General features: G+C 60.3%; 621 protein-coding genes, 9 tRNA genes, 3 rRNA genes, 1 other RNA gene, 167 pseudogenes and 1 riboswitch (2 of these 802 cut by a window edge). Of the genes and pseudogenes, 433 read left to right on the top strand and 368 right to left on the bottom strand.

Annotated elements, in window-relative coordinates; all coding sequences use genetic code 11:
- The 3 genes from LJU32_05930 to LJU32_05940 form a co-directional block, all read left to right on the top strand.
- Window positions 1–1069: the 3' portion of a RecQ family ATP-dependent DNA helicase gene (locus LJU32_05930; GenBank protein WKV89857.1), read on the top strand. It extends 866 nt beyond the left edge of the window; the window shows 1069 of its 1935 coding nt (coding positions 867–1935); the start codon falls outside the window, past its left edge; the stop codon is at window positions 1067–1069.
- A gap of 123 nt (window positions 1070–1192) precedes the next feature.
- Window positions 1193–2419 carry a 3-hydroxyacyl-CoA dehydrogenase family protein gene (locus LJU32_05935; protein ID WKV89858.1) on the top strand — a complete coding sequence of 409 codons (1227 nt, stop codon included), beginning with the start codon at window positions 1193–1195 and terminating at the stop codon, window positions 2417–2419.
- A 140-nt stretch (window positions 2420–2559) separates the two neighbouring features.
- Complete coding sequence (locus tag LJU32_05940) at window positions 2560–2991, top strand: acyl-CoA thioesterase (GenBank protein WKV89859.1); 432 nt, start codon at window positions 2560–2562, stop codon at window positions 2989–2991.
- A gap of 54 nt (window positions 2992–3045) precedes the next feature.
- Here LJU32_05940 and LJU32_05945 read toward each other — a convergent pair whose 3' ends face one another.
- From LJU32_05945 to LJU32_05960, 4 genes and pseudogenes are all read right to left on the bottom strand, one after another.
- Entirely contained in the window at window positions 3046–3531 is a 486-nt protein-coding gene (locus LJU32_05945; GenBank protein ID WKV89860.1) for a hypothetical protein, read from the bottom strand.
- 330 nt (window positions 3532–3861) lie between these two features.
- Window positions 3862–6209: pseudogene (locus tag LJU32_05950) on the bottom strand (FdhF/YdeP family oxidoreductase).
- On the bottom strand, window positions 6206–7045 hold the full coding sequence (gene fdhD / locus LJU32_05955; GenBank protein WKV89861.1) for a formate dehydrogenase accessory sulfurtransferase FdhD: 840 nt from the start codon (window positions 7043–7045) through the stop codon (window positions 6206–6208). The pseudogene LJU32_05950 and the gene fdhD overlap by 4 nt, the downstream one beginning before the upstream one ends.
- A 92-nt stretch (window positions 7046–7137) precedes the next feature.
- A pseudogene (locus LJU32_05960) lies at window positions 7138–8023 on the bottom strand (LysR family transcriptional regulator).
- A gap of 138 nt (window positions 8024–8161) precedes the next feature.
- Here LJU32_05960 and lysM point away from each other — a divergent pair.
- Complete coding sequence (gene lysM, locus LJU32_05965) at window positions 8162–8602, top strand: peptidoglycan-binding protein LysM (GenBank protein ID WKV89862.1); 441 nt, start codon at window positions 8162–8164, stop codon at window positions 8600–8602.
- Window positions 8603–8718: 116 nt separating this feature from the next.
- On the opposite strand, the gene yrfG is transcribed toward lysM, so the two are convergent.
- Entirely contained in the window at window positions 8719–9381 is a 663-nt protein-coding gene (gene yrfG / locus LJU32_05970) for a GMP/IMP nucleotidase (protein WKV89863.1), read from the bottom strand.
- An 88-nt stretch (window positions 9382–9469) separates the two neighbouring features.
- Here yrfG and nudE point away from each other — a divergent pair, with 88 nt between their 5' ends.
- Window positions 9470–10039, top strand: a complete 570-nt coding sequence (gene nudE, locus LJU32_05975; GenBank protein ID WKV89864.1) for an ADP compounds hydrolase NudE — start codon at window positions 9470–9472, stop codon at window positions 10037–10039.
- Window positions 10040–10046: 7 nt separating this feature from the next.
- Entirely contained in the window at window positions 10047–10874 is an 828-nt protein-coding gene (gene cysQ / locus LJU32_05980) for a 3'(2'),5'-bisphosphate nucleotidase CysQ (GenBank protein ID WKV91047.1), read from the top strand.
- Between the two features lie 201 nt (window positions 10875–11075).
- Here cysQ and LJU32_05985 read toward each other — a convergent pair whose 3' ends face one another.
- From LJU32_05985 to rfbC, 4 genes are read right to left on the bottom strand one after another with little or no spacing between them, the layout of a single operon-like run.
- Window positions 11076–11531 carry a thioesterase domain-containing protein gene (locus LJU32_05985; protein ID WKV89865.1) on the bottom strand — a complete coding sequence of 152 codons (456 nt, stop codon included), beginning with the start codon at window positions 11529–11531 and terminating at the stop codon, window positions 11076–11078.
- Complete coding sequence (locus LJU32_05990) at window positions 11528–12910, bottom strand: sigma-54 dependent transcriptional regulator (GenBank protein WKV89866.1); 1383 nt, start codon at window positions 12908–12910, stop codon at window positions 11528–11530. The genes LJU32_05985 and LJU32_05990 overlap by 4 nt, the downstream gene beginning before the upstream one ends.
- Window positions 12907–14715: a sensor histidine kinase gene (locus LJU32_05995; GenBank protein ID WKV89867.1), complete on the bottom strand. Its 1809-nt coding sequence runs from the start codon at window positions 14713–14715 to the stop codon at window positions 12907–12909. Before LJU32_05995 ends, LJU32_05990 begins: the two co-directional genes overlap by 4 nt.
- Before the next feature lie 42 nt (window positions 14716–14757).
- A complete protein-coding gene (gene rfbC / locus LJU32_06000; protein ID WKV89868.1) occupies window positions 14758–15303 on the bottom strand; it encodes a dTDP-4-dehydrorhamnose 3,5-epimerase in 546 nt (181 codons plus the stop codon).
- Window positions 15304–15464: 161 nt separating this feature from the next.
- On the opposite strand from rfbC, the pseudogene LJU32_06005 reads away from it, so the two are divergent.
- The 10 genes and pseudogenes from LJU32_06005 (at window position 15465) to LJU32_06050 (ending at window position 26593) form a co-directional block, all read left to right on the top strand.
- Window positions 15465–18376: pseudogene (locus LJU32_06005) on the top strand (aminotransferase).
- Between the two features lie 305 nt (window positions 18377–18681).
- A pseudogene (gene aguB, locus LJU32_06010) lies at window positions 18682–19559 on the top strand (N-carbamoylputrescine amidase).
- The gene (gene aguA, locus LJU32_06015) at window positions 19559–20665 is read left to right on the top strand and encodes an agmatine deiminase (GenBank protein ID WKV89869.1); all 1107 of its coding nucleotides are present in this window, start codon (window positions 19559–19561) and stop codon (window positions 20663–20665) included. The pseudogene aguB and the gene aguA overlap by 1 nt, the downstream one beginning before the upstream one ends.
- A 244-nt stretch (window positions 20666–20909) precedes the next feature.
- A complete protein-coding gene (locus LJU32_06020) occupies window positions 20910–21122 on the top strand; it encodes a hypothetical protein (protein ID WKV89870.1) in 213 nt (70 codons plus the stop codon).
- 431 nt (window positions 21123–21553) lie between these two features.
- On the top strand, window positions 21554–22549 hold the full coding sequence (locus LJU32_06025; protein ID WKV89871.1) for an IS110 family transposase: 996 nt from the start codon (window positions 21554–21556) through the stop codon (window positions 22547–22549).
- Window positions 22550–22863: 314 nt separating this feature from the next.
- On the top strand, window positions 22864–24150 hold the full coding sequence (locus LJU32_06030; GenBank protein ID WKV89872.1) for an OprD family porin: 1287 nt from the start codon (window positions 22864–22866) through the stop codon (window positions 24148–24150).
- Window positions 24151–24380: 230 nt separating this feature from the next.
- Window positions 24381–25127 (top strand): 2OG-Fe dioxygenase family protein, encoded by a 747-nt coding sequence (locus tag LJU32_06035; GenBank protein ID WKV89873.1) that lies wholly within the window; start codon window positions 24381–24383, stop codon window positions 25125–25127.
- A 79-nt stretch (window positions 25128–25206) separates the two neighbouring features.
- Entirely contained in the window at window positions 25207–25584 is a 378-nt protein-coding gene (locus tag LJU32_06040) for a GNAT family N-acetyltransferase (protein WKV91048.1), read from the top strand.
- Entirely contained in the window at window positions 25581–26297 is a 717-nt protein-coding gene (locus LJU32_06045) for an AzlC family ABC transporter permease (protein ID WKV89874.1), read from the top strand. The genes LJU32_06040 and LJU32_06045 overlap by 4 nt, the downstream gene beginning before the upstream one ends.
- Window positions 26276–26593 carry an AzlD domain-containing protein gene (locus LJU32_06050; protein WKV89875.1) on the top strand — a complete coding sequence of 106 codons (318 nt, stop codon included), beginning with the start codon at window positions 26276–26278 and terminating at the stop codon, window positions 26591–26593. Before LJU32_06045 ends, LJU32_06050 begins: the two co-directional genes overlap by 22 nt.
- Here the strand turns inward: LJU32_06050 and LJU32_06055 are convergent.
- A complete protein-coding gene (locus tag LJU32_06055; GenBank protein WKV89876.1) occupies window positions 26510–27436 on the bottom strand; it encodes a LysR family transcriptional regulator in 927 nt (308 codons plus the stop codon). The genes LJU32_06050 and LJU32_06055 overlap by 84 nt on opposite strands.
- A 311-nt stretch (window positions 27437–27747) precedes the next feature.
- Here LJU32_06055 and LJU32_06060 point away from each other — a divergent pair, with 311 nt between their 5' ends.
- Together LJU32_06060 and LJU32_06065 are read left to right on the top strand one after the other, a co-directional pair.
- Window positions 27748–28158 carry an MbcA/ParS/Xre antitoxin family protein gene (locus LJU32_06060; GenBank protein WKV89877.1) on the top strand — a complete coding sequence of 137 codons (411 nt, stop codon included), beginning with the start codon at window positions 27748–27750 and terminating at the stop codon, window positions 28156–28158.
- On the top strand, window positions 28155–28835 hold the full coding sequence (locus tag LJU32_06065; GenBank protein WKV89878.1) for an RES family NAD+ phosphorylase: 681 nt from the start codon (window positions 28155–28157) through the stop codon (window positions 28833–28835). Before LJU32_06060 ends, LJU32_06065 begins: the two co-directional genes overlap by 4 nt.
- Before the next feature lie 48 nt (window positions 28836–28883).
- Here LJU32_06065 and LJU32_06070 read toward each other — a convergent pair whose 3' ends face one another.
- A complete protein-coding gene (locus LJU32_06070) occupies window positions 28884–29159 on the bottom strand; it encodes a DUF3077 domain-containing protein (protein ID WKV89879.1) in 276 nt (91 codons plus the stop codon).
- A gap of 468 nt (window positions 29160–29627) precedes the next feature.
- Between LJU32_06070 and LJU32_06075 the strand changes: the two genes are divergently transcribed.
- From LJU32_06075 to LJU32_06090, 4 genes and pseudogenes are all read left to right on the top strand, one after another.
- Complete coding sequence (locus LJU32_06075) at window positions 29628–29810, top strand: type II toxin-antitoxin system HicA family toxin (GenBank protein ID WKV89880.1); 183 nt, start codon at window positions 29628–29630, stop codon at window positions 29808–29810.
- A 30-nt stretch (window positions 29811–29840) separates the two neighbouring features.
- Window positions 29841–30265: pseudogene (locus LJU32_06080) on the top strand (type II toxin-antitoxin system HicB family antitoxin).
- 165 nt (window positions 30266–30430) lie between these two features.
- A pseudogene (locus LJU32_06085) lies at window positions 30431–30529 on the top strand (transcriptional regulator).
- Between the two features lie 234 nt (window positions 30530–30763).
- Window positions 30764–31405: a BRCT domain-containing protein gene (locus LJU32_06090; protein WKV89881.1), complete on the top strand. Its 642-nt coding sequence runs from the start codon at window positions 30764–30766 to the stop codon at window positions 31403–31405.
- Window positions 31406–31578: 173 nt separating this feature from the next.
- Here LJU32_06090 and LJU32_06095 read toward each other — a convergent pair.
- From LJU32_06095 to LJU32_06125, 7 genes and pseudogenes are all read right to left on the bottom strand, one after another.
- Window positions 31579–31654 (bottom strand) — tRNA-Thr (locus tag LJU32_06095).
- 75 nt (window positions 31655–31729) lie between these two features.
- Window positions 31730–32575, bottom strand: coding sequence for an FkbM family methyltransferase (locus LJU32_06100; protein ID WKV89882.1), 846 nt, complete (start codon window positions 32573–32575; stop codon window positions 31730–31732).
- 345 nt (window positions 32576–32920) lie between these two features.
- Window positions 32921–34155: pseudogene (locus tag LJU32_06105) on the bottom strand (SAM-dependent methyltransferase).
- Complete coding sequence (locus LJU32_06110; GenBank protein ID WKV89883.1) at window positions 34136–34825, bottom strand: ABC transporter permease; 690 nt, start codon at window positions 34823–34825, stop codon at window positions 34136–34138. Before LJU32_06110 ends, LJU32_06105 begins: the two are co-directional and overlap by 20 nt.
- A complete protein-coding gene (locus tag LJU32_06115) occupies window positions 34822–35517 on the bottom strand; it encodes an ABC transporter permease (GenBank protein WKV89884.1) in 696 nt (231 codons plus the stop codon). The genes LJU32_06110 and LJU32_06115 overlap by 4 nt, the downstream gene beginning before the upstream one ends.
- Before the next feature lie 76 nt (window positions 35518–35593).
- Window positions 35594–36346, bottom strand: coding sequence for an ABC transporter substrate-binding protein (locus LJU32_06120; protein ID WKV89885.1), 753 nt, complete (start codon window positions 36344–36346; stop codon window positions 35594–35596).
- Between the two features lie 13 nt (window positions 36347–36359).
- Entirely contained in the window at window positions 36360–37133 is a 774-nt protein-coding gene (locus tag LJU32_06125; protein ID WKV89886.1) for an ABC transporter ATP-binding protein, read from the bottom strand.
- A 542-nt stretch (window positions 37134–37675) separates the two neighbouring features.
- Here LJU32_06125 and gabP point away from each other — a divergent pair.
- Complete coding sequence (gabP, locus tag LJU32_06130; protein WKV89887.1) at window positions 37676–39067, top strand: GABA permease; 1392 nt, start codon at window positions 37676–37678, stop codon at window positions 39065–39067.
- Between the two features lie 71 nt (window positions 39068–39138).
- Here the strand turns inward: gabP and LJU32_06135 are convergent, their stop codons facing one another.
- The 10 genes and pseudogenes from LJU32_06135 to LJU32_06180 all read right to left on the bottom strand — a co-directional run bounded on the left by LJU32_06135 (window position 39139) and on the right by LJU32_06180 (window position 46773).
- Window positions 39139–39591, bottom strand: a complete 453-nt coding sequence (locus LJU32_06135) for a hypothetical protein (protein WKV89888.1) — start codon at window positions 39589–39591, stop codon at window positions 39139–39141.
- A 6-nt stretch (window positions 39592–39597) separates the two neighbouring features.
- On the bottom strand, window positions 39598–40011 hold the full coding sequence (locus LJU32_06140) for a hypothetical protein (protein WKV89889.1): 414 nt from the start codon (window positions 40009–40011) through the stop codon (window positions 39598–39600).
- Window positions 40012–40040: 29 nt separating this feature from the next.
- A pseudogene (locus LJU32_06145) lies at window positions 40041–40989 on the bottom strand (alpha/beta fold hydrolase).
- Window positions 40990–41080: 91 nt separating this feature from the next.
- Entirely contained in the window at window positions 41081–42139 is a 1059-nt protein-coding gene (locus LJU32_06150) for a PDDEXK nuclease domain-containing protein (GenBank protein ID WKV91049.1), read from the bottom strand.
- Window positions 42140–42322: 183 nt separating this feature from the next.
- Entirely contained in the window at window positions 42323–42607 is a 285-nt protein-coding gene (locus LJU32_06155) for a hypothetical protein (protein ID WKV89890.1), read from the bottom strand.
- A gap of 155 nt (window positions 42608–42762) precedes the next feature.
- Window positions 42763–42838 (bottom strand) — tRNA-Phe (locus LJU32_06160).
- 91 nt (window positions 42839–42929) lie between these two features.
- Window positions 42930–43202 (bottom strand): oxidative damage protection protein, encoded by a 273-nt coding sequence (locus LJU32_06165; protein WKV89891.1) that lies wholly within the window; start codon window positions 43200–43202, stop codon window positions 42930–42932.
- A complete protein-coding gene (mutY, locus tag LJU32_06170; protein ID WKV89892.1) occupies window positions 43199–44266 on the bottom strand; it encodes an A/G-specific adenine glycosylase in 1068 nt (355 codons plus the stop codon). The genes LJU32_06165 and mutY overlap by 4 nt, the downstream gene beginning before the upstream one ends.
- Complete coding sequence (locus tag LJU32_06175; GenBank protein ID WKV89893.1) at window positions 44263–46479, bottom strand: AsmA family protein; 2217 nt, start codon at window positions 46477–46479, stop codon at window positions 44263–44265. Before LJU32_06175 ends, mutY begins: the two co-directional genes overlap by 4 nt.
- Window positions 46480–46557: 78 nt before the next feature.
- Window positions 46558–46773: pseudogene (locus LJU32_06180) on the bottom strand (PanM family protein).
- A gap of 231 nt (window positions 46774–47004) precedes the next feature.
- Between LJU32_06180 and LJU32_06185 the strand changes: the two are divergent.
- The 7 genes from LJU32_06185 to LJU32_06215 all read left to right on the top strand — a co-directional run bounded on the left by LJU32_06185 (window position 47005) and on the right by LJU32_06215 (window position 52902).
- Window positions 47005–48669, top strand: a complete 1665-nt coding sequence (locus tag LJU32_06185; GenBank protein WKV89894.1) for an OFA family MFS transporter — start codon at window positions 47005–47007, stop codon at window positions 48667–48669.
- A gap of 191 nt (window positions 48670–48860) precedes the next feature.
- Window positions 48861–49454: an imidazoleglycerol-phosphate dehydratase HisB gene (hisB, locus tag LJU32_06190; GenBank protein WKV89895.1), complete on the top strand. Its 594-nt coding sequence runs from the start codon at window positions 48861–48863 to the stop codon at window positions 49452–49454.
- Window positions 49454–50092 carry an imidazole glycerol phosphate synthase subunit HisH gene (gene hisH, locus LJU32_06195; protein ID WKV89896.1) on the top strand — a complete coding sequence of 213 codons (639 nt, stop codon included), beginning with the start codon at window positions 49454–49456 and terminating at the stop codon, window positions 50090–50092. The genes hisB and hisH overlap by 1 nt, the downstream gene beginning before the upstream one ends.
- Entirely contained in the window at window positions 50093–50392 is a 300-nt protein-coding gene (locus LJU32_06200) for a DUF2164 domain-containing protein (GenBank protein WKV89897.1), read from the top strand. It abuts the gene before it with no gap.
- Window positions 50393–50454: 62 nt separating this feature from the next.
- Window positions 50455–51195, top strand: coding sequence for a 1-(5-phosphoribosyl)-5-[(5-phosphoribosylamino)methylideneamino]imidazole-4-carboxamide isomerase (gene hisA, locus LJU32_06205; GenBank protein WKV89898.1), 741 nt, complete (start codon window positions 50455–50457; stop codon window positions 51193–51195).
- 107 nt (window positions 51196–51302) lie between these two features.
- Window positions 51303–52073 (top strand): imidazole glycerol phosphate synthase subunit HisF, encoded by a 771-nt coding sequence (hisF, locus tag LJU32_06210; protein ID WKV89899.1) that lies wholly within the window; start codon window positions 51303–51305, stop codon window positions 52071–52073.
- A 73-nt stretch (window positions 52074–52146) separates the two neighbouring features.
- Window positions 52147–52902: an ABC transporter substrate-binding protein gene (locus LJU32_06215; protein ID WKV89900.1), complete on the top strand. Its 756-nt coding sequence runs from the start codon at window positions 52147–52149 to the stop codon at window positions 52900–52902.
- Here the strand turns inward: LJU32_06215 and LJU32_06220 are convergent.
- The 5 genes and pseudogenes from LJU32_06220 to gpmI all read right to left on the bottom strand — a co-directional run bounded on the left by LJU32_06220 (window position 52883) and on the right by gpmI (window position 59534).
- Window positions 52883–54259 carry a Vps62-related protein gene (locus LJU32_06220; protein ID WKV89901.1) on the bottom strand — a complete coding sequence of 459 codons (1377 nt, stop codon included), beginning with the start codon at window positions 54257–54259 and terminating at the stop codon, window positions 52883–52885. The two genes, LJU32_06215 and LJU32_06220, sit on opposite strands and share 20 nt — an antisense overlap.
- Window positions 54260–54379: 120 nt before the next feature.
- Window positions 54380–55155: pseudogene (locus LJU32_06225) on the bottom strand (divergent polysaccharide deacetylase family protein).
- Window positions 55156–55157: 2 nt separating this feature from the next.
- A complete protein-coding gene (locus LJU32_06230) occupies window positions 55158–56477 on the bottom strand; it encodes a S41 family peptidase (GenBank protein WKV89902.1) in 1320 nt (439 codons plus the stop codon).
- Between the two features lie 31 nt (window positions 56478–56508).
- Window positions 56509–57790: pseudogene (locus LJU32_06235) on the bottom strand (murein hydrolase activator EnvC).
- A 216-nt stretch (window positions 57791–58006) separates the two neighbouring features.
- Window positions 58007–59534, bottom strand: a pseudogene (gene gpmI, locus LJU32_06240) (2,3-bisphosphoglycerate-independent phosphoglycerate mutase).
- A 153-nt stretch (window positions 59535–59687) separates the two neighbouring features.
- Here gpmI and LJU32_06245 point away from each other — a divergent pair.
- Genes LJU32_06245 through secB form a run of 3 tightly spaced genes read left to right on the top strand, consistent with a single transcriptional unit; the run spans window position 59688 to window position 60900 of the window.
- Complete coding sequence (locus LJU32_06245) at window positions 59688–60101, top strand: rhodanese-like domain-containing protein (protein WKV89903.1); 414 nt, start codon at window positions 59688–59690, stop codon at window positions 60099–60101.
- A 1-nt stretch (window position 60102) separates the two neighbouring features.
- A complete protein-coding gene (grxC, locus tag LJU32_06250; protein WKV89904.1) occupies window positions 60103–60357 on the top strand; it encodes a glutaredoxin 3 in 255 nt (84 codons plus the stop codon).
- Between the two features lie 57 nt (window positions 60358–60414).
- Window positions 60415–60900, top strand: a complete 486-nt coding sequence (gene secB, locus LJU32_06255) for a protein-export chaperone SecB (protein WKV89905.1) — start codon at window positions 60415–60417, stop codon at window positions 60898–60900.
- Window positions 60901–60996: 96 nt separating this feature from the next.
- Here the strand turns inward: secB and LJU32_06260 are convergent, their stop codons facing one another.
- Window positions 60997–61452, bottom strand: a complete 456-nt coding sequence (locus LJU32_06260; protein WKV89906.1) for a tRNA (cytidine(34)-2'-O)-methyltransferase — start codon at window positions 61450–61452, stop codon at window positions 60997–60999.
- On the opposite strand from LJU32_06260, the gene LJU32_06265 reads away from it, so the two are divergent.
- From LJU32_06265 to LJU32_06280, 4 genes are all read left to right on the top strand, one after another.
- Window positions 61451–61891: a hypothetical protein gene (locus LJU32_06265; GenBank protein ID WKV89907.1), complete on the top strand. Its 441-nt coding sequence runs from the start codon at window positions 61451–61453 to the stop codon at window positions 61889–61891. The genes LJU32_06260 and LJU32_06265 overlap by 2 nt on opposite strands.
- A gap of 181 nt (window positions 61892–62072) precedes the next feature.
- A complete protein-coding gene (locus LJU32_06270) occupies window positions 62073–62852 on the top strand; it encodes a hypothetical protein (protein ID WKV89908.1) in 780 nt (259 codons plus the stop codon).
- Window positions 62807–63418, top strand: a complete 612-nt coding sequence (locus LJU32_06275) for a hypothetical protein (GenBank protein ID WKV89909.1) — start codon at window positions 62807–62809, stop codon at window positions 63416–63418. Before LJU32_06270 ends, LJU32_06275 begins: the two co-directional genes overlap by 46 nt.
- Window positions 63415–64554 (top strand): hypothetical protein, encoded by a 1140-nt coding sequence (locus LJU32_06280; GenBank protein WKV89910.1) that lies wholly within the window; start codon window positions 63415–63417, stop codon window positions 64552–64554. The genes LJU32_06275 and LJU32_06280 overlap by 4 nt, the downstream gene beginning before the upstream one ends.
- Window positions 64555–64644: 90 nt before the next feature.
- On the opposite strand, the gene ntrC is transcribed toward LJU32_06280, so the two are convergent.
- From ntrC to glnA, 5 genes and pseudogenes are all read right to left on the bottom strand, one after another.
- Window positions 64645–66081 (bottom strand): nitrogen regulation protein NR(I), encoded by a 1437-nt coding sequence (gene ntrC / locus LJU32_06285; GenBank protein WKV89911.1) that lies wholly within the window; start codon window positions 66079–66081, stop codon window positions 64645–64647.
- The gene (glnL, locus tag LJU32_06290) at window positions 66078–67163 is read right to left on the bottom strand and encodes a nitrogen regulation protein NR(II) (GenBank protein ID WKV89912.1); all 1086 of its coding nucleotides are present in this window, start codon (window positions 67161–67163) and stop codon (window positions 66078–66080) included. The genes ntrC and glnL overlap by 4 nt, the downstream gene beginning before the upstream one ends.
- Before the next feature lie 230 nt (window positions 67164–67393).
- Window positions 67394–68015, bottom strand: a pseudogene (locus LJU32_06295) (DUF4124 domain-containing protein).
- Entirely contained in the window at window positions 68012–68524 is a 513-nt protein-coding gene (locus LJU32_06300; GenBank protein WKV89913.1) for a DUF4124 domain-containing protein, read from the bottom strand. Before LJU32_06300 ends, LJU32_06295 begins: the two are co-directional and overlap by 4 nt.
- A gap of 283 nt (window positions 68525–68807) precedes the next feature.
- Entirely contained in the window at window positions 68808–70214 is a 1407-nt protein-coding gene (gene glnA / locus LJU32_06305; protein ID WKV89914.1) for a type I glutamate--ammonia ligase, read from the bottom strand.
- Window positions 70215–70540: 326 nt separating this feature from the next.
- Here glnA and thiI point away from each other — a divergent pair, with 326 nt between their 5' ends.
- Both thiI and typA read left to right on the top strand, forming a co-directional pair.
- On the top strand, window positions 70541–71995 hold the full coding sequence (thiI, locus tag LJU32_06310; GenBank protein ID WKV89915.1) for a tRNA 4-thiouridine(8) synthase ThiI: 1455 nt from the start codon (window positions 70541–70543) through the stop codon (window positions 71993–71995).
- A gap of 138 nt (window positions 71996–72133) precedes the next feature.
- Window positions 72134–73954 carry a translational GTPase TypA gene (gene typA, locus LJU32_06315; protein WKV89916.1) on the top strand — a complete coding sequence of 607 codons (1821 nt, stop codon included), beginning with the start codon at window positions 72134–72136 and terminating at the stop codon, window positions 73952–73954.
- Between the two features lie 214 nt (window positions 73955–74168).
- Here typA and LJU32_06320 read toward each other — a convergent pair whose 3' ends face one another.
- Window positions 74169–74606: a YkgJ family cysteine cluster protein gene (locus tag LJU32_06320; protein WKV89917.1), complete on the bottom strand. Its 438-nt coding sequence runs from the start codon at window positions 74604–74606 to the stop codon at window positions 74169–74171.
- Between the two features lie 259 nt (window positions 74607–74865).
- On the opposite strand from LJU32_06320, the gene LJU32_06325 reads away from it, so the two are divergent.
- The 5 genes from LJU32_06325 (at window position 74866) to LJU32_06345 (ending at window position 84463) form a co-directional block, all read left to right on the top strand.
- Complete coding sequence (locus tag LJU32_06325) at window positions 74866–77316, top strand: glycogen/starch/alpha-glucan phosphorylase (protein ID WKV89918.1); 2451 nt, start codon at window positions 74866–74868, stop codon at window positions 77314–77316.
- 252 nt (window positions 77317–77568) lie between these two features.
- Window positions 77569–81150 carry a DUF2339 domain-containing protein gene (locus LJU32_06330; protein ID WKV89919.1) on the top strand — a complete coding sequence of 1194 codons (3582 nt, stop codon included), beginning with the start codon at window positions 77569–77571 and terminating at the stop codon, window positions 81148–81150.
- Window positions 81147–82511 (top strand): DUF3999 domain-containing protein, encoded by a 1365-nt coding sequence (locus tag LJU32_06335; GenBank protein ID WKV89920.1) that lies wholly within the window; start codon window positions 81147–81149, stop codon window positions 82509–82511. Before LJU32_06330 ends, LJU32_06335 begins: the two co-directional genes overlap by 4 nt.
- A gap of 336 nt (window positions 82512–82847) precedes the next feature.
- Complete coding sequence (locus LJU32_06340) at window positions 82848–83858, top strand: class 1 fructose-bisphosphatase (GenBank protein ID WKV89921.1); 1011 nt, start codon at window positions 82848–82850, stop codon at window positions 83856–83858.
- 2 nt (window positions 83859–83860) lie between these two features.
- On the top strand, window positions 83861–84463 hold the full coding sequence (locus LJU32_06345; protein ID WKV89922.1) for a DUF924 domain-containing protein: 603 nt from the start codon (window positions 83861–83863) through the stop codon (window positions 84461–84463).
- Between the two features lie 107 nt (window positions 84464–84570).
- On the opposite strand, the gene LJU32_06350 is transcribed toward LJU32_06345, so the two are convergent.
- Window positions 84571–86463: a methyl-accepting chemotaxis protein gene (locus LJU32_06350; GenBank protein WKV89923.1), complete on the bottom strand. Its 1893-nt coding sequence runs from the start codon at window positions 86461–86463 to the stop codon at window positions 84571–84573.
- A 280-nt stretch (window positions 86464–86743) separates the two neighbouring features.
- Between LJU32_06350 and LJU32_06355 the strand changes: the two genes are divergently transcribed.
- Both LJU32_06355 and LJU32_06360 read left to right on the top strand, forming a co-directional pair.
- Window positions 86744–86998: an outer membrane protein assembly factor BamE gene (locus LJU32_06355; protein ID WKV89924.1), complete on the top strand. Its 255-nt coding sequence runs from the start codon at window positions 86744–86746 to the stop codon at window positions 86996–86998.
- 27 nt (window positions 86999–87025) lie between these two features.
- Entirely contained in the window at window positions 87026–87595 is a 570-nt protein-coding gene (locus LJU32_06360) for a lipocalin family protein (protein WKV89925.1), read from the top strand.
- 121 nt (window positions 87596–87716) lie between these two features.
- Here the strand turns inward: LJU32_06360 and LJU32_06365 are convergent, their stop codons facing one another.
- Window positions 87717–89081: a formimidoylglutamate deiminase gene (locus LJU32_06365; GenBank protein ID WKV89926.1), complete on the bottom strand. Its 1365-nt coding sequence runs from the start codon at window positions 89079–89081 to the stop codon at window positions 87717–87719.
- 146 nt (window positions 89082–89227) lie between these two features.
- Here LJU32_06365 and hutC point away from each other — a divergent pair, with 146 nt between their 5' ends.
- The 18 genes and pseudogenes from hutC to LJU32_06455 all read left to right on the top strand — a co-directional run bounded on the left by hutC (window position 89228) and on the right by LJU32_06455 (window position 111700).
- The gene (hutC, locus tag LJU32_06370; GenBank protein ID WKV91050.1) at window positions 89228–89938 is read left to right on the top strand and encodes a histidine utilization repressor; all 711 of its coding nucleotides are present in this window, start codon (window positions 89228–89230) and stop codon (window positions 89936–89938) included.
- On the top strand, window positions 89935–90507 hold the full coding sequence (locus LJU32_06375; GenBank protein ID WKV89927.1) for a HutD family protein: 573 nt from the start codon (window positions 89935–89937) through the stop codon (window positions 90505–90507). Before hutC ends, LJU32_06375 begins: the two co-directional genes overlap by 4 nt.
- A gap of 467 nt (window positions 90508–90974) precedes the next feature.
- On the top strand, window positions 90975–92666 hold the full coding sequence (gene hutU / locus LJU32_06380; protein ID WKV89928.1) for a urocanate hydratase: 1692 nt from the start codon (window positions 90975–90977) through the stop codon (window positions 92664–92666).
- 163 nt (window positions 92667–92829) lie between these two features.
- A complete protein-coding gene (locus tag LJU32_06385; GenBank protein WKV89929.1) occupies window positions 92830–94302 on the top strand; it encodes a cytosine permease in 1473 nt (490 codons plus the stop codon).
- Window positions 94303–94373: 71 nt separating this feature from the next.
- Window positions 94374–95342 carry an ABC transporter substrate-binding protein gene (locus LJU32_06390; protein ID WKV89930.1) on the top strand — a complete coding sequence of 323 codons (969 nt, stop codon included), beginning with the start codon at window positions 94374–94376 and terminating at the stop codon, window positions 95340–95342.
- Between the two features lie 69 nt (window positions 95343–95411).
- A complete protein-coding gene (locus tag LJU32_06395; protein WKV89931.1) occupies window positions 95412–96263 on the top strand; it encodes a proline/glycine betaine ABC transporter permease in 852 nt (283 codons plus the stop codon).
- Window positions 96260–97089: pseudogene (locus LJU32_06400) on the top strand (glycine betaine/L-proline ABC transporter ATP-binding protein). Before LJU32_06395 ends, LJU32_06400 begins: the two are co-directional and overlap by 4 nt.
- Window positions 97090–97272: 183 nt before the next feature.
- A complete protein-coding gene (gene hutH, locus LJU32_06405) occupies window positions 97273–98796 on the top strand; it encodes a histidine ammonia-lyase (GenBank protein WKV89932.1) in 1524 nt (507 codons plus the stop codon).
- A 116-nt stretch (window positions 98797–98912) separates the two neighbouring features.
- Window positions 98913–100444, top strand: a pseudogene (gene hutH / locus LJU32_06410) (histidine ammonia-lyase).
- Between the two features lie 130 nt (window positions 100445–100574).
- Window positions 100575–101780 (top strand): imidazolonepropionase, encoded by a 1206-nt coding sequence (hutI, locus tag LJU32_06415; GenBank protein WKV89933.1) that lies wholly within the window; start codon window positions 100575–100577, stop codon window positions 101778–101780.
- Window positions 101781–101790: 10 nt separating this feature from the next.
- Window positions 101791–102593: pseudogene (hutG, locus tag LJU32_06420) on the top strand (N-formylglutamate deformylase).
- Window positions 102594–102760: 167 nt separating this feature from the next.
- Window positions 102761–103732: a prolyl aminopeptidase gene (gene pip, locus LJU32_06425; protein WKV89934.1), complete on the top strand. Its 972-nt coding sequence runs from the start codon at window positions 102761–102763 to the stop codon at window positions 103730–103732.
- Window positions 103729–104166 (top strand): D-tyrosyl-tRNA(Tyr) deacylase, encoded by a 438-nt coding sequence (dtd, locus tag LJU32_06430; protein ID WKV89935.1) that lies wholly within the window; start codon window positions 103729–103731, stop codon window positions 104164–104166. The genes pip and dtd overlap by 4 nt, the downstream gene beginning before the upstream one ends.
- Window positions 104167–104471: 305 nt before the next feature.
- Window positions 104472–106252, top strand: a pseudogene (locus tag LJU32_06435) (glucan biosynthesis protein G).
- Complete coding sequence (mdoH, locus tag LJU32_06440; GenBank protein ID WKV89936.1) at window positions 106245–108815, top strand: glucans biosynthesis glucosyltransferase MdoH; 2571 nt, start codon at window positions 106245–106247, stop codon at window positions 108813–108815. The pseudogene LJU32_06435 and the gene mdoH overlap by 8 nt, the downstream one beginning before the upstream one ends.
- Window positions 108816–109077: 262 nt before the next feature.
- Window positions 109078–109875 (top strand): transporter substrate-binding domain-containing protein, encoded by a 798-nt coding sequence (locus LJU32_06445; GenBank protein ID WKV89937.1) that lies wholly within the window; start codon window positions 109078–109080, stop codon window positions 109873–109875.
- A gap of 138 nt (window positions 109876–110013) precedes the next feature.
- On the top strand, window positions 110014–110973 hold the full coding sequence (locus LJU32_06450) for an amino acid ABC transporter permease (GenBank protein WKV89938.1): 960 nt from the start codon (window positions 110014–110016) through the stop codon (window positions 110971–110973).
- A complete protein-coding gene (locus tag LJU32_06455; protein WKV89939.1) occupies window positions 110966–111700 on the top strand; it encodes an amino acid ABC transporter ATP-binding protein in 735 nt (244 codons plus the stop codon). Before LJU32_06450 ends, LJU32_06455 begins: the two co-directional genes overlap by 8 nt.
- Before the next feature lie 93 nt (window positions 111701–111793).
- Here LJU32_06455 and LJU32_06460 read toward each other — a convergent pair whose 3' ends face one another.
- From LJU32_06460 to ubiE, 10 genes and pseudogenes are all read right to left on the bottom strand, one after another.
- Window positions 111794–113710 (bottom strand): methyl-accepting chemotaxis protein, encoded by a 1917-nt coding sequence (locus LJU32_06460; GenBank protein ID WKV89940.1) that lies wholly within the window; start codon window positions 113708–113710, stop codon window positions 111794–111796.
- A 95-nt stretch (window positions 113711–113805) separates the two neighbouring features.
- Window positions 113806–114512: pseudogene (locus LJU32_06465) on the bottom strand (16S rRNA (uracil(1498)-N(3))-methyltransferase).
- A complete protein-coding gene (tatC, locus tag LJU32_06470) occupies window positions 114509–115318 on the bottom strand; it encodes a twin-arginine translocase subunit TatC (GenBank protein ID WKV91051.1) in 810 nt (269 codons plus the stop codon). Before tatC ends, LJU32_06465 begins: the two are co-directional and overlap by 4 nt.
- Window positions 115297–115740, bottom strand: a complete 444-nt coding sequence (tatB, locus tag LJU32_06475) for a Sec-independent protein translocase protein TatB (protein WKV89941.1) — start codon at window positions 115738–115740, stop codon at window positions 115297–115299. The genes tatC and tatB overlap by 22 nt, the downstream gene beginning before the upstream one ends.
- 10 nt (window positions 115741–115750) lie before the next feature.
- Complete coding sequence (locus tag LJU32_06480) at window positions 115751–116032, bottom strand: twin-arginine translocase TatA/TatE family subunit (protein ID WKV89942.1); 282 nt, start codon at window positions 116030–116032, stop codon at window positions 115751–115753.
- Window positions 116033–116057: 25 nt separating this feature from the next.
- Complete coding sequence (locus tag LJU32_06485) at window positions 116058–116390, bottom strand: phosphoribosyl-ATP diphosphatase (GenBank protein WKV89943.1); 333 nt, start codon at window positions 116388–116390, stop codon at window positions 116058–116060.
- Window positions 116383–116784, bottom strand: a complete 402-nt coding sequence (gene hisI / locus LJU32_06490) for a phosphoribosyl-AMP cyclohydrolase (GenBank protein ID WKV89944.1) — start codon at window positions 116782–116784, stop codon at window positions 116383–116385. Before hisI ends, LJU32_06485 begins: the two co-directional genes overlap by 8 nt.
- Window positions 116785–116906: 122 nt before the next feature.
- Window positions 116907–118511: a ubiquinone biosynthesis regulatory protein kinase UbiB gene (ubiB, locus tag LJU32_06495; GenBank protein WKV89945.1), complete on the bottom strand. Its 1605-nt coding sequence runs from the start codon at window positions 118509–118511 to the stop codon at window positions 116907–116909.
- Window positions 118508–119131 carry an SCP2 domain-containing protein gene (locus LJU32_06500; protein ID WKV89946.1) on the bottom strand — a complete coding sequence of 208 codons (624 nt, stop codon included), beginning with the start codon at window positions 119129–119131 and terminating at the stop codon, window positions 118508–118510. Before LJU32_06500 ends, ubiB begins: the two co-directional genes overlap by 4 nt.
- On the bottom strand, window positions 119131–119901 hold the full coding sequence (ubiE, locus tag LJU32_06505; GenBank protein ID WKV89947.1) for a bifunctional demethylmenaquinone methyltransferase/2-methoxy-6-polyprenyl-1,4-benzoquinol methylase UbiE: 771 nt from the start codon (window positions 119899–119901) through the stop codon (window positions 119131–119133). Before ubiE ends, LJU32_06500 begins: the two co-directional genes overlap by 1 nt.
- Before the next feature lie 154 nt (window positions 119902–120055).
- Here ubiE and LJU32_06510 point away from each other — a divergent pair, with 154 nt between their 5' ends.
- The 3 genes and pseudogenes from LJU32_06510 to LJU32_06520 all read left to right on the top strand — a co-directional run bounded on the left by LJU32_06510 (window position 120056) and on the right by LJU32_06520 (window position 121886).
- Entirely contained in the window at window positions 120056–120331 is a 276-nt protein-coding gene (locus LJU32_06510) for a polyhydroxyalkanoic acid system family protein (protein WKV89948.1), read from the top strand.
- A 229-nt stretch (window positions 120332–120560) separates the two neighbouring features.
- Window positions 120561–120982, top strand: a pseudogene (locus LJU32_06515) (phasin family protein).
- Window positions 120983–120992: 10 nt separating this feature from the next.
- The gene (locus tag LJU32_06520; protein WKV89949.1) at window positions 120993–121886 is read left to right on the top strand and encodes a phasin family protein; all 894 of its coding nucleotides are present in this window, start codon (window positions 120993–120995) and stop codon (window positions 121884–121886) included.
- A 194-nt stretch (window positions 121887–122080) separates the two neighbouring features.
- Here the strand turns inward: LJU32_06520 and LJU32_06525 are convergent.
- The 10 genes and pseudogenes from LJU32_06525 to LJU32_06570 all read right to left on the bottom strand — a co-directional run bounded on the left by LJU32_06525 (window position 122081) and on the right by LJU32_06570 (window position 135086).
- Window positions 122081–122699, bottom strand: a pseudogene (locus LJU32_06525) (TetR/AcrR family transcriptional regulator).
- A gap of 30 nt (window positions 122700–122729) precedes the next feature.
- A complete protein-coding gene (gene phaC, locus LJU32_06530; GenBank protein ID WKV89950.1) occupies window positions 122730–124412 on the bottom strand; it encodes a class II poly(R)-hydroxyalkanoic acid synthase in 1683 nt (560 codons plus the stop codon).
- A 140-nt stretch (window positions 124413–124552) separates the two neighbouring features.
- Window positions 124553–125407: a poly(3-hydroxyalkanoate) depolymerase gene (gene phaZ, locus LJU32_06535; protein ID WKV89951.1), complete on the bottom strand. Its 855-nt coding sequence runs from the start codon at window positions 125405–125407 to the stop codon at window positions 124553–124555.
- Between the two features lie 94 nt (window positions 125408–125501).
- The gene (gene phaC, locus LJU32_06540) at window positions 125502–127181 is read right to left on the bottom strand and encodes a class II poly(R)-hydroxyalkanoic acid synthase (protein WKV89952.1); all 1680 of its coding nucleotides are present in this window, start codon (window positions 127179–127181) and stop codon (window positions 125502–125504) included.
- A 256-nt stretch (window positions 127182–127437) separates the two neighbouring features.
- Window positions 127438–127815, bottom strand: a complete 378-nt coding sequence (locus LJU32_06545; protein ID WKV89953.1) for a DUF971 domain-containing protein — start codon at window positions 127813–127815, stop codon at window positions 127438–127440.
- Between the two features lie 153 nt (window positions 127816–127968).
- A complete protein-coding gene (gene hslU / locus LJU32_06550; protein ID WKV89954.1) occupies window positions 127969–129306 on the bottom strand; it encodes an ATP-dependent protease ATPase subunit HslU in 1338 nt (445 codons plus the stop codon).
- Between the two features lie 55 nt (window positions 129307–129361).
- Window positions 129362–129891 (bottom strand): annotated as a pseudogene (gene hslV / locus LJU32_06555) (ATP-dependent protease subunit HslV).
- Window positions 129892–130180: 289 nt separating this feature from the next.
- Entirely contained in the window at window positions 130181–130891 is a 711-nt protein-coding gene (locus LJU32_06560) for an SPOR domain-containing protein (GenBank protein ID WKV89955.1), read from the bottom strand.
- A gap of 1 nt (window position 130892) precedes the next feature.
- Window positions 130893–132628, bottom strand: a pseudogene (argS, locus tag LJU32_06565) (arginine--tRNA ligase).
- 238 nt (window positions 132629–132866) lie between these two features.
- Window positions 132867–135086, bottom strand: a complete 2220-nt coding sequence (locus tag LJU32_06570; GenBank protein WKV89956.1) for a primosomal protein N' — start codon at window positions 135084–135086, stop codon at window positions 132867–132869.
- 287 nt (window positions 135087–135373) lie between these two features.
- On the opposite strand from LJU32_06570, the pseudogene rpmE reads away from it, so the two are divergent.
- The 3 genes and pseudogenes from rpmE (at window position 135374) to LJU32_06585 (ending at window position 137869) form a co-directional block, all read left to right on the top strand.
- Window positions 135374–135574: pseudogene (rpmE, locus tag LJU32_06575) on the top strand (50S ribosomal protein L31).
- Between the two features lie 61 nt (window positions 135575–135635).
- Window positions 135636–136416: pseudogene (locus LJU32_06580) on the top strand (thermonuclease family protein).
- A gap of 184 nt (window positions 136417–136600) precedes the next feature.
- Window positions 136601–137869, top strand: coding sequence for a malate dehydrogenase (locus tag LJU32_06585; protein WKV89957.1), 1269 nt, complete (start codon window positions 136601–136603; stop codon window positions 137867–137869).
- Between the two features lie 118 nt (window positions 137870–137987).
- Here the strand turns inward: LJU32_06585 and LJU32_06590 are convergent, their stop codons facing one another.
- Window positions 137988–140435 (bottom strand): penicillin-binding protein 1A, encoded by a 2448-nt coding sequence (locus LJU32_06590; GenBank protein ID WKV89958.1) that lies wholly within the window; start codon window positions 140433–140435, stop codon window positions 137988–137990.
- A gap of 216 nt (window positions 140436–140651) precedes the next feature.
- Between LJU32_06590 and LJU32_06595 the strand changes: the two genes are divergently transcribed.
- The 11 genes and pseudogenes from LJU32_06595 (at window position 140652) to hemE (ending at window position 156540) form a co-directional block, all read left to right on the top strand.
- Window positions 140652–141716: a pilus assembly protein PilM gene (locus tag LJU32_06595; GenBank protein ID WKV89959.1), complete on the top strand. Its 1065-nt coding sequence runs from the start codon at window positions 140652–140654 to the stop codon at window positions 141714–141716.
- Window positions 141716–142282, top strand: a complete 567-nt coding sequence (locus LJU32_06600) for a PilN domain-containing protein (GenBank protein ID WKV89960.1) — start codon at window positions 141716–141718, stop codon at window positions 142280–142282. The genes LJU32_06595 and LJU32_06600 overlap by 1 nt, the downstream gene beginning before the upstream one ends.
- A complete protein-coding gene (pilO, locus tag LJU32_06605; protein WKV89961.1) occupies window positions 142279–142902 on the top strand; it encodes a type 4a pilus biogenesis protein PilO in 624 nt (207 codons plus the stop codon). Before LJU32_06600 ends, pilO begins: the two co-directional genes overlap by 4 nt.
- Window positions 142899–143423 carry a pilus assembly protein PilP gene (locus tag LJU32_06610; protein ID WKV89962.1) on the top strand — a complete coding sequence of 175 codons (525 nt, stop codon included), beginning with the start codon at window positions 142899–142901 and terminating at the stop codon, window positions 143421–143423. Before pilO ends, LJU32_06610 begins: the two co-directional genes overlap by 4 nt.
- Before the next feature lie 13 nt (window positions 143424–143436).
- Window positions 143437–145515 (top strand): type IV pilus secretin PilQ, encoded by a 2079-nt coding sequence (locus LJU32_06615; GenBank protein WKV89963.1) that lies wholly within the window; start codon window positions 143437–143439, stop codon window positions 145513–145515.
- Window positions 145516–145519: 4 nt separating this feature from the next.
- Window positions 145520–146038 (top strand): shikimate kinase AroK, encoded by a 519-nt coding sequence (gene aroK / locus LJU32_06620; GenBank protein WKV89964.1) that lies wholly within the window; start codon window positions 145520–145522, stop codon window positions 146036–146038.
- A 152-nt stretch (window positions 146039–146190) separates the two neighbouring features.
- A complete protein-coding gene (aroB, locus tag LJU32_06625; GenBank protein WKV89965.1) occupies window positions 146191–147291 on the top strand; it encodes a 3-dehydroquinate synthase in 1101 nt (366 codons plus the stop codon).
- Between the two features lie 10 nt (window positions 147292–147301).
- Complete coding sequence (locus LJU32_06630) at window positions 147302–148888, top strand: AAA family ATPase (GenBank protein WKV89966.1); 1587 nt, start codon at window positions 147302–147304, stop codon at window positions 148886–148888.
- 351 nt (window positions 148889–149239) lie between these two features.
- A pseudogene (gltB, locus tag LJU32_06635) lies at window positions 149240–153684 on the top strand (glutamate synthase large subunit).
- 126 nt (window positions 153685–153810) lie between these two features.
- Window positions 153811–155228 (top strand): annotated as a pseudogene (locus tag LJU32_06640) (FAD-dependent oxidoreductase).
- Window positions 155229–155473: 245 nt separating this feature from the next.
- A pseudogene (gene hemE, locus LJU32_06645) lies at window positions 155474–156540 on the top strand (uroporphyrinogen decarboxylase).
- 80 nt (window positions 156541–156620) lie between these two features.
- Here hemE and LJU32_06650 read toward each other — a convergent pair.
- The gene (locus LJU32_06650) at window positions 156621–157838 is read right to left on the bottom strand and encodes an MFS transporter (protein WKV89967.1); all 1218 of its coding nucleotides are present in this window, start codon (window positions 157836–157838) and stop codon (window positions 156621–156623) included.
- Between the two features lie 174 nt (window positions 157839–158012).
- Here LJU32_06650 and LJU32_06655 point away from each other — a divergent pair.
- Window positions 158013–158913 (top strand): annotated as a pseudogene (locus LJU32_06655) (LysR family transcriptional regulator).
- A 340-nt stretch (window positions 158914–159253) separates the two neighbouring features.
- Here the strand turns inward: LJU32_06655 and LJU32_06660 are convergent.
- From LJU32_06660 to LJU32_06760, 21 genes and pseudogenes are all read right to left on the bottom strand, one after another.
- Window positions 159254–159697, bottom strand: coding sequence for an excinuclease (locus tag LJU32_06660; GenBank protein ID WKV89968.1), 444 nt, complete (start codon window positions 159695–159697; stop codon window positions 159254–159256).
- Window positions 159698–159726: 29 nt separating this feature from the next.
- Window positions 159727–160953 carry a beta-ketoacyl-ACP synthase gene (locus tag LJU32_06665; protein WKV89969.1) on the bottom strand — a complete coding sequence of 409 codons (1227 nt, stop codon included), beginning with the start codon at window positions 160951–160953 and terminating at the stop codon, window positions 159727–159729.
- Window positions 160953–161681, bottom strand: coding sequence for a 3-oxoacyl-ACP reductase FabG (fabG, locus tag LJU32_06670; protein WKV89970.1), 729 nt, complete (start codon window positions 161679–161681; stop codon window positions 160953–160955). Before fabG ends, LJU32_06665 begins: the two co-directional genes overlap by 1 nt.
- Window positions 161674–162138 (bottom strand): hotdog family protein, encoded by a 465-nt coding sequence (locus LJU32_06675; GenBank protein WKV89971.1) that lies wholly within the window; start codon window positions 162136–162138, stop codon window positions 161674–161676. The genes fabG and LJU32_06675 overlap by 8 nt, the downstream gene beginning before the upstream one ends.
- Window positions 162135–163331: a beta-ketoacyl-[acyl-carrier-protein] synthase family protein gene (locus LJU32_06680; GenBank protein ID WKV89972.1), complete on the bottom strand. Its 1197-nt coding sequence runs from the start codon at window positions 163329–163331 to the stop codon at window positions 162135–162137. The genes LJU32_06675 and LJU32_06680 overlap by 4 nt, the downstream gene beginning before the upstream one ends.
- Window positions 163328–163935, bottom strand: a pseudogene (locus LJU32_06685) (hypothetical protein). Before LJU32_06685 ends, LJU32_06680 begins: the two are co-directional and overlap by 4 nt.
- Window positions 163935–164660, bottom strand: a complete 726-nt coding sequence (locus tag LJU32_06690) for a class I SAM-dependent methyltransferase (GenBank protein ID WKV89973.1) — start codon at window positions 164658–164660, stop codon at window positions 163935–163937. Before LJU32_06690 ends, LJU32_06685 begins: the two are co-directional and overlap by 1 nt.
- Window positions 164657–165904: a tryptophan 7-halogenase gene (locus LJU32_06695; GenBank protein ID WKV89974.1), complete on the bottom strand. Its 1248-nt coding sequence runs from the start codon at window positions 165902–165904 to the stop codon at window positions 164657–164659. The genes LJU32_06690 and LJU32_06695 overlap by 4 nt, the downstream gene beginning before the upstream one ends.
- Entirely contained in the window at window positions 165891–167054 is a 1164-nt protein-coding gene (locus tag LJU32_06700; protein WKV89975.1) for a sodium:proton antiporter, read from the bottom strand. Before LJU32_06700 ends, LJU32_06695 begins: the two co-directional genes overlap by 14 nt.
- Entirely contained in the window at window positions 167051–169381 is a 2331-nt protein-coding gene (locus tag LJU32_06705) for a hypothetical protein (GenBank protein ID WKV89976.1), read from the bottom strand. Before LJU32_06705 ends, LJU32_06700 begins: the two co-directional genes overlap by 4 nt.
- Entirely contained in the window at window positions 169365–169967 is a 603-nt protein-coding gene (locus LJU32_06710; GenBank protein ID WKV89977.1) for an outer membrane lipoprotein carrier protein LolA, read from the bottom strand. Before LJU32_06710 ends, LJU32_06705 begins: the two co-directional genes overlap by 17 nt.
- Complete coding sequence (locus LJU32_06715) at window positions 169964–170389, bottom strand: acyl-CoA thioesterase (GenBank protein WKV89978.1); 426 nt, start codon at window positions 170387–170389, stop codon at window positions 169964–169966. Before LJU32_06715 ends, LJU32_06710 begins: the two co-directional genes overlap by 4 nt.
- Window positions 170382–171926, bottom strand: coding sequence for an aromatic amino acid ammonia-lyase (locus LJU32_06720; GenBank protein ID WKV89979.1), 1545 nt, complete (start codon window positions 171924–171926; stop codon window positions 170382–170384). Before LJU32_06720 ends, LJU32_06715 begins: the two co-directional genes overlap by 8 nt.
- Window positions 171907–172853, bottom strand: a pseudogene (locus tag LJU32_06725) (glycosyl transferase). Before LJU32_06725 ends, LJU32_06720 begins: the two are co-directional and overlap by 20 nt.
- Window positions 172850–173583 (bottom strand): annotated as a pseudogene (locus tag LJU32_06730) (glycosyltransferase family 2 protein). Before LJU32_06730 ends, LJU32_06725 begins: the two co-directional pseudogenes overlap by 4 nt.
- A pseudogene (locus LJU32_06735) lies at window positions 173576–175253 on the bottom strand (acyl-CoA synthetase family protein). Before LJU32_06735 ends, LJU32_06730 begins: the two co-directional pseudogenes overlap by 8 nt.
- A complete protein-coding gene (locus LJU32_06740) occupies window positions 175250–175795 on the bottom strand; it encodes a hypothetical protein (GenBank protein ID WKV89980.1) in 546 nt (181 codons plus the stop codon). The pseudogene LJU32_06735 and the gene LJU32_06740 overlap by 4 nt, the downstream one beginning before the upstream one ends.
- Window positions 175792–176046: an acyl carrier protein gene (locus LJU32_06745; GenBank protein WKV89981.1), complete on the bottom strand. Its 255-nt coding sequence runs from the start codon at window positions 176044–176046 to the stop codon at window positions 175792–175794. The genes LJU32_06740 and LJU32_06745 overlap by 4 nt, the downstream gene beginning before the upstream one ends.
- 9 nt (window positions 176047–176055) lie before the next feature.
- A pseudogene (locus LJU32_06750) lies at window positions 176056–176330 on the bottom strand (phosphopantetheine-binding protein).
- A pseudogene (locus LJU32_06755) lies at window positions 176308–177119 on the bottom strand (1-acyl-sn-glycerol-3-phosphate acyltransferase). The pseudogenes LJU32_06750 and LJU32_06755 overlap by 23 nt, the downstream one beginning before the upstream one ends.
- Window positions 177095–177818 (bottom strand): annotated as a pseudogene (locus LJU32_06760) (beta-ketoacyl synthase chain length factor). Before LJU32_06760 ends, LJU32_06755 begins: the two co-directional pseudogenes overlap by 25 nt.
- Before the next feature lie 357 nt (window positions 177819–178175).
- Here LJU32_06760 and LJU32_06765 point away from each other — a divergent pair.
- Complete coding sequence (locus LJU32_06765; GenBank protein ID WKV89982.1) at window positions 178176–178946, top strand: ParA family protein; 771 nt, start codon at window positions 178176–178178, stop codon at window positions 178944–178946.
- 128 nt (window positions 178947–179074) lie between these two features.
- On the opposite strand, the gene trxC is transcribed toward LJU32_06765, so the two are convergent.
- Window positions 179075–179509 (bottom strand): thioredoxin TrxC, encoded by a 435-nt coding sequence (gene trxC, locus LJU32_06770; GenBank protein ID WKV89983.1) that lies wholly within the window; start codon window positions 179507–179509, stop codon window positions 179075–179077.
- Between trxC and LJU32_06775 the strand changes: the two genes are divergently transcribed.
- Together LJU32_06775 and LJU32_06780 are read left to right on the top strand one after the other, a co-directional pair.
- On the top strand, window positions 179508–180014 hold the full coding sequence (locus tag LJU32_06775) for a hypothetical protein (protein WKV89984.1): 507 nt from the start codon (window positions 179508–179510) through the stop codon (window positions 180012–180014). The genes trxC and LJU32_06775 overlap by 2 nt on opposite strands.
- Window positions 179986–180375 (top strand): type II toxin-antitoxin system PemK/MazF family toxin, encoded by a 390-nt coding sequence (locus LJU32_06780; GenBank protein WKV91052.1) that lies wholly within the window; start codon window positions 179986–179988, stop codon window positions 180373–180375. Before LJU32_06775 ends, LJU32_06780 begins: the two co-directional genes overlap by 29 nt.
- A 5-nt stretch (window positions 180376–180380) precedes the next feature.
- Here the strand turns inward: LJU32_06780 and LJU32_06785 are convergent, their stop codons facing one another.
- The 4 genes and pseudogenes from LJU32_06785 to LJU32_06800 all read right to left on the bottom strand — a co-directional run bounded on the left by LJU32_06785 (window position 180381) and on the right by LJU32_06800 (window position 188939).
- Complete coding sequence (locus LJU32_06785) at window positions 180381–181844, bottom strand: YdiU family protein (GenBank protein ID WKV89985.1); 1464 nt, start codon at window positions 181842–181844, stop codon at window positions 180381–180383.
- Between the two features lie 48 nt (window positions 181845–181892).
- Window positions 181893–185246 carry a mechanosensitive channel MscK gene (gene mscK, locus LJU32_06790; GenBank protein WKV89986.1) on the bottom strand — a complete coding sequence of 1118 codons (3354 nt, stop codon included), beginning with the start codon at window positions 185244–185246 and terminating at the stop codon, window positions 181893–181895.
- Window positions 185247–185280: 34 nt separating this feature from the next.
- The gene (locus LJU32_06795) at window positions 185281–187023 is read right to left on the bottom strand and encodes a potassium/proton antiporter (GenBank protein WKV89987.1); all 1743 of its coding nucleotides are present in this window, start codon (window positions 187021–187023) and stop codon (window positions 185281–185283) included.
- A gap of 291 nt (window positions 187024–187314) precedes the next feature.
- Window positions 187315–188939 (bottom strand): annotated as a pseudogene (locus LJU32_06800) (methyl-accepting chemotaxis protein).
- A 277-nt stretch (window positions 188940–189216) separates the two neighbouring features.
- On the opposite strand from LJU32_06800, the gene LJU32_06805 reads away from it, so the two are divergent.
- From LJU32_06805 to LJU32_06815, 3 genes and pseudogenes are all read left to right on the top strand, one after another.
- Window positions 189217–189447 carry a hypothetical protein gene (locus LJU32_06805; protein ID WKV89988.1) on the top strand — a complete coding sequence of 77 codons (231 nt, stop codon included), beginning with the start codon at window positions 189217–189219 and terminating at the stop codon, window positions 189445–189447.
- Window positions 189444–189746 (top strand): cell division protein ZapA, encoded by a 303-nt coding sequence (locus tag LJU32_06810; GenBank protein ID WKV89989.1) that lies wholly within the window; start codon window positions 189444–189446, stop codon window positions 189744–189746. Before LJU32_06805 ends, LJU32_06810 begins: the two co-directional genes overlap by 4 nt.
- Window positions 189747–189844: 98 nt before the next feature.
- A pseudogene (locus LJU32_06815) lies at window positions 189845–191780 on the top strand (methyl-accepting chemotaxis protein).
- 141 nt (window positions 191781–191921) lie between these two features.
- Here the strand turns inward: LJU32_06815 and LJU32_06820 are convergent.
- Both LJU32_06820 and putA read right to left on the bottom strand, forming a co-directional pair.
- A complete protein-coding gene (locus tag LJU32_06820; GenBank protein WKV89990.1) occupies window positions 191922–193724 on the bottom strand; it encodes an acyl-CoA dehydrogenase in 1803 nt (600 codons plus the stop codon).
- 165 nt (window positions 193725–193889) lie between these two features.
- Window positions 193890–197842: pseudogene (gene putA, locus LJU32_06825) on the bottom strand (trifunctional transcriptional regulator/proline dehydrogenase/L-glutamate gamma-semialdehyde dehydrogenase).
- A 457-nt stretch (window positions 197843–198299) separates the two neighbouring features.
- On the opposite strand from putA, the gene putP reads away from it, so the two are divergent.
- The 4 genes and pseudogenes from putP to LJU32_06845 all read left to right on the top strand — a co-directional run bounded on the left by putP (window position 198300) and on the right by LJU32_06845 (window position 203500).
- The gene (gene putP / locus LJU32_06830; protein WKV89991.1) at window positions 198300–199784 is read left to right on the top strand and encodes a sodium/proline symporter PutP; all 1485 of its coding nucleotides are present in this window, start codon (window positions 198300–198302) and stop codon (window positions 199782–199784) included.
- 347 nt (window positions 199785–200131) lie between these two features.
- Window positions 200132–202146: pseudogene (vgrG, locus tag LJU32_06835) on the top strand (type VI secretion system tip protein VgrG).
- Window positions 202136–202848, top strand: a pseudogene (locus LJU32_06840) (DUF4123 domain-containing protein). Before vgrG ends, LJU32_06840 begins: the two co-directional pseudogenes overlap by 11 nt.
- Before the next feature lie 331 nt (window positions 202849–203179).
- Complete coding sequence (locus tag LJU32_06845; protein ID WKV89992.1) at window positions 203180–203500, top strand: hypothetical protein; 321 nt, start codon at window positions 203180–203182, stop codon at window positions 203498–203500.
- 96 nt (window positions 203501–203596) lie between these two features.
- On the opposite strand, the gene LJU32_06850 is transcribed toward LJU32_06845, so the two are convergent.
- Window positions 203597–204010 (bottom strand): hypothetical protein, encoded by a 414-nt coding sequence (locus tag LJU32_06850; GenBank protein ID WKV89993.1) that lies wholly within the window; start codon window positions 204008–204010, stop codon window positions 203597–203599.
- Window positions 204011–204340: 330 nt separating this feature from the next.
- On the opposite strand from LJU32_06850, the gene rlmJ reads away from it, so the two are divergent.
- Window positions 204341–205177 (top strand): 23S rRNA (adenine(2030)-N(6))-methyltransferase RlmJ, encoded by an 837-nt coding sequence (rlmJ, locus tag LJU32_06855; protein ID WKV89994.1) that lies wholly within the window; start codon window positions 204341–204343, stop codon window positions 205175–205177.
- A 71-nt stretch (window positions 205178–205248) separates the two neighbouring features.
- Here rlmJ and msrA read toward each other — a convergent pair whose 3' ends face one another.
- The 5 genes and pseudogenes from msrA to aceE all read right to left on the bottom strand — a co-directional run bounded on the left by msrA (window position 205249) and on the right by aceE (window position 215326).
- Entirely contained in the window at window positions 205249–205899 is a 651-nt protein-coding gene (gene msrA, locus LJU32_06860) for a peptide-methionine (S)-S-oxide reductase MsrA (GenBank protein ID WKV89995.1), read from the bottom strand.
- 195 nt (window positions 205900–206094) lie between these two features.
- A pseudogene (locus LJU32_06865) lies at window positions 206095–208790 on the bottom strand (EAL domain-containing protein).
- A 254-nt stretch (window positions 208791–209044) separates the two neighbouring features.
- Window positions 209045–210441: pseudogene (locus LJU32_06870) on the bottom strand (alkaline phosphatase family protein).
- Between the two features lie 275 nt (window positions 210442–210716).
- A complete protein-coding gene (gene aceF / locus LJU32_06875; protein WKV89996.1) occupies window positions 210717–212669 on the bottom strand; it encodes a dihydrolipoyllysine-residue acetyltransferase in 1953 nt (650 codons plus the stop codon).
- Between the two features lie 11 nt (window positions 212670–212680).
- Window positions 212681–215326: a pyruvate dehydrogenase (acetyl-transferring), homodimeric type gene (gene aceE, locus LJU32_06880; protein ID WKV89997.1), complete on the bottom strand. Its 2646-nt coding sequence runs from the start codon at window positions 215324–215326 to the stop codon at window positions 212681–212683.
- 384 nt (window positions 215327–215710) lie between these two features.
- On the opposite strand from aceE, the gene glnE reads away from it, so the two are divergent.
- The 12 genes and pseudogenes from glnE (at window position 215711) to LJU32_06940 (ending at window position 230625) form a co-directional block, all read left to right on the top strand.
- Entirely contained in the window at window positions 215711–218650 is a 2940-nt protein-coding gene (gene glnE, locus LJU32_06885; protein WKV89998.1) for a bifunctional [glutamate--ammonia ligase]-adenylyl-L-tyrosine phosphorylase/[glutamate--ammonia-ligase] adenylyltransferase, read from the top strand.
- 175 nt (window positions 218651–218825) lie between these two features.
- Window positions 218826–219860 carry a lipopolysaccharide heptosyltransferase II gene (gene waaF / locus LJU32_06890; GenBank protein ID WKV89999.1) on the top strand — a complete coding sequence of 345 codons (1035 nt, stop codon included), beginning with the start codon at window positions 218826–218828 and terminating at the stop codon, window positions 219858–219860.
- A 1-nt stretch (window position 219861) separates the two neighbouring features.
- Window positions 219862–220922: pseudogene (gene rfaC / locus LJU32_06895) on the top strand (lipopolysaccharide heptosyltransferase RfaC).
- The gene (locus LJU32_06900) at window positions 220922–222043 is read left to right on the top strand and encodes a glycosyltransferase family 4 protein (GenBank protein ID WKV90000.1); all 1122 of its coding nucleotides are present in this window, start codon (window positions 220922–220924) and stop codon (window positions 222041–222043) included. The pseudogene rfaC and the gene LJU32_06900 overlap by 1 nt, the downstream one beginning before the upstream one ends.
- A pseudogene (gene rfaP / locus LJU32_06905) lies at window positions 222043–222847 on the top strand (lipopolysaccharide core heptose(I) kinase RfaP). The gene LJU32_06900 and the pseudogene rfaP overlap by 1 nt, the downstream one beginning before the upstream one ends.
- A complete protein-coding gene (locus tag LJU32_06910; protein WKV90001.1) occupies window positions 222847–223584 on the top strand; it encodes a heptose kinase in 738 nt (245 codons plus the stop codon). The pseudogene rfaP and the gene LJU32_06910 overlap by 1 nt, the downstream one beginning before the upstream one ends.
- Window positions 223577–224329, top strand: coding sequence for a lipopolysaccharide kinase InaA family protein (locus LJU32_06915; GenBank protein WKV90002.1), 753 nt, complete (start codon window positions 223577–223579; stop codon window positions 224327–224329). Before LJU32_06910 ends, LJU32_06915 begins: the two co-directional genes overlap by 8 nt.
- Window positions 224329–225778: pseudogene (locus LJU32_06920) on the top strand (serine/threonine protein kinase). Before LJU32_06915 ends, LJU32_06920 begins: the two are co-directional and overlap by 1 nt.
- Window positions 225779–225952: 174 nt before the next feature.
- Window positions 225953–226288, top strand: coding sequence for a YceK/YidQ family lipoprotein (locus tag LJU32_06925; GenBank protein ID WKV90003.1), 336 nt, complete (start codon window positions 225953–225955; stop codon window positions 226286–226288).
- 172 nt (window positions 226289–226460) lie between these two features.
- Window positions 226461–228215, top strand: a complete 1755-nt coding sequence (locus LJU32_06930) for a carbamoyltransferase (protein WKV90004.1) — start codon at window positions 226461–226463, stop codon at window positions 228213–228215.
- Window positions 228208–229116 (top strand): glycosyltransferase family 2 protein, encoded by a 909-nt coding sequence (locus LJU32_06935; protein ID WKV90005.1) that lies wholly within the window; start codon window positions 228208–228210, stop codon window positions 229114–229116. The genes LJU32_06930 and LJU32_06935 overlap by 8 nt, the downstream gene beginning before the upstream one ends.
- A gap of 48 nt (window positions 229117–229164) precedes the next feature.
- Entirely contained in the window at window positions 229165–230625 is a 1461-nt protein-coding gene (locus LJU32_06940; protein WKV90006.1) for a hypothetical protein, read from the top strand.
- Window positions 230626–230628: 3 nt separating this feature from the next.
- Here LJU32_06940 and LJU32_06945 read toward each other — a convergent pair whose 3' ends face one another.
- Window positions 230629–231282, bottom strand: a complete 654-nt coding sequence (locus tag LJU32_06945) for a lipopolysaccharide kinase InaA family protein (protein WKV90007.1) — start codon at window positions 231280–231282, stop codon at window positions 230629–230631.
- 125 nt (window positions 231283–231407) lie between these two features.
- Here LJU32_06945 and msbA point away from each other — a divergent pair, with 125 nt between their 5' ends.
- The 7 genes and pseudogenes from msbA to LJU32_06980 all read left to right on the top strand — a co-directional run bounded on the left by msbA (window position 231408) and on the right by LJU32_06980 (window position 239663).
- Window positions 231408–233234, top strand: coding sequence for a lipid A export permease/ATP-binding protein MsbA (msbA, locus tag LJU32_06950; GenBank protein WKV90008.1), 1827 nt, complete (start codon window positions 231408–231410; stop codon window positions 233232–233234).
- Window positions 233228–234123: pseudogene (locus tag LJU32_06955) on the top strand (antimicrobial resistance protein Mig-14). The gene msbA and the pseudogene LJU32_06955 overlap by 7 nt, the downstream one beginning before the upstream one ends.
- A gap of 4 nt (window positions 234124–234127) precedes the next feature.
- Window positions 234128–235521, top strand: a pseudogene (locus LJU32_06960) (PIG-L family deacetylase).
- Window positions 235522–235591: 70 nt separating this feature from the next.
- Window positions 235592–237013, top strand: a complete 1422-nt coding sequence (gene hldE, locus LJU32_06965; GenBank protein WKV90009.1) for a bifunctional D-glycero-beta-D-manno-heptose-7-phosphate kinase/D-glycero-beta-D-manno-heptose 1-phosphate adenylyltransferase HldE — start codon at window positions 235592–235594, stop codon at window positions 237011–237013.
- Between the two features lie 130 nt (window positions 237014–237143).
- Window positions 237144–238118: a glycosyltransferase gene (locus LJU32_06970; protein WKV90010.1), complete on the top strand. Its 975-nt coding sequence runs from the start codon at window positions 237144–237146 to the stop codon at window positions 238116–238118.
- On the top strand, window positions 238119–238805 hold the full coding sequence (locus LJU32_06975; protein WKV90011.1) for a hypothetical protein: 687 nt from the start codon (window positions 238119–238121) through the stop codon (window positions 238803–238805). It begins immediately after the preceding gene.
- 57 nt (window positions 238806–238862) lie between these two features.
- A complete protein-coding gene (locus LJU32_06980) occupies window positions 238863–239663 on the top strand; it encodes a hypothetical protein (protein ID WKV90012.1) in 801 nt (266 codons plus the stop codon).
- 3 nt (window positions 239664–239666) lie between these two features.
- Here LJU32_06980 and LJU32_06985 read toward each other — a convergent pair whose 3' ends face one another.
- The 4 genes and pseudogenes from LJU32_06985 to LJU32_07000 form a co-directional block, all read right to left on the bottom strand.
- Window positions 239667–240632, bottom strand: a complete 966-nt coding sequence (locus LJU32_06985) for a metal ABC transporter ATPase (GenBank protein ID WKV90013.1) — start codon at window positions 240630–240632, stop codon at window positions 239667–239669.
- A 31-nt stretch (window positions 240633–240663) separates the two neighbouring features.
- A pseudogene (locus tag LJU32_06990) lies at window positions 240664–241475 on the bottom strand (aldo/keto reductase).
- A complete protein-coding gene (locus LJU32_06995; protein WKV90014.1) occupies window positions 241472–242647 on the bottom strand; it encodes an FAD-dependent oxidoreductase in 1176 nt (391 codons plus the stop codon). Before LJU32_06995 ends, LJU32_06990 begins: the two are co-directional and overlap by 4 nt.
- 117 nt (window positions 242648–242764) lie before the next feature.
- Entirely contained in the window at window positions 242765–243097 is a 333-nt protein-coding gene (locus tag LJU32_07000) for a multidrug efflux SMR transporter (protein WKV90015.1), read from the bottom strand.
- Between the two features lie 108 nt (window positions 243098–243205).
- Here LJU32_07000 and LJU32_07005 point away from each other — a divergent pair, with 108 nt between their 5' ends.
- Window positions 243206–244102 carry a LysR family transcriptional regulator gene (locus LJU32_07005; protein ID WKV90016.1) on the top strand — a complete coding sequence of 299 codons (897 nt, stop codon included), beginning with the start codon at window positions 243206–243208 and terminating at the stop codon, window positions 244100–244102.
- Between the two features lie 11 nt (window positions 244103–244113).
- Window positions 244114–245388 (top strand): lipid IV(A) 3-deoxy-D-manno-octulosonic acid transferase, encoded by a 1275-nt coding sequence (gene waaA, locus LJU32_07010; GenBank protein WKV90017.1) that lies wholly within the window; start codon window positions 244114–244116, stop codon window positions 245386–245388.
- A gap of 538 nt (window positions 245389–245926) precedes the next feature.
- Here waaA and LJU32_07015 read toward each other — a convergent pair.
- A complete protein-coding gene (locus LJU32_07015; GenBank protein ID WKV90018.1) occupies window positions 245927–247360 on the bottom strand; it encodes a TolC family outer membrane protein in 1434 nt (477 codons plus the stop codon).
- 204 nt (window positions 247361–247564) lie between these two features.
- Window positions 247565–247670, top strand: a riboswitch (TPP riboswitch).
- 145 nt (window positions 247671–247815) lie between these two features.
- Here LJU32_07015 and thiC point away from each other — a divergent pair.
- Window positions 247816–249705, top strand: coding sequence for a phosphomethylpyrimidine synthase ThiC (gene thiC / locus LJU32_07020; GenBank protein WKV90019.1), 1890 nt, complete (start codon window positions 247816–247818; stop codon window positions 249703–249705).
- A 140-nt stretch (window positions 249706–249845) separates the two neighbouring features.
- Window positions 249846–251137 (top strand): annotated as a pseudogene (cytX, locus tag LJU32_07025) (putative hydroxymethylpyrimidine transporter CytX).
- Here cytX and LJU32_07030 read toward each other — a convergent pair.
- Window positions 251106–251852, bottom strand: a complete 747-nt coding sequence (locus tag LJU32_07030) for an RsiV family protein (GenBank protein ID WKV90020.1) — start codon at window positions 251850–251852, stop codon at window positions 251106–251108. The pseudogene cytX and the gene LJU32_07030 overlap by 32 nt on opposite strands.
- A gap of 227 nt (window positions 251853–252079) precedes the next feature.
- Here LJU32_07030 and LJU32_07035 point away from each other — a divergent pair, with 227 nt between their 5' ends.
- From LJU32_07035 to LJU32_07075, 9 genes and pseudogenes are all read left to right on the top strand, one after another.
- The gene (locus LJU32_07035) at window positions 252080–252724 is read left to right on the top strand and encodes an NUDIX domain-containing protein (protein WKV90021.1); all 645 of its coding nucleotides are present in this window, start codon (window positions 252080–252082) and stop codon (window positions 252722–252724) included.
- On the top strand, window positions 252687–253139 hold the full coding sequence (locus tag LJU32_07040; protein ID WKV90022.1) for a DUF1249 domain-containing protein: 453 nt from the start codon (window positions 252687–252689) through the stop codon (window positions 253137–253139). The genes LJU32_07035 and LJU32_07040 overlap by 38 nt, the downstream gene beginning before the upstream one ends.
- Before the next feature lie 97 nt (window positions 253140–253236).
- On the top strand, window positions 253237–254052 hold the full coding sequence (cpdA, locus tag LJU32_07045; GenBank protein WKV90023.1) for a 3',5'-cyclic-AMP phosphodiesterase: 816 nt from the start codon (window positions 253237–253239) through the stop codon (window positions 254050–254052).
- Window positions 254053–254224: 172 nt separating this feature from the next.
- Window positions 254225–254832, top strand: a pseudogene (locus LJU32_07050) (esterase).
- Window positions 254833–254873: 41 nt separating this feature from the next.
- Window positions 254874–256781, top strand: coding sequence for a DNA topoisomerase IV subunit B (gene parE, locus LJU32_07055; protein WKV90024.1), 1908 nt, complete (start codon window positions 254874–254876; stop codon window positions 256779–256781).
- Window positions 256781–257770 carry an esterase-like activity of phytase family protein gene (locus LJU32_07060; protein ID WKV90025.1) on the top strand — a complete coding sequence of 330 codons (990 nt, stop codon included), beginning with the start codon at window positions 256781–256783 and terminating at the stop codon, window positions 257768–257770. The genes parE and LJU32_07060 overlap by 1 nt, the downstream gene beginning before the upstream one ends.
- Complete coding sequence (locus LJU32_07065) at window positions 257767–258291, top strand: TIGR02281 family clan AA aspartic protease (GenBank protein ID WKV90026.1); 525 nt, start codon at window positions 257767–257769, stop codon at window positions 258289–258291. The genes LJU32_07060 and LJU32_07065 overlap by 4 nt, the downstream gene beginning before the upstream one ends.
- Window positions 258292–258298: 7 nt before the next feature.
- Window positions 258299–260562 (top strand): annotated as a pseudogene (gene parC, locus LJU32_07070) (DNA topoisomerase IV subunit A).
- 185 nt (window positions 260563–260747) lie between these two features.
- Window positions 260748–261458 carry an ABC-type transport auxiliary lipoprotein family protein gene (locus LJU32_07075; protein WKV90027.1) on the top strand — a complete coding sequence of 237 codons (711 nt, stop codon included), beginning with the start codon at window positions 260748–260750 and terminating at the stop codon, window positions 261456–261458.
- Between the two features lie 230 nt (window positions 261459–261688).
- On the opposite strand, the gene LJU32_07080 is transcribed toward LJU32_07075, so the two are convergent.
- Window positions 261689–263200, bottom strand: coding sequence for a HAMP domain-containing protein (locus tag LJU32_07080; protein ID WKV90028.1), 1512 nt, complete (start codon window positions 263198–263200; stop codon window positions 261689–261691).
- Window positions 263201–263332: 132 nt separating this feature from the next.
- Here LJU32_07080 and serB point away from each other — a divergent pair, with 132 nt between their 5' ends.
- Window positions 263333–264547, top strand: a complete 1215-nt coding sequence (gene serB / locus LJU32_07085) for a phosphoserine phosphatase SerB (protein ID WKV91053.1) — start codon at window positions 263333–263335, stop codon at window positions 264545–264547.
- 104 nt (window positions 264548–264651) lie between these two features.
- Here serB and LJU32_07090 read toward each other — a convergent pair whose 3' ends face one another.
- The 4 genes and pseudogenes from LJU32_07090 to LJU32_07105 form a co-directional block, all read right to left on the bottom strand.
- Window positions 264652–266400, bottom strand: a complete 1749-nt coding sequence (locus LJU32_07090) for a molecular chaperone (protein WKV90029.1) — start codon at window positions 266398–266400, stop codon at window positions 264652–264654.
- 66 nt (window positions 266401–266466) lie between these two features.
- Complete coding sequence (gene asd, locus LJU32_07095) at window positions 266467–267327, bottom strand: archaetidylserine decarboxylase (protein WKV90030.1); 861 nt, start codon at window positions 267325–267327, stop codon at window positions 266467–266469.
- Window positions 267327–268160, bottom strand: a complete 834-nt coding sequence (gene rhdA / locus LJU32_07100; GenBank protein ID WKV90031.1) for a thiosulfate sulfurtransferase — start codon at window positions 268158–268160, stop codon at window positions 267327–267329. Before rhdA ends, asd begins: the two co-directional genes overlap by 1 nt.
- A 42-nt stretch (window positions 268161–268202) precedes the next feature.
- A pseudogene (locus LJU32_07105) lies at window positions 268203–269739 on the bottom strand (HDOD domain-containing protein).
- Window positions 269740–269905: 166 nt separating this feature from the next.
- On the opposite strand from LJU32_07105, the gene motA reads away from it, so the two are divergent.
- Both motA and motB read left to right on the top strand, forming a co-directional pair.
- Window positions 269906–270757 (top strand): flagellar motor stator protein MotA, encoded by an 852-nt coding sequence (motA, locus tag LJU32_07110; protein ID WKV90032.1) that lies wholly within the window; start codon window positions 269906–269908, stop codon window positions 270755–270757.
- Window positions 270758–270760: 3 nt separating this feature from the next.
- Window positions 270761–271807: a flagellar motor protein MotB gene (gene motB, locus LJU32_07115; protein ID WKV90033.1), complete on the top strand. Its 1047-nt coding sequence runs from the start codon at window positions 270761–270763 to the stop codon at window positions 271805–271807.
- A gap of 105 nt (window positions 271808–271912) precedes the next feature.
- Here motB and LJU32_07120 read toward each other — a convergent pair whose 3' ends face one another.
- From LJU32_07120 to rsgA, 3 genes are all read right to left on the bottom strand, one after another.
- Window positions 271913–272398 carry a toll/interleukin-1 receptor domain-containing protein gene (locus LJU32_07120; GenBank protein WKV90034.1) on the bottom strand — a complete coding sequence of 162 codons (486 nt, stop codon included), beginning with the start codon at window positions 272396–272398 and terminating at the stop codon, window positions 271913–271915.
- Window positions 272398–273357, bottom strand: a complete 960-nt coding sequence (locus tag LJU32_07125) for a caspase family protein (protein WKV90035.1) — start codon at window positions 273355–273357, stop codon at window positions 272398–272400. Before LJU32_07125 ends, LJU32_07120 begins: the two co-directional genes overlap by 1 nt.
- A gap of 291 nt (window positions 273358–273648) precedes the next feature.
- Window positions 273649–274680 carry a small ribosomal subunit biogenesis GTPase RsgA gene (gene rsgA / locus LJU32_07130; protein WKV90036.1) on the bottom strand — a complete coding sequence of 344 codons (1032 nt, stop codon included), beginning with the start codon at window positions 274678–274680 and terminating at the stop codon, window positions 273649–273651.
- Window positions 274681–274787: 107 nt separating this feature from the next.
- On the opposite strand from rsgA, the gene orn reads away from it, so the two are divergent.
- From orn to LJU32_07185, 11 genes are all read left to right on the top strand, one after another.
- Window positions 274788–275330, top strand: coding sequence for an oligoribonuclease (orn, locus tag LJU32_07135; GenBank protein WKV90037.1), 543 nt, complete (start codon window positions 274788–274790; stop codon window positions 275328–275330).
- 152 nt (window positions 275331–275482) lie between these two features.
- On the top strand, window positions 275483–276097 hold the full coding sequence (locus tag LJU32_07140; GenBank protein WKV91054.1) for a trimeric intracellular cation channel family protein: 615 nt from the start codon (window positions 275483–275485) through the stop codon (window positions 276095–276097).
- A 163-nt stretch (window positions 276098–276260) separates the two neighbouring features.
- The gene (locus LJU32_07145) at window positions 276261–277298 is read left to right on the top strand and encodes a hypothetical protein (protein WKV90038.1); all 1038 of its coding nucleotides are present in this window, start codon (window positions 276261–276263) and stop codon (window positions 277296–277298) included.
- A 185-nt stretch (window positions 277299–277483) separates the two neighbouring features.
- Window positions 277484–277924 (top strand): hypothetical protein, encoded by a 441-nt coding sequence (locus tag LJU32_07150; protein ID WKV90039.1) that lies wholly within the window; start codon window positions 277484–277486, stop codon window positions 277922–277924.
- A 143-nt stretch (window positions 277925–278067) separates the two neighbouring features.
- The gene (locus LJU32_07155; protein WKV90040.1) at window positions 278068–279300 is read left to right on the top strand and encodes a hypothetical protein; all 1233 of its coding nucleotides are present in this window, start codon (window positions 278068–278070) and stop codon (window positions 279298–279300) included.
- A 5-nt stretch (window positions 279301–279305) separates the two neighbouring features.
- Window positions 279306–279911 (top strand): hypothetical protein, encoded by a 606-nt coding sequence (locus LJU32_07160; GenBank protein ID WKV90041.1) that lies wholly within the window; start codon window positions 279306–279308, stop codon window positions 279909–279911.
- A 337-nt stretch (window positions 279912–280248) separates the two neighbouring features.
- The gene (locus LJU32_07165) at window positions 280249–280515 is read left to right on the top strand and encodes a hypothetical protein (protein WKV90042.1); all 267 of its coding nucleotides are present in this window, start codon (window positions 280249–280251) and stop codon (window positions 280513–280515) included.
- A gap of 334 nt (window positions 280516–280849) precedes the next feature.
- Window positions 280850–281233 (top strand): hypothetical protein, encoded by a 384-nt coding sequence (locus LJU32_07170; GenBank protein ID WKV90043.1) that lies wholly within the window; start codon window positions 280850–280852, stop codon window positions 281231–281233.
- A gap of 79 nt (window positions 281234–281312) precedes the next feature.
- Entirely contained in the window at window positions 281313–283010 is a 1698-nt protein-coding gene (locus LJU32_07175) for a hypothetical protein (GenBank protein WKV90044.1), read from the top strand.
- Entirely contained in the window at window positions 282995–284827 is a 1833-nt protein-coding gene (locus LJU32_07180; protein ID WKV90045.1) for a hypothetical protein, read from the top strand. The genes LJU32_07175 and LJU32_07180 overlap by 16 nt, the downstream gene beginning before the upstream one ends.
- 65 nt (window positions 284828–284892) lie before the next feature.
- The gene (locus tag LJU32_07185; protein WKV90046.1) at window positions 284893–285759 is read left to right on the top strand and encodes an RHS repeat-associated core domain-containing protein; all 867 of its coding nucleotides are present in this window, start codon (window positions 284893–284895) and stop codon (window positions 285757–285759) included.
- Between the two features lie 349 nt (window positions 285760–286108).
- Here the strand turns inward: LJU32_07185 and queG are convergent.
- Window positions 286109–287180, bottom strand: a pseudogene (gene queG / locus LJU32_07190) (tRNA epoxyqueuosine(34) reductase QueG).
- A 63-nt stretch (window positions 287181–287243) separates the two neighbouring features.
- On the opposite strand from queG, the gene LJU32_07195 reads away from it, so the two are divergent.
- From LJU32_07195 to LJU32_07250, 12 genes and pseudogenes are all read left to right on the top strand, one after another.
- Window positions 287244–288743: an NAD(P)H-hydrate dehydratase gene (locus tag LJU32_07195; GenBank protein WKV90047.1), complete on the top strand. Its 1500-nt coding sequence runs from the start codon at window positions 287244–287246 to the stop codon at window positions 288741–288743.
- Window positions 288731–289201: a tRNA (adenosine(37)-N6)-threonylcarbamoyltransferase complex ATPase subunit type 1 TsaE gene (gene tsaE, locus LJU32_07200; protein WKV90048.1), complete on the top strand. Its 471-nt coding sequence runs from the start codon at window positions 288731–288733 to the stop codon at window positions 289199–289201. The genes LJU32_07195 and tsaE overlap by 13 nt, the downstream gene beginning before the upstream one ends.
- A 3-nt stretch (window positions 289202–289204) precedes the next feature.
- Window positions 289205–290631 (top strand): annotated as a pseudogene (locus tag LJU32_07205) (N-acetylmuramoyl-L-alanine amidase).
- Window positions 290628–292535, top strand: coding sequence for a DNA mismatch repair endonuclease MutL (mutL, locus tag LJU32_07210; protein WKV90049.1), 1908 nt, complete (start codon window positions 290628–290630; stop codon window positions 292533–292535). Before LJU32_07205 ends, mutL begins: the two are co-directional and overlap by 4 nt.
- Window positions 292535–293506 carry a tRNA (adenosine(37)-N6)-dimethylallyltransferase MiaA gene (gene miaA / locus LJU32_07215; GenBank protein WKV90050.1) on the top strand — a complete coding sequence of 324 codons (972 nt, stop codon included), beginning with the start codon at window positions 292535–292537 and terminating at the stop codon, window positions 293504–293506. Before mutL ends, miaA begins: the two co-directional genes overlap by 1 nt.
- A gap of 95 nt (window positions 293507–293601) precedes the next feature.
- Window positions 293602–293868 carry an RNA chaperone Hfq gene (gene hfq, locus LJU32_07220; protein ID WKV90051.1) on the top strand — a complete coding sequence of 89 codons (267 nt, stop codon included), beginning with the start codon at window positions 293602–293604 and terminating at the stop codon, window positions 293866–293868.
- Window positions 293869–293880: 12 nt separating this feature from the next.
- Window positions 293881–295181 (top strand): annotated as a pseudogene (hflX, locus tag LJU32_07225) (GTPase HflX).
- 96 nt (window positions 295182–295277) lie between these two features.
- Entirely contained in the window at window positions 295278–296444 is a 1167-nt protein-coding gene (gene hflK / locus LJU32_07230; protein WKV90052.1) for an FtsH protease activity modulator HflK, read from the top strand.
- Window positions 296444–297313 (top strand): protease modulator HflC, encoded by an 870-nt coding sequence (hflC, locus tag LJU32_07235; GenBank protein WKV90053.1) that lies wholly within the window; start codon window positions 296444–296446, stop codon window positions 297311–297313. The genes hflK and hflC overlap by 1 nt, the downstream gene beginning before the upstream one ends.
- 313 nt (window positions 297314–297626) lie before the next feature.
- Window positions 297627–298814, top strand: a complete 1188-nt coding sequence (locus LJU32_07240) for an ATP phosphoribosyltransferase regulatory subunit (protein ID WKV90054.1) — start codon at window positions 297627–297629, stop codon at window positions 298812–298814.
- Window positions 298815–298868: 54 nt separating this feature from the next.
- A pseudogene (locus LJU32_07245) lies at window positions 298869–300157 on the top strand (adenylosuccinate synthase).
- 139 nt (window positions 300158–300296) lie between these two features.
- Window positions 300297–302231: a methyl-accepting chemotaxis protein gene (locus tag LJU32_07250; protein WKV90055.1), complete on the top strand. Its 1935-nt coding sequence runs from the start codon at window positions 300297–300299 to the stop codon at window positions 302229–302231.
- 79 nt (window positions 302232–302310) lie between these two features.
- Here the strand turns inward: LJU32_07250 and LJU32_07255 are convergent.
- The 4 genes and pseudogenes from LJU32_07255 to LJU32_07270 all read right to left on the bottom strand — a co-directional run bounded on the left by LJU32_07255 (window position 302311) and on the right by LJU32_07270 (window position 305561).
- Window positions 302311–303875 (bottom strand): annotated as a pseudogene (locus LJU32_07255) (iron ABC transporter permease).
- Window positions 303875–304886 (bottom strand): annotated as a pseudogene (locus tag LJU32_07260) (extracellular solute-binding protein). The pseudogenes LJU32_07255 and LJU32_07260 overlap by 1 nt, the downstream one beginning before the upstream one ends.
- A 321-nt stretch (window positions 304887–305207) precedes the next feature.
- Window positions 305208–305294 (bottom strand) — tRNA-Leu (locus LJU32_07265).
- Window positions 305295–305474: 180 nt separating this feature from the next.
- Window positions 305475–305561, bottom strand: a tRNA-Leu gene (locus LJU32_07270).
- 224 nt (window positions 305562–305785) lie between these two features.
- Here LJU32_07270 and rnr point away from each other — a divergent pair.
- From rnr to dnaB, 7 genes and pseudogenes are all read left to right on the top strand, one after another.
- Window positions 305786–308415 (top strand): annotated as a pseudogene (gene rnr / locus LJU32_07275) (ribonuclease R).
- A complete protein-coding gene (gene rlmB, locus LJU32_07280; protein WKV90056.1) occupies window positions 308412–309182 on the top strand; it encodes a 23S rRNA (guanosine(2251)-2'-O)-methyltransferase RlmB in 771 nt (256 codons plus the stop codon). The pseudogene rnr and the gene rlmB overlap by 4 nt, the downstream one beginning before the upstream one ends.
- Window positions 309183–309427: 245 nt before the next feature.
- Entirely contained in the window at window positions 309428–309850 is a 423-nt protein-coding gene (rpsF, locus tag LJU32_07285) for a 30S ribosomal protein S6 (GenBank protein WKV90057.1), read from the top strand.
- Window positions 309851–309879: 29 nt separating this feature from the next.
- Window positions 309880–310110, top strand: coding sequence for a 30S ribosomal protein S18 (gene rpsR / locus LJU32_07290; protein ID WKV90058.1), 231 nt, complete (start codon window positions 309880–309882; stop codon window positions 310108–310110).
- Window positions 310111–310146: 36 nt separating this feature from the next.
- A complete protein-coding gene (locus LJU32_07295) occupies window positions 310147–311040 on the top strand; it encodes a hypothetical protein (protein WKV90059.1) in 894 nt (297 codons plus the stop codon).
- A gap of 18 nt (window positions 311041–311058) precedes the next feature.
- On the top strand, window positions 311059–311505 hold the full coding sequence (gene rplI, locus LJU32_07300; protein WKV90060.1) for a 50S ribosomal protein L9: 447 nt from the start codon (window positions 311059–311061) through the stop codon (window positions 311503–311505).
- A 119-nt stretch (window positions 311506–311624) separates the two neighbouring features.
- Window positions 311625–313022, top strand: a complete 1398-nt coding sequence (dnaB, locus tag LJU32_07305) for a replicative DNA helicase (GenBank protein ID WKV90061.1) — start codon at window positions 311625–311627, stop codon at window positions 313020–313022.
- Window positions 313023–313061: 39 nt separating this feature from the next.
- Here the strand turns inward: dnaB and LJU32_07310 are convergent, their stop codons facing one another.
- The 4 genes from LJU32_07310 to LJU32_07325 are packed head-to-tail and all read right to left on the bottom strand — an operon-like array spanning window position 313062 to window position 320223.
- Window positions 313062–317702: a hypothetical protein gene (locus LJU32_07310; GenBank protein WKV90062.1), complete on the bottom strand. Its 4641-nt coding sequence runs from the start codon at window positions 317700–317702 to the stop codon at window positions 313062–313064.
- A 3-nt stretch (window positions 317703–317705) separates the two neighbouring features.
- Window positions 317706–317966 (bottom strand): hypothetical protein, encoded by a 261-nt coding sequence (locus LJU32_07315; protein WKV90063.1) that lies wholly within the window; start codon window positions 317964–317966, stop codon window positions 317706–317708.
- Window positions 317963–319258, bottom strand: a complete 1296-nt coding sequence (locus tag LJU32_07320; protein WKV90064.1) for a hypothetical protein — start codon at window positions 319256–319258, stop codon at window positions 317963–317965. The genes LJU32_07315 and LJU32_07320 overlap by 4 nt, the downstream gene beginning before the upstream one ends.
- Complete coding sequence (locus LJU32_07325) at window positions 319237–320223, bottom strand: hypothetical protein (GenBank protein ID WKV90065.1); 987 nt, start codon at window positions 320221–320223, stop codon at window positions 319237–319239. Before LJU32_07325 ends, LJU32_07320 begins: the two co-directional genes overlap by 22 nt.
- Before the next feature lie 414 nt (window positions 320224–320637).
- On the opposite strand from LJU32_07325, the gene LJU32_07330 reads away from it, so the two are divergent.
- The 4 genes and pseudogenes from LJU32_07330 (at window position 320638) to LJU32_07345 (ending at window position 330018) form a co-directional block, all read left to right on the top strand.
- Window positions 320638–322941: a YgiQ family radical SAM protein gene (locus LJU32_07330; GenBank protein ID WKV90066.1), complete on the top strand. Its 2304-nt coding sequence runs from the start codon at window positions 320638–320640 to the stop codon at window positions 322939–322941.
- Between the two features lie 339 nt (window positions 322942–323280).
- Window positions 323281–326556 (top strand): transglutaminase family protein, encoded by a 3276-nt coding sequence (locus LJU32_07335; protein ID WKV90067.1) that lies wholly within the window; start codon window positions 323281–323283, stop codon window positions 326554–326556.
- 88 nt (window positions 326557–326644) lie between these two features.
- Window positions 326645–329129 (top strand): annotated as a pseudogene (locus LJU32_07340) (circularly permuted type 2 ATP-grasp protein).
- Window positions 329129–330018 (top strand): annotated as a pseudogene (locus tag LJU32_07345) (transglutaminase family protein). The pseudogenes LJU32_07340 and LJU32_07345 overlap by 1 nt, the downstream one beginning before the upstream one ends.
- Window positions 330019–330226: 208 nt before the next feature.
- On the opposite strand, the gene LJU32_07350 reads toward LJU32_07345, so the two are convergent.
- A complete protein-coding gene (locus LJU32_07350) occupies window positions 330227–330415 on the bottom strand; it encodes a hypothetical protein (GenBank protein WKV90068.1) in 189 nt (62 codons plus the stop codon).
- Between the two features lie 67 nt (window positions 330416–330482).
- Complete coding sequence (locus LJU32_07355) at window positions 330483–331070, bottom strand: TIGR00730 family Rossman fold protein (GenBank protein ID WKV90069.1); 588 nt, start codon at window positions 331068–331070, stop codon at window positions 330483–330485.
- Window positions 331071–331412: 342 nt separating this feature from the next.
- Between LJU32_07355 and azu the strand changes: the two genes are divergently transcribed.
- Window positions 331413–331856, top strand: a complete 444-nt coding sequence (gene azu, locus LJU32_07360) for an azurin (protein ID WKV90070.1) — start codon at window positions 331413–331415, stop codon at window positions 331854–331856.
- A 116-nt stretch (window positions 331857–331972) separates the two neighbouring features.
- Here the strand turns inward: azu and nadE are convergent.
- The 3 genes and pseudogenes from nadE to LJU32_07375 all read right to left on the bottom strand — a co-directional run bounded on the left by nadE (window position 331973) and on the right by LJU32_07375 (window position 335140).
- A pseudogene (nadE, locus tag LJU32_07365) lies at window positions 331973–332799 on the bottom strand (ammonia-dependent NAD(+) synthetase).
- 4 nt (window positions 332800–332803) lie between these two features.
- Window positions 332804–334026: pseudogene (gene pncB / locus LJU32_07370) on the bottom strand (nicotinate phosphoribosyltransferase).
- A 214-nt stretch (window positions 334027–334240) separates the two neighbouring features.
- Window positions 334241–335140 (bottom strand): LysR family transcriptional regulator, encoded by a 900-nt coding sequence (locus LJU32_07375; protein WKV90071.1) that lies wholly within the window; start codon window positions 335138–335140, stop codon window positions 334241–334243.
- A 164-nt stretch (window positions 335141–335304) separates the two neighbouring features.
- On the opposite strand from LJU32_07375, the gene LJU32_07380 reads away from it, so the two are divergent.
- From LJU32_07380 to LJU32_07420, 9 genes and pseudogenes are all read left to right on the top strand, one after another.
- A complete protein-coding gene (locus LJU32_07380) occupies window positions 335305–336795 on the top strand; it encodes an aldehyde dehydrogenase family protein (protein ID WKV90072.1) in 1491 nt (496 codons plus the stop codon).
- Window positions 336796–336992: 197 nt separating this feature from the next.
- A complete protein-coding gene (locus LJU32_07385) occupies window positions 336993–338276 on the top strand; it encodes an FAD-binding oxidoreductase (GenBank protein ID WKV90073.1) in 1284 nt (427 codons plus the stop codon).
- Between the two features lie 366 nt (window positions 338277–338642).
- Window positions 338643–339776, top strand: a complete 1134-nt coding sequence (locus LJU32_07390; GenBank protein WKV90074.1) for an ABC transporter substrate-binding protein — start codon at window positions 338643–338645, stop codon at window positions 339774–339776.
- A 244-nt stretch (window positions 339777–340020) separates the two neighbouring features.
- Window positions 340021–340935 carry a branched-chain amino acid ABC transporter permease gene (locus LJU32_07395; GenBank protein ID WKV90075.1) on the top strand — a complete coding sequence of 305 codons (915 nt, stop codon included), beginning with the start codon at window positions 340021–340023 and terminating at the stop codon, window positions 340933–340935.
- Between the two features lie 3 nt (window positions 340936–340938).
- Window positions 340939–342239, top strand: a pseudogene (gene livM, locus LJU32_07400) (high-affinity branched-chain amino acid ABC transporter permease LivM).
- On the top strand, window positions 342236–343108 hold the full coding sequence (locus LJU32_07405) for an ATP-binding cassette domain-containing protein (protein WKV90076.1): 873 nt from the start codon (window positions 342236–342238) through the stop codon (window positions 343106–343108). Before livM ends, LJU32_07405 begins: the two are co-directional and overlap by 4 nt.
- Complete coding sequence (locus LJU32_07410) at window positions 343105–343821, top strand: ABC transporter ATP-binding protein (protein WKV90077.1); 717 nt, start codon at window positions 343105–343107, stop codon at window positions 343819–343821. The genes LJU32_07405 and LJU32_07410 overlap by 4 nt, the downstream gene beginning before the upstream one ends.
- A gap of 837 nt (window positions 343822–344658) precedes the next feature.
- Window positions 344659–345423 (top strand): SDR family oxidoreductase, encoded by a 765-nt coding sequence (locus LJU32_07415; protein ID WKV90078.1) that lies wholly within the window; start codon window positions 344659–344661, stop codon window positions 345421–345423.
- 199 nt (window positions 345424–345622) lie between these two features.
- A pseudogene (locus LJU32_07420) lies at window positions 345623–346527 on the top strand (cation diffusion facilitator family transporter).
- A 179-nt stretch (window positions 346528–346706) separates the two neighbouring features.
- Here LJU32_07420 and LJU32_07425 read toward each other — a convergent pair.
- The 7 genes and pseudogenes from LJU32_07425 to LJU32_07455 all read right to left on the bottom strand — a co-directional run bounded on the left by LJU32_07425 (window position 346707) and on the right by LJU32_07455 (window position 352040).
- Window positions 346707–347840, bottom strand: coding sequence for an AGE family epimerase/isomerase (locus tag LJU32_07425; GenBank protein ID WKV90079.1), 1134 nt, complete (start codon window positions 347838–347840; stop codon window positions 346707–346709).
- Between the two features lie 197 nt (window positions 347841–348037).
- Window positions 348038–348610, bottom strand: a complete 573-nt coding sequence (locus LJU32_07430; protein ID WKV90080.1) for a HupE/UreJ family protein — start codon at window positions 348608–348610, stop codon at window positions 348038–348040.
- A 27-nt stretch (window positions 348611–348637) separates the two neighbouring features.
- Window positions 348638–349252 (bottom strand): urease accessory protein UreG, encoded by a 615-nt coding sequence (gene ureG / locus LJU32_07435; GenBank protein WKV90081.1) that lies wholly within the window; start codon window positions 349250–349252, stop codon window positions 348638–348640.
- A gap of 24 nt (window positions 349253–349276) precedes the next feature.
- Window positions 349277–349950 (bottom strand): annotated as a pseudogene (locus tag LJU32_07440) (urease accessory protein UreF).
- Complete coding sequence (gene ureE, locus LJU32_07445) at window positions 349947–350447, bottom strand: urease accessory protein UreE (GenBank protein ID WKV90082.1); 501 nt, start codon at window positions 350445–350447, stop codon at window positions 349947–349949. Before ureE ends, LJU32_07440 begins: the two are co-directional and overlap by 4 nt.
- Window positions 350448–350747: 300 nt before the next feature.
- Complete coding sequence (locus LJU32_07450; protein ID WKV90083.1) at window positions 350748–351380, bottom strand: TetR family transcriptional regulator; 633 nt, start codon at window positions 351378–351380, stop codon at window positions 350748–350750.
- A 153-nt stretch (window positions 351381–351533) separates the two neighbouring features.
- A complete protein-coding gene (locus LJU32_07455; GenBank protein ID WKV90084.1) occupies window positions 351534–352040 on the bottom strand; it encodes a hypothetical protein in 507 nt (168 codons plus the stop codon).
- A gap of 382 nt (window positions 352041–352422) precedes the next feature.
- Here LJU32_07455 and LJU32_07460 point away from each other — a divergent pair, with 382 nt between their 5' ends.
- Window positions 352423–354498, top strand: a complete 2076-nt coding sequence (locus LJU32_07460) for an AsmA family protein (protein ID WKV90085.1) — start codon at window positions 352423–352425, stop codon at window positions 354496–354498.
- Window positions 354499–354734: 236 nt separating this feature from the next.
- Here the strand turns inward: LJU32_07460 and LJU32_07465 are convergent, their stop codons facing one another.
- Window positions 354735–355265: a bacterioferritin gene (locus LJU32_07465; protein ID WKV90086.1), complete on the bottom strand. Its 531-nt coding sequence runs from the start codon at window positions 355263–355265 to the stop codon at window positions 354735–354737.
- Window positions 355266–355519: 254 nt separating this feature from the next.
- On the opposite strand from LJU32_07465, the gene LJU32_07470 reads away from it, so the two are divergent.
- Window positions 355520–356398, top strand: a complete 879-nt coding sequence (locus tag LJU32_07470; protein ID WKV90087.1) for a triacylglycerol lipase — start codon at window positions 355520–355522, stop codon at window positions 356396–356398.
- Between the two features lie 95 nt (window positions 356399–356493).
- Here LJU32_07470 and LJU32_07475 read toward each other — a convergent pair whose 3' ends face one another.
- Window positions 356494–357381 (bottom strand): DMT family transporter, encoded by an 888-nt coding sequence (locus tag LJU32_07475; GenBank protein WKV90088.1) that lies wholly within the window; start codon window positions 357379–357381, stop codon window positions 356494–356496.
- Between the two features lie 96 nt (window positions 357382–357477).
- Here LJU32_07475 and LJU32_07480 point away from each other — a divergent pair, with 96 nt between their 5' ends.
- From LJU32_07480 to LJU32_07490, 3 genes are all read left to right on the top strand, one after another.
- Complete coding sequence (locus tag LJU32_07480; GenBank protein ID WKV90089.1) at window positions 357478–358272, top strand: helix-turn-helix transcriptional regulator; 795 nt, start codon at window positions 357478–357480, stop codon at window positions 358270–358272.
- Window positions 358273–358335: 63 nt separating this feature from the next.
- Window positions 358336–358641 carry a PsiF family protein gene (locus LJU32_07485; protein ID WKV90090.1) on the top strand — a complete coding sequence of 102 codons (306 nt, stop codon included), beginning with the start codon at window positions 358336–358338 and terminating at the stop codon, window positions 358639–358641.
- A gap of 204 nt (window positions 358642–358845) precedes the next feature.
- The gene (locus LJU32_07490; GenBank protein WKV90091.1) at window positions 358846–359859 is read left to right on the top strand and encodes a hypothetical protein; all 1014 of its coding nucleotides are present in this window, start codon (window positions 358846–358848) and stop codon (window positions 359857–359859) included.
- 176 nt (window positions 359860–360035) lie between these two features.
- Here the strand turns inward: LJU32_07490 and LJU32_07495 are convergent, their stop codons facing one another.
- Window positions 360036–361310 (bottom strand): Hsp70 family protein, encoded by a 1275-nt coding sequence (locus tag LJU32_07495; GenBank protein ID WKV90092.1) that lies wholly within the window; start codon window positions 361308–361310, stop codon window positions 360036–360038.
- Window positions 361311–361602: 292 nt separating this feature from the next.
- Between LJU32_07495 and LJU32_07500 the strand changes: the two are divergent.
- Window positions 361603–362546 (top strand): annotated as a pseudogene (locus LJU32_07500) (DnaJ domain-containing protein).
- A 34-nt stretch (window positions 362547–362580) separates the two neighbouring features.
- Window positions 362581–362873: pseudogene (locus LJU32_07505) on the top strand (chaperone modulatory protein CbpM).
- Window positions 362874–363061: 188 nt separating this feature from the next.
- Here LJU32_07505 and ureC read toward each other — a convergent pair.
- The 11 genes and pseudogenes from ureC to urtA all read right to left on the bottom strand — a co-directional run bounded on the left by ureC (window position 363062) and on the right by urtA (window position 373253).
- On the bottom strand, window positions 363062–364762 hold the full coding sequence (gene ureC, locus LJU32_07510) for an urease subunit alpha (protein ID WKV90093.1): 1701 nt from the start codon (window positions 364760–364762) through the stop codon (window positions 363062–363064).
- A 131-nt stretch (window positions 364763–364893) separates the two neighbouring features.
- The gene (locus tag LJU32_07515; protein ID WKV90094.1) at window positions 364894–365202 is read right to left on the bottom strand and encodes an urease subunit beta; all 309 of its coding nucleotides are present in this window, start codon (window positions 365200–365202) and stop codon (window positions 364894–364896) included.
- Window positions 365199–365735, bottom strand: coding sequence for a GNAT family N-acetyltransferase (locus tag LJU32_07520; GenBank protein WKV90095.1), 537 nt, complete (start codon window positions 365733–365735; stop codon window positions 365199–365201). Before LJU32_07520 ends, LJU32_07515 begins: the two co-directional genes overlap by 4 nt.
- 5 nt (window positions 365736–365740) lie before the next feature.
- Window positions 365741–366274: an N-acetyltransferase family protein gene (locus tag LJU32_07525; protein WKV90096.1), complete on the bottom strand. Its 534-nt coding sequence runs from the start codon at window positions 366272–366274 to the stop codon at window positions 365741–365743.
- Window positions 366275–366283: 9 nt separating this feature from the next.
- Complete coding sequence (gene ureA, locus LJU32_07530) at window positions 366284–366586, bottom strand: urease subunit gamma (protein WKV90097.1); 303 nt, start codon at window positions 366584–366586, stop codon at window positions 366284–366286.
- 156 nt (window positions 366587–366742) lie between these two features.
- Window positions 366743–367582, bottom strand: coding sequence for an urease accessory protein UreD (locus tag LJU32_07535; GenBank protein ID WKV90098.1), 840 nt, complete (start codon window positions 367580–367582; stop codon window positions 366743–366745).
- A 44-nt stretch (window positions 367583–367626) separates the two neighbouring features.
- Window positions 367627–368325 carry an urea ABC transporter ATP-binding subunit UrtE gene (urtE, locus tag LJU32_07540; GenBank protein WKV90099.1) on the bottom strand — a complete coding sequence of 233 codons (699 nt, stop codon included), beginning with the start codon at window positions 368323–368325 and terminating at the stop codon, window positions 367627–367629.
- A 134-nt stretch (window positions 368326–368459) separates the two neighbouring features.
- Window positions 368460–369302, bottom strand: coding sequence for an urea ABC transporter ATP-binding protein UrtD (gene urtD / locus LJU32_07545; protein WKV91055.1), 843 nt, complete (start codon window positions 369300–369302; stop codon window positions 368460–368462).
- Between the two features lie 23 nt (window positions 369303–369325).
- Window positions 369326–370405: pseudogene (urtC, locus tag LJU32_07550) on the bottom strand (urea ABC transporter permease subunit UrtC).
- Entirely contained in the window at window positions 370405–371907 is a 1503-nt protein-coding gene (urtB, locus tag LJU32_07555) for an urea ABC transporter permease subunit UrtB (protein ID WKV90100.1), read from the bottom strand. The pseudogene urtC and the gene urtB overlap by 1 nt, the downstream one beginning before the upstream one ends.
- 141 nt (window positions 371908–372048) lie before the next feature.
- Window positions 372049–373253, bottom strand: a pseudogene (gene urtA / locus LJU32_07560) (urea ABC transporter substrate-binding protein).
- A gap of 361 nt (window positions 373254–373614) precedes the next feature.
- On the opposite strand from urtA, the gene LJU32_07565 reads away from it, so the two are divergent.
- Genes LJU32_07565 through LJU32_07575 form a run of 3 tightly spaced genes read left to right on the top strand, consistent with a single transcriptional unit; the run spans window position 373615 to window position 378421 of the window.
- Entirely contained in the window at window positions 373615–376080 is a 2466-nt protein-coding gene (locus LJU32_07565; protein WKV90101.1) for a DUF4329 domain-containing protein, read from the top strand.
- The gene (locus tag LJU32_07570) at window positions 376026–376664 is read left to right on the top strand and encodes a hypothetical protein (GenBank protein WKV90102.1); all 639 of its coding nucleotides are present in this window, start codon (window positions 376026–376028) and stop codon (window positions 376662–376664) included. The genes LJU32_07565 and LJU32_07570 overlap by 55 nt, the downstream gene beginning before the upstream one ends.
- Window positions 376665–376693: 29 nt before the next feature.
- Window positions 376694–378421, top strand: a complete 1728-nt coding sequence (locus tag LJU32_07575; GenBank protein WKV90103.1) for a hypothetical protein — start codon at window positions 376694–376696, stop codon at window positions 378419–378421.
- A 46-nt stretch (window positions 378422–378467) separates the two neighbouring features.
- Here the strand turns inward: LJU32_07575 and LJU32_07580 are convergent, their stop codons facing one another.
- The 8 genes from LJU32_07580 to cbiE form a co-directional block, all read right to left on the bottom strand.
- Window positions 378468–379841 (bottom strand): PepSY domain-containing protein, encoded by a 1374-nt coding sequence (locus tag LJU32_07580; protein ID WKV90104.1) that lies wholly within the window; start codon window positions 379839–379841, stop codon window positions 378468–378470.
- Between the two features lie 146 nt (window positions 379842–379987).
- A complete protein-coding gene (locus LJU32_07585; protein ID WKV90105.1) occupies window positions 379988–382108 on the bottom strand; it encodes a TonB-dependent copper receptor in 2121 nt (706 codons plus the stop codon).
- 84 nt (window positions 382109–382192) lie between these two features.
- A complete protein-coding gene (locus tag LJU32_07590; protein WKV90106.1) occupies window positions 382193–382639 on the bottom strand; it encodes a DUF2946 domain-containing protein in 447 nt (148 codons plus the stop codon).
- A 21-nt stretch (window positions 382640–382660) separates the two neighbouring features.
- Window positions 382661–383140 (bottom strand): copper chaperone PCu(A)C, encoded by a 480-nt coding sequence (locus LJU32_07595; protein ID WKV90107.1) that lies wholly within the window; start codon window positions 383138–383140, stop codon window positions 382661–382663.
- A 48-nt stretch (window positions 383141–383188) separates the two neighbouring features.
- A complete protein-coding gene (locus tag LJU32_07600; GenBank protein WKV90108.1) occupies window positions 383189–383587 on the bottom strand; it encodes a DUF2946 domain-containing protein in 399 nt (132 codons plus the stop codon).
- A 511-nt stretch (window positions 383588–384098) separates the two neighbouring features.
- Window positions 384099–384827 (bottom strand): cobalt-precorrin-6A reductase, encoded by a 729-nt coding sequence (locus tag LJU32_07605; GenBank protein WKV90109.1) that lies wholly within the window; start codon window positions 384825–384827, stop codon window positions 384099–384101.
- The gene (locus tag LJU32_07610) at window positions 384824–385921 is read right to left on the bottom strand and encodes a cobalt-precorrin-5B (C(1))-methyltransferase (GenBank protein WKV90110.1); all 1098 of its coding nucleotides are present in this window, start codon (window positions 385919–385921) and stop codon (window positions 384824–384826) included. The genes LJU32_07605 and LJU32_07610 overlap by 4 nt, the downstream gene beginning before the upstream one ends.
- On the bottom strand, window positions 385914–387125 hold the full coding sequence (gene cbiE, locus LJU32_07615) for a precorrin-6y C5,15-methyltransferase (decarboxylating) subunit CbiE (protein WKV90111.1): 1212 nt from the start codon (window positions 387123–387125) through the stop codon (window positions 385914–385916). The genes LJU32_07610 and cbiE overlap by 8 nt, the downstream gene beginning before the upstream one ends.
- Before the next feature lie 42 nt (window positions 387126–387167).
- Here cbiE and cobG point away from each other — a divergent pair.
- The 7 genes and pseudogenes from cobG (at window position 387168) to LJU32_07650 (ending at window position 397740) form a co-directional block, all read left to right on the top strand.
- Window positions 387168–388547, top strand: a pseudogene (cobG, locus tag LJU32_07620) (precorrin-3B synthase).
- Window positions 388548–389174 carry a precorrin-8X methylmutase gene (locus LJU32_07625; protein ID WKV91056.1) on the top strand — a complete coding sequence of 209 codons (627 nt, stop codon included), beginning with the start codon at window positions 388548–388550 and terminating at the stop codon, window positions 389172–389174.
- Complete coding sequence (locus LJU32_07630) at window positions 389174–389905, top strand: precorrin-2 C(20)-methyltransferase (protein WKV91057.1); 732 nt, start codon at window positions 389174–389176, stop codon at window positions 389903–389905. Before LJU32_07625 ends, LJU32_07630 begins: the two co-directional genes overlap by 1 nt.
- A complete protein-coding gene (gene cobJ / locus LJU32_07635; GenBank protein ID WKV90112.1) occupies window positions 389905–391602 on the top strand; it encodes a precorrin-3B C(17)-methyltransferase in 1698 nt (565 codons plus the stop codon). Before LJU32_07630 ends, cobJ begins: the two co-directional genes overlap by 1 nt.
- 296 nt (window positions 391603–391898) lie before the next feature.
- Complete coding sequence (locus LJU32_07640) at window positions 391899–393104, top strand: hypothetical protein (GenBank protein ID WKV90113.1); 1206 nt, start codon at window positions 391899–391901, stop codon at window positions 393102–393104.
- The gene (locus LJU32_07645; protein WKV90114.1) at window positions 393101–393427 is read left to right on the top strand and encodes a hypothetical protein; all 327 of its coding nucleotides are present in this window, start codon (window positions 393101–393103) and stop codon (window positions 393425–393427) included. The genes LJU32_07640 and LJU32_07645 overlap by 4 nt, the downstream gene beginning before the upstream one ends.
- Window positions 393428–393447: 20 nt before the next feature.
- The gene (locus LJU32_07650) at window positions 393448–397740 is read left to right on the top strand and encodes a hypothetical protein (protein WKV90115.1); all 4293 of its coding nucleotides are present in this window, start codon (window positions 393448–393450) and stop codon (window positions 397738–397740) included.
- 1405 nt (window positions 397741–399145) lie between these two features.
- Here LJU32_07650 and LJU32_07655 read toward each other — a convergent pair.
- From LJU32_07655 to prmA, 8 genes and pseudogenes are all read right to left on the bottom strand, one after another.
- A complete protein-coding gene (locus LJU32_07655) occupies window positions 399146–399742 on the bottom strand; it encodes a MarC family protein (protein ID WKV90116.1) in 597 nt (198 codons plus the stop codon).
- Between the two features lie 61 nt (window positions 399743–399803).
- Window positions 399804–402581, bottom strand: a complete 2778-nt coding sequence (locus tag LJU32_07660) for a response regulator (GenBank protein ID WKV90117.1) — start codon at window positions 402579–402581, stop codon at window positions 399804–399806.
- A gap of 98 nt (window positions 402582–402679) precedes the next feature.
- Window positions 402680–403974, bottom strand: a pseudogene (purD, locus tag LJU32_07665) (phosphoribosylamine--glycine ligase).
- A 168-nt stretch (window positions 403975–404142) separates the two neighbouring features.
- A pseudogene (gene purH / locus LJU32_07670) lies at window positions 404143–405749 on the bottom strand (bifunctional phosphoribosylaminoimidazolecarboxamide formyltransferase/IMP cyclohydrolase).
- 83 nt (window positions 405750–405832) lie between these two features.
- The gene (fis, locus tag LJU32_07675) at window positions 405833–406153 is read right to left on the bottom strand and encodes a DNA-binding transcriptional regulator Fis (GenBank protein ID WKV90118.1); all 321 of its coding nucleotides are present in this window, start codon (window positions 406151–406153) and stop codon (window positions 405833–405835) included.
- 37 nt (window positions 406154–406190) lie between these two features.
- Window positions 406191–407159 (bottom strand): annotated as a pseudogene (gene dusB / locus LJU32_07680) (tRNA dihydrouridine synthase DusB).
- Between the two features lie 185 nt (window positions 407160–407344).
- A pseudogene (locus tag LJU32_07685) lies at window positions 407345–408602 on the bottom strand (DUF3426 domain-containing protein).
- A 30-nt stretch (window positions 408603–408632) separates the two neighbouring features.
- Window positions 408633–409510 (bottom strand): annotated as a pseudogene (gene prmA / locus LJU32_07690) (50S ribosomal protein L11 methyltransferase).
- Between the two features lie 194 nt (window positions 409511–409704).
- On the opposite strand from prmA, the gene LJU32_07695 reads away from it, so the two are divergent.
- On the top strand, window positions 409705–413412 hold the full coding sequence (locus LJU32_07695; GenBank protein ID WKV90119.1) for a type III effector 1: 3708 nt from the start codon (window positions 409705–409707) through the stop codon (window positions 413410–413412).
- A gap of 23 nt (window positions 413413–413435) precedes the next feature.
- Window positions 413436–413663, top strand: coding sequence for a hypothetical protein (locus LJU32_07700; protein ID WKV90120.1), 228 nt, complete (start codon window positions 413436–413438; stop codon window positions 413661–413663).
- 64 nt (window positions 413664–413727) lie between these two features.
- On the opposite strand, the gene accC is transcribed toward LJU32_07700, so the two are convergent.
- The 5 genes and pseudogenes from accC to gcbA form a co-directional block, all read right to left on the bottom strand.
- Window positions 413728–415083 (bottom strand): acetyl-CoA carboxylase biotin carboxylase subunit, encoded by a 1356-nt coding sequence (accC, locus tag LJU32_07705; GenBank protein ID WKV90121.1) that lies wholly within the window; start codon window positions 415081–415083, stop codon window positions 413728–413730.
- A gap of 17 nt (window positions 415084–415100) precedes the next feature.
- The gene (accB, locus tag LJU32_07710) at window positions 415101–415559 is read right to left on the bottom strand and encodes an acetyl-CoA carboxylase biotin carboxyl carrier protein (protein ID WKV90122.1); all 459 of its coding nucleotides are present in this window, start codon (window positions 415557–415559) and stop codon (window positions 415101–415103) included.
- A gap of 24 nt (window positions 415560–415583) precedes the next feature.
- Entirely contained in the window at window positions 415584–416039 is a 456-nt protein-coding gene (gene aroQ / locus LJU32_07715; GenBank protein WKV90123.1) for a type II 3-dehydroquinate dehydratase, read from the bottom strand.
- A 241-nt stretch (window positions 416040–416280) separates the two neighbouring features.
- Window positions 416281–418226 (bottom strand): annotated as a pseudogene (locus LJU32_07720) (methyl-accepting chemotaxis protein).
- Between the two features lie 51 nt (window positions 418227–418277).
- A complete protein-coding gene (gene gcbA / locus LJU32_07725) occupies window positions 418278–419948 on the bottom strand; it encodes a diguanylate cyclase GcbA (GenBank protein ID WKV90124.1) in 1671 nt (556 codons plus the stop codon).
- 414 nt (window positions 419949–420362) lie between these two features.
- Here gcbA and LJU32_07730 point away from each other — a divergent pair, with 414 nt between their 5' ends.
- From LJU32_07730 to LJU32_07755, 6 genes are all read left to right on the top strand, one after another.
- Window positions 420363–421430, top strand: coding sequence for a DUF2333 family protein (locus LJU32_07730; protein WKV90125.1), 1068 nt, complete (start codon window positions 420363–420365; stop codon window positions 421428–421430).
- A 3-nt stretch (window positions 421431–421433) separates the two neighbouring features.
- On the top strand, window positions 421434–421991 hold the full coding sequence (locus tag LJU32_07735) for an NUDIX hydrolase (protein WKV90126.1): 558 nt from the start codon (window positions 421434–421436) through the stop codon (window positions 421989–421991).
- A gap of 185 nt (window positions 421992–422176) precedes the next feature.
- A complete protein-coding gene (locus LJU32_07740) occupies window positions 422177–422548 on the top strand; it encodes a translation initiation factor Sui1 (protein ID WKV90127.1) in 372 nt (123 codons plus the stop codon).
- A 220-nt stretch (window positions 422549–422768) separates the two neighbouring features.
- A complete protein-coding gene (speA, locus tag LJU32_07745; GenBank protein WKV90128.1) occupies window positions 422769–424682 on the top strand; it encodes an arginine decarboxylase in 1914 nt (637 codons plus the stop codon).
- A gap of 232 nt (window positions 424683–424914) precedes the next feature.
- The gene (locus LJU32_07750) at window positions 424915–426255 is read left to right on the top strand and encodes a type VI secretion protein (protein ID WKV90129.1); all 1341 of its coding nucleotides are present in this window, start codon (window positions 424915–424917) and stop codon (window positions 426253–426255) included.
- A complete protein-coding gene (locus LJU32_07755; protein WKV90130.1) occupies window positions 426252–427043 on the top strand; it encodes a DUF4123 domain-containing protein in 792 nt (263 codons plus the stop codon). The genes LJU32_07750 and LJU32_07755 overlap by 4 nt, the downstream gene beginning before the upstream one ends.
- Window positions 427044–427052: 9 nt before the next feature.
- On the opposite strand, the gene LJU32_07760 is transcribed toward LJU32_07755, so the two are convergent.
- Together LJU32_07760 and LJU32_07765 are read right to left on the bottom strand one after the other, a co-directional pair.
- Window positions 427053–428402: an MATE family efflux transporter gene (locus LJU32_07760; protein WKV90131.1), complete on the bottom strand. Its 1350-nt coding sequence runs from the start codon at window positions 428400–428402 to the stop codon at window positions 427053–427055.
- Between the two features lie 148 nt (window positions 428403–428550).
- On the bottom strand, window positions 428551–428844 hold the full coding sequence (locus LJU32_07765; GenBank protein WKV90132.1) for a hypothetical protein: 294 nt from the start codon (window positions 428842–428844) through the stop codon (window positions 428551–428553).
- 243 nt (window positions 428845–429087) lie between these two features.
- Here LJU32_07765 and LJU32_07770 point away from each other — a divergent pair, with 243 nt between their 5' ends.
- From LJU32_07770 to LJU32_07790, 5 genes and pseudogenes are all read left to right on the top strand, one after another.
- A complete protein-coding gene (locus LJU32_07770; GenBank protein WKV90133.1) occupies window positions 429088–429390 on the top strand; it encodes a nucleotide pyrophosphohydrolase in 303 nt (100 codons plus the stop codon).
- Window positions 429390–430139, top strand: coding sequence for a methyltransferase domain-containing protein (locus tag LJU32_07775; protein ID WKV90134.1), 750 nt, complete (start codon window positions 429390–429392; stop codon window positions 430137–430139). Before LJU32_07770 ends, LJU32_07775 begins: the two co-directional genes overlap by 1 nt.
- 12 nt (window positions 430140–430151) lie before the next feature.
- Window positions 430152–430763 (top strand): DUF4136 domain-containing protein, encoded by a 612-nt coding sequence (locus tag LJU32_07780; GenBank protein WKV90135.1) that lies wholly within the window; start codon window positions 430152–430154, stop codon window positions 430761–430763.
- 41 nt (window positions 430764–430804) lie between these two features.
- Window positions 430805–431362, top strand: coding sequence for a DUF4136 domain-containing protein (locus LJU32_07785; GenBank protein ID WKV90136.1), 558 nt, complete (start codon window positions 430805–430807; stop codon window positions 431360–431362).
- Window positions 431363–432786: 1424 nt separating this feature from the next.
- Window positions 432787–434783: pseudogene (locus tag LJU32_07790) on the top strand (pilus assembly protein TadG-related protein).
- On the opposite strand, the pseudogene LJU32_07795 reads toward LJU32_07790, so the two are convergent.
- A pseudogene (locus LJU32_07795) lies at window positions 434768–437529 on the bottom strand (PAS domain-containing protein). The pseudogenes LJU32_07790 and LJU32_07795 sit on opposite strands and share 16 nt — an antisense overlap.
- Window positions 437526–438005 carry a pilus assembly protein gene (locus LJU32_07800; protein WKV91058.1) on the bottom strand — a complete coding sequence of 160 codons (480 nt, stop codon included), beginning with the start codon at window positions 438003–438005 and terminating at the stop codon, window positions 437526–437528. Before LJU32_07800 ends, LJU32_07795 begins: the two are co-directional and overlap by 4 nt.
- 41 nt (window positions 438006–438046) lie before the next feature.
- Between LJU32_07800 and LJU32_07805 the strand changes: the two genes are divergently transcribed.
- From LJU32_07805 to LJU32_07815, 3 genes are all read left to right on the top strand, one after another.
- Window positions 438047–438517, top strand: a complete 471-nt coding sequence (locus tag LJU32_07805) for a prepilin peptidase (GenBank protein WKV90137.1) — start codon at window positions 438047–438049, stop codon at window positions 438515–438517.
- Window positions 438518–438636: 119 nt separating this feature from the next.
- Complete coding sequence (locus LJU32_07810) at window positions 438637–439404, top strand: response regulator transcription factor (protein ID WKV90138.1); 768 nt, start codon at window positions 438637–438639, stop codon at window positions 439402–439404.
- Window positions 439405–440191: 787 nt separating this feature from the next.
- Window positions 440192–440554, top strand: coding sequence for a DUF6124 family protein (locus tag LJU32_07815; protein WKV90139.1), 363 nt, complete (start codon window positions 440192–440194; stop codon window positions 440552–440554).
- Window positions 440555–440660: 106 nt separating this feature from the next.
- Here the strand turns inward: LJU32_07815 and LJU32_07820 are convergent, their stop codons facing one another.
- The 8 genes and pseudogenes from LJU32_07820 to cpaB form a co-directional block, all read right to left on the bottom strand.
- Complete coding sequence (locus tag LJU32_07820; protein WKV90140.1) at window positions 440661–440933, bottom strand: DUF3613 domain-containing protein; 273 nt, start codon at window positions 440931–440933, stop codon at window positions 440661–440663.
- Entirely contained in the window at window positions 440930–441664 is a 735-nt protein-coding gene (locus LJU32_07825; protein ID WKV90141.1) for a tetratricopeptide repeat protein, read from the bottom strand. Before LJU32_07825 ends, LJU32_07820 begins: the two co-directional genes overlap by 4 nt.
- Before the next feature lie 23 nt (window positions 441665–441687).
- On the bottom strand, window positions 441688–442572 hold the full coding sequence (locus LJU32_07830; GenBank protein WKV90142.1) for a type II secretion system F family protein: 885 nt from the start codon (window positions 442570–442572) through the stop codon (window positions 441688–441690).
- Window position 442573: 1 nt separating this feature from the next.
- Window positions 442574–443457 (bottom strand): annotated as a pseudogene (locus LJU32_07835) (type II secretion system F family protein).
- Window positions 443458–443474: 17 nt separating this feature from the next.
- Window positions 443475–444743: a CpaF family protein gene (locus LJU32_07840; protein WKV90143.1), complete on the bottom strand. Its 1269-nt coding sequence runs from the start codon at window positions 444741–444743 to the stop codon at window positions 443475–443477.
- Window positions 444740–445930: a pilus assembly protein gene (locus LJU32_07845; GenBank protein ID WKV90144.1), complete on the bottom strand. Its 1191-nt coding sequence runs from the start codon at window positions 445928–445930 to the stop codon at window positions 444740–444742. The genes LJU32_07840 and LJU32_07845 overlap by 4 nt, the downstream gene beginning before the upstream one ends.
- A pseudogene (locus LJU32_07850) lies at window positions 445927–447143 on the bottom strand (type II and III secretion system protein family protein). The gene LJU32_07845 and the pseudogene LJU32_07850 overlap by 4 nt, the downstream one beginning before the upstream one ends.
- A gap of 20 nt (window positions 447144–447163) precedes the next feature.
- A pseudogene (cpaB, locus tag LJU32_07855) lies at window positions 447164–448104 on the bottom strand (Flp pilus assembly protein CpaB).
- Window positions 448105–448440: 336 nt separating this feature from the next.
- Here cpaB and LJU32_07860 point away from each other — a divergent pair.
- Together LJU32_07860 and LJU32_07865 are read left to right on the top strand one after the other, a co-directional pair.
- Entirely contained in the window at window positions 448441–448647 is a 207-nt protein-coding gene (locus LJU32_07860; protein WKV91059.1) for a Flp family type IVb pilin, read from the top strand.
- A 71-nt stretch (window positions 448648–448718) separates the two neighbouring features.
- Window positions 448719–449126 (top strand): response regulator, encoded by a 408-nt coding sequence (locus LJU32_07865; protein WKV90145.1) that lies wholly within the window; start codon window positions 448719–448721, stop codon window positions 449124–449126.
- Between the two features lie 1129 nt (window positions 449127–450255).
- Here the strand turns inward: LJU32_07865 and LJU32_07870 are convergent.
- The 5 genes and pseudogenes from LJU32_07870 to LJU32_07890 form a co-directional block, all read right to left on the bottom strand.
- Window positions 450256–450618 carry a DUF6124 family protein gene (locus LJU32_07870; protein WKV90146.1) on the bottom strand — a complete coding sequence of 121 codons (363 nt, stop codon included), beginning with the start codon at window positions 450616–450618 and terminating at the stop codon, window positions 450256–450258.
- A gap of 518 nt (window positions 450619–451136) precedes the next feature.
- On the bottom strand, window positions 451137–452807 hold the full coding sequence (locus LJU32_07875) for a ShlB/FhaC/HecB family hemolysin secretion/activation protein (GenBank protein ID WKV90147.1): 1671 nt from the start codon (window positions 452805–452807) through the stop codon (window positions 451137–451139).
- Between the two features lie 133 nt (window positions 452808–452940).
- A complete protein-coding gene (locus tag LJU32_07880; GenBank protein WKV90148.1) occupies window positions 452941–454497 on the bottom strand; it encodes a collagen-like triple helix repeat-containing protein in 1557 nt (518 codons plus the stop codon).
- 301 nt (window positions 454498–454798) lie between these two features.
- Window positions 454799–455653, bottom strand: coding sequence for an acyl dehydratase (locus tag LJU32_07885; GenBank protein WKV90149.1), 855 nt, complete (start codon window positions 455651–455653; stop codon window positions 454799–454801).
- Between the two features lie 2 nt (window positions 455654–455655).
- A pseudogene (locus LJU32_07890) lies at window positions 455656–457007 on the bottom strand (3-oxoacyl-ACP reductase).
- A gap of 237 nt (window positions 457008–457244) precedes the next feature.
- On the opposite strand from LJU32_07890, the pseudogene LJU32_07895 reads away from it, so the two are divergent.
- The 3 genes and pseudogenes from LJU32_07895 to LJU32_07905 all read left to right on the top strand — a co-directional run bounded on the left by LJU32_07895 (window position 457245) and on the right by LJU32_07905 (window position 461176).
- Window positions 457245–458521, top strand: a pseudogene (locus LJU32_07895) (acetyl-CoA C-acetyltransferase).
- 328 nt (window positions 458522–458849) lie between these two features.
- Complete coding sequence (locus LJU32_07900; GenBank protein WKV90150.1) at window positions 458850–459746, top strand: serine protein kinase RIO; 897 nt, start codon at window positions 458850–458852, stop codon at window positions 459744–459746.
- 223 nt (window positions 459747–459969) lie between these two features.
- Window positions 459970–461176 (top strand): annotated as a pseudogene (locus tag LJU32_07905) (MFS transporter).
- Here the strand turns inward: LJU32_07905 and cueR are convergent.
- The 3 genes and pseudogenes from cueR to LJU32_07920 form a co-directional block, all read right to left on the bottom strand.
- Window positions 461130–461543, bottom strand: coding sequence for a Cu(I)-responsive transcriptional regulator (cueR, locus tag LJU32_07910; protein WKV90151.1), 414 nt, complete (start codon window positions 461541–461543; stop codon window positions 461130–461132). The pseudogene LJU32_07905 and the gene cueR sit on opposite strands and share 47 nt — an antisense overlap.
- Window positions 461540–463932, bottom strand: a pseudogene (cueA, locus tag LJU32_07915) (copper resistance metal-translocating P1-type ATPase CueA). Before cueA ends, cueR begins: the two are co-directional and overlap by 4 nt.
- 208 nt (window positions 463933–464140) lie before the next feature.
- On the bottom strand, window positions 464141–464524 hold the full coding sequence (locus LJU32_07920; protein ID WKV90152.1) for a hypothetical protein: 384 nt from the start codon (window positions 464522–464524) through the stop codon (window positions 464141–464143).
- 148 nt (window positions 464525–464672) lie between these two features.
- Here LJU32_07920 and LJU32_07925 point away from each other — a divergent pair, with 148 nt between their 5' ends.
- Both LJU32_07925 and LJU32_07930 read left to right on the top strand, forming a co-directional pair.
- A complete protein-coding gene (locus LJU32_07925) occupies window positions 464673–464870 on the top strand; it encodes a cation transporter (GenBank protein WKV90153.1) in 198 nt (65 codons plus the stop codon).
- An 87-nt stretch (window positions 464871–464957) separates the two neighbouring features.
- Entirely contained in the window at window positions 464958–466154 is a 1197-nt protein-coding gene (locus tag LJU32_07930; protein ID WKV90154.1) for a multidrug effflux MFS transporter, read from the top strand.
- Window positions 466155–466171: 17 nt separating this feature from the next.
- Here LJU32_07930 and LJU32_07935 read toward each other — a convergent pair whose 3' ends face one another.
- Together LJU32_07935 and LJU32_07940 are read right to left on the bottom strand one after the other, a co-directional pair.
- On the bottom strand, window positions 466172–466345 hold the full coding sequence (locus LJU32_07935; GenBank protein ID WKV90155.1) for a hypothetical protein: 174 nt from the start codon (window positions 466343–466345) through the stop codon (window positions 466172–466174).
- Between the two features lie 150 nt (window positions 466346–466495).
- Window positions 466496–467509, bottom strand: a complete 1014-nt coding sequence (locus LJU32_07940) for a zinc-binding alcohol dehydrogenase family protein (protein WKV90156.1) — start codon at window positions 467507–467509, stop codon at window positions 466496–466498.
- A gap of 136 nt (window positions 467510–467645) precedes the next feature.
- Here LJU32_07940 and LJU32_07945 point away from each other — a divergent pair, with 136 nt between their 5' ends.
- The 3 genes from LJU32_07945 (at window position 467646) to LJU32_07955 (ending at window position 471136) form a co-directional block, all read left to right on the top strand.
- Window positions 467646–468575 (top strand): LysR family transcriptional regulator, encoded by a 930-nt coding sequence (locus LJU32_07945; protein ID WKV90157.1) that lies wholly within the window; start codon window positions 467646–467648, stop codon window positions 468573–468575.
- A gap of 316 nt (window positions 468576–468891) precedes the next feature.
- Window positions 468892–469626: an ArsR family transcriptional regulator gene (locus LJU32_07950; GenBank protein ID WKV90158.1), complete on the top strand. Its 735-nt coding sequence runs from the start codon at window positions 468892–468894 to the stop codon at window positions 469624–469626.
- 127 nt (window positions 469627–469753) lie between these two features.
- Window positions 469754–471136, top strand: a complete 1383-nt coding sequence (locus LJU32_07955) for an MFS transporter (GenBank protein ID WKV90159.1) — start codon at window positions 469754–469756, stop codon at window positions 471134–471136.
- Window positions 471137–471262: 126 nt separating this feature from the next.
- On the opposite strand, the gene LJU32_07960 is transcribed toward LJU32_07955, so the two are convergent.
- From LJU32_07960 to LJU32_07970, 3 genes and pseudogenes are all read right to left on the bottom strand, one after another.
- Complete coding sequence (locus LJU32_07960) at window positions 471263–472216, bottom strand: adenosine deaminase (GenBank protein ID WKV90160.1); 954 nt, start codon at window positions 472214–472216, stop codon at window positions 471263–471265.
- Window positions 472217–472296: 80 nt separating this feature from the next.
- Window positions 472297–473262: a 2OG-Fe(II) oxygenase gene (locus LJU32_07965; protein ID WKV90161.1), complete on the bottom strand. Its 966-nt coding sequence runs from the start codon at window positions 473260–473262 to the stop codon at window positions 472297–472299.
- Between the two features lie 157 nt (window positions 473263–473419).
- Window positions 473420–474492, bottom strand: a pseudogene (locus tag LJU32_07970) (BMP family ABC transporter substrate-binding protein).
- Window positions 474493–474765: 273 nt separating this feature from the next.
- Between LJU32_07970 and LJU32_07975 the strand changes: the two are divergent.
- Window positions 474766–475857, top strand: coding sequence for a calcium:proton antiporter (locus LJU32_07975; GenBank protein WKV90162.1), 1092 nt, complete (start codon window positions 474766–474768; stop codon window positions 475855–475857).
- A 107-nt stretch (window positions 475858–475964) separates the two neighbouring features.
- On the opposite strand, the pseudogene LJU32_07980 reads toward LJU32_07975, so the two are convergent.
- The 9 genes and pseudogenes from LJU32_07980 to LJU32_08020 form a co-directional block, all read right to left on the bottom strand.
- Window positions 475965–477333: pseudogene (locus LJU32_07980) on the bottom strand (8-oxoguanine deaminase).
- 256 nt (window positions 477334–477589) lie between these two features.
- Entirely contained in the window at window positions 477590–478276 is a 687-nt protein-coding gene (locus tag LJU32_07985; GenBank protein WKV90163.1) for an SDR family oxidoreductase, read from the bottom strand.
- Window positions 478277–478551: 275 nt separating this feature from the next.
- Entirely contained in the window at window positions 478552–479478 is a 927-nt protein-coding gene (locus LJU32_07990) for an ABC transporter permease (protein WKV90164.1), read from the bottom strand.
- Window positions 479478–480584: an ABC transporter permease gene (locus LJU32_07995; protein ID WKV90165.1), complete on the bottom strand. Its 1107-nt coding sequence runs from the start codon at window positions 480582–480584 to the stop codon at window positions 479478–479480. The genes LJU32_07990 and LJU32_07995 overlap by 1 nt, the downstream gene beginning before the upstream one ends.
- Before the next feature lie 13 nt (window positions 480585–480597).
- Window positions 480598–482145 (bottom strand): ABC transporter ATP-binding protein, encoded by a 1548-nt coding sequence (locus tag LJU32_08000; protein WKV90166.1) that lies wholly within the window; start codon window positions 482143–482145, stop codon window positions 480598–480600.
- Between the two features lie 598 nt (window positions 482146–482743).
- Window positions 482744–483325 carry an IMPACT family protein gene (locus LJU32_08005; protein ID WKV90167.1) on the bottom strand — a complete coding sequence of 194 codons (582 nt, stop codon included), beginning with the start codon at window positions 483323–483325 and terminating at the stop codon, window positions 482744–482746.
- A gap of 7 nt (window positions 483326–483332) precedes the next feature.
- Window positions 483333–483983: a TetR/AcrR family transcriptional regulator gene (locus tag LJU32_08010; GenBank protein WKV90168.1), complete on the bottom strand. Its 651-nt coding sequence runs from the start codon at window positions 483981–483983 to the stop codon at window positions 483333–483335.
- 88 nt (window positions 483984–484071) lie between these two features.
- Window positions 484072–485460 (bottom strand): purine permease, encoded by a 1389-nt coding sequence (locus LJU32_08015; protein ID WKV90169.1) that lies wholly within the window; start codon window positions 485458–485460, stop codon window positions 484072–484074.
- A gap of 115 nt (window positions 485461–485575) precedes the next feature.
- Window positions 485576–486496, bottom strand: a complete 921-nt coding sequence (locus LJU32_08020; protein ID WKV90170.1) for a LysR family transcriptional regulator — start codon at window positions 486494–486496, stop codon at window positions 485576–485578.
- A gap of 137 nt (window positions 486497–486633) precedes the next feature.
- Here LJU32_08020 and LJU32_08025 point away from each other — a divergent pair, with 137 nt between their 5' ends.
- From LJU32_08025 to LJU32_08085, 13 genes and pseudogenes are all read left to right on the top strand, one after another.
- Window positions 486634–487983, top strand: coding sequence for an aspartate aminotransferase family protein (locus tag LJU32_08025; GenBank protein ID WKV90171.1), 1350 nt, complete (start codon window positions 486634–486636; stop codon window positions 487981–487983).
- A gap of 74 nt (window positions 487984–488057) precedes the next feature.
- Window positions 488058–489551 (top strand): CoA-acylating methylmalonate-semialdehyde dehydrogenase, encoded by a 1494-nt coding sequence (locus tag LJU32_08030; GenBank protein WKV90172.1) that lies wholly within the window; start codon window positions 488058–488060, stop codon window positions 489549–489551.
- A 629-nt stretch (window positions 489552–490180) separates the two neighbouring features.
- Window positions 490181–491717 (top strand): 16S ribosomal RNA (locus LJU32_08035).
- 81 nt (window positions 491718–491798) lie between these two features.
- A tRNA-Ile gene (locus LJU32_08040) sits at window positions 491799–491875 on the top strand.
- A 30-nt stretch (window positions 491876–491905) separates the two neighbouring features.
- Window positions 491906–491981, top strand: a tRNA-Ala gene (locus LJU32_08045).
- A 247-nt stretch (window positions 491982–492228) separates the two neighbouring features.
- Window positions 492229–495121: ribosomal RNA gene (locus LJU32_08050) — 23S ribosomal RNA — on the top strand.
- 154 nt (window positions 495122–495275) lie between these two features.
- Window positions 495276–495391, top strand: a 5S ribosomal RNA gene (gene rrf / locus LJU32_08055).
- The 16S, 23S and 5S rRNA genes sit together here with 2 tRNA genes alongside, the layout of an rRNA operon.
- A 153-nt stretch (window positions 495392–495544) precedes the next feature.
- Window positions 495545–498996 (top strand): annotated as a pseudogene (recC, locus tag LJU32_08060) (exodeoxyribonuclease V subunit gamma).
- On the top strand, window positions 498993–502679 hold the full coding sequence (gene recB / locus LJU32_08065) for an exodeoxyribonuclease V subunit beta (protein ID WKV90173.1): 3687 nt from the start codon (window positions 498993–498995) through the stop codon (window positions 502677–502679). The pseudogene recC and the gene recB overlap by 4 nt, the downstream one beginning before the upstream one ends.
- Window positions 502676–504784, top strand: coding sequence for an exodeoxyribonuclease V subunit alpha (recD, locus tag LJU32_08070; GenBank protein WKV90174.1), 2109 nt, complete (start codon window positions 502676–502678; stop codon window positions 504782–504784). Before recB ends, recD begins: the two co-directional genes overlap by 4 nt.
- Before the next feature lie 119 nt (window positions 504785–504903).
- Window positions 504904–505473: a YfiR family protein gene (locus LJU32_08075; GenBank protein ID WKV90175.1), complete on the top strand. Its 570-nt coding sequence runs from the start codon at window positions 504904–504906 to the stop codon at window positions 505471–505473.
- Window positions 505470–506737, top strand: a pseudogene (locus LJU32_08080) (diguanylate cyclase). The gene LJU32_08075 and the pseudogene LJU32_08080 overlap by 4 nt, the downstream one beginning before the upstream one ends.
- Window positions 506737–507237 carry an OmpA family protein gene (locus LJU32_08085; protein WKV90176.1) on the top strand — a complete coding sequence of 167 codons (501 nt, stop codon included), beginning with the start codon at window positions 506737–506739 and terminating at the stop codon, window positions 507235–507237. Before LJU32_08080 ends, LJU32_08085 begins: the two are co-directional and overlap by 1 nt.
- Here the strand turns inward: LJU32_08085 and LJU32_08090 are convergent.
- Entirely contained in the window at window positions 507234–508169 is a 936-nt protein-coding gene (locus LJU32_08090) for a LysR family transcriptional regulator (protein WKV91060.1), read from the bottom strand. The genes LJU32_08085 and LJU32_08090 overlap by 4 nt on opposite strands.
- 160 nt (window positions 508170–508329) lie before the next feature.
- Between LJU32_08090 and LJU32_08095 the strand changes: the two are divergent.
- Both LJU32_08095 and mmsB read left to right on the top strand, forming a co-directional pair.
- A pseudogene (locus tag LJU32_08095) lies at window positions 508330–509855 on the top strand (CoA-acylating methylmalonate-semialdehyde dehydrogenase).
- Window positions 509856–509865: 10 nt separating this feature from the next.
- Window positions 509866–510753: a 3-hydroxyisobutyrate dehydrogenase gene (gene mmsB / locus LJU32_08100; GenBank protein ID WKV90177.1), complete on the top strand. Its 888-nt coding sequence runs from the start codon at window positions 509866–509868 to the stop codon at window positions 510751–510753.
- A 200-nt stretch (window positions 510754–510953) separates the two neighbouring features.
- Here mmsB and LJU32_08105 read toward each other — a convergent pair whose 3' ends face one another.
- On the bottom strand, window positions 510954–511304 hold the full coding sequence (locus LJU32_08105; GenBank protein ID WKV90178.1) for a cupin domain-containing protein: 351 nt from the start codon (window positions 511302–511304) through the stop codon (window positions 510954–510956).
- A 90-nt stretch (window positions 511305–511394) separates the two neighbouring features.
- The gene (locus LJU32_08110) at window positions 511395–512282 is read right to left on the bottom strand and encodes a LysR family transcriptional regulator (GenBank protein WKV90179.1); all 888 of its coding nucleotides are present in this window, start codon (window positions 512280–512282) and stop codon (window positions 511395–511397) included.
- Window positions 512283–512514: 232 nt separating this feature from the next.
- Here LJU32_08110 and LJU32_08115 point away from each other — a divergent pair, with 232 nt between their 5' ends.
- Entirely contained in the window at window positions 512515–513279 is a 765-nt protein-coding gene (locus LJU32_08115) for a sulfite exporter TauE/SafE family protein (GenBank protein ID WKV90180.1), read from the top strand.
- On the opposite strand, the gene LJU32_08120 is transcribed toward LJU32_08115, so the two are convergent.
- Window positions 513269–513583, bottom strand: a complete 315-nt coding sequence (locus tag LJU32_08120; GenBank protein WKV90181.1) for an antibiotic biosynthesis monooxygenase — start codon at window positions 513581–513583, stop codon at window positions 513269–513271. The two genes, LJU32_08115 and LJU32_08120, sit on opposite strands and share 11 nt — an antisense overlap.
- 182 nt (window positions 513584–513765) lie before the next feature.
- Here LJU32_08120 and LJU32_08125 point away from each other — a divergent pair, with 182 nt between their 5' ends.
- From LJU32_08125 to LJU32_08160, 8 genes and pseudogenes are all read left to right on the top strand, one after another.
- Window positions 513766–514356, top strand: a complete 591-nt coding sequence (locus tag LJU32_08125) for an NAD(P)H-dependent oxidoreductase (GenBank protein ID WKV90182.1) — start codon at window positions 513766–513768, stop codon at window positions 514354–514356.
- A 107-nt stretch (window positions 514357–514463) separates the two neighbouring features.
- Window positions 514464–515374: pseudogene (locus LJU32_08130) on the top strand (LysR family transcriptional regulator).
- A gap of 103 nt (window positions 515375–515477) precedes the next feature.
- Window positions 515478–516371, top strand: a complete 894-nt coding sequence (locus LJU32_08135) for an NAD-dependent epimerase/dehydratase family protein (protein WKV90183.1) — start codon at window positions 515478–515480, stop codon at window positions 516369–516371.
- Between the two features lie 733 nt (window positions 516372–517104).
- Window positions 517105–517809, top strand: coding sequence for a hypothetical protein (locus tag LJU32_08140; GenBank protein ID WKV90184.1), 705 nt, complete (start codon window positions 517105–517107; stop codon window positions 517807–517809).
- A 69-nt stretch (window positions 517810–517878) separates the two neighbouring features.
- Complete coding sequence (locus LJU32_08145) at window positions 517879–519228, top strand: GntP family permease (GenBank protein ID WKV90185.1); 1350 nt, start codon at window positions 517879–517881, stop codon at window positions 519226–519228.
- 16 nt (window positions 519229–519244) lie between these two features.
- Window positions 519245–520104 (top strand): annotated as a pseudogene (locus LJU32_08150) (MurR/RpiR family transcriptional regulator).
- A 1-nt stretch (window position 520105) separates the two neighbouring features.
- A complete protein-coding gene (locus LJU32_08155; GenBank protein WKV90186.1) occupies window positions 520106–521563 on the top strand; it encodes a D-aminoacylase in 1458 nt (485 codons plus the stop codon).
- A 118-nt stretch (window positions 521564–521681) separates the two neighbouring features.
- Window positions 521682–522050 (top strand): VOC family protein, encoded by a 369-nt coding sequence (locus LJU32_08160; protein WKV90187.1) that lies wholly within the window; start codon window positions 521682–521684, stop codon window positions 522048–522050.
- 71 nt (window positions 522051–522121) lie between these two features.
- Here the strand turns inward: LJU32_08160 and LJU32_08165 are convergent.
- Window positions 522122–522486: pseudogene (locus LJU32_08165) on the bottom strand (DUF6124 family protein).
- A gap of 527 nt (window positions 522487–523013) precedes the next feature.
- Window positions 523014–524002, bottom strand: a pseudogene (locus LJU32_08170) (AraC family transcriptional regulator).
- Window positions 524003–524190: 188 nt separating this feature from the next.
- Between LJU32_08170 and LJU32_08175 the strand changes: the two are divergent.
- From LJU32_08175 to LJU32_08185, 3 genes and pseudogenes are all read left to right on the top strand, one after another.
- Complete coding sequence (locus tag LJU32_08175; GenBank protein ID WKV90188.1) at window positions 524191–525795, top strand: FAD-binding oxidoreductase; 1605 nt, start codon at window positions 524191–524193, stop codon at window positions 525793–525795.
- Window positions 525792–527386 (top strand): annotated as a pseudogene (locus LJU32_08180) (glycerol-3-phosphate dehydrogenase/oxidase). The gene LJU32_08175 and the pseudogene LJU32_08180 overlap by 4 nt, the downstream one beginning before the upstream one ends.
- Window positions 527383–528933 (top strand): FGGY-family carbohydrate kinase, encoded by a 1551-nt coding sequence (locus LJU32_08185; GenBank protein WKV90189.1) that lies wholly within the window; start codon window positions 527383–527385, stop codon window positions 528931–528933. Before LJU32_08180 ends, LJU32_08185 begins: the two are co-directional and overlap by 4 nt.
- 646 nt (window positions 528934–529579) lie before the next feature.
- On the opposite strand, the gene LJU32_08190 is transcribed toward LJU32_08185, so the two are convergent.
- Window positions 529580–531499 (bottom strand): methyl-accepting chemotaxis protein, encoded by a 1920-nt coding sequence (locus tag LJU32_08190; protein WKV90190.1) that lies wholly within the window; start codon window positions 531497–531499, stop codon window positions 529580–529582.
- A 252-nt stretch (window positions 531500–531751) separates the two neighbouring features.
- Between LJU32_08190 and LJU32_08195 the strand changes: the two genes are divergently transcribed.
- Window positions 531752–532423, top strand: coding sequence for a histidine phosphatase family protein (locus LJU32_08195; protein ID WKV90191.1), 672 nt, complete (start codon window positions 531752–531754; stop codon window positions 532421–532423).
- Window positions 532420–533240 (top strand): annotated as a pseudogene (locus LJU32_08200) (phosphatase PAP2 family protein). Before LJU32_08195 ends, LJU32_08200 begins: the two are co-directional and overlap by 4 nt.
- Window positions 533241–533268: 28 nt before the next feature.
- Here LJU32_08200 and LJU32_08205 read toward each other — a convergent pair.
- From LJU32_08205 to LJU32_08255, 11 genes and pseudogenes are all read right to left on the bottom strand, one after another.
- Window positions 533269–533855 (bottom strand): annotated as a pseudogene (locus LJU32_08205) (GNAT family N-acetyltransferase).
- Window positions 533856–534077: 222 nt separating this feature from the next.
- Window positions 534078–535013 carry a restriction endonuclease gene (locus LJU32_08210; GenBank protein ID WKV91061.1) on the bottom strand — a complete coding sequence of 312 codons (936 nt, stop codon included), beginning with the start codon at window positions 535011–535013 and terminating at the stop codon, window positions 534078–534080.
- Between the two features lie 119 nt (window positions 535014–535132).
- Window positions 535133–535318, bottom strand: coding sequence for a transcriptional regulator (locus LJU32_08215; GenBank protein ID WKV90192.1), 186 nt, complete (start codon window positions 535316–535318; stop codon window positions 535133–535135).
- Between the two features lie 91 nt (window positions 535319–535409).
- Window positions 535410–535724 carry a hypothetical protein gene (locus LJU32_08220; protein ID WKV90193.1) on the bottom strand — a complete coding sequence of 105 codons (315 nt, stop codon included), beginning with the start codon at window positions 535722–535724 and terminating at the stop codon, window positions 535410–535412.
- 690 nt (window positions 535725–536414) lie between these two features.
- Window positions 536415–537044: a hypothetical protein gene (locus LJU32_08225; GenBank protein ID WKV90194.1), complete on the bottom strand. Its 630-nt coding sequence runs from the start codon at window positions 537042–537044 to the stop codon at window positions 536415–536417.
- Between the two features lie 587 nt (window positions 537045–537631).
- On the bottom strand, window positions 537632–538387 hold the full coding sequence (locus LJU32_08230; protein WKV90195.1) for an AAA family ATPase: 756 nt from the start codon (window positions 538385–538387) through the stop codon (window positions 537632–537634).
- Window positions 538388–538506: 119 nt separating this feature from the next.
- Window positions 538507–539187 (bottom strand): hypothetical protein, encoded by a 681-nt coding sequence (locus LJU32_08235; protein WKV90196.1) that lies wholly within the window; start codon window positions 539185–539187, stop codon window positions 538507–538509.
- A gap of 103 nt (window positions 539188–539290) precedes the next feature.
- On the bottom strand, window positions 539291–540649 hold the full coding sequence (locus LJU32_08240; GenBank protein WKV90197.1) for a restriction endonuclease subunit S: 1359 nt from the start codon (window positions 540647–540649) through the stop codon (window positions 539291–539293).
- The gene (locus LJU32_08245) at window positions 540646–542184 is read right to left on the bottom strand and encodes a type I restriction-modification system subunit M (protein WKV91062.1); all 1539 of its coding nucleotides are present in this window, start codon (window positions 542182–542184) and stop codon (window positions 540646–540648) included. Before LJU32_08245 ends, LJU32_08240 begins: the two co-directional genes overlap by 4 nt.
- 287 nt (window positions 542185–542471) lie before the next feature.
- Window positions 542472–545945, bottom strand: a complete 3474-nt coding sequence (gene hsdR, locus LJU32_08250) for a type I restriction-modification system endonuclease (protein WKV90198.1) — start codon at window positions 545943–545945, stop codon at window positions 542472–542474.
- Window positions 545946–546351: 406 nt separating this feature from the next.
- A pseudogene (locus LJU32_08255) lies at window positions 546352–547223 on the bottom strand (WYL domain-containing protein).
- A 119-nt stretch (window positions 547224–547342) separates the two neighbouring features.
- Here LJU32_08255 and LJU32_08260 point away from each other — a divergent pair.
- The 9 genes and pseudogenes from LJU32_08260 to LJU32_08300 all read left to right on the top strand — a co-directional run bounded on the left by LJU32_08260 (window position 547343) and on the right by LJU32_08300 (window position 556096).
- On the top strand, window positions 547343–547597 hold the full coding sequence (locus tag LJU32_08260) for a hypothetical protein (GenBank protein WKV90199.1): 255 nt from the start codon (window positions 547343–547345) through the stop codon (window positions 547595–547597).
- A 10-nt stretch (window positions 547598–547607) separates the two neighbouring features.
- Window positions 547608–548660: an ADP-ribosylglycohydrolase family protein gene (locus tag LJU32_08265; GenBank protein ID WKV90200.1), complete on the top strand. Its 1053-nt coding sequence runs from the start codon at window positions 547608–547610 to the stop codon at window positions 548658–548660.
- 475 nt (window positions 548661–549135) lie between these two features.
- Window positions 549136–549423 (top strand): hypothetical protein, encoded by a 288-nt coding sequence (locus LJU32_08270; protein WKV90201.1) that lies wholly within the window; start codon window positions 549136–549138, stop codon window positions 549421–549423.
- 233 nt (window positions 549424–549656) lie between these two features.
- A complete protein-coding gene (locus LJU32_08275; protein WKV90202.1) occupies window positions 549657–550433 on the top strand; it encodes a hypothetical protein in 777 nt (258 codons plus the stop codon).
- A gap of 10 nt (window positions 550434–550443) precedes the next feature.
- Window positions 550444–550971, top strand: coding sequence for a hypothetical protein (locus tag LJU32_08280; protein ID WKV90203.1), 528 nt, complete (start codon window positions 550444–550446; stop codon window positions 550969–550971).
- A gap of 39 nt (window positions 550972–551010) precedes the next feature.
- Window positions 551011–553524, top strand: a complete 2514-nt coding sequence (locus LJU32_08285) for a dynamin family protein (GenBank protein ID WKV90204.1) — start codon at window positions 551011–551013, stop codon at window positions 553522–553524.
- Window positions 553521–554437 (top strand): annotated as a pseudogene (locus LJU32_08290) (YjcZ-like family protein). The gene LJU32_08285 and the pseudogene LJU32_08290 overlap by 4 nt, the downstream one beginning before the upstream one ends.
- Window positions 554438–554448: 11 nt before the next feature.
- On the top strand, window positions 554449–555522 hold the full coding sequence (locus LJU32_08295; GenBank protein WKV90205.1) for a patatin-like phospholipase family protein: 1074 nt from the start codon (window positions 554449–554451) through the stop codon (window positions 555520–555522).
- 133 nt (window positions 555523–555655) lie between these two features.
- Window positions 555656–556096 carry a hypothetical protein gene (locus tag LJU32_08300; GenBank protein ID WKV90206.1) on the top strand — a complete coding sequence of 147 codons (441 nt, stop codon included), beginning with the start codon at window positions 555656–555658 and terminating at the stop codon, window positions 556094–556096.
- A gap of 327 nt (window positions 556097–556423) precedes the next feature.
- Here LJU32_08300 and LJU32_08305 read toward each other — a convergent pair whose 3' ends face one another.
- The 10 genes and pseudogenes from LJU32_08305 to LJU32_08350 all read right to left on the bottom strand — a co-directional run bounded on the left by LJU32_08305 (window position 556424) and on the right by LJU32_08350 (window position 568556).
- Complete coding sequence (locus LJU32_08305; GenBank protein WKV90207.1) at window positions 556424–556699, bottom strand: hypothetical protein; 276 nt, start codon at window positions 556697–556699, stop codon at window positions 556424–556426.
- On the bottom strand, window positions 556696–557676 hold the full coding sequence (locus LJU32_08310) for an integrase domain-containing protein (GenBank protein WKV90208.1): 981 nt from the start codon (window positions 557674–557676) through the stop codon (window positions 556696–556698). Before LJU32_08310 ends, LJU32_08305 begins: the two co-directional genes overlap by 4 nt.
- Before the next feature lie 950 nt (window positions 557677–558626).
- Window positions 558627–559882, bottom strand: a pseudogene (locus tag LJU32_08315) (tyrosine-type recombinase/integrase).
- A gap of 186 nt (window positions 559883–560068) precedes the next feature.
- Window positions 560069–560455, bottom strand: a transfer-messenger RNA (tmRNA) gene (ssrA, locus tag LJU32_08320).
- 98 nt (window positions 560456–560553) lie between these two features.
- Window positions 560554–560832: a hypothetical protein gene (locus tag LJU32_08325; GenBank protein ID WKV91063.1), complete on the bottom strand. Its 279-nt coding sequence runs from the start codon at window positions 560830–560832 to the stop codon at window positions 560554–560556.
- A 129-nt stretch (window positions 560833–560961) separates the two neighbouring features.
- The gene (locus LJU32_08330) at window positions 560962–563772 is read right to left on the bottom strand and encodes an FAD-binding oxidoreductase (protein WKV90209.1); all 2811 of its coding nucleotides are present in this window, start codon (window positions 563770–563772) and stop codon (window positions 560962–560964) included.
- The gene (locus LJU32_08335) at window positions 563769–564440 is read right to left on the bottom strand and encodes a lactate utilization protein (protein ID WKV90210.1); all 672 of its coding nucleotides are present in this window, start codon (window positions 564438–564440) and stop codon (window positions 563769–563771) included. The genes LJU32_08330 and LJU32_08335 overlap by 4 nt, the downstream gene beginning before the upstream one ends.
- A pseudogene (locus LJU32_08340) lies at window positions 564437–565892 on the bottom strand (LutB/LldF family L-lactate oxidation iron-sulfur protein). Before LJU32_08340 ends, LJU32_08335 begins: the two are co-directional and overlap by 4 nt.
- The gene (locus LJU32_08345) at window positions 565889–566689 is read right to left on the bottom strand and encodes a (Fe-S)-binding protein (protein ID WKV90211.1); all 801 of its coding nucleotides are present in this window, start codon (window positions 566687–566689) and stop codon (window positions 565889–565891) included. Before LJU32_08345 ends, LJU32_08340 begins: the two are co-directional and overlap by 4 nt.
- Before the next feature lie 172 nt (window positions 566690–566861).
- Complete coding sequence (locus LJU32_08350; GenBank protein ID WKV90212.1) at window positions 566862–568556, bottom strand: lactate permease LctP family transporter; 1695 nt, start codon at window positions 568554–568556, stop codon at window positions 566862–566864.
- Between the two features lie 263 nt (window positions 568557–568819).
- Between LJU32_08350 and LJU32_08355 the strand changes: the two genes are divergently transcribed.
- Entirely contained in the window at window positions 568820–569587 is a 768-nt protein-coding gene (locus LJU32_08355; protein ID WKV90213.1) for an FCD domain-containing protein, read from the top strand.
- A gap of 135 nt (window positions 569588–569722) precedes the next feature.
- Here LJU32_08355 and smpB read toward each other — a convergent pair whose 3' ends face one another.
- Window positions 569723–570205, bottom strand: a complete 483-nt coding sequence (gene smpB, locus LJU32_08360; protein WKV90214.1) for an SsrA-binding protein SmpB — start codon at window positions 570203–570205, stop codon at window positions 569723–569725.
- A gap of 119 nt (window positions 570206–570324) precedes the next feature.
- On the opposite strand from smpB, the gene LJU32_08365 reads away from it, so the two are divergent.
- The 3 genes and pseudogenes from LJU32_08365 (at window position 570325) to LJU32_08375 (ending at window position 572476) form a co-directional block, all read left to right on the top strand.
- Window positions 570325–571728 (top strand): sodium-dependent transporter, encoded by a 1404-nt coding sequence (locus LJU32_08365; GenBank protein WKV90215.1) that lies wholly within the window; start codon window positions 570325–570327, stop codon window positions 571726–571728.
- 7 nt (window positions 571729–571735) lie between these two features.
- The gene (locus LJU32_08370; GenBank protein ID WKV90216.1) at window positions 571736–572170 is read left to right on the top strand and encodes a type II toxin-antitoxin system RatA family toxin; all 435 of its coding nucleotides are present in this window, start codon (window positions 571736–571738) and stop codon (window positions 572168–572170) included.
- A pseudogene (locus tag LJU32_08375) lies at window positions 572163–572476 on the top strand (RnfH family protein). Before LJU32_08370 ends, LJU32_08375 begins: the two are co-directional and overlap by 8 nt.
- 60 nt (window positions 572477–572536) lie before the next feature.
- Here LJU32_08375 and LJU32_08380 read toward each other — a convergent pair.
- Window positions 572537–573064 (bottom strand): outer membrane protein assembly factor BamE, encoded by a 528-nt coding sequence (locus LJU32_08380; protein WKV90217.1) that lies wholly within the window; start codon window positions 573062–573064, stop codon window positions 572537–572539.
- Between the two features lie 97 nt (window positions 573065–573161).
- Here LJU32_08380 and fur point away from each other — a divergent pair, with 97 nt between their 5' ends.
- Entirely contained in the window at window positions 573162–573566 is a 405-nt protein-coding gene (gene fur / locus LJU32_08385; protein WKV90218.1) for a ferric iron uptake transcriptional regulator, read from the top strand.
- 90 nt (window positions 573567–573656) lie between these two features.
- On the opposite strand, the pseudogene recN reads toward fur, so the two are convergent.
- A pseudogene (recN, locus tag LJU32_08390) lies at window positions 573657–575314 on the bottom strand (DNA repair protein RecN).
- Between the two features lie 240 nt (window positions 575315–575554).
- On the opposite strand from recN, the gene grpE reads away from it, so the two are divergent.
- The 8 genes from grpE (at window position 575555) to LJU32_08430 (ending at window position 586028) form a co-directional block, all read left to right on the top strand.
- Entirely contained in the window at window positions 575555–576121 is a 567-nt protein-coding gene (gene grpE, locus LJU32_08395; GenBank protein WKV90219.1) for a nucleotide exchange factor GrpE, read from the top strand.
- A gap of 102 nt (window positions 576122–576223) precedes the next feature.
- The gene (gene dnaK, locus LJU32_08400; GenBank protein WKV90220.1) at window positions 576224–578140 is read left to right on the top strand and encodes a molecular chaperone DnaK; all 1917 of its coding nucleotides are present in this window, start codon (window positions 576224–576226) and stop codon (window positions 578138–578140) included.
- Between the two features lie 297 nt (window positions 578141–578437).
- Complete coding sequence (gene dnaJ, locus LJU32_08405) at window positions 578438–579562, top strand: molecular chaperone DnaJ (protein ID WKV90221.1); 1125 nt, start codon at window positions 578438–578440, stop codon at window positions 579560–579562.
- Between the two features lie 9 nt (window positions 579563–579571).
- Entirely contained in the window at window positions 579572–580375 is an 804-nt protein-coding gene (gene dapB, locus LJU32_08410) for a 4-hydroxy-tetrahydrodipicolinate reductase (GenBank protein WKV90222.1), read from the top strand.
- A gap of 258 nt (window positions 580376–580633) precedes the next feature.
- Window positions 580634–581770, top strand: a complete 1137-nt coding sequence (gene carA / locus LJU32_08415; GenBank protein ID WKV90223.1) for a glutamine-hydrolyzing carbamoyl-phosphate synthase small subunit — start codon at window positions 580634–580636, stop codon at window positions 581768–581770.
- A gap of 124 nt (window positions 581771–581894) precedes the next feature.
- Window positions 581895–585116, top strand: a complete 3222-nt coding sequence (gene carB, locus LJU32_08420; protein WKV90224.1) for a carbamoyl-phosphate synthase large subunit — start codon at window positions 581895–581897, stop codon at window positions 585114–585116.
- 2 nt (window positions 585117–585118) lie between these two features.
- Window positions 585119–585595, top strand: a complete 477-nt coding sequence (greA, locus tag LJU32_08425; protein ID WKV91064.1) for a transcription elongation factor GreA — start codon at window positions 585119–585121, stop codon at window positions 585593–585595.
- A 28-nt stretch (window positions 585596–585623) separates the two neighbouring features.
- Window positions 585624–586028 (top strand): MFS transporter, encoded by a 405-nt coding sequence (locus tag LJU32_08430; protein ID WKV90225.1) that lies wholly within the window; start codon window positions 585624–585626, stop codon window positions 586026–586028.
- Window positions 586029–586037: 9 nt separating this feature from the next.
- Here the strand turns inward: LJU32_08430 and LJU32_08435 are convergent, their stop codons facing one another.
- On the bottom strand, window positions 586038–586346 hold the full coding sequence (locus tag LJU32_08435) for a YhbY family RNA-binding protein (protein ID WKV90226.1): 309 nt from the start codon (window positions 586344–586346) through the stop codon (window positions 586038–586040).
- A 101-nt stretch (window positions 586347–586447) separates the two neighbouring features.
- Between LJU32_08435 and rlmE the strand changes: the two genes are divergently transcribed.
- The 17 genes and pseudogenes from rlmE (at window position 586448) to LJU32_08520 (ending at window position 602533) form a co-directional block, all read left to right on the top strand.
- Entirely contained in the window at window positions 586448–587077 is a 630-nt protein-coding gene (gene rlmE / locus LJU32_08440) for a 23S rRNA (uridine(2552)-2'-O)-methyltransferase RlmE (protein WKV90227.1), read from the top strand.
- 202 nt (window positions 587078–587279) lie between these two features.
- A complete protein-coding gene (ftsH, locus tag LJU32_08445) occupies window positions 587280–589187 on the top strand; it encodes an ATP-dependent zinc metalloprotease FtsH (GenBank protein ID WKV91065.1) in 1908 nt (635 codons plus the stop codon).
- 25 nt (window positions 589188–589212) lie between these two features.
- Window positions 589213–590046 (top strand): dihydropteroate synthase, encoded by an 834-nt coding sequence (gene folP, locus LJU32_08450; GenBank protein ID WKV91066.1) that lies wholly within the window; start codon window positions 589213–589215, stop codon window positions 590044–590046.
- 16 nt (window positions 590047–590062) lie between these two features.
- Window positions 590063–591399, top strand: a pseudogene (glmM, locus tag LJU32_08455) (phosphoglucosamine mutase).
- 65 nt (window positions 591400–591464) lie between these two features.
- Window positions 591465–592240 (top strand): annotated as a pseudogene (tpiA, locus tag LJU32_08460) (triose-phosphate isomerase).
- Window positions 592222–592605: a preprotein translocase subunit SecG gene (gene secG / locus LJU32_08465; protein WKV90228.1), complete on the top strand. Its 384-nt coding sequence runs from the start codon at window positions 592222–592224 to the stop codon at window positions 592603–592605. The pseudogene tpiA and the gene secG overlap by 19 nt, the downstream one beginning before the upstream one ends.
- A 22-nt stretch (window positions 592606–592627) precedes the next feature.
- A tRNA-Leu gene (locus tag LJU32_08470) sits at window positions 592628–592713 on the top strand.
- A gap of 97 nt (window positions 592714–592810) precedes the next feature.
- Window positions 592811–592887 (top strand) — tRNA-Met (locus LJU32_08475).
- Between the two features lie 139 nt (window positions 592888–593026).
- A complete protein-coding gene (gene rimP, locus LJU32_08480) occupies window positions 593027–593485 on the top strand; it encodes a ribosome maturation factor RimP (GenBank protein WKV90229.1) in 459 nt (152 codons plus the stop codon).
- A 47-nt stretch (window positions 593486–593532) separates the two neighbouring features.
- Window positions 593533–595013, top strand: a pseudogene (gene nusA / locus LJU32_08485) (transcription termination factor NusA).
- A gap of 27 nt (window positions 595014–595040) precedes the next feature.
- Window positions 595041–597569 carry a translation initiation factor IF-2 gene (infB, locus tag LJU32_08490; protein ID WKV90230.1) on the top strand — a complete coding sequence of 843 codons (2529 nt, stop codon included), beginning with the start codon at window positions 595041–595043 and terminating at the stop codon, window positions 597567–597569.
- Window positions 597570–597728: 159 nt separating this feature from the next.
- Window positions 597729–598130, top strand: coding sequence for a 30S ribosome-binding factor RbfA (gene rbfA / locus LJU32_08495; GenBank protein ID WKV90231.1), 402 nt, complete (start codon window positions 597729–597731; stop codon window positions 598128–598130).
- 4 nt (window positions 598131–598134) lie between these two features.
- Entirely contained in the window at window positions 598135–599052 is a 918-nt protein-coding gene (gene truB / locus LJU32_08500) for a tRNA pseudouridine(55) synthase TruB (GenBank protein ID WKV90232.1), read from the top strand.
- Between the two features lie 142 nt (window positions 599053–599194).
- A complete protein-coding gene (gene rpsO, locus LJU32_08505) occupies window positions 599195–599464 on the top strand; it encodes a 30S ribosomal protein S15 (protein ID WKV90233.1) in 270 nt (89 codons plus the stop codon).
- 218 nt (window positions 599465–599682) lie between these two features.
- Window positions 599683–601772: pseudogene (gene pnp, locus LJU32_08510) on the top strand (polyribonucleotide nucleotidyltransferase).
- A gap of 156 nt (window positions 601773–601928) precedes the next feature.
- Window positions 601929–602004: transfer RNA gene (locus LJU32_08515), tRNA-Thr, on the top strand.
- A gap of 229 nt (window positions 602005–602233) precedes the next feature.
- Entirely contained in the window at window positions 602234–602533 is a 300-nt protein-coding gene (locus LJU32_08520; protein WKV90234.1) for a DUF6388 family protein, read from the top strand.
- Window positions 602534–602622: 89 nt separating this feature from the next.
- Here the strand turns inward: LJU32_08520 and nadC are convergent, their stop codons facing one another.
- Window positions 602623–603471, bottom strand: a complete 849-nt coding sequence (gene nadC, locus LJU32_08525) for a carboxylating nicotinate-nucleotide diphosphorylase (protein WKV90235.1) — start codon at window positions 603469–603471, stop codon at window positions 602623–602625.
- Window positions 603472–603737: 266 nt separating this feature from the next.
- On the opposite strand from nadC, the pseudogene LJU32_08530 reads away from it, so the two are divergent.
- The 4 genes and pseudogenes from LJU32_08530 to LJU32_08545 all read left to right on the top strand — a co-directional run bounded on the left by LJU32_08530 (window position 603738) and on the right by LJU32_08545 (window position 609660).
- Window positions 603738–605914 (top strand): annotated as a pseudogene (locus tag LJU32_08530) (DUF1631 domain-containing protein).
- Window positions 605915–605978: 64 nt separating this feature from the next.
- Window positions 605979–606539, top strand: a complete 561-nt coding sequence (gene ampD / locus LJU32_08535; protein WKV90236.1) for a 1,6-anhydro-N-acetylmuramyl-L-alanine amidase AmpD — start codon at window positions 605979–605981, stop codon at window positions 606537–606539.
- Window positions 606536–607375: a regulatory signaling modulator protein AmpE gene (ampE, locus tag LJU32_08540; GenBank protein WKV90237.1), complete on the top strand. Its 840-nt coding sequence runs from the start codon at window positions 606536–606538 to the stop codon at window positions 607373–607375. The genes ampD and ampE overlap by 4 nt, the downstream gene beginning before the upstream one ends.
- Before the next feature lie 255 nt (window positions 607376–607630).
- Window positions 607631–609660, top strand: a pseudogene (locus LJU32_08545) (methyl-accepting chemotaxis protein).
- A gap of 123 nt (window positions 609661–609783) precedes the next feature.
- Here LJU32_08545 and LJU32_08550 read toward each other — a convergent pair.
- Together LJU32_08550 and cra are read right to left on the bottom strand one after the other, a co-directional pair.
- The gene (locus tag LJU32_08550; GenBank protein WKV90238.1) at window positions 609784–610560 is read right to left on the bottom strand and encodes a TatD family hydrolase; all 777 of its coding nucleotides are present in this window, start codon (window positions 610558–610560) and stop codon (window positions 609784–609786) included.
- Between the two features lie 3 nt (window positions 610561–610563).
- The gene (cra, locus tag LJU32_08555) at window positions 610564–611559 is read right to left on the bottom strand and encodes a catabolite repressor/activator (protein WKV90239.1); all 996 of its coding nucleotides are present in this window, start codon (window positions 611557–611559) and stop codon (window positions 610564–610566) included.
- 304 nt (window positions 611560–611863) lie between these two features.
- Between cra and ptsP (LJU32_08560) the strand changes: the two genes are divergently transcribed.
- The 4 genes and pseudogenes from ptsP (LJU32_08560) (at window position 611864) to LJU32_08575 (ending at window position 619197) form a co-directional block, all read left to right on the top strand.
- Window positions 611864–614725 (top strand): phosphoenolpyruvate--protein phosphotransferase, encoded by a 2862-nt coding sequence (gene ptsP, locus LJU32_08560; GenBank protein ID WKV90240.1) that lies wholly within the window; start codon window positions 611864–611866, stop codon window positions 614723–614725.
- Window positions 614725–615653: pseudogene (gene pfkB, locus LJU32_08565) on the top strand (1-phosphofructokinase). Before ptsP (LJU32_08560) ends, pfkB begins: the two are co-directional and overlap by 1 nt.
- A gap of 22 nt (window positions 615654–615675) precedes the next feature.
- Entirely contained in the window at window positions 615676–617409 is a 1734-nt protein-coding gene (locus LJU32_08570) for a PTS fructose-like transporter subunit IIB (protein ID WKV90241.1), read from the top strand.
- A 246-nt stretch (window positions 617410–617655) separates the two neighbouring features.
- Window positions 617656–619197: an alkaline phosphatase D family protein gene (locus LJU32_08575; protein ID WKV90242.1), complete on the top strand. Its 1542-nt coding sequence runs from the start codon at window positions 617656–617658 to the stop codon at window positions 619195–619197.
- 119 nt (window positions 619198–619316) lie between these two features.
- Here the strand turns inward: LJU32_08575 and LJU32_08580 are convergent.
- Both LJU32_08580 and LJU32_08585 read right to left on the bottom strand, forming a co-directional pair.
- Window positions 619317–621844 (bottom strand): annotated as a pseudogene (locus tag LJU32_08580) (sulfite reductase flavoprotein subunit alpha).
- Window positions 621845–622080: 236 nt separating this feature from the next.
- Window positions 622081–624395, bottom strand: a pseudogene (locus tag LJU32_08585) (TonB-dependent siderophore receptor).
- Between the two features lie 206 nt (window positions 624396–624601).
- Here LJU32_08585 and LJU32_08590 point away from each other — a divergent pair.
- Together LJU32_08590 and LJU32_08595 are read left to right on the top strand one after the other, a co-directional pair.
- A complete protein-coding gene (locus tag LJU32_08590; protein ID WKV90243.1) occupies window positions 624602–625282 on the top strand; it encodes a Fe2+-dependent dioxygenase in 681 nt (226 codons plus the stop codon).
- Complete coding sequence (locus LJU32_08595; GenBank protein WKV90244.1) at window positions 625279–626037, top strand: sel1 repeat family protein; 759 nt, start codon at window positions 625279–625281, stop codon at window positions 626035–626037. Before LJU32_08590 ends, LJU32_08595 begins: the two co-directional genes overlap by 4 nt.
- 186 nt (window positions 626038–626223) lie before the next feature.
- On the opposite strand, the gene LJU32_08600 is transcribed toward LJU32_08595, so the two are convergent.
- The 5 genes and pseudogenes from LJU32_08600 to LJU32_08620 all read right to left on the bottom strand — a co-directional run bounded on the left by LJU32_08600 (window position 626224) and on the right by LJU32_08620 (window position 631448).
- Window positions 626224–627387: a type III PLP-dependent enzyme gene (locus LJU32_08600; protein ID WKV90245.1), complete on the bottom strand. Its 1164-nt coding sequence runs from the start codon at window positions 627385–627387 to the stop codon at window positions 626224–626226.
- 637 nt (window positions 627388–628024) lie between these two features.
- Window positions 628025–629182 (bottom strand): ABC transporter ATP-binding protein, encoded by a 1158-nt coding sequence (locus LJU32_08605; protein ID WKV90246.1) that lies wholly within the window; start codon window positions 629180–629182, stop codon window positions 628025–628027.
- The gene (locus LJU32_08610; GenBank protein WKV90247.1) at window positions 629179–629832 is read right to left on the bottom strand and encodes an ABC transporter permease; all 654 of its coding nucleotides are present in this window, start codon (window positions 629830–629832) and stop codon (window positions 629179–629181) included. Before LJU32_08610 ends, LJU32_08605 begins: the two co-directional genes overlap by 4 nt.
- Window positions 629833–629845: 13 nt before the next feature.
- Window positions 629846–630738, bottom strand: a pseudogene (locus tag LJU32_08615) (glycine betaine ABC transporter substrate-binding protein).
- Window positions 630739–630758: 20 nt separating this feature from the next.
- Window positions 630759–631448, bottom strand: a complete 690-nt coding sequence (locus tag LJU32_08620; protein WKV91067.1) for an ABC transporter permease — start codon at window positions 631446–631448, stop codon at window positions 630759–630761.
- 354 nt (window positions 631449–631802) lie between these two features.
- Here LJU32_08620 and LJU32_08625 point away from each other — a divergent pair, with 354 nt between their 5' ends.
- Both LJU32_08625 and LJU32_08630 read left to right on the top strand, forming a co-directional pair.
- Entirely contained in the window at window positions 631803–633386 is a 1584-nt protein-coding gene (locus tag LJU32_08625; GenBank protein ID WKV90248.1) for a peptide chain release factor 3, read from the top strand.
- A gap of 761 nt (window positions 633387–634147) precedes the next feature.
- The gene (locus LJU32_08630) at window positions 634148–634411 is read left to right on the top strand and encodes a hypothetical protein (GenBank protein WKV90249.1); all 264 of its coding nucleotides are present in this window, start codon (window positions 634148–634150) and stop codon (window positions 634409–634411) included.
- A gap of 129 nt (window positions 634412–634540) precedes the next feature.
- Here the strand turns inward: LJU32_08630 and LJU32_08635 are convergent, their stop codons facing one another.
- The 9 genes and pseudogenes from LJU32_08635 to LJU32_08675 all read right to left on the bottom strand — a co-directional run bounded on the left by LJU32_08635 (window position 634541) and on the right by LJU32_08675 (window position 647168).
- Complete coding sequence (locus LJU32_08635) at window positions 634541–635521, bottom strand: ABC transporter ATP-binding protein (protein WKV90250.1); 981 nt, start codon at window positions 635519–635521, stop codon at window positions 634541–634543.
- Window positions 635521–636489, bottom strand: coding sequence for an ABC transporter ATP-binding protein (locus LJU32_08640; GenBank protein WKV90251.1), 969 nt, complete (start codon window positions 636487–636489; stop codon window positions 635521–635523). The genes LJU32_08635 and LJU32_08640 overlap by 1 nt, the downstream gene beginning before the upstream one ends.
- Before the next feature lie 10 nt (window positions 636490–636499).
- Window positions 636500–637426 carry an ABC transporter permease subunit gene (locus LJU32_08645; protein WKV90252.1) on the bottom strand — a complete coding sequence of 309 codons (927 nt, stop codon included), beginning with the start codon at window positions 637424–637426 and terminating at the stop codon, window positions 636500–636502.
- Between the two features lie 11 nt (window positions 637427–637437).
- Complete coding sequence (locus LJU32_08650) at window positions 637438–638448, bottom strand: ABC transporter permease subunit (protein WKV90253.1); 1011 nt, start codon at window positions 638446–638448, stop codon at window positions 637438–637440.
- Window positions 638449–638521: 73 nt separating this feature from the next.
- Window positions 638522–640117 carry an ABC transporter substrate-binding protein gene (locus LJU32_08655; GenBank protein WKV90254.1) on the bottom strand — a complete coding sequence of 532 codons (1596 nt, stop codon included), beginning with the start codon at window positions 640115–640117 and terminating at the stop codon, window positions 638522–638524.
- Window positions 640118–640194: 77 nt separating this feature from the next.
- Window positions 640195–641609: pseudogene (locus tag LJU32_08660) on the bottom strand (OprD family porin).
- A 174-nt stretch (window positions 641610–641783) separates the two neighbouring features.
- Window positions 641784–643382, bottom strand: a complete 1599-nt coding sequence (locus tag LJU32_08665; GenBank protein ID WKV90255.1) for an ABC transporter substrate-binding protein — start codon at window positions 643380–643382, stop codon at window positions 641784–641786.
- A gap of 299 nt (window positions 643383–643681) precedes the next feature.
- Entirely contained in the window at window positions 643682–645307 is a 1626-nt protein-coding gene (locus LJU32_08670) for an ABC transporter substrate-binding protein (GenBank protein WKV90256.1), read from the bottom strand.
- Between the two features lie 268 nt (window positions 645308–645575).
- On the bottom strand, window positions 645576–647168 hold the full coding sequence (locus LJU32_08675) for an ABC transporter substrate-binding protein (protein WKV90257.1): 1593 nt from the start codon (window positions 647166–647168) through the stop codon (window positions 645576–645578).
- Between the two features lie 853 nt (window positions 647169–648021).
- Here LJU32_08675 and LJU32_08680 point away from each other — a divergent pair.
- Window positions 648022–648383: pseudogene (locus LJU32_08680) on the top strand (DUF6124 family protein).
- 171 nt (window positions 648384–648554) lie between these two features.
- Here LJU32_08680 and LJU32_08685 read toward each other — a convergent pair.
- On the bottom strand, window positions 648555–649271 hold the full coding sequence (locus tag LJU32_08685) for an SIMPL domain-containing protein (GenBank protein ID WKV90258.1): 717 nt from the start codon (window positions 649269–649271) through the stop codon (window positions 648555–648557).
- Between the two features lie 410 nt (window positions 649272–649681).
- On the opposite strand from LJU32_08685, the gene LJU32_08690 reads away from it, so the two are divergent.
- The 4 genes from LJU32_08690 (at window position 649682) to LJU32_08705 (ending at window position 654254) form a co-directional block, all read left to right on the top strand.
- On the top strand, window positions 649682–650941 hold the full coding sequence (locus tag LJU32_08690; GenBank protein WKV90259.1) for a HAMP domain-containing histidine kinase: 1260 nt from the start codon (window positions 649682–649684) through the stop codon (window positions 650939–650941).
- Window positions 650938–651498, top strand: a complete 561-nt coding sequence (locus LJU32_08695) for a response regulator transcription factor (protein ID WKV90260.1) — start codon at window positions 650938–650940, stop codon at window positions 651496–651498. The genes LJU32_08690 and LJU32_08695 overlap by 4 nt, the downstream gene beginning before the upstream one ends.
- 96 nt (window positions 651499–651594) lie before the next feature.
- A complete protein-coding gene (locus LJU32_08700; protein WKV90261.1) occupies window positions 651595–653322 on the top strand; it encodes an ABC transporter ATP-binding protein/permease in 1728 nt (575 codons plus the stop codon).
- 245 nt (window positions 653323–653567) lie between these two features.
- Window positions 653568–654254 carry a FadR family transcriptional regulator gene (locus tag LJU32_08705; protein WKV90262.1) on the top strand — a complete coding sequence of 229 codons (687 nt, stop codon included), beginning with the start codon at window positions 653568–653570 and terminating at the stop codon, window positions 654252–654254.
- A gap of 3 nt (window positions 654255–654257) precedes the next feature.
- Here LJU32_08705 and LJU32_08710 read toward each other — a convergent pair whose 3' ends face one another.
- Complete coding sequence (locus tag LJU32_08710; protein WKV90263.1) at window positions 654258–654542, bottom strand: hypothetical protein; 285 nt, start codon at window positions 654540–654542, stop codon at window positions 654258–654260.
- A 210-nt stretch (window positions 654543–654752) separates the two neighbouring features.
- A complete protein-coding gene (locus LJU32_08715; GenBank protein ID WKV90264.1) occupies window positions 654753–655133 on the bottom strand; it encodes a hypothetical protein in 381 nt (126 codons plus the stop codon).
- A gap of 298 nt (window positions 655134–655431) precedes the next feature.
- Here LJU32_08715 and kdgD point away from each other — a divergent pair, with 298 nt between their 5' ends.
- From kdgD to LJU32_08740, 5 genes and pseudogenes are all read left to right on the top strand, one after another.
- Entirely contained in the window at window positions 655432–656343 is a 912-nt protein-coding gene (kdgD, locus tag LJU32_08720; protein WKV90265.1) for a 5-dehydro-4-deoxyglucarate dehydratase, read from the top strand.
- A gap of 71 nt (window positions 656344–656414) precedes the next feature.
- The gene (locus LJU32_08725; GenBank protein ID WKV90266.1) at window positions 656415–657860 is read left to right on the top strand and encodes an aldehyde dehydrogenase family protein; all 1446 of its coding nucleotides are present in this window, start codon (window positions 656415–656417) and stop codon (window positions 657858–657860) included.
- A gap of 153 nt (window positions 657861–658013) precedes the next feature.
- On the top strand, window positions 658014–659378 hold the full coding sequence (locus tag LJU32_08730; GenBank protein ID WKV90267.1) for an MFS transporter: 1365 nt from the start codon (window positions 658014–658016) through the stop codon (window positions 659376–659378).
- Window positions 659379–659389: 11 nt separating this feature from the next.
- Window positions 659390–660942, top strand: a pseudogene (gene garD, locus LJU32_08735) (galactarate dehydratase).
- Between the two features lie 207 nt (window positions 660943–661149).
- Window positions 661150–662091, top strand: a complete 942-nt coding sequence (locus LJU32_08740; GenBank protein ID WKV90268.1) for an AEC family transporter — start codon at window positions 661150–661152, stop codon at window positions 662089–662091.
- 99 nt (window positions 662092–662190) lie between these two features.
- Here LJU32_08740 and LJU32_08745 read toward each other — a convergent pair.
- The 6 genes and pseudogenes from LJU32_08745 to gatC form a co-directional block, all read right to left on the bottom strand.
- Window positions 662191–662570, bottom strand: a pseudogene (locus LJU32_08745) (carboxymuconolactone decarboxylase family protein).
- Window positions 662567–663643: a calcium/sodium antiporter gene (locus LJU32_08750; protein ID WKV91068.1), complete on the bottom strand. Its 1077-nt coding sequence runs from the start codon at window positions 663641–663643 to the stop codon at window positions 662567–662569. Before LJU32_08750 ends, LJU32_08745 begins: the two are co-directional and overlap by 4 nt.
- Window positions 663644–663674: 31 nt before the next feature.
- The gene (locus LJU32_08755) at window positions 663675–664046 is read right to left on the bottom strand and encodes a septal ring lytic transglycosylase RlpA family protein (GenBank protein WKV90269.1); all 372 of its coding nucleotides are present in this window, start codon (window positions 664044–664046) and stop codon (window positions 663675–663677) included.
- 215 nt (window positions 664047–664261) lie between these two features.
- Complete coding sequence (gene gatB / locus LJU32_08760; protein WKV90270.1) at window positions 664262–665707, bottom strand: Asp-tRNA(Asn)/Glu-tRNA(Gln) amidotransferase subunit GatB; 1446 nt, start codon at window positions 665705–665707, stop codon at window positions 664262–664264.
- Between the two features lie 10 nt (window positions 665708–665717).
- Window positions 665718–667168 (bottom strand): annotated as a pseudogene (gene gatA, locus LJU32_08765) (Asp-tRNA(Asn)/Glu-tRNA(Gln) amidotransferase subunit GatA).
- A gap of 16 nt (window positions 667169–667184) precedes the next feature.
- Window positions 667185–667472, bottom strand: a complete 288-nt coding sequence (gene gatC, locus LJU32_08770; GenBank protein WKV90271.1) for an Asp-tRNA(Asn)/Glu-tRNA(Gln) amidotransferase subunit GatC — start codon at window positions 667470–667472, stop codon at window positions 667185–667187.
- 210 nt (window positions 667473–667682) lie between these two features.
- On the opposite strand from gatC, the pseudogene mreB reads away from it, so the two are divergent.
- The 8 genes and pseudogenes from mreB (at window position 667683) to tldD (ending at window position 678849) form a co-directional block, all read left to right on the top strand.
- Window positions 667683–668719 (top strand): annotated as a pseudogene (mreB, locus tag LJU32_08775) (rod shape-determining protein MreB).
- A gap of 140 nt (window positions 668720–668859) precedes the next feature.
- Complete coding sequence (gene mreC / locus LJU32_08780) at window positions 668860–669963, top strand: rod shape-determining protein MreC (protein ID WKV91069.1); 1104 nt, start codon at window positions 668860–668862, stop codon at window positions 669961–669963.
- A complete protein-coding gene (mreD, locus tag LJU32_08785) occupies window positions 669963–670454 on the top strand; it encodes a rod shape-determining protein MreD (GenBank protein ID WKV90272.1) in 492 nt (163 codons plus the stop codon). Before mreC ends, mreD begins: the two co-directional genes overlap by 1 nt.
- Window positions 670455–670491: 37 nt before the next feature.
- Window positions 670492–671088 carry a Maf-like protein gene (locus tag LJU32_08790; GenBank protein WKV90273.1) on the top strand — a complete coding sequence of 199 codons (597 nt, stop codon included), beginning with the start codon at window positions 670492–670494 and terminating at the stop codon, window positions 671086–671088.
- Window positions 671089–671146: 58 nt separating this feature from the next.
- Window positions 671147–672604 carry a ribonuclease G gene (gene rng, locus LJU32_08795; protein WKV90274.1) on the top strand — a complete coding sequence of 486 codons (1458 nt, stop codon included), beginning with the start codon at window positions 671147–671149 and terminating at the stop codon, window positions 672602–672604.
- Window positions 672605–672679: 75 nt separating this feature from the next.
- Window positions 672680–676482, top strand: a pseudogene (locus LJU32_08800) (TIGR02099 family protein).
- Between the two features lie 58 nt (window positions 676483–676540).
- Window positions 676541–677395 carry a carbon-nitrogen hydrolase family protein gene (locus tag LJU32_08805; GenBank protein WKV90275.1) on the top strand — a complete coding sequence of 285 codons (855 nt, stop codon included), beginning with the start codon at window positions 676541–676543 and terminating at the stop codon, window positions 677393–677395.
- 11 nt (window positions 677396–677406) lie between these two features.
- Window positions 677407–678849, top strand: coding sequence for a metalloprotease TldD (tldD, locus tag LJU32_08810; protein ID WKV90276.1), 1443 nt, complete (start codon window positions 677407–677409; stop codon window positions 678847–678849).
- Window positions 678850–678900: 51 nt separating this feature from the next.
- Here tldD and LJU32_08815 read toward each other — a convergent pair.
- A pseudogene (locus LJU32_08815) lies at window positions 678901–679424 on the bottom strand (ribosome-associated protein).
- A 102-nt stretch (window positions 679425–679526) separates the two neighbouring features.
- Here LJU32_08815 and pmbA point away from each other — a divergent pair.
- The 6 genes and pseudogenes from pmbA to LJU32_08845 all read left to right on the top strand — a co-directional run bounded on the left by pmbA (window position 679527) and on the right by LJU32_08845 (window position 684887).
- Window positions 679527–680879: a metalloprotease PmbA gene (gene pmbA, locus LJU32_08820; GenBank protein WKV90277.1), complete on the top strand. Its 1353-nt coding sequence runs from the start codon at window positions 679527–679529 to the stop codon at window positions 680877–680879.
- A gap of 240 nt (window positions 680880–681119) precedes the next feature.
- The gene (locus LJU32_08825; protein WKV90278.1) at window positions 681120–681527 is read left to right on the top strand and encodes a FagA protein; all 408 of its coding nucleotides are present in this window, start codon (window positions 681120–681122) and stop codon (window positions 681525–681527) included.
- The gene (locus LJU32_08830; GenBank protein ID WKV90279.1) at window positions 681508–682884 is read left to right on the top strand and encodes a class II fumarate hydratase; all 1377 of its coding nucleotides are present in this window, start codon (window positions 681508–681510) and stop codon (window positions 682882–682884) included. The genes LJU32_08825 and LJU32_08830 overlap by 20 nt, the downstream gene beginning before the upstream one ends.
- Window positions 682885–682911: 27 nt before the next feature.
- Window positions 682912–683352 carry a hypothetical protein gene (locus LJU32_08835; protein WKV90280.1) on the top strand — a complete coding sequence of 147 codons (441 nt, stop codon included), beginning with the start codon at window positions 682912–682914 and terminating at the stop codon, window positions 683350–683352.
- A 1-nt stretch (window position 683353) separates the two neighbouring features.
- Window positions 683354–683964 (top strand): annotated as a pseudogene (locus LJU32_08840) (superoxide dismutase).
- Window positions 683965–683993: 29 nt separating this feature from the next.
- Entirely contained in the window at window positions 683994–684887 is an 894-nt protein-coding gene (locus LJU32_08845) for a ZIP family metal transporter (protein WKV90281.1), read from the top strand.
- 94 nt (window positions 684888–684981) lie between these two features.
- Here the strand turns inward: LJU32_08845 and LJU32_08850 are convergent, their stop codons facing one another.
- The 10 genes and pseudogenes from LJU32_08850 to LJU32_08895 form a co-directional block, all read right to left on the bottom strand.
- Entirely contained in the window at window positions 684982–685257 is a 276-nt protein-coding gene (locus LJU32_08850) for an HPr family phosphocarrier protein (GenBank protein ID WKV90282.1), read from the bottom strand.
- Window positions 685258–685272: 15 nt separating this feature from the next.
- Complete coding sequence (rapZ, locus tag LJU32_08855; GenBank protein WKV90283.1) at window positions 685273–686130, bottom strand: RNase adapter RapZ; 858 nt, start codon at window positions 686128–686130, stop codon at window positions 685273–685275.
- A 2-nt stretch (window positions 686131–686132) separates the two neighbouring features.
- Window positions 686133–686596: pseudogene (gene ptsN / locus LJU32_08860) on the bottom strand (PTS IIA-like nitrogen regulatory protein PtsN).
- A 12-nt stretch (window positions 686597–686608) separates the two neighbouring features.
- Complete coding sequence (raiA, locus tag LJU32_08865; protein ID WKV90284.1) at window positions 686609–686917, bottom strand: ribosome-associated translation inhibitor RaiA; 309 nt, start codon at window positions 686915–686917, stop codon at window positions 686609–686611.
- A 73-nt stretch (window positions 686918–686990) separates the two neighbouring features.
- Window positions 686991–688481, bottom strand: a complete 1491-nt coding sequence (locus tag LJU32_08870; protein WKV90285.1) for an RNA polymerase factor sigma-54 — start codon at window positions 688479–688481, stop codon at window positions 686991–686993.
- Between the two features lie 166 nt (window positions 688482–688647).
- The gene (gene lptB / locus LJU32_08875) at window positions 688648–689373 is read right to left on the bottom strand and encodes an LPS export ABC transporter ATP-binding protein (protein WKV90286.1); all 726 of its coding nucleotides are present in this window, start codon (window positions 689371–689373) and stop codon (window positions 688648–688650) included.
- Complete coding sequence (lptA, locus tag LJU32_08880) at window positions 689373–689918, bottom strand: lipopolysaccharide transport periplasmic protein LptA (protein WKV90287.1); 546 nt, start codon at window positions 689916–689918, stop codon at window positions 689373–689375. The genes lptB and lptA overlap by 1 nt, the downstream gene beginning before the upstream one ends.
- Window positions 689905–690476 (bottom strand): annotated as a pseudogene (lptC, locus tag LJU32_08885) (LPS export ABC transporter periplasmic protein LptC). Before lptC ends, lptA begins: the two are co-directional and overlap by 14 nt.
- An 8-nt stretch (window positions 690477–690484) precedes the next feature.
- A complete protein-coding gene (locus tag LJU32_08890) occupies window positions 690485–691009 on the bottom strand; it encodes an HAD family hydrolase (protein WKV90288.1) in 525 nt (174 codons plus the stop codon).
- Window positions 691009–691983 carry a KpsF/GutQ family sugar-phosphate isomerase gene (locus LJU32_08895; protein WKV90289.1) on the bottom strand — a complete coding sequence of 325 codons (975 nt, stop codon included), beginning with the start codon at window positions 691981–691983 and terminating at the stop codon, window positions 691009–691011. The genes LJU32_08890 and LJU32_08895 overlap by 1 nt, the downstream gene beginning before the upstream one ends.
- 272 nt (window positions 691984–692255) lie before the next feature.
- Here LJU32_08895 and LJU32_08900 point away from each other — a divergent pair.
- The 10 genes and pseudogenes from LJU32_08900 (at window position 692256) to hisC (ending at window position 700217) form a co-directional block, all read left to right on the top strand.
- Window positions 692256–693055 (top strand): annotated as a pseudogene (locus LJU32_08900) (ATP-binding cassette domain-containing protein).
- 7 nt (window positions 693056–693062) lie between these two features.
- Window positions 693063–693859, top strand: a pseudogene (mlaE, locus tag LJU32_08905) (lipid asymmetry maintenance ABC transporter permease subunit MlaE).
- On the top strand, window positions 693859–694326 hold the full coding sequence (mlaD, locus tag LJU32_08910; protein WKV90290.1) for an outer membrane lipid asymmetry maintenance protein MlaD: 468 nt from the start codon (window positions 693859–693861) through the stop codon (window positions 694324–694326). Before mlaE ends, mlaD begins: the two are co-directional and overlap by 1 nt.
- A gap of 11 nt (window positions 694327–694337) precedes the next feature.
- Window positions 694338–694991 (top strand): ABC transporter substrate-binding protein, encoded by a 654-nt coding sequence (locus LJU32_08915; protein ID WKV90291.1) that lies wholly within the window; start codon window positions 694338–694340, stop codon window positions 694989–694991.
- Window positions 694988–695293, top strand: coding sequence for an STAS domain-containing protein (locus LJU32_08920; GenBank protein ID WKV90292.1), 306 nt, complete (start codon window positions 694988–694990; stop codon window positions 695291–695293). The genes LJU32_08915 and LJU32_08920 overlap by 4 nt, the downstream gene beginning before the upstream one ends.
- A gap of 113 nt (window positions 695294–695406) precedes the next feature.
- Window positions 695407–695646 (top strand): BolA family transcriptional regulator, encoded by a 240-nt coding sequence (locus tag LJU32_08925; protein WKV90293.1) that lies wholly within the window; start codon window positions 695407–695409, stop codon window positions 695644–695646.
- 22 nt (window positions 695647–695668) lie between these two features.
- A complete protein-coding gene (murA, locus tag LJU32_08930; GenBank protein WKV90294.1) occupies window positions 695669–696934 on the top strand; it encodes a UDP-N-acetylglucosamine 1-carboxyvinyltransferase in 1266 nt (421 codons plus the stop codon).
- A gap of 128 nt (window positions 696935–697062) precedes the next feature.
- Window positions 697063–697698: an ATP phosphoribosyltransferase gene (gene hisG, locus LJU32_08935; protein WKV90295.1), complete on the top strand. Its 636-nt coding sequence runs from the start codon at window positions 697063–697065 to the stop codon at window positions 697696–697698.
- Window positions 697699–697823: 125 nt separating this feature from the next.
- On the top strand, window positions 697824–699161 hold the full coding sequence (gene hisD / locus LJU32_08940; protein ID WKV90296.1) for a histidinol dehydrogenase: 1338 nt from the start codon (window positions 697824–697826) through the stop codon (window positions 699159–699161).
- Between the two features lie 3 nt (window positions 699162–699164).
- Window positions 699165–700217 carry a histidinol-phosphate transaminase gene (gene hisC / locus LJU32_08945; protein ID WKV90297.1) on the top strand — a complete coding sequence of 351 codons (1053 nt, stop codon included), beginning with the start codon at window positions 699165–699167 and terminating at the stop codon, window positions 700215–700217.
- Window positions 700218–700283: 66 nt separating this feature from the next.
- Here the strand turns inward: hisC and LJU32_08950 are convergent, their stop codons facing one another.
- The 4 genes and pseudogenes from LJU32_08950 to LJU32_08965 all read right to left on the bottom strand — a co-directional run bounded on the left by LJU32_08950 (window position 700284) and on the right by LJU32_08965 (window position 704945).
- Window positions 700284–700736, bottom strand: coding sequence for a hypothetical protein (locus tag LJU32_08950; protein WKV90298.1), 453 nt, complete (start codon window positions 700734–700736; stop codon window positions 700284–700286).
- 130 nt (window positions 700737–700866) lie between these two features.
- Window positions 700867–701581: pseudogene (locus LJU32_08955) on the bottom strand (DUF4198 domain-containing protein).
- Between the two features lie 12 nt (window positions 701582–701593).
- Complete coding sequence (locus LJU32_08960; protein WKV90299.1) at window positions 701594–703699, bottom strand: TonB-dependent siderophore receptor; 2106 nt, start codon at window positions 703697–703699, stop codon at window positions 701594–701596.
- 88 nt (window positions 703700–703787) lie between these two features.
- Window positions 703788–704945, bottom strand: a complete 1158-nt coding sequence (locus LJU32_08965; protein WKV90300.1) for a Do family serine endopeptidase — start codon at window positions 704943–704945, stop codon at window positions 703788–703790.
- Between the two features lie 104 nt (window positions 704946–705049).
- Between LJU32_08965 and LJU32_08970 the strand changes: the two genes are divergently transcribed.
- The 3 genes from LJU32_08970 (at window position 705050) to cysN (ending at window position 708888) form a co-directional block, all read left to right on the top strand.
- Entirely contained in the window at window positions 705050–705808 is a 759-nt protein-coding gene (locus tag LJU32_08970) for a Nif3-like dinuclear metal center hexameric protein (protein ID WKV90301.1), read from the top strand.
- 254 nt (window positions 705809–706062) lie between these two features.
- A complete protein-coding gene (gene cysD, locus LJU32_08975) occupies window positions 706063–706980 on the top strand; it encodes a sulfate adenylyltransferase subunit CysD (protein WKV90302.1) in 918 nt (305 codons plus the stop codon).
- 9 nt (window positions 706981–706989) lie between these two features.
- Entirely contained in the window at window positions 706990–708888 is a 1899-nt protein-coding gene (gene cysN / locus LJU32_08980; protein ID WKV90303.1) for a sulfate adenylyltransferase subunit CysN, read from the top strand.
- Window positions 708889–709081: 193 nt separating this feature from the next.
- Here cysN and LJU32_08985 read toward each other — a convergent pair whose 3' ends face one another.
- The 3 genes from LJU32_08985 to LJU32_08995 are packed head-to-tail and all read right to left on the bottom strand — an operon-like array spanning window position 709082 to window position 712500.
- Entirely contained in the window at window positions 709082–710023 is a 942-nt protein-coding gene (locus tag LJU32_08985) for an acyltransferase (protein WKV90304.1), read from the bottom strand.
- Window positions 710024–712135 (bottom strand): phosphate acetyltransferase, encoded by a 2112-nt coding sequence (pta, locus tag LJU32_08990; protein WKV91070.1) that lies wholly within the window; start codon window positions 712133–712135, stop codon window positions 710024–710026. It lies immediately after the preceding gene.
- A 38-nt stretch (window positions 712136–712173) separates the two neighbouring features.
- Complete coding sequence (locus LJU32_08995) at window positions 712174–712500, bottom strand: DUF3565 domain-containing protein (protein ID WKV90305.1); 327 nt, start codon at window positions 712498–712500, stop codon at window positions 712174–712176.
- Between LJU32_08995 and LJU32_09000 the strand changes: the two genes are divergently transcribed.
- The 3 genes and pseudogenes from LJU32_09000 to LJU32_09010 all read left to right on the top strand — a co-directional run bounded on the left by LJU32_09000 (window position 712469) and on the right by LJU32_09010 (window position 714815).
- On the top strand, window positions 712469–712954 hold the full coding sequence (locus LJU32_09000; protein WKV90306.1) for a peptidylprolyl isomerase: 486 nt from the start codon (window positions 712469–712471) through the stop codon (window positions 712952–712954). The two genes, LJU32_08995 and LJU32_09000, sit on opposite strands and share 32 nt — an antisense overlap.
- 123 nt (window positions 712955–713077) lie before the next feature.
- A pseudogene (locus LJU32_09005) lies at window positions 713078–713559 on the top strand (glutathione peroxidase).
- 154 nt (window positions 713560–713713) lie between these two features.
- Window positions 713714–714815: pseudogene (locus LJU32_09010) on the top strand (NADH:flavin oxidoreductase).
- 127 nt (window positions 714816–714942) lie between these two features.
- On the opposite strand, the pseudogene LJU32_09015 reads toward LJU32_09010, so the two are convergent.
- Together LJU32_09015 and cysZ are read right to left on the bottom strand one after the other, a co-directional pair.
- A pseudogene (locus tag LJU32_09015) lies at window positions 714943–716140 on the bottom strand (glycosyltransferase family 1 protein).
- A gap of 40 nt (window positions 716141–716180) precedes the next feature.
- Window positions 716181–716933 (bottom strand): sulfate transporter CysZ, encoded by a 753-nt coding sequence (gene cysZ / locus LJU32_09020; protein WKV90307.1) that lies wholly within the window; start codon window positions 716931–716933, stop codon window positions 716181–716183.
- A 312-nt stretch (window positions 716934–717245) separates the two neighbouring features.
- Here cysZ and trxB point away from each other — a divergent pair, with 312 nt between their 5' ends.
- A complete protein-coding gene (gene trxB / locus LJU32_09025) occupies window positions 717246–718208 on the top strand; it encodes a thioredoxin-disulfide reductase (protein WKV90308.1) in 963 nt (320 codons plus the stop codon).
- Window positions 718209–718397: 189 nt separating this feature from the next.
- Here trxB and LJU32_09030 read toward each other — a convergent pair whose 3' ends face one another.
- From LJU32_09030 to LJU32_09050, 5 genes are all read right to left on the bottom strand, one after another.
- Window positions 718398–718736, bottom strand: coding sequence for a HopJ type III effector protein (locus LJU32_09030; GenBank protein ID WKV90309.1), 339 nt, complete (start codon window positions 718734–718736; stop codon window positions 718398–718400).
- A complete protein-coding gene (locus LJU32_09035; GenBank protein ID WKV90310.1) occupies window positions 718729–719025 on the bottom strand; it encodes a DUF1244 domain-containing protein in 297 nt (98 codons plus the stop codon). Before LJU32_09035 ends, LJU32_09030 begins: the two co-directional genes overlap by 8 nt.
- A 159-nt stretch (window positions 719026–719184) precedes the next feature.
- Complete coding sequence (gene folX / locus LJU32_09040; protein WKV90311.1) at window positions 719185–719556, bottom strand: dihydroneopterin triphosphate 2'-epimerase; 372 nt, start codon at window positions 719554–719556, stop codon at window positions 719185–719187.
- 72 nt (window positions 719557–719628) lie between these two features.
- Complete coding sequence (gene folM, locus LJU32_09045; GenBank protein WKV90312.1) at window positions 719629–720339, bottom strand: dihydromonapterin reductase; 711 nt, start codon at window positions 720337–720339, stop codon at window positions 719629–719631.
- Window positions 720340–720397: 58 nt separating this feature from the next.
- Window positions 720398–720967 (bottom strand): antibiotic biosynthesis monooxygenase, encoded by a 570-nt coding sequence (locus tag LJU32_09050; GenBank protein WKV90313.1) that lies wholly within the window; start codon window positions 720965–720967, stop codon window positions 720398–720400.
- Window positions 720968–721177: 210 nt separating this feature from the next.
- Here LJU32_09050 and LJU32_09055 point away from each other — a divergent pair.
- A pseudogene (locus LJU32_09055) lies at window positions 721178–722136 on the top strand (MerR family transcriptional regulator).
- 3 nt (window positions 722137–722139) lie between these two features.
- Here the strand turns inward: LJU32_09055 and LJU32_09060 are convergent.
- Both LJU32_09060 and LJU32_09065 read right to left on the bottom strand, forming a co-directional pair.
- Window positions 722140–722745 carry a hypothetical protein gene (locus tag LJU32_09060; GenBank protein WKV90314.1) on the bottom strand — a complete coding sequence of 202 codons (606 nt, stop codon included), beginning with the start codon at window positions 722743–722745 and terminating at the stop codon, window positions 722140–722142.
- Between the two features lie 54 nt (window positions 722746–722799).
- Entirely contained in the window at window positions 722800–723276 is a 477-nt protein-coding gene (locus tag LJU32_09065) for a PAS domain-containing protein (GenBank protein WKV90315.1), read from the bottom strand.
- 152 nt (window positions 723277–723428) lie between these two features.
- Between LJU32_09065 and LJU32_09070 the strand changes: the two genes are divergently transcribed.
- The 9 genes and pseudogenes from LJU32_09070 to LJU32_09110 all read left to right on the top strand — a co-directional run bounded on the left by LJU32_09070 (window position 723429) and on the right by LJU32_09110 (window position 736809).
- The gene (locus LJU32_09070) at window positions 723429–723884 is read left to right on the top strand and encodes a flavodoxin (GenBank protein WKV90316.1); all 456 of its coding nucleotides are present in this window, start codon (window positions 723429–723431) and stop codon (window positions 723882–723884) included.
- Between the two features lie 176 nt (window positions 723885–724060).
- Window positions 724061–724842: pseudogene (locus tag LJU32_09075) on the top strand (class II aldolase/adducin family protein).
- Window positions 724842–725744 carry an alpha/beta hydrolase gene (locus tag LJU32_09080; protein WKV90317.1) on the top strand — a complete coding sequence of 301 codons (903 nt, stop codon included), beginning with the start codon at window positions 724842–724844 and terminating at the stop codon, window positions 725742–725744. The pseudogene LJU32_09075 and the gene LJU32_09080 overlap by 1 nt, the downstream one beginning before the upstream one ends.
- A 153-nt stretch (window positions 725745–725897) precedes the next feature.
- The gene (locus tag LJU32_09085; protein ID WKV90318.1) at window positions 725898–726809 is read left to right on the top strand and encodes an SDR family oxidoreductase; all 912 of its coding nucleotides are present in this window, start codon (window positions 725898–725900) and stop codon (window positions 726807–726809) included.
- Window positions 726810–726855: 46 nt separating this feature from the next.
- Window positions 726856–727023, top strand: coding sequence for a hypothetical protein (locus LJU32_09090; protein WKV90319.1), 168 nt, complete (start codon window positions 726856–726858; stop codon window positions 727021–727023).
- 291 nt (window positions 727024–727314) lie between these two features.
- Window positions 727315–729107, top strand: a pseudogene (locus tag LJU32_09095) (DUF1302 domain-containing protein).
- 23 nt (window positions 729108–729130) lie between these two features.
- The gene (locus LJU32_09100) at window positions 729131–730498 is read left to right on the top strand and encodes a DUF1329 domain-containing protein (protein ID WKV90320.1); all 1368 of its coding nucleotides are present in this window, start codon (window positions 729131–729133) and stop codon (window positions 730496–730498) included.
- Window positions 730499–730636: 138 nt separating this feature from the next.
- A pseudogene (locus LJU32_09105) lies at window positions 730637–733189 on the top strand (LuxR C-terminal-related transcriptional regulator).
- 59 nt (window positions 733190–733248) lie between these two features.
- Window positions 733249–736809 carry a hypothetical protein gene (locus LJU32_09110; protein WKV90321.1) on the top strand — a complete coding sequence of 1187 codons (3561 nt, stop codon included), beginning with the start codon at window positions 733249–733251 and terminating at the stop codon, window positions 736807–736809.
- A gap of 27 nt (window positions 736810–736836) precedes the next feature.
- Here LJU32_09110 and LJU32_09115 read toward each other — a convergent pair whose 3' ends face one another.
- The gene (locus tag LJU32_09115; protein WKV90322.1) at window positions 736837–737616 is read right to left on the bottom strand and encodes an IclR family transcriptional regulator; all 780 of its coding nucleotides are present in this window, start codon (window positions 737614–737616) and stop codon (window positions 736837–736839) included.
- Window positions 737617–737778: 162 nt separating this feature from the next.
- On the opposite strand from LJU32_09115, the pseudogene hmgA reads away from it, so the two are divergent.
- From hmgA to LJU32_09135, 4 genes and pseudogenes are all read left to right on the top strand, one after another.
- Window positions 737779–739082: pseudogene (gene hmgA / locus LJU32_09120) on the top strand (homogentisate 1,2-dioxygenase).
- Window positions 739083–739085: 3 nt separating this feature from the next.
- Window positions 739086–740383, top strand: a pseudogene (gene fahA / locus LJU32_09125) (fumarylacetoacetase).
- A gap of 12 nt (window positions 740384–740395) precedes the next feature.
- Complete coding sequence (gene maiA / locus LJU32_09130) at window positions 740396–741034, top strand: maleylacetoacetate isomerase (protein ID WKV90323.1); 639 nt, start codon at window positions 740396–740398, stop codon at window positions 741032–741034.
- Between the two features lie 123 nt (window positions 741035–741157).
- Entirely contained in the window at window positions 741158–742528 is a 1371-nt protein-coding gene (locus LJU32_09135; protein WKV90324.1) for an aromatic acid/H+ symport family MFS transporter, read from the top strand.
- Between the two features lie 90 nt (window positions 742529–742618).
- On the opposite strand, the gene LJU32_09140 is transcribed toward LJU32_09135, so the two are convergent.
- Window positions 742619–743422: a tetratricopeptide repeat protein gene (locus tag LJU32_09140; protein ID WKV90325.1), complete on the bottom strand. Its 804-nt coding sequence runs from the start codon at window positions 743420–743422 to the stop codon at window positions 742619–742621.
- Window positions 743423–743606: 184 nt separating this feature from the next.
- On the opposite strand from LJU32_09140, the gene LJU32_09145 reads away from it, so the two are divergent.
- Window positions 743607–744626: a Glu/Leu/Phe/Val dehydrogenase gene (locus tag LJU32_09145; GenBank protein ID WKV90326.1), complete on the top strand. Its 1020-nt coding sequence runs from the start codon at window positions 743607–743609 to the stop codon at window positions 744624–744626.
- Window positions 744627–744796: 170 nt separating this feature from the next.
- Here LJU32_09145 and LJU32_09150 read toward each other — a convergent pair.
- Window positions 744797–745036 (bottom strand): annotated as a pseudogene (locus tag LJU32_09150) (YebG family protein).
- Between the two features lie 335 nt (window positions 745037–745371).
- On the opposite strand from LJU32_09150, the gene LJU32_09155 reads away from it, so the two are divergent.
- Complete coding sequence (locus LJU32_09155; protein ID WKV90327.1) at window positions 745372–745872, top strand: phosphate-starvation-inducible PsiE family protein; 501 nt, start codon at window positions 745372–745374, stop codon at window positions 745870–745872.
- Here LJU32_09155 and LJU32_09160 read toward each other — a convergent pair.
- Both LJU32_09160 and LJU32_09165 read right to left on the bottom strand, forming a co-directional pair.
- Window positions 745869–746186: a DUF3509 domain-containing protein gene (locus tag LJU32_09160; protein WKV90328.1), complete on the bottom strand. Its 318-nt coding sequence runs from the start codon at window positions 746184–746186 to the stop codon at window positions 745869–745871. The two genes, LJU32_09155 and LJU32_09160, sit on opposite strands and share 4 nt — an antisense overlap.
- A gap of 263 nt (window positions 746187–746449) precedes the next feature.
- Window positions 746450–747825 (bottom strand): annotated as a pseudogene (locus LJU32_09165) (L-serine ammonia-lyase).
- Window positions 747826–747960: 135 nt separating this feature from the next.
- Between LJU32_09165 and LJU32_09170 the strand changes: the two are divergent.
- Entirely contained in the window at window positions 747961–748908 is a 948-nt protein-coding gene (locus tag LJU32_09170; GenBank protein WKV90329.1) for a LysR family transcriptional regulator, read from the top strand.
- Between the two features lie 199 nt (window positions 748909–749107).
- On the top strand, window positions 749108–749515 hold the full coding sequence (locus LJU32_09175) for an HPF/RaiA family ribosome-associated protein (GenBank protein WKV90330.1): 408 nt from the start codon (window positions 749108–749110) through the stop codon (window positions 749513–749515).
- 86 nt (window positions 749516–749601) lie between these two features.
- Here the strand turns inward: LJU32_09175 and LJU32_09180 are convergent, their stop codons facing one another.
- The 3 genes from LJU32_09180 to LJU32_09190 form a co-directional block, all read right to left on the bottom strand.
- Entirely contained in the window at window positions 749602–751935 is a 2334-nt protein-coding gene (locus LJU32_09180) for a TonB-dependent receptor family protein (protein WKV90331.1), read from the bottom strand.
- Window positions 751936–752021: 86 nt separating this feature from the next.
- Window positions 752022–752954: a DUF4880 domain-containing protein gene (locus LJU32_09185; GenBank protein WKV90332.1), complete on the bottom strand. Its 933-nt coding sequence runs from the start codon at window positions 752952–752954 to the stop codon at window positions 752022–752024.
- Window positions 752951–753439, bottom strand: coding sequence for a sigma-70 family RNA polymerase sigma factor (locus tag LJU32_09190; protein ID WKV90333.1), 489 nt, complete (start codon window positions 753437–753439; stop codon window positions 752951–752953). The genes LJU32_09185 and LJU32_09190 overlap by 4 nt, the downstream gene beginning before the upstream one ends.
- Before the next feature lie 188 nt (window positions 753440–753627).
- Between LJU32_09190 and LJU32_09195 the strand changes: the two genes are divergently transcribed.
- The 6 genes and pseudogenes from LJU32_09195 to LJU32_09220 all read left to right on the top strand — a co-directional run bounded on the left by LJU32_09195 (window position 753628) and on the right by LJU32_09220 (window position 760033).
- Window positions 753628–753933 (top strand): DUF3649 domain-containing protein, encoded by a 306-nt coding sequence (locus tag LJU32_09195; protein ID WKV90334.1) that lies wholly within the window; start codon window positions 753628–753630, stop codon window positions 753931–753933.
- Window positions 753930–755512: pseudogene (locus LJU32_09200) on the top strand (PepSY domain-containing protein). The gene LJU32_09195 and the pseudogene LJU32_09200 overlap by 4 nt, the downstream one beginning before the upstream one ends.
- Entirely contained in the window at window positions 755512–755838 is a 327-nt protein-coding gene (locus tag LJU32_09205) for a DUF3325 domain-containing protein (GenBank protein ID WKV90335.1), read from the top strand. The pseudogene LJU32_09200 and the gene LJU32_09205 overlap by 1 nt, the downstream one beginning before the upstream one ends.
- Before the next feature lie 4 nt (window positions 755839–755842).
- Window positions 755843–756406: an RNA polymerase sigma factor gene (locus LJU32_09210; protein WKV91071.1), complete on the top strand. Its 564-nt coding sequence runs from the start codon at window positions 755843–755845 to the stop codon at window positions 756404–756406.
- Window positions 756403–757392: a FecR family protein gene (locus LJU32_09215; GenBank protein ID WKV90336.1), complete on the top strand. Its 990-nt coding sequence runs from the start codon at window positions 756403–756405 to the stop codon at window positions 757390–757392. The genes LJU32_09210 and LJU32_09215 overlap by 4 nt, the downstream gene beginning before the upstream one ends.
- 211 nt (window positions 757393–757603) lie before the next feature.
- Complete coding sequence (locus LJU32_09220) at window positions 757604–760033, top strand: TonB-dependent receptor (GenBank protein ID WKV90337.1); 2430 nt, start codon at window positions 757604–757606, stop codon at window positions 760031–760033.
- A gap of 116 nt (window positions 760034–760149) precedes the next feature.
- On the opposite strand, the pseudogene LJU32_09225 reads toward LJU32_09220, so the two are convergent.
- Window positions 760150–761024: pseudogene (locus LJU32_09225) on the bottom strand (AraC family transcriptional regulator).
- A gap of 141 nt (window positions 761025–761165) precedes the next feature.
- On the opposite strand from LJU32_09225, the gene LJU32_09230 reads away from it, so the two are divergent.
- Entirely contained in the window at window positions 761166–762068 is a 903-nt protein-coding gene (locus tag LJU32_09230; protein ID WKV90338.1) for a DMT family transporter, read from the top strand.
- An 18-nt stretch (window positions 762069–762086) separates the two neighbouring features.
- Here LJU32_09230 and LJU32_09235 read toward each other — a convergent pair whose 3' ends face one another.
- From LJU32_09235 to LJU32_09255, 5 genes and pseudogenes are all read right to left on the bottom strand, one after another.
- Window positions 762087–762596 (bottom strand): DUF2165 domain-containing protein, encoded by a 510-nt coding sequence (locus tag LJU32_09235; GenBank protein WKV90339.1) that lies wholly within the window; start codon window positions 762594–762596, stop codon window positions 762087–762089.
- Window positions 762597–762735: 139 nt separating this feature from the next.
- Complete coding sequence (locus LJU32_09240) at window positions 762736–763710, bottom strand: D-glycerate dehydrogenase (protein WKV90340.1); 975 nt, start codon at window positions 763708–763710, stop codon at window positions 762736–762738.
- Window positions 763711–764687: 977 nt separating this feature from the next.
- Window positions 764688–765061: pseudogene (locus LJU32_09245) on the bottom strand (DUF6124 family protein).
- Window positions 765062–765257: 196 nt separating this feature from the next.
- Window positions 765258–765413 (bottom strand): hypothetical protein, encoded by a 156-nt coding sequence (locus LJU32_09250; protein WKV90341.1) that lies wholly within the window; start codon window positions 765411–765413, stop codon window positions 765258–765260.
- Window positions 765414–765451: 38 nt separating this feature from the next.
- On the bottom strand, window positions 765452–766420 hold the full coding sequence (locus LJU32_09255; protein WKV90342.1) for a LysR family transcriptional regulator: 969 nt from the start codon (window positions 766418–766420) through the stop codon (window positions 765452–765454).
- A 277-nt stretch (window positions 766421–766697) separates the two neighbouring features.
- Between LJU32_09255 and LJU32_09260 the strand changes: the two are divergent.
- From LJU32_09260 to LJU32_09275, 4 genes and pseudogenes are all read left to right on the top strand, one after another.
- Window positions 766698–768195 (top strand): annotated as a pseudogene (locus tag LJU32_09260) (efflux transporter outer membrane subunit).
- Window positions 768196–768431: 236 nt separating this feature from the next.
- On the top strand, window positions 768432–770624 hold the full coding sequence (locus LJU32_09265; GenBank protein WKV90343.1) for an FUSC family protein: 2193 nt from the start codon (window positions 768432–768434) through the stop codon (window positions 770622–770624).
- Complete coding sequence (locus LJU32_09270) at window positions 770614–770814, top strand: DUF1656 domain-containing protein (protein ID WKV90344.1); 201 nt, start codon at window positions 770614–770616, stop codon at window positions 770812–770814. The genes LJU32_09265 and LJU32_09270 overlap by 11 nt, the downstream gene beginning before the upstream one ends.
- A gap of 10 nt (window positions 770815–770824) precedes the next feature.
- Window positions 770825–771691, top strand: coding sequence for an HlyD family secretion protein (locus tag LJU32_09275; GenBank protein WKV90345.1), 867 nt, complete (start codon window positions 770825–770827; stop codon window positions 771689–771691).
- Between the two features lie 47 nt (window positions 771692–771738).
- On the opposite strand, the gene LJU32_09280 is transcribed toward LJU32_09275, so the two are convergent.
- From LJU32_09280 to LJU32_09290, 3 genes are all read right to left on the bottom strand, one after another.
- Window positions 771739–772824, bottom strand: coding sequence for a hypothetical protein (locus LJU32_09280; protein ID WKV90346.1), 1086 nt, complete (start codon window positions 772822–772824; stop codon window positions 771739–771741).
- Window positions 772825–773262: 438 nt separating this feature from the next.
- The gene (locus LJU32_09285; GenBank protein WKV90347.1) at window positions 773263–774087 is read right to left on the bottom strand and encodes an SDR family oxidoreductase; all 825 of its coding nucleotides are present in this window, start codon (window positions 774085–774087) and stop codon (window positions 773263–773265) included.
- A gap of 35 nt (window positions 774088–774122) precedes the next feature.
- Window positions 774123–774587: a multidrug transporter gene (locus LJU32_09290; protein ID WKV90348.1), complete on the bottom strand. Its 465-nt coding sequence runs from the start codon at window positions 774585–774587 to the stop codon at window positions 774123–774125.
- A gap of 169 nt (window positions 774588–774756) precedes the next feature.
- On the opposite strand from LJU32_09290, the gene LJU32_09295 reads away from it, so the two are divergent.
- Window positions 774757–776994, top strand: a complete 2238-nt coding sequence (locus LJU32_09295; GenBank protein WKV90349.1) for an RHS repeat protein — start codon at window positions 774757–774759, stop codon at window positions 776992–776994.
- A gap of 44 nt (window positions 776995–777038) precedes the next feature.
- Window positions 777039–777494 carry a hypothetical protein gene (locus LJU32_09300; protein WKV90350.1) on the top strand — a complete coding sequence of 152 codons (456 nt, stop codon included), beginning with the start codon at window positions 777039–777041 and terminating at the stop codon, window positions 777492–777494.
- Between the two features lie 77 nt (window positions 777495–777571).
- On the opposite strand, the pseudogene LJU32_09305 reads toward LJU32_09300, so the two are convergent.
- The 13 genes and pseudogenes from LJU32_09305 to yaaA all read right to left on the bottom strand — a co-directional run bounded on the left by LJU32_09305 (window position 777572) and on the right by yaaA (window position 795642).
- Window positions 777572–779021 (bottom strand): annotated as a pseudogene (locus LJU32_09305) (mannose-1-phosphate guanylyltransferase/mannose-6-phosphate isomerase).
- A 102-nt stretch (window positions 779022–779123) separates the two neighbouring features.
- Window positions 779124–779780, bottom strand: coding sequence for an alginate O-acetyltransferase AlgF (locus tag LJU32_09310; GenBank protein ID WKV90351.1), 657 nt, complete (start codon window positions 779778–779780; stop codon window positions 779124–779126).
- Between the two features lie 14 nt (window positions 779781–779794).
- Window positions 779795–780967 carry an alginate O-acetyltransferase gene (locus LJU32_09315; GenBank protein ID WKV90352.1) on the bottom strand — a complete coding sequence of 391 codons (1173 nt, stop codon included), beginning with the start codon at window positions 780965–780967 and terminating at the stop codon, window positions 779795–779797.
- 10 nt (window positions 780968–780977) lie between these two features.
- A pseudogene (locus LJU32_09320) lies at window positions 780978–782542 on the bottom strand (MBOAT family protein).
- A 206-nt stretch (window positions 782543–782748) separates the two neighbouring features.
- On the bottom strand, window positions 782749–783873 hold the full coding sequence (locus LJU32_09325; protein ID WKV90353.1) for a mannuronate-specific alginate lyase: 1125 nt from the start codon (window positions 783871–783873) through the stop codon (window positions 782749–782751).
- An 8-nt stretch (window positions 783874–783881) separates the two neighbouring features.
- Complete coding sequence (locus LJU32_09330) at window positions 783882–785348, bottom strand: alginate O-acetyltransferase (GenBank protein ID WKV90354.1); 1467 nt, start codon at window positions 785346–785348, stop codon at window positions 783882–783884.
- An 11-nt stretch (window positions 785349–785359) separates the two neighbouring features.
- A complete protein-coding gene (algG, locus tag LJU32_09335) occupies window positions 785360–786931 on the bottom strand; it encodes a mannuronan 5-epimerase AlgG (GenBank protein ID WKV90355.1) in 1572 nt (523 codons plus the stop codon).
- A 26-nt stretch (window positions 786932–786957) separates the two neighbouring features.
- A complete protein-coding gene (locus tag LJU32_09340; protein WKV90356.1) occupies window positions 786958–788439 on the bottom strand; it encodes an alginate export family protein in 1482 nt (493 codons plus the stop codon).
- Window positions 788436–789814: pseudogene (algK, locus tag LJU32_09345) on the bottom strand (alginate biosynthesis TPR repeat lipoprotein AlgK). The gene LJU32_09340 and the pseudogene algK overlap by 4 nt, the downstream one beginning before the upstream one ends.
- Window positions 789815–789955: 141 nt before the next feature.
- Window positions 789956–791125: an alginate biosynthesis protein Alg44 gene (locus tag LJU32_09350; protein ID WKV90357.1), complete on the bottom strand. Its 1170-nt coding sequence runs from the start codon at window positions 791123–791125 to the stop codon at window positions 789956–789958.
- Between the two features lie 35 nt (window positions 791126–791160).
- Window positions 791161–792618 (bottom strand): mannuronan synthase, encoded by a 1458-nt coding sequence (gene alg8, locus LJU32_09355; GenBank protein WKV91072.1) that lies wholly within the window; start codon window positions 792616–792618, stop codon window positions 791161–791163.
- A 121-nt stretch (window positions 792619–792739) separates the two neighbouring features.
- A complete protein-coding gene (locus tag LJU32_09360) occupies window positions 792740–794056 on the bottom strand; it encodes a UDP-glucose/GDP-mannose dehydrogenase family protein (GenBank protein WKV90358.1) in 1317 nt (438 codons plus the stop codon).
- Between the two features lie 807 nt (window positions 794057–794863).
- Window positions 794864–795642 (bottom strand): annotated as a pseudogene (gene yaaA / locus LJU32_09365) (peroxide stress protein YaaA).
- A gap of 247 nt (window positions 795643–795889) precedes the next feature.
- On the opposite strand from yaaA, the gene LJU32_09370 reads away from it, so the two are divergent.
- From LJU32_09370 to LJU32_09395, 6 genes are all read left to right on the top strand, one after another.
- Window positions 795890–797014, top strand: coding sequence for a polysaccharide deacetylase family protein (locus tag LJU32_09370; protein WKV90359.1), 1125 nt, complete (start codon window positions 795890–795892; stop codon window positions 797012–797014).
- Window positions 797015–797352: 338 nt separating this feature from the next.
- Window positions 797353–798747, top strand: coding sequence for a PhoH family protein (locus LJU32_09375; GenBank protein WKV90360.1), 1395 nt, complete (start codon window positions 797353–797355; stop codon window positions 798745–798747).
- 176 nt (window positions 798748–798923) lie between these two features.
- The gene (gene moaC, locus LJU32_09380) at window positions 798924–799397 is read left to right on the top strand and encodes a cyclic pyranopterin monophosphate synthase MoaC (protein WKV90361.1); all 474 of its coding nucleotides are present in this window, start codon (window positions 798924–798926) and stop codon (window positions 799395–799397) included.
- A gap of 37 nt (window positions 799398–799434) precedes the next feature.
- Window positions 799435–799635 carry a MoaD/ThiS family protein gene (locus tag LJU32_09385; GenBank protein WKV91073.1) on the top strand — a complete coding sequence of 67 codons (201 nt, stop codon included), beginning with the start codon at window positions 799435–799437 and terminating at the stop codon, window positions 799633–799635.
- Between the two features lie 2 nt (window positions 799636–799637).
- The gene (gene moaE, locus LJU32_09390) at window positions 799638–800090 is read left to right on the top strand and encodes a molybdopterin synthase catalytic subunit MoaE (protein WKV90362.1); all 453 of its coding nucleotides are present in this window, start codon (window positions 799638–799640) and stop codon (window positions 800088–800090) included.
- 261 nt (window positions 800091–800351) lie between these two features.
- Window positions 800352–801128, top strand: coding sequence for an ABC transporter substrate-binding protein (locus LJU32_09395; GenBank protein ID WKV90363.1), 777 nt, complete (start codon window positions 800352–800354; stop codon window positions 801126–801128).
- Between the two features lie 123 nt (window positions 801129–801251).
- Here LJU32_09395 and LJU32_09400 read toward each other — a convergent pair whose 3' ends face one another.
- The 5 genes from LJU32_09400 to LJU32_09420 all read right to left on the bottom strand — a co-directional run bounded on the left by LJU32_09400 (window position 801252) and on the right by LJU32_09420 (window position 806529).
- The gene (locus LJU32_09400; GenBank protein ID WKV90364.1) at window positions 801252–801878 is read right to left on the bottom strand and encodes a transcriptional regulator; all 627 of its coding nucleotides are present in this window, start codon (window positions 801876–801878) and stop codon (window positions 801252–801254) included.
- A gap of 84 nt (window positions 801879–801962) precedes the next feature.
- On the bottom strand, window positions 801963–803090 hold the full coding sequence (locus tag LJU32_09405; protein WKV90365.1) for an FAD-binding oxidoreductase: 1128 nt from the start codon (window positions 803088–803090) through the stop codon (window positions 801963–801965).
- Window positions 803091–803234: 144 nt separating this feature from the next.
- Window positions 803235–804179, bottom strand: a complete 945-nt coding sequence (locus LJU32_09410; GenBank protein WKV90366.1) for an ornithine cyclodeaminase family protein — start codon at window positions 804177–804179, stop codon at window positions 803235–803237.
- A 118-nt stretch (window positions 804180–804297) separates the two neighbouring features.
- Window positions 804298–805776 (bottom strand): ATP-dependent RNA helicase RhlB, encoded by a 1479-nt coding sequence (gene rhlB / locus LJU32_09415; protein WKV90367.1) that lies wholly within the window; start codon window positions 805774–805776, stop codon window positions 804298–804300.
- A gap of 96 nt (window positions 805777–805872) precedes the next feature.
- Window positions 805873–806529, bottom strand: coding sequence for an alpha/beta fold hydrolase (locus LJU32_09420; protein ID WKV90368.1), 657 nt, complete (start codon window positions 806527–806529; stop codon window positions 805873–805875).
- A gap of 466 nt (window positions 806530–806995) precedes the next feature.
- Between LJU32_09420 and LJU32_09425 the strand changes: the two are divergent.
- From LJU32_09425 to LJU32_09440, 4 genes and pseudogenes are all read left to right on the top strand, one after another.
- Window positions 806996–808026, top strand: a pseudogene (locus LJU32_09425) (amino acid ABC transporter substrate-binding protein).
- Window positions 808027–808092: 66 nt separating this feature from the next.
- Window positions 808093–809274 (top strand): amino acid ABC transporter permease, encoded by a 1182-nt coding sequence (locus LJU32_09430; GenBank protein ID WKV90369.1) that lies wholly within the window; start codon window positions 808093–808095, stop codon window positions 809272–809274.
- Between the two features lie 10 nt (window positions 809275–809284).
- Complete coding sequence (locus LJU32_09435) at window positions 809285–810379, top strand: amino acid ABC transporter permease (protein ID WKV90370.1); 1095 nt, start codon at window positions 809285–809287, stop codon at window positions 810377–810379.
- Between the two features lie 13 nt (window positions 810380–810392).
- Window positions 810393–811157 carry an amino acid ABC transporter ATP-binding protein gene (locus LJU32_09440; protein WKV90371.1) on the top strand — a complete coding sequence of 255 codons (765 nt, stop codon included), beginning with the start codon at window positions 810393–810395 and terminating at the stop codon, window positions 811155–811157.
- A gap of 61 nt (window positions 811158–811218) precedes the next feature.
- Here the strand turns inward: LJU32_09440 and LJU32_09445 are convergent, their stop codons facing one another.
- Window positions 811219–811707 carry a type II toxin-antitoxin system MqsA family antitoxin gene (locus LJU32_09445; protein ID WKV90372.1) on the bottom strand — a complete coding sequence of 163 codons (489 nt, stop codon included), beginning with the start codon at window positions 811705–811707 and terminating at the stop codon, window positions 811219–811221.
- Window positions 811704–812015 (bottom strand): type II toxin-antitoxin system MqsR family toxin, encoded by a 312-nt coding sequence (locus LJU32_09450; GenBank protein ID WKV90373.1) that lies wholly within the window; start codon window positions 812013–812015, stop codon window positions 811704–811706. Before LJU32_09450 ends, LJU32_09445 begins: the two co-directional genes overlap by 4 nt.
- Before the next feature lie 186 nt (window positions 812016–812201).
- On the opposite strand from LJU32_09450, the gene LJU32_09455 reads away from it, so the two are divergent.
- From LJU32_09455 to LJU32_09475, 5 genes are all read left to right on the top strand, one after another.
- Window positions 812202–812840 (top strand): FadR family transcriptional regulator, encoded by a 639-nt coding sequence (locus LJU32_09455; GenBank protein WKV91074.1) that lies wholly within the window; start codon window positions 812202–812204, stop codon window positions 812838–812840.
- On the top strand, window positions 812830–814134 hold the full coding sequence (locus tag LJU32_09460; GenBank protein WKV90374.1) for a CynX/NimT family MFS transporter: 1305 nt from the start codon (window positions 812830–812832) through the stop codon (window positions 814132–814134). The genes LJU32_09455 and LJU32_09460 overlap by 11 nt, the downstream gene beginning before the upstream one ends.
- A 189-nt stretch (window positions 814135–814323) precedes the next feature.
- Window positions 814324–814794 carry a nuclear transport factor 2 family protein gene (locus LJU32_09465; GenBank protein WKV90375.1) on the top strand — a complete coding sequence of 157 codons (471 nt, stop codon included), beginning with the start codon at window positions 814324–814326 and terminating at the stop codon, window positions 814792–814794.
- A gap of 40 nt (window positions 814795–814834) precedes the next feature.
- Window positions 814835–815137 carry a GIY-YIG nuclease family protein gene (locus LJU32_09470; GenBank protein WKV90376.1) on the top strand — a complete coding sequence of 101 codons (303 nt, stop codon included), beginning with the start codon at window positions 814835–814837 and terminating at the stop codon, window positions 815135–815137.
- A gap of 84 nt (window positions 815138–815221) precedes the next feature.
- Window positions 815222–816157: a glutathione S-transferase family protein gene (locus LJU32_09475; GenBank protein WKV90377.1), complete on the top strand. Its 936-nt coding sequence runs from the start codon at window positions 815222–815224 to the stop codon at window positions 816155–816157.
- A 118-nt stretch (window positions 816158–816275) separates the two neighbouring features.
- Here the strand turns inward: LJU32_09475 and LJU32_09480 are convergent.
- Together LJU32_09480 and yejK are read right to left on the bottom strand one after the other, a co-directional pair.
- Window positions 816276–816624, bottom strand: a pseudogene (locus LJU32_09480) (glutaredoxin family protein).
- Window positions 816624–817627 (bottom strand): annotated as a pseudogene (gene yejK, locus LJU32_09485) (nucleoid-associated protein YejK). Before yejK ends, LJU32_09480 begins: the two co-directional pseudogenes overlap by 1 nt.
- 393 nt (window positions 817628–818020) lie before the next feature.
- Between yejK and LJU32_09490 the strand changes: the two are divergent.
- Window positions 818021–818302, top strand: coding sequence for an HU family DNA-binding protein (locus LJU32_09490; protein WKV90378.1), 282 nt, complete (start codon window positions 818021–818023; stop codon window positions 818300–818302).
- A 190-nt stretch (window positions 818303–818492) separates the two neighbouring features.
- Here LJU32_09490 and rlmF read toward each other — a convergent pair whose 3' ends face one another.
- The gene (gene rlmF / locus LJU32_09495; protein WKV91075.1) at window positions 818493–819524 is read right to left on the bottom strand and encodes a 23S rRNA (adenine(1618)-N(6))-methyltransferase RlmF; all 1032 of its coding nucleotides are present in this window, start codon (window positions 819522–819524) and stop codon (window positions 818493–818495) included.
- Between the two features lie 190 nt (window positions 819525–819714).
- Between rlmF and LJU32_09500 the strand changes: the two genes are divergently transcribed.
- A complete protein-coding gene (locus LJU32_09500) occupies window positions 819715–820107 on the top strand; it encodes a hypothetical protein (GenBank protein ID WKV90379.1) in 393 nt (130 codons plus the stop codon).
- Window positions 820108–820173: 66 nt separating this feature from the next.
- On the opposite strand, the gene LJU32_09505 is transcribed toward LJU32_09500, so the two are convergent.
- The 4 genes from LJU32_09505 to LJU32_09520 form a co-directional block, all read right to left on the bottom strand.
- Window positions 820174–823020: a valine--tRNA ligase gene (locus LJU32_09505; GenBank protein ID WKV90380.1), complete on the bottom strand. Its 2847-nt coding sequence runs from the start codon at window positions 823018–823020 to the stop codon at window positions 820174–820176.
- A gap of 128 nt (window positions 823021–823148) precedes the next feature.
- Window positions 823149–823550 (bottom strand): DNA polymerase III subunit chi, encoded by a 402-nt coding sequence (locus LJU32_09510; GenBank protein ID WKV90381.1) that lies wholly within the window; start codon window positions 823548–823550, stop codon window positions 823149–823151.
- Between the two features lie 8 nt (window positions 823551–823558).
- Entirely contained in the window at window positions 823559–823987 is a 429-nt protein-coding gene (locus LJU32_09515; GenBank protein ID WKV90382.1) for a DNA polymerase III subunit chi, read from the bottom strand.
- Between the two features lie 57 nt (window positions 823988–824044).
- Window positions 824045–825535, bottom strand: coding sequence for a leucyl aminopeptidase (locus LJU32_09520; GenBank protein ID WKV90383.1), 1491 nt, complete (start codon window positions 825533–825535; stop codon window positions 824045–824047).
- Between the two features lie 296 nt (window positions 825536–825831).
- On the opposite strand from LJU32_09520, the gene lptF reads away from it, so the two are divergent.
- From lptF to pdxJ, 8 genes are all read left to right on the top strand, one after another.
- Window positions 825832–826953 carry an LPS export ABC transporter permease LptF gene (lptF, locus tag LJU32_09525; GenBank protein WKV90384.1) on the top strand — a complete coding sequence of 374 codons (1122 nt, stop codon included), beginning with the start codon at window positions 825832–825834 and terminating at the stop codon, window positions 826951–826953.
- Window positions 826946–828007 carry an LPS export ABC transporter permease LptG gene (gene lptG / locus LJU32_09530; GenBank protein WKV90385.1) on the top strand — a complete coding sequence of 354 codons (1062 nt, stop codon included), beginning with the start codon at window positions 826946–826948 and terminating at the stop codon, window positions 828005–828007. The genes lptF and lptG overlap by 8 nt, the downstream gene beginning before the upstream one ends.
- A gap of 173 nt (window positions 828008–828180) precedes the next feature.
- Entirely contained in the window at window positions 828181–829977 is a 1797-nt protein-coding gene (lepA, locus tag LJU32_09535) for a translation elongation factor 4 (protein ID WKV90386.1), read from the top strand.
- Window positions 829978–829986: 9 nt separating this feature from the next.
- Entirely contained in the window at window positions 829987–830841 is an 855-nt protein-coding gene (lepB, locus tag LJU32_09540) for a signal peptidase I (protein ID WKV90387.1), read from the top strand.
- A gap of 169 nt (window positions 830842–831010) precedes the next feature.
- The gene (gene rnc / locus LJU32_09545) at window positions 831011–831700 is read left to right on the top strand and encodes a ribonuclease III (GenBank protein WKV90388.1); all 690 of its coding nucleotides are present in this window, start codon (window positions 831011–831013) and stop codon (window positions 831698–831700) included.
- Entirely contained in the window at window positions 831693–832595 is a 903-nt protein-coding gene (era, locus tag LJU32_09550; GenBank protein ID WKV90389.1) for a GTPase Era, read from the top strand. Before rnc ends, era begins: the two co-directional genes overlap by 8 nt.
- A 168-nt stretch (window positions 832596–832763) precedes the next feature.
- The gene (recO, locus tag LJU32_09555) at window positions 832764–833453 is read left to right on the top strand and encodes a DNA repair protein RecO (GenBank protein ID WKV90390.1); all 690 of its coding nucleotides are present in this window, start codon (window positions 832764–832766) and stop codon (window positions 833451–833453) included.
- A gap of 39 nt (window positions 833454–833492) precedes the next feature.
- Complete coding sequence (gene pdxJ, locus LJU32_09560) at window positions 833493–834236, top strand: pyridoxine 5'-phosphate synthase (protein ID WKV90391.1); 744 nt, start codon at window positions 833493–833495, stop codon at window positions 834234–834236.
- A gap of 126 nt (window positions 834237–834362) precedes the next feature.
- On the opposite strand, the pseudogene mltF reads toward pdxJ, so the two are convergent.
- Window positions 834363–835822 (bottom strand): annotated as a pseudogene (gene mltF, locus LJU32_09565) (membrane-bound lytic murein transglycosylase MltF).
- A 285-nt stretch (window positions 835823–836107) separates the two neighbouring features.
- Between mltF and purL the strand changes: the two are divergent.
- From purL to LJU32_09580, 3 genes and pseudogenes are all read left to right on the top strand, one after another.
- Window positions 836108–840003 (top strand): annotated as a pseudogene (gene purL / locus LJU32_09570) (phosphoribosylformylglycinamidine synthase).
- Window positions 839981–840319, top strand: coding sequence for a YqfO family protein (locus LJU32_09575; protein WKV90392.1), 339 nt, complete (start codon window positions 839981–839983; stop codon window positions 840317–840319). The pseudogene purL and the gene LJU32_09575 overlap by 23 nt, the downstream one beginning before the upstream one ends.
- A gap of 1315 nt (window positions 840320–841634) precedes the next feature.
- A pseudogene (locus LJU32_09580) lies at window positions 841635–841996 on the top strand (DUF6124 family protein).
- A gap of 173 nt (window positions 841997–842169) precedes the next feature.
- Here the strand turns inward: LJU32_09580 and LJU32_09585 are convergent.
- From LJU32_09585 to LJU32_09595, 3 genes are read right to left on the bottom strand one after another with little or no spacing between them, the layout of a single operon-like run.
- Window positions 842170–843042: a membrane-targeted effector domain-containing toxin gene (locus LJU32_09585; protein ID WKV90393.1), complete on the bottom strand. Its 873-nt coding sequence runs from the start codon at window positions 843040–843042 to the stop codon at window positions 842170–842172.
- Complete coding sequence (locus LJU32_09590; protein WKV90394.1) at window positions 843015–843977, bottom strand: membrane-targeted effector domain-containing toxin; 963 nt, start codon at window positions 843975–843977, stop codon at window positions 843015–843017. The genes LJU32_09585 and LJU32_09590 overlap by 28 nt, the downstream gene beginning before the upstream one ends.
- Window positions 843914–845260, bottom strand: a complete 1347-nt coding sequence (locus tag LJU32_09595) for a hypothetical protein (protein ID WKV90395.1) — start codon at window positions 845258–845260, stop codon at window positions 843914–843916. Before LJU32_09595 ends, LJU32_09590 begins: the two co-directional genes overlap by 64 nt.
- A gap of 45 nt (window positions 845261–845305) precedes the next feature.
- Here LJU32_09595 and LJU32_09600 point away from each other — a divergent pair, with 45 nt between their 5' ends.
- Window positions 845306–845647, top strand: coding sequence for a hypothetical protein (locus LJU32_09600; protein ID WKV90396.1), 342 nt, complete (start codon window positions 845306–845308; stop codon window positions 845645–845647).
- Here the strand turns inward: LJU32_09600 and LJU32_09605 are convergent.
- The 9 genes and pseudogenes from LJU32_09605 to LJU32_09645 all read right to left on the bottom strand — a co-directional run bounded on the left by LJU32_09605 (window position 845602) and on the right by LJU32_09645 (window position 856615).
- The gene (locus LJU32_09605; protein WKV90397.1) at window positions 845602–847557 is read right to left on the bottom strand and encodes a hypothetical protein; all 1956 of its coding nucleotides are present in this window, start codon (window positions 847555–847557) and stop codon (window positions 845602–845604) included. The genes LJU32_09600 and LJU32_09605 overlap by 46 nt on opposite strands.
- Complete coding sequence (locus LJU32_09610; protein ID WKV90398.1) at window positions 847509–847841, bottom strand: hypothetical protein; 333 nt, start codon at window positions 847839–847841, stop codon at window positions 847509–847511. Before LJU32_09610 ends, LJU32_09605 begins: the two co-directional genes overlap by 49 nt.
- A gap of 201 nt (window positions 847842–848042) precedes the next feature.
- Complete coding sequence (gene nagE / locus LJU32_09615; protein ID WKV90399.1) at window positions 848043–849758, bottom strand: N-acetylglucosamine-specific PTS transporter subunit IIBC; 1716 nt, start codon at window positions 849756–849758, stop codon at window positions 848043–848045.
- 23 nt (window positions 849759–849781) lie between these two features.
- Window positions 849782–852294, bottom strand: a pseudogene (ptsP, locus tag LJU32_09620) (phosphoenolpyruvate--protein phosphotransferase).
- 34 nt (window positions 852295–852328) lie between these two features.
- Window positions 852329–853351: an SIS domain-containing protein gene (locus LJU32_09625; GenBank protein WKV90400.1), complete on the bottom strand. Its 1023-nt coding sequence runs from the start codon at window positions 853349–853351 to the stop codon at window positions 852329–852331.
- Window positions 853332–854437, bottom strand: a pseudogene (nagA, locus tag LJU32_09630) (N-acetylglucosamine-6-phosphate deacetylase). The gene LJU32_09625 and the pseudogene nagA overlap by 20 nt, the downstream one beginning before the upstream one ends.
- A 24-nt stretch (window positions 854438–854461) precedes the next feature.
- Window positions 854462–855192, bottom strand: a pseudogene (locus LJU32_09635) (GntR family transcriptional regulator).
- A 279-nt stretch (window positions 855193–855471) separates the two neighbouring features.
- A complete protein-coding gene (locus LJU32_09640) occupies window positions 855472–855987 on the bottom strand; it encodes a L,D-transpeptidase family protein (protein ID WKV90401.1) in 516 nt (171 codons plus the stop codon).
- Window positions 855988–856063: 76 nt separating this feature from the next.
- The gene (locus tag LJU32_09645) at window positions 856064–856615 is read right to left on the bottom strand and encodes an NUDIX hydrolase (protein ID WKV90402.1); all 552 of its coding nucleotides are present in this window, start codon (window positions 856613–856615) and stop codon (window positions 856064–856066) included.
- A 147-nt stretch (window positions 856616–856762) separates the two neighbouring features.
- On the opposite strand from LJU32_09645, the pseudogene LJU32_09650 reads away from it, so the two are divergent.
- The 5 genes and pseudogenes from LJU32_09650 (at window position 856763) to purT (ending at window position 860041) form a co-directional block, all read left to right on the top strand.
- A pseudogene (locus LJU32_09650) lies at window positions 856763–857361 on the top strand (CoA pyrophosphatase).
- A 39-nt stretch (window positions 857362–857400) separates the two neighbouring features.
- The gene (locus LJU32_09655) at window positions 857401–857925 is read left to right on the top strand and encodes a gamma carbonic anhydrase family protein (GenBank protein ID WKV90403.1); all 525 of its coding nucleotides are present in this window, start codon (window positions 857401–857403) and stop codon (window positions 857923–857925) included.
- A complete protein-coding gene (locus tag LJU32_09660; GenBank protein ID WKV90404.1) occupies window positions 857922–858137 on the top strand; it encodes a DUF1289 domain-containing protein in 216 nt (71 codons plus the stop codon). The genes LJU32_09655 and LJU32_09660 overlap by 4 nt, the downstream gene beginning before the upstream one ends.
- A 154-nt stretch (window positions 858138–858291) precedes the next feature.
- Window positions 858292–858759, top strand: a complete 468-nt coding sequence (locus LJU32_09665; protein WKV90405.1) for a VUT family protein — start codon at window positions 858292–858294, stop codon at window positions 858757–858759.
- Between the two features lie 100 nt (window positions 858760–858859).
- Complete coding sequence (gene purT, locus LJU32_09670) at window positions 858860–860041, top strand: formate-dependent phosphoribosylglycinamide formyltransferase (GenBank protein WKV90406.1); 1182 nt, start codon at window positions 858860–858862, stop codon at window positions 860039–860041.
- Window positions 860042–860139: 98 nt separating this feature from the next.
- On the opposite strand, the gene LJU32_09675 is transcribed toward purT, so the two are convergent.
- From LJU32_09675 to ccsA, 3 genes are all read right to left on the bottom strand, one after another.
- Window positions 860140–861456 (bottom strand): MHS family MFS transporter, encoded by a 1317-nt coding sequence (locus tag LJU32_09675; GenBank protein ID WKV90407.1) that lies wholly within the window; start codon window positions 861454–861456, stop codon window positions 860140–860142.
- 280 nt (window positions 861457–861736) lie between these two features.
- Window positions 861737–862978, bottom strand: a complete 1242-nt coding sequence (locus LJU32_09680) for a CNNM domain-containing protein (GenBank protein ID WKV90408.1) — start codon at window positions 862976–862978, stop codon at window positions 861737–861739.
- Window positions 862979–862990: 12 nt separating this feature from the next.
- Complete coding sequence (ccsA, locus tag LJU32_09685; GenBank protein ID WKV90409.1) at window positions 862991–863803, bottom strand: cytochrome c biogenesis protein CcsA; 813 nt, start codon at window positions 863801–863803, stop codon at window positions 862991–862993.
- 210 nt (window positions 863804–864013) lie between these two features.
- Between ccsA and ffh the strand changes: the two genes are divergently transcribed.
- The 5 genes and pseudogenes from ffh to rplS all read left to right on the top strand — a co-directional run bounded on the left by ffh (window position 864014) and on the right by rplS (window position 867595).
- Window positions 864014–865390, top strand: a complete 1377-nt coding sequence (ffh, locus tag LJU32_09690; protein ID WKV90410.1) for a signal recognition particle protein — start codon at window positions 864014–864016, stop codon at window positions 865388–865390.
- Window positions 865391–865651: 261 nt separating this feature from the next.
- Window positions 865652–865903 carry a 30S ribosomal protein S16 gene (gene rpsP / locus LJU32_09695; GenBank protein WKV90411.1) on the top strand — a complete coding sequence of 84 codons (252 nt, stop codon included), beginning with the start codon at window positions 865652–865654 and terminating at the stop codon, window positions 865901–865903.
- Between the two features lie 5 nt (window positions 865904–865908).
- Complete coding sequence (gene rimM, locus LJU32_09700) at window positions 865909–866445, top strand: ribosome maturation factor RimM (protein ID WKV90412.1); 537 nt, start codon at window positions 865909–865911, stop codon at window positions 866443–866445.
- 44 nt (window positions 866446–866489) lie between these two features.
- Window positions 866490–867199 (top strand): annotated as a pseudogene (gene trmD / locus LJU32_09705) (tRNA (guanosine(37)-N1)-methyltransferase TrmD).
- Window positions 867200–867244: 45 nt separating this feature from the next.
- Window positions 867245–867595 carry a 50S ribosomal protein L19 gene (gene rplS, locus LJU32_09710; protein WKV90413.1) on the top strand — a complete coding sequence of 117 codons (351 nt, stop codon included), beginning with the start codon at window positions 867245–867247 and terminating at the stop codon, window positions 867593–867595.
- A gap of 168 nt (window positions 867596–867763) precedes the next feature.
- On the opposite strand, the pseudogene LJU32_09715 reads toward rplS, so the two are convergent.
- Window positions 867764–869571 (bottom strand): annotated as a pseudogene (locus LJU32_09715) (sodium:proton antiporter).
- Between the two features lie 108 nt (window positions 869572–869679).
- Between LJU32_09715 and xerD the strand changes: the two are divergent.
- The 7 genes from xerD to LJU32_09750 all read left to right on the top strand — a co-directional run bounded on the left by xerD (window position 869680) and on the right by LJU32_09750 (window position 877085).
- The gene (xerD, locus tag LJU32_09720; protein ID WKV90414.1) at window positions 869680–870576 is read left to right on the top strand and encodes a site-specific tyrosine recombinase XerD; all 897 of its coding nucleotides are present in this window, start codon (window positions 869680–869682) and stop codon (window positions 870574–870576) included.
- Between the two features lie 364 nt (window positions 870577–870940).
- Window positions 870941–871672, top strand: a complete 732-nt coding sequence (gene dsbC, locus LJU32_09725) for a bifunctional protein-disulfide isomerase/oxidoreductase DsbC (protein WKV90415.1) — start codon at window positions 870941–870943, stop codon at window positions 871670–871672.
- Window positions 871673–871803: 131 nt separating this feature from the next.
- A complete protein-coding gene (locus LJU32_09730; GenBank protein WKV90416.1) occupies window positions 871804–873108 on the top strand; it encodes a homoserine dehydrogenase in 1305 nt (434 codons plus the stop codon).
- Between the two features lie 105 nt (window positions 873109–873213).
- The gene (thrC, locus tag LJU32_09735) at window positions 873214–874623 is read left to right on the top strand and encodes a threonine synthase (protein ID WKV90417.1); all 1410 of its coding nucleotides are present in this window, start codon (window positions 873214–873216) and stop codon (window positions 874621–874623) included.
- Between the two features lie 120 nt (window positions 874624–874743).
- Complete coding sequence (locus LJU32_09740; GenBank protein ID WKV90418.1) at window positions 874744–876117, top strand: transporter substrate-binding domain-containing protein; 1374 nt, start codon at window positions 874744–874746, stop codon at window positions 876115–876117.
- A 117-nt stretch (window positions 876118–876234) separates the two neighbouring features.
- Entirely contained in the window at window positions 876235–876612 is a 378-nt protein-coding gene (locus LJU32_09745) for a response regulator (GenBank protein ID WKV90419.1), read from the top strand.
- A gap of 191 nt (window positions 876613–876803) precedes the next feature.
- Complete coding sequence (locus LJU32_09750; GenBank protein WKV90420.1) at window positions 876804–877085, top strand: DUF3509 domain-containing protein; 282 nt, start codon at window positions 876804–876806, stop codon at window positions 877083–877085.
- A gap of 222 nt (window positions 877086–877307) precedes the next feature.
- Here the strand turns inward: LJU32_09750 and LJU32_09755 are convergent, their stop codons facing one another.
- Window positions 877308–878507, bottom strand: a complete 1200-nt coding sequence (locus LJU32_09755) for a CoA transferase (GenBank protein WKV90421.1) — start codon at window positions 878505–878507, stop codon at window positions 877308–877310.
- A 146-nt stretch (window positions 878508–878653) separates the two neighbouring features.
- On the opposite strand from LJU32_09755, the gene LJU32_09760 reads away from it, so the two are divergent.
- The 3 genes from LJU32_09760 to LJU32_09770 all read left to right on the top strand — a co-directional run bounded on the left by LJU32_09760 (window position 878654) and on the right by LJU32_09770 (window position 882334).
- On the top strand, window positions 878654–879196 hold the full coding sequence (locus tag LJU32_09760; GenBank protein WKV90422.1) for a YaeQ family protein: 543 nt from the start codon (window positions 878654–878656) through the stop codon (window positions 879194–879196).
- A gap of 55 nt (window positions 879197–879251) precedes the next feature.
- Window positions 879252–880961: a single-stranded-DNA-specific exonuclease RecJ gene (recJ, locus tag LJU32_09765; GenBank protein WKV90423.1), complete on the top strand. Its 1710-nt coding sequence runs from the start codon at window positions 879252–879254 to the stop codon at window positions 880959–880961.
- A gap of 266 nt (window positions 880962–881227) precedes the next feature.
- On the top strand, window positions 881228–882334 hold the full coding sequence (locus tag LJU32_09770) for an NADH:flavin oxidoreductase/NADH oxidase (protein ID WKV90424.1): 1107 nt from the start codon (window positions 881228–881230) through the stop codon (window positions 882332–882334).
- 200 nt (window positions 882335–882534) lie between these two features.
- Here the strand turns inward: LJU32_09770 and LJU32_09775 are convergent.
- Window positions 882535–884162, bottom strand: a pseudogene (locus tag LJU32_09775) (glucan biosynthesis protein D).
- A 403-nt stretch (window positions 884163–884565) separates the two neighbouring features.
- Here LJU32_09775 and LJU32_09780 point away from each other — a divergent pair.
- Window positions 884566–884751 carry a hypothetical protein gene (locus LJU32_09780; GenBank protein WKV90425.1) on the top strand — a complete coding sequence of 62 codons (186 nt, stop codon included), beginning with the start codon at window positions 884566–884568 and terminating at the stop codon, window positions 884749–884751.
- Window positions 884752–885000: 249 nt separating this feature from the next.
- Here LJU32_09780 and LJU32_09785 read toward each other — a convergent pair whose 3' ends face one another.
- The 5 genes from LJU32_09785 to LJU32_09805 form a co-directional block, all read right to left on the bottom strand.
- Window positions 885001–886425 carry a gamma-aminobutyraldehyde dehydrogenase gene (locus LJU32_09785; GenBank protein WKV90426.1) on the bottom strand — a complete coding sequence of 475 codons (1425 nt, stop codon included), beginning with the start codon at window positions 886423–886425 and terminating at the stop codon, window positions 885001–885003.
- A 165-nt stretch (window positions 886426–886590) separates the two neighbouring features.
- Window positions 886591–887415 carry an ABC transporter permease gene (locus tag LJU32_09790; protein WKV90427.1) on the bottom strand — a complete coding sequence of 275 codons (825 nt, stop codon included), beginning with the start codon at window positions 887413–887415 and terminating at the stop codon, window positions 886591–886593.
- Entirely contained in the window at window positions 887405–888340 is a 936-nt protein-coding gene (locus tag LJU32_09795) for an ABC transporter permease (GenBank protein WKV90428.1), read from the bottom strand. Before LJU32_09795 ends, LJU32_09790 begins: the two co-directional genes overlap by 11 nt.
- 1 nt (window position 888341) lies before the next feature.
- Entirely contained in the window at window positions 888342–889379 is a 1038-nt protein-coding gene (locus LJU32_09800) for an ABC transporter ATP-binding protein (protein WKV90429.1), read from the bottom strand.
- A 147-nt stretch (window positions 889380–889526) separates the two neighbouring features.
- Window positions 889527–890678, bottom strand: a complete 1152-nt coding sequence (locus tag LJU32_09805) for an ABC transporter substrate-binding protein (GenBank protein WKV90430.1) — start codon at window positions 890676–890678, stop codon at window positions 889527–889529.
- A 298-nt stretch (window positions 890679–890976) separates the two neighbouring features.
- Here LJU32_09805 and LJU32_09810 point away from each other — a divergent pair.
- Window positions 890977–891694, top strand: a pseudogene (locus LJU32_09810) (tellurite resistance TerB family protein).
- Window positions 891695–892420: 726 nt separating this feature from the next.
- Here LJU32_09810 and LJU32_09815 read toward each other — a convergent pair.
- The 5 genes and pseudogenes from LJU32_09815 to LJU32_09835 form a co-directional block, all read right to left on the bottom strand.
- Window positions 892421–892708, bottom strand: a complete 288-nt coding sequence (locus tag LJU32_09815; protein WKV90431.1) for a barstar family protein — start codon at window positions 892706–892708, stop codon at window positions 892421–892423.
- 137 nt (window positions 892709–892845) lie between these two features.
- Entirely contained in the window at window positions 892846–893241 is a 396-nt protein-coding gene (locus tag LJU32_09820) for a hypothetical protein (protein WKV90432.1), read from the bottom strand.
- A gap of 455 nt (window positions 893242–893696) precedes the next feature.
- Window positions 893697–894913, bottom strand: a pseudogene (locus LJU32_09825) (RHS domain-containing protein).
- Window positions 894914–894929: 16 nt separating this feature from the next.
- Window positions 894930–895232 carry a hypothetical protein gene (locus tag LJU32_09830; protein ID WKV90433.1) on the bottom strand — a complete coding sequence of 101 codons (303 nt, stop codon included), beginning with the start codon at window positions 895230–895232 and terminating at the stop codon, window positions 894930–894932.
- Between the two features lie 416 nt (window positions 895233–895648).
- Window positions 895649–897469: pseudogene (locus LJU32_09835) on the bottom strand (RHS domain-containing protein).
- 218 nt (window positions 897470–897687) lie between these two features.
- On the opposite strand from LJU32_09835, the gene LJU32_09840 reads away from it, so the two are divergent.
- The gene (locus tag LJU32_09840; protein WKV90434.1) at window positions 897688–898242 is read left to right on the top strand and encodes an RNA 2'-phosphotransferase; all 555 of its coding nucleotides are present in this window, start codon (window positions 897688–897690) and stop codon (window positions 898240–898242) included.
- Window positions 898243–898699: 457 nt separating this feature from the next.
- Here LJU32_09840 and LJU32_09845 read toward each other — a convergent pair whose 3' ends face one another.
- The 5 genes and pseudogenes from LJU32_09845 to LJU32_09865 form a co-directional block, all read right to left on the bottom strand.
- Entirely contained in the window at window positions 898700–903295 is a 4596-nt protein-coding gene (locus tag LJU32_09845; GenBank protein WKV90435.1) for a DUF6531 domain-containing protein, read from the bottom strand.
- Window positions 903295–904032: a DUF4123 domain-containing protein gene (locus LJU32_09850; GenBank protein ID WKV90436.1), complete on the bottom strand. Its 738-nt coding sequence runs from the start codon at window positions 904030–904032 to the stop codon at window positions 903295–903297. The genes LJU32_09845 and LJU32_09850 overlap by 1 nt, the downstream gene beginning before the upstream one ends.
- Window positions 904022–904312, bottom strand: a complete 291-nt coding sequence (locus LJU32_09855; GenBank protein ID WKV91229.1) for a DUF2345 domain-containing protein — start codon at window positions 904310–904312, stop codon at window positions 904022–904024. The genes LJU32_09850 and LJU32_09855 overlap by 11 nt, the downstream gene beginning before the upstream one ends.
- A gap of 159 nt (window positions 904313–904471) precedes the next feature.
- Window positions 904472–906062 (bottom strand): annotated as a pseudogene (locus LJU32_09860) (type VI secretion system tip protein VgrG).
- Window positions 906063–906196: 134 nt separating this feature from the next.
- Entirely contained in the window at window positions 906197–906712 is a 516-nt protein-coding gene (locus LJU32_09865; GenBank protein ID WKV90437.1) for an Hcp family type VI secretion system effector, read from the bottom strand.
- Between the two features lie 548 nt (window positions 906713–907260).
- Here LJU32_09865 and LJU32_09870 point away from each other — a divergent pair.
- The 13 genes and pseudogenes from LJU32_09870 to LJU32_09930 all read left to right on the top strand — a co-directional run.
- Window positions 907261–908347, top strand: a pseudogene (locus tag LJU32_09870) (acyltransferase).
- 5 nt (window positions 908348–908352) lie between these two features.
- Window positions 908353–909441, top strand: a complete 1089-nt coding sequence (locus LJU32_09875; protein WKV90438.1) for an acyltransferase — start codon at window positions 908353–908355, stop codon at window positions 909439–909441.
- A 77-nt stretch (window positions 909442–909518) separates the two neighbouring features.
- Window positions 909519–911141, top strand: coding sequence for a methyl-accepting chemotaxis protein (locus LJU32_09880; protein WKV90439.1), 1623 nt, complete (start codon window positions 909519–909521; stop codon window positions 911139–911141).
- Window positions 911141–911677, top strand: a complete 537-nt coding sequence (locus tag LJU32_09885; GenBank protein WKV90440.1) for a chemotaxis protein CheW — start codon at window positions 911141–911143, stop codon at window positions 911675–911677. The genes LJU32_09880 and LJU32_09885 overlap by 1 nt, the downstream gene beginning before the upstream one ends.
- Window positions 911674–912946 (top strand): annotated as a pseudogene (locus LJU32_09890) (chemotaxis protein CheR). The gene LJU32_09885 and the pseudogene LJU32_09890 overlap by 4 nt, the downstream one beginning before the upstream one ends.
- Window positions 912943–913626, top strand: coding sequence for a chemotaxis protein CheW (locus tag LJU32_09895; GenBank protein ID WKV90441.1), 684 nt, complete (start codon window positions 912943–912945; stop codon window positions 913624–913626). The pseudogene LJU32_09890 and the gene LJU32_09895 overlap by 4 nt, the downstream one beginning before the upstream one ends.
- Window positions 913623–915886: pseudogene (locus LJU32_09900) on the top strand (hybrid sensor histidine kinase/response regulator). The gene LJU32_09895 and the pseudogene LJU32_09900 overlap by 4 nt, the downstream one beginning before the upstream one ends.
- Window position 915887: 1 nt before the next feature.
- Window positions 915888–916898 carry a chemotaxis response regulator protein-glutamate methylesterase gene (locus tag LJU32_09905; GenBank protein WKV90442.1) on the top strand — a complete coding sequence of 337 codons (1011 nt, stop codon included), beginning with the start codon at window positions 915888–915890 and terminating at the stop codon, window positions 916896–916898.
- 48 nt (window positions 916899–916946) lie between these two features.
- Window positions 916947–917948 carry a PleD family two-component system response regulator gene (locus LJU32_09910; GenBank protein ID WKV90443.1) on the top strand — a complete coding sequence of 334 codons (1002 nt, stop codon included), beginning with the start codon at window positions 916947–916949 and terminating at the stop codon, window positions 917946–917948.
- Between the two features lie 235 nt (window positions 917949–918183).
- Window positions 918184–919279, top strand: a protein-coding gene (gene prfB, locus LJU32_09915; GenBank protein ID WKV90444.1) for a peptide chain release factor 2 whose coding sequence is annotated in 2 segments (ribosomal slippage) — window positions 918184–918255 and window positions 918257–919279 — 1095 coding nt in all. Because the reading frame shifts where the segments join, the coding sequence is not laid out codon by codon here.
- 79 nt (window positions 919280–919358) lie between these two features.
- Window positions 919359–920861: a lysine--tRNA ligase gene (gene lysS, locus LJU32_09920; protein ID WKV90445.1), complete on the top strand. Its 1503-nt coding sequence runs from the start codon at window positions 919359–919361 to the stop codon at window positions 920859–920861.
- 105 nt (window positions 920862–920966) lie between these two features.
- Window positions 920967–921680 (top strand): TetR family transcriptional regulator, encoded by a 714-nt coding sequence (locus tag LJU32_09925; GenBank protein ID WKV90446.1) that lies wholly within the window; start codon window positions 920967–920969, stop codon window positions 921678–921680.
- 219 nt (window positions 921681–921899) lie between these two features.
- Window positions 921900–922746: the 5' portion of a flavohemoglobin expression-modulating QEGLA motif protein gene (locus LJU32_09930; GenBank protein WKV91076.1), read on the top strand. It continues 404 nt past the right edge of the window; only the first 847 of its 1251 coding nucleotides appear in the window; its start codon is at window positions 921900–921902; its stop codon lies off the right edge, out of view.

The raw sequence follows: 922746 nt of genomic DNA on the forward strand, positions 1-922746 counted from the left end.
CATCGACAAGAGCGACATCCGCAACGTGGTGCATTTCGATCTGCCCAAATCCATCGAAAACTATAGTCAGGAGATCGGCCGCGCCGGGCGTGACGGGCAGCCTTCGGATTGCCTGGTACTGGCCAATCGCGACAGCCTCAACGTGCTGGAAAATTTTGTTTATGGCGACACGCCCGAACGCGACGGGATTCGTTATGTACTCGACGAGCTCAAAGCCTCGGTACCGGAAGGACAGTGGGAGTTTCTGCTTGGGCCACTGGCCGATCAGAGCAATATTCGTTCGTTGCCGTTGAAGACGTTGCTGGTGCAGCTGGAACTGCGAGGTCTGATCGCGCCGCGTTACGCCTATTACGCCGAGTACCGCTTCAAATACCTGCTTGAGCCTGAAGCACTGTTCCAGCGCTTCGAAGGCGAGCGCAGGGATTTCGTTGCGGCGATCATCCAGACGTCAACTCGCGCACGCACTTGGGCCACGGTGAATTTCGAGGCGATGTACTCGCAGTATTCGGCCGAGCGCAATCGGGTGGTGACGGCGCTGGATTATTTCCAGGAAAAGGGCTGGGTCGAGCTTGAAAGCAAGCAGATGACCGAGGTTTACAGCCTGCTGCACAGCGATTTTCACAGCGATGCCCTGAGCGCTGAGCTGCACGAATACTTCACTCGCCACGAGCAGACCGAAGTGGCGCGGATTCACGCCATGCTTGACCTGTTCGCCACCGAACGCTGCCTGGGTTATCGCTTGGCCGAGTATTTCGGTGATCACAATGCCCCTGAGCATTGCGGCCATTGTTCGGTATGTTACGGCCAGATCGCGCGGTTGCCCGAGCCGCCGCCATTGCCGCCGCTTGTGGATAAAAACTTCGCAGAACTGTGTGGTGAATTTATCCACAGGCATGAGCAGCAAACAGGCGGTGTTCCCTCGGCCGAACGCTTGACGCGATTCCTGTGCGGAATCAGCGTGCCGTTGTTCACCAAACTCAAGGCGCGGGCGATACCGGGTTTTGCTACGTTGGAAGAGTATCCCTACGCAGAGGTCCGCGATTGGGCGGACAGTCACTTGCTCAATTAGCAGAGAGTCTGTGGGCGCTGCATCCATCCGCTGAATGTCGATCATCACGCTAATAAACTTCAAAAAGCGCCGTTGCCTGACTAAGGTTGGAATCTGTCTTCGGATCGCCAACAAGAGAACAACATGAGCCAGACACTCTTCGATATTCAGCAGGCTGCCGTGATCGGCGCGGGCACCATGGGCCGTGGCATTGTCATGTGCCTGGCCAATGCTGGCGTGAGCGTGCAGTGGGTAGATAACAGTCCACAGATGCTCGAGCAAGCGCTGACAGCGGTCGCCGAAACCTATGCACACAACGTGCGTCAGGGCCGCATCGATCAGGGCGAGGCGGACGCGCGCATTGTTCGCGTCTCTGCGGCGGCGGATTACGCGGCGATTCGCAATGTCGACCTGGTGATCGAAGCGGTGTACGAAAACCTCGAGCTGAAACAGAAGATCTTTCGCGAACTCGACGGACTGCTCAAGCCCGAGGCTCTGCTGGCGAGCAACACCTCGGCGCTGGATATCGACGCGATTGCCGCCGCAACCCGGCGCCCGGAACAGGTGCTGGGTCTGCACTTCTTCAGCCCGGCCCATATCATGAAACTGCTGGAAATCGTGCGCGGTGCGCAAACATCGCCGGCGGCGCTGGAGGCAGCGCTGGCGCTCGGCAAGCGCATGGGCAAGGTCAGCGTGGTGTCGGGCAACTGTCACGGTTTTATCGGCAACCGCATGCTGCATCCGTATGTACTGGAAGCGCGCAAAATGCTCCTCGAAGGCGCGTATCCACAGCAGGTGGATGCCGCGCTACAGGGCTTCGGTTTCGCCATGGGACCGTTTCGCATGTACGACGTGGTTGGCATTGATCTGGAGTGGCGTGCCCGCGAACTGGCTGGCAAAGGGCAGGATGCGCCGGAAGTTCAGGTGGATAACGGCTTGTGCGAACTGGGCCGGTTCGGGCAGAAGTCCGGTAACGGTTACTACCACTATGAGCCGGGCAGCCGCCAGGCCGAGCATGATCCTGAAGTGGATGCGCTGGTGCTGCGGGTCAGCGAGGAGCTGGGTTTCCAGCGTCGCGACATCGGCCCTGAAGAAATCCTTGAGCGCTGTGTGCTGGCGCTGGTTAACGAAGGCGCGAAGATCCTGCAGGAAGGCATAGCCGGCTCAGCCCATGACATCGACCTGGTGTACTTGAATGGCTATGGCTTTCCAGCGGAGAAGGGCGGGCCGATGGCCTGGGCGGATCAGCAAGGGCTGGCGGACATTCATCAGCGCTTGCTGGCGCTGGAGACGCGACAGGGCGATCAGTGGAAGCCGGCGCGCTTGATTGGCGAACTGGCGGCGCAGGGGAAGGGGTTTACTGAGCGTTGACACCGGTCGGCTGTGCTGACTTTCGCGAGCAGGCTCGCTCCCACAGAAGAGCGCGATCCAATGTGGGAGCGAGCCTGCTCGCGAAGGGCCTGCCACGGTTTGAATTAGACTCGCCGAAAATCCGAAGGAATCCCTGATCAATGCCCAACCCGACACCGCAACGCTGCGACTACCCCCACTTCCAGCCCATCACCACACGCTGGCACGACAACGACGCCTACGGTCACGTCAACAACGTCACCTACTACAGCTTCTTCGACACGGCGGTGAACACTTATCTGATCCAGGTCGGTGGCCTGGATATCCATGACGGCGAAGTGGTGGGATTCGTGGTCAGTTCGGCCTGCGATTATTTTGCCTCGATCGCTTTCCCCGATCTGATCGAGATCGGGCTGCGGGTCGGCAAGCTGGGCAACAGTTCAGTGCAATACGAACTGGCTGTGTTCAAGGTCGGCGAAAGCGAGGCGTGTGCGGCGGGGCGATTCGTGCATGTGTTTGTCGATCGGGCGAGCAATCAGCCAGTGCCGATTCCTGCCGGTTTGCGCGGAGCTCTGCAGCGGTTGGTCATCTAAAGGCGCAAAAAAATCGCAGCCACAAGGGCTGCGATTTTCGTTCAAGCCTTCGCCTTAGTGGTGGCGATAGTACTTGTGATGCTTGCGGTGGCCGTAGGCATGGCCGCGACCTGGATGACCACGGTCGCGGTAATAGCGACGGTCATCATGGCGACGGTCGTAACGACGATCATCGTCGTCGCTCTTGTTGCCCATGTAGTTACCCAGCGCGCCGCCCGCGCCGCCACCTGCGGCGGAGCCAATCAGGCTGCCGGTGGTGCCGCCGAGGCTGCGACCAACCACGTTACCGCCGGCTGCACCCAGTGCACCACCGATGGCCGCTTCGCCGCGGCTGCGTTTGTCTGCGCCGACTGCGCTACCACCCGCGCCGCCCAGGGCTGCGCCGATGGTGGAACCTGTATTGCCGCCTAGCGATTGACCGACGACCGAGCCAAGAACCCCGCCCAATGCGCCGCCCACACCTGCTTCGGTGGTGCCTCCGGCAGAAGCGAAGCCACTGACCAGGCCAAGGGACAACAAGAGAATCGAGGAGAACTTCATAGAGGATGAGCCTCAAAGGGATGACGGCGCCGATCCTGAGGCTCTGCAATGGGCGTGACAATCGAAATCCGACGAATAACACGACTTGTATACAAGATTGCAAGTTACTGTTTTTTCACCGGAACTTAACCGATTTTCGCCGGTCTTTAGCTACTTCGGACAGGCCGTTTTTATGCAAAAACGGCCTTTTTTGTGGGCGTTCAAAACTTGCAGGCAGGAAGAAATGTATTGAATGTCCCAGCGCCTCGCGAGCAAGCTCGCTCCCACATTTGAAACGCATTCCAATGTGGGAGCGAGCTTGCTCGCGAATAGGCCGGTACTGACACCCCTTCAGGCCGATTTAGCCATGATCAACCCCGTCTCACTCGCCGCCTCCAGCCGGATCGCAATGAACTTCGACGTCGGCGTGTGGCTGCCATCGCCCGTACTTTCCAGCGGCACCAGCGGATTGACCTCCGGATAGTATGCCGCCGCCTGCCCCGCAGGAATATCGAACGCCAACAATGTAAAACCTTTCACGCGGCGCTCACGACCATCGTCCCAGATCGACACGATGTCGGCCTTCTGTCCCGGACGGAAGCCCAGACGAATGATGTCGGCCTCGTTGGCGAACAGCACGTCACGCTGGCCCTTCACGCCGCGATAACGGTCGTCGAGACCATAGATCGTCGTGTTGTACTGATCGTGGGAACGCATCGATTGCAGGATCAGATCCGGCACTTGCCCAGTGGCACGGGTGCGCTCGTGGACCAGATCCTTCGGCAACTGGTTCGCGCGGAAATTGGCACGGCCCGACGGCGTGTTCCACTTGCGAGCGCCAGCGGAGTTGCCCAGATAGAAACCGCCCGGGTTCTTGATCTTGTCGTTGAAGTCCTTGAAGTTCGGGATGGTATCGGCGATCAGTTCGCGAATGCGCCCGTAATCGGCCACCAGCCAGTTCCAGTCCACCGGTTGGCTGCCCAGTGTCGCGGCAGCGATGCCGGCGATGATCGACGGCTCCGAGCGCATCTGGTTCGACAGCGGCTGCAGTTGCCCGTTGGAGGCGTGGACCATGCTGAACGAGTCTTCCACGGTGACCGCTTGCGGCCCTTCGGTCTGGATGTCGATGTCGGTACGGCCCAGGCACGGCAGGATCAGCGCGTCTTTACCGTGAGCGAGGTGGCTGCGGTTGAGTTTGGTGCTGATCTGCACGGTCAGGTCACAGTTGCGCAGCGCTTCGAAGGTGCGCGAGCTGTCCGGCGTGGCCTGGGCAAAGTTGCCGCCCAAGCCGATGAACACCTTGGCGCGACCTTCGGCCATCGCATGGATTGCCTCGACCACGTTGTGACCGTTATGACGCGGCACCTTAAACTGGAAGCGACGCTCCAGCGAATCGAGGAACGCCACCGGCGGACGCTCGTTGATGCCCATGGTGCGGTCGCCCTGCACATTGCTGTGGCCGCGCACCGGGCACAGACCGGCGCCCGGTTTGCCGATGTTGCCGCGCAGCAGCATCAGGTTGGCGATTTCCTGGATGGTCGGCACCGAATGACGGTGCTGGGTGATGCCCATGGCCCAGCACATGATCACGTTCTTGCCTTTGGCGTACATGCGCGCGGCTTGCTCGATCTCGACCAGCGTCAGGCCGGACTGCTCGACGATCTGCTCCCACGAGGTGTCGTCGACGATGGCGAGGTACTCCAGCACGTTGGCGCTGTGGGCATTGAGAAAATCATGGTCGAACACCGCCGGCTCGCCAGCCTTCTGTGCATCGCGTTCCCATTGCAGGAGGAACTTGGCCATGCCGCGCAGCACCGCCATGTCGCCGCCGAGTGCCGGGCGGAAGTACGCGGTGTTGGTCGGCTTGTCGCCATTGGTGAGCATTTCGATCGGGTGCTGGGGATGCTGGAAACGCTCCAGACCGCGTTCTTTCAGCGGGTTGATGCATACCACTTGGGCGCCGCGTTTCACTGCTTCACGCAATGGTTCGAGCATGCGCGGATGGTTGGTGCCGGGGTTCTGGCCCCAGACGAAAATCGCGTCGGCGTGCTCGAAGTCGTCGAAAGTCACGGTGCCTTTGCCGACCCCGACACTCTGCGCCAACGCCACGCCGCTGGCCTCGTGGCACATGTTCGAGCAGTCAGGGAAATTGTTGGTGCCGTAAGCCCGCACGAACAGCTGATACAGATACGCCGCTTCATTGCTGGCGCGGCCCGAGGTGTAGAACTCGGCCTGATCCGGGCTTGGCAGATTGCGCAGGTGCTTGCCGATCAGGGCAAAGGCATCTTCCCAACTGATCGGCTTGTAGCGATCGGACTCGGCGTCGTAGACCATCGGCTCGGTCAGGCGACCCTGATATTCCAGCCAGTAATCGCTCTGCTCCAGCAGGAAGTGACGCTGTGCTTGGCGAAGAATTTCGCATCGACGCGACGCTTGGTCGCTTCCCAGTTCACCGCTTTGGCGCCGTTCTCACAGAACTTGACCATGCCGCTTTCCGGCGAATCACCCCAGGCGCAACCCGGGCAGTCGAAACCGCCGTTCTGGTTGGTCTTGAGCATCATGCGCAGGTTTTTCAGGGCGTTGTCGCTGGTCAGCCACGCCTGGGCCACACTGATCAGGGCGCCCCAGCCGCCGGCGGCACCTTTGTAAGGCTTGTAACGCGGGACAGGTTTCTGGTCGGCTTGATGATGTTGGCTCACGCTTGATTCTCCATCGCGGGGCTGTACACCCGCGGCGCACTTTTCTGCGGCAGGTGGATGAGATTGAGGTTGTGGCGCCGGGCCCATTGCACGGCCAGGCCGGTGGGTGCCGACAGGCTGACCAGGGTCTGGATGCCGGCACGCAAGACTTTCTGGATCAATTCGAGGCTGCAACGGCTGGTGACGATCGCCAGCCCGCCCTCTGTGGATATCTTCTGGCGGATCAGTCCGCCGATCAGCTTGTCCAGCGCGTTATGGCGGCCGATGTCTTCGCGGCCGAGCAGCAAGTCACCGCTGGCATTCATGAACACCGCCGCATGCACCGCGCCGCAGTGTTGGCCGAGCGGCTGGAACGCGCCGATGCGCTGGCGCAAGCCGTCGAGCCATTCGATCGGTGGCAAGGCTGCGCCAGGCAATACCTTGAGATCAGGCAACGCCTGTTCAACCGCTTCGACGCCGCACAATCCGCAACCGCTGGTGCCGGCCAACTGCCGACGCTGTTGCTTGAGGTTCCAGAATGCGCGATTGGCGATGGTCACCTGCGCGTATTGCGCCGAGCCTGCACCCGTCAGTTGCAGATCGTAGATATCGCTGGCGTCTTCGATGATGCCGCTGCCGAGGCTGAAACCGACGATGAAATCTTCGAGGTCGGTCGGGGTGACCAGCATCACTGCCTGGCTGATGCCGTTGTAGGCGATCGCCAACGCGACTTCCTCGGCCAGCGCGGTGCTGGCCGATGCCTCAAGGGGTAGATCGCTGTAGCTGTAGGTCTGGCTGGCGGCAGGCGCGGGCGTTTCGATTGCTGGCGCCGCGCAGGCTGGGCGCTTGGCGTTCATGGCATCACCGACGGTTTGATCTAGGTCAAGACTAGGCGCGGCAAGTTGTCGCGTCTAATCGCTATTACCGATCTACCGATAGATGCCGTCGATCAAGCGTCGTTTGGTGATTTTTGATAGAGCGCGAAACAGGCTTCCGCCAGCGCTGAGCGGGGTGCCCTCGTCGCATGATCAGCCCCAGCGGCGCGAGGGTGTGGGCATTTTCGATCGGTTGCAGACGCAGATGATCGGCGAGGGTTTCCGCGCCGCCGTCGAGGGGCATGATCGCGCAGCAAAACCGCCGTGGACCGCTTGCAGCAATTGATGCACGGCATCGGTTTGCAGCAGCGGTTGCGGCGTCAGGCCACGGCTGTGGAAGTTGTGGTCGATGGACTGGCGAAAATGCATGCCGCTGGTGAGCATGCACAGCGGCAGTTCGATCAGCGATTCCCAGCTCAGCGGTGCTTCGCCGAAGCTGAACGAGCGCTCGTCGTAGAGCAGGCCCATGCGCGTTTCGTTGAAGGCCAGCGAATCGAAGCGCTCGCTGTCCAGACGTTCCAGATACGACACGCCGATGTCGATGCGGTTGTTCGCCAGGTGTTCGAGCACCTGCTCCGAGCTCAGCGACGACAGCTCGAAGCGCAGTTCCGGATGCGCCGCGTGCAGACGTTGCATCAGCGGCAACGGATCGAAACTCGACAGCGGCACCACACCCAGGCGCAGCGTACCGATCAGGTTGCCGCGACAGGCCGCCGCTTCCGCCTGCAGGCCATCGTAAGCCGCCAGCACCGTACGCGCCCACGCCAGCACGCGTTCGCCCGGTGCGGTGAAGCCTTCGAAGCGCTGGCCACGGTTGACCAATGGCAGATCAAGTTCTTCTTCGAGGCTGCGCAAACGCATCGACAGGGTCGGCTGGGTAATGTGGCAGCGCGCGGCGGCCTGGCCGAAATGGCGGGTTTCGTCGAGGGCGATGAGGAATTTCAGCTGCTTGATGTCCATCTTCGCTCCGGGCGGTTGGCGGGGTGTGGCGATTCTACCGCCTGCGGCGCGGCAGCGTCATTGGTCGGACTGGAACCGGGTTCGGCTGGGGTGGTCTAGGCTTGGACGACTGACCCTTTATTCCATGGAGTGAATGCAATGAGCCTTTTGAGTTTTGTCAAAGAAGCCGGTGAGAAACTGCTTGATCTGTTGACTCCCGGAAACGCCAATGCCAGCGAGCAGTTGAAGGAACATATCAGCAAGGTCGGGCTGGGCAATCCCAACGTGCAGGCGACCGTGGATGGCGACAAGGTGACAATCACCGGTGAGGTGGCAAGCCAGGAAGAGAAGGAAAAGATTCTGCTCGCGGTGGGCAACATTGCGGGCGTAGGCAGTGTCGATGATCAGATCACGGTGACCGGACCGGTCGTCGTGGCTGCCGAGTTTGTCGAGGTCAAGGCAGGTGACACGCTCAGTGCGATTTCCCTGCGCGTCTATGGCAATGCCAACCAGTACGAGAAGATTTTCGAAGCCAACAAACCGATGCTCAAGGATGTGAACAAGATTTATCCGGGGCAAAAGCTGCGCATTCCAAAATAACGCGCTGTCCATGTAGGCGCTGCCGAAGGCTCGGGCCGCGATCGGACGATCTTTTGAGCTTGTTTCAATCAAGGGCAAGATCAAAAGATCGCTGCCTTGGGCAGCTCCTACAAGGATCAGAGTCCGGTGATGAGATCGCGGTAGTCCTCGACTGCGGCAAACTCGGCCGTGTCCTTGGGCCCTTTGCGGCTGTCCGGTTCTTTCACCGCGAGCAGATGCGCTACGCCAAAATCCCGCGCACTGCGCAGGATCGGCAAGGTGTCGTCGATAAACAGGCTGCGCGCCGGATCAAACCCGATGTCCGCCTGCAAGGCATCCCAGAACTGCGGGTTCTCCTTGGGATAACCATAGTCGTGCGAGCTGATCAGCCGTTCGAAGTACGGTGCCAGTTCAATCCGTTCCAGTTTCAACGACAACGAATCGCGGTGCGCGTTGGTGATCATGATCACCCGTTTGCCGGCGCGTTTGATCGCGTCGAGAAAGGTGTCGGCATCCGCGCGCAGGGCGATCAAGTGGGCGGTTTCCTGTTTCAGTTCGCGCACCGATAATTTCAGTTCCGCGCTCCAGAAATCCAGGCAGTACCACTGCAACTGGCCGGCGTGGCGTTCGAACAGCGGCTGCAATTCCAGCTCGGCCATGGCCCGGCTGATGCCGTGCAGTTCGGCGTAGCGCTGGGGCAGGTGCTCGAGCCAGAAGTGGTTGTCGAAGTGCAGATCCAGCAGCGTACCGTCCATGTCGAGCAGAACGGTATCGATGTCGGACCACGGTAAAGAAGGCATGGCAACGTCTCGAACGGTGAAAGGATATCCGACGCAAACAATCGGGAAAGCCGCGTTATAGTAGCGCGTTCACGCCAAGGAGCTTTGCATGCGCCAGAAACCCACCGTACTCGCCCGCGAGATCGTCGCCACCAGTCGCCTGTTTCGCGTCGAAGAACTCAAGCTGCGATTTTCCAATGGCGTGGAGCGCACCTATGAGCGTCTGGTCGGCAAGGGTGCGGGCTACGGCGCGGTGATGATCGTCGCGATGCTTGATGCCGAACACGCGGTGTTGATCGAGGAATATTGCGGCGGCACCGACGAGTACGAATTGTCTCTGCCCAAAGGCTTGATTGAGCCGGGCGAAGACGTGCTGGCGGCGGCCGAGCGGGAGCTCAAGGAAGAAGCCGGTTATGGCGCGCGCCAACTTGAACATTTGACCGAACTGTCGCTGTCACCCGGTTACATGAGCCAGAAGATCCAAGTGGTGCTGGCCACCGATCTCTACGAAGAACGGCTGGAAGGCGATGAGCCGGAGCCGATGCGGGTCGACAGGGTCAACCTGCGCGAACTGTCGGCGCTGGCGCTGAATCCGCAATTTACCGAAGGCCGCGCATTGGCGGCGCTGTATTTGACCCGTGATCTGCTGCGCCAGCGCGGGATGTTCAGCTATGAGTGAGACCTCGATGAATTTTCCCCATCCGCTGATGGCACCGGTAATTGAGTTGGCTTTACAGGCTGGCGAGGCAATTCTGCCGTTCTGGCGTGCCGGCGTTGAAGTCACCGCCAAGTCCGATGATTCGCCGGTGACGGCCGCCGATCTGGCTGCGCATCATCTTATCGTCGCCGGGCTGACGGCGCTGGATCCGAGCATTCCGGTGCTCTCGGAAGAGGACGCCGATATCCCGCAGAGCGTGCGCGCCAGTTGGCAGCGCTGGTGGCTGGTGGATCCGCTGGACGGTACCAAGGAATTCATCAGTGGCAGTGAGGAATTCACCGTGAACATCGCGCTGATTGAAAATGGCCGGGTGGTGTTTGGCGTGGTGACGATGCCGACCAACGGTCGCTTTTACGTCGGCGGTGCCGGACTCGGTGCCTGGCGTGGCGACAAGAGTGGTACGCCGACGGCGATTCAGGTGCGCGATGTGCCTGCACCGGGGGAGGCGTTTACCGTGGTGGCCAGCCGTCGACATTCTAGTCCGGAGCAAGAGCGTTTGCTGGCCGGGTTGAGCGCCAGTCTCGGTGAGCTGCAACTGGCCAATATCGGCAGTTCCTTGAAGTTCTGCCTGTTGGCCGAAGGTGCTGCCGATTGCTATCCACGCCTGGCGCCGACTTCGCAGTGGGACACGGCGGCAGCGCAGGGCGTGCTGGAAGGGGCTGGTGGCGAAGTGCTCGATCTGCGCGGTGAAGCGTTTTGTTATCCGGCGCGGGAATCGCTGTTGAACGAGTTCTTTCTGGCGCTGCCGGCGAAGGCTGCGTGGCGAGCTCGGTTGTTGGAGTTGGCCCGAGGTTAATGTTCTGATCCGGAATCCCCTCACCCCAGCCCTCTCCCCAGGAGAGGGAGCCGACCGAGTTGTCTGGCGCTATGCTCGGACCTGGAGAATCGAGTCGATTGTGGATTCGGCGAAGCAGTTTCAGGTCGACGTAAATCTGCAGCACCTCCGTATCGGTTCCCTCTCCCTCGGGAGAGGGCTAGGGTGAGGGGGCTTTGATCTTCAACGGTGCAAAACGTACTGGCCGGTAAATCTCACCGCAACGTCCTCACTTCCCGCATTCAGGATCCGCGTATCCAGCGTCAACCGAGCTCGCCCATAACGCCGATACATCGCCACAAAGCGTTTCCAAATCGCCGCATCCGGCGCCGGGCAAATAGCCACGGCGTCCCCGGTTACCGGCAGCGGATAACTGATCTGCCCTTCCTGAATGACGATGTGTCCGTCGGTAATCCCTTCTTCCTTCAACCGCAGATGCAACCAGCCCCAACCGGCCAGCACCGCGCCACAGTACAGGCTGCCGCCAAACATGGTGCTCTTGTGATTGACGTTGGGCGCGAGCGGCAGGTGCAGGCGCAGTTGCTGATCCCGCCATTCGAGAACTTCAAGTCCCATCTCGGCAGTCAGCGGAATGTCGTGATGCAGCACCGTTTGCAGGTATGCGCTTACGCTGCTCATTCGTTGTCTTCCCCGTGGCTGCTGTCGCCGAAATTCAGACCGTGTTTGCGCAGTTTGTCATGCAGGGTCTTGCGCGGAATGCCCAAGGCTTCGGCAAGGCTGCGCACCGAGCTGTGCGAGCGCGCCAATTCGGCGGCGATCAGCGATTTCTCGAAGTTTTCCACTTGCTCGCTGAGGCCGCCACTGACCACTTCGACAGGCGTGCCGCCGCTGCCATCAGCGCTGTTGTCCAGTGCCAGCTCAAGCCCAAGGGCGAAGCGTTCGGCAGCATTTTGCAGTTCGCGCACGTTGCCCGGCCAGGTGTGGCGCAGCAGCAAGGCGCGGTGTGCCGGTTGCAGTTCGTGGGGCGGCAAGCCGTGGCGGGCGCTGGCTTCATCGGCGTAGTGCTGGAACAGCACCAGTGCGTCTTCGCCCCTTTCGCGCAGCGGCGGGATGCGCAGCGGCGCGACGTTGAGGCGGTAATACAAGTCGGCGCGGAAGCGTCCCTGATCCGCCGCCTGACGCAGGTCTTCCTTGGTCGCGGCGATGACGCGGATGTCCAGTGGGATCAACTGATTGCCGCCCAGACGTTCGACGACCCGCTCCTGCAGCATGCGCAGCAGTTTCACTTGCACGTCCATGCTCATGCTTTCGATTTCGTCGAGAAACAGCGTGCCGCCGTTGGCGAATTCGAATTTGCCGATGCGGCGTTTCTGCGCGCCGGTGAAGGCGCCGGGTTCGTGACCGAACAGCTCGCTTTCCACCACCGACTCCGCCAGGGCGCCGGCGTTGATCGCCACGAACGGACCGTTGCGGCGGCTCGACAAGTCGTGCAGCGCGCGGGCCACGACTTCTTTGCCGGCACCGGTTTCGCCGAGGATCAGCACATCGGCCTTGGTCGCCGCCAGCGCACCGATCTGCTCACGCAGGCGCAGCATTGGCGTCGAATGGCCGACCAGTCGCGCGCTCAGTTCGTTGCGGTCGCTCAACGCCAGACGCAGGCTGCGGTTGTCCAGCACCAGACGCCGTAGCGAGAGGGCGCGACGGACGCTGTCGAGCAGCGCATCGCTGGCAAAGGGTTTTTCCAGAAAATCGTAAGCACCGGCGCGCATCGCCTGCACCGCCAGCGGTACGTCGCCATGGCCGGTGATCAGCAGCACCGGCAGCTCCGGATCCTGTGCATGCAACTCGCTCAACAGTTCGAGGCCGTCCATGCCGGGCATGCGGATGTCGCTGACCACCACGCCGGGCCAGTCACGCTCAAGTTGCGCGGCCAGGCCCTTGGCTTCGGACAGCGGCAGGATTTTCAGGCCGGCCAGATCCAGCGTTTGGCCGAGGGCTTGGCGCAGGTGCGGATCGTCGTCGATCAACACTACCTGGATGCGATTGTCGATGGTCATGCACTTCGATCCTCTGACGGTTGCAGGCTGACTCCGGGCGCGCCGGCGCGCAGGCGCAGGGTGATCAGGGCGCCGCCTTGCTTGTGGTTGGCGAACGACAGCTCGCCACCAAAGGCGCGCATCAGCGTTTCACAAATGGCCAGTCCCAGACCCAGACCCTGGGTGCGGGTCTTGGTGGTGTAAAAGGGCTCGCTGGCGCGGCCAAGAGCTTCCATGCAGAACCCGGGGCCGTTGTCGCGAATGTACAGATTGACGCCGTCGGCGGTGGCTTCGGCACTCAGCCACAATTTGCGCGGCGGGCCTTTTTCGGTGAGCGCATCGAGGGCGTTGGCCAGCAGATTGCCCAGCACCTGACGCAAGCGGGTTTCGCCGGCCTCGACCCACAGCGTGGCTGCGGGCAAGTCGCGGATCAATTCGACTTCCATGCTGCGCCGACGTTTGGCCAGCAATGCCAGCGCATCGTCCAGCGCCGGTTGCAGGGCAACGCTTTCCGGTGCGTGGCGATCGCGGCGGGCGAAGGCGCGCAGGTGGGCGATGATCGAGGCCATGCGCCCGGTCAGTTCGCTGATGAGCTTGAGGTTGCCCCGGGCGTCCTCGGTGCGCTGATGATCGAGCAGCACTTCGGCGTTCTCCGCATAACTGCGAATCGCCGCCAGCGGTTGATTGAGTTCGTGACTGATGCTCGCCGACATGGTCCCCAGCGCCGACAATTTGCCCGCCTGGACCAAGTCGTCCTGAGCGCGCACCAGCTCCTGCTGGGCGTGCTCACGCTCAAGCACTTCCTGTTTCAAACGGCGGTTGAGGCCTTCCAGGTCGCTGGTACGTTCGGCGACGCGGCCCTCCAACTCGCGGCGTGCCTTGGCCTCGAAGGCGATGCGCTCTAGATAATGGCGGCGGCGCTGCATCATCAAACCCACCAGCAACATGACCACCAACAGTGTGGCACCGCCGATCGCGACCACCGTGCGCACCGGGCGATCGATCAGTGTACGCGGGGCGAGGATGCTGACGCTCCAGCCGGTTTCGGCGATGTCGTGGGTCTGCGTCAGCCAAGCGTCGGAACTGAGGTTCAGTGGCCGGGGTTCGCGGGTCGGGTAGGGCTGGATCGCGGTGATTGCAGCGCGCTCGGTTTCACTCAGCTCACGAGTGGCGCGGAAACGCCATTCCGGGCGCGACGTCAGGATGACCACGCCGTTATGGTCGGTCACCAGCAGTTGTTCCGGCGTCTTGCCCCACAGGCTTTCGGTGTGGTCGAGGTCGACCTTGATCACCAGCACACCGATGATTTTCTCGCCGTTGCGCACAGCGGCGGCGAAGAAGTATCCGCGTTTGGCCGACGTGGTGCCGAGGCCGAAGAAGCGTCCGAGGCGCCCGGCCATGGCTTCACTGAAATACGGGCGGAAGGCGAAATTGCGGCCGACGAAGCTGTCGCGTTTGTCCCAGTTCGACGCCGCCAGCGTCTGACCGGACGTGTCCATCAGGTACATGACTTCAGCGCCGGTCTGCGCGGCGATGTTGTTCAGCAGGCGATTGGCATTGCCTTGGGTGACGCCGTCGTCTGGCGCACCGAGCACCGCGCGCAGGGCCGGCAGATCGCCGAGAATCTGCGGCAACACTTCATAGCGATGCAGGGTGCCGAGCAGGTTGGCGACGTAGAGATCGAGGGTCTGGCGGTTCTGCCCGGCGAGTTCGCTGCGGTAATAGCGTTCGGCAAGATGTTCCAACGGCCACAGCAGTGGCGCCAGGCACAGGGCCAACAGCGCGAGGCTGCGCCAGCGGGGTCTGCGGGGAAGCGATGGTTTCATGAGCCGGATGCGCCTGAGGTAACTGGCGCATTATGCCCGGCCTCAGGCGAAGACGTCAGCGTCCTTGAGCAGCGCGGCCGCCTGATCCTTTGCCGATAGCGTCGGTGCTTCGTCCAGTTGCCAGTCGATGCCAATTGCCGGGTCATCCCAGCGAATGGCGCGTTCGTCTGACGGGGAGTAGTAATCGGTGGTCTTGTAGAGAAAATCGGCGTAATCGCTCAGCACCACAAAGCCATGGGCAAAACCCTCGGGTACCCACATCTGCCGATGGTTCTCGTCGGACAGCCGCACGGCCACCCATTTACCAAAGTTCGCCGAGCTGCGGCGGATGTCCACAGCAACATCGAGCACCTCACCGGCGGTCACGCGCACCAGTTTTCCCTGGGTTTGCTGCAACTGGTAATGCAAGCCACGCAATACGCCTCTTTGTGAGCGCGAATGGTTGTCCTGCACAAATTGCACATCCAGGCTGGTTGCTTCCAGAAACGCCTTGGCATTGAAACTCTCGTAGAAAAAACCGCGCTCGTCACCAAACACCTTCGGTTCGATGATCAGAACACCGGGTAGGTCGGTGGTGATTACATTCATGAGTATTTCCATAGATTCGAGGCGAACGGCCGGTATTCTTGCGCAAAGTGCTACCGGGTGCGAGTACCGATGCAAATACCGTAGTCAATGTCGGACGGGGGTTGCGTATCGAGCAACGCAATGGCGATATAAGCGCCTAATAATACTTCAGGGGTCGTCTCATGCCGCTCGCCACGTTGATTCATCGCGCCAGTTTGCCCGCTCCGCAGGTTTCAGAGGCGCAGGCGCTGCAATGGCTGGCCGAGCATTACGGGCTCAGCGGCACGTTGCAGGCGCTGGGCAGCCAGCAGGATCTGAATTATCGCGTTGACAGTGCGCGTGGGCGCTTCGTATTGAAAATCTGTCGTGGCGATTACGCGCTGGTGGAGCTGCAAGCCCAGCACGCAGGTCTCAAATACCTGGCCGAGCACTCGGCGATCAAGGTGCCGCAGGTGATCGCCGCCAATAATGGTGAAGACCTGTTGTCGCTGCAAGCCAATGGCGAAGCGGTTCATGTGCGATTGCTGGAATACATCGACGGGCAGCCGTTGACCGATTTCGATCATCTTGGTCAGGACGTGATCGCCGGGTTTGGCCGGCTCTGTGGCGAGATGGATCTGGCCCTGGAAGGTTTCGATCATCCGGGCCTTGAGCGCACATTGCAGTGGGACGCGCGTCACGCCAGCGCGTTGATCAGTCATCTGTTGCCAGTGATCAAGGATGAGCAGCAGCGTACGGTGATTAGCACAGCTGCCGATCAGGCCGAGCGCCGTTTGCAGCCGTTGCTGGACAAACTGCCGGTGCAGGCGATTCACATGGATATCACCGATGACAACGTCGTCTGGGCGCGGGATGCCCAGCGGCATTGGCAGTTGCAGGGCGTGATCGATTTCGGTGATCTGGTGCGCACCTGGCGTATCACCGATCTGTCGGTGACCTGCGCGGCATTGCTGCATCACGCCGATGGCGATCCGTTTGTCATCCTGCCGGCGATCAAGGCTTATCACGCGGTCAATCCGTTGCACTATGCAGAACTGCAAGCGCTCTGGCCGTTGATCGTCGCGCGAGCGGCGGTGCTGGTGCTCAGTGGCGAGCAGCAGGTCAGCATCGATCCGGGCAACACCTACAGCCGCGACAATCTCAATCATGAGTGGGAGATCTTCCGCGTCGCGACTTCGGTGCCATTGGCGCTGATGGAGGCGGCGATTCTCACTGCCGTGGGCCAGACCTTACCGAGGAACGAACACGCAGAATTTGCGCCGCTGTTGCCCGGACTGGTCGGGCGCGAATTTGCGCTGATCGATCTGGGCGTGTTGAGTCCGCACTTCGAGGCGGGCAATTGGGAGCAGCCGGGCATCGATCAGCGCTTGCTGACCGAAGCCGCAGCGGTGCATGGGCTGGCGGCGACGCGTTATGGTCAGTACCGCTTGTCACGTACTCGGCCGGACAGCGCGACTGAGCCGGATACGTTCGCGTTGCATGTCGAATTACGTGCGCCGTCTGGAAGCGAAGTGCAAACGCCGTTCGCCGGCGTTCTGAATCAAGCGGCAAACGGTGCGCTGCAACTCGATGGCCCACAGTTCAGCCTTCGCCTGTGGGGCGTGACGCCTGTTCTTGAGCATGGGGTGGCAGTGGATCGAGGCCAGAAACTCGGTGCGGTCACGGGGCCGCTGCTGGTGCAGTTGTGCCGAGAAGCAGAACTCGACGCGCCGCTGTTTTGCACGCCGTCCCGTGCGCCGGCCTGGCAGGCGTTGTGTCCGTCACCGGCGACCTTGCTCGGGTTGGCCTGCGACGCCGAGCCGGAGCTGGACGCGAAAACGCTGCTCGAGCGCCGCGACGCCAGTTTTGCCCGCACGCAAAAACACTATTACCTCGACCCGCCGCGCATTGAACGCGGCTGGCGCAACCACCTGGTCGACATGCACGGCCGTTCGTATCTGGACATGCTCAACAACGTCGCCGTGCTCGGTCATGGTCACCCTCGGATGGCGGCGGTCGCAGCACGGCAGTGGTCGTTGCTCAATACCAATTCGCGCTTCAACTATGCGGCAGTCGCCGAGTTTTCCGAACGCTTGCTGAAACTGGCGCCAAAGGGCATGGATCGGGTGTTTCTGGTCAACAGCGGCAGCGAGGCCAATGACCTGGCGATTCGTCTGGCCTGGGCCTTCAGCGGCGGGCGCGACATGATCAGCGTGCTCGAGGCGTATCACGGCTGGACGGTCGGTGCCGATGCGGTATCGACGTCAATTGCCGACAACCCGAAGGCGCTGGAAAGTCGCCCGGACTGGGTGCACCCAGTGCCGGCGCCGAACACTTATCGCGGCGAATTCCGTGGCGTCGATTCAGCGCCGGATTACGTGCGCAGCGTCGAACATCATCTGCAGAAACTCGCCGAGCAGAAGCGCCAACTGGCGGGTTTCATCTGCGAGCCGGTCTACGGCAATGCCGGGGGATTGCTTTACCGCCGGGCTATTTGCCGCAGGTGTATCAAAAGGTCCGCGCGCAGGGCGGGGTGTGCATCGCTGACGAAGTGCAGGTCGGTTACGGGCGCATGGGCCATTTTTTCTGGGGCTTCGAAGAGCAGGGCGTGGTGCCGGACATCATCACCATGGCCAAAGGCATGGGTAACGGCCAGCCACTGGGCGCGGTGATCACTCGCCGGGAAATCGCCGAGGCGCTGGAGGCCGAAGGTTATTTCTTCTCGTCGGCGGGCGGCAGTCCGGTCAGTTGTCAGATCGGCATGGCGGTGCTCGATGTGATGGAGGAAGAAAAGCTCTGGGAAAACGCCCAGGTCGTCGGCGCCCACTTCAAGGCGCGCCTGCAAGCGTTGATCGATAAACATCCGCTGGTCGGCGCGGTGCACGGCTCCGGGTTTTATCTCGGGCTGGAGCTGATCCGCGATCGGCAGACGCTAGAACCGGCAACTGCCGAGACTGCATTGCTGTGTGATCGCCTGCGCGAGTTGGGGATCTTCATGCAGCCGACGGGCGATGACTTGAACATCCTCAAAATCAAGCCACCGATGGTGACGTCGCGCCAGAGCGTGGATTTCTTCGTCGAAATGCTGGATCGGGTGTTGAGCGAAGGACTGTAAGCGAGGCACATTCCCTGTGGGAGCGAGCCTGCTCGCGAAAGCTGTGTATCAGTCGCCACACGCGGTGACTGACACAGCGCATTCGCGAGCAGGCTCGCTCCCACATCTGTTTTCAGTCTTAAGTCCGATTTGTATCGATTTAATTGGCGTTAAAACAGAAAGATTCCTTATTTACAGCTTCTAAAGCCGATATTTATCGGTTATAAAGTCGCCATTGCTCCGGCATGGTGATCTCTTGTCCGGTGCGCGCGTTTTCTTTTCGGTCGAACTCTTCGACCGTCAAAGCACTAGCCCGGAGATGATTCATGAGCCGTATCGTTACCGTCGCCGCCACGCAGATGGCCTGTTCGTGGGACCTGGAAGCCAACCTCGAAACCGCTGAAAGACTGGTCCGCGAAGCCGCCGGCAAAGGCGCGCAGATCATCCTGATTCAGGAACTGTTTGAGGCACCGTACTTTTGCCAGAAGCCGAATCCGGATTACCTGCAACTGGCAACGACGGTGGAAGACAACGTCGCCATCAAGCATTTCCAGAAAATCGCCAAGGAGCTGCAGGTGGTGCTGCCGATCAGCTTCTACGAACTGGCGGGGCGTGCGCGCTTCAACAGCATCGCGATTATCGACGCCGATGGCAGCAACCTCGGGATTTATCGTAAGAGCCACATCCCCGACGGCCCGGGCTATCACGAGAAGTATTACTTCAATCCGGGCGACACCGGCTTCAAGGTATGGAACACCCGTTACGCGAAAATCGGCGTCGGCATCTGCTGGGACCAGTGGTTTCCGGAAGCGGCGCGCAGCATGGCCCTGCAAGGCGCGGAAATTCTCTTTATCCAACCGCGATCGGCAGCGAGCCGCATGACAAGACCATCTCGTCGCGCGATCACTGGCAGCGGGTGCAGCAGGGCCATGCCGGCGCCAATCTGATGCCGCTGATCGCCAGCAACCGCATCGGCAATGAAGAGCAGGACGGCTACGACATCACCTTCTACGGCTCGTCGTTCATCGCCAACCAGTTCGGCGAAAAAGTGCGGGAGCTGAATAAAACCGAAGAAGGTATTCTTGTGCACACGTTCAACCTCGACGAGCTGGAACATATTCGCAGCGCGTGGGGTTCATTTCGCGACCGCCGGCCGAATCTGTACGGCGCGTTGAAAACCCTCGACGGTTCCCTGGAGTCCTGATGACCACATTGAAAAGTACCCCGCGCGCCGACGGCTTCTACATGCCGGCCGAGTGGGCGCCACAAACCCAGACCTGGATGATCTGGCCCGAGCGCCCGGACAACTGGCGTCTGGGCGGCAAACCGGCGCAGGCCGCGCACGCCGCAGTGGCCAAAGCCATCGCCCGCTTCGAGCCGGTGACCGTTGCCGTCTCCGCCGGCCAATACGAAAACGCCCGCGCGCGCCTCGACGTGCCGAATATCCGCGTGGTGGAAATGTCCAGCGACGACGCCTGGGTTCGCGACAGCGGCCCGACCTTCGTCATCAACAACCATGGCGAAGTGCGCGGTGTGAACTGGGATTTCAATGCCTGGGGCGGTTTCGATGGCGGCCTGTATGCGCCGTGGAACCGTGATTCGCAGGTCGGTGGCAAGATTCTCGAACTCGAACGCAGCCCGCGCTACCGCACCGAAGGTTTCGTGCTTGAAGGCGGTTCGATACACGTCGACGGCGAAGGCACGCTGATTACCACCGAAGAGTGCCTGCTCAACCGCAATCGCAATCCGCACCTGAGCCGCGAAGAAATCGAAGCGGTGCTCCGTGACAACCTGTCGGTGGACAAGATCATCTGGTTGCCAGATGGCTTGTCCAACGATGAAACCGACGGCCATGTGGATAACTTCTGCTGCTATGTGCGTCCGGGCGAAGTGCTGCTGGCATGGACCGATGATCCGCAGGATCCGAACTACCCGCGCTGCCAGGCCGCAATGCAAGTGCTGCAAAACAGCACCGACGCCAAGGGCCGCCCGTTCACGGTGCACAAAATGCCGATTCCGGGGCCGCTGTATGCGACCGAAGAAGAATGCTCCGGAGTCGATGCGGTGGACGGTTCGCAGGAGCGCAATCCATCCGTGCGCCTGGCCGGTTCCTACGTGAACTTCCTGATCGTCAACGGCGGAATCATCGCGCCGAGCTTCGACGACCCGATGGACGCGCCGGCCAGGGAAATCCTGCAGAAGCTGTTCCCGCAGCATGAAGTGGTGATGGTGCCGGGCCGCGAATTGTTACTGGGCGGCGGCAATATTCACTGCCTTACCCAACAGCAGCCAGCGCCGCACAAAGATTGAGTTGAGTCGTAACAGCTTGAGTCGGTTAGCAAAACAGCGACACAACGGTTAGCTCGCCAGGCATGAAAGCAAGCCCGCGGCCCATCAGGACCGCGGGCTTTTTCATGCGCGCTGGTCGGGAATCTGCGCGCCTTGGCATACCTCTTGTATTGCTTCTGGTGCACCAGGGAGGGAGGGAACTTCAACAGTTCTGTCACAAACCTTGGATAACGTAGCCGCTCATGAACGGGGAGAGAGCGCTGAGATGAACGCCGAAGTGAACGTAGTCAGCGAGCGGACTGTGCATCCCATGGCCGTTAACGGCGAATCGCTCCAGCTGGTCGCGCACTGGTTGAAGTCCAATGGAACGCGTCAGATCAGACAACCTGATCCGCGCCGGATGATGATCGAGCGCTACCCTGCTGGCCTGTTCAGCGAGGCTGAACTGGAAGCGTTATGGGATGTGATGGAAGGATAGATTCAGCATGGATTGATCAAAAAGCGCTGCCGGGATGGCGGCGCTTTTTTTGCACTGACATTAGTGCACTTCGGTTCAATGTGGGAGCGAGCCCGCTCGCGAAGGCATCAGCACGGTCACTGCCTTGTTGACTGGCCGCCGCTTTCGCGAGCAGGCTCGCTCCTTGTATGTTCCCCAGACACCAGCATGAATGAGATCTAAGCTCGCTGGTGCGACATACGAAGATGTGTTTCTGGGGAGACCGATCGCTCCTTAAGGCAGGACTTGCTCCTGACCTTGTCTGTAGAGAGGTCCCCCGCCTCATTGCCCACCACGAAGAGTATCGAGAAGCCGACGAGTCGGACTTCGCATTACAAGGTTGCAGTGGCATGAAGTTCGAGGTCAGGGGAACCAGGAAGCATTTTTAACTCAGTTCTCTTGGAGTTGAAAGCATGAACATGCACGTCGGTTTGGATGTGGGATCTCGCACTACAGCGATGGGCTGGCGCAATGGCGGCCGCTTTGCAGGTCAGTGCAATATCGACCAGACGCCGGCGGGGCGCAAGGCTGCTGTCGGCAAATTGCTTGAGCTCAAGCCGATATCTGTGGTGATGGAAGCCACCGGTATCTACTACCTGGACTTGGCCATGGAGCTCGCTGCGGCGGGTTTGCCAGTCTCGGTTATCAATCCGAAGAGTTTTCACAACTTTGCAAAGCTGATGCTGAAAAACAGCAAAACGGACGCAATCGATGCCCAATTATTAGCTGAATACGGCGAACGGATGAGCCCAAGGTTGTGGACGCCGCCCACTTCAATACAGCTTGAGCTGCGTGCTATCGGCCGCCACATCAATCGTTTGACAGGTCACCGCACCCGCGCCAAAAACGAGCTGCATGCGCTAAAAGCTACTCAAACAACACTCCCGATGCTGATTGAGGATGAAGAAGAGGCCATCAACGCCTTTGACAAACGAATCGAGCGTTTCCGTGTCGCTGGTCGGGCATTGATCGACAACTGCCCAATGTTGAGCGCCCAGTTTGGACACATGATTGCCGCTCCAGGCATGGGTGAGATCTCAGTATTTGCAGCGCTGGCTGAACTGACGACCTTACCGGTGACGCTTAAATCCGCGCAGGTTAGCCGCCATGCCGGACTCGATGTCCGACTCACGCAATCAGGAAGCAGCATTGATAAACCCGGCCGGATAAGTAAGGGCGGCAATGCCTATTTGCGCTCAGCGATGTACATGCCTGCGCTGACCGCCATACGTTGCGACCCGAACGTGAAAGCGTTTTACGAAGCGTTGGTGGCCCGAGGAAAGAGGAAGATGCAAGCTATCGTCGCAGTCATGCGCAAATACCTGACCGGACTATGGGCCTGCATGCAGGCCGGAGAAGACTTCGACACGGCCAAGCTTTTTAGCGGTAAACACGTCCAAAAAGCTTGACCGTGAACAGAGTATCTACAGACCAAAACTCCCTGCTTAATTTCATTTTTTTGCAATCGCCCAGCTAAGAATTTACGTTTCTTAGACGTTTTTCGCCTATTTAAAGACGATTCTTGAAATTGACACACTGTTCAGGGCGCGGCTACGATTCGGCCCAACGCCTGTGGCTAACCGCCATGACTCAAAACAAGGAGCAGGCCCGCCATGACGTTTGCGTTGGCGGGTCTTTTTGTTTCGGGGTGAATACAAGAGTGCAAAAGCGCCGTTTCAGCCGTTCGACACAGCGCGTTTCAACCCGTAATAAGGAAAACAAAATGTTGAACAAGCGAATCAGCCTGATCGCACTGGGGATGTTGAGTGCTACACAGGCCATGGCTAACGACCAGGCCGAATCCAAGGGTTTCGTTGAAGACAGCAGCCTCAAAGTGCTGTTGCGCAACGCCTATATCAATCGTGATTACAAAGACGGTCGCCCGGACAAAGCCGAATGGGGCCAGGCGGCAATCGGAACGTTCTCTTCCGGTTTCACCCAAGGCACCGTAGGTGTCGGGGTTGACGCCTTTGGTCTGTACGCGCTGCGTCTGGACGGCGGCAAAGGCCGCACCGGCGCGCAAGGCATCGACTTCTTCAGACAGGAAAACGACGGTCGCGCGAACCACGACATCGCCAAGGGCGGCGCAGCGGTCAAATTCCGTGTTTCCAACACCGTGTTGACCTACGGCGACCAGATGCCGGCCCTGCCGGTGCTGAGTTACGACAACGTGCGTCTGCTGCCGGAAAGCTACACCGGGACTTTGATCACTTCCCGTGAGATCAAAGGCCTGGAACTGAACGCCGGTCGTTTCACCGCCGAGTCGCGCAAGAGCGATGAAGGCCGTGACAGCGGCGGTCTGAAGGCGATCAACGTATTGGGCGGTAGCTATCAGTTCACCGAACACTTCAAAGGCGCGCTGTACGCGTCCGACGTTGAAGACGTCTTGAAGAAACAGTACGTGAACGCCAACTACGTGATCCTGTTCAACAAGGATCAGTCCCTCACCCTGGACTTCAACGGCTACCGCACCAAGCTGGACAATTCCTATGTCCGCGAAAACGGTGTAACCGGTGACGACAACAAGATCTGGAGCCTGGCAGCCACTTTCGCCACCGGCCCGCACTCGTTCACCGTGGCGCATCAGCGTTCCACCGGTGACAGCAACCTGGGTTATGCCTACGGCGGTTATCAGAAAGATCAGGGTCGTGTCGGTGACGGTGGTAACACCATCTACCTGGCCAACTCCTACTGGTCGGATTTTAACGCCGAAGACGAACGCAGCTGGCAACTGGGCTACGGCCTGGACTTCGGCGCATTCGGCGTTCCGGGTCTGAGCTACAACTTCGCTTACGTGCGTGGCGACAACATCACCACCTCCACCAGCGAAGGCGGTACCGAGCGCGAGATCTTCAACCAGTTCAAGTACGTCGTGCAAAGTGGCCCGGCCAAAGACCTGAGCGTGAAGTTGCGCAGCTCGATCCTGCGCGTATCGCAGAAATCCAGCGAATACAACGTCAGCGGTAACGAGCTGCGGGTATTCGTGGACTATCCGATCAACATCTTCTGATGATCTATACGTTGTAAGGAAAATGAGAAAACCCCGATTCGTTCGGGGTTTTTTTCGACGGTTTTTCAGCGGAAACCGGAAATAACCGATGTTTTTGTCATGTAAAAATTGTTTTTCAAGCGCTGCAGATTTCGTTTCAAGCAGTGCTTCAAATGCCTGAAATTCTTTCTCATGGACGCAAATTCTCCACCTAATAGATTAGGGCGTTCAACGCAGCGGAGAATTGGGTAATGATCGTTTTGAACAGAGAAGTGGGCGAATCGCTACGGCGCGACAAGTTTGTCAACGTCCAGGGTGGTGACTTCAATCTCTACGGTCATTTTGCCGACTTCGTCAGACTGACCAAAAGTTGGGAAAACATGGAGCCTGACAGCTACTACGGTCAGGCCGAGGCCGGCATGCGTTACCGTCGTTACAGCGACTTTGAATACAACCCGAAAACCCGTGAGCTCAAGCAACTTGAGCATCGCGCTTATGTGCAATCGAAAGAGAACAACGCTTACGTCGGTGGCGTGGTACGGCACTTTCAGGATTTTTCCGAAGAAGTGATCTCTTCCCCGGTGATGCGCAGCCTGATCGACACTGATTTCGAAGTGTACAAAAGTGTATTGCCGGAAGAGTTGCACGATGAGATCTGGCAGTGCCAGATCCATCAGATCCGCATCGAAATCAAACCCGGTAAACAGTTGGAAATCACGCCTGAAGGCATTCACTGCGACGGCTATCCGTTCAGCGGCGTGCACTTCTGGGGGCGTAATAACGTCGATGGCGCGGAGAGCCGTTTGTACGACATCCACGAGCATCAATTGGCGGCGACCACCTACGAGGAAATTCTCGACACCACCTACTTCCTCGATCGCGACATGCGCCATTACGTGACCCCGGCGCGCAACACCCACACCCATGCCATGGCGTACCGTCAGATTCTGGCGATTTCCTTCTCGCGGCCCGGGACCGCTTTCGACATTGTTCGCTAATCAGATCACCCCAATCGACGGCGTCGAGTGCTCGACGCCAGTGGTCCTGCGCCGTGCCACCGCCAAGGATGCGCAACGCATGGAGCGTTTCTTCCGCCAGTTCGACGAAGTGTCGTTCTGCGAATGGCAGGACGCCAAATGCCTGCGTGGCGTGTTGATCCAGAAAACCACCACGGCGTATCTGGCGTTCGATGTGGAGGGTGAAATCGTCGGCGCGGTGCTTGGTGGCATGCTCGGCAGTCGTGGCACGATCAACCATCTGGCGGTCAGCCCGCGCTACCGCAGCCAAGGCGTGGGACAGCGCCTTGTCGAAGCTGCATCGTCCGACATGAAGCGGGTCGGGGTGCTGCGGATGTTTCTGTTCGTCGACGATGCTAACCTCGCGGGCAAGCGATTCTGGACTGCCCAGGGTTTTTGCGAGCCTCACGGCGAACGGACATTTGAGAGGGATCTATGAATGAAAGGTCCGGCAGCGCACCGCTGATGGCGACTCATCAGCCGTCGCGCACGTTTGCCGAAGCCAGCCCGGTGGTCGCCGGGTATTTCACCGTGTCGTTTGTCTTCGGGTTGATGGCGGTCAACGCCGGCCTGCCGATGTGGCTGCCGGTGGCGATGTGCTTGTTTGTCTATGCCGGCGCTTCGCAATTCGCCGCGCTGGCGCTGATCTCCAGCGGCGCATCACTGACCACCATTGTGCTGACCACTTTCCTGATCAATGCGCGGCACATGCTGATGTCGGTGTACATGGCCAAGGCCCTGCGCGCGCTGGGTTTGAGCCGCATGGAGCGTTGGGCTTACGCCGGTGGCCTGACCGATGAGTCCTTCGCTTTCCACAGCGTCAAGCTCGGTACCGGCGCACCGGTCAACGTGCGTTATCTGATCGGTTTCAACCTGTTCTGCCACACCTCGTGGGTGCTCGGAGGTTTGCTCGGCGCGGTCTGCGCGCAGTACGCGGCGCACTTGATCAAGTATCAGCTCGACTACGCGCTGACGGCGATGATGCTCTACGTGCTGGTGTCGCTGTGCAACACGCGCAACAAACTGATCGCCGCTGCTGCCGCCGTGATCTGCATGGGCGCGCTGAGCCTGATCGGCAGTTCGCCCTTCAACGTATTTATCGCCACGTTTGTGGGCTGCGGAGTGGGTGTATGCCTGACCAAACGTTCCTGATTCTGGTGGTGGTGCTGATGATGGCCGTGACGTTCCTGCCACGGGCACTGCCGCTGCAAATCAACACCGAACATTGGCCGCCATTTATCGCGCGGGCACTGGAATACTTACCGGTGGCGATCGTCGCCGCGATCAGCCTGACCCCCTTGTTGATCAAGGACCGGCAGATACAGCTCGATCGCCCGGAATTCTATGCCGCGATTCCGACGTTGCTATGTGCGTATTTCAGCAAAAACCTCTTTCTCAGTGTGGCGGTGGGGACGGCTGCGTACATTGCGCTCGGCTCGTTCATGTAGGGGCAGATCAACGACGTCGTTCAGCGCCTGGTGCGACAGCTCCGGATTGTTTACCGCCAGGCGCACTTCGAGGAAATCCTCGAAACCGGGAAAAATCGTCAGTCCGTTCTTCTGCGCCGCTTCACGCGAGACCATGCCGACCGCATCCATCTGCGTGATCAACGACAGCGTCAGGGTTTCGCTGCAGGAATAGACCATGCGCTGGCCGTTCTCGTGGTTGCCAAGCCCGGCGTCGAGAAAACGCAAAAAGCTGTGGGAATACGGACAATCTTCCGCAGGACGCACCTGAAACTTGTTGCCCAGCAACGTCAGCGGATCGTTTTCTTGACCGCAATGCGCACCAACCACCTGCACCTGCACATCCGGCAGGACGATGCTCGGCAAGCCCGGGCGCTGCGGACCGATCAGCACGGCGAGGTCGAAATCTTCGTTCTTCAGTTTACTCAGATTCTCCATCGACTCGGCGTAGCTGAACTCCATCTGATAATCCGGAAACACCTCGATCAGACGCCCGATCATGCGCCGGTTGAAGTCGGGTGCCAGGGTATTGTTCAACGCCACCTTCAACGTGCGCTGCCCCGGCACTTTCAACGCCGCGACTTTTTCTTCCATCTGTCGCGTCGCGATCAACACCTTGTCGATGTAAGGCGTGAGCTCCGTGCCTTGCGGCGTCAGCGTCAGGCCCTTGTTGGAACGGCGAAACAAGCGGAAACCGAACTGCTCTTCGACCTTGTTCAACTGTGCGGCCAATGCCTGCACGGTCAGGCACGAATGCTCGGCTGCAGCCGACAGCGAGCCAGTCTGCACGATGCGCATCAGGTTGCGTAAGGTTCTGCTATCCATGGGTAATGCCCTCTGAAGTGGGCTGGTATTGTTGTTTACGAGACGACTGAACCGGCGCCATATGCTGGCTATATTCCCGTACCTGAGCATAGTTGTCGCGGACTTGGTAGCGAATTGATTTCCCCGCCGATGGCTGGAGGCTGACAGAGGATCGGGGTTTTTGCTGGGATGGGGGTGATGGAGATCAAAAAATGTGTGCAAGCAGTATGGATTTTTCACTCTGCACGGTTGTTCCTAAGTGTATTAATTTTGAGTAAATGTACAGATATGTACTAACCTCAAGGCATGATGATTTCTCTGGGGGCGGCCAAATGCCAACTTCATCTACTGCGTTAAACCCACGCGAACAACTCGACGCCCCCGAAGCCGGCCGCGTTGCGCTGAAGTTCTTCTTCAACCTCATGGAGCACTGGGGCTGCAGCGCCGAGCAGCAACGCACCTTACTTGGCGGCGTCGGCAATACGACGTTCTACAAATACAAACACCTGCCGCCTAACATCCGTTTGCCTCACGATACCCTTGAGCGCATTTCGTACCTGATGGGCATTCACAAGGCGTTGAGCATCATCTTCAGCAACAGCCGCGAACGTGCCTACACCTGGGTCAGCAGCCCGAACACGGCAGCACCGTTCAATGGCAAAACGGCGCTCGATTACATGCTGGCGGGGAGGGTGATCGACATCGCCGATGTGCGCCGCTACCTCGACGGAGTGCGCGGTTGAAGACCCCGGCGCTGGTCGATGTGCCATGGCCGGGGGCGTATCGCATCGTCAACAGCAGCTTCCCGCCGATTGCTCTCTTCGAAGACGTGCTCGACCCCGAAGACCTCGAAATCGCCTACGCCATCGAAGCGCTGACCAACGATCGCCTGATCGAACAGGCCGGCGTACTCGCCCGCGTACGTCTCGAAGATCGCCTGTCCGGCCCCGGCTCCAGCCCGGTAATGGCCGCCTTCACCCACGTCGGCAAACGCAGCCGTTTCAGCGACGGCACCTTCGGCGTCTACTACGCCGCGAGCAGCCAGGCAGCGGCGATTGCCGAGACCTGTTTTCATCAGGAGCGTTTCCTTGCTGCGACTCAGGAAGCCGATCTTGAGTTGACCATGCGCACCTACGTCAATCGAGTGGTTAAGCCGCTACATGATGTTCGCCATGGCTTTGAAAGCCTGCATCAGCCTGACCCGGAAGCTTATGGCCCTTCGCAGGCATTCGCGCGGCAACTGCGCGACGCTGAATCGTGGGGCTTGCTCTATAACAGCGTGCGATTGGCTGGGCATGAGTGTGTTGCAGCGCTTCGGCCGCCGGCGGTTTCGATTCCGAAGCAGGGGAAGCATTTGCGGTATGTGTGGAGTGCGAGCGAGCGCAAGATTTCGATTGTGTTTGAGATTAATCGGGTTTGAGCCCAAAAGCCCTCGCATTGACGAGAGGGCTTAGTGGGACGATTTACGTCAATGGCTGACTGGCGGCGCATCCAGCACCTTCACAACATCATTGATCAGCGCCTTGCTCAACTCCTGCAAATACTGCGAGGCGTAGGCGTGGAGATCAGGATCTCGAGAAATCGTGGAGTCCGCAGTGAGAAGCTTTGAAATGTGGAGCAGGTGCGAGGCATGTGACAGAGCGGCAACCACCGGCACGCCTCGGTTGGTGCGGAACATCGCCTGGTTGGACTGAAAGGAAAAATGCGTGAGGCCGGGTAATTTCAGATCGAGGAGATTGGTCATTTCGCTTCACCGTTCGATTGAAAGTGAGGCGCGGTGAGCGGTTTAGCGAGGCGGCGGATTGCGGATGGATTTATGTCATTCATCTGGGAACTCCCTGTATCAAATGAAAGAGCTGCCTTTTCGTTCTCAGGCGAAAGGGTGGCAGCTATGCGCAGGCTGAGAAACCGGAGATACAGGAACCCGGCAGACCCGAAGGTCTCCCACGCACAGCCGCCATTGCACGTTAAGACGGACACAAAAAAGCGCCGGCAATCGTGGGTTGGGGCGCTGGTGCGCCTGCATCTTACGCGGGTTCTCAGGCCCGGTCGCTGAATGGGCAGCGACGGGATTGACGGTAGCTCGACACGAGCAAGTGCGCAATCATGGCCGAGTGCTGGCCTTGAGCGGTTATTTACACGTGCAACAATTTTGTTGCGCATGCATCAGATATGTTGCACATTCGCTCTACCGAAACAGCGAGTGATGCACATGAAGTACAGCGAGTTTCGGCGATGGTTGAAAGCCCATGGCGTTGAGTTCCAAGCCGGCAAGGGCAGCCATTTCAAGGTTTCCTTGAATGGCAAATCAACTGTGTTTCCCGATCACGGAGCCAAGGAAATGGGCGAAGGGTTGAGAAAAACGATAATAAAACAGCTGGGCCTAAAGGATTGAGGCCCAGCTGTACCCATGAGAGGAAGCGTGATGTTCGAATACGCCTTGGATGTTCACGAAGAGCCGGGCAGCGTCTGGCTGACTTGTGCTGCTATTCCAGAGATGCACGCTGTCGGCGACACTCTGGGGAGGCATTGGCTACCGCCATCGATGCGATTGAGACGGCATTTTCCATCTATGTGGATGATCGCCGGTTGATCCCAACTGCTCACACAGGAGAGCCGGAAAACGATGTTGTGTTGCGCCTCCCTGCACTGACTGCCGCTAAAGTTGCGCTTTGGAATACGCTATTGGAGTCAGGTGTCAGCAAAGCCGAACTGGCGCGTCGTCTCGGCGTGCAACGGCCCCAGGTCGATCGACTAGTTGATTTCCTGCACCACTCCAAAATCGAGAATGTCGAGCGCGCATTGCAGCAGTTAGGGCGGCGGATTTCTTTATCGGTGGAGGCGGCGTAGTTCAGCATTGAACGTTAGAAAGATCACCCTATGAGGCGGTTCAGCGCGCAGCGTCTAAATATGACGCGGTATCTGCGTCGTTTTCGAGCCTTCGCTACTGATAAACAGGCAGAGTTCAGCGGCTCGGCGGCAACCTTCCAAAGCGACTTGTAAGAGGGATAAACGATGGATCGTGAGAAGGAACAATTTCAGCAGGATTTGCTGGACTCTGTACGGCAAATGAATGCTGGAAAAGCTGCACGCGTCACCGAAGGGACCCTTTCACCACCAGTCGGCACGCCAGATAAGATGGGTGAAGTATCCGCACCCGAGAATTAACAAAGCCTCTGCATTTCCTTAGGAGCTTCGCTTTGTAGGGCAAGCAGGAGCGGGGCAGACCTATCTTTTCTTGTTTCGAAAGCGGTATCTGCGCCCAGTGATGCTAGCTTTGAATACCACATCAACTTGCTTGCATATGCTTCGGTATCGAGCCAGTGCACTATTCAAGGAAAGCGCGTAATGGATCTACACCATGAGTTCGAGGACAGCCAATTTTTCCACCGATCCCGTATCGATCGTCGCGCCGCCGATGCTTTGGTCGGGTTGGCCGCTGGGATTACAGCCGACGGTATCGTGAACATTACTGAGGCGGTTTTTCTAAAGCAGTGGTTGGAGGACAATCTCGCGCATTTGAACGATCCGGTGATCAACCTGCTGTATTCGCGTTTAGCGTGCATGCTTCAGGACAATGCTCTAGACATGGATGAGTCGCAAGAGCTGCTGAACATTCTGCGTAGTTTCTCTGGCGTGGGCATTGAGAGACCGAAGGATGGCGGTACTGCTGCCGTTACTCCTACGGATCTTCCTTTCAATTCACCAGTCCCCGATCTGATTTGGGACGGCCGAATGTTCGTCTTTACCGGCGTCATGGCCTTTGGGCCGCGTAAGGATTGCCAGGCGCTGGTCGAAGAGCGCGGCGGCCTGATTGGGGGCAGCATAAGTAAAAAGGTGCATTACCTGGTGGTTGGTAGCGTGGGTAACGAGCAGTGGCGCCATAGCACTTATGGAACGAAGATCATGAAGGCCGTCGAGCTGCGTGAGGCGGGAGCGTCGATTGCCATTGTGGGTGAGGGCCATTGGCAGAAGATGCTATTTGGCTGATTTGTATCGTTATTAGTGCTTCAGGAGGCCCAGCGTTTTTTGATCCGCCGATCTTCGGTGGCTCTGGCGGCCTCATCGCGAGCAGGCTCGCTTCAGACTCCAGCACGTGGACAAAAAGTGGACGCCTCAGAAACAACGAAGCCCCTGCATTTCTGCAGGGGCTTTGTTTTGTATGGTGCCGGCACCAGGAGTCGAACCCGGGACCTACTGATTACAAGTCAGTTGCTCTACCAACTGAGCTATACCGGCGTGTGGGCGACGATTATAGCGATTGGGAAGATCCTGTAAACCCCTGAATTCAGACTATTTTTGCGTTGCCGCAAATCACGCTCTGCGCAGTACGTTTCGCAGCTTCTGCACTGCGCGAACGGTGCGGCTGTTTTGCAGGGCATGCAACTGCGTTTCGGCCTGTTCGGCGCGGTGCAGGGCTTCGGCGAGCTGTTTGGCGGTGTCGGATTCGTCGGGGCTGGGCGTGGTGAGCGGGTGGGCGAGGGCGTGGCCGCGGCAGAGCTGGAAGTTGTCGAGGTTGCAGGGCGGGATGTCGAACGCGGGTTTGAGGTTGAGTTGTTCGTTGGCGAGGAACCAGGTGTTGAGGCCATCGAACAGGATTGATTGGTAGCCGGCATCGGTGACCAGGTGTTCCCAGGTGTGATCGCGCAGCCATGGGGTTTCGATGAGGATGATCCAGGGGCGGAAGCGGTTGAAGTCCATGCCGCGCAGGACGGTTTCTTCGTGGCCTTCGACGTCGATCTTGAGGAAGTGGATTGGGCGGTCGGGGGCGTGTTGTTCGCAGAGCGAGGTGAGTGTGCGGGCCTCGACCGTAAAGCTCTGCACGGTCATGCCGAGGTCTTTGCGTTGTTGGGCAACGACGGGGTCGGCGGTGGACAGGCCGGTGTCCGGGATGCCGTAGAAGGTTACGGCGCCGGGCTGGTCGCTGGCGATGCATTGCACGGTGGTGTCGCGCGGGCGTTGCTGGCAGAGCGCGTCGTAATAATCCTGCATCGGTTCGACGTTGATTCCGTGCCACCCATGATCGTAGAACGCTTTGGTGACCGAGTCGTGGTTCGGGTCGTTGGCGCCGACGTCGATGTAGAATCCGTGTTCGAACTGCTTGAGCGCGCGCCACAGGCGGACGTCTTCGAAGTTCTGTGCATAGGAGATGAACGTCACGGTCGCTTCCTGTCGGTCGATTTTTTATTGTTCAGGCATGTGCCGGCGAGGCGGTGAGGCTTTGTATAGCAAGGCTGGCGGATGCTCGCAATTATTCACTTTGGATGCCCGGTATTCGGCGGTTATGCCGTTTGATTGGCGGCTTATGCACAACGGGAAGCCTTGGTCACCGACTTAGTCCGGTTTTTTAGCAGGCATTCTCCATTTTGTATGCAAATCGCTGTTTTGCCGGTTTTTTATCTATGTGAACAAAAAATGACCAGAGCAGCACAAGGGCCGAAACAGGCGGTGATATTGGATCCGCGTAAATTTCATCAACAGAGTTATCCACAGGTTGGCAGGCTGTTATCCGCGCTCGGCCAAGAGCAGCAGATTACGCGGCGTCAGCGCCGTTTCGCAGAATGTGCCCAGACGCACGGCATAGCCTTGCTCGACCAGAAAAAGCGCGCGATCCAGATTCAGCCAAAGCTCCAGTGGCCGGCGGAATAGCCCGCGCAGCAATTCCAGGTTGCGAGCTTCGGCCAGACGTTGCCAACCGGCGGTTTCCAAATGCTCCCAATTCGTCGAGCCGGTTGTGGATAAGTCTTTGAGAGCGGCGAGATCGCGGCAGTAGTCAGCGAACGGTTTATCCAGCCAGGCGCTCGGCAATGACGGGGTGGGCAAGTATTCGTCAACGCCACGCAACTGCCGTTGCAGCAAGTCGAAGGCCAGTCGTCGCGCCATGGACGTGTCGCGCTGGCGTCGGACTCGTGCACCGGCGGTGACGGTTTCGCTCATCGGCAGTGCCAGATCTTCCCGCGATACCCGTAGGCAAGATCGCAGGCCGTTGGAGGACAGTGCCTGATTTTCGCTGTGGACGGTGCGGTTGTAGCAACACGGCGCAATCGCCATCTGCTGGCACCCGGTCGCGCTGGCCAGTTGCATCAAGCGGACATGCAGATCGCCGCAAGCGTGGAGCGCGACGGGGGTGTGCGCAGCGTTCAACACGGCGGATGCGTCGGCCGCCAGCGCGTCCTGTTCGATGTGCAGAGCATGCAAATGGTGGCGCCGACTCAGTGCCTGACCGCTGGCAACCAACGCAGGATCGTACTCGACACACGTCAGTTGCTGTCCTGCGTTGAGCAACCGCCGGCCCAGATGACCTTTGCCCGAACACCAGTCCAGCCAATGCGTCGGCTGCGATGAAAAAGCCAAACGGCTGGCAAACGCCTCGATCTGTTGCCATTTGCGCCCCGGCACATCGACATTCAAGCGGTGGCCGGCGGTTTCAAGCGCATGCCCCGGCAGCGAACCGACCGCACTCAATTTTGCCGATAACTTTGCCAATGACGCGAACGGCTCAGGCGCATCGGCAAGATCAGCAGGCTGGTTATGAGCGTTCTCTGCGTCGCCCAGTGACCGCCCGCGTAGCCACGAAGACAACTCGGGGTAGGACGTTTCCCAAGGAAGCGAAAGATGCGTAAACGGACGAGGTTTCCAAAGCGCCTGATGCTTGATCAAAAAGCATCCAGCGCGCGGAAGCGGGCGAGTAGGGCCTCGCCCGTCAGCACGTGGGAAGTATCAGCGGCCTTGGCAGGCATCGACGCGCAGCCAGCGCTCCAGCAGCTTGAAGCCGCGAACCAGCACGTAAGCCATGACCAGATAGAACACACCCGCGGCGAAGAAGATCTCAACCGGCAGATAAGTGCGGGCGATGATCGTGCGCGCCATGCCGGTCAGTTCCAGCAGGGTCACCGTGCTGGCCAGGGCACTGGCCTTGAGCATCAGGATCACTTCGTTGCTGTAGGCCGGCAGGCCGATCCGTGCTGCACGAGGCAGGATGATGTAGAACATCGCTTTGGGCCGGGACATGCCCAAGGCACGGGCGGCTTCGATTTCACCGGGTGGAATTGCCTGAATCGCGCCGCGCAGGATTTCAGCGATGTACGCCGCCGTATGCAGCGTCATGGTCACGGTTGCACACCAGAACGGATCGCGCAGGTACGGCCACAATGCGCTTTCACGCACCGCGTCGAACTGCGCCAGGCCGTAATAGACCAGAAACAGCTGCACCAGTAACGGTGTACCGCGGAAAAAGAAGATGTAGGCGTAAGGCAGCGAGCGCACGTACCAGCGCTTCGAAGAACGGGCGATGCCCAGCGGAATGGCGAGCAGCAGGCCGGCGATGACCGCAATGGCGACCAGTTCCAGCGTCAGGGTCGCGCCCTGCGCCAGTTTCGGCAGCCACTTGATAATGACTTCCCAGTTCATTGCGCGCTCCTCGCAAAGCCGCGAGCGGCGCGTTTTTCCAGAAAGTGCATGCCGGTCATCGCCAGTACCGTCAGGCCCAGATACATGACGGCCGCGACCATATAGAAGGTGAACGGCTGTTTCGACACGGTCACGCCGATTTGCGCGTGACGCATGATTTCTTCCAGGCCGATCACGGAAACAAGCGCGGTATCTTTCATCAAAATCATGAACAGATTGCCCAGCCCGGGCAGGGCGATGCGCCACATCTGCGGCATGATCAGGCGGGTGAAGATCCGCCATTTCGACAGGCCCAGGGCCTGGCCGGCCTCACGATGACCTTTGGGAATGGCCAGCAGGGCGCCACGAAACACTTCCGTGGCGTAGGCGCCGAAGCACAGGCCCAGTGCGATCACACCGGCGGCAAAGGCGTTGAGTTGCAGGTCGGGGTTGCCGAAGTACTCACCGAGGGTGCGCATCAGGTTGACCGTACCGAAGTAGATCAACAGCACCCAGAGCAATTCGGGGACGCCGCGTACCAGCGTCGAATAAGTGCCGCCAAGCCATTGCAGCGGCTTGTACGGGGAAGTCTTGGCCAAGGCGCCGAGCAGGCCGAGCACCAGGCCCAGGCACAGGGCGGTGAGGGCCAGTTGGACGGTCATCAGCGCACCGGCAGCAAGCGCCGGGCCGAATCCGTAGAGGTCGATAATCATGGATTTCTGTTCAAATCGCGGCAGGCAAGGTCGGAAGCCGGCGCCGCTGTAGCACGGCGCCGGTCCGTAGATCAGATCAATAGATGCTGAACGGGAAGTACTTGTCGTTGATTTTCTTGTAGGTACCGTCAGCGACGATTTCCTTCAGCGCGGCGTTCAGCTTGTTGCGCAGTTCGTTGTCACCCTTGCGCACTGCGATGCCGATCTTGTCGCTTTCCACCACCGGGTCGCCCTTGAACTCGTAGTTCTTGCCAGCGTCGGTTTTCAGCCAGTCGTAGTTGGCGTACTTGTCGGCGAGGATCGCGTCGACACGACCGGAGGTCAGGTCGAGGTAGGCGTTTTCCTGGGTGTCGTAGAGGCTGACCTTGATGTCGTCACCGTAGGTGTCTTCCAGCCAGGTCCCGGCCAGCGTTGCGCGCTGGGTGCCGATGGTCTTGCCCTTGAGCGAGTCCTTGTCGGTCTTGAAGTCGACGTTCTTCGGCGCGATGAACTGCAGCTTGTTCGAGTAGTACGGGTCGGTGAAGTCCACCGCGCCCTTGCGCTCGTCGGTGATCGACAGCGAGGAGATCAGGAAGTCGAACTTCTTCGCATTCAGGGCCGGGATGATGCCGTCCCAGTCGGACGTCACGACGGTGCACTCGACTTTCATCTTCGCGCACAGGGCGTCGCCGATTTCCTTGTCGAAGCCGACTACCTGGCCGCTGGCGTCTTTGTTGTTGAACGGCGGATAGGCCGCTTCGATGCCCATTTTCAGGGTCTCAGCCATGGCACCGGCGCTGAACGCCAAGGTGACGGCGGCAGCCAGGAAGACCTTTTTGAAATTCTGCATGCATGTTGCTCCGTTAGCGGTTGCTGGACATGAATTGTTTGCAGCGCGCCGAAAGCGGGTTATCAAACACCTGCTGTGGCGATCCTTGCTCTTCTATAAGGCCCTGATGAAGGAACACCACTTCGCTGGAGACCTGGCGGGCGAAGCCCATTTCGTGGGTCACGAGCAGCATGGTGCGGCCTTCTTCGGCCAATGCGCGGATGACACTAAGTACTTCCTGAACCATTTCCGGGTCAAGGGCGGAGGTGGGTTCGTCGAACAGGATCACCTTCGGCTGCATCGCCAATGTGCGGGCGATGGCCGCGCGTTGTTGCTGACCGCCGGACAATTGCGCCGGATAGGCGTGGCGCTTGTCGGCGATGCCGACCTTGGCCAGCAGCGCTTCGGCGACTTCGATGGCCTCGGCCTTGCTCTGGCCGAGCACGCGGCGCGGGGCCTCGATGACGTTGTCGAGCACGCTCATGTGCGGCCACAGATTAAAGTTTTGAAATACAAAACCAATCTCCGAGCGCAGGCGATTGATCTGTTTGCCGTCGGCGGCGACCAGTTCGCCGTTCTTCGCGGCCTTGAGCTTGAGTTCTTCACCGGCCACCAGGATCTGGCCCTGATGCGGGTTTTCCAACAGGTTGATGCAACGCAGGAACGTGGACTTGCCGGAACCGGAAGAGCCGAGGATCGAGATCACGTCGCCGTCGCGGGCGGTCAGCGAGATGCCTTTGAGCACCTCCAGCTGTCCGTAGCGTTTGTGCAAGTTGCGGATTTCAAGCGCGGGCGTGGCCTCAGCCATGTGCGTTCCTCATATATGTTGCGCTCCTGCTGTTGGCGGACCTTCCTGGCGAGGCGGCCAAGCTAGCATAGCGTTTCAATGGCAGCCAACAGCGCTACGAGCGGTAAACGGGTGGCATGTGGCGGGTTGTCGCATCGGCGCAGCAGACTGTCGCCCCATCAACAACCGAACGGGTGTTTGATCGTGCAAACCCGTGGGTGCCGCGTAAAAAAGGCGCGATGTTGCCAGCTTTGACGGGGTGTTGGAAGCGCTATCCGGCCGAACGTTCCTTATTCGCCCTTTTTCTGTGCGTCGCACACTTTTTCTGTGTGTTTCTGGTGCGCGGATTCGTCTTGAAAGTGAGTCGCTGGGTAACGTTCTGGCGAATAGCCATTAAACTCAAGGACTTGCATCGGATGCCGAAGACCCCGGGCCTCAAGGACCTGAAACATTTTGGCGCAAATATTGCGTGCAGAATAAGGAACAGGCCGTTGGATTCTTTTTACGAGAAAGAATTTTCAGACGCGCCGGATGCACTCGCTTTCCTTGCAAAGGTAGTCTCTATGAGCAGTACCCCAAGCTCCACAGGCCTCGAACAGGGGCTCAAACCGCGTCATGTGACCATGTTGTCGATCGCCGGTGTGATCGGCGCCGGTCTGTTCGTCGGCTCCGGCCACGCCATTGCTGCCGCCGGCCCGGCCGTGCTGCTGGCTTACGCCGCCGCCGGTACTCTGGTTGTGTTGGTGATGCGCATGCTCGGCGAAATGGCCGTGGCTTCGCCGGACACCGGTTCGTTTTCGACTTACGCTGACCGCGCGATCGGTCACTGGGCCGGTTTCACCATCGGCTGGTTGTACTGGTGGTTCTGGGTACTGGTGATTCCACTGGAAGCCAACGCCGCTGCGACCATCCTGCACGCGTGGTTCCCGGGCGTGGATATTTGGGCATTCGCGCTGGTCATCACCCTGCTGCTGACCGTGACCAACCTGTTCAGCGTGAAGAACTACGGCGAGTTCGAGTTCTGGTTCGCCCTGATCAAGGTGCTGGCGATCATCGGCTTCATCGGCCTCGGCCTTGCGGCGATTTTTGGCTTCCTGCCGACCAGTCAGGTCAGCGGTGTGTCGCATCTGTTCGACAGTGGCGGTTTCTTGCCCAATGGCATGGGCGCTGTGCTGGGGGCGATCCTGACCACCATGTTCTCGTTCATGGGCACCGAGATCGTCACCATCGCGGCGGCGGAATCGAAGGACCCAGGCAAGCAGATCTCCAAGGCGACCAACTCGGTGATCTGGCGGATCGGTCTGTTCTATCTGGTTTCGATTTTCATCGTGGTGGCGCTGGTGCCGTGGAACGATCCTACGCTGGCCAACCTCGGCTCCTACCAGACTGTGCTTGAGCGCATGGGCATCCCGAACGCCAAGATGATTGTCGATATCGTCGTGTTGGTGGCGGTAACCAGCTGCCTGAACTCGGCGCTGTACACGTCTTCGCGCATGCTGTTCTCGCTCGGTAAGCGCGGCGATGCTCCGGCCATGTCGACCCGCACCAACAAGAGCGGCACGCCTTACTGGGCGGTGATGTTGTCGACCGGCGCAGCATTCCTCTGCACCTTCGCCAACTATGTGGCTCCGGCCGCAGTGTTCGAGTTCCTGCTGGCCAGCTCCGGCGCCATCGCCCTGCTGGTGTACCTGGTGATCGCCTTCTCGCAACTGCGCATGCGTAAACAGCGCATGGCCCGCGGCGAAAAGATTGTCTTCAGCATGTGGCTGTTCCCGGGGCTGACCTGGGCGGTGATCATCTTCATCGTCGCCGCGCTGACCATCATGCTGTTCCAGGAAGCCCACCGCGTGGAAATCCTCGCCACCGGTCTGCTGAGCCTGATGGTGGTGGCTGCCGGTCTGCTGGTGTCGCGTCGTCGCAAGATGGAAAAGCGTGGTGCGGTGGTGTTGAACTGAGTCGCAACGCGTGATGTGAAAACGGCCGCTGTCAGGGATGACTAGCGGCCGTTTTGGTTTCTGAGAAGGGCTTATTCGCTCTTGTCTTCCTGGGTGTCTACCGACTTCCCATAAGCATCCAGCGCCACCCCGAAATCCGTAATGAACTGCGGCTCGCTCAGCCAGGCCTGGGCTTGTTCGATGGTCATGCCGTCGGCCCACATGCGGTAGTCGATGAGCATATCGGCAGCCAGGTGGGTGGCGGCCATGCCTTCGTTGTCGGCGTTTTCCATGTCGAGCAGTTCAGGATGGTCGACGATGATGAAGGCCAGTTCGCGCAGCAGGGTCAGCAGCATTTCGTCGCGGCTGACGGCTTCGGCGTCGCGCATTTTGCGGAACATCGCCAGGGTGTATTCCGGAATCGGCTCGGCGAGGTGGCCGAGGTCTTCGTCCTGATCCAGCGGTTTGCGCCCGACCATGCGGATCTGCTTGGCTTTGGCCTTGGCGCGTTTGGCGCGTTTCTGTTGCTTGTTCAGGGATGCCATGGGAGCTCAGTTCTTCTCTTGGGTTTGTGCCGCGATCGCGTCGGATGCCGCTACATAGTCAGCTTGGAATGCCGGGGATTCGATCCACGCCAGTGCGCCAGCCTCGTCGGTTTCCTGCGACCACTGGCGATACTCGATCAGCGCGGCGAGGATGAAATCCATCGCGCCTTCTTCGCCTTCCTGCTCGTACACCAGTTCCAGCAGCGGGTCTTCGAGGAACGCGCTGCACATGGCTTGCTGGCTTATCTTCTCGGCGTCGATCATTTTCTTGAACAGTTCGGTCAGGTCCACCGATTCGAAATCGATGCGGTCATCGTTCGGGTCCAGCTCGACCGGCGCTTCGGCGCGTTTGGTGCGGTTCTGCTTGGCCTTGGCTTTGGCTCGGGTGGCGCGTTTTTGCTGCTTGTTGGCGGAGGCCATGGAGTGTTCCGTCGTGCGTGGAGAAGGGCTCAACTGCGCGGGACTTGCCGGCCGGGTGTGTCGGGGGCCAGCGCGCCGTTCTGCAGCCAGGTCAGAGCGATGGGCCATAGTGTGGCTTGGTATGCGCTGCGAAAAAGCCGAAATGTCCGACTTGTTGTTCGCCGATGTCCTGCGGCGCGATGCGCAGGTGAGTTTTTGTCGCGTTGCTGAAGTAGCCGAGCAGGCGTTCGATCGCAGGGATTGTGCCGTAAGGATCATCGGCGAGGCTGATTGCGAGGGTCTGCGCGCGGACGTCGGCGAAGGGCAGGGCGCCTGTTTTTTCATCAGCGCGCGACCGCTTGGGCGTTGCTCGTAACGTGCGGTGGGCATGCTCCAGTCGCGGACCACGCCGGTTGGCGTGTCCTCCAGCCAACCTAGCCGTTTGCCTGGAAAATAGCCGCAGAGCAGCGCCATCAAAGGCATGACCACATGCCACTTGCCGAACATCCGCCAGCGCTGCTCGGGGGCGTAATCGCGCCAGTAAGCGAACTGCGCACCGACGGTAACCAGCCGTCGTATGACCGTGCCCGACGCTGCCAGGCCTGCCGCGCAGCCGCCGAAACTATGGGCGACTACATCGATTGGCTGACCGGGAAACTCCCGCTGCGCCCGTTTGAGCATCGCTTCGAAATCCAGCGCGCCCCAGTCGGTCCACGAGGCACGTAGCCCTTTGATCGATTCGCGGCGTGATTCGCCAATGCCCCGGTAGTCGTAGGTCATCACGTCGAAGCCGTGACTGAACAGATAGGCTGCGAACCTTGAGTAATGGCGACAGCGCACGGAGGTGGCGGCGTTGATGATGACCACCGAGCGCTGTGGATCGTGCGAACTATGGCGCCAGGTGAAGCCGCCGAGTGCGTAGCCGTCGTCGGCAGTTTCCTTGAAGGACGTGTCTTCAGCTGCAGTCGAAACTGGTTGGCTCAACTCTGCGTCTTCCAACTCAAATGGGGGCTGACTGCCCATGGCGCTTGACCTCGGTGGTTAGTTGCCAACGATAGTCTCAGCGTGGTTCGAGAACAATCCAGCCGGTTTATTCAGGGGATTGGGTGAGCAGGCGTTCTTCAATCAGCGCCTGTTCGCGGTTCAGTTCGGCGCGTAACTCTTCTTCGCTCGGCAATATCGTTTTGTAACTGCTGGCGAACAGTTGCTCATTGCCCTTGAGCATCGAATAACGCGCAACCGAGTCGTTGCTCTCGGCGCTCAGAATGATGCCGACAGTCGGCTTGTCGCCCTCGCTGCGCTTGAGCTCGTCGTACATGCGCACGTACATGTCCATCTGCCCGACATCGCGGGCGCTGAGTTTGCCGCGTTTGAGGTCGATGATCACGAAGCACTTGAGCAAATAGTTGTAGAACACCAGATCGATGTAGAGATCAACGCCGTCAGTGCTGATGCGTTGTTGCCGAGCGACAAAGGAGAAGCCTTTGCCCAGTTCAAGCAGAAAGCTTTGCAAGTGGTCGATCAGGGCTTGTTCGAGGCCGCTTTCCCTGACTTTGCCCGCCGAGGGCAGGCCGAGGAATTCGAGCATGACCGGATCGCGAATGAATTCCCGTGGATTGCATTTCATCGCATTGATGTTGGTGGTCGCTTCCTCGACCACCTCGGTTTTGTCCTGGCTCATGAGCGGGCGCTCGTAGTAGAGCGTCAGGATCTGACGATCAAGGGCACGGCTTGACCAGTTGAGGTCGGCGCATTCGTTCATGTACCACAGGCGCGCTTTCTCGCTTTCGACGCGTAGCAGGCGGCGGTAGTGGGTCCAGCTCAATTCGGGACGCAGTGCGTCTCGAATTGAAAATTTTTGATAAAACAGGCGCATCTTCCACAAGTTGGTTTCGTCGAACCCTTTCCCGAACTGCCCGGTCAGATCCTTTGCCAACAGGGCAATCAGTTGTTTTCCGTAACCCGCACGCTGAGCGCCTTTTTGTTCGAATTCGACGATATGCCGGCCGATTTGCCAACAGGTCTGCACTTGGATCGTGTCGACCGCGCGTAGCACTTTTTGCCGCGCCTGGCGAATCAGGTCGCCCAGTTCGCCCAGCAGTGAATCGATTTTCGGGTCTTGGGTTTCAGCAGGTTTTAGCTGGCTCAGCGGGTCTTCCGCATTCTGGAAACAGAGGCGCAAGCATGCCGGGAATGGCGACGCAGGTATGTCGGGCGAACCTGCGAGTTCGGAAGGAAAGGCGGGATTGGCGTTGCAGGACACTGCCGCCGGAAGGCGCGTAACGGGGTAAATGTCCGTAGTCTATGTCGTACTTTTGCCCAGTCAATCGCATCATCGCGAGCGCTTGCCCTTCGGCCTCTGCTCACGACCTCGCCCTTTGCGATAAACCCACAGCCCAAACACACCGATGGCCAACATGAACGAGGTCCAGAAGCTCTGCCAAACGAACTCGAACCAGTATCGCCGAGGTTGCAGTGCCAAGGTGTAGGTGCTGCGCGGCCCACGATTGTTGGTGGTAATGGAGCCGCTGATCCAGCTTTCGATCAGCATGTAGATTGAAAGGCAGACGGCAATGGCAGTCAGCACGCCGGCGAGCACGGTCAGCCAATAACTCAAGCGGCTTTGCCGATACGGCGGGGGATGGGGCAGGGGGACGCGGGTTCGTTTCTGATTCATCGAGTGATGGCCCTTTTCCGTAAGGGGTAAGCAGTGTTCATCAAATCCCGGACATAAAAAAACCCTGAATCTTGCGATTCAGGGTTTTCGGTATTTGGTGCCCAGAGACGGAATCGAACCGCCGACACGGGGATTTTCAATCCCCTGCTCTACCGACTGAGCTATCTGGGCAACGGGGCGCATTAAAAGGGTTTTTCGGATTTACGTCAACGACTTTTTGAAAATTTCTTAAATTAATTCCGTCGCTTACGAAATATACGGGTTATTCGGCTGGCGGCACGTAGCCTTCGGCCTTGGCGTATTCCTCGCCGGAGAAGTACTTGTCCATTTCGCCCTGCAGATATTTGCGATCTTCGGCGTTCATCATGTTCAGGCGCTTTTCGTTGATCAGCAGGGTCTGGTGTTTCTGCCAGTCGGCCCAGGCCTTCGCCGAGACGTGATCGAAAATATCCTGGCCCTTGGCACCCGGGAACGGGGCGCGTTCCAGCGCGGGCAGTTCTTCTTTGTACTTGCGGCACATTACGGTGCGGGTCATGGCGATTCTCCTGCATTCAAGACGGCGGCCGCGCGTTCGAGCAAGGTCTTGACCGGGGCAGCAAGGCCCAGGCGCGGCGGGGTGGCGAGGTTATACCAGAGCCAGTCGGCCTCGGCCACGTGATGGCTGGCTTCTTGCACCTGAACCAGCCACGGTTCGATGGACAACTGGAAATGGCTGAACGTATGGACGAGGCTCGGCAGCGCCTGCTGCTGGCCCATGGTCAGCGAGTGCTGATCGGCCAGATGCTGCAGGTCTTCCAGATCATCCAGTTCCGGCAGGCTCCACAAACCGCCCCACAGTCCCGTCGACGGGCGGCGGTAAAGCAGAATCGCACCTTCGCCGTTGGCGAGCATTGGCATCAGCGTGCGTTTCTGCGGGATGGCTTTGCGTGGCTTGGGAATCGGGTAGCGGGTTTCCAGGCCAAGCATGTGCGCTTCACAGCCACGCTTGAGCGGACACAGCAGGCAGCTCGGCTTGCTGCGCGTGCAGAGTGTGGCGCCGAGATCCATCATCGCCTGGGTGTAGGCGTTGACCCGATCGTGCGGGGTGAAGCGCTCGGCGTTGGCCCATAGCTGCTTGGCGACCTTCGGTTCGCCGGGATAGCCCTCTTGCGCGGTGAAGCGCGCGAGCACGCGTTTGACGTTGCCGTCGAGGATCGGCGCGCGCAGGCCCATGCTGATGCTGGCAATCGCGCCGGCGGTGGACAGGCCGATGCCTGGCAGCTCGGTGAGTTTTTCCACGTCACGCGGGAATTCGCCAGCGTACTGGCTGACGACGATCTTCGCGGTCTTCTGCAGATTGCGAGCGCGAGTGTAATAACCCAGCCCGGTCCACAGGTGCAGCACCTCGTCTTCCGGCGCTGCGGCCAGCGCTTCGACCGTCGGCAGGGCTGCCATGAAGCGCTCGAAGTAATTGAGCACGGTGCTGACCTGAGTCTGCTGCAACATGATCTCGGATACCCAGACCCGGTACGGATTGATGTCCTGCTGCCACGGCAAATCGTGGCGGCCATGTCGGTCGAACCACTCCAGCACCGCCGTGGAAAACTGCTCCGCTGTCATCGCTTGAACAGCCCCTTCAATGCGTTTTTCAGTTCCGGGCTGACTTTGTCGCCCAGTTTTTCGTCGATTTTCTCGCTGAGCTTGTTGCCGGCCATCTTGCTGGCGACCTGACCGAGACGGTCATTGTCGATGCGGCAGGCCTTGGCGCCCAGTTCCAGCGGGCCACGGCAGCGCAGCGGCCACTCGATGCCGACGAACTTCTCGCCGACCTGACAGGCCGGGTCGGGCATGGCGCTGGTGTCGCCCTCGACGATGATGCCGACGCGGTAATCCATACCCAAAACGCGCAGGTCGATGTCGCCGTCACCGTTGACGGTCATGCCGGGAATGCGCACTTTCAGGTCCGGGTTGCTGGCGACGCCGTTGTGTACGGTCAGGTTGCCCTTGAGCTCCTCGAACGGCGTGTCCTTGCCCCGTGGCTCGCCGCTCAGGGACTTGCGATTGAGGGTGGCGATGCCTTTGCACAATTGCTGTTCAAGGTTGGCGTTGAGCAGCACGCCATTGTTGATGACGAAACTGGCGTTGCCGTTCAGCGTATCGATCAGCGCCTGCTGGCTGTTGCCGCTACCGGTGAGGCTGCTGGTCAGCGTGACCAGACCTTTGACCGGCGGATTCTTGCCTTGGCTTTCGATGATTTTTTCCGCCGGGACGCGATTGAGCCGGGTCTGCAGGTTCAACACCGGCGCGCTCGGGCGCACGTCGAGAGTGCCGTTGGCGACGAAGCCGCCGTTGTACAGATCGCCGCTCAGGTTAGTCAGCGTCAGCAGGCCACCCTGGCCGGTGGCTTTGAGCGCGGCGTTCTGGATCGGCAGTCTGTCGAGGGTCAGTTGGCCAAAGGTCAGGTCGGCGTCCACGTCGAGTTTGGCCAGGCGTTCGACCGGCAGCAGACGCTCGGTGCTCCAGGCGGTCTTGCTCGGTTTGTCCGGCAGCGGCGTGGTGCCTGCGACGGCACCGGCCTCAGTGCTGGCGACTTCGGCCTGACGCGTCTGCGTCGCGCTATTGGCCTGAGCCGATTTCGGTGGCAGGTAGCGGTCGACGTTGAACGTGTCGGCCTTGAGAATCGCGCGCAGCGACTGTTTGGCGAAGTCCTCGACGGCGATGCGGCCGCTGAAGCTGCTGTCATCGAGTTTCAGGTTGATGTTGTCGAACGACAGGCTGGTTGGGGTGGCCGCAACGCGGCTGACCAGTTCGACCTTGCTCAGGCTGCCTTCGCCCATCGCCGGCAGTGTCTGACCGATGCTGTCGACGAATTTCGCCAGATCGAACTGGGCAATGGAAATGCCGCCGCTGATCTGTGGCGTCTTGTCGAGGTCGTTGGCTTTCAGCTCGCCCAGGGCGCGCAACTGGTTGGCGGAAATCTTGATGCCGGTCCATTCGGCGACGTTCGCTGCCTTGTCCAGCAATAACTGGCCCTGAGCGGAGAAGGTCATGGTCTTGCCTTGCAGCGGATCACCAGCGAGTTCACCGGTCAGCTTCAGATCCTCGAACTTGTAGCGTTGCAGGGCGCGCTCGAAGCGCAGCTCGCCGTTGAGCTCGGTGCGCACGCGCAGCACCGGTTGATTGGTGCCGAGGAACGCGGTGGCTTTCACCGGGATATTGGTCGAATCGTGTACCGGGCCGGTGCTCAGTTGAATGCTTTCGGCGCTGAACTGCTTGCCGGTCAGCTCATCGGTGTATTCAACGCGGGCGTTGTTGACGGTCAGGCTGTCGATGTCGAGGCGGATCGGCTGTGCCGGTTTTTCCACGGCGACGGTCGGCTCGCTGGCGGTCGCGCCCGCTGTGGCCGGTGGAGTCGAGCCCGGCGCCACAGGCACCTTGCCGATGTCTTCCCAGTTGCCGTGGCCGTTCTTGTCACGGTTCAGGCGCAGGTTGAGGCCTTCGACGCGCACGTCGCTCATCTGCACTTCGCGGCGCAACAACGGCAGCACGCGCACGGACAGGCCGAGCATCTGCAAGTCGGCAAACGGTTCGGCAGGTTTGGCCAGGGTGGCGACGCTGGCTTCGTGCAATTCCAGGCCGAGCCACGGGAACAGGCTCCAGCCGATATCGCCATTGAGCGTCAGCTCGATGTGGGCCTTGTCGCGGGCTATCTGGCGGATCTCGTCTTTGTAGTCGTTGGGATCGAAGAGGTGCGTCAGGGCAAAGCCTGCCGCCACAATGATCAGCAACAGCCCGAGAAGTACCAGACCCAGGATTTTGCCGAACGCTTTCATGGGCGAGTCCTTGTAGTTAGTCGAATTGGTCATATGGCCGGGGAGTATAGCGCTGCGAGCACCCGGTTCGGTGTGGCGTCATCCGCCGAGGGTCGGTAACGGTACCTGCAACTTTGCTATTGGTCCCTGCGCTTGAGGATGCCCGGCGGGCACCAGAAAGCGCAATTCGGCCCCCGTTTGCGATGCCATTTTCTGCGCTTGGTTCACCGGCGGTTCAGCCATTCCAACGCGACAGGTAATTTTTCGCACGCACAAATGGGACAAGTAGCAAACGTCGTGGTGCCTTTGCAGACGCGGGGTTCGCGGCTTCCCGAGTCGTACGAGAACAGATGACTTGAAAAAAGGTGATATCAGTTTGGTTTTTCTGTCACCTGAGAATGGTAACCTTCGCCAGTTCGTCCGCCCGTCTGCGACTTAACGTCGCGCCTTCAAGGAGCTTCACCTGAAAAAACGGTCATGCCTGCGTGCATAAGGCCGAGGGTGAGCAGTGGCTGGCGAACCATACTAACAATTGGGGGATACACAATGAGCACGAGCATCACGGCGGACGGCCTCAAAGCCGACCAGCCTGCGTTCCTGTCCAAGGAACGCATCATCGCCAAGCCCGGTTTCAACCGCTGGCTGGTTCCACCGGCCGCTTTGGCCATTCACCTGTGCATCGGCATGGCCTACGGCTTCTCGGTGTTCTGGTTGCCGCTGTCCAAGGCACTCGGCGTTACCGCGCCGGTGGCTTGCGCGCCGGACATGAGCTTCATCGCACAGGTATTTTCGTCGAACTGCGACTGGCCGATCTCCATGCTCGGCTGGATCTACACGCTGTTCTTCATCTTCCTCGGCTGCTCGGCAGCGATCTGGGGCGGCTGGCTGGAACACGCCGGTCCACGCAAGGCTGGCGTTGTATCGGCCTTGTGCTGGTGTGGCGGTCTGCTGATTTCCGCGCTGGGTATCTATACCCACCAGATCTGGCTGATGTGGATCGGCTCCGGCGTGATCGGCGGTATCGGTCTGGGCCTGGGCTATATCTCGCCGGTGTCGACCCTGATCAAGTGGTTCCCGGACAAGCGCGGTATGGCGACCGGCATGGCGATCATGGGCTTCGGTGGCGGCGCGATGGTCGGCGCACCATTGGCGACGGCACTGATGAGCCACTTCGCTTCGCCAGAAGGCGTGGGCGTATGGCAGAGCTTCGTGGCCATGGCAGCCATCTACTTCGTGTTCATGATCGGTGGCGCACTGTCCTACCGCGTGCCGCCAACCGGCTGGAAACCTGAAGGCTGGACCGCTCCGGCGAAGAAAGCTTCCAACGCGATGATCACTAACCGTCACGTTCACGTGAATGTAGCGTGGAAAACTCCGCAATTCCGTCTGGTATGGCTGGTGCTGTGCCTGAACGTGTCGGCGGGTATCGGTATCCTCGGCATGGCTTCGCCACTGTTGCAGGAAGTGTTCGGCGGCAAACTGCTGGGCGTCGATGTGCCGTTCGGTCAACTCGACGCTGGCCAACTGGCCTCGATCGCGGCGATCGCAGCTGGCTTCACTGGTCTGCTGAGCCTGTTCAACATCGGTGGCCGCTTCTTCTGGGCCTCGTTCTCGGACTATCTGGGCCGCAAGAACACCTACTTCGTGTTCTTCGCGCTGGGTTTTGCCCTGTACGCGCTGATTCCGAACATGGGCCATCTGGGCAACGTTGCGCTGTTCGTGGCGGCGTTCTGCATCATCCTGTCGATGTACGGCGGTGGTTTCGCCACCGTTCCGGCGTATCTGGCCGACCTGTTCGGTACGCAGATGGTTGGCGCGATCCACGGTCGTCTGCTGACTGCCTGGGCTGCTGCCGGCGTGCTCGGTCCGGTGCTGGTCAACTACCTGCGTGAATATCAGTTGAGCATCGGCGTTGAACGCGCTGCTGCTTACGACATCACTCTGTACATCCTCGCCGGCCTGCTGGTGCTGGGCTTCCTGTGCAACCTGATGGTGCGCCCGGTGGCCGACAAGTACTTCATGACCGACGCCGAACTGGCTGCCGAACAGGCGCTGGGCCACGACAAGGGTGCCGATGCCAGCACCGTTCTGGAGTGGAAAGCGGCGCCGGGCACCAAGCCTCTGGCGATCGCTGCCTGGCTGGTGGTGGGTATTCCGTTGGCGTGGGGTGTGTGGGTGACCCTGCAGAAGACGGCGGTACTGTTTCACTAAGGTCATTTACATTTGATCGTTCCCACGCTCTGCGTGGGAGCGATCATCATCCCTTCTCGCTTGTATGGACATGTCTACCCGCGACAGCCGGGCGTTCTATCCGTCAGGCATCTCACCTCTCGTGTTTCTGTTTGCCTCCTGCGTGCCTATAATGGCTGCCTTTTTCGCCCAATGATTTTGCGGAGCTGGTGATGGCCGAACGTAAGGCGTCTGTCGAGCGCGACACTCTGGAAACCCAGATCAAAGCCTCGATCAACCTTGATGGCACCGGAAAGGCCCGATTCGATATCGGTGTACCTTTTCTTGAGCACATGCTGGATCAGATCGCCCGTCACGGGTTGATCGATCTGGATATCGAATGCAAGGGCGATCTGCATATCGACGACCACCATACGGTGGAAGACGTCGGTATCACCCTCGGCCAGGCCTTTGCCAAAGCCATCGGCGACAAGAAAGGCATCCGTCGCTACGGCCATGCCTACGTGCCGCTCGATGAAGCACTGTCGCGTGTGGTCATCGATTTCTCCGGTCGCCCGGGCCTGCAGATGCACGTGCCGTACACCCGTGCCACCGTCGGCGGTTTCGACGTTGACCTGTTCCAGGAGTTTTTCCAGGGCTTCGTCAACCACGCGCTGGTCAGCGTGCACATCGACAACCTGCGCGGCACCAACACTCACCACCAGATCGAAACCGTGTTCAAGGCTTTCGGCCGCGCGCTGCGCATGGCCGTCGAGCTGGACGAACGCATGGCCGGGCAAATGCCGTCGACCAAAGGCGTTCTGTAATGCAGACGGTTGCAGTTATCGACTACGGCATGGGCAACCTGCACTCGGTGGCCAAAGCGCTTGAGCACGTCGGCGCCGGCAAGGTGCTGATTACCAGCGACGCGAACGTGATTCGCGAAGCCGACCGCGTGGTCTTCCCGGGCGTTGGCGCAATTCGCGATTGCATGGCGGAGATCCGTCGCCTCGGCTTCGATTCGCTGGTCCGTGAGGTCAGCCAGGATCGGCCGTTCCTCGGCATCTGCGTCGGTATGCAAGCCTTGCTCGACAGCAGCGAAGAGAACGAAGGCGTTGACTGCATCGGCCTGTTTCCGGGCGCGGTGAAGTTCTTCGGCAAGGATCTGCACGAAGACGGCGAGCACCTGAAAGTCCCGCACATGGGCTGGAACGAGGTGAAGCAGACCATCAGTCACCCGCTGTGGCATGACATCCCGGATCTGGCGCGTTTCTACTTCGTGCACAGCTACTACATCGCCGCCGCCAATGCGCGGCAGGTGGTGGGCAGCGGTCATTACGGTGTCGACTTCGCCGCAGCGCTGGCCGATGGCTCGCGTTTCGCCGTGCAGTTCCACCCGGAGAAAAGCCATACCCACGGCCTGCAATTGCTGCAGAACTTCGCTGCGTGGGACGGTCGCTGGTAAATGGCCGTCAAGAAGTCCAAACCGCCGATTCTGACCCTCACTCCCGAGCAGGAGAGCGAGGCCAATCGCAAGATTCAGCGGTTCATGGAAGACCGTTTCGAACTGGATCTGGGTTCGTTCGAGGCGGCGGAAATTCTTGAGCTGTTTACCCGTGAGATTGCTCCGCACTATTACAACAGGGCGATTTTCGATGTGCAGACCCACCTCAAGGAACGGTTTGAAAGCATCGAAAGCGACCTGTGGGCGCTCGAAAAAATTAAGAGCAGCGGCAAGCGTCAAGCTGCAAGCTGCAAGAGATAGACGCGCGTGCGCGCTTGCAGCTATGGCTTGCAGCTTGCCGCTCTTTTGACGAAGGAAAAAGCATGCTGATTATCCCCGCTATCGATCTCAAGGACGGTGCCTGCGTACGTCTGCGCCAGGGCCGCATGGAAGATTCCACGGTGTTCTCCGATGACCCGGTGAGCATGGCTGCCAAGTGGGTGGAGGGCGGTTGCCGTCGTCTGCATCTGGTCGACCTGAACGGCGCTTTCGAAGGCCAGCCGGTCAACGGCGAAGTGGTCACCGCGATCGCCAAGCGCTACCCGACCCTGCCGATCCAGATCGGTGGCGGCATCCGTTCGCTGGAAACCATCGAGCATTACGTCAAAGCCGGCGTGAGCTACGTGATCATCGGCACCAAAGCCGTAAAAGATCCGGCGTTCGTTGCTGAAGCCTGCCGTGCGTTTCCGGGCAAGATCATTGTCGGTCTGGATGCGAAAGACGGTTTCGTCGCCACCGACGGCTGGGCTGAGATCAGCACCGTGCAGGTCATTGACTTGGCCAAGCAGTTCGAAGCCGACGGCGTGTCCTCGATCGTTTATACCGACATCGCCAAAGACGGCATGATGCAGGGCTGCAACGTACCGTTCACCGCTGCGCTGGCCGCTGCCACCAGGATTCCGGTGATCGCTTCCGGCGGCATCCATAACCTGGGTGACATCAAGTCGCTGCTCGACGCCAAGGCACCGGGCATCATCGGCGCGATCACGGGCCGCGCGATCTATGAGGGCACTTTGGATGTTGCAGAGGCTCAAGCTTTATGTGATGGCTACGCGGCCAGATAAAAGCAGCTTCAAGTTGCAAGCTGCGAGCTGCAAGTTAGAAGCGCGACCGCAATCCGCCCTTTCTTGCAGCTTGAAGCTTGAAGCTTCTTAATCGGAGATTAAGTCTTATGGCGTTAGCCAAGCGCATCATCCCTTGCCTGGACGTGGACAACGGCCGGGTCGTCAAAGGTGTGAAGTTCGAGAACATCCGCGACGCCGGTGACCCGGTGGAAATCGCCCGTCGCTACGACGAGCAGGGCGCCGACGAGATTACCTTTCTCGACATCACCGCCAGCGTCGATGGCCGTGACACCACGCTGCATACCGTCGAGCGCATGGCCAGTCAGGTGTTCATCCCGCTGACCGTCGGCGGTGGCGTGCGTACCGTGCAGGACATCCGCAACCTGCTCAATGCCGGCGCGGACAAGGTGTCGATCAACACTGCTGCCGTGTTCAACCCGGAATTCGTGGGCGAAGCCGCGCAGCATTTCGGCTCGCAGTGCATCGTCGTCGCCATCGACGCCAAGAAAGTCTCCGGCCCCGGCGAAACCCCGCGCTGGGAAATCTTCACCCACGGCGGGCGCAAGCCAACCGGCCTCGACGCGGTCGAGTGGGCGAAGAAAATGGAAGGCCTCGGTGCCGGCGAGATCCTGCTGACCAGCATGGATCAGGACGGCATGAAAAACGGCTTTGACCTCGGCGTGACCCGCGCCATCAGCGACGCGCTGGGCATTCCGGTGATCGCTTCCGGTGGCGTCGGCAACCTGCAGCATCTGGCTGACGGCATTCTCGAAGGCCATGCCAGTGCGGTGCTGGCGGCAAGTATTTTCCACTTCGGCGAATACACCGTGCAGGAAGCCAAGGCCTACATGTCGCATCGCGGCATCGTCATGCGCTAAAGCGTACAGGCCAGTGGACAGCATGGCGCGCCCAAGGCACTCTTGGGCACGCCATGGATTCCGGTAGCCCGACATGATCAAACGCCTGCTTGTTGTTCTCGCCAGCGCCTCATTGTTGTTGATCAGCAATGCTCGCGCCGAAAACGGTCCCGACACCGACCTGGTGCTGCTTACCGAAAACTTCCCGCCGTACAACATGGCGAAGAACGGCAAGAATTTCGCCCAGGGCGACAACATCAACGGCATTGCCACTGACATCGTTCGCGAGATGTTCCAGCGCGCCGGCCTCACTTACAGCCTGACCCTGCGTTTCCCCTGGGAGCGTGTCTACAAACTCGCCTTGGAAAATCCCGGTTACGGCGCCTTCGTCATGGCGCGCCTGCCCGATCGCGAAAGACTGTTCAAATGGGTCGGCCCGATCGGCCCGGATGACTGGATCCTGCTGGCCAAGGCTGACAGCAAGATCACACTTGACACCCTCAACGACGCGCGCAAATACAAGATCGGCGCCTACAAAGGGGATGCGATTGCCGAGACACTCACCAAGCAAGGCCTCAAACCGGTAGTAGTGCTGCGCGATCAGGACAACGCTAAAAAGCTGCTCAATGGCCAGATCGATCTGTGGGCCACGGGTGATCCTGCCGGCCGTTATCTGGCGCGGCAGGATGGCGTGACCGGCCTGAAGACCGTGCTGCGCTTCAACAGCGCCGAGTTGTACCTGGCGCTGAACAAGGATGTTTCCGATGACGTCGTCGCCAGGCTGCAGACCGCGCTGGATCAGATGCGCAAGGAAGGCGTGGTCGATGAAATCATGGCGAGCTATCTGTAACCACATCCAGACCAGGCGCTTGCAGCGCTTCTACGCTGGTGCTGTCGATGCCTGGCTCAGCGGGGATGGCCGTCTTCAGCGATGGACACGAGTCGACTGACTCGATGGTATGTGGCGGGTATTGCGTCAGCAGAACGCTGGAGTCGTCGGTATAGCCGAAATCGACCGCCACTTGAGTACCGTCTTCCCTCACCAGTTCGTAATGGCTTTGCATCTGATAGACCGCTACGGCTGATTGCTTTGGCACCATGGCAATCACGACCTGCGGTCGCAGCTCGTGCCAGCCGTTGGAAGACGCTTCAGTGTGGGTCAGGGCCTTCGGCAGGCAAGCCGAGAATCTGGTCATGCGGATGTCGCTCAGAGGCGCGGATGGCCAGGCTTTTACAATTTCCATCGCGGTGAAGCTATGGAACATCCGCATCGTCACGGCGCTCTGCGCGCGCGGCGCAGTCCATTTTGTCGCGCGGTATGCGTCCGACTCATTGCGCTCATAACCGATGAGCACGTATTCGTCGGTCCTTTTGAGTGCGTAGTAAGGTGAGTTGCGAAACTGTTCACCGGGATGCGCATGATCTCTCACCGCGAACCAGGGCAGGCGGGCAACATGTGTGACCGTGGCGGGTTCGCTTTCGGCTGGCTTGGCATAGCCACCGAGAACCGGAGCCTGCGGTGGTTCGCTCAGTTGCACAGGGATCTGCATGCGCAACGCGTACGCCGATGAAGGTGCCGCAGGCTTGCTGTAGCCCTGAATGCCGGCGAATGTGCCCGCTGCAAACAGGATATCGCCTGCTGCCGCAGTCGGCGGTTCGATGGCGTAGGCACTGAAACTCATTTTGGCGCCGCTACCTTTGTCATTCCAGATCAACTCGCCGAGGTTCGCCGCAACGACGAGGTCGACCCTGACGCAACGCACTGAGTTGAGCGAAGGTTTGCAATGATCGGTGGTGCAGACTTGCCCCAAGGCGACGTAACCGACAGGTGCCAAAGGGCGCCAGATCGACAGGCGCGCAACATTGGGCGCCCCGGTTTCTTTCCAGACCAGTTCAAAATCGACAGGGCGGGCCAGTGCCTTGCCTCTGGCGTTTTCGACTCCTTTCAAATCCCTCTCGCAGACCACGGCCGCGACTACTTCGCCGTTGATATTGGCATCGCCGGGGATCAGCACATCGCCCAGCGAGAAATAGCCCGGCAGTGCATCCGGAGCGGGGGCAGGGCGCCAGAAGGTGGCGGGTTTCGCTTTCGAGCCGTTGCTGCTCCAGACCCGATTGAACTCCGTGGTGAAGTTGATCAGCAGGTTGTCCTGGATGATCGGTTCCATTTGCCGTGGCAGCGCTGCGATATTGTCTTCGATAGTCATGATGATTCCTGATAGTTGAAAGGCGACGCGCGAGGGCGTCGCGACCTGTTGCAGGTCGCACTATCGGAAACGGGGACGGTTATCGGGTGGTAACTATGTATGTGCCAGCGTCACAGGGTTTTACCGGTAAACGCCGTCCTTGCCATGCCCGGCCATGGCGCGATTGCTGCGCACGCTGATCATCTGCCGGATATCGATCCAGTCGATGCCCTGCGCTTTGAGCTTGGGTAATTCGCGCTCCAGCACCGCGAGGGTCTGCGGGTACGGATGGCCGATCATCACCGCTGAACCCTGTTTGTGCGCCAGGGCGATCGCGGTCTGCAACTGAGTGGCAATGGCCGCTTCGGTGCGCTCATCATCAAGAAACACGTCCCGGGAAACGCTGGCCAGGTCGATTTTCTGCGCCTGCTGCGCTGCGACGGTCTGCGCGCTGGTGCGGCTGTCGACAAAGAACTTGTGCCGACGCTGCAATTCGCCCATCAACCACGCCATCGCCGCCGGCTGGGCGGTCATGCGGCTGCCCATGTGATTGTTGATACCGGCAGTGAACGGTACTTTTTCGAACGCGGCATTCAGGCGTTTCTGCAGCTCTTCGATGGGCAGCTCGGGGTGCCAGGCGTAAGGCCCGGTGGCCGGGTCCATGGGCATGTGCAGGATGACGATCTTGCCGGCGCGATGGGCTTCGCGGGCAAACTCGGTGGCGTGGGGGTATCAGGCATGATCGCTGCCGTGACCGGGCCGGGCAGGGCGAGCACGCGACGATCCCGGGGCAGGTTCTGCCCCAGGTCATCGATGATCAATGTCAGGTAGGCCTTGTGCGGCGTGGAGCTGGCGGGCTCTGCTTGGGCAAAACCCGCCAGACAGCACAACAGAACGCAGAGGGAACGCAGCAACATCCTCAGCGGCCGGAAGTGATGCTCAGGCCTTTGAGCAGGCTCAGGGCCTGGGCCAACTGGTAATCATCATCCTGCGGCATCGCTTTGGCCTTGCCGCCGGAACCGCTCGGTTTGTCGGCGCCGCCGTTGCCGTTGCCCAAGTGGCCTTGCAGATCGGCTTCCTTGAAGTATTCGCTGTCGGCTTCGTTGGTGATCTTCGCGCGGCGCACTTCGATGTCCGGCACGATGCCCTGGGCCTGGATCGAGCGGCCGTTCGGCGTGAAATACAGCGCGGTGGTGATCTTCAGCGCGCGGTCGTTGTTCAGCGGCAGCACGGTCTGCACCGAGCCCTTGCCGAAACTGGTGGTGCCCATGACCACGGCGCGTTTCTGGTCCTGCAGGGCGCCGGCGACGATTTCCGAAGCCGAGGCACTGCCGCCGTTGATCAGCACGACCATCGGCACCGCTTCGCTCTCGTCCTTGCCGGTGGCGGAGAAGCGCAATTCGGAGTTGGCAATGCGGCCCTTGGTGTAAACGATCAGACCTTTGGTGATGAAATGGTCGACCACTTCCACCGCCGATTGCAGCACGCCACCCGGGTTGTTGCGCAGGTCGAGAATGATGCCGTTGAGCTTCTTGCCGTTGTCCTTGCGCAGCTTGGCCAGCGCCTTGGAGACTTCTTCGCCGGTCTTGACCTGGAACTGGGTGATACGGATATAGCCGTAGCCCGATTCGAGCAGCTGCGCTTTGACGCTCTTGACCTGAATCACTGCACGGGCCAGGGTCACGTCGAATGGCGTGCCACCATCGCGAACCAGGGTCAGGGTGATTTTCTGGCCGATCTTGCCGCGCATCTTGTCGACGGCTTCGGTCATGGTCTGGCCGCGGGTTGGCTGGCCGTTGATCTTGACGATGAAGTCGCCGGCCTGGATGCCAGCCTTCGAGGCCGGGGTGTCGTCGATCGGTGAGACAACCTTGATGAAGCCGTCTTCGGCGCCGACTTCGATGCCCAGGCCGCCGAACTCACCGCTGGTGCTTTCCTGCAGTTCGGTAAAGTCTTCCGGGCCGAGGTAGGCCGAATGCGGATCGAGGTTGCTGAGCATGCCCTTGATCGCGTTTTCCAGCAGGGTCTTATCGTCCACAGGCTCGACGTACGCGGCTTTGATCCGGTCCATGACCTCGGCGAAGGTGCGCAGCTCTTCCAGCGGCAGCGGCGCCTTGGCGGTCGCGGCAGTGCCTGCCGGAGCGACAGTCGGGGCCGGTTGCGCGGCGAACGCCAGAGGCGCGCCGATCACCAGAGCGATCGTCAGGGCCAGCGAGGTAAGGCGGGACAAATGCAGCATGTCGAACGAACTCCTGAATTAGATGGTGCGCTTATCCTTGCGCACGACACCATTGCGCCGGATCACTCGGGTGACCCTGCTGACGAATTGCGAAATACAGCGCTGGCGTGTCCTGACCGCCACTGTTACCTACAGTGGAAATCGACTCGCCAGCCTTGACCACATCACCCGCCGACTTGAGCAGCGTCTGGTTGTGACCGTAAAGACTCAGAAAACCGTTGCCGTGATCGAGGATCACCAGCAGCCCGGCACCGCGCAGCCAATCGGCAAATACCACGCGCCCACCGTGTACGGCGTGCACCTGGCTGCCGGCGGAGGCGCTGATCATCACACCATCCCACTTGGTGCGGGCGTCGTCGCCACGGCTTTCACCGAAGCGTGCGAGTAATCGACCATCAACCGGCCACGGAAGTTTTCCCCGGGTTGCAGCAAAAGGCCCGCCAAAGGTTTCGCCGCTGCTCGATACCAGCGCGCCGGGGCTTGATCTGGCGGGTTTTCGTGGGGCGTCGCTGTTGTCAGCCTGCGCCTCACGCAAACGCTTTTTCCGCTTCCTGCTGGGCGATCAGCGCTTTCTGCCGCGCTTCTTCTGCCTCACGAGCCTGGCGCGCCAGGGTTTCTTCGATGGTTTTAAGGACTTTAGACAGGTCTGCCTGATCCTGCTCGCGGGCGGCCAGCTTTTGATCGCGGGCTTTCACGTCGTCATTTAGCTTGGCGAGAACCTGCTGGCGTTCTTTGCGGACCTTCTCGAGTGCTTCGCGCTGAGTGTCGAGGTCGCTTTTCTGCACCAGCAACTGCGCCTGCTGCAGGCCAATGTCTTTTTCGACATTGGCCAGTTGGCGCAGGGTTTCGTTGAAGTTCTTCAACTGCTCCAGGCGGGCCTGGCTCAGGTAGTCGTAATAGGTGAGAGTGCGGGCAAATTTCTCGGGGTTCTGTTGATTGAGCAGCAGCTTGAGGTATTCCTGGCGACCGTTCTGGTAAGCCGCACGGGCCTGAATGGCGATCAGTCGCTGCTGTTCAGTGCGCGCGCTCTGGAGTTTTTTCTCTGCATCGAGCCGCTGCAGCTCGGATTCGCTTTTCTGCAATTCTTTCTGCAGCGCGTCGACCTGCTTCTGCAGCTTGCCCATCTCGGTTTCGGTGCCCTTGAGCTCTTTCTGCACGCCGGACTTTTCTTCCTGCAGCTTGCCCAAGAGTTTTTTCAGCTCGGCGATATCCTGGCGCGTGGCCTCCAACTGCTGTTGGGTTTGCGCGCGCTCGTCGGCGAAGGCCGGCTGGAGCAGACAGGTCAGAGCAAGGGCAATCAGGACGCGAAGCATAGGGGCGGGCGGCACCAGGGTAAGGGACGGCCTAGTATGCCCGCCCGAGGCTGCAAAAAAACGCCCAATTGGGGCTGTGTGATAACTGGACAGAAAAACACCGCAAAACCAATGTGGGAGCGGGCTTGCTCGCGAAAGCGGTGTGTCAGGCGACATCGCTGTCGACTGATCCACCGTATTCGCGAGCAGGCTCGCTCCCACAGGGATTATCAGTGTTTATACGAGGATCGAAGTGCCAGTCATCTCCGCCGGTTTTTCCAGGCCCAGCAGCATCAGCATGGTCGGTGCCACGTCCGCCAGCACGCCGCCTTCGCGCACTTTCAGGTCGCGTTTGCCGACGTAGATGAACGGCACCGGCTCGGTGGTGTGCGCGGTATGCGCCTGACCGGTGGATTCGTCGGCCATTTGCTCGACGTTGCCGTGGTCGGCCGTTATCAGCGCTTCGCCACCGACCTTGTCCAGCGCCTCGACGATGCGACCGACGCAGGTGTCCAGGCACTCGACCGCCTTCACCGCCGCGTCGAATACGCCGCTATGGCCGACCATGTCGCCGTTGGCGTAGTTGACCACGATCACGTCGTAGCGCTGGTTTTCGATGGCGTCGACGATGCGGTCAGTGACTTCCGGGGCGCTCATTTCCGGCTGCAAGTCATAGGTAGCGACTTTCGGCGACGGGATGAGGATGCGCTCTTCGCCCGGGAACGGTTCTTCGCGACCGCCGGAGAAGAAGAAGGTCACGTGGGCATATTTCTCGGTTTCAGCGATGCGCAGCTGGGTCTTGCCGTTTTTCGCCAGGTAATCACCGAGGACGTTTTCCAGGCTGCCGGCGGCGAGGCCGACGGTGCCGGAATGCTTGCGGCGTACTGGGTCAGCATGACGAAACCGGCCAGTTTTGGCTGGCGGGCGCGCGCGAATTCCTTGAAATCGTCTTCGACGAACACCCGGGTCAGCTCGCGAGCGCGGTCGGCACGGAAGTTCATGAACACCACAGCATCGCCGTCCTCGACTTTCACCGGCTCGCCGATAGAAGTGGCTTTGACGAATTCGTCGCTTTCGCCCCGGGCGTAGGCAGCTTCAAGACCTTCCTGAGCGGTGGCGGCGTTGAATTCGCCATTGCCGTCGACGATCAGGTTGTAGGCCTGGGCGACGCGATCCCAGCGGTTGTCACGGTCCATGGCGAAGTAGCGGCCGATGATGCTGGCGATGCGGCCCTTGCCGAGTGCCTGGAAAGTCGCGTCGAGCAGTTCGATCGACGAAGCAGCGCTTTTCGGCGGCGTGTCGCGGCCATCGAGGAAGGCGTGCAGGTAGATTTTTCGGCGCCGCGCTTGAAGGCCAGTTCGGCCATGGCGATCAGGTGATCCTGGTGGCTGTGCACGCCGCCATCGGACAGCAGCCCCATAAAGTGCACGGCTTTGCCGGCGGCCACGGCTTTATCGACAGCGGCGCAGATGGTCGGGTTTTCGAAAAACTCGCCGTCGCGGATCGCTTTGGTCACGCGGGTGAAGTCCTGATACACCACGCGCCCGGCGCCAAGGTTCATATGGCCGACTTCGGAGTTGCCCATCTGCCCGTCCGGCAGGCCGACGTCCATGCCGCTGCCCGAAATCAAGCCGTTCGGCACCGTGGCCCACAGACGATCCAGCACAGGTTTCTTCGCCGCGAACACGGCATTGGATTCGGGGCTGTCGCTGTGACCGAAGCCGTCGAGAATCATCAGGACCAAAGGTTTGGGCGTAGTCGTCATGGAATCCACTCGTGGCTGATAAAGAAGAGGGCGATGGAAAACGGAGTTGGAGTTTAAAGCGAAGTTCCGACCGCGTCACCGCCGGACGGGGTTTGGCCGACCATAGTGGCTGTGTATACTGGCCGACATTTTAACGCCCTGGAACCTCCTTCGATGGTTGCTCATCTGATTGAATTTGCCACTAACCACTACATTCTTGTCGGTATCTTCGTCGTACTTCTGGCTCTGTTGCTGGCGCACACGATGCAGGGCGGCGGTAAAAGCCTGAGCACCGGCGAGCTGACCGCACTGGTCAATAAAGACGCAGGCGTGGTGGTGGACATCCGTCCGGCCAAGGATTATGCCGCTGGCCACATCGTTGGCGCGGTGAACATCCCGCAGGACAAACTGGCTGCCCGCGTCGGCGAGCTGGAAAAGCACAAGGCCAAAACCATCATTCTGGTCGATGCGCTCGGCCAGACCGCCGGCACCCACGCCCGCGAGCTGATGAAATCCGGCTTCACCGCGGCCAAGCTGTCCGGCGGGATTTCCAGCTGGAAAGGCGACAACCTGCCGTTGGTGAAGTGATATGAGCGACGTCATCGTCTATTCCAGCGATTACTGCCCTTACTGCTCGCGCGCCAAGCATCTGCTCGCCAGCAAAGGCGTGGCCTTCGAAGAGATCAAGGTCGATGGCAAGCCGCAGCTGCGTGCCGAAATGACCAAAAAGGCCGGACGCACCTCCGTGCCGCAGATCTGGATCGGCGCAAAGCACATCGGCGGTTGTGATGATTTATACGCTCTGGAGCGCGCCGGCAAACTCGACGCGCTGCTCAAGGGCTGAACGGCTGCACCCACGTACAGCACTCCCTAAAAGACCCAAGATCGATAAGGATCTGAGATGACTGACCAACAGAACACTGCAGCCAGCGAAGAAGAAACCGCACCGCAATTCTCCTTGCAGCGCATCTACGTACGCGACCTGTCCTTCGAAGCCCCGAAAAGCCCGGCGATCTTCCGCCAGCAGTGGGATCCGGCGGTCGGTCTGGATCTGAATACTCGCCAGAAAGCGCTGGAAGGCGATTTCTACGAAGTGGTGCTGACCCTTTCCGTTACCGTGAAAAACGGTGAAGAAGTGGCCTTCATCGCTGAAGTGCAACAGGCCGGTATCTTCCTGATCAAGAACCTGGACGCGGCTTCGATGAGCCACACCCTGGGTGCGTTCTGCCCGAACATCCTGTTCCCGTATGCCCGTGAAACCCTGGACAGCCTGGTCACCCGTGGCTCGTTCCCGGCGCTGATGCTGGCCCCGGTGAACTTCGACGCCCTGTACGCGCAAGAGCTGCAGCGCATGCAGGAAAGCGGCGAGACCCCGACCGTTCAATAAAGGCTCGGATACGCATCGCGGGCAAGCCCGCTCCCACAGGTTTTGCACATTCCTGTGGGAGCGGGCTTGCCCGCGATTGTTTTGGTCAGGCGAAAACTATTTGAAGTCGTTCTGCCGCCACGCTTCGTACACGGCGACCGCCACGGTGTTGGACAGATTCAGGCTGCGGCAGCCTTCGCGCATCGGCAGGCGCAGGCGCTGTTCGGCGGGCAGGGCGTCGAGCACGTCCGCTGGCAGGCCACGGCTTTCCGGGCCGAACAGAAACGCATCGCCGGGCACGAATGCGGCATCATGAAACGGCCGTGAACCTTTGGTAGTGAAGGCGAATACCCGCGGGTTGCCCAGACTCTCAAGACAACTGGCCAGATCAGCGTGACGCTGCAGCGTGGCATATTCGTGGTAGTCGAGACCGGCGCGACGCAAGCGCTTGTCGTCCATCTCGAAACCCAGCGGCTCGATCAAATGCAGGTGGCAGCCACTATTGGCGCACAGCCTGATAACGTTGCCGGTGTTCGGCGGAATTTCTGGTTGAAAAAGGATGACGTGAAACATGCACGGCTCCGAAGGTAAAGACGAGCGGCATTCTACGCCGCCTGTGGACAACCGTTCGAAACTATTCCCGCGAGTGATCGGTTCGCTGGCCATCGTCGGAATGATGATCGGCCTGATGATCGGTCGACTGACCACGCCGGATCCGAGCGTGCTGGAGCGCGTCGAGGTCACCGACGGCGGTTTGGTGGTGTGGTTCAACAACGAGCCGAAGCTGCATGGCGAGATTATCGACGGCACCATCGCATTGCTGTTTCAGGCGCAAGGTCGGCCGCAAAAGGGCCAGCTCAAGCTCGACGGCAGGGATGTGAACTGGCGCACGCGCAAGAGTGACGGCGGGTTGTTGCTGACGGTGCTGGCGGCGCGGCCGTTGCAGGGTGACTGGATCGGCAGCGAGGTCGATGACCGCTGGCGGCTGGAAGTTCGATTGCGAGAGCAATGATCTGAACTTCATCGTTACCTCCGACGTTTTTTAACGGCATTTCCCACCGCTGCCGTTGACCTTTCCCACCCCCAGCCACCGCGAGCGCGCGCTATCGTCCGCTCTCACGCTCAAACGGCAGGATGCCGACCACAAGCTGCCCTTGCGCACCTGCAGGGGAAGCTCTTCAAGGATGAAAAACATGCCGGTCAAACCACCCCGCGGCGGCAGTAGCCGCGTTGATATCGATACACCAGCCAGCCCTGCTCGACCGACGGACCTGGACACCGCATTGGTGGATTTACCAGGCCGTCGTGGCTTCGAGACGGGCGCTTCGCTCGATCCTTTGCTGCGCCCAGCTCCGTCATCCATTGGTGCCGATATCGAAGCCGTCTCGCCGTCGCATACCGTAGTGGTTCACGCTGCTCCCCTTGATGCACGGCCGATTGCTCCGGACGTGTCGCTTGCTGCCTATGTCACTGACGGTCGCGCAATACGTGCGCCAGTCAACAATGAAGGTCTTCGGGTTATTAACAAACGCACTTACGCTGACCTGCAAATCGGCGGCATGGCTATGGTTGCTGCTGATCCGCATACCGGACTGTACCGGGCCCGTCGACCAAGCGAGTTGCTGCCTTCAGGTCCGGTGCTGCTGCGCGACGCCGCGAGCGGTCTCTGGCACCCTCGCCTGGTTGTTGAACAGGCGACCCGAGCTCAGGTGAAAAAATATCTGCCGGAAGCGACCGATCAGCAGGCTGACGACTTCATTGCTCTGATCGGCGACAAAGATATTGCAGACGTGGAGCTCAGGCGCGTTCAGATCGGGTTTTCCGAGTTGGACAGCAAGATCAGGCTTCGGGAGCTTTCGGTCAATCAGTATTCTGACTCCTACACAGCAGTTAGTGCCGTGGGAGCCAAGCTGCGGCGACTGTACAAGTGGTTGGGGAGCCTGACGAACGGGTCTACAAAAATGAGCGGCTGACGGGTTTCAAACTGGAACTCGATCTCGATTCGTGGCCTGTTCGAGACCTTCCATCACGTCAGTTCAGGTCCATTTCCGACCTCACGCTACGAGCGGGATGGGAGCCGGATGTACACATATTTCTGGCTCAATTTCCCAATGTTGAATCGCTGAAGATCGCGGCGCCACTCGGACCGCCTTCAATAAACCGGCCGTCGGGGCAGATTTATTTCCACGCGCGTGTTAACCCGCCTCTGGTTGCACAATTCAAAAAGCTTGCCGGGTTGCGAGAGCTCAATTTGGAAGAATGTGCGCTGAGGCCGGATTTTTCTGTGGCAGGGATGAACGAATTGCGTGTACTAAAGCTCGGCAGCTCATATGCAGGTCGAGATCTTTCGGCGTTGGTCGGTCAGCTGTCCGACTTGCGACGCTTACAGGTGCTTGAGTTGCAGCGCAATGTATTGAGAGCCGCCCCCGATGTTTCCGACATGGCCGAGCTGCGATATCTCGATCTGACAGATACCGGCATATTCAAGCCGCCAGCCGGGCTTGATTCCGAGAGAGGCCGAAGCATCTGGAAGTATTGAAGCTGGCTGACAACCCTCTGCACTTTGCGCCGTCAGTCAAGACACTGACCGCGTTGCGAGAACTGGATCTGTCCAATACCGGCCTGGAAAAATTCCCGGAAGGCATTACCCCGCAACTTCCAACGACAGTATTGGATCTTTCAAACAATCGGATCAAATCGATTCCCGAGTCCGTTGAGCTCAGAGCGGGATTTAATCTCAACGGCAACCCGATAAACGATCCGTCTTCTCTTCGACGTCTGATCCATGCCCGTATCAAGACTGGCAGCGATATTTGGCTCGCAGAGCAACATACTGATCGGTCGGCAGCGCTCTGGTTGCGAAATGTTCCGCAAGCGCAGGCGGCTGAAAAGGCCAGACTCTGGGATAGTTTCGAAGGTCCTTGGAGTACGCTGCTGAACGGTATACGCACGCTGAGTCGCACGCCCGAATTTCATGTTGAGCGCCCGCTTTTACAGCGTCGAGTCTGGCGGGTTCTGGAAAATTTCAGTCAGGCGGATGCGGTGGAGCGAGCGTGGCTGAGCACAATCGTCGAATTTGAATCAAGTCCTGGGAAAATGCTCGATTGGCTGGAAGCGGAAATACGAAAATATGACGGGGGCGGCAGAACCCGCCGTTACATCACCGGCCCAAGCGCCCACGGCTTGAATAATTCGTTGGGGCGCAGTGGCGGTGTAAAAGCGGGAATCCCTGACCTGCCTGTATCAGGGTTCCCAAAAGTGTGGGCTTCGCGTATCGCGTCGGCCCGGTATAAAGAGGGAACCCCGGCCTGCCTGTACCAAGGATCCCAAAAGGTTGGGCTCGCCGCGTTGCGCTGTGAGCCCGATGTAAAGAGGGGAATCCCCGGCCTGCCTGTACCAAGGTCCCCGAAACGGGTGGTGAAACGAATCACCTGTAGAAGGTATTGCAGGCGCCGTGCCAGATTTTCATCTGTTGAAACAAAAAAGCGCCTGAGAGACGCGAAAGCCCCCGAATTCGGGGCTTTCAGTTATTCAAAGATCGGACTTCCAACGCTTTCAGCTGTGGCGGCGACGATGCCGCTATGCGCGATCACAGGTCATCGTGCATTGATGCGGTGCACTGAGAAGCCAATGTGGGAGCGAGCTTGCTCGCGATGGCGTCGTTTCAGTCACTGATCCGCTCAATGACCTGACGCTTTCGCGAGCAAGCTCGCTCCCACACTGGATTACCTATGACCACAAATAAACTGTTCTACCGAAGGCCGATTACCCTTCCTCGCCCTCATCATCATCCCCACCATCGACCTTCATTCCCAATTCCTTGATCTTGCGCGTCAGGGTGTTCCGCCCCCAACCCAACAGAACGGCAGCATCTCGACGGCGCCCGGCGGTGTGCTTCAACGCCGTCTCGATCATGATCCGCTCGAACGCCGGCACCGCGCTGTCGAGCAGGCTCGACTGGCCGCGGGCCAGAGCCTGATCGGCCCATTGGCGCAGGGCCTGTTCCCAGTTGGTCACGGGCGCCGAATCCTGCGGCAGGTTGAGCAGCTCCGGCGGCAGGTCACTGATGTGCACTTCACGGCCGGAGGCCATCACGGTGATCCAGCGGCAGGTGTTTTCCAGCTGGCGCACGTTGCCCGGCCACGGCAGGTTTTTCAGGTATTCCTCGGTCTCGCTTTTCAGCAGCTTCGGCTCCACCGCCAGTTCCTGCGCGGCGCGGCTGAGGAAATGCCGGGCCAGAGTCGGGATGTCTTCGCGACGATCCGACAGGCGTGGAATGTGGATGCGAATCACGTTGAGACGGTGGAACAAGTCCTCGCGGAATTTACCGGCGTGGACGAGTGTTTCGAGATTCTGGTGGGTCGCGGCGATGATGCGCACGTCCACTTTGACCGGCACATGGCCGCCGACGCGGTAGAACTCACCGTCAGCCAGCACGCGCAACAGGCGGGTCTGGGTGTCCGCCGGCATGTCGCCGATTTCATCGAGGAACAGCGTGCCGCCGTCGGCCTGTTCGAAGCGCCCGCGGCGCAGGTTTGCTGCACCGGTGAACGCGCCTTTCTCGTGGCCGAACAGTTCCGATTCCATCAGATCCTTGGGAATCGCCGCCATGTTCAACGCAATGAACGGCGAAGCCGCGCGTGGGCTATGGCGGTGCAGGGCGTGGGCCACCAGCTCTTTACCGGTACCGGATTCGCCATTGATCAGCACGGTGATGTTGGAGTGGCTCAGGCGCCCGATGGCGCGAAACACTTCCTGCATCGCCGGCGCTTCGCCGATGATTTCCGGCGTGCGGGTCAGGGCTGGCACAACTTCCAGGCCTTGCTGTTCCTGAGCGTGCTGATTGGCACGCTTGACCAGCGAAACGGCCTCGTCGACGTCGAAAGGTTTGGGCAGGTACTCGAAAGCACCGCCCTGATAGGAGGCGACAGCGCTGTCCAGATCGGAGTGAGCGGTCATGATGATGACCGGCAGCCGTGGGTGCTGTTCGCGAATCCGCGCCAGCAGATCCAGACCACTGGCACCGGGCATGCGGATATCGGAAATGATCACGTCCGGCTGCTGCCGGGCCAGACGACTCATCACGCCGTCGGCGCTGTCGAAGCTCTGGGTGGTCATGCCTTCCTGTTGCAAGGCCTTTTCCAGGACCCAACGGATAGAACGGTCGTCATCGACGATCCACACGGTTTCACTACGGCTCATGTCGATGTGGCTCCTTGTTCCAGTGGCAGGAAGATCGAGAAGGTGGTGTGGCCTGGATGGCTCTCACACTCGATCAGGCCCTGGTGCTGACTGATGATGTTCTGGGTAATGGCCAGGCCCAGCCCGGTACCGTCCGGGCGACCGCTGACCATCGGAAAGAAAATGGTTTCCTGCAGTTCCGCCGGGATGCCCGGGCCGTTGTCGATGATCTCGATCTTGGTCACCAGACGATGGCGGATGTGGCCGATGGTGAACTGGCGCATCGCGCGGGTGCGCAGGCTGATGCGGCCCAGACGCAGCTCGTTCTGGCTGCTGATCGCCTGCATCGCGTTACGCACGATGTTCAGCACCGCCTGAATCATTTGTTCGCGGTCGATCAATACGTCGGGAATGCTCGGATCGTAATCGCGCACCAGAGTGATGCAGCCCTGGCTTTCGGCTTCCACCAGTTGGCAGACGCGTTCGAGGACTTCGTGAACGTTGCACATGGCCAGCGAGGGCAATTTATTCGAGCCGAGCATGCGATCGACCAGATTGCGCAGGCGATCGGCCTCTTCAATGATCACATTGGTGTAATCGCGCAAGCTTTCCTCCGGCAGCTCGCGCGCCAGCAGCTGCGCAGCACCACGGATGCCGCCGAGAGGATTCTTGATTTCGTGGGCGAGGCCGCGCACCAGCATTTTGCTGGTTTCCTGCTTGGACAGCTGCGCCTCTTCCTTGGTGATCCGCAGCAGGCGGTCACGCGGGTGCACTTCGAGCAAGAGCAAGGTCGCGCCGTTGCTCAGGATCGGCGTGACCGCGTAATCCACAGTCAGGGTCTGGCCGGTGAGGGCGGTGAGCATTGCTTCGCGCTTGGTGAACGGGTGCGCCTGCTCAACCGCCTGGCGCAGGGAATTGAGCGCCTCGGGAGACTCGGTGAACAGCTCACTGATGAACTGGCCATGGCTGCGCTGACCGCTGACGGCCAGCAACATTTCCGCCGCCGGGTTCATGTACTCCAGACGCAGTTCGGCGTCGAGCAGGATGGTCGCCGTGGTCAGGTTGTCGAGCAGCAAACGGTGAATAGCGTCGCTTATGGTCATCTGGACCCCTTTTGGAGCAAGGCGTGCGCGAGAACAAAGCGCTGATGTCGGGAAAATGCAAAAACCAAACCAAGGCTCCGAAAAGAAGCGCTTGAGCCCTGAAACAGGCGTTTGACGCGCGTTTGTATGGCACGAAGCCAGCTCAAACGGGAAATTTCGAACCAAAATGGGTTGGGTTGTGGGCGTGATGCAGTTTAGTGCACCAATAGAGTGCGAATGCCTGGAAGACGTTAAAAGAAGCGCAGAAATGGATTTTTCGGTTCTTCAGGTTTGTCCTTGAGCGGGCATTCCGGGCGTACGCCGTAGTCGTCGGCGACACAGGGTTTGACCTGGCGTTTCTGCGCCAGGAAATGCGTAGCATGTGGAACGGCTGGTTGGCGGTGCGTTCCACGGTGCGCCCGGCGGCATCGAGGATTTCGATCGAAAGGCTGTGGCTGCCGCGATCAATGTTGCTCAGTGCAAATACCGGGCTGACGCCGGGCTCGCCCGTGGCCTTGCCATCCAGCAACAGGCGATAACGATGGCCGCTTTGCAGGCCGGGTTCGCTGGTGACACTGACGATCAGCTCGCCGGCGCTGCTGCGCAAAGTAGCATCGGGCTCCGGGATCAGAATGCGCAGCATGTCGTAATGAAAGGGCGCTGGTTCAGCGGATTTTTCGCCGTAGTGATCGGCGCTGCGGTGTTGGCAGGGACCGCCATGCGATTGCTCGTCGCGATCGGCACTCGCTTGGCGTTGGCGCGTGGCTGGTCGGTATAGACGCGGTTGCCCTGTGCGTCGATGTAGGTAAAGACCTCCGCCGAGGCGGACGTCGACATCAACACCAGGATGAGTATCAGTCCGGCACGGATCATGGCGTGTGCACGCGCTGCACGGTGAAAACCGCAGGCTGGCTCTGCTGGATGACGGTCTGGCCGTCGATCACTTGCACGGCCAGGCGATGCTCACCGCGATCAACGTTGATCAATTGCAGAACCGGCACGTTGCTCGGCTGGCCGTAGGGCTCATCGTCCAGTACCAGTCTCAGTTGATGCGGCGGTTGCAGACGAGGCTTGATCAGAACATTGACCGTGAAGGTGCCGTTATTGGCGCGCAGCGCCTCGTCAGTGGGCAGACCGGCGAGCTCGAGAATTTCATAGGCGTTGCGCGCTGGTTGCGGTGCTTCGGGGCTGGGTGATTGCGGCGCGCTCGGCGCTTGTGGCTCGACCCGATTGAGCGGTGGCAACTCGACCGGTTGCGCCTGCACGCCGTCCGGCGGCTGATTGCTGTACGCCGTGTTGCCGTTGGCGTCGGTGTACTTGTAGATCTGCGCGGCGGCGGGCAGGGCGATCAGCAGCAGGATGTAGAGAAGCGTGCGACCCATGAAATCGACCGGGGTTGGAAACGATGGGTAGCAGCATAGGACAGGTGGGGCGGTTGGCCCAGCTCGCGACATATCCAGAGTTCATTCAAACACCACAAACCCCCTGTAGGAGTTAGCCTGCTCGGATGGCGTCGTGTCAGTCGCCAATTTTTAAATGACCCACCGCGATCGCGAGCAGGCTCACTCCTACAGGGTTCATCGTCGGGCTAAAAAATCCAGGCAATAAAAAAGGCCTCTCAAAGGAGGCCTCTTTTGTCACGCCACTTTACGCAGCGCTACCGGATCAGCAGCTGTAGTACAGCTCATATTCCAGTGGGTGTACGAAGGTGCGAACCTTGATTTCTTCTTCCGATTTCAGCGCGATGTAAGCGTCGATGAAGTCGTCGGAGAACACGCCGCCCTTGGTCAGGAACGCGCGACCCTTGTCCAGCTCTTCCAGGGCTTCTTTCAGGCTGCCGCAAACCTGTGGAATCTCTTTCGCCTCTTCAGGCGGCAGGTCGTACAGGTTCTTGTCGGCGGCGTCGCCTGGGTGGATCTTGTTCTGGATACCGTCCAGACCAGCCATCAGCAGAGCTGCGAAAGCCAGGTACGGGTTGGCAGCCGGATCCGGGAAGCGCGCTTCGATACGGCGTGCTTTCGGGCTCGACACGTAAGGAATGCGGATCGAAGCGGAACGGTTGCGCGCCGAGTAGGCCAGCATTACCGGCGCTTCGAAGCCTGGCACCAGACGCTTGTAGGAGTTGGTCGCCGGGTTGGTGAAGCCGTTCAGGGCCTTACCGTGTTTGATGATGCCGCCGATGAAATACAGAGCGGTATCGGACAGGCCGGCATAGCCTTCACCAGCGAAAGTGTTCTTGCCGTCTTTCCAGATCGACATGTGTACGTGCATGCCCGAACCGTTGTCGCCGTACAGTGGCTTCGGCATGAAGGTCGCGGTGCGGCCGTAAGCGTCGGCAACGTTGTGCACAACGTATTTCAGGGTCTGAACTTCGTCGGCCTTCTTCACCAGGGTGTTGAACTTGACGCCGATTTCGTTCTGGCCGGCAGTTGCCACTTCGTGGTGGTGAACTTCAACCGACTGACCCATTTCTTCCAGTGCGTTGCACATGGCGGTACGGATTTCGTGGTCGTGGTCGAACGGTGGAACCGGGAAGTAGCCGCCTTTCACGCCTGGACGGTGCCCCTTGTTGCCGCCTTCGATGTCCTGGTCGGACATCCACGAGCCTTGCTCGGAGTAGATCTTGAACATCGAGCCGGAGATGTCCGACTTGAATTTCACCGAGTCAAAGATGAAGAACTCAGGCTCTGGACCGGCGAATACGGTGTCACCGATACCGGTGGCTTTCAGGTGCTCTTCGGCGCGCTTGGCGATCGCACGTGGGTCGCGATCGTAGCCCTGCATGCTCGAAGGTTCGATGATGTCGCAGACCAGAATCAGAGTTGGGTCTTCGGTGAACGGATCGAGTACGGCCGTTTCGTCGACCGGCATCAGGATCATGTCGGAGGCTTCGATGCCTTTCCAGCCGGAGATGGAGGAACCGTCGAACATCTTGCCGACTTCGAAGAAGTCGTCATCCAGCGCATCGCGAGCCGGCATGGTCACGTGGTGCTGAGTGCCTTTGGTGTCCGTGAAGCGCAGATCAATCCACTTGACGTCATGATCTTTGATGAGTTGAACCGACTTCGACATAGTGTCCTCCGGGTGAATTAGGGCGGGTAGTGGATGCCCTTAATAATGGTGATGCCGGCGCGAATACTCTGCCAAGGCAACCTGCCTCACAAGGGAGCAAATTGCATGCCAGTGCCCCAGCATGGGTTTTTTGCCCCAAATTCACGCTTATTAAGGCGTGCGAGGTTCTGAATCGACAAATCCCGCCCCGTAATGTTGCGTTTAATTCCATAAATGACCTGTTTTGGTGCGCGCAAAACCTTCTGCACATTAACTGGTTAAACCTTGAGCAATTTCCGCTATAATCCGCGCCCCCTTTTTCGGCTGGCCGTTCGCGCGCTGTTTTCATGAAACTTATCGTAAAAGTCTTCCCCGAGATCACCATCAAAAGCCGACCTGTCCGGACGAAATTCATCCGCCAGTTGGCCAAGAACATCCGCACCGTGCTCCGTGACCTGGACCCGGCCGTGGTGGTGAACGGCGTGTGGGACAATCTCGAGCTGGAAACCCGCGTTACCGACCCCAAAGCCTTGAAAGAGATGGGCGAGCGCCTGACCTGCATGCCGGGTATCGCGCACTTTCTGCAGATCGACGAGTACCCGCTGGGCGACTTCGACGACATCACCGAGAAGTGCAAACAGCACTACGGCGATGCGCTGGCCGGGAAGATTTTCTCGGTACGCTGCAAGCGCGCAGGCAAGCATGCCTTCAGCTCGATGGACGTCGAAAAATACGTCGGCAGCAAGCTGCGTCGCGAGTGCGGTGCGGCCGGAATCGACCTTAAAGCGCCGCAAATCGAAGTCCGTATCGAAGTTCGCGACAAACGGTTGTTCGTGATTCACAGCCAGCACAACGGCATCGGCGGCTACCCGCTGGGTGCGCTGGAGCAGACGCTGGTATTGATGTCCGGCGGCTTCGATTCAACCGTGGCGGCTTACCAGATCATGCGTCGCGGCCTGATGGCGCACTTCTGCTTCTTCAATCTCGGCGGGCGTGCCCACGAATTGGGCGTGATGGAAGTCGCGCACTTCATCTGGAAGAAGTACGGCAGCTCGCAACGCGTGCTATTTGTCAGTGTGCCGTTCGAGGAAGTGCTGGGCGAAATTCTCGGCAAAGTCGATAACAGTCATATGGGCGTGGTTTTGAAGCGTATGATGTTGCGCGCCTCGTCCGAGATCGCCGAACGCCTGCACATCGATGCACTGGTGACCGGTGAAGCGATCTCCCAGGTGTCGAGCCAGACGCTGCCGAACCTGTCGGTGATCGACTGCGTGACCGATAAACTGGTGCTGCGGCCGCTGGTCGTCGCGCACAAGCAGGACATCATCGACACCGCCAACGAGATCGGCACCGCCGATTTCGCCCGGCACATGCCGGAATATTGCGGCGTGATTTCGGTCAACCCCAAGACTGCCGCCAAGCGTGGCCGGGTTGAGCACGAAGAGAAAGAATTCGACATGGCGGTACTCGAGCGTGCGCTCGCCAACGCCAAACTGGTGCCGATCGATCGGGTAATCGACGAATTGGGCCAGGATTTGCAGATTGAAGAAGTCAGCGAAGCGCTGGCCGGTCAGATCGTGATCGACATCCGCCACCCGGATGCCGCCGAGGATGACCCGCTGGAGCTCGCCGGCATAGAGGTACAGACGATGCCGTTCTATGCAGTGAACGCACGTTTCAAGGAACTGGACCCTACTCGCCAGTACCTGCTGTATTGCGACAAAGGCGTGATGAGTCGCCTGCATGCCCACCATTTGCTCAGTGAGGGGCATGCCAATGTGCGCGTTTATCGACCGAGCTAAGTGCCCGGGGCTGTTTGCCTGTGGCCTGCGTCACCGGCCCCCGACACCGCCGTCAAGCTGTAACGGCCATGCCGGACACTACTGCTAATCGCTGCCAAGACTTGTCAGCAAACCGAATCCTCTGATCGAGATACACAAGTGATCGAAAATCTACGCAACATCGCCATCATTGCTCACGTTGACCACGGTAAAACCACCTTGGTAGACAAACTCCTGCGTCAATCCGGCACTCTGGAGCGCAACGAGCTCAACGACGAGCGCGTGATGGACTCCAACGACCAGGAAAAAGAGCGCGGTATTACCATTCTGGCGAAGAACACCGCCATCAATTGGAACGGCTACCACATCAACATCGTGGACACCCCGGGCCACGCCGACTTCGGCGGCGAAGTTGAACGCGTGATGTCGATGGTTGACTCCGTTCTGCTGCTGGTTGACGCTCAAGACGGCCCTATGCCGCAAACCCGCTTCGTGACCAAGAAGGCTTTCGAAGCCGGCCTGCGTCCAATCGTGGTGATCAACAAGGTTGACCGTCCAGGCGCGCGTCCGGACTGGGTTCTGGACCAGATCTTCGACCTGTTCGACAACCTCGGTGCGACCGAAGAACAACTGGACTTCCAGGTTGTTTACGCTTCGGCCCTGAACGGCATTGCCGGTCTGGACCACACCGCCATGGCGGAAGACATGACTCCGCTGTACCAGGCGGTAGTCGACCACGTTCCGCCTCCGGCCGTTGACCGTGACGGTCCGTTCCAGATGCAGATCTCCGCTCTGGACTACAACAGCTTCCTGGGTGTTATCGGTGTTGGCCGTATCGCTCGCGGTCGCGTCAAGCCGAACACCCCGGTTGTCGCTATCAGCGCCGACGGCAAGCGTCGCAACGGTCGTATCCTGAAGCTGATGGGTCACCACGGTCTGCACCGCATCGACGTTGACGAAGCAGCAGCCGGCGACATCGTCTGCATCAGCGGCTTCGACGAGCTGTTCATCTCCGACACTCTGTGCGACATCAACACCGTCGAGGCGATGAAGCCGCTGACCGTTGACGAGCCAACCGTTTCCATGACCTTCCAGGTAAACGACTCGCCATTCTGCGGTAAAGAAGGCAAGTTTGTGACCTCCCGTAACATCAAGGATCGTCTGGACAAAGAGCTGCTGTACAACGTTGCACTGCGCGTTGAAGAAGGCGACTCGGCTGACAAGTTCAAGGTTTCCGGCCGTGGTGAGCTGCACCTCTCGGTACTGATCGAAACCATGCGTCGCGAAGGCTTCGAGCTGGCCCTGGGCCGTCCTGAAGTGATCATCCGTGAAGTTGACGGCGTGAAGCAGGAACCGTTCGAAAACGTCACCATCGACATCCCTGAAGAATCGCAGGGCAAGGTCATGGAAGAGATGGGTCTGCGTAAGGGCGACCTGAGCAACATGGTGCCGGATGGCAAGGGCCGTGTTCGTCTGGAATACAACATCCCTGCTCGCGGTCTGATCGGTTTCCGTAACCAGTTCCTGACCCTGACCAACGGTGCTGGCATCCTGACCTCCATCTTCGACCGTTACGCTCCAGTGAAGTCGGGCCACATGTCCGGCCGTCAGAACGGCGTTCTGGTTTCGGTTGAAACCGGCAAGGCACTGACCTACTCGCTGGAAACCCTGCAGGCTCGTGGCAAGCTGTTCGTAGAACACGGCCAGGAGATCTACAACGGTCAGATCGTTGGTCAGAACAGCCGCGACAACGACCTGGGTGTAAACCCAACCAAAGGCAAGAAGCTCGACAACATGCGTGCTTCGGGTAAAGACGAGACCATCGCTCTGGTCCCACCTGTTCGCTTCACTCTGGAACAGGCTCTGGAATACATCCAGGAAGACGAGCTGTGCGAAGTCACGCCTAAGTCGATCCGTCTTCGCAAGAAGATCCTCGACGAAAGCGAGCGTACCCGCGCTGCCAAGAAAGCCAAGGCGTAATCTAGCCCTGGAATGAAAAACGCCCCCGGTCGCGAGACCGGGGGCGTTTTTGTTTGTCTGGGGTTTAAACGATATTTTTGCTGGCCCCATCGCTGGCAAGCCAGCTCCCACGGGGTTTTGGGTCGTATATAAAATATGTGTTCGACCACAATCATTGTGGGAGCTGGCTTGCCAGCGATGGCGGCCGGTCAGCCGCTGAAAATCTCAAGACCGATCAGAACTTCTCGATCGCGCGGAAATTCTGCACGCGCTCGACTTCCTTTGGCTTGTATGCGCAATACCCAGGCCGCGGGCCGATTTTCGGGTGGTTGCGGCAGGTGTCCGGGCGCTTGTCATAAATGGTGCACAGGCGGCTCTTACGATCCAGGTAATAGCAGTCGTTGTTGCTCATGCGCTGCAGGGTGAAGATCCCCGACTTCTGATTGAAACGCTCGACCAGACCTTCCTTCTGCAGACGCTTGGCGATGTTCTTCGGCGGATCGCCCAGTTCGAACTCGTCGACCACACCGATGCGCACCAGGTCCTTGATCTTCACTTCGACCGGCAGCGTGCAACAACTGGACATGCACGAGCCGCACATCGGTGCCGAGTATTTCGCCCACGTATCGAGACGATCAATCTCGGCGGCGGCGATCAGGTTGGGCTTCATCATTGGGAGTTACCAGGCGTGTATGCATCAGGGCGCGCGATCATACCGGGAGCGGTGGAATTTTGAACAACCTTTCGCCGGATTTTTTCGCAGCCGCCGCATTTTGCCCGACAGGACGGCACGGCCCCTGCATTCATTGGCTCATCCGCCAAGGTTATGTCGCACTGGCGCACAGTCCGCGCAAATACTGCCGAACCAGAGCCGTTACCGCCGGTCAGACCGTCTAGGCTCAGAAAATTCCCGCTCGCTCGAGGTCCTGTTGATGACTCAAGAACCACTAGTTCGCGAAGCAGAGGTGGCCGCATTCCGCGACGCCGTCCTGACCAAACTCACCTACGCCGTGGGCAAAGACCCCGATCACGCCTTCGACCATGACTGGTTCGAAGCCATCGCCCTGGCTGCGCGTGATCACATGGTCGAGCACTGGATGGACCACACCCGGCAGATCTATCGCAAAGGCCAGAAGCGGGTGTATTACCTCTCGCTGGAGTTTCTCATCGGCCGTTTGCTCTATGACAGCCTGAGCAACCTCGGTCTGCTCGACGTGGCCCGTGAAGCGTTGACCGAACTGGGCGTGGATCTTGAGCGCATCCGCCTGCTGGAGCCCGACGCGGCGCTCGGCAACGGCGGCCTCGGACGTCTCGCGGCGTGCTTCATGGAAAGCATGTCGACCCTCGGCATCGCCGGCCATGGCTACGGCATTCGTTATGAGCACGGCTTGTTCCGTCAGGCGATTGTCGATGGCTGGCAGCAGGAGCAAACCGAGCACTGGCTGGATTTCGGCAACCCGTGGGAATTCGAGCGGCCGGAAGTGGTGTACCCGATCGGCTTCGGCGGCAGCGTCGAAACCGTCACCGATGCCTCGGGCAAGACTCGTCAGGTCTGGTCGCCGGCGGAAACCGTGCGGGCGATTGCCTACGACACGCCGGTGGTCGGCTGGCGCGGGGCGAGCGTCAATACTTTGCGCCTGTGGCGTGCCCGCGCCATGGAAGACCTGCACCTGGAGCGCTTCAACGCCGGTGACCACCTGGGCGCCGTGGCGGAAGTGGCCCGCGCCGAAAGTATCTCCCGCGTCCTCTACCCGGCAGACAGTACCGAAGCCGGGCAAGAGCTGCGCTTGCGGCAGGAATACTTCTTCGTCGCCGCCTCGCTGCAGGATCTGCTGCGCCGTCATCGCAACATGCACACCTCGGTGCTGACCCTCGGTGATCACGCGGCGATCCAGCTCAACGACACTCACCCGTCAATCGCCGTGGCCGAACTGATGCGCCAACTCGTCGACGTCTACGACGTCGCATGGGACGCGGCATGGCAAGTCACCGTCGATACGTTGTCGTACACCAACCACACGCTGCTGCCGGAAGCGCTGGAAACCTGGCCGGTCGGGCTGATGGAACGCATGCTGCCCCGGCACATGCAGATCATTTACCTGATCAACGCGCAGCACATCGATTCGTTGCGGGCCAAGGGCATCCACGACTTCGACGTGCTACGTGCGGTGTCGCTGATCGAAGAAGACAACGGCCGCCGGGTGCGTATGGGCAACCTCGCGTTCCTCGGTTCGCACAGCGTCAACGGCGTGTCCGGTCTGCATACGCAACTGATGCGCAAAACCGTATTCGCCGAACTGCACAAGCTCTACCCGGAACGAATCAACAACAAAACCAACGGCATCACCTTCCGCCGGTGGTTATATCAGGCCAACCCGGAACTGACCTCAATGCTGGTCGATGCCCTTGGCCCGGACGTGCTCGACCATCCCGAAGAACGCCTGCTCGAGCTCGAGCCGTTCGCTGAGAAAACTGCGTTCCGCAAAGCCTTCGCCGAGCAGCGTTTGCACAGCAAGAAGGCGCTGGCCTATCTGATTCACGAGCGCCTGGGGATTGCGGTCAACCCGGCGGCGATGTTCGACGTGCAGGTCAAGCGCATCCACGAATACAAACGCCAGTTGCTCAACCTGCTGCACACCGTGGCGTTGTACCAAGCGATTCGTGCCGAGCCGGAAGTCGATTGGGTGCCACGGGTGAAGATCTTCGCCGGTAAAGCGGCGGCGAGTTATCACCAGGCCAAGCTGATCATCAAGCTGACCAACGACATCGCTCGGGTGGTGAACAACGACCCGACCGTGCGTGGCCTGCTGAAAGTGGTGTTTCTGCCCAACTACAACGTCAGCCTGGCCGAGAGCATCATCCCGGCGGCGGACCTGTCCGAGCAGATTTCCACCGCCGGTTTCGAGGCGTCGGGCACCAGTAACATGAAGTTCGGCCTCAACGGCGCGCTGACCATCGGTACCCTCGACGGTGCCAACGTGGAAATGTGCGAGCGCATCGGTGCCGAGCACATGTTCATCTTCGGTCTCAGTGCGCAACAGGTTGAAGCGCGCAAGCAGAACCACGAGTTCAGCGCCGTGCCCGACATCGCCGCCTCCCATCGTTTGAACGATGTGCTGCAAGCGATTCGCAGCGGTGTGTTCTCGCCGGACGATACCTCGCGTTACACCGGGTTGATCGACTCGCTGATCGACTATGACCGCTTCCTGGTCTGCGCCGACTTCGACTCCTACTGGGAAGCGCAGAAGCGTGTTGATGCGCACTGGCATGATTCGCAGAACTGGTGGCGTTCGGCGGTGCTCAACACCTCGCGGATGGGCTGGTTCTCTTCCGACCGGACGATTCGCGAGTACGCCACGGATATCTGGAAAGCACTGGAGTAACTTTCCGCGACAAATCTGCGCAAGGCCCAACGTTTGTTGGGCCGGATCGATATACTGAGCGCCGGTTAAAAGGCATCAGTCACCGCGGTACCCTGTGGGAGCGAGCCTGCTCGCGAAGCGATCGTCGACTTAAACAGAAATGTTGGCTGACAATCCGCCTTCGCGAGCAGGCTCGCTCCCACACGGTTTGTGCCTGAGACTGAAGCCATCGCCGGACTCGCCCCGCCCCGGGGCTGCTTAGGGATATCGACCATGCAATGGATGTTCATGTTGATCGGGCTGATGCTCGGTGGACTGCTCGACGAGTCGTTCAGTGGTGCGCTGTTGGGTGCGCTGCTGGGGCTGGTCATCGGCCAGATGCTGCGCATCGCGCGTCTGGGCGCGCAGGCGGCGGAGCAACAGCGTCAACTCGAGCAAGTGCGCGAAGCCTTGCAAGGCGTGGCTCAGCGGCTGTTTGTGCTGGAGGGTTCGCCCTCGCATGCGCCCGCGCCGCCACCTGAAGCCGAGCCAGTCGCCGCACCCGTCGACGTGGCTGAGCAGGCTGCCCCGAGCCCTGAGCTGATCTGGGAACTGCCGCCCGAACTGGAACCCATCTCCGCCGTCGCCCGCGAAACCAGCCAGCCGCTGCCCGCCGATGCCTGGCGCGCCGAACCGGCTCCCGTTGCCCCAACACAAAAACCTGCCGAACCGCGTGGCCCGAACCTGATCGAACGCGGCATCAGCGCTGCGCGCAATTGGCTGTTTGGCGGCAACACTGTTCTGCGCGTCGGTGTAGTGCTGTTGTTTTTCGGCCTGGCGTTTTTGCTGCGTTACGCCACCGAAGGCATGGTGGTGCCGATCGAGTTGCGTTACGCCGGGGTTGCGGCAGCGGCGTTGGCCCTGCTGGCGCTGGGCTGGTGGCTGCGCCGACGCAACAGCAACTATGCATTGATGCTGCAAGGCACCGGCATCGCGGTGTTGTACCTGACGGTGTTTGCGGCGATGCGTCTGCATCCGTTGCTTGATCCGTCCGCTGCACTCGGTTTGCTGGTCGCGGTGACGGTGTTCTCGGCCATTTTGGCGATTACTCAGGACGCGCTGGGATTGGCCGCAGCGGCAGCGTTGGGCGGTTTCGCCGCGCCGATTCTCACTTCTACCGGCGAAGGCAATCACGTCGCACTGTTCAGCTATTTCGCTCTGCTCAACGCCGGCATTCTTGCTATCGCCTGGTTCAAGGCCTGGCGCCTGCTCAACCTGATCGGCTTCGTCGGCACCTTCGGTATCGGGTTCGCCTGGGGTCTGCGTTCGTATACGCCGGAACTGCTGTGGAGTACCGAGCCGTTCCTGATTGTGTTTTTCCTCATGTACCTCGGCATTGGCCTGCTGTTCGCCCGGCGCAAATTGCGCGACCTGCCCGATGCCCCGGCTGAGGCTGATCGCGAGGCGCTGCTGCAATGGTCGGCCCGCAAGGGCGATTACGTCGACGGCAGCATGTTGTTCGGCCCGCCGATCATTGGCTTCGGTTTGCAGTTCGCCTTGGTTCAGCATCTGGAATTTGCGGCGGCCTTCAGCGCGCTGGCGCTGGGCATGATCTACATGACGCTGGCCAAAGCGCTGATGGGTGGACGCGCGATGTTGCTGGGCGAAACCTGCCTGGCGCTAGGGGTGATTTTTGCCAGCCTGGCGATTCCGCTGGGCCTCGATGCGCGCTGGACTTCTGCAGCGTGGGCGGTGGAAGGCGCGGGGATTTTCTGGCTTGGTTTACGTCAGCATCGGCCGTTCGCCCGCGCTTTTGCCTTGTTGTTGCAACTGGGTTCGGCGCTGGCGTTTCTCAGCCAGGTGCAGCTCGGCGAGAGCAGCCTGCTCGACGGCGCACCGCTGGGCGCGCTGATGCTCGGCGCCGCGCTGCTGTTCAGTTTCCTTCAACTGCGCAAGGCTACGCCTGAGCAGACATCGCCGTGGGAACGCCAAGGTCTGCCAGTGCTGGCATGTCTTGGCCTGACGTTCCTGTATCTGCTGGCACCGTTGTTCCTGTTCATCCAGGGCACGGCGATCAGTTGGGCGTTGGCCGGGTTGGCGACATTGTTTGTTGGCTTGCGAATTCAATCGCGCACATTCCTGTTTACCGCGTTCGCCGTGCAGTTGCTGGGCGGCGCGTTGTTCCTGCTGCGCCTGCAAAGTGCCGGCGAAGAATCGGCGGCGGTGTTCAGCGCCGGTTGGAGCGGTTTGCTCAGTGCGTCGCTGATCGGGCTGGCCTTGATCGGCGGCATGCTGCTCGCGGCTCGCGATGAGATGGTGCGCGCTGATGTGCGCTTGCTTCGCGGCTTATCGGTGATCTTGCTGGCCGGGCTGGTGCTGATCAATCTGGCGGTGCTGTTCGTGCTGCCGTGGCAAACCGCGAGTGCGGTCTGGGCGGCCAGCGGCTTGCTGATCATCTGGCTGAGCCTGTACCTGCAACAGCGTCTGAGTTTCGTTTTCGGCCTGCTGTTGCAGGTGATCGGCGGCGCAGCGTTTGTGCTCGCCGGCCCCGAATGGCTCGGGCCGCTATCCAGCGAAGGGCTGAAACCGTTTGCCCACGGTGGTTTCTGGACGCCGCTGGTGCTGGGGCTGGCCGCGCTGATCGGTGCGTGGCGCTTGCAATTGGGCAACCATGCCACTGCTTTTGATGCCTGGAGTTTGCAGCGCTTATCGCAGGTGCTGCTGGTCTGGGGTGCTGCCTGGTGGATGCTGGCGTGGGTCAGCGAAGTGCTGCGGTTTGCTCCGCCGGATCTGCAGGGCGCGTTGTTGCTGTTCGTCGCTGCAATCAGTATGGCGCTGTGGACGATTTTGTCGCTGCGTCTGAAGTGGCCGGCGCTGGGGTTGCTCTGCACCTTGCTGATTCCGGCGGCGGCGCTGGTTTTGCTCGGCGCTTGGCATTCGCGCTACCACCCGGCCGCCGACTTCGGCTGGCTGGCGTGGCCGGCGCTGTTCGCGGTGCATTTCTTCAGCTTGCGCCGCTTGGCGTCGATGTTGCCGGCGCGCGCGTTGAGCGCCGCCCATGTGCTCGGTTGCTGGCTGCTGATTGGCGTGCTGGCGCTGGAGTTGCGTTACGGCCTGCTGTTGTTGTCCGAGCAATACAACGCCTGGCGCTGGCTGGGCTGGGCGATTCTGCCGAGCCTGTATCTGCTGCTGATGGCGGCACCTCGCAACTGGCCGTGGCCGGTCGCCGCTTTTGCTCGCGAGTACCGCTTGTACGCAGCGGCACCGCTGGCGGTGCTGATGCTGGCGTGGTTCTGGCTGGCCAATGGCGTCAGCAATGGCAATGCCGAACCCTTGCCTTACGTGCCGCTGCTTAATCCGCTGGAGTTGGGTCTGCTGTTTGCGCTGTTCGGCGTTTACATCTGGTCGCGCAGCGCCGTTGCGCAGTTGTCGATCCGCCAGGACTACGCCGACCACGCCACGCAACTGATCGCCGGGGTTTCACTGTTCGCGTTCTGCACCGCGCTGGTCACCCGCGCTGCGCATCACTGGGCCGGCATCCCGTTCGAGCTCGATCAACTGCTCGCGTCGATGCTGGTGCAGGCCGGCCTGTCGATCGTCTGGACGTTGATGGCGCTGGGACTGATGATCGGCGGTCATCTGCGCCACCGCCGCGAAGTGTGGCTGATCGGCGCGGCGCTGATTGCGCTGGTGGTGGCCAAACTGATTTTTGTCGAACTGAGCAACCGTGGCGGCCTCGCCCGGATCGTCTCGTTTATCGGCGTTGGCGTGTTGCTGCTGGTGGTCGGCTACTTCGCGCCGCTGCCACCCAAACGCGTCGAGGCTGAACCGGCGGCGGACAAACCCGCGCCGGAAACCGAAGGAGTTGCATCTTGAGTCGCATGCTGAATCTGGGGTGGTTGGCGCTGGGCGTGGTGATGGTGGCCGGTGCTCAGGAAAAACCGGCGGACTTCGCCACGCAGGTGCCGTTGTCGGTGAGTGGCAATGGCCCGTGGTATCGCCTCGACCTGCCGCTGAGCGCGCAATTGCAGGCGCGCCAGACCGATCTCAGCGATCTGCGTGTGTTCAACGCCGCCGGCGAAGCGCAGGCCTACGCCTTGGCTCGCGAATCGGCGCAGACCCGTGACGACGGCAAGCTGCACGAGGTCAAGTGGTTCCCGCTGTACAACGCCGCTGACGCCAGCGAACGTGCGCCGAACGTGCGCGTGCAGTCGACCATCAACGGCACGCTGGTCGAAGTGCAACCGTCCTCGCAACTGGAGGCGGGCGAAGAAGTGCTGCGCGGCTGGCTGCTGGATGCCAGTGCAATCAAGGCACCGTTGCAGCAGTTGATCCTCGACTGGACCAGCGAGCGCGACGGTTTCCAGCGTTTCAGCATCGAGGCCAGCGACGATCTGCAGCACTGGCAGTCATGGGGCGAGGGCCAAGTGGCACGGCTGACCTTTTCCGATGAGCGCATCGAACAGCACCAAGTGAGCCTGCCGGGGCAGACCGCGCGTTACGTGCGCCTGCTGTGGGAGTCGCCGGGTTCGGCGCCGATCCTGACCTCGGCGCAACTGAAAAGCAGCGACCCGCGCAACCTGCCGCTGCCTTTGGTCTGGTCGTCAAGCGTAGCCGGCAGCAGCACCAAGTCCGGGGAGTACACCTGGCAATTGCCGATGGGGCTGAATGTCGAGCGGGTGCAGGTTGAGCTGAAACAGCCGAACAGTCTGGCGCCGGTGACGTTGGCCGGTCGGCGTGAGAGCAACTTGCCGTGGCAGACACTGAGCAGCGGTTTGCTCTATCGCCTGAGCCAGAGCAATCAGGACGTGGTGCAGAACGAAATCCCGCTGTCCGGGCAGACCGTGCAGCAACTCAAGCTGACCGTGGATGAGCGCGGCGGCGGGTTGGGTGAGCAGGCGCCGGACCTGAAATACGCGGTGCGCGCCACGCAGGTGATTTTCCTCGCCCGGGGCGAAGGGCCTTACAGCCTGGCCTTGGGCAATGCCACGGTGAAAACCGCGAACCTGCCGCTGGCAACGTTGATTCCGGATTTCAAGCCAGAGAAGCTGGCGAGCCTGGGCAAGGCGACGGTGCAGGACGAAGCAGTGGCCACGCAAACCTCAACGGCGACGACGGCTGCGGTGGCCGGAACCAATTGGAAGAAGTTCGGGCTGTGGGCGGTGTTGCTGCTCAGTGTGGTGTTTCTCGGGGCGATGGCGTTCAGCCTGTTGCGCAAGCCGCCAGCCAATACCTGAGCATGGCCGGCGCTGCGCGCCAATCGCTGGCAAGCCAGCTCCCACAGTGACTCGGTCGTTCACATATTTTGTGTACACCACACATCCTGTGGGAGCTGGCTTGCCAGCGATGGCGGCCGGTCAAACAACAAAATCATCAAACTGCCGCTATCACTCAATCACCACCCGCCCCATTTCCAACTACGCTCAAGCCGACACCTGAACTCTCCACCGACAATCACGTCTCATACAGGCAAATACACCCAGGCGCACGTTAGCCGGCGTCTTCGCTCGCTAGGTTTTCAGACTCCCTGTAAACTGCGCGGGTTTTCCGCCCCCATTCCACCGGAGCCGTCCATGTCCCGCGTTACCTTGAGTCGCTATTTGATTGAGCAGACCCGCAGCAACAACACTCCTGCCGATCTGCGCTTTTTGATCGAAGTGGTGGCGCGTGCCTGCAAGGAGATCAGCCACGCCGTATCCAAAGGCGCCCTGGGTGGTGTTCTGGGCAGCATGGGCACCGAGAACGTGCAAGGCGAAGTGCAGAAGAAGCTCGACGTACTGTCGAACGAAATCCTCCTCGAAGCCAACGAATGGGGCGGTCACCTGGCCGGCATGGCGTCCGAAGAAATGGACAATGCCTACCAGATCCCCGGTAAATACCCGAAAGGCGCGTACCTGCTGGTCTTCGACCCACTGGACGGCTCGTCGAACATCGACATCAACGCCCCGGTCGGCACGATCTTCTCGGTACTGCGTTGCCCGAACGAATACCTGAGCCAGAACGAGCCGCTGAACGAAAAAGCCTTCCTGCAGCCAGGCACCCAACAGGTTGCCGCCGGTTACGCGATTTACGGCCCGCAAACCATGCTGGTGCTGACCCTGGGCGACGGCGTCAAAGGCTTCACCCTCGACCGTGAAATGGGCAGCTTCGTCCTGACCCACGAAGACATCACCATTCCTGAAACCACTCAGGAATTCGCCATCAACATGTCCAACCAGCGTCACTGGGAAGCCCCGGTGCAGCGCTATGTCGGCGAGCTGCTGGCCGGTGAAGAAGGTCCACTGAAAAAGAACTACAACATGCGTTGGGTCGCGGCGATGGTTGCCGACGTACACCGCATCCTGACCCGTGGCGGTCTGTTCATGTACCCGCGCGACAGCCGTGAGCCGTCGAAACCGGGCAAGCTGCGCCTGATGTATGAAGCCAACCCGATGTCATTCCTCGTCGAACAGGCCGGCGGCGCGTCCACCGATGGTCACCAGCGCATTCTCGACATTCAGCCGGAAGGCCTGCACCAGCGCGTTGCAGTGTTCCTCGGCTCGAAAGAAGAAGTCGCACGCGCCACGGCTTACCACAAGGAATAAACATGACTGCACCCTGGCAGCCGTTGCTTGACTGGTGGTTCGGACACGCTGAATCACCGAATGCAGTAGCGGCTGAAAAGGGCAAGTTGTGGTTCGGCAAGCGAGACAGCCAAGACCTCGAAGCGCAGACGCGTTTCGGGGTCTTTGTCGATCAGGCCCTGGCTGGCGAATTGACCGAGTGGACGCAATGTCCCGAAGGTTGGCTGGCGGTGGTGCTGTTGCTTGATCAACTGCCACGCATGATCTATCGCAATACCCCCAAAGCGTTTTCCGGTGATCTGCGCGCGCAGAAACTCGTCGCGCAAGGCGTTGCGGCGGATTTTGATCGGCAATTGAAGCCGATTCAGCGCGTATTCATTTACCTGGTGTTCGAACACTGCGAAAACCTCGCGGTGCAGAACGAGGCGGTTTCCAGATTTATCGAATTGGTGTCTGAACAGCCGGAATCGGAGCGGGCGGTGTTTGCCGATAACCTGGACTATGCCGAGCGGCATCGGAAGGTGATTGCCCGGTTTGGAAGATTTCCGCACCGCAATTCGGTGTTGGGGCGGGAGTCTACGGCTGAGGAATTGGAGTTTCTGTCCAGGCCCGGTTCAAGATTCTGAATCTTCAGTGCGGCTTATGCCGCTTTCGCGAGCAGGCTCGCTCCCACAATTGAAATGCATTCCACTGTGGGAGCGAGCCTGCTCGCGAAGAGGCCTGAGGCCGCAGCTTAAATCCTGAAGCTGCCGACCAGATGCTTCAACCGCGCCGCCTGCTGCTCAAGATCCGAACACGCGCGCAACGTCGCCTGCAAGTTCTCCACCCCTTCCTGATTAAGGGTGTTGATCTCGTTGATATCAACGTTGATCGACTCGACCACGGCGGTCTGTTCTTCGGTCGCGGTGGCTACCGACTGGTTCATGCCGTCGATTTCGCCGATGCGCTGGGTCACGCTGCCCAGACGCTCGCCGGCTTGGTTGGCGATGCCGACGCTGCTTTCGCTCTCGCGCTGGCTCTCGGTCATGATGGTCACCGCCTGGCGCGCGCCGACCTGCAACTCTTCGATCATCTTCTGCACTTGCTGCGCCGAATCCTGGGTGCGGTGCGCGAGGTTGCGTACCTCGTCGGCGACCACGGCGAAGCCACGACCGGCCTCACCGGCGCGCGCAGCTTCGATAGCCGCGTTGAGTGCGAGCAGGTTGGTCTGCTGCGAGATGCTGGTGATCACCTCTAGAATCTGGCCGATGTTCACCGTGTTGCTGTTCAGGGTTTCGATGTTGCCGCAGGAGTCGCTGATCTTTGCCGACAGTTGCTGCATGGCCTGAATGGTTTTATCCACCACCTGCTGGCCATCGACCGCGAGGCTGCGCGCATCGCTGGAGTGTTGCGAGGCGAGGGCGGCGTTTTGTGCGATTTCCTGGGCGGCGGCGCCGAGCTGATTGATCGCGGCGGCGACGCTGTTGGTGCGGCTGGCCTGTTGGTCGGAGTTGTACATCGACGAGTTCGATGCCGCGACCACGCGCAAAGCGACTTCGTTGACCTGGCCGGTGGCCGAGGACACTTCGCGGATCGACGTATGAATGCGTTCGACGAAGCGGTTGAACGAAGTGCCCAGCGCGCCGAATTCATCGTTGCCGTGAATCACCAGACGCTTGGTCAGGTCGCCTTCGCCTTCAGCGATGTCATGCATCGCACGGCCCATGGTCAGCAGTGGCTGCATCAGCACGCGAATCAGCATGCCAAGCATACCGATGATGATCAGCACGGCGATGACCATGGCGATCAGTGCCGAGGTGCGGAATTCGCTGAGCATCGAGAACGCGGTGTCTTTGTCGAGCACCAGCGCCACGTACCAGTCAGCCGACGGCACGCCGTTGACGCGCGTGAAGGAAATCAGCTGGGTCTTGCCGTCGAACTCGACTTCTTTCAGGCCCGGACTGACTTGAGGCGCGCCGTTCGGATAGGCCTCGGCGAGGGACTTGAGCACCAGTTTGCTGTCCGGGTGGATCAGGATCTTGCCTTCGGCGCTGACGATGAATGCATGACCGTGGCCGCCAAAGTTCAGCGAGTTGATGATCGCGCTGACACTGGTCAGATCAATGTCGGCACCAGCGACGCCGAGCATCTGGCCCTGACGCTGCACCGGGGTGGCGACGGTGATCACCAGTTTGCCCGACGAAGCGGCGATGTACGGTTCGGTGACGATGGTCTGCTGTGCGCTATTGGCGGCTTTGTACCAGCCGCGCGCCCGTGGATCGTAGTCCGGCGCACGGTTGCCGGCCGGCACCGAGAACATCACACCGTCAGCGCCACCGAAATAGCTGAGCTGGAAATTGCCGGTGTAGGCGGGCAGGTCAATGATGCGCTTGAGGCTGGCGGGCGCATTGCCATCGACGGCGACTTGCTGCGACAGCGATTGCAGCAATTGAATGCGGCTTTCCAGCCAGGTCTGGATGTTGCTGGTGGTCAGGCTGCCCAGCTCCTGCATGGTCGCTTCGGTGCTGCTGCTCAAGGCCTGACGCTGGCGATAGTCGTTGAAGAAGATGAAACAGGCGAACGCAACGGCCACCACAAGGGCAGCAGCCAGCAGAATCTTGTGGCTGAATTTCATGTTTCTGGTCATCGAATGAACTACCGCGAAGGGGCTGGTCAGGAAAGGGCGGCAATTTGCCATATTCGGCAGCGTTGCGCTGCTCTTATTTCGACCGCGCCGCGCCAAAGATTAGGCGCTTGCGGGGAAAGTCGACGAAATGCTCGACAGCTTCACAAAGTTTTTGATTTATCGGCAAAAGCCAGACGGGCGGGCTGATAAATAGGCGTTCGGGCACGGAACCAGATGACACTTTTCTCTTCTAAGCTTCTGGTTGGCACCATGCCATCCCCCTCGTTCCAGGAGTTTCACCATGTCGCTGCGATCTATCGCCCTGCTGTCGTTTTGCGTGCTGTTGGCCGCATGCAGCAAGGTCAATCAGGAAAACTACTCCAAGCTCTCGGCCGGCATGGCCAAGTCCGAAGTGGAAACCCTCCTCGGCAAGCCCACCGATTGCTCGGGCGCGCTCGGTATGTCCAGCTGCACCTGGGGCGACAAGAACAGCTTTATCAGCGTGCAGTACGCCGGTGACAAAGTGCTGATGTTTTCCGGCCAAGGCCTGAAGTAAACCGGGCTTCGCGCCCACGGAGAAAAAATGAAGCGGTTATTGCTGATCCTTTTCGCTGGCCTGGTACTGGCTGGCTGCGCCACTTCCGGCGTCGACCCGTTGGCGCCCAAGACCGTCGACAGTGTCAATCTCAAGCGTTATCAGGGCACCTGGTATGAATTGGCACGCTTGCCGATGTTCTTTCAGCGCCACTGCGCGCAATCCGAAGCCCACTACACCCTCAAGCCTGACGGTAACGTCGGCGTGCTCAACCGTTGCCTGACCCCGGAGTGGCAGTGGGAAGAGGCCAAAGGCACGGCTTATCCACAGGTGCCGGGCAAGACCGACAAGCTCTGGGTCGAATTCGATAACTGGTTCTCGCGCCTGGTGCCGGGCGTGGCGAAGGGCGAGTACTGGGTGCTGTACGTCAGCGACGATTACAAGACCGCCATCGTCGGCGACCCGAGTCGCAAGTACATGTGGCTGTTGTCACGCACGCCAACCGTTAACGGTGTGGTACGCGAAGAATTGCTGAGCAAGGCGCGTCAGCAGGGTTACGACACCACACGCCTGATCTGGCGCGCGTCGGACCGGCAGATGGCCAAGACGTCCAATTAAGCCTCGTTACAAATCAAATGTGGGAGCGAGCCTGCTCGCGAACGCGGTGTATCAGTCGACATGAATATTGACTGATACACCGCGTTCGCGAGCAGGCTCGCTCCCACAGTTTGGTTTTGGGTCAGCCCAAGAGATCGCGCAGGACCTGGGTGAATGCGCGAGCGCTGTCCTCTTCGCCAGCATGCCGGCCATCGCGCACCACCCACTGACCATTGACCAGCACATCGCGCACTTGGCGATCGCCGCCAGCAAACAACCAGCGATTGAGAATCCCGTCCCCCGAAGCCGTCGCCAGATACGGATCGCTGCCATCCAGCACAATCCAGTCCGCGCGCTTGCCCACTTCCAGCGCACCAATCGGCTGCCCCAGCGCCTGTGCGCCGCCGTCCAGCGCCGCGTCATACAGCGTGCGCCCGACCATCGGCTGGTCCGCGCCATACAAGCGATTGCGCCGCTGATCGCGCAGGCGCTGGCCATATTCCAGCCAGCGCAACTCTTCCACCACGCTCAGCGAGACATGGCTGTCGGAGCCAATGCCCATGCGCCCGCCCTGGGCGAGAAAGTCTACTGCCGGGAAAATCCCGTCGCCCAGATTTGCTTCAGTGGTCAGGCACAGCCCGGCGATCGCGCGACTGTTGGCCATCAGCGTGACTTCTTGCGGGTTGGCGTGGGTGGCGTGGACCAGACACCAGCGCTGATCGACTTCAGCGTTCTCGTAGAGCCATTGCAACGGACGGCGACCGCTCCAGCTCAGGCAATCGTCGACTTCTTTCTGCTGCTCGGCGATGTGGATGTGCACAGGGATCTGCTTGTCACTGGCGGCGAGCACTTCGCTGATCTGCTGCGGCGTCACTGCGCGCAACGAGTGGAAACACAGGCCCAACGATTGCGCTTTCTGCTGCGCCAGTAATGGCTGCAAACGCGCTTGCAGATTCAAATAGTTTTCAGTGCTGTTGATAAAACGACGCTGGCCGTCATTGGGTGTTTGCCCGCCGAAACCGGAATGGCTGTAGAGCACCGGCAGCAGGGTCAACCCGATACCGCTTTCACTCGCGGCCTGGCTGATTCGTAGCGCCAGTTCGGCCGGATCGGCGTACGGCTGGCCGTTGTTGTCGTGGTGCACGTAGTGAAATTCGGCGACCGAGGTGTAACCGGCCTTGAGCATTTCGATGTACAGCTGGCGAGCGATGATGCCGAGCTGATCGGGGCTGATTTTTCCGACGAGGCGATACATCAGATCGCGCCAGGTCCAGAAACTGTCGTTGGGGTTGCCGGCCACTTCGGCCAGTCCAGCCATGGCGCGCTGGAAGGCGTGAGAGTGCAGATTGGGCATTCCCGGCAGCAACGGCCCGCGCAGCCGCTCGGCGCCGTCTGCGCTGGAATCGGCCTGGATTCGGGTCAACAGCCCATTGGCGCTGACCTCGAGACGTACATTGTTGGCCCATCCGTTAGGCAGCAGTGCGCGTTCGGCAAAGAAGGCGGACATCGTTCGGCACCCCATCGTGTGTTATTTGTATATACATATACAGACGTTTGCCTGCCCGGTAAACTCCGGCAAGCTAGTCACTTTCATCCAATCAACAGGGATCAACCGTGCCGACTCCGCCTCCAGTTTCTCCGTTGGCCGCGAACATGGGCGACAGTCCGGCGCCTTTGTACGCCCGCGTCAAACAGATGATCACCCAGCAGATCGACAGCGGTAACTGGCCGCCGCACTACCGCGTGCCCTCCGAAAGCGAACTGGTCAGCCAGCTCGGCTTCAGCCGCATGACCATCAACCGCGCCCTGCGCGAGATGACCGCCGACGGCCTGTTGGTGCGCATGCAAGGCGTGGGCACGTTTGTCGCCGAACCGAAGAGCCAGTCTGCGCTGTTCGAAGTGCACAACATCGCCGATGAAATCGCCTCGCGCGGCCATCGCCACACCTGCCAGGTCATCACCCTCGAAGAAGAGGCCGCCGGTTCCGAACGCGCGCTGGCGCTGGACATGCGCGAAGGCCAGAAGGTCTTCCACTCGCTGATCGTGCATTACGAAAACGACATTCCAGTGCAAATCGAAGACCGTTTCGTCAACGCCCTGGTCGCGCCGGAATACCTCAAGCAGGATTTCACCCTGCAAACACCCTATGCCTATCTCAACCAGGTCGCGCCGCTGACCGAGGGCGAGCACGTGGTCGAAGCGATTCTTGCCGAGCCGTCGGAGTGCAAGCTGCTGCAGATCGAAAAGGGCGAGCCGTGCCTGCTGATTCGCCGGCGAACCTGGTCGGGGCGTCAACCGGTGACGGCGGCGCGTTTGATCCACCCCGGTTCCCGCCATCGTCTGGAAGGGCGCTTTCATAAATGAATCATCAAGTGAAGGTTTTACGCGCTGAAGGTTACCCGCGCATGCCGTGGAAAAACGGCGGCGGCAGCACCGAGGAAATCACTCGTGATGCCGGCACTGGCCTGGACGGTTTCGGCTGGCGCCTGTCGATTGCCGACATCGCTGAATCGGGCGGTTTCTCGACATTCGCCGGTTACCAGCGAGTCATCACCGTGTTGCAGGGCGACGGCATGACTCTGTGTGTCGACGGTGACGATACCCGGCCACTGTTACCGCTCGACCCGTTTGCCTTCAGCGGCGAAAGTCAGGTGTCCTGCACGTTGCTCGGCGGTGCGATTCGCGATTTCAATCTGATCTATGCGCCGCAACGTTACAGCGCGCGGTTGCAATGGCTGGAGGGTGAGCAGCGGTTTTTCAGCTCGGCATCGACGGTGCTGGTGTTCAGTGTCAGTGAGCGGATGGACGTGCGTGTTGGCGACGGCGTTTCGCAGCTCGGTCGGCATGATTGTCTGCAACTGGACGGTAACAGTGGGCTGGTCGAAGTCTCCACCCATGGCGCTTGCTGCATAGTCGAACTTCTCCAAAGCTGACCCCTGTGGCGAGGGGATTTATCCCCGCTGGGTCGCGAAGCGGCCCCATTCCTGGTTAAAAAGCGGTCTGCTGCGCAGCCCATCGGGGATAAATCCCCTCGCCACAAGCCATCCCCACTCTTGTTTCCCTCCACGCACCAACTTGTTACCGAACGCCCCAGCGTGGCGCAAAACCACGCTCACTTGGCCCAGCCGCATCTCCTCAGAATCTCCTCCCGGAAAATTTCATCCACGCCAGAACCCTCGATTCAGGCGCTCTCCAGCCATGCCCGTGATTTTTCCTGAACGCTCCTCCCATAAGTTGGCCGCTTGATTGCATATGCTTGTATGTACAAGTAAAGACGTATGCGTATGAGTCGTCCGAGACTCTCCGCAGCGTCCACTGATTCGCTTGTCGCGCAGCACAGCGCGCAGGCTGCTGCCCACTGCCAGGATTGGTTTGAATTGATCGCTGAGGAGTCTTTTTCGTGACTGACAATACCCAGAACAGCAACAAGTTTCGTGACGTGCAGATTCGCGCCGCCCGCGGTAACACGCTGACCGCCAAGAGCTGGCTGACCGAAGCACCGCTGCGCATGTTGATGAACAACCTCGACCCGGAAGTCGCCGAGAACCCGAAAGAGCTGGTGGTCTACGGTGGCATCGGTCGCGCCGCGCGCAACTGGGAATGCTACGACAAGATTGTCGAGAGCCTGACCAACCTGAACGACGACGAAACCCTGCTGGTGCAATCGGGTAAACCGGTCGGCGTGTTCAAGACCCACGCCAACGCACCGCGCGTTCTGATCGCCAATTCCAACCTGGTGCCGCACTGGGCGAGCTGGGAACACTTCAACGAACTCGACGCCAAAGGCCTGGCCATGTACGGCCAGATGACCGCTGGCAGCTGGATCTACATTGGCAGCCAGGGCATCGTTCAGGGCACCTACGAAACCTTCGTTGAAGCCGGGCGCCAGCATTACAACGCTGACCTCAAGGGCCGCTGGGTGCTCACCGCAGGCCTCGGTGGCATGGGCGGCGCGCAACCGCTGGCCGCCACTCTGGCCGGCGCCTGCTCGCTGAACATCGAGTGCCAACAGGTCAGCATCGATTTCCGCCTGAAAAGCCGTTACGTCGATGAGCAAGCCAAAGACCTCGACGACGCTCTGGCGCGCATCGACAAATACACCAAAGAAGGCAAGGCAATCTCCATCGCGCTGCTCGGCAACGCGGCAGAAATTCTCCCGGAGCTGGTCAAACGCGGCGTGCGTCCGGACATGGTCACCGATCAGACCAGCGCCCACGACCCGCTCAACGGTTACCTGCCGGCCGGCTGGAGCTGGGACGAATACCGCGCCCGCGCCAAGACCGAACCGGCCGCTGTGATCAAAGCCGCCAAGCAGTCGATGGCGGTGCACGTCAAAGCCATGCTGGAATTCCAGAAACAAGGCATTCCGACCTTCGACTACGGCAACAACATCCGTCAGATGGCCCAGGAAGAAGGTGTCGAGAACGCCTTTGATTTCCCAGGCTTCGTACCGGCCTACATCCGTCCGCTGTTCTGTCGTGGCATCGGCCCCTTCCGTTGGGCGGCGCTGTCGGGTGATCCGCAGGACATCTACAAAACCGACGCCAAGGTCAAAGAGCTGATCCCCGACGACGCGCACCTGCACAACTGGCTGGACATGGCCCGCGAGCGCATCAGCTTCCAGGGCCTGCCGGCGCGAATCTGCTGGGTCGGTCTGGGCCAGCGCGCCAAGCTCGGTCTGGCCTTCAACGAAATGGTCCGTAGCGGTGAGTTGTCGGCCCCGGTAGTAATCGGTCGCGACCACCTCGACTCCGGCTCGGTTGCCAGTCCCAACCGCGAAACCGAGTCCATGCAGGACGGTTCCGACGCCGTCTCCGACTGGCCATTGCTCAATGCTTTGCTGAATACCGCGAGCGGCGCGACCTGGGTGTCCTTGCACCACGGCGGCGGCGTCGGCATGGGCTTCTCGCAGCATTCGGGGATGGTGATCGTCTGCGATGGTACCGATGAGGCCGCCGAGCGCATTGCTCGTGTGCTGCACAACGACCCGGCCACCGGCGTCATGCGCCATGCCGATGCCGGTTACCCGATCGCCATCGACTGCGCGAAAGAGCAAGGGCTGAACCTGCCGATGATCACCGGCGGCAAGTAATACGCTTTTGCTTCATGTGGGAGCGAGCTTGCTCGCGAAGAGGCCGGCACAGTCAACATTCGTGTCGGCAGACAGATTGCTTTCGCGAGCAAGCTCGCTCCCACAGAAAAGCAGCTCCACCGATGCTCAGTGAACCCGAATAACAATCCACAGAGGTTGAATCATGGCGGTTAACAACGAACGTGCAGGCACTAACCCGTTGATCGAAAGGCGTTCGATCGACTACATCCCGGAAGCGGAAAGACACGGTCGTCTGTTCAGCCAGTTCACCCTGTGGATGGGCGCCAACCTGCAGATCACTGCGATCGTCACCGGGGCCCTGGCCGTGGTGCTTGGCGGTGATGTGTTCTGGTCGTTGATCGGTCTGCTGATCGGCCAACTGCTCGGCGGTGGCGTGATGGCGCTGCATGCCGCGCAAGGGCCGAAACTGGGCTTGCCGCAGATGATCTCCAGCCGTGTGCAATTCGGCGTTTATGGCGCGGCGATTCCGATCGTGCTGGTGTGCCTGATGTACCTGGGTTTCACTGCCACCGGGACGGTGCTGTCCGGGCAGGCGCTGGGTCAGTTGTTCGGTGTCAGCGACAGTGTTGGCATCCTGATTTTCGCCAGTGTCATCGTGCTGGTCACAGTGCTCGGCTATCGGGTGATCCACTGGATCGGCCGCGTCGCCAGCGTGATTGGCGTGATCGCTTTCGTGTTCCTGTTCTGGCGGCTGATGAGCCAGACCGACGTTGGTGCACTTCTGCAGATTCGTCATTTCAGCTGGAGCAGCTTTCTGCTGGCGGTGTCGTTGGCGGCGTCGTGGCAGATCGCTTTCGGCCCGTATGTGGCGGACTATTCACGCTACCTGCCGAGCGCCACTTCGTCGGTGAAAACCTTCTTCGCCGCTGGTGCAGGTTCGGTGATTGGCGCGCAGGTGGCGATGATCCTCGGCGTGTTTGCCGCCGCTTCGGCCAACGGTCAATTTGCCGGTCATGAAGTCGCCTACATCGTCGGCCTCGGCGGTACCGGCGCCACCGCCGCGCTGCTGTATTTCAGCATCGCGTTCGGCAAAGTGACCATTTCGACGCTGAACTCCTACGGCAGCTTCATGTGCATCGCCACCATCATCAGTGGCTTCAAAGGGCACCTGACGGTTTCCCGTATGCAGCGGCTGGTGTTCGTGCTGTTCATCGTCGGCGCGGCAACCTTGATCGCCTTGCTCGGGCAGCACTCGTTCCTCGGTGCGTTCAAGTCGTTCATCCTGTTTCTGCTCGCCTTCTTCACACCGTGGAGCGCGATCAATCTGGTCGACTACTACTGCATCACCCGCGAGCGCTACGACGTGCCGGCGCTGGCTGATCCGAACGGCCGCTACGGCCGGTGGAACCTGCTCGGTATCAGCGTCTACGTGTTCGGCGTGCTGGTGCAGTTGCCGTTCATCTCGACCAAGTTCTATACCGGCCCGCTGGTGGCGGCCCTCGGTGATGTGGATATTTCCTGGATCATCGGCCTGGTGCTGCCGGCCGCCGTCTATTACTTCTGCGCAAAGAAATGGCACAGCGCAGTGCCCGATCGCCTGATTCTGCCGGTCGAGCAGAACAGCACCCCACAAGCAAAAAACAGCGGGACCGGTCGCGCTGCGGCGCAGGCCTGATCTGGACGTGGACCAGGCTGGATGCCTCTTGAACTGCCGTAAGCCCATTCATGATTAGGAGCGTCACGACAATGAAATCGAGCAAGACCCTGCTGACCACATTGCTGTCCATGGGCCTGTTGGCCAGTGCCGGTGCGACCCAAGCCGCCGGCTGGTGCGAATCGGGCAAACCAGTGAAATTCGCCGGCCTGAACTGGGAAAGCGGCATGCTCCTGACCGACGTGCTGCAAGTGGTGCTGGAGAAAGGTTACGGCTGCAAGACCGACAGCCTGCCGGGCAATTCCATCACCATGGAAAACGCCCTGAGCAGCAACGATATTCAAGTGTTCGCCGAAGAGTGGGTCGGCCGCAGCGAGGTCTGGAACAAGGCCGAGAAGGCCGGCAAGGTCGTCGGTGTCGGCGCGCCGGTGGTGGGCGCGGTCGAAGGCTGGTACGTGCCGCGTTACGTGATCGAAGGCGACGCCAAGCGCAAGCTTGAGGCGAAAGCACCGGACCTGAAGAACATCGCTGACCTGGGCAAATACTCCGCTGTGTTCAAGGACGCCGAAGAGCCGTCCAAGGGCCGCTTCTACAACTGCCCGGCCGGCTGGACCTGCGAGCTCGACAACAGCGAAATGCTCAAGCGCTACGGCCTCGAAAACAGCTACACCAACTTCCGCCCGGGCACCGGCCCTGCGCTGGATGCGGCGGTGTTGTCGAGTTACAAGCGTGGCGAACCGATCCTCTTCTACTACTGGTCGCCGACCCCGCTGATGGGGCAGATCGATGCGGTCAGGCTTGAAGACCAGGCGCAGAGCAACAAGACCATCAGCATCAAGGTCGGCCTGTCAAAAACCTTCCACGACGAAGCCCCGGAACTGGTCGCCGTGCTGGAAAAGGTCAACCTGCCGATCGACCTGCTCAATCAGAACCTCGGGCGCATGGCCAAGGAGCGGATCGAGTCGGCAAAACTGGCGAAAATCTTCCTCAAGGAACATCCTGAAGTCTGGCACGCATGGGTGAGCGACGACGCAGCCAAGAAAATCGACGCGGCCTTGTAGGTCAGGTTTGCCCGGCTGCCAGCACGGCAGCCGGACGCTTGATCGCAACCCCTTGATTGAGAGTCCCTTATGTTTCCCGAAAGCTTTACCTTTTCCATCGCCGACTGGGTCAACGGTTGGGTCGATTCGCTGGTGACCAACTACGGCGACGTGTTCCGGCATATCTCCGACACGCTGCTGTGGGCCATCGTCAGTCTCGAAGGTTTGCTGCGTGCGGCGCCGTGGTGGTTGATGCTGGCAATCGTCGGTGTCATCGCCTGGCACGCCACGCGCAAAGTCGTCACCACCGCCGTGATTGTCGGCTTGCTGTTTCTGGTGGGTGCGGTTGGCCTCTGGGACAAGCTCATGCAGACCCTGGCGCTGATGATGGTCGCGACGATCATTTCGGTGCTGATCGGCATCCCGCTGGGGATCCTCTCGGCGCGCAGCAACCGCCTGCGTTCGGTGCTGATGCCGCTGCTCGATATCATGCAGACGATGCCGAGTTTCGTTTATCTGATTCCGGTGCTGATGCTCTTTGGCCTGGGCAAGGTGCCGGCGATTTTCGCCACGGTGATCTACGCCGCGCCGCCGCTGATTCGCCTGACCGACCTCGGTATTCGTCAGGTTGACGGCGAAGTGATGGAGGCGATCAACGCCTTCGGCGCCAACCGCTGGCAGCAACTGTTCGGCGTGCAACTGCCGCTGGCGCTGCCGAGCATCATGGCCGGGATCAACCAGACCACGATGATGGCCCTTTCGATGGTGGTGATCGCTTCGATGATCGGCGCCCGTGGCCTCGGTGAAGACGTGCTGGTGGGCATTCAGACCCTCAACGTCGGCCGTGGTCTCGAAGCCGGGCTGGCGATCGTGATTCTCGCGGTGGTCATCGACCGCATCACTCAAGCGTACGGCCGGCCACGTCACGAGGTGAGCAAATGAGCAACGCAAGCGTGAGCAAGATCGAAGTGCGCAACGTCTTCAAGATTTTCGGCAACCGCGCCAAGGATGCGCTGGCCATGGTCGGCCAGGGCAAGAGCAAGGATCAAGTGCTCAACGAAACCGGTTGCGTGGTCGGCGTGAATGACTTGTCGCTGAGCATCGGCACTGGCGAAATCTTCGTGATCATGGGCCTGTCCGGTTCCGGCAAATCCACCCTGGTGCGCCACTTCAATCGCCTGATCGACCCCACCAGCGGGGCGATTCTGGTCGATGGCGAGGACATCCTGCAGTACGACATGGACGCCCTGCGCGAATTTCGCCGGCACAAGATCAGCATGGTGTTCCAGAGCTTCGGCCTGCTGCCGCACAAGAGCGTGCTCGATAACGTCGCCTACGGTCTGAAAGTGCGCGGCGAGAGCAAGCAGATCTGCGCCGAACGCGCGCTGCACTGGATCAACACCGTCGGTCTCAAAGGCTATGAAAACAAATACCCGCACCAGCTCTCCGGCGGCATGCGTCAGCGCGTCGGCCTCGCCCGCGCCTTGGCGGCGGACACCGACATCATTCTGATGGACGAAGCGTTCAGTGCGCTGGACCCGCTGATCCGCGCCGAGATGCAGGACCAGTTGCTCGAACTGCAGAAGACCCTGCACAAGACCATCGTCTTCATCACCCACGACCTCGACGAAGCCGTGCGCATCGGCAATCGCATCGCGATTCTCAAGGATGGCCGGTTGATCCAGGTGGGCACGCCAGAGAGATCCTGCATTCACCGGCCGATGAGTATGTCGACCGGTTCGTGCAGCGGCGGGCGGCGGTGGTCTGACACTGAGTGGCCGTTGTGGTGAGGGATTTATCCCCGTTCGGCTGCGAAGCAGTCGTAAAACCGGCCACTGCGGTCTGTCTGACGGATTTGCGGGCATGGTTTGGGGCGGCTTCGCCACCCAACGGGGATAAATCCCCTCACCACAGGGTTACCGGCATCAACAGAATTGGTATGAGGTTAGAGATGTCCCAGGCTGAAAAAATCATCATCACCGGCGCGCCTCTGCGTTGGCAGGACGTGGTTGCTGTTGCCCGTCACCGTGCGCCGCTGGAACTGTCCAGCGAGACCTGGGCGCGCATCGACAACGCGCAGGCCATCGTTCAGCGCATTGTCGCCAGCGGCGAGCGCGCCTATGGCGTCAACACCGGTCTGGGCGGTCTGTCGAACGTTTCGCTGCAGGACGAACAGCTCAGCCAACTCTCGCGCAACACCTTGCTCAGCCATGCCTGCGGTGTCGGCCCGGTGCTCAGCGATGAGCAGACCCGCGCCATCATCTGCGCCGCGATCCACAACTACAGCCACGGCAAATCCGGGCTGCATCGGCGCGTGGTCGAAGGGCTGCTGGCGCTGCTCAATCGCGGCATTACCCCGCAGGTGCCGTCGCAAGGTTCGGTGGGTTACCTGACGCACATGGCGCACGTCGGCATCGCGCTGCTCGGCGTTGGCAATGTCAGCTATCGCGGGCGGATCATTCCGGCGCAACAGGCGCTGGCCGAGGAGGGCCTGCAACCTGTGCAGCTCGGCGCGAAGGATGGCTTGTGTCTGGTCAACGGCACGCCGTGCATGACCGGCCTCAGTTGCCTGGCGATTGCCGATGCGACGCGGCTGCTGCAATGGGCCGATGTCATTGGTGCGATGAGTTTCGAAGCCCAGCGCGGCCAGATCGATGCGTTCGATGCAGAGATCATTGCGCTCAAGCCGCATCCGGGCATGCAGCAGGTCGGCAACAACCTGCGCGCCTTGCTCGATGGCAGCGAAGTGATCGCTGCGAGCAAAGGCATTCGCACTCAGGATGCGCTGAGCATTCGTTCGATCCCGCAGGTCCACGGCGCCGCCCGTGATCAACTGGAGCATGCGATCAAACAGGTGGAAGCCGAACTCAACGGCTGCACCGACAACCCGTTACTGCTGGGCACTCCGGACAATTTCCGGGTGATGTCGCAGGCCAACCCGCACGGTCAATCCGTGGCGATGGCGGCCGATCTGCTGGCGATTGCCATGGCCGAAATCGGCTCGATCGCCGAGCGCCGTCTCGATCGTCTGGTGAATCCGCACGTCAGCGGCTTGCCGGCGTTTCTGGTGGCCAATCCCGGGGTCAACTCGGGGATGATGATCGTGCAATACGTCGCCGCCTCGCTGTGTGCGGAAAACCGCCAATTGGCGCAACCGGCGGTGCTCGATAACTACATCACCTCGGGCCTGCAGGAAGACCACCTGAGCATGGGCACCAACGCCGCGCTGAAGCTGCACCGCGCGCTGGAAAACTGCACGCAGATTCTCGCGATTGAATATCTGCTGGCGGCGCAGGCGTTTGAGTTCCTCAAGGAACAGCGCTTTGGCGTGGGCACTGACCGCGCGTGGAAACTGCTGCGCGAAACGGTCCCCGCCTACGACCAGGATCGCTGGCTGGCGCCGGATATCGCTGCCGCTGCGACCGTATTGAAACACCCGAATCTGCCGCACAACGTCCTACCGGACTTGCACTGACAACTACCCATACCAGCGTGCCAAGGCGTGGATCGTTCACAAGACGTGAAGCGACGGATAACGGAATGCTCCGGAGCGACTGGTAGTTAATAACAATGCCTAACAGGAGCATTTTAATGACTGCGCTGAACCTGATCCCCGGCCAACTGAGCCTGGCCCAACTGCGTGACGTCTACCAGAACCCGGTCACACTGACCCTCGACAACAGCGCCAGCGCGCAGATCGAGGCCAGCGTCGCCTGCGTCGAGCAGATCCTCGCCGAGAACCGCACCGCCTACGGCATCAACACCGGTTTCGGCCTGCTCGCCTCGACGCGCATCGCCAGTGAAGACCTGGAAAACCTGCAGCGTTCGCTGGTGCTCTCGCACGCTGCCGGCGTTGGCCAGCCGATCAGCGATGACCTTGTGCGATTGATCATGGTGCTCAAGGTCAATAGCCTCAGCCGGGGTTTTTCCGGGATTCGTCGGCAGGTGATCGATGCGCTGATCGCGCTGATCAATGCCGAGGTCTATCCGCACATTCCGCTGAAAGGTTCGGTCGGCGCATCCGGCGATCTGGCGCCGTTGGCGCACATGTCGCTGGTGCTGCTCGGCGAGGGCAAGGCGCGTTACAAGGGTGAATGGCTTGAAGCCACCGAAGCACTGAAAGTCGCCGGCCTGACGCCGCTGACTTTAGCGGCCAAAGAAGGTCTGGCGCTGCTCAACGGTACCCAGGTTTCCACAGCGTTTGCGCTGCGCGGTTTGTTCGAAGGCGAGGATCTGTTTGCCGGTGCACTGGCGCTGGGCAGTCTTACTGTTGAAGCCGTGCTCGGTTCGCGCTCGCCGTTCGACGCGCGCATTCACGCCGCACGTGGGCAGAAAGGGCAGATCGATGCCGCTGCGGCTTATCGCGATCTGCTCGGTGAGCGCAGCGAAGTCTCCGCCTCGCACGAGAATTGCGACAAGGTCCAGGACCCGTACTCGCTGCGTTGCCAGCCGCAAGTCATGGGCGCTTGCCTGACCCAGTTCCGCCAGGCCGCTGAAGTGCTGGCGGTGGAAGCCAACGCGGTTTCCGACAACCCCTGGTCTTCGCCGCTGAAGGCGACGTGATTTCCGGCGGCAACTTCCACGCCGAACCGGTGGCCATGGCCGCTGACAACATGGCGCTGGCCATCGCCGAAATCGGCTCGCTGAGCGAGCGGCGCATCTCGCTGATGATGGACAAGCACATGTCGCAACTGCCGCCGTTCCTGGTGGCCAATGGCGGGGTGAACTCCGGTTTCATGATCGCTCAGGTCACCGCTGCGGCGTTGGCCAGTGAAAACAAGGCGTTGTCCCATCCACATTCGGTGGACAGCCTGCCGACCTCGGCCAACCAGGAAGATCACGTATCGATGGCCCCGGCCGCCGGCAAGCGTCTGTGGGAAATGGCCGAGAACACTCGCGGCATTCTCGCCGTGGAATGGCTGGCGGCGGTGCAGGGCCTGGATCTGCGCAACGGTCTGAAGACCTCGCCGAAGCTCGAACAGGCGCGGGCGATTTTGCGCAGGGAAGTGCCGTTTTATGAGAAGGATCGGTTCTTTGCCCCGGACATCAATGCGGCGACTGAATTGCTGGCGTCGCGGTGTTTGACCGAGCTGGTTTCGGCGAAGCTTTTGCCGAGCCTCTAATCCACCCACTGATCGTTCCCACGCTCTGCGTGGGAATGCCTCAAGGGACGCTCCGCGTCCAGTGACGCGGAGCGTCACGGGCTGCATTCCCACGCAGAGCGTGGGAACGATCACTATAAGAGGAACCGGGATGAAAACCCTCTGGCAACACTGCCACGTCGCAACCATGGCCAACGGCGCCTATTCGATCATCGAGGATGCCGCGATCGTGACATCCGGCACGCTGATCGAGTGGATCGGCCCGCGCACTCAATTGCCGTCCGGCGAATACCCCGCGGTCAATGACCTGCAGGGCGCGTGGGTCACTCCCGGCCTGATCGACTGCCACACCCACACCGTGTTCGGCGGCAACCGCAGCGGTGAGTTCGAAAAACGTCTGCAAGGCGTCAGCTATGCCGAGATCGCCGCGCAGGGCGGCGGCATCGCCAGCACCGTGCGCGCCACCCGTGAAGCCACGGAGGACGAGTTGTTCGCCAGCGCCGCCAAACGTCTGAAAAGCCTGATGCGCGACGGCGTGACCACGGTGGAAATGAAGTCCGGCTACGGTCTCGATCTGGCCAACGAGCGCAAGCTGCTGCGGGTCATCCGGCGTCTGGCCGAAGAGCTGCCGATCAGCGTTCGCAGCACTTGCCTGGCGGCGCACGCCTTGCCGCCGGAGTACAAGGATCGCGCCGACGATTACATCGATCTGATCTGCGAGCAGATGCTCCCGGCCCTTGCCGCTGAAGGTCTGGTCGATGCCGTGGACGCGTTCTGCGAATACCTGGCGTTCTCGCCGGAGCAGGTCGAGCGAGTCTTCGTCGCCGCGCAACAACTCGGACTGCCGGTAAAGCTGCATGCCGAGCAATTGTCCTCGCTGCACGGCTCCAGCCTCGCCGCACGTTACAAAGCCTTGTCCGCCGATCACCTGGAATTCATGGACGAGGCCGACGCGATCGCCATGGCCGCCGCCGACACCGTCGCCGTGCTGCTGCCCGGCGCGTTCTACTTTCTGCGCGAAACCCAGCTGCCGCCGATGGACGCGCTGCGCAGGCACAAGGTGAAGATCGCCATCGCCAGCGACCTCAACCCCGGCACCTCGCCAGCGCTGTCGTTGCGTCTGATGCTGAACATGGCTTGCACCTGTTTCCGCATGACCCCGGAAGAAGCCTTGGCCGGAGCGACCATCCATGCCGCGCAGGCGTTGGGCATGGCGCAGACCCATGGCTCGCTGGAGGTTGGCAAGGTCGCCGATTTCGTGGCGTGGGACATCGAGCGTCCGGCGGATCTGGCCTATTGGCTCGGTGGCGATCTGCACAAGCGCGTCGTGCGTCACGGCGTTGAATCGAATCTGTAGGAGAGCTGTTGTGGACAAGGTTCTGAATTTCAAACAAGGCCGCGTGCCGCTGCTGATCAGCATGCCCCACGCCGGTGTGCGTCTGACCCCGGCGGTCGAAGCCGGGTTGATCCCCGCGGCGAAGAGTTTGCCGGACACCGACTGGCATATCCCGCAACTCTACGATTTCGCCGAGGAGCTGGGCGCTAGCACCTTGGCCGCTGAGTATTCGCGTTTCGTCATCGACCTCAACCGGCCGTCCGACGACAAGCCGTTGTACGCCGGGGCGACCACGGGGTTGTATCCGGCGACCCTTTTCGACGGCATTCCGTTATTTCAGGCAGGTCTGGAGCCGTCGCAAGAGGAGCGCGCGACTTACCTTGAGCAGATCTGGACGCCTTACCATCGCACCTTGCAGCAAGAGCTGGCGCGATTGAAAGCCGAATTCGGTTACGCGCTGTTGTTCGATGCGCACTCGATCCGCTCGATCATCCCGCACCTGTTCGACGGCAAGTTGCCGGACTTCAACCTCGGCACCTTCAATGGCGCCAGTTGTGATCCGCAACTGGCGAGTCAACTGGAAGCGATCTGCGCGCGGCACGAGCAGTTCACCCATGTGCTTAACGGTCGCTTTAAGGGCGGACACATCACCCGCCAGTACGGCGACCCGGCGCACAACATCCACGCCGTGCAGCTGGAACTGTGCCAGTCCACCTACATGGAAGAGTTCGAACCGTTCCGCTACCGCGCCGACCTGGCCGAGCCAACGCGGGGGTGCTCAGGGAATTGCTGCAGGGACTGCTCGCTTGGGGTGAAAAACACCACAACGCCTGATGCACCCCTGAGCTGCCGAAGGCTGCGATCTTTGATCGTTCCCACGCAGAGCGTGGGAACGATCAGGCCCCGGAGCATGCTCATTGACGCAAATCGGGTTTATGATGCCCAACGGCAGAATAATACGAGTCCCCCAGGGATGACCTCGACCCCTTACGGAGCGCGCAATGCAGACTTTGTTTCCGCAGATCAAACCCCACGCCCGGCACGATCTGGCTGTCGATGACACCCATACGCTGTACGTCGATGAGAGCGGCTCGCCGGAGGGATTGCCGGTGGTATTCATCCACGGTGGCCCCGGCGCCGGTTGCGATGCGCAGAGCCGGCGCTATTTCGATCCGAATCTGTATCGCATTGTCACCTTCGACCAGCGCGGCTGCGGTCGTTCCACCCCGCATGCGAGCCTGGAAAACAACACCACCTGGGATCTGGTCGAGGATCTCGAGCGCATCCGCAAGCATCTGGGCATTGAAAAATGGGTGCTGTTCGGCGGCTCATGGGGTTCGACCCTGGCGCTGGCCTACGCGCAAACCCACCCGGAGCGGGTGCACGGTCTGATTCTGCGCGGGATCTTTCTCTGCCGTCCGCAGGAAATCGAATGGTTCTATCAGGCCGGCGCCAGCCGTCTGTTCCCCGATTACTGGCAGGACTACATCGCGCCGATCCCGCTGGACGAGCGCGACGACCTGCTCAACGCTTTCCACAAACGCCTGATTGGCAACGATCAGATCGCCCAGATGCATGCGGCGAAGGCGTGGTCGACCTGGGAAGGGCGCACCGCGACCCTGCGCCCGAATCCGCTGGTGGTCGATCGTTTCTCCGAGCCGCAGCGCGCGCTGTCGATCGCGCGGATCGAATGCCACTACTTCACCAACAACGCCTTCCTTGAGCCCAACCAGTTGATCCGCGACATGGGCAAGATCGCCCACCTGCCCGGTGTGATCATTCATGGTCGCTACGATGTGATCTGCCCGCTCGACAATGCCTGGGAGTTGCATCAGGCCTGGCCGAACAGCGAATTACAGGTGATCCGCGACGCCGGCCACGCTGCGTCCGAGCCGGGTATCACCGATGCGCTGGTGCGCGCCGCGAGCAAAATGGCCCAGCGCCTGCTCGACCTGCCGCTCGAAGAAGCATGAAGGCGCTGTTACAGCGCGTACGTGGTGCGCGTGTTGAGGTCGCCGGCGAGACAGTCGGCGCGATCGATCAGGGTTTGCTGGTGCTGGTGGCGGTAGAACCCGACGACACGCGTACCAGCGCCGACAAACTTCTGCATAAGCTGCTTAACTATCGGGTATTCAGTGACGCCGAGGGCAAGATGAATCTGTCCCTGGCGGATGTGGGTGGCGGGTTGCTGCTGGTCTCTCAGTTCACACTCGCCGCCGACACCAGAAGCGGCCTGCGTCCGAGCTTTTCCACGGCTGCACCGCCGGCGCTGGGTGCTGAGTTGTTCGACTATTTATTGAGCCAGGCGAAACAGGTGCATGGCACTGTGGCATCAGGTAGATTCGGCGCCGATATGCAGGTGCACTTGGTCAACGATGGCCCGGTGACCTTTTTGTTACAGACCTGACAGTGCCTGAAACACCTTTTTCGGAAATTTCGACTGTTTTTAGGCTGTTTTCGCGATAAATACTTTGTTACCCCTGATGCGTTGTCATCCGGGCTACTAGATAATCGCGCGCTGCGGGGATCGACATTCGTTGATCCGTTTTGACTTAGGTAGAGACTTGTCTGGATCCGATTGGGGAATCATTTTGCCCCGGCGGAGTCGGAACATTGCTCGCCAACCTGGCATAAAGATAGCTGGCCGTTGGTTTATTGATCTGTTTTCGGCGAGGGTTGCTCGTGATTGTTAGTCCCTGTAATGCAGCAAAAATGTCTGCCAAACGCATGCGAAGTGCTCTGGTAGCGGGTTCGGCGCTCCTGTGCCTGCTCAGCGCCGGTCAGCTTTGGGCGTTCAATCTTGACGACGTATCGGCCAAGGCCAAAGAGCTGGCCGGGCAGAAGTTCGAAGCCCCGCGCAGCAACCTGCCGAACGAATTCCGTGAAATGAAGTTCGCGGACTACCAGAAGATCCGCTTCCTCACCGAAAAGGCTGAGTGGGCCGATCAGAAGACGCCGTTCAAGCTCTCCTTCTATCACCAGGGTATGCACTTCGATACGCCGGTGAAAATCAACGAAATCACCGCGAACACCGTCTCGGAGATCAAATACGATCCGAGCCGCTTCGATTTCGGCGATCTGAAATTCGATCCGAAAGCCACCGAGCAACTGGGTTATGCCGGTTTCCGTGTGCTGTATCCGATCAACAAGGCCGACAAGCAGGACGAGATCATGACCATGCTCGGCGCGAGCTACTTCCGCGTCGTCGGCAAGGGCCACACCTATGGTCTGTCGGCCCGTGGTCTGGCGATCGACACCGCGCTGCCGTCGGGCGAAGAATTCCCGCGTTTCCGCGAGTTCTGGATTCAGCAGCCCAAGCCCGGTGACAAGCACCTGGTGATCTTCGCTCTGCTCGATTCGCCGCGTGCCACCGGTGCCTACCGTTTGATCCTGCGTCCGGGCAGCGACACCATCGTCGACGTCAAGGCGCAGATGTTCCTGCGTGACAAAGTCGGCAAACTGGGCATCGCGCCGCTGACCAGCATGTTCCTGTTCGGCGCCAACCAGCCGTCGAAAGTGCTCAACTACCGTCGTGAACTGCACGACTCCAGCGGTCTGTCGATCCATGCCGGCAACGGCGAGTGGATCTGGCGCCCACTGAACAACCCGAAACATCTGGCCGTAAGCAACTTCAGCGTCGAGAACCCGCGTGGTTTCGGTCTGCTGCAGCGTGGCCGTGACTTCAGCCACTACGAAGACCTCGACGACCGCTACGACAAGCGCCCAAGCGCCTGGATCGAGCCGAAGGGCGAGTGGGGCAAGGGCACTGTCGATCTGGTAGAGATTCCGACCGCTGACGAAACCAACGACAACATCGTTGCGTTCTGGAGCCCGGAAAAATGCCGGAGCCAGGCCAGCCGCTGGACTTCGCCTACCGTATGCACTGGACCATGGACGAAGCAGCAATTCACGCGCCGGACAGCGCCTGGGTGGCGCAGACCCTGCGTTCGACCGGTGACGTCAAGCAATCCAACCTGATCCGTCAGCCGGATGGCAGCGTTGCCTATCTGGTCGACTTCGAAGGCCCGTCGCTGGCGGCCCTGACGCCGGATGCCGACGTGCGCAGTCAGGTCAGCGTCGGCGACAACGCCGAACTGGTCGAGAACAGCGTGCGCTACAACCCGGAAACCAAGGGCTGGCGCTTGACCCTTCGAATGAAGATCAAGGATCCGAGCAAGGCAACCGAAATGCGCGCCGCCCTGGTTCAGCCAGTGGTTACCGCAGATCTGGCCAAATCGGTGCCAGCCTCCAACTCGTCGGTCGCCAAGGCTGACAAGGTTGCCGCCAAGCAACAGGAAAAACTCGACAAGGAAGCCAAGGCCGCCGAAGCCAAACAGGCTGAAGCCAAGCCTGCAGCCGACGCCAAGGACAAGGCCAATAAAGACGCCAAGCAGCCAGTCGCTGCCGACGCGGCCCCAGCCACACCGGAATCGGCGCCGACTGAAGAAGTCCTGACCGAGACCTGGAGCTATCAGTTGCCTGCCGATGAGTAATTCACCAGTACAGCCAGAGACTCTGTCCGAGTATCTGGCGCATCTGCCGATGACCGACGAGCAACGCGCGGAACTCGCGGGTTGCCAGTCGTTCAGCGAGCTGCATGAACGCCTGTCATCCTCGACATTCGACGCCCCTGCCGAAGCCGCCCAGGCTTCGGTGGGCAAGCGTCTGACCCTGAGCACTGCCGAAGAACTGGCTGAAGCGGAAATGCTGGTGCTCGACGCCAGTGGTCGGGTCAGCCTCAAGGCGACGCCGCCGATCCGCCGTACCAAGGTGGTGCCGGAGCCGTGGCGCACCAATATCCTGGTGCGTGGCTGGCGCCGTCTGACCGGGCGCACCAACCCGCCGCAGCCGCCGAAGGACGCCAATGTCCTGCCGGCCGCGCGCTGGCGCACCGTCGGTTCGATCCGCCGCTATATCCTGTTGTTGCTGATGCTTGGCCAGACCATCGTTGCCGGCTGGTACATGAAAGGCATCATGCCGTATCAGGGCTGGTCGTTCGTCGATCTGGATGAAGTCCTGCATCAGCCGCTGCTGCAAACCGCCACGCAAGTGCTGCCGTACGCGCTGCAAACCAGCATTCTGATTCTGTTCGGGATTCTGTTCTGCTGGGTGTCGGCCGGTTTCTGGACCGCGCTGATGGGCTTCCTCGAGTTGCTCACCGGCCACGATAAATACCGTATCTCCGGGAAAAGCGCCGGTAACGAGCCGATTCCAAAAGATGCGCGTACTGCGCTGGTAATGCCGATCTGCAACGAAGACGTGCCGCGTGTATTCGCCGGCCTGCGTGCCACGTTCGAATCGGTAGCCGCTACCGGTGATCTGGATCGCTTCGACTTCTTCGTCCTCAGCGACAGTAACGACACCGATATCTGCGTCGCCGAGCAACAGGCCTGGCTGGATGTCTGCCGCGAGGCCAAGGGCTTCGGCAAGATCTTCTATCGCCGTCGTCGCCGTCGTGTGAAACGCAAGAGCGGCAACCTCGACGACTTCTGCCGTCGTTGGGGTGGTGACTACAAGTACATGGTCGTGCTCGACGCCGACTCGGTGATGAGTGGCGAGTGCCTGACCAGTCTGGTGCGCCTGATGGAAGCCACGCCGGACGCCGGGATCATCCAGACCGCGCCGCGTGCGTCGGGCATGGACACCCTGTATGCGCGCATGCAGCAGTTCGCCACCCGCGTGTACGGCCCGCTGTTTACCGCCGGTCTGCACTTCTGGCAGTTGGGTGAATCCCACTACTGGGGGCACAACGCGATCATCCGCATGAAGCCGTTCATCGACCACTGCGCCCTGGCGCCGTTGCCGGGCAAGGGCGCGTTCTCCGGTGCGATCCTGTCCCACGACTTCGTCGAAGCTGCACTGATGCGCCGTGCCGGTTGGGGCGTATGGATTGCCTACGACTTGCCGGGCAGTTACGAAGAGTTGCCGCCGAACCTGCTCGACGAGCTCAAGCGTGACCGTCGCTGGTGCCACGGCAACCTGATGAACTTCCGCCTGTTCCTGGTCAAGGGCATGCACCCAGTGCACCGCGCGGTGTTCCTCACCGGCGTGATGTCGTACCTGTCGGCGCCGTTATGGTTCTTCTTCCTCGTTTTGTCGACGGCGCTGCTGGCGGTGAACACGCTGATGGAGCCGCAGTACTTCCTCGAACCGCGTCAGCTCTATCCGCTGTGGCCGCAATGGCACCCGGACAAGGCCATCGCGCTGTTCTCGACGACCATCGTGCTGCTGTTCCTGCCGAAGCTGTTGAGCATCATCCTGATCTGGGCCAAGGGCGCGAAAGAGTTCGGCGGCAAGTTCAAGGTGACCCTGTCGATGCTCTTGGAGATGCTGTTCTCCATGCTGCTGGCGCCGGTGCGGATGATTTTCCACACACGCTTCGTCCTTGCCGCGTTCCTCGGCTGGGCCGCGACCTGGAATTCGCCGCAACGTGACGACGACTCGACGCCGTGGAGCGAAGCGGTCAAGCGCCACGGTCCGCAGACGTTGCTGGGCTTTCTCTGGGCATTGTTGGTGATCTGGCTGAACCCGAGCTTCCTCTGGTGGCTGGTGCCGATCGTCGGTTCGCTGATGCTGTCGATCCCGGTGTCGGTGATCTCCAGCCGTGTGGGTCTGGGCCTGAAATCCCGCGACGAGAGCCTGTTCCTCATCCCCGAGGAATACAATCCGCCGCAGGCGTTGCTGGCAACCGACCAGTACACCCACGAAAACCGTTATCACGCCCTCAACGACGGCTTCGTCCGCGCCGTGGTCGATCCACAGCAGAACGCCCTGGCGTGCTCGCTGGCGACCTCGCGTCACGGCCAGGCCGAACCGATCGAGTGGCTGCGTCAGGAGCGGGTGCGTCACGCGATCAAGGTCGGCCCGGCCGGGCTGAACAACCATGATCGCTTGCAACTGCTCAGTGACCCTGTCGCACTGGCGCGTCTGCATGAGCAGGTCTGGGCCGAAGGTCACGCCGAGTGGCTGGACGCCTGGCGATCGTCGGTGAAAGCCGATCCGCATGCGCCGTTGCTGCCGCTGCGACCGGTGAGTTTGCAGGCTCAGCCGGCCTGATGAAATTGCCCCGCGAATGCGGGCTTTTTAAAGATCGCAGCCTTCGGCAGCTCCTGCAGGGTGTACATCGATCCTGTGTAGGAGCTGCCGAAGTCTGCGATTTTTTGCTTGTACGGCCTGACCCGTCACAATAATTGCCGGCAAAAAGCCTTGTGCTAATGGACGAGTGCGTTAGCATCCGTCCCCGAATTGGCGCGCCCGGGCTTTTTGCCCGTCTCTGTCGTTTTCGCGCCGCACACGCAATGGTTTTGGGGACTTGAAGATGAAGAAGTATCTGTCGATGCTGCTGGTCGGCGTCACGGCACTGGTTGCAGTCAATGCGGCGCAGGCCGGCGCTATCGATGACGCGGTCAAGCGCGGCTCGCTGAAAGTCGGCATGGACCCGACCTACATGCCGTTTGAGATGACCAACAAACGCGGCGAAATCATCGGTTTCGAAGTCGATATCCTCAAAGCCATGACCAAGGCCATGGGCGTCAAGCTCGAGCTGGTCTCGACCGGTTACGACGGCATCATTCCAGCGCTGATGACCGACAAGTTCGACATGATCGGCAGCGGCATGACCCTGACCCAGGAGCGCAATCTGCGCCTGAACTTCAGCGATCCGTTCATCGTCGTCGGCCAGACCCTGCTGATCCGCAAGGAGCTGGAAGGCACGATCAAGTCCTACAAAGACCTGAACACGGCTGACTACCGCATCACCTCCAAGCTCGGCACCACCGGCGAAATGGTCGCCAGGAAGCTGATCTCCAAAGCCAAGTACCACGGCTACGACAACGAACAGGAAGCTGTGCTCGACGTGGTCAATGGCAAGGCTGACGCCTTTATCTACGACGCGCCGTACAACGTTGTCGCCCTGAACAAAGTCGGCGCCGGCAAACTGGTGTTCCTCGACAAGCCGTTCACCTACGAGCCACTGGCCTTCGGTCTGAAGAAGGGCGATTTCGACAGCCTCAACTTCATCAACAACTTCCTGCACCAGATCCACGAAGACGGCACCTACGATCGCATCCATGACAAGTGGTTCAAGAGCACCGAGTGGCTCAAGGACATGGAATAACGCGCATCCGCTGATCGTTCCCACGCTCTGCGTGGGAACGCATCCTGTGGCGCTCCGCGTCACGAACAGGCAGGGACGCAGAGCGTCCCGAGCGGCATTCCCACGCAGAGCGTGGGAACGATCATCCGAGAACCTGCAATGAAACAGAAAAAAGCCCAATGGCCCTGGCACGTCCTCACCGTGCTGGTGCTGGTCGGCCTGGCCGGCGCGTTGTATTACGCGACGTCGCTGATGTCCTACGAGTGGCGCTGGAACCGCGTGCCGCAGTACTTCGCCTATCAGGCCGAAGAGGCCCAGCGCGCCGCGGACATTTCCACGGTCACCGAGCTGGTGCGCAAGGGCGGCAGTGCCCAGGTCACGCTGCGTAACGATGCCGGTGACGAACAGCACCTGACGGTCGACGAAAACAGCCTGCAATTCGCTCAGGGTGACGATGTCGCTGAAGGCGACGTCGTGGGCGTGACCCGGCATTGGGCGGCAGGACCGCTGTTGTGGGGGTTGTGGACCACGCTTTGGCTGTCGCTCGTGTCCGGTGTTCTCGGTTTGCTGATCGGTCTGGTCACGGGCCTCTGCCGCCTGTCGAACAACCCGACCCTGCGCGACCTCTCGACGATCTACGTCGAACTGGTACGCGGCACGCCGCTGCTGGTGCAGATTTTCATTTTCTATTTCTTCATCGGCACGGTGATGAACCTGTCCCGCGAGTTCGCCGGGATCGCCGCGCTGTCGCTGTTCACTGGCGCCTACGTGGCCGAAATCATCCGTTCCGGCGTGCAATCGATTGCCCGTGGCCAGAACGAAGCTGCGCGCTCGCTGGGCCTGAGTGCCGGCCAGTCGATGCGCCATGTGGTCTTGCCACAGGCATTCAAACGCGTGCTGCCGCCGCTGGCCGGGCAATTCATCAGTCTGGTCAAGGACACTTCGCTGGTGTCGGTGATCGCCATCACCGAGCTGCTGAAAAGCGGCCGGGAAGTTATCACCACCTCGTTTTCGCCGTTCGAAATCCTGTTCTGCGTCGCCGGTCTGTACCTGTTGATCAACCTGCCGCTGTCGAAAATCGCCAGCCGGCTTGAGCGGAGGCTCGCGCAAAGTGATTGAAGTCCGCGATCTGGTAAAAGTCTTCGACACCCGTGGCCAGGTTGTGCGCGCTGTGGATAACGTCAGCACCCACGTCGCCAAGGGCGAAGTGCTGGTGGTAATCGGCCCGTCCGGTTCCGGCAAGTCGACTTTCTTGCGTTGCCTCAACGGTCTGGAAGAATTCGACTCCGGCTCGGTGAGCATCGACGGCCTGCAACTGGCTGACGCCAAAACCGACGTCAACGCTTATCGCCGCGAAGTCGGCATGGTCTTCCAGCATTTCAACCTGTTCCCGCACATGACCGTGCTGGAGAACCTCTGTCTGGCGCAGAAAGTCGTGCGCAAGCGCGGCAAGAAAGAGCGCGAGGCCAAGGCCATGGCGTTGCTGGAGAAGGTCGGCATTGCGCAGAAGGCCAACGAGTTTCCGTCACGCCTGTCCGGCGGTCAGCAACAGCGCGTGGCGATTGCCCGGGCGCTGGCGATGGAGCCGAAAGTCATGCTGTTCGATGAACCGACCTCGGCCCTCGACCCGGAAATGGTCGGTGAAGTGCTCGACGTGATGAAAAATCTGGCCGTGGAAGGCATGACCATGGTTTGCGTCACGCACGAGATGGGCTTCGCCCGGGAAGTGGCGGATCGGGTGTTGTTCTTCGATCACGGCAAATTGCTCGAAGATGCCGCGCCGGCGGCATTCTTCGATGCGCCAAAGGATCCGCGCGCTCAGGCCTTCTTGCGCCAGGTTCTTTAACCGCTAAAAAGATCGCAGCGTGCCGCAGCTCTACAGGGATATGTGTACACCTGTGGGAGCTGCCGAAGGCTGCGATCTTTTGTTTTTGGGCTGTTAAACCTTGAAGCGGCCCACCAGCATCTGCAAATGCGTTCCCAACCGCGCCAGCTCAACACTGGACGCTGCGGTCTCTTCACTCGCCGCCGAGGTCTGATCCGACACATCGCGCACGTTGAGCACGCTGCGGTTGATCTCTTCGGCCACGGCGCTCTGCTGCTCGGCAGCAGCGGCAATCTGCTGGTTCATCGCCTGGATCGCCGAGACGGTGCGGGTAATGCTCTCCAGTGAGCCGCCGGCGCGCCGGGTCAGTTCGACGCTGCTGTCGGTGAGGCTACGGCTGTTGTCCATTATCGTCGCCACTTGCTGGGTGCCGTTTTGCAGGCCGAGGATCAACTCTTCGATTTCTTCCGTGGACTTCTGCGTGCGCTGGGCGAGGCTGCGCACTTCGTCGGCAACCACGGCGAACCCACGTCCGGCTTCACCGGCACGGGCCGCTTCGATGGCGGCGTTGAGAGCCAGCAGGTTGGTTTGCTGGGCGACCGACTTGATCACGTCGAGGACGCTGCCGATCTTGTCGCTTTCACGCTTGAGCTCGCCCATGGCTTCGGTGGAATGCCCCACCTCGAGCGCCAGACGTTCGATCTGGGCGATGGCTTCGCCGACAACCTTGTCGCCTTCGCGGGCCTGTTGGTCAGCGGCGACGGCGGCCTCGGAAGCCTCTTCAGCGTTGCGCGCGACTTCCTGAACGGTAGCGGCCATTTCGTTCATGGCGGTGGCGACCTGATCGGTCTCGACCTTCTGATTGTTGACCCCGGCGCTGGTCTGCTCGGTCACCGCCGAGAGTTCTTCGGCGGCGCTGGCGATCTGCGTGACGCCGTCGCTGATGCCGCCGATCAATTCGCGCAGGCCTTGGGTCATGCTTTGCATCGAGCGCTGCAACTGGCCAAGCTCATCGCGACGCAGGGACACCAGGTTGTGGGTCAGGTCGCCGGCGGCCACGCGTTCGGCGACTTTCAGGGTCTGGGTCAGCGGAATGATGATTTGTCGAGTGATCGCCCAGGCAGCAATCAGACCGAAGGCCAATGCCAGCGCAGTGGCGATCAGCAGCATGTTCTTGGCATGGGCGGCATCGGTGTCGCGCACCACGGTTTGCGATTCGGTGAGTTTTTTGCTGACCGACATCAGGATCTCGCCCTGAGCCGACATGTTAGCCAGGGCGGCGGTGTTCTTGACCTGCGAATCACGGAACTGGGCAACAGCAGCGCGGTAGGCCTTGAGCGAGTCGGTGGCTTGCTGCAGGTTGGCGATGTGCTGCTCCGGCACGCGGGTCGGCAGGCTCTCGAGATTTTTCAGCGCATTGTCGATGGCGGTCAGCGCCGGTTGCTCGGCATCGGCCTTGCCGCTGTAGGTGTAACCGCGCACCTGATAGCGCGCCTGCTGCAACAGTTTGCTCAGCTCGATCACCGCGTTGTATTGGGCGACGCTGTCGCCTTGCAGCAGCGCGCTTTCGACTTCGCTGACCTTGGCCACGGCATTATCAGCGTTAGCGCCCAGCTTGCTGCGCGCATCTTCACGCTGCACGGTGGCCTGGGTCATTTCGCCGAAGGCGCGTTTGTATTCGGCAACCGCAGCCAATTGCTGATCGACCATCGCCACGTCGGACGGCTGCTCGATCATGCCGCGTGCCGATTGCAGACCGCTTTCGAGTTGGTTGAGGTATCCGTTGACCGCGCCCGGACCCTGTTCGCCACGGCGCATGTCGTAGTCCATGCGTGCCAGGCGCAGGTCCTTGGTCAGCTCGTTGAGGCTGGAAATGAAGCCGAGCTTGTCGCCACGGCTGATAATCCCACTCATGCCGGTCCAGCCGGTGAAAGTGATCAACAGCGTCAGCAACAGCACCAGGCCGAAACCGATGCCCAGCTTGCGTTTGACGCTGACGTTTCCAAGACTCTCGGCTAACCAACGGTACATGCGACCACTCCCTTCGGACCACTCAATTGGACTTATAGGGGCTGTATCGGCTGGGTGATGGCAATCTGTAACGCCTTTTGTCCGACGCGGTTGCGTCAGAACAGGCGTGCAAGCAGGGCGGTAACGGCGGTTTCGACGCGCAGGATGCGCTCGCCCAGTTGCACCGGTTGCAGGCCGGATTTGGCCAGCAGATCGATTTCGTAGGGAATCCAGCCACCCTCGGGGCCGATGGCCAGGGTCACCGGTTCGCTCAGGGCGCGCGGGCAGGGTGGGAAGTTGCCGGGGTGGCCGACCAGGCCTAGGGTGCCCTCGGCGATCGCCGGCAAGCGATCTTCAACAAAAGGCTTGAAGCGCTTTTCGATGACGATCTCTGGCAGCACCGTATCGCGAGCCTGTTCGAGCCCGAGGATCAACTGCTCACGAATCGCTTCCGGCTCCAGAAATGGCGTCTGCCAGAAGCTTTTTCGACGCGATAGCTATTGACCAGAATCACCTTGGCCACACCCATGGTCGCAACGGTCTGGAACACGCGGCGGAGCATTTTCGGCCGGGGCAGGGCCAGCACCAGCGTCAGCGGCAACTTGACCGGCGGTGGCTGGTCGAGGCTGACACGCAGTTCCGCTTCGCCTGCTTCCAGACGCAACAACTCGGCCGAACCCATCAACCCGTTGATGCGCCCGACGCGCAGGCTGTCGCCCACTTCCGAGCGATGCACTTCCTGCATGTGGGTCAGGCGGCGATCACCCAGGATTACGCGGTCCGCCGCAATGAAATCGGCCTCTTCGAGCAGCAGCAGGTTCATGCCTGGGTCGCTGGCGGCTGGTCGTTGTGGTCGTCGGCCGGGGTTTCGTCCGGGCGTTCGCGCTTGCTGACCAGCGCGCCGAAGAGAATGCCGATCTCGAACAGCATCCACATCGGTACAGCCAGCAGCGTCTGCGAGAAGATGTCCGGCGGGGTCAGGATCATGCCGACCACGAAGCAGCCGATGATCACGTACGGGCGGATTTTCTTCAGGTATTTGACGTCGACCACGCCGATCCAAACCAGCAGTACCACGGCCACCGGGATTTCGAACGCGACGCCAAAAGCGAAGAACAGCGTCATGACGAAATCGAGGTAGCTGGCAATGTCGGTCATCATCTCCACGCCGGCCGGTGTAGCGGCGGCGAAGAACTTGAAGATCAGCGGAAAGACGAAGTAATAGGCGAACGCCATGCCGATGTAAAACAGCAGGATGCTGGAGATCAGCAGCGGCACCGCGACGCGTTTTTCATGCTTGTACAGGCCTGGCGCGATAAAGCCCCAGATCTGATGCAGGATCACTGGAATCGCAAGGAACAGCGAAACCATCATCGTCAGTTTCAGCGGCGTCAGGAACGGCGACGACACGTCGGTGGCGATCATCGTCGCGCCGACCGGCAGGTACTGGCGCAGCGGCGTCGAGACGAAGGTGTAGATCTGCTGGGTAAACGCGAACAGCCCGGCAAAGATAATGAAGATCGCCGCCACGCAACGCAGCAGGCGGGTGCGCAACTCGGTGAGGTGCGAAACCAGCGGCATGTGCTGGTCGTTTTCGGGGAGATCGCTCATGGGGCTCGCGGCGGCAATGTTGGGTCGTGAGGCGCTGGTGCAGTCGGCGCGGCGGAGGGCGCTACGTGTTCGACCGATGTGTCTGTGGTAATCGGTGCGGGTCCTGGCGGTGTTACAACAGGTGCAGGAGTCGGAGCGGCAGCGCTGTGAATCGTCTGCTCGCCCACGTGCTCAGGCGGCGTCGGCTCCTGCTGGTTCGGATTGAAGATCTTCCGCGCCTCTTGCTCCAGCGACAGAATATGCTCGTTGTGCAGTTGCCGACGGATCTCGTCGGCACCGATTTCACGTTCAACTTCCTGTTTGATCGCGTTGAAGCTGCGCTTCAGACGGCCGACCCACAGACCGGCGGTGCGCGCAGCGCCCGGCAGACGCTCGGGGCCGAGCACCAGCAGGGCAACGAGGCCGACGAGCAGCAATTCAGAGAAGCTGATACCAAACATTAGTCAGTGCTCACACGTCTTTGCGGATCGGCTCTTCGACTTTCTGCGCCTGCACGTCGATGGTGTGCGGCGGGTTGGCCTGGGCGGTGGTTTGCGGCTGCACCGGTGGCACTGGCTGCGCCGGCGGGGTCACGTTCGGCTCGGTCGGTTTTTCATCGTCGTTCATGGCTTTGCGAAAGCCCTTGATCGATTCGCCAACGTCGGTGCCAAGGTTTTTCAGTTTCTTGGTACCGAACACCAGCACCACGACAATCAGAATGACGACCCAGTGTTTCCAGTCAAAAATGCCCATGTGGCGATTCCTCTCTAAAAGTTGTTCAGGCGGACGGACGCGAGGCTTTCTCGACGTGTCCGGACAGGCCGAAGCGACGGTCCAGTTCATCCAGCACGGCCTGCGGATGCTGCCCCAGTTGGGCGAGCATGACCATGCTGTGGAACCACAGGTCGGCGGTCTCGTAGATCACATCACTGCAATCGCCGCTGATGGCGGCATCCTTGGCGGCAATAATGGTTTCGACCGACTCTTCGCCGACTTTCTCCAGAATCTTGTTCAGCCCCTTGTGATACAGGCTGGCGACATACGAGCTGTCGGCTGCTGCGCCTTTGCGCTCTTCAAGTACCTGAGCGAGGCGGGTCAGGGTGTCACTCATGTGTGTGTCCTGCGGAATAGATAGCGTGCGGGTCTTTCAGAACCGGGTCGACCGTTTTCCAGTCGCCGTTTTCGAAGACCCGGTAAAAGCAGCTTTGACGGCCGGTGTGGCAAGCGATGTCGCCGATCTGTTCAACCATGAGGATGATCACGTCGGCGTCACAGTCCAGACGCATTTCATGCAGGGTCTGCACATGGCCGGACTCTTCGCCCTTGCGCCACAGCTTGCCACGGGAACGTGACCAGTAGATTGCACGATTCTCCGCTGCGGTCAGTTCCAGCGCTTCGCGGTTCATCCAGGCCATCATCAATACGCGCCCGGTCTTGTGATCCTGAGCGATCGCCGGCACCAGGCCGTCAGCGTCCCACTTGATCTCGTCCAGCCAGTTTTTCATCTTCAAATCTCGAAAAGCAGCAGCAAGCCATGAGCTTCAAGTTGCAAGTAAAAGCAGGTTGCGCGGTGTACCTGTGTCGTCAAGCTTGAGGCTTGCAGCTTATAACTTGCAGCTCAAACCTGCTATCGGCGAACGACCAGATACAAACCGACCGCGATCATGATTCCGGCGGGCCAGTGCGACCACTCGGTCAACGGGCCGCCCGCAGCGAGGATCGCGCCGCCGGCCAGATGCGCGCAGCCGAGCAGGCGCAGGAACCAGTCGTCCTTGCGTTTGCGCCACGGCGGCGGTGGGTCTTTGGCGTGAGGTTGCGACATGCGTTCGAGCAGGTCGCGGGCCATGTTCGACAGGTGCGGAATTTGCTCCAGCTGGCTCTGCACGTTGCCCAGCAAGGCTTTCGGGCTGACGCGTTCGCGCATCCAGCGCTCGAGAAACGGCTGCGCGGTGTTCCACAGATCCAGATCCGGATACAGCTGGCGACCGAGGCCTTCGATGTTCAGCAAGGTCTTCTGCAACAGCACCAGTTGCGGCTGCACTTCCATGTTGAAACGGCGTGCGGTCTGGAACAGGCGCATCAGCACCTGGCCAAATGAAATATCTTTTAACGGTTTTTCGAAGATCGGTTCGCACACCGTACGGATCGCCGCTTCGAATTCGTTGAGTTTGGTTTCCGCCGGCACCCAGCCCGAATCGATGTGCAACTGCGCCACACGGCGGTAGTCACGCTTGAAGAAAGCGAACAGGTTGCGCGCCAGATAATCCTGGTCTTCCGGGGTCAGGCTGCCGACGATGCCGCAGTCGATCGCGATGTACTGCGGGCTCCACGGGTTCACCGTGCTGACGAAGATGTTGCCCGGGTGCATGTCGGCGTGGAAGAAGCTGTCGCGGAACACCTGAGTGAAGAAAATCTCCACACCACGCTCGGCGAGCATTTTCATGTCGGTGCGCTGGTCGGCAAGGGTCGCCAGATCGGTGACCTGAATGCCGTAGATGCGCTCCATCACCAGCACTTTCGGCCGGCACCAATCCCAATAGACTTGCGGTACATAAAGCAGCTGCGAGCCTTCGAAGTTGCGGCGTAACTGGCTGGCGTTGGCCGCCTCGCGCAACAGATCGAGTTCGTCGTAAATGGTCTTTTCGTAATCCTGTACCACGTCGACCGGGTGCAACAGGCGCGCGTCAGCGGAGAATTTCTCGGCGGCGCGGGCAAGAATGAACAGCCACGCCAGATCCTGCGCGATCACCGGTTTCAGGCCCGGGCGAATGACCTTCACCACGACTTCTTCGCCGCTTTTCAGCTGCGCCGCGTGCACCTGCGCCACCGAAGCCGAGGCCAGAGGGGCAACGTCGAAACGGCTGAACACTTCGCTGATTTTCTTGCCCAGCTGTTCTTCGATCAGCTTGATCGACACTTGCGAATCGAACGGCGGCACGCGGTCCTGCAGCAGCATCAGCTCATCGGCGATGTCTTCCGGCAACAGGTCGCGGCGGGTCGAAAGAATCTGCCCGAACTTGATGAAGATCGGCCCCAGATCCTGCAATGCCAGGCGCAAGCGCGCGCCACGATTGAGCTCCAGCGGCTTGCGCGGCAGCCAGCGCCACGGCAGCAAAAAGCGCACGGCCAGAAGAAACCAGGGCAGTGGCAGATCGAACAGCAGGTCATCGAGGCGGTAGCGGATCACGACGCGCTGGATGCGCAACAGACGGCGGACGGCAAGCAGCTTCATGCGTTATCGCTTGGGTCGAGGGATCGGGAAAGGCGCTCGAAACGCGCCTCGAGTCGTTCCAGATCAAGTTTGATCCGGTCCAGTTCGCTGAATCGCGCCTCGGCTTCGCGTTGCCCGACGAGGGTGCGCGATTCTTCGGCGAGGTATTCGGCAAGATTCTGGTTGAGGCTGGCAAATCCTTGTTGATACCAGCGCGCGCGGCTGCGCAGATGGCCACCGAGCAGTTGCGTGGCGACCGGGCCGAGCCAGCGCGAGAGTTCGTACTCCCAGTCCAGCTCGAGGTCTTGCAGTACGCCGGCCAGTTCCAGCAACACGCCGCTGTTGCCATCGAGCTCGACTTCCGGTGCGTGCAGCACGGCGGTCTTGTCTTTGCTCAGGGCCAGTTTCACCAGGCTTGAGGCCGGTGCACGCAACGTGCAATCGACATCCGCTGCCCACTGCGAAGCCAGCATCAGGCCCTCATCGCTGGGCAGAATGAACAATTGCAGCGCCGGGCTGCGGCAGTCGACGGCAATCACCTTGCCGGTCAGATGCGCCAGGCGCGGCAGCGCCGTGCTGTCGAGACGCAGCACCCGGTTGAGGCCGAGTTCGACGCTGGCGAGCAGCCCGGTAAGCAACATCAGGGCTTGATGCCGCGGTGCAGGGCGACGATGCCTGCGGTCATGTTGTGATAGGTCACGCGGTCGAAACCGGCCTCGACCATCATCGACTTCAGGGTTTCCTGATTCGGGTGCATGCGGATCGATTCGGCCAGGTAGCGATAGCTTTCCGAATCGTTGGTGATCAGCTTGCCCATCAGCGGCATGAAGGCGAACGAGTAGGCGTCGTAGGCTTTGGACATAAGTGCGTTGGTCGGCTTGGAGAATTCCAGCACCAGCAGGCGCCCGCCGGGCTTGAGCACGCGCAGCATCGAACGCAGCGCGTCTTCTTTGTGCGTGACGTTGCGCAGGCCGAAGGCGATGGTCACGCAGTCGAAATGGTTGTCCGGGAACGGCAGTTTTTCCGCGTCGGCCTGGACGAATTCGACGTTGCCGGCAACGCCGAGATCGAGCAGGCGATCACGGCCGACCTTGAGCATCGATTCGTTGATGTCGGCCAGCACGACCTGGCCGGTCGGGCCGACGAGGTTCGAGAACTTGCGGGTCAGGTCGCCGGTGCCACCGGCGATGTCGAGCACGCGGTTGCCGCTGCGCACGCCGGAAAGCTCGATCGCGAACCGCTTCCACAGACGGTGCATGCCGCCCGACAGAAGGTCGTTCATCAGGTCGTATTTCGCGGCTACGGAATGGAAAACCTCAGCGACTTTTTCCGCTTTCTGGCTTTCCGGAACGTTTTTGAAGCCGAAGTGAGTGGTGGGTTCGGCATCGCTGCCTTTGCGCTGATCAGTCATATCGCTGTCACCAAAAGAGAATGCGCGACATTCTAATCCCCACGCCATGCTTTGTCTTGGAATGGCTAAAGGTAAGATGGGCAACCTTCGGGACGATTTGCCGCAGATGCGGTCAAGATTCAACGATAGCCATTCAATCATCAGGAGTCATTCCATGGCCAAAATCAGTGTTGAGCGCGCCCACACCCTGGGCAAGGAAGCCGCCCGCGAGAAGGCCGACAAATTGGCCAAAAAGCTAAATGAACAATACGGCCTGGAGCCGCAGTGGTCGGGCGATACCTTGAACCTCAAGCGCTCGGGCGTAAAAGGCGAAGTGCATGTGGCGGACGATTCGATCCGGGTCGACGTCGAACTGGGCCTGATGATGTCGGCCATGAGCGGCATGATCAAAGCCGAGATCGAGAAAGCCCTCGACAAAGCCCTCGCCTGATTCAGGTTGAAATCCAGTCCCCCTGTGGGAGCGAGCCTGCTCGCGAAAGCGGTCTTTCAGTCAAATTATCCGTGACTGACAAACCGCTTTCGCGAGCAGGCTCGCTCCCACATTTGTTTAATGATGCTCCCGCTGGTTAGGGTGCCCTTTCTAATTTTTCTGCCTACTTTGTGCCTGAGCCCGACACTCGTCCGGCAGTTCCTCAAACCTTCTGCGCGTGAGGTGCACCATGGCCAAAGTCATTTTGAAGAAAAAATCGACGCTCCGACTTCCACTCTGAGCGACGTCAAATCCTATGCCCGCAAGATCTGGCTGGCAGGCCTGGGCGCCTATACCAAGGTCGGGCAGGAGGGCAGCGAGTACTTTCAAGAGCTCGTCGCCGCCGGTCAAACTGTTGAAAAGAAAGGCAAAAAAGCCGTCACCGAAAAACTCCTCGCAGCCAACGCCGAGATCGATGACGCGGCCACTCAGGTCAGCTCGTTCAAGGGCCGCGTTGAAGTTCAGCTCGACAAGGTCGAGAAGGCCTTCGACAACCGTGTGGCCAGCGCCTTGAATCGGATCGGCATTCCGTCTAAACATGACGTTGAGGCACTCTCTGCTAAGCTCGATGAGCTGACGGCATTGCTCGAACGCGTCGCGCGAAAATCTTAAGGAGAACGGGATGGCTGGCAAAAAGAACACCGATAAAGAAAGCAGCTCGTGGGTCGGGAAGGTCGAGTCCTACTCCCGCAAAATCTGGCTGGCTGGTTTAGGCGTGTACTCGAAGATCGACACTGACGGCAGCAAACTCTTCGATGCATTGGTCAAAGACGGCGAGAAAGCCGAGAAGCTCACCAAGACTGCTGTCGGCAAGAAAGTCGAGGACTCGACCTCCTCGGCCAAGTCGCGCATCAGCGGCGTGAAGGACCGCGCCATGGGCAAGTGGGACGAGCTGGAAGGCGCATTCGACAAGCGTCTGAACAGCGCGATTTCGCGCCTGGGTGTACCGAGCCGCAATGAGGTCAAGGCACTCAACGCCAAGGTCGATACGCTGACCAAACAGATCGAGAAACTCACCGGTCTGAAAGCTCAGCCTGTGGCGGCGAAAACCGCTGCGGCGAAACCTGCCAGTAAAACTGCAGCGGCCAAACCTGCGGCGAAAACCGCAGCCAAGCCACTGGCCAAAGCGGCAGCAAAACCTGCTGCGAAAGCTGCGACCAAAACTGCGGCCGCCAAGCCTGCGACCAAAGCTGCCGCCAAACCGGTTGCCGCCAAAGCCGCTGCGAAACCGGCAGCCAAAGCAGCAGCAAAACCTGCGGCTAAAACTGCAGCGAAACCAGCAGCGAAGACCGCTGCCGCCAAACCTGCTGCGAAGCCTGCGGCCAAACCGGCTGCGGCGAAAAAGCCTGCTGTGAAAAAACCGGCCGCGCCGAAAGCCGCTGCGCCAAAACCGGCCGCTACGCCATCGACTGCTCCAACAGCCCCGGCCAGCGCGGCAAACTCCGCTGCGGCACCTACGGCAGCAGCTACACCGACTGCAGCATCGACACCGTCGACGCCATCCAGTCAGTCCTGATTGCAGGGCAAATCAAAAACGCCCGGCCTGTGAAGGTCGGGCGTTTTTGTTTCTCAAGAATGCCGTGAATCCCTTGTGGGAGCGGGCTTGCTCGCGAAGGGGCGTGTCAGTCAACTCAAATGTCGACTGACAAGACGCCTTCGCGAGCAAGCCCGCTCCCACAGATGGAATTTGCATTCACAGGAATATTTCGTTCAGTCGTGATTCTCAAGGTATTGCAGCGCCATCCGCTCTGTCGCGACCTTCACTGGCGGCAGCAAATGCGGCGCCACCAGCATCATGATCTGATAAACCACCAGTCTCACTTCCCTCCCGATCAAGAATCCGCTGGTAATCCAGCGAGAACAACAACGTCATGGTCACCTGCTCGACAAGTTGACCCAACGCCTGGGTATCGCTGACCAGTTGCCCTGAAGCCTTCAAGCGCGCCAACAACGACGCCAGCGTGCGCTTCAGCGCGTTGAGCAGATTGCGAATCCCCTTGGCCAGTTTCGGCAGGCGCCCGGCGAGGTTCGACAGGTCCTGGAACAGGAACCGGTATTGCGCCAGCCGCTCGACGATCAAATGCAAGAACAACCAGTAATCCTCCGGCGCCAGCTCCACGTCCGGCGGCGGGTCGAGCAGGGGCGCGAGTTCATGCTGGAAGCGTTCGAACAAACCGAGAATCAGCGGTTCCTTACCGTGGAAGTGGTAGTAGAGATTGCCCGGGCTGATCCCCATTTCGTTGGCCACCTCCATGGTGGACACGTTCGGCTCGCCCTTTTCGTTGAACAGTTGCAGCGCACATTCGAGAATCCGGTCGCGGGTTTTCATCCAGTCTTCTTAGAAAAATTCGGTTGAGCGTCAGCGCACATGCACATAGGTGCCGGGTGCCGCTTCCATCGGTGGATAGTTCGGATTGCCGAGGGTGGTGCGAGTCTCATTCAGGGCGCCCGAGCGCTGCGCGACCCATTCCAGCCACTGCGGCCACCAGCTGCCGTCGACGTGTTTGGCATCGTAGTACCAGGCACGCGGGTCGCTGCTCAGCTTGGCGTTCTCGACGTAGGCAGCTTTCGAGTTGCTCGGCGGGTTGAGGATGCTCTGCACGTGGCCGCTGTTGGACAGCACGAAGCGTCGCTCGCCACCGAGCAGCAGGGTCGAGCGATACACCGCGTCCCATGGCGTGATGTGGTCGTTCATGCCGGCGACGCTGAAGCTGTCGACGTTGACCTTCTGCAGGTCGATCGGCGTGCCGCACACCTCGAGGCCGCCCGCGTGGATCAGCGGGTTGTGCTTGAAGAAGTCCAGCAGATCGCCGTGCAGCGCCGCCGGCAGGCGTGTGTTGTCGTTGTTCCAGTAGAGGATGTCGAAAGCTGGCGGCTCCTTGCCCAGCAGGTAGTTGTTGACGAAATAGCTCCAGATCAAATCGTTGGGGCGCATCCAGGCGAAGACCTTGGCCATGTCGCGACCGTCGAGCACGCCTCGCTGGTACGAGCGTCGCTTGGCCGCTTCCAGTGTTTGTTCATCGGCGAACAGCGTGGCCGGGGTCTCGATCTGGCTGTCGAGCAGGCTGACCAGGTACGTCGCGCTGGCGACCCGGCGCAGTTGCCGTTTGGCCTGCAGATGGCCTTGCAGGGCGGCGATGGTCAGGCCGCCGGCGCAGGCGCCCATCAGGTTGACTTCCCGCGCACCGGTAATCGCCCGGCACATGTTCATCGCTTCTTCGACCGCTTCGACGTAACTCGACAGGCCCCACTCGCGATGGCGCACATCAGGATTGCGCCAACTGATCATGAACGTCTGCAGGCTGTTTTTCAGGGCGTACTGGACGAAGCTGTTCTGCGGGCTCAGATCGAAGATGTAGTACTTGTTGATTTGCGGCGGCACCACCAGCAGCGGCTTGGCGTACTGCTTTTCGCTCATCGACTTGTACTGGATCAGCTCGAACATTTCATTGCGAAACACCACCGATCCGCTGGTGGTCGCCACGGTTTTGCCAACCTCGAATGCTTGTTTGGTCACTTGCCGTGGCAGGCCGTCGTTGTGCAAAAGATCATCGAAAAGATGGCTCAGGCCACGCACCAGGCTCTGCCCGCCGGAATTGAACAGCTCCTTGACCGCCAGCGGATTGAGCAGGGTATTGGATGGCGCTACGGCGTCATTGAGCAGGGTGAAAGCGAAGTGCGCACGGGCGCGATCTTCAGGGCTCATGTCGCCCTCATCGATCCAGCTCTTGACCTGTTTCTGCCAGGCCAGATACGCCTGCAGACTGCGCCGGTAAAACGGGTTGAGGCTCCACGCCGGATCGGCGAAGCGGCTGTCTTGCGGATTGGTCGGGTGCAGGGTTTCGCCGAGCAGTACGCGGCCCAACTGCCCGCCAAGCTTCAGCGCGTGCCTGGCGCTGTGCAAAGGATTGCGCAAGCCGTGGGCGGCGACGCTGCGCAGTGTCGACAGCAGGTCCCTGCCACGCAGACCGGCGATCGCACTCTGGGCGTTGATAAACACGGCGGGGCTGGGCACCACGCCCGTCGCTGGTTTTTCGCGCATGACTCAACACTCCTTCGTCTTCAGGGCAAAAACACACTCACCGAACCAGAACACCATAGACGCTGTTACCGGTTGCTGCCTGCGCGGCGTCCTGCCGCGCGCTTGATTTGAAAAGTGCTGCATAAAGCAGGCCGCCGCGATCAGCCGCCCAGCGGCGTCGGATGCGGATGCATGACTGCGCGCAGACGCTCCTCTTCGAGAAACTTCATGATGATCGGCGCCACCGCTTCGGCGCGGGTAATCAGGAACAGATGGCCGTCATCGATGATGTGCAGCTGCGCGTTGGGAATGCGCCAGGCGAGCATGCGCATGTTGATCAGCGGAATCAGCGGATCGTCATCGCCGGCCAGCACCAGCGTCGGCTGATGAATCTTGTGCAGCCAGTGGATGCTGGTCCAGCCGAGGCCGGCGAACAGCTGCCAGTAGTAACCGAGCTTGCCCGCCGAGCGCACTTTCGCCGCATGGCTGGCCGCCAGCGTCGGGTCGCGGCGGAACGAGCCGCCGTAGATCATCGGCGCGATGCGAATAACATGGGATGGCTGAATGTAGCGGCGCGGGCTGGCCATCATCCACAGCACTTTCGGCTTGCCCGGGACCATCACCGCACCGGCCGCGGTCGCCGCCAGTACCAGCTTCTTGCAGCGCTCGGGGTAGTCATAGGCAAACTGCTGCGCCAGGGCGCCGCCCCACGACACGCCAATCACATTGACCTGACCGTAGTCGAGATAGTCGAGCATCCGCGCCGTCAGTTTGGCCAGGCCGGGGAAGCGATACGGCCGGTTCGGCGTCGACGAGCCGCCGACCCCGGGCACGTCGAAGGCGATCACTTCCAGATCCGGGTCGAGCGCCGCGACAAACGGAAACACCAGTTCCAGGTTGGCGCCGATGCCGTTGAAGATCAGCAGAGGCGTCAAATGAGGCTTGCCGGGGCGTACCGCCGTGCGGAGGGTCTGACCATCCAGATCAACGGTGCGGAATATGAACGGTTGCGGCATGGGTCAAACCCTTCGGGTCAGTTGGGAGCAGCTGCAAGCCGCAAGCTTCAAGCAGAACCCGCTCAGCTTGTCGCTCGCAGCTTGAAACTTGCCGCTATCTCTCATGTACGTAAGTGCCCGGCGAAGCCTCGCCCGCCGGGTACGCTTTGTTGCCCAGTTTCGTCGGGGCTTTTTTCAGGTTGCCCGAGCGCTCGGCCAGCCATGCCTGCCAGTACAGCCACCAGGAATCGGTGTGCTTGGTCGAATTTTCCTGCCAGTCATCGGCGGTCGGCGCCATCTCTTCGCCGGTCATGTAGCGCGACTTCGGATTGCCCGGCGGGTTGAGGATGCTCTGGATATGGCCGCTGCTCGACAGCACGAATTCGACTTTGCCGCCGAACAGCTGCGCCGACTTGTAGCAGGACTTCCATGGCGTGATGTGGTCGTTGGTGCCGGCCAGCGAGAAGATGTCGGCGGTGACCTGCTTGAGGTCGATCGGCGTGCCGCACACTTCCAGTGCATTGGGACGGATCAGTGGATTGTTTTTGAACATCTCGATCAGGTCACCGTGGAACGCAGCGGGCAGGCGGGTGGTGTCGTTGTTCCAGAACAGGATGTCGAACACCGGTGGCTCGTTGCCGAGCAGGTAGTTGTTGACCCAGTAATTCCAGATCAGATCGTTGGGGCGCATCCAGGCGAAGACCTTGGCCATGTCTTTGCCTTCCAGCACTCCGGCCTGATAGGAGTGGCGCTTGGCGGTCTCGAGGGTCTGCTCATCGACGAACAGGGCGACGTCGCTGTCCAGGGTGGTGTCGAGCACGCTGACCAGCAGGGTGAGGGCATTGACCTTGTTCTCGCCGAGCGCGGCGTAGTGGCCGAGCAGGGCGGTGCAGGTGATGCCACCGGAGCAGGCGCCGAGCATGTTCACATCTTTGCTGCCGGTGATCGCGGTGACCACGTCGACCGCTTCCTTCAGCGCTTCGATGTAGGTCGACAGACCCCACTCGCGCTGGGCCTTGGTCGGGTTGCGCCAACTGATGATGAAGGTCGGCACGTTGTTGCGCAGGCAGAAGCGCGCCAGGCTTTTGTCCGGGCTCAAGTCGAAAACGTAGAACTTGTTGATCTGCGGCGGCACCACCAGCAGCGGGCGTTCGTGGACTTGCTCGGTGATAGGCCGGTACTGGATCAGCTCCAGTACGTCGTTGCGGAACACCACCGCGCCCTCGGTGACGCCGAGGCTTTTGCCGACTTCAAACGCACCCATGTTGACCTGGCTCGGCATGCCGCCGTTGTGCACAAGATCCTTGGCCAGATGCGAGAGGCCATCGAGCAGGCTTTTGCCGCCGGTTTCGAAGAAGCGTTTGACCGCCGCCGGATTGGCCGCCGTATTGGTCGGCGCCATGGCTTCGGTCATCAGGTTGATGACGAAATGGCCGCGAGCGATGTCTTTGGGGGACAGGCTGCTGTCGTCGATCCAGGCATGCAGTTCCTTGCGCCAGGCCAGGTAGGTTTGCAGATAACGTTTGTACAGCGGGTTCTGGCTCCACGCCGGATCGGCAAAACGGCGGTCATCACCGGCCGGTTGCAGCGCGGATTTGCCCAGCAGCACGTTCTTCAGCTCGAGGCCGAAATGGGTCACGTGCCTGACGCTGTGAATCGGTTGTCTGATGGCCTGTTTCAGCACCATTCGAGCAGAGGCCAGCAGATCCTTTCCGCGCAGCCCGACGACGGGGTTAAGCCCCAGAGTGTTTTCCGAGGCTTGGTACTTCAGGTCATCGTTATTCTTGTCACTCATCTACGACGCTCCATTGTCCTGAGACGAGTACCCGGTTTCACGCTGTCGCTTCCACAGCCAATGCCGGGTACTACTGCTCGGGTGACCGTTGATTCTGCATAGCTGCTTTACAGTCGCAGAGCACTGCAGGGAACTTGCCAGCTCCATTGGTTACCCGAGTTTAATTTTTTCGCAAGCGGCCGATCCCGGGCCGTATGCGCGGAGCATTCAAACAGATGAAGTTAGAAAATGCCCTCTAAAGAGCAAGAGCCACGGCCTAGAGCATCAGCTTGACGAACGACTCGTTAGGATCGCGGGATTTTCCGGCAGCGCGCAGCTCGGCAAGATAATCGTCCCAGAGTTCGTTCTGGCGCTTGCCGAGTTCGTAGAGGTATTCCCAGGTGAACAGGCCGCTGTCATGGCCGTCATCGAAGGTCAGTTTCAGTGCATAGTTGCCAGCCGGTTCCAGCTTGCTCAGACCCACGTTGAGCTTGCCGAATTGCAGAATCGGTTTGCCGTGGCCCTGGACCTCGGCGGAGGGAGAGTGCACGCGCAGAAACTCGGCGGGCAGAGTGTATTCCTCGCCGGACGCGTAGGTGAGCGTCAGGGTTTTCGAGGCTTTGTGCAGTTTGATGTCGGTGGGAATCGAGGTCATGGCCTGGCGTCCGTTGTGTGGGTGACCCTGTTTCAAATGTGGGAGCGGGCTTGCTCGCGAAAGCGGTGTGTCAGACAACAATGATGTCGACTGACACGGCCTCTTCGCGAGCAAGCCCGCTCCCACAGGGTCCGCTATCGCTGTAAGTATGGCTTACAGGATATAACGGGACAGATCTTCGTTCTGCGCCAATTCGCCAAGGTGGCTGTTGACGTAGTCGGCGTCGATCAGAATCGCCTTGTCATCGTGGGCGCTGGCCAGGTCGCCGGCGCTGAACGACACCTCTTCGAGCAGACGCTCAAGCAGGGTGTGCAGGCGACGGGCACCGATGTTCTCGGTCTTCTCGTTGACCTGCCAGGCGATCTCCGCCAGACGCTTGATGCCCTCGGGCTGGAACTGGATGTTCAGGCCTTCGGTTTTCAGCAGCGCGCAGTATTGCTCGGTGAGCGAGGCGTGCGGTTCGCTGAGGATGCGTTCGAAGTCTTCCGGGCTCAGCGCCTTGAGCTCGACGCGGATCGGCAGACGGCCTTGCAGTTCCGGCACCAGATCGCTCGGCTTGCTCAGGTGAAACGCACCGGAAGCGATGAACAGGATGTGGTCGGTCTTGACCATGCCCAGCTTGGTGTTGACGGTGCAGCCCTCGATCAGCGGCAGCAGGTCGCGCTGTACGCCTTCGCGGGAGACATCGGCGCCGCCGACATTGCCGCGCTTGGCGACCTTGTCGATCTCGTCGATGAAAACGATGCCGTGCTGCTCGACCGCTTCCAGCGCCTTGGCCTTCAGCTCTTCCTCGTTGACCAGACGCCCGGCTTCTTCATCGCGCACCAGTTTCAGTGCTTCCTTGACCTTGAGCTTGCGCGACTTCTTCTTGCCCTTGCCCATGTTGGCAAACAGCGATTGCAGCTGGTTGGTCATCTCTTCCATGCCCGGCGGCGTGGCGATTTCGATGCCGGAAACTTCGGCGACTTCGATCTCGATTTCCTTGTCGTCCAGCTGACCTTCGCGCAGGCGCTTGCGGAACAGCTGGCGGGTATTGGAATCGGAGCTCGGCGCTTCTTCGTTGCTGAAGCCCATGCGGGCCGGCGGCAGCAACGCGTCGAGGATGCGGTCCTCGGCGGCGTCTTCGGCGCGGTGGCGTACGCGGGTCATTTCCTGCTCGCGGAGCATCTTGATCGCAGCATCGGCCAGATCACGGATGATCGACTCGACGTCACGACCGACATAACCGACTTCGGTGAATTTGGTCGCTTCGACCTTGATGAACGGCGCATTGGCCAGTTTCGCCAGGCGACGGGCGATCTCGGTTTTACCGACACCGGTCGGGCCGATCATCAGGATGTTCTTCGGGGTCACCTCAACGCGCAGCTCTTCAGGCAGCTGCATGCGGCGCCAGCGGTTGCGCAGGGCAATCGCGACGGCGCGCTTGGCATCGTCCTGGCCGATGATATGGCGGTTGAGTTCGTGGACAATTTCGCGGGGAGTCATGGACATAATAATTGACGGTCCTCAAGCAGAAACAAGCCGTGGCACACGGGCCGAAACAGGCTTATTCAGCGAGATCCTGCTCCTCAATGGTCTGGGTGTGGTTGGTGAATACGCAGATGTCGCCGGCGATGCCGAGGGCGGTTTCGACGATCTCGCGCGCCGACAGGTCAGTCTTTTTCAGCAGGGCGCTGGCGGCGGCTTGCGCGTAGGCGCCTCCGGAACCCATGGCAATCAGGCCATCTTCGGGTTCAACCACGTCACCGTTGCCGGTGATGATCAGCGAGGCATCCTTGTTGGCAACCGCGAGCATCGCTTCGAGACGGCTCAGGGAGCGGTCGGTGCGCCATTCTTTGGCGAGTTCGACGGCGGCGCGGATCAGGTGACCCTGATGTTTTTCGAGCTGGCCTTCGAAACGTTCGAACAGGGTAAAGGCGTCGGCGGTGGCACCGGCAAAACCGGCGATGACCTGGCCGTGGTACAGGCGACGAACCTTTTGGCGTTGCCTTTCATCACGGTGTTGCCGAGAGAAACCTGGCCGTCGCCGCCCATGACGACTTTGCCGTGGCGGCGGACTGAAACGATGGTGGTCAAGGGAAGAGTCTCCACGCAGCGGGGCGAAAATGCCTTATGCCCATTCATATGGGGGTGCTGGAGGGGATTTCAACCGGCAGGGACGATGGGAGACGAATGGTGTGTGTGATGACTGTGGCGAGGGGATTTATCCCCGTTCGGCTGCGAAGCAGTCGCGAAACCATCATTTGCGGTATGCCTGCTGCACCGCAATGGCTGGTTTCAGGGCTGCTCCGCAGCCAAACGGGGATAAATCCCTCGCCACAAAGTTTGAAGCTCACCTGCAAGTTGCAGCTGACCTCTGAGAGCCTTAGCGGCTCTGGCGTTGTTGTAACAACAGGTTGCTGAAGCCGGCGCCGGCCAGTTGTTTCTGCGCCGTGGTCAGTTGTTCACGGTTGCTGAACGGGCCAACCAGAACGCGGTACCAGGTTTCATCCTTGACCGTACCGGACTCCACCGCGACGGCTTGGCCGAGCAGAATGATCTGCGCACGCACCTTGTCAGCATCGGTTTCCTTGCGGAACGAACCGGCCTGGAGGAAGAACTTGGTCACTGGCGCGGCCTTGCTCACTGGCGGCGCTGGCGGCGGCGTAATCCCGGCCAGGGCTGCCTGCGCACGTGCGGTGTCGATCTTCGCCGCTTCGGCCGGGGTCACCGGCGTGGTCGGGATGGCCGGCACTTGCGGCGTCGGCAGGGTCTTCTCAGGTACTGCGTCCGGCGGCACGATCACTTCCGATTCCGGCAGCAAAGTGTAGAAATCGTACTTCGGCTTCACCGGTTGCGTCGGGCTCGGCGGGGTCTTGTTGGCCTCGGCGATCTTCGACGCTTTCTGCTGCTGTTCGACTTTCTCGCGCTTGACCGTGTCGCTGCCCTTGCCCGGTTCCAGTTTCATCAGAAACACGATGAACGCGCCGACGGTCAGGCCGATGGCCATCCACAGCCAGCCCGGAATCGGTTGTTTCGCTGGGGCCTGATAGCGACTGGCGCCGCGTTTGGGTGCAGGTTTTTTCTTGGCAGCCAACTTACATACGCTCCAGAGTTTCCAGACCCAACAGCTCCAGGCCTTGCTTGAGGGTGCGACCGGTCAGCGCGGCCAGACGCAGACGACTCTGCATCTGCGCCGGGGTTTCGGCGGCAAGGATCGGGCAGTTCTCGTAGAAGCTGGAGAACAGGCCGGCGACGTCGTACAGGTAGGTGCAGAGAATGTGCGGGGTGCCTTTTTCAGCGACGTTGTTCAACACTTCGCCGAACTGCGCCAGCTTCGCCGCCAGCTCTTGCTCGTGCGCCGCTTCGAGGACGATCTGGCCGTCGACTTCGCTGAAATCCTTGCCCAGTTTGCGGAACACACCAGCCACGCGGGTGTAGGCGTACAGCAGGTATGGCGCGGTGTTGCCTTCGAAGTTGAGCATCAGGTCGAAGTTGAAGCTGTAGTCGCTGGTGCGATGCTTGGACAGGTCGGCGTATTTCACTGCGCCGATGCCGACGACCTTGGCGATGTTGCGCAACTCGTCTTCGGCCAGGGTCGGGTTCTTCTCTTTCACCAGGTTGTAGGCGCGTTCCTGGGCTTCGGTGAGCAGATCGATCAGCTTCACGGTGCCGCCGTCACGGGTCTTGAACGGACGGCCATCGGCGCCGTTCATGGTGCCGAAACCCATGTGCTCCATTTCCATCGGATGGGTGACGAAACCGGCCTTGCGCGCCACGGCGAAGACTTGCTGGAAGTGCAGGGCCTGACGCTGATCGACGAAGTACAGCGCGCGATCAGCCTTGAGCTTGCCGCTGCGGTAGCGCACGGCGGCGAGGTCAGTGGTGGCGTACAGGTAACCGCCGTCGGCCTTGACGATGATCACCGGCAGCGGGTCGCCATCGGCGTTCTTGAACTCGTCGAGGAACACACACTGGGCGCCGTTGCTCTCGACCAGCATGCCGGCAGCCTTGAGATCGTTGACCACGTTGATCAGGTCGTCGTTGTAGGCGCTTTCGCCCATCACGTCGGCCATGGTCAGTTTGACGTTGAGCAGTTCGTAGATCTTCTGGCAGTGCGACAGCGAGATGTCCTTGAACCGGGTCCACAGCGCCAGGCATTCGGCATCGCCGGCCTGCAGCTTGACCACCAGGCCACGGGCGCGGTCGGCGAATTCTTCGGATTCGTCGAAACGCTGCTTGGCCGCGCGGTAGAAGTTTTCCAGATCGGACAGCTCGTCGCTGGTGATCGGGTTTTCCTGCAAATAAGCCATCAGCATGCCGAACTGAGTGCCCCAGTCGCCGACGTGGTTCTGGCGGATCACTTCGTCACCGAGGAACTCGAGTACGCGAGCCACACCGTCACCGATGATGGTCGAGCGCAAGTGGCCGACGTGCATCTCTTTGGCCAGGTTCGGTGCCGACAGGTCGACCACGGTGCGCTGCGCCGGGCCGGCCTTGCGCACGCCGACATGGGCGTCGACCAGTGCGGCGTCGAGACGCGCGGCCAGGGCCTGGGTGTTCTGGAAAAATTGATGAAGCCCGGGCCGGCGATTTCGGCCTTGGTGACGTTCTCGTCGGCGGGCAGTGCGGCGATGATTTTCTCCGCCAGGTCGCGCGGCTTCATGCCGGCTGGCTTGGCCAGCATCATGGCGATGTTGCTGGCGAAGTCGCCGTGGGTCTTGTCGCGGGCGTTCTCCACCTGGATCGCCGGCGTCAGGCCTTCAGGCAACACACCTTCGTTGACGAGTTGGGTGAGGGCTTGCTGGATCAGCTGGCGAATGGTGTCTTTCATGGTCTTCTCTTTCGACCGCAAGCGCGGCGGGCGCATCGATGCGCGGGTGGAAAAACTGGGCATTATCCGTTGCGAAGACGGGCTTGCCAACCTTAGCAGGCAGGATGTGGATATGTGGTGACAAAAGTCCGCTTTCGCGAGCAGGCTCGCTCCCACAAGGTTTTGCGCAGGACACACAAGGTATGTACGGCGCTGATCCACTGTGGGAGCGAGCCTGCTCGCGAAAGCGATCTTCAGCTCAATACAGATCCACCGGATCAACATCCAGCGACCAGCGCACCGCCCGCCCGCTCGGCATCTGCTCCAGCACCAGCATCCAGCTGGCCAGCAAGCGATGCAACGGTGCCCGCGCGGTCGCCTGCAACAACAGCTGCGCGCGATAACGTCCGGCGCGGCGCTCCATCGGTGCCGGCACCGGCCCGAGCAGCTCGATGCCACTCAGATTCAACTCGGCCAGCAGGCGTTCGGCCGCGCTGCACGCTTCATCGAGAAAACCTTCCGCCTGCCCCGGCTTGTGCGCTTCGGCGCGCAGCAGCGCCAGATGGGCAAACGGCGGCAACCCGGCCGCGCGGCGTTCGCTCAGGGCTTGTTCGGCGAAGGCGAAATAACCTTGCTCGGTCAGTTGCACCAACAAAGGATGGTCGGCGAGGTGCGTCTGGATGATCACCCTGCCCGGTTCCTCAGCCCGGCCGGCGCGCCCGGCGACCTGGACAATCAACTGCGCCATGCGCTCGCTGGCGCGGAAGTCGCCGGAGAACAGGCCGCCGTCGGCATCCAGGATCGACACCAGCGTCACCCGTGGGAAATGGTGCCCCTTGGCCAACATCTGCGTGCCGACCAGAATGCACGGCTGGCCTTTCTGGATCGTCGCGAACAGCTGATTCATCGCGTCCTTGCGCGAGGTGCTGTCGCGATCGACGCGCAGCACCGGGTAATCCGGAAACAGAATCGCCAAGCGTTCTTCGGCGCGTTCAGTACCGGCACCGACCGGGCGCAGATCGACCTTGCTGCACTTCGGACACTGGCGCGGCGTGCGCTCGACGTTGCCGCAATGGTGGCAGCGCAATTCACCGTAGCGCTGGTGCACGGTCATGCGCGCATCGCAGCGCGAGCACTCGGACATCCAGCCGCAATCGTGGCAAAGCAGGGTCGGGGCAAAGCCGCGCCGGTTGAGGAACACCAGCACCTGCTGGCCGTTGGCGAGGGTCTGGCCGATGGCTTGCTGCATCGGCCCGGAAATACCGCTGTCGAGCGGGCGGCTTTTCACGTCCAGACGCAGAAAGCGCGGTTGCTTGGCGCCGCCGGCGCGCTCGTTCAGGCGCAGCAGGCCGTAGCGACCGGTGTAAGCGTTGTGCAGACTTTCCAGCGACGGCGTGGCGGAGCCGAGCACGATCGGAATGTTTTCCTGCCTCGCACGCACCAGCGCCAGATCGCGGGCGTGGTAGCGCAAGCCTTCCTTCTGTTTATAGGAGCCGTCGTGTTCTTCGTCGATGATGATCAGCCCGGGATTTTTCATCGGCGTGAACAGCGCCGAACGGGTGCCGATAATGATGTCAGCCTCGCCATCACGCGCGGCGAGCCAGGCCTCGAGACGTTCGCGATCATTGACCGCCGAGTGCAGCAGGGCGATGCGCGCGTTGAAACGCTGTTCGAAGCGCGCCAGGGTTTGCGGGCCGAGGTTGATCTCCGGGATCAGCACCAAGGCCTGCTTGCCGGCTTCGAGGGTCTCGCGGATCAGTTGCAGATAGACTTCGGTCTTGCCGCTGCCGGTGACGCCGGCCAACAGGAAGGCGTGATAACTGTCGAAGCCGGCGCGAATCGCTTCATACGCGGCGCGCTGTTCACTGTTGAGCGGCAGCTCCGGTTGCGCCAGCCAGTGTTCATGGCGAACGCCGGGGGCGTGGCGACGGATTTCGACCTGCACCAGCCCCTTGGCCAGCAGCAGATCGAGGCTGTCCTTGCTCAGCATCAGTTTGCTCAGCAACTGATGCGCCACGCCGTGGGGATGCTGGGCCAGCGTGGTCAGCGCCTCGCGCTGGCGCGGCGCACGGGCGACCCGAGGGTCGTCAACGCTGGCGCCGGGGGCAATTGACCAGAAGCGTTCCTGCCGTGCCTCGGCCAGCTCGCCCTGACGCAGCAGCACCGGCAAGGCCCAGTTCAAGGTGTCGCCAAGGCTGTGCTGGTAATACTGCGCGGTCCACAGACACAGCTTGAACAGCGCTGGCGGCAGTGGCGAAGTCGTATCGAGCAGAGCCAGTGCCGGTTTGAGTTTTTCTGCCGGCACTTCGCTGGCATCGGTGACCTCGACCAGAATCCCGATCATCTCGCGCCGCCCGAACGGCACCCGCAGGCGCATGCCCGGCTGCAATTGCTCGCGCCGCACCCCGGCCGGCGCCCGGTAATCGAACAGGCGGCGCAAAGGCGAAGGCAGGGCAAGGCGCAGAATGGCGTCGGGCACGCGGGGGATCTCTATAAACGCAAAAGAAGGGTTGAACGCAGATCAATTGTGGGAGCGAGCTTGCTCGCGAAGGCGGTGTATCAGGCGCTTGAACATTGACTGACACGACGCATTCGCGAGCAAGCTCGCTCCCACAGGGTAATGCGTTCAAGGCCGGGAGCCTAGCAGACGGTCGGTCTCGGTGACAGCTTGCGCGATTGAAAAGGTCTGGTAGAATCCGCGGCCTAATTACGTGCGGTATTCAACAATAGTGTTGGGTGGCGGCACGCTAGCCTGAGGAAGACACCATGAAAGCCGAAATCCATCCGAACTACCCGGAAATCGCTGTTACCTGCAGCTGCGGTAACAAGTTCGAAACTCGTTCGACCTACGGCAAAGCCCTGGCGATCGACGTTTGCAACGAATGCCACCCGTTCTACACCGGTAAGCAGAAGACTCTGGACACCGGCGGCCGTGTGCAGAAGTTCGCAGACCGTTTCGCTACTTTCGGCGTCGGCAAAAAGCCTGAGGCTGATCATTTTGGAAGGTCGCTTCGACTTCTCCAGACTGATGAAAAAGGCGTCCCTTGCGGGCGCCTTTTTGTGTCTGCGATTTGGCTGTCCGCCGCCCAGGCCTTTTGTCCGGCACCCGCAGGGCTGACCAGCGTTTCCGTGCAGCGGGTGGTCGATGGCGACACCCTGCGCCTGAGTGATGGTCGCAGCGTGCGCATGATCGGCCTCAATACGCCAGAGCTGGGCAAGCAGGGCCGCAGCGACGAACCGTTCGCCGTGGCGGCGCGCAAACACCTGCAGGCGCTGGTCGATGACAGTGGCGGCCGCGTCGGTCTGCGGCCTGGCAAGCAGGCGAAAGACCATTACGGCCGTACGCTCGCGCATGTTTATAGCGTCAGCGGTGCCAATCTCGAAGCGCAGATGCTTGCCGCTGGCCTGGGTTTTCAGGTTGCCGTGGCGCCGAACGTCGATCTGGTCGTCTGCCAGCAGGCCGCCGAACGCCGCGCGCGACAGGCCGGACTTGGTCTCTGGCGGCAATCCCCGGTAATCAAGGCTCAGCAGATTCAGCGTTCGGGTTTCGCCGTGGTCAGCGGTCGGGTGAGCAAGGTGCAGCGCAATCGCGGCGGAATCTGGATCGAGTTGCAGGACACGCTTGTATTGCGGGTTGCACCCAATCTGCTCGGACAATTTGACAGTGCTGGTTTGCAAGCATTGAAAGGCAGGCAGATCGAGGCGCGTGGCTGGGTGGTTGACCGATCCCGGCGCGGTGGTCTGCAAAAGGTCAGGCGCGCTGGTTGCTGCCGTTGACCGATCCTTCGATGCTGCAAGTATCGCGCTGAAGAAAAATTGTAGACATTTTTCTGCTTGATTGTGAACAGTCCAGCCCTTGTGCGCCGTGGCTCTTGGCCCAAAGTCGTAGGGCAGGGCGCTTGACAGCGGTGACTGCCCAGTCTTGTGGGGACTTTGCGAGGCGCGTATCCTCGCTGACCAGTCTGTCCAACAGTAAAAAAGCGGAATGCCAAAATGTCTGATCTGAAAACTGCCGCTCTCGAATACCACGCCAATCCTCGTCCGGGGAAGCTGAGTGTCGAGCTCACCAAGGCCACTGCTACCGCCCGCGACCTGTCGCTGGCCTACAGCCCCGGCGTAGCTGAACCAGTGCGCGAGATCGCTCGCGATCCTGAACTGGCCTACAAATACACCGGCAAGGGCAACCTGGTGGCAGTCATTTCCGATGGCACCGCTATTCTGGGCCTGGGCAACCTCGGCCCACTGGCTTCCAAGCCTGTAATGGAAGGCAAAGGCGTGCTGTTCAAGCGCTTCGCCGGCATCGACGTATTCGACATCGAAGTCGATTCGGAAAGCCCGCAAGCCTTCATCGACACCGTCAAGCGCATCTCCATCACCTTCGGTGGCATCAACCTGGAAGACATCAAAGCGCCAGAGTGCTTTGAGATCGAACGCGCTCTGATCGAGCAGTGCGATATTCCAGTGTTCCACGATGACCAGCACGGCACCGCGATCGTGACCGCTGCGGGCATGATCAACGCCCTGGAAATCGCTGGTAAAACCCTGCCGGAAGCGAAGATTGTCTGCCTCGGCGCCGGTGCTGCCGCCATCTCCTGCATGAAACTGCTGGTGAGCATGGGCGCTCGCATCGAAAACATCTTCATGGTTGACCGTACCGGCGTGATTCACTCCGGCCGTGACGACCTGAACCAGTACAAAGCCGTATTCGCCCACGCTACCGACAAGCGCACCCTGGCTGACGCATTGGCAGGTGCTGACGTATTCGTCGGTCTGTCCGGTCCGAACCTGCTGAGCGCCGAAGGCCTGCTGTCGATGGCGGCCAATCCGATCGTGTTCGCCTGCTCGAACCCGGATCCGGAAATCTCCCCGGAACTGGCGCACGCCACCCGTAGCGACGTGATCATGGCCACCGGCCGTTCGGACTACCCGAACCAGGTCAACAACGTGCTGGGCTTCCCGTTCATCTTCCGTGGTGCCCTGGACGTTCGCGCCAAGCGCATCAACGAAGAAATGAAAGTCGCCGCCGCCAACGCCCTGCGCGAACTGGCCAAACTGCCTGTTCCACAGGACGTGTGCGATGCCTACGGCGGTGCTCCGCTGGAATTCGGCCGTGAGTACATCATTCCGAAGCCAATGGACAAGCGCCTGATCACCCTGATCTCCGACGCTGTGGCCAAGGCCGCGATCGAGACTGGCGTGGCTACCCTGCCGTATCCGAAGAACTACCCGCTGAAAAGCGTGGATGACGTGTTCAACGGTTAAAAGCAGCCGCCCATAAAAAACCCAGCCTGGTGCTGGGTTTTTTATGGGCTACAAGCTGCAAGCGTGCATCGTTCGCGCTTTTGCTTACCGCTTGTAGCTTGGCGCTTGCAGCTGCTCCCTAGAACAGATCGATCGGCGCCTGCTCATCCGCCGGCAGCGGGCTGCCTGGCACGGTGCCGTTGCCCAGCTCGTTCACCGATGGCGGTGTGTCTTCAGTCTTGAACAGTTCGAAGTAGGCCCCCGGCGTGCTCGGCGTCGCGGCGCGGCCACTGACCGGATCCACCCGCAGGCTGAGCAAGCCTTCCGGCTCAGGCTGCACATGTGGCGGCTTGTCTTTCAGCGCGGCGGACATGTAATTCATCCAGATCGGCAGCGCCACGGTGCCGCCGAACTCACGGCGTCCGAGGCTTTCCGGTTGGTCGAAACCGGTCCACACCGTGGTCACGTAATCGGCGTTGTAGCCGGAGAACCACGCATCTTTCGATTCGTTGGTGGTACCGGTCTTGCCAGCGATGTCGCTGCGGCCCATGGCCAGTGCGCGACGGCCGGTACCGAGCTTGATCACGTCCTGCAGCATGCTGTTGAGGATGTAGGTGGTACGTCCATCGACAATCCGCTCGGCCACGGCCGGCGCTTGCGGCACTGCCGGGTTGCCCGGCGCTTCACCGGCAACCGGGGCGGCATTGACCGTGAACGACTCGGTGGCTGGCGCAGCGATACCGTCGGTCGCCGCACCACCCTGTGGCACGGTCGGCGGGTTGGCGACAAACAGCGTGTCGCCGTTACGGCTCTCGATCTTGTCGATGATGTACGGAGTGATCTTGTAGCCGCCGTTGGCAAAGGTGCTCCAGCCGGTGGCGATTTCCATCGGCGTCAGCGTCGCGGTACCGAGTGCCAGCGACAGGTTCGGCGGCAGGTCCTGCTTGTTGAAACCGAAGCGGGTGATGTAGTCGATGGTCTTGCCCACGCCCATGGCTTGCAGCAAGCGGATCGACACCAGGTTGCGCGACTTGTACAGCGCTTCACGCAGGCGGATCGGGCCGAGGAAGGTATTGGTGTCGTTTTTCGGTCGCCAGACCTTGTCCAGGTATTCGTCGACGAACACGATCGGCGCATCGTTGACCAGGGTGGCGGCGGTGTAACCGTTATCCAGCGCGGCGCTGTAAACGAACGGTTTGAAGCTCGACCCCGGCTGACGCTTGGCCTGCAGAGCGCGGTTATAGTTGCTCTGCTCGAAGGCAAAACCGCCGACCAGCGAACGGATCGCGCCGTTCTGCGGATCCAGGGACACCAGCGCGCCCTGCGCCTGCGGTATCTGGCTGAATTTCAGCGAATTGTCTTTTTGGCGCTGCACGCGAATCAGATCACCGACCTGCGCGACATCCGACGGCTGACGCGGGTTGGCGCCCATGCTGTTGGTATTGAGGAACGGCCGCGCCCATTTCATCGTGTCCCAGGCAACGTGCTCTTCACCGGTGCGGGTCAACACTTGCAGGCCGGTTTTATCGACTTGGGTGACGATCGCAGGTTCCAGGCTGCTGATGGTGCGCTGCTTGGTCAGCTCGCTGGCCCAGGCTTCGCGAGTCTTGCCCGGCAGGCGCGACTCGGGGCCGCGGTAGCCGTGGCGCTGGTCGTAGGTCATCAAACCTTCGTGCAGCGCGGTGTTGGCCATTTCCTGCAGATTGCTCGGCACTGTGGTGGTGACGCGGAAACCTTCGGTGTAGGCGTCGCTGCCATAACGACCAACCATTTCGGCGCGGGCCATTTCGGCGATGTACGGTGCGTTCACTTCCGGCGTCGGCACGTGGTAGCTGGCGTTCAGCGGCTCGTTGATCGCCGCGGTGTAGTCGGCCTCGCTGATCTTGCCCAGCTTGTACATGCGCCCGAGGATCCAGTCGCGGCGTTCTTTACTGCGCGCCGGGTTGGCCAACGGGTTGAAACGCGACGGTGCTTTCGGCAGGCCGGCGATCATCGCCATCTGCGCCAGGCTGACGTCACGGATCGATTTGCCGTAATACACCTGCGCCGCCGCCTCGATGCCGTAGGCGCGGTTGCCCAGATAGATCTTGTTGACGTACAGCTCAAGGATCTCGTCCTTGGTCAGCTGCCGCTCGATCTGCAGGGCCAGGAGAATTTCAGTGGTTTTACGCGAGAAGCTGCGCTCGCTGGTGAGGAAGAAGTTCTTCGCCACCTGCATGGTGATGGTGCTGCCGCCGGACTGAATGTGTCCGCTTTTGACCAGTTGGGTCGCCGCGCGCATCAGGCTGCTCGGGTCGACGCCATAGTGATTGGCAAAATTGTCGTCTTCAGCACTTAGTAACGCATTAATGAAATTGGGCGGAATGTCGGCGAAACGGATCGGTGTACGGCGCATTTCGCCAAATTCTGCGATCAACTTGTTGTCGCTGCTGTAGACGCGCAGAGGAATCTGCAACTGAATGCTTCTCAGCGCCTCCACAGACGGCAAACCCGGACTAAGGTAAAGAAAGGCGCCGCTGAGACCTAAGAGCAGTCCGCAGAAAACGGCGACGATGGACCAACCGAAAAATTTCAGCAGACGAATCAAGGCTTTTGGACATCCAGGGCAAAGAATGAATTTGGCACGGGGCTGCGGTTACACACAGAGCCATCCGCGCGGGCAGTAAAAAGCGGAAAAAATCGCTGGGCATTATAAGCACTTTTCCGTCGGGGGCGTCATTGGCGCTTCTGTCAAGACGGGGGTCAAGGAACGCAATGCGTATTACAGAGTCCGTAACTCACGGAAAGTCATAGGGAATTGGTAGTGCTGGGACTCTTCAATAAAAAGACCAATGCGTTACTGGGGATCGACATCAGCTCCACCTCGGTAAAGCTGCTGGAACTGAGCCGTCAGGGCGAGCGCTACCGGGTCGAGGCCTACGCGGTGGAGCCGTTGCCGGCGAACGCCGTGGTCGAAAAGAACATCGCCGAACTCGAGGGCGTCGGCCAGGCGCTGAGCCGGGTACTGGTCAAGGCGCGCACCGGGGTCAAGAGCGTGGCAGTAGCGGTGGCCGGTTCGGCGGTGATCACCAAGGTCATCGAGATGGACGCCGGGCTGTCCGACGACGAGCTGGAAAACCAGCTCAAGATCGAAGCCGACCAATACATTCCCTATCCGCTGGACGAAGTCGCCATCGACTTTGAAGTCCAGGGCGTGTCGCCGCGCAATCCGGAACGGGTCAACGTGCTGCTTGCCGCCTGTCGCAAGGAAAACGTCGAGGTTCGTGAAGCAGCGCTGGCGCTCGCCGGTCTGACTGCACGGGTGGTCGATGTCGAGGCCTACGCACTCGAGCGCTCGTTCGGCCTGCTGGCGACGCATCTGGCGGCCTCCCAGGAGCGCCTGACCGTGGCGGTGGTCGACATCGGCGCGACCATGACCACCCTCAGCGTCCTGCACAACGGCAAGATCATCTACACCCGCGAGCAACTGTTTGGCGGACGCCAGCTCACCGAAGAGATCCAGCGCCGCTATGGCCTCACGGTCGAGCAGGCGGGCCTGGCGAAAAAGCAGGGCGGCCTGCCGGATGATTACGTGAGTGAAGTCTTGCAGCCATTTCGTGAAGCGCTGGTGCAGCAGGTTTCGCGTTCGCTGCAATTCTTCTTCGCCTCCGGCCAATACAACGCGGTCGACCATATCCTGCTCGCCGGCGGCACGGCTTCGGTGCCCGGGCTCGATCGTCTGATCGAACAGCGTCTGAACACCCCGACCCAAGTGGCCAACCCGTTTGCCGACATGGCTTTGGGCAGCAAGGTCAACGCCGGCGCGCTGGCCAGTGACGCGCCAGCATTGATGATCGCCTGCGGGCTCGCGCTCAGGAGTTTCGACTGATGGCGCGGATCAACCTTCTACCCTGGCGCGAGGAGCGCCGCGAAGAGCGGCGCAAACGCTTCCTGCTGATCCTGATCGGCGTGCTCGCCGGCTCGATCGGCGCAGTGCTGATTGCCGATCAGATCATCAGCGCAGCGATCGAGCGGCAGATGGCGCGCAACGATTACATCGGCAAACAGATCGCCGTGGTCGACGAACGCATCAAGCAGATCAGTGAGCTCAAGGCGCGCCGCCAGCAACTGGTCGAGCGCATGCGCATCATTCAGGACCTGCAGGGCAACCGGCAGATCAGCGGGCGGATCTTCGATCAACTGGCGCGTACGTTGCCGGACGGTGTGTATTTCACCGATGTGAAAATGGCCGGCAAGACCCTGTCCATCAGTGGTGCGGCCGAGTCGAACAATCGGGTTTCCGAGCTGATGCGCAACCTTGATGCGTCCGACTGGTTCGACGCGCCGAGCCTGAATGAGGTCAAGACGACCAGCGCCGATCAGGTCGAACAGGCCAATGTCTTTCAGTTGACCGTTCGTCAGACCCAGCCCAAGGTGCCGGAGGACGAGCAATGAAAGCCTCCGAGTGGCTGCTAAGCCTGCGCAATATCGATTTCAACGACCTCGACACCAGCAATATCGGCTCCTGGCCGCCAGCGGTGAAAACCCTGTGCGGTGCGCTGGTGATGGTGTTGATCCTCGCGCTTGGCTATTACTTCTTCATCAGTGATATGGAAAATCAGCTCGAGCTCAAGCGCGAAGAGGAAACCACCCTCAAGGAGCAGTTCGCCAGCAAGGCGCGGTTGTCGGCAAACCTTGAGCTGTACACCCAGCAGATGAAAGAAATGGAAAACACCTTCGGCGTGTTGCTGCGGCAATTGCCCAGCGACACCGAAGTCCCGGGCCTGCTTGAAGACATCACCCGAACCGGTCTGGGCAGCGGCCTGGAGTTCGAAGAGATCAAGCTGCTGCCGGAAGTGACCCAACCGTTCTATATTGAACTGCCGATCCAGATCACCGTGACTGGCGCCTATCATGACCTTGCGACCTTCGTCAGCGGCGTCGCCGGCCTTCCGCGCATCGTCACCCTGCACGATTTCGAACTGGCGCCGGCCAACCCCGAAGGCGGGCCGAAGCTGCGCATGAGTATTCTTGCCAAGACGTACCGCTATAACGACAAGGGGCTGGAAAAATGACCCCGATTCGTTATCTCGTCCTGCCCATGATGCTGGCGTTAAGCGGCTGCGGTGGCGGCGATGACTTCAGCGACCTCGACGCGTACCTCAACGAAGTGCGCCTGCGTCCGGCGGGCAGGATTGAACCAACGCCGACATTCCGGTCTTACCCCACATTCACTTACAGCGCCGCCAACCTGCGCAGTCCGTTTTCGCGGCAGGCGCGGGTCGATCTTGCCGGGCAGAAGCACGGCTCGCGCAACGTCAAACCCGACCCCAGCCGGGTCAAGCAATACCTTGAAGGGTTCAATATCGAGCAGTTCGAAATGGTCGGCACGATTGCCAATGCCTCGGGCTCGTTTGCGCTGCTGCGCGGCGCGGGCGGAGTGCATCGCCTCAAGGTCGGCGACTACCTGGGCCGCAACGACGGCCGGATCGTCGCCATCAGCGCCACCCAGGTCGATGTCGTCGAGATCGTGCCCGACGGCGCCGGCGCCTGGCTGGAGCGGCCGCGCACCATTCCTTTGAAAGAGCACTCATAGTGGAAGTCGAACAATGAACAGGATTTTCTCCACCCTCGGTTTTTCGCTATGGATAGCGCTGGTGTCACCGATGGTAATGGCGGCCAGTCTGAAAGCGCTGGATGTCGCCGCGCTGCCGGGTGACCGCGTCGAACTGAAGCTGTCGTTCGACGGCCCGCCACCACAGCCCAAGGGCTACACAACCGAGTCACCGGCACGCATTGCACTGGATCTGCCGGGCGTGACCAGCCAGTTGGCCAACAGGAATCTTGATCTGGGCAGCGGCAACGCGCGCACGGCCACGGTAGCCGAAGCCAAGGATCGCACGCGGCTGATTGTCAGCCTGACGCAATTGGCGCCGTACAGCACGCGGGTCGAAGGCAATAATCTGTTCGTCGTGGTCGGCCAGGGCGCCTCGACGACTGCGCCGCGCCCGGCCGCCGTTGCACCGCGTGCCGCCACGGCCAGTGCGGCACCCACCAGATCTTCGCTGCCGCGCAGCCGGGCGATTCGCGGCGTCGATTTCCAGCGCGGCACCGAAGGCGAGGGCAACGTGGTCATCGACCTCTCTGATCCGACCATTGCCCCGGATATCCAGGAGCACGACGGCAAGATCATCCTCAGCTTCGCTCGAACGCAATTGCCGGAAAAACTCCGCGTGCGCCTCGACGTCAAGGACTTCGCGACCCCGGTGCAGTTCGTCAACGCAGCAGTTACCGGCGATCGCACGGTGATCAGCGTCGAGCCCAGCGGCACCTTCGACTATTCCACGTTCCAGACCGACAACAAGCTCACCGTGAGCGTTCGGCCGATGAGCGTCGACGACCTGCAAAAGCGCAACGCCGACCGTCAGGCCTATGTCGGCGACAAGCTCTCGCTGAATTTTCAGGACATCGACGTGCGCTCGGTGCTGCAACTGATCGCTGACTTCACCAATCTCAACCTCGTGGCAAGCGACACGGTGCAGGGCGGCATCACGTTGCGCCTGCAGAACGTGCCGTGGGACCAGGCACTGGATCTGGTGCTGAAAACCAAGGGCCTGGATAAACGCAAGATCGGTAACGTGCTGCTCGTCGCGCCGGCCGATGAAATCGCCGCCCGTGAGCGTCAGGAGCTGGAGTCGCAGAAGCAGATCGCCGAGCTGGCGCCATTGCGTCGCGAGTTGCTGCAGGTCAATTACGCCAAGGCGGCGGACATTGCCAAGCTGTTCCAGTCGGTGACCAGTGCCGAAGCCAAGGTCGACGAGCGCGGTTCGATTACCGTTGATGAGCGGACCAACAACATCATTGCCTACCAGACCCAGGATCGCCTCGACGAATTGCGGCGGATCGTCGCGCAACTGGATATTCCGGTGCGCCAGGTGATGATCGAGGCGCGCATCGTTGAGGCCAACGTCGATTATGACAAGAGCCTGGGCGTGCGCTGGGGCGGTTCGGTGCAGAACAAGGGCAACTGGAACGCCTCCGGGGTCAACGGTTCGTCGAGCACGATCGGCACGCCGGGCAGCACCGGCACCAACTCGCCGTTCGTCGACATGGGCACGGTCAACAACACTTCGGGGATCGGTATCGCTTTCATCACCGACAACGTGTTGCTGGATCTGGAACTGACGGCGATGGAAAAGACCGGCAACGGCGAAATCGTCTCGCAGCCGAAGGTGGTCACTTCGGACAAGGAAACCGCGAAGATCCTCAAAGGCACCGAGATTCCCTATCAGGAGGCCAGCTCCAGCGGCGCCACGTCGGTGTCGTTCAAGGAGGCCTCGCTGTCACTGGAAGTCACCCCGCAGATCACGCCCGACAACCGCATCATCATGGAGGTCAAGGTCACCAAGGATGAGCCCGACTACCTGAACAAAGTGCAGGATGTGCCGCCGATCAAGAAAAACGAGGTCAACGCCAAAGTGCTGGTGAATGACGGCGAGACCATCGTAATCGGCGGTGTTTTTTCAAATACTCAAAGCAAGGTCGTAGATAAGGTGCCATTTCTTGGCGATGTGCCGTATCTTGGCCGCCTTTTCCGGCGTGATGTGGTTTCGGAGAAAAAATCCGAGCTGCTGGTATTTCTCACTCCGCGTATCATGAATAACCAGGCGATTGCTGTGAGTCGTTGATTCTGTGCGAAATTTGATACTTGTAGGACCGATGGGTGCTGGCAAAAGCACCATCGGCCGATTGCTGGCCAAAGAGCTGCGCCTGCCGTTCAAGGATTCCGACAAGGAAATTGAGCTGCGCACGGGTGCCAATATCCCATGGATCTTCGACAAGGAAGGCGAGCCCGGCTTTCGTGACCGCGAGCAGGCGATGATCGCCGAGCTGTGCGCGTTCGATGGCGTGGTGCTGGCGACCGGCGGCGGCGCAGTGATGCGTGATGCCAATCGCAAGGCCCTGCATGAGGGCGGGCGCGTGGTGTATCTGCACGCCTCCGTCGAGCAGCAGGTCGGCCGCACTTCCCGCGATCGCAATCGGCCGCTGCTGCGCACCGCCGATCCGGCGAAAACTTTGCGTGACCTGCTCGAAATCCGTGATCCGCTTTATCGGGAAATCGCCGATCTGGTGGTGGAAACCGACGAGCGGCCGCCACGCATGGTGGTGCTCGACATTCTCGACCGCCTCGCGCAGTTGCCACCCCGTTAAAGCATCGGCGGAAATGCGCTATTCTCGGCGTCCTGTCAGCGTCCGCCGAGGGTGTGGCGGATGCCGGGCGAGCGGCGTCATACCGCTACAGGCCGCAGAACACCAATAATTTCAGGGCAGGATGCCTGCTTCCATCTTCACTGTGGGGACACATGCAGACACTCAAGGTCGATCTAGGCGAGCGCAGCTACCCGATTCATATTGGCGAAGGTCTGTTGGATCAGCCGGAACTGCTGGCGCCGCATATCCACGGGCGGCAGGTGGCAATCATCTCCAACGAAACCGTCGCGCCGCTCTATCTCGAACGTCTGACCCGCAGCCTGGCGCAGTTCTCGGTGATCTCGGTGGTGTTGCCTGATGGCGAAGCCTTCAAGAACTGGGAAACCCTGCAACTGGTTTTCGATGGTTTGCTGACCGCCCGTCATGACCGCCGCACCACCGTGATCGCCTTGGGCGGCGGGGTGATCGGCGACATGGCCGGTTTCGCGGCCGCCTGTTATCAGCGCGGTGTCGATTTCATCCAGATTCCTACCACGCTGTTGTCGCAGGTCGATTCGTCGGTCGGCGGCAAGACCGGCATCAACCATCCGCTGGGCAAGAACATGGTCGGCGCGTTCTATCAGCCGAACGTAGTGCTGATCGATACCGCATCGTTGAAAACCCTGCCGCAGCGCGAGTTGTCGGCGGGTCTGGCGGAGGTCATCAAGTACGGCTTGATCTGCGACGAGCCGTTCCTGACCTGGCTCGAGGAAAACGTCGACGCCCTGCGCGCGCTGGATCAGGCCGCGCTGACCTATGCGATCGAGCGTTCCTGCGCGGCCAAGGCTGCGGTGGTCGGCGCCGATGAAAAGGAAACCGGCGTGCGCGCCACGCTCAATCTCGGCCATACCTTCGGCCACGCCATCGAAACCCACATGGGCTATGGTGTCTGGCTGCATGGCGAGGCGGTGGCGGCTGGTACCGTGATGGCGCTTGAAATGTCCGCGCGCCTGGGCTGGATCAGCGAGCAGGAGCGTGATCGCGGCATTCGTCTGTTCCAGCGGGCCGGTCTGCCGGTCATTCCGCCTGAAGAGATGAGCGAAGCCGATTTTCTCCAACACATGGCAATTGATAAAAAAGTGATCGACGGTCGTCTGCGCCTGGTGCTGCTGCGCCGGATGGGCGAAGCGGTAGTGACCGACGATTATCCGAAAGAGGTTCTACAGGCCACGCTGGGAGCGGATTACCGCGCCCTGGCTCAGCTTAAAGGTTAAAACGATTCCGATGACTAGTTTGCATGCCGACGAGGCGTTTCTCGGCCATTTCCAGTTAAGTCACGACCCGTTCGCGCCACGGGTGCCGGGCTTCAAATTCTTCCCGGCCCAGCGCAAGCCGGTGCTGGGTCAACTGCATCATCTGGCGCGTTACAGCCAGTTGCTGCTGGTTGTCACCGGTCCGCAGGGCAGCGGCAAGACCCTGCTGCGCCAGGCGCTGGTGGCCAGCACCAATAAACAATCGGTGCAGAGCGTGGTGGTTTCTGCCCGTGGCGCCGGGGATGCGGCCGGCGTGCTGCGCCAGGTGGCGCAAGCGCTGGATGTCGCGCAGGCCGAAGTCGGCGCGATTCTCGAGCAGGTGGTGCAACTCGGTCTGACCGGGCAGGAAGTCTATCTGCTGGTGGACGATGCCGAGCAGCTCGACGAGTCGGCGCTGGAAGCGTTGATGGCGCTGGGCGCCGGCACGCCGGAAGGTCGTCCGCATGTGTTCCTGTTCGGCGAGTCGTCGCTGATCGCTCAGCTCGAGGCGTTGCAGCTCGAAGAGGAGCGTTTCCACGTCATCGAATTGCAGCCGTACACCGAAGAAGAGACCCGCGAATATCTCGACCAGCGGCTGGAAGGCGCGGGCCGGGGTGTCGAACTTTTCACCGCAGATCAGATCTCTGATATTCACGAAAGCTCCGAGGGCTGGCCGGGCAACATCAACCAGGTCGCTCGCGATGCTCTGATCGAAGTCATGATTGCCAGCCGCTCCGCGGTCAAGCGTCCAAGTATGGGGTTCAACATGCCGAAGAAACACGTATTGGCGATTTCCGCCGTCGTTGTGGTCGCGGTTGCCGCCGCCTGGCTGATGCCGGGTCGCAGCAAGGCGCCGACCACCGGTGCTCCGGCCAATGAACAGGCGCAACTGCCATTGGGTCAGGGCGCCGCGAACGGCGCCAATCCATCCGTCGAGTTCGCTGGCAACACCCAGCCGATGCCGCTGCCTTTGGTCGGCAACTCGCAGCCGGTCATGCGTGGCCCGCTGGCCGAAGCCGCCGGTGGTATCACCGAAGGCGACGACGGCGTGCCGCTGGAAGGCTCCAGCGATACTCCGCCAACCGTAACCACCTCCGCGCCGCCTGCGGGCGTTCCGGCCGGTCCTGCGCCGACACCGGTTCCGACCCCTGCGGCCAAGCCGGCACCAACCCCGGCTCCGACGCAGATCGCCACGGCCAAGCCTGCTCCGGCCACGCCAGCGCCAGCTGCGAAACCGGCTCCTGCTCCGGCCAAGCCTGCCGACAAGCCCGTTACCGTGGCCAAGGCTGCCGGTGGCAGCTGGTACGCCGGTCAGCCGACCAGCAACTATGTCGTGCAGATCCTCGGCACCAGCTCGGAGACCGCCGCGCAGAACTTCGTCAAGGAGCAGGGCGGCGAGTACCGTTATTTCAAGAAAGTCCTCAACGGCAAGCCGCTTTACGTGATCACCTACGGCAACTTTGCCAATCGTGATGCGGCCGTTTCTGCCATCAAGGCCTTGCCAGCGAAGGTTCAGGCTGGTAAACCTTGGCCTCGCACTGTCGCCAGCGTCCAACAGGAACTGGCAACAACTCGCTGAAGATTCGGCGGCCTTACCCAGGCCGCCTCTCCCGGCACCTCAAAATCTCCACGAGTGCGCGCTTTCTGAAAAGATCGCGTGCCTTGTGGTGTCTGCGTCACAGTAGTTTTTGAGTCGTTGCGGTCAGAATTTAAAAAAGTTTTGACTAGCACAGCAGATCGCTTTAAACCTTTCACAAATGCGACATGAATTTGCGACAGTTCGTCGTCAAATTTGTGAGCCTCTGTGTCGCTGTGTACAATGACCACCCTTTTGCCCCCGCTAAGCCGGCGTACGTTCGGCGCGGAACGCAAGTGGTTGAATTGAAAAGAAATTTGCCTCGAATAGAGGCAGCCTGGTGAGAAAGTGTCTATGAAAGCAGGTCTGTACCAACCAGATGAATTCAAGGATAACTGCGGTTTCGGCCTGATTGCTCATATGCAGGGCGAGCCCAGTCATACCCTTTTGCAAACGGCCATCGAGGCCCTGACCTGCATGACCCACCGCGGTGGGATTAATGCCGACGGCAAGACCGGTGACGGTTGCGGTCTGCTGATTCAAAAACCCGACGCCTTCCTGCGAGCCATTGCCCAGGAAAGCTTCGGCGTCGAAATGCCCAAGCAATATGCCGTGGGCATGGTGTTCTTCAATCAGGATCCGGCCAAGGCCGAAGCCGCTCGCGAGAACATGAACCGCGAGATCCTTGCCGAAGGCCTGCAACTGATCGGCTGGCGCAAAGTGCCGATCGACACCAGCGTCCTCGGCCGTCTCGCCCTTGAGCGCCTGCCGCAGATCGAGCAGGTCTACATCGGCGGCGAAGGCCTGAGCGATCAGGACATGGCCGTGAAGCTGTTCAGCGCCCGTCGCCGTTCGTCGGTGGCCAACGCCGCTGACACCGACCACTACATCTGCAGCTTTTCGCACAAGACCATCATCTATAAAGGCCTGATGATGCCGGCCGACCTGGCCGCGTTTTATCCAGACCTGAGTGACGAGCGCCTGCAAACCGCGATCTGCGTGTTCCACCAGCGTTTCTCCACCAACACCCTGCCGAAATGGCCGCTGGCGCAGCCGTTCCGCTTCCTCGCCCACAACGGCGAAATCAACACCATCACCGGTAACCGCAACTGGGCACAGGCCCGTCGGACCAAGTTCACCAATGATCTGATGGATCTGGAAGAGCTCGGTCCGCTGGTCAACCGTGTCGGTTCCGACTCATCGAGCATGGACAACATGCTCGAACTGATGGTCACCGGTGGTATCGACCTGTTCCGTGGCGTGCGGATGATCATTCCGCCTGCGTGGCAGAACGTCGAAACCATGGACCCGGATCTGCGTGCGTTCTACGAGTACAACTCGATGCACATGGAGCCGTGGGACGGCCCGGCCGGCGTAGTAATGACCGACGGTCGTTACGCGGTGTGCCTGCTCGACCGTAATGGTCTGCGTCCGGCGCGCTGGGTGACCACCAAGAACGGTTTCATCACCCTCGCCTCGGAAATCGGCGTGTGGAACTACCAGCCCGAAGACGTGCTCGCCAAGGGCCGTGTCGGCCCGGGGCAGATCTTCGCCGTGGACACCGAAACCGGGCAGATCCTCGACACCGATGCGATCGACAACCGTTTGAAGTCCCGTCATCCGTACAAGCAATGGCTGCGCAAGAATGCCCTGCGCATTCAGGCGACCATGGAAGACAACGACCACGGTTCGGCTTTCTACGACGTCGATCAGCTCAAGCAATACATGAAGATGTATCAGGTCACGTTCGAAGAGCGTGATCAGGTGCTGCGTCCGCTCGGCGAGCAAGGCTACGAAGCCGTGGGCTCGATGGGCGACGACACGCCGATGGCCGTGCTGTCCCAGCGTGTACGCACGCCGTACGACTATTTCCGCCAGCAGTTCGCGCAGGTGACCAACCCGCCGATCGACCCGCTGCGTGAAGCGATCGTGATGTCGCTGGAAATCTGCCTCGGTGCCGAGCGCAACATTTTCCAGGAGTCGCCGGAACACGCCTCGCGCGTGATCCTCAGCTCGCCAGTGATCTCGCCGGCCAAATGGCGCTCGCTGATGAACCTCGACCGTCCGGGTTTCGAACGGGCGATCATCGACCTCAACTACGACGAAAGCCTCGGCCTCGAAGCGGCGATCCGCAATGTTGCCGATCAGGCTGAAGAAGCTGTGCGCGCCGGGCGTACCCAGATCGTCCTGAGCGACCGTCATATCGCTCCGGGCAAGCTGCCGATCCACGCTTCGCTGGCGACCGGTGCAGTGCACCACCGCCTGACCGAAAAAGGTTTGCGTTGCGACTCCAACATCCTCGTTGAAACCGCGACCGCCCGTGACCCGCACCACTTCGCGGTGCTGATCGGTTTCGGCGCCTCGGCGGTGTATCCGTTCCTGGCCTACGAAGTATTGGGCGACCTGATCCGTACCGGTGAAGTGTTGGGCGACCTCTATGAGGTGTTCAAGAACTACCGCAAAGGCATCACCAAAGGCCTGCTGAAGATCCTGTCGAAGATGGGTATTTCGACCATCGCTTCGTACCGTGGTGCGCAGCTGTTCGAGGCCATCGGCCTGTCCGAAGAAGTCTGCGAGCTGAGCTTCCGTGGTGTGCCGAGCCGGATCAAGGGCGCGCGTTTCGTCGACATCGAAGCCGAGCAGAAAGCCCTCGCCGTCGAAGCCTGGAGTCCGCGCAAGCCGATCCAGCAGGGCGGTCTGCTGAAGTTCGTCCACGGTGGCGAATATCACGCGTACAACCCGGACGTGGTCAACACTCTGCAAGCCGCTGTGCAGCAGGGCGACTACGCCAAGTTCAAGGAATACACGTCGCTGGTGGACAACCGTCCGGTGTCGATGATTCGCGACCTGTTCAAGGTCAAGACCCTCGACACGCCGCTGGACATCAGTGAAGTCGAGCCGCTGGAGTCGGTGCTCAAGCGCTTCGACTCCGCCGGTATCTCGCTGGGCGCGCTGTCACCGGAAGCTCACGAAGCCCTGGCCGAAGCCATGAACCGTCTCGGTGCGCGTTCCAACTCCGGCGAAGGTGGTGAAGATCCGGCACGTTACGGCACCATCAAGAGTTCGAAAATCAAGCAGGTTGCCACCGGCCGTTTCGGTGTGACTCCGGAATACCTGGTCAACGCCGAAGTGCTGCAGATCAAGGTCGCCCAGGGCGCCAAGCCGGGCGAGGGCGGGCAACTGCCGGGCGGCAAGGTCAACGGGCTGATCGCCAAGCTGCGTTACGCAGTGCCGGGCGTGACCCTGATTTCGCCACCGCCGCACCACGACATCTATTCAATCGAAGATTTGTCGCAGTTGATCTTTGACTTGAAGCAAGTCAACCCGCAGGCTCTCGTTTCGGTGAAGCTGGTAGCAGAAGCGGGAGTCGGCACCATCGCCGCCGGTGTGGCCAAGGCCTATGCGGACTTGATCACCATTTCCGGCTATGACGGTGGCACCGGTGCTTCGCCGCTGACCTCGATCAAATACGCTGGCGCGCCGTGGGAACTCGGCCTGGCTGAAACCCACCAGACCCTGCGCGGCAACGACCTGCGCGGCAAAGTCCGGGTCCAGACCGACGGCGGCCTGAAAACCGGCCTCGACGTGATTAAAGCGGCGATCCTCGGCGCCGAAAGCTTCGGCTTCGGTACCGCGCCAATGATCGCACTGGGCTGCAAATACCTGCGCATCTGCCATCTGAACAACTGCGCCACTGGTGTCGCGACGCAGAACGAGAAGCTGCGCAAGGATCACTACATCGGCACCGTCGACATGGTGGTGAATTTCTTCACCTACGTCGCCGAAGAAACCCGTGAGTGGTTGGCCAAGCTTGGCGTGCGCTCCTCGAAGAGCTGATCGGTCGCACCGATCTGCTGGAAATCCTCGAAGGCCAGACCGCCAAACAACATCACCTGGACCTGACGCCGCTATTGGGCAGCGATCACATCCCGGCGGACAAACCGCAGTTCTGTGGCGTTGAGCGCAACCCGCCGTTCGACCAAGGTCTGCTCGCGGAGAAGATGGTTGAGCTGGCCTCATCGGCAATCAACGACCTCAGCGGCGCCGAGTTCGATCTGGACATCTGCAACTGCGACCGTTCGATCGGCGCGCGGATTTCCGGCGAAATCGCGCGCAAGCACGGCAACCAAGGCATGGCCAAAGCGCCGATCACCTTCCGTTTCAAAGGCACGGCGGGGCAGAGCTTCGGTGTGTGGAACGCCGGCGGTCTGAACATGTACCTGGAAGGCGACGCCAACGACTATGTCGGCAAAGGCATGACCGGTGGCAAGCTGACCATCGTGCCGCCGAAGGGCAGCGTTTATAAGACTCAGGAAAGTGCCATCATCGGCAACACCTGCCTGTACGGTGCCACTGGCGGCAAGCTGTTCGCCGCCGGCACCGCAGGCGAGCGTTTCGCCGTGCGTAACTCCGGTGCCCACACGGTTGTGGAAGGCACTGGCGATCACTGCTGCGAGTACATGACCGGTGGTTTCGTCTGCGTGCTGGGCAAGACCGGTTACAACTTCGGTTCTGGCATGACCGGTGGTTTCGCCTACGTGCTCGATCAGGACAACACCTTCGTTGACCGGGTCAACCACGAACTGGTGGAGATCCAGCGGATCAGCGGCGAGGCGATGGAAGCCTATCGCAGCCATCTGCAGAACGTGCTGAACGAGTACGTCGCCGAAACCGACAGCGAGTGGGGTCGTGAACTCGCCGAGAACCTCGACGATTACGTGCGTCGTTTCTGGCTGGTCAAACCGAAGGCAGCGAGTCTGAAATCTCTGCTCTCCAGTACTCGTGCGAGTCCGCAGTAACGACGCAGCTGCAAGCCACTAGCTTCAAGCGACAAGCTGAAGCTAGTACGCGTTGTACCGGACTAATGTGATTTTCTTGCAGCTTGAAGCTTGTAGCTTGGAGCTGTTGTGTAAGAGGTTTTAGTAATGGCTGAACGTCTGAATAACGACTTCCAGTTCATCGATGTCGGGCGCAAGGATCCGAAGAAGAAACTGTTGCGTCAACGCAAGAAAGAGTTCGTCGAAATCTACGAACCGTTCAAACCCCAGCAGTCGGCCGATCAGGCCCACCGCTGCCTGGGTTGCGGCAACCCGTATTGCGAATGGAAGTGCCCGGTGCACAACTTCATTCCCAACTGGCTCAAATTGGTCGCCGAGGGCAACATCCTTCAGGCCGCCGAGCTGTCGCACCAGACCAACACCCTGCCGGAAGTCTGCGGCCGGGTGTGCCCGCAGGATCGTCTGTGCGAGGGTGCCTGCACCCTCAACGACGGCTTCGGCGCGGTGACCATCGGTTCGGTCGAGAAGTACATCACCGACACCGCGTTCGCCATGGGCTGGCGCCCGGACATGTCCAAGGTCAAACCGACCGGCAAACGCGTGGCGATCATCGGCGCAGGCCCGGCGGGTCTGGGTTGTGCCGACGTGCTGGTGCGTGGCGGCGTAACCCCGGTGGTGTTCGACAAGAACCGGAAATCGGCGGCTTGCTGACCTTCGGCATCCCCGAGTTCAAGCTGGAAAAGACCGTGCTGAGCAATCGTCGCGAAGTCTTCACCGGCATGGGCATCGAGTTCCGTCTCAACACCGAAGTCGGCAAAGACGTGACCATGGAACAACTGCTCGCCGAGTACGATGCGGTGTTCATGGGCATGGGGACCTACACCTACATGAAGGGCGGCTTTGCCGGTGAGGACCTGCCAGGCGTTTATGACGCGCTGGACTTCCTCATCGCCAACGTCAATCGCAACCTGGGCTTTGAAAAGTCGCCGGAAGATTTCGTCGACATGAAAGGCAAGAAGGTTGTGGTCCTGGGCGGCGGCGACACGGCGATGGACTGCAACCGCACGTCGATCCGTCAGGGCGCCAAATCGGTGACCTGTGCCTATCGTCGTGACGAAGCGAACATGCCCGGCTCGCGCAAAGAGGTGAAGAACGCCAAGGAAGAAGGCGTGAAATTCCTCTACAACCGCCAGCCGATCGCCATCGTCGGTGAAGACAAGGTCGAAGGCGTGAAAGTGGTCGAGACCCGTCTCGGCGAACCTGATGCCCGTGGCCGTCGTAGCCCCGAGCCGATCCCGGGTTCCGAAGAGATCATCCCGGCCGACGCCGTGGTCATCGCCTTCGGCTTCCGTCCGAGCCCGGCACCGTGGTTCGAACAGTTCGAGATCCAGACCGACAGCCAGGGCCGCGTTGTTGCGCCCGAGCAAGGTCAGTACAAGCACCAGACCAGCAATCCGAAAATCTTCGCCGGTGGCGACATGGTGCGCGGTTCCGACCTGGTGGTGACGGCGATCTTTGAAGGGCGCAATGCGGCTGAAGGGATCCTCGATTACCTGGGTGTGTAAACGCCGCTCGAAACTGCAATGCGATACCTGTGGGAGCTGGCTTGCCAGCGATAGCATCTCCTTGGTTTACCTGCCAAACCGAGTTGTCTGCATCGCTGGCAAGCCAGCTCCCACAGTGTTTTGTGGTGTTGCAAAGTCAGCATTCCAGCGCGACAAATTGACCCGATAGACAAAAGGCTGACCCACATCCGTGCCTTTTGCCTCGCGCTCTGAGAAAATGCCCGCACTTTTTTCCGGATGCCGACATGACTGCCCTGAAGAACGACCGCTTCCTCCGTGCCCTGCTCAAGCAACCCGTTGACGTCACCCCTGTGTGGATGATGCGCCAGGCCGGTCGCTACCTGCCGGAGTACCGCGCCAGCCGCGCCCACGCCGGCGACTTCATGAGCCTGTGCATGAACCCGGAATTCGCCTGCGAAGTCACCCTGCAACCGCTCGACCGCTACCCGCAACTGGACGCGGCGATCCTGTTTTCCGACATCCTCACCATTCCCGATGCCATGGGCCAGGGCCTGTACTTCGAGACCGGTGAAGGTCCGCGCTTCAAGAAAGTCGTCAGCACCCTCGCCGACATCGAAGCCCTGCCGATCCCTGACCCGCACAAAGACCTCGGCTATGTCATGGATGCGGTCAGCACCATCCGCCGTGAACTCAACGGTCGCGTACCGCTGATCGGCTTCTCCGGCAGCCCATGGACGCTCGCGACTTACATGGTCGAAGGCGGCTCGTCGAAAGACTTCCGCAAGACCAAGGCGATGCTCTACGACAATCCGCAAGCCATGCACCTGCTGCTCGACAAGCTGGCGCAGTCGGTGACCTCGTACCTCAACGGCCAGATCATGGCCGGTGCGCAAGCGGTGCAGATCTTCGACACCTGGGGCGGCAACCTGTCGGCGGCGGCGTATCAGGAATTCTCCCTGGCCTACATGAAAAAATCGTCAGCGGCCTGATCCGCGAGAACGATGGACGCAAAGTGCCAGTGATTCTCTTCACCAAGAACGGCGGCCTGTGGCTGGAAAGCATCGCCGAAGCCGGCGCCGACGCCCTCGGCCTGGACTGGACCTGCGACATCGGCAACGCCCGTGCCCGTGTCGGCGACAAGGTCGCGCTGCAAGGCAACATGGACCCGACCGTGCTCTACGCCAAACCGGAAGCGATCCGCACTGAAGTCGGGCGCATTCTGGCCAGCTACGGCAAGGGCAGCGGCCACGTGTTCAATCTTGGCCACGGCATTACGCCCGAGGTGGATCCGGAACATGCTGGCGCGTTCCTGCGTGCGGTGCATGAGCTGTCGGCTCAGTATCACGAGTGATCAGCGCCCAATAAAAAACGCCCGGCCAAATGCCGGGCGTTTTTGTTTGCACGATCCAATGTCGGACACAGGGTTTTATGTCAGGCTTTGACGCCCTGCAACGGCGGCAACTTCGCCAGCTTCAACGCCACCAGCAGGGCAATCAGCAACAATGCACCAATAAACAACCCGATCCCGTTCCACCCGCCCAAATGCCAGAACACCCCGCCCGCTGTGCCGGCAATGCTCGATCCGGCGTAATAACTGAACAGATACAGCGACGACGCCTGACCCTTGGCCGTCAACGCGCGCCGACCGATCCAGCTGCTCGCCACCGAGTGCGCGGCAAAGAAGCCGAAGGTGAACACCAGCATGCCGACGATCACCAGCAACAACGAGGTAAACATGGTCAGTGCCAGTCCGGCGAACATCAGCGCAATCGTCGCCCAGAGCACTTTGCGTCGCCCCAGCTTGTCTGCCAAAGAACCGATTTTCGCCGAGCTGTAGATCCCCGACAGGTAGACCACCGAGAGCAATCCGACATACACCTGATCCAGGTTGTAAGGCGCTGCCAGCAAGCGATAGCCAATGTAGTTGAACAGCGTGACAAACGCGCCCATCAGCACAAACGCTTCAAGAAACAGCAGCGGCAGGCCGGCGTCGCGAAAGTGCATGGTGAAGCCGTCGAGCAGGCTGCGCGGGTGCAGCGAGCGAGCGCGGAAGTTGCGCGATTCCGGGAGTATCTTCCAGAACACCGCCGCTGCGACCAGCGCCAGACCGCCGATCACCAGCATCGCCGTGTGCCAGCTGACGAAGTCGATCAGCACGCCGGTGATCAAGCGTCCGCTCATGCCGCCGATCGCGTTGCCGCCAATGTACAAACCCATCGCCAGACCGATGTGTTGTGGATGGATTTCTTCGCTCAGATAGGTCATCGCCACCGCTGCGAGCCCGCTCAACGACAGGCCGATCAGCGCGCGCATGATCAATACGCCGTGCCAGCTCGGCATCATCGAACTGGCGATGGTGCACAACGCGGCAGCGAACAATGCGGCGACCATCACCGGCTTACGTCCGATGCGGTCGGAAATCGGCCCGGTGATCAGCAGACCGAAGGCCAACATGCCGGTCGCCACCGAGAGGATGAGACTGCTCTGCGCCGCGTTGATCCCGTATTCGTGGGACAGCAGCGGCATCATCGGTTGCACGCAATAGAGCAGCGCGAACGTCGCAAAGCCGCCACAGAATAGCGCCAGCACCGTGCGCATGAACGCCGGCGTGCCTTTTTCGATGTAGATCTCCTGCAGCTCGGCGCGCACATCGTCGTCGGCAGCGGGCGGGATTTCGTGGGCAAGGGCGCGACAGCAGTTTTCACTTCAGACCTCGGAGAGCGCAGCCGGGCAGGCAATGAAAAAATCATATAGCTGGCTAATGTTTCTATCCAATATATTGTTCGACCTGTTTGATAGCTTCAGCGACCTAATGGAAATCCTATGGAATTGCGTCATCTGCGTTACTTCATTGCCGTCGCCGAAGAACTGCATTTTGGCCGGGCCGCACAGGTGCTGGGCATCTCGCAGCCACCCCTGAGCCAGCAGATTCAAGCGCTGGAGCAGCAGCTCGGCGCACGCCTGTTCGAGCGCACCAATCGTCGGGTCGAGTTGAGCGAGGCGGGCAGGTTGTTTCTGCAGGAGGCGCGGCTGGTGCTGGCGCAGGTCGACAAGGCAGCGGATGTGGCCCGGCGCGCGCAGCTTGGTGAGCTTGGCGAACTGAAGATTGGCTTCACCTCGTCGGCACCGTTCAACTCGACCATTCCGCAGGCGATTTTTCCTTTCGTCAGCGCTTTCCGGCGGTGCATCTGAACCTGCGCGAAATGAGCAGCACCATGGTCGCCGACGCCTTGGTGGACGAGTCGATCGAAGTCGGCATCATGCGCCCGCTCGGATTGCCAGATTCACTGAGTGTTGTGGAGTTGATGCGCGAGCCATTGGTGGCGGTGCTCAGTTCCAAGCATCCGTTGGCCCAAGGCAGCGACGAAGGCCTGTTTCTCTCGGCGCTGGCGCTGGAGCCGTTCGTGTTTTTCCGCGCAGCTATGGCAGCGGGCTCTACGCACAACTGCTCAGTCTGGCCCGTGACGCCGGCTTCAGCCCGCACTTTGCCCAAGAGGCTGGCGAGGCGATGACCATTATTGGTCTGGTGGCGGCGGGATTGGGTGTGTCAGTGCTGCCGGCGTCTTACCAACGCATGCGCATCGATGGTGTGGTCTACCGTTCGCTGCTAGATCCGGAAGCAATCTCGGCGGTGTGGCTGGTGCAGCGCAAAGATCAGAAATCACCGATGGCCAAGGCGTTTGTCGAACTGCTGACGCGCAAGGTCGAGCCGCTGACGGTGTGAAGGCGGCCGGCGCTTTCGCGAGCAGGCTCGCTCCCACAGTTGAGCTGGGTCTCCACCGAAATTGTGTATGTCTCCTAGCTCCTGTGGGAGCGAGCCTGCTCGCGAAGAAGCCGGAAGCAGCACACATGCTGGTCCCGGTAGCAGCACACTTTGTGGTCAGGGATCATTTCTGAATAGAGCGAGCGCGTCTTGAAATTATGAGTAACTATCCCGAAAGGGGCTTGTGAGACTTTGAGGATCCTGGGCAACCGGCCATCGCAGAGCCAAGCAGGTAATCGGCGATGACATGCCAACCTGTCTGTGAAAGGGCGCCGAATGGCGCCCTTGTCATTTCTGGCCTTTACTGAACCTTCGCCAGATCGCCCTTCAATGCAACGCCCGCCATGATCGCGCCGGCATGGCATTCGTAGGTTTGCGTGTCCTTGCGCTCGTTGCTCTTGTAGAAGCTGACGATGTTGGTCACGGCATTGGCGCCGGCGTTTTTCGCGGCCTGGTGCAGGCTGATGATTGCCGACTGGGCGACCCACTCGCAGGCAACTTCGTCAGATTTATTGAAAGCGTTGGTTTTCTTGTTGGTCACGGCGCCGGGGCTGACCACGGTGACTTTACCGGCCGGGGTGTTGCCGGCCAGATAGAATTTCACGCTGCCATCAATCTTGCCCGAGCGGGTGGCTTCGGCGACGGCTTTGTCGAATGGCAGGTAGACCGCCGTGTCGCGGGCCTGGCTGACCGCTGGCAAAGCGCAGAGCAGCAGGGTGACGGCGGCAAATTTCTTGAAGTGCATGAAGGTCTCCTTGACCTGGATTGATTCGGTTATGCCCAGCGGCGGAATATCAACGAAGTGTTGACGCCGCCGAAAGCGAAATTGTTGTTCATCACGTAGTCGTGATGCATCTGACGAAACTCGCCGCGCAGGTAATCGAGCTTGCCGCAGTGCGGGTCGACCTCGTCGAGGTTGAAGGTGTGCACGTAACGGTCGCTGTTGAGCATCTCGATGCTGAACCATGACTCCAGCGCACCGCAGGCACCGAGGGTGTGGCCGAGAAAACTCTTCTGCGAGCTGATCGGCATGTGCTCACCGAACAGGCTGCTGGTGGCCAGGGTTTCGGCGATGTCGCCCTGTTCAGTCGCGGTGCCGTGGCCGTTCACATAGCCGATGGCGTCCGGGGTGAGGCCGGCATCTTCCAGGGCCAGCTCCATGGCGCGGCGCATCGTGAGCTGTTCCGGGCGGGTGGTGTGCTGGCCGTCGGCGTTGCTGCCGAAACCGACGATTTCCGCGTGAATGTGCGCGCCACGAGCGAGGGCGTGTTCCAGCTCCTCAAGCACGAGCATGCCGCCACCTTCACCAATCACCAGACCGTCGCGGCCCTTGTCGTACGGGCGTGGGCTGGTCTGTGGTGCATCATTTTTCAGGCTGGTGGCGTAGAGCGCGTCGAACACCATGGCTTCGGTCGGACACAGTTCTTCGGCACCGCCGGCGAGCATCAACGGCAGGCGGCCGAACTTGATTGCCTCATAGGCGTAGCCGATGCCCTGGCTGCCGCTGGTGCAGGCGCTGGACGTCGGAATCAGGCGGCCGGTGAGGCCGAAGAAAATGCTGATATTGGCGGCGGTGGTGTGCGGCATCATCCGCACATAGGAGTTGGCGTTCAGCCCCTCGGCCACCGAGTTGAGCAGCATGTTGCCGAACGCTTTGATTTCGTCAGTGCTGCCGGTAGACGAACCACAAGCGACGCCCATGCGCCCGTCCTTGATCGATTCGTCACCGAGCAGGCCAGCATCGGCCAGAGCCTTTTCTGCTGCGCCGACCGCCAGTCGCGAAACCCGGCCCATGCTGCGCAGTTGCTTGCGGGTCCAGTGCGACGGCACGAGAAAATCATCGATGGGCCCGGCCAGACGCGTATTGAGCTCAGTGAAGCGATCCCACTCGTCCATGCGGCGAATGCCGCTGCGATTGGCTGCGAAATTGCCGGCAATGGTCGGCCAATCGCTGCCCAGCGAGGTGATGCCGGCCATGCCGGTGACGACGACGCGCTTCATCAGCACAGGCCTCCGTTGACCGCCAGCACCTGGCGGGTGATGTACGAGGCTTCCGCCGACATCAGGAAATTCACCGCAGCGGCCACTTCTTCCGGGGTGCCCATGCGCTGCGCGGGGATCATTTTCATCAGTTCCTCCACCGGCACGTTTTCGTCGAGCATGGCCGTGTCGATCAGGCCAGGGGCGACGCAGTTAACGGTGATTTTGCGCTTGCCCAACTCGATCGCCAACGCCTTTGCCGCACCGATCACGCCGGCCTTCGAGGCGCTGTAATTGACTTGCCCACGGTTGCCGATCAGGCTCGACACCGAGGTGATGCAGACGATGCGTCCGGCGGCGCGACGACGGATCATCGGCATCATCACCGGGTGCAGAACGTTGTAGAAACCGTCGAGATTGGTGCGCAGGACCACGTCCCAATCGTCATCGCTCAGCGCTGGAAACGCGCCGTCGCGGGTCAGCCCGGCGTTGAGCACTACGCCGTAATAGGCGCCGTGGTTTTCGACGTCGCCCTCGAGAATGCTTCTGCAGGCTTCGCGGTCGGCGACGTCGAATTGCAGGATGCGCGCACGGCGACCCAGTGCTTCGATTTCGGCCTGCACCGCTTGGGCTTCGGTCATGCCGCTGCGGCAATGCAGGACGATGTCATGCCCCGCCTGCGCCAGACGCAAGGCAATGGCGCGGCCGATGCCACGGCTGGAGCCGGTGACCAGTACGGATTCAGTCATCGTGCGACTCCTTTGTCTGTTGCAGATATTGGTTGGCTTCGGGTGGACGGAAAACGTTGAGCCGAGCGCTGGCATGTATGCCGTCGCCGTGGATATGGCATTCGAACACGCCCATGCCGTTGTCGTCTTCCAGTGAGCGCAGGCCATGGATGCTCAGCTCGCTGCCGGCCGCAAAGGCTTCGACGTTGCACTCGAATTTACGCGTGCCGAGGAGAAAGCCCAGCTCCACCGGATTGCCTTTTTGCCGGGCGTGGCAACCCGCGAAAGCGGCGACGCTCTGCGCCATCAGCTCGACGCCGACCCACGCCGGCAGGCTGCCGTCGGGCAGGTTGAACAGGCCGTCGGGCTTGACCGTGAGGCGGGTGAAAATCTGCTCGTCATCGAAGCGCTCGATGGCGTCAATCAGGATCATGTCGCCGGCATGCGGCAGCAGTTCGGCGAGCGGCCAGTGGCTCATGGGGCGTCTCCGATAATCAGGCTGACGTTGTTGCCGCCGAAGGCAAACGAGTTGCTCATCAGGTAGCGCGGTGCAATGGACGTCAGGCGTTCGCTCGCGGTCACCCACTTGAGTGGCGGCAGCGCGGGATCGGCCTGGCCATCCCAGATGTGCGGCGGCAACGCCTGTTCAGGGTTTTCGGCACTCAGGCTCAGCCAGCAGAACGCCGCTTCCAGCGCGCCGGCGGCGCCGAGGGTGTGACCGGTCAGCGGTTTGGTTGACGAGCAGGCGACGCCTTCGGGAAACAGCGCCGCGACCGCCAGGCTTTCCATCGCGTCGTTGTGCGCAGTGGCGGTGCCGTGCAGGTTCAGGTAGTTGATTTGCCCGGCTTGCACATTGGCGCGGCCAAGGGCTTTTTGCATCGCTTGCAGGGCGCCGCGACCGCTTGGCTCCGGCGCGGAAATATGGTGCGCATCCGAGCTGGCGCCCGCACCCAACAGGGCGATGCCCGGGCCTTCGCCGCGCTGTTTGCTCATCACGAACAGCACCGCTGCTTCGCCAATATTGATGCCGTTGCGGTTGGCGGAAAACGGATTGCAGCGTTCATCTGAAACGGCTTCCAGCGAAGAAAAACCGTTCAACGTGAGCTTGCACAAACTGTCGACGCCGCCGCACAGCACCGCATCGCACAGGCCCAGATCGAGCAGGCGCTGGGCGCTCATCAGCGCGCGGGCACTGGAGGTGCAGGCAGTGGAAATCACGTAGGCCGGGCCGCTCAGTTGAAGCCATTCGGCAAGGAAATTCGCCGGGGCACCGAGTTCCTGCTGGCGATAGTCGTATTCGCGGGGAAACTGCTGCTCGCGGATGTAGTGGGCCAGACCACTACTGGCCTCGTCGATGCCCGAGGTGCTGGTGCCGAGCACCACGCCGATGCGCTCACGGCCATAGGTCTGGATCGCGCGATCGATGTCAGCGCGGACTTGCAGCGCGGCTTCCAGCAGCAGCTGATTGTTGCGACTGCTGTGTTCGAGCAGTTCGGCGGGGATCGGCGCCAATTCACCGTGCACGCCCGCGACAGGCAGCTCACGTTCAGCGACCCAGCCGGTCTCGCGGCGCATCCCCGAGCAGTCGCCGGCAAACAGATTGCGCGCGACTTCAGACTTGTCGCGGCCCAAAGCGCAGATTACGCCGAGGGCATTCAGATAAGCGGTCATGGCGTCGATTTACCTAACTGGGAAACGCGATAGTGCGGGCCTTGAGGCAGGTTCAATTCGAAACTCAATGGTTGTGAATAGCGGATGTCCCAGCGCGCCGGCAGTGAACGCTGATCGGCCTGTTGGCGGGCGTCGGGATAGTTGCGCAGCAGCTCGGCGGACGGCGTCAGGGCGAAAAGCAATGCGGCGAACAATTCCCGCGCTTCCGGGTTCGGCGGCAGCAGACCGTCGGCCTGCCAATGCCCGTCGATCAGCTGCTGGCGGGCCTGGGGAATGCCCAGCGGATCCATCATTGACCAGCGCGTGCCGGCGCCTTCGTGCTGGATCACCAGCAGCCAGTCCTGCCGCTGTCCGGCTTGCTCGCGTTCGATGTGCAGTTGCAGCGGCAGGGGCAAAGTCGGGTTGGCTGCGGGTAGTGGCGGCTGGCTGGCGCAGGCGCTGAGCAAGGCAAATAGCACCAATACTAGCCACACCACAAACCTTGTGGGAGCTGGCTTGCCAGCGATGGCGTCCGCACATCCAGCATTTTTTTGACAGACACACCGCCATCGCTGGCAAGCCAGCTCCCACAGGGACCAATGTATTCAGGTCGAAAGTGGTGCATCAGATCTCACCTTGCAATGGCTTGCGCGCAACAACATTCACCAGCGTCTCTTCACGCTCACCGAATGGCTTGGGTTTGCTCAAACGCAACCGCTCCAGCAAACCAAAATCCTTCGACCGGCTCCACCACAGATACGGGTAGGACACATTGCGCTCGGCAAACTCGAAACCCTGCTCGCGGATCATCTGCAGATAGCCGGCGGCGCTCTTCTGCACATGCATCGGATGGCGGAACAGCCAGCGAATTACCCAGGTATCAATGTAAGCCTCGGTGGACTCGGCGAACAGCAGATAGCCGCCCGGTTTCAGTACGCGATAGAACTCCGCCAGGGCCTTTTCCTGCTCGACCAAGTGATGAAAGGTCTGGTGACAGAACAGCAGATCGACACTGTCATCGGCGACTTGAAGCGTGGCGCAATCGCTGCCGATCAACTCGACCGGCATGCCCAGGCGCGCGGCCTCTTCGGCGCTGAGTTGCAGGCTGTGCGGGTCGGCGTCGACGCCGATCAGGCGCTGCGGGGCGAAGGTCTGGCGCAGGTGGCCGAACGACTTGCCCTGCCCGCAACCGGCGTCCAGCAGCACCGGGTGTTCCGGCAGCGCTTCACTGAACAAGCCACGCAAGTCGTTGATCGCCACGCGCAGCACATGGTGCTGCCAGGTGTGGCTGCGCAGGAACCAGAGACCGAAGCGGGTTTCCTCGACGTAGCTGTCGCTCAGGTAATTCATGGGGTGTCCTGCGCGCAGAGTTGGGAAATCATCTTCAGCCGGCGCCGCGCTTCGCTGACGAACGGGTTGCGCTCGTCCCAGGCGTAACCTGCGAGGATCGAGCAGATCATCCGGCGAATCTCGGCCTGGCTGTCCTCGTAGAAAATCACGTCCTGGAAGGTGCCGGCGTACCAGCCTTCGACGTAGCAGCGGAACGTGTCGACGCCGCGTTTCAACGGCTCGGCAAATTCACGTTGCCAGTCCACCGTTTCACCCTGCAACTGACGATGCAGCACGCCGGCAGCCATGCTCGCCGAACGCATGGCAATGGTCACGCCGGAGGAGAACACCGGGTCGAGAAATTCTGCGGCGTTGCCCAGCAGCGCGAAGCCCGGGCCGTGCAGGGTTTTCACGTTGGCCGCGTAGCCGCCGAGGGTGCGCGCCGGGGTGTCCCAGACCGCGTTGTTCAGAACCCCGGCGAGGCTTGGCGTCTCGGCGATAAAACTGCGCAGGCAGGCATCGAGATCGGCATCGCGACCGGCGAAGTGCTCGGCGGCAGCCACCACGCCCACCGAGCAGCGGCCATTGCTGAACGGTATGGTCCAGAACCACACATCGCGATGCTCGGGATGGGTGGTGACAAGGATCTTTTCGCGGTCGAACGCCGGATTGTCGATGTGATCTTCAACGTGGGTGAACACGGCCTGACGCACCGGGAAATTCGACGGTGCTTCCAGATCCAGCAGGCGCGACAACACGCGGCCGTAGCCGCTGGCATCGAGCACGAAATCGGCTTCGACGCGGTACTCGCTGCCGTCTTCGCGACGCACATCAAGGAATGGTTTCGCCTGATCGAAATCGACGCTGACGATCGCATCGCCATAGCGGATTTCTGCGCCTTGCAGTGCCGCTTGATCGGCCAGCAACTTGTCGAAATCGGCGCGCTGCACCTGGAACGTGGTCGGCTTGCCGGCGGTGAAAGTGTCGCCAAAATCGAAAGCGCTGTAGCGCTCGCCCCAGGCAAACGCCGCGCCGGTCTTGCGCTGGAAACCGGCGGCGTTGACGGCGTCGAGCATGCCGGCTTCTTCGACGAAATCCAGGCAATGGCTGAGCAGGCTTTCGCCTATGGAGAAGCGCGGGAAGTGCTGGCGCTCGAGCACCAGCACATCGTGGCCCTTGCGTTTGAGCAGGGCGGCGGCGATAGCGCCGGACGGGCCGGCACCGATGATCACGACCTGACGGGATTCCATTTCAACGATTGGCACGTGAGCTCCGGGGCAAGGGACTGTTCAGATTCAGGGGCGCGCGATGCAGGCCGATCAGGGCCGGCAGCAGCGTCGCGATCAGGCCCATCAGCATCAGCGCGAAATACAGCGCCGGGGTGATGAGCTGTTGTTGCAACAACAGGTTGAGAAAGACGATTTCGCTGAGGCCGCGAATGTTCAGCAGCACGCTTTCGCGCCAGCGGCTGGCGCCAGCGAACGAGGCGCCCGCCCAACCGAGGCCGAGCCAGTTGCCGAGCAGTTTACTGGCAATCGGCAACAGCAGTAGCGCCGCCCACTGCCCGGCGCCTAGGCTGGCGAGGGCGCTGTGCACGTCGATCTGGACGATGCCGAACGTGAGGATCAGCGGGATCGCGATCCACGTCTGCAAGCGGCTCATCCAGCGCGTCGGCAGCGGCAGCACCAACGGCACTTTCAGCAGCGCCATGCACAGCAGATAGCCGATGCCGAAAATCAGCGCGTTGAGTTTGTAATGCTCCGCCATCACCAGCAACGCGAAGAAGCCGAGGCTGTAAGTCAGCGGGCGACGCACGCGCAGCAGGTGCAAAAGCAGCGGCACGCCGGCCATGGCCACAGGCAGCAACAGGCTGCTCAAGTGCAGACTGCCCTGGGCGAGGCCGAACAGCGTCCAGCAGGTCAGGTCGATAAGGATCGCGGTCTGCACCAGACGCCGGGTGGCAGCGGGCGGGTAATCGATGTGACGCAAATACAGGTACAACACCGGGATCGCCGTAATCGCGAAGACCAGGCCGATGGCCAGTGCGTTGAGCCACGGCTGCGACGGCAGCAACCAATACGCGACCGCCAGCCCGCAAGCGAACGGCACAGCGAAACTCGGCACGGCGATTTTTACGCTCTGGCGATCCAGACGCAGGTCGATGACGTCGCTGAGGATATGCCCGAGCAGCAAGGCGAAGCTCAGGCTGTAGAGGTTTCTCAACCAGTCCGGTGCGATCAGCTGTGCGCCGCTGAGCTGCCAGCCCGGCTCGATCCAGAAATACATCAGCAACGGCAAACCGAAGCTCGCCAGCAGCAATTGACTGACGATCGGTATCAGGCCGACATGGCGGCCGACCCGGGTCGCCAGGGCAAACAGCGCCAAGGCCAGCAACCAGAAGCCGAAGACCATCATGCGTTTGTCTCTGCGATCGGTTCGTGGCGCCCGGCCCATGGCGCGAGCATGAAGCTGAACGCCAGACCGAGACTGACCGACAGGCCGAAATTGCTCACCGCTGGCGTGCTGGACACTGCCAGCAGGCCGAACGACAGCCACGTTGTCAGCGCAGCGAGCAAGGTGCCGAGCAGGCTCACCGCTGCACCGCCGACCTGCTCGCGCATGAGGATCGCGTAATCGACGCTGATCGCCGTCACCAGCAACAGGCCGAACAGGCTGAACAGGGTTAGCGGCTGACCGAGCCAGCCGAGGCTGGCCAGACTGCACAGCGCCGCCAGCAGCGGCAGGGCAACGATACGCAGCGCGCCGGTCAGGCCGAACGGCAGCATCAGCACCAGAACGATCAACACGCAGGAGGCGAGTTTCAGTTCAGCGGCGCTGATCTGTGTGGCGGCAAAGACCTTGTTCAGGTCACCGAGACGATCAACCAGCACCACTCCCGGCAGATCGAGCACCTGCACACGCAACAACGACGGATTGTTCAAGCCCTGCAGGCTGGTCATTGCCGCAACGCCGTCTTCCGTCGGGCCAAGCCACAGTGTGCGATACGGCTCGCCGAGCGGGCCGGCCAGCGCGGCGTCGATGTCTTCAGTGGGCAGCGTCTGTAACTGCTGCAGTTCGTTTTGCAAAGCCGCTGCTGGCACGCCGAGATCGAGCAGCGGTTGCCAGAGCGACGGCAGCTTGTTCAGTGATTCGCGCACCTGCTGTTGCTGACTCGGCGCGCTGACCAGTTGATCGAGGGCCAGAAAGCCTTGCAGCTTGTCGAGATTGACCAGTTGCTGCAGCCGCTCGCTCAGCGCCGCCTGGCGCTCGAGCAACTGCTCCTGATTGGCCGCGCGGATCAGGAAGAACTGGCTGGTCGGTTGATACCCGGTGATGCGCGCGATGGTCTGCGCTTCGTCGGTCAGATGCTGCGGCGCACCGACCCATTGGCGGATGTCGTTTTCGCTCTGCAACTGCATCAGGCCGCCGACGCAGAAGGCGATCAGCAGCGCCAGCAACACGGGCGTGCGGATGCAAGCGAGCAGTGCCTCGCGCAGCTGAATCAGGCGTTCGGCCAGACGCAGCGGCCATTGCGCCGGGCGCAGTTGGACATTCCTCAGCAGCGCTGGTAGCAGGCAGATCGCCGACAGATAGGCACCGAGCAAGCCGGCAGCGGAGAACACCGCGATCTGCGTCAATGCCGGAAACGGTGTCCACGCCAGCGCCAGATAGCCGATGACGCTGGTGATCAGGCTCAGGGTCAACCCCGGCAAGGTCAGGCGCAGGGCCGGCCAGCTGCGCCAAGGCTTGAGGCTCCAGCTCTTGGACAGATAGTGCAGCGGGTAATCGACGGCAACGCCGATCAGACTCGAGCCGAGCACCAGCGTCATCACATGCATGTGACCGAACACCGCCACGCAAGCCACCGCGCCGAACAGCATGCCGACCAGCACCGGCACAAACGCCAGCAGCACGCCCCAGCGACGAAACGCCAACAGCAGCAACAGCAGAATGCCGACCGTCGCACCACCGCCGACCCAGGTCATTTCGCGGGTGGCTTGTTGCTGGCCGTTGGCGGCGTAGAGCAGGCCACTGGCGGCAAGCAACTGCACGTCGCTTTGCGCCGCCTGTTCACGGCTGTGCTGGAGCAGTTCTGCCACTTGCAGCGGCAGGTTCATGTCGAAGGCGTTGCCGGTGGTACGCGCCCGCAGCATCACCCAGCTCTTGCCGCCAGCATCGGCGACCAATGCGCCGCTGCCGATGTCCAGTTGCACCGCGCCATGCTTTGGCTGGCTGTTCTGGATGCGTCCGGTCAGGCCCAGCCAATCGTCCTGGCTCGGCACCAGGGTAAAGCCGTTGAACGGGTCGAACAGCGCCTGCACCCGCTGCTGAATGAACACCTCGGGATGCTCGCTGAGCAGTTGCCGGTCATCCGTCGAGAGCATCGCCAAACGCCCTTGCAGCAATTGCTTGCGCAGCGCCGGTAAGTCGGCTTGCAGGTTCCATTGCACGGTTTCGAACAGACCGCTGGCCTGCCATTGTTCGCCCAGTTGCTGAGCCATGGTCAGCGCTTGCTGGCGATCGGCGTGGCCGACCAGCACCAGCATTTCGCGGTTGAGCGGCTCTTGCATGCGCTGCTCGGCGCGCAATTCCAGCGCGTCTGGATTGGTGCCAGGCACCAGCTCCATGAGATTGGCCGACAGCGGCGCGCCGTCGCGCCACTGCCAGGCAGCCAGCGCGACGACGGCCAGCAGCAGGCTCAGAAACAGCCAGGGCAGCCTGCGTTCACTCGGCAAAGTCATGTTGCTCCGCTTCGCTCAGGGGTTGCCCGGCCGTGCTGTCCTGCATGCGCAGCAGTGTGCTGTCGCCCTGGGTTTCCAGCAGTTCGATGCTTTGCACCAGAGCACCGCCGTCAATATTGATTTGCTTGAACACTTGCTTGAGCAGCACCGAACGCGGCGTCAGGGTCAGTTGCCACTGCTGCGCCGTGCCGCTCAGGGCCAGTTCGAAATCCCGTTGCAGACCGCTGCTGTCACCTTGCAGCACGGCGAGAAACAGCCGGTTCTGCTCGGCACCGGCGCTCTTGTTCGGCAGCAGTTGCCAGCCGCTGGCGTCACGGCGGGCAATGCCATTGGCGGTGATGCGGTAATCCTGTTGCAACGGGGTTTTCAACAGCCACAGCAGGCCATGATTTTTGGCGAGGACGAAGCTGCCCTTGCTGACCAGCGGCTGCGGCAGGGCGCGCAGGTGTTTTTCCTGAATGAACTGGCCGTGGATCACGTCCGGTTTCGCCAGTTGTTCACTGAGTTGTTGCAGGTCGAAGGCATTGGCCCATGACGACACGGCCAGCAGCGCCAGCGCGCCGAGGCTTCTGAAAAACACATTCATCGCAGCATCCTTTCCACGGCATCGGTGAAGACTTTTGGTGAAGCCAGTTGCATCTCGCGGCTGCTGACTTCAACAGCGACCTGCACTGAGCTGGCGCGAGTCAGGCGTTCGCCGGTCTGCAGATCGGTGATCAGATAATTGATCTTCAGACGGTTTTCCCACTCGACCAGACTGGCTCGCACGTTCAGCCGCTGGCCGAACACCGCGCCGCGCACGTAGCGCAATTGCAGGTCGATGATCGGCCAGGCGTAACCCGACTCGACCATGTGCGTGTAGTTGTGGCCGATCTTGTCCAGCAGCGCACAGCGCGCCACTTCGAGGTATTTGACGTAATGGCCGTGCCAGACCACGTGCATGGTGTCGACGTCGAAAAACGGCACGAGAATCTCGGTATCGGCGTGAAGCACTCCGGCACTACGCATGCAGCCTCCAGTGTTGCGCGGCGATGCGTTGCAGACACAGGCGCAGTTCGCCTTCCAGGGCGCGGTCTTCGATGACCGGCGGGAAGTCCTTGCCGAGTTCTTCGTGCATCGCCGCCAGCGCCGGTGGCAACGGACGCGCATCGAAGGCTTGAGCGCGCAGCCACACGCCTTGGTTGGCGGCAAGCAGGGTGGCGGCGGCGACCTGTTCGGTCAGCTCCAGCACGCGAATCGCATCACGGGCGGCGATGGTGCCCATGCTCACCTTGTCCTGGTTATGGCATTCGGTGGAGCGCGAGAACACGCTGGCCGGCATGGTGTTTTTCAGCGCTTCGGCGGTCCAGGCGCTGGTGCCGATCTGCACCGCTTTGAAGCCATGGTTGATCATCGCCCGATCGGCTGGCGCGCCGGAGAGGTTGCTCGGCAAGCCGTGGTTGTAGCGTTCGTCGACCAGCAGCGCCAGTTGCCGATCGAGGAGATCGGCGACGTTGGCCACAAGGTTTTTCAGGCTGTCCATGGCGAACGCGATGTGCCCGCCGTAGAAGTGCCCGCCATGCAGAACACGCTCGGCTTCGGCATCGATGATCGGGTTGTCGTTGGCGCTGTTCAGCTCGGTTTCGATGAAGCCGCGCAGCCAGTTCAGACTGTCGGCCAACACGCCGAGCACATGCGGCGCGCAACGCAGCGAGTAGCGATCCTGCAGACGATGCAGCGGTGCAGTCGGCGCGTCGATTGCCAGATCCTTGCGCAGCCACGCGGCGACCTGCATCTGTCCCGGGTGCGGTTTGGCGGCGAACAGACGTTCGTCGAAGTGCTCCGGGTTGCCTTGCAGCGCGACGACGTTGAGCGCGGTGATGCGCGTGGCCAGTTGCAGCAGGTAATCGGCGCGAGCGAAGGCGAGGCAGGCGAGGCCGGTCATCACCGCTGTGCCGTTCATCAGTGCCAGCGCTTCTTTCGGGCGCAGCACCAGCGGCGTCCAGCCGAGTTCGCGATGCACGTCGGCAGCCTGACGACGTTCGCCACGAAACATCACCTCGCGCTCGCCGGACAGGGTTGCGGCGACATAGGACAGCGGCGTCAGATCGCCGCTGGCACCCACCGAACCCTCTTCGGGAATCAACGGCAGGATGTCGTATTCGAGAAACGCGTGCAGACGCTCGAGCAGTTCGACGCGCACCCCGGAAACGCCGTGACACAGCGACTGCAAACGCGCCGCCAGCACCGCACGGGTCGCCTGCGCGTCGAGCAGTTTGCCCAGGCCGCAACCATGAAAGGTGTAGAGATGACGCGGCAGCGCCTCGACGTGATGCAGCGGCACCGCGACCACGCAGGAATCGCCGTAACCGGTGGTGACGCCGTAGATCACGCCTTCCTTGTCCAGCAGCGAATCGAGAAACCGCGCGCCCTTGGCGATGCGCTCGCGATAGTCGGCGTCAGCCTGCAACTGCACGGGCGCCTGACGGTTGGCCAGGGCCAGCACGTCTTCGATGCGCAAAGGGCGTTCGCCGAAGGTTACCGGCTCATGGGTTGGCGTCGTCATCGGTCTTCCAGAAAGGGTAAAAGTTAAACCATTGCTGCGGGGCTTCGAGGCAATAGTGACTCAGGCGCTGCGCGTAGCGCGTGGCCCACTGATGAATGACCTGCTCGCGCTCGCGGCGTGTCCACACCACCGCGTCGGCGAACGGTTCGAGGGTCAGGCGATAGTGGCCGTCGAGTTGCTTGAGGCACATCAGCAGGTTGACCGGACACTTGAGCAGGCCGGCCAGCAACCACGGGCCTTGCGGAAATGGCGCCGGATGGCCGAGAAAATCCACCGTCACGCTGCGCCCGCCATGCAGTGGCACGCGGTCGCCGGCAATCGCCAGCCACTCGCCGCGTTCCAGTCGTTCGTGCAGTTGCAGCATGATCACCGGGTCGAGTTCGCTGACCTGAATCAGGCGCAGATTGGTCGCCCCGGCCTCGCCGAGCAGGCGATTGAATTGCTCGGCGTGCTTGGTGTGCACCAGCACGTTCATGGTGACCTTTTCGCCGATCTCCGCCAGCGCGCGGCAGACTTCGAGATTGCCCAGATGCGCGCCGACCAGCAGTTGCCCGCGACTGCCGCGCAACTGCTTGCGCAGCAGGGCCGGGTCGATGATTTCGATCTGCTCGATGCTCAGCTTGCCGTTCCACACGTCGAGCTTGTCGAGCAGCGAATCGGCAAAGGTCATGAACTGGCCAAACACCCGCCAGTGGCTCGGGCGCAAGTCGTCGCGCCGGCTCCACGCGGCCAGCCGCTGCTGGTACTGCCAGGCACTGCGCCGGGCGACGCGGCCGAAGAGGAAAAATACAGGACGATGCCATAAAGCAACGGACTGAGCAGGCGGCGGCCGAGGACTTTGGCGGCGAACGCGGTGAATTTCATCAGCAGGAAACTGCCGCGCTCTTCGCGGTCGGCCCAGTGCTTCTTGTCGACTTCTTCGTTCATGGTTTCCACCGCCGCCAGAGAATCAGCGGCCAACGCAGCAACATGCCGAAGAACAGCCGCGTGTGCATGCTGGAAATCAGCGCGTTGTCGTGGAACAGGCGAAAGTGCGATACACCGTCCAGCGGGTAATGCACGCTGGTCTGCAGCCAGCGCATCGGCTGATTGCGCCAGGCCAGACGCACGAGAATGTCCGAGTCGAAATCCATGCGCTTGCCGACCTTGGCCGAATCGATCACCGCCAGAGTCGGCGCCAGCGGATAAACACGGAAGCCGCACATCGAATCGCGAATCTGCAACGACAGGCTGTTGATCCACACCATCACGTGGGTCAGGTAGCGCGCGTACAGTCGGCCTTTCGGCACGCTCTCGTCGTACAGCGGATAACCGCAGATCATCGCCTCGGGATGGGCGCAGGACTCGCCGACGAAGCGCGCGACGTCGTGCAAATCGTGCTGGCCGTCGGCATCGACCTGCAAGGCATGGCTGTAACCCAGACGCGAGGCTTCACGCAGACCGGTCATCACCGCGCCGCCCTTGCCCTGATTGGCCGTCAGGCGCACCAGAAAACCCTGTCGCGCTCGGCCAGTGCGTCGAGCACCCGTGCGCAGGACGGCTCGCTGGCATCGTCCACCAGAATGCACGGCAGACCTTGTGCGAGCAGGGCATCGACCACGGTGGTGATCGCGGTTTCGTGGTTGTACACCGGGATTACGGCGCAGGGGTTATGCATGGGCAGGCCCCAGGAGAATGCGTCCGCTGGAACACGTCGCCGTGTCGTTGCGATAAGCGAAATACAACTTGCCGCGCTCGGCATCGAAACGCAGATGCAGCTGGATTGCATCCCCGGGCGCACCAGTTGCTGGAATTTCAGCACTTCCATTCCGGCAAACGCGCCGTCCAGATTCAACAACTGCCGACCCAGATTCAGCGCCCATTCCACCTGCACCACACCGGGCAACACCGGTGCCTTGGGAAAGTGTCCGCTGAAGTAGGCCAGATCCGGCGGCACGCTGAGTTGCAGGCTCCACTCGCCGTCGCTTGCACTTTGCTCCAGCACTTCGGGGCTTTCGGCCGTGCGGCCAGCAGCAGCGCTTCGACGTCGGCTTGCGCCAGTTTGCCCTGGCTGTTCAACGGCATTTGCCGCAGCAGGCGCCAGCGTCGGGGCAGGGCGAGGGCTTCGCAATATTGGCTCAGATGTTTGCGCAGGGTCTCGGTCAGGCCACGGCGGCCATGCTCGCGCAGGGCGAACAGGCCTGATTCTCTGAGCACCAGCAGCGCACCGAGCGAGGCGCGGTTTTCCTGCACGACACCGAGGCGCGCCTCGGCGACCCAGTCATGGGCTGCCAAGGCCTGCTCGAGCATCGGCAGCGAGATGCGTTTTTCTTCCAGTTTGACGATGCGGTCCAGTCGCCCCAGCAGCTCGAAGCGACCATCGGCGGCAATGCGCGCGGCATCGGCGCTGTGTTCGACATGGCCGGCAGGCAGGTAAGGCGAGGCGATCAGCAGGGCGCCGTCGCTGTCCTGGCTCAGTTCGACGCCAGCAAACGGTTGCCACAACGACTCGCCCTGACGCCAGGCGATGCCGCCGGTTTCCGAGCTGCCGAGGATTTCCGTCGGCCATTGCTGCAAGCGCTGTTGCAGGCTTTGCGCAGCCTCCAGTGGCAACGCGCCCCCGGAGGAAAACACCCGGCGCACCGCGCTCAGGGCCGGCCAGTCGAGGTTGTCGCCCATGCGCTTGAGCAGCGCCGGGCTGGCGACCCAGGCAAAGGCCGGATGCTCGCGGCTGGCGCGCTGCAGGTCTTCGGAAAAGGCCAGTTGCCGGCGCACAAACGGGCGCCCGGCGCACAGTGGCCACAACACGCGGAACAGCAGGCCATAGATGTGTTGGGTGGCGACGCTGCCGATGATGCAGGCTTGACCGAGGTCAGCGCCCCACAACTGCTCCAGCGCTTCGACCTCGTTGGCCAACTGGCGCAGGGTCTTGTCGATGCGCTTGGGTTCGCCGCTGGAGCCGGAGGTGCACAGGCTCAGCCGACACTGATCCAGATCCAGTGCGGCGCCAGGCAGTCCGGGTTGGGTGAAGTCGTTCACCTGTGCGTCGCCCGATTGATCGGTCAGCCATAGATCGACTTCCTGCGACCAGCGCTGACGTGTCTGCGCTTGCAGATCCGCCGGCAGCAACACGCTGACGCCGGCACGCCATGCACCGAGCAGGGCGATGGCGAGGTCGGCAGCATCTTCCAGATGCACAGCCAGACGTTTCACGCCTCGGCTTTGCAGACCAGCGGCGACGCTCAAGGCCTGTGCTCGCAGTTGCGTGTGATCGAGTGCCGGCGCCTGGCAGATCGCCCGTGCTGGCAGTGCCTTGAGCAACAGCTGCTCAAGTTTTATCCAATTCATGTACGGCCTCTTACCCGTTGTCGTATCAGCCATTCAATGGCAAACAGCAGGCCGATCAATCCATAGGAGATCAGGCCGGTGTACAACATCCACCAATCCAGCGGCGCCCACAGAGTGAGGAGGGCGGCGCACAAACCGTTGCAAAAGAAAAACACGCTCCAGGCCAGCGTCACCTTGCGCGTATAGCGAATGGCAACCTCAGGCAGTTCCGGCTCGCGCAACCGCGCCAGGCGCTCGACCATCGGCGGGCCGTATTTCAGGCTCACGCCGAACAGCACCAGCATGAACGCGCTGATCAGCACCGGGTACCAGCGCAACAGCTGCGGACTGTCGAATACCGCCAACAACAGGCAGAACCCGATCGCTGTGCAGGCCATCCACAGGCTGCCGGGCTTGCGTTCGCCGGTCAGGGCGCGCGCCAGCCACAGGCTGCCCAGCAGCAGCGCAAATTGCCACGGGGCGAAATGCTCCATGCCGAAATACACCGCAAAGGGGTACAGCAGACCGGCCAGCAGCAGGCCCAGGCCGATCAGTCGGCTCATGCGGCCGGTTGAACCAGACGGAACACCGCCTCGACCACGTCACCGACAGTGCGCACCGACTTGAATTCTTCGGCGGCGATTTTCTTCCCGGTCTGGCGTTTGATGTGATCGATCAGGTCGACGGCGTCGATGCTGTCGATTTCCAGGTCCTGATACAGGTTGGCGTCCATGCTTACACGGGCCGGATCCAGTTCGAACAGCTCGACCAGGGCATCGCGCAGGGTGTTGAAAATATCGTCACGAGTTTGCATGGTCCGGTCTCAAGCTGCCTGTTTTGCCGTGACGAACGCCGCAAGGCTGGCCACGTTGGTGAAATGGTTACGAGTGTCTTTGGCATCGGCGTCGATCTTGATGCCGTATTTTTCTGGATCGCCAGGCCCAGTTCCAGCGCGTCCACGGAATCCAGGCCGAGGCCTTCGCCGAAGAGTGTCTGCTCATCGCCGATGTCTTCGGGGCTGATGTCTTCCAGGCCCAAGGCGTCGATGATCAGCAGTTTGATGTCACGCACCAGGCTAGCGGTGTTCAGTTCGCTCATCTGCGGCGAGCTCCTTAATGAAATAGTCATGCAAATAATCGTTGAGCTTGCGCGAGGCCTGCGGTGCGGGGCCTTGCGCGGCGAAGGTCTGTGGGTCTATATCGGCCCCCACGCGAAAACTGAAGTGCACGCGGCGATGGGGGATGCGATACCACGGCTCGGCTTTGGTCAGGGTGGTCGGGCTGACCTTGATGATCACCGGGGTAACGATTTTCGCACCGCGCAGGGCAATCGCCGCCGCCCCCGATGAAAGGCCGGCGCCTGCCCCGGCTGGGTGCGCGTGCCTTCGGGGAAAATGATCAAGGTCTGGCCGTCCTGCAACGACTGTGCGGCGGCGTCGAGCATGTTCATGCTGCCGTCGTTGCTGATGTACTCGGTGCGGCGCAGCGGGCCACGGGTGAATGGGTTTTCCCAAAGGGTTTTCTTCACCACGCAGTTGGCGTGGCGCACCAGACCGATGAGGAAAACCACGTCGATCAGCGACGGGTGGTTGGCGATGATCATCTGTCCCGGCCGGCCAAGGCGTTCGGCGCCCTCGATGTCGTAGGTGAGCACGCCAGTGCGGGCCATGAACCGCACGAAAAACCAGAACAATCGGCTGACCGTGCGCCGCGCGCGCAGGCGATGTTCAAGTGCATCACCGGGCAGGCAACCGAGCACCGGAAATACCAGCACGCGCAGACACAGCCCGCCGAGCCCGAACAAAGCGAAGCTCGCAGCAGTGGCCAGCAGGCGCCAGTAGTAGGCGTCGCGGTATTTGGCGGTCACGGGTTGCGATGCCAGGTCCATACACGATTCTTCCACGCATGTTGGCAGTCAGGTTGCTGGCCGAGCAGGGTTCGCAGCAGGTTCAGCGCGTGGGGCCAGTGCACTTTGGACTCGGGTTTTGGGCTGCTGCTCAGGGTCAGCCGCCAGTCGGTACCGGGCGTGAGCAATAAACCCAGCGCGTAAGGGAATGGCACGTCATCGACCCACTGCGAATACGCCTCGGGCGGTTGTTCTTCGGTGATCACCAGCAGCACCGCCGGGGCACCTTCTTCGAGCAGTGCGGCAGCTTCAAGCATGCCGTGCTCCAGACCGTCGCCAGCGGCGGCGAGGGCGGTCATTTCGCTGGTTTCACCGCGCATGATCGACCACAAACCGATGATCGCGTTATGCACCGAAAGGCTGAATTGGGTCGGCGACAAGGGCTGTTCGGTGGCCAGGTCGCGGAGAATTTCAAACGTGCGGGGGTTTCGCCGTGCCGGGAAACGAACACCAGCGGCAGATGGTCCCGTCCGTCGGCCAGCGGCCAGCCAACACTGAACGCCATCCGCGCCAGGCGGCTGAGGCGACGGCGTTGCATGGCCGGCAGAAACGACACATCGGGCGCGGCATCACTGCTCTGCAGCACGACCGGTTGTCGGCTCCAGGCCTGCCAGGCGTCCACGCTGTCGAGCCCGGGGCCCACGCGCGCCATTGGGCGATGTTGAAGTTGATCACGGACATTCATCCCGCCCCTGCGGGCTTTCGTTGACGCGTTGAGTCGCCAGCGCCGCAGCAGGCTTGGCTTGGCGCAGGGCGCCGGGTGGCGCGCATTATCCCGGTGCGACGGGTGTGTAGCAAATGTTGGTTACATTTTGCTCAACAAAATGTACCGAGCGGTTCGCTGGAGTGGCTATCACTTGGCCATTATCCATATTCCCCGGGGTCAGTCTGTCAGGTGTCTCTGTGACGGCTGGCGGTTTTTTCCATGCGTGGGCGCCGATATTTACACCTGGCGGCGTAGTCCATGTCGGTGAAGGTAGCGAAGCGCGGCCACCGCCAACTACACTCGGTCATTCTTTGATACACGGAGGTTTGGTCATGCGGCGCGTGGTGTTCAATCAGAAAGGTGGCGTGGGCAAATCGAGCATTGCCTGCAATCTGGCGGCGGTCAGCGCCAGCGAGGGTTATCGCACGTTGTTGGTCGACCTCGATGCTCAGGCCAATTCCACTCAGTATCTGACCGGGCTCACCGGCGATGACATTCCGATGGGCATCGCCGATTTCTTCAAACAGACACTGTCGTCCGGGCCGTTCTCGAAAAAGAATCAGGCGGACATCTACGAAACTCCGTTCGACAACCTGCACATCATTACCGCCACCGCCGAGCTGGCCGACCTACAGCCCAAGCTAGAGGCGAAACACAAGATCAACAAGCTGCGTAAGTTGCTCGATGAGCTATCGGAAGACTACGACCGGATCTATCTCGATACCCCGCCAGCACTGAATTTTTACGCGGTATCGGCGCTGATTGCCGCGGATCGCGTGCTGATTCCCTTCGACTGCGACAGCTTTTCCCGTCAGGCCCTGTACGGACTGATCGCCGAGATCGAAGAGTTGAAGGATGACCACAACGAAGGCCTGGAGGTAGAAGGCATTGTGGTCAATCAGTTTCAGGCGCGGGCCAGCCTGCCACAGCAGATGCTCGATGAGTTGATTGCCGAAGGCTTGCCGGTATTGCCGGTGTACCTGAGCAGTTCGGTGCGCATGCGCGAGTCGCACCAGGCCAGCATGCCGCTGATTCACCTCGATCCACGGCACAAGCTGACGCAGCAGTTTGTGGAACTGCACAATCTGCTGGAAGACCACTGATCCCTCGAAGAATTCTTAATCCCTGTGGGAGCTGGCTTGCCAGCGATGAGGGCGGCAGACTCTGCATCTTTCGTGACTGATCGATCGCAATCGCTGGCAAGCCAGCTCCCACAGGTTTCTGTGTTGGGTCAGATCCCTTGGCTACGCAGCCACGCCATCAACTGCGGCAATGGCAACGCACCGCTCTGCCGCGCCACTTCCCTGCCGTTTCTAAACAGAATCAGACTTGGAATCGAGCGAATCCCCAACTGCGCCGACAACTGCTGGTTCGCCTCGCTGTCGAGCTTGGCCAGCCGACACTTGCCCGCCAACTGCGCCGCAGCCTGTTCGAACACCGGCGCGAACGACTTGCACGGCCCGCACCAGTCCGCCCAGACATCCACCAGTAACGGCAGATCGCCCTTGATCTGACTGGCGTAATCGCCTTGCTTGAGCTCGAACGGTTTGCTCAACAGCACCGCAGACTTGCAGCGCCCGCATTTGGGCTGGTCAGCCAGGCGCTCGGCGGGGATGCGGTTGAGGCCGTTGCAGGTGGGGCAGGGGATGAGGAGTGGGGTGGTCATGATTGGTTCTCTGATAGGAGTCTATAGAACTGATTTGAAGTCGATCTGCCAACTTATCAATGTCGCAACTGCTCACATTTTTCTCAAAACAGTTCCGGGATCGATGGCTAGTCTGAAGACCAATTCGGCGTTTTACGCTTGTCGTGAGGAGATCGCTTTGTCTTTATCTGCGTGCTACTTTTGTTGCACTAATCCAGGAATCGATGATTCCTATGCATCAAATCGGAGGGACATAATGTCCGTAACTTCCAAGATACGCCGCCAAGGCGGCGCTGCCGTCATTACGATTCCGCCCACGCTTTTAAAGTTGTTGCATCTGGAGGTTGGCGCACAGCTAGAGCTGAATGTGGTCGATGGCGAACTGATTGCTCGTCCAGCCGTAGCCGCTACGCGTAAGCGTTATAGTTTGTCAGAGCTACTCGAAGGCGCAGAAGAATTGCAGAAACTTAACGACCAGACTAGCGAGACCCTTGAAGGTGATTCTGTCGGCCGGGAGCTGGGTTGATGGTGCGCCGACAGCCCCTCAGCGGGGTGACGTTTACTGGATTGATCCAAACCCAGTGGCGGGGCGGGAGATGATGAATAGACATCGCTTTGTGGTGATCACGCCCAGAGAGATCAACGCATTGGGCGTGAGCATGACGGTGCCTGTTACTAGCGGTGGGAATTTCAGCCGGAATATGGGTTTGGCGGTCGCCATTACTGGCCACGAAACCAATGGTGTAGCGGTGTGTAATCAGGTTCGCAGTTTTGACATAGAACAACGGGTACGAGACGGCACGGCCAAATTCATCGAGCGACTGGATGACGTGACAATGTCTGACATCGTCGACCGTGTAATCAGTGCAATCGACCCGCTAAGCTGAAGCGCCTACGAAGAACAACTGATCTCCAAATGCTTGCCCCACTCCGGTGGCCGCTCGGCATAACTTTCCATCCCTGGCTGTTCCTCAAACGGCTTGCTCAACACCGCATGCAGCCGGCGCACCTCGGAATAATCGCCTTGCTCGGCGGCGTCGATGGCTTTTTGCGCAAGGTAATTGCGCAGGATGTACAGCGGATTGACCGCATGCATCCGCGCGCGGCGTTGTGCCTGATCGGCATTGCCGTCGCGAGTCACCCGGGCGACGTAGCGTTCGCCCCAGGCATCGAAACCTTTGATATCGACAAAATCGTCGCGCAGGCGGGCGATGGCCTGTTCGGCTGACTCTTCACCGAGGCGGCGGAAGAACAGCGTATAGTCGACGCCGCTGTTCTGCATCAGTTGCAGCAGGTTTTCCAGCAGTTGCTGATCGTCGTCCTCGGCGGTGGTGAAGCCGAAGCGGCGGCGCATCAGGTCGAGGTAATGCGCCTGGAACAGCGGCAGGTACAAGCCGAGGGTTTCCCGCAGCGCTTCGACGCTGATGAACGGCGTCAGTGCCTGTGCGAGAGCGCTGAGGTTCCACTGGCCGACCGGCACCTGATTGCTGAACGAGTAGCGGCCCTGATCATCGGAGTGATTGCAGATGAAATGCGCGTCGAAGTCATCAAGGAAGGCAAACGGGCCGAAGTCGAAGGTAATGCCGAGGATCGACATGTTGTCGGTGTTCATCACGCCGTGGCAGAAGCCATAGGCTTGCCACTTGGCGATCAGCTCGGCGTTGCGCTCGACGATCTCGCGAAACATCGCCAGATACGGTTCCGGTTGTTCGAGGCATTCGGGGAAGTGCATCGCCAGCACATGCTCACCGAGCTGTTTCTGCTGCTCGGGGCGCTTGGTGTAGTAGAAATATTCGAAGTGGCCGAAGCGGATATGGCTCGGCGCCAGACGCAGCACCATCGCCGCGCGTTCCTGCTTTTCCCGCCAGACCGGCGTGTCGGAGCTGATGACGCAGGCGGCCCGCGAAGACGGAATGTTCAGCGCGTACAGCGCTTCAGAGGCGAGGAACTCACGGATCGATGAGCGCAGCACGGCGCGGCCATCGCCCATGCGCGAAAACGGCGTCTGCCCGGCGCCTTTGAGGTGCAAATCCCAATGCTCGCCGGCGTTGTTGTAGACCTCGCCCAGCAGCAGGCCGCGACCGTCACCCAACTGCGGGGTATAACCGCCAAACTGATGACCTGAGTAAACCATCGCCCGTGGTTCGGCGTCGGCCCACAGTTTGTGGCCGCCGAACAGTTGCGCGAATTCTTCGGTGTCGGCGCTGGCCGCATCGAGATCGAGCAAGGCCAGAGCGGCCGGGCTGGCGACCACCAGGCGCGGATTGTCGATCGGCTCGGGCAGCACGTGCGCGGAGAACGCGTCGCCCAGACGGGCAAAGCGGTTGTCGAAAGTCAGTTCGTCGAGGGCTTTCACGGGCCGGCTCCAGCAGAATGTCCGAGCATTCTGCTGGGACCATGTCGGTTAGTCGAGTTTGCTCGGTGGCGGTTCCGGCAACGGTTTCTGCCCGTCGACGACCGGCACGATGGTTTTGTTCTCCGGCTCCACAGGCACCATCTTGTATTCCTGACCGTGCAGGTTCTTCAGATAAACCTCCATCTGCCGGAACGAGATGTTGATGTGCTGCTTCTTGAACTCTCGGTTGATGAAGCGGTTGACCTCATCCAGCACCGGGTTGCGGTCACCGAGATCGCGCACATGCATGCGCAGTTCGTGATCGAGGGTGCTTTCGCCGAAGTTGAGGAAGTACACGTGCGGCTCTGGTTCTTTGAGCACACGCGGGTTCTCCCGAGCTGCTTTGAGCAGCAGTTCCTTGACCAGGTCCAGATCCGAGCCGTAATCGACGCCGAGTTTCAACGTGACGCGGGTGATGGTGTCGGTCAGCGACCAGTTGATCAGTTGCCCGGTGATGAACGTCTTGTTCGGGACAATGATGTCCTTGCGGTCAAAATCGGTGATGGTCGTGGCGCGGATGCGGATCTTGCTTACCGTGCCCGACAGGTTGCCGATGGTGATGGTGTCGCCGATCCGCACCGGGCGTTCGAAGAGAATCATGATGCCGGAGATGAAGTTGGCGAAGATCTCCTGCATACCGAAACCGAGGCCCACCGACAGCGCCGCCACCAGCCACTGCAACTTGTCCCAACTCACGCCGAGGGTCGACAGGGTGGTGACGAAACCGACGCCGGCAATCACGTAGGACAGCAGCGTGGTTGTCGCATAAGCACTGCCCTGCGCCAGGTTGAGCTTGGACAGCACGAACACTTCGAGCAGGCCGGGCAAGTTGCGCGCCAGAGCGAAAGTGATGCCGATGATGATCAGCGCGCCGAGCATGTCGCCGATGCTGATCGGCACCATGCTCATGTTGGCGCCGGTGCCGCTGGTGTATTCGTAGAGGGTGATGTTGTCCAGATACGAGAACACCGAAATCAGGTCCGACCAGACCCAGTACAGCGCCGCGATGAAGCCGCCGAGCAGGGCCAGGCGGATCAGGCGCAGGGACTGTTCGTTGACCTTTTCGATATCCAGCGTCGGCTCTTCGATCACCGCTTCGCCGTCGCCGGCCTCTTTCGCCGCCTGCCGTTTCGCCAGCGCGCGCTGGTAAGCCAGGCGCCGCGCGGCAACGCTCAGGCCCCGGACGAAAGTGGCCTCGATCACCAGCCAGAACATCAGCAGGTACAGGGTGTTGATCAAGCGGTCGCTGAGTTTCAGCGCGGTGTAGTAGTAGCCGAAGCACACCGCGACAAACAGGGCGATCGGCAGCAGAGTGAACATCACCCCGACGGCTTTGCGGAACAGCGAAGCGTTCTGGTGCGTCGGGCTGCTGATCAGCAGGCGACTGAGCAGCCAGGCCATCAAGGCGTAACAGGTCAGCACCACCGGCATGCCGAGCACGTCATCGGCCAGCGCCGCCGGTTGCAACTCGGCGACGGCCACCACGGCCACCAGCGCCATTACTACCAGGCCGAGTCGACGCACCCAGCCCTGAAGGAACTCGACCTGTGGCTTTTCCCAGCGGAAGTGCAATTCCGCCACGCCACCGGGCGCGAGAATCCGGTACGCGGTGTAGAACACCAGCCAGGCCTGCCCCATCTGCAGCAGCGCCGCGCCCATATTGGCGTTCTGCCCGCGCGCGTCGATCTGCAAGGCCAGACCGCACAGCGCCAGACCCAGCGCCACCGGCATCGCCAACAGAATATTGATCAGAATCGCCTGCGGCGTGTGCCACTGGCTGTCGCGCTTGAAATGGCCGATGTCCTGGTGAACCTTGTTGAGTCGTCCGTACAGGGCCTTGCGTCGCCACAACAGGGCGCCGATCAGCAGCGCCAATGGCAGGAACAACAATGGCCGCTGGGTCAGGCCGTCAGTCAGCTCGCTCAGGCTCGACGCCCACGGCAAGGTGTTGACCTGCCGCTCAAGGCGCTCGGGCACGCCGCGCATCCATTCCACGTCCAGCGGCTTGTTGCTGGGGATCCAGAACATCTGTTCGTCGAGCGTCGCGCGCAGGCTTTGCGCGGTGCTCAGCAATTGCTTCTGGTTGAGCTGCAGGGTGATCGATTCGTTGAGCATCGCGCTCAACTCGCGGTTCAGCCGCTCGAGCAGATCAGCGCGGGTGTTGGCCAGATCAAGCAGGCTTTTGCGCAATTGCGGCGTGACCTGCTCCGGCGGCTGCGTGGCCAGCAGATTGTCGACGTAGGTGGCCGGACTGCTCAGCAGCTCGCGTTGCTGGCTGACATCGAACTGATACAGGCGAATATCGGCAATCTGGTCGGCGAGGTCGCGGTCGACCTTCAAGTGCGGCAGTGCCTGCTTCTGTTTATAGAGAATTTTCGATAGTAGCAGGCTGCCCTTGAGCACACTGATCTGCTCATCCAGTGCCGAATCGCTCTGGGTCAGGGTATCGAGTTGCTGTTTGGTCTGCAGGTTCTGCTGCGTGACTTCGTTGAGACGGTCGGTGCTCTTGAGCAAGTAATCGGAAAGCTTGAGGTTGGTCGCGCTCTCACTCGCCAGCAGGCTGCTGCCGCCGGCCTTCTGCGCTTCGATCGATTGCTGGGTGACGGTTTCCTGCGACTGCGCCAGACGCTTCTGATTGATCAGGGTTTGCAATTCCTGGATCTCGCGGTCGAGCCGATCGGATTTCTCCGAAAGCAAGTCGTGCTGAGCGTTGCCCAGATCCTGCAACTGGGTGTTGCCGGCCAGTTCCTGGCGGCGCAGCGGAATCAGTGCATTGAGTGCGGCGAGTTCGGCGTTCAACTGGTCGCGCTGTTCGGCGGTGACCGTTTTGCCCGTGTCCTTGCCGGATTTGAGGATAGTGTTGATCTGCTGGATGCGCGTCTGGCTGGCGGAAATCTCCGCCTGAGCGCGCTCGGGGCGAGTCTGCGCGGTGATGATCAGGCTGTTGGCTTCGGCCAGGGCTTTCTGCAGATCGCTTTGCTGGGTCGAGCGATCGGTGAGGATCTGCTCCAGTTGCTGGATCGACTCTTTCGGAAAACGCTGCGCGACCGGCACTGGTGCGGTGGCCTTGAGGCGGCTGAGTTCGCGGGTGTTCTCGATCGTCTGCTTCGGCGCGTTGGCCAGCTGACGCTTGAGATCGATCAGCTTCTGCTCGTAATCACGCTGGTTGTTCAGCTGATTCAGGGTGTTCTGCAGGACGGTCTGCAGGGTCTTCTTGTCGGCGTCCGGCAGTTTGCTGTCGGCCAGCTTGTCGAGGCTGGCCTGCACGGCATCGCTGGACGGTGGTTCGGCAGCATGCAGCGGGCCGACGACAAGACTGAGGCCCAGCAGGGCCGCGGCGAAAAAGGAGCGCAGGGTAGGCATAGAGACCGGTCAAGCAAGTGAGAGTGGAGGCAGTTTAGAGGAAGAGTCCGGGGCCCGGGCGACTTCCTTCGGGGAATCTGACGCCCACTTTGCCGATCTTGTTCCCGTCCATGACCGCCACCGTCCAGTGGGTGTTGTTCCATTCCACCTGGTCACCGACGATGGGGGCACCCCCGACTTTTTGCGCAATGAACGCGCCCAAAGTCATGTCCGGATCGATGCCTTCGGCCGGTAAGCCATACAACGCTGCAACCGCTTTAAGCTGGGCGTCTCCTTCAAGCACGAAGTCGCCGAAGAAACGCAGATCGAGGCCACGTTGCGGCGCCTGGCTGAACAGTTTGCCGAGGGCCGGCAGGTTGTGTTCATGGCCAATAACACACAGTAAATCATCGACTTCCAGCACCGTACTACCCGACGGATGGAGCAGTTGCTGGCCACGAAACAGGGCGGCGATGCGTGTGCCTTCGGGCATTTTCAGCTCACGCAGGGGCGAACCGATGCACCATTTCTCCGCGCCGAGCTTGTAAACGAACAGCTCCCACTCGCTGGTCACATGCACTTCCAGTGCCGCCCGGGATATCGGCGCGGGTTCTGGCGGAACGGTCACCTTGAGCAATTTGGCCACCCACGGCAGGCTCGTACCCTGCACCAGCAGCGACACCAGCACGATGAAGAACGCCAGATTGAAATACAGCTGCGCTTGCGGCAGGCCGGCCATCAGCGGGAACACCGCGAGAATGATCGGCACCGCGCCGCGCAGGCCGACCCAGGAAATAAAGGCCTTTTCACGACCGTGGAAGGCTTTGAACGGCAGCAAGCCGACCATCACTGACAGCGGCCGCGCGAACAGGATCATCCACAGCGCCAGACCGAGGGCGGGCAGGGCGATCGGCAGTAGATCGTGGGGCGTGACCAGCAGGCCCAGCACCAGGAACATGCCGATCTGCGCCAGCCACGCCATGCCGTCGAGCATGTGCAGAATGCCGTGGCGGCTGCGCACCGGGCGGTTGCCGATGACCAGACCGCACAGGTACACGGCAAGGAAGCCACTGCCGTGCAAGGCGTTGGTCAGCGCAAACACCACCAGCCCGCCAGCGATGATCAGGATCGGATACAGCCCGGCGGCAAGATTGATGCGGTTGACCAATTGCAGCATCACCCAACCGCCGCCCAGACCGATCACGCCACCGATGCCGAATTCGCGGATCAAGTGGGTCAGCAGACTCCAGTGCAGGCCGGTCTCGCCGCTGGCGAGCATGTCGATCAGGGTGACGGTGAGGAACACCGCCATGGGGTCGTTGCTGCCGGATTCGATTTCCAGACTGGCGCTGACCCGTTCGTTCAGGCCTTTACCGCCGAGCAGCGAGAACACCGCGGCGGCGTCGGTTGAACCGACAATGGCACCGATCAGCAGGCCCTGAATCAGATTGAGGTCGAACAGCCACGCAGCGGCCATGCCGGTCAGCCCGGTGGTGATCAACACCCCGACCGTGGCCAGCGACAGCGCCGGCCACAAGGCCACGCGGAAACTCGACACCCGCGTGCGCAAACCGCCGTCGAGCAGGATCACCGCCAGGGCGAGGTTGCCGACCAGATAGGCCGTCGGGTAGTTGTCGAAAATGATCCCGCCACCATCGACCCCCGCCGCCATGCCGACCGCGAGAATGATGACCAGAATCGGAATGCCGAGACGTGAAGAAAGCGAGCTGACCAGAATGCTTGCGCCTACCAGCAACGCGCCGATCAAGAACAGGCTGTTGATGGTCGTCGCATTCAAAGGCAGTACTCCAGAAGCGTAAAGACGAGGCACAAACTGACCATGCAGTCTGCGTGCCAGCGATTCTAACCTGTTGAAATGTGATGCTGTCAAAAAGCTTTTTGCAGAGTCACCCTGAAAATGCGGCGAGTGATGACTGTGGCGAGGGATTCATCCCCGTTCGGCGGCGCAGCCGTCGTAAAACCGTTGTACGCGGGTCCTCAGGTGGAACCGCATACGCTGTTTTTGGGGCGGCTTCGCCACCCAACGGGGATAAATCCCTCACCACAGGGGAAGTTCCAGCGAGGTGTGTTACAGGCTGAACCGCCCAACCATGTTGTTCAGATCCAGCGCCAGGCGCGACAGCTCATTGCTCGCCGCGCTGGTCTGATTCGCCCCGGTCGCCGATTGCACCGACAGATCACGGATGTTGACCAGGTTGCGATCGACTTCACGCGCTACCTGCGCCTGCTCTTCGGCGGCGCTGGCGATGACCAGGTTGCGCTCGTTGATCTCAACGATGGCGCTGTTGATCGTGTCCAGCGACATCCCGCGCCACGGGCGATGTTCAGCGTCGATTCGGCGCGTTCGGTGCTGTTGCGCATTGAATCCACGGCGTGTTCGGTGCCGCTCTGGATGCTGCCGATCATGCGTTCGATTTCGCTGGTCGACTGTTGGGTGCGATGGGCCAGTGCGCGCACTTCGTCCGCCACCACGGCAAAACCACGACCGGCCTCACCGGCACGGGCCGCTTCGATCGCTGCGTTCAAGGCCAGCAGGTTGGTCTGGTCAGCCAGACCACGAATCACGTCGAGCACCTTGCCGATGTCGCGGGATTCATTGGCCAGGTCGCCGATCAAGGACGCGGTGCTCTGCACATCGGCGCTCATGCGTTCGATGGCGCTGACGGTTTCCTGCACCAGATCACGACCGTCGCCCGCCGAAGTGGTGGCGTTTTTCGAGGCTTCCGAAGTGCTGACCGCGTTGCGCGCGACTTCCTCGACGGCGCTGGTCATCTCATTGACCGCAGTGGCCGCCTGCTCGATTTCATTGTTCTGCTGGGTCAGGCCGCGAGCACTCTCGTCGGTGACGCTGTTCAGCTCTTCCGCAGCAGACGCAAGCTGCGTGGCCGAACCGGAGATGCGCTGCAGGGTGTCGCGCAGCTTCGATTGCATCTTCGCCATGGCCGTGAGCAGGCGCCCGGCTTCATCTTCGCCATCGACATGGATCGGCTGGGTCAGGTTGCCTTCGGCGATGGTTTCCGCCGCTTCGAGTGCCTTGGAAATCGGCTTGGTGATGCTAGTGGTCAATAACCAGGCGAATACCAACGTCAGGCCGCTGGCAATCACCAACAGGGTGACGACCAGGTTGAACGACATTGAATACTGGTCACTGGCACCTTGATTGGTCTCTGCGATCTGCTGGGTGTTGATCTCCAGCAAGCGCGCCAGCGCGGTATTCACCGCTTCCGAATTGCTCAGCAAATCGCTGTTGAGCATCTGCCGCAACTCGTCGACCTGATTGTTGCGCGACAGGGTTTTCATGCGCTCTTCAAGCTGACGGTACTGCGCCAGCAATTGCACGTACTGATCGTACGCCGCACGTTCCTGCGGGCCTTCGATCAGTGGCTCATAGGCGCGTTGCGCATCGGCGATCTGGCGGTTGCGCAGGTCGAACAGCTCGATGGTTTTCTGCTGCACGTCGGGTTCGCGGTTGATCAGCAGGCGGTAAGAAAGCACGCGCAGGCGCAGGGTCAGTTGAGTGAATTCATCGAGGGCCTTGATCGATGGCACGCTGGCGGTGGCGATGTCTTCGCCGGCCGCGCGGATCTTGCTCATCTGGTTCAGCGCAAACACGCCGAGGATCAACATCAGGCCGCCGATCAGGGCGAAGCCGGTGAACGCCCGTGGGGCGATATTCATATTGCGAAGGGACATGGGCGGATACCGAAAAGGGCCGCATCCATGCGGGCTGAGACTGCTGTATGGGTGACTTATCGGTCATACGACTAAAGTCTTGAGGTGGTGTGCGTATTTGTCGCAGACGGCGCTGTGCGACGAAGTGCAGGAACCAGATCGACCATTCACAGTCTTTTAAACTCGCGAGAAGCTTCGCCACCCAGGAAAATCAAGGCCTTGCGCCGGTTTAACCCTGGCATCCGTGGTGACTTTTCTTTATCTTACGCGCCCTTTGAAAAACGCTTGGAAGATCAAAATGTTGGAAGCATCCCTCAGCCAATTGGAACAGCTCGTCAGCGACCTGGTGCAACAGAACCAGACCCTGCTGCAGACCAACCAGACCCTGTCCACGGAACTGGCCCAGGCCAAGGATGAAAACGAAAACCTGCAACTGAACCTGATGGAGCAGGAAGAAAAACACGGCGCCACCGCCGCGCGCATCCAGGCGCTGGTTGATCGCGTCAATGCCGGTCCTGTCAGCGCATGAACCACGGCACAGCAGGGGTAAAAGTCATCTCCATTCTCGGCGAGGACTATTCGATCAAGGCACCGGCCGGGGAAGAACAGACCCTGCTGGACGCGGCGATGATGCTCAAGGCAGCGCTGGAAGACACCAAGCGCAAATACCCGACGCTGATCGGTGACCGTTTGCTGGTGCTGGCAGCGATGAATCTGTGCTCGCAGCAGATCGAAATGAAGAAGCAGCACAAAGAAGAACTCGAGCGTTATCAAGAGCAAGTCAGCGCCACGGTCGAGACGATTGCCAAGACCATCAGTCAGGGCTGATGAGGTTGCGCACAACCAGGGAATAGATTGTCGGTTGGGATGTATACAATCGGCACGGCTGTTGCAGTGTTTCGGCCACTTATTCCTTGGGGTGCTCCATGCAGTGGTGGCGACGCAGTATTCAGTGGCAGTTGATTATTGGCATGGGCGCGGCCCTGCTGATCAGCATCGTGATTGTGGTTGGCATTTATACCCTGGTGGTCAACCGCCTCGCCCAGAGCTATCTGGTCGAACAAGCGCTGCCGTCGAGCATCGAAGCGACGCGCAACGACATCGAACGGATCCTCGTACAACCGCTCACCGCCGCCAAAGACATCGCCAGCAACAGCATGGTGCGTGACTGGCTGGCATCCGGCGAAGACAGCAGCAAAACCGCGCTCTTCGCAGAGTATCTGGAAGGCATCCGCGCTGAACACAAAGCGTTTACCGCGCTGATCATCGGCACTGAATCCAACCACTACATCACCGAAAAAGGCTTGGATCGCACCCTCAGTCGCGCCAAACCGGCCGACGCCTGGTTCTATTCCTTTCTCGACAGCAATCAGCCGCGCACCCTCAATATCGACAACGACGGCGCCACTGGCGAGCTGGCCCTGTTCATCGATTTGAAGGTCGAGCAGGCCGGTAAAGTGGTTGGTGTCGCCGGACTCGGGCTGAGCATGAAAGAGCTGTCGGAGCTGATTCACAACTTCAGCTTCGGCGAGCGCGGCAAGGTCTATCTCGTGCGTTCCGACGGTCTGATTCAGGTCCATCCTGAAGCGCAGTTCAGCGGCAAACGCACCTTGACCGAGCAGATCGGTGCCAACGCGGCGCAAGCGCTGATGGGCCACAAAGAGGCGGTCAACAGCAGCTTCCAGCGCGAGGGTGAAGACTTCCTCGCCTTCAGCCTGCCGCTGCGCGATCTCGGCTGGACGCTGGTGGCCGAAGTGCCGCAGTCGCAGATCTACGCCGAAGCACGGAAAGCGATGTGGATGAGTGGCGGCATCGGTCTGGTGGTGGCGTTGGTCTGCCTGGCGCTGGTGGTGTGGCTGGCGCAGGGCTGGTGCGACCGATTCGACAAGTAACACGGGCGCTGGTGGCCATCGGTAGCGGTGGTGGAGATTTGACTCACCGGTTAGATTCCAGTCGTGCCGATGAGCTCGGCGACCTGGCTCGCGGCTTCAACCGTTTCCTCGACAGCCAGCGCGCGATGATCGGCGAAGTGCTGACCACCAGCGAGCGCTTGCGCACGGCCGTGGGCCAAGTGGCGAAGGTGGTGGACAACACCGCCGAGCGATCCGGCCGCCAACAGGAAATGACCGACATGGTCGCCACGGCCGTTCACGAAATGGGCCTGACCGTGCAGGAAATCGCGCAGAACGCCGGCAATGCCGCGCTCGCCTCGCAAACAGCCCGTGATGAAGCGTTGCAGGCGCGGGAGGTGGTCGGCGGCTCGATCCGTCATATCGAAAGCATGTCCGATGACATCGGCGTGGCGGCGGGGGCGGTGGCTGAGCTGGCGCAGCAAGTGGCGTCGATCGATTCGGTGCTGGCGGTGATTCGTGGCGTTTCCGAACAGACCAATCTGCTGGCACTCAACGCCGCCATCGAAGCTGCCCGCGCTGGCGATATGGGCCGCGGCTTCGCAGTGGTCGCTGATGAAGTGCGCACCTTGGCACGCAGGACTCAGGCCTCGACCGACGAAATCCAACTGATGATCGGCAGCCTCAAGCAAGGTGCGGAGAACGCCGTGTCTTCGATGCGCACCGGCCAGGCCGCAACCGGCACCGGGGTTGAATCAAGCCAGCGGACCGGCGCGTCGCTGACGGCGATCACCGGCCAGGTCGAGCGCATCAGCGATATGAACCATCAGGTGGCGACAGCGACCGAAGAGCAGTCGGCGGTGACTGAAGAGATCAACCGCAATGTGCAGGGGATTTCCGATCTGGCACGGGCTACGGCGGGGAGGTTCGTGCGTGTCGCGAGGACTGCCAGATGTTGCAGAAACTGGCGGATGACCTGGCGCGGCAGATGGGTGGGTTCAAGTTGAGTTGATGCTCCGTCAGCTCGTGCCTCTTCGCGGGCAAGCCCGCTCCCACAGGGTTCTGGGGTGTTCACGCAACATGAACACGCCACAATACCTGTGGGAGCGGGCTCGCCCGCGAAGACGGCATCAGCCACTACGCATAATCCGGATCAGAACCACTCCTCGCGCATCCCCAGACACGTATCATCCCGCGCCTCCAGCAAGTCCAGCTCATGCTGGCATCCCGGCACTTCCCATGTCAGGAAATACCGCGCCGCCTGCAACTTGCCCTGATAGAAGTCGACATCCGCCGAATTGCCTTTGGCCAGGCCTTCCTCGGCGCGGATCGCCTGCTCCAGCCAGCGCCAGCCGATCACTGCGTGGCCGAACACTTTCAGGTACAGCGCCGAGTTCGCCAGGCTGCTGTTGACCTTGCCTTGGGCTAGGTCGGTGAGCAGGCCGATGGTCACGGTTTGCAGGCGGGCCACGAGTTTTTCCAGCGGTTCGCGCAGCGCAGTCAGCGAGTCGTACTCAGTGGCGCGTTCGCCAGTGTTGGCGATCAATCTGATCAATTGCTTCAGACCGGCGCCGCCGTTTTGTGACAGTTTGCGCCCGAGCAAATCCAGCGACTGAATGCCGTGGGTGCCTTCGTGGATTGGATTCAGGCGGTTGTCGCGGTAGTACTGCTCTACCGGGTATTCGCGAGTGTAGCCGTGGCCGCCAAGAATCTGGATCGCCAGTTCATTGGCCTTCAGGCAGAACTCCGAAGGCCAGGATTTGACGATCGGCGTCAGCAGGTCCAGCAGCTCATGTGCCTGTTTACGCTCGGCTTCGGTTTCCAGCGTGGTGGTGTCATCGAACAGCCGCGCGGCATACAGGCCGAGGTCAAATGCGCCTTCGACGTAGGATTTCTGCGTCAGCAGCATGCGTCTGACGTCCGCGTGCTGAATGATCGCCACCGGCGCCGTGCTCGGATCCTTGCTGTCGGGCACCCGACCCTGCGGCCGTTCGCGAGCATATTCCAGTGAGTACAAGTAGCCCGCATAACCGAGCATGACTGCGCCCATGCCGACGCCAATCCGGGCTTCGTTCATCATCTGGAACATATAGCTCAAGCCGTGGTGCGGCTTGCCCACCAGATAGCCGACACACTCGCCGTTATCGCCGAAGTTCAGCGCCGTCGATGTGGTGCCGCGCCAGCCCATCTTGTGGAACAACCCGGCGAGCAGCACGTCGTTGCGCTGGCCGAGGCTGCCGTCGTCGTTGACCAGAAACTTTGGCACGATGAACAGCGAAATACCTTTCACCCCCGGCGGTGCATCCGGCAGTTTGGCCAGAACCATGTGCACGATGTTTTCCGAGAGCGGGTGATCACCGCCGGAGATGAAAATCTTGTTGCCCTTCAGGCGATAGGTGCCGTCGGCTGCCGGCTCGGCGCGGGTGCGGATATCCGACAGTGATGAACCGGCGTGGGGCTCGGTCAGGGCCATGGTGCCGAAGAAGCGTCCGTCGATCATGGGTTGCAGGAAGCGCTGTTTCTGCTCTGCGCTGCCGAAGCTCTCGATCAGGTTGGCCGCGCCCATGGTCAGGAACGGGTACGAGGTCGACGCGGCGTTGGCGGACTGGAAGTGCGCGAAGCAGGCTTGCGACAGCAGGGTCGGCAATTGCATGCCGCCGGCCTCGAAACTGCGCGCGGCGTTGAGGAATCCCGCCTCGAGAAAGGCATCCACCGCCGGTTTCACTTCGGGAATCAGAATGGCCTGGCCATTTTCATAGCGCGGCTCGTTTTCATCGCCTCTGCGGTTGTGCGGGGCGAAATACTTTTCGGCGATGTTGCGCGCGGTGCCGATGGCGGCGTCAAAGGTCTCGCGATTGTGCTCGGCAAAGCGCTCGCGCCGGGTCAGGCCCTCGGCATCGAGGACTTCGTACAGCTCGAAAGCCAGATTGCGGGAACTGAGCAGCGTCTCGGACATGGCGGCCTACCTTAAAGAAAGTATGCCGCAGTCTAGGTAGGCCCATAAAAATGGGGAAGGAAGATAGATAAGGGTGATGGGGCGGCACAAGCCACAAGCTTCAAGCTGCAAGTAAGAGCAGTTTGCTTTTACTTGCAGCTTGTCGCTCGAAGCTTGTAGCTGCTTTTATCCGATCGTCATCAGGCTGGCATTACCCCCGCCGCAGCGGTGTTGACGCTCAATGCCCGTTCGATCACCAGACGCTCCAGGGCAATGTTGGTCTCGCCCTGGGACAGGCCCTGCACGCCAACGATCGCGCCGCCACGCTGGGCGATCTGCTGGCAGACGCCGCGCAACTGGTCGGAGTGGCCGTGATGCAGCACGGCATCGAACACCACTTCGTCTTTGTTCCAGTCGGCAACGCGCTTGATTCGCGCCTGGACTTCCTTCGGCAGACGGGCGAACAACGCCTTGGTCAGCTCGGATCCCGGCCACACCGCCGAACCGCCCACCGCCAGCACCGCCGCAAGTTGCGTCAGCAGATCACCTTCAACTTCCGCCAGGCACAGCACGTGTTCGCGCGGCAGGATCGCGTAGCTGTTTTTCTCGCCGGTCGGGCCAGCCAGCACGCGGGTGATGCCGCTCTGCGATTGCGCCGCGTATTGCACGCACAGAGTGCTCAGGTCGGCAAACTGGTTGTTGTCGGCCCAGGCTTTCAGGGCGTTCAACGATTGGCTCAAGGCATCGCGCAAACGCACGTCCGGAGCGACGATGGCGTCACCGCGAGCGAAGGATTGTTCGATGGCGTCGGTCGGACGCGTCGACAGCAGGCGATACAGATACAGCGGGCCACCGGCTTTCGGGCCAGTACCCGACAGGCCTTCGCCGCCGAACGGCTGCACGCCGACCACGGCACCAACGATGTTGCGGTTGACGTAGACGTTACCGGCGTTGACGTTGTCGATCACCTTGGCGATGGTCTCGTCGATGCGCGTGTGCACGCCCAGCGTCAGGCCGTAACCGGAGGCGTTGATCTGGCCGATCAGGTTATCCAGCTCTTTGCGCTTGTAGCGCACCACGTGCAGTACCGGGCCGAAGATTTCGCGTTGCAGTTCGTCGAAGCTTTCCAGCTCGATCAGGGTCGGCATGACGAAGGTGCCGCGCTTGATCTCTTCGCTGTCGGCAATCGCCACTTGGTAAACATTGCGACCTTTATCGCGCATGCCCTGGATGTGCTTGTCGATGCCGGCCTTGGCTTCGGCGTCGATCACCGGGCCGATGTCCACGGACAGACGCTCGGGGTTGCCGAGACGGCTTTCGGCCATCGCACCCTTGAGCATTTCGATGACGCGATCGGCGGAATCTTCCTGCAGGCACAGCACGCGCAGTGCCGAGCAACGCTGACCGGCGCTGTCGAAGGCCGACGACACTACGTCGATCACCACTTGTTCAGTCAGTGCCGAGGAGTCGACGATCATCGCGTTCTGGCCACCGGTTTCGGCGATCAGCGGAATCGGACGGCCCTGGCTGTCGAGACGGCCAGCGATGTTGCGTTGCAGCAAGCGCGCGACTTCGGTAGAGCCGGTGAACATCACGCCTTTGACGCGTTCGTCACCGACCAGACCGGCGCCGACGGTTTCACCGCGACCCGGCAGCAGTTGCAGCACGCCCTCCGGGATGCCGGCTTCGAGCATCAGACGCACGGCCTGCGCGGCAACCAGTGGCGTCTGCTCGGCCGGTTTGGCCAGTACCGGGTTACCGGCGGCCAATGCCGCAGCCACCTGACCGCTGAAGATCGCCAGCGGGAAGTTCCACGGACTGATGCAAACCACCGGACCGAGTGGGCGGTGGGCGTCATTGCTGAAATCGTTGCGCGCCTGCACTGCGTAGTACCGTAGGAAGTCGACCGCTTCGCGGACTTCGGCGATGGCGTTGGCGTAGGTCTTGCCGGCTTCACGAGCCAACAGGCCCATCAGCGGCTGGATCTCGCCTTCCATCAAGTCAGCGGCACGTTCCAGAATCGCCGCGCGCTCGGCCGGCGGCGTGGCCTGCCAGATCGGCGCGGCGTTCAGCGCGCATTGAATGGCGTTGTCGACGTCTTCGACGGTAGCTTCTTGAACGTGACCGACCACATCGCGGTGATCGGACGGGTTCAGCACGGCCGCCGGCGTTTCGTTGCTGGAAGCGCAACCAAGCATCGGCGCGGCTTTCCAGTCGTTGTGTGCAGTGGCGAGCAAAGCGCAGGACAGCGAGGCCAGACGATGTTCGTTGGCCATGTCGATGCCGCTGGAGTTGGCGCGCTCGGCACCGTACAGATCACGCGGCAGTGGAATGCGCGGGTGCGGCAGGCCGAAACCGCCTTCCACGGTGGCCATCTGCTCGATCTGCGCAACCGGATCGGCCACCAGTTCCTGAATCGAAATCGACTGGTCGGCGATACGGTTGACGAACGAGGTGTTGGCACCGTTTTCCAGCAGGCGACGCACGAGGTACGCCAGCAGGGTTTCGTGAGTGCCGACCGGGGCGTAAACGCGGCACGGACGGTTCAGCTTGCCCTCGGAAACCTTGCCGACAACCTGCTCGTAGAGCGGTTCGCCCATGCCGTGCAGGCACTGGAATTCGTACTGGCCCGGGTAATAGTTCTGACCGGCAATGTGGTAAATCGCCGACAGGGTGTGGGCGTTGTGCGTAGCGAACTGGGGGTAGATGACTTCCGGCACCGACAGCAGTTTGCGTGCGCAAGCAATGTAGGAAACGTCGGTGTACACCTTGCGGGTGTAGACCGGATAGCCTTCCAGACCCTCGACCTGGGCGCGTTTGATTTCGCTGTCCCAGTACGCGCCTTTCACCAGGCGGATCATCAGGCGATGGCGGCTGCGGCGGGCCAGATCGATCACGTAGTCGATCACGTACGGGCAACGCTTCTGGTAAGCCTGGATGACGAAACCGATGCCGTTCCAGCCAGTCAGCTGCGGCTCGAAGCACAGACGCTCGAGCAGATCCAGCGACAGCTCAAGGCGGTCGGCTTCTTCGGCGTCGATGTTCAGACCGATGTCGTATTGCTTGGCCAGCAGGGTCAGCGACAGCAGGCGCGGGTACAGCTCGTCCATCACCCGCTCGTACTGCGCGCGGCTGTAACGCGGGTGCAGGGCCGAGAGCTTGATGGAAATGCCCGGGCCTTCATAAATCCCACGGCCGTGGGAGGCTTTGCCGATCGAGTGGATCGCTTGTTCGTACGAGGCCAGGTATTTCTGCGCGTCAACTTCGGTGAGTGCCGCTTCACCGAGCATGTCGTAGGAATAACGGAAGCCCTTGGCTTCGAACTTGCTCGCATTGGCCAGCGCTTCGGCGATGGTTTCGCCGGTCACGAACTGTTCGCCCATCAGGCGCATGGCCATGTCGACGCCCTTGCGGATCATCGGCTCGCCGCTCTTGCCGATGATGCGGCTCAGCGACGAGGTCAGGCCGGCTTCGTTGTGGGTGGAGACCAGTTTGCCAGTCAGCAGCAGGCCCCAGGTCGCAGCGTTGACGAACAGCGACGGGCTGTTGCCCAAGTGCGGATGCCAGTTGCCGGTGCTGATCTTGTCGCGGATCAGCGCGTCGCGGGTGCCTTTGTCCGGAATGCGCAACAGCGCTTCGGCCAGGCACATCAGCGCCACGCCTTCCTGGGACGACAGGGAGAATTCCTGCAGCAGGCCCTGAACAATACCGGCACGACCGCCGGCACTTTTCTGGTTGCGCAGTTTTTCGGCGATGGTCGCCGCGAGCTTGTTGGTGGCTTCGGCCATCGGGGCCGGCAGGCGCGCCTGCTCGATCAGCATCGGCACCACTTCCGGCTCAGGGCGGCGGTAGGCGGCGGTGATCGAAGCGCGCAGAACCGATTGCGGCAGGATGCTTTCAGCGAATTCGAGGAAGCATTGGTGAGCGTGATCGGTCTGCACTTCGCCTGCGTCATCGGCGTCTTTGGCGGTCAAACCGTTCAACTCGGTCAGGGTTGCACCACCCTCTAGTTTTTCCAGGTAATTGAAAATTGCCTGCTTGATCAGCCAGTGCGGCGTGCGATCAATCGAGGTTGCGGCAGCCTTCAGGCGCTCGCGGGTCGGGTCATCGAGTTTGACCCCAAGGGTGGTGGTAGCCATATTTTTATCCTCATGGTTGCCACAGTTGCGTGGCATCAGCTGGCCGCAAGATTAGCCGTGCGCTGAATGAGGTGCAACCGGGTGCAACCCTTTTTTGCCGGAATAATACGCAGCTCGTCAGGAAATAATTTCTGGTACGAATGCGCTGCTCCTGCTTGGTGCTTTTGCTTCTAGCAAAGAGCCATGACTGCGACAAAAGGGAGCAAAAACGGTGTGATCGTCGATTAATCCGACTGGGTGCAACTAATTCTCGCGAAACTGGTTGCACCTTATTTGCTTTGTTGCATAGCATTCGCCGCCAAGGTGCAACCGGGAATAACCCGGTGTACCGGCTGATGGCTTTCCTGGGGAAACATCAGTCTTAAATGCGCGGGATCCCGGATCGTCTGCCAAACGTCGTCGTTTGCGAGCGGTTCACCACCGCCGCTACATAAAAACAAAGCCAGGGCGTAACTCAATGAGCGTAAGCAATCCAACCCTGATCACGTTCGTGATCTACATCGCAGCAATGGTGCTGATCGGCTTGATGGCCTATCGCTCCACCAACAACCTTTCCGACTATATTCTCGGCGGTCGCAGCCTCGGCAGCGTTGTCACCGCGCTGTCTGCCGGTGCCTCCGACATGAGCGGCTGGTTGCTGATGGGCCTACCGGGCGCCATCTACATGTCCGGCCTGTCCGAAAGCTGGATCGCCATCGGCCTGATCGTCGGTGCCTACCTGAACTGGCTGTTTGTCGCCGGCCGTCTGCGTGTGCAGACCGAGCACAACGGCGATGCCCTGACTCTGCCGGATTATTTTTCCAGCCGTTTCGAAGATAAAAGCGGCTTGCTGCGGATTATCTCGGCAATCGTGATTCTGGTGTTCTTTACCATCTACTGCGCTTCCGGCATCGTCGCCGGTGCCCGCCTGTTCGAAAGCACCTTCGGCATGACCTACGAAACGGCGCTGTGGGCCGGTGCGGCGGCAACGATTGCCTACACCTTCATCGGCGGTTTCCTCGCGGTGAGCTGGACCGACACCGTGCAAGCGACCCTGATGATCTTCGCGCTGATTCTCACGCCGATCATCGTCCTGCTGGCAACCGGCGGCGTCGACACCACGTTCCTCGCTATCGAAGCGCAAGATCCGAGCAACTTCGACATGCTCAAAGGCACCACCTTCATCGGCATCATCTCGCTGATGGGTTGGGGTCTGGGCTACTTCGGTCAGCCGCACATCCTCGCGCGTTTCATGGCGGCGGATTCGGTGAAGTCGATTGCCAAGGCGCGTCGCATTTCCATGACCTGGATGATCCTGTGCCTGGGCGGCACCGTGGCGGTGGGCTTCTTTGGTATCGCTTACTTCTCGGCGCACCCGGAAGTGGCCGGTCCTGTGACCGAGAACCCGGAGCGCGTGTTCATCGAACTGGCGAAAATTCTCTTCAACCCATGGGTTGCCGGTGTGTTGCTGTCGGCCATTCTGGCTGCGGTAATGAGCACCCTGAGCTGCCAGTTGCTGGTGTGCTCGAGCGCCCTGACCGAAGACTTCTATAAAGCTTTCCTGCGCAAGTCCGCTTCGCAACTGGAGCTGGTCTGGGTCGGTCGTGCCATGGTGCTGCTGGTAGCCCTGATCGCTATCGCGCTGGCTGCCAACCCGGAAAACCGCGTACTGGGCCTGGTGTCCTACGCCTGGGCCGGTTTCGGTGCTGCGTTCGGTCCGGTGGTGCTGATCTCGGTAGTCTGGAAAGACATGACCCGCAACGGCGCACTGGCCGGTATTCTGGTCGGCGCGATCACCGTGGTGGTCTGGAAGCATTTCGAACTGCTGGGTCTGTACGAAATCATTCCGGGCTTCATCTTCGCCAGCCTTGCCATCTACTTCGTCAGCAAGGCGGGTGAGCCGACTCGCGGCATGGTTGAGCGTTTCGAGGCAGCGGAAAAAGACTTCCATCTGAACAAGTGATGGACTGAGCTTCGGCTCACCTGAAAACGGCCCGCTTCCTAGAGGAAGCGGGCCGTTTTTTGTTGCCTGTGGTTCTTCAAGAACACTGAAGAACCCTGTGGGAGCTGGCTTGCCAGCGATGACGGTGTGTCAGTCAGCGATAAGTTGAATGTGCCGACCTCATCGCTGGCAAGCCAGCTCCCACAGGGACACTGACCGGCTTGAAGAAATGTCTGTAGTCAAAGTGCTAATTTCTAAAGGTCCTTTCAGCAAACCACGTAGGGCAAATCTGAATTTCCCGTCACCTGCTCAGCACCCCTTGCCCCTCATGCAGAATCGCCCGCCCTCACACTGCAGAGAGACATCGGATGTTCGCGCCTGCCAATCAACCGCGTTTCACGTTGACCCTCGAAGGCGCCCAGCATGACCTCAAAGTTCTTGAGTTCACGGGCAGGGAAGCCATCAGCCAGCCATTTCGCTTCGAACTGGAACTGGTCAGCGAGCGGCCGGACCTGGATCTGGAAAGCCTGCTGCATGGTCAGGCGTTTCTGAGTTTCGAGGCTCAGGGTTGCGGTATTCATGGTCAGATTTATCAGGTCGGACAGGGAGACTCCGGGAAACGCCTGACACGCTATCACCTCAGCCTCGTCCCGCGTCTGACATATCTCGGGCATCGCATCAACCAGCGGATTTTCCAGCATCAGAGCGTGCCGCAAATCGTCACGCAGGTCCTCAAGGATCACTCGATCCTGCGCGATGCGTTTGAGTTTCGCCTGGGCAGCGAATACCCGCAGCGCGAGTACTGTGTGCAATACGCCGAAAGCGATCTGGCCTTTATCCAGCGTCTGTGTGCCGAAGTCGGCATTCATTACCACTTTCAACACAGCCCCGAAGGCCATCTGCTGGTGTTCGGCGACGACCAGACCGTGTTCCCCAGGCTGCCCGAGCCGACGCTTTATCTGCCGGGCAGCGGCATGTCCGCTGGCGCGCCGGCGATCCAACGTTTCAATGTGCGCGTGGAAACCCGCACCAGCGTCGTCACCCGGCGCGACTACAACTTCGAAAAACCACGCCTGTCTCTGGAAAGTCGCAGTGACGGCGAGCAGCGTCCGGTGCTGGAGGACTATCACTTCCCGGCCAATTCAGTGATCGCGAAACCGGCAAACAGCTGACTCGGCGAGCGCTGGAACGGCACGTTGCCGATTACCGTCAGGCCGAGGGCAGCAGCGACGAGTCTTCACTGGTCTGCGGGCATTTCCTGCAACTCACCGAGCATCCACGCAGCGACTGGAATGATCTGTGGTTGCTCACCACCGTCGAACATCGCGGGCGCCAGCCGCAAGTGCTGGAAGAGTCGGTGACCAGCGATGGCGAATCCTTCCAGGGCTACCGCAATACTTTCGTCGCCACGCCGTGGGACGTGATCTTCCGTCCGGCGCTGGCGCCGGAAAAGCCGCGCATGTCCGGTTACCAGCCCGCCGTGGTCACCGGACCGAAAGACCTGGAGATCCATTGCGATGAATTTGGCCGGGTCAAAGTGCAACTGGCCTGGGACCGCGATGGCGAATTGAACGAGCACTCCAGTTGCTGGCTGCGCGTCGCGACCGGTTGGGCTCACGATCACTACGGCAGCGTATTGATTCCGCGAGTCGGCATGGAAGTGCTGGTCGGCTTCATTGATGGCGATGCCGACAAGCCGCTGGTCATGGGATGCCTGCCAAATGCGGCGACTCCGGTGCCGCTGGACCTGCCGGCGGACAAGACCCGCAGCATCTTCCGCAGCCAGAGCAGCCCTGGCGGTGGCGGTTATAACGAACTGCGCATCGAGGATAAAAAGGGTGCGGAGGAAATCTACCTGCGTGCCCAGCGCAACTGGACCCAGCATGTGCTCAACGACCAGCAGTTGCAGGTCGACAACCAGCGCAGTGTGGTGGTCACCGGCACCGCCCGCCATGAACTGAAGGCCGACGAACAGCGCATCACCCACGGCCAGCGTCAGACAGAAGTGAGGCAGGATGATCATTTGTCCGTGCTCGGCGATCGACAGGTTCGGGTGAACAGTCAAGCCACCAGCGCCTCGGCGCAGATCCATATCAGCGCAGGCCAGCAAGTGGTCATCGATGGCGGCGCGAGCGCGACGATTCAGGCCGGCGGACAGTGGATCAACATCGGCCCCGGCGGAATTTTCAGCAGCGTGCCGATTGTTGTTGGCGGCGCGCCGATGGCGGCGATGAGCGCGGCGCCGGTGGTGCCGGGTTTGGCGGAGAAACTGACCGCTGCGCCGGCGGCGATTCTCACGGCCGCACAGATCATGAGTTTCAAAGGTGATGCGCCGTTCTGCGAAGAGTGCGAGCGTTGTAAGGATGGTGTTTGTGCAGCCTGAAGAGTTAACCCCAGAAGATTGGCTGGCGCGTCAGCCGCTGCTGGCGTCAGAACAACTGTTTTCAGTTTTCAGCCGCGCCAGCGACGCCGATGCGTTCAAAGCCTGGCAGGGCACAGCGAGTCCAGTGTGGGCCGAGACCATTTATGCCGAGTGGGATGCTGTGATGCCCTATGTGGGAATTGTCGCTGCGGACAGTGAGTTTTTACGTTGGGTGGCGGAAACAGAATCTCGGGATTGGGGATGGTTGGCGGTGTCTTCGGCAGATCTGGAAGTGCTGGTCGAACATTTCCGTAGCCTGACTCAAGTGCTGATGCCGGACGGTAAAGCGGTGTTTTTCCGCTTCTGGGACGGTCGTTTTCTGCTGCCTCTTTTGCAGTCTGGCGAGGTCAATCCCGCGCAATTGCTGCCGGTCGTTTCGCGAGCCTTGATCAATGGGCAAGCCATTGACGTCGGGGGCGTGCGCTGGTTTCGGGGCGAGTCTTCCCGTGGTGGAGCGTGCCGCAATCGCTGTTGGCGCAGACTGATGCAAGCGTACGCATCGCCAATGTCCTGCAGTGGCTGAGCGAGGAGCAGCCGGCCGTGTTCGAGGCGTTTCCCGAGACGGTCCTGCGCTGCAAGGTCGGGCAGTTTTTCAAATTATCGATGTCGGAAGATTCGTCACGATCGGCGCTTCTGGAGTTTTTACTGGCAGAGGCAGAATGAAATTTCGGGGCAAACGCTTCGGACGTTTCCTTCGAATTGCGGCGGTTTTCATGAACTGGTGCGTGGTGGGTTGCAGGGATAGTCTTTTCGTTGTCACTGCGAGAGCGGTGGCAGGGTGAAGGATCCCCGCATTCATGACGTTACAGTTCGTTGGCTTTTTGCGGCACTTGGTTCAAGTCCGTAAGATCGTTCGCGGCGGCTGTGCGTGGGGCACGCTTCGGCGTGGCCGAGGTCCATGATTGCTCGGTTCCTACTCCTGCGCACAGCTGCCACCCTAACCCGTAGGAAGGTGTGATGGCGGCTCACGTTTATCAATCATGGGACCCGGAAAATGACCAATATGCATACTGATCCACCCTACGAAAAAATCACGCCTCACCCCGACAACCGCTTCATGGCCCTCACCGGCAATTGCAGCGACATGCCCAGCCTGTTCATCGACACCCACGTGCCCCTCGACATCCTCATGGACGCCGCCAACCATCGCATCCGCGCCGTGGTCCAGGTTCTGGAAAACATGTGCATGCGCGGCTCGATCGAATGCGACTCTGTGATCCTCAGCGACTTCGCCCTGCTGTGCGCCATCCCATTGCGTGACGGCTGTGACGTGCTCGATGTCATCGGCAAGCGCCTGCGCAGCTTGCCCGCCTGAAGATCAGAAGATCGCAGCCTTCGGCAGAGTGAGCGCCCATCCCGTGTAGGAGCCGCCGAAGGCTGCGATCTTTTGATGTTGATTGAAATCAGGGGGTCAGTCAGAGATGTAGGCATCTTGAGTTTTGATAAAGCGGTTGAACGCTTCGGAGTTGTAGATCTTCAGGCACGCAAGGAACACCACTTTTTCATTTGAGTGTTTGCTGCGTGAAGGTGTCTGCTGGTAAGCCGCCGATATGTAGCTCAGTGTTTCTTTATAGGGATCGTGCAGCACTTGCAGCGTGTCTTCATTTTGCAGGATGGAATGTAGGCCGTTGCCCATGAATGAATAGGCATGGGCGGACAGCGCAATGTCTTTTTCCAGCGCTGAGCGTTCGTTGAATGGCTTCAGAATGCAGTGGCTCAGCCCGTAGTTCTTTAGTGTCTGGCGTGCCTGTTCAATGTGAGTTTCGTCGGCAAGGGCGAGGTATGGACTTAGAAGGCTGAGTGAACAGATGATGAGATATCGCATGAGTTTTTGACTTCCTGTCGTTCATGGTCAGCCAGTTTAACGGCATAAAAGCAAAGCCCCTCACCCTAGCCCTCTCCCAGAGGGAGAGGGGACTGACCGAGTTGTCTGGGTGATGTACGCCGACCTGCGACTTCAGTGGTGAACTTCGCTTGGCCAAGCCTGAGATCACGTCGATCATTCAGGTCGATGTAACTCGCAAGATCGCCACCGTAAGTCCCTCTCCCTCCGGGAGAGGGTTAGGGTGAGGGAAAGGCTTTTGTCCACTCGGCTGCGAACCCCTGACTTGCCGTCCGGTAAAAGGTAAACTTTGCGGCCCTCGCAGGAGCAGCCATGAATTATCGTCACGCCTTCCATGCCGGCAATCACGCCGATGTGTTCAAACACCTGACCTTGACCCGCCTCATCGCTCTGATGTCGCGCAAGGAGCAGCCGTTTGCCTATCTCGACAGCCACGCGGGCATTGGTCTGTATGACTTGCAGGGTGATCAGGCCAATCGCACCGGCGAGTATCTGGAAGGCATTGCGCGGTTGTGGGATCAGCCGGACCTGCCGGCGCTGACTGCCGACTATATGAAGGTGCTACACGAGATGAACCCGGATGGCCAGTTGCGCTATTACCCGGGTTCGCCGGAGCTGGCGCGGCGCCTGACGCGGCCGCAGGATCGGGTGATGCTCAACGAGAAGCACCCCGAAGATGGCGTGTTGCTCAAGGACAACATGGCCGGCGACCGTCGGGTAAAAGTGCATCTGGGCGAGGGCTGGCACGTGGCGCGGGCGATGTTGCCGGTGCAGGAAAAGCGCGCGGTGATGCTGATCGATCCGCCGTTCGAGCAACTCGACGAGATGCAGCGTTGCGCGGCGTCGATGAAAGAAGCCATCGGCCGCATGCGCCAGACCGTGGCTGCGATCTGGTATCCGGTGAAGGATCAGCGTGCACTGCGGCGTTTCTATCAGGACCTGGCAGGCACGGGTGCACCGAAGTTGTTGCGTGTGGAGCTGCTGGTGCATCCGCTGGACACGCCGAACAGCCTGAACGGTTCCGGGCTGGCGATCGCCAATCCGCCGTGGGGGCTGGAAGAAGAATTGCGTGAGTTGCTGCCGTGGTTGTCGAAGAAGCTGGGGCAGACTCAGGGTGGCTGGCAGATGGATTGGTTAATAGCGGAATGAAGCTACAAGCTACAAGCTACAGGCTGAAGCGAAAACAGCGCTTGCAGCTTGAAGCTTGCCGCTAGCAGCTTTTAGCTCGGCATGCACACGCCGGTGCCGCCAATCCCGCAGTAACCTTCAGGGTTCTTCGCCAGATACTGCTGGTGATAAGCCTCGGCAAAGTACACGGTCGGCGCCTGGTCGATCTCGGTGCTGATTTCACCCAGACCGGCCTTGGCCAGTTCCGCCTGATACACGTCTTTGCTTTTCAGTGCTGCATCCAGTTGCTCCGGGGTGGTCGCGTAGATCACCGAGCGGTACTGAGTGCCGATGTCGTTGCCCTGACGCATGCCCTGAGTCGGGTTGTGCAGTTCCCAGAACATCGCCAGCAGTTCTTCGTAACTCACTTGAGCCTTGTCATACACCACCAATACCACTTCGGCGTGGCCGGTCAGGCTCGAGCAGACTTCTTCGTACGTCGGGTTCGGCGTGAAGCCGCCGGCGTAACCTACCACGGTGCTGACTACGCCTTCGCGCTGCCAGAAGCGTCGTTCCGCGCCCCAAAAGCAACCCAGACCGAAGATTGCAAAGTCGACGTCCTGAAAGAATGGACCGAGCAGCGGGGTGTCTTCGAAGACGAAGTGTTTTTCCGGCAGGGTCATCGGGGTTTCGCGGCCGGGCAGGGCTTGTTCTTTGGTTGGAAGCACGTTTTTGTTCACCAGAATTTCCGAGCGCAGAACCATGATCGTTCCTCTCAGTCAGGTTGGAGGTAAAAAGTCAGACCGCCAGTGTGCCGAATGATGCCGGAATTCGCACTATCAAAACTGTGGGAGCGAGCCTGCTCGCGAAAGCGGGGTGTCAGGCGACGAAGATGTCGATGGTTTTATCGCCTTCGCGAGCAGGCTCGCTCCCACAAGGGATCTTCATAGAGGCAGGCTTTAGAGGCACAGCGGCCCACGCGGGTAGCGCTTGAGGGCTTTGATCAACTCGTCACCGGGAATCGGTCGGTCGAACAGATAACCCTGGCCGACGTCGCAACGATGCCGGCGCAGGAACGCCAGTTGCTCGGCGGTTTCGATGCCTTCGGCGACGACCTTGAGTTTCAGGTTGTGGGCCATGGCGATCACGGCGGAGGTGATTTCCATGTCGTCCTGGTTGTCCGGAATTTCATGGATGAAGCTGCGATCGATCTTGATGATGTCGATCGGGAATTTCTTCAGATAGCTCAGCGACGAGTATCCGGTGCCGAAGTCATCCATGGCTAGGGTCAGGCCCAGGCGCTTGAGCTGGTCGAGCTGCAAGTGGGTGTCTTCGGTGGCTTCCAGCAGCAGGCCTTCGGTCAGCTCCAGCTCGAGCAGACTCGCCGGCAGCGCTTCTTCCCTGAGGATGTTGGCGATCGAGGCGACCAGATCCGGATCGGAGAACTGTTTCGGCGACAGATTGATCGCCACTTGCAGATTGCCCAGGCCGGCGGCGGTCAAGGATTTGCTCATGCGGCAGGCCTGACGGGCGATCCATTTGCCGATCGGAATGATCAGGCCGGTTTCCTCGGCGACGCTGATGAACTGGTCCGGGCGGATCATGCCGCGTTCCGGATGGTTCCAGCGCAACAGCGCTTCCATACCCAGCAGGCGCCCACTGCGTAGGCACAGTTTCGGCTGGTAGAACACGTCCAGCTCGTTCTGGGTCAGGGCGCGGCGCAGGTTGTTCTCGACGAACAGTTTGTAGCTGGCTTCGGCGTTCAGCGCTTCAGTGAACACCTGCAACTGATGTTTACCGTTGGCCTTGGCCTTGTGCAGCGCCAGACCGGCGTTGCGCATCAGTGTCTGCGGATCGCGCCCGTGCAGCGGCGCGCAGGCGAGGCCGACGGAGCCGGTGACGCTGATCAGCTGATTGTCGACGAACATCGGCTTGTCGAGGGTCATGAGCAACTGACTGGCGATCTGCTGCCCGGCTTCAAGATCGGTGTCGTCGAGCAATACGGCAAATTCGTTACTGGCAAAACGCGCCAGGCTCCCACTCGGGCTGAGGCTGTTGCGCAGGCGCCGGGCGAGGCTGATCAACAGTTTGTCGCCGGTCTGGTGACCGAGGCTGTCGTTGATCCGCTTGAAGTTGTCGATATCGACCAGCAACAGGCTGATCGGCGCATCGCTGTCGCGGGCAAAACGCTCATCGAGATTGCGGATGAATGCCGGACGATTGCCGAGGTTGGTCAGGTTGTCGGTATAGGCCAGGCGCTCGATACGCTGCTGCGCGAGTTTGGTCTGGGTGATGTCTTCGTAGATGCCGATGTAATGCGTCAGCTCACGGTTGTCGCCATAGACCTTGGAAATCGACAACTGCCCCCAGTAGGGTTCGAGGTTTTTCCGGCGGCTCTTGAATTCACCCTGCCAGCTGTTGCTCTGGGCCAGCGCCGAGGGCGCGTCGAACAGCAGTTCGCTGAGGTTTTCCAGCGCCGGCAACTCCGACAGGCGCTGACCGTGGACTTCCTCGGTGGTGTACTGGGTGATCGCGGTGAAGCTCGGGTTGACGTACTCGACAACGCCGTCGCAGTTGACCAGCAAAAAGGCGTTGGCGCTTTGCTCGACCGCGCGCTGAAACAGGTGCAGGGCGCTGGTGGCAGTGCGGCGGTTGTGGTTGTTGATCACTTGCGCGAACTGGTCGGCCAGCTCGCCGGCAAAGGCAATTTCGTCGGACTGCCAGGCGCGGGTCGCGCCGGTCTGTTCCAGACACAACACGCCGACCACTTGCCCGTCGACGCGAATGCTGGCGTCGAGCATGGCGTTAACGTCACGCGGACGCATCGCCTCGGCCATCTCGCGGGTGCGCGGGTCGTGCATGGCGTTGTGGGCATCGATGGCGCGGCTGCTGTGCAGCGCCTCCATGTAATCGGGAAGCCGCTGATATCGATCGGCTCCGGCAGCAGGTATTCCTGGGTCGCACGATGGTAGGCGGAGATCGGCAGCAAGCGCTGGCCTTCGAGGTTCCACAGGCTGGCGCAGTCGATCTCGTAAATGTCGCAGGCGCAGCGGGTGATCAGCTCGGCGGCTTCCTGCAGCGAGTTGTGCGTGCTGTAGCGCTGGCGTGCGAGCAGCAGAATCAGATCCTGCTGGGCGCGTACGCGTTCCAGATGCTGCAGTTGTTCCTGCTGGGCACGCTGGTTCAGCTCAAGGGCGATTTGCAGGCGCGAGTTCTGGGTTTCCAGGTCGACCGAAGGCAGCGCCTGGGTTTCGTCGAACACCTCGTCGACGGCCAGCAGGTAGCCGCGCAGCAAATGCCGGTTGTGCTGTTTGTAGGCTTCACCCAGCTCGAGGATGTTCAACGCGCCGGCGGCGGTGTGCAGGGTGTAGCGCACCACGTAATGCGCGCTTTTGCTCAACTGCTGCTGGATCGCGTCATGCAGTTGGTAGCGCGCTTCGGGCTCCATCAGGCTGGCGTAGGGCGAGCCGACCAGGGCGCAGAGCTCGACGGCCGGCTGGCCGAACTGGCGTTCGCAGTTGGGATCGAGGAACAGCATCGCCCAACTGGCTTCATTCAAGCGCTCGAAACGCAGCATGCCGAGCCGCGAGGGCACAGGCAACTGCGTCACTACCTCGGCCGCCATACGGCTGGCGGCATCGGGTTGGCTCTTCATGAAGGGAACTCGCTTGGAAATATGCTGAATGCGCCGGGCTCTCGCCCTCTTGTCTGTTGGCTGCGGCAAGGTTGCATCATTGCGGCACCGACTGACAAGAGAGATGAAGGCCAAGTGCTATAAGAATATGTCGGCTGCAGTGAACATTTCTCCAGTGCATGACTGAAATGAACAAAAGATCACAGCTTCACGCCGCCCCAACAGGGTAATGCGCCTGGTGTAGGAGCTGCCGAAGGCTGCGATCTTTTACTGTTTCAACGCAATTTCATACTGATCGACTGCAGCTTCTTGCCATCGCGGTCATGGTAATTGACCCATATCTGATCAGCCTCAACGACGACATGCGCAAAATTGTCCTGACTCACCACGGCACTGGTCAACTCGTGCCGATAATCCCGCCTGCCGTGCGCACCAGCGGTTGATCGAGGATAAACGTCGAGGCTTTGGCATACGGCAACAGTTTGCTGTTGTGCAGCGGTGACGACACGAGGGTGTGCACTTCGAAATCGGTGTCTTCGCTGTGAGTCAAGCGACTGGTCAGCGAGCCATGGACATCGCCTGAGACGAACACCACGTTTTTGATCCGATGGGTACGAATGGTTTCCAGCAGGCGCAGACGCTGTTCGGGAAAAGCTTTCCAGGCATCGTCACCGTGAAGCTTGCGGTCGGGATAAAACATCACGCTGGTCACCACGAATTTCACCCGTGCCGGAGTGTGAATCAGCCATTCAAGCAGCGCTTGTTCCTGTTCGACGTCGAGAATGCGCCGATCGTCTTTCGACAGGTTGCGCTGGGTGCGACTGTCGGTAACGAACCAAGCGATATCGCTGTCGCCGAACTGATACCAGTAATGCTTCAAGCTGTCCCGGTCTATCTGGCCCTTGCCGTTACATGCATAAACCGGGCTGTGGCTGGCTTGATAAAGTTCATAAGCGGCCATGGCATTGCGATACAAGTCCTTGTCCGCATCTTTGGCATTGGCGGGCCAGTTATCTTCGATTTCATGATCGTCAAGCATCATGTAAGTCGATGTATTGGACATCAGTCGTTGAATATTCGGTTGCGAAAATGCCGTTCGATATTTCTTCAGAATGTCTTTGGCTTCGCGATCCGGTGCAATGATATTCAAGTCATCTACATAAACCTGGTCGCCGGTCATGATTACCGCACTGACCGGTAGATGACTGTTTTCGATCAGTTGATTGATCGAGCCAAAGATGCGGTCGCCCAGTTGCGGCAGGGAAGCGATGCCTGCGGTGATCCGCAGATAACGGCACGAACCGACGATAAAGCTGCGGGGCTGGTTGCCCTGCGCAGTTCGGGTGCGAAAGCGGTAGAGCTGACGCGGCCATTGCAATGGAAACTCGACCACCGTGTCGATGGTATGCACCGGGTTCATCGGACTTAGGCAACCGGCTTGATATTCGTATTCACAATCGGCATCGAGATCGTGCAATACCAGCACACCCGACATGTCATTAGCCGGATTCAAAAGTGCAAATACGCTGTTGGACCATTTTTCCGCACCGGCCTTGCGAGCGCGGACTCCGGCAAACACTCTTTTTCTGTCCTGCTGTTCGCCGCGAATGAAAATGCGTACTTCGTTAGTTGTGGTGTGGCCCACAATAGGGCCGATAGTCGGTTTGAACATGATCGATTCCGTTCGAGATTTTAATAAGATGAATTAAATAAGCGGAGCGCATTGAAGCAACTTTCCTGAGCAGAGGTTAGTTGGCCGGCGGCGGAAAATATTGGCGTTAAGTGGACCAGGCCTGTGGCCGATGTCAGCGCAGGTTGTAGGAAAGAGGCGCGATCCGGTTTATTTCAGGCAAAAAAAGCCCCGTCAATTGACGGGGTTGAGGTACGAGCGTGTGGCGCTCGAAAGGGTGCAGCAAACAGCCCTCCGTTGCCGGAGGGCCGTTTGGGTTACAGCAGGATGGTGCGGATGTCGCCCAACAGGCTGCCCAGACGCTGGGTGAAGCGTGCAGCTGCAGCGCCGTTGATCACACGGTGATCGTAGGACAGCGACAGTGGAAGCATCAGCTTCGGCTGGAAGGCTTTGCCGTCCCAGACTGGCTGGATGGTTGCCTTGGAAACACCGAGGATCGCCACTTCCGGCGCGTTGACGATTGGCGTGAAGCCGGTGCCGCCAATATGACCGAGGCTGGAAATGGTGAAGCAGGCGCCTTGCATCTCGTCCGAGGACAGCTTCTTGGTGCGGGCCTTTTCAGCCAGCGAAGCCGCTTCGGCCGCCAGTTGCAGCAGGCTCTTCTGGTCGACGTTCTTGATCACCGGCACCAGCAGGCCATCCGGAGTGTCGACGGCGAAGCCGATGTTCACGTATTTCTTGCGGATGATCGCCTTGCCGCTTGGCGCCAGCGAACTGTTGAAGTCCGGCAGCTCCTTGAGCAGGTGCGCGCAGGTCTTGAGCAGCAGCGGCAGGATGGTCAGCTTGACGCCAGCCTTCTCGGCCACGGCTTTTTGCGCTACACGGAAGGCTTCCAGCTCGGTGATGTCCGCCGAGTCGAATTGCGTCACGTGTGGCACGTTCAGCCAGCTGCGGTGCAGGTTGGCCGCGCCGACTTGCATCAGGCGGGTCATCGGCACTTCTTCGATTTCGCCGAAACGGCTGAAATCGACCACCGGGATCGGCGGGATGCCCGCGCCACCGGTAGCGCCGCCAGCAGCGGCCGGTGCTTCCTTGGCCTTCTGCATCATCGCCTTGACGTAAACCTGCACGTCCTCCTTGAGGATGCGACCATGCGGACCGCTGGCGCCAACGGCGCTCAGCTCGACGCCGAACTCACGAGCCAGTTGACGCACGGCAGGGCCGGCGTGAACCTTCGCGCCCGGCTTGGCCGGTGCGGCGGCTGGAGCGGCGGCAGGTGTAGCGGCAGCGGCAGCCGGAGCAGCAGCGGCAGGTGCCGGCGCGCTGGGTGCAGCCGGGGCAGCAGCAGGTGCCGCGCCTTTGACTTTGAGCTTGAGAATCAGGTCGCCAGTGCCGACTTCGTCATCCAGCTTGATCGAAACGCTTTCGACCACGCCAGCGGCAGGCGATGGAATTTCCATGCTGGCCTTGTCGGATTCCAGGGTGATCAGCGACTGGTCGGCTTCGACGGTGTCGCCGGCCTTGACCAGCACTTCGATGATCTTCGCCTTGCCGGCCGAACCGATGTCCGGCACGTGGATGTCCTGAACGCTGTCAGCGGCCGGTGCGGCCGGAGCAGCAGCCGGGGCTGGCGCAGCGGCAGCAGCAGGCGCAGCAGCCTGAGCCGGAGCGGCCGCAGCAGGGGCCGCAGCACCCGCCACTTCCAGATCCAGAATGAGATCGCCAGTGCCGACTTCGTCGTTGAGCTTGACGCTGATGGCCTTGACCACGCCAGCGGCAGGCGACGGGATTTCCATGCTCGCCTTGTCGGATTCCAGGGTGATCAGCGATTGATCAGCTTCGACGCTGTCGCCGACCTTGACCTGAATCTCGATGATCTGTGCCTTGCCCGACGAACCGATGTCCGGCACGTGCACTTGCTGTACCGAAGCGGCAGCAGGAGCAGCGGCAGGCGCGGCAGCAGCAGGGGCGGCAGCCGGTTTCTCTTCGGCTTTCGCAGCAGGTGCGGCGGCCGGCGCAGGGGCCGCTTCAGCAGCGCCCTCGACTTCCAGTTCGAGCAGTTCGTCGCCTTCTTTCAGACGGTCGCCCAGCTTCACTTTCAGGCTCTTGATGACGCCGGCTTTCGGGGCCGGCACTTCCATGCTGGCCTTGTCCGATTCCAGAGTCAGGATGCTCTGGTCGGCTTCGATGCGGTCGCCGACCTTCACAAACAGTTCAATTACTTCACCTTCACCGCTGCCGATGTCAGGTACGCGAATGAGTTCGCTCACAAAATGTCTCCTCAGCAGTCCAGTGGGTTGCGTTTTTCCGGGTCGATGCCGAACTTGACGATGGCCTCAGCCACGACTTTAGGTTCGATATCACCACGGTCAGCCAGTGCTTCCAGGGCTGCCAACACCACGAAATGACGGTCGACTTCGAAGAAATGACGCAGTTTCTTGCGGCTGTCGCTGCGGCCGAAACCGTCGGTGCCCAGGACTTTGAATTCCTTGGACGGTACCCACTGACGGATCTGCTCGGCGAACAGCTTCATGTAGTCGGTAGAGGCAATGACCGGACCTTTACGGCCGTTCAGGCACTCTTCGACGTAGCTCAGCTGAGGCTTCTGGCCAGGCTTGAGACGGTTGCTGCGTTCTACGGCCAGGCCGTCGCGACGCAGTTCGTTGAAGCTGGTAACGCTCCACACGTCAGCGCCGATGTTGAACTCTTCACGCAGGATCTTCGCCGCTTCACGCACTTCGCGCAGGATGGTACCGGAGCCCATCAGCTGAACGTGGTGCGCCGCATCGCGAGTGTCTTCCTCGAGCAGGTACATGCCTTTCTTGATGCCTTCTTCGGCACCGGCCGGCATGGCTGGCTGCTGGTACGACTCGTTCATCACGGTGATGTAGTAGAAGATGTCCTGTTGCTCTTCGGTCATCTTCTTCATGCCGTCCTGAATGATCACCGCCAGCTCGTAGCCGTAGGTCGGATCGTAGGTGCGGCAGTTCGGGATGGTCGCGGCCAGCAGGTGGCTGTGACCGTCTTCGTGCTGCAGACCTTCACCGTTCAGGGTGGTACGGCCGGCGGTGCCGCCGATCAGGAAGCCACGGGTACGGCTGTCGCCAGCGGCCCAGGCCAGGTCGCCGATACGCTGGAAGCCGAACATCGAGTAGAAGATGTAGAACGGCAGCATCGGCTGGTTGTGGCTGGAGTACGAAGTACCGGCAGCGATGAACGAGCTCATGGCGCCTGCTTCGTTGATGCCTTCTTCAAGGATCTGACCTTTCTGGTCTTCCTTGTAGAACATCACCTGGTCTTTATCGACTGGCTCGTAGAGCTGGCCGACGGAGGAGTAGATACCCAGCTGACGGAACATGCCTTCCATACCGAAGGTACGGGCTTCGTCCGGGATGATCGGGACGATGCGCGGACCGATTTCCTTGTCCTTGACCAGTTGCGCGAGGATCCGCACGAAGGCCATGGTGGTGGAAATTTCACGGTCGCCCGAGCCGTCGAGGATGGCTTTGAGGGTGTCCAGATCCGGAGTCGGTACGCTGAAGCTCTGCGCACGGCGTTGTGGCACGAAGCCGCCCAATGCAGCGCGACGCTCGGCCAGGTAGCGGCCTTCGGCACTGTTCGGCTCTGGCTTGAAGAACGGCAGGTTCTCCAGCTCTTCGTCCTTGACCGGGATATCGAAGCGATCGCGGAACAGCTTCAGGCTCTCGACGTCGACCTTCTTGGTGTTGTGCGCGGTGTTCTTCGCTTCGCCGGCACCGGTGCCATAACCCTTGATGGTCTTGGCGAGGATGACGGTCGGTTGTTCCTTGTGGTTGACCGCTTCGTGGTACGCCGCGTAGACCTTGTACGGGTCGTGGCCGCCACGGTTGAGTTTCCAGATCTCGTCGTCGGACAGATCGGCAACCATTGCCTTGAGTTCAGGCGTGTTGAAGAAGTGCTCGCGAACGAACGCGCCGTCTTTGGCTTTGTAGTTCTGGTATTCGCCGTCGATGACTTCGTCCATGCGACGCTGCAGGATGCCGTCGACGTCCTTGGCCAGCAATGGGTCCCAGAAACGGCCCCAGATGACTTTGGTTACGTTCCATTGTGCACCGCGGAACACGCCTTCGAGTTCCTGAATGATCTTGCCGTTGCCGCGAACCGGGCCGTCGAGGCGCTGCAGGTTGCAGTTGATGACGAAGATCAGGTTGTCCAGCTTCTCGCGGCCGGCCAGGGAGATCGCGCCCAGGGATTCCGGCTCGTCGCACTCGCCGTCGCCCAGGAAGCACCAGACCTTCTGTTTGCCCGGCTGGATGAAACCACGGTGCTCCAGGTACTTCATGAAGCGCGCCTGGTAGATCGCCTGGATCGGACCCAGACCCATCGATACGGTCGGGAACTGCCAGAAGTCAGGCATCAGCCAAGGGTGCGGATAGGACGACAGGCCTTGACCATCGACTTCCTGACGGAAGTTGTTCATCTGGTCTTCGGTGATGCGGCCTTCCATGAATGCGCGGGCGTAAACGCCTGGCGAGGTGTGGCCCTGGAAGTAGATCAGGTCGCCGCCGTGTTCGTCGGTCGGGGCCTGGAAGAAATAGTTGAAGCCGATGTCATACAGGGTCGCACTGGAAGCGAAGCTGGAGATGTGACCACCCAGGTCCGAATCTCGCAGGTTCGTGCGCATTACCATGGCCATCGCGTTCCAGCGTACCAGCGAGCGAATGCGGCGTTCCATGAACAGGTCGCCAGGCATGCGTGCTTCGTGGGTAACGGGGATCGTGTTGCGGTAAGGCGTGGTGATCGCGTAAGGGAGCTGCGAGCCGCTGCGGGTCGCGAGTTCGCCCATACGGGTCATCAGATAGTGAGCACGGTCTTCGCCTTCTTTGTCGAGAACCGATTCCAGGGCGTCCAGCCATTCCTGGGTTTCGACGGGATCGAGGTCTTGCATGGCTTGCTCCAGGGCGGAAAGGCTTCCAGAATCGGTTGCCTGAGTTTGCGACTGGCCTTGTGGGCAGACGATTTAAAATTCTTGGATTGCCGACAGGTTGTTCCGGCGGCGTGTAGTTTTACTACAAATCTTCCGGCATTTCAGCCTTTCGAATGTATAGACGAGTAGTAAAACTACAGATGAAAGGCTTGTGGCCTCCGACTGCGTTGTGAGAATAATCGTTAAGGCGGGTCGATTTCCATCCGAATAAGGTGAAAGTTTGATGCTGGATGCCAAAGAAGAACAAATTTCAGCTATTTCTAACTTTTGTTCGACAGTCCTTCACGTAGCGGGTTTTCATCATTCACTACAAGCGGCCCTTTATACGCCGATCAAGGATAGACCATGACCCTGCCCGTGCTTGCCGAACTGCCCGCCATTCTCCTGCCGTTGGTCAGCCGATCCGAGCAGTCGTTCCGTACGTCCGTCGCCGCCCTTGAAGACGATCACGGCCTGTCGAGCTGGACGCCGGAGCGCTGGGCGCAATTCGCCCGCGTCAGCGCTGCCAGCGAATTTGTCATTGAACAGAGCATTCGTGACCCTTTGATGTTGCTGGCGCTGGTGGCGTCCGGCGAACTCGATCGGCCCTTTGCGCCCGGCGAGTTGCGCGCACAGATCGCCGCCGCCGTGAACACCGCGCAGAGCGAAGACGAACTCGGCCGCGCCTTGCGTCGCCAACGCGCACGCCATCAGGTGCGGATCATCTGGCGCGACCTGACCCGCCAGGCCGATCTGGTGCAGACCTGCCGCGACCTCTCGGACATGGCCGACGCCACCATCGATCAGGCTTATCAATGGCTTTACAGCCGTCATTGCGAGCAATTCGGCACGCCGACCGGTCGGCGCAGTGGTGAGCCGCAGCAGATGGTCATCCTCGGCATGGGCAAGCTCGGCGCGGTCGAGCTGAATCTGTCTTCCGACATCGACCTGATCTTCGCCTACCCCGAAGGCGGCGAAACCGTCGGCGTGAAACGCTCGCTGGATAATCAGGAATTCTTCATCCGCCTCGGCCAGCGTCTGATCAAGGCACTCGACCCGATGACGGTCGACGGCTTTGTTTTCCGTGTCGACATGCGCCTGCGCCCATACGGATCGTCCGGTGCGCTGGTGCTCAGCTTCAACGCGCTGGAGCAGTATTACCAGGATCAGGGCCGCGACTGGGAACGCTACGCGATGATCAAGGCGCGGGTGGTGGCTGGCGATCAGGTGGCCGGCGCGCAGTTGCTCGATATGCTCCGGCCGTTCGTTTATAGGCGCTATCTGGACTTCTCGGCGATCGAAGCGCTGCGCACCATGAAGCAGTTGATCCAGCAGGAAGTGCGGCGCAAGGGCATGGCCGACAACATCAAGCTCGGTTCCGGCGGCATTCGTGAGGTCGAGTTCATCGCTCAGGCCTTTCAACTGATCCATGGTGGCCGCGACCTGAGCCTGCAACAGCGTCCTCTATTAAAGGTGCTGAGCACGCTGGAAGGGCAAGGCTATCTGCCGCCGGCGGTGGTCAGCGAATTGCGCGAGGGTTACGAGTTTCTGCGTTACACCGAACATGCCATTCAAGCGATTGCCGACCGCCAGACGCAGATGCTGCCGGACAGCGCTCAGGATCAGGCGCGGATAGCCTTCATGCTGGGCTTCGCCGATTGGTCGGCGTTCCATGAACAACTGATGTACTGGCGCGGGCGCGTGGCCTGGCATTTCGCCCAGGTGATCGCCGATCCCGATGAGGAAGAGGGCAGCGAAAGCGAAGTGGTGGTCGGTGGTGAGTGGCTGCCGCTGTGGGAGGAAGAACAGGACGAAGAGGCCGCGTGCCGGCAGTTGCAGGAAGGCGGTTTCGTCGATGCCGGCAAAGCCCTGAAAGCGCTGGCCGGTTTGCGCGGCAGTCCGCAACTGCGCGCGATGCAGCGGCTGGGACGCGAACGTCTGGATGCGTTCATTCCGCGACTGCTTGCGCAAGCAGTGGAGCATGACAATCCCGATCTGGTACTCGAGCGCGTGCTGCCGCTGGTGGAAGCGGTGGCGCGGCGCTCGGCGTATCTGGTGTTGCTCACGGAAAACCCCGGTGCGCTGCGCCGCCTGCTGACCCTGTGTGCGGCGAGCCCGTGGATTGCCGAGCAGATCACGCGCTTCCCGCTGCTGCTCGACGAATTGCTCAACGAAGGTCGGCTGTTCAAGCCGCCGCTGGCGCCGGAACTGGCGGCCGAGTTGCGCGAACGCCTGACGCGAATTCCCGAAGACGACCTCGAGCAGCAAATGGAAGCCCTGCGCCACTTCAAACTGGCGCACCGCTTGCGCGTCGCCGCCTCGGAAATTGCAGGCAGCCTGCCGCTGATGAAAGTCAGCGATTACCTGACCTGGCTGGCCGAAGCGATTCTCGAACAGGTGCTCGCCCTGGCCTGGCGGCAGACCGTGGCCAAGTACGGCACGCCGCTGCGCACCGACGGCACGCTGTGCGATCCCGGCTTCATCATTGTCGGTTATGGCAAAGTCGGCGGTATCGAACTGGGGCATGGTTCCGATCTGGATCTGGTGTTCATCCATGACGGCGATCCGCAGGCGGAAACCGATGGGCCGAAATCCATCGACGGCGCGCAGTTCTTCACGCGTCTGGGGCAGCGGATCATTCACCTGCTCACGGCGCAGACCAACTCCGGCCAGCTCTATGAAGTGGATATGCGCCTGCGTCCGTCCGGCGCTTCCGGGCTGCTGGTGAGTTCTCTCGGCGCGTTCGCTCGCTATCAGGAAAATGAAGCCTGGACGTGGGAGCATCAGGCTTTGGTGCGCGCGCGGGTGCTGGTGGGCAGCCAGGATGTTGGCCAGGCCTTCGAGAAAGTCCGCGCGCAGGTGCTGGGCAAGCCTCGGGATTTGGCCAAACTGCAGCAGGAAGTCAGCGAGATGCGTGCCAAGATGCGCGACAACCTCGGCACCCGCAGCACCGCGGCCGGCACGGCGGCGAATGCGTTCGACGCGGGCGTGCCGTTCGATCTCAAGCAGGACGCCGGAGGTATCGTCGATATTGAATTTATGGTGCAATACGCGGCCCTGGCGTGGTCACACAGCCATCCGCCACTGCTGCGCTGGACCGATAACATCCGCATTCTGGAAGAGCTGGAGCACGAAGGGCTGATGCCCGCCGAAGATGCCAGTCTGTTGCGCGAGGCCTACAAGGCCTACCGCTCCGCCGCCCACCGGCAGGCCTTGCAGAAGGACGCCGGGGTGATAGCCGGGGATCAGTTTGTCGAAGAGCGGCAACAGGTGTTGCGGATCTGGAAAGAGTTGGGGCTAAGCTGAACCACAGATGTATGGCCGGATGCAAAACCCTGTAGGAGTGAGCCTGCGCGCGATAGCGGAGTGACAGTCGACAGTCATGTTGAAGGAAATGACCCATCGCCAGCAGCGCCGCTTCCACAATGATTATCGAGGCGGGGAGGCGTAAATGCCTCCCCGGTTCGTTTTTGGAAACCACATGAATATTCTGATCGTTGGGCCCAGTTGGGTCGGTGACATGGTGATGGCGCAGACACTGTTTCAGTGTCTCAAACAGCGCCACCCGCAATGCGCAATCGACGTGCTGGCGCCCGAATGGAGCCGGCCGATCCTCGAACGCATGCCCGAAGTGCGCAAGGCCTTGAGCTTCCCGCTCGGCCACGGCGCGCTGGAACTGGCGACGCGTCGGCGCATCGGCAAATCCCTGCGCGGCCAGTACGATCAGGCGATCCTGCTGCCCAATTCGCTGAAATCGGCACTGGTGCCATTTTTTGCCGGCATCCCGAAACGTACCGGTTGGCGCGGCGAATTCCGCTATGGCCTGCTCAACGACGTGCGTACCCTCGACAAACAACGCTATCCGCTGATGATCGAGCGCTTCATGGCCTTGGCCTATGAAGCGAACGCTGAGTTGCCGAAGCCGTATCCGCGCCCGAGCCTGCAAATTGACCCGGTCACCCGCGAAGCCGCTTTGGCCAAATTCGGCCTGAGCCTCGATCGCCCGGTCCTGGCCCTGTGCCCTGGCGCCGAGTTCGGCGAATCCAAGCGCTGGCCGTCCGAGCACTACGCCAAGGTCGCCGAAGCGCGCATTCGCGAGGGCTGGCAGGTGTGGCTGTTCGGCTCGAAAAACGATCACGCGGTCGGCGAGGACATTCGTGCCCGGCTGATCCCGGGCCTGCGCGAAGAATCGGTCAACCTCAGCGGCGGCACTTCTTTGGCCGAGGCCATCGACCTGCTGTCCTGTGCTGATTCGGTTGTCTCTAACGATTCCGGCCTGATGCACGTCGCTGCGGCATTGAATCGCCCGCTGGTCGCGGTCTATGGCTCGACCTCGCCGGGCTTCACCCCGCCGCTGGCCGAGCAGGTCGAGATCGTGCGCCTGGGCATCGAATGCAGCCCTTGCTTCGATCGCACCTGCCGTTTTGGCCATTACAACTGCCTGCGTCAGCTGATGCCGGACGCGGTCAACGATGCCTTGCAGAAGTTGCAGGGCTCCGTGATCGAGGTTCATTAACTTGCGGGTATTGCTGATCAAGACTTCATCGCTGGGCGACGTGATTCACGCGTTGCCAGCGCTGACCGACGCCGCCCGCGCGATCCCGGGCATCAAGTTCGACTGGGTGGTGGAAGAAGGCTTCGCCGAGATTCCGAGCTGGCACCCGGCGGTCGATAAGGTAATTCCGGTGGCCATCCGCCGCTGGCGCAAGAATCTGTGGAACACCATCACCAGCGGCGAGTGGAAACGCTTCAAGCAAAGCGTGCGCGCGAATAAATACGACCTGGTGATCGACGCTCAAGGCTTGCTGAAAAGCGCCTGGCTGACCCGCTACGTCAAAGCCCCGGTGGCCGGCCTCGATAAAACCTCCGCTCGCGAGCCGATGGCTGCGCGCTTCTACAATCGCAAACTCGCTGTCGCCCGTGGCCAACATGCCGTCGAGCGCGTGCGCCAGTTGTTCGCCATCGCGCTGGGTTACGACTTGCCCAAAGGCCTCGGTGATTACGGCCTCAACGTCGAGCGGCTGGTCGAGTTGCCGCGCAAGAATGCCTACGTGGTGTTCCTCCACGGCACCACTTGGGACACCAAGCACTGGCCGGAAATCTACTGGCGCGAGCTGACCGAGCGGGTCGGCTACCTCGGCGTTGGCGTGAAGTTGCCGTGGGGCAACCCACAGGAAAAAGCCCGCGCCGAGCGCATCGCTGCCGGCTTCAAACATGCCGAAGTGCTGCCGAAGCTCAATCTGGCCGGCGTCGGCAAAGTTCTCGCCGGCGCGCAGGCTTGTGTGGCGGTGGACACCGGTCTCGGCCACTTGGCCGCTGCGCTGGACGTGCCGACCATTTCGCTGTTCGGCCCGACCAACCCGGGCCTGACTGGCGCCTACGGCAAGCTGCAGATTCATCTGGCCAGCGACTTCCCGTGCGCGCCCTGCATGCAGAAAAATGCACCTACCAACCGACCGAGCAGGATGCCCGTCAGTTTGACCTGAAACGCGAGCAGCCTTTGTGCTTCACGCGTGTAAATCCCGAGCGTGTCGCCAGCCGACTGAGCACGTTGTTGATGGCTGAGGAGCTGCGCTGATGCAATTGGCATTCGTCCTGTACAAATATTTCCCGTTCGGTGGCTTGCAGCGCGACTTCATGCGCATCGCCCTCGAATGCCAGAAGCGTGGCCATCAGATTCGCGTCTACACGCTGATCTGGGAAGGCGACGTACCGCCGGGTTTTGAAGTGCTGGTGGCGCCGGTCAAGGCGTTCTTCAATCACCGTCGCAACGAGAAACTCAGCGCGTGGATGGCAGCGGATCTGGCCAAACGTCCGGTCGATCGCCTGATCGGCTTCAACAAGATGCCGGGCCTGGACGTGTACTACGCGGCTGATGGCTGCTTCGAAGACAAGGCGCAGAACCTGCGCAACTCGCTGTATCGCCGCTGGGGCCGCTATCGCCACTTCGCCGAATACGAGCGCGCGGTGTTCGCCAAAGACGCGAAGACCGAAGTGCTGATGATTTCCGAAGTGCAGCAACCACTGTTCATCAAGCACTACGACACGCCGCTTGAGCGCTTCCATCTGCTGCCGCCGGGCATCGCCCAGGATCGTCGACGTCCGGCGAATGCTGATGAAATTCGCGCCGGTTTCCGCGCTGAATTCAATCTCAAGGACGACGAGCTGCTGCTGGTGCAGATCGGCTCCGGCTTCAAGACCAAGGGTGTCGATCGCAGCCTCAAAGCGCTGGCCGCACTGCCCGCCGAATTGCGCAAACGCACCCGGCTGTTTGTAATCGGCCAGGATGACCCCAAATTGTTCCAGATGCAGAGTGCGACGCTGGGCCTGGGTGACAACGTGACCTTTCTCAAAGGGCGCAGCGATATCCCGCGTTTTCTGCTCGGCGCCGACCTGTTGATTCACCCGGCCTACAACGAAAACACCGGTACCGTGCTGCTTGAAGCGTTGGTGGCCGGTTTGCCGGTGCTGGTCAGCGCGGTCTGCGGATACGCCCATTACATTGCCGAGGCCGACGCCGGGCGAGTGCTGGACGAGCCGTTCGAGCAGGCGCAGCTGACGCAATACCTTACCGAGATGTTGAGCAATGACGCTGCACGTGCGGCCTGGAGCCGCAACGGTCTGGCCTTCGCCGAGACGGCCGACCTCTACAGCATGCCGCAGCATGCGGCGGATGTGATTCTGGCGGAGCACGCTTAATGAAGTTGATGCTGGCTGAACCGTTCAAAAGCCTTTGGGCCGGACGCGACCCGTTCGCCGCAGTCGAAGGCTTGCAGGGCGAGGTATACCGCGAGCTGGAAGCACGCCGGACATTGCGCACGGAAGTCGACGGCCATGGCTTTTTCGTCAAGATCCACCGTGGCATCGGCTGGGGCGAAATCCTCAAGAACCTGCTGACCGCCAAGCTGCCGGTGCTCGGCGCCGGGCAAGAGTGGAAAGCCATTCAGCGCCTGCAGGAAGTCGGCGTGCCGACCATGACCGCCGTCGCCTACGGCGAGAAGGGCAGCAACCCGGCGGATCAGCATTCGTTCATCGTCACCGAAGAACTGGCGCCGACCATCAGCCTGGAAGACTTCAGCATCGACTGGGTCAAGCACCCCCGAGCCAACACTCAAGCGCGCATTGATTGCCGAAGTGGCGCGGATGACCGGCATGATGCACCGCGCCGGGGTCAACCACCGCGACTGCTACATCTGCCACTTCCTGCTGCACACCGACAAACCGGTGACGCCGCAGGATTTCAAACTCTCGGTGATCGATCTGCACCGTGCCCAGACCCGCGCGAAAATCACTCAGCGCTGGCGCAACAAGGATCTGGCGGCGCTGTATTTCTCCGCGCTGGACATCGGCCTGACTCGCCGCGACAAGCTGCGTTTCCTCAAGGGTTATTTCCAGCAACCGCTGCGGCAGATTCTGGCAGAAGAGGCGCCGCTGCTGAACTGGCTGCAAGGCAAGGCCGACAAGCTCTACGAACGCAAGCAGCGTTACGGGGATGCGCTCTGATGGCGGGCTGGACGCTTGAGCCGCAGTACAGCGAACTCGCCGAAGAGTTTGGCAGCCTCGACGCCGTATTTGCGTTGCAGGGTGAACGCCTGACTCGCGACCCGCTCTCGGAGGTCATTCGCGTGCAGCGCGCCGGCGTCAACTATTACGTCAAGCGCTACGTCGGCGCCGGTAAGGGCCTGCGTCGCTACCTCGGCAAGCCGCGGGTGAAGATGGAGTGGCAGAACCTCAAGCGCTTCGCCAAGTGGGGCATCCCTACCGCCGAAGTGGTCGCCTGGGGGCTGGAACGACGTGGTGCGGCTTATGATCGTGGCGCCATGATCACTCGCGAATTGCCCAACACTGAAGACCTCTCCGCGCTGGCCGAGCGCAAGGATCCCAAACTCAAGGATCGCGCCTGGGTCGACGGTGTCAGCCGGCAACTGGCCGGTTATACCCGGACCATGCATGATCACCGCTTTACCCATAACGACCTGAAATGGCGCAACCTGTTGATCGACGATCAGGCGCGTATCTTTCTCATCGACTGCCCCAACGGTGAGTTCTGGCGCGGCTTCTGGCTCAAGTACCGGATCACCAAGGACCTGGCCTGTCTCGACAAGCTGGCCAAATATCACCTGTCCAATACCCAACGCCTGCGTTTCTATAAGCAGTACCGCCAGTGCGATCGGCTCGATGGCGCCGACAAGAAACGGATTCGGCACGTGGTGAGATTTTTGAGGGACGTGAATGACTGATTTTATTGCCGAGCAGGACCGTGCGCTGCTGGAGCGCCACGGTCTCGGCACTTTCGACGCGCTGTGGGCCAAACAGCTGGAAGCGGTGGATGAGCCCAACACTTCTGGCGGCGGCTGGAGCAGCGTGTTCCGCCTGAACCTGGAAGGCCAGGGTTATTACCTCAAGCGCCAGAGCAACTATCTGACCCGCACCTTGCATGCACCGCTTGGCGAGCCGAGCTTTGCCCGCGAGTTCCGCAATATCAGCCGCTATCGCAAGCTTGGCATCCCGGCATTGCAGGCCGCGTTTTTCGGTGAGCGCAAGGTTGATGGGGAAGTGCGCGCCATTTTGCTGACCCGCGCACTGGACGGCTGGAGCGATCTGGATTCGTTGCTTGAACGCTGGGCTCAACTCAGTGCCGCGCAACATTCGGCGATTCTCAAGGCCTGCGGATTGCTGGCGCGGCGTCTGCACGGCATGCGTCAGGTGCATGGCTGTTTTTATCCCAAGCATATTTTTCTGCGCGCCACTGGCGACGGTTTCGAGGCGCAACTGATTGATCTGGAAAAGACCCGGCCGCTGCTGTTCGGCGCGCGTGATCGGGTCAGGGATCTGGAGCCGTTGCAGCGCCGTTCGCCGCAGTGGAGCGAGGCGGACTTGCGCCAGTTGCTCGCGGCCTATCTTGATCAGCCGACTGACAGTTCGCTGCTCGACCGCTGGCTCGATCGGCTGACGGCACGGCGCAGTCACAAGGAGACCCGCTGATGCGCTTGTCCGAACTGGCCCGATCCGGGCGCTCACCCTCGTTGCCGCTGACTGTGACTCTGGCGGATGCAGCCGGGGCTGCGGATTTGCAGTTGCTGAGCCTTTTGCGGGTGCTGCCCGGGCAGCGCTACGTCGGTGCCGGGGTATGGCGCGGTCGGCCGGTACTGGCCAAGTTGTTGGTCGGCAGCAAGGCTGCCCGGCATTTTCAGCGTGAGCTGGATGGCGTGCGGCTACTCGCTGCGCAGGGCCTGACCACGCCGCTGCTGTTGGCCGATGGGCTGGAAGACGGCGAGGGCGGCTGGCTGCTGTTTGAATTTCTCGAAGACGCCGAAAGCCTCGGTGATGCCTGGGCGAAGGTCGAGTCGCTGCCTGTGTTGGCCGATGAGCAAACCGCCGTGCTGGCTGAAGCGCTCGATGCCATCGGCAGGCTGCACCAGAGGGGCTCTGGCAGGAAGACTTGCACCTGGACAATCTGCTGCGTCACGGTGGCCAGCTGTATCTGATCGATGGTGCCGGAGTGCGTGCGGAAACGGCGGGGCAGCCATTGTCCCGGCAGAAAGTGCTGGAAAACCTCGGGGTGTTTTTCGCCCAGTTGCCCAAGTCACTGGAGCCGTTCACCGAAGAGTTGCTGGTCTATTACCTGTTGAGCAACAGCGAGCATGCGTTGCCGCTGGAGGCATTGCAAAAGCAGATCGACAAGGTCCGTAGCTGGCGCCTCAGAGATTATCTGATCAAGGTCGGCCGCGACTGCACCTTGTTCGCGGTTCACCGCGGCGCATTCGCCTTGCGCGCCATTCGCCGCGAAGAAGAAACCGCCATGCTGCCGGTGCTCGAACAGGCCGACGCCTTGCTTGATCGGGGGCATCTGTACAAGACCGGCGGCGCGGCCAGCGTCGGCCGAGTCGAGACAGGCGGCCGCACGCTGGTGATCAAGCGCTACAACATCAAGGGCTTTGCCCACTGGCTCAAGCGCTTCTGGCGCCCGAGTCGGGCCTGGCATTCGTGGCGCGAAGGCAATCGCCTGGCCTTCCTTGGTATCGCCACGCCGAAACCGCTGGCGGTACTGGAAAAGCGGTTTTGTGGCTGCGCCGCAGTGCCTATCTGGTCACGGAATTCCTGCCGGGGCCAGACATAATCGAGCGCTTCACGCCTTACGTGGAGAATGGCGAGGCACCAGAAGCCGAGTTGCAGGCACTGGATCAGCTGTTTGCCCGGTTGATTGCCGAGCGCATCAGTCATGGCGATTTCAAGGGCCACAACCTGTTCTGGCAGGCGGATCGCTGGGCTTTGATCGACCTCGACTCGATGTGCCAGCACGGCTCTGTCAGCAGCTTTGCCCCGGCCTACGCCCGGGATCGCGCGCGTTTCATGCGCAACTGGCCGCCAGGCAGTGCGTTGTACCGCGTCATTGATCAGCGCCTGCCGAAAGATGTCTCGAGCGCGGGGTGACTCCATTTCGTGAGCAGGCCGCTTCCGGCGAGGGACTCGGTCCCCTGCGGATCCGAGTCTGCGGGCAGTAACGGACAAAACACAGCGACTTGTCCTACAGCTTCTCCAGAAGCCATGAACTGTGCCCTGCTCGGCCTCGATGCTAATTTGCCTGTCGATTCTGGAGGGCGAATCTTGAGCATGAAAAAACTGGTGACGCTGGGCGTTCTTTCCTGGGTTCTCTCAGGCTGTGGCAGTGTCTCGACCGTATTGCAGGACGACGCCGATGCTGCCCGTGACTTGCGCAAGAAGAAGACCTACTGCCAATCGATTCCGCGCGTATACAGTGGCCTGGCCTTCGATTTTTGCACGTTGAATGCGCCGCCCGATCCGACGGGCATGCTGGCGCCCTTTGTGTTGCTTGATCTTCCGCTGTCCGCCGTGTTCGATACGCTGTCGCTGCCCTATACGATTTATCGCCAGGTCGCCGACTCAAACCTGAGTATTTACTGGCGCAGAGACGGCTATTGAGTCGTTCGGTCCGTTGAATCGGCCCATTCGCGCAGGTGACAATTCGCACAAGGTAATTCCCGTCATGTTTACGCTATAATCCCGCCCTTTAGCTGCCACTCGCCCTGTGCGAAGGCACATCAATACTCAAGGCGCATCGCGCCTGCATGCAGACTAAAGAGGCTAGACCCCTGTGGCATTGACGATTCTTGGCCTGTCCGGCGCCCTTAGCCATGATCCTTCCGCAGCCTTGTACATCGACGGCAAGCTGGTCGCGGCGGCTGAAGAGGAGCGCTTCGTACGCGATAAACATGCAAAGAACCGCATGCCCTACGAATCGGCGAAATTCTGCCTCGAGCAAGCTGGCATCAAGCCATCCGACGTTGACGTGGTGGCAATTCCATTCGCCCCGATCAGCCTGTTTGGCAAGGCCCGCTGGCACTACGCCAAGCGCTATTGGTACGCCCCGGATCGCGCTCTCGATGCAATCCTGATGGGCAACCGTCGCTACAAGCGCTATCGCAACAAGATCGTCTGGTGCCTCGAGCAACTGGGCTTCGATCCGAAGAAAATCAAGATCGAGCCGGTCGAGCACCACCTGGCACACGCTTCCAGCGCCTATCACTGCTCGGGTTTCAAAGAGAAAACCGCGATTCTCGGCATCGATGGCAAGGGCGAATACGCCACGACTTTCTTCGGCTATGGCGAAAACGGCAAGATTCACAAGATCAAGGAATTCTTCGACCCGGATTCCCTCGGCGGCCTGTACGGTGCGATCACCGAGTTCCTCGGTTTCGAGATGCTCGACGGTGAGTTCAAGGTCATGGGCATGGCGCCGTACGGCGATGCCAGCAAATATGATTTCTCGCGTCTGGCCTCGTTCGAAAATGGCGAGCTGGTGATCAACACCGACTACGCCAACGTGATCGGCCTGCGTCGTTATAAAGAAAAGGGCAAAGGCTTCTACTTCTCGCCGAAGCTGATCGAGTGGCTGGGTCCGAAGCGCGAAGGCGACATCGCCGACGAGCCGTACATCCACTACGCCGCGAGCATGCAAGCGCTGTTCGAGAAGCTCGCGCTGCAGATGATCGACTACTACCTGGGCGACGTACTCAAGGAAACCGGCAAACTGGCTTTCGCCGGTGGCTGTGCGTTGAACGTCAAGCTGAACCAGAAAATCATCGCCCGCGACGACATCAAGGAGTTGTTCGTGCAGCCTGCGTCCGGCGATGCCGGCACTGCGGTCGGCGCTGCCGCTTACGTGTCGCACGCCCGTGGCGTACCGGTCGAGAAGATGGAACACGTCTACCTCGGCCCGTCCTACAGCAACGAAGATGTGATCGCTGCGTGCGCCCGTCATGAGAACAAGCCGACCTGGCGCAAGCTCGACAACATGCCGCAAGAGATTGCCAGAATCATGGTTGAAGGCAATCCGGTGGCCTGGTTCCAGGGCCGGATGGAATTCGGTCCGCGTGCACTTGGCGGCCGTTCGATCATCGGTTGCCCGAGCATTCCCGGTGTGGCTGATCGAATCAACCACCAGATCAAGTTCCGCGAGCGCTGGAGGCCTTTCTGCCCGTCGATGCTCGACACCGTCGCGCCGCATATGATCAAGATCGATCACCCGGCGCCGTTCATGACTTTCACCTTCGAAGTCGCCGAAGAATGGAAAGCCCGCGTGCCGGAAGTTGTCCATGAAGACGGCACCTCCCGCGCCCAGGTGCTCAAGCGTGAATACAATCCGCGCTACTACGACATGATGAAGGCGCTGGAAGACCTGACCGGCAACGGCGTATCGCTGAACACTTCGCTCAACCGTCGAGGCGAACCGATGATCTGCTCGCCGACCGATGCGCTGAATATGTTTTTTGGTTCTGACCTGCAATATCTGATCATGGAAGATATTCTTGTCGTCAAAGACGGCGTGCAAGGAAACGGTCTTGACTGAAACACTGATCAGCGTCGTGATCCCCGCGTACAACTACGCCAGTTCGCTGCCTCGGGCTGTGGAGTCGGTGCTGGCGCAGTTGCATGAAGCGACGGCGGATCTGCTGGTTATCGATGACGGTTCCACTGACGCGACGCCTGAGGTTGTACAAGCGTTGCTGGCAGAGCACCCCGGGCGTTTTCGTGCCATACGCCAAAGCAATGGCGGACTGTCTTCAGTGCGCAATCGCGGGATCGAGGAAACCGTCGGGCAATTTCTGGTTTTTCTCGACGCAGATGACGAGATGGCTTCCGGGGCACTGGCGGCGTTATCGCAACACATCGCCAGTTACCCTGAAACGCGGATGATCATCGGCGCTCATTGGTCAATCTTCTCCGGTGGCAAGCGCAGCCTGCAGGCTGTCAAACCACTGCCGGCAACGTTGCGCCAGCGGGTCAGAGGCTATTTGCTGGACAAGACGGTGTCGATCTCCAACGGGGCTTGCGCAATGCATCGTGATGTATTCGCGCCGGGCAACTATCCCGAGCATCTGCGCAACGTTGAGGATTTACCGGTATTTGCGCAAGTGCTGGCGCGCTTTCCCTGCACGGTGATCGAACAGCCACTGGCACTCATTTACAAGCACGCCGACAGCATGCGCCATGATTTGCGCCAGAGCCTGGCAGCTGGTACCGAGCAGGTGGTTGCTGAAGTTTTTTCCAGTCAGCGGATGCCGCGAGAATTTCACGATTTGCGTCAGGCATATCTCGCTCAACGATGCCTGTCATTGTTTCGAGATTGCTATTCGCATGGCGAATACGCATTGGCGAAAGCATTCTACATGCAGGCGCTACGCGCCGATTGGCGCATTCTCGGGCGTTGGTCTTACATGCGCAAAGCCTTGCGCCTGCTGTTCCGATAAATCTGTTGTTTTTTGGCGTACCTGTGGCGCGTGATGTTGAGGGGCTGGGTGAAAGGTACGGATAACAAGTGGGTGATCAAGGCAGCTCGGGTAATCAATGAGCGACCGGTCAGTGTCGCGTTCTGGGCAAGCATTCTCCTTTCACTGATCGCCGTGTGGGGTACCGCAACGGTCGGTCGCGATGCCGCGCTGTACATCGATATCGCCCATGAGGTTGTCTTGCACGGGGCCGACGTGGCCTGGGTGCATTTCGACTGGCCGTGGTTCTCTATTCTTCTGGCCCTGACCCATCGCTTTCTGTGGTTGCCGTTGGAGTTGAGCGCCTATCTCTGGTGCGGTCTGTTTTTCGCCGGCACCAGTGCCCTGATGGTCGATTGTATTCGCCGACGTTCGCCACAACTTGCCGGGTGGGCATGCCTGGTTGTGCTGGCAATGCCCGCGGTCAATTCCTTTCGAAATGACATCATCCGTGAATGCGGTTTCTGGTTTTTCTGCACGCTGGCGTTATGGCAGGCGCTGCGTTGGCAAGCCTTGGGCGGCTGGCTCAGAGCCGGCCTGATTCACTTGGCTATCGTGGCCGCAGCGCTGTTCCGGCTGGAGGCATTGCTTTTATTGCCAGCGCTGGGGCTGTGGCAGTTGCCGGGGCTGTGGCGCTCCGGTCAGCGCGCGCGTTTGCTGCAGTTTGCTCTGTTGCCGGTGGTGGGGCTGCTGGTTGCATCGGCCTTCGGATTTTTCATGTCGGCACGCTTCCTCCTGTATCTGGACATGATTGCACCGCAGGGCGTCTACAAGTCGTTTCAGATGCTGTCTGAACAGTTTGGCAACTCGCTGATCAACAAGTACTCCCAGGATGAAGCCGGGCGCATCGTGTTCTTCGGGCTGCTGGCGACGATGATGATCACCTTCGTCAAGCTGATGGGGCCGTTCGCTGCGCCATTTGTCCTGCGTCGCAACTGGGGAGTCTTGGGTGTTTACTGGCGTGACTATCGTCCGTTCGCCTGGGCAGCACTGCTGTATCTCGTCGTGCTGATGCTGTTTTTCATCAAGCAGCAGTTCATGAACGCCCGGTATCTGAGTTTCCTGAATTTGCTGTTCGTACCGGTACTGGCGATGGGGCTGGCGGCATTTGCCCGGCAGTTTCCGCGCTGGACCAAAGTGCTGGTCGTGGCAGCGTTGCTGGTGATGCTGTCGAATGTGATTTCGACTGGCGCTGGCAAGACCCATTACGTGGCCGCCGGGCGCTGGATGTCCGCGCACGTTGAGCCTGAGGCCAGCGCCTGGTTCGAAGACGGTCGCATCAGCTATTACGCGGGGCGGGGTTATGTCCTGCCGACGCTCACGCGTGAACAGGCGATGTCGCCGGAGCACGCCGATGACTATCGCTATTTCCTGATCGAAGGCAAAGGCGATGAGCCGTGGCTGGGCGAGTGGCTGGTGGCGCACAAGATGCGCATCATTGAGCGCTTCGCCAATCGCAAGGGTGCGACGATTCTGGTGATCGGCAAGTAAGGCTCAATCGAGCAGCAGGCGCAGGCGTTCGATCAGCGCAGCCTGCCGCTTGCTCGGCAACGCCTGGCGATAACCTTCCAGGAAGGTGTGCCCGGCGTCGTCGCCGAGCAGCCATTGCCGGTCTTGTTTGTAGCGCAGCAAATGGGCGAAGTTGCGCAGTCGCTTGCTGTCGCTCAGAGCGCGCCTCTGGCAGCGCAGGTCGGCGATGTCGATCAACCCGAGCTGATTCTGCGGCGTCTGCACGACATTACCGAAGTGCAGGGACCGGAAATACACGCCTTTTTCGTGCAGTTGCGCAATGAACGCGCCCAACTGAGCGCGCAACGTCTCGGTTTCTTCGGGCGTGCCCTGCAATTGCCGTACGGTCTCGCCCGCCAGTGGTGCGTAATACACGCCATCGCGCTGAATGCTTGGAATACGATAAACCGCGATCACATCGGGGCAGAGAATGCCGCGCTGCTGCAACGCCTTGGTGTTGTTGGCGAAGCGCTGGGCGTAGGGAAAGAACAGCGCTGAACTCAACAAGCGCTTGCGGCGGAATAGCTTGAGCATGCGACCGTCGGCCAACCTGAGCACCTTGTCGCCGGAACCGTCGGCTTCGAGTACCTGAGCGCCCTTGCGCAGTGCCTCGTAAGTGCTGTGATCAATCGATTGCATGCCTGACTCCCCATCGTGAGCCGGCTATCTTAACCGACTTGGCCAAAGGCTGGCGTCCGGCGATGTTTATCGGCGCAAAAGGGCCTGTGATATCATCGCCGCCTCACTGATTTACGCGGATTCCCATGAGCAGTCCTGAACCGAAAGCCCAGTCAACGCTGGCGATCTATTTCCGCCTCTTGGCTTACGTGCGTCCCTACGCCGGCTTGTTCATCCTGAGTATCGTCGGCTTCCTGATCTTCGCATCGACCCAACCGATGCTCGCCTACATCCTCAAATATTTCGTCGACGGTCTGGCCAATCCCGAGGCCAGTCTGTTCCCCGGCAATCCTTACCTTGGCAAGTTGCAATTGCTCGAGAGTGTGCCGTTGTTGATCGTGCTGATTGCCGTGTGGCAAGGCGTCGGCTCGTATCTGGGCAACTACTTTCTGGCGCGGGTTTCGCTGGGGCTGGTGCATGACCTGCGTGTGGTCCTGTTCAACAAGCTGCTCGATCTGCCCAACAGCTATTTCGACAAGAACAACTCTGGTCACCTGATTTCCCGTATCACCTTCAACGTGACGATGGTCACCGGCGCCGCCACCGACGCGATCAAAGTGGTGATCCGCGAAGGCATGACCGTGATTTTCCTGTTCTGCACCCTGTTGTGGATGAACTGGAAGTTGACCCTGGTGATGGTCGCCATCCTGCCGGTGATCGGTCTGATGGTGAACAGCACCAGCAAGAAATTCCGCAAGCAGAGCAAAAAGATTCAGGTGTCGATGGGCAACGTCACGCATGTGGCGTCCGAGACGATTCATGGTTACCGCGTGGTGCGCAGCTTTGGTGGCGAAACCTACGAAAAGGTTCGCTTTCACGACGCCAGCCAAAGCAACACCGACAAGCAACTGACCATGACCAAGACCGGCGCGGTGTATACACCGATGCTGCAATTGGTGACCTATAGCGCCATGGCGGTGGTGATGTTTCTGGTCCTGTACCTTCGCGGTGATGCATCGCCTGGTGATCTGGTGGCCTACATCACCATGGCCGGCCTGCTGCCAAAACCGATTCGTCAGCTCTCGGAAGTCAGCTCGACGATCCAGAAGGGCGTGGCCGGTGCCGAGAGCATTTTCGAGCAGCTGGACGAGCCGGCGGAAGTCGATCACGGCACGGTCGAGCGCGACCGTCTGCAAGGTCGCCTCGAAGTGCGCAACCTCAGCTTCAGTTATCCCGACAGTGAGAAGAAAGTCCTTGATGACATCAGTTTCGTCGTCGAACCAGGACAAATGGTCGCGCTGGTCGGTCGTTCCGGCAGTGGCAAGTCGACCTTGGCCGGTCTGATTCCGCGTTTCTACCAGCACGAGCAGGAACATGGGCAGATTCTGCTCGATGATGTGCAGGTGCAGGACCTGACCCTTCGCAGCCTCCGTCGGCAGATAGCCCTCGTGACCCAACAGGTCACGCTGTTCAACGACACGGTGACCAACAACATCGCTTACGGCGACCTGGCGGGGGCGCCGTTCGATGAGGTCAAACGCGCGGCCACCGAAGCCTACGCCGATGAGTTCATCGTCAAGATGCCGCAGGGCTATGAAACCCTGGTCGGCGAAAATGGTGTGTTGCTGTCCGGTGGACAGCGTCAGCGCATCGCCATCGCACGTGCATTGCTCAAGGACGCGCCGCTGTTGATTCTCGATGAGGCCACCTCGGCCCTCGATACCGAGTCGGAACGGCATATCCAGGCGGCTCTCGATCATGTGGTGCAGAACCGCACGACGCTGGTCATCGCTCACCGTTTGAGCACGATCGAAAAGGCTGATCTGATTCTGGTCATGGATGACGGCAAGATTGTCGAACGCGGCACTCATGCCCAGCTTCTCGCGCAAAATGGCTATTACGCACGCTTGCATGCGAAGGAATTCGAAGAAGGCGACGAGCCGCAGCCGACCCATGTGACCGACCTATGCTGACGGCGTTTCGCGCTTGGCGGGAGCGCGGCTGGAGCCAGATCGATCAGGCGGCCTACGCACAGGCTTGGCAGCGCTTCGGTGGCAGTTTTGCCACGCATCCCGATGTGGTGGAGCGGCTGTCGGCATTTGTCGGCATCCAGCTGCATTATTTGGGCTGGATCGTTGACGGCGAAGTCGTCGCGGCTGTTGCTTGCTGGGGAAAACATGCCGCGCTGTCCAAGGAAGTGCTCAAGCGCGAGGGCAAGCGCGGGCTGCTGGACATGGGCAACGCCGAAGTGATTCTGCCGATTGCTGCGGATGCCGTGGTTCCGGTTCGCCAGCGCATGGCTTACGTGTCGCAACTCAACGCCGAGCAGATCAGCACCCTGCGCGCCCAGCCCGAAGGCCTGGCACTGGCGCGGCTGCCCGAGGATTACTCGAAGAAGTTTCGCTACAACCAGCGTCGCGAACAGCGCCTGCTGGAAGAGGCGGGTGGTGCGCTGATTCCGATGGCCGACTTGACGCCACAGGAGCAGGCCGCCGCTTACGGTGATCTGTTCCAGCGTCGCTGGGGTTCGAGGTGCCCGGCAAGGCCGGGTTGGTCGAGGTCTTCACGCTCTTGCGCGAGTTCATGACCGGTTCAGTGGTCATGCTTGAGTCGGCGCCAGTGGCAATTCAGATCCTCTACCGTGTCGAAGCGCCGCAATGGGTATCGCTGGAATACGTCAACGGCGGCGTCGATCCGCAAAGCCGTGAGTTCAGCCCCGGCAGCGTGCTGAGCTTCGTCAACACCCAGCAGGCCTGGGCGGATGCTCAGGCACTGGGCAAGACGCTGCGCTATTCGTTCGGCCGTGCCGACCGTGAATACAAGGATCGCTGGTGCCACACGGTGCCCGTCTACAAGGTCTGAAGCCATGACTGCTCGCAAGCAACAGCTCCTCAAGGCGCATCGGCGCAGCAAGCGCTTGTTCCTCATCGCGTTCCTGATCGTCCTGGTGGCGGCCGGTTTCGGGCTGGGCTGGTGGCTGGTGCCGGTGCTACTGGTGTTGGCGTGGGGGCGCACGAAGCGTGGTTTGCCGACCACCTCTTCTATCGCGCAAGCGACGACTATCAGTACCAGTTTCCCGGCGATACAGCGCGGCAAAGCGTGAAGCTGGATGGCGGAGTCGTACATCTGAGCGAGCCGCTGGCGCCGGGTGAAACGCTGCTGCTGGAACTTCAGATCAAAGCGACGTGGCTGGGCCGCTGGCGCGATCCCTATGTCGAGTTGGGTAATGATCGCCAGGATTTCGAGCGTGGCGTCGGTGGGCGGCGCTTTCTCAATCTCTCCGGGCAAGCCGCAGCGCTTGGCGAAAGCGCACTGACAGTGCGTGGTCGGCATTGCACGCTGAGTTCCAGCGGCACGTTGTGGGTCATGAGCAATCCCGATTACGCGCAGCAACGGGTCATGGTCATCGCGCCCCACGCCGATGATGCCGAGCTTGCAGCGTTCGGGCTCTACAGTCGCGGCGAAGAAGCAAGCATCGTCACCCTGACCCAGGGCGAAATCGAAGCCGAAGATTTTCAGCGACTGGGTCTGGACAAGGCTCAGGCGGCTCGTTTGAAAGGTCGCCTGCGCAGTTGGGACAGCCTGAGTATTCCGTTGTGGGGCGGGGTGCCGGCCAGTCGTTGTGTACAGCTGGGCTATTACTGCCTGCAATTGCCAGCGATGGCCGAAGAGCCGAACACCTCATTCGGCTCGCGCGAATCCGGCGAAAATGATGTGCGCACTGTCCGTCAGCACAATCCGTTCGACCTGCCGGGCGATGTCGATGGCGCGCCGACCTGGATCAATCTGGTCGGCGATTTACGGCAATTGCTCGAGCACTTTCGCCCCGAAGTCGTCGTCACTCCGCATCCCGAACTGGACCCGCACAGCGATCACGTCGCTTCCACCCGTGCCCTGCTGGAAGCCATCGCCGCCAGTACGTGGCAGCCGTCGACCTTGCTGATGTACGCCAACCATCTGCATGACAATGATCGTTGGCCAATGGGCCCGGCCGGTGGCGGTATTGCACTGCCGCCGGCGATCGAACCGTTGCCGACCGACCGTTTGTGGAGTCCGCTGCTGTCAGCGGACGTGCAGCTGGACAAGGCCATGGCGCTGGCCATGGAGCATGACCTGCAGGGCCCGCTCGGATTCAAGCGGCAGTTGCGTCGCGTCATTCAACAGGTGCTTGCTGGACGTCGCTGGCCTGTCACAGGCAGTAACGAGTTTTTCCGCAAGGCTGTTCGCCGCCACGAACTGTTCTGGGTCCGCGACCTTTGAGATTGAGGCGGACGGCGCTTTACCCTGTGTTAATATCGCGCCCCTGTTCATTTTGTATGTGGGTTGCTCCATGAAGTTGTCCATGCCGCGTTTCGATCAAGCCCCTGTCTTGGTGGTCGGCGATGTCATGCTCGACCGTTACTGGCATGGCGGAACCTCACGGATTTCCCCTGAGGCGCCAGTGCCGGTGGTCAAGGTCGAGCAGATCGAAGACCGCCCGGGCGGTGCCGCGAACGTTGCCTTGAACATTGCCGCGCTGGGTGCGCCGGCATCGCTGGTCGGCGTGACCGGCGATGACGAAGCCGCCGACAGCCTGAGCAACAGTCTCAAGGGGGCCGGCGTACGCGCATTGTTCCAGCGCATCGCGCACCAGCCCACCATCGTCAAGCTGCGGGTCATGAGTCGGCACCAGCAATTGCTGCGTATCGACTTCGAAGAACCCTTTGCCACCGACGCGTTGGCACTTGGCTCGCAGGTCGACGACCTGCTTGAGGGCATCAAGGTGCTGGTCCTTTCCGATTACGGCAAAGGCGCGCTGAAAAATCATCAGGCGCTGATTCAGGCGGCACGGGCGAAAAACATTCCGGTACTGGCCGATCCGAAGGGCAAGGATTTTTCCATCTATCGTGGCGCCAGCCTGATCACGCCGAACCTGAGCGAATTCGAAGCCATCGTCGGCGGTTGCGTTGACGAACACGAACTCGTCAGCAAGGGCGCAGCGCTGATGCATGATCTCGATCTCGGGGCGCTGCTGGTCACCCGTGGCGAACACGGCATGACGCTGTTACGGCCCGATCATCCAGCACTGCATTTGCCTGCCCGTGCCCGGGAAGTCTTCGATGTGACCGGTGCAGGCGATACGGTGATTTCCACGTTGGCAGCGGCCATAGCGGCTGGCGAAGAACTGCCGCACGCGGTGGCGCTGGCCAATCTGGCGGCGGGCATTGTCGTCGGCAAGCTGGGTACCGCAGCGATCAGCGCCCCGGAGCTGCGTCGCGCCATTCAGCGCGAGGAAGGCTCCGAGCGTGGTGTGCTGGGTCTTGAGCAATTGGTGCTGGCCGTTGCCGACGCCCGTGCGCATAACGAACGAATTGTCTTCACCAACGGCTGCTTCGACATCCTGCACGCCGGCCATGTGACTTATCTTGAGCAGGCACGAGCGCAAGGCGATCGACTGATTGTCGCGGTCAACGACGATGCCTCGGTCAGTCGCCTGAAAGGCCCTGGTCGCCCGATCAACAGTGTCGACCGGCGCATGGCTGTTCTGGCGGGCCTCGGTGCGGTGGATTGGGTCATCAGTTTCCCGGAAGGTACGCCTGAGAACCTGCTGCGCGAGGTCAAGCCTGATGTGCTGGTCAAGGGCGGCGATTACGGCATCGATCAGGTTGTCGGTGCTGATATCGTCACCGCTTATGGCGGTACCGTGAAAGTGTTGGGGCTGGTGGAAAACAGCTCGACGACCGCGATTGTCGAAAAAATACGCAGTCGCTGATCAGATGAGTTTTTGCCGTTGTGTACCGCGTGTGAACGGATTTTGCCTTGGGGATTTCACCGTTTCCGTTGATGTAGGCAGGTTTGAATCCGCTGCGCTTGCCCGCCTATGTTACGTGGTCGACTAATCTATGAAAGTCATGCTTCTGGTGATGGACGAGCAACGGGTCATACTTGACCGGCTCTACGACATCGTTCAGCAGAACTGCGATGAGTGTTTCATCTATCGTCTGAGCAAACAGCAGCAGATGAACCTCGGCGTTTTTCTGGCTTCGGTCGATTACCAGACCTTTGACCGCGTGGTGATTTTCTCCCGGGTCAAGCGTCTGGCCCCGCAACTGCGGGTGCTCAAGTGCATTCCCGGGCTGGTCTTTCTCGAGCACGATGCCTACCAGAACTACATGCCCGCCAGTAAATACCGCGGCGTGTATTCGCGCCTGTATAGCCGTTTGCCGAGCTGCCGGGCCTTGGTGTCCGGCGCTGTTGTCGCGCGCAAGATGCTGGCGGAAGGCATCGATACGGTGTTCGTCTCCAAAGGCTACGACGAGCAGATGCTGCACAACACCGGCGTCGAGCGCGACATCCCGATCGGCTTCCTCGGCAGCCTGAAAAGCACTGAGTACGCCGAGCGCAAGGCCATGCTCGAATCCCTTTCGCAGCGTACCGGCATGCTCGTGACTCGCACCAAATCGGGTGTGGAATACCTCGAAACGCTCAATCGCATCAAAATCTTCGTCAGCGCCGATATCGGCATGAACGAGTTCATGATCAAGAACTTCGAAGCTATGGCGTGCGGCTGTGTGCTGCTGGCCTGGAGCCAGGGCGAGGAAGACCGCTTGCTTGGTTTCGAAGACATGCACAACACCGTGTTCTATCGCAGCGCAGACGAGGCGGTGGCGAAAATCAAGATGCTGCAGGACGACCCCGAGCTGGCGCAACGCATCGCCAGCAACGGCCAGGCGTTTGCCGAGAGTCGCTATTCGTTTGCGCGGGTCGGTCAGGCACTCGCCGAGGCCATCCAGCGCGAGATGCGTCCATGGCAGCCACCGTCGGCTTTCACTCGGTTCTGGGTCAAGCTGCGTTACGGCATGAAGGTGCCGGCCTGAATGACGGACGAATACATGGCGCTGGATGCGCTGCCCGGTGGTGACCAGTCGGTTTTGCAGGCTTTGCCCGAAGCCCTGCGCGAATGCCTCAGCCGTGCGGCGCGGGTGGTATTGATCGCTAATAATCCCGCGATTACCGCAGCAGATTTCGCAGCGCTGAATATCGGCGCTGATGACGTCGTCGTCAGTTTCAATCACTGCATCAAGGCGTCGCTGCTCAACGAGCAAAGCGTCAATCTCTTCGTGCACGGCTACAACGCGCCCGACGCCTATTTCTTCGGGCTGCCCGGCAACCAGGACGTACAGCGACTGTTCGACCGCGCGGGCGAGCGCTGCTTCACCATGCTCGTGGGTTGCGCAGCGCCGATGTGCCCGATGCCGCGCGTGGCGATGTACTGGGATCGCATACCGTTGCCGCCGCTGTGGAACTACCCGGTCGACCGCCCGGGCGGCAAGCGCTACGTCGGCCCCTCCACTGGCTTCAACACGCTGGTGCTGCTCGACTGGCTGCGCGGGCATCTCGGTTATACCTATCAGCTGATGACCCTGGGTTTCTCCAACGAAGCGGGGAAACTGTGGGGTGGCCATGCCTGGGATTACGAGCGGGACTGGTTGCAAAAGTCCAATGTCATTGTCGTGCCGCTGAAACCCCGACGCTGGTGGCAGAAACTGTTCAAACGCAAATAAACCACGCCGCAGTCAGGTGCCTGCCGGGCCGAATCATTTCTTCATAGGTGCAATCGAGTGGTGAAAATTGCCGTGGCGTTTTTCGGAATTCCGAGAAATTCGCCGATCTGCTTCCCTTCAATCGAACAGAACGTACTCGCGCAGTTGCCTGCGGGCAGCGAGGTCGAGTGCTTTTATCATCTGTATAAAGTCGATGAAGTGCAGAATTCGCGCTCCGGCGAGAAAGGCGAGCTGGCGGCTGACAACTACCAGCCCTTCGAATCGATGACCGGCGCGCTCACCTCGACTGAAGGTGTGCTGGAGCGCTGGGATTTCGAGCAGGTCAAGGCGCAGGGTGATACCTGGGCCGACGACTATGCGTCGCTGCGCAACCTGATTTATCAGCTCAACTCATTGCACACCGTTACCACCGAGATCGAATCCTTCAATCCGGATTTCGTTGTGTTCGTGCGGCCGGACAATTTCTTCCACACGCCGCTGCCGGGCTACCTGTTCAACCACGCCGAAGCGCGACGGCACAACGTCTATATCCCGGACTGGCAGTGGTGGGGTGGTCTGAATGATCGGTTCGCCGTATGCGGGCGCGATACGTATATCGCCTATGGCAAACGCATCGAGCGCATCTTCGATTTCTGCAAGGCGACCGGCCGCAAGCTGCATTCCGAGCGCTTGCTCAAATACGCCCTGCTCGAGGCAGGCGCCAAGGTCTGCACGTTGCCGATCCAGGCGTCGCGCGTTCGAATCACTGGCGCATTTGCCGAAGAGTCGTTCTCACCCAAGCGTGGCATGGGCAAGCGCGAAAACCGTTACTTCCATTTCTTCGCGAAGTTGCGCACTTGGTGGGATCGTCGCCGCTAGGGGTTATCGGCTCGCGCGCTTCCTGCCCAGCCCGACCAGGCGCAGTGCCTTGATGCTCAATTGTTTGAGACCCGTGCGCGGTGCCTTGGCCGGTTGCAGGCCTTGTTGCACCAGCCAGTCCTTCCAGCGAATGCGTTCGTCATGCACGACCCAGCCTTGCTGCGTAGCGAAGCTTTCAGCCAGGTGAATGCCGCGGGTGCTCGCCGGTATCAGCTTGTCGCGTTTGAGGGTGAACAGCTCCGCGGTTGGCGCGCCGTCCTTGAGTGGCATCAGATACAGATCCGGACGCTTGCGGTCCAGCCGCGCCACCAGTTGATCGCCCTCCAGGCGTTCATCGACATGGAACAGGCTCAGGGATTTGGCTTCCTTGGGCACTTCCAGGCGCAAGTCGTAGATCAATTGCAGTGACGCGGTCGGCAAATGCACGTAGGCCCGTGGCCGTTCCAGCAGTTGCAGGTTGGCGCAGCGTACCGGACGCGCCGAGCCGGACAGCGGCGACAGGCGAAACGGCAGCGCCTCGCGATAATGCAGGGCCGCGGAGTAGGGCGCTGGCAGCCAGGTGTCGTTGAAGCGCCCGCCGAGCCAGCCTTCCGGGGTTTCCAGCAGGCACTCTTCAGCAATTTCCTGAATCGCCGTGTGCAGCGGGATATTCAATTCATGGGCCGGCACGTAGCCGGAAATCAGCTTCAGCACGACATCGCCGCGATCCTGCCGACGCTGGCGCACCAGCACCCAATAATCGCGGTTCTGCCAATGCAGGGTCAGGCGCACGGATACGCCGAGATTGGCTAATTCGACGGCAAAGCGCTCGCTGTCGGCGACGCTGACCGGTTTGCGTCGTTGCAGAGTCTGGGCGAAATTCAGCGGCATGCCGACGCTCTGGTAGCTCAGGCCTTCGGGCGTGGCTTCGACGAACAGCGGCAGCGTCTTGAAGTTGCTCGGGTTCTTGCGGATGAGCGTGCGCGGCATATCGGCTCCTGCTTAAGGCCGCGGGGCGGCGTCAGTGACCACGCAGGACCTGGGCAACGGTCGCTACGTTATGGGCGAGGTGCAGCGGATTGATCGTGCCGACAATAGCACTGGCGACGCCGGGCTGAGTGAACAGCAACTCGAAGCTGGCGCGCACCGGATCGACTCCCGGACTCAGACAGACATGACCACTGGCCAAGGCTTTTTCACCAGAATGGCTTTGCCGTGGGCAGCAGCATAGTCAATGACCGCTTTTTCGTTTCGTTCGTTCAGATTGTAGGTGACCATCGCGCAGTCGCCTTGCTCCAACGCTTTTAAGCCGCCTTCGACGGTTTTGCCGGAAAAACCGAAGCCGCGGATTTTGCCCTCGGCCTTCAACGCCGCGAGGGTGGCGTAGACCTCTTCCTGCTCAAGAATGACCTTGTCATTGCCGTCCGAGTGCACGAGGACCAGATCGATAAAATCCGTTTCCAGACGTTGCAGGCTGCGCTCGACCGACATCCGCGTGTGCGCGGCGCTGAAGTCGTGACGCGATACGCCGTCGGCAAACTCTTCGCCGACCTTGCTGACGATCACCCAATCCTGTCGCTGACCGCGCAGTAGCGGGCCGAGGCGTTCTTCGCTGCGACCATAGGCCGGTGCCGTGTCGATCAGGTTGATGCCCAAGTCGCGCGCCTGGCGCAGCAGCATGCGCGCCTCGTCGTCGCCGGGAATCTGAAAGCCGTTGGGGTATTTCACCCCCTGGTCACGGCCGAGTTTGACCGTGCCCAGGCCCAGCGGGGAAACCGTCAGGCCGGTGCTGCCCAACGGGCGATGCAGATCGTGCAGAGTGGCGATGGTCATGGCAGCAGTTGCTCCCACGCGGGTACGCCGAGCGGCGGTTTCGGTAGCGGCGGCAACGGCTCAGTCGCTTGCGGCTGAATGCCGTCGTGTTGCAGCGAAGCGATGACGCGGTCGGCGAAGTCCGGCGCCAGTGCCAGTTTGGTCGGCCAGCCGACGAGCAAGCGGCCTTCCTCGGCGAGGAACGCGTTGTCCGGGCGGGTCAGGCCAGTCTGCAGCGGCTCGGCGCGGTCGACGCGCAGGGTGGCCCATTGCGTGGTGCTGAGGTCGATCCACGGCAGCAGCTGGGCGATTTCCTTTTGCGCCGTGGCAATCTGTTCTGCCGGCTCGCGAGCCACGCCTTCGCTTTCGGCGATGTCGCCGCCCATGTACCAGACCCACTGGCCGTCAGCCGCCGGATGCGTGGTCACGGTGATGCGCGGCTTGGTGCCGCCGCCCAGGCAGTGCGCGTACAGCGGTTTCAGGCCGGGGCCTTTGGCGAGGATCATGTGCAGCGGCCGGCGTTGCATGGCCGGCCGGCTCAGGCCCAAGGCTTCGAGCAATTCGGCGGTACCAGCGCCGGCGCTGAGAACGATGCGCTGGGCGCGGATTTCGCGACCATCGACTTTCAGCCCGACCAGCACACCGGCTTCCAGCAGCGGCTCGATCACCTTACCGGCGAGCAAACCGTCACCGGCCAGCTCGGCCAGACGCTGGATCAGGCTCGGGACATCCACCACCAATTCGGCGAGGCGATAGACCTTGCCCTTGAAGCGCTTGTCTTGCAGGGCCGGCGGCAGTTCGTCGCCCTTGACCTGATCGACCCGGCCACGCACGGCTTTGCTGGCGAAGAAACTGGTGAGGTTGCCGGCCAAAGTGCCTGGCGACCAGAGGTAATGGGCTTCAGACAGCAGGCGCACGCCGGACAAGTCCAGCTCGCCATTGCCGGCCAGCGCCTCGCGCCAGCGGCGCGGCATGTCGGCGATGGCTTCGGAGGCACCGGTCAGCGCGCCATGCAGCGCGTACTTGGCGCCGCCGTGGATGATGCCCTGGGACTTCACGCTCTGCCCGCCACCGAGGCTGGCGCTTTCCACCAGCACGGTCGAGAAACCCTGACCGCGCAGGCGCGCATTCAGCCAGAGGCCGGCGACACCAGCGCCGACAATCAGAACGTCGGTGGAAATAACGGATGGCATGCAGCGACCTCGGAGCTTGAAGAAGCCGCAAGTTTCAAGCTTCAAGCTGCAAGCTGCAACCCGGACCAGCAAATCAGCAATGCTTGCGGCTTGCCGCTTGAAGCTTGCTGCTGCTTTTTAATGCCCGGCAGTTTTCGAAAACAGCTGGATCACAACGACACCCAGCACAATCAACGCCATCCCGAGCATGGCCGGTACATCGAGCTTCTGCCCGTAAATAAACAGAGCCGCGACGCTGACCATGACAATGCCCATCCCGGCCCAGACCGCGTAGGCAACGCCCACCGGTACGGTGCGCACCACCAGCGTCAGCATCCAGAATGCGATCCCGTAGCCGACGATGATCAACATCAATGGCAGAGGTGTGCTGAAGCCTTTGACCGCTTTCATCGAAACGGTGGCGATCACTTCGGCGCAGATGGCGATGGCCAGATAGACGTAGGCGTTCATGATTTCGATCCTCAAATAAATCGTCGCTTGCTGAGGTGACATTTTAGGGATTGCTGAGATGGGGTAAAGTCATTACCTATCTGTTTTGAAGATGGGCTGGAAACAAGCATGCAATGGAATCTCGAGCATTTGCGGGTATTTGTCGATGTCGCTGAACAGCGCTCGTTCTCCGCCGTGGCGCGTCGGCAACGCAAGGCGCAATCGGCGATCAGCAATGCCGTTGCGATGCTCGAAGAGGATCTGGGCGTGAGCCTGTTCGAGCGCAGCAGCGGTCGTCAGCCGAGTCTCACCGAGGCGGGCGAGGCGTTGCTGGAAGAGGCCCGCGAGGTGTTGCGCCAGTGCGAGCGCCTCAACGGCCGGGCCATGGCCATGCTGCGCGGCCAGGAGGCGCAGTTGCGGGTGGCCCAGGACGAGGCGATGCCGTATCAGGCGCTGGTAGAAAGTTTCGGCGAACTGGCCGAGCAGTTTCCCAGCCTGGAAGTGCAACTGACCAGCGCCGCCCAAGGCGAGGTCGCGCGCAAACTGGTCGAGCGCCGCGCCGATCTCGGCCTGCTGTTCTATCACGATGAAATTCCCGAGGCCCTCGAGCGCCGCGTACTCGGCCGTGTCGAGATGGTCACGGTGTGCGGCGTCAATCATCCACTGGCGCAGCAGGCTTACGTGACCTGCCAGCAACTGGCGCAGCACCGGCAACTGTTGATGTCGACGCAGACCAGCGTCTATCCCGGCAACGAGCCGGCCAGCCCGCAGGTATGGCGTGCCGACAGCTTCTACGTGATGTCTGAATGGCTGGTGCGCGACCTTGGCTGGGCCTGGCTGCCGCGTCACGTTGTGCAGTACTCGGCGTATCAGGGCCAGATGATTGAACTCGACAGTGAGTGGACGCCGCCAGCGCTGGTGGTGGAGCTGGTCTGGCGCCGCGACGAACCGCTCGGTCCGGCCGCACGCTGGCTGGCGGAACGTTTTGCCGTGCACTTGCGGGCGATCGGTGACAAAAGCCGATAAACTCCGCCGCCATGAATAGAACTCTCTACACCGTGCTGTTTTACCTGGGGCTGCCATTGGTGGCGATTCGGTTGTGGCTGCGCGCGCGCAAGGCGCCGGCGTATGCCAAACGCATTGGCGAGCGCTTCACGCTTGGCATGCCGACCCTGCAGCCCGGTGGCATCTGGGTGCACGCGGTGTCGGTGGGCGAAAGCATTGCCGCCGCGCCGATGATCCGCGCCTTGCTCGAGCGCTACCCGGCCATGCCAATCACCGTGACCTGCATGACCCCGACCGGTTCAGAGCGGATTCAGGCACTGTTCGCCAATGAGCCGCGCATCCAGCACTGCTATCTGCCGTACGACTTGCCGTGCGCCGCTGCACGCTTTCTCGATCGCGTACAGCCCAGGCTTGCGGTGATCATGGAAACCGAGCTGTGGCCCAACCATATTCATCAATGTGCCAAGCGCGGGATTCCGGTGGCGCTGGCCAATGGGCGATTGTCGCAGCGTTCCGCCAAAGGCTATGGCCGCTTCAGCAAACTCACCGCGCCGATGCTCGCCGAGATGAGCCTGTTGGCCGTGCAGACCGAAGCCGAAGCCCAGCGCTTCCGTGATCTCGGCGCACGCCCGGAGACGGTTGAAGTCACCGGTTCGATCAAGTTCGACCTGACCATCGACCCGCAACTGCTGCAGCGTGCAGCCGAACTGCGCAGCCAGTGGCAGGCGCAGGATCGCCCGGTATGGATCGCCGCAAGCACTCACGAAGGCGAAGACGAAGTGGTGCTCGACGCCCATCGTCGTCTGTTGGCCAATCATCCGGATGCGTTACTGATTCTGGTACCGCGTCATCCCGAGCGTTTCAATTCGGTGTTCGACCTGTGCCAGCGCGAAGGTTTTGCCACAGTACGCCGCTCGACCGGGGCTAATGTCGATGCGCAGACGAGCGTGCTGCTCGGCGACACCATGGGTGAGTTGCTGTTTCTCTATGCCTTGGCCGACAGCGCTTTTGTCGGCGGCAGTCTGGTGCCGAATGGTGGGCACAACCTGCTCGAACCCGCCGCCCTGGCGAAACCGGTACTCAGCGGCCCGCACCTGTTCAACTTCCTCGACATCGCTGCGCAATTGCGTGAAGGCGGTGCGCTGGTGGAAGTCGATGATGCCGAAGGCCTCGCAGTCGAGCTGCGCCGCTTGTTCGAACTGCCCTGTGATGCGCAGCGCATGGCCGAGGCCGGGCTGGCGGTGATGCGGCGCAATCAGGGCGCATTGCAGCGGCTGCTGGATGGCTTGGCGCGGCTGATCCAATAGTCGCCTGGAATATTACTGTGGTGAGGGATTTATCCCCGCTGGGTTGCGGAGCAGCCCCAAAACCATTCAGCGCGGTGATTCAGTTAGATCTGGCAAGTCGGATTTACGACTGCTGCGCAGCCGAACGGGGATAAATCCCTCGCCACAGGGATTCATCCCCGTTGGGTTGCGAAGCAGCCCCAAAACCATTCAGCGCGGTGATTCAGTTAGATCTGGCAAGTCGGATTTACGACTGCTGCGCAGCCGAACGGGGATAAATCCCCTCGCCACAGGGATTCATCCCCGCTGGGTTGCGAAGCAGTCCCAAAACCATTCGACGCGGTGATTCAGTCAGATCTGGCAAGCATGATTTGCGACTGCTGCGCAGCCGGACGGGGATAAATCCCCTCACCACAGGGATTCATCCCCGCTGGGTTGCGAAGCAGCCCCAAAACCATTCGACGCGGTGATTCAGTCAGATCTGGCAAGCATGATTTACGACTGCTGCGCAGCCGATCGGGGATAAATCCCCTCACCATAGGGGATTCATCCAGATTGTTTAAGGCCGGGCCTTGAGTTGCGCCTCGGCCGCCGACGCCAGATCCGGCGGCAGGAAATCCTTGTCCGGGTTGTAATCGGCTTTCAGATAGCGCCGCAGATCTTCCAGATCACCCGGGTTCAGCGTCCCTGCCGCTTGCTTCAGGCGCAGGTTGTCGAGGATGTAGTCGTAGCGGGTGTTGTTGTAGTTGCGCACCGAGGTGTACAGCTGGCGCTGCGCGTCGAGCACGTCGACGATGTTGCGTGTGCCGACCTGATAACCGATTTCCGTGGCTTCCACGGCGCTCTGGTTGGAGATGATCGACTGGCGGCGCGCCTGCACCTGCTCGACGTCGGTGTTTACCGCGCGGTGCAGATTGCGGGTGTTTTCCACCACCTGCCGGCGCAGCGATTCGCGCTGCTGTTCGCTCTGATCCAGTTGCGCATAGGACTGGCGCACTTGCGAACTGGTCAGGCCGCCGCTGTAGATCGGGATGTTCAGTTGCAGGCCCAGGGTGCTCTGCTCGACGTTGCCGCCGTAGGGCGCGCCGAACGAGTTGGGGTTGGCGAAGCCGAGGGCGTCGTTGTCGCCTTTCTCGTATTTCGCCACCGCGTCGAGGGTCGGCAAGTGGCCGGCCTTGCGCTGCTTGAGTGTCTGCTCGGCGGAGCTGACCGCGTAGTTGCTGGCGAGCAGGTTGAGGTTCTGCCGCGCTGCCGTGTCGACCCAGGATTTCGCATCGTTGGGCGCTGGCGGCAGGATCGGCAGCGTATGGACGATGCCCTGAATCGAGTTGTACTGACGGTTGGTCAGGGTGATCAACGCCTGGAACGCATCATCGACCTGACGCTGGGCGACGATGCGGTTGGCTCGTGCGGTGTCGTAACTGGCTTGCGATTGCAGGACGTCGGTCTTGTCAGAGAGGCCGACATCGAAACGCTCGTTGGACTGGTCGAGCTGACGCTTGAACGCCGCTTCTTCAGCCTTGGTCGAGGCGAGATTGTCCTGGCTGCGCAGCACGTTGAAGTAGCTTTCAGCCGATTGCAAGATCAGGTTCTGCTCGGTGGCCGAGAGCTGCAGCGCGGCCTGTTCGTTGACGTCCTTCGCCGCTTGATACTGGAACCAGCGATCGGCGCGGAACAGCGGCTGTGCGAGTGTCGCCTGATAGGAATGCGCGCTGCGGTTGGCGATGGCCGAGGGTTGGTCGATCGAGGTGCGCACGTCGGCGACTTCGGCGCCACCGGACAGGTTCGGCAGCAGACCGGCGCGGGCCTGGGGTACGACTTCTTTCTGCGCGCCATACTGGGCGCGGGCCGCCGCGAGGTCGGCGTTATTGTCGACCGCCTCTTGATAGACGCTGACCAGATCGGTCTTGGTCGACAAGGGTGCTTCCGCTGCCCAGGCCATTGTGTTGGACGCACAGGACACGGCAACAGCCAATGAAAGTTTGCGCAGCATGAGGCGATCCCTAGCATGAATATTATGGAAGTAATCCGGGCGCCAAAGGTAAGGCGCAGCCCGCACAGCGTCAAGGCTGAGCAGGCCCAGCGAGTGTAGTTGCGCATTGCTCCGGCAACAATCGGCCAGCCTGTGTATTTACGCCATTCATCATGGCGTTCGCTGCGGTGTTGGCGTTCCTCGGTGGTTGTGTCTAGACTGGCCGGGTTCTTGTCGGGGTGCCTTGCTATGAGGCTGAGATCGAATAATTTCGGATCCCGTTGAACCTGATCAGGTTAGCGCCTGCGTAGGGAACAAGATTTCTCGTCACCCGGCGAGTCCTCTTGTGCTTCGTCCGGGATATTGTTCGACAATCGAACGCTCATGACGAATGCACAGCACCGGTCCTGGTGCGTCCGTGCCTTTCAGGTTCTGCTCCGACAATCCACTGCTGGATGCTGTCTGGAGAGCCCGTGATGACAACAAAAGAAAAAAACGCGATCAACCTGAGTGACTCGGCCAAGGTCGACGAGCAATCGGTCAAGCCGTTCACCCGTTCGCAAAAAGTCTACGTTCAGGGCTCGCGCCCGGACATTCGCGTACCAATGCGCGAAATCAGCCTCGATGTAACCCCGACCGATTTCGGCGGCGAGATCAACGCGCCGGTTACCGTCTACGACACCTCCGGCCCGTACACCGATCCAAACGTGGTCATCGATGTGCGCAAAGGCCTCGGCGATGTGCGTTCGGCGTGGATCGATGACCGTGGCGACACCGAGCGCCTGCCGGGCCTGAGTTCGAACTTCGGCCAGCAGCGTCTGGCCGATGCCGAGCTGACCAAACTGCGTTTTGCCCACGTCAACAACCCGCGCCGGGCCAAGGCCGGGGCCAACGTCAGCCAGATGCACTACGCGCGCAAAGGCATCATCACCGCCGAGATGGAGTACGTCGCCATCCGCGAAAACATGAAACTGCAAGAGGCCCGCGCGGCCGGCCTGCTCAAGCAGCAACACGCCGGCCACAGCTTCGGCGCAAGCATTCCGAAAGAGATCACCCCGGAGTTCGTCCGCGAGGAAATCGCCCGTGGCCGCGCGATCATTCCCGCCAACATCAACCACGTCGAACTGGAACCGATGATCATCGGCCGTAACTTTCTCGTGAAGATCAACGGCAACATCGGCAACAGCGCGCTGGGCTCTTCGATCGAAGAAGAAGTGGCGAAACTGACCTGGGGCATTCGCTGGGGCTCGGACACGGTGATGGACCTGTCCACCGGCAAACACATTCACGAAACCCGCGAGTGGATCATCCGCAACTCGCCGGTGCCGATCGGTACCGTGCCGATCTATCAGGCGCTGGAGAAGGTTAACGGCGTCGCCGAAGACCTGACCTGGGAGCTGTTCCGCGACACCCTGATCGAGCAAGCCGAGCAGGGCGTCGACTACTTCACCATCCACGCCGGCGTGCTCCTGCGCTACGTGCCGCTGACCGCCAAACGCGTCACCGGCATCGTCTCCCGTGGTGGTTCGATCATGGCCAAGTGGTGCCTGGCGCACCACAAAGAGAACTTCCTCTACACCCACTTCGACGAAATCTGCGAAATCATGAAGGCCTACGACGTCAGCTTCTCGCTGGGTGATGGCCTGCGTCCGGGCTCGATTGCCGACGCCAATGACGAAGCGCAATTCGGCGAACTGGAAACCCTCGGCGAGCTGACCAAGATTGCCTGGAAGCACGACGTGCAATGCATGATCGAAGGCCCGGGCCACGTGCCGATGCAGTTGATCAAAGAGAACATGGACAAGCAGCTCGAATGCTGCGACGAGGCGCCGTTCTACACCCTCGGCCCGCTGACTACCGACATTGCGCCGGGCTATGACCACATCACTTCCGGTATCGGCGCGGCGATGATCGGCTGGTTCGGTTGCGCGATGCTCTGCTACGTGACGCCGAAGGAGCACTTGGGCCTGCCGAACAAGGATGACGTGAAAACCGGGATCATCACTTACAAGATCGCCGCGCACGCGGCGGACCTGGCCAAGGGACACCCGGGCGCGCAGATTCGTGATAACGCACTGAGCAAGGCGCGCTTCGAATTCCGCTGGGAAGACCAGTTCAACCTCGGCCTGGACCCGGACACCGCGCGCTCCTATCACGACGAAACCCTGCCGAAGGACTCGGCCAAGGTCGCGCATTTCTGCTCGATGTGCGGGCCGAAATTCTGCTCGATGAAGATCACCCAGGAAGTCCGCGAATATGCGGCCAACCAGCGCATCGACGCGGTCGACGTGGACGTCGCCAAAGGTCTGGCGGAACAGGCCGAGCGGTTCAGGCAGGAAGGCAGTCAGCTGTACAAGAAAGTCTGACCCCGTACTGATCGTTCCCACGCTCCGCGTGGGAATGCAGCCCGTGACGCTCCGCGTCACTGGACGCGGAGCGTCCCGAGAGGCATTCCCACGCAGAGCGTGGGAACGATCACAACAAATGTCCCTTTGAGATAACACCCTTGAGCATTCAACCCGGCACTTATTCTCCCGACCTCGCCGTCCCCGCTGAAAAGCGTGTGTTCGGCGGTCGCGATCTGTTTTCCCTGTGGTTCTCCCTCGGTATCGGCCTGATGGTTCTGCAGACCGGCGCATTGCTCGCGCCGGGCCTGGGTCTGTCCGGTTCTTTGCTGGCGATCTTCCTCGGCACGCTGGTGGGCGTGCTGTTGCTGGCCGCCGTCGGCGTGATCGGCAGCGACACCGGCCTGTCGTCGATGGCGGCGCTGAAGCTCAGTCTCGGCAGCAAAGGCGCGAGCCTGCCGGCGCTGCTCAATCTGCTGCAACTGATCGGCTGGGGCTCGTTCGAAATCATCGTCATGCGCGACGCCGCCAGCCTGCTCGGCACCCGCGCCTTCAGCGGAGGTTCGCTGTGGGCCAATCCGATGCTGTGGACGCTGTTTTTCGGCGCGCTGGCGACCTTGCTCGCGGTGAGCGGGCCGTTGACGTTCGTGCGGCAGATTCTGCGCAAGTGGGGCATCTGGCTGTTGCTCGCCGCGTGCCTGTGGCTGACCTGGAACCTGTTCGCCAAAGCCGACCTTGCTGCGCTGTGGGCGCGCGCCGGTGACGGTTCGATGCCATTCGCGGTGGGCTTCGACATTGCCATCGCCATGCCGCTATCGTGGCTGCCGCTGATTGCCGACTACTCGCGTTTCGGCAAGCGCGCAAAGAATGTCTTCGGTGGCACGGCGGTGGGGTTTTTCATCGGTAATTTCTGGCTGATGAGCCTTGGCGTGGCCTACACCCTGGCGTTCGCGCCGAGCGGCGAAGTCAATGCGCTGCTGCTGGCTCTGGCCGGTGCCGGTCTGGGCATTCCGCTGTTGCTGATTCTGCTCGACGAGTCGGAAAACGCCTTCGCCGATATTCATTCGGCGGCGGTCTCGAGCGGGATTCTGTTGCGCCTGAAAGTCGAGCATCTGGCTTTGGCCATCGGCGTGATCTGTACGCTGATCGCACTGCTGGCGCCATTGGCGCAGTACCAGAATTTCCTGTTGCTGATCGGCTCGGTGTTTGCGCCGCTGTTCGGCGTGGTGCTGGTGGATCACTTCATCCTGCGCAAGCGCAGTGCCCAGGTCACGTCAGCCGCGTTGCGCTGGCCGGCGTTGCTGGCGTGGCTGGGGGAGTCAGCACCTATCACTTGCTGGCGAATCTGTATCCGGATGTCGGCGCAACCCTGCCGGCGCTGGTGCTGGCAGGATTGCTGCAGCTGGTGCTGGGCCGGGCCTTCAGTTACGGCCGGGAAACAGCTCAGGCTTGAGAATGCCGTTCAGGCGCGGGTAAGGAATCTTCAGTTCGACGTGGCCCAGCGCATAGGGCGCGATGGTGGTCACGTCGTACTTGAGGATCACGCCACCGTAGGTCAGCGCCACGTGCGGGGTTTTCACGAACGGCCAGTTCGCGACGAATTCCGCCTCCTGATCAAGCTTGGTGCTGATCAGCCAACTGTTGTGCGCCACTTGCGCGGCTTTCCAGAACGCCTCTTCCTGACCCGGCAGCAACATGTCTGACAGGTTCAGCACCTTGTGTTGCTGGCGCGAATAGTTGATGAAGCCGCGACCCGGAGTGCCGTGGGCGCCGCCAGTGTCGAGGTAGCTCGACAGCTCGATGATCACCAGTCCGTCATGCTGCTCACGTACTTTCGCTTGCAGATAGCTGCTGTTGCGCGGGCCGGCGCTGGCGAGGAACTGCTCGCGGTAGGCGGCCAGAGTTGGCGCGACCGGTGCGTTCTTCTCGGTGCGGGTCATTTGCAGCAGACGTTTTTCGATGATGCCGTCCAGTGCCGGCTCATCCGGGAAGCGCAGGGTGTCGATGTTCACCAGCGGGCAATCGGGGTTGGAGCAGCCGGGTTTCAGTTGCTCCGAAGCATCGCGGGTGGTTTCCAGCGGCGTGCGATAGTTGGGCTGGAACAGGCTGGCACAGGCGCCCAGAGTCAGGGCAATAGCGGCCACAGAGGCAATTTTGACAAGCGACATGGGCGTCCTTTCGAAAGCAGGGGAAGGCGAAAAGTTACCGCTTCGACTCTCAACGGAGCAGTCAGTTCGCCACTAAGCTAATTAGAGTGGGTTTCACCGTCACCGTCCATCCCGCTGACGGTAAAGGGGCTGCATCAAACGGTGCGGGCGCGTTAGGATGGCGCGAAGTCGAGGTTGCCAGTTACACACAGCAAGCTCGTAATGGATGTGCAGTAAAGAGGATGCCTATGACTGACTTTGCCAACGCCATTCCGACCGCCGTCGATATCGTGCGGCGCGAAAAATGCTACGAGGGCTTCTACAAGCTCGACCGTGTGCACTTGCGCCATGAGCTGTTCGCCGGTGGCATGAGCCGCGAGATCAACCGGGAAATCTTCGTGCGCCACGATGCCGTGTGCGTCCTGCCTTACGATCCGCAGCGCGATGAAGTGGTGCTGATCGAGCAGTTTCGCGTCGGCGCCATGGGCAAGGCCGACAACCCGTGGCTGGTCGAACTGGTCGCCGGTCTGATCGACAAGGATGAGCAACCGGAAGAAGTTGCTCACCGCGAGGCGCAGGAGGAAGCTGGACTGGACATCAAGGCGCTGTGGCCGATGACCAAGTATTTCCCGTCGCCCGGTGGCAGCAACGAATTCGTGCATTTGTATCTGGGGCGTTGCAGCACCGACGGTGTCGGTGGGCTGCACGGGCTGGAAGAAGAGGCCGAAGACATTCGCGTGACGGTCTGGGCATTTGAAGATGCCTTGCAGGCCGTGCGTGACGGACGTATTGCCAACGCGGCGAGCATCATCGCCTTGCAGTGGCTGGCGCTGAACCGCGCCGAAGTGAGGGGCTATGGTCGTAAACAAGCTGCGCGATCGTTATCGGGTTGACCTCGTGGGGCTGCAAGCCGCCTGTGAGGCCAACTACGCGCGCCTGATGCGACTGCTGCCGGACATGCGCAACGAACCCGAGGCGCGGCGTATCGCCGTGACCCAGGGCGAGCAGATGCTCGGCGTGCTCGCCCTCGAAGTGCTGCAGACCTGCCCGTACACCACGACCTTGCAGGTGCGCCAGGAACACAGCCTGCCTTGGCTACCGGTGCCGCAACTGGAAGTGCAGGTCTATCACGACGCGCGCATGGCCGAAGTGATCAGCGCCGAACATGCACGACGCTTTCGCGGCATCTATCCTTATCCGAACGCTGCCATGCACCAGCCTGACGAAAAGGCCCAGCTCAATGTCTTTCTGGGCGAATGGCTGAGCCATTGCCTGGCGCTGGGGCACGAGTACGAAGTCGTTCGCTAGTTGTGAACTGCGTCCGCTTCGACGGTTTCCCCTTTGTGTCATCCCCCAGCATAATTGCCGCATCCACCCATTGCGTGTCTAGCCCCGGGAGAGCGCCTTGCCCAGCGTATCGACATTGACCAGCGCCGACCCGGCGCTGCTGGTGCAGTTGTCCGACAGCCACCTGTTCGCCGCAGCGGACGGCAAGCTGCTGGGCATGAAGACCCGCGCGAGCCTGCAACAGGTCATCGACCTGGTGTTGGCGCAACAGGCGCAGATCGATCTGCTGCTGGCCACCGGCGATATTTCCCAGGACGGCACGCTGGAGTCGTACCAGGCCTTCCGCCAGATGAGCGCGCAGATCAATGCCCCGGCGCGCTGGATTCCCGGTAATCACGACGAGCCGATGGTCATGGCCGAGGCGGCGGTGCAGAGCAGCTTGCTCGAATCGGTAGTCGATATCGGCAATTGGCGGGTGACGATGCTGGATTCGGCGGTGCCGGGTTCGGTGCCGGGCTATCTGCAGGATGATCAATTGCAACTGCTCGCCCGCGCGCTGAGCGAAGCGCCGGAACGTCATCATCTGGTGTGCCTGCATCATCATCCGGTGTCGATCGGCTGCGCATGGATGGAGCCGATCGGCCTGCGCAACCCGGAAGCGTTCTTTGAAGTGCTGGACCGCTTTCCGCAGGTTCGCGCGGTGTTATGGGGGCATGTGCATCAGCAAATCGATCGCGAGCGCAATGGCGTGCGCTTGATGGCCTCGCCTTCGACGTGCATCCAGTTCGAGCCCGGGAGTGCGGATTTCAAAGTGGGCGAGCAGGCGCCGGGGTATCGCTGGCTGCGGTTGTTGCCGGATGGGCGTTTGGAAACCGGGGTTGAGCGCGTGACTGGATTCGACTTTCAGGTTGATTACGGTTCCAACGGTTACTGAGACCATACGGGCCTCTTCGCGAGCCGGCTCGCTCCCACATTGAAACGCGATTCCCTGTGGGAGCGCCGGTGCGACGCTTCGACCTGCTCGCGAAGGCGGCCGCACAAACACCCACGATTGCTCTGACTCCCTGTAAACTCCGCTATCTTTCGCCGACAGCCAGGGAGCTCAAATGTCCGGTTCGATCCTCTATATCCACGGTTTCAACAGCGCGCCGGCCTCGAAGAAGGCCTGTCAGCTGGTCGCGGTCATGGAGCGGCTGGGGTTGAGCGAGCAATTGCGCGTGCCGGCGCTGCATCACCATCCGCGCGAAGCCATCGGTCAGCTCGAGCAGGCAATCGCCGAGCTGGGCCGGCCGTTGCTGGTGGGAAGTTCGCTCGGCGGCTACTATGCGACTCACCTGGCCGAGCGCCATGGCCTGAAAGCCCTGCTGGTCAACCCGGCGGTCAGCCCGCACCGGATGTTCGATGGTTATCTGGGCACGCAGAAGAACCTCTACACCGATGAAACCTGGGAACTGACCCACGGCCACGTCACGGCGCTGGCCGAACTGGAAGTGCCACCACCGCAGGATCCGCAGCGTTATCAGGTCTGGTTGCAAACCGGCGACGAAACGCTGGATTATCGCCTCGCCCAACAGTATTACCGCGCCTGTGCCCTGCGCATTCAGGCTGGCGGCGACCACAGTTTCAGGGCTTTGCCGGGCAATTGCCGGCGTTGCTGAGTTTTGCCGGCATGGCTGCCGATATGTATCAGGCAATCGATTTCACCACGCTGTGAAGTCTTGCCCCTCTTTCATGAATGACTGACGACGAGACCTTATGGCCACTCCCAGCGCTAGTTCTTATAACGCCGACGCCATCGAAGTCCTCTCGGGCCTCGACCCGGTGCGCAAACGCCCCGGCATGTACACCGACACCAGTCGGCCGAACCACCTCGCCCAGGAAGTCATCGACAACAGCGTCGACGAAGCCCTGGCCGGCCACGCCAAATCGGTGCAGGTCATCCTGCACGCCGACCATTCGCTGGAAGTCAGCGACGACGGCCGAGGCATGCCGGTCGACATTCACCCGGAAGAAGGTGTGTCCGGTGTTGAACTGATCCTTACCAAGCTGCACGCGGGCGGCAAGTTTTCCAACAAGAACTACCAGTTCTCCGGCGGTCTGCACGGCGTGGGTATTTCCGTGGTCAACGCGCTGTCGACCGAAGTGCGTGTACGGGTCAAACGTGACGGCAACGAATACCAGATGACCTTCAAGGACGGCTTCAAGGCCTCCGAGCTGGAAATCGTCGGCACCGTCGGCAAGCGCAACACCGGCACCAGCGTGTACTTCGCGCCGGACCCGAAATACTTCGACTCACCGAAATTCTCCATCAGCCGCCTCAAGCACGTGCTCAAGGCCAAGGCTGTGTTGTGCCCGGGGCTGCTGGTCAGCTTCGAAGACAAAGGCACCGGCGAGAAAGTCGAGTGGCATTACGAAGACGGCCTGCGCTCTTATCTGGTCGATGCGGTCAGCGAATTCGAGCGGTTGCCGGACGAGCCGTTCTGCGGCGCCTTTGCGGGTAACAAGGAAGCGGTCGACTGGGCGCTGCTGTGGCTGCCGGAAGGTGGCGACGCGGTGCAGGAAAGCTACGTCAACCTGATCCCGACCGCGCAGGGCGGCACGCACGTCAACGGTCTGCGTCAGGGCCTGCTCGACGCGATGCGCGAATTCTGCGAATTCCGCAGCCTGCTGCCGCGCGGCGTGAAGCTGGCGCCGGAAGACGTCTGGGAGCGCATCGCGTTCGTCCTGTCGATGAAGATGCAGGAACCGCAATTCTCCGGCCAGACCAAAGAGCGTCTGTCTTCCCGTGAAGCGGCGGCGTTCGTCTCCGGTGTGGTGAAAGACGCTTTCAGCCTGTGGCTCAATGCCAACCCGGAGACTGGTCTGGCCCTGGCCGAACTGGCGATCAACAACGCCGGCCGCCGTCTCAAGGCGAGCAAGAAAGTCGAGCGCAAACGCGTCACCCAAGGCCCGGCGTTGCCGGGCAAACTGGCGGACTGTGCGGGGCAGGACCCGATGCGTTCCGAGCTGTTCCTGGTCGAGGGTGACTCCGCCGGCGGTTCGGCCAAACAGGCGCGGGACAAGGAATTCCAGGCGATCCTGCCGTTGCGCGGCAAGATCCTCAACACCTGGGAAGTCGACGGCAGCGAAGTGCTCGCCAGCCAGGAAGTGCACAACATCGCCGTGGCCATTGGCGTCGATCCGGGCGCGGCGGACATGAGCCAGCTGCGCTACGGCAAGATCTGCATCCTCGCCGACGCCGACTCCGACGGTCTGCACATTGCGACCTTGCTGTGCGCGCTGTTCGTCCAGCACTTCCGCCCGCTGGTGGATGCCGGTCACGTCTACGTGGCGATGCCGCCGCTGTACCGCATCGATCTCGGCAAAGAGATCTACTACGCCCTCGACGAAGCCGAGCGCGACGGCATTCTCGATCGCCTGGTCGCCGAGAAGAAGCGCGGCAAGCCGCAGGTCACCCGATTCAAGGGTCTGGGCGAAATGAACCCGCCGCAACTGCGTGAAACCACCATGGACCCGAACACCCGGCGTCTGGTGCAGTTGACGCTGGGCGAAGACTTCGCCGAAACCTCGGAAATGATGGACATGCTGCTGGCGAAGAAACGCGCCGGCGACCGCAAATCCTGGCTGGAATCCAAAGGCAACCTCGCCGAGGTGCTGGCCTGATGCAGTTTGGCTGGGCCTTGGCGGGTGCGTTGCTGCTGAGTGCGCTGAGCGTATCGGCCGAGCCGCTGCAAGAACTGCGGCTGCTCTCCGAACACCCGGTCGAGGGCATGCGCGGCGGCAACCTGTCGGGTCTGGCCATGTGCGGCAATGAGCTGTGGACGGTTTCCGATCGCGATGACGAGCAGATCTATCGGCTCGATACCCGCGATCCGGTCTGGCAGGCGCAAACCGTGCACATCGACGTGCCGCCCGTGCCGGAGAGCGGCTTGCCGTGGGGCTTGAGTTCGCGCACCTGGGCGGCGTCGTTCATTCGCGGCGGCGATCTGGATTTCGAAGGCATCAGTTGCGACAGTGCCGGTAATCGCTACATCGTCAGTGAAGCCCATGCGGCGGTGCTGCAGGTGCCGGTCAGCGGTCCGGCGAACTGGCTGAAGATCTCGCCGCTGCTGGTTCGCGAGGCGCGGGCGAGTGGCATGCTGCTCAAGTTCAATGCGATCTTCGAGGGCCTGGCGATCAACCCGGCGGGCGACCGGATGTGGCTGGCCGCCGAACGACAGAACCGCGGCCTGCTGCTGATCAAGCGTCAGCAAACGGTCTGGGATTGCGACGGTGGCTGCGTGCTGCTCAGTGAGGGCGGCAAGGAAATGCAGCCGGCGCAGTTCCCGAAAGCGAAAGCGGTCGACCGCGACTTTTCCGACATTTCGTTGTTCAACGGCAAGCTGTTTACCCTCGAGCGCAACGCGTTCGAGATTTGTCGTCGCGATGCGCAGACGGCCAAGGTCGAGCAGTGCTGGTCGTATGCAGGTGAACTGTTGCAGGAAAATCGCCGCTACTCGCAGAACTACGGACTGGAGGAAGCGCTGATCATTGATGCTGAAGGCGCGTGGATCGGCGTCGACAACAATTTTGGCCCACGTGCTGACGGCGAAGTCCGCCCGGTGGTCTGGCGCTTCGCCGCGCCGGACGGTGGCTGGAGTGCCAGGCCATGAGCCAGCAACCGCCGGGCAAGCGCGCCGGTCGGGTGTTGATGATCCTCGCCTGGTGCGCGGCGTTGTTTCTTGCGACGAAGTTTTTCGGGCAGTGGGAGCAGCGCCAGCAGAATCCGAACATCGTGGTCACGTCGGAGCAGGGCGAAGGTTTTATCGAAGTGAAACTGGCGAGCAATGCCCAAGGGCATTTTGTCGCCAGCGGCCAGATCAACGGCGAGCCGGTGGAGTTCATGCTCGACACCGGCGCGACCGATGTGGCGATCCCGGCGGATCTGGCCAAGCGTTTGAAGCTGCAAGAAGGTTTTGGCGTGACCCTGAGCACGGCCAATGGCCTGAGCCAGGGTTACCGAACGAAGATTGCTCGCCTGCAATTGGGCGACATCGTCCTGCGGGATGTCCGCGCACTGGTGGCGCCGGGTCTGCATGGCAATCAGGTGCTGCTCGGCATGAGCGCCCTGAACAAACTTGAATTTACCCAGCGCGGTGGCACCATGCTGCTGCGCCAGACAACGAACCGATGAGGCCCGCATGAGCGACTCCCTTGATCTCAGCCTGGACGGTGTAGAACGCCGCTCGCTGGCTGACTTCACCGAAAATGCCTACCTCAACTACTCCATGTACGTGATCATGGACCGCGCCTTGCCGCATATCGGCGACGGCCTGAAACCGGTACAGCGGCGTATCGTCTACGCCATGAGCGAGCTGGGGCTGGACGCTGATTCCAAACACAAGAAATCGGCGCGTACCGTCGGTGACGTGCTCGGTAAATTCCACCCCACGGCGACTCGGCGTGCTACGAAGCGATGGTGCTGATGGCGCAGCCGTTCAGCTATCGCTACACGCTGGTTGACGGCCAAGGCAACTGGGGTGCGCCGGACGATCCGAAGTCCTTCGCCGCCATGCGTTACACCGAAGCGCGGCTGTCGCGCTATTCCGAAGTGCTGCTCAGCGAACTGGGCCAGGGCACCGCCGACTGGGGGCCAAACTTCGACGGCACGCTGCAGGAACCGCTGGTGTTGCCGGCGCGCCTGCCGAACATTCTGCTCAACGGCACCACCGGTATCGCCGTGGGCATGGCCACCGACGTGCCGCCGCACAACCTGCGTGAAGTCGCCACTGCCTGCGTGCGTCTGCTCGATGAGCCGAAAGCCACGGTCGAGCAGCTTTGTGAGCACATTCAGGGCCCGGACTATCCGACCGAAGCGGAAATCATCACGCCGCGCGCCGACCTGCTGAAGATGTACGAAACCGGCAAGGGCTCGGTGCGTATGCGCGCCGTGTACCACGTCGAGGACGGCGACATCATCGTCACCGCGCTGCCGCATCAGGTCTCCGGGGCCAAAGTGCTGGAGCAGATCGCCGCGCTGATGCAGGCCAAGCCATCGAAAGCGCCGCAGATCGCCGATCTACGCGACGAATCCGACCACGAAAACCCGTGCCGCATCGTGATCATCCCGGTCAACAGCCGCGTCGATCACGAAGCGCTGATGCAGCACCTGTTCGCCAGCACCGAGCTGGAGTCGACCTACCGGGTCAACGTCAACATCATCGGTCTGGACGGCAAGCCGCAACTGAAAAACCTGCGTGCGCTGCTGGTCGAATGGCTGGAGTTCCGCGTACTGACCGTGCGTCGCCGTCTGCAATTCCGCCTCGACAAGGTCGAACGTCGTCTGCACCTGTTGGACGGTTTGCTGATTGCCTACCTCAACCTGGATGAAGTAATTCACATCATCCGTACCGAGGAGCATCCGAAAGCCAAGCTGATCGAGCGTTTCGCCCTCAGCGAAATTCAGGCCGACTACATCCTCGACACCCGCTTGCGTCAGTTGGCGCGACTGGAAGAGATGAAGCTGCGCGACGAGCAGGATGAACTGCTCAAGGAGCAGGCCAAGCTGCAAGCGCTGCTGGGCAGCGAAGCGAAGCTGAAGAAACTGGTGCGCACCGAGTTGCTCAAAGACGCCGAAACCTACGGCGACGACCGCCGTTCGCCAATCGTCGAGCGCGCCGAAGCCAAGGCGCTGAGCGAACACGATCTGCTGCCGAACGAGAAAGTCACTGTCGTGCTGTCGGAAAAAGGCTGGGTGCGTTCGGCCAAGGGCCATGACATCGACGCCACCGGCCTGTCGTACAAGGCCGGCGATGGCTTCAAGACCTCGGCGGCGGGGCGCTCCAACCAGTTTGCCGTGTTCATCGACTCCACCGGCCGCAGCTATTCGGTTGCTGCGCATACCTTGCCGTCGGCCCGTGGCCAGGGCGAACCATTGACCGGCCGTCTGACGCCGCCACCGGGCGCTTCATTCGAATGCGTGCTGATGCCCGAAGACGATGCGCTGTACGTGATTGCGTCCGATGCCGGTTACGGCTTCGTGGTCAAAGGCGAAGATCTGCAAGCGAAGAACAAGGCCGGCAAAGCGCTGTTGAGCTTGCCGAACAACGCCAAGGTCATTGCGCCGCGCCCTGTGGCTGATCGTGAGCAGAACTGGCTGGCCTCGGTCACGACCGAAGGTCGCCTGCTGATCTTCAAAATCAGCGATCTGCCACAATTAGGTAAGGGCAAAGGCAACAAGATCATCGGCATTTCCGGTGAGCGCGTGGCCAGCCGCGAAGAATATGTCACGGACATCGCCGTCCTGCCGGAAGGCGCCACCCTGGTGTTGCAGGCTGGCAAACGGACCCTGTCGCTGAAAGCCGACGACCTCGAGCACTACAAAGGTGAGCGTGGACGGCGCGGAAACAAACTTCCGCGGGGCTTCCAGCGGGTCGATGCGCTGCTCGTCGAAAACCTCAATTAGGCGAGAACGCCATCCTAGAGCGTTCGATCTGCGATTAAACGCGTAGATCGACGCTTTGGCGCTGGAGTCGGAACGCATATTCACGGATGATATGGCCTTTCAAGCGCCGGCGTGGCCGAGCGTTCTTCATATTTATTGAGTATTTTCACTGTGGTCAGCCTTGTGGCGGCCACCTGGACGGGATGATGACTGCGCTACGCCCCCTTATTTTGTTGCTCGCCGGCGTTCTTGGCCTGGCGGGTTGCAGCGTTCACCAGCCGGTGTCGCTGTATCAACTGGACAGTGGAAGTCCGGTTCAGCCTGCGCAAAGCGCGGGCATGGCGGTTTTGCTGGGGCCAGTGGTAGTGGCCGATTACCTGCAACGCGAAACCCTGTTGCAACGTCAACCCGACGGCAGCCTGCAAGCGGCGACCGACGGTCGTTGGGCTGGCAGCCTTTCGTCGGATATCGATCAGTTGCTGATGCGTCAGGTGGCTGGTCATCTGGACAGCCAGCGTGTAGTGCTGGCGCCTGCTACTGCCGGGTTTACCCCGGATGTGCAAGTGCTGCTGACCATCACTCGTCTGGATTCCGGGGCGAAACAACCGGCTATTCTCGATGCGCAATGGCGTTTGATCGATCGTCGAGGCAAGGTGCGCGATAACCGCATCATTCATCTGCAGGAGCTGCACGCCGGCAGCACCGCTTCGCAGGTGCAGGCACAAGGCATCCTGTTGCAGCGTCTGGCCGAGCAATTGTCGGTGGCGCTCAAGCCTCTGGCCAACCAGCCGCCCGTGGCCGAGGCACCGCGCAAAGCCGCGCCGAAGCCCGCAGCGCCGGCGGCGGATGCCGAGAAGCAACCGAAGATTCCAATGGCCTCGCCGATCCGTACCGATATGGAAGTGTTTCGCTTCTGAGGGCGGAACGAGTCAGAACAGAGCCCGCCTTGTGCGGGCTTTGTTGTGTCTGGGGGCAGAGATTATTCGTCTTCAGCGCTGGCCCCTTCGCGAGCAGGCTCGCTCCCACATTTGATCGGCGACGTGCAGGCCCTGTGGGAGCGAGCCTGCTCGCGAAGGGGCCAGTACAGGCAACAAAAAGCCCGCAGACAATCACTCGTCTGCGGGCTTTTGCGTATCGGGCCTAAGCCTTACGCCCGGCGCTCATGCATCCGCGCCAGTTGCCGCTCCAGCATCGATGGATAAGGCTCCATCAACCGCTCCACACAGCAAGCGCCCTCGGGGCTGGCGATCGGCCGGATCCGCGCGCGCTGCCGGATCAGCGCGTCATCGCTGATCTTGCGCTCGACCAGCAAGAGATTGCGGCTGTGCTGCGACAAGGCCAGTGCATCCTGGGCCGAATCGGTCAGCAGCAGATCAATCTGGCTCAGGCCAAACAGCTCATCGCCCAAGGTCAGGCCCAGCTGCAATTGCAGGGTGATGCCGCTGTCCGCGACCTCGATCTGCAACTGGTGACCGAGTGCGCGCAGCAACTCGCCGCAGCAGATGGCATTGGTCAGGTAGTCGTCGCCGCAATCTTCGGTGTGGAACAGCAGCAACGTACTGCCGTCGTTGAGGGTTTCGATTTCGCCCTGATACAGCGAAGCGGCCTGCTCGAGGCAGTCGCGATAGCGTGCCTGCAATTCTTCCAGACGTGCGCGAGGCAAGCGGCGTAATTGTTCCTGCGAGCCCAGTTGCACGGCCAGTACGGCGGTGTGCTGTGGCACGTCAGGCGTCGGTTTGCGCGTGAGCGGTTGTGCGGCGCTGGTGAGCGACTCGTCGCGCAGGTCGGCGAAGGCGTCATCATCGTCATCGTCTTCGACGGTGCTGACCAAGTGACGCGGGGCCGGTTTCTTCGCGGCCAGCGGGCGGCTTTCGTCGAAGCTTGGATCGCGCAGATTACGCACCTCGAATTCCGGCTCGTCTTCTTCCTCGGCGAATTCCGGCTCGGGTTCGGGCTCAGGCTCCGGTTCCGGGGCGTAGCTGGCGTGCAGCTGGCGCGCCAGATCACCGATTTCATCCTGACGATCGATGCCCGGTGTATGCGCGTCGATGCGGCGCAGCCACACACGCAATTGCAGCAGTGGCGTCGACAGATAACGGCCCATGCGCAGGCTCAGAGCCAGCGACAGTGCCAGCAGAATCGCGCTCAGAATGCCCATGCTTTGCAGGCTGATCGTCATCGGCTGCTGGAACTGATCCATGTCCAGGCTGATGCGCAGTTGCCCGGCGGTCACGTCCTGGAAAGTGATCTTGCTCTCGTACATGCCCTCGGCTTCGCCCAGCAGGCTGTGCTTGGGACGCTGACCGGACTCGGCGAGGATGCGGTTGTCCACGCTGTAGATCGCCGCGTGGGCGACCAGTTTGTTCTTGGTCAGGTTGTTGAGCAGCACGTTGAGGCTGAGGATGTCGTTGGACACCAGCAGCTCGGTGGCGGAGGTGGCGGTCTGCGTGGTCAGGCTTTCGCCCAGCGCATCGGCCTGCTCGTGCATGGCCTGCTTGAATTGCAGCCCCATCACCCCGGCATAGATCACCAGGGCCAGAGCGACCAGGATCACGTTGTGGCTGGCAATGCGCAATGCAATCGGTACACGGCGGTGGCGCAGTGCACGGAAGATCAGCAGGAAGAAGTTATCGGTTTTGACTGGCGTGGGCCGGTTCACTTGAGCTCGGCTCTTTGTCCGTGAAGTTGACGCGCAGTATAGCGACAGGCCCCAGACCGGCAAAGCGCTCGCGGTGCCCGATGGTCACTGAAAGTGGGTAGAATGCGGTTTTTTCCAGTTGCGGGGTGCGCGTTGCGCGAAATCGTCCTGATTAACATCACGGGAGTCGACCGTCCGGGTCTGACGGCGGCCATCACCGGTGTTCTGGCACAAGGTGGTGTGAACATTCTCGACATCGGTCAGGCGGTGATCCACGACACCCTGTCGTTTGGCATCCTGGTTGAAATTCCCGATTCCGAGCAGGGCAAATCGGTGCTCAAGGACATCTTGTTCAAGGGCTACGAACTGGATCAGCAAGTGCGCTTCACCCCGGTGTCCGAAGAGGATTACCAGCAGTGGGTGGGCAATCAGGGCAAGAAACGCCATATCGTCACCCTGCTGACGCGCAAGGTCACTGCCGGCCAATTGCAGGCCGTCAGCGCGATCACCGCCAAATATGGCCTGAACATTGACCATATCGACCGTCTGTCGGGGCGCATGCCGCTGGACACGCCGGCCGACAAGGGCAAGGGTTGCATCGAGTTTTCCGTGCGCGGCGAAGCTGCCGATCCGCAGGCCCTGCGCGCCGAATTCCTCAGCGTTGCCCAGGAATTGAACGTCGATATCGCCTTTCAGGAAGATTCGCTGTTCCGTCGCAACCGACGTCTGGCCGTGTTCGACATGGACTCGACGCTGATCGAAGCGGAAGTCATCGATGAGCTGGCCAAGGCGGCCGGCGTGGGTGATCGGGTTTCGGAAATCACCGAGCGCGCGATGGCCGGCGAACTGGATTTCCGCGCCAGCTTCAAGGAGCGTCTGGCGCTGCTCAAGGGCCTCGACGTCAGCGTGCTCGACTCGATCGGCGCCTCGCTGCGCCTGACCGAAGGCGCAGAAACCCTGTTCGCCGAACTCAAACGGCTCGGCTACAAAACCGCCATCCTGTCCGGCGGCTTCACTTATTTCGCCAAGCAACTGCAGGCCAGGCTTGGCATCGACTACGTGTTCGCCAACGAGCTGGAAGTGGTCGACGGCAAGTGCACCGGTGTGGCGGTCGAGCCGATTGTCGATGCGCAGCGCAAGGCTGACTTGCTCAAGGAATTGGCGCACAAGGAAGGTCTGCGTCTGGAGCAGACCATTGCCGTCGGCGACGGCGCCAACGACTTGCCGATGCTGGCGATTGCCGGGCTGGGCGTAGCGTTCCGCGCCAAACCTCTGGTCAAGCAGTCGGCGAAGCAGGCGATTTCAACGCTGGGGCTGGATGGCGTGTTGTATCTGCTGGGTTTCCGGGATCGTGACGGGCAGCTCTGAGATCTCAGATAAGCTGATCTGGCCTCTTCGCGAGCAGGCTCGCTCCCACGGGAAACCTCATTCCTGTGTGGGAGCGAGCCTGCTCGCGAAGGCCGCGCCTCGATCTAGAGCGAATTCCACAACGAATCAAAATCCTCCTCGCCCCCGCCATTGTGCGCAGGATCCAGCGAGCGATAGGCGAACTGGTTGAAACTGTGCGTACTCGCCACCCGCCGATCCAGCCCGGCGCGGTGTTCCTCGCCCTGAGTGTTGATCAACACCTTGTTGCCTTCCTGAAACGGCAGACGCGGCGCGAGTAAGGTGGCCGGCACATCGATCGCACTGATTTCCGGCAGCAGCAAGCCGCGCAAATAATGGCTGTGATCGTCTTTCGTTCGCACGAGTTGCAGACCGCACGGCTGTGCGTGTGGCGCGACCAGTTCAATGCCCATCTGCGTGCCGCGGCCCCGCACCTGGCGGATCCAGCGAATCACCGCAATGCTCCAGCCTTTGCTCTCGCTGTCCTGAATGCCGAGCATTTCCCCGGCCTGCAATTCGGCCGGCACCTCGCTCGGCCAGGCCAGGCAATAGCCGCCGGGGCTGTGGTTGATCACCGGCAAGGCGTAAGTCGGATAGTTCGGTGCGTTGCCGGGGCCATCGTCCTCGCTCAACTGGTCGTACTGGATTTCCTCGTACGGCAACAGCTCATCGTTGCCTTGCGGCGCAGCGTCGAACGCTTGACTCCAGCTGTCTTTTTCACCTTGAGCGACCACGCTGCTGAAATTCGCCGCGCGGGCACCGGGATGTTTGAGCAACTCGCTGAAGGTGCGCTCGCCGCCGAGGTAGAAGTGCAGGGCGCTCATGCCGACACACACAGTCAATGAGCCTTGGCCGGCGATACGCTGAAAGCTGCGTTCCGCAGCCTGGCCCCAAGTGGCGTGGAGATGTTGCAGGGTATCGAGGCTGAGACCGGCGGAGACAGGCAAAGGTGTCGAGGTCGGCTGGTGCTGCAAGTGCGTTTCGAGCTGTCTGACCAGTGGCTGCGGATCGAAGCCCAGCAGCCCGCTCTGTTGTTCGCTGCGAAACATCTTGCGGTAGCGCGGGCCGACATCGAGTTCCGGACTGACCGCAAACAAGCCGTCGTCGGTGCTGCCGGGATGCAGCTTGAGCAGAGCGCTCCACGGCTCGATCACCTCCGCTAGCCGGGCGATCTGGCTCTGGCGCAATTGATTGCAACGGGCGCTGCCCAATAGCAGAGCGGCGATGTAGGTTTGCTCGACGCTCAGTTGGCTGGTCAGGTAAGCCAGATCATCGCGCAGCCGCCGTTGCTGCAGCTGTAGTTCAGAAGCGCTGCGATACAGTTGATGCAGTTCGAACCACACATGCTCGGGTGGAGAACTGTACAACTGCGTCGCACGCACCAGTTGCGCCTTCAGCGCGTGCGCGGCACGTTGCAAAGCGGTGCTGACCAATGTCGCCCGATCCTTGCTGTATTTGGGCAGGATACGCAGGGCGATCTGTTTATAGCCGATGGCCAACTGGCCTTGCAGGGCCTGACACAGGTTGCTGACTTTGCGCGAACGCTCGTCGAGCATGATCGCCTGATGCAGAAAGTGCCGTTCCAGATGCTGGCAGACGAAATACACCTCGGGCCGCAGCAGTTCCAAGAGTTGCAGGCGATTGTCGCTAGGAGTGAGCAACAGGTTCAGTTCGCCGAGGCCTTGATAGAGCAGGCGGGCGGTTTCGCCGATGTTGGCCTTGGGCAGGCCGGCGATCCAGCGCTTGAGGTCGCGCGGGCTGGCGTCGCAGAACGACAGGCGCGTTTGCGTGGGAGTCGGAGCGCGCAGCTTGGGAGAAAAGTTGGTCTGGCTCATGAGCAAAACCATAGCAGCAAATGCCGCGGTTTGCGGAAGCAGCCTTGGCTGCTTCCGCGAACAGGGTCACGCTTTTGGCAGTGCCAGACCCTGGCCCATCTGCACTGGCGAACCGGCCACCAGCTCTTCGGCCCACTTCACCTGATCCGGGCCAAACAGCACGATCGCCGTTGAACCGAGCTTGAAGCGCCCCAGTTCCGCGCCTTTTTCCAGATGAATCGGTGCGCGTGCGGCTTCGTCGTAGCGGAAGGTTTTCAGCTCGCGCTTTGGTGGTGTGACCAGACCGGCCCACACGGTTTCGATCGACGCGACAATCATCGCGCCAACCAGCACCACGGCCATCGGCCCGCGTTCTGTATCGAAGATGCACGCCACACGCTCGTTGCGGGCGAACAGCTCGGGAACGTTTTCGGCGGTGGTCTGGTTCACCGAGAAAATCCGCCCCGGGATGTAGACCATTTCGCGCAGGGTGCCGGCCAGCGGCATGTGCACGCGGTGGTAGTCCTTCGGCGACAGATAAATGGTGGCGAAGTCGCCGCCCATGAACGGCGCCGCGTTGGCCGCATCACCGCCGAGCAATTCGAGCACGCTGAAGCTGTGGCCCTTGGCCTGGAACACGCGACCGTGCTCGATCGGGCCGAGCTGGCTGACCGCACCGTCGGCCGGGCTGAGGATCGCGCCCGGGGTTTCGTCCAGTGGGCGTGCGCCATCTTTCAGGGCGCGCGTGAAGAACGCGTTGAAGTGCTCGTAAGCGGTGAGGTCTTCGACCAGCGCTTGCGACATGTCCACTTGATAACGCTTGGCAAACCATTGGGTGAAGGCATTCTTGAACCAGCGCACGCGGCATTCGGCGATGCAGCCGGCCAGGCGCGACAGCAGGTGATGCGGCAGCAGGTACTGACTGAGGATAAACAGACGCTCTTTCATTAGTTGTCCTTAAAACCTTGAATCTCGACAGGCGTGTCAGGGTGGTTGCCCCATTCGCCCCATGAACCGGCGTAGCCCTTGACCCGCGGATAACCGAGGGCTTTGGCCACCAGATAAGTGAAGCCCGACCGGTGATGGGTCTGGCAGTGGGTAATGATTTCCTTGTCCTTGGTGATCCCAAGGTTTTCGAGGATCTGCGGCATGTCGCTGCGGATGCGCAACTGACGCGCCGGGTCCATGCCCGCGGTCCATTCGAAATTGACCGCGCCGGGGATGTGTCCGCCCTTGGCTGCGAGGACTTTCTCGCCGGAATATTCCAGCGGCCCACGCGCGTCCCAGATCGCCAGATCGGCCGCGCCGAGACGGCTTTGCAGGTATTCGCGGGTGGCGGTCGGTTCGTCGTGCAGGGTCAGCGAGACCGGGCCGCCGACTACGGGTGGTACCTGGATCGACATCGGCATTCCGTCTGCCAGCCAGGCCGGCAGGCCACCATCTATATAGTGGTACTTGTCATGGCCGATGACATCGAGCAGCCAGATGAAGCGTCCGGCCCAGCCGCCGCCCTCATCGTCATACACGACGTAGACCGCGTCTTTGCGATGGCCGAGCTCGCCGAACAGCGCTTGCAGATCGGCTTTCGCCGGCATCAAACCCGGCGCCGGTGGCTGGCCGAGCTGGGTGCGTTTCGGGTCGACAAAACGTGCGCCGGGCAAGTGACCTTCGGCATACCGGGCAGGGCTGGTCAGGTCCACCAGGATCAGTTCCGGGGACTCCAGACGCGGCAGCAGGTCGCTCGGCTCGATGACCAGCGGCAAGCCAGAGAAGTCAGACATGTGAGGTCTCCAGAGCACAAAGGGGAGGATTGTAGCGCAGGCTCATTGGCCACGGCTGCTAAAGCTGTGCAGGGCTTTTTCGATGCACTGCGCGGTTTTGCCGAAGGCTTGTACGGTGATGTCGGCGAACGGCCCGCCGCCCTGATCGGCAACGACGATCATGATCACCCGGCCGTTATTCACCAGTGAGCGTAGGAATAAGTGCTCCCCGCGAAACAGCGTGCGCAGGCTCGCCGGTAACAAGGCCGAGAATTGCGCGTTGTTCTCCGGCGAGATCCGCACCTGCGCCTGCTGAGCGAGCAGGCGTTGCAGGACTTTGCTCTGGCTGACGGCAAAACTCAGCGCCGCCGCATCCTTCGGCAAACCGGCGGTCTGGTGCACGCGCAGGGTCGTGTGTGTGCGGTCGGCCATCAAAATCATCACCCGGCGCATGCCGCTGGCCACCAGTGCCTCGCGGGCGGCGACGGTCAGGCTCATGGCATTGGTGAAGCGGCTGGGCTCGGCGAGCAGTTCGGCGCATTGCCGACGCCACTGGCTCAGATCATCCGCATTCGGCGCTGCGGCCGGGAGCATGCCGGCCGGCAAGCGACGAGTGCCCCACGGCCAAATCAGTGAAACCGCCGGGTGCCACAGATCGGGCATTGCATGCTGACGCGCGCTGTTCGCCGCTTGCTGGTGCAACTGTTGCTGCACTTCGTCCATGGAAATCTGCAGATACAGGCTGGTCAGGTACTGCCAGCGCTTGCTGTGCAGACTGTCCCAGGCCTGTTGCGCCGACAGCGCCAGGCCGTTGGCGAGCAGCACGGTATTCGCCGGCTGGTTGAGCCAGCGGCGTAGCGTCGGGTCGTCGTCGAGACGATTCTGCTGGCGCAGCGGGTGTTCGCTGTCGCGGGCGATGCGCAGCACTTTGACCAGTTCGCGTTGTTCACTGAGCAGCAATTTGTAGCCTTGCTCGACCCAGATCGGCAGATGCCAGGCCTGGACCAGTGCCTCGGAAATCTTCAACAGGCGCACGCCGAACAATTGCTTTTCGACCACACGCGCCGACTCGCCCTTGTGGATCACCCGCAGTTCCCACTCTTCGAGCAACTGCGGATAGGTCAGTGCCAACGGCCACAGCGGCGACAAAACAGCAAGCTGCCCCAGTGGATGTCCTGCCACAGCCGCGCCAGGCGACTGGCGAAAAACCGTTGGCCTGTTGTGTCGCGTGTTGGCTGATCAGCTGCAATTGGCGCAAGGCCTTGGGAATCTGCCGGTGCGGTTCGGCGGGCAGGCGCGCGAGCAATTCTTCGGTGCGCGCCAGGCCCAGGCGATTGATTGCCACCTCGAGATTTTCCGCTGGCGCGGCCATGGTGCCGTGAGTGTGACGATTCGCCTCGCGGATGATGCTCAAGGCCAGCGCCGGGCTGTCCTGCATCAGATCGGCGATGTCGCGCAGCGAGCTGCGGTTGTCGCGGATCGCTCGGCAGACTTTGTCGTGAGCCTCTTGTGGTACGGGCAGGAGGACGCTGTCGAGCAGCTTGACCCAGCCGTCGAGGGTGGTCGGTTTTGCGTGTGGGACGTTCGTTTCATTAGCCATGTCTGGACGAGATCTTCACTGACTGTAGACGCGCCCGGCATGGGCTAAATTGGCTTTTCGCCTGAACTGGCTATAGTCTGGCGCAGTTTTGCCGATAAGTAGAAGAAGAGATTTTTTAACTTCCGAATATGACCTTGAACCCGACTTAAACAAGTACCTTCTACCTATGGCTAAAATTATCGGCATCATCGTCGTATTCGCGAGCGTGCTCGGCGGATACGTGCTCTCCCACGGCAAGATTGCCGCCCTGATCCAGCCTTTCGAGGTGATGATCATCGGCGGTGCGGCCCTCGGCGCCTTCCTCCAGGCCAACCCCGGTTACATGACGATGCACGTGCTCAAGAAATCCCTGAGCATGTTCGGTTCGCGCTTCACCCATACCTTCTACCTGGAGGTGCTCGGGCTGATCTACGAGATCCTCAACAAGAGCCGCCGCGAAGGCATGATGGCGATCGAAGGCGACATCGAAGATGCCGCCGCGAGCCCGATCTTCGCCAAGTACCCGGCCGTGCTCAAGGATGAACGCATGACCGCGTTCGTCTGTGATTACTTGCGCATCATGTCTTCCGGCAACATGGCTCCGCACGAACTCGAAGGCCTGTTCGACATGGAGCTGTACAGCCTCAAGGAAGACCTCGAGCACCCATCGCACGCCGTCAACGGCATCGCCGACGGCATGCCCGGTTTCGGTATCGTCGCGGCGGTACTCGGGATCGTGGTGACCATGGCCTCGCTGGGCGAGGGTGACCAGGCGTCGATCGGTCTGCACGTGGGTGCGGCACTGGTCGGTACCTTCTTCGGTATTCTCGCAGCGTACGGTTTCTTCGGTCCGCTGGCGCATTCCCTGGCCCACGATGCCAAGGAAGAGCTCAACGTCTACGAAGCCATCAAGGCCTCGCTGGTGGCTTCGGCGTCCGGCATGCCGCCGTCGCTGGCGGTCGAGTTCGGGCGCAAGGTTCTATATCCGGCGCACCGTCCAAGCTTCGCCGAGCTGGAACAAGCGGTTCGCGGTCGCTAAGTCATGGAAAATAATCAGCCGATCATCGTCAAGCGCGTCAAGCGCATTGCCGCCGGGCACCACGGCGGGGCGTGGAAAATCGCCTTCGCCGACTTTGCCACGGCGATGATGGCGTTCTTCCTGGTGCTGTGGCTGCTGTCCACCGCCACGCCGGAACAGAAGATCGCCATCGCCGGTTATTTCAAGGACCCGGTCGGCTTCTCCGAAAGCGGCACGCCGTACATCATCGATCTGGGTGGTACACCGACCCTGGCGCCGGAAAACACTCTCAACCCTGAAGTGAAGTCGCAGCCGCAACCGGACAAGGTCACGGTCGACACCGAACAGGTTGAAGGCATGGCCGAGCAGGTCGAGAAGGAGCGTCTCGAACTGCTGCTGCAAGAACTGCAGAACAAGGTCGACGAAAATCCGCAACTGCAGAAATTCAAGGATCAGATCCTTTTCGAAATTACCCCGAACGGCCTGCGCATCCAGATCATGGATGCCGAGAACCGGCCGATGTTCGACTCCGGTTCCGCACGCCTGAAACCGTACTTCGAAGACATCCTGCTGGCCATGGCCGACACCATCAAAGCGGTGCCGAACAAGATCAGCATCAGCGGTCACACCGACGCCAAGCCGTACATCGGCACTGGCGATTACGGCAACTGGGAGCTGTCGGCCAACCGTGCCAACGCGGCTCGCCGTGCTCTGGTCGCGGGCAGCTATCCGGATGCGCAGGTCGCGCGGGTGGTCGGTTATGCCTCGTCGGCGTTGTTCGATCGGGAAAACCCGTTCAACCCGGTTAACCGCCGGATCGACATTGTCGTGCTGACCAAGAAAGCCCAGGCTGCCATAGAAGGTGCGCAGGGTCCTGAGGCGGCGAAACCGGCAGATCAGGGTCAGAACGGTGCTGCTCCGGCAGCCCCGGTTGATCCGAATGCGTTGCCGGCGGACAAACAGCCGGTGCCAGCGCATGAGTTGCGCGAGCGCTTGAATCTGTTTGACGATGCGGCGCCGAAACCGGCTGAGCCGGGGAGTGCAGCACCAGCGCCTGCGCCGAAGCAGTAAGTGAAAAAAGCCGACAGTGATGTCGGCTTTTTTGTGGCTATCGGTTCATGCCCCTGACCATTTTCTTAGCGTTGCTAAAATAATCGGGGACAGGCCGGCACAGTCTCAGAATCCCCGACGAATCCGGTTCTTCAACTGTTCATGAAACATCTCCGCATCGCGCTTGTAAGCCCCTTTCACCGAGTCGCTGAACGAGTCCAGCGTGATCGAGCGCTGGTTCGACACCTCATCCCGATAGGCATCGATGAAGAAATCCAGGTCGCTGGCCGTGCTCAGCTTCGGCCACTTGTCCAGATAGATCGGCAATTGCGCCGGCCCGGTCTTGAAGGTGCAGATCCGCCGATTGCTGATCGTCGCCTCGCCAATTTCGAACGGCACCCACCACGACAGTGCAGTCTTCTCCGATACCACCGCCAGCAGATGCGTGCATTCGGTGATGTTGCGAGTGATGACCCCGGTGATGTCGTCGGTGGTCTGTGATTCCGGATCCAGCACGTCGAGATAGGTCCTGATCTTCGCTTGGCTCAGGCGGGTGTTGATGGCGATCGCATGGGCGCGATCCATGTGGCGGTAGCTGATAAAGACTGGCATCAGAAATGTCCTTTGAGGGCGAGTTCGCGGTAATAGGCGCCGAGTGCCGTGAGGCGGCAGCCGGTGGAGTTGAGGGCGGCGTAGTACATGTGCTCGGCGTCGACCGGCTCGATCAGGCTGTGACGATTGCACTTCTGCAACTGGGCGAAGATCTCGCCGTGCTTGGGTGCGAATGCCTTCTCGGTGGGTTCGTAGCTGGGGTCGAGCGGGAAGACCGATTCGGCTTCGGCAAACCAGTCCGGCAATTTGCGCAGGATTTCCTTGGGGATCAGCGGCGAGACTTCGCGCAGGGAAATGAACTGCGACACATTGGTCTTGAACACCGGGCGCTGTTCCCACGGGCCGAGGGCGTTGTCGACGAAGGAGTACAGGCTGCCGGGGGTGATTTTGCCGAGGATATTCGCCGCGCCGCCATGCAGCGCTTGCAGGAGCAGGCCGGTGAACACGCCATGCTGCGCGACCTCCAGCGCCGGCTCGGCTTTTTTACACGCCGTGAGAATGGTCATGCCTTCGCCGACCATGCTGCTCTCGCTGCGCAAGGCGCGCACCTCGCCGGCCGAGCCGCTCTGGCAGCAGTCGAGGATGATCACTTTGTTTTTGATCCGCGTGGCTTTGTCCGCCCAATTGAGTATGTCGCTGATGCGGATGCCGTCCTTGGCGTTGCGGTAATCCTGTGGGATCAGCATGCCTTCGTCGGTGTCGGCATCGAATTCACCATGGCCGGCGAAATACAGCAGAGCCACGTTGCAGTCGCCGGAAAACAATTCGCGGATCTGGTCTTCGAGCTTTTCTCGGCTCAGGTAATCCTCGGCAGAGGTGAGCAGGACATTTTTGAAGTTGGGGTCGCCATTGGCGTGGGTCTTGAGCACCGAGGCCATGGCCATGGCGTCGTTGCAGCAGCCGTTCAGCCCGGAAATATGGGCGTAGTCGTTGATGCCGATAAACAGTGCCTTGCGCATGGTTACACCGCCGTGGGCAGGCGGATCGTGCCGAAGTCGGTGCAGCAAGACGAATGGATGAAGAACAAAACGCAGGTTTGCATGGCTTTCCTCGAGGATCGCTGTGAGCGAAGGAGGAAACGAATGTAGGCAGCTGGCGCGGGCCTACAAGGTCTGCGCGGCAAAACAGAAATGCCCTGCAAGCAGGCGCGCAAAAGCCTACAGACGAGGCTGATGTTTAAGGGGGAGGGCGTGAGTCAGATGCAGTCCGACAATCGGCAGCCCATCGTGCAGGGCTGCCGGCGTGGCTGTTTAATAGCCGTTTTCAGGCAGGCTGGCGATGATCGAGCGATAGCTGTTCATGCGTTGCTGCTGGATGCGCCCGTCTTCCAGCGCCTTGAGCAGGGCGCAACCCGGTTCGCGGTCGTGCTTGCAGTCGCGGAAACGGCAAGTGCCGAGCAGGTCGTCGAACTCGATGAAACCGGCTTCGACGTCGGCGCGGCTGACGTGGCCCAGACCGAATTCGCGGATGCCCGGGGAATCGATCAGTTCACCGCCTCCGGGGAAATGGAACAGCCGCGCAGTGGTGGTGGTGTGCGTGCCCTGACCGGACAGCTCGGACAACGGCCCGACACGGGTTTCGACTTCCGGCAACAAGCTGTTGACCAGCGACGACTTGCCAACGCCGGACTGGCCGACGAATACGCTGATGCGCCCGTCGAGCTGCTTTTGCAACTGCTCCATGCCGTCGCCGTGGTGCGCCGAGACTTCCAGCACCGGATAACCCAGCGTGCGGTACACCGCCAGCAACGCGTTCAGTGCCGGGGCGTTCTGCTCATCGATCAGGTCGAATTTGTTCAGCAGCAGCAGAGGGCGGATGCCAGCGTGTTCAGCGGCGACCAGATAGCGGTCGATCAGGTTGGCGTGCGGCTCGGGCAGCGGCGCGAAGACGATGACGATCATGTCGACGTTGGCGGCAACCGGCTTGAGCTGGCCACGGCTGTCGGGACGGCACAGTTCGGTGCTGCGCGGCAGTTGCGCGACGATTACGCCAATGCCTTGGTTGCCGGCGCGCCAGACCACTTTGTCGCCGGTGACCAGCGCCGGCAGGTTGGCGCGCAAGTGGCAGCGGAACACTTGACCGGCGAGTTCGCCGTCAACAGCTTCGACTTCTACCTGCACACCGAAGTGGGCGATCACCAGGCCGTGCTGCTCAGGGCCGAGGTCGCCGCCCTCGAGGGCTTCGACCGCCGAGGACTCGCGTTTGGCGGCGCGTGCGGCGCGCTCGCCCTGAATCTTTTCGATGCGCCAGTTTTGACGACGATTGAGTTGGCGTTTGGCCATGGGTGTTCCGTCTGAAGAATGCAGCGATTAGGTAAAACGGCCGCGAGTTTAGCACGCCCGGCTACCGGCCTAGGCTAAACTGCGCAGCATTGCCTAGGAGCCCGAATATGCAAAACCCGCAGAACCTGATCTGGATCGACCTGGAAATGACCGGTCTGGACCCGGACAACGACGTCATCATCGAAATGGCCACCATCGTCACTGACAGTGAGCTGAATACATTGGCCGAGGGCCCGGTGATCGCCATCCATCAAAGCGACGAAGTACTCGCGCGCATGGACGAGTGGAATACCCGCACCCACGGCAATTCCGGCCTGACCCAGCGTGTTCGTGACAGCCGCATCAGCATGGCCGAAGCCGAGGGGCAAACCATCGCCTTCCTCGAGAAGTGGGTGCCGAAGGGCAAATCGCCGATCTGCGGCAACAGCATCTGCCAGGACCGTCGCTTCCTTTATACCCACATGAAGGCACTGGAAAGCTACTTCCACTATCGCAACCTCGACGTCTCCACGCTCAAAGAGCTGGCCGCGCGCTGGGCGCCGGATGTGCGTGACAGCTTCAAGAAGGGCAGCACCCACCTGGCGCTGGATGACATCCGCGAATCGATTGCCGAGCTGCAGCACTACCGCAAGCACTTCATCAAGTTCTGAGGCTGCGGCATCCGGCCTCGACGCCTTCGCGAGCAGGCTCGCTCCCACATTGGAGTGCAATCTATGTGGGAGCGAGCCTGCTCGCGAAGGCCACGCCCTCTTTGGTGCTGCACCGAAGTGGCTAGACTGCGCGCCTTCCTGCCTGGACTGCCATCATGTTGCTGATGCTCTATCTGATCGCCATCACCGCCGAAGCCATGACTGGCGCGCTGTCCGCAGGACGACGCGGCATGGATTGGTTTGGCGTGGTGCTGATCGCCTGCATCACCGCGCTCGGTGGCGGTTCAGTGCGCGACGTGCTGCTCGGGCACTACCCGCTGACCTGGGTCAAACACCCGGAGTATCTGGTGCTGACGTCGGTGGCGGCGATGTTCACCGTGTTCACCGCACGCTGGATGCGCCACTTGCGCTCGCTGTTTCTGGTACTCGACGCGGTGGGGCTGGTGGCATTCACCTTGATTGGCTGCATGACTGCGCTGGAAATGGGTCACGGCATGCTGGTGGCGTCGGTCAGCGGTGTGATCACTGGCGTCTTCGGTGGCATCTTGCGTGATATCTTCTGCAATGACATTCCGCTGATCTTCCGGCGCGAACTCTACGCCAGCGTCTCGTTTGCCGCAGCGTGGTGTTACATGCTATGCCTGTATCTGAACGTGCCGGGTGAGCAAGCGATTCTGATTACTCTGTTTGGCGGATTTCTGTTACGTCTTTTGGCCATTCGCTTTCATTGGGAAATGCCGAAGTTTATTTATAACGACGAGCACTGATTCCACTGGATGTCAGCAAGTTTTTGGCTTTAAGCAATGTGCACGTAAATGTATGTTTCTTACATTTTTGCTTTTTGCTTCCTTGGGTTTGCATGTTATTCATTCAGCGACATCAGCTCTGATGTCAATTTCTGAAGTTACATGAAGACAAAAGGATTGCACCATGGATGAAATCACGGAAGAAACACAGGTTCAGCTAACTACCGTCGGGGCTTTTGAAAGCCTTACATTGCTGAAAGTTAAATTTGATGCTATTGAAAGTACGCGCAGCAAAGAACTGTTCGGCAATGGCCGTATGCAGGTAAAAGTGCAAGTGCTTGTGGCGGGTGCCGATGCCGATGGTAATGCGGTTGCTGTGCCGGCCGAGGTAATGGACAGCATTAAACTTATTCATTACAGCAACGGCCAGGCGTTGGGCAATGGCTGGGATGCCAGTACCGAGCAAGGCCAATTCACCCTGCAGTCGCACCACACCGCCAGTACCGCACTCGCCACCGATGACGACGACTCCGTACATCCGCAGGTAAGAACCTTCTGGGTATCTTCGGCCGGTGCTGGAGAAACCCAGGTTGCCGCGCGTGTGACGGTGAATCAGCAAGTCATTCGCAGTAACGGCACGACGCTTTCCAGTGTCCACGACAGCAGCGTGACCCTGATTGCGAAGGAACCTGTTGCCTATTCCATCGACAGTTTCCGCTGGTACTCGGTCAGGCGCGGGAACGAAGAGCCGGGCAACCGCATCTGGAATTATTATCTGGGGCTTTATCCGCAAGGTGGACAGCAAGTCAAACTGGTGGACTGGATTTCGGAAGGCGGCCGGAGCAGCCGCTTGTTTGCCAACGGTAACAAGCTGCGCGAGCCCTCAACCAATCATCTTCAAGGTATCTTCGTCCTTCCCGAACAGAAGACGCAGGAAGTGTGGTTGCCATACGACGGCTACCCGCTCTCCGATGTACTCAGTTTCGGCGCGCAAGGCTGGTTATTTTTATCAACCAAGAAGAAACGCTATTCGGTCAAGGTCAGTGACAGAGATGGGGAGTTGACCATAGTCCAGGCGATCTCCGGGTATTCCACTATTGAGCCAGCCAGCAGGGACGCTGAAGTATTTCACTTTCAGGCCATCGATCAATATGGCACTGAGCATAAACTTGCCATTCGTACGGATTTTGCAGAGCGCCATTTTTATTTGGAGCGTGGATAACCTCAGTGCGACAAACTTGAGCTGTTACAAGCGGTAGATATATATGCCGCTGCAGGAGGTGCAAGTCTGTAAGCTGTAACTTCGGCAATCTCTTGATTGATTGCAGTTTCGTACTTTACAGACAAGCGTTTGTTGGCTCCGCGGTGCTGCGGAGTCAACACACCACCACTCAAGGATGAGCATTAATGGTTGGCAAACCACCCCGCAAACCTGCAACCGGTCTTTCGAAAAAACCGGATCTCGACGCTGACGGCTTGCGACGGCCGCTGGACAGCGAAACAAGCCTGTCACCCCTGCCGCACCTTACCGAGCCACGACTTGCGGCGATGAGGCCGGAACCTGCGATTGTTGAATCGGTTAATCCCGAACAGGTGATCAGTGTCAGTCTGATGAATTCCGTCGCGGATGAAGTGATTCATGCCGCAGCAGGGCAGGCGCTATCGGGTTTCCGGGTACTGGCAACGACAAGTTTGATGAAGAGCGGCTCTCGGGGCGTCTGGATATTCAAGGGGCGCGAATATGTCGCTATTGCCGAAGGCCAGTTTGTCCAGGTCGTCACCGATCCGGGCAGCGGCCTGTTCAGGGCAACAAACCTCGCGAACGCGAGCCCTCCGGTCCATGGCTGATACCGGGCGACGAAGGTCAGTTCTGGCGCCCGCTCAATAGCGAGAGCGTAATTTTTGCTGATCCGGTCTCAGAGCAGACTGCGCAGCTTTTTCGCCGGACGGGCCGTTCCGTAGCGCAGTTTTCCGACACGACGATCGGGCGCATGTTAACCGTGAGCGGGGCCAATGAATCTTTGTTGCGCGATGTGCTCGTTGGTGATCGACCTGCGCCTTTTCTGCTGGAGGACACCATCAGGCGATTCGAATCCGATTACCTGATTCAGGGCGAGGGATACCTTATAGCTGCTGAGCGGTTTACGCGGTTCAAAGAACTGGAAGATATGTTCGAAGCCGATTGTGATGAAAACACTGTACGCATGCGTCGGGTATTCCCGGACCTGCCGAAAACCGCCGCGCAAGCGATATGGCGCACCACCAGCGCCAGCGAGCGTTTGCATATGCACAATCAACCGGGCATGCCACAGCGAGTTGCGCAAGAGATACTGGTGGCCCTGCGGGAAATTCGTCTGGCCCGGGCTGGGGAAGGTCTCTATTTAGAGGCAGTATCGAACCCGGACAGTGATCGATTAATGCTGCATATGCTCGGCAATCTGGCCAATTGGCCGGAGCAAATGCGCATCGAGATTCGCCGAGGGCCGATGGACTCAGAGATTCTGGGCGCTATAGGCGATGCCCGTTCGCCGTTTCGTCACGTACTGGTTCGCCAGAATGACGGCTATGCGATCCACAGTGGCGAGGGCTCTCCACCTCAGGGATCGAAAGATCTGTGTTCGGCAGTCTACTTCCTGTTGCTGCCCGAACATCGTCAACTGCTCGGTGTGACAAAGGGCGGAGGTGCGGCGCTGCGACAATTGATCCGTGCCCAGCCGCTGCCGACGCGCCAGGCCGTGGGCAAATTGCTCGGGCTCGCCCCGCTTTCCGTTAACGTCGACCCTGCCACTCTGCAATACAGGCAAGCGGGACAATTGCGAGGTGGTGGCGACAGCCAGCCGGCATCGACAAAGTCCGTCGTCGACCGAGTACATGATCTTTATCCGCAGCTTTCGGATGAAGAGGCGACGAAGTTCATCAACGAACGTTTGAAACATGATTCGGCTGGTGTATTGACTCGTCTGGAACACGAGTTTGCGACATTGTGCGATGAACTGGCGATATGGAATGCCGATGGGCTGTCACCACATGCCCAGGTATCGGAGCCAGAGGGCGCTCCCACGCAGGCCGCGCGACGCCAGGCTCGCGAGCAATTCAGCGCAAAGCTGCGAGATATCTGGCAGCGCAAGTCGGTGTCGAAATGGGGGAGGGAGACTATCATTTTTCTTACTATGTCGATTTTTCTGGTGAGCTACCAAGGTTGTCCACCAGATTTGAGTATGTAACGGAGTTGATCCTGACCGTAGAAAAACCGGGCGCACGGATGGGGGCGTTTCTTGACAGCTTTCCCAATGTTCAATCATTAGGGATCTTTGGCATTGAAATCGAGGAATTTCCTTCAGGAATATTTCAAATGCGCCAGTTAAGCGAACTTACGCTGGACGGGTGCTCGCTAACACTATCGGAGGCCACCGTTGAGGGGTTGTCCAGAATCGAAACGCTTACCCGGTTGAATCTGGCAAACAACCCTCTGACAGTTGCTCCACATGTTGGCCACATGGCAGGTTTAACCGGATTGATGCTGAGCAACGCAAATCTTTCCAGCGTTCCCTCAGGCATAGATGCGCTCCGAAAACTGGGCGTCGTGGCATTGCATGATAATCATATCTCTGACGTGGGGTATGAGTTGTTCGAGATTCCGGATACACAGAATCTGTTTGTTGGTTTGCTGAATAATCCGCTGAGCGACATATCGAAGCAACGAATCAATCAGTTTCTTGAAGACTCCAGTATGGACCGCAAGATGGAAATCCAGTCGGAGGAGTTAGTTCCTGAGTTTGGCTCCGAAAGTGAGTCCTCGGAGAGCGGGTTCTCGACAGGGTCAGACAGTGACTGAATGTTGGTGGAAGTAACGGATCCTTGGTTTTTATAACATATACAGACAAGAGTAAGCGCTCATGACGTCCCCTTCTGATTCTATGGATTCGAGATCAGGAGGAGAAAATTTCTGGAGCGCTGGAATCAAAGCGGCAGAAACGATGTTGTGTTTATCTCTTATCGTGGCGCTGGGTTTTTTCCAGTTGTGAACATTTGTGTGAGTGGATGACAGAGATGTTGAATTATTACCTCCTCACAATTTGTCGAAGGTTTCGACTGTTTTAATTCAAGTTGAGCCTCAATACTTTGCTGAGTTCTTAAAGGACGAAGTCTATTAATCAGCAAGGTATTTAAAGATGTTTGATGAGCAAGTGGGTGTATCCCGTATCGAAGTAAAACTCGACGCCACAAATTATGGCCAGCACAAAGTACTTTATGCCAACGGTCGTATGCAGGTGCGGGTGTTGGTACTTCTGCACGGGATCGATAACAATGGCGACGGCGCATCATTGCATGGGCATCCTGCGTTGCAGTCACTGCGACTTATCGCCTATAACGGCGCTCGGCCCTTGGAGGAGACTGGAATGTCTCTATTCAGGAAAATCGATATGCTCACGAAATGACGGGTGGTGCGCCGCGGGTTACCGAAGTTCCACGTGCCACGCACAACCGGATAAGTGCCGACTCTGATCCGGTGCAGATTTTTCAATTCTGGGTTTCGGCTTCCCGACCTGGAATCATGGAAGTAACCGCCGAAATTCTCATGGACGGTGTGGTAATGCGAAGTAACGGAATTGGCTTTGACAGCAGTGTTACGCTGGAAGCAGTTCCGCCGAAAAAATACAACCAGAACAGCTTTTCTCTCTATAAGTACGGTGCGTTCAGGAGCTGGTATACGAGGAGCGGATTCAAACTTTCCATATCGGGCTCCAGGCTGACGGTCGGCAGGTAAACTTGTTGGACTGGTACAGCAATGATGTAGCGCTTAATCCATATGACGCTGATGATGCGGTAATGGTGTATTCGTCAGGAACAATTAACCACTACAGTGGCGGCGGCAGGAGCTTTTACGGTTATCTGGCGCCGATCTATGGACAAACTGCTTCGATCCATACTCCTCACGGTTATGTTAATTTCCGGATCAACGATGTTCCCGGCGTGTTGACTCTCGTGCAACGCACTACTCTACAGACAGAAGAAAAACCGGAGAACGAAGGCGCGTTCGAACTCGCAGTTATTGATGAGTTCGGTACGGAGCACTGGCTTGGTATTGAGGGTGACAAAGTGCAGCGCACTTTCATTCTGGGTGAATCGAAACGGTCAACGAAGCAATTTTCCTGATTTGATTTTTGAGGCCAGCGGCGCTTCGCTGGCCGACTTGACCGTTTTAATATCTATCTGGAAAAAGGAGCTTTTTTCTATGGAAAGTAATTCATCCTCCGCTGTCCATTCAAACGCTTTCAACTTCGGTGAGTTTGTTTCCGGAGGCGTTGATCCCCGCACGGGTATGTACACCTGCGCCCTTTCGTTGGGAAAGCTGCGCTCGGCGGATCTCAATGGTCCTGAACTTGCGTTTTCAGTGGCTTTCAATCCGCTCAACCAGACAGATGTCGGCTTCGGCATTGGCTGGTCGTTGACCCTTACAAATTACGACTTGCATAGTAAAGTCATGACTTTGTCCAACGGTGAACGCTACAAGGCTGTCGAGACGTCTACCGGTTTGAAGTTCAAGGAAATGAAACTGCAGACGGCGAAGGTGTTGGTGACCGGGGCGGGGCGCTATGAAGTTCGTTACAAGGATGGTCGGCGTGAGTTGCTGAAAGTCCTGGCTGGCAGTCATTTCGCCGTAGCAGAAAAAATAATTGCGGCGAACGGTGTCAGCGTTGCGCTGAAGCATGAGTTGTTCAATGGGTTTCCCAGGTTGGCTGAAATCAACGATACCAAGCGCTGCCTGTTGAGGGTCACACGCAAGGCAGGCCAAGTGGTATTGACGCGGCATCCCGACACTGCTTCCAGTTCCGACTACAAAATGGTGTTGAAAAACGCTCGGGTCACGGCGATCGAGCTACCGGTCGGTAGAGGTTGGGATCTGGAATATGAAGTCATAGATGGGGCCAGCTATTTACACCGCGTCGTCAATCCATTGCGCGGCGTAGAAATCATTCGCTACAAGCGCCATGGTCACCGTTTCGTAAGTGGCATTGATCGAACACTGCCGTTTGTCATCGCTCACGATATTTACCCAGGAAGGGGCCAACCCAAGCTCTGCAAGGCGTACAAGTACTCCGACCATAACTTTCTTGGCCAGGGGCTGTCGCCGGCCAAAGCCAGCGACGGTGATCCTCTCTATCAGGCGCCCGGCTATTACGTATACACCTCGGATGAGAAGTGGGTGGTAAAGGGCAAGGTCCACACGCGCATCAAGCGCACCTACAACAAGTTTCATCTTCTGGTCGCAGAGACGACCACCTGTGGCGACGCGCAGATCGAAGCCATCACCGAGTATCACTGCTCCGTCACCAAGCCATTCAATGACCAAGTGGCTCAGTTCCGCATGCCGAAGGTGCATTCGGTGACGTACCTTGATCGGCGCACCCAGCAAAAACGGCTGGAAACTACGGTCACCGAGTTCGATAACGAAGGCAACCTGGTCAAGCAGGTCGAGCCAAACGGGATCACGACTTCGACCGAATTCTATCCGGCAAGTGGTGGGGATAATTGTCCGGAGGATCCGCTGGGTTTCTCCAGGTTCCCGAGAAAGAGGACGGTCACGGCTGCCGGGGCGGATGGTGCTTCGACTGTCACGTACTATGACTATGCACTGCATACTGCATTGGAAGGTGCGCAGCTGGCATCCGTGTTACCGGTCGAGGAGCGTCTCTTCGAAGTTGTGGACGGCGTTGAGCAACTGCGTTCGAAAACCGCACGCAGTTATCTGGACTCGCCCAAGGATCCCCTCAAACACGGCGCCACTAAAGAGCAAATCTTCACCCTGAATGAGAAAAAACCACAACAGAATTCTCCTATGAACTCGAGGGTGACAGGCTGCGGGTCAAGTCCAGCACACGCGGATTTGACGGAGCGTTGCAGAGCAGTGAGACAGTGCTTTCGACGCTAACCGGCCTGTTGATGGCGCAAACAGGTGTCGATGGCGAGCACATCGAACATCAATATGACGCCATCGGCCGGGCAGTGCGCAAAACGGTCGCTTCCGGCACCGCTTATGCCGCCGCTACCCAGTGGGCGTATCTGGCCGCCAGCAAACAGCAGCCGGCGACGGTGGTGACCACGGATCCCGCCGGCGGCGAGCAGAGAGTGGCCTACGATGGCCTGGAACGGATCATCACCGTTCAGGAAAAGGACTGCGACCATCCCGACAAGGACGGTCTCATCCAGGCTCGCACACTTTATTCTGCCCTGTATGATTCGGTCGGTCACAAGGTGAACGTGACGCTGACCGATTGGCGCGATAACAAGCCTTATCCGGTCAGCACCCGCTACGAGTTCGATTCCTGGGGTCAGGTCAGCAAGACGCTGCATGCCGATGGGCGTATTGAACATAGTGAGGCGAATCCGGTCCTTCGCCAGCACAGCCATTGGCTTCAGGGCATGGGCAAGACACTCACCCTGATCAATGACTTCGACAAGCCGTTGAGTGTCGAGAGCTTCAATCTGAAGAACAAGAGTCTCGGCAAAACCGTTTACACCTATGACGGTTACGGACGCACGACCAGCCAGACAGATCCTGTCGGCAATACCAGGAAATATGAGTACGACGTTTTCGACCGGATGATCCGCAGTGTTATGCCCGACGGCAGTAAGGTCGTAACCGACTACGCGGAGCATAGTGATGAAGGGCTTGCGATCGACATCAAAGTCGGTGACAAAGTGTTGGGCCAGCAGACTTATGATGGTTTGGGTCGTTTGATCCAAAGTACCGTGGGCGGACGAAAGTCTGAGGCTGGTTATGAAGCGGGCTTCACTCAGCCACAGTGGCACAAGAGTGCTGATGGCAAAAAAACCGAGTTCACTTATTTGCGCGATCTGGGCGGTTTACTGACTGAGCGCAAGGCGGGAGAAGAGGTCACGACACTGACTTACGACCCCGTCAGTGGCAATCCCTTGACCTGTACCGAAAGCGGCAGGACACGCAGCTTTGCCTATCACCCTTCCGGGCGCCTGAAATCTGAAACGACGACCTTCGGCGCTGTCACGAAAGCAACATCCAGTACCTGGTCCCTGCAGGGGCGACCGATCACCCACGTTGATGTGCTCGGTACCGACAACAGATCTGAATACGATGAGTTCGGCCGCCTTCTATCCGCCTCGCAAGGGTCGCTGAAAACCGAGTTCCACTACGACGCCCAGACGGGAATGCTGGAGTGGACGAAAACCGAAGACACGTCGATCAAGCGTCATATGATCACCCGGTTCGTCTATGACGATATCGGTCGTGAAACCCGGCGTACATTCGAGATTCAGGGCCAGCCTGACCAGACGCTGCAATCGACTTACACGCTTGCCGGCAAACTGGCGCAGAAAGTCTCCAGGCGCGGCACGCAGATTTTGCGTGATGAGCAATTCACCTACGATGTGCGCGGGCGTCTGATCCAGTACGACTGTGCCGGCACTCAAAAGCCCCGCGATCCGTATGGCAAGGAAATCGTCCAGCAGACCTTCACCTTCGATGCGCTGGACAACATTCTTACGGTGCAGACGAAGTTCCCGCTGGGCGTGAATCTCACCACGTTCAGTTATGACAATCCCGATCCTGTACAGCTCAGCGCAGTCAAACATTCCCATGTCGACTATCCACCGGCAGTGACACTGGAATACGACGCCAACGGCAGGATGATCAAGGACGACCAGGCGCGAACGCTGGCCTATGACGCGTTCGGACGTCTTGAGCAATTGTCCGACGCAGGGGATCAGTAATCCGTGGCTACCATTACGACGGTCTCGACGATCTGGTTGAACTGTCGCAACCCGAAAAGGCGACTGTGCAGCGTTATTACCACGCAGGCCGGGTCGCCAATGAGGTGAGTGGTGAAAATTCATCCAGTGTCGTGCGTCACGGTGGCGCGCTTGTGGGACAGCGGCAACTCGGTTTGAACGCCAGCGCACAGCTGTTTGGCACCGACCAACAGCAAAGCGTGCTGGCAACACTGGGTAAGGAGGAGCACCTCACCGATTGCGCCTACAGTCCTTATGGGCACCGTCCTGCCGAAGGCGGATTGTTCAGCCTGGCGGGGTTCAACGGCGAACAGCTGGATCCGGTTACCGGGCTGTATCTGCTGGGCAACGGTTACCGGGCCTATAGCCCGACACTGATGCGTTTTCTTTCCCCCGATAGCATGAGTCCGTTCGGTGCGGGCGGATTGAATGCCTACAGTTATTGTCTGGGCGACCCTGTCAATCGGGTTGACCCTACCGGGCATGTCTCCTGGCAATCGATCCTCGGCATCGGCCTCAGTATTCTCGGGATTGTTGCCAGCGTGGTGACGATGGGCGCGGCAACGCCATGGGCAGTGGCGGCATTGGGGCTGGCGGTTACTTCAGGCCTGGCGGGTATTGCCAGCGAGGTGGTCAATGAGCTGGCACCGGGTTCTCAGGCGGGCGAGATATTGGGCTGGATCAGTTTTGGTCTCGGGCTGGCTTCGCTCGGTGCAGGTTTGGCGGCGGGTGCAAAAGCTGCTGTGAATGCGGGCAGGAAGATGGCTTCAGCTTTTAGTAAAGGCCTCAGTCCCGGTGCCAAGGACGCAGCCAAAGCGGCACGACATATTAAAAAGGGTGGAAAAGGCGCAAGGGCTGCGGCCAAAAAGCCCAGGCGCCCGTGGAGGAAGTCACGGAGAGACCTTGGCAATTAATCCGGCCGGATACAGAAGAGTACGTCTATGCCACTCATAAGACGATGGCCGACCAATTCTTCGGGTACGTGGAAAGCGATATGTCCCCCTCCAGGCAGCCAGGAAATCCAGGATGTTTTACGAGGAATTCGGCGCAGCCGGGGATGGAAGAAAAGTAACGCATGTTTTTTCGCAGCCTCGAAAGGACGTGGGGAGCGTATTTATCTTCTAGAGGACAGTAAACAGAGAGTTTGCAAAGTCCTGCAGGCGGGTGGCCATTGGTCCGACGGGGAGACCAACGCAATAATGAGATCGGCGAAAAATATGGTTACAACGCGCACATGAGCACTGTGAATACTTCGCCTGCCCGTTATGGGTGTGAAGGTCTGGAGTGCTGTTCAAGCGCCCACTCCACGTGTTCTTTAACCAACTCTGACGGATAGTCCCGTCGCGCCTTCAACGCTTCCAGCACCGGAATCGTTGAAGGCGCATTCTAACCCCACCGCGAGATTGCGCAACCAGCGCTCATACCCGGCACGCCGCAACGGCGAGCCTTCAGTGCTGCTCAAGAACTTCTCTTCATCCCACAAAAACAGCTCAGCCAACTCGGCATTGTCGAGGTTGTGTCGTGGCTTGAAATCGCTTTCCCCGGAAGGTTTGGCGAAGCGGTTCCACGGGCAGACGATCTGGCAGTCATCGCAGCCGAACACCCGATTGCCGATCAGCGGCCGCAACTCTTCGGGGATGGCGGTCTTCAGCTCAATGGTCAGATAGGAAATGCAACGCCGGGCGTCCAGCACATAGGGGCCGACGAACGCATTGGTCGGGCAGATATCCAGACACGCCGTGCAGCGCCCGCAATGTTCGCTGCTGTGCGGTTCGTCCACCGGCAACGGCAGATCGACGAACAGCTCACTGAGGAAGAAATAACTGCCGGCCTTGCGGTTGAGCACCAGAGTGTTTTTGCCGATCCAGCCTAGCCCGGCCTGTTCGGCGATGGCTTTTTCCAGCACCGGTGCGCTGTCGACGAAGGCACGGAAACCGAACGGGCCGATCTGCGCCTGAATCCTGTCGGCCAATTGTTGAACACGTTTACGGATCAATTTGTGGTAATCGCGGCCCAAGGCATAACGCGATACGTAAGCCTTTTCCGGTTCAGCCAGGCGTTTGGCCATTTCGGTATCGCCCGGCAGGTAGTCCATGCGCAGCGAGACCACGCGCAACGTACCCGGCACCAACTCTTCGGGATGCGAGCGTTTGCTGCCATGGGCGCCCATGTAGTCCATGTCGCCGTGGTAGCCGGCCTCGAGCCAGCGCTGTAGATGCTGCTCGTGCTCGGCCAGATCCAGACCGCTGATGCCGACTTGCTGAAAGCCCAGGTCGCGGCCCCAATCCTTGATCGATTGGGCGAGGGCGGGCAGGTCTGTGGTGATGGCGGACATGAGGCGAGAGAAACCGGAGCTGAGGTGCGTATAATTCTGCCAGACATCGGAGCCCGAAGACGCATGCCGCAGACGAAAGATGAATTACCCGACGCGCTGTACCGCGCCGCGCAGGTGCGCGAACTCGACGCGCGGCTGATCGCCGCCGGTACGCCGGGCTTCGAATTGATGCAACGCGCCGCCCGCGCGACGTGGCGCGCACTGGTGCGCAAGTGGCCGGCAGCGAACGAGCTGACCGTGCTCGCCGGGCACGGCAACAACGCTGGCGACGGTTATCTGGTGGCCGGGCTGGCGCTGCGGGCCGGTTGGACGGTGCGCGTTCTCGCCGTCGGCGATCCGCAACGTTTGCAGGGCGATGCCGCACTGGCCCATGCCGAATCCGTAGCTGCTGGTGTTGTGGTGCAAGGCTGGCAGGGGCAAAGCGAGCTGCGCGGTGTCGTCCTCGATGCCTTGCTCGGCACTGGCCTGAGCGGCGAAGTGCGTGAGCCGTATGCATCGGTGATCAAGGCGATCAACGCCTGCGGTTTGCCGGTGGTGGCGGTCGATATTCCGTCAGGGCTATGTGCCGATACCGGGCGTGAACTGGGCGTCGCGGTCCGCGCCGATCTAACGGTGACATTCATTGCTATGAAGATCGGGCTGTTGACCGGCGACGCGGCGGATCATATTGGCGAACTGGTCTTCAACGACTTGCAAGCCACCGACGAAATTTTCAGTGACATTCCCGTCTGCGCTCAACGCCTGAGCGCCGCTAATCTTCCAGCACTTGCGCCGCGCGCGCCGACCTCGCACAAGGGCCGCTTTGGCCATGTGCTGTTGATCGGCGGCGATCATGGTTTCGGCGGGGCGATCCTGCTCAGCACGGAAACGGCCTTGCGCAGCGGCGCGGGCATGGTCTCGCTGGCGACTCGGCCAGAGCATGTGCCAGCGGCGCTGACCCGCGTGCCAGAGGCGATGGCGCTCGGCACCTCGTCAGCCAATCAACTGATGGGTCTGCTGGAAAAGGCTTCGGTGCTGGTGGTCGGGCCGGGGCTCGGTCAAGCCAGTTGGGGGCGCGCCTTGTTGTCGGCCGCCGCCAACGCACCGTTGCCACAGGTGTGGGACGCCGACGCGTTGAACCTGCTGGCCAGCGCTTTTGTCCAGTTGCCCGAGGGTTGCGTGATTACCCCGCATCCGGGCGAGGCGGCGCGCTTGCTTGGCGTCAGCACCACCGAGGTGCAGGCCGATCGCCCGGCCGCTGCTATGGCGTTGAGCAAAAAGTATTCAGCGGTAGTGGTTCTGAAAGGTGCCGGCAGTCTGATCGCCCATCCAGACGGGCGTCTGGCCCTGTGTCACCAAGGTCATCCGGCGATGGCGACGGGCGGGTTGGGTGATGTGCTGGCCGGTCTCACCGGCGCATTGCTGGCCCAAGGCATGGGCGCGTTCGATGCGGCATGCCTGGCCGTCTGGCTGCACGCCAACGCGGGTATGCAACAAGGCAAATTCGGCCGTGGGCTGGCGGCCAGTGATCTGATTCCAGCCATTCGTCAGTTGTTGGAGGAGCAAGCACCGTGTCTGAAGTAACCCTGTACCTGGCTGATGAACAGGCGATGAGCGACTTTGGCGCACGGATCGCCCGCGTCACCCAGGGCCATGGCCTGATTTTTCTTGAAGGCAACCTGGGCATGGGCAAAACCACGCTCTCGCGTGGCATCATTCGCGGGCTGGGGCATGTTGGCGCGGTAAAAAGTCCGACCTTCACCTTGGTTGAGCCCTACGAGATCGGTGACGTTCGTGCCTTCCACTTCGACCTGTATCGACTGGTCGATCCGGAAGAGCTGGAGTTTCTCGGTATCCGTGACTACTTCGAAGACGATGCCCTGTGCCTGATCGAATGGCCCGATAAAGGTGCAGGCTTTTTGCCAAAGCCTGACCTGACCATTACCATTGGCCCGCAAGACAGCGGGCGTTCGCTGAAAATTTTAGCCCAGGGCTCGCGTGGCGAGGCCTGGTGTGCCGCTTTGGCATTGGAATCCAATTAAATGATGGGGTTTGGTATGCGCTTTCGCGCGTTGGTGGCTGCCGCTGGACTGATGTTGATGGCAGTAACCGTCAACGCTGTGGCCGATTCAAAGGTCAACAGCGTGCGCCTGTGGCGGGCGCCGGACAATACGCGACTGGTTTTCGACCTCAGCGGCCCGGTGCAGCACAGTGTCTTCACCCTGACTGCCCCGGATCGGTTGGTGATCGACATCAACGGCGCCACCCTCGGCGCGCCGTTGAATGTGCAGACCGCGAACACGCCGATCACCGCGATGCGCTCAGCCCAGCGCACGCCGACCGACTTGCGGGTGGTCATCGACCTGAAAAAGCCGTCACCCCGAAAAGTTTCTCGCTGGCGCCGAACGCGCAGTACGGCAACCGTCTGGTGGTCGATCTGTTCGACAACCCGGCCGATGCCGCGCCGCCGCCGGCCCCGACACCTTCGGTGGCGACCGTGCCGGCAGTGCCGGTGACCCCGACCGAGCCGGCGATCAAGCTGCCTCCAGCTCCTGCCGGCAAGCGTGACATTATCGTTGTGATCGACGCCGGCCACGGTGGCGAAGACCCGGGCGCGTCTGGCTCGCGCGGCCAGCGTGAAAAAGACGTGGTGCTGCAGATCGCCCGCGAGTTGCAGCGTCAGGTCAACGGTATGAAAGGTTTCCGCGCCGAACTGACCCGTACCGGCGACTACTTCATTCCATTGCGCGGGCGGACCGAAATCGCGCGCAAGAAGGGCGCCGACCTGTTCGTCTCGATTCACGCCGACGCAGCGCCGTCCGCAGCCGCGTTCGGTGCGTCGGTGTTCGCTCTGTCCGATCGTGGCGCTACGTCCGAGACCGCCCGTTGGCTGGCCGACAGTGAAAACCGTTCCGACCTGATCGGCGGTGCCGGCAACGTCAGCCTCGACGACAAGGACCGCATGCTCGCTGGCGTGTTGCTCGATCTGTCGATGACTGCGTCGCTGACTTCCAGCCTCAACGTCGGGCAAAAGGTGCTGACCAACATCGGTCGCGTCACGCCGCTGCACAAACAGCGCGTGGAACAAGCCGGATTCATGGTGCTGAAGTCGCCGGACATTCCATCGATCCTGGTCGAAACCGGCTTCATCTCCAACGCCAACGAAGCGAACAAACTGTCCGCGTCGAGCCATCAGCAAGCTCTGGCCCGTTCGATCAGCAGCGGCGTGCGCCAGTTCTTCCAGCAGAATCCGCCGCCCGGCACTTACATCGCCTGGCTGCGTGATTCCGGCAAGATTGCCCAAGGCCCGCGCGACCACCGCGTCGGCCCGGGCGAAACGCTAGCGATGATCGGCGTGCGCTATCAGGTTTCGCCGGCCACGTTGCGTGCTGCCAACAACCTGAAAAGCGATGAGCTGAAAGTCGGTCAGCACCTGACCATTCCCGGCACCGAACTGGCGTCCAAAGAATGAACCAGGTATTGAACACGGCGCGCATCGAGCTGCTCAGCCCACGACTGGCGAACCAGATCGCCGCCGGTGAAGTGGTTGAGCGCCCGGCTTCGGTGATCAAGGAGTTGCTGGAAAACAGCCTCGATTCTGGCGCCAAGCGTATCGACGTCGACGTCGAGCAGGGCGGCGTCAAGTTGCTGCGCGTGCGTGATGACGGCAGTGGAATTTCGGCCGATGACCTGCCGCTGGCCCTGGCCCGTCACGCCACCAGCAAGATTCGCAACCTCGAAGATCTGGAACAGGTGATGAGCCTGGGTTTCCGTGGCGAGGCGCTGGCGTCGATCAGCTCGGTGGCGCGTTTGACCCTGACCTCGCGCACCCGCGATGCCGACCAGGCCTGGCAGGTAGAAACCGAAGGCCGGGACATGGCGCCGCGCGTGCAGCCGGCTGCGCACCCGGTTGGCACCTCGGTGGAAGTCCGTGACCTGTTCTTCAACACCCCGGCCCGGCGCAAATTTCTCAAGACCGAAAAAACCGAATTCGATCACCTGCAGGAAGTGATCAAGCGTCTGGCGCTGGCGCGTTTCGACGTGGCTTTTCATCTGCGCCACAACGGCAAGACCATCCTCAGCCTGCACGAGGCCCACGATGATGCGGCCCGCGCACGGCGTGTGGCGGCGATCTGCGGTTCGGGGTTTCTCGAGCAAGCTTTGCCGATCGAGATCGAACGTAATGGCCTGCACCTGTGGGGCTGGGTCGGTTTGCCGACCTTCAACCGCAGTCAGGCGGACTTGCAGTATTTCTTCGTAAACGGCCGAGCAGTGCGCGACAAACTGGTGGCCCACGCCGTGCGTCAGGCTTATCGCGACGTGCTGTTCAACGGTCGGCACCCGACCTTTGCGCTGTTTTTCGAGGTCGATCCGGCGGCGGTCGACGTCAACGTCCACCCGACCAAGCACGAAGTGCGTTTCCGCGACGGGCGCATGGTTCATGACTTCCTGTATGGCACGCTGCACCGTGCGCTGGGCGACGTGCGTCCGGAAGATCAATTGGCCGGCTCGGTCACCACGGCGATCGTTCGACCTAGTGGCATCGAGGCGGGCGAATTCGGTCCGCAGGGCGAGATGCGTCTGGCCGCCAATGCGCTGCTGGAGCAGCCGCAGGCGCAGCCGGTGTTCAATACTTCGTCCGGCGCCAGCGCTGGCGGCGCTTATCAATATCAATACACGCCGCGTCCGCAATCGACGTTGCCCGCTGCCGAAGCTCAAGCTGCTTACAAGGAGTTTTTCGCGCCGCTGCCTGAAGCCAATGCCAGCGCACTGCCGACCGGTCAGGAAGATATCCCGCCGCTCGGCTATGCACTGGCGCAGCTCAAGGGCATCTATATTCTGTCCGAGAACGCCCATGGCCTGGTGCTGGTGGACATGCATGCCGCCCACGAGCGGATCATGTACGAGCGCCTGAAAATCGCCATGGCCAGCGAAGGCCTCAGTGGTCAGCCGTTGCTGGTGCCGGAGTCACTGGCGGTCAGTCAGCGCGAGGCCGACTGCGCTGAAGAACACGCCGCGTGGTTTCAGCGTCTTGGTTTTGAATTGCAGCGGCTGGGGCCGGAAACCCTGGCGATCCGGCAGATTCCCGCATTGCTCAAGCAGGCCGAAGCCAATCGACTGGTCGGCGACGTGCTTTCGGATTTGATGGAGTACGGCACCAGCGACCGTATCCAGGCGCACCTCAACGAACTGCTCGGCACCATGGCCTGCCACGGCGCGATCCGCGCCAACCGGCGTCTGGCCCTGCCGGAAATGAACGGCCTGCTGCGTGATATGGAAAACACCGAACGCAGCGGTCAATGCAACCATGGCCGACCGACCTGGACCCAATTGGGTCTGGACGATCTGGACAAACTGTTCCTGCGCGGTCGTTGATGAGCCAGCTTCCTCCAGCGATTTTCCTGATGGGCCCGACCGCTGCGGGCAAGACCGATCTGGCCATCGAGCTGAACAAAGTGCTGCCGTGCGAATTGATCAGTGTCGATTCGGCGCTGGTCTACCGCGGCATGGACATCGGCACGGCCAAGCCTTCGAAAGAGTTGCTGGCGCAATACCCGCACCGGCTGATCGACATCCTCGACCCCGCTGAAGCGTATTCAGCCGCCGATTTCCGCCGCGACGCGTTGCAGGCCATGGCCGAAATCACTGGACGAGGAAAGATCCCGCTGCTGGTCGGCGGCACCATGCTCTATTACAAGGCTTTGGTTGAAGGTCTGGCGGACATGCCGGCGGCCGATCCCGAGGTCCGTGCGCAGATCGAGGAAGAAGCTGCGCGCCTCGGCTGGCAAGCCCTGCACGATCAACTGGCGCAAATCGATCCGGTGTCGGCGGCGCGCATTCATCCCAATGATCCGCAGCGCTTGAGTCGGGCACTTGAAGTGTATCGAGTCAGCGGGCAGAGCATGACCGCCCTGCGCGAGCAACAATCTGCGCAAAGTACTGAAGCAGCCGCTTCGGGACGCCAACAATTGCCCTATACTGTCGCGAACCTGGCCATTGCTCCGGCGAATCGTCAGGTTTTGCACCAGCGAATTGAACAAAGATTCACAAATATGTTGGAACAGGGATTCATCGACGAGGTCGTAGCCCTGCGTAAAAGAAGTGACCTGCATTCGGGGTTGCCGTCTATACGTGCGGTAGGCTACCGCCAAGTCTGGGATTACCTGGACGGCAAGCTGACATTGGCCCAGATGCAGGAGCGGGGCATCATCGCCACGCGCCAATTGGCCAAACGCCAGTTTACCTGGCTGCGCAGCTGGGACGATTTGCACTGGCTGGACAGTCTTGATTGCGACAATCTGCCACGCGCCTTGAAATACCTCGGGACCATCTCCATATTGAGCTGAGTCCTTGCAATTGCCGTCTATCCTTGGGGGTGTGACGGCCGAAGCCATCTGAATTTACCTGTTTTTATTATTGAATCCTTAAAGGAGTGCGGCACATGTCAAAAGGGCATTCGCTACAAGACCCTTACCTGAACACTTTACGTAAAGAGAAAGTCGGGGTTTCCATCTACCTGGTCAACGGTATCAAGCTGCAAGGGACGATCGAGTCGTTCGACCAGTTCGTGATCCTGCTGAAAAATACCGTAAGCCAGATGGTCTACAAACACGCTATCTCGACCGTCGTGCCGGTTCGTCCAATTCGTCTGCCTAGCGCAACCGAAAACGAACAGGGCGATGCCGATGCAGCGCCGGGTAACGCCTGATAGGAGTCTCCTTTGTTCTTTGAGCGCCACGGTGGTGGTGAACGAGTCATCCTCGTTCACTTGGATGGACAGGACCCTGAGGCGCGCGAAGATCCGCAGGAGTTTCAGGAGTTGGCAAATTCGGCTGGCGCCGAGACCGTCGCGTTTTTAACGTGCCGCGTCATCGGCCAACCGCCAAATATCTGATCGGCAGCGGCAAGGTCGAGGAACTGCGCGACCTGGTCAAGGCTGAAGAAGCCGATCTGGTGATTTTCAATCACATCCTCACGCCCAGTCAGGAACGCAACCTCGAACGTGTCTTCGAGTGTCGCGTAATCGACCGCACAGGGCTGATTCTCGATATCTTCGCTCAACGCGCACGTACCCATGAGGGCAAGCTGCAGGTCGAACTGGCCCAGCTTGACCACATGAGCACGCGGCTGGTTCGCGGCTGGACTCACCTTGAGCGTCAGGGTGGCGGTATCGGTATGCGCGGCCCGGGTGAAACCCAGCTGGAAACCGACCGCCGCCTGCTGCGGGTTCGCCTGCGCCAGATCAAGGGGCGGCTGGAGAAGGTACGCAGTCAGCGTGAGCAGTCGCGCCGTGGCCGATCCCGTGCGGACATTCCTACCGTTTCGCTGGTGGGTTACACCAACGCCGGCAAATCGACACTCTTCAACAACGTGACGAAATCCGACGTGTATGCGGCCGACCAACTGTTCGCCACACTCGACCCGACCCTGCGCCGCCTGGAGCTTGACGACCTCGGTCCGATTGTCCTGGCCGACACCGTGGGCTTCATTCGTCACCTGCCGCACAAGCTGGTCGAGGCATTTCGGTCTACGCTCGAAGAGTCGAGCAATTCCGACCTGCTGTTGCACGTGATCGATGCAGCCGAACCTGATCGCATGTTGCAGATCGAGCAGGTGATGGTGGTGCTGGGCGAGATTGGTGCCCAGGACTTGCCGATCCTCGAGGTCTATAACAAACTCGATTTGCTCGAAGGTGTCGAGCCGCAGATCCAGCGCGATGCCGATGGCAAGCCGCAACGGGTCTGGCTCTCGGCGCGTGATGGCAGCGGTCTGGAACTGCTTGAGCAGGCCATCGCCGAGTTGCTCGGCAGCGATCTGTTCGTCGGCACCTTGCGCTTGCCGCAACGATTCGCTCGACTGCGTGCGCAGTTCTTCGAACTCGGGGCGGTACAGAAAGAAGAATACGATGAAGAAGGTGTCAGCCTGCTGACCGTTCGTTTGCCCCGGATCGAGCTGAATCGATTGGTAAGCCGCGAAGGATTGCAGCCGATGGAATTCATCGAGCAACACACTTTGCAATAAAAGCCTGAAAAAGCGGTTGTGCCGCAACGGCAGGCATTCTGTAGCATTGGTCGGCGCGCCGTGGGTGCGTCTTTGCTTTATCAGATGGAGAGCGCTATGGCTTGGAATGAGCCGGGTGGCAACTCGAACAATCAGGATCCCTGGGGTGGCAAGCGCCGCAATAACGGCGACCGCAAGGGACCACCGGATCTCGACGAGGCCTTCCGAAAGCTGCAGGAAAGCCTGAACGGGTTGTTCGGTGGTGGTAAGAAACGCGGTGATGACGGCGGCGGGTCGGGGCGCAGCAGTGGCGGCTTCGGCGGTCTGCTCGGCATCGGCCTGGTGGTGCTGGCGGCTGTCTGGCTGTACAGCGCGGTCTATGTGGTGGACGAGCAGGAGCAAGCCGTGGTGCTGCGCTTCGGCAAGTACTACGAGACTGTCGGCCCGGGCCTGAACATCTACTTCCCGCCGATCGACAAGAAGTACATGGAGAACGTGACGCGTGAGCGTGCGTACACCAAGCAGGGCCAGATGCTGACTGAAGACGAGAACATCGTCGAAGTGCCGCTGACCGTGCAGTACAAGATCAGCAACCTGCAGGACTTCGTGCTGAACGTCGATCAGCCGGAAATCAGTCTGCAGCACGCGACCGAAAGTGCGCTGCGTCACGTGGTCGGTTCCACCGCCATGGACCAGGTGCTGACCGAAGGTCGTGAATTGATGGCCAGCGAAATCAAGGAGCGTCTGCAACGTTTCCTCGATACCTATCGCACCGGTATCACCGTCACCCAGGTCAACGTACAGAGCGCAGCGGCACCGCGTGAAGTACAGGAAGCCTTCGATGACGTGATCCGCGCCCGTGAAGACGAGCAGCGTTCGCGCAACCAGGCCGAGACCTATGCCAACGGCGTGGTGCCGGAAGCCCGTGGTCAGGCCCAGCGCATCATCGAAGATGCCAATGGTTACCGCGACGAGACCATCTCGCGCGCCAAGGGTGAGGCCGATCGCTTCACCAAGCTGGTCGCCGAGTATCGCAAGGCACCTGAAGTCACCCGCGAGCGTCTGTACCTGGACACCATGCAGGAAGTCTTCAGCAATACCAGCAAGGTACTCGTGACCGGCAACAAGAACGGCCAGAGCAATCTGCTCTACCTGCCGTTGGACAAAATGATCCAGAACAGTTCGGGTAATGCACCGGTGACCGGTTCGGCCGCCAGCAACAACACGGACGTCACGCCGCATGTCACCGACGTGCCGCAGACGCGTACAAGGGAGACCCGCTGATGAGCAATAAATCGCTGATCGCCCTGATCGTTGGCGTCGTCGTGGTACTGGTGGGCTGGAATTGCTTCTACATCGTCGCTCAGACCGAGCGCGCGGTGCTGCTGCAATTCGGTCGTGTGGTTCAGGCCGATGTCCAGCCGGGCCTGCATGTGAAAGTGCCGTACGTCAACCAGGTGCGCAAATTCGACGCGCGTCTGTTGACGCTGGATGCACCGACGCAGCGCTTCCTGACCCTGGAAAAGAAAGCCGTGATGGTCGATGCCTACGCCAAGTGGCGGGTGAAAGATGCCGAGCGCTTCTACACCGCGACTTCGGGTCTGAAGCAGATCGCTGATGAACGTCTGTCCCGTCGTCTGGAATCCGGTCTGCGTGACCAGTTCGGCAAGCGCACCCTGCACGAAGTGGTGTCGGGTGAGCGTGATGCGTTGATGGCTGACATCACTGCATCGCTGAACAAGATGGCGGAAAAAGAGCTGGGTATCGAAGTGGTCGATGTCCGGGTCAAGGCAATCGATCTGCCGAAAGAAGTGAACCGCAGTGTGTTCGAGCGTATGAGCACCGAACGTGAGCGTGAAGCTCGCGAGCACCGCGCCAAGGGTAACGAGTTGGCCGAAGGCATCCGTGCCGACGCCGATCGTCAACGCCGCGTGTTGCTGGCTGAAGCCTATCGTGAATCCGAAGAGGTTCGCGGTGACGGTGACGCCCAGGCTGCTGCGATCTACTCCAAGGCCTACGGTCAGGATCAGGAGTTCTACGGTTTCTACCGTAGCCTGCGTGCCTACCGCGAAAGCTTCGCGAACAAGTCCGACGTCATGGTCCTCGACCCAAGCAGCGACTTCTTCCGCTATCTGGAAAAAGCCAAGCCTTGATACGGCGTTGACCTGAATCATTCCGCCCGGCGGCTAAAACCTCGGGCGGGGTGATCCTTTCGGAAAACGTGTGTATGATGCGGCAGCCGGGAAATTCCCGGCTTTTTTGCGTCTGCACGTTTGATTGCTGTTTTAGTTGCAGGCATCGGGTTTGAACAGCCCGAGCGTTTTTCGAGGAAAGTGATGGGCGAAGCCGGTAACAGGCCTTTCGCTGCGTCGTTCATGCGCGTGCGTTTTGAACGCCCCGGTCATTTTCTGCTTCACTCAAGGCTCGCCCTCGTGCTGGCCGCCCGGATCAAAGGGGAATGGCGTAATGGCAACGGTAGACCGCTGGCTGCTGCCAGATGGCATCGAAGAAGTACTGCCACCGGAGGCGGCGCGCATTGAAGTCGCGCGTCGTCAGGTGTTGGATCTGTTCCAGAGCTGGGGTTACGAGTTTGTCGTGACTCCCCATATCGAGTACCTGGAATCCCTGCTGACCGGCGCGGGCCAGGACCTGGATCTGCGTACCTTCAAGGTCATCGACCCGCAATCGGGCCGGCAGATGGGTTTCCGTGCCGACATCACGCCGCAGGTCGCGCGAATCGATGCGCACACCCTGCGTCGCGAAGGTCCGAGCCGTCTGTGCTATGCCGGCAGCGTCCTGCACGCCCAACCGCGTGCATTGTCATCTTCGCGCAGCCCGATCCAGCTTGGCGCCGAACTGTACGGCGACGCCAGCCCGAGCAGCGACGTCGAAGTCATCAGCCTGATGCTGGCCATGCTGGAACTGGCCGATGTGCCGGACGTGCACATGGACCTCGGCCATGTCGGCATCTACCGTGGTCTGGCGCGCGCCGCCGGTCTGTCTGGTGAAGTTGAACAGCAGTTGTTCGATGCCCTGCAGCGCAAGGCCATCGATGAAGTGATTACCCTGACCGAAGGCCTGCCGGCCGATCTGTCGGGCATGCTCCGCGCACTGGTTGATCTGTGCGGCGGCCGTGAAGTGTTGAGCGCTGCCCGCGAGCGTCTGGCCAATGCGCCGGCGCCGGTGCTGGCGGCGCTGGAAGATCTGCTGGCGATTGCCGAGCGTCTTTCCGTGCGCTTCCCGCAGCTGCCGCTGTATTTCGACCTCGGCGAGTTGCGCGGCTACCACTACCACACCGGTGTGGTGTTCGCGGTGTTCGTACCCGGCGTTGGCCAGTCCATCGCTCAGGGCGGTCGTTACGATGACATCGGCGCCGACTTCGGTCGCGCCCGTCCGGCGACTGGTTTCTCTACCGATTTGAAAACCCTGGTGACCCTGGGGCGTGCTGAAATCGAGCTACCGTCTGGCGGTATCTGGATGCCTGACAGTACGGATGCGGCACTCTGGCAGCAGGTTTGCCAGTTGCGCAGTGAGGGTCAGCGTGTCGTTCAGGCCTTGCCTGGACAACCTTTGGCCGCCGCCCGTGATGCGGACTGCGACCGGCAATTGATTCAGCAGAACGGGCTTTGGCAAGTATCGCCACTGGCTTCTTGAGTTTTCCTGCCGGCCTTCGCCGGCACCAAGTTTGCGCGAATGAGGACAAGTGTTATGGGTAAGAATGTCGTAGTCCTGGGCACCCAGTGGGGTGATGAGGGCAAAGGCAAGATCGTTGATCTGCTGACCGAACATGCTGCCGCCGTAGTGCGCTACCAGGGTGGCCACAACGCGGGTCACACGCTGGTGATCGACGGTGAAAAACCGTCTTGCACCTGATTCCGTCGGGCGTGCTGCGCGAAGGCGTACAGTGCCTGATCGGCAACGGCGTGGTGGTTGCACCTGACGCTCTGCTGCGCGAGATCACCAAGCTGGAAGAAAAAGGCGTACCGGTGCGCGAGCGCCTGCGTATCAGCCCGTCCTGCCCGCTGATCCTGTCCTTCCACGTTGCGCTGGACCAGGCCCGTGAAAAGGCCCGTGGCGAGCTGAAGATCGGTACCACCGGTCGCGGCATCGGCCCGGCTTACGAAGACAAGGTTGCCCGTCGTGGCCTGCGTGTCGGCGACCTGCTGAACATGCCGCGCTTCGAGGACAAACTGCGTGAACTGGTGGATTACCACAACTTCATGCTGGTCGGTTACTACAAAGAGCCAGCCATCGAATTCGAAAAGACCCTGGCCGAGTGCAAGGAATACGCTGAGCTGCTCAAGCCGCTGATGCTCGACGTGACCGCCGAACTGCACGACCTGCGTCGTGCCGGCAAGGACATCATGTTCGAAGGCGCGCAAGGTTCGTTGCTCGACATCGACCACGGCACCTACCCGTACGTGACCAGCTCCAACACCACCGCAGGTGGCGTGGCGACCGGTTCGGGCGTTGGCCCGATGTTCCTCGACTACATCCTGGGCATCACCAAGGCCTACACCACCCGCGTTGGTTCCGGCCCGTTCCCGACCGAGCTGTTTGATGACGTCGGTGCTCACCTGGCCAAGCAGGGTCACGAGTTCGGCGCTACCACTGGCCGCGCCCGTCGTTGCGGCTGGTTCGATGCCGTCATCCTGCGTCGCGCTATCGACGTGAACAGCATCTCGGGCATCTGCCTGACCAAGCTGGACGTACTCGATGGTCTGGAAACCATCAACATCTGCGTCGGCTACAAGGACGCGCAGGGCAATGCCGTTGCGCCGACTGATGCTGATAGCTACGTCGGTCTGCAGCCGGTGTACGAAGAAGTTCCGGGCTGGAGCGAATCGACCGTGGGTGCCAAGACCCTGGAAGAGCTGCCGGCCAATGCTCGCGCCTACATCAAACGCGTTGAAGAGTTGATCGGCGCGCCGATCGACATTATTTCGACGGGCCCGGATCGCAACGAAACCATCGTTCTGCGTCATCCGTTCGCTTGATAAGTCGTTGATGTAAAAAACAAAGGCCCCTTAATCGGGGCCTTTGTCGTTTATGCCTGTTGGACGGCATGACCTTTGCTGTGAATCTGTCTACAAGAGTGCCATCAAATTAATGGCGTCAGAAGTAGAGGGATTTAAAGTGTCAGCCGTTCTCTCACTGTTACAAAGCCGTCTGTTGCGGCCGGTGTTCGTTACCCTTGGTATCGCCCTTTTGGTGCAGGTGTTGGTGGCGGTTGCCCTGACGCGGAGCACGGTAACCGCGCTGGAAGCCGATCTGGCCGTGCGCCTGGGTGCCGACAGCCAGAAGCTATCCGGTGAGCTGGAGCAGGCCGGGCGTGAAGTCACTTCGAGTCTTGATGCGTTGTCAGCCAGTACTCGTCAGCGCCTCACGGCTGGCTTGTCCGCACGCCTCAAAGAAGAGCAGGCGCAACTGCGCGCAACGCTGGAAAAGGATCTCAAGGATTCGGCCAACGACATGGCCCAGTTGCTCGCCTCGGTAGCGCCGCGTGCCATGTGGGACAGCGACGTGCCGACGCTCTCGGAGTTCGCTCGTCGCGCCCAGCGCAACCCCAATGTGCTGTTCGTGGTGTATGACGACGCCACCGGCCAGCATCTGACCCGTTATCTCAACCGTGAAAACCCGATCAACAAGGCCTTGCTGGAAAAAGGTCAGGGCGAGCGTGCGCTGGATAAAGTACTGGATGCGGCAAAGAACGATCCTTCGGTCTACTACCTCGAAGCCTCGATCAATCCCAACGGCGTGGAAATCGGCAAAGTGCTGATGGGCGTTTCCACGGCCTCGGTGGAAACCGATCTGGCCGAGCTCGACAAGCGCTTCCTCGCGCTGATTGCCAGCAGCGATCAATTGGTCGGCGACAGCCTCAAAGGCGCAGCGGCGGACAGCGCCAAGGCAATGCAGGCGCGCCTGCAATCGGCGCAGGGCACCGCTGGCGAAATGAAAGCCAACACCGCACAAACCGTTCAAGACGCTGCCGCGACACTGCGCTGGCGTATCGGCCTCGGCCTGGCACTGGTCGGTTGCGGCGTGCTGCTGTTGCTGGCCGTGGTGCTTGGTCATCGGGTGGTCAATCGCCTGAAAATGCTCAACGCGGCAATGGATGATCTGGCGGCAGGCGAGGGCGATTTGACCAAGCGTGTGCAGATCAACAGCAAGGATGAGATCGGCGATATGGCCTCAGCGGTCAATCGCTTCGTCGACAAGTTGCAGCCGATCGTACGCGAGGCGGGCGATGTCGCTCAGCGCACTGGCGTGGAAATTGGCGCGATGACTTTGCGCAATGCCGGCGCCGATGCGGCCGCCGGGATGCAGCGTGATGAGGTCGCAGAAAGCCTGCGTGCGCTCTCGCAGATGGCTGACGAAGCGCAATCGGAAAGTCATGCCATGCAAGCGGCACTCAAACAAGTCGTGGAAATCCGCCAGGCCACCGATGAAAACACCCGAACCTCGGCGAAGGTCGGCGGCCTGATCGAAGCGCTGGCGGGGCAAGTCGATACCGGGGCGAAAGTCATCGAGCGCCTGGCGCAGCAGAGCGAACAGATTGAGGTGGTGCTGACGGTGATTCACGGTATCGCCGAGCAGACCAATCTGCTGGCGTTGAACGCAGCGATCGAGGCGGCGCGCGCTGGTGAGACCGGTCGGGGATTCGCCGTGGTCGCGGACGAAGTGCGTGCGCTGGCGAGCAAGACGCAAAGCTCCACCGGTGATATTCAGGCGCACATTGTTGCGCTGCAGCAGGGCGCGCGTGAGGCGGTCGAGGCGATCGGCCAGGCCGGACGGCAGGCCAGCGAAGGTTTGCTGGTGTTGCGCGACAGCGCGCGGTTGCAACAGTCGGTGCAGGCTTCGGTTGAGCAGGTGCATGCGGCGATCGGTCTGGCGACGCAAGCAGCAGCGCATCAGGCGCAGGGCGCACAGGCAGTGCGTGGGCGCGTCGAGACGATTCATGCACAGGCCGAGAAAGCGGCGCAGGCAGTGGTGGAGACCACGGCCAGTGGCAAGGTGCTGGATGGTCTGGCGGCGCAATTGAAGGCTAGCCTGGGACAATTCCGCGCTTAAGATCAAATGATCGCAGCCTGCGGCAGCGCCTACAGGGAAACGCAAATTCCGATGTGGGAGCTGCCGAAGGCTGCGCTCTTTAGCGGCTCAGATACATCCGCGTCGTCAGCAGATAAACCGGCAACCCGGAGACCACAATCAACAACGCCGCATAAGGCGCCGCTGCGGCAAACTCGACATTCGCCGTGTGCGCCCAGACCTCGGTCGCCAGCGTGTTCAGTCCGGTTGGGCTGAGCAGCAACGTCGCCGTCAATTCCTTCATCGCATCAAGAAACACCAGCGCAAAAGCCGCGCCCAATGCCGGGAAAATGATCGGCAAGGTCACCCGGCAAAACGCCGTGAACGACGATGCGCCCAAGGTCCGCGCCGCTTCTTCCAGCTGCGGCGCAGCCTTGTTCAGCGCGGTACGGATCGGCGCTTGCGCCAGTGGCAGAAACAGCAGCGCATAAGCGATCAGCAGCAAGCCCGACGTCTGATACAGCACCGGCACGTAGTGCAGGGCGAAATACACCAGCGTCAGCGCAATCACCAGCCCCGGCAGTGCGTGCAGCAGATAAGGCAAGCGTTCGGCCCAGATTGCCAACTGGCCCTTATAGCGCACCACCAGTAGCCCGACCGGCACTGCCAAAACCAGACACAACGCCGCGCCGCCCAACGACAATGCCAGCGATGACAGCAGTGCCTCGCTGATTGCCGCTACCGGGAACGCCGCCGATGAGCCGACCGCCAGCCAGTAGGCCAACATCCCCAACGGAATGCCGCTGCCGATAATCGCCAGCAACAGGCAATACAACTGACCTGCCGCCGCCCATGGCCCAAGCTGCACTTGTTCAGCTTGCCGCGCCGCGCCCTGGCCGGTGCGCACATGCCGGCCCTTGCCACGCACGCGCAGCTCCAGCCACAACAGCAGCAGACACAGCGCCAGCAACACCGCCGAAAGCATCGCGGCGTTGGCATTGCTGAATTCCAGTTCGAATTGCTGGTAGATCGCCGTGGTGAAGGTCTGCAGGCCAATGATCGACAGCGCGCCGAATTCCACCAGCATGTGCAGGGCAATCAGCAGCGAACTGGCCAGCAGCGATGGCCACAGCAGCGGCAGGGTGACGCGGAAAAACACGCCCCAGCGATTCTGTCCCAACGTGCGGGCGGATTCTTCGAGGGAGGGATCGAGATTGCGCAGGGTGGCGGCAACCGGCAGAAAGATCAGCGGATATTTCGACAGGCTCATCACCAGAATCGCCCCGCCGAGTCCTTCGAATTGCGCGCTGAGCGAGACCCAGGTGAAGCTGCTGACAAACGCCGGCACCGCAAACGGCAGGCACAGGATCACGCCCCACAGGCGCCGCCCCGGCAGATTGCTGCGTTCCAGCAACCACGCCAGTGACAGGCCGATCACGCCACAGGTGACCGTCACGCCGACCATCAGTGCCAAAGTGTTGCGCAACAGGCCAAACACATACGGGCGCCACAACAGGTGCAGCGCCTCGGCCCAGCCGGCCTGCCAGGCTTTCGCCCCGACGTAGGCCAGTGGCAACAGGCTGAGTACCACCAGTAGCAATACCGGCAGCACCAGCCAGATCGACGGGCGTCTGCGTCTTGGTACGTAACCCCGCGCGCGGCGGGGGCCGATAACGATGCTGTCATCAGTTCAGGCCAACTTCGCGTTCCAGCTCCAGCGCTTCTTCAGCATTGCCCAGATCCGCCGGAGTGACATTCGGCGCTTCCAGTTCGCTGAACGGCTTGAGGCCGCGATCCGATTCCATGCCTTTGTGCAGCGGGTACTCGGCGGTGGTCTGGGTGATCACGCGCTGACCTTCTTCGCTGGCCATGAAGGCGAGGAATTGCTGGGCTTCTTTTGGATGTTTGCTGGATTTCAGCACGGCAGCGCTAGACACGGTGATCAGGCCGCCAGCGTCGCCCCCGGTGAAATAATGCAGCTTGGAGTCGAGCTTGCCTTTTTCGCGTTGCAGGGCGAACCAGTAGTAATTGTTCACCAGCACGGTAGCGACTTCGCCGTTCTTCCACGGCTTTGAGCGCGACCATGTTGTTGCTGTAGGTTTTGCCGAACGCGCGCAAACCGGTCAGCCACTCTTCGGCAGCGTCACGACCGTGCAGTTTGATGATCGCTACGGCCTGTTCCTGGAAGGCGCCACTGGTCGGCACGAAACCGACCTTGCCTTGCCATTGCGGCTCGGAGAATTCCATCACCGATTTCGGCAGGTCTTTTTCGTCGATCAGTTTCGGGTTGAACGCGACCACGCGTACGCGGGCGGTAACGCCGATCCAAGTGCCGTTGGCGGCGACATACTTTTCTGGCAGAACCGCCAGTGTCGCGTCATCGGCCTTGGCCAGCAGCCCCTGTTCGCCGAGGTTGTTCAGCGGCGGCGACTCTTCGGTGTAGATCACATCGGCGGGGGAGCGATCGCCTTCTTCGATAATCTGGCTGGCGAGCTGGTTGCTGCTGCCTTTGCGCACGTTGACGTGGATGCCGGTCTTGGCTTCAAAAGCCTTGGCAATCGCGTCGCCGACTTCCTTGTGCTGGCCGTTGTAGAGAGTCAGGGAAACCGCATCGGCAGCCTGGGTGAGGGGAGTGGCGAGCGCCAGGCCGAGGAGGGTGAAGGTCAGGCCTCGGCGCAGGGTATTTCGAAACGTCATTCGCAGGGTTCCTCACTGTCGCATTGCAAAAACTTGCAACAATGATAAACGATATTGTTTCTCAAGTGCGCCTTGTGGGGCGACTGGCGATTGTGTTGGAGCTACCGAAGGCTCGGGCCGCGTTCGGACGATCTTTTGATCTTGCGTTTAGTCGAGAAGGGCAAAAGCAAGATCAAGAGATCGCAGCCTCGTTGCACTCGTCAGCTCCTGCGAGCTCCTGCAAGCTCCTGCAAGACCTGCGGGAATTCAGGAAGCCAGAAACGCAAAAACCCGCTTTCGCGGGTTTTTGTGAAATCCAAGGCCTGAACCTTGAATTTGAATTGGTGCCCAGAAGAAGACTCGAACTTCCACGACCGTAAGGTCACCAGCACCTGAAGCTGGCGTGTCTACCAATTTCACCATCTGGGCAATCATCGCAAGCGTTGCCGCTGTTGATGTGGCGCACTATACGGAGGCCTTTTTGATCTGTAAACCCCTGATTTGGTTTTAATAAATCAGTGCGAACAAAAGCTTTCCCGCAAATGCAAAAAACCCGCTTTCGCGGGTTTTGTGTGAGTCTTGAAACTGATCTAGTCTCAAACTCGAAATTGGTGCCCAGGAGAAGACTCGAACTTCCACGACCGTAAGGTCACCAGCACCTGAAGCTGGCGTGTCTACCAATTTCACCACCTGGGCATCATCGAAAGCGCTTGTGCGTCGTCGATGGCGCGCACTATACGGAGCGCTTTTTTAACTGTAAACCCCTGCTGTAGAAAAAACTGAATTTTTTACCAGCGGCGTTCAAAACGGTATCGGAGCGTCGATACAGGGCCTTGCAAAGCCTTATAGAAGCGGAAATTTCCCGTTTCCCGGCGCCTATGCCAAACTAACCCGCATATAGACAAGGTGAAAACTCTCTAATGGCCGATTGGCAATCCCTCGATCCCGAGGCCGCTCGTGAAGCGGAAAAATACGAAAACCCTATTCCCAGCCGCGAACTGATCCTGGCGCACCTCGCCGATCGGGGTTCGCCTGCTGCCCGCGAGCAACTGGTCGAAGAGTTTGGTCTGACCACAGAAGACCAGATCGAGGCCCTGCGCCGCCGCTTGCGCGCCATGGAGCGCGACGCTCAATTGATCTATACCCGCCGTGGTACTTACGCGCCGGTAGACAAGCTCGACCTGATCCTCGGCCGCATCAGCGGTCACCGCGACGGCTTCGGCTTCCTGGTGCCGGACGACGGCAGCGACGACCTGTTCATGAGCCCGGCGCAAATGCGTCTGGTGTTCGATGGTGACCGTGCGCTGGCCCGGGTTTCCGGTCTCGACCGTCGTGGTCGCCGTGAAGGCGTGATCGTCGAAGTGGTGTCCCGCGCTCACGAAACCATCGTCGGCCGCTACTTCGAAGAAGGCGGCATCGGTTTCGTCGTTGCCGACAATCCGAAGATCCAGCAGGAAGTGCTGGTCACTCCGGGCCGTAACGCCAATGCGCAGATCGGTCAGTTCGTCGAGGTGAAAATCACTCACTGGCCAACGCCGCGCTTCCAGCCGCAAGGCGATGTGGTCGAAGTGGTCGGCAACTACATGGCGCCGGGCATGGAAATCGATGTTGCCCTGCGCACTTACGACATTCCGCACGTCTGGCCTGAAGCGGTTGTGAAAGAAGCCGCCAAGCTCAAGCCGGAAGTTGAAGAAAAAGACAAAGAGAAGCGCATCGACTTGCGCCATCTGCCGTTCGTCACCATCGACGGCGAAGATGCTCGCGACTTCGACGATGCTGTTTATTGCGAAGCCAAACCGGGCAAGTTGCGTCTGTTCTCCGGTGGCTGGAAGTTGTACGTGGCGATTGCCGACGTTTCCAGTTACGTGAAGATCGGCTCGGCGCTGGATAACGAAGCTCAGGTTCGCGGCAACTCGGTGTACTTCCCCGAGCGCGTGATTCCGATGCTGCCAGAGCAACTGTCCAACGGTCTGTGCTCGCTGAACCCGCAAGTCGACCGTCTGGCCATGGTTTGCGAGATGACCATCTCCAAGTCCGGCGAAATGACCGACTACTGCTTCTATGAGGCGGTGATCCATTCCCACGCTCGTCTGACCTATAACAAGGTCAGCGCGATGCTGGAAACGCCGAAGGCTACCGAAGCACGCAAACTGCGCGGTGAGTACACCGACGTCGTGCCGCACCTCAAACAGCTCTACGCGTTGTACAAGGTGTTGCTGGCCGCCCGTCACGTACGTGGCGCGATCGATTTTGAAACCCAGGAAACCCGGATCATCTTCGGCTCCGAGCGCAAGATTGCCGAAATCCGTCCGACCGTGCGCAACGATGCGCACAAGCTGATCGAGGAGTGCATGCTGGCCGCCAACGTGGCCACTGCCGAATTCCTCAAGAAGCACGAAATTCCTGCGCTGTATCGCGTTCACGCCGGTCCGCCGCCGGAGCGTCTGGAAAAACTGCGCGCGTTCCTCGGTGAGCTCGGCCTGTCCCTGCACAAAGGCAAGGACGGTCCGTCGCCGAAGGATTATCAGGCTTTGCTCGCGAGCATCAAGGATCGTCCGGATTTCCACCTGATCCAGACTGTGATGCTGCGTTCGTTGAGCCAAGCGGTGTACAGCGCTGAAAACGATGGCCACTTCGGCCTGAATTACGAAGCCTACACCCACTTCACTTCGCCGATCCGTCGTTATCCGGACCTGCTAACGCACCGCGCGATCCGCAGCGTGATCCATTCGAAACAGGACACCCCGCACGTTCGTCGTGCCGGGGCGATGACCATTCCGAAAGCGCGTATCTATCCGTACGACGAAGCGGCGCTGGAGCAGCTTGGCGAGCAGTGCTCGATGAGCGAGCGCCGTGCCGACGAGGCGACCCGCGACGTGGTGAACTGGCTCAAGTGCGAGTTCATGAAGGATCGCGTTGGCGAGTCGTTCCCGGGCGTGATCACCGCAGTGACCGGTTTTGGTCTGTTCATCGAGCTGACCGATATCTACGTCGAAGGCCTGGTGCACGTCACCGCATTGCCGGGCGATTACTACCACTTCGATCCTGTGCATCACCGCTTGGCGGGCGAGCGCACCGGTCGCAGTTTCCGTCTTGGCGACACCGTTGAAGTGCGGGTCATGCGCGTCGACCTCGATGAGCGCAAGATCGACTTCGAGATGGCTGAGAAAACCATCAGCGCGCCGATTGGTCGCAAGAAACGTGGCACCGAAACCGCTGCGCCTGCTGCCAAGGCTGCGCAAGAAAAGGCTCCAGCGAAAACCGCCAGCCGTCGTCCGGCCAAGGAAAAGGTCGCCGAAGCCTATCGCCCGAGCGACGCCGTGGCGAAAAACGCCGAGCTGCGCAAAAGCCGTGAATTGAAGAAGGCCCTGCTGGCCGATGCGAAAAACGGTGGTAAAGCGGCGTCCGGGGAAAGACCGGACGGTCGGCGCCTGACAGGGCGACCGACGGCAAGCCAGCCAAGCCGAGCAAACACCGTAAGGGCTCGCCAAAAGCGGGTTCCGCTCCAGCCAAAAGTGGTGGGGCGCGTAAACCGAAGGCGAAGTCATGAGTCAGTTGGAAAAAATCTACGGCGTTCACGCGGTAGAAGCGTTGCTGCGTCACCACCCCAAGCGCGTCAAGCAGATCTGGCTGGCGGAAAGCCGCAACGATCCGCGCGTGCAGACGCTGGTCGAGCTGGCCAATGAAAACCGTGTTCAGGTCGGCCAGGCCGAGCGACGCGAAATGGACGCCTGGGTTGAAGGCGTGCACCAGGGCGTGGTCGCGGAAGTCAGCCCGAGTCAGGTCTGGGGCGAGGCCATGCTCGACGAGTTGCTTGATCGCACCGAAGGCGCGCCGCTGTTGCTGGTGCTCGACGGTGTGACCGATCCGCACAACCTCGGCGCCTGCCTGCGCTCGGCCGATGCGGCCGGTGCGCTGGCGGTGATCGTGCCGAAGGACAAGTCGGCCACGCTGACTCCGGTGGTGCGTAAAGTCGCCTGCGGCGCCGCGGAAGTGATTCCGCTGGTGGCCGTGACCAACCTGGCGCGCACGTTGGAAAAACTCCAGCAACGCGGTTTGTGGGTAGTCGGCACCGCAGGTGAAGCCGAGGTCAGCATTTATGACCAGGACCTCACCGGCCCGACCATCCTGATCATGGGCGCCGAAGGCAAAGGCATGCGCCGCCTGACCCGCGAGCATTGCGACTATCTGGTGAATCTGCCGATGGCCGGCAGCGTCAGTAGCCTCAACGTGTCGGTCGCCACTGGCGTGTGCCTGTTCGAAGCCCAGCGCCAGCGCGGTGCGAAGGCCAAGGCCAGCGCTTCGCGCAAGCTATAAGCTGCAAGCTGCAAGCTGCAAGCCTCAAGTCAAAAGCGGTCCGCTTGCAGCTTGAGGCTTGTAGCTCATAGCTGCTGTTCAAATAATCACCAATTGCCTTGCGCCCCCGCAGTCCCTTCTCTACAATTGCGCCCCTTGCTGTGACGGCAGGCACGCATGTGCCCCGCGCCAGCAAGTCCATAAGTGTCATTCACTCCTTGTCTGACCGTTTTTGAGCGGCAGGCTACAACCCGTAAGGAGCATTCATGCGTCATTACGAAATCATCTTTCTGGTCCACCCGGATCAGAGCGAGCAAGTCGGCGGCATGGTTGAGCGTTACACCAAGCTGATCGAAGAAGACGGCGGCAAAATCCACCGTCTGGAAGACTGGGGCCGTCGTCAACTGGCCTACGCAATCAACAATGTTCACAAGGCTCACTACGTGATGCTGAACGTTGAATGCACTGGCAAGGCCCTGGCCGAGCTGGAAGACAACTTCCGCTACAACGATGCAGTGATCCGTAACCTGGTCATCCGTCGCGACGAAGCCGTTACCGGCCAGTCCGAGATGCTCAAGGCTGAAGAAAACCGCAGTGAGCGCCGTGAGCGTCGCGACCGTCCTGAGCACGAAGGCGCCGAAGGCACCGACAGTGATGACAGCGACAACAGCGATAACGCTGACGAGTAATCCACGGACCTTATTAAGGAGCCTATCAAATGGCACGTTTCTTCCGTCGTCGTAAATTCTGCCGCTTCACCGCTGAAGACGTGAAAGAGATCGATTACAAAGATCTCAACACTCTGAAAGCCTACGTATCCGAGACCGGCAAAATCGTTCCAAGCCGCATCACCGGTACCAAAGCTCGTTATCAGCGTCAGCTGGCCACCGCTATCAAGCGCGCCCGCTTCCTGGCCCTGCTGGCCTACACCGACAGCCACGGCCGCTGAGACCGGGCAGTCGACAAGTAGCAAAGGATTGAATGCATGCGCGCCTTAGCTGAGTTCATCATGCGAGGCCGAATGCAGGCCACTCTCGTGGTGGCCGGATGTGCAACATTGCCGTTGTTGTATTGGTTGGGTGCTGCCGCCGGGAGCCTTGTGCTGCTGCGGCGCGGATTGACGGACGCCCTCGGCGTTCTGTCACTGGGACTGCTGCCGGCATTGATCTGGTGGCTGTATGCCGACGACCCACGGGCACTTCTGGTGCTGCTGGGCTCTGCGGTGCTTGCGTTGGTTTTGCGCGCAAGCGAATCCTGGGTCCGCACGCTGCTGGTCAGCGTAGTGATCGGAGTGGTGTTTTCAGTGGTGCTCGGGGTCGCGTTTGCGGCCCAGATCGAGATGCTCGCGCAGGCCCTCATAAAGGTCATGCCGGCGCTTCTTGGTGAGACCTACAAGCAATTGTCGGTTGATGAGCAAGCGCGTTTCGCGTCCCTGATTGCACCGGTCCTGACCGGACTGATTGCGGCCTTGTTGCAGATCGTCAGCGTGCTGAGCCTGATTGTCGGGCGGCATTGGCAGGCGTTGTTGTACAACCCGGGTGGTTTCGGTCGCGAGTTTCGCGCCATCCGCATCCCGCTGGGGCCGGCGATGTTACTGCTGGCGTTGATGCTTCTGGGCCCGAATCTCGGTGCACAGATGGCCATGTTGACGCCGTTGTGCAGTGTACCGCTGGTGTTCGCCGGGCTGGCCCTGATTCACGGGCTGGTCGGGCAGAAGCGACTGGCCGGTTTCTGGCTGGTGGGGTTGTACGTCACGCTGCTGTTGTTCATGCAGCTGATCTATCCGTTGCTCGTGGTTCTGGCCATTGTCGACAGCCTGATTGATTTTCGCGGTCGTCACGTGTCGAAAGACACCGACAGCGCGAACGGTGAAGGTTAAAAGTTAGAGGATTTTCACATGCAACTGATCCTTCTGGAAAAAATCGCCAACCTGGGCAACCTGGGCGACAAAGTAAACGTTAAGGCCGGTTACGGCCGTAACTACCTGCTGCCTTTCGGCAAGGCTACCGCTGCGACCGCTGCCAACCTGGCTGCGTTCGAAGAGCGTCGCGCCGAGCTGGAAAAAGCCGCCGCAGACCGTAAGGCATCGGCTGAAAGCCGTGCTGCCCAACTGGCCGAGCTGGAAGTGACCATCACTGCCACCGCTGGCGACGAAGGCAAGCTGTTCGGTTCGATCGGTACTCACGACATCGCTGACGCACTGACCGCCTCCGGCGTTGAAGTGCAGAAGAGCGAAGTTCGTCTGCCGAACGGCACCATCCGCAACGTGGGTGAATTCGACGTGGCCGTGCACCTGCACGCCGAAGTTGAAGCCACCGTACGCGTTGTCGTGGTAGCAGCTTAAGCAACACGGATCGGCTGGCGGCTTGTCCGTCAGGCGGTTAACATCGGGCACGATCCTGTTTACAGGTCGTGCCCTTTGTCTTTCTGAATTCCCTGCTTTTCACTAATACTCAAGTGGCCATGAACGATATCTCCGCTCCCGAGCAATACGATCTGCAAACCGCTGCCCTGAAGGTGCCGCCGCATTCCATCGAGGCTGAACAGGCTGTACTCGGTGGTCTGATGCTGGACAACAACGCCTGGGAACGCGTGCTCGATCAAGTCTCCGATGGCGATTTCTATCGACATGACCACCGTCTGATCTTCCGTGCGATCGCCAAACTGGCCGATCAGAACTCGCCGATCGACGTCGTTACCCTTGCCGAGCAATTGGACAAGGAAGGCCAGACGTCGCAAGTCGGCGGCCTCGGCTATCTTGGCGAACTGGCGAAAAACACGCCTTCCGTCGCCAACATCAAGGCCTATGCGCAGATCGTCCGCCAGCGTGCGACGTTGCGCCAATTGATCGGCATCAGCACCGAGATTGCCGACAGCGCCTTCAACCCCGAAGGCCGTACCGCTGAAGAAATCCTCGACGAAGCCGAACGGCAGATCTTCCAGATCGCCGAAGCGCGGCCCAAGACCGGCGGCCCGGTCGGTGTCAATGAGCTGCTGACCAAGGCCATCGACCGCATCGACACGTTGTTCAACACCGCCGACGCGATCACCGGCCTTTCTACGGGTTACACCGACCTCGATGAGAAGACCAGCGGCTTGCAGCCGTCCGACCTGATTATCGTCGCCGGCCGTCCGTCGATGGGTAAAACCACCTTCGCGATGAACCTGGTGGAAAACGCCGTGCTGCGTAGCGAGAAGGCTGTTCTGGTTTACTCGCTCGAGATGCCAGGCGAATCGCTGATCATGCGTATGCTGTCTTCGCTCGGCCGGATCGATCAGACCAAAGTGCGTTCCGGCCAACTCGAAGACGACGACTGGCCGCGCCTGACATCGGCGGTCAACCTGCTCAATGATCGCAAACTGTTCATCGATGACACCGCCGGTATCAGCCCTTCGGAGATGCGCGCGCGCACCCGGCGTCTGGTGCGTGAGCACGGCGATGTCGGCCTGATCATGATCGACTACCTGCAACTGATGCAGATTCCCGGATCCAGCGGTGACAACCGTACCAACGAGATTTCCGAGATCTCGCGATCCCTGAAAGCCCTGGCCAAGGAATTCAACTGCCCAGTAGTCGCCTTGTCGCAGCTCAACCGTTCCCTCGAACAGCGCCCGAACAAACGCCCGGTGAACTCCGACTTGCGTGAATCCGGAGCGATCGAGCAGGACGCCGACGTGATCATGTTCGTTTACCGCGACGAGGTGTATCACCCGGAAACCGAGCACAAGGGCATCGCCGAAATCATCATCGGCAAGCAGCGTAACGGCCCGATCGGTTTTATTCGGCTGGCGTTCATCGGCAAGTACACGCGCTTCGAAAACCTCGCGCCGGGCAGTTACAACTTCGACGACGACGAGTAACAGCAGACCGGATCATCCGGCCTGCTGTCGTGGCCTGCTTCAATCGGTCAAAACTGCCGTCTCGCTGCTGGCGTGCTTTTCGACCGCATCGCCGCGGCGAACTTCCTCACGGGTCAATGCCTGGATCAGCGTCGCTTCGCTGATGGCCAGCTGCGCAGTGACGTCATTGGTTTGCGCCTCATATTCGATTTGCGTCAGTACCTTTGTCGCGAACTGTGCGTCAAGTGCGGCCTGTTTCTGTTGGTACGGCTGACGTGCGGCGTCGAATCGGGACGAGTACTTGTGCGTGATGAAGTCCTGCCAGAAATCCATCGATACCAGAGCCTGAAACTCTTCAGGGGAGTCGTTGAAGGCGATGACCTTTCGGTAGGCCACATCCAGCATGGGCGATGTGACGCCGGCCATGCCGATAAAGGACAGTGTCTGCGGCTGAAACGGTAACTGCAGCCGATCCTTGAGCCCAAAGCGGTAGGCCATCGTCATCTCATGCGGGTCGCGCAAGCGCAGGTGATGGATATTGCGCTTGCTCGCTGAAGTTTGCGGACCGTCGACCATTGCCCTGCTGGCAGCGATCTCGGCTGCGGCCAGGTCATCGACCTGTCGGAGCCTGAAGAGGCTTCTGGACAGTTCCGCCAATCGAGTGCCATCGCCGTCTTGCCTCGCCTGCATTCGCGCCTTGTGCGTCATGGTCAGTATTTGCATGTCTGTAAACGTGGCGGCGGCAAGGTCAGTGCAGCCAGCCTCGCAGGCGCGATCAAAAACGTCTCTGCGCAGAGCGCGTGTATGCACGCTGTCCTCGCTGATCGCATCAACCACGTCCCAGACCTGTCGGCGGAAATCGGCATGGTGGGCGAGCGTGGAAATGATGTTGAAAAAGCCATCTGAGCCCTCCTGTGCTTTAAGCCTGTTCAACTGCTCGGTGCGAATCATCACCTCGTTTGCCGGCATGCCGACGGTCAACTGCGGATAGACCGGATCAGCTCTCATTACTATCGGTTGCGGGCGGGCTGCCGGAACTGAAGTCGTCAGCAGGTTCAATGGATTGTAGAGCGATACGAAGGAGCGGTTCAGCCATTCACCGTAGCCGGCCAGGCGTTCTCGTGTGTATGCGCTGAGGGGATTACCGCTTATCTGAGTGCCGCTGTTGACCTGAATCGAATGCGTCAGGCGATCCGCCGACGGTGCGACGACAAAGTCGGGCAGGCTCGTGATCCGGTTGTTGTTCAGATGGATCTTGCCCAGCAGGGGCTGATCGTACAGTCCGGTTGGCCAGCTTTCGATGCCCGTGTTTGACATGTCGACCTCGCGCATATCGGTGATCGCGCTGAAGTCCGGGCTCACGCTCAAGTGCGGATTGTCGTGAATCCACAAGGCCCTCAGCGTGGTTCTCCCGGCCAGTATCTGCGCGGTCTCGGCGGTGAGTTCCAGTTGATTACCCTGCAGGAACAATCGCGTCATGCCGTGCATTTCGCCGATCGCCGGGGGCAGATCCCTGAGTCGATTGTTCGCCATGTTCAGCCAGCGCAAATGCCGGAAGCGGGTCAGGAAACCTTCCGGGGATTCGGTGAGATTCATGTTGTTGAGTCTGAGTGAGCCGACATGGCTGAAGTCGCTGCTCAGATCCGGCAGGGTTGGCAGCGTCAGACCACTCAAGTCCAGTTCAAGACCTATCGGCGTGCCGTCGAAGGCGTGTTGCTCCGGCGTTTCACGTCGCCAGCAACTGATGATCCGGTCCCGTGCCTCGATGCGCTCGTTGCGGGTTTGAGTGTTGGTCTGCAACTGATTGACGCGGATATAGCGCAGGCGATTGCTGCCTCCGGAAAATACCCAGTCATCCAATTGGTTTTTCAGCACGGCGAAATCCTGTTCGAGCGCCAATAGCCTGGGCGCGACAGTGCCCTTGTCATGGCTCCAGATAAAATCCCGGCAGGCCTTGATGCTTTTGCCCGGAAACAGTCTTCTGTAGCGTTGTGCTCGCGAGTTGTCACTATCGAATACGGCGGGGTGGGCTGGGGACATCAACTCGGGATGCAGTTCATTGAGTCTTCGCCAGTAGCCATCGAACTTTCTCCAGTAAGGCGAAGGAAAACTGTTGCCCTCAATCAGCGTGCGGTTGTTGATCCGCGCGACCACGGCCAATTGATCGGCAGGCGGGTTGATATGCGCGTCGGGGACGTTGCGCAGTTTATTGTTGCTGAGGTCGACGCCGGTCAAGGTGGTCTTGTCAGCCAGCCCGAGGGGCCACTGGCTGATTCCGGTGTTCCTCAGCTCCAGTGTCTGCAGCCCGGACATCGCGCTGAAATCGGGCGGTATCTGCAGTGGGTTGTCAGACAGCTTGACGGTAACCAGCTGATGCAATGCACTCAATGCACCAGCGCTGTGCTCATCGAGTTTTATCTGGTTTGAAGTCAGATTGAGGTGGGCGAGCCGGCTCATTCCGCTGATGGCTGCGGGCAATTTTTTCAGGCCGGAGTGGGTGATCGTCAGGATGTCCAGATCAGGCAAGCCCGACAGGAACGTGTCGGCAGTGTCGGACCAGACGACGTTATTGAGGGTGAGCATTTTCAGCCGACTGAAGTCGGCAGTCAGTGGCGGGAGTGGTCCGTTCACTGCTGGCAGTATGAGAGACGTCGATTCCTGGAGCCAGCAGTCCTTGATAGTCCGGGCAATGTGTTCTGCCCGATTTCTTTCCGGGCCGGCGGCGCTGGATGCTGCCAACGTGCTGTCGGCAACGTATGCCTGCAGCTGTGCGTCGAGCACCTTGAACTCCTCGAAACGCCGGCTGATCGTGGCTTCTGCACCATCCCCCAGGCCGATCAGGTATTCCCGGGCAGTTTGCGGGGTTTTCTCTGGATACATCTGCAGCAGCATGGCGACTTCTGGAATGTCGCCATCAATCCGGAATGCATCCGTGCGTGCGCTGGTGTTCAGGGCCGGGTATTCGGCCGTAACCCGCTGCCAATAGACTTCCAGTCGCCGCCAATAACCGCTGGCGAAGGGATTGCCTTCGATCAGGGTGACGCGGTTGATGTTGGCGATGGCGAGCAACTGATCACTCACCGGGTTGATGATTGCCTGCGGAATTTCGCGCAATCGGTTGTTGCGCAGATCGATTGACTCTATCGCTAGCTGATCTCGCAGTCCGGTTGGCCATTCATCCAGCCGGGTGTTGCGCAGACTCACGGTCTTGAGCTGGAGCATGCCGCTGAAGTCCGGGGTCTTGCCCAGCGGGTTGTCCGACAGATCAAGGTTTTCCAGTTGGCTGAGCGAAGCCAGCTCGGCGGCGGTTTGCTCGCTCAGTTCAATGCGGTTCGCTCGCAGGTCCAGCTCCTTGAGGCCGGGCATCTGCGTGAGGTTCGCCGGCGGTGTATCGAGCGCCGAAGCGTTGATTTTCAAGCGTTCAAGGGCTGTGAACCCCTTGAGAAAAGTTTCGCACCCCGCCGACCATGCCACCGCCTGCAAGTGCAGCGCGCGTACATGGCTGAAATCTGCCGAGAGCGCAGCGATGCCAGCGCCGCCAAGATCCAGCTGCAGAGTTGCTCCCGTCTGCTGTTTCCAGCAGCGCTTGATCTGTTGCGCGGCGCGCTCCACCGAGGGATGGGCCGCCCCACCGGCCAGCGCACTGGTTTTCAGCCAGGCCGCGAGCTCCAGCTTCAAGGTCTTGTATTCAGTCTCAAGGCGCGTCAAAAAGCTTTGTACATCGTCACCCTGGGTGCGCAACAGCGTGCGGATTTGCTCGCTGTCCAGAGATGGGTACAGTTTTCGCAATCGCGACTGGGGCGTGCGCAGTCGGTTGACCGCGGCATTGAGCCGCTCGCGCAGCCCCGGTGAAGCCGGTTGGTCGGCACTGCCGCGCTGCATCCCGCCGGCCCCGCCGACCACGATGCCCTGCCAGCCCTGATCGGCATCGAACACCACAGGCTCTGATCTGCCCGGGCGCGTAGCGCTGTAGATGTTGTCGATGTCGGCGGCGACAGGATCTTGCGGGCGGACGATGCGCATCACTTCGGCCACAGGCGTCGATGCATCGGGATCGTGCAAGACCTGATAGCCGTGATTATCGATCACTGCATAGAGCTTGCCGTCATGGCGGTGCAGCCCGTCGCTGTCGGGTGAGCTGGTGCTGAAGTCGAGCGGCGTGCGAAACGCCTGCAGACGCGCCCCCGATAAAGCGAAGGTGCTTGGTTGCGAGAACTCCAGCGCATGCCATCGGCCACTCTCGGAGTCGTGCAGCATCAGCGGTCCGGAGGGGATCGATTCACTCGCCAGCCTGGCGCGCCATAGGCCGCTCTGCGAATCCTTGCCCACCTGCACGAAGCCACCATCGGCCATTTCCACGTAATGGCGACCCTTGAACGTTATCAGGCCTTCAGCGTCGGCATCGGGCAAGCCGATCGTTGCACTGAGCCGGTAATGCTCTGGCGGGTGGCCCACATGAGCGAGGGCGTCGGGCATTGAAGCAATCGCCTGCACCGTGACGTTGGGAGCAGGAGCGATTGCATCAGGATCGATACCGTCTGTGGGCCTGTTCGCGCGGATTGACGGGCCGCTCAACGTGGTCGGATCCAGGCCGGGGCGCGGCGTCAGGTTGAGGCGTGGCGGGGGCGTATCTACAGATGTTTCCGGTCGAATATGTGATTGAACGGGAAGCGTAACTTTCGACGGCGGTTTGCTTGGCATGTCTTACATTCCTTGTAGTCGTTGCACGGCAGCTTCTTCAGCGGAAGCTGCCGGCCTGTTCGGCGTCATTGCCTGAGGCTGTGTCTTCGGGTGAGCAGAGGCGGCGGCCAGGTCGAAGATTTTCTGCGCTGTGCGTCCATCGAGATATTCGCGCCAGACAGGTTGATGCGGCCGCTGCGCCAGTTCTTCCCTGCGCTGCGATTGAATACCCCTGCTGCTTTGTTCAAGGGTTTTCAGATGCGCGCCGCGCACGTTGAAATTCAAGTCCGGGAATCCTGCCTCGCATAATGAAAATGTGCGTGCCAGAGGGGATCGTGGCTATGGGCATCGGTGACTAGATAGATGTCGAGGTATTGCCGATCCGAACCTTTGCCACGTTTCAATCGGCTCTCGATTTTCCGGGCGTTCACGTGACCCTTGTCGATCAGGTACAGCAGTCGGTCGACGTTCAGAACATGCGTGTCCTTATAGATGCGCAGGCGGATATTTTCGCCCTCATTGCGCAGGCGTTCACTGGCGTCCTGCAGGCGCCGAATCAGCGCGGCCGTCTCATCATGGGCCAGCTCCGCTCGCTGCAACTGCAATACGGTGTCATCCATTGCTCCGGCGCTGCTTTCGAGCATCTCGACAATGTTGTCCGGATGGTTTTTTTGCCGTTCTTCGTGCAGGGCAGCGCGTACATGCGCGTCGACATGGTCAAGCTGCCGAGCGGCTTCGGCAACCAATGAGGGCAAGCTCCTGTGCAACGTTGTCCGCGGCGAACGCCATTCACCGCGTCCTGGGTCATAGGTCTGTGACGGCTGCCTGGGATTGTGGAGGTTGCGGACCTCAATGACCTCTTCGTTTTGCGCAGTGCGTCGAGACTCGCCGACATTGAGTTTGTAGACGCCGTTTTTCTTTGCCCGAAAGATGAGCTTGGGCGGTGGTTGGTGACCGCTTCTGTCCTGGGCCGGAATGAATTCGAAATCAATGTTCTGCTGGTCGAACGTCAGCACCGGACGTTCAGCCTGATGGAGAAGCTGGTTCAAGCGGCCTACCAGCGTCTGCTCGAATATTTCGATTTCCGCAGTGATCTCCCTGCGTGAAATGGCGTGCTGCTCCGCCGGTGCCAGATCAAGACGTTCGAACCAGTGGCGGATGGCTGTGCATTCCTGGAACAGGTTATTCAATACGGCAGGGCGGGAAGCCTCGGGGACTGCGCCAAGCGCTCCGTAAACAAAGGTTGCCTGACCAAAGCGGGTTGCCAGTTCTGATGCCAGAGGGGCGCTGCTGGCCGATTGTGGGTTATCCAGCATCAGACTTTTGGTCAGGACCCAAGAGGCAACAACGTTATGGGTGTCCATTGGTGAAAGAACATCGGCGCTGAAATCCTCTGCCGAGACACGCCACTTTTCCACCAGGTTGTCGGCGATTTGCTGGCGCTTTTTCAGATGACTCAGCATCCTGCCCAGAACGTTGGCTGTTCGCGGAAGCCGCTCCGGGTCGAGGTCGATCATCGGACCCTCCAGGGCGTGGCGCGTCAAGCCGCATTCGATCAGTTGCTGATAGGCGAGCATCTGTTTTTTTGCAGCCTGATTATGTTTTCTGTGTAAGCGTCCTGCTTCATGAAGCGCTTGATCGAGGATTTTTGCTCCTCGTAGTATTTCAGCGCCTTTCCAAGGTGTTTCAGTTCTTTGTGGCAGTGAATCTCGCGATCTAGCAGCGCAATTGTTTCGCGTCGAACGGTTTGCGCATGCTCTCCCTGCGCGTTACTCGCCTCCAGCCAGGCGTTTATCAGCTGTTCACGTTTATCCTGATCCTGCCTGATACGCTTGTTGATACCCTCGAGTGCGACTGCCACCTCCAGGTGCTGCCATAAGTCTGAGGGGCGCGCTGCTGCGCCTCTCGGCATTCCGGCTACACCTGTCAAGGAGGTCCCGCGCCAGCCGGATTGAGCATTGAAAGTAATCGCTTCCGACCTGCCGGAACGTGATGCGACGTAAACGTTTGTCGCATCGGCGGCGATCGGATCTTCAGGGCGAACGATGCGCATCACCGCTCTGTGCGGTGTCGAGGCGTCGAGATCATGCAGAACCTGATAGGCGCAGCTTTCGATCTGCACATAGAGTTTGCCGTTGAAGCGCAACAGGCCATCGCCGTCCGGCTCGACCGTGCTGAAATCCAGATCGGTTCGAAATGCCTCCAGCCGGGTCGTGGACAAGGGATAGGTGGAGGGCGCCGAGGTGTCGATGGGCTGCCAGAGACGGCTGTCGGCGTCCAGCTGCAACAGCGGTCCCGACGCATGCAATTCGCCGGGCAATTTTGCCCGGTAGAAACCGCTGGCCGAGTCCAGATTCACCTGCACGGTGCCACCCTCCGGTACATGGACATACTGGCGTCCGTTGAGCGTCGAAATGCCCTCGGCATCGGCCACCGGCAGCACGACCGGCGATGTGATCCAGTAGTCCTTCAAAGGGCGGTCGTGCACAAAGGCAATAAATTCCGCAACCGCCGCCGTGCTGACCGCAGGCCGCGCAGGCATGGAGATAATGTGGTTGAGCCCGTGATCGATCGCTGTTGCGATCGTTGTCGTCAGGCGCGTGGGAATCCTGAGCCCCGACGCGCCATCGAAGGACAGGGGAAACCAGGCCGGGTTAGCGAATAATCGGGTCGCGGATTATGGATCGAGACGGTAGTGATGCCTCTGATTGGCGGTTTGGGTGACATTGCCTGTCTTCCTTTACGTTGAATGCCCCGCTACTCCCGAGGGAGTGCTGCGGGCGGGCGGCTTCCTTGCCGTTTTGGTGCGTCGTACGCTCAGCGAAAACGCGTGATGCGTCGCGGGCTGGCTGCGCGAGACCAGCTCGCAGAGAAACCGACCACCGTCGTCGGAATTGGTCAAAATTTGTGCTATATTCCGCGCCCGCGATTTTTCACTTCAACACCGGTCGTCGACATGCAAGCAGCCAAGCCGTTATTTGACTATCCAAAATATTGGGCCGAATGTTTCGGGCCAGCGCCATTCCTGCCGATGAGCAGGGAGGAGATGGATCAGCTCGGCTGGGATTCGTGCGACATCATCATTGTTACCGGTGATGCCTACGTCGATCATCCGTCGTTCGGCATGGCGATCATCGGCCGGCTGCTGGAGTCGCAAGGCTTCCGCGTCGGGATCATCGCGCAGCCGAACTGGCAGTCCAAAGACGACTTCATGAAGCTCGGCGAGCCGAACCTGTTCTTCGGCGTCGCGGCGGGCAACATGGACTCGATGATCAACCGCTACACCGCGGACAAGAAAATCCGTTCCGATGACGCCTACACCCCCGGCGGCATGGCCGGCAAGCGTCCGGATCGCGCCAGCCTGGTCTACAGCCAGCGCTGCAAGGAAGCCTACAAGCACGTGCCGATCGTGCTCGGCGGCATCGAAGCTTCGCTGCGCCGCATCGCCCACTACGACTATTGGCAGGATCGCGTGCGCAACTCGATCCTGATCGACGCCAGCGCCGACATTCTGCTGTACGGCAACGCCGAGCGCGCAATTGTCGAAGTCGCCCAGCGCCTGTCGTGGGGCCACAAGATCGAAGACATCACCGATGTGCGCGGCACCGCGTTCATCCGTCGCGACACGCCGCAGGGCTGGTACGAAGTCGACTCCACGCGCATCGACCGTCCGGGCAAGGTCGACAAGATCATCAACCCGTACGTGAATACCCAGGACACCCAGGCCTGCGCCATCGAGCAGGAAAAAGGCCCGGTCGAAGATCCGCAGGAAGCCAAGGTCGTGCAGATTCTGGCCAGCCCGCGCATGACCCGCGACAAGACCGTGATCCGCCTGCCGTCGATGGAGAAGGTGCGTAACGACCCGGTTTTGTACGCCCACGCCAACCGCGTGTTGCACCTGGAAACCAACCCGGGCAACGCCCGTGCGCTGGTGCAGAAGCATGGCGAGCTCGATGTCTGGTTCAACCCGCCGCCGATTCCGATGACCACTGAAGAAATGGACTACGTGTTCGGCATGCCTTACGCTCGTGTGCCGCACCCGGCGTACGGCAAGGAGAAGATCCCGGCGTACGACATGATCCGTTTCTCGGTGAACATCATGCGTGGCTGCTTTGGTGGCTGCACCTTCTGCTCGATCACCGAGCACGAAGGGCGGATCATCCAGAACCGTTCCGAAGAGTCGATCATTCGCGAAATCGAAGAGATCCGCGACAAGGTGCCGGGTTTCACCGGCGTCATTTCCGACCTCGGCGGCCCGACTGCGAACATGTACCGCATCGCCTGCAAGAGCCCGGAAATCGAATCCGCCTGCCGCAAGCCGTCGTGCGTGTTCCCCGGTATCTGCCCGAACCTGAACACCGACCACTCGTCGCTGATTCAGCTGTATCGCAGCGCCCGTGCCCTGCCGGGTGTGAAGAAGATTCTGATCGCTTCCGGCCTGCGCTACGACCTCGCCGTCGAGTCGCCGGAGTACGTCAAGGAGCTGGTGACCCACCACGTCGGCGGTTACCTGAAGATCGCCCCGGAGCACACCGAGGAAGGTCCGCTCAACCAGATGATGAAACCGGGCATCGGCAGCTATGACAAGTTCAAGCGCATGTTCGAGAAGTACACCAAGGAAGCGGGCAAGGAGCAGTACCTGATTCCGTACTTCATCGCCGCCCACCCGGGCACCACCGACGAAGACATGATGAACCTCGCTCTGTGGCTCAAGGGCAATGGCTTCCGCGCCGACCAGGTGCAGGCGTTCTACCCGTCGCCGATGGCCACCGCTACGGCGATGTACCACTCGGGCAAGAACCCGCTGCGCAAGGTCACCTACAAGAGCGACGGCGTGACCATCGTCAAGAGCGAAGATCAGCGTCGTCTGCACAAGGCGTTCTTGCGTTATCACGACCCGAAAGGCTGGCCGATGCTGCGTGAAGCGCTGATCCGCATGGGCCGCGCCGATCTGATCGGCCCGGGCAAGGATCAACTGATTCCGGCGCATCAGCCGGCCACCGACAGCTACCAGAGCGCCCGTCGCAAGAACTCGACGCCGGCCGGCAGCCACAAGGTCGCCAAAGAGAAGACCACCAAGATCCTCACCCAGCACACCGGTCTGCCGCCGCGTGCCAGTGATGGCGGTAATCCGTGGGACAAGCGTGAACAGGCCAAGGCTGCGGCGTTCGCCCGCAACCAGCAGGCGGCCAAGGAACGCAAGGATGCGGCCAAAGGCAAAGGGCCGAAGCCGACACGCAAGCCGGTCGTGCCGCGCTAGATACTGCTTGAGCTGAACAGAACGCCAACCTTCGGGTTGGCGTTTTGCATTTCAGGCCTCGGGAAATGAGTTGTTGCCGCTGGCCTCTCGCGAGCAGGCTCGCTCCCACAGGGGAACGCATTGCACATGTGGGAGCGAGCCTGCTCGCGGAAGCGTCCGATCAAACACCGCAAGAATCAGCGTTCGCAACATTTGCGTGCAACTGAGTCCAAGCATTTCCTCGCATCGCCCGGTTTTGGTGCTGTACTGCCTTGAGCATTTCGCGAAAGCGCGCAAGCCTGTGCATGGCATAAGTCTTGCGCGCTTTCCCATACGCCCAAGGCTCGCAGGAGGCACGCCGTGTCGATTCATGTCGCATTGCATCACGTCACGCATTATCGCTACGACCGCGCTGTCGAACTCGGCCCGCAGATCGTCCGCCTGCGCCCGGCGCCCCACAGCCGCACGCGAATTCTTTCCTATGCGCTGAAAGTCTCGCCCGAGCAGCATTTCATCAACTGGCAGCAAGACCCCCAGGGCAATTACCTGGCACGTCTGGTGTTCCCGGAAAAAACCGCAGAGCTGCGCATCGAAGTCGATCTGGTCGCGGAAATGGCGGTGTTCAATCCGTTTGATTTCTTTCTCGAACCGTACGCCGAGCGAATCCCGTTCAGCTACGCCGCCGATGAGCGCAAGGAGCTGGCGCCATACCTCGAAACCCTGCCGCTGACGCCAACGTTCAAGGCTTACCTGGACAGCATCGACCGCACGCCGCTGCCGGCGGTGGATTTTCTGGTGGCGCTCAATCAGCGCCTCAGTGAAGACATCGGCTACCTGATCCGCATGGAGCCCGGCGTGCAGACTCCGGAGCACACACTGCAACACGCCTCCGGTTCCTGCCGTGATTCGGCATGGTTGCTGGTGCAGCTGTTGCGTAATCTCGGTCTGGCGGCGCGGTTTGTTTCCGGCTACCTGATTCAACTGACCGCCGACGTGAAAAGCCTCGACGGCCCGTCGGGCACCGAAGTCGACTTCACCGACCTGCACGCCTGGTGCGAGGTGTATTTGCCGGGTGCCGGCTGGATTGGCCTTGATGCGACGTCCGGGTTGTTCGCCGGGGAAGGGCATATTCCGTTGGCGTGCAGTCCCGATCCGTCCTCGGCGGCACCGATCAGTGGTCTGGTCGAACCTTGCGAGACACAGTTCAGCCACGAAATGTCGGTCGAGCGAATCTGGGAAGCGCCACGAGTCACCAAGCCCTACACCGATGAACAGTGGCGGGCGATCCAGGCACTGGGGCGGCAGATCGATGCCGACCTGCTTGAAGGCGATGTGCGCCTGACCATGGGCGGCGAACCGACCTTCGTCTCCATTGACGACCCGGACGGCGCCGAATGGAACACTGCCGCGCTGGGGCCGGACAAGCGTCGGCTGTCCGCCGAACTGTTCCAACGCATGCGCAAGCAATACGCGCCGCAGGGGCTGGTGCATTTCGGTCAGGGCAAGTGGTATCCCGGCGAGCAGTTGCCGCGCTGGTCGCTCAATTGTTACTGGCGCCGCGACGGTCAGCCGATCTGGCACAACGACGCGTTGATCGCCGACGAGCAGCAGGACTATGGCGCCGCCGGCGAACTGGCCGGACGCTTTCTCGCCAGCGTCGCCGAGCGCCTGAAGTTGCCGGCACGCTTCGTCTTCCCGGCTTACGAGGATCATCTCTATTACCTCTGGCGCGAGGGCGCGTTGCCCGGCAACGTCTGCGCCGAAGATTCGCGTCTGGAGGAGCCATTGGAGCGCGCGCGATTGCGCAAGGTCTTCAGTCAGGGCCTGAACAAGGTGATCGGCCAGGTGCTGCCGCTGGCGCGCACGGCCAAGGGCGATCAATGGCAGAGCGGGCGTTGGTATCTGCGCGATGAGCACTGTCGCTTGGTGCCCGGGGATTCGCCGCTGGGTTATCGCTTGCCGCTGGCGTCGCAGCCGTGGGTGAAAGCGGCGGAATATCCGTTCATCCATCCCAACGATCCGAATCAGGACTTCGCTGAACTGCCGGATGCCGCGCAGCTCGGTGTGCACGGCGAACCGGCTGCGCTGGATGAGCGGGTGCCGAAAATCGATGAGTCCGCTGACTGGCTGACCCGCACAGCATTCTGCGCCGAGGCCCGCGAAGGGCGGCTGTATCTGTTCATGCCGCCGCTGGAGCGGGTCGAGGATTATCTGGAACTGGTCTCGGCCATTGAGGCCACCGCCGAAGAACTGCATTGCCCGATACTGCTGGAAGGCTATGAACCGCCGAGTGATCCGCGCCTGAGCAATTTCCGTGTCACTCCGGACCCGGGCGTGATCGAGGTCAACGTGCAGCCATCGGCGACCTGGGACGAGTTGGTCGAGCGCACCGAGTTTCTCTACGAGCAGGCGCGGCAAACCCGCCTGACCACCGAGAAGTTCATGATCGACGGGCGCCACACCGGCACCGGCGGCGGCAACCATTTCGTCCTTGGCGGCGCGACACCGGCGGACTCACCGTTTCTGCGGCGGCCGGATCTGCTGCGCAGTCTGATCAGCTACTGGCATAACCATCCTTCGCTGTCGTACCTGTTTTCCGGGCTGTTCATTGGCCCGACGTCCCAGGCGCCACGGGTCGACGAGGCGCGTAACGATGCCTTGTATGAACTGGAAATCGCTTTCGCGCAGATGCCGGAACCGGGCGAGGAATGTGCACCGTGGCTGGTCGATCGCCTGCTGCGCAATTTGCTGATCGATGTCACCGGCAATACCCATCGCGCCGAATTCTGCATCGACAAACTGTATTCACCGGACGGCGCCACCGGGCGTCTCGGCTTGCTGGAACTGCGCGCGTTCGAGATGCCGCCGCATGCGCGCATGAGTCTGGCTCAGCAGTTGTTGCTGCGGGCGCTGGTCGCGCGCTTTTGGCGCGAGCCTTATGCGCCCGCGAAACTGGCACGCTGGGGCACCGAGCTGCACGATCGCTTTTTGCTGCCGCACTTTATCGAAGAGGATTTCGCCGACGTCATCGTCGAACTCAACAACGCCGGCTATCCGTTGCGTGCGGAGTGGTTCGCGGCGCATCTGGAGTTTCGTTTTCCCAAGGTCGGCGACTACGCCGTCAATGGCATCGAGCTGGAGCTGCGTCAGGCGCTCGAACCCTGGCACGTGCTGGGCGAGGAGGGCTCGGCGGGCGGCACGGTGCGCTACGTCGATTCATCGCTGGAGCGCTTGCAGGTCAAGCTCAACGGCTTGCCGCCACAGCGCTATCTGCTGACTTGCAATGGCGTCGCGGTGCCGTTGCACCCGACCGGGCGCGTGGGCGAGTTTGTCGCCGGCGTGCGCTTTCGGGCCTGGCAACCAGCCAACTGCTTGCATCCGACCATACCGGTGCACGCGCCGTTGGTGTTCGACCTGCTCGATACCTGGATGGGGCGTTCGCTGGGTGGTTGCCAGTACCACGTCGCCCATCCCGGTGGGCGCAATTACGAGACCTTGCCGGTCAATGCCAACGAAGCGGAAAGTCGGCGGATGGCGCGGTTTTTCCGCCTCGGACACACGCCGGGGAAACTTCCCGTACCCAAAGTAGAAATCAATGACGAGCTACCGATGACCATCGACCTGCGCCGTTACTAGAGCCTACGCAACACGCGGATTTTTCGTATATCCGCGTGTCATGTGCCTGCGTTAGTCTGACCGTTCCCTGCTGTCTGCCGAGCTTTCCATGCCTGACCTGTTAGACCGCTACCCGCTGACTGCGGGCACCTATCACGAACTGCTCGACGGCAGCGGCGCGGTGCGCTCGCATTGGCAGCGCCTGTTCGATCAGTTGCAGCGCAGCAGCCCGGCGCAACTGGTGCAGCGTCAGGCCTTGCTGGCGCGGCAGATTCAGGAAAACGGCGTCACGTACAACGTCTATGCCGATCCCAAGGGCGCTGATCGGCCTTGGGAACTGGATCTGCTACCCCATGTGATCGCGGCTGACGAATGGCAGCAATTGTCCGCCGGCATCGCTCAGCGTGCGCGCTTGCTCAATGCAGTGCTGGCGGATCTGTACGGTCCGCAGCGGTTGATCAGCGAAGGCCTGCTGCCCGCCGAGCTGGTATTCGGGCACAACAATTTTCTCTGGCCCTGTCAGGGCATTGCCCCGCCCGAGTCAGCTTTTTGCACTTGTATGCCGTGGATCTGGCGCGCACGCCGGATGGTCGCTGGTGGGTCACTGCCGATCGCACCCAGGCGCCGTCCGGGGCCGGCTATGCGCTGGAAAACCGCACCATCGTCTCCCGCGCCTTTCCCGACTTGTACCGCGATCTGAAGGTTCAGCATCTGGCCGGTTTCTTCCGCACCTTGCAGGAAACTTTGGCCCGTCAGGCACCGCAGGGCGATGACGCACCGCTGGTGGTGCTGCTGACGCCAGGGCGGTTCAATGAAAGTTATTTCGAGCACCTGTATCTGGCGCGCCAGCTCGGTTATCCGCTGGTCGAGGGCGGCGATCTGACTGTGCGCAATGCCACGGTGTACCTGAAAACCCTCAGCGGTCTGCGCCGGGTGCACGCGATCATGCGCCGCCTCGACGATGATTTCTGCGACCCGCTGGAACTGCGGACCGACTCGGCGCTTGGCGTCCCCGGTCTGCTGGAGGCGGTGCGTCAGGGGCGGGTACTGGTCGCCAATGCGCTCGGCAGCGGCGTGCTGGAATCGCCGGGGCTGCTGGGGTTTCTGCCGAAGATCAATCAATTCCTGTTCGGCGAAGAACTGATCCTGCCGTCGATCGCCACCTGGTGGTGCGGTGAAGCGCCGGTGCTGGCACAAGCGCTGGAAAAACTCCCGGAGCTGTTGATCAAACCGGCGTTCCCGTCGCAGAGTTTCGCGCCTGTTTTCGGCCGTGATTTGAGTGAAAGCCAGCGCCTGGAACTGGCGCAACGCATGCAGGCGCGGCCTTATGCCTACGTCGCGCAAGAACTCGCGCAACTGTCGCAGGCGCCGGTGTGGCAAGCCGAAGACGGTCATCTGCAACCCCGCGCGATCGGCATGCGCATGTATGCGGTAGCCAGCCACGACGGCTACCGCGTGTTGCCGGGTGGTCTGACCCGAGTGGCGGCCGACGCCGATGCCGAGGTGGTGTCGATGCAGCGCGGCGGGGCGAGCAAGGACACCTGGGTGCTCAGCGACCGTGCGCCGAGTGGCGAGCAGTGGAAGGCGCAGCGCAATGTCGGCGTGCACGATCTGGTGCGGCGCGATCCATATCTGCCGTCGCGGGTGGTGGAAAATCTGTTCTGGTTCGGCCGCTACTGCGAGCGCTGTGACGACAGCGCGCGGCTGCTGCGCATCATGCTCACGCGTTACGTCGATGGCGATGATCCGCAGGCGCTGCAAGCAGCGGTCGATCTTGGCGAGCGGCTGGCGCTGTTGCCGGATGAGGGCGAACTGCCGGAGCGCCTGCTCGCTGCGCTGCTGGGCGAGGACTGGTCGTTCAGCCTGCGTTCCAACTTGCAGCGCTTGCAGTGGGCTGCGTCGCAAGTGCGCGGCAAGCTGTCCCGGGAAAACTGGCAGGCGCTGGTCGAATTGCAGCGCGAGGCGCTGGAGCTGGAAGTCGATGAACCGGACTTCGGCGAACTGCTGGATTTCCTCAACCGTCTGGTGATGTCGCTGGCAGCGCTGTCGGGGTTTGCGCTGGATGACATGACCCGTGACGAAGGCTGGCGCTTTCTGATGATCGGCCGGCGCATCGAACGCCTGCAATTTCTCAGCAGCAGTCTGGCGGCGTTTCTGCGCGGCGCGGGTGCGTTCGATCAGGCGGGGCTTGAGTGGTTGCTGGAGTTGGGTAACAGCAGCATCACCTATCGCTCGCGCTATCTGGCGGTGGCGCAATTGATTCCGGTGCTGGATTTGCTGCTGCTGGATGAGCAGAACCCCCACGCGGTGTTATTTCAGCTGAAACTGGTCACCCGCACGCTGAAACGCCTGAACGACGATTTCGCCGCGCCTCGGAAACCGCGCTGCCGCAACTGGTCGAACGCCTGTCGCGGTTTGATCTCGGTTGTCTGGAAAATCCTTTGTTCGGCAAATCCAGCGTACGTGCCGCGCTGGATGGTCTGGCCGATCTGTTGCAGGACATCGCCGAGGCCAGCGGCCAGGTATCGGATCGTCTGGCCCTGCGCCATTTCGCCCATGTCGATGATGTTAGTCAGCGTACGGTGTCCGTGTGATGAGCGCTCAATATCAGATCTTTCACGACACCTGTTATCACTACGACAGCCCGGTCTCCCTCGCGCAGCAACTGGCGCACCTGTGGCCGCGCGAATGCAGCTGGCAGCGCTGCACCGAGCAGCAGTTGCTGATCAGCCCCGAGCCGACCATGCGCCGTGATGAACTGGACGTATTCGGCAACCCGTTGACGCGTCTGGCATTTGAACGGCCCCATGACCAATTGCAGGTCAACGCCCGGCTGACGGTCGAGGTGCTGGCGCGGCTGGCGCTGGATTTCAATCAGTCGCCCGCGTGGGAGCAGACCCGCGATGCGCTGACTTACAGCAGTCAGCCGCTGTCCGCCGACTTGCTCGAAGCCTGTCGTTACCGGTTCCAGTCACCCTATGTGCATTTGAAGCGCAGCTTCGTCGAGTTCTCGCAAAGCTGTTTTCCGCCAGGGCGACCGTTGTTGCTCGGGGTGCAGGCGCTGATGCAGAAGATCTTCAGCGAATTCACCTTCGATGCCGAAGCCACCCAGGTGGCGACGCCGCTGGTGGAAGTGCTGGAGCGTCGGCGCGGCGTGTGTCAGGACTTCGCTCATCTGATGCTGGCCTGTGTACGCTCGCGCGGTCTGGCGGCGCGTTATGTCAGCGGCTACCTGCTCACTCAGCCGCCGCCGGGGCAGCCACGCCTGATCGGCGCCGACGCCTCGCATGCGTGGGTATCGGTATTCTGTCCGGTATCGGGCTGGGTGGATTTCGATCCAACCAACAATGTGCAGCCGGCGCTGGAACACATCACGCTGGCGTGGGGACGGGATTTTTCCGATGTGTCGCCGCTGCGGGGGTGATTCTCGGTGGCGGTAATCACGACCCGGAAGTGCGGGTTACGGTGATGCCGCAGAATTGATGAGTTTTCAAATGTGGGAGCGAGCCTGCTCGCGAAAGCGTCAGGTCAGCCAATAGATTTGTAACAGATACACCGCTTTCGCGAGCAGGCTCGCTCCCACAGGGATTTTGGTGTGTCAGGGAACGCAGGGCTGTGAGGGCCGGCAGCAAAACTGCCAGCCCCGTCACAAATCCGCAGGGTCTGATTCGATCATCAAACCCGGTGGGGCTCAGGCGTCGGGCGCCTGATCTTTCGGTGCATCGGATGCATCAACATCATCATCGGTCGCCACTTCACCGTCAGGGTTCAGTGCCGCTTCTTCAGCGGTTTGCTTCTTGCGCTGAAGCTTTTCCTCTTTCTTCTGTTCCTTTGCCAGGTCTCGTTGACGTTTGGCGAAGGAGTAATTGGGTTTGGCCATGGGCGATCCTCTGGGGTCGAAGGTGAGGTTGAGCGGCGCGTATTCTGCCCTGTATCGGTGTCCGGGGTTAACCGGGTTTTTGGTCGACCCACTTGGGCGTGACGGTCGGCTGCCACTGATCGAGGGCGTCGAGCAGGGAATCTGGCGATTCGCTCACTTGCAGCATGTCACGGTGTGGCGCGCGAACGAAGCCTTCGCCGACGATATGATCGAGAAAAGCCGTGAGTTTGCTGTAGAAACCATTCACTTCCAGCAGCCCCAACGGCTTGCCGTGGTAACCGAGCTGGCCCCAGGTCCAGACTTCGAACAGCTCTTCCAGCGTGCCGAGGCCGCCGGGCAGGGCGATGAAAGCATCGCTGAGTTCGGCCATCCGCGCCTTGCGCGCATGCATGCCGTCGACCACTTCCAGGCGCGTGAGGCTTTTGTGGCCGATCTCCTTGTCCATCAGGCTTTGCGGGATGATGCCGATCACTTCGCCGCCAGCGGCCAGCGCGGCATCAGCAACAATGCCCATCAAGCCGACGGCGCCACCGCCGTAGACCAGCGTCAGATTACGCTCGGCCAGTGCCCGGCCAAGGGCGACGGCGGCTTCGGTATAGGCCGGTACGGTACCGGCGTTGGCACCGCAAAACACACAAACGGATTTCAGCGACATGCGTTACTCCTGGGTCGATCAGGCGCACAGGGTAACGGCTGGCGCGCCGTGCTCCAAGGACTAGACTTCGCGTTCGGGTGATTCAAAAGTACCGCTGGCGCCACAGGCGTAGGCGGCGAGCAAGCTGCACAACAAGCCGTTGAAGAACATGACAGGCACTCCGTTTCAGTAGGTGGGCCGATCATAGGGCTGGCCGAATGAAATGGCCGTTAGATTGTGTCGATGAGTGTCATAGCCTGAAAGTTGTATACAATTTTTGACACAAGTCATAGGAACTTGCGAAGATTTCAGGCAGTCTTTCCACCACTAGTGTTTTTGTTAACCCTGCCTTGGAGATTCACCATGTTTTCCAAAGTTGTTGCGGTATCCCTGCTGGCGCTGGCCAGCAGCCAATTGATGGCTGCCGAGTGCAAAACCACCGTTGATTCCACCGATCAGATGTCCTTCAACACCAAGGAAATCGTGATCGACAAGAGCTGCAAGACCTTCACCGTCGAACTGACCCACTCCGGCAGCCTGCCGAAGACCGTCATGGGCCATAACCTGGTGATCAGCAAAGAAGCTGACATGCAGCCAATCGCTACCGACGGCCTGGCGGCCGGTATCGACAAGAACTACCTGAAGGACGGCGACGCCCGCATCATCGCCCACACCAAGATCATCGGCGCCAAGGAAACCGACTCGGTGACCTTCGATGTGGCCAAGGTAGCTGACGGTGGCTACGGCTTCTTCTGCTCGTTCCCTGGCCACATCTCGATGATGAAAGGCACCATCGTCGTCAAGTAATCAGGGCCAATGTGGGAGCGAGCCTGCTCGCGAAGAGGCCATCCGCTTCACTGATGGCCAAAGAAAAAGCCCGCTGAGGATCACTCCTCCGCGGGCTTTTTCATGCCTTTGAAAAATCAAGGCGCAAACGGCATGACCCGCTTGTGATGAGTCTTGTTGTACGTATCGACAATGATCTTCGCCGCCTCGTCACGCACCGTTTCCCCGTGCAGAAACGCATCGATCTCGGCATAGGTCACGCCATGCGCTGCTTCGTCCGGTTTGCCCGGTGACAGGTCTTCGAGGTCAGCCGTCGGCACTTTTTCGACCAGCGACTCCGGCGCGCCGAAGCTGCGGGCAATGGCGCGCACTTGGTTTTTCACCAGACCGCTGAGCGGGCGAGGTCGCAGGCGCCATCGCCAAATTTGGTGAAGAAACCCATCACCGCTTCCGCCGCGTGGTCAGTGCCAATCACCAGACCGCCCGCCACCCCGGCAATCGTGTACTGCGCCACCATGCGCATACGCGCCTTGGTATTGCCCAGCACGAAGTCCACCGACGCCGCCGGTTTGCCTTCGAACGCCGACACCTGAGCTGCCAGCGCCTTGACCGCCGGGCCGATGTTCACGGTGTGGATTTCGTCAGGGGCGATGCAGTCGAGCGAGGCCTTGGCGTCGTGCTCGTCGAACTGGGTTTCGTAGGGCAGGCGCACGGCGATGAATTTGTAGCGGTCGTCGCCGGTTTTTTCGCGCAGTTCACGTACCGCGCGCTGGGCCAGGAGGCCGGCGGTCAGTGAATCGACGCCGCCGCTGATGCCCAGCACCAGGGTCTTGAGCCCGGAATTGACCAGACAATCCTGAATGAACGTCAGGCGCCGGGCGACTTCGGCCTGCAGGGCCTGGTCGTCGGCGAACGGTGGTTGCACCTTGAGCTGCTCAGCAATCTCACGCTGTACGGCTTGCATGAATTCACTCCTTGCTAGATAGACTGGATTCGGCAGGAACCTGAAACACATGTCGCAAATAGGCGACGAAATTCGGATCTTTGCAGTGGGTCTTGCCAGGCTCGTCGGAGATCTTCGCCACCGGCTGGCCGTTGCAGGCGGTCATTTTAAGCACGATGCTCATCGGTTCGACACCCGGGATATCGCAGGTGAGGTTGGTACCGATGCCGAAGCTCACATTGATGCGACCGTGCAGCGCGCGGAAAATCTCCAACGATTTCGGCAGGGTCAGACTGTCGGAGAACACCAGGGTCTTGCTCATCGGGTCGATGCCAAGCTCGTGGTAGTGCGCGATGCACTTTTCCCCCACGCCACCGGATCCCCGGAGTCATGGCGCAGACCGTCGAAGAGCTTGGCGAAGAACAGATCGAAATCGCCAAGAAACGCATCGGTGGTGATGCAATCGGTGAGGGCAATGCCGAGCAGGCCACGGTACTCGCGAACCCAGCAATCGAGCGCGGCGATCTGGCTGTCGATCAGGCGCGGGCCGAGTTGCTGATGGGCCATGATCCACTCGTGGGCCATGGTGCCAAGCGGTTTCATGTCCAGCTCGCGGGACAGATGTACGTTGCTGGTACCGACGAAACGCCCGGGGAAGTCATGCTTGAGCACGTTGACCACTTCGGCCTGGACGCCAAAGGAAAAGCGCCGGCGCGTGCCGAAATCGGCGACCTGCAGTTGCGACAGCTCATCGGCCGAGGCATTGGCGGTCAGCCAGTCGAACTTGCGATACAGCTGTTCGCGTGCCTGCTCCAGCGAAGTCTCCCGGTAGCGATAGCGATTGCGCACTTCGCTGACGATCGCCAGCAGCGGCACTTCGTAGAGGATCACGTGCAGCCATGGCCCGCGCAGGCGGATGAACAGTTCTCCGTTCTCGATGCCGGTGTGCAGGTAGCGCAGGTTGAAGCGGAACAGGCCGAGGAAGCGCAGAAAATCCGGTTTCAGAAAGCTGATACGCTCGAGAAAACTCAACTGATCGGCACTCAGGCTCAGCTCGGCCAGACGCTCGATCTGATGACGAATCTCGGCCAGATACGGACGCAGATCCTCGGCGTTGCGGCAACGGAACTCCCATTCGACTTCGACGTTGGGGTAGTTGTGCAGCACCGCCTGCATCATCGTCAGCTTGTAGAAGTCGGTGTCGAGCAGGTTCTGCACGATGCGATCGGCAAACACACTCTCGCTCATAAACGGGTCTCCAGTTGCGCCGCGCCTGGCGCGGTCTATATCGATGGCGCTAGTGGCGCATATCGGCGGTGGGGATTGCCAGCATTTTTTCAGAGCGCCGCAGATCCACTGTGGGAGCGAGCCTGCTCGCGAATGCGGTGTGTCAGTTAAAGATGATGTGGCTGACCCGACGCTTTCGCGAGCAGGCTCGCTCCCACAGGGATCCCGGTCGACCTCACACCGGGCTATCGATTTGTTCAAGCATCCATTTCACAAAATCCCGCACCTTCGGCACTTCTGCCGCGTGTTCGGGGTAGGCCAGGTAATAGGCGTCGCTGCTGGGCATCGCATGTTGCCAGGGTATGACCAGTTTGCCCTCGGCCAATTCCTCTTCCACCAGAAACCGTGGCAGCAGCGCTACGCCGCAGCCGACCTGGGCGGCGCGGATGCACATATAAAAGGTTTCGAAACGCGGCCCGTGGTAGCTGTGCTCGGTGTGGTAGCCCTGGCTGTCGAACCAGTCGTGCCAGGCCTGCGGTCGCGAGGCATTTTGTAGCAGCACCAGATCAGTGAGTTGCGTCGGGTCAGTGAATGGCGCGTCCGGCAGGCTGCCCGGGGCGCAGACCGGTACCAGTTGTTCGCCGAACAATTTCAGGCATTCGGTGCCCGGTCGCGATGCCTGGCCGAAATAGAAAGCCAGATCGCTGCGTCCCTGCAACAGGTCATCGGCTTCCTGCTCGTTGCACAGGTCCAGATGGATCGACGGATGACGCAGGCGCCAGCCTTTCAGGCGCGGCACCAGCCAACGCGCGCCGAAGGTCGACGGGGTGGAGACGCGCAGGACTTCGGTCTCGCCGCCGTAGGAGCGCAGGTAATGCGTCGACATCTCCACTTGGCTGAGGATTTTTCTGACCTCGACCAGATACAAATCTCCGGCCGGCGTCATTTGCAAACGCCGACGCACGCGGCGGAACAGCAAATGCTGCAACAATTCTTCAAGCTGTGCGACCTGTTTGCTCACCGCACTCTGGGTCAGGTTCAGCTCTTCAGCGGCGCGGGTAAAACTCAGGTGCCGGGTCACGGCCTCGAAGCATTGCAACGCGGTGATCGAGGGCAAGTGGCGTTTGTTCAGCATGGCCAGTCCTTTTTCTTGTCTTTCTATACGCAGCATGAATAAACGGAATGATATCTGGCGTAAAGGTCGTTTGTTGCATCGCCTTGGTGAGGCTACAACTAAAGGCCTGCCCGGCCATGCGAAGGATGGCCGCACACATTCTGTTTTTGCTTGAGGAGAGACCGATGGTTGCCGCATTGCTTGATCGTCTGGGAGTCAACCCGGCCCTGTACCAGAACGGCAAAGTGCCGGTGCACTCGCCCATCGATGGCAGTCAGATTGCTTCGGTGAACTGGGAAGGCGCTGCCGAAGTCGAGCAGCACATCAGTCGTGCAGATCATGCATTCGAGCACTGGCGCAAGGTGCCGGCGCCGCGTCGCGGTGAGCTGGTGCGCCAGTTCGGCGAAGTGTTGCGTGAGTACAAGGCCGACCTCGGCGAGTTGGTGTCGTGGGAGGCTGGCAAGATCACTCAGGAAGGTTTGGGTGAAGTGCAGGAGATGATCGACATCTGCGATTTCGCCGTCGGCCTGTCGCGCCAGTTGTACGGTCTGACCATCGCCTCCGAGCGCCCGGGTCACCACATGCGTGAAACCTGGCATCCGCTTGGCGTGGTCGGCGTCATCAGCGCGTTCAACTTCCCGGTCGCGGTGTGGGCGTGGAACACTACCCTGGCGCTGGTCTGCGGCAACCCGGTGGTGTGGAAACCTTCGGAGAAAACCCCGCTGACTGCGCTGGCCTGTCAGGCGCTGTTTGATCGCGTGGTGAAGAACTTCAGTGATGCCCCCGCGAGCCTGTGCCAGGTTGTGATCGGCGGTCGTGATGCCGGCGAAGCGCTGGTCGATGATCCGCGTGTTGCGCTGATCAGCGCCACCGGCAGCACGCGCATGGGCCGCGAAGTGGCGCCGAAAGTCGCCGCACGTTTCGCTCGCAGCATTCTTGAACTGGGTGGCAACAACGCGATGATCCTCGGCCCGAGCGCCGATCTGGACATGGCGGTGCGCGCGATTCTGTTCAGCGCCGTCGGCACCGCCGGGCAACGCTGCACGACCTTGCGCCGTCTGATCGCCCATGAATCGGTCAAGGAAGAAATCGTCACCCGCCTCAAGGCTGCCTATTCGAAAGTACGCATCGGCCATCCGCTGGAAGGCAATCTGGTCGGCCCGCTGATCGACAGGCACAGCTTCGAAAACATGCAGGATGCGCTGGAACAGGCACTGAGCGAAGGCGGCCGGGTGTTCGGCGGCAAGCGCCAATTGGAAGAGCAATTCCCCAACGCCTACTACGTATCACCGGCCATCGTGGAAATGCCCGAGCAGAGCGATGTGGTCTGCAGCGAAACCTTTGCGCCGATTCTCTATGTGGTTGGCTACAGCGATTTCGAGGAAGCGCTGCGCCTGAACAACGCCGTGCCGCAAGGCCTGTCGTCGTGCATCTTCACCACCGACGTGCGCGAGGCCGAGCGGTTCATGTCGGCAGTCGGCAGCGACTGCGGCATCGCCAACGTCAACATCGGCCCGAGCGGCGCGGAAATCGGCGGCGCCTTTGGTGGTGAGAAAGAGACCGGCGGCGGCCGTGAGTCCGGCTCCGATGCCTGGCGCGCGTACATGCGCCGGCAGACCAACACCGTCAACTACTCGCTGGAATTGCCTTTGGCGCAGGGCATTACATTCGACTGAAAGGTGGAGATCGTCTGTAGGAGTGAGCACTGTGGCGAGGGGATTTATCCCCGTTCGGCTGCGAAGCAGTCGTCGCTTTTGAAATTTCGGGGCCGCTCCGCGACCCAGCGGGGCGGTGCGACGTTTCGCTAAATCCCCTCGCCACAGGGGGCTCACTCAGGTTTGTGTGTTTGTTGGGTTTCTGTTGGAGTCTGGCAATGCCGTTACGCGAAGAATGTCTGTGGGAAACGCTCACGCCACAACGGCCGGATAACACCGCGCTCAAGGGCGAGGTCAAGGTCGATGTCTGCGTGATCGGCGCCGGGTTCACCGGGTTGTCGGCGGCGCTGCATCTGTTGGAAAAAGGCAAAAGCGTTTGCGTGCTGGAAGCGAATCGCGCAGGGCACGGTGGTTCCGGGCGCAACGTCGGGCTGGTCAACGCCGGCCTGTGGATTCCTCCGGACGAGATCGAGGCCGGTTTCGGCGAGGCGGTCGGCAGTCAGCTCAACCGCATGCTCGGTGCGGCGCCGGCGCTGGTGTTCAACCTTGTGGATAAGTACAACATCGATTGCCAGTTGCGCCGCGAAGGCACTTTGCACATGGCTCACAACGCCAAGGGCGAGGCGGATCTGCGCAGTCGCGAGCAGCAGTGGAAGCGCCGTGGCGCGCCGGTCGAATTGCTGACCGGCAAAGCCTGCGAGCAAGCCACCGGTACGCAGAAAATCGCCGCCGCGTTGCTTGATCGCCGTGCCGGCACGCTCAATCCGATGGCCTATGTCACCGGGCTGGCGAATGCCGTGCGCGGGCTCGGCGGGCAGATGTTCGATCATTCGCCGGTGACTCGCCTCGAGCGCGTTGGGCAGAAGTGGTCGGTACAGACCGCCCAGGGTTCGGTGCTCGCCGAGCAAGTGGTCATCGCCTCCAACGCCTACACCGAAGGCGACTGGACCGAACTCAAGCGCAATTTCTTTCCCGGTTATTACTATCAGGTCGCCTCGGTGCCCCTCAGCGAAGACGCCGCTCAAGAAATTCTTCCCGGCGGGCAGGGCTCGTGGGATACCCGTCAGGTATTGAGCAGCATCCGTCGCGACAAGGACGGGCGCCTGTTGCTCGGCAGCCTCGGCAATGGCAATCAGAAACCGACCTGGTTTCTCAAGGCCTGGGCTGATCGGGTGCAGCAGCATTACTTCCCCAATCTGAAGCCGGTCGAGTGGGAATGCACCTGGACCGGGCGCATTGCGTTTACCCCTGATCACCTGATGCGCCTGTTCGAACCGGCGCCGGGCCTGGTGGCCGTCACCGGTTATAACGGTCGCGGCGTCACCACCGGCACGGTGGTCGGCAAAGCTTTCGCCGATTACCTGTGCAACGGCAATCCGCAGGCACTGCCGATTCCCTTCGCACCGATGCAGCCCCTGGCTGGTGTGGGTTTGCGCAGTTGCCTGTACGAGGCCGGATTTTCCCTGTATCACGCGGGCCAGTGCCTGCGCATCGTCATTTGAGTGTTGAAATTTGTTGCCGCAAGCGGCGCTTTTGCATCCAGCGACTAGCCTGTAATGGTGCGGGTTGTAGCAGTCCCGCACCAGCAGTGTGCAGTTCGGTGACGCGGGCTGTTACAGGCTGGTTGCACGTCGTTTGCCGCTGCGGTTGCAATGATGGCGCGCGAGGGTTGCGCCTGTAAAAACAAATGGTTTCACCTTCCGCGGTTTAGACGGTTGCACGCCCAATGAAAATGGGACCGAAACAGTCGAAATAACAACAACGCAGCGACTTTTTGAAGAATAAAAAACCGATGGCACGGGCCTTGCTCTGAGCTTTGAGTGAAGTGAAGTCGCAGTGCCAACTAAAAAACCTTGGAGCACCACCTCATGTCCCAGACGTTTTACAAGAAAGGCTTTCTGGCCCTCGCAGTCGCTACTGCGCTGGGTGTTTCTGCGTTTGCTCAAGCCGATATCAAGATCGGTGTAGCGGGTCCGATGACCGGTGCCAACGCGGCATTCGGCGAGCAGTACATGAAGGGTGCACAGGCAGCGGCCGATGCGGTCAACGCGGCGGGCGGCGTCAATGGGGAAAAAATCGTCCTGGTCAAAGGCGATGACGCCTGTGAACCGAAGCAGGCAGTGACGGTCGCCAAGGACCTCACCAACCAGAAAGTCGCCGGCGTGGTCGGGCACTTCTGCTCCTCGTCGACCATTCCAGCATCGGAAATCTACGACGAAGCCGGGATCATCGCGATCACCCCGGGCTCGACCAACCCGCAAGTTACCGAACGCGGTCTCAGCGCCATGTTCCGTATGTGCGGACGTGACGACCAGCAAGGCATCGTTGCCGGCGATTACATCGTCGACATGCTCAAAGGCAAAAAGGTTGTCGTGCTGCACGACAAGGACACCTACGGCCAAGGTCTGGCGGACGCTACCAAGGCTCAGTTGGAAAAGCGCGGCGTCAAGCCTGTGCTGTACGAAGGCCTGACCCGTGGCGAGAAAGACTTCAGCACCATCGTCACCAAGATCCGTGGCGCCGGCGCCGATGTCGTCTACTTCGGCGGCCTGCATCCGGAAGCCGGTCCACTGGTTCGCCAGCTGCGTGAGCAAGGCCTGAAAGACGTCAAGTTCATGTCTGACGACGGCATCGTGACCGACGAACTGGTGACCACTGCTGGCGGCCCGCAATTCACCGATGGCGTGCTGATGACCTTCGGCGCCGACCCGCGTCTGCTGCCAGAGAGCAAGACCGTAGTGGACGCGTTCCGCAAGGCCGGCACCGAGCCTGAGGGCTACACCCTGTACGCCTATGCTTCGGTTCAGACCCTGGCGGCGGCGTTCAACGGCGCGAAGAAAAACGACGGCGAAGCCGCTGCCAAGTGGCTGAAGGCCAACCCGGTGAAAACCGTGATGGGCGAGAAGACCTGGGATGCCAAAGGCGACCTGAAAGTCTCCGACTACGTGGTTTACCAGTGGGACAAGGACGGCAAATACCACCAGCTGGAAAAGCAGAAGTAAGGGCTGAAGCGATCAGCTGATCACTACCGATGCCCTGTGGGAGCGAGCCTGCTCGCGAAGACGCACTGACAAACAACCTCTGCGTTGAATGTTCAACCGCTTTCGCGAGCAGGCTCGCTCCCACAGAGGGATCAGTGGTGATCGGGCTGATCACGCTCCGACATTGCTCCGACGTACATCTGTATTTTTCCTAGAAGAACCGCGCGCCATGGGCGCGCAGGTTCTCACTGCGTGAGATTGCGTTATGGATGGTATTTTCCTGCAGCAACTGGTCAATGGCCTGACCCTCGGGTCGGTCTATGGCCTGATCGCCATCGGCTACACAATGGTCTACGGCATCATCGGCATGATCAACTTCGCCCACGGCGAGGTTTACATGATTTCCGCTTACCTGGCGGCAATCAGTCTGGCTCTGCTGGCTTACTTCGGTATCGAATCCTTCCCGCTGCTGATGCTCGGCACGCTGATCTTCACCATCGTCGTCACGGCGGTGTATGGCTGGGTCATCGAGCGTGTTGCCTACAAACCCCTGCGTAACTCGACCCGCCTGGCGCCGCTGATCAGCGCCATCGGTATCTCGCTGATTCTGCAGAACTACGCACAGATCGCTCAGGGCGCCAAACAACAGGGTGTGCCTACGCTGCTGACCGGTGCCTGGCGTGTTGAAGTCGGCAGCGGCTTCGTGCAACTGACCTACACCAAAGTCTTCATCCTGATCGCCGCGTTTGTCGGGATGGGGCTGCTGACGTATGTCATTAAATACACCAAGCTCGGCCGCATGTGCCGTGCAACCCAGCAAGACCGCAAGATGGCCTCGATTTTGGGGATCAACACCGATCGGGTGATTTCCTACGTGTTCATCATCGGTGCAGCCATGGCGGCACTGGCCGGTGTGCTGATCACCATGAACTACGGCACGTTCGACTTCTATGCCGGCTTCATCATCGGCATCAAGGCGTTCACCGCAGCGGTGCTGGGCGGCATCGGTTCACTGCCCGGCGCGATGCTCGGCGGGATCATTCTCGGCATCTCCGAGTCGCTGTTCTCCGGTCTGGTCAACTCCGACTACAAAGACGTGTTCAGTTTCTCGCTGCTCGTCCTCGTACTGGTCTTCCGGCCGCAGGGCCTGTTGGGCCGTCCTCTTGTGTCGAAGGTGTAAGCGATGTCTGCAACCACTGAAAAGTCCATCGATATCAAAAAAGTCTGGTCGAGGCGATTCTTGCCGGCCTGATTGCGCTGATCGTGTTCGGCCCGATTGTCGGGGTGGTCCTCGACGGCTACAGCTTCAACCTCGAAGCGACACGCGTGGCGTGGATCATAGCCATCGTCATGGCCGGTCGCTTTGCGCTCAGCCTGTTCCTGCAAACACCCAAGGGCCTGAAGATCCTCGACGGTTTCGAGAGCACCGGTTCCGGTGTGCACGTGCTGCCGGCGGACTACAAATCGCGGCTGCGCTGGATCATCCCGCTGATTATCGTGCTGGCGATCATCGTGCCGTTCGTATCCAACTCCTACCTGCTCGGCGTGGTCATCCTCGGCTTGATCTACGTGCTGCTGGGGCTGGGGCTGAACATTGTGGTCGGTCTGGCCGGGCTGCTCGATCTGGGTTACGTGGCGTTCTACGCCATAGGCGCCTACGGTCTGGCATTGGGTTATCAATATCTGGGTCTGGGTTTCTGGACCGTGCTGCCGCTGGCGGCGATCACCGCAGGTCTGGCTGGCTGCATTCTCGGTTTTCCTGTGTTGCGTCTGCACGGTGACTACCTGGCGATCGTGACCCTGGGTTTTGGTGAAATCATTCGTCTGGTGCTGAACAACTGGCTGTCGCTGACTGGCGGGCCGAACGGCATGCCGGCGCCACTGCCGACGTTCTTCGGCCTGGAGTTCGGCAAGCGGGCGAAGGATGGTGGAGTACCGTTCCATGAGTTCTTCGGTCTTACCTACAACCCGGACGTGAAGTATTACTTCATTTACGCGGTGCTGTTCCTGGTGGTGCTGGCGGTGCTGTACGTCAAGCATCGGCTGGTGAAAATGCCGGTGGGTCGCGCCTGGGAAGCCCTGCGTGAAGATGAAATCGCCTGCCGCTCGATGGGCCTCAACCATGTGCTGGTCAAGCTCTCGGCGTTCACCATCGGTGCGTCGACGGCGGGTCTGGCCGGGGTGTTCTTTGCCACCTATCAAGGCTTCGTCAACCCGACTTCGTTCACCTTCTTCGAATCGGCGCTGATCCTCGCCATCGTCGTGCTCGGCGGCATGGGTTCGACCATTGGCGTGGTCATCGCCGCGTTTGTGCTCACCGTCGCTCCGGAACTGCTGCGCGGCTTCGCTGAATACCGCGTGCTGCTGTTCGGCATCCTCATGGTGTTGATGATGATCTGGCGACCACGCGGGCTGATCCGTATCAGCCGCACCGGGGTCAAACCACGCAAAGGTGCCATTCACTACGAGAGGACTGCGCCATGAGTGAAGTCGTACTCTCTGTTGAAAAACTGATGATGCATTTCGGCGGCATCAAGGCCTTGAGCGATGTCAGCCTGAAGGTCAAACGCAATTCGATTTTCGCCCTGATCGGTCCCAATGGCGCCGGCAAGACCACGGTGTTCAACTGCCTGACCGGGTTCTACAAGGCCACGGGCGGCAAGATCGAACTCAATGTGCGCGGCCAGCAGACCAACGTCATCCAGTTGCTGGGCGAGTCGTTCAAACCGACCGATTTCGTTTCGCCGAAATCCTTCCTCAGCCGCCTGTACTACAAGATGTTCGGCGGTACTCATCTGGTGAACCGTGCCGGTCTCGCCCGTACGTTCCAGAACATTCGCCTGTTCAAGGAAATGTCGGTGCTGGAAAACCTGCTGGTGGCGCAGCACATGTGGGTCAACCGCAACATGCTCGCCGGTATTCTCAACACCAAGGGCTATCGCAAGGCCGAGAGCGATGCGCTGGATGTCGCGTTCTACTGGCTGGAAGTGGTCGATCTGGTCGACTGCGCCAACCGTCTCGCCGGTGAACTCTCGTACGGCCAACAACGCCGTCTGGAGATCGCTCGGGCCATGTGCACGCGGCCGCAGATCATCTGCCTCGACGAACCGGCCGCCGGCCTCAATCCTCAGGAAACCGAAGCGCTCAGCGCGATGATCCGGCTGCTGCGCGACGAGCACGATCTGACCGTGGTGCTGATCGAACACGACATGGGCATGGTCATGAGCATTTCCGATCACATCGTGGTTCTCGACCACGGCATCGTCATCGCCGAAGGCGGGCCGGAAGCGATCCGCAACGATCCGAAAGTGATCGCGGCCTATCTGGGCGCCGACGAAGAGGAGCTGGTATGAGTCAACCGATCCTCGAACTGCGTAATCTGGACGTGTTCTACGGCCCGATCCAGGCGCTCAAAGGCGTTTCACTGCAGATCAACGAAGGCGAGACCGTCAGCCTGATCGGCTCCAACGGTGCCGGCAAGTCGACCTTGCTGATGTCGATCTTCGGCCAGCCACGAGCGGCGGGCGGGCAGATTCTCTATCAGGGCGTCGACATCACACAGAAGTCTTCGCACTACATCGCCTCCAACGGCATTGCGCAGTCGCCGGAAGGGCGGCGGGTGTTCCCCGACATGACCGTTGAGGAAAACCTGCTGATGGGCACTATCCCGATTGGCGACAAGTACGCCAAAGAGGACATGCAGCGCATGTTCGAGCTGTTTCCACGGCTCGAAGAACGGCGCAATCAGCGGGCGATGACCATGTCTGGCGGTGAACAGCAGATGCTCGCCATCGCCCGTGCGCTGATGAGCCGGCCGAAGCTGTTGCTGCTCGATGAACCGAGCCTGGGTCTGGCACCGATCGTGGTGAAGCAGATTTTCGCCACTCTGCGCGAGCTGGCGAAAACCGGGATGACGATTTTCCTCGTCGAGCAGAACGCCAACCATGCTTTGAAGCTGTCGGACCGGGCTTATGTGATGGTCAACGGCGAGATTCGCCTGACCGGCACCGGTAAAGAACTGTTGGTGAATGAGGAGGTGCGTAACGCCTATCTGGGCGGGCACTGATTCTTCTCGCGGTTGTACACAGCCCCGGCGACGAGAGTCCCGGGGTTTTTTTATCCTGTGGAATTCATCATCGTCCCCCTGTGGGAGCGAGCCTGCTCGCGAATGCGGTGTATCAGTCAACGTATTCTCTGGATGTGCCATTCAGGAGCAGGCTCGCTCCCACCGATAAATTGTGTAATTCGCCGGATTGTGGAAAACAAATTCCCCAAGCTGCCAAAGCGCGACATATAGACGCTGCAAATGGCTGTTTTTCCACAGTTTTGACTTGTCCCCGGTTACTGTGGAACTGGCTGTGAATAACGTGGGTGTATATGGTTGCAGGCCTTATTATCCGTGGTCTCCAGGCTTGTGGTTGTTTTTTAATCAGTCAGTTTCAAGCAGGCGTGAGGCGTCATTGTCAACCTTTTTATAGCGCATCCAGGTCGGGTACTTTCGTGTGTGAAAGTCTGTGGATAAGTCTGTGACTAAACTCTGGAAAGACCTCGCGGAGCGCCGTAATTGCTGGCCTCGCGCAATCACCCGGTTGCACCGTCCGTCGTGCAAAATGCCCTGTCCCGCACATCCCCCGCCTCACGGTCAAGCAAAAAACTTTCCATTTCGCCCGCAAAGCCTTGTGTGGCGCGGCTTTGCGCGTTTGCACTTGCCCCCGGAAACTGTGGAGCAGACTGTGGATAACATGCGTGCACATGGCTACAGGCCACGCTGGCTATGGCCTTGGCAGGTCTGGTTGATTTTTGTACAACTGGCAAGTGTTGCCCGTATCCGCGAGGGCGGGCATGCTGCCTGCTGATTTTCTATTCCAAGGGCTGCCGTGGCGGCCGAAGCAAGGAGAACACGATGTCCGACACCCTGTTTATCACCGGCGCGACGTCCGGTTTTGGTGAAGCCTGTGCCCGTCGTTTTGCCGAGGCTGGCTGGAAGCTGGTCCTGACCGGCCGTCGTGATGTACGCCTCAATGCCCTGTGCGCCGAACTGTCGAAGCAGACCGAAGTGCACGGTCTGGTCCTCGATGTCCGCGATCGCAAGGCGATGGAAGAGGCGATCGCCAACCTGCCGCCGTCGTTCGCCAGACTCCGGGGCCTGATTAACAACGCCGGCCTGGCGCTGGGTGTCGACCCAGCGCCGAAATGCGATCTGGATGACTGGGACACCATGGTCGACACCAACGTCAAAGGCCTGATGTACGCCACCCGCCTGCTATTGCCACGGCTGATCGCCTACGGCCGCGGCGCCGGTATCGTCAACCTCGGCTCCATCGCCGGTAATTACCCGTACCCGGGCAGCCACGTGTACGGCGCGACCAAAGCCTTCGTCAAACAGTTCTCGCTGAACCTGCGTTGCGATTTGCAGGGCACTGGTGTGCGGGTCAGCAACATCGAACCCGGCCTGTGCGAAAGCGAGTTCTCGCTGGTGCGTTTTGCTGGTGATCAGGAACGCTACAACGCCACTTACGCCGGCGCCGAGCCGATCCAGCCGCAGGACATCGCCGAGACGATTTTCTGGGTGATGAACACCCCGGCGCACATCAACATCAACAGCCTGGAGCTGATGCCGGTGAGCCAGACCTGGGCCGGGTTTGCCATCGAGCGTAACAAGGCTTGATACCGCGCTGAGGCCATTCGCGAGCAGGCTCGCTCCCACAGGATCCCCGGTGAACACAAATCTTGTGAGTTACTAGGTTTCTGTGGGAGCTGGCTTGCCAGCGATGAGGCCGGCACAGGCAAAACAAGTCGATAAGCTAAACTCCTCACTCAACCATCAGGCCGCACCCCGCGGCGCTCAAGGTTAATGAGGCGTTCAAGTGAGTAACCGAGGTGAGCAGGCACTGCTCAAACAATCGACGCTGCTGATGCTGGCGGTGTCGATTGCCGGAATCGTCACCGGTTTTGTTTCAGGTTCGCAATCCATCCTGTTCGATGGTTTTTCTCGCTGATCGCGACATTTATCAAAATCCTGATGCTGATCACCGCCCGGTTGATCGCCAAGCAAAGCAATCAGCGTTTCCAGTTCGGCTTCTGGCATCTGGAGCCGATGGTGCTGCTGATCGAAGGCAGCTTCCTGCTGTTGATCGCCATCTACGCCTTTCTCAACGGCGTGTTTGGCCTCATCAATGGTGGCCGTGATATCGAGTTGGGTCTGGTGATCGTCTATGCGGCGGTGTTTACCGTCGTCGAGTTTGCCTACTTCTTCTACGTGCGCCGGCGTAATCGCAAGCTTAAATCCAGCCTGATCCAGTTCGACAACATCAGTTGGCTGGTCGACGCGATGCTCTCAGTGGGCCTGCTGATCAGTTTCCTTGCCGCGCTGCTGCTCAAGTCCCAGGGCTATGGCGAGTGGGCGGTGTATGTCGACCCACTGATCCTCATCGTGCTGGCCCTGACCATGCTGCCCCCGGCATTGAAGATCCTCGGCCCGGCCTTGCATGATGTGCTGGGTATTGCCCCGGACACGCTGGATGAGCAGGTACGGCAGGTGATGGAGCTGGCAAAGGTCGAGCATGGTTTCGACGATTACGTGTCCTACGTGCAAAAGCACGGTCGGGCGCGGTTCATCGAAATTCATGTGGTGTTGCCGGCGGATTATCCGCTGCGCGATGTCGCGCAGCTGGACGCGCTACGTGAGCAGATATCGGCGCAGTTGGGCGAGCCGGATGCGGCGCGCTGGTTGACGATCAGCTTCACCGGGGACAAGAAGTGGATTGCTTGATCTGATCCGGATATCTGCTGAGAACACAGTTGTGGCGAGGGGATTTATTGTGGCGAGGGGATTTATCCCCGTTGGGGCACGCAGCGGCCCCGCTCTTTTCAGGGCCGCTATGCGCCCCAACGGGGATAAATCCCCTCGCCACAGTAATCCTCTAGCCCCAAAATCCTGCTTTGCACAGGTCAGCGAAGATATTCAGCCAAACCGTGGTAGCAGGTCGCCAAATGATAAGGCGTGGTCGATGGCATGTCCTTGCGGCTGACTTCACCATTTTCATCCCGGCACTCATGCCAGCCGCCGGCATGCAGAAACCGCTGCTGCAGCGCCTGCAACTGGCGCAGCACCACCGCTTCGCTATCGGCGCGCAAGGTCAGCGCACGCAGGTATTCGGCCTGAGCCCAGATGCGCTGGGTCGAATCCCTTGGACGGCCATTGCTTTCCAGATCAAGCATCGCCCGCACCGCGCCGCAGGACACCAATACGCCGTACTGCTCGGTAAAGGCAAATGCCCGATCCAGCGCCCGATGCAGTTTCGAACCGCGTAACAGCGGCGACGATTCGAGCAGGAAATACCATTCGAACTGATGCCCTGGCTCGTACCAGTTATCCACAGCACCCAGCGGCTTCTCCATCAACACGCCGTATTGCAAATCGACGAATTGCTTGTGCATGGCTGTGCATAACTCAAGCAGGGCTTTGTGCGTCTGCGGGTCTTCGCGCACCGCAAGGGTCGCCAGAAAGGCTTCGGCCAGATGCATCAGCGGGTTCTGCAGCGGGCCGGTTTGCAGGGTGAGCCAGTCACGCTCCAGGCAGGCTTCGTACAAACCGTCGCCGGTGGCAAAACGGCGGCCGATGATTTCCAGCGCGGCGTTGAGTGTCGATTCGGCCAGCGAATCCCGGGACTTGCCCCAGTAATGCGCGCAGGCAAACAGAATGAAGGCGTGAGTGTAGAGATCCTTGCGCTGATCCAGCGGCTTGCCCTGTGCGTCGATGCTGTAGAACCAGCCGCCGTGTTCGGCATCATGGAAATGCCGTTGCAGGGAACGGAACAGCGCGGCGGCGCGGACTTCGGCGTTATCCACAACCCCGATCAGGCTGGAGAACAGATACAGCTGCCGTGCGCAGGCCATCGCCCGATAGCGCTGCACTGGCAACGGCTGGTGTGTAGCGTCCAGCGCCTCATAGGGCAACGCCATGTCGGCATTCCAGCCCGGGCCTTGCCACAGCGGCACGATCACGTCGAGGAAGTGCTGCTGCACTTGGCCAAACAGGGCGGTCAATTCGGGCAGGGCGGTGGAGCGGGAAGCGTGGGGCATGGGCGGGCGTCACGGGCTGGGGCGATTGCGCGACATGGTAGCAGAGAGGCAGCCTTTAAAGGTTTGGTGTCTGATCGGCCGTCATCGCTGGCAAGCCAGCTCCCACATGGAAATTGGGTGTCCACACAATTGTGGACTTATCCAATAACCTGTGGGAGCTGGCTTGCCAGCGATGAGGCCGACTCAGGCGATAGAGATTAGCCTGCCAGCAACCACACCCCAGTCGCCGCCGAAGCCGCACCCGCCAACCGCACCAGCGGCGCCGCTGCCTGCGGAAGAACTCGCACCACGCCATAACCGAGCGCATGCAAAACCGCTGTCGCCGCGACGAACCCGGCCGCATACGCCCATGGGCTGCTCATTTCCGGCAACTCCAGCCCATGCGCCACGCCATGGAACAGCGCAAACAGCGCCGTTGCTGCCACCGCCATCATCAGCGGCGGACGCACCGCCAGTGCCACGGCCAGGCCCAGCGCCAATACCGATGCAGCAATCCCGCTTTCCAGCGCTGGCAACTCCAGCCCTTCAAAACCGAGCAGACCGCCCAGCAGCATGGTGCCGACGAATGTGCACGGCAGCGCCCAGCGCGCCGCGCCTTGTTGCTGCGCCGCCCACAAACCGACGGCGAGCATTGCCAGCAAATGGTCGAGCCCACCGATCGGATGGCTGATGCCGGCGACCAGACCGCTGTCGCCATGCCCTGGGTGAGCGATGGCCAGCGCCGGTGTCAGCAGCAGCGCCACGGCGCCAAGAATGCGTTTGAGTGTCATGGATAAGCTTCCTTGTTGATAAGTGGATCAGGCAGCGGTCAGCAGGCCCTGACGTTCGATGAAGGCGATGATTTCCTCGAGGCCCTGACCGGTTTTCTGGTTGCTGAACACGAACGGCTTGCCGTTGCGCATGCGTTTGGTGTCGCTGTCCATCATTTCCAGCGAAGCGCCCACCAGTGGCGCCAGGTCGATCTTGTTGATCACCAGCAGGTCGGACTTGCAGATCCCCGGGCCGCCCTTGCGTGGCAGCTTGTCGCCGGCGGAAACGTCGATCACGTAGATGGTCAGGTCGGAAAGCTCGGGGCTGAAAGTTGCCGAAAGGTTGTCGCCGCCGGACTCGACCAGAATCAGATCCAGCCCGGGAAAACGCCGGTTCAGTTGATCGACCGCTTCGAGGTTGATCGAGGCGTCTTCGCGGATCGCCGTGTGCGGGCAGCCGCCGGTTTCCACGCCGATGATCCGCTCCGGCGCGAGGGCTTCGTTGCGCACCAGGAAATCGGCGTCTTCGCGGGTGTAGATGTCGTTGGTGACCACGGCGAGGTTGTAGCGCTCGCGCAGGGCCAGGCACAGGGCCAGGGTCAACGCGGTCTTGCCGGAACCGACCGGGCCGCCGATGCCGACGCGCAGAGGTTGTGTGTTCATGTGATTCTCCAAAGTGGACGGGCCCTAGGAACGGAACAGACGGCTGTACTGGCGCTCATGGGCCATGCACGCCAGGGACAGGCCGAAGCGGCGCTGCCGATGTGTTCGGGATTGATGCGGGTCGCTTCGTGCTGCGCCTGTTGCAGCAGCGGCAGCAGTTCGCTGGTCAGGCGCTGGGCGGCTTGCTGGCCCAGCGGCAGGGTTTTCATCAACACGGCGAGCTGGTTTTCCAGCCAGCTCCACAGCCACGCAGCAAGAGCATCCTGCGGGCTGATGCCCCAGGCCCGTGCTGCCAGTGCCCAGCACAAGGCCAGATGCGGTTCGCTGATCTGTCCGAGAAAGTCGCGAGCGGGCGCATCGAGTTCTGGCAAACCGTTGAGCAGTTGCTGCAACGAGTAGCCCATCTGCCGGCTTTCCAGATGCAGCTCCCGGGTCTCGCGACTGGCACGATGACTGTCGCAAAGTTGCTGCAGTTCGGCCCAGTTTTCGTCCGCCGCCGCCTGACAGTGCGCCAGCAGCAGCGGCGCTTCGAAGCGCGCCAGATTCAGCAGCAGTTGATCGCTGATCCACCGGCGGGCGCTGTCCGGATTGTTTACCCGGCCGTTATCCACCGCCATTTCCAGGCCTTGGGAATAGCTGTAGCCGCCAATCGGCAGTTGCGGACTGGCCAGACGCAGCAGCGCCCAGGCCGGATTCACAGGCGCACGCCGAACTGGTGGAGTTTCGGTGCGTAGTTGAAGTCTTCGTCACCGTGGCGGGAATGATGATGGCCGCCGCCATAAGCGCCGTGTTCCGGCTGGAACGGCGCTTCGATGGCTTCGACTTGTGCGCCGAGCTGCTCGAGCATGGCCTTGAGCACGTAATCGTCGAGCAGGCGCAACCAGCCATCGCCGACTTGCAGGGCGACATGGCGGTTGCCGAGGTGGTAGGCCGCGCGGGTCAGTTCGAACGCATTGGCGCACGTGACATGGAGCAGTTGTTCGGGACGGGCGCAGACGCGCACCACACGGCCGTCTTCGGCCTGCAGGCATTCGCCGTCATACAGCGGTTGCTGGCCGCGCTCCAAAAACAACCCGACGTCCTCGCCCTCGGCACTGAAACAGCGCAAACGGCTTTTGCTGCGCGCTTCGAAGGTCAGGTGCAACTCAGCGGCCCAGACGGGTTGAGGGTCGATTCTGCGATGAATCACCAGCATCGGAAAGCTTCCAGCAATGAACGTTGATTGGGCTAGAGCAAGCGCCGCGCCAATCGGGCGATGTGTAGGAAATAGCTGTCGGCGCGTGCCTGATCTTTCAACAGGCGCGGTGATTCTGGAAGGTTTTGGTGCATGAAGGATTTGTCATGCACCAAATCGATGCCGTGACGGATGTTCAATGTGGGAGCGAGCCTGCTCGCGAATGCGCAGTGTCAGCGAAGATGTACGCAGCTGACCCAGCGCTTTCGCGAGCAGGCTCACTCCCAGAGGGGCTTTGCGCTGTGCCAGATAAAGAAGGGGTTACTCGGTACTGCCCAGCCCTTGCCAGTGCTTGAGGCCGATGAAGATAAAGCGCAGTTGCTGGGTGATCTTCGCCTGCGGGGTCAGATGCTCGGGCAAGGCTTCGGCGGGCGGGTCGATAATGTCGGGGAGGGTGGCGAACACCGATTTGACGATCAGGTCGGCCATCACGCTGAGCCCGGCGATGTCCAGATGTTGCAGCTTGGGCATCAGCGCCAGGTCCGCCGCCAGGTCGGCGCTGATGTTCTCGCGCAATCGGCCAATCGCCTGGCGCACCGGCAGCGAGCCGCCGTATTGTTCGCGGGCAAGAAACAGGAATTGCGAGCGATTGGCGTTGACCACATCGAGGAAGATGCGCACCGAGGCATCGATGATGCCGCCCATGACGAACTCGTTGTGGCGCACCAGGCGGATGGTCTCGCGGAAGGTCTGGCCGACTTCACTGACCAGCACCAGCCCTAACTCGTCCATATCGGCAAAATGACGGTAGAAACCGGTGGGCACGATGCCGGCGGTCTTGCTCACTTCGCGCAGGCTCAGGCTGCCGAATCCTCGGCCGCTTTCCATCAGGTGGCGGGCAGCGTCCATCAAGGCGTTGCGGGTCTGTTGTTTCTGTTCGGCGCGGGGCAGCATCGCAGGGTGTGTTCTTCGGCAGGACAAGCGCCGCACTCTAGCAAATCGGCTTTGTCGGCGTCGAACGGGGAGTCGTGCAGCGAGGGTTTTACAGAAGCTGAAAAGTCAAAAGCCCAATCCGCTGATTGGGCTTTTTGCCGGGCCGTCATGGGCTCAGCTCAATTTGCTGTTGCGTTCGATCACACGGTCACCACCACCTTCAGCGAGGGCTTGACCCAGTGGGGTTTTATCGAAGCCGTCATCAGCCAGGGTCTGGCCCTGTGGAGTGCGCTCGGTACCGTCGGATGCGAGAGTCTGGCCTTGTGGGGTGCGCTCGGTACCGTCGGAGGCGAGGGTCTGACCTTGTGGTGTGCGATCCGAACCGTCCTGAACCAGGCCTTTCTCTTCGAGGCGATTGCGACCGTTTTCAGCCAGGGCCTGGCCTTGTGGGGTGCGATCCGAGCCGTCTTGAACCAGACCTTTTTCTTCGAGGCGGTTGCGGCCGTTTTCAGCCAGGGTCTGACCTTGTGGAGTGCGCTCGGAACCGTCAGAAGCTACGGTCTGACTGAACACCGAGTGGCTCGATTTGATTTGCGGAGTAGCCTGATCGGCAGCGGGCAGGGCGAAAGCAGTGCTGGCTAGCATCGACAGGGTAAGGCTGAGCAGTAATTGGCGTTTCATGATAGTGGCTCCTGGGGAGGGCGATAAAGTGGGTACGAGGGCAATGCTACTCTCGATAAGTCGATATAAAAGTTCATAAACGCAATGGTAATAATCAACAGAATTGATTGTTCGACCCGAAGGCTCTAGACCGGGCGTTTGCGGGCGACGGTTTTGCACCGTCGTGGGTATTTTCGACTCACTCGCGCCTCGCAAGAGTGCGGGTCGCGGTAACACTGCTCGACCGATCGGTCAGTTTTGCCGGGCCTTTATGGCTTAAACTGCCTTTCAATTAAACCTGCGAGCCTTTCGCCAGTCACAGACTGCATAGGGGCCGCTTCGGTCTGCCGTTTCAGCTGTGCGTCGGGTAGCCGGCGTGCGGTCGTGATCAGGAGCTTTGTGCATGACGCGCACTGGAAAAATCTTCAGCTGGACCTTCGCCATCCTCGCGCTGCTGCTGGCAGCCTTGATTCTGATCATCGTGTTTTTCGACTGGAACCGGATCAAACCCACCATCAACGCCAAAGTCTCGGAAGAACTGCATCGGGCGTTTGCCATCAATGGCGACCTCGCGGTGATCTGGCAGCGCGAGCCGGAAGAAGGCGGCTGGCGCGCCTGGGTGCCGTGGCCACATGTGGTCGCCGAGGACTTGAGCCTGGGCAACCCGGACTGGTCGAAGCAGCCACAGATGGTCACGCTCAAACGCGTCGAGCTGCGCATTTCGCCGCTGGCCCTGCTGGCGCAGCGCGTGGTGATTCCGCGCATCGACTTGACCGAGCCGAATGCCGAGCTGCAACGGCTGGCCGATGGCCGCGCCAACTGGACGTTCAAATTCGACCCCAAGGACCCGAATGCCGAGCCATCCAACTGGGTGGTCGACATCGGTGCCATCGGCTTCGACAAGGGCCACGTGACCTTCGACGACCAGACCCTGAAAACCAACCTCGATGTGCTGATCGACCCGCTCGGCAAGCCGATTCCATTCAACGAGATTGTCGGCGACAAAGCGGCGAAAACTGCTCAGGACAAGGGCGGTGCACCGCAGGACTATGCCTTTGCACTCAAGGTCAAAGGCCAGTATCACGGGCAGAACCTCACTGGGCAGGGCAAGATTGGTGGCTTGTTGGCGTTGCAGGACGCGAGTAAACCGTTTCCGTTGCAGGCCCAGGCGAAAATCGGCGACACCCGTATCGAACTGGCCGGCACCCTGACTGACCCGCTGAATCTCGGCGCCCTCGACCTGCGCCTGAAGCTGGCGGGCGACAGCCTCGGCAATCTTTACCCGCTGACCGGCGTGACCCTGCCGGATACGCCACCGTATTCCACCGACGGCCACCTGATCGCCAAGCTGCATGACGAAGCCGGGGCAAAGTTCACTTATGAGAAATTCAACGGCAAGATCGGCGACAGCGACATCCACGGCGACCTGACCTACGTGGCCAGCCAGCCACGGCCGAAACTCACGGGTGCGTTGCTCTCCAATCAACTGCTGTTCGCTGACCTTGCGCCGCTGATCGGCGCCGATTCCAACACCGAGCAAAAGGCCCGTGGCGGCGCGAGCAAGCAGCCAGCAGACAAAGTCCTGCCGGTGGAAGAATTCAAGACCGACCGCTGGCGCGCCATGGATGCCGATGTCGAGTTCACCGGCAAACGTATCGTCCACAGCGAGAAGCTGCCGTTCAAGGATCTGTATACCCATCTGAAACTCAACGACGGCGAGCTCAGCCTGGAGCCGCTGCGCTTTGGCGTTGCCGGCGGCACGCTGGATGCGCAGATTCGTCTCAATGGCCGCACCGAGCCGCTGGAAGGCCGGGCGCGGTTGACCGCACGCAAATTCAAGCTCAAGGAACTGTTCCCGACCTTCGAGCCGATGAAAACCAGTTTCGGTGAGCTCAATGGCGACGCCGACATCAGTGGCCGTGGCAACTCGGTGGCGAAGCTGCTCGGCGGCGCCAATGGCAATCTGAAGATGTTGATCAACGACGGTGCGATCAGTCGCGAGCTGATGGAACTGGCCGGGCTCAACGTCGGCAACTACGTGGTCGGCAAGATCTTTGGCGACAAGGAAGTGAAGATCAACTGCGCGGCGGCGGACTTCGATATCAAGACCGGCCTGGCGACCACGCGGCTGTTTGTCTTCGATACCGAGAACGCGATCATCTACATCGATGGCACAGCGAATATGGCCACCGAACAACTCGATCTGACCGTCACCCCGGAATCCAAAGGCTGGCGTCTGATCTCCCTGCGCTCGCCGCTGTATGTGCGAGGCAAGTTCATCAAACCGGATGCCGGCGTCAAAGCCGTACCGTTGATGCTGCGCGGGGCGGGGATGGTTGCGCTGGGCGTGATAGCCGCACCGGCGGCGGGATTGCTGGCGCTGGTGGCGCCGAGCGGTGGCGAGCCGAATCAGTGCGCGCCGTTGCTTGAGCAGATGAAGCAGGGCAAGGCACCGGTGACCGTCAAACCGACCAAGTAGTCCCTTTATCTGATCGTTCCCACGCTCTGCGTGGGAATGCCTCAACGGACGCTCTGCGTCCGCTCTTGGGACGCGGAGCGTCCCTGGCTGCATTCCACGCAGAGCGTGGGAACGATCAAACCAACAAAATAATCTCCAGCGTCTACAAAGATGCCATCGCGAACAGGCTCACTCCTACAGGGGGAACGCGTTCCAATTGTAGGAGTGAGCCTGCTCGCGATAGCGATTTGAAAGGATTACAGATCGTTAAGGATGTCCGCCATGTCGTCGGCGTGTTCTTCTTCCTGGGCAAGGATGTCTTCGAAGATGCGGCGGGTGGTCGGGTCCTTGTCGCCGATGTACTGAATGATCTCGCGGTAGCTGTCGATGGCGATGCGCTCGGCCACCAGATCTTCGTAAACCATTTCCTTGAGCGAGTTGCCCGCCACGTATTGCGCGTGGGACAGCTTGCTCAGCAGGTCGGGGTTGAACTCCGGCTCACCGCCCAGTTGCACGATGCGTTCGGCGAGGCGATCGGCGTGCTCGGCTTCCTGGTTGGCGTGCTCGAGAAATTCGTCAGCGGCGACGTTGGCTTTCAGGCCGTTGGCCATGAAGTAGTGGCGCTTGTAGCGCAAGGTGCACACCAGTTCGGTGGCCAGCGACTCGTTGAGCAAACGCAGTATTTCTTCACGGTTCGCGTTGTAACCCTCGGTGACCGCGCCGTTTTCCACGTGTTGCCGCGCGCGCTCGCGCAGGGTTTGAACATCAGACAAATGCAGGTCACTCATTTCATTCTCCTGGAGGCTAATCCGATAGGCGCCACGTTCTGAAGACGCGGTCGCTACTCAGGGTGTGAGTCTTGAGCGAAGCGAAAAGTTTTATACGATTTGCGCTGGGCTCGGCGCAGGAACTGCTGAAGACTGCGATGTCGGGAGGGTCAGAGCTGGAATAGGGTTATCGTTGAGTTGTCATCGTCGAGGTGGATGCTTGGCGAGCGTCTTGCACGTCTGGCCTCCACCCACCGCGCACAAGGATGTACCCCATGTCGACACGTTATCCACTGGTGCTGGTGCCGGGCATGCTCGGCTTTGTCCGGCTGGTGCTTTATCCGTATTGGTTCGGCATCATCAAGGCCTTGCGCCGTGGTGGTGCGACGGTGGTTGCTGTGCAGGTTTCGCCACTCAATTCCACGGAAGTGCGCGGCGAGCAATTGTTGATGCGGATCGAGGAGATCCTCCGCGAGACAGGGGCGCCGAAGGTCAACCTGTTCGGTCACAGCCAAGGTGCGTTGACCGCGCGGTATGCGGCGGCGAAGCGCCCGGATCTGGTCGCCTCGGTAACATCGGTGGCCGGGCCTAATCACGGCTCCGAACTGGCGGATTATCTGGAAAAGCACTATCCCGCCAACAGCGCCAAGGGGCGCTTGCTCGAAGCGTTGCTGCGCCTGATCGGCTGGGTCATGGCATTGCTCGACACGGGTTACCACGGGCCGAAACTGCCGGTGGATATCCACGCTTCTCACCAATCGCTGACGACGGCGGGCGTTGCATTATTCAATCAGCGTTATCCACAGGGGCTGCCGGAAACGTGGGGCGGGCCGGGGCCGGAAGAGGCCAATGGTGTGCGCTATTACTCCTGGTCAGGGACGCTGCAACCGGGCAAGACCGATCGTGGCGGCAATCTTTTTGACGGCACCAACCGCAGTTGTCGCTTGTTCGCCAGGACCTTCGTTCGCGAGCCGGGGCAGTGCGACGGCATGGTCGGCCGTTACAGCTCGCATCTGGGCACGGTGATCGGTGATGACTATCCGCTGGATCATTTCGACATCGTCAATCAGTCGCTGGGCCTGGTGGGCAAGGGCGCAGATCCGGTAAGGCTGTTTGTCGAGCATGCGGCGCGGCTGGAGGCTGCAGGGTTATAGCCAAACAGACCGCGTCATCGTTCTTCGCGAGCAGGCTCGCTCCCACAGGTGTCTGCATTTCAACGTGGGAGCGAGCCTGCTCGCGAAGGGCCTTATCAGGCAACGCCGACCCGCCGGCCCAGCACCGTGGTCCAGCGCTCCGACAAAACCACGCCACCCAGGGTCAGCAATCCACCCACCAGGTGATACATCGCCAATTGTTCCTTCAACACCACTGCTGCAATCAGCGCGGTAATCAGCGGCAGCAGATTGAAGAACAACGTCGTCCGGCTCGGCCCCAGTCGCTGCACCGCCTGCATCCACGCCAGCGGCGCGACCATCGAAGCCAGCAGACACGCATACAGCACCAGCGGCACGTTCTGCAGATTGAGCCCGGTCTTCGGCGATATCGCGAACAGCGGAAACAGCACCATTATCGCCACCAGCACCTGCAAATACAGCAACACCAGCGGCGGCAGGCGCAGCTGCCATTTTTTCAACAGCGTGCTGTAAACCGCGTAGGCCAGCGTGGCGATCAGCATCATTGCGTCACCCATGTTGACCCCGTGTTGCAGCAGCGCACCGAGGCTGCCGGACGACACCACCACCAGCACGCCAGCAAACGACAGCACTGCACCTACCAGGGCGCCAGCGGTCAGGCGCTGGCCGAGGCTGATGATCGCCATGGCCAGCGACATCAATGGCATCAACGACAGGATGATGCCCATGTTGGTTGCGGTGGTCAGTGTTGCGGCGAAATAGGCAAGGCTCTGATACACCGCCATGCCGAGCACGCCGAGGACGAAAATCCGTCCGAGATTTGGCCGAATCTGCGGCCAGTGGGCAATGACTTTTCTCAGCATGAACGGCGTGAACAGCAAGCCGGCGAGCAGCCAGCGATAAAAACCGATTTCGGCCGGGAAAATCGCACCGACCGCCAGTTTGTTGATCACGGTGTTGCCGGCCCAGATGAAAATCGCCAGCAGGGGAAACGCGTATTGCATGGGACAAAACCAGAACGTTGATGAAGCGCGATTATCGCCTGTCTGGATGCAGGCCTATACTGCGCACCGGACAACCTGCCTCTGCATCCGGACAGCATGAACAGCAAACACATCGATCTGCTCGATTTCAGCGAATTGCCGTCGGCGGTGTACTTCCGCTACGCCGATTTCAATGCCCACGAATATGCCGCGCCGCACCGGCACCCATGGGGCACGCTGGAGTACGCAGCCCATGGCGTGCTGCACATGGATGTCGACGGCAGCCGCTTCATGTCGCCGCCGCAGTACGCGGTGTGGGTGCCGCCCGAGGTCGAGCACAGTTTCTACAGCCATCAACCGGTCAACTACCGCGCGGTGTGCCTTGATCGCGAGGTCTGCGCGCGATTGCCGGGGCGCGCCTGCACACTGGCGATCAGCGACATTCTCAAAGCGATTCTCAAGGACTTCGCCGCCCGCGATGTGAAGATCCCCGAGCAGGAGGCCGATCGGCGTCTGGCCCAGGTGCTGGTCGATCAATTGCAACAGGCGCCAGTGCAGGAATGTTACCTGCCGTATGCGAGCAGTCCCGGCTTGCTGGCGATGCTCGAAGCCTTGCAGGCCGAGCCGGGCAACAACCAACCGTTGGCGCATTGGGCCGCGCAAGTGCATGTCAGCGAGCGCACGCTGGCGCGGCAGTTCGTTCGTGAACTGGGCATGAGTTTTGGCGAGTGGCGCCAGCGCTTGCGCTATCTGGCGGCGATCGAGGCGCTGGAAACCTCGCGCTCGGTGCAGGAAATCGCTTTCGACCTCGGCTACAGCAGCGGCTCGGCCTTCATCGCCATGTTCGCCCGCCAGGCCGGTTGCACGCCGGAGCAGTATCGGCGCAGCCACCTCGAGGGCAGGAAGGTGTAACAAGCTTTGACTACACTGCGACAGAGGCCGCATCCATCGGTGCGGCAACAAGGAGAAAACTCCATGAAGATGTTGCGTGTGCCGTTGTTGATGATCGGTCTGCTCCTGTGTTCCCAGGGTTTCGCCGCCACGGCGCAACAGAACAAGATGACCACTTGCAATGCCGATGCGACCGCCAAGAGCCTCAAGGGCGACGAGCGCAAGGCATTCATGAGCACCTGCCTGAAAGCGGCGCCTGCGGCCAACGATGGCAAGGTGCTGACGCCGCAACAGCACAAGATGACTACCTGCAATGCCGATGCGAAAACCAAGGCGCTGACCGGCGATGCGCGCAAGGCGTTCATGAGTGAGTGTCTGAAGAAAAAGTGAAACGGTAAATAATGTGGTGAGCGTGCCGGCCTCTTCGCGAGCAGGCTCGCTCCCACATTTGAAACACGCACGCCTGTGGGAGCGAGCCTGCTCGCGAAAGCGTCGGTGAATGCACCGCCATTCCCACGCCCCGCATATCCCTAGTGCTAACCCCGGATCGCTGGCAGACTGCCCATCCTTTCACGCCGTTCGTTTTGAGGCTGTATGCCAACGTTTTCTCAGCGTCATGTTGTGTTCTGGGTCAGTTGCATCATCATTTTTGGCGGACTGTTGCTGGTGCTGCCGCTGCGCCTGTTGCCGAGCTTGCTGGCCGGGTTGCTGGTGTTCGAGCTGGTCAACATGCTCACCCCGCAATTGCAACGGCTGATCGAAGGGCGGCGTGCGCGCTGGTTGGCGGTGGCGCTGCTCGGCACGCTGGTGGTGAGTGTGCTGGCGCTGATCTTCGCCGGCGCCATCAGTTTCCTCCTGCATGAAGCGGAAAACCCCGGCGCCTCGCTCGACAAGTTCATGGGCGTGGTCGATCGCGCGCGCGGGCAATTGCCGCCGTTCATCGACGCCTATCTGCCGGCCAGCGCGGCGGAATTTCGCGTGGCGATCGGCGAGTGGGCGAGCAAGCATCTGGCCGACCTGCAACTGGTCGGCAAGGACGCTGCGCACATGTTCGTCACCCTGCTGATCGGCATGGTCCTCGGCGCGATCATCGCCCTGCAGCGCATCCCCGACGTGACCAAGCGCAAGCCGTTGGCCGCCGCTTTGTTCGACCGTTTGCATCTGCTGGTGCAGGCGTTTCGCAATATCGTCTTCGCGCAGATCAAGATTTCCCTGCTCAACACCGTATTCACCGGGATCTTCCTCGCGGTGATCCTGCCGATGTTCGGCATCAAGCTGCCGCTGACCAAAACCCTGATCGTGCTGACCTTCCTGCTCGGCCTGTTGCCGGTGATCGGCAACCTGATGTCGAACACGCTGATCACCATCGTCGGCCTGTCGCTGTCGATCTGGGTAGCGCTCGCCGCGCTGGGTTACCTGATCGTTATCCACAAGCTCGAATACTTCCTCAACGCGCGCATCGTCGGCGGGCAGATCAGTGCCAAGTCGTGGGAATTGCTGCTGGCAATGCTAGTGTTCGAAGCCGCGTTCGGTTTGCCGGGGGTGGTGGCAGGGCCGATTTATTACGCGTACCTGAAGAGCGAATTGAAGCTGGGCGGGATGGTCTAAGGCCAGGCAACTGAATTGAATGCATCTGTGGCGAGGGATTTATCCCGTTGGCCTGCGCAGCAGGCCCCTGCTTTCAAGCTCAGGAGCGGGGCCGCTTCGCGGCCCAACGGGGATAAATCCCCTCGCCACAGGATAAATCCCCTCGCCACAAAGGCTCTTCGCCACAGAGATTGTGATCAGGCCATCGAACCGTAGCGCTTCATCGCTTCAATCGCCAAACCGCTACCAATGCTGCCAAAGATGTTGCCTTCGACATGCCGCGCGTTCGGCAGCATTGCCGAGACGCTGTTGCGCAGGGCCGGGATGCCGCTGGAACCGCCGGTGAAGAACACCGTGTCGACTTGATCGACTGCTACGCCAGCGTCATTCAACAGCTGCGTAACGCTGCCGCGCACGCGCTCCAGCAAGGCTTCGATTGCCGATTCGAACAACGCGCGGCTCAGCTCGACGCTCAGCCCGGCTTCGATGCGGTCCAGCGGCACGTGGCGGCTGTCGGCGTGGGTCAGCTGGATCTTGGTTTCTTCGACTTCCATCGCCAGCCAGTGCCCGGCGCGCTGTTCGATCAGCTTGAACAGGCGATCGATGCCGCCGGTGTCTTCGATGTCGTAGCGCATGCTGCCCAGCGCCAGCGTGGACTTCTGCGAGTACACCGAGTTGATCGTGTGCCAGGTCGCCAGGTTCATGTGGTGGCTGGTCGGCATGTATGCGCCGCTTTTCATGCGGCTGCCGTAGCCGAACAGCGGCATCAGGCCTTGCAGGCTCAGTTGCTTGTCGAAGTCGGTGCCGCCGATGTGCACACCGCCAGTGGCGAGGATGTCGTCGTGACGGTTATCGACACCGCGGCGCTCGGGCGACAGGCGCACCAGCGAGAAGTCGGAGGTACCACCGCCGATGTCGACGATCAGCACCAGCTCTTCTTTTTCGATGGTCGACTCGTAGTCGAACGCTGCCGCGATCGGCTCGTACTGGAACGACACGTCCTTGAAACCGATTTTGCGCGCCACTTCGACCAGCGTGTCTTCGGCCTCCTGGTCGGCCAGTGGATCGTCATCGACGAAAAACACCGGACGGCCCAGCACCACTTGCTCGAATTCCCGACCGGCGGCGGCTTCGGCGCGGCTCTTGAGCTGGCCGATGAACAGCCCGAGCAGATCCTTGAACGGCATCGCCGTGCCGAGGACGCTGGTGTCGTGCTTGATCAGCTTGGAACCGAGCAGGCTTTTCAGCGAGCGCATCAGCCGGCCTTCGTAGCCTTCCAGATACTCGTGCAGGGCCAGGCGTCCGTAAACCGGGCGACGCTCCTCGATGTTGAAGAAGACCACCGACGGCAGGGTGATCTTGTCGTCTTCCAGCGCAATCATGGTGTCCATGCCGGGGCGCAGCCAGCCGACGGTGGAGTTGGACGTGCCGAAGTCGATGCCGCAGGCACGGGCTGGAGAGGCGTCTTTCATGTCTTTCGGATTCCGGTCAAAAAAACGGCCGCGCAGTGTATGTCAGTGCGCGGCAGATTCGAAGGCCGGTCATCCGCTATTTCGCCACAACACAGGTTGAAAAGCGTCGCTTTGCCCCAAACTTGCTGGCATGGGCCGGCAGACACACCGGCGGTCGCAAGAACCGTCGTCCACTGCCGATAAACTTCTGCGGCGCCACCCGGTCACAACCTTGAGATCGGTCAACCCGGCACGCGCCAATCGGGCGCACGCTGGTCTCGGCGCGAAATCGATAACGGATGGTGATCCTTCAATGGACTTCAAAGACTATTACAAGATACTCGGCGTGGAGCCGACAGCCGACGACAAGGCCATCAAGGCGGCCTATCGCAAGCTGGCGCGCAAATACCACCCCGATGTCAGCAAGGAAAAAGACGCCGAGGCCAAGTTCAAGGACGCCTCGGAAGCCTATGAAGCGCTGAAAAGTGCCGACAAGCGCGCCGAATACGACGAACTGCGCCGTTATGGCCAGCACGGTCAGCCATTCCAGGGGCCACCGGGCTGGCAGAGCCGTGGCGGTTTCGGTGGCGGCGGTGCCGACACCGGCGACTTCTCGGACTTCTTCAGTTCGATCTTCGGTAATCGCGGCCCCGGTTTCGGTGGCGCCGAGAGCCGCCAATCACGCGGACGCCGAGGGCAAGACGTGGAAATGGAATTGCCGGTGTTCCTCGAAGAAACCCTGTCGAACGAATCGAAGAAAGTCACCTTCCAGGTGCCGCAATACAACGCGCACGGCCAGCACGTCAGCAACACCAGCAAGAGCCTGAACGTGAAGATTCCGGCCGGCGTCACCGACGGCGAGCGGATCCGCCTGAAAGGTCAGGGCGCACCGGGCATCGGTGGCGGGGCAAATGGCGACCTGTACCTGACCATCCGGTTTGCGCCGCATCCGAAATTCGATGTTGAAGGCGAAAACCTGATCATCACTTTGCCCTGGCTCCTTGGGAATTGGCATTGGGCACTGAAGTGGCCGTGCCGACCCTGACCGGCAAGATCAACCTCAAGGTGCCGGCCGGCAGCCAGAACGGCCAGCGCATGCGCGCCAAGGGCCATGGCCTGCTGAACAAGGCCGGCGAACGCGGGTATCTGTTCGTGCAGCTCAAGGCCGTGATGCCGAAAGCCTCCGACGACGAGGTCAAGGCGCTGTGGCAGGAGCTGGCGAAGAAAGCCGCATTCAACCCGCGAGAGAACTTCTGAACCCGACGACGGAGTAGCCCATCATGAGCAGCCCCTGATCGTTCAACTGGACCTGGCAGAATTCTGTGAGGCGGCCGATTTGTCGGACGTCTACGTGATCGAAATCGTCGAGCACGGCATCCTCGAACCTCAGGGCGCGCAGCCCGGGAATGGCGTTTCACCGATTACGAATTGGCCTTGGCCAAGCGTGCGGCGAAGCTGCGCCGGGATCTGGAGCTGGAGTGGGAAGGCGTCGCCCTGGCGCTGGATCTGCTGGATGAGGTGCGCGAGTTGCGTGCTGAAAACCGCATGTTGCGCCAGCGGTTGGGGCGGTTGGTGGTTGAGTAGCTCAGGCTGATGTTTTCCGCTTGGCTGATCTGGCCTCATCGCTGGCAAGCCAGCTCCCACAGGTTTTTGAGTTGGAACTTGGATGTCAGTTCTACGCAGAAACTGTGGGAGCTGGCTTGCCAGCGATGAACGATGACGCGGAGTTTCTGACTCATTATTGAAAAGGCCCTGAAGGGCCTTTTTTGTGATCAGAACAGAAAGTACCGCTGCGCCATCGGCAAGGTTTCCGCAGGCTCGCACCACAACAACACGCCGTCAGCCTTGACCTGATAGGTCTGCGGATCGACATCGATGTCCGGCAGATAGTCGTTGTGGATCAGGTCGGTTTTCTGCACCTCTCGACATCCCTTCACCACGCCGATTTTCTTCTTCAACCCCAACGCTTGCGGCAATCCCGCTTCGTGCGCCGCCTGGCTGATAAAGGTCAGGCTGGTGGCGTGCAGCGAGCCACCGTAGCTGGCGAACATCGGGCGGTAATGTACCGGTTGCGGCGTGGGAATCGAGGCGTTGGCATCGCCCATCAGGCTGGCGGCAATCGCACCGCCCTTGAGGATCAGCGTCGGTTTCACGCCGAAAAACGCCGGGCGCCACAGCACCAGATCGGCCCACTTGCCGACTTCGATCGAGCCGACTTCATGGCTGATGCCATGGGTAATCGCCGGGTTGATGGTGTACTTGGCGATGTAACGCTTGGCGCGGAAGTTGTCGTTGCCCTCGCCGTCCTGCGGCAGTGGGCCGCGTTGTTTTTTCATCTTGTCGGCGGTCTGCCAGGTGCGCGTGATGACTTCGCCGACGCGGCCCATGGCCTGACTGTCGGAGCTGATCATCGAGAACGCGCCGAGGTCGTGGAGGATGTCTTCGGCGGCGATCGTTTCGCGGCGGATACGGCTTTCGGCGAAGGCGACGTCTTCGGCAATGCTCGGGTCGAGGTGGTGGCAGACCATCAGCATGTCGAGGTGTTCGTCGATGGTGTTACGAGTGAACGGCCGCGTCGGGTTGGTCGAACTCGGCAGCACGTTGGGGAAGCCGCAGGCCTTGATGATGTCCGGCGCGTGGCCGCCACCGGCACCTTCGGTGTGATAAGTGTGGATGGTGCGCCCCTTGAATGCGCCGAGGGTGGTTTCGACGAAACCGGATTCGTTGAGGGTGTCGGTGTGGATCGCCACCTGCACGTCGTACTGGTCGGCGACGTTGAGGCAGTTGTCGATGCTCGCCGGGGTGGTGCCCCAGTCCTCGTGCAGTTTGAGGCCGATGGCGCCGGCCTTGACCTGTTCGATCAACGGTTCCGGCAGGCTGGCATTGCCTTTGCCGGTGAGGCCGATGTTCATCGGGAAGGCATCGGCGGCCTGGAGCATGCGCGCCAGATGCCACGGGCCGGAGGTGCAGGTGGTGGCGTTGGTGCCGGTAGCGGGACCGGTGCCGCCGCCGATCATGGTGGTGACGCCGCTCATCAACGCTTCTTCGATCTGCTGCGGGCAGATGAAGTGGATATGCGTGTCGATGCCGCCAGCGGTGAGGATCATGCCTTCACCGGCAATCACTTCGGTGCCGGCGCCGATGGCGATGGTCACGTTGGGCTGCACGTCAGGGTTGCCGGCCTTGCCGATCGCGGCGATGCGCCCGTCCTTGAGGCCGACGTCGGCCTTGACGATGCCCCAGTGGTCGATGATCAGCGCGTTGGTGATCAGCGTGTCGACCACTTCGGCGGCGAGCAACTGACTCTGGCCCTGGCCGTCGCGGATGACTTTGCCGCCACCGAACTTCACTTCCTCGCCGTAGGTGGTGAAGTCCTTTTCGACTTCGATCCACAGCTCGGTATCGGCCAGGCGCACCTTGTCGCCGACGGTGGGGCCGAACATGTCGGCGTAGGCGCTTCTAGAAATCTTCATGTGCTTGCCTTGGGATTCAATGATCGTTCCCACGCTCTGCGTGAGAACGCCGCCATGGACGCTCTGCGTCCGCCTTTTGTGACGCGGAGCGTCACGGGATGCATTCCCACGCGGAGCGTAGGAACGATCCGTCAGTCGAGGTCACCCATGATGCGTCCGGCAAAGCCGAACACCCGGCGATGCCCGGCGTAATCCACCAGCTCGACTTCACGGCTCTGGCCAGGCTCGAAGCGCACGGCGGTGCCGGCGGGGATGTTCAGGCGCATGCCGCGACTGGCGGCACGGTCGAAGGTCAGCGCGTCGTTGGTTTCGAAAAAGTGAAAGTGCGAACCGACCTGGATCGGCCGGTCGCCGCTGTTGGCGACTTTCAGGCTCACGGTGCGGCGGCCGACATTGAGTTCGATGTCGCCGGGCTGAATCTGGTATTGGCCAGGAATCATCGCTGGGCTCCTTGCAGGACTTTGTAATAGAGAGCGGTCGGGCGATAGGTGCCGTTGGGATCGCAGGCGTAATCAGGGATTTCGCCGGCGCGGACGTAGCCCAGCGCCCGGTAGAAATTTTCTGCCGGCGAGCCGGCCTCGGTGTCGAGATAGAGCATGCCGCGCTTGTGTTTCGGCGCCTCCAGTTCCAGCGCCTGCATCAGTTGCTGACCGAGGCCACGGCGCCGCGCGTGTTCGCGCACCAGCAGTTTCTGCACTTCGGCGCGGTTCAGACCATTGGCTTTCTGGCACAGGCCCAATTGCACGCTGGCCAGCACCTGCTCGTCCTTGACCACCACCCACAGCAGCGTGTTGCCCTTGTTGACGTCGTCCTGCACCTCATCGAAATAGGCGCGCGCCTGGGCGGCATCGAGGTCGGCCATGAAACCGACGCTGGCGCCGTAACCGACGGCGTCGAGCAGCAGATCGATCAGCCCCTGGCGGTAGTGGGCAAAGCTCTCAGCATTGACGCGGCGCAACTGGGCAGCGTTCATCGACATCACACCTTGTGGGCATCCGGCGGCGAAGCGCCGGGGTTGAGGGTCAGCTGCATGAAGGTCAGATCGAGCCAGCGGCCGAACTTGGTGCCGACCTGCGGCATCTGCCCGGTGATGCGGAAACCGGCGCGTTCGTGCAGGCGGATCGAGGCGGCATTGCCGCTTTCGATGGCGGCGACCATGACGTGTTTGCCGCAGGCTCTGGCGCGTTCGATCAGCACGGTCATCAGTTGCGGGCCGAGGCCGTTGCCGCGTTGATCGCTGCGCACGTACACCGAGTGCTCGACGGTGTGGCGGAAACCGTCGAACGGCCGCCAGTCGCCGAACGAGGCGTAACCCAGCACTGCGTTTTCGCGGTCGACGATCACCAGAATCGGGTACGCCTGCAACTGACGCGCGTCGAACCATGCCTGGCGATTGCCGAGGTCGACGGCTTGTTCGTTCCAGATCGCCGTGGTGTGGAGCACGGCGTCGTTGTAGATGTCGCGGATCGCCGGCAGGTCGGCCTGGCTCGCATCGCGAATGCTGTAAGTCATGGCGCGGCCTCAGGCGATCGGCTGGTGAACGGTGACCAGTTTGGTGCCGTCGGGGAACGTCGCCTCGACCTGGATCTCCGGGATCATTTCCGGGATGCCTTCCATCACTTGCTCGCGGCTGAGCAGGGTGGTGCCGTAGTGCATCAGCTCGGCGACGGTCTGGCCGTCACGCGCACCTTCGAGCAGCGCGGCAGAGATGTAGGCCATGGCTTCCGGGTAATTGAGTTTCACGCCACGGGCCAATCGCCGCTCGGCAACGAGGCCGGCGGTGAAGATCAGCAGCTTGTCTTTTTCGCGTGGGGTCAGGTCCATGGTTCGGGTTCCATCAGGGCAGATTGAAAAATTGTCTGATTGCGCACATCCCCTGTGGGAGCGAGCCTGCTCGCGAATACGGTTTCATATTCAGCGTATGGGGTGGCTGACATGACGCTTTCGCGAGCAGGCTCGCTCCCACAGTTGGATTGCATTTCAGGTGTTCCAGATTCGCGGTGGCTGGGCTTCGCGGCCCAGCAGCACAGGTCTTAGCAGTCGCCATAACTCAATCAGCCACGCACGCGCGAGCAACGCTTCACCGGCCAGACACCGCGCCACCAGCAAACCCGGCAACTGGGTCAAATCACCACGCACTTCGTGCCCCAGCGAGCGGCAACGCTCCAGCAACCCGGCCTCAATCTCACCGGTCACCAGCAGCGTCGCAAACACCGGATTGCCATCCAGGCCGATTGGCGAGTCGAGCAACCCGTCGTTGCCGACAATGCGCTGCCGTTCGTGCCAGAGCAACCGACCATCGCGGCGGATGTCCAGGTGCGCCTGAAAATGCCCGAGGTCGAAACGCTCGCCGCTGGCCGGACGACCGAGCGCGACCACGTCCCAATAAAACAGCCGTGCGTCACCTTCAAGGTCGATGGTCGTGGTCAACTCAGCCTGCGCGGCGCTGTAGACGATGGTTTCCTGCGGCAGCCATTCCAGTGTCGCGCCGGCGGCCACGCGCAGATCGAGTTGTTGATAAGCCGGCCCACCGGCGCGATACCACTTCGCCGCGCCAGGGCTGGTGATTTGCGCCCAGGCGTTGGTTTCGACGCGAGCGCTGATATCCAGACGATCACCACCGGCAATTCCGCCCGGTGGATGGACGATGATGTGCTGGCAGACCTCGGGGCCTTCGGCGTACAGATGCTTTTGCACGCGCAGCGGGCCGAGGTGGCGGCGCATGACCGGGCGCGTGCAATCGCCGAAACGCGCGTAGGCCAGTTCCAGCTTGGCGTGCCAGCTCGGGGTAAACAGGGCAGGTGCAACAATCGAATTCATGGTTTTGTGATTATCGTTAGGAAGCTACAGATTAGACCGCCGCGTTAGATCGTGACCAGCCCGCGTACACCTTCGGCCTCCATATGTTCACCGCGACCCTGCTGGACGATCTCGCCCCGCGACATCACCAGGTATTGATCGGCCAGTTCGGCGGCAAAGTCGTAGAACTGCTCGACCAGCAGAATCGCCATGTCACCGCGCGCCGCGAGCTGCTTGATCACCGCGCCGATTTCCTTGATCACCGAGGGTTGAATGCCTTCGGTCGGCTCATCGAGAATCAGCAGGCGTGGTCGGCTGGCCAATGCACGACCGATCGCCAACTGCTGTTGCTGACCGCCGGACAGATCGCCGCCACGGCGCTGCTTCATTTGTAGCAGCACCGGGAACAGTTCGTAGATGAAACCTGGAACTTCCTTGGCTTCTGAGCCTGGAAACCGCGACAGGCCCATCAGCAGATTTTCTTCTACCGTCAGGCGCCCGAAGATCTCACGACCCTGCGGCACGTAGGCGATACCGGCCTGCACACGCTGATGCGGTTTGAACGTGGTGATCGGTTTGCCTTCCCAGTTCACCGCGCCTTCCTTGGCCGGCAGCAGGCCCATCAGGCATTTGAGCAGGGTGGTCTTGCCCACGCCGTTACGGCCGAGCAGGCAGGTCACTTCGCCGACCTTCACGTCAAAGCTCAGGCCACGCAGGATGTGGCTACCGCCGTAGTACTGATGCAGCTTGTCGACTTGCAGCATGTCCAAATTCTCCCCGGTGATCGTTCCCACGCTCTGCGTGGGAACGCATCCCGTGACGCTCCGCGTCACATAACGGCGGACGCAGAGCGTCCATGGCGGCATTCCCACGCAGAGCGTGGGAACGATCTAGGTCTTCAGCGGCCCAGGTAGACCTCGATCACTCGCTCGTTTTCCTGCACCTGCTCCAGCGAGCCCTCGGCCAGCACGCTGCCCTGATGCAGCACCGTGACGTGGTCGGCAATCGAGCCGACAAAACCCATGTCGTGCTCGACCACCATCAGCGAATGCTTGCCGGCCAGCGACTTGAACAGCTCGGCGGTGAACTCGGTTTCGGCGTCGGTCATGCCCGCCACCGGTTCGTCGAGCAGGAGCAATTGCGGGTCCTGCATCAGCAGCATGCCAATCTCGAGGAACTGCTTCTGGCCGTGGGACAACAGCCCGGCCTGGCGATTGACCGAAGTGGTCAGGCGAATCGTCTCGAGCACTTCGCTGATGCGATCCTTCTGCTCGCCACTCAGGCGCGCACGTAAACTGGCCCACACCGACTTGTCGGTCTTCTGCGCCAGCTCCAGGTTTTCGAACACGCTCAAGGCTTCGAATACCGTCGGTTTCTGAAACTTGCGGCCGATGCCGGACTGGGCAATCTGCACTTCGCTCATCTGCGTCAGGTCCAGGGTTTCGCCGAACCAGGCCTTGCCGTGGCTGGGCCGGGTCTTGCCGGTGATCACGTCCATCAGCGTGGTCTTGCCGGCGCCGTTGGGGCCGATGATGCAGCGCAGTTCGCCGACGCCGATGTACAGGTTGAGATTGTTCAGCGCACGGAAGCCGTCGAAGCTGACGCTGATGTCTTCCAGGGTCAGGATCGTGCCGTGGCGCGTATCGAGGCCGGGGCCGACGCGCTGGCCGAGGCCGATCGAGTCGCGACTGGTGCCTTCGTCCTTGTTCGGTTCCACAGGGAAAAACGCCGGTTCGAGCATGAATTCCGCACTCGCTGTGACTCTCATTGTTCACCTCGTTTCTTCAGCAGGCCGATCACGCCCTTGGGCAAGTACAACGTCACGACGATGAACAGCGCGCCGAGGAAGAACAGCCAGTATTCCGGGAAGGCCACGGTGAACCAGCTCTTCATGCCGTTGACCACGCCGGCGCCGAGCAACGGCCCGATCAGCGTGCCGCGCCCGCCGAGGGCGACCCACACCGCCGCTTCGATCGAGTTGGTCGGCGACATTTCGCTGGGGTTGATGATGCCGACCTGCGGCACGTACAACGCGCCGGCCAGTCCACACAACACCGCACTCAGCACCCAGACGAACAGCTTGAAACCACGCGGGTCGTAGCCGCAGAACATCAAACGGTTTTCCGCATCGCGCAACGCCGTCAGCACCCGGCCGAACTTGCTCTGCGCCAGGCGCCAGCCGATGAACAGGCTCGCCACCAGCAACAACACCGTGGCCAGAAACAGCACCGCGCGGGTGCCCGGTTCGGTGATGCCGAAACCGAGAATCGTGCGGAAATTGGTGAAACCGTTGTTGCCGCCAAACCCGGTCTCGTTGCGGAAAAACAGGAGCATGCCGGCGAAGGTCAGGGCCTGGGTCATGATCGAGAAATACACGCCCTTGATCCGCGAACGGAAGGCGAAAAAGCCGAACACCAGCGCCAGCAGAACCCGGCGCCAGCACCACCAGACACATGGCCCAGAGGAAGCTGCTGGTGCCGCTCCAGTACCACGGCAATTCGCTCCACGACAGGAAGGTCATGAACGCCGGCAGACCATCGCCGGCTGCCTGACGCATCAGGTACATGCCCATCGCATAACCGCCGAGGGCGAAGAACAGACCGTGGCCCAGCGACAGCAGGCCGGCGTAACCCCAGACTAGATCCAGCGCCAGGGCGACGATGGCGTAGCAGAGGATTTTGCCGACCAGGGTCAGCGTGTAGGCCGAGACGTGCAGGGCATTGTCTGGCGACAACAACGAGAGCAGCGGCAGAACGATCAGCAGCGCGAGGATCACCCCGCCGACCGCGAGCGTGGCTTTCGGCCCGGCCTTTGTGTGGCCGTGACTAATAGAGGCTGGTTCATCAGTCGATCACCCGTCCTTTCAGTGCGAAGAGGCCTTGCGGACGTTTCTGAATGAACAGAATGATCAGCGCGAGGATGAGGATCTTGCCGAGCACCGCACCGATCTGCGGTTCGAGAATCTTGTTGGCGATGCCCAGGCCGAACGCGGCTAGCACGCTACCGGCCAGTTGGCCGACGCCGCCGAGCACCACCACCAGGAACGAGTCGATGATGTAGCTCTGGCCAAGGTCGGGGCCGACGTTGCCGATCTGGCTCAGCGCCACGCCGCCCAAGCCGGCGATGCCCGAGCCGAGGCCGAAGGCGAGCATGTCGACGCGCCCGTTGGGCACGCCGCAGCAGGCGGCCATGTTGCGGTTCTGGGTGACGGCGCGCACGTTGAGACCGAGGCGGGTCTTGTTCAGCAGCAGCCAGGTCAGCACCACCACGAACAATGCGAAAGCGATGATGACGATGCGGTTGTACGGCAGCACCAGATTGGGCAGCACTTGGATGCCGCCGGACAGCCACGCCGGGTTGGCGACTTCAACGTTCTGGGCGCCGAACACCAGCCGCACCAGTTGAATCAGCATCAGGCTGATGCCCCAGGTCGCGAGCAGGGTTTCCAGCGGCCGGCCATAGAGATGGCGGATGACCGTGCGCTCCAGCGCCATGCCGATGGCGGCCGTGACGAAAAACGCCACCGGCAGCGCGATCAGCGGATAGAACTCGATGGCCTGCGGCGCGTAGCGCTGGAACATCAGCTGCACCACGTAGGTCGAGTAGGCGCCGAGCATCAGCATCTCGCCGTGGGCCATGTTGATCACCCCGAGCAGGCCGAAGGTGATCGCCAGACCGAGGGCGGCGAGCAGCAGAATCGAGCCCAGCGACATGCCGCTGAAGGCCTGGCCGAGCACTTCGCCGATCAGCAATTTGCGCTTGACCTGCGCGAGGCTGGTTTCAGCGGCGGTGCGCACGCCGGCATCGCTTTCCACGCCCGGTTCGAGCAGACCTTCAAGGCGCGTGCGTGCCAGCGGGTCGCCGGTTTCACCGAGCAACCGCACCGCTGCAAGGCGCACCGCCGGGTCGCTGTCGACCAGTTGCAGATTGGCCAGCGCCAGGCTCAGGGCGGCATGCACGCTTTCATCTTTTTCCCCAGCGAGTTGCCGGTCGAGGAATTTCAGCTGCGCGGGTTTCGCGCTTTTCTGCAATTGCTGCGCGGCGCTCAGGCGGATTTTCGCGTCGGCGGCGAGCAATTGATGGCTGGCCATCGCGGTGTCGATCAGACCCCGCAGGCGATTGTTCAGGCGCAGGGTTTTCGCTTGGCCGTCGATCGTCAGCTCGCCTTGTTGCAGGGCGTTGAGCAATTCGATACGCGCCGGATCGGGCTGCGCGGCCCAGGTTTCCAGGAGTTTGGCCTGTTGCATGGGATTGGCCGCGACGAAGTCTTCGGCATCGCCGGCGTGGGCGAGCATCGGCAGCAACAGTGCGATGGCACAGATAAAGCGGTAGAGAGCAGTGGGCATAGGTTTTGCCTTGCGTATTGATCGTTCCCACGCTCCGCGTGGGGATGCAGCCAGGACGCTCCGCGTCCCTGAAGTGGACGCGGAGCGTCCGTTGGGGCATTCCCACGCAGAGCGTGGGAACGATCAGGTTGAGCGGAGGACTCAGTTGCTCTTCACCGCATAATCCGGCTTCTTGTCGTTGCCCTGAATGAACGGGCTCCACGGTTGCGCACGGATCGGGCCTTCGGTCTGCCATACGACGTTGAACTGACCGTCGCTCTGGATTTCGCCGATCATCACGGGCTTGTGCAGGTGGTGATTGGTCTTGTCCATGGTCAACGTGTAACCGGACGGCGCAGCGAAGGTCTGCCCGGCCAGTGCTTCACGAACTTTGTCGACGTCAGTGGATTTGGCTTTCTCGACCGCCTGCGCCCACATGTGGATGCCGACGTAGGTGGCTTCCATCGGGTCGTTGGTCACGGCTTTATCGGCGCCCGGCAGATTGTGTTTCTTCGCGTAGGCTTTCCAGTCCGCGACGAATTTCTTGTTCGCAGGATTCTCCACCGACTCGAAGTAGTTCCACGCCGCGAGGTTGCCCACCAGCGGTTTGGTGTCGATGCCGCGCAGTTCTTCTTCGCCGACCGAGAACGCCACCACCGGTACGTCGGTAGCCTTCAGGCCCTGGTTGGCCAGCTCTTTGTAGAACGGCACGTTGGAGTCGCCGTTGACGGTGGAAATGACGGCAGTCTTGCCGCCGGCGGAGAATTTTTGATGTTGGCAACGATGGTCTGGTAATCGCTGTGACCGAACGGCGTGTAGACCTCTTCGATGTCCTTGTCGGCCACGCCTTTGGAATGCAGGAACGCGCGCAGGATCTTGTTGGTGGTGCGCGGGTAGACGTAGTCGGTGCCGAGCAGGAAGTAGCGCTTGGCGCTGCCGCCTTCTTCGCTCATCAGGTATTCAACGGCGGGGATCGCTTGCTGGTTCGGCGCGGCGCCGGTGTAGAAGACGTTCGGCGACATCTCTTCGCCTTCGTACTGCACCGGGTAGAACAGCAGACCGTTGAGCTCTTCGAACACCGGCAATACCGATTTACGCGAAACCGAGGTCCAGCAGCCGAACACCACCGCGACCTTGTCCTGGGTCAGCAGCTGTCGGCCCTTTTCGGCGAACAGCGGCCAGTTGGAAGCGGGATCGACCACCACCGGCTCGAGCATCTTGCCGTTGACGCCGCCCTTGGCGTTGATCTCGTCGATGGTCATCAGCGCCATGTCCTTGAGCGACGTTTCGGAGATCGCCATGGTCCCGGACAACGAATGCAGAATCCCGACCTTGATGGTCTCGGCGGCCTGGACAGTCCAGGTCATGCCCATCGCGGCAATGGATGCCGTGAGTGTGAAAGCCTTGATCAAACTGCGACGCTTCATTGTGCGATCTCCATGAACATTCGATTTTTTCTGGTTGGCAGATGCGAACGACTGAAAGTGTGTTTTGCAAAGGCTGTGCCCGGTCGCGTTCAGGCAAGAAAATGTCGTGCCAGAGCGCTTGCGCGCTGAGGGCGTGCACCAGGAGGGGACGGTAGTCGGGCGGTGGTGCGTCCAGTTGCGCCAGATTGGGGCGCGAACTGTCGCGCAGATGCGGATACAGAAACGATAAACATGTACCACAGCAGGTGAAAACCGACGGCCCACACTCACGCGCTCATCCCGATTCTCAGCGCAGGTTTTTATGAGTCATGTCTCAGGCCGATCCGGTCGTACCGCAAGTTCTTCAGCAACGTTCAAGCTGCCGCCACTGAGCCCGGCCTTTCTGACTGAAGAGGACGCCGCCTATTGGGTGCACACGCGGATTCCACTGAACCCGGACAAAGAGTACGGCAGCGTGATCCTGCTGCGTCCGGACGGGAAATTGCTCGCCACTTCACCCATCGCCGGGCAAGCCACGGGTTTTGACTTCGGCACAATTGTGCAGACCGATGTCCTTGGCGGCATGCTTCATCCGCTGGGCTACCGGTGCGTCGCCAGCGTTCACAGCCATCCGCCGATCCATGCCGAGTTCCGCAATGGCAATCGGCGTCAGGATGAAACGCTGCTCCGGCTGTTCATGAGTTTCTATTCAGGCGGCGATTTCATTGGCGATGTGTCGGCGCGGGATTTTTTCCGCAGCGCTTACCTTTCAGGCCCGGATGGCAGCTTGCTCAAATACGTCTCGAGCGGCTCGCCCGAGGAGCGCGACTACTTTCTCTGGCAGCAGTCCGGCGGGCCGTCGGGCCATCCGGCGGGGGCCTATGACGTGATGGCGGTGATCAACAAGCTGGCGACCGTGGGTGAACTCAAAGTCATTGTTTCGAATGCCGACTGGGGCTACTCGGTGGGGCGCGTACCTGCGGACTGGAAGGCCGGCGCGTCGTTTTCAAAGGGTGCAGTCACCGAACTGCCGCTGATGACCCGTGTCTGCGTCAATGCCGAACGCGCCGTGCTGGCCGCGTTGAAATCCAGAGGCGCGCAGACGACGGGCCTGATATTGAAAAAATTGGTTGGCGAGGAGTATGTCGCCACCCATGCGCGCCCAGCCGGACTCGCTGCATGGGATCCTGAGCGAATATTTCCGGTTGATGCCCAAGGGCAATTGCAGCTGCCCAAGGGGTATTTGCTGGAGGGCTTTTACTTCGCCTCGCGACCCGACCCGGCACAGTTTCCACCTGGCCAGCCGTGGCTCTACGAGAACTTCTTCACGCCCCGGGAGATCGCCTGGGCTATCGAAGCGAATGCCCGCAGCCAACATCTGGCGCAAGCAGGGCGTGCGTTGTCGCTGTACATGCGGGCGCAGGATCATGCGATGTTGAAGTACCGCTTCAGCGGCGATTCGATCGAAGCGGCACTGAGCGTTACGCAGTCGGACGGCACGGTCAGTGACAATGGTGTGCAGGCAAGGCTGTTGGCCGGCACACTGGATACCCGCGCATTTGTTTCGATGCTGGTACTGGCCGGGACCCTGGAGGTCGTGCGCGGCAGTGCGTTGTGGGCGCATCTGGGTCCGGTGGATCTGCAATGGCAGCCCTTCGCCAACTTTCCCTGGCCGCGATTGAGCCGGGCTTTTCTGGCGGCCGATGATGCGGTTCGCCATGCCCATGAGCTCGTGGGCATTCGCCGTGATCAGCAGCACGCGGGGTATGTTTTTCAGCGTAGCGACGAGCGTTTCGTGGTGACCGAACCCTTGCCCGGGGATATCGATACGCTCAGCCAGGGGCGGCTTTATCCTCTGGACAATCACGGTCGGCCGGTGTTTCCAGACGACCACACCATGCATGCGTGTTATGTCGCTCACGTTGCGCTTTCGCAACTTGACCCGGTGCATATCCGGTATCTGCGCTGGACCCGTGCCGAGGCTCTGCTGGATGTGCAGATGCTCAACGTTGACGAGCTGCGGCAGACCCTGCTCGACGGGATCGCTCTGTATTGCTCTGGTGCCGGTGACAGCCTGATCAGGTTCCAGCCCTACACCACCATCGTCGCCAGAGAGCTGGCCAGACGCCTCGGCACTGGCAAGCACCCGGGCGAGCTTGCCAGTGCGCTGCGCAACGGCACTGAACGGCCACAGGCCTTTGTGCGTGAACAGGCGCAGGCCGGCGTCTTGTTCAACCTGATCGATCACGCACTGTGGGGCTATCGCGGGCAAATCGGCGCTGACTGGAGCCTGCCAATAGCGTCAGTGGCTGAACCAGGCGAGTCTGAGCCGCCGCTGCCGACGTTACCGAAACCGTCATTGCCAGATCTTTCTTTGCAACCATATCCGCCAACGCAAGTGCCTGCGCCTGGCGCTACAACAATGCCGTGGAAGCGTCCTGCGAGGATTTTCTTTGGTGCGGTGTTTTCCTCGGCGGACGAGGCAGCACTGAGTCAATCCAGTACTGACGTGCATTTGCACGACGAGAAGAAAACCTGGTTCGGCTTCATTCTCAAGCACGTGGGGCGGGAGGAATACATCGCCAGCGAGCTGATACCCGTCAGCGATAGCGGCACTAATCTGTTTCGTCAGGAGTCGGTGTTCAGTTCCAGCAGGACAGCTCCCTGGTATCAGTACCCGGATGGCTTCGACCTGCATGCCGTGTATTACATGCACCAGCGAATCGGGAAACCTTGCGCCATCCCCAGGACTGGCTCGCGCATTACTTCGTCACGCCAGAGACGCTGACAGTTGCCATGTATCTCTCCGAGCGGCGCCCGGTCGTCGCCACTGGCCGGCACAGAACTTTGTATATCGCCACTGGTGATGGTGCTCTGCTCAGGTATGTGTTCAACAGCTCCAGCAAGTTGTTCTACGACGACAGCTCGCAGACGACGCTGCAAACGCTCAAGGACGATCTCGCTGCGCAAAGGCTGTTGCCATCCGACTTCGTGCACACCGTGGTCGACAGTGGTCAACTTGACGTGCTGCGTACGAGTCTGTGCTGGGACCGGCCGGGTTTGGTCAAGAAAACCTGGCAGCCTTACGCAAATCTGCAGCGACGCGCCCTGGGGCCGGTTTTTCACAGTGCCGACGATGCGGCGGTGCATGCCCGATCGCTGTTGCCGCAGAGCACCGACAAGCTCTATGGCGGTGTCATTCTGAAACGCTCCGACGGCCTCTACGTCGCTACCTTACCGATTGAAGTGACACGCGAAAATTTCGACAGTAGCGAGATCATCGCCGACGAGACTCGCGCTGCCGGACTGTTTCCAGAAAATTGCCGGATCGTTGCGCGTTACCGCTCCAGAGTCCCGAGGAGCTGTCGGTAGCGTTTTCGGCCATCGACAAACAGATCTACTTGAACATGCTGTCGGTCGATACCTTGTACTCGGCATTCACGCGCAAGCCTGTGGTCTGGGATGAATACCTGTTTGCGCCGGACGGTGCGACGATTCGCTATCAGCCTGGGTTGTGGGAGCGTCTGCGCGCCGATCTGTCGATTGCCCTGACGGCAAGCAATAGCCTGCCCGCATCACTGGATGGCGAGACCATCAAGCAGCGCCTTTACAGCGGTGAATTGAAACCGATCGACTGGATCGACTCGCTCGCCAGAACCGGTTATTTGCAGGTCGTCACCGGCAGTGACCTGTGGGGCCTGCCCCGGCAAGTATCGCGCTGGGTGCCGTTCTCCGCCGATCTGCAGATCGTGACGGATTACAGCAAAGCCGCTACTGCGGCGGTGTGCAGCCCGTTATTTCTTCAGGCAGATGCGGCCGCTCGATATGTCCATGAGCTGGCGGTGAGCCGCGATATGCAGACTTTCGGTGTCATCCTGCGCTCGGCCGGCGGTGTGGTTCTTGCCAGTCTGCCGCTGACTGCACAACGGTCTGCGCTGGCGCTGGACCGGATTTTCGAGCACGGGCGACTGCCATCAGGCTTTCTGCTGGATTCGATTTATCTGCGCGCCGTCCTGCCGCCGCTTGGCGCACGATCCACGGATATCCGGCATGTGCTGATCATGCCCAGCGAAGTCCAGCAGGCGTGTCGACGGGCCAGTACGCCACAGGGTTACAAGCCGATCTACTTCTCCTGCGCCGACGGAGCGCTGCTGAGACTGCAACTGCACGCGTTCGAGCCCGGCACATTCTTCGACCGGTTCGGGCAAGTGGAATTGCGCCCCAACGCTTTTGTGTCAATGGAGCAGGCGGCGATTGATGAACGCAACAACAGCAAGGGCACTTTCAGCCTTGTCGAATACGTAAATCGGATGGCGCGAGCCGGTGACCTGCATGTCATTGAAACCAGCGCCTGCTGGTCTCGCCGTGGTCAGGTCGGGGAGGGCTGGCAACCGGGTCTGGCCGAGATATCTCGTGAGCGCCATTGGCAAAATCATCCGGTTCCGGCGCTGGGACCGATCTTCCAGCATCCCGACGATGCTGCCCGCTATGCCCAGCAACGGACCGACAGTGAAATACTCGGTCGGACCGGCTATGAGGGCGCGGTTCTCGGGGAAGACTCCGGCCAGCGCTTTGTCCCGCTGGAGCCTGTTGCGTGGTTCGCCAACGAGGAGAATCTTCGTCTGCGTCTTTTCCGTACTGCCGAGGACCCTGCGACCGACTGGCGCCGACCGGTACCGCGCTTCCCTGACGGTTATGCCGTCGTGGCCAGTCATCAATTCAGCCTGTCGGGCAATACCTTGCTGGTCGCTGACAACGAACAGATCCGCAGTAATTTCGCTGAACCCGCGCTTGTCTATGCACACACCCATGAATTGAAAACCAAAGGTTTCGACATCCGCGCGTATTACTACTCGACGCCCAGTCATGAGTTGCTCAAATACACGCCTGTTTACTCTGACGCCGAACGCAATCTCATGCTGACCCGAGCGGTTGTTTATGAAAACGGGCAATGGGTCAGCCGCCTCACGCCAGGACAATTTGTCTCCCGACTCCTGCAATTGGGCGAATTTCAGGTGTTGGTGGCAGGCCCGTATTGGCGCCATACCGGGCAACTGGGCAGTGGCTGGCGAACCCGTCGCCAACAGCCGTCGGCCCAAGGCGCAGTACGGGTCAGAGATGAGTTGTAATTCGAATGCCGTGTCGGGCGCGGGCCACTGAGCCCGCGCCACAACATCAGCGCGGCAGATCGACGGTGCGCCGTACGACTCGTGGCAGCACAAACCGGTCTAGCAACCACACCACCAGCAGCGAAGCCCCCACCAGCGGAAACACCACCGCCAGCACCAGCATGATCGCCACGCCGGTTTTCCATGTCGGCAAATCATGACGCAGCGGCGGCACGCCGAACTTGCCTTCTGGACGCCGTTTCCACCAGATCACCACGCCGCTGACGGCGCTGAGCAGGATCATCAGGCAGATCAGCAGCACGACGATCTGGTTGAAGGTGCCGAACATCTTGCCTTCATGCAGCATCACGCCGATTTCCGTGGCGCGCGCGACGGTACCGTAGTGCTCGAAACGCACATCGGCGAGGACATTGCCGGTGTACTGGTCGACGTGCAGGGTGGCATCGTTGCGCGGGTCGTCGGCGAATACGGCAATGGTGAACACGCCGGTGGCGGTAGTCGGCAGGGTAATGCTGTAGCCGGGTTCAACCTTGCGTTCGCTGGCGATGTTCTGCACATCCTGCAGGCTGACTTCAGGTGCAGCGGGGCCGGCGTGGGCGGTGCCGTGATTCATGTGTTCGGCGTGGTCGCCGGACATCGGCATCGGTGTGTTTTCCATCGCCCATGGCACGGTCTGGCGGGTCGCGCTGTTGAGGCTGCGTGCCTCGATGTCGGAGGTCGGCACGTTGTTCCACATCGCGGCCGGGAACACGTTCCATACCGCCGCATATTGTTTGCCCCAGAAACCGGTCCAGGTCATGCCGCTGAGCAGCATCACCAGCAGCAATGTAGCGCCCCAGAACCCGGTGACAGCGTGCAGATCACGCCACAGCACGCGCCCACGCGCGTTCAGCCGCGGCCACAAAATGCCCACCGCCTGACCGCGCGGCCACCACAGAAACAGCCCCGAGACCACCAGCACCACGCCCCAGCCAGCGGCCATTTCGATCAGCCGATCGCCGACTGTGCCAATCATCAACTCACCGTGGATCGCACGGGCGATGGCTTGCAGATTCTGCTTGGCATCCTGCTCGCCGAGGATGTCACCGTGATACGGATCGATGAATACATTGAGTTCGTGACCAGCGTTTTTCACTACGAATTGCGCGCTGCGCTGGGCATTGACCGGCGGCATGTACTGCGTGACCTGGCCCTGCGGATAGGCAGCTTTCACCCGTTGCAGCAAGTCATCGGCCGGCACCGTGTGGTGCCCGGCCGGTACGTCAAGGAGGCTGCTGTACATCAGCGAATCGAGTTGCGGTTTGAACAGATAAATGATCCCGGTCAGGGCCAGCATCACCATGAACGGCGCGACGAACAGTCCGGCATAGAAATGCCAGCGCCAGGCCAGGTTGTAGAAATTGGGTTGAGGCTTTTGCATCACGTGTGCTCCGCTGGGCTTGGTTCTTTTTCGTTGTTTGTTTACCTGTGGGAGCGAGCCTGCTCGCGAAGGCGTCATGCCAGACGACATCAGTATTGAATGCGTCGGCCTCTTCGCGAGCAGGCTCGCTCCCACATGGGTAGGTGTCAGAAACTCATATCCACTTTGGTCCAGAGCGTGCGCCCCGGTTCATTGATCGCTTGCGGGTCGTTGGCTGGATAGCCGAACCCGGCATTGCCGGCCAGATTCAGGTGTTCGGCGTAGGCTTTGCCGAACAGGTTGTCGACACCGCTGCTGACCTTCCAGTGCTGGTTGATGCGGTACGCGCCGTTGAGCGAGAACACGCCGAAGCCCGAGCTCTGGGCGTAATCCTTGCCGACCACGTTGCCCTTGTTCGCGTCGATGCGGTGCTGCGCGGCGACCACTCGCCACAATGCGCCGGCGCTCCAGTTGTCTTGGCTGTATGTCAGGCCGAAACGCGCATCCAGCGGCGGCATCTGCGGTAATGCCGAGCCGTCACTGCTGTTCTTGCCCCAGGCGTAGGCCAGGGTCGCATCGGCTTTCCAGTTGTCGGTGAGGTTGTAGGCAGCACCGAGTTCGCCACCCATGATCCGCGCGTCGATGTTTTCGGCACGCGAGGTGCTCATGCCCATCATTCCCGGCGTGTAGTCGAACAGGATGTAATCGCGTACCACACCGATGTAACCCGAGGCCCAGGCTTCGAGGTCGGCGCTCCTGTAGTTCACGCCAAAGTCGAACTGCGTGGTCTTTTCCGGTTTGATCGAGTCGAACGCATTGACCGATCCTGCCGGGCCGGACTTGGGTGAAAACAACTCCCAGTAATCCGGGAAGCGTTGCGCGTGGCCGAGGCCTGCATAGAGCGTGGTCGGGCTGTCGGCGAGGTCATGCTCGTAACGGATGAAGCCGCTGGGCAGGGTGTCGGCGCGGGTGTCGTCGGCGGTCGGGTTGGGGCGGGACATCATCCCCGACCCGGTGGTCTGCCGGTAATCCTTGGCCGAGGCGCGATCCACCCGTGCGCCAGTGATCAAGCGATCACGCTCGGCGGCGTACCAGGTCATTTCGCTGAACACGCCGTAGTTGTGGAAATCGGCGTCCTTGCTGTACGGCAGCTGCTTGTAGGTATCGACGCCCATTGCACTGCGCTGGCGGTGCTCGTTGGTCTGTGCGTCGAGGCCGGTGATCAGCTGAACATCAGCCCAGCGCCAGGTTGCTTTGATCCGTGCACCGAGGGTCCGACGGTCGACGTTTGACGCCATGGGTCCCGCCATCATGCCGGTGCCGGAGGGCGTGCGCAGGGTGTAGTTGTCCATCACATGGTCGGCGTAGTTGTAGTAGACCTGCGCTTCGAGCTTCTCCAGCACGTCAGTGATGTTGGATTTTTCGAAACGCAAACCGAGGCTTTCACGCAGGAACTGCGAACCGTCCATGCCGCGCCCGGCATACCGCGCCTCGCCATCACCCTTGCCGGCGGTGAGCTCGATCAGGGTGTCGGCATTCGGCGTCCAACCCAGTGCGACATCGCCGTTCCACTTGTCGTAGCGCGAGGCGACGATGTCGTTGTTGCCATCGCGGTAATCATCCGAATGCGCGGTGTTGCCGATGACTCGCACGTAGCCCAGAGGGCCGCCGGCAGCGGCGTCGACAACCTTGTCGAAACGCCCATGCGAGCCGGCCAGGATGCTGGCGTTGACGCGCGTGCCGAGTTCGCCGAAGTTCTCCGGCTCACGGTCGAACAGCACCGTACCGGCCGATGCGCCCGGCCCCCACAGGACGGTTTGCGGGCCTTTGATCACCGTGAGCTTGTCGTAGGTTTCCGGCGAAATATACGAAGCCGGCGCATCCATCCGGCCAGGACAGGCGCCGAGCATCATGCTGCCGTTGGTGAGGATGTTCAGCCGCGAACCGAACATCCCGCGCAGCACCGGGTCGCCGTTGGTGCCGCCATTGCGCACCAACGCGAAGCCGGGAATGGTCTTCAGGTAATCGCCGCCGTCACTGGCCGGCACCGGTTGGCGCGGATCCTTGGGGTTGGTGACGATCGTCAGTGGTGAGCTTGGGGCGATGGCAGTGATCACCGTTGGGCTCAGTTCTTCCTGATGGGCGGCGTGATCATCGGCCAACACCAATGGTGCAAGCATTACGCCGCAAAGTACGGCAATAGCGTGCCTGCAACGAATCCGCAATTCATTCAGGGCAAAGTGCGCGCGGGCAGATTCCGCGCAGGGAACAGCAGTAAACCTGGACATGACAATTTCCATCGAACAGTCGTAAACACCACGGCCGGCAGCCTGAAGCTGTCTTCTCAACCGTGTGCAATCAGAGGTGCGTGTTTACGTGGCGATGGGCGGGGCGCGGGTGCGGGCGCCCGGGAAGAAGGTTTGGCGGGCGTGGCCCAAGCGTGGGAAGGGTGGGGTGTAGGTGTTCAGCGGGGGGATGTTGAAGGCGACAAAATCGACACCGCCGGTCAGCGCCGGGCAATTGAACAGCAGGCTGCAATAGCCGCATTTTTCCCACAGCACATGATGCGAGGATTGCGGCGGGCAGTGCTCGGCGGATGGCTTGGCGTCATGGCCGCCGTGATCCATGCCGGGCATGTCCATCGACATGTCCATGCTCATTGGCATCGACGTCGAGGCGTGTTGATCCATCGGCATCGACTGAGAAATCAGTGGACCGATGAAAATCATCAGCATGGCGAACAGGGCGATCCAGCTGCCACGCGTCAGCGCTTGAGTCTGACGGTGATGCGGGACGGGCCTGGCGCGCGACGGACGCATGGGCGAAGTCAGCCGAAACGGTTACTGAGCGTGCACGTGGCCCTGAGCGGATTCCGGCGGTTTCTTCTGCACGGCAACTTCAACGCTGACGTCACCGGCCTTTTCGAAATGCAGGGTCATCGGGAAACGCTTGCCGTCGCTGAGCAGGCTGCGATCGCTCGGGTTGAGCAGCATCACGTGGTAAGCCATCGGCGCGAAGGTCACGGTGCCGCCGGCGGGGATTTCCACGCTCGGTACTTGCTGCATCTTCATCAGATCGCCCAGCATCACGTGCTCGTGCAACTGCGCTTGTGCAGCGATGGGCGAGTCGACGCTGAGCAGGCGATCGGCGCTTTTGCCGGTGTTGTGAATGATGAAGTAGGCGGCGACGGTCGGCGCATTCGGCGGCAGTTCCTGCGACCACGGATGGGCGATTTCCAGCGCACCCGCCTTGTATTCATGGGCATGGGCGAAGCACGCCGGCAACAACAGCGCAGCGAGGACGAAGAGTTTCTTCAACATGGCAGTTCTCCAGAACGATTTGAAACGCGGATTTGTGGCGCGAACAAATCAGACCAGAGGGGAAGCACGGGGATTGAGACTCGGCCATTGCTGGCGCAGCGTCGGGGCTTGCAGGGAGGCGGGCGCAACGCTGCGGTTGCTTTCAAATTGCGCGAAATACAGCTGCGGCGAATGCCCCGGCAGCGCCAGCAATGGCGCCCCACCTGAGCAACACCAGCAGTGCTGCATGTTCGAATGGTTGTCGTTTTGCGGGGCCTTCTGATCCGTGGCACCGATGTCGATCGCCACCATCTTCATGCCGCTGCCGGTGCAGAAACTGCTCCACAGTATCTGTTCGACCGGTGCACCGGCCGCCTGCGCCATCGCCCCGCTCAGCGGCATGGCGAGCATGTTGAACAGCACTGCAAAGCAGGCGATCCAGGCAAATGCTAACCGGCGTCGGTTCATGGGACAGGTCCGTTGGGTGGGCGATCAGGCGCGGCCCATTTAGCCTGATCAGGGCCGATAAGTAAAAAAGCGTCGTGCGGTTTGGTGTCGCAGTGCTTGCTGCAAAAGTTGTAACAGCCTGCGCCCCGTTTCGATTTCACCGTTGTGAATGAGTGTAGCGGCTTCGATTCGCAATGCCTGGGCGAAATCCGCATCGGTCTCTATTCGTGCTCGTATGGTCTGCATAACGTCTCGACCCGCTGCTCGGTTAAGTTGCCCATCGCCCGAATCTTCCAGTGCACATCCTTCGATGTACTGGCCAAGATCGGCACTGAAAGTCGGTGTTGTTTTGAATTTATGTGGGTGGTGTCTGGCCGGGTTGTAGGAATCGAGTCATATGCAAGCGGACCTGACGCCTTCGCGGGCAAGCCCGCTCCCACAGGTTTTGTGGCTTTTGCACAGATATTAGCTACACCGACAATCCCTGTGGGAGCGGGCTTGCCCGCGAAGGCGTCCTTGAAGTTTTCTGATTTCAGAGTGGGCCGAGGTTGGTGATCGCCGTGAGAACTTCTGCTATCGAGCCAAACTCCCGATCAACCCCCGGCAACCCCGGTCGCTTCAACACCAGCACCGGCACGCCACGCTCACGCGCCACCTCCAGCTTCGGCTCGGTGGCGCTGCTGCCGCTGTTCTTGCTGATCAATACATCGATCTGCCGGCGCTCGAACAGCGCTTGCTCGTCTTCCAGCAAAAACGGGCCGCGTGCGCCGATCACTTCGCAGCGCGGGTTGCCGGGATAGACGTCGAGGGCGCGCAGGGTCCAGAACTGGTGGGCGGGGATTTCCTCGAGGTGTTGCAGCGGCTCGCGGCCGAGGGTGAACAGCGGGCGGTGGAACGGTTGCAGCGCTGTGATCAGTTCGGCCCAGTCACTGACCTCGCGCCAGTCATCGCCTGCTTGCGGCTGCCAGGCGGGGCGGCGCAAGGCCCAGCAGGGAATGCCGGCAAGCTGTGCCGCGCGGGCGGCGTTGGCGCTGATTTGTGCGGCGTACGGGTGTGTACCGTCGAGCAGCAGATCGATGCCTTCATCGGCGATGAACTGCGCCAGACCCTCGGCGCCGCCATAGCCGCCGACCCGAACCTGGCAGCGCAAATCGCTCGGCACCCGGCCAACGCCGGCGAGGCTGTAGATATGTTGCGGGCCGAGCGTGCGGGCAATCGCCAGCGCTTCAGTGACGCCGCCGAGCAACAGGATCCGTTTCATGCAAAACCTCCGGCGTGCCCGACAATCCCGCCCTGACGATCAATGGCAAACACCTCGACCTGGACCTGCGCCGGCACTACGCTGCGAGCGAAATTCAGCGCATGGCGACAAACCTCATCTCCCAAAGCAATGCCCGCCGCGCTGGCCATGGTCAAGGCTTGTTGGCTGGTATTGGCTTCGCGAATGCCTTGCTGCAACGCCGAATCCGCGCCAATTGCCGCCGCCCACTCGGCCAGCTGCGGCAAATCGATGCTCGAATGCCGCGAATGCAAATCCATATGCCCGGCGGCGAGTTTGCTGATCTTGCCGAAGCCGCCGCACAGGCTGAGTTTATCCACAGGCACTTTGCGCAGATGCTTGAGCACCGCACCGACAAAGTCACCCATCTCGATCAGGGCGATTTCCGGCAGGTTGTAGACCCGGCGCATGGTGTCTTCGCTGGCGTTGCCGGTGCAGGCAGCGATGTGCAGATAGCCGTTGGTTTTCGCCACGTCGATGCCCTGATGGATCGAGGCGATGTAGGCGGCGCAGGAAAACGGTCGGACGATGCCGCTGGTACCGAGGATCGACAGGCCGCCAAGAATGCCCAGCCGTGGATTCATGGTTTTCAGCGCCAGTTCTGCGCCGCCCTCGACATTGACTGTAACCTCGAAGCCGCCGCCGTAGCCGGTTTCGGCGGCGAGCAAGGCCAGGTGATCGCTGATCATCTTGCGCGGCACCGGATTGATCGCCGGCTCGCCGACGGCCAATACCAGGCCGGGTCGGGTCACCGTGCCGACGCCGACACCGGCGTTGAAGCGAATTCCTGGTTCGGCGCACAGTCGCACCTGTGAATAGAGCAGGGCACCGTGGGTGACGTCAGGGTCATCGCCGGCATCCTTGATCGTCCCGGCCTCGGCGCCGCCCTCGCTCAGGCGACAGAACTCCAGGCGCATCTGCACCTGTTTGCCCTTGGGCAGCGTGATCTGCACCGCGTCGGCAGCGATGCCAGCGAGCAACAGGCGCGCGGCGGCGAGGCTGGTGGCGGTGGCGCAACTGCCGGTGGTGAGGCCGCTGCGCAGGGGCGCGGGTTGTTCGGCGGTTTCGTCACGCATCGAGGGCTTTGACCAGTTCCAGCAGGGTGATCGGCAATGCCTGACGCCAGGTATCGAACTCGCCGAGCGGTTGCGCCTGGGCGACATGGATGCGCGTCAGCTCACCGCCGTATTGTTCGCGCCAGTGCATCAGGGTGACTTCGCTTTGCAGGGTCACGGCGTTGGCCACCAATCGGCCGCCGGGCTTGAGCCGGTCCCAGCAGGTTTCGAAAACACCCTCGCGGGTGACGCCGCCGCCGATGAAAATCGCTTCCGGACGTTCAAGGCCATTGAGCGCTTGCGGCGCCTTGCCACGAATCAGTTGCAGGCCGGGTACGCCCAGCGCATCGCGGTTGTGTTCGATCAATTGCTGACGGCCCTCGTCGGCCTCGACCGCCATGGCACGACAGCTCGGGTGCGCACGCATCCACTCGATGCCGATCGAGCCGCTGCCGGCGCCGACATCCCAGAGCAGTTCGCCGGGTTTCGGCGCCAGGCGGGCGAGGGTGATGGCGCGCACGTCGCGCTTGGTCAACTGGCCGTCGTGACGGAACGCCGAATCGGGTAAGCCGGCGAGGCGCGACAGGCCGGCAACACCGGGGTCGGCCAGGCACTCGACAGCGACGACATTGAGGTCGGCGACCGCCGCATCGCCCCATTCGCTGGCGCTGCGTTCGATACGTCGTTCGGCGTCGCCGCCCAGATGTTCCAGAACAGTCATGCGACTTGCGCCGAAACCACGTTCGCACAGCAATTGCGCAACGGCGGCCGGGCTGCTGCCGTCATTGCTCAGCAGCAACAGACGCACGCCGCTGAACAGATGCGCATTGAGCGCCGCCAGCGGACGCGCCACCAGCGACACAACCGTCACCTCCTGCAACGGCCAGCCCAGGCGCGCTGCGGCCAGTGCGCAGGACGAAGGCGCGGGAATGATCGACATTTCGGCGCTCGGCACCTGACGTGCCAGACTGGCACCGACGCCGTAGAACATTGGATCGCCGCTGGCCAGCACGCAGACCGGCGCGCCACGCGACTCGAGCACCGGCGCGAGGGAAAACGGACTCGGCCACAATTGCCGCTCGCCGCCAATGCACGGCGGCAGCAGGTCCAGCTGACGCTGGCCGCCGACGATCCGCGAAGCGCCCAGCAGAGCACGCCGGGCGTTTTTGCCCAGGCCCTTGAAGCCGTCTTCACCGATTCCCACGATCGTCAGCCAGGGTGACATCTATATTCCTCAAAACGTGCCGTTCCGACGGGCAGACTTTTCATGCCACCGGACAAAGCAGGCATAATACCGCGCCTTCGCCCGCGAAGCGCTCCTGCCACACAACCGGTCAGCCCCTTGAACGAACGCCCGATGTCCACCGCCTTACGCCCCTCGGCCTGCCCGGGGTTGCTGCGTATCGTCCAGGCACTGGACGGCGGTATCTGTCGGATCAAGCTCGATGGCGGTTCGATCAGTGCCGATCAGGCCGATGCGGTGGCCGCTGCCGTCGGAGCGTTTGCGAGCGGTGCGATCGAAGCGACCAATCGCGGCAACCTGCAGATTCGCGGCATCGGTGCGCAAGCGGCGGCGCTGATCGAGCGCTTGCTGGCCGCTGGCCTTGGGCCGAAGAACGCCGCCGGGGACGATGTGCGCAATCTGATGCTCAGCCCGACCGCCGGCATCGATCGGCAGATGCTGATCGACACGCGCCTGCTCGCAGGGCAAATCCTCGACACCTTGCAAAGCCATCCGCGCTTCCATGAGTTGAGCGCCAAGTTCGCCGTGCAGCTCGATGGCGGCGAAGCGCTGGCAATGCTCGAGCATCCCCATGATCTGTGGTTGTCGGCGTTCGAGCGTGACGGCGAAACCCTCTGGGCATTCGGTCTGGCCGGTTGCCCGACCGATCGCCCTCTCGGCGCTGTGACTCAGGACAACGCTCACGCGCTGGTGGTCGCCGCGCTGGAACTGTTCCTCGACCTGGCCCGGCCAGAGCAAACACGGATGCGCCATCTGCTCGATGAGTTGCCCAGGCTCGCGTTTCTGGAATCGTTGCGCGAGCGCGTATCGCTCAAGGCAATCAGCAATTGGCAGCGCCCGCCGTCGGCAGACGCGCTGCACATCGGCGCTCACCAGCAGAACACGCAGGGTCTCTGCTACGTCGGCGCGGTGCCGCCACTGGGCCGACTTGATCCGGCGATGCTGCGTGGCGCGGCGCAACTGGCCCGACAGTTTGGCGATGGCAGTCTGCGCTTCACGCCGTGGCAGAGCCTGCTGCTGCCGAACGTGAACGCCACTGCTACCGACAACGTGCTTGAGCAGTTGCGGGCGTTGGGCCTGTTGTCGAGCGACGCCGAACCACTGGCGCGCCTGATCGCCTGCACCGGCGCCGATGGCTGCGGCAAAGGCCTTGCCGACACCAAGCAGGACGCCCGGCAACTGGCACCTTTGCTGCCCGCAGGGCTCAGCGTGCACCTGTCGGGCTGCTCGCGCTCCTGCGCCGCCGCTCACTGCGCGCCCGCCACACTGCTGGCCGTTAGCCCCGGCCATTACGACCTTTATTTTCGCGATGCAGCACAACCCGGTTTCGGCTCGCTGCACGCCTGCAACCTTACTATTGAAGCGGCCGCGACTTTGCTCGACGCCCGCTCCCGGAGCCCCTTGATGCTTGATTACATCCGCGACGGTCAGGAGATCTACCGCAACTCCTTCGCGATCATTCGCCGCGAGGCCAATCTGGCGCGCATTCCCGCCGATCTGGAAAAACTCGCAGTGCGGGTGATCCACGCCTGCGGCATGGTCGAGGCCGTCGACGGTCTGCAATTTTCCGACGGCGCGGGCAAGGCCGGGCGCAATGCACTGGCGGCCGGTGCGCCGATTCTCTGCGACGCGCGGATGGTCTCCGAAGGCGTGACCCGCGCGCGCCTGCCGGCCAACAATCAAGTGATCTGCACCTTGCGCGACGACAGCGTGCCGGAGCTGGCTCGCGAGTTGGGTAACACCCGCTCGGCCGCCGCGCTGGAACTGTGGCGCCCGCACCTTGAAGGCAGCGTGGTGGTGATCGGCAACGCGCCGACCGCACTGTTCTACTTGCTGGAAATGCTCGACGCCGGCGCGCCAAAACCGGCACTGATCCTCGGCTTCCCGGTGGGTTTTGTCGGCGCTGCCGAATCGAAAGCGGCGCTGGCTGCCGACAGTCGCGGCGTGCCGTTCGTGATCATGCAGGGTCGCCTGGGCGGCAGCGCCATGGCCGCCGCCGCCGTCAATGCCCTCGCCACGGAGATCGAATGATGCAGGCCAAAGGACGTCTGATCGGCCTCGGTGTCGGCCCCGGTGATCCGGAGCTGATCACTGTCAAAGCCTTGCGCCTGCTGCGCGAATCGCCGGTGGTCGCGTATTTTGTGGCCAAGGGCAAGAAGGGCAATGCGTTCGGGATCATCGAGGCGCATCTGGTCGAGGCGCAGAATCTGCTGCCGCTGGTCTACCCGGTGACCACCGAGGCGTTGCCGGCGCCGCTGTCGTATGAGCAGGTCATCAGCGATTTCTACGACGAAGCTGCTGTAGCGGTCGCCGAGCATCTGGATGCCGGTCGCGATGTGGCGGTGATTTGCGAAGGTGACCCGTTCTTCTACGGCTCCTACATGTATTTGCATGATCGTCTCGCCAGCCGTTACGAGGCCGAAGTCGTGCCGGGCGTGTGCTCGATGCTTGGCGGCGCTTCGGTGCTCGGCGCGCCGCTGGTGTATCGCAATCAGAGCCTGTCGGTGCTTTCCGGCGTGCTGCCCCATGAAGAATTGAAGCGGCGTCTGGCCGATGCCGATGCGGCGGTGATCATGAAACTGGGGCGCAACTTTCCCAAGGTGCGTCAGGTGCTGGAAGAACTCGGTCTCGCCGAGCGCGCTCTGTATGTCGAGCGCGCGACCATGGCCAATCAGAAGATCGTGCCGATGGATCAGGTCGAGCCAATGTCTTCGCCGTACTTCTCGCTGATCATCGTCCCGGGCGAACGGTGGCAAGGTTGATGAGCCAAGCGACTCCCGCCATCGTCATTCTCGGCCAGGGCAGCCTCGCCACGGCGCGGCGCATTCAACAGGTCTATCCGGCGGCGCAGGTCCATGGCCTTGCCGGACGGGTTGAAGGCGCCGACAGCCGCTATGAGGAATTCGGCGCGACCCTACGCGCGTTGTATCAGCAGGACACGCCGATCATTGCCCTGTGCGCGGCGGGGATTGTCATTCGCACCTTGGCGCCGCTGTTGCTGGAAAAAGGCGCCGAACCCGCCGTGCTGGCGGTGGCCGAAGACGGCAGCGCGGTGGTGCCGTTGCTCGGAGGCCTCGGCGGCGTCAACGTCATGGCCCGGGAGATCGCGGCGGCGCTGCAAGTGGCACCGGCAATCACTACCAGCGGCGAGTTGCGCTTTGGCACCTGCCTGCTCAACCCGCCGAGCGGCTACGCACTGTCGGATCTGGAATCGGGCAAACGCTTCGTCTCCGATCTGCTTGCCGGGCACAGCGTGCGCATCGAAGGTGCGGCGCCGTGGCTGGATCAGGCGCAGTTGCCGCAGGATCCGCAGGCGCAGCGGTCGATTCATGTGAGCAGTGCGCAGCGGGTGGCCAGCGCCGATGAATTGCTGATTTACCCGCGCAGTGTGGCAGTGGCGGTGAGTGCTGAACTGACGGACCTGCCAAACGTCGTTCGCGCTGCGTTGCAACAGGCCAGTGTCGCCGTGCCGGCACTGGCCTGCCTCGTGGCAGCAGACGCTGAAATGGCCGCATCGGATTTGCGTGAGGCAGCGCTCGAGTTGGGCGTGCCGCTGCGCTTTGTGGCGGCGCAAAGCGATCTTCAGACCTTGGCCCGCGTTGCGGTGCCCGCGGCGAACGTGATCAGCGCAGAACATCTGGCGATCGCGATTGCCGAGCAACCGCTGGACGTCGCGCAGATCGGCCGCCCGCGCGGTCGTCTTGCGGTCATCGGCCTCGGCCCCGGCGCCGCCGAACTGATGGTGCCAGCGGTGAAAGCCGAACTGGCCCGCGCGACCGATGTGCTTGGTTACGAAACCTACGTACGCATGGCCGGCCCCTTCCGCGACGATCAGGTGCAGCACTGCACCGACAATCGCGAAGAAATGCAGCGTGCCCGCCACGCCTTCCGGCTTGCCGCCGAAGGACGCTCGGTGATCGTGGTGTCTTCTGGCGATCCGGGCGTGTTCGCCATGGCCGCTGCGGTGCTCGAAGCCCTGCACGAATCGGACGATCCGGCGTGGCACAGCGTCGATCTGGAAATCCTCCCGGGCGTTTCCGCCTCGCTGGCCACTGCGGCTCAGGCCGGTGCGCCGCTGGGCCACGACTTCTGCGTGATGTCGCTGTCGGACAACCTCAAACCGTGGGCGATCATCGAGAAACGTCTGGATCTGGCCGCCGAAGCGGATCTGGCCCTGGCGTTCTACAACCCGATTTCCCGAGCTCGCCCATGGCAGTTGGGCCGGGCGCTGGAAATCGTCGCGCAACATCGCGCGTCTGAAACACCGGTGGTGCTGGGGCGCGATATTGGCCGTCCGGGACAGACGCTGCGTACCACGACACTGGGCGCGTTGACGCCGGAACAGGTCGATATGCGCACAATGGTGCTGATCGGTTCTTCAACCACTTGCACCTTTGCCCGTGCCGGTGGTGGTGATTGGGTTTATACGCCGCGTTGGTACGGCGAGAAGCCGCTTTAATGATGTGCATGCCGAGGCAAGTTGTAAGTAACTTGTCTCGGCGTGACATTCGGTCAAAGTTCCTGTCTGAATCTTTCCCTTTTGAAACCGGACGATGATTGCGTCAAGAACGCCGCTTTGGCTGTCTGGCCAGTAACTGGCGGCCAACTTATCTGTTGCCGGATGGTGCGCGTGAGTAACGTCACTGTTATTTGATATTTCCCCGGTAATCATTTGAGTTTTGTGTTTTTTGAAGTCAATGCATCGGCAGCATAACTTCGTCCAGGTTTACTTTAATGAATCAGGGATGAAGGCTTATGAGTGTCATGGAACAGTATGTCGGCGAAGCGGATCTTATTTCTGCCAACGATTATTCAGCGCTGCAACGCGCCTTGAAGGAGTTTTCCGCTACTGAAGAATATGCCCAGTTGACAGCGCTTTACGAGAGCGCAGGCAGGGCCTCGGATTTCACTGAAAAACTGCAAGTCGTAACGCTTTTCCTCGACAACTTCGAGCGCCTGGCCAAGCGCAAGAAGGCGCCCATGCCGGTGGCCATTGATCGAATCGAAAACGGTCTGCGCGACTACGCGACGCGCCTGGCGGCAACCGTGAGCATGTTCAGTGACATACCCGCGCCAGTGCCAAAAACAATGCACTTTGTCTGGGTCGGCGGCAGCCAGGTCGGCGCTATCCAGCGTGATTACATGAATGTCTGGCGTAAGGTTCTGGCCACAGAGGGCTACCAGTTCAATCTCTGGTATGACAGCGATGCCTTGCTTGCTTTCGAAATGAATCGGGTCATTTCCGACAGCGCGCGAGTGGATGCGATGGAGTCGGGTGGTGACACCGTGAGCAAGCCCGGCGAATTGGCGAAGATGATCGAAGACCGGGCGCGAGTCTTGAAACACGAGATGTTCGATTTTCTGCAACAACCGCAATGGCAAGGCAAAGCCGATCATGCCCGTATTGAATTGATGGTGCGCGCCTACGGTAAAGACCGGGCAACACTGGAGAGCTTTCGGCAGCAATGTTTGCAGACTCATGAACAATTGGCCGGTAGCGATTTGCAGTTGCGCGATGTTCGCCAAGAGTTTCACGGGCATTTTATGGCCGATGTCTATCAACGTGAAGTGGCGATGCGCGGCAACTTCGCAGCGGCCAGTGATGTTGTGCGCTTGCAGGCTGAGTATCTGGAGGGTGGTCGTTACACTGACATGGATTACTTACCACCGTTGGCCGAAAAATTGGGTGGCGTGGATATCAGCGGTTACAGCGAAGAGCAACGTATTGGCGTATTACAAGTGTTGCTCAATAACGATGAAACCTTGATGCCGGGTCGCGACCGGCATCGCTATCTCGACAGAGTAGAGACTATTGCTGCTGCAGATCGGGAGGCGTTACAGACGTTTGCTCGCAACAAGCCTCCTCTAGCGGAGATCTTTGTCGCCCCGCAGCAGCATTCGGTACCACGGGATGCGATGCGTCTGGGAACGGCTCATGGGGTATCCGTTGCGGGGAAATGAACGCGCATATCCTCGCCCACGCCGGCAGTGGCATGACCATGGCCTACATGCAGATGATCCGTCTGAATTATGACTGCCTGCTGCAAGTGGAGCGTCGTGCGATCGCCGCCGGTATCGATATGAACGACGCGGGGCGTCTGGTCGCGGTTATTCAGAACGTCGTGAATGAAGTGCTCGTGCAAAAGAAATTCCCGGCTTCAACGATCCATTTCGCCGCGGGCAGGCTCATCGAAGCCATCCATTCCTATTATCAGGACGGCATTCGGGTCGGTGCTCGAAGCACGATTACCCTTACCGGACCGGGGCAGCGGCCGCCGGGCTGACCAAATACATCGAAGAACATTTGCTGCCTGACCAGATCGACCGCATCCGCAATCATCTGAAACTGGTCGAGGGCTATAACGTTTTTACCGAGGAGGAAATGATCTCCGGCTGGACCGTCAATGACGATGAGGCGCAGTGGCTGGCCAAAGAGCAGGAAAAATGGCGCAGCGGCAAACTCAAGTCGCGTTATACCGGCCAACTGGCGGATCTGCTCAAACCGCAACAGACGCTGACGTTCAAGCAGGGCTGGCCGGTGGTGGGCGGTAAACCGGTATTGTTGACGTCGGTCCTGCAGCAATGGATGGATGACCTGGGCGAGCCCTTTGTCCGGGCTATGCGCGAAAAACTCAGCGGTGAGATCACCTTCACCGATGCTTTTGCCTTCGGCTTCGACACGCGGCAGTTGATTGCTGCGCAACCGCAGGGCGAGCTGCCGGTTTCCCATGGCGCCGAAACGTCCAGCAATCTCAACGAACTGTTCAGTCGCGTTGCCCATGACGCGCTGCCGCTGCAACAACTCAGTCCGTTGGTGCGGGTCATGCTCGGCGGGATTTTCGGCGCAGACAGTCTGGATGATGCGGGCTTTGCGAGCGTCTGGAAAACCGTGCGTGAGCTTGCCGTGGCAACCGATGGAGACGGCACTTTCGCGCGTTTTGACGCCATCGAAAAAGCCATTCATCAGCGCCCGGAATTCGAGACGGCGCTGACGCGGGGTGAGGCGCATGAAGTGCTGACGGCGCGTGAACTCAAGGTCCAGGCACTCTTCGAAGCGCTGACGGTGCGACAATGGCGCGAGCGTATCGGGCAGATCAAGCGCACCGCGCAGCGTGAATACCGCACCCGGATCGTTCAGCGCAGTGCGCAGGTTCGGGAAATGTTCATCAGTGCCGGCGCGACCTCGGCCCGGCAACTGTCGCAGGATTTGCTAATGCACACGCCCAGCGACCCAGGGCGACGGTGTTATCCGCTGGCGCTGTTGATGGGCGCAGCGGTGGTCGCCGGCGAGTCGGCCGAGCGCACGCTGGTCGGGCATGTCGCTACGGCCAACATCGATCCTGAACACACCAGTTCACGGGCGTTGCTCAGTGCGCTGAACGAATTGCGGACTGTCCCCACCAACACCATTGGCAAGCCTCTTGGCCTGCAGAATCTGGACTCGCTGATGCAGCAGCTGGAGGCGAAAACGGCTTCTACCGTCCTGTTGCTCGACACCGGCGATCACGCGTTGTTGATGGCCAAGGTGCAAGTAGACGGCCGGTTCGTCTATCGCTTCTACGACCCGAACTTTGCCATCTACGCGTTCGCCACAGGTGCCCAGGCCAGGCTTGGCGTGGAGCGTTATCTGAGTGCAGGCGATAGCGCACTGGCCAGGCTTTACGGGCTGGGCGACATGGCGGCTGCGCGCTTCAACGTCATCGAGCTGAACACTGAGGTGATTGCCGCGCGCAAGCTGTCGGCGGGGTTGCGCGTGGACAGTTTCTTACACTCGCCATCGAGCGATTCGCGCCGTGCCTCGGTCTGGGCCAGACAAGCGCTGGCGCGCCAGCGCTCGCTCAGCGAAAACGCGCGCATGGGCACAAGCCTGGCACAAGTGGATGCACGATACTGGGCGCAGGCATTCGGCGAGGCCACGCAGCAATTGCGCAGTGAACACTCGCTCGGGCGCGAATATCTGCCGTTGCTCGACACCCTCAAGCCGCAGGCGGACGGCGCTTTTTCGCTGACTCTGGTCGATGCGCAAAACCCGCGTCAGGCGCGAACGGTCAGTACCATCGACCCGCGATTCAACACGCTCAAAGAGCATCTGCAGCGGTTGGTCAAAGCGGCCAAACCCGCGGCCCCGGGTGAGTCTGATGGCGGCAGTCGCTTGAGCTTTGCCTTTGCGATCCAGACCCTGATCACCGAAATGCGCCAGCGCGATTACCAGGCTGGCGATCAGTTGCCAGCCCTGTCGATTGCCCTGCAAGTGCAGGTCTATGTCAGTTATGCCCAATTGGGTTTCGGCGTGGTCAGCGATACCGCTCAGGTGATCAACCTGGTGCGGCAGGTCGCCGCCAGTGAGCAGGCGCTGCTGTTGCGTCAGTCGTCGCTGGCCGGCCGTGTGCTCGGGCCGGCAGCCACTGGTGTCGGCTTTGCGTTCTCGCTGGTCAACATCGGCTTCGACATCTACAACCTTTCGCTGGCGCAGAACCACGAGCAGCGCTCACGTTTTTCCACGTCGCTGGCGTTCAATGTGGCGGCATTGGGGCTGGACATTGCCGCGCTGGCAGTCGGTGGAACGGTCGGCGCGGCGGCAGCCATTCTGTCGGTGCCGTTGCTTGGTATCGGCATCGGTGCCACCGCGATTGCCAGTAATCTGGGGCAAATCGCCGACAAGGCTACGGCGGTCGGCAATCATTTGCGTGCCGTCCACAACGCTTACCAGCCAGGCGCTTTTACTTTTGCCGACGGGACGCTGCAGTTCCCGCCCGAAGCCGTCATTACCCAGCTTGATCTGCAAGACCGGCAGGTTCGTTTCGACAGCCAGCGGTTTTATCCGTGGGGCGGCGGCCCGCTGGAGCTGCCGCAGTACAACGATGATCCGAAGCAGATCCACCGATCGCTGAACATTCGCCAGGCCTTCGGTCTGCGCGAGAGCGCAGCGCTGGCTATCCGCGACGATGCTGCGCTGCATACCGTGGTGCTGCCCTGCACGCCGCTTTGCTATTACGGTTACGAATATCAACTGGGGGGCGCCGGCTATGTTTACGAGGCCTTGCCGGGAGAGCAGGTTGAACCGCGTAGCGCCAGTGAACATCCCGACCCGAACTGGTTGTCGTATTTCAATCCGGTCATAGCAGTGGGCGATACTCTGAGAATACAGCTCGATGAGCGCATCCACACCCGCTACCCGCAATTGCGCAACAGTGTGGCGGACAAGCTCGAATACGATGAGCGAGGCAACCGGCGTTTTTATCTGCACAGCACGCCGTCGCTCAAACACATTCTCTACAAGCTGCATCCGGTTTATAAACCGACCACGATTCGCGTGCAGCTCAACGAGCATGTTCGTCAGTTGGCGGTGCCGACGTTGCCGGTGGAATGGCTGCACAAAATTTCCTATGAAATCACCTCCATGCCCGGTCATTGTCAGTTGCGCCTGACTCGCGGTTTGAGCGAGGTGAAATTTAACGGCGTTGGCAAATGGCTGGTGCATGCGCCCTGGGTCAATCTCGAGCAGGTCCGCTTTGCTGATGCAGTGATCGCGGATGACGACGGCCCACGGTCATATCTGGCGGGGCGTCAATTGACGATTGACGGCATCGTGCTTTCGGCTTTCGAGGGGCTGATCGAACTGGCCGGAGGTGAACTGTACGAGCTGGACTGGCAGCACAATGCATTGCGCCTGGTGTCCGTTACCCTTGGCGATACCCACCATTCCCGCAATGTCCTTGCGCGACTGAGCAAACTCGGTGACGAGGATCGTCTGGCCGCCGGCTATCTGAGGCTTGAGCGATTCAACGTGCCGTTCACCCCGGCCAGCCAGCCGCTGAGGACCACGGCTTTTTACGATGGCCCGCGCAGACGCCTGTTATACGCGCGCAACCTGCCTGGTGCGGTCAACGATGGCTTGCTGCTGGGCGCCGCCACGGCAGATGAAGCGTGGTTTTATCATCCCGATCACGCCACCGTCTGGCGCGTCAATGTGCTCAGCGGGCTGGTCGTGCAGCGCTATCGTTTGCTGAGTCTTGAAACCGGCACGAAAATCAGCGCTTTCGCGCAACTCGCAGACGGCACTCTGCGCGTCTCGCAGCAGTTGGTTGAGCGCAAAAACCTCAACATGCGAACCACGCTGGAATTTCACCTGGCTGACAAGGACGTGACGCTGACCGATATCACGCTAAGGTCGCGCGGGTTGGAAAATTCCCCCTCAAACCTGAAGAAGGCAGCCGGATCGTGTTTTTCCGTCATCGCCAGAAACAGCCTCGCCCCTATGCCGACGAAACCCCCGGCATGGCTCCGGCCATCAGCACATGGCGCTACGCACCATATATTCATGCGCAGGCTTATTCCTTCGATCAACTGCTCGAGCGAGCCTGGATCGGCGCGGAAAATGGCCGCTACTTCCGCGCGGACCCGTACAGTGACGCGGACAGGGTGTTGCTCATGCCGCGATCCGCTGATCCGGCCACGGCACGGCTGTTCTACAGCAAGCAGAGCCAGATGCTCAGCCATGGCATCGAACTGCGTGACAATGTTTTCATGCAGCAAGCGCTGGCGCGGGATGTGGTTGACATCAGACGTGTCGGTGACAGCTATCTCGCCACGTTGAGCGATGGTCGACTGTTCGAGATCGACCTCGGTGCCCGTGAGGATAACTGGTTGTCCGAGATAGACAGGGATGTGCTGCAGTTCGTCGGCCTCAGCCAGCGCTGGCTGCAACAACATCCCGACTGGCTGGCCGCACTGCCGGCGCTGGCCAGGCAATACAACAGCGCAGCATTTGCGATCATCGGCTTGCGCGCCCAGGCAGGCCAGCCCTTTCTGGCCGCATGGTGCGTAGACGAAAAGCTGGTACTGGCGCAAACGCCTGGCAACCGTGAGCTGACGTTACTGGGCCTGACGCCGGACCGGCAAGCCGTCTGGCTGCTGGATTCCGATGCCGGAGCAATCTGGCGGCAAACGCTAGTGTCATTCGAGGAAGCTCGCGCGGCGTTCGGCAACAGCAGCGTCGTGCAGCATCGCCAGGCCTTGCCACAGGCCGAACCGGTCTGGTCATCGTGGACATTCGGCGAAGTCCTGCCGCAGGGCGATGGCCTGCTCGGGCGCACCCGCGAAGGCGTGACGCTGCAACTGCAGGATCAACAACCGGCACGAATTATCGGCACGGAAAATCGCTGGTCCTATCGCCTCGGCGAAACGCCCGCACAATTGTGCGAGCGTTTGAAGCAACTGCTGGACGGACAATCTCATGCCGCCTTCCTGCCCGTCGAAAATACCGGCAATCGTTACCAGTATTACGTGCCGACGCTGAATCGGCTGTTTGATGTGACTGCCCGGGAGGATGGCCAGTGGGCGACGTTCCTCGGTACGCGCGATACTGATAATCCGCTATTGCTCGACTCGATCGACGAGCTGGTTTTCAGTGCCGGAACGACCGACAGCGTCTGGTTGCCGGGCAGCCATGCCCGCCGTGATGCTCAGGTCATGACGCTGCAAGTGAGCGATGACCTCACCGAAGTCCTGCCGCTGCTGGTTGACGGCGTGGACACATTGATCCTGAGCTTTGGTTCGCACACGGAGGGCTATCGGATTTCGGCCGATAGCTGGCCGCGTCTTGATTGTGTTGTTGTCGATGTGCGGCGTCCGTCCGCCAGCGAAGCGTCGGAGCCAGGCTTGCTCGCGCTCGACGTGGGGGACTGTGGGCATTGGTTGATGTCGCGGGTTGCTGACGAGCTGTTGCTTGCCGATCCGGACAATGGTCGCAGTCTGATCGTGCGCAACGCCCAAGCGCAGAGCGCATGCGAGTTGGCGCTCCGCGTGTCGGGTCGCCTGTATCTGTTCGCGCTGGAGCAATGGTTGCTGGCGTTTGAGGCTGCGCAGGACAGCGACGCCACCGCTACGCTGGCGGCCGTGACTGAACAGTTGCCTTGACGGGTTGAGCCTGCACGATAAAACGCCGCGAACGTTGCCGTTCGCGGCGTTTTACCGTGTCCTGTGCGTAAAACTGCGGGCGCTCAAGGCACCAGATAACCTTTGACGCCGGTAAAGATGATCTGCGCCGCCAGCGCGCAAACAAACAATCCCATCAAGCGGCTGACAATCTGCAAACCCTGATCGCCGAGAATCCGCTCGATGCGATTCGACAGGTACAGCACCACACCGACAGTGAAACTGGCCAGCGCGATACTCATGATCGCGGTGAGCTTGTCGTCCCAGTGCGGCTGGCTGACGCCCATCACCAGCAATGCACCGATGGTGCCCGGGCCGACCGTCAGCGGAATGGTCAGCGGCACGATGGTCACGTCCTGCTGCACATTGTCGGCCTGCACCGCCGGTTTGCCCTGCGCCATGCCCAGTGCAGAAATGAACAGCACGCTGCCGGCGCCAATGCGGAAAGCATCCACGGTGATGCCGAAGACATCGAAAATCACTCGCCCGAACAAATACAGCAGAACGCTGGAAATCAGCGTCGCAAGCGCCACCTTCCAGGCCAGGCGCCGCTGCTCCTTGCGCGAATAGCCGCGGGTCAGGCTGATAAAACAGGACAACACGAAGAACGGGCTGTAGAGCACCAGCATCTTCAGATAAACGCTGAACAACACATGGAGCATGATGCAAGCTCACTGGCGATGGAGTCGGGGGAGTCTATCAGGCACCGGACAATCTGTCGGTTTACGACGGCTGGGTCGTGGCCCGGTTCTGCTGATCGCGCTGGGCGACCCAGTGTTCGATCAACTCGCGCAACTGCGACAGCTCGACCGGTTTGGACATGTGCCCGTCCATCCCCGCCTGACGCGCGCGCTCTTTGTGTTCAGCGAGAATATGCGCGGTCAACGCCACGACCGGCGTGCGGATGCGTTGGTTGCTGACTTCCCACGCGCGTAGTTGCTGCGTCGCGGAGAAGCCATCAAGGACCGGCATCTCACAGTCCATCAGCACCAGATCGTAACGCTGGGCCTTCATCGCTTGCAGCGCTTCTTCGCCATTGCTCGCGGTGTCCGGCTGCAGGTTGAGCTTGCCGAGCATGCCGCGAATCACTTTGGTCGAGATGGTGTTGTCTTCGGCGACGAGGATGCGGAAGTCGCTCGGCACTTTGGCTGCCGTAGCCGCCGTGAGCACTTGCGGCTGGTACACCACCTGGCCCTTGTTGCGCTGATTGAGCTCGTCGGCGAGGGTGGTCTTGAGCGTATAGCCGGCCACCGGTTTGGCCAGAATCCGTTTGATCCCCGAATTGCGCGCAATGATCTTGCTCGGCGCGTTGCTGATGCCGGTGAGCATGATCAGCAGGATGTCGTGGTTCAGGCTCGGGTCTTCCTTGATCTTCGCTGCCAGTTGCATGCCGGTCATGCCGGGCATGTTCTGGTCGAGCAGGACCACGTCGAAATAATCGCGCAGGTGCGCCTTGGTGCGCAGCAGTGCCAACGCTTCCTTGCCCGACGGCACGGCGCTGACATTCAGGCCCCAGGCGCTGCACTGCTGCACCAGCACTTTGCGGCAGGTGTCGTTATCGTCGACCACCAGCACCCGTGCACCTTGCAGCGGGCTGTCCAGATCGGACGTCGGATGCTCGAGGCGATCCGGGTCCAGCGGCAAAGTCAGCCACAGCGTGCTGCCCTGAGTGGCGCCGCTCTTGATGCCGAACTCGCCTTGCATCAGACGAATCAGTTGTCGCGCAATCACCAGGCCGAGATTGCCGCCGAGGCGATTGGCCGAAAGGAAATGTTTGCTGTGCAGTTCAGCGTGCAGCAATGCTTCACGCTCTTCCTGCTCCATCGGCGCGCCGCTGTCCTGCACGGCGATACGCAGGCGCGGTTTGCTGCTGCGCTCATCGAGGGCAACGACGATCAACACTTCGCCTTCCTCGGTTTTCTTCAGGGCGTTTTCCAACAGGCTCAGCAAGGTCTGGCGCAGGCGTGTCGGATCGCCGCTGATCACCCGCGGCACTTGCGGCTGGATGAAACTGATCAGCTCGACGTTCTGTTGCTCGGCCTTGGCCCGGTAGATGCTCAGGCAGTCGTCGATCAGCGCATTGAGGTCAAACTGCACGTCATCGAGTTCGATCTGCCCGGATTCGAGCTTGGAGATGTCGAGGATTTCGTTGATCAGTGTCAGCAGTTCGTTGCCGGCGCTGTGGATGGTCTGCACGTAATCGCGCTGCTTGACCGACAGCGGCGTGCCCAGCAGCAGCTCGGTCATGCCCAGCACACCGTTCATCGGCGTGCGGATTTCGTGGCTGATCTTGGCGAGGAATTCGGCTTTGGCGTTGATTTCGGCGTTGCTGGCCGCCAGGTCGCGGCTGATGCTGAAGCGGCTTTCGGTGATGCTGCGCTGTCGCTCACCCAAGGCAATGCTCATCAACAGGCCGCTGATACAGATGAACACCATCAGCGTCATGATCAGGCCTTGCGGCGTGACCAGTGTCAGCCCCAGCAGCGCCGGGAGGATGACCAGCGTGCCGATGTTGAACACGACCATGGCGGCGACGAACAGACGCGCCGGGCGATAGCCCTTCTGCCAGTGATAGAAGCCCACCAGCAACATGCTCAGGCCGGCCAGTGCCACCAGTGCGTAGGTGATGATGTTCAGCGGCAACGTGTTGACGAACAGCAGCAACAGGCTGCACGTGACAATCAACAGAATGTCGCCCCACAGCAGTTTGTTCAGCGGGTGCTGGCCCAGAGGCGCGAAGAAGCGCAGGGCATACATCAACCCGGCGGGAGCCGTCAGCAACAGGGCCAGATAAGCCCCTGGCGTCTGGAACGCATGCCAGTTCGGCAGCCACGGACCGGCAAGGTTGAGCAACAGGAACAGACTCAGCCCGAGCAGGCCTTCACAGATCGCCAGCCACAGACTGCTGCGCGAGCGCGAGTAGGCGTAGCGCACCAGATTGTGCAGCAGGAGCATGGCGAGACAGCCGAACAGCAGGCCGAAAATCAGCGTCTGCTTCTGATCGGCCGCGCCTTCGACCGCCGCCTGCAGGGTGATGTGCGGGCGCAGTTGGTGGTCGGAGACCATGCGGACGTAGACGTCCAGCGGCTTGTCGACCTGGGGCAGCGGCAGCATGAAATCGCTGCTCGGCAACGGTCGCTCGGCCTGGGGCCGCTCGTTGCCGGTATTGCGTTGCTCGATCAGCCGGTCGCCGTCGAGCACGTAGAGATTGAGCTGTGACAAGTCAGGGGCAAAGATGCGCAGCACTTGCTCGTGCTTGCCCGGCGCCAGTTTGGAGCGCAGCCACAGGGCGCCCTCGGGTCCGGCCGCAGTCAGACGGTCAAGCTCGGTGGGGCTGAATTGATTGGTGTAGCGAGCGGAGCGGATGTCGCTCAGTTGCAGGATGCCCTGATCGTCAAGCAATACCGACCAGCCACTGCCTTGCGCGGCCTGGGCCGGGAGCATGCAGAGCAAGGTCATCAGCGTGACGGTGAAGCTTATGGCAATCCTGAGCCAGCGCACGGCGAAATCCCTTCGTAGGTTGATGCCAGAATATAACGATGCGCGACGACCGAACAGCCCGGCGAGGAATGGCATCCCGCGCCGGGCCTGATGATCGCTTACTCCTGGGTTTCGCCGCGTTCACGGGCAATGGCGCGGTAGCCAATGTCCTTGCGGTAGAAGCAGCCTTCCCAATCGATGGCAGCGGCCAGTTTGTAGGCTTGCTGCTGCGCTTCACCGACGGTGGCGCCCATGGCCGTGGCACAGAGTACGCGGCCGCCCGCAGTAACGACCTGACCGTCCTTCAATGCGGTACCGGCGTGGAAGACTTTGCCTTCCAGACCCGCCGCTGCATCGAGACCATTGATCGCCGCGCCTTTAGCGTAGTCGCCCGGGTAGCCGCCAGCGGCCAGCACAATGCCGACGCTCGGACGCGGATCCCACTGCGCTTCAATCTTGTCCAGCGCTTGCGCCAATGCGGCTTCAACCAGCAGCACCAGGCTCGATTGCAGACGCAGCATCACCGGTTGGGTTTCCGGATCGCCGAAGCGGCAGTTGAACTCGATGACTTTCGGGTTGCCGGCCTTGTCGATCATCAGACCGGCATAAAGGAAACCAGTGTAGACGTTGCCTTCCTCGGCCATGCCGCGCACGGTCGGCCAGATCACCTGGTCCATCACGCGCTGATGCACGTCGGCGGTGACTACCGGGGCAGGGAGTAGGCACCCATACCGCCGGTGTTCGGGCCGCTGTCGCCGTCACCGACGCGTTTGTGATCCTGGCTGGTGGCCATCGGCAACACGTTCTTGCCGTCGACCATGACGATGAACGAGGCTTCTTCGCCGTCGAGGAACTCCTCGATTACCACGCGCGAACCGGCGTCGCCAAACGAGTTGCCGGCGAGCATGTCGCGCACGGCGTCTTCGGCTTCGGTCAGGGTCATGGCGACGATCACGCCTTTGCCGGCAGCGAGGCCATCGGCCTTGATCACAATCGGCGCGCCTTTTTCACGCAGATAAGCCAGGGCCGGCTCGATCTCGGTGAAGTTCTGGTAATCGGCGGTCGGAATCTTGTGACGGGCGAGGAAGTCCTTGGTGAAAGCCTTCGAACCTTCCAATTGTGCAGCACCGGCAGTCGGACCGAAGCAGTCCAGACCACGAGAGCGGAACAGATCAACGACGCCAGCCACCAGCGGCACTTCCGGTCCGACGATGGTCAGAGACACGTTCTTTTCAGCGAAATCGGCCAGTTGCTCCAGCGCCAACACATCGATGGCGACGTTTTCGCACTTGGCTTCAATGGCGGTGCCAGCGTTGCCCGGTGCAACGAAAACCTTCTGCACACGCGGATCCTGAGCCACTTTCCAGGCCAGAGCGTGTTCACGGCCACCGCTGCCAATGATCAAAACATTCAAAGAAAGACTCCTTCGGAGAAGTTACAAGCTACAAGCTGCAAGTAAAGGCGGGTATGCATCGCGCCTGATCGCAGCATGTGGCTCTGAATTAGTGAGGCTGCAACTGCAAGAAAAGGCGACTCAGATCAGCTTTTTCTTGCAGCTCACAACTTGAAGCTTGCGGCTGCTTCAATGGCGGAAGTGGCGCATGCCGGTAAAGACCATCGCGATGCCCGCTTCATCAGCAGCAGCAATCACTTCGTTGTCACGCATCGAACCGCCTGGCTGGATCACCGCAGTGATGCCGACCTTGGCCGCATTGTCCAGACCGTCGCGGAACGGGAAAAAGGCATCGGAAGCCATGACCGAACCGGCCACCTGCAAACCGGCGTGCTCAGCCTTGATCGCGGCGATTCGTGCCGAGTTGACGCGGCTCATCTGGCCGGCGCCGACACCGATGGTCTGGCGATTCTTGGCGTAAACGATGGCGTTGGATTTGACGTACTTGGCGACTTTCCAGGCGAAGATCAGGTCGTGGATTTCCTGTTCGGTCGGTGCGCGTTTGGTCACCACTTTCAGGTCGTCGGCGCTGATCATGCCGATATCGCGGCTCTGCACCAGCAGGCCACCGTTGACGCGTTTGTAGTCCCAGGCAGCGGCGCGGTCAGCCGACCACTCGCCGCAGGCCAGCAGGCGTACGTTGGCTTTCGCGGCAACGATGGCGCGGGCTTCTTCGCTGACCGATGGGGCGATGATCACTTCAACGAACTGGCGCTCGACGATCGCTTTGGCGGTCTCGGCATCCAGTTCACGGTTGAAGGCGATGATGCCGCCGAACGCCGACTCGGTGTCGGTGGCGTAGGCCAGTTCGTAAGCCTGACGGATGCCGCCTTCGGCGTCCGGGCTGACCGCCACGCCGCACGGGTTGGCGTGCTTGACGATCACGCAGGCTGGCTTGACGAAACTCTTCACGCATTCCAGCGCAGCGTCGGTGTCGGCGACGTTGTTGTACGACAGTTCTTTGCCTTGCAGCTGGGTCGCAGTGGCGATGCCGACTTCGGCAGGCTTGGCTTCCACGTAGAACGCCGCGCTCTGGTGCGGGTTCTCGCCGTAGCGCATTTCCTGAGCCTTGATGAACTGGCTGTTGAAGGTGCGCGGGAATTCGCTGCGACCTTCAGTGCTCAAGGTTTCAGCGGCCTGGTTCACGGTGCCCATGTAGTTGGCGATCATGCCGTCGTAGGCGGCGGTGTGTTCGAAGGCCTTGAGCATCAGGTCGAAACGCTGAGCGTAGGTCAGGCCGCCGGCCTTGAGATTTTCCAGAACGCTGGCGTAATCGCTGGCATTCACCACGATGGCCACGTCTTTGTGGTTTTTCGCTGCCGAACGGACCATGGTCGGCCCCCGATATCGATGTTCTCGATGGCGGTCGGCAGGTCGCAGCCTGGCTTGTTGATGGTCGCTTCGAACGGGTACAGATTGACCGCTACCAGATCGATCGGCTTGATGCCGTGCTCGTTCATGATCGCATCGTCAGTACCGCGACGACCGAGGATACCGCCGTGGATTTTCGGGTGCAGGGTTTTCACCCGACCGTCCATCATTTCGGCGAAACCGGTGTAATCCGCGACTTCCACTGCGGCAACGCCGTTGTCACGCAGCAGCTTGAACGTTCCGCCGGTGGAGAGGATCTCGACGCCCAGAGCTTCGAGCTCCTTGGCGAATTCGAGGATCCCGGTCTTGTCGGAAACGCTGATCAAGGCGCGGCGGATCGGCAGGCGGGTAGTCTGGTCGGTCATCTCAATTTCCATCAAAAGCAAAGGAAGTCAGCAAAAAAGGCGACCGTTTTTTACGCGGGCGCCTTTCTGGTTTGATTGAATGCTTACAGCAGATCGTACTGCTTGAGTTTCTTGCGCAGCGTGCCGCGGTTCAGTCCGAGCAGCTCACTGGCCTTGGTCTGGTTGCCCTTGACGTAGTTCATCACGCTTTCGAGCAGGGGCGCCTCGACTTCGGACAGCACCAGGTTGTACACATCCGTGACGGACGCGCCCTCAAGGTGGGCGAAATAATTGTGCAGCGCCTTCTCGACACTCCCGCGAAGGGTCTGGCCTTCTTCGCTCGGCGTGTTGAGGTGCTGTTTCAAATTCACGTTGTCGCTCACGGGTGTTGTTCCACTCACTAAAGTCTCGGTCATCATCGTCATGCGGCCACCCTTCTTCGTCCCCTGTCAGGCTCTTGTAACGCTCGGCGAAGAACTCCCGAACGTCGGCGCATTGTGTTTCCGTACCATCCAAACGATTGAAACGGGCGCGAAACTCCCTGGCGCCCGGCAAGGTTGCGAGATACCAGCCCACATGCTTGCGGGCAATGCGCACGCCCATCACGTCGCCATAGAAGGCGTGAAGGGCAGCCAGATGCTCCAGCAGGATGCGTTCCACTTCGCTCAGTTCCGGCGCGGGCAATTTCTCGCCGGTGCGCAGGAAGTGATCGATCTCGCGAAAAATCCATGGCCGCCCTTGAGCGGCACGGCCTATCAGCAGGCCATCGGCACCGGTCGCATCAAGCACGTATCGGGCCTTTTCCGGCGAATCGATATCGCCATTGGCAAACACCGGGATCGACACCGCCTGCTTGATCGCGGCAATCGTGTCGTACTCGGCTTCCCCTGTGTACAGATCGGCGCGCGTACGGCCATGTACGGCCAGCGCTGTGATCCCGGCCTGTTCGGCGATCTTCGCCACGTTCAGACCGTTCTTGTTTTCGCGATCCCAGCCGGTGCGGATCTTCAGGGTGACCGGCACATCAACCGCGGCCACTACGGCCTGCAGGATCTCGGTCACCAGTGCTTCGTCTTTCAGCAACGCGGAGCCGGCGGCCTTGTTGCAGACCTTCTTGGCCGGACAGCCCATGTTGATGTCGATAATCTGCGCGCCCAGTTCGACGTTGGCCCGTGCCGCATCGGCCAGCATCTGCGCATCGCCACCGGCAATCTGCACCGAGCGGGGCTCGGGATCGCCTTCGTGGATCATGCGCATGCGCGACTTGCGGGTATTCCACAGGCTCATGTCGCTGGTAACCATTTCCGAGACTACAAGCCCTGCGCCCAGACGCTTGCACAGCTGACGAAAGGGCTGGTCGGTGACGCCCGCCATCGGGGCGAGAATCAAACCGTTCTGCAATGTATATGGGCCGATGCGTACCGCCGACATAGGACTTCCCTGAAGTGGGGCCGGATCATGAGAGTTCGAAAAAGGGTGGGCATGATACCCGCTCTCGATGACTGGTTAAAGGCTGAATTGAACAAAATCTGAACAGTTATTCTGTTATCGCCAACGGTTTGGTTGGCTCCGATCCAGTCAGAAAAATGCCGTCAATCGGGAAACGCTGAAGCGGTTCATTCCGGCGAATGGAAGTTCAGGCTGTAGTTCACCGCTTTCGGCCCCGGATCGAGAATATCCAGGGCGATGTGGATCGGCGTCTGCGGCGGCATTTCCGCGAGGCCTTCGAGATCGCCGCTCAGGTACTCGCCGGGTTTGAAGCGACGACTGGCGATCAGATGACCATTGAGGTCGGCAAAACGCAGTTCGAGCAAGGGGAACGGCTGGGAAAACGTCGCTCGGTTGTAAATGATCGCATCGACCACCAGCGCCCCGCTGAACTCGGGATGGCTGCGCACCACCAGGTTGCTGCTCTTGATTTTGCCGATATCGACTTTCGACGGCACGGTGCAGCCGATCTGCGGGCAGATCTGCTGGAACCACGGTCGGTATTGATCCTGCCGCGCCAGTTCCTCGAAGTGATAGGCAACGTACTGAGCGGCAAGACCGCCGGCGGCCAGCAGCACCAGCACCAGCCAGAGCAGGCGCCGGCCCCAGGGCGAACGACGTTGCTGCCAGTCCAGTTGCAGCGGGTCGTCGGTCAGATCCTGCAGGACCTCGGCGCGCACGCCGGGCTCGGCCCGTTCGCGTTTTTGCGCGGCGAAGTGATCAATGGCAGATCGTCGTCATCGCTGTCGTCGCTGGCCGAGAAGCGTTCGCGGCGGGCGGCCGGGTCAATCGGATCGTGCAGGCGCAGTTGCGGGATCGGCGGCTCGTCGTCCAGATCCACCGGCTCCAGCGACAGCGAAGGTTCGGTGCGCTCGGGTTCGAGGGTTTCGATGCCGTCGATATCCGGCTCGACATCCGGCGCTGCGCTGCGCTCATCGGCAGGTTCGCTGAACAGGCTGTCGGGCCATGTGCCTTCGTCCGGTTCCGGGCTGTCGCGCCGGGCGCTCAAGGATTCTTCGCGGGTACGGCCGAATTCGGCGGCTGGTTGGATTTCACGCTGTTCGAGGCGGGCGAGTTCTTCGTCCAGATCGAGGCTGTCCAGATCCAGTTCCGACGCGCTCCATTGCTTCTGGCTGATGGCGCGCGGTGCGGGATCTGTTCGACGACCGCAGAATCGCTGACAGGCGCGGGCGTTTCAGGCAGCGCTGGTGCGAGCGGCGTCACCGTGTCCTTGCCAGAATGTTGCTCGAGCAGCTGCTTGGCGGCATTGAACACTTGCAGGCAGGAGCCGCAACGAACCACGCCGCGCGCCACGCTCAACTGAGCATGGTTGACGCGGAAACTGGTCTGGCAATGCGGGCATTGGGTGACGAAACTGTCGGTCATGCGGCGATCCGGTTCAGGCAAGCGGTCATTTTAGCGCCGACGCCCGGTGATGCGCACCCAGCCGTCGCGATTGGCGATCGGGTCGAGCTCGAAGTCCTGCGCATAAGCTGCCGCTACTTCTTCGCCCTGCTCGGCGAGGATGCCCGACAGCGCCAGGCGCCCACCGCTCTTGACCAGGCTGGACAGTTGCGGTGCCAGCGACACCAGCGGGCCGGCGAGAATATTGGCCACCAGTACGTCGGCCGGAACCTGCGGCAGATCCTCGGGCAGGTACAGCGGGAACAGATCATCGGCAATGTTGTTGCGCCCGGCGTTGTCGCGCGAGGCTTCCAGTGCCTGTACGTCGATGTCGGTGCCCACAGCTTGTTTGGCGCCGAGCAGCAGGGCGGCAATCGCCAGAATCCCGAGCCACAGCCGAAGTCGAGCACGTGGCAGTCTTTCAGATCCTGGCCGTCGAGCCATTCCAGGCACAGTGCGGTGGTCGGGTGGGTGCCGGTGCCGAACGCCAGGCCCGGGTCCAGCAGCAGATTGACCGCGTCAGGCTCGGGAGCAGCGTGCCAGCTCGGCACGATCCACAGGCGCTGGCCGAAACGCATCGGCTCGAAGCCGTCCATCCAGCTGCGTTCCCAGTCCTGGTCCTCGATGACTTCGCTGTGGTGCTCGGGCAGCGGGCCGCCGGTCAGCAGTTCCAGATGGGCCAGGACCGGCTCCGGTTCAGTGCCGCCTTCGAACAGGGCCAGCAAGTGGGTGTGCGACCACAGTGGCGTGGTGTTGAGTTCTGGCTCGAAGATCGGCTGGTCTTCAGCGTCCATGAAAGTCACCGACACGGCACCGACTTCGAGGAATGCGTCCTCGTAGGTTTCGGCTTGTTCCGGGGTGATGGCGAGACGGACTTGCAGCCAAGGCATGGCGGGCACCTTTGAAAATCTGTGGGGCAGCCCGAAGCTGCAAAAGCGCGCAGTTTACGCCAGGTCGCCGGCAAAGTGGACACGCCGCTTTGCTGTTACACAATCACCGGGGCGATATACATATGTATTGCCTGAGTGCGGTTGCCGGCAAATAGAGTGAAAGCTCATTTATACGCAATAACGGGCTGGACGACATGGCGGGTGAACAAGGGATTGTAGAAGAAAAACGAGCGCAAGCCGCCGCGTCCACAGGAACGGCCCAGGAGATTCTGCTGCGGATCACGCGTTGGCAGGTGCTGATCGACAAGCGTCTGAGCAGCCAGATGACCTTACTGGCGGCCATGGAAAACTTTGCGTTGACCGAGCTGCGCGATCACTACCCGCACGGCAATATCGATCCGGGGTTCGTGCTGGCTTTGCTTGATGCGATCCTGCAGAAAATCATCGACGGCAAATCGCTGATGTACCTGGCGATCCGTAACGCTCCGTACCGCTGGCCGGGCGCTGCTGATCGGGCTTTGCCGGCCGGCCGCCGTCAAGCGGTCATCCAGGCCGTAGATAGCGTTTCGGAACATTTCCTTGATCATTACAAAAATTATCTGCGAACACACTGGCAAACCAAGGGACAGGAGACTGCGTTCGATCAGTTGGTCTTGCGCAAGTTGCGGCGCTACATCAACGACATCGACGCGCTGTTCCACCCAGACCGTCTCGCGGGGCTGACGCCGGATCGATTACGCAGGCAGATCGAAAAGGTTCAGGAACGAGGCGCTCGCCGCTATCGGTTGACCGCGCTGGCAACGGGCGCGGAAAAGAAAAGGCTGGAAGCGCAGTCATACGCGCAATTGCCACATTGGTTGCGGGTGCTGAATGAACCCGGGTTAGCCAGGTTGCGCAGTTATCAAGAGCAGACGTCGCAGGCCCAGGCAGCGCTCGATGATCTGCTGGAAGGCTACGGCTCGTTGCGCGCCTATGCCCGGCAACAGGCGATTGACTACATCCGGCTCAAGCTCGACATGGAGGTCGAACCGGACCGGATCGACGTTCGCCTGAAATGGCGTTCAGCGGTTGGCGAGTCGACGCAGAACCGCAGTCTGAGCGAATTGCTCGCGGCGGGACCGATCGGCGCGGATTTCGCCGTCGTGCTGGAAGTGACCGGCGGCCCTTCGCGACGCAATCAGCCGCTGGAGCCGGCATTCATCGCCGACATGCTGGCCGGCCAGGATTACCCGGTCGGATACCTCAGAGCCCTCGCCGGGCAATATGCGCGCGAAGAAGTGCAAAAAGCCTCGATCGACTGGTTCATCGCACGGCTCAAGCAAAGCGCGTTCATTGCGCGTTGTGCGGGGCATATGGCAGTGGACGAGCATGACCGTCTCGAACCGATGTGGGCGGGGAAGGCAATGGACGCGTCCTTGCGCGTCGCCGCGCTGGCGCTACCCAACGGCATGCAGTGTGCCGACTTTCTGGTGTTTTATCGGGAAGACACTCCAGCAACGGTGAGCCACCTGCTGCTGTACGCACCAAACAAGCCGGACGGTCAAGAGTGGATCCGCCTGCCTTCGCTGGCGGCACTGACTGGAGAGGTCTGGGGCTGGACGCAGAGCGAGTCCGGTCGCGAATACCTTGTGCAGCAGCTTTCCCCGACTGCCCATCGTCAAGCCCGTGAGTATCTTGTTGCCGTGGCGGCCGATCCTGGCCTTTGGGGAATGAAAAGTGATATCCGGCGTGCGTCCATGCCGTTCGCCGAATGCGTCGAAGCGGCGGTGCAGATGGGTCTGGCGAAAAATTTGCAACAGGTCGAAGAGGACAACTCACTGCGCTGGTACTCAACGCTGCCCCTGGATGCGCGCCGACGTCTCAGCAGCCTGAATCAGGAGCTGGTTGTCCATCAGCAGGTCTTCAACGAGTGGCTCGGCGGTTTCGAAGTCTTTATCGACTTCGCCAGACGCACGGTTGCCGCCGAGATCGCGCCTTATATGCGCAGCAAACAGGTACTGGAACCGGTCGACCCGGCCACCGTATTGATCGATTACAACGCCGGCCTCGCTGATCGCAGGCAGCAGTCGGTGGCCAGCCTGCTCGATCTGGCGATCTACGGCTATGACGACAACGCCGGCATCGATCATCCGAAAAAAGGTGTGCGCTCCTCCGTTGGCCAGGATTTGAGCCGGGTGCGCAGCGCCGATCTGGCCTTGTATCTGCGCCGGGCCTGGTTGGGTGAAAAGTACGCCAGCGAGATCCGCAGCAAATATCTCGACGCCCGCGATGACGCTTACGAGCCGCGTCGGTTCGCCTGGCGCAACGTGCTGCTGTCGAAGATGGATCGTGATTTGCGCGTCGCCAGAAGTCAGGCGCGGTTAAGCGACGCGGTCTATTTTGCGCTGGTCCGTCAGGTCTCGTTGTTGAGTCAGCCGCCAGCGCCGGGTACGCATTTGCCGGGCGCCAGCGTGGTCAGCAGTGACGGTGTTTTCAGCTTTACCGTACGCAGCCACGTGGTGCTCGGGGTTTACGTTTTCACCTGTTTCTATCCCGAACCGTCCTGGTGGCTGTACACCCCAGATGCTCCCGATGATCTTGTGTTGCGTGCGTATCAGTCACTGTATGGCGACATTGCCGGATCGTTGCATGACTATTTGCTGGCACGCACGCCGGTTGCTGCGCGCGCCACGGTGTCGCGTTCGCTGTATGCGATAGCGGCAAAAAAACAACGCGTCGATACGCTGTTCGAAGCGCAACGAGTGAGCGATGCCCGCAGCGAATTCAATGCTTATATCGAGCGCACCGTCACCGATGTGGAAGACATCACCACCAGTCGCGCAGAAATGATCGAGCGACAAGTGGTCAAAGGCCTGATGTTCGGTGCCGCGCCGTTCTGCATGGTGTTTCCGCCCTTCGCCTTGCTGCTGGACGTCGTGTTCGTTGCCGTCAGTGCCGGTCAAGCCGTCGCGGCGCATCTGGAAGGCGATGTCGAGGGCGCGCTCGGGCATTGGCTTGAGGCGTCGTGGGGCGCGCTGTTTGCCTCGGTTGGCGCTGGCAGTACGGTCAAATTGCTTGGGCGTACGGTCAGAAACCTGAAGTACACGACACGGCCGGCCTCATTGCTCAGCGAGCGCTTGAACACCGTGGCTCCGCTTCGCAAGGAAGCGTTGCCGGCGGTTCGCGAGGTGCGTTTTCATGCCAGGCAGGCCGTCAGCAACAAGCCGGGTAATTTGCAGCGGGTCACTGAAGAAGGTGTTTTTTATGGCACATGGCGCAGTCCGCCGAGTGCTGTCCAGCCGCAGCCGAGCTATTACATTCGCCACAGAGGCAGGTACTTCCAGGTCAGGGAAAACCCGCATTTCGGTGGCCTGAGCCTGGTCGATGCCCGGCGTCCCGCCACCATTTATCAGCGCCCCATACGCCTGGCTGCGAGCGGCAAATGGACCCATGATCGAGTCGGGCTGCGCGGCGGCCATGATCAGGTGCGCAACCTTGGTCATGTAAGCAATCTGCGCGATGCATTTCCCGGTCGCGTCGAGCCAGCGCTGAGCCGTGGGGCGTTGCAGGGCGAAGCCGTGGTAGCGAAGTTCGTCGCCGGGTCTGTGGACAATTATCTGTTTTCGCTGAACGCGCAAACCTGCGTGATTGCCTCGATGTACAACCCGGCGACCAAGGTCGGCGCGGTCATCCATTTCGATCACAATATTCACTCTCTTATTGAGCGAACCGTCCAGGACGTAGTGGCGCGCCTGGGAGGCTCGGCCAAGGATATTCGTGCCACCCTGGTGGGCGGTGACTGGCTGACGGGGGCGGATATCGGCGGGGCGGTCAGAAGTGTATTGCGCCAGCAGGGCTGCGGCCAAGCTGGGATTACTGGTCCTACTCTTCATGTCTGGGTAATAACTATGCGGTTTCGCTGAATCTGAACAGCGGTGTTTCGACAGTGTTCAAGACGTCCTCCAATCAGGTTGAGCGCCTGTATACGCCGGTTTTGCAGCGAGCGGGATATGCCACCGATCCGGTAGCGAAACGCGCGAAGCTGTTCATGCAGCGGTTTCGTCAAAAGCCGTTGCAACAAGATGCCTCTGGCGCTGTGGTCGATCAGGGCGGGCGCCTGGCCACTGCTGAATTGATTCAAGGGCAGGCTTTTTCGTTGGTGTCGCTGAGCTGATGGCGTTGTTCCAGGCATAAAAAAACCCGATCCGCAGGGATCGGGTTTTTACACCGCTTCAGCCTTACGACTGTTTGGCCAGCTTGTGCTCGAGGTAGTGAATGTTCACACCGCCCTTGCAGAAGCCTTCGTCACGAACCAGGTCACGGTGCAGCGGGATGTTGGTTTTGATCCCGTCGACCACGATTTCGTCCAGGGCATTGCGCATGCGGGCCATGGCTTCGTCGCGGGTTGCGCCGTAAGTGATCAGCTTGCCGATCAGCGAGTCGTAGTTCGGTGGCACGGCATAACCGCTGTACAGGTGCGAATCGACGCGAACGCCGTTGCCGCCTGGAGCATGGAAATGCTTGACCGTGCCCGGGCTCGGCATGAAGGTCTTCGGATCTTCAGCGTTGATCCGGCACTCCAGCGAGTGACCGCGAATGACCACGTCATCCTGAGTGAACGACAGCTTGTTGCCAGCGGCGATGCTGAGCATCTCCTTGACGATGTCGATACCGGTGACCATCTCCGAAACCGGGTGCTCCACCTGAACACGGGTGTTCATTTCGATGAAGTAGAAACGACCGTTCTCGTAGAGAAACTCGAAAGTACCGGCGCCACGGTAGCCGATGTCGATGCACGCCTTGACGCAGCGAGCCAATACTTCCTGGCGCGCTTTCTCGTCGATGCCCGGAGCCGGCGCTTCTTCGAGAACCTTCTGGTGACGACGCTGCAGCGAGCAGTCGCGGTCGCCCAGGTGGATGGCGTGGCCCTGGCCGTCGGACAGTACCTGCACTTCGACGTGGCGCGGGTTGGTGAGGAATTTTTCCAGATAGACCATCGGGTTGCCGAACGCCGCGCCTGCTTCGGAGCGGGTCAGTTTCGCCGAGGCGATCAGGTCTTCTTCCTTGTGCACCACACGCATGCCGCGACCACCACCACCACCGGCGGCCTTGATGATCACCGGGTAGCCGACTTCACGACCGATGCGCAGCGCCGTTTCTTCGTCTTCCGGCAGCGGGCCGTCGGAACCTGGAACGGTCGGTACGCCTGCTTCGATCATCGCGTGCTTGGCCGATACCTTGTCGCCCATCAGGCGGATGGTGTCGGCTTTCGGGCCGATGAAGGCGAAGCCGGAGTTCTCGACCTGCTCGGCAAAATCGGCGTTTTCCGCGAGGAAACCGTAGCCTGGGTGAATGGCGGTAGCGCCGGTCACTTCAGCGGCAGCGATGATGGCCGGGATGTGCAGGTAAGACTGAGCGGCGGACGCCGGGCCGATGCAGACGGATTCGTCTGCCAGACCCAGGTGCATCAGCTCTTTGTCGGCCTTGGAGTAAACGGCGACGGTCTTGATGCCCATCTCTTTGCAGGCACGCAGAATCCGCAGGGCGATCTCACCGCGGTTAGCGATCAGAACTTTTTCCAACTTCGCAGTCATCAAAGGCTCTCCGCGGTTCAAACGATGGTGAACAGCGGTTGGTCGTACTCAACCGGCTGGCCGTCTTCGACGAGGATGGATTCGATCACACCGCTGGTTTCAGCTTCGATGTGGTTCATCATCTTCATGGCTTCGACGATGCACAGGGTGTCGCCTTTCTTCACGGTCTGGCCGACTTCAACGAAGGCTGGCGAGGTTGGCGAAGACTTACGGTAGAAGGTGCCGACCATCGGCGAACGGGCCACAGTGCCGTTCAGCGCGGGTGCAGCAGCGGCAGCCGGAGCAGCGGCAGCGACTGGCGCGGCAGCAGGGGCAGCGGCCGGAGCCTGCATCGGGGCTGGCGCGTAGTACTGCTGCGCCGGGGTCTTGCTGTGGCGGCTGATGCGTACGGACTCTTCGCCTTCCTTGATCTCGAGCTCGTCGATGCCGGACTCTTCCAGCAATTCGATCAGTTTCTTAACTTTACGGATATCCATGAATCATCAACTCCCAAGGGTCGGTCAGGGGCGTATAGCTTGGTGTTCAAGCTGCTCTAGTGCGGCCTCCAGGGCCAGTCGGTAACCGCTGGCGCCAAGGCCGCAGATCACTCCTACCGCTACATCGGAGAAGTAGGAGTGATGGCGGAAAGGTTCGCGCTTGTGCACGTTGGACAAATGCACTTCGATGAATGGGATGCTCACTCCCAGCAGCGCGTCACGTAATGCGACACTTGTGTGCGTAAAAGCCGCCGGATTGATCAGAATGAAATCCACCCCTTCACCGCGCGCAGCGTGAATGCGATCGATCAATTCGTACTCGGCGTTGCTTTGCAGATGAAGCAGATGATGGCCGGCTTCGCGGGCGCGCCGCTCCAGATCCTGATTGATCTGCGCCAGGGTCGTCGACCCGTAGGTCCCCGGTTCCCGGGTGCCGAGCAGGTTCAGGTTGGGGCCGTGCAGCACCAGTAGCGTTGCCATCTGCGTTGTCCTTGTTATCAATGAGCAGTCGTCAGAACCCGGCGACTATGCCGCAAAGCCTTTGTGACTGTCCAGTTCCATGCAATAGGCGGCACGATGGGCGATGTTTGCGCGAAATTTGTGACCGAGTGAGCTGATCCGGTCATTAGTGGTGGTGGCGTGGGCCTCTTCGCGAGCAGGCCCGCTCCCACAGGGAGATGCATTGCAAAGTAGGAGCGAGCCTGCTCGCGATAGCAGTTTGTCAGACGCGGAAGGCTTGTACGGCCGTGTGCAGTCGGCCGCCTAGAACCAACAGATTCTCGCCCTGTTCACGCCCCTGTCCGATGCGCAGCAGGTTATCCCCACCCAGTTGATGGATGCGTTCGCTGTGGTCGCGGATCTCGCTGACTGCGCCACTTTGCTGCGCGGTGACATCGGCGATGCGCACGGCGGTATCGGCGATGGTCTGGATCGCGCCGACGATTTTGTCCAATGCGCCGTCGGCCGCCTGCGCCTGATTGGCCGTGGCTTCGGCGTGTTCGACCTGCGCGCGCATGCCTTCGACCGATTGCCGGGCGGCGGTCTGCAGGCCGGCGATCAGCGTCTGGATTTCTGCCGTGGCCCCGGCGGTGCGTTGTGCCAGCGAGCGCACTTCTTCCGCGACCACGGCAAAACCACGGCCCATCTCCCCGGCGCGGGCCGCTTCGATTGCGGCGTTCAGGGCGAGCAGATTGGTCTGGTCAGCAATCGAACGAATCACCGTCAGCACGCCGCCGATGGTTGCTGATTCTTCTGCCAGATGTTCGATCATTTGCGCATTGCCCTGAACTTCACCCACCAGCGCATGCAGCCCGGTCAGGCTCTGGCCGATCACCGTCTGGCCATGCTCGACGGCCAGACCGGCATGACGGCTGGCGTCCGCAGCCTGCCGGGCATCGCCGGCCACTTGCTGAATGGTCGCCTCGAGTTCACCCAGCGAGTCGCGAATCAGCGCAGTGTCACCTGCCTGATGCTCGGCGCCGCTGTGCAAGTCATTGCTCAGTTCGGCGAGGTGCGGCTGCTGCCTGCGACTTGCTCGGCGTTGCCGCGAATGGTGCCGACCAGATCCACCAGATAGGCGCGCAAGCGGTTGAGCGACGCTTCGATGTCGTGCAATTCGCGATTGGTCTTGCCCAGTTGGATGTCGCGACTGAAATCGCCCTCGGCCCAGGTCGACAGCGCCGGGGCGAGGTTGGTCAGGGTGCGGGCGAGGCGCCGCTGCAAGGTATCGATGAGCAGGGCGATCAGCAGAATCAGGCCGATCATCACACCTTGCATCATCCGCACTTCGCCCTGGATCTGCCCATGTTGCGCGCGTACCACCGGTTCGAGACCGGCGATGGCGTGCTGCACGCTGGCGATTTTGTCGTGGGTGGCGGCGCTGAGGTCGGCGCGTTTCTGGATCTGCTCGCGGGTGCGCGCCAGTTCCGCCGGATAGCGGCCAAGCAAGCTGTTCAGTTCGCGTTTGAGGGCGACACCGGCATCTTCGGCGGCGGCTTTATCAGTGTTCTCGATGCCCATCAGCGCGGCGAAATCGTCACTGCTCGATTCGTTGCTGGCGACCACACCAAGCAAGGGCAGGGCATCGATGGCCTGGGCCTGGGCGCGCATGTTGCTCACTTCACGCTCGACATCGGCAGCCAGTTCACTGCGCCCGCTGCTGACCAGTTTGTCCCGCGCCAGCGACAGTTTGCCCAGATGCTGCGATGCGGCGAGCAGTGGTGCGAGATAAGTCGCGTTGCCATTGGCGTAGGTGTTTAGCTGGTCGAGGCTGGCGCTGAGTTCGCGTTCGGCCTGCAACAGCAGCGCCTGCGGATCGCCGGCCAGTTTGCCGGCGGCGAGCAGGTCGGTTTTGCTGAATTCATCAAGGCTCGACAGGCTTGGCTGCACGCTGTCGGCCAGCGCCGGGGGCAGCTCACCCAGTTGCTTGTGCACGCTGTCGATGGCCTGGGCGGCGCTGCTCAGGCGCAGCGCGTCACCGCTGGCGAGGTAATCCTCGATGTTGCGCGCCACTTCATTCTGAAATTGTTGCGACAGCCCCAAGTAACGCTCCATCAAAAGATAAGGTCGTTCGAGGGCTTTTTGCGACCACCACAGCGTGGCGCCAAGGGCCACGCAGACGGCGACCAGCAGCAAAGTGTTGAGATTGGTGAGCAACTTCAGGCGCATGACGGCTACCAACGGCAGGAATGGTAAGCGCCTGAATTTATTGCGGTTCTATTACAAGGTTATGACCGAATCAGTGGATTCCGATGAAAAAGTGGCACTTTGCTTTGACTGCCGCGCGGTCTGCACCCGATTGCGTCCGGCACCTTTGGCGCGGTACAGCGCCTCGTCGGCCTGGCTGGCCATCATCAGGCTGTCGGAGTCATCGCACATTTCCACCACGCCGGCGCTGAAGGTGCACCACAGATCCTGCGGCTGCGCCGGGTAATGAATCTCGGCGAAGCGCTGACGAATCTCGTCGAGGACTTTATGCGCCGCGTCGATATCCGTGTCGGGCATGACGATGGCGAACTCTTCGCCGCCGTAACGGCCGATGAAGTCGGTCTTGCGCAAACGCTGCTTGAGAAACAGCGCCAGGCTCTTGATCACACGGTCGCCCATCGGGTGGCCGTGGCTGTCGTTGACCCGTTTGAAGTGATCGATATCGAGCATGGCAAAGCTCAGCGGCTTGTTCTCGCGGCGCGCACGGAACGAGCAGTCTTCGAGCAATTGCAGAATATGCGTGTGGTTGTACAGACCGGTGAGGCTGTCGCGGACCATCCGTGCTTTGAGGTTGCGCGCGCGGGCGGCGCGGTTGCGCACGGTGGTGATCAGGTGGCGTGGCTTGATCGGTTTGGTCAGGAAGTCATCGCCGCCCTCGCTCATGGCGTCGAGCTGCTTGTCCAGATCGTCCTCGGCCGACAGGTAAATGATCGGCACGCTGACGTAGCGGTCGTTGTGACGGATGACCTTGGCCAGCTCGGTGCCGGTGCAGGCCGGCATGTACATGTCGAGGATGATCAGGTCCGGCTGGAAATCCGCCAGTTCGGCCATTGCCTGAATCGGTTCGATCAGGGTGCGGGTGACAATCCCGGCGCTGTTGAGCAGGCGCTCGGTGTGCAGGGCCTGGGCGCGCGAGTCGTCGATGATCAGCACTTTATAGGGCTCGTACTGGGCGACGCAGGTCAGCACTTCGATTTTTTCCAGCAGGCTCGAGGCTTCAAGGGTGCCGGTGAGGAATTCCTGGCCACCGGCGCGCACGGCGGCGAGGCGGGTCGGCGTGTCGGTTTCGTGCAGGCTGAAGAACAGCAGCGGCAGCGGTTCTTCGAGGCCGACCTGAGCTTCGGCGGCGAGTTTCAGGCCGATGCCGGGGCCACTGAAATCCACGTCCATGACAATCGCCGCGGGCAAGCGCTCGACCATCGACGAGCGAAACGCGGCGACACTGTCCAGCGCCTGTGCGCTCAGGCCAAAGAATTCGAGCTGCTTGGCCAGGCGTTCGGCGCGGTCGTGATCCTGCAACATCACGTAGATCGGCTTGCGCAGCGGCGGCAGGAACGTCTGGTCGAGCTGATCACCATGGCGCAGGCCAGTGCGCGACAGGCGCTGCATCAACCGATTCAGATCAGTGATCAGGCCGCTGCTGAGGCGCCCACGGTTGGCATCCACCGCTTGCAGCGACTGGCTGATGTGGTGCGCCAACTGACTGTGTTCCGGCTGTTCAAAGCGCTCGGCAAAACGCAGCAGACGCAGATTCGCCTCGCTCAGTTCGGCGAGATCGACGGTGGACCACTCACTGCGTTGCAGGCGCTGCCATATCTCAAGAATCTGACGTGCCTGATGAATTACCCGCTGGGCAAAGTGGTGCTTGAGACGCTCACGGCTGGGGTCTTCTGGCTCGGTCATATCCTGACTACTAGTTAGGGTGCATGCTGAGATCGACTGGTGGCTCTATGCTAGCATCTCTTTTCCCTTAGACGAGTGTCGTACGTCAATAATCTGCTGGACGACACGATTCAGTTTCTGACCGGGTGGTTTTCTCATGCACTTGCAGGTCAGTTCGATGCCCGAAATCCGGGCGCCCGACTTGAAGGTGGGGGCAGAGGCGTCGGGAATTCTCCATCGCTGCTCGGGCCGAATCCAGATCAGAGTGCACTGCGTTGCTGGCGTTGCCGTATCAGGGAATCCCTTAGTGTGTGGCGAAGCGTCATCCGGCCGCACCATTTGCGGCTTATCGTTAGCGACGGGTGCCCGGCCTTGGCACGTTGTTGTATGGTTGTGGTCGAACCGTTGAACCCAAGTGATTGAAAGGATATCGCCATGCTGGACTGGAAAAACCGCGCGGGCAGCGCGCCTGAACGAGCCGCCGAGCCCAAGTCGGCCACCCGCAGCTATGTCGGCGGGCTGCTGTTCAGCCGGGCGCTGGCCACAGTGATCGGTCTGTACTTGCTGGTCACCATCGCGCTGGGCTGGTACTGGAGCCAGGAACCGGAGCTGTTCCCGGTGGCGCAGAACGCCCAGGTCGCTGCCGAGAAGGAAGGCAAGCAAATGGTGGTCGGCTACACCACGGTCGAAACCCTGAAGACTGTTGCCGGCACCTTGCTCAACAAGCCGGGCGGTTACATTTCCAACGATCGTTTCCCGCCGGGCCTGTGGATGGACAACACGCCGAGCTGGGAATATGGCGTGCTGGTGCAGGTGCGTGACCTGACCCGCGCCCTGCGCAAGGATTTTGCCCGTTCGCAATCACAGTCCGCCGAAGACGCCGATCTGGCCAAGGCCGAACCGCGTTTCAACTTCGACAACAAAAGCTGGGTGCTGCCGTCCAGCGAGTCGGAATACCAGGAAGGCATCAACTCCCTGAGCCGTTATCAGTCGCGCTTGTCGGATCCGAATCAGAAAAACGCGCTGTTCTACGCCCGCGCCGACAACCTCAACAACTGGCTGGGCGATGTCGGCACCCGTCTCGGTTCGTTGTCGCAACGCCTGTCGGCCAGTGTCGGTCGGGTCAAGCTCAATACCGCGCTGAAGACCGAAGTTCCGGCAGTTGGCGAAGTGCCGCAGGTTGACGAAGAAGTCGTGGAAACCCCGTGGATGCAAATCGACAACGTGTTCTACGAAGCACGCGGTCAGGCCTGGGCGCTGTCGCATCTGCTGCGCGCCATCGAAGTCGATTTCGCCGATGTGCTGGCGAAGAAGAACGCCACCGTCAGCGTGCGCCAGATCATTCGTGAACTGGAGGCTTCGCAAGAGCCGGTGTGGAGCCCGATGATCCTCAATGGCAGCGGTTTTGGCGTCTTGGCCAACCACTCGCTGGTCATGGCCAATTACATTTCCCGGGCCAACGCGGCGGTGATCGATTTGCGTCAACTGCTCAATCAGGGCTGATTCGTGAGTCAAACAACCAGAGAGGCGGCCCATCGCGCCGCCTCGGACGCCGAACAGATCGCTTGGGTCGACGAGCATGACAACCTGCTCGGCGCGCTGGTGCGCTCCGATTTGCGCGAGCGCGGTCTGATTGGCCGGGGCACCTACATCATGCTGTTCAATTCCGCCGGTGAGCTGTGCGTGCACCGGCGCACGTTGAGCAAGGCGATTTACCCCGGGTACTGGGATGTTGCCGCAGGCGGCATGGTCCAGGCTGACGAAAGCTACGCCGAGTCGGCGGCGCGCGAGCTGGAGGAAGAGCTGGGCGTCAGCGGCGTCGAACTCACCGCTCACGATCACTTCTACTTCGAAGACACTGGCAACCGTCTATGGTGTTCGGCGTTTTCCGCCGTGTGGGACGGGCCGCTGAAACTGCAGCCGGAAGAGGTCCTTGAAGCGCGCTTCATTCCCGTCGAGCAGGTCATGCGCGAAATCAGCGAAAAGCCGTATTGCCCGGACTCTCTGGCCGCGCTGAAGCGCTATCTCAAGGCGCAGCAAAGCAACGTCGCAAAGAACACATGAATTGGCGCCGATTGGCACTTAGCAATCGCGATTTTTGCCGTTACACTGCGCGACCTTTTCAAACTGCACCGAACGCTTCCCATAAGCGCCGATGCAGTAGCGCTGCCCCTGCCTGAGTGGGGCTTCGCGGTCGCTGACCTTGCCCAAGGTTGCGATCAGTCTTTGTCCTCCCGAGAGGATTGCCGGTGGCCAAGAAAGCCGCATCCTTCGCCGCCCTGGGCGGCCTGGTATTTTCCACCGACGCAGGTCGTCATTGCCCGGAATGCAGCAAACCGGTGGACGCCTGTATCTGCAAACAAACCGTGATCCCGGCCGGTGACGGCATTGCCCGCGTGCGTCGCGAAAGCAAAGGGCGTGGCGGCAAGACGGTGACCACCATCACCGGCGTGCCCCTGGCCGAAGACGCGCTCAAGGAGCTGGCGACGACGTTGAAAAAACGTTGTGGCACTGGCGGGGCGCTGAAGGACGGCATCATCGAAATCCAGGGCGATCACGTCGAGCTACTCCTGGCAGAGCTGATCAAGCACGGTTTCAAAGCGAAGAAGTCCGGCGGCTAGCAGCCTCTGTGAAACCCTCCGGCGGCTTGATCCGGCTTCGAGTGTTCTCGGATCCGGCGTCGTTGCCATGGTTTTCACAGAGCCTGTTCATGACCGGTTTCTAAACTCCACGCAGTCAGTGCGGTCTACCGCCGCACTGACGAACCGTCATTTTCATTCTTTAGACTGCGCCGGCCTGCACTTCAGGCGACGCACTCTGACTTCTTTATAGGGGACTTCGATGTCCGTACGACGCACACGTAAAGACGATGGCAGCCAATGGACAGTTGCGGACAGCCGCAGCGTTTACGGGATTCGCCATTGGGGGGCCGGGTATTTCGCGATCAATGAAGCCGGTCGCGTCGAAGTACGTCCGAACGGCCCGAGCAGCTCGCCCATCGACCTGTTCGAGCAAGTCGACCAATTGCGCAAGAGCGGTTTGTCCTTGCCGTTGCTGGTGCGTTTCCCTGACATCCTGCAAGACCGTGTCCGTCAGTTGACCGGCGCTTTCGATTCCAACATCGAGCGCCTGGAATACCAGAGCAAATACACCGCGCTGTACCCGATCAAGGTCAACCAGCAGGAAGCGGTGATCGAGAACATCATCGCCACCCAAAACGTCTCCATCGGTCTGGAAGCCGGCTCCAAGCCTGAGCTGCTGGCGGTGCTGGCGCTGGCGCCGAAGGGCGGCACCATCGTCTGCAACGGTTACAAGGACCGCGAGTTCATCCGCCTCGCGCTGATGGGCCAGAAGCTCGGCCACAACGTGTTCATCGTCATCGAGAAAGAATCCGAAGTCGGCCTGGTGATCGAAGAAGCCGCCTCGCTGAAGGTCAAGCCGCAGGTGGGTCTGCGCGTGCGGCTGTCGTCGCTGGCCTCCTCGAAGTGGGCGGACACCGGTGGTGAGAAATCCAAATTCGGTCTGTCGGCGGCGCAACTGCTGTCGGTGGTCGAGCGCTTCCGTGGCGCCGGCCTCGATCAAGGCATCCGCCTGCTGCACTTCCACATGGGTTCGCAGATCGCCAACCTCGCTGACTACCAGCACGGCTTCAAGGAAGCGATCCGTTACTACGGCGAATTGCGCAACCTCGGTCTGCCGGTCGATCACATCGACGTTGGCGGTGGCCTCGGTGTCGACTACGACGGCACCCACTCGCGCAACGCCAGTTCGATCAACTACGACATGGACGATTACGCCGGTGTTGTGGTCGGCATGCTCAAGGAATTCTGCGACGCGCAGAGCCTGCCGCATCCGCACATCTTCTCGGAAAGCGGCCGTTCGCTGACTGCGCACCACGCCATGCTGGTGGTGCAGGTCACCGACGTCGAGAAACACAACGACGAGATCCCGCTGATCGAGAACAAGGAAAGCCTGCCGGAAACCGTGCAATGGCTGGTCGATCTGCTTGGCCCGACCGACATCGAAATGGTCACCGAAACCTACTGGCGCGCCACGCACTACATGAGCGACGTCGCCGCGCAGTACGCCGATGGCAAGCTGACCCTGGCGGAAAAAGCCCTGGCCGAGCAGTGCTACTTCGCCGTGTGCCGTCGCCTGCACAACTCGCTGAAGGCGCGTCAGCGTTCGCACCGCCAGGTGCTCGACGAACTCAACGACAAGCTGGCCGACAAGTACATCTGCAACTTCTCGGTGTTCCAGAGCCTGCCGGACACCTGGGCGATCGATCAGGTGTTGCCGATCATCCCGCTGCACCGTCTCGATGAAGAGCCTCTGCGCCGTGCGGTGCTGCAGGATCTGACCTGCGACTCCGACGGCAAGATCAACCAGTACGTCGACGAGCAGAGCATCGAAACCAGCCTGCCGGTGCACGCGTTGAATGAAGGCGAAGATTACCTGCTGGGCGTATTCCTGGTCGGCGCCTATCAGGAAATCCTCGGCGACATGCACAACCTGTTCGGCGACACCGACTCGGTGAACATCTACCAGAACGCCGATGGCAGCGTGTACCACGCCGGTATCGAAACCCACGACACCATCGAAGACATGCTGCGTTACGTGCACTTGTCGCCGGAAGAACTGATGACCCACTACCGCGACAAGTGCGCCAGTGCCCGGATCAGTGCCAGCGAGCGCACGCAGTTCCTCGATGCCTTGCGTCTGGGCCTGACCCGCTCCTCCTATCTGTCTTCCTGAGACCCGATAGCGTTCCGCCCGGGTTGTCCGATTTTTTCCGCAAGCTGTGGAAAATTCGGACAACCCGGTGGGACATCTCCTGATTTTTTCACGAAAACCTGTGCGATCACGGTCAGCAAACTCATCTGGTCTGCTTTTCGCGTAGGTCATTTCCTAAGTTGTACTTCGCCTCTCTACTCGGCCATGCCTCTCGGCGAGAATCCCCGGCCGCCCCTCCTCTAGAGATCCGCCCATGTTCGATCCAGTCAACGAGTCGTCGTTTCGTCTCGATGTAGCGGGCCTGTCCGACCCCTTCGAAGTTCTCGCCTTTACCGGAAGGGAAGCGCTCAGCGAACCCTTTGTCTTCGAGATCGATGTGGTGATCGACGATCCGCATCTGGATCTTGCCGGCCTGCTGCATCGTTCTGCGTTCCTGTGCTTCGGCCCGCCCGGCCAGGGTGTGCACGGGCAACTGCACAGCCTTGTCCAGCATGAGCACAGCCATGGCCTGCGCTTGAGTCGCGTGCGTCTGGGGCCCAGGCTCGACTGCCTTGACCTGCGTTTGAGCCAGCGCATATTCAGCGGCCGCTCCGTGCCGCAGATCATCGACCAGGTCCTGCGTGAGCACGGCATCGTCGGGCTGCAACGACGTTTCGACCTGCACAGCGACTACCCGGCCCGCACCTTCTGCACGCAATACCGGGAATCCGATCTGCAACTGCTCCAGCGCCTGTGCGCAGAGGCGCGTATTCACTATTACTTCGAGCATCACCGCGACAGGCATTGTCTGGTATTGGGCGATGATCCGACGCGGATGCCGCAGGCAGACGTCGCGCGCTATCAGGGCGAGCATGAGCACCTTTGCGTCACTCCAGCCGTACGCCAGTGGCAACTGCAAGAAGATTCACAGGCCGGCCAGCGCGGACCGAATGCCGAAGGCCACAGCGATTTGTCCGCCCTGCGCAGCGGTCAGTGGTTGCCGTTGGACGGCCATCCCTTCATCGAATGCAACCGCCCATGGTTGCTGACCCGCATCGAGCACCGTGCCGATCAGTCTCTCGAACCGCCCTACGGTAATCGCCTGTTCGCGGCCGCGCGGGTGCCCGTCTTTGCGCCCGCCGCGACGCCAGCCAAGCAACGCATGCACAGCCTGCAGCGTGCCTGGGTGGTTTCGGTCGATGAAGCGCAACCCGATCGCTCGCGGCCGGTCGCGGTGCAATTTGACTGGCTGTATCAGGGCGAAGGCGCAGCGCCGAGCCATTGCTGGCTACCGCTCGCACCAACCCTGAGCGAGTTGCCATCAGCGGCGCTGGCCGATGGCGTGGAGGTCGTGGTGAGTTTCCTCGAAGGCGACCCCGATCAGCCGATGGTCAGCGGCGTTCTCCAGCCTCCGGCGCTGGTGGAGGATACGGTTGAGGACGATGTCCCGTTGCCGGAGTTGCTGGTGAGCGATGGGTTGCAGCAGCTGTTGCAGTCCGGCGAGCCGTTGCTGCTGCTGTGCCTGATGCCGGGAGGTGGGAGCTTCAACCACTGTGCCGAGTCCGTGTGCAGTTGCCGGCTGTTGACCGCGCTTGATCAGAGCAGCGCAAGATGAGCGGCGCGGCGCTTGAGCCTATGGCGCAATGGCTGTTACTCGATACCCCTGACGCGTCACGCGCACTGCTGACGTTGCGGCAGGGCTTTGCCGATGTGCAGCGGCACCGGTTGTTCGACGGTACCGAATTTCAACCGGTCAGCGAGCACGGCCCGGTTCTTGTCGACTTGCGTGAGAATCCGGCATTGACCGCCTTGTGCCTGCGCGATCCGGACACTTGGCGCGGGCTGCTGCTGAGCTGCGAAATACCGGCGCAGCAGCTGATCAGCCACTTGCAACGCATGCTCACCGTCTCATTCGGCTTGAATCACCGGGCCTTGCTCAGCTATTACAACCGGCAGACCGCCAGCTATTTCTTCGATGCCTGCGATGCCGCGCAACTGAGTCGCTGGCTCGGGCCAATCCGCCAGTTGCGCTGGTTTGGGGGTACCTGGGCTGACCGCGCCATCGGCAGTCAGGGCTGGCAACAGCTGCGCAATCCCGGCCTGCTCGTCGAACCGCTGGGCATCGAAGAAAGCCTGACCCGGCGCCAGCGTGAGCGCCTGCAAACCTGTCTGCTGGAACAACACATCTGGCGCTGGTGCCAATCCCTGTGCGCCGATTACCAGACGATCGCTGTGCATGTGCAACAGGGTCTGGCGCTGGGTTTCAGTGATCGCGCGGTGCTCGACGGCTGGCTGTGGCTGCGCCTGCTGCATCCGCGCGCGGTGCTGGTTGCTCCACCGGCGGGTCTGACCCAGCAGGAGCGCCTCGATCATCTGCGTCGGCAGTGGGGTGCGGCGGACTGACTGATGCCGTCAGTGAGCCTTGCCGCTGAACCAGCCATCGCTGCGTTTCAGCCACAGGGCTTGCGCGCCGAGGGTCACGCTGCGCAAGACCATGAACAGCAGGAAAGATATCCACAGGCCGTGATTGCCCAGTGCTTGCAAGAACCAGGCGAACGGCAGGAGCAACAACACCGTCAGCAGCATGCCATTGCGCATTTCCCGCGCGCGGGTGGCGCCGATGAACAGGCCGTCGAGCAGGTAACTCCACACCGCAATCAGCGGCAGCACGGCGAGGTAGGGCAGGTAGACGAACGCCGTGTCGCGCACGCTCTGGATGTCGGTCTGCATCTCGATGAACAGGTGCCCGGCCAGCAGAAAAAGCACGGCGAATCCGAGGCTGGCAATCAACGACCAGCCGCCGGCCACCACCAGCGATCGACGCAAGGCCAGGCGATCCCGGGCGCCGATGGCATGCCCGCACAAGGCTTCAACGGCGTGCGCCAGTCCGTCGAGTGCGTGGGCCGTCAGCAGCAGGCCGTTGAGCAGCAGCGCGTTGGCCGCTACGGTCGCATCGCCGAGCCGCGCGCCTTGCACGGTGATCAGGAAAAACACCGATTGCAGGGCGAGGCTGCGGATGAAAATGTCCCGGTTGACCGCCAGCAGCGGGCGCCAGCTCTGCCAGACTCTCAGTGCCGACCAGATGATCTGCCCCGGATAGGCGCGCAACGCCGTGCGCGTCAGCCACAGGCCGAGCAGGGCGCCGCTCCATTCGGCGATCACCGAAGCGCGCGCCGAGCCGACCACGCCCCAGTCCAGGCCGATGACGAACCATAGATTGAGCACAATGTTGATCAGGTTGGTGCTCAGCAGAATCGCCAGCGGCGCCCGCGCGTTCTGCGTGCCGAGGAACCAGCCGACCAGTGCATAGGTCGCCAGCGCGGCGGGCAGGCCGAACAGGCGCGTGTGGAAAAACGCCCGGGTCAGCTGATCCAGTTCAGCCGACGGTTGCATGAAGTGCAGGGCAACGCCACTGAGCGGCACGCCGAGGCCGCCGAGCACGACGGCCAAGCCCAGTGCCAGCAACAGGCCCTGCAAGAGAATCTGCCGCAACGCCGCACCATCGCTGCGCCCGGCAGCCTGCGCGGCAAAACCGGTGGTGCCCATGCGCAGAAAACCCATCGCCCAGGCGAGAAACGTGTACAGACTGGCGCCGACTGCCACCGCGCCGAGTTGATGGGCATGCGGCAGGTGGCCGATGACAGTGCTGTCGACCAGCGCCACCAGCGGCACGGAGATATTGGAAAGAATCATCGGCGCGGCGAGCGCCCAGACCTTGCGGTGAGTCGGGCGGTCGCGCCAGTCGGTAATCAGAGAGGACATGCAGGCTCCTTGGGGGAGCGGGGATTGTAGCGATTAACGCAATTCACTGTAGGAGTGAGCCTGCTCGCGATAGCGCCCGTTCAGTCACACAAGCTTCGAATGACATACCGCGATCGCGAGCAGGCGAGGGCCTACAGGGGGCGGTGGGTTAATGGATGATCCAGCTCAGCAACCACAACCCCAGCAGCAACCAGATGATCCCGGCAATGATCGACGCGTTCATGAACGCCCGGATCGCCGACCAGAGGAGCATCAAACCGACAATCAGCGCGATGATGCTGATGATCGAGGTGTCCATCCCCAGCGTCTGCGCGAGGCCGTCGACAAAGTTGCTGCCGGCATTGCTGAGCATATTGAACAGGCCACTGAGGCCGTCGACGATAAAGCGGATGATCGAACCGAGTGCCTGGCCGAGCCATTCGAAAAAGCTTTCTACGCGCATGTGTGCATCCCGATGAAAGAGCTGAGCCTTGGGCCACACCGAGGGCGGCCGAGTTCCCTGCATGATAGAAGGTTTGCCCGGATCATGTGTGGGAGCGAGCCAGTTCGCGAAGGCGGCGTGTCAGGCAAATCCGGTCTGGATGATCCACCGCCTTCGCGAGCAGGCTCGCTCCCACAATAGATCATCTGCGCTGCTTGCCTTCAGCCCGCATCCCCCGAAGCTATGCGTCTTCAGGAGAGCCCGATGAACCTTGTTGAACTGACCGAACGCCTGCACGCCATTCGTGACCGCAATGACTGGCGGCAATTTCACAGCCCGAAAAACCTCGCCATGGCCGCCAGCGTGGAAATGGCCGAGCTGGTGGAAATCTTCCAGTGGCTGACAGAAGACCAGTCGCGCCAGTTGCCGGCGGAAAAACTCGCGCATGCCGGGCAGGAAGTCGGCGATATCGTCCTGTATCTGTTGCTGCTGTGCAGCGAGCTGGGTCTGGACATGAATGAAGTGGTGCGGGCCAAGCTCGCCGACAGCGAACGGCGGTTCAGCTGATGAGCGACCGTCATTTCGATCAGTTGGCCACGCGCTTCGCCGAAAAAATCTACGGCGGCGCCAAAGGCGCGATTCGCCTCGCCGTGTTGCAGGCCGATCTGACCGAGGCCTTGCCGGATCGGCCGCTGCGCGTGCTGGATATCGGCGGTGGCCTTGGGCACATGTCGCTGTGGCTGGCCGAGCGCGGCCATGACGTCACCTTTACCGAACCGGCCGAACCGATGCTGGAAGGCGCACGCCAGCGTTTTGCCGAAGCCGGGCAAACCGCGACATTCATTCAGGCGCCGTGGCAGGAACTGCCCGGTCAGCTCACCGAGCCCTACGATCTGGTGATCTGCCACGCCGTGCTGGAATGGCTCGCCGAGCCCCACGCGATCCTGCCGGTGCTGCACCAGTTGACCAAGCCCGGCGGCTGGCTGTCGCTGGCCTTCTACAACCGTGACGCGCTGATTTATCGCAATCTGCTCAAGGGCCACTTCAAGAAAATGCGCAAGAACGTCATGGCCGGCGAGAAACAGAGCCTGACCCCGCAGCAGCCTCTCGACCCACGGGAATTGGCAACGCAACTCGCCGGTATGTGGCAGGTCGAAAGTCAGAGCGGCGTACGGGTATTTCACGATTACATGCCGGTGGAATTCCAGGCCCGCGCCGAACTGGCGGACTTGCTGGAAATGGAACTCGCGCACCGTCGTCACCCAGGCTTCGCCGGGCTTGGGCGTTACTTGCACTGGATCTGCCGGCCGATCTGAGCGGAGCGCGACATGAAAGCTCAATGCGGGTTATTGCTGATGAGTCTGGGGTTGGCCGCCTGCCAAGGCAGCAACCCCTACGTGGCCCAGTCACGGCCGTTGCCGCCGGCACCGCCGCAGGCCGCCACCACCTTCGACCGCAGCGCCTACCCGGCGCCGCCGCGTGATTACGGGCGCTACCGCAATTGGGCCTGGCGCGACGGGCAGTTACCACCGGGCACGGCGTGGGCCGACTCGGCGCAGGTGGCCGAGGCGGTCAGCAACGCTCTCGACCAGCGCGGCTTGCGGCCGATGCGCGACAACCGCCCGACCGACCTGCTGGTCAGCGCCGACCTGCGTCTGGAAACCCGATTGCGTCAGGTTCGCGACGACTACGGCTACTACGGTGGCTACGGCGGCTATGATCGTTATGGTCGCGGTTACGGGATGTACAACAGCGTGCCGGTCATGCGCACCTATCAAGAGCAGGTCGTGGTGGTGCGGGTCGATCTGTTCGATGCCGGCAATGGTCAGCCAGTGTGGAGCGCCAGCGCCGAGACCGGCACCCAGGGCAATCAGATCGAACGCGCCGATGCGATCCGCGAGGCTGTGGAAAAAGCCATGGCGGCGTATCCTCCCAGCTGACGTCGTGTCAGCAGGTTCATGTCTTCACCCGGAGAAAAATCATGTTCCGCCGTCTCGCTCTACTCGCTGTTGTCGCGCTGCTCAGTGCCTGCGCCGCCAATCAGGTCAATCACGATTTCGACGCCAGCCGCGACTTTGCCGCTTATCGCAGCTGGAGCTGGAAAGACCCGGCCCTGCAATATCGCCCCGATGATCCGCGCATCAAGAGTGACCTGACCGAACAGCGCATTCGCCAGGCGGTGTCCGATCAACTCGATCAGCGCGGTTTGCGCCCGGCTGCTGGTGGCGGCAAGGGAGATCTGAGCGTGCAGACCTACCTGATCGTCGAGGACCGGCAGCAACAGGTGACGACCAATTACGGCGGCGGTTGGGGCGGCCCGTGGAACGGCTACTGGGGCGCGCCGATGTACAACGAGACGCGCAACATCACCTACAAGGTCGCGACCATTCAGATCGACCTGCTCGACGGCAAGGACGGCAAACTGGTGTGGCGTGGCAGCGATGAACAAATGCTCAGCAGCCGCCCGAATCCGGCCGATCGCAGCAATGCCATTCGCGAGACCGTGGCACGGATCCTGGCCAACTATCCACCGCGTTGAACCGCTCTGAACCGTCCCTGTGTGAGCGAGCCTGCTCGCGAAGGCGTCGGTACATTCAGCATCGTGATTGCCTGATCTGGCGCTTTCGCGAGCAAGCTCGCTCCCACAGGTTTCGGTGTTGAACGAATGATCTTCAACCCGGCATAAATCCCTGTGGGAGTGGGCTTGCCCACGAAGGCGGCGGTGCATTCAACATCTTGATTGCCTGAGCTGACGCTTTCGCGAGCAAGCTCGCTCCCACAGGTTTCGGTGTTGAACGAATGATCTTCAACCCGGCATAAATCACTGTGGGAGTGGGCTTGCCCGCGAAGGCGGCGGTACATTCAGCATCGTGATTGCCTGATCTGGCGCTTTCGCGAGCAAACTCGCTCCCACAGTGTTCGGTGTTGAACCGACGGTCTCGGCCCAGCGCAGATTCCTGTGGGAGTGGGCTTGCCCACGAAGGCGGCGGTGCATTCAACATTTTGATTGCCTGATCTGGCGCTTTCGCGAGCAAGCTCGCTCCCACAGGTTTCGGTGTTGAACGAATGATCTTCAACCCGGCATAAATCCCTGTGGGAGTGGGCTTGCCCACGAAGGCGGCGGTACATTCAACATTTCGATTGCCTGATCTGGCGTTTTCGCGAGCAGGCTCGCTCCCACAGGTTTCGGTGTTGAACGAATGATCTTCAACCCGGCATAAATCCCTGTGGGAGTGGGCTTGCCCACGAAGGCGTCGGTACATTCAGCATCGTGATTGCCTGATCTGGCGCTTTCGCGAGCAGGCTCGCTCCCACAGGTTTCGGTGTTGAACGAATGATCTTCAACCCGGCATAAATCCCTGTGGGAGTGGGCTTGCCCGCGAAGGCGGCGGTACATTCAGCATCGTGATTGCCTGATCTGGCGCTTTCGCGAGCAGGCTCGCTCCCACAGGTTTCGGTGTTGAACGAATGATCTTGAACCCTGCACAAATCCCTGTGGGAGTGGGCTTGCCCACGAAGGCGGCGGTACATTCAGCATCGTGATTGCCTGATCTGGCGCTTTCGCGAGCAGGCTCGCTCCCACAGGTTTCGGTGTTGAACGAATGATCTTCAACCAGGCATAAATCCCTGTGGGAGTGGGCTTGCCCACGAAGGCGTCGGTACATTCAGCATCGTGATTGCCTGATCTGACGCTTTCGCGAGCAAGCTCGCTCCCACAGGTTTCGGTGTTGAACGAATGATCTTGAACCCTGCACAAATCCCTGTGGGAGTGGGCTTGCCCACGAAGGCGGCGGTACATTCAACATTTTGATTGCCTGATCTGGCGCTTTCGCGAGCAGGCTCGCTCCCACAGTGGGCGGTAGCCCTCTAAATGACGCGGCGCCAGCGCGCTTGCTCCACCGTGTCTACACTCCTTTTTACCAACGCAGGTAGCTCGGCACTGCGCCGGCAAAGGAGTGCGCCATGTCGCCAGGATCGCAAGGCAACGGCCCGGCCCGGCAACGCGGGGCGATCGGCTTGATGGCGGCTGCCACTCTGAGTCTGGCGCTGGTGATGATGTTGCTGGTGGTCGACAGCGGTCGCCTGTACATGGAACAGCGCAAATTGCAGCGGGTGGTGGATACCGCCGCCCTCGAAGCGGTCAGTCGCGGCGGCAATTGCATGCCCGGGCTGACCGCCGCCAGTTATGCCGGGCAGAGTGCACTGCGCAACGGTTACGTGGTGGACGCCGCCAATACACTCGCCACCACCTGCGGCACACTGGCCACCGCTGCCAGCGGTATGCGCAGTTTCACTGTCGATGCCACGCAATCAAGCGCAGTCAAAGTCGCCGCCAGTCGTACGGTCACCAGCAGTTTTGCTGGTGGTGTGCGGGCGTTGTTCAGCGCTACACCGGTCAGCCTCAACACCACACTCAATGCTTCGGCAGTTGCCGCGAAACCGCAGCCGACCGTCGCCCAACTGAATATTCGCAGCACCCTCGCCAGCATCGATACGGCGCAGTCGAACATCCTCAATCCGCTGTTTTCCGGGCTACTCGGCGGCAACGTCAACCTCACGGCGGTGGGCTGGGACGGCTTGCTGCACACCGATATCAACCTGCTCAAATACCTCGATCAACTGGCAATCAACCTCAACGTCGGCGCCGGCAATTACACGCAGTTGCTCGATACCCAAGCGACCGTGACGCAGCTGATCCAGGCCGCCGCGACGGTGGTGCAGCTCAACGGTGCGACCGCGCAAGTGGTCACCGCGCTGGGTCAGTTGCAGGCCGCCGCCATCAATGCAGCACCGGTCAGACTCGGCGAGATCCTGCAACTGCAAACCGGCACTACGGCGGCGGGGCTGGATGCCAATGTGCAATTGCTGCAACTGGTGCAGGGCATGGTGCAACTGGCCAACAGCAAGAGCGCGGTGGCGGCGACCTTGCCGGTCAACGTGCTGGGGCTGGCCGGTGTCACGGTGCGGGTGAAGGTGATCGAGCCGCCGCAATTCTCGGCGATTGGCGACCCGGCGCGGGCCAAGGCCGATCCGTTGGGACCGGACCGGATTTATGTGCGCACCGCGCAGGTGCGCACGCTGCTGTCGGTGAATTTGCCGGTGCTGTCAGGAGTCACGGGGCTGACGAATGCGGTACTGGGCCTGGTCGGTACGCTGACGCCGACGCTCAATGCACTGTTGAGCCTGAATCTGGTGGACACCCTCAATTCCGTGTTCTGCCTGTTGGGCGCCGGTTGCCAACAGCTCGATCCGAAGCTGCTGCCCTCACCGCGGATCGATATCGCGCTGGATGCCGGCGGGGCGAAAAGCTATGTCACCGATTACCGCTGCCCGACCGGCGACAGCGGCAGCAAAAGCCTGACTGCCGCCACCACGACTTCTCTGGCTGATCTTAAACTCGGCAAGATCGATCCCATCGCAGCGTTCTCTTCAGCTGCTGAACCAACGGTGGCGCCGCTGCCGCTGGTCGATCTCGGCATCATCACCTGCCACAAGATTCTCGGCATCGGCAGTTGCGATGCCGCCTCCACGTCCAGTACGGCGCCGGCGGCATCGCCCTGAAACTCGACACCAGCGTCGCGCAGACCACGCAAAATCTGCTGTTCTCCAGCACCACACCCTTCGCCACCCCGGCCAATCTGAACCGGCCGCCGAGCCTGCTGTCCGCCGCGCCGACCAGCAACATCGTCGGCAGCCTGGCGAACACCCTGTCGGGCATCAACCTGATCGTCTACAAACCTGTGGGCAGCAATCCGCTGGGCGCCATCGTCACCGGTGTGGCCTCGTTGATCAGCGACGTCAGCAACCGCTTGTTGCCGGTGGTCACCGGTTTGATCAGCCCATTGCTCGATCCACTGTTGAACAATCTGCTCAAAGGCCTGGGCATCAATCTGATGAACACCGAGGTGGGCGCCAACATGACCTGCGGGCAGACCGGCAAGGCTTATCTGGTGATCTGATCATCCGTGGCAATCGGCAATTTGATGCAGAACCGTGCGCCCTCCGTGGAGTTGCGCACGCTCAATTGCCCGCCCATGTTGGCGATGATGCCGTAGCTCACCGACAGGCCCAGACCGGTGCCGACGCCAATCGGCTTGGTGGTGAAGAACGGCTCGAAGATCCGCTCCAGTAAACGCGGATCGATACCGCCGCCATTGTCCTCGACCCACAGCCGCACACTTTCTTCGTCACGCTCGGCGTAGATCGAAATCCATGGCTTGAACGCTGAGTCGCTGTCGCGTTTGCCGAGCAGGGCGTCGCGGGCGTTGACCATCAGATTGATCAGCACCTGCTCCAACTGATCGATGTGGCCGCGCACCTGCGCTTCGAAACCGGTCTCGCTGATGCGCAGGTCGACACCTTTACCGCGCATGCCCTCGGCCAGCAGCGACAGGGTGCCTTCGATGGCCTGGGCCGTGTTGAACAACTGTTGTTCGATTTCCGAGCGCCGACCGAATACGCGCATGTGGTCGACGACTTTCGCCGCGCGTTGCACCTGAGCGTCGATGCGGTTGAGTTTTTCGGTCAGGTAATCGACCTGCACATCACCGTTGCCGAGGCGCTTGAGCACGTTGACGATGGCCATGCGCATGACGTTCAGCGGTTGATTGATCTCGTGGGCGAGGCCGGTGGCCATTTCGCCGAGGGTGGCCATTTTCGCGCTTTGCGTGAGTTGCTGTTGCGAGCGGCGCACCTCGGTGTTGTCGCGGCCCACCGCCTGCACTTCGATCAACTGTCCCTGCTCATCGAACACGCCGCGATCCGACCAGACCCACCAGGCGTGTTCGCGTCCGGGCAATTGCAGGCTGATTTCCGCTGTACTCACTGGCTGTTCCGGCGTCAGTTGGCTCAGGCGCTGCACAAAAGCGCCGCGCTGTTCTTCGGACATCCAGCCACCCAGATCAACCCCGGGCAGTTGTTCCGGGGTGCATTCCAGATAAGTCGCCAACGGTCGGTTGCCAAAGATCAGCGTCAGGTCCGGGCGATAACGGCAGATCATCGCCGGCGAGTCCTCGACCAGAATCCGGTAACGCTCCTCGCTCTGCCGCACCTGCTCGGCGGCAAGCGTTGCGTCGGTGACGTCCAGCCACAAGCCCACCGCCTCGACCGGCAGGCCGAGATCGTTGCGCAGCAGTTTTGCCTCATCGAGCAGCCAGTGATAGTCGCCACGGCTGTCGCGCAGGCGATAACGCGCACGCACCGAACCTTCGCGCAGCAACTGGCGGTTGCGCTGGAAATACAGTTCACGGTCGTCGGGATGCACGCGCTCGACTAGTGTTGCTGCATCGCAATCTTCCAGCGTCCAGCCCAGCAAGGGTTGCAGGCTGGCGCTAAAAACGCCGGGATCAGCGCGCCTTCTGCATAGCGCTGCACGTAGATCACCGCCGGTGAACTGGCAATCAGATTATCCAGCCGCGCATGGGCGGCGGCGGCGCGCTGTTGTTGGTTCTGGATGTCGCTGATGTCGAGCATGAACCCGACCAGACGCCGATGCTCACCGGTGCCGCTGACCTGGCCCTGAATCCGATACCACGTCGCCGCTGCGCCCACCTCCGCGCGATGCAGACGCACGCTCAGGGTCAGCGCTTCTCCTTGCAGTTGCAGGGCGCGCAAACGGCTGCGCAACTCGTCGCGGTCGGCGGGATGAAACAGCGACAGCCAGTCTCTTACCGGCAGCAGGCGATCGCTGAGATTCAGTGCCGAAGCCAGCGACGGCGCCAGTGCAATCTGCTCTTCGGCACTGATTTCCCACCAGCCGGTGCCGAGCAGGTTTTGCAGGGAATCCAGGCGCTCCATAGATTGCACATGGCGCTGCTCGCGCAAGCGGCTGAGCAACGGCCCGGCCAGTGCGCCGGCGAGGGTCAGCCAGTCGCGATCGCTCAGCCACGGCGCCACAGTGTCGACCGTGTAAAACCCGCAAAGCAGCCACGCGACCACGCCTTGATCATTGCTGTAGGGCACGGCGAAACCATTGGCATTGCCGAACGTGGCCTGCAATCGCGAATGTTCATAGCGACCCTGCGGGCCGGCAAGGCGTTGCGGCGCGCTGCCGTTGAGGCTGTCCAGCGGCGTGCCCAACGGCTGACCGTCCTCCCACAATTGTGGAGCATCATGGCCACGAAACTGTTGATGAATCTGCCAGCCCTGAGCCTGTTCATCGAGCAAGGCCACGGCCAGGCAGGGGATGTGCCAGCGCTGGGCGATCGCCTGCAATTGTTCGCCGAGCACCGTCGGCAGGCGCGTCAGGCTGCACGTGCGCAGATGATCACTGACCTGCGCGGCGAGAGTCTGGCAGGCCTCGCGGTCGTGCGATTGCTGACGTTCGAGCAACAGGTCAGCGATGTCGAGCAGTTGCAGCGCCCAGCCATCACCCAGCGGCTGCACCCAACCACGCAGGTGCAGCGGCTGATCATTCACGCCGGGGAAGTCGAGATCGAGCAATTGCCCGTGCCAGTCTCGCGGCTGACCTTCAATGGTCAACAGGCTTTGTGGCAGCAGATAGGCGCTGAGTGGCAGCGGTTGTCCGTGAGGTTTGGGCTGGGCAAGCAAATGCCGCAGCGGGCCGGCGATCTGCAACACCTCGCCGTCGCCATTCAGATACAGATGCAGGCCGGTGGGCGGCGCGCCGAGTCGGTCCGGCAGCTCAAGAACAGCGCTGGGGGCACGCTTGAGCAAACGGCCGAAGAGCTTAGCGCCGGCGGTCAAAATTGCAGGCTCGAGCGGGCGGTGAGGTGCGTGGGCAGATTGGGCACCGTGCCGATCCCGGGCAGCACCAGAAACGGCATGATCTGATTGAGCTTGCTCACCGGGTAATTGACGCTGACGGTCAGGGTGCCAGTCCCCGCGTCGTACGCCGCACTGGTGTCGGTGCCGACCACCAGATTCAAGGCCGAGGGCAGCCATTGCAGTTGCTGGGTCAGCGCGGCATTGGCGGTGTTGACCACCGCCGTCGAATAGTTCGGCGTGGCCGGGTCCACCGCAACGCTGCGGCGCACCGCCTCAGCGGTGGCCTGGTTGAACGATTGCATCATCACGAAGGGCAGGCCGTAGCTGACCAGCCCGTAAAACACTGCGAAAAAGATGATGAACACCAAGGCGAATTCGATCGCCACCGCACCTTTTGCGACCTGCGAAAGCCGTTTTTCATGCGTGCGTCTACCCTGACAGTCACTGCGTAGTATCAGCATAGAATCAATCAGGCAAAACGGACGGCTTTCAGCGGATGCAGATTTCCCTTGTTCTGATCTGGCTGGCGATCTGCGCCGCGCAAGATGCCCGGCAGCGGCGCATTTCCAACGCATTGACGTTAGGCGTCGGCGCGCTGGCGTTGGTCTGGTTGTTGGCGACTGGCACTACTTGGCTGGGGGCCGACGCGGGGCAGGGCGGCTGGGCCTGCCTGATCGCTCTGCTGCTGACGCTGCCGGGTTATTTCTTGGGCCGCATGGGCGCCGGCGATGTGAAATTAATGACAGCCCTGGCTCTTGCGACGAACGGCATATTCGTTCTTGGCGCGTTTATCGGTGCTGGAGTAGCCAGCGTGATTTGGCTGCTGCTTGCGCCAAAAGTCTGGCCCCATATCGGTCAAGGGCTTAGAGAGCACGTACGCCATCTCGCTCCGGACAAGTCAAAAAAGCTGCCATTTGCGCCGTTCGTGTGGGTAGGTGTAGTGCTCTCGCTGTACTGGATCACCTGATCGCGGGGTGCCACTAGTCCTATGTACATAGTAGGAAAGTGGGTCTACTTTCAATTCAGGCGAATACGCCACCAAAGTGCAGGAATCGTCAGCGTTGGCCCGAGCAAATGGAGTGGTTCGTGAACAAGCCTAGTGCGGTAAAAATCCTCGTGGTCGACGATCAGCCGCTGATCGTCGAAGAACTCTGTGAGTTTCTTGAGAGCAGTGGCTACCGTTGCGTGCCGTGCGACTCAAGTCTTGAAGCCATCGAGCTGTTCAGGGCGGACCCGGACATCGGTCTGGTGCTGAGTGATTTGCACATGCCGGACATGGACGGCATCGAGTTGATCCAGGCGTTGCAGCGGCTGGCCGGCAAACAGCGGGTGTTCGAGGCGATCATGCTCACCGGGCGCGCGGACAAGCAGGATGTCATCAAGGCGTTGCGTGCGGGGATCGCCGATTACTATCAGAAGCCGATTGAGCTGGCAGAGTTGCTCGAGGGTGTGCAGCGCCAGGAGTTGGCTTTACAGGAACGACAGAAGAATCTGCATCTGGGGCATTTGAATCAGAAGTTGCAGTTTTTGTCCGAGTCGATTGATGACCTTTATCAGGATCTGGACAAGGTGCGGCGCTCGCCTGCGCCAGTGGTGAGTGAGGGCGAGTCTGAGTCTGGCGAGATGCCGGCGGTGTTCAGTCAGTTGTCGCCCCGACAATTGGATGTGGCGCGGTTGGTGGGCAAGGGGCAGACCAATTATCAGATTGCCTGTGAGTTGGGGATTACCGAGAACACGGTGAAGCTGTATGTGTCGCAGGTGTTGCGGTTGACGCATATGCATAATCGGACGCAGTTGGCTTTGGCGCTTTCTCCTGGTAGTTCGGCGGGGCGGCAGCGGGTTACGGCGCATTGACTTGGCGGCCTTTGGGCCGACCATGCTTTGGGTGGTTGGGGTGAATATCCGTTTTTTTGGTGTCGCTGATTACGGTTCCGCCCTTACGGCGGGTCACTTTTGGCAAACGCCGGAATGCCGGCCCAGCCCAAAGTAACCAAAAGGTCTTCGCCCTGACGTTCGGCCCGCTCGCTGGGGCTCGGGGTTCCTTCGCTCCGGGATCGATCCTGGCGCAGCGGCTCCGGTTTGCTTCGCTGCACCTCCTTCCGCTGTGTCTGGCTGCGCCAGACGGTCGCTGCGCTCCCACGCCCGGATCAATCCCTCCACTCAGCCTGCCGACGGGCTCCAAGATCAAAATCTACTCGAGCTTGCGCTCATTGTTGAGTGGTGCGGCTTCGCCGCGGGCAGCTGCGCTGCTTTTGCTTTCTGTGGGAGCGAGCCTGCTCGCGATGAGGCCAGTCGGTCCGACGATAACTCGAAGTCGTTTAAATCTGTTTCAAAATAACCAGAACCTTCCCACAAGGTTTTCAGGTTGTCCGTCGGACGTCGGGTCACTAGTCTCTGGCTGTCGTCGAACCTTCGGCGATCGGGCGTGAGAACCCTGCTACTTATGGTCATCCAGTATCTGTGCACGCATAATCGCCGCCAGCTTGTCCGCTGTCTGCAATGTGTCATGGCGGCTGTGTGCGGGCAGACTTCGGTCTGGCCGGGTGTCCATAACCGGTATTCTCACCCCGCATACAGTTGCCACCTTTTGCCCCGTGAGAATGGCCTTGGGTAGCACCGCAGATTTTGGAGAGCCGTTTCAATGGACAAACTGATCCCAGACCCACCCCCATCCCCCGCCACCCCGCTCGAAGACGCCATGCGCGCCGACGATCTTGTGAAAAACCGCGAAGCGATAAAACGCGCGCTCGATTTCTATCTCTGCCCCGAACCTGCAAAACCGCATCCGCCCAGCACGCTGTTCATGGTGGTGCCCAATGTCGATACCGAAAGCCTGTTGGCGCATGCCTGTGAGTCGCTGGCGTCAGCGAGTGCGATGGCGAGTAATTTCGCTGGTGAGTTGAGCGGGTTTCAGCGCAGCACGGCGTTGGCGATTCAGCAGATTGTCATGCTGGCCGAGCTGGCCGTGAATAGGGCGCTGGATCGGGTTGATCCGCAGACCTGAAACCGCGTTATCGTTCTTCGCGAGCAGGCTCGCTCCCACAGGGAAATGCATTGCAAACTGTGGGAGCGAGCCTGCTCGCGAAGGGGCCTTCAAGGGCACCACCAAACTAATTCTTGCTCTCGATCTTCCCGCCCGCATCCGGATCATAAAAATCCGGGATCTCGTACTGGTATTTCTTCAGCCAGCGCTGCATCGCCAGTTCGCGTTCAGTGGCGGTGGCGCTTTGGGGTTTGGGTGAGGCGGCTTTGTTGCGGCTTTGCAGGACCAGCCAGCCTTCGGTTTCCTGCTGCTGCGCTGAAGCCGGGCCGGTGTCGATGGCGTGGGCGCCGAGGGGTAGGGTGAGCAGGGTCAGGTAGCACAGGCCTTTGCGGATGGTCATGGCTGTCTCCTATTCGAGCGTCGGCGGTAGGGGGCGATGAAGGCGGCGACGCGGTCGCCGGGTGTGGCTTTGGCGTGGGTCGGGGCTTTGAGTTTTTCCGCGCGTTGCTGCGCTTCGGTGAATTGTTCCGGGGTCAGTTTCGAGCGGCTGACGACCTCTGCGGCTTGGGGCCAGTCGTTCTGGTAGAGCAGCAGGGTGACCATGTTCAGCGTCGCCAGTTGATTGTTCTGGCTCAGCTCGATGGCGGTGAGGAATTCGAATTTCGCTTCGTTGAGGCGCAGTTGGTTGAGGTAGACCACGCCGAGGTCGTTGCGGATTTTTTCGTCGGTCGGCGCCAGGCGCGCGGCGCGTTGCAGGTGGGCCTGGGCCTGGCCGTTGTCGCCACGGGCGGCGTAGACCTGCCCCAGGCCATGTTCGGCCTGGGCGGTGAGGCAGCCGCCGAGCAGGCTGCGGTAGAGCGGCTCGGCTTCGCTGCGACCAAGCAGGCGATAGACCTTGGCTTTGCGCAGGCGCACTTCGCTGAGGTTGTCCGGCAGGCTTTGCAGATTGGCGAGGCTGGCGTGGAGCTTGCCGTCGCTGGCCAGATCATCGGCGAGGTTCAGCGACAGTTCCTGCTCCGACGTGAGTTTGCTGCAGCTGGACGGCGACAGCAGCGAGGTCCACGGCGCCTGGCCGTCCGTAGCGCAGCCGCTGAGCAGCAACAGACTTGCCATGACTATCAGTACTTTCATCTAGCGCTCTCCATGAGCCAAGGTCAGTTTGCGAAGGCGCGGGCGATGGCGGTGAAGCCCGGGCCGGCCAGTACGATCAGCAGGGCGGGAAACAGAAACAGCATCATCACCACCGACATCTTCGCCGACATTTTCGAGATGTATTCCTGCAGCCGGGTCAGGCGTCGGTCATCCAGTAATTGCTTGAGCGCCAGCAGTGATTTCATCGCACCGCCGCCCTGGTGGATCAGTTGCTGGAGGATCACGCAGGTGTCGGTGAATTCGTCCACCGCGAGCATCACCGCGGTCTTGTTCAGCTCCTGACCCAGCTCCAGACCCGAGTCGACGCGGCTGAGGATCAGGCGCAGTTCGCTGGTCAGCTCCGGCAGCAGTTTTTGCGCTTCGACGCTGAGCACGCGCAGCGCTTGTTCCACGGCCATGCCGGATTCAAAGAGGATGCGCAGCAGCGGAATGAACGTGGAAATTTCCACGGCGATGGTTTTCTGTCGGCGGGCGGCGGCGTAGGCGAGCAGGCGTTTGGGCAGTAGATAGCCGCCGCCTGCGGCGAACATCGGCGCCATCCAGCGGTGGCTGGTCTGCGGGAAAAACACTTCCTGCAAGAAGATCGCCAGCCCCACAGCGAGCAGCGGCGTGCCGATCTGGCAGGCGGCGAAGAGCGCGCGCTCGTTGGCGCGGCGCCAGCCGAGGCGGCCGAGCAGGGTCTGGGTTTCGCTGTCGATGCTCACCGAGCCCCGGCCGAAACGGCTGTTGCCCAGCGCGCGCAGCCAATGGCCGAAACGGTTTTCCCGGACCAATTGGCCATGCAAGCGCTGATGCACCTGACGCACGCGGCGGCGCTCGGTGAGCAGGTGATTGCCCAGCAATAACAGCGAACCAAGGAGCAACAACAACGCCGCGAGCCAGACCATCTCAAACGCTCCGCAACATGCGCCACAGCGCCAGACTGCCCAGCACCTGCAACGCGGCGGCGCTGAGCAGCATGGTCTGGCCGCTTTCGTCGTGCCACATGCCGAGCATGTAGCCGGGGTTGGTCAGCATGAAGTAGCTCACCAGAATCAGCGGCAGCAAACCCAAAACCCAAGCGGTCATGCGCGTTTCCCCGTCAACGCGCGCAACTGCCGCGCGCCCTGGTCGCGCTCGCGGATCAGTTTGATCAGGTTCTCCAACAGCTCACTGGCATTGCCGCCGTAGCGGTGATTGACCTTCAGGCCGAGGGCGAACATGCGCAATTCGTCCTGCTCGTAGAGCTCGGCAAAATCGCTGACCGCATCGGGCAGGTTCACCCCCAGTTGCACGTTGCGCTGCACCCGGCCCATGGCCGCTTTCAAGGGATCTTCACTGGCCTCGATGCCGCCCAGCACCGCATCGCTCAGCGTGCGCCCGGACTTTAGGCTGCGCACGGTATGGTCGAGCAGTTGCGGCAGTTGTTCGATCATGCGGCGGATCCGCCGTCGGTAGCGAATGGCGATGTACAGCCGCAACGCCACGGGCGGGACGATCATCATGATCAGCAGACCAACCCAGCTCCCGAGCAGAAATCCCAGGCCCATGGCCGCCGCCCACAGGCTCAGCCACAGGCCGAAGCGCTCGCTCGGCTGACCGAGGCCGGCACGCAAAAACATGCGCTCCAATCCCACCCATTTCGTCTGTTCCACGGCCAATTGCGGTTGCCCCGCAGCGAGTCGATTGAGGACTTTTTCCGTCGCGGTCTTGCGCAGGCCTTGCAGGAACAGATAGATCGACAGCCCGAGCAGCATCAGGCAAATGGCGATAAGAATGATCGGTCCCAGCATCTGCGTGCTCCTCGCCGTCAGCCCAGGTGAGCGTCTTGGCGCAGCTTGTCGCCGGCCGGGTTGACCGCTTCGCGCACAAAGCCGAACCCCGTGCGGCGGTCGAGGCGGAACAGGGTGTTGGTGACGTAGACGTCCTCGCGGATGCCGACCACTTCCACCACTTCGCTGACGCAGCGCCGGCCATCGGGCATGCGCGTCAGTTGAATGATCACGTCGAGGGCGGCGCAGATCATCTGGCGCAAGGTGCGTTCGGCGATCGAGCGCCCGGTCAGGCCGACCAGCGTCTCCAGGCGCAGCAACGCGTCCTGGGCATTGTTGGCATGCACGGTGCTCATCGAACCGTCGTGGCCGGTGTTCATCGCGGTGAGCACGTCGACCACTTCGACGCCTCGGATCTCGCCAAGAATGATCCGGTCGGGACGCATGCGCAGGGCGTTGCGAATCAGGTCGCTGGCCTTGACCTCGCCATGCCCCTCGGCATTCGGCGGACGGGTTTCCAGACGCACCACATGCGGATGGCCGAGCTGCAGTTCGGCGACGTCTTCGATGGTCACCAGCCGTTCGTGCGGGTTGATCAACTGGCTGAGGATGTTCAACAGCGTGGTCTTGCCGGTGCCGGTGCCGCCACTGATCAGGATGTTGCAGCGCCTGCCCACGGCGTTCTGCAGGAACTCGAAAATCGCCAGATCGATGGTTTGCATCGCCATCAGGTCGGTGCTCTTGAGCATGTCCTTGCGAAACTTGCGGATCGACAGGCACGGGCCGTCGAGGGCGATCGGCGGGATGATCGCGTTGACCCGGCTGCCATCGGGCAGGCGCGCATCGACCATCGGCGAGGACTCATCGAGGCGTCGCCCGAGCGGTGCAAGAATGCGTTGCATGACGCGCTCGACGTGATGCGCATCGATAAACCGCAGATCGCTCTGATGCAGTACGCCGTCGCGCTCGATGAACACCCGGTGCGGACCGTTGACCAGAATTTCCGTCACCGACGGGTCGCGCAGCAGAACTTCCAGTGGGCCGAATCCGGTGAGTTCGTCGACGATTTCTTCGCCGAGGCGCTCCATCTCGTAGCGCGAGATCGCCAGGTGCAAACGCGCGATGTATTCGGCAACCTTGTCGGTGACGAACTGCGCCAGTTGCTGGCGTGAACCTTCCAGCAGGTTTTTCCCTGACTCCTCGATGGCGTCGATGATGTAGCGGTGCAGGACCAGTTTCAGGCCTTCGTGATCGCTGTTACCGATCGCTCCGCGTGGCGTCGCGCCAAAGAGTTTTTCTGCGCTCATGAGTGACCTCGCAGACGATCAAACCAGGTGACTTTTGGTTTGCTCAAGCCTTCGGAACGCTTGGCCAAACGTTCGCCGAGGGCGCGCAGGCTCTGGGTGAGTTTCTCTCGCGGCGCCAGTTCGAACAGACTCACGCCTTGGTTTTTCGCGTTCAGGCGCACATCGGGACTGAACGCCAGCACGGCGATGACTTCCAGATTGAAGGTCTTGCCCAGGGTATCGGCATCCGGCGCAACGTTGCTCAGGTAGCGATCGATCAGCAAGCGCCCGTGCTCGAGTTTCATGCCTTTCTCGCGCCACTGGTTGAGCACGGCGAGGTTGCGTCGGCAGTTGAGTACGTTCTGGTCGGTGTACCACAGCAGTTTGTCGCAATGGCTGACGAAGGTGCGCAACGCTTCACTGTCGGCCTGCCCGGTGAGGTTCACGACAATGTGCTGGAAGTGCTGGCGCAGGGCGCTGAGGAGCATGTACAGCTCGGCGGCACTGGTGGATTCCAGCGGCTCGTCGCTGTTGGCGTAAGCAAGAATTCGCAGGCCGTGCTCGGCGCTGGTGAAAGCGCTGTCGATCAGCGTGGCGTCGAGGCGGCGCAAATGACGCAGGGCATCGCCGAAGTGAAACGAACTCTCCAGACCCAACAGCGCGAGGCTGTCGCCACGGGGCAGGCCAAGGTCGAGCAGCAAGGTTTGCTGGCCGCTCTTCTGCACCACCATGGCCATGTGATTGGCGAGCAAGGCACCGTCGGAACTGCTCTGCACGCCGTACATCACGGTAAGCCCGCCGAGCTGGGTATTGGGCGCAACTGCCGGCAAGCGCTTACTCAGGCGCCGCACCAGCCCGGCCACTTCGCTGGAACGCGAGCCATAGGCGACAAAATCCCGCGCACCGGCGCGCATCGCATTGAGCACCAGCTGATTGTCCATGCCGTCGCCGAGAGCAACGATCGCCAGCATCGGCTTGGCTTCCAGCGCACCTTCGATCAGCGCACTCTGCGCGACGACGTGCTCGCGGTCGAGACCGACGAAGACCAGATTGGCGAACGTTACATCGACCAGCGCGAGCAGTTCGTCGAGGCTGCCGGCACCGGCGCTGATGACCTGGCCGAGTGGCGCGAGGGCGCTTTGCAGCCATTCCAGATCGGTGCTGTTGCGGGTGATGGCGAGGAAGGTTTGACTGAGATTCTGGTTCATTGCGACAACCCGCTGCGCTTGTCGAAGTTACCGTTCTCGAGGAAGAACATGCGATAGAAATTCGGGTCGTAATTGCGCAGTTTCTCCCCGGCAACGACGGCAGTCGCGCGTCCGCCGCCAATGGCTGGACCAGATGCGGGGTGACGATCATCAGCAGTTCGCGCTCTTCGCGTTTGATCTGCGAACCCTTGAAGAACGCCCCGAGGATGGGAATGTCGCCCAGGCCGGGAAACTTGTTCACTTGCGAACTGTTGGTGGTGCTGATCAAACCGCTGATGACGAAACTCTCGCCATCACCCAGCGACACGCTGGTGTCGGTGCGGCGGATGGTCAGCGCCGGAACGGTGGTGCCGGCGATGTTCACCGCGTTGGCAAAATCCAGTTCGCTGACCTCCGGGGCGACCTTCAGCGCGATGCGGTCGCGGCCGATGATGGTTGGCGTCAGGGTCAGGCGGATGCCGAATTCCTTGTATTCGATCGACACGCTGTCGCTGCCGGAACTGGGCACCGGAATCGGGATTTCCCCGCCGGCCAGGAAGCTCGCACTCTGCCCGTTCAACGCCACCAGACTCGGCCGCGCCAAGGTGTAGGCGAAGCCGCTGGTTTCCAGGGCGTTGATGATCGCCATGGTCTTGCCGCCGACCCAGGAGAAATTGAACAGTGAGTTATCCACCGGCAGGCGCGGCTGCGGCGCGCCGTCGATCGGTGGCAGCGTGCCGGGCGAACCGAACAGGAAATTGCCGCGCGTGCCGATCAGCGACGCCGTGGCTTCCTTGAGTTTGGTGCGGCTGACTTCGACGAAGCGGATGTCGGTCTGCACTTGCGACGGCAGCGTCGGATCGTCCGACGGCACGCTGCTGGTCAGCGCCGTGGTCGCCGCGCCCTGGACGAAGACCATGGCTTGCTGCGGCTGCGCCGAGCAGGCGGTCCAGACCATCAGGCTGGTCGCGCCGGGGCCGACGCCCGTGAGCAAGAAGGACGAGCCGCCATTGGCATGCACGTCGGCAATTTTCGGGTCGCCGACCGCCAGCCGAGTGATTGCCACCGGTGACTGCATGTCCTGCTGGAAGCCTTCACCGATCTCGATCACCGAGGGCAGGCGCGGCAGTGCCGAGCAATTACCCACCGCCGCGAAGGCGCTGTCCATCGTCAATCCCAACAACAGCAAGGCCCGGAGCGCCGGTTTCAATGTCGGTCTGAGTCGACTCTGCATGCACGTGAATCCTTGCGCAGTCATGGGGTTTGTTGGCTGATCTGGTTGCCGCGAATGATTTCCACCGCACGCCTGGACACCGCGCCGGCACTGGCGCTGGCAGGTGCTTTTGCGCGCTGCCCAGGGCGAGTTGAGTGAACTGGAAGAGCTGGCTGTTGGCGCGATCCAGGTGCGCGGGCGATTGCGCTTCGCCGGCCCAGTATTTGGCCAGCCGTTGTTCTTCGCTGCTGCGCACCGCGAGACGCAAGGTGCCGACTTGAGTGGCGAGCATCAGGCGGCTAAGCAGTTGTTCCGGCACCGCCAGCACCACGGTGCGGGCGGCGATGCGGCGCTGGTCCTGTTTAAGTTTTTCTTCGGCGCTGAGGTTGGGGGATGCCGGTTGGCCGTCGTTGGTCAGGCCGTACTGATCACCGATGCCGAGCACGCGCAAAGCCGGAACGGCGATCTGCGCCGACTGCTGCAGATTGCTCGCGTCCTCGCGCAGATACAGCAGCACATCAACGTAATCGCCCGGCAGCAATTGCCCGGCGCCGCCGATCACTTCATCGACGGCCACGGTCAGTGCGCGCTCGTCGCGGCGAATCATCCGTGCCAGCGCACCGCCGGCCTGGAAGCTTTCGTCATTGAGCCAGGTGCCAGCGCTGAGGTGGCGCCAAGGTGTGCGGCCGACTGCCTGTTCGATGCTGGTCAGGCTGCCGGCCGGTGCGCTGCGCAGTTTTTCCACGGTTACATCGGTGGCGGTCAACGGCGTGAACGGCGGTACATCGTGGAGCAGCACCACCACCGGTTGGCGGGTCTGGTCTTCGGCAATCGCGACAGTCTGTTCAATGCTGACCGCTGGGGTGACGGGCGCCTCAGCGACCGGGGCCGGCTGACGACTGAGCACCAGCCCCCAGTAACCGACAACAACCGCGCCGAGCAACAGCAACGCGGCGAGGCCCATGGTGACGCGACTGTTCATGACGGCTCTCCCTTTCCTGCTGCACAACCGATTGCATTTGCTTGCGAAAGGCGGACTGCTTCGGCAGCTATGAACATGCAACTATTTCGCTATTTCCAAGCTAGCTGATCCAAGCAAAAGCGCCATTAATGACAGGCAAATAACCCACCAAAGTGTGAGTCCCGGCCAATTAACAGCAGGAAATGGCCGGGACACATTGGGATTAATGCTTTGTGATTAATGCGTTCTTACAGTTGTTGGGAGGGGTTTGTTGACAATGCTCAGGTGGCACGGTGGAACCATGCCGCGGTGGTGATGTCGGCGCCAGAGGCGCGAAGGAGTGGACCTATGTTTCGTATGACTTTTGATTATGTGATCGCCAAGGCTCGCGCGTTTGCCCGCAGTGAAGAGGGTGCTTCGGCGATCGAGTATGCGATTGTGGTGGCGATGGTGGCGGTGGTGGTTGTGGCATTCGTTAGCCCGCTTGGCGACAGGGTGTTGGCGATTTTCAACAATGTTCTGACGTCGCTCGATGGTACGGCTGTTACTCGGCCAACACCCTGAGGCTTGTGAACACTGCACCTGACTGATATCGCACTACACTGGATTTATCTTTCAGTATTCAGGTATTGCCTATGAACGCGCCTTCGTCGTCCCGCCAACAACTGCTTCTGGTTGATGATGAAGAAGACGCGTTGCTGGAGTTGGCGGAGTTGCTGGAAGGGGAGGGGTTTGTCTGTCATACCGCGACGTCGGTGAAGCTGGCGTTGCATCTGTTGACCCGGCATCCGGATATTGCTTTGGTGATTACTGATTTGCGCATGCCCGAGGAGTCGGGCATGTCGTTGATCAGGCGGCTGCGTGAGCATACGTCGCGCGAGCATTTGCCGGTGATTGTGATGTCGGGGCATGCGGATATGGAGGATGTCAGCGATATGTTGCGGTTGCAGGTGCTGGATCTGTTTCGCAAGCCGATTTATCACGTGAGGTTGTTGGAGACTCTCGATAATTTGTTTCCCAAGCCTCGGGTTGAGGCTGGGTGAACTCGGCGGCCTTTGGGCCGACCGTGTTGGTGGGGGTTTGGTGAATATCCGTTGCTGCGGGGGTTGCTGATTACGGTTCCGCCCTTACGGCGGGTCACCTTTTTCAAACGCCAAAAAGGTAACCCAAAGGCTTGCTCCTACGTTCGGCCCTCGCAGGCTCGGGTTCCTTCGCTCCGGGACTGATCCGGGCGCAGCGGCTCCGGTTTGCTTCGCTGCACCTCCTTCCGCTGTGTCTGGCTGCGCCAGACGGTCGCTGCGCTCCCACGCCCGGATCAATCCCTCCGCTCAGCCTTCCGACGTCGCCGGTGGATCAAGATCAAGAGCACGCGAGCTTGCGCTCATTGTTGAGTGGGGCGGCTTCGCCGCGGGCAGCTGCTTTGCTTTTACTTTTGCTTTTGTGGGAGCGGGCCTGCTCGCGAAGGCGGCCTGCCAGCCGACCAATTTCTTCCTGATGTACATCAATCCTGTGGGAGCTGGCTTGCCAGCGAAGGCGGCATGCCAGCCGACCTGTTTCTCGCTGATGTACTCGATTCAAACTGTGGGAGCGAGCCTGCTCGCGAAGGCGGCCTAACAGCCGACCTGTTTCTCACTGAACGCATCCGATCAAACTGTGGGAGCTGGCTTGCCAGCGAAGGCGGCCTGCCAGCCGACCTGTTTCTCGCTGATGTACTCGATTCAAACTGTGGGAGCGAGCCTGCTCGCGAAGGGGCCTGACAGCCGACCTGTTTCTCACTGAACGCACCCGATCAAACTGTGGGAGCTGGCTTGCCAGCGAAGGCGGCCTGACAGCCGACCTGTTTCTCACTGAACGCACCCGATCAAACTGTGGGAGCTGGCTTGCCAGCGAAGGCGGCCTGCCAGCCGACCTGTTTCTCACTGAACGCACCCGATCAAACTGTGGGAGCTGGCTTGCCAGCGAAGGCGGCCTGGCAGCCGACCTGTTTCTCACTGAACGCACCCGATCAAACTGTGGGAGCTGGCTTGCCAGCGAAGGCGGCCTGCCAGCCGACCTGTTTCTCACTGAACGCACCCGATCAAACTGTGGGAGCTGGCTTGCCAGCGAAGGCGGCCAGTCAGTCAACAACGCTCTGCCTGACTCACCACCTGCGCAACCAACCTCTTGCTCTTGTCACTCTGGCACAAGCCTGTCCAGTACGCGGTTGACCGCCAGTTCGCCGAGCATGATCACTTGCTGTATTCCCAACAGGGAGCTGCGCTGCGGTCCATCGATAAAGCCGGCCAGGTCGCTGGCCATGATGCTCGCCGAGGCCAGTGATTCGCAGGCATGGACCAGCAGGGTTTCGTTGTCCGCAGCCGGGTCGACGAGGAACAGGGTGCTGGGTTTGCGCGGTGCGGCGGGGTCTTTGATGAGGCGGGGGTTGAGGTAGTAATCGATGGCGCGGTCGGCGGCTTCCTTGAGCTTTTGTGCTTCGACGAGCGGGTCGGCGAAGGTTGGGTCGGCAAGGGGTGGATCGGGCGTTATCTTTTTCACGGGCTCAGTCTCCTGATGGAGTAGGGCCGCAACCGGTTCGCGACTAAACGAAAGGGAGGCAGCTGCACGCAGGTTAGTCGACCGATGAGCCACGAAATCGGCGCGCCCGAAGGCGCCCTGCGCACAGCCACCATCAAGTGCAGGTATGCAATACCTGGCTGACAGGAACCTGTGCGTCGTGGACAAGCGGGCGACTAAACCCGACCACTGATGAGCAGTGGCAGGCAAACGATAGAACCCGCGCCCCAGGCGCACAAGCCGGCGGATTCTGGCGTAGCTGTAGGCAATGGCGCAAGGATTTGTGGGCTGTTGCGAGGTAACGGGGCGTGTGTTTAAACGGCTGGTTTAAGCGCTGCAATAGACCGGTTGAATAGCCGAACGCTTTCGCGAGCAGGCTCGCTCACACAGCGACGGCGGTTGTACTCAGGAACCGTGAACGCCGCCGAATCTGTGGGAGCGAGCCTGCTCGCGAAGGCGGTGCGTCAGTCAAAAATCCTGACTGACACACCGCTCGACCATCACAACTGATAACTGAAACTGATGCTGTACCGAGGCTTGCGGTTCAACGTGTCCAGCGCTTCATCGGACATGGCCTTCGCCACTTCCAGGGCGACGTTGTAGTACTTGGCATCGCCGAACCTCAGTCCGAGCGCGGTAGATGACAGGTTGTTGGCCTGCACCGGCAGTTGGTTGAACCAGCTGCGCGAGCGGTCGATTACTACGTAGGGTTGCAGGATGCGCACCCAGTTGCCGTCGCGGTTGAAGCTGTAGTTGACCTCGTAGGCCACGCCCCAACCCTTGTCGCCCGAGGCCTGGTCGTCGGGGTAGCCACGGCCGAAGTTCTGCCCGCCGAATACGGCGCGTTCGCTGTCGGGCAGGGTGTCGTCGCTCCAGTAAAGCGCCGCCGAGAGCACGCCTTGCCAGTTGTCGAGGAACTTGTCGCTCTGCACGCCGGACAGTCTGACGCGGAAGAAATCCAGGTCGATGTCGTCGTAGTTGGTGTGCGCGCCGAGGCTGTCGAAGCCCTGGTAGACGCCGGCACTGAGGATGCGCAGTTGGCGGGCGTCGGCCTTGCGCCAGTCGCCTTCGAAAGCCAGGGCGCGGACGTCGGTGCGCAGTTCGGTGCTGAAGGGAAAGTTGATGCCGTCATAGCGCGTCTTGTCGTCGACCGCATACAGGCGCGAGCCGGCGGTAAGCAGTTCGTTGGCGGAGGCGATCAGGGGCGTGCTGAAGCCGATCGAGTAGCGATCGTTCTCGCGGTGGGTACTCAGGCGTCCGCCACCGCCCACCAGCACTTCGGTGTCCGGGTCGGCGCGGTAACGCGAGGCCGAGACGTTGAGTTGGGTGCCCTCGGTATCGAGGAACTGGCTGTAGTCGAGACGGTAGTAATGCTCTTTGTCGTCGCCTGGTGGGAACAGGCCGCTGAGGCTCAACTGTTCGCCCATCGACGTCTGCGAATTGCTGCTGACACCGAGCAATGCCTGTGGGCCGTTGCGGTTGTCTTCGGTGGTGCTCAGGGTGCTGGTGAACGGTTTGCGACTGGCCTGGGCAACCAGGGTGGTCGCGCCATCGGTGGTGCCCGGCGGTGGCACTTGCGCTTGGATGGTCACCCCGGGAATGCGGCTCATCAGCGTGGTGTAGCGCTCGAAGGTCTTGCGCGTCAGCGGGCGTTCGGCCTGGATCTTGGCGGCGAGTTTGTCGAGCAGGCCTTTGACCCGGCCGATGTCGCCCTGCATCTGGATATCGCGCACGTAGCCCTCGACCAGCACCACCCGCGCCACGCCGTCATCGAAGTTCTGTTGCGGCAGGAACGCGTAGGACAACAGGTAGCCGTCCTGCTGATAGCGACGGGTGATGTTGCGCGTGGCTTCGATCAGTTCGGCCAGGCTGGCCTGGCGGCCGATCAGGGGCTTGTAGATTTCCGCGAGTTCGTTGAGCGGGTAGATCGTGCCGCCTTCGATCTGCACGGTCTTCAGGTTGACCTTGGTTTCCATCAGCAGTGGCTGCGCGGCGGTCGCACCCGGGTCGGGCACTTGCAGTGGCGCCGCGCTCGGGCGATAGGCGTCGGCGGGCAGGTTGGGTACGGGCAGGTTGCGGATGGTTTCGTTGCTGTTGAGAAAACTGGGCAAGGTGTCGGCGAGGGCAGCGGAACTGAGGCTCAGGCACAGCAGGGATGCCAGTACGCGCATAGGACACTCCATGGTCAGAACACAGCACAGGGCAGGTTTTTCCTTAGAAAAAGGCGGAAGACTCGTGGGAATCTTCCGCCCTCAACCAAGCGTAGGCGCTGTAGGTAAGGCCGTCGAATCGGCCAGGTGCAATTCAGCGTTTGTTGCCGCCCAGCGCGCCGGTCAGGCCGCCGAGTACCCCGCCCAGACCGCCAGTTGTGCCGCCAGTGGCAGTGCCGCTGTTGACCAGACCACCGACCGCTGCCACGGTGCCGCCAACGTTGGTGACCAGACCGCCGACGGCAGTGGTGACCGGATTGTTGGTGGCGGCAATCGCCCCGCCGAGGTTGCCGACTGCGGCGCCCACCTGACTTGTGATACCTGCGACCGGCGTGCCGAGACCGGTAGCGGCGCCGACCTGTTGAGTCACAGTGGTGACGGCGCTGGTGACCGGATTGAGACCCGCACCGACGGCGGCGCCGACGCTGGCCAGCGGCGAGGTGGTTGCAGTGATCGGAGTGCCCGAGCCACCGAGTACGGTGTTGATCGACGCAATCGTGTTGCCCAGCCCGCCAGCAGTGACGCCGCCGGCACTGACTACACCGCTGGTGCTGCCGGCATTCAGGCCGCTGCCAACGTTGACCACCGCACCCCCGACGGTTTGCAGCAGGCCGGTACCGCCGAGGCCACCACCGATGCCGCCGATGCCGCCAGTACCCGAGCCAGTACCATTGGATACCAGACCGCCCGCTTTGCCGGCTGCCGTGCCGGTATTGCTCAGGGCGCCGCCGAGGGTGTTGGTCAGGGCATTGCCGCTGCCTGCGTCGGTAACTTTGCCGCCGAGGCTGTTTACCGTTGCGCCGACTTTCGCAATCGTCCCTTTGAGCGGATCACCCAGGCCGGTGGCATCACCGAGTTTGTCGGTGGTGCTTTCGACCATGGCGATCACCGGCACCAGACCGCTGCCGAGCTTGTTGGTCAACTGGCTGGTCGGGCCGCTGGTCAGTGAGGTGTTGAGGGTGTCGCCAAGCATGGTGACTTTTTCACCGATGCCATCGACCAGCGGCACTACTTTGGTCACGACGCCACCAACCACGGGAACGCTACGGGTCGCAGTGTTCAGTTTGACGCTGAGGTCCGACACGCCGTCGCCGACATCGGAAACCACACCGCCAACCGAGGCCACGGTGGTGGTCAGGCCATTGGGGTCAGTGGCCAGTTTGCCGATGCCATTGCTGACACCATCGCCCAAGGTACTGACGACGTTGCCGGTGGTGTTGGCAAGGCTTTGCACGATACCGCCAGCGACTGGAACCGTGCTCAGCGAATCACCGATCTGGCCGACGCCATCACCGACACCGCTGACGGTTTTGCCGACGTCCTGCACCAGCGTTGTGGTCACCAGCGATGGTGTGGTCGGGTTGGTCGGGGTGGTGGGATCGGTCGGATCCGTAGGGTTGGTCGGATCGTTGCCGCCGCCGGTGCCGCCAGTGCCACCGGTTCCGCCGCCGGTGCCACCAGTGCCGGCAGTATCGCCGCCGGTTCCGCCGCCCGCGCCACCGCTGCCATCGGTGCCTGCCGTGCCGTCCGCCGTCGAGCTGCCCGAACTGCTGCGATGACCGCCACCGCCGCTGCTGCAGCCGACGAGGCCGACCGAAAGAATCAGTGCCAGCGCGATTGCCGATTTGGACCACATCACTTGAGTTTTCATGATTGAGATTCCTGCACCTGTCACAACGTTACGTTGCCTTCGATGGCTCGCCGATCTGTCGTCGGCGATGCCTCGTCCGTGGCTGTAATCTCAGTCGACGGCAGGTTTTTCACCATTCTCAAGTTGGTATTAACCCCTTTATATAGAGGGCTCGGCGCTATGCCGAAGGACTAATACCCCGGTAATAAACGGGCAAAAAAAGCCTTGAAATTCAAGGCTCGGTTTTTTCAAAGCGGCGGGCAGGGCGCGGAAAAACTTAAGTGATATATACACAATTAACGGGTTTTTCCGCCCCGCCAGATCAGGCGATCGGTTGCCACTGACCGACCATATGTTCCAGGTCGCCGGCGCCGATCAGGCGCAACTCACCGCTGGAACCCGCGGCACTGGCCAGCAATGTCACTTCACTGGGCAGGCGCACCGGTTTGCGAAAGTGCACGGCGATTTCCAGGTTGGCTTTGGGCAGGTGATCGGAGAGTGCCGCCAGTGTCCGCGCCTTGTTCCACAGTCCATGGGCAATCGCGGTGGGAAAACCGAACAGTTTGGCGCTCGCCGCACTGAGGTGAATCGGGTTGTAGTCGCCGGAGACTTTCGCATACTGGCGACCGATATCGGCCGGTGCAGTCCAGCGCGCCACTTCGAGCAAGTCCTGTGACGGCTGCCAGTCCTGTGCCAGCGCCTCGCCCTCGAGTTTTACCCCGCGACAGAGCATCCGGCTTTCGGCTTCCCACAGTGGCCCGAGTTGATCGTCCAGGGTAGTGAGCAGATCGAACGTCGCGCCCTTGGCATGTGGTTGCAGGTTGTGCACACGCACGCTGACTTGCGCGCGGCTGATCGCGCCCATCGGCCGCAACACGCGGATGCGGTTGCTCAGGTGAATCAGCCCCAGCAGCGGGAACGGAAAATCCCTGGCCGTGAGCAATTGCATCTGCAAGGCGAAGGCAAGGATGTGTGGATAGGTCGGCGGCAGCAGGCCGTCATCGACGAAACCGCAGACTTTGCGATAGGCCGCCAGCCGTTTGCCGTCGATATCGACCCAGCAGCGCAGGCCGCTGTCTGGCAGTTGCGTACCGGTGATTTTGCGTCGCGTCGCTGCCCGCGAGTACAGTGCGGGCAGACTCGGTTCGCGATCCAGCGTGTGCCATTCGATGCTCATGCTCAAGCCCCCAGAACGCTTTGCCCACAGACCCGCAACGCCTGCCCGGTGAACGCGCCCGTGCCCGGTTGCGCCAGCCACGCCACGGCTTCGGCGACGTCTTGCGGCAAGCCGCCCTGGCCCAGCGAACTCATGCGGCGCCCGGCCTCGCGCAGGCCGAACGGAATGTGCGCAGTCATTTGCGTCTCGATGAAACCCGGTGCGACGGCGTTGATGCTGATGCCGCGCTCCAGCAGCGTTGGCGCCCATGCCTGGGCCAGACCGATCAGGCCGGCCTTGCTCGCCGCGTAGTTGGTCTGCCCGCGATTGCCGGCGATGCCGCTGATCGAGGCGAGCAGGACCACCCGTGCGTTGTCGCGCAGGGTGCCGCTGTCGAGCAGGGCCTTGGTCAGCACTTGCGGAGCATTGAGGTTGACGGCCAGCACCGCGTCCCAGAATTCCGGGGTCATGTTGGCCAGGGTTTTGTCGCGGGTGATGCCGGCGTTGTGCACGAGGATGTCGAGCCCGTCGGGCAGCTGTTCGATCAATTGCGCGGCGGCATCATCGGCGCAGATATCGAGGGTGATCGCACGTCCGCCCAAGCGGGCGGCGAGGGCCTCGAGGTCGGTCTTGGCCGGCGGTACGTCGAGCAGAATCACCTCGGCGCCATCGCGGGCGAGGGTTTCGGCAATCGATGCGCCGATGCCGCGCGCGGCACCGGTGACCAGCGCCTTGCGTCCGGCCAGTGGGCGCGTCCAGTCAGTCACTGGCGTGGCGCACGCGGTCAGGCGAATCACCTGACCGGAAACGAATGCGCTTTTCGGCGAAAGGAAAAATCGCAGCGGGCCTTCCAGTTGATCTTCGGCACCTTCGCCGACGTAGATCAGCTGCAAGGTGCCCCGCCGCGCAGTTCCTTGGCCAGTGAGCGCGAGAAGCCTTCAAGTGCCCGTTGAGCACTGGAAGCGAACGGATCGATCAGGGTTTCCGGCGCGCGGCCGAGAATCACCAGGTGCGCGCTTTGGTCGAGGTTCTTCATCAATGGCTGGAAGAATTCGCGCAGTTGCTTGAGCTGGTCGGTGTGCTGCAGGTCGCTGGCGTCGAACACTACCGCTTTGATTTTCGGCCCGTGGCCGGGGATCCACGCGGTGGCCAGCGAGGGCTCGCTGCCGTAGCTGTAGATTGCATCGGTCAAGCGATTGGCAAACCCGCTGATCCGTTCGGCCAGCGGCCCGCCACCGATCAACAGGGCGCCCTCGATCGGCCGCAGACGCCCCGCCTGCCAGCGTTCCAGCCGCACCGGCGACGGCAGGCCCAAGGCCCCGACCAGACGATGGCCGAAGGATGAGTTGGCGAAGTCGATATAGCGGTCAGACATGGAACGCTCTCCAGAAGTTGGGGTTCAAAGTGTGGACTGCCTACGGCAATCAATCGTTCGATCGCCGCAATAAGGCCTACGCTGGTTTAGCAGAGTAGACCACTGACCCTGTGGGAGCGGGCTTGCCCGCGATAGCGGAGTGTCAGCCGCTGAAGGGTTGGAAATGCCGCCCCCATCGCTGGCAAGCCAGCTCCCACAGGTTTCCATGTGAATCCGCAAATTCCACAGGAGTTATCCATGACCCAGCTGCGCCGCGTCGCGATCATCGGCGGTAACCGCATCCCTTTCGCCCGCTCCAACGGGCCGTACGCCACCGCAAGCAATCAGGCGATGCTCACCGCCGCGCTGGAAGGCCTGATCGAACGCTACAATCTGCACGGCCAGCGCATCGGCGAAGTGGTGGCGGGCGCGGTGCTTAAATTGTCACGGGATATGAACCTGACCCGCGAATGCGTGCTCGGCTCGCGCTTGTCTCCGATGACGCCGGCCTATGACATCCAGCAAGCCTGCGGCACCGGTCTGGAAGCGGCGCTGCTGGTGGCGAACAAGATCGCCCTTGGCCAGATCGACTGCGGCATTGCCGGCGGCGTCGACACCACTTCCGATGCGCCGATCAGCGTCAGCGAAGGCCTGCGCAGGATTCTTCTGCTGGCCAACCGCGCCAAGAGCACCGGCGACAAACTGAAAACCCTTTGCAGTTGCGGCCCCAGCATCTGATTCCCGAATTCCCGCGCAACGGCGAGCCACGCACTGGCCTGTCGATGGGCGAGCACTGTGAGCTGATGGCGCAGACCTGGAATATTCCTCGCGAAGAACAGGATCAACTCGCCTTTGAAAGCCACCACAAACTCGCCGCTTCCTACAGCGAAGGCTGGCACAACGATCTGATGACACCGTTTCTTGGCCTGACCCGCGACAACAATCTGCGCCCGGACCTGACCCTGGAAAAACTCGCCACGCTGAAACCGGCGTTCGAGAAAAGCGCCAAGGGCACGCTGACGGCGGGCAATTCCACGCCGCTCACCGATGGCGCTTCGGTGGTGTTGCTGGGAAGTGAGGAATGGGCCAAAGAGCGCGGCTTGCCGATCCTCGCTTATCTGCGCGACGGCGAGGCGGCGGCGGTGGATTTCGTCAACGGTGCCGAGGGCCTGCTGATGGCGCCGGTGTACGCCGTGCCACGCTTGCTGGCGCGCAACGGCCTGACCTTGCAGGATTTTGATTACTACGAAATTCACGAAGCCTTCGCCGCGCAGGTCTTGTGCACGCTCAAGGCCTGGGAAGATCCCGAATATTGCGAAACCCGCTTGGGGCTCGACGCGCCGCTGGGTTCGATTGATCGCACTCGGCTCAACGTCAAAGGGAGTTCACTGGCGGCGGGGCATCCGTTTGCCGCGACCGGTGGGCGGATTGTCGCGAATCTGGCAAAACTGCTGGATGCGGCGGGCAAGGGCCGAGGGTTGATCTCGATCTGTGCAGCGGGCGGGCAGGGTGTCACCGCGATCATTGAACGCTAAGCAGTATTCCAATGTGGGAGCGAGCCTGCTCGCGAAGGGGGCGTGTCAGTCGCCATCATTTTCTGCTGACAGACCGCTTTCGCGAGCAGGCTCCCACAGGGGCTTCGGTGCATGTGCATGTCAGATTCTGTCGCAAATGCCCTTGCCGGCCGATACCAATCAATGCCACGGTCTCGGCTATGATTCGCCCGGGTCGCTGCGATTGATCCGGCACAGTGTGTGCATCCTCAAGGTTCACAGGTCGGCAACCCCTCCCCGTCGGGCGAGGATTGCCGTATAACGAGTGACATTCGCGTGTTTGGTAATAAAGGACCCACAATAAAAGCTGATGAAGACTCCAAAACGCATTGAACCCCTGATCGAGGACGGTCTGGTCGACGAAGTGCTGCGCCCACTCATGAGTGGCAAAGAGGCAGCTGTTTATGTAGTGCGCTGCGGCAATCAGTTACGTTGCGCCAAGGTCTACAAGGAGGCGAATAAACGCAGTTTCCGCCAGGCGGCCGAGTATCAGGAAGGCCGCAAGGTTCGTAACAGCCGGCAGGCGCGGGCCATGGCGAAAGGGTCCAAGTTCGGTCGCAAAGAGACCGAAGACGCCTGGCAGAACGCCGAAGTGGCGGCGCTGTTCCGTCTGGCCGGCGCCGGTGTGCGAGTGCCCAAACCCTATGACTTCCTCGACGGCGTGCTGTTGATGGAACTGGTGGCCGACGAATTCGGCGACGCCGCGCCGCGTCTGAACGATGTGGTGCTGGAGGCGGATCAGGCACGCGAGTATCACGCGTTCCTGATTTCGCAGATCGTGCTGATGTTGTGTACCGGTCTGGTGCACGGTGACCTCTCCGAGTTCAACGTGCTGCTGACCCCGACCGGCCCGGTCATCATCGACCTGCCCCAGGCAGTCGACGCTGCGGGTAACAACCACGCGTTCAGCATGCTCGAGCGTGACGTTGGCAACATGGCTTCGTACTTCGGCCGTTTCGCGCCGGAATTGAAGAAGACCAAGTACGCCAAGGAAATGTGGGCGTTGTACGAAGCCGGCACCTTGCACCCGAACAGTGTGCTGACCGGCGAGTTCGACGATCCGGAAGACCTGGCCGATGTCGGCGGGGTGTTGCGCGAAATCGAAGCGGCGCGCCTCGACGAGGAACGCAAGCAAGCCATTCGCGCGGCGGACGACGCGCCGAAAGGCAAACCCGAAGAACCGCCTCCACCGCCGTGGATGCAATGATCGCGTGATGAGAAACCCGGCTTCGGCCGGGTTTTTGTGCCTGCGCATTCCAGAACCAGCGAAACACCTGTGGGAGCGAGCCTGCTCGCGAAGGCGGTATGTCAGTCACCGATAACGGTGGTTCAAATGCCTTTCGCGAGCAGGCTCGCTCCCACATGAGATATTGGTGTTGCTGAAAGTTGTATGGGAATCTTGCCTGCCTTTGCACACTCAAGGACTGAATGTGACCACCTCACGCAACACCCACCTGATCGTAACCGCCCGGCTGATCTCCGATTTCGGCGCCTTCCTCAACATGGTCGCGCTCGCCACATACGTCTACCTGCTGAGCAACAGCGCCATGAGCGTCGGCATCTTCCTCGCGAGCCGTGTCGGTGGCGGGATTTTCGCCAGCATGATCGGCACGCGCTTCTACCGGCGCTGGCAGGGCCGCGCGCCGCTGATTGCTTTCGATCTGTTGCGCGCCGCGCTGCTGGGGCTACTGTTGGTCACACCGGCGAATCAGCAGACATGGCTGTTGCCGTTCATTGCCTTCGGCCTTGGCCTGGGCAATTCGATGTTCGCCATTGGTCTCAACAGCCAGTTGCCGCACTTGATCGAGCCGGCGCAGTTGCTCAAGGCCAATGCCTGGATCACTTCAGCTTCTTCAGCCGCTATGGTCGGCGGCAGTCTGGTGTCGGGGTTGCTGGTGGCTGCTTTTGGTTTCGAAACGGTCTTCGCCCTCAACGCGCTGACCTATTTGCTCGCGGCGCTGCTGATCGTGCCGCTGCGTTTCGAAAAACCGATGTCAGCGAACAGCCGCAACGCGGTGAATGGGTTGCGCTGCGGCAAGGCCTGCGTTCGCTGCCAGTGGTCGCGGCCATGCTCGCGGTGACCATGGCCGACACCTTGGGCAGCGCCGCGCACAACGTCGGCTTCCCGATCATTTCGAAACTGCTCACGCCCGAGGCGGCGAGTACGACCTTGGGCCTGGCGCTTGCGGTATGGGCGAGCGGCAAACTGCTCGGCGCGCGCATCGCCAGTCACCTCAAAGGCTCGGAGAACAGCCACCTCGAAAGAAGATTTTTCTGCGGCGTGGCGCTGATGTCTTGCGGTTTCATTCTGATGTTCCAGCAGCACAGCCTCTACGGTCTGCTGCTGTTCGCCTTGCCGGCCGGGCTTGGCGACGGGGTTTCCGAAGTCAGCCTGATGTCACGTTTGCAACGGGAACCTGCGGCGTTGCGCCTGCCGATTTTCAGCGTGCTGACCTTGCTGCAGATGACCGGTTTCGGCATCGGCATGCTGGTTGCCGCGCCGGTCTATGCGTGGTGGACGCCGGGGGCCGTAGTCATGCTGTTCCACGGCATTCCCTCGGCACCTTGGGCGTGGTGACGCTGCTGCGGATCAGGCGCGGGCGGGTTGCGCGCAGCAGCCCGACGCCAGTTCCTTGAGGATCGGGCAGTCCGGACGATGGTCGCCGCTGCAATGCTCGACCAGATCCTGCAGGGTGTCGCGCAACTCGCCGAGCTCGCGGATCTTCTGGTCCAGCTCGTCGATGTGCTGGCGCGCCAGTGCTTTCACATCGGCGCTGGCGCGCTGGCGATCCTGCCAGAGGGTCAGCAGCTTGCCGACCTCTTCCAGGGAAAAGCCCAGATCCCGCGAGCGCTTGATGAACGCCAGTGTGTGCAGGTCATCGCTGCCGTACACGCGGTAGCCGCTGTCGGTGCGATTGGCCGCTTTGAGCAAACCGATCGACTCGTAGTAACGAATCATTTTTGCACTCAGGCCACTCTGCCGGGCCGCTTGGCCGATGTTCATCGGTGTTCCTCCAGGTCCTTGGGTTTCCAGGTTTTCAACAGTAGCGCATTGCTCACCACGCTGACGCTCGACAGCGCCATCGCCGCACCGGCCAGCACCGGATTGAGGAAACCGAATACCGCCAGCGGAATGCCGATCAGGTTGTAGACAAAGGCCCAGAACAGGTTCTGGCGAATCTTAGCGTAGGTCTTGCGGCTGATCTCCAGCGCCGCCGGCACCAGTCGCGGATCGCCGCGCATCAAGGTGATGCCGGCCGCGTGCATGGCGACGTCGGTGCCGCCACCCATGGCGATGCCGATGTCGGCAGCGGCGAGGGCCGGGGCGTCGTTGATGCCATCGCCGACCATGGCGACTACGCCGGTTTTCTTCAGCTCGGCGACGGTCGCGGCCTTGTCGGCAGGCAGCACTTCGGCGTGAACACTGCGGATGCCCAGAGCCTCGGCCACCACCCGTGCGCTGCCGCGATTGTCGCCGGTCAGCAGGTGGCTGTGGATATCCCGCGCGGCGAGTTGTTGCACCGCTTGCAGAGCGCCGGGTTTCAGCGTGTCACCGAAGGCGAACAGACCCAGCACCTTCGGCTGAGGACTTTGTTCAATCAGCCACGACAGTGTGCGACCTTCGCGTTCCCAAGCTTCGGCGGATGCGCTCAATTCACCGGCACTCAAAGCGCTTTCGTCGAGCATCCGCCGATTGCCCAGCGCCAGGCGCCGGCCATCCAGCGTGCCGGCAATGCCGCGTCCGGTCAGCGCCTGGCTGTCGCTGACATCGGGCACGTTCAAGCCGCGTTCGGCGGCTGCATCCAGCACGGCTTTGGCCAAAGGATGCTCGCTGCCGCGCTGCAAGGCACCGGCCAGTGTCAGCAGATTATTTTCGTCGCCATCGACCGCGCTGAAGTGCGCGATGCGCGGCGTACCCGAGGTCAGCGTGCCGGTCTTGTCGAACACCACACTGCTGACTTCGTGGGCGCGCTCCAGCGCTTCGGCGTCCTTGATCAGAATCCCATGACGCGCGGCGACGCCGGTGCCGGCCATGATTGCCGTCGGGGTGGCGAGGCCGAGGGCGCACGGGCAGGCGATCACCAGCACGGCGACGGCATTGATCACCGCAGTTTCCAGCGGCGCGCCATACAGCCACCAGCCGATCAGCGTGGCCAGGGCGATCAGCAACACGGTCGGCACGAAGATCTGGCTGACCTTGTCCACCAGTTTCTGGATCGGCGCTTTCGCCGCTTGCGCGTCTTCGACCAGACGAATGATCCGCGCCAGCACGGTTTCCGCGCCGAGCGCCTGGGTGCGCACCAGCAAACGACCTTCGCCGTTGATCGCGCCGCCGGTGACCTTGTCGCCCGGTTGTTTCGGCACTGGCAGGCTTTCGCCGCTGATCAGCGCTTCGTCGGCGTGGCTCTGGCCTTCGACGACCTCGCCATCCACCGGGAAGCGTTCGCCGGGTTTCACCAGCACCAGATCTTCGAGGCGCAGGGCGCTGATCGCAACGTCCTGCTCACGCCCGTCGATGACTTGAATCGCCCGCTCCGGCCGCAACGCTTCGAGAGCGCGAATGGCGCTGGCGGTCTGGCGTTTGGCGCGGCTCTCAAGGTATTTGCCGAGCAGCACCAGGGCGATGACCACCGCCGAGGCCTCGAAATACAGATGCGGCATGCGTCCGGCGGCGCTGGCCCATTCATAGACACTCAAGCCATAACCGGCGCTGGTGCCGAGGGCGACGAGCAGGTCCATGTTGCCGGCGCCGGCGCGCACGGCTTTCCATGCCGCAACATAAAAGCGTGCGCCGAAGATGAACTGCACGGGGTGGCGAGGGCGAATTGCGCCCAGGCCGGGAGCATCCAGTGAATACCGAACGGCTGCAGCAACATCGGCAACACCAGCGGCAGGGCGAGGGCGATCGCACAGATCAATGCCCAACGCTCGCGCAGCAGGCGTTGTTGCTGGTCATCAGATTGTGGCCGTTCGGCTTGCCAGACGCTGGCCGCGTAACCGGCCTTTCTCACCGCGTCGAGCAGGGTTTGCGTATCGACCTGGCCGAGCAATTCGAGGTGCGCACGTTCGTTGGCCAGATTGACACTGACGCTGCTCACGCCCGGGACTTTGTTCAGGGCACGTTCGACGCGACCGACGCAGGACGCGCAAGTCATGCCGTCGATGTTCAATTCGACGGTTTGCCGGGGCACGCTGTAACCGGCGCGCTCCACGGCTTGCATCAGCGCCGGCAAGCTGTCGCCGGGTGCCTGCACCCGGGCCTGTTCGGTGGCGAGGTTGACGCTGACGGCACTGGTGCCGCTGACCTTGCGCAAGGCCCGTTCGACACGCCCGGCGCAACTGGCGCAGGTCATGCCGACAATCGGCAGATCGAAAGTAGTGGATTCGGACATCGGTCGCGCTCCCTGTAGTGGATGTCTACAGGATCAACCTTGCCATGCGGGCAAGGTCAAGCACCATTCCGCAAGATGTTGATCGTTCCCACGCTCCGCGTGGGAATGCCTACCGTGACGCTCCGCGTCACGCTTCGGGACGCTGAGCGTCCATGGCTGCATTCCCACGCAGAGCCTGGGAACGATCGGCGACGGATCGGGTGTCTGCTCAGTAACCGAGGCCAGCCGGCTTCAGGTACACGCCTTCGGCATTCATCGCCAGGCGGAACTTCAGCACATCCCCGGCGTGCAGCACGACTTCCTGCGAACCCGGTGCGAGCATGCCGGGATTGCAACCCGGCGCCTGTCCTGGCAGCAGTTTCAAGCGCAGCGAAACCTTGCCCGGTGGCAGGTTGAACGAAGTGCTCTGCTCCTGGAACAGGCGCGCCGAGAGCTGGTCCTGGATGTACACGCCGATCTCGCACGAGGTCGCCACTTCGAGGCGTTCGCGGGAAATGATCAGTACCGCGTAATCCTCGCCGGCGGCTTGCACCTGCGGGACGGCGGCGAAGAGGCTGAGCAAGCCAAGCAGGCTCAAAGCTGACCAGCGCATGGCTGAATCTCCTGAATTCCAGTCATTGATACACGCAGCTTGGCCGAGCGCGACGCCGAATGCCAGCCCGGCAGTTTTGCGCAGAACTTGACCTTGCCATCGTGGCAAGCTCGAGACTGCCGGCAACCTCACTCAAAGGAGTCTTCCCATGCAAGTGTTCAACGTTCAAGGCATGTCCTGCGGTCATTGCGTCAAAGCCATTACCACTGCGGTGCAGGCGCTGGATCCGGCGGCCAGCGTGCGCGTCGATCTGGCTGCAAAGGAAGTCGGAGTCGAAAGCGCGCTGAATGAAGATCAGGTCATCGCGGCGATTCGTGAAGAAGGATATGACGTGAAGCTCGTCTGAAATTGATCGTTAGCGAGCTATCGGAATGTTCAAGGCGTCCGGGCGCGGCTAGACTGTCGGGCTGCGACTTGCCCACCTGGATGCCTGATGAATTTCCGCACGATTTTGATACTCGGCGCCTTGAGCGCCTTCGGTCCTTTGGCGATCGACTTCTATTTACCTGCCTTCCCAGCCATGGCGTCGGCGTTCGGCACCGATGAGCAGCATGTCCAGCTGACGCTGGCGGCGTACTTCCTCGGTCTGTCGCTGGGCCAACTGGCGTACGGGCCGATTTCCGATCGTTTCGGTCGACGGCTGCCGCTGCTCAGCGGCGTTGCCCTGTTCACCCTGGCGTCCTTGGCCTGCGCCTACGCGCCGAGCCTGGAATGGCTGATCGGCGCGCGTTTCGTCCAGGCATTGGGCGGTTGCGCGGGGATGGTGATTTCCCGTGCGGTGGTTGCCGACAAGTGCGACGCGGTCGGCTCGGCGAAGGTGTTTTCGCAACTGATGCTGGTGATGGGCCTGGCGCCGATTCTGGCGCCGATGCTCGGCGGTCTGCTGGTCAACACCACGGGTTGGCAGTCGATCTTTCTGGTGCTCACCGGGTTCAGTGCGGCGGCAGGTCTGGCGGTGGCATTGGGGCTGCCGGAAAGCATGCCGGCCCACGTCCCGCGCCAGCCGTTGTCCGGTGCGTTGCGCCAGTACGCGCGACTGGTCAAGGATTCGGTCTATCTGGGCCATGCCCTGACCGGCGGCATCGCGATTGCCGGGATGTTCGCCTACATCGCCGGCTCACCGTTTGTGTTCATCAAGCTCTACGGCGTACCCGCCGAGCATTTCGGCTGGCTGTTCGGCACCAACGCGGCGGGCTTCATTCTGGTGGCGCAGGTCAATGCGCGCCTGCTCGCCAAGCGCGGCCCGGCGTTTTTGCTGGTGCGCGCGGTGTGGGTGTATTTCCTCGCCGGACTGACATTGCTGGCGGTCAGCGCAATGCGTCCAGAGGCATTGTGGCCGTTTTTGATTCCGCTGTTCATTTGCATCGCCAGCCTCGGCTGCATCATTCCTAACGCCTCGGCTTGCGCGATGAACGGTCAGGGCGCACGCGCCGGCAGTGCGTCGGCGATGCTCGGTTGTCTGCAATTCAGCATCGCCGCCGGTGCCGCCGCCTTGGTGGGGGTGTTGCACGATGGCAGCGCCGTGCCGATGGCCATGGTCATCAGCCTGTGCGGTCTGCTGGTGGTGAGCGTCGCGCTGCTCACCCGGCGCTTGCAGAATGCCCGGGCGCTGGCGCTGGCCCAGGTCTGAGCGCTCGACTCTGGAGCTCAGCCAGCGGCGCGCTGCTGGCTGGGTTCGGGGATCCGGTGGGGCGCGCAGAGTCGCGCTTCGAGGGTGCGAGTGAAAGCCAGGGCCTCGGCTTCACTGCGAAAGGTCACGACATGCTGGTCCAGGCGCACCTGCCATTGGGACTTTGCCACTTCTTTTATCAGGATCTTCATTGCTGACCTCCCTTGCGTAAAAGATGTATCGCAGAGGCTTCGATTGTAGACCTCGATACCCGCGTAATTGTGACAAGGGTCAGGCAACCGACTGACGGCAAAAAGCCCCGCAACCGCTCTGGCATCACCAGCGATTGCGAGGCTTTATTTTTAGAAACCTTCTAAAACAATTTTCCCCTTGGCCTTGCCGCTTTCCAGCAGTTCATGGGCGCGGCGCAGATTGGCGGCATTGATCACGCCGAAGTGCTCGCCCAGGGTGGTCTTCAAGGTGCCGGCGTCAATCAGTTCGGCGACGCGGTTGAGCAGCTTGTGCTGTTCGATCATGTCCGGCGTTTCGAACAGCGAGCGGGTGTACATGAACTCCCAGTGCAGCGACAGGCTCTTGCGCTTGAGCAGGCTGATGTCGAGGGACTTCGGATCGTCGATCAGCGCCAGCTTGCCTTGCGGTGCGAGGGCTTCGACCAGTTGCGCCAGATGCTGGTCGGTCTGGGTCAGGCTGGCGACGTGGGTCACGCTGGTGATGCCGGCGCGTTTCAATTCTTCGCTCAGCGGCTGGCTGTGATCGATGACCAGATCGGCACCGAGTGCGCTGACCCATTCACGGGTTTGCGCACGGGAGGCAGTGCCGATGACTTTCAGGCCGGTCAATTGCTTGGCCAATTGAGTGAGGATCGAGCCCACGCCGCCCGCCGCGCCGACGATCAGCAGGCTCTGACCCTGATCGGTGCTGCCTTCGCTGATCTGCAGGCGCTCGAAGAGCAATTCCCAAGCGGTGATCGCGGTCAGCGGCAGTGCGGCGGCTTCGGCAAAACCGAGGGACTTGGGCATGTGGCCGACAATGCGCTCATCAACCACGTGCAACTCGCTGTTGCCACCGGCCCGGGCGATCGAACCGGCGTAGAACACTTTGTCGCCCGCCTTGAACAGGGTGACGTCGCTGCCGACCGCCTTGACCACACCGGCAACATCCCAGCCCAGCACTTTTGCCGCGCCGTTTTCCGGTGCCGCGTTCTGCCGCACTTTGGTATCGACCGGATTGACCGAGATGGCTTTGACTTCCACCAACAGGTCGCGTGGGCCGGCGACCGGCTCCGGCAGTTCGATGTCCTGCAGAGACTTGGCGTCGCTGATCGGCAGAGAGGCGTAATAGGCGATGGCTTTCATGGATGGCTCCGTGCGGTTGATAGAAGAAGAAATCAGGATGAATTCGATGGAGGTCATCATTGGCTATTTCTCTGCGCGATAAAACCGGCTAAAAGAGCAGTCTCTTTCAATATTTTTTTGATAATCGAGGCTGCGCATGCTGCGTTTTGATGACCTGCAGTTGTTCGTCCGCGCTGCCGATCTGGGCAGCCTGTCGGCGGCCGCACGGGTGATGGACATGTCCGCCGCCGTGGCCAGCGCGGCACTCAAGCGCATCGAGCAGCAGCTCGGTGCGCGGCTGCTGGCGCGTTCGACCCGCAGCCTGCGCCTGACCGCCGAGGGCGAAGGCTTCCTTGAGTATGCCCGCGCCGCCCTGAGCAATCTCGACGAAGGGCGTCGTCTGCTCGCCAGCGGTCAGGACCAGGTCAGCGGGATTCTGCAGCTGTCGGCGCCTTCGGATTTCGGGCGCAATCTGCTGCTGCCGTGGCTTGATGCGTTTCAGCGTGAACATCCGAAACTGACCGTGCGGCTGTTGCTCGGCGATCGCATCGCCGACCTCTTCCGGCAACCGGTGGACATCGCCCTGCGCTATGGCGAGCCGGAAGATTCCAGCCTGATCGCCTTGCCCATTGCCCCGCACAATCGCCGCGTTTTGTGCGCCTCTCCAGATTATCTGGCCCGGCATGGCGAGCCGCGCCAGCTCGAGCAACTGGCCCAGCACAACTGTCTTTTATACATGCTTGGCAGCCGCGTTCACGATCACTGGAGTTTTCACGATGGCAAGCGCGAAGTCGGCCTGACCGTCAGCGGCGATCGTTTCAGCGATGACGCCGACGTGGTGCGGCTATGGGCGTTGGCCGGTGCCGGGATCGCTTACAAGTCATGGCTCGACGTGGGTACCGATGTGCTCGCCGGGCGCCTCAAAGTGCTGATGCCGGAACTGCTGTGTGAGCGCGCACCGCTGAATCTCTTGTGCGCCCATCGCGCACAATTGAGTAAGCCGGTGAACCTGCTGAGGGAGATGCTCGCCAGCCGTTGCGCCGAATTGGGTAGTCAATTTCCCGCTTTTCTCAAAGTTGATCATTAGTCGCAGGCAAATAGAGAAATTTCTCTCAGGAACAATCGCCACCTACGCAGGCCCGGGCGCAGGACGTCTGGCTTAACCCGCTTATACTAGCGCCCGCCTCATGCTTGCACTGACACCTGGCGCGCAGATCCCGTAACGCGTTGCCGGCTTTTGGTGGCGGTTGCAACTTCTGCTGCAAGGTTGTGTGCCGGAGCAGCTGGTGTCGGTGGCAGGCCTTGCCCCGGTCCAGGGCGGTTTTCGCGTGTTGGCCGATCACCCATTAGCGGCCAAGATGTCTCCGAGCGGTAGACGATACGATTCGACAGGGAGTGAACAAATGGAAAATGCACCGTGCATCAGCCAGATCGCGACATTGCTGGCCGACCCCAAGCGCAGCGCGATGATGTGGGCGTTGATGGATGGCTCGGCGCGGCAAGCCGAAGAGCTGGCGTTGCTGGCCGGGCTCTCGCCGTCGTCGGCCAGTGCGCATCTGGGGCGACTGTCCGCAGGTGGACTGTTGAACATCGAAATGCGTGGGCGCAAACGCTTCTTCCGCTTGGCAGCCCCGGAGGTGGGTGCGGCGATCGAGGCACTGGCCAGCGCCACCATTGCCAGCGCGCCACGGCAAATTCCCGCTGCGCTGAAACGCACCACGCCGATGGTCAGGCCACAGGCGGCGCCGTCTTCGCTGTTGCGCGCGCGGTTTTGCGACGATCATCTGGGCGGCACCCTGGCAGCTGATCTGTATCAGCGCCTGCTCGATGCCGGCTGGATCGAACAAATCGAGCAGCGTGTGGTGGTCACTCACAAGGGCTCCACCCGACTGGCCCAGCGCGGCGTGTTCATCCAGGCCCTGGCGCACCGCAACGTGCAGGTCGCTTGCGCCTGCCCGGACTGGAGCGAGCGCCGTCCGCACATGGGCGGCTCACTGGGCGCGGCGCTGTTGCAGTTGTTCATGCAGTCCGGCTGGCTGAATTTGCCCAACGATTCCCGCGCCTTGCAGTTGACCGCCACCGGTCAGCGGGAAATCCATCGCTTCGCCGCCGAGACCGAGCTGGAAACAGCGTTCTAGAGCGTCAGCCTGCGGTGAGCTGACAATCAACGTCGTCTACGGCTGTGAACAGGTCGCATCCAGTACGACCTCTGAATGACCATCGCGCACACTCGATCCGGGGATTTTTCCGGATGGGGAGCGCAACATGAATACACAACGCTTTAGCGCGGCTGAGCGCCTGGAACGGCTGCCGCTCAGTGGTTATCACCGCGTCATTTTCATCATCATTGCCTTGGCGTTTTTCTTCGACTCCATGGATCTGGCGATGATGACTTTCCTGCTCGGCTCGATCAAAGCCGAGTTCGGCCTGAGCAGTGCGCAAGCAGGGCTGCTGGCCAGCTCGAGCTTCTTCGGCATGGTGCTCGGGGCGTCGCTGTCGGGGATGCTTGCCGACCGCTTCGGGCGCAAACCGGTGTTTCAGTGGAGCATCGTGCTGTGGGGCTTGGCCAGTTACCTGTGTTCGACGGCGCAGACGGTGGAGACGCTGACGCTGTTTCGCATCCTGTTGGGAATCGGCATGGGCATGGAATTTCCCATCGCGCAATCGATGCTGTCGGAGCTGATTCCGGCGCAACGACGCGGACGCTACATCGCCCTGATGGACGGCTTCTGGCCGCTGGGTTTTGTCGCGGCGGGCGTGCTCTCGTACTTCCTGCTGCCGCTGATTGGCTGGCGCGATATCTTTCTGGTGCTGGCGGTGCCGGCGGTATTTGTCCTGGCGATCCGCTTTTTCATCCCTGAGTCGCCGCGCTGGCTGGAACAGGCCGGGCGCGACGCTGACGCAGACAAGGTGTTGAACGGCATCGAAGCGCGGGTGCGTGCTTCGCTGGGCGCTGCAGCGTTGCCGGAACCGGTTCGTTTGCCCCGCACGGTGACGCCACCGGGCAATTTCTTCTCGGCACTCAAGCAAATCTGGTCGCCGCACTATCGCCAGCGCACGACGATGATCTGGAGCCTGTGGTTCTTTGCATTGCTGGGGTTTTACGGGCTGACTTCATGGCTCAGCGCGTTGCTGCAGCAGTCGGGTTTCGCCGTGACGCAGTCGGTGTACTACACCGTGCTGATTTCGCTCGGCGGGATTCCCGGATTCCTCATGGCGGCATGGCTGGTCGAGCGTTGGGGGCGCAAACCGGTGTGCATCGTCACCCTGCTCGGCGGCGGGGTGATGGCATTTCTGTATGGGCAGAGCGCGGTGTTCGGCGGCAACGTGGCGCTGCTGATCGGCACCGGGCTGTTGATGCAATTTTTTCTGTTCGGCATGTGGGCGGTGCTCTACACCTACACGCCAGAGCTGTACCCGACTTCGGCACGGGCAACCGGATCGGGATTCGCCTCGGCGATCGGCCGCGTCGGCTCGCTGCTCGGGCCATTGGTGACCGGGCTGGTGTTCCCGATAACCGGGCAGGGCGGCGTGTTCGCGCTGGGCGCGGCGTGCTTTGCGATAGCGGCGGGCGTGGTGTGGCTGTTCGGGATGGAGACGCGGGGCAAGACCCTGGAAGAGCTGACCGAAGCGCAGCCATTCAAATAAACGCAGCACCCTGTGGGAGCGGGCTTGCCCGCGATGGGGCCAGCAAATTCAACATCTATGTTGACTGACAATCCGCTATCGCGGGCAAGCCCGCTCCCACAGGTATTGATGTGATTTTGCAGTTGCTTACGGTTTTACCAACCGCGCATCCAGACTGTTCTGCGCCAGGCGTTTGGCCTGATCCTGGGTCATGCCCAGATGCTCGTGCAGCGCATGGAAGTTCTCGGTCACGTACCCGCCGAAATACGCCGGGTCATCGGAGTTCACCGTGACTTTCACGCCGCGCTCGAGCATGTCGAGGATGTTGTGCTGCGACATGTGATCGAACACGCAGAGCTTGGTGTTCGACAGCGGGCACACCGTCAGCGGAATCTGCTCGTCGATGATCCGCTGCATCAGGCGCTCGTCTTCGATGGCGCGCACGCCATGGTCGATGCGCTGGATTTTCAGCAGGTCGATGGCTTCCCAGATGTACTCCGGCGGGCCTTCTTCACCGGCGTGGGCGACGGTGAGGAAGCCTTCGTCGCGGGCGCGATCAAAGACGCGCTTGAACTTGCTCGGCGGGTGGCCCATCTCGGAGCTGTCGAGACCGACCGCGACAAACGCGTCACGGAACGGCAGCGCCTGATCGAGGGTTTTCTGTGCTTCGTCTTCGCTGAGGTGGCGCAGGAAGCTGAGGATCAAACCGCTGCTGATGCCCAGTTGCGTCTCGCCATCCTTGAGCGCGGCGGCGATGCCGTTGAGCACCACTTCGAACGGGATGCCCCGGTCGGTGTGGGTCTGCGGATCGAAGAACGGTTCGGTGTGAATCACGTTCTGTGCTTTGCAGCGCAGCAGGTAGGCCCAGGTCAGGTCGTAGAAATCCTGCGAGGTGCGCAGCACATCGGCGCCCTGGTAATACAGGTCGAGAAATTCCTGCAGATTGTTGAAGGCGTACGCCTTGCGCAGGGTTTCGACGTCGCTCCACGGTAGGGCGATCTTGTTGCGTTCGGCCAGGGCGAACAGCAGTTCAGGCTCCAGCGAACCTTCCAGATGCAGGTGCAGTTCGGCTTTGGGCAGGGCGTTGAGCCAGTCGTACATAGTCTTTTCTCATCAGGTGCAATACCGGCATTCTACAGAGGCTGGCTGCAACAATTGGCAAAACCTGACCAGGTGATCGATCAAACCGCCTCTTGCTCGCGGCGATAGGCGTAGGTATCGGCGAAGCGCGAGAGCAGGAATTGCGCGCAGGTGGTGGTCGGATATTTCGCCGGGTGCTGTGCGTCCTGGCAACCGGGCAGGCATTCGATGCGCGTGTCCGGGTGCGGTTCGGCGAAGAACGGCATTGAATAACGATCCACGCCCAGCGGGCTGATCACCCGGTGCGGCGTCGAGCGATAACGGTCGTTGCTCCAGCGCGCCATCATGTCGCCGAGGTTGACCACGAACGTGCCGTCAATCGGTGGCGCGTCGATCCACTCACCATTGACGTTCTTCACCTGCAAACCTCCGGCGCTGTCCTGATAGAGCAGGGTGATGCAGCCGTAATCGGTATGGGCGCCGGCACCTTGTTGCTCGGCGGAGCTGGCGGTGTGACGCGGCGGATAATGGATCATGCGCAACACGCTGACCGGCTCGACAAAGCGCGAATCGAAGAAGTCGCGCTCGATGCCCAGCGCAATGGTCATCGCCCGCAACAGGGTTTGCGCCAGCGCCTGCATGTCGAGGTAATGCTGTTCCATCAGCGATTCCCAGCCGGGTTGCGCCGGATGGCGATTGGGGCCGCGCAAGGGTTTTTCCGCGAGCACCTCGGGATGTTCGTTCGGCAGGTGCAGGCCCATGTCGAAGGTTTCTTTGAGGTCACTGGGTTTGTCCGGGTCCAGTTGCTCGGTGGCAATCGCACCGTAGCCGCGATGATGGCGGGTCTGGGTAATGTCGATCTTCAGTTTTTCTGCGGCGGGCAGGGCGAAGAAGCGCTGGGCGTGATCGAGCAGGGCGTCGATGCGCTGCGCCGAGATCGGATGGCCCTTGATGTAGAAAAAGCCCCACTCGCGACAGGCTTGGTCGATTTCTTCGGCCACCGCAGGCCAGGCATTCTCGTCAGTGGTGTAGAGCGGGCTGATGTCGATGATGGGAAGACTGTTCATGCACTGGTCCTGAAGAAACGCAAACATGAGAACACTGAAAAAACTGTGGGAGCTGGCTTGCCAGCGATGGCGATCTAACTGGCAACAGTGATGTTGAATGTGAAGGCCTCATCGCTGGCAAGCCAGCTCCCACAGAGGTCGGTGTATTTTTTGAAAGTTACTTCGGCATCTCGGCCTTCATGCCTTCAACGTAATAATTCATCGAAGCCAGTTCCGCATTGGTCGCGCTCACGCCCGCGGGGATTTTTTCCACGCCGGCCTGATCCTTGATCGGCCCGGTAAATGGCTGCAACGCGCCGCTCTTGATGTCGGCAATCAACTGCTCGGCTTCGGCTTTCACCGGCGCCGGCACCAGATCGCTGATCGGCAGTTCCACCGTGCCTTCCTTCAACCCGCCCCAGTAATCCTGAGATTTCCAGGTGTGATCGATCACGCTCTGCGTCGCCTGAATGTAGTGTGGCGCCCAGTCGTTGACGATCGAGGTCAGCACCGCTTTCGGGCCGAAGTGGGCCATGTCCGAGGCGTAGCCTACGGCATACACGCCGCGCCGTTCGGCAGCCTGGATCGGCGCCGGGCTGTCGGTGTGCTGGAACACCACGTCGACGCCTTGATCGATCAGCGCGTTGGCGGCGTCGGCTTCCTTGCCCGGATCGAACCAGGAGTTGACCCACACCACTTTGATTTCGGTGCCAGGGTTGTACTTGTTCAGGGCCAACTGGATGGCATTGATGTCGCGGATCACTTCCGGAATCGGGAACGAGGCGACGTAGCCGATCTTCTTGGTCTTGGTCATCTTCGCCGCGAGAAAACCGCCGACGTAACGGCCCTCGTAAGTGCGCGCCAGGTAAGTGCCGAGGTTCTTGTCCTGCTTGTAACCGGTGGCGTGTTCGAAAGTGACCTTGGGGAATTGCTTGGCGACTTTCACTGTCGGGTTCATGTAGCCGAAAGACGTGGTGAAGATCAGGTCGTATTTGTCCTTGGCCATGTTGCGGATCACCCGTTCGGCGTCGGCGCCCTCGGCGACGTTTTCCACGTAGTTGGTGGTGATCTGCGTGCCGAGTTTTTCCGCCAGGGCCTTGCGCCCTGTTCGTGCTGATACGTCCAGCCGTGGTCACCGATCGGGCCGATGTAGACGAAACCGACCTTCAGCGGATCGGCAGCGCTGGCGCTCAGGCTGATTCCCAGACCGATGGCGGCGTACAGCAGTGTGTGCAGCGGACGTATTGGCATGAACCGGAACTCCATTTTGTTGTGTGTGTTCAGGGCCAATGCAAATTGCTGACCAACAGGACAACAAACAAAAAGATCGCAGCCTTCGGCAGCTCCTGCATAGGAATGCGAACCTGTAGGAGCTGCCGAAGGCTGCGATCTTTTCAGCGTCGGAACCAACGCAGTGCAAGTCAGCGTGCGCGCGCCATGGGTTGGTGCGCAAAGATGTAACGAAACGTTAGCGGCGCGCGGCAGTCAGTAGCTTCATCAGCTCTTTTCGGCAAAAGGCCCGTCATGCTCTCGATCCTCAAACAAGAAAGCTTCCTGCTGCTGGCAGTCCTTGCCGCGTGCGTCGCTTATCCATTGGAACATTGGCTGCTGCACAGCGGCCAGATCGTCGCGCTGGGCGGCGGTCTGCTGCTGATCGCCTTTATCGTCGCCGCTTCGATGCGCGTCGCTCATCACGCCGAACTGCTGGCGGAAAAGGTCGGCGATCCCTACGGCACGATGATCCTCACGTTGTCGGCAGTGCTGGTCGAAGTGGTGATCCTGGCGATTATGATGAGCAACGAAGCTTCGGCGACGCTGGTGCGCGACACGATTTATTCAGCGGTGATGCTCGACATCAACGGCATCCTCGGCCTCGCCGCTTTGATGGGCGGGATCAAACACGGCGAGCAGTCCTACAACGACGATTCGGCGCGCAGCTACAGCGTGATGATTCTCACCGCGATGGGCGTGTCGATGGTGGTCCCGGAGTTCATTCCCGAGGCCAACTGGAAGATGTATTCGGCGTTCACCATTGGCGCGATGATGGTGCTTTACGCGCTGTTCCTGCGCATGCAGGTCGGCCCGCACAGCTACTTTTTCAGCTACAGCTACCCGGACAAACGCCGCAAGAAAGAGCCGGTCGAGCAGGAGCCGAAACCGGTCAGCCTGGCGCTGTCGGTTGGCATTCTGGTGTCGGGGGTGGTGATCATCGGCGCACTCGCCGAGGTAATGTCCAAGACCCTCGATCTGGGCCTGGAAGGCACGGGCGCGCCGCCGGTGATCACGGCGATTCTGGTGGCGGCGATTTCTGCAGCGCCGGAGATTCTGACTGCGTTGCGTGCGGCACTGGCCAATCGCATGCAGTCGGTGGTCAACATTGCGATGGGCGCGTCACTGTCGACGGTGATTCTGACCGTGCCGGTGATGGAAGCGATGGCGCTGTACACCGGCCAGCCGTTTCAAATGGCAATGACCCCGGTGCAAACGGTGATGATCTTCATCACCCTGATCGTCAGCGCGATCAACCTCAATGACGGCGAGACGAACGCCATTGAGGGCATGACGCACTTTGTGCTGTTTGCCACATTCATCATGCTGTCCCTACTGGGCCTATAGGGACGCTGAAAAACCTGTGGGAGCGGGCTTGCCCGCGATGGGGTGTGTCAGAAACCATATATGTACCTGACACACCCCCATCGCGGGCAAGCCCGCTCCCACAGGGATTAATGATCGGATAAGGTGCCGGTGATCAACTGCCGAGCCGCCTTACTGTGATCGGCGATCAGGCCTTTCAGGTCCAACCCCTCAACCTGCCCATCAACCACACGCCACTTGCCCCCGATCATCACGCGATCCGCCCGATCCGCGCCGCACAACAACAGCGCCGAAATCGGATCATGGCTACCGGAGAAGCGCAGTTCATCGAGCTTGAACAACGCCAGATCCGCCTGTTTGCCCACGGCAATTTCGCCGATGTCGCTGCGACCGAGCAGGCTCGCCGAACCCTTGGTCGCCCAGCCCAGCACGCGCTCGGGGGTGATCTTTTCGGCGCCGTAACGCAGGCGCTGGATGTACAGGGCCTGACGCGCTTCGAGGATCATGTTCGAGGCATCGTTGGACGCCGAACCGTCAACGCCAAGACCGAACAGCGCGCCGGCGTCGGTCAGCTCGATGCTCGGGCAGATGCCGGACGCCAGGCGCATGTTCGAGCTTGGGCAGTGGCAGATGCCGGTACCGGCCTGGCCGAGGCGGGCGATTTCGTCGGGGTTGAAATGGATGCCGTGGGCCAGCCAGGTTCGCGGGCCGAGCCAGCCGACGCTGTCCAGATAATCGACGGTGCGCAGACCGAAACGTTGCAGGCAGAAGTCTTCTTCATCAAGGGTTTCCGCCAAGTGGGTGTGCAGACGCACATCGAGCGTGTTCGCCAGATCAGCACTGGCCGACATGATTTCCGGGGTCACCGAAAATGGCGAACATGGCGCCAGGGCGATCTGTATCTGCGCGCCGTCGCCACGCTCGTGATACTCGTGAATCAGCCGCTGGCTGTCGTCGAGAATCACCTGGCCTTCCTGCACCGTTTGTTGCGGAGGCAGGCCGCCGTCCTTCTCGCCAAGGCTCATCGAGCCGCGCGTGAGCATGGCGCGCATGCCCAGTTCACGCACCGTTTCGACCTGCACGTCGATGGCGTTTTCCAGACCATCCGGGAACAGATAGTGATGGTCGGCAGCGGTGGTGCAACCCGAGAGCAGCAATTCGGCCAGCGCCACTTTGGTGGCGAGGGCGAGTTTTTCAGGCGTCAGCCGTGCCCATACCGGGTACAGGGTTTTCAGCCACGGGAACAGCGGCTGATTGACCACCGGCGCCCAGGCGCGGGTCAGGGTTTGATAGAAGTGATGGTGAGTGTTGATCAGGCCCGGCAGGATCACATGCTCGCGGGCATCGAACTCTGCATTGCACGGCGCCGACGGCTGTTGACCGGCAGCGAGCACTTCGACGATCACACCGTCTTGCACGACAAGGCCGCCACGGGCATCAAGCTCGTTGGAGGTGAAAATGGCGAGGGGTTTTTAACCAGGTACGGGTCGCAGGCATTGTGGCCGGCTCCTCTGAAAGTTGGGTTCAGGGTTGCCAGCTCAGTGTTGCCCTGTCTGCTGATCCAGGGTCGCCGCGAACGACGAGGCGCGCAGTTTCAAACAAATCGCAGCGCCGGGCAAGCGCCACCCGACCATTCACCATCACTCCCTGTGGGCGCGAGCCTGCTCGCGAAGGCGTCATGTCAGTCGATACAGATTTACCTGACAGATCGTATTCGCGAGCAGGCTCGCTCCCACATCGGGATTTTCAGTGCTTACCAGGCAATCGTTTCCCCTTTGTAATTGACGAAGTGATGCCCGCCCTTGCCGGTGAACGCATTGACCTGATCAATCAGCCCGCGAGTGCTGGTTTCTACATCCAGGTCAGCACCTTCGCCGCCCATGTCGGTCTTCACCCAGCCCGGGTGCAAGGACAGTACGGTGAGTTTCTGTTCACCCAGTTGCGTGACAAAACTGTTGGTCATCGAATTCAGCGCCGCTTTGCTCGCCTTGTACAACGCCAGCTCCGGCGCGTCGGGCATGGTCACGCTGCCGAGCACCGAGCTCATGAACGCCAGCACGCCGCTGCCGTCGCGGATCTGCCCGACGAAACGCTGGGCCAGATTGATCGGCGCCACCGCGTTGGTGAAAAACAGTTGCCCGACCTCGGCCAATGTCGCGCCGCCCGGCGTCTGCACGTCCGGTCCTTTGACCCCAGCGTTGACGAACAACAGGTCGAAGGTTTCGCCCTTGAGCTTCTGGCTGAGGGCGATCACTGCTTGCTGATCGTCCATATCGAGCTTCTCGATGCGCACGTCACCCAGCGCTTGCAGCGCCTCGGCCTTCTGCGGATTGCGCACCGTCGCGGTCACTTGCCAGCCATCGCCCAGCAGGGTCTTCACCAGACCGAGGCCCAAGCCGCGGGAGGCGCCGATGATCAGTGCGTTTTTTGCCTGAGACATGATGGGTTTCCTTGAAAGTCAGCATTCAGGATTCAATGGACACGCCTGACCGCGCCACAGTTGCAGCGCTTGGCGAAAACAGGCTTTGACCCCGGAGCATACTCCAGGCTTCTTGAGTTTCTCGAGGGTGTTTGATCAGAAACAGTTGTGGGGCGTGATTCAAGTGTTGCCTGTGCGGACGCTTTCGCGAGCAGGCTCGCTCCCACATTTGCCCGCGTTCACTCAGATCCCTGTGGGAGCGAGCCTGCTCGCGAAGAGGCCCGCTCTGACAACGATCAGTGTCCCGATTGCCACGGTTGCCCCAACGAAACCGGCGCATACAACCGCGTACGCACGGCATCGCGGGACAGCATCACCAGCACCACAATTGTCGCCACATAGGGCAGCATCGCCAGCAGGCTCGAAGGAATCGCCAGTCCCAATCCCTGTGCCACCAAGTGCAGGATGCTGGCGAGGCCGAACAGGTACGCCCCAAGCAACAACCGCCACACCCGCCAACTGGCGAACACCACCAGCGCCAGGGCGATCCAGCCGCGGCCAGCGGTCATGTTTTCCGCCCACATCGGCGTGTAGGCCAGCGACAGATACGCCCCGGCCAACCCGGCCATCGCTCCGCCAAACAGCACCGCCAGGGTGCGCACGGTCAGCACTGGCAAGCCCATCGCGCTGGCCGCATCCGGGTTTTCACCGACCGCTTGGATGATCAGGCCGACACGACTTTTGATGATCACCCACGCCACCAGCGCAAACAGCGCGAACGACAGATACACCAGCAGATCCTGGGCAAACAGCATCCGCCCGATCAGCGGGATCTCACTCAGATACGGAATCGCCAGAGGCTCGAAACCCGCCAGCGGCTTACCCACCCAGGCCGCGCCGACAAATGTCGACAGGCCCACGCCGAAGATCGTCAGGGCCAAACCGGTGGCGACCTGATTGGCGTTGAACACCAGTGCGACCAGGGCAAACAGTGACGACAACAACATCCCGGCCAACATCGCCAGCAGCACACCCAGCCACAGGTTGCCGCTGTTCAGCGCGACGATAAAACCGATCACCGCACCGAACAGCATCATGCCTTCCTGGCCGAGATTGAGGACGCCGCTTTTCTCGCAGATCAACTCACCCAATGCCACCAGCAGCAGCGGCGTGCCGCAGCGGACCATGGCATAGAAAATATTGCTCAACAGATCGATATCCATCACAGCGCTCCGGCGGTTACGGCAGGGGTCGAGGCGCGCCGGGTCCAGCGCAGTTTCAGACGTGGCCGATAGAGAATCAGCACGTCACAGGCGAGCAGGAAAAACAGCATCATGCCCTGGAACAATTGGGTGATCGCTTGCGGCAGATTGAGCGACATCTGCGCGCTCTCGCCGCCGATGTACAGCAGCGCCATGAGCAGGCTCGAGAACAGAATGCCGAGCGGATTCAACCGTCCGAGAAACGCCACGGTGATCGCCGCGTAGCCATAGCCCGGCGACACTTGGGGCACCAATTGGCCGATCGGCCCGGTCACTTCGCAGACCCCGGCGAGCCCGGCCAGACCACCGCTGATCAACAGCGCCAGCCAGATCAGGCGCTTCTCGCGAAAGCCGACAAAACCTGCCGCACGCTTGTCCAGCCCGAGCACTTTGATCTGGAAACCGATAAAGCTTTTCTGCAACAACACCCACACCGCGACCAGCGCGAGCAGGGCGAAATACACGCCGGCATGCACGCGGCCGTCCTCCAGCAGCAGTGCCAACCGACTGGCGTCGCCGAACATCGCCGACTCGGGGAAATTGAAGCCCGCTGGATCCTTCAACGGCCCGTGCACGCAGAACAGCAGCAAGTTCAGCGCGATGTAGTTGAGCATGATGCTGGTAAGGATTTCATTGGCATTGAAGCGCGTGCGCAGCCATGCGGTGAGCCCGGCCCATGCGGCGCCGGCCAGCGTGCCGGTCAGCAGAATCAGCACCAGCGCCCAGCGACTTTGCATGTCGATAACGTTCACTGCCAGAGCACTGCCGGCCAAGGCGCCAAGTAGAAGTTGGCCTTCGGCGCCGATGTTCCAGATCCGCGCCTGATAGGCCACGGCCAGGCCGAGTGCGCAGAGCAGAATCGGCAGCGCCTTGACCAGCAATTCAGACACGCCATACAAATCGCTGACCGGTGCGATCAGCAGTGTGTGCAAGGTTTGCAGTGGGTCGTGGCCCAGCGCGATGAACAACAGCGAGCCGCAGACGAGGGTCAGGGCCGCCGCCAATAATGGCGAGCACCACAACATCAGGCGCGATTGCTGGCCACGGGGTTCGAGAGAAAGCAGCATGGTTGGAACTCCGTTAAACCGAGGCGGCGCGAGGTGAGTGATCGAACTGGCCGGCCATCCACGCGCCGACATCGCTCAGTTGTGTAGCGCCGGTGTCTTGCAGCGCCGAGAGACGCCCGCCGCACAGCGCGCCGAGGCGATCGCTGATCTGGAACAATTCATCGAGGTCTTCGGAAATCACCAGAATCGCCGCGCCGGCATCGCGCAGGGCAATCAGCGCACGGTGAATGGTCGCGGCGGCGCCGACGTCGACGCCCCAGGTCGGGTGCGCGGCGATCAGCAGTTTCGGTTGCTGAAGAATTTCCCGGCCGAGGATGAATTTCTGCAAGTTGCCGCCGGACAGGCTGCGCGCAGCCGTTTGCGTGTCCCAGGTCTTCACGCCGAAACGCTGGATGATCTGCTGCGCGAGGGCTTCGACTTTGCTTCGTTGAATCAACCCGTGGCTCACCAGTCCTTGCTGGAAAGCACTGAGCAGGGCGTTATCGGCCAGACTTAACTCCGGCACCGCGCCGTGGCCAAGGCGTTCGGCCGGCACGAAGGCCAGACCAAGTTTGCGCCGCGCATCCGGGCGCAGGTCAGCGACGTTTCTATCTGCGAAGCGCAGGGTCGCCGCTTGCGCACGAGGCAAGGGCTGTTCGCCGCTGAGCAGGGCGAGCAATTCATCCTGACCATTGCCCGCGACCCCGGCGATGCCGACGATTTCACCGCTGCGCACTTGCAGGTCGATGTCGGTCAGCGAGCAACCAAACGGATCCGGGTTGTGCCAACTCAAACCCTGCACCTGCAGAAACGCCGCGCCACCGCTGACCTTCGGATACTCGCCAATTAAAGCCGCCGCTTCACCGACCATCATTTGCGCCAGTTGCTGGTCCGAACATTCGGCGGGCTCGCAATGCCCGGCAACCCGGCCGCCGCGCAGCACCGTGGCGCTATGGCACAAGGCGCGTACTTCACCGAGCTTGTGGCTGATAAACAGAATGCTGCAGCCCTCATCGGCGAGGCGACGCAGGGTGATGAACAATTCGTCCGCCTCTTGCGGCGTCAGTACTGAGGTCGGCTCATCGAGAATCAGCAGGCGGATGTCCTGCATCAGGCAACGGACGATTTCCACCCGCTGGCGCTCGCCGATCGACAGGCTGTGGACAAGTCGCTCCGGTTCCAGCGCCATGCCATAACGCCGCGATACTTCGCGAATCTTTGGCTCCAATTGCTTCGGCGTGCCGGCCGCCGCGCCCATCGCCAGGGCAATGTTCTGCGCCACGCTGAGGGTTTCGAACAGCGAGAAATGCTGGAACACCATGCCAATGCCCAACTGCCGCGCCTGCGCCGGATTGCGCATTTGCACGCGCTGCCCCTCCCAGAGCATTTCACCGCTGTCGCACTGGGTGACCCCGTAAATGATCTTCATCAACGTACTTTTGCCCGCGCCGTTTTCACCGAGCAGGGCATGGATCTCACCCGGCGCGATGCTCAGGTCGATGGCGTCGTTGGCCAGACAACCGGGGTAGCGTTTGCTGATCTGGCGCAGTTGCAGGCGCGGCGGGGAAGGGGCGATGGACATGACAGGCTCGACTGACTTGGAGTTGTGCCTGTGGATAAAGCAATTTCCTGGCCATTGAGTCAGGAACGCTTGCGCAACCCGTTGGCAAACGCCGATTGCAACGCATTGGCGCTCGATCTGGTTCGTGGTCGAGCACCATTTCAGCGCAAAGCCGTTGATCAGGCTCCAGTTTTGCCCGCGAGTGGTTGGTTAAAAAGTGAGCAAACGCTTGCGGCCTAGACAGATCCAGCGACAGCGGTGGTCATGAACGGCTTATCCACAGGTTGCTCCACAGTAATTGTGCGCAAGCCTGGGACCCGGGCATAAGCACTGCGTTGCTTTGTTCTAATGGTGATAAACGCAGTTAACTGTTTGTTTTTAGGCTGAATTTCCGTTTCGTCGGATCAATTGAACGAAAAGTGAACAAATCGCGCAAAGCCGCATGACAGAAGGGTTACAGCGGTGTGTGCTCAGGTTATCCACAAGCGGGTGCACAACAGGTGTGGGCAACTTGCCAACTCGGGGATGCTCTAAAAGATCGCAGCCTTCGGCAGCTACTACAGGGGAACGCATTTCAACTGTAGGAGCTGCCGAAGGCTGCGATCTTTTGATCTTGAATTTATCGCTGCAACAAAATCCGCCCACGGCTCAAGTCAGCAAGTTGCGTTTGCAAGATATCGATCTGCGCTTGCCCCACCGCTAACTTCAACTCCACCCCATTGGCCGTGAAGTTTTCCTCCACCACCAATCCACCGAGATCGGCCACGCGCAACTTCACCAGCGCCAACTCGGCAAATCCACAGGCGCAACTCAGCGACAAACGGCTGATCAGCTCGATTTTTTCCGCCGCTTGCAGGCACTTGTTGGCGCCACCGCCGTAGGCCCGGGCCAAACCGCCGGTGCCCAGTTGAATGCCGCCGTACCAGCGGATCACCAGCACCGCGACCTGATCGCAGTCCTGCGCTTCGATCGCCGCCAGAATAGGGCGTCCGGCAGTGCCGCCCGGCTCGCCGTCGTCAGTGCTGCGGTATTGCGCGCCGAGTTTCCACGCCCAGCAATTGTGCGTGGCATTCAAGTCGCTGTGCTGCTCGAAAAACGCCTGCGCGTCGGTAGGGCTGCTGATCGGTGTCGCCAGAGTGATAAAGCGGCTTTTGCGAATCTCTTCGCGGTACTCGCAAAAACCGCTGAGGGTGAAAGGCATAAACGTCTTATAGAGAAGGAGTGAGGCCGCAGCCTTTGACAATGATGCGGATCAGGTTGTTGCCGGCGTCTTCCATGTCCTGCTTGGTCAACTTGCTGCGCCCGGTGACGCGGCATATCTGCGTGGCGAAGTCGGCATAATGCTGGGTGCTGCCCCACAGCAGGAAAATCAGATGCACCGGATCGACCGGGTCCATTTTGCCTGCATCGATCCACGCCTGAAACACCGCCGCGCGCCCGGTGAACCAGGCGCGGTAGTCCTGATTGAAATATTCGCTCAGGCATTCGCCGCCGCTGATCACTTCCATGGCGAAGATCCGCGAGGCCTGTGGCTGGCGCCGGGAGAATTCCATCTTCGCGCGGATGTAGCGGGTCAGCGCTTCGGCCGGGTCATCCTCGGCAGTGAGGGTGTTGAAGGTGCTGTCCCACAACTCGATGATGTTGCTCAGCACCGCCACATACAAACCGAGCTTGTTGGTGAAGTAGTAATGCAGATTGGCCTTGGGCAGCCCGGCATTCTGCGCGATGGTGTTCATGCTGGTGCCTTTGAACCCGTGACGGGCGAACTCGTCTTCGGCGGCTTTGAGAATGGTCTCTTCGTTCTTCTGACGAATGCGGCTGGCGGGTTTGCCGCCGTGGGCTGGGACTTCAAAGGTCATAGGCACTTCCGGGATTGTCTGTGGGTGCAACCAGTTGCGTTGATAGCGCACCCACAGGCATCCGACAAGTCCTTGCGCGGAAAAACAGTTACGCCTGTTCGATCTTGTTCAACGACGCGGGACTTTTTGCCGCTGTGGTTTTGCCTTCCGGCAACAACAGACACAGGAAGATTGCCGTCAGCCCGCCGCTGGTGATCGCCGAGTCGAACAGGTTCTGCACCAGTTTCGGCAGCAGGTGCAGCAGGTTCGGTTGCGCGGCGATGCCGAGGCCGACGCCGAACGAAGTGGCGATGATCAACATGCTGCGTCGGTCCAGCGGCGACTGCGCGAGAATGCGCACGCCCGCCGCCGCCACCGCGCCGAACATCACCAGCGTTGCACCGCCGAGCACTGGTTTGGGGATCTGTTGCAGCACCGCGCCGATCATCGGGAACAGGCCGAGGCAGAAGAGGATCGCGCCGATGTACAGGCCGACGTAGCGGCTGGCAACGCCGGTCAATTGGATCACGCCGTTGTTCTGCGCGAACGTTGTGTTGGGGAAAGCGCTGAAAGTCGCCGCGATCATGCAACTGACACCATCACCGAGCACGCCACCGCGCAAGCGGCTTATATAAGAAGGGCCGCTGATCGGTTGGCGGGCAAGCATGCAATTGGCGGTGAGGTCGCCGACGGTTTCGATGGTGCTGATCAGATAAATCAACGCGACCGGCAGGAAAGCGGTCCAGTCGTAGGTGAATCCGAACTTGAACGGCGTAGGAAAACTCACCAGCGGCAAGTCAGGCAACGGCTGCGGGACCAGTTTCCCGCTGAACCACGCCACGAGACTGCCGAGCACAAGTCCGATGATGATCGCCGACAGCCGCACCCACGGCGTATTCGAGCGGTTGAGCAGAATGATTGTCAGCAGCACGAACACGCCCAAGGCCAGATTGCCCGGCGCGCCGAAGTCTGGGGCATTGAAGCCGCCACCCAGATCGGTGATGCCGACCTTGATCAGGCTGATGCCGATCAGCGTGATGACGATGCCGGTCACCAGCGGTGTCACCACTCGGCGCAACTGACCGATGAAACGGCTGAGCACGATCTGCACGATTGCGCCGAAAAAGCACACGCCGAAAATCATCGCCAGAATGTCTTCCGGGCTGCCGCCGCGCTGCTTGACCAGAAACCCGGCCGACAGCACCGCACCGAGAAACGCGAAACTGGTGCCTTGCAGACAGATCATCCCCGCGCCAATGCCGAACGGTCGCCGCGCCTGGATAAAGGTGCCGACGCCCGAGACCATCAGCGCCATGCTGATCAGGTACGGTAGATGCGCGGTCAGCCCGAGCGCCGAACCGATCACCAGTGGCGGGGTGATGATGCCGACGAAACTGGCGAGCACGTGTTGCAGCGCGGCAAGAATGGCGGCGAGTGGTTTGGGGCGGTCGTTGAGGCCGTAGATCAGTTCACTGGACGAGTCGGAATCTGGCTGCATGGCTTTGGCTTCTTGAAGGAGAGTTATCCCTTCTCTGCAAAAACCTGTCCACTTGCTCAGGTTATTCCTGGATTCTGTCGATGAGGCCCTGCCGGGCTGGGCTCTGCGCGCTTATCTATCGCGTCGCGGCCAGACTCTCGAGGAAACTTTCCAGCACCAAATGAGGGCGCCGCCCCTTGCGCGTGACCGATGCCAGACTCAAATCGTAATACCGCGTGCCGGCCTTGAGCGCGCGCAACCGCCCTTGCTGCACCCAAAGGCTGGCGTAGTGATCCGGCAGGTAACCGATATAGCGCCCGGTCAGAATCAGAAATGCCATGCCCTCGCGGTCGGAGGCACTGGCCGTGCAATTGAGCGCCTGATAGTGCGCCTGAATCTCCGCCGGCAAACGAAAGGTCGGCGCAATCGCGTCTTGACTGTCGAGGCGCTGATCGTCGAGTTGTTTGTCATCGACATAAAACAGCGGATGACCCACCGCGCAATACAGCAGTGAGCGCTCGCTGTACAACGGCTGATATTCCAGCCCGGATAAGGCACTGGCCTGCGGCACCACGCCCACGTGCAGGCGCCCGTCGAGCACGCCTTGCTCAACTTCGTTCGGCGCGATCATGCGGATCTGGATCTGCACGTCCGGCCCGCGTTCTTTCAATTGCGCGAGGGCGTGGGTAATGCGCATGTGCGGCAGGGTGACGAGGTTGTCGGTCAGACCGATGATCAACTCACCGCGCAGGTGTTGGTGCAGGCCGTTGACCTCGGTGCGGAAGCTTTCCAATGCGCTTAGAAGTTGCAGCGCAGATTGATACACCTCGCGACCTTCCTCTGTCAGGGAAAATCCAGCCCGGCCGCGCTGGCACAAGCGCAAACCGAGGCGCTGTTCCAGATCGCTCATCTGCTGGCTTATCGCCGAGCGCCCGATGCCGAGCACGGTTTCGGCTGCGGAGAAGCCGCCACATTCCACGACACTGCGAAAAATCCGCAGCAGGCGAATATCAAAATCGCTGACTTGCGCCAGCGGATCGGCGCGGCGGCTGCTCATTTATTGTTCTCTTTGTTTAGCGTGGGTCTAACTGAAGGTTAGAAGAGTTGAATTTCACCGACTTTATCCGCGTGGCAACTTAGCTGCAACAACGCTTTCCATCTCACTGACGCTTATGCCCTGCGAGGTTTTGCCCGATGAACATGCCTGAAAACGCGCCATCGCCACTGGCCAGCCAACTGAAGCTGGATGCGCACTGGATGCCGTACACCGCCAACCGCAACTTTCAGCGCGATCCGCGTCTGATCGTCGGCGCCGAAGGCAGTTGGCTGTTCGACGACAAGGGCCGCAAGATCTACGACTCGCTGTCCGGTCTGTGGACCTGCGGTGCCGGGCACACCCGCAAGGAAATTCAGGAAGCCGTTGCGAAACAGCTGGGCACCCTCGATTACTCGCCGGGCTTCCAGTACGGCCATCCGTTGTCGTTCCAGTTGGCTGAGAAAATCACTCAACTGACCCCGGGCAATCTGAACCACGTATTCTTCACCGACTCCGGCTCCGAGTGCGCCGATACTGCGGTGAAAATGGTGCGTGCCTATTGGCGCCTGAAAGGTCAGGCGACCAAGACCAAGATGATCGGCCGCGCCCGTGGCTACCACGGTGTGAACATCGCCGGCACCAGCCTCGGCGGCGTCAACGGCAACCGCAAGCTGTTCGGTCAGGCGATGATGGACGTCGATCACTTGCCACATACGCTGTTGGCAAGCAATGCGTTTTCCCGCGGCATGCCGGAGCAGGGCGGTATTGCTTTGGCCGATAAACTGCTCAAGTTGATCGAACTGCACGACGCTTCCAACATCGCGGCGGTGTTCGTTGAACCGATGGCCGGCTCTGCCGGGGTATTGGTTCCACCCCAGGGTTACCTCAAGCGTCTGCGCGAGATCTGCGATCAGCACAACATCCTGCTGGTGTTCGATGAAGTGATCACCGGTTTCGGCCGTACCGGTTCGATGTTCGGCGCCGACAGCTTCGGCGTGACCCCGGACTTGATGTGCATCGCCAAACAAGTCACCAACGGCGCGATTCCGATGGGCGCGGTGATCGCCAGCTCCGAGATCTACCAGACCTTCATGAATCAGCCGACGCCGGAATATGCCGTGGAATTTCCCCACGGCTACACCTATTCGGCGCACCCGGTGGCCTGTGCCGCCGGTCTTGCGGCACTCGATCTGCTGCAAAAGGAAAACCTGGTGCAGAGCGTCGCCGAAGTCGCGCCGCATTTCGAGAACGCGTTGCACGGCCTGAAAGGCTCGAAGAACGTCATCGACATCCGTAACTACGGCCTGGCCGGCGCGATCCAGATTGCCGGGCGTGACGGTGATGCCATCGTGCGTCCGTTCGAAGCGGGCATGGCCCTGTGGAAAGCCGGGTTCTACGTGCGCTTCGGCGGCGACACCCTGCAGTTTGGCCCAACCTTCAACAGCAAGCCGCAAGACCTCGATCGTCTGTTCGACGCGGTCGGCGAAGTGCTGAACAAGCTCGACTGATTTTTCCCTCTATATATGTACAAAAGTGCGGGCGCCTCTCACGGCGCCTGCTGACCAGAATTCAGGAGTGTTCGATGAGTGTTATCCCGCATTTGATCAATGGCGAACTGGTAACCGAAACCGGTCGCGCGGTAGATGTGTTCAACCCGTCTACCGGTCAGGCAATTCATAAACTGCCACTGGCCAGCCAGGCCACCATTCAGAAAGCCATTGATGCCGCCAAGGCTGCGTTTCCGGCCTGGCGCAACACGCCGCCGGCCAAACGCGCCCAAGTGATGTTCCGTTTCAAGCAACTGCTTGAGCAGAACGAGGCGCGCATCTCGCAACTGATCAGCGAAGAGCACGGCAAGACCCTGGAAGACGCCGCCGGTGAATTGAAGCGCGGTATCGAGAACGTCGAGTTCGCCTGCGCCGCCCCGGAAATCCTCAAGGGCGAGTACAGCCGCAACGTCGGCCCGAACATCGACGCCTGGTCGGACTTCCAGCCGTTGGGCATCGTTGCCGGTATCACCCCGTTCAACTTCCCGGCCATGGTGCCGCTGTGGATGTACCCGCTGGCGATCGTCTGCGGCAACTGCTTCATCCTCAAGCCATCCGAGCGCGATCCAAGCTCGACGCTGCTGATCGCTCAGTTGCTGCTGGAAGCCGGGTTGCCGAAAGGTGTGATGAGTGTGGTCCATGGTGACAAGACGGCGGTGGACGCGTTGATCGAAGCGCCGGAAGTCAAAGCGCTGAGCTTCGTCGGTTCGACACCGATTGCCGAATACATCTACGCCGAAGGCACCAAGCGCGGCAAACGCGTGCAGGCACTGGGCGGCGCGAAGAACCACGCGGTACTGATGCCGGATGCCGATCTGGACAATGCGGTGAGTGCACTGATGGGCGCGGCCTACGGTTCCTGCGGCGAACGCTGCATGGCCATCTCGGTGGCCGTGTGTGTTGGCGATCAGGTCGCGGACGCGCTGGTGGCGAAACTGGTTCCACAGATCAAAGCGCTGAAAATCGGTGCGGGTACCTCGTGCGGTCTGGACATGGGGCCGTTGGTTACCGGTCAGGCGCGTGACAAGGTCAGTGGTTATGTGGATGACGGTGTGGCGGCGGGCGCGACCCTGGTGGTCGATGGCCGCGGTCTGAGCATCGCCGGTCATGAAGACGGCTTCTTCCTCGGTGGCTGCCTGTTCGACAACGTCACTCCAGAGATGCGCATCTATAAAGAAGAGATCTTCGGGCCGGTGCTGTGCGTGGTGCGGGTGAACAGCCTGGAAGAGGCGATGCAACTGATCAATGATCACGAATACGGCAACGGCACCTGCATCTTCACCCGTGACGGCGAAGCGGCGCGGCTGTTCTGTGACGAGATCGAAGTCGGCATGGTCGGCGTCAACGTGCCGCTGCCGGTGCCGGTGGCTTATCACAGCTTTGGCGGCTGGAAGCGTTCGCTGTTTGGCGACCTGCATGCGTACGGTCCGGACGGCGTGCGCTTCTATACTCGTCGCAAGGCAATCACCCAGCGCTGGCCGCAGCGTGCAAGCCATGAAGCTTCGCAGTTCGCATTCCCTAGCTTATAAGTAGCTGGATGTGCAGAAGGCCGACCTTTCAGGTCGGCCTTCGCGTTTTCAGGGCTTTTTTACCGATATGACAGAAATATGAAAATAGGTGTTGACGGCAGATTCCAGAGGTCTATAATTCGCCCCACTTCCGGCGCAGTCGAAACGGAAAACTCCTTGAGATTCAAAGAGTTACGCAGTTTTCGACAGTGGCTTGCTTCAGATCATCGAAGCCTGGAAGGAGTTGATAGAGCAGTGATGTGTAGCTCTTTTAACGGTTCGATCTTCTCGGTCGAAAGCGGAGAAAAAGAGGTGTTGACAGCAGCGATTAACGCTGTAGAATTCGCCTCCCGCTAACGAGAGATCGGAAGCGCAAGTGGTTGAAGTTGTTGAAGAATTCTTCGAAAGCTTCTGAAAATAATCACTTGACAGCAAATGAGGCTGCTGTAGAATGCGCGCCTCGGTTGAGACGAAAGATCTTAACCAACCGCTCTTTAACAACTGAATCAAGCAATTCGTGTGGGTGCTTGTGCAGTCAGACTGATAGTCAACAAGATTATCAGCATCACAAGTTACTCTGCGAGAAATCAAAGATGTAACCAACGATTGCTGAGCCAAGTTTAGGGTTTCTTAAAAACCCAAAGATGTTTGAACTGAAGAGTTTGATCATGGCTCAGATTGAACGCTGGCGGCAGGCCTAACACATGCAAGTCGAGCGGATGAAAGGAGCTTGCTCCTGGATTCAGCGGCGGACGGGTGAGTAATGCCTAGGAATCTGCCTGGTAGTGGGGGACAACGTTTCGAAAGGAACGCTAATACCGCATACGTCCTACGGGAGAAAGCAGGGGACCTTCGGGCCTTGCGCTATCAGATGAGCCTAGGTCGGATTAGCTAGTTGGTGAGGTAATGGCTCACCAAGGCGACGATCCGTAACTGGTCTGAGAGGATGATCAGTCACACTGGAACTGAGACACGGTCCAGACTCCTACGGGAGGCAGCAGTGGGGAATATTGGACAATGGGCGAAAGCCTGATCCAGCCATGCCGCGTGTGTGAAGAAGGTCTTCGGATTGTAAAGCACTTTAAGTTGGGAGGAAGGGTTGTAGATTAATACTCTGCAATTTTGACGTTACCGACAGAATAAGCACCGGCTAACTCTGTGCCAGCAGCCGCGGTAATACAGAGGGTGCAAGCGTTAATCGGAATTACTGGGCGTAAAGCGCGCGTAGGTGGTTTGTTAAGTTGGATGTGAAATCCCCGGGCTCAACCTGGGAACTGCATCCAAAACTGGCAAGCTAGAGTATGGTAGAGGGTGGTGGAATTTCCTGTGTAGCGGTGAAATGCGTAGATATAGGAAGGAACACCAGTGGCGAAGGCGACCACCTGGACTGATACTGACACTGAGGTGCGAAAGCGTGGGGAGCAAACAGGATTAGATACCCTGGTAGTCCACGCCGTAAACGATGTCAACTAGCCGTTGGGAGCCTTGAGCTCTTAGTGGCGCAGCTAACGCATTAAGTTGACCGCCTGGGGAGTACGGCCGCAAGGTTAAAACTCAAATGAATTGACGGGGGCCCGCACAAGCGGTGGAGCATGTGGTTTAATTCGAAGCAACGCGAAGAACCTTACCAGGCCTTGACATCCAATGAACTTTCCAGAGATGGATTGGTGCCTTCGGGAACATTGAGACAGGTGCTGCATGGCTGTCGTCAGCTCGTGTCGTGAGATGTTGGGTTAAGTCCCGTAACGAGCGCAACCCTTGTCCTTAGTTACCAGCACGTAATGGTGGGCACTCTAAGGAGACTGCCGGTGACAAACCGGAGGAAGGTGGGGATGACGTCAAGTCATCATGGCCCTTACGGCCTGGGCTACACACGTGCTACAATGGTCGGTACAAAGGGTTGCCAAGCCGCGAGGTGGAGCTAATCCCATAAAACCGATCGTAGTCCGGATCGCAGTCTGCAACTCGACTGCGTGAAGTCGGAATCGCTAGTAATCGCGAATCAGAATGTCGCGGTGAATACGTTCCCGGGCCTTGTACACACCGCCCGTCACACCATGGGAGTGGGTTGCACCAGAAGTAGCTAGTCTAACCTTCGGGAGGACGGTTACCACGGTGTGATTCATGACTGGGGTGAAGTCGTAACAAGGTAGCCGTAGGGGAACCTGCGGCTGGATCACCTCCTTAATCGACGACATCAGCTGCTGCATGAGCTCCCACACGAATTGCTTGATTCATTGAAGAAGACGATAGAAGCAGCCCGAAATTGGGTCTGTAGCTCAGTTGGTTAGAGCGCACCCCTGATAAGGGTGAGGTCGGCAGTTCGAATCTGCCCAGACCCACCAATTTTGTGTGGGAAACGCCTGTAGAAATACGGGGCCATAGCTCAGCTGGGAGAGCGCCTGCCTTGCACGCAGGAGGTCAGCGGTTCGATCCCGCTTGGCTCCACCACTACTGCTTCTGAAGTTTGAAAGCTTAGAAATGAGCATTCCACCGGTTCGGTGATGAATGTTGATTTCTAGTCTTTGACTAGATCGTTCTTTAAAAATTTGGGTATGTGATAGAAAGATAGACTGAACGTTACTTTCACTGGTAACGGATCAGGCTAAGGTAAAATTTGTGAGTTCTCTTAGTTGAGAAATTCGAATTTTCGGCGAATGTCGTCTTCACAGTATAACCAGATTGCTTGGGGTTATATGGTCAAGTGAAGAAGCGCATACGGTGGATGCCTTGGCAGTCAGAGGCGATGAAAGACGTGGTAGCCTGCGAAAAGCTTCGGGGAGTCGGCAAACAGACTTTGATCCGGAGATGTCTGAATGGGGGAACCCAGCCATCATAAGATGGTTATCTTGTACTGAATACATAGGTGCAAGAGGCGAACCAGGGGAACTGAAACATCTAAGTACCCTGAGGAAAAGAAATCAACCGAGATTCCCTTAGTAGTGGCGAGCGAACGGGGACTAGCCCTTAAGTGGCTTTGAGATTAGCGGAACGCTCTGGAAAGTGCGGCCATAGTGGGTGATAGCCCTGTACGCGAAAATCTCTTAGTCATGAAATCGAGTAGGACGGAGCACGAGAAACTTTGTCTGAATATGGGGGGACCATCCTCCAAGGCTAAATACTACTGACTGACCGATAGTGAACTAGTACCGTGAGGGAAAGGCGAAAAGAACCCCGGAGAGGGGAGTGAAATAGATCCTGAAACCGTATGCGTACAAGCAGTGGGAGCAGACTTTGTTCTGTGACTGCGTACCTTTTGTATAATGGGTCAGCGACTTATTTTCAGTGGCGAGCTTAACCGAATAGGGGAGGCGTAGCGAAAGCGAGTCTTAATAGGGCGTCTAGTCGCTGGGAATAGACCCGAAACCGGGCGATCTATCCATGGGCAGGTTGAAGGTTAGGTAACACTGACTGGAGGACCGAACCGACTACCGTTGAAAAGTTAGCGGATGACCTGTGGATCGGAGTGAAAGGCTAATCAAGCTCGGAGATAGCTGGTTCTCCTCGAAAGCTATTTAGGTAGCGCCTCATGTATCACTGTAGGGGGTAGAGCACTGTTTCGGCTAGGGGTCATCCCGACTTACCAAACCGATGCAAACTCCGAATACCTACAAGTGCCGAGCATGGGAGACACACGGCGGGTGCTAACGTCCGTCGTGAAAAGGGAAACAACCCAGACCGTCAGCTAAGGTCCCAAAGTTATGGTTAAGTGGGAAACGATGTGGGAAGGCTTAGACAGCTAGGAGGTTGGCTTAGAAGCAGCCACCCTTTAAAGAAAGCGTAATAGCTCACTAGTCGAGTCGGCCTGCGCGGAAGATGTAACGGGGCTCAAACCATACACCGAAGCTACGGGTATCATCTTCGGATGATGCGGTAGAGGAGCGTTCTGTAAGCCTGTGAAGGTGAGTTGAGAAGCTTGCTGGAGGTATCAGAAGTGCGAATGCTGACATGAGTAACGACAATGGGTGTGAAAAACACCCACGCCGAAAGACCAAGGTTTCCTGCGCAACGTTAATCGACGCAGGGTTAGTCGGTCCCTAAGGCGAGGCTGAAAAGCGTAGTCGATGGAAAACAGGTTAATATTCCTGTACTTCTGGTTATTGCGATGGAGGGACGGAGAAGGCTAGGCCAGCTTGGCGTTGGTTGTCCAAGTTTAAGGTGGTAGGCTGAGATCTTAGGTAAATCCGGGATCTTAAGGCCGAGAGCTGATGACGAGTTACCCTTTGGGTGACGAAGTGGTTGATGCCATGCTTCCAAGAAAAGCTTCTAAGCTTCAGGTAACCAGGAACCGTACCCCAAACCGACACAGGTGGTTGGGTAGAGAATACCAAGGCGCTTGAGAGAACTCGGGTGAAGGAACTAGGCAAAATGGCACCGTAACTTCGGGAGAAGGTGCGCCGGTGAGGGTGAAGGACTTGCTCCGTAAGCTCATGCCGGTCGAAGATACCAGGCCGCTGCGACTGTTTATTAAAAACACAGCACTCTGCAAACACGAAAGTGGACGTATAGGGTGTGACGCCTGCCCGGTGCCGGAAGGTTAATTGATGGGGTTAGCTAACGCGAAGCTCTTGATCGAAGCCCCGGTAAACGGCGGCCGTAACTATAACGGTCCTAAGGTAGCGAAATTCCTTGTCGGGTAAGTTCCGACCTGCACGAATGGCGTAACGATGGCGGCGCTGTCTCCACCCGAGACTCAGTGAAATTGAAATCGCTGTGAAGATGCAGTGTATCCGCGGCTAGACGGAAAGACCCCGTGAACCTTTACTATAGCTTTGCACTGGACTTTGAATTTGCTTGTGTAGGATAGGTGGGAGGCTTTGAAGCGTGGACGCCAGTTCGCGTGGAGCCATCCTTGAAATACCACCCTGGCAACTTTGAGGTTCTAACTCAGGTCCGTTATCCGGATCGAGGACAGTGTATGGTGGGTAGTTTGACTGGGGCGGTCTCCTCCTAAAGAGTAACGGAGGAGTACGAAGGTGCGCTCAGACCGGTCGGAAATCGGTCGTAGAGTATAAAGGCAAAAGCGCGCTTGACTGCGAGACAGACACGTCGAGCAGGTACGAAAGTAGGTCTTAGTGATCCGGTGGTTCTGTATGGAAGGGCCATCGCTCAACGGATAAAAGGTACTCCGGGGATAACAGGCTGATACCGCCCAAGAGTTCATATCGACGGCGGTGTTTGGCACCTCGATGTCGGCTCATCACATCCTGGGGCTGAAGCCGGTCCCAAGGGTATGGCTGTTCGCCATTTAAAGTGGTACGCGAGCTGGGTTTAGAACGTCGTGAGACAGTTCGGTCCCTATCTGCCGTGGACGTTTGAGATTTGAGAGGGGCTGCTCCTAGTACGAGAGGACCGGAGTGGACGAACCTCTGGTGTTCCGGTTGTCACGCCAGTGGCATTGCCGGGTAGCTATGTTCGGGAAAGATAACCGCTGAAAGCATCTAAGCGGGAAACTTGCCTCAAGATGAGATCTCACTGGAACCTTGAGTTCCCTGAAGGGCCGTCGAAGACTACGACGTTGATAGGTTGGGTGTGTAAGCGCTGTGAGGCGTTGAGCTAACCAATACTAATTGCCCGTGAGGCTTGACCATATAACACCCAAGCAATTTGCTGACCTGAGAAGGCACCAGATTGCGGTGTGTGAAGACGAAACGAACCGAAAGTTCGAAACGCACAAACACCTAGCTGTCACATACCCAATTTGCTGAAGCGAGACCATCTGGTCACGAGTCAGTACCCGAATTTCTTGACGACCATAGAGCGTTGGAACCACCTGATCCCATCCCGAACTCAGCAGTGAAACGATGCATCGCCGATGGTAGTGTGGGGTTTCCCCATGTGAGAGTAGGTCATCGTCAAGATCAAATTCCGAAACCCCAATTGCGAAAGCAGTTGGGGTTTTGTTTTGCCTGCGAGAAAGTTCTTACAGCCTTTGCAGACCTCGTCCGGCTGTCACATCCGGCCGACAATGCTAAGGTTCTGCCTCGGCTTAAGCGATCTTTCAAGGAATCCATATGTCGGACGCCCAGTCCCTCAACGCTGCATTCATGGTGGTTCAGAGCAACAGTCTCGATGAGCTGCGCAGCCTTGTGGTCAGCATCATGCGGCGTTACCCATTGGCACCCTTGGAGAACGAAATCGCTTTGGTGCAAAGCAACGGCATCGCCCAATGGCTCAAACTGGCATTGGCCGAGGATCCCGAAGACGACGACCTTGGCGGTTGCGGAATCGCTGCGGCGATCGACGTTCAACTGCCCGGCAGTTTCATGTGGCAGCTGTATCGCATGGTGCTGGGAAGAGATGAAATTCCAGCGAAATCCCTGCTCGATAAAGCTCCGTTGACCTGGCGCCTGATGCGCCTCTTGCCACAGGTAATCGGTCGCCCACATTTCGAGCCGCTGCAACGCTTCCTCACCCACGACAGCGATCTGCGCAAGCGCTATCAATTGTCAGAGCGTCTGGCCGACCTGTTTGACCAATATCAGGTGTACAGGGCCGATTGGCTGGAGGATTGGGCGGAAGGCCGCCACCAATTGCGCAATGTGCGAGGTGAAATCAAGCCTCTGCCACTGACCAGTTGCTGGCAGGCGGAGTTGTGGCGGGCGCTGCTGGATGACGTCGGCGAACAAGGCATGGCGCAGAGTCGTGCAGGCGTCCATCAACGCTTCATGGAGCGCATCAACATACTCGACAAGGCACCGGCTGCGCTGCCACCGCGTGTGATCGTTTTTGGTATTTCTTCATTGCCCGCGCAGGTACTTGAAGCGCTCGCAGGTCTGGCGCGTTTCAGCCAGGTACTGCTTTGCGTACACAATCCTTGCCGTCATCACTGGGCGGACATCGTCGCCGACAAGGATCTGCTGCGGCATCAATACAAGCGGCAGCAGCGCAAAAATGGAATGCCTGTCGTGCTTGATGCCGAGACGCTGCATCAGCACGCGCACCCGTTGTTGGCAGCGTGGGGCAAGCAAGGTCGCGACTATATCAACCTGCTCGACAGCTACGACGATCCCAACAGCTACCGCGCAGCCTTTCGTGACGGCCGCATCGACCTGTTCAGCGAAGCCCAGCCGCATAACATGCTTAACCAGCTTCAGGACGACATCCTCGAATTGCGTCCACTCAACGAGACACGCGAACTCTGGCCTGATGTCGACCTGGGGCAAGATCATTCAATACGTTTTCACATCGCCCACAGTGCTCAGCGTGAAGTCGAGATTCTGCACGATCAACTCTTGGCGCGTTTCAGCGCCGACCCGGACTTGCGCCCGCGGGACGTAATCGTCATGGTCCCGGATATCGACAGCTATGCGCCGCATATCCGCGCGGTTTTCGGTCAGCTCGATCGATTTGACCCGCGCTTCATTCCGTTCACTTTGGCGGATCAGGGCCAGCGTGGCCGCGATCCGTTACTAATCGCAGTCGAGCACCTGCTCAAACTCCCGGACAGCCGTTTCCCGGTCAGCGAGATTCTCGACCTGCTCGATGTGCCGGCCCTGCGTGCTCGCTTTGGCGTAGAGGAGCGCGACCTGCCAACTTTGCATCGCTGGATCGAAGGCGCCGGCGTGCGTTGGGGCATGAGCGCTGAACAACGGGCCGGTCTCGGTCTACCGGTGGAACTGGAGCAGAACAGCTGGCATTTCGGTCTACGCAGAATGCTGCTGGGTTACGCCGTCGGCAGCGCCGAGGCGTGTGCAGGTATCGAACCTTATGATGAAATTGGTGGGCTTGATGCCGCTCTGATCGGGCCACTGGTTGCTCTGCTGGATGCCTTGGAAATCGCTCACCAGCAACTCACACAACCGGCTCAGCCGAAAGAGTGGGAGCTGCGCTTGCAGGCACTGATGCAGGTGTTTTTCCAGGCCAGCAATGAGCACGACGACTACCTGCTGACTCAACTGGAAGAGCTTCGCGAAACATGGCTGGAGACCTGTGAGACGGTAGGTCTGATTGATGAATTGCCGCTGACTGTCGTACGCGAAGCCTGGCTCGCCGGGCTGGATCAAGGGCGTTTATCGCAACGATTCCTCGCCGGTGCGGTGAATTTCTGCACCTTGATGCCGATGCGTGCCATTCCTTTCAAACTGGTTTGTCTGCTGGGCATGAACGACGGCGACTATCCGCGTGCCCAACCGCCTCTGGATTTCGACCTGATGGGCAGCGATTACCGACCTGGCGACCGCTCACGGCGTGAAGATGACCGCTACCTGCTACTCGAAGCGCTGTTGTCCGCACGCTCTCAGCTCTATATCAGTTGGGTCGGTCGCAGCATCCGTGACAATAGCGATCGACCTGCCTCGGTGCTCATCGGCCAGTTGCGCGATCACCTCGCCAGCGGCTGGCGTTCAATCGATCCAAGCCAGGATCTGTTGGACGCGCTGACCGAAGAACACCCCTGCAACCTTTCAGTGCCCGCTATTTCCACGAAGGCGAGCAACTGTTTAGCTACGCCAGCGAGTGGCAGGTGTTGCATCAAGAGAAAACGCAGCAAAGTGAAGCACCCTTACTCGCGCCATATGTTCAAGAGGAACCGCTGACGCTGGCATTGCTCCAGGACTTTCTGCGTAACCCGGTTCGGCATTTTTTCACCCAGCGCCTCAAGGTCTACTTCGAAGCCGCTCAAGCGCCGTTGGCCGATGAAGAACCTTTCGTGCTGGACGCATTGCAGCGCTACACGCTAAGCGACAGCTTGCTGGAAGCCGCGCTCGGTCAGCCGGACAATATCGATCAGGCGCTGCAAGCCCGCGCGCTACGCCTGCAAAACAGTGGCCTGCTGCCTATGGCCGGTTTTGGCGAATGCCTGCAGCGTGAACTGATCGAACCGCTGCCGGATCTTCTGCAGCGTTATCAACAGTTGCTGACGTTATGGCCGATGCCGTTGACCAGTGCGATCCCGGTCAGTCTCGACCTGCAAGGTTTGCGGTTGGAAGGCTGGCTCGCAAGCCTGCATCAACGCGCCGATGGCGGACTGCTGTCAGTCACCACCATTCCCAACAGCATCGGCTCGATCAAAACGCGCAAGTGGCACCGGCTGACGAAACCGTGGGTCACCCATCTGGTCGCCTGCGCCAGCGAGCACGCGTTGACGACGGCATTGGTCGCCAGTGACGACACACTGTTGCTGGAGCCAATGGAGCGAGACCGCGCGCTGCGTTTGCTCGGTGACCTGCTTCTCGCCTGGCAATCCGGAATGCGCCAACCCTTGCCGATTGCGATAAAAACCGCATTCGCCTGGTTGTCGCAAACTGACCCGGTCAAAGCCGAAGCCGCTGCGCGAAAAGCCTATGAAGGTGACGGCCAGACCAGCGAGGGCGAGCGGCGTGAAAGCCCGGCACTGCTCCGGCAATATCCCGATTTCGATGCACTGTTGGCAGACGAAACCTTCACCGGCTGGTGCGACGCCTTGTACCGCCCAGTATTCGAAGCGCCATGGCGTTCATTGTCCAGCGAAGGTGCGCGCGCATGAGTACCAAAACACCGTTGGCTCTGGCCTTCCCGCTGCGCGGCAGTCAGTTGATCGAAGCAAGCGCCGGCACCGGCAAAACCTTTACGATCTCGGCACTTTATCTGCGGCTAATTCTCGGTCATGGCGGCGAGACAAGCGGTTTTGCACGCGAACTGCTGCCGCCGCAAATCCTCGTTGTGACGTTCACCGATGCTGCCACCAAAGAGCTGCGTGAACGGATTCGAACCCGCTTGGCCGAGGCGGCGCGTTTCTTCCGCGCCGAGATTCCCGCTCCTGACGGACTGATCGCCGAGCTGCGCGATCAGTTCGATCCGCAGCAATGGTCCGGATGCGCCAACCGTCTCGATATCGCCGCGCAGTGGATGGACGAAGCCGCGGTTTCGACCATTCACAGCTGGTGTCAGCGCATGCTGCGCGAACATGCGTTCGATAGCGGCAGCCTGTTCACGCAATCGCTGGAAACCGATCACAGCGATTTGCTCGGTGAGGTGCTGCGCGATTACTGGCGGCTGTTCTGCTACCCGATGCAGGGCGATGCGCTGAACTGGGTGCGCAGCAATTGGGGTGGCCCCGCAGCGTTGTTGCCTCGGGTCCGCGGCTTGTTCGCCAGCGAGCGTGACACCGATGAAGGCAAGGTGCCTGCGGAGCTGATCGCCGAATGTTTGCTGGAGCGGCGGGCGGCATTGGTCGAACTGAAGATGCCTTGGCGTGACTGGGCAGACGAGCTGCTTGCTCTCTGCCATGAGGGCGTGGCCAGCAAAACCGTCGATGGCCGCAAGATGCAGGCGCGTTATTTCGAACCCTGGTTCGAGAAACTCAAGACCTGGGCCGAAGACGAGGCGCTTGAGCAACTGGACATTGGCACCGGCTTCACCCGTCTGACACCCGATGGCATGGCCGAAGCCTGGAAAGGCCAAGCCCCGAGTCATCCCGGGCTGGACGCCATGTCCGCACTGAGGTCGAGCCTTGATGCCTTGCCGACCCCGGATGCCGCTGTTCTGCAACACGCTGCCAAGTGGGTCGGTGCACGCTTCGAAGAAGAGAAGCGTCGCCGCGCGGAAATGGGATTCGACGACATGCTGCTGCGTCTGGATGCAGCGCTGCAATCGGAGGGCGGCGAGCGTCTGGCGACGTTGATCCGCGAGCAGTTTCCGGTGGCACTGATCGACGAATTCCAGGATACCGATCCGGTGCAATACCGCATCTTCGAGAGCATTTACCGCATCGAAGACAATCACCCTGACACCGGCCTGTTCCTGATCGGCGACCCCAAGCAGGCGATCTACGCCTTTCGCGGTGCTGACATCTACACCTACCTGCGCGCACGTCAGGCCACTACCGGCCGCTTGCATACGCTCGGCACCAACTTCCGCTCCAGCCACGGCATGGTCACAGCGGTCAATCATGTATTCGAACGCGCCGAGTCCCGAGAACAGGGACGCGGCGCGTTTTTGTTTCGCGAGAAAACCGGCGAAAACCCGGTACCGTTTCTGCCTGTTGAATCTCAGGGACGCAAGGAAACGCTGCGGATTGCCGGGCAAGACGTCGCGGCACTGAATGTCTGGCTATTGCCTAGCGATCAGCCGCTGTCCGGCGCAGTGTATCGCCAGCAAATGGCCGCCGCCTGCGCCAGTCAAATCACCACACTGCTCAATGGTGGGCAAACCGGCAGCGCTGGTTTTGTTCAGGGAGATGACTTCAAAGGTTTGCGTCCTTCGGACATCGCGATCCTCGTCCGCGACGGTAAGGAAGCCCAAGCCGTACGCGCCGAACTCGCCGCCAGAGGTGTGCGCAGTGTTTATCTGTCGGACAAGGATTCGGTGTTCGCCGCGCAAGAGGCGCACGACCTTCTGGCGTGGCTGAAGGCTTGCGCCGAACCCGATGTCGAACGTTCGCTGAAGGCTGCCCTGGCCTGCACTACTCTGAATTTGCCGCTGATCGAGCTGGAGCGCCTGAACCAGGACGAAATGGTCTGGGAAGCCCGGGTCATGCAGTTCCGCGGCTATCGCGAACTCTGGCGCAAACAGGGCGTGCTGCCGATGTTGCGGCGCCTGCTTCACGATTTCCATTTGCCGCAGACCCTGATGCAGCGCAGTGACGGCGAGCGCGTGCTGACCAACCTTTTGCACCTTTCGGAACTGATGCAGCAAGCCGCTGCTGAACTGGACGGTGAACAAGCGTTGATCCGCCATCTGGCCGAGCTGCTGGCACTGTCCGGTCAGGCAGGTGAAGAGCAGATCCTGCGTCTGGAAAGCGACGAACAACTGGTCAAGGTGGTGACCATCCACAAATCCAAGGGCCTGGAATATCCGCTGGTGTTCCTGCCATTCATTTGCTCGGCGAAACCGGTGGATGGCAGCCGTTTACCGCTGCATTACCACGACGCTGCGGGCAAGGCGCATATCAGCCTCAAGCCGACCGCCGAGTTGATCGCGCTGGCTGACGATGAGCGTCTGGCCGAAGATCTGCGTCTTCTGTATGTCGCATTAACGCGCGCGCAACATGCCTGTTGGTTGGGCGTCACTGATCTCAAACGCGGCAATAACAACAGCTCTGTGCTGCACCTTTCTGCGCTGGGTTACCTGCTGGGTGGCGGCGCCGCTTTGGGCGAGTCCAGCGAATTGAATCGCTGGCTGCAGGATCTGCAGCAAGACTGCGCGGCGATTGGCATCGGCGAAATGCCTCAGCCCACTGACGAGCATTACCAGCCGCCGCGCAATGAAGCAGTGCTGCGAGCCACACTACGGCCTAAACGCAAAGCCAGTGAAAACTGGTGGATCGCGTCGTACAGCGCCCTACGCATCAGCGACGTATTGAGCGTCGGCAGCGATGAAGCACCGGACAGCCCGCAGGCGCAAAAGCTCTTCGACGACGAGCGCCTCGACCCCGACGCGCCCCGCGAAATCATCAGCGGTGGCGCCGATATCCACCGTTTTCCTCGCGGACCGAATCCCGGCACGTTTTTGCACGGCTTGCTGGAATGGGCAGGTGCTGAAGGTTTTGCGGTGACCCGCGAAGCGCTGGAGGATGCGCTTGCTCGGCGCTGCAACCTGCGCGGCTGGCAAGGCTGGATCACCACCCTGACGGACTGGCTGCAACATTTGCTCGAGTCGCCGTTGCCGATCGCGGGCGGGCAACCGCCGGTGGTTCTTGAGCAGCTGAAGCAATATCGCGTCGAGATGGAGTTCTGGTTCGCCAGTCACAAAGTCGACGTGCTCAAGCTCGACGAGCAGGTGCGCCAGCACACCCACAATGGCGTCGCTCGTGTTGCGGCAGAACCGGTTCAACTCAACGGCATGTTCAAGGGCTTTATCGACCTGACCTTCGAGCATGCTGGCCGCTATTACGTCGCCGATTACAAATCCAACTGGCTCGGCGTGGATGATCAGGCCTACACCGTGCAGGCCATGGAGCAGTCGATCCTCGACAACCGTTACGACTTGCAATACGTGTTGTATCTGCTGGCACTGCATCGCCAGTTGAAGGCGCGGCTGGCGGATTACGATTACGACCGCCATGTCGGTGGGGCGCTTTATCTGTTCATGCGCGGTACGCGTGCGGAGAGTCGCGGTGTGTACTTCGTGCGTCCACCACGGGAATTGATCGAACGCCTCGACCGGATGTTCCAGGGCAAACCCGAACCCAAGTCCGAACCCGCCTGGGAACAGGGAGTCCTGCTATGAGCCGCACATTCGCCGATCTGCTGCCGACGCCGCTTGAAGCGGACAGCCTGTCGAAACTCTCGCCGCTGACCCGCGCCGATGATTTGCTGTTGTTGCTGAGCCGTTGGGTCGAGCGCGGCTGGCTGCGCGCGCTGGACCGCGCCTTTGTCGCTTTCCTGCATGAACTCGAGCCCGAGACCGATCCGCTGGTGCTGCTGGCGGCGGCGTTTACCAGTCACCAGCTCGGCCATGGTCATGTGTGTCTGGATTTGTTCGAAACCCTCAAGGCGCCGGATTTTGCCCTGTCATTGCCGCCCGAAGGCGATGTGCAGGGCGGTGTGTTGTTGCTGCCCTCGCAATTGCTTGAAACGCTCGATGGAGCTCATTGGTGCAAAGTGCTGGCAAGCAGCTCGCTGGTCGCGCTGGCCGCTGATGCCAGTGAACCAGCGCAGACACGTCCGTTGGTGCTGTCCTCGAAACGCCTGTACCTGCGCCGCTACTGGACCTACGAACGCCGCATCGATGCAGCGTTGCGCCAACGCTTGATGCAACAGGAGCCGACGCCGGATGACCTGCCGCAGCGCCTCAATGGATTGTTCGGCGGCGCGGAATCTGCAGCTGTCATCGATTGGCAAAAACTCGCCTGTGCTCTCGCTACGCGCAGCGCCTTCAGCATCATCACTGGCGGCCCGGGCACCGGCAAAACCACCACGGTGGTGCGCTTGCTCGCATTGTTGCAGGCACCGGCCGTCGAGGCTGGCCATCCGCTGCGCATTCGTCTGGCCGCACCGACCGGCAAGGCCGCTGCACGTTTGACCGAGTCGATCAGTCAGCAAGTGCAATCACTGCAAGTCGCTGAAGCGGTGCGCGCGGCGATCCCCAGCGATGTGACCACCGTGCACCGTCTGCTCGGCAGTCGACCGGGCACCCGGCATTTCCGTCACCATGCCGGCAACCGCCTGCCGCTGGATGTGCTGGTGGTCGACGAAGCGTCGATGATCGACCTGGAAATGATGGCCAACCTTCTCGACGCCATGCCGGCCCATGCGCGGTTGGTATTGCTGGGCGACAAGGATCAACTGGCCTCGGTCGAGGCCGGTGCGGTGTTGGGCGATCTGTGCCGTGACGCCGAGGGCGGTTGGTACAGCCCGCAGACCCGACAATGGCTGGAGTCAGTCAGTGGCGAGTCGTTGCAGGGCAGCGGCCTGCATGAAGACCGCGACGGCACCCATCCATTGGCGCAGCAAGTGGTGATGCTGCGGCACTCGCGCCGCTTCGGCGAGGGCAGTGGCATCGGTCAGCTCGCGCGTCGGGTCAATCAGCAATTGGCCGATGAGGCGCGACAACTGCTCACCGCAGGCGGTTACGCCGACGTGTATTCGTTACCGCTCAAGGGCGAACATGATCAGAAGCTCGAACGCCTGCTGCTCGAAGGTCACGGCAACGGCCCGCAGGGTTACCGCCATTACCTGAGCGTACTGCGCGATCAGCGCCCACCGTCTACGCGGCCACTTGAGCATGCGGCCTGGACCGATTGGGCGCGGGAAGTCTTGCAGGCGTTCGATACGTTCCAGTTGCTGTGCGCGGTGCGCAAAGGGCCGTGGGGCGTTGAAGGTCTGAACCAGCGCATCACCGCTGCGTTGCTCAAGGCGCGTCTGATCGAGAGCGATCAGCAGTGGTATGAAGGTCGGCCCGTGCTGATGACTCGTAACGACTATGGTCTGGGCCTGATGAACGGCGACATCGGCATCGCCCTGAAACTGCCCGAGCGTGAAGGCGCAGAGATCGGCAAAACCGTTCTGCGCGTGGCCTTCCCGCGTAACGATGGTCAGGGCGGCGTGCGCTTCGTGTTGCCGAGTCGGCTCAATGATGTCGAAACCGTGTACGCCATGACGGTGCACAAGTCCCAGGGTTCGGAGTTCGCCCACACGGCGCTGATCCTGCCGGATGCGTTGAACCCCGTGCTGACCAAAGAACTGATCTACACCGGAATCACTCGCGCCCGACACTGGTTCACCTTGATCGAACCACGTGCCGGCGTGTTTGAGGAAGCGGTGCAGCGCAAGGTCAAGCGTCTGAGCGGGCTGATGCTGGAACTGGAGGAGGGCACCGAGTCTCAGGGATGAAGTGCTGAATGACCGACAACGAATACTGACCAACCGGTCAGAGGCAGGCGCCTCGCTGGTGTTCTGGCGCTGTGCTATCGTTGCGGCATCATTTCGTTACGCTCCAAGAGAATCCCTCCATGAAGGTGGCCGTCTGGGCGACACAGCGTGTGGTGGCCTGCCAGCGCGCATTGCTGATCGTTTTGCTCTGGTTGTTCACGGGCAGCGCCATCGCCCAAGCGCAAACCGGGCCGGCCGAGCAACGAGCCAAAGCGGTCACGCAAGTAGTGCTTGGCATCCTCAGCTATGCACGCTGGCCGGTGGAACCGGCGCAATTGCGCCTGTGCATCGTCGGCCCCACCGAATACACCGATGACCTGGTCAAAGGCACCACCCAAGCCACGGGTCGGCCGGTGGCTGTGCGGCGTCTGCTAGCGGAAAACCCGGCCATCGTCAGCGAATGCGATGCGGTGTACATCGGCAAGCTCACCGCCGATGAACGCAGTCGCCTGTTTGCATCGTTGATCGGGCACCCGGTGCTGAGCATCAGCGAAGCGGACGATCAATGCACCGTCGGCAGTCTGTTCTGCCTGCGCGTTGGCGATGAACAAGTGTCGTTCGAGGTCAATCTCGACTCCGTGGCTCGCAGTGGTGTGCGCATACACCCCAGCGTGTTGCAGTTGTCCCGTCGCAAAGCGGCGGCGCCATGAAGCTGTTCAGTTGGAAGGCTCGCCCCACTCTTGGCTCGGTCATCGGCCGTGGGCATTTGATCGTCGCGCTGGTGGCGGTGGCGATGGCCAGTGTTTCGCTGACCTTGCTGGGCGTGCTGGCGCTGCGGGTCTATGCCGACCACAACCTGCATTTGATCGCCCGTTCGATCAGCTACACCGTCGAAGCAGCCGTCGTGTTCAATGACAAAGCGGCGGCAACCGAGGCGCTGGCGATCATCGCTTCCACCGAGGAAGTGGCAGATGCCCGAGTGCTCGACGCGCAAGGCCAATTGATCGCGCAATGGCAGCGCGTCGAGACCGGCTTGTTCTCCGAGCTGGAAATGCAGATCACCCGCGCCATACTGGAAAAACCGGTCAGCCTGCCGATCGAGCATCAGGACCGTGAAATCGGTCGCGTCCTGCTCATCGGCCACGGTGGCAGCCTGATGCGCTTCCTGCTCAGCGGCCTGGCCGGGATTGTGCTGTGCACCGCGATCAGCGCCTTGGTCGCGCTCTATCTGGCGCGGCGGCAGTTGCGCGCGATCATCGGCCCGTTACACAGCCTCGCCGCCGTCGCCCACGCCGCCCGTAGCGAACGAGCGCTGGATCGGCGCGTGCCGCCGGCGCAAATCGCCGAACTGGACAATCTGGGCAACGACTTCAATGCCTTGCTCGGCGAACTCGAGTCCTGGCAAACCCACCTGCAGAACGAAAACGAAACCCTCGCCCATCAAGCGACCCACGACAGCCTCACCGGGTTGCCCAACCGCGCGTTTTTGAAGGCCGCTTGATGCGCGCCTTGCGCAACGGCAAAAAACACGATGAGCGGGTCGCCGTGCTGTTTCTCGACAGCGACCGCTTCAAAGGCATCAACGATAACTTCGGCCACGCCTCGGGCGACGCCGTGCTGGTGGCGATCGCCAATCGCGTGCGAGCGCAATTGCGCGAGGATGATCTGGTCGCTCGGCTGGGCGGCGACGAGTTCGCCGTGCTGCTCGCGCCGCTGCACACGGTCGAAGACGCTGAGCACATCGCAGACAAGATTCTCGCCAGCATGGACATGCCGATCACCCTGCCCGGCGACAGCAGTGTAGTGACCTCGCTCAGTATCGGTATCGCCGTCTATCCCGATCATGGCGCCACGCCGGGTGCCTTGCTGAACGCAGCCGACGCGGCGATGTATCAGGCCAAGCGCCTGTCGCGTGGCGCGCAATTCACCGCCGGGTCGGAGCGCCCGGTCGATTCCGTTCACACCAGGAGCTGATGCCCGTGTTCACATTTCCCGTTCGACTGTTTTCCGCGTTGCTGCTGATCACCGCGCTGACCCTGAGCGGTTGCCAGACCGCCCCGCAGAAAGGCCTGACACCGGCGCAGGTCGCCGTGCTCAAACAGCAGGGTTTCGAGTTGACCGACGACGGTTGGGAATTCGGCCTGTCGGGCAAAGTGTTGTTTGGCAGCGATGTCGAAAGCCTGAACGCAGCCAGCACGGAAATCGTCGAACGCATCGGCAAAGCGCTGCTCGGCGTGGGGATCGAGCGGGTGCGCGTCGATGGCCACACCGATGCGTCGGGCAAAGAAACCTACAATCAGCAACTGTCGCTGCGTCGGGCCAAGAGCGTTGCCAACGTCCTCGGCACGGTCGGTATGAAGCCGGAAAACATCCAGCTGCAAGGCCTCGGCAGCAGCGAACCGGTGGCTTCCAACGACACCGCAGCGGGGCGCACGGAAAATCGCCGGGTGTCGATCGTGGTCAGCGCCGATTAATCGGCAAAGCGCATCTCCCGCGTTTCACCCATCAACAGCGCCTGATTACGCTCAGTCACCTCGCGAATGTAATCCCACAACAAGGTAATCCGCTTCAACTTGCGCAAATCCTCCCGGCAGTACATCCAGAACTGCCGGGTGATGTCGATTTCCTCGGGCAACACCGGCAACAATCGTGGATCCTGTGCGGCGAGGAAGCACGGCAGGATTGCCAGCGAGCGGCCCTGCTGCGCGGCAACGTATTGCGCGATCACGCTGGTGCTGCGCAAGTTTGCGCTGGCGCCGGGCAGCACGTTGGCCAGGTAAAGCAGCTCTGAGCTGAACGCCAGATCATCCACATAACTGATGAATTGATGCTTGCTCAAGTCGGCCGGGCGGCGGATCGGTGGGTGTTTGTCCAGATAGTCCTGGGTTGCGTACAGCTGCAAGCGGTAGTCGCAGAGTTTGCAGCAGACGTACGGCCCGTGCTCCGGCCGTTCGAGAGCGATGACGATGTCGGCCTCGCGCTTGGACAGGCTGATGAAGTGCGGCAGCGGCAGGATGTCCACCGAGATTGCCGGGTAGGCGTCGACGAAGTGGCTCAGTTGCGGGGTGATGAAGAAACTGCCGAAGCCTTCAGTACAGCCCATGCGCACGTGCCCGGAGAGGGCAACGCCCGAGCCCGAGACTTGCTCGCAGGCCATGTGCAACGTGCTTTCGATCGACTCGGCATAACCGAGCAAGCGCTGGCCTTCAGTGGTCAGGACGAAGCCGCTGGTGCGGGATTTTTCGAACAGCAATGTGCCGAGCGCCGCTTCCAGCGAGCTGATGCGTCGCGACACTGTGGTGTAGTCGACAGCCAGGCGTTTGGCGGCGGTGCTGGCCTTGCGGGTGCGGGCGACTTCGAGGAAAAACTTCAGGTCGTCCCAGTTCAGCGAGCCTAGCGAGGTGATGTTTTTTGCATGATGGTCGGGCTTATATGTGCGTTCTTATTAGAAGTTTGCACATCTATACTCCAAAAACAGTCCGACAACCAATTCGTGATACACGCCTCATCTCAAGGCGAACCTTTCGCCTTGGCTCCTACGATAAAAACAAGTTCTGGAGACCAGCATGAACGCATCGCTTACGCCCAACGACACCACGCTGCAAAAGGTCAAACTGCTGATCGACGGCGAATGGGTCGAGTCGCAGACCACCGAGTGGCACGACATCGTCAACCCGGCCACCCAGCAAGTGCTGGCCAAGGTTCCGTTCGCCACCGCCGCTGAGGTCGATGCCGCTGTCAGCGCCGCGCAGCGTGCCTTCCAGACCTGGAAACTGACCCCGATCGGCGCGCGGATGCGCATCATGCTCAAGCTGCAAGCGCTGATCCGCGAGCACTCCAAGCGCATCGCCGTGGTCCTCAGCGCCGAGCAGGGCAAGACCATTGCTGATGCCGAAGGCGATATTTTCCGTGGCCTGGAAGTGGTCGAGCACGCGTGCTCGATCGGCACCCTGCAAATGGGCGAGTTCGCCGAGAACGTCGCCGGCGGCGTCGACACTTACACCCTGCGCCAGCCGATCGGCGTCTGCGCCGGCATCACGCCGTTCAACTTCCCGGCGATGATTCCGCTGTGGATGTTCCCGATGGCGATCGCGTGCGGCAACACCTTCGTGCTCAAGCCTTCGGAACAGGATCCGCTGTCGACCATGCTGCTGGTGGAACTGGCCATTGAGGCTGGCGTTCCGGCGGGCGTGCTCAACGTCGTTCATGGCGGCAAGGATGTGGTCGATGGCCTGTGCACGCACAAGGACATCAAAGCCGTGTCGTTCGTCGGTTCGACCGCTGTCGGCACCCACGTTTATGACCTGGCCGGCAAACATGGCAAACGCGTGCAGTCGATGATGGGCGCAAAAACCATGCCGTGGTGCTGCCGGATGCCAATCGCGAGCAAGCGCTGAATGCGTTGGTCGGTGCCGGTTTCGGTGCCGCCGGGCAACGCTGCATGGCCACCTCGGTGGTGGTGCTGGTCGGTGCCGCAAAACAGTGGCTGCCGGATCTGAAAGCGCTGGCGCAAAAACTCAGGGTCAACGCTGGCAGCGAGCCGGGCACCGATGTCGGTCCGGTGATTTCGAAAAAGGCCAAGGCGCGGATTCTCGAACTGATCGAAAGCGGCATCAAGGAAGGTGCCAAGCTCGAACTCGATGGTCGCGACATCAGTGTGCCGGGCTACGAGCAGGGCAACTTTGTCGGCCCGACCCTGTTCTCCGGTGTGACCACCGACATGCAGATATACACCCAGGAAATCTTCGGCCCGGTGCTGGTGGTGCTGGAAGTCGACACCCTCGATCAGGCGATCGCGCAGGTCAACGCCAATCCGTTCGGCAACGGCACTGGCCTGTTCACCCAGAGCGGCGCGGCGGCGCGCAAATTCCAGACGGAAATCGACGTCGGGCAGGTCGGCATCAACATCCCGATTCCGGTACCGGTACCGTTCTTCAGCTTCACCGGCTCGCGCGGTTCGAAACTCGGCGACCTCGGCCCGTACGGCAAGCAAGTGGTGCAGTTCTACACGCAGACCAAAACGGTAACGGCGCGCTGGTTCGATGATGACAGCGTCAACGACGGCGTAAACACCACCATCAACCTGCGCTGAGGATTCGATCATGAAAATCGCATTTATCGGGCTGGGCAACATGGGCGCGCCGATGGCGCGCAACCTGATCAAGGCCGGCCACTCGTTGAACCTGGTCGACCTGAACAAAACCGTGCTGGCGGAACTCGAGCAATTGGGCGGCAGCATTCGTGCTTCGGCGCGTGAGGCTGCCGAGGATGCCGAACTGGTGATCACCATGCTGCCGGCCGCTGTGCATGTGCGCAGTGTCTGGCTGGGTGAGGAGGGCGTGCTCGCCGGCATTCGCCAAGGCGTGCCGGCGGTGGATTGCAGCACTATCGATCCGCAGACCGCCCGCGACGTTGCTGCGGCCGCCGCCAAACACGGCGTGGCCATGGCCGATGCGCCGGTCTCCGGCGGCACTGGCGGCGCGACCGCCGGCACGCTGACCTTCATGGTCGGCGCCACCCCGGAACTGTTCGCCACCCTGCAACCGGTGCTGGCGCAGATGGGCCGCAACATCGTCCATTGCGGTGAAGTCGGCACCGGCCAGATCGCCAAGATCTGCAACAACCTGCTGCTGGCGATTTCGATGGTCGGCGTCAGTGAGGCGATGGCGTTGGGCGATGCGCTGGGGATCGACACCGGCGTGCTGGCCGGGATCATCAACAGCTCGACCGGCCGCTGCTGGAGTTCGGAGATGTACAACCCGTGGCCGGGCATCGTCGAAACGGCGCCGGCCTCGCGCGGTTATACCGGCGGGTTCGGGGCGGAACTGATGCTCAAGGATCTCGGGCTGGCGACTGAAGCGGCGCGGCAGGCGCATCAACCGGTGGTGCTCGGCGCGGTGGCGCAGCAGTTGTATCAGGCGATGAGCCAGCGCGGTGACGGCGGGAAGGATTTCTCGGCGATCATCAACAGCTATCGCAAGCCGCAGTAATCGCGGTCAGACCTTTGTGGTGAGGGGATTTATCCCCGTTGGGTTGCGCAGCAGCCCCTGGATTGTGTCAGGCAAACCGAGTGCTCAGGGTTTGCGACTGCTGCGCAGTCGAGCGGGGATGAATCCCCTCGCCACGGGTTTTAGCAACGCCGGGATATTTGCCGGGAAATCACGTCGGGTGATTTCCCGGCTTTTTTGCATCAGGCGAAGACGAAATATTTGCGCACGGTCTCCACAACTTCCCACGTGCCCTTCATGCCTGGCTCAACCACGAAGATATCGCCGGCGCGCAGGTGGATCGGCGCCATGCCGTCCGGGGTGATCACGCAGTAGCCTTCTTGGAAATGGCAGTATTCCCACTTCACATAATCGACCCGCCACTTGCCCGGCGTGCAGATCCACGTGCCCATGATCTTGCTGCCGTCTTCGCTGGTGTAGGCGTTGAGGTTGACGGTGTGCGGGTCGCCTTCGAGTTTTTCCCACTTGCAGGCGTCGAGTACCGGCAGCGGGTGAGTGTCGCGCAGAACGGTGATAGGGGCGGTCGCGGTCATGGGGACTCCGGGCAAGTGGACTTGAGAAATGAAGTCGCACCCTATAGCGCCCGGTTGCCGCTCAGTTGTCTGGGGTCGACATCGGAGTGCTCAGAAACGCGCAGCGATGAGCGCTTGTAACAATGCCTGGGCATAACCCGGCAGCGCGGCGAAGTCTCTCGCGCAGAGCAATAACCTGCGGCGCGCCCATGGCTCATTCAGAGTCACGCACTTGAACTGCTCGAGCATCGCGCGTTGGACAGCGGCCAACGGCACGATAGCCAGTCCGGCGCCTCGGGCAACCATGCGCATCGCGCCATCAAAGCCATCGGCGCGAATGCGCACCTGCATCCGCGCGCCGCTGTGCAGAGCCTGTTCTTCCAGATAGATCGCCAATGCGCTGTCGGCGCTGAGTCCGACAAAGTCGTGCTGCAACGCGTCGCTGAAACTGACCTCGGCGGCGTCAGATAACGGGTGATCGAGCGGCAGAATCAGCACCAGCGGATCGTCGCGAAACGCCTGAGTCTGTAGGCCGTTGGTGTCGACCGCATCGGACACAATCCCCAGATCCGCCGCGCCTTCGCGCAACGCATGAATAATCCGCGCGCTGGGCAGTTCCTGTAGATCGATATCGAGGTTGGGATGGCTGCGCAGGAAATCGGCGAGCACTTCCGGCAGGTACTCGGTGATCGCCGTGGTATTGCACAGCAGTCGCACCTGACCTTTGACGCCTTGCGCGTATTCGGCCAGATCCTGCTGCATGCGTTCGGCCTGTTGCAAAAGGATCCGCGCATGGCGGGCGAGGGCTTTGCCGGCCGGAGTCGGGGTAACGCCACGGCGGCCGCGCTCGAGGAATTCAGCGCCCAGCGAGGCTTCCATCGCGCGGATTCGAGCGCTGGCGGCGGCGAGGGACAAGTGGCTGCGGGCGGCGCCGGCGGTGATGTTGCCGGTGTCGAGGATGTGCAGGTAGAGGCGCAGGTCGGTGAGGTCGAAGTGCATGGGGTTTGCCTCTGATTTTTATGGTGTGTGGGCTGGCCCTTTCGCTGGCAAGCCAGCTCCCACAGGTTGCTTGTTGATCTCTAAATGGATGAACAACCGAGATTCTGTGGGAGCTGGCTTGCCAGCGATGAGGCCAGATGCATCACTGCAAAGATCAGCCTCTTGCACAGGAAGAGGCTGCCTCAGTATATGGCAGATTTTCCTCCAACCCGGATCAATGCACATTACCCCAATGCACACACTTACCGACTTCTACCAAACCCTCGGCCTGGTCCTGTCTTTACTGGTCATCGCTACCTTCATGCTCGCCGGCACGGTCAAAGGCGTGATCGGTCTCGGCCTGCCCACCGTTGCGATGGGCCTGCTCGGTCTGGCTATGGCGCCGTCGCAGGCTGCCGCGTTGTTGATTATTCCGGCGACCCTTACCAACCTCTGGCAGCTGTGCTTCGGCGGCCATCTGAAAAGCTTGCTCAAACGCCTCTGGCCCATGCTGCTGCTGATCTTCCTCGGCACCGGCATCGGCACCCTGTGGATCGGCATGGCCGGCGGCCATTGGGTGGTGCGCGGACTTGGCGCGGCGCTGCTGCTGTACGCATTGAGCGGACTGTTTCTGCCGAGTTTGCACGTCAACCCGCGTCATGAACGCTGGCTCGGCCCGCTGTGTGGGCTGATCACCGGCGTCATCACCTCCGCCACCGGCGTCTTCGTGATTCCAGCGGTGCCGTATCTGCAAGCGCTGGGGCTGAGCCGCGATGAACTGGTGCAGGCACTCGGCCTGTCCTTCACGGTTTCGACCCTGGCGCTGGCGCTCGGGCTGCTCTGGCACGGCGCACTCGGCGGTGGCGAATTGAGCGCCTCGCTGCTGGCGCTGATCCCGGCCATGCTCGGCATGTGGCTTGGCCAATGGTTGCGTCAGCGCATCAGTGCGGTGCTGTTCAAGCGCGTGTTCTTTATCGGACTGGGCGCGCTCGGCGCCCATTTGCTGATCAGCGGCTAGCCGACGATTCGCTGAGCATGTCGATCGCGCGGATATCGAAATCGCGCTCCAGATAGTCCATGCGCCTAGCGAAAAACGCTTTCATGTGCGGCAATGCCGAGTGCTCATCCAGATGCGCCTGGCTTGCCCAGATTTCGTAGAAGATAAACAGCGTCGGATCCTCCTTGTCGCGCAGCATGTGGTACTCGATGCAACCCGGTTCGGCGCGGCTCGGCTCGACGTAAGCGCGGAACAGCGCTTCGAACTCGGCGGCTTTTTCCGGGCGGGTTTTGGCGTGCAGGATGAAACCCTGGCGTTCACTCATCACAACGTCCTCGAATGCAGAAAGCGCCAAATGCTACGGCAACAATTGGCTGTCAATTCGTGCGTTTTGATCAAATGTATTTTGCGCCGACGTGGCTGTTTCCGCGCGAGATAGATGGTTAACCTGCCGCCATTCCAATTCCTGTTTCAATCCAGCCTCAAAGGCTGCGCCGAGGTTTTTCGATGAAGAAAGTGCTGTTGCTCAATGGCGGTAAAAAATTCGCCCACTCCGATGGCCGCTACAACACCACCCTGCACGAGACCGCGCTGAGCGTGCTCGATCGCGGCGGTGTCGACGTCAAGACCACCTTCATTGATGACGGCTACGACGTTGCTGAAGAAGTGGCCAAGTTCCTCTGGGCCGACGTGATCATTTATCAGATGCCGGGCTGGTGGATGGGCGCGCCGTGGACGGTGAAAAAGTACATCGACGAAGTCTTCACCGAAGGCCACGGCAGCCTCTACGCCAGCGACGGCCGCACCCGTTCCGATGCTTCGCAGAAGTACGGCAGTGGCGGTCTGATTCAGGGCAAGCAATACATGCTGTCGCTGACCTGGAACGCGCCGCAGCAAGCCTTCGATGACCCGACGGATTTCTTCGAAGCCAAAGGCGTGGACGCGGTGTACTTCCCGTTCCACAAGGCCAACGAGTTTCTGGGCATGACCGCGTTGCCGACCTTCCTCTGCGTCGACGTCATGAAGCGTCCGAACATCGAGAACGATGTGGCGCGTTATGAGCAGCATCTGACTGAGGTGTTTGGCCTCAAGGCCTGATGGGTTTCGGGCTACTATCCGGGTTACAGCAAAAGATCGCAGCCTTCGGCAGCTCCTACAGTGGGCATGGCGACAGGCTGCGATCGGCGATTCCAGCGAGGACACCCGTGAAAGCCAGATCCGATGAGTTGCAGATTTTCGTCTGCGTAATCGAATGCGGTTCGATATCCGCCGCCGCCGAGCAGGTGGGGCAGACGCCGTCGGCCGTCAGTCGCACGTTATCGAAGCTCGAAGCCAAGCTCGACACCACGCTGATCAACCGCACCACGCGGCGCATGGACCTGACCGAGGAGGGCAAGTATTTCTTCGAACAGGCCAAGCTGATTCTCGATCAGATGGAGCAACTCGAAGAACGCCTGTCTTCGCGCCAGCAAACTCCTCCGGACGCCTGCGCATCAACGCCGCCTCGCCGTTCATGCTCCACGCCATCGTCCCCTACATCGACGAATTCCGGCAGCTGTATCCGGACATTCAGCTCGAACTCAACAGCAATGACCTGATCATTGACCTGCTGGAACAAAGCACCGACGTCGCCATCCGCATCGGCACCCTCGCCGATTCGACGCTGCACGCGCGTTCGCTCGGTTGCAGTCCGTTATTGATCGTCGCCAGCCCTTCGTACCTGAAAAAACACGGTGCGCCCCGGCAGGTCGCAGACCTGAGTGAACACACGCTGCTCGGCTTCACCCACAACGAAGGCCTCAACCAATGGCCGCTGCGCTATGTGCACGGCGACCGCTGGCCGATCAACCCGGCGATCAGCGCCTCCAGCGGCGAGACCGTTCGCCATTTGGTGCTGGAAGGGCAGGGCATCGCTTGTCTGTCGCACTTCATGACGATCGACGATATTCGCGCCGGACGCCTGAAAGTCCTGCTCGGCGAATTCAACAGCGGCTACCGCCAGCCGATCAACGCGGTGTACTACCGCAACTCGCAACTGGCGTTGCGCATCCAGTGCTTCCTCGACTTTATCCAGAGCAAACTCGCTGCCTACGCCAGCGCCGAATTCAAGGGCTGATTCGTGATCCCTAAGCAAGAGTGAATTGGCCGAGAGCGGGTTTTTCGCCTGAGTTCATCGGCCGATACTCGCTGCATCACTTATTCACGCAGGGAGTTACTCCATGAACGTATTCGTTACCGGCGCTGCCGGTTTTATCGGCGGTTCCATCGCCACCGGCCTGGTGCAGGCCGGGCACAAAGTTACGGGTCTGGTGCGCAGCGCGGAGCAGGCGGATGAGCTGAAAGCATTGGGCATGCATGCGGTGATCGGCACCCTCGATGACAGCCAATTGCTGGCGCAACAGGCGCGTGCTGCCGATGCCGTCATCAACGCTGCCAGCAGCGATCATCGCGGTGCGGTGGAAGCGTTGCTCGATGCTTTGCGCGGCTCGAATAAAGTCTTTCTGCACACCAGCGGTTCGAGCATTGTCGGCGATGCCTCCGGCGGCAAATCCAGCGATGTCATCTATTACGAAGACAATCTGCCGGAACCGACCGTCGATAAGGCGGCGCGCGTGGCCATCGACAACCTCGTGCTCGCGGCGGCGCAGGATGGCGTGAACTCGGCGGTGATCTGCAACACCCTGATCTACGGCCACAGCCTGGGCGTCAACCGCGACAGCGTGCAACTGCCGCGACTGCTGAAACAGGCGCGCAAGAGCGGCGTCGTTCGCCACGTCGGCAGCGGCCAGAACATCTGGTCCAACGTGCACATCGAAGACGTCGTCGCCCTGTATTCACTGGCGCTGACCCAAAACGTGCCGGGCACTTTCTACTTTGTCGAGAGCGGTGAAGCATCGTTCATCGACATGACCACCGCCATGGCTGAAGCCCTCGATCTGGGCCAGCCGCAAGACTGGCCGCTGCAGGACGCCGAAGCCGAATGGGGCTATGAAATGGCTAATTACGGCCTCGGCTCCAACAGCCGCGTACGCGGCAAACACGCCCGCGACCTGCTGGGCTGGACGCCAAAGCGCACGTCGGTGGTGGAATGGATTCGTAACGAAATGGTGTGAGTTCAGCGCGCACCGAGTGAAGCATTCGCGAGCGGGCTCGCTCCCACAAGTTGACCGCGTTCTGCCTGAAAGAATGCAGTCCAAACTGTGGGAGCGAGCCTGCTCGCGAATGCGGTGGGTCAGCCAATGAAGATGTCGGATGTGATGACGCCTTCGCGAGCAAGCCCGCTCCCACCGGTTGACCGCATTCTGCCAGAAGGAAGGTGATCAAAAACTGTAGGAGTGAGCCTGCTCGCGATAGCGTCGTGTCAGTCAAATGATCTTGTTTTGACCCACCGCAATCGCAAGCAGGCTCACTCCTACAGGTTGAACGCGGTCTGCCTGAAGGAATGCGATCAAAATGTGGGAGCGGGCTTGCTCGCGAAAGCGGCGGGTCAGGCAATGAAGATGTTGAATGTGAAGCCGTCTTCGCGAGCCGGCTCGCTCCCACAGGTGACCGCGTTCTGCCAGAAGGAATGCGATCAAAATGTGGGAGCGGGCTTGCTCGCGAAAGCGGTAGGTCAGGCAATGAAGATGTTGAATGTGAAGCCGTCTTCGCGAGCAAGCTCGCTCCCACAGGTGACCGCGGTCTGCCAGAAGGAATGCGATCAAAATGTGGGAGCGGGCTTGCTCGCGAAAGCGGCGGGTCAGGCAATGAAGATGTTGGATGTGAAGCCGCCTTCGCGAGCAAGCTCGCTCCCACAGATGACCGCGGTCTGCCTGAAGGAAATGCGATCAAAATGTGGGAGCGGGCTTGCTCGCGAAAGCGGTAGGTCAGGCAATGAAGATGTTGAATGTGAAGCCGTCTTCGCGAGCAGGCTCGCTCCCACAGGTGACCGCGTTCTGCCAGAAGGAATGCGATCAAAATGTGGGAGCGGGCTTGCTCGCGAAAGCGGCGGGTCAGGCAATGAAGATGTTGAATGTGAAGCCGTCTTCGCGAGCAGGCTCGCTCCCACAGGTGACCGCGTTCTGCCAGAAGGAATGCGATCAAAATGTGGGAGCGGGCTTGCTCGCGAAAGCGGTAGGTCAGGCAATGAAGATGTTGAATGTGAAGCCGTCTTCGCGAGCAAGCTCGCTCCCACAGGTGACCGCGGTCTGCCAGAAGGAATGCGATCAAAATGTGGGAGCGGGCTTGCTCGCGAAAGCGGCGGGTCAGGCAATGAAGATGTTGGATGTGAAGCCGCCTTCGCGAGCAAGCTCACTCCTACAGATTGAACGCGGTCTGCCTGAAGGAATGCGATCAAAATGTGGGAGCGGGCTTGCTCGCGAAAGCGGCGGGTCAGGCAATGAAGATGTTGAATGTGAAGCCGCCTTCGCGAGCCGGCTCGCTCCCACAGGGTTATGTGGTGATCTGGAAAGCCATGAAAATCCCGCCCTCCGATTTTCATTAATCACGACACGTCATACTCACCAGCGACACGCCTTGTCTCTCCACGAAAATTACTTTCATGTGGTTTGAAATCTCTTTCTCGAAATGATTTATGAGTTTCACAACCCATTCGAACGTGACCCTTTCGAGGAGTACCGCATGACGCCTTCCTTCGGCTATTGGCTGCTGGTCTATGCCGCCGTGGCCATCATCGCGCTGATCGTGTTGATCGCCCGTTACCGGCTCAATCCGTTCATTGTCATCACCCTGATTTCCCTAGGCCTGGCGCTGGTCGCCGGGATGCCGCCGTCGGCGGTGGTCGGTGCGTATGAGGCTGGCGTCGGCAAGACGCTGGGGCATATTGCGCTGGTGGTGGCGTTGGGGACGATGCTCGGCAAGATGATGGCCGAGTCCGGTGGGGCCGAGCAGATGGCGCGCACGCTGATCGAGCGATTCGGCGAGAAGAACGCGCATTGGGCGATGGTCTGCATCGCTTTTCTGGTCGGGCTGCCGCTGTTTTTCGAAGTCGGTTTCGTATTGCTGGTACCGATTGCCTTTACCGTGGCGCGGCGCGTCGGCGTGTCGATTCTGATGGTCGGGCTGCCGATGGTGGCTGGCCTTTCGGTGGTGCATGCGCTGGTGCCGCCGCACCCGGCGGCGATGCTCGCGGTGCAGGCCTATCAGGCCTCGGTCGGGCAGACCTTGCTGTACGCGATCGCGATCGGCATTCCGACCGCAATCATCGCCGGGCCCCTGTACGCCAAGTTCATCGTGCCGCGCATTCAATTGCCGACGGACAACCCGCTGGAAAAGCAATTTCTCGACCGTGAACCGCGCGATAAACTGCCGGGTTTCGGCATTACCATGGCGACCATTCTGCTGCCGGTGGTGCTGATGTTGATCGGCGGCTGGGCCAACCTGATTTCCACCCCCGGCAGCGCGTTCAATCAATTCCTGCTGTTCATCGGCAACTCGGTGATCGCGCTGTTGCTGGCGACTTTGCTGAGCTTCTGGACGCTAGGAATTGCCCAAGGTTTCAACCGCGAATCGATCCTCAAGTTCACCAACGAATGCCTCGCGCCTACCGCCAGCATCACCTTGCTGGTCGGCGCGGGCGGCGGCTTGAACCGGATTCTGGTGGATGCCGGCGTCACCGATCAGATCGTTGGCCTCGCCCATGAATTTCACCTGTCGCCGCTGATCATGGGCTGGTTGTTCGCCGCGCTGATGCGTGTCGCCACCGGTTCGGCAACCGTGGCGATGACCACCGCATCGGGCGTTGTCGCGCCGGTGGCCATCGGTCTGGGTTATCCACACCCTGAGCTTTTAGTGCTGGCGACCGGCGCGGGCTCGGTTATCTTTTCCCATGTCAACGACGGCGGCTTCTGGTTGATCAAGGAATACTTCAACATGACGGTCGCGCAGACGTTCAAGACCTGGACCGTGCTCGAGACGCTGATCTCGCTGGTCGCTTTCGCGCTGACCGTCGGCCTTTCCTACCTGCTGTAACCGGAGCCCGCCGCCCATGGACATCCTCTACCAGATCCGCGCCCGCCAGGATTCCTTCAGTGCCGGCGAGGGCGCATTGCGCGGCTGATGCTCGACGACGTCGGGTTTGCCGCCAGCGCCAGCCTCGAAGACCTCGCGCAACGGGCCGAGGTCAGCACTGCCACGCTGTCGCGTTTTGCCCGCACGGTCGGCTGCCGTGACCTGCGCGATCTGCGCCTGCAACTGGCCCAGGCCAGCGGCGTTGGCAGCCGGTTTCTCGACCCGGCGGGCACGCCCGAGCAGTCGGCGTTTTACGGGCAGATCGTCGGCGACATCGAAGCCACCTTGCGCCAGCATCTGGCCGGTTTCGACGAGTCGCGCTTCGCCGACGCAGTGAAATTACTCAGCCAGGCGCGGATGATTCACGCGTTCGGCATGGGCGGTTGCTCGACCCTGTGCAGCGATGAATTGCAGGTGCGTCTGGTGCGCCTCGGTTACCCGATTGCGGTGTGTCATGACGCGGTGATGATGCGCGTCACCGCCGCCAGTCTGAACGCCGAACAAGTGCTGATCGTCTGCTCGCTGACCGGCATCACCCCGGAGCTTTTGGAAACCGTGGAGCTGGCGCGCAACTACGGCGCGCGCATTCTCGCCATCACTCGCGGCGATTCACCACTGGCCGAACTGGCCGACGTCGTCCTGCCGCTGCAAGGCGCGGAAACCTCGTTCATCTACAAACCGACGGCGGCGCGCTACGGCATGCTGCTGGCCATTGACGTGCTCGCCACCGAGCTGGCGCTGGCCAGCCCTGAAGACAATCAAGAACGTCTGCGGCGAATCAAACTCGCCCTCGACGAATACCGTGGCGGCGACGATCACCTGCCGCTGGGAGACTGACATGCAGTACGACATCCTGATCCGCAACGCGCTGGTCATCGACGGCAGCAACACGCCGGGCTACCGCGCAGACGTCGCGATTCTCAATGGTCGCATCGAGCGCATCGGCGACCTGCACGATGCTCGCGCCAGCGAAGAAATCGACGCCGCCGGCCGGGTGCTGGCGCCGGGTTTCATCGACGTGCACACCCACGACGACACCGTGGTCATCCGCCAGCCCGAGATGCTGCCCAAGCTCAGCCAGGGCGTGACCACGGTGATTGTCGGCAACTGCGGCATCAGCGCTTCGCCGGTCACTTTGAAGGGCAATCCGCCGGATCCGATGAACCTGCTCGGCAGCGCAGCGGCGTTCGTCTACCCGCGTTTCAGCGACTACCGCGCCGCCGTCGAAGCGGCCAATACCACGCTGAATGTCGCCGCGCTGGTTGGCCACACGGCGCTGCGCAGCAATCACCTCGACGACTTGTTCCGCACCGCAACGCCCGGCGAAATCACCGCCATGCGTGAGCAGTTGCGCGAAAGCCTTGAGGCCGGCGCGTTGGGCTTATCCACAGGCCTGGCCTACGCCAGCGCCTTCAACGCGTCCACCGATGAGGTCATGCAACTGACCGAAGAACTGACGGCGTTCGGCGCGGTGTACACCACCCATCTGCGCAGCGAATTCGCCCCGGTCTTGGAGGCGATGGACGAAGCATTTCAAATCGGCCGACACGCGCAATCACCCGTGATCATTTCCCACCTCAAATGCGCCGGCGTCGGTAACTGGGGGCGCAGTCCGCAATTGCTCGCAGCGCTGGAAGAGGCAGCGAAAACCCATCCGGTCGGCTGCGATTGCTACCCGTACGCGGCGAGTTCTTCGACGCTGGATTTGAAGCAAGTCACCGACGCCCACCGCATCACCATCACCTGGTCGACGCCGCACCCGGAAGTCAGCGGGCGCGACCTGATCGACATTGCTGGCGAATGGAAGCTGTCGCTGGAAGAAACCGCGAAACGTCTGCAACCGGCGGGCGCGGTGTACTACGGCATGGACGAGGCCGATGTCAGAAGAATCCTCGCCCATCCGCTTTCGATGGTCGGCTCTGACGGACTGCCCGAAGACCCGTTCCCGCATCCGCGCCTGTGGGGCGCTTTCCCACGGGTCCTTGGCCATTTCAGTCGCGACGTCGGGTTGTTTCCGCTGCACACCGCCGTGCACAAGATGACCGGCCTGTCGGCGGCGCGTTTTGGCTTGCAGGAAAGGGGCGAGATTCGTGAAGGGCATTGGGCGGATCTGGTGTTGTTCGATCCGGCGACCGTGCGTGACGTGGCCGATTTCAACGATCCGCAGCGGGCGGCGCAGGGGATCGACGGGGTTTGGGTCAACGGCGTGTTGAGTTATCGCGACGGGCAGGCGAATGGGGCGAGGGCAGGGCGGTTTCTTGCGCGACAGGGCGACCTGCGCGACAACTTTCGTTAAGGATTCGTGGTGTGCGTCACAGTGATGGCACATTGCAATTAAAGAAAGCCATCCACAAGCCGATTTGCTGACATCCTCCCCGTCTACACTGTGGGGCCAATCAGTCAGGGAGCACCCCATGAGCTTCGGCAAAACCACCCCGATCCTGCGGATCTTCGATGAGGCCAAGGCTGTCGAGTTCTACGTCGATTTTCTTGGTTTCAAGATCGACTGGCAGCATCGCTTCGAAGCGAATTTTCCGCTGTATCTGCAGGTGTCACGGGGCGAGTGTGTGCTGCATCTGTCCGAGCATCACGGCGATGCCTGCCCGGGTTCGGCGCTGCGTATCGAGACCGATGAGCTGGAGGCGTTTCAGCAGCAACTGATGGCCAAGGATTACCAGTTCTCGCATCCGCAGATTCAGGCGATGCCTTGGGGCAGTCAGGACATGACGATTGCTGATCCGTTTGGTAATCGGTTGGTGTTTACCAATGCGATCAGTCTTTGACTTGAACGCCTGGCGCGACCTGACCTCTTGGGATTGCCCGCAGGCATCAGTAACACTTGCGGGCGCTCACCTCATTCCGTCGGCACCAACCGATCCAGCACCCGATTCACCGCCATCTCCGCAACCATCACAATCTGCGCAATGCCCTGCAACGTCTTGCGCTGCGAGCCGTTCACCAGCCCCGCCTGATCGTTGAGCATCACCGTCGCCGACCCCAACGTTTCGCAGGCGTCGGCCAATAGCGATTCGTTGTCAGCCTCGGGATTGGCCATGTACAGCGTGTTGGATTTGTACGGCGGGGCCATGAATTCGGCGCTGGATGGGCCGAGGTAATGGTCGAGGGCGCGGTCGGCGGCTTCGTGGAATTTCTTTGAATCGGCGGATTCGTAGGGGATGCCGGGTCAGTGAGTGGCGGGTTTGGGGTTACTTTGAACATGAATGCTTGCCTCGTATGAAGCTGCATCCGTTTCGCCGCTAAGCAAAGGGAGGCAGCTGTGCGCAAGTTAGCGGACCGGTAAGCATTCAACCCGGTGCATCCGAAGATGCCATGCGCACAGCCACCATCGAGTGCAGACGTGAGCCTGACCGGATTGGACTTGTACAACCGGAATGCTGTCCGAGCCGCTAAGCTCGATCACTGAGAAATCAGTGACCGAATCAAGTTACCGGCAGGCCCCAAGGCGCACAAGCCGGCGGATTCTGGCGCAGGCGTAGGCAGTGGCGCAAGGAATTGTGGGTGGTTTCGCGGAATGCTGGGCGGTTTTAAACAGTCGAAGGGCGTCGTGTTTATTGCGCGATGTATCTGGCGGAAATTTACGGCGCTGCCGATGACGCCATCGCTGGCAAGCCAGCTCCCACAGTCTCCGAGTTGATCACTATATCTGTGGCTTGCACCGAACCTGTGGGAGCTGGCTTGCCAGCGATAGGGCCATCAGCATCACCGCCGATTCCGCAACCGAAACTCCCCGGCGGCATCCCGCGCCAGCTCTTGAAGGTGCGATGAAATGAGCGCGGTTCGGTAAAACCCAGATACTGCGCAATGTCCTGAATCGGCAACGTGCTGTTGAGCAAATAATGCTCCGCCAACTCCTGACGCAGCTCATCGAGAATCTGCTGATACGACGTCCCGACCTGCTGCAACTGCCGCTGCAACGTGCGCACCGAGACGCTGAGCTGCTCCGCCACTTGCTCCTTGCGCGGCAAGCCCTCCTTGAGCAAACCGCGCAGGATGTTCTTCACCTGCTGCGCCAGCGACACATCCTCCAGCGTCGCCAGCAAACCCATCGCGTGTTCTTCCAGGGTTCGCAGCAATTGCGCATCGGCCTGGCGCAGCGGCAAGTGCAAATACGCCAGCGGCACCACCAGCGCCGAATACGCCTGATCGAACCGCACCGGGCAACCAAAAACGCCTCGTACTCGGCCTGCGTCACCGCATCCGGCCGCGCATGCTCCAGCCATACGCAGGCCGGCGACAGCTGCGTGTCGGCGATCCAGCGCGCGTAGTGCAGCCACGAACCGAGCACGTTTTCCACCAGATGCCGACGAATCCGTGGCCGCTGGTAACGGCAGGCCCAGATCAGATGCACGTGCTCGCCCTGCACCTCGGCGCGGCTGACGCCCATGTCGCCGACGAGTTTTTCGAACGGCATGATCCGGCTCATCGCATCGCCCAAAGTCGCGCAATTCATGGTGATGTAACCGAGCACGCTCCACGAATTGGGCAGGACGAAATTCGCCGCATGCAGCCCGAACAACCCATCGCCCGAGTGCTCGCAGAAATAATCCAGCAAGCGCTCGTGAACCTCACCCGGCAGGCGCAGGGTGTTGTCGCTCAACTGCTGCGCCTGCAACCCGGCCGCCGCCAACGCAGGCTCGATGGCCATGCCCAACTGTTCGGCATGACGCAGGTATTTGAGCAGCGGCGGAACGGAAGTGAAGCCGAGCGATGGCATGGTCGCGGTCCTTTGATCGACGGCGCGTGAGCGAATGAATGCCGCAAGGTAAGTGGATTGCCCGGCGAAAGTAAATGCCCGGACGTTTGGCGCCATTCGCTACAGGATCTGGCCGGATGCGACCGTGACAGATCTCCAGCGCTGACTAGTATGCAAGCTTGATCCAACGGCAGAAAAAGGACACACGCATGCGACGCTGGAACGGCTGGGGAGAGGCAGGCACGGTGGTCGAACTGCCGGCCCAGGGCGCGACATTTCTCCACGAACGCTTGGGCGCTGGCCGGGCATTGCCCGATGCGACCTTGGCGGCGGCGTTGGCGCAAGTGCCGACTTCGCGCCTGGTGCCGCATCGCTTGTACAGCGTCGATACTCACGATCGCCTGCTGCACGCGCGCGGCCAGAGCCTGCCGGACTGGTTGGCGCTGCGCGAAGGCGCGCTGGGTACTTATCCCGATGCCGTGGCGTTTCCTGAAACGGCCGAACAGATCCGCCAATTGCTGGCGCTCGCCCATGATCAGGATCTGTGCCTGATTCCCTACGGCGGCGGCACGTCGGTGGCCGGGCACATTAATCCGCCAAACTCCACGCGCCCGGTGCTGACGGTGTCGCTGGCGCGAATGAATCGCCTGACCGACCTCGACGAACAGAGCCTGTTGGCGACGTTCGGCCCCGGCGCCAGCGGGCCGCAAGTCGAAAGCCAGTTGCGCGCGCGCGGCTACACGCTGGGGCATTTCCCGCAGTCGTGGGAGCTGTCGACCCTGGGCGGTTGGGTGGCCAGCCGTTCCAGTGGTCAGCAGTCGTTGCGCTACGGGCGGATCGAGCAATTGTTCGCGGGCGGCACCCTGGAAACGTTCGCCGGGCCTTTGCAGATTCCGACGTTCCCGGCGTCGGCGGCAGGTCCCGATCTGCGTGAAATGGTGCTCGGTTGCGAGGGCCGTTTCGGGATCATTTCCGAAGTCAAAATGCGGGTCAGTGCGTTGCCGACGGACGAGCGTTTCTACGGCGTGTTTCTGCCCGATTGGCCGCAGGCGCTGCAAGCAATCCGGCAACTGGCGCAGGCGCGCGTACCGTTGTCGATGCTGCGTCTGTCCAACGCGGTGGAAACCGAAACGCAACTGGCGCTGGCCGGCCATCCGCAACAGATCGCCTGGCTGGAAAAGTACCTCAAGCTGCGCGGCGCCGGCGACGGCAAATGCCTGCTGACCTTCGGCGTCACCGGCAATCGCCAGCAAAACGCACTGTCACTGAAACAGGCGCGCCAGCATCTGAAAGCCTTCGGCGGCGTATTCACCGGTACCCTGCTGGGCAAGAAGTGGGCGCAGAACCGCTTCCGTTTTCCCTACTTGCGCGAGAACCTGTGGAACGCCGGTTACGTGGTCGACACCCTTGAAACCGCCACCGACTGGAGCAATGTCGACCACTTGCTCAGCCTCATCGAAAACAGCCTGCGCGACGCCTTGGCCGCCGAGGGCGAACGCGTGCATGTCTTCACTCATCTCTCGCACGTTTACGGCGAGGGCTCGAGCATTTACACCACCTACGTGTTTCGTCCGGCAGCCGACTATGCCGCGACGCTGGCGCGCTGGCGGATGCTCAAACACGCGGCCAGCCAGACCATCGTCGACAACCACGGCACCATCAGCCACCAGCATGGCGTCGGCAAGGATCACGCGCCGTATCTGCTGCGCGAAAAAGGCCCGCTGGCGATGCAGACGTTGCAGGCGCTGAGCGAACATTTCGACCCGGAAGGGCGCCTCAACCCGGGCACGTTATTGCCAGAGTCGCGGCCATGACGGCGCAATGGAATGCGCAGTGGCGCGAGCAGATTCTGCCGACGCTGGCGGATGACACCTGGGACCTGATCGTCATCGGCGGCGGCATCAGCGGCGCCGGAATCGTCCGCGAAGCCGCGCGCCGGGGCTGGCGCTGTCTGCTGCTGGAGCAGCGCGATTTTGCCTGGGGCACCTCCAGCCGATCATCGAAAATGATCCACGGCGGTTTGCGGTACATCGCCAAGGGCCAGTGGCGCCTGACCCGCGATTCGGTGCGCGAGCGTCAGCGGCTGCTCGACGAAGCGCCGGGGCTGGTCGAGCCGATGAGTTTCATGATGCCGCACTATCGCGGCGGCTTTCCCGGGCCGCGCGTCATGGGCGGCTTGCTCTCGGTGTACGACGCGCTGGCGGGGCGGCGCAACCATGGTTTTCATGACGCCCAGCAACTGCGTTTTCTCGCCCCAGGAGTGAAGGAAAACGGCCTGCTCGGCGGCAGCTGTTTTGTCGATGCGCTGACCGATGACGCGCGACTGGTGATGCGCGTACTGCGCGAGGCCCGGGCCGATGGTGCGGTGATTGTCAGCGGTGTGCGCGTCACGCAACTGCTGCGTGAAGGCGGGCGGGTGTGCGGGGTTCAGGTCGAAGATGGCGAGGGCGGGGCGACGCTGCAATTGCGCTCTGGCGTGCTGGCCGTGGCTACGGGCGCTTGGGCTGAGCGCTTGCGTCCCGTTGAATCAGCGAAGCAATTGCGCCCGTTGCGCGGCAGTCATCTGTTGCTGCCGGGCTGGCGTTTGCCGGTGGCGCAGGCGTTCACTTTTCTGCATCAGCGCGATCGGCGCCCCGTGTTTGTGTTTCCGTGGGAAGGCGCGACGGTGATCGGCACCACGGACCTCGATCACCGCAAAGACCTCGACCACAGCGCACGCATTTCCAGCGAAGAGCTCGACTATCTGCTCGCCGCTTGCCAGCAGCAATTTCCCGGCGCCGAAATTGGTGTCGACGATGTGCTGTCGACCTGGTCAGGCGTGCGTCCGGTGGTCGGCAGCGCGGCGGGTGCGCAGCAGGACAAACCGTCCAACGAAACCCGCGAACATGTGTTGTGGCAGGAGCCCGGTTGTGTGACGTTGGCCGGCGGCAAACTGACCACATTTCGCCCGCAAGCGATCGAAGTGCTCAAGGCTTGTGCGGTGATGCTCGGGCGTTTTTTGTCGATGACGACGCGCCGGTGTTCGCTGCTGTGTCGCCGCTGACAATTGCGGGATTGAGTACGAGTCAATGGCGACGCTTGGCCGGACGTCACGGTCGAGACCTGCCGAGGCTGGCGCAATTGCTCGGCGAACTCGGTCTGGAAACGGTTGGCGCCACCGATACTTTGTGGGCAGAACTGGCGTTCGCCTGCGAGGCGGAAATGATTCTGCACCTGGATGATTTGCTGCTGCGCCGCACCCGTTTGGGCCTGTTGCTGCCGCGCGGTGGTGAGGATTATCTGCCTGCAATTCGCACGCTCTGCCAGCCACGATTGGCCTGGGACGATGAGCGCTGGCTAGCGGAAATCCAGCGTTATCGATTGTTGTGGCTGCGCGATCACGGCTTGCCGGAGATCACCCCATGAAATACCTGTTAGCGATCGACAACGGCACCCAGAGCGTGCGCGCGTTGCTCTTCGATCTGCAGGGCAATCTGCTCGGCAAAGGCAAAGTCGATCTGCAGGCGTACTACTCGACGCAACCCGGTTGGGCCGAGCAGGACCCGGAATATTACTGGGCGAAACTCGGCGAGGCCTGCCAGCAACTCTGGCAGCAGACCGGCATCGACCGTGCGCAGATTGCCGGCGTGTCCCTGACCACCCAGCGCGGCACAGTGATCAACGTGGACGCCAAGGGCAAACCGCTACGCCCGGCAATTGTCTGGCTCGATCAACGCCAGACCGAGGTCGAGGGCAGCATCAAAGGGCCGTGGGGCTGGCTGTTCAAACTGGTCGGCGCCAAGGCGACGGTGGATTATTTTCGCGCCCAGGCCGAGGCCAACTGGATCGCCCGGCATCAGCCCGAGGTGTGGGCGGCGACTGACGAGTTTTTGCTGCTCTCGGGTTTTCTGACTCATCGCCTGTGCGGACGCTTCGTCGATTCGGTCGGCTGCTGCGTCGGTTATCTGCCCTTCGACTTCAAACGCCTGAAATGGGCGGCGCCGCGCGACTGGAAATGGCAGGCACTGGCGGTACGCCCCGAGCAGTTGCCGACCCTGCACAAACCCGGCGAAACCCTCGGCTACATCACGACCGAAGCCGCTCGGCACACCGGCATCCCCGAGGGCCTGCCGTTGATTGCCGCAGGCGCAGACAAGGCCTGCGAAGTGATCGGCTCCGGCGTGGTCGATGCGCGCACCGTGTGCTTGTCCTACGGCACCACCGCGACCATCACTAGCACCCGCTCGCGCTATTTGGAAATCGTCCCGCTGATCCCGCCATATCCCTCGGCCGTGCCCGATCAGTACAACTGCGAAGTGATGATCTATCGCGGCTACTGGATGGTCAGCTGGTTCAAGAACGAATTCGGCCTGCGCGAAATGCAGCAGGCAAAAGAGCAGGGCATCGAACCGGAGCAACTGTTCGACGCACTGGTCGACGAAGTGCCGCCGGGCTCGATGGGTTTGATGCTGCAACCCTACTGGTCACCGGGCATCCGCGAACCGGGCGTGGAAGCCAAAGGCGCGATGATCGGCTTCGGCGACGTACACACCCGCGCGCACATCTACCGGGCGATTCTCGAAGGCCTGGCCTACGCGCTGCGCCAGGGCATGGAGAACATCGAGCGACGTTCAAAGGTCTCGATCCAGCGCCTGCGCGTGGCCGGCGGCGGCTCACAAAGTGACGCCGCCATGCAACTGACCGCCAACATCTTCGGCCTGCCGGCCGAGCGTCCGCATGTGTATGAAGCGTCAGGGTTAGGGGCGGCGATTTGCTGTGCGGTGGGGTTGGGGTTGCATCGGGATTTTCCATCGGCCATTGCGGCGATGACACGGGTTGGAGCGGTTTTCACACCGCAGCCTGAGGCGCAGAAGGTTTATGAGCAGTTGTACAGAGAGGTGTATTTGCGCATGTACCGGCAGCTCAAACCGCTGTATCAAAGCATCCGCAAAATCACCGGGTATCCTGAATAGTCCCGACACCCTGGACCCCTGTGGAGCGAGCCTGCTCGCGAGTGCGCAGTGTCAGTCAATGATGATCTGAATGATCCACCGCTTTCGCGAGCAGGCTCGCTCCCACAGGAGGTCGGCGGTCTGCTCAAAATCTGAGTGCACACAAATCCAAATGTGGGAGCGAGCTTGCTCGCGAATGCGCACTGTCAGGCAACTTTGATTTGATTGACCCACCGCCATCGCGGGCAAGCCCGCTCCCACAGGGGTATTGCGGTGTGCTCAAAATCCAGCGAGCCCCACAGGGATTTTCGGTGAGCTCAAAATCCGGTGAGTCACACAAATCCAAATGTGGGAGCGAGCCTGCTCGCGAAGGCGGAGTGTCAGGCAACATGGATTTGATTGACCCACCGCCATCGCGGGCAAGCCCGCTCCCACAGGGGTTTTCGGTGAGCTCAAAATCCGGTGAGTCACACAAAACCAAATGTGGGAGCGAGCCTGCTCGCGAAGGCGGAGTGTCAGTCGGTGATGATTTGAATGACCCACCGCTTTCGCGAGCAAGCTCGCTCCCACAGTTATCGAGGTGAACACATCAACAGTGCTCGACCACGAAAACCTGTGGGAGCGGGCTTGCCCGCGATTCGATTTCAGCCTCAGCGCAAAACCAACGTCAAACGCGGAAGTGGCTGACCATCTGCTGCAACTGACCACCCAACCGCGCCAGCTCAACACTCGACGCTGCCGTCTCATCACTCGCCGCTGCGGTCTGCTCGGACACGTCGCGGACGTTGATGATGCTGCGGCTGATCTCTTCAGCCACTGCACTTTGCTGTTCAGCCGCCGCAGCAATCTGCTGGTTCATCGACTGGATGTTCGACACTGTGCGGGTGATGTTTTCCAGCGAGGCGCCGGCCTTGCGCGTCAGGGCGACGCTGCTGTCGGTCAGGGCGCGGCTGTTGTTCATCACTGCCGAAACCTGCTGGGTGCCGTTCTGCAGACCGGCGACCAGACCTTCGATTTCCTCGGTGGACTTCTGCGTACGCTGGGCCAAACCACGCACCTCATCCGCAACCACGGCAAATCCGCGCCCGGCTTCACCGGCACGCGCGGCTTCGATCGCGGCGTTGAGCGCGAGCAGGTTGGTCTGTTCGGCAACAGCCTTGATCACGTCCATGACGCTACCAATCTTGTCGCTTTCCTGTTGCAGCACGCTCATCGCTTCGGTCGAACGCACCACTTCACTGGCCAGACGCTCGATCTGCGCGATGGCCTCATTCACCACCTTGTCGCCTTCACGGGCCTCACCATCCGCAGCGGCAGCGGCTTGCGACGCTTCTTCGGCATTGCGCGCAACTTCCTGCACGGTGGCAGTCATTTCGTGCATGGCCGTGGCGACCTGATCGGTCTCGACCTTCTGGCTGTTCACGCCAGCACTGGTCTGCTCGGTTACGGCCGACAACTCTTCAGCGGCGCTGGCAATCTGGGTGACGCCATCGCGGATGCCACTGATCAAATCACGCAGAGTCACACCCATGCGCGCGATGCCTTGCTGCAACACGCCGAGTTCGTCGCGGCGGGTGACGGTGACATTCTGAGTCAGGTCGCCGCTGGCGATGCGCTCGACCACGGCCAGGGTTTCCTGCAACGGCCGGGTGATCTGACGGGTGATGATCACCGCAGCAATCACGCCAACCAGCAGCGCCAGCAACGTGCTGATCAACTGGAAGGTGCGCGCCTGGGCGCTTTCAGCATCACGGCGATCAAGCTGGATCTGGTACAGCTGCTCGCTCAGGGCGACGATGGTGTTGCCCTGATCGGTCATTTCCTTACGCGCCTGCACGGCATCGGCGTTGGCGTTCTTGTACGCCATCAACGCGCTGCGATAGCTGGTCAGCGCGGTTTCCAATTGGCGCAAGGCGTCCTGCTGAGTCGAGGCAAATTGCGCGTTCAGTGGCTTGAGACTGGCGATGGCCGCGTCGATCTGGCCGACGGCTTTCTGCTCGGTCTCGGCATTGCTGGTCGCGGTGTAACCACGCACTTCATAGCGCGCGAGGATGAACGCTTCCTTCGCCGCAGTGACCGCCTGGAACTGCTCGAAACGCTGATCGCTCAACTCCATCTGCTGCACGCGCTGGCTGATCGATTCGATCAGGTTGTAGGCGGTCTGGGCGTTGGCGCTCATAGTGTCGCGCGCGCTGTTGCCGGTGCGATAGGCGTTACGCATTTTGTTCAGCGAGGTCTGGTATTCAGCGATGGTCGCGGCCTGCTGCTTGAGCAGTTTGACGTTCTCCGGACTCTTGAATTTGCTGATCAGCGCCTGCTGCTGAGCGGCGAAACTTTCGAGGGTGGTCTGCACATTCTGCGCGGCGGTTTCGTCGCCATTGGTCAGCATGTACTGCAGGCGCACCACGCGCAGTTTGGTCAGGCCGGCATTGAGCTGGGTGATGTCGCTCATCCAGTTGCTGCGGTCGATCAGGCCGCCGAGGCTGGTCCAGCCGGTCAGCGCCAGAATGCAGGTCAGGGCCAGCACCAGGCCGAAGCCCAGGCCGAGTTTCATGTTCACGCTGATGTTACCGAACCAGCTATTCATGCAAATCCTCCAGAAACGTTGGGTTTCTTGGTCGTCAGTTAGGCTGGAAGATTGTTGTTCTTTTGAGCCAGCAGGGGTGTTAGCAGGTCTGTATCGGCCGAAAACCCGAGAGCTGAAAGGATTTTTGTCTGACAGTCCCCGGAGCAAGAATCCCAAGGACTTTTTCACATGGGTTTCACTGGCTGCCCACGTACGCCTCTGTACTGTCGCCGCATCGAATGACCTGTGATGCAGAGTGGCGAGGCGGTTTTTGTGGAATTGAGACTGAGTCTGTTCGGCGTCAAACGCTCGATCGATCTGAGCGCTCTGGCGCGTTTTCGCGATGCATGGGTGGTGCTGGCGGCATCGATTTTGGTGATCCCGCTGACCCTGTGGTTGCTGGCGCCGAACGCCGTGCCGGATCTGGCCCACGGTAATCTGGCGGGTGCGCAAGCTTTAGCGACGGGGTGGGCCAAGGGCGAGATGATCGTGCTGGTGCGCCACGTCGAACGTTGCGATCACTCCAAAGCGGCGTGCCTGAGCGGCAGTGACGGCATCACCGACCGCTCGCGCAGTGTCGCCGTGGCAGTCGGTGCTCGTTTCGAACAACTGGGCCTGGCCGACGCTGATATCTATAACAGCCCGTCAATGCGCACCGTGCAGACTGCCGGCTATATGTTCAACCATGCCGCCAGGGGCGATGACTGGTTGATCAACTGCAGAGGCCGCATGTTGCAGGATGCCCTGGCGCACAAGGCCCCCGGGCGTAACCTGGTTCTGGTGACCCACAGCGAGTGCATGGCGCAGATCGAAAAAGACCTGAAAGTGCCGGCCTCGAACATGGGGTACGGCGCGTCCCTGTTCATATCCGCGGCCAGCCCGTCTGCACCGAAGATGCTCGGCTTCATTGAAGCTTCCGACTGGCGCACGGTGACTACCCGATGAAAACCCGTTTCTACGCTTACAACCTCGGCATTCCGTTGGTTTGTGCGGCCGTGGTGTTCCTGATGTTCGACATGAGCAACATCGACATCGCCTTCAGCAATCTGCTGTTCGACCCGCTAAGCCAGACCTTCCCGATCGACAAAATCCATTTCTTCGAAAAACTCACCCACAAATGGGCGCGAGTCATCCCGAACTGGACGGCGGAGATTGCGCTGATCGGCGCATTGCTGTCGCTGATCTGGCCAGTGGTCAATCCGCACAAACGTCCACGACTCGGTGCCTTTCTGCAGCGCAGCAGAGTCGCACCAGTGCTGCGATTTGCCGCAGATCACCGTAGGGATTTTTCTTCGTCGTGGTCGCATTCGCACTCTGCACAGGCGTGATCCACTTCCTCAAATCCCACACCAGCGTCTACTGCCCAATCGAAACCACGTTGTACGGCGGGAAAATGCCCCACATCGAGTGGTACAGCAATTTCCAACTGTTCCATGAGGCCGGGAGTGGCCGTTGCTGGCCGGGCGGCCATGCGTCGGGCGGCTTCACCATGCTGGCGCTGTATTTCGTCGCGCGACGGCATCAGTGGCGTTTTTCCAGTGCGATCTTGTGGGGTTCGCTGCTGCTGGGCCTGGTCTACGGCACCACCCGCGTCCTGCAGGGCTGGCACTACATGTCCCACACGTTCTGGGCCGGCATCTTCGTCTGGCTGACCTGTTTACTGACGGCATTGGCCTTCTACGGACGGGCACGCTTGGATTTACCGGTGCGGGCCAAAAGCACGCAGGAAGCTTTCACCGCACAGCCTGAAGTCTTGCTCTGAACGCGTTCAGAAAAACATGGATTGAACGTCAACCCAGGCGCCGCGACCAACGCTGATCCGGCGCCTCGAACCCCGGATTGACCAGCGCCGTCAGCACATGATCCTGCCAACGCCCGGCGATGTTCAGATACGCCTTCGCATAGCCCTCACGCTCAAAACCCAAGCGCTCAAGCAAACGCGCACTGCGCTCATTGTCCGGAATGTAATTGGCCATGATCCGATGCAGACTCTGCACATCGAACATATAACCAATCCCCGCCTCCAGCCCCTCCTGCATCAAACCCTGCCCCTGATGCGCCTCATCAATGTGATAACCCAGATAACACGCCTGAAACGCCCCACGAATGATCCCGCTGAAATTGCACGCCCCGATCATCTGCTGACCGTCCAGCGACAGCAGCGCGAAATGCATGGCTAACCCGGCTTCGAAGGCGCTGGCCTGGATCTCCAAGCGACGGCGGATATTGGCGGTGGAGAAGTAGTCGCTGGTGCGGATGGGCGACCAGCGAGCCAGGTGCCGCTGGTTGCGCTGGTAGAAAGCGCTTTCGAGCTCGGCCTGATCGGGGAGAGGATCGCCAGCGTCAGGCGCGGGCAGGGCAGGGATAACAGCGGCATCGAGCGCTCCTTGGCGAGGGGGTTGCTGGGAGAGTCGCGCATATGGAGGGAGCGGCAAGGTGTGCTGAATGGCAGACGAAAAAAGCCCGCTAGGAGCGCGGGCGAACCGTAGTTTCTTGAATGAGCGGGATGGACTTTACAGCGTGAGCGGATTCAGCGTGGTGAAGAAAAATTCATTGTTTACGGGCGGTACGCCCGGAGTTGGCAGGCACTAATTTTTACTCATCCGAGCGATTCGTCAAAGTAATCGCTGTCGAGCCTGGGAACCTTGTAAAGCTGCGAGCTGATGCCCACGTCGTGGTCAAGCATCAGGTTGACCAGTCGTTCGCCATCGACCAACACCAACCCCTCGACCGAGCGCGCGAAGTCAACGGCTTGAGCGGTAAAGCCGGAAGTGGTGATGAATACGCCACGTTTGGCTTTTTGTCCGGCGAGGGCGCCATAGAACGCCTGCAGGTCGGGACGGCCGACGGTGTTCTGCCAGCGCTTGGCCTGCACGTAAACCTTTTCCAGCCCGAGCGCGTCCAGCGAAATCACGCCATCAATGCCGCCATCGCCGCTGCCACCGACTTGCTGCAGCGCCTGACGGTTGGCGCCGTAGCCCAAGCTGTGCAGCACGTCGAGCACGATATGTTCGAAGCGGGTCGGGCTCGCTTGCAGCAGGCTGTCCAGCAAGTCGCCCGCTACGCTCGTGCGCAGCTCAAGGATGGCTTGGTTCAGGCGTTCCTGTGGGCTGCTCGTAGCTAGCTCTGTCGATGCAATCGGCATTGAAGTGTCGGTGCTCTCATCCAGTGAGGCCGCATCCGGTGCCGTCTTCAGTTTCACGCTCATGAAATTCACGGCCAGATGCTCGACCAGTTCTGCGCTCAACGGGGCAGGGTTGGCCTGAGCAAATGCGCGGCCGGTGTCGGTCAACTGCCAATAGCCACGCTTTGCGCTGCTGGAGTAGCCGGCGCGCTTCAGCCGATCATGCGCCCAGCCTGAACGGTTCTTGTAGGTAGCCTGACCGCTGGCGATGGTCTCTTGCCGCTGTGCTTCGCTCAGGCCCAATGCCTGTGCGGCCGCTTCGTGGGCCTCGGATGCGGTGGCACCTTCCGGATGAACCGAGAGAAACCGCAGGATGGGCTCAATGAACTGGTCGTAGGTCGGGACGGAGATGGTTCTTTCTATTCCTTTTGAAGGCTTAACTCAATGTAGCCTATCGACGGCCGCGCTTACCTTTGGCGGAGTGTACAAAGCGCCAGATTGCGCTGGCGCAAAATGTGTTTGGCCCGGGGTCAGTCGTTCGAGGGGGCAGCCTTCAGCGCTCGGCCGACCGCTGTCAGGCGATAGCGTTGTTTGCTGCTGTTGGGCTTGTCTGGAACGGTCATCTCGACCACGCCACTCGCCAGTAGTGGGGCCAAGACCTGCTCGCGAAACTTGCTGCGGTTGCTGCGTCCGACGAAGGTCATCAGCTCGAGCACAGTGTGCTCACCTGTCATCCTGCTTAGCAGAGTTACCTGCTCTGGCTGCAAAGACAGGCGATTTACGGCTTGTTCTCCGTCGACAACGGACTCAGTCCCTGCTTGGTCCCGACTTAGTCCCTACTTGGTCCCCGCTTGGGCCTGAAAGAGGCCCTTTCTCAACGGTCCTCTGAATCACCACCCTGAATTGGTTACTTTGCCGGTCGTCGTCAAGGGTAATCATTGGCCAAGCGTCGATAGCACGCGGAATGCCTGTACCCAAACCGCGATAGGGCAGGATGTGCACAGCATGGGACGTGAGCGTCGGGTTACGACGATTGGACAGGCCGAATCGAATTTTCTCGGTATCGAGTACGTCAGGCAGGTGCCCGGGGCTGATCAATTCGATGCGATCAGCGAAGATCATGATCCGGATCGAGGCGCTGACGAAGTAGTCGCGGTGGATCAGGGCATTGCGGATTCATTTCGTCTGAGCGCACAGACGTGGGTTGCGTCTCACCCTTTCCCGACCGCTTTGGAAATTGTTGTATGCCGAAGATCTCAAACCAGAGAAACCCTAAATTCAGTCAAGCTAAGTCCCAAAAGAAGACGCAGTAAGGTGTCGTCTCGCTGGAGTTGGTGGGCCGGGGTGATCTGAATCTGAGCGGTAGGCTGTTGATTTGTATGGTTAATGTTTCGTTAACTTTCAAACTTGGAATACCGATTGGAATACCGTGCGGCTTCTTTTTACATACGATCTGATCACCGAGTGCACCGGTTTCGTGACTAGGTTTGGCATCGAATTGCTTGAGACGGGACCGGAAATGGCCACCAAAAATTCGGCAACGCTGTGGGGGGCTCGGCGCTTCTTATTAGTCGAAAGGTCCAATTGCCTATCGTCCATTTTGGGCTGTTCTGCATGGTGTTCTTTTTTGGTTGGATTTTAATCGATCTTGGTCTCTGATTAATTATCTAGAAACATTCAAAGGCCTAGGCCCCAAATTAGTTCCATGGCTCGTTGGGCTTTGGCAAGGAATTTTACCGGACTTGGTCAACAGTTCTCAGGGCGCACGCCCTAATTAGTGGTGCGAAATCTGCAGTGTACTGGATTGTTTTTTCATATTCCATATATGGCTGCAGCATCGCCATTTGGATCAAGTCCATCAAGACAAAATTCGCGTAGCGTTTCTAGGAGTTGGTCTGGCAATAATTGTAGCGAATTATAGAGTAAGCCGCGCCAATAATTGTAGGGTGTTAATCTCGCATAGCTAAGCCTTACTCTTGCCTTTTGTTCGATTGAGTTTTTGAACGCCGTTAGGTCTCTAATGTCCAAGTCTTCGGCTAGCTTTTCGCGCAGAGATAGGAACTCTCCTTCAATACGCTCTTTGATTCGATAGATCTCATTCCAAGTCGTTAATTTACGCTGGTTTGTAGGGTCTATTGGTCTTATTGCCCAAGTAGCCATTGGCAGAATACCAAGGAAGTCGATTTGCAACGCCACTTGCTCGTGGGCGCTTTCGCTCCAAGGATCGAAGCATGTGCGTCTGAGCCCCTCCGGGCTTCGCAAAAGGTCTTTGGCAAGCTTCGCTTTTGAGTTGCACGTGTGACAGGTAGGCAGCAGGTTGTCGGGATCTACTCCGAACTGCGGATACTTTTCTTTGGCCAGTAGGTGATCGTAAGGTGCACGCCATTGATCTTCTGCAGCAACTAGATGTTGTCGTTGTGCGAGTAGTTCTGCCGCGCACATGCCACATACATTCCCGTTACCTAGGGGGGATCGGAGCTATAGCGGCTGTAGTGATCCATGACGGTTTCTCCACATGAGCGGGTGACTCCGATAAGCTTTGACGTGTTTTCGAAAAGATGTGAGGCTAACTTCTTCAGCTCAGCTGTAACGGATTCGGGAGGTTCAGGTATGGCTGATGTCGGATCATTGAATAGTAGGCGTGCGCTAACTGTTCCGGAGAAAGCGAGATATAGCTCATCCCTTATCTGCGGATCTAGGGCCTCTATGGAACTTATAACCGCTTGGACGCGTGTCCGGGTCGGTTCATTAGCCTGAGCAGCATCCCAAAGTCCTAGGGGAAGAGTGGAGTCGTCGAAGGGCCTCCCTGCGCAGCTAGAGAGAAGAGTCTCTCGCATTAGCAAGTTAAGTCCAGTGAAGACTGCACTAGGTGGAAGTCCGACTCTTAGAGGAAGTAACATCAGGTTTATGGGTTCCGCAATTTTTGCAGTATATAAGCACGCTCCATCGATTCGCCTAAATGCGCCTCAATCCAGTGCCGCTTGTGATTGTTATCCACACTTTGGTCATGCAAGTGTCGATTTATTTCATCAACTGCGGTTTGCGATATTGCAGAGCGCAGGCCAAAAATTTTTTATCAGTACTTCGAATGAAGCACCGAAAGTCTCGCTAGTTGGTGATGACATGGTTGACTGATCATCAACTTTTTCAAAGTGAAAGACAGCTTCGCGATGCAGGGATGAAATCAAGAACGGTGAGTGCGATGAGATTAATGCCTGTGATGTAGTTAGGCTGCGGCCTGCTTGTTCAAAGTCAAGGTGATATCGAGTACGCCAGCTAGGATTCAGATGCGTCTCGGGTTCGTCAAATAGGAACAATGACTCGGTATCGGCAAATAGCTTTACGGCACCGATCGTATGAAGCAGCTGAGCTTCACCATCGCTCAAATCGTCGACTGGTGCAAAGCTTTCACCATCAGAAAGCACTAGCTCGGACACCGTAAGTGGTAGCTTGCTCTTAAGTGGCTTTTTTACATTCCCATTTAAAGAGTCGTTTCGCAAAACTTTGCGGATATCTGTAGGCCACCATCCTACGCCTAGTAATTGCAGCTTATAAAGCTTCCAAAAAAGACGGACTGGATCGAAATATGTATCTCTGAGTCTGTTGATTACTAATGGATCCAAGAGGTCTATCGTGAGTTCGGCTCGCAGATAGTTAAGTTCGTAAATTTCGTACTGCTCATCCGTAGTGCGGCTGGATAGGCCTCGTATGTTCCCTTCTCCCACCGCATGGATGAGCTGTTTGAGATCTTCGATACTGTCTTGCTCAACGGGAGCGCGCCGCATATCGTACTGTAAAGTGACTCTTCGCGGGTGCCTAAAGCTGACCTCCGGCCACAGTAGGTTTCGCTCTGCGTCGCTTAAAAGTCCAAGTGCTGTAATCAGTAAGTTTGTGCAATCGTAGTCTAAGAATAGTGAGTTTGGTAGAGGGTGTCAGCCTCTAGTGTGCGAAGTGGATCGTCCATGGCGCTATCTGTAGGTGCGCCAAATATGCCTGGGAAACGTTTTTTGTACTTAATGTTTATTTGTTCATAGCTTTCCGCGTCGACACTGGGCTGTGCTAGCTCTACGCGGCGCCGAGACCTTGTGCGCATAACATCAAAGTACTGTAATGCGTTTCGCATAAAAGAGCGTTGCAGGTTTTCGTTGAGGCCTGAGGCATAACCTATGACGCGCGGCAAGGGTAGATTTCCCAATGTGCAGCTCGTTTCAATTGACCAATAAGCCGTGCTGTCGCTCACGCCGCTTGCAATAGAGCCTGTCTGGATGCTGCTAGAGATCAGAATTGACTGATCAGCTTCGAGTCGCACCGTAAATCGCTTTGGCGGTTTTATATTGTCGTCATCGCCTGACCATTCATAGCTCAGGGAAAAGCAATATTTAAGAGGTTTACGAGTGCTGAAGTCGGATCGCTTCCTTCGCTCTAAATACGCAAAGGCTTCTGCGATTAGTTCCATTAGTTGCGACTTTCCGGATCCATTCAATCCAATAAGTGCGATGACTTTTCCGGGCGCGTTAGAAAAGTCAAAACGTTGATTGGCTAATCCTTTGTATTCGCCTAATAGCTCAAATTGCAGAAGCTTCATTCTGGAATACCTACCCTGGCCTTATGCCTCTTAATTTGGACTTCAGGGCTGCTCGATAGGGCAGAGTGAAAGCTACTACTAAGATGCGCCCGATTGATATACATCAGATATTAATCCTTCCGCGAATGGCCTTAGCCTTTGCGGCGGAACGCTGGGCTTGGATGCGAGCGAGCAGTTCACTGGCGGGCTCGTTGCACGGGTCTTGCGGTACCAGCTTGCCGCTGAAAGCTTTGGATAGAATGCTCTGAGTCAGATTGTCGATATAAATCGTAGCTGAGGCGACTCGGGCTTCCAGTTGATCGGCGAATGCAAATAGTTGCTGGATGCGGCGTACGACCTCATGTTGTTCCGAAATTTCCGGTAGCGGAACAATAAATTCACGTAAGTCCGATAGGTTTATACGTTTTTGTGCAGATCCCAATTGTTTCTCAACAAATGCAGACTGGAATTGGGGTGACATTATCTGGAAGAAAGCAAATTCTGAGGTTATTTCGTGGCCTAGTTTTATAACGGCAATGGCCCTGTTGACATTGCCGCCTACTAAGGACTCTGGAGTAATAGCAGCTCGCCCAATGGTCGCCATTACCGAAAGCAAGATGTCGTCTTTTTCTAGTATGGTTCTTTTGAATTCATCTGCAAGGGGTTTTGATATTTTATAGATGTTGGATTGATCTATTTGTCCCCACTCACCAATGTCCATAACTCTAACCATGGGGACGCCGTCAGAAGCCGTGTCGCCGGGTTTTAATACTCCATAAGAGAGCTTGTTCTTGTCTTTGAGTAAGTCTTCGAATTTTTTACTTTTGGGGCAGGAGAGGTTTTGCTCTTTGCGCCATTCTTCCGTCAGCCGTCCGGAAACCGCAGCAGCGAGCACGGATTGACGAAAGCGTTTGAGGAGGGCAGGCATGGCGTCGATGCGTGCTTTAAGGGTGTCGACCTGTGCTAGTAGTTCGTCAATTTTCTGGACGATTCGGCTTTGTTCAATAGCTGGCGGTAAGGGGAGCTGGAAGGCTTCTAGCTTGGAAGAGTCGATGCTCTGAACAGTCGTTCCCTCTTTGACGCACGCTGATAGAATTTTTCCACCGAAGTTTTTGATTAAATAAAACAAAAATTTAGGGTCTATGCCCTCAATGGGACGGATAACCTTGACGTCTTGATTGACTGTCAACTCGACACCCGCCAGAGCAACTGGAAGCGTATGCTGAAGAATACCGCTACGGGTAACTATCAAGACTGCTCCGGCTGGATAGAGCGTCATTCCGGCCTCGTTTACCGCTATTTGAGAAATCCTGTCTTCGGAGCTCTCCAGCAGGTTTTTCTTCATGTCCTTGGGTGATATCCAAGGCACATCAGGGCTAGACCAGAATTCAGGATTTGCTTTTGAAGGGGTCTTGCCGCCTGTAACACCGCCAATATGTGCCAAAGTGAAGCTCGTCCAGCCTGCCGGCAGTTCGCCACTCATTCTCCGGACCCCACTTCCAGCCCCATTACTTCTGCCATCAATTGCTTCTGGGCCGCCACTTCGTCTCCCGCCCCTAATGCCTTCATCAGCTCTTCCAGCTCACGCAGCGCTTCAGTCAATTCCCCCATGGCTTCGCAGGCCAGAACCTCAGGAGCGGGCAGATCGGCGGCATCCACGCTGCCTGCATCCTTTAACCAGCTGATATCCAATGAGTCGCTACGTTCGCGAATTTGCGCTCGGGTAAACACGCGGAAGCGGCTGGTTTCTCCAATACCTTCTATATTCTCGGCGCGCGGGCTATTGCCGTTCGCATCTTGGCCATAGGCGTCTTCAAAGGTTTGTAGGTGCTGCGTACCAAAAGGCGTCCGCTTGCCAAAGCTAGGCATATTGCTGCGCAAGTCATAGACCCATACGCGTTGGGTACAGCCCTGATCCTGGCGTGGGTTATCAGGAGTGCCTTTCTGGAAGAACAGCACGTTGGTCTTCACACCCTGAGCGTAGAAGATTCCTGTTGGCAGCCGCAGAATGGTGTGTAGGTTGCATTTATCCAACAGGTCGCGACGCACTTCAGTGCCCACCCCAGCCTCGAACAGCACATTGTCAGGCAAGACTACGGCGGCGCGGCCGCCCGGTTTCAGCCCACGGTAAATGTGCTGGAGAAATGCCAGTTGCTTGTTGTTGGTCTTGAAAGTGAGATCTTCTCGGGTTGGGCCGCCACCGCCCTTGGCTGTGCCAAAGGGCGGGTTGGAGAGGATCACGTCGACCTTGGGCAAGCTGGCGCCGGCCTGGCCAAGGGCGTTGCCGAGGTGGACCACGCCTTCTTCGTCACCTTCCATGCCGTGCAGCAAGGTGTTCATCAACGCTAGGCGACGGGTGCCGGGCACCAACTCCACGCCGACAAAGGCGCGATTGCGCTGAAAGCTCCGTGCTTTTTCGTCGAGGTCGTAGTGGTCGTCGGTCTGGCTTCTGATGTAAGCGTCAGCGGCAATCAAAAAGCCTGCGGTGCCAGCGGCAGGATCTTGGATGGTCTCGCCGGGTTGCGGCCTGATGCAGCGGATGATGCTGTCGATCAGCGGGCGCGGAGTGAAGTACTGGCCAGCTCCGGACTTGGTCTCGCTGGCATTCTTCTCCAGCAGGCCTTCGTAGAGATCGCCGAGGCCGTCCTCGCGGGCGCTGAACCAGTCGATGACATCCAGGCTTTTGATCAGTTGCTCCAGATGACGTGGCTCCTTGAGCCGTGTCTGGGCGTCGGCATAGATGGCCGCGATCAGCGGGTCGCTGTTCTTGCCTAGGTCAAGCAACATTTGTCGGTAGTAGTCGAGCAGAATGAGCCCGGATTTACCAGCCAGGTCTGGCCAGCGTGCACCCGCTGGTAGCTTGTGGCTGAAGGCATCGTTGTTCTGTACCTGCTCGTATTCCATCTTGATGAACAGCAGCAGCACCAGTTCTGTAACGTAGTCACTGTAGTTGATCCCGTCGTCGCGCAGTACGTCGCACAGGTTCCAGAGTTTCTGGACGATGTCAGAGTTGGTCATGGTAACTCTCAAAGTAGATTTGAATGCGAGCCCACGCTGGCTGAGCAGCGCCAACTGCAAAGAAATATTGATGCCGGGTTTGCCTACAGGGCAAAAAAACCGCTCAATTTGTGCATAGCTGCTGGAGCAACCATAGGCATGGCGGGTGTGTTGCAGGGAGGTTATGCACGGCGGATCTGTTTTGCAAGCTGATTTGGACGCCGGCCAACGAGCGGATAACTCGGGTTTCCGCTCGACCAGGATTCGGATGGACACCTGCTGACTGATCTTCGTGTGAGTACGTCAGATCATGCCGCAGACCACAAATTGTCGTTCAATGTTTCCAGCACCGCATCCAGTTTTCCGCCAAGATAACGATCCAGGACTCTGCTCCCACCATCGGTCCGGAATGCGTCGTTGACTTGCTGCGGGTCTATCACCACCTCATGCACCAGCTGTTTGGCAAGGCGATCTAGCCAGCGGCGCTGTACTGGGGTCCAAGCCTGCATGACATAGATGCGTTTCATGGCCTCTGCAACGCGTTGATCGAACGGCAGCAGCGCCTCACCAATAGCAGCCTGGCGAATATAGCCGAGGATGCTGGCAGCGATTTCTTGGTTGGTCTGGCTCCGCCAGGCGCTTTTCAAGCTGGCTTCGCTGAAACCGTTCTGATCCAGCAACAACCGCACCTCGCGCAAGTGTTCGCGAGTCAGATCCTTGGGGCGGTTGACCACTACGCCTAGCGCGGCGGACTGGTTCAACTGGTTGTGGATGAATTGGTGGAAGCTTTCCAGAAAGTCAGCCGGCTTCTGATACTTACCATAGTTTTGCTCACGTACCACGAGCTCGTCTTCGTGCGCGGAGATGATCGGATACCGCTCCGATCCAAGCAGGACACTGACAGCAGCCAACTGGTTGATCAATTGGCTATGTTGGCGAACGAAGTGGGCGGCTTGCTGCGGTCCGAGCTCATGCAAATGGGTGTGCAGTTTGCCAGGGGCGACTCCCCAGGCATCCTGCAACTCGTCGAGCTTCTGTTTGATGGCCGGGTTGCTTTCGGCTTTGTGCTCGGCTTTGCGCAGAATGCGCATGACCCTTTGGTTCAATTGGTCGAGCACGTCATGGGCGTGACTGCTGTCTTCCTGGCTGCCAGGGGCGTCGTGGCTGGCGTCGTCGGTAAGCTCACCCACTAATTGCTCCAGGGAGATATTCGGGTTCTTGACCAACGGCTTCATGGTGTCGACTTCCTCCAGGCTGGCATAGAGGTCGACGGGGTCATAGATGCGAAATACCGTTTTACCTATTTCGTCACAGCGGCGGGTAGCTCGGCCTTTCATCTGCTCATAGAGGATGCGCGAGCGCACGCGGCGCATGAACACCAGATTGCAGATGGTCGGCACGTCGATGCCGGTGGTCAGCAGGTCAACGGTGATGGCGATACTTGGGTGCGGTTCGTTCTTGTAGCGGCGAATAAGTTGCTCGACCTTGTCGCTCTGGCCAGTAATGATGCGTACTGTTGCTTCGTTGTACTGCTCCCCGTAAGCGGCCTTGAAGGCATCATCCAGCAGGTTTTTCACGCGCTCCGCGTGAGCCTGACTGACGCAGAAGATCATGGTCTTCTCTTCGCCGAAGGGGTCCAGTTCCTTGGCCAGTTCATCGCAGATGACCTTGTCAAAGGCGGGTGTAATGACGCGGCGGTTGAACGACTCAATATTGAAGTTGAGCTCGTCGTCCAGTTCCGCTGTATCGACTTCACCTGTCTGGGTATTGATGACACTGACAGACTCGCCCTTTTCAAAGCGGATGCCACGCTGGGTAAGCTGGGTTTCGTAGCGGATCGGTGGCTCGTGGTCGATCAGCCAGTCGTCGGCCACGGCCTCCCGGTAGCTGTAAGTGAACACCGGCTTGCCGAAAATTTCGCTGGTCTGTTTCGCCGGTGTAGCGGTGAGACCGATACGGCAAGCATCGAAATAATCGAGCACGCGACGGTACTGCGAGAGGTATTGGCTGGCATCGCGCACAACCAGTTCGCCTTCGGTCATCTCCTGGTCGAGGGTGTACCCTCGGTGGGCCTCGTCGACGATGATGCAGTCGAACTCTCCCACAGGCGGTGGGTTGTCCGAGCGGAAAATACGGCTGACCATGGCTTGCACCGTGGCCACTTGAACACGGGTTTCCGCTTCGGCAGCCATGTCGCCCAGCGCTCTGATGTCGTAGATCTGGGCCAGTGTGTGATTCTGCTCAAGCGTGGTGTCGTTGAATGAATCAATCGCCTGCTGACCAAGGGCACTGCGGTCGACCAGGAACAGAATGCGTTTGAAACGCTCGGCTTTGAGAAAGCGGTACATCAGGCCAATGATGGTGCGGGTCTTGCCCGTGCCTGTCGCCATCGCCAGCAGGCAGTTGCGCTGATTGCCTGCCAGCGCCTGTTCTACGGCCTTGATGGCTTTTTCCTGGTAGTCGCGCAACTTCAGATAGCCAAAGCCTTCCTTTGCCAGCTTTTCCTCAGCCTCTGCCTTGCTGCGTTTGAGCAGGTCGAGGAGGTCACCAGGCGTGTGAAAATCTTGCAGTGGTCGTCGGGTGTTGGCAGGGCTCCGCAAATCGCGGAACCAGGTACCGGATTGTTCTGCAAGTTGCTTGATATAGGGGCGACCATTGCAGGCAAAGGCAAAGGGCACCTGGAAGTGACCGCTGCTGCCGTCATTCCAGGGCTGGGATTGACCCGCCAATGGCCAAGGCTGCAGATGTTCAGCGCAAAGCCTGAATTCGCGGGCGTACCGCTCGGCTTGGGTAATCCGGTCGGCAACATTGATGCTTTGACGTTTTGCTTCGACAATGGCGACGGGTACCAGGCCGGCGAACAGTACGTAGTCGGCGCAGGCTTTCGGGCTACTGGTGGGCCATTCGGCGATAGCCTTGTTTTTGCCTTTCTCCGGGCGCGCACCTTTGCTGTAAGTGAGCTCTAAGGAGTCCGCTTCCCAGCCAGCGTCGTTCAACTGTTGGTCGATGAGGATACGGGTAAGATCCTCCGACAGTTGGAACTTGCTGCTGGCCTTCTTGGTTTTCTCTGCAACTTGCTTGCTGGCCTGCGGCTGCGCGGCGAGTTGCTGTTGCAGTGCCTTGAGACTTTGCTCATGTTCTGCGCGCAACTTGATCAACGCCGCTTCGTGCTCTGCTGCCAACTGCTTGTGATTTTGCGACTCGGCATCCATCTGCTCGGCGAGGACCGCGTATTCCTCTGCTTCGCGCTTGAGCAGCGTGCCGAGTTGCTGGTTGGTTTCCAGCTGCTGGCTGGACTCGCTGAGCTGCGCCTTTAGTTGTTCAATCTGGCTTTGCAGGTCGCGTAGCGAAGTGCTTGGGTCACTGGGCGTGATGAAGGGGCCGGGTTTGAAAGATTTGGTGTTCTTGCCAAATGACTGGTGGTACCAGATGGCCAGGGCACGCGCCACCCTCAGCCCATCCATGGCCTCGCGGTGCTGCGTACGAAACTCGTGAGTGGCTTTGTTCCCTTCCACGCGCAAGGTGTGGAACAGACTACGAATGTTTTGATCCAGTTGGATCTCACGGCTGAGTTTGTACAGCAAGTCGGACTGGGTAGTGTGGGCATCGAATTCAATACCGGCACGGCTGGCCAGATCCTGGGCCAAAGCTTCGCCGAGCTGGCGCAGTTTGATTAGAGTGGTGTTTGGATCGCTGGCGAATGCCTGCTCGGCCGTGCGCGCAAGTTGAAGAAACACGGGATCGTGTTCTTGGAGAAAGGCAAAGTTGCTGCTTGCTGCCATGGTCGTTCCTTCGGTTTCGTGGCCACTCTATGCGCAAGTCTTGCAGTGCGAGTGCGTAAATGGCTTTAGCTTAACCAAGGTAGTGTGGGTTTGGCCATGGCAGAGTGCCATTCGACTGGGGAGATGCTGGGGACTATGTGAGTCTGCCGTCTCGGTAGGAAAAGAGGTAATAGAAGCTGCGAAGTATTAACCGCCTGGCGAGACGTAGCCAAGCACATGGTGCATGCCTGAAATCAAGGGGTGGAGGCGCTACGCAACGCATAAACGGCCTCGCATTTGCGAGGCCTGGATGCAGCCATCACCGAGGCCGGCTTTTCAGGACCTCGTCCGCCAGCCAGTTGCCGGATACAGATTGGCCGCTCCGAGTTATTGATGCCCAGAAGATCTAAGAGAATGCAGTGGCGGATTATTCATACAACCAAGGCTTCAACTCATCCAGATTGCTCACCACGATCTGTTGCGCCGCGGCTTTGGGTTCGAGTTTTTTCGGGTCGATCTGAAAGCGCTGTAGCACGTATTTGACCAGTGCCCTGCGGGTAGGGATTTCCAGTACACCATTCTGCATCCCGAAATCGGCTTCGATGATCGCTTTCTGTTCGAGCGAAAGGCGTGAGTCGGGTGCGATGACGACCGCCACCTCGCTGTTCCAGTCCTCGTCCTTGTCGATCAGATTCTCGGTCTTGCGCTCGTAGGAGGGTTCGCCACGCAAGCGGCTCAGCACGAAATCCCGGTACTTGCGGTTTTTCTCGCAGTACGCCCGCACGTGCCAGCGCATGCCGGTGTAGATGAGTGTGTGGGGGCGATGAGACGGACTTCCGGTGTCGGGTTGGACAATGAAACGTACTCGACTTCGATCACTTCACTATCACGACACGCCTTGAGCAGTGGCCGCAGGACTTCGGCGCGAATCGTGCGGTCCGGCACTTCCAGCACCTTCGTATGCGCATACGCCAGGGCTAGCCCTTCGACATGTGGCGCGCGGGAGTGGGTCTGGTTCAGCAGGTGCAAATAGGCGCTGGCACTGTCGTCGATGAAACGCGGAGCGAAGCCTTCGCTGGGTACGTAGCCCTTGGCTTTCTTGTCATATGTAAGATTTTCAGGCGCATGGTCGTTGATGTAGGTGTTGATGTCCTTCGACGCCTGCTGACGGCTGATCCCGAAGCTCTGGATCAAGTGTCCCGTGGTCAGGCGGCCTTCCCACCATGCAACCGTTTCGATCAAACGGTAGCGAAGTGCCAGATCCCAGCGAACCTGCTCGATGTCTTGTGTGCGCTTCATGCCCTCTCCATGTGCGTGATTTGTTTACCTGTATAAGTCTACATTCTATACGTGTAAGAAAACACTACATATTCTGGCTCCGTCTTCGAGACGAATCGAATTTACGAAAGGAAGTGGAAATGACAACGTCGGATGCAGTTTCGACAGGGGTTATGGTGACGATGGCAGCGATTGCCGTGGTGCTGCTGGTCCAGTATCTGAAGTTGCAGAACATCTGGCAGTTGATCGTCGACTGCAAGAGCAAGATGCGCTGGGCGCAGATTCAGGAAACGGAAAACAAGGAGCTGCGTTCGGCGTTGCGAGCGGAAAAGGCCCATGTCGAGCAACTCAGGAGAAAGCTGGACCTGCTGCAAGCGCTGATTCCGGCCTCGTAAGGACACACAGATGAACAGAATCGAACGGATCAAAGGCTGCCTGCTTGGCGGCGCAGTGGGTGACGCATTGGGTGCTCCTGTTGAGTTTCTTGAATGGAACGCCATCCGCGCCACCTTCGGCGCGCAAGGTATTGTCGACTACGCACCGGCCTCTGGCCGACTCGGCGCCATCACCGACGACACACAAATGATGCTCTTCACCGCCGAAGGTCTGCTGCGCGCTTATGTGCGCGGCAGCTCGCGGAGCATCTGCCACGTACCCAGTGTCATCCACCATGCGCTGCTGCGTTGGTTGATGACCCAGGATTACTCGCCGAACACCCACGTCAGTCTCGATGGCTGGCTGGTTAAAGAGCGCGCACTGTGGTCTCACCGCGCACCGAGCAACACCTGCCTCAGCGCATTGAAGGCGAGCAGACACTTCGGCCAGTTGGCCGAAAACAACAGTAAAGGCTGCGGTGCAGTCATGCGAGTTGCGCCGTGCGCCTTCTTCGGTAACGCATTCGACTACGCCGCAGACTCCGGTCGCCTGACCCATGGCCATCCAACCGGCTACATGGCAGCCGGCCTTTCCGCCGACATTCTCCAGCGCATGGCCGACAGACAAGACAGCCTGGAACACGCCATCACCGAAAGCCTGGCCAAACACGGCGACAAACCTGGTATGGAAGAAACCCGCGCCCTTATTGAACGCGTGCTCTTCTACTACTACGAAGGCTACCGCCCAACCCCGGAACGCATCGACGAATTTGGCGGTGGATGGATTGCGGAAGAAGCCCTGGCGATTGGCATCTGGTGCGCACTGACGGCGCCATCTTTTGAGCAGGGTGTGACCAATGCGGTGAACCACAGTGGCGACAGCGACAGCACTGGCTTAATTGCCGGGCACTTGCTTGGCATCCAATACGGACCGGCAGCGATTCCTGCTCGTTGGCTGGATGGATTGGAGTTGCGCGGGGTGATCGAGAAAGTGGCGGAGGATATTGAAAGGGTGCCAAGGGATTATTCGGGGTATGGGGGAGAGTTTGATCAGTCCATCGAAATGCAATATCCAGGGAGCTGAATATGCCGATCAGACCTCATCCATTCACCTTTGAGTGCGGTGATTGTGGCTGGAAAAGACAGTGGCGCCCAAGAGTGATTGCCTGGGGCCGGGGAGTGGTTCGAGCGGTGTCCGAAATGTGGGAACGAAGCGCTGAGAATGCGTACGGCCAGCGGACTAGAGAGGATTCTGCTTGAGCTCTGGCCGCGTTGTTAGAACGTTGGTCGATGTCTGGTGTGATGGCATTTTGGTATCTGCCTGGGCATAATCGGACCGCCGCTGCCAAAGCAGATTGAAGTGATTCATGCACAGGGAAGCGCTTGCGGCATCCTTCCCTATGCCAGATTGATGGTCTTGGAACCACAGGCGAACACATGCCTTTGGCTCCCGGACGTGGATCGGCCTGCACGTTTCACGCTTTTTCAAATGATGACTTGGGCGAGTTGTACCCGAGCAGATCCTGCGCGGGCTTCGTCTGAGCGAATATAGGTGAAAGATGGGTGTAATAGTTGGTGTTTTCGTATTCCTGATTGCACTGGGCGCCGTTATCAGCCTTGTCGAGAAAGGCGCTCAAGGTGCCAGTTCCCGCGTACTCCGTCCCTATATCGGTTTGTTACTGATCGCCGGATTGATCGCCGGCATGGGCCTAGTGCTGGGCACCATGTTCCGTGGCGTTGAAGACTACTTCTTCATGGTCGCCAAAGGCGTTGCGGTATTCACCGGGGTCGTTGTGTGCCTGCAATTGATCATTGTGATTGCAAAACGGTTTTTTGTTGCCGGCTGAGCTGAACACCGAGCTTTGCCCGATTCTCTTTATGGGTTTGCAGGTGATTCATTCATGTCGACAGAAAGGCTCTGCCTAAAGGTTTTCGGTGTATCAGCACATAAGGTGTGTACATTGCCCGGCTCGCCGTTTACCGGAGTGCTACTACGCCTGAGAGTTTAAAGGCGGCGCATTTTCCTCGAGAGCGCCGGACGAGTCCGTCGCGAGTAGCTCTGAAATCGAAAGGAATCAGCATGACGCAGTTGGTGGTGCACACGATATCTCGTGCCTGGTCGCGCATGGGAGAGCTGGGTCGGCTTCGGACCCCTTCTCAACGCTGCGAATACATCGTTGAAGATTTCGCCGATGACCTGGTGATTGTATTGGTAGCCGCCAAACGCCACGTCCTACTCAGGTCGGCCTTCGAAGCTGCACTGAATTACCTCCACCAAAACGGCCATGGGATTGAAAATCCGTGTCTGATCAAGTCAAACAATGACCCGACGCTATCCGGCCCGCTCTGCCTTGCCAGTAGAGTCACGTTGACCGGGGCGTATGGCCCGCGAAATATCAATTACGTGGTGCCAATTCTGAAAGCACTCGGCCTGGTCGATATCCGAACCTCGACGCCTAATTCCGTCTGGCTCGGCACGCCACTTGCGTCCAATGATCTTTCATTGCCGACGCCGGTACGACGGGTCGAGAAAGGCTTGCTCACTGCCCGACAATTTGACTTTTCGCACTATCTGAGCGGGTTGTGGACAGGCGCGGCAGGTTCGTTTTCGCATCGTTACAAGGTGAGTAGGCACCATTCCTGGAAAGACTGGAAAACTCGGCACGGCGTCAGCGAATGGTGGTGTCAGAGCTTGAGCCAGGCAAACGAGCACTATTGCTGGCCTGAAAAAGCAGCACCGCATGATTTTGCGAGCATCGCAGCTGAGCTGCGCAAGAGCCTGGCCGCCAATGATGATGCTGCTGCGTTGGTCGCGTGCAAGGCGATCTTTGCCTGGGGGCGTTGCGCGAAAGGCTGATGATGCTTCTTTGCTGTGGGTCCAGTCACAAGCGGCAGCCAAAACCTTGTGCCGTTCAATCCTGAAATCCGTTGAGTTGCTTAACCCTCGATCCGCAGAGCCACTGAAAGACTTCAACGGAGAAACATTGTTGATGAATTCGGCGATGACCAAGATCTATTCCGCCGCGGCGCCGGACAGCTTAATCATTTATGACGGTCGTGTGGGTGCCGCATTGGGGTTGTTGACGCGCAGTTGGCTCATGGCAAACGTTGAACGCACAGTTCCTGCGGACTTGGCATTTCGCTGGGGCCCGAATACCAAGACCAAGAACCAAAAGGATGAAACGAGAAATCCTTCGAAAGATCGCCTCATTTTTACGAATCTCTATACCGCCTCCAGTGAACTTCCTGCACGCAACAGGGAGTGGGCTGAACTTGTGCGGATGAGCAGTCGCCTGCTGGGGGCTACGCGAGAAATACTGGGTACTCAAGGCTACACCGTGACATTAGGCATGTTGGAGCGTTCGCTGTTCATGTTGGGGTATGACGTCCGCTAATAGCGCGCAGTGAGTTTTGAAGTTCCTGAGGTGTTAGCCATGTTCCGTTCGTCAAGTGATGCATTGGCAGCAGCTGTGGATAAAGCATTGGCAGATTCAAGGGCCACAATCCGGGCCGCTAATTTTCAAGGAGATCAGATGTACGAGCAAAATATCGAACTGCTGCGGGAAGAATCCCTTCGTTTGCTTGAAGTGGAAATCGATCTGTTGCAACGAATGAAGGGCGCAGACGGGGTAGTGGTCGACGAGCATGGCCATGAGCACCAAACCTTTACCCAGGCCAGTATCCAGAAAGATCTGGAAATGCTCCGGGGCGAAGCAGACAAGCTTCAGCGTCTGGAGATGGTGCTGGCCGTTGTCGGGACGATGAAGGCAGGCAAGTCGACCACGATTAACGCCATTGTCGGCACAGAGGTGCTGCCTAATCGAAATCGTCCGATGACCGCTCTGCCGACGCTGATCCGTCATACACCCGGTCAAGCCGAACCCATTTTGCGTTTGGAAAACAACGGCCCGATCAACCGTGTGGTCGCTGAGCTGCATGAGCTGTTGCGTGGCCCCGCCGGGCAGCAATTGCCGTACGAGCTGATTGATGACAAGGATATGCAGTCTCTGCTGCGGCTAATTGAGGAGAATGGGCGGTTCGATAACTGCTATCAGGGGCCTGAGGCCATTTTCTGGTTTCTCAGAAGCTTGAATGATCTGGTGCGCGTGGCGCTCGAGTTGGGCGTGGACTTCCCATTTGATAGCTATGACGAAATACACGAAATCCCTGCTATTGAAGTCGAGTTTTCCCATTTGGCCGCAACGCCAGAAAGTTTGGGGCGTCTGACATTGCTCGACACGCCCGGCCCGAATGAGGCTGGCCAGCAGCATCTTCGCAAAATGCTCGGCGAGCAACTGAAAAACGCTTCGGCCGTTTTAGCCGTTCTGGATTTCACCCAGCTCAAGTCCGACGCCGATCAGCATGTAAGGCAGGAGCTGGAGCGAATCGCTGATGTAGCTCAAGGGCGGATGTTTGCGCTCGTCAACAAGTTCGATGAGAAAGACCGCAACAGCGATGATGAGGCGCAGACCAAACGCCTTGTTGCTGATTCATTGCTGGAGGGCCGGCTACAGCATTCTCAGGTATTCCCCGTGTCGTCAAAACTCGGCGATCTTGCCAACCGTGCACGACGCGAGCTGGCACTCAATGGCCGCTTGCCGACGATTGTTGGCGAGCAGAACGCCTGGGTAGCGGACTTCGGTAAAGCAGCGTTCGGCATGTTTTGGACGAGCATGGTGACTGATCCGGAAACCGTGAAAAAAGCGGCCAACGCACTCTGGGATGCATCGTTGTTCGCGGGCCCTCTGGATCAGATCATTCGCAAAGCCCACTCCGGCGCGGCGACACTCGCCGTGGCTTCTGCTGCCGCCAAGCTCGCTGACATCGCGACCAGATTGAACAACTTTCTCTCTGTTCGAGAGGCCGCGCTGGGAAAGGACGTCGAAGAGTTGAGCGAGCAGATCAATTCCCTGCGCAATGACATAGAGCGTATCAGCGGCCTGGAGGCCAAGACGCGAAAGGATGCTGAGCGTGCCTTGCAAGCCATTGATGGAAAAATGGACAAGGTCTTTTCTGATATTCGTGCCGCCATCAGCGCCCAAATTCAAGAGGGATTCAAAGCTGGCAAGGAAACCGAAGAGCAACAGACTCAGGAGCGCAAAAGAGAGTCACTGACCGGGCTGTTCTCGATACTTACTGGCGCGGGTAGCCCACGGAGGTTGCAGAGACGGCGTACGACCTACGGCTATGAATTTGATGAAGACACGCCTGTCATCAAACTCAGCGACCGGGAAAAGGCTAAAGAGATTACGCAAGGTATTGAAAACGGCGTCCGGGAAATAATCACGCTCAATGAAAGGCGTTTAGTCGCGGAGACTGAGCTCATTCTGAGAGATTTTCATGCCTTGTTCGAGCAAGGCATTTCAACTCAGGCCAGTGAGATCATCAATGATCTCAACCAGCGTCTGAACCGCAGTGGCTTTTCCATTGCAATCAAACTACCGCCCATGCCAGCACTTTCAATGCGCCCGTCCAGTGGAGAGCTTTTGGGTGAGGTTATCGAAAACAAGCAGCGGAGTGTGACCCGTCGGCGTCGAGCCAGTGGCTTGTGGGGTGGAATTTGCAGCTTCTTTGATACGGATGACTGGGGTTGGGAAACCTACTCGTCAAGAGAGGAATACTTTGAAATCGACGTCAATAAGGTGAAGGCCTCCATCGAAAAGTGCGTCGCCGATGTGTTCGCTGGTTTGGCGAGTGCCACGGTCGAGACCATCGCCAAGCCACTCGAAGCCAGCGTTGACAGCTTCTTTGATGAACTCAGGCTGACCGTCGAGTCTATTCGCAGCGACCTGAATCAAAGTATTCGCGACAAACAGTCCGATCAAGGGCAGCAGCAAAGACTGGGTGAACTGCTGGCAGGCTTCAAACGCCATGTTCCCGGTATTCAGCAAGACAGTGAGGCACTCAAGCGTGATGTACCTCTCACGGGCGCAGGAGTAAGCGCATGACTGACAGTAGGAGTGAGAGCGCGGCAGTAGCGCCCGACGCCGAAATTTGCCAGATACTGACGTGTCTGCCCGAAAAGTTCGTGGTGGATTTTGCCAACGGCATTGATGTCGCGCGTGAACGTCAGCGTTACATGGCAAAGCGGGATGGATTTTTCGCTCGCCTTTACGACGGCTTTACCGGTCAGGGTGATCGCAATCAGGCTGAGATTAACGCAAGCCTCACCGATGGTGTGGAAGGTGCGTTGAACTGGTTAAAAGATTTGAGCGAGTCGCTGGCAAAAAGCAACCATGCGATTGTTCAAGTCAACGCCCGGGTCAACGCCCTCAAGCATGACGTCGCCACCCTCGTCGACTTTTCGATAGAGAGCCGTCAGGCCATTGATCTGCTTTCGCAACGCCTGGATGAACGTTGTGATGAGCTGGATCGCAATGTCGCGAGGATTGACCGGCTACAGCAGGCGCACCTGCACCTGGACGACGTTTTCGGTAAGTGGGGAGCTGGGCGGTTCAATACGTTCACGCTGTCCGGACGCTGCTATGCAGCGCTCGAAGAACTGCGCTGGGGGCGTTTGGCGACTATTGCCAGACAGTGTCCGGGCACGAACGGCAAAAGCAGCTTGAGCGTCTGGCCAATCGGGCAATCATTCAGATGAACAAGGATGCAGGAATCAGTCAGGGCGAACGTATCGCGACTCGCGACCGGTGGCTGGCTCGTCCTGTTGGCGGTGTCGTGTCTGCTGATGGCGAAGATGCTATCCGTTATCTGGGGGACTGGACGGATCCTCATTCCACACCGTTCGCATTTGCGGCCTCGCAGACGCCGGAAGAGTTGCCTGTGCATCTGCCACGCATCATTGGCGCCCCTCGCGTGACGGAAGCCATGATTAGTGAACTGTTTCTGGAGGCTTCATGATGAGTGCGCCCATGAAAGTCGGGTTGGTGCTTTCCGGTGGTGGGGCCAAGGGGGCCTATCAGGTCGGTGTGCTCAGAGCCTTGCGTGAGCTCGGCACCCGTATTGATGTGGTCTCCGGAGCCAGTATTGGCGCCCTCAATGGCGGCGTTCTGGCTTCTTCTCCATCACTAGATGTGGCTATCGAGCGCCTTGAGGCCGTTTGGGAACGATTGGCCAATGAATCCCCGTTGAGCATGAAAGCTCCTGGGTATCTTGCGCTGCTGGCTGCAGCGGGCCTGCGGGTTCAGGGTGCAGGCGCTGTGCTGGCGCTTGTTCACGCCGTAAAGAAAATAGCCGGGGCGTTCGATTACGAACTGCCGAGCTGGCTTGATGGGCTGGACGAAGGCTTGTTGGACGACCAGCCGTTGAAGCAGCTAATGGATGAATTTCTCGACAGCCAGCAGTTGGCGACAGGGATGCCGCTCTATGTGTCGTTGTATCGCAGCAACGGCGGGCTTCAGGACTTGGCGTCAGCATTCATGGCCGAGGTCGGGCTGGGCAATACACCTGATTCGGAATTCGTGCATATACAGTCCCTCAAGGAAGACCAACGCAAACAGGCGTTGCTGGCTTCGGCGGCGATCCCGCTATTGTTCGCTTCCCGCAAACACGGTGAGCGACGCTACTCGGACGGCGGCCAAGGTGGCTGGCATACGATGCAGGGTAATACGCCAATCACCCCATTGCTGGAAGCTGGCTGCAACCTGGTGATCGTCACTCACCTGAGTGATGGATCGCCTTGGAGTCGCCAACGATTCCCGGATGCGACCATTCTGGAAATTCGTCCCCAGCAAAGCCTGAGCCGAGCTACTGGCCTCATGAGCGGGGCTCAGGACTTGCTGGGTTTTGATGTCGATAAGATTCCCACCTGGATCGAGCAGGGTTATCGGGACACCCTGCATTGCGTTGGGCGCGTCATGGAGGTGCAGAAGAGTCGTAATGATCTACGAGCGTCGGAGGCCGCTCTTGCAGGAATGAGCGTGGAGTCGGCTAGAGCCGACAGCGTGCTGGCTGACGCGATGGCGCGCCTGACTAAAAAGTCTTGAAAGGAACCAGGGCAATGGCGAATGTGCACATCGAATGGGATTGGCTTCACTGGAACTGCAATCAGACGTGGGGTAAGTATGTTTGGCCAGAGTTGCAAAGTAGAGGGTGAAGCTACAGGACCTGGAGCGATGCGTGTATGTGATCAGGCTCAATGGTCTGTTCGCGATCCAGTATCCCAAAGGCATCTCACCCACGGTTTACATCGGCGAAGGTAATTTCGAGCAACGGATCACGCAGCACAAGAACTGGTTGCTTGAGCTGGCCGATTTGCAGGGCGACTACGAATTTCTCATTGCTTATTGCTTCCCAAGGGCGAGGAATGCCTCCAAGGTTTACTCCGAGTTCGAAGCGATGTTGATACATGAATTTCGAGACATCTATGGCTCGGCGCCTTTGCGAAACAAGCAAATGGAGTTTCAGAAAGCCAGCCATGCATTTGGCCCGATCGACGAAATTCGCAGCGCCATCATGATTGGCCGTGGCATGCGCTTTCATTGGTCGGTACAGCCGATGAAAAGCTCGCCCATGTACGATGTATACCAGAGAACCATTCTGGAAGAGTTGAGGGTTTAGCGCTTAAGCCCTTGGCCTGCCACGGTACCGACGGGTACGAGGGAGAAATGTTTTGTCATCCCTCGTACCCGTCGGTCCTCAACGATCACGATGTCAGCACGGGCCTAAGACGTTCAAACCGATGCTTTGCGACTTCGCTTGCCCAAGTGCAACCGGAGCCCAGTCCCTCCCCATTTTCTTTGAAATCAGGAGGGCAGTCAGCCGGTAGTAGTACTTCACGCGGACGAGTGCAACGCTAAATGACCGATTAGCGAGTTCGGGGGCTGTCAGCAGGGAAGAAATAATCCCGATGTCCACTGAAGGGCTTGATGACCCCTAGAGGCGTACTCAGAGATTGAAAGCCCATGTTTTTTGTAAACGACGAGCGAGAAGCCGCACGGTCAGCAAATAGTGATATCGCGTTGCCTCGCTGCGTAGTTTTAGGCGATGCTCAAGAAACCAAGCCATGTGCTTTTTCTGCCAAGCCCAAGGTTTTTCTAGCCGCCAGCGTTCAGATATCTCAGCTTGGATGAGCTTCGCTTGTCGTAAATGGCGCTGCCGAGTTGCGTACGACCCCGTCAGCACCGCAGCCAAGAACAGCTCCATATCGAATTGCTTACTCATCTACGACCTCCAATGTAGGCAGCGACCACATCGATCCGACCGTGCCCAAGCTCATAGCTGATTTGCCTGCGAGCCTCACGATCAAGGGTCTTATCTATCTCGCAACATGGGCCACCGTTGATAGGTGCGCGGTGTTGGGTGATTTGCTCATAGCGCTCACAAGCGTACGCCGCTCTTAGCTCATGGAAGCCTTTCAGGTTGTGTACATGCAGGATGTCCCGTGCTGGGCGGATGGTTTCCTGCAGCACACTAAGGTAGCTTTCGTATGGAGCAATCAGGTTGCGGCTACCCACAGGCGACACCTGCTGTGCAAACCCAAGCGCCTCGTGAACATGGTCGTCCACCGCAATCCAACGGGGTGCCGACGCACCGGCGCGGCCGCCTTTGGTGCCATCCTGAATATTGATCCTGCCTAGGTCGTTAGCCTCACGACTTAGCCGTGGCAGGTCGGCCAAGATAGCCTCACGCAAGCGCATGCCGGTGGCTCGCGCCAAGAGAATGATCGCGGCGGCCCGTCTCTGGTCACGACTGCAAAGTGCATCGACGATCTGCTTAATCTGTTCGCGGTCTTGGCCCTGAGGCACCGACTGGCGAACTCCGGTGCGCTGCATACCCAACGCCTTACTCGGGCTTGGCAATTTCACGCACTGATCACCGCGAAGCGCTGCCATGGTCCTGTTAACGCTGGATAGCCGGTTTTGTGCAGTGCTGATGGCGAGGTCACCGTGCGCTACAACGTCGCGCAGGTACGCCGCATAGTCGGCCAACACCTTCCGATCAATCTGCCGTGCATCATTGATACAGGGCCCTAGTTCGGAACGGCACCATTTGACGAATGCCTGCCACCGATCACAGTGCGCCTTGACCGTGCCGTAATGACCGCCGCCGAACATGTCTTTCAGCGCCTGCGGCCCTGCGTAACTCAATTGCCTGCCATAACCGAAATTGCGGCCATCGCGCTTACCCACCAGTGCCATGTCGCTCACCTCATCTTTCGATCTCCGATCCTCGCCCCACGTCATCCCGCCAAGAATGCTGAGTGTTATCAGGGATCAAGGCCCCTGCGACCTGTGGGGAATGTCCACTACGCGGGACTGACGGCTCCTTACAACCGGGAGCAAGGGCATCTCATGATCTGGCCTCCTTAACACCGTTACCGGTGGGCGGGTGGAGGCAGTGCTGGCTGACTAAACCAGCGCCTGAAGATCCTGAGCCGGGTGAACGCAGCAATGCGATGACCGGGGCATGCCTGACTGTCAGTCAGGTGCAGTCCATTCCGTGGTCTGCGGCACCATCATCTACAACGCTGTTGCTGGTGACATCGGCGTTTGTCACGCCAATTGTCACGAGGGAGTTGCCGCAAAGCCAAGTGAGATGAGGGCTGCAGCAGTGGTAGGAGCGCCCGTCTCTTTCCAGGAGAAAGAGACGGGCACAGGTTGGCGCAAGATTCGGCCAAGCGGATAGGTTGCTGCAGAGCAGCGAAGTAGAAAGTGTTGTCTGGCGCACGAGGGCCATGATCTGAAGTAGGCATCCATCACCGGGGAGGTGACCGGGCGAGCTGCCGGACGCGAATCGCCTTTTGGGGGAACCACCGCGGGAGCGGTGTGGCCTTCAAGGTTCGGGCCACCTGGGTTGCTGTCATCGACAGCTCTTGCACGGCCAGTTCTACGCCTGTGGATAAACCCGGTCAAGGTTCGAAATTCAGCGCCACTTTGGACTTGAACAACGGTTATCCACCGGTGGAATTCCGTGGTAAATCCTGGACAAAGTGGTCGCTTTTAGCCCTTCAAAGTGAGGTCCATCCAAACAGGGCGGCTTTGCAGCCCTGTTTGGATGGACCCGCGCTGAGAAGCGGATGAGCGAGGCTGCTCGCCCTGAATCTTGAACGCTCAGTTGTTGTTGCTGCCGTTATTGCGCCTGCATAGCGCTAGCGTATCGGTACCACGTTCTTGTCTCTGATTTGGCCGTATGCTGAGGCGAGCAGGCTGCCGGTCGCGGCTTTCTGGATGTACTCACTCCACCAGGCCATCATCGGACGCCGGCGCTCAATGTAGTCGGCGCGGTTGTAGGCGCTGCGCACCTCATCCTTATCTACGTGAGCCAGTGCGACTTCAATGAGCTCCGGATCCCACCCATGCTCATTCAAGATGGTGCTGGCCATCGAGCGCATGCCGTGGCTGACCAAGCGATCCTGGAAGCCCATGCGTTTCAACGCCATGTTCGCGGTCTGGCTATTGGCGTGGGTGCGCGGATTTCTATCGGCCGGGAAGACGTATTCGCGATGGCCGCTGTGGGTCTTCAGTGACTCCAACAACGCGACAGCGTGATCACTCAAAGGAATGCTGTGTGGGCGGCGCTTCTTCATCCGCTCCGCAGGGATAGTCCAAACGCGCCTTTCAAAGTCGATGTCTGCCCAGCGAGTAGTCGCCGCCTCGGCGGGGCGAGTCATCGTGTGCAACTGCCATTCGATCAGGCAGCGGGTGGTGCGTTTGATACTGGCGTTCGCGATCTCCAGCATGAGCTCGGGGAGTTCTTCGGGCGGAAGCGCAGCCATGTTCTCTTTCTTGGGCTTCTTGAATACTGCCCTGATGCCGGTGAGCGGGTTGGCGAAGATCAGGCCGGAATTTACGCCGTAGGTCATGATCTCGTTTAGCCGCTGGCTAAGGCGCTTGACCGTCTCCAGGCTGCCTTTCGCTTCGATTGGACGAAGCAATGCGATCACCATCGGCGCGGTGATTTTTGCGAGTGGTGTCGTTTTCAAGTCAGGGAATACATGCAGCGTGAGCGACCGCCAAATGTCCTCGGCGTAGGCCGGGGTCACCGAGTCTTTTTGAGCTCGAACCAAGCGGTGGCCACATTCTCGAAGGTATGTTCCGTTTCTGCCCGTTTGGCTTCATTCAACGTATTGCGCTGCACCTTCGGATCGATGCCTTGGGCGAGCAGCTCGCGCGCTTCGACTGCCTTCTTTCGTGCGTTCGCCAGTGACAGTTCGGGATAGGTCCCGAAGCCGATGTTGATGCGCTTCTTGGTAACCGGCTCGCGGTAGTTGAAATTCCACAGCAACGAGCCATTGCTGCGTACTCGAAGCTGCAAACCATCACCGTCAGTGAGGACATAATCCTTGGACGCGGGTTTGACTCCCTTGAGCTGTCGATCGGAGAGGCGGAGGTTTTGAGCAGGCATGAGATTGTCCTCAAGCACTGATTCGGTATTCCAAAGATTAGCACCGGGTGGACTGGAATACCGCCTGGAATACCCGAACGGCTGGAACTCAAAAACTTTCAAAAGACCGCAAAAGCGCTGGAGGCCGCGTATTTGCTGGGTCGCAGGCACAAAAAAGACGTCCATGGACGTCTTTAGATGATGAAGTGGTGGAGCCGGGGGATTTGAACCCCGTCCGCCAGTACTCCGCTGTCGGTACTACATGCGTAGCCTTGTCTATTAAGTTAACCCTCAGCGACCCGACGGGCAGGGTGCTTTGGGCGAGTTGTGTAAGTTTTAGCCGCTTCGTCCACAACGTACTGCACGGCGATTCTGTTCTATATGACAATCATTTCGGGTTTACAGACATCCCCTGATGATTGCTGGACCCGAAGGTACCAGGAGCATTGTCAGCTGCAATTAAGCAGCGAGAGCAACACCGTATTGGTCGTCATTGGCAACTATAAGTAGTTGCAACAGTGGATTTACGACTTCTGTTACCAAGTCGGCATGCACCTAGAGTTTCGCAACCGGCGTCGAATCCTAAACGGCCCCGAACTCATTGCCCGGTGAATCTGATCGGGCAACAAGCGTGCACAGTGTACGTCAATCCGCCGACGAGGCCAACCCGCAGGTTGGCCCGTCAGTCTGGATCAGTTGTTGGTGCCGGTGTTTTTACGTAGCTCAACGATGGTTTGCGAGGTTTCGGCAACGCAGTCGTCAATTTTGCCTTCGGCTTTCAGCGCTTGGGCCTTGCTCACGCTGGTTTCGGCACGCTGGCTCAGTTCTGGCTTCGCTGACAGCTGAGCTTTCATACCATTGATGGTTTGAATATTGGCATCGCACAGATCGGCAGGCTTGTCTGCGGCGAACGAAGTGGACGCCATCATCGAGGCAGTAACGAACAGACCTAACAGTACAGAACGCTTCATGTGTGTCTCCTTGAACTGAGGGATCCAGGCTTCGCTGACCGCTGGGCGAGCCACCGAATGGAGGAAAAGCCCCGATTTGTCGGGGCCTGTTCTGTGGATTGCCGTCTCGCTCAAGAGTTCTATTTTTCTTCAGACGACTTTTGCCCGCGTCACCCGATCCACCAGATAAACCAGCCCGTGGTAGTCGATGCCACCGTGCTGGGTGAGGCCGATTTCGCACGTGCGGCTCGTGGAAATCCCCTCGCTGCAATGCTGCACGGCGTCCTTGAGCGTACGCAGCGAATGGCTGTTCAGCTCCGGCGTGGTGAAGCCTTTGTCGCCGGCAAACCCGCAGCAATGAATGCCCTCGGGAATCACCACGGTGTTGCTGCATTTGCGCGCCAGATCGATCAGCGCCTGGCTTTCGCCCAAGTGCTGAGTGCTGCAGGTCACGTGCACGGCAATCGGCGATTCCTGGGGTGTGAAGTCCAGACGATCCAGCAGATGCGTACGGATGAAGCGCACTGGATCGTACAGATCCAGCCGCGTTTCGCCGATGTCTTGAATCAGTCGCAGCGTACACGGGCTGGTGTCGCAATAGATCGGGTCGAGGCCGCCGCGACTGGCGTGGAGCAGGGCGCTGATCAGCTCCTGACGTTTGTGTTCGGCCTGTTCGGCGTAGCCTTTGGAGGCAAACGGCTGACCGCAGCAGAGGTTGTCCTGGTTGTCGGGAAAGACTACCTGGTAACCGGCTTTTTCCAGCAGGCCACGGGTTTTGTCGTACAGCGACATTTGTTCTTTGTCACCCGCCGCCGGGCCCATGACCCGCGAGACGCAAGCTGCCAGATAGACCACACGCGGGCGCTCGTCCGAAACGCTCGGGCTGAAGCGAATGGCTTTTTCCGGTTGTGGCATGGCGTTGGTCCACAGCGGCACCTGGCCTTTGGACAAGCGCGTCAGCGTTGCCGACAGCTTCGCCAGACGCGGCGCGCCGAGCATCATCCGCGCGCCGTTGGCGACGTGCAGGGTGAAGCGCGCGCCTTGCAGGGTCTTGGCGAAATTTCCTTCGATCCAGTCAGCGGTTTTCTGGTGCGTGGCGTGTCGGCCACGGAGCTTTTTCACCAGTTCGCCGGTGTTGATGCCTACAGGACAGCGTTGCGCGCACAGGCCGGTCGCGGCGCAGGTGTCGATGCCTTGGTACTCGTAGGCTTTTTCCAGTTCGGTGGTGTCGACGCCGGCGCGCTTTTTCGCCTGGATATCGCGCCAGATCACGATGCGCTGGCGTGGGCTCAAGGTCAGGCCTTTCGATGGGCAGACCGGTTCGCAGAAACCGCACTCGATGCACTTGTCCACAATCTCGTCCGCCGCCGGCAGCGGTTTCAGGTGCTTGAGGTGGATCTGCGGATCTTCGCTGAGCACCACGTCCGGATTGAGAATGCCGTTGGGGTCGAGCAGGCGTTTGAGCTGCCACATCAATTGATAGGCGTCGCTGCCCCATTCCAATTCGACGAACGGCGCCATGTTGCGGCCGGTGCCGTGTTCGGCCTTCAGCGAGCCGCCGAATTCCACCGCGACCAGTTGCGCGACGTCGTCCATGAACGCTTGGTAGCGTGCGATTTCTTCCGGGCTGTTGAAGCCTTGGGTGAAGACGAAGTGCAGATTGCCTTCCAGTGCGTGTCCGAAAAGGATCGCTTCGTCGTAGGCATGTTTGTCGAACAGCTCGATCAGGCGATTGACGCCGATGGCCAGTTGTTCGACCGGGAAGGTCACGTCTTCGATGATTACTGTGGTGCCGGTTTTGCGCACGGCGCCGACGGCGGGGAAGGTGTCTTTGCGGATGGCCCAGAGGCGGGCGTTTTCCACCGGGTCTTCAGTGAAGTCGACCTGCTTCTCGACGGGGAAATCGCGTAGGGACGCCATGATTTGCGCCAGTTGTTCCTGCAGCAATGTCGACGAAGCGGCGCGGGATTCGATGAGCAGCGCACAGGCATTTTCCGACAGCAGCTGTACGAAAGCGGGCATGCCTTTTTTGTCCTGCACCGAGCGCAGACTGCGTCGGTCGAGCAGTTCCACGGCGGATACCGGTTGGCTTTTCAGCACGGTCACCGCGTTGCAGCAGATTTCGACATCGGGGAACACGATCAGCGCCGAGGCCTTGTTCGGGTGATCGATGACGGTGTCGTAAGTCACCGCGCTGATAAAGCCGAGGGTGCCTTCGGAGCCGACCAGCAGGTGGCTCAGGATATCCACAGGCTCGTCAAAATCCACCAGGGCGTTGAGCGACAGGCCGGTGGTATTTTTCAGACGGTATTTGTGGCGAATTCTCGCGGCCAGCTCGGCGTTGGCGCGGGTCTCGCGGCCTAATGTCGCCAGTCTTTCGAGCAGGTCGCCGTGGCTAGAACGAAATGCCGCGACGCTGGCAGGGTCTTCGGTGTCGAGGCGCGTGCCATCGGCCAGCACCAGACGAATCCCGGCCAGGGTGTGATAGGTATTCTGCGCGGTGCCGCAGCACATGCCGCTGGCGTTGTTGGCGACGATGCCGCCGATCTTGCAGGCATTGATCGACGCCGGATCCGGGCCAATTTTGCGTCCGAACGGTGCCAGCCAGGCGTTGGCCTGCGCGCCGATCACGCCCGGTTGCAGGCGGATCTGCGTGCCCTGGCCGCGAATCTCGCGGGCGTTCCAGTTATCCCCGAGCACGATCAGCACCGAGTCGCTGATCGCCTGCCCGGACAGGCTGGTGCCGGCGGCGCGGAAGGTCACCGGCACCTTGTCACGCTGGGCCAGTTGCAGCAGCGCCACCACTTCGTCTTCGGACTCGACGCGGATCACCAGTTTCGGGATCAGCCGATAGAAACTGGCGTCGGTGCCGAAGGCCAGGGTCGACAGCGGATCGTCGAAGCGCCGGTGTGCTGGAATCAGTTGCTCGGCATCACGGAGGAAAGCGGCAGGAAGACTCATTGATCCTCCAGAATCAGCACGACCAAATCTTTCGGGCCATGCGCGCCGTAGGCGAGGACCTGTTCAATATCGGCAGTCTTCGACGGGCCGGAGACCAGCAGCGCGTTGGTCGGCATGCCTTGCGCCCATTCGAATTCCTCTTGCACCTGATAGAAGTTGTCGCGGATTTCGCTGGCCTTGAGCAAAGCGAAATGCACCGGCGGCACCAGGCTCATCAGGCGCGGTTCTTCACGGGTAGGCCAGATGATCAGGCTGCCGGTCGCGGCGATCGCGCCGAGGGTGCCGGTGAGGCTGGCCGGGGTGTCGTTGAACAGCTCGGCTTTCCACTCTTCCATTGGCCGGTCGTAGGACTTCAGTTCTGGCAGCTCGGGATTGTTCGCCCAGTGCTGTGTGATGCGTTGCCCGTGCGGTGTAGTCGGTGCGATCAGCAGGCTCGGCAATTGGCGGTCGCGCAGCAGTTGCGCGAGTAATGCCGGCCACTCCTCGGCCGAGGTCAGATGGATTTCGGTGTGCACCGCTTCCATCAGTTTGCGCAGTTGCGGAATGCGTTGCTCGGCGCTGTAGGTGTAGGGCTGGGTGACCAGGTCGACATCGAAGTTGTCGGCAATTGGCGTGGTGCCGGTCAGACTTTTCCGCAGCTTGCCGAGGATATTTTGCTTGGCGCTCATCGACGCTCTCCCTGTTTGCCCAGATGCTCGCGGGCCATGTCATGCAGCGAACGCGCGGCCGGTTTTGGTGCGCTGTGGTTTTGCGTCCATGGGCCGACATTGCTCGGCGTAAGGGCGCGCAGGCGCGTGGCGAAAAAGCGAACAAGCTGTATAGCGTCGGCGAGCTGTTGAGTCTGGCCCAGGCGTTCCAGATAAAACGCTCCTTGCGCGAATATTTGCTGCCCTGGCCGCGCATCACCTGATTCGGCGCGTCTGGAGCTTTGACGTTTTCCTCGCGCAGACGGCGCAGGATCGCCGGGATCGGAATCTTCACCGGGCAGACTTCACCGCAGGCGCCGCACAATGATGATGCGCTCGGGTGGTCCGGAACCTTGGCCAGGCCGACCATGTGCGGGGTGATGATTTTGCCGATCGGCCCCGGGTAGACCTCGCCATAAGTGTGGCCGCCGACGCGGGTGTAAACCGGGCAATGATTCATGCAGGCGCCGCAGCGGATGCAGTTCAGGGTCTGGCGCAATTCACTGTCGGCGAAGGCCTGGCTGCGACCGTTGTCGAGCAGGACCAGATGCACTTCCTGCGGGCCGTCGAGTTCATATTCCTTGCGCGGGCTGGAGATCATGTTGACGTAAGTGGTGATCGGAATGCCCAGCGCCGAGCGCGTCAGCAGTGACAGCAGTGGGACCACGTCACGCAGGTTTTCCACGACTTTTTCGATGCCGGTGACGGCGATATGCACCGGTGGCACGGTGGTGGTCATGCGCCCGTTGCCTTCGTTTTCCACCAGCAGCAGGGTGCCGGTTTCGGCGACGGCGAAGTTGACGCCGGAGACGCCGATGTCGGCTTCGAAGAATTTCTGCCGCAGGACCCTGCGACCGATCTGAATGAGTTGGTCAACGTCCTTGGTGTATTCCACGCCAAGTTTGTCGTGGAACAAGGACGCGACCTGACCGGCATTCTTGTGGATCGCCGGCATAATGATGTGTGAAGGCTTCTCGTGGTCGAGCTGGACGATGTACTCCCCATGTCGGACTCCAGACATTCAATGTCCCGAGCCTCGAGGAAATGGTTCATCTCCATCTCTTCGCTGACCATCGATTTGCCCTTGATCACTTGCCGCGCCTCGTGAGCGCGGATGATCGATAAGACGATGCCATTGGCCTCGTCCACCGTTTCCGCCCAGTGCACTGTCACACCGTTGCGGGTCAGGTTCTGTTCCAGTTGCTCGAGCAGGTCGGGCAACTTGGACAGCGCGCGGGCCTTGATCGAATTGCCCAGTGCGCGCAAATGTTCTCTTTCGTGGGCATCGCTGAAAGCCGCTGCCCGCTTGGTCATCAGTGAATCCATGGCAGTGCGGAAGTTGTTCCGCAACTGCTGATCACCCAAGGCATTGTGTGCCCGGGTGCGGAAATCTTCTTCTACGGCGACCGTAGGAATAATCGTCGAGGTGCTCATTGCGCACCTCCAGTTCGCTGCCAGAGGAAGCTCGCCAGATGTTGCCCGCGTAACTTTTCCTGCTGTTTCTCCAGCGCGCCGTTGATGTTCATCAAACAGCCGCAGTCGGCACTCAGTACCTTGTGCGCGCCGGACTCCTTCAGCGCGCGGGTCTTGTCAGCCACCATCGCGCCGGAAATGTCTGGCATACGGACGCTGAATGTTCCGCCGAAGCCACAGCATTCGCTTTCGTGGTCGTGATTGACCCGTTCCACATTGCTCAACTGCGCCAACAACTCGCGGCCGTGCAGGTGGGTGTTCATTTCGCGGCGTGCCGAACACGAGGTGTGCAGCGCGACTTTGACCGGTTCGCCACTGTCCTTGAGCTGCACCTTGCAGACAAACAGCAGAAACTCGGCCAGTTCATAAGTGCGCGCTGCGAGAGCCTGCACCTGTTTCAACGTTTCCGGCTCGTCCTTGAACAAGTCGGCGTAATGCTCGCGCAGCATGCCGGCGCAGGAACCCGACGGCATCACCACCGGATAATCTCCGGCAAACAGCGCCAGTTGCGAGCGCGCTACCGTCCGCGCCTGCTCGGTGTAACCCGAGGTGTAAGCCGGTTGGCCGCAGCAACTCTGCCCTTGCGGATATTCGACCCGTATCCCTTCGCGCTCCAGCAGATGGATCGCGTCCATCCCGGCTTCTGGGTAGAACAGGTCGACCACACACGTGCCGAACAGGTAGACCCGCGACGGTTTTTCGCTGGGGTATTGCCGAGGTTCGGGCAGTGGCGGTGCCACGCGGGTCGCGTTCGGCACAGCGTTGTAAAAAGCTCGCTCATCAGGCGTGTCTCCGGGTGGGCCCGGTTATCCGTCTGCTGCGGCTGCCGAATATAAAGCGCGTTGCTTTCAGCAGCCTTACAGACCCGGTGGTGAATTGCTGACGCCGGATCACGGGCCGGCGTCGGTTATTTCCGTCTTTCTTGTAGGTTTAGTGCACCAGCATGCCGGTGAACCAGTAGGCCTGAGCCAGGGTGATCAAACCGACAATCGTTGCAAAGAATAGGCTGTGCTTGAGGGTGAAGCGGAACAGATCCGATTCCTTGCCGACCAGACCGGTCGCGGCGCAGGCCACGGCGATCGATTGCGGCGAGATCATCTTGCCGGTCACGCCGCCGCTGGTATTGGCCGCCACCAGCAAGGTGTCGTTGACGCCGATCTGGTGGGCGGTGGTCGCTTGCAACGAACTGAACAGCGCGTTCGACGAAGTATCCGAACCGGTGAGGAATACACCCAGCCAACCGAGGAATGGCGAAAAGAACGGGAACGCCGCGCCAGTACCCGCCAGCACCAGGGCCATGGTCGAGGACATACCGGAGTAGTTGGTGACGAAGGCGAACGCCAGCACCATGCCGATCGACAGGATTGGCCAGCGCAGTTCGTAGAAGGTCTCTTTCAAAGTGGTCAGACCAGTTTTGAAATTAATCTTCAGCACCAGCATCGAAATCAACGCGGAGAAGAAAATCGCGGTTCCGGTGGCGGAAATCGGGTCGAGTTTGAACACCGCTGGAATCGCGGTCGGGTTGGCCACGATCGGCGCAGTCTTGATCACCAGTTGATCAAGGTGCGGAATCGCGAAGTTGAACACCCAGCTGTACATCGAGCCGCCGGCAGCGAACATCGCTTTGAAAGGCTTCAGCGTCCAGATGGTCACCAGCACAGTGAGGATCAGGAACGGCGACCACGCCTTGAAAATTTCCCCGAGGCTGTAGGGCGAAGCCACGGTGGTGCGCTTCTGGCCGAAACCGCCGACGCTGGCGCTGACCACCGAAGCGGACACGGCGCCAACGATGTGCTGGCCGGCGGCGCGACGTGGTTGCCAGACCTTGAGGAACAGGGTCAGGGAAATCAGGCTGGCCAGTGCCGAGGTGATGTCCGGCAGTTCCGGGCCGATGAAGTTGGAAGTGAAGTATTGGGTGATGGCGAAACTCAAACCCGCCACCAGCGCGGCTGGCCAGGTTTCGCGCACACCGCGCAGGCCGTCCATCATGAACACCAGCCAGAACGGCACGAACAGCGACAGCAGTGGCAACTGGCGACCGGTCATGGCGCCGATCTTGAAGGCGTCGATGCCAGTGACCTGGCCCGCCACGATGATCGGAATCCCCAGTGCGCCGAACGCTACCGGCGCGGTGTTGGCGATCAGGCAGAGACCGGCGGCGTACAGCGGATTGAAGCCCAGTCCTACAAGCAATGCGGCAGTAATCGCTACCGGCGCGCCGAAACCGGCGGCACCTTCCAGAAATGCGCCGAAGCAGAAACCGATCAGCAACACCTGCAAGCGCTGGTCATCGGTGATCGAAAGGACCGAGCTGCGGATGACCTCGAACTGACCGCTTTTCACCGTCAGTTTGTAGAGGAACACCGCCGCGACAATGATCCAGGCAATCGGCCACAGACCATAAGCGAAACCATAACCAGCGGCGGCGAAGGCCATGTCCACGGGCATCTGGAAGGCGAAAATCGCCACGGCAATCGAAAGCGCGAGGGTGATGCTGCCTGCCACGTGGCCTTTGAGGCGGAACACCGCCAGGGCGAGAAAGAAGAACACGATGGGAATGACGGCTGCGAGAGCGGAGACGCCAAGACCGCCGAGCGGGCTGTAGAGCTGTTGCCAGGTTTGCATGGTGGGGTGGCCCCTAATTGTTGTTGGTCAGGCACTGTGAGCAATCTTGGATAATTGGTAAGACCAATTTACAAGCGCTGTTGGCTAGGGTAAAAGCCTTGGTGGCGGTGTGTCAATTTGCCGCTCTGAAACTTTCGTCGAAGATGCGGTGCAGAGAGCAACTGATCCGCTTTGGCGAAGTGGTGGCTGGCAGGTGTCGGCGGCGCGCGGATAGGCCAGAATAGACACCCCGGCGAGCGGTCGGGATCGTGGAGAAATGAGTTATGGGCTTTGATCAGATACGTCAGCGCCGTTTGTCTGACGATATTGTCGAGCGCTTCGAGGGGATGATCCTCGAGGGCACGCTGAAGTCGGGCGAGCGGCTGCCGGCCGAGCGCGCGCTGGCCGAACAATTTGGCGTATCACGCCCGTCGTTGCGCGAGGCGATTCAGAAACTCGCGGCCAAAGGTTTGCTGGTCAGTCGCCAGGGCGGCGGCAATTATGTGGTGGAAGGCCTGGGGTCGACGTTCAGCGATCCACTGCTGCAATTGCTTGAAAGCAATCCCGAAGCGCAGCGTGATTTGCTCGAATTCCGGCACACCCTGGAGGCATCGTGTGCCTACTACGCCGCATTGCGCGCCACCGATGTCGATCGCGAGCGCCTGACCGCTGCGTTCGAAGAGCTGCAGGATTGCTACTCGCGCCATGAAGAAGTCAGCCGGGCGGAAGAGGGCGCTGCGGATGCGAAATTTCATCTGGCGATTGCCGAGGCCAGCCATAACGCGGTGTTGCTGCACACGATTCGCGGCTTGTTCGACCTGCTCAAGCGCAACGTCGTGACCAACATCGGCGGCATGTACAAACAGCGCACGGAAACCCGCGACATGCTGATCTCGCAGCATCGGGAATTGTATCTGGCGATTATCGAAGGGCGTGCCGAGCAGGCGCGAGAAGTGTCCAGCCGCCATATTCTGTATGTGCAGGAAGTGCTGGAAGAGGTGCGTCAGGAGGTACAGCGCATGGCTCGGGCGGAGCGGCGCAAGGGGATGTAGTCAGTTAGTTCTGCAAACGATCGTTCCCACGCTCTGCGTGGGAATACAGCAATGGACGCTCTGCGTCCACATTGTGACGCGGAGCGTCACGGGATGCATTCCCACGCAGAGCGTGGGAGCGATCAGGGTGGAAAACTAATCTTCCTTGCCCTTGTTGCGCACCGCACGCTGCAATTCACGACCGGCATCGCGCTCGCGCTCGGTATCACGCTTGTCGTATTCCTTCTTGCCCTTGCCCAGAGCGATCTCGCACTTGACCATGTGCTTGCTCCAGTACCAGGACAGGCAGACGCAGGCATAACCCTTTTGCTGCACGGCGGCGGCGAGCTTGTCCAGCTCGCGGCGGTTGAGCAGCAGTTTGCGTGTGCGCACCGGGTCGGCGATGACGTGAGTGCTTGCGGTCATCAACGGCGTGATGTGGCTGCCGAGCAACCATGCTTCGCCATCCTTGAGCAGCACATAGCTGTCGACCAGCTGCAACTTGCTCGCCCGCAGACTTTTTACTTCCCAGCCGGCCAGGACCAGACCAGCCTCGAACTTGTGCTCGATGAAGTAATCGTGTCGCGCCTTTTTGTTCTGCGCGATGGTCCCTGTTGGGTGTTTCTTCTGTTTAGCCATAGGGGCGGCATTATATGGAGTTGTTCGGCTGTCGGCTACGGTGTTGCTGCGTGCTTGAGCAGGTTGAGTGAATCCCGGACAATGCGGCCTCTTTTTCTAACGCTTGGGCGTGATAAACGATGTCGACAGACAAGGTTTCTGTCCACGGCAGTTGGGCTAGCCGCTGGGTATTCATACTCGCCGCGACCGGTTCGGCCGTGGGACTGGGTAGTATCTGGAAGTTCCCCTACATGGTCGGGGTCTACGGCGGCGGTGCCTTTGTGCTGATGTTTCTGGCGTGCATCGCACTCATCGGCGTGCCGGTCATGCTCGCGGAAACCCTGATCGGCCGGCGCGCCCGGCAAAGTCCGGCGAACGCCTTGAAGGTGCTGGCGCTGGAGGCGGGGCACTCGGCCAAATGGTCGTGGGGCGCGTTTGCCGGGATGATCACGGCCCTGCTGATTCTTTCTTTCTACAGTGTGGTCGGCGGCTGGTCGCTGGATTACATCGTCGACATGGGCCGTGGCGATTTCCAGGGCGCGACGGCCGATCAGGTCGGCGCCTATTTCGGCAATGTCATCTCCAATCCATGGCGCCTGACACTTTGGCACACGATTTTCATGCTGCTGTCGGCCTTCGTGATCGCCAAAGGCGTGGTCGCCGGGCTTGAACGCAGCCTGCGAATCATGATGCCGCTGCTGTTCGTGATGATTCTGGTGCTGCTGGGCTACAGCATGACCACCGGGCATTTCATGGAAGGCGTGCATTTCATGTTCGACTTCCACCCGGAAAAAGTCCTCGACGGCCTGCTGCCGGCGATGGGGCACGCGTTCTTCTCGCTGAGCGTCGGCGTCGGCTCCATCATGATCTACGGCGCCTACATGCCGAAGAACACCTCGCTGTCGGGCACGGTGGTCGGTGTTGCGCTGCTGGATACTTTCGTATCGCTGGTCGCCGGTCTGGCATTGTTTCCAATTGTATTTGCTGCTGGTCTGAACCCAAGCGAAGGTCCGGGACTGATGTTCGTCAGCCTGCCGTTTGCTTTTGGTAATGTCTTTTTCGGCCAGTTGATGGGGGTGGTGTTCTTCGTGCTGGTCGCGGTGGCGGCCTGGAGCTCGGCGATTTCCCTGCTCGAGCCGATGGTGGCTTACCTGGTTGAGCGCACTAAAATCAGCCGCACCTGGGTGACTTTCTGGCTGGCGTTCACCTGCTGGTTTGTCGGTCTGGGTACAGTGTTTTCTTTCAATATCTGGAAGGAAGCCAAGTTTTTCGTGAACGAAGGCGGGGCGTTCAGCCTCTATCAATGGGGTGCGCAGAGCGGTCTTGACTTCTTCGGCGTGATCGATTTCTTCACCTCGCGGATCATGTTGCCCCTCGGTGGCTTGTGTTTCGTGCTGTTCGCGGGATGGGTGATGGGGCGTGAGGCGGTGCGGGATGAATTGTCCATCCGTAACCCGGTTCTGTTTGCCCTGTCCCTGTTCTTGATGCGCTACGTGGCGCCTATCGGCATTCTTGTAGTCTTTGCCGCTCAGCTCTGGAAGTAACGCTTACATGACGACACATATCCAACGATCCGCGCTCCTGCCGTATCCGGCGCAGTTTCTCTACGACCTAGTCAACGACGTCGCGCGTTACCCGGAGTTTCTGCCGTGGTGCTCGGAGGCTGAAGTGCTGGAAAGCTCCCCGGAACACATGCGCGCCAGTGTCGGCGTAGCGAAGGGCGGCCTCAGTCAGCATTTCGTCACGCGCAATACGCTGGTGCCAGGGCAGTCGATCGAGATGAATCTTGAAGAAGGCCCGTTCACTCAGTTGCACGGCATCTGGGTATTCAAGGCACTCAACGAAAAAGCCTGCAAGATCAGTCTGGATCTGTCGTTCGATTATGCCGGACCGTTGGTGCGCGCTACGTTGGGCCCGCTGTTCAATCAGGCGGCTAACCAGCTGGTGGATGCTTTCTGCCAGCGCGCCAAGCAGATGCATGGTTGAGCCGGTGATCGAGATAGAAGTCGTGTACGCGGCGGTTGATCGCCAGGTTTTGCGTGCGATCAGCGTGGCTGAAGGCGTAAGCGTTCGGGCGGCGGTGCACGCATCGGGCATCGCGGCCGAGTTTCCTGAGCTGGATCTCGCGGAGTGCCCGCTGGGTATTTTTGGCAAGGTCGTGACTGACGCCGATTCTCGCGCGGTTCAGGCGGGGATCGCATCGAAATTTATCGACCGCTGCTGGCGGATCCCAAAGAAGTTCGACGCTTGCGTGCGGCCAAGGCTGCTGAGGCGAAAGCGCGGAATATTTGATCAGGCCAAACGGCAGGCAATAAAAAACCCGGAATGTCCGGGTTTTTATTGCCTCGCCTATTACTGCGGCGAGGTGTCCAGTGGCTCTGGTGTCGGAACCGGTACGGTTTCCACACCATCGACGTCCTTCTGGATCTGATCCAGCAAGGAGCCTGGTTTGGCTGGCTTTTCAGCTTCTGGCTTGTCGGTGTTTTTAGCAGGCGCGGTCACGTTCGTGCCGCTGTCCTTGCCGAGAATGGCTTCGTCACGGCTCACGCCGGGCATGAAGTCACCGGACAGGCTGACAAGCTGGTCGTTGGAATTGAAGATAACGCTGATTCGTTCCTGCTGGCGTTCACCGCCACCCGGTTGCAGGCTGTACAGATAATCCCAGCGATCGGCATGGAACGTGTCGGCAAGCAGAGGGTTGCCCATGATAAACCGTACTTGCGGCCGGGTCATTCCCGGGCGTAACTGGTCTATCATGTCCTGCGTGACGACATTGCCCTGCTGGATGTCGATTTTGTAAACCCCGGGGAATGAACAACCGGCGAGTGCGAGCAGTCCCACAAAGGTGAAACTGGTTAGCAAGAGCTTGGTGTTTTGCATCGGTGGGCGACTTCCACTATCTTGGCTGGGACAACGTAAACGCCGATCATACCCGCATTAAGAGAAGCTGCGAAGCAGCATCGCGAGAAAGCTGACCATGGTTGAAAATAGCGAACTACGCAAAGCCGGCCTCAAAGTGACCCTGCCACGGGTCAAGATCCTGCAAATGCTCGACTCTACCGAGCAGCGCCACATGAGTGCCGAGGACGTCTACAAGGCGTTGATGGAAGCTGGTGAGGACGTCGGTCTGGCCACGGTTTACCGTGTTCTGACCCAGTTCGAAGCGGCCGGCCTCGTGGTCCGCCACAACTTCGACGGCGGCCACGCGGTCTTCGAACTGGCTGACGGTGGTCACCACGACCATATGGTCAACGTGGAATCGGGTGAAGTGATCGAATTCTTCGACGAAGAAATCGAAAAACTTCAGAAATCGATCGTCGAGAAGCATGGCTTCGAGATGGTTGATCACAACCTGGTGCTGTACGTACGCAAGAAAAAGTAAGCATGTCGCGCGAATTTCACATTCGCGAAACGAACGAAGGCGACCCAAGGGTCGCCTTCGTGCTTTCTACTCTTTATTAAGCCTTGGCAGTCACCACCATTTTTTCGCGTGAGCCAGGGATTCCTTGGTCAGGTCGATACCGCCGAGCATGCGCGCGACTTCTTCGATGCGCTCGTTCTTTGTGAGCTTGGCGACGGCGGTGTGAGTCGCCTTCTCGTCGCGGACCTTGTGCACGAACAGATGCTGATGCCCCTGCGCCGCCACTTGCGGCAAGTGCGTCACGGTCAAGACCTGGCCGCGATCACCGAGACGGCGCAGTAACTGGCCGACAATCTCGGCAGTCGGACCACCAATGCCTACGTCCACTTCGTCGAACACCAGCGTCGGCACACGGGATGTCTGTGCGGTAATCACCTGGATTGCCAGACTGATCCGCGACAGCTCACCACCGGAGGCAACTTTTGCCAGCGCCTTGAGCGGTTGGCCGGGGTTGGCGCTGACCAGCAGTTCAACCTGTTCCAGCCCGTTCGGCAGCAACTCGTCGCTGCTGTTGGCTTTCAGTTCGATGGTGAAGCGACCACCCGGCATGCCCAGGCGCTGGATTTCCTGCTCCACCGCGCTGGCGAGGCTGCCGGCGGCTTGATGGCGAAGGTCGCTCAGCTCGCGCGCTTTCTCTTGATAGTGGCGGGCATAGGACGCCAGTTCCTCACCCAAGCGCTCGATGGATTCATCGTTGGCATTCAGAGTTTCGATTTCATCCAGCAGCTTCTGCTGCATCTCGCCGACTTCGGTCGGCTGGATCCGGTGTTTGCGCGCCAACGTGTAGATCGCGTCGAGACGCTCTTCCAGATATTGCAGGCGAGCCGGGTCGGCATCGAAGTTATCAAGGAAGCGGTTGAGCTCGCCGACCGCTTCTTCCACCTGAATCTGTGCGCTGGTCAGCAGGCTGCTGGCTTCACCCAGCGCCCCCACCGAGCTGTTCACGCTGGAAAGTCGATTGAGGCTGGCGGTCAGCGCATTCAGCACATTGCCTGAATCGCTTTCGCTGCACTGCTCGACCACTTGCCGGCAAATGCCCAGCAAGGTCTCGGCGTTGGTCAGGTTCTTGTGTTCCTGCTCCAGCTGTTCCAGTTCGTTTTCGCCGAGGCCGAGGTTTTCCAGTTCTTCGAGCTGATAGCTGAGCAGTTGATGACGTGCGCGCTGTTCGTCGCCGGAGTTGGAGAGCCGCTCCAGTTCCTGGCGAGTCTGGCGCCAGCGCTGTGCGGCCAGTTGCACCTGACGGGCCAGATCAGTCGCGCCGGCGTACTCGTCGAGCAGGCGGCGATGGGTGTCGGTTTTCAGCAGTGACTGATGTTCATGCTGGCTGTGGATATCGATCAGCAGCTCACCGAGGGCTTTGAGGTCGCCAAGCGGGCAGGGCGTGCCGTTGATATAGCCGCGCGAACGACCTTCCGAAGTGATGACCCGGCGCAGGATGCACGGCCCGTCGTGTTCCAGATCGCGCTCGGCCAGCCAGGCGCTGGCTTCAGGGATATCAGCGAGATCGAAGGTGGCAAGAATGTCGGCTTTATCGGCGCCTGGGCGAACCACGCCGCTGTCGGCGCGATCGCCCAGCGTCAGGCCCAGGGCGTCGAGCATGATCGACTTGCCGGCGCCGGTTTCCCTGTGATCACGCTCATCCCGCGATCAAGTTCAAGATCGAGATGTTCAACGATGGCGTAGTTGTGTACGGACAGGTGCACCAGCATAAAGGCAGCTCCCAGGCTTGAGGTCTGGTTATTTATACAGTGTTTTGTTCGGGGCTGACAATGCCCCGCCTTAGCTCGATTTGCTTGATCAAAATGTTTTCTTAGCGCGTTCCAGAATGATTAATCAGCACTTTTTTGTAGGGACAATTGTTTTCAGCCCTTGAAGCCTGATTTTGCGGCCCCATATATTGGGGCAGAAGCGCGAGTCAGGCTCGCGGACGAAATTGAAAGGAGAATTCTATGGCTGACGAACAGACAGTAGATACGCAAAACCCAGATGCCAATCAGGCGCCCGAAGGTTCGGGTGACGACCTGGCGACCCGTGTGCAAGTGCTCGAAGAGCAATTGGCCGCCGCGCAGGATCAGTCTCTGCGTGTTGCTGCCGATCTGCAGAACGTTCGCCGCCGGGCCGAGCAGGACGTCGAGAAGGCGCACAAGTTTGCCCTTGAGAAATTTGCCAGCGACCTGTTGCCGATCGTCGACAGCCTGGAGCGCGGCCTCGAGCTGTCGAGCCCGGACGACGAAAGCATCCGTCCGATGCGCGAAGGCATCGAACTGACCCTGAAAATGTTCCACGACACCCTCAAGCGCTACCAGCTTGAAGCGATCGATCCGCATGGCGAACCGTTCAACGCCGTTCACCATCAGGCGATGGCCATGCAGGAAAGTGCTGACGTCGAGCCGAACAGCGTGTTGAAGGTTTTCCAGAAGGGCTACCAGCTCAATGGTCGCCTGCTGCGCCCGGCGATGGTCGTGGTCAGCAAGGCGCCGGCACCGGTTTCGCCTTCGATTGACGAGCAGGCTTGAAATTAGCCGCAAGGCCCCCATTTAGAAGTCAAGCGTTTAAGTGCTACCGCAGTCAGCCACCACTGCTGCGGCAACAAAATCCAAAGTTTCGGGAGAGTGAACATGGGCAAAATTATCGGTATCGACCTGGGGACTACCAACTCCTGCGTCTCCGTGCTGGAAAACGGCAAAGCCAAAGTTATTGAAAACGCTGAAGGCGCGCGCACCACGCCGTCGATCATCGCTTACGCCAATGATGGCGAAATTCTGGTAGGTCAGTCGGCCAAGCGTCAGGCTGTCACCAACCCGCACAACACCCTGTACGCGGTAAAGCGTCTGATCGGTCGTCGTTTCGACGAAGAAGTTGTGCAGAAAGACATCCAGATGGTCCCTTACAAGATCGTCAAGGCTGACAACAATGACGCCTGGGTAGAAGTGAACGGCCAGAAAATGGCACCGCCACAAATCTCGGCTGAAATTCTGAAGAAGATGAAGAAGACCGCCGAAGACTACCTCGGCGAGGCAGTCACCGAAGCGGTGATCACCGTTCCGGCCTACTTCAACGACAGCCAGCGTCAGGCTACCAAAGACGCCGGCCGCATCGCTGGTCTGGACGTAAAACGTATCATCAACGAACCAACCGCAGCTGCTCTGGCTTACGGTATGGACAAGGCCAAGGGCGATCACACCGTGATCGTTTATGACCTGGGTGGCGGTACCTTCGACGTATCCGTTATCGAAATCGCTGAAGTTGACGGCGAGCACCAGTTCGAAGTGTTGGCCACCAACGGTGACACCTTCCTCGGCGGTGAAGACTTTGACATTCGTCTGATCGACTACCTCGTTGACGAATTCAAGAAAGAAAGCGGCATGAACCTCAAAGGTGACCCGCTGGCGATGCAGCGCCTGAAAGAAGCCGCTGAGAAAGCCAAGATCGAGCTGTCGTCCGCTCAGTCGACCGACGTCAACCTGCCGTACATCACTGCAGACGCGACCGGTCCTAAGCACCTGAACGTGAAAATCTCGCGTGCCAAGCTCGAAGCATTGGTTGAAGACCTGGTTCAGCGCACCATCGAACCTTGCCGCATTGCCATGAAAGACGCCGGTATCGACGTCGGCGCGATCAACGACGTGATTCTGGTCGGTGGTCAGACTCGTATGCCGCTGGTACAGAAGCTGGTTACCGATTTCTTCGGTAAAGAAGCGCGTAAAGACGTTAACCCGGACGAAGCTGTTGCCATGGGTGCTGCGATTCAGGGCGCTGTTCTGGCCGGTGACGTGAAAGACGTGCTGCTGCTCGACGTCAGCCCGCTGACCCTGGGTATCGAAACCATGGGTGGCGTGATGACTGCGCTGATCGAGAAAAACACCACGATTCCTACCAAGAAATCGCAAGTGTTCTCGACCGCCGACGACAACCAGGGCGCTGTGACCATTCACGTTCTGCAGGGCGAGCGCAAGCAAGCCGCACAGAACAAATCGCTGGGCAAGTTCGACCTGGCCGACATTCCACCAGCTCCACGTGGCGTGCCGCAGATCGAAGTGACCTTCGACATCGACGCCAACGGCATCCTGCACGTCGGCGCGAAAGACAAGGCTACCGGCAAGACCCAGTCGATCGTGATCAAGGCCAACTCTGGTCTGTCCGACGAAGAAATCGAGCGCATGGTGCGTGACGCCGAGGCGAATGCCGAGGAAGACCGCAAGTTCGAAGAGCTGGCCGCTGCCCGTAACCAGGGTGATGCACTGGTGCACTCGACTCGCAAGATGATCGCTGACGCGGGCGACAAGGTCACCGCCGAAGAGAAGACTGCAATCGAAGCTGCTGTGGTTGCCCTGGAAGCCGCCGTCAAGGGCGACGACAAGGCTGCCATCGAAGCCAAGGTTGAAGAGCTGTCGAAAGTCTCCGCGCCGGTTGCTCAGAAGATGTACGCCGAACAGGCTCAGCCAGCTGATGGCGCGGCCTCGCAAGGCGAATCGGCTGAGAAGGCTGACGACGTTGTCGATGCCGAGTTTGAAGAAGTCAAAGACCACAAGTAAGTTGTTGGTCGCCCGGTTGACTGCCTTGCGGCGGTGACTGGTAGGATGTCGCCGCGCGGGAGCTTGCCTCCCGCGTTGGCGTATCTGGAATACGCGAATTTTTACAGCATGCGACAGCGTTCGGATGCTGGCGGTATGGCCGGGAATGCTCCTGCTTTTCGCGCCGCAGATACCGCATCAATCAAGACCAGGATCGTTGAATTGACGTGAGTTGGGTCCGGGCCTTAATGGGGGCTCAACGAGTTTGGCGAGGCTCAGGAGGGGTTTGCCGAACGTCCTTAAGAGTGCAAAGAACTTATGGCAAAGCGTGACTATTACGAAGTATTGGGTGTCGAGCGGGGCACGAGCGAAGCGGACCTGAAGAAGGCCTATCGCCGTCTGGCCATGAAGCACCACCCCGACCGTAATCCCGGCGACAAAGCTTCGGAAGAAGCATTCAAAGAGGCCAACGAGGCCTATGAAGTGTTGTCCGATGCCAGCAAACGCGCGGCATACGACCAGTACGGTCATGCCGGCGTTGATCCGAGCATGGGCGGCGGCGGTGCCGGCTTCGGTGGCCAGAACTTCTCGGACATCTTCGGCGATGTCTTCAGTGATTTCTTCGGTGGCGGTCGCGGCGGTTCCCGTGGTGGCGCTCAGCGCGGCAGCGATCTGCGCTACACCCTGGAACTGAATCTGGAAGAAGCGGTGCGCGGCACGTCGGTGAATATCCGCGTGCCGACACTGGTCAACTGCAAGCCGTGCGATGGTTCCGGCGCCAAGAAAGGCTCTTCGCCGACGACGTGCCCGACCTGCGGCGGCATCGGCCAGGTACGCATGCAACAGGGCTTCTTCTCGGTGCAGCAGACCTGCCCGCGCTGCCATGGCCAGGGCAAGATCATTTCCGATCCGTGCGACTCCTGCCACGGCGACGGTCGCGTCGAAGAGTACAAAACCCTGTCGGTCAAAGTACCGGCCGGTGTCGATACGGGCGACCGCATTCGTCTGTCTGGCGAAGGCGAGGCGGGTACCCAGGGCGGGCCGACTGGCGACCTGTACGTTGTGATCAACGTGCGCGAACACGACATCTTCCAGCGTGACGGCAAGCATCTGTTCTGCGAAGTGCCGATCAGCTTCGTCGACGCAGCACTGGGCGGCGAGCTGGAAATTCCGACCCTCGACGGTCGCGTCAAATTGAAAATCCCCGAAGGTACGCAGACCGGCAAGCAGTTCCGCGTACGCGGCAAAGGCGTTGCGCCAGTGCGTGGTGGTGGTGCCGGCGACCTGATGTGCCGTGTCGCTGTGGAAACGCCGGTCAACCTCAATCGTCGTCAGCGTGAACTGCTGGAAGAATTCCGCAGCTCCCTGGCCGACGACAACAGCCACTCGCCGAAAACCACCGGTTGGTTCGACGGTGTAAAGCGCTTCTTCGGCGATTTGTAAGGAGTCGGCATGCGACGTATAGCTGTGATGGGCGCCGCCGGGCGCATGGGCAAGACCCTGATCGAGGCGGTGCAGCAGACACCGGGCGCCGGTCTGACGGCGGCGGTTGATCGTCCGGACAGCACGCTGGTCGGCGCGGACGCCGGTGAGCTGGCAGCGCTGGGCCGAATCGGCGTGCCGCTGTCTGGTGATCTGGATCGTGTGGTTGAAGAGTTCGATGTGCTGATCGACTTCACCCATCCGACCGTGACCCTGAAAAACCTCGCGTTCTGCCGCAAACACGGCAAAGCGATGATCATCGGCACCACCGGTTTCAGTGTTGAAGAGAAGCAATTGCTGGCCGAGGCGGGGAGGGACATTCCGATCGTCTTCGCCGCCAACTTCAGCGTCGGCGTCAACCTCTGCCTGAAATTGCTCGACACCGCTGCGCGCGTGCTGGGCGACGATGTCGATATCGAGATCATGGAGGCCCATCACCGGCACAAGGTCGATGCTCCATCCGGTACCGCGGTGCGCATGGGTGAAGTGATTGCCGATGCCTTGGGGCGTGATCTGAAGAAGGTCGCGGTTTACGGCCGTGAAGGCCAGACCGGGGCGCGTGAGCGTGAAACCATTGGTTTCGCCACCGTGCGTGCTGGCGACATCGTTGGTGATCACACTGTGCTGTTCGCTGCCGATGGCGAGCGCGTCGAGATTACTCACAAGGCTTCTAGCCGCATGACCTTCGCCAAGGGCGCGGTGCGTGCGGCGCTGTGGCTGGATGGTCGCGAGCCGGGCCTGTACGACATGCAGGACGTTCTCGACCTGCGTTGAGCCGTTGCTGAACCCGGCGCAAACGTCCCGTTTTGCGCCGGTTTTTACCGCTTGGCGACGACCTGTCGCATTCTCCGGCCTTTAGGGCTCTTTAGCGGTGGACCAAAAACTGCCTTTTCTGTAAGCTACAGCTTTAGTGTGTCCACTAAAAGCGCGCAGAATAATTTCAGTGAAGAAGCGGGGTGACGTGTCCATACGTCACTCCGCTTTTTTACAACCTGCGATTGCCCTTTCATGCGTTATTTACGGGAGGTCTTCTTGACTAAGCCAGCCATACTCGCCCTTGCTGATGGCAGCATTTTTCGCGGCGAAGCCATTGGAGCCGACGGTCAGACCGTTGGTGAGGTGGTGTTCAACACCGCAATGACCGGCTATCAGGAAATCCTTACCGATCCTTCCTACGCCCAACAGATCGTTACCCTGACTTATCCGCACATCGGCAACACCGGCACCACGCCGGAAGACGCCGAGTCCGACCGCGTCTGGTCCGCTGGCCTGGTCATCCGTGACCTGCCGCTGGTAGCGAGCAACTGGCGTAACACGATGTCCCTGTCTGATTACCTGAAAGCCAACAATGTTGTGGCAATCGCCGGTATCGACACCCGTCGCCTGACCCGCATCCTGCGTGAAAAAGGCGCTCAGAACGGCTGCATCATGGCCGGCGACAACATCTCCGAAGAAGCGGCCATCGCCGCTGCGCAAGGCTTCCCGGGCCTGAAGGGCATGGATCTGGCGAAAGTCGTCAGCACCCAGAAGCAATACGAATGGCGCTCGACTGTCTGGGATCTGAAAACCGACAGCCACGCGACCATCGAAGCCTCCGAACTGCCTTATCACGTGGTCGCTTACGACTACGGCGTCAAGGTCAACATCCTGCGCATGCTGGTCGAGCGCGGCTGCCGCGTCACCGTGGTGCCTGCCCAGACCCCGGCCGCCGATGTGCTGGCGCTGAAGCCGGACGGCGTGTTCCTGTCCAACGGCCCGGGTGACCCGGAGCCATGCGACTACGCGATCCAGGCGATCAAGGAAGTGCTGGAAACCGAGACGCCGGTGTTCGGCATCTGCCTCGGCCATCAGCTGCTGGCCCTGGCCTCCGGCGCCAAGACCCTGAAAATGGGCCACGGCCACCACGGTGCCAACCACCCGGTGCAGGATCTGGACACAGGCGTGGTGATGATCACCAGCCAGAACCACGGTTTTGCGGTCGACGAAGCCACCCTGCCGGGCAACGTTCGCGCGATCCACAAATCGCTGTTCGACGGCACCCTGCAAGGCATCGAGCGCACCGACAAGAGCGCGTTCAGCTTCCAGGGCCACCCTGAAGCGAGCCCGGGCCCGAACGATGTTGCGCCACTGTTCGACCGCTTCATCAACGAGATGGCCAAGCGACGCTAAGCGTTCGCCTTGAGACTGTAGAGAGAAGCCCTCGAGGGCGGCCCCGGCACCGGTGGCCCCCTCGGGACTTCAGAAATCGATCAAGACGGCTTGCCGACTGACCTGCGGATTTGAGTGACAACCCATGCCAAAACGTACAGACATTAAAAGCATCCTGATTCTCGGCGCTGGCCCGATCGTGATCGGCCAGGCCTGTGAATTCGACTACTCCGGCGCCCAGGCCTGCAAAGCCCTGCGCGAAGAGGGTTACCGCGTCATCCTGGTGAACTCCAACCCGGCCACCATCATGACCGACCCGGACATGGCCGACGCCACCTATATCGAGCCGATCAAGTGGCAGACCGTGGCCAAGATCATCGAAAAAGAGCGTCCGGACGCCGTACTGCCAACCATGGGCGGCCAGACCGCTCTGAACTGCGCCCTGGATCTGGAGCGCGAAGGCGTTCTGGAGAAGTTCGGCGTAGAGATGATCGGTGCCAACGCCGACACCATCGACAAGGCTGAAGACCGTTCGCGTTTCGACAAGGCGATGAAATCCATCGGCCTGGCCTGCCCGCGTTCCGGCATCGCCCACAGCATGGAAGAGGCCAACGCGGTTCTCGAAACCCTCGGTTTCCCGTGCATCATCCGTCCGTCCTTCACCATGGGCGGCACCGGTGGCGGTATCGCTTACAACCGTGAAGAGTTCGAAGAAATCTGCGCCCGCGGTCTGGACCTGTCGCCGACCAAAGAGCTGCTGATCGATGAATCGCTGATCGGCTGGAAAGAATACGAAATGGAAGTTGTCCGCGACAAAAAGGACAACTGCATCATCGTCTGCTCGATCGAAAACTTCGACCCGATGGGCGTGCACACCGGCGACTCGATCACCGTGGCTCCAGCCCAGACCCTGACCGACAAGGAATACCAGATCCTGCGTAACGCCTCGCTGGCGGTACTGCGCGAGATCGGCGTGGAAACTGGCGGTTCCAACGTGCAGTTCGGTATCTGCCCGAACACCGGCCGCATGGTCGTGATCGAGATGAACCCGCGTGTATCGCGTTCCTCGGCGCTGGCTTCGAAAGCCACCGGTTTCCCGATCGCCAAGGTCGCGGCCAAACTGGCGGTGGGTTACACCCTCGACGAGCTGTCGAACGACATCACCGGCGGCAAAACCCCGGCGTCCTTCGAACCGTCGATCGACTACGTCGTCACCAAGCTGCCACGCTTCGCCTTCGAGAAATTCGCCAAGGCTGACGCGCGCCTGACCACGCAAATGAAGTCGGTCGGTGAAGTCATGGCCATCGGCCGGACCTTCCAGGAATCCCTGCAGAAAGCCCTGCGCGGCCTGGAAGTTGGCGTTTGCGGTCTGGACGAGAAGCTCGACCTGAGCAACCCGGAAAGCATGAGCGTGCTCAAGCGCGAACTGACCGTGCCGGGCGCCGAGCGTATCTGGTACGTGGCGGACGCCTTCCGCGCCGGTCTGTCGGTCGAAGATATTTTCGGCATGAACATGATCGATCCGTGGTTCCTGGTGCAGATCGAAGACCTGATCAAGGACGAAGAGAAGGTCAAGACCTTGGGTCTGTCCTCGATCGACCGTGATCTGATGTTCAAGCTCAAGCGCAAAGGCTTCTCCGATCAGCGTCTGGCCAAGCTGCTGGGCGTGACCGAGAAAAACCTGCGTACGCACCGTCAGAAGCTGGAAGTGTTCCCGGTCTACAAGCGCGTTGACACCTGCGCCGCCGAATTCGCCACCGACACTGCTTACCTCTACTCGACCTACGAGGAAGAGTGCGAAGCCGCGCCGTCGGGTCGCGACAAGATCATGATTCTGGGTGGCGGTCCAAACCGTATCGGTCAGGGCATCGAGTTCGACTACTGCTGCGTTCACGCTGCTCTCGCCCTGCGCGAAGACGGCTACGAAACCATCATGGTCAACTGCAACCCGGAAACCGTTTCCACTGACTACGATACTTCCGACCGTCTGTACTTCGAGCCGGTAACCCTGGAAGACGTGCTGGAAATCTGCCGCGTCGAGAAGCCGAAAGGCGTGATCGTCCAGTACGGCGGCCAGACTCCGCTGAAACTGGCTCGCGCTCTGGAAGCTGCTGGCGTGCCGATCATCGGCACCAGCCCTGACGCCATCGACCGCGCGGAAGACCGCGAGCGCTTCCAGCAAATGGTCGAGCGCCTGAACCTGCGTCAGCCGCCAAACGCCACGGTGCGCAGCGAAGACGAAGCCGTTCGTGCAGCCGCCAAAATCGGTTATCCGCTGGTGGTGCGCCCGTCCTATGTACTGGGCGGCCGTGCGATGGAAATCGTTTACAAGGAAGACGAGCTCAAGCGTTACCTGCGTGACGCGGTACAAGTGTCCAACGACAGCCCGGTGCTGCTCGACCACTTCCTCAACTGCGCCATCGAAATGGACGTGGATGCGGTCTGCGACGGCAAAGACGTGGTGATCGGCGCGATCATGCAGCACATCGAACAAGCTGGCGTTCACTCCGGTGACTCCGCGTGCTCGCTGCCGCCGTACTCGCTGCCGGCGCACATCCAGGACGAGATGCGCGAACAGGTCAAGAAAATGGCCCTGGAACTGGGCGTTGTCGGCCTGATGAACGTGCAACTGGCTTTGCAGGGCGAAGACATCTACGTCATCGAAGTCAACCCGCGCGCCTCGCGTACCGTACCGTTCGTTTCCAAGTGCATCGGTGTTTCCCTGGCGATGATCGCTGCCCGCGTGATGGCCGGTAAGACACTGAAGGAAATCGGCTTCACCAAGGAAATCATCCCGAACTTCTACAGCGTTAAAGAAGCGGTGTTCCCGTTCGCCAAGTTCCCTGGCGTTGACCCGATCCTCGGCCCAGAGATGAAATCGACCGGTGAAGTGATGGGCGTCGGCGACACCTTCGGCGAAGCATTCGCCAAGGCGCAAATGGGCGCCAGCGAAGTCCTGCCGACCGGCGGTACTGCGTTCATCAGCGTGCGCGATGACGACAAGCCACTGGTTGCGGGCGTGGCCCGTGATCTGATCAACTTGGGCTTCGAAGTGGTCGCCACTGCCGGCACTGCCAAGCTGATCGAAGCGGCAGGCCTGAAAGTGCGCCGCGTGAACAAGGTAACCGAGGGTCGTCCGCACGTGGTCGACATGATCAAGAATGACGAAGTCACGCTGATCATCAACACCACCGAAGGTCGTCAGTCGATTGCCGATTCGTACTCCATTCGTCGCAATGCCCTGCAGCACAAGATCTACTGCACCACCACCATCGCTGCGGGCGAAGCGATCTGCGAAGCGCTGAAGTTCGGTCCGGAAAAGACCGTGCGCCGCTTGCAGGATCTACACGCAGGATTGAAGGCATGAGCATAACCAAGTACCCAATGACTGTTCAGGGCGCTCGCGCCCTGGAAGAGGAGCATGCTCACCTGACCAAGGTCGTCCGTCCGAAGCTCAGCCAGGACATCGGTACGGCCCGCGAGTTGGGTGACTTGAAGGAAAACGCTGAATACCATGCTGCCCGCGAACAGCAAGGCATGGTCGAAGCGCGTATTCGTGACATCGAGGGCCGGATTCAGAATCAGGTCATCATCGACGTCACGACCATTCCTCACACCGGAAAAGTGATTTTCGGTACCACCGTCGAGATCGCCAACGTCGAGACTGATGAAAGCGTCACTTACCACATCGTGGGTGAGGATGAGGCTGACTTCAAACTCGGCAAGATCTCCGTCGGTTCGCCGCTGGCCCGCGCCTTGATTGGCAAGGAAGAGGGTGACGTGGTCGCCGTCAAAACGCCAAGCGGCGTGATCGAGTACGAGATTGTCGAAGTTCGTCACATCTGAAAGAAGGCGCCCGCTGCATGCGGGCGCCATGCTTTGGCAACTGACCCAGATGCTTTGGGTCGGTGGCCTATGGTTGATTCATATCGGTTTGCAGCCGGCGTTGGGCCGGATCGGCCTGGCGCCGCTGTTGATCGACGAAGTGGCCAGTGCATTCGAAGTGCTGGTAGTCGGATTCGCTGCTTTGTGCGTGATCTTTCAGGCTTTGGTGCTGGTACAGGCCGAGGGCCTTGGCAGTCTATGGCGGGATTTTCGCGGGCAGGTGCTGTTGATGGCGTTGTACGCGTGCGCGATGTATGTCGCTGTGCGTGTCGGCTGGCCGGATGCGCAGCGCTGGCAGGTATTCAGTTATCTGGTGCTGGGATTTTCCGGGCTGGTGCTGGTCATGCAGCCGGTGCCAGGATGGAGTGGCAGGGTGCGCGAAGCACACCCTTGACCCTGCGCATCACTTGAAGCGATGAACGTTCGACAGCTGCTTGTTGGCGCTGAAGTTCTTGCGGTAGACCAGAGCCATCTTGCCGATGACCTGGACCAGGTCCGCTTTGCCGACCTTGCACAGCTCGGCGATGTGCGCCAGGCGCGACTCGCGGTCGAGGATATTGAGCTTGATCTTGATCAGCTCGTGATCCGCCAGGGCGCGTTCAAGTTCGGCTAAAACACCTTCAGTCAAACCGTTGTCCGCCACCGTCAACACTGGTTTGAGGTGGTGGCCGATGGATTTGTACTGTTTCTTCTGCTCTGGAGTGAGCGGCATAATCTGACCCTTTCGTCTGGATTCTGTAAAATGGCGGCCATTTTACCCGAGGGTTCGTGGATCCGCCCAACTAATCACGACCCTAATCATCGAGGTGCCCAATGGCGCGTTCCAAGACAAGCCTTGGTTGGCTGAAAAGACATGTCAACGATCCTTATGTGAAGCAGGCGCAGAAGGATGGCTACCGCTCGCGTGCGAGTTACAAGCTTCTGGAGATCCAGGAAAAATACAAACTCATCCGCCCGGGCATGAGCGTGGTCGACCTCGGCGCGGCGCCAGGTGGCTGGTCGCAGGTCACCAGTCGGCTGATCGGTGGGCAGGGGCGTCTGATCGCCTCGGACATCCTCGAAATGGACAGCATTCCGGACGTGCATTTTATCCAGGGCGACTTCACTGAGGACTCGGTGCTCGCTGAGATCCTTGAGGCCGTGGGTAATTCGCAGGTGGACCTTGTGATTTCCGATATGGCCCCCAATATGAGTGGTACGCCCGAAGTGGATATGCCCAAGGCCATGTTCCTCTGTGAGCTGGCGCTGGACCTGGCGGAACGGATCCTCAAACCCGGTGGCAATTTCGTCATCAAGATTTTTCAGGGCGAAGGGTTCGATGTTTATCTGAAGGATGCTCGGAAGAAATTCGACAAGATCCAGATGATCAAGCCAGACTCTTCCCGTGGCAGCTCCCGTGAGCAGTACATGCTGGCCTGGGGTTATCGCGGCGGTGATGCGTAAAACGAGGTTTTTCAGCGGGGCGATAGGTTTTTCATATTTCGCTCTGCAGGCATAAGCGAATATTGTGTAGAAAGTGTTTCACAAAGGGTTACAGACGGCGCCTGCCAGAGTTGTAGGTAATGTAGTAAGTTAGGCCGGTGAATATCATGCGAAGCGCGCGCCAGTAGCGGAGCTTGCTTCAGAGGGTAGTTAATTGAACGATATGGCAAAGAATCTGATCCTGTGGTTGATCATCGCGGCAGTCCTGGTGACGGTGATGAACAACTTCTCCAGCCCTAACGAGCCGCAGACCCTCAACTATTCCGACTTCATCCAGCAGGTCAAGGATGGCAAGGTCGAGCGCGTAGCCGTTGACGGCTATGTGATTACCGGCAAGCGCACCGATGGCGACAGCTTCAAGACCATTCGTCCGGCAATTCAGGACAATGGCCTGATCGGCGATCTGGTAGACAATCACGTTGTTGTTGAAGGCAAGCAGCCTGAACAGCAAAGCATCTGGACCCAGCTCCTGGTAGCCAGCTTCCCGATCCTGGTGATCATCGCGGTGTTCATGTTCTTCATGCGCCAGATGCAGGGCGGTGCCGGTGGCAAGGGCGGGCCGATGAGCTTCGGCAAGAGCAAGGCGCGCCTGCTCTCCGAAGATCAGGTGAAAACCACGTTGGCTGACGTTGCCGGTTGCGACGAAGCCAAGGAAGAAGTCGGCGAGCTGGTTGAGTTCCTGCGTGATCCGGGCAAGTTCCAGCGTCTGGGTGGCCGCATCCCGCGCGGTGTGCTGATGGTCGGCCCGCCGGGTACCGGTAAAACCTTGCTGGCCAAGGCGATCGCTGGCGAAGCGAAAGTGCCGTTCTTCACTATTTCCGGTTCCGACTTCGTCGAAATGTTCGTGGGTGTCGGCGCGAGCCGTGTCCGCGATATGTTCGAACAAGCCAAAAAACATGCCCCTTGCATCATCTTCATCGACGAAATCGATGCCGTAGGTCGCCATCGTGGCGCCGGCATGGGTGGCGGTCATGACGAGCGTGAGCAGACTCTCAACCAGTTGCTGGTGGAGATGGACGGCTTCGAAATGAATGACGGCATCATCGTCATTGCTGCAACCAACCGTCCGGACGTACTCGACCCTGCGCTGCTGCGTCCGGGCCGTTTCGACCGTCAAGTGGTGGTTGGCTTGCCAGATATTCGTGGTCGCGAGCAGATTCTCAAAGTGCACATGCGCAAAGTGCCAATGGGCGACGACGTTGCTCCGGCAGTGATCGCACGTGGCACTCCGGGCTTCTCCGGTGCTGACCTGGCCAACCTGGTCAACGAAGCGTCGTTGTTCGCTGCCCGTAGCGGCAAACGCATCGTCGAGATGAAAGAGTTCGAACTGGCCAAAGACAAGATCATGATGGGCGCCGAGCGCAAATCCATGGTCATGTCCGAGAAAGAAAAGCAGAACACTGCTTACCATGAAGCCGGCCACGCCATCGTCGGTCGCGTTGTGCCTGAGCATGATCCGGTCTACAAGGTATCGATCATCCCGCGCGGTCGTGCGCTGGGTGTGACCATGTTCCTGCCGGAAGAAGACCGCTACAGCCTGTCCAAGCGTGCGCTGATCAGTCAGATCTGCTCGTTGTACGGTGGCCGTATCGCTGAAGAAATGACTCTGGGCTTTGATGGTGTGACCACCGGTGCGTCCAACGACATCATGCGTGCAAGTCAGATTGCCCGGAACATGGTGACGAAATGGGGCCTGTCGGAAAAACTCGGTCCGCTGATGTATGCCGAAGAAGAGGGCGAAGTGTTCCTCGGTCGCGGCGGTGGTGGTCAGGCTGCGAGCTTCTCCGGTGAGACCGCCAAGCTGATCGACTCCGAAGTGCGCAGCATCATTGATCAGTGCTACGGCACCGCCAAGCAGATTCTCACGGATAACCGTGACAAGCTGGATGCCATGGCTGATGCGCTGATGAAGTACGAAACCATCGATGCCGAGCAGATCGACGACATCATGGCCGGCCGCACACCACGCGAGCCTCGCGACTGGTCGGGTGGCACCGGTACGCCTCCGCCACCTGTCGTGCAGGATGAGCGTCCGGAAAAACCGATTGGCGGTCCGGCTGCTGACGTTTAAGGCTTGAAATGACTTCTGTTCAGTCCTGACCCGGTTGCCTTGCGGCAACCGGGTTCTTGATTTGGCCCAGACGCATGTCATGGGCATTCTCAATGTCACTCCTGATTCTTTCTCCGATGGTGGCCGCTATAGCCAGCTCGACGCGGCTCTGCGCCACGCCGAAGCCATGGTGTTGGCTGGCGCGACGCTGATTGACGTCGGCGGCGAGTCGACTCGGCCCGGCGCGCGAGCGGTTTCTCCGCTGGAGGAGCTCGAGCGCGTCGCGCCGATTGTCGAGCTGATCAATCGCGAGCTGGATGTCATCATCTCGGTCGATACTTCCACCCCGGCAGTCATGCGCGAAACCGCACGGCTCGGTGCTGGCCTTATCAATGATGTGCGTTCGTTGCGTCGCGATGGTGCGCTGGACGCGGCGGCCGCGACAGGGTTGCCGGTCTGTCTCATGCATATGCTCGGCGAACCGGGGGATATGCAGGACAATCCGCGGTATCAGGATGTCACTCGCGAGGTCGGTGAGTTTCTCGCCGAACGCATGGATCAATGCGCGCAGGCGGGCATCCCTGCCGAGCGGATCATTCTCGATCCCGGCTTCGGCTTCGCCAAAACCCTGCAGCACAATCTAAGCTTGTTCAAGCACATGGAGGCCCTGCATGCGCTGGGTCGACCTTTGCTGGTAGGTGTTTCACGCAAGAGTATGATTGGCCACGCTTTGAATCGTCCCGTGGGCGAGCGTCTGCATGGCGGCCTGGCGCTGGCAGCGCTGGCGTCGGTCAAGGGCGCGCGGATATTGCGCGTCCACGATGTGGCGGAAACTGTCGATGTAGTGCGAATGATCGCGGCCGTAGAATCAGCCGAATAAGAATGATGGAGCACTTATGAGCAAGAAATATTTTGGTACCGACGGCATTCGCGGTCGCGTAGGTGAATACCCGATCACGCCTGACTTCATGCTCAAGCTCGGCTGGGCGGCTGGCATGGCTTTCCGCAAGATGGGTGCCTGCAAGGTGCTGGTCGGCAAGGACACGCGGATCTCCGGCTATATGTTCGAATCGGCACTGGAGGCGGGCCTGACCTCGGCGGGTGCCGATGTGATGCTGCTCGGCCCGATGCCGACGCCTGCCATCGCCTATCTGTCGCGCACTTTCCAGGCAGAGGCCGGGATCGTGATCAGTGCATCGCACAACCCGCATGATGACAACGGCATCAAGTTCTTCTCCGGCAAAGGCACCAAGCTGCCGGATGAATTGGAATTGATGATCGAAGAGTTGCTCGATACGCCGATGACCGTCGTCGAGTCGAGCAAGATCGGCAAAGTCTCGCGAATCAATGATGCATCGGGTCGCTACATCGAGTTCTGCAAAAGCAGTGTGCCTACCGGGACCAGTTTCGCCGGTCTGAAAATCGTCATCGATTGTGCGCACGGTGCCACTTATAAGGTTGCACCGAGCGTCTTCCGTGAGCTGGGTGCCGAAGTCGTCGTGCTGTCTGCTCAGCCGAACGGGCTGAACATCAACGATAACTGCGGTTCCACGCACATGGGGCCGTTGCAGGCTGCGGTGCTGGCTGAACATGCCGACCTCGGCATCGCTTTCGATGGCGATGGCGATCGCGTGTTGATGGTCGATCACACCGGCACCATCGTCGATGGTGACGATCTGCTGTTTATCATCGCTCGCGATCTGCACGAGCGCGGAAAGCTGCAGGGCGGTGTTGTCGGTACGTTGATGAGCAACCTCGGCCTCGAGCTGGCATTGGCAGATCTGTCGATCCCGTTCGTTCGCGCCAATGTCGGTGACCGCTACGTGATCGCCGAACTCCAGGAGCGCAACTGGCTCATTGGCGGGGAAAATTCCGGGCATGTGGTCTGCTTCAACCACACCACCACGGGGACGCGATCATCGCCGCCTTGCAGGTGTTGATGGCCCTGAAATCCCGTAACGAAGGTCTTGCACAAACCCGGCAGGCGTTGCGCAAGTGCCCGCAGGTGCTGATCAACGTCCGCTTCGGCGGCGGTGAAAGCCCGCTGGACCATCCGGCTGTCAAGGAGGCCAGTGCCCGTGTCACTCAGGCGATGGCGGGGCGCGGCCGCGTGCTTCTGCGCAAGTCCGGTACAGAGCCTCTGGTGCGCGTCATGGTCGAAGGCGAAGACGAAAACCAGGTTCGCGGCTATGCCGAAGAGCTGGCAAAACTGGTAACTGAAGTTTCTGCCTGATACGGCTTGCAAGCCATGAATGTGTTGGGTAACATCTGCGCCCACTTTGACCGACGAGGTACAGCATGCGTCGCCCTATGGTAGCTGGTAACTGGAAGATGCACGGTACCCGCGCCAGCGTCGCTGAGCTGATCAACGGCCTTCGTCATCTGGCCTTGCCAAGCGGTGTTGATGTCGCGGTGTTCCCGCCTTGCTTGTATATCAATCAAGTGATTGATGGCTTGAAAGGCAAGTCGATTTCGGTCGGCGCGCAGAATTCTGCGGTGGAAGCCATGCAAGGTGCGTTGACTGGTGAGATTGCTCCCAGCCAACTGGTGGATGCAGGTTGTTCCCTGGTGCTTGTCGGGCACTCCGAGCGCCGCCAGATTCTCGGCGAGCGAGACGGGATGCTGAATCGCAAGTTCGCAGCGGCACAGGCATGTGGCTTGATTCCGGTGTTGTGTGTAGGGGAGACCCTCGAGCAGCGCGAAGCCGGAAAAACGCTTGAAGTTGTCGGGCGTCAGCTGGGCAGCATCATCGAGGAGCTGGGTGTCGGTGCGTTTGCCAAGGCAGTGATTGCTTACGAGCCGGTCTGGGCCATTGGTACCGGGCTGACTGCAACGCCGCAACAGGCTCAGGATGTGCATAAGGCCATTCGCGAGCAGTTGGCGGCAGAGAATTCTGAAGTCGCACGAGGTGTGCGGCTTCTATACGGCGGCAGCGTGAAGGCGGCCAATGCGGTCGAACTGTTCGGCATGCCGGATATCGATGGGGGCTCATTGGTGGAGCTTCCCTGAATGCAGATGAGTTCGGTGCGATCTGTCGCGCCGCGGAAACTGAAAAATGCTGGAAACAGTCGTAGTCGTTTTTCATCTGCTGGGTGCATTGGGCGTAGTTGCTCTGGTTTTGCTGCAGCAGGGTAAGGGTGCGGACGCTGGCGCGTCTTTCGGAGCAGGTGCTTCAAATACTGTGTTCGGAAGCCAAGGTTCCTCTACCTTTCTTAGTAAGTTTACTGCTATACTTGCCGCCGGTTTCTTCATAACCAGCTTGGGGTTAGGTTATTTTGCTAAAGAGAAGGCTCATCAGCTGACTCAAGCAGGTTTGCCAGATCCAGCAGTGTTGGAAGTTCCTAAGCAACAACCGGCTTCTGATGATGTCCCGGTGCTTCAAGAGCAAAAGTCGGCTACTCCAGCGACTGACGTGCCTCCAGCTCAAGAGCAGAAGTAAGAAGGGTTCCAAACGTAGTATTGCCGAGGTGGTGGAATTGGTAGACACGCAACCTTGAGGTGGTTGTGCCCATAGGGTGTAGGGGTTCGAGTCCCCTTCTCGGTACCAATTAGTCAGGAGAGCCCGCTGTTGCGGGCTTTCTTGCAGGTGGAAGGTTACATTGACCCTAAAAGGGATCGGTCGTATACTTCCGCCCCAGCTTTGTCGCGGGGTGGAGCAGTCTGGTAGCTCGTCGGGCTCATAACCCGAAGGTCGTCGGTTCAAATCCGGCCCCCGCAACCAGTTTAAGGAGCCCCTTTTAAGGGGCTTTTTGTTAGCTGGATACTTTCAACGCCGCTGTTCGACGGCGTTTCAAGGATGGGCGTTATGCCCATTTTTTTATTTTGCAAAGCATGCACATATCATGCACTAGGGGGTTCAGGTGTCGAGCAAGCTAGAAGAGTTGCAGGCCTTGCTGGCCCCGGTGGTCGTGGCCCTGGGCTATGAATGCTGGGGTATCGAGTTTTCGGCTCAGGGTCGTCACTCGATGTTGCGCGTTTATATCGATAAAGAGGGTGGCGTGCTGGTGGACGATTGCGCCATTGTCAGCCGTCAGATCAGCGGTGTTTTGGATGTTGAAGATCCGATCTCCGTTGAATACACCCTTGAAGTTTCCTCGCCTGGCATGGAGCGCCCGCTGTTCACTCTTGAGCAGTTTGCCAAATTTGCCGGTGAACAAGTGAAGATCAAGCTGCGCTCGCCTTTCGAAGGTCGACGCAACTTCCAGGGCCTTCTGCGCGGTGTAGAAGAGCAGGACGTCGTGGTGCAGGTAGAAGACCATGAGTTCCTGTTGCCGATCGATATGATCGACAAGGCCAACATTATTCCCAGTTTTGACTGAGACGCGGATCCCGCGGATCCAATGGCTTGCGAAAGGCGAGGCGTACGATGAGCAAAGAAGTACTGCTGGTTGTTGAGTCGGTATCCAATGAAAAGGGTGTACCGGCAAGCGTAATTTTTGAAGCGCTGGAGCTGGCTCTGGCCACTGCTACCAAAAAGCGTTTCGAAGACGAAGTGGACCTGCGTGTGGAAATCAACCGCCACACCGGTTCCTACGAAACCTTCCGTCGCTGGACGGTCGTCGAAGAGAATGATCTCGACGATCCGGCCATCGAGACCTGGCCAAGCAAGGTTGCCGAAACGCATCCTGGCGCCAAGGTCGGTGACGTCGTCGAAGAGAAAATCGAATCCATCGAGTTCGGCCGCATCGCTGCACAGACTGCCAAGCAGGTCATCGTGCAGAAAGTTCGCGAAGCCGAGCGCGCTCAAGTGGTCGACGCCTATCGCGAGCGCCTGGGAGAAATCATCTCCGGCACCGTGAAAAAGTTACCCGCGACAACGTGATCGTCGATCTGGGCAACAACGCTGAAGCGTTGCTGGCCCGTGAAGACATCATTTCTCGCGAAACCTTCCGTGTCGGCGTGCGTCTGCGTGCGCTGCTCAAGGAAATCCGCACTGAGAACCGCGGCCCGCAGCTGATCCTGTCGCGTACCGCGCCGGAAATGCTGATCGAGCTGTTCCGTATCGAAGTGCCGGAAATTGCTGAAGGCCTCATCGAGGTCATGGCCGCCTCCCGTGATCCGGGTTCGCGCGCCAAGATCGCCGTCCGCTCCAAGGACAAGCGCATCGACCCACAAGGTGCCTGCATCGGTATGCGCGGTTCGCGCGTCCAGGCGGTATCGGGTGAGTTGGGCGGTGAGCGTGTTGATATCGTGCTGTGGGACGACAACCCGGCCCAGTTCGTGATCAACGCCATGTCCCCGGCCGAGGTCGCGGCAATTATCGTTGACGAAGATGCCCATGCCATGGATATCGCCGTTGGCGCAGACAATCTGGCTCAGGCCATCGGTCGCGGTGGTCAGAACGTGCGTCTGGCCAGCCAATTGACTGGCTGGACCCTGAACGTGATGACCGAATCGGACATCCAGGCTAAGCAGCAAGCAGAAACCGGCGACATCCTGCGCAACTTCATCGACGAGCTGGAAGTCGACGAAGAACTGGCTCAGGTGCTGGTAGATGAAGGCTTCACCAGCCTGGAAGAGATTGCCTACGTACCGGTGGAGGAAATGCTCAACATCGACGGCTTTGACGAGGACATCGTCAACGAGCTTCGTGCTCGCGCCAAGGATCGCTTGTTGACCAAAGCCATCGCTACTGAGGAAAAGCTGGCAGACGCCCATCCGGCCGAAGACCTGCTCTCGCTTGAGGGTATGGACAAGGATTTGGCGATGGAACTGGCGGTGCGCGGCGTAATTACCCGCGAAGACCTGGCCGAGCAGTCTATTGACGACCTGCTCGACATCGACGGCATTGACGATGATCGTGCCGGCAAGTTGATCATGGCCGCCCGAGCCCACTGGTTCGAGTAATTAGGCGCGGCCTGAGGAGAGAAGTGCATGACGCAAGTCACGGTGAAACAACTGGCCGATGAGGTCAAAACACCGGTAGAGCGCCTGTTGCAGCAGATGCGTGAGGCAGGTCTGCCGCACACCGCCGCCGACGAAAATGTGACTGACAGTGAGAAGCAATCCCTGCTGACTCACTTGAAGAGCAGTCACAAGGCGAAAGTGGAAGAACCACGCAAGATCACGCTGCAGCGTAAAACCACCAGCACCCTGCGTGTGGCTGGTAGCAAGAGCATCAGCGTTGAAGTTCGCAAGAAGAAAGTTTTCGTACAGCGCAGCCCGGAAGAAATCGAAGCCGAGCGCAAGCGTGAACTGGATGAGCGTCGCGCAGTAGAAAATGCTGCCCGTCAGAAGGCTGAAGAAGAAGCCAAGCAACGCGCCGAAGAAGAAGCGCGTCGCCAGCCTGCTGCTGCGCAAACCGCTGCCAGCGACGCCGTTGCGGCGCCGGCTGCCGCTGCCGAACCCGTTCGCGAAAGCGCACCGGTGGCTGCTGCTCCTGCGCCATCGGCTGACGTTCGCAACAAGCAGAACGAACAGCGCCGTCCGGACAAACCACGTGCCGACGACAACAATCGTCGCAGCGGTGGTGGTGATGGCGAGCGCAAAAACGCTCCGCATCGCGCATCGGTCAAAGAAAAAGCCCCGGCGCCACGTGTGGCACCACGTACTACCGACGAAGAAAGCGATGGCTTCCGTCGTGGTGGTCGCGGCAAGGCCAAGCTGAAGAAGCGCAACGCCCACGGTTTCCAGAGCCCGACCGGCCCTGTCGTGCGTGACGTGCAGATCGGCGAGACCATCACGGTTGGCGATCTGGCCAACCAGATGTCGGTCAAAGCGGCTGAAATCATCAAGTTCATGTTCAAACTGGGTACTCCAGCGACCATCAACCAGGTGCTTGATCAGGAAACTGCTCAACTGGTAGCCGAAGAACTGGGCCACAAAGTGACCCTGGTCAGCGACACCGCTCTGGAAGATTCCCTGGCCGAGTCCCTGAAGTTTGAAGGTGAGTCGTTCTCCCGTGCACCAGTCGTGACCGTAATGGGTCACGTTGACCACGGTAAGACTTCCCTGCTCGACTACATCCGTCGTGCCAAGGTAGCTGCTGGCGAAGCCGGCGGTATCACCCAGCACATCGGTGCATACCACGTTGAGACTGATCGCGGCATGGTCACTTTCCTCGACACCCCGGGTCACGCTGCGTTTACCGCAATGCGTGCCCGTGGTGCCAAGGCGACCGACATCGTGATCCTCGTGGTTGCAGCGGACGACGGCGTGATGCCACAAACCATCGAAGCGGTTCAGCATGCTCAGGCAGCTGGCGTACCGCTGGTGGTAGCAGTGAACAAGATCGACAAGCCGGGCGCCGATCTCGATCGCATCCGCAGCGAACTGTCGGTTCACGGCGTGACTTCCGAAGACTGGGGTGGCGACACACCATTCGTTCCGGTTTCGGCGAAGATGGGTACTGGCGTGGACGAGCTGCTTGAAGCCGTTCTGCTGCAGGCCGAAGTTCTCGAACTGAAAGCTACTCCGTCGGCTCCTGGCCGTGGTGTGGTGGTTGAATCGCGTCTCGACAAAGGTCGCGGCCCAGTCGCAACCGTGCTGGTTCAGGACGGTACGCTGCGTCAAGGCGACATGGTCCTGGTCGGTTCGAACTACGGCCGTGTACGTGCCATGCTCGACGAGAACGGCAAGCCAATCAAGGAAGCGGGTCCATCCATCCCTGTCGAGATCCTCGGCCTGGACGGTACCCCGGACGCTGGCGACGAGATGAGCGTGGTTGCCGACGAGAAGAAAGCCCGTGAAGTGGCTCTGTTCCGTCAAGGCAAGTTCCGCGAAGTCAAACTGGCTCGTGCTCACGCCGGCAAGCTGGAAAACATCTTCGAAAACATGGGTCAGGCGGAGAAGAAGACGCTCAACATCGTCCTCAAATCCGACGTCCGTGGTTCGCTGGAAGCGTTGAACGGTGCCTTGAATGGCCTGGGCAACGACGAAGTTCAAGTGCGCGTCGTGGGTGGCGGTGTCGGTGGTATCACCGAATCCGACGCCAACCTGGCACTGGCTTCCAACGCTGTGCTGTTCGGCTTCAACGTGCGTGCCGATGCCGGCGCTCGCAAGATCGTCGAGCAGGAAGGTCTGGATATGCGTTACTACAACGTGATCTATGACATCATCGAAGACGTCAAGAAAGCCCTGACCGGCATGCTCGGCAGCGATGTTCGCGAGAACATCCTGGGTGTGGCCGAAGTGCGTGACGTGTTCCGTTCGCCGAAGTTTGGCGCGATCGCCGGTTGCATGGTGATCGAAGGTGTCGTGCACCGTAACCGTCCGATCCGCGTACTGCGTGAAGACATCGTTATCTTCGAAGGCGAGCTGGAATCCCTGCGCCGCTTCAAGGATGACGCTTCCGAAGTGCGTGCCGGCATGGAATGCGGTATCGGCGTGAAGAGCTACAACGACGTCAAAGTCGGCGACAAGATCGAAGTCTTCGAGAAGGTTCAGGTTGCTCGCAGCCTCTGACTCGCGCACTTCAAGGGCCACGATGGGCCGTAGCATGCAAATGCACGGCACAGCGTCCGGACTCTAAACGCAACGCCCGGTCTGGCTTTTGTCAGGCCGGGCGTTTGCCGCTTTCAGACCTTGCGGGTTTCACCGCTGGGCAGTAACAGGTAACAAATCATGGCAAAAGAATACAGCCGTACCCAACGTATCGGCGATCAGATGCAGCGCGAGCTGGCGCAACTGATCCGTCGCGAAGTCAAAGACCCGCGCGTCGGCCTGGTCACCATCACCGCTGTGGAAGTGTCCCGTGACGTTGGTCACGCGAAGATTTTCATCACCGTGATGGGCCAGGACAACGCTGAAGACATCGCGCAAAGCATCAAGGTGCTCAATGCCGCCGCAGGCTTCCTGCGCATGCAATTGGCCCGCGAAATGAAGCTGCGCAGCGTGCCGCAATTGCACTTCCACTACGACGAATCGGTCGTGCGTGGCGCGCACCTGTCGGCGCTGATCGAGCGCGCCGTCGCTGAAGACAATCAGCACGTTGCCGCTCCTGCACCTGAAGACACCAAGGAGTAATTCGGTGGCTCAGGTCAAACGTATCCGTCGTAACGTCAGCGGCATCATCCTGCTCGACAAGCCATTGGGGTTCACCTCCAACGCTGCCTTGCAGAAGGTGCGCTGGCTGCTCAATGCCGAGAAGGCCGGGCACACCGGCAGCCTCGACCCGCTGGCCACCGGCGTGTTGCCGCTGTGCTTCGGCGAGGCGACCAAGTTCTCGCAGTACTTGCTCGATTCCGACAAGGGCTATGAGACCCTGGCGCAACTGGGCAAGACCACCACCACGGCCGATGCCGAAGGCGAGGTTTTGCAGGAGCGTCCGGTGACCGTTGGTCGCGCCGATGTCGAAGCGGTTCTGCCGAAATTTCGTGGGCAAATCAGTCAGATACCGCCGATGTACTCGGCACTCAAGCGTGATGGCCAGCCGCTGTACAAACTGGCACGTGCAGGCGAAGTAGTGGAGCGCGAACCGCGTTCTGTTACTATTGCGCGCTTGGAATTGCTGGCCTTCGAAAGCGATACTGCGCGGCTTGCGGTGGACTGCAGCAAGGGCACCTATATTCGCACCCTGGTGGAGGATATCGGTGAGCAACTCGGTTGTGGTGCGTACGTCGCAGAACTGCGCCGGACCCAGGCCGGGCCTTTCACCCTGGCGCAGACCGTGACCCTCGAAGAGCTGGAAGCGGTACATGCCGAAGGCGGCAACGAAGCGGTCGATCGCTTCCTGATGCCATCGGACAGCGGCCTGCAGGATTGGCCGTTGCTGCACTTCTCGGAAGCGAGCGCGTTCTACTGGCTCAACGGCCAGCCGGTACGTGCCCCGGATGCACCGAAGTTCGGCATGGTACGAGTACAGGATCACAATGGTCGCTTCATCGGTATCGGTGAAGTGAGCGAAGACGGGCGTATCGCGCCGCGTCGCTTGATTCGGTCAGAATGACCGGAACCGGTCTGCGCAAGCGGGCCGGCGAGTGTGGCTGTTAACAGGCATGGTCACTACTCATTTATAGATACAGGGATTTGTCCCTGGCCTGTTGAAGCTGTTTCCCTGAAACAGTTTCCTGATAAGGAAGGATTGCCTCATGGCTCTCGACGTTCAAGAAAAAGCTCAAATCGTTGCTGACTACCAGCAAGCTGTTGGTGACACTGGTTCGCCAGAAGTGCAGGTTGCACTGCTGACCGCCAACATCAACAAACTGCAAGGTCACTTCAAGGCCAACGGTAAAGATCACCACTCCCGTCGTGGTCTGATCCGCATGGTTAACCAGCGTCGCAAGCTGCTGGACTACCTGAAAGGCAAGGACGTAAGCCGGTACGCCGCGCTGATCGCTCGCCTGGGTCTGCGTCGCTAATCAGCGATTGCGCTATGAGGTTGGTGGTCTGTCGGGCGTCAGCGGTTTTCTGCTGGCGCCTTGCAGGCTCCCAGCCTCAAGTTTTATCTGCAGCATGGCTTTACCTGTAGCACCCGGACAATTGCCATCGGGCCGATTCCTGAGATTGCCCAAGAATTCGCAAGAAACCGTTTCCCCCAAGAGCCACAAAGAAGGTAGGACACCGTGAACCCGGTAATCAAAAATTCCAGTTCGGTCAATCGACCGTTACCCTCGAGACAGGCCGTATCGCCCGTCAGGCCTCCGGCGCAGTATTGGTCACCGTTGACGACGACGTCAGCGTGTTGGTGACTGTTGTCGGTGCAAAGCAAGCCGATCCGGGCAAGGGCTTCTTCCCTCTGTCCGTGCACTACCAGGAAAAGACTTACGCTGCCGGTAAGATCCCTGGCGGTTTCTTCAAGCGTGAAGGCCGTCCTTCCGAGAAAGAAACCCTGACTTCCCGACTGATCGACCGTCCGATTCGTCCGCTGTTCCCAGAAGGCTTCATGAACGAAGTGCAGGTTGTCTGCACCGTCGTTTCCACCAGCAAGAAGACCGATCCGGACATCGCTGCGATGATCGGTACCTCGGCTGCCCTGGCCATTTCCGGCATTCCGTTCGACGGCCCGATCGGCGCCGCTCGCGTGGCTTTCCACGAAAGCACCGGCTACCTGCTGAACCCGACTTACGAACAGCAAGCCGCTTCGAGCCTGGACATGGTCGTTGCCGGTACTTCCGACGCCGTGCTGATGGTTGAATCGGAAGCCAAAGAGCTGACCGAAGACCAGATGCTGGGCGCAGTACTGTTCGCTCACGACGAATTCCAGGTTGTGATCAACGCTGTTAAAGAACTGGCTGCCGAAGCCGCCAAGCCAACCTGGAACTGGGCTCCTGCGCCAGAAGCCACCGAGCTGCTGGGCGCGATCCGTGCCGAGTTCGGCGACGCGATCTCCCAGGCCTACACCATCACCATCAAGGCCGACCGTTACGCTCGCCTGGGTGAGCTGAAGGACCAAGTGGTTGCCAAGCTGTCCGGTGAAGAAGGCCAGCCAAGCGCTGCTGAAGTCAAGGCAGCCTTCGGCGAAATCGAATACCGCACCGTTCGCGAAAACATCGTTAACGGCAAGCCACGTATCGACGGCCGCGACACCAAAACTGTGCGTCCGCTGAACATCGAAGTCGGCGTTCTGCCGAAGACTCACGGTTCGGCGCTGTTCACCCGTGGTGAAACCCAGGCACTGGTTGTGGCAACACTGGGCACCGCCCGTGACGCGCAACTGCTGGACACCCTGGAAGGCGAAAAGAAAGACCCGTTCATGCTGCACTACAACTTCCCGCCGTTCTCGGTGGGCGAGTGTGGTCGCATGGGTGGCGCCGGTCGTCGCGAAATCGGTCACGGCCGTCTGGCCCGTCGTTCGGTTTCGGCCATGCTGCCGGCCGCTGACGTGTTCCCGTACACCATCCGCGTGGTGTCGGAAATCACCGAATCCAACGGTTCGAGCTCGATGGCTTCCGTGTGCGGTGCTTCCTCGCGCTGATGGACGCTGGTGTACCGATGAAAGCACCGGTGGCCGGTATCGCCATGGGTCTGGTTAAAGAAGGCGAGAAGTTCGCCGTCCTGACCGACATCCTCGGCGACGAAGATCACCTGGGCGACATGGACTTCAAGGTAGCCGGTACCGCCAAAGGCGTTACTGCGCTGCAGATGGACATCAAGATCAAGGGCATTACCGAAGAGATCATGGAAATCGCTCTGGGCCAGGCCCTTGAAGCGCGCCTGAACATCCTCGGCCAGATGAACCAGATCATTGGCCAGTCGCGTACCGAACTGTCGGCCAACGCTCCGACCATGATCGCGATGAAGATCGACACCGACAAGATCCGTGACGTTATCGGTAAAGGTGGCGCGACCATCCGTGCGATCTGCGAAGAAACCAAGGCTTCGATCGACATCGAAGACGACGGTTCGATCAAAATCTTCGGCGAAACCAAGGATGCCGCAGAAGCTGCTCGTCAGCGCGTTCTGAGCATCACTGCAGAAGCCGAGATCGGCAAGATCTACGTCGGCAAGGTTGAGCGAATCGTCGACTTCGGCGCATTCGTAAACATCCTGCCAGGCAAGGACGGTCTGGTGCACATCTCGATGCTGAGCGACGCTCGCGTAGAGAAAGTCACCGACATCCTGAAGGAAGGCCAGGAAGTGGAAGTGCTGGTACTGGACGTGGACAACCGCGGCCGTATCAAGCTGTCCATCAAAGACGTGGCAGCTGCCAAGGCTTCGGGCGTTTAATTACCCGAAAGCTTTAGCGCAATGAAAATGCCCCCGCCGTGTAAACGGCGGGGGCATTTTTTATCTGAAATAAAGAAATTGTAGTTCTCAAAAGAAAACCATCAGACAACCCACAAATTTGCCGCAGCCCGAGTCCGGTGCTAGGTTTAGCCCACCGCCCGTGTAGCTCAGCCGGTAGAGCAGCGCACTCGTAACGCGAAGGTCGCAGGTTCGATTCCTGTCTCGGGCACCAACTCCTCAGCGCGCCACGTCGATACATGTTCCGCAGGTCAGCTTTTTGTGCAAGAGATGTAAAGAGGCATGTAATTCGTCATGCAAACGTCCTATATTCGGTGCCTGCATGAGCATCGCTTAGCAGTTTTCAGATGATCCCGAATGGTTCCGAAGGCCGGCCAGTCCGCGTCAGAGAGATCCTTGATGATCCAGATCCATCCTCCATTCCTAAGATCAGCGAGAACCCCATGACTGAATTGACCCAAGAGCAACGCCACGAACAAGCGCTGGAAAAATACCTTCTGGATGTGCCGGACCTGAAGGAAGAGATCAAGGACCTGAGTCCCGATGATCAGAAAGACCAGATCCAGTGGGCCTTCGAAGACGAAGCCGAAGCGCAGGGCTTGCAGCCGTGGGAGCTGACGCTCAAGTACACCAGCACGCCGGAGGAGTTCGAGGCGCAGCGCCTCGTGCTGCACAAGGAAGCGGCGGAAGTATTGGGTGTCGAGTGGGAAGAGTACTGCGAGATGAACAATCTAGTCGTTTAAAAGCAGCTACAAGTTTCAAGCTGCAAGCTACAAGTTAAAGCAGAATCGCTCAGCTTGCAGCTTGCAGCTTGCAGCTTGCAGCTTGCAGCTCAGAGACTCAGTCTCATCGACAGATCCACCGCTTTGACATCCTTGGTCATCGCACCAATCGAAATGTAATCCACGCCCGTTTCGGCGATCGGCAGCAGCGTGCTTTCGTTGATGCCGCCGCTGGCTTCCAGTTTCGCTTTGCCGGCGGTCAGGCGTACCGCTTCGCGCATGTCGTCCAGGCTCAGTTCGTCGAGCATGATGATGTCGGCGCCGGCTTCCAGCGCCTGCTTCAGTTCTTCAAGACTTTCCACTTCGATCTCCACCGGTTTGCCCGGGGCGATCTTGTGCGCGGCGGCCACGGCTTCGGCGATGCCACCGCTGGCGGCGATGTGGTTTTCCTTGATCAGGAAAGCGTCGTAGAGACCGATGCGGTGGTTGTGACAGCCGCCGCAGGTCACCGCATATTTCTGTGCCATACGCAGGCCGGGCAGAGTCTTGCGGGTGTCGAGCAACTTGACCTGCGTCTCGCCGACGAAGTCCGCCAGGTATTGCGCGCGCGTCGCTACGCCGGACAACAACTGCAGGAAGTTCAACGCGCTGCGTTCACCCGTCAGCAACGAGCGAGCCGGGCCTTCGAGGTGGAACAGCGGCTGATTGGCCTTGACCCGCTGGCCGTCGACCACTTGCCAATGCACCGCCACGCGCGGATCGAGCTGGCGGAACACCGCATCGACCCACGCGGTGCCGCAGATGACGGCGTCGTCGCGGGTGATAATGGTGGCTTTGGCCAGGCGTTCGGCCGGGATCAGTTGCGCGGTGATGTCGCCGCTGCCGACGTCTTCAAGCAACGCACGACGCACGTTGTTTTCGATTTCGGCGGTCAGATCGGCGAGACGTAGATTCGGCATAACGGACTCCACAAACAAAGTGGTTCGATTATAGGGGCAGGGCGCGAGCCAACCCAAGGCGAGAACGCGCATGCCTGACGCATCTGGTCGATTTTCCTGCGCTGAGTTCGAGGCGCATGGCGTATAGGGGAAACCCTGAGACCTATAGCATCGCCGGCCTCTTTTGCCAGATAATCCGCCTTGTATTTGACGTCATGGCTTTGACGAACGACTCCACTGGGGCAGTGTCAAAGCGACGAACCGAATCACCGTTCCAGGAGGCCAGGATGCGCAACGACGGGAAAGTGGTGCCTTTGCACCGGGCGACTGCCGATCTGGCGGACCACTCGCCGCTTGCCCGCTTGCCGGTGATTCTGCTGCAGGTTCGCGACAAGGCTGCGCAGCAGCTGCGCCACGATTTGCAGGAGCTGTTCGATAACGCTGATGACACCCTGTTCGAAATGGCCGACCGGGCGCGCAACGACGTCGATCAGAACATTTTTTCGAAGCCATGCGCGACCTGCGCCTCAAGCGCAAGAATATCGAGCGCGGCTTTCTTGAACTGTTCTTTGAAGCCTTCGCCGGCCTTACCCAATACGATCCCGCCGCCAATACCCTGCCACGCACCCCGGTGGTCGAAGAGTCGGCGCCGCGCACCGATGCCATGGAGCGTACCGTCGCCGTGCAGACCATGGTCAGCCGTGTGCTCAAGCGCGACGGCTTTGCCCTCGACCAACTGACCGCACGGTTCAGCTCGATGCTCGGCAAGCGTCTCGATGATCAGCACAATCCCCTCAGCCCGGCGATGCTCTGCGAATACTTCCTGCAGGCCGGGCGTAACCTCGGCGTCGAGATCAAGGTCAAGCTGATCCTGCTCAAACTGTTCGAACGCTATGTGCTGGCCGACACCGAGCAACTGTATGCCGAAGCCAATCAGTTGCTGCTCGCCACCGGCGTGTTGCCACATCTGAAACCCGCCGTGGCTCGTCGCATGGTCGAGCCTGCCGATAGCGACACATTCATTGAAGATCTCGACGAGCCGCCAGCGGACGAAGGCATCGAGGAAGTGTTCGCAGCGATGCAGCAATTGCTCGCCCACGTGCGCGGCCGCGTCACACCGACCCTGGAGCCCGGTGCCCCGGCGCATCCGATCAATACCCGCGACCTGCTGCGGTTGTTGTCGCACTTGCAGCAATACGTCCCTGCGCTCGAGGCTCAGGAGGATTTCGATCTGCGCCACCAGCTCGAGCAACTGCTGACCCGGGTCAGCGTCAGAAGCGGCAGATCCCGCGTCGTCGCGACGGCCGACGAAGACGTGATCAACCTGATCGCCATGGTCTTCGACTGCATCCTCGATGATCGCAACGTGCCTGACGCGCTCAAGACGCTGATCGGCCGACTGCAGATTCCGATGCTCAAGGTCGCTGTACTGGACAAAAGTTTCTTCAGCCGCAGCACGCACCCGGCGCGGCGCCTGCTCAATGAAATCGCCGAGGCCGCAATGGGCTGGAGCGATTGCGACGGCGCTGAGCGCGACAACCTCTACGTGCGCATCGAGCAAGTGGTACAGCGCTTGCTCAGCGAGTTTGTCGACGACCCGGCGATCTTCTCCGAACTGCTCGCCGACTTCCTCGCCTTCACTCAGGAAGAGCGCCGCCGCACCGAACTGCTTGAACAACGCTTGCGGGACGCCGAGGAAGGCCGGGCGAAGGCCGAGCTGGCTCAGCGGCGTGTCTCGCAGGCGTTGCAACAGGCGCTACTGGGCAAAGTGCTGCCGGCGACGGTAGTGAGTTTCGTCCAGCAGGCCTGGAGCAAAGTGCTGTTGCTGACCTGCCTCAAGCATGGCGATCAGTCTGCCGAATGGCACGCCGACGTGCAGACCATGGAACAGTTGGTCTGGAGCGTGCAGCGCCACGACGACGGCGAATCCAGCCTGCGCCTGCTGGCACTGGTCCCGGGGTTGCTCAAGTCACTGCGCGATGGCCTGAGCAGCACCGCGTTCGACCCGTTTGCCACCAGCGAATTTTTCAGTGAGCTGGAGGCTCTGCACGTGCGCGTGCTGGAGCGTTCCGACGATGCCGATCACAGCGCCATGCCGCTGATCGAAGTCACGCCCGAGGTCTTGCAGCACAGCGCCGGCCAGGCAACAGCCACCCCGGCGCCGCGCCTGGCGCAAGACGCTGCCGGTCTGTCTCAGGTCGAGCAGTTGCGAGTGGGCCACTGGGTGGTGTTCGACGCAGACGACGAACAGACCTTGCGTTGCAAACTCGCCGCGATCATCGAAGAGACCGGCAAATATGTCTTCGTCGACCGCACCGGGACGAAAGTGCTGGAGCACAGCCGCACCGACCTCGCCTTGGCTTTCAGCCGTGGCGCCGCGCGTGCGCTGGATGACACCTTGCTGTTCGACCGCGCATTGGAATCGGTGCTGGGCGACCTGCGGCGACTCAATCGCGGCAAGTGATCGCGCGGTGAGGGTGGATCGCGGCATACTGGGCGCCCACATGGTCGGCGTTGAAGGAATCGGTATGCAGTTGGATCCCGCGAGCGGGTGGTGTCATGGCGTGCAGATCTGCCCGTCGCCCAACTTCAATGAGCGCCCGGCGGGCGAAGTGTCCCTGTTGGTCATCCACAACATCAGCCTGCCGCCGGCGCAATTCGCCACGGGCAAGGTGCAGGAATTTTTCCAGAATCGTCTGGATGTCACCGAACATCCCTACTTTGCAGGCATCGCTGACCTGCGTGTCTCGGCGCATTTTCTGATCGAACGTGACGGCAAGGTCACCCAGTTTGTCTCCTGTCTTGCGCGGGCGTGGCATGCCGGGGTTTCTGTGTTCGAGGGCCGTGAAACCTGTAACGATTTTTCCGTGGGCATCGAGCTGGAAGGCACCGATGATCTGCCGTTCACCGACGAGCAATATCGCGCGCTTACTGCGCTGTCCCGGCAGTTGCAGAAACGTTTTCCGGCGATCACTGATCAGCGTATCTGCGGCCACAGCGATATCGCTCCGGGGCGCAAGACCGATCCGGGACCGGCATTCGACTGGGCACGCTACCGCGCAGCCCTGGCAAAAGAGGAAGGACAATGAGTTTTCTGGTGTTACTGCTGGCGGTGTGGATCGAGAAGTTTTCGGCCCTGCGTCATCGGCTTCAACGCGACGGCGGATGGATCCGCGAACTGCACAAACTCGAAAACAGCAAACGGCTGGCCAGGCAACCGTGGCTGGTGCTGACGATTCTGGTGCTGTGCCCGGTGGCGTTGCTGGCGCTGTTGCTGCTGGTGCTGGAACCGGTGGCGTACGGTCTGCTGGCGCTGCCGGTGCACTTGTTGGTGGTGATTTACAGCCTCGGGCGTGGCGATCTGCTCGGCGGCCTCGGGCCGTTCCGCGATGCCTGGCGTCGTGAGGACCTGCAAGCGGCGGCGCACGTGGCCAAGCGCGACCTGAACATCTGCGCTGACAGCGGCGAGCAATTGCTCGAGCAGGTGCAAGGTCATTTGTTGTGGCAGGCCTATCAGAGTTTCTTCGCGGTGATCTTCTGGTATTTCCTCCTCGGTCCGGTGGCAGCATTGGCCTATCGGCTGTTGGCGCTGGCCGAAGAGCACGGGACCAACCCGGCGCTGGTCGAGCGTGCTGCGCAGTTGCGCCATGCCTTCGATTGGGTGCCGGTGCGTTTGCTGGCGGCGAGTCTGGCGCTTGTCGGCAACTTCGTCGCGGTCAGTCGAGTGATGCTGCACGAACTGTTGAACTGGAACATCAGCGCAGCGCAGTTGATCAACAAGGTCGGCCTGGCAGCCGGGGAGGTTCCACCGCCAGTGGTCGGCCCGGACGGCATCAACACCCTCGACTGCCTGTGGGAACTGCTGCTGCGCGCGGCGGTGCTGTGGTATGCCGGGTTTGCCTTGTGGACTGTTCTGGTTCACTGATTAGAGAAGATCAAAAGATCGCAGCCTGCGGCAACTCCTACATGGGATCGCATTTCCTGTAGGAGCTGCCGAAGGCTCGGACCGCGATCGGACGATCTTTTCGCTTTTGACTGTGGCGATCACTGCATCGCCATTAACCTTAAGTTACAAAACCTCCCGCCGATTTGCGCTATACAGAGATAGCGCCCGATAGTGGCTATCTGCTTTCGTCCCGCGCCTGCCAATAAAAACAAGAAAAACCAAGGGAGACTTCCAGTGAAGAGCTTGCTCTATCCCGCCGTCTCGCTGATGAACCGTCTGAGCTTCGGCATGAAGTTCAGCCTGATCAGCGTGCTGTTCCTAGTGCCGATGCTGGTGACCAATTTCTATCTGGTGCGCGACTCCTATCGCGAATTTCAGGGCACCCGCGTCGAACTGCAGAGCCTCGACCTGTTGGGCAGCAGCTTGAGCCTGCGTCGCGATCTGGAGACCCTGAACAATCTGGTGCAGATCGACGTCACCCTCGGCCAGTCCGGCAAGGCCGGCAACGTCGAAGCGCAGATCCAGACGCTGGAGCAGGCTTTGCTCGCGCGCCTGGAAGGGCTGGCGGCGATGACCGAGGACCCGGAGCAGATCAAGCAGTTCGAGGCGAAACGCGATGAAATGATCGCCGCGTTCAAGGCCCAGCAAGCGGAGAGCTCGCTGCAAAGCAAAAGCGCGTTGATTGGCAAGTTGCTGGCCAATGCGCAGATTTTCAGCCAGATCATCACCAGTCAGGCCGGCCTCAGTCGCGATAACCAGAGCGACATTCGCCAGCTCAGCGAACTGGTGACGCTGATCACCCCAGCGTCACGCAGACTCTCGGCGAAGGCCGGGCGATAGGCTCGTATTCGTTGGGCCAGGGCTTTCTCAACAGTTCCTCGAGCACGCGTTTTGACGAGTTGCTGGTGCAGATCGAAAAGCTCCAGGCCGAGTACGCGCTGAAACTGCAAGACGCCCTCGGTTCCAGCAGCGCCGCACGCGAATCCCTCAGTGCCCAGGCCGACACCAGCAAGGCTTCACTCAAGCAGGCCAGCGAGCTGTTCGAAGAACAAGTGGTGATGGCCGACACCCTCGATGCGCCGTGGCAGGCGTTCTACGATCAGGTCACCGGGCTGATGGAACACACCTACCAGCTCAATCAGGCCACGCTGAAATTCCTCGGCAGCCAGTTGCAGCAGCGTCTGGCGCAGAATCGCACGCACATGATTCTGCAAGCCTCGGCGCTGTCGGTGGTGTTCGTGCTGATTTTCTATCTTTATGGCGGTTTCTACGCCTCGACCCGCACCACCCTGAAAAGCCTTGGCGCGATGATGGACAAGGTCGCGGCCGGTGACATGACCGTCAACTTCAAGGCCAGCAGCCGTGATGAACTGGGCGAGTTGGGCGAGGTGTTCAACGGCACGGTGAAGAAGATTCACGACTTGATCGAACGCGTCGGCCACACCGTCGGCGAGGTCGAGCGTCAGGCCGGACAGGTCGAAAGCGTGTCGGCGCAAAGCAATCAGGCCGTCGCCGGCCAGCGTACGCAGATCGAACAAGTGGCGACGGCGATGAACCAGATGTCGGCGACGTCAATGGAAGTCGCGCGCAGTGCTGCGGCCGCGGTGAGCAGCGCCCATAGCGTCAACGACGAAACCCTCAGCGGGCGCGGTCTGGTGGAATCGCAGCAAGGCAGCATTGCCGCGCTGGCCAGCGAAATCGATCAGTCGGTGCTAGTGATCAATCAACTGGCCAGCGACAGCCAGTCGATCAGCCGTGTGCTTGAGGTGATCAAGAGCATCGCCGAACAGACCAACCTGCTGGCGCTCAACGCCGCTATCGAAGCGGCCCGGGCCGGTGAGCAGGGGCGCGGTTTTGCCGTGGTCGCCGACGAAGTGCGCACCTTGGCCAAGCGCACCCAGCAATCGACCGAAGAAATCGAACAGATGATCGCCAAGTTGCACGGCGGCGTCGGCGCGGCGGTGAAGGCCATGGGTGTCAGCCATCAGATGGCCAATGGCACGGTCGGGCAGTCGGAGAAGGTCCAGCAGGCACTGGAAAATATTCTTGGCGCGGTGGGCATGATCGTCGACCAGAACCAGCAGATTGCCGCTGCCGTGGAACAGCAGACCGCCGTGGCCCATGACATCGACCAGAACATCGTCGAAATCAACCGCGCCGGCGAACGCACAGCGCAAGGTGCGCACCAGACCGAAGATGCCAGCCGCGCGCTGTCGGCGCAGGTGGTTGAGCTCAAACAACTGATCAGTGCGTTTCGCGTCTGAAAGCTGGAACCGGATCAAAAATGTGGGAGCGAGCCTGCTCGCGAAGGCGGTGGATCAGGCACTGGCGATGTCACTGACAGACCGCTATCGCGAGCAGGCTCGCTTCCACAGGGGACGGCGGTGTTACCAGCCGAAGACTTCGCAGCAGTTGGCGGTGCTGGCGGCGGCGAGTTGTTCAGGCGTGATATTCATCAGCTCGGCCAGCGCCGCACAAATCGCCGGCAGATGCGCCGGGCTGTTGCGCTGGCCGGGGAACATCGCGGGGGCCATGTCCGGTGAATCGGTTTCCAGCACCACCGATTGCAGCGGCAGTTCCGGCAGGACCCGATGCATGCGCAATGCCTGCGGCCAGGTCGGTGCACCGCCAAGACCCAGTTTGAAACCGAGCTTGATGTATTCCCGCGCTTCCTCGCGGCTGCCGGCGAAGGCGTGGATGATGCCGGCGCGTTTGAGCTTGAAGCGTTTGAGCGTGGCGATCACCGCTGCGTGGCTGCGGCGTACATGGATCAGTGCTGGCAACTCGAAGTCCGCCGCCAGTTGCAGCTGCGCTTCGAACAACGATTGCTGGCGCTCGCGATCCAGGGTTTCGATGAAATAATCGAGGCCGATCTCGCCGACTGCGCACAGCTGCCGATGCCCACGCAACCGTGTCAGCCAGTCCCCCAGCGCATGCAAATCCTCGGGCCGATGCTGATCGAGAAACACCGGGTGCAGACCGAACGCCGCGTACAGCTCGGCATCGCTCTGCACCAGATCCCAGACCCGTTGCCAGTTGTCCTGATGCACGCCCAGCACGACGATGCGCCGCACGCCAAGGGCGCGGCTTTCGGCCAGCAACTCGGCGCGATCGGCGTCGAAGTCGGGGAAGTCGAGGTGGGTGTGGCTGTCGATCAGCTCCACGATTCAGTCCCGATGAATACGCTGCTTGAAGGTCCGCGCAATGGCTTGCACGCCCGGTTGGTAGTCGTCCTGCTCGACCGCGGCCAAGGCCAGTTCCAGGGCCTTGTCGGCGATCAGCTGGTGTTGCTGGGACATGGCGTTGACCGGCAGCGGCAGGAAATCCAGCAACTGCGTGTCGCCGAAGGTGCCAAGGCGCAGCGGCCGCGATTTCAACGGGAAATCATGCAGCGCATCGAACACGCCCTGTAGCAGCACGTAGGAAGTGGTCACCAGCGCGTCAGGCAAATGCCCCAGACGCTGCAGGAGTTCTTCCATCAATTGCTTGCCGCACTCGCGGCTGAACGACTCGGCGTGCTCGACCAGCACTTCGCCTTTGAAGTCGCTGAGCGCTGCGCGGAAACCGGCGGCACGCTCCTGGCTGATGCTCAGCTCCGGGCGTGCGCCGAGCAGCACGATCTGTTTGGGCTGCGGGTCTAGCAGGCTCTGGGTCAGGTGCAGACTGGCCTCGCGGTCGTCGCTGATCACCGAACAGAAATGCTCCGGCTCCATGACCCGGTCGATGGCGATGATCGGCAGACCTTTGGCCTGCAACTGGCGGTAGCTGTCATCATCGGCGGGCAGGCAACTGGCAACGATCAGCGCATCGCAGCGACGCGCGCGGAACAGTTGCAGCAACTGGCGCTCGCTGTCCGGCGCATCGTCGGAACTGGCGATCAGCAATTGATAACCGCGCGCCCGCGCGCCTTGTTCGAGCAACTTGGCGATCCGCGCGTAACTGGGGTTTTCCAGATCCGGCAGGATAAAGCCCAGGGTGCGCGTGTGCCGACTGCGCAGGCCGGCCGCTTGCGGATTGGGCGTGAAGCCGTGCAGATCGACCACCGCGCGCACGCGCTCGACGGTCGCGTTGCTGATGCGTTGCTGTTCGGCCTTGCCGTTGATGACGTAGCTGGCGGTGGTGACGGAGACGCCGGCCAACCGCGCGATATCACTGAGTTTCAACCCGGTATTTCCTTGTTGTTTCGAGCATGCCGCGACATTTTCGCCAATCCTACCCGATAAGGGCAGTCGACTTGTTGCCTGGGCAGATCCGACCAGTTGGACTTCAAGGATGAGACATTATCGAGTAACGTGCCGATCAATCTAGATTAAACGTTTCAGCAAGCGTATTTTCTACGTTTTAGACGCCTTTGGCCGGTCCTGCCGTGAAACCGCCAAAACTGCCGCTGAAAAGCGCGGCAGAGCGCCTAAGCTGTGAACCATTCAAAACAATACCTGGCGTTGAACTGCGCCAAAAGGAGATCGCATGCTCGAGCTCACTATAGAGCAGATATCCATGGGCCAGTCGGCCGTGGATAAACCCGCTGCCCTGCAATTGCTGGCCAGTCATCTGGTTGCCGACGGTCTGGTGGCCGACGGTTACCTCGCCGGCCTGCAGGCCCGGGAAGCCCAGGGCTCGACCTTTCTCGGTCAAGGCATCGCCATTCCCCACGGCACCCCGGAAACCCGCGATCAGGTATTCGCCACCGGCGTGCGCCTGATGCAGTTTCCCGACGGCGTCGACTGGGGCGATGGCCAGATCGTTTATCTGGCGATCGGCATCGCGGCGAAATCGGATGAACACCTGCGCCTGCTGCAACTGCTGACCCGCGCCCTCGGCGAGACCGATCTGGGCCAGGCCTTGCGTCGCGCCAGCTCCCCCGAAGCGCTGCTTAAACTGTTGCAAGGCGCGCCGCAGGAACTGGCGCTCGATGCGCAGATGATCGGCCTCGGCGTGTCGGCCGACGATTTCGAAGAACTGGTCTGGCGCGGCGCCCGTCTGCTGCGTCAGGCCGATTGTGTGAGCAACGGCTTTGCCGGCGTGTTGCAGCAAGTCGAAGCGCTGCCACTGGGCGATGGCCTGTGGTGGTTGCACAGCGAACAGACCGTGAAGCGACCGGGGCTGGCGTTCGTCACCCCGGACAAACCGATGCGCTACCTCGGCCAGCCGCTCAGCGGCCTGTTTTGCCTGGCGAGTCTTGGCGAAGCGCATCAGGCGTTGCTTGAGCGTTTGTGCGCGTTGCTGATCGAAGGTCGCGGCCACGAACTGGGCCGCGCCACCAGCAGTCGCAAAGTCCTTGAAGTGCTTGGCGGTGAACTGCCGGCCGACTGGCCGAGCGCACGTATTGCCCTGGCCAACGCCCATGGCTTGCACGCACGACCAGCGAAGATTCTTGCGCAATTGGCGAAGAGTTTTGACGGCGAAATTCGCGTGCGCATCGTCGACAGCCAGGACAGCGCCGTGTCGGTGAAGAGCCTGAGCAAACTGCTGAGCCTCGGCGCCCGCCGCGGTCAGGTGCTGGAGCTGATCGCCGAGCCGAGCATCGCCGCCGATGCCTTGCCGGCCCTGCTCGCGGCGATTGAAGAAGGCCTCGGTGAGGAAGTCGAGCCGCTGCCGGCCGTGAGTCAGCAGCGCGAAGTGATCGCCGACATCGCCGAGGTGCTGGTCGCTCCGGCGTCGGGCAGCCTGTTGCAGGCGATTCCCGCCGCACCGGGCATTGCCATCGGCCCTGCGCACATTCAGGTGCAACAAGCCATCGATTACCCGTTGCGCGGCGAGTCGGCGGCCATCGAGCGCGAGCGCCTCAAGCAAGCGCTGAGCGACGTGCGCCGCGACATTCAGGGCTTGATCGAACGCAGCAAGGCCAAGGCCATTCGGGAAATTTTCATCACCCACCAGGAAATGCTCGACGACCCGGATCTGACCGACGAAGTCGACACCCGCCTCAAGCAAGGCGAAAGCGCCGAAGCGGCGTGGATGGCGGTGATCGAAGCTGCCGCCAAACAGCAGGAGTCGCTGCAGGACGCGTTGCTCGCCGAGCGTGCCGCCGATCTGCGCGACATCGGCCGTCGAGTGCTGGCGCAATTGTGTGGCGTGCAAACCGCGAACGAGCCTGAGCAACCGTACGTTCTGGTGATGGACGAAGTTGGCCCGTCCGATGTCGCGCGGCTGGACCCGGCGCGAGTGGCGGGTATTCTCACCGCACGCGGCGGCGCTACCGCGCACAGCGCGATCGTCGCCCGTGCCCTCGGTATTCCAGCACTGGTCGGCGCGGGTGCGGCGGTGTTGCTGCTCGAACCGGGCACACCGCTGCTGCTCGACGGCCAGCGCGGGCGTCTGCATGTCGACGCTGATGCCGCGACCCTCAAGCGTGCCGCCGAAGAGCGCGACACTCGCGAGCAACGCCTGAAGATTGCCGCTGAACAGCGCCATCAACCGGCGCACACCACTGACGGTCACGCCGTTGAAGTGTTCGCCAACATCGGCGAAAGCGCAGGTGTGACCAGCGCGGTGGAGCAGGGCGCCGAAGGCATTGGTCTGCTGCGCACCGAACTGATTTTCATGGCCCACCCGCAGGCACCGGACGAGGCAACCCAGGAAGTTGAATACCGTCGCGTCCTCGATGGACTGGCCGGGCGGCCGCTGGTGGTGCGTACGCTCGATGTCGGCGGCGACAAACCGCTGCCGTATTGGCCGATTGCCAAGGAAGAAAACCCGTTCCTCGGCGTACGCGGCATCCGCCTGACCCTGCAGCGGCCGCAGATCATGGAAGCGCAACTGCGCGCCTTGCTGCGCTCGGCCGACAACCGTCCGCTGCGGATCATGTTCCCGATGGTCGGCAGCGTCGAAGAGTGGCGCCAGGCCCGCGACATGACCGAACGCCTGCGTCTGGAAATTCCAGTCGCCGACCTGCAACTGGGGATCATGATCGAGGTGCCGTCCGCCGCACTGCTCGCGCCGGTTCTGGCCAAGGAAGTCGACTTCTTCAGCGTCGGCACCAACGACCTCACGCAATACACCCTGGCCATCGACCGTGGTCACCCGACGCTGTCTGCACAAGCGGATGGCTTGCACCCGGCGGTCCTGCAACTGATCGACATCACCGTGCGCGCCGCCCATGCCCATGGCAAATGGGTCGGTGTCTGCGGCGAGCTGGCGGCTGATCCGTTGGCGGTGCCGGTGCTGGTCGGCCTCGGTGTCGACGAACTCAGCGTCTCCGGGCGCAGCATTGCCGAAGTCAAGGCGCGCATCCGTGAACTCAGCCTGACCCAGGCGCAAACCCTCGCTCAACAGGCCCTGGCCGTGGGCAGCGCGAATGAAGTGCGCGCATTAGTGGAGGCCCTGTAATGGCCAAGATTCTCACCCTGACCCTCAACCCGGCTCTGGACCTCACCGTCGAGCTGTCACGGCTCGATGCCGGTCAGGTCAATCGCAGCGAGGAGATGCACACCCACGCTGCGGGCAAAGGCGTCAATGTCGCCCAGGTGCTGGCGGATCTCGGCCATCAGGTCACCGTCAGCGGTTTTCTCGGCGAAGACAATCTGCAAGCGTTCGAAACCCTGTTCGCCAAGCGCGGTTTTGTCGACGCGTTCATCCGCGTGCCGGGCGAGACGCGCAGCAACATCAAAGTCGCCGAACAGGACGGGCGCATCACCGACATCAACGGGCCTGGCCCGGTGGTTGATGCAACGGCGCAGCAAGCCTTGCTTGATCGCTTGCAGCAGATCGCACCTGGGCACGATGCGGTGGTGGTCGCCGGCAGTCTGCCGCGTGGCGTCACCGCGCAATGGTTGCGCGAGCTGATTGAAAGGTTGAACGCGCTCGGCTTGAAAGTCGCCCTCGATTCCAGTGGTGAAGCCTTGCGCGCTGCGTTGCAGGCCAGCCCCTGGCTGATCAAACCGAACACCGAAGAATTGGCCCACGCACTTGGCTGCGAAGTGGTCTCGCCGATCGCCGAAGCACAAGCCGCCGCACGTTTGCACGGCCAAGGCATCGAGCACGTGGTGATCTCCCACGGCGCTGACGGGGTCAACTGGTTCAGTGTCGGCTCGGCCCTGCATGCCTCGCCGCCGAAAGTCAGCGTGGCCAGCACGGTCGGTGCCGGCGATTCCTTGCTGGCCGGCATGCTCCACGGTTTGCTCAGTGCCGACACCCCGAGCAAACCCTGCGCACCGCCACCGCGATTGCGGCGATGGCGGTGACCCAGATCGGTTTTGGTATCAACGACGCAGCGCAACTGGCGCAGCTCGAACAGGGCGTGCGCGTGCGCCCCTGACAGAACAATAAGAGGGTTTGTGATGAAGTTAGCCATTGTTACGGCTTGCCCGAACGGCATGGTCACCAGTGTGCTGTGCGCGCGTCTGCTCGATGCAGCGGCGCAGCGTCAGGGCTGGAGCACCAGCGTTGAAGTGGTCGATCCGGCGCACCCGGAACGCGAATTGTCGGCGGCGACCATCGAAGCCGCCGAGTGGGTGTTGCTGGTCACCACTGGCGCGGTGGACATGAGTCGCTTCGTCGGCAAGCGCGTGTTCCAGATCGCTCCGGCGCAGGCCTTGCAGGATGTCGAAGCGGTGCTGCGTCGCGGTGCTGAAGAGGCCGAAGTCTACGTGGCCAGCGAGGGCGAACCGGCGATCGATGCGCCCCGTGCGCCGCGCATCGTCGCCATCACGGCCTGCCCGACCGGCGTCGCCCACACCTTCATGGCCGCCGAAGCGTTGCAGCAGACTGCCAAGCGCCTGGGTTATGAATTGCAGGTCGAAACCCAAGGCTCGGTCGGCGCGAAAACCCCGCTCAGCGCAACGGCCATCGCCGAGGCTGACGTGGTGTTGCTGGCGGCGGATATCGAGGTCGCCACCGAGCGTTTCGCCGGCAAAAAGATCTATCGCTGCGGCACTGGCGTTGCCCTGAAGCAATCCGAAGCGACCCTGAAAAAAGCGCTGGCCGAAGGCGCAGTGGAAAGTGCGGCAAGCGACGGCAAGGCTCCGGCCAAGTCGGAAAAAACCGGCGTCTACAAGCACCTGCTCACGGGTGTGTCGTACATGCTGCCAATGGTGGTGGCGGGTGGTTTGCTGATCGCGTTGTCCTTCGTGTTCGGCATCACCGCTTACAAGGAAGAAGGCACGCTGGCGGCGGCGTTGATGCAGATCGGCGGCGAAACCGCGTTCAAGCTGATGGTGCCGCTGCTCGCCGGTTACATCGCCTACTCGATTGCCGACCGTCCGGGCCTTGCGCCGGGGATGATCGGCGGTTTGCTCGCAGGCACTCTGGGCGCTGGATTCATCGGCGGGATCATTGCCGGCTTCATCGCTGGTTATGCCGCCAAAGCCATCGCCCGCTATGTGAAATTGCCGCAGAGCCTGGAAGCGTTGAAGCCGATTCTGATCATTCCGTTGCTGGCCAGTCTGGTCACCGGCCTGGTGATGATTTACGTGGTCGGCAAACCGGTCGCCGGCATGCTCGCCGCGCTCACCCAGTTTCTCGACAGCATGGGCACCACCAACGCGATTCTGCTCGGCGTATTGCTCGGCGGCATGATGTGCGTCGACCTCGGTGGGCCGATCAACAAGGCTGCCTATGCGTTTTCGGTGGGGCTGCTGGCCTCGCAGAGCTACGCACCGATGGCCGCGACCATGGCCGCCGGCATGGTGCCGCCGATTGGTCTGGGCATTGCGACGTTCATTGCGCGGCGCAAGTTTGCCCAGACTGAACGCGAGGCCGGCAAAGCGGCTTTCGTGCTGGGCCTGTGCTTTATCTCCGAAGGGGCGATTCCGTTTGCCGCGAAAGACCCGCTGCGGGTGATCCCGGCGAGCATCGCCGGTGGCGCGCTGACCGGCGCCTTGTCGATGTACTTCGGCTGCAAGCTGATGGCGCCGCACGGTGGCTTATTTGTGCTGGCGATCCCCAATGCGATCAACCATGCGCTGCTGTATCTGCTGGCGATTGTTGCGGGGAGCCTGGTCACGGCGGTGGTGTATGCGCTGCTCAAAAGGCCTGAGGCTGTCGAGTTAGCGCTGGAACCCGCCAAGGCCTGACCGACAACACCAAATCCCTGTGGGAGCGGGCTTGCTCGCGAAAGCGGAGTGGCAGATAAAAAGTGTCGCCTGACACAACGTCTTCGCGAGCAAGCCCGCTCCCACATTCAGTCGCGGTTACTCAGACGGACCGCGATCAATGGTGGGAGCAAGCGAGCCTGCTCCCACATTGGAACTACGGGGTGTCTGGTGTCATGGCGAGTTCATATAGGCATGCTTAAGTTTTCCCTTTGCAGGGAGAACACCATGAGCGATTTCAATCTCGGCCGGCGTCGCGTCATGCAAGCGGTGGGTGCCGGGCTGTTGCTGCCGGGGCTGGCGCCGGCGGTGATTGCTTCGGTCAAGGATCGTCCGCAGCTCACCGACGGCGTGCAGTCCGGCGACCTGCTCGGCGACCGCGCGATGATCTGGAGCCGCAGCGATCGCCCGGCGCGCATGGTGGTGGAGTGGGACACCGGCAGCCTGTTCGGCAACCCGCGCAAATTCGTCTCGCCGCTGGCCGATGCGAGCAGCGATTTTACCGCCCGCGTCGAACTCAACGGCCTGCCGGCCAACCAGGCGATTTTCTATCGCGTGCACTTCGAAGACGCCCAGAGCGGCGTCGCCAGTGAACCGTGGTTCGGCCATTTGCGCAGCGTGCCAACGACAAAACGCGACATCCGTTTTGTCTGGAGCGGTGACACCGTCGGCCAGGGCTTCGGGATCAACCCGGACATCGGCGGGATGCGCATCTACGAAGCCATGCGCTTGCGCTTGCCGGACTTCTTTATCCACAGCGGCGACACCATTTATGCCGACGGCCCGGTGCCCGCGCAACTGACCACCGAAAGCGGGCGCATCTGGCGCAACATCACCACTGAAGCCAAGAGCAAAGTCGCGCAGACCCTCGACGATTATCGTGGCAACTATCGCTACAACCTGATGGACGAAAACATCCGCCGCTTCAACGCCGAAGTGCCGCAGATCTGGCAGTGGGACGATCACGAAGTGGTCAACAACTGGTCACCGGGCAAGCAACTGGATGAGCGCTATCAGGAGAAAGATATCCACAAGCTGGTCGGTCGCGCCCGGCAGGCGTGGCTGGAATACGCGCCGATGCGTTTGCAAGCGGCGGACGGCGGCGGGCGCATTTATCGCAAGCTCAGCTACGGGCCGATGCTCGACGTATTTGTGCTGGATATGCGCAGCTATCGCGAAGCCAATGACGACAATCTTGGCGCGGCGAAACCGTTTCTCGGCCGTGAGCAACTGGATTGGCTCAAGCGCGAATTGAAGGCATCGAAGGCGCAGTGGAAAGTCATCGCCGCCGACATGCCCATCGGCCTTGGCGTCCCGGACGGCGAGGTAAGCCCAGGCGTGGCGCGTTGGGAAGCCGTGGCCAACGGAGACCCTGGCCCGGCGCAGGGGCGTGAGCTGGAAATTGCCGAATTGCTCGGATTTCTACGTGCGCAGCAGGTGCGCAATTTCGTGTTTCTGACGGCGGACGTGCATTACTGCGCGGCGCATCACTACCACCCGGACCGTGCCGCGTTTCAGGATTTCGAACCGTTCTGGGAGTTCGTCGCCGGGCCGCTGAATGCCGGCAGCTTCGGGCCGAATCCGTTGGACAAGACGTTCGGGCCTGAGGTGGTGTTCGAGAAAGCACCGCCCGCACAGAACACCTCGCCGTTTGCCGGATTTCAGTTTTTTGGCGAGGTGAATATCGACGGGCGGAGCGGCGAGATGAGTGTGGTGTTGCGGGATCTGGATGGCATCGCTGTTTTCGAACAGAAACTCCAACCGGTTTGAGCACCGCGTCCCCTGTGGGAGCGAGCCTGCTCGCGAAAGCGGACTTACAGCCAACACCAATGTTGACTGTTAAATCGCTTTCGCGAGCAGGCTCGCTCCCACAAGGGGATGGTGTTGGGTCAGTAAACATCCCGGCGATAGCGGCCCTGTTCGATCAGGCGTTCGACTTCGGCGCTGCCGAGGATATCGTTGAGGGCCTGGTCGACGCCTGAGGCCATCCCCTGAAGGCTGCCGCAGATATAGATGACAGCACCATCTGCCAACCATTTCTTCAATTCATCCGCAGACTCACGCAAGCGATCCTGCACATAAACCTTTTCAGCCTGATCCCGTGAAAACGCCAGGTCCAGCCGCGCCAGATCACCATTGACCAGCCATTCCTCAAGCTCGGCGCGGCAGAGGAAATCGTGTTCGCGGTTACGCTCGCCGAACAGTAGCCACTGCCGTTGCTGACCATCGGCAATGCGTGCCTTGAGCAGGCTGCGCAGGCCGGCCAGGCCAGTGCCGTTGCCCAGCAGGATCATCGGCACCGGCTCGTTCGGCAGGTGGAAACCACTGTTGCGCCGCACGCGCAGGCTGATGCTGCCGCCCACTGGCGCGTGTTCGGTGAGCCAGCCGGAGCCGATGCCGAGGCTGCCGTCGTTGTGCTGTTCCTGACGCACGATCAGTTCCAGCACGCCGTCAGCAGCAATCGTGGCGATCGAGTATTCGCGCATCGCCAGCGGCACCATCGCGTCGACCAGCGACTGCGCATGCAAACCGACCAGATGTGCGCGGTGTTCGGGCAATTGCCGTGAGGCGAGGGCGACTTCCAGCGGCTCGTCGATGCCGTTGACCTTCACCTGAGTTTCGCCACGAATGCCGAGGCCGTCGAGGAAATGTTCGATGGCCCACGGGCAGTTGCGTGGCAGCACTTCGACCAGGTCACCGGCCAGCCAACTGCGGGTGTCCGGGGCTTTGAGGCCGAGCAGGTAGACCGGCGCGCCACTGCTGTCGGGGTTCATCAGTTCGCGCCGGACCAGTGTCCAGTTGTCGTAGCTGGGTGCTTGCCAGGTTTCGCTCGGCGCCTGTCCGGTGAGTTGGCCGAGTTGCGTTTGCCAGTGACGCAGCGCGTAGGGATCGCCGCTGTCGACTTCCACCGGGGCGAACAACGTCTTGCCGCCGTGTTCGCCGAGCCATTGATGCAGGCGCTTGGCGAAGCCGCAGAAGTGCGCGTACTGCCGATCGCCGAGGCCGAGCACGGCGTAGTTGAGGCTGTCGAGTGTCGAGGCCTTGGCCAGCACTTTGCGCTCGAAACCACGGGCGCTGTCCGGCGCTTCGCCGTCGCCGAAGGTGCTGACCACGAACAACGCGTTGTTCGAATCACGCAGATCCTGTTCGCTGAGATTGCCCAGTGGCTGCACGTTGACCGGCAGCCCGGCGGCCTGCAATTGCCCGGCGGTCTGCCACGCCAGTTGCTCGGCGAATCCGCTCTGGCTGGCGAAACCGATCAGCCATGCCGAAGCATCGGCGGACGGTTGTGCGAGACCTTGGCGGGCATCCTTGATCTGCTTTTTCTTGCGCCGACGATCCAGATACAGCAGCCACCCGGTGATGAAAAACAGCGGCATGCACACCGCCGCAATCGTCACGATGATGCGCCCGACGAGGCCGAAGTAGCTGCCCACGTGCAGCGCATAAATGCTGGTCAGCAATTGTGCCTTGAAGCTTTTGTCGGCATAGCGGTCGACGCGTTTGACTACGCCGGTGGCCGGGTCGAGGGTGATCTGGTTCAGCGCGCGATCATGCGGCGAGCTGTCGAGCAGGTAGAACACGGTTGCCGGTTGGCCGGCCACTGCTGGCATGCGGATGTTGTACGCGGCCAGACCCGGGCCGGCGGCGCTGTAGATGCTGCTCCACATCGCCGCGTAGTCGGCGGTCGGTGCCGGGCCTTCCGGCGCCGGGCCGCGCCCGCCGCGCACGCGTTCGTTTTGCGGCGCGTCGGAAAGCAGGCGGGTCAGGCCTTTGTTGTACCACTCGTACGACCATGACAACCCGGTCAACGCCAGCAGCAGATACACCAGCAAACACCAAGTACCGGCCACCGAGTGCAGATCCCAAATGAGCGCGCGGCCCTTCTTTTTCCAGTCCAGGGTCAACCACACGCGCCAGCTGTTCCACTGGCGCGGCCAGCGCAGATAGAGGCCAGAGAGACAGAAGAACAACAGCATCAAGGTGCAGGCGCCGGTGATATTGCGCCCGGTATCGCCCATGGCGAGGAAGCGGTGCAGTTGCAGCATCAGGCCGAAGAAGTCCTGGCCGGTGGCGTCGCCCTTGAACTCGGCGGTGTATGGGTCGAAGTAGCGCATTTCGCCACGCCGTTCGCCTTTGGGTGGGGTGAAGTAAACGCGTGCGGCGTGACCGCTGTCGGTCTCGACCCAGAGCATCGCGACTTTCTTGCCGGACGCGGCTTCGATGCGTTCCACCAGTTCAACTGGCGGCAGCACGCCGGCGACCTGTTTTTCCACCTGCAGAACGGACGGATTCAGCGCGCGCAGGATCTCGTCCTGAAACGAATAGGCCGCGCCGGTGATGCCCATCAGGGCCAGCACCAGCCCTGCGGTGATGCCAAAAACCAGTGCAACTGGAACAGGGTTTTCTTCAACACGTCACTCGCCGTCCGTTCGGAAATTGTCATCACGGCGCGCATTATGCCGTGGGTTATCAAGAAGCGTTTTGCGTAACACACAAAAGCCCCGTTCAACTGAATGAACGGGGCCTGATCCGTTTCGCAGATCTCATGTGGGAGCGAGCTTGCTCGCGAAGGCGTCGTGTCAGTCAGCATCGACTTCACTGAGCCACCGCTTTCGCGAGCAAGCTCGCTCCCACAGGTTCTCACATCGGTCAGAAGTGGAAATTGGTACTCAACAGCGCCGTGCGGCCCGCCGCCTGGTTGGCGAAGTGGGTCGAGAAGGCTTTGTCGTAATAGGTTTCGTCGGTCAGGTTCTGCACGTTGAGTTGCAGGTCGACGTTCTTGGTCAGCTTGTAGGCCGCCATCGCGTCGTAACGCACGTACGAATCGACCATCGTCGTGTTCGCCACACTGCCGTAGACGTCGTCGACGTAGAACGCGCCACCACCGATCGTCAGCTTCGGCGTGACCTGATACGTGGTCCACAGGCTGGCGCTGTTTTTCGGTGTGTTCGGCAGATCGTTGCCGTCGTTGGCGCGACCCAGCGGGCCACCATCAACCTGTTCGCTGTCCATGAAGGCGTAACCGGCGAACACCTGCCACTTGTCGGTGATCTTGCCGCTGGCCGACAGTTCGAAGCCTTGAACGCGGGTCTTGCCGGCGTTCTCGTAGGAACTTGTGTCGACCTGCACGCGAGCGTTTTCCTTCTCGGTGCGGAAGATGTCGGCGGTCAGCGACAGGCGATCGTTGAGCAGATCCCACTTGGTGCCGATCTCATAGTTCTTGGTGGTTTCCGGCTCCATGTCGCTTCTCAGCAGGTTGCCGCTGCGATCCGGTGTGCCGCCCAGCGGGTTGCCTTCCTGGCCTTCGCCCAGGGTGTTGCCCGGCGGCGTCGCCGAGGTTGCATAGGAGGCGTAGATGCTGCCGTTTTCCGCCGGCTTGTAGACCACGCCGAACTGGCCGGTGACGAATTCGCTGGTGTCATCACCCTTGGAGGTGGTGGTACCGGCGGCGTTGTAGGTCTTGTAGGCGGTGTCGAAATGGTCGTAGCGCAGGCCCATGTTCACCAGCCATTGCTCGGATAACTCCAGCGTGTCGAACACGTACAGCGCGTAGGTGTCGGCCTGGGTGTCGGTGCCGGCGTAGTTGCGCGAGATCGCGCCGTTCCACGGGTCGTTTGGATTCGGGTTAGACAGCGAGGTGCAGTTGTAACCGCTGGCCGCGCCGATCAGGCCCGGGTTGCAGTTGGTAGTGACAGCGCTGGTGCGCGGCGTGGTGTCGGTGTTGACGTTGTACGAGGATTTCTCGCTCTGCTCGCGGGTGTACTCAACCCCGGTGGAGAAGCTGTTCTTGAAACCGGCCACGTAAAAGGTGCCGAACAGATCGGTCTGGTTGGTGGTGGTTTCGGTGTTGCTCACCCGCGTGTTGGCCCGGCGCCAGACGCTGCCGTTGTTGACGTTACCCTTGCTGTCGTCCGGCTGGGTCAGGATGTAATCCTGCATGCTGGCGCCGTGGCGCAGGGTGTTCTTGATGGTCAGCGCATCATTGAGGTCGTGCTCGATGGCAAAGGTCGCGGTGTCGGTGCGGCCCTTGCGGAAGTCGCGATCCAGACCATAGAAATTGTCGTGATCGCCACCGGCGTACGGCTTGTCCGGGTTGGACTTGGTGCGCGCGGCCGATCCACCGGTGGGAATGGTGTACGGGATGCCCGAGTCCGGGGTGTCGTTGCTTTCCAGATGGTAGTAGTCGAGGTTTACGCGGGTATCGGTGCCCAGGCCGAAGGCCAGCGACGGCGCGATGCCCCAGCGGTCGTAATCGACCTTGTCGCGACCGGCGACGTTGCTCTCGTGGCTCATCAGGTTGAGACGGCCGGCAGCGCTGTCGCTGAACTGGTAGTTGCCGTCGAGGGTATAGCGCTGGGTCTGGTCGGAGCCGTAGGTGAAGCCGCCGTCGAACGAGTTGCCCAGATGAGCTTTCTTGCTCACCAGATTGATGCTGCCGCCGGCGGCGCCACGACCGCCAATCGCCGAGTTCGGACCTTTGCTGACTTCGATGTTTTCCACGGCGAAGATTTCGCGGCTCTGCGAACCGGTGTCGCGCACGCCGTCCAGATAGGTGTCGCCCTGGGCGTCGAAGCCGCGAATGAACGGACGATCGCCCTGCGGGTTGCCGCCTTCACCGGCGCCGAAAGTGATGCCCGGCACGGTACGCAAGGCGTCCTGCATGTTCAGCGCGCCGGTGTCCTTGAGCACTTGTTGCGGGATGACAGTGACCGAGCGCGGCGTGTCGACCAGCGGCGCGGTGTACTTGGGCGAGGAGGCTTTTTCGACCTGGTAGGACGTCGAGTCCTGGGCTTCGCCGGTGATGGCGGTGGCGTCCAGGGCAATGGCATTGCCGGAAGCTTTGCTGTCGGTTTTTCCGCTGCGAAGACCATCTGCCCAGCGGAGCCGGCGGTGATCGCGACACCGATTGCCGAGGCGAGCAGACGTGGTGAACTGACCGGTAATTGTGCGTGTTGACGTGCCATTTTTATTCCCTCCCCAAGGATTTGAGGCGGCGGAATATAGGGTAAACAGGTATTCGTATCAATTGCGAAACATTGTTATTCGCATTGAATTTACATTCTTTACAATTTGCCCTTACGGTTTTTGCCTGTTCGTTCGTCTCGCGGGTTTTACACGGTCAATAAGAATCAATACCATTGCCGCCTTCTTGCCATCAGGTGACATCGCCATGCTGCTGCACATTCCCGGGCTGTTCGCAAAAGACGAAGTGCAGCGCATCCGCCAGGCCCTGGAGCAAGCGGATTGGGCCGACGGCAAGATCACCGCCGGCTTCCAGTCGGCCAAGGCCAAGCACAATCTGCAACTGCCCGAAGGCCACCCGCTGGCCAAGGAAATTGGCGCGGCGATGCTCGAGCGGCTGTGGAAGAATCCGCTGTTCATGTCCGCCGCATTGCCGCACAAAGTCTTTCCACCGTTGGTGAACTGCTACACGGCCGGCGGCAGTTTCGACTTTCACATCGACAATGCCGTGCGCCAGCCCAAGGGCAGCATCGAGCGGGTGCGCACCGATTTGTCGGCGACGCTGTTTTTCAGCGAGCCGGAAGATTACGACGGCGGCGAACTGGAGATTCAGGACACCTACGGCACCCAGCGCGTGAAGCTGCCGGCCGGCGACATGGTGTTGTATCCGGGCACCAGTTTGCACAAGGTCAACGCCGTCACCCGTGGCGCGCGTTATGCGTCGTTTTTCTGGACGCAAAGTCTGGTGCGCGAAGACAGCCAGCGTGCGCTGCTGTTCGAAATGGACGGGGCGATTCAGCAACTCACGCATGATGTTCCCGACCACCCTTCGCTGATCCGCCTCACCGGCACTTATCACAACTTGCTGCGCCGCTGGGTCGAGGTATGAGTTTTCAGTTGCGTCGCGAGGAAGTTCTCGACGCCGCCGGGTTGGCGGTAATGCTTGAAGAAAGTCCCGCCCGCGCTGCGCAGGCGATCTTGCTGGCGGCGGGCGAGGGCGAGGTTGAAGCGCAGGCGTTGCTTGGGCAGATCCTGCTGGACGGGCAGGGCATCGCGCAGGATCAACCGCTGGCGTTGCGCTGGTTCGGCATCGCCGCCGGTCGCGGGCACCTGATGGCGCGCAACATGCTCGGGCGTTGTCATGAGCATGGTTGGGGCTGTGCGGCGGATGCCTCGATGGCAGCGCAGCATTATCGAATCGCCGCCGAGGCGGGGCTGGACTGGGCGATGTACAACCTAGCCAACCTGCAGGCGACCGGGCGCGGGGTGACGGTAGATCATCAGCAAGCGCTGGCGTTGTACCGACGCGCGGCTGAGTTGGGCCATGGGAAATCGATGAATCTGCTGGGGCGTTATCTGGAGGAAGGGCAGGTGTGTCCGGCGGATCCGCTGGCGGCGCTTGAGTGGTATCGGCGTTCGGCCGAGGCAGGGGATTTTCGTGGGCAGTTCAGTCATGCGGCGGTGTTGGCGGCTGAGGGGCGGGTTGATGAAGCGGTCGAGTGGCTGGAGAAAGCCTTGGCCGCCGGCAATCTGAATTTCCTGCGGGTGGCGAGCCAGACGCTGGCTGATGCGACAGATTTGCGGATTCAGGCTTTGGCAACTCGATACCAGCGGCGTGCAGATGAACTGACCCGCACCGCATAACCCTGTGGAAGCGAGCCTGCTCGCGAAGTCGTCGTGTCAGTCACCCACATCTGTACTGACTCACCGCTTTCGCGAGCAGGCTCGCTCCCACAAGGGATCTCCAGTTATTCATGGATCACAAAAAAGCCCATGACACGTCATGGGCTTTTCACTTGCAGCTTGCAGCTCAAAACTTGCAGCTGCTCCTTAAACGTAAAACGACTTCAGCGGCGGGAAGCCATTGAACTCGACCGCGCTGTAACTGGTGGTATACGCACCGGTCGACAGCCAGTACAGGCGATCACCAATCGCCAGGTTCAGCGGCAGGCCGTACTTGTAGTTCTCGTACATGATGTCGGCGCTGTCGCAGGTCGGGCCGGCGATCACCACTTCTTCCATCTCGCCTTTCTTCTCGGTCCAGATCGGGAACTTGATCGCTTCGTCCATGGTTTCGATCAGGCCGGAGAACTTGCCCACATCGGTATACACCCAACGCTCGACGGCGGTGCGCGACTTGCGTGCAACCAGTACCACTTCGCTGACCAGAATACCGGCGTTGGCAATCAGCGAACGGCCCGGCTCGAGGATGATTTCCGGCAGGTCATCACCGAAGTCTTCCTTCAGGAAGCGAATGATTTCTTCGGCGTAGGTTTCCAGGCTGTTGGTGCGGGTGATGTAGTTGGCCGGAAAGCCGCCGCCCATGTTGATCAGCTTGAGGTGAATGCCGTCTTCTTCTTTCAGGCGTTCGAAGATCACTTTGACCTTGGCGATCGCCGCGTCCCAAACGCTGATGTCGCGTTGTTGCGAGCCGACGTGGAACGAGATGCCGTACGGCACCAGGCCGAGGTCGCGAGCGAGAATCAGCAGGTCCATGGCCATGTCGGTCTGGCAGCCGAACTTGCGCGACAGTGGCCAGTCAGCCGTGGTCGAGCCTTCAGTGAGAATGCGCACATAGACTTTCGAACCCGGTGCAGCCTTGGCGATGTTGCGCAGGTCGGCTTCGGAGTCGGTGGAGAACAGACGCACGCCCTTCTCGTAGAAGTAGCGGATGTCCTTGGATTTCTTGATGGTGTTGCCGTAGCTGATACGGTCCGGGCTGACGCCGCGATCCATCACTTTGTCCAGCTCGTAGATCGAAGCAATGTCGAAGCTCGAGCCCTTGTCTTTGAGCAGGTCGATGATCTCGACGGCCGGGTTGGCCTTGACCGCGTAGTAGACCTTGGCGAATTCGAAACCGGCGCGCAGGTCATCGTAGGCCTGGGCGATCATCGCGGTGTCGATCACCACGAACGGGGTTTCCTGTTTGTCGGCGAACGCCTTCATTTTGTCGAATGTAGCGCGCGCGAAATAGTCTTCGACCTGGATCGACATGCTGGGTGCTCCTATGGGCAAACTCGTAAAAACAATGGGTGCATGAACGCCCTCCGTATCCCCACTTTGGTTCGCCTACTTCCCAAGGCATGTCGCCGAAAGCAAAAAGGCCCAGAGATGTGCAGCTATCCCTTGGCCTTGCTGTCTCGTCGTCAGTACTTGAGCCGGATGGATCGTTTCCAGCATGGACGTTCGGCGCGAACTTTAGGGCGTGAGGGGCGCGAGATCAACTAAAAATGTCGCGTTTTTGCACGGTTCTGACGTGCGTCGCGTTCATCACTCCTTCTACCCGACCGAGATGACGGGGAGATGTTCCCGGCGAATTTTCGAGTGTTAAACATATCTGCACGTTCGTGGCTTTTGTCAGCTAGATCGCAGGTAAGTGTGATGGCGGCAACATCGGCGACGTTGGCGTCGAGAGGTGGGCGGTAGGGGGATTTTGGCTGTTTGAGACGGAGTTTCTCAGACGCTCTCTGAATATCATATGTTGAGATTCTTTTCCGCCTGATGAGTGAAGAAAAAATCACTCGGATCCTGTGGGAGCGAGCTTGCTCGCGAAGGCATTTTCACAGTCGACATCGTTGTTGACTGATATTGCGCTTTCGCGAGCAAGCTCGCTCCCACAGGGCCTGTATTTTTAGGCGACGACCGCCTCAGCCGGCGAGACGATACTGGTCTTCATCCCCCGCGAACGGCCCGAACTCAGGTACGCCGCAATCGACTCCTGCGTTACCTCGCCGAGGAACACCCGTTCGGCATCCATCACCGGCAGCCAGGCGCGGTTGAACTCGTACATGCGCGACAGCAGGATGCGCAGGTGCTCGTCGTACGCTGCGGTGGCGTTGAACTCACGCAGGAATTGCGCGCAGGTGCCGGTCTGGCGATGCAGGTCGCGACGGCGCACGTAACCCAGCGCCTTGTTCTCGGCGCAGGTGACCACGACGTAGCGACGGTCGTGCTCGTCCATCAATTCCAGCGCATCGGCCACCGGGGTTTCCGGGCTCACTGACGGCGCGTTGTCCGCCGCGTCTTCGGCCTTCACCAACAGCAGACGCTTGAGGGTGCTGTCCTGGCCGACGAAGTTGCTGACGAAGTCATCCGCCGGATGCGCGAGCAGGGTGTCCGGGTGGTCGATCTGCAGCAGCTTGCCGGCGCGGAAAATGGCGATCTTGTCGCCCAGTTTGATCGCTTCGTCGATGTCGTGGCTGACCATGATCACGGTCTTGTTCAGCGCGCGCTGCATCTCGAAGAATTCGTTCTGGATCATCTCGCGGTTGATCGGGTCGACCGCGCCGAACGGCTCGTCCATCAACAGCAGTGGGGCGTCAGCCGCAAGCGCACGAATCACGCCGATACGCTGTTGCTGACCACCGGACAATTCCCGCGGGTAGCGATGCAGATACTGCTTGGGCTCGAGCTTGATCATGCTCATCAGTTCGCGGGCACGGTCGTGGCATTTCTGTTTGTCCCAGCCGAGCAGTTTCGGCACCACGACGATGTTCTCTTCGATGGTCATGTTCGGGAACAGACCGATCTGCTGGATCACGTAGCCGATGTTGCGGCGCAGGGTTACTTCGTCGAGATCGGTGGTGTCTTCGCCGTTGATGAGGATCTTGCCCGAGGTCGGTTTGATCAGGCGGTTGATCATTTTCAACGTGGTGCTTTTGCCGCAACCCGATGGCCCGAGGAACACGCAGATCTCGCCTTCATTGACGGTCAGGCTTACCGAGTCCACGGCTTTGACATCTTTGCCGTTGCTTTGGAAGGTTTTGCTGAGGTTTTGAAGTTCGATCATTTGAGGAGTCCTTTTGGAGTCAGCGAGCGTTGCAGCCACTGCAAAACGAGGTCGGCGAAAATCGCCAGAAGACTGACCAGCAGTGCGCCGACGATAAGCATCGACATGTCACTGCGGCTGATGGAGGCAAGGATCAACACACCGAGGCCGCCGGCGCCGATGGTTGCGGCAATGGTCATGACGCCGATGTTCATCACCACCGCGGTGCGCACGCCAGCGAGGATCACCGGCACCGCAATCGGCAGTTCGACCATGCGCAGGCGCTGGCCGAAGGTCATGCCGATGCCGCGCGCGGCTTCGCGGATGCCCGGCTCGACGCCGGTGAGGGCGAGGTAGGTGTTGCGCATGATCGGCAGCAACGAATAAAGGAACACGGCAGTGATCGCCGGCAGCGGCCCGAGGCCTTGGCCGAACTTGGAGTAGAACGGCAGCAGCAGGCCGAACAGGGCGATCGACGGCACGGTCAGCAGCACCGTGGCGCTGGCCTGCAACGGGCCGGCGAGGGTGGGGAAACGCGTCATCAGAATGCCCAGCGGCACGCCGATGACGATCGCCAGCGTTACGGCGATGCCGACCAGAGTGATGTGCTGCCAGGTCAGGTGCATCACCTGCTGCCAGTCGAGATGGGAAAAGGCGTTCAGAAATTCCATGACTTCTCCTCTCTTAATTCAATGGATGCTGGCGCAGGAAATCGGCGGCAACGGACGATGGGCTCTCGTGGTCGACGTCCACCCGCGCGTTGAGCTGGCGCATGGTTTCGTCGTCGAACAGTTCGGCCAGCGGCTTGAGTTGTTCGGCCAGTTTCGGGTTGGCGTCCAGTGTGGCCTGACGCACCACCGGAGCTGCGGTGTAGTCGGGGAAGTAATGCTTGTCGTCTTCCAGCAATTTCAGGCCGAAGGCGTTGAGGCGGCCGTCGGTGGTGTAGACCAGACCGGCAAACACCTGGCCGTTGCGCAGTGCGGTGTAAACCAGGCCGGCGTCCATCTGCCGGATGTTCTTGCGGGTCAGGTTCATGTCGTAGAGCTTGACCATGCCGTCGAGGCCGTCGGAGCGGTTGGCGAACTCGGTGTCCAAAGCCACCAGATGGTTGGTCTTGGCCTCGGCGCGCAGCACTTCGTTGAGCTGGCTGATGTTGCCGATCTGCGGGTATTGCTCGGCGACTTTTTCGGCAGGGCAAGGGCATAGGTGTTGCTGAATTTCGACGGCGTCAGCCAGACCAGGCCTTTTTTCGCGTCGAGTTCTTTGACCCGGGCGTAGGACTGCGCGCTGTCAAGTTTCTCGGTGACATGGTTATAGGCCACCAGCGACACGCCGGTGTATTCCCAGAGCAGGTCCAACTGGCCGCTTTCGTGGGCGCTGCGCGCGAGGTTGCTGCCCAGGCCGCCGGTGATCTGTGCGTCGTAGCCTTTGCTGCGCAGGTATTGCGCGGTGATTTCGGCGAGCAGGGTCTGCTCTGTGAAGACCCGCGCGCCGAGGCGGATGACCGGTTTTTCAGCGGCTTGCGCGATTCCTGCGAACAGCAGGACGCAGCCTAAGATCAAGCTAAGTCGTTTCATAAATATTCCTTCGCAAAGCCTTAAGACGGGCGCAGACCGCGTTCCAGCCAGAGACGGCTGGCGAGGGTGACCACGCCATCGAGCAGCAGCGCCAACAGCGCGGTGCACGCAGCGCCGAGCAGCAGTTGCGGCTGATTGTTCAGGGCGATGCCGGGGAAGATCAGGCTGCCGAGGCTGTTGGCGCCGATCAGGAAGGCCAGCGGCGCGGTGCCGACGTTGATTGCCAGCGCGACACGCACGCCACCGACGATGATCGGCACGGCATTGGGCAATTCGACTTTCCACAGCACCTGGCGCGGGGTCATGCCGATGCCGACAGCGGCTTCCTTCAGCGAGCCCTGGACATTTTTCAGGCCTTCATAGGTGTTGCGCACGATCGGCAACAGCGAGGCGAGGAACAGCGCGAAGATCGCCGGGCCGCTGCCGATGCCGAGGATGCCCAGCGCAATCGCGAGCACGGCCAGCGGTGGCACGGTGTTGCCGATATTGAAGATCTGCATGAAGCGTTCGGCGCGGCCGACCATGCTCGGGCGGCTGAGGAAGATACCGGCGGGGATGCCCACGACAAGGGCGGCCAGCATGGAAGCGAGGACGAGAATCAGATGAGCTTGCAGGTAAAACAACAAATCGTCGCGGTAGTGTTCGATCGTGTTGATGCCGATCCAGTGGACCAGCAGGGCCAGGAGCGCGATCACCACCGCACCTCCCATCAGCCCTTTGCCATAGCGGATAGCCACAGGCGGACTCCTTTTTGTAGTCGGCGAGCGCTGCTCCGCGTGGCAAGCCATTCCTGGCTGCCGGAGTCAGCGTTCGCGAAAAGTAGCCGTTTTCCAGCACCGGCCAAGCGGTGCGAAAGCGAGCCATGAGCGCAGCCTCGTCAGGCTAACTTGCTGATTTTTCAGCCCCTGACGAAGATTCGTAACAGGGGATGGACGTCTCCATGCTTTAAAAGGTTCCCATCTGAGGCAGCATTTGGCCACCCTTAATGTGCTCAACGGTTCGGTTATTGTCCTGAGTTGGGCTATAATCGCGGCCCTTTTTGAATCACCGCCAGGCGATTTCCCATGACCCAACAGGCCGCCGAAGTCGCGAAACGCCGCACTTTCGCCATTATTTCCCACCCCGATGCCGGTAAAACCACGATCACCGAAAAGCTCCTGTTGATGGGCAAGGCGATTGCAGTGGCCGGTACGGTGAAATCCCGTAAATCTGATCGCCATGCCACTTCCGACTGGATGGAGATGGAGAAGCAGCGGGGTATTTCCATTACCACGTCGGTCATGCAGTTCCCCTATCGCGAACACATGATCAACCTGCTCGACACCCCGGGCCACGAAGACTTCTCCGAAGATACCTACCGCACCCTGACGGCGGTGGACTCGGCGCTGATGGTGCTCGACGGCGGTAAGGGTGTAGAGCCACGGACCATTGCGCTGATGGACGTCTGCCGTCTGCGTGACACGCCGATCGTCAGCTTCATCAACAAACTCGACCGTGACATTCGCGACCCGATCGAACTGCTCGACGAAATCGAAGCCGTTCTGAAAATCAAGGCTGCGCCGATCACCTGGCCGATCGGTTGCTACCGCGACTTCAAGGGCGTGTATCACCTGGCCGACGACTACATCATCGTCTACACCGCCGGTCACGGTCACGAGCGCACCGAAACCAAGATCATCGAGAAACTCGACTCCGACGAGGCGCGTGCGCACTTGGGCGACGAGTACGATCGTTTCATCGAGCAGCTGGAACTGGTACAGGGCGCCTGCCACGAATTCAACCAGCAGGAATTCCTCGACGGTCAACTGACCCCGGTGTTCTTCGGTACGGCGCTGGGCAATTTTGGTGTCGACCACGTGCTCGATGCTGTCGTCGATTGGGCGCCGCGTCCGCTGGCCCGTGTGGCCAACGAGCGCACCGTCGAGCCGGTGGAAGAGAAGTTCTCGGGCTTCATCTTCAAAATCCAGGCGAACATGGACCCGAAACACCGCGACCGCATCGCCTTCATGCGTATCTGCTCGGGCAAGTACGAAAAAGGCATGAAGATGCGCCACGTGCGTACCGGCAAGGACGTGCGCATCGGCGATGCGCTGACGTTCTTCTCCTCCGAGCGTGAACAGCTGGAAGAGGCGTACGCCGGCGACATCATCGGTCTGCACAACCATGGCACGATCCAGATCGGCGACACCTTCAGCGAAGGCGAAGTCCTCGGTTTCACCGGTATTCCGCACTTCGCCCCGGAACTGTTCCGTCGCGTGCGTCTGCGTGATCCGCTGAAATCCAAGCAGCTGCGTCAGGGCCTGCAGCAGTTGGCGGAAGAGGGCGCGACGCAGGTGTTCTTCCTCGAGCGCAGCAACGACATCATTCTTGGCGCCGTCGGTGTGCTGCAGTTCGATGTGGTCGCCAGCCGTTTGAAAGAGGAATACAAGGTCGAGTGCTCGTATGAGCCGATCACCGTGTATTCGGCGCGCTGGATCGAGTGCGACGACAAGAAGAAGCTTGAGGAGTTTTCCAACAAGGCGGTGGAGAACCTTGCGCTGGATGGCGGTGGGCATCTGACCTATCTGGCGCCGACGCGGGTGAATCTGGCGTTGATGGAAGAGCGCTGGCCGGACGTGAAATTCCGCGCGACGCGGGAGCATCACTAAGTTTTGAGTTGTTGTTCTGAAAGCCCTTGAGGTGTAGACCTTGGGGGCTTTTTTATGGGCTGCCGGTTTTGGTCTTGGCGGCCTTTGGGCCGACCAGGCGTTGGTTGATTTGGGTGAATATCCGTTTTTTGCTGTGCTGCAGCTGGCGGTTTCGCCCTTACGGCGAGTCCCTTTTTCAGACGCCAAAAAGGAACCAAAAGGCTTGCTCCTACGTTCGGCCCTCGCAGGCTCGGGTTCCTTCGCTCCGGGATCGATCCTGGCGCAGCGGCTACGGTTTGCTTCGCTGCACCTCCTTCCGCTGTGTCTGGCTGCGCCAGACGGTCGCTGCGCTCCCACGCCCGGATCAATCCCTCCACTCAGCCTTCCGACGTCGCCGGTGGATCAAGATCAAAGCGGTACTCGAGCTTGCGCTCATCGTGTGTAGGAGCTGCCGAAGGCTGCGATCTTTTGATTTAGCTTTTCTGTGGGAGCGAGCCTGCTCGCGAAGGCCGCCTGACAGCCGGCCGATATTTAGCAGACTGCCTGCGAATCCATTTAGGGGAGTGAGTGCTGAGTGAAAGCTATACGTCCTTTGAAACCCATTCAGGCCACGCGTGGGCTTAGCTGTTTCTGTTATTGCTGTTATTCGAAACCAATCTGTCCACCGATGGCATTTCTGCCCGCCCCGCCGCGTCCTAAGTGGTGAGCCGGGCGGATCGCAACTAGATTCACATCGAGCCAGTCCGGCAAGCATGTCTTAGCGCAACAGGATGGAGTCGGCCATGAAAAGCAGATTGCTACGGATTTTGATGTTGTTGAAAGTGATGGTGATGCTGTCCCTCGCTACTGCAACGGCGTGGGCTGAGTGTGAGGATCACGATTCGCAGGCGTTCAACGGCCAGGTCGGGCATAGCGGGCTGATGCTCGCCAAGTCCGAGTCGGAGCCCGGGGATATGAATCAGGGCGGCAGCGCCGATGATGACGACTCGACCACTGACGAGCCGGACAGCGATGATCCGGATGACGAAGGCGACAGCCAGACGTAGATCGCCGGGCAAAGAAAAACCCCTTCTGCCTCGACTGATGCGCAATCGAGGTGGAAGGGGTTTTGTTAACGCATGAATTCTTGAATCAACACGAACTCCCACATGGGGTTTTGTGGCCTCCGGATCTGCTTACGCCGCGCCGTCGAGAAACTGCTCGGCGTAGTGACAAGCCACCTGCCGGTTATCCAGTTCACGCAACAGCGGTTCTTCCGTGGTGCAACGCTCGGTCGCGTACGGGCAGCGCTTGTGGAAGGCGCAGCCCGATGGCGGGTTCAGCGGGTTGGGCAGTTCGCCGACGATCTTGATTTTCGGCTTGTTCGGGTCCGGGTGAATGGTCGGGGTCGCCGACAGCAGCGCCTGGGTGTACGGGTGCAGCGGGCGCTCGTAGATGTCGTTCTTCGGGCCCAGTTCAACCGGGCGACCGAGATACATCACCATCACGTCATCGGCTACGTGCTGCACCACCGCGAGGTTGTGCGAGATGAACACGTAGGCGGTGTTGAACTCCTGCTGCAGGTCCATGAACAGATTGAGCACCTGGGCTTGAATCGACACGTCCAGCGCTGAAGTCGGTTCGTCCGCGACCAGCACTTTCGGTTGCAGCATCATTGCCCGGGCAAGCGCGATACGCTGGCGCTGACCACCGGAGAACATGTGCGGATAGCGCTGGTAATGCTCGGGACGCAAGCCGACCTGCTTCATCATCGCCTGGACTTTCTCGCGACGTTCGCTGGCCGACAGCTTGGTGTTGATCAGCAGCGGCTCGGCCAGTTGATCACCGATTTTCTGCCGTGGGTTCAACGACGCATATGGGCTCTGAAAGACCATCTGCACGTCTTTGCGCAGTTGCTTGCGCTCGGCCTTGTCGGCGCCGGCGACTTCCTGGCCGGCGATCTGCAGCGAGCCCGACGACGGTTCTTCGATCAGTGTCAAAGCGCGGGCGAGGGTGGATTTGCCGCAACCCGATTCACCTACTACGGCGAGGGTCTTGCCGGCTTCCAGTTCGAACGACACGCCGTTGAGCGCGCGCACGGTGGCGTGGCCCTTGAACAGGCCACGGGAGACTTCGTAGTGACGGGTCAGGTCGCGGGCGGTGAGTACGACGGCCATTACGCCACCTCCTGGTTCAGCGGGTAGAAGCAGCGGGCGAGGCTGTTGGCTTTTGGATCAAGGCCCGGACGCTGGGTGCGGCAGTTGTCCTGCACATACGGGCAGCGCGGCGACAGCAGGCAACCCTGCGGTCGGTCGTAACGGCCCGGGACGATGCCCGGCAAGGTCGACAGACGCGAGGCGCCGAGGCTGTGTTCGGGAATCGCCTTGAGCAGTGCTTCGCTGTACGGGTGCGCCGGGATGTCGAACAGTTGCGGCACCTGACCGACTTCAACGGCCTGACCTGCGTACATCACGCAGACGCGCTGGGCGGTTTCCGCGACGACCGCCAGGTCGTGGGTGATCAGCACCAGGCCCATGTTCTGTTCTTTCTGCAACGCCAGCAGCAGATCCATGATCTGCGCCTGAATCGTCACGTCCAGCGCGGTGGTCGGCTCGTCGGCGATCAGCAGTTTCGGCTCGCCGGCAATCGCCATGGCGATCGCGACACGCTGGCTCATACCGCCAGACAGTTGATGCGGATAGGCGTCCATGCGGCTGGCGGCGCCCGGAATTTCCACTTTTTCCAGCAGTTCGATGGCACGCTTGCGCGCTTGCTTGCCGGACATTTTCAGGTGCAGGCGCAGCACTTCTTCGATCTGGAAACCGACGGTGTAGCTCGGGTTCAGTGCGGTCATCGGGTCCTGGAAGACCATTGACAGGTCTTTGCCGACGATCTGCCGACGTTGACGGTTGCTCAGTTTGAGCATGTCCTTGCCGTCGAAGCTGAGCGAGTCAGCGGTGACGATGCCGGGATGCTCGATCAGGCCCATCAGCGCCATCATGGTCACGGATTTACCCGAACCCGATTCGCCAACGATGGCCAGCACTTCGCCTTTGTCGACCTTGAGGTCGAGGCCGTCGACCACCGGGGTCGCGGTCTTGTCGCCGAAGCGGACGTTGAGATTCTTGATTTCCAACAGTGACATGTGAATCTCCTCAGGCGGCGTTCTTGAGTTTCGGGTCCAGCGCATCGCGCAGGCCGTCGCCCATCAAGTTGATTGCCAGCACGCTGAGCAAAATGGTCAGGCCGGGCAGACTTACCACCCACCAGGCGCGTTCGATGTAGTCGCGGGCCGAGGCCAGCATGGTGCCCCACTCTGGGGTTGGCGGTTGTACGCCGAGGCCGAGGAAGCCCAGTGCGGCGGCATCGAGAATCGCCGAAGAAAAGCTCAGGGTCGCCTGCACGATCAGCGGCGCCATGCAGTTGGGCAGCACGGTGATGAACATCAGGCGCGGCAGACCGGCTCCGGCCAGGCGCGCGGCGGTGACATAGTCGCGGTTCAGTTCGCCCATTACGGCAGCACGGGTCAGACGCACGTAGGACGGCAGGGAAACCACAGCGATGGCGATCACGGTGTTGATCAGGCCAGGGCCGAGGATGGCGACGATCGCCACGGCCAGCAGCAGCGACGGCAGGGCCAGCATGATGTCCATCAGGCGCATGATGGTCGGGCCGACCACTTTCGGGAAGAAACCGGCGAACAGACCCAGCAGGATCCCCGGAATCAGCGACATGACCACCGACGACAAGCCGATCAGCAGCGACAGACGCGAACCCTGGATCAGACGCGAGAGCAGGTCTCGGCCGAGTTCATCGGTGCCGAGCAGGAACTGCATCTGCCCGCCTTCGAGCCACGCCGGTGGCGTCAGCAGGAAGTCACGGTATTGCTCGCTTGGGTTATGCGGCGCGACCCACGGCGCGAAGATCGCGCAGAAGATGATCAGCAGCATGAACAGCAGGCCGGCAACGGCGCCCTTGTTCTTCGAGAACGCTTGCCAGAATTCTTTGTACGGCGACGGGTACAGCAGGCTTTGATCCACGGCGGACGTGGCGGTGGCTACTGAGGATGTTGGAGTGCTCATGGGTATTGACCTCAGCGCTGATGACGGATGCGTGGGTTGGCAAAGCCGTAGAGGATGTCCACCACGAAGTTGACCAGAATCACCAGGCAGGCGATTAACAGGATGCCGTTTTGCACCACCGGATAGTCCCGGGCGCCGATGGCTTCGATCAGCCATTTACCGATGCCGGGCCAGGAAAAGATGGTTTCGGTCAGGACCGCACCGGCCAGCAGCGTGCCGACTTGCAGGCCGACCACGGTCAGCACCGGAATCAGCGCATTGCGCAGACCGTGCACGAAGACCACGCGCGACGGCGACAGGCCTTTGGCCTTGGCGGTGCGGATGTAGTCTTCGCGCAGCACTTCGAGCATCGACGAACGGGTCATCCGCGCAATCACCGCCAGCGGAATGGTGCCTAGCACGATGGCCGGCAGGATCAGGTGATGCAGGGCGTCGAAGAACGCGCCGACGTCATCGGCCAGCAGCGTGTCGATCAGCATGAAGCCGGTTTTCGGCTCGATGTCATACAGCAGGTCGATGCGCCCGGACACCGGGGTCCAGCCCAGGCTCACCGAGAAGAACATGATAAGGATCAGGCCCCACCAGAAGATCGGCATCGAGTAGCCCGCGAGGGAGATGCCCATCACCCCGTGGTCGAACAGCGATCCTCGTTTGAGTGCCGCGATCACCCCGGCCAGAAGCCCGAGGATGCCAGCGAACAGCAGGGCGGCCATGGACAGTTCCAGGGTCGCCGGGAAAAGAGAGGTGAACTCGGTCCACACGCTTTCACGGGTACGCAACGACTCACCGAGATCGCCCTGGGCCAGTTTGCCGATGTAGTCCAGATACTGGGCATACAGCGGCTTGTTCAGCCCCAGGCGTTCCATTGCCTGAGCGTGCATTTCGGGGTCGACCCGACGTTCGCCCATCATCACTTCCACGGGGTCGCCCGGAATCATGCGAATCAACGCGAAAGTCAGCAAGGTGATGCCGAAAAACGTGGGGATCAACAACCCCAGTCGGCGGGCAATAAAACTAAACATCTTGTGTGGTACCTCATCAGCCGGTTAGGCGTGTCCGGCGTCCCTCAGGTCAGGGACGCCGGGCGTTTCTTATCTACTTCACCTGGGTGGTGGCGAAGTTATTAGTGGTGAGAGGGCTGATGTGGTAGCCCTCTACATTGTTGCGCATTGCAGTGAACATCCGAGTATGGGCCATGCTGATCCATGGCTGGTCCTGATTAAACAGCACTTGAGCCTGTTCGTAGAGCGCGGCGCGTTCGGCCGGATCTACTTTAGCCCGCGCTTCATCCAGCAGTGCCTGGAATTTCTCGTTGCACCAGCGTGCGTAGTTTTCGCCGTTCTTGGCGGCCTCGCAACTGAGCATAGGCGTCAGGAAGTTATCCGGGTCGCCGTTGTCGCCCGCCCATCCGGCCGAGACCATGTCGTGCTCGCCGGCCTTGGCGCGCTTGAGCATCTCGCCCCATTCCATCACGCGGATATCGATCTTGATCCCGACTTTCGCCAGGTCAGCCTGCATCATCTGTGCGCCGAGCATCGGGTTGGGGTTGGTCGGACCGCCGCCGTTACGGGTGAACAAGGTGAACGTGGTGCCTTCCGGAACCCCGGCTTCCTTGAGCAGCTTGCGCGCTGCATCGAGGTCGCGTGGCGGGTTCTTCAAGTCATGGTTGTAGCCGAGCAAAGTCGGCGGGTACGGGTTGACCGCCACCGACGCGTTGCCCTTACCGAACAGCGCGTTGACGTAGGCCTCCTTGTCGAAGGCGATGTCGATGGCTTTGCGCACGCGCACATCGCTCATGTACTTGTGCTGGGTGTTCATGGCGATGTACGAAACGGTCATCGCGTCCAGCTCGTCGACTTTCAGGTTGCTGTCTTTCTTGATGCTCGGGATGTCATCCGGTTTCGGATACAGCGCGACCTGGCACTCGTTGGCCTTGAGCTTTTGCAGGCGCACGTTGTTGTCGGTGGCGATGGCCAGAATCAACGCGTCGGCCGGCGGCTTGCCACGGAAATAATCCGGGTTGGCCTTGAAGCGCACCTGCGCATCCTTGGCGTAGCGCTGGAAGATGAACGGGCCGGTGCCGATCGGCTTGTTGTTCAGGTCGCCGGTCTTGTTGGCCTTGAGCAACTGGTCGGCGTATTCGGCCGGGTAGATCGACGAGAAGGCCATGGCGATGTCGGCCAGGAACGGCGCTTCGCGGCGGGTCAGGGTGAACTTGACCGTGTTGTCGTCGACTTTCTCGACGCTTTTGAGCAGTTCCTTGAAGCCCATGCTTTCAAAGTACGGGAAGCCCACGCTCGACAGTTTGTGCCACGGGTGATTCGGGTCCAGCTGACGCTGGAAACTCCAGACCACATCGTCGGCGTTCATGTCGCGGGTCGGCTTGAAGTATTCGGTGGTGTGGAACTTGACGCCTTTGCGCAGATGGAACGTGTAGCTCAGGCCGTCTTCGCTGATGTCCCAGGACTCGGCGAGTGCCGGGATCACCTCGGTGGTGCCGGGTTTGAAATCGGCCAGGCGGTTGAAGATGGTTTCGGCCACAGCGTCCGCCGTGACTGCAGTGGTGTACTGGACCATATCGAAGCCTTCCGGGCTGGCTTCGGTGCAGACCACCAAGGGTTTGGCCGAGGCGCCGACAGCGACACTCAGCAACGCAGCCGCGATGGCCGCACGTAGGGGAAGCATTTTCATCGATAACCCTCTGCAATCGGTTGAAGACAGAAAACCGAACGGCCGACTCATCATGAGTCAGCCGTCGGTTGGCGTTTTTACAGAATGTTGAACGGGATGGTGGTTACGAGACGGAATTCGTTGATGCTGCCGTCAGCCTGGTTTTCGCTGGCACGGTGCGCGGTGTAGGTGCCGCGAATCGTTGTGGCCTTGAGCGGGCCGCTCTGTACTGCGTAGGTTGCACCGACGCCGTATTCATAGTGGTGCTCGCCGTCCATTGCCTGCACGCCATCGTAGCCGCCACCCTTGTAGTGAGTGCCGTCGATGCCCCAGCCGCGTGCCTGGTAGATGTTGAATTTCAGGCCTGGCACACCGTACTCGGCCATGTTGATGCCATAGGAAACCTGGAAGGATTTCTCGTTCGGGCCGTTGAAGTCCGAGAGCAGGGAGTTGGCCAGGTAGATACCGTTGGTTTCGTGCAGGTAGTCGAAGTACTCGTTACCGTTCACTTCCTGATAGGAGAAGGTCACGGTGTGGGCCTGGTGCGTCAGGCCGAACGACAGCGAGTAGGTGTCGTTGTCGATGTCACCGAGCAGTTTTTGCCTTCGTCGACGGTCTTGTAGTAGTTCAGGCCGGTGGTCAGGCTCAGCACCGAGCTGTCGCCCAACACGTGGGTGGCGCCGAAGTAGTACTGGTTCCACAGGTCTTCGGCCTGGGTGCCCCACAGGCTGGTGGTCAGGCTGGCGAACGGCTGGTAGGAAATACCGGCGGTGTTGACGTGATCGGCTTCAGCGTTGATGTCACCGTATTCGGAGCGGAACTTGCTCAGGCTTTCTTCGGTACGTGGCGAAACGCGGTCGAAGGTCGCGACGTCGAATGCCAGGTTGTTCAGCTCTTCGCTGTGGATCGCGATGCCTTCGAAGCTCGATGGCAGCGGACGGTTGCCGATCACATCGACTTGCGGGCTGCTGAAGTTCATGCGGCCGGCGGTCAGAGTGGTATTGGAGATGCGCGCCTTGACGTTGGCCAGGCCCAGCTTGCTCCACTGGCCGACAGCGTCACCGCCTTCGCGGGTCAGGGTACGGTTGTTGCCTGCGCCTGGGCGGGTGCCCGGAGCGCCGCCATTGTTGGCGGCAAGGTTCTCGCGGTCGCGCTCAAGGGCGATCGCGTTGTAAGCAGCCACTTCGGTGCTGAAACCGACGGTACCTTCGGTAAAGCCCGAGTTGTACTTGATGATCGTGCCTTGGACCCAGTTGATCCGGCGATCGGTTTCGGTGGACTGGCCGTTCTTGCGATACGCGAACTTGCCGCCACGTTTGAGTTGTTCGTTGGCGTACCAGTTACGGGTCGAACCGCTGATCGATTGCCCTTCGAGGAAGCCAGTGGCTTCGGCCTGGGCGCTCTTCTCGTTGACGGTCACCGGGGTGAACGCCTGGCTTTGGGTTTCCGCATAAGCCGTAGCGGTGATGCTGCTGATGGCCAGGGCCAGTATCGCGGTGCTGCTCAGTTTCATGGGTGAAGCTCCTTTACTTTCTTTTTATCCCGGCTTTTTTGGTATGCCGGTTATTGGTTTAGAACTCGTTCACACATCGCAAACGTTTGCAAAACGCCGGATTGGCGAATTTCGGCAAAGCGCTTGCGTGAGGGAGTAGACGGCTCCCCTCAGCATTGCGGCTAATCGGTGGGTTTAATCGATACTGACACCCGAGAACACGTTGCGGCCGAACGGGCTGACTTTGAACCCTTCGACGCGGGTGCTTAACGGCTGGTTGACCGTCGAGTGGGCGACAGGCGTGATCGGCACTTGCTGTTTAAGCAATTGCTGGGCCTGTTTATAAAGCTCGGTGCGCTGGTCGCGGTCGGTGACGACCTTGGCCTGTTTGATCAGCTTGTCATACGCCGGATCGCACCACATGGAGTAGTTGTTGCCGCCGATCGCGTCGCAGCTGTACAGCGTGCCCAGCCAGTTGTCCGGGTCCCCGTTGTCACCGGTCCAGCCGATCAGGCTGACGTCGTGCTCGCCGTTCTTGGTGCGCTTGATGTACTCGCCCCATTCGTAGCTGACAATCTTCACTTTCAGGCCGATCTTGGCCCAGTCGGACTGGAGCATTTCGGCCATCAGTTTGGCGTTCGGGTTGTATGGACGCTGCACCGGCATTGCCCACAGGGTGATCTCGGTGCCTTCTTTCACGCCGGCAGCCTTGAGCAGTTCCTTGGCTTTTTCCGGGTTGTAGGCGGCGTCCTTGATGGTGTCGTCGTAGGACCACTGGGTCGGTGGCATGGCGTTGACGGCCAGTTGCCCGGCGCCTTGATAAACAGCGTTGAGAATGCCCTGTTTATTCACCGCCATGTCCAGCGCCTGACGCACTTCCAGTTGATCGAAGGGCTTGTGGCGCACGTTGTAGGCGATGTAGCCGAGGTTGAACCCCGGCTTGGAAATCAGTTGCAGCTTCGGGTCGGCCTTCAGCGCTTCAACATCGGCCGGACGCGGGTGCAGGGTGATCTGGCATTCGCCAGCCTTGAGCTTCTGCACGCGCACCGAGGCATCGGTGTTGATCGCGAAAATCAGGTTCTTCAGCTTGACCCGGCTCGGATCCCAGTACTGCGGGTTGCCGGTGTAGCGGATGTTGGAGTCTTTCTGGTAGCTCTTGAACACGAACGGCCCGGTGCCGATCGGCTTCTGGTTGATATCGCTCGGCTTGCCGTCGGCCAGCAGCTTGTCGGCGTATTCGGCAGACAGAATCGAAGCGAAGCTCATGGCGATGTTCTGGATGAACGCGGCATCGACGCTGTTGAGCGTGAACTCCACGGTCAGCGGCCCGGTCTTCTCGACCTTGGCGATGTTCTTGTTCAGGCTCATCCCGTTGAAATACGGAAACTCGGTGGGATAGGCCTTACGAAACGGCTGCTGCGCATCGAGCATGCGGTTAAACGTGAACACGACATCGTCAGCGTTGAAATCGCGGCTCGGCTTGAAGTAAGGAGTTGTATGAAATTTCACGCCTTCACGCAGGTGAAAGGTGTATTTCAGGCCATCTTCGGAAATGTCCCACTTGGTCGCCAGGCCCGGTACGACATTGGTCGCGCCTTTTTCGAACTCGACCAGGCGGTTGTACAGCGGCTCGGCGGCGTCGTTGTCGGTGGCCGTCGTGTACTGCGCGGTATCGAAACCCGCCGGGCTGCCTTCCGAGCAAAACACCAGGCTGTCGCTGGCGGCGTAGCTTGCAGACGTGGCGGCCAACAGGCCGGCGCCCAACAGAGCGGAAAAAACCAAGGTATGGCGCATGACGCTCCCTCTTTTTAGTGTTGTGCAATGCGTCAGGGTCCCTATCCCGGGACTTTCTGGTCGCATTGAGCTCAATCCAATACGTACGGCAAAACCGGTGGCCCACGCAGACACTGGTCAGTACGCGACGGTAGGCACCGTGCCTCTGGCAGTAAATACGTAATTGCCTTAATGCTCGTAGGAAAAGTCGACGCGCCTATACCGAAGCAATCATCTGCGGCGGATTTGGGTGTAGGCCTTTTCCTTTTTCCCGGTAGATAAAGCAACGGCGACGTCAGAAACGCCGCCGTCGCGATGTCTTACTTGCTGACGCTGACGCCGTAGAAGGAATTCAGGCCAAATGGGCTGATCTTGAAATCCTGCACGTTGGCGCGCATGGGTTGATACACCGTCGAGTGAGCGATAGGTGTCATTGGAACTGCATCTTTGAGGACGTGTTGCGCCTGTTTGTACAGCTCGGTGCGCTTGCCCTGGTCGGTAGTGCGTTTGGCTTCTTTCACCAGGCCGTCGAACTTCTTGTCGCACCACTTGGAGAAGTTGTTGCCGCTCAGCGAGTCGCAGCCAAACAGAACGTTGAGCCAGTTGTCCGGATCACCATTGTCACCGCTCCAGCCAATGATCATGGCTTGGTTTTCGCCACCTTTGGAGCGCTTGATGTACTCGCCCCATTCGTAGCTGGTGATCTTCACTTTCAAGCCGATCTTGGCCCAGTCGGACTGGAGCATTTCAGCCATCAGTTTGGCGTTCGGGTTGTACGGACGCTGCACCGGCATTGCCCACAGGACAATCTCGGTACCTTCCTTGACGCCGGCTTCCTTGAGCAGCTGTTTGGCTTTCTCAGGGTCGTACTTGGCATCCTTGATGGTGGTGTCGTAGGACCACTGGGTCGGCGGCATGGCGTTGACCGCCAGTTGGCCCGCACCCTGGTAAACCGAATCGATGATCTGTGGCTTGTTCACGGCCATGTCCAGCGCCTGCCGCACGCGCAGGTCAGCCAATGGGTTGGCCTCGTTGCTGCCCTTGACCTTGTCCATCACGTTGTAGGCGATGTAGCCCAGGTTGAAGCCGGCCTGATCCGGCATCTTCAGCGACTTGTCTTCTTTCAGCGCTTTCAGATCCGCCGGACGCGGGAACAGGGTGACCTGGCACTCGTTCTTTTTCAGCTTCTGGATACGCACCGACGGGTCGGTGGTGATGGCGAAGATCAGGTTGTCGATCTTCACGTCTTCAGGTTTCCAGTAATCCTTGTTGCCGGTGTAACGGATGTTCGAGTCTTTCTGGTAGCTCTTGAACACGAACGGGCCGGTGCCGATCGGCTTCTGGTTGATGTCGGCGGCTTTGCCATCCTTGAGCAGTTGGGCCGCGTATTCGGCGGACTGCACGGACGCGAAGCTCATGGCCATGTTCTGAATGAACGCGGCGTCGACTTCTTTCAGGGTGAACTTGACGGTGTGGTCGTCGACTTTATCGATCTTGGTGATGTTGGTGTCCATCCCCATGTCGGTGAAGTACGGGAATTCGGTCGGGTACGCCTTACGGAACGGGTCGTCCTTGTTGATCATGCGGTTGAAAGTAAACAGCACGTCGTCGGCGTTGAATTCACGAGTCGGCTTGAAATACGGGGTGGTGTGGAACTTGACGCCTTCACGCAGGTGGAAGGTGTAAGTCAGGCCATCATCGGAAATGTCCCACTTGGTTGCCAGGCCAGGAATCACGGCGGTGCCGCCGCGCTCGAACTGGGTCAGGCGGTTGAACATGGTTTCGGCTGAGGCGTCGAAGTCGGTTCCGGTGGTGTACTGGCCTGGATCAAAACCGGCCGGGCTCCCTTCGGAGCAGAACACCAGGTTAGTCGCAGCGGTGGCGAAAGGTGCGGAGGCTAACAAGCCTGCGCCGACTAGAAACGGAATGACCGCGTGTTTAAGCATGTTGGCCTCATGATTTGTTGTCATTTTTTAGTTGTGAGGTACGACCTCGTGAGTCGTGCCTGCGGATACTTATGCAGGGCCCATACCCAATGCAAGATCCAGAGCGGTCGACGGCGTTAAACCGTGGCACGAACGTACCTTAATGTCGCATCCGTATAACTTTTGACGCATTTGACCGTTTGCGAGTGGTTTTTAAGGTGCAAATGCAGCCCCAAAACGGTGCGGCAGTCACCTGCTGCGCGCCGCCTTGGGGCCGGGTGTTACTTATTTATACCCACCCCATAGAAGGGGTCAGACCGAAAGGGCTGATGCGGAAGTCGCTGACTTCCTTGCGCAACGGCTGGAACACTGTGGAGTTGGCGATCGGGGTGATCGGCACCTGCTGTTTAAGGATCAGTTGCGCCTGTTGATACAGTTTTACCCGTTGCGCTTTATCCGTGGCCACTTTGGCCTGCTGCACCAGTTTGTCGTAAGCCGGGTCGCACCATTTCGCATAGTTGCTGCCTTTGACTGCCGCGCAGCTGTACAGCACGCCCAGCCAGTTGTCGGGGTCGCCGTTGTCGCCGGTCCAGCCGTAGATCATCGCGTCATGTTCGCCATTCTTGGCGCGCTTGATGTACTCGCCCCATTCATAGCTGACAATGTTGGCCTTGATGCCGATCTTGTCCCAATCCTGCTGGATCATTTGCGCCGACATACGTGCATTCGGGTTCGACGCACGCTGCACTGTCATCGCCCAAAGGTTGATGGTTGTACCGGGTGCAACCTCGGCTTCCTTGAGTAGCGCCTTGGCTTTCACCGGGTCGTAAGGCGCGTCTTTGATGTTCGGGTCGAACGACCATTGCGCAGGTGGCAAAGCGTTCTGTGCCAATTGACCGGCGCCCTGGTAAACCGCCTTGATGATCGCCGGCTTGTCGATGGCCATGTCCAGCGCCTGACGGACCTTGAGCTGATCAAGAGGCGGGTGGGTGGTGTTATAGGCGAGGAAGCCAAGGTTGAATCCGGCCTGTTTCAGCACGCGCAGGTTCGGGTCTGTTTCCATGACCTCGATATCGGCCGGGCGCGGGTAACCGCTGACCTGGCATTCGCCGGCCTTGAGCTTCTGCAGGCGCACGGCGGCGTCGGGTGTGATCGAGAAAATCAGGTTATCGATTTTCACGTCTTCGGGTTTCCAGTAGGCCTTGTTGGCCGCGTAGCGGATCTGCGAATCCTTCTGATAGCGCTTGAACACGAAGGGGCCAGTGCCGATCGGTTTCTGGTTGAGGTCGGCGGCTTTGCCGTCCTTCAACAGTTGTGCGGCGTATTCGGCTGACTGCACCGAGGCGAAGCTCATGGCGAGATTTTGCACGAAGGCGGCGTCGACGTTGTTGAGGTTGAAGCGCACGGTGTGGTCGTCGAGTTTTTCCACCGACTTGATCGTGGTGTTCAGGCCCATGTCGGTGAAGTACGGGGATTCGGCGGGGTAGGCCTTGCGGAAGGCGCTCTCCGGGTCGAGCAGACGCTGGAAGGTAAACAGGACGTCGTCGGCGTTGAAGTCGCGGCTCGGGGTGAAATAGTCGGTGGTGTGGAACTTCACGCCTTCGCGCAGGTGGAAAGTGTAGTGCAGGCCGTCGCTGGAGACGTCCCATTTTGTCGCCAGGCCGGGTTCGATGTCGGTGCCGCCACGCTGGAATTGGGTGAGCCGGTTGAAGACGGTTTCGGCGGAGGCGTCGAAGTCGGTGCCGCTGGTGTATTGGCTGGGGTCGAAGCCGGCGGGGCTGGCTTCGGAGCAGTAGACCAGGGTTGTGGCCGCATGTGTGATCGGGGCGATGGCTGTAAGTGCGAGGGTGATCAGCAGTGGTTTGAGGGTGGATCTTGGCATGGAGTCCCCGGGGAATTTGCTGGTTATGCTTTCAGGGTAGCGGGGATTTGGAGGGCTTCGGAAATATCGTTTTTTGTGTTGGGGTGTCTGTCTCGGTATATAGCGGCTTGGTTTGGGGGTATATCCGTTGCTTCGGGTGCTGCGGCTGACGGTTTCGCCTGACGGCGACTTACTTTTTACAAGCGCCAAAAAAGTAAGCAAAAACGCTAGCTCCTGCGTACGGCCCTCGCAGGCTCGGGTTCCTTCGCTGCGGGACTGATCCGGGCGCAGCGGCTCCGGCTTGCTGCGCTGCACCTCCTTCCGCTGTGTCTGGCTGCGCCAGACGGTCGCTGCGCTCCCACGCCCGGATCAATCCCTCCATTCAGCCTTCCGACGTCGCCGGTGGATCAAGATCAAAAGCGATACTCGAGCTAACGCTCATCGTGTAGGAGCTGCCGAAGGCTGCGATCTTTTGATCTTGATTTTGCTTTTCTGTGGGAGTGAGCCTGCTCGCGATGAGGCACGTCCAGGCACCCGAGGGCTTGAGTTTGTTTAATTCCGATGCCCAATAACCCGAACCTTCCCACAAGGTTTTCAGGTTGTCCGTCGGACGTCCGCTCTCTAGGCTTGGGTCGTCGCTGGTTGTTCAGCGATCGGGTGTGAGAACCCGACATTCATAGTCATTCAGTGCCCAGATCCGCATAATTGCCGCCAGCAAGTCTGCTGCCTGCAAAGTGCGTTATGGCGGCTCTGTGCGGGCGGGCTTATGTCCGGCCGGGTGCCTATGACCGGTTTTCTCACCCCGCACAAAGCTGCCACCTCTTCGCCGTGTGAGAAACGGCATCGAGATGGCTCAACCTCATAGGTGAAGCGCATGAGCAAACCAGTCCCCGACCCACCCGAAGAAACCCCAACCCCCTCGAAGCCGCGCTGCGTGCCGACGATCTCGCGAAGAACCGCGAAGCCATCAAGCGTGCCCTCGATTTCTATCTCTGCCCGCCACCCGGCAAACCGCATCCACCAAGCACGATGTTTTCGATCCGGCCCGACATCGACACCGAAAGCCTGCTGGCTCACGCCTGTGAATCTCTCGCTTCAGCCAATACGCTGGCCAGCGATTTCGCCGATCAGCTCGGTCGGCCGCAGCGCAATACCGCGCTGGCGATCCAGCAGATCATCATGCTGGCGGAGCTGGCGGTGAATCGGGCGCTGGATCGAGTTGATCCGCACGCTTGAAACCACGTTATCGTTCTTCGCGAGCAGGCTCGCTCCCACAGGTGGAACGCATTTCAAATTGTGGGAGCGAGCTTGCTCGCGAAGACGGTGGTTCATTCACAGCAAATCCCAAGCACAAAAAAACCGGCAACCATTTACTGATTGCCGGTCCTTCATTCAGCCAGGCTCAAATCACTGCATCAACACTTCAATCGAGCCATCCGCGGTCATGCTGACCTGGCTGGTGCCTGCTTCAACTTCCGGCGTGACTGGCGCGGAATCCATGGCTGCCGCTTTCATCATCATCGGCGCGCGCAGGTACGGTTGTGGGTAACCGTTGCTGTTGAGGTTCAGGTTGACGATTTTGTAACCCTTGCCGCCCAGCGCATCGGTGGCCAGTTGGGCGCGGGTCTTGAAGGCGGTGACGGCTTCTTTGAGCAATTGGTCTTCACTGGCCTTGCGGGTCGGGTCGGCGATGGCGAAGTCCATGCCGCCCATTTTCAGCTCGGTCAGCAACTCGCCGGTGAGTTTCGACAGGGCGGCGAAGTCGGTGCTTTCCAGGCGCAGTTCGGCGCGCTCGCGCCAGCCGGTGATCTTCTGGCCTTTGGTGTCGTAGATCGGATAACTGTTGCGGCTGCTCGTGCGCAGGGTGATGTCTTTGACTTCCTTGGCCTGGGCGGTGGCCTTGTTCATGGTGGTGCTGATGGCCGCGGCGAGTTTGGCCGGGTCGGTGTTCTGCTCTTCGGTGTAGAGCGTCACGATCATCTGGTCGCGAGCCACTTCCTGGCTGACTTCGGCGCGCAGGGAAATCTGGTTGTAATGCAGCTCATCGGCGGCCAGCGCCGGGAGGCTGACGACGCTGCCGACGGTCAGGGCGAGGAGGGCGGCGCTGCGGCGAAATGTGTGCATGAAGGCTCCTTGAATGAGGCGCAGGTGCTGGGTCTCGGCCTGCGTGAACCATCAGACTTTAACTCCTATGATCCGGTTCGCCCAGTTACAACTTCTATACAGATACCTGCGCGCAGTGGGGAGTGCTTCTGTGGAGAGGGGATTTATCCCCGTTCGGCTGCGCAGCAGTCGCAAATCCGGCTGATGCGGTATGTCTGGTTAAATGAGGTCGCATGACTTGGGGCGGCTCCGCCACCCAGCGGGGATAAATCCCCTCGCCACAATTGATCTCTAATAGCCCTCGGCATCTTCTTCAACTCAGATGAATTCTCCATCGTCGCCATGTGGTCGTTTGCCGCACTTTCGCCTCTGAGCCCCGCGCCTTGGTTATACTCCGTGCGATCCGCCTGGAGCGCTCATCAGGAGAGCTCATGCTCGCCCCCGTACAACTGACTTCCGCCACTCGCCAGAACCTCTGGCGGCTGACTTTCATCCGCACCCTGGTGCTCGCCGCGCAGGCCGGGTCGGTGGGCCTTGCCTACTGGCTGCAATTGTTGCCGTTGCCGTGGGTGCAATTGGCGATGACCCTGGGCTGTTCGATTCTGCTCTGCGTGTTCACTGCCGTGCGCCTGCGCACATCGTGGCCGGTGACCGAGCTTGAATACGCGCTGCAACTGGCCTGCGATCTGGTGATTCACAGTGCGCTGCTGTATTTCTCCGGCGGTTCGACCAATCCCTTCGTTTCCTATTATCTGGTGCCGCTGACCATCGCGGCGGTGACGTTGCCGTGGCGTTATTCGGTGATTCTCTCGGGCATCGCGCTGGCGCTGTACACGGTGATGCTGACGCGTTTCTATCCGCTGGAAACGCTGCCGGTCGCCCGTGAGAATCTGCAGATCTACGGCATGTGGCTGAGCTTTGCGCTGGCTGCAGCGGTGATTACCTTCTTCGCCGCGCGCATGGCTGAAGAGTTGCGGCGGCAGGAAGAATTGCGCGCAATCCGCCGTGAAGAGGGGCTGCGTGATCAGCAATTGCTTGCCGTGGCGACCCAGGCCGCGGGTGCGGCGCATGAGTTGGGTACGCCGCTGGCGACCATGAGCGTGCTGCTCAAGGAAATGCAGCAGGACCATCCCGATCCGATGTTGCAGGACGATCTGAAAGTGCTGCAGGATCAAGTCAAACTGTGCAAGGAAACCTTGCAGCAACTGGTCCGCGCCGCCGAGGCCAATCGGCGTCTGGCGGTCGAGATGCAGGACGTCACCGACTGGCTCGACGAGGCGCTGAACCGCTGGCATTTGATGCGCCCGGAAGCCAGTTATCGCTTCCAGCGACTCGGCCAAGGCGCAGTGCCACGCATGGCGCCGCCGCCGGACCTGACGCAGGCCTTGCTGAATCTGCTCAACAACGCCGCCGACGCTTGCCCGGAAAATCTCCAGGTCACCCTGGATTGGGATGCGGAAACGCTGACCATCAGCATTCGCGATCACGGCGCCGGTGTGCCGCTGGCCATCGCCGAGCAGATCGGCAAACCGTTTTTTACCACCAAGGGCAAAGGTTTCGGCCTGGGCCTGTTTTTGAGCAAGGCCAGCGTGACACGCGCCGGCGGCTCAGTGAAACTCTATAGTCATGAGGAAGGCGGCACGCTCACCGAGCTGCGCCTGCCCCACGGCGCCCGAGGAGACCTAACATGAGTGACGAAATCCAAGTCGAAGGCGAAGAACTGCCGCATTTGCTGCTGGTCGATGACGACTCGACCTTCACCCGCGTGATGGCGCGTGCCATGGCCCGCCGTGGCTTTCGCGTCAGCACCGCCGGTTCCGCCGAAGAAGGCTTGACCATCGCTCAGGCCGATCTGCCGGATTACGCCGCGCTCGACCTGAAAATGGACGGCGACTCCGGACTGGTGTTGCTGCCCAAGCTGCTGGAACTCGATCCGGAAATGCGCGTGGTGATCCTCACCGGTTATTCGAGCATTGCCACGGCAGTCGAGGCGATCAAGCGTGGCGCCTGCAACTACCTGTGCAAACCCGCCGATGCCGACGACGTGCTGGCCGCGTTGCTGTCCGAGCACGCCGACCTCGACAGTCTGGTGCCGGAGAACCCGATGTCGGTCGATCGTTTGCAGTGGGAACACATCCAGCGCGTGCTCACCGAGCACGAAGGCAACATCTCCGCCACGGCCCGCGCGCTGGGCATGCACCGCCGCACCCTGCAGCGCAAACTGCAGAAGCGTCCGGTCCGTCGCTGAACCTGCGCTGAACGACTATCGCCAGCCCTCGCGATAAATCGCGCCGATCCTCTATGATCGGCGCGTGTCTGTTGTTTTCTATATCGAGCCTTATCCATGAATCAGAACGCTGAATATTCCGCGGTCAACGATGCTGTGCGCGGGCAGTTTTTTCGCAAAGTCTGGGCGATGACCACGCCTTACTGGCGCAGCGAAGAGAAGGGCAAGGCCTGGACGTTGCTGATTGCCGTGATCGCGCTGACGCTGTTCAGCGTATGGATCGCGGTGTGGTTGAACAGTTGGTACAAGGATTTCTATAACGCCCTGCAGAAAAAGGATGAGGCGGCGTTCTGGCAGTTGATCCTGTATTTCTGCGGTATTGCCGCTGTGGCGATTCTTGCTGCGGTGTATCGCCAGTATCTGACGCAGATGCTGACCATTCGCTGGCGGGCGTGGCTGACCGAAAAGCACTTCACCCGGTGGCTTGAACACAAGAATTACTACCAGCTGGAGCAGGGCGGTTACACCGATAACCCGGACCAGCGAATCTCCGAAGACCTTAATAAATTCACTGCGAACACACTGGCGCTTGGCTTGGGCTTGATCCGTACGGTCGTCAGTCTGGTGTCGTTCTCGATCATTCTGTGGGGCGTCTCCGGCAGCATCGAGGTGTTCGGTTTCACTGTTCCCGGCTACATGTTCTGGTGTGCACTGGTCTATGCGGCGGTCGGCAGTTGGCTGACGCATTTGATCGGCCGACGTCTGATCGGCTTGAACAACAACCAGCAGCGTTTCGAAGCCGACCTGCGTTTCTCAATGGTGCGGGTGCGCGAAAATGCTGAAAGCATCGCGTTGTACAACGGCGAGCCGAATGAAAATCGGCGCTTGAGCAATCGTTTCGGGCTGGTCTGGCATAACTTCTGGGACATCATGCGCGTGTCCAAGCGCCTGACGTTCTTTACTTCGGGCTATGGGCAGATCGCGATCATTTTCCCGTTCATTGTTGCCGCGCCACGTTATTTCAGCGGCAAGATCGAGCTGGGTGAGCTGATGCAAATCAACTCGGCGTTCGGCAATGTGCAGGAGAACTTCAGTTGGTTCATCAGCGCTTACCAGGATCTGGCCGAGTGGCGCGCCACTTGCGATCGTCTGCTGAGTTTCCGCAATGCCATGAGCAACAACGAGGAGCGCGTGCCCGCCATCGATGTGCAGAACCAGGGCAGCGAATTGCAGGTGCACAGCCTCGGCCTGGACCTGGCCGATGGACGTCATTTGCTGACCGACGCCGACATGACTGTGGAGCCGGGTGAGCGCGTGATGCTCAGCGGCCGTTCCGGCAGCGGCAAGTCGACACTGCTGCGGGCGATGGGGCATTTGTGGCCGGCGGGCCACGGCAATATTCGTTTGCCGGCAGCGCGTTATCTGTTCCTGCCGCAGAAGCCTTATCTGCCCATCGGTACATTGCGTGAGGCGCTGAGTTATCCACAACCCGGTGACACCTATGCGCCGGAGCGTTATGCACAGGTGCTGGAAACCTGCCGTTTGCCACATCTGCTCGGGCGGCTCGATGAGGCCAATCACTGGCAGCGCATGCTCTCGCCGGGTGAGCAGCAACGCTTGGCTTTCGCCCGTGCACTTCTCTATGCACCGCAATGGCTGTACATGGACGAAGCGACTTCGGCGATGGATGAAGAAGACGAAGCGACCTTGTACCAGGCGCTGATCGATGAGATTCCAGGGTTGAGCATTGTCAGCGTCGGTCATCGAAGCAGTTTGAAACGATTCCATCCACGGCATGTGCGGATCGACAGCGGTCGTCTGGTCGAACAGGCCATAACTGTCTGAACACTCACCTGTGGGAGCGAGCCTGCTCGCGAAGGGGCCATATCGGTCGACGAATCTGTCGTCTGAACTACTGCTTTCGCGAGCAGGCTCGCTCCCACAGTGAGGTAATGTGATCTGCCCGGTGATCGTACAACCCGCTTGAGCTATGATGGCGCCAAGCCGAACTTTCGAGACAAGATACAAATCATGGAAAAGCTGATCGACACCCCGCGCCTCCCCGCAAGCGCCGTAGCCTCGCCCAGGAATTGGTGACGGTGTTGAGCGAGCAGATCCGTGATGGCCTGCTCAAACGTGGCGACAAATTGCCCACCGAGTCGGCGATCATGGAAGCCCATGGCGTCAGCCGCACCGTGGTCCGTGAGGCGATTTCCCGTCTGCAGGCCGCCGGCCAGGTGGAAACCCGCCACGGCATCGGCACCTTTGTCCTCGACACGCCGAGCCCGAGCGGTTTCCGCATCGACCCGGCCACCGTCGTCACTCTGCGTGACGTGCTGGCAATTCTCGAATTGCGCATCAGCCTCGAAGTCGAATCCGCCGGCCTCGCCGCGCAACGCCGCAGCCCCGAGCAACTGGCAACCATGCGCGCCGCCCTCGACGCCTTGAACGAAAGCGCCTCCCATGCCAGCGATGCGGTGTCGTCGGACTTCGCTTTCCACCTGGAAATCGCGCTGTCCACCGGCAACCGCTATTTCACCGACATTATGACCCACCTGGGCACCAGCATCATTCCGCGTACGCGGCTGAACTCGGCGCGCCTGGCCCACGACGATCAACAGCACTACATGGGCCGTCTGAGCCGTGAGCACGAAGAAATCTACGACGCAATTGCCCGACAGGATTCCGATGCAGCCCGCGCCGCGATGCGGTTGCACTTGACCAACAGCCGCGAAAGACTGCGCCAGGCCCATGAAGAGGCGCAGGCGCAGGGGTAGCGCTCAACGCACTATGGCGACTTTGAGTTCTTCAGACATTGCGGGAACTTGACCTTGCTTCGAGACGCTGTAACGCAATCGGGCATCTGCTGCCGGACTGAGACCTTTCTCAAAATGAGCCTTTTCAATTGCGAAAGGAATGTCCTTGCCCAGATCGGCGGAAGTCAGCGCTTTCAGGTATTCCCATTGCTTATCGCCGACGACGAGCATCAGTTTTACTCGGTCTCCTGCCGAGGCTTCAGCATATGGAGGTACCACCGCTTCGGTCGGGTCTTTGATTGTGCTCACGTAAAGGGTGCCTTTTGACGCTTCTGTGAGTATTGGTGCAGGCAGAGGGGAAGCGTTGCATTAGTCATGTTCAAGGTCCTTTTGTCAGTATCAGTCGGCTAAATGCGCGTATTAGTCGCGCGCATTCATTAAAGGACCGCTGAGCCTGCGCTCGCACCTGTAAGAAATACCAGTCCCGACCAACGGTCAGAGCGTCAAACCCGCAACCCATTACGCCTCGACCCGCAGCCTCAGCGGCAGCGAATACGGCTCCATACTCGACTCATCACGAAACTTGTAGCGCAGCTCCACCTCGCGGTTCAGGTACGGTTGCAGCGCCTCTTTCGGCAACTGCACCTCGATGTCGAGCAGCTTTTCCATTTCATCCTCGGCATCGTCCCAAGCGCCGGTGTCCACTTCATCTCCTTCCCATTCAGGCTCGTCAGCATCACTGCCGAGAATCGCGTAGACGCTCCAGTTTGCTGCGAAATCGCTGGAATCCGGCACCTGCACGGTGAGGATATCCGGCATCTGCGAGAGCTGAAGCGTCACGCAATCGTCTTGAGCAGGGGCGGTGTGGGAGAGGGTAGGGGCGGCAAAATGCATCGACATAACAGCTTCCTTTGAGTGGTCCGCCACGATCCTTCGTGGCAGTCGACGTATTTTAGGAGCCGCTGGTCTCCTCAGAATTAAACGAATCCAGACCAGATATTTCCGCGAGCAAATGCTTCAAGGACGGGCCTTCCAGCGATTTCCAGAAGCATAAGCAGTGATTTTGTCGGACAAAAAAGCCCTGCCAACGATGAAATGCAGTTGACGGTTATTATTTAAGTTGTACGATGACCTACAACTTCGGCGAAGGCTGAACGGTCCACTCACAATAAAACGTTGCTACCAGGGTGTTCGAATAATGAATCCACAAGAACTGAAGTCCATCCTCTCTGCCGGCCTGCTGTCTTTCCCGGTGACCGATTTCAACGCGCAAGGCGATTTCAACCGCGCGGGCTACATCAAACGCCTGGAATGGCTGGCTCCGTATGGCGCTTCGGCTCTGTTCGCTGCCGGCGGCACCGGTGAGTTCTTCTCCCTGGCCGCCAGTGAATATTCGGAAATCATCAAGACCGCCGTCGACACCTGCGCGACCAGCGTTCCAATCCTCGCCGGCGTCGGTGGTTCGACCCGCCAGGCCATCGAGTACGCTCAGGAAGCCGAGCGTCTGGGCGCCAAAGGCCTGCTGCTGCTGCCGCACTACCTGACCGAAGCGAGCCAGGACGGTGTTGCCGCCCACGTTGAAGCCGTGTGCAAATCGGTGAAGATCGGCGTGGTCGTCTACAACCGCAACGTTTGCCGCCTCAACGCGCCGCTGCTGGAACGTCTGGCCGAGCGCTGCCCGAACCTGATCGGCTACAAGGATGGCCTGGGCGATATCGAGTTGATGGTGTCGATCCGTCGCCGCCTCGGTGATCGCTTCAGCTACCTGGGTGGTCTGCCGACCGCTGAAGTCTACGCCGCTGCCTACAAGGCGTTGGGCGTGCCGGTCTACTCCTCGGCGGTGTTCAACTTCATCCCGAAAACCGCGATGGACTTCTACCACGCGATCGCTCGCGAAGATCACGCCACCGTCGGCAAGATCATCGACGACTTCTTCCTGCCGTACCTGGACATCCGCAACCGCAAGGCCGGTTACGCCGTGAGCATCGTCAAGGCAGGTGCAAAAATCGCCGGCTATGACGCAGGTCCGGTGCGTGCGCCGCTGACCGACCTGACCGGCGAAGAGTACGAAATGCTCGCCGCGCTGATCGACAAGCAAGGCGCGCAATAAGCGAGAAAAGCGAGGCCGCTGAGCAATCAGCGGCTTTTTGCGTGAAGGCTTTTAGAGTTGAGGGCTGCCCTGTGACAACTGCAAAACGCTACGACAACTACATCAATGGCGAATGGGTCGCCGGTGCCGATTACTCGGCCAACATCAACCCGTCCGAACTCAGCGACACCATCGGCGACTACGCCAAGGCTGACCTGACTCAGGTCAACGCCGCCATCGACGCTGCCCGCGCTGCGTTCCCGGCGTACTCCACTTCGGGCATTCAGGCCCGTCACGATTCGCTGGATAAAGTCGGCACGGAAATTCTCGCCCGTCGCGAAGAGCTCGGCACCCTGCTGGCCCGTGAAGAGGGCAAGACCCTGCCCGAAGCGATCGGTGAAGTGACCCGCGCCGGCAATATATTCAAGTTCTTCGCCGGTGAATGCCTGCGCCTGTCCGGTGACTACGTGCCGTCGGTTCGCCCGGGCGTCAACGTCGAAGTCACCCGCGAAGCGCTGGGCGTGGTCGGTCTGATCACCCCGTGGAACTTCCCGATTGCCATCCCGGCGTGGAAAATTGCTCCGGCCCTGGCCTATGGCAACTGCGTCGTACTCAAGCCTGCCGATCTGGTGCCGGGCTGCGCCTGGGCGCTGGCGGAAATCATTTCCCGCGCGGGCTTCCCGGCCGGTGTGTTCAACCTGGTAATGGGCAGCGGTCGCGTGGTTGGCGAGGCGTTGGTCAACAGCCCGAAAGTCGACGGCATCAGCTTCACCGGTTCGGTGGGCGTGGGTCGTCAGATCGCGGTCAACTGCGTTTCGCGCCAGGCCAAGGTGCAGCTGGAAATGGGCGGCAAGAACCCGCAGATCATTCTCGACGACGCCGACCTCAAGCAAGCGGTCGAGCTGTCGGTGCAGAGCGCGTTCTACTCCACCGGCCAGCGCTGCACAGCGTCGAGCCGTCTGATCGTCACCGCTGGCATCCACGACAAGTTCGTTGAAGCGATGGCCGAGCGCATGAAGTCGATCAAGGTCGGCCACGCGCTGAAGGCCGGCACCGACATCGGTCCGGTGGTCTCCCAGGCGCAGCTTGAGCAGGACATGAAGTACATCGACATCGGCCAGTCCGAAGGTGCGCGTCTGGTCAGCGGCGGTGGTGTGGTGACATGCGACACCGAGGGCTACTTCCTCGCGCCGACCCTGTTCGCCGACAGTGAAGCGTCAATGCGTATCAGCCGCGAAGAGATCTTCGGCCCGGTGGCCAACATTGTGCGTGTGGCCGATTACGAAGCCGCGCTGGCCATGGCCAACGACACCGAATTCGGCCTGTCGGCCGGCATCGCGACCACCTCGCTGAAGTACGCCAACCACTTCAAGCGCCACTCCCAGGCCGGGATGGTGATGGTCAACCTGCCGACCGCCGGTGTGGATTACCACGTCCCGTTCGGTGGCCGTAAAGGCTCGTCCTACGGCTCCCGCGAGCAGGGCCGCTACGCGCAAGAGTTCTACACGGTCGTGAAGACTGCCTACATCGGTTCCTGATACACGCAATACCTGTGGGAGCTGGCTTGCCAGCGATTCGGGCAACGCGGTGCTTCAGGCACGCCGCGCTGATGCCATCGCTGGCAAGCCAGCTCCCACAAAGACCAAAGAATGTTTTACCCGCATAAAAATAATCAGTGGGAGTACATCTGCATGCAATCCTCCAAGCCGACTCATGTCCGCTATTTGATCCTGCTCATGCTGTTTCTGGTGACCACGATCAATTACGCAGACCGTGCCACGATCGCCATTGCCGGCTCCAGCCTGCAAAAGGACCTTGGCATTGACGCCGTTACCCTCGGCTACATCTTCTCCGCATTCGGTTGGGCCTACGTCGCCGGGCAAATTCCCGGTGGCTGGCTGCTCGATCGCTTCGGCTCGAAAAAAGTCTACGCCCTGAGCATTTTCACCTGGTCGCTGTTCACCGTGCTGCAAGGCTTCGTCGGTGAATTCGGCATGTCCACGGCAGTGGTTGCGCTGTTCATGCTGCGTTTCCTCGTGGGCCTGGCCGAAGCGCCATCGTTCCCCGGCAACGCGCGCATCGTGGCGGCGTGGTTCCCGACCGCTGAACGCGGCACCGCTTCGGCGATCTTCAACTCGGCGCAATACTTTGCCACCGTGTTGTTCGCGCCGCTGATGGGCTGGATCGTCTACAGCTTCGGCTGGGAGCACGTGTTCATCGTCATGGGGATTCTGGGCATCATCTTCTCGCTGGTGTGGCTGAAGGTTATCCACAGCCCGCGCCAACACCCGATGGCCAACGAAGCTGAAGTCAACTTCATCGCTGACAACGGCGGCATGGTCGACATGGACCAGAACAAAGGCAAAAAAGCCGATGGGCCGAAGTGGGACTACATCCGTCAGTTGCTGACCAACCGCATGATGCTTGGCGTGTATCTGGGCCAGTACTGCATCAACGGCATCACCTACTTCTTCCTGACCTGGTTCCCGGTGTATCTGGTGCAAGAGCGTGGCATGACCATTCTCAAGGCCGGTTTCATCGCTTCGTTGCCGGCGATCTGCGGCTTTATCGGCGGTGTGCTCGGCGGGGTGATTTCCGATTACCTGCTGCGCAAGGGCCACTCGCTGACTTTCGCCCGCAAGGCGCCGATCATCGCTGGTCTGCTGGTGTCGAGCAGCATCGTTGCGTGCAACTATGTTGACGTGGAATGGATGGTCGTGGGCTTCATGGCGCTGGCATTCTTCGGCAAAGGCGTAGGTGCACTGGGCTGGGCGGTGGTTTCCGACACTTCGCCGAAACAGATCGCCGGTCTGAGCGGTGGCCTGTTCAACACCTTCGGCAACATCGCCTCGATCACCACACCGATCGTGATTGGCTACATCATCAGCTCCACCGGTTCGTTCAAATGGGCGCTGGTGTTTGTCGGTGCCAACGCACTGGTCGCGGTGTTCAGCTACCTGGTGATCGTCGGCCCGATCAAGCGTGTGGTCTTGAAAGAGCCGCCAGCCAAGGGCGGTAATGAAGCCACCGGCAATTTGTCTCAAGCGCATTCCTGAGGAGCGGCGTCATGCAGTTGATTGAACATTCCGACTCGCCGCGCTACATCCGCCTGCACGAGCGGGACAACGTTGTAGTGGTGGTCAACGATCAGGGCGTACCGGCCGGTACCGAGTTCGCCGACGGCCTGGTTACCTTGGATTTCGTACCGCAGAGCCACAAGGTCACCCTGGAGGATATTCCCGAGGGCGGCCCGGTGATTCGTTACGGGCAGATCATTGGTTACGCGTTGCAGCCGATCCGTCGCGGCAGTTGGGTCAAGGAAGATCAACTGCGCATGCCGACCGCGCCGCCGCTGGACAGCTTGCCGCTGTCCACCGATGTGCCGGATGCGCAGGCACCGCTGGAAGGCTTCACATTCGAGGGTTATCGCAACGCCGACGGCACCGTCGGCACGCGCAACATTCTCGGCATCACCACCACCGTACAGTGCGTCACCGGTGTGCTCGATCACGCGGTCAAGCGCATCAAGGAAGAGCTGCTGCCGAAGTACCCGCATGTCGATGACGTGGTGGCGCTGACCCACAGTTATGGCTGCGGTGTGGCGATTACCGCCACCGATGCCTACATCCCGATTCGCACCGTGCGCAATCTGGCGCGCAACCCGAACCTGGGGGCGAGGCGCTGGTAATCAGTCTGGGCTGCGAGAAATTGCAGGCCGCGCAGGTGATGCACGAAGACGATGCCTCGGTGGATCTCAGCGATCCTTGGCTGTACCGCTTGCAGGATTCCAGCCACGGCTTTACCGAAATGATCGAGCAGATCATGGAACTGGCCGAAGTGCGTTTGAAGAAACTCGACCAGCGCCGCCGCGAAACGGTGCCGGCGTCCGAGCTGATTCTCGGTATGCAGTGCGGCGGCAGCGACGCGTTCTCCGGCATCACCGCCAACCCGGCGCTGGGTTATGCCTCGGACTTGCTATTGCGTGCGGGGGCGACGGTGATGTTTTCCGAAGTCACCGAAGTGCGCGATGCGATCTACCTGCTGACCTCGCGGGCGCAGACGCAAACTGTTGCCGAAGAGCTGGTACGCGAGATGGACTGGTACGACCGTTACCTGGCCAAGGGCGAAGCCGATCGCAGCGCCAACACCACGCCGGGCAACAAGAAAGGCGGGTTGTCGAACATTGTCGAGAAGTCGCTGGGCTCGATCGTCAAGTCCGGCAGCAGCGCGATCAACGGCGTGCTCGGACCAGGCGAGCGTTTCAAGCAGAAGGGGCTGATTTTCTGCGCGACGCCAGCCAGCGATTTTGTCTGCGGTACGTTGCAACTGGCGGCGGGGATGAACCTGCACGTGTTCACCACTGGGCGCGGTACGCCTTATGGGCTGGCCATGGCGCCGGTGGTCAAGGTATCGACGCGGACTGAACTGGCACAGCGCTGGCCGGACCTGATTGACATCGATGCCGGGCGCATTGCAACCGGGCGCGCGACCATCGAGGAGCTGGGCTGGGAGTTGTTTCACTATTACCTGGATGTTGCCAGTGGCAAGCAACAGACCTGGGCGGAGAAACACAAGCTGCATAACGACATCACCTTGTTCAACCCGGCGCCGATTACCTGAGACCGCGTCATCGTTCTTCGCGAGCAGGCTCGCTCCCACAGGGATATGCATTGCAAATGTGGGAGCGAGCCTGCTCGCGAAAGCGATCTGCCAGACGCCGAAGGACTTGCGGTGCCTGTGATCGTTCCCACGCAGAGCATGGGAACGATCAGGGCGAAAGTGGCTTATCATTAGCCCCCTATCGACGCTCACCCAAGGCTCCCCGGCATGCTGGCAATCTTTCTTGAAACCCTGAACATCACCGCGCCGGTGTTTGCCATGCTGTTTCTCGGTGTGCTGCTCAAGCGCATCGACTGGATCAACGACAACTTCATCCACACCGCCTCATCGCTGGTGTTCAACGTCACGATGCCGGCATTGCTGTTTCTCGGCATCCTCCACGCTGACCTGCACGCCGCGCTGCAACCTTCGCTACTGATCTACTTTTCCCTCGCCACCCTGGTGAGTTTCGCCGTGGCTTGGGGCTGGGCAATTTTCAAGTGTCCGCGTGAAGATCGCGGCATCTACACCCAGGGCGCGTTTCGCGGCAACAACGGCGTGATCGGCCTGGCGCTCGCTGCAAGCATGTACGGCGATTACGGCATTTCCCTCGGGGCGATTCTCGCGGCGCTGGTGATCCTGTTCTACAACACGCTGTCGACCATTGTGCTGGCCGTATACAGCCCGGTGATCAAGTCCGATCCGTGGAGCATCTGCAAAAGCGTGTTCAGCAACCCGCTGATCATCAGCGTGATTGCGGCGGCGCCGTTCGCCTATTTCAAGATCGGTTTGCCGGGTTGGCTGGAAACCTCCGGCCAGTATCTGGCGCAGACCACTTTGCCGTTGGCACTGATTTGTATCGGTGGCACGCTGTCACTGGCGGCGTTGCGCAAGAGCGGCAAGATGGCGCTCAGTTCCAGCCTGGTGAAAATGGTCGGTCTGCCGTTACTGGCAACCGTCGGGGCGTGGTTGTGGGGCTTTCGCGGGGCGGAGTTGGGGATTCTCTTTCTCTACTTTGGCAGCCCGACGGCGGCGGCAAGTTTCGTCATGGCCCGGGCGGCACAGGGCAATCATGAGCTGGCGGCGGCGATCATCGTGCTGACCACGTTGATGGCGGCGATTACCACCAATGTCGGGATCTTTGTGTTGCAGTGGGGTGGGTGGATCTGATCAAGGATTTGCGGTGTCTGGCAGGGCCTCTTCGCGAGCAGGCTCGCTCCCACAGGAAACGCATTGCAAATTTGGGAGCGAGCCTGCTCGCGAAGGCGGTCACTGCGGTTTCTGGTAGCTGTCGATCACTTCCTGCGCCGCGCGAAACGCATCGATCGCCGCCGGCACGCCGGCATACACCGCGCAATGCAGCAGGGCTTCGCGAATCTCTTCCACCGTGCAGCCATTGTTCAACGCGCCGCGTACGTGGCCCTTCAACTCTTGCGGGCACTTCAACGCGGTCAGCGCGGCGAGGGTAATCAGGCTGCGGGTTTTCAGCGACAGACCTTCGCGGTTCCACACCCGCCCCAGGCGTGTTCATTGACGAAATCCTGCAACGGCTGGGTGAACTCGGTGGCGTTGCCCAAGGCGCGATCAACGAAGGCATCGCCCATGACCTGACGACGGATTTCAACCCCGGACTGCTTCGACTCGTTCATGGCACATCTCTCTTGTGGTGTTGGCGACGCCAGGCGCGGATCGACGTGAACAACAGAAACGTCAGCAGCGCCGGCAGGACATAAAACAGCATCAAGCGCTCGAGTCTGCCGGCCAGCGGCATGCCGGTGGTGAACGACACCACATGCAGCCCGTAGACCAGATACAAACCAAGCAGCAGCAAGCCTTCGACCCGGGTCACGCGGTAGCCGGAATAGAACACCGGCAGGCACAGCGCCGCGACGCCGAGCATCACCGGCAAGTCGAAATCCAGCGCATTCGGGGAAACGGAAAGCGGCGTCGGTGCGAGGAGGGCGGTCAGCCCGAGCACCCCGAGCAGGTTGAACAGGTTGGCGCCGATCACGTTGCCCACAGCAATGTCGCGCTGCCCGCGCAACGCAGCGATCAGCGAAGTCGCCAGTTCGGGTAGCGAAGTGCCGACCGCGACCACGGTCAGACCGATGACCCGTTCCGACAGGCCCAAGTCGGTGGCCACGACCACGGCGGCGCCGAGCAGCAGACGCCCGGCGAACACCAGCATGGCCAGGCCAGCGAGAATCATCAGCCCACTGATCAGCCAGGATTGCTGTGTCTCGGTGGGTGGTTCTGTATGCGGTCGCGTCGAGTGTCGCGACTGGCGAAACAGCAAGCCGAGGTACAACGCCAAAGCGCCGAGCAGCAGAACGCCGTCGAAACGCCCGATGTCCTTGTTCCAGGCGAGGATGAATACCAACAGGCTGGCGCCGATCATCAGCGGGATGTCCAGGCGCACCAGTTGCCGCGACACGCGCAGCGGGATGATCAGTGCCGACAGGCCAAGGGTTACAAGGATGTTGAAGATGCCGCTGCCGACCACGCTGCCGACGGCGATGTCGGGGTTGTCGGACAGCGCCGCTTGCAGGCTCACCGCCATTTGCGGGGCGCTGCTCCCGAGAGCGACGATGGTCAGGCCAATGATCAGCGGGCGCACATGCAGACGCTCGGCCAGACGCACGGCGGCGCGCACCATCAGCTCGGCGCCGATGAGCAAAAGACACAGGCCACTGAGCAATTCGATGACGTTGATCAGCGGCAGATCGGCTAGTCCGAAAATGGTCGGCGCTCCATCAGTCGAGGGCCTGCACGCGTACCCGGGCGGTGCCGCTGCGCAGCATGCCGATTTCGTCGGCGGCCTCGCGTGACAGATCGATCAATCGGCCACGGGTGTGCGGGCCCCGGTCGTTGATGCGGACCACGACCGATTCGTCGTTTTTCAGGTTGGTGACCTTCACCCGCGTGCCGAATGGCAACTGGCGGTGGGCGGCGGTCAGGGAATGCTGGTTGAACGCTTCGCCGCTGGCAGTGCGTTTACCGTGATGTTTGGCTCCGTAATAGGAGGCGACGCCGGTCTGGTCGTAACCGTGCGGGTCGATGGTGTCGGTACTGGCGCAACCGGCCAGCAGAGAGAGCAGGGCGCTGCTCAAAAACAGGCGCTTCATTCAAAGGTATCCCGGATCAAATGTAGGATTGACCTGTGGTGAGGGATTTATCCCCGTTGGACTGCGCAGCAGTCCCAAAACTGAAAACTCGATTTATCTGGTGCAAATCAAGCTCAGCAATTGGGGCCGCTTCGCGGCCCAGCGGGGATAAATCCCTCGCCACAGGTCCCTTCCACAGGGGATGGAGCCAGGCTTTGGATCTGGCTCCATTGTGGTCAGCCTTCGAGCTTGCTTTTCAGCAGTTCGTTCACCTGCTGCGGGTTGGCTTTGCCTTTGGAGGCTTTCATGGCCTGGCCGACGAAGAAACCGAACATCTTGCCGCGTTTGGCTTCGTCTGCCGCGCGGTACTGTTCGACCTGTTCGGCGTTGGCCGCGAGCATTTCATCGAGCACGGCCGAGATCGCGCCCGTGTCGGTGACTTGCTTGAGGCCGCGCTTTTCGATGATCTCGTCAGCACTGCCTTCGCCGTTGGCCATCGCTTCGAACACCACCTTGGCGATCTTGCCGGAGATGGTGTTGTCCTTGATGCGCTGTAGCATGCCGCCCAGTTGCTCGGCGGACACCGGCGAATCCTCGATGTCCAGGCCCTGCTTGTTAAGCAGGCTGCCCAACTCGACCATCACCCAGTTCGCCGCCAGTTTCGCGTCGCCACCGATGGCCGCGACTTTCTCGAAGTAGTCCGCCTGCTCACGGCTGGTGGCCAGCACGTTGGCGTCGTAGGCCGACAGACCGAACTGGCTCTGGAAGCGTTCGCGTTTTTGCGGTGGCAGTTCCGGCAGAGTCGCGCGCACTTCACCGAGAAACGACTCTTCGATGACCACCGGCAGCAGGTCCGGATCGGGGAAGTAACGGTAGTCGTTGGCTTCCTCTTTCGAACGCATCGGACGGGTTTCATCCTTGTTCGGGTCGTACAGGCGGGTCTGCTGGATGACCTTGCCGCCGTCTTCGATCAGCTCGATCTGACGCTGGATTTCCGAGTTGATCGCCTTCTCGATGAAGCGGAACGAGTTGACGTTCTTGATCTCGCAGCGGGTACCGAACTCGACCTGGCCTTTCGGCCTTACCGAGACGTTGCAGTCGCAACGCAGCGAGCCTTCGGCCATGTTGCCGTCGCAGATGCCCAGGTAACGCACCAGCGCATGGATCGCCTTGACGTAAGCCACGGCTTCCTTGGCGCTGCGCATGTCCGGCTCGGAAACGATTTCCAGCAGCGGCGTGCCGGCACGGTTCAGGTCGATGCCGGTGGCACCGTTGAATTCTTCGTGCAGGCTCTTGCCGGCATCTTCTTCCAGGTGCGCGCGGGTAATGCCGACGCGTTTGACCGTGCCGTCTTCCAGGGCGATGTCCAGGTGGCCTTTGCCAACGATCGGCAATTCCATCTGGCTGATCTGATAGCCCTTCGGCAGGTCCGGGTAGAAGTAGTTCTTGCGGGCGAACACGTTGTGCTGGCCGATCTCGGCGTCAATCGCCAGACCGAACATCACCGCCATGCGCACCGCTTCCTGGTTGAGCACCGGCAGCACACCGGGCATGCCCAGGTCGATCAGACTGGCCTGAGTGTTCGGCTCGGAACCGAACGTGGTGGAACTACCGGAAAAGATTTTCGACCGGGTGGTGAGCTGAGTGTGAATCTCCAGCCCGATCACGACTTCCCATTGCATGTGTGTCTCCTCAGAAGCCGGTTGGGGTGCGGGTGTGCCAGTCGGTATTGAGCTGGTACTGGTGCGCCACATTGAGCAGGCGACCTTCCTGGAAATACGGCGCGAGCAACTGCACCCCACCGGCAGACCGTCGACAAAACCGGCCGGCATCGACAGGCCCGGCAGGCCGGCGAGGTTGGCGGTGATGGTGTAGACATCTTCCAGATAGGCAGCGACCGGGTCGCTGTTCTTCGCGCCAAGCTTCCACGCCGGGTTCGGCGTGGTCGGGCCGAGGATGATGTCGACTTCATTGAAGGCAGCCATGAAGTCGTTCTTCACCAGACGACGGATCTTCTGCGCTTTCAGGTAGTAAGCGTCGTAGTAACCGGCGGACAGCGCGTAGGCACCGACCATGATCCGGCGCTGTACTTCGGCGCCGAAGCCTTCGCCACGGGAGCGCTTGTACAGGTCGATGAGGTTTTCCGGGTTCTCGCAGCGATGGCCGAAACGCACGCCGTCGAAACGCGACAGGTTGGAAGACGCTTCTGCCGGGGCGATCACGTAGTAGGCCGGAATGGCGTGCTGCATATTCGGCAGGCTGATTTCCTTGATCACCGCACCGAGCTTCTGCAACTGCTGGATGCTGTTCTGGATCAGCTCGGCAATGCGCGGGTCGAGACCAGCGCTGAAGTATTCCTTCGGCACGCCGATGCGCAGGCCTTGCAGCGACTCGCCGAGGCTGGAGGAGTAATCCGGGACTGGCTCATCGATGCTGGTGGAGTCGTTCGGGTCGAAGCCGGCCATGCCTTGCAGGAGGATCGCGCAGTCTTCGGCCGTGCGCGCCAACGGGCCGCCCTGATCGAGGCTGGACGCGTAGGCAATCATGCCCCAGCGCGAAACGCGACCGTAGGTCGGCTTCAGGCCGGTGAGGTTGGTGAACGCCGCCGGCTGACGGATCGAACCGCCGGTGTCAGTGGCCGTGGCCGCTGGCAAAAGACGAGCGGCAACCGCCGCCGCCGAGCCACCGGACGAACCGCCTGGCACGTGTTCCAGGTTCCACGGGTTTTTCACGGCGCCGTACCAGCTCGACTCGTTGGCCGAACCCATGGCGAATTCGTCCATGTTGGTCTTGCCCAGAGTCACCGCGCCGGCAGCGGCCAGTTTCGCGACTACGGTGGCGTCGTAGGGAGCCTTGAAATTGTCGAGCATCTTCGAGCCGCAGCTGGTGCGGATGCCCTGGGTGCAGAACAGATCCTTGTGGGCGATCGGCGCGCCGAGCAGGGCGCCGCTCTCACCATTGGCCCGGCGCGCATCGGCGGCTTTCGCCTGCTCGATGGCCAGATCCTCGGTGAGGCTGATGAAACTGTTGAGCTGCGGATCGAGCTGGGTAATACGCGCCAGCAGGACTTTGGTCAGCTCTTCGGAGGAAAACTTTTTATCGGCGAGACCGCGGGCGATCTCGGCCAGAGTCATTTGATGCATTGCAGGCTCTTTCCCTTTAGTCGATGACTTTCGGAACCAGATACAGGCCGTTTTCGACCGCTGGTGCGATGGACTGGTAGGCCTCGCGGTTATTCGTCTCGGTTACCACGTCGGCGCGCAGGCGCTGACTGGCTTCCAAAGGGTGGGCCAGCGGCTCGATACCGTCGGTATCAACGGCCTGCATTTCGTCGACCAGCCCGAGAATGCTGTTGAGGGCGGAAGTAATGTGCGGAAGATCGGCATCGTTGAGGCCAAGGCAGGCCAGATGCGCGATTTTTTCCACGTCGGAGCGTTCTAGCGCCATCGGGATTCTCCAGTGGAAAACAGAACGGACGGCGTCCGTGTGTTAGATTGTCGGAACACTACCGCACTTCTACGGTCATAAGGCCGCGATTGTGGGGCTTGGTGCACAGAAAAGCGGCCAATTTAACATATTGGCGCCTTGCCCAAAATCCCTGTCGTTGTTAGAGTTTGCCGCACTTTTTACCCACGCGTTGCCTAGGGTCCCTTTCCCATGTTCAAGAAACTGCGTGGCATGTTTTCCAGCGATCTTTCCATTGACCTGGGCACTGCCAACACCCTTATTTACGTGCGCGAGCGCGGTATCGTCCTGAATGAGCCATCGGTTGTGGCCATTCGGACACACGGTAACCAGAAAGTGTCGTCGCTGTCGGCACCGAGGCCAAGCGCATGCTTGGCCGTACGCCGGGCAACATTGCTGCCATTCGTCCGATGAAGGACGGCGTGATCGCCGACTTCAGCGTCTGCGAAAAGATGCTGCAGTACTTTATCAACAAGGTTCACGAAAACAGTTTCCTGCAGCCCAGCCCACGAGTGCTGATCTGCGTTCCATGCAAGTCCACCCAGGTTGAGCGTCGTGCCATCCGTGAATCGGCCCTTGGCGCCGGTGCCCGTGAAGTGTTCCTGATCGAAGAGCCGATGGCTGCTGCGATCGGTGCCGGTCTGCCGGTTGAAGAAGCGCGCGGTTCGATGGTCGTGGACATCGGTGGTGGTACCACCGAAATCGCCCTGATCTCCCTGAACGGTGTGGTTTACGCCGAATCCGTACGTGTCGGCGGCGACCGTTTCGACGAAGCGATCATCACTTATGTGCGCCGCAACTACGGCAGCCTGATCGGTGAATCCACCGCTGAGCGCATCAAGCAGGAAATCGGTACCGCCTACCCGGGCGGCGAAGTACGCGAAGTCGATGTTCGCGGTCGCAACCTGGCCGAAGGCGTTCCACGCGCATTCACCCTGAACTCCAACGAAGTGCTCGAGGCTCTGCAAGAGTCGCTGGCAACCATCGTTCAGGCGGTGAAAAGCGCGCTGGAGCAATCGCCGCCGGAACTGGCCTCCGACATCGCCGAGCGTGGCCTGGTGCTGACCGGTGGTGGCGCGCTGCTGCGTGACCTCGACAAGTTGCTGGCCCAGGAAACCGGTCTGCCGGTGATCGTTGCCGAAGACCCGCTGACTTGCGTTGCTCGCGGCGGTGGCCGTGCGCTGGAAATGATGGATAAGCACACCATGGATCTGCTTTCGAGCGAATAAGCTTCGAATGCAATACGTGGGTGAACGCACAGGCAGCACTTTGCAGTGCTGCCTGTTGGCGTTTATCTTCTGTCAGTCTTCATCCAGGCCGGTTTGATGCCGTATGAATAAACAGAACATTTGCCTGGGAGGAGCGGCTTATTAAACCGCTTTTCACCAAAGGCCCTTCGTTGGGCGTGCGCCTGTTGGTGCTGGCCGTGCTCGCGGTCGCACTGATGGTGGTCGATGCACGTTTCGACCTGCTCAAACCCGCGCGCAAGCAAGCGTCGCTGGTGCTCATGGATGCCTACTGGATTACGGACCTGCCCGGCCGCTTGTGGGAAGGGGTCGCCAGTCAGTTCGGCAGCCGCACCGAGCTCGTCGCCGAAAACGAAAAACTCAAGACCGAAAACCTGCTGTTGCAGGGACGCATGCAAAAGCTCGCGGCCCTGACCGAGCAGAACGTTCGGCTGCGCGAGTTGCTCAACTCCTCCGCACTGGTCAATGAAAAGGTCGAAGTGGCCGAGCTGATCGGCATGGACCCCAACCCCTTCACCCATCGCATCATCATCAACAAAGGTGAGCGCGACGGCGTGGTGCTCGGCCAACCGGTGCTCGATGCCCGCGGGTTGATGGGCCAGGTGGTTGAATTGATGCCGTACACCTCGCGTGTCCTGCTGCTGACCGACACCACCCACAGCATTCCCGTACAGGTGAACCGTAACGGTCTGCGCGCGATTGCCAGTGGCACCGGCAACCCGGAGCGCCTGGAATTGCGTCATGTCGCCGACACGGCGGACATCAAGGAAGGCGATCTGCTGGTCAGCTCCGGCCTCGGCCAGCGATTCCCGGCCGGTTATCCGGTGGCGACGGTAAAAGAGGTCATCCACGATTCCGGCCAACCGTTCGCTATCGTCCGCGCCGTGCCCACAGCTGCCCTGAACCGTAGTCGCTACCTGTTGCTGGTGTTCAGCGACAGCCGCACTGCCGAGGAGCGCGCCAATGACGCGGCCCAGGCCCAGGAGCAACTCGATGCCCACGGCGGTGGCCCGATGTTGCCGGCCAGCGTGCCGAAACCGTTGATCATGCCTGCCACGCCATCGACCGCTACCGCAGCGCCGGCCACTGAAGCCGCAGCGCCTGCCGCCACGCCAGCCAAGCCCGCCGCGAGCAAGCCGCCCGCTGCCGCTCCGGCCACTGCCAAACCGCCGGCCGCCAGCAAACCACCGGCGAAACCGCCAGCGACTACCGGGGGACGAGAATAATGGTCGGCGCGAAAAAATCCGGAAACGGCTGGATGATCTGGCTGACGTTCTTCGTCGGCATCCTGCTCAGCGTTTCGCCGTTGCCGATCTTCATGGAAATCCTTCGCCCGCTGTGGCTGGCCTTGCTCGTGACGTTTTGGGCGCTGTACATGCCGCACACGGTCGGCATGGTGACGGCGTTCTGTCTGGGGCTGGCCGAAGATGTCCTGCAGGGCGACCTGCTCGGGCAGAACGCGCTGATCCTGACCCTGATTACTTTCCTCGTGTTGTCGTTGCAGCAGCGCCTGCGCATGTTCCCGATGTGGCAGCAGTGCCTAGTGATCCTGGTGATCTTCGGCCTCGCACAATTGGCGCAACTGTGGCTCAGCGCTCTGACCGGCAACCGTCAGCCAACCCTGGCGCTGGTCTTGCCGGCGCTGGTCAGTGCCTTGCTCTGGCCGTGGGTCAGCTTCGCCCTGCGCGGGATGTGCCGACGCTACAGAATCTATTGAGCCGGTGAAGCAGGGCACTGAACAGGGAGATGTTTTGATGAAACTGCTTTACCTCGCCTCCGGCTCACCGCGTCGCCGTGAATTGCTCACGCAGATCGGCGTGCGCTTTTCCGCCATCAGTGCAGACATCGACGAAACCCCGCTTCCTGAAGAATCCCCTTCGGCCTATGTCGAGCGCCTCGCGCGTGGCAAGGCTGAGGCCGGGCGCCGCTCGGTCGTCTCTGGCCAGCCGTTCTGCGTGCTTGGCGCCGACACCGCTGTGGTGCTCGACGGCAAAATACTTGGCAAACCGGTGGACGAAGCCGACGCATGCGCCATGCTGATGATGTTGTCCGGCAACGAACACGAAGTGCTGACCGCCATCGCCGTGCTTGAAGGTGAGCGCTGCGAGTCGCGGGTGGTGCGCAGCCGCGTGCGTTTCCGCACCATCAGTCGCGAAGAGGCCGGCGCCTACTGGGCCAGTGGTGAACCGCGCGACAAGGCCGGCGGCTATGGCATTCAGGGCCTGGGCGCGGTGTTTGTCGCCGGGCTCGAAGGCAGCTATTCGGCGGTGGTCGGCCTGCCGCTGTGCGAAACCTGCGAGGCGTTGGGCCATTTCGGCATACCCTGTTGGCAAAACCTGAACACGCCCTGAGCGTCGTACGAATCCAGATGCGGCCACTATCGTGAACATGCCTGAACGAGATCCTGCCATGAGTGAAGAGATTCTGATCAACATCACGCCGATGGAGTCGCGCGTGGCGGTGGTCGAAAACGGTGTGCTGCAAGAAGTCCACGTTGAGCGCACGCAGAAACGCGGGATCGTCGGCAACATCTATAAAGGCAAGATCGTGCGCGTCCTGCCGGGCATGCAGGCAGCATTTGTCGACATTGGCCTCGATCGCGCGGCTTTCATTCATGCCGCCGAAATTTCCCTGCGTGAAGGCCCGGCCGTGGAAAGCATCAGTTCGCTGGTGCACGAGGGCCAGAGCCTGGTGGTACAAGTCACCAAGGATCCGATCGGCTCCAAAGGCGCACGTCTGACCACGCAACTGTCGATCCCTTCGCGTTATCTGGTGTACATGCCGCGCACCGCCCACGTCGGCATTTCCCTGAAGATCGAAGACGAAGCCGAGCGCGAGCGCCTCAAGCAGGTGGTCAGCGATTGCGTGGCCAAGGAAGGTATCAAGGAGGCCGGCGGTTTCATTCTGCGCACAGCCGCTGAAGGCGCGGGCGCTGATGAAATCCTCATGGACATCCGCTACCTGCGGCGTCTCTGGGACCAGATCAACGAGCAGATCAAGACCATCGCTGCGCCCAGCGTGATCTATGAAGACCTAGGCCTGGCCCTGCGTACTCTGCGTGACCTGGTCAATCCGAAGATCGAGAAAATTCGCATTGACTCGCGGGAAACCTTCCAGAAAACCACGCAATTCGTCGCCGAACTGATGCCGGAAATCGCCGATCGTCTGGAACACTATCCAGGTGAGCGACCGATCTTCGACCTCTACGGTGTCGAAGACGAAATCCAGCGTGCGCTGGAGCGCAAGGTGCCGCTCAAGTCCGGCGGTTATCTGGTGATCGATCCGGCGGAAGCCATGACCACCATCGACGTCAACACCGGGGCGTTCGTCGGCCATCGCAATCTCGAAGAAACCATTTTCAAGACCAATCTCGAAGCGGCCACGGCGATTGCCCGGCAAATGCGCCTGCGCAACCTCGGCGGGATCATCATCATCGACTTCATCGACATGGAAGATGAGGAGCATCAGCGGCAGGTCCTGCGCACTCTGGAGAAACAGCTGGAGCGCGATCACGCCAAGACCAACATCATCGGCATCACCGAGTTGGGCCTGGTGCAGATGACCCGCAAGCGCACCCGTGAAAGTCTTGAACAGGTGCTGTGCGAGCCGTGCAGCAGTTGTCAGGGACGCGGCAAACTGAAGACTGCCGAAACCATCTGTTACGAGATCTTCCGCGAGATCCTGCGCGAGGCCCGGGCCTATCAGGCCGAGGGTTATCGGGTACTGGCCAACCAGAAAGTGGTGGATCGCCTGCTTGACGAAGAATCCGGTAACGTCGCCGAGCTTGAAGGCTTTATCGGCCGCACCATACGCTTCCAGGTGGAAACCATGTATTCCCAGGAACAATATGACGTGGTGCTGCTCTGAAGCCCTGCATCACCCTTCATTCAACGCGGCTGGCCTCAGCTTTTCGCAGTATTTTTGCCATGGGAGCCAACTGACATGGAACGTCTGACACGCATATTGGCCGCACTCACCCGTTGGGGGCTGGGCCTGTGCGCGTTGGTTCTGGTGTTGATGGCGTTGTACGTCAGCCTCGGCCGCGAGCTGACGCCGCTGGTAGCGGAATACCGCGCCGACATCGAAGACAAGGCCAGCGCCGCCCTCGGCATGCCCTTGCAGATCGGTGAGCTGGAAGGCAACTGGAGCGGTTTCGCACCGATTCTGCTGGCCCACGACGTGATGGTCGGCGACGGAGCCAATGCGCTGCGCCTCGATCGTGTGCGGGTGGTACCGGACCTCTGGGCCAGTGTGCTCGCCCGCGAGGTGCGCCTCGCACATATCGAACTCAATGGTTTGAAGATCAGCCTCAAGGAAGCCGAAGACGGCACCTGGGCGCTGGAAGGTCTGCCGGTGCAGAAGGATCAGCCGTTCGATGCGGCACAACTGTTCCAGCGCTCGCAGATGATCAAGCAACTGTCGGTGCTCGATAGTCAGGTGACCCTGCAACCGCTCGACCACCCGCCCATGACGCTCACCTATGTCGGCCTCAATCTGCGTACCGGCGCGAGCCGCCAGCGTCTCGACGCGCGTCTGACGCTGCCCGATGGCCAGCCAGTGGCGCTGAGCCTGAAGACCCAATTGCGTCCTGATCAATGGCAGAACAGCGCCATCGAGGGTTATGCCAGCCTGCCGCAAAGCGACTGGTCGAAATGGCTCCCCGAACGCCTGACCCAGCAATGGAATTTTTCCGAGATCAAGGCCGGCGGCGAACTCTGGGTCGATTGGGCCGAAGGCGCATTGCAGAGCGCTGCGTTGCGCCTGAATGCACCGCAAGTGACTGGTGCCTACGCCGAGCGCAAGCCGATCCAGATCAATAATCTGGCGCTCAACGCCTATTACCGCAACACCGCCGAGGGGTGAAGGTCACTCTTGATTCGCTGGCGATGAGTTTTGGCGAAACCCGCTGGGAATCCCGCGTGCAGGTACAGCAGACCCGGGCGAGCGCCAAGGCGGAAGAGCTCTGGCACTTGCAGGCCGATCGCCTCGACCTGACCCCGATCACACCGCTGATCAATGCGCTGGGGCCGCTGCCGCAGAGTTTCGCCACGGTGGTCGAGCGTTTGAAGGTCACCGGCGGACTGCGCAATGTCCTGCTGGACTTCCGTCCGACCGCCACCGACGGCAACAAATTCGGCTTTGCCGCCAACCTCGACAACGTCGGTTTCGATGCCTATCACGGCGCTCCGGCGGCGCGAAATGTCAGCGGCAGCCTTAGCGGCAATCTCGACGGCGGCGAATTGCGCCTCGACAGCAAGGATTTCGTCCTGCACCTCGATCCGATTTTCGCCAAGCCATGGCAATACCTGCAGGCCAATGCGCGGCTGACGTGGAAGCTCGACAAGGATGGCTTCACCCTGATTGCGCCGTACCTGAAGGTGCTGGGCGAGGAGGGCAAGATTGCCGGCGACTTCCTCATCCGCCTGCACTTCGACCATAGCCAGGAAGACTACATGGACCTGCGCGTCGGTCTGGTCGACGGCGACGGTCGCTATACCGCGAAATATCTGCCGGCGGTGTTGAGCCCGGCGCTTGATGAGTGGCTGCGCACAGCGATCCTCAAAGGCGCGGTGGATCAGGGCTTCTTCCAGTATCAGGGCTCGCTGAGCAAGAATGCCGGCGAGGCTGATCGCAGTATCAGCCTGTTCTTCAAAGTACATGATGCCGAACTGGCCTTTCAGCCGGGCTGGCCGCATGTGAGCAAGGTCAGCGGCGATGTGTTCATCGAAGACAGCGGCGTGCGAATCTGGGCCAGCAAAGGCCAGTTGCTCGATACCCAAGTCAGCGATGTCTTCGTCAATATTCCTCACGTACCGGCCGGGCAGAACAGCCATCTGTTGCTCGATGGCGCGTTTGCCGGTGGCCTGGGCGATGGCTTGAAGATTCTTCAGGACGCGCCGATCGGCACTGGCGAAACCTTCGCCGGTTGGGAAGGCGCTGGTGATCTGAACGGCAAGCTCAAACTGGATATTCCGTTGGCCAAGGGCGAACAGCCGAAAATCCTCGTTGATTTCAAGACCGCCAATGCGCGGCTGAAACTGGCTGAGCCGAAACTGGAACTGAGCCAGCTCAAGGGCGATTTCCGCTTCGACAGTAACAAAGGCCTCAGCGGCCAGAACATCTCTGCACGGGCCTTCGACAAACCGGTCACTGCGCAGATCTTCGCCGATGGCAGCGCCAACCAGATCAAGACCCGGGTGGCGGCGTCGGGGCAGGTCGAAGTGAAAAAGCTCACCGACTGGCTGGGCGTGACCCAGCCGTTGCCGGTGTCCGGGACGATTCCGTATCAGTTGCAGCTGAATCTTTCCGGGGCCGACAGCCAGTTGCTGGTCAGCTCCAGCCTCAAAGGCGTGGCCGTTGATCTGCCGGCGCCCTTCGGCATGGCCGCCGATGTCGGGCGGGACACGGTGTTCCGCATGACCTTGCAAGGGCAGGAGCGGCGGTACTGGGTCAATTACGATCAACTGGCCAATTTCACTTTTGCTGCGCCGCCGAGCAATTTCGCCGATGGCCGTGGCGAACTGTTCCTCGGCGCTGGCGAAGCGGTGTTGCCGGGCGCCAAGGGTCTGCGCATTCGTGGGGTGCTGTCAGAGCTGGACGTTGCGCCGTGGCAGGAACTGGCGAATAAATACGCCGGGCAGGATCCGGGCGGCAGCGCCAAACAGTTGCTCAGCAGCGCTGACATCAAGGTCGGCAAATTGACCGCGCTCGGCACTACACTGGATCAGGCCTCGGTGCAGATCAATCGCAAGCCCGGCGCATGGAATCTGGCCCTCGACAGCCAGCAGGCCAAGGGCACGGCCAGCCTGCCGGACGCCAAGGGCATGCCGATCGCGGTGAATCTGCAATACGTGAAATTGCCGGCGCCGGACCCGGCGGTGCAGGCCGACGAGAATGCGCCCGATCCATTGGCGTCGGTCGATCCGACGAAAATCCCGGCCCTGGATATCACCCTCAACCAGTTGTTCCTGGGGCCCGATCTGGTCGGTGGCTGGTCGCTGAAAGTGCGACCGACCCCCAAAGGCATCGCCCTGAACAATCTCGACATGGGCCTCAAGGGCATCCTGCTGCAAGGCAATGGCGGCTGGGAAGGCACGCCGGGTGCGACCAGCAGTTGGTACAAGGGGCGGATCGGTGGCAAGAATCTGGCTGACGTGCTCAAGGGCTGGGGCTTTGCGCCGAGCGTCACCAGTGAAGAATTCCACATGGATGTCGATGGACGTTGGCCAGGCTCGCCGGCGTGGCTGGCGACCAAGCGCTTCTCCGGCACCCTTGACGCCTCGCTGAACAAGGGCCAGTTCGTTGAAGTGGAGGGCGGCGCGCAGGCGCTGCGGGTGTTCGGCCTGCTCAACTTCAACTCAATCGGCCGGCGCCTGCGTCTGGACTTCTCCGACCTGTTCGGCAAGGGCTTGAGCTACGATCGGGTCAAAGGCCTGCTGGTGGCGAACAATGGCGTCTACGTCACCCGAGAGCCGATTCGCCTGACCGGGCCTTCAAGCAATCTGGAATTGGACGGCACGCTGGATCTGGTCGACGACAAGGTCGATGCGAAATTGCTGGTGACACTGCCGGTGACCAACAACCTGCCGATCGCCGCGCTGCTCGTCGGCGCACCGGCGGTCGGCGGCGCGCTGTTCCTCATCGACAAGCTGATCGGTGACCGCGTCGCGCGCTTCGCCAGCGTCAAGTACACCGTCAAAGGCCCATGGAAAGAGCCGAAAATCACCTTCGACAAGCCTTTTTGAGCGGCCCGGTCTTGAAGCGATGGAGTAGCATGGCCAAATGCCTCTTTGGGAGTTCGCCATGTCTTTAGCGGTGATTCAAATGGTCAGCCAGAGCGACGTGCCGGCCAATCTGGCCCAGGCCCGACGCCTGCTTGAACAGGCTGCCGCCAGCGGAGCGAAACTCGCGGTGCTGCCGGAAAACTTCGCCGCCATGGGCCGTCGTGATGTCGCCGATATCGGTCGCGCCGAGGCCTTGGGCGAAGGGCCGATCCTGCCTTGGTTGAAACAGGTCGCCCGCGACCTCACCTTATGGATAGTCGCCGGTACATTGCCGTTGCCACCGTTGGGTCAACCCACGGCCAAAGCCAATGCCTGCTCGCTGCTGATCAACGAACACGGCGAGATCGTCGCGCGCTATGACAAGCTGCATCTGTTCGATGTCGATGTCGCCGACAATCGCGGCCGGTACCGTGAATCAGATGACTATGCTTATGGCGGTAATGTAGTGGTGGCGGATACGCCGGTGGGCCGCCTCGGTCTGAGCGTGTGTTACGACTTGCGCTTCCCGGAGCTGTACAGCGAATTGCGTGCCGCCGGTGCCGAGTTGATTACCGCACCGTCGGCCTTTACTGCCGTGACCGGCGCCGCGCATTGGGATGTACTGATCCGCGCGCGGGCCATCGAAACACAGTGTTATATCTTGGCGGCGGCACAGGGCGGCAGCCATCCGGGGCCACGCGAGACTTTCGGGCATGCGGCGATTGTCGACCCGTGGGGGCGTGTGCTGGCCCAGCAGGATCAAGGCGAGGCGGTGTTGCTGGCCGCCCGCGACAGCGATGAACAAGCGTCCATCCGGGCGCGCATGCCGGTGACGCGTCATCGGCGGTTTTTCTCGCAGGGCGCCCAGCGGCCTGCTTCAGAACTACGAATTTAAGGCGTAAACCTATGAGCGAGTTGTTGTCCTCAGTCAGTGATCACCTGTTGGCACCCGGCGGTGTCACGATCGAGAGCCTGCAAGGCGTGCTCGGCGATCTGGCCGGGCCGGGCATCGATGCCGCCGACCTGTATTTCCAAGGCCAGATTTCCGAGTCGTGGGCGCTGGAAGACGGCATCGTCAAGGAAGGCAGCTTCAATCTCGACCAAGGTGTCGGCGTGCGAGCGCAGTCCGGTGAGAAAACCGGTTTTGCCTACAGCAACGCGATCACCCTCGAAGCCCTCGGTGCAGCGGCCCGCGCCGCGCGTTCGATCTCACGTGCCGGGCAGAACGGCACCGTGCAGGCATTCACCAGCCAGGACGTCGCGCAACTGTACGCGCCCGATAACCCGCTGGAAGTGCTCAGCCGCGCGGAAAAAGTCGAGTTGCTCAAACGCATCGACGTCGCCACCCGCGCACTCGATCCACGGATTCAGCAGGTCAGCGTGAGCATGGCCGGGGTTTGGGAGCGGATTCTGGTGGCATCCACTGATGGCGGTCTGGCCGCCGATGTGCGCCCACTGGTGCGTTTCAACGTCAGCGTCATCGTTGAGCAGAACGGCCGGCGCGAACGCGGCGGACATGGCGGCGGCGGACGTACCGATTACCGCTACTTCCTCGCTGAAGACCGCGCTATGGGCTACGCCCGCGAAGCGCTGCGCCAGGCACTGGTCAATCTCGAAGCGATTCCGGCGCCGGCCGGTACCTTGCCGGTGGTGCTGGGCTCCGGCTGGTCCGGCGTGCTGCTGCACGAAGCGGTCGGTCACGGTCTGGAAGGCGATTTCAACCGCAAGGGCAGCTCGGCCTACAGCGGGCGCATGGGTGAAATGGTTGCCTCCAAGCTTTGCACCATCGTCGATGACGGCACCTTGAGTGGCCGTCGCGGTTCGCTCAGCGTCGATGACGAAGGCACGCCGACCGAGTGCACCACGCTGATCGAAAACGGCGTACTCAAGGGCTATATGCAAGACAAGCTCAATGCGCGGCTAATGGGCGTGGCGCGCACCGGTAACGGTCGCCGCGAATCCTACGCGCACCTGCCGATGCCACGGATGACCAACACCTACATGCTCGGTGGCGAAAGTGATCCAGCGGAAATCATCGCTTCGGTGAAGAAGGGCATCTACTGCGCCAACCTCGGCGGCGGTCAGGTCGATATCACCAGCGGCAAGTTCGTATTCTCCACCAGCGAGGCCTATTTGATCGAGGACGGCAAGATCACCGCACCGGTCAAAGGCGCGACGTTGATCGGCAACGGTCCCGAGGCGATGAGCCGGGTGTCGATGGTCGGTAACGATCTGGCGCTGGACAGCGGTGTGGGTACGTGTGGCAAGGATGGGCAGTCGGTGCCGGTGGGTGTCGGCCAGCCAACGCTGAAAATCGATGCGATTACCGTGGGTGGCACGGGCGCATAAGAGAGGCGGGGCTTTCGGGTGGCGCGCAGGACGGCCACCCGGTGGCGATTATCAACGCAGGCCGCGTTGAGTCTCGTCCAGCTCCCGAATGTATTTGAAGATCTTGCGGCTCGAAGCAGGTGGTTTGTTTTGCGCAACCTCATGCTGGGCCTGACGGATCAGGGAACGCAATTGCTGGCGATCGGCGTCCGGGTACTCGATGACGAATTTCTCCAGCACGGCGTCATCGCCCGCGATCAGGCGGTCACGCCAGCGTTCCAGATTATGGAAACGCTCGTTGTACTGGCGAGTGGAGGCATCGAGTTGATCGAGCAGAGTCAGAATCGCATCAGTGTCCTGGTCGCGCATCAGTTTGCCGATGAACTGCAAATGCCGTTTACGCGCGATGTTCGCGGTGTGCTTGGGCGCATCGGCCAATGCCCGGCGCAAAGCGTCGGTCAACGGCAGTTTGGCGACCAGATCAGGCTTGAGTGTGGTCAGGCGCTCGCCGAGGTCAACCAGCGCATGCAGCTCGCGTTTGACCTGAGATTTGCTTTTTCTCCCGTATCGAGGGAGTCGTCGTAAGAATCAACCATGGTGGCAGTCCGCAAAGAAACGCCGCCATGATAACCAGTCGGGGGCCGCTTGTCCGGCCCGGTCGCTCGATGACCCCAGCCGAAAGCAGAATTTGAGTGGAGATGAGCATGAGTGCAGTTCAAAGCGTCGGCCCGCAGGCATTGCCGGCACTGCAAGAACAGGTCGAGCAGATCATCGCCGAAGCCAAGCGCCAGGGCGCCAGCGCCTGTGAAGTCGCGGTGTCGCTGGAGCAGGGGCTGTCGACTTCGGTGCGTCAGCGCGAGGTCGAAACCGTTGAATTCAATCGTGATCAGGGTTTTGGTATCACCCTGTACGTCGGCCAGCGCAAGGGCTCGGCCAGCACCTCGGCCACCGGGCCGGAGGCGATTCGTGAAACGGTCGCAGCAGCACTGGCCATCGCCAAGCACACTTCCGAAGATGAAGCCTCGGGTCTCGCCGACGCCGCATTGATGGCCAGGGATGTGCAGGATTTCGACCTGTTTCACGAGTGGGACATCACCCCGGAGCAAGCTATCGAGAAGGCGTTGCTCTGTGAGGCAGCGGCGTTCGACGCCGATGCGCGGATCAAGAACGCCGACGGCACCACCCTCAGCACCCATCAGGGCTGCCGGGTTTATGGCAACAGCCATGGTTTCATCGGCGGTTACGCATCGACCCGGCACAGCCTGAGTTGCGTGATGATCGCTGAAGCCGAAGGCCAGATGCAGCGCGATTACTGGTATGACGTCAATCGTCAGGGCAGTCTGCTCGCCGATCCGGTGAGCATCGGCCAGCGGGCCGCGCAACGTGCAGCCAGCCGTCTGGGCGCGCGGCCGGTGCCGACATGCGAGGTGCCGGTACTGTTTTCCGCCGAGCTTGCGGGTGGCCTGTTCGGCAGCTTCCTCTCGGCCGCGTCGGGCGGCAGCCTGTATCGCAAATCGTCGTTTCTCGAAGGCACGCTGGGGCAGAAGTTGTTCCCGGAATGGCTGACCATCGATGAGCGTCCGCATCTGATGCGTGCCATGGGCAGTGCTTCCTACGACGGTGATGGCCTGGCGACCTACGCAAAACCGTTCGTCGAAAAAGGCGAGTTGGTCTCATACATCCTCGGCACCTACTCCGGGCGCAAACTGGGCATGCCGAGCACCGCCAACGCAGGTGGGGTGCACAACCTGTTCGTCACCCATGGCGACGAGGATCAGGCAGCGCTGCTGAAGCGCATGGGCCGAGGTCTGCTGGTCACCGAGTTGATGGGCCATGGCCTGAACATGGTCACCGGCGACTATTCGCGTGGCGCGGCGGGCTTCTGGGTGGAGAACGGCGAGATCCAGTTCGCTGTGCAGGAAGTGACCATCGCCGGCAACATGCGCGACATGTTCAAGCAGATTGTCGCGGTGGGTAATGATCTGGAGCTGCGCAGCAACATCCGCACCGGCTCGGTGTTGATCGAGCGGATGACTGTCGCCGGCAGCTAACCCCGGCCGTTACACAAAAAAGGCGCGCCACCTCATCGGGTGGTGCGCCTTTTTTATGATTGCATAAATCCCCTGTGGGAGCGGGCTTGCTCGCGAATGCGGTCTTTCAGTCAGAACATCTCCGGCTGGACACACCGCATTCGCGAGCAAGCCCGCTCCCACGGATTGCGTGCATGTCTGCTTGTGTTGGTTCTCATTATCATCTAATAATAAATCTCATCTCCGAACGAGTCCCGGATCATGAGTTCTGCCTTGCATGAGCAGCCCTACCTCGAAAGCTGGCGCTGGATGAGCCGCCAGATCCGTTGCGCGCTGGATCCCGACGAACCGCGCCTGATCGAACATTACCTCGCCGAAGGGCGCTATCTGTCCTGTTGCACAGCCATTTCGCCCTGGACTGTCGCCGAAACGTCTTTTCGTCTGCTGCTCGACACTGCCACCGATGTCGCGTTGCCGTGGCATTGGCGCAGCCTCTGTGTCGATCAAGCCTGGCGTCCCTTGCGTGAAATGGAACGCCTGTCGCTATGCCAATGCCGCGTGCGGCGCTGGCAACGCTACACCTGGCAACTCGCCACTTGCGAGTTGCAACCGTCGATTCCTCTCATTGATTTGCTGCAAGGACATTCGCATGACCAAGACACGTATTGAACGCGACAGCATGGGCGAACTGCAGGTGCCGGTCGATGCGCTCTATGGCGCGCAGACCCAGCGCGCCGTGGACAACTTCCCGATCAGCGGAAAACCGATGCCGACGCAGTTCATTCGCGCATTGATCCTCGCCAAAGCCGCCGCCGCCCGCGCCAATGTCGAGCTGAACCAGATCAGCGCGGCCCAGGGCAAAGCCATCAGTGATGCCGCGCAGGGTCTGCTCGAAGGTGATTTCATGCAGCACTTCCCGGTGGACATCTTCCAGACCGGGTCTGGCACCAGCTCGAACATGAACGCCAACGAAGTGATTGCCACGCTGGCCAGCCGCATGCTCGATGAACCGGTCAACGCCAACGATCACGTCAATTGCGGGCAAAGCAGCAACGACATCATCCCGACCACCATCCACGTCAGCGCCGCGCTAGTGCTGCATGAACAACTGCTGCCGGCGCTGTTGCATCTGGTCCAGGTCATCGAGCGCAAGGCCGAGCAGGTGCATCACCACGTCAAAACCGGGCGCACCCATCTGATGGACGCGATGCCGGTACGCATGAGCCAAGTGCTCAACGGCTGGGCGCAGCAGCTCAAGGCCAACATTGCGCATCTGCAGGATTTGCTGCCGAGTCTGCAAGCACTGGCGCAGGGCGGCACGGCGGTGGGTACCGGGATCAATGCGCATCCGGAATTCGCCGCTCGATTCAGTCGGCACCTGAGCCAACTGACCGACGTGCAATTCACTCCGGGCAAAAATCTGTTCGCGTTGATTGGCTCGCAGGACACCGCCGTCGCCGTCTCCGGGCAGCTCAAGGCCACCGCAGTATCACTGATGAAAATCGCCAACGACCTGCGCTGGATGAACTCAGGTCCCTTGGCCGGTCTCGGCGAAATTGAACTCGAAGCGCTGCAACCGGGGTCGTCGATCATGCCCGGCAAAGTCAACCCGGTGATCCCGGAAGCCACCGCGATGGTCGCTGCGCAAGTGATTGGCAACGACTCGGTGATCACCGTCGCCGGTCAATCCGGCAATTTCGAACTGAACGTGATGCTGCCGATCATCGCGCAGAACCTGCTGAGCAGCATCGAACTGCTGGCCAACTCCAGTCGCCTGCTCGCCGACAAGGCAATCGCTACTTTCAAGGTCAACGAATCGCGCCTGCAAGAAGCGTTGTCGCGCAACCCGATTCTGGTCACCGCGCTCAACCCCATCATCGGTTATCAGAAAGCCGCTGAAATCGCCAAGCAGGCCTACAAGGAAGGCCGCGCGGTGATCGACGTCGCTCTGGAACACACCGACCTGTCGCGCAGCCAACTGGCAGAGTTGCTCAACCCCGAGAAACTCACCGCCGGCGGCGTGTAAACCCCGTAACCGCTTTGGAGGCTCACCATGGAGCACTGGAAACGCACGATCGAACGGGCCAATCGCTGTTTCATGCTGGGCGAGCTGATCGACGCCCGTGAGGCTTACCTGCAAGCGCTGGCCCTGGCGCAAGTGTTGTTCGAACGCTGGGCGGATGCCGACGAAGCGGTGGCGGCCTGCGTCGTCTCTCACCACAACCTCGCCGACCTGCATCTGCGCCTGAATCAACCGGAGGAGAGCGCCGAATACCTCTGCGCCATCCACCAACGCCTGTTGCAGACCATGCAGGACGAACGGCTGCGTCCGGCCCTGCGTGAAGCGGCATTGCGCCAGAGCAGCAAGACTTACGTCGAACTGCTGAATTTCATCAGCGAGCACGGCGAATACCCGCGCACCCAGCGCCTGCTGCATCCGGACACCGGCAATGCTCGCCGCGCCTCAAATTCTCATCAGTATGGAGTCCATTGAAATGGCTTTTACCTTGCCTGCCTTGCCTTACGCCTACGATGCCCTCGAGCCGCACATCGATGCGCAGACCATGGAGATCCATTACACCAAGCATCACCAGACCTACATCAACAACCTCAACGCCGCCGTAGAAGGGACCGAGTTTGCTGAATGGCCGGTGGAAAAACTCGTCGCCAGTGTCCAGCAACTGCCGGAAAAGCTTCGCGCGGCGGTGATCAATCAGGGCGGCGGCCACGCCAACCATTCGCTGTTCTGGGAAGTCATGGTGCCCAACGGTGGCGGCAAGCCCGACGGCGCGCTGGCCACGGCTATTGATGAGCAACTGGGCGGACTCGACAGCTTCAAGGAAGCCTTCACCAAAGCCGCGCTCACCCGTTTCGGCAGCGGTTGGGCGTGGCTCAGCGTGACCCCGGAGAAAAACTGGTCGTGGAAAGCAGCGGCAATCAGGACAGCCCGTTGATGAACGGCAATACCCCAATCCTCGGTCTCGACGTCTGGGAGCACGCCTACTACTTGCGCTACCAGAACCGTCGCCCGGAATACATCAGCGCGTTCTACAACGTGATCAACTGGCCGGAAGTTGCTGCGCGCTATCAGGCCGCGCTGGTTTAAGCCTTCCATAAAAACAATCAGGGCTGAGTATGGGCACGCAAACACTGGCGATTGGCAGCGGGCGCATGTTTCGTTACGCGGTGGGTTCACTGTTGCTGTTGGCGGGGATGACTTTACTGGTCGCCCACGGTTTGCAATGGCTGAATCTGGAACCGAGGCTGTTGCGCGCCTTGCAGGGCGGTGCTATCTGCGCATTGGGCACGGCGCTTGGCGCGGTGCCGGTGCTGGTGATCCGGCGCATGCCGCAGGCACTCAGCGACACCTTGCTGGGATTTGGTGCCGGGGTGATGCTGGCGGCGACCGCATTTTCGTTGATCGTGCCGGGGATTGCTGCGGCCGAAAGTCTTGGTCTGACGCCGTGGGCTGCCAGTGGCCTGATCTGTTTCGGCATCCTGCTCGGCGCGTTTGGCCTGTATCTGGTAGATCGCAGGGTTTCCGGTGCCTCGCCGGAGATGCTCGTCGGCACGCTCGACCATCCGGTGATTCCACCGCGAATCTGGCTGTTCGTGTTCGCCATCATTGCGCACAACATTCCGGAAGGTATGGCGGTCGGCGTATCTGCCGGCGGCGGCATGCCGGACGCCGACAGCCTGGCGATGGGCATCGCTCTGCAGGATGTGCCGGAAGGACTGGTGATTGCTTTGGTGCTGGCCGGGGCAGGAATGTCACGGGTCAGGGCGTTTCTGATCGGCGCGGCGTCGGGGTTGGTTGAGCCGGTGTTTGCGCTGTTGTGTGCGTGGCTAGTGAGTCTGGCTCAGGTACTGTTGCCGCTGGGGCTGGCACTGGCGGCCGGGGCGATGTTGCTGGTAGTGACCCACGAAGTGATCCCGGAGTCGCGCCGTCACGGGCATGACAAACTGGCGAGTCTTGGCTTGTTGATCGGGTTTTGTCTGATGATGGTGATGGATACGGCGTTGGGTTGAAAGAAGATCAAAAGGTCGCAGCCTGCGGCAGCTCCCACCTTGGAATGCGTTTCCTGTAGGAGCTCCGCAGGCTGCGATCTTTTGACTTTGGCTATCAGCCACCTTCGTCGAAGTAGTTGTTGATCAACGCTACCAGCGCATCCATGGCTTCCTGCTCTTGATGCCCTTCAGTACTCAAATAAATTTTGGTGCCCTTGCCCGCCGCGAGCATCATCATTGCCATGATGCTCTTGCCGTCGACAGTCGTTTCAGGTGTGCGTCCCACTCTGATCGTGCAGTCTGGATACTGACCGGCCACGCCGACGAACTTGGCCGATGCCCGGGCATGCAGGCCCAGCTTATTGATGATTTCGATTTCACGAGCAGGCATCGCGGTGTGGATCCTTTAGGTGAGGTCGCGGTGGCGAACCTGGACGTTCTTCAAGGTTTTCTGCAGAGCCTGACCCAGGCGTTCGGTCAGGTAGACGGAGCGGTGATGCCCGCCGGTGCAGCCAATGGCAACGGTGACGTAGGCGCGGTTGCTCGCGGCGAAACGTGGCAGCCATTTGTTCAGATAAGCGTAGATGTCCTGATACATTTCTTCGACATCGGGCTGCTGGGCCAAATACTCTGCCACCGGTGCATCGAGGCCCGACTGCGCGCGCAGCTCCGGTTTCCAGTACGGATTGGGCAGGCAACGCACATCGAAGACCAGATCGGCATCGACCGGCATGCCGCGCTTGAAGCCGAACGATTCAACCAGGAACGCCGTGCCGGGCTCAGGCTGATTCAACAGGCGCAACTTCAGGGTGTCGCGCAGCTGGTACAGATTGAGATGGGTGGTGTTGATTTTCAGGTCGGCCAGATCGGCGATCGGGCCGAGCAGGGCGCTTTCATCGTGAATCGCTTCAGCCAGTGAGCGATTGGCGTTACTCAACGGGTGACGACGACGGGTCTCGGAAAAACGCTTGAGCAGGGTTTCTTCGTCGGCGTCCAGATACAGCACATCGCACTTGATATGTTTGGCACGGACGTCTTCGAGCAATTCAGGAAAGCGTGACAGATGGCTGGGCAAGTTGCGTGCATCGATCGACACGGCGACCAGCGGCTGCGCCAGCTCCGTGTGGATCAGCGCCCGCTCGGCCAGTTCCGGCAGCAAACCAGCCGGCAGGTTGTCGATGCAGTAGTAGCCGTTGTCCTCAAGGACATTCAGGGCGGTACTTTTGCCCGAGCCCGAACGGCCACTGACGATGATCAAGCGCATGATTAGTGCCCGTTCTGCTCGTCCAGTACAACCTGGTACAAGGCTTCGTTGCTCGCGGCGCTGCGCAGTTTTTCGCGCACTTCCTTGCGGTCGAGCATGCTGGCGATCTGGCGCAGCAACTCCAGATGCGCATCAGTCGCGGCCTCCGGGACCAGCAGCACGAAGAGCAGGTCGACCGGGGCGCCGTCGATGGCGTCGAAATCGATCGGGGCTTCCAGGTGCAGCAGGGCGCTGACTGGCGCCGTGCAGCCCTTGAGGCGGCAATGGGGAATGGCGATGCCGTTGCCGAAACCGGTGGAACCGAGTTTTTCACGGGCGATCAGCGCCTCGAAGACATCCTGCATCGCCAGATCCGGCACTTCGCGGTGGATCAGGTTGGCAATCTGTTCAAGGGCTTTTTCTTGCTGCCGCCCGGCGCGTTCACTTGGGAACGGCCGGGGGTCAGGATGGTTTCAAGTCGGATCATGGGATAGGGGTGTTAACGACCGGTTGCGCCCTGGAGGAGGCTCTGGGTCTTTTCCTTATGCTTTTTGAGTTGGCGATCCAGCTTGTCGGTGAGTGAGTCGATCGCAGCGTACATGTCAGTATCTTCTGCGTTGGCGACCACTTCGCTGCCGGGGATATGCAAGGTGGCTTCGATCTTCTGCTTCAGCTTTTCGACGCACATCGTGACCTGCACGTTGGTGATCTTGTCGAAATGTCGCTCCAGTCGTTGGAGTTTTTCCTCGATGTAGGAACGCAGAGGTTGGGTCACTTCCAGTTGGTGTCCACTGATGTTGACTTGCATACAGCTTCTCCTTCGTTGCCAGTGCATAAAGCGGCAGGCCGAAAAGCCTGCCACTGGAACGCTGTAACGTGGCTTACATCAACCGCTTGCGTTCGCTCGAAGGCGCGATTCCGAGGGATTCGCGGTACTTGGCGACGGTGCGGCGAGCCACCTGAATGCCTTGTGCCTCCAGTAAACCAGCGATCTTGCTGTCACTCAACGGCTTTTTCTGATTTTCCGCGGCGACCAGTTTCTTGATGATCGCGCGGATCGCTGTGGACGAGCATTCGCCGCCTTCGGAGGTGCTGACGTGGCTGGAGAAAAAGTATTTCAGCTCATAAATACCGCGCGGGGTATGCATGAATTTTTGCGTGGTTACCCGGGAAATCGTTGATTCGTGCATGCCGACCGCTTCGGCGATGTCATGCAATACCAGCGGCTTCATCGCTTCGTCGCCGTATTCGAGGAAGCCGCGCTGATGTTCGACGATCTGCGTGGCGACTTTCATCAGGGTTTCGTTACGGCTTTGCAGGCTCTTGATGAACCAGCGGGCTTCCTGCAACTGATTGCGCATGAAAGTGTTGTCGGCGCTGGTGTCGGCACGCTTCACAAACCCGGCGTACTGGGCGTTGACGCGCAGACGTGGCACCGATTCCTGGTTCAGCTCGACCAGCCAGCGCTCGTTGTCCTTGCGCACGATCACATCGGGAATAACGTATTCGGCTTCGGTCGATTCGATCTGTGAGCCCGGACGCGGATTGAGGCTCTGCACCAGCTCGATGACCTGGCGCAACTCGTCTTCCTTGAGCTTCATCCGGCGCATCAACTGGCTGTAATCGCGGCTGCCGAGCAAGTCGATGTAATCGGTAACCAGACGCTTGGCTTCGCTCAGCCACGGCGTCTTGGCTGGCAGTTGGCGCAGTTGCAGAAGCAGGCATTCGCTGAGGTTGCGTGCGCCGATCCCGGCGGGTTCGAATTGCTGGATGCGATGCAGAACGGCTTCGATTTCATCGAGCTCGATGTCCAGTTCCGGATCGAATGCTTCGAGAATCTCTTCGAGCGTTTCGTCCAGGTAGCCCTGATTGTTGATGCAGTCGATCAGGGTCACGGCGATCAGGCGATCGGTGTCGGACATCGGTGCCAGGTTCAGTTGCCAGAGCAGATGGCTCTGCAGGCTCTCGCCGGCGGACGTGCGGGTGGTGAAATCCCATTCGTCGTCATCGCTGCTGGGCAGGCTGCTGGCGCTGGTCTGGTAGACGTCTTCCCAGGCGGTATCCACCGGCAATTCGTTGGGGATGCGCTCGTTCCATTCGCCATCCTCGAGGTTATCCACCGTCGGGGCGGTTTCCTGATAGGAGGGTTCCTGAATCTCGGCGGGCTTCTGTTCGGCGTTGTCGGCCAGAGGATCGGCGTTGTCGAAGTCGTCGCCTTCGTCCTGGCGTTCGAGCATCGGGTTGGATTCCAGAGCCTCCTGGATCTCCTGTTGCAGGTCCAGGGTCGACAATTGGAGCAGACGGATGGCCTGTTGCAGCTGCGGCGTCATCGTCAGCTGCTGGCCCATTCTCAAGACTAGCGATGGTTTCATGGCAGGGGCTTAACACCTTATTCGCCGGCGCTTTGCGCCATCCACTACAGGGCGCCGAAGCGCCAAACTTAAGCAAATTATATGCCTGAAACTGAAGTGTTTGCCTAGAGCGCTGTAACAATTAAAGCGGATAAATGCGCCTTGAATCGATACAGCGCTGTCGCGCTTACAGGCGGAACTCGTGACCCAGATACACTTCCTTGACCAGATCGTTGGCCAGGATGGTCTCGGCATCGCCTTCAGCGATCAATTGACCGTCGTTGACGATGTAAGCGGTTTCGCAGATATCCAGTGTCTCGCGGACGTTGTGGTCGGTGATCAGCACACCGATGCCCTTGGCCTTGAGGTGGTGAATGATCTGCTTGATGTCGCCCACCGAGATCGGGTCGACACCGGCGAACGGTTCGTCGAGCAGGATGAATTTCGGCGCAGTCGCCAACGCACGAGCGATTTCCACCCGGCGACGCTCACCACCGGACAGGCTCATGCCAAGGTTGTCGCGGATGTGGCTGATGTGGAATTCCTGCAGCAGGCTTTCCAGCTCCTTGCGACGACCGGCCTTGTCCAGTTCCGGACGCGTCTCGAGGATCGCCATGATGTTGTCGGCAACCGACAGTTTGCGGAAGATCGACGCTTCTTGCGGCAGATAGCCGATACCCGCCTTGGCGCGGCCGTGCATCGGCTGGTGGCTGACGTCCAGGTCATCGATCAGCACACGGCCCTGATCGGCCTGCACCAGGCCGACGATCATGTAGAAGCACGTCGTCTTGCCGGCGCCGTTCGGGCCGAGCAAGCCGACGATCTGCCCGCTGTCGATCGACAGGCTGACGTCACGCACGACCTGGCGGCTTTTATAGGCCTTGGCCAGGTGCTGAGCTTTCAGAGTTGCCATTACTGGGATTTCTCTTCGGTTTTCTTCTTCGGCTGGATCACCATGTCAATGCGCGGACGCGATTCGGTGACCTTGCTGCCCGTGGCGCGACCGGCGCTGGCCAGTTTCTTCACGGTGTCGTAGACGATTTTTTCGCCCTGGGTGACGTTGTTATCCTTGTCGATAACCTTGGCCTTGTCGATCAGCACCACCCGGTTCTGCTGGGCGTGGTATTGAATCGTCACGCCGTAGCCCTTGACCGGGTTGGCGTCGCCCTGGGTCTGCAGCTGCTCGAAGTAAGCCAGGTTGCCCACCGAGGTCACCACGTCGATGTCGCCATTGGGCGCGCGCGTCATGGTCACGGTGTTGCCTTTAACGATCATCGAACCCTGGGTAATGATCACGTCACCTTTATAGGTGGCGATGCCATTCTTGTCGTCCAGTTGGGCGTCGTCGGCCTGAATGCGGATAGGCTGCTGCTGATCGTTCGGCAGGGACCAGGCGCTCGCGCTTCCCAGTGCTGCGCCCAGACTGAGCAAAATAGGGAGGGTTTTAACGAGCCTCATACTGTCCTCTTACGTTCGATTGCAGGTGTATCCTGCTGTCCTTCAGGTACGCTTTCATTCCGACGCCAGTCGATACGCCACCAGCGCCCTCGATTCTAACGGGTTGCGCAGTCTGCGCATATTCCTGCTGCGGGAACACGGTCATGCGCGTGCTGGTGATCAGCGTGCCGCGCTTTTTCTCATCGGTGCGCTGCACACGGACCGAATCGATCAATTCCACTTCGGTACCGCCCGAGTTCACTTCGCCGCGTTCGCTGGTCACGTGCCAGGGAAGTCGGTGCCGCGATACATATTCAGGTCAGGCTTGGTCACCAGGGTGATGTCGGTAGCCTTGACGTGCTCGGCCTTGTCGGAAGTCATCTCGTACTGCACCTTGCCGTCGGGCAGGTACTGAATGGTATGCGTGTTGGTCGCGTACCAGTCGATCGGATTCTCGGCAGCCGAAACCGGTGGCTTGTCGAGGAAGCGTTCCGGGCTGATGTTCCAGTAGCCGACCGCAGCGAAAATCGCCGCGATGCAGCCGAACAGCAGGAAGTTGCGAAACTTTTTGCTAAACATGGTCAGGCTCACAGGTACGCGGCGTTGGCCGCTTCGAGGCGGCCCTGGGCGCGCAGGATCAATTCGCAGAATTCGCGGGCGGCACCTTCGCCGCCACGGGCGCGGGTAACGCCGTGGGCGTGTTCGCGGACGAAATCGGCAGCGTTGGCCACCGCCATGCCCAGCCCTACACGGCGGATTACCGGCAAGTCTGGCAGATCGTCACCGAGATAGGCGACTTCTTCATAGCTTAGGCCCAGTTGCGCGAGCAGGCCGTCGAGCACCACCAGTTTGTCTTCACGCCCCTGAAACAGATGCGGGATGCCGAGGTTCTTCGCGCGGCGCTCGACCACCGGGGTCTTGCGACCGCTGATGATTGCGGTTTGTACGCCGGCATTCATCAACATCTTGATGCCTTGGCCGTCGAGGGTGTTGAAGGTCTTGAACTCACTGCCGTCTTCGAGGAAGTACAGGCGGCCGTCGGTGAGCACACCGTCGACATCGAAAACTGCCAGTTTGATCGCTTTGCCGCGTTGCAGCAGATCGTTGCTCATTACATGACTCCTGCGCGCAGCAGATCGGAGAGGTTGAAGGCGCCGATCGGGCGATCCTCCTCGTCGACGACTACCAGGGCGTTGATTCGATGGTCTTCCATGATTTTCAGGGCTTCGGCGGCGAGCATGTCGGGCCGGGCGGTCTTGCCGTGGGCGGTCATCACCTGATCGATGGTGGCGCTGCGGATGTCGATGGCGCGATCCAGGGTGCGGCGCAAATCACCGTCAGTGAAGATCCCGGCGAGCTTGCCGTCGGCTTCAAGGATAGCGGTCATGCCTAGGCCTTTGCGGGTCATTTCCATCAGTGCGTCCTTGAGCAGGGTGCCGCGTTGTACCTGCGGCAGCTCTTGCCCGGCGTGCATGACGTTTTCCACTTTCAGCAGCAGGCGACGGCCAAGGGCGCCGCCCGGATGCGAGAACGCGAAATCTTCAGCAGTGAAACCACGAGCTTCCAGCAGCGCCACGGCCAGGGCATCGCCCATGACCAGCGCAGCAGTAGTAGAAGAAGTCGGTGCCAGATTCAACGGGCAGGCTTCGTGCTCGACATGCACATTGAGATTGACCTCGGCAGCCTTCGCCAAGGGCGACTGCGGGTTGCCGGTGACGCTGATCAGTTGAATGCCCAAGCGCTTGATCAGCGGCAGCAGCGTCACGATTTCATTGGTCGAACCAGAGTTCGACAGGGCCAGAATCACGTCGTCGCGGGTAATCATGCCCATGTCGCCATGGCTGGCTTCGGCCGGATGCACGAAAAACGCCGGAGTGCCGGTGCTGGCGAGGGTGGCGGCGATCTTGTTGCCGATGTGCCCGGATTTGCCCATGCCGACCACGACCACACGGCCCTTGCTGGCCAGAATCATCTCGCAAGCGCGTACGAAATCGGCGTCGATATGGGCCATCAAGCCTTGGACGGCTTCCACTTCGAGGCGGATGGTGCGTTGTGCCGATTGAATCAGGTCGCGGGTTTTGCTCATGTCAGAATCGTATGGGCCGATGAAAAGGCGGCGATTATAGCGGTTATGTGGCAAAGCCTCACGCAAGTTCGACGTGCTTTGTCATTACTGGTTACCAAAACCCTCTGAAACTCGCTCAGGCCCTCTTCAGTCGGCGATCTTGGCCGGGTTCTCGCTTGGGCGCTCAGCCTTTGCAGTGATATAGTTCGCCGCCAGTTCGGCCTGCCCGGGATGCAGGTGTTTCCGAGGAAAGTCTGGCATCCCAGTGAGAGGCTGCATCGCAAGGAGTTTAGATGAGTGCCGATAACGCCTACGCGGTCGAGCTGAAGGAGTCTCCTTCAAGCGCGGTGCGCGGAGCATTTTCAATAACGTCGATATCCGCATACCGCGCGGCAAGGTCACCGGCATCATGGGGCCTTCCGGCTGCGGCAAGACCACGCTGTTGCGCCTGATGGGCGCGCAGTTGCGGCCGTCCAGCGGCGAAGTCTGGGTCAACGGGCAGAACCTGCCGACGCTGTCGCGCAGTGATCTGTTCGATGCGCGCAAGCACATGGGCGTGCTGTTTCAGAGCGGTGCGCTGTTCACCGACCTCGATGTGTTCGAGAACGTGGCCTTTCCGCTGCGGGTGCACACCCAGCTGCCGGAAGACATGATCCGCGACATCGTCCTGCTCAAACTGCAGGCCGTGGGGCTGCGTGGCGCCATCGAGCTGATGCCGGACGAACTGTCCGGCGGCATGAAGCGCCGCGTGGCGCTGGCCCGGGCGATAGCCCTCGATCCGCAGATTCTCATGTACGACGAGCCCTTCGTGGGCCAGGACCCGATCGCCATGGGCGTGCTGGTGCGCCTGATCCGTCTGCTCAACGATGCGTTGGGCATTACCAGCATCGTGGTGTCTCACGATCTGGCGGAAACCGCGAGCATTGCCGACTACATCTATGTAGTGGGCGATGGTCAGGTGCTGGGGCAGGGCACGCCGGATGAGCTGATGAATTCGGATGAGCCGCGTATCCGCCAGTTCATGACCGGCGATCCCGATGGCCCGGTGCCGTATCACTTTCCAGCGACGGATTACCGCGCAGATCTTCTGGGAAGCGCTGATGCGCAGAATTTCATTGATGGAACGCGTGCGTCGGTTCGGCGAATCGGCGATCGACGCGGTCGCGGTGTTTGGTCGAGCGACCCTGTTCCTGTTTCACGCCCTGCTGGGCCGTGGCGGTATCAGCGGTGGTTTCGGCCTGTTGATCAAGCAGCTGCATTCGGTCGGCGTCATGTCGCTGGTGATCATTGTGGTCTCCGGCATTTTCATCGGCATGGTCCTCGCGCTGCAGGGCTTCAGCATTCTTTCCAGCTATGGTTCAGAGCAGGCGGTGGGGCAGATGGTCGCCCTGACGTTGCTGCGTGAACTCGGGCCGGTGGTTACGGCATTGCTGTTTGCCGGTCGCGCCGGTTCGGCCCTGACCGCCGAGATCGGCAACATGAAATCGACCGAGCAGCTGTCCAGCCTGGAAATGATCGGTGTCGATCCGCTCAAGCACATCATCGCCCCGCGCCTGTGGGCCGGCTTCATTTCCTGCCGGTGCTGGCGATGATCTTCAGCGTCGTCGGTATCTGGGGTGGTTCGTGGGTCGCGGTCGACTGGCTGGGTGTCTACGAAGGCTCGTACTGGGCGAACATGCAGAACAGCGTGACCTTCACCAGTGACGTGCTCAATGGCGTGATCAAAAGTGTCGTTTTCGCCTTCGTCGTGACCTGGATCGCCGTATTTCAAGGCTATGACTGTGAACCCACTTCCGAGGGAATCAGTCGTGCCACCACCAAGACCGTGGTGTTTGCCTCGCTGGCAGTGCTCGGCCTGGACTTTATTCTGACCGCTTTGATGTTTGGAGATTTCTGATGCAAAACCGCACCCTGGAAATCGGTGTCGGCCTGTTCCTGCTGGCAGGGATCCTGGCTTTGCTGCTGCTCGCCTTGCGCGTCAGTGGCCTGTCTCCGACTTCGTCTACCGATACTTACAAGCTGTATGCGTATTTCGACAATATCGCCGGTCTGACGGTCAGAGCCAAAGTGACCATGGCCGGTGTGACCATCGGTAAGGTCACTGCTATCGATCTGGATCGCGACAGCTTCACCGGTCGGGTCACGCTGCAAGTGGATAAAAAGGTCGACAACCTGCCGGTCGACTCGACAGCGTCTATCCTCACCGCGGGTCTGCTGGGCGAGAAATACATCGGTATCAGCGTCGGCGGTGAAGACACCCAGTTGAAAGACGGTGGAACCATCCATGACACGCAGTCGTCACTGGTACTGGAAGACCTGATCGGTAAATTCCTGCTCAATACCGTTAGCAAAGACGCCAAATGAGGAGCTTTTGAATGATCTCTATCTTGCGACGTGGCCTGTTGGTGTTGCTCGCGGCCCTGCCGTTGATGGCTAACGCCGCACCGGGGCAATCGGCTCATGACCTGATTCAGGACACCACGAACCGGATGCTTGCCGATTTGCAGGCCAATAAAGAAAAGTACAAGCAGGATCCGCAGGATTTCTATGCGGCGCTCAACAGCATTGTCGGGCCGGTGGTGGATGCCGAGGGCATCTCCAAGAGCATCATGACCGTGAAGTATTCGCGCAAGGCCACGCCTGAGCAGATGCAACGCTTTCAGGAAAACTTCAAGCGCGGCCTGTTCCAGTTCTACGGCAACGCGCTGCTGGAATACAACAACCAGGGCATCACGGTTGACCCGGCCAAGGACGAATCTGGCGACCGCACCAGCGTCAACATGACCGTCAAGGGCAGCAACGGCGCGATTTATCCGGTGCAGTACACCCTTGAGAAGATCGGTGGCGAGTGGAAACTGCGCAACGTGATCATCAACGGCATCAACATCGGCAAGCTTTTCCGTGATCAGTTCGCCGACGCCATGCAGCGCAATGGCAACGATCTGGACAAGACCATCGATGGCTGGGCCGGTGAAGTGGCCAAGGCCAAGCAGGAAACCGACAAAGCCGCCGCGAAGCCAGCGCAATGAGTGAGGCGGCAGTTCGCATGAGTGATGTCGACGAGCTGGTGCTCAGCGGCGTGCTGGATTACCGCACCGGGCCCGACCTGCGCAAGGAAGGGCAGGCGCTGATCAAATCGAGCAAGGCATCGGCGCTGGTCATCGATTGTTCGGCGGTGCAGAAGTCCAGTAGCGTCGGCCTGTCATTGCTGCTGTGCTTCATGCGCGATGCGCAGGCGGCCGGCAAGGCCGTCAGCATTCGCGCGATGCCCGAAGACATGCGCGAAATCGCTCAGGTCAGTGAACTGACCGAGCTGTTGGCGCATCCCTGAACCGACATCTATAAAGAAGCCCCCGTCAGAGTCCTGCGTTGCGGGGTTCGCAGGCGCGGGGCTTTTTGTATGATGTCCGACCCGTGCGCACAGGGCGCCGATTGAGGTTGAGCATGCAGGCCGTAGAAGTGAAGAGCTTCCTTGAAGGAAAGCTGCCAGGAACGCTGGTAGAAGTTGAAGGCGAAGGCTGCAACTTCCAGCTGAACGTGATTAGCGATGAACTGGCGGCGTTGAGCCCGGTGAAGCGTCAGCAGCAGGTCTATGCCCATTTGAACCCATGGATCACCGATGGCAGCATCCATGCGGTCACTATGAAATTTTTCAGCCGCGCGGCCTGGGCCGAGCGCACCTGAGCCCTAGGGCGTCGAGATACTAATGGATAAATTGATTATTACCGGTGGCGCTCGTCTTGATGGCGAGATCCGCATTTCCGGCGCGAAGAACTCCGCCCTGCCGATTCTGGCCGCGACCTTGCTGTGCGATGGCCCGGTCACCGTTGGCAACCTGCCGCACCTGCACGACATCACCACCATGATCGAGCTGTTCGGGCGCATGGGCATTGAGCCGGTGATCGACGAGAAGCTCAGCGTCGAAATCGACCCGCGCACGATCAAGACCCTGATCGCCCCGTACGAACTGGTGAAAACCATGCGTGCGTCGATTCTGGTACTAGGCCCTATGGTTGCCCGTTTCGGTGAAGCCGAAGTCGCACTGCCTGGCGGTTGCGCCATCGGTTCGCGTCCGGTTGACCTGCACATCCGCGGTCTGGAAGCCATGGGCGCGGTCATCGACGTCGAAGGCGGCTACATCAAGGCCAAGGCGCCTGAAGGCGGCCTGCGCGGCGCGCATTTCTTCTTCGACACCGTCAGCGTGACCGGTACCGAAAACATCATGATGGCCGCTGCACTGGCCAAAGGCCGCAGCGTGTTGCAGAACGCCGCGCGCGAGCCTGAAGTGGTCGATCTGGCGAACTTCCTCAACGCCATGGGCGCCAAGGTTTCCGGCGCCGGCACCGACACCATCACCATCGATGGCGTCGAGCGTCTGGGTTCGGCTTTCTACAAGGTCATGCCTGACCGTATCGAAACCGGCACCTACCTGGTCGCTGCTGCCGTCACCGGTGGCCGCGTCAAGGTCAAGGACACCGATCCGACCATTCTCGAAGCAGTGCTGGAAAAGCTGCGTGAAGCCGGCGCGGAAATCACCTGCGGTGAAGACTGGATCGAGCTGAACATGCACGGCAAGCGGCCGAAAGCGGTCAACGTGCGCACCGCGCCGTACCCGGCGTTCCCGACCGACATGCAGGCCCAGTTCATCTCGCTGAACGCCATTGCCGAAGGCACCGGTGCGGTGATCGAGACGATCTTCGAAAACCGTTTCATGCACGTGTACGAGCTGCACCGCATGGGCGCGCATATCCAGGTTGAAGGCAACACCGCGATCGTCACCGGCATCGAGAAGCTCAAGGGCGCGCCAGTCATGGCCACCGACCTGCGCGCATCGGCCAGCCTGGTGATCTCGGCGCTGGTTGCCGAAGGCGACACGCTGATCGACCGCATCTACCACATCGACCGTGGTTACGAGTGCATCGAAGAAAAACTGCAAATGCTGGGTGCCAAGATCCGTCGCGTTCCGGGCTGATCGCTGCATCGGGACACAGGGACGTGTCCGTTGAATTCGTTTCGAGTCGAGGGTGTACGCACCCTCGATGTGTGTCCGGCGCCGATTGCGACCGGGCATGAGTACCTTGATAAGGACTGACGTTTCCCATGTTGACCATCGCACTGTCCAAGGGCCGCATCCTTGACGACACCCTGCCGCTTCTCGCTGAAGCGGGCATCGTGCCGACCGAGAATCCGGACAAGAGCCGCAAGCTGATCATTCCCACGACCCAGGACGACGTGCGTCTGCTGATCGTGCGTGCCACCGACGTGCCGACCTATGTCGAGCATGGCGCGGCCGACCTCGGCGTCGCCGGTAAGGACGTGCTGATGGAATACAGCGGCCAGGGCCTGTACGAGCCGCTGGACCTGCAGATCGCCCAGTGCAAGCTGATGACCGCCGGCAAGATCGGCGCGGCCGAGCCCAAGGGCCGTCTGCGCGTGGCGACCAAGTTCGTCAACGTCGCCAAGCGTTATTACGCCGAGCAGGGCCGTCAGGTCGATATCATCAAGCTGTACGGCTCGATGGAACTGGCGCCGCTGATCGGGCTGGCCGACAAGATCATCGACGTGGTCGACACCGGCAATACCCTGCGCGCCAACGGCCTGGAGCCACAAGAATTGATCGCCACGATCAGCTCGCGTCTGGTGGTCAACAAGGCTTCAATGAAAATGCAGCACGCTCGTATCCAGGCGTTGATCGACACCCTGCGCAACGCAGTGGAATCGCGACACCGCGGCTGATCTACCAGCGCGGCCCGAGGCCGCGCCGTCTATCCGCCTCATAGCCAGAATTCTCAGGTGCCCAAGCGGATCGAATGCTAGTTTCGGGCGCCTGAGTTTTTGCCAATTCCTATGAGGCTCTCGCTATGACCGCAACCACTGCAATTCGCCGACTCAACGCTGCTGACCCGGATTTCGCGCATCATCTGGATCATCTGCTGAGCTGGGAAAGTGTGTCTGACGACTCGGTCAATCAGCGCGTGCTGGACATCATCAAGGCTGTGCGCGAGCGCGGTGACGCGGCGCTGGTCGAATTCACCCAGAAGTTCGACGGCCTCGAAGTCGCCTCGATGGCTGACCTGATCCTGCCGCGCGAGCGCCTCGAATTGGCCCTGACCCGCATCACCGTGCCGCAACGCGAGGCCCTGGAAAAAGCCGCCGCGCGGGTACGCAGCTATCACGAAAAACAGAAGCAGGACTCCTGGAGCTACACCGAAGCTGACGGCACGGTGCTCGGCCAGAAAGTCACGCCACTGGATCGCGCAGGCCTGTACGTGCCGGGCGGCAAGGCCTCCTATCCGTCGTCGGTATTGATGAACGCGATTCCGGCCAAGGTGGCCGGCGTGACCGAAGTGGTCATGGTCGTGCCGACCCCGCGCGGTGAAATCAACGAGCTGGTGCTGGCCGCTGCCTGCATCGCCGGTGTCGACCGCGTGTTCACCATCGGCGGCGCGCAAGCAGTTGCCGCCCTGGCTTACGGCACCGAAAGCGTGCCGCGTGTCGACAAGGTTGTCGGCCCGGGCAACATCTATGTGGCCACGGCCAAGCGTCATGTGTTCGGCCAGGTCGGCATCGACATGATCGCTGGCCCTTCGGAAATTCTTGTGGTCTGCGACGGCCAGACCGATCCGGACTGGATTGCCATGGACCTGTTCTCCCAGGCCGAGCACGACGAAGACGCGCAAGCGATTCTGGTCAGCCCCGACGCCGAGTTCCTCGACAAGGTGGCCGCGAGCATCGATAAATTGCTGCCGACCATGGACCGCGCGACCATCATCGAAACTTCGATCAATGGCCGTGGTGCGCTGATTCAGGTTAGCGACATGGCCCAAGCCATCGAAGTCGCCAACCGCATTGCCCCGGAACACCTGGAATTGTCGGTCGCTGATCCACAAGCCTGGCTGCCGCAGATTCGTCACGCCGGTGCGATCTTCATGGGCCGCCACACCTCCGAGGCATTGGGCGACTACTGCGCCGGCCCGAACCACGTGTTGCCGACTTCAGGCACCGCGCGCTTCTCCTCGCCGCTGGGCGTCTACGACTTCCAGAAACGCTCATCGATCATCTTCTGCTCCGAGGCCGGCGCTTCCGAGCTGGGTAAAACTGCATCGGTACTGGCCCGTGGCGAATCACTGAGCGCCCACGCGCGCAGCGCCGAATACCGCATCAAAGACCAAGACTTTCTGAAAGGGCAGGGGAACTGAGCGATGAGTAAATTCTGGAGCCCGTTCGTCAAGGATCTGGTGCCCTACGTGCCGGGCGAACAGCCGAAGCTGACCAAGCTGGTCAAGCTCAATACCAACGAAAATCCGTACGGCCCATCGCCAAAAGCACTGGCTGCGATGCAGGCCGAGCTCAACGACAACCTGCGCCTGTACCCGGATCCGAACAGTGATCTGCTGAAAAACGCCGTGGCCGAATACTACGGCGTGCAGACCAGTCAGGTTTTCCTTGGCAACGGTTCGGACGAAGTGCTCGCGCACATCTTTCACGGCTTGCTGCAACACGATCAGCCGCTGCTGTTTCCGGACATCAGCTACAGCTTTTATCCGGTCTACTGCGGCCTGTACGGCATTGAATTTGATGCGGTGCCGCTGGACGCGCAATTCCAGATCAACCCGGCCGACTACGCCAAACCGAACGGCGGGATCATTTTCCCCAACCCGAACGCCCCGACCGGGTGCCTGCTGGCGCTGGACGCGGTCGAGCAAATCCTCAAGGCCAGCCCGGATTCGGTGATAGTCGTGGATGAGGCTTACATCGACTTTGGCGGCGAGACGGCGATCAGTCTGGTGGATCGCTACCCGAACCTGCTGGTGACGCAGACGCTGTCCAAGTCACGCTCGCTGGCCGGCCTGCGTGTCGGTCTGGCGGTAGGGCACCCGGATCTGATCGAGGCGCTGGAGCGGATCAAGAACAGCTTCAACTCCTATCCACTGGATCGTCTGGCGATTGTCGGCGCGGCGGCGGCGTTTGCAGACCGCGAGTATTTCGACAAGACCTGTCGTCAGGTGATCGAGAGTCGCGAGTGGGTGGTCGCGCAGTTGCAGGCCAAGGGCTTTGAAGTGCTGCCGTCGGCGGCCAACTTCATCTTCGCTCGCCACCCGCAGCATGATGCGGCGGGCCTGGCGGCGAAACTGCGCGAACAGGGTGTGATCGTACGGCACTTCAAGCAGGAGCGGATTGCGCAGTTCTTGCGGATATCGGTGGGTACGCCGGAGCAGAATCAGGCGTTGATCGAAGGCATCGGAGAACTGTAAGCAGAAGCCAGCGTGTGGAATACCCCTGTTTACGCAAAGCATTTTTCGTAAACAGGGGCTGTTTGGTTATTTGGGGTTAGAGTTTATTAAATTGAATGCTCCGGCAATTTTTATTTTTTCCTCGGTCGTAAAAAAATAAGTGCCTTTCACGGCATAGACTTCTCTACTGTTCGCCTCGGTGTGGATGTTCATGGACCCCGTTACCGCTTCGTAAGCTTTGCCTTCGAAGTGGAACTCCCATCCTTGTAGCAGCTGCTTGCGTATATCCTCAAGGATCAGCTCATGGCTGGTCCCTGATGAAAGATCCTTTGGATAGCACAAATGGATAGTTGTGGCTTCTTGAGTGGCGTCATTGAAACTGGAAGCTGAGAATAAGCCTCCGCCGATTCCGGTGTCGGGAAGAGGGTATAGCAAAAGCGATCTGTTCAGAATGATCACTGCTTCCTGATTGCGTCTAAATGTGATCTGTCCGGTTGTTACTGAAGTTCCGGCGTTCTTTTCAATCAATTTGCCAGTCATATTTGTGTCCTGAATTGATGGATCCGAAACATGAAACTATCTATTTTTAGCGCAAATATTAACTGTCAGATATGACGGTTTTTTATAACGATTGCTCATATATACAATCGCCATAATGTCGGAGAAGTTGTTAATGATGCGGCTCGCCAAGGAATGTCAGCGACGTGAACAACCCGCGACTATCCACATCCGCGCTGTCCTTCACCGGCACTTCAACCTGCGCCACAATCACATTCAAGCCCTCATTTCTCACCAATACCTGCGCACGCCCATCCTTGTCCGTCTCGGTACTCAGCGTGTTCGGCGCGCTGCGGTAATCGCCATACAACTTCACCCCCGCCGCCGGTTTGCCATCGAGCAATACGCGCACCGGCAGCGAATTCCCGGTCCGACCGTCAGCGGATCAATCTCGGGCACAATCAGCAACTTGATCTGATCGAGCTTCGGCAACTTCGCCCCGGCTGATAGATCGCCAGGCTGTACTTGAACGTCTGCGTGGCCTCGGTGGCGCCCGGCACTTTGCTGCGTCCTTCGTTGACCCACTTCTTGTCTGCCGTCTGCGACCACATGCCATTGTTCAGCGCCACGGCCATCACCGCAGGCGACTTCAGCGGTTTCAAGCGTGCGTGATCGGTGAGCCGCTCAACGCTGACCGGAATCATCTTGCCGCCGGCGTCATAAGCCCAGGCGCCGCTGATCTTCCGCGCCTTGAACGCGTTGTCTTCTGCGCCATGGCCGTAGACCACTTCGATGTTGCCGCGTCGTTCTTCTGTCCACAGGCCGTGGGCCGATACCTGACCGGTGAATAGCGCAGCGATGAGCAGAAGGGATTTGCCGTGGTGCATGGTGACGTCCTTTTACAGGTTGAGTGTCAGGCTGACGGTGAAATTGCGTGGCTCGCCGGGGTTGACCCAGTAGTTGCTGTAGGAGCGCTCGTAGTATTTCTCGTCGAAGAGGTTGTTCAGGTTCAGGCCGACGGTGAAGTTGTCGCTGGCCTTGTAGTGCGCGAGCAAGTCGACGGTCTGGTAGGCCGGCAATTCGAAGTCGCTGCCGGATTCGCCCGAACGATCACCGACGTAGGTGAACGCTGCACCGACGTCTGAACCGCGCAGTCGGCCATCCTGAAATTCATAAACACCCAGCAGACTGCCGCTGCGTTTGGCCACGCCGAGGATGCGGCTGCCGGTAGGAATGGTCGCGTCGCCCTTGGTCACCTCGGCGTCGATGTAGGCGAAGGCGCCGATGACCCGCACTGCGTCGGTCACCTGGCCGCTCACTTGCCAATCGAAACCCTGACTGCGCGCCTTGCCCATGGCGCGGCTGGTGTCGGTGCCCGGATCGAGGGCGAGAACGTTTTCCTTGTCGATGTGGAAGAAGGCGAGGGTGCTGCTTACGCGCTCATCGAACAGCTCGTTCTTGATCCCCAGTTCGTAACCGACGCCTTCTTCGGGGTCGAAGGATTTGCCGGAAGCATCCAGGCCGTTGTTCGGTTTGAACGAGGTCGAGGCGTTGGCGAACAGGCCGGTGTTTGGCGTGAGCTGATAGAGCAGGCCGGCGCGTTGGGTCAGCGCGTCGTGGCGTTGCTGGCTTCTGGCGTTGCGGCTGTGATCGTCGATGCGCTGATCGAAATGCTCGAAGCGCGCGCCGAGCATGCCGCGCAGCTTGTCGGTGAAGATGATCTGGTCCTGCAGATTCAGCGCATGACTTTCGACGTGTTCGAAAAAGTCGGTGCCCGAGCGTGCGCCGTTGGGTTTCGGCTGGCCGTAGACCGGCTTATAGATGTCGATGGCGTAGGGGCCGCCAGCAATGGTGGTGACGCGTTCGTCCTTGCGGTAATTCTCGTACTCGGTGCCGATCAGCAACTCATGCTGCCACGCACCGAGGTCGAACAGACCGCGCAGTTCCAGTTGGGTGATGCTGTCGTGCCAACTCGTGTCGCGTTCGCGCAAGCGGCGGTTGACCGTATGGCCGTCGGCGTTCAGCGGTCGTGCTTCGGAAGCGTCGCCCCAGAGCTTGCCTTCCTTGTAGTGACTGGCCAGACGCAGTTTCCAGCTGTCGTTCAGATGGTGCTCAAGGGTGGCCTGGAGCAGGTTGTTGTGGTTGTCGATGTTGCCGTCGTTGGGTTCGCCCAAGAACGTCGAACGGGATACGCCGCTCCACTTGTTGTTCGGCGCCACCACGCCACGATCGAACGTCGAGTTGTGACGGACGATTTCGCTTTCCACCAGCAGCGAGGTGTTCGGGTTCAACTGCCAACTGAACGAAGGCGCGACGAATACCCGCTGGCTGTCGACGTGGTCGCGAAAGCTGTTGTTGTCTTCTACGGCGAGGTTGATACGCGAGAGCACATTGCCCTGTTCATCGATGGGCCTATTGACGTCCAGCGCGGTGCGATAACGGTCCCAACTGCCGGCGCTGGTCTGCAATGTAGCGAATGCTTCAGGCTGCGGCTTCTTGGTGACGATGTTTACCGTGCCGCCGGGATCGCCCCGGCCGTACAGACTGGCGGCCGGACCTTTGAGCACTTCGATGCGCTCGATGTTCGCTGCATCCGGCGTGCTCGGGTAACCGCGATTGGCGCTGAAGCCGTCCTTGTAGAACTCGGACGTGGTGAAGCCGCGCACGCTGTATTCGTACAGGGTCAGGCCGCCGAAGTTGTTCTGCTTCGATACGCCGCCGGCAAAATCCAGCGCGCGCTCGACGCTGCTGCTGCCCAGGTCCGAGAGCACACTGGCCGGGACTACGCTGATGGCTTGTGGGATATCGCGAATCGCCGTGTCGGTTTTGGTCGCACTGGCCGAGCGAGTCGCGCGATAACCGCTGACCGGGCCGGTGGGTGATTCGTAGTCGGAAGTGACGCTGATGACTTCCAGCTCAACGGGCTGCGGCTCATCGGCGAAGGCGGGATCGCAGAGCAAACCCAGAGTCAGGCCCAACAGCGAGGCCTTTTTGCGAGACGACATGTTATGTTGTTCCAATTGCTAGAATTGAAACAATATAACATGCCTGTTGAGAATGTCTGTTATTCGCGCCACTGGCGCGAAAACATTTTTACTCTTCTTTTTCTTTCATCGGTGCCGGTGGTGGACGCAGGCCGATTTCAGCGGTCAGCTTCAGCTCCTTGCCGTTGCGCATGACCTGAATCGTCACCTTGTCGGTCGGTTTGATCCGCGCCACCTGGTTCATCGAGCGGCGACCATCTCCGGCGGGCTCGCCATCGATGCTCAGAATCACATCGCCCAGTTGCAGGCCGGCTTTCTGCGCCGGGCCGTCACGGAAAATTCCGGCAACGACAATCCCCGGGCGCCCGGACAAGCCAAACGACTCGGCCAGTTCCTGCGTCAGCGGCTGCACTTCAATGCCCAGCCAGCCGCGAATCACCTGACCGTGCTCGATGATCGACTTCATCACTTCCATCGCCAGTTTCACCGGGATGGCAAAACCGATGCCCTGCGAGCCGCCGGATTTGGAAAAGATCGCCGTGTTGATGCCGGTGAGGTTGCCGTTGGCGTCGACCAGCGCACCGCCGGAGTTGCCCGGGTTGATCGCCGCATCGGTCTGGATGAAGTCTTCGTAGTTGTTCAGGCCCAGCTGATTGCGGCCGGTGGCGCTGATGATGCCCATGGTCACGGTCTGGCCGACGCCGAACGGGTTGCCGATGGCCAGCGCCACGTCGCCGATGCGAATGCTGTCGGAGCGGCCGACGGTGATTGCCGGGAGGTTTTTCAGGTCGATTTTCAGGACCGCAAGGTCAGTCTCAGGATCGCTGCCAATCACCCGCGCGAGTGTTTCGCGGCCATCCTTCAGCGCCACGACGATCTGGTCGGCGCCGCTGGTGACGTGGTTGTTGGTGAGGATGTAGCCTTCCGGGCTCATGATCACCCCGGAACCGAGGCTCGATTCCATGCGCTTCTGTTTCGGCGAGTTGTCACCGAAGAAGCGGCGGAACTGCGGATCCTCGAACAAGGGATGCGCCGGTTTGTTGATGACCTTGGTGGTGTACAGGTTGACCACCGACGGCGCGGCGATGCTTACCGCGTCGGCATAGGACACCGGGCCCTGTTGCACGATCGTTGTCTGTGGCGCCTGTTGCAGATTGACATCGAGGCTCGGCAGCCCGACCCACTCGGGGTAACGCTGAATAATCAACAGAGCGATAAGCACACCGGCCAACAGCGGCCAGCCGAAAAAACGCAGCGCCTTGAGCATTAAGCACGTTCCTGGAAAGGTTGCAGGCGAGGTCAGACCGCCCATAATGTCGCGCATTATACGAGGCCGCGCGTGCCTCTGAACGGGATATTTAGGAGTCTTTCATGGCCGTTGCCCTCAGCACCCTCGTCGAAGAAGCCGACCGTTACCTGGCCAGTGCGAAAATCGCCGATTATTGCCCCAACGGTTTGCAGGTCGAAGGCCGCCCGCAGGTGATGCGTATCGTCAGTGGCGTCACCGCCAGCCAGGCGTTGCTTGATGCCGCCGTCGAAGCCGAGGCCGACCTGATCCTGGTCCATCACGGTTATTTCTGGAAAGGCGAAAACCCCTGCGTCACTGGCATGAAACAGCGCCGCTTGAAGACCTTGCTCAAGCACGACATCAGTCTGCTCGCCTATCACCTGCCGCTGGATCTGCACCCGGACGTCGGCAACAACGTGCAACTGGCGCGTCAGCTCGACATCACTGTCGAAGGTCCGCTGGATCCGAGCAACCCGAAAGTCGTCGGGCTGGTCGGTTCGCTGAATGAGCCAATGACCGCACGGGATTTCGCGCGCAAGGTGCAGGAAGTCATGGGCCGCGAGCCGCTGTTGATCGAAGGCAGCGGCATGATCCGTCGCGTCGGCTGGTGCACCGGTGGTGGCCAGGGTTATATCGATCAGGGCGTGGCGGCGGGTGTCGATCTGTTCATCAGCGGCGAGGCCTCCGAGCAGACTTTCCACAGCGCGCGGGAAAACGACATCAGCTTCATCGCCGCCGGCCATCACGCCACCGAACGCTATGGCGTGCAGGCGCTGGGTGAGTATCTGGCGAAGCGTTTTGCCCTGGAGCACATCTTCATCGATTGCCCGAATCCGATCTGAGGTTAAACATCTCTCCAATGTGGGAGGGGCTTGCTCCCGAAAACGGTGTGTCATTCGACGATGATTTCGAATGACACAACGCTTTCGGGAGCAAGCCCTCCCACAGGAAAAGCAGCTGTTCGGCCGAACTGGCAGGCATATTCATATACCCTTTCGATCTAGTTGGCGGCCTGATTAGAAGAGGTCGCTGTGCTAGGATTCCCCGCTCGAACACGGCCCGCTGGCCGTTCATAAGAAAGCTTTCGTGAGTAGCCATGGTCGACAAACTGACGCATCTGAAACAGCTGGAGGCGGAAAGCATCCACATCATCCGCGAGGTGGCCGCCGAGTTCGACAACCCGGTGATGCTGTACTCCATCGGTAAAGACTCCGCCGTGATGCTGCACCTGGCACGCAAGGCGTTCTTCCCGGGCAAACTGCCGTTTCCGGTGATGCACGTCGACACCCGCTGGAAATTCCAGGAGATGTACAAGTTCCGCGACAAAATGGTCGAGGAACTGGGCCTGGATCTCATCACCCATATCAACCCCGATGGCGTGGCGCAGAACATCAACCTGTTCACCCACGGCAGCGCCAAGCACACCGACATCATGAAAACCGAAGGCCTGAAACAGGCACTCGACAAGCATGGTTTCGACGCAGCCTTCGGCGGCGCCCGTCGCGATGAAGAGAAATCCCGCGCCAAAGAGCGCGTGTACTCGTTCCGCGACAGCAAGCACCGCTGGGACCCGAAAAACCAGCGCCCCGAGCTGTGGAACGTCTACAACGGCAAGGTCAACAAGGGCGAATCCATCCGTGTGTTCCCGTTGTCGAACTGGACCGAGCTGGACATCTGGCAGTACATCTACCTCGAAGGCATCCCGATCGTGCCGCTGTACTTCGCCGCCGAACGCGAAGTGATCGAGAAGAACGGCACGCTGATCATGATCGACGACGAGCGCATCCTCGAGCACCTGTCCGACGAAGACAAAGCGCGCATCGTGAAAAAGAAAGTGCGGTTCCGCACCCTTGGCTGTTACCCGTTGACGGGCGCGGTGGAGTCCGAGGCCGAAAGCCTCACGGACATCATTCAGGAAATGCTCCTGACGCGAACTTCCGAGCGCCAGGGCCGGGTCATCGACCACGATGGCGCAGGCTCGATGGAAGACAAAAAACGTCAAGGCTATTTCTAAGGGGCTGTCATGTCGCACGCATCTGATTTGATCAGCGAGGACATCCTCGCCTACCTGGGCCAGCACGAACGTAAAGAGCTGCTGCGCTTTTTGACTTGCGGTAACGTCGATGACGGCAAGAGCACCCTGATCGGGCGCCTGCTGCACGACTCGAAAATGATCTACGAAGATCACCTCGAAGCGATCACCCGCGATTCGAAGAAATCCGGCACCACCGGTGACGACATCGACCTGGCATTGCTGGTCGACGGTCTGCAGGCCGAGCGTGAGCAGGGCATCACCATTGATGTCGCCTACCGCTATTTCTCCACCGCCAAGCGCAAATTCATCATCGCCGACACCCCCGGCCATGAGCAGTACACCCGCAACATGGCCACCGGTGCGTCCACCTGTGACCTGGCGATCATTCTGGTCGACGCTCGTTACGGCGTGCAGACCCAGACCCGTCGTCACAGCTTCATCGCTTCGCTGTTGGGAATCAAGCACATCGTTGTCGCCATCAACAAGATGGACTTGAAGGACTTCGACGAGGGCGTGTTCGAGTCGATCAAGGCTGACTACCTGAAGTTCGCCGAAGGCTTGAAGATGAAGCCGACCAGCATGCACTTCGTGCCGATGTCTGCCCTCAAGGGCGACAACGTGGTGAACAAGTCCGAGCGCTCGCCGTGGTACACCGGCCAGTCGCTGATGGAAATCCTCGAGACTGTGGAAGTGGCGGGCGATCGCAACTTCACCGATCTGCGTTTCCCGGTGCAGTACGTCAACCGTCCGAACCTGAACTTCCGTGGTTTCGCCGGTACGCTGGCCAGCGGCATCGTGCACAAGGGCGACGAAGTCGTAGTGCTGCCGTCGGGCAAGAGCAGCCGGGTGAAATCCATCGTCACTTTCGAAGGTGAGCTGGAGCACGCCGGCCCAGGTCAAGCGGTGACGCTGACCATGGAAGACGAAATCGACATCTCCCGTGGCGACCTGCTGGTGCATGCCGACAACGTGCCGCCTGTCACCGACAGCTTCGAAGCGATGCTGGTGTGGATGGCTGAAGAGCCGATGCTGCCGGGCAAGAAATACGACATCAAACGCGCCACCAGTTACGTGCCGGGCTCGATTGCCAGTATCGTCAACAAGGTCGATGTGAACACCTTGGAAGAAGGCCCGGCGAGCGCGTTGCAGCTCAACGAAATCGGCAAGGTGAAGATCGCCCTTGACGCGCCGATCGCCCTCGACGGTTACGACAGCAACCGCACCACCGGCGCATTCATCGTCATCGATCGCCTGACCAACGGCACCGTGGGCGCCGGCATGATCGTCGCTCAGCCTGTAACGCATGGCACCGCCACCCACCACGGCAAACTGGCCCACGTGGCGACCGAGGAACGTGCCCAGCGCTTCGGCCAGCAACCGGCTACCGTGCTGTTCAGCGGTCTGTCGGGCGCGGGCAAAAGCACTCTGGCATACGCGGTCGAGCGCAAGCTGTTCGACATGGGCCGCGCGGTGTTTGTCCTCGACGGCCAGAACCTGCGTCACGATCTGAACAAAGGTCTGCCGCAGGATCGCGCCGGGCGCACCGAAAACTGGCGTCGTGCCGCGCATGTGGCGCGTCAGTTCAACGAAGCAGGGCTGCTGACATTGGCCGCGTTCGTTGCGCCAAGTGCCGAGGGTCGCGAGCAGGCCAAGGAACTGATCGGCAAGGATCGATTGCTGACGGTCTACGTGCAGGCCTCGCCGACCGTGTGCGCCGAACGTGATCCGCAAGGTCTGTACGCCGCTGGCGGCGACAACATCCCGGGCGAATCCTTCCCGTACGACGTGCCGCTGAACGCCGACCTGGTGATCGACACGCAGTCGCTGAGCCTGGAAGAAAGCGTCAAGCAAGTGCTGGAGCTGTTGCGTCAGCGTGGCGCGATCTAAGGCAGAAGCAGCGGCAAGCTTTTAGCTGCAAGCGGCAAGAAAAGCCCGTCGATGAGTGATCATCGGCGGGCTTTTTTGTGCTAGGTGATCGTTCCCACGCTCCGCGTGGGAATGCCTCATTGGACGCTCCGCGTCCGCTTCGGCAGGGACGCGGAGCGTCCTGGCTGCATTCCCACGCGGAGCGTGGGAACGATCAACTGTGGGAGCGAGCAGGCTCACTCCCACAGGGGTCAGTGTTTGGGGGAAATTCGCGGTGCATCTGCTCCAGCAACGCATCCTTGTCCAGCCACAGCTGGTTGATCCAGCCCTGAAACTGCAAGCGGTACTCGCCGTCCTGGTCGTAGTTCTTGCCGATGAAGGCCGGCGGAATTTTGATCTCTTCAAAATGCACCACCACATCGCGCACATTGCCGCAGAGCAAATCCCAGAACCCCGGACGCCCGGCCGGGTAGTGAATCGTCACGTTAACGATCGACTCCAGTTGCTCGCCCATCGCATCCAGTACAAACGCAATGCCGCCAGCCTTCGGTTTGAGCAGATATTTGAACGGCGATTGCTGCTGCGCATGCTTGCCTTCGGTGAAGCGTGTGCCTTCGACGAAGTTGAAAATTCCCACCGGGTTATGGCGGAATTTCGCACAGGTCTTGCGCGTGGTTTCCAGGTCCTTGCCTTTTTTCTCCGGGTGTTTTTCCAGATACGCCTTGGAGTAGCGCTTCATGAACGGAAAGCCTAGCGCCCACCAGGCCAGGCCAATTACTGGCACCCAGATCAGCTCCTGCTTGAGGAAGAACTTCAGCGGTTGGATCTTGCGGTTGAGCACGTATTGCAGCACCAGGATATCCACCCAGCTCTGGTGGTTGCTGGTGATCAGGTACGAGTGCTGATAGTCGAGGCCTTGCAGGCCGCTGAGGTGCCAGCGGGTACGACGGACAAGATTCATCCAGCCCTTGTTGTTGCTGATCCACGCCTCGTGGGTGTGGCTCATCAGCCAACCGGCAATGCGCTGGGTAAAGGCAAACGGCAGGGCCTTGACGAGCGCCACGCAGAACAGGAACGAGCAGAGCAGAATCGTGTTGAGCGCCAACAGCAGCGAGGCGATCACGCCGCGCACGGGTGCGGGTAGAAAATCCAGCATTTACACATCCATAGGTCGGTTGGCGGCTTGAATCGCGGTGAGCGCGATGGTGTAGACGATGTCATCGACCTGCGCGCCGCGCGGCAGGTCGTTCACCGGTTTGCGCAGGCCTTGCAGCATCGGCCCGAGGCTGACGCAATCGGCGCTGCGTTGTACGGCTTTGTACGTGGTGTTGCCGGTGTTCAGATCGGGGAATACAAACACTGTGGCTCGCCCGGCGACCTGACTGTTCGGCGCCAGTTGCCGGGCGACGTCGGCGTTGGCGGCGGCGTCGTATTGCAGCGGGCCGTCGATCAAGAGCGAGTGCTGTTGTTCGTGGGCGAGCAGGGTGGCTTCGCGGACTTTTTCGACTTCCTCGCCAGTCGCCGATTCGCCGCTGGAATAGCTGATCATCGCCACCCGTGGGTTGATGCCGAATGCGGCCGCCGAGTCGGCGCTTTGCAGGGCGATTTCGGCCAGTTCGGCAGCGCTTGGGTGCGGGTTCATCACGCAGTCGCCGTAGACCAGCACTTCTTCCGGGAACAGCATGAAGAATACCGACGACACCAGCGTGCAGCCTGGCGCGGTCTTGATCAGTTGCAAGGCCGGGCGGATGGTATTGGCGGTGGTATTGATCACACCCGAGACCAAGCCGTCGACCTCGTCCAGCGCAAGCATCATGGTGCCGATCACCACGGTGTCTTCCAGTTGCTGCTCGGCCATTGGTGCATTGAGGCTTTTGCTTTTGCGCAGGGCGACCATCGGTTCGACGTAACGCTCACGGATATGGTCCGGGTCGAGAATTTCCAGACCCGGCGGCAGCACGATCCCTTGGGCGCGGGCGACCGCTTCGACGTCCGCGGGTTTAGCCAGCAATACGCAGCGGGCGATCCCGCGTTCCTGACAGATCGCCGCTGCTTGCACGGTGAACGGCTCGCTGCCTTCAGGCAGGACGATGCGCTTGTTCGCCGCCTGCGCGCGCTGGATCAATTGATAGCGGAACACTGCCGGCGACAGGCGCATCTCTCGAGGCGTGCCGCAGCGCTGATGCAGCCAGTTGGCGTCGAGGTGGCTGGCGACGAAATCGGTGATGATCTCCGCGCGCTCGCGGTCATCGATGGGGATTTCCTTGTTCAGGCCATTGAGCAGATTAGCGGTGTCGTACGAGCCGGTGCTTACCGACAACACCGGCAGACCGGCCTGCAACGCGCCTCGGCACAAGTCCATGATGCGCGGGTCGGGCAGGGTGTCGCTGGTCAGCAGCAGGCCCGCCAGCGGCACGCCGTTGATCGCTGCGAGGCTGACGGCGAGGATGATGTCGTCGCGATCGCCCGGCGTCACCACCAGCACACCGGGCTTGAGCAGCTCGACGGTGTTGCGCATGGTCCGTGCGCAAATGATGATGTTGCTCATGCGCCGGGTTTCGTAGTCGCCCGCGTTGAGCACTTGCGCGCCCATCAGGTCGGCGACGTCGCGCGTGCGCGGCGCGTTGAGTTCCGGCTGAAACGGGATGCAGCCAAGCAAGCGGAAATCACCGCTACGCAACAACGGCGAATGCTCCTTCAGCCGCGTGGCGAAGGCCTCCATGCTCTCGTCGGTCTTGACCTTGTTGAGGATCACGCCGAGTACTTTCGGGTCTTTCGGGCCACCGAATAATTGCGCTTGAAGCTCGACACGGCCTGAAAGCTCGGCGAGCACTTCGTTTTCCGGCGCCGAGACCAGAATCACCTCGGCATCGAGGCTTTTGGCCAAGTGCAGATTGACCCGCGCGGCGTAACTGGCGCTACGGGTCGGCACCATGCCTTCGACCACCAGCACGTCTTTGCCGATGGCCGCTTGTTGATACAAGGCGATGATTTCTTCGAGCAGTTCGTCGAGCTGACCGTCGCCGAGCATGCGTTCGACGTGCGCCAGGCCTAACGGCTGCGGCGGTTTCAGGCCGTGGGTGCGCGCCACCAGTTCGGTGGATCGTTCAGGGCCAGTGTCGCCCGGATGCGGCTGGGCGATCGGTTTGAAGAAGCCGACTTTGAGGCCGGCGCGTTCAAGCGTGCGCACCAGCCCGAGGCTGATGGAGGTCAGACCCACGCCAAAATCGGTGGGGGCGATAAAAAAGTTTGCATGGGAATTCTCTATGCAAGGGTGTCAGCCTATGTCTGGCCGACTACCGAAATTCAGTCGCCAAGGTTAGCGCTAACCGAGCCTTGTGCACACCAACCGCAGGCAAAGGGTTGACCTGTTTTTTCAATACGTTGCGCCGGATCCAGGACCCAGGCGCGGGTTTGCCACGGCGGCTGATGGCGCAGGTGCTGAGTGTGACCACAGGAAAGCTCGACCACCCAATGGCCGTCTTCGTCCTGATGGAAGCCGGTGATCGTCGAAACCCGTTTGTCCGGGTTGTGGTCGCTTTCACGCGATTGCTTCGCTAAACTTGGCCTTTCTATATTCTTATGCAAAAGGTCTCGCCCCATGCTGATCGCCGCCAATAAGGCTGTCTCCATCGACTATACCCTGACCAACGACGCTGGTGAGGTCATCGACAGCTCCGCCGGCGGCGCTCCGCTGGTTTACCTGCAAGGCGCAGGCAACATCATCCCGGGCCTGGAAAAAGCCCTGGAAGGCAAAGCCGTCGGTGACGAGCTGAAAGTGGCCGTTGAGCCGGAAGACGCTTACGGCGAATACGCCGCCGAGCTGGTCAGCACCCTGAGCCGCAGCATGTTCGAAGGCGTTGACGAGCTGGAAGTCGGCATGCAGTTCCACGCTTCGGCGCCGGACGGCCAGATGCAGATCGTCACCATCCGTGATCTGGACGGCGACGACGTCACCGTTGATGGCAACCACCCTCTGGCCGGTCAGCGCCTGAACTTCGAAGTGAAGATCGTTGATATCCGTGACGCCAGCCAGGAAGAAATCGCTCATGGTCACGTCCATGGCGAAGGTGGCCATCACCACTGATTTTCTGCGCTAAGCTTCGAGTACTGGAGAGGCGCCTGTGGGCGCCTTTTTAGTCCGCGGCTGTCCTTGGTGGCCTCGCCAAGTGGCTGTTTCGAGTAGAACACGAGAATCCTGGAGTTCGGCATGAGTGCTTTTCACGACCTTAAGTTGACAGCCCTGGATGGTCAGGAGCTACCGCTGGCGCCGTTCAAGGGCCAAGTCGTGCTGGTGGTCAACGTGGCCTCCAAATGCGGCTTGACCCCCAGTACGCGGCACTGGAAAACCTCTACCAGCAATATAAAGAGAAGGGCTTCACCGTGCTGGGCTTGCCTTGCAACCAGTTTGCCGGCCAGGAACCGGGCTCGGAGAAAGAAATCCAGGAGTTTTGCAGCCTCAACTATGGCGTGACCTTTCCGTTGTCGAGCAAGCTCGAAGTCAACGGCCACGAACGGCATCAGTTGTATCGCTTGCTGGCGGGCGAAGGCGCCGAGTTTCCCGGCGACATCACCTGGAACTTCGAAAAGTTTCTGCTCGGCAAGGACGGCCGGGTACTGGCGCGGTTCTCGCCGCGCACGGCGCCGGATGATCCGACAGTGATTGCCGCGATCGAAAAAGCCTTAGCCTGAATCAGAAAATCGCAGCGTTGAGCTGCGATTTTTTTACCTGACTTTTGACCCTTAATCATTCTGATCAATAGTGCTGTCACGGGGATGGCCTGCCGGATATTATCGCCGTCATATCGATCAATGTTCGTCGCCAATGTTTTCGTGGAGCCTCTCGATGCCCGTTCAAGCCCTGTTCAAACCGTTCCACCTCGGTGCCCTCGAATTGCCGACCCGGGTGGTCATGGCGCCAATGACCCGCTCATTCTCGCCGGGCGGCGTGCCGAATTCTAAAGTCATTGAATACTACCGTCGTCGTGCGGCCGCTGGGGTTGGTCTGATCATCACCGAAGGCACCACGGTCGGCCACATCGCGTCCAATGGCTATCCAAACGTGCCGCAGTTTTTCGGTGAAGCGCCACTCGCGGGCTGGAAAAAGTTGTCGACGCCGTGCACGCCGAGGGCGGCAAGATCGTCCCGCAACTGTGGCATGTCGGCAGCGTACGCCGCCTCGGCACCGAGCCGGACGCCAGCGTGCCGGGCTACGGTCCGTCGGAAAAACTCAAGGACGGTCAGGTCGTGGTTCACGGCATGACCAAACAGGACATCCAGGACGTGATCGCTGCGTTCGCCCAGGCTGCCAAAGATGCGCAGAGCATCGGCATGGATGGCGTGGAAATCCACGGCGCTCACGGCTATCTGATCGACCAGTTCTTCTGGGAAGGCAGCAATCAGCGCACCGATGAATACGGTGGCAGCCTGGCCAATCGTTCGCGTTTTGCCATCGAATTGATTCAAGCAGTGCGCGCGGCGGTCGGTGAAGGCTTCCCGATCATTTTCCGCTTCTCGCAATGGAAACAGCAGGATTACACCGCGCGTCTGGTGCAAACCCCGAAGCGCTGGGCGAGTTTCTCAAGCCGCTGTCTGACGCCGGCGTGGACATTTTCCACTGCTCGACCCGCCGCTTCTGGGAGCCGGAGTTTGACGGTTCCGACCTGAACCTTGCTGGCTGGACGCGCAAGCTGACCGGCAAGCCGACCATCACCGTCGGCAGCGTCGGCCTGGACGGCGAGTTCCTGCAGTTCATGGTCAACACCGACAAGGTCGCGCAACCGGCCAGCCTGGAGAATCTGCTGGAGCGTCTGAACAAAGAAGAGTTCGACCTGGTAGCAGTGGGCCGCGCGTTGCTGGTCGATCCGGATTGGGCGCAGAAAGTCCGTGACGGGCGTGAACAGGATATTCTGCCGTTTAGTCGTGAGGCGTTGATGACGCTGGTTTAAGCGGCGCCATTTCGAACCATTCGCGAGCAGGCTCACTCCCACCTTCGACCGCATTCCATCTGAAAGAATGCAGTACCCATGTGGGAGCGAGCCTGCTCGCGAAAGCTGTTTCTATGTCGCCGAAAATCTAAGGTTGTGCCTGAGCCCCAGTCACCACCAGCTCCCCCACACAAGCCCCACGCAAATACCCCTCGAACTGCTCGATAATTGCCCCCAGCCCTGGCGACTGCCATGCTGCCGCGCATTCAGCCTGACGCAGCGCAACCGCTCATCCTCCTCCAGCAACCATGCCGCCGCTTCGCAAAACGCCTGCTCATCGCCGGGCATGGCTGACACGCCGTTGTAGCCGTGGCGAATATGCTGCGCCGCCGCTGCCTGATCATAGGCAACGACGCCGAGTCCCGAAGCCAGGGCTTCCAGCACCACATTGCCGAAGGTCTCGGTGAGGCTGGGAAATACGAACAGATCCCCTGAGGCGTAGTGCGCTGCCAGCGCTTCCCCGCGCTGTGCTCCGCAGAAAATCGCCTCCGGCATCTCTTTTTCCAGCGTTGAACGTTGCGGGCCATCTCCGACCACAATCAGCTTCAGATGGCGCTGTGGATAAGTTTCCCGCAGGGTGTCAAAGCAGCGTTTGAGCAGCCCCAGATTCTTCTCCGGGGCGAGCCTTCCTACGTGGATAACCGCGATATCCGTATCAGAGAGCCCCCATTGCTCACGCAACGCGCTCTGACGTTTGCTCGGATGAAACAACTGGCTGTCCACACCCCGCGACAACAACGCCAGCCGCTCGAAATGCCGCCGCTCCAGCTCCAGGCGCTGACTGACGCTGGGCACCAAGGTCATTGCCGAACGATTGTGAAACCAGCGCAAGTAATGGGTCAGCATCCGCGTCAGCAGGCCGAGGCCGTACTGGCTGGTGTATTGCTGGAAGTTGGTGTGAAAACCGCTCACCACCGCAATCCCCAGGCGCCGTGCCGCACGCAGTGCCGACAACCCGAGCGGCCCTTCCGTGGCGATGTACAGCACATCCGGACGTTGGCGTTTCCAGCGCCGCAGCAGCTTATGCATCGACGATTGGCCCCACTGCAGCCCCGGATAGCCCGGCAACGGCCATCCGCGACACAGCAACAGTGCATCGTCTGTGCTGCGTTGCGGATCGCCGGCCTGGCGCGGACGCACCAGCTCCACCTGATGCCCACGTGCGCGCAGACCCTCGCACAAGCGGCCAAGGGTATTGGCCACGCCGTTGATTTCCGGAGGAAGGTTTCGCTAATGAGGGTGATATGCAGAGCTGTCGTCATGGCCTCAGTGTCGGCTGAGGCCATGTCGACGTTGTGACGTTCGGATGATGGATTTGTGACGCGGTCAGTGTTGAATCACCAGATTCTCGGCACCGCGCTCACGCACCCAGAACAGCGTAGCCCCGGCCACCGCCGCTGGCATCATCAGGATATTGACTACTGGAATCAGCAGCACCAGATAAACGATCCCGCCAAAACTCATGCTCTGCCAGCGCTTCTGCCGCAACCAGGCGAGCATCTCGTTCCAGCCGAGTTTGTGGTTGTCCGCCGGGTAGTCGATGTACTGGATGGCCATCATCCACACACCGAACAGCAGCCATAACGGCGCGGCGACAATATTCACCACCGGGATGAAGGAGAGGATGAACAGGCCGATGGCGCGCGGCAAGAAGTAGCCGAGCTTGCGCATTTCCCGGGCGAGGGTGCGCGGGATCATCGCGATCAGTTCGCCCCAGCTGAACGCCGGGAAATCATCGGTGCCGCGCACCACCACTTCGACTTTCTCCGCGAGGAAACCGTTGAACGGTGCGGCAATAATGTTGGCGAGCATGGTGAAGGTGAAAAACACCATCAAGGCCACGAGGACCACGAACAGCGGCCAGAGGATATAGCTTAGGAAACTCAGCCATTCAGGCAACGACGGCATCAGCGTATCGACCCACAGGCTGAACTGGTGGCCGGCCAGATAGATCAATCCGACGAACAGCACCAGGTTGATCGCCAGCGGCAACAACACGAACAGGCGCAGGCCAGGGCTCAGGACCAGTTTGAGGCCTTCGCGCAGGTATTGCGGGCCTGACAGAACAGGGGCGGGCATAAGGTGCTCCGAAGCAAGGGAAAACGCGCCGACGTTACCGGCTTTGCCCCAGCGGCGAAAGCGCGGCAGAGCAATCGACATTCACTGTAACAAAGAGGTCTATGTCGTCAGCGTCTCGGCATAGAGACCACCTATGAGCTGGATTGTTAAACCGTATTTCCTTAATCTTGCCCCCCTCGATACGCTGCACCCAACTTTTTACAGGACTGTCGAGTTCAAGCCTTCCCCAAGGTGTCCACGGTCCTTTTTTATTCCGCCGGCCGTCCGGCGTCCGCGCCAGATTTTTCATGGCCGGCCAACAGGAGCAGATTCATGTCTGAAGTCCGTCATTCGCGAGTGATCATTCTCGGTTCCGGCCCTGCCGGTTACAGCGCTGCGGTCTACGCGGCCCGTGCCAACCTCAAGCCACTGCTGATCACCGGCATGCAGGCCGGCGGTCAACTGACCACCACCACCGAAGTCGACAACTGGCCGGGTGATGTGCACGGCCTGACCGGGCCGGTGCTGATGGAGCGCATGCGCGAGCACGCCGAGCGTTTTGAAACCGAGATCGTCTTCGACCACATCAACGCCGTGGACTTCGCTGCCAAGCCGTACACCCTGACCGGTGACAGCGCCGTCTATACCTGCGATGCACTGATCATCGCCACCGGTGCCAGCGCCCGTTACCTGGGCCTGCCTTCGGAAGAAGCGTTCATGGGTAAAGGTGTTTCGGCCTGCGCGACCTGTGACGGTTTCTTCTACCGCAACAAGCCGGTCGCCGTGGTTGGCGGTGGCAACACTGCTGTCGAAGAAGCGCTGTACCTGGCCAACATCGCCAGCACCGTGACTCTGATCCACCGTCGCGAAACTTTCCGCGCCGAGAAGATCCTGATCGACAAACTCAACGCCCGTGTGGCTGAAGGCAAGATCATCCTCAAGTTGAACGCCAACCTGGACGAAGTCCTCGGCGACAACATGGGCGTCACCGGTGCGCGTCTGCGCAATAACGATGGCAGCTTCGACGAAATCAAAGTCGACGGCGTGTTCATCGCCATCGGCCACACCCCGAACACTTCCCTGTTCGAAGGCCAGTTGACCCTGAAAGACGGTTACCTGGTGGTGCAGGGCGGCCGTGAAGGCAACGCGACGGCCACCAGCGTAGAAGGCATTTTCGCTGCCGGTGACGTGGCTGACCACGTTTACCGTCAGGCCATCACCTCGGCCGGCGCCGGTTGCATGGCGGCACTGGACACCGAGCGTTACCTGGACGGTCTGCAGAACGCCACGTTCTAAGACCGCAGGGCACAAAAAACCGGCCAGAGATTGGCCGGTTTTTTGTGCCCGAGATTCGCAGCCGCCACGCATCCAGTATGGGAGCGAGCCTGCTCGCGAAAGCGGGGTATCAGTCGACATCAACGTTGAATGTCAGTCCGTCTTCGCGAGCAGGCTCGCTCCCACAGTGGGTAGGTGTGGCTATTGGGATCAGCGGCGGGTCAGGGGTTGTGCGCTGAATTTAACCCCGGCCAGGCCGTGCTTGATCAACGCGCGGATATTGCCGTGATCGCTGCCTTCAGGGGTCGCCAGCACCGAGCGGTAATGCTCGCCGAACGCCAGTAGCGCTTCTTCATCGCTCAAGCCTTCGAGCAGGGCCAGCCCCAGGGTCTTGCAGGAGCCTTCGTTCTGCCCGGCAGCGTTTTCCACGCCGCCGTTGTTGAACGCTTGCGGCTGGTAGTCGTAACCGGCGGCGATGAACGCCAGGGTGTCGGCGAAAGCATGCTCGCCGCTCTTGAGGCTGGCGCGCAGGGTGTTCAGATCAGTCATTGGGTTTTCCTTTGGCAAACGCTGCTTGCTGCTCGGCGCTGGCTTCTTGCTGGTATTGGGCCTTCCACTCGGCGTAGGGCATGCCATACACCACTTCTCGGGCATCATCGAGGCTGACCTCGATCTGGCGTTGGTCGGCCTCGGCCTTGTACCACTTGGACAGGCAGTTGCGGCAGAACCCGGCGAGGTTCATCAGGTCGATGTTCTGCACGTCCTTGCGGCTGTCGAGGTGAGCGACCAGTCGGCGGAAGGCGGCGGCTTCGAGTTCCAGGCGTTGTTGCTCGGTCATAAGGGTCTCTTCGAGACAGCTTCAAGCGGCAAGCTACAAGCTGCAAGATTGAATTTTGGGGGCGTTAGATTAACGCTTACGGCTTGAAGCTTGAAGCTTGAAGCTTGAAGCTTGAAGCTTGAAGCTTGAAGCTTGAAGCTTGAAGCTTGAAGCTTGAAGCTAGCGGCTCGCCGCGAGCGTAATCGATACCGACTCGGCGAAGCGCAGCGCGTGCGGCTTGTCGACCTCGACTTCGGCGTACAGCACCGATGCATTGGTCATCACCAGATCGAGCAATTCTTGCGTCAGGCGTTCGAGCAGCGCGAAGCGGTTGCCTTCGACATGCGCGATGATCGCTTTGGTGATGGTGCGGTAATTGAGCGCGTGGTCGATGTCGTTGTCACGCACGGCTTCTTGCGCCGCGTACAGGATGGTCAGGTTAATCAGCACGTCCTGCTTGTTGAGGATTTCATCCTCGTTGATGCCGATAAACGTGCGCAAGCGCAGATCCTTGACCCGGATGCGCGCCATTCCCGGTTGAAGTTGTGGCATTGATTTGCTCCGTCCAGTCTATTGCAGGCGTTCTGGTGGATATTACTCGACTCGCAACCGAAGCGGGACGGCCTATTTGACGTGCCGGCCGCCGTTGAGGGTCAGGGTTGTGCCGGTGACATAAGGATTGTCGAGCAGATAGCGCAGGCTTTGATAGATCACCTCGCTGCCGGGTTCGATGCCCAGCGCGGATCTGGCCAGCGCCTTGGCACGGTAAGCGGCGTCATCGTCGGGGTTGAACAACAGCAGCGCCGGAGCAATGCCATTGACCTTGATGGCGGGCGCAAAGCGCGCGGCGAACGACAGGGTAAGGCTGTCGAGCCCCGCCTTGCTTGCGCAATAACCGATGTGCTTGCTGCTGCCCTTGCGGGTGACGTCGTCGCTGATGTGAACGATGTCGGCTGGCGCCGAACGCTGCAGCAACTCAGCGCAGTGCAGGTTGATCAAGTAGGGCGCGAGCAGGTGGATACTGAACATGCGGTTGAAGGCTTCAGCTTCGCTGCCCGGAGTTTCCGCCAGCCATTCAGAAGCGTTGTGCACGATCGCGCGCAAACTGTCGGTGTGGGCTTTAAGTGCATCGATAAAAGCCAGAATCCCGGCCTCGCTGGAAAAGTCCGCGTACAGACCTGTCGCGCCCAGATCGCGCAATTGCTGCACGCCGGGGCGTTCGGTTCGGTACGTGAAGATGACTCGATGGCCATCTTCGAGCAAGCGCTGCGCACAGTGCAGGCCGACCCGCTGGCCGGCGCCGGTGATGAGGATCGGGGCTGCGGAATCTGGCATGGGCGGCTCGCTTCGCGGTTGAAGCGAAAACTATAACAGGCTCGCCGCCCGCTGCAGATCAGCGATTCTGCGCCGACGGTGTAGCCGCCAGTGGCCGCGTCGGTGGGCTGTTCAACCAGTTCGCCAGCAGCCGCGTCGATAAGGGGATGAAAAAATACACCATCAGCGGTGTCAGGCACGCCGTGCCGATCAATATCCGCGGCAACAGGCTCAACTCAGCCAGCAGCGGGCCGAGGATAAAGTTGAAAATAAGCGACACCGGGAAAAACGCCAGCCAGATCGCCACGGCTTGCTTCCAACGCGGTGGGCGTTGCCCGGCCGCACCGAACCAGCCTTCAATGCCACTGACCCGATGTTCTTTGGGATGCTCGAACAGATCGCTGCCACGGTTCAGCCAGGCTGTGCGCGACGCCGAGTACTCCCACGCATGCAGCGTCTGCTCATCGACAAAGCGGAAAATGATCTGGAATTCGTTGTCGCCTGGCGGCGGCGCAAGCACGCCGGAGCCCAAATAGCCGGGGAAGTCGGTTGCCAATTGTTCGCCTTCGCGCAGCCAGGCGATCAGATCGTGATAACGGCCATCGGCGACGCGACGCGCTACCATCAGCGTGACGGGGGAAGTAGACATTTTGTATCTCCGTATTTCGAGTGCGGCGCTCCGGGTAAGAGTCTCGCCTGACGCGGGCCGGGGTAGAGGCCTGCGCTTTGTAACAAGCAAGGATTATTCCTGATTTTGTCGATTAAACCAGCCACATTCGTCGTAGATCATTGCTTGGACGTTTGCGCCCCATCATGTTTAGAATGGGATCCAATTCACCGACATGGAAGTTGACCGCAGATGCCTGTAATCACGGACACTCGCCCGGCTTCGACAGCCCCCGGCGCGCTCGATCGCGAAGAGCTGTTTCCCATCCGCGAGGTGGCGCGGTTGACCGGTGTCAACCCGGTGACCTTGCGTGCCTGGGAACGCCGCTACGGATTGATCCAGCCGACCCGCACCGAAAGCGGGCATCGTCTGTATTCAATGAACGACATTGAGCGCGTTCGCAGCATTGTCGACTGGATCGATCGTGGCGTGGCGGTAAGTAAAGTCGGCAAGATTCTGGCGAAGACTGAACCTGCGAAGGTTCTGGCGAATTTTATTCCCGATGACCATGTGCAGGCCGATTACAAGCAATGGCAGGAGCAGATTCAGCAGGCGGTGAGTGCGTTCGACGACCAGCAACTGGATCGTGTCTACGGGCAGATTTTTCGTCGTACACGCTGCCGGTTGTGTTCGAAGCCATCATCCTGCCGTTGTGGCGGCAACTGCTTCAGCGCCAGGACGCGTTCGGGCAGACCAGCGAATGGTTGTTTTTCGATGGTTTTCTCAGGGCGCGCGTATTGCAGCGCATCGTCATGCTGCGTGGCGCGCAACCGCGTCGAATCATCGTCAGTGCACTCGCCGGGCAGTGTCGTGAACTTGAGTTACTGGTGGCAGCGCTGTTTCTCAGCGGCAACGATTCCGGTGTACGGGTGCTGACCACCGGCCAACCCTTCGACGAGCTGACCCTGGTTTGTGAAAAGGTCAAACCTGCGGCGCTTGTGCTGTTTTCCAATCATGCCCCGGGGCCGGAACTGCCGCGACGCCTGAATCGTCTGGCGATGAGCCTCGACTGCCAATTGATGCTGGCCGGCGATGCCTCGGATTTGGCTGAGGACAGCCTGGCCGGCTCATCGGTGGCCTGTCTTGGTAACGAGGGCGCGACCATGCGTCAGCGCATGAAGCAATTCATGGCAGGCAAACTGGATACCTGAAACTCAGGCGTGCAGGGCGGGGTGAGTCAGGCGATGTTGTTGCAGGATGAACTGGCGCAGGCGCTCGGTTTCGTCGGCATCGGTCTGGCTCAGTTCGTAAGCGAAGAAACCTTGCTCGGTTTCCCGTTCGAAATGGCCGCGCAGGGATATCCGCTCATAACCGGAAGGGCTGAACCACAGGGCGAAATGTTTTGGTGGCTTGGTCTTGTTGCGCACTTCCAGCAACACGCCTTTATGAGATACCTCATGCACCCACAGCGTGCCGGGCTGACCTTTGGCATTTTCCAGTGCCACCGGCTCTTCAAGCACCAGGCGCCAAGGGCGCACCATTGGGCCGTCTTCGTAAATGCTCGGCACACCGAGACGCAGATGCAGCGCGTGAAACTCGTCTTCCACCAGATGCAGCGGAAAAGTCATCTGCTGATTTTCGAAATTGGCCTGGATCGTCACTTGTTCATGAGCAGCCAGACGTGTCAGCAGATCACGGATTTGCGAACCGCCATTAACCAGCAGACTCGACGTCGCATCCCGCACATTCAATTGCGGGTTGTGCTGCATGGTCTGGATGAAATCCAGCTCGTCCTGGGTGAGGAGGGCGTCGCGCTGCATGGTTAACTCGAAGTGAATAGTTACAAAGTCATTGGTGATTGTAGTTAATGACCATCAGTTCGCGGTTTTGTTTGCGCCGTTCGTCGCTTTGAGTGCTGCCAACTCGCTTTGCAGCGCCGCCACTTGTGCTTCCAGCTGCGCAACCCGCTGCTGCGCCTTGACCTGAACCGTCACATCCTTCTGCACACCGATGAAATAGGTCTGTCCGTCATCGGCATTTTTTATCGTCGACAATGACAATTCGTTCCAGAACGGCGTGCCATCCTTGCGATAGTTGCGCAGTATTTCCCGGCAGCGACCGCCTTCACGCAATGTCTCGCGAATCAGCTGCAGGCTTGGTTGATCACGGTCTCCAGCCTGCAAAAAACGACAGTCCTGGTAGAGAATCTCCTCACTGCTGTAACCGGTCATGCGCTCAAAGGCAGGGTTGACGTAAATAAGGATGTTGTCCTGCTCGCCTTCCTTTTCAGCGACCACGATTCCGTCATTCGACGCATTGATCACCATTTGCAGCAGGCTGGCGTTGATCATCCGAGAATCCCTTCCGTTGTGTCAGTGGCAGGCATTCTAGAAGAAAGCCGCGGACTGTCTATAGGCCAGCACCTTCCATTGAGAGCGAATCGCAACATCGCAGCGTGGGCTGTTACTATCGCGGCTCTTTTTTCAGTTCCAGGATCAGATTGATGAAAGTCGCCATCCTCTCAGGTTCCGTCTACGGCACCGCCGAAGAAGTCGCCCGCCACGCCCAGAACCTGCTGAAAGCCGCCGGCTTTGCGACTTTCTACAACTCCCGCGCCACATTGGCCGATATTCAGGCGTTCGGCCCGGAGGCCCTTCTCGCTGTGACTTCGACCACGGGCATGGGCGAGCTGCCGGACAACTTGCAACCTTTGTATTCAGCTTTGCGCGATCAGTTGCCAGCTACCTTGCGCGGCCTGCCCGGCGCGGTGATCGCGCTCGGTGATGCCAGCTACGGCGACACCTTCTGCGGCGGCGGTGAACAGCTGCGAGAATTGTTTGCCGAACTGAGCGTGAACGAGGTGCAGGAAATGTTGCGCATCGACGCCAGCGAAAGCGTCACTCCGGAAACCGATGCCGAGCCGTGGCTGGCGCAACTGATCGACGCGCTCAAGGGCTGATCGCCCAGAGATGTCGCTGCACCTGGACAAGCGTCGTTGCGTTGGAACTGGTTCAGGCTGTTTGCGCGACTGACTCGTTCAGTCATCAAGCTGGCTGCCAATGCAACTACGCGATGCCTTGCGCCTGACTAGACTGCTGACACGAGCAGAACAAGAAGAACGCAGAGGTGCATACAGTGAGCGTAGCCCCCGTCCAATCGTCGCCGAATGTCAAAGACCAGGTCAGCGCTGCCGAGTGGCAGACCCGCGTCGATCTTGCCGCCTGTTACCGTCTGGTCGCGCTGCACGGCTGGGACGATCTGATCTTCACACATATCTCCGCCAAGGTGCCCGGCACCGAAGATTTCCTGATCAATCCGTTCGGGCTGATGTTCCACGAGATCACCGCCTCAAGCCTGGTGAAAGTCGATCAGGCTGGCAACAAACTCATGGACAGTCCCTACGAAATAAACCCCGCCGGTTACACCATCCACAGTGCCGTTCACGAAGTCCGCCACGATGTAGTTTGCGTGCTGCATACACACACCGCGTCAGGCGTCGCCGTTTCGGCGCAAAAGCAGGGGTGTTGCCGATCAGTCAGCAATCACTGTTCGTGTTGTCGAGCCTGGCTTATCACGCGTACGAGGGTGTGGCGCTGAATCATGAAGAAAAGGCGCGCCTGCAAGCCGATCTCGGCGACAACAATTTCCTCATGCTGCACAACCACGGTCTGCTGACCTGTGGCGGCACCATTGCCGATACCTTTCTGATGATGTTCACCTTCCAGCGTGCCTGCGATATTCAAGTCATGGCGCAAACCGGCGGGACGGAACTGATCGCCATCGAACCGCAGATCCTCGCCGGCGCCAAGGCAATGATTGCCGGCGTCACCAAGAGCGCTCAAGGCATGGGCGGCGCACTGGCGTGGCCGGCGCTGCTGCGCAAACTCGATCTCCAGGATCCGGGGTATAAATTCTAATGCCACTCGCCGAGATTCCCCTGTGTATCTGGCGCAAGCGCAGCCGGACCTTTGTTTTTCGTGGCCAGACGATCCATTACTGGGTGGCGGGACAGGGTGAGCCGCTGTTGTTGATTCACGGTTTTCCCACCGCCAGTTGGGATTGGCACTACCTGTGGCAGCCGTTGGCACAGCGTTACCAGGTGATCGCCTGCGACATGCTTGGCTTCGGCGATTCGGCAAAACCGCGCGGTCACACCTACAGCCTGCTGGAACAGGCCGATCTGCAACAGGCGCTGCTCGCCCATCTACAGATTGAACAAGCGGTGCACCTTCTTGCCCACGATTATGGCGACAGCGTCGCTCAGGAATTGCTCGCGCGGCACTACGAAAAACACCTCGACGTTGCCAGTTGTGTGTTTCTCAATGGTGGTCTGTTTCCGGAAACCCATCGTCCGCTGCTGATGCAGAAACTGCTGCTCAGCCCGATTGGCTGGCTGCTTGGTCGCGCATTCAGTCGTGAGGCGTTGGTCAAAGGTTTCCGGCAGATCTTCGGCCCGCAGACCCAGCCGACTGAAAGCGAACTGGATGATTACTGGAGCCTGGTCGAGAGCAACCACGGCCCGCGCATTCTGCACAAACTGATCACCTACATTACCGAACGCCGGGTGCAGCGCGAGCGCTGGGTGGCGGCCATGCAGCGTGGCGACGTTCCTCTACGGGTCATTGACGGCGCAGTCGATCCGATCTCCGGCGTGCACATGGTCGAGCGTTATCGCGAACTGATCCCTGATCCGGACACCGTGCTGTTGCCGGGCATCGGCCACTACCCGCAGACCGAGGCGCCGGTGCAGGTGCTCAAGCACTATCTGGCGTTTCGTGATCGTCTGGTATTGCCTCCGCGCAAAGTGGCGTACTCCTGATTCCACCGGGAGCACTCGCTCTCGGCGCTATACAGTCTCGACCATCCCCCTACCTTATCGCGCACCATTCAGCCTCAGCCGTGTTCGTTGTGAGCCAAAGCGTCGTGCCTGACACTCGGGAGCATTAACCCTTGGCCTGCTGGAGTTGCTGCGATGAATGAACCCGTGCGTTTCGAAGATAAAGTCGTGATTGTCACCGGCGCTGGTGGCGGCCTCGGTCGTGCGCATGCGCTGCTGTTCGCCAGGCAGGGTGCCAAGGTGCTGGTCAACGATCTCGGCGGCTCGACGCAGGGTGAGGGCGCCAATGCCTCGGCCGCCGACCGCGTGGTGGCGGAAATTCGCGAGGCTGGCGGTATTGCCGAAGCCAACCATGACTCGGTCACCGACGGCGATAAATTGGTGCAGAACGCTCTCGATGCTTTCGGCCGCGTCGACGTCGTGGTCAACAACGCCGGGATCCTGCGCGACAAATCGTTTCACAAGATGGACGACGCCGACTGGGATCTGGTCTATCGCGTCCACGTCGAAGGCGCCTATAAGGTTACCCGCGCTGCCTGGCCGCATCTGCGCGAACAAAACTACGGCCGGGTGATTTTCACTGCATCGACTTCGGGCATTTACGGCAACTTCGGCCAGTCCAACTATGGCATGGCAAAACTCGGGCTGTACGGGCTGACCCGAACGCTGGCGATCGAGGGCCGCAAGAACAACATTCTGGTCAACGCCATCGCCCCGACCGGCGGCACGCGCATGACCGAGGGCCTGATCCCGCCGCAAGTATTCGAGCAACTGAAGCCGGAACTCGTCAGCCCGCTGGTGGTGTATCTGGGCAGCGAGCAATGTCAGGAAACGTCCGGCCTGTTCGAGGTCGGCGGCGGCTGGATGGGCAAGGTGCGCTGGGAGCGCAGTCTCGGTGCCGGCTTCGATCCGCGCGAAGGGTTCTCGCCAGAGGATGTGGCGACGCACTGGCAGCAGATTTGCGATTTCGAAGGCGCGGCGCACCCCAAGGACAATATCGAAGCGTTGAAGGAAATGATGGCGAATTTGCAGAAGTATTCGATTTAAGCCTTCCCTCCGGTCACAGGGCTGCTGGGCCCTGATTCCCGCTCCCATGCGCATCGCACAAGAAATCGCCCATAAAAAGGCCGCTGCAAACGCAGCGGCCAAGGTAAGACGTTGGATCAAGGAGCTACAAATCAACGTCAGTGAACAGCGGGGCGATAAATCGAAGATCGATTCATCCGAAATCGGTAGCCAATCGCTTGCGCTTTCAGCGTAGCGGGCTTCGTGTTTTCCAGCGTGTGCCGGGAAAGCGCGCTCAGGATAAGGGCTTGCGCCTGTAGGAAAAATACCGATTCCAGACATGCACTGTTACGGGGCGCGCAACAGTAGCGTGGGCATGCATGGCACTGATGATGTGCCATCCAGCCAGTCCATGAACCACTCCAGGCCCCGCCGTACATGGCCATTCATCCTTTCGAGCGACAACGCAAATACCTCCTTGGTGCGCTTATCGACCGCTTCACCCGGCAGTAGGGTGGGGCCTTCTGTCACTCACCGGGGAAGACGCATGACAAAAACAACAATGCGCGCCATCTTCACACCGCAGGCGCTGGCCGCTGCGGTGGCTCTGGGTTGCTGCGCCCAGGCGCACGCGGTCGCCTTCAACATCGGCGAAATCGAAGGCACCTTCGACTCGTCACTTTCGGTCGGCGCGAGCTGGGGCCTGCGCGATGCCGACAATTCGCTGGTCGGCACGGTCAATGGCGGCAGCGGACAATCGTCCACCGGTGATGACGGGCGCCTGAATTTCAAGAAGGGCGAAACCTTCTCGAAGATCTTCAAGGGCATCCACGACCTCGAATTGAAGTACGGCGACACCGGCGTGTTCGTGCGGGGCAAATACTGGTACGACTTCGAACTCAAGGACGAAGACCGCGAGTTCAAACAGATCAGCGACAGCGGCCGCAAGGAGGGCGCCAAGTCTTCCGGCGCGCAGATCCTCGATGCCTTCGTCTATCACAACTACGCCATCGCCGATCTGCCGGGCACCGTGCGGGCCGGCAAGCAGGTGGTGAGCTGGGGCGAAAGTACCTTCATCGGCAATTCGATCAACAGCATCAACCCGGTCGACGTCTCGGCATTCCGCCGTCCCGGTGCCGAGATCAAGGAAGGCCTGATTCCGGTGAACATGCTGTTCGGTTCGCAGAGCCTGACCGACAAACTTTCGGTTGAAGGTTTCTACCAACTGGAGTGGGACCAGACCGTTCTCGACAACTGCGGCACCTTCTTTGGCGTCGACGTGGCAGCGGACGGCTGCAACAACGGTTACACGGTCGGCAGTCCGGCGGTGGCGCCGCTGGTGCCGCTGACCACCGCGTTCGGCCAAGGCATTCAGGTCACCCGCGAGGGCGTGGTGATCCCCGTGGCGGTGATCGTGATGCGCGCGATTCCGGGCAGTGGGGCACGGCGCTGCGCTGGCTCGGCGAAGACACCGAATACGGCCTCTACTTCATGAACTACCACAGCCGTACGCCGACGGTCGGCACCACCACGGCGGGGCTGTCGACGCTGGCGGCGTTGCCAGGTCTGGTCGGCATTGCCAACGGCCTTGCGCCTGGCAGCGGCGCGGGGCTGGCGCAAAGTGTGATGCTCGGGCGCGGTCAGTATTACCTCGAATACCCGGAAGACATTCGCCTGTACGGCGCGAGTTTCTCCACCACTCTGCCCACCGGCACCGCGTGGACCGGCGAGATCAGCTATCGGCCGAACGCACCGGTGCAGGTCAACACCAACGATCTGACCCTGGCATTGGTCAACCCGATTGCCGGCGGTACCGCATCGCCACTTGCGACTTCGCCGGGTGCCGACAACAAAGGCTACCGGCGCAAGGAAGTCACCCAGATCCAGAGCACCCTCACGCACTTCTTCGATCAGGTGCTGGGCGCCGAACGCTTGACCGTGGTCGGCGAAGCGGCGGTGGTACATGTCGGTGGACTGGAGTCACGCAGTGAGCTGCGTTATGGCCGAGATTCGGTGTACGGCCAGTACGGGTTCGGCGGCGACACCGACGGCTTCGTCACCTCGACTTCGTGGGGCTATCGCGCCCGGGCGATTCTCGATTACGCCAACGTCATCGGCGGGATCAACCTCAAGCCCAACCTGTCGTGGTCGCACGACGTTGCCGGTTACGGCCCCAACGGTCTGTTCAACGAAGGTGCGAAAGCCATCAGCTTCGGCGTCGATGCCGACTACCGCAACACCTACACCGCAAGCCTGAGTTACACCGACTTTTTCGGTGGCGACTACAACGTCCTCGAAGACCGTGACTTCGTGGCCCTGAGCTTCGGCGTGAACTTCTGATCTGCCCGAGAAGGATGACTGCAATGCGCAAAACGATTCTGCAATGTGGCGTGCTGGCCTTGAGTCTGCTGGCCGCCAACGTGATGGCGGCGGTGTCGCCGGATGAAGCGAACAAACTCGGCACCAGCCTGACCCCGCTCGGTGCCGAGAAGGCCGGCAATGCTGACGGTTCGATTCCGGCCTGGACCGGCGGTATCCCGAAAAACGCCGGCGCGGTAGACAGCAAAGGCTTCCTCGCCGACCCGTTTGCCAACGAAAAACCGCTGTTCACCATCACTGCCGCCAACGTCGAGCAGTACAAGAGCAAGCTGTCCGATGGCCAGGTGGCGATGTTCAAACGCTACCCGGAAACCTACAAAATCCCGGTCTACCCGACCCACCGCACTGTGGGCGCGCCGGCGGAAATCTACGAGTCGGCCAAGCGCAGCGCGCTCAACGTCAACGCGATCAATGACGGCAACGGCCTGGCCAATTTCACCGGCAATCGCTACTACGCGTTCCCGATTCCGAAGAATGGCGTCGAGGTGCTGTGGAACCACATCACCCGTTATCACGGCGGCAACCTGCGGCGGATCATCACCCAAGTCACGCCGCAGACCAACGGCAGCTATACGCCGATCCGCTTCGAAGAAGAGATCGCCGTGCCGCAACTGATGAAGGACATCGACCCGGAAAAAGCCGCCAACGTGCTGACCTTCTTCAAGCAATCGGTGACTGCCCCGGCGCGGTTGGCCGGTAACGTACTGCTGGTGCACGAAACTCTCGATCAGGTGAAGGAACCGCGTCTGGCGTGGATCTACAACGCCGGTCAACGCCGCGTACGTCGGGCGCCGCAAGTGGCCTATGACGGCCCGGGTACCGCGGCTGACGGCCTGCGCACTTCCGACAACTTCGACATGTTCTCCGGCGCGCCGGATCGCTACGACTGGAAACTGGTCGGCAAGAAGGAAATGTACATTCCCTACAACAGCTACAAACTCGACTCGCCGAAGCTCAAGTACGACGACATCGTCAAGGCCGGGCACATCAATCAGGACCTGACCCGTTACGAACTGCACCGCGTCTGGGAAGTGATCGGCACGGTGAAACCGAACGAGCGGCACATCTACGCCAAACGCCACATGTACATCGACGAGGACAGCTGGCAAGTGGCACTGGCCGATCACTACGACGGTCGCGGGCAACTGTGGCGCGTCGCCGAAGGCCACGCTCAGTATTACTACGATCACCAGGCTCAGGCCTACACGCTGGAAGCGCTCTACGACATCATTGCCGGCCGTTACATTGCTCTGGGCATGAAGAACGAAGAGAAGCACAGCTTCGAATTCGGCTTCGAAGCAAAGGCTGCCGATTACACGCCATCGGCCCTGCGCGCCGAAGGCGTACGCTGACGATTGGGCGCCACCGCTGGACAAAAGGCGACCACACGGTCGCCTTTTTTATGGTCATCAATCAGCGTGCTGAATACTCGTCAACAAGGGCGCGGGAGAGGGCTAGGGTGAGCGCACAACGATAAGAAGGCTCACCCGATGACCGCCATGACCGCGTGCCTGGATCGACCCGGATTTCTGCCCAGGCTTTCTTCACATCATCAGCCTCGCAATCGCCTGAGCGAACCGTTGCTGGCATCAAGCGCGCGGGTCAGGCTGTTATGTGCCCCCGCAGGCAGCGGCAAAACCGCACTGCTGACCGAATGCCTTCTGCAGGTGCGCTCAGATTGCGAGGCCATTTGGCTGCCGCTGGCAGGAGCAGCGTTCAGCCCCGAGGAATTCTGCCTGCGTCTGGCGCGGGCGCTCGGACTGGTCGAAGGTCTCGACATACCGCAACTGATGACGGAGCTGGCGCATTGGTCAAGGCCGACTTCGCTGTTTATCGACGACTACTGTCGTCAGCCAAATCCGCCTCTGGATGCTCTGCTGGATCGCTTGCTGGCGGTCAGCAGCCCGATGCTCACATGGTGGCTCAGCACTCGCCGCCGGCCGCAGTGCAACTGGCCGCGGCTGTTGCTCGATGACGAACTCTACGAGTCCGAGCCCGCCAGTCTGGCGCTGACTCACGATGAGGTTGTATCGGTGTTGCGCCATTTGCCGCCAGATCAGGCGGACCGTGTCGCCGCTCGTATCCTTGAGCGTACCGGCGGCTGGTGCGCAGGCGCGCGCATGGCGATTTTGCAAAAGTGCGACTGGTCGCAGAACCCGCAGCCGCAGCAGCGGGTCGACACGTTGCTCGACTATCTGCAGCACGAACTCTTCAACCACCTGACGCCGGAGCAGGACGAGGCGTGGCGTGTTCTGGCTCACCTGCCACGGTTCAACGCGCCGTTATGCGAGCATTTGTTCGGCCCCGGCGAAGGCGCGCAATTGCTGCACGATCTGCAAGTGCTGGGCTGTTTTATCGAGCCATGGCAGGACTCCGCTGACTGGCTACAGGTCTTCCCCGCTGTCGCGAATCATGCAAGCCTCGCTTTGGCCGTGCGCGCGTTCCTGGCACCGGCGCGCCTGTCAGTGGTTTACCGCGACGCAGGATTGGCGAGCAGCGTTCGAGCAAGCGTTATTGGCCGAGGAATACGAAACCGCCGTAAGCCTGTTGCAGCATCTGAGCTTTGAGGACTTGTTCGAAGACCAGACCGTCGTCCTGCTGTTGCGCTTGCATGAGCAACAGAGTCAGGAGCTGACCTTGATGACTGCGCAGTTGATCGGGCTGGTCACCGGGGCTTTGTTGTTCGCCGGCCGATTCGAACAGGCCGGGGAATGCCTGGCCCATCTTGCGCGCTTCATGCCGCAGCCGACAGCGCATCTGCAACAGCAGTTGCTGGCGCGTTGGCAAGCGCAACAGGGCTGGCTCAGTCATCTGCAAGGGCAGATGGAGCCGGCGCGCGCCTGCTTTCAGGAGGCGCTTGCGGCGCTGGCGGATGATGCCTGGCAGGCCCGTTTGATGTGTCTGTCGGGGCTGACCCAGCAGGCGTTACTGTGCGGTGAGCTGGATCAGGCCCATGCCCTGAACCGCGAAGCGCTGTGCCTGGCGCGTGCTCACGGCTCATTGCTGTTCGAAGGGTTGCTTGAGCTTGACCACGCGCAATGGCTCGAGCAGCGCGGGCGCCCCTGCGTGCAGAGAATCTGCTGGTGGACATCGAGCACCTGCTGCGCCAGCGCATCATGGTGCCCACGCCGCTGCTCGGCCGGATTGCCCTGCGCCGCGGACGGCTGGCGCTGTGCATGGGCCTTGAGGCGCAGGCCGCGGAGCTGTTCAGCCGCGGCCTTGAGGATTGCTCGCGCAGTGCTGACAAACGGGTCTTGTATGGCTACCTGGGGCAGGCGCAACTGGCCGGTAATCGCGGCGATTATGCCTGCGCTTTCGAACGCCTGCGCGAAGCGGAGAGGGTCATGCAACAGCGGCAGATTCCCGATACGGTTTATCGCGGCGTCGTGCTGCAGGTCAGTAGCCAGTTCTGGTTGCAGCAGGGCCGGCCGCAACTGGTGCAGGAGGCGCTGGGCCGGCTGTTACGGCATTACTGTGGACCTTCTGCGCTGCAGGCGCCTCCCGCGACGTTTGAGCTGATTATCCGCATTGAATACCTGCTCGCCTGCGCGCATGCACAATTGAATCGATCCGAAAATTGTCTGCCAACGATTGAGCGATTATTACGTCACGCCCATGCCAAAGGCATGCTGACGGCGGAAACGGAGTTACTGCTGGCCTGCGCCGAGTTGGCCGAATCGAGCGGTGACACGGCAGCGGCACAGCAAGCTTTCCAGCGCGCCGGGATGCTGGTGGAGCGCTGCCGGTTACAGCAGGCCCTGCGGGAATGGGAATTGCGCCGAGGCAATGCCGGCCAAATGTCCGGGGCGCAAGTTCCGCCTTTGCATTCCGAGCCGGGCGACCCTGCGCCGGGGCTGAGTCGGCGTGAACGCGAAGTGCTGATGCTTATTGCTCAAGGCGCTTCGAATCAGCAAGTTGCCGAGAAGCTCTTTATTTCATTACATACCGTCAAGACTCACGCAAGGCGTATCAATGGCAAGTTGGGTGTGGAGCGTAGAACCCAGGCTGTGGCGAAAGCCAAGGTAATGGGGCTAATTGTTTAGTGGGCCGTACAGATTAATAAAAGTTAGTTTGTTTCCGTTCGTTGTGCATGTTTTGTAAATTGTTTGATCTTTTGGTCGGTGGAAAAAGAATTTACCTTGCCGGCTATCTGCAGTGGCTGCAATCGCAGCTCTGGATAGTTATAAAACAAGGACAAGTTGTGAGTAAATTGTTTAAAAGCCTGATGCGCCATTCGCTCGGAGAGCAAGTTACATGGGCTGAAGAGTGGGAAAAGGCAAGTCAGGCAAAATCCAGACTTTTTGCAATCATCGATGCAATGCCGACCGTGGCAGATACATTGCGGAATTTGCTTGAGAGTGAGTTGGCACGGCTGCGCAAGAATATTGATATCGATAAGGTGTACATCAATACAGACCCTGCTTTTCCGGCTGATGAAAATCGACCGTCGGGCACGCTTTGGGAAGTGACTCTTTATTGCCTGGATAACAATGTCAGCCCGCTCTACATTGACGGCAGCGATGGAGTTTTCCTTCTCCCGGATACGTTTGGCGAGCAGTTCAAAGTCAAAACCCTCGATACGCTGATTGTCGAAGATCTGATTGCGGCAGTGTCTGCCGGACTGCCAACAGCGCTGCGCAGCGACATCGGAAAGTTCTGGGCGGCTTCGGTGCAATCCGCTCGTCCCGACGCTGAGCCGTCGTCCAACAAGCAGGCATTCATCGAGGCCTACGCGTCGGTCACGAGTGCAGAGCTTTCGCTATCGGTCATGGCCAATAATTTTGACGCCAGTCTGGGTGAGAGATTCGCTTATCTTCTCGACGGCATGGGCCGCGGGACATTTGAAGTCAACCTCCGGCCTGTGCCGGATTATCTCCAGTCGTTGCAACCCTGCTTCGTTCTTGACAATGCCGAGCGTCCGGAAGCGGAAATGCCGCTGGTCAATGAGTCAACCAGCTATCTCCTGCATACGCCGGAAAACGGCTTTGAGCTATTTGAGAAAAACAGCGAATTGCACGAACATCTGCAAGGCCGACTCTCTGTGCCCGGCGACCAGATCCGATATCTGAAAGCCGGTCAGAGCGCTCATCGGTTCTGCGCAGAGGCACATCTCAAGGGCCAGCTTGACAGCGTGTCGGCATTGGTCGATGGCCGTGAGCAACTGGATACTACGCTGACCTCTGCGCTGCAGGAAAACCAGCAAATGCATGTCCTGCGCTATGGCATCAATACCCGCTTCTTCCTGCTTTGGCGAGCGTTGAAACGTACCGAATGGCCAAACTGGCTGGTGGCCGCCAGCAGTGACGTCCAAGAGCGATATACCGAACTCGAGGACTCCAGGGATCAATACCAGGCTGATTATTCAACTGCGTTCGATGCATGCTTTTCGTTCAAAGACTATGTTTTGCGTACCTTCGCTGGATGGGCCGGGCGGGTCCTCGGCGAACAGCTGGATCCAGAGGCGATAAGCGTCCATAGCTCTTACACTCTGCGCATTGCCGGTCGCACTATTGAGCAGGAAGATACCCGGACTCTGACAGAGTTTATTGTGTTCGGCCTGCATGACAATGATCACAAAGCCACCCTCACTATTACCGGCGCGCCCAATGGAAGCCGGTTCACGGCCGAAGCACTTGAGCAGTGGCTGGCGCACCGCAACGTTCGGTTGGAATATGCACAGGACCTCGCTTCAGCACCTTCTGTCGACTATCAGGAGGCCTATCGTAACTATCTGTTCAGCCAGATGGAGTTTGCGGTTTTTGTTGCTCGGCACTCTGGGCGGCTGGATTCCACCGATGCGGAAATTATCGAGCGGGTCATGGCCAATGATTCCTCGGTGACTATCCAGGGATTGAAAATCAGATTACATGGACCGGCGTTGAAAGATGTCCTGATGATCTCGGCCGGAGGATACGCACCGTCGCTGATGTTCATCAAAACCCCTGCAGGTGATTTCGAACTGCACAAGTTTTCCAATATTTACGCGGCGAACCGCTGGTTGGAGACGGCGCTGACGTCAAATCGTGAATACGCGGCGTTGTTGATCCACCCAGACTACCTGAACGGTGCGGGTGTTTTGCGCGTCAATGCTCTCTCACAGCTGGAATATAGCTATACGCTGGATGGTCAACCGGTCGAGCTGCATCTGGACTCTGAAGCCCCGTTGGCAGACTACGTGAATGTCGCCTACCGCGCTGAAGTGGCGCTGCATAAAGCCATTGCACCGGCAGCTTATCGGGCGATTGGTTTCGAAGGCCGCAAGCGCTACGCCGGTTTGACCACCGAGCTCAAGGCGCTGTCCACAGTGGATGCGCGGGACAACGGATTCCCGACGTTCGAGCAATTCACCTATGACGCCGTTAAGGCACAAATAGAAGAAATCCTGCGTTCTCGCGGGACTGACGTTGCGGTCAATCCCGACCATATTTTTGTGCAGACCGAAGATTATCGTAAGAGTGTGACCGACGTCTTGCTCGAGGGGCTTGCCTTTGAAGCGGTGCATCCGGCTTACGAAACAAAATTCAGCCCAAAATACTATCTGGTGAATGGGCATCCCAATATTGAAAAACTGGATATCCGCGACCTTTCTTCGCTGTCGAAAACATTCCGCCCCGGTGACCGATATGCCGCAATGCTGAAGGAACAGTATCTGGACAAGGCTCACCCGGATTACGCATTCAAACGTGCGGTGCACGCTCGAAAAATTCGTTGTGAAATGAACTGCAACGCGTTTTCCGACTTTTTTAACGGCAGATTGTCGTCTGAGACTTTTGCAGCGGTGCAGCGCGTCATTGATAGTCTGAAGGAAAGTGGCGGGTATCAGTCGATCGTTAATGACAACTTTGAGGGTGATGAGGGACTTTACAAGTTAAACGTTGGTAAGCTGGGTTTGGCAGCAACCTGGGACCGCACGGTGGGTGGCGTTTATATATTTCGTCTGAAACTGCTATCCGGTTTCCATGATTTGCTCTACACGCCCGACGCGCCAGATCTTGTCAGCTTCCGGCCGATCGCAGAGTTCATTCCTTCGATTCGTTTCCGATATGGTCCGTTCAGAGAGTATTACAGTGGGCGGATAATGCTGGTTGACAAGCAGGTGGTTGAAAGTTATTTCGATGACCTGGTTGCCACCCTTGATACCAGACCGGTCCTCCGCACGCAAAATCGCGCAAAGCTTCCTGATCTGTTTACTTTCCATGACGAGCGTGTACGCCGAGTACTCAGTGACATAGACGAACGCACCACCAGTCTCAATGAAGTAATCGCCAGCCTGATTTATGACAACCTGTTGAAGGCCGCAAACATTGTCAGCCTCGTGGTGCCACCGATAGGTACGGTGGTCGTCGCCGTTCAAATGATGAAGAGCATCTACGATGCATCACAGTCGCACCGACGCGGGGATTATTCCGCTGCGCTGGGACATGTACGCGATGTATTGACCGGATTGCTGACATTAGGCAAGGCTGCGGCGGCGGGCGCACCCGCAAAACAACTTACCCGGGTGCAGCGCTCGTTTCTCGACATGTTTGAAGACGCTCGGACGGTCGCCGAACTCGTTACGTATTACACCGGCCATGAAGACCCCCAGGATGAGCTGATCGGCTTCTTCAAGTCACTGATGGAAGATGCTGGCGCCGCATTGAGCAAGACCACAGTGCGCTGAGCCGTTTCGAGTGCTCATAGTCCGGACCTATCCTTCATAACCCATCCGCCAACTCACGGCCCGCGTCGCAGCCAACAACCGCTGCGCCGCCGGGCCGTTTTCGTCGGCGTGGAACAGCGAGGTCGGGCCGACGATGGTCAGTACCGCGGCGATCTGCCCGACCGCGTTGAACACTGGCGCAGAAAGCGCATCCACACCCGGCATCAACAAACCGTGCACATGATGCAGACCGCGTTCGCGGATCTGTTCGCACAGCGCTGCATAGGCTGTTTCGTCCTTGAGCGGATGCTCGGCGACTGCGATTTCCTGCTCGCGCAATTCATCGGTTTCCCGGTGCGGCAGGTAAGCGCTGAACACCAGCCCGGTAGACGAGCTGAGCAGCGGCAGCACCGAACCCAATTGCGTCACCACCGTCACTGCGCGCACCGCCGGTTCGATATGCACCACAGTTGCGCCCTGATTGCCCCACACCGCGAGAAAGCAGGTTTCGTTGAGTTCGTCGCGCAACTCGGACAGCGGCAGGGCAGCGACCTTCAGCACGTCCATGCTGTTGAGTGCGGCCAGGCCCACCCGCAGCGCTTCGCGACCGAGGCCGTAATGGTTGGTGGCGGCGTTCTGTTCGGCAAATCCCGAAGCAATCAACGCTTGCAGATAGCGATGCACCTTGCTCGCCGGCATCTGCACGTGTTCGGCCAGACGCGACAGCGAAGTCGACGGTGACAACTCGGCCAAAGCCTTGAGGATGTCGGTGCCGACCTCGGCGGAGCGGACTTTCTGTTTGCCGTTGCTGTCGCTGGTTTTTTCCATGGGGCTGGCGGTTCCGGTTCGAATGGGCGTCTTTATAGCTTGACGCTGGATAGCGAGCAAATTACGTTATGCGTAATCAGATTACGATAATAACAACCCCGGCGTGCCGAGACCTCTGAGCCAGAGCGATGGGCCATTGCCGACTCCTGTTCAGGAGGCTCCATGAACCTCGATTCAACCGCTCAGGCTTTGGCGTATCAGTCCGGGTTCGGCAACGAATTCAGCTCTGAAGCGTTGCCCGGCGCGCTGCCCGTTGGCCAGAATTCCCCGCAAAAGCCCCGTACGGCCTCTACACCGAATTGTTCTCCGGCACCGCGTTCACCATGCCGCGCAGCGAAGCGCGACGCACCTGGATGTACCGGATTCAGCCATCGGCCAATCACCCGGCGTTCGTCAAACTGGAGCGTCAACTGGCGGGCGGGCCATTGGGTGAAGTAACGCCCAATCGCCTGCGCTGGAATCCACTGGAGCTGCCGACCGAACCGACGGATTTCATCGATGGCCTGGTCAGCATGGCCGCCAACGCCGGGGCTGAGAAACCGTCCGGCATCAGCATCTACAACTACACCGCCAACCGTTCGATGGAGCGTATGTTCTTCAACGCCGACGGTGAAATGCTGCTGGTGCCGCAACTCGGCCGACTGCGCATCGCCACCGAACTGGGCGTGCTTGAAGTGGCACCGCTGGAAATCGTCGTGCTGCCGCGCGGTCTGAAATTCCGCGTTGAACTGCTTGATCCGCAGGCGCGCGGTTACCTCGCCGAGAACCATGGCGCGCCGCTGCGCTTGCCGGATCTGGGACCGATCGGAAGCAACGGTCTGGCCAATCCCCGGGATTTCCTCACCCCGGTCGCCGCCTACGAAAACCTCCAGCAACCGACCACCCTGGTGCAGAAATTCCTTGGCCAGTTGTGGGCCACCGAACTCAATCACTCACCGCTGAATGTGGTCGCCTGGCACGGCAACAACGTGCCGTACAAATACGACCTGCGCCGTTTCAACACCATCGGCACGGTGAGTTTCGATCATCCCGATCCGTCGATCTTCACCGTGCTGACCTCGCCGACCAGCGTGCACGGTCTGGCCAACCTCGATTTCGTGATCTTCCCGCCACGCTGGATGGTCGCCGAAAACACCTTCCGGCCACCTTGGTTCCACCGCAACCTGATGAACGAATTCATGGGCCTGATCCAGGGCGAATACGACGCCAAGGCCGAAGGCTTCGTGCCCGGTGGCGCTTCGCTGCACAGCTGCATGAGCGCCCACGGTCCGGACGGCGAGACCTGCACCAAAGCGATCAATGCCGAACTGAAACCCACGAAAATCGACAACACCATGGCCTTCATGTTCGAGACCAGCCAGGTGCTGCGCCCAAGCCGTTTCGCCCTCGACTGCCCACAATTGCAATCCAGTTACGACGGCTGCTGGGCGACACTGCCCGCCACGTTCGACCCGACCCGGAGATAACTCATGACACACAATTCCATTACCCGCAGCTGGGTCGCTTCGGCCAACGGTCACAGTGATTTCCCTTGCAGAACCTGCCGCTGGGCGTGTTCAGCGTGAACGGTTCGACGCCTCGCGCAGGCGTGGCGATCGGCGAGCACATCTTCGATTTGCAAGTCGCGCTTGAGGCCGGTCTGTTCGACGGCGTTGCACGCAGTGCCGTGGAAGCCATGCACGGCGGGCAATTGAACGCGTTCTTCGCACTCGGCCGTGAAGCGCGGGTGGCCCTGCGCGAACGCCTGTTCGAACTGTTCAGTGAAGGCAGCACCCTGCGGGGCAACATCGAAGCGCAAGGTGCGACAGTGCTGCCACTGGCTGCCGATTGCCAGATGCACTTGCCGGCGCGTATCAGCGATTACACCGACTTCTACGTCGGCATTGAGCACGCGCAGAACGTCGGCAAATTGTTCCGCCCGGATAACCCGCTGCTGCCGAACTACAAGCACGTGCCGATCGGTTACCACGGCCGCGCATCCACGGTGCGAGCCTCCGGCACCGACGTGCGCCGGCCGAAAGGCCAGACGCTGCCGGCCGGGCAGACCGAACCGGTATTCGGACCCTGCGCACGTCTGGATTACGAACTTGAACTGGGCATCTGGATCGGCCCGGGCAACGAGATGGGTGAGCCGATTGCCATCGCTGACGCCGCCGAGCACATCGCCGGTTTCTGCCTCGACTGGTCGGCGCGGGATATCCAGGCTTGGGAATACCAGCCGCTCGGGCCGTTTCTGTCGAAAAGCTTCATCACCAGCGTCTCGCCGTGGGTGGTGACGGCCGAAGCGCTCGAGCCATTCCGCACGGCGCAACCTGCGCGCCCCGAAGGTGATCCGCAGCCGCTGCCGTATCTGCTCGACAAGCGTGATCAGGACGGCGGCGCCTTCGATATCGAGTTGGAAGTGCTGCTGCGCACCGAAGCCATGCGCGAGCAGAATCTACCCGCCCATCGCCTGACCCTCAGCAACACCCGTTATATGTACTGGACTGTGGCGCAAATGGTCGCGCATCACAGCGTCAACGGCTGTCAGTTGCAGGCGGGTGACCTGTTCGGTTCGGGCACTTTGTCCGGCCCGGAAAACGGCCAGTTTGGGAGCTTGCTGGAGATCACTGAGGGCGGTAAGAAACCGATCGAACTGGCGTCCGGCGAAGTGCGCAAGTTCCTCGAGGACGGTGACGAAATCATCTTGCGCGCCCGCTGCGCCCGCGAAGGATTTGCTTCGATCGGCTTCGGCGAATGTCGCGGCACCGTGATCGCTGCACGCTGACGGGAGCGTCTCATGGATCTCTTTACCTATTACCGTTCCACCTCGTCGTACCGGGTGCGCATTGCGCTGGCATTGAAAGGGCTCGATTACCAGGCGCTGCCGGTCAACCTGATCGCACCGTCGGGTGGTGAACATCGGCAAGCGGCGTATCTGGCGCTCAATCCGCAGGGTCGGGTGCCGACATTGCGCACCGATGACGGCGCGCTGCTGATTCAGTCGCCGGCGATCATCGAGTATCTGGAGGAACGTTATCCACAGGTGCCGTTGCTGCCGGATGATCTTGTCGCGCGTGCGCAGGTGCGAGCTGTCGCGGCGGTGATCGGCTGCGATGTGCATCCGCTGCACAACGTCAGCGTGCTCAATCGCCTGCGCCAGTCGGGGCAGGATGAGGCGCAGGTGGTGGAGTGGATCAGCCACTGGATCAGCCAAGGTCTGGCGACGGTGGAGCAGTTGATCGGCGACAGCGGTTTCTGTTTTGGCGAATGGCCGTGTGTGGCGGATGTGTATCTGATTGCGCAGTTGTATGCCGCAGAGCGGTTCAACGTCAGCGTGGAGGCTTATCCAAAGATTTGCCGCGTGGCTGCATTGGCGGCTGAACATCCGGCGTTCATCAAGGCGCATCCTGCCAACCAGCCAGACACCCCTAAATGAGCGTTCCCACGCTCTGCGTGGGAATGCATCTCGTGACGCTCTGCGTCACATTGGACGCAGAGCGTCCGGGCGGCATTCCCACGCGGAGCGTGGGAACGATCAAACAAAAACAGGTACCTTGCGATGCATAACCAGATTGCCAGCTTCCGCGCGGCGCTCGACGCCCGGCCTGTGTCCCGCTATCAATGGGTGCTTCTGATCCTGCTGGCGTTGTTGCTGGTCACCGATGGCTATGACGCCCAGGTGCTCGGTTATGTGGTGCCCGCGCTGGCTCAGGACTGGGGTCTGGAAAAGTCTGCGTTCGGCCCGGTGTTCAGCGCCAACCTGCTCGGCCTCACCCTCGGGTCTCTCGCGGTTACGCCACTGGCTGACCGTTTCGGTGTGCGGCGAATTCTGCTCGCCTGCGTGCTGATCTACGCCACGCTGACGGTGCTGATGGTGTTCGCCGATTCGCTCAACACGCTGATGATCGCGCGATTCATCTGCGGCATCGGCATGGGCGGCGCAATGCCCAGCGCGATGGCCTTGATGTCGGAATATTCGCCACCGCGTCTGCGCACCTTGATGGTGACGCTGGCTGCCTGTGGGTTCTCGTTCGGTGGGGCGGCGGGCGGTTTTGTCGCGGCCGGTTTTATCGATCAGTTCGGTTGGCAGGCAGTGTTCCTCGCGGGCGGCGTGACGCCGTTGCTGCTGTTCCCGTTTCTCTGGTGGATGCTCCCGGAATCGCTGCCACGTTTGCTGCGTGATGCACCGCCGTATGCTCGGCTGCGCAAGGTCACCGCGCGGATGTTGCCGGACTGGCAGCCACCAGTGGCAAGCGTCGAGCAGAACGCGCGCGAGCAGGGCAGCAAACTGACGGTGGTCGAGTTGTTTCGCAACGGCTATGCGCGGCCGACCCTACTGATCTGGGCGACGTTTTTTGTCAGCCTGATTCTGTTGTATTTCATGATCAGCTGGCTGCCCACGCTGCTGCTGGAAAGCGGATTGAAACTCAACGAAGCCAACCTGGTGACGTCGATGTTCCTGTTCGCCGGGACCCTGGGCGCGATTTGCATGGCCTGGTTCGCCGACCGGTTGCAACGCAAGGTGCGCCTGTTGTCCGGCGTACTGGCAGGGGCGGCGCTGTGCACGATTCTGCTCGGGCTCAACCACGACGATCCGCGTTTTCTGGTGGCCTGTGTGTTTGCCGCCGGGTTCTGCATCATTGGCGGGCAACTGACGCTGAATGCCTTTGCCAGCAATTTCTACCCGGCTCATGTGCGCGCCACCGGTACCGGTTGGGCATTGGGCGTAGGCCGATTCGGTTCGATCCTCGGGCCGCTGTTCGGCAGTCTGCTGCTGGCGATGCACATTCCGGTGGAGCAGATTTTCTTCTTCTGCGCGATCCCGGCGGTGATTGCCGCGCTGCTGATCATTCAGGTGCGCTCGCCGACTGATGCCTCCCGAGCCACCGTGGGAGCGAGCCTGCTCGCGAAGAACGATAACGTGGTTTGACCGGAGACCGAGGTGCCTGCTTCGCGAGCAGGCTCGCTCCCACACAGGTTTGTGTGGGCTCAAGGATGGGGACAAGCCTGCGGAAGGTGGTCAATGCACGACGGAGTTGGGCGGCAGATGACCGAGGCGTTCGGTCAGGCGCAGGCGCTGGATCGGATCTTCGCTGAGCAACAGCGCGTGCTCCAGATCGAAGCGTTCAGCGTTCGGACAATCCAGCCGTTGATACAAACTGGCGCGAGCCATGTAATCGGCAGCCTTCGCGCCACCCAGTTCGAGCACTCGTTCCGCGTCGATCAGCGCGGCGATGTGATCGTCGTGGGTCAGATGCAATTGGCGCAGGTTGCGCGACAGGCGCTGGAGCATCTGCACTGGCGTCGCGGTGAGCAGATGCTCGGCGCTGAGCTGCATGTTCGGTCCGTATTGACGTTGCAACAGCTCGCGACAGTCGTTGGGATACAAGCGTCGACCTCCGCAAGGGTCGAGCAAGTGGTCGGCGCCGGGTACCCGCAACAGGAAATGCCCGGGGAAGTTGACCCCGACCAAAGGAATCTCGAGGCCATGCGCCAGTTCCAGTGCGATCAACGCCAATGCCAACGGCTGACCCCGCTGGGTGTGTAACACACGATGCAGCAGCGCTGCCTGTGGACGCAGCGGCAGGAAATCATCCTGGGCGAAGCCGAGATCGACCATGCGCCGCAACAGCGGTTGCGCCAGTTCGCTGACCGGCAGCATCGGCAGGCCGTAGCTGACGCGTAATTGCAGATCCTTGAAGGTACGCAACCATGTCTCGGGCTCGAGAGTTTTGTCGTGCTCGGCACTTATCCACAGCGCAGCTTCCAGCAGGGCTGGCGGTGAACGATGCAGGCATTCGAAAAAGCGTTGGCGCGCACTCATCTGAATCTCCCTCCAATGCCTCGTTTTAGCCCCGTCCGGGTTGTTCGTCCAGTACCGGGCGCGTTGAGCGCAAGTTATCGCGGCGTAACATTGTCCGCTCGGCGGCTCATGCCGGTGTGCGCCAGCAATTTTCAGGGGCAAGCCTATACTGGCGTTCTACAAGAAGTGATTCGGGAGCCTGTCGATGTTCGCTCTCATGCAAAGCACTCGCCTGGAATCGCTGCACCTTAGCGTCGACCCGGTCACCGGGTTGAAGGCGGTCATTGCCATTCATGACAGCCACCTGGGGCCAGCCCTGGGCGGCTGCCGTTACCTTGCCTATCCCAACGACGAAGCTGCGGTCGAGGATGCCATTCGCCTGGCGCAAAACATGAGCTACAAAGCGGCGCTCGCCGGCCTCGCGCAGGGCGGCGGGGTGGCGGTGATCGTGCGCCCGGTGCATGTCGAGAATCGCGCCGCGTTGTTCGAGGCTTTCGGTCGTTGCATCGAGCAACTCGACGGCCGCTACATCACCGCCATCGACAGCGGTACTTCAGTGGCCGACATGGACTGCATCGCCCAGCAGACCCGGCATGTCACCAGCACCACCTCGGCAGGCGACCCGGCACCGCACGCGGCCATGGGCGTGTTCACCGGCATTCGCGCCACGGCGATGGCGCGCTTGGGCAGCGACAACCTCGAAGGTTTGCGCATTGCCATTCAGGGGCTTGGCAATGTCGGTTACGCGCTCGCGGAGCAGCTGCACGCGGCAGGCGCCGAATTACTGGTCAGTGACATTGATCACGGCAAGGTGCAACTGGCAATGGAACAGCTCAACGCGCACCCGATCGCTAACGATGCATTGCTCAGCACGCCGTGCGACATTCTCGCGCCTTGCGGTTTGGGCGGGGTGCTTAATAGTCACAGCGTTTCACAGCTACGTTGTTCAGCAGTGGCCGGTTCGGCGAACAATCAACTTTCCCACCTGGATGTGGCGGATCAGCTGGAACGGCGCGGCATTCTTTATGCGCCGGATTATGTGATCAATGCCGGTGGGCTGATCTACGTTTCGCTGAAACATCGCGGTGAGGAATTGCCGACCATCACGGCGCATCTGTCGAAAATCAGTTCGCGGTTGACCGAAGTTTTTGCCCACGCGCAGGCGGAAAAGCGTTCGCCGGCGCGGGTGGCGGATGAGTTGGCGGAGAAGGTTTTGTATCGCTGAAAGCAAAAGATCGCAGCCTTCGGCAGCTCCTCCACTCGGAATGCAGGAGCTGCCGAAGGCTGCGATCTTTTTAATTACTTCGGCGCTTTCGCTGCTTTGGCTGGCTTCGTCGGCGTCTCATCAGGTTCTGTCGCTTCAGCTTTTTCGACAGGCTCGGCCGGCGCATTGATCAGCTCCGACAGCGCATCGGGCTGGCTCTTGAATGCTCGGGCGAACACATCACGATTCTTCGCCATGTAGATTCCGGCTTCTTCCACTTGCTGTTCAGTCAAGGACGGAACGGCTTTTTGCAGCACATCGGCCAGATATTCGGCCAGTTCGAGCATTTTGTCATGACGATCAGCTTCGGCTTTATCCATGAACAAGCGCTCCAGATCTCGGCTGCTGCGGTATACCACTTCGACGGCCATTCACCACCTCACATGCCTTCACATTAAGTTGTCTTGACGACTACTGTATCCATATACAGCGAAAAGGATAAGCGAATCCCTGCGCCATGGGTAGTGGCTTTTCAATGTAGACCGGATTTGGTGTTTGTCAGGGAACCGTGTCGCTGCTCTTCGCGAGCAGGCTCGCTCCCACAAAAATCCAGCGGTGCGACCAAACGCCACGGCGCGGGATTTGCGCCGGATCGCCATGATGCGTGGCCCTGAACCTGCATGAAAACCGTGGCTATAAGGCGCACGCGCAAAACCGTCACGTGCGATACGCATCATCCGCCCGATACGGGCTAAGGAAACTCATCGTGAAAATCAACTGGGCCGAGAAACTGCGGCGCAACGTGCACCAACTGGCCGAGTCCCTGGGCAACCTGTTCGTCGAAACCTTTCATTACCTGGCGCTGTTCGCCATCGGTGCGGTGACGGCGTGGGCGGCGGTGATGGAGTTTCTCGGCATGCTCGAAGTCGGGCACATCAAGATTGATGACATCCTGTTGCTGTTCATCTATCTGGAACTGGGCGCGATGGTCGGGATTTATTTCAAGACCAACCACATGCCGGTGCGCTTCCTGATCTACGTGGCGATCACTGCACTGACGCGCTTGCTGATTTCCAACGTCTCGCACCACAACCCGCCGGACATGGGCATCATCTACCTGTGCGGCGGCATTCTGTTACTGGCATTCGCGATTCTGGTAGTGCGTTACGCCTCGTCGCAGTTCCCCTCAGTGAAGATCGAGAACCCGCAGCGCAAGATCGGCACGGGTTCCAGCGAGCATCCTGAAGTGGAAAAGGGCGAGCTCTAAAGGCCCGCCGCCTGGCCGGGCTGGCCCTTGACGCGTGGCGGTGGCGGGGTCAGTCCGGCGCCGCTGGTCATGGCTTCGAGAATCGACATGGCGCTGTGGCCCTGTTCGATGGCGATGCCGAACTGGATGCTTTGCACCAGCCGTTTCAAACGCTCGGGATCATTGCGCTGTTCGGCACTGATCATGCGCTTGGCCACGATGCGGCCGGCGTTGGAAAGCGTCAGCATGATGCTGCCGTCCAGGCCCTGAATGCTCAGATTGATCTGATAGTCCGGCGCGAAGGCATCGGTAATGATTTGAAATGGGTTGTCCATGATGCGTCACCGCCTGATTGAACGTGCAGTTGTTGACCGGCCATGATCCGATTTGGTTCGCAACACCAGACCACTGGCATCTCGTTCGCTGAGGTTTGCAATGTCCGTTTGCCTCAAGGGTGACGTAGCAAGGGGCATGCCGGAAAAATTGTCGAACAATAAACACGGCGAAAAGAACGGCGAGCCTCGGGGCTCGCCGTTTTTTGTGGCGCGTTTTCAGGGCAGGAATGAGCCGATGATCGCTGACAGTGCAATCAGGCCGATCAGCATTCGACCCAGTTCACCGCCAGCCCGCCACGTGAGGTTTCCTTGTATTTGTCGTGCATGTCGGCGCCGGTGTCGCGCATGGTGCGGATCACCCGGTCGAGGGAAATAAAGTGATTGCCGTCGCCGCGCAGGGCCATTTGCGTGGCGTTGATCGCTTTCACCGCCGCGATGGCATTGCGCTCGATGCACGGCACTTGCACCAGGCCACCGACCGGATCGCAGGTCAGGCCGAGGTTGTGTTCCAGGCCGATTTCGGCAGCGTTTTCCAGTTGCTCCGGTGTCGCGCCGAGGACGTCGGCCAGGCCGGCGGCAGCCATCGCACAAGCTGAGCCGACTTCGCCCTGACAGCCGACCTCGGCGCCGGAGATCGATGCATTTTTCTTGCACAGAATGCCGACGGCAGCTGCACCGAGAAAGAACGCGACGACGTCATCATCAGACGCATCCGGATTGAATTTCATGTAGTAGTGCAGAACGGCCGGAATGATCCCGGCGGCGCCATTGGTCGGCGCGGTGACCATGCGCCCGCCAGCGGCATTTTCTTCGTTGACGGCGAGGGCGAACAGGTTGACCCATTCCATCGCCGACAGGGTCGAACTGATCACGTTCGGTTTGCCGATTTCCAACAGGCTGCGGTGCAGTTTCGCCGCGCGACGCGGTACTTTCAGACCGCCGGGCAGGATGCCTTCGTGGCGCAAACCTTGTTCGACGCACTCGCGCATTACCGACCAGATGTGCAGCAGGCCCTGACGAATCTCGGCGTCGCTGCGCCAGGCGCGCTCGTTGGCCATCATCAGTTCGGAAACGCGCAGATTGTGCTGTTTGCACAAAGCGAGCAGCTCGGCGGCGCTGGAAAAATCGTAGGGCAACACCACGGCCCTGGCGGGCGCCACACCGGATTCGGCTTCAGCCGCTTCGACGATGAATCCGCCCCCACCGAGTAATAGGTTTGCGCGAACAGCTCGGCGCTTTCGCCAAGGGCCGTCAGCGACATAGCATTGGGATGATAGGGCAGGCTCTCATCGAGCAGCAGCAGATCATTCTGCCAATCGAAAGCAATCGAACGCTGACCAGCGAGGGACAGTTGCCCGGTTTCGCGCAGTTGCTGGATGCGTGGCTCGATGGTCGAAGGATCGATGCTGTCCGGCCACTCGCCCATCAGGCCCATGACCGTTGCGCGGTCAGTCGCGTGGCCGACGCCGGTGGCCGACAGCGAACCGTACAGGCGGATCTGCACACGTCGCACATCATTGAGCAGATGCTGATCGATCAGAGCTTGGGCAAAGGTCGCGGCTGCACGCATCGGACCGACGGTATGGGAACTGGACGGGCCGATGCCCACTTTGAATAGATCGAAAACACTGATAGCCATGCTAAACCCTTACAAGCAATGGAGTAGGAATCGCTGCCATTTTTTGTCGGACAAGCGCAATGTCGGCGATACTGCCTGCCTCGCTTCGAGGTGACCAACGAAACCTCCTAAGACAGCCTTTAGCAGGACTAAACAATGAGTCGTCAATTGCATGCCCAGACCTATGTCTGGCTGCAGGTGTTTGCCTGTGCCGCGCGGCACCTGTCGTTCACCCGTTGTGCCGAAGAGCTGCACATCACCCCGGGCGCGGTCAGCCAGCAGATTCGCCAATTGGAAGAGCGCTTGGGCTTTCGCCTGTTTCATCGGCGCGCGCGGGGCGTTGAGTTGAGTGCGCAGGGGCAGCGGCTGGCGATGACCGTCAACGAAGCCTATGGCAGCATCGATGCGGAGTTGCGCCGGCTGGACGCCGGGATGATCAGCGGGACGCTGCGGTTGCGTTCGATACCGTCGTTTCTCGGCAAGTGGCTGACCCCACGCCTGCCGCGCTTGCAGCAACGTTTTCCGGATATCCAGTTGCGCCTGGTGGCCGAGGACAGCAGCGTGCCGTTGCACGAGGGCGATTTTGATCTGGCCATCGACCTCAACGATGGCAGCTACCCGGGATTGTTATCCACAGCCTTGCTCGACGAGCAGATTTTCCCGGTGTGCGCGCCGAGCCTGCTGCGCGGCCGCCCGCCGCTGCACGGGCCGGCGGATCTGGTGCATTTCCCGTTGCTGCACGACATCACCGCCTGGCGTGGCAGTTACGAATACGCGGAATGGGAGTTCTATTTGAATGCGATCGGCTTCGAAGGTGCCGATGTACGACGCGGCCACACGTTCAATCGCAATCACCTGACCATCGAAGCGGCGATTGCCGGCATGGGCGTGGCGATTGCCCGGCGCACGTTGCTCAATGATGAGCTGGAGCGCGGTACCTTGATCGTGCCGTTCGGCCTGTCGGTGCCCAATCACAAGCGTTACGTGCTGCTGTATGCGCCGGGGGCGTTGAGCCATCCGGGCGTGCGCGCTGTGCATGACTGGCTGGTGGAGGAGGCGGGGATTTTCCGCAGTCTGCACCCGCTGAATGACGGGCAATTGTGAGCAGATTTTGCCAATGGGCGAGGCGACCCAACTCCCGACATTAACAGCGCCTCGCTCGGTTGTCCGGCTTTTTTGCGAATGAATATTTTTCTTTTTTCAGGGGTTGAAATGTTCGCCGCTCGGGCCGATTGTTGTAACCAGGAGGTCAGGAAATTCACTTCAAGGCCTCCAGCGAGCTAGCTGAAATAAGGGATGAACTATGCAAATCCAAGTCAACAGCGATAACCATATTCAAAGCAGTAAGCGACTGGAGGAGTGGGTACGTACAACTATTGAGAGCACGCTCGACCGTTATGAAGAAGACCTGACCCGTGTCGAAGTCCACCTCAGCGACGAGAACGGCGAGAAACCAGGTCCCCATGACTTGCGCTGCCAACTGGAAGCGCGGCCAAAAGGCCACCAACCGATTTCCGTGACCCACAAAGCCGATTCGCTGGAACAGGCGATCGACGGTGCTGCCGAAAAACTCGAGCACGCACTGGATCATCTGTTCGGCAAACTGCGAGGTAAACCACGCGCCGCTGTAGTGCCATTTAGCGGCAAAGCCAACGACAAGCTGTTGGCGGAAGAATTCGACGAGAACGAACAGGCAGCGATCAACAGTTGATGCGCTGATTTCACAAGTGACTAAGGAGAACGGGCCTGCTGATGCAGGCCCGTTTTTTCGCATGGGGAGAAGGCTTCAGAGTCTGTTCAGAACGCCACCGACGTCTGCACATAAACCGTCCGCGGCTCACCCACGTACTTGCCCTTGTTGTTGTCATCGAACGAGCGTGTGAAGTACTGCGTGTTGAAGATGTTCTTCACGCCCACCGCCACATTCAAATCCGACAGTTGCGGTCCGAAGTCATACCCGGCGCGGCTGCTGAACAGCATGTAGCCGGGGATCTTGCCGGTGCTGCCATCGGCGCTTTCTTTCGAAGTGTTGGCGTTGTCGGCGAACTGGTCGCTCTGGAAGCTGCTGTCCAGATTCAGCTTCCATGGCCCTTCGGTATAACCGACGCCAATCGTGCCTTTGTGCTTGGAGGAAAACGGCACGCGGTTGCCTTTGTTCGGCCCGTCCTCGCGGATGGTTGCGTCGACATAGGCATAACTGGCGTAGACATCGAAACCGGCCAGCGCCGGGCTCAAGTCGTCGAGCGCGTAATTGACGCTGGTCTCGATGCCCTGATGGCGGGTTTCGCCGCGAGCGATCACCGAGTCGTTGGTCTGGTTGCTTTCGTACTGGTTGTCGAAGTTGATCAGGAATGCGCCGATTTCCGCGCGCAGGGCACCGTTGTCATAGCGCGTGCCGAGTTCCCAGGTGCGGGCCTTTTCCGGTTTCACTTCGCCGCTGCTCACGCGATTGGGCATCTGGCTGTATTGCACGCTGCCGAACGAGCCTTCGGTGTTGGCATACAGGTTCCAGCTGTCGGTGAGGTGATAAAGCACGTTCAGCGCCGGCAGCGCGGTGTTGTAGTCGCCCTTGTATTTGACGTTGGTCAGGTTGTTGGTCTGTTGCGACTCGATCATCTCGTAGCGCACGCCCGGAGTGATGGTCCATTTGCCGATGTCGATGCGGTCATCGACGAAGAATGCGTTGGCCTCGGTACCACCGCGAGTGTCGCGGTCGTTGCGGCTGCTGGTGGTCGGGTATTCGTTGGCGCTGATCGGCGTGCGATAGCGCAGTTCGTGGCCGGCCTCGTTGATGTAGCGGTAACCGACGCCGACTTCGTGGCTGCTCGGACCGACATCGAAGCCTTGGGCGAAACGGGTTTCCAGACCACGCACCCAGTACTCGCGCGGCGATAGCGACAGGAATGTGCCCTGATCCAGATAACCGCTGCGCAGGGTTTTGGTGAAGAAGGTGTTGGCGGTGAACTCGCGGCGGTCTTCCTGATAGCGATAGCCGACGTTGAACATCGTCCGGCGCCCCCAGAACTGGTCTTTCGGCCGCGTCGACTGATACGGATCGGCATCGTAATCGGCGACGTTGAGACCGCCGGGCATGTCGGCCTTGCCTTCGTAATACTGGGCCATGGCGTTGAAGCTGTTGGCGTCGTCGAGCTGGTATTTGCCCTTGAGGATCAGGTCGTCGATCTCGGTATCGCTGTGTTCACGCCAGTCACCGCCACGGGTGCCGGAGTACAACAGCGCACCACCGAGGCCGTTGGCGTTGGTGCCGCCGGCCAGCAGATTGGCGCTGGTCTTGAAACCGTCGTGGCTCGACGATGGGCTGGTTTCAGTCTGGAAACCACCTTTGACTGTTGGCTCGTCGGGAATCGCCCGGGTCACAAAGTTGACCACGCCGCCGACGTTCTGCGGGCCGTAACGCACCGCGCCGCCGCCACGCACCACGTCCACGGCATCCATGTTGCCCATGCTGATCGGCGCGAACGACAACTGCGGCTGACCATAGGGCGCGAAAGGCACCGGGATGCCGTCCATCAATACGGTCGAGCGTGCGGCCAGGCGCGGATTCAAACCACGAATGCCGAAATTCAGTGCCATGTCATGGCTACCGGTGCCGTTGTTCTCCGGCGCATTCACACCGGGGATGCGGTTAAGTACGTCGCGGGCCTGGGTCGCGCCCTGCCGTTCGAACTCTTCGCGGCGGATCACATCACGCGCGCCGGGGTGTTCGAAGACATTGATCTGCGCCGCGTCGCCGAGCCAGTCGCCGACCACGGTCGAGGTGCCCAGCTCCAGCGCCGCGTCAGCCAGCGGTTGCAGGCTGAAGGCGTTGTCACCCTCGGCTCGGGCTTGCAGGCCGGTGCCTTCGAGCAAGGCATCGAGGCCTTGTTGCGCGGTGTAGTTGCCTTCCAGACCACGGCTCTGCACACCGCTGGTGACTTGCGAGCCAAAGGAAATCAGCACGCCGGCTTCACGGCCAAACTGGTTGAGCGCGGTTTCCAGTGGCGCCGGGGCGATGTGATAAACCTTGGCCTCGGCGCCCAACGCGGCGGGCAGGGCGGTGAAACTCAGGCTGGCGCCGAGCAGAAGATTGCGCAGGCTGCGGGCCAGTGGCGTAAGGCGGGTGGGCTGCATGTGGATGATCCTGAGAAGGTGGAATCAAGGGGCTTTCCTTCTCTGTCACGCCAGATCTGAAAAACGGCTCATGGTTGTGGCGTTTTTTACACCCGCGCTTCGACGCTCACCCAATAACGGGTAAAGCGCTTCACTCTGACCGGCAGACTGATCTGCAACAGGTCAAGAATCCGCTCACTGTCATCCAGCGGATACGTCCCGGAAATCAACAGATCGGCGACCTGACTGTCGCACCGTAGTTGTCCGCGCCGGTAGCGGCCAAGCTCTTCGAGGAAATCGCCGAGGCGCATATGGGCGGCGACCAGCATGCCGTCAGTCCAGGCGCCGCTGTTGGCGTCCAGCGGCCTGGATTCGCTGACGGCGCTGGCGGTAAAACTCAACTGCCGCGCGACCGGCAGTAGCACGGGCGCGCGCTGGCTGGCGGTGAGTTCGACTCGTCCTTCGAACAGCGCGATCTGCGTGCGCTCGGCAAATTGCCGCACATTGAGGCGCGCACCTTGGGTTCTCAGCACGCCGTGTGCCGTGCGTATTTCGAACGGATTTGCAGCGCTCAACAGCATTTCGCCCTCGAGCAGACGAATCAACCGATGCGCACCATCCACATCAACCGAGCTGGCGGTATTGAGCTGCAACGAATCGGCGCCACTCAGGGCAATCTTGCGCCGCTGTCCGACCGGCGTGCGGTAATCGGCGAGCAGCGACGGCAGCGGCGTGTGCTCGCGCAGGCCCCAGGTCGCCGCTGAGCCGGCACCGAGAATCAGCAACAGTTTCAGCGCCTGACGGCGACTGCTCGACTTCGGCCCGTTCAGCGCGGCGTGGGCCAACGGCGAGGAAACACCACGCAGACGCTGATTGACCCGCTGCATGTGTTCCCACGCCCGGCGGTGTTCGCTGTGTGCGTCCAGCCACTGTTGCCAGGCTTGTTGCTGGCGCGGGGTGAGCGTGCCCTGCTGCATTTCCAGCTGCCAGTGCACCGCCTGTTCGGCGACCTGCGCGGAAAATTCCGGCACACGATTCATAACGCGAAATAGCAGCGCATGGCCGCTTTGTTCAAATGGCGTTTGACCGTGGCCACGGAAATACCCAGTTCGGCGGCGATCTGTGGATAAGTCAGACCATCGACCTGAGCGAGCAGGAAAGCGCGTTTGATCTGGCGCGGCAAGCCGTCGAGCATTTCATCGAGTTCGACCAGTGTCTGCAGGATGATCGCTTTGTGCTCTTCCGACGGCGCGATCATTTCCGGCATCTGCGCCAGGGTTTCGAGGTAGGCGCGTTCCAGATCCTGGCGCCGGTAATGATTGAACAGCACGCGCTTGGCCAGCGTGGTGAGAAAGGCGCGCGGTTCGATGATCACCGGTGGCTCGCGGGCGGTCAGCACCTTGATGAACGTGTCCTGGGCCAGATCCGCCGCGCTGTCCGGACAGCCGAGCTTGCGCCGCAGCCAGCCGGTGAGCCAACTGTGATGGGCGTTGTAGAGCGATTCGACGGGATGGGCGGGCGGCAACGAAATCACTCCGGACGCAAAACCTGCGTAGAGAACGTACGTTAGAGAACAAGAACGGTTCGCATTGTAGGGGTTGGCGACCGTGTCCGGCAATCAGATGCTTTTGCGTATGAGAATATTTATCATTAATATTGCTCGCCTGTAGATTCGGCTTGTCGGCCGAATGTTTTTCGTTTCAGGGTCGAAACATGAAAGGCAAACTCGTAACCCTTCCCATGTCCTATCGTCTGGCCGTCACTTCGCGAGTGCTGGCGGCGATTTTCGGCGGCTATCTGGTGGCGGCACTGGCCAGTGTCACCCTGACGTTGTGGTTGCCGCTGAACCGCGCCGAAGCGGTGGTCACAGGCATGACTGTGTCCTTTCTGGTCTATCTGGTTGCCGTGCTCTGGTGCTTTGCCTGCCGCAGCGCGTGGTCGGCGTGGGTCGGCTTGTTGGTGCCGAGCGTGATCCTCGCCACCATTTCCGGTGCCGCGCGCGGTCTGGGGCTGGCATGAAAGAAGGTTTCCGCCAGGCAATGGCGTGGCTGCACACCTGGGCCGGGCTAGTGTTCGGCTGGTTGTTGTTCGCGATTTTCCTGACGGGAACACTCGCCTACTTCAAAGACGAAATCAGCCACTGGATGCAGCCGGAAATTGCGGCGCATCCACTCGATGCCGAAGCGAGCCTGACGCTCGCGCAAAACTATCTGCAGCAACACGCCGCCGGTGCCTCGCGCTGGCTGATCGATTTGCCCGATGCCCGCGATCCCGGTCTGACCGTGCGCTGGCAACAGGCGCCGAGCAAACCCGGCGAGCGCGGCCGCTTCGAATCCCGAACTCTCGATGCTCAGACTGGAGCCGAAGTCCAAGGCCGCGAAAGCATGGGCGGCGAGTTCTTCTACCGCTTTCACTTCCAGTTGCAGATGCCTTATCCGTGGGGCCGCTGGCTGGCGACCATCGCTGCGATGGTGATGTTCGTCGCGTTGATCAGCGGCATCATCACACACAAGAAAATCTTCAAGGACTTCTTCACTTTTCGCCCGCGCAAGGGCCAGCGTTCCTGGCTCGACGGGCATAACGCGGTGGGCGTGCTGGTGCTGCCGTTTCACTTGATGATCACCTACAGCAGCCTGGTGATTTTCATGTCGATGGTCATGCCCGCCAGCATCGTCGCCTCTTACGGCAGCGACGTGCGCAAGTTCTACGACGAAGTCTTTCCCGCCTCGAAGACGCCCGAGCGCGCCGCTATTGCCGCGCCGTTGAGCGCCATGGCGCCGTTGCTGGCGAAGGCCAGCGAGCAATGGTCGGGCGGCCACACGGCGCGGCTGTCGGTGAGCAATCCGGGCGATGCCAGCGCCACGGTGGTGCTGTCCCGCGCGGGCGATCGGGTGGTGCATGATTTCGGCCGGGCGGTGACCTTCAACGGCGTCACCGGGCAGCTTCTGAGCAGCACCCCGATCAGCCCATGGCGATGGCGGTGGGTGGCGCGTTTTACGGTTTGCACATGGGCCATTTCGCCGGGCCGCTGTTGCGCTGGCTGTATTTCCTTTGCGGACTGGCCGGCACGGCAATGATCGGCACCGGGCTGGTGATCTGGCTCGGCAAGCGACAGCTCAAGCACGCTAAAAGTGCGGCGATGCCGTTCGAATTGCGTCTGGTCGAAGTGCTGAATATCGCCAGCATGGCCGGGCTGTTGTCGGCGGTGGCGGTGTTCTTTCTGGCCAATCGATTGTTGCCGGTGAGTCTGGCGGGGCGGGCCGACTGGGAAGTGAACGCGTTCTTCATAGTCTGGGGCCTGAGCGTGGTGCACGCGGTATTGCGTCCGGGACGCAAGGCGTGGATCGAACAGCTGACGGTCGGCGCAGCACTGTTTATCGCGGTGCCGCTGATCAATGCGCTGACCACACCGTGGAATCTTGGCGCCAGCCTGATGCAGCGCGACTGGGCACTGGCCGGATTTGATCTGACTTGTCTGGCAACGGGGCTTTTTCTTGGCTGGGCTGCGCGCAAGATGCAGCGTACGGGCAACCACGCCAGCGTTCGCCAAGTAGGTTCTTCGCCTCGCTCGATCACTGTCGAACAGGGTGCCAACTGATGCTGCTGGCCCTGTTGCTCACCTACGCCGGCTTCACAGCATTGTGCCTGTCGATGCCGCGTCATCACGCCGAATTGCTCGGCGCCAAACCGTCGACGCGCCGCCGTCAGGGTCTCGCGTTGGCGGGATGGTTGTTGCTGGCGCTTTCGCTGTGGGCGGCGGTGGCGGCCGGTGGCTGGAGTTTCGGTCTGGTCGACTGGTTTGCAGTGCTGATGCTCAGCGCTTTGGCACTGGTACTGTTGCTGCCTTATCGCCCGCGTCTGGCGTTGGCGCTGGCCGGGTTGAGCTTGTTGGCCAGCCCGGTTGCAGCCTGGGCGCTGTGCTGAAGTGCTGAACGGTCTGCCGCCGGAATCGCGCGACGATGAAGCGCGTGGCGCGCGTGCGCATTTTCTCCAGGTGTTTCTGTCCCAGCGTGCGCAAATGGAGGCGCTGGTGAACCGCCGCGTCGGTTGTCGGGCGACGGCGGCGGATCTGGTCCAGGATCTGTTTTTGCGCTTCTGGCGGCGGCCGCTGGTCCAGGTCGAAGAGCTCAGCACTTATCTGCTGCGCTGCGCCGGCAATATCGCCATCGACCATCTGCGCAGTGAAGGCACGCGCACGCGCGTCAATGAAGGCTGGCAGCCGGACGAACCCGACAGCCATGGCAGCGAACCCCAGGCCGCACTCGAAGCGGGCAATGATCTGCGTCACGTCGAAGCAGCGTTGCGCGCCTTGCCCGAGCGTACCCGGCAGATCTTTCTGCTCAATCGCATTCACGGGCGCAAGTACGCGGAAATCGCCAAGGCCATGGGCCTGTCCCAAAGTGCCGTGGAAAAACATATGATGCGCGCCCTCGAGGCCTGCAAGGCCAGCCTGCGCGATCCCGCGCCACGCCTGCCAGGGAAAGCACCGTGAAGCCATCAAACCCGATCACGCCGACACCGGCCCAGGAGCAGGCCGCGCTGGCCTGGCTGAGCCTGCTGCATGACCGCCCGAGCACTGGCGATCAACTGACCTTCAGCCAATGGCTGCGCGCCGACCCCGCCCATGCCGAAGCGTATGCGCAGGCGCAGGTGATCTGGGAACTCAGCGAAGCCCCGGCGCGCATGTTGGCCGAGGAAGATGCGCTCGCGCTGCAAGGTTATCTGCAGGCGATGGACGCCCCGCGTCGCTCGCCGACGTGGCGTTGGTCAGGCGCGCTGGCGCTGGCCGCGTGTCTACTGTTGATGGTCAGCCTCGGCACAGGGTGGCAGGCGCAGCGCTGGCTCGACGATCTGCGCGCCGATCATGTCTCGGCGCCCGGTGAAATTCGCACGGTGACTCTGGCCGATCAGTCGCAAGTGACACTGGATGCCGATAGTGCGATTGCTGTGGATTTCAGCCACGGTCAGCGCCGTGTGCAATTGATTCGTGGCGCTGCTTTCTTCAGCGTCACTCACACCGGCGATCCGTTTGTGGTGGCGGCGGAGCAGGGCGAGGCGCGGGTGCTGGGTACCCAGTTTGAAGTACGCCGACAACCTCATGGCGCGCAAGTGACGGTATTGTCCGGACGTGTCGCGGTGACGGCGGACGAGCATGGCCAACAACAGATTCTCACGGCCGGCCAGCAAGTTGCCTACGCCGACGGCACGGCGGAAAAAATGCATGCCGTGGACAGTGAAGCGCAACTGGCCTGGCGTCAGGGCTGGCTGACTTACTACAGGACCGCGCTGGCCGATGTCGTTGAGGATCTGCGTCGGTATTACCCGGGGCGGATTGTGCTGCTCAACGATGAACTGGCGGCGCGCAAGGTCAGCGGCAGCTTTCCGAGCAAGGACCCGCAGGCGGTGCTCAATTCGCTGCAAGGGGTATTGGGATTTGAGCAGCATCGGGTGTTGGGGCAACTGATTATTCTGCGCTGAGGCTGCCGGCCTCTTCGCGAGCAGGCTCGCTCCCACAGGGAACGCATTCCAAGGTGGGAGCGAGCCTGCTCGCGAAGGCGTCACTCCAGGCAACAAATCCTCCAAAAAATATTTTCAATTTAAAGGTGAGGTAACCCCGAGCCCCATCCGTGTAGTGACTGAAACTGCGAGCCATTCGCATCCGTTGCGGTTCTACACAGGTCATTGAGCAATGAAGTCCAGGGCAAAATCCGGTTCGGTCAAACAGTGGTTAAGCGTGTCGGCGTTGAGTTTTTCCTCATTGGCATTGCTGCCGATGAATATCGCGCTGGCGGCAGAAGCGGTGAGCAATCAGGCGCAACAGCAATTCAATTTTGCCCTCACCGCCAAACCGTTGCCGCAGGCCCTGAGCGACTTCAGCCGCGTGACCGGGCAGAGCGTGGTCTACACCGACGAAGCGCCGTACGGCCTCGATGCTCCGGCAGTCAACGGCCGGATGAGTGCCGAGCAGGCCTTGCAACGGTTGCTCGGCAACTCCGGCCTGCGCTTTCGCCGCACCGACAGTCATACCTTGGCGCTGGAACCGATGCCGACCGCAGGCGCGCTCAATCTCGGCGCCACCACCATCACGTCCACGCGCGACGAATCGCTGAGTTATCAGCCGCCGGAAACCAGTTCGGTGATGCGCTCATCGGCGTCGCTGCAAGAGATTCCGCAGACGGTCAATGTCATCCCGGCGCAGGTCATTCGCGATCAGGCGCCGCGCAATCTCGACGACACGCTGGCCAATGTCAGCGGTATCACGCAGGGCAACACCTTGGGCAGTACCCAGGACTCGGTGATGACTCGCGGTTTCGGTGACAATCGCAACGGCTCGATCATGCGCGACGGCATGCCGCTGGTGCAGGGCCGCGGCATGAACGCGACCGTGGATCGCGTCGAAGTGCTCAAGGGCCCGGCCTCGTTGCTTTACGGGATTCAGGACCCGGGCGGCGTGGTCAACCTGGTCAGCAAGAAGCCCGAACTGACCCAGTACAACGCCGTGACGGTTCGCGGTTCGACCTACGGTGACGGCAAGAACGGCAGCGGCGGCGCCTTCGACAGCACCGGCGCGCTGGGTGATTCCGGCTTCGCCTATCGCATGGTCGTCGATCATGAAGACGAAGATTACTGGCGCAACTTCGGCACCCATCGCGAGACGCTGATCGCACCGTCGCTGGCCTGGTACGGCGAGCGCACCAAGCTGCTGTTCGCCTACGAGCACCGCGAATTTCTCACCCCGTTCGACCGTGGCACCTTGATCGATCCGCGCACCAATCATCCGCTGGATATCTCGCGCAAGGAGCGTCTCGACGAGCCGTTCAACGACATGGAAGGGCGCTCGGATCTCTACCATTTCGAAGCCGACCATGAACTCAACGACGACTGGAAAGCCCACTTCGGCTACAGCTGGAATCGCGAGACCTACGACGCCAGCCAAGTGCGCGTGACTGCGATCGACACCAACAAAGGCACACTGACCCGCAGTATGGACGGTACCCAGAACGCGATCAGCACCGATCGTTTCACCACCGCCAGCCTCGAAGGCAAAGTGAATGTGCTGGGCATGCAGCACGATCTGGTGTTCGGTGTTGATGATGAATACCGCAAGATCTACCGCGAGGATCTGATCCGGCAGAAAAGCCTGAGCACCTTCAGCTATCTCAACCCGGTCTATGGTCGCGAAGTGATGGGCACTACGGTGAGTGCGCCCGACAGCGCGCAGACCGACAAACTGCGCAGCGACTCGCTGTTCCTGCAGGACTCGATTCACCTCAACGAGCAGTGGATTCTGGTCGCTGGCGGACGTTTTCAGGAGTACGACCAATACGCCGGCAAAGGCGTGCCGTTCAAGGCCAATACCGACAGCAACGGGCAGAAGTGGGTGCCGCGCGCAGGGCTGGTGTATCGCTACACCGACGCGCTGTCGTTCTACGGCAGCTACACCGAATCGTTCAAGCCCAACTCGACCATCGCCCCGCTGAGCGGCAGCAGTACCGTGCTCGACGGCAGCATTGCGCCGGAAGAAGCCAAGTCGTGGGAGCTGGGCGCGCGGCTGGATATGCCGGGCAGCATCACCGGCAATATCGCGTTGTTCGACATCAAGAAACGCAACGTGCTGGTGGCCAATTCCGAAGGCCCGACCACGATCTACAGCGCGGCAGGCGAGGTGCGTTCACGCGGTCTGGAACTGGATCTGAGCGGGCAACTCAGCGAGCACTGGAACCTGATCGGCAGCTATGCCTACACCGATGCCGAAGTCACCGAAGACCCGGAATACAAAGGCAAGCGCCTGCAAAACGTGGCGAAGAATTCCGGCTCGCTGTCGGCGGTGTATGACTTCGGCAATGTGTTTGGCGGCGATCAGTTGCGTGTCGGTGCCGGCGCTCGTTATGTCGGTGAACGCGCAGGCAACGCGGTGAACGATTTCGATCTGCCGAGCTATACCGTGGCGGATGCGTTTGCCACTTACGACACCACGGTTGAAGGGCAGAAGGTCAAGTTTCAGTTGAACGTGAAGAACCTGTTTGATCGCACCTATTACACCTCGTCGGCGAGCCGCTTCTTTGTGTCGATGGGGGATTCGCGGCAGGTTTCCTTGTCCAGCACTCTGGAGTTCTGATCCAAAACCGCATCAACGCTCTTCGCGAGCAGGCTCGCTCCCACAGGAGACTGCAATTCAAGGTGGGAGCGAGCCTGCTCGCGAAGGGGCCATCACTGGCGAAAAGGTACGAGTTTCTAACGCAAAAACGCCTGCCGATACTCGCCCGGCGTCCCACCCAAAACCTGCCTGAACCGATTAGTGAAATGGCTGGCACTGGCAAACCCGCACGCCAGTGCAATCTCCCCAAGGGCAGCGCCGTGCCGCGCAACAATTCCCGTGCCCGGCTCAAGCGCCGCGCCAGCACATATTGATGCGGCGGCAGGCCGAAGCTCAGGCGAAACATCCGCGCAAAGTGATATTCCGACAGCGCACACAGCCCGGCCAGTTGCCCGAGGCTGATCGGCTCAGCCAACTGATTGTCGATGAACTCCACCAGTTGCCGGCGCTGATGCGGTGCGAGTCCGCCCTTCAGGCGCAAGCCCTGACGCGCACCGACCTGGTTGAGCAAGGTGTGGCTGATCAATTCGTGGGCGAGGCTGCTGGTCAGCAAGCGCTCGGCCGGCTCTTGCCAGTTCAGATTCAGCAATTGCCGGAAGCGCTGCGCCTGCTGCGGATCTTCGAGAAAGGTCTGCTCGCGTAATTGCATCTCGCGCGGTTCGCGATCGAGCAAAGTGACGCAACCGAGGGCGAATTGTTCGGCGCTGAAATACAGGTGCGCCAGACGGATGTCGCCATTGATCACCCAGCCCGATTCATGCTCGGCCGGCAGGATGCACAGCTTGTCGGGCCCGCCCTTGCGGCCCGGCTGGCCACGGCGAAATGTACCAGTGCCGCCGGCGATATAGCAGGACAAGGTGTGATGACTCGGCGCTTCATATTCCTGGGCGTCGTGGTGATTGGTCCACAAAGCCGCAGACAAGCCGTCGCCGAGCTCGGCGCTGTGCACCAGACGTGCATTCGGCGAGCGGTTGAGGGCTTGAAAGACTTGCAGGGTATCGATGGCGGCCATGTGCGGTTCTCTTCAACGCCTTCGCATCCTACTCCGTAGGCGTGGCGCTGCCAGCCAGTTGGCAGACAAAAGCGCAAGATTCTGCAAGCGCCGAAGGATGGCCAAGGCAGACACTCAAGGCCTGTTTAAGGAGTGTCTGCCATGAACCTGTCGTTGTACCTGCTGACCGTGCTGATCTGGGGCACCACCTGGATCGCCTTGAAATGGCAATTGGGCGTGGTCGAAATTCCTGTGTCGATCGTTTATCGCTTCGGCCTGGCTGCATTGGTGTTGTTTGCGTTGCTGCTGCTCAGCCGACGTCTGCAACCGATGAATCGGCGTGGGCACCTCATCTGCGTCTTGCAGGGCCTGTGCCTGTTCTGCATCAACTTCATGTGCTTTCTGACCGCCAGTCAGTGGATTCCCAGCGGGCTTGTGGCGGTGGTGTTTTCCACGGCAACGCTGTGGAACGCGCTGAATGCGCGGGTGTTCTTCGGTCAGCGCATCGCGCGAAATGTGTTGATGGGCGGTGCGCTCGGCCTGTTCGGGTTGGGGCTGTTGTTCTGGCCGGAGCTGGCGGGGCATGAGGCCACTCCGCAAACCTTGCTCGGTCTTGGTCTCGCGCTGTGCGGAACCTTGTGTTTTTCGGCAGGCAATATGCTCTCCAGTCTGCAACAGAAAGCAGGGTTGAGGCCGTTGACCACCAATGCCTGGGGCATGGCCTACGGCGCGGCGATGTTGTCGGTGTGGTGTCTGCTCAAAGGCATTCCTTTCGACATGGATTGGTCGCCGCGTTACGTCGGCGCGTTGCTGTATCTGGTGCTTCCCGGCTCGGTGATCGGCTTTACCGCCTACCTGACGCTGGTCGGGCGCATGGGGCCGGAGCGTGCGGCTTATTGCACGGTGCTGTTCCCCGTGGTGGCGTTGAACGTGTCGGCGTTTGCCGAAGGTTATCAATGGACCGCGCCAGCGCTCGCCGGATTGGTGTTGGTGATGCTGGGCAACGTGCTGGTGTTTCGTAAACCGAAACCACTGTTGTCCGCCGGGCAGGGAAAGTTGGCTTGATAAAACGAGCGCTGCTGTTCAGCGCTCGACTTTCAAGGTGATGTAGATCATTACCGGGAAGATAAAGTCGACAATGTGTCGTGCCCAGTCCTTGGCGTTCCATGATTGCGAAGTGTCCATGTCGAACCATTCAACACCGACAGTTTGCAGGCACACGTAATAAATGAAGATGGCGACCAATATGCCCATGATCGAAAACTTCTTGGCTTCATGAAACGCTGCAGCCGAAGCATCAATGAAGCGATATAACTGGTAAGTACCGATCAGGCAAAGCACCGTGTAAGTGACTTCCATGGTGATGATGAACCAGTAGATCCGGTGGTGGATCATGGGCGAGTCAATGGCCCGGTACATGATGTTTTCGCTGGCGTTGGTGGTGTCCATACTCAGGATGTGCGCCACATAAGTGTAATTGGATTCATAGTCGGTGAAGTTATGAATCATCACCAGCAGGCCGAAGAAGCTTATATAAGCCATCAAGATGACTTTGCTGTAACGGATGAGTTTGTCGGTGGTCAGGGTGTTCACGGTATAAGCTCTCCATGGCAATTAATCAATAAGTTGATAAGTTGCGAGAGCTTATATGGCTGTTACATGGTCTGGCTTTTTTGTTCGGTTGCAAGTTATGTAAGGTGAAGGCCGGGCGCAATGTTGCGCCGGCCCTTTTTCAGCCGCGCCAGGCCTGCGGATTGACCAGATCCTGCGGCCGTTCGCCGAGCAGGGCGCTGCGCAGGTTGGCCAGAGCGCGGTTGGCCATGGCTTCGCGGGTCTCGGTGGTCGCTGAGCCGATGTGTGGCAGGGTCACGGCGTTTTTCAATTGGAACAGCGGCGATTCGGCCAGTGGTTCTTTCTCGTAGACGTCGAGCCCGGCACCACGGATGCGGTTGTTTTGCAGGGCTTCGATCAGCGCCGGCTCGTCAACGACCGGGCCGCGCGAAATGTTGACCAGGATGGCGCTCGGCTTCATCAGCGTCAGCTCGCGATGGCTGATCAGGTGGCGGGTCTTGTCGCTCAGCGGTACCACCAGGCAGACGAAATCGGCTTCGGCGAGTAGCTCATCAAGGCTGCGGTACTGCGCGCCGAGTTCCTGTTCCAGTTCGGTCTTGCGGCTGTTGCCGCTGTAGAGGATCGGCATGTTGAAGCCGAAGCGCCCGCGCCGGGCGACGGCGGCGCCGATGTTGCCCATGCCGACGATGCCGAGGGTCTTGCCGTGCACATCCGTGCCGAACAGCGGGGTGCCGACGCTGGCCTGCCATTGGCCGGCCTTGGTCCAGGCGTCGAGTTCGGCGACGCGGCGGGCGCTGCTCATGATCAGGGCGAAAGCGAGGTCGGCGGTGCTTTCGGTGAGCACGTCGGGGGTGTTGGTGAGCATGATCCCGCGTTCGTTGAAATAGTCGAGGTCGTAGTTGTCGTAGCCGACCGAGACGCTGGAGACCACTTCGAGTTTTGTTGCGCTTTCCAGTTGTGCGCGGCCGAGTTTGCGGCCGACGCCGATGAGGCCGTGGGCGTGGGGCAGGGCTTCGTTGAACTGGGCGTTGATGTCACCGGTCTTGGGGTTGGGGACGATGACGTCGAATTCTTGTTGCAGGCGTTCGATCATGGGCGGGGTGATGCGGCTGAAGGCCAGGACTGTTTTTTTCATTGGGCTTGGGCTCGTCGGGGCTTGATTGCAAGCACGCTAACATTTTCTTGTTCGGGTTGTCTTGGCGGCCTCTGGGCCGACCATGCCTTGGTTTGTCTGGTGTGAATATCCGAAGGTTTCGGTGCGGCGACTGGCGGTTTCGCCTGACGGCGACTTACTTTTTACAAGCGCCTAAAAAGTAAGCAAAAAACGCTAGCTCCTACGTTCGGCCCTCGCAGGCTCGGTCCCTTCGCTCCGGGACTGATCCGGGCGCAGCGGCTCCGGTTTGCTTCGCTGCACCTCCTTCCGCTGTGTCTGGCTGCGCCAGACGGTCGCTGCGCTCCCACGCCCGGATCAATCCCTCCACTCAGCCTTCCGACGTCGCCGGTGGATCAAGATCAAAGCACTCGAGCTTGCGCTCATTGTTGAGTGGGGCGGCTTCGCCGCGGGCAGCTGCGCTGCTTTGCCTTTGCTTTTGTAGGAGCGAGCCTGCTCGCGAAAGCGGCCTGCCAGCCGACCTGTTTCTCACTGAACGCACCCGATCAAACTGTGGGAGCTGGCTTGCCAGCGAAGGCGGCCTGCCAGCCGACCTGTTTCTCGCTGATGTACATGATCCAAACTGTAGGAGTGAGCCTGCTCGCGAAAGCGTCTTCACTGCCAACCCGTCTCTGCCGGATTCACCCTGTCCCTGTGGGAGCTGGCTTGCCAGCGAAGGCGGCCTGACAGCCGACTGCTATCTCGCTGATGTACACGATCCAAACTGTAGGAGTGAGCCTGCTCGCGATGGCGTCTCCACGGCCAACCTCTCTCTGCCAGATTCACCCCGTCCCTGTGGCAGCTGGCTTGCCAGCGAAGGCGGTCTGACAGCCGGCTCATATCTTGCTGGATATACACGATCCAGAATTGTGGGAGCGAGCCTGCTCGCGAAAGCAGTTTATCTGACACCCGAATGTTGAATGTGCCGAAGCCTTCGCGAGCAGGCTCGCTCCCTCAGAGGCTTAATTGTGTGTCGGGGATTGGTCGATTTCGTAATTATCCAGCACCCGATTCACTGCCAGTTCCGCCAGCATGATCACCTGCTGGATGGCCAGTATGGTGTGCCGCTGTGGGCTGTCGACGTGGGCGGCGATGTCGCTGCTCATGATGCTCGCCGAGGCGAGGGATTCGCAGGCGTGGGCCAGCAGGCTTTCGTTGTCCTGGTCCGGGGCGACCTGGAACATGGTGCTGGGTTTGTGGCTTTGCTGCGCGGTGGTGGCCGGTTTGAGGTAGTGATCCAGCGCACGCTCGGCGGCGTCGTGGAGTTTCGTTGAGTCGGGGGATTGGTAGGGTGAGGTGCTTTCGGATTCGGGGGATTGGGTGTGGGTTTGAACATGGTGAAACTCCATTCGGGAAGTGGAGTTCGCCACTGACTGCGACCAAGCAATCGGGTGGCGAACCGTACGCGGGTTGGTCGACCAGGGAATGGAAACCCGGCAGGGCCGTGGCCCTCCCGCGCACAGCTCGCCATTAAGCATGCTTAAAACGTGCGCCATTCTAAACCCGGACGACCAAGTCCGGTCGCTGATTCGTCAGCAACCACCAAATCCTAGCCAGCGCACTTCCGACGGACAACCTGCAAAACCTGTCGGAAACTTCCCCGTAAACACCGCAATGTAGGAGCTGCCGTAGGCTGCGATCTTTTGATTTTTAAACAGCAAGATCAAAAGATCGCCGCCTCGTTGCACTCGTCAGCTCCTATAGAAAACCTGCGAGTGTTTAACACTCAGGTGGCGACGCGGACGCCAGCCAAACTTCCGGTCAACTCATAAGCCACCAATTCCGCCTGATGCGCCGCCAATATCTCCGGCAACGATCCGCGCAAATATTCCACCCAGGTTTTTATCTTCGCATCCAGGTACTGCCGTGACGGGTAGATCGCGTAGAGGTTGAGTTCTTGTGAGCGGTAGTTCGGCATGACCCGCACCAGGGTGCCGTTGCGCAGGCCTTCGATAGCGGCGTAGACCGGCAGCACACCGACGCCCATGCCGCTGGTGATGGCGGTTTTCATGGCGTCGGCAGAGTTCACCAGGAACGGTGAGCTGTTGATGGTGACCGTTTCCTGGCCGTCCGGGCCGTCGAAGGCCCATTTCTCCAGCGGGATCACCGGGCTGACCAGACGCAGGCAGGCGTGGTTGAGCAGGTCGCTGGGTTTCTGTGCGGCGCCGTTGGCTTTTACGTACGCCGGCGAGGCGCAGACGATGCTGTAGGTGATGCCCAGGCGCTGCGAGACGAAACCGGAGTCGGGCAGTTCGCTGGCCAGCACGATGGACACGTCGTAGCCCTCGTCGAGCAGGTCCGGCACGCGGTTGGCCAGGGTCAGGTCGAAGGTCACGTCGGGGTGGGTCTTGCGGTAGCGGGCGATGGCGTCGATGACGAAGTGCTGACCAATGCCGGTCATGGTGTGCACTTTCAACTGCCCGGCCGGGCGCGCGTGGGCGTCGCTGGCTTCCGCTTCGGCTTCTTCGACGTAGGCCAGAATTTGTTCGCAGCGCAGCAGGTAGCGTTTGCCGGCCTCGGTCAGGGCGATGCGCCGGGTGGTGCGATTGAGCAGACGCGTTTGCAGATGGGCTTCGAGGTTGGAGACCGCGCGCGAGACGTTGGCAGTGGTGGTGTCGAGTTGCACGGCGGCGGCGGTGAAACTGCCCGCTTCGGCAACACAACTGAAGGCGCGCATGTTTTGCAAAGTGTCCATGGGGTGCTCTCAAGGGAGATGGCAAATTGTGACACGAAGTTTCAGGGGCTGAGACCCCCGACCAAGGGATTATCTCGTTAACCGTAACAAAGATTCACAGAAATCCCAGCTTATCGCCGCAGAGGCGGCTCCATAGAATTGCGCCGATCCTGTGCCGGCGCTGCCGAAGGCTGCGGTCTTTTGATTTTGTTTTAAGGGAAGCAAGATCAAAAAATCGCAGCCTGCGGCAGCTCCTACACGAATCCTCGATTTACCCCTCTCTCAGGAATTCGCAGCTGTGCCGCGTCGCATCAACAGAGCGCTTTTGCCGCTCAGTGTTCTGTCTTTAACCCTGGCTCTCGGCGGCTGCATCTCAACCCAAGGCATTGCCCCTCACGGCGAGACGCTCGCGGCTGATTCACTGGCCACCGACGCGGCCATTGCCGAGGCTGCCAAAGATGCCCACTGGCCCAGCGCTCAATGGTGGCAGGCGTTTGGTGACGCGCAACTTAATCGCTGGATCGACCTCGCCGTGCAAGGCAGCCCGAGCATGGCCATGGCCGCCGCGCGGGTGCGTCAGGCCAAGGCCATGGCCGGTGTTGCCGAAGCGGCCGAGGCGTTGCAGATCAATGGCGAGTCGACCCTCAAGCGCCACAACTGGCCGACCGATCAGTTCTACGGCCCCGGCGATCTGGCCAACACCACCACGTGGGACAACAACGCCGCGCTCGGCTTCAGCTACGCCCTCGACCTCTGGGGCCGCGAGCGCAATGCCAGTGAGCGGGCGGTTGATCTGGCGCATGTGAGCGTGGCCGAGGCGCGACTGGCACAGCTGGAACTGCAGAACAACATCGTCCGCGCCTACATCGAACTGTCGCTGTATTACGCCCAGCGCGACATCGTCGCGGCGACGCTCCAGCAGCAACAGCAGATTCTCGATCTGGCGCAGAAGCGCTTGAACGGCGGGATCGGCACGCACTTCGAAGTCAGCCAGGCCGAAACGCCACTGCCGGAGACCCATCGCCAACTCGATGCGCTGGACGAGGAAATCGCCCTGAGCCGCAACCAGATCGCCGCGCTCGCCGGCAAAGGTCCGGGGCGGGCGCGCAGTTGCAGCGCCCGACATTGTCCCTCGGTGCTGCGCTGAAACTGCCATCGGCATTGCCCGCCGACTTGCTCGGCCAGCGGCCCGATGTGGTCGCCAGTCGCTGGCAAGTGGCGGCGCAGGCGCGTGGCATCGATGTCGCCCATGGCGGCTTTTATCCTAATGTCGATCTGGTCGGCAGCCTCGGCTATATGGCCACTGGCGGCGGGGCGCTGGAGTTTCTGACCGGCAAGAAACTCAACTACAACGTCGGCCCGGCGATCTCGTTGCCGATCTTCGATGGCGGCCGCCTGCGTGGCGAATTGGGCGAGGCGGCGGCCGGTTATGACGTCGCCGTGGCGCACTACAACCAAACCCTGATCAACGCACTGAAGAACATTTCCGATCAGTTGATCCGCCGCGAGTCGATGGACAAGCAGCAGGAATTCGCTGCCGAATCCGTGGCCGCAGCGCAGAAGACTTACGACATCGCGATGATCGCCTACCAACGCGGCCTCACCGATTACCTCAACGTGCTGAATGCGCAGACGTTGCTGTTCAAACAGCAGCAAGTGCAGCAGCAGGTGCAGGCGGCGCGATTGAGTGCGCATGCCGAGCTGGTGACTGCCTTGGGGGCGGCCTCGGTGCCGGTGATGACGTGCCGACAGCCGAGCAGACCCAAGCCCCGAAAACCCCGGCGCTGCTGCGTTGAACTCTAAATCTCTACTGGGAATTTCCTCCTTTGGAGTTGACCCCAAACCCTGTGGCGAGGGATTTATCCCCGTTCGGCGGCGCAGCCGTCGCAAAGCCAGTGCACGCGGTGTGACTGTGGGAATCGGGTCGTAGTTTTGGGGCCGCTTCGCAGCCCAACGGGGATAAATCCCCTCACCACAGGTTTTGCAGTGACCACAGAAAACTCTTCAGTTCTCGAACATTGAGCAGGATTTAATGACTCCCTTGCCCGCACCGTTGCGCTGGCTCCACTCCCTGGAATGGCGTCGCGGTTTTTTCGACTGGGCACGCAGCGATGGCGTGACCTGGGTGTATATCTTCAAGGTGTTGCTCGCCGCGTTTCTAACGCTGTGGCTGGCGATGCGGCTGGAGTTGCCGCAACCGCGTACGGCGATGATCACGGTGTTCATCGTCATGCAGCCGCAGAGCGGACAGGTGTTCGCCAAGAGTTTTTATCGCTTGCTCGGCACGCTGGCCGGGTCGGCGATGATGGTCACGCTGATCGCTTTGTTCGCGCAAAACACGGAGCTGTTTCTCGGCTCGCTGGCGATCTGGGTCGGCATCTGCTCGGCCGGTGCCGCGCGCTGCCGCAACTTTCGCGCGTATGGGTTTGTGCTCGCCGGTTACACCGCCGCGATGGTCGGTCTGCCGGCGCTGGCGCATCCCGACGGCGCCTTCATGGCCGCGGTATGGCGGGTGCTGGAGATCTCGCTGGGGATTCTCTGTTCGACGCTGATCAGCGCGGCGATTCTGCCGCAGACCGCCAGTGCGGCGATGCGCAACGCCTTGTATCAGCGCTTCGGCGTGTTCGCCCTGTTCGTCACCGACGGCTTGCGCGGGCGCAGCAAAGCCGAGGCGTTCGAAGCCAGCAACGTGCGCTTCATTGCCGAAGCCGTCGGCCTGGAAGGCTTGCGCAGCGTGACCGTGTTCGAAGACCCGCACATGCGCCGGCGCAACGGTCGGCTGAGTCGTTTGAACAGCGAGTTCATGGGCATCACCACGCGCTTCAATGCCTTGCATCAGTTGCTTGAGCGCCTTCGCGGCAATGGCGAAGAGCATGTCGTGGCAGCGATCAAACCGGGTCTGCAGGACCTCGCCGAAGTGCTCGACGGCTTCAGCGGGCGTGCCCTGACCAGCCCTGATGCAGCCCGTTTGGCGACCGCGTTGGCCACCTACAAGGAAGGTCTGCCGGCACGTGTCCGAACGCTGCGCGGGATCTTTCAGGACACTGCTCCGAGCGAAGCCGAACAACTGGATTTTCACACTGCCTACGAATTGCTCTATCGCTTCGTCGATGACCTGCACAGTTATGCACAGACCCACGCTTCACTCGCTGAGCATCGCCACGAACGTGAGCGCTGGGACGAGCCCTTCACTCCGCAAACCAACTGGTGGGCGGCAGCCGCGTCGGGGATTCGTGCCTCGTTCATCCTGATTGTGTTGGGCAGTTATTGGGTCGCCACCGCATGGCCGAGCGGGGCGACCATGACCCTGATCGCCGCCGCCACCGTCGGCCTGTCCGCTGCCACACCGAACCCCAAACGCATGGCCTTTCAAATGGCCTGCGGCACGTTTCTCGGCGCACTGATCGGCTTCGTCGAGATGTTTTTCATCTTCCCGTTGATCGACGGTTTCCCCTTGCTCTGCGTGATGCTCGCACCGGTGATCGTGCTCGGTTCGTTCCTCGCTTCACGGCCGCAATACGCCGGTGTCGGCCTCGGTTTGTTGATCTTTTTCAGCACCGGTTCAGTGCCGGACAATCTCACGATTTACAACCCCTACACCTTCATCAACGACTACATCGCCATGGTCATGGGCATGCTGGTGTGTGCGGCGGCGGGGGCGATCATTCTGCCGCCGAACAGTCGCTGGCTGTGGCAGCGCCTGGAGCAGGATCTGCGCGGGCAAGTGGTCTATGCGATCAGCGGCAAACTCAAGGGCCTGGCCTCGCGTTTCGAGAGCCGCACCCGCGATCTGCTGCATCAGGCCTATGGCCTCGCTGCAGGGCAGCCGAAGGTACAAAAGAGTCTGTTGCGCTGGATGTTCGTGGTGCTCGAAGTCGGCCACGCGATCATCGAGTTGCGCAAGGAACAGGCGATCCTGCCGGTGCACCCGGCGTATGCCGAATCGCAGCCGTGGCGCCAGGCACTTCGGGTGATGGGGCGTGCGCTGGTGCGCCTGTTCCTGCAACCGAACGCGAGCAATCTGCAGCGCGCACTGGTCGCTGTCGACCATGCGATCAGCCGCGTCGCCGCCACCGATGAACCGTTCGCGCCACACTTCGATACCTCCGCGTTGCGCCGGGTGAAGAGCTATCTGCACTTCATCCGCACTTCACTGCTCGATCCGCAATCACCGCTCGCCGAATTCGCTCCCGCCCGGCCCGAAGGACTCACCCATGCCTCGTGAAATCGCCTTCCATGGCGTGTACATGCCGACCATGACCCTGATGTTTTTTGTCGCTGCGGCATTGGCCTGGGCGCTGGACCGCTTCCTCTCGGGGTTCGACCTGTACCGTTTTTTCTGGCACCCGGCGCTGCTGCGTCTGAGCCTGTTTACCTGTCTGTTCGGCGCCATGGCGCTGACTGTCTACCGTTGAGAACATCTTGATGAAAAAGTTTTTCAGCCTGCTCGCGACCCTGCTGGTGCTGGCCCTGGCGCTGTGGATCGGCCGCACGTTGTGGGAGCATTACATGAACACGCCGTGGACCCGCGATGGCCGCGTGCGCGCCGACATCATCAACGTCGCCGCCGACGTCACCGGCGAAGTGGTCGAAGTGCCGGTGCGCGACAATCAGTTGGTGAAGAAGGGTGATCTGCTGATGCGCATCGACCCCGAGCACTACCGCATCGCGGTCAAGCAGGCACAGTCACTGGTGGCTTCGCGCAAGTCGACCTGGGAGATGCGCAAGGTCAACGCCCATCGCCGCGCCGACCTCGACAATCTGGTGATCTCCAAGGAAAACCGCGACGACGCCAGTAACATCGCCGACGCCGCGCTGGCCGATTACCAACACGCCCAGGCGCAGCTGGAAGCCGCCGAACTCAACCTCAAACGCACTGAAGTCCGCGCCGCGGTGGACGGCTACGTGACCAACCTCAACGTGCATCGTGGCGACTACGCACGCATCGGTGAGGCGAAGATGGCCGTGGTCGACATGAACTCGTTCTGGGTCTACGGCTTCTTCGAGGAGACCAAATTGCCGCACGTCAAAGTGGGTGACAAAGCCGATATGCAATTGATGAGCGGCGAGGTGCTCAAGGGCCATGTCGAAAGCATTTCCCGCGGCATCTACGACCGCGACAACCCGGAAAGCCGCGAGCTGATTGCGGATGTGAATCCGACGTTCAACTGGGTGCGGTTGGCTCAGCGCGTGCCGGTAAGGATTCACATTGATGAGGTGCCGGCGGGGGTGTTGCTGGCGGCGGGGATTACTTGCACGGTGGTGGTGAAGCAGGACCTGGCAGACAATTGATCGACCGAGTCGCCCCTGAACCGGGCGACGCGCGAAGATCCTTGCATTTACTGAGTGATGTCGTAGCGATACACACAACCCACAGGGTTTTCTAGATTGAGGTTCAGGGCAAAAATCAGTTTGCCTGGGGTCTGCTGATAATGAAGTCTGGGGAGAGTCTCTGTGGGCTCCTGTCTGTGAATGTAGCTGTGCCCACCGTAAAAACCACTGGCGTAGCTGCCGTCAGCCGACGTCACGCAGCCAATGTAATTGTCCTTTTCGTCTCCACCGCAGAACACGAGATTATTATCGAAAGCGATGTGGTCTGCCCAGTTGACTGGTCTTTCACGACCAATATCGATATGGAGTGGCAGGATAATTGGACGGCTTCGATTGATCTCGAGATCTGGTTTACCTGTTTCGTCGAAGGCGAGCAACAGGCCATATCGGTTGCTGAAGGCGTTCGACTTGTTCTGGTAGCCGGATGCCGTAAATTTATTACTGACTCGCTGTTTTACAGTATTGAATTCGGTACCACTGTAGTTTTCCCGGAACACCAGATATCCGCGTCTTTCCTCGGGGCCGAAATCCTCGTTGAGGCTGCCGTCTGGATTCAACATCACGATGAGACCCTCCGGATTCACGTCGGGGTCAGACTTTTCATAGCCTGCAAATAGCAAGCGCCCGTCTTCGATCTCGCGACCGTCGCTGAATGAGGTAACTGCGGCCCGATGAATGCCCTCGATTACAACGCAGCCGTTTGTGCCGAATGCCTCAACGGGCTTGCCCTGTGCGTCGAACTTGTACAGGAGCGCCTTGTACACGTTCTTCTCGGACGCGTCACCGGCGTGATAATTCACGCCAACAATGACGCTGCCATCGATTGTCGTGAACACGAACCTTGGCCCTTGTACCGCGCGCCATTGTTCATTGGGGTGTTTGATGATGACTTTGCCTTCGTCGCCGAAGTCATCAACTATTTTGCCCTCATGATCAAGGCAAAGAATCACGGGCCATACCTCGCCCTCCTTGCCATTGGTTGTGCTGCCCGCCATGAACAGTCGCTTATTGGCATCTTTGGCATCTTTGGCATCTTTGGCACTTGTGGCAATCGGCCCGCCAAAAGCCTTTTCATCGAGACAGAACGTGCCCATGACCCGCCCTTCGAGACCGAAGTTTGCGTCTACGTCACCCAATACTGTCAGTTTCGAAATGAAATAGTTTTTTCGTCGAAAGTACTGGTGACTATCAGCGATTTATCATCCAGCAGGAGCGACCCAGTCAGGGGCGAGACTTCGCCGGGTCATCGCGGAATATTTCGTCCAGTCGAAGTTTGCCCTGGCCACTTCCCCAGGACGCGTCGATTGTTGCTTTAATTATGCTGGGTAGTTCTAAATCTGAGGTAGTCATACACGTCCCTGCGCCGGTTGTTTTGAGGTCGGTTTTCTCGCCGGGCTATGACAAGGTCTCAACCAGTCGCTAACCGTGCCTGACCCACATTAGGCTTTCGTCCATGGGTTGCCCACTGTCAACTCTGACAGGTCTGGATACCGCTGGTCGCATTGCGCTTTCGGCGGAGGGGCAGTTGAGTATCAGAGCTTTGCGCGCAACCCGAAGCGCTTCATCAACGTCGATTCCAGCAATCCCTTCGGCAACAGCGCCGCCAACAGCGGCAACGCCCGGCTGCCGTTGCCAATGCGCACCAACCGTGGCGGCTTGCTCTGCTGCACAGCCGTCAATAACTGCGCGGCGAACTCGTCCGCTGGCGTCGGTCTGTCCTGCGATGCCTTGGCCCGCGCCCGAATGCCTTCACGCAACGGAAACCACGGCGATTGCTCGTTGATCAACTGCTCGGCTTCATGCCCGGCGTTCTTCGCGAAGCTTGATTCGATCGCGCCGGGCTGAACCTCCATCACGCGGATGCCGAACGGTGCCAGTTCCATGCGCAAGGCATCGCTCAAGGCATGTACCGCCGCTTTCGACGCGCAGTAGGCGCCGGCAAACGGCGTGACCAAAACACCCGACACACTGCCGATATTCACCACCAGCCCCTTGGCCTGACGCAGCAGCGGAAACAACGCGCGGGTGACGCCGACAATCGAAAATACGTTGGTTTCGAACTGCCGTTGCATGGCCGTCACGCCGCCGTCGAGCAGCGGCCCCATGGCGCCATAACCGGCATTGTTGATCAACACGTCGAGGCCGCCATGTTGCTGGCCCAGACGTTCGGCGAGTTGTTCCAGCGCGACGCCATCGTTGACGTCCAGCTGAATCGCGGTGAAACCGGCGGCGCTGAGCGCGCTGACGTCTTCAGCCCTGCGCGCGCTGGCCCAGACTTCGTATCCGGCCGCTTTGAAAGCATCGGCGAGGGCGCGGCCGATGCCGCTGGAACAACCGGTGATCAACGCAACGGGCATGGCGCATTCCTTATGCAAAAAATCGGGGAAGGGGATCAGTCAGAGAAACTACCCTGCAAATGCTCGGCGCGAAACTCCAGCGTTTGCGGGCGATAGCCGGGGCGCAGCGGCGGCAGCGGCAGGCAGTCTTCCCAAGTCGCGCCGGCCTGCAGTTCGCCGGGGCCGCGATAGCGTGGGGCGGTGTATTGGTTGTCGGCCAGATTGACCGTATCGCCCGGCGCGTATGCGGCGATGCGCCAGCGCAGTTCGGTCAGCGGCACATTGTTGCCATTGTTCATTTTCAATTGAAGGGGTCGGTCGGCCGGACATTGTTCGGGGGCATAGGCAATGCGCAGTTCCAGGCGCGCCAGTTGCTTGATCTCGCGGTTGTCCAGCCACACCACCCACATCGCCACAAGGCCCAGGCCGATGGCTGCGGCCACCGACACCGGCAAGGCCTTGGCCGGATAGCGCAACAGCAGGATCAGCCAGGTGATGACCAGCAGGATGCCAATGAACATGCGCGAGTGCTCCATGGAGGATTGAAGTCCATCCTACCGAACGCCTCGCACGATGGGTATTGGTGAGAAGCGCCAGCCTACCGTCGGTCGGGACTGTAATTTCTGACAGTGGCTACGCGGGCTTGCGCTTGCTCAGATGGGCAGATGCTTACACGGACGTTGACTGATCATGGGTATCCACAGCAAAACGCCGACGCTTGCCGTGAACGATCCGCGCGGTCTGGCCGTCCTCACAGTCAATTACTGGCGCACCGATGCATCGTTGGCAAGCGAGCCCCGGATCGAGCGAATGCTGCGCGACGTTGCCGGGCGTGCGGTCAGACAATGGGATGCTCGACTCTGGGCGCTGCAAGCGATTGATCCGCAAACGCCTGCCTCTCTGTCATCGGTGTACTCCCTGGACGACAGCGTACTGCGCTCGGACAGCACTGATGCAGGCATTCAGGTCCGGTTGCCGGGTTTGGCGGGTGAGACGCTGTTCAGTTGGGACAGCCGTGGCGCACGTCGCGAGGACCAGTACGATAACTTGCTGCGCCCGGTTGCCGTGTTCGAACAGGGCACTGGCCTGCCCCGGCGGTGCACCGAGCGTTTTGCCTATGGCGTCCCCGGGGCGGGCGACGCGTGGCGCAATCAGCTCGGTCAATTGATCCGACATGACGATCCGGCCGGCAGCGTGCTGTTTGAGCAATTCGCAATCACTGGCCAGTGCAGCGAAAGCATTCGCCAATTCACGCTTGAGTCAGCGGCCCCGGATTGGCCGCAGGGCTTGGGTGATCGGCAGAAACTGCTCGAATCCGCAGCCGGGGCAACCACGCAGTGGCGCTATGGCCCGCTCGGAACCGTGCTCGAACAGTTCGATGCTGCTGGCAACCGGCAGGTGTTCGCACTGACACTCGACGGGCGGTTAGGCGGGGTGGGTCTGAGGCTGAGGTTTCAGACCCAGGACTATCCCGTCGTCAGCGATATTCGCTACAACGCCGACGGCCAGGTCATTCGGGAACTGGCGGGCAACGGCGTTTCGACCACGCTGAGCTACCGTCCCGAGGACGGCCGTCTGCTCACCCGCCATGCTCAGGATCAATACGGCAAAGTCTGGCAACGCCTACTGTATGCCTATGACGCGATGGGCAATGTACTGAGCATCGAAGACCAGGCATTGTCCGTGCGCTGGTTCGCCAACCAGCGCATCGAGCCAGTCAGTCGCTACCGCTATGACAGTCTTTACCAACTGATCCATGCGACTGGCTGGGAGGCCGGCGCCGCTGGTGGCGGGCCGATCGCTGTCGGTAACTACAGCCAAAGCTATCGCTATGACGCCGGGGGCAATTTGCTTGAACTGACTCACACTGGCCAACAGAGTCCAGGTCATCAACTGCAGGCCGCGCGCCACAGTAATCATTGCCTGCCGTGGCGCGACGGTAAGCCGCCCTCTGAGGCAGAGATCGCTGAAGCTTTCGATCCGCGGGGTAATTTGTTGTTGCTGGACCAAGGACGCCGGTTGCAGTGGAATCTGCGTAATCAGCTGGACTCGGTCGTGGTCGTGCAACGCGAATCAGGCGCCGATGATCGCGAAAGCTATCTCTACGACGGCGGCGGTCAACGTGTCCGTAAAACGAGGTCAGCCCAGACCAACGCGCGCAATCTGTTCGCCGATATACGCTATCTGCCCGCGCTGGAGTTGCGCATGGACACCGGCACTGCGCGGAGCTTGCAGGTGGTCAGCGTGCAGACCGGACTCAACAGCGTTCGCGTTCTGCACTGGGAAAGCCCGCCACCGACGGGCACCAACGATATCTACCGATACAGTTTCAGTGATCATCTGGGGTCGCTCAGTCTTGAGATGGACGCAGATGCGCGACTGATCAGCCGTGAATATTTCTATCCGTTCGGTGCGACGGCGTGGGCCGATGAGCCCGACGTCAGTTACAAGACCGCGCGCTATTCGGGAAAGGAACGTGATGCCACGGGGCTTTACTCCTTTGGGTTTCGCTATTACGTGCCGTGGCTGCAACGCTGGTTGAATACCGATCCTGGCGGGGCGATCGACGGCCATAATCGCTATCGCGCGATGCGCAATAACCCAATGACTTACACGGACAGCGACGGGCGCAAGCCCGACAAGCATGCACCCGATCGGGTGTACCACGATCTTGCCGACAAGAAACTGGTCAATCCCGTGCAAGCCGCCGGCATGCAGCCCGTGCGCCGTTACTTCGAGAATGACCCCAATCCCGACGTTCAGGCCTACCGCCGCGAAATACCGGTAGCGCTGGCAGAGCTGGGAGCCCGGGACAACTCCGTGCTCAACACCCATCAGGCACATGTCATTGCCGCCGCCCGGACGCACACCGCACCCCGTCGGGGGCCGTGCTGTACCACTCCGGTGAATTCGTTTCTTCGACAATGAATCGGGTGTTGGGGGAGGAGACCACCAGCCGGATCATGGGACCCATGTCCGTTGCGTTCAACAGCCCTGTTGAAGAACCGCAAATACTTGCAGCCAGGCGCGGTGCTGTGGCCAAAAGCTTCCAGATCGGCGGAAATCTGCTGATGCACGCCGCCCACCCCGCCGTTCAGTTGGTTGGCTCTGTAAGTGTGGCAATGGGCAATGCCATGCAGGTTTCCGAGGCTCAGACGCGGATCCAGTACAAAATGCTCAGCACACCCGTCCCCGTACCTCCAGCCGTTTCCCCGAACAGCCCAGCGGTCGACTTGCGCTCCTTCAATCGATCGACCCCGCGCCGGTCATTGTTTCCGGAACCGACCGCAACCCGCACACCGTTGGCGCAGCAGCTGTTTGCCGCGGCGTTTACTCAAGATCCCGTGGCGGTGGCACAAGGGATGGAAGGCGAGTCGCTCGAGGAAGATCCAGCATTGGCGAGACGCCGTAATTCAGTTTTCGGCTAGGCGAAAAAGCCCCGCCCAGCCCGCTGCGGATAGGGAACGCAACGGGCTGGACGAGGGCTTCTCGTTTTAGCGAGCGATCACTGCGCGATGGTTTTCACCGACACGCCGCGTTCGATCGGGGTGGAGCGACCGTAGATATCTTCGAAACGCTCGATATCGTCTTCACCCAAGTACGAACCCGACTGCACTTCGATGATTTCCAGCGGGATCTTGCCCGGGTTGCGCAGGCGGTGCACCGAGGCGATCGGGATGTAGGTCGACTGGTTTTCGGTGAGCAGGAACACGTTCTCGTCGCAGGTCACTTCGGCGGTGCCGCTGACCACGATCCAGTGTTCGGCGCGGTGGTGGTGCATCTGCAGCGACAGGCACGCGCCCGGCTTGACCGAGATGTGCTTGACCTGGAAACGCCCGCCCATGTCCACCGAGTCGTACGAGCCCCACGGACGATAGACTTCGCAGTGATTCTGGGTTTCGCTGCGGCCCTGCTCGTTGAGCGTGTTGACCATCTGCTTGACGCCTTGGACCTTGTCCTTGTGGGCAATCATCATCGCGTCTTTGGTTTCGACCACAACGATGTTTTCCAGACCGATCACCGAGACCAGTTTGCCGTTGCCGTGGATCATGCAGTTCTTGCTGTCCTGAATCACCACGTCGCCTTTGCTGACGTTGCCGTTGGCGTCTTTCTCGTTGACTTCCCACAGCGACGACCAGCAGCCGACATCGCTCCAGCCGGCGGTCAGCGGCACCACGCAGGCGCGCTGGGTTTTTTCCATCACCGAGTAGTCGATGGAGTTGTCCGGGCAGCAGGCGAAGGTGGCTTCGTCGAAGGTGACGCTGTCGGCGTCCTGCTGGCTGCGCTCGAGGGTCAGCAGGCAGGTGTCGTAGATGTCCGGATCGTGCTTTTTCAGTTCTTCGAGGAAGCGGCTGGCGCGGAACAGGAACATGCCGCTGTTCCAGTAGTAGCCGCCGGATTCGACATACTCGGTGGCGCGCTTGACGTCCGGTTTTTCGACGAAGTGCGAGACGCGGCTGACGCCTTCGGGCAGCAGCGAATCAGCGGTGGATTTGATGTAGCCATAACCGGTTTCCGGTTTGGTTGCCGGCACGCCGAACAGGACCATTTCACCGTTTTCCGCCGCGACGGTGGCCAGAGCCAAGGCGCGTTGCAGGGCTTTTGGTCTTCCAGCACGTGGTCGGCCGGCAGCACCAGCATCAGTTCGTCGCGACCTTCATTGACCAGCATCATCGCGGTCAGCGCGACGGCCGGCGACGTGTTGCGGCCGAACGGTTCCATCAGGATGCGCTGGCATTCCAGATTGCGTGCGGCCAGTTGCTCGTTGACGATGAAGCGGTGTTCCTTGTTGCAGACCACGATCGGCGTGTCCATGCCTTCGAACACCAGGCGCTCGAGGGTTTGCTGGAACAGGGTGTGTTCGCCGGTCAGGGCGAGGAATTGCTTGGGAATTGCTTACGCGAAAGAGGCCACAGACGCGAACCGCTACCACCTGACAAGATCACCGGAATCATAATGTTTACTCCATAAAATGCAGTTGAGAGCTGCAAGCTGCAAGTGGTGAGTTAGAAGCACTTCACTTGCAGCTTGAAGCTAGTAGCTGATAGCTCGAGCGATTAGCGAGTCGACACCGGGCGTTTCACCCAGACTGGCGACAGGTTGCTGCCGTTGCCGGTGACGTACAGCACCGCTGCCTCACCACGCTCCAGGGCGACTGGTTTCACGTCGCCGACTTTCTTGTCGCCTTCGTACAGCGCCAGGCTGACTTTCACCGGGTTGATTTCACGTTCGCCACGGCCCTTGGCCGCCACGTTCGGCACCACTTCGGTTTTGCCGTCGGCGGTTTTCAGGGTCAGCGGCTTGTCGCTGAGGTTCTGCACGCGTACCAGGGATTTCTGCTTGTTCTTGAACGGCGGCTCTTCGATCAGTTGTGGCGCGCCGGACGCGTTGTTGACCAGGGTGTAGTAGTGATCACCGGCGAGTTTCACCGGCAGGGTCTGGCTGCCGACCTTGGCGCTGTAGTCGCCGCCTGGCATGAAGCTGAAGTCGCTGCTGGCCAGTGGCGCGATGTCGCTCAGGTTGGTGCTGCCGACAGTCGCGCTGACTTCAGCGTTGCTGGCGTTGTAGACACGCACGAAGGTCGAGCCTTTCGGTGCGGTCGGGCCGTACAGCGCGGCGTCGCCGCCGGCGAAGGCTGGGACGGATAGCACGCTGAGGCCAGCAACCAGTGCGAAGCTTTTAGCGAGACGACGAGGAGTTGTAGTGAAAGTCATGGTGTACCTCTCTTTCAGTTTTGCGCCCGATCGGGCGTCTCGGATTTAGTGTTGATGGCTACGTTTTGTTGGCGGGCGCCGGCTTGTTTGAGCTCTGCGACCCACTGCGGGTCGGCGTCGCCGATTTCGTTGTTCACAGGCAGATATCGTTCAGGAAACTCCCAGATCAGCACTTGTGGCGGGCTGTTCTTGAAGTCATCGCTTTTCAGGTAGCTGAGCATCGGCAGAATCGGGCCATGGCCGTCTTCGGCGTAGTTGACGACGTCGCTGTGCAGCGCTTGTTTGAGCGCACCGACGAAGTTCCAGTTGGGGTTGGCGCTGTAGCTGGTGCCGATCAGCGCGACCGGTACTTCGCTGTTGGCGAACAGGGCGTCGTCACCGGCAGGCTGCTCGGCGGCAACGGTGTTGCGTTTGAGCAGTGGCTCAGGCGCCGGCATCATGTTTTCGAACAGCGGATCGAGCGGCAGGAACAGACGCAGATCGCCCTTGTGCGTGACCTTCTCTGCTGGCGTGGTAACGAAGCGCTGTGGCTCGCCGCTCAGCGGGAATTTCTCGGCAATGGTTTTCGCCAGCGTGTTGGCGGCGATCTCGGCGCCTTCCGGCGTCCAGTGGGTGTCGGTGCGCAGGAACACTTGCTGACCGTTCTGCTTGGCCTGTTGCAGCGGGCCGAGCAGGTCAGGGGCGAGGATCTTGTCGGCCGCAACACGGGCGTGGAAATCCTGATACAGGTTCTGGTGAATGCTCGAAGGCTTCACTTCATCCAGATGCTCCGGATACAGACGCACCTTGGCCGGCACGATCGCCATCACCAGTTTCACGCCTTTCTCTTTCAGGGTCTGGCGCACGCCTTCGACCAGCGCGTAGTTGCCTTGCAGGTTCTGTTGTTCGTTGACGATCGGGTTGAATTCCTCATCGCTGTACAACCACTGGTCGCGGCCGAGCACGACGCCCGGACGACCTTCGTTGAACAGTTTGAAATCCAGCGCGGCCCAGAGGTTGGTGCCCAGACGCTTGATCGGGAATTCATCGTCGTAGTGGGTTTCCACCGCTTTGGTCCAGCGGCCATTGAGCACCGTCGCGTCGGCGTTGGTGCTGAAGCCGAAGAAGCTGCGAATCGACCACAGACCGAGGACCAACAACGTCACCAGGAACAGGGCGATGTAGAAGATGCGTAATGAGCGGGTCATGTCAGATCCCTCAGAACTGGAAGTAAAGGAACGGCGAGAAGCTTTGCGCCGAGAGTTTGAGAATCGAGGCGATGAACAGCAGCAGGATCAGCCCGCGCATCACGTAGCGCGACCAGTCAGCGGTCCAGTAGGCCGGTTGCACTTGGGCTTCGACGCCGACGGTGTAGCCAGGTTCATGGATGCTCGCTGGATTTTCACCAGGCGCTGCCTTGATCATTCCCGGGGTCGCAGTGGCAGGGCCATCGGCCTTGACGTTGACTTCCGGTTTGGTCTTGGCGGGCGGCTGATTGGTGTACAGATCACGCAGGCCGAAGAACGCCAGGGTCACGTAAGCCACCACCAGGGTCGCCACTTGCAGACCGGTCAGGCTGGCCTGATTGAGTTCCGACAGCGACCAGTCGCCGAAGCTGAACATTGCACCGTACATGCGACCGGCAACGTGCAGGTTCTCGGCACGGAAGATCACCCAGCCCATCACCACCAGCAGGAAGGTCAGTGCCCAGCGGATCGGGTTGAGGCTGCGCGGCGAGGTGTTCAGGCCGAGCATTTTTCGATCGCCAGCCACATGCCGTGCCAGGCGCCCCAGATGATGTAAGTGATGTTCGCGCCGTGCCACAGACCGCCGAGCAGCATGGTCAGGAACAGGTTGCGATAGGTCATCAGCGTGCCTTTACGATTACCGCCGAGGGTGATGTAGAGATAGTCACGCAGCCAGGTCGACAGGCTGATGTGCCAGCGGCGCCAGAACTCGGTGATCGACTGGCTGATGTACGGCTGCTTGAAGTTTTCCATGAAGCGGAAACCCATCATCAAGCCCAGACCGATGGCCATGTCGCTGTAACCGGAGAAGTCGAAGTACAGCTGCGCGGTGTACGCCAGCGCACCGAGCCAGGCATCGCCCGTGGTCGGGTTCTGCAGGGCGAAGCAATGGTCGGCGACCACGGCGAGGGTGTCGGCGATGAAGACCTTCTTGATGAAACCCTGCATGAACCGCGTGCAGCCCTCGGAGAACTTGTCGAGGGTGTGCGTCCGGTTGTTGAACTGATCAGCGAGGTCACGGAAACGCAGAACCGGGCCGGCAATCAGGTGCGGGAAGATCGCCACGAATGCTGCGAAGTCGATCAGGTTGCGCGTCGCCGGAGTGTCGCCACGGTACACGTCGATGATGTAGCTGATCGATTCGAAGATGTAGAACGAAATACCGATCGGCAGCAGCACGTGGGTGAGGATGAACGGTTCAAGACCGAACGAAGTCATGATCGCGTTGATGCTGTCGACGCCGAAGTTGGCGTATTTGAAGTAGCCGAGGATGCACAGGTCCACCGCCACGCCGAGCAACAGCCAGCGCTGCGCCGGTTTGGTTCGTACACCGGCGGCACCGACTTTCAGGCCGATCCAGTAGTTCCACAGCGTGACGCCGGCGAACAGTGCGAGGAAGTCCACTCGCCACCAGGCGTAGAACACGTAGCTGGCGATCAGCAGCAGCAGGTTGCGATAGCGTTGCCCGCTCAGGTAGTACAAGCCGAGAAAGATCGGCAAGAACAGAAACAGGAACACGTTGGATGAAAATACCATCCCGATCTCTCCATGTTTGAACCAACAGTCAAGGGCCAAAGCCCCCAAACCCCCGTGGTAGTGGAGGGTGAAACAGTCCTGCGATCGTTCCCACGCTCTGCGTGGGAATGCCTCAATGGACGCTCTGCGTCCGCTTCGGCATGGGACGCGGAGCGTCCGGGCTGCATTCCCACGCGGAGCGTGGGAACGATCAGCCATCAGTGTTTTCAGGAACCCTTGTTGCCCTTTTCATGCGACGGGTCGTAGACCTTGGTCAGGTCGCCGCCAAGACGGAAGGTCTTGAACGGTTGCATGTCGCGCTTCTTCTCGATCACATCCGGCGCGCAGGTGTAGAGCGTGCAGAACGGTTCGAGCCAGGCGAATTTCATGTCCTCTTTCAGGTCGGTCATGTCCTGCTTTTTGCCGTTCTTTTCCTCGAACTCGTCAGGGTCCTTCACGCCGGCCAGCACACGATCACCCAGACGCTTCAGTGCGCCATTGTTTTCCTGACGCAGATCGACACCGTTGACCTGGGCGAAACTGGCGATCATTGCCAGCGGCGGCAGGGCGTAGTTGTGATAGGCGAGGGCGCGTTGCTGGCGCTTGAGTTCGTTGGGCAGGAAACCATCGGCATCGACTTGATTGACGCCGACCTTGTATTCCTTCACCGCCCAATCAAACAGGTCGCGGCGGTTGGTGGCGACGGCGGTGGCCATCACCGACCAGGCGGCCCAGTACGAGTGGTTGTTGGTTTTTTCCAGCGGCAGGTTGTCCCAGTCGCTGACCACCTGATCAGCCATTTTGCTGAACCAGGCTTCGATCAACTGCGCTTCCTGCTGGTGCTGGGCCAGTGGGTGCGAGTCGGAGAACTTCAGGCGAATGTACGACGAGGCCATGCTGCCCAGCGCCCATTTGCGCATCGACTTGCCGGTGTGGTTGAAGTCTTTCGACATCAACGCGTCAGCCTTGGCCCACGCGGTCAGCCAGTTGAGCGTGCATTCGAGCTGCTCCGGGCGACCGTCGCGCATGAACTGCATAACCCGCTTGGCGGTGCCGCGTTCCAGCGTAGTGATGTCTTTGGTAGTGTCGCGAAAGGCTTTTTCCGACTGCACGTTCAGCGTCGCGCGGGCCTTGTCCGAACCTTCGTATTTGCTGCGAAATTGCAGCGGACCGGTGTACGGCGCTGGCATCGCGTCGCAGCCGTCGCTCTTGTCACCGGTCTTGAATTTATCCACCGGGGCGAAGTAGCCCTGCGGTGGACGCAATGGCGCGGCGGCCTGAGTCGCCCCGGCGAACATCGCCAGGCTCAGGAGGGTCGGTGCCAACAGGGTTTTCAGTTTCGGATTTCGCATAGCAGACCTCATTGCCCGAGCTGCGCGGTCTGTTGACCGACGCCCGGGAATACGTTGCGTTTGCAGATTTTCGCTTCGACTTTTTGTGGCGCGGCGCCAGGTCCGGCTTCAGGACCCTGGACTTCAACGGCCAGCAGGTTTTGCGAGGCCCAGTCTTCGTCCGTGCGCAGCTCAAAGGCGAAACGACCGTCGGTGTCGGAGGTTTCCGGTTTCTCGATCTTGATGTCCTCGTGGCGACCGTTCATGTACCAGAGGGTGGCTTGCAGGGTTTTCACCGAGGTGTCGGCGAAGCGGATGTCGACCTGATGGTTGGCGTTTTGCAGGTTCAGGTTCTTGCTGTTGACCAGCAGTTCTTGCTTGCTGCCCGGCTTCAACGTAGTGCTGGCGGACATCTGCGCGTCTTTGCCCTCGCAACCGTTATCCAGCAGCGCCATCATCTGGCGATAGATGGTTTCCTGGTCGAGGCGATACAGCGGCGAGAATTCCCAGATGAGAATCTTCGGCGGGGTCTTCTGGAATTCTTCGCTGCCCAGGTACTGCAGCATCGAACCTTCGAAACCGCCGCCGGGGAAGGCCACGTTGAGAATGTCGGCGCCGATGGCTTCTTCGAGGAAACCGGCGAAGTTGTAGTTCTTGCCGCTGTGCGACGTACCGACCAGGGTGATCTGCGGATTGCCGGAATCGCCGAACAGGTCGCCGTCGCCGGCCTCGCCTTTCGGCTCGGTGGTGAACTGGTCCATGTACTGGATCGCGTAGCTGGTGCCGCACAGCTGCCCGGCCATGTTGTGCAGGGTGCCGGTCTTGCCCATGCGCCCGGACTTCTTGGTCTCGAATTCACGCTTGGGAATGTCGGCGAAGGCCGGGATCTGCTTGACCTTTTCGGCGACGATTTTCGCCGTGCGCTGGGCACCGTAAGGCGTCCAGTGCTGGTCGCCACGGAAGTAGAAGTCGTGGGCGGGCAGGGTGTCCGGCAGCGATTCGTTGGTCAGTGGCGACAGGTCCGGCACCACGTAACCCATCTTGGCGAAACGGCCGAGCATGGTCTTGTAGTTGCCCAGGGCTTTCTCGTAATCGAACGCGGCTTTTTCCTGCGGGTTGAGCTTGTTGCGGTTCACCAGGCCACGGGTCGGCTGGTAGACGATCACCAGCTCAACGCCTTTGCTCTTGAACGCATCGTGCAACTGTTGCAAGCGCTTGTAGCCGGCTGGTGTGGTGTTGAACTCGGTGCGCAGGTCTTCCTGGGTACGGAACAACCAGTCGCCCTGGGCCTGCACCAGCGTGGTGAAGTTCTGCTGATAACGCGTGGTGTAGTTCTTCGCGTCATGGGCCGCCGGGCACAGGTTGCAGCACGGCTCGGCGGTGAACTTCGGTGGCGTGACGCTTGCGCCGTCAGCGTCGGCGCGAGCGTTGCCGGCAGCGAGAATGCCGAGGGTCAGGGCCGAGAGGCTGAGCAGTTTGATCATGTGTGGGTGCATAAAAATTATCCTCAGTCCTGCAATTCGGTCTGGCGTTCGACAGGGTCGATCAGCACGGCTTTCTGCTGGCGCACCAACAGATCGAGAATTTCATCCTGGCGCTCGCCGAGGATGCCGTTGAAGCTGATCCCGCTGGACTTGGTCGGCGCCAGCATCGACACGCGATACAGCTCGACACTCAGCGGCGAGTCGATCGACAGCGGGCCGCTGCCGTTGGCTGCCAGCTCGCCGCCGACGACGATCAGCGAGACCTGCGCGTCGAACGGGTCGAGCTTGATGTCACGGTCGGTGTCGGTCAGGTCCTTGATGTGGCCGTAGATACCGGTCAGGCCGTTGGTCATGGCAACGTTTTCGTAGAGGCGGATGTTCACGCTGTTACGAATACGAATGCCGTGACGGGTATTGCTGATGACCTTGTTGCCCCACAGCAGGTTGTCGGCGGACTCGTAGAGCGTGATGCCGTCGGTGTGGTTCTTGTAGATCTCGTTGTAGGCAATGATGTTGTTGACGCTGTTACGGTCGATCACCAGGCCCGACAACTTGTTGTCGAAGCTCTTGTTGTTGAAGATGAAGCTGTCGTTGACCTCACGGGAAATGATGATCCCGTGCTTCTTCTTCGTGCCGTGAACGGTGTTCTCGGCAATGATCAGACGGTGCGAGCGGTCATGCGGGTCGATGCCGTAGACGATGTTGTCTTTGTAGGTGTTGCCCTTGACCACAAAGTCGCGGGTTTCGTAGCAGTAGAAGCCGTACCACATGTCCGAGAACTCGGAGCCGACGATCCAGCCGGTCGGTTCCGGGCGCTTGAGGACTTTGGCCATGTTCGGCGTGTACTGGGAAATACTCACCCCGTACGACTTACTGTTGGCGTAGCCGAAACTGGCCATCTTGCTGTTGACGATGTAGGTCTCGGTGCCGCCCCAGGCGAGCAGGAACGGACGGAATTCCTTCGGCGAGCGGAAGGTCGCCGGCCCGTTGTCCTTCTCGCGCCAACCGGTGACTTTGGTGTCACGCACGAACAACTGACCGTCGTTGACCAGGAACGAACCGGCCTCTTGGGACAGGCGCAGTTCCTGGGTCTGGCCGTCGATCTCAAGGATGCCTTTCTGGCCGACCACGATCGGCAATTTGGCCAGGTACACGCCCGGAGCGGTCTCGCTGAAATACTGCTTGGGCAGTTTTTTCGCCAGATCCTTGAGGTTCATGTAGCCGTCGTCGATGAAGATCGCCTGCGGGATGCCGTGCTGACGCACCACCCATTCGGCCATCTTGTTATCGCCGCCGATGAAGTCCTTCAGGGCATTTTCCTGCATCATCCGGCGCACGCTGATCTTGCCCGGTTTGCTGCGCACGATTTTCGCCGCAGCGGCTTCGGCGGTGAAGCCGGACAGGTCGGGCAGAGTCGGCTTGGCCAGTTTCAGCGCGTCGGTCGGCGCGCTGCTGACGGTGTAGGTCTTGGCCTGTTGCAGTTCTTTGGCCACGGTCGCAGGTTTCGCCGGTTCAACATTGGCGAAGGCGCCGGCGCTGGCCAGCAGCATCGCGCCGGCCAGCAGGCTCAGTGAGCCTGTTCTGGTGCTGATCATGTCGGGCACTCCCTTGGCGGTTTGCATCAGAAGCGCCAGATCACGTCAATGAATGCGCGGTGCATGTAGGAATCAACCTGGCTGCCATAGGCATCGCCCGGCTTGAACACACCGCCACGGAAACGCACCAGTGCCGAAGGCTCGTCGATCGACTGGCTCAACGCCGCCGGCAACAGGCCTTGCTTGAAGTACTTGGTGACGACCAGGTCCATTTCCTGACCCAGGTCCTTGTTGCCATCTTCAAGCGGCAGCGAGGTGCTGGAGAGGATCGCGCCAGTGACGTCGTCGGTGTTGTTTTCCACCGCATTGATGCCGTTGCTGCCGACCGGCTTGTTGCCGTCGACACGCCAGAACTTGTGGTAGATCAGGCTGGCGTCGTACTCGTCGTTGACCATCCAGGAACCGAACAGGGTGGCGGTCTGCATGTTGTTCATTTCGCCACGGAACGCTTCGCCGAAACGGTGCACGCGCGAGCGGGTACCGGTGTAGTTGGAGCGGTTGCTCTCCAGACCGTTCTGTTCGTAATCGGCACTGGCGCGGGCGTAGGCACCGCCGACTTGCCACTGCGGATCGAGGCGCAGACGCACGCCGACATCGGCTGCCCAGCCGCTGATGTCATCGCTGCGCTTGGCTTGTGTCGGGCGCGTGCCGTCGGCGTTCAGCGCGTTGACCGTGTCACGGTCGCCGCTCATGCCGGTGATGCTGCCCCAGTAGTTGACGGTGTTGGTGTTGCGCCAGTTGTAGGCGTCGCTGTCGGCGGTCAGGCCGATCCAACTGATGTCGCCGTTCTCGGTCTTGTCCAGCGAATCGCGCGGGACGCCTGGCTCGGCGTAATCGAGTTTGCCGTCATCGTGGGTGTGGTGACCGCGAATGCCGACCCACTGGCCCGGCGTCCACTGGTAAGCGGCGTCGGCGTAGGCGTGCAGGCGATCCTTGTCTTTCGGTGCCAGCTCTTTCAAGTCGGTGCGGTATTCGCTGAAACGCTCGGCAACACCGGCATTGGCGCGCAGCAGTGTGGTATCGAAGGTCCAGTTCAGCGCTTCGATGTTGGTGTCGCGCCATTGGCCGTCGTCATTGCGCAGACGCTGGCGACCGAACTTGAGGATCTCGCCAGGGTAGGGCGTGAAGCCGCTGTAGCCGACCCAGAATTCGCGCATCGCCAGATAGTTTTTCTTGGTTTCACGATCGCCGCTGTCGGTGGTCTGTTCGCCGTCCGATTGCTGCAGGGTGTCGGTCTCGATGATGTCGGTCGAGGTCACCGCCTGACCCATCGCATAAGCGCTCCACGCGCCGCTTTCGCCGTAGATCCACGGACGCAGGTCGAGGCCCACGCCGTTGACGTCGCCGCCGCCGGCAGTGCCGAGGTCGCGGTCGTCTTCGGACTGGCCGGTAAGTTTCACTTCCAGACCGAAGTTCTTGCTTTCAGTCATCGCAGCCAGTGTCGGGCAAGACCAGAGCAGCGCGAAGGTGAGGCCAATACCGGCCTTCACGAATGGGTTCAGCTTCATAGTTTTTCCTCGCCGTCTTCTTCTTGCAGGGCGTGCAGTTGCAGCGTGTTCGAGTTCAGGGCGCCACGGCTGGCCTGTTCCTGTTGCAACAGGCGGCGGGCTTCGGGCAGGCGCTCGGGCGGCAGTTGCGCCTCGAGGGTCGCTGCCAGTTCATCGGCTTGCGGGGTGTTCTGGGCCTTGGCCAATTGGCTGAACACGTAGGCGTTCAGCGGGTCGGGCTTGGTGCCCTTGCCTTGCGAGAACAGCTGGGCGATGGCGAAGTCGGCACTGTTCTGGCCATTGCGCGCAGCGGTCAGCAGGTGGTCGAGAGCCTTCTGTGGATAGACCTTGCCCAGGTAGCCACGGCGGTAGATCTGGCCGAGGTAGTAATCGGCGGCGACTTCGCGGCCAACGGCTTTCTGGAAGTGTTCCTCGGCAACTTTCGCGTCAGCCGGAACCAGTTTTCCTTCGTAATAGACCTTGCCCAGCAGCAGTTCGGCGCGCGGCTGGTCGGCGGCGCGGCCGTTGTCCAGGTACTTCATCATCTGGTCGACGTCGCCCAGTTCGGGGAAGTCGTAAAGCAATTGCGCGAGGGTGACCCACGACGCCGGGTAGCCCGGAGCGATCGGCTCGAGCAACGACTGCGCGGTTTTTTCGTCGGTCTTGCCCAGGGTCGAGTCGGCCAGCACGCGGGCCACGGAGTCGACACGCTGCGCAGTGACGGTGCCACGGCTGTAACCGGCCTGCATCTGCTTGATCAGCTCGGCCTGTTGCTCCGGCTGGCCACGTTTCTGGTAGACGGTGGCCAGTTCGACGTAGCAGATGTCGGTGGTGTTGAGCGCGGCCTTGCAGATCTTTTCCACGTCATCCAGGTGCTGGTCGTAGGTGCCCTGGGTGCGATACAGCAGCACCTGCGCCAGACCCGCTTCCGGGTAACCGGATTTGCGCCACTGATCGATCTGCTGCTGGGCGTTGATATTGGGGAAGCTGTGCGGGTATTGCAGATACAGCATCGCCAGCGGGATCAACGTATTGCCTTCGCCATTGGCAGCGGCTTTTTCAGCAGGGTTTCGGCTTCGTGATGCTCGGCTTCGGTGGACCCGGGCTTGGCCACCAGCAGGCGACCGAGACGTGCCTGGGCACGCGGCGACACACTGGCCGCTGCGCGGTAAGTCGCTTCGGCCTGTTTCATCTGCGCCGGGTCGCGGCTGTCGACCTGGATATCGGCCAGGCCGACTTGCGCCTCGCTGTAACCCAGATCGGCCAGTTGCTGGTAATTCTGCGCAGCGGTGGCAGTGTCGCCACGCTTGAGCGCTTCGTTGGCCAGACGCTGGTCGGGCAGCCCGGCGCAACCGGCCAGACTCACTGCCAATGCCAATGCGCACACTGACCCCATGTGGGAGCGAGCTTGCTCGCGAAAGCGGTGTGTCAGTCGGCACTGAGGCTGAATGTCAGAATGCATTCGCGAGCAAGCTCGCTCCCACAGGGTTTGTGGTGTGCTTGAGATGGGTGGAGTAGTCACAGGCATGTCCTCGACTTAAAGACCGGCAGCCATGGCTTTGTCGATCAGCCAGTTCAGGTTCGGGCCACGGTCGCTGTTCACTTCCACCGGGCGGCCGGCCAGGCTGCTGTCGAGCGGCTCGTCTGGCTGGATCTGTACGCGAATGTCGGAGGACAGGTCGGCGCTCTTCAGGCTGGTGCTGCTGACGATCTTGCCGGTGCGGGTCTTGTCTTCGCCGGCGATCTGGAAGCTCACCGGAGTGCCCGGACGCACGTCGCCGAACTGGCGATAGGAGAAGCGTGCTTCAACGTTGGCCTGGGTGTTGCGCGGCACCAGTTGGAAGATCACGTCGCCCTTGCTCGCGTACTGACCGTCAGCCACCAGTTGCTGGGCCACGGTGCAATCGCACGGCGAGGTCAGGGTGCCGGTCATTTGCTTGCCGAACAGTTCTTCAACCTTGGCCGGGGCCAGTTGGTCTTCGGCCAGATGGCCCTTGAGTACGTCGAGCATGCTGGTGCTGAAGGTCGCCAGTGGGGCGCCTTTGGCGGCAACGCCGTCGGACTTGACCAGGCTCTGCACGGTGCCGTCACGCGGCATGGTGATGTTCATTCCCGGCACGCTGACCAGACCGGCCTGGGCGTGGCTGACGAAGTACATGCCGTACACCGACTTGAAGATGAAACCGGCAGCGACCAGGCCAACGGCGAAAATACCGGCGCTGAAGGTCACGGCTTTCAGACGGCCGAACGGGGTCATGCCGGTGTCGTTGGTCTTGTTCTTGCGCGCCTTGGTGAAGTTGTCGCGCTGCAGGGTCGCCAGTACTTCGCCGATGCTGACGATGTCGCCGGCCAGGTGCGAAGTGATCAGGTGGCGCAGGGTGGAAATGTCCTGCGGCTCAAGGTTCTGGAACTGGCAACCGGCGCGGCCGGTGGCGCGATCGAAGGAACGCACCTGCAGTTCAACGTCCATGGCCAGGCCGAGGTTGTCGATGACAAATTGCAGACGCGCCTTGTACACCTCGCCGATGGTCAGCGGCATCTGCCCGGCGTTGAACGCCAGACCGCCAGCCGACAGATCGAGGACGCGCGCTTCGAGCGGCGTCCGGTCAGGGCCGAAGAAACGCAGCTTGGCCGGGATTTTCACGCGAGCGTGCTGGCGCTGGGCTTCGGATTCATGCACTACGTTGACGTTGACGGCGGTATTCATAGGGGCGATTTCCTTGTTAATTCAATAGGAGCGGGTCAGACCATCATCAGCAGCACGGCGACAAAAATGCTGCCGGCGGAGAAGGTCATGGTCCGAGACGACCAGGTGTTGAACCAACGTTGAAAGCTGGCGAGATCACGGGTCAGGGATGTGGGCTGGCGAGTCCAGGATTGTTGGTCGAGGCGGAAGAACACGTAGATCTTCACCAGGGCGCCAACGATCTGGTTGTAATACAGAATCGCCGGGTAAGCAGGGCCGATGCGGTGACCGGAACACGACAGCAACAGCGTCAGGATCAGGCGGGTGATACCGATCCACAGCAGGTACACGAGGATGAACGCGGTGCCGTACTTGAAGCTGGCGATCAGTGCGACGGTCAGGCCGAGCAGCGAAGTCCACATCGACACGCGCTGGTCGAACAGCACCACCGAGGTGAACACGCCGAGGCGGCGGATACCCAGACCCAGTGCGCGGGAGTTCTGGCGCAGGTTGTTGCCGTACCAGCGGAACATCAGCTTGCGGCTGGCCTTGATGAAGCTCTTTTCCGGCGGGTGCTCAACGGTATTGATCGCGGCGTCCGGCACGTAGAAGGTGTCGTAACCCAGGCGCATCAGGCTGAACCAGCTCGACTTGTCGTCGCCGGTCAGGAATTTGAAGCGGCCCAGACGCCAGTGTTGCAGCGAGTCGCTTTCAACGTCGGCGATGAATTCCGGATTGGTGACTACGGAAGCTTTGAACACCGACATCCGCCCGGTCATGGTCAGCACGCGCTTGGACAGGGCCATCGAGCACATGTTGATGTGGCGCTGGGCGAAACGCAGCTTGTGCCATTCGCTCATGATGTAGCCGCCGCGCACTTCGCAGAACTCGTTGGTGGTCAGGCCGCCGACATTGCCGAACAGCTGGAACCACGGCACGGTCTTGCGCACGACGCCTTCGCCGAGCACGGTGTCGCCGTCGATCACCGCGACCACGGCACGGTCGTCCGGCAGGTGACGGGAGATCGCGCGGAAACCGAAGGCCAGGCCATCGCGCTTGCCGGTACCGGGAATGCGCACGAAGTCGAGCTTGACCCGCTCCGGCGGATTCATCCGCGCCCACAGCGCCTTGACCAGCAACTCGTCGGACATTTCCACGATCGAGCAGACAATGGTGGTCGGCAGTTCGCAATCGATGGCTTCACGGATCACCGAGCTGTAGACCTGCGCAGTGGTCAGCGCGTCAATACGAAAGCTCGTGACCATCAGAAACACATGCGACGGGTCGGCCGCTTTACCCAACTTGCGTACTTTGCGACGCAGGTGCGGGTAAACGATGTAGAGAAAAATCATGCCGCGCACAAAGTGCGTTGCACCCATCGAGTAGCGCCAGATACCCACGGCGCCAATCAGGAAAATGAAGTCCTTCGACTCGGAGTCGAATGTGGACGTGGGCAGCATCAAGGCCAGGCCCATCAGCAGACTGAGATAAAAAAGCCAGCCGGCTGATTGCAGAAAAAATGTTTGAGCTTGGTCATAACCGTCATCCGAAGGTGGGAAGGCTTCAAGCCGCAAGCTGCAAGCTGCAAGCGAAACGCTTTGGCTTGCAGCTCGGGGCTTGTCGCTCAGGGCTGCTTTACCAGCAGATCCCTTCGGTGCGGCTACCGGCGCTGGTGGACTTGGACATGAAGCCCACCAGGTCGATGACTTGCTTGCCCTGCGGCGCTTCCTGGGCCAGCGAACGGAACTTCTCGTCGCGGTTGCCGAGGATGATCACGTCGGAGTTGTCGATCACCGAGTCGAAGTCGGAGTTGAGCAGGGACGACACGTGCGGAATCTTCGATTCGATGTAGTCCTTGTTCGCACCGTGGACACGGGCGTATTCGACGTTGCTGTCGTAGATGCTCAGGTCGTAACCCTTGCCGATCAGCATTTCCGCCAGTTCGACCAGCGGGCTTTCGCGCAGGTCGTCGGTGCCGGCCTTGAAGCTCAGACCGAGCAGGGCGACTTTGCGTTTTTCATGGCTTTCGACGATATCGAAGGCGTTCTGCACTTGCGATTCGTTACTGCGCATCAGCGAGTTGAGCAGCGGCGCTTCGACGTCCAGGGAACCAGCGCGGTAGGTCAGCGCGCGCACGTCTTTCGGCAGGCATGAGCCGCCGAAGGCGAAGCCCGGGCGCATGTAGTACTGGGACAGGTTCAGGGTCTTGTCCTGGCAAACCACGTCCATCACTTCACGGCCATCGACGCCCACGGCTTTGGCGATGTTGCCGATCTCGTTGGCGAAGGTCACTTTGGTCGCGTGCCAGACGTTGCAGGTGTACTTGATCATCTCGGCAACGGCGATGTCCTTGCGGATGATCGGTGCGTCGAGTTCTTCGTACAGCGATTGCAGAACGTCGCCCGACGCGGTGTCGAACTCGCCGATGACAGTCATTGGCGGGTGATCATAGTCAGCGATGGCGGTGGATTCACGCAGGAATTCAGGGTTGACCGCAACGCCGAAATCGACGCCGGCCTTTTTGCCCGAGCAGTCTTCCAGAATCGGGATCACCACGTTGGCCACAGTGCCTGGCAGCACGGTGCTGCGCACGACGATGGTGTGACGGGTGGTTTTTTCGCGCAGGACATAACCAATCTCGCGGCACACCGCCTCGATGTAGTTCAGTTCCAGATCGCCGTTCTTTTTGCTTGGCGTGCCGACGCAGATCATCGACAGGTCGGTATCACGAATCGCCTCGGCGAAGTTGGTCGTGCCGCGCAGACGACCGGTCTGAATACCCTGTTGCAGAAGTTCACCCAGGCCCGGTTCAACGATTGGCGATCGGCCGTCGTTAATCATGTCGATCTTGTCTTTGGCAACATCGACGCCAACTACGTCATGGCCACGTGCAGACAGGCAACCGGCACATACTGCGCCAACGTAACCCAAACCAAATATGCTGATGCGCATCGCAATTACCTCTGTATATATCAGGCCTTAGAAGGCCGGAGTTAATGGTGTTCAGCGGTCACTAGTGCACTCGGAAGTGCGGCTTACAGGCGCCACAATGCCGTGTGCAGGCATACAAAGTTCCGAGTGTCTAATAAGTGCACTCAAGATGTGCGCAACTAGGCCTTGTTGTTATGACTTGCCCTGTTATGCAGCCGATCTTCCGTGCAGGAAGACTCTAGTGCAGTCGTGTAGCCTGCTCGACGTCCGGTAGGGAGCCGGTAAATCAAGCAGTTAGGTGCTCAGGCGAGCACGTTTATAGGGGCGCGGCCTTGGCCTTTGTAGGGGATATTAATGGTGCGTATCTCCTGTCCTTCGATTGTTTTGAGACTCGTTAGTCACTCAGGCAAGTTGCTGTGACAACTTGGTTACATGGCTATCTGCTCTGCGTAAGTTATCTCGTACAAACTCGCCGAGAATCGTTACCGGTGGTATGAGCAACGCATTTGGACATAGTTCCAGCCCACTCATCGTGCCAGCCGAAATTTTTTGAAATATTGGTGGAGATGGCACTAGGTGCAATTTGATAGCACTAACGATTTCGTCCTTTAGTTATCGGGGCGAAACCGGGGCCGATAGTTTTGTGCCACTACGGGTGAAAAATTTAGGTGCCACTACTGAAAAAAACTTCAGCGTCGAGTGAAACTAAAATTAGAAAATGGAGTGTTGTTTTATTGGCGCCATGAATTTGGCGATATGTCGCGGGGGATTTTGACTTCGGGCGGACTGCACGACTCCCGACTAAAAGAGTCGTGCAAAGGGCATGCTTTATTCCGGGGCGTGATCGCGCAAAAACACTAGATTGTCGGGTTTCGATTGCTCGGCGCTGTAGCGATAACCCTGCACATCGAAGTGCTTGAGCTGAGCCGGGTCGTTGATGCGTTCCTCAATCACAAAACGGCTCATCAGGCCGCGCGCTTTCTTCGCGTAGAAACTGATGATCTTATACTGGCCGTTCTTCTGATCCTTGAACTCGGTATTGATGATCCGCGCCTTCAACGCGCTGCGCTTGACCGCAGAAAAGTATTCGTTGGATGCAAGGTTGAGCAGTACGTCATCGCCTTGCTCGGCCAGCGCTTCATTCAGCCACTCGCTGATGCGCGTGCCCCAGAACGCATACAGATCCTTGCCGCGGGCGTTGGCCAGTTTGGTGCCCATCTCCAGACGATAGGGTTGCATCAGGTCCAGCGGGCGCAGCAGGCCATAAAGGCCGGAGAGCATGCGCAGGTGCTTTTGCGCGTAATCGAATTGCGCTTCGCTGAAGGACTGCGCGTCGAGACCGGTGTACACATCGCCTTTGAATGCGAGCAGCGCCTGCTTGGCGTTCTCTGGTGTGAAGGCTGGCGTCCAGCTGCCGAATCGCGCGGCATTGAGGCCACCGATCTTGTCGGACACGTGCATCAACTCGCTGATCTGCGCCGGACTCAACTCGCGCAACTGCTGGATCAGTTCCTGGGAATGGTCGAGGTACTGCGGCTGGGTAAAGCGCTGGGTCGCCGGCGGTGTTTCGTAGTCGAGGGTCTTGGCGGGGAAATCACCATCAGCATGAAGTCGTCTCCTTTAATCGTGGGGGCGATTCTAGGGGTTGTCCTTGTTGACTCCAGCTATCAAGCCCATAGGTGATCGACGGCTTAACTCAGACCCCTTGTGGGAGCGAGCCTGCTCGCGAATGCGGATTCACATGATCGTTACCACGCAGAGCGTGGGAACGATCCACAGGGTATAGGTGTGGCTGCGGGGAATGGGGCAGGATCAGCTATAGTGCCGCGCGGGTTTTGTTATGGAGACATCCCTTTGCGCATTGTTCTTTTATTCACCGCGTGGCTGCTGAGCTTCGCGGCCGTGGCGGCACCCGGTGATGCGGCGACGCTGGATCGCACGACCTGGCCGGAGCAGCTCAGCAATCCGACCCTGTTCGACGTCGCGTCGCGGGCGGAAATCCTTATGTTCGCTCGGGGCCTGCTTGGCACCGAATCCATCGACGAGGCGGCGCTGGCCCAGCGCCTGGGTCTGCGCACGGTCAATATCGATGCGGTCAATCAGCTGCGTCAGCGTCTCTGGCAGCGCTTGCTCGCCAACTACAACTACGCCCAGCAAAGCTGCGATCAGGACGCCTCATTCTGTTTCCTCGTCGAAGACCTGCCTACCCTGCGCGAACAGGCGGCCAAGTTCGTGGTCAGCGACGACAGTTATTACACCAAATGGGCCGAGCCGAGCCGGATCTTCCATTTGCAGTACCTCGACGAGTTGATGCGCAAGGCCGCGCTGTCACCGCAAACGAGTAATGAATTCGATCGTTTTGGCGACTACGAGCGCAACGGCGACGAGATGCATGACCGGCTGTTTTTGCTGACCTTCGACAGCGCCGCCAACGTGCAACCGGACAACACCGACTGGCTGACCGAGTACCTGCGCAAATCGAATCTGAGCGGGACATTCTTTGTGCTGGGCAAGGATATTCAGGCGCGACTCGCCGGCCGTTCGGTCAGCAGCCTGCAGGCGAGTTTCTCCCGGCAGTGCGTTGGCGTGCAGGGCTGGGAGTTCCGCTCCCATAGCCATTGGCAGGACTGGCAGGATTCAGTACGGCGCAGCGCCGACCTGGTGAAAAACAAACTGCCGGAAAACTATGTGCCGCTATTCCGTCCGCCGGATGGTCAGCGCCGCAGTGACGCACAAGGTTTCTTCAATAGCCAGGGCCTGCAAGTGGCGCTGTGGGACATTGATGCTCAGGACGGTGCCGGCAAGCTCAAGGGCCCGGCGAGCGCGCAGCGAGTGCTGACCCTGATGCTGTTGTGGCGTCACGGAGTGATCAATTTCAACATGAAACAGGATGCGGTGAAGACGTCCGTGCCGTGGCTGATCACGCAGACTGCGCAGAGCGGCATCGGCTGGGAAGACTGTCAGGACGCGTTTCGTTGAGAAACGACAAAAAGCCCGGAAACATTGGGCTTGGGGTGATTTTCAGGAGGAATTCGATGCAGGCGGACTTCCGACTTTAGCGAGGTACGGGGAGTCCGCCAAGGGCTTTTCGTCACTCTGCAAAATAAACTTAAAAAAACCGTCAAAGTGCTTTTTTATGTCATCGGTTTTGGAGTATTACGAAGACAGACCGCCGAAACCTGCAACACAGGTGGCGTCTTCCCAGACTCCTATTGTGTGCAGTTCATCCAGGCCCTCGTGGATGAATTCGGCAGTCACCTCGAGGCGCAGCACTGTCACGGTATTGCGTCGAATGGCTCCCACAAAGGTGACCGAGTATGGATGATCACGGACGCAGCCCTTCCTCCAACCAGCCAATCCTGTATGTACTCGATACCAACGTATTGATTCACGATCCAAATGCCCTGCTGAATTTCGAAGAACACCACGTCGCCATCCCGATGACTGTGCTGGAAGAGCTGGACAAGCTCAAGAGCGGCCATCACAGCGTGGCCGCCGAATGCCGTCAGGCGATCCGTCTGATCGACAAGACCCTGGGCGATGCGTCCCCCGAAGACGTCGAACTGGGCGTGCCGATCCAGCGTGGCAAGGGCGGGCCGAAGGGCTTGCTGTCAATTCTGATGAGCAAGCAGGCCGAGTCGAACCTGATTCTGCCCGAGCACCTGAACGACAACAAAATCATCAACCAACTGATTGATCTGCACACCCGCGATCCGCAGAAACCGGTGGTGCTGGTCACCAAAGATATCAACATGCGCCTCAAGGCGCGCGCCTGTGGCATCGACGCCGAGGACTACAGCACCGACCAGTTGGTCGATGACGTGTCGCTGCTGCCCAACGGCTACCACAACATGACCGGCTCCTTCTGGGACCGCGTGAGCAAGGTCGAAACCCGTCAGGACCACGGCCGCACCTGGCATCAGGTGCAACTGATCGACAACCTGCCGGCCGTGCACATCAACGAGTTCATCATCGACGAGCAGGGCTTTGTCGGCTGGATCAAGGAAATCCAGGAAGACCGCCTGCTGATCCTCGACCTGCATCAGGAACCGCTGCTGCATCAGGAGGCGTGGGGCCTGAAACCGCGCGACATCTATCAGAGTCTGGCGCTTTACGCGCTGCTTGATCCGGACATCCATCTGGTCAACCTCTCCGGCGCCGCCGGTTCCGGTAAAACCATTCTGGCGCTGGCTGCTGCGATCGAGCAGACCATGGTCAGCAAGCGCTATCGCCGCATCATCGCCACCCGCAGCGTGCAGGGCCTGGACCAGGAAATCGGTTTCCTGCCCGGCACCGAAGCGGAAAAAATGGAGCCTTGGCTGGGCGCCATCACCGACAACCTCGAAGCCTTGCACATGGATGACGAAAACACCCATGGCAGCGTCGATTACATCCTCAGCAAAGTGCCGTTGCAGTTCAAATCGCTCAACTACATTCGCGGTCGAAGCTTCCAGCAGAGCCTGATCCTGATCGACGAATGCCAGAACCTCACGCCGCACCAGATGAAAACCATCATCACCCGTGCCGGCGCCGGTTCCAAAGTGGTGTGCCTGGGCAACCTGGCGCAGATCGACACCCCGTACCTGTCCGCGACCAGCTCCGGGCTGACCTACCTGACCGAACGCTTCAAGGACTTCCCCAACGGTGTACACATCACCCTGCAAGGGGTGCCTCGCTCGATCCTGGCCGAATACGCCGAATCGCATCTCTAAAGAGGAGCAGCTATAAGCTTCAAGCCGCAAGCTACGAGTGGTCCGAGTGAACTTCACTTGCCGCTTGAAGCTTGCGGCTTTCGGCTGTTTAAATGCGAGCTTTCCTGACGCCTGCCTACCGCGCTTTAACTTGCCGCTTGTAGCTTGCCGCTCGCAGCTGCCTCAAGGAGGCCCTCGTGCTGACTCATCTCGATTCCCAAGGTCGCGCCAACATGGTCGACGTCACTGAAAAAGCCGTGACGTTCCGTGAAGCGACCGCGCAAGCGCTGGTGCGCATGCTCCCTGAAACCCTGCAGATGATCGTCAGCGGCGGTCATCCCAAGGGTGATGTGTTCGCTGTCGCGCGCATTGCCGGGATTCAAGCGGCGAAGAAAACCAGCGATCTGATTCCCCTGTGCCACCCGCTGATGCTCACTGGCGTCAAAGTCGAACTCAGCGCCGAAGGCGAAGATAGCGTGCGCATCGTCGCCCGCTGCAAGCTGTCCGGGCAGACCGGTGTCGAGATGGAAGCGCTGACCGCCGCCAGCGTCGCCGCCCTGACCATTTACGACATGTGCAAAGCCGTGGATCGTGGCATGACCATCGAAAGCGTGCGTCTGCTGGAAAAGGTCGGCGGCAAAAGCGGCCACTTCCAGGCGGAGCAGCCATGAAACTGACCGTGAAGTTTTTGCTCGTTACCGTGAAGCGCTGGGCGTGGATTCGGTGAAGGTTGAAGGCGATTTCGCGACCGTCGATGACGTTCGCAAGCTGTTGGCGCAACGTGATGGCGCCGAGGTGTTGAGCGAGCAGAACCTGATGTGCGCGCGCAACGAAGACCTCTGCCAGCTCGACGAGCCAGTGGCCGATGGCGACGACGTGGCGTTTTTCCCCACCGTGACAGGAGGCTGAACATGGCGATTCGCGTGCAGGCCACGCCGTTCGATCCGGGCGCTGAAGTCAACGCCATGCACGCGGCGAACGTCGGCGTCGGTGCGGTGGTGAGTTTTGTCGGTTACGTACGCGACTTCAACGACGGGCTCGACGTGGCCGGGATGTTTCTCGAGCACTACCCGGGCATGACCGAAAAAGCCCTCGGCAAGATCGCTGTCGAAGCCGAGCAGCGCTGGCCGCTGCTCAAGCTGGAAGTGCTGCACCGCATTGGCGCGCTGGAGCCGGGCGAACCGATCGTCTTCGTCGGCGCCGCCAGCGCCCATCGCCAGGCCGCATTCGACGCCTGCGCCTTCGTCATGGACTACCTGAAAACCCGCGCGCCGTTCTGGAAGAAAGAAAACACCAGTGATGGCCCGCGTTGGGTTGAGGGGCGGGACAGTGATCATGCGGCTGCGGATCGCTGGAAAAAATAATCCCTGCATCGCTCATTAGTCAGTCTTCGCGAGCAGGCTCGCTCCCACAGTTGAAATGCGTTCCCCTGTGGGAGCGAGCCTGCTCGCGAAGGCGTCATCTGCAATACCGAAAATCCTCCCTCTCTACCCGATTGACGATTTGTACCTGAGAGTCCAGTATGGATTTCCAAGTACAAAAATGCTTCTGTCTTGCAGCTGTCAGCTTGCCGCTTGTAGCTGCTCTTCTTCGCCAAACCTACAACAACCCGCGAGAGAACGAACATGAAGAAATTCCCCCTCATCACCGGTCTGGCCCTCAGCCTGTTGGCCTCCGCTAGCGTATTCGCCGCCGAGAAAGCCCTGCGCATCGGCATCGAAGCGGCCTATCCGCCATTCGCGTCGAAAACCGACAAGGGTGAAATCGTCGGTTTCGACTACGACATCGGCAACGCCCTGTGCGCGCAGATGAAGGTCAAATGCGTGTGGGTTGAAGGTGAGTTCGACGGGCTGATTCCTTCGCTGAAAGTGAAGAAGATCGACATGGCGCTGTCGTCGATGACCATCAACGAAGATCGCAAGAAGTCGGTGGATTTCAGCCACAAGTACTACTTCACCTCCTCGCGTCTGGTCATGAAGGAGGGCGCCACGGTGGATGACCAGTACGCCAGCCTCAAGGGCAAGAACGTCGGCGTGCAGCGCGCGACCACCACCGATCGTTACGCCACCGAGGTGTTCGAACCCAAGGGCATCAACGTCAAGCGCTACAGCAACAACGAAGAGATCTACATGGACCTGGCAGCGGGGCGCCTCGATGCGATTTTCGCCGACACCATTCCGCTGAATGACTTTCTGTCGATGCCGCGTGGCAAGGGCTATGCGTTTGTCGGGCCGGAGCTGAAGGATCCGAAGTACGTCGGTGAAGGCGCGGGTATTGCAGTGCGCAAGGGCAATGCCGAACTGGTCAGCCAGCTGAACAGCGCCATCGACGGGATTCGCGCGAATGGCGAGTACCAGAAGATTTCCGAGAAGTATTTCAAGACCGATATCTACGGCGACTGACAGTCCGTTATCGCTGGCAAGCCAGCTCCCACAGGTTCGGCGGTCGCCATAAATTTTGTGTGTGACGCAATTACTGTGGGAGCTGGCTTGCCAGCGATGTGGCCGGACGAGTCACCGCAGAATTCAGCCCTTCAATTCCTTCAAATGCTTGTACACCGTCGCCCGCCCCATGTTCAGCACATTGGCCACGTAGTTCGAGGCGCTCTTGCCCTTGAACGCGCCCTCGGCGTGCAGCGCCAGCACCAGTTCGCGTTTGTGATCACGGGTCAGCAGGTTCAGGCTCAGCTGCCGCTCGCGCAACCAGGCGTGGAGGAAGGTGTTGATGCGTTCCTGCCAGTCATCACGGAACAGCGAGTCCGGCTGCGGAATCAGTTTGCTCGGTGACAGGAACAGGTCCAGCGCCGCTTTGGCGTTCTCGAACAGGGAGATATTCAGATTGATGCACAGCACCGCCAGCGGACGACTCTCGCTGTCGCGCAGCACGGTGCTCAGGCTGCGAATTTTCTGACCGTCCCAGTTGAGCTTTTCGTACGGGCCGATGTTTCTGTCGCTGACATCCTCGCTGAGCATGTCTTCCAGCGATGAGTCGTCACCGATTTCGCGCTTGGACAGGTTGTTGGCAATGTAGTCGACCTTCTGCGTGCGCAGGTCGTGCAGCACCACCTCCGCGTGGGGAAAGAACAGCGTGGCGATGGCGTCGGCGATGGCGCGGAAGTTATCCAGCGCCGGATCGAATTCGGGGGCAGTCATGACAGTGGAGCTCCAGGCAGCGTCAGCGCCCCTTGTGCCGGGGCGCTGCGAGTGTGCCGCAATCTTTTGGGCGAGTCGATGCGATCAAGCCAGTCGGGCCGGGGAGAGCATGGCGCTGTCCAGACCGAATTCATGCAGGTGCTCGGGAAGCGGCTCGCCGCGCACCAGCGCCGCACTGGCCTGGCCCATCGCCGGCGACGTCTGAATGCCGTAACCGCCCTGCGCGGCAACCCAGAACAACCCCGGCACCTGCGGATCGAAACCGCTGAGCAGGTCACCGTCGGCAACGAAACTGCGCAAGCCCGCCCAGGTGCGCGTCGGCCGGCGGATGGTCAGCGTGGTGGCTTCTTCGATCTGATAAATACCCATGGCGATGTCGAGTTCTTCCGCCTGCACATCGTGCGGTTCGACCGGATCGGCGTTGGCCGGCGAGCCGAGGAACATGCCGGCGTCGGGTTTCATGTAGAACGACTCGTCGAGGCTGACCAGCATCGGCCAATGGTGAGTGTCCACGCCTTCAGGTCCGGCAAAGATAAATGCGGCGCGGCGTTTCGGTTGAAGACCCAGCGGCTGCGCGCCAGCCAAAACGCCGACTCTGTCGGCCCAGGCACCAGCGGCATTGATGATGACCGGTGCGCTGAAAGACTGGCCATTGGTCTGCACGTGCCACAGGCCATCGGCATCGCGGCGCAGGCCAAGCACTTCGCAATCGGTGTGGATTTCGCCGTGATTGCGGCGTATACCGCGCAGGTAGCCCTGATGCAGCGCATCGGTGTCGATGTCGCAGGCCGAAGGATCGTAGATCGCGCCGTGGACTTTTTCCCGGCGCAGGATCGGCAGACGCGCGCAGGCTTCGTCGGCGCTGAGCAGTTGCATCTGCGGCACCGTGGCTTTGGCGCTGAGGTATTGGTTGTTCAGTTCGGCGGGATCACCGATGAAGTCGACGGTCATTTCGCCGCGCGGGGTCAGCAGTGGGTGCTCGCAAAAACCGCTCGGAGGACTGTCGAAAAACGCGCGGCTGGCCTGCGTCAGTGCGCGGACCTGTGCGGTGCCGTAGGCGGCGGTGTACAGCGCGGCGGAGCGACCGGTGGAGTGATAGCCGGGATGGGTTTCACGCTCGAGCACGATCACTTTGCCGTGCGGCGCCAGCCAGAACCCGGTAGAAGCGCCGGCAATCCCGCCGCCGATGATGATGAAATCTGCGTGGCTCATGTAGGTCTCCAGTACGCAATATCAAGGCGTACGCTAGTCCCTTGTGGGAGCGAGCCTGCTCGCGAAGCGGTGTATCAGTCGACATCTTCGGTGAATGTCAGACCGCATTGGCGAGCAGGCTCGCTCCCACAGGGATTTTTGGCGTTAGTGGGTTAAGTGATAAACCGCATTGGCGAGGGCAATGTCTTCCAGGCCCAAGCCGATTGAACGGAAGAACACGTGACGGTCGTAACCCGGGCGCTGCACTTTTTCGCTGAGCAAGTCGGCGAGGTCGCCGACAATCGAACCCTTGCTCCAGCCATGCTGTTCGGCGGCAATCAGCATCTCACCAGCCGAACCCGGCGTGGTCAGACGATAGTCGCAGAATACCTGCATGTCGTTGAGGCTTTGCGGCGGTACTTCATGGGCGCGCGGGGCGTTGGTGCTGATCGAGGTGATCAGCGCCGGTTTGCTTAACGTTGCAGGATCAATCACCGGCCCGGCCGACGAGGTGCAGAGCATGATCACCTCCGCGTCGGCAATGGCGGACTCGCGGCTGTCGGAAATCTTCACTTGCGGCGCGATGGTCCTCAATACGGCCTGTGTCTCAGGATCTTCCGGCAGCGACGGCGAGTACACGCTGATGCTTTGCCAGTCGCGCAAGGTTTTGACGTAATGCAGATGCGCCTGAGCAACTTTCCCGCTGCCGATGATCGCCAGTCGTTGGGCATTCAACGGGGCGAGGGCGTCGACCGCCACTGCCGTGGTCGCGGCGGTGCGCGCGGTGGTCAGTTCGCCGGCATCACAGAGCAGCAGCGGCTGGCCGGTTTTCATCGACATCAACAAAGTCCACGCCGTCACCAGCGCACCCTGCTCGCGCACGATGTACGGCGAGGTCTTCACTCCGTAGACACCATCCTCTGCCAGCACGCCCAAATAGTTGATGAAGTCGCCGGCACCCTGCGGGAACTCGACCACTTGCTGTGCCGGCTGCACGGCGTTACCGGCCGCCAGATCGCGGAACAGCTTGCGCAGGATCTGCGGCACATCGATACGCGCCAGCAGATCTCGGGCCCGGACTTGATCGATGACGTAAGGCGTACCAGACATTTTTGTGCTCCAGATCTGAACTTATTTTTCCATTATGGACATTTAGTTTATCTGGGCAACCTTCAGGCGTAAAAAAAGCGCAGTCCGTTTCCGGCTGCGCTTTTTCATTTCGTTGCGCTTACTGCGGGCGCTTGCGCTCAACCGCGCGCAACAGATGCGTCGGCGGCGTTTCGCAACTGATCTTGCGACCGAGTTTTTCTTCGATGGACGGCAACTGATAGGAGTCGTCTTCGCCGGCAAAGCTGATCGACACACCGTCAGCGCCGGCGCGACCGGTACGGCCGATGCGGTGCACGTAGTCGTCCGGGACTTCCGGCAGGGTGAAGTTGATCACGTGGCTGATGCCGTCGATGTGAATGCCGCGACCGGCCACATCGGTGGCCACCAGCACGCGGATCTTGCCTTCGCGGAAACCTTCCAGGGTCTTGATGCGCTTGTGCTGCGGCACGTCGCCAGACAGTTGCGCGGCATTGATGCCGTCGCGCACCAGGCGCTCTTCGATACGGCGCACTTCGTCCTTGCGGTTGGCAAACACGATCACCCGCTCCCAACCGTTATCGTTGACCAGGTTGTAGAGCAGCTTGTATTTGTCGGCAGCGGCCACGGCGTAGATGTGCTGCTCGACGTTCTCGTTGGCGACGTTGGTGATTTCGATTTCGACGATGGCCGGATCGGTGGTCCATTGCTTGGCCAGATTCATCACGTCTTCGGTGAAGGTCGCCGAGAACAGCAAAGTCTGGCGTTCGGACTTCGGTGGGGTCTGGCGAATGATTTGCCGCACCTGCGGGATGAAACCCATGTCGAGCATACGGTCGGCTTCGTCCAGCACCATCACTTCAACCATGTCCAGATGCACGTCGCCGCGCTGGTTGAAGTCGAGCAAACGCCCCGGCGTCGCAACAAGAATGTCGCAGTGGCGCGCTTCGAGGTGCTTGAGCTGTTTGTCGAAATCCATGCCGCCGACGAACGTCATCACGTTGAGACCGGTGTACTTGGTCAGGTCAGCGGCGTCCTTGGCGATCTGCACCACCAGCTCGCGGGTCGGCGCGATGATCAGCGCACGCGGCTCGCCCATGTAGCGCTCTTTCGGCGGCGGCGTCTGCAGCAACTGGGTAATGATCGAGATCAGGAATGCGGCAGTCTTGCCGGTGCCGGTTTGCGCGCGGCCAATGGCGTCTTTGCCGGCAAGGGTGAAGCCCAGTACCTGCGCCTGGATCGGCGTGCAATAGGGAAAGCCCAAGTCCTGGATGGCGTGCATCAGTTCCGGAGCAAGCTTGAAATCGTGAAAGCGGGTTTTGCCCTCCTGTGGCTCGACGACGAAGTCTTCGAGTTTCCACGGAATGACCGGTGCCTTGGGCTTTGGTTCGCGACGCGGTCTGGCCGGTTTTGGCGCTTCGCTGCGCACAGGCTCTGCAGCGATTGGTGCTGCCGCAGCAGGTTTTTCTTCTGGCTTCGGTGTCGCTACGGGAGCGGGGCGGTCGACCTGCGGGGCATCGCTGCGATGACCGGGGGCGTGCGACGGCGCACTGGGAACTGGCGCGAGCTGCTCAGCCTCGCTTTTACCGAACATTTTCTTGAGTGCTTTGAGCACGGTCATCTCATCAGTTGGTTAAGGAATGTACGCCGGCCAGTGTAATGCAAGAATCGGGCGCGGCGTAGTAGGAGGGATCAATGGGCGGACATCACTCGCCAATCAGCGCAGGCGTTCGCTCAGCCAGACGCCGATGTCGCGAATCTCTTCAGGTAACACTTCGTGCTCCATTGGGTATTCCTGCCATGTCACGGTGACACCATGCTTCTTCAAATGCTCATAAGCGCTGCGGCCCATCGAGTTTTGCACCACGTTATCGAACTGGCCATGCAGCGACAGCACCGGAATGCGCTGCTGACTGGCGGACAATTCCAGTTCATCGCTGAAAGTCGGTGCGTAAGTCGACAGCGCCAGCACCCCACCCAACGGTCCCTGCCATTTCAGAAAAGCGGTGTGCAGTACCACCGCGCCGCCTTGCGAAAACCCGGCAAGAAAAATCCGCGAGGCGTCTATTCCGCTGGCGCGCTCGTTTTCGATCAGTTCGACGATGCGATCCGCCGAGGCTTCCAGTTCGTCGCGATCGATCGCTCGGGCCGGACTCATGGCCTTGATGTCGTACCAGCTGGGCATGGCATATCCGCCATTTATCGTCACAGGACGGGTCGGTGCCTGCGGCAGCACAAAGCGTGTGCTCAACAGACTTTCCTGCAACGCCTCGGCTACCGGCAGGAAGTCATAGCGGTCGGCGCCGAGGCCGTGCAGCCAGATCACGCAGGCGTCTGCGGGCTTAACAGGCTGAAGAATCAAGGGCTCGGTCATGTCTGCTCCAAAATGTGCGGGCGCTCTCATTGAGTGCGTGATTGAAGTGCGCGCCCGGTTGATCCGTTAACAAGATGTCGCAAGGTTACAAGTTTAGCTATTGACGTGTCGCGCAATCACTTTGGCAAGCAGTGTGGTACGGCCTTTGCTATGGAGGATTGCGTACGAAGCGTCCTACGCGTGGCGGTAACACTATCAGTCTACGTCGCGCGATGGGACAGCAACGAATCCGGTGATGGATGTTCGCCAATGGCCGCTACGGGCTTAGCGAACGTGAAAGGGCCACAGCCCGTTCGGCCGATTGGTGAGAAGTGAGTGATCCATGATGTGGATTCTCTCCTACTAGACTCATAGCGAAGGTCCTACGTCGGTTGACCCCAAAAAAGCCAACACGGGTCAGCAACGCCTCAAAAGGGTGCGACAGGACTCAAGCTCCGACACAACAAGAGCAAAACTGGAGGTTTGAATGAAGATGTTGAAATCCACTCTGGCAGTCGTGACTGCAGCAGCAGTACTCGGCGTCAGCGGGTTCGCTCAGGCGGGTGCAACCCTGGATGCGGTACAGAAAAAGGTTTCGTGCAGTGTGGCGTGAGCGACGGTCTGCCGGGCTTCTCGGTACCGGATGCGACCGGCAAGATCCTCGGCATCGATGCCGACGTCTGCCGCGCTGTGGCCGCTGCTGTTTTCGGCGACGCCAACAAGGTCAAGTTCAGCCAGTTGAACGCCAAGGAGCGCTTCACCGCGCTGCAATCCGGCGAGATCGACATCCTGTCGCGCAACACCACCATGACCAGCTCCCGTGACGCGGGCATGGGCCTGAAATTCCCGGGCTTCATCACCTACTACGACGGCATCGGCTTCCTGGTGAACAACAAGCTGGGCGTGAAAAGTGCCAAAGAGCTCGACGGCGCGACCATCTGCATCCAGGCCGGTACCACCACCGAGTTGAACGTTTCCGACTACTTCCGTGGCAACGGTCTGAAATACACCCCGATCACTTTCGACACCTCCGATGAAAGCGCCAAGTCGCTGGAATCCGGTCGTTGCGACGTGCTGACTTCCGATAAGTCCCAGCTGTTCGCCCAGCGCAGCAAGCTGGCTTCGCCGAAGGACTACGTGGTGCTGCCGGAAACCATCTCCAAAGAACCACTGGGTCCGGTCGTGCGTAACGGCGACGACGAGTGGCTGGCCATCGTACGTTGGGTCGGCTACGCGCTGCTCAACGCCGAAGAAGCCGGCATCACTTCGAAGAACGTCGAAGCGGAAGCCAAGTCGACCAAGAACCCGGACGTGGCCCGTATGCTCGGCGCTGACGGCGAGTACGGCAAAGACCTGAAACTGCCGAAAGACTGGGTTGTGCAGATCGTCAAGCAAGTCGGCAACTACGGTGAAATCTTCGAGAAAAACCTCGGCAAGAGCACTCCGCTGGAAATCGACCGTGGCCTGAACGCCCTGTGGAACAACGGCGGCATTCAGTACGCACCACCAGTGCGCTAATGGTTCTATCGCCCGGCGGGCCAACCGCCGGGTGATGTTCTGGTTCCATTTCTTCCGGGGCACTTCATGCAAAATTCTATCGGCGCACCAAAGCAGAGGTTCAGCCTCAGCGATCCACGAGTGCGTGCGTGGCTATTCCAGATCATCACCGTTGTGGCGGTGGTCTCGCTTGGCTGGTACCTGTTCGACAATACCCAAACCAACCTTCAGCACCGGGGCATCACTTCCGGTTTCAGCTTTCTGGAGCGCAGTGCCGGGTTCGGCATCGCTCAACACCTGATCGACTACACCGAAGCGGACAGCTACGCGCGGGTGTTTGTCATCGGCCTGCTCAACACCCTGTTGGTGACTTTTATCGGCGTGATCCTGGCGACGATCCTCGGTTTCATCGTCGGCGTGGCGCGGCTGTCGCAGAACTGGATCATCGCCAAACTGGCGACGGTGTATGTGGAAGTATTCCGCAACATTCCGCCGCTGCTGCAGATCCTGTTCTGGTACTTCGCGGTGTTCCTGACCATGCCGGGGCCGCGCAACAGCCACAACTTTGGCGACACCTTCTTCGTCAGCAGCCGTGGCCTGAACATGCCGGCCGCACTCGCCGCTGACGGCTTCTGGGCCTTCGTGATCAGCATCGTGCTGGCCATAGTCGGCATCGTGCTGATGTGCCGCTGGGCCAACAAGCGCTTCGAAGAAACCGGCGTACCGTTCCACAAGTTCTGGACCGGCCTGGCAATTTTGCTGGTGATCCCGACCCTGTGCGCGGTGATCTTCGGTGCTCCGCTGCACTGGGAAATGCCCGAGCTCAAGGGCTTCAACTTTGTCGGCGGCTGGGTGCTGATCCCGGAACTGCTGGCGTTGACCCTGGCACTCACTGTGTACACCGCAGCGTTCATCGCTGAGATCGTGCGTTCCGGGATCAAGTCGGTCAGCCACGGCCAGACCGAAGCGGCGCGTTCGCTTGGCCTGCGCAACGGCCCGACCCTGCGCAAGGTGATCATCCCGCAAGCCCTGCGCGTGATCATTCCGCCGCTGACCAGCCAATACCTCAACCTGGCGAAAAACTCCTCGCTGGCCGCCGGTATCGGTTATCCGGAAATGGTTTCGCTGTTCGCCGGCACCGTGCTCAACCAGACCGGGCAGGCCATCGAAGTGATTGCCATCACCATGAGCGTGTACCTGGCGATCAGTATCAGCATTTCCCTGCTGATGAACTGGTACAACAAGCGCATTGCGCTGATCGAGCGGTAAGGAAAAGCGCATGAGTACTCATACTTTCAAACCCGACATGCCTCCACCCAACAGCAGCATCGGTGTGGTGGCGTGGATGCGCGCGAACATGTTCTCCAGCTGGCTCAACACTCTGCTGACCCTGTTCGCGTTTTACCTGATCTACCTGGTCGTGCCACCGATCCTCAGTTGGGCGATCGTCGACGCCAACTGGGTCGGCACCACACGCGCCGACTGCACCAAGGAAGGCGCCTGCTGGGTGTTCATTCAGCAGCGTTTCGGCCAGTTCATGTACGGCTACTACCCGACTGACCTTCGCTGGCGCGTCGACCTGACCGTGTGGCTGGCGGTCATTGGCGCAGCACCGCTGTTCATCTCGCGCGTGCCGCGTAAAGCGGTGTACGGCCTGAGCTTCCTGGTGCTGTACCCGATCATCGCCTTCACTTTGCTGCATGGCGGTTTCGGTCTGACCACCGTGCCGACCAGCCAGTGGGGCGGCCTGATGCTGACCCTGGTGATCGCCACCGTCGGCATCGCCGGAGCATTGCCGCTGGGCATCGTGCTGGCGCTGGGACGACGTTCGAACATGCCGGCGATTCGTGTGGTCTGCGTGACCTTCATCGAGTTCTGGCGCGGCGTGCCGTTGATCACGGTGTTGTTCATGTCCTCGGTGATGCTGCCGCTGTTCCTGCCCGAAGGCATGAACTTCGACAAGCTGCTGCGGGCGCTGATCGGGGTGATCCTGTTCCAGTCGGCCTACGTCGCCGAAGTGGTGCGCGGTGGTCTGCAGGCGATTCCCAAAGGGCAGTACGAAGCGGCTGCCGCGATGGGCCTCGGTTACTGGCGGTCGATGGGCCTGGTGATTCTGCCCCAAGCGCTGAAGCTGGTGATCCCGGGCATCGTCAACACGTTCATTGCGCTGTTCAAGGACACCAGCCTGGTGATCATCATCGGTCTGTTCGACCTGCTCAACAGCGTCAAGCAAGCTGCTGCCGACCCGAAATGGCTGGGCATGGCTACCGAAGGCTATGTGTTCGCCGCCCTGGTGTTCTGGATTTTCTGTTTTGGTATGTCGCGCTATTCCATGCATCTGGAACGCAAGCTCGACACTGGCCACAAGCGTTAGGAGTTCTCTGTAAATGAGCGAAGCAATCAAAAAGCCTGTGGGTCCGGAAGGCATCATCCAGATGCAGGGCGTGAACAAGTGGTACGGCCAGTTTCACGTACTCAAGGACATCAACCTCAACGTCAAACAGGGCGAGCGCATCGTCCTGTGTGGCCCGTCGGGCTCCGGTAAATCCACCACGATTCGTTGCCTGAATCGTCTGGAAGAGCACCAGCAGGGCCGCATTGTCGTCGATGGCGTGGAACTGACCAACGACCTCAAGCAGATCGAAGCGATCCGCCGCGAAGTCGGCATGGTGTTTCAGCACTTCAATCTGTTCCCGCACCTGACCATTCTGCAGAACTGCACCCTGGCGCCGATGTGGGTGCGCAAGATGCCCAAGCGCAAGGCCGAAGAAATTGCCATGCACTACCTGGAACGCGTACGCATTCCGGAGCAGGCGCACAAATACCCGGGGCAACTGTCCGGCGGTCAGCAACAGCGTGTGGCGATTGCCCGCGCCCTGTGCATGAAGCCGAAAATCATGCTGTTCGACGAACCGACTTCAGCACTCGATCCGGAGATGGTGAAGGAAGTGCTCGACACCATGATCGGTCTGGCCGAAGACGGCATGACCATGCTCTGCGTGACCCACGAAATGGGCTTCGCCCGCACCGTGGCCAATCGCGTGATCTTCATGGACAAGGGCGAAATCGTTGAGCAGGCGGCGCCGAATGACTTCTTCGACAATCCGCAGAATGACCGGACCAAGTTGTTCTTGAGTCAGATTTTGCATTGATCGAAGCCTCGCAGTGAGATAAACCCGGGCTGAGTTCCCGGGTTTATTTTTTCTGATTTTCTCAGAACACCGGTGCCGTCTCCTGCTCCGGGAAGCGCGCGGTCAGCAGCCGCCGCAAGTCAGTGCCTTCGTTCATCGCCTGTATTTCGGCGAGCAGATGAGGGTGACGATCCAGCAGGCGCATAAGATTGAACAAGGGTTGAGGCGGTGGAAGCTCGCCGCGTTCGTAGCGGGAAAAAGCGTTGTGCCCTCCACCCGATAGCAATTTGACTGCCTCTTTTTGGGTGAGATGTAATTTACGGCGGATGCGTTTCATCTCGGCGCCCATCACTTGTAAGCACTCTTCGAGCAATTTATCGCCGGCGTCGCAATAGCGTTCGGCGCTGTCAGTGTTGTTATCAAAAATGATCTCACCGCAGGCGTTGCATTCCCATCCTGCAATGTCGTGCACCCGACGTGAGACGTTTTTGTAGTCGACAGCCATACTGCGACGTTCGAAATGCTGCATCGCATCTTGGGTGCCACAGCTCATGCATTGCCGTGTATTCATAGGTTCTTCTCCTTGAAAGAGATCACGGGAGGACCGCCGTTGGGGCAGTAGGTGATTTTTATGTACAGCTCCACGTCGTAAAGTCCAATGTGGTAAACGTCCTGCCAGTCTCGGTGATTGGTGTAGCAAGTCATGGACTTGTAGAACATCCGGCGCTCCAGCAAGCAGATAGCCTGCTGCATTCGTTTCAGGTTTAACCCCATGCGTTTGCCCGAGCTCATCGCAGTTCCTGTAAAAGCTTTCGCGCCCAGCCTGATGACCTCTTGTTTCACCGCTCCCAAATCGTAATGGGGTGTGTTCTTTTCCATAAGAAGCCAAAACCCTGTCCCTGAAATTACCCTTAAAGGGTAATTTTGACCAATCGAAAATGCCGCTCCATGTGTCTCCGATTGACCCTAGGTGGTTGCCGTCCTACATGGGTCTGACTAACATGTCGGAAAATTCATCCTATGATTGGATGAAAAGGCGAGGCTCATGTCTGAAATTTCCCTTTGATCAAGCGATCCCTGGTCGATCAGGCGCTGGAACAGCTACGCCAGCGCATCAACAGCGGTGCGTGGCAGGTCGGCGAGCGCTTGCCTACCGAGCCGGAGCTGTGTGCCGAACTGGGCATCAGCCGCAATACCGTGCGTGAGGCGATGCGTGTTCTGGCGTTCTCCGGGCTGATTGAAATTCGTCAGGGCGACGGCAGTTATCTTCGTGCGGTGGTCGATCCGCTGGATACGCTGAAAGCGTTGTCCCGCTGTTCGTTGGAGCAGGCCCGGGAGACCCGACACATCCTTGAGGTCGAGGCCATCGGCCTGGCAGCATTGCGCCGTACCGATGAGGATCTGGCGGCGCTACGCGAAGCGCTCGGCACCAGCGGCAGCCACTATCACGGTGATCTCGACACTTACATCGCCTGCGATCTGGTGTTTCATCGGCGACTGGTCGACGCCGCGCACAACCCGACCCTCAGCGAGTTGTATCGCTACTTTTCCAGCATCGTCGGCGCGCAATTGCGCCAGACCCTGAATATCTCCCCGCGCCGTCAGGAAGTGTTCGATCTGCACATCGACTTGCTCGATGCGGTCGAGCAACGCGACCCGGAACGGGCCAAAGCCTTGTCGAGGCAGTTGATCAATGAACCTTGAAACCGAGAAGACCATGTCCCGCAGTGAGTTATCCACAGCGTCGAAACGCACCCGCGAACTTGAAGAGCTGCTGATCGATGCCGAGGCTGATGACGAGCAGGTGCAGCAAAGCCATCCGTTGGTGAAACGTCCATGGTTGCTGCTGCTCGGGCTGATTCTGGTGGCGCTGAACCTGCGCCCGGCGTTGTCGAGCATGGCGCCATTGCTTAGCGAGGTCTCCAGGAGTCTCGGGCTGTCTGCGGCGCAGGCGGGATTGCTGACCACGTTGCCGGTGCTGTGCCTGGGCTTGTTCGCACCGCTGGCGCCGATTCTGGCGCGGCGTTTCGGTGCTGAGCGCGTGGTGCTGGGGATTCTGCTGACGTTGGCCGGCGGCATCATCCTGCGCAGCAATTTCGGCGAGATCGGCCTGTTCGCCGGCAGCGTCCTTGGCGGCGCCAGCATCGGCATCGTCGGCGTGCTGCTGCCGGGCATCGTCAAGCGCGACTTCGCCAAACACGCCGGGACCATGACCGGCGTCTACACCATGGCCCTGTGCCTGGGCGCAGCGATGGCTGCGGGTTCGACCGTTCCGCTGAGTGAACACTTCGGCAACAGCTGGGCGATGGGCCTGGGCTTCTGGGTGATTCCGGCATTGGTGGCGGCGGTTTTCTGGCTGCCACAAGTTGGCTCCAAACATGGCGCACACAACGTCGCCTATCGCGTGCGCGGGTTGCTGCGTGATCCGCTGGCCTGGCAGGTGACCTTGTACATGGGCCTGCAATCGTCGCTGGCCTACATCGTGTTTGGCTGGTTGCCGTCGATCCTCATCGGGCGCGGGCTTACACCGACTCAGGCCGGATTGGTGCTGTCCGGTTCGGTGATCATTCAGCTGGCCAGTTCGCTGGCCGCGCCGTGGCTGGCGACCCGTGGCAAGGATCAGCGTCTGGCGATCGTGGTGGTCATGGCGCTGACCCTGGCCGGCCTGTTCGGCTGCCTGTACGCACCGATCGAAGGTCTGTGGGGCTGGGCGATTCTGCTCGGTCTGGGGCAGGGCGGTACGTTCAGTCTGGCCCTGACCCTGATCGTGCTGCGCTCGCGTGATTCCCATGTCGCGGCGAACCTGTCGAGCATGTCCCAGGGTTTTGGCTACACCCTGGCGTCCATGGGGCCGTTCGCCGTGGGTGTGGTCCATGACTGGACCGGCGGCTGGAATGCGCTGGGCTGGATTTTCGGCATTATCGGCGCCGGTGCAATCCTCGCCGGGCTAGGTGCCGGCCGGGCGCTGTATGTGCAGGTGCAAAGCGAAAAGATCTGAATGCACTGACTGCAAATGTGGGAGCGAGCCTGCTCGCGAAAGCGGTGTTTCAGTCAACATGGATGTTGAATGTTGAATTGCCTTCGCGAGCAGGCTCGCTCCCACAAGGGTTTTGCGTATTGCCGATAGTGTTTCTGCGCGCGGCAGATTATGGTGCTGGCAATCTGTACCTATTTTTTGGAGACTGCCTTGAGCGAAGCCCATAGCGCCCTGATCACCCGCTTCTACCAAGCCTTTCAGCGCCTTGACGCAGAGGCCATGGCCGCCTGCTACACCGATGACGTGGTCTTCAGCGATCCGGCCTTTGGTGAACTGCGCGGGCGCGATGCCGGCGACATGTGGCGCATGCTGACTACCCGCGCCAAGGATTTCTCCCTGACCTTCGACAACGTCCGCGCCGACGAACGCAGCGGCGGCGCACACTGGGTCGCGACCTACCTGTTCAGCCAGACCGGCAACATCGTCATCAACGATATCCAGGCGCGTTTCGTGTTCCGTGACGGCAAGATCTGTGAGCACCACGACCACTTCGATCTGTGGCGCTGGTCGCGCCAGGCGCTCGGTTTCAAAGGCCTGCTGCTGGGCTGGACGCCGCTGGTGCGCAACGCCGTGCGCGCCCAGGCGCGCAAGGGACTGAAGGCATTTCAGGCCGGGCGCTGATAAGATCGCCGCCTGTTTTCCTACACGTTCAGATCCCGAAGTGACCAGTCTTAGCGAACAATCCGTCGATGCTGCCGAGCCAGTGAGCAAATCCTGGTTCGTCTACCTCGTGCGTGCCGCCAATGGCTCCTTGTACTGCGGAATCAGCGACGACCCCGTACGCCGTTTCGCCAAGCACCAAAGCGGCAAGGGCGCGCGGTTCTTTCTTTCCAGCCCGGCGATGGCGCTGGTCTACACCGAACTGTGCCGCGACAAAAGCGATGCTTTGCGCCAGGAACGGCTGATCAAGAAGCTGCGCAAAAGCGCCAAGGAATGCCTCGTCGCGTCTTATCAATCTGACTGATTGGTTCCCATCAGGCAGATCTGTAGGCTGCTAATCCAATGCACGCTAAGCTGCGGGCTCACTATCTGAGCGGCGGAGCCGAGCATGTCCGAGTTGATTCTGCACCATTACCCGACCTCTCCATTTGCCGAGAAGGCCCGCCTGCTGCTGGGTTTCAAAGGCCTGTCCTGGCGTTCGGTGCATATTTCCCCGGTGATGCCAAAGCCGGATCTGACGGCGTTGACCGGTGGCTACCGCAAGACACCAGTGTTGCAGATCGGTGCTGACATCTATTGCGACACCGCACTGATCGCTCGACGCCTGGAACAGGAAAAAGCCCTGCCGGCGTTCTTCCCCGAGGGCCAGGAAATGACCAGCGCCAGTTTTGCGGCGTGGGCCGATTCGGTGGTGTTCCAGCACGCCGTGAGCCTGGTGTTCCAACCGGAATCGGTGGCGGTACGTTTCGGCAAATTGCCGCCGGAAGCGATCAAGGCATTCCTGGCCGACCGCGCCGGTTTGTTCAGCGGTGGCAGCGCCACGCGTCTGTCCGCCGAGCAGGCCAAACATCAGTGGCCGACGATCATGGCGCGACTGGAGCAGCAGTTGCAGCGCGAGCAGGGCGACTTCCTCTTCGGCGAGCCATCGATTGCCGACTTCGCCCTGGCGCATCCGCTGTGGTTCCTCAAGGCGACCCACGTTACGGCGCCGCTGGTGGATGAATATCCGGCGGTTGTGGCGTGGCTGGGTAGAGTGCTGGGGTTCGGCCATGGCGCAGCGAGCGAGATGTCTTCCGCCGAGGCACTGGAGATCGCGCGTAACGCGACGCCGGCGGGATTGCCGGATGAGCAGTTCGTTGATCCGAACGGCTTCAAGGCGGGCCAGCAAGTGGCGATTGCCGCTATCGATTACGGCGTCGACCCGGTGGTCGGTGAGTTGCTGTTTGCCGGTAGCGAAGAGTTGATCATTCGCCGCGAAGACGAGCGTGGCGGTGTGGTGCATGTGCACTTCCCGCGCTTCGGCTTCCGTATCGAAGCGCGCTGATTTATCAAGTCAGCTGCAAAACCTGTGGGAGCGAGCCTGCTCGCGAAGACGATGGATCATTCAACATTGTCGTTGGCTGATGCAGCGCTTTCGCGAGCAGGCTCGCTCCCACAGTTGATTATTTCAGGGCAGCGAGGATTTCGTCTGGATCAAATCCGCGAATCAACGTGCCGTTCACATCGATCAGCGGAATCCCGCGCCCACCCAGTGCCTCATACGCCTGGCGCGCATCGGCATCCTTCTCGATGTCGAACTCCTTGAACGGTATGCCCTTGCTGTCGAGAAAGCGTTTGGTCTGTTTGCAGTAGCCGCACCAGTCGGTGGCATAGAGCACGACATTGGCTTGCGCCCGGGTCTGCGGCGAGACCATTTGCGAGGGTTGAACACCCGCTCGATCTTGCCCCAGTTCTGATAGACCACGACCACCAGCAGCACCAGGACGACTTTTTCAGCACATTGCCGAGCATCAGTTGCGCCGCTTCAACTGATCGGTCAGCGAAGTCGGCAGGCCTTTGATGATCAAGGTGCCGTTCTCTTCGTCGTACTCGATCTTCGAACCCAGCAGGTGCGCTTCGAAGCTGATCGACAGGCCTTCGGCGCGACCGGTGAAGCGGCGGAATTGGTTGAGGGTGCGCTTGTCTGCCGGAATCTCTGGCGACAGGCCGTAGTCCTTGTTGCGGATGTGATCGTAGAAGGCTTTCGGACGCTCTTCGTCGATCAGCTCCGACAATTCTTCCAGGCCCATCGGTTCGCCGAGTTTGGCCTGGCTGCTGGCATAGTCGACCAGGGTCTTGGTTTTTTCGCGGGCCGAGTCTTCCGGCAGATCTTCGCTCTCGACAAAGTCGCTGAAGGCCTTGAGCAGGGTGCGCGTCTCGCCGGGGCCGTCGACCCCTTCCTGGCAGCCGATGAAGTCGCGGAAGTATTCCGAGACCTTCTTGCCATTCTTGCCTTTGATGAACGAGATGTATTGCTTGGACTGTTTGTTGTTCTGCCACTCGGAGACATTGATCCGCGCTGCCAGATGCAACTGGCCAAGGTCGAGATGGCGCGAGGGCGTCACATCGAGCTCGTCGGTGACCGCCACGCCTTCGCTGTGGTGCAGCAGGGCAATCGCCAGGTAGTCGGTCATGCCCTGCTGATAGTGGGCAAACAGAACGTGGCCACCCACTGACAGGTTGGATTCTTCCATCAGCTTCTGCAGGTGCTCGACCGCCACTTTGCTGAACGCGGTGAAGTCACGGCCGCCTTCCATGTACTCCTTCAGCCAGCCGCTGAACGGGAATGCGCCGGACTCCGGATGGAACAGGCCCCAGGCTTTGCCCTGTTTGGCGTTGTAGCTTTCATTGAGGTCGGCGAGCATGTTTTCGATGGCTGCGGACTCGGCCAGTTCAGAGTCACGAGCGTGCAGAACTGCAGGCGTGCCGTCGGGTTTTTGTCGATCAGGTGGACGATGCAATGACGGATCGGCATGGGCTTCTCGGCTGTTGGAAGGGAGGAGGGCAGGCTCCCCGAAAAAGCGCTCAGTGTACCGCAACCACTGGTTTTGGCGGGGGCGAAGGGCAAAACCGGGGCAAGAGGCCGGCCTTATGCGGTTTTTTACCGATTTAGCGCAATAAAGCTGACCAAATGGGTAGCTAGAGGCGGATATTTCCTTGTCGCTGTGCTAGTTTTGCCCGGTCTTGCGCGAAGTCACTGCGTTAAGCGTGCATTCAGCATTTGTCAGGTCGAACCAAACCCTGATTTCGGCATCTATAACCCGACTCGTCGTGGTTATCGCCGAGGGTGCCAGATCCAGAAGATCGGGCTCGATGGCTGACACTGCACTCTGCAATCCATATGAATTTGATAGGGAAGGAACACTACATGGCTCTTACTAAAGACCAACTGATCGCCGACATCGCTGAAGCTATCGACGCGCCGAAAACCACCGCGCGTAACGCTCTGGACCAACTGGGCCAAATCGTTGCCGATCAGCTGGAAAACGGCGGCGAAATCACCTTGCCAGGTATCGGCAAGCTGAAAGTGACCGAGCGTCCTGCCCGCACTGGCCGTAACCCTTCGACTGGCGCTGCCATCGAAATCCCTGCAAAGAAAGTGATCAAGCTGGTTGTGGCCAAAGGCCTGACCGACGCTGTGAACAAGTAAGACGCAGCGATAAAAAAACCGTGCTTCGGAGTGATCCGGGGCACGGTTTTTTTGTGTCTGTGATTTGCTGGCTGAATTGCAGGGCCAGTGTGGAGCGAGCCCGCTCGCGAAAGCGGTGGGTCAGTCGATAATGAATCTGACTGACACGCCGCCTTCGCGAGCAGGCTCGCTCCAGGGAATCTACAGCGCCTTAGCGCACCCAGCGCTCACGCCGCCAGATCTGCTGCTCGGACTTGGTCTGGAAGGTCCAGGCGACAAAGCGGCTCTGCTTCTGCCCCTGCGACATCTCCACCACCTGGCTCTCCAGCACACCGGCCTTCTTCAGCGCGGTTTCAATGGCCGGCAGGTTCGAAGCTTTCGACACCAGCGTGCTGAACCACAACACCTTGTGCTGGAAGTTCGCGCTTTCGGCGATCAGCTGCGTCACAAACCGCGCTTCACCGCCTTCACACCACAGCTCGGCCGATTGTCCGCCGAAGTTCAACACCGGCAGCTTGCGTTTCGGATCAGCCTTGCCCAGAGCACGCCACTTGCGCTCGCTGCCCTTGGTCGCCTCTTCCATGGAGGCGTGGAACGGCGGGTTGCACATGGTCAGGTCGAAACGCTCGCCCGGCTCGAGCAAGCCTATGAGGATGTGCTTGCGGTTTTCCTGCTGACGCAGCTGGATGACCTTGCTCAGATCGTTGGACTGCACGATGGCTCGGGCCGCCGCCACGGCTGTCGGATCGATCTCCGAGCCGAGGAAATGCCAGCGGTATTCGCTGTTGCCGATCAGCGGATAAACGCAGTTGGCGCCCATGCCGATGTCCAGCACATTGACGATCGCACCGCGCGGCACCTTGCCATCGTTCATGCTCGCCAGCAGGTCAGCGAGAAAGTGTACGTAATCGGCACGCCCCGGAACCGGAGGGCAGAGGTAGTCCGCCGGAATATCCCAATGCTGGATGCCATAGAACGCCTTGAGCAGCGCCCGGTTGAACACGCGCACCGCATCGGGGCTGGCGAAGTCGATGCTTTCCTTGCCGTATGGGTTGGTGATCACAAACTTCGCCAGTTCCGGCGTGGTTTTGATCAGCGCCGGGAAGTCGTAACGACCCTGATGGCGATTGCGCGGATGCAGGCTGGCCTTCTCGCGCGGCTCGACGGCTTTGCTCGGGGATGCGGCGTCAGGCTTCTTGCGCGCAGGTTTGGGTGTGCGGGGGCAGTCATGGGCGTGGTCGATTCGGGTATGGCTGAAAGTGGCGGGTATTGTCCCACATTGTTCAGCGATAGCGTTTGCTTATGCGTAAACGGTCTAAAATACTGTCATATTTGACAGTGTGTATTGTCGTTCTATTCAAGTTCACTGTCAGGGCAATCCTAAACAACGCAGCCGTCCAAAACTAATCAATTTAAAGTTAAGGAAAACACTCATGACACAATCAATTACGTTTCCCGGTGCAGATTCCGGGATGATCAATTGCGATTCGAAACCGCAACAGGGAATCGAGGTCAAAGTCGCCTTGCCAGGAGCTCAGGTCGGCTCGCCGTGGGAGCTTGTATGGGAGGGATTTAGAGATGCAGAACTTACGCAGCCGGTAGAGGGAACGCAGACACCACCGCTCAAAGGCTTTGTCACGGCAACAGACACGACCGAAGGCTTAAAAAGAACGATTGGCGATTATTTTCTTCACATCAGACCCATTCGAACAGGATGGGGAAAAGTGTCTTTCACGCTCAATCGCGGCAATCCACAGCACGAGAGCATTCACGTGGACTTAATCAATGCTGCGGGGGAATATTGCGAAGAAGCCCTAGGGAAGTGAAGGGTTGAAAGCAGGATGAAACAAAGGGAGGCCATTGCGGCCTCCCTCTTTCAATGCGATCTGCCGTTAAAGGCTGGCAATCCTCGCATGCTGCTCGGCCAGCTTGCCCAGGGCCTGTTCGGCCTCGGCCAGTTTGGCGCGTTCCTTGTCGATGACTTCGGCCGGGGCCTTGTCGACGAACCCGGCGTTGGCCAGCTTGCCGCCAACCCGCTGGACTTCGCCCTGCAGACGCAGGATTTCCTTGTCCAGACGTGCCAGTTCGGCGCCTTTGTCGATCAGACCGGCCATCGGCACCAGCACTTCCATCTCGCCAACCAGTGCGGTGGCGGACAGCGGTGCTTCTTCGCCAGGGCCGAGTACGGTGATCGATTCCAGACGCGCCAGCTTCTTCAGCAGCGCTTCGTTCTCGGTCAGCCGGCGCTGGTCGTCAGCGCTGACGTTCTTCAGGAAGATCGGCAGTGGCTTGCCCGGGCCGATGTTCATCTCGCCACGAATGTTGCGCGTGCCGAGCATCAGTTCCTTGAGCCATTCGATGTCGTTTTCCGCCGCCGGATCGATGCGCTCTTCATTGGCCACCGGCCAAGGCTGGAGCATGATCGTCTTGCCCTGAATGCCGGCCAGCGGCGCAATGCGCTGCCAGATTTCTTCAGTGATGAACGGCATGAACGGATGCGCCAGTCGCAGCGCCACTTCCAGTACGCGCACCAGTGTACGGCGAGTGCCACGCTGACGTTCTACGGGCGCGTTCTCGTCCCACAGCACTGGCTTGGACAATTCCAGATACCAGTCGCAGTACTGGTTCCAGATGAACTCGTACAACGCTTGCGCGGCGAGGTCGAAACGGAATTGATCCAGTTGACGGGTCACTTCGGCTTCGGTGCGTTGCAGCTGCGAGATGATCCAGCGATCGGCCAGCGACAGCTCGTAAGCTTCGCCGTTCTGGCCGCAATCTTCGCCCTTGTCCAGAACGTAACGCGCGGCGTTCCAGATCTTGTTGCAGAAGTTGCGATAGCCTTCGACGCGACCCATGTCGAACTTGATGTCGCGACCGGTCGAGGCCAGCGAGCAGAAGGTAAAGCGCAGGGCGTCGGTGCCGTAGCTTTCGATGCCATTGGCGAATTCTTCGCGGGTGGCTTTCTCGATCTTCTTCGCCAGTTTCGGTTGCATCAGGCCCGAGGTGCGCTTCTGCACCAGGGTTTCCAGGTCGATGCCGTCGATGATGTCCAGCGGGTCAAGGACGTTGCCCTTGGACTTGGACATCTTCTGGCCCTGGCCGTCGCGTACCAGACCGTGTACGTACACAGTCTTGAACGGAACCTGCGGCGTACCGTCTTCGTTCTTCATCAGGTGCATGGTCATCATGATCATCCGGGCAACCCAGAAGAAAATGATGTCGAAACCGGTGACCAGCACGTCGGTGGAGTGGAATTTCTTCAGGAACTCGGTCTGCTCAGGCCAGCCCAGAGTAGAGAACGTCCATAGGCCGGAACTGAACCAGGTGTCGAGTACGTCATTGTCCTGTTGCAGCGCAACGTCCGGGCCGAGGTTGTGCTTGGCACGCACTTCGGCTTCGTCGCGACCGACGTAGACTTTGCCTGACTCGTCGTACCAGGCCGGAATCCGGTGGCCCCACCACAGCTGACGGCTGATGCACCAGTCCTGGATGTCGCGCATCCACGAGAAGTACATGTTTTCGTACTGCTTGGGCACGAACTGGATGCGGCCGTCTTCAACAGCGGCGATAGCAGGCTCGGCCAGTGGCTTGGTCGACACGTACCACTGGTCGGTCAGCCACGGCTCGATAACCGTGCCGGAGCGATCGCCTTTTGGCGTTTTCAGGTTGTGATCGTTGACGCTCACCAGCAGGCCGGCAGCGTCGAATGCGGCGACGATCTGCTTGCGCGCTTCGAAACGTTCCAGGCCAGCGAACTCGGCCGGAATCTTGCCGTCAATGCTCTCGTTCAGCGTGCCGTCGAGGTTGAATACCTGTGCAGCAGGCAGCACGTTGGCGTTCTTGTCGAAGATGTTCAGCAGCGGCAGGTTGTGGCGCTTGCCGACTTCGTAGTCGTTGAAATCGTGGGCCGGGGTGATTTTCACGCAGCCGGTGCCGAATTCAGGGTCGCAGTAATCGTCAGCGATGATCGGGATGCGCCGGCCAACCAGTGGCAGCTCGACGAATTTGCCGATCAGGGCTTTGTAGCGCTCGTCGTTCGGGTTAACCGCGACGGCGGAGTCGCCGAGCATGGTTTCCGGACGGGTGGTGGCGACGATCAGGAAGTCATTGCCCTCGGCGGTTTTCACGCCGTCAGCCAATGGGTATTTCAGGTTCCACAGGAAGCCTTTCTCTTCGTGGTTTTCCACTTCGAGGTCGGAAATCGCCGTGTGCAGTTTGGTGTCCCAGTTGACCAGACGCTTGCCGCGATAGATCAGGCCGTCTTCATGCAGACGCACGAAGGCTTCCTTGACCGCTTCCGAGAGACCGTCGTCCATGGTGAAGCGCTCGCGGCTCCAGTCGACGGACGAGCCGAGGCGGCGGATCTGCCGGCTGATGTTGCCACCGGACTGATCTTTCCATTCCCAGACTTTCTCAAGGAATTTTTCCCGGCCCAGATCGTGACGATTCTGGCCCTGGGCTTCGAGTTGGCGCTCCACCAGCATCTGCGTGGCGATACCGGCGTGGTCGGTGCCCGGCTGCCACAGGGTGTCGCGACCCTGCATGCGGCGGAAACGGATCAGTGCGTCCATGATTGCGTTGTTGAAGCCGTGACCCATGTGCAGGCTGCCGGTGACGTTCGGCGGCGGGATCATGATGGTGTAGGACTCGCCCGCGCCTTGCGGGGCGAAGTAGTTCTCGGACTCCCAGGTCTTGTACCAGGAAGTTTCAATGGCGTGCGGCTGGTAGGTCTTATCCATGCGCGGCGGGACCCTATTGGCATTTATTCAGGAAAAGCCGGGAAGTATAGCCGTGGGGACAGCCACAAGCCACAAGCTGCAAGCTTCAAGAGGAGCGCGGCGGATTTGCTTTGGCTTTGGCTTGCAGCTTAAAGCTTGCCGCTTGCAGCTGCGGCGAGCAGCCGCTCCATCCGCGCATCGAGGCGGCGTTTGATTTCGGTTTCGATGTGCGGGGCGAAGTCGTCGATCACGTCTTGCATGATCAGTTGCGCAGCGGCGCGCAGTTCGCGGTCCAGGTGGAGGAGGGCGTCCGGGCCTTTATCGACCGGGGCGGCAACCTGGGCAGCCGGGGCCGGCGTTGGTTCTTGTTCGACCGCCGCCGGCTCATTGCTGACGGAATCGAACAGCATCGGAATCTGTTCCTGTTCGCTGTCATCGACCGTATCGGTCAACAGCGGTGGTTGCAGGTTGTCATCGCCGAGCAACTGACGGATCGATTCGAGATCGTCCAGCAGGTGAGCGGACTTCTGTTGCGGTTTCGGAGTGTCCATTGGAGTGCTCAGAGTCGCTGTAAACGGTGGTCTTGCAGAGGATAGCCCTGTTCGCGGTAGGAACGGAAACTCTCCCGCGCGGCGGCTCGAATGGTCGGATCTTCCACCACTACCTCCGCCACTCGGGCGAATTTGCTGGCGAAGGCCGGCACTTTCAGATCGAGATTGACCAGCAGATCCTGATGCTCGCCACAGTCTTCCCCGAGTCCCAGCACGATCAAGCCGTCCGGTTCACTGTCGGCAGGGCCGTGGGGCACGAAGCTTTCGCCCTTGAATGCCCACAGGCGCGCATCAAGATCGTCACGCTGGGCCGCATCGCTGCAATGCAGGTAAATGCGGTGGCCCATGCGCCAGGCTTTCTCGGTGAGCTTGCAGGCAAAGTCCAGGCGTGCAGAAGGATCGGCGCTGGGCAGGATATAGAAGTCGACTTTGGTCATTGCGGTTCCAGAGCGGCAAGTGGCGTCACCCGAGAGTGACGCCACCTTTCAGCGGTTTCAGGCCTTGGCGCGATCCAGCAGGTACTGGGTCAGCAGTGGAACCGGACGGCCAGTGGCGCCTTTGTCCTTGCCGCCGCTGGTCCATGCCGTGCCGGCGATGTCCAGGTGCGCCCAGTTGAGGTTCTTGGTGAAGCGCGACAGGAAGCAGGCGGCAGTGATGGTGCCGGCCTTCGGCCCGCCAATGTTGGCGATGTCGGCGAACGGGCTGTCCAGTTGCTCTTGATACTCATCGAACAGCGGCAGTTGCCAGGCGCGGTCGTCGGCAGCCTTGCCGGCGCTGAGCAACTGGTCGATCAGTTCGTCGTTGTTGCCCAGCAGGCCGGACGTGTGTGCGCCCAGGGCCACTACGCAAGCGCCGGTCAGGGTGGCGATGTCGATCACCGCTTGTGGCTTGAAGCGCTCGGCGTAGGTCAGTGCATCGCACAGCACCAGGCGGCCTTCGGCGTCGGTGTTGAGGATTTCCACGGTCTGGCCGCTCATGGTGGTGACGATGTCGCCGGGACGCGAAGCGTTGCCGCTCGGCATGTTCTCGGCGCAGGCGAGGATGCACACCAGATTGATCGGCAGTTTCAGCTCGAGCACGGCGCGCAAGGTTCCGAATACGGAGGCAGCGCCGCCCATGTCGTACTTCATTTCGTCCATGCCGGCACCCGGCTTCAGGCTGATGCCGCCGGTGTCGAAAGTAATGCCCTTGCCGACCAGCGCGTATGGCTTCTCGGATTTCTTGCCGCCGTTGTATTGCATGACGATCAGGCGCGGTGGCTGGGCGCTGCCCTGGCCCACGGCGTAGAACGAGCCCATGCCGAGGGATTTGATCTTCTTCTCGTCGAGTACTTCGACTTTCAGATCCTTGAACTCTTTGCCCAGGTTCTTCGCCTGTTCGCCCATGAAGGTCGGGTGACAGATGTTCGGCGGCAGGTTGCCCAGATCGCGGGTGAAGGCCATGCCGTTAGCGATAGCAGTGGCGTGATTCACGGCGCGCTGAACTTCGGCTTGCGCAGCCTTGATGGTCAGCAGGGTGATTTTCTTCAGCGCGCGCGGTTCGGCTTTCTGGCTCTTGAACTGGTCAAAGGTGTAGCCGCCGTCGACCAGGGTTTCTGCCAGCAGGCGAGTCTTGCCGTAGCTGTCGCGACCTTTAACGATGACTTCGTCCAGCGCCAGCACGGCATCACCGCCGCCCAGACCTTTGAGGGTGTTGAGGATGCCGGCAACGATTTTGCGGAACGGACGATCGCCCAGTTCCTCGTCCTTGCCCACGCCGACCAGCAAAACGCGCTCGGCTTTCAGGTTCGGCAGGCTGTGCAGCAGCAGGCTTTGACCGACCTTGCCGGCCAGGTCGCCACGCTTGAGCACGGCGCTGATCGCGCCGCCGCTCGACTCGTCGACCAGTCTGGCGGCGACACCGAGTTTTCGGCCTTCGCCGACGGCAACCACCAGGGTGGCGGTTTTCAACGTTTCTGGGCTAACGCTTTTTACAACCAGTTCCATGTCCGGATCCCTGAATGAATGGTCAACACGCAGGCGTTCGACGTTGTCCGCAATCGCCTGCTTATAAAGAGAAGAGGCGCAGGCCGAAGCCTGCGACAAGGGCCGCAGTTTGAACCTCGCTCCCCGCGCCTGACAACCCTCGAGCAAAGGATTACAGAGATGGATGAGTGTGCGCAGTGACAGGCGCACCCAATCACAGGATAATGCCGCATCTTTTTCGACCGCTCTGCATGGCGGGCCGGTCGATGTGTTTGCTTGTTTGGCCGCCTTAGCCTGACAACCCTGGAGTGTCTGGTTTGATCGTCTTCCGTTATCTGTCCCGCGAAGTCCTGTTGACCCTCAGCGCCGTAAGTGCCGTGCTGCTGGTCATCATCATGAGCGGTCGCTTCATCAAATACCTGGCACAGGCTGCGGCCGGTCAGCTCGATCCGGGCTCGCTGTTCCTGATCATGGGCTTTCGTCTGCCGGGTTTCCTGCAACTGATTCTGCCGCTGGGTCTGTTCCTCGGGATCCTGCTGGCCTACGGTCGCCTGTACCTCGAAAGCGAAATGACCGTGCTTTCGGCCACCGGCATGAGCCAGCAGAAGCTGTTTCGCATGACCCTGTTTCCGGCAACGCTGGTGGCACTGGTGGTGGCTTGGTTGAGCCTCGGCCTGGCTCCGCAGGGCGCCAACCAGTTTCAGTTGCTGTTGAACAAGCAGGACGCGCTGACCGAGTTCGATACCCTCGAACCGGGCCGCTTCCAGGCATTGCGTGACGGTACTCGGGTGACCTACACCGAAACCCTGAGCGACGACCGCGTCAATCTCGGCAGCGTGTTCATCTCGCAGAAGAACCTCGGTGCCGATAAGAAGGACCGCGGGATTTCCGTGCTGGTGGCCGAGTCGGGCCGTCAGGAAATCCGCCCCGATGGCAATCGCTACCTGATCCTCGACAACGGCTATCGCTATGACGGCAGCCCGGGGCAGGCCGATTACCGCGCCATTCATTACGAAACCTACGGTGTGCTGCTGCCCAAGCCGGACGTCAGCGAAGAAGTCACCGATCGTGACGCGATGCCGACCACGTCCCTGTGGGGCAGTGATGACATCCGTTCGAGAACCGAACTGCAATGGCGCATGTCCCTGCCACTGTTGGTGTTCATCGTGACCCTAATGGCGGTGCCGCTGTCGCGGGTGAATCCGCGTCAGGGGCGTTTCCTCAAGCTGCTGCCGGCGATTCTTCTTTATATGGCTTACCTGACCATCCTGATCGCCGCCCGCGGCGCCCTTGAAAAAGGCAAGATCCCGCCAGCCCTCGGCCTGTGGTGGGTGCACGCGATCTTCCTGGTCATCGGCCTCGGCCTGCTGTATTGGGAGCCGATGCGCTTGAAACTGGCCAGCCGTCGCAGCGCTGCGCTGGAGGTGGCCCGTGGTTAAACTCGACCGCTACATCGGCAGCAGCGTATTCATGGCGATCATCGCCGTGCTGGCGATCATCCTCGGCCTGGCAACGCTTTTCGCCTTCATCGATGAAATGGGCGATGTCAGCGACACCTATACACTGGTCGACGTGCTCGGTTTTGTCTTGCTGACCGCACCGCGCCGGCTCTATGAAATGCTGCCGATGGCGGCATTGATCGGCTGCCTGATCGGTCTCGGCAGTCTGGCCAGCAGCAGTGAGCTGACCGTGATGCGCGCTGCTGGCGTGTCGATCGGCCGTATCGTCTGGGCTGTAATGAAGCCAATGCTGGTGCTGATGCTCGCTGGCGTGCTGATCGGCGAATACGTCGCCCCCGCCACCGAAACCATGGCCCAGGCCAATCGCTCGCTGGCCCAGGGCAGCGGCGATGCGCAAAGCGCCAAGCACGGGATGTGGCACCGTCAGGGTGAAGAATTCATCCACATCAACGCGGTTCAACCGAACGGTCTGTTGTACGGCGTGACGCGTTATCACTTCGACAAGGAGCGCCATCTGCTCAGCTCCAGCTTCGCCAAGAAGGCCGAGTTTGACGGCACCAAGTGGCAGCTTACCGACGTTGCCACCACGCTGTTCAAGGAGCGCAGTACTGAAGTCGTCAATACCCCGAGCGAGGAGTGGGACGTGGCGTTGAGCCCGCAACTGCTCAGTACCGTGGTCATGGCGCCGGAATCGCTGTCGATCAGCGGTCTGTGGGGCTACATCCACTATCTGGCCGAACAAGGCCTGAGCAATGGCCGTTACTGGCTGGCATTTTGGGTCAAGGTGTTGCAGCCGCTGGTGACCGCCGCGCTGGTGCTGATGGCGATCTCGTTCATCTTCGGCCCGCTGCGTTCGGTGACCCTCGGTCAGCGTGTGTTCACCGGCGTGCTGGTGGGCTTCACCTTCCGTATCGTTCAGGATTTGCTGGGGCCATCGAGTCTGGTGTTCGGATTCTCGCCGCTGTTTGCGGTGCTGGTGCCCGCCGCAGTCTGTGCATTGGCGGGCGTCTGGCTGCTCAGACGCGCGGGCTGATGAACAAGCTTTCATTCAGCGCTTGAACCCTGAAAACGCCTCGGTCGCCAGACCGGGGCGTTTTTGCATGCGATCCGGGTGACAGGCGAACGTGACGCTTGCGCCGTGTATCAGGTACAATTCCCGGCTATTTTTCGGCGGGCCAAGCCTGCAGCCTTTTTGAGTGTTGATCCGTGAGTGATTTGAGTCATATCCGCAATTTCTCCATCATCGCCCACATTGACCATGGCAAGTCGACGCTGGCTGACCGTTTCATCCAGATGTGCGGCGGCCTGGCCGAGCGTGAAATGGAAGCCCAGGTACTGGATTCCATGGATCTTGAGCGTGAACGCGGGATCACCATCAAGGCCCATAGCGTTACCCTCTATTACAAAGCCAAAGATGGCATCACCTACCAGCTGAACTTCATTGACACCCCGGGCCACGTCGACTTCACCTACGAAGTCAGCCGTTCCCTGGCCGCGTGTGAAGGCGCCTTGCTGGTGGTCGATGCGGGGCAGGGCGTAGAAGCCCAGTCCGTGGCCAACTGCTACACCGCCATCGAGCAGGGCCTGGAGGTCATGCCGGTGCTGAACAAGATCGACCTGCCTCAGGCCGAGCCGGATCGCGTCAAGGACGAGATCGAGAAGATCATCGGCATCGACGCTACCGACGCCGTCACCTGCAGCGCCAAGACCGGCCTGGGTGTCGACGAAGTGCTCGAGCGTCTGGTACACACCATCCCTGCGCCGACCGGCAACATCGAAGATCCGCTGCAAGCGTTGATCATCGACTCCTGGTTCGACAACTACCTGGGCGTTGTTTCCCTGGTACGCGTGCGCCATGGCCGTGTGAAGAAGGGCGACAAGATTCTGGTCAAGTCCACCGGCAAGGTGCACCTGGTCGACAGCGTCGGCGTGTTCAACCCGAAACACACCGCCACCGTTGATCTGAAGGCCGGCGAAGTGGGCTTCATCATCGCCAGCATCAAGGACATTCACGGTGCACCGGTCGGTGACACCCTGACCCTGAGCTCCACGCCAGACGTTCCGGTGCTGCCGGGCTTCAAACGCATTCAGCCACAGGTTTACGCCGGTCTGTTCCCGGTCAGCTCCGACGACTTCGAGGATTTCCGCGAAGCGCTGCAGAAGCTGACCCTGAACGACTCGTCGCTGCAGTACACCCCGGAAAGCTCGGACGCCCTGGGCTTCGGCTTCCGTTGCGGCTTCCTCGGCATGCTGCACATGGAAATCATCCAGGAGCGCCTCGAGCGCGAATACGACCTGGACCTGATCACCACCGCGCCGACGGTAATTTTCGAGCTGGTGCTGAAAACCGGTGAAACGATTTATGTCGACAACCCGTCGAAGCTTCCGGACGTGTCGGCGATCGAGGACATGCGCGAGCCAATCGTGCGCGCCAATATCCTTGTACCGCAGGAACACCTGGGCAACGTCATCACCCTGTGCATCGAGAAACGCGGCGTACAGGTCGACATGCTGTTCCTCGGCAATCAGGTGCAAGTGACCTACGACCTACCGATGAACGAAGTGGTTCTGGACTTCTTCGACCGTCTCAAATCCACCAGCCGCGGCTATGCTTCGCTGGACTACCATTTCGATCGTTACCAATCGGCTAATCTGGTGAAACTGGACGTGCTGATCAACGGCGACAAGGTCGATGCCCTGGCATTGATCGTGCACCGTGACAATTCGCACTTCAAAGGTCGCCAGTTGACCGAGAAGATGAAAGAACTGATTCCTCGTCAGATGTTCGACGTGGCGATTCAGGCCGCCATTGGTGGTCAGATCGTGGCCCGGACAACCGTCAAGGCGCTCAGAAAGAACGTATTGGCCAAATGCTACGGCGGTGACGTCAGTCGTAAGAAGAAACTGCTCGAGAAGCAGAAGGCCGGTAAGAAACGCATGAAACAGGTCGGCAACGTGGAAATTCCACAGGAAGCCTTCCTCGCCGTGCTCAGGTTGGAATAATCAGGTCCTATGTCGCTAAATTTCCCGCTGTTGCTGGTCATCGCCGTGTTCGTCTGCGGCCTGTTGGCGTTGCTCGATCTGCTGTTCCTGGCGCCGCGTCGGCGGGCTGCCATTGCCTCTTATCAAGGCAGTGTCAGCCAGCCCGAGCCTGTGGTGGTCGAGAAACTGAACAAAGAGCCGCTGCTGGTCGAATACGGCAAGTCGTTCTTTCCGGTGCTGTTCATCGTGCTGGTGCTGCGTTCGTTCCTGGTGGAGCCGTTCCAGATTCCGTCCGGCTCGATGAAACCGACCCTGGACGTCGGCGACTTCATTCTGGTGAACAAGTTTTCCTACGGCATCCGTCTGCCGGTGATCGACAAGAAGATCATCGAAGTCGGTGACCCGCAGCGCGGCGATGTCATGGTGTTCCGCTACCCGAGCGACCCGAACGTCAACTACATCAAGCGTGTGGTCGGCCTGCCGGGTGACACGGTGCGTTACACCGCCGACAAGCGTCTGTTCGTCAACGGCGAATCGATTGCCGAGAAGATGGTCGGTGCCGAAGCGGGTTCGCTGGGCAGCGCGGAGCTCTATCAGGAAAAACTCGGCGCAGCCGAGCACCTGATCCGCAAGGAAATGAGCCGCTACCGCGCGACCCCGGATCGTTCGTGGACAGTGCCTGCCGGGCACTACTTCATGATGGGCGACAACCGCGACAACTCGAACGACAGCCGCTACTGGGATGATCCGAACATTCCCAAGGACCTGCTGGGCATGGTTCCCGACAAGAATATTGTCGGCAAGGCCTTCGCGGTCTGGATGAGCTGGCCGGAGCCGAAACTCAGCCACCTGCCGAATTTCTCGCGGGTCGGCCTGATCAAGTAATCAAACACGGCGCTGTTGACCACAGCGCCGAATGCATTTCTGGAGCCGGCACAATCGGCTTCGCAATCGCCAGGATTTATTTTTTGAACACAGCGTTAATTGTCCCAGGCCTGCGCCGTACCCCGGCGATGGCAGTGGAAACCAGCCACGAACTCAGCGTGGGTAAACCGTGAGCGTTTCTCTAAGCCGTCTCGAGCGCCAGCTCGGTTACACCTTCAAGGACCAGGAGCTGATGCTGCTGGCCCTCACGCACCGCAGTTTTGCCGGGCGCAACAACGAGCGTCTGGAATTCCTCGGTGATGCCATCCTCAACTTCGTTGCTGGCGAGGCGCTGTTCGATCGCTTCCCGTTGGCCCGCGAAGGCCAGTTGTCGCGTTTGCGCGCACGCCTGGTAAAAGGTGAGACGCTGGCCGTACTGGCTCGCGGTTTCGACCTCGGTGATTATCTGCGTCTGGGTTCGGGTGAACTGAAGAGCGGTGGTTTCCGCCGTGAATCGATTCTCGCCGATGCCCTCGAAGCCCTGATCGGTGCGATCTACCTCGATGCCGGCATGGACGTCGCCCGCGAGCGCGTGCTGGCGTGGCTGGCCGGCGAATTCGAAGGCCTGACCCTGGTCGACACCAACAAGGATCCGAAAACCCGCTTGCAGGAACACCTGCAATCGCGCGGTTGCGAACTGCCACGCTACGAAGTGGTGGATATCCAGGGCGAACCGCACTGCCGTACCTTCTTCGTCGAATGCGAAGTGGTCTTACTGAATGAAAAAAGCCGAGGTCAGGGTGTGAGCCGTCGTATTGCCGAACAGGTAGCGGCCGCCGCAGCACTGATTGCCCTGGGCGTGGAGAATGGCAATGACTGATACAAACGCAACTCGCTGTGGCTACGTTGCCATCGTCGGCCGTCCCAACGTCGGCAAGTCGACGCTGCTCAACCACATCCTCGGCCAGAAGCTCGCGATCACCTCGCGCAAGCCGCAGACCACCCGCCACAACATGCTCGGGATCAAGACCGAGGGCGACGTGCAGGCGATCTACGTCGACACCCCGGGCATGCACAAGGGTGGCGAAAAGGCCCTGAACCGCTACATGAACAAGACCGCTTCGGCGGCGTTGAAAGACGTCGACGTGGTGATCTTCGTCGTCGACCGTACCAAGTGGACCGACGAAGACCAGATGGTGCTCGAGCGTGTGCAGTACGTGACCGGCCCGCTGATCGTCGCGCTGAACAAGACTGATCGCATCGAAGACAAGGCCGAGCTGATGCCGCACCTGAGCTGGTTGCAGGAACAGCTGCCGAACGCGCAGATCATCCCGATTTCCGCGCAGCACGGGCACAACCTCGAAGCGCTGGAAAAGGTCATCGCCGATCATTTGCCGGAGAATGATCACTTCTTCCCGGAAGACCAGATCACCGACCGCAGCAGCCGTTTCCTCGCTGCCGAACTGGTGCGCGAGAAAATCATGCGCCAGATGGGTGCCGAGCTGCCGTACCAGATCACCGTCGAGATCGAAGAGTTCAAGCAGCAGGGCAAGACGTTGCACATCCACGCGTTGATTCTCGTCGAGCGTGACGGTCAGAAGAAAATCATCATTGGCGACAAGGGCGAGCGCATCAAGCGCATCGGCACCGAAGCGCGCAAGGACATGGAGCTGCTGTTCGACTCCAAGATCATGCTCAACCTGTGGGTCAAGGTGAAGGGCGGCTGGTCCGATGACGAGCGTGCGCTGCGTTCGCTGGGTTACGGCGACCTGTAAAAACGCGGTTGGCGCAACACCGAAGAAACCTGTGGGAGCGAGCTTGCTCGCGAAGGCGTAGTGCCAGCCGACATATTTGTTGACTGTCACCCAGCATTCGCGAGCAAGCTCGCTCCCACATTGGTTTTGGGGTGAATATAGAACCGCGTTTTCATCAATGAGAGCTCCATGTCCTCAACACCACCTCCCGCGCAACCGGCCTACGTTCTGCACAGTCGCGCCTATCGCGAAACCAGCGCACTGGTCGATTTCCTCACGCCGCAAGGTCGGCTGCGGGCGGTGTTGCGCAGTGCGCGGGGCAAGGCTGGAACATTGGCGCGGCCGTTTGTGGCGCTGGAGGTCGAGTTCCGTGGCAAGGGTGAGTTGAAGAATGTCGGGCGCATGGAGAGCTCCGGCACCTCGGCCTGGCTCAACGGCGAGGCGCTGTTCAGCGGTCTCTATCTCAACGAGTTGCTGATTCGCCTGCTGCCCGCCGAAGACCCGCATCCCGCCGTATTCGATCACTATGCTGCGACCCTGTTGGCGCTGGCCGAGGGGCGGCCGCTGGAGCCGTTGCTGCGCTCCTTCGAATGGCGTCTGCTGGATGATCTTGGCTACGGCTTTTCCATGAATACCGATATGCACGGTGAGCCTGTGGCACCTGACGGTCTCTATCGCCTGCAAGTCGATGCCGGTCTCGAAAGGGTGTATCTGCTGCAACCAGGCTTGTTCAACGGTACCGAACTGCTGGCCATGGCCGAAGCCGACTGGTCGGCGCCCGGTGCGCTGTCGGCGGCCAAGCGTCTGATGCGCCAGGCACTGGCAGTGCATTTGGGCGGGCGTCCGCTTGTCAGTCGCGAGCTGTTTCGCAAGCCCTGATATGCTGTGCGCCGAATCTCTCAATCCAGGAGCGCATCCGTGACCAGCAGCAATCGCATTCTTCTCGGCGTGAACATCGACCACGTCGCCACCCTGCGTCAGGCCCGTGGCACGCGCTATCCGGATCCGGTCAAAGCGGCGCTGGATGCAGAAGAGGCGGGCGCTGATGGCATCACCGTGCACCTGCGTGAAGACCGTCGGCACATCCAGGAGCGTGACGTGCTGCTGCTCAAAGATGTGCTGCAAACCCGCATGAACTTCGAAATGGGCGTCACCGAAGAAATGATGGCGTTCGCCGAGCGCATTCGCCCGGCGCATATCTGCCTGGTTCCGGAGACCCGTCAGGAGCTGACCACCGAAGGCGGTCTGGATGTGGCGGGGCAGGAAGAGCGCATCAGGGCTGCGGTCGAGCGGTTGTCGAAAATCGGTAGCGAAGTGTCACTGTTCATCGACGCCGACGAGCGCCAGATCGCCGCCTCCAAGCGCGTCGGTGCGCCGGCCATCGAGCTGCACACCGGGCGTTACGCCGATGCCGAAACCCCGACTGAAGTGGCAGAAGAGCTCAAGCGCGTCGCTGATGGCGTGGCATTTGGGCTGGCGCAGGGTCTGATCGTCAATGCCGGGCATGGCCTGCATTACCACAACGTTGAAGCTGTGGCGGCGATCAAAGGCATCAACGAACTGAACATTGGCCATGCGCTGGTGGCGCATGCGTTGTTCGTGGGCTTCAAATCTGCTGTGTCGGAAATGAAGGCGCTGATTCTGGCGGCGGCCAAGCACTGAGCAGCTACACAAACCCCTGTGGGAGCGAGCCTGCTCGCGAAAACGATGTATCAGTCAAAGATAATGTCGACTGACACGACGCTTTCGCGAGCAGGCTCGCTCCCACAGTTGGATTTGAGGTGTGGGTTAAAGCGGGGCGGGTTCTTGCGCCGGTTTTGACTTGTCGATCGCCGGCACATGCAGGTTGCCCTCGGCCACCTGATCGCCTTCAAGCTGCGGCTGGGTTACCCAGGTCAGGATGTCGTAGTAGCGCCGGATGTTCGCTACGAAATGCACCGGTTCGCCACCCCGGGCGTAGCCGTAACGGGTCTTGCTGTACCACTGTTTCTGCGACAGGCGCGGCAGGATTTTTTCACGTCCAGCCACTTGTCCGGATTCAAGCCTTCCTTCGCCGCCAGTTTGCGCGCGTCGTCCAGATGGCCGCTGCCGACGTTGTACGCCGCCAAGGCAAACCAGGTGCGGTCCGGTTCCTGGATCGAATCGTCCAGCTGATCCTTCATATAGGCCAGGTACTTGGCGCCGCCCATGATGCTCTGCTTGGGATCGAGGCGGTTTGACACACCCATCGCCTGCGCGGTGTTCTGAGTCAGCATCATCAAGCCGCGCACGCCGGTTTTTGACGTCACTGCGGGCTGCCACAGCGATTCCTGATAACCGATGGCAGCCAGCAGGCGCCAATCGACTTTCTCTTTCTTCGCGTAATTCTTGAAGTGCTGTTCGTATTTCGGCAGGCGCTGCTGCAAATGCTGGGCGAAGGTGGTGGCGCCCATATAGCCGAGGACATCAACGTGGCCGTAGTAGCGGTCTTTCAGGCGTTGCAGGGTGCCGTTTTTCTGCACCTTGTCCAGATAGGCGTTGATTTCATTGAGCAGGCTGTTGTCCTCGCCCGGACCAACCGCCCAACTCTGACTGCGCGCGTCACCGAGATCAAAGGCGACGCGGATGTTGGTGAAGTACACCTGGTTCATCGCCACTTCGTTGGAGTCGACCAACGTCAGGTCAATCTGGCCCTCATCGACCATGCGCAGGAGATCGACCACTTCAACCGCGTCGGATTCTTCGTATTCGATGCCGGGATATTTCTGTTTCAGCCCGGCCAGTTGCTCGGCGTGGGTGCTGCCCTTGAGCACGGTGATCTTCTTGCCGACCAGATCCGCCGGATCGGTTGGCCGCGACTGGCCGTTGCGGTAGATGATCTGCGGGGTGACTTCAAGGTAGGAATGGGAGAACCGCACCTGCTTCTTGCGTTCATCGCTGCTGACCAGACCGGCCGCCGCGAGCACCGGGCCGTTCGGCTTGCCGATCTGATTGAACAGGTCATCGAGATTGTCAGCGGTCTCGATCTTCAACTCGACACCCAAATCGTCGGCGAAACGCTTCACCAGCTCGTATTCGAAGCCGGTTTCGCCGCTGCGATCCTGAAAGTAGGTGGCGGGGCTGTTACGGGTAACCACCCGCAGCACACCGTCCTCCTTTACGCGCTCGAGTGTGTTGGGTTTATCAACACAGCCACCGAGCATCAGGAAGAGTCCGGTTGCGATCAGCCATTTGGCGTATCGCGGACGCAAAGCCGTTGGGAAAAACATCTGCGCAGTATACGCAAACGGCCACGGGCGCCATATCTCGACAGCGTAGGACTAGTCTGCTAGCGATCACAAATCCGAACGAAATCCCTTGAATACGGGCCTTCAGGGCATTTTGTTACAGTAAAAATAAGCCGCGCTGAAACGCTCGATTTACCTGACCCCGAAGGCAGAAACACAGATTGCTACCCGAGTGCAACCGTGCGTAGCGTTTCGGGTGATGTTGAGGTCGGTTTAGGCTAGAATGCACGGCCTCAAAGCACACCCCTTCCCGAGGCTGTCCCGAAGATGTTGATCCTGCGCGGCGCTCCTGCCCTTTCTGCCTTTCGCCACAGCAAACTCCTTGAGCAACTGAGCCAGAAGGTTCCAGCTGTCAGTGGCCTGTATGCTGAATTCGCTCACTTCGCCGAAGTCACCGGCGTCCTGACCGGCGACGAACAGCAGGTGCTAGCGCGCCTTCTGAAGTACGGCCCAAGTGTTCCGGTTCAAGAGCCGACCGGCCGTCTGTTTCTGGTGTTGCCGCGTTTCGGCACCATCTCGCCGTGGTCGAGCAAGGCCAGCGACATCGCCCGCAACTGCGGCCTGAGCAAGATCCAGCGCCTGGAACGCGGTATCGCCTTCTATGTTGCAGGGCAGTTCAGCGAAGCCGAAGCCCAACTGATTTCGGACGCCCTGCATGACCGCATGACCCAGATCGTGCTGGCCAACCTCGAGCAGGCCGCCGGTCTGTTCAGCCACGCCGAGCCAAAGCCGCTGACTGCAATCGACATCCTCGGTGGCGGTCGCGCCGCGCTGGAGAAGGCCAACACCGAGCTGGGCCTGGCCCTGGCTGAAGACGAGATCGACTATCTGGTCAACGCCTTCAATGGTCTCAAGCGCAACCCGCACGACATCGAACTGATGATGTTCGCCCAGGCCAACTCCGAGCACTGCCGCCACAAGATCTTCAACGCCAGTTGGGACATTGACGGCCAGAGCCAGGAAAAAGCCTGTTCGGCATGATCAAGAACACCTATCAGATGCACAGCGAAGGCGTGTTGTCCGCTTATAAGGACAACGCTTCGGTGATCGTCGGCAACGTTGCCGGCCGCTTCTTCCCGAACCCTGAAACCCGCCAGTACGGCGCGGTGCAGGAGCCGGTGCACATCCTGATGAAGGTTGAAACCCACAACCACCCGACCGCGATTGCTCCGTTCCCGGGTGCATCGACCGGTTCCGGCGGCGAGATCCGTGACGAAGGTGCAACCGGTCGCGGCGCCAAGCCCAAGGCCGGCCTCACCGGTTTCACCGTATCGAACCTGCAGATCCCGGGCTTCGAACAGCCGTGGGAAGTGCCGTACGGCAAGCCTGAGCGCATCGTCACCGCGCTGGACATCATGATCGAAGGCCCGCTCGGCGGCGCCGCGTTCAACAACGAATTCGGGCGTCCGGCGCTGACTGGCTACTTCCGTACCTTCGAACAATCGATCACCACTCCGCACGGTGACGAAGTGCGTGGTTACCACAAGCCGATCATGCTCGCTGGCGGCATGGGCAACATCCGTGAAGAACACGTCAAGAAACGCGAGATCGTTGTTGGTTCGAAGCTGATCGTGCTCGGCGGCCCGGCGATGTTGATCGGTCTGGGCGGCGGCGCGGCTTCGTCGATGGCCACCGGCACCAGCTCGGCGGATCTGGATTTTGCTTCCGTGCAGCGTGAAAACCCTGAAATGGAGCGTCGTTGCCAGGAAGTCATCGACCGTTGCTGGCAACTGGGTGACAAGAACCCGATCAGCTTCATCCATGACGTCGGCGCAGGCGGTCTGTCCAACGCCTTCCCGGAACTGGTCAACGACGGCGATCGCGGTGGCCGTTTCGAACTGCGCAACATTCCCAACGACGAGCCGGGCATGGCCCCGCACGAAATCTGGTCCAACGAATCCCAGGAACGTTACGTTCTCGCGGTTGGCCCGGCTGATTTCGAGCGTTTCAAGGCGATCTGCGAACGCGAGCGTTGCCCGTTTGCCGTAGTCGGTGAAGCCACTGCCGAGCCGCAGCTGACCGTGACCGACAGCCACTTCGGCAACAACCCGGTGGACATGCCCCTGGAAGTGTTGCTGGGCAAAGCGCCGCGCATGCACCGTTCGGTGGTTCGCGAAGCTGAATTGGGCGATGACTTCGATCCGTCGAACCTCGACATCAGCGAGTCCATCGAACGCGTTCTGCATCACCCGGCCGTGGCAAGCAAGAGCTTCCTGATCACCATCGGCGACCGCACCATCACTGGCCTCGTCGCCCGTGACCAGATGGTCGGCCCATGGCAGGTGCCGGTGGCTGACGTTGCCGTCACCGCCACCAGTTTCGACGTCTACACCGGTGAAGCCATGGCGATGGGCGAGCGTACACCGCTGGCTCTGCTGGACGCGCCGGCCTCGGGCCGCATGGCCATCGGCGAAACCATCACCAACATTGCCGCCTCGCGCATCAACAAGCTCTCCGACATCAAACTGTCGGCGAACTGGATGTCCGCTGCCGGCCACCCGGGCGAAGACGCGCGTCTGTACGACACCGTAAAAGCGGTCGGCATGGAACTGTGCCCTGAGCTGGGCATCACCATTCCGGTGGGCAAGGACTCGATGTCCATGGCCACGCGCTGGAACGATAACGGCGAAGACAAGACCGTCACCTCGCCGATGTCGCTGATCGTGACCGGTTTCGCGCCAGTGGCTGACATCCGTCAGACCCTGACTCCGGAACTGCGCATGGACAAGGGCACCACCGACCTGATCCTGATCGACCTCGGTCGCGGGCAGAACCGCATGGGCGCCTCGATCCTTGCGCAAGTCCACGGCAAACTCGGCAAGCAAGCTCCGGATGTCGATGACGCCGAAGACCTCAAAGCCTTCTTCGCCGTGATCCAGGGCCTCAACGCCGACGGTCACCTGCTGGCGTACCACGACCGTTCCGACGGTGGTCTGCTGACCTCCGTGGTGGAAATGGCCTTCGCCGGCCACTGCGGTCTGAGCCTGAACCTGGACAGCGTTGCCGAATCCGCTTCGGAAATCGCCGCGATCCTGTTCAACGAAGAACTCGGTGCGGTGATCCAGGTTCGCCAGGACGCCACCCCGGACATTCTCGCGCAATTCAGCGCCGCCGGTCTGGGCGACTGCGTGTCGGTGATCGGTCAGCCGATCAACAATGGCCAGATCAACATCACCTTCAACGGTGACACCGTGTTCGAAGGCCAGCGTCGTCTGCTGCAACGTCAGTGGGCCGAGACCAGCTACCAGATCCAGCGTCTGCGCGACAACGCCGACTGCGCCGAGCAGGAATTCGACGCGCTGCTGGAAGAAGACAACCCGGGCCTGAGCGTCAAGCTCAGCTACGACGTCAACCAGGACATCGCCGCGCCTTACATCAAGAAAGGCATCCGCCCACAGGTTGCCGTGCTGCGTGAGCAGGGCGTCAACGGTCAGGTGGAAATGGCCGCCGCTTTCGACCGCGCCGGTTTCAGCGCGATCGACGTGCACATGAGCGATATCCTCGCCGGCCGTGTCGATCTCAACGAGTTCAAAGGCCTGGTGGCCTGCGGTGGTTTCTCCTACGGCGACGTCCTCGGCGCCGGTGAAGGCTGGGCCAAGTCGGCGCTGTTCAACAGCCGCGCCCGCGATGCGTTCCAGGGCTTCTTCGAGCGTAACGACAGCTTCACCCTCGGGGTGTGCAACGGTTGCCAGATGATGTCCAACCTGCACGAGCTGATTCCGGGCAGCGAGTTCTGGCCGCACTTCGTGCGCAACCGCTCCGAGCAGTTCGAAGCGCGTGTGGCGATGGTGCAGATCCAGGAGTCGAACTCGATCTTCCTGCAGGGCATGGCCGGTTCGCGCATGCCGATCGCCATCGCCCACGGTGAGGGTCATGCCGAGTTCGCCAGCGAAGAGGCACTGCTGGAAGCTGATCTGTCCGGTTGCGTGGCGATGCGTTTTGTCGACAATTACGGCAAAGTCACCGAAGCCTATCCGGCCAACCCGAACGGCTCGCCGCGCGGGATCACCGGCCTCACCAGCCGTGACGGTCGCGTGACGATCATGATGCCGCACCCGGAGCGTGTGTTCCGTGCGGTGCAGAATTCGTGGCGTTCGGAAGACTGGAACGAAGATGCACCATGGATGCGTATGTTCCGTAATGCGCGTGTGTGGGTTAACTGATCGTCGTGTACAAGCTGGCGTTTTTGTTCCCGACAGCCATGTCGAGGTGGTCAAGGGCGCTGTGTTCGCTGCCGGTGGTGGGCGGATCGGTGACTATGACCATTGTGCCTGGCAGGTGCCTGGCCTGGGCCAGTTTCGACCGTTGGACGGCAGTCAGCCGTTTATCGGTCAGGCGGGGCAGGTTGAGCGGGTTGAGGAATGGAAGGTTGAGCTTGTCGTTGCGGATGAGTTAATTGTGGCTGTTGTGGCGGCGTTGAAGCTCAGTCATCCGTATGAGACGCCGGCTTATGAGGTGTGGCGGCTGGAGGATTTCTGATCTTCTTTGCTGCTTGAACGTGAAACCCGCAGATGAGGGATTGTCTGTGGGTTTTTTGTTGGCCTTGGTTTTATTTTGATTTGGGTGAATATCCGTTTTTGCGGTGCTGCGGCTCGCGGTTTCGCCTGACGGCGACTTACTTTTTACAAGCGCCAAAAAAGTAAGCAAAAAACGCTAGCTCCTGCGTTCGGCCCTCGCAGGCTCGGGTTCCTTCGCTGCGGGATCGATCCGGGCGCAGCGGCTACGGTTTGCTGCGCTGCACCTCCTTCCGCTGTGTTCGACTTCGTCGAACGGTCGCTGCGCTCCCGCGCCCGGATCAATTCCTCCACTCAGCCTTCCGACGTCGCCGGTGGATCAGGATCAAAAGCACTCGAGCTAACGCTCATTGTGTAGGAGCTGCCGAAGGCTGCGATCTTTGCTCTTGCTTTTCTGTGGGAGCGGGCTTGCTCGCGAAGGCGGCCTGGCAGCCGACCTGTTTCTCGCTGAATGCTTGCGATCAAACTGTGGGAGCGGGCTTGCTCGCGAAGGCGGCCTGACAGCCGACCTGTTTCTCGCTGAATGCTTGCGATCAAACTGTGGGAGCGGGCTTGCTCGCGAAGGCGGCCTGACAGCCGACCCGTTTCTCGCTGAATGCTTGCGATCAAACTGTGGGAGCGGGCTTGCTCGCGAAGGCGGCCTGGCAGCCGACCTGTTTCTCGCTGAATGCTTGCGATCAAACTGTGGGAGCGGGCTTGCTCGCGAAGGCGGCCTGACAGCCGACCTGTTTCTCGCTGAATGCTTGCGATCAAACTGTGGGAGCGGGCTTGCTCGCGAAGGCGGCCTGACAGCCGACCCGTTTCTCGCTGAATGCTTGCGATCAAACTGTGGGAGCGGGCTTGCTCGCGAAGGCGGCCTGACAGCCGACCCGTTTCTAGCTGAATGCACCCGATCACAATTGTAGGAGTGAGCCTGCTCGCGATGAGGCCCATCCAGGCGCCCGAGAATTGGCGATTGTTTAAATCTGGTAACCAATAACCCGAACCTTCCCACAACGTTTTCAGGTTGTCCGTCGGACGTGCGATCTCTAGTCTTTTCCCGTCGCTGCGAATCAGCGATCGGGAGTGAGATCCCCGGATAGCTTGCAACTGGCGCCAGCACCACGATAATTGGCGCCAGCTCAATCTGCTGCCTGCTTTATGGCGGCTGTGTGCGGGCAGACTTCGGTCTGGCCGGTTGCCTGCTCCGGTGGATCTCACCTCGCACATAGCTGCCACCTATTCGCCGCGTGAGATCCGGCGATCGATGGCTGCCCATCAGCATCAGCAGGAGAAGCATTTTGGATAAGGTCGTCCCCGACCCACCCCTCGAACCCACCACCCCCTCGAACAAACCATCCGCGCCGACGACCTTGCGAAAAACCGCGAAGCGATCAAGCGCGCTCTGGATTTTTACCTGTGCCCACAGCCGAGCAAGGCGTGCCCGCCCAGCACCATGTTCCTCATCCAGCCCGACGTCGACACCGAGACCCTGCTGGCCCACGCCTGTGAATCCCTCGCTTCAGCCAACACCCTGGCCAGTGATTTCGCCGATCAGCTGGGGCGACCGCAGCGCAATACGGCGCTGGCGATTCAGCAGATCATCATGCTCGCTGAGCTGGCGGTGAACCGTGCGCTGGATCGGGTGGATCCTCGCGCCTGAAAAGCAGGCATCATCCAGGCGATAAATGGCGCGCGGCTTTGAGCTCGGCATTCAACGCCGGATTCCAAGCCAAAAAACCACCGGGCCATCAAGCCCGGTGGTTTTCCATAACGTGCAATCGCACTGGCGTCACTTCACCTGGGTCAGCTTCACATCTGCTGCAAGCATATCGGTCAGCGTTTCCAGGTATTTGAATAGCTGGTCTTTTTCCCCCAGCGATCAATGAACAACAAGCCTTGGTCATTGACTTGAATCGGCGTGACAACGATCTCGTCAGTCCTGGACTTATGCACCACGCTGGCGCTGCGGGTGTCTGCGTTCTCGATCAGGAAGTGCCCGCGTTGGGTCAGTCTGCTACGACTGACCGATGGCGTCGCGACAGGCTTTTTCCTCCCGGGGACGGCCACTTCCATCAGAAAGTCGCTGTTCAGGGCCCTTACGATGTCGCGCTTGCCGCTGACAAATTCCCACGTGCCGCGGTGAATGTCTCTGGCCAGTTCAGGCGCTGTGTCGCGTACGTGCAGGCTGACGGCTGAAAGAGTATCGGCCAGACCTGGCACTCCTAGATTGTAATTGGTGTGCGCACTGCCGATGAGGGCCAGCCATTTATGCGGTCCGTTTGCCAGTTGATCAGCATTGATCACCTCGGTAGCGAAATAGCTGAACATCTCGTTTCGCGAAATATCCTCGTCATAGATGCCCTTGAGGTGGTAAGAGGCTGTGCAATCGAGGGCCCTGATGCGAATTTTGTATTTGGCCGCCGCCTGGAAGACCGCGGTGTACGTATCGTTGCCTTTATAAGTGGGCATGTGTCCATGATCCTGAGCACGCAGATACGCCTTTAGCCTGTCCGGCATGTGCTGGTCTCGTAGAAAAATATTCAGATCGGCCTGGTGCAGGTCGGTGAGCAGGTGCTCCACATACAACGTGTCATACCCCGCTTCCTTGAGTGCTTTCATGTGCTTTATCAGCAGCGCTTTGCTTGCCACATCGCCGTGGGCTTCGCCGATCAGCAGATTTAAATCCCCGTCGCGCAACTGCTGCAAAAAGCTTCGAATGTGCAGTCGGAGGTGAGCACCGGCAGGATTGGCGCGTCTGGAGGGTCGAAATCGGTAAAAGCGTTTCTGGCTGTTGTCTCCAGACGATTGCGCTGGGCGAGGAAAGCGTCGTAGGCCTTTCTTTCACGGGGTACTCTTGGGGCGTAGTGCGAATCCAGGGACTTGGGCTGAGGCAACATGTCGGCGATGGCGTCGCGCAACGGCGCGGCAATATCGAATTCGCTGAAGTGATCAACAGGGGTGCTAGCGGCTGCGGGCCGGGAAACTGGCCGGGGCGCCTTGTACGTACTTGGCATTTGTACGAGGAAGTCACCTTGCGCTTTCGCTTCTCCGACGGTGGCACCGAGCGCATCCCTGCTTACGCGTGCGGGTTGATACAAGTCGACATCTTCGACACGCACGGCAACGGCATCATGCAGGTCGGCCAGGCCCGGGGTCTTGTCGAAGGTGCACATGCGTGACTGTTCGGTGAGGACGATCCAGCGTTCCTGCGGCGCATCGGCGATATCGGCAGCCAGGGCCTTGTGCGAGTAGAAATTGCGGATGCTATTACTGCGGGGCGTCAGTGGCGATACTCCTGACAACACCATGGCGTGCTCCAGTTGGTAACTGGTTGAGGCGTCCAGCGCACTGATTTTAAAGCCCTTTTCCCGAGCCGTGCGTACCAGCCCCAGATAGGAGAAGGCGGCGTCCTCCTCGTGCCCAAGTGCCGCATCCATGGTTTTCAGATGGTTTTTGATATTTCTCCAGCTTCCACCTTTGTTCATTTTTTCCAGCTTGGGATGGAAAACATCGCCCGCCAGATATTCCACATAGAGACGCTTGAAGCCACTGGCAGCGAGCGCGTCCAGATTCTCGATCAGCAGTTGTTTACTGGCGATCGAACCGGGTTGGGCGCCGATGACCAGATTTTTCCCTTGCACGCATCGCTGGTGATCAACTGTGCAAATGTGCTGTCGGCGGCAACGTCAGCGACCTGAGCGCGAGCGGGCAACGGAGCGAGTTCAGCGAAATGTCGGGTGGCGTCTGTGGTGAGTGTTTGCACTTGCTCCAGGTAGACACTGCGTGTCTTGGAAAATCGCTTGACAGTCTCGGTAAGTATTGAATGTGGCAACGCCATGAAAGCCGCGCTGTTTTTGAGGGCCTCACTTCTGGACTGCGGATCCATTACTTTTTTGACGTTGTCCCAATGTTCGGGCGCAACACCATAGTCTTTATGCGGCCCCGGCGTTTCTGGAACAGCGTCATATTTTGGCGCGCCGCCGGCCACACCGCTGCGCACCATCATGCCGTCCGCGTTGCGCACGGTGAGGATGCCCGTCGACACCAGCTCCGGGCTACCGGGCACAGTGGTGTACAACAAATAACGGCCGAGCGCGTCGGATTGGTGACTGGCCCAATAGAGCTTGCCCCTGAACATCACCGTACCCATGTCATCCCGCTGCGGTGTGGCTGCAACCCGGTCAATCAGCGTGACTGTCTGTTGCTGCTCTATGCTGGCGGCCCTGGCGGTCTGGCGCAGCGGTCGGTTGAGCGGTTTGAGTGAACGCAGGGCGGGACGCAGATCGGTCAGCACTGCGCCGGCGCTGTTGAACAGGTAACCAAGCAGATGCATGAACGCTTCGCCCTGTTCACCCTGGCGATACGCGTGCAGCGCCAGCATGGCGTCCTTGAACGCCAGCAACAGGCCAGTGCTCAGGCTCAACAAAGGAAAAGGCGCGGTCGCGATGGCGGTAACCCATTCGACACAGGTCCAGACCAGGCTGCTGATCATCTGTGCCCGGCTGGTGGTGGTGGCGTGGACATCATCGATCTTGCGTTGCAGCTTCATGTCATACAGGACATCACGCAGATCCTTGACCGGATCCACCGACGTCGTCGAGTCATACCGGGCTGGACCTGGCGTGGTTCGGTTGATCTCCTGTGGCAGGTTCTTTTTGGCCGTTTCCAGAAACGTACGGACCCGCTTCTGAGCCTGAACCCCGACCCTGACTGTCAGATATTCGATCAGCCCATCGGTCTGCTTGAGCAGGTAATTGAACAGCCGCGCTTCGCGAAAAGCGACACCGTCGGGGGCATCCGGGGTGTAGAGCAGCGCCGGCTGTTTGTCGTGGCTGAACAACCAGGTATCGATGACCCATTCACCGTCAATCATCAGCCGGTGGATCGGATAGCGAGTGCGCGTTGGCGGTGAAGTGTCGTCCATGCTGGCGATGCTCCGCTCCAGCCATTGCCGATCGCTGGAGCTGATATGCCCCTGCAGTTGGCATTCCAGGGCAGCGCTTTTCATCTGCCGCTGAGTAATGGCCAGAAGGGTGCTGCGCCGGAGCACATAGCCTTCGCTGGCTGGACTTTGGAGTTCGGCTTTGACTTTGTCGGTATAGCGCTTGCCAATCCAGACCCCGGTGACCGAGCGTGCGACATTCTCCGGGGTGAGGTTGCTGACATCGACACCCTTCGGACCTTTGAAGCGTGCCGATCGGGAAAATTTTGCATCGAGGAAACCGATCCCGTCGGCATAGCCGTCACGATACAGCTCGGTGTAGGTCAGCGGCTTGGGGTCAACGCCGGAATGATCGACATCGGAGAGTAGGCCCAGACGGTGTCCGGGTCGACATCATTGTCCGGGCGTTTGAGCAAGCGGTTCAGGCTGATCTTTGCCTGCTCGTGCACGAAAGCATCGAAGGCCGGAAAGCGGCTGCCGGATAACGGATGCGTGGCAAATGCGCGCAACGTGTTCTCGGCGCCTTCGGTCAGGGTCGTCAGCTGTCTGCGGTGGGCGGCGGTGGTCTGGCGATACCATAGCGGCGTGCTGAAGTCGTAGTCATCGATTCGCGTCGACAGCACGTGCTCAGCCATTGCGCGCAGGCAATCGAGATGGCTGCCACAGTGCTCGAAGGTGACCTTTTTGTATTCCATGGCTTCAGGCTTGAAGCTCAGCGCGGACAGTACCTTGCGCATACTCGGACGAAAGCGCATTGGCGCGCGATTGAGCAGGTAGCCAGCCATGCTCTCGGAGTCATTGAGGCTCTTCGCCCAGTCGAGCACGTGGGTCTGGCATTCGACTTCGCTGTCGAAAGCCTGGAACTGCCGGTCGCGTGGCGCTTGTGGAGTACACAGCAATACGCGTTTCACGGTGCCAGTGGCGCTGGACTCGCGCAGTACCCACAGATCCTGCAATTGTGCGCCGTGCAAGGACAGTGTTGCGGCCTGCAAGTGAAGGTCACTGGCGTTGCGCAGTCGCTGGATCATTTGTACGTCGCTGTCGAGCAGATGCCCCTGCAACATGGCGCTGTAGGCCAGGGCGACGATCCTTTGGTCGAGCATATGCTCGATGGCTGGTCGGGCGGTACGTCGGGCATGCATGTCGCGCTGCAACTGAGCGAAGTCGACGCGAGGCTGCAAGTCGATCGCCTGCTCGATCAGCCAGGCGGGCGTCAGGTCGGCGAATTCCAGCGGCAGGGGCGCATGGTCATACGTGAGCGTGGTGTGCCTGAGGAATTCCGACCCCGGCAATTCATCGCCGGTGTGCGGGCCTCGCAGCGACAGGTCGAGCAGGCTGCGCTGATGAGCATAGACGCCGAATCCAGGCACGCGCCGATCAGTGCTGATCTGCAGTTTATCGATGTCCAGATCGTCGATTTCCAGGTCATCGCTCAGACGCTGCAGCCATTGTTCGCGAGCGAGCGCCGTCAGGCTGACCAGCGGCCCCATCAGGTCGAGCAGTTTCTGTCGCGCCTGTTGATAGTTGCCGACATGCTCTGCCAACTCGGTTTGCCGCGTAGCACTGGCGCTGCGAAACCAGTCCGGTGCGCTGTTACGCAAATGCCGTTCGAACAGGGTCTGGGCACGCAATTCGAGGCGCGGGGTGAGCTCCGGTAGCGCAGCGGCGATGGCACGGTCGAGGGCGGCGCGCAATTGCGCCGGGTCCTGTTGTGGATTGTCGACGAAGCTCAACGCCCGTTCGATGTCTTGCGTGCGTTTATCGGCGAGGGTGTCACAGGCGCGCTCGAACAGCGGCTGACTGTCGATCAACGACAGTTGCAACGGCCAGATGCCGGCTGCGCTCAAGTCGTGATATCGCACGGGCAGCATTTGTCGGAATTCCTCGCGGCTGGCGGGGTGTTGCAGGTAGTGCAGCAGCCGGGCATCCAGATCTTCCAGCGAGTTGAAGGCTTCGATCCCTCGCGCAGGGGTGAACAACAGCACGTCGCCGACGTTTTGTGTGGTGACCAGACCATCGAGCGTCGGGCTGCTTTTTTCAGTCACCACAAAGGCACCGGCGAGTTCGATGGTTTGCCCTTGGTAGCTGAACTGCACAGCGTAGGCTGCCGGTCGCAGGGCCGGGCCCAGGGTGAGTTTTTCCAGCAACGCGCCGGCGTCGGGGTGCAGCAGACGATCTTTTACAGCCTGCCGCGCCTCGTGCTCGAGCGCGGTGAATCCTGCATCGTAGGTCAGAAAAGACTTTGCGGATTTTCCGTCGATCTGGTCACGCAGATCCATGTCGAGCAGTGTCGTATCGAGGTTTTTTTCAGGTCCGCCAGCAAGGATTTGCCGCTGCTGCTCTCTAGATCGCTGTCGGCCAAGGCCTGATACAGCGCACGGCTGCGCCGCACAAACTGCTCGCGATGGCTCTTGAGCAAGCCGTTGATGCGGTTCAGACAGGCTTGTTCGGTCGTGGTTTTCTGCTCTGGCAGCAGCGCGGTTTCGAGATTGAAAAAGTGATGCCCGATCTGATTGAGATCGCTTCTGATCTCATCGAACGTCGGGGCGGTGGATGTGCTCATGGGCACGCTCTCCATGCGTGTGGGATGAACACCGAGCATGCCGAGGGTGCGCGAGAGGAGGGTGGTAGATATGTATTGCTTTGCCGGCGGAAAAATAGCCCGCCGTGCGTGTTGCGCTTTGTCGCACGGCGGGCCACAGGCCGATGTTTTGAACCATGGAAGCGAGCCTGCTCGCGACGCGGCCCGCCAATCACCGCCGGTTCAAACCTGCGCGTTGATTTCCCGGCGACTGACCAACCCTTCGATCGCTGCACTCAGACTCGCCGCTTTCTCGCCAACCAGCAGATGCCAGACGCCACCGTCCAAATGGCTGACGCCCATACATCCCAGCGCTTTCAACTGCGCCTCTGACAACGCCTTGCCGTCGGCCAGTTGCAGGCGAATGCGGGTCATGGCGATGCAATCGAGTTGCAGCACATTGTCGCGACCGCCCAGTGCATCCAGCCATTGCTGCGCCTCGTTGCGGGTAAGCGCAACGCTCTTCGGCTCATCGGCAACCACTGCGGTTTCCACCAATGCTGTTCGGCCCAGCGCAGGCATGGCCAAGCGAATCTCATCGGCAATGCTGTCAGCAAGCGGCCCGACCACGACCTGCAAACTGCCGCCCTTGCCCGGGCGCACCACGGCCATCGCGCCCAGCGCTTTTAGTTCGGCATCCGAGGCTTTGTTGCGATCGACCATCTCCAGGCGCAGTCGGGTCGTGCAGGCGCCGACGGTGAGCAGATTCTCTGCGCCGCCCAGGGCTTTGATATACGCACTGGCGCGTTCGGTTTCCGAGAGCACGGCTTTTTCGGCGCTGGCGACGTCTTCGCGCCCCGGTGTCTTCAGATTGAAGCGGCGGATACAGAAGTCGAAGACCAGGTAATAGACGACCGCATAAGCCAGCCCGACCGGCACCACCAGCCAGCCATTGGTCGACTTGCCCCAGCCGAGAATCATGTCGATGAAGCCACCGGAAAAGGTGAAGCCCAGATGAATGTTCAAGCCGTTGGTGATCGCCATCGACAGCCCGGTCAGCAGCGCGTGCAGGAGGAACAGCAGCGGCGCGAGAAACATGAAGGCAAATTCGATTGGCTCGGTAACACCGGTGAGAAACGAGGTCAGCGCCATCGACAGGAAGATCCCGCCCATCACCTTGCGCCGCTCCGGCAAAGCGTTGCGGTACATCGCCAGGCACGCGGCGGGCAGGCCGAAGATCATCATCGGGAACATGCCGGTCATGAACTGGCCGCCCTTCGGATCGCCGGCAAAATACCGCGACAGATCGCCGGTCACCAAGGCGCCCGTGGTCGGGTCGGTGAAGTTGCCGAAGACGAACCACGCCATGTTGTTGAGGATGTGGTGCAGGCCGGTGACGATCAGCAGGCGGTTGAACACGCCGAAGACGAAGGCGCCGAGGCTGCCGCTTTCCATCATCAGCGCGCCGAACGCGTTGATGCCCTGCTGGATCGGCGGCCAGATATAGCCGAACAGCACGCCCAGACCCACCGCCGCGAACCCGGTGACGATCGGCACAAAACGCCGGCCACCGAAGAACGCCAGATACTCCGGCAGCTTGATGTCCTTGAACCGGTTGTACAGCGCACCGGCCATCAGGCCGCTGACGATTCCGGCGAGCATGCCCATGTTGATCGTCGAGTCGAGCACCTTGAGCGTGGAGATCATCACCAGATAACCGATCACCCCGGCGAGGCCGGCGGTGCCGTTGTTGTCCTTGGCAAAACCGACGGCGATGCCGATGGCAAAGATCATCGCCAGGTTGGCGAAGATCACTTGCCCGGCATCGTGAATGATCGCGATGTTCAACAGGTCCGTGTCGCCCAGGCGCAGCAGCAGGCCGGCAATCGGCAGGATCGCGATCGGCAGCATCAGCGCGCGGCCCAGGCGTTGCAGGCCTTCGATGAAGAGTTGGTACATGGCGTTTGTCCTTTTTGTTTTTGTTAGCGCAGAGGCCAATGTTGATGACAGGCGTGGCGAACGGCGGCGGCGCTGGACAGCTTGAGCAAGTCGCGGCTCAGGCGCTGACATTCGGCTTCATGCAACTGACGTACGCGGTCCTTGATTTCACCGATCTGCACCGGGCTCACCGACAGTTCGGTGACGCCCAGACCCACCAGCACCGGGGTGGCCAGCGGGTCGGAGGCGAGGGCGCCGCAGACACCGACCCAGCGCTTGTGCACCGCCGCGCCTTCGCAGGTCATGGCGATCAGACGCAGCAACGCGGGGTGCAGGGCATCGACCCGCGCCGCCAGCCCGGCGTGGTCGCGGTCCATGGCCAGGGTGTATTGCGACAGATCGTTGGTGCCGATCGAGAGAAAGTCGGCGTGTTCGGCCAGTTGTTCGGCTTGCAGCGCGGCGGCGGGGACTTCGATCATCACGCCGATTTCCGGGCGCTCGGCAATGCCCAGTTCAAGGCGCAAGGCATCGACGCGCTGGCGGATGTGCAGCAGTTCGTCGACCTCGGTGACCATCGGCAACAGAATCCGGCAACGCGACAACGGCTTGACCTGCAGCAGCGCGCGCAGTTGCTGATCGAGAATTTCCGGCCGCGCCTGGGCCAGCCGAATGCCGCGCAGACCGAGCACTGGGTTGGCCTCGGCGGGCAGCGGCAGGTAGTCGAGTTGCTTGTCGCCACCGACGTCGATGGTGCGGATGATCACCGGCTTGTCGCCCATGGCATCGATCACCGCTTGATAGGCGCTGCGCTGTTCTTCGACGTCCGGTGCCGTCTGGCGATCAACGAAGAGAAACTCGGTGCGCAACAGGCCGACGCCATCGGCACTGTTGGCAAAAGCGTCTGCTGCTTCGTTGCTTGAGGCGACATTGGCGACCACTTCGATGTGCACGCCATTGCGCGTTTCAGCGGGCAAATGGGCTTTGGCCTGTTGGCTTTCGCGACGCTGCTGGCGCTGGATTTGTGCCTGCTGTACTTCGCTCAGGCGCTCGGCGTTTGGCGTCAATTCGAGGCGCCCGTCGTCAGCGTCGAGCACCACGGCCTGATCTTGCGGTTGCTCGAGCAATTGCGCGCCCAAAGCGACGATGCACGGCAGACCTTTGCCGCGTGCCAGTATCGCTACGTGCGAGGTCGCGCCACCTTCGGCCATGCACAACCCGGCGACACCTTGCGCGCTGAGTTGCAGCAGATCCGACGGCGTCAGTTCGTGGGCGGCAACGATGGCGCCGGCCGGAACCTGATATTGCCAGGCCTCGCCAAGCAGGGCGCGCAGCACGCGTTGCTTGAGGTCGCGCAAATCGTTGGCACGTTCGGCCAGCAGCGGACTGCCGGTGCCTTGGAGCATGTCGCACTGGGTGTCGATCGACTGACTCCAGGCATGGGTCGCTGCGGTGCCTTGTGCGATGAATTGCTGCGCGGCGTCGAGCAGGGCCGGGTCTTCGAGCAGCGCCATGTGTGCAGCGAAGATCGCTTCTTCGTCGGCGTTCTTGTGCTTTTTCGCCTGGGCGAGGGTGGCGGCGATTTCGCTGCGCACCGCGTTCAATGCCGTTTCAAGCGTCTGCTGCTGTTGCACTGGATCGTGATGGCCCGCATCCGCCGGTAGAGTTATCGCGTTCAGGCGAAACAACGGCCCGGCGACCAGCCCCGGCGCCGCGCAAACACCGTGCAACACGCCAGCCTCGGCCGGGCGTTTCAGCGCGGCTGTGGTGGTCGGCGCTTGCGCGTGATGATCGTCCGGCAGCGCCGTTGCCAATGCGCTGAGCAGAGCTTGCAATGCGGCATCGGCGTCCGGCCCTGACAACTGACCTGCACCTCATCCTGCTCACCAATCGCCAGCCCCATCAAACCGATCAGACTGTTGCACGGCGCCGATTTGCCGTTGAAGTGCAGCTGTGAGTGTCTGCTGAAACCCTGGGCGGTCTGGCGGATCAGCGCAGCGGGGCGCGCATGCAGGCCACCGCGATGAGCGACCTGCACTTGACCACGAACCTCAGGCCCGCCGCTTGTATCGGTATTCGCCGCGACAACATTGCGCGCGATGATGTGCAGCAGCGGCTCGCCGACTTTCACTGTTTTGAGGGTGATCGGCCGTACCTGAAAATCCGCGCTGTTGGTCAGGATCAACAGGCTGACCAGGCTTTTGCAGTGCTGGCCGACCTTGTCCAGGTCATAGCGCAGCAGCGGCTGACCGAGGCTGACGCGATCGCTTTCCTTGACCAGCATGGCGAAACCTTCGCCATTCAACTCAACGGTGTCGAGGCCCAGGTGCAAGAGGATTTCCGCACCGTTGTCAGCGCGCACGGTCACTGCGTGGCTGCTGCGCGCAACGTGGATGACCACGCCGGCGCAGGGCGCATACAGCGTGTCGTTGAGCGGGTCGATGGCGATGCCGTCGCCCATCGCGCCACTGGCGAACACCGCGTCCGGGACGTTGGCGAGCGCCAGCACGGGACCGCTGAGCGGGGCGCTGAGGGTCAGCTCTTTATTGTTGTCGGGCATGGCTGGGTCTCATCAGGTGTGCAGTCAGTCGGACTTAATGCGTGCGGGTCACTTTGCTCAGATGGCGCGGCTGATCCGGGTCCATGCCTCGCGCCACGGCCAGGCCTGCGGCCATCACGTAGAAACTCTGGATCGCCAGAATCGGATCGAGGGCCGGGTGTTCGGCACGGCTCAGGGTCAGATCGCGTTCGCTGACGTCATCTGGCGCGGCGAGCAAGACCCGGGCGCCGCGCTGGCGCATTTCCGCCGCCAGACTCAGCAGGCCGGCCTGCTCGGCGCCGCGTGGGGCGAAAATCAGCAGCGGATAGTGTTCGTCGATCAGTGCCATCGGGCCGTGACGGACTTCGGCGCTGCTGAACGCTTCGGCCTGAATCGCCGAGGTTTCCTTGAACTTCAGCGCCGCTTCCTGAGCAATGGCGAAACCGGCGCCACGGCCGATCACCATCAGGCGCTCGCAATCACGCAGGGCTTCGATGGCCACGCTCCAGTCCTGTTTCGCTGCTTCACGCAGGCCCTCTGGCAGGGCGTTGTGGGCTTGCAGCAGTTCGCTGTCCTCTTTCCAGTGCGCGATCAAACGCGCGCTGGCGCTGAGGGTGGCGATAAAACTCTTGGTCGCGGCGACGCTGCTTTCCGTGCCGGCGAGCAGTGGCAGGCTGAATTCACAGGCCGCCTCCAGTGGCGAATCGGCGGCATTGACCATCGACACGCTCAGCGCGCCACGCTTGCGCAACAGGCGCAGGCTGTTGACCAGATCCGGGCTCTGCCCCGACTGTGAAAACGCAAAGGCAACCTGACCGCTGACTTTCAGTGGCGCCTGCTGCATGGTCACCACCGACATCGGCAATGAGGCCACCGGCACGCCCAGTTGCTGCATGGTCAGGTAGGCGAAGTAACTCGCCGCGTGGTCGGAGCTGCCACGGGCGACGGTCATCGCCACTTGCGGTGGCTGGCGGCGCAGGCGCCCGGCGATCTCGATCATCGGCGCGTCGAGTTGTTGCAGTTGGGCTTGCACGGCCTCGAACGAGGACAGCGCCTCTTCAAGCATTTTTGAAGTCAATGTCTTCTCCTTCGACCATGACGGCGGTCAGTGTGAGTGAGCGATCGAGCCGCACGCAGTCGGCCCAGGCGCCGGGGGCAAGGCGCCCGCGTTCGGTAATGCCCAGGTAGTCGGCGGGAAATTGCGACAGACGCTGCGAGGCTTCGGCGATCGGCAAACCGATCTTCACCAGATTGCGCAGGGCCTGATCCATGGTCAGGGTGCTGCCGGCCAGCGTGCCGTCGGGCAGACGCACGCCCCCAGACATTTGGTCACGGTGTGGCTGCCGAGCTTGTATTCACCGTCGGGCATGCCTGCGGCGGCGGTCGAATCGGTGACGCAGTACAAGCACGGGATCGAACGCAGGGCCACGCGAATCGCGCCGGGATGCACGTGCAGCAGATCGGGAATCAGCTCGGCGTATTTGGCGTGGGCCAGCGCCGCGCCGACGATGCCTGGCTCGCGGTGATGCAGTGGGCTCATGGCGTTATAGAGATGAGTGAAACTGCTGGCGCCGGCATCCAGCGCCGCGACGCCTTCCTCGTAACTGCCAAGGGTGTGGCCGATCTGCATGCGGATGCCACGGCTGCTCAGCTCGCGAATCAACCCATCGTGACCGGCGATTTCCGGGGCAATGGTGATGACGCGGATCGGCGCCAGCGCAAGATATTCTTCGACTTCGGCCATCAATGCGGTGTGGGCGAAGTTCGGTTGAGCGCCGAGTTTTCCCGGGTTGATGTAAGGGCCCTCAAGGTGCACGCCGAGAACACGCGCGGCGCCTTTCGGACGCTGTTCGCAGAATTCTCCTACCTCTTTCAGGACATTTGCGATCTCCGCGCTCGGCGCAGTCATGGTCGTGGCCAACAGCGAGGTGGTGCCGAAACGCACATGGGTTTTGCTGATGGTTTCGAAGGCCTCGGCGCCTTCCATAATGTCTTTGCCGCCGCCGCCGTGCACATGCAGGTCAATGAAACCCGGCAGCAGATAGGGTAGATCGTTAGCCGCCGGATCGCAGGGCACGCCCTCGATCGACACGACCTTGCCGTGTTCGTGAATCAGCCGGCCGCGAACCCAGCCGCTGGCGGTGAGGATGTTGTCTTCGGACATTTTCGTTCTCGCTTGGGGCCGCTCTCAGCGGCGCAGCTCTGCCACAAAGTCGTAGTAGTCGTTGCGGCAATAGGTGTCGGTGACTTCGATCGGCGTGTTGTCTTCCAGATAGCCGACCCGGGTCATCAGCAGCATGGCGGTGCCGGGGGCGATGCCGACCAGTGCGGCGAATTCATCCGAGGCGTTGATTGCCTGGATGTGCTGCAGGGCGCGGACGATCGGTTTGCCGATGCCGTCGAGGTATTCGTAAAGCGAATCGCCCACCGCTTGCGGCCTGGGCATGATCGACGCGGGCAGGGTGCTCATCTCGATCGCCATAACCGTGTCATCGGCTTTGCGCAGGCGCTTCATGCGCGCCACCTTGTCGTTGGGCGACAGGCCGAGGCGGATCAGTTCTTCGTGAGTCGGCAGGGTGATTTCACGCTCCAGCCATTTCGAGCTCGGCACAAAACCTTTCAGGCGCAGCATTTCGCTGAAACCGGAAAGACGCGACAGCGGTTGTTCCAGGCGGGGGTGATGAACGTGCCCGAGCCTTGCAGGCGGCGGATCAGGCCTTGCTCCAGCAGGACTTCCAGCGCCTTGCGTGCGGTGACCCGGGAGATGCCGAGCTGGTCGCTGAGGTTGCGCTCGGACGGCATCGCCTGTTCGGCCTTCCACTGCCCGGCATGAATCGCCGCTTCCAGATTGCGCGCCAGTTGCAAGTACAGCGGCGTCGGCTGGGAATCGTCGGGACGTAGGGTCTGGAGGTCGTTCATGTAGGTCGTTTCCGTCGCGAGTATTGGATTGTTGTGGCTCGCTTGTGCGACGGAAATTAATACCACTTGAATACCATGTCAACGCATGCAAACGGCATGTAACCCGCGAGTATCGGGGGTCTAGGGAGCGGTGGTCTTAAGTGGTATTAGCGATGGTCGTTGAAAAGCAAAAATCGCAGCCTGCGGCAGCTCCTACAGTGGGAAGTGGTATCACCCCGTAGGAGCTGCCGCAGGCTGCGATCTTTGATTTATTTTTTGCGGGTGACCAGTGGTCAGGGATTAAGGACGAATCTCGATCATTGTGCCGTCCGGCACCAGGTTCCACACTTCACGCATGTCGACGTTGCGCATGGCGATGCAGCCATCGGTCCAGTCGAGGGTGTGGAACAACTGCTCCGGGTTGTCTGCCGAGTCCGGGGTACCGTGGATCATGATCATACCGCCCGGCTCGACACCTTCACGGCGAGCGCGGGCGGCATCACTGATGTTCGGGTAGGAGATGTGCATCGACAGGTTGAATTTGTCGCTGGTCTTGCGCCAGTCGATCCAATAGAAACCTTCGGGTGTGCGTTTGTCGCCCTCGATCAGTTTCGGGCCTTTCTTCGCGCCCTTGCCCAAGGAAATGCGATAGGTCTTCAGCGGCTTGCCGTCGGCAATCAGCTGCAGTTGATGGGCTGATTTGAGTACCAGGACTTTTTCGATCAGTGGAGTGTTCGAGGGCGTCACGGTGGTCACGAATGACGCTTGCGAAACGCTGACGAACGACAGGCACAACAGGGCAAGCAACCAACGCATTGAAACGATTCCCCAAGAATGACGCAGACACAGAGTGATAGATGCAGGTGTGGTTATCGGCAGGGTGCCGCGAAGCTCAAGTGATCGCCGGCTGCACCAATGGCGGAATCGACTCCGAACGCACCGGGTAAACCTCGCTGCGCCGGTCGGCGAAGAAGCATTCCAGAGTACGCCCGACCGTGCGGAAAGCCAGCTCGTCCCAGGGAATGTCGGCTTCTTCGAACAGCTGCACCTCAAGGCTTTCCGGCCCGGCCGCGTACTGCAGATCGGCCAGTTCGGCGCGGAAGAACACATGCACCTGGCTGATGTGCGGCACGTCGATCAGCGTGTAGATGCTCAGGTTGCGCACCCGCGCGCAGGCTTCTTCGGCCGTTTCGCGGATGGCGGCCTGTTCGATGGTCTCGCCGTTTTCCATGAAACCGGCGGGCAGCGTCCAGTAACCGAGGCGCGGCTCGATGGCGCGGCGGCAGAGCAGCACTTTCGTCCCCCAGGTCGGCACGCAACCGGCGACGATATTGGGATTTTGATAGTGAATGGTCTGACAGCGGTCGCAGACGAATCGCAGCCGCGAGTCGCCTTCGGGAATGCGCTGGGTGACCGGGTTACCGCAGTGGCTGCAAAAATTCATGCTCGGGTTCCTGAATGCTGCGCCTATCTTGGCGTGCAGCGGGGCCGGTCGGCAAGTTGCCGTTTCGCGACACGACGGGTTTCGGGGGCTTGGGCGCTCGCTTTGATTGGTGCATGATGCGGAGCAAGGCACCGATCGAGAACACTCATGCTGGACGAGCTACTGCATAGGGTAAGCAATCACACACCGCGCACGCTGGAGACCGACGCACGTTTCCCCGAAGCCGCCGTGCTGGTGCCGATCACCCGCAGTGACGAACCGGAACTGGTCCTGACCCTGCGCGCCAGCGGGCTTTCGACCCATGGCGGCGAAGTTGCCTTCCCCGGAGGGCGCCGCGACCCGGAAGATCCGGACCTCATATTCACCGCGCTGCGCGAAGCCGAGGAAGAGATCGGCCTGCCACCGGGCCTGGTTGAAGTCATCGGCCCGCTGAGTCCGCTGATCTCCTGCACGGCATCAAGGTAACGCCGTATGTCGGAGTGATTCCCGACTTTGTCGAATACCAGCCCAATGATGCCGAGATCGCCGCCGTTTTCAGCGTGCCGCTGGAATTCTTCCGCAAAGATCCCCGCGAGCATACCCACCGCATCGACTATCAGGGCCGCAGTTGGTACGTGCCGAGCTATCGCTTCGGCGAGTACAAGATCTGGGGCCTGACGGCGATCATGATCGTCGAGTTGATCAACCTGCTCTATGACGCCAGAATCAGCCTGCACCGACCGCCGAAAAGCTTTATCGATACCTGAGCCGTCGTTCGAACGGCCGTGAGCCCCGAGGAAAACAAAATGAAATACCGCCTGGGCGACGCCCGCGTCGAAACCCATCCACAGAGCTGGGTCGCGCCCAATGCCGTGCTGGTGGGCAAGGTTCGCCTGGAAGAGGGCGCCAACGTCTGGTTCAACGCCGTATTGCGCGGCGACAACGAACTGATCCTCATCGGCAAGAACAGCAACGTGCAGGACGGTACGGTGATGCACACCGACATGGGTTATCCACTGACCATCGGTACCGGCGTGACCATCGGCCACAACGCGATGCTCCACGGCTGCACGGTCGGCGATTACAGCCTGATCGGCATCAACGCGGTGATTCTCAACGGCGCGAAGATCGGCAAGAACTGCATCATCGGCGCCAATTCGCTGATCGGCGAAGGCAAGGAAATTCCCGACGGTTCGCTGGTGATGGGCTCGCCGGGCAAAGTCGTACGTGAACTGACGGAGGCGCAAAAGAAGATGCTCGAAGCCAGCGCCGCGCACTATGTGCATAACTCGCAGCGTTACGCCCGCGATCTGGTCGAGCAGGAAGAATGACGACTGTTGAACGACCCGTCGCCTCGCCGTGCGTGAATATTTGCGCGCTGGATGAGGATGATGTCTGCACCGGGTGCCAGCGCACAGTCGCCGAGATCACCCGCTGGGGCCGCATGAACAATGACGAGCGCCGGGTGGTGCTGGGGTTGTGTCATGAACGGGCGAAGGCGAGTGGATTGGTCTGGATGATTCCCGCGAAGTCAGGCGTCTGAACCACCGCTTTCGCGAGCAGGCTCGCTCCCACCTTGAAAATGCGTTCCACTGTGGGAGCGAGCCTGCTCGCGAAGACGTCGGTCCTGTCACCGCACCTATTGGCGCAATACCAGCGCTCAAGTAACCTGTGCGCCACATTTACAGGCCGCCCCCATGATCTTCCTCATCGCCTACATCAGCAGCGTCGTGCTGATCAACTTCGCCTTTTCCACCGCACCGCACCTGGACATCATCTGGTCCGCATGGGGCGGCCTGGTGTTCGTGCTGCGCGACATGGTGCAAACGCGCTTCGGTCATGGCGCGATCGTGGCGATGCTGGCGGCACTGGTGCTTTCCTACATCACCTCTGACCCTTCCATCGCACTGGCCAGTGCCACGGCGTTCGCAGTCTCCGAATGTATCGACTGGCTGGTATTCAGCATCACCAAGCGGCCGTTGCGCGACCGTCTGTGGATCAGTTCGGCGCTGAGCATTCCGCTGGATACCTTCATCTTTTTCGGCATGATTGACGCCTTGACGCCGCCGGTGATCATCACCGCGCTGGCCTCCAAGTTCGCTGGTGTCACCGCCGTCTGGCTGATCATGGCCTGGCGTGATCGCAAACAGGCTGTCGCCAGCTGAAGCCAAACCCTCGGGTTCATGTAAAATGCCGCGCTTTCTCCCCATGGAAAGCGCACTTACGTGGCTTTCCTCGATGATCCGCTTCCTTTGAGGACCTGAGATGACCCGTATCGGAACTCCATTGTCGCCAACCGCGACCCGCGTATTGCTGTGTGGCTGTGGTGAGTTGGGCAAGGAAGTGGTAATCGAACTGCAGCGCCTGGGCGTTGAAGTGATTGCCGTCGACCGCTACGCCAACGCGCCGGCCATGCAAGTCGCCCATCGCAGCCACGTGATCAACATGCTCGACGGCGCTGCGTTGCGTGCAGTGATCGAAGCCGAGAAGCCGCACTTCATCGTGCCGGAAATCGAAGCCATCGCCACCGCCACGCTGGTCGAGCTGGAAGCCGAAGGCTTCACCGTGATCCCTACCGCGCGTGCGGCGCAGCTGACCATGAACCGCGAAGGCATCCGTCGTCTGGCTGCCGAAGAGCTGGACTTGCCGACCTCGCCGTACCACTTCGCCGACACCTTCGAGGACTACAGCAAAGCCGTTCAGGACCTGGGTTTCCCTTGCGTGGTCAAGCCGGTGATGAGTTCGTCGGGCAAGGGCCAGAGCCTGCTGCGCAGCGCCGACGACGTGCAGAAAGCCTGGGATTACGCGCAAGAGGGCGGTCGCGCCGGTAAAGGTCGGGTGATCATCGAAGGCTTCATCGACTTTGACTACGAAATCACCCTGCTGACCGTGCGCCACATTGGCGGCACCACGTTCTGCGCACCGGTCGGCCACCGTCAGGAGAAAGGCGACTATCAGGAATCCTGGCAGCCGCAGGCCATGAGCCCGATTGCCCTGGCTGAATCCGAGCGCGTTGCCAAATCAGTCACGGAAGCGCTGGGTGGCCGTGGTCTGTTCGGCGTCGAGCTGTTCATCAAGGGCGATCAGGTGTGGTTCAGCGAAGTCTCGCCACGGCCGCATGACACCGGCCTGGTCACGCTGATTTCCCAGGACCTGTCGCAGTTTGCCCTGCATGCCCGCGCCATTCTCGGCCTGCCGGTGCCGCTGATCCGTCAGTTCGGCCCATCGGCGTCGGCGGTGATTCTGGTGGAAGGGCAGTCGACCCAGACTGCATTCGCCAATCTGGGCGCTGCGTTGAGCGAGCCGGACACGGCGCTGCGCTTGTTCGGCAAGCCAGAAGTGAATGGCCAGCGCCGCATGGGCGTGGCGCTGGCGCGGGATGAATCGATCGAGGCCGCGCGTGCCAAGGCGACCCGTGCGTCGCAGGCGGTTGTTGTCGAGCTGTAAACCGAGTTGCGGCATACATTCGCGAGCAGGCTCGCTCCCACATTTGGAATGCATTTCTCTGTGGGAGCGAGCCTGCTCGCGAAACTCTTGATCTTCTGTCAGGCAACCTGATTCAGATCGTTGTTGCGCGTCTCCTTCAAGCAGAGCACCGCAATCAGACTCAACACCGCCGCCGCCGACACATACCCGCCGACGTAGCTCAACCCACCCATCGCCACCAGTTTCTGCGCAAAGAACGGCGCCGCCGAGGCTCCGACGATCCCGCCGAGGTTGTACGCCGCCGAAGCGCCGGTGTAACGCACATGGGTCGGAAACAGCTCAGGCAACAGCGCGCCCATTGGTGCGAATGTCACGCCCATCAAAAACAGCTCGATGCACAGAAACAGCGCCACGCCCCAGGTCGAGCCCTGCGTCAGCAATGGCTCCATCAGAAACCCAGACAGAATCGCCAGCACGCCACCGATGATCAGCACCGGTTTGCGCCCGTAACGGTCGCTGGCCCAGGCTGACAATGGCGTCGCTGCGGCCATGAACAACACGGCAAAGCACAGCAGGCCAAGGAAAGTCTCGCGGCTGTAACCCAGCGTCGATACGCCATAGCTCAGGGAAAACACCGTCGAGATATAGAACAGCGCATAGCAGACCACCATCGCCGCCGCACCGAGCAGGGTCGGCGCCCAGTATTGGCTGAACAACTCGACCAGCGGCACTTTGACCCGCTCCTGACGGGCGATCGAATTGGCGAACACTGGCGTTTCATGCAATTTGAGGCGCACATACAGGCCGACCATCACCAGCGCCGCGCTGAGCAGAAACGGAATGCGCCAGCCCCAGCTGCGGAACTGTTCGTCATCCAGGGTCATGGCGAGGGTCAGGAACAGCCCGTTGGCGGCAAGAAAACCAATCGATGGCCCGAGCTGCGGGAACATGCCGAACCACGCGCGTTTGCCCTTCGGCGCGTTTTCCGTGGCCAGCAGCGCCGCACCGCCCCATTCGCCGCCGAGGCCCAAGCCCTGACCGAAACGCAGTACACACAGCAGAATCGGCGCCCAGGCACCAATGCTGTCGTAGCCAGGTAATACGCCAATCAAGGTGGTGCACACGCCCATCAACAGCAGCGAGGCGACCAGCGTCGACTTTCGACCGATGCGGTCGCCGAAGTGGCCAAACAGCGCCGAGCCCAGTGGTCGGGCGAGGAAGGCAATGCCGAAAGTGAGAAACGCCGAAAGCATCTGCGCCGTGCCGGAGGTCTGCGGAAAGAACACCGGCCCGATCACCAGCGCCGCAGCAGTGGCGTAAACGTAGAAGTCGTAGAACTCGATCGCGGTCCCGATGAAGCTGGCCGTGGCCACGCGCGTGGCGGAATTGGTCGGCGGAGCAGGCGCGGTTTCGCTGTAAGCGGTATGGGTCGTCATGCGGTGATCCCTGACAGTCATGAGCTCCAGTGGAGCGAATTATTATGGTCGAACACCCAGGGATGTGGGGTAGGGCGCGAGCGCTGTTTCGAGTAGGAACAGTCGTCGGTTTTTGGCGGAAACGGTCGGGATCCAGGTAGTGCCGGGTAAGCACGGGGAGCGACGGCGCTTGGGTAAGCGCCTCGATTATAGGAAGGGGCTAACGATCAAACAAGCGCAAAAGATCGCAGGGCAGGAGCTGCCGAAGGCTCGGGCCGCGATCGGACGATCTTTTGATCTTCTATCGGGCAGACACTAAAGCAGGTACCGATGAGGTCAGCCAGATCAACACCTTGCTCACCCGGTTCTCCTCGGTCTCGAGGATTTCCAGTCGATAACGCCCGATCTTCAGGCACACCGCGCTTTCCGGAATGGTTTCCAGCGCTTCGGTGACCAGGCCGTTGAGCGTCTTCGGCCCGTCGCTTGGCAGGTGCCAGCCCAGGCACTTGTTCAGGTCGCGGATCGATGCGGCGCCATCGATCACCATACGCCCGTCGATCTGGGGATGAATGTGCGGATTGTCGAGGCTGTGCTCGCTTTCGAATTCGCCGACGATCTCTTCGAGAATGTCTTCAAGGGTGACGATGCCCAGCACTTCACCGTACTCGTCCACGACCATGCCGAGGCGGCGTTGCTGCTTGTGGAAGTTCAGCAGCTGCAGTTGCAGCGGCGTGCTTTCCGGGACGAAGTAGGGCTCGTAGCTGGCGGCCAGCAGTGCCTCGCGGGTTAATCCACCGTTGCTGAGCAAATGACCGATCTGACGGGTGTTGAGCACCGCTTCGACCTGATTGATGTCGCTGTGAAACACCGGCAGACGCGTGCGCTTGTTCTCGCGCAGTTGCTCGATGATCTCTTCGATCGAATCGTCGAGGTTAATGCCGTCGACGTCACTGCGCGGCACCAGAATGTCGTTGACCGTGATGTTGTCCAGCGCATGAATGCCCGATACCGGATGGCTGCGCACCGGATGTTCGTGATCATCATCGTGATCGGCCGGCAACTCGTCCTCGCTCTGTTGCACCACCTGCGCCTTGCGCGTAAACGGGGTCATCAACAGAGCGCTGACCCGGCTGAACAGCCATGCGAACGGATAAACGATTTTCATCGGCACGGCCAGCAGGGCATTGCCGAACGCCAGCACGGCGTCGGGATAGCGCCGGGCCACGGTGCGCGGGAAATAATCGGCGAACACCAGAAGGATGCCACCGGCGCCCAGGCAGGCCACCCAAGGGCCGTTTTCTTCGCAGAGGAAAATCGCCAGCAGCGTCGCGAGGATCACTGCGAGGGCGCGGCACAACGTATTGCAGAGGATCAGGCTGTCGAGCGGGAAGTTCAGCTTCGCCAGCGGTTTATCGCTGGCGCGCGAGGCGATACGTTGCGCGAGCAGGTGTTGCTGCGCGATTTCGACGGCGGTAAACAGCCCTGACCATAAAATCAGCAGGACAAATACCGCGAGCATCGGCCCTATGGGCAAACCGTCCATTTATGCCGCCCGTCAGATGTGCAGAATGTATTCACGAACCAGTTTGCTGCCGAAGTACGCCAGCATCAGCAGGCAGAAACCGGCGAGGGTCCAGCGAATCGCCTTGTGGCCACGCCAGCCCAGACGATTGCGACCCCACAACAGCACGCTGAAGACGATCCATGCCAGACAGGCCAGCAAGGTCTTGTGCACCAGATGCTGAGCAAACAGGTTCTCGACGAACAGCCAGCCGGAAATCAGCGACAGCGACAGCAGCGTCCAGCCGGCCCAGAGAAAGCCGAACAGCAGGCTTTCCATGGTTTGCAGGGGCGGGAAGTTCTTGATCAGCCCGGACGGGTGCTTGTGCTTGAGCTGATGGTCCTGAACCAGCAGCAGCAATGCCTGAAACACGGCGATGGTGAACATGCCGTAGGCGAGGATCGACAATAGAATGTGGGCGAGGATGCCCGGCTCTTCGTCGATGATCTGCACCGTGCCGGTCGGCGCGAACTGCGCCAGCAATACCGTGATCGCGCCCAGCGGGAACAGCAGCACCAGCAGGTTTTCCACGGGGATCCGTGAACAGGCGAGCAGGGTCAGGGCGATTACTGCGGCGGCGATCAGGCTCGAGGCGCTGAAGAAGTCCAGGCCGAGGCCGATCGGGGTCAACAGATGCGTGAGCAGGCTGGCGCCGTGGGCGAGCACGGCGAACACGCCGAGGCTGACCAGCAGGCGCCTGTTCGCCTTGGCGCCGGTGGCCAGGCGGGTGCTTTGATAGACGGTCGCAGCGGCATAGAGCAGGGCGGCGGCGAGGGTGGTCAGCAAACTGGGTGACAAGGGGAGCATAAATCCTGTTAGGCGAGCCCGAAAGGCGCTGAGTTTGGCATAGAACCGCCACGGCACGAAAGACTCCGCAAGCTGACGGCGAGGTGTCCGCCGGCCGCAGTCTTCGCTATAATCCGCGACCTGCCCACGCCGCAGGCTCGCCGAGCACATGTTGATTCCGGTCTGGGCCGCCATTATCCCGGTTCGTACAGGGCCTGAAAGGATCGCGCAATGTTTGAAAACTTAACCGACCGTCTCTCGCAGACGCTGCGCCATGTCACCGGCAAGGCGAAGCTGACCGAGGACAATATCAAAGACACCCTGCGTGAAGTGCGCATGGCGTTGCTCGAAGCTGACGTCGCACTGCCGGTGGTCAAGGACTTCGTCAATTCGGTCAAGGAGCGCGCTGTCGGCACCGAGGTGTCGCGCAGCCTGACGCCGGGCCAGGCATTCGTGAAGATCGTCCAGGCCGAACTCGAAAGCCTGATGGGCGCGGCCAACGAAGACCTCAACCTGAGTGCCGTTCCGCCAGCCGTGATTCTGATGGCCGGTCTGCAGGGCGCGGGTAAAACCACCACCGCCGGCAAACTGGCGCGCTTCCTTAAAGAGCGCAAGAAGAAGTCGGTCATGGTTGTTTCGGCGGACATCTACCGTCCGGCGGCGATCAAGCAACTGGAAACCCTGGCCAACGACATCGGCGTGACGTTCTTCCCGTCCGACCTGAGCCAGAAGCCGGTCGACATCGCCAATGCGGCTATTAAAGAAGCCAAACTGAAATTCATCGACGTGGTCATCGTCGACACCGCCGGTCGTCTGCACATCGACGAAGAGATGATGGGCGAGATCAAGGCGCTGCACGCCGCGATCAACCCGGTCGAAACCCTGTTCGTGGTTGACGCCATGACCGGTCAGGACGCCGCCAACACGGCCAAGGCCTTCGGCGATGCACTGCCGCTCACCGGTGTGATCCTGACCAAGGTAGACGGCGACGCCCGTGGCGGTGCCGCACTGTCGGTGCGCGCCATCACCGGCAAGCCGATCAAGTTCATCGGTATGGGCGAGAAGAGCGAAGCGCTCGATCCGTTCCACCCTGAGCGTATCGCCTCGCGGATCCTCGGCATGGGCGACGTGCTCAGCCTGATCGAACAGGCCGAAGCGACGCTGGACAAGGACAAGGCCGACAAACTGGCCAAGAAGCTGAAAAAGGGCAAGGGCTTCGATCTCGAAGACTTCCGCGATCAGTTGCAACAAATGAAGAGCATGGGCGGCCTCGGCGGCCTCATGGACAAACTGCCGAGCATCGGCGGCGTCAACCTGTCGCAGATGGGCAATGCCCAGAACGCCGCAGAGAAGCAGTTCAAGCAGATGGAAGCCATCATCAATTCCATGACGCCGGCCGAGCGCCGCGACCCTGAGCTGATCAGCGGTTCGCGCAAGCGCCGGATCGCCATGGGTTCCGGCACGCAGGTGCAGGACATCGGCCGCTTGATCAAGCAACACAAGCAGATGCAGAAAATGATGAAGAAATTCACCGCCAAGGGCGGTATGGCAAAAATGATGCGCGGCATGGGCGGTATGTTGCCCGGCGGCGGCATGCCGAAAATGTGAGACAGGACACCAAGACTTCGCCGGTCGTCGCACCGGCGCAGACCCTGCAAGGACGCAGGATCAACAGCAAACCCGCACTCGGCGGGAGCTGACTGGCCGTTTTTAATGACGGCTCTCTATGCAAATCTGCACGGCATGCCATGGGCGCCGGAAAAAGTCATTTGCAAAAGTCCGGATATTCCTTAGAATATGCGGCCTTTCGGGCACCCATGCCCGCTGTGCATTTAGATTTGCAGCACCGACTACAGGAACGATGTTCACATGCTAACAATCCGTCTTGCCCTTGGCGGCTCCAAAAAGCGCCCGTTTTACCACCTGACCGTAACCGACTCGCGTAACCCGCGTGACGGCTCCCACAAAGAACAGGTTGGTTTCTTCAACCCTGTTGCCCGTGGTCAGGAAATTCGTCTGTCCGTGAACCAAGAGCGCGTTGCCTACTGGCTGAGCGTTGGTGCACAACCTTCTGAGCGTGTTGCTCAGTTGTTGAAGGAATCTGCCAAGGCTGCGGCCTGAGCAATATGAACGCGACGCCAGCCCCTGCCGATGATTTGATCGTTATTGGCAAAATTTATTCTGTTCATGGCGTTCGCGGCGAAGTGAAGGTTTATTCCTTTACTGATCCGACTGAAAACCTGTTGCAGTACAAAACCTGGACGCTCAAGCGCGAAGGCAATGTCAAACAGGTCGAGCTGGTCAGTGGACGCGGGAGCGACAAGTTCCTGGTCGCCAAGCTCAAGGGTCTCGATGATCGTGAAGAAGCTCGTCTTCTGGCCGGTTATGAGATCTGCGTGCCGCGCAACCTGTTCGCTGAATTGACCGAAGGTGAGTACTACTGGTACCAGCTGGAAGGTCTGAAGGTCATCGACACCCTTGGGCAACTGCTCGGGAAAATCGATCATCTTCTGGAAACCGGCGCCAATGATGTAATGGTCGTCAAGCCTTGCGCTGGCAGCCTGGATGATCGCGAACGCCTGTTGCCCTATACGGAGCAATGCGTGTTGGCCGTCGACCTGGAAGCGGGCGAGATGAAGGTGGATTGGGACGCGGACTTCTGAACGTGGCTAACTTGCGCGTAGAAGTGATCAGTTTGTTTCCCGAGATGTTTTCCGCCATTGGCGATTACGGCATCACCAGTCGTGCGGTCAAACAGGGGCTCTTGCAGCTGACCTGTTGGAATCCGCGAGATTACACGACGGATCGGCATCACACTGTGGACGATCGCCCGTTTGGCGGTGGTCCGGGCATGGTGATGAAGATCAAGCCCCTGGAAGATGCGCTGGCTCAGGCCAAGGCAGCAGCCGGGGAGGCGGCGAAGGTGATTTACCTGTCCCCCAAGGCCGTCAACTGACTCAGTCGGCGGTACGCGAGCTGGCACAATCGGATGCATTGATCCTGATTGCCGGCCGCTACGAAGGCATTGACGAGCGCTTTATTGAGGCTCATGTCGATGAAGAGTGGTCGATTGGCGACTATGTACTGTCTGGCGGCGAGCTGCCGGCCATGGTCCTGATCGATGCGGTTACACGACTGCTGCCTGGAGCTTTAGGGCATGCGGATTCCGCTGAGGAAGATTCCTTTACGGATGGTCTGCTGGATTGCCCGCACTACACCCGACCGGAGGTGTATGCGGATCAGCGTGTTCCCGACGTGTTGCTGAGTGGCAATCACGCGCATATCCGGCGTTGGCGTTTACAGCAGTCCCTTGGTCGGACCTATGAACGACGCGCCGATCTTCTGGAAAGCCGCTCGCTTTCTGGAGAAGAGAAGAAGCTGCTCGAGGAATACATCCGCGAGCGGGACGATAGTTAACAACGTATCGATGGTAGATCGAACGATTTACCTTAGGAGCACAGCATGACCAACAAAATCATCCTTGCACTCGAAGCAGAGCAGATGACCAAAGAAATCCCTACCTTCGCCCCAGGCGACACTATTGTCGTTCAGGTGAAAGTGAAGGAAGGCGATCGTTCCCGTCTGCAAGCGTTCGAAGGCGTTGTCATCGCCAAGCGTAACCGCGGCGTGAACAGTGCGTTCACCGTTCGTAAAATCTCCAACGGTGTTGGCGTAGAACGTACTTTCCAGACCTACTCCCCGCAGATCGACAGCATGGCTGTCAAACGTCGCGGTGACGTACGTAAAGCCAAGCTGTACTACCTGCGCGACCTGTCGGGTAAAGCAGCACGCATCAAGGAAAAACTGGCTTAAGCCCAGCTTCCGATGCAGAAAAAGCAGCCTACGGGCTGCTTTTTTGTTGCCCGGGATTTGTGCTGCAAGGATCTTCAGTCTGTCTGTGACCGAGTCGCGGCCTGCGCGAGCAGGCTCGCTCCCACAGGAGTCCGAATATGGGAGCGAGCCTGCTCGCGAATCGCTCTGTCAGGCGCTGGAACCTTCTGGTTGAATCAACGCCAGCAACGTCCATCCAGCCCCAGGCTTCAGCGCCGTTTCCGGCGTCACCACATGCACCCAGCCGCTGTCATCACGCATGAACAGCAAAGTTGCGCGATTGCCGTGCAGCGCCCGGTAATCATCCCAGCCAAACCCATCCGTCAAGGTTGTGCTGTACAGCTCGGCACCCTGGCCCATCTGGCCGGCCAGTTTCGAATAGGTCAGTGCCTCACTGCCCAACTGATTGCCCCGGTGTTCCAGGCTCGCCCGATGTTTATCGCTGCGGCGGCTTTCATGGCCGCTGGCCAGACCGAACAGGCGCTGATGACCGAAGTCATGACGAAAGCGCATCGCCGCCAATGTGTTCAGCTCGCCCGACGGTGACAGCGCCAGCAAATGCCCCAACCCCACCAGGTCCAGATGCGCGTCGGCATGCTGCGACGCCGGGTTGCCGAAATAGGTCGGCAAGCCTTCCATGCGTGCCGCGCGGATATTCTCCCAGCTCGAATCGGTCAGCAGTACGCGACTGCCCAGCTGCTGCAGCGACTTGCCCAATTCACGGGCCGGGCCATTGGCTCCAACGATCAGAAAACCGCTCGGCGCCGGTTCGGCGACCTTTAACAGCCGTGCCAGCGGTCGAGCCGTTGCGCTTTGCAAAACCACGGTGCCGATGATTACCGCAAAGGTCAGCGGCACCAGGAGCAGGGCGCCTTCATGTCCGGATACATCCAGGCGAATCGCGAAAATCGCCGAGACAGCCGCAGCGACGATCCCCGCGGCGCGATCCAGCACAGCAGCGCCCGTTCACGCCAGCTGAGACTGGAGCCGGCGGTGCTGAGCAAAACATTCAACGGACGGGCGATCAGCTGGATCACCAACAGCAGAATCAACACCAGCGGTCCCAGGCCAAGCAAAGCGTCCAGGTCCAGGCGCGCCGCGAGCAGGATGAACAGTCCGGAAATCAGCAACACGCTGAGGTTTTCCTTGAAGTGCAGGATGTGCCGCACGTCCACGCCTTTCATGTTGGCCAGCCACATGCCCATCAGGGTCACCGCCAGCAGTCCGGACTCATGCATCACCTGGTTGGCACCGATGAAGATCGCCAGCACGGCTGCCAGGGAGGCCAGGTTATGCAGGTATTCCGGCAGCCACTGACGCCGGATCACCGTCCCCAGCAGCCAACCCCCGACGACACCAAACACGGTGCCGCAGAGAATCACCCCGCCGAAGGTGAAGAGGCTTTGCTTGAGGCCATGGCCTTCAGCGCTGGCGATGATGAAGCTGTACACCACGACGGCGAGCAGAGCGCCGATCGGATCGATGACGATGCCTTCCCAGCGCAGGATGTTGGCAATCGAAGCTTTTGGCCGCACCACCCGCAGCATCGGCACGATTACGGTCGGACCGGTGACCAGCGTCAGGCTGCCAAACAGAATCGCCAGCATCCAGTCGAAGCCCAGCAGAAAGTGCGTGGCGACCGCGATGACGATCCAGGTCGAGATCGCACCGAGGGTCACCAGGCGATGGACGACGCTGCCGATCTCTTTCCATTCCGACAGGTGCAGGGTCAGGCTGCCTTCGAACAGAATCAGCGCCACTGCCAGCGACACCAGTGGCATCAGCAGCGGGCCGAACATTTCCTGCGGGTCGAGCCAACCCAGCAGCGGGCCGGCCAGAATGCCGGTCAGCAGCAGAAACAGAATGGCCGGCAGCTTCAGGCGCCATGCCAGCCACTGACAACCCAGCGCCGCCGCGCCGATCCCGCCAAATGCCAAGAGAATTTGCTGCTCGTTCATTGATGCTCCCTGTTCCTTGATCTGGCTGGCTATGAAAGACTAGCGGCCATTCCCGTCGTTCACTGTCTATTTGCGCGCAGTGTGAAAAACTGCCTGCCCCGAGCATCCATGCCTGCCATCGACCATCCGCTGATTGATCAATTCCTCGACGCTTTATGGCTGGAGAAAGGCCTGTCCGACAACACTCGCGACGCCTATCGCAGCGACCTCGCGCTGTTCAACGGCTGGTTGCAGGAGAAAAATCTCGAACTGATCAATGCCGGCCGCGAATTGATCCTCGATCATCTGGCGTGGCGGCTGGAGCAAAACTACAAGCCGCGCTCCACCGCGAGATTTCTCTCCGGGGTGCGTGGCTTTTATCGCTATCTGCTGCGGGAAAAACTGATCAGCGTCGACCCGACGTTGCGCGTCGACATGCCGCAACTGGGTCGGCCGTTGCCCAAGTCGCTGTCGGAAGCCGACGTCGAAGCACTGCTCAAGGCGCCGGACCTGAGCGATGCCATCGGCCAGCGCGACCGGGCGATGCTGGAAGTGCTGTATGCCTGTGGTCTGCGCGTGACCGAACTGATAAGCCTGACGCTGGAGCAGGTCAACTTGCGCCAGGGCGTATTGCGGGTGATGGGCAAGGGCAGCAAGGAGCGCCTGGTGCCGATGGGCGAGGAGGCGATTGTCTGGGTTGAGCGTTATATGCGTGATGGTCGCAATGAGTTGCTCGGTGGCCGTCCCAGCGATGTGCTGTTCCCCAGCCAGCGCGGCGAACAAATGACCCGCCAAACGTTCTGGCACCGCATCAAGCACCAGGCCAGGGTCGCCGGGATCAGCAAGTCGCTGTCGCCGCACACCTTGCGCCACGCGTTCGCTACGCACCTGCTCAACCACGGCGCGGACCTGCGCGTGGTGCAGATGTTGCTCGGGCACAGCGACCTGTCCACCACCCAAATCTATACCCACGTCGCCCGCGCGCGGTTGCAGGATCTGCACGCCAAACACCACCCACGCGGCTGACACATCCCATAATGTTGAAACACTGACCTGTGCCGAGGGATTTATCCCCGTTCGGCTGCGCAGCAGTCGCAAACCCGGCTGGCTCGATTTTGACTGGAAGATCGCGGTGGATGGTTTAGGGCTGCTTCGCAACCCAGCGGGGATAAATCCCTCGCCACAATAATGTGTGTCAGCCACATGTGGTTGTGGGTCAGTTGTACAAGCATGAAGATGTGTCAGTTGCACATGAGTGTGTGGCGACAGGCGCATTCGGCCCTCGTGACCTTATGTGTTAGGCTTTGCCGGTTTGCACGATGGACGGTTATGACCCGGTGTTTCGCACGGGCGTTCTGATCGTTCCATACGCCCGCCCTCAGGAGTACTCATGCGTCTGACCCAGATTTTCGCTGCCGCCGCCATTGCGTTGGTAAGCACCTTTGCCGTCGCCGATGACGCGGCCGACAAAGCCATTCGTCAAAGCCTGGAAAAACTCGAACTCGAGGTTCCGGTCGAGAGCATCAGCGCCAGTCCGTTGCCTGGCATGTACGAAGTCAAACTCAAAGGCAGCCGCGTGCTTTACGCCAGCGCCGATGGCCAATACATCGTCCAGGGCAACCTGTATCAGCTCGCGAACGGCAAACCGGTCAACCTCACCGAAAAGACCGAACGCCTGGGCATTTCCAAACTGATCAATGCCATTCCGGTGGCCGAAACCGTGGTCTACCCGGCCGTGGGCGAGACCAAATCGCACATCACCGTGTTCACCGACACCACCTGCCCGTACTGCCACAAACTGCATGCCGAAGTGCCCGAGCTGAACAAGCGCGGCATCGAAGTGCGCTACGTGGCGTTTCCGCGCCAGGGCCTGAATTCGCCGGGTGACGAGCAGCTGCAGGCAGTGTGGTGCTCCAAGGACAAGAAAGCCGCCATGGACAAAATGGTCGATGGCAAGGAAATCAAGGCCGCCAAGTGCGATAACCCGGTTTCCAGGCAATTCGCCCTCGGTCAGTCGATCGGCGTGAACGGTACACCGGCCATCGTTTTGGCTGACGGCCAGGTCATTCCGGGCTACCAGCCGGCGCCACAAGTCGCCAAACTGGCGCTGGGCGCGAAGTAATTCGCATCGTCTCGGGCAACCGATGACGATCGTGGTCCGGCAGCAACAGCGCCGGGCCATCAACAGAGAGCCGCGAGCACGCGGTTGTTTTCCGGCCGACCCTGTGTCGGCCGTTTCATGGGGAGTTCACAGTGAATCCGGTCAAAGTAGGCATCTGTGGGTTAGGGACCGTCGGTGGCGGTACCTTCAACGTACTTCAGCGCAACGCCGAGGAAATTGCTCGTCGTGCCGGGCGTGGAATCGAAGTGGCACAAATTGCCACGCGCACGCCAAAGCCTCAGTTCCAGACGACCGGTATTGCGATTACCAACGATGTCTTCGAAGTGGCCACGAACCCTGAGATCGACATCGTCATAGAGCTGATGGGCGGCTACACCGTTGCCCGCGAGCTGGTACTCAAGGCCATCGAGAATGGCAAGCATGTGGTCACCGCGAACAAGGCGCTGATAGCCGTTCACGGTAATGAGATTTTCGCCAAGGCACGCGAGAAAGGCGTGATCGTGGCGTTCGAAGCAGCGGTGGCCGGTGGCATTCCGGTGATCAAGGCGATCCGCGAAGGCCTGTCCGCCAACCGCATCAACTGGGTCGCGGGCATCATCAACGGCACCGGCAACTTCATCCTCACCGAAATGCGTGAGAAGGGCCGTACGTTCGAAGACGTGCTCGCCGAAGCGCAGGCGCTGGGTTATGCCGAAGCCGACCCGACTTTCGACGTCGAAGGCATCGATGCCGCGCACAAGTTGACCATTCTGGCGTCGATTGCCTTCGGTATTCCGCTGCAGTTCGACAAGGCTTACACCGAAGGCATCACCAAACTGACCACCGCCGACGTCAACTATGCCGAAGCGCTGGGCTATCGCATCAAACACCTCGGTGTGGCGCGCAGCACTGACGCTGGCATCGAGTTGCGCGTGCACCCGACACTGATTCCGGCTGATCGCCTGATCGCCAACGTCAACGGCGTGATGAACGCAGTGATGGTCAACGGTGACGCCGCCGGTTCGACGTTGTTCTACGGTGCCGGCGCTGGCATGGAGCCGACCGCTTCGTCGGTGATCGCCGACCTGGTCGACGTGGTTCGCGCCATGACATCCGACCCGGAAAACCGTGTGCCGCACCTGGCCTTCCAGCCGGACTCGTTGTCGGCGCATCCGATCCTGCCGATCGAAGCCTGCGAAAGCGCTTACTACCTGCGCATTCACGCCAAGGATCATCCGGGCGTACTGGCTCAAGTGGCGAGCATCCTGTCGGAGCGCGGCATCAATATCGAATCGATCATGCAGAAGGAAGTCGAAGAGCATGACGGCCTGGTGCCGATGATCCTGCTGACCCACCGCGTGGTCGAGCAGCGCATAAATGATGCGATCACCGCGCTGGAAGCACTGGCTGGCGTCGACGGCCCGGTTGTACGGATCCGTGTCGAACATTTGAACTAAAAGCAGCGGCAAGCTTCGAGCTGCAAGCGGCAAGAGAGAAGCAGTCTGGCTTTTACTTGCGACTTGCAGCTTGCAGCTTGCAGCTCAAACCGAAGGTTTGAAAAAATGCGATATATCAGTACTCGCGGCCAGGCCCCGGCCCTGAATTTCGAAGAGGTCCTGCTGGCCGGTCTGGCGACCGATGGCGGTCTGTACGTCCCGGAAAACCTGCCACGTTTCACTCAGGAAGAGATCGCTTCCTGGGCCGGCCTGCCGTATCACGAACTGGCGTTCCGGGTGATGCGCCCGTTCGTGACCGGCAGCATTCCGGATGCCGATTTCAAGAAGATCCTCGAAGAAACCTACGGCGTGTTCGCCCACAGCGCCGTGGCGCCATTGCGTCAGTTGAACGGTAATGAATGGGTGCTGGAACTGTTCCACGGCCCGACCCTGGCGTTCAAGGACTTCGCCCTGCAACTGCTCGGCCGTCTGCTCGACTACGTGCTGGAAAAGCGCGGCGAGCGCGTGGTGATTGTCGGTGCAACCTCCGGTGATACCGGTTCGGCGGCCATCGAAGGCTGCAAGCATTGCGAAAACGTCGACATCTTCATCCTTCACCCGCACCAGCGTGTGTCGGAAGTACAGCGTCGGCAAATGACGACGATCTTCGGCGAGAACATCCACAACATCGCCATCGAAGGCAACTTCGACGACTGCCAGGAAATGGTCAAGAACAGCTTTGCCGACCAGAGCTTCCTCAAAGGCACGCGTCTGGTGGCGGTGAACTCGATCAATTGGGCGCGGATCATGGCCCAGATCGTTTACTACTTCCATGCCGCGCTGCAGTTGGGCGGTCCGGCGCGCTCGGTGTCGTTCTCGGTGCCGACCGGCAACTTCGGCGACATCTTCGCCGGTTACCTGGCGCGCAACATGGGCCTGCCGATCAACCAGTTGATCGTGGCGACCAATCGCAACGACATCCTGCACCGCTTCATGAGCGGCAATCAGTACGTCAAGGAAACCCTGCACGCAACGCTGTCGCCGTCGATGGACATCATGGTCTCGTCGAACTTCGAGCGTCTGCTGTTCGACCTGCACGGTCGCAACGGTGCGGCGATTGCCGGTTTGATGGACTCGTTCAAAAAGGATGGCAGCTTCAGCGTGGAACAAGAGCGCTGGACCGAAGCGCGCAAGCTGTTCGACTCGCTGGCGGTGGACGATGCGCAGACCTGCGAAACCATCGCCGACGTCTACGAGCAGAGCGGTGAAGTCCTTGATCCGCACACTGCCATCGGCGTGAAGGCTGCGCGCGAGTGCCGTCGCAGTCTGGACATTCCGATGGTGATTCTGGGCACTGCCCATCCGGTCAAGTTTCCCGAGGCAGTGGAGAAAGCGGGTGTAGGAAAAGCGCTCGAACTACCTGCACATCTTTCTGATTTGTTTGAGCGAAACGAGCGCTGCACCGTGCTGCCAAACGACCTGAAAGCCGTGCAAGCCTTTGTCAGTCAGCACGGCAACCGCGGCAAGCCACTCTAAGCCAGTAAAAGCTGTCACATTTTGAAGCCCGTCTCCTGACGGGCTTTTTTGTTTCTGCTGCCACACTGCTCGGGTTTTCACCCACGAAGGACGGGTGAGTCGATCACGAAGGAAATGGCAATGCTGTTTTACAGAGGTTTGAAACCGGCACTGGGCTGGTTGTTTTTGTTGGCGGTGCTGGGATGGATGCACAGCGGCGTGGCGGCGCAGATGGCACTCGATCAGGCCAATGCGGCGGTCAACGTGGCGGCTGTCGAGCTGGATGCGCAAGAGCGGCAGTGGATCCGCGACAACCCCAGAGTGACGGTGGCATCGGTGCAATATCCGCTGTACCTGTTTCAGGACGAACACGGCCAATGGAGCGGCCTGAACAACGATGTGCTCAAACGCGTCAGTGCAATGACGGGCCTGCAATTCGAGCATCAGGAGTCGTTCTCCACCGATCATATGCTTGAACGTCTGCAAAGCGGGGTCGCGGACATCAGTACGACATTGGCCATGAGTGATGATCGCAAGACCTTTCTGGATTTCAGTCATGCTTTCGGAGGTGCCGGCTGGGTTTTTGTCGGACATGCCAACACCCCAAGGGTGGAGTCTTTCGAACAGCTGGCCAAGCGCGTTGTGGTTTTACCCGCCCGCCATGCTCTGGAGGACGTGATTCGGCGCGATTACCCGTCGATTCAAATTCGTTCGGTGAAGACCTACGCCGAAGCGCGAGCGTTGGTGGAAAGCGGTGAAGCCTATGCGACCATCGAAAACGAAATCGGCGCGCAGCTTTATCCGTTGGGCATGCTCAAGGTCGGCGGACTGGTAGAAGGCAAGTGGGAAGCCGATCATCTGGCTGTGCGAAAAGGCATGCCGCAGCTGCTGAGTATTCTCAACAAGGCGCTGGAAGCTTTCCCGGCTGCCGAGTTGCGGGCGATCCGTCTCAAATGGCTCGAAGGCATCTCGCCGCCACCGGTGCCGTCCCTCTGGGAGCGGCTGGTCGAGTGGGCATGCTGGGCGATGGGGGTGATCGGTGTGTTCGGAATACTGTCGTTGGTATGGAACAGACGCCTGGCGGCGGTGATCAAGTTGCGCTGTGAAGCGGAAAAGGAGCTGGGTGATCAACTGGCCTTTCAGCATGCTCTGATCGATTCCATGCCAGACCCTGTATTCGTACGCGATTTGCAGGGGCGTCTGATCATCTGCAACCGCAGTTACGAAGAAGCGCTGTCGGTGCGCCTGGATCAGATGCAGGGGCGTTTGCTGATCGAGGTTGACGCATTTCCCGAAGCCACCGCGCGGATGCTGCACGACGAATTCATCGCGCAGCTGCAGACCCGCAAATCGCGCTTCAGCAAGCGCCAGTTGCTATTCAATGGCGGGCCTCGAGAGGTCTATCAGTGGACCGTGCCTTTTTACAGCGGCGACGGCAAGTTGCGCGGCTTGTTGGGCGGCTGGACCGACATCACCCAGCGCCGGACCGAGAGCGGCTGCCGATGTCTGCAATAAAGAAGGGAAATGTCCTGCAAGACGCGACTACTTTTCTGATGGGAGGCTTAAGACGCCTGCCCTAGAGTGAACGACAACTGCGGTGAGAGTCCGCGATGATCGCTCCAGAGGTCGCCCATGCGCTCGCTTAAAGTTCTGATTCTTGAACCCAACCCGTTCCAACTGATGGCATTGCATCAAATGCTCAATGCCATCGGCATCTACGACGTCTTGACCGCGCCTTCGCTTTCGTCAGCCTTGTGTTCTCTGGGGCACCGCGGTGCGGTAGATATTGCCATTTGCGATCCGCAACTCAAGGGTGGCGATGGCCTGGCCCTGATTCACCATTTGGCCGCCCACCATGAGGCGCGCGCGCTGATTCTGCTGGGGTCTGTCGCGCAGAGCCTGTTGAGTGATCTGGAACCGGTGCTCCGCCAGCAACGTCTGCGTCTGCTGGGGCGTCTGCAGACGCCGGTCTCGGCAGTGTTGATGAGGGGCTGCTGGACAGCTATCTGATCACACCACAGGAACTCTTCGAGGTCTGAAACCGGCGGTTATTTTTCTGTCATCTTCGCCGTGCATGCTCTGTCAGACGCAGGCCCATGAGATTGGGGCGCGACAGGCAGAACTTTCTTCTCGGGCCGGTGGTCATTTAATGTGAACACGCCCCAGGCACTGTGTTTTCGGACTATTGAGTGGAGATCGAGATGGAAAGTATCAGTCTATTGCTCGGTGAGGCTCTGAGCCCGTATCAGGTGACGCTGACCCCTCGCGGCAGCCATGGTGAATGTCTGGTGACGCTTAAGAACAGCAGCGGCGCCATTGTGGTGGAACGCGAATTCAATCAGGCCCAGTTGAGCGACAAGCGCTTGCTGACCGACGTGGTGGACGGCCTGCACCGCGACGTGATGATCGCCGAAGGGCGGCTGGAACCCTGCGTCATTGCAGCGTTGCGCAATGCAGCTCTGGACAAGCGTCCGGCTCTGTAAAGATGAAATATTTTTTGTGGGAACCTTCCTGCATCCCTGTCAGTCAGACCCCATAGCAGCAGGATCAAGCATTGTGCTCCGGTGCTTGTCGCTTGCTGCTACGGGTCTCGAAGCAGACCCCGTTTAACCCCGAGTCGTCTCCCCACTTCTCGGGGTTTCTTTTGCCCAGCGTTTGCGCAGTGCGCGGCTTGTTGCTCGAAAAACCGAAGCGCCCGGCGGTGCTCAGATGGCCCCGTCTTCACGCAGCCGAGTGATTTGCGCCGCGTCGTAGCCCAGATCGCCAAGCACCTGAGCATTGTGTTCGCCCAACTGCGGCCCCACCCATTCGGACGACCCCGGCGTTTCCGACAACTTCGGCACGATGCCGGGCATTTTGAAATCCTTGCCGTCCGGCAGCTTGGCATGCAGGAACATTTCCCGCGCCAGGTATTGCGGATCGTTGAACATGTCCTCGGCGCTAAAGATCCGGCTGACCGGTACGTCGGCCTGGTTGAGCAAGTCGAGAACAGTCTGCAGCGGTAGGGAATTGACCCAGCGATCGATCACGCCATACAACTCGTCGCGGCGACCGTCGCGGCCGTCATTACTGGCCAGCACCGGGTCGTTGGCCAGATCTTCACGGCCAATCACGAGCATGAAGCGTTTGAAGATCGCATCGCCATTGGCACCGATCTGCACATGCTTGCCGTCGGCGCTGGTGTGGATCGAAGAGGGCGTGATGCCCGGCATGATGTTGCCGCTGCGCTCGCGGATGAAACCGAAGACGTCGAACTCCGGCACCATGCTTTCCATCATCGCGAAAATGGCTTCGTAGAGCGCAACGTCGACTACTTGGCCCAGTCCGCCGTTGACCTCGCGATGACGCAGCGCCATCAATGCACCGATCACGCCCCACAGCGCGGCAATCGAATCGCCGATGGAGATCCCGGTGCGCACCGGTGGCCGGTCTTCGAAGCCGGTGATGTAACGCAGACCGCCCATGGATTCGCCGACCGCGCCAAAACCTGGCTGGTCTTTCATCGGCCCGGTCTGACCGAAGCCGGACAGACGCACCATCACCAGTTTCGGATTCAGTGCGTGCAGGGTCTCCCAGCTCAGGCCGAGTTTTTCCAGTACGCCGGGTCGGAAGTTTTCGATAAGGATGTCGGCTTCACTGAGCAGCTTTTTCAGGATCGCCAAACCGTCAGGGTGTTTGAGATTGAGGGTCAGCGACTTCTTGTTGCGCGCCTGGACAAACCACCACAACGAGGTGCCTTCGTACAACTTGCGCCACTTGCGCAGGGGATCGCCGCCGTCCGGCGATTCGATCTTGATCACTTCGGCGCCGAATTCGCCGCAAATGCGCGAGGCAAACGGCCCGGCGATCAGCGTACCCAATTCAATGACTTTCAGACCCGAGAGCGGTTTGCTGGTGAACGGCATGCGAAATCCTGTAGGACAAGGCTGAACGGATACAGGGTTTTAACATAGCCGGCTGTCAGACGCCGCAGCTCGATCGCCATCAATTCGATGATTGCCTGTGGCATCGGTTAGACTTGCCGACTTTCCTCGTATCAAGAAGCCCGTTCATGGCCCAGCCGTCCACTACCTACAAATTCGAACTGAACCTCACCGACCTCGACCGCAGCGTCTACGAAAGCGTCAAGCAGACCATCGCCCGTCATCCTTCGGAAACCGAAGAGCGTATGACCGTGCGGCTGCTGGCCTACGCACTCTGGTACAACGAGCAGCTGTCGTTCGGCCGTGGTCTGTCAGACGTAGATGAACCGGCCTTGTGGGAAAAGAGCCTGGACGACCGTGTCCTGCACTGGATCGAAGTCGGCCAGCCGGATGCCGATCGCCTGACCTGGTGCTCGCGCCGCACCGAACGCACCAGTCTGCTGGCCTACGGCAGCCTGCGTGTCTGGGAAACCAAGGTGATCCCGGCGATCAAGAACCTGAAAAACGTCAACATCGCCGCCGTTCCGCCGGAAGTGCTGGAGACCTTGGCCAAGGACATGCCCCGCGTCATCAAGTGGGACGTGATGATCAGCGAAGGCACGATCTTCGTCACCGACGACCGCGGTCAGCACGAAGTCCAGTTGCAATGGCTGCAAGGTGAGCGCGGCTGAGGTCGCGACACCGCTGATATTTTCCCACGAATCAAAGAGAAGCCTCCTTCGCCCCATGCGTATCGAACCTCGTCAACTGCCTGCCACGCTGCCTTTCCTCGGTGATCTGCCGCCACTGCTGACTCGCCTGTACGCGGCGCGGGGCGTGCAGTCGGAGGCAGAGCTGGACAAGAGTCTGGCGCGCTTGATCCCGTTCCAGCAGCTCAAAGGCATTGATGAGGCGGTCGACCTGCTGGTGACGGCTCTGGAGCAGCGTCAGCGCATTCTCATTGTTGGCGACTTCGACGCGGACGGCGCCACCGCCAGCACTGTCGGTGTGCTCGGTCTGCGCCTGCTGGGCGCGGCGCATGTCGATTACCTGGTGCCGAACCGTTTCGAATACGGCTATGGCCTGACGCCGGAAATCGTCGAAGTCGCGCTGACCCGTGAACCGCAACTATTGATCACCGTCGATAACGGCATCTCCAGCGTCGAAGGCGTCGCGGCGGCCAAGCGCGCCGGACTGAAGGTATTGATCACCGACCATCACTTGCCCGGCGATGAACTGCCGCAGGCCGATGCGCTGGTCAATCCGAACCAGCCGGGCTGCGAGTTTCCGAGCAAAGCGCTGGCCGGCGTCGGAGTGATCTTTTACGTACTCATGGCGTTGCGCGCGCGTCTGCGCAGCCTCGGCTGGTACGAGAGCAAGCCACAACCGAACATCGGCGAACTGCTCGACCTGGTGGCGCTGGGCAGCGTCGCCGACGTGGTGCCGCTGGATGCCAACAACCGCATCCTTGTGCATCAAGGGCTGGAGCGGATTCGTGCCGGCCGGGCGCGTCCGGGAATCAAGGCGATCCTCGAAGTCGCCAAGCGTGACGCGGCGCGGGTCACTTCCACCGACCTGGGTTTCATCGTCGGCCCGCGCTTGAACGCCGCCGGACGTCTGGACGATATGAGCCTGGGCATCGAATGCCTGCTCACCGCCGACGCCAATCTGGCGCGGGAAATGGCTGCGCAACTGGACGGCATGAACCAGGATCGCAAATCCATCGAGCAGGGCATGCAGCGAGAAGCGCTGGCGCAGCTCAAGGATCTGCCGGTCGAGTCGATGCCGTTCGGTCTGTGCCTGTTCGATCCGGAGTGGCATCAGGGTGTGATCGGCATCCTCGCCTCGCGGATGAAAGAGCGCTATTTCCGCCCGACCATTGCTTTCGCCGATGCCGGTGATGGTCTGCTCAAGGGCTCCGGTCGCTCGGTGCAGGGTTTCCATATTCGCGATGCGCTGAGCGTGGTCGCGGCGCAGCATCCGAACCTGATCGCCAAGTACGGTGGCCACGCGATGGCCGCTGGTCTGACCTTGGCGCAGGAAAATTTTCCCTTGTTCGCCGAGGCATTTGACGCCGAAGTACGTAGGCAACTTCGCGAAGAAGACCTCACCGGGCGCATGTTGTCGGACGGCACGCTGGCCGTCGAAGAGTTCCACCTCGAACTGGCCCGCGCCTTGCGCCACGCCGGGCCATGGGGTCAGCACTTTCCTGAGCCGCTGTTTCATGGCGTGTTCCAGTTGGTCGAGCAGCGCGTGGTTGGCGAGCGGCATTTGAAAGTGGTGCTGAAAAGCGAATGCGGTTCGGTGAAGCTCGATGGCATCGCGTTTGGCATTGATCGCGATGTGTGGCCGAACCCGACGATTCAATGGGTTGAACTGGCTTACAAGCTCGACGTTAACGAGTTTCGCGGCAACGAGACGGTGCAGCTGATGATTGCTCATATCGAACCGCGTTAAGCCATTCGCGAGCAGGCTCGCTCCCACAGGTACGGTGCTGCCTTGTGGGAGCGAGCCTGCTCGCGAAAGCGTCCTTTCACACACTGAATTACTCTGAACCCTCCGTCATCTCCGGTTGTCGACTAGGCTCTAAGCACTGCTTGATTGGCCTTGTGACGTCTTGTCGAATTTTTGCCCGCGGGGGCGGGTGCTGCACCCTTTTTCTGTCACTCGTCGACTTTTCAAACAGAACCCTGGAGCCTGCCCACTGATTCGAGAGGTGCCCCATGAGTCTGCTGCTTGAACCCTTTACTCTTCGCCAACTGACCCTGCCCAACCGCATCGCCGTGTCGCCGATGTGCCAGTACTCCAGCGTCGACGGCCTGGCCAACGACTGGCATCTGGTGCACCTGGGCAGCCGCGCGGTGGGCGGTGCCGGTCTGGTTTTCACCGAAGCCACGGCAGTTACCGCCGACGGGCGCATCACCGCCGAAGACCTCGGTCTGTGGAACGACGAACAGATCGAACCGCTGCAACGCATCACTCGCTTCATCACCGCCCAGGGCGCGGTCGCCGGCATTCAGCTGGCCCACGCTGGGCGCAAGGCCAGCACCCACCGGCCGTGGATCGGCAAGCATGGCAGCGTCAAACCCGAAGACGGCGGCTGGACCCCGGTCGGGCCATCGCCGATTGCCTTCGATCCGCAACACACTCAACCGAAGCAGCTGGATGAAAGGCAGATCGCCGAAATTATTCAGGCCTTCGTCGACGCGGCCAAACGAGCGCTGACGGCTGGGTTCAGCGTGGTTGAAGTGCATGCCGCGCACGGTTATCTGCTGCATCAGTTTCTTTCGCCGCTGAGCAATCAACGCCGCGATCAATACGGTGGTTCGTTCGAAAACCGCATCCGCCTGGTGCTGCAAGTCACCGAAGCGGTGAGGGCGGTGTGGCCGGAGGAATTGCCGGTGTTTGTCCGCGTCTCGGCAACCGATTGGGTTGAAGACGGCTGGAATCCGGATGAGACCGTGGAGCTGGCGCGTCGCCTGCACACGCTGGGCGCCGATCTCATTGACGTGTCTTCAGGAGGGACAGCTGCAAACGCGGAAATTCCGGTTGGACCCGGATATCAGACGCGCTTTGCCGAGCGGGTACGCAAAGAGTCAGGCATCGCCACCGGCACTGTCGGCATGATTACCGAGCCTGCCCAGGCCGAGCACATCCTGCGCACCTGTCAGGCCGATATCATTTTCCTCGCCCGGGAACTGCTGCGTGACCCGTACTGGCCGTTGCATGCCGATGACGATCTGGGTGGACGCAAAGCGGTGTGGCCGGCGCAGTATCAGCGGGCGACCCATCGGGATCAGCCGATTCATGAATCGGATTTGCGTGATTGAGTCAGTCGAGATAAAGCAAAAAGCCCCGGTCAGTGATGGCCGGGGCTTTTTTCGTCTGGTTGTCTTTGTTGCCGTGCTGGCGCCATCGTTGGCAAGCCAGCTCCCACAGGTTTGGTGGCGTACGCGAAATTTATGCTCGACACCATTCATTGTGGGAGCTGGCTTGCCAGCGATGAGGTCCGCGCAGGCGCCTCAAATCTTCAAGGGTATTTGCGCTTGTCCGGCGCTGGCGGGAAGTACTGGTACAACCAGGTCTCACTTAAGGTGCGGTCGTTGGTACGAATGAACAGGCGCAGTTCCACGGGCTCGACACTGTCATTGGTCGGGTACCAGTCGAACAGGATCCGGTAACCCTTGATGTCGTCCAGCACCAGCACGCTGAAATCCTGCACCTTGCCGTTCGAGCAGGTCACCACCGGTTCGATCCCGATGCCCTGCGGCAAACGTTCCAGCCCGCCGCCGGTGAAATCCACGGCAAAGCGGCGTGCCCACACCTCTGGGTAATGTTCGCCCGGTGCCCAGCCTTCGGTGAAACCGCCCATGCCGGAACGGGTCGCGTGCACCCGCGCCAAAGGCGTACCCACTGGCGGCAGTGCGCTCCAGTAGAGCTTGTAGCCATAATTGAGCGAGTCCCCGGCAGCCACGGGTTTTTCGGCGTCCAGAACGCGACGATGTTGTCCAGCGTCTCGCCGGTGGTAGGAATTTCCAGCAGATCGATAGAGCCTTCGCCCCATGCGGTCGTCGGCTCTACCCACAGGCTCGGACGCTTGCTGTACCAGTCGACGGTGTCCTGATAGTTGGCAAATTCGTGATCGGTCTGCACCAGACCGAAACCCTTCGGATCCGTATCGGCGAACGCATTGAACTGCAGGGTGGCCGGGTTGTTCAGCGGGCGGCAGATCCACTCGCCGTTGCCGCGCCACATGGCCAGGCGATCCGAGTCATGAATCTGCGGGTGGATGGTGTCGCACATGCGCCGTTCGTGGGTGCCACAGCTGAACATGCTGGTCATCGGCGAAATGCCCAGCTGTTCAATGGCGGTACGCGCATTAATGTGCGCGTCGATTTCCATGACCACCCGTTCCGCCTGGCAATCGATGTCGAAACGATAGGCACCGGTCGCGCTCGGCGAATCGAGCAAGGCGTAGACCACAAAGCGTGTGGCGTTCTTGTCCGGCGTCTCGAACCAGAACTTGGTGAAGTCGGGAAACTCTTCGCGCTTCTTCGCGTAGGTATCAATGGCCAGGCCGCGCGCGGAGAGGCCATATTGGCCAGTAGCATCGACCGCACGGAAATAGCTGGCGCCGAGAAACGACACCACGTCATGCCGATCCAGCTCCGGTGCCTTGAACAGTTTGAAGCCGGCAAAACCCAGATCGCCCTTGAGCTGCTGGGTGTCGACCGAAGTGTTCTCATAATTGAACAGCGCCGGGCGGAAATGCACCTCGCGCGCCATGCGCGTCTTCGGATCAACGCTGTACATGCGCACCGGCTGACGGAAACCCATGCCGACGTGGAAGAACTGCACGTCCAGCTGACCTTTGTTTTCCTTCCACAAGGAATGCTCGCCGTCGTAGCGGATCGCGTTGAAATTCTGCGGAGTCATGGTTGCCAGGGTTGGCGGCAACACCTGTTTCGTATCCTGATAGGCGTTGCCGGCGAGCTGCTTGGCCTGGCGCTTCAACGATTCGAAATCAAAGGCCTGAGCCTCGCCATCGGCGGCGCCGCCATTGGCTGCCCAGGCGCGGGCGGCTAGCAGGCCCGACGCGGAAAGACCGGTATAGGCCGCAATGGCCATGGACGCTTTGAGCAAATTCCTGCGGTGCATAAATACAACCTGTCGTGTGCAATCCAGCGCCGTTCCTGGCACCTGTCGGATCGGAAATTACGGTTCGGTCATGCCTTCGGCCAAACGCAACGGACTATAAACAGATGCCCGCTAGCTTAATCGGTTCGATTGTCGGGCAAAAAGGCTTGTTTGCGTTGCGTCATCTGGCAATGAAACAAGACATGTCTGTAATTTTTCTGACAGGGCTCTCTGATTTAGAGGGCATATCTGCTTTTTTCGATTAATTACTCTAAAAACCACTTTTCAACGCCGATTTAATTCCTATTCTATGGGCAAGACCGGATACAAGCCTTCGTGCCGGCGGGGCACACGACGCTGCTCGAAGAGGCAGGGCGATGTGAGGTTCAGCAGTTTCTTGACTCAATAGAGAAGGACATCGTCCATGGCAAAAATACAAGGCATCACCGAAATGTTGGGCATTTTTCCTTGCTTGGGCGGCGGGCGCAGAAGACGTCGTCTCAATTCCGAGGAGTTGAAGTTGGTGGAGCGTTACCGAGAGTTGTCGGAGAGCGACCGGATCGCCATGCGCTATCTGGTGGATGCGATGCGGAGTGTTTCGCGGTTTTAACGTAAGGGCACAGTGAGAGCCTTTTGGCTTTTGCAGTCGCCCATTTATTCAACCTGCCAGCGTCGGCATCGACGATGCCGACGCTAGTTGCTTTAAGCGTTTTTGTTTTGGTGAAGGTGCCGAGGCAAAAATGCTTCGTAGAGCCGGTTTCCGTTCTGGAGCCGAGGTGACACTTTCGCGAGCAGGCTCGCTCCCACAGGGAATAGAGATCAAATGTGGGGGCGAGCCTGCTCGCGAAGTTTCTGGATCCTAGTGCTTGAACATCACATGCCGAACCGTGGTGTAGTCCTCCAGCCCAAACATGGACATGTCCTTGCCGTAGCCGGACAGTTTCTGACCGCCGTGGGGCATTTCACTGACGAGCATGAAGTGAGTATTCACCCATGTGCAGCCGTACTGCAAGCGCGCCGACAGACGATGCGCGCGTCCCACATCGCAAGTCCACACGGATGACGCCAGGCCGTAGTCCGAATCGTTGGCCCACTCCAGCGCCTGTGCTTCCTCGGTAAATTTCGTCACCGAAACCACCGGCCCGAATACTTCACGGCGGACGATTTCGTCATCCTGCTGCGCGTCGGCCAATACCGTTGGTTCGAAGAAGAAACCATCGCCGTCGACCGATTTGCCACCAGTGATCAGGCGAATGTGCGGTTGTGCCACGGCGCGTTCGACGAACCCGGCAACACGGTCGCGATGTTGCGCGGTGATCAATGGGCCGAGTTCGGTTGAGGGATCGTCCTGCAAGCCGTACTTGATGCTGCTGACCGCCGCGCCGAGCTTTTCGACGAACATGTCGTAGATGCCTTGCTGCGCGTAGATCCGGCACGCAGCGGTGCAATCCTGACCGGCGTTGTAGAAGCCGAAGGTACGTATACCTTCCACCGCCGCGTCGATATCGGCATCGTCAAAGATGATTACCGGCGCCTTGCCGCCGAGTTCCATGTGCATGCGTTTAACGCTATCGGCGGTGCTGGAAATGATGTTGGCGCCGGTGGCGATCGAACCGGTCAGGGAAACCATGCGCACTTTCGGATGATTCACCAGTGGACTGCCCACCGTAGGACCGCGACCGAATACCAGATTGAGCACGCCGGCCGGGAAGATTTCCGACGCCAGTTCGGCCAGACGCAACGCGGTCAGCGGAGTTTGTTCCGACGGTTTGAGCACCACCGTATTACCGGCAGCCAACGCCGGAGCGATTTTCCAGGCGACCATCATCAGCGGGTAGTTCCACGGTGCGATGGAGGCGATTACACCAACCGGATCGCGGCGAATCATCGAGGTATGCCCGGGCAAGTATTCGCCAGCGGCCGAACCGCCCATGCAACGACTGGCGCCGGCGAAGAAGCGGAACACGTCGGCAATCGCCGGAATCTCGTCGTTGAACGCGGCGCTGTAGGGTTTGCCGCAGTTGTCGGATTCCAGTTTCGCCAGTTCCTCGCCGTGGGCTTCGATGGCGTCGGCGAGTTTGAGCAGCAGCAGCGAGCGGTCTTTCGGAACAGTTTGTGACCACTCGGCGAAGGCGTTGTCGGCGGCACGCACGGCGGCATCGACCTGGGCTTCGCTGGCTTCGTTGATCTCCACCAGTATTTCGCCCCGCGCAGGGTTGAGCACCGGCTGCGCCGGGCCTTCGCCGTCGACCAGTTGGCCGTTGATCAAGAGTCTGGTTTGCATGGGTTTGTCCTCTTTACAGCAACTGTTGTTTTCCTGAATAAACCGGGACCCTGTGGGAGCGAGCCTGCTCGCGAAAGCGCTGTGTCAGTCGACATCAACGTTGGATGTGCCGGCCACTTCGCGAGCGGGCTCGCTCCCACAAGGAAAACGGTGTCTGTCAGATATTTATTTCCCGCCACTCCCCGCCACGCTCTCGCCCCCTCGCGTCAAGTAATACGCGCCGAGAATCGGCAACATCGTCACGATCATCACCAGCATCGCCACGACATTGGTCACCGGCACATCCCGTGGGCGGCTCAACTGATTGAGCAGCCACAACGGCAACGTGCGTTCATGCCCGGCGGTGAATGTGGTGACTATGATTTCATCGAACGACAACGCCAACGCCAGCATGCCACCCGCCAGCATCGCTGAGCCGAGGTTCGGCAGGATGATGTAGCGGAAGGTCTGCCAGCCGTCGGCGCCGAGATCCATCGACGCTTCGATCAAACTGTGTGAAGTGCGGCGCAGGCGAGCGATAACGTTGTTGTAGACGATCACCACGCAGAAGGTCGCATGGCCGACGATGATGGTGAACATCCCCGGCTCGATGCCCAGCGACTTGAACGTCGCCAGCAAGGCGATCCCGGTGATGATCCCCGGCAGCGCAATCGGCAGGATCAGCATCAGCGAAATGCCCTGTTTGCCGAAAAAGTCCCGCCGGTACAACGCCGCCGACGCCAACGTGCCAAGCACCATTGCGATCAGCGTAGCGATGGCGGCGATCTGCAGCGACAGCTTGATTGCCTCCAAAACATCCGGCCGGGAAAACGCCACGCTGAACCAGCGCAGGGTGAAGCCCTTCGGCGGAAAACTGAACGCGGCTTCTTCGGTGTTGAAGGCATAGAGAAAGATGATCAGGATCGGGAAGTGCAGAAACACCAGCCCACCCCAGGCTGCGATTTTCAAACCCAAAGACGCACGCCCTTGTGCTGAAGCGTCAGAGCGCATCGAAGGCCCCCAGACGTTTGACGATGGCCAGGTAAACCGCAATCAGCACGATCGGCACCAGCGTAAACGCCGCCGCCATTGGCATATTGCCAATCGCCCCTTGCTGCGCGTACACCATGCTGCCAATGAAGTAGCCCGGCGGGCCGACCAGTTGCGGCACGATGAAGTCGCCCAGGGTCAGCGAAAAAGTGAAGATCGAACCCGCCGCAATTCCCGGAATCGACAAAGGCAAGATCACTTGCATAAAGGTCTGACGCGGTTTGGCGCCAAGGTCTGCGGAGGCCTGCAACAGCGACGGCGGCAAACGCTCCAGCGAGGCCTGGATTGGCAGGATCATGAACGGCAGCCAGATGTAGACGAACACCATGAACCGCCCCAAGTGCGAGGTCGACAGAGTGCTGCCGCCGACACCGGGAATCCCCAGAACCATCTGCAACAGCGGCTCCAGACCCAGGTGCTGAACGAACCATTGCGCCACGCCGCCCTTGGCCAGCAGCAGCGTCCACGCGTAAGCCTTGACGATGTAACTGGCCCACATCGGCAGCATCACCGCGATGTAGAAAAACGCCTTGGTCTTGCCCGTGGTATAGCGCGCCATGTAGTAGGCGATCGGAAATGCAACGATGGCGCTGGCGATCGAGACGACGATCGCCATGCTCAGCGTGCGCAGGATGATGTCAAAGTTCGACGGCTGGAACAGCGCGGCAAAATTGGCCAGCGTCAGGTCCGGCGTGACCGCCATGGTGAAGTCGTCGAAGGTGTAGAAACCCTGCCACAACAGCATCAGCAACGAGCCGAGATAGATCGCGCCGAACCACAGCAGCGGCGGCACCAGCAGCATCGACAGGTACAGGTTGGGCTTGCGATAGAGCAGGTTGGAAAACCTGCGCAGCGGTGGCGACGAAGTCATCACGAGGGCGCTCATGTCACACCTCGCTCGCCACGTTGTCATGCAGTTCAACCATCGCTTCCCGTGCCCAGCGCGCACTCAGTCGCTGCCCCGTCTGATGTTGCGCGCTGCTGTCGAGCCATTGATTGTTGGCGTGGCTGATGCTCAGGTTCTGGCCGTTTTCCAGCTTCAGTTCATAACGCGTGGCGCTGCCCTGATACTGGATGTCGTGGAGCAGGCCGCTGACTTCGATTTCGTCGCTGGCGAGCGGGCCATCGGCGAAACGCACGTGTTCCGGGCGGATCGAAAACGCTTGCGAATGACCGCTGATGTGCAGCGCCAGATCGCCACGGATCACGTTCGAAGTGCCGACGAATTCAGCGACGAAAGTGGTGGTCGGCTTCATGTACAGATTGCGCGGCGTGTCGACCTGTTCGATGCGGCCGTTGTTGAACACGGCGACGCGATCGGACATCGACAGCGCTTCGGTCTGATCATGGGTGACGAAGATAAAAGTGATGCCGAGCTGGCGTTGCAGTTTCTTCAGTTCGCTTTGCATCTGTTCGCGCAGTTTCAGATCCAGCGCACCGAGCGGCTCATCGAGCAACAGCACGCGCGGGCGATTGACCAGAGCGCGGGCGAGGGCGACACGCTGGCGCTGGCCACCGGACAACTCCACCGGTTTGCGCACGCCGTAACCACCGAGGGCGACCATGTCCAGGGTTTCTTCGGCACGTTTGTGACGTTCGGCCTTGCCGATACCTTTGACCTTCAAACCGTAGGCGACGTTATCAAGCACGTTCATGTGCGGGAACAGCGCGTAGTCCTGAAACACTGTGTTGACATCACGTTGATATGGCGGCAAACCGGCCGCTTCGGCGCCGTGGATGCGGATCGATCCGGCGCTCGGTTGCTCAAAACCGGCAATCAGGCGCAGGCAAGTGGTTTTGCCCGAACCCGAGGGGCCGAGCATGGAAAAGAACTCACCGTCCTCGATGTCGATGGAAACCCGGTCAACGGCCTTCACCTCACCGAACTGCCGGGACACGTTGGTGAACTGGACTGCAAGTGGCATGGTGTGTTGCTCCCCAAAAGGCGAGGGCTGTCGCGCCTGCTCGGCCTTACTGCTGGAAAACCTGAATCTTAAGAGCTTCGCGAGCAGGCTCGCTCCCACAGGAGGAATACAATCCAATGTGGGAGCGAGCCTGCTCGCGAAGAGACTTTAACGGCCGCCCATGATCGCGATGTAGTCCTGCGTCCAGCGGCTATACGGTACGAACTTGCCGCCCTCAGCCTGTGGGGTTTTCCAGAAAGCGATCTTGTCGAACTGATCAAAACCATTGGTCTTGCAGCCCTCGGCGCCAAGCAATTCGCTCTCTTTACACGCCGCTGGCACCGCCGGCAGCGAACCGAACCACGCCGCCACATCACCCTGGACCTTCGGCTTCAGCGACCAATCCATCCATTTGTAAGCACAGTTCGGATGCTTGGCCTCGGTGTGCAACATGGTGGTGTCGGCCCAGCCGGTGGCGCCTTCTTTGGGGATAGTCGAGGCGATCGGCTGTTTCTCGTTGATCAGGCCGTTGACCTGATACGGCCAGGCGCTGGATGCGACCACACCTTCGTTTTTGAAATCGCTCATCTGCACCGTGGTGTCGTGCCAGTAGCGGTGAATCAGCGGCTGCTGCGCGCGCAACAGATCGAGCACGGCTTTGTACTGAGCTTCGGTGAGTTGGTACGGATCCTTGATGCCCAAATCAGGCTGGGTCGATTTCAGGTACAGCGCCGCGTCGGCGATATAGATCGGGCCGTCATACGCCTGCACGCGACCCTTGTTCGCCTTGCCATCGGGCAGATCCTGCGCGGCGAACACTACGCTCCAGCTGCTCGGCGCCGTTTTGAATACATTGGTGTTGTACATCAGCACGTTCGGGCCCCACTGGTACGGGGCGCCGTAAGTCTGGTGGTTGACCACGTACCATGGCGCGTCTTTCAGACGTGGATCGAGGGATTTCCAGTTCGGGATCAAGGCCGTGTTGATCGGCTGTACACGCTTGCCAGCGATCAACCGCAGCGATGCATCCCCGGACGCTGTGACCAGGTCGTAACCGCCCTTGGCCATCAGGCTGACCATCTCGTCGGAAGTCGCGGCGGTCTTGACGTTGACCTTGCAACCGGTTTCCTGCTCAAAACCGCTCACCCAGTCATACGCCTTGTCGCTCTCGCCCCGTTCGATGTAACCCGGCCACGCCACGATATCCAGCTGACCTTCGCCGGCGCCGACAGCCTTCAACGGCTCGGCGGCCTGCAAGCTGGCACTGGCCAGCAGGGCCGTGGTGATTGCACTGAGCAGTGCGGTCTTGTGCACGAACATGGTTGATCCCTCTTCTTCATATTATGGTCGGGGCAGTGGTGAACGCGGTGCAGCGTGCCGTGGGCGGCTTGTTATTAGCGTAGTCAGAGATGGCCGTGGCGGGGCGGGCGTGTCTCGACATCGGCGATGGAGATTTCGTGCTGGGCTGAAGTGTAGATCGGTTTTTTCAAGGTCAGCCGCGGACTTCAATTCCGAATGCAAGCAACATCTCGAAGCACACTCGCGCGGCCGCTTCGGGCACTTTCGCACTAGGCTGAGGGCCTTACAGATCCGGATAACCCCTGTTTGGAGGCGGAACATGAACACCCGTGGATTGCTCGATCAACTGCTCAAATCCGGCCAGGATCTGCTGCAGAACAAGGCTGGCGGCGCGTCGAACAAATCGGCTGCCGGTGGGCTGGGCGGCTTGCTCGGCGGCTCGTCAGGCGCCAGCGGCCTCGGCGGCTTGCTCTCCGGCGCAGGCGGAGGCGCACTGGCGGCCGGCGCCATGGGCCTGCTGCTCGGCAACAAAAAAGTGCGCAAGGTCGGCGGCAAAGTCGCGATCTACGGCGGCCTCGCCGCACTCGGCGTGCTGGCCTACAAGGCTTACGGCAACTACAACGCGCAAAAGGCAGCGCCCCCAAACCGAACCGCAAACCCTCGACCGCCTGCCACCGGCGCAAGTCGAACAACACAGCCAGGCCATCCTCAAAGCCCTGGTCGCTGCCGCCAAAGCCGACGGCCACATCGACGAGCGCGAGCGCGAACTGATCGAAGGCGAATTCACAAAGCTCGACAACGATCAGGAACTGCAACACTGGCTCCACGCCGAACTCAACAAACCCCTCGACCCCACCGACGTCGCCCGCGCGGCGAGTACGCCGGAAATGGCGGCGGAGATGTACATCGCCAGTGTGATGCTGGTGGATGAGGAGAATTTTATGGAGAAGAGCTATCTGGATGAACTGGCACGGCAGTTGAAACTGGAGCCGGAATTGAAGGTGGAGTTGGAGAGGCAGGTACGGTTGGCGGGGGTGAAGTTCTGGGGAAATCGCAGCGTTGAGTTGCGATTTTCCTGTGTCGTTGAATTGGGGCTTAAACGGAGGCCGAAGTTTGTAATTCCCTTCTGAATCGGGTTCGATTGTAAATTACGAGGTGACCAATTTGTGGGGGGTTGTTTGGATCCTAGCGAGAGAGCGATTACATCTATATAAAACGCAGCGCTATAAGTGAGATGCAATGGCGGCTCGGATGTACCGTTAACAGCCTTTTAAATTGTTGGCTTTATGGGGGCGTAGACCATTATTTGGCTTTCACGCCTCGATCATGAATTCTTCAATTTTTTCAATAAATGCACTTTTGCTTTTAGTTCTGAACTCGCCTAAAAAATTTCGGAGCCTCTGATGGGTTCGCCTCTTTTGTCATATTGGATCGTTAGCATATCAATGACAAAATCTCCGCTGGGGTCCCCTTCAGGCTCGACTCTAGTGTCAAAGCAATGCCCGGTGCTTCGGCGAACTCCTCCAATCAGTACCGAGCTGGAAAACCAGTCGATGGTCTCCGGTGTTAGCTCAACCTCGAACAGATTGTTGATTGTTATAGTCCAGCCGCTTGGCACTCGGATTGGCTGGAGGTGGTATTTGAGTTTCTTTCTCATTTGGTTGTTTTGGATCTCTACGCCTAGGAGCGCTCCGATCTACGCTGCTGACAGTTTCGAGATTGCGCATCGGAAATAAAACAATACGCCGCAAAGTATAGTTTTTTCATTTCAATTTGTAGTCAAATTTTTCGTCTAATCCTAGAGAAATGTCTTGGGCTTTTGTTCTTTCGAATATAGATATTATTTTCTTATAGGTTTCGCCCATGCTTTCTTCGGAATGTTTTGAGTTTTTCCATATGATTACAGTGGGACGCTGAATGTCTGTGCTGAGCAGGTCCCACAAAGCGTTTAGGTTGTTTCCGAAGTTTTGTGTTACGGAAAAGGCTGAAGCTATCCGCTTATGGAAATCCCGCTCCGTTAAAATTGATAAGCCATCAAGTTCAATAATCATTAGGTGTTCTTTCGCTTTGGTTGGCCTGTCATTTCATGCTCCGTGACATAATGTTGCTGATGTCGACGTCTGCTTCGTACGAAGTTAGGCCATGCGCGGAAATTATCGCCAAATTTTTGTTTTGTTCGCTTTTTCATTCAATCTAGTGGGTAATCGCAAGTCCAAGGAGGAGTGAACAGTTCTGGGTCGATGTGGTTCTTCTCCAGAAAAGCATTGATTTCATCCTCTGTATCCATTGTTTGGAGTTTTGTAATTGTGGTGTCGTTAGCACCGATACTATCCCTAGTTTCCAGTATGTGGATTGATAAAGTGAATTCAATAAAGACATATTTGAAGTCTTTTGAATCCTCTAAAAAGCTGTAGTAGCGTTCTCCGGGATGTCTGTCTTCAAAGTTTAGGTGGTATACAGCGTAAATGGCGGCCCACTTTCGAAGCGAACTATCATGCGATGGCAGTTCTTGCGCAATTTCTGTGTAGGATTTTGCTTCCAGTCCCCACCATACTTTTCTAGGGATTATTTTTTGAGAGCTCATTTTTGACCTTCGAATTGGTTTGGCCAGTAGATGCGTATTACTTCACCTTTTACTGGGTGAAGCTGTAAGTGTGGGTTCGCGCCATGGGGGTCACTTGGGTCATGATTTGCCATCGTGACTTTCCTTGTTTGAATATCTGAAACAGGAGTGTCATCCCAATGGTAATATTTTTCAGGGTCTTTGACTTTTCTAAAATGCGTCTTAGCCGTTGCTGAGTTGAATTCTTCAGCGTTTCTATAGCCTTGTCCGACATATTTGCCCAAGAACAATTCTTCAGCTTCCGCTCTGCTATTAACGGTAACAGAAGTAGCACCTCTATCCAGTGCTTCTGAGGCTCGTTTTACTGAGCTATTTGACCAAGGAATTTCTGGTGCTGACGATTCATTGGTATCGACTTTTGCATTTTTAGTGGGTTCCGTTGAATTTCCTTTTCCATCCCCATCTGGCGGACATCCATTCAACCCCAACGGATCCACCCACCCCGTAGGGTTAGGCACGTACTGGTAGCTATTCAACCCACCCGCAAGCTTGATCGGATCCGGCGTCAAGAACCGTCCAGTCCCTGGATTGTAGTAGCGGTGGCGGTTGTAATGTAACCCTGTCTCGGCGTCGAAATACTGACCTTGGAAGCGCAGCGGGTTATCGATTTCGCTGACGTCCAGCGCTGCTAGGTTGCCATAGGCACGGTACTTCGCCGACCACATGATTTCGCCGCTGTAGTCGGTCAGTTCCTGCGGTGTGCCGAGGTGGTCGAGTTGGTAGTAGAACGGGGCCGCTTTTAGCGGGCCTTCGCCGTCGAGCATTGCCAGCGGGCGGAAAGTGCCCGGTTCGTAGATGTAGCTGCGGTAGCGGTTCCCGGCGCTTTCAGCGATGAGGCGTTCGCCTTGCCACAGAAACTCGGTGGTGTGACCGTCGACTGACTTTTCAATGCGGCGGCCAAAGGCGTCGTATTTGTAGGTTGCTGTGCTGCCGCCCGGCAGGCTGACGCCGATCAGGCGGTGTTGGCAGTCGTAGCGGTATTCGGTGACGAGCTTTTGGCCGGCGCCGCGACGCTCGCGGATCAGGTTGCCGTAGGCGTCGTAGTCGTAATGGCGATCGCCTTGCATCAGCAGGCGATTGCCTTTGACGTTAGCGAGATTCGCAACAGGCAGGTCATTCTGTCCGAGGAGGTTGCCTGCCGGGTCATGGGCGAAGCTCTCTGGCATGGCGCCGCGTACGCTGATCAGTCGGTCGAGTGGATCGTAGTGATAGCTGCGGTTGCCTTTGCGGCTGTCGTTAATACCGGCGAGGTTGCCGTTGGCATCGTAGTTGTAGCGACGCTGGAACAGGTGCTTGTCCCGTTGGCTGACGCTGTGGGCCTGTAGTCGGCCCTGTTCATCGTATTGGTACTGGCTAAGCAGCAAGCCTTGTTGGCGTTGTTGCTCGCGACCGGCGTTGAACTGGTGGCTGGTCAGGCGAGAGCCGTTGAGGTCGATGCTGCTCAGGCGTCCACCGGACAAATGACGGTAATCGAGCGTGCAGCCATCCGGCAGACGGCAGTGGCTGAGCTGGCCGACGTTGTCGTATTCGTAGCGCAAGGTGCCCCAGACTTGGTGTTCCTCGATGAGTTGGTCTGCAAGTCATGTTTATAGGCGAAAGGCTAACGACCGTCGTCGACGCTGGCTAGTCAACGCGAGCTCGTCGATCCATTAAATTTTTACTTTATTCAATGTATGATCTAACGCTTTTTCAAGATCGGCCCAGGTTTTGGCCGTTTCGGTGTATATAGGCGATGCCCAATTTTGATTTGCGATTAATGAGATTCTGAAGGCGCCGTGTTCACTGAATTCGGGATACCAGCCAATGTCTATTATTTGCTCGTGCGGGAGTAGCGCTTGCAAAAGATCCTCCCTTAATTCATTTGTAATGAGCGCAATATCCGATCCGGCTAGGCTGGATATTTCGTCAAAAGTTATCTTGCCGCCAAATTTCTTTATGTTTTCAAGATTCATAAATCATTTCTTCTTTTTCGTTAGTTTTCTAAACGATTCTTCTGATATTGGATGTCCATGTATTGTGTTTGCACTTAACTCCACTCTCATGTACTGAGTTTCTTTTCCGTCATTGGCGCCTATGGTTTTTCCCATGTCAATTACTTTCCATGGTTTTCCGTTGTTAACATCTTGACCATTTGCAAACGCGTGCCGCTCTAACGCTTCAATGTCCGTGCCGGGTAGATATTTAGCTGCACCTCCATTAGCGGTCGATTTTACAACCGATGGCCAGGAGCCTTAGGCGCCACATGTTTATTGCCATGATTTGTCCATTGAACGTCGGGAGGAGGCGGGGCTCCATCGCTTACCCTGGCTTTTCCTTCAGGTATTTCAGCGCTTTGCCCCGGAACGCATTTATCTCCGCCTGGACAAGTATTCAACCCTAGGGGATCCACCCACCCCGTAGGGTTAGGCACGTACTGGTAGCTATTCAACCCGCCCGCAAGCTTGATCGGATCCGGCGTCAAGAACCGGCCAGTCCCCGGATTGTAGTAGCGGTGGCGGTTGTAATGTAACCCTGTCTCGGCGTCGAAATACTGCCCTTGAAAACGCAGCGGATTATCGATTTCGCTGACGTCCAGCGCCGCGAGGTTACCGTAGGCGCGGTGCTTCGCTGACCACATGATCTCGCCGCTGTAATCGGTGAGTTCCTGCGGTGTGCCGAGGTGGTCGAGTTGGTAATAGAACGGTGCTGCTTTTAGTGGGCCTTCGCCGTCGAGCATTGCCAACGGGCGGAAGGTGCCCGGTTCGTAGATGTAGCTGCGATAACGATTTTGTGCGCTTTCGGCGATGAATCGTTCGCCTTGCCAGAGGAATTCAGTGGTATGGCCGTCGACGGTTTTCTCGATGCGGCGGCCAAAGGCGTCGTATTTGTAGGTGGCGGTGCTGCCGCCTGGGAGGCTGACGCCGATCAAGCGGTGTTGGCAATCGTAGCGGTATTCGGTGACGAGTTTTTGTCCGGTGCCGCGACTTTCACGGGTCAGGTTGCCATAGGCGTCGTAATCGTAGTGGCGGTCGCCTTGCATGAGCAGGCGATTGCCTTTGACGTTGGCGAGATTCGCAACGGGCAGGTCATTTTGTCCGAGGAGGTTGCCTGCCGGGTCATGGGCGAAGCTCTCTGGCATGGCGCCGCGCACGCTGATCAGGCGATCCAGTGGGTCGTAGTGATAGCTGCGGTTGCCCTTGCGGCTGTCATCGATGCCGGCGAGGTTGCCGTTGGCGTCGTAGTTGTAGCGACGCTGGAACAGATTTTTGTCACGCTGGCCGACAGTGTGAGCTTGCAGGCGTCCCTGTTCATCGTACTGGTATTGGCTGAGCAGCAAGCCTTGCTGACGCTGCTGTTCACGACCGGCGTTGAACTGATGAGAGGTCAGGCGGGAGCCGTTGAGATCGATACTGCTGAGTTGCCCGCCAGGCTGGTGGCGGTAATCGAGTTTGCTGCCATCGGGCATACGGCAGTGCTTGAGCTGGCCGACGCTATCGTATTCGTAGCGCAGGGTGCCCCAGCCTTGGTGTTCCTCGATGAGTCGGTCTTGCAGATCGTATTTATAGGCGAGCGGCCAATGGCCGTCGTCAACGTTAACGAGGCGGCCAAGCGCGTCGTAGCTATAGTGAATCTCTTCGCCGTCGGGTAGCGTTTTTACGAGCAAGCGGCCTGCGGCATCGCGCTGATATTCTGTGACCAGTTCGCTGCCGTCGTCACCGAACTCGGTTTTCGTCAGCAACTGGCCGTTGAGGTCGTATTCGTAGGCAGTCCGACGACCGTCAAAACCGGTTTCCTGTTGGATCAGGCCGTTGGCGTAGTAATCAAGGTGATAGTGCTCGCCGCGCTCGTTTTCAATTTCAGTGAGCAACAGACGCGAGTTGTCGTAGCGGTAGCGCAGTTGGCTGCCATCCGGATTGATGCGGCGGCTGACGAGGTGGAGATTGTCGGCGTATTCGTAGCGGGTGATACGGCCAAGTTCGTCACGTTCAGCAGTGACATTGCCGTAGGCGTTGTAGCTGAATGCGCGAGTGGCGCCGCCGGGCAGCGTAACTTGGGCAAGGCGATTGGCAGCATCCCATTGGTAATGAGTGATCGCGCCGGACTCTTCCTGGCGAGTGATCTGCCTGCCTAGTGCATCGTAACGGTACTTGCGCTGACCGCCGTCCGGAAGACGTTCCTCAAGCAATTGACCGAGATTGTTCCAACCGAGTCGAAGCTGAAGTGATAGAACGATGGTCGCTTGCTAGCCTGCGAGAACCAGCTCGGATGGATCGTCAGAAAAAGATGGCCGCGCGCGATAGGCTGTTGGTGATGGCGGGACGCTGTTCACTCGGGAGTGGGGAAACAGTGGAGCGTTTTTCCTGAACGATTGAGACTTTGATAAGGTTGTTGTAGTTTTTTCAGGTTTTTTTGTATTTGAGGTGTTTGATGACTGACTCGTTTGAAGATTTTAGTAAGTTTATAAGTTATGTGTTACGTCACAAACCCGAGTCCATTGGGTTGCTGCTGGATGTCGAGGGCTGGGCAAATGTAGATGAGTTAATAAAAGGTTCAGAGAAGGTCGGGAAGTTATTAAGCTATGAAGTCATAAGTAATATCGTCTTTCATAGTGATAAAAAGCGTTTTGAGATATCCAGCGATGGAGCATATATTCGAGCAATTCAGGGACATTCGTCGGAATCGGTGAGCCGCAACTACCCTGAAATTCAACCTCCGGATTTTTTGTATCATGGAACGGCTATGCGTTTCCTTGACTCTATTTTGAAAAACGGTCTAATACCCGGGGCTAGGCATCATGTTCATTTAACACAAAGTGAAACGTTAGCATGGGATATCGGACGTCGTTACGGTAAATCTGTGGTTTTACGCATTGATAGTCACGAAATGTTTGTAAAAGGGTTCAGATTTTTTAAAGCTGAAAATGATGTTTGGTTAACAAGCTTCGTGCCTCCGCAATTTATTTATTCGCTTGCAGATGCCTAGTTTGCTCATTCTTCCTCCCATGTAGAATGAGTTTGAATGGCTTCACTCAACCACTCTTTGAAATTCTCATAAGTTCCATGAAGCTCCCAGCCTTCCGAAGCGTAGGCGTGGATTATGAGGACTTCCGGGTTTCCGGATTCATCACGGCCATCGAAGCAGGCTATGTCATCGTTTGCGTTGAACCTCGCAAAGGGGATTAGCTCCCTCTGTGGGTAAAGTTTTTTAAGGTGTGGTACCAGTAATTTACATCCCCTCTTCAAAAACAATGAACCACCAAGGTTCAATATCTATGGCAGGTGTTAGATTGATTGTTTCAATGAAGTCACTTGGATAAGAAAAATGACTTCGGCCTGTGATTTCTAAATAATTATTCATTCTTTGCCGCTCAATTTTGGTAGTTCGTGAGATCCGTAAGGAGTTTCCTTTCCGAAACGTTTTGGCGACTGCTTTCCAACTCTTAATTCGATCGCCTGGCCCCACGTATCTGGTTTTTTCCCTTAACAGCAAAGCGTTGTTGTTCTGGCTCAGTTACTGGATCGTTATATCCGCGCTCTCTGGCTTCTACTTTTATACCGGCTTCGCGTGCGGCACGGACCCGGGTGTTATCCATGCTGGTGAGATGGCCGTCCGGCATTCGGACCACATCAATGGGATCACCTTGCCAACCTTTTTCTCTCATGCTCGCGACTAAATTGTCATAGGTGTAATTGTTTCCTGCTCTGTCGACCTTGTTGTATGAGACAGAGGTTTGGGAAAATCTTACCTCATTTGGGTCAATGGATCGCACTTTTGGGCACTGCGCAACATTACAGCTTAAGCCTAACGGGTCCACCCACCCCGTAGGGTTAGGCACGTATTGGTAGCTATTCAAACCACCCGCAAGCTTGATCGGATCCGGCGTCAAAAACCGTCCGGTCCCCGGATTGTAGTAGCGGTGGCGGTTGTAATGTAACCCTGTCTCGGCGTCGAAATACTGCCCTTGGAAGCGCAGCGGGTTATCGATTTCGCTGACGTCCAGCGCTGCTAGGTTGCCATAGGCACGGTACTTCGCCGACCACATGATTTCGCCGCTGTAGTCGGTCAGTTCCTGCGGTGTGCCGAGGTGGTCGAGTTGGTAGTAGAACGGGGCCGCTTTTAGCGGGCCTTCGCCGTCGAGCATTGCCAGCGGGCGGAAAGTGCCCGGTTCGTAGATGTAGCTGCGGTAGCGGTTCCCGGCGCTTTCAGCGATGAGGCGTTCGCCTTGCCACAGAAACTCGGTGGTGTGACCGTCGACTGACTTTTCAATGCGGCGGCCAAAGGCGTCGTATTTGTAGGTCGCTGTGCTGCCTCCCGGCAGGCTGACGCCGATCAGGCGGTGTTGGCAGTCGTAGCGGTATTCGGTGACGAGCTTTTGGCCGGCGCCGCGACGCTCGCGGATCAGGTTGCCGTAGGCGTCGTAGTCGTAATGGCGATCGCCTTGCATCAGCAGGCGATTGCCTTTGACGTTAGCGAGATTCGCAACAGGCAGGTCATTCTGTCCGAGGAGGTTGCCTGCCGGGTCATGGGCGAAGCTCTCTGGCATGGCGCCGCGCACGCTGATCAGGCGATCCAGTGGGTCGTAGTGATAGCTGCGGTTGCCCTTGCGGCTGTCATCGATGCCGGCGAGGTTGCCGTTGGCGTCGTAGTTGTAGCGACGCTGGAACAGATTTTTGTCACGCTGGCCGACAGTGTGAGCTTGCAGGCGTCCCTGTTCATCGTACTGGTATTGGCTGAGCAGCAAGCCTTGCTGACGCTGCTGTTCACGACCGGCGTTGAACTGATGAGAGGTCAGGCGGGAGCCGTTGAGATCGATACTGCTGAGTTGCCCGCCAGGCTGGTGGCGGTAATCGAGTTTGCTGCCATCGGGCATACGGCAGTGCTTGAGCTGGCCGACGCTATCGTATTCGTAGCGCAGGGTGCCCCAGCCTTGGTGTTCCTCGATGAGTCGGTCTTGCAGATCGTATTTATAGGCGAGCGGCCAATGGCCGTCGTCAACGTTAACGAGGCGGCCAAGCGCGTCGTAGCTATAGTGAATCTCTTCGCCGTCGGGTAGCGTTTTTACGAGCAAGCGGCCTGCGGCATCGCGCTGATATTCTGTGACCAGTTCGCTGCCGTCGTCACCGAACTCGGTTTTCGTCAGCAACTGGCCGTTGAGGTCGTATTCGTAGGCAGTCCGACGACCGTCAAAACCGGTTTCCTGTTGGATCAGGCCGTTGGCGTAGTAATCAAGGTGATAGTGCTCGCCGCGCTCGTTTTCAATTTCAGTGAGCAACAGACGCGAGTTGTCGTAGCGGTAGCGCAGTTGGCTGCCATCCGGATTGATGCGGCGGCTGACGAGGTGGAGATTGTCGGCGTATTCGTAGCGGGTGATACGGCCAAGTTCGTCACGTTCAGCAGTGACATTGCCGTAGGCGTTGTAGCTGAATGCGCGAGTGGCGCCGCCGGGCAGCGTAACTTGGGCAAGGCGATTGGCAGCATCCCATTGGTAATGAGTGATCGCGCCGGACTCTTCCTGGCGAGTGATCTGCCTGCCTAGTGCATCGTAACGGTACTTGCGCTGACCGCCGTCCGGAAGACGTTCTTCAAGCAGTTGACCGAGATTGTTCCAACCGAGTTGATGACGGCTGCCGTCCGGGTGACGGATTTCCAACAGACGACCCTGCGGGTCATAGCTGTAATGGGTGGCATTGCCGTCCGGGTCAATCTGCGCAGTGACATCACCTTGTCGGTTGCGTTGATACTTCAAACTGGCTTTGCCGCGACGAACGTCGCTGACGAAGCCGTTGATATATTCGTAAGTTGTAGCTTCGTCTTCTGGGGGGATGACAGCGGTCATCAGTCCGTTGTCGTCGTAGCGGTATTCGGTAACGGCGCCCAATGGGTCCTTTTCCGCGATCAATTGACCCTTGTCGTTATAGGCTTTTTGATGCTCGGCACCATCGGGATCAATTTTGCTGATCAGTCGCGCCTGATCATCGTGGGTGTAGACCTCTTCGCTACCATCGGCGTTGGTAACGGTAACGCTGCCTTTGTCGTCCCAGGCGTATTGCGCTTCCATCTGGGAAAAGTTGGCCCAGTGACGTGTACACCGAGACAGTTTGCCTTCGTTTTCCCACTCCCAGTAGAACGCCGCGCCGCCTGCCAATTGCCGCTCGAGAATGACGTGCTGGTCGTTGTAGCGATAGCGTTCGGCTTCGTCGGCGGCATTCTTCGCCTCGATCAGGCGATGCTGCGTGTCGTAGCTGTAAGTGACCAGCGTCTGCACTGTGTTCCATGCGGCCTCAAGATTGTCCGCTGGCAGGAACTGTTGATAGTCGACGGCGATGATGTGCTTGCGATCGTAGCGCAGGAGCAGGGCGCGGCCGGCACCGTTGTCGAGACGTTTGATGCGCCCATGGATGTCTCGAGTAACGTGCAAGCGGTTGCCATAGCTATCGCTGATGGCGATCAGGGTCGCGCCTTTGCTGTCGAAGCGGAAGTGATAGAACGATGGTCGCTTGCCAGCCTGCGCGAGAATCAGCTCGGATGGATCGTCACCTAGAAAAATGGCCGCGTGCGATAGGCTGTTGGTGATGGCGGGACGCTGCTCGCTCGGAAGTGGGAAAACGGTGGAGCGGTTTTCCTGATCGGTCCAGATGACTTCATCGCCATTGATCTCGATGCGATGAGCGAGCGCGTGGCTCCAGCCATAGCCGAGACCGCAGTCGATTTCCACAGCACTGGTGCGATAGAGGCGGCTCCATTCAAACGGGAGCAGGCCGTCGAGGTGGCCGTCAGTTAACGTCAGTAATTCTTCGCCAGTGACCATCGAAACAGGGCAGCCGCTAGTGCAAGTCTTTGCAGCAGGCTCTGCGCTCTTTTCGGCGGGATTTGTCGCCTGGGTCGATACATCATCAGCGACTCTGCCTTCAGCAAGTCTGGCGTTTCTCTTGCCATCAAAACGCAACTCGGAAATCCCGTTCCTGACCTTCGCCGTCACCCCTCGGGCCGCCACTGCGGTGTACTTGGCGACATACTCCATAAAGCCGTTGATGATCTTGAACACCGACTTCACGAAGCCGATCACAGCCTTGATGACAAGCTCTCCGTACTTCTTGAGTCGGGCCGCAAGGTAGATGACGCCGGTACCTTCTGCCGCGATGGTCAATACCACGCCGATCACGATGTCGATCGCAATGCCAACGACAATTGCCGTGGTCATCTTCGCTACATCGCCCGCCATCTTCATCGGCGGCAAGCCCGCGAGCCAGATCACCGCACTGCGCACCAGCAAAAACAAAGCCGCTTCGTCACTGGCCAGCAACATGGCCTTTTTCATGATGTCCGGCGAGCTTTTGGCGACTTTGATCAGCTCGTCTGCGCCAGCGCCGAGATCCTTGGCGAATTTCTTCGGATCCTGGAGGATATCGAGCACAAGGCTGATGCCGTCCCACACACCCTTGATGGCCTCCCAACCACCTTCAAGAATGCCGTTGCCGATGGCCATGGCTGTGCCGGAGGTCGAAAGATTCGACCATTGCGGTTTGAAGCCCGCCCATTCCTTGCGCAGGAAACCTTCCAGGTCCGCGGTCACCCCGCTGTAGGAGCTGAAGAGGGCGTCGATCTGCGCCGGCGTCACTTCGTTATGCACGCGGATCTGGTAGAACTTGCCGGGTACACCGCCGGTCCAGGCGGCTTTGCCTTGGGCGTCGAGTTTGACCTTGCTGACTGCGCCACCATCCACAGCAACGATTTCGACTTCGATATCACCAACCGGAATGTCGTAAACCGATTCGAATTTGCTCTCGATCAGCAACGGACCTTTGAGTGGACATTGAGCCACGTTCGAGCTGAAGCTACCGTCAGTCATGCTCAACGCTTTACTGGTGTTGCCAACCTTGATGACACGCTCCATGCCCAACAAGGACGGCATGTCAGTTGCACGACTGCCCTTGTCGAGCGCTCGCGCGTACCAGGTTTTGGTTTGTTCCTGATACAGCTTCAGACTGTCCTTGAAGGTGTTCAGTTGGTTGTCAACAAAGGCAACGCGATCCATCAGCCTTGCTCCAGAATCAGGTGGTTTATCAATGCTTCTTTAAGATTTTGCGGCGCATCCGGGCGGCGCACGAAGCGGGTGATTTTCAGCTTCAGATTGTTATCGGGCCACGCGGTGTAGAGGTCCGGGCGGTCTTCTTCCAGCCATTGCATCAGGTTGCTGACCAGCGTCGCCGGATTGTCCTTGCTCAACCCTTCCAACAACCCCTTCGGCACCTCCCACCACGGCCAGTCCCGCACCTTCGGCACCACCCGCGTGCCCACTTCCAGCGCCTGCCCATTGATCAGATACCGCTCAAACACCGGCAGCACTTCTCCAGCCTTCTCCCCAAGCCCCCGCAGAATCGGATAAATATGCCGCCCATCCCAAAACCGGAAAAACACCTCTGTGCCATCCGGCATTTTTACCTGCGTCAGGCTGCGCAGATGCTCGAACACTTCGTTCGGTTCTGAACGCGATACCGCCAGCCAGCCCCAGTCGAGGGCGTCGGTTTCGGCGATCCATGGCAGGAAGGCGGAGTTGGCTTTGAGTTCGGTGAGGTAGGGCATCACCGGTTGCCAGGTGGAGTAGGGCGTGCCGCCCCAGATCGGAATGAGCTGGGCGGTGGGTTCGGTGAGGTACAGGGTTTTCAGGGCGTCGGCATCGCTGGCCGCGCTGACGATCAGGTACAGGCGCTCGCCGCTTTGCAGCGGCTGTTGCGCCAGCCAGTCCTTGGGGGTGATTGGTTCAGATGGCACAGGCACCTGCCTTGCATTTTTCGCATTCTTCACAGAACGGCGCGTTACGTTTGAGGGTGTTGATCTGCGCCGGGGTCAGGACTTGGCCGGCCTTGTCGGCATCCGCTTGTTTCAACACGCCGGGCATCAAGGGCGCAGCACCAGTCCCACTGCCAGGGCTGCCACCGGAATTCATGTTGATCACCGGCCCGCTCATGGTCACGCCGCCAGCATCGATCTTGATGAAGCTGCCGCCGCCGACCAGGGTCAGCTCCGCACCGGCTTCCATCACCACTTTCATGCCGCTGCTCAGGTGGATTTCTTGCCCGGCGTCGATGAACTGTCCGGTGCCGATCTTGATGTGCTGGTTGACGCCGACGGTGAGGTGGTCGTTGGCGCGGGTTTCGACTTTGCGGTCGGCGTAGACGGTGTGGTGTTCTTCGGCTTTGAACTCCGTGTAGCTGTTTTGCTCGACGGTGTCGTGGCGTTCGTTGGCGACGCGGATTTTCTGATCGTGCTCGATGTTTTCGTCCCAGTCGCGCTGGGCGTGCAGGTAGATCTGTTCCTGGCCTTTTTGTCTTCGATGCGCAGTTCGTTGTAGCCGCCACCACCCATCGAACTCAGGGTCTTGAAGGTGCTGCGGGTCTTGTTCGCCGGCAGTGGATAGGGGACGGTGTTTTCCTTGTGGTACAGGCAGCCGCTGATCAGCGGTTGATCGGGGTCGCCTTCAAGGAACGTGACCAGCACTTCCATGCCGATGCGCGGGATGGCGATGCCGCCGTACTGGGCGCCGGCCCAGGCGCTGGAGACGCGCAGCCAGCAGCTGGTCTTGTCGTCGGCCTGGCCTTCGCGGTCCCAGTGAAACTGGACTTTGACCCGGCCGTACTCGTCGCAGTGGATTTCTTCGCCTTTCGGGCCGGTAACTACGGCGCTCTGGCTGCCGAGGATGCGCGGTTTCGGGTGGCGCAGCGGCGGGCGGTTGGGCACGTCCATGGCGTGGCCTGGAAGCGGTTGCGGTAGCCCTGGTGGAAGTCGTCTTTCAGCGCCGTGGTGTCGCTGGTCACCGACTCTTCGAGGACTTGCGGCTGTTTGCCTTCGTGCAGGACTTCAGTGAGCAGCCAGAGGTCGTTCCATTTGGCTTTCGGGTGTTCGGTCAGGGCGAGGAAATGACCGCTGACCAGCAACGGCTGATCGCTCTTGCCTTCGGCGAGCTGGAAGTCGCTGCGGTGGCGTTCGAGGGCGCGTTTGGCCAGGTGCTTTCCGCGCTCACGGTCGATGAAGCGGCCCGGGTAATCGTAGTCTTCGAGGTCGGGCAGGGCGTCGCCACGGTTTTCGCTTTCCAGGGTCAGGCGCGGTTTTTCGAAGTCGTAGTCGCGGCGGGTGGTGCGGCTGGTGCGGGTTTCCAGGCGCAGGTCGAAGCGCTTGATCACCGGGTTGCTGGCGACCATGCCGGAGTCTTGCTGATAGGGCACCGGGGCCAGTTTCGGGAACACCGTCTGGTCGTCGCCGAACACCAGCTTGTGCGCCGTGGCGCTGTGCTGGAAGTGGTAGTGAATGCCTTCCTCTTCGCACAGGCGCTGGATGAAGTGCAGATCCGACTCGTCGTATTGCACGCAGTAGATGCGTTCGGGATAGATCGAGCCGGTCTTGAATTCGTAGGCGTTGCCTTGAATACCGTGCTCTTCCAGCACCATGCCGATGATTTTCGGCACGCTGAGGTTCTGGAAGATGCGCTGGTTGATGCGGTGCGCCAGATACGCCAGTTGTGGGCGCAGCGTCACCGAATAACGCGTCAGACGCTTGCCGGAATCGCCTTGCGCGGCGCGGTAGATCTGGCCATGAATGCCGCTGCCGTCAGGCGACAGCTGCAGAAAGGCCGGTTTGTGCAGCAGGGTTTCGAGGTCCAGCGACGGCTGCTCACTGACCAGCTCCACCTCGAAAACAAAAGGCTGGCTGATGGCTTCCCGGCCGGTCAGGGTGAATACCTGAAAATCGGCGGAAAGCCCTTCGATGGTCAGGGCAAAGTGGGTTTCATTGGCCGGCGCGAACATCCCTTGTTCCTCGTGCTGTACAGCGGCGCTCGTCGACGACCGCAAAAAAGCGGCTCAACGTACGCGAAATTCTGGAGGGGCGTAAACAACATCGACCAGCAGAGCTGGCCGATGCGTGTAACGGTCAGCCGTAATTAAACGACTGGAGCACGCCAGTCATCGGAACCCGAAGTACCGGATACTTCGTGGGTCCAGGTGATTTTGCGGTAGGTGAACTGCACTTCTTCCAGGTGGGTGAAGTGCGCGTTGCCTGGATCCTGGCAGTTGTGCATTTTGTTGTTGATGGCGACGATGATCGCGTCTTCCAGTTTGGTGGTGTAGTAGTGCTCTTGGGTGCCTTGAGCCGAAGTGCGGTACCACTGGATAACGATTTCGCTCATGCGCTCGCCGGAAGTCAGAGCTGCTTGCAGCAGTGGCGAAGCCTTGTCGTAGACCTTGGTGATCACAACTGGCTTGTGAACGCGCTGACCGGTTGGCTGACCGGATTGCGGGTCACGCGGGATGATCACGTCGTGGGTGAAAGCCTGAACCATGACCTGGTCTTCGTGGCCTTCCTGGTAGGTGTTGCCAACGGAGTCAGCGGTGAATGCGCCTGCAGTGATCAGGCCTTGTTTTTCGCCGGTAACCGACATGTACGCTGGTGTTGCCATGGGGTGCTCTCCTTGCGGATAAAGTTAGGGTGCCCGGAGGCGAAATCGCCCGGTGGGTGGCTGACTGTTATCAAGGAGCGTGCCAGGTTTTGTGCGATGCCCGGATGGCGGGGGCGGCGCGGTAGTTGGTCATCATTCGCGGCGATTTTCACCGCGATAACCGGGAGAAAGTGCGCAAGAAGTTGCGCAGTACTGCGCAACTTCTTGCGCACTTGGCTGCAGGGCTTGTGCCGCCCGGGCTGCAGTGCATTCACGTGCCGGAATATTACGACCTACTGCGCAACTTCTTGCGCAGTAGGGCATTTGTCCGAAAAAGCGCGATGTAGGAAATTGGGCGTTTCGGCGAGGCTATACGTCTGTAGGAAATTCCTGTTTTTGCATCGCTTTCGCCTAAAAGCCCCCGATCGATGATTTTTCCGTTAATCATTCGGTTCTCACGTTTCGCTGCTGATACTCGGCTCTTTATTTGACTCGACAAAGTCCGACGATGGCCATCGTTGCATGTGTCTTACGGAGAAATTTTTATTGAAGAAGGACGCTTCAGGAAAATGATCAGCAGTCATCGATTGACTTATCTCGACTCTGTCCGGGCCTTGGCAGCGCTGGCAGTCGTGGTTTCTCACTATATTGAAAGAACGCCATTGTTCGACTGGGCAGCTTTCGATTATTTCCGTCCCGGGCAGTTCGGAGTCGTGGTTTTTTTCATGGTCAGCGGGTTCGTGATTCCGTTCAGTTTCAAGGACGGACCCGGCAAGAACCGGCAATTCCTGATTGCAAGATTCTTCAGGTTGTACCCGGCTTATTGGTTGTCAGTGATACTGGCCTGCTTCGCGATCGTCTTTTTTGTTTCGGGGAACTTGCTACAAGCAGAGTGTTGGCAAATATAACCATGATTCAGGCCGTGTTGGGATATCCCAACTTGTTTGGCGTGTATTGGACTTTATTTGTCGAACTGGTTTTTATGGCCTTTGCATCGCCCTGAGTATCTTCGGCTTGCTTGAGCATCTCAAGGCACGGTTCTGCCTGGCCATGGCGTTATTGTTGCTTGCGCTGGCGGGAGCGGCAGGAAGATATTATTACTCTGTTCCGTCCCCTGTCGGAATACTGTCATCGCTATCCTTGATGTTGTTTGGAGGGATGTGGCGCAACTATCAGATCGATCGGGATCTGCGGGCAAAACAATACAGCATCATCTGGATTGTGATGTTTGTTGCTGTATTTCCGATCATCGCCCTGCTGACTTACGATGTCGATCAAGGGCTGCGAGAGAGTGCGTGGAATTTTACCGGTAGTTACTTTGCTGCGCTGATCTTCTTTATGTTGGCCACTACGATATTGAAGCTGGAAAGTCGGGTGCTCGCTTTTTTAGGAGGCATCAGCTATTCCGTCTATCTGGTTCATCCGTTCTTTCTTGAGTTGGCAAATTCGAGAGTGAATTTGCAAAGCAGTTTCAATATTCCAGTCTTTGTACTTTATTGCACGAGCACGCTTGTCTTCTCATCGCTTTGTTATTTCGTGATAGAAAAGCGCTCGATCCGATTAGGCAAGCGTATCAATGCTGTCCTTGATGCACGGTCGGCGAACAGCAAAGCGCTCGTCGCAGCGAAGGCATTATCGATCGAAGCGGGAGCCTGAGTTCATTGAAAAACTTATCCCTTGCTACTGACGGGGCAGGAAGTCCGATCGATCGACTGACGCATCTGGATGCCTTGAGAGGCATCGCTGCAATGCTCGTGGTGGTCGCGCACTTTATCGAACGAACCCCGCTCAAGGACTCTTTCTTCTTTGTTCATGTAAACCTGGGGCAGGTGGGAGTGGTAATTTTCTTCCTGATCAGCGGGATGGTCATTCCTTATAGTCTGAAAGAGGGGCGGAATGCGCTGGCGGTTTTCGCCGTTTCGCGGTTTTTCCGACTTTATCCGGCGTACTGGTTTTCCATCGCTCTGGCAGTTGCTAGTTCGGACTGGTTTCTATCGACGCCCGTATCGCTCTCGGCAGTATTGATCAACATGACGATGCTGCAGGCCGTTTTAAAAACGCCGGATCTGCTTGGCGTGTACTGGACGCTGATCATCGAGATGTTTTTCTATGTGGCTTGCGCGGCGTTATTCAGCGTCGGGCTCTTGAGTAAAGCCTGGGTGCGACTGAGCGTGGCAATCGGTTTGCTGGCAGTGGCTCTGATCTTTGCGATCAGCAGATACTACCTGGCCGAAAAGATCCCCGTGGCGCTGCCGTTGTGCCTGTCGATCATGTTTTTTGGCAGTCTGTGGCGGGATGTCAGCCTGGGCATAGCACACGGGCAGGCTCGTCGATACGTGGCTGTCTGGCTGGCATTGTTCGCAGGTCTGCTGCCGATAATCTGCGTCCTGGCTTACAGCACCGATCAGGGCTACAAGGAAAATCCGCTAACTTACCTGATCAGTTACCTGATCGGTATGACCATTGCCCTGGTCGTGACCTTGTACCTGCGCAGAGCCATCAACAGCCTGGCGTTTCTCGGCACGATCAGTTATTCGATGTATCTGATACACCCGTTCTTTCTGGAGTGGGCGGCATATGCAACAGACCTCCAGGCGGAATTCAGTATCATGGTTTTTCTTGGCTATCTGATGGCGACGCTGGTGCTGGCCAGTTTCGTTTATGCGTTGCTGGAAAAGCCAGGTATCGCCTTGGGCAAATCGATCAATTCGAGATTGCACGGTGACGTCCGGCAAAGGGCGCAGGCGTGAGGGTTGCAAGCGTCTTATAAATGAAACACCGCGCTCGGCTATACTCCCCGCATTTCGATCAGGCACGAGGATTCACTGTGAAGAACTGGACGTTGCGCCAACGCATTTTGGCGAGCTTTGCGGTGATTATCGCCATCATGCTGTTGATGGTGGTGCTGTCCTACTCGCGGTTGTTGAAGATCGAGGCCAGTGAAAACAGCGTGCGCGACGATGCCATCCCCGGCGTCTATTACAGCTCGATGATTCGCGGCGCGTGGGTCGACAGTTATTTGCAGACCCAAAAACTGCTCGGCCTCAAGGAAGGCCAGGGCGTTTCCAGCGAAGACGCTGCCGACTACAAGGCGTTCGAGGCGCGTCTGCAAGAACATATGGCCAACTATCGCAAGACCATGGCCACCGATGAAGACCGTTCCGAATTCGCCCTGTTCGAGAAGTACCACGATACCTACATGCAGATTCAGGATGCCGTGCTGGACCTGCACAAGCGCAATCTGGAAGCCGATGCCATCAAGCTGTTCAACGAGAAGCTGACCCCGGCGTGGTACACCGGGCGCATGAAGCTCAACGACATCATTGGCGAGAACAAAGTTGTTGCCGATACCGCCATGGCCAACATCGACGATGCGGTCGCAACGGCCAAAGTCAGCATGGTCATTTCCCTGCTGGTTGCGGTGCTGGCCGCCGGGCTCTGTGGTCTGCTGTTGATGCGCGCGATCATGGCGCCGATGAACCGCATCGTGACCATCCTCGACATCATGCGCACCGGTGACCTGAGTTCGCGTCTGAATCTCGATCGCAAGGACGAGTTCGGCGCGGTCGAAACCGGCTTCAACGACATGATGACCGAGCTGACGTCGCTGGTGTCCCAGGCCCAGCGCTCTTCGGTGCAGGTGACCACCTCGGTGACCGAGATCGCTGCCACGTCCAAGCAGCAACAGGCCACCGCCACCGAAACCGCAGCGACTACCACCGAAATCGGCGCAACCTCCCGCGAGATTGCTGCGACGTCGCGGGATCTGGTGCGCACCATGACCGAAGTGTCCACCGCTGCCGATCAGGCCTCGGTGCTCGCCGGCTCCGGCCAGCAAGGCCTGGCGCGCATGGAAGACACCATGCACTCGGTCATGGGCGCGGCCGATCTGGTCAATGCCAAACTGGCGATCCTCAACGAGAAGGCCGGCAACATCAATCAGGTGGTGGTGACCATCGTCAAGGTGGCCGACCAGACCAACCTGCTGTCGCTCAACGCGGCGATCGAAGCCGAGAAGGCCGGCGAGTACGGTCGCGGTTTTGCCGTGGTCGCCACCGAAGTCCGGCGTCTGGCCGATCAGACCGCCGTGGCCACCTACGACATCGAACAGATGGTTCGCGAGATCCAGTCGGCGGTGTCGGCCGGGGTGATGGGCATGGACAAGTTTTCCGAAGAAGTACGCCGGGGCATGTCGGAAGTGCAGCAGGTCGGCGAGCAGTTGTCGCAGATCATCCATCAAGTGCAAGCGCTGGCGCCGCGGGTGTTGATGGTCAACGAGGGCATGCAGGCCCAGGCCACCGGCGCCGAGCAGATCAACCATGCGCTGGTGCAGTTGGGCGATGCCAGCAGCCAGACCGTCGAATCGCTGCGTCAGGCCAGTTTCGCCATCGACGAACTGAGCCAGGTGGCCGTCGGCCTGCGCAGCGGCGTTTCGCGATTCAAAGTCTGATGAGCGAAATCATCGCCAAACGTGGCGCTGCGCCAGTGGCGAAGCAAGCGCTGTTTCTGCTGTTTCGCATCGGCAGCGAACGCTACGCCCTGCGTGCCACCGAAGTGGCCGAAGTGCTGCCGCGCCTGCCGCTGAAACCGATTGCCCGGGCACCGCATTGGGTGGCCGGGGTGTTCGCCTATCGCGGGGCGGTGGTGCCGGTGATTGATCTCAGCGCGCTGACGTTTGGGCAGCCCGCCGAGGCGCGGACCAGCACGCGCCTGGTGCTGGTCAATTATCAGCCGGATCCAGCGCAAGCAGCGCAATGGCTCGGGCTGATTCTCGAGCAGGCCACCGACACGCTGCGCTGCCATCCGCAAGATTTCCAGCCTTACGGCCTCGACAACCGCGAGGCGCCGTACCTCGGTCCGGTGCGCGAAGATGCGCAGGGATTGCTGCAATGGGTGCGGGTCAATGACTTGCTCGATGACGCCGTGCGCAGTGTGCTGTTCCCCGACCCGCCGCGTGATCCGGCGCAGTTAGAGGCGCAGCCATGAGTGGTGATCAGCGCTTTTTCGATTTTCTCAAAGAACGCATTGGCCTTGATGTCGCGTCGGTGGGCGCGGCGATCATCGAGCGTGCCGTACGCCAGCGCACCACGTTGTCCCAGGCTGCCCATGCCGACGAATATTGGCAGCTGTTGCAAGGCTCGCGGGATGAACAGCAGGCGCTGATCGAAGCGGTGATCGTTCCGGAAACATGGTTTTTCCGTTATCCGGAATCTTTCGCGACGCTGGGCAAACTGGCGCGAGGTCGGCTTAAAGAACTCAATAATATGCGCGCGCTGCGCATCCTCAGCCTGCCGTGCTCTACCGGCGAAGAACCCTACTCGATTGCCATGGCCTTGCTTGATGCCGGATTGCAGCCGCATCAATTCAAGGTCGACGGCATGGACATCAGTCCGCTGTCGGTGGAAAAGGCGCGGCGTGCGTTGTATGGCAGGAATTCGTTTCGCGGTCAGGATCTGGAATTCCGCGAACGACACTTTTTGCCGAGCAGGACGGCCACCGGGTCAACGAATACGTTCGCGAACAGGTGCGCTGGCAGGTCGGCAATGTCCTCGATCCGACGCTGTTGGCGAGCGAGCCTGCCTTCGATTTCGTGTTCTGCCGCAACCTGCTGATCTACTTCGACCAGCCGACGCAAAAGCAGGTGTTCGAAGTGCTCAAGCGCCTGACTCATGTCGACGGCGTGCTGTTTATTGGCCCGGCGGAGGGCAGTCTGCTCGGGCGTTTGGGCATGCGCTCGATCGGCATCCCGCAGTCGTTCGCTTTCAGCCGTCACAGCGAGCCGTACCCCGAACCGTTGCCAACGCCCAAACCAGTCGCCGTGCCGGTCAGCCAACCACTGCGCAGCGCGGCGTCGCCAGCGCCAGTGCGCAATCGGCCGTTCGCTGCCGTGACGGCTTTGCCGGTGACGAAAAAACTGCCAATCCCGACGCCGCGACATTGTTGGCGCAGATTGCCGCACTGGCCAACGAAGGCAAAAGCGCCGAGGCCCGTGCCGCATGCGAAGACTATCTGCGCAGCCATGAACCGGTGGCGCAGGTGTTCTATTGGCTCGGCCTGCTCAGCGATGTCGCCGGCCTGAGCCTCGAGGCCCAGAGTTTCTATCGCAAGGCCTTGTACCTTGAACCGCAACACCCCGAAGCGCTGATGCACCTGGCCGCGTTGCTGCAGGCCCAAGGCGACACGGCGGGTGCCCGACGATTGCAGGAGCGCGCCGCCCGCAGCGGGCGCACCGCCGACAGTGAGCGTAAACGATGAGCGCGTCCGACACCTTGAACGTTACCCACGAAGACGCCCGCGCCATCGACGATTGCTGGAACCGCATCGGCATTCATGGCGACAAGTCCTGCCCGCTGCTGGAAGAGCACATCCATTGCCGCAACTGCTCGGTATATTCCGCCGCAGCCACGCGCCTGCTCGACCGCTATTCGTTGCAGCAGGACCAGCGCGAAGCGGTGGTCAGCAAAGTCGAAACCGATGTCAAAACCCGCTCGCTGCTGATGTTCCGCCTCGGCGAGGAATGGCTCGGCCTGGCGACGCGCAGCCTTGTCGAAGTCGCGCCGTTGCAGGCGATACATTCGCTGCCGCACCAGCGCTCACGCGCCTTGCTCGGCGTGGCCAATGTCCGTGGCGCACTGGTCGCGTGCCTGTCGCTGGTGGAATTGCTCGACCTCGGCGCCAGCGTTGCGCCGGTCAGCGGCGGGCGAATCATGCCGCGCATGCTGATCATCGCTGCCCATGGCGGGCCGGTGGTGGTGCCGGTAGACGAGGTCGACGGCATTCACGCCATCGACGAACGCATCCTCGACGCGGCGTCGCAGTCCGGTGCGCAGGCCAGTGCCAAATACACCCGTGGCGTTCTGCAATATCGCGGTCGTAGCTTGCGCTGGCTGGATGAAGAGCAACTGCTGTCCGCCGTGACCCGGAGCCTGACATGACCCCCGAGCAAATGCGCGACGCCTCCCTGCTCGAACTGTTCAGCCTCGAAGCCGAAGCCCAGACCCAAGTGCTCAGCGCCGGGCTGCTGGCGCTGGAGCGCAATCCGACCCAGGCCGATCAACTGGAGTCGTGCATGCGCGCGGCGCACTCGCTCAAAGGTGCGGCGCGGATCGTTGGTATCGACAGCGGCGTCAGCGTCGCCCACGTCATGGAAGATTGCCTGGTCAGCGCGCAGGAAGGGCGTTTGTTGCTGCGTCCCGAGCACATCGATGCGTTGTTGCAGGGCACCGACCTGCTGATGCGCATCGCCACGCCGGCCAATGCGCCGCAACCTGCGGACATTGAAGCCTACGTGGCGCTGATGGGGCGTTTGCTCGATCCGTCGGCGTCAGCCGCTGTGGTTGCCGCGCCGCCGATGGCCGAGGTGCAGATCGAGCCAGCGCCGATAGTGTCAGCGCCGATGGTCGACGAGCCCGCCGAGCCGACCCCGCGCAAAAACAAACGTACTACCGAGGGCGGCGAGCGCGTATTGCGCGTCACCGCCGAACGCCTGAACAGCCTGCTCGATCTGTCGAGCAAATCGCTGGTGGAAACCCAGCGTCTCAAGCCGCATCTGGCGACCATGCAGCGCCTCAAACGCATGCAGAACAACGGCCTGCGCGCGCTGGAAAATCTCAATGTGCACCTCAAGGAGCATGCGCTGAGCCTGGAAGCGCTGGAGTCGCTGGAAGATGCGCGACGTTTGCTCGCCGAGTCGCAGCAACTGCTCAGCGAGAAAAACGCCGAACTCGACGAATTCGCCTGGCAGGCCAGTCAGCGCGCGCAAGTGCTCTATGACACCGCGCTGGCCTGTCGCATGCGCCCGTTCGCCGACGTGCTCAGCGGGCAGGCGCGTATGGTTCGCGACCTCGGTCGCAGCCTCGGCAAGCAGGTGCGCCTGGAGATCGAAGGCGAGAAACCCAGGTCGATCGCGATGTGCTGGAAAAGCTCGAAGCGCCGCTGACTCACTTGCTGCGCAACGCCGTCGATCACGGCATCGAAACCCCGGAGCAACGCCTGCTCAAGGGCAAGCCGGAAGAGGGTCTGATTCGCCTGCGCGCGTCCCATCAAGCCGGTTTGCTGGTGCTGGAATTGAGCGATGACGGCAATGGCGTCGATCTGGAGAAAGTCCGCCGCAGCATCGTCGAGCGGCAGTTATCCCCAGCCGAAACCGCAGCGCAATTGAGCGAAGAGGAGCTGCTGACGTTCCTGTTTCTGCCGGGATTCAGCCTGCGCGACAAGGTCACCGAAGTGTCCGGGCGTGGCGTCGGCCTCGACGCGGTTCAGCACATGGTTCGCCAATTGCGCGGGGCCGTGGTGCTGGAGCAGACGGCGGGCGAGGGCAGTCGTTTCCATCTGGAAGTGCCGCTGACGCTTTCGGTGGTGCGCAGTCTGGTGGTGGAAGTCGGCGAAGAGGCTTACGCGTTCCCGTTGGCGCACATCGAACGCATGTGCGATCTGGCCCCGGAAGACATCGTGCAGGTCGAAGGACGTCAGCATTTCTGGCACGAAGGCCAACATGTCGGCCTGGTTGCGGCCAGTCAGTTGCTCAATCGCCCGGCCAGCCAGAACGATGGCGCTACCCTGAAAGTCGTGGTGATCCGTGAGCGCGAGGCGATTTACGGGGTGGCGGTCGAGCGCTTCGTGGGTGAACGCACGCTGGTGGTGTTGCCGCTGGACGAGCGTCTGGGCAAGGTTCAGGACATTTCCGCCGGGGCCTTGCTCGATGATGGCTCGGTGGTGCTGATCGTCGATGTCGAAGACATGCTGCGTTCGGTGGACAAGCTGCTCAATACCGGGCGCCTGGAGCGCATTGCTCGCCACGGCAATCAAGCTGCCGAAGCGGCGCGCAAACGAGTCTTGGTGGTCGACGATTCGCTGACCGTGCGCGAGCTGCAACGCAAACTGCTGCTCAATCGCGGCTATGACGTCGCGGTGGCAGTGGACGGCATGGACGGCTGGAATGCGCTGCGTTCGGAGAACTTCGATCTGCTGATCACCGACATCGACATGCCGCGCATGGACGGCATCGAGCTGGTCACGCTGCTGCGCCGCGACAACCGTCTGCAATCGCTGCCGGTGATGGTCGTGTCGTACAAGGATCGTGAAGAAGACCGCCGCCGTGGACTGGACGCCGGCGCCGACTATTATCTAGCCAAAGCCAGTTTTCATGACGACGCCCTGCTCGATGCGGTGGTCGAGCTCATCGGGGAGCGCGGGCATGAGGATCGCAATCGTCAACGACATGCCCCTGGCGGTGGAGGCCCTGCGCCGAGCGCTGGCCTTCGAGCCGGCGCATCAGGTGATCTGGGTCGCCAGCAACGGCGCCGAGGCGGTGCAACGCTGCGCCGAGTGCACGCCAGACCTGATTCTGATGGACCTGATCATGCCGATCATGGATGGCGTCGAAGCCACGCGGCGGATCATGGCCGAGACGCCGTGCGCGATTGTCATCGTCACGGTGGATCGTCAGCAAAACGTGCACCGCGTGTTCGAGGCCATGGGCCACGGCGCGCTGGACGTGGTCGACACCCCGGCGATCGGCGCCGGCAATGCCCAGGAAGCGGCGGCGCCGTTGTTGCGCAAGATCCTCAACATCGGCTGGCTGATCGGCGACAAGGCACCCCGTTCGCGCCCGGCGCCGAGTTCACCGCGCAGCTCGCCGTCGCGTCAGCGGCTGGTAGCGATCGGTTCGTCCGCTGGTGGGCCGGCGGCACTGGAAGTGTTGCTCAAAGGCCTGCCGAAGGATTTTTCCGCGGCGATCGTGCTGGTGCAGCATGTCGATCAGGTGTTCGCCGCCGGCATGGCCGAATGGCTGGCCAGCGCCAGTGGCCTCGATGTGCGTCTGGCCCGTGAAGGCGAGCCGCCGCAAAGTGGCGCGGTGCTGCTGGCCGGGACCAATCACCATATTCGCCTGTTGAAAAACGGCACGCTGGCCTACACCGCCGAACCGGTCAACGAGATCTACCGCCCTTCGATCGACGTGTTTTTCGAGAGCGTTGCCAGTTACTGGAACGGTGACGCGGTCGGGGTTTTATTGACCGGGATGGGGCGCGATGGCGCGCAAGGGCTTAAGCTCATGCGCCAGCAGGGTTATTTGACCATTGCGCAGGATCAGCACAGCAGTGCGGTGTACGGCATGCCCAAGGCTGCCGCGGCGATCGATGCTGCGGTGGAAATCCGCCCGCTGGAAAAGATAGCGCCACGATTGCTGGAGATTTTCCCCAAATGAACAGCTTGATCGGCAATCCAGGCTCCCGCAGTACTCAGGTGACCGCCCATGAATGATTTACAGATCGACGACATTAAAACCGACGAGAACGCCGCCATGGTGTTGTTGGTGGATGATCAGGCGATGATCGGCGAAGCGGTGCGCCGTGGGCTGTCGAATCAGGAAAACATCGACTTCCACTTCTGCTCCGACCCGCAGCAGGCCATCGCCCAGGCGGTGCGGATCAAGCCGACGGTGATCCTGCAGGATCTGGTGATGCCCGGCCTCGATGGCCTGAGCCTGGTGCGTGAATACCGCAATCACCCGGCGACCAAGGACATCCCGATCATCGTCCTCTCGACCAAGGAAGACCCGCTGATCAAAAGCGCAGCGTTCTCCGCCGGCGCCAACGATTACCTGGTGAAACTGCCGGACACCATCGAACTGGTCGCACGCATCCGCTACCACTCGCGGTCCTACATGACGTTGTTGCAACGCGATGCGGCGTACCGAGCGTTGCGGGTCAGCCAGCAGCAACTGCTCGACACCAATCTGGTGCTGCAACGGCTGATGAACTCCGACGGCCTGACCGGGCTGTCCAACCGCCGGCACTTCGACGAGTACCTGGAACTGGAGTGGCGCCGTTCACTGCGCGATCAGACGCAGCTGTCATTGCTGATGATCGACGTCGATTACTTCAAGTCGTACAACGACAGTTTCGGCCACGTGGAAGGCGATGAAGCGTTGCGCAAGGTTGCTGCAGCCATCCGTGACGCCAGCGCGCGACCGTCGGATCTGCCGGCGCGTTATGGCGGCGAGGAGTTTGTGCTGGTGCTGCCGAACACCTCGCCGGGCGGCGCGCGGCTGTTGGCCGAGAAGCTGCGCCAGACTGTGGCGGCGTTGAAGATTCCCCATAACACGCCGACCGAAGGCTCCAGTCTGACCATCAGCATTGGTCTGGCGACCATGGTGCCCCAGGCGGGCAGTGATTGCCGGCTGCTGATTTCGGCGGCGGATCGCGGGTTGTATCTGGCCAAGAACAATGGGCGCAATCAGGTCGGGATCGAGTAACTTTCCTGACAATGCAATCCGCCTCTGGGAGCGAGCCTGCTCGCGAAAGCGGTTGTGCACTCGACATTGCCGGCGGCTAGCAGGTCGCCTTCGCGAGCAGGCTCGCTCCCACAGGAGATCGCGTCAGGTCAGTGTCAAGTGAATCACCCCCATACCCGCCAGACGGGCTGCCGCGACAGCCTCTTTACGTTATACTCGCCGGCTTTCAAAAGTTCGCCAACGAGTGCTGCCCGTCATGGAAATCAACCCGATCCTGAACACCATCAAGGACCTGTCCGAGCGCTCCGAAACTATTCGGGGGTATCTTTGACTACGATCAAAAGCATGAGCGTCTGACTGAAGTCAATCGCGAGCTTGAAGATCCGAGTGTCTGGAACAAACCTGAATACGCCCAGGAGCTGGGCCGCGAGCGTGCCGCGCTGGCGCAGATCGTCGATACCCTCGACGAACTGAACGGCGGTCTGGCCGATTGCCGCGACCTGCTGGACATGGCCGTCGAAGAAAACGACGAAGGCGCAGTGGGCGATGTCGTCGCCGAGCTGGCCCGTCTCGAGGAAAATCTGGCCAAGCTGGAATTCCGCCGCATGTTCAGCCATGAAATGGACCCGAACAACGCCTACCTGGACATCCAGGCCGGTTCCGGCGGCACCGAAGCGCAGGACTGGGCCAACATCCTGCTGCGCATGTACCTGCGCTGGGCCGACAAACGCGGTTTCGATGCGACCATCATGGAACTGTCCGCCGGTGAAGTCGCCGGGATCAAGGGCGCGACCGTGCACATCAAGGGCGAATACGCCTTTGGCTGGCTGCGTACCGAGATCGGCGTGCACCGTCTGGTGCGCAAGAGCCCGTTCGACTCCGGCAACCGTCGTCACACCTCGTTCTCCGCGGTTTTCGTCTCGCCAGAGATCGATGACAAGGTGGAAATCGAAATCAACCCGGCAGACCTGCGGATCGACACCTATCGTTCCTCCGGTGCCGGTGGTCAGCACGTAAACACCACCGACTCGGCCGTACGTATCACCCACGTACCGACCAACACCGTGGTCAGCTGCCAGAACGAGCGTTCCCAGCACGCCAACAAGGACACCGCGATGAAAATGCTGCGGGCCAAGTTGTACGAGCAGGAAATGCAGAAGCGCAACGCCGCCTCGCAAGCGCTGGAAGACACCAAGTCGGACATCGGCTGGGGTCACCAGATTCGCTCTTACGTGCTCGATGCGTCGCGGATCAAGGATCTGCGTACCAACATCGAACGCAGCGATTGCGACAAGGTGCTCGACGGCGACATCGACGAGTATCTGGAAGCCAGCCTGAAATCCGGCCTGTAACACCCTCTGTGGGAGCGGGCTCGCCCGCGATCTCCAGCCGAAGGCTGGGGGCAACGAACCTGATGGAATACTTAAAGACATGAGCGACCTACAACTCGACCCGCAAGCCCTGCAACAGGAAGAAAACTCCCTGATCGCCCTGCGCAAGGAAAAGCTTGCTGCCGAGCGCGCCAAGGGCAATGCCTTCCCGAACGACTTCCGCCGCGAAAACTACTGCGATGCCTTGCAGAAACAGTACGCGGACAAGACCAAGGAAGAGCTGGCAGAGGCTGCAATCCCGGTCAAGGTTGCCGGTCGCATCATGCTCAACCGTGGCTCGTTCATGGTGATCCAGGACATGACCGGGCGCATTCAGGTCTACGTCAACCGCAAGACGCTGTCCGAAGAAACCCTGGCCGCGGTGAAAACCTGGGACATGGGCGACATCATCGCTGCCGAAGGCACCCTGGCGCGTTCCGGCAAGGGCGACCTGTACGTTGAAATGACCAACGTGCGCCTGCTGACCAAGTCGCTGCGTCCGCTGCCGGACAAGCACCACGGCCTGACCGACACCGAGCAGCGCTACCGCCAGCGCTACGTTGACCTGATCGTCAACGAAGACGTGCGCCAGACCTTCCGCGTGCGTTCGCAAGTGATCGCGCACATCCGCAGCTTCCTGATGAAGCGCGACTTCCTCGAAGTCGAAACGCCGATGCTGCAGACCATTCCCGGCGGCGCTGCGGCCAAGCCGTTCGAAACCCACCACAACGCACTGGACCTGCCGATGTTCCTGCGTATCGCGCCGGAGCTGTATCTGAAGCGTCTGGTGGTTGGCGGATTCGAAAAGGTGTTCGAGATCAACCGCAACTTCCGCAACGAAGGCGTTTCGACCCGTCACAACCCTGAATTCACCATGTTGGAGTTCTATCAGGCGTACGCCGATTACGAAGACAACATGGACCTGACCGAAGAACTGTTCCGCGAGCTGGCGCAGCTGGTGTTGGGCAGTACCGACGTGCCGTACGGCGACAAGGTGTTCCACTTCGGCGAGCCGTTTGTGCGTCTGTCGGTGTTCGACTCGATCCTCAAGTACAACCCTGAGTTGACTGCCGATGATCTGAACGACATCGACAAGGCTCGCGCCATCGCCAAGAAGGCCGGCGCCAAGGTGCTGGGCTTCGAAGGTCTGGGCAAATTGCAGGTGATGATTTTCGAAGAGCTGGTCGAGCACAAGCTGGAGCAGCCGCACTTCATCACTCAGTACCCGTTCGAAGTGTCGCCGCTGGCCCGTCGCAACGACGAGAACCCGAACGTCACCGACCGCTTCGAGCTGTTCATCGGTGGCCGTGAAATCGCCAACGCCTACTCCGAGTTGAACGACGCCGAAGACCAGGCCGAGCGCTTCATGGCTCAGGTGGCCGACAAGGACGCCGGTGACGACGAAGCCATGCATTACGACGCCGACTTCGTTCGTGCGCTGGAGTACGGCATGCCGCCAACCGCCGGTGAAGGTATCGGCATTGATCGTCTGGTGATGTTGCTGACCAACTCGCCGTCGATCCGCGATGTGATCCTGTTCCCGCACATGCGACCGCAAGCGTAAACGTTTCAGTTAAAAAGCCGCCTAAAACAGGCGGCTTTTTATTGCCTGTCTGGTACAAATGTATCAATTGGTTAATTTGGAATTAGTAGAGGAAGTGCTGTCGTGATGGGTGCAATAGCTCAAGAAGGTGCAGCGGGTATCGCCACTGCGGTCGCTGAAAGTGTTCAGTACCAGGGCCGCAAGGCCAGCCGACAGGGCAGTGAGCAGCGTCGCCAGGACATTCTCGACGCCGCGATGCGCATTGTCGTGCGCGACGGCGTGCGTGCCGTGCGCCATCGTGCGGTCGCGGCGGAGGCCGGCGTGCCGCTGTCGGCGACCACGTATTACTTCAAGGACATCGATGACCTGCTCACCGATACCTTCGCCCAATACGTTGAACGCAGCGCGGCGTACATGGCCAAGTTGTGGATCAACAACGAAGGCCTGTTGCGCGAAATGGTGGTCAGCGCCGACGGCAGCCCGGAGTCGCGCTCGCAACTGGCCGATGACATTGCGCGATTGATGGCCGATTACGTGCATCGGCAACTGATCAACCGCCGTGAGCATCTGATGGCCGAACAGGCGTTCCGCCAGGAAGCGCTGCTCAATCCGCGTCTGGCCATTCTGGTGCGCTCTCACCAGCAGATTCTGTTGCAGGGCACCTGCCAGTTGTTCCAGGTACTGGGCTCGCGTGAACCGCAGCAGGATGCCAAGGTGTTGACGGCGATTATCGGGCGGATGGAATATCAGGGCCTGCTCAATGACGCCGAGCCATTGGCCGAAGAGGACATGCTCGGGATCCTGACGCGGTATATGCACCTTGTATTGGCGTCGGTCTAGCGTTTCACGCTACACCCCGTGGGAGCGAGCCGTTGATGATCGTTCCCTCGCTCCGCGTGGGAATGCATCCTGTGACGCTCTGCGTCACGCAGCAAAAGGGACGCGGAGCGTCCGGGCGACGTTCCCACGCAGAGCGTGGGAACGATCAAAAGACTGAGTTTCAGCACGTCACGTTTTCTACAGGAGTTACGGGTGGACGATTACCAGCAGACGATACGCATGTTGTCCGACCGCATTGTGCTGGCGCAGACGCCTATCCGCGTGCTCGATGCGGTCAAGTGGGACGACAATGTGCGCAAGGGCTTCCTCAAGGCCAAAGGCAAGGAAATGCCGGCGGTGGATCGCGACTACTACCTCAACCGCCCGCTGTCGTTCGATTCGAGCCAGGTCAAACTGGAATTCCAGAACATCGAGCGCGACATCACCCGCCAGCTCGGCCAGTTCAACCCGGTCGGGCAGATCATGCGGCGCATGTGCAAGGAATACCGCATGGTGGTGCGCATGCTCGAAGCGCGCGGCACCGAGGATTTCGGCCTGATCTCGCAAGAGCTGTACGGCGCGGCGTCCGATGCCTTCCACGCCGGTGACCCGACCCTCGCCGACCTCGGCCTGATGATGTCCGACTACCTGAACAACATCGACGGGCGCGGCGACCTCAAGGACGAACCGAAAATCCTTACCGCCAAGGACGCGGTGCACCTGCTGCAAACCCGCTTGAACAAGGTGTTTGGCGAAGCCGAAGAAACCATTCGCGTGTTCGAGTCCGACGGCATCGTCGCCGACGCTGCGGCGGGCGCCGACTACATCAAGATCCGCACCGATGCGCTGTTCAACGACCGCGACGTGCGCGCTCTGGAAGTCCACGAAGGCCTGGTGCACGTCGGCACCACACTCAATGGCTTGAATCAGCCGATCTGCACCTTCCTGTCGAAAGGCCCACCCTCGTCCACGGTGACCCAGGAAGGCTTGGCGATCCTGATGGAAATCATCACCTTCGCCTCCTACCCGAGCCGCCTGCGCAAACTGACCAACCGCACCCGTGCGATTCATATGGTCGAGGAGGGCG

The organism is Pseudomonas sp. B21_DOA, from assembly GCA_030544685.1.
GTDB lineage: Bacteria > Pseudomonadota > Gammaproteobacteria > Pseudomonadales > Pseudomonadaceae > Aquipseudomonas > Aquipseudomonas fluorescens_AO.

What these genes read in the sequence shown, in the direction of transcription:
- LJU32_06445 (WKV89937.1), top strand. Translation starts at nt 109,078, where the DNA reads ATGAAGAAGTATCTGTCGATGCTGCTGGTCGGCGTCACGGCACTGGTT.
- LJU32_07565 (WKV90101.1), top strand. Translation starts at nt 373,615, where the DNA reads ATGAGTCATGTCTCAGGCCGATCCGGTCGTACCGCAAGTTCTTCAGCA.
- LJU32_08825 (WKV90278.1), top strand. Translation starts at nt 681,120, where the DNA reads ATGAGTTCTGCCTTGCATGAGCAGCCCTACCTCGAAAGCTGGCGCTGG.
- LJU32_08920 (WKV90292.1), top strand. Translation starts at nt 694,988, where the DNA reads ATGAGTGAGGCGGCAGTTCGCATGAGTGATGTCGACGAGCTGGTGCTC.
- LJU32_07395 (WKV90075.1), top strand. Translation starts at nt 340,021, where the DNA reads ATGGATGGTATTTTCCTGCAGCAACTGGTCAATGGCCTGACCCTCGGG.
- LJU32_08265 (WKV90200.1), top strand. Translation starts at nt 547,608, where the DNA reads ATGAACAGAATCGAACGGATCAAAGGCTGCCTGCTTGGCGGCGCAGTG.
- msbA (WKV90008.1), top strand. Translation starts at nt 231,408, where the DNA reads ATGAGCAGTCCTGAACCGAAAGCCCAGTCAACGCTGGCGATCTATTTC.
- LJU32_07525 (WKV90096.1), bottom strand. Translation starts at nt 366,274, where the DNA reads ATGACTTACAGCATTCGCGATGCGAGCCAGGCCGACCTGCCGGCGATC.
- mdoH (WKV89936.1), top strand. Translation starts at nt 106,245, where the DNA reads ATGAGTAATTCACCAGTACAGCCAGAGACTCTGTCCGAGTATCTGGCG.
- LJU32_09460 (WKV90374.1), top strand. Translation starts at nt 812,830, where the DNA reads ATGAACCTTGAAACCGAGAAGACCATGTCCCGCAGTGAGTTATCCACA.
- ubiB (WKV89945.1), bottom strand. Translation starts at nt 118,511, where the DNA reads ATGAAGCTGCTTGCCGTCCGCCGTCTGTTGCGCATCCAGCGCGTCGTG.
- accB (WKV90122.1), bottom strand. Translation starts at nt 415,559, where the DNA reads ATGGATATCCGTAAAGTTAAGAAACTGATCGAATTGCTGGAAGAGTCC.
- LJU32_09830 (WKV90433.1), bottom strand. Translation starts at nt 895,232, where the DNA reads ATGAATCTTGAAAACATAAAGAAATTTGGCGGCAAGATAACTTTTGAC.
- LJU32_08595 (WKV90244.1), top strand. Translation starts at nt 625,279, where the DNA reads ATGAGTTTTCAGTTGCGTCGCGAGGAAGTTCTCGACGCCGCCGGGTTG.
- LJU32_06060 (WKV89877.1), top strand. Translation starts at nt 27,748, where the DNA reads ATGCCAACTTCATCTACTGCGTTAAACCCACGCGAACAACTCGACGCC.
- LJU32_06680 (WKV89972.1), bottom strand. Translation starts at nt 163,331, where the DNA reads ATGACCGCTTATCTGAATGCCCTCGGCGTAATCTGCGCTTTGGGCCGC.
- LJU32_07935 (WKV90155.1), bottom strand. Translation starts at nt 466,345, where the DNA reads ATGAAGATCCTGATAAAAGAAGTGGCAAAGTCCCAATGGCAGGTGCGC.
- LJU32_09325 (WKV90353.1), bottom strand. Translation starts at nt 783,873, where the DNA reads ATGCGAAATCCGAAACTGAAAACCCTGTTGGCACCGACCCTCCTGAGC.
- LJU32_06075 (WKV89880.1), top strand. Translation starts at nt 29,628, where the DNA reads ATGAAGTACAGCGAGTTTCGGCGATGGTTGAAAGCCCATGGCGTTGAG.
- LJU32_08645 (WKV90252.1), bottom strand. Translation starts at nt 637,426, where the DNA reads ATGAGCACTCCAACATCCTCAGTAGCCACCGCCACGTCCGCCGTGGAT.
- LJU32_09160 (WKV90328.1), bottom strand. Translation starts at nt 746,186, where the DNA reads ATGGACAACCCATTTCAAATCATTACCGATGCCTTCGCGCCGGACTAT.
- LJU32_08430 (WKV90225.1), top strand. Translation starts at nt 585,624, where the DNA reads ATGCTTTGGCAACTGACCCAGATGCTTTGGGTCGGTGGCCTATGGTTG.
- LJU32_07610 (WKV90110.1), bottom strand. Translation starts at nt 385,921, where the DNA reads ATGCGTGACGAAACCGCCGAACAACCCGCGCCCCTGCGCAGCGGCCTC.
- LJU32_07430 (WKV90080.1), bottom strand. Translation starts at nt 348,610, where the DNA reads ATGACACTCAAACGCATTCTTGGCGCCGTGGCGCTGCTGCTGACACCG.
- fabG (WKV89970.1), bottom strand. Translation starts at nt 161,681, where the DNA reads ATGACTGAATCCGTACTGGTCACCGGCTCCAGCCGTGGCATCGGCCGC.
- LJU32_07125 (WKV90035.1), bottom strand. Translation starts at nt 273,357, where the DNA reads ATGCGCAAGGCACTGTTTATCGGCATCAACGACTACGCCCATATTTCC.
- dnaB (WKV90061.1), top strand. Translation starts at nt 311,625, where the DNA reads ATGAACGATATCTCCGCTCCCGAGCAATACGATCTGCAAACCGCTGCC.
- hutC (WKV91050.1), top strand. Translation starts at nt 89,228, where the DNA reads ATGGGCGACAGTCCGGCGCCTTTGTACGCCCGCGTCAAACAGATGATC.
- LJU32_07015 (WKV90018.1), bottom strand. Translation starts at nt 247,360, where the DNA reads ATGCTGCGCAAACTTTCATTGGCTGTTGCCGTGTCCTGTGCGTCCAAC.
- LJU32_09675 (WKV90407.1), bottom strand. Translation starts at nt 861,456, where the DNA reads ATGACGACCCATACCGCTTACAGCGAAACCGCGCCTGCTCCGCCGACC.
- LJU32_06035 (WKV89873.1), top strand. Translation starts at nt 24,381, where the DNA reads ATGATCGTTTTGAACAGAGAAGTGGGCGAATCGCTACGGCGCGACAAG.
- LJU32_07940 (WKV90156.1), bottom strand. Translation starts at nt 467,509, where the DNA reads ATGAAAGCCATCGCCTATTACGCCTCTCTGCCGATCAGCGACGCCAAG.
- aceE (WKV89997.1), bottom strand. Translation starts at nt 215,326, where the DNA reads ATGCAAGACCTCGATCCCGTCGAAACCCAGGAATGGCTGGACGCCCTG.
- gcbA (WKV90124.1), bottom strand. Translation starts at nt 419,948, where the DNA reads ATGACCGAGCCAGAAGACCCCAGCCGTGAGCGTCTCAAGCACCACTTT.
- LJU32_09610 (WKV90398.1), bottom strand. Translation starts at nt 847,841, where the DNA reads ATGAGCACATCCACCGCCCCGACGTTCGATGAGATCAGAAGCGATCTC.
- cueR (WKV90151.1), bottom strand. Translation starts at nt 461,543, where the DNA reads ATGAACATCGGCCAAGCGGCCCGGCAGAGTGGCCTGAGTGCAAAAATG.
- LJU32_09290 (WKV90348.1), bottom strand. Translation starts at nt 774,587, where the DNA reads ATGTTCATTGGCATCCTGCTGGTCATCACCTGGCTGATCCTGCTGTTG.
- LJU32_09740 (WKV90418.1), top strand. Translation starts at nt 874,744, where the DNA reads ATGCTGTTTTACAGAGGTTTGAAACCGGCACTGGGCTGGTTGTTTTTG.
- LJU32_07825 (WKV90141.1), bottom strand. Translation starts at nt 441,664, where the DNA reads ATGAAAGTACTGATAGTCATGGCAAGTCTGTTGCTGCTCAGCGGCTGC.
- LJU32_08970 (WKV90301.1), top strand. Translation starts at nt 705,050, where the DNA reads ATGGCCGTTGCCCTCAGCACCCTCGTCGAAGAAGCCGACCGTTACCTG.
- LJU32_08870 (WKV90285.1), bottom strand. Translation starts at nt 688,481, where the DNA reads ATGAAACCATCGCTAGTCTTGAGAATGGGCCAGCAGCTGACGATGACG.
- grxC (WKV89904.1), top strand. Translation starts at nt 60,103, where the DNA reads ATGAGCGACGTCATCGTCTATTCCAGCGATTACTGCCCTTACTGCTCG.
- ureC (WKV90093.1), bottom strand. Translation starts at nt 364,762, where the DNA reads ATGAAGATTTCTAGAAGCGCCTACGCCGACATGTTCGGCCCCACCGTC.
- LJU32_07840 (WKV90143.1), bottom strand. Translation starts at nt 444,743, where the DNA reads ATGAGCGCAGAAAAACTCTTTGGCGCGACGCCACGCGGAGCGATCGGT.
- LJU32_09065 (WKV90315.1), bottom strand. Translation starts at nt 723,276, where the DNA reads ATGATCAACGCCAGCCTGCTGCAAATGGTGATCAATGCGTCGAATGAC.
- thiC (WKV90019.1), top strand. Translation starts at nt 247,816, where the DNA reads ATGACAACAAAAGAAAAAAACGCGATCAACCTGAGTGACTCGGCCAAG.
- LJU32_09660 (WKV90404.1), top strand. Translation starts at nt 857,922, where the DNA reads ATGACGACTGTTGAACGACCCGTCGCCTCGCCGTGCGTGAATATTTGC.
- LJU32_06135 (WKV89888.1), bottom strand. Translation starts at nt 39,591, where the DNA reads ATGGCATCCCTGAACAAGCAACAGAAACGCGCCAAACGCGCCAAGGCC.
- LJU32_09910 (WKV90443.1), top strand. Translation starts at nt 916,947, where the DNA reads ATGAATGATTTACAGATCGACGACATTAAAACCGACGAGAACGCCGCC.
- LJU32_09280 (WKV90346.1), bottom strand. Translation starts at nt 772,824, where the DNA reads ATGGGCACGTTCTGTCTCGATGAAAAGGCTTTTGGCGGGCCGATTGCC.
- LJU32_07865 (WKV90145.1), top strand. Translation starts at nt 448,719, where the DNA reads ATGAACGCGCCTTCGTCGTCCCGCCAACAACTGCTTCTGGTTGATGAT.
- ntrC (WKV89911.1), bottom strand. Translation starts at nt 66,081, where the DNA reads ATGAGCCGTAGTGAAACCGTGTGGATCGTCGATGACGACCGTTCTATC.
- LJU32_09405 (WKV90365.1), bottom strand. Translation starts at nt 803,090, where the DNA reads ATGAGCCACGCAGATTTCATCATCATCGGCGGCGGGATTGCCGGCGCT.
- LJU32_06630 (WKV89966.1), top strand. Translation starts at nt 147,302, where the DNA reads ATGACTAGTTTGCATGCCGACGAGGCGTTTCTCGGCCATTTCCAGTTA.
- LJU32_07150 (WKV90039.1), top strand. Translation starts at nt 277,484, where the DNA reads ATGGTTGGCAAACCACCCCGCAAACCTGCAACCGGTCTTTCGAAAAAA.
- LJU32_09755 (WKV90421.1), bottom strand. Translation starts at nt 878,507, where the DNA reads ATGCCGTTCACCAGCAAACCGCTCTCGGGTCTGAAAGTCATTGAATTG.
- LJU32_07805 (WKV90137.1), top strand. Translation starts at nt 438,047, where the DNA reads ATGCAGATTTCCCTTGTTCTGATCTGGCTGGCGATCTGCGCCGCGCAA.
- LJU32_06850 (WKV89993.1), bottom strand. Translation starts at nt 204,010, where the DNA reads ATGCGATATCTCATCATCTGTTCACTCAGCCTTCTAAGTCCATACCTC.
- LJU32_09060 (WKV90314.1), bottom strand. Translation starts at nt 722,745, where the DNA reads ATGCAGCGCGACGCCCTCCTCACCCAGGACGAGCTGGATTTCATCCAG.
- LJU32_08370 (WKV90216.1), top strand. Translation starts at nt 571,736, where the DNA reads ATGACGACACATATCCAACGATCCGCGCTCCTGCCGTATCCGGCGCAG.
- LJU32_09840 (WKV90434.1), top strand. Translation starts at nt 897,688, where the DNA reads ATGACTGACTCGTTTGAAGATTTTAGTAAGTTTATAAGTTATGTGTTA.
- LJU32_06265 (WKV89907.1), top strand. Translation starts at nt 61,451, where the DNA reads ATGCACGGCTCCGAAGGTAAAGACGAGCGGCATTCTACGCCGCCTGTG.
- LJU32_09520 (WKV90383.1), bottom strand. Translation starts at nt 825,535, where the DNA reads ATGGAACTGGTTGTAAAAAGCGTTAGCCCAGAAACGTTGAAAACCGCC.
- LJU32_07880 (WKV90148.1), bottom strand. Translation starts at nt 454,497, where the DNA reads ATGAAAACTCAAGTGATGTGGTCCAAATCGGCAATCGCGCTGGCACTG.
- LJU32_07485 (WKV90090.1), top strand. Translation starts at nt 358,336, where the DNA reads ATGAAGATGTTGCGTGTGCCGTTGTTGATGATCGGTCTGCTCCTGTGT.
- LJU32_06110 (WKV89883.1), bottom strand. Translation starts at nt 34,825, where the DNA reads ATGAACTGGGAAGTCATTATCAAGTGGCTGCCGAAACTGGCGCAGGGC.
- aguA (WKV89869.1), top strand. Translation starts at nt 19,559, where the DNA reads ATGACCACATTGAAAAGTACCCCGCGCGCCGACGGCTTCTACATGCCG.
- LJU32_06245 (WKV89903.1), top strand. Translation starts at nt 59,688, where the DNA reads ATGGTTGCTCATCTGATTGAATTTGCCACTAACCACTACATTCTTGTC.
- LJU32_08175 (WKV90188.1), top strand. Translation starts at nt 524,191, where the DNA reads ATGCGACGCTGGAACGGCTGGGGAGAGGCAGGCACGGTGGTCGAACTG.
- LJU32_07595 (WKV90107.1), bottom strand. Translation starts at nt 383,140, where the DNA reads ATGTTGAAGAAACTCTTCGTCCTCGCTGCGCTGTTGTTGCCGGCGTGC.
- raiA (WKV90284.1), bottom strand. Translation starts at nt 686,917, where the DNA reads ATGCAAGTCAACATCAGTGGACACCAACTGGAAGTGACCCAACCTCTG.
- ffh (WKV90410.1), top strand. Translation starts at nt 864,014, where the DNA reads ATGTTTGAAAACTTAACCGACCGTCTCTCGCAGACGCTGCGCCATGTC.
- LJU32_08025 (WKV90171.1), top strand. Translation starts at nt 486,634, where the DNA reads ATGAACATGCCTGAAAACGCGCCATCGCCACTGGCCAGCCAACTGAAG.
- LJU32_06140 (WKV89889.1), bottom strand. Translation starts at nt 40,011, where the DNA reads ATGGCCTCCGCCAACAAGCAGCAAAAACGCGCCACCCGAGCCAAAGCC.
- phaZ (WKV89951.1), bottom strand. Translation starts at nt 125,407, where the DNA reads ATGCCGCAACCGTTCATATTCCGCACCGTTGATCTGGATGGTCAGACC.
- LJU32_06485 (WKV89943.1), bottom strand. Translation starts at nt 116,390, where the DNA reads ATGAGTGACACCCTGACCCGCCTCGCTCAGGTACTTGAAGAGCGCAAA.
- LJU32_09330 (WKV90354.1), bottom strand. Translation starts at nt 785,348, where the DNA reads ATGCACCCACACATGATCAAACTGCTCAGCCTCTCGGCCCTGACCCTC.
- hldE (WKV90009.1), top strand. Translation starts at nt 235,592, where the DNA reads ATGAAGTTGTCCATGCCGCGTTTCGATCAAGCCCCTGTCTTGGTGGTC.
- LJU32_07475 (WKV90088.1), bottom strand. Translation starts at nt 357,381, where the DNA reads ATGCAATACGCGTTTCCCCTGCTGGCGATTTTCATCTGGGCCGGCAAC.
- LJU32_09575 (WKV90392.1), top strand. Translation starts at nt 839,981, where the DNA reads ATGCGCGTGTGTGGGTTAACTGATCGTCGTGTACAAGCTGGCGTTTTT.
- LJU32_07770 (WKV90133.1), top strand. Translation starts at nt 429,088, where the DNA reads ATGAACCTTGTTGAACTGACCGAACGCCTGCACGCCATTCGTGACCGC.
- LJU32_06375 (WKV89927.1), top strand. Translation starts at nt 89,935, where the DNA reads ATGAATCATCAAGTGAAGGTTTTACGCGCTGAAGGTTACCCGCGCATG.
- LJU32_07385 (WKV90073.1), top strand. Translation starts at nt 336,993, where the DNA reads ATGCCGTTACGCGAAGAATGTCTGTGGGAAACGCTCACGCCACAACGG.
- LJU32_08965 (WKV90300.1), bottom strand. Translation starts at nt 704,945, where the DNA reads ATGCTCAAGGCGCTGCGTTTTTTCGGCTGGCCGCTGTTGGCCGGTGTG.
- LJU32_06395 (WKV89931.1), top strand. Translation starts at nt 95,412, where the DNA reads ATGTTTCCCGAAAGCTTTACCTTTTCCATCGCCGACTGGGTCAACGGT.
- LJU32_09000 (WKV90306.1), top strand. Translation starts at nt 712,469, where the DNA reads ATGCTGATCGCCGCCAATAAGGCTGTCTCCATCGACTATACCCTGACC.
- LJU32_09680 (WKV90408.1), bottom strand. Translation starts at nt 862,978, where the DNA reads ATGGACGGTTTGCCCATAGGGCCGATGCTCGCGGTATTTGTCCTGCTG.
- LJU32_08355 (WKV90213.1), top strand. Translation starts at nt 568,820, where the DNA reads ATGGGCTTTGATCAGATACGTCAGCGCCGTTTGTCTGACGATATTGTC.
- LJU32_08190 (WKV90190.1), bottom strand. Translation starts at nt 531,499, where the DNA reads ATGAATAGCTGGTTCGGTAACATCAGCGTGAACATGAAACTCGGCCTG.
- LJU32_09430 (WKV90369.1), top strand. Translation starts at nt 808,093, where the DNA reads ATGCAAAATTCTATCGGCGCACCAAAGCAGAGGTTCAGCCTCAGCGAT.
- purT (WKV90406.1), top strand. Translation starts at nt 858,860, where the DNA reads ATGACCCGTATCGGAACTCCATTGTCGCCAACCGCGACCCGCGTATTG.
- LJU32_07320 (WKV90064.1), bottom strand. Translation starts at nt 319,258, where the DNA reads ATGCTCGCCTATCAGCAACTGATCGAATGCGGCTTGACGCGCCACGCC.
- LJU32_08790 (WKV90273.1), top strand. Translation starts at nt 670,492, where the DNA reads ATGAAACTGCTTTACCTCGCCTCCGGCTCACCGCGTCGCCGTGAATTG.
- LJU32_09230 (WKV90338.1), top strand. Translation starts at nt 761,166, where the DNA reads ATGAACCTGTCGTTGTACCTGCTGACCGTGCTGATCTGGGGCACCACC.
- LJU32_07875 (WKV90147.1), bottom strand. Translation starts at nt 452,807, where the DNA reads ATGCGCGTACTGGCATCCCTGCTGTGCCTGAGCCTCAGTTCCGCTGCC.
- grpE (WKV90219.1), top strand. Translation starts at nt 575,555, where the DNA reads ATGGCTGACGAACAGACAGTAGATACGCAAAACCCAGATGCCAATCAG.
- LJU32_08275 (WKV90202.1), top strand. Translation starts at nt 549,657, where the DNA reads ATGACGCAGTTGGTGGTGCACACGATATCTCGTGCCTGGTCGCGCATG.
- LJU32_09885 (WKV90440.1), top strand. Translation starts at nt 911,141, where the DNA reads ATGAGCGAAATCATCGCCAAACGTGGCGCTGCGCCAGTGGCGAAGCAA.
- LJU32_09645 (WKV90402.1), bottom strand. Translation starts at nt 856,615, where the DNA reads ATGAATTTTTGCAGCCACTGCGGTAACCCGGTCACCCAGCGCATTCCC.
- LJU32_06165 (WKV89891.1), bottom strand. Translation starts at nt 43,202, where the DNA reads ATGACCCGCACCGTAATGTGCCGCAAGTACAAAGAAGAACTGCCCGCG.
- pmbA (WKV90277.1), top strand. Translation starts at nt 679,527, where the DNA reads ATGAGCATGAGTGCAGTTCAAAGCGTCGGCCCGCAGGCATTGCCGGCA.
- LJU32_07350 (WKV90068.1), bottom strand. Translation starts at nt 330,415, where the DNA reads ATGGCCAAACCCAATTACTCCTTCGCCAAACGTCAACGAGACCTGGCA.
- thiI (WKV89915.1), top strand. Translation starts at nt 70,541, where the DNA reads ATGAAACTTATCGTAAAAGTCTTCCCCGAGATCACCATCAAAAGCCGA.
- LJU32_06070 (WKV89879.1), bottom strand. Translation starts at nt 29,159, where the DNA reads ATGACCAATCTCCTCGATCTGAAATTACCCGGCCTCACGCATTTTTCC.
- dtd (WKV89935.1), top strand. Translation starts at nt 103,729, where the DNA reads ATGAAGGCGCTGTTACAGCGCGTACGTGGTGCGCGTGTTGAGGTCGCC.
- hisB (WKV89895.1), top strand. Translation starts at nt 48,861, where the DNA reads ATGGCCGAACGTAAGGCGTCTGTCGAGCGCGACACTCTGGAAACCCAG.
- LJU32_06915 (WKV90002.1), top strand. Translation starts at nt 223,577, where the DNA reads ATGACTGATTTTATTGCCGAGCAGGACCGTGCGCTGCTGGAGCGCCAC.
- secB (WKV89905.1), top strand. Translation starts at nt 60,415, where the DNA reads ATGACTGACCAACAGAACACTGCAGCCAGCGAAGAAGAAACCGCACCG.
- msrA (WKV89995.1), bottom strand. Translation starts at nt 205,899, where the DNA reads ATGGTTCTGCGCTCGGAAATTCTGGTGAACAAAAACGTGCTTCCAACC.
- hsdR (WKV90198.1), bottom strand. Translation starts at nt 545,945, where the DNA reads ATGGCAGCAAGCAGCAACTTTGCCTTTCTCCAAGAACACGATCCCGTG.
- LJU32_08835 (WKV90280.1), top strand. Translation starts at nt 682,912, where the DNA reads ATGGAGCACTGGAAACGCACGATCGAACGGGCCAATCGCTGTTTCATG.
- LJU32_08220 (WKV90193.1), bottom strand. Translation starts at nt 535,724, where the DNA reads ATGATCTTCGCTGATCGCATCGAATTGATCAGCCCCGGGCACCTGCCT.
- rimM (WKV90412.1), top strand. Translation starts at nt 865,909, where the DNA reads ATGAACGCGACGCCAGCCCCTGCCGATGATTTGATCGTTATTGGCAAA.
- LJU32_09790 (WKV90427.1), bottom strand. Translation starts at nt 887,415, where the DNA reads ATGCGCTCTGACGCTTCAGCACAAGGGCGTGCGTCTTTGGGTTTGAAA.
- LJU32_08225 (WKV90194.1), bottom strand. Translation starts at nt 537,044, where the DNA reads ATGTGCGCGGCAGAACTACTCGCACAACGACAACATCTAGTTGCTGCA.
- LJU32_07960 (WKV90160.1), bottom strand. Translation starts at nt 472,216, where the DNA reads ATGTACGACTGGCTCAACGCCCTGCCCAAAGCCGAACTGCACCTGCAT.
- algG (WKV90355.1), bottom strand. Translation starts at nt 786,931, where the DNA reads ATGATCAGCACCAGAACAGGCTCACTGAGCCTGCTGGCCGGCGCGATG.
- LJU32_07515 (WKV90094.1), bottom strand. Translation starts at nt 365,202, where the DNA reads ATGATTCCTGGCCAATACCAGATTCAGCCCGGCGACATCGAACTCAAT.
- cysQ (WKV91047.1), top strand. Translation starts at nt 10,047, where the DNA reads ATGAATTTTCCCCATCCGCTGATGGCACCGGTAATTGAGTTGGCTTTA.
- LJU32_08335 (WKV90210.1), bottom strand. Translation starts at nt 564,440, where the DNA reads ATGAGCGCCAAGCAAAATATCCTCGGCAAGCTGCGGAAAAGTCTGACC.
- LJU32_07120 (WKV90034.1), bottom strand. Translation starts at nt 272,398, where the DNA reads ATGCCAGTCTTTATCAGCTACCGCCACATGGATCGCGCCCATGCGATC.
- LJU32_07600 (WKV90108.1), bottom strand. Translation starts at nt 383,587, where the DNA reads ATGAACCGACGCCGGTTAGCATTTGCCTGGATCGCCTGCTTTGCAGTG.
- ubiE (WKV89947.1), bottom strand. Translation starts at nt 119,901, where the DNA reads ATGACTGATCAGCGCAAAGGCAGCGATGCCGAACCCACCACTCACTTC.
- LJU32_09195 (WKV90334.1), top strand. Translation starts at nt 753,628, where the DNA reads ATGAAAGGCAAACTCGTAACCCTTCCCATGTCCTATCGTCTGGCCGTC.
- LJU32_09640 (WKV90401.1), bottom strand. Translation starts at nt 855,987, where the DNA reads ATGCGTTGGTTGCTTGCCCTGTTGTGCCTGTCGTTCGTCAGCGTTTCG.
- LJU32_08960 (WKV90299.1), bottom strand. Translation starts at nt 703,699, where the DNA reads ATGTCGTCTCGCAAAAAGGCCTCGCTGTTGGGCCTGACTCTGGGTTTG.
- LJU32_06350 (WKV89923.1), bottom strand. Translation starts at nt 86,463, where the DNA reads ATGACCAGAAACATGAAATTCAGCCACAAGATTCTGCTGGCTGCTGCC.
- LJU32_06120 (WKV89885.1), bottom strand. Translation starts at nt 36,346, where the DNA reads ATGCAGAATTTCAAAAAGGTCTTCCTGGCTGCCGCCGTCACCTTGGCG.
- LJU32_06985 (WKV90013.1), bottom strand. Translation starts at nt 240,632, where the DNA reads ATGCCGCGCACGCTCATCCGCAAGAACCCGAGCAACTTCAAGACGCTG.
- LJU32_06020 (WKV89870.1), top strand. Translation starts at nt 20,910, where the DNA reads ATGAACGCCGAAGTGAACGTAGTCAGCGAGCGGACTGTGCATCCCATG.
- LJU32_09440 (WKV90371.1), top strand. Translation starts at nt 810,393, where the DNA reads ATGAGCGAAGCAATCAAAAAGCCTGTGGGTCCGGAAGGCATCATCCAG.
- LJU32_07405 (WKV90076.1), top strand. Translation starts at nt 342,236, where the DNA reads ATGAGTGAAGTCGTACTCTCTGTTGAAAAACTGATGATGCATTTCGGC.
- waaA (WKV90017.1), top strand. Translation starts at nt 244,114, where the DNA reads ATGAATAGAACTCTCTACACCGTGCTGTTTTACCTGGGGCTGCCATTG.
- cysZ (WKV90307.1), bottom strand. Translation starts at nt 716,933, where the DNA reads ATGCCCGCCCCTGTTCTGTCAGGCCCGCAATACCTGCGCGAAGGCCTC.
- rhdA (WKV90031.1), bottom strand. Translation starts at nt 268,160, where the DNA reads ATGTCTGACTTCTCTGGCTTGCCGCTGGTCATCGAGCCGAGCGACCTG.
- nadC (WKV90235.1), bottom strand. Translation starts at nt 603,471, where the DNA reads ATGCCGAATCTACGTCTCGCCGATCTGACCGCCGAAATCGAAAACAAC.
- mscK (WKV89986.1), bottom strand. Translation starts at nt 185,246, where the DNA reads ATGCCTACCCTGCGCTCCTTTTTCGCCGCGGCCCTGCTGGGCCTCAGT.
- glnA (WKV89914.1), bottom strand. Translation starts at nt 70,214, where the DNA reads ATGTCGAAGTCGGTTCAACTCATCAAAGATCATGACGTCAAGTGGATT.
- LJU32_09100 (WKV90320.1), top strand. Translation starts at nt 729,131, where the DNA reads ATGCGCAAAACGATTCTGCAATGTGGCGTGCTGGCCTTGAGTCTGCTG.
- LJU32_07460 (WKV90085.1), top strand. Translation starts at nt 352,423, where the DNA reads ATGACGCGCACTGGAAAAATCTTCAGCTGGACCTTCGCCATCCTCGCG.
- LJU32_08030 (WKV90172.1), top strand. Translation starts at nt 488,058, where the DNA reads ATGAGTGTTATCCCGCATTTGATCAATGGCGAACTGGTAACCGAAACC.
- LJU32_08625 (WKV90248.1), top strand. Translation starts at nt 631,803, where the DNA reads ATGACCCAACAGGCCGCCGAAGTCGCGAAACGCCGCACTTTCGCCATT.
- hutI (WKV89933.1), top strand. Translation starts at nt 100,575, where the DNA reads ATGAAAACCCTCTGGCAACACTGCCACGTCGCAACCATGGCCAACGGC.
- LJU32_07860 (WKV91059.1), top strand. Translation starts at nt 448,441, where the DNA reads ATGACTTTTGATTATGTGATCGCCAAGGCTCGCGCGTTTGCCCGCAGT.
- LJU32_09785 (WKV90426.1), bottom strand. Translation starts at nt 886,425, where the DNA reads ATGCAAACCAGACTCTTGATCAACGGCCAACTGGTCGACGGCGAAGGC.
- LJU32_08310 (WKV90208.1), bottom strand. Translation starts at nt 557,676, where the DNA reads ATGGCACTGGTGGGTAAGCGCGATGGCCGCAATTTCGGTTATGGCAGG.
- LJU32_08380 (WKV90217.1), bottom strand. Translation starts at nt 573,064, where the DNA reads ATGCAAAACACCAAGCTCTTGCTAACCAGTTTCACCTTTGTGGGACTG.
- LJU32_09855 (WKV91229.1), bottom strand. Translation starts at nt 904,312, where the DNA reads ATGAAAGTGGTGATGGAAGCCGGTGCGGAGCTGACCCTGGTCGGCGGC.
- LJU32_07845 (WKV90144.1), bottom strand. Translation starts at nt 445,930, where the DNA reads ATGAACCAGAATCTCAGTCAAACCTTCCTCGCCATCACCCGCAACAGC.
- aroQ (WKV90123.1), bottom strand. Translation starts at nt 416,039, where the DNA reads ATGGCAACGCTACTGGTGCTGCACGGCCCCAACCTGAACCTGCTCGGC.
- LJU32_08155 (WKV90186.1), top strand. Translation starts at nt 520,106, where the DNA reads ATGCAGTACGACATCCTGATCCGCAACGCGCTGGTCATCGACGGCAGC.
- LJU32_07005 (WKV90016.1), top strand. Translation starts at nt 243,206, where the DNA reads ATGCAATGGAATCTCGAGCATTTGCGGGTATTTGTCGATGTCGCTGAA.
- folM (WKV90312.1), bottom strand. Translation starts at nt 720,339, where the DNA reads ATGCCAGATTCCGCAGCCCCGATCCTCATCACCGGCGCCGGCCAGCGG.
- LJU32_06460 (WKV89940.1), bottom strand. Translation starts at nt 113,710, where the DNA reads ATGTACCGTTGGTTAGCCGAGAGTCTTGGAAACGTCAGCGTCAAACGC.
- LJU32_07450 (WKV90083.1), bottom strand. Translation starts at nt 351,380, where the DNA reads ATGCTGCCCCGCGCCGAACAGAAACAACAGACCCGCAACGCCTTGATG.
- LJU32_08635 (WKV90250.1), bottom strand. Translation starts at nt 635,521, where the DNA reads ATGGCCGTCGTACTCACCGCCCGCGACCTGACCCGTCACTACGAAGTC.
- LJU32_09080 (WKV90317.1), top strand. Translation starts at nt 724,842, where the DNA reads ATGCCACTCGCCGAGATTCCCCTGTGTATCTGGCGCAAGCGCAGCCGG.
- nudE (WKV89864.1), top strand. Translation starts at nt 9,470, where the DNA reads ATGCGCCAGAAACCCACCGTACTCGCCCGCGAGATCGTCGCCACCAGT.
- recJ (WKV90423.1), top strand. Translation starts at nt 879,252, where the DNA reads ATGCGTATCGAACCTCGTCAACTGCCTGCCACGCTGCCTTTCCTCGGT.
- nagE (WKV90399.1), bottom strand. Translation starts at nt 849,758, where the DNA reads ATGTACCAACTCTTCATCGAAGGCCTGCAACGCCTGGGCCGCGCGCTG.
- LJU32_09220 (WKV90337.1), top strand. Translation starts at nt 757,604, where the DNA reads ATGAAGTCCAGGGCAAAATCCGGTTCGGTCAAACAGTGGTTAAGCGTG.
- infB (WKV90230.1), top strand. Translation starts at nt 595,041, where the DNA reads ATGACGCAAGTCACGGTGAAACAACTGGCCGATGAGGTCAAAACACCG.
- LJU32_06220 (WKV89901.1), bottom strand. Translation starts at nt 54,259, where the DNA reads ATGACTATCGAAGACAATATCGCAGCGCTGCCACGGCAAATGGAACCG.
- LJU32_07985 (WKV90163.1), bottom strand. Translation starts at nt 478,276, where the DNA reads ATGTCTCAGGCAAAAAACGCACTGATCATCGGCGCCTCCCGCGGCTTG.
- LJU32_06705 (WKV89976.1), bottom strand. Translation starts at nt 169,381, where the DNA reads ATGACTTTGCCGAGTGAACGCAGGCTGCCCTGGCTGTTTCTGAGCCTG.
- rplS (WKV90413.1), top strand. Translation starts at nt 867,245, where the DNA reads ATGACCAACAAAATCATCCTTGCACTCGAAGCAGAGCAGATGACCAAA.
- LJU32_08640 (WKV90251.1), bottom strand. Translation starts at nt 636,489, where the DNA reads ATGTCACTGTTGGAAATCAAGAATCTCAACGTCCGCTTCGGCGACAAG.
- LJU32_07930 (WKV90154.1), top strand. Translation starts at nt 464,958, where the DNA reads ATGAATTTCCGCACGATTTTGATACTCGGCGCCTTGAGCGCCTTCGGT.
- dapB (WKV90222.1), top strand. Translation starts at nt 579,572, where the DNA reads ATGCGACGTATAGCTGTGATGGGCGCCGCCGGGCGCATGGGCAAGACC.
- LJU32_07815 (WKV90139.1), top strand. Translation starts at nt 440,192, where the DNA reads ATGGACAAACTGATCCCAGACCCACCCCCATCCCCCGCCACCCCGCTC.
- LJU32_09445 (WKV90372.1), bottom strand. Translation starts at nt 811,707, where the DNA reads ATGAATACACGGCAATGCATGAGCTGTGGCACCCAAGATGCGATGCAG.
- LJU32_06385 (WKV89929.1), top strand. Translation starts at nt 92,830, where the DNA reads ATGGCGGTTAACAACGAACGTGCAGGCACTAACCCGTTGATCGAAAGG.
- pip (WKV89934.1), top strand. Translation starts at nt 102,761, where the DNA reads ATGCAGACTTTGTTTCCGCAGATCAAACCCCACGCCCGGCACGATCTG.
- LJU32_08805 (WKV90275.1), top strand. Translation starts at nt 676,541, where the DNA reads ATGTCTTTAGCGGTGATTCAAATGGTCAGCCAGAGCGACGTGCCGGCC.
- ampD (WKV90236.1), top strand. Translation starts at nt 605,979, where the DNA reads ATGCAGTTGGATCCCGCGAGCGGGTGGTGTCATGGCGTGCAGATCTGC.
- LJU32_08085 (WKV90176.1), top strand. Translation starts at nt 506,737, where the DNA reads ATGCCCGTGTTCACATTTCCCGTTCGACTGTTTTCCGCGTTGCTGCTG.
- moaE (WKV90362.1), top strand. Translation starts at nt 799,638, where the DNA reads ATGGCGATTCGCGTGCAGGCCACGCCGTTCGATCCGGGCGCTGAAGTC.
- LJU32_09090 (WKV90319.1), top strand. Translation starts at nt 726,856, where the DNA reads ATGCGCATCGCACAAGAAATCGCCCATAAAAAGGCCGCTGCAAACGCA.
- LJU32_08115 (WKV90180.1), top strand. Translation starts at nt 512,515, where the DNA reads ATGCACACACTTACCGACTTCTACCAAACCCTCGGCCTGGTCCTGTCT.
- mutL (WKV90049.1), top strand. Translation starts at nt 290,628, where the DNA reads ATGAACCAGGTATTGAACACGGCGCGCATCGAGCTGCTCAGCCCACGA.
- LJU32_06900 (WKV90000.1), top strand. Translation starts at nt 220,922, where the DNA reads ATGCAATTGGCATTCGTCCTGTACAAATATTTCCCGTTCGGTGGCTTG.
- mmsB (WKV90177.1), top strand. Translation starts at nt 509,866, where the DNA reads ATGAAAATCGCATTTATCGGGCTGGGCAACATGGGCGCGCCGATGGCG.
- LJU32_08240 (WKV90197.1), bottom strand. Translation starts at nt 540,649, where the DNA reads ATGAGTGGCGAACTGCCGGCAGGCTGGACGAGCTTCACTTTGGCACAT.
- LJU32_09180 (WKV90331.1), bottom strand. Translation starts at nt 751,935, where the DNA reads ATGCAGCCCACCCGCCTTACGCCACTGGCCCGCAGCCTGCGCAATCTT.
- LJU32_08715 (WKV90264.1), bottom strand. Translation starts at nt 655,133, where the DNA reads ATGTCGATGCATTTTGCCGCCCCTACCCTCTCCCACACCGCCCCTGCT.
- LJU32_08305 (WKV90207.1), bottom strand. Translation starts at nt 556,699, where the DNA reads ATGAGTAAGCAATTCGATATGGAGCTGTTCTTGGCTGCGGTGCTGACG.
- LJU32_07590 (WKV90106.1), bottom strand. Translation starts at nt 382,639, where the DNA reads ATGCGTCCGTCGCGCGCCAGGCCCGTCCCGCATCACCGTCAGACTCAA.
- LJU32_09255 (WKV90342.1), bottom strand. Translation starts at nt 766,420, where the DNA reads ATGGACACTTTGCAAAACATGCGCGCCTTCAGTTGTGTTGCCGAAGCG.
- rpsP (WKV90411.1), top strand. Translation starts at nt 865,652, where the DNA reads ATGCTAACAATCCGTCTTGCCCTTGGCGGCTCCAAAAAGCGCCCGTTT.
- LJU32_09375 (WKV90360.1), top strand. Translation starts at nt 797,353, where the DNA reads ATGGATGATCACGGACGCAGCCCTTCCTCCAACCAGCCAATCCTGTAT.
- miaA (WKV90050.1), top strand. Translation starts at nt 292,535, where the DNA reads ATGAGCCAGCTTCCTCCAGCGATTTTCCTGATGGGCCCGACCGCTGCG.
- LJU32_09805 (WKV90430.1), bottom strand. Translation starts at nt 890,678, where the DNA reads ATGTTCGTGCACAAGACCGCACTGCTCAGTGCAATCACCACGGCCCTG.
- LJU32_07695 (WKV90119.1), top strand. Translation starts at nt 409,705, where the DNA reads ATGGCGGGTGAACAAGGGATTGTAGAAGAAAAACGAGCGCAAGCCGCC.
- LJU32_08020 (WKV90170.1), bottom strand. Translation starts at nt 486,496, where the DNA reads ATGAGCAGCCGCCGCGCCGATCCGCTGGCGCAAGTCAGCGATTTTGAT.
- LJU32_06325 (WKV89918.1), top strand. Translation starts at nt 74,866, where the DNA reads ATGACTCAAGAACCACTAGTTCGCGAAGCAGAGGTGGCCGCATTCCGC.
- LJU32_08015 (WKV90169.1), bottom strand. Translation starts at nt 485,460, where the DNA reads ATGCAGCCAGATTCCGACTCGTCCAGTGAACTGATCTACGGCCTCAAC.
- LJU32_09145 (WKV90326.1), top strand. Translation starts at nt 743,607, where the DNA reads ATGTTCGCTCTCATGCAAAGCACTCGCCTGGAATCGCTGCACCTTAGC.
- LJU32_07455 (WKV90084.1), bottom strand. Translation starts at nt 352,040, where the DNA reads ATGAAACGCCAATTACTGCTCAGCCTTACCCTGTCGATGCTAGCCAGC.
- tldD (WKV90276.1), top strand. Translation starts at nt 677,407, where the DNA reads ATGAGCGAGTTGTTGTCCTCAGTCAGTGATCACCTGTTGGCACCCGGC.
- rng (WKV90274.1), top strand. Translation starts at nt 671,147, where the DNA reads ATGAGTGAAGAGATTCTGATCAACATCACGCCGATGGAGTCGCGCGTG.
- LJU32_08675 (WKV90257.1), bottom strand. Translation starts at nt 647,168, where the DNA reads ATGCCAAGATCCACCCTCAAACCACTGCTGATCACCCTCGCACTTACA.
- gatC (WKV90271.1), bottom strand. Translation starts at nt 667,472, where the DNA reads ATGGCGCTAGAACGCTCCGACGTGGAAAAAATCGCGCATCTGGCCTGC.
- LJU32_08670 (WKV90256.1), bottom strand. Translation starts at nt 645,307, where the DNA reads ATGCTTAAACACGCGGTCATTCCGTTTCTAGTCGGCGCAGGCTTGTTA.
- LJU32_07195 (WKV90047.1), top strand. Translation starts at nt 287,244, where the DNA reads ATGCCGCAGACGAAAGATGAATTACCCGACGCGCTGTACCGCGCCGCG.
- LJU32_05945 (WKV89860.1), bottom strand. Translation starts at nt 3,531, where the DNA reads ATGAAGTTCTCCTCGATTCTCTTGTTGTCCCTTGGCCTGGTCAGTGGC.
- LJU32_08135 (WKV90183.1), top strand. Translation starts at nt 515,478, where the DNA reads ATGAACGTATTCGTTACCGGCGCTGCCGGTTTTATCGGCGGTTCCATC.
- LJU32_06975 (WKV90011.1), top strand. Translation starts at nt 238,119, where the DNA reads ATGACGGACGAATACATGGCGCTGGATGCGCTGCCCGGTGGTGACCAG.
- LJU32_07640 (WKV90113.1), top strand. Translation starts at nt 391,899, where the DNA reads ATGAGTGTCATGGAACAGTATGTCGGCGAAGCGGATCTTATTTCTGCC.
- LJU32_09605 (WKV90397.1), bottom strand. Translation starts at nt 847,557, where the DNA reads ATGGATCTGCGTGACCAGATCGACGGAAAATCCGCAAAGTCTTTTCTG.
- LJU32_08690 (WKV90259.1), top strand. Translation starts at nt 649,682, where the DNA reads ATGCTCGCCCCCGTACAACTGACTTCCGCCACTCGCCAGAACCTCTGG.
- hflC (WKV90053.1), top strand. Translation starts at nt 296,444, where the DNA reads ATGAGCAATAAATCGCTGATCGCCCTGATCGTTGGCGTCGTCGTGGTA.
- LJU32_09820 (WKV90432.1), bottom strand. Translation starts at nt 893,241, where the DNA reads ATGAGCTCTCAAAAAATAATCCCTAGAAAAGTATGGTGGGGACTGGAA.
- LJU32_09265 (WKV90343.1), top strand. Translation starts at nt 768,432, where the DNA reads ATGACTCCCTTGCCCGCACCGTTGCGCTGGCTCCACTCCCTGGAATGG.
- LJU32_09760 (WKV90422.1), top strand. Translation starts at nt 878,654, where the DNA reads ATGGCCCAGCCGTCCACTACCTACAAATTCGAACTGAACCTCACCGAC.
- LJU32_07295 (WKV90059.1), top strand. Translation starts at nt 310,147, where the DNA reads ATGCGCGCCTTAGCTGAGTTCATCATGCGAGGCCGAATGCAGGCCACT.
- LJU32_06030 (WKV89872.1), top strand. Translation starts at nt 22,864, where the DNA reads ATGTTGAACAAGCGAATCAGCCTGATCGCACTGGGGATGTTGAGTGCT.
- kdgD (WKV90265.1), top strand. Translation starts at nt 655,432, where the DNA reads ATGAATCCACAAGAACTGAAGTCCATCCTCTCTGCCGGCCTGCTGTCT.
- LJU32_08125 (WKV90182.1), top strand. Translation starts at nt 513,766, where the DNA reads ATGAAGAAAGTGCTGTTGCTCAATGGCGGTAAAAAATTCGCCCACTCC.
- LJU32_08695 (WKV90260.1), top strand. Translation starts at nt 650,938, where the DNA reads ATGAGTGACGAAATCCAAGTCGAAGGCGAAGAACTGCCGCATTTGCTG.
- LJU32_09115 (WKV90322.1), bottom strand. Translation starts at nt 737,616, where the DNA reads ATGGAAAAAACCAGCGACAGCAACGGCAAACAGAAAGTCCGCTCCGCC.
- motA (WKV90032.1), top strand. Translation starts at nt 269,906, where the DNA reads ATGGCTAAAATTATCGGCATCATCGTCGTATTCGCGAGCGTGCTCGGC.
- LJU32_09340 (WKV90356.1), bottom strand. Translation starts at nt 788,439, where the DNA reads ATGAAGCTGAACCCATTCGTGAAGGCCGGTATTGGCCTCACCTTCGCG.
- LJU32_08830 (WKV90279.1), top strand. Translation starts at nt 681,508, where the DNA reads ATGACCAAGACACGTATTGAACGCGACAGCATGGGCGAACTGCAGGTG.
- LJU32_06320 (WKV89917.1), bottom strand. Translation starts at nt 74,606, where the DNA reads ATGATGAAGCCCAACCTGATCGCCGCCGCCGAGATTGATCGTCTCGAT.
- rlmE (WKV90227.1), top strand. Translation starts at nt 586,448, where the DNA reads ATGGCGCGTTCCAAGACAAGCCTTGGTTGGCTGAAAAGACATGTCAAC.
- LJU32_08520 (WKV90234.1), top strand. Translation starts at nt 602,234, where the DNA reads ATGACTGAATTGACCCAAGAGCAACGCCACGAACAAGCGCTGGAAAAA.
- LJU32_07990 (WKV90164.1), bottom strand. Translation starts at nt 479,478, where the DNA reads ATGGATATCGATCTGTTGAGCAATATTTTCTATGCCATGGTCCGCTGC.
- hisA (WKV89898.1), top strand. Translation starts at nt 50,455, where the DNA reads ATGCTGATTATCCCCGCTATCGATCTCAAGGACGGTGCCTGCGTACGT.
- LJU32_07155 (WKV90040.1), top strand. Translation starts at nt 278,068, where the DNA reads ATGTTAACCGTGAGCGGGGCCAATGAATCTTTGTTGCGCGATGTGCTC.
- LJU32_09070 (WKV90316.1), top strand. Translation starts at nt 723,429, where the DNA reads ATGAAAGTCGCCATCCTCTCAGGTTCCGTCTACGGCACCGCCGAAGAA.
- xerD (WKV90414.1), top strand. Translation starts at nt 869,680, where the DNA reads ATGCCTGCCATCGACCATCCGCTGATTGATCAATTCCTCGACGCTTTA.
- hisI (WKV89944.1), bottom strand. Translation starts at nt 116,784, where the DNA reads ATGAAAAACTGGCTGGACGAGATCAAGTGGGACGCTGACGGCCTGGTG.
- carB (WKV90224.1), top strand. Translation starts at nt 581,895, where the DNA reads ATGCCAAAACGTACAGACATTAAAAGCATCCTGATTCTCGGCGCTGGC.
- motB (WKV90033.1), top strand. Translation starts at nt 270,761, where the DNA reads ATGGAAAATAATCAGCCGATCATCGTCAAGCGCGTCAAGCGCATTGCC.
- glnE (WKV89998.1), top strand. Translation starts at nt 215,711, where the DNA reads ATGACCCTGCCCGTGCTTGCCGAACTGCCCGCCATTCTCCTGCCGTTG.
- LJU32_07415 (WKV90078.1), top strand. Translation starts at nt 344,659, where the DNA reads ATGTCCGACACCCTGTTTATCACCGGCGCGACGTCCGGTTTTGGTGAA.
- LJU32_06300 (WKV89913.1), bottom strand. Translation starts at nt 68,524, where the DNA reads ATGGGTCGCACGCTTCTCTACATCCTGCTGCTGATCGCCCTGCCCGCC.
- LJU32_09350 (WKV90357.1), bottom strand. Translation starts at nt 791,125, where the DNA reads ATGAATACCGCCGTCAACGTCAACGTAGTGCATGAATCCGAAGCCCAG.
- LJU32_08925 (WKV90293.1), top strand. Translation starts at nt 695,407, where the DNA reads ATGCAGGCCGTAGAAGTGAAGAGCTTCCTTGAAGGAAAGCTGCCAGGA.
- LJU32_05990 (WKV89866.1), bottom strand. Translation starts at nt 12,910, where the DNA reads ATGACCATCGACAATCGCATCCAGGTAGTGTTGATCGACGACGATCCG.
- LJU32_07730 (WKV90125.1), top strand. Translation starts at nt 420,363, where the DNA reads ATGCTGGACTGGAAAAACCGCGCGGGCAGCGCGCCTGAACGAGCCGCC.
- LJU32_09240 (WKV90340.1), bottom strand. Translation starts at nt 763,710, where the DNA reads ATGAAAAAAACAGTCCTGGCCTTCAGCCGCATCACCCCGCCCATGATC.
- LJU32_09515 (WKV90382.1), bottom strand. Translation starts at nt 823,987, where the DNA reads ATGACCAAAGTCGACTTCTATATCCTGCCCAGCGCCGATCCTTCTGCA.
- LJU32_09475 (WKV90377.1), top strand. Translation starts at nt 815,222, where the DNA reads ATGTCCGAGTTGATTCTGCACCATTACCCGACCTCTCCATTTGCCGAG.
- LJU32_06995 (WKV90014.1), bottom strand. Translation starts at nt 242,647, where the DNA reads ATGCCATCCGTTATTTCCACCGACGTTCTGATTGTCGGCGCTGGTGTC.
- trxC (WKV89983.1), bottom strand. Translation starts at nt 179,509, where the DNA reads ATGACCACCCCACTCCTCATCCCCTGCCCCACCTGCAACGGCCTCAAC.
- LJU32_08740 (WKV90268.1), top strand. Translation starts at nt 661,150, where the DNA reads ATGCTGGCAATCTTTCTTGAAACCCTGAACATCACCGCGCCGGTGTTT.
- fis (WKV90118.1), bottom strand. Translation starts at nt 406,153, where the DNA reads ATGACGATGATGACCGAGACTTTAGTGAGTGGAACAACACCCGTGAGC.
- LJU32_07760 (WKV90131.1), bottom strand. Translation starts at nt 428,402, where the DNA reads ATGTCCTCTCTGATTACCGACTGGCGCGACCGCCCGACTCACCGCAAG.
- ccsA (WKV90409.1), bottom strand. Translation starts at nt 863,803, where the DNA reads ATGCTCCCCTTGTCACCCAGTTTGCTGACCACCCTCGCCGCCGCCCTG.
- LJU32_07785 (WKV90136.1), top strand. Translation starts at nt 430,805, where the DNA reads ATGTTCCGCCGTCTCGCTCTACTCGCTGTTGTCGCGCTGCTCAGTGCC.
- LJU32_07605 (WKV90109.1), bottom strand. Translation starts at nt 384,827, where the DNA reads ATGAAACGGATCCTGTTGCTCGGCGGCGTCACTGAAGCGCTGGCGATT.
- phaC (WKV89950.1), bottom strand. Translation starts at nt 124,412, where the DNA reads ATGCGCGAAAAACCAGCGACGGGCGTGGTGCCCAGCCCCGCCGTGTTT.
- maiA (WKV90323.1), top strand. Translation starts at nt 740,396, where the DNA reads ATGGATCTCTTTACCTATTACCGTTCCACCTCGTCGTACCGGGTGCGC.
- LJU32_08185 (WKV90189.1), top strand. Translation starts at nt 527,383, where the DNA reads ATGAAATACCTGTTAGCGATCGACAACGGCACCCAGAGCGTGCGCGCG.
- LJU32_08005 (WKV90167.1), bottom strand. Translation starts at nt 483,325, where the DNA reads ATGCCTTTCACCCTCAGCGGTTTTTGCGAGTACCGCGAAGAGATTCGC.
- LJU32_07535 (WKV90098.1), bottom strand. Translation starts at nt 367,582, where the DNA reads ATGAATTCGATTGTTGCACCTGCCCTGTTTACCCCGAGCTGGCACGCC.
- LJU32_06910 (WKV90001.1), top strand. Translation starts at nt 222,847, where the DNA reads ATGGCGGGCTGGACGCTTGAGCCGCAGTACAGCGAACTCGCCGAAGAG.
- LJU32_08575 (WKV90242.1), top strand. Translation starts at nt 617,656, where the DNA reads ATGAGCGATTTCAATCTCGGCCGGCGTCGCGTCATGCAAGCGGTGGGT.
- LJU32_06810 (WKV89989.1), top strand. Translation starts at nt 189,444, where the DNA reads ATGAACCACGGCACAGCAGGGGTAAAAGTCATCTCCATTCTCGGCGAG.
- LJU32_05985 (WKV89865.1), bottom strand. Translation starts at nt 11,531, where the DNA reads ATGAGCAGCGTAAGCGCATACCTGCAAACGGTGCTGCATCACGACATT.
- LJU32_09420 (WKV90368.1), bottom strand. Translation starts at nt 806,529, where the DNA reads ATGACCGAGCCCTTGATTCTTCAGCCTGTTAAGCCCGCAGACGCCTGC.
- LJU32_09780 (WKV90425.1), top strand. Translation starts at nt 884,566, where the DNA reads ATGGCAAAAATACAAGGCATCACCGAAATGTTGGGCATTTTTCCTTGC.
- LJU32_07950 (WKV90158.1), top strand. Translation starts at nt 468,892, where the DNA reads ATGGAAAATGCACCGTGCATCAGCCAGATCGCGACATTGCTGGCCGAC.
- LJU32_07625 (WKV91056.1), top strand. Translation starts at nt 388,548, where the DNA reads ATGCTTGATTACATCCGCGACGGTCAGGAGATCTACCGCAACTCCTTC.
- mreD (WKV90272.1), top strand. Translation starts at nt 669,963, where the DNA reads ATGGTCGGCGCGAAAAAATCCGGAAACGGCTGGATGATCTGGCTGACG.
- cbiE (WKV90111.1), bottom strand. Translation starts at nt 387,125, where the DNA reads ATGTCACCCTGGCTGACGATCGTGGGAATCGGTGAAGACGGCTTCAAG.
- LJU32_06175 (WKV89893.1), bottom strand. Translation starts at nt 46,479, where the DNA reads ATGAAAGCGTTCGGCAAAATCCTGGGTCTGGTACTTCTCGGGCTGTTG.
- LJU32_06200 (WKV89897.1), top strand. Translation starts at nt 50,093, where the DNA reads ATGGCCGTCAAGAAGTCCAAACCGCCGATTCTGACCCTCACTCCCGAG.
- parE (WKV90024.1), top strand. Translation starts at nt 254,874, where the DNA reads ATGGCCACTCCCAGCGCTAGTTCTTATAACGCCGACGCCATCGAAGTC.
- LJU32_08230 (WKV90195.1), bottom strand. Translation starts at nt 538,387, where the DNA reads ATGCGGCGCGCTCCCGTTGAGCAAGACAGTATCGAAGATCTCAAACAG.
- LJU32_07240 (WKV90054.1), top strand. Translation starts at nt 297,627, where the DNA reads ATGGCAACGGTAGACCGCTGGCTGCTGCCAGATGGCATCGAAGAAGTA.
- LJU32_07630 (WKV91057.1), top strand. Translation starts at nt 389,174, where the DNA reads ATGCAGGCCAAAGGACGTCTGATCGGCCTCGGTGTCGGCCCCGGTGAT.
- cobJ (WKV90112.1), top strand. Translation starts at nt 389,905, where the DNA reads ATGAGCCAAGCGACTCCCGCCATCGTCATTCTCGGCCAGGGCAGCCTC.
- LJU32_08700 (WKV90261.1), top strand. Translation starts at nt 651,595, where the DNA reads ATGAATCAGAACGCTGAATATTCCGCGGTCAACGATGCTGTGCGCGGG.
- azu (WKV90070.1), top strand. Translation starts at nt 331,413, where the DNA reads ATGTTTTCCAAAGTTGTTGCGGTATCCCTGCTGGCGCTGGCCAGCAGC.
- LJU32_07410 (WKV90077.1), top strand. Translation starts at nt 343,105, where the DNA reads ATGAGTCAACCGATCCTCGAACTGCGTAATCTGGACGTGTTCTACGGC.
- LJU32_09795 (WKV90428.1), bottom strand. Translation starts at nt 888,340, where the DNA reads ATGAGCGCCCTCGTGATGACTTCGTCGCCACCGCTGCGCAGGTTTTCC.
- LJU32_07995 (WKV90165.1), bottom strand. Translation starts at nt 480,584, where the DNA reads ATGCTGCTTTCTCTCGAACCCCGTGGCCAGCAATCGCGCCTGATGTTG.
- fdhD (WKV89861.1), bottom strand. Translation starts at nt 7,045, where the DNA reads ATGAACGCCAAGCGCCCAGCCTGCGCGGCGCCAGCAATCGAAACGCCC.
- LJU32_09905 (WKV90442.1), top strand. Translation starts at nt 915,888, where the DNA reads ATGAGGATCGCAATCGTCAACGACATGCCCCTGGCGGTGGAGGCCCTG.
- LJU32_09395 (WKV90363.1), top strand. Translation starts at nt 800,352, where the DNA reads ATGAAGAAATTCCCCCTCATCACCGGTCTGGCCCTCAGCCTGTTGGCC.
- LJU32_09595 (WKV90395.1), bottom strand. Translation starts at nt 845,260, where the DNA reads ATGGACGACACTTCACCGCCAACGCGCACTCGCTATCCGATCCACCGG.
- asd (WKV90030.1), bottom strand. Translation starts at nt 267,327, where the DNA reads ATGAAAGAGCGTCTGTTTATCCTCAGTCAGTACCTGCTGCCGCATCAC.
- LJU32_07755 (WKV90130.1), top strand. Translation starts at nt 426,252, where the DNA reads ATGAGCGGCGCGGCGCTTGAGCCTATGGCGCAATGGCTGTTACTCGAT.
- LJU32_07645 (WKV90114.1), top strand. Translation starts at nt 393,101, where the DNA reads ATGAACGCGCATATCCTCGCCCACGCCGGCAGTGGCATGACCATGGCC.
- LJU32_07900 (WKV90150.1), top strand. Translation starts at nt 458,850, where the DNA reads ATGAAGACTCCAAAACGCATTGAACCCCTGATCGAGGACGGTCTGGTC.
- LJU32_07000 (WKV90015.1), bottom strand. Translation starts at nt 243,097, where the DNA reads ATGAACGCCTACGTCTATCTGGCCATCGCCATCTGCGCCGAAGTGATC.
- yrfG (WKV89863.1), bottom strand. Translation starts at nt 9,381, where the DNA reads ATGCCTTCTTTACCGTGGTCCGACATCGATACCGTTCTGCTCGACATG.
- hisG (WKV90295.1), top strand. Translation starts at nt 697,063, where the DNA reads ATGTTGACCATCGCACTGTCCAAGGGCCGCATCCTTGACGACACCCTG.
- LJU32_07750 (WKV90129.1), top strand. Translation starts at nt 424,915, where the DNA reads ATGTTCGATCCAGTCAACGAGTCGTCGTTTCGTCTCGATGTAGCGGGC.
- LJU32_09300 (WKV90350.1), top strand. Translation starts at nt 777,039, where the DNA reads ATGTCCGTTGCGTTCAACAGCCCTGTTGAAGAACCGCAAATACTTGCA.
- LJU32_06615 (WKV89963.1), top strand. Translation starts at nt 143,437, where the DNA reads ATGAACAGGATTTTCTCCACCCTCGGTTTTTCGCTATGGATAGCGCTG.
- LJU32_06660 (WKV89968.1), bottom strand. Translation starts at nt 159,697, where the DNA reads ATGCACTTCAAGAAATTTGCCGCCGTCACCCTGCTGCTCTGCGCTTTG.
- LJU32_09435 (WKV90370.1), top strand. Translation starts at nt 809,285, where the DNA reads ATGAGTACTCATACTTTCAAACCCGACATGCCTCCACCCAACAGCAGC.
- hflK (WKV90052.1), top strand. Translation starts at nt 295,278, where the DNA reads ATGGCTTGGAATGAGCCGGGTGGCAACTCGAACAATCAGGATCCCTGG.
- mlaD (WKV90290.1), top strand. Translation starts at nt 693,859, where the DNA reads ATGCAAAACCGCACCCTGGAAATCGGTGTCGGCCTGTTCCTGCTGGCA.
- LJU32_06025 (WKV89871.1), top strand. Translation starts at nt 21,554, where the DNA reads ATGAACATGCACGTCGGTTTGGATGTGGGATCTCGCACTACAGCGATG.
- mutY (WKV89892.1), bottom strand. Translation starts at nt 44,266, where the DNA reads ATGACAGCGGAGCAGTTTTCCACGGCGGTGCTGGAGTGGTTCGACCGA.
- LJU32_06600 (WKV89960.1), top strand. Translation starts at nt 141,716, where the DNA reads ATGGCGCGGATCAACCTTCTACCCTGGCGCGAGGAGCGCCGCGAAGAG.
- LJU32_09310 (WKV90351.1), bottom strand. Translation starts at nt 779,780, where the DNA reads ATGACTTTCACTACAACTCCTCGTCGTCTCGCTAAAAGCTTCGCACTG.
- era (WKV90389.1), top strand. Translation starts at nt 831,693, where the DNA reads ATGACTGATACAAACGCAACTCGCTGTGGCTACGTTGCCATCGTCGGC.
- LJU32_08325 (WKV91063.1), bottom strand. Translation starts at nt 560,832, where the DNA reads ATGAAGCGTTCTGTACTGTTAGGTCTGTTCGTTACTGCCTCGATGATG.
- LJU32_06675 (WKV89971.1), bottom strand. Translation starts at nt 162,138, where the DNA reads ATGAGCCACTGGCCGCTCGCCGAACTGCTGCCGCATGCCGGCGACATG.
- LJU32_08350 (WKV90212.1), bottom strand. Translation starts at nt 568,556, where the DNA reads ATGCAAACCTGGCAACAGCTCTACAGCCCGCTCGGCGGTCTTGGCGTC.
- glnL (WKV89912.1), bottom strand. Translation starts at nt 67,163, where the DNA reads ATGACCATAAGCGACGCTATTCACCGTTTGCTGCTCGACAACCTGACC.
- smpB (WKV90214.1), bottom strand. Translation starts at nt 570,205, where the DNA reads ATGGCTAAACAGAAGAAACACCCAACAGGGACCATCGCGCAGAACAAA.
- LJU32_09315 (WKV90352.1), bottom strand. Translation starts at nt 780,967, where the DNA reads ATGACCCGCTCATTACGCATCTTCTACATCGCCCTGTTCCTGGTGACG.
- LJU32_06805 (WKV89988.1), top strand. Translation starts at nt 189,217, where the DNA reads ATGTTGGAAGCATCCCTCAGCCAATTGGAACAGCTCGTCAGCGACCTG.
- LJU32_08755 (WKV90269.1), bottom strand. Translation starts at nt 664,046, where the DNA reads ATGAAGCGCCTGTTTTTGAGCAGCGCCCTGCTCTCTCTGCTGGCCGGT.
- LJU32_07030 (WKV90020.1), bottom strand. Translation starts at nt 251,852, where the DNA reads ATGTCGCTTGTCAAAATTGCCTCTGTGGCCGCTATTGCCCTGACTCTG.
- LJU32_08160 (WKV90187.1), top strand. Translation starts at nt 521,682, where the DNA reads ATGAGCTTCGGCAAAACCACCCCGATCCTGCGGATCTTCGATGAGGCC.
- LJU32_07035 (WKV90021.1), top strand. Translation starts at nt 252,080, where the DNA reads ATGACTGACTTTGCCAACGCCATTCCGACCGCCGTCGATATCGTGCGG.
- cysN (WKV90303.1), top strand. Translation starts at nt 706,990, where the DNA reads ATGTCGCACGCATCTGATTTGATCAGCGAGGACATCCTCGCCTACCTG.
- secG (WKV90228.1), top strand. Translation starts at nt 592,222, where the DNA reads ATGCTGGAAACAGTCGTAGTCGTTTTTCATCTGCTGGGTGCATTGGGC.
- LJU32_07480 (WKV90089.1), top strand. Translation starts at nt 357,478, where the DNA reads ATGAACAGCAAACACATCGATCTGCTCGATTTCAGCGAATTGCCGTCG.
- LJU32_06390 (WKV89930.1), top strand. Translation starts at nt 94,374, where the DNA reads ATGAAATCGAGCAAGACCCTGCTGACCACATTGCTGTCCATGGGCCTG.
- LJU32_08285 (WKV90204.1), top strand. Translation starts at nt 551,011, where the DNA reads ATGTTCCGTTCGTCAAGTGATGCATTGGCAGCAGCTGTGGATAAAGCA.
- LJU32_07310 (WKV90062.1), bottom strand. Translation starts at nt 317,702, where the DNA reads ATGCCAAGCAAACCGCCGTCGAAAGTTACGCTTCCCGTTCAATCACAT.
- LJU32_08995 (WKV90305.1), bottom strand. Translation starts at nt 712,500, where the DNA reads ATGGAGACAGCCTTATTGGCGGCGATCAGCATGGGGCGAGACCTTTTG.
- LJU32_07775 (WKV90134.1), top strand. Translation starts at nt 429,390, where the DNA reads ATGAGCGACCGTCATTTCGATCAGTTGGCCACGCGCTTCGCCGAAAAA.
- hslU (WKV89954.1), bottom strand. Translation starts at nt 129,306, where the DNA reads ATGTCCATGACTCCCCGCGAAATTGTCCACGAACTCAACCGCCATATC.
- LJU32_07175 (WKV90044.1), top strand. Translation starts at nt 281,313, where the DNA reads ATGGAAAGTAATTCATCCTCCGCTGTCCATTCAAACGCTTTCAACTTC.
- LJU32_08630 (WKV90249.1), top strand. Translation starts at nt 634,148, where the DNA reads ATGAAAAGCAGATTGCTACGGATTTTGATGTTGTTGAAAGTGATGGTG.
- putP (WKV89991.1), top strand. Translation starts at nt 198,300, where the DNA reads ATGAGCGTAAGCAATCCAACCCTGATCACGTTCGTGATCTACATCGCA.
- LJU32_09750 (WKV90420.1), top strand. Translation starts at nt 876,804, where the DNA reads ATGGAAAGTATCAGTCTATTGCTCGGTGAGGCTCTGAGCCCGTATCAG.
- cysD (WKV90302.1), top strand. Translation starts at nt 706,063, where the DNA reads ATGGTCGACAAACTGACGCATCTGAAACAGCTGGAGGCGGAAAGCATC.
- LJU32_06845 (WKV89992.1), top strand. Translation starts at nt 203,180, where the DNA reads ATGACCAATATGCATACTGATCCACCCTACGAAAAAATCACGCCTCAC.
- LJU32_06050 (WKV89875.1), top strand. Translation starts at nt 26,276, where the DNA reads ATGCCTGACCAAACGTTCCTGATTCTGGTGGTGGTGCTGATGATGGCC.
- LJU32_07465 (WKV90086.1), bottom strand. Translation starts at nt 355,265, where the DNA reads ATGAGTGACCTGCATTTGTCTGATGTTCAAACCCTGCGCGAGCGCGCG.
- LJU32_07490 (WKV90091.1), top strand. Translation starts at nt 358,846, where the DNA reads ATGCCAACGTTTTCTCAGCGTCATGTTGTGTTCTGGGTCAGTTGCATC.
- LJU32_05995 (WKV89867.1), bottom strand. Translation starts at nt 14,715, where the DNA reads ATGAAACCATCGCTTCCCCGCAGACCCCGCTGGCGCAGCCTCGCGCTG.
- LJU32_06115 (WKV89884.1), bottom strand. Translation starts at nt 35,517, where the DNA reads ATGATTATCGACCTCTACGGATTCGGCCCGGCGCTTGCTGCCGGTGCG.
- LJU32_07325 (WKV90065.1), bottom strand. Translation starts at nt 320,223, where the DNA reads ATGCCTGCGCGGCCTGCGGTCAGCACGGCGGCGGTTGCGGAATTTATT.
- lepB (WKV90387.1), top strand. Translation starts at nt 829,987, where the DNA reads ATGTCGCTAAATTTCCCGCTGTTGCTGGTCATCGCCGTGTTCGTCTGC.
- LJU32_06510 (WKV89948.1), top strand. Translation starts at nt 120,056, where the DNA reads ATGGCCAAAATCAGTGTTGAGCGCGCCCACACCCTGGGCAAGGAAGCC.
- LJU32_08260 (WKV90199.1), top strand. Translation starts at nt 547,343, where the DNA reads ATGACAACGTCGGATGCAGTTTCGACAGGGGTTATGGTGACGATGGCA.
- LJU32_06185 (WKV89894.1), top strand. Translation starts at nt 47,005, where the DNA reads ATGAGCACGAGCATCACGGCGGACGGCCTCAAAGCCGACCAGCCTGCG.
- LJU32_07580 (WKV90104.1), bottom strand. Translation starts at nt 379,841, where the DNA reads ATGCAAAAGCCTCAACCCAATTTCTACAACCTGGCCTGGCGCTGGCAT.
- LJU32_09815 (WKV90431.1), bottom strand. Translation starts at nt 892,708, where the DNA reads ATGATTATTGAACTTGATGGCTTATCAATTTTAACGGAGCGGGATTTC.
- LJU32_09135 (WKV90324.1), top strand. Translation starts at nt 741,158, where the DNA reads ATGCATAACCAGATTGCCAGCTTCCGCGCGGCGCTCGACGCCCGGCCT.
- LJU32_07040 (WKV90022.1), top strand. Translation starts at nt 252,687, where the DNA reads ATGGTCGTAAACAAGCTGCGCGATCGTTATCGGGTTGACCTCGTGGGG.
- LJU32_06330 (WKV89919.1), top strand. Translation starts at nt 77,569, where the DNA reads ATGCAATGGATGTTCATGTTGATCGGGCTGATGCTCGGTGGACTGCTC.
- LJU32_06765 (WKV89982.1), top strand. Translation starts at nt 178,176, where the DNA reads ATGCGGCGCGTGGTGTTCAATCAGAAAGGTGGCGTGGGCAAATCGAGC.
- folX (WKV90311.1), bottom strand. Translation starts at nt 719,556, where the DNA reads ATGCCACAACTTCAACCGGGAATGGCGCGCATCCGGGTCAAGGATCTG.
- LJU32_09140 (WKV90325.1), bottom strand. Translation starts at nt 743,422, where the DNA reads ATGAGTGCGCGCCAACGCTTTTTCGAATGCCTGCATCGTTCACCGCCA.
- ampE (WKV90237.1), top strand. Translation starts at nt 606,536, where the DNA reads ATGAGTTTTCTGGTGTTACTGCTGGCGGTGTGGATCGAGAAGTTTTCG.
- fur (WKV90218.1), top strand. Translation starts at nt 573,162, where the DNA reads ATGGTTGAAAATAGCGAACTACGCAAAGCCGGCCTCAAAGTGACCCTG.
- dnaJ (WKV90221.1), top strand. Translation starts at nt 578,438, where the DNA reads ATGGCAAAGCGTGACTATTACGAAGTATTGGGTGTCGAGCGGGGCACG.
- LJU32_08245 (WKV91062.1), bottom strand. Translation starts at nt 542,184, where the DNA reads ATGACCAACTCTGACATCGTCCAGAAACTCTGGAACCTGTGCGACGTA.
- LJU32_06355 (WKV89924.1), top strand. Translation starts at nt 86,744, where the DNA reads ATGTCGCTGCGATCTATCGCCCTGCTGTCGTTTTGCGTGCTGTTGGCC.
- LJU32_09510 (WKV90381.1), bottom strand. Translation starts at nt 823,550, where the DNA reads ATGGACACTCCGAAACCGCAACAGAAGTCCGCTCACCTGCTGGACGAT.
- LJU32_07495 (WKV90092.1), bottom strand. Translation starts at nt 361,310, where the DNA reads ATGAAAGACGCCTCTCCAGCCCGTGCCTGCGGCATCGACTTCGGCACG.
- gatB (WKV90270.1), bottom strand. Translation starts at nt 665,707, where the DNA reads ATGCAATGGGAAGTCGTGATCGGGCTGGAGATTCACACTCAGCTCACC.
- LJU32_09360 (WKV90358.1), bottom strand. Translation starts at nt 794,056, where the DNA reads ATGCGCATCAGCATATTTGGTTTGGGTTACGTTGGCGCAGTATGTGCC.
- LJU32_08000 (WKV90166.1), bottom strand. Translation starts at nt 482,145, where the DNA reads ATGTCCATCGCCCCTTCCCCGCCGCGCCTGCAACTGCGCCAGATCAGC.
- LJU32_09170 (WKV90329.1), top strand. Translation starts at nt 747,961, where the DNA reads ATGAGTCGTCAATTGCATGCCCAGACCTATGTCTGGCTGCAGGTGTTT.
- LJU32_06230 (WKV89902.1), bottom strand. Translation starts at nt 56,477, where the DNA reads ATGCTGCATTTGTCCCGCCTTACCTCGCTGGCCCTGACGATCGCTCTG.
- tatB (WKV89941.1), bottom strand. Translation starts at nt 115,740, where the DNA reads ATGTTTGGTATCAGCTTCTCTGAATTGCTGCTCGTCGGCCTCGTTGCC.
- LJU32_07830 (WKV90142.1), bottom strand. Translation starts at nt 442,572, where the DNA reads ATGGTCTGGCTCGCGGCGTTGTTGTTGCTCCTTGGTTCGCTGTTATTG.
- LJU32_06610 (WKV89962.1), top strand. Translation starts at nt 142,899, where the DNA reads ATGACCCCGATTCGTTATCTCGTCCTGCCCATGATGCTGGCGTTAAGC.
- LJU32_08435 (WKV90226.1), bottom strand. Translation starts at nt 586,346, where the DNA reads ATGCCGCTCACTCCAGAGCAGAAGAAACAGTACAAATCCATCGGCCAC.
- hisC (WKV90297.1), top strand. Translation starts at nt 699,165, where the DNA reads ATGAGTAAATTCTGGAGCCCGTTCGTCAAGGATCTGGTGCCCTACGTG.
- LJU32_08620 (WKV91067.1), bottom strand. Translation starts at nt 631,448, where the DNA reads ATGGGAGGTGCGGTGGTGATCGCGCTCCTGGCCCTGCTGGTCCACTGG.
- LJU32_08105 (WKV90178.1), bottom strand. Translation starts at nt 511,304, where the DNA reads ATGACCGCGACCGCCCCTATCACCGTTCTGCGCGACACTCACCCGCTG.
- LJU32_09275 (WKV90345.1), top strand. Translation starts at nt 770,825, where the DNA reads ATGAAAAAGTTTTTCAGCCTGCTCGCGACCCTGCTGGTGCTGGCCCTG.
- LJU32_06090 (WKV89881.1), top strand. Translation starts at nt 30,764, where the DNA reads ATGGATCTACACCATGAGTTCGAGGACAGCCAATTTTTCCACCGATCC.
- LJU32_07655 (WKV90116.1), bottom strand. Translation starts at nt 399,742, where the DNA reads ATGCTCCATGTGTTGTTCAGCGTTTATCTGAAGATGCTGGTGCTCTAC.
- LJU32_07425 (WKV90079.1), bottom strand. Translation starts at nt 347,840, where the DNA reads ATGCCCCACGCTTCCCGCTCCACCGCCCTGCCCGAATTGACCGCCCTG.
- LJU32_06340 (WKV89921.1), top strand. Translation starts at nt 82,848, where the DNA reads ATGTCCCGCGTTACCTTGAGTCGCTATTTGATTGAGCAGACCCGCAGC.
- LJU32_08570 (WKV90241.1), top strand. Translation starts at nt 615,676, where the DNA reads ATGAAGTTAGCCATTGTTACGGCTTGCCCGAACGGCATGGTCACCAGT.
- LJU32_09500 (WKV90379.1), top strand. Translation starts at nt 819,715, where the DNA reads ATGACACAATCAATTACGTTTCCCGGTGCAGATTCCGGGATGATCAAT.
- LJU32_07390 (WKV90074.1), top strand. Translation starts at nt 338,643, where the DNA reads ATGTCCCAGACGTTTTACAAGAAAGGCTTTCTGGCCCTCGCAGTCGCT.
- LJU32_06260 (WKV89906.1), bottom strand. Translation starts at nt 61,452, where the DNA reads ATGTTTCACGTCATCCTTTTTCAACCAGAAATTCCGCCGAACACCGGC.
- LJU32_09865 (WKV90437.1), bottom strand. Translation starts at nt 906,712, where the DNA reads ATGGCAACACCAGCGTACATGTCGGTTACCGGCGAAAAACAAGGCCTG.
- murA (WKV90294.1), top strand. Translation starts at nt 695,669, where the DNA reads ATGGATAAATTGATTATTACCGGTGGCGCTCGTCTTGATGGCGAGATC.
- LJU32_07820 (WKV90140.1), bottom strand. Translation starts at nt 440,933, where the DNA reads ATGACCATCCGCAAAGGCCTGTGCTACCTGACCCTGCTCACCCTACCC.
- LJU32_08950 (WKV90298.1), bottom strand. Translation starts at nt 700,736, where the DNA reads ATGACTGGCAAATTGATTGAAAAGAACGCCGGAACTTCAGTAACAACC.
- phaC (WKV89952.1), bottom strand. Translation starts at nt 127,181, where the DNA reads ATGAGTGACAAGAATAACGATGACCTGAAGTACCAAGCCTCGGAAAAC.
- LJU32_06450 (WKV89938.1), top strand. Translation starts at nt 110,014, where the DNA reads ATGAAACAGAAAAAAGCCCAATGGCCCTGGCACGTCCTCACCGTGCTG.
- recO (WKV90390.1), top strand. Translation starts at nt 832,764, where the DNA reads ATGTCCTCAACACCACCTCCCGCGCAACCGGCCTACGTTCTGCACAGT.
- pilO (WKV89961.1), top strand. Translation starts at nt 142,279, where the DNA reads ATGAAAGCCTCCGAGTGGCTGCTAAGCCTGCGCAATATCGATTTCAAC.
- LJU32_08610 (WKV90247.1), bottom strand. Translation starts at nt 629,832, where the DNA reads ATGGAATTTCTGAACGCCTTTTCCCATCTCGACTGGCAGCAGGTGATG.
- LJU32_09295 (WKV90349.1), top strand. Translation starts at nt 774,757, where the DNA reads ATGGGTATCCACAGCAAAACGCCGACGCTTGCCGTGAACGATCCGCGC.
- LJU32_07065 (WKV90026.1), top strand. Translation starts at nt 257,767, where the DNA reads ATGAGCCAGCAACCGCCGGGCAAGCGCGCCGGTCGGGTGTTGATGATC.
- rfbC (WKV89868.1), bottom strand. Translation starts at nt 15,303, where the DNA reads ATGAATGTAATCACCACCGACCTACCCGGTGTTCTGATCATCGAACCG.
- LJU32_08365 (WKV90215.1), top strand. Translation starts at nt 570,325, where the DNA reads ATGTCGACAGACAAGGTTTCTGTCCACGGCAGTTGGGCTAGCCGCTGG.
- LJU32_07165 (WKV90042.1), top strand. Translation starts at nt 280,249, where the DNA reads ATGTTTGATGAGCAAGTGGGTGTATCCCGTATCGAAGTAAAACTCGAC.
- lptA (WKV90287.1), bottom strand. Translation starts at nt 689,918, where the DNA reads ATGAGGCTCGTTAAAACCCTCCCTATTTTGCTCAGTCTGGGCGCAGCA.
- accC (WKV90121.1), bottom strand. Translation starts at nt 415,083, where the DNA reads ATGACTGCGAAGTTGGAAAAAGTTCTGATCGCTAACCGCGGTGAGATC.
- LJU32_07585 (WKV90105.1), bottom strand. Translation starts at nt 382,108, where the DNA reads ATGTCCAGGTTTACTGCTGTTCCCTGCGCGGAATCTGCCCGCGCGCAC.
- lysM (WKV89862.1), top strand. Translation starts at nt 8,162, where the DNA reads ATGAGCCTTTTGAGTTTTGTCAAAGAAGCCGGTGAGAAACTGCTTGAT.
- LJU32_09655 (WKV90403.1), top strand. Translation starts at nt 857,401, where the DNA reads ATGAAATACCGCCTGGGCGACGCCCGCGTCGAAACCCATCCACAGAGC.
- LJU32_09770 (WKV90424.1), top strand. Translation starts at nt 881,228, where the DNA reads ATGAGTCTGCTGCTTGAACCCTTTACTCTTCGCCAACTGACCCTGCCC.
- LJU32_08650 (WKV90253.1), bottom strand. Translation starts at nt 638,448, where the DNA reads ATGTTTAGTTTTATTGCCCGCCGACTGGGGTTGTTGATCCCCACGTTT.
- LJU32_07470 (WKV90087.1), top strand. Translation starts at nt 355,520, where the DNA reads ATGTCGACACGTTATCCACTGGTGCTGGTGCCGGGCATGCTCGGCTTT.
- LJU32_08730 (WKV90267.1), top strand. Translation starts at nt 658,014, where the DNA reads ATGCAATCCTCCAAGCCGACTCATGTCCGCTATTTGATCCTGCTCATG.
- LJU32_06045 (WKV89874.1), top strand. Translation starts at nt 25,581, where the DNA reads ATGAATGAAAGGTCCGGCAGCGCACCGCTGATGGCGACTCATCAGCCG.
- ureE (WKV90082.1), bottom strand. Translation starts at nt 350,447, where the DNA reads ATGCTGGTGATTCATCGCAGAATCGACCCTCAACCCGTCTGGGCCGCT.
- LJU32_07375 (WKV90071.1), bottom strand. Translation starts at nt 335,140, where the DNA reads ATGCTGAACAAACGCCACTTGCCCTCGATCACCGCGTTGCAATGCTTC.
- LJU32_08120 (WKV90181.1), bottom strand. Translation starts at nt 513,583, where the DNA reads ATGAGTGAACGCCAGGGTTTCATCCTGCACGCCAAAACCCGCCCGGAA.
- LJU32_06345 (WKV89922.1), top strand. Translation starts at nt 83,861, where the DNA reads ATGACTGCACCCTGGCAGCCGTTGCTTGACTGGTGGTTCGGACACGCT.
- LJU32_09745 (WKV90419.1), top strand. Translation starts at nt 876,235, where the DNA reads ATGCGCTCGCTTAAAGTTCTGATTCTTGAACCCAACCCGTTCCAACTG.
- lysS (WKV90445.1), top strand. Translation starts at nt 919,359, where the DNA reads ATGAGCGACCTACAACTCGACCCGCAAGCCCTGCAACAGGAAGAAAAC.
- LJU32_09925 (WKV90446.1), top strand. Translation starts at nt 920,967, where the DNA reads ATGGGTGCAATAGCTCAAGAAGGTGCAGCGGGTATCGCCACTGCGGTC.
- LJU32_08145 (WKV90185.1), top strand. Translation starts at nt 517,879, where the DNA reads ATGACGCCTTCCTTCGGCTATTGGCTGCTGGTCTATGCCGCCGTGGCC.
- LJU32_08600 (WKV90245.1), bottom strand. Translation starts at nt 627,387, where the DNA reads ATGTCGATCCAGGTCGAAGACTATTTCGCGCGCGCTACATTCGACAAA.
- LJU32_06720 (WKV89979.1), bottom strand. Translation starts at nt 171,926, where the DNA reads ATGACGACGCCAACCCATGAGCCGGTAACCTTCGGCGAACGCCCTTTG.
- LJU32_09185 (WKV90332.1), bottom strand. Translation starts at nt 752,954, where the DNA reads ATGAATCGTGTGCCGGAATTTTCCGCGCAGGTCGCCGAACAGGCGGTG.
- LJU32_08010 (WKV90168.1), bottom strand. Translation starts at nt 483,983, where the DNA reads ATGACCTTTGAAGTCCCAGCCCACGGCGGCAAACCCGCCAGCCGCATT.
- LJU32_09490 (WKV90378.1), top strand. Translation starts at nt 818,021, where the DNA reads ATGGCTCTTACTAAAGACCAACTGATCGCCGACATCGCTGAAGCTATC.
- LJU32_06945 (WKV90007.1), bottom strand. Translation starts at nt 231,282, where the DNA reads ATGCAATCGATTGATCACAGCACTTACGAGGCACTGCGCAAGGGCGCT.
- thrC (WKV90417.1), top strand. Translation starts at nt 873,214, where the DNA reads ATGCGATATATCAGTACTCGCGGCCAGGCCCCGGCCCTGAATTTCGAA.
- LJU32_07965 (WKV90161.1), bottom strand. Translation starts at nt 473,262, where the DNA reads ATGAACAGTCTTCCCATCATCGACATCAGCCCGCTCTACACCACTGAC.
- LJU32_08890 (WKV90288.1), bottom strand. Translation starts at nt 691,009, where the DNA reads ATGAGCAACGATCTGCTGCAACGCGGCAAAGCGATCAAACTGGCAGTT.
- LJU32_08110 (WKV90179.1), bottom strand. Translation starts at nt 512,282, where the DNA reads ATGCACTTCGACCTCACCGACCTGCGCCTCTACCTGCACATCCTCGAC.
- LJU32_06820 (WKV89990.1), bottom strand. Translation starts at nt 193,724, where the DNA reads ATGTCCGAGACGCTGCTCAGTTCCCGCAATCTGGCTTTCGAGCTGTAC.
- LJU32_09800 (WKV90429.1), bottom strand. Translation starts at nt 889,379, where the DNA reads ATGCCACTTGCAGTCCAGTTCACCAACGTGTCCCGGCAGTTCGGTGAG.
- LJU32_08895 (WKV90289.1), bottom strand. Translation starts at nt 691,983, where the DNA reads ATGAGCAAAACCCGCGACCTGATTCAATCGGCACAACGCACCATCCGC.
- LJU32_06690 (WKV89973.1), bottom strand. Translation starts at nt 164,660, where the DNA reads ATGAATTACCTGAGCGACAGCTACGTCGAGGAAACCCGCTTCGGTCTC.
- LJU32_08850 (WKV90282.1), bottom strand. Translation starts at nt 685,257, where the DNA reads ATGCCTGCTCGTGAAATCGAAATCATCAATAAGCTGGGCCTGCATGCC.
- LJU32_08075 (WKV90175.1), top strand. Translation starts at nt 504,904, where the DNA reads ATGAAGGTGGCCGTCTGGGCGACACAGCGTGTGGTGGCCTGCCAGCGC.
- LJU32_06710 (WKV89977.1), bottom strand. Translation starts at nt 169,967, where the DNA reads ATGAATGTGTTTTTCAGAAGCCTCGGCGCGCTGGCGCTGCTGGCCGTG.
- ptsP (WKV90240.1), top strand. Translation starts at nt 611,864, where the DNA reads ATGCTCGAGCTCACTATAGAGCAGATATCCATGGGCCAGTCGGCCGTG.
- LJU32_09505 (WKV90380.1), bottom strand. Translation starts at nt 823,020, where the DNA reads ATGGATAAGACCTACCAGCCGCACGCCATTGAAACTTCCTGGTACAAG.
- LJU32_06970 (WKV90010.1), top strand. Translation starts at nt 237,144, where the DNA reads ATGAAAGTCATGCTTCTGGTGATGGACGAGCAACGGGTCATACTTGAC.
- hisH (WKV89896.1), top strand. Translation starts at nt 49,454, where the DNA reads ATGCAGACGGTTGCAGTTATCGACTACGGCATGGGCAACCTGCACTCG.
- LJU32_09085 (WKV90318.1), top strand. Translation starts at nt 725,898, where the DNA reads ATGAATGAACCCGTGCGTTTCGAAGATAAAGTCGTGATTGTCACCGGC.
- rpsF (WKV90057.1), top strand. Translation starts at nt 309,428, where the DNA reads ATGCGTCATTACGAAATCATCTTTCTGGTCCACCCGGATCAGAGCGAG.
- LJU32_08270 (WKV90201.1), top strand. Translation starts at nt 549,136, where the DNA reads ATGGGTGTAATAGTTGGTGTTTTCGTATTCCTGATTGCACTGGGCGCC.
- rlmB (WKV90056.1), top strand. Translation starts at nt 308,412, where the DNA reads ATGAGTCAGTTGGAAAAAATCTACGGCGTTCACGCGGTAGAAGCGTTG.
- LJU32_07955 (WKV90159.1), top strand. Translation starts at nt 469,754, where the DNA reads ATGAATACACAACGCTTTAGCGCGGCTGAGCGCCTGGAACGGCTGCCG.
- LJU32_08655 (WKV90254.1), bottom strand. Translation starts at nt 640,117, where the DNA reads ATGAAAATGCTTCCCCTACGTGCGGCCATCGCGGCTGCGTTGCTGAGT.
- LJU32_07975 (WKV90162.1), top strand. Translation starts at nt 474,766, where the DNA reads ATGCTCTCGATCCTCAAACAAGAAAGCTTCCTGCTGCTGGCAGTCCTT.
- LJU32_06500 (WKV89946.1), bottom strand. Translation starts at nt 119,131, where the DNA reads ATGTTGCTTACCGGGCTGCTCGCCAGCGTCGAACTCGGCCTCAACCGG.
- LJU32_06480 (WKV89942.1), bottom strand. Translation starts at nt 116,032, where the DNA reads ATGGGCATTTTTGACTGGAAACACTGGGTCGTCATTCTGATTGTCGTG.
- LJU32_06585 (WKV89957.1), top strand. Translation starts at nt 136,601, where the DNA reads ATGTCTGATCTGAAAACTGCCGCTCTCGAATACCACGCCAATCCTCGT.
- LJU32_06215 (WKV89900.1), top strand. Translation starts at nt 52,147, where the DNA reads ATGATCAAACGCCTGCTTGTTGTTCTCGCCAGCGCCTCATTGTTGTTG.
- recD (WKV90174.1), top strand. Translation starts at nt 502,676, where the DNA reads ATGAGCCGCACATTCGCCGATCTGCTGCCGACGCCGCTTGAAGCGGAC.
- LJU32_09285 (WKV90347.1), bottom strand. Translation starts at nt 774,087, where the DNA reads ATGCCCGTTGCGTTGATCACCGGTTGTTCCAGCGGCATCGGCCGCGCC.
- LJU32_09895 (WKV90441.1), top strand. Translation starts at nt 912,943, where the DNA reads ATGAGCGCGTCCGACACCTTGAACGTTACCCACGAAGACGCCCGCGCC.
- orn (WKV90037.1), top strand. Translation starts at nt 274,788, where the DNA reads ATGCAAAACCCGCAGAACCTGATCTGGATCGACCTGGAAATGACCGGT.
- LJU32_07060 (WKV90025.1), top strand. Translation starts at nt 256,781, where the DNA reads ATGCAGTTTGGCTGGGCCTTGGCGGGTGCGTTGCTGCTGAGTGCGCTG.
- LJU32_06125 (WKV89886.1), bottom strand. Translation starts at nt 37,133, where the DNA reads ATGGCTGAGGCCACGCCCGCGCTTGAAATCCGCAACTTGCACAAACGC.
- LJU32_06270 (WKV89908.1), top strand. Translation starts at nt 62,073, where the DNA reads ATGCCGGTCAAACCACCCCGCGGCGGCAGTAGCCGCGTTGATATCGAT.
- rapZ (WKV90283.1), bottom strand. Translation starts at nt 686,130, where the DNA reads ATGCGCTTGATCATCGTCAGTGGCCGTTCGGGCTCGGGCAAAAGTACC.
- LJU32_07330 (WKV90066.1), top strand. Translation starts at nt 320,638, where the DNA reads ATGCAAGCAGCCAAGCCGTTATTTGACTATCCAAAATATTGGGCCGAA.
- LJU32_07520 (WKV90095.1), bottom strand. Translation starts at nt 365,735, where the DNA reads ATGAACGCTGCCCAGTTGCGCCGCGTCAATGCTGAGAGCTTTGCCCAC.
- LJU32_08985 (WKV90304.1), bottom strand. Translation starts at nt 710,023, where the DNA reads ATGCTGGATTTTCTACCCGCACCCGTGCGCGGCGTGATCGCCTCGCTG.
- LJU32_09030 (WKV90309.1), bottom strand. Translation starts at nt 718,736, where the DNA reads ATGACTGATCTGAACACCCTGCGCGCCAGCCTCAAGAGCGGCGAGCAT.
- rpsR (WKV90058.1), top strand. Translation starts at nt 309,880, where the DNA reads ATGGCACGTTTCTTCCGTCGTCGTAAATTCTGCCGCTTCACCGCTGAA.
- LJU32_07355 (WKV90069.1), bottom strand. Translation starts at nt 331,070, where the DNA reads ATGTCGCTGAAATCCGTTTGTGTGTTTTGCGGTGCCAACGCCGGTACC.
- urtE (WKV90099.1), bottom strand. Translation starts at nt 368,325, where the DNA reads ATGCTGCAAGTCGACAAGCTGCATCAGTACTACGGCGGTAGCCACATC.
- LJU32_08665 (WKV90255.1), bottom strand. Translation starts at nt 643,382, where the DNA reads ATGCGCCATACCTTGGTTTTTTCCGCTCTGTTGGGCGCCGGCCTGTTG.
- speA (WKV90128.1), top strand. Translation starts at nt 422,769, where the DNA reads ATGTCCGTACGACGCACACGTAAAGACGATGGCAGCCAATGGACAGTT.
- LJU32_06360 (WKV89925.1), top strand. Translation starts at nt 87,026, where the DNA reads ATGAAGCGGTTATTGCTGATCCTTTTCGCTGGCCTGGTACTGGCTGGC.
- LJU32_09665 (WKV90405.1), top strand. Translation starts at nt 858,292, where the DNA reads ATGATCTTCCTCATCGCCTACATCAGCAGCGTCGTGCTGATCAACTTC.
- LJU32_06055 (WKV89876.1), bottom strand. Translation starts at nt 27,436, where the DNA reads ATGGATAGCAGAACCTTACGCAACCTGATGCGCATCGTGCAGACTGGC.
- LJU32_09450 (WKV90373.1), bottom strand. Translation starts at nt 812,015, where the DNA reads ATGGAAAAGAACACACCCCATTACGATTTGGGAGCGGTGAAACAAGAG.
- dnaK (WKV90220.1), top strand. Translation starts at nt 576,224, where the DNA reads ATGGGCAAAATTATCGGTATCGACCTGGGGACTACCAACTCCTGCGTC.
- LJU32_09400 (WKV90364.1), bottom strand. Translation starts at nt 801,878, where the DNA reads ATGACTGCCCCCGAATTCGATCCGGCGCTGGATAACTTCCGCGCCATC.
- LJU32_07780 (WKV90135.1), top strand. Translation starts at nt 430,152, where the DNA reads ATGAAAGCTCAATGCGGGTTATTGCTGATGAGTCTGGGGTTGGCCGCC.
- LJU32_08685 (WKV90258.1), bottom strand. Translation starts at nt 649,271, where the DNA reads ATGCACACATTTCGCCGCAGCGCCGCCCTCCTCGCCCTGACCGTCGGC.
- ureG (WKV90081.1), bottom strand. Translation starts at nt 349,252, where the DNA reads ATGAACACACAACCTCTGCGCGTCGGCATCGGCGGCCCGGTCGGTTCC.
- LJU32_09845 (WKV90435.1), bottom strand. Translation starts at nt 903,295, where the DNA reads ATGGATCGCGTTGCCTTTGTTGACAACCAACTGAACACCTTCAAGGAC.
- LJU32_07925 (WKV90153.1), top strand. Translation starts at nt 464,673, where the DNA reads ATGCAAGTGTTCAACGTTCAAGGCATGTCCTGCGGTCATTGCGTCAAA.
- urtB (WKV90100.1), bottom strand. Translation starts at nt 371,907, where the DNA reads ATGCCCACTGCTCTCTACCGCTTTATCTGTGCCATCGCACTGTTGCTG.
- LJU32_09600 (WKV90396.1), top strand. Translation starts at nt 845,306, where the DNA reads ATGCCCCTGCAGTTGGCATTCCAGGGCAGCGCTTTTCATCTGCCGCTG.
- hisD (WKV90296.1), top strand. Translation starts at nt 697,824, where the DNA reads ATGACCGCAACCACTGCAATTCGCCGACTCAACGCTGCTGACCCGGAT.
- LJU32_06040 (WKV91048.1), top strand. Translation starts at nt 25,207, where the DNA reads ATGGAGCGTTTCTTCCGCCAGTTCGACGAAGTGTCGTTCTGCGAATGG.
- lptB (WKV90286.1), bottom strand. Translation starts at nt 689,373, where the DNA reads ATGGCAACTCTGAAAGCTCAGCACCTGGCCAAGGCCTATAAAAGCCGC.
- hfq (WKV90051.1), top strand. Translation starts at nt 293,602, where the DNA reads ATGTCAAAAGGGCATTCGCTACAAGACCCTTACCTGAACACTTTACGT.
- LJU32_06520 (WKV89949.1), top strand. Translation starts at nt 120,993, where the DNA reads ATGGCTGGCAAAAAGAACACCGATAAAGAAAGCAGCTCGTGGGTCGGG.
- LJU32_07380 (WKV90072.1), top strand. Translation starts at nt 335,305, where the DNA reads ATGGTTGCCGCATTGCTTGATCGTCTGGGAGTCAACCCGGCCCTGTAC.
- LJU32_08235 (WKV90196.1), bottom strand. Translation starts at nt 539,187, where the DNA reads ATGAAGCTTCTGCAATTTGAGCTATTAGGCGAATACAAAGGATTAGCC.
- LJU32_09050 (WKV90313.1), bottom strand. Translation starts at nt 720,967, where the DNA reads ATGTCTACTTCCCCCGTCACGCTGATGGTAGCGCGTCGCGTCGCCGAT.
- LJU32_07090 (WKV90029.1), bottom strand. Translation starts at nt 266,400, where the DNA reads ATGAGCCAGACCAACTTTTCTCCCAAGCTGCGCGCTCCGACTCCCACG.
- ureA (WKV90097.1), bottom strand. Translation starts at nt 366,586, where the DNA reads ATGGACCTGACCCCACGCGAAAAAGACAAGCTGCTGATCTTCACCGCC.
- rplI (WKV90060.1), top strand. Translation starts at nt 311,059, where the DNA reads ATGCAACTGATCCTTCTGGAAAAAATCGCCAACCTGGGCAACCTGGGC.
- LJU32_07765 (WKV90132.1), bottom strand. Translation starts at nt 428,844, where the DNA reads ATGCGCGTAGAAAGCTTTTTCGAATGGCTCGGCCAGGCACTCGGTTCG.
- hutH (WKV89932.1), top strand. Translation starts at nt 97,273, where the DNA reads ATGTCCCAGGCTGAAAAAATCATCATCACCGGCGCGCCTCTGCGTTGG.
- LJU32_06665 (WKV89969.1), bottom strand. Translation starts at nt 160,953, where the DNA reads ATGAAGCGCGTCGTCGTCACCGGCATGGCCGGCATCACCTCGCTGGGC.
- rsgA (WKV90036.1), bottom strand. Translation starts at nt 274,680, where the DNA reads ATGGCCAAACGCCAACTCAATCGTCGTCAAAACTGGCGCATCGAAAAG.
- LJU32_08605 (WKV90246.1), bottom strand. Translation starts at nt 629,182, where the DNA reads ATGATCGAACTTCAAAACCTCAGCAAAACCTTCCAAAGCAACGGCAAA.
- LJU32_05935 (WKV89858.1), top strand. Translation starts at nt 1,193, where the DNA reads ATGAGCCAGACACTCTTCGATATTCAGCAGGCTGCCGTGATCGGCGCG.
- dsbC (WKV90415.1), top strand. Translation starts at nt 870,941, where the DNA reads ATGCGTCTGACCCAGATTTTCGCTGCCGCCGCCATTGCGTTGGTAAGC.
- LJU32_09175 (WKV90330.1), top strand. Translation starts at nt 749,108, where the DNA reads ATGCAAATCCAAGTCAACAGCGATAACCATATTCAAAGCAGTAAGCGA.
- hisF (WKV89899.1), top strand. Translation starts at nt 51,303, where the DNA reads ATGGCGTTAGCCAAGCGCATCATCCCTTGCCTGGACGTGGACAACGGC.
- LJU32_09205 (WKV90335.1), top strand. Translation starts at nt 755,512, where the DNA reads ATGCTGCTGGCCCTGTTGCTCACCTACGCCGGCTTCACAGCATTGTGC.
- LJU32_06365 (WKV89926.1), bottom strand. Translation starts at nt 89,081, where the DNA reads ATGTCCGCCTTCTTTGCCGAACGCGCACTGCTGCCTAACGGATGGGCC.
- LJU32_05940 (WKV89859.1), top strand. Translation starts at nt 2,560, where the DNA reads ATGCCCAACCCGACACCGCAACGCTGCGACTACCCCCACTTCCAGCCC.
- LJU32_07075 (WKV90027.1), top strand. Translation starts at nt 260,748, where the DNA reads ATGACTGCGCTACGCCCCCTTATTTTGTTGCTCGCCGGCGTTCTTGGC.
- rlmJ (WKV89994.1), top strand. Translation starts at nt 204,341, where the DNA reads ATGAATTATCGTCACGCCTTCCATGCCGGCAATCACGCCGATGTGTTC.
- trxB (WKV90308.1), top strand. Translation starts at nt 717,246, where the DNA reads ATGTCTGAAGTCCGTCATTCGCGAGTGATCATTCTCGGTTCCGGCCCT.
- rhlB (WKV90367.1), bottom strand. Translation starts at nt 805,776, where the DNA reads ATGACCGTGCTCAAAGCACTCAAGAAAATGTTCGGTAAAAGCGAGGCT.
- LJU32_06740 (WKV89980.1), bottom strand. Translation starts at nt 175,795, where the DNA reads ATGAGCCGACTGATCGGCCTGGGCCTGCTGCTGGCCGGTCTGCTGTAC.
- LJU32_07885 (WKV90149.1), bottom strand. Translation starts at nt 455,653, where the DNA reads ATGAGCATCGAATGGCACACGCTGGATCGCGAACCGAGTCTGCCCGCA.
- LJU32_09035 (WKV90310.1), bottom strand. Translation starts at nt 719,025, where the DNA reads ATGACCGAGCAACAACGCCTGGAACTCGAAGCCGCCGCCTTCCGCCGA.
- urtD (WKV91055.1), bottom strand. Translation starts at nt 369,302, where the DNA reads ATGCTCGAACCGGCGTTTTTCCCTGTGGAACCGAACAAGGACGAAGGC.
- LJU32_06745 (WKV89981.1), bottom strand. Translation starts at nt 176,046, where the DNA reads ATGCAAACTCGTGACGATATTTTCAACACCCTGCGCGATGCCCTGGTC.
- LJU32_08295 (WKV90205.1), top strand. Translation starts at nt 554,449, where the DNA reads ATGAAAGTCGGGTTGGTGCTTTCCGGTGGTGGGGCCAAGGGGGCCTAT.
- LJU32_07920 (WKV90152.1), bottom strand. Translation starts at nt 464,524, where the DNA reads ATGCGCTGGTCAGCTTTGAGCCTGCTTGGCTTGCTCAGCCTCTTCGCC.
- LJU32_07945 (WKV90157.1), top strand. Translation starts at nt 467,646, where the DNA reads ATGCTGCGTTTTGATGACCTGCAGTTGTTCGTCCGCGCTGCCGATCTG.
- LJU32_08845 (WKV90281.1), top strand. Translation starts at nt 683,994, where the DNA reads ATGGGCACGCAAACACTGGCGATTGGCAGCGGGCGCATGTTTCGTTAC.
- LJU32_08330 (WKV90209.1), bottom strand. Translation starts at nt 563,772, where the DNA reads ATGAGTCTTCCTGCCGCTTTCCTCCGTGATGCCGAGCAACTGATTCCA.
- LJU32_09270 (WKV90344.1), top strand. Translation starts at nt 770,614, where the DNA reads ATGCCTCGTGAAATCGCCTTCCATGGCGTGTACATGCCGACCATGACC.
- gabP (WKV89887.1), top strand. Translation starts at nt 37,676, where the DNA reads ATGAGCAGTACCCCAAGCTCCACAGGCCTCGAACAGGGGCTCAAACCG.
- LJU32_06715 (WKV89978.1), bottom strand. Translation starts at nt 170,389, where the DNA reads ATGCGTAGTGCCGGAGTGCTTCACGCCGATACCGAGATTCTCGTGCCG.
- LJU32_06775 (WKV89984.1), top strand. Translation starts at nt 179,508, where the DNA reads ATGATTGGTTCTCTGATAGGAGTCTATAGAACTGATTTGAAGTCGATC.
- recB (WKV90173.1), top strand. Translation starts at nt 498,993, where the DNA reads ATGAGTACCAAAACACCGTTGGCTCTGGCCTTCCCGCTGCGCGGCAGT.
- LJU32_08590 (WKV90243.1), top strand. Translation starts at nt 624,602, where the DNA reads ATGCTGCTGCACATTCCCGGGCTGTTCGCAAAAGACGAAGTGCAGCGC.
- ftsH (WKV91065.1), top strand. Translation starts at nt 587,280, where the DNA reads ATGGCAAAGAATCTGATCCTGTGGTTGATCATCGCGGCAGTCCTGGTG.
- rbfA (WKV90231.1), top strand. Translation starts at nt 597,729, where the DNA reads ATGGCAAAAGAATACAGCCGTACCCAACGTATCGGCGATCAGATGCAG.
- LJU32_06545 (WKV89953.1), bottom strand. Translation starts at nt 127,815, where the DNA reads ATGACCTCGATTCCCACCGACATCAAACTGCACAAAGCCTCGAAAACC.
- rpsO (WKV90233.1), top strand. Translation starts at nt 599,195, where the DNA reads ATGGCTCTCGACGTTCAAGAAAAAGCTCAAATCGTTGCTGACTACCAG.
- LJU32_07145 (WKV90038.1), top strand. Translation starts at nt 276,261, where the DNA reads ATGGATGAAATCACGGAAGAAACACAGGTTCAGCTAACTACCGTCGGG.
- LJU32_06700 (WKV89975.1), bottom strand. Translation starts at nt 167,054, where the DNA reads ATGATGGTCTTCGGCTTCTGGTTGCTGGCCTTGGCGCTGTTTGCCCTG.
- waaF (WKV89999.1), top strand. Translation starts at nt 218,826, where the DNA reads ATGAATATTCTGATCGTTGGGCCCAGTTGGGTCGGTGACATGGTGATG.
- LJU32_08915 (WKV90291.1), top strand. Translation starts at nt 694,338, where the DNA reads ATGATCTCTATCTTGCGACGTGGCCTGTTGGTGTTGCTCGCGGCCCTG.
- aroB (WKV89965.1), top strand. Translation starts at nt 146,191, where the DNA reads ATGCAGACACTCAAGGTCGATCTAGGCGAGCGCAGCTACCCGATTCAT.
- LJU32_09410 (WKV90366.1), bottom strand. Translation starts at nt 804,179, where the DNA reads ATGTCTGGTACGCCTTACGTCATCGATCAAGTCCGGGCCCGAGATCTG.